The 874,630-nt window shown below is 56.7% G+C and carries 788 protein-coding genes, 3 tRNA genes, 1 other RNA gene, 9 pseudogenes and 5 riboswitches; of the genes and pseudogenes, 402 read left to right on the top strand and 399 right to left on the bottom strand.

The genetic code is table 11. The features are described 5' to 3' along the window. Nucleotides 1-34: 34 nt before the first annotated feature. Nucleotides 35-111, top strand: a tRNA-Met gene (locus ACR0KC_RS11725). Between the two features lie 1,418 nt (nt 112-1,529). On the opposite strand, the gene iolG is transcribed toward ACR0KC_RS11725, so the two are convergent. From iolG to iolD, 6 genes are read right to left on the bottom strand one after another with little or no spacing between them, the layout of a single operon-like run. Next, entirely contained in the window at nt 1,530-2,519 is a 990-nt protein-coding gene (gene iolG, locus ACR0KC_RS11720) for an inositol 2-dehydrogenase (protein WP_480771876.1), read from the bottom strand. Between the two features lies 1 nt (nt 2,520). Then, nucleotides 2,521-3,351 (bottom strand): class II fructose-bisphosphate aldolase, encoded by an 831-nt coding sequence (locus ACR0KC_RS11715; protein ID WP_170408596.1) that lies wholly within the window; start codon nt 3,349-3,351, stop codon nt 2,521-2,523. Then, a complete protein-coding gene (locus ACR0KC_RS11710) occupies nt 3,348-4,205 on the bottom strand; it encodes a 5-deoxy-glucuronate isomerase (RefSeq protein WP_170395026.1) in 858 nt (285 codons plus the stop codon). Before ACR0KC_RS11710 ends, ACR0KC_RS11715 begins: the two co-directional genes overlap by 4 nt. Nucleotides 4,206-4,217: 12 nt before the next feature. Then, the gene (gene iolC / locus ACR0KC_RS11705; RefSeq protein WP_480706597.1) at nt 4,218-5,195 is read right to left on the bottom strand and encodes a 5-dehydro-2-deoxygluconokinase; all 978 of its coding nucleotides are present in this window, start codon (nt 5,193-5,195) and stop codon (nt 4,218-4,220) included. Then, a complete protein-coding gene (locus tag ACR0KC_RS11700; RefSeq protein ID WP_480771875.1) occupies nt 5,192-6,031 on the bottom strand; it encodes a phytanoyl-CoA dioxygenase family protein in 840 nt (279 codons plus the stop codon). Before ACR0KC_RS11700 ends, iolC begins: the two co-directional genes overlap by 4 nt. Next, complete coding sequence (gene iolD, locus ACR0KC_RS11695; RefSeq protein ID WP_480706593.1) at nt 6,031-7,899, bottom strand: 3D-(3,5/4)-trihydroxycyclohexane-1,2-dione acylhydrolase (decyclizing); 1,869 nt, start codon at nt 7,897-7,899, stop codon at nt 6,031-6,033. The genes ACR0KC_RS11700 and iolD overlap by 1 nt, the downstream gene beginning before the upstream one ends. A 129-nt stretch (nt 7,900-8,028) precedes the next feature. On the opposite strand from iolD, the gene ACR0KC_RS11690 reads away from it, so the two are divergent. From ACR0KC_RS11690 to ACR0KC_RS11680, 3 genes are read left to right on the top strand one after another with little or no spacing between them, the layout of a single operon-like run. Continuing rightward, nucleotides 8,029-9,132 carry a Gfo/Idh/MocA family protein gene (locus ACR0KC_RS11690; protein WP_480706591.1) on the top strand — a complete coding sequence of 368 codons (1,104 nt, stop codon included), beginning with the start codon at nt 8,029-8,031 and terminating at the stop codon, nt 9,130-9,132. A 19-nt stretch (nt 9,133-9,151) separates the two neighbouring features. Next, complete coding sequence (locus ACR0KC_RS11685) at nt 9,152-10,045, top strand: TIM barrel protein (RefSeq protein WP_480706589.1); 894 nt, start codon at nt 9,152-9,154, stop codon at nt 10,043-10,045. A 13-nt stretch (nt 10,046-10,058) separates the two neighbouring features. After that, a complete protein-coding gene (locus ACR0KC_RS11680) occupies nt 10,059-11,192 on the top strand; it encodes a Gfo/Idh/MocA family protein (RefSeq protein ID WP_480706587.1) in 1,134 nt (377 codons plus the stop codon). Here ACR0KC_RS11680 and ACR0KC_RS11675 read toward each other — a convergent pair. Continuing rightward, nucleotides 11,189-12,193: a LacI family DNA-binding transcriptional regulator gene (locus tag ACR0KC_RS11675; protein WP_170395012.1), complete on the bottom strand. Its 1,005-nt coding sequence runs from the start codon at nt 12,191-12,193 to the stop codon at nt 11,189-11,191. The two genes, ACR0KC_RS11680 and ACR0KC_RS11675, sit on opposite strands and share 4 nt — an antisense overlap. Before the next feature lie 187 nt (nt 12,194-12,380). On the opposite strand from ACR0KC_RS11675, the gene ACR0KC_RS11670 reads away from it, so the two are divergent. From ACR0KC_RS11670 to ACR0KC_RS11660, 3 genes are all read left to right on the top strand, one after another. Beyond that, a complete protein-coding gene (locus tag ACR0KC_RS11670; RefSeq protein ID WP_170395010.1) occupies nt 12,381-13,331 on the top strand; it encodes a sugar ABC transporter substrate-binding protein in 951 nt (316 codons plus the stop codon). An 87-nt stretch (nt 13,332-13,418) separates the two neighbouring features. Then, on the top strand, nt 13,419-14,543 hold the full coding sequence (locus tag ACR0KC_RS11665; protein WP_170395008.1) for an ABC transporter permease: 1,125 nt from the start codon (nt 13,419-13,421) through the stop codon (nt 14,541-14,543). A 1-nt stretch (nt 14,544) separates the two neighbouring features. Continuing rightward, a complete protein-coding gene (locus tag ACR0KC_RS11660) occupies nt 14,545-15,333 on the top strand; it encodes an ATP-binding cassette domain-containing protein (RefSeq protein ID WP_170395006.1) in 789 nt (262 codons plus the stop codon). A gap of 36 nt (nt 15,334-15,369) precedes the next feature. On the opposite strand, the gene ACR0KC_RS11655 is transcribed toward ACR0KC_RS11660, so the two are convergent. The 5 genes from ACR0KC_RS11655 to ACR0KC_RS11635 are packed head-to-tail and all read right to left on the bottom strand — an operon-like array spanning nt 15,370 to nt 19,570. Further along, nucleotides 15,370-15,912, bottom strand: a complete 543-nt coding sequence (locus ACR0KC_RS11655) for a DUF3833 domain-containing protein (protein ID WP_170395003.1) — start codon at nt 15,910-15,912, stop codon at nt 15,370-15,372. Further along, nucleotides 15,909-16,526 carry a DUF3833 domain-containing protein gene (locus ACR0KC_RS11650; RefSeq protein WP_480771874.1) on the bottom strand — a complete coding sequence of 206 codons (618 nt, stop codon included), beginning with the start codon at nt 16,524-16,526 and terminating at the stop codon, nt 15,909-15,911. Before ACR0KC_RS11650 ends, ACR0KC_RS11655 begins: the two co-directional genes overlap by 4 nt. Then, a complete protein-coding gene (locus ACR0KC_RS11645) occupies nt 16,523-17,746 on the bottom strand; it encodes an MFS transporter (protein WP_480771873.1) in 1,224 nt (407 codons plus the stop codon). Before ACR0KC_RS11645 ends, ACR0KC_RS11650 begins: the two co-directional genes overlap by 4 nt. Beyond that, complete coding sequence (locus ACR0KC_RS11640) at nt 17,746-18,285, bottom strand: hypothetical protein (RefSeq protein WP_170819159.1); 540 nt, start codon at nt 18,283-18,285, stop codon at nt 17,746-17,748. The genes ACR0KC_RS11645 and ACR0KC_RS11640 overlap by 1 nt, the downstream gene beginning before the upstream one ends. Further along, nucleotides 18,242-19,570 (bottom strand): NAD(P)/FAD-dependent oxidoreductase, encoded by a 1,329-nt coding sequence (locus ACR0KC_RS11635; protein WP_480771872.1) that lies wholly within the window; start codon nt 19,568-19,570, stop codon nt 18,242-18,244. Before ACR0KC_RS11635 ends, ACR0KC_RS11640 begins: the two co-directional genes overlap by 44 nt. A gap of 185 nt (nt 19,571-19,755) precedes the next feature. Here ACR0KC_RS11635 and ACR0KC_RS11630 point away from each other — a divergent pair, with 185 nt between their 5' ends. Next, complete coding sequence (locus ACR0KC_RS11630) at nt 19,756-20,481, top strand: SDR family NAD(P)-dependent oxidoreductase (protein WP_170613430.1); 726 nt, start codon at nt 19,756-19,758, stop codon at nt 20,479-20,481. 2 nt (nt 20,482-20,483) lie between these two features. Here the strand turns inward: ACR0KC_RS11630 and ACR0KC_RS11625 are convergent, their stop codons facing one another. After that, on the bottom strand, nt 20,484-20,771 hold the full coding sequence (locus tag ACR0KC_RS11625; protein ID WP_170408581.1) for an I78 family peptidase inhibitor: 288 nt from the start codon (nt 20,769-20,771) through the stop codon (nt 20,484-20,486). Nucleotides 20,772-20,900: 129 nt separating this feature from the next. On the opposite strand from ACR0KC_RS11625, the gene ACR0KC_RS11620 reads away from it, so the two are divergent. Continuing rightward, on the top strand, nt 20,901-22,013 hold the full coding sequence (locus ACR0KC_RS11620) for an S-(hydroxymethyl)glutathione dehydrogenase/class III alcohol dehydrogenase (RefSeq protein ID WP_170394983.1): 1,113 nt from the start codon (nt 20,901-20,903) through the stop codon (nt 22,011-22,013). A gap of 54 nt (nt 22,014-22,067) precedes the next feature. Here the strand turns inward: ACR0KC_RS11620 and ACR0KC_RS11615 are convergent, their stop codons facing one another. Further along, on the bottom strand, nt 22,068-23,006 hold the full coding sequence (locus ACR0KC_RS11615; protein ID WP_480706577.1) for a DMT family transporter: 939 nt from the start codon (nt 23,004-23,006) through the stop codon (nt 22,068-22,070). Between the two features lie 196 nt (nt 23,007-23,202). On the opposite strand from ACR0KC_RS11615, the gene ACR0KC_RS11610 reads away from it, so the two are divergent. Then, nucleotides 23,203-23,670 (top strand): DUF1203 domain-containing protein, encoded by a 468-nt coding sequence (locus tag ACR0KC_RS11610; protein ID WP_170566845.1) that lies wholly within the window; start codon nt 23,203-23,205, stop codon nt 23,668-23,670. Here ACR0KC_RS11610 and ACR0KC_RS11605 read toward each other — a convergent pair. Next, a complete protein-coding gene (locus ACR0KC_RS11605) occupies nt 23,667-24,659 on the bottom strand; it encodes an ABC transporter ATP-binding protein (RefSeq protein WP_170514245.1) in 993 nt (330 codons plus the stop codon). The two genes, ACR0KC_RS11610 and ACR0KC_RS11605, sit on opposite strands and share 4 nt — an antisense overlap. A gap of 87 nt (nt 24,660-24,746) precedes the next feature. Between ACR0KC_RS11605 and ACR0KC_RS11600 the strand changes: the two genes are divergently transcribed. The 3 genes from ACR0KC_RS11600 to polA all read left to right on the top strand — a co-directional run bounded on the left by ACR0KC_RS11600 (nt 24,747) and on the right by polA (nt 28,545). After that, nucleotides 24,747-24,932, top strand: coding sequence for a zinc-finger domain-containing protein (locus ACR0KC_RS11600; RefSeq protein WP_480706575.1), 186 nt, complete (start codon nt 24,747-24,749; stop codon nt 24,930-24,932). A gap of 44 nt (nt 24,933-24,976) precedes the next feature. Further along, nucleotides 24,977-25,639 (top strand): YrbL family protein, encoded by a 663-nt coding sequence (locus tag ACR0KC_RS11595; RefSeq protein ID WP_480706573.1) that lies wholly within the window; start codon nt 24,977-24,979, stop codon nt 25,637-25,639. 104 nt (nt 25,640-25,743) lie between these two features. Next, nucleotides 25,744-28,545 carry a DNA polymerase I gene (polA, locus tag ACR0KC_RS11590; protein WP_480706571.1) on the top strand — a complete coding sequence of 934 codons (2,802 nt, stop codon included), beginning with the start codon at nt 25,744-25,746 and terminating at the stop codon, nt 28,543-28,545. Between the two features lie 45 nt (nt 28,546-28,590). Here polA and ACR0KC_RS11585 read toward each other — a convergent pair whose 3' ends face one another. Continuing rightward, nucleotides 28,591-28,821, bottom strand: coding sequence for a DUF2798 domain-containing protein (locus tag ACR0KC_RS11585; protein WP_170408576.1), 231 nt, complete (start codon nt 28,819-28,821; stop codon nt 28,591-28,593). A gap of 73 nt (nt 28,822-28,894) precedes the next feature. Then, nucleotides 28,895-29,650 (bottom strand): hydroxypyruvate isomerase family protein, encoded by a 756-nt coding sequence (locus ACR0KC_RS11580; RefSeq protein ID WP_480706569.1) that lies wholly within the window; start codon nt 29,648-29,650, stop codon nt 28,895-28,897. Between the two features lie 179 nt (nt 29,651-29,829). Here ACR0KC_RS11580 and ACR0KC_RS11575 point away from each other — a divergent pair, with 179 nt between their 5' ends. Continuing rightward, nucleotides 29,830-30,837, top strand: coding sequence for a DMT family transporter (locus ACR0KC_RS11575; RefSeq protein ID WP_480771871.1), 1,008 nt, complete (start codon nt 29,830-29,832; stop codon nt 30,835-30,837). On the opposite strand, the gene ACR0KC_RS11570 is transcribed toward ACR0KC_RS11575, so the two are convergent. After that, nucleotides 30,762-31,352 (bottom strand): DUF1285 domain-containing protein, encoded by a 591-nt coding sequence (locus ACR0KC_RS11570; protein WP_170514178.1) that lies wholly within the window; start codon nt 31,350-31,352, stop codon nt 30,762-30,764. The two genes, ACR0KC_RS11575 and ACR0KC_RS11570, sit on opposite strands and share 76 nt — an antisense overlap. A 52-nt stretch (nt 31,353-31,404) precedes the next feature. On the opposite strand from ACR0KC_RS11570, the gene ACR0KC_RS11565 reads away from it, so the two are divergent. From ACR0KC_RS11565 to ACR0KC_RS11540, 6 genes are all read left to right on the top strand, one after another. Then, nucleotides 31,405-32,412: an AAA family ATPase gene (locus tag ACR0KC_RS11565; protein WP_170394959.1), complete on the top strand. Its 1,008-nt coding sequence runs from the start codon at nt 31,405-31,407 to the stop codon at nt 32,410-32,412. Then, the gene (locus ACR0KC_RS11560) at nt 32,409-33,284 is read left to right on the top strand and encodes a DUF58 domain-containing protein (protein ID WP_170408573.1); all 876 of its coding nucleotides are present in this window, start codon (nt 32,409-32,411) and stop codon (nt 33,282-33,284) included. Before ACR0KC_RS11565 ends, ACR0KC_RS11560 begins: the two co-directional genes overlap by 4 nt. Then, a complete protein-coding gene (locus ACR0KC_RS11555; protein ID WP_480791471.1) occupies nt 33,281-36,043 on the top strand; it encodes a DUF4159 domain-containing protein in 2,763 nt (920 codons plus the stop codon). The genes ACR0KC_RS11560 and ACR0KC_RS11555 overlap by 4 nt, the downstream gene beginning before the upstream one ends. After that, complete coding sequence (locus tag ACR0KC_RS11550; RefSeq protein WP_480791472.1) at nt 36,040-38,082, top strand: hypothetical protein; 2,043 nt, start codon at nt 36,040-36,042, stop codon at nt 38,080-38,082. The genes ACR0KC_RS11555 and ACR0KC_RS11550 overlap by 4 nt, the downstream gene beginning before the upstream one ends. A gap of 67 nt (nt 38,083-38,149) precedes the next feature. Continuing rightward, on the top strand, nt 38,150-40,363 hold the full coding sequence (locus tag ACR0KC_RS11545) for a response regulator (RefSeq protein WP_480771868.1): 2,214 nt from the start codon (nt 38,150-38,152) through the stop codon (nt 40,361-40,363). Between the two features lie 9 nt (nt 40,364-40,372). Next, entirely contained in the window at nt 40,373-40,834 is a 462-nt protein-coding gene (locus ACR0KC_RS11540; protein WP_480771867.1) for a VOC family protein, read from the top strand. Here the strand turns inward: ACR0KC_RS11540 and yaaA are convergent. The 3 genes from yaaA to ACR0KC_RS11525 form a co-directional block, all read right to left on the bottom strand. Next, nucleotides 40,825-41,595: a peroxide stress protein YaaA gene (gene yaaA / locus ACR0KC_RS11535; protein ID WP_480771866.1), complete on the bottom strand. Its 771-nt coding sequence runs from the start codon at nt 41,593-41,595 to the stop codon at nt 40,825-40,827. The genes ACR0KC_RS11540 and yaaA overlap by 10 nt on opposite strands. A 33-nt stretch (nt 41,596-41,628) precedes the next feature. Continuing rightward, nucleotides 41,629-43,668 (bottom strand): DNA helicase RecQ, encoded by a 2,040-nt coding sequence (recQ, locus tag ACR0KC_RS11530; protein WP_480771865.1) that lies wholly within the window; start codon nt 43,666-43,668, stop codon nt 41,629-41,631. Nucleotides 43,669-43,746: 78 nt separating this feature from the next. After that, nucleotides 43,747-44,034: a YggT family protein gene (locus ACR0KC_RS11525; protein ID WP_170394943.1), complete on the bottom strand. Its 288-nt coding sequence runs from the start codon at nt 44,032-44,034 to the stop codon at nt 43,747-43,749. A 133-nt stretch (nt 44,035-44,167) separates the two neighbouring features. Between ACR0KC_RS11525 and ACR0KC_RS11520 the strand changes: the two genes are divergently transcribed. From ACR0KC_RS11520 to smpB, 10 genes are all read left to right on the top strand, one after another. After that, complete coding sequence (locus ACR0KC_RS11520; RefSeq protein WP_480771864.1) at nt 44,168-45,535, top strand: MFS transporter; 1,368 nt, start codon at nt 44,168-44,170, stop codon at nt 45,533-45,535. Further along, entirely contained in the window at nt 45,532-46,395 is an 864-nt protein-coding gene (mepA, locus tag ACR0KC_RS11515; protein ID WP_480706553.1) for a penicillin-insensitive murein endopeptidase, read from the top strand. The genes ACR0KC_RS11520 and mepA overlap by 4 nt, the downstream gene beginning before the upstream one ends. After that, nucleotides 46,368-47,252 (top strand): esterase-like activity of phytase family protein, encoded by an 885-nt coding sequence (locus ACR0KC_RS11510; RefSeq protein WP_480771863.1) that lies wholly within the window; start codon nt 46,368-46,370, stop codon nt 47,250-47,252. The genes mepA and ACR0KC_RS11510 overlap by 28 nt, the downstream gene beginning before the upstream one ends. Nucleotides 47,253-47,343: 91 nt before the next feature. Further along, nucleotides 47,344-47,991, top strand: coding sequence for a queuosine precursor transporter (locus tag ACR0KC_RS11505; protein WP_170394930.1), 648 nt, complete (start codon nt 47,344-47,346; stop codon nt 47,989-47,991). 263 nt (nt 47,992-48,254) lie between these two features. Further along, a complete protein-coding gene (arfB, locus tag ACR0KC_RS11500; protein ID WP_170394928.1) occupies nt 48,255-48,674 on the top strand; it encodes an alternative ribosome rescue aminoacyl-tRNA hydrolase ArfB in 420 nt (139 codons plus the stop codon). A gap of 60 nt (nt 48,675-48,734) precedes the next feature. After that, nucleotides 48,735-49,481 (top strand): SDR family oxidoreductase, encoded by a 747-nt coding sequence (locus tag ACR0KC_RS11495; protein ID WP_480791473.1) that lies wholly within the window; start codon nt 48,735-48,737, stop codon nt 49,479-49,481. Nucleotides 49,482-49,563: 82 nt separating this feature from the next. Then, a complete protein-coding gene (locus tag ACR0KC_RS11490; protein ID WP_480706549.1) occupies nt 49,564-50,577 on the top strand; it encodes a P1 family peptidase in 1,014 nt (337 codons plus the stop codon). A gap of 112 nt (nt 50,578-50,689) precedes the next feature. Continuing rightward, nucleotides 50,690-51,103 carry a c-type cytochrome gene (locus ACR0KC_RS11485; protein WP_480706547.1) on the top strand — a complete coding sequence of 138 codons (414 nt, stop codon included), beginning with the start codon at nt 50,690-50,692 and terminating at the stop codon, nt 51,101-51,103. 144 nt (nt 51,104-51,247) lie between these two features. Then, nucleotides 51,248-51,790, top strand: coding sequence for an isopentenyl-diphosphate Delta-isomerase (gene idi / locus ACR0KC_RS11480; RefSeq protein WP_170394917.1), 543 nt, complete (start codon nt 51,248-51,250; stop codon nt 51,788-51,790). A gap of 44 nt (nt 51,791-51,834) precedes the next feature. Continuing rightward, entirely contained in the window at nt 51,835-52,317 is a 483-nt protein-coding gene (smpB, locus tag ACR0KC_RS11475; protein WP_170394914.1) for an SsrA-binding protein SmpB, read from the top strand. Here smpB and glpK read toward each other — a convergent pair. The 3 genes from glpK to panB all read right to left on the bottom strand — a co-directional run bounded on the left by glpK (nt 52,314) and on the right by panB (nt 55,550). Further along, entirely contained in the window at nt 52,314-53,792 is a 1,479-nt protein-coding gene (gene glpK / locus ACR0KC_RS11470) for a glycerol kinase GlpK (RefSeq protein ID WP_480706545.1), read from the bottom strand. The two genes, smpB and glpK, sit on opposite strands and share 4 nt — an antisense overlap. A 70-nt stretch (nt 53,793-53,862) precedes the next feature. After that, complete coding sequence (panC, locus tag ACR0KC_RS11465; protein ID WP_170514138.1) at nt 53,863-54,714, bottom strand: pantoate--beta-alanine ligase; 852 nt, start codon at nt 54,712-54,714, stop codon at nt 53,863-53,865. Beyond that, complete coding sequence (gene panB, locus ACR0KC_RS11460) at nt 54,711-55,550, bottom strand: 3-methyl-2-oxobutanoate hydroxymethyltransferase (RefSeq protein WP_480771862.1); 840 nt, start codon at nt 55,548-55,550, stop codon at nt 54,711-54,713. Before panB ends, panC begins: the two co-directional genes overlap by 4 nt. A 171-nt stretch (nt 55,551-55,721) precedes the next feature. Here panB and ACR0KC_RS11455 point away from each other — a divergent pair, with 171 nt between their 5' ends. The 5 genes from ACR0KC_RS11455 to ACR0KC_RS11435 all read left to right on the top strand — a co-directional run bounded on the left by ACR0KC_RS11455 (nt 55,722) and on the right by ACR0KC_RS11435 (nt 62,207). Continuing rightward, entirely contained in the window at nt 55,722-57,209 is a 1,488-nt protein-coding gene (locus ACR0KC_RS11455) for an ABC transporter substrate-binding protein (RefSeq protein ID WP_170408558.1), read from the top strand. A gap of 155 nt (nt 57,210-57,364) precedes the next feature. Then, complete coding sequence (locus ACR0KC_RS11450) at nt 57,365-58,312, top strand: ABC transporter permease (protein WP_170394899.1); 948 nt, start codon at nt 57,365-57,367, stop codon at nt 58,310-58,312. Continuing rightward, entirely contained in the window at nt 58,309-59,124 is an 816-nt protein-coding gene (locus ACR0KC_RS11445; protein WP_480771861.1) for an ABC transporter permease, read from the top strand. The genes ACR0KC_RS11450 and ACR0KC_RS11445 overlap by 4 nt, the downstream gene beginning before the upstream one ends. Continuing rightward, the gene (locus ACR0KC_RS11440) at nt 59,121-60,719 is read left to right on the top strand and encodes a dipeptide ABC transporter ATP-binding protein (protein WP_170394893.1); all 1,599 of its coding nucleotides are present in this window, start codon (nt 59,121-59,123) and stop codon (nt 60,717-60,719) included. The genes ACR0KC_RS11445 and ACR0KC_RS11440 overlap by 4 nt, the downstream gene beginning before the upstream one ends. 36 nt (nt 60,720-60,755) lie before the next feature. Then, nucleotides 60,756-62,207 carry an aldehyde dehydrogenase family protein gene (locus ACR0KC_RS11435; protein WP_480706538.1) on the top strand — a complete coding sequence of 484 codons (1,452 nt, stop codon included), beginning with the start codon at nt 60,756-60,758 and terminating at the stop codon, nt 62,205-62,207. On the opposite strand, the gene pncB is transcribed toward ACR0KC_RS11435, so the two are convergent. Beyond that, a complete protein-coding gene (pncB, locus tag ACR0KC_RS11430; RefSeq protein ID WP_170394888.1) occupies nt 62,204-63,496 on the bottom strand; it encodes a nicotinate phosphoribosyltransferase in 1,293 nt (430 codons plus the stop codon). The genes ACR0KC_RS11435 and pncB overlap by 4 nt on opposite strands. Nucleotides 63,497-63,660: 164 nt before the next feature. On the opposite strand from pncB, the gene ACR0KC_RS11425 reads away from it, so the two are divergent. Beyond that, nucleotides 63,661-64,191 (top strand): hypothetical protein, encoded by a 531-nt coding sequence (locus tag ACR0KC_RS11425; protein WP_480771860.1) that lies wholly within the window; start codon nt 63,661-63,663, stop codon nt 64,189-64,191. Nucleotides 64,192-64,194: 3 nt separating this feature from the next. On the opposite strand, the gene pncA is transcribed toward ACR0KC_RS11425, so the two are convergent. Then, complete coding sequence (gene pncA, locus ACR0KC_RS11420) at nt 64,195-64,788, bottom strand: bifunctional nicotinamidase/pyrazinamidase (RefSeq protein ID WP_170408552.1); 594 nt, start codon at nt 64,786-64,788, stop codon at nt 64,195-64,197. A 96-nt stretch (nt 64,789-64,884) separates the two neighbouring features. On the opposite strand from pncA, the gene trhO reads away from it, so the two are divergent. Together trhO and ACR0KC_RS11410 are read left to right on the top strand one after the other, a co-directional pair. Beyond that, entirely contained in the window at nt 64,885-65,790 is a 906-nt protein-coding gene (gene trhO / locus ACR0KC_RS11415) for an oxygen-dependent tRNA uridine(34) hydroxylase TrhO (RefSeq protein ID WP_480706534.1), read from the top strand. A 64-nt stretch (nt 65,791-65,854) separates the two neighbouring features. Continuing rightward, the gene (locus ACR0KC_RS11410; RefSeq protein ID WP_480706532.1) at nt 65,855-66,355 is read left to right on the top strand and encodes a potassium channel family protein; all 501 of its coding nucleotides are present in this window, start codon (nt 65,855-65,857) and stop codon (nt 66,353-66,355) included. Between the two features lie 6 nt (nt 66,356-66,361). On the opposite strand, the gene ACR0KC_RS11405 is transcribed toward ACR0KC_RS11410, so the two are convergent. Then, the gene (locus ACR0KC_RS11405) at nt 66,362-66,691 is read right to left on the bottom strand and encodes a hypothetical protein (RefSeq protein ID WP_170394874.1); all 330 of its coding nucleotides are present in this window, start codon (nt 66,689-66,691) and stop codon (nt 66,362-66,364) included. A gap of 191 nt (nt 66,692-66,882) precedes the next feature. Between ACR0KC_RS11405 and betB the strand changes: the two genes are divergently transcribed. Continuing rightward, complete coding sequence (gene betB, locus ACR0KC_RS11400; RefSeq protein WP_480771859.1) at nt 66,883-68,337, top strand: betaine-aldehyde dehydrogenase; 1,455 nt, start codon at nt 66,883-66,885, stop codon at nt 68,335-68,337. A 680-nt stretch (nt 68,338-69,017) separates the two neighbouring features. Here the strand turns inward: betB and ACR0KC_RS11395 are convergent. The 5 genes from ACR0KC_RS11395 to ACR0KC_RS11375 are packed head-to-tail and all read right to left on the bottom strand — an operon-like array spanning nt 69,018 to nt 73,687. Next, nucleotides 69,018-71,165, bottom strand: a complete 2,148-nt coding sequence (locus tag ACR0KC_RS11395; RefSeq protein ID WP_480771858.1) for a hypothetical protein — start codon at nt 71,163-71,165, stop codon at nt 69,018-69,020. Next, the gene (gene motA, locus ACR0KC_RS11390; RefSeq protein ID WP_170408548.1) at nt 71,162-72,031 is read right to left on the bottom strand and encodes a flagellar motor stator protein MotA; all 870 of its coding nucleotides are present in this window, start codon (nt 72,029-72,031) and stop codon (nt 71,162-71,164) included. The genes ACR0KC_RS11395 and motA overlap by 4 nt, the downstream gene beginning before the upstream one ends. A gap of 46 nt (nt 72,032-72,077) precedes the next feature. Continuing rightward, nucleotides 72,078-72,671: a MotE family protein gene (locus tag ACR0KC_RS11385; RefSeq protein ID WP_480771857.1), complete on the bottom strand. Its 594-nt coding sequence runs from the start codon at nt 72,669-72,671 to the stop codon at nt 72,078-72,080. Then, the gene (locus ACR0KC_RS11380; protein ID WP_480706524.1) at nt 72,668-73,180 is read right to left on the bottom strand and encodes a hypothetical protein; all 513 of its coding nucleotides are present in this window, start codon (nt 73,178-73,180) and stop codon (nt 72,668-72,670) included. Before ACR0KC_RS11380 ends, ACR0KC_RS11385 begins: the two co-directional genes overlap by 4 nt. A gap of 9 nt (nt 73,181-73,189) precedes the next feature. Beyond that, nucleotides 73,190-73,687: a flagellar basal body-associated FliL family protein gene (locus ACR0KC_RS11375; protein ID WP_480771856.1), complete on the bottom strand. Its 498-nt coding sequence runs from the start codon at nt 73,685-73,687 to the stop codon at nt 73,190-73,192. Nucleotides 73,688-73,806: 119 nt separating this feature from the next. Between ACR0KC_RS11375 and fliF the strand changes: the two genes are divergently transcribed. Genes fliF through fliP form a run of 4 tightly spaced genes read left to right on the top strand, consistent with a single transcriptional unit; the run spans nt 73,807 to nt 76,997 of the window. Next, a complete protein-coding gene (gene fliF, locus ACR0KC_RS11370) occupies nt 73,807-75,396 on the top strand; it encodes a flagellar basal-body MS-ring/collar protein FliF (RefSeq protein WP_480706522.1) in 1,590 nt (529 codons plus the stop codon). Beyond that, entirely contained in the window at nt 75,396-75,992 is a 597-nt protein-coding gene (locus ACR0KC_RS11365) for an ABC transporter ATP-binding protein (RefSeq protein WP_480706520.1), read from the top strand. The genes fliF and ACR0KC_RS11365 overlap by 1 nt, the downstream gene beginning before the upstream one ends. Next, nucleotides 75,985-76,272 (top strand): FliM/FliN family flagellar motor switch protein, encoded by a 288-nt coding sequence (locus ACR0KC_RS11360; RefSeq protein ID WP_170566901.1) that lies wholly within the window; start codon nt 75,985-75,987, stop codon nt 76,270-76,272. Before ACR0KC_RS11365 ends, ACR0KC_RS11360 begins: the two co-directional genes overlap by 8 nt. Continuing rightward, nucleotides 76,269-76,997: a flagellar type III secretion system pore protein FliP gene (fliP, locus tag ACR0KC_RS11355; protein ID WP_480706516.1), complete on the top strand. Its 729-nt coding sequence runs from the start codon at nt 76,269-76,271 to the stop codon at nt 76,995-76,997. Before ACR0KC_RS11360 ends, fliP begins: the two co-directional genes overlap by 4 nt. Here fliP and ACR0KC_RS11350 read toward each other — a convergent pair whose 3' ends face one another. Both ACR0KC_RS11350 and ACR0KC_RS11345 read right to left on the bottom strand, forming a co-directional pair. Then, nucleotides 76,998-78,440, bottom strand: a complete 1,443-nt coding sequence (locus tag ACR0KC_RS11350) for a sensor histidine kinase (RefSeq protein ID WP_480706514.1) — start codon at nt 78,438-78,440, stop codon at nt 76,998-77,000. Then, entirely contained in the window at nt 78,437-79,174 is a 738-nt protein-coding gene (locus ACR0KC_RS11345; protein WP_170408540.1) for a response regulator transcription factor, read from the bottom strand. Before ACR0KC_RS11345 ends, ACR0KC_RS11350 begins: the two co-directional genes overlap by 4 nt. Nucleotides 79,175-79,391: 217 nt before the next feature. On the opposite strand from ACR0KC_RS11345, the gene ACR0KC_RS11340 reads away from it, so the two are divergent. The 5 genes from ACR0KC_RS11340 (at nt 79,392) to ACR0KC_RS11320 (ending at nt 84,479) form a co-directional block, all read left to right on the top strand. Continuing rightward, nucleotides 79,392-80,636 carry an ABC transporter substrate-binding protein gene (locus ACR0KC_RS11340; protein WP_170514081.1) on the top strand — a complete coding sequence of 415 codons (1,245 nt, stop codon included), beginning with the start codon at nt 79,392-79,394 and terminating at the stop codon, nt 80,634-80,636. Between the two features lie 57 nt (nt 80,637-80,693). Further along, nucleotides 80,694-81,566 (top strand): carbohydrate ABC transporter permease, encoded by an 873-nt coding sequence (locus ACR0KC_RS11335; protein WP_039543053.1) that lies wholly within the window; start codon nt 80,694-80,696, stop codon nt 81,564-81,566. Then, a complete protein-coding gene (locus ACR0KC_RS11330) occupies nt 81,559-82,458 on the top strand; it encodes a carbohydrate ABC transporter permease (RefSeq protein ID WP_170408537.1) in 900 nt (299 codons plus the stop codon). The genes ACR0KC_RS11335 and ACR0KC_RS11330 overlap by 8 nt, the downstream gene beginning before the upstream one ends. 5 nt (nt 82,459-82,463) lie before the next feature. Then, nucleotides 82,464-83,561 (top strand): ABC transporter ATP-binding protein, encoded by a 1,098-nt coding sequence (locus tag ACR0KC_RS11325; RefSeq protein ID WP_480771855.1) that lies wholly within the window; start codon nt 82,464-82,466, stop codon nt 83,559-83,561. Between the two features lie 108 nt (nt 83,562-83,669). After that, nucleotides 83,670-84,479 carry a methyltransferase domain-containing protein gene (locus ACR0KC_RS11320; protein WP_170636568.1) on the top strand — a complete coding sequence of 270 codons (810 nt, stop codon included), beginning with the start codon at nt 83,670-83,672 and terminating at the stop codon, nt 84,477-84,479. A gap of 59 nt (nt 84,480-84,538) precedes the next feature. Here ACR0KC_RS11320 and ACR0KC_RS11315 read toward each other — a convergent pair whose 3' ends face one another. Together ACR0KC_RS11315 and ACR0KC_RS11310 are read right to left on the bottom strand one after the other, a co-directional pair. Then, nucleotides 84,539-85,147, bottom strand: coding sequence for an MlaC/ttg2D family ABC transporter substrate-binding protein (locus ACR0KC_RS11315; RefSeq protein ID WP_170408534.1), 609 nt, complete (start codon nt 85,145-85,147; stop codon nt 84,539-84,541). Beyond that, nucleotides 85,137-85,952, bottom strand: a complete 816-nt coding sequence (locus tag ACR0KC_RS11310) for an MlaA family lipoprotein (protein ID WP_170408533.1) — start codon at nt 85,950-85,952, stop codon at nt 85,137-85,139. The genes ACR0KC_RS11315 and ACR0KC_RS11310 overlap by 11 nt, the downstream gene beginning before the upstream one ends. Before the next feature lie 295 nt (nt 85,953-86,247). On the opposite strand from ACR0KC_RS11310, the gene ACR0KC_RS11305 reads away from it, so the two are divergent. From ACR0KC_RS11305 to ACR0KC_RS11290, 4 genes are read left to right on the top strand one after another with little or no spacing between them, the layout of a single operon-like run. After that, nucleotides 86,248-86,703, top strand: coding sequence for a RidA family protein (locus ACR0KC_RS11305; protein WP_170394820.1), 456 nt, complete (start codon nt 86,248-86,250; stop codon nt 86,701-86,703). Then, nucleotides 86,700-87,470 carry a glycerophosphodiester phosphodiesterase family protein gene (locus tag ACR0KC_RS11300; protein WP_170515125.1) on the top strand — a complete coding sequence of 257 codons (771 nt, stop codon included), beginning with the start codon at nt 86,700-86,702 and terminating at the stop codon, nt 87,468-87,470. The genes ACR0KC_RS11305 and ACR0KC_RS11300 overlap by 4 nt, the downstream gene beginning before the upstream one ends. A 45-nt stretch (nt 87,471-87,515) precedes the next feature. Beyond that, nucleotides 87,516-88,703: a GNAT family N-acetyltransferase gene (locus tag ACR0KC_RS11295; protein WP_480771854.1), complete on the top strand. Its 1,188-nt coding sequence runs from the start codon at nt 87,516-87,518 to the stop codon at nt 88,701-88,703. Continuing rightward, on the top strand, nt 88,700-89,005 hold the full coding sequence (locus ACR0KC_RS11290; protein ID WP_170394812.1) for a 4a-hydroxytetrahydrobiopterin dehydratase: 306 nt from the start codon (nt 88,700-88,702) through the stop codon (nt 89,003-89,005). Before ACR0KC_RS11295 ends, ACR0KC_RS11290 begins: the two co-directional genes overlap by 4 nt. Here the strand turns inward: ACR0KC_RS11290 and ACR0KC_RS11285 are convergent. The 4 genes from ACR0KC_RS11285 to ACR0KC_RS11270 all read right to left on the bottom strand — a co-directional run bounded on the left by ACR0KC_RS11285 (nt 88,988) and on the right by ACR0KC_RS11270 (nt 90,518). After that, a complete protein-coding gene (locus ACR0KC_RS11285; protein WP_480771853.1) occupies nt 88,988-89,296 on the bottom strand; it encodes a hypothetical protein in 309 nt (102 codons plus the stop codon). The two genes, ACR0KC_RS11290 and ACR0KC_RS11285, sit on opposite strands and share 18 nt — an antisense overlap. A 28-nt stretch (nt 89,297-89,324) precedes the next feature. Further along, nucleotides 89,325-89,672 carry a penta-EF hand family protein gene (locus ACR0KC_RS11280; protein ID WP_170626752.1) on the bottom strand — a complete coding sequence of 116 codons (348 nt, stop codon included), beginning with the start codon at nt 89,670-89,672 and terminating at the stop codon, nt 89,325-89,327. An 11-nt stretch (nt 89,673-89,683) separates the two neighbouring features. Beyond that, entirely contained in the window at nt 89,684-89,929 is a 246-nt protein-coding gene (locus ACR0KC_RS11275) for a glycine zipper 2TM domain-containing protein (RefSeq protein WP_170394802.1), read from the bottom strand. A 103-nt stretch (nt 89,930-90,032) separates the two neighbouring features. Beyond that, entirely contained in the window at nt 90,033-90,518 is a 486-nt protein-coding gene (locus tag ACR0KC_RS11270; RefSeq protein ID WP_170408529.1) for a peroxiredoxin family protein, read from the bottom strand. A gap of 99 nt (nt 90,519-90,617) precedes the next feature. Between ACR0KC_RS11270 and ACR0KC_RS11265 the strand changes: the two genes are divergently transcribed. The 4 genes from ACR0KC_RS11265 to ACR0KC_RS11250 are packed head-to-tail and all read left to right on the top strand — an operon-like array spanning nt 90,618 to nt 93,225. Continuing rightward, nucleotides 90,618-91,829, top strand: coding sequence for an NAD(P)/FAD-dependent oxidoreductase (locus ACR0KC_RS11265; RefSeq protein ID WP_223117218.1), 1,212 nt, complete (start codon nt 90,618-90,620; stop codon nt 91,827-91,829). After that, nucleotides 91,826-92,383: a 16S rRNA (guanine(966)-N(2))-methyltransferase RsmD gene (gene rsmD / locus ACR0KC_RS11260; RefSeq protein ID WP_480771852.1), complete on the top strand. Its 558-nt coding sequence runs from the start codon at nt 91,826-91,828 to the stop codon at nt 92,381-92,383. The genes ACR0KC_RS11265 and rsmD overlap by 4 nt, the downstream gene beginning before the upstream one ends. Before the next feature lies 1 nt (nt 92,384). Then, a complete protein-coding gene (locus ACR0KC_RS11255) occupies nt 92,385-93,020 on the top strand; it encodes an HAD family hydrolase (protein WP_170408526.1) in 636 nt (211 codons plus the stop codon). 25 nt (nt 93,021-93,045) lie between these two features. Then, nucleotides 93,046-93,225 (top strand): hypothetical protein, encoded by a 180-nt coding sequence (locus ACR0KC_RS11250; RefSeq protein ID WP_170394788.1) that lies wholly within the window; start codon nt 93,046-93,048, stop codon nt 93,223-93,225. Here the strand turns inward: ACR0KC_RS11250 and map are convergent. Both map and sfsA read right to left on the bottom strand, forming a co-directional pair. Further along, nucleotides 93,213-94,025 carry a type I methionyl aminopeptidase gene (map, locus tag ACR0KC_RS11245; RefSeq protein ID WP_170394785.1) on the bottom strand — a complete coding sequence of 271 codons (813 nt, stop codon included), beginning with the start codon at nt 94,023-94,025 and terminating at the stop codon, nt 93,213-93,215. The genes ACR0KC_RS11250 and map overlap by 13 nt on opposite strands. A gap of 109 nt (nt 94,026-94,134) precedes the next feature. Beyond that, nucleotides 94,135-94,836 carry a DNA/RNA nuclease SfsA gene (gene sfsA / locus ACR0KC_RS11240; protein WP_170426107.1) on the bottom strand — a complete coding sequence of 234 codons (702 nt, stop codon included), beginning with the start codon at nt 94,834-94,836 and terminating at the stop codon, nt 94,135-94,137. A 51-nt stretch (nt 94,837-94,887) separates the two neighbouring features. On the opposite strand from sfsA, the gene ACR0KC_RS11235 reads away from it, so the two are divergent. The 5 genes from ACR0KC_RS11235 to ACR0KC_RS11215 all read left to right on the top strand — a co-directional run bounded on the left by ACR0KC_RS11235 (nt 94,888) and on the right by ACR0KC_RS11215 (nt 98,760). Then, a complete protein-coding gene (locus ACR0KC_RS11235; protein WP_170515093.1) occupies nt 94,888-95,610 on the top strand; it encodes a molybdopterin-binding protein in 723 nt (240 codons plus the stop codon). Further along, a complete protein-coding gene (locus ACR0KC_RS11230) occupies nt 95,607-96,317 on the top strand; it encodes a GNAT family N-acetyltransferase (protein ID WP_170598347.1) in 711 nt (236 codons plus the stop codon). Before ACR0KC_RS11235 ends, ACR0KC_RS11230 begins: the two co-directional genes overlap by 4 nt. A 10-nt stretch (nt 96,318-96,327) precedes the next feature. Next, entirely contained in the window at nt 96,328-96,900 is a 573-nt protein-coding gene (locus tag ACR0KC_RS11225) for a peroxidase-related enzyme (protein ID WP_480771851.1), read from the top strand. Beyond that, the gene (locus ACR0KC_RS11220; RefSeq protein ID WP_480706487.1) at nt 96,897-97,796 is read left to right on the top strand and encodes an OmpA family protein; all 900 of its coding nucleotides are present in this window, start codon (nt 96,897-96,899) and stop codon (nt 97,794-97,796) included. Before ACR0KC_RS11225 ends, ACR0KC_RS11220 begins: the two co-directional genes overlap by 4 nt. Nucleotides 97,797-97,944: 148 nt before the next feature. Continuing rightward, the gene (locus ACR0KC_RS11215; RefSeq protein WP_170514036.1) at nt 97,945-98,760 is read left to right on the top strand and encodes a DUF2189 domain-containing protein; all 816 of its coding nucleotides are present in this window, start codon (nt 97,945-97,947) and stop codon (nt 98,758-98,760) included. A gap of 67 nt (nt 98,761-98,827) precedes the next feature. On the opposite strand, the gene ACR0KC_RS11210 is transcribed toward ACR0KC_RS11215, so the two are convergent. Further along, nucleotides 98,828-99,733, bottom strand: coding sequence for a LysR family transcriptional regulator (locus tag ACR0KC_RS11210; RefSeq protein WP_170394766.1), 906 nt, complete (start codon nt 99,731-99,733; stop codon nt 98,828-98,830). Nucleotides 99,734-99,961: 228 nt separating this feature from the next. Here ACR0KC_RS11210 and ACR0KC_RS11205 point away from each other — a divergent pair, with 228 nt between their 5' ends. Beyond that, nucleotides 99,962-100,402, top strand: a complete 441-nt coding sequence (locus tag ACR0KC_RS11205) for a DUF4399 domain-containing protein (protein ID WP_170819197.1) — start codon at nt 99,962-99,964, stop codon at nt 100,400-100,402. Nucleotides 100,403-100,428: 26 nt separating this feature from the next. Here ACR0KC_RS11205 and ACR0KC_RS11200 read toward each other — a convergent pair whose 3' ends face one another. The 3 genes from ACR0KC_RS11200 to ACR0KC_RS11190 form a co-directional block, all read right to left on the bottom strand. Further along, complete coding sequence (locus ACR0KC_RS11200) at nt 100,429-100,818, bottom strand: hypothetical protein (protein WP_480706485.1); 390 nt, start codon at nt 100,816-100,818, stop codon at nt 100,429-100,431. Then, nucleotides 100,815-101,066 (bottom strand): hypothetical protein, encoded by a 252-nt coding sequence (locus ACR0KC_RS11195; protein ID WP_480706483.1) that lies wholly within the window; start codon nt 101,064-101,066, stop codon nt 100,815-100,817. The genes ACR0KC_RS11200 and ACR0KC_RS11195 overlap by 4 nt, the downstream gene beginning before the upstream one ends. 96 nt (nt 101,067-101,162) lie before the next feature. Continuing rightward, nucleotides 101,163-103,190 carry an FAD-dependent oxidoreductase gene (locus ACR0KC_RS11190; protein WP_480706481.1) on the bottom strand — a complete coding sequence of 676 codons (2,028 nt, stop codon included), beginning with the start codon at nt 103,188-103,190 and terminating at the stop codon, nt 101,163-101,165. Nucleotides 103,191-103,327: 137 nt separating this feature from the next. Between ACR0KC_RS11190 and ACR0KC_RS11185 the strand changes: the two genes are divergently transcribed. Further along, nucleotides 103,328-103,813, top strand: a complete 486-nt coding sequence (locus ACR0KC_RS11185) for an RNA pyrophosphohydrolase (protein ID WP_170426121.1) — start codon at nt 103,328-103,330, stop codon at nt 103,811-103,813. A 6-nt stretch (nt 103,814-103,819) separates the two neighbouring features. On the opposite strand, the gene ACR0KC_RS11180 is transcribed toward ACR0KC_RS11185, so the two are convergent. The 5 genes from ACR0KC_RS11180 to ACR0KC_RS11160 all read right to left on the bottom strand — a co-directional run bounded on the left by ACR0KC_RS11180 (nt 103,820) and on the right by ACR0KC_RS11160 (nt 108,060). Next, complete coding sequence (locus ACR0KC_RS11180) at nt 103,820-105,157, bottom strand: serine hydrolase domain-containing protein (protein ID WP_480706479.1); 1,338 nt, start codon at nt 105,155-105,157, stop codon at nt 103,820-103,822. 83 nt (nt 105,158-105,240) lie between these two features. Next, nucleotides 105,241-106,230 carry an adenosine kinase gene (locus ACR0KC_RS11175; RefSeq protein WP_170466608.1) on the bottom strand — a complete coding sequence of 330 codons (990 nt, stop codon included), beginning with the start codon at nt 106,228-106,230 and terminating at the stop codon, nt 105,241-105,243. Further along, the gene (gene nth / locus ACR0KC_RS11170; protein WP_170598366.1) at nt 106,227-106,871 is read right to left on the bottom strand and encodes an endonuclease III; all 645 of its coding nucleotides are present in this window, start codon (nt 106,869-106,871) and stop codon (nt 106,227-106,229) included. The genes ACR0KC_RS11175 and nth overlap by 4 nt, the downstream gene beginning before the upstream one ends. A 96-nt stretch (nt 106,872-106,967) precedes the next feature. Then, on the bottom strand, nt 106,968-107,609 hold the full coding sequence (locus ACR0KC_RS11165; RefSeq protein ID WP_480706477.1) for a cysteine hydrolase family protein: 642 nt from the start codon (nt 107,607-107,609) through the stop codon (nt 106,968-106,970). A 1-nt stretch (nt 107,610) separates the two neighbouring features. Further along, a complete protein-coding gene (locus tag ACR0KC_RS11160; RefSeq protein WP_170636552.1) occupies nt 107,611-108,060 on the bottom strand; it encodes a MarR family winged helix-turn-helix transcriptional regulator in 450 nt (149 codons plus the stop codon). A gap of 120 nt (nt 108,061-108,180) precedes the next feature. On the opposite strand from ACR0KC_RS11160, the gene ACR0KC_RS11155 reads away from it, so the two are divergent. Next, nucleotides 108,181-109,032, top strand: coding sequence for a bifunctional helix-turn-helix domain-containing protein/methylated-DNA--[protein]-cysteine S-methyltransferase (locus tag ACR0KC_RS11155; protein ID WP_170394731.1), 852 nt, complete (start codon nt 108,181-108,183; stop codon nt 109,030-109,032). 175 nt (nt 109,033-109,207) lie between these two features. Then, nucleotides 109,208-109,642, top strand: coding sequence for a glyoxalase superfamily protein (locus tag ACR0KC_RS11150; RefSeq protein WP_170408510.1), 435 nt, complete (start codon nt 109,208-109,210; stop codon nt 109,640-109,642). A 55-nt stretch (nt 109,643-109,697) separates the two neighbouring features. On the opposite strand, the gene ACR0KC_RS11145 is transcribed toward ACR0KC_RS11150, so the two are convergent. Beyond that, nucleotides 109,698-111,137, bottom strand: a complete 1,440-nt coding sequence (locus tag ACR0KC_RS11145; protein ID WP_170394725.1) for an aldehyde dehydrogenase family protein — start codon at nt 111,135-111,137, stop codon at nt 109,698-109,700. A 218-nt stretch (nt 111,138-111,355) separates the two neighbouring features. Here ACR0KC_RS11145 and ACR0KC_RS11140 point away from each other — a divergent pair, with 218 nt between their 5' ends. Next, the gene (locus ACR0KC_RS11140) at nt 111,356-112,006 is read left to right on the top strand and encodes a peroxiredoxin (protein ID WP_170408508.1); all 651 of its coding nucleotides are present in this window, start codon (nt 111,356-111,358) and stop codon (nt 112,004-112,006) included. Between the two features lie 38 nt (nt 112,007-112,044). Here the strand turns inward: ACR0KC_RS11140 and ACR0KC_RS11135 are convergent, their stop codons facing one another. Then, the gene (locus ACR0KC_RS11135) at nt 112,045-113,040 is read right to left on the bottom strand and encodes a Hint domain-containing protein (RefSeq protein ID WP_480771848.1); all 996 of its coding nucleotides are present in this window, start codon (nt 113,038-113,040) and stop codon (nt 112,045-112,047) included. 314 nt (nt 113,041-113,354) lie between these two features. Beyond that, nucleotides 113,355-113,984: a TIGR02466 family protein gene (locus ACR0KC_RS11130; protein WP_170426142.1), complete on the bottom strand. Its 630-nt coding sequence runs from the start codon at nt 113,982-113,984 to the stop codon at nt 113,355-113,357. Nucleotides 113,985-114,234: 250 nt separating this feature from the next. Between ACR0KC_RS11130 and ACR0KC_RS11125 the strand changes: the two genes are divergently transcribed. Together ACR0KC_RS11125 and ACR0KC_RS11120 are read left to right on the top strand one after the other, a co-directional pair. Beyond that, entirely contained in the window at nt 114,235-114,720 is a 486-nt protein-coding gene (locus tag ACR0KC_RS11125; RefSeq protein WP_480791474.1) for a hypothetical protein, read from the top strand. A 36-nt stretch (nt 114,721-114,756) separates the two neighbouring features. Then, on the top strand, nt 114,757-115,257 hold the full coding sequence (locus tag ACR0KC_RS11120) for a helix-turn-helix transcriptional regulator (protein ID WP_170394711.1): 501 nt from the start codon (nt 114,757-114,759) through the stop codon (nt 115,255-115,257). A gap of 292 nt (nt 115,258-115,549) precedes the next feature. On the opposite strand, the gene pnp is transcribed toward ACR0KC_RS11120, so the two are convergent. From pnp to ACR0KC_RS11100, 4 genes are all read right to left on the bottom strand, one after another. Then, nucleotides 115,550-117,700: a polyribonucleotide nucleotidyltransferase gene (gene pnp, locus ACR0KC_RS11115; protein ID WP_170394709.1), complete on the bottom strand. Its 2,151-nt coding sequence runs from the start codon at nt 117,698-117,700 to the stop codon at nt 115,550-115,552. Nucleotides 117,701-117,924: 224 nt separating this feature from the next. Then, nucleotides 117,925-118,293, bottom strand: coding sequence for a DUF1761 family protein (locus tag ACR0KC_RS11110; protein WP_170513987.1), 369 nt, complete (start codon nt 118,291-118,293; stop codon nt 117,925-117,927). Then, nucleotides 118,290-118,712, bottom strand: a complete 423-nt coding sequence (locus ACR0KC_RS11105; RefSeq protein ID WP_170394703.1) for an SRPBCC family protein — start codon at nt 118,710-118,712, stop codon at nt 118,290-118,292. The genes ACR0KC_RS11110 and ACR0KC_RS11105 overlap by 4 nt, the downstream gene beginning before the upstream one ends. Continuing rightward, nucleotides 118,693-119,046, bottom strand: a complete 354-nt coding sequence (locus ACR0KC_RS11100; RefSeq protein ID WP_170408502.1) for a metalloregulator ArsR/SmtB family transcription factor — start codon at nt 119,044-119,046, stop codon at nt 118,693-118,695. The genes ACR0KC_RS11105 and ACR0KC_RS11100 overlap by 20 nt, the downstream gene beginning before the upstream one ends. Nucleotides 119,047-119,314: 268 nt before the next feature. Here ACR0KC_RS11100 and ACR0KC_RS11095 point away from each other — a divergent pair, with 268 nt between their 5' ends. Continuing rightward, the gene (locus tag ACR0KC_RS11095; protein WP_170513982.1) at nt 119,315-120,916 is read left to right on the top strand and encodes a BCCT family transporter; all 1,602 of its coding nucleotides are present in this window, start codon (nt 119,315-119,317) and stop codon (nt 120,914-120,916) included. A 775-nt stretch (nt 120,917-121,691) separates the two neighbouring features. After that, nucleotides 121,692-122,939, top strand: coding sequence for an MFS transporter (locus ACR0KC_RS11090; protein ID WP_480751098.1), 1,248 nt, complete (start codon nt 121,692-121,694; stop codon nt 122,937-122,939). 386 nt (nt 122,940-123,325) lie between these two features. Here the strand turns inward: ACR0KC_RS11090 and rpsO are convergent, their stop codons facing one another. The 3 genes from rpsO to ACR0KC_RS11075 form a co-directional block, all read right to left on the bottom strand. Beyond that, the gene (gene rpsO, locus ACR0KC_RS11085; RefSeq protein WP_050605082.1) at nt 123,326-123,595 is read right to left on the bottom strand and encodes a 30S ribosomal protein S15; all 270 of its coding nucleotides are present in this window, start codon (nt 123,593-123,595) and stop codon (nt 123,326-123,328) included. A 143-nt stretch (nt 123,596-123,738) separates the two neighbouring features. Next, nucleotides 123,739-124,773, bottom strand: coding sequence for a calcium-binding protein (locus ACR0KC_RS11080; protein WP_480706466.1), 1,035 nt, complete (start codon nt 124,771-124,773; stop codon nt 123,739-123,741). A 96-nt stretch (nt 124,774-124,869) separates the two neighbouring features. Further along, nucleotides 124,870-125,373, bottom strand: coding sequence for a DUF1643 domain-containing protein (locus tag ACR0KC_RS11075; RefSeq protein ID WP_170819207.1), 504 nt, complete (start codon nt 125,371-125,373; stop codon nt 124,870-124,872). 106 nt (nt 125,374-125,479) lie between these two features. Here ACR0KC_RS11075 and ACR0KC_RS11070 point away from each other — a divergent pair, with 106 nt between their 5' ends. Next, entirely contained in the window at nt 125,480-126,928 is a 1,449-nt protein-coding gene (locus tag ACR0KC_RS11070) for a pyridoxal phosphate-dependent decarboxylase family protein (RefSeq protein WP_480706464.1), read from the top strand. Between the two features lie 7 nt (nt 126,929-126,935). Here ACR0KC_RS11070 and truB read toward each other — a convergent pair whose 3' ends face one another. From truB to rbfA, 3 genes are read right to left on the bottom strand one after another with little or no spacing between them, the layout of a single operon-like run. Beyond that, nucleotides 126,936-127,844, bottom strand: a complete 909-nt coding sequence (gene truB / locus ACR0KC_RS11065) for a tRNA pseudouridine(55) synthase TruB (protein WP_170426161.1) — start codon at nt 127,842-127,844, stop codon at nt 126,936-126,938. A 54-nt stretch (nt 127,845-127,898) separates the two neighbouring features. Then, nucleotides 127,899-128,639 (bottom strand): phosphodiester glycosidase family protein, encoded by a 741-nt coding sequence (locus ACR0KC_RS11060; protein WP_480706461.1) that lies wholly within the window; start codon nt 128,637-128,639, stop codon nt 127,899-127,901. Beyond that, a complete protein-coding gene (gene rbfA / locus ACR0KC_RS11055) occupies nt 128,636-129,031 on the bottom strand; it encodes a 30S ribosome-binding factor RbfA (protein WP_480706460.1) in 396 nt (131 codons plus the stop codon). Before rbfA ends, ACR0KC_RS11060 begins: the two co-directional genes overlap by 4 nt. Before the next feature lie 89 nt (nt 129,032-129,120). On the opposite strand from rbfA, the gene dapB reads away from it, so the two are divergent. Beyond that, nucleotides 129,121-129,930, top strand: coding sequence for a 4-hydroxy-tetrahydrodipicolinate reductase (gene dapB, locus ACR0KC_RS11050; protein WP_480706458.1), 810 nt, complete (start codon nt 129,121-129,123; stop codon nt 129,928-129,930). A 72-nt stretch (nt 129,931-130,002) separates the two neighbouring features. On the opposite strand, the gene tmpB is transcribed toward dapB, so the two are convergent. Both tmpB and tmpA read right to left on the bottom strand, forming a co-directional pair. Beyond that, nucleotides 130,003-130,593, bottom strand: a complete 591-nt coding sequence (gene tmpB, locus ACR0KC_RS11045; protein ID WP_170648778.1) for a (R)-1-hydroxy-2-trimethylaminoethylphosphonate oxygenase — start codon at nt 130,591-130,593, stop codon at nt 130,003-130,005. Next, nucleotides 130,590-131,726, bottom strand: a complete 1,137-nt coding sequence (gene tmpA / locus ACR0KC_RS11040; RefSeq protein WP_480706455.1) for a 2-trimethylaminoethylphosphonate dioxygenase — start codon at nt 131,724-131,726, stop codon at nt 130,590-130,592. The genes tmpB and tmpA overlap by 4 nt, the downstream gene beginning before the upstream one ends. A 99-nt stretch (nt 131,727-131,825) precedes the next feature. Between tmpA and ACR0KC_RS11035 the strand changes: the two genes are divergently transcribed. Next, nucleotides 131,826-132,686, top strand: a complete 861-nt coding sequence (locus tag ACR0KC_RS11035) for a LysR family transcriptional regulator (protein WP_480614451.1) — start codon at nt 131,826-131,828, stop codon at nt 132,684-132,686. Here the strand turns inward: ACR0KC_RS11035 and ACR0KC_RS11030 are convergent, their stop codons facing one another. Continuing rightward, nucleotides 132,687-132,869: a DUF1674 domain-containing protein gene (locus tag ACR0KC_RS11030; protein ID WP_170394659.1), complete on the bottom strand. Its 183-nt coding sequence runs from the start codon at nt 132,867-132,869 to the stop codon at nt 132,687-132,689. A 90-nt stretch (nt 132,870-132,959) separates the two neighbouring features. Between ACR0KC_RS11030 and ACR0KC_RS11025 the strand changes: the two genes are divergently transcribed. From ACR0KC_RS11025 to ACR0KC_RS10990, 8 genes are all read left to right on the top strand, one after another. Then, a complete protein-coding gene (locus tag ACR0KC_RS11025; RefSeq protein ID WP_480706453.1) occupies nt 132,960-134,219 on the top strand; it encodes an RsmB/NOP family class I SAM-dependent RNA methyltransferase in 1,260 nt (419 codons plus the stop codon). Between the two features lie 88 nt (nt 134,220-134,307). Next, nucleotides 134,308-136,047: a heparinase II/III domain-containing protein gene (locus tag ACR0KC_RS11020; RefSeq protein ID WP_170566965.1), complete on the top strand. Its 1,740-nt coding sequence runs from the start codon at nt 134,308-134,310 to the stop codon at nt 136,045-136,047. Nucleotides 136,048-136,069: 22 nt separating this feature from the next. Continuing rightward, nucleotides 136,070-137,659, top strand: a complete 1,590-nt coding sequence (gene purH, locus ACR0KC_RS11015) for a bifunctional phosphoribosylaminoimidazolecarboxamide formyltransferase/IMP cyclohydrolase (RefSeq protein WP_170733896.1) — start codon at nt 136,070-136,072, stop codon at nt 137,657-137,659. Beyond that, nucleotides 137,659-138,129 (top strand): signal peptidase II, encoded by a 471-nt coding sequence (gene lspA, locus ACR0KC_RS11010; protein ID WP_170394647.1) that lies wholly within the window; start codon nt 137,659-137,661, stop codon nt 138,127-138,129. Before purH ends, lspA begins: the two co-directional genes overlap by 1 nt. A gap of 50 nt (nt 138,130-138,179) precedes the next feature. Continuing rightward, nucleotides 138,180-138,695 carry a DUF3035 domain-containing protein gene (locus ACR0KC_RS11005; protein WP_170566971.1) on the top strand — a complete coding sequence of 172 codons (516 nt, stop codon included), beginning with the start codon at nt 138,180-138,182 and terminating at the stop codon, nt 138,693-138,695. Nucleotides 138,696-138,780: 85 nt separating this feature from the next. After that, nucleotides 138,781-140,121, top strand: a complete 1,341-nt coding sequence (locus ACR0KC_RS11000) for a M16 family metallopeptidase (RefSeq protein WP_480771846.1) — start codon at nt 138,781-138,783, stop codon at nt 140,119-140,121. Beyond that, a complete protein-coding gene (locus tag ACR0KC_RS10995; protein ID WP_170515008.1) occupies nt 140,118-141,422 on the top strand; it encodes a M16 family metallopeptidase in 1,305 nt (434 codons plus the stop codon). The genes ACR0KC_RS11000 and ACR0KC_RS10995 overlap by 4 nt, the downstream gene beginning before the upstream one ends. A 292-nt stretch (nt 141,423-141,714) precedes the next feature. Then, a complete protein-coding gene (locus tag ACR0KC_RS10990; protein WP_170515005.1) occupies nt 141,715-141,879 on the top strand; it encodes a hypothetical protein in 165 nt (54 codons plus the stop codon). A 69-nt stretch (nt 141,880-141,948) separates the two neighbouring features. On the opposite strand, the gene ACR0KC_RS10985 is transcribed toward ACR0KC_RS10990, so the two are convergent. Genes ACR0KC_RS10985 through deoC form a run of 3 tightly spaced genes read right to left on the bottom strand, consistent with a single transcriptional unit; the run spans nt 141,949 to nt 146,133 of the window. Continuing rightward, a complete protein-coding gene (locus ACR0KC_RS10985; protein WP_223117187.1) occupies nt 141,949-142,764 on the bottom strand; it encodes an SDR family oxidoreductase in 816 nt (271 codons plus the stop codon). Nucleotides 142,765-142,789: 25 nt separating this feature from the next. Then, a complete protein-coding gene (locus ACR0KC_RS10980; RefSeq protein WP_480706444.1) occupies nt 142,790-145,123 on the bottom strand; it encodes an aldehyde dehydrogenase family protein in 2,334 nt (777 codons plus the stop codon). An 11-nt stretch (nt 145,124-145,134) separates the two neighbouring features. Next, nucleotides 145,135-146,133: a deoxyribose-phosphate aldolase gene (gene deoC, locus ACR0KC_RS10975; RefSeq protein ID WP_170408484.1), complete on the bottom strand. Its 999-nt coding sequence runs from the start codon at nt 146,131-146,133 to the stop codon at nt 145,135-145,137. Between the two features lie 199 nt (nt 146,134-146,332). On the opposite strand from deoC, the gene ACR0KC_RS10970 reads away from it, so the two are divergent. The 6 genes from ACR0KC_RS10970 (at nt 146,333) to ACR0KC_RS10945 (ending at nt 153,643) form a co-directional block, all read left to right on the top strand. Next, nucleotides 146,333-147,286, top strand: a complete 954-nt coding sequence (locus ACR0KC_RS10970; protein ID WP_480771845.1) for a metal ABC transporter solute-binding protein, Zn/Mn family — start codon at nt 146,333-146,335, stop codon at nt 147,284-147,286. A gap of 3 nt (nt 147,287-147,289) precedes the next feature. Next, complete coding sequence (locus ACR0KC_RS10965; RefSeq protein ID WP_170426192.1) at nt 147,290-148,093, top strand: metal ABC transporter ATP-binding protein; 804 nt, start codon at nt 147,290-147,292, stop codon at nt 148,091-148,093. Nucleotides 148,094-148,095: 2 nt separating this feature from the next. After that, complete coding sequence (locus ACR0KC_RS10960) at nt 148,096-149,301, top strand: metal ABC transporter permease (RefSeq protein ID WP_480591468.1); 1,206 nt, start codon at nt 148,096-148,098, stop codon at nt 149,299-149,301. Further along, nucleotides 149,298-150,227 (top strand): metal ABC transporter permease, encoded by a 930-nt coding sequence (locus ACR0KC_RS10955; RefSeq protein WP_480760934.1) that lies wholly within the window; start codon nt 149,298-149,300, stop codon nt 150,225-150,227. The genes ACR0KC_RS10960 and ACR0KC_RS10955 overlap by 4 nt, the downstream gene beginning before the upstream one ends. Before the next feature lie 283 nt (nt 150,228-150,510). Next, complete coding sequence (mutL, locus tag ACR0KC_RS10950; protein WP_480771844.1) at nt 150,511-152,361, top strand: DNA mismatch repair endonuclease MutL; 1,851 nt, start codon at nt 150,511-150,513, stop codon at nt 152,359-152,361. 52 nt (nt 152,362-152,413) lie between these two features. Next, the gene (locus ACR0KC_RS10945) at nt 152,414-153,643 is read left to right on the top strand and encodes a DNA recombination protein RmuC (RefSeq protein ID WP_170394608.1); all 1,230 of its coding nucleotides are present in this window, start codon (nt 152,414-152,416) and stop codon (nt 153,641-153,643) included. Nucleotides 153,644-153,646: 3 nt separating this feature from the next. Here ACR0KC_RS10945 and ACR0KC_RS10940 read toward each other — a convergent pair whose 3' ends face one another. The 3 genes from ACR0KC_RS10940 to ACR0KC_RS10930 are packed head-to-tail and all read right to left on the bottom strand — an operon-like array spanning nt 153,647 to nt 155,277. Then, a complete protein-coding gene (locus ACR0KC_RS10940) occupies nt 153,647-154,051 on the bottom strand; it encodes a hypothetical protein (RefSeq protein WP_480436536.1) in 405 nt (134 codons plus the stop codon). A 49-nt stretch (nt 154,052-154,100) separates the two neighbouring features. Next, nucleotides 154,101-154,751 (bottom strand): ChrR family anti-sigma-E factor, encoded by a 651-nt coding sequence (locus tag ACR0KC_RS10935; protein ID WP_480771843.1) that lies wholly within the window; start codon nt 154,749-154,751, stop codon nt 154,101-154,103. Between the two features lie 10 nt (nt 154,752-154,761). Then, nucleotides 154,762-155,277 carry a sigma-70 family RNA polymerase sigma factor gene (locus ACR0KC_RS10930; protein ID WP_370644455.1) on the bottom strand — a complete coding sequence of 172 codons (516 nt, stop codon included), beginning with the start codon at nt 155,275-155,277 and terminating at the stop codon, nt 154,762-154,764. A gap of 288 nt (nt 155,278-155,565) precedes the next feature. Between ACR0KC_RS10930 and ACR0KC_RS10925 the strand changes: the two genes are divergently transcribed. The 4 genes from ACR0KC_RS10925 to ACR0KC_RS10910 all read left to right on the top strand — a co-directional run bounded on the left by ACR0KC_RS10925 (nt 155,566) and on the right by ACR0KC_RS10910 (nt 157,366). Beyond that, nucleotides 155,566-156,336 carry a DUF1365 domain-containing protein gene (locus tag ACR0KC_RS10925; protein ID WP_480771842.1) on the top strand — a complete coding sequence of 257 codons (771 nt, stop codon included), beginning with the start codon at nt 155,566-155,568 and terminating at the stop codon, nt 156,334-156,336. An 87-nt stretch (nt 156,337-156,423) separates the two neighbouring features. Beyond that, on the top strand, nt 156,424-156,741 hold the full coding sequence (locus ACR0KC_RS10920; protein ID WP_170408475.1) for a DUF3775 domain-containing protein: 318 nt from the start codon (nt 156,424-156,426) through the stop codon (nt 156,739-156,741). 130 nt (nt 156,742-156,871) lie between these two features. Then, complete coding sequence (locus ACR0KC_RS10915; RefSeq protein WP_170394595.1) at nt 156,872-157,108, top strand: DUF1127 domain-containing protein; 237 nt, start codon at nt 156,872-156,874, stop codon at nt 157,106-157,108. A gap of 57 nt (nt 157,109-157,165) precedes the next feature. Further along, nucleotides 157,166-157,366 (top strand): DUF1127 domain-containing protein, encoded by a 201-nt coding sequence (locus tag ACR0KC_RS10910; protein WP_480563455.1) that lies wholly within the window; start codon nt 157,166-157,168, stop codon nt 157,364-157,366. 66 nt (nt 157,367-157,432) lie between these two features. Here the strand turns inward: ACR0KC_RS10910 and ACR0KC_RS10905 are convergent, their stop codons facing one another. The 4 genes from ACR0KC_RS10905 to ACR0KC_RS10890 are packed head-to-tail and all read right to left on the bottom strand — an operon-like array spanning nt 157,433 to nt 160,924. Then, entirely contained in the window at nt 157,433-158,575 is a 1,143-nt protein-coding gene (locus ACR0KC_RS10905) for a saccharopine dehydrogenase C-terminal domain-containing protein (protein ID WP_170637086.1), read from the bottom strand. 3 nt (nt 158,576-158,578) lie between these two features. After that, nucleotides 158,579-159,634, bottom strand: a complete 1,056-nt coding sequence (locus ACR0KC_RS10900; protein ID WP_170598443.1) for a saccharopine dehydrogenase — start codon at nt 159,632-159,634, stop codon at nt 158,579-158,581. A gap of 14 nt (nt 159,635-159,648) precedes the next feature. Beyond that, nucleotides 159,649-160,263 carry a glutathione S-transferase family protein gene (locus tag ACR0KC_RS10895; RefSeq protein ID WP_480706426.1) on the bottom strand — a complete coding sequence of 205 codons (615 nt, stop codon included), beginning with the start codon at nt 160,261-160,263 and terminating at the stop codon, nt 159,649-159,651. A 10-nt stretch (nt 160,264-160,273) separates the two neighbouring features. After that, nucleotides 160,274-160,924 carry a histidine phosphatase family protein gene (locus tag ACR0KC_RS10890; protein ID WP_170513888.1) on the bottom strand — a complete coding sequence of 217 codons (651 nt, stop codon included), beginning with the start codon at nt 160,922-160,924 and terminating at the stop codon, nt 160,274-160,276. Nucleotides 160,925-161,053: 129 nt separating this feature from the next. On the opposite strand from ACR0KC_RS10890, the gene ACR0KC_RS10885 reads away from it, so the two are divergent. From ACR0KC_RS10885 to ACR0KC_RS10855, 7 genes are all read left to right on the top strand, one after another. After that, nucleotides 161,054-162,241 (top strand): Zn-dependent hydrolase, encoded by a 1,188-nt coding sequence (locus tag ACR0KC_RS10885; protein ID WP_480771841.1) that lies wholly within the window; start codon nt 161,054-161,056, stop codon nt 162,239-162,241. Nucleotides 162,242-162,532: 291 nt separating this feature from the next. Beyond that, complete coding sequence (gene gcvT / locus ACR0KC_RS10880; protein ID WP_480439042.1) at nt 162,533-163,630, top strand: glycine cleavage system aminomethyltransferase GcvT; 1,098 nt, start codon at nt 162,533-162,535, stop codon at nt 163,628-163,630. Nucleotides 163,631-163,647: 17 nt separating this feature from the next. After that, a complete protein-coding gene (gene gcvH, locus ACR0KC_RS10875) occupies nt 163,648-164,013 on the top strand; it encodes a glycine cleavage system protein GcvH (RefSeq protein WP_170393732.1) in 366 nt (121 codons plus the stop codon). A gap of 111 nt (nt 164,014-164,124) precedes the next feature. Then, on the top strand, nt 164,125-166,980 hold the full coding sequence (gene gcvP, locus ACR0KC_RS10870; protein WP_170596853.1) for an aminomethyl-transferring glycine dehydrogenase: 2,856 nt from the start codon (nt 164,125-164,127) through the stop codon (nt 166,978-166,980). A gap of 96 nt (nt 166,981-167,076) precedes the next feature. Next, nucleotides 167,077-168,072 (top strand): helix-turn-helix domain-containing protein, encoded by a 996-nt coding sequence (locus ACR0KC_RS10865; RefSeq protein ID WP_480771840.1) that lies wholly within the window; start codon nt 167,077-167,079, stop codon nt 168,070-168,072. A gap of 317 nt (nt 168,073-168,389) precedes the next feature. Beyond that, nucleotides 168,390-169,406, top strand: coding sequence for a GlxA family transcriptional regulator (locus ACR0KC_RS10860; protein ID WP_170663629.1), 1,017 nt, complete (start codon nt 168,390-168,392; stop codon nt 169,404-169,406). Nucleotides 169,407-169,514: 108 nt separating this feature from the next. Further along, complete coding sequence (locus ACR0KC_RS10855) at nt 169,515-170,663, top strand: amidohydrolase (protein WP_480771838.1); 1,149 nt, start codon at nt 169,515-169,517, stop codon at nt 170,661-170,663. 89 nt (nt 170,664-170,752) lie between these two features. On the opposite strand, the gene ACR0KC_RS10850 is transcribed toward ACR0KC_RS10855, so the two are convergent. After that, nucleotides 170,753-172,732 (bottom strand): bifunctional 2',3'-cyclic-nucleotide 2'-phosphodiesterase/3'-nucleotidase, encoded by a 1,980-nt coding sequence (locus ACR0KC_RS10850; protein WP_480706417.1) that lies wholly within the window; start codon nt 172,730-172,732, stop codon nt 170,753-170,755. A gap of 240 nt (nt 172,733-172,972) precedes the next feature. After that, nucleotides 172,973-173,362 (bottom strand): annotated as a pseudogene (locus ACR0KC_RS10845) (IS5/IS1182 family transposase); the annotation flags it as partial. 511 nt (nt 173,363-173,873) lie between these two features. Here ACR0KC_RS10845 and ACR0KC_RS10840 point away from each other — a divergent pair. Next, nucleotides 173,874-174,038, top strand: coding sequence for a hypothetical protein (locus tag ACR0KC_RS10840; RefSeq protein WP_170732836.1), 165 nt, complete (start codon nt 173,874-173,876; stop codon nt 174,036-174,038). Between the two features lie 104 nt (nt 174,039-174,142). Here the strand turns inward: ACR0KC_RS10840 and ACR0KC_RS10835 are convergent, their stop codons facing one another. Next, a complete protein-coding gene (locus ACR0KC_RS10835) occupies nt 174,143-174,799 on the bottom strand; it encodes a GntR family transcriptional regulator (RefSeq protein WP_170423179.1) in 657 nt (218 codons plus the stop codon). Between the two features lie 138 nt (nt 174,800-174,937). Between ACR0KC_RS10835 and dctP the strand changes: the two genes are divergently transcribed. The 7 genes from dctP to ACR0KC_RS10800 all read left to right on the top strand — a co-directional run bounded on the left by dctP (nt 174,938) and on the right by ACR0KC_RS10800 (nt 181,994). Continuing rightward, nucleotides 174,938-175,924 (top strand): TRAP transporter substrate-binding protein DctP, encoded by a 987-nt coding sequence (gene dctP, locus ACR0KC_RS10830; RefSeq protein WP_170423177.1) that lies wholly within the window; start codon nt 174,938-174,940, stop codon nt 175,922-175,924. A gap of 101 nt (nt 175,925-176,025) precedes the next feature. Then, entirely contained in the window at nt 176,026-176,568 is a 543-nt protein-coding gene (locus ACR0KC_RS10825) for a TRAP transporter small permease (RefSeq protein WP_170423175.1), read from the top strand. 5 nt (nt 176,569-176,573) lie between these two features. Further along, nucleotides 176,574-177,890, top strand: a complete 1,317-nt coding sequence (locus ACR0KC_RS10820; protein WP_170423173.1) for a TRAP transporter large permease — start codon at nt 176,574-176,576, stop codon at nt 177,888-177,890. After that, entirely contained in the window at nt 177,887-179,143 is a 1,257-nt protein-coding gene (locus ACR0KC_RS10815; RefSeq protein WP_170423171.1) for a malonyl-CoA decarboxylase, read from the top strand. The genes ACR0KC_RS10820 and ACR0KC_RS10815 overlap by 4 nt, the downstream gene beginning before the upstream one ends. 5 nt (nt 179,144-179,148) lie before the next feature. Beyond that, nucleotides 179,149-180,663, top strand: coding sequence for a malonate--CoA ligase (locus tag ACR0KC_RS10810; RefSeq protein ID WP_170465649.1), 1,515 nt, complete (start codon nt 179,149-179,151; stop codon nt 180,661-180,663). Nucleotides 180,664-180,790: 127 nt separating this feature from the next. Further along, nucleotides 180,791-181,198, top strand: coding sequence for a universal stress protein (locus ACR0KC_RS10805; protein WP_170423167.1), 408 nt, complete (start codon nt 180,791-180,793; stop codon nt 181,196-181,198). Nucleotides 181,199-181,319: 121 nt separating this feature from the next. Beyond that, nucleotides 181,320-181,994, top strand: a complete 675-nt coding sequence (locus ACR0KC_RS10800) for an adenylate kinase (RefSeq protein WP_480791147.1) — start codon at nt 181,320-181,322, stop codon at nt 181,992-181,994. An 83-nt stretch (nt 181,995-182,077) separates the two neighbouring features. On the opposite strand, the gene ACR0KC_RS10795 is transcribed toward ACR0KC_RS10800, so the two are convergent. The 4 genes from ACR0KC_RS10795 to ACR0KC_RS10780 all read right to left on the bottom strand — a co-directional run bounded on the left by ACR0KC_RS10795 (nt 182,078) and on the right by ACR0KC_RS10780 (nt 186,558). Next, on the bottom strand, nt 182,078-182,389 hold the full coding sequence (locus ACR0KC_RS10795) for a helix-turn-helix domain-containing protein (RefSeq protein WP_170611906.1): 312 nt from the start codon (nt 182,387-182,389) through the stop codon (nt 182,078-182,080). A 797-nt stretch (nt 182,390-183,186) separates the two neighbouring features. Then, entirely contained in the window at nt 183,187-184,827 is a 1,641-nt protein-coding gene (locus tag ACR0KC_RS10790) for an ABC transporter ATP-binding protein (RefSeq protein WP_480762846.1), read from the bottom strand. Next, entirely contained in the window at nt 184,817-185,737 is a 921-nt protein-coding gene (locus ACR0KC_RS10785) for an ABC transporter permease (protein WP_170596389.1), read from the bottom strand. The genes ACR0KC_RS10790 and ACR0KC_RS10785 overlap by 11 nt, the downstream gene beginning before the upstream one ends. Continuing rightward, a complete protein-coding gene (locus tag ACR0KC_RS10780) occupies nt 185,734-186,558 on the bottom strand; it encodes an ABC transporter permease (protein WP_480586088.1) in 825 nt (274 codons plus the stop codon). Before ACR0KC_RS10780 ends, ACR0KC_RS10785 begins: the two co-directional genes overlap by 4 nt. 17 nt (nt 186,559-186,575) lie before the next feature. Between ACR0KC_RS10780 and ACR0KC_RS10775 the strand changes: the two genes are divergently transcribed. The 6 genes from ACR0KC_RS10775 (at nt 186,576) to ACR0KC_RS10750 (ending at nt 193,253) form a co-directional block, all read left to right on the top strand. Then, nucleotides 186,576-187,142, top strand: coding sequence for an ABC transporter substrate-binding protein (locus ACR0KC_RS10775; protein WP_480706409.1), 567 nt, complete (start codon nt 186,576-186,578; stop codon nt 187,140-187,142). Nucleotides 187,143-187,236: 94 nt separating this feature from the next. Beyond that, nucleotides 187,237-187,446 (top strand): hypothetical protein, encoded by a 210-nt coding sequence (locus ACR0KC_RS10770; RefSeq protein WP_480439034.1) that lies wholly within the window; start codon nt 187,237-187,239, stop codon nt 187,444-187,446. Nucleotides 187,447-187,703: 257 nt separating this feature from the next. Further along, the gene (locus tag ACR0KC_RS10765) at nt 187,704-189,800 is read left to right on the top strand and encodes a hydantoinase/oxoprolinase family protein (RefSeq protein ID WP_480771835.1); all 2,097 of its coding nucleotides are present in this window, start codon (nt 187,704-187,706) and stop codon (nt 189,798-189,800) included. Continuing rightward, complete coding sequence (locus tag ACR0KC_RS10760; RefSeq protein ID WP_480771834.1) at nt 189,800-191,452, top strand: hydantoinase B/oxoprolinase family protein; 1,653 nt, start codon at nt 189,800-189,802, stop codon at nt 191,450-191,452. Before ACR0KC_RS10765 ends, ACR0KC_RS10760 begins: the two co-directional genes overlap by 1 nt. Continuing rightward, nucleotides 191,449-192,516, top strand: a complete 1,068-nt coding sequence (locus ACR0KC_RS10755) for a pyridoxal phosphate-dependent aminotransferase (RefSeq protein WP_480562160.1) — start codon at nt 191,449-191,451, stop codon at nt 192,514-192,516. The genes ACR0KC_RS10760 and ACR0KC_RS10755 overlap by 4 nt, the downstream gene beginning before the upstream one ends. Further along, nucleotides 192,513-193,253, top strand: coding sequence for a maleate cis-trans isomerase family protein (locus tag ACR0KC_RS10750; RefSeq protein WP_480771833.1), 741 nt, complete (start codon nt 192,513-192,515; stop codon nt 193,251-193,253). Before ACR0KC_RS10755 ends, ACR0KC_RS10750 begins: the two co-directional genes overlap by 4 nt. A 42-nt stretch (nt 193,254-193,295) precedes the next feature. Here the strand turns inward: ACR0KC_RS10750 and ACR0KC_RS10745 are convergent, their stop codons facing one another. From ACR0KC_RS10745 to ACR0KC_RS10715, 7 genes are read right to left on the bottom strand one after another with little or no spacing between them, the layout of a single operon-like run. Continuing rightward, the gene (locus ACR0KC_RS10745; RefSeq protein ID WP_480771832.1) at nt 193,296-194,834 is read right to left on the bottom strand and encodes a trimethylamine methyltransferase family protein; all 1,539 of its coding nucleotides are present in this window, start codon (nt 194,832-194,834) and stop codon (nt 193,296-193,298) included. Nucleotides 194,835-194,838: 4 nt separating this feature from the next. Beyond that, nucleotides 194,839-195,804, bottom strand: a complete 966-nt coding sequence (locus ACR0KC_RS10740; RefSeq protein WP_480706397.1) for a D-2-hydroxyacid dehydrogenase — start codon at nt 195,802-195,804, stop codon at nt 194,839-194,841. Further along, the gene (locus tag ACR0KC_RS10735) at nt 195,801-196,352 is read right to left on the bottom strand and encodes a hypothetical protein (RefSeq protein ID WP_480771831.1); all 552 of its coding nucleotides are present in this window, start codon (nt 196,350-196,352) and stop codon (nt 195,801-195,803) included. Before ACR0KC_RS10735 ends, ACR0KC_RS10740 begins: the two co-directional genes overlap by 4 nt. Continuing rightward, nucleotides 196,352-199,189 carry a 2Fe-2S iron-sulfur cluster-binding protein gene (locus ACR0KC_RS10730; RefSeq protein ID WP_480771830.1) on the bottom strand — a complete coding sequence of 946 codons (2,838 nt, stop codon included), beginning with the start codon at nt 199,187-199,189 and terminating at the stop codon, nt 196,352-196,354. The genes ACR0KC_RS10735 and ACR0KC_RS10730 overlap by 1 nt, the downstream gene beginning before the upstream one ends. After that, a complete protein-coding gene (locus ACR0KC_RS10725; RefSeq protein ID WP_170511596.1) occupies nt 199,189-199,452 on the bottom strand; it encodes a sarcosine oxidase subunit delta in 264 nt (87 codons plus the stop codon). Before ACR0KC_RS10725 ends, ACR0KC_RS10730 begins: the two co-directional genes overlap by 1 nt. A gap of 1 nt (nt 199,453) precedes the next feature. After that, nucleotides 199,454-200,695, bottom strand: coding sequence for an FAD-dependent oxidoreductase (locus tag ACR0KC_RS10720; RefSeq protein ID WP_480771829.1), 1,242 nt, complete (start codon nt 200,693-200,695; stop codon nt 199,454-199,456). Nucleotides 200,696-200,711: 16 nt separating this feature from the next. Further along, nucleotides 200,712-202,067 carry an MmgE/PrpD family protein gene (locus tag ACR0KC_RS10715; protein WP_480771828.1) on the bottom strand — a complete coding sequence of 452 codons (1,356 nt, stop codon included), beginning with the start codon at nt 202,065-202,067 and terminating at the stop codon, nt 200,712-200,714. A gap of 203 nt (nt 202,068-202,270) precedes the next feature. Between ACR0KC_RS10715 and ACR0KC_RS10710 the strand changes: the two genes are divergently transcribed. Further along, a complete protein-coding gene (locus ACR0KC_RS10710) occupies nt 202,271-203,158 on the top strand; it encodes a LysR substrate-binding domain-containing protein (protein ID WP_170394131.1) in 888 nt (295 codons plus the stop codon). 16 nt (nt 203,159-203,174) lie between these two features. Here the strand turns inward: ACR0KC_RS10710 and ACR0KC_RS10705 are convergent, their stop codons facing one another. Beyond that, nucleotides 203,175-205,619, bottom strand: a complete 2,445-nt coding sequence (locus ACR0KC_RS10705) for a GcvT family protein (protein ID WP_480771827.1) — start codon at nt 205,617-205,619, stop codon at nt 203,175-203,177. Nucleotides 205,620-205,640: 21 nt separating this feature from the next. Further along, complete coding sequence (locus ACR0KC_RS10700) at nt 205,641-206,891, bottom strand: aminotransferase class V-fold PLP-dependent enzyme (RefSeq protein WP_480771826.1); 1,251 nt, start codon at nt 206,889-206,891, stop codon at nt 205,641-205,643. Between the two features lie 257 nt (nt 206,892-207,148). Between ACR0KC_RS10700 and ACR0KC_RS10695 the strand changes: the two genes are divergently transcribed. Then, complete coding sequence (locus ACR0KC_RS10695; RefSeq protein ID WP_480706384.1) at nt 207,149-207,388, top strand: transglutaminase-like cysteine peptidase; 240 nt, start codon at nt 207,149-207,151, stop codon at nt 207,386-207,388. A 105-nt stretch (nt 207,389-207,493) separates the two neighbouring features. On the opposite strand, the gene ACR0KC_RS10690 is transcribed toward ACR0KC_RS10695, so the two are convergent. Further along, the gene (locus ACR0KC_RS10690) at nt 207,494-208,177 is read right to left on the bottom strand and encodes an energy-coupling factor ABC transporter permease (protein ID WP_170392744.1); all 684 of its coding nucleotides are present in this window, start codon (nt 208,175-208,177) and stop codon (nt 207,494-207,496) included. A gap of 76 nt (nt 208,178-208,253) precedes the next feature. Further along, a riboswitch (cobalamin riboswitch) is annotated at nt 208,254-208,466 on the bottom strand. 215 nt (nt 208,467-208,681) lie between these two features. Between ACR0KC_RS10690 and ACR0KC_RS10685 the strand changes: the two genes are divergently transcribed. After that, nucleotides 208,682-209,344, top strand: a complete 663-nt coding sequence (locus ACR0KC_RS10685) for a L,D-transpeptidase (RefSeq protein ID WP_170402530.1) — start codon at nt 208,682-208,684, stop codon at nt 209,342-209,344. A gap of 41 nt (nt 209,345-209,385) precedes the next feature. On the opposite strand, the gene ACR0KC_RS10680 is transcribed toward ACR0KC_RS10685, so the two are convergent. Next, a complete protein-coding gene (locus ACR0KC_RS10680; protein ID WP_170392939.1) occupies nt 209,386-209,658 on the bottom strand; it encodes a hypothetical protein in 273 nt (90 codons plus the stop codon). Nucleotides 209,659-209,844: 186 nt separating this feature from the next. On the opposite strand from ACR0KC_RS10680, the gene ACR0KC_RS10675 reads away from it, so the two are divergent. Continuing rightward, entirely contained in the window at nt 209,845-212,178 is a 2,334-nt protein-coding gene (locus ACR0KC_RS10675) for a heavy metal translocating P-type ATPase (protein WP_480771825.1), read from the top strand. A 52-nt stretch (nt 212,179-212,230) separates the two neighbouring features. Here the strand turns inward: ACR0KC_RS10675 and ACR0KC_RS10670 are convergent, their stop codons facing one another. The 7 genes from ACR0KC_RS10670 to ACR0KC_RS10640 form a co-directional block, all read right to left on the bottom strand. Next, nucleotides 212,231-212,395, bottom strand: coding sequence for a hypothetical protein (locus ACR0KC_RS10670; protein ID WP_480771824.1), 165 nt, complete (start codon nt 212,393-212,395; stop codon nt 212,231-212,233). Between the two features lie 100 nt (nt 212,396-212,495). Beyond that, a complete protein-coding gene (locus ACR0KC_RS10665; protein ID WP_480706377.1) occupies nt 212,496-213,863 on the bottom strand; it encodes a peptidoglycan DD-metalloendopeptidase family protein in 1,368 nt (455 codons plus the stop codon). Further along, nucleotides 213,860-214,486, bottom strand: coding sequence for an SCO family protein (locus ACR0KC_RS10660; protein WP_480706375.1), 627 nt, complete (start codon nt 214,484-214,486; stop codon nt 213,860-213,862). Before ACR0KC_RS10660 ends, ACR0KC_RS10665 begins: the two co-directional genes overlap by 4 nt. Then, nucleotides 214,486-214,965 (bottom strand): copper chaperone PCu(A)C, encoded by a 480-nt coding sequence (locus ACR0KC_RS10655; protein WP_480706373.1) that lies wholly within the window; start codon nt 214,963-214,965, stop codon nt 214,486-214,488. Before ACR0KC_RS10655 ends, ACR0KC_RS10660 begins: the two co-directional genes overlap by 1 nt. Nucleotides 214,966-214,983: 18 nt before the next feature. Next, nucleotides 214,984-215,643, bottom strand: coding sequence for a DsbA family protein (locus tag ACR0KC_RS10650; RefSeq protein WP_480706371.1), 660 nt, complete (start codon nt 215,641-215,643; stop codon nt 214,984-214,986). Continuing rightward, nucleotides 215,640-216,062, bottom strand: a complete 423-nt coding sequence (locus ACR0KC_RS10645) for a disulfide bond formation protein B (RefSeq protein ID WP_480706369.1) — start codon at nt 216,060-216,062, stop codon at nt 215,640-215,642. Before ACR0KC_RS10645 ends, ACR0KC_RS10650 begins: the two co-directional genes overlap by 4 nt. A gap of 5 nt (nt 216,063-216,067) precedes the next feature. After that, nucleotides 216,068-216,667, bottom strand: a complete 600-nt coding sequence (locus tag ACR0KC_RS10640; RefSeq protein ID WP_480706368.1) for an SCO family protein — start codon at nt 216,665-216,667, stop codon at nt 216,068-216,070. A 177-nt stretch (nt 216,668-216,844) separates the two neighbouring features. Between ACR0KC_RS10640 and ACR0KC_RS10635 the strand changes: the two genes are divergently transcribed. Both ACR0KC_RS10635 and ACR0KC_RS10630 read left to right on the top strand, forming a co-directional pair. Further along, nucleotides 216,845-217,273 (top strand): MerR family transcriptional regulator, encoded by a 429-nt coding sequence (locus ACR0KC_RS10635; protein ID WP_170637694.1) that lies wholly within the window; start codon nt 216,845-216,847, stop codon nt 217,271-217,273. Nucleotides 217,274-217,370: 97 nt separating this feature from the next. Then, the gene (locus tag ACR0KC_RS10630; protein ID WP_480706366.1) at nt 217,371-218,120 is read left to right on the top strand and encodes a transglutaminase-like domain-containing protein; all 750 of its coding nucleotides are present in this window, start codon (nt 217,371-217,373) and stop codon (nt 218,118-218,120) included. A gap of 7 nt (nt 218,121-218,127) precedes the next feature. Here ACR0KC_RS10630 and phnE (ACR0KC_RS10625) read toward each other — a convergent pair whose 3' ends face one another. From phnE (ACR0KC_RS10625) to ACR0KC_RS10610, 4 genes are read right to left on the bottom strand one after another with little or no spacing between them, the layout of a single operon-like run. After that, nucleotides 218,128-218,871 carry a phosphonate ABC transporter, permease protein PhnE gene (gene phnE / locus ACR0KC_RS10625; protein ID WP_480771823.1) on the bottom strand — a complete coding sequence of 248 codons (744 nt, stop codon included), beginning with the start codon at nt 218,869-218,871 and terminating at the stop codon, nt 218,128-218,130. Beyond that, nucleotides 218,871-219,641 carry a phosphonate ABC transporter ATP-binding protein gene (locus tag ACR0KC_RS10620; protein WP_480771822.1) on the bottom strand — a complete coding sequence of 257 codons (771 nt, stop codon included), beginning with the start codon at nt 219,639-219,641 and terminating at the stop codon, nt 218,871-218,873. The genes phnE (ACR0KC_RS10625) and ACR0KC_RS10620 overlap by 1 nt, the downstream gene beginning before the upstream one ends. Continuing rightward, the gene (locus tag ACR0KC_RS10615) at nt 219,638-220,498 is read right to left on the bottom strand and encodes a phosphate/phosphite/phosphonate ABC transporter substrate-binding protein (protein WP_480771821.1); all 861 of its coding nucleotides are present in this window, start codon (nt 220,496-220,498) and stop codon (nt 219,638-219,640) included. Before ACR0KC_RS10615 ends, ACR0KC_RS10620 begins: the two co-directional genes overlap by 4 nt. Beyond that, a complete protein-coding gene (locus ACR0KC_RS10610) occupies nt 220,498-222,351 on the bottom strand; it encodes a cytochrome c peroxidase (protein ID WP_480771820.1) in 1,854 nt (617 codons plus the stop codon). The genes ACR0KC_RS10615 and ACR0KC_RS10610 overlap by 1 nt, the downstream gene beginning before the upstream one ends. A 116-nt stretch (nt 222,352-222,467) precedes the next feature. On the opposite strand from ACR0KC_RS10610, the gene mntR reads away from it, so the two are divergent. Then, a complete protein-coding gene (mntR, locus tag ACR0KC_RS10605) occupies nt 222,468-222,920 on the top strand; it encodes a manganese-binding transcriptional regulator MntR (protein WP_480706356.1) in 453 nt (150 codons plus the stop codon). Between the two features lie 380 nt (nt 222,921-223,300). Next, nucleotides 223,301-223,982, top strand: a pseudogene (locus tag ACR0KC_RS10600) (IS6 family transposase). On the opposite strand, the pseudogene ACR0KC_RS10595 reads toward ACR0KC_RS10600, so the two are convergent. From ACR0KC_RS10595 to ACR0KC_RS10580, 4 genes and pseudogenes are all read right to left on the bottom strand, one after another. Further along, nucleotides 223,977-224,351, bottom strand: a pseudogene (locus tag ACR0KC_RS10595) (ATP-binding protein); the annotation flags it as partial. The pseudogenes ACR0KC_RS10600 and ACR0KC_RS10595 sit on opposite strands and share 6 nt — an antisense overlap. Beyond that, nucleotides 224,348-225,640: pseudogene (gene istA, locus ACR0KC_RS10590) on the bottom strand (IS21 family transposase); the annotation flags it as partial. The pseudogenes istA and ACR0KC_RS10595, both read right to left, overlap by 4 nt. A gap of 761 nt (nt 225,641-226,401) precedes the next feature. Then, entirely contained in the window at nt 226,402-227,508 is a 1,107-nt protein-coding gene (locus ACR0KC_RS10585) for a ParB/RepB/Spo0J family partition protein (RefSeq protein ID WP_480771819.1), read from the bottom strand. Continuing rightward, nucleotides 227,505-228,812 (bottom strand): AAA family ATPase, encoded by a 1,308-nt coding sequence (locus ACR0KC_RS10580; RefSeq protein WP_170423104.1) that lies wholly within the window; start codon nt 228,810-228,812, stop codon nt 227,505-227,507. Before ACR0KC_RS10580 ends, ACR0KC_RS10585 begins: the two co-directional genes overlap by 4 nt. 470 nt (nt 228,813-229,282) lie before the next feature. On the opposite strand from ACR0KC_RS10580, the gene ACR0KC_RS10575 reads away from it, so the two are divergent. The 3 genes from ACR0KC_RS10575 to ACR0KC_RS10565 all read left to right on the top strand — a co-directional run bounded on the left by ACR0KC_RS10575 (nt 229,283) and on the right by ACR0KC_RS10565 (nt 232,771). After that, nucleotides 229,283-229,966 carry a DnaA N-terminal domain-containing protein gene (locus tag ACR0KC_RS10575; protein WP_170423102.1) on the top strand — a complete coding sequence of 228 codons (684 nt, stop codon included), beginning with the start codon at nt 229,283-229,285 and terminating at the stop codon, nt 229,964-229,966. A gap of 137 nt (nt 229,967-230,103) precedes the next feature. Then, the gene (locus tag ACR0KC_RS10570; protein WP_480436466.1) at nt 230,104-231,852 is read left to right on the top strand and encodes an ABC transporter ATP-binding protein; all 1,749 of its coding nucleotides are present in this window, start codon (nt 230,104-230,106) and stop codon (nt 231,850-231,852) included. After that, on the top strand, nt 231,842-232,771 hold the full coding sequence (locus tag ACR0KC_RS10565; protein ID WP_480706350.1) for a glycosyltransferase family 2 protein: 930 nt from the start codon (nt 231,842-231,844) through the stop codon (nt 232,769-232,771). The genes ACR0KC_RS10570 and ACR0KC_RS10565 overlap by 11 nt, the downstream gene beginning before the upstream one ends. A gap of 258 nt (nt 232,772-233,029) precedes the next feature. Here the strand turns inward: ACR0KC_RS10565 and ACR0KC_RS10560 are convergent, their stop codons facing one another. The 13 genes from ACR0KC_RS10560 to ACR0KC_RS10500 form a co-directional block, all read right to left on the bottom strand. Further along, nucleotides 233,030-233,773, bottom strand: a complete 744-nt coding sequence (locus tag ACR0KC_RS10560) for an ABC transporter permease (RefSeq protein ID WP_480706348.1) — start codon at nt 233,771-233,773, stop codon at nt 233,030-233,032. Next, nucleotides 233,770-234,423, bottom strand: a complete 654-nt coding sequence (locus tag ACR0KC_RS10555) for a TenA family protein (RefSeq protein WP_480706346.1) — start codon at nt 234,421-234,423, stop codon at nt 233,770-233,772. The genes ACR0KC_RS10560 and ACR0KC_RS10555 overlap by 4 nt, the downstream gene beginning before the upstream one ends. Next, a complete protein-coding gene (locus tag ACR0KC_RS10550) occupies nt 234,420-235,145 on the bottom strand; it encodes an ABC transporter ATP-binding protein (protein WP_480706344.1) in 726 nt (241 codons plus the stop codon). The genes ACR0KC_RS10555 and ACR0KC_RS10550 overlap by 4 nt, the downstream gene beginning before the upstream one ends. Then, entirely contained in the window at nt 235,142-235,813 is a 672-nt protein-coding gene (gene tenA, locus ACR0KC_RS10545; RefSeq protein WP_480771818.1) for a thiaminase II, read from the bottom strand. The genes ACR0KC_RS10550 and tenA overlap by 4 nt, the downstream gene beginning before the upstream one ends. Then, nucleotides 235,810-236,718: an ABC transporter substrate-binding protein gene (locus tag ACR0KC_RS10540; RefSeq protein ID WP_480706603.1), complete on the bottom strand. Its 909-nt coding sequence runs from the start codon at nt 236,716-236,718 to the stop codon at nt 235,810-235,812. The genes tenA and ACR0KC_RS10540 overlap by 4 nt, the downstream gene beginning before the upstream one ends. Before the next feature lie 42 nt (nt 236,719-236,760). After that, on the bottom strand, nt 236,761-237,729 hold the full coding sequence (locus ACR0KC_RS10535; protein ID WP_170395061.1) for a HesA/MoeB/ThiF family protein: 969 nt from the start codon (nt 237,727-237,729) through the stop codon (nt 236,761-236,763). Then, complete coding sequence (locus tag ACR0KC_RS10530; RefSeq protein ID WP_170465689.1) at nt 237,726-238,322, bottom strand: thiamine phosphate synthase; 597 nt, start codon at nt 238,320-238,322, stop codon at nt 237,726-237,728. The genes ACR0KC_RS10535 and ACR0KC_RS10530 overlap by 4 nt, the downstream gene beginning before the upstream one ends. After that, the gene (locus tag ACR0KC_RS10525) at nt 238,319-239,089 is read right to left on the bottom strand and encodes a thiazole synthase (RefSeq protein ID WP_480706340.1); all 771 of its coding nucleotides are present in this window, start codon (nt 239,087-239,089) and stop codon (nt 238,319-238,321) included. Before ACR0KC_RS10525 ends, ACR0KC_RS10530 begins: the two co-directional genes overlap by 4 nt. A gap of 1 nt (nt 239,090) precedes the next feature. Beyond that, the gene (thiS, locus tag ACR0KC_RS10520) at nt 239,091-239,288 is read right to left on the bottom strand and encodes a sulfur carrier protein ThiS (protein WP_170647007.1); all 198 of its coding nucleotides are present in this window, start codon (nt 239,286-239,288) and stop codon (nt 239,091-239,093) included. Further along, nucleotides 239,285-240,313, bottom strand: coding sequence for an FAD-dependent oxidoreductase (locus tag ACR0KC_RS10515; RefSeq protein ID WP_480706338.1), 1,029 nt, complete (start codon nt 240,311-240,313; stop codon nt 239,285-239,287). The genes thiS and ACR0KC_RS10515 overlap by 4 nt, the downstream gene beginning before the upstream one ends. Then, nucleotides 240,310-241,098: a bifunctional hydroxymethylpyrimidine kinase/phosphomethylpyrimidine kinase gene (gene thiD, locus ACR0KC_RS10510; RefSeq protein ID WP_480706336.1), complete on the bottom strand. Its 789-nt coding sequence runs from the start codon at nt 241,096-241,098 to the stop codon at nt 240,310-240,312. The genes ACR0KC_RS10515 and thiD overlap by 4 nt, the downstream gene beginning before the upstream one ends. A 79-nt stretch (nt 241,099-241,177) precedes the next feature. Next, a riboswitch (TPP riboswitch) is annotated at nt 241,178-241,278 on the bottom strand. A 396-nt stretch (nt 241,279-241,674) separates the two neighbouring features. Next, the gene (locus ACR0KC_RS10505; RefSeq protein ID WP_170407497.1) at nt 241,675-242,370 is read right to left on the bottom strand and encodes an FkbM family methyltransferase; all 696 of its coding nucleotides are present in this window, start codon (nt 242,368-242,370) and stop codon (nt 241,675-241,677) included. 72 nt (nt 242,371-242,442) lie between these two features. After that, nucleotides 242,443-243,438, bottom strand: a complete 996-nt coding sequence (locus ACR0KC_RS10500; protein ID WP_480706334.1) for a glycosyltransferase family 2 protein — start codon at nt 243,436-243,438, stop codon at nt 242,443-242,445. Nucleotides 243,439-243,912: 474 nt separating this feature from the next. On the opposite strand from ACR0KC_RS10500, the gene ACR0KC_RS10495 reads away from it, so the two are divergent. The 4 genes and pseudogenes from ACR0KC_RS10495 to ACR0KC_RS10480 form a co-directional block, all read left to right on the top strand. Continuing rightward, nucleotides 243,913-244,785 carry a glycosyltransferase family 32 protein gene (locus ACR0KC_RS10495; protein WP_480706332.1) on the top strand — a complete coding sequence of 291 codons (873 nt, stop codon included), beginning with the start codon at nt 243,913-243,915 and terminating at the stop codon, nt 244,783-244,785. 522 nt (nt 244,786-245,307) lie between these two features. Then, nucleotides 245,308-246,438 carry a glycosyltransferase family 61 protein gene (locus ACR0KC_RS10490; RefSeq protein ID WP_480771817.1) on the top strand — a complete coding sequence of 377 codons (1,131 nt, stop codon included), beginning with the start codon at nt 245,308-245,310 and terminating at the stop codon, nt 246,436-246,438. Nucleotides 246,439-246,530: 92 nt separating this feature from the next. Next, nucleotides 246,531-248,048 carry a glycosyltransferase family 2 protein gene (locus ACR0KC_RS10485; protein WP_480771816.1) on the top strand — a complete coding sequence of 506 codons (1,518 nt, stop codon included), beginning with the start codon at nt 246,531-246,533 and terminating at the stop codon, nt 248,046-248,048. A 59-nt stretch (nt 248,049-248,107) separates the two neighbouring features. Then, nucleotides 248,108-248,335, top strand: a pseudogene (locus ACR0KC_RS10480) (transposase); the annotation flags it as partial. A 391-nt stretch (nt 248,336-248,726) separates the two neighbouring features. On the opposite strand, the gene ACR0KC_RS10475 reads toward ACR0KC_RS10480, so the two are convergent. After that, nucleotides 248,727-249,737 (bottom strand): LacI family DNA-binding transcriptional regulator, encoded by a 1,011-nt coding sequence (locus tag ACR0KC_RS10475; protein ID WP_480706326.1) that lies wholly within the window; start codon nt 249,735-249,737, stop codon nt 248,727-248,729. Nucleotides 249,738-249,895: 158 nt separating this feature from the next. Between ACR0KC_RS10475 and ACR0KC_RS10470 the strand changes: the two genes are divergently transcribed. From ACR0KC_RS10470 to ACR0KC_RS10450, 5 genes are all read left to right on the top strand, one after another. Then, nucleotides 249,896-252,178 carry a DUF1989 domain-containing protein gene (locus tag ACR0KC_RS10470; RefSeq protein ID WP_480796339.1) on the top strand — a complete coding sequence of 761 codons (2,283 nt, stop codon included), beginning with the start codon at nt 249,896-249,898 and terminating at the stop codon, nt 252,176-252,178. A 29-nt stretch (nt 252,179-252,207) separates the two neighbouring features. After that, on the top strand, nt 252,208-253,173 hold the full coding sequence (locus ACR0KC_RS10465; RefSeq protein WP_170611809.1) for an ABC transporter substrate-binding protein: 966 nt from the start codon (nt 252,208-252,210) through the stop codon (nt 253,171-253,173). Nucleotides 253,174-253,262: 89 nt separating this feature from the next. After that, nucleotides 253,263-254,318, top strand: coding sequence for a quaternary amine ABC transporter ATP-binding protein (locus ACR0KC_RS10460; protein ID WP_170801754.1), 1,056 nt, complete (start codon nt 253,263-253,265; stop codon nt 254,316-254,318). Continuing rightward, on the top strand, nt 254,315-255,871 hold the full coding sequence (locus tag ACR0KC_RS10455) for an ABC transporter permease subunit (protein ID WP_170635906.1): 1,557 nt from the start codon (nt 254,315-254,317) through the stop codon (nt 255,869-255,871). The genes ACR0KC_RS10460 and ACR0KC_RS10455 overlap by 4 nt, the downstream gene beginning before the upstream one ends. After that, entirely contained in the window at nt 255,868-256,593 is a 726-nt protein-coding gene (locus tag ACR0KC_RS10450) for an alpha/beta fold hydrolase (RefSeq protein WP_170423485.1), read from the top strand. Before ACR0KC_RS10455 ends, ACR0KC_RS10450 begins: the two co-directional genes overlap by 4 nt. Nucleotides 256,594-256,931: 338 nt before the next feature. Here the strand turns inward: ACR0KC_RS10450 and ACR0KC_RS10445 are convergent, their stop codons facing one another. Continuing rightward, nucleotides 256,932-257,816, bottom strand: a complete 885-nt coding sequence (locus ACR0KC_RS10445) for a LysR family transcriptional regulator (protein ID WP_170394221.1) — start codon at nt 257,814-257,816, stop codon at nt 256,932-256,934. Nucleotides 257,817-257,911: 95 nt separating this feature from the next. Here ACR0KC_RS10445 and acdA point away from each other — a divergent pair, with 95 nt between their 5' ends. Beyond that, complete coding sequence (gene acdA, locus ACR0KC_RS10440) at nt 257,912-259,129, top strand: 3-sulfinopropanoyl-CoA desulfinase (RefSeq protein ID WP_480771815.1); 1,218 nt, start codon at nt 257,912-257,914, stop codon at nt 259,127-259,129. A gap of 341 nt (nt 259,130-259,470) precedes the next feature. Next, nucleotides 259,471-259,824 carry a hypothetical protein gene (locus tag ACR0KC_RS10435; RefSeq protein WP_480706318.1) on the top strand — a complete coding sequence of 118 codons (354 nt, stop codon included), beginning with the start codon at nt 259,471-259,473 and terminating at the stop codon, nt 259,822-259,824. 565 nt (nt 259,825-260,389) lie between these two features. On the opposite strand, the gene ACR0KC_RS10430 is transcribed toward ACR0KC_RS10435, so the two are convergent. Next, nucleotides 260,390-262,087 (bottom strand): hypothetical protein, encoded by a 1,698-nt coding sequence (locus ACR0KC_RS10430; RefSeq protein ID WP_480771814.1) that lies wholly within the window; start codon nt 262,085-262,087, stop codon nt 260,390-260,392. A gap of 293 nt (nt 262,088-262,380) precedes the next feature. Between ACR0KC_RS10430 and ACR0KC_RS10425 the strand changes: the two genes are divergently transcribed. The 5 genes from ACR0KC_RS10425 to nadC all read left to right on the top strand — a co-directional run bounded on the left by ACR0KC_RS10425 (nt 262,381) and on the right by nadC (nt 269,639). Beyond that, nucleotides 262,381-264,444 (top strand): alkyl/aryl-sulfatase, encoded by a 2,064-nt coding sequence (locus tag ACR0KC_RS10425; RefSeq protein ID WP_480706314.1) that lies wholly within the window; start codon nt 262,381-262,383, stop codon nt 264,442-264,444. An 865-nt stretch (nt 264,445-265,309) separates the two neighbouring features. Next, a complete protein-coding gene (locus ACR0KC_RS10420) occupies nt 265,310-266,191 on the top strand; it encodes an NrtR DNA-binding winged helix domain-containing protein (RefSeq protein ID WP_170509435.1) in 882 nt (293 codons plus the stop codon). A 77-nt stretch (nt 266,192-266,268) separates the two neighbouring features. Further along, nucleotides 266,269-267,240 carry a quinolinate synthase NadA gene (gene nadA / locus ACR0KC_RS10415; protein WP_480771813.1) on the top strand — a complete coding sequence of 324 codons (972 nt, stop codon included), beginning with the start codon at nt 266,269-266,271 and terminating at the stop codon, nt 267,238-267,240. Further along, complete coding sequence (locus ACR0KC_RS10410; protein ID WP_480706310.1) at nt 267,237-268,775, top strand: L-aspartate oxidase; 1,539 nt, start codon at nt 267,237-267,239, stop codon at nt 268,773-268,775. Before nadA ends, ACR0KC_RS10410 begins: the two co-directional genes overlap by 4 nt. Nucleotides 268,776-268,778: 3 nt before the next feature. Continuing rightward, entirely contained in the window at nt 268,779-269,639 is an 861-nt protein-coding gene (gene nadC / locus ACR0KC_RS10405; RefSeq protein WP_480502993.1) for a carboxylating nicotinate-nucleotide diphosphorylase, read from the top strand. Nucleotides 269,640-269,928: 289 nt separating this feature from the next. Here the strand turns inward: nadC and ACR0KC_RS10400 are convergent, their stop codons facing one another. The 11 genes from ACR0KC_RS10400 to ACR0KC_RS10350 all read right to left on the bottom strand — a co-directional run bounded on the left by ACR0KC_RS10400 (nt 269,929) and on the right by ACR0KC_RS10350 (nt 284,106). Beyond that, nucleotides 269,929-270,588, bottom strand: a complete 660-nt coding sequence (locus ACR0KC_RS10400) for a sulfotransferase (RefSeq protein ID WP_480706308.1) — start codon at nt 270,586-270,588, stop codon at nt 269,929-269,931. 12 nt (nt 270,589-270,600) lie between these two features. Then, nucleotides 270,601-271,659, bottom strand: coding sequence for a glycosyltransferase family 2 protein (locus ACR0KC_RS10395; protein ID WP_480771812.1), 1,059 nt, complete (start codon nt 271,657-271,659; stop codon nt 270,601-270,603). Nucleotides 271,660-271,873: 214 nt separating this feature from the next. Then, entirely contained in the window at nt 271,874-272,959 is a 1,086-nt protein-coding gene (locus ACR0KC_RS10390) for a hypothetical protein (RefSeq protein ID WP_480706304.1), read from the bottom strand. A 613-nt stretch (nt 272,960-273,572) separates the two neighbouring features. Next, nucleotides 273,573-275,078: a M81 family metallopeptidase gene (locus tag ACR0KC_RS10385; protein WP_170512070.1), complete on the bottom strand. Its 1,506-nt coding sequence runs from the start codon at nt 275,076-275,078 to the stop codon at nt 273,573-273,575. A 1-nt stretch (nt 275,079) separates the two neighbouring features. Beyond that, nucleotides 275,080-276,723 carry an amidohydrolase gene (locus ACR0KC_RS10380; RefSeq protein WP_480706302.1) on the bottom strand — a complete coding sequence of 548 codons (1,644 nt, stop codon included), beginning with the start codon at nt 276,721-276,723 and terminating at the stop codon, nt 275,080-275,082. A 3-nt stretch (nt 276,724-276,726) separates the two neighbouring features. Continuing rightward, nucleotides 276,727-277,671 (bottom strand): oligopeptide/dipeptide ABC transporter ATP-binding protein, encoded by a 945-nt coding sequence (locus ACR0KC_RS10375; protein ID WP_480706300.1) that lies wholly within the window; start codon nt 277,669-277,671, stop codon nt 276,727-276,729. Then, complete coding sequence (locus tag ACR0KC_RS10370) at nt 277,668-278,648, bottom strand: ABC transporter ATP-binding protein (protein WP_170561648.1); 981 nt, start codon at nt 278,646-278,648, stop codon at nt 277,668-277,670. Before ACR0KC_RS10370 ends, ACR0KC_RS10375 begins: the two co-directional genes overlap by 4 nt. Further along, nucleotides 278,645-279,502, bottom strand: a complete 858-nt coding sequence (locus ACR0KC_RS10365; protein WP_170512064.1) for an ABC transporter permease — start codon at nt 279,500-279,502, stop codon at nt 278,645-278,647. Before ACR0KC_RS10365 ends, ACR0KC_RS10370 begins: the two co-directional genes overlap by 4 nt. An 11-nt stretch (nt 279,503-279,513) precedes the next feature. After that, nucleotides 279,514-280,452, bottom strand: coding sequence for an ABC transporter permease (locus ACR0KC_RS10360; protein WP_170422950.1), 939 nt, complete (start codon nt 280,450-280,452; stop codon nt 279,514-279,516). Between the two features lie 86 nt (nt 280,453-280,538). Then, a complete protein-coding gene (locus ACR0KC_RS10355; protein ID WP_480771811.1) occupies nt 280,539-282,104 on the bottom strand; it encodes an ABC transporter substrate-binding protein in 1,566 nt (521 codons plus the stop codon). A gap of 25 nt (nt 282,105-282,129) precedes the next feature. After that, entirely contained in the window at nt 282,130-284,106 is a 1,977-nt protein-coding gene (locus ACR0KC_RS10350) for a CocE/NonD family hydrolase (protein WP_480771810.1), read from the bottom strand. Nucleotides 284,107-284,237: 131 nt separating this feature from the next. Here ACR0KC_RS10350 and ACR0KC_RS10345 point away from each other — a divergent pair, with 131 nt between their 5' ends. After that, a complete protein-coding gene (locus ACR0KC_RS10345; RefSeq protein ID WP_170407624.1) occupies nt 284,238-285,041 on the top strand; it encodes a helix-turn-helix domain-containing protein in 804 nt (267 codons plus the stop codon). Nucleotides 285,042-285,106: 65 nt separating this feature from the next. On the opposite strand, the gene ACR0KC_RS10340 is transcribed toward ACR0KC_RS10345, so the two are convergent. Beyond that, nucleotides 285,107-286,144, bottom strand: a complete 1,038-nt coding sequence (locus ACR0KC_RS10340; protein WP_480771809.1) for a zinc-dependent alcohol dehydrogenase family protein — start codon at nt 286,142-286,144, stop codon at nt 285,107-285,109. A gap of 270 nt (nt 286,145-286,414) precedes the next feature. Between ACR0KC_RS10340 and ACR0KC_RS10335 the strand changes: the two genes are divergently transcribed. Together ACR0KC_RS10335 and ACR0KC_RS10330 are read left to right on the top strand one after the other, a co-directional pair. Beyond that, nucleotides 286,415-299,740, top strand: coding sequence for a hypothetical protein (locus ACR0KC_RS10335; RefSeq protein ID WP_480771808.1), 13,326 nt, complete (start codon nt 286,415-286,417; stop codon nt 299,738-299,740). Between the two features lie 18 nt (nt 299,741-299,758). Then, nucleotides 299,759-300,238: an invasion associated locus B family protein gene (locus tag ACR0KC_RS10330; protein ID WP_170407630.1), complete on the top strand. Its 480-nt coding sequence runs from the start codon at nt 299,759-299,761 to the stop codon at nt 300,236-300,238. A 173-nt stretch (nt 300,239-300,411) separates the two neighbouring features. Here ACR0KC_RS10330 and ACR0KC_RS10325 read toward each other — a convergent pair whose 3' ends face one another. From ACR0KC_RS10325 to ACR0KC_RS10310, 4 genes are read right to left on the bottom strand one after another with little or no spacing between them, the layout of a single operon-like run. After that, nucleotides 300,412-301,773 carry an aminotransferase class III-fold pyridoxal phosphate-dependent enzyme gene (locus ACR0KC_RS10325; protein ID WP_480706291.1) on the bottom strand — a complete coding sequence of 454 codons (1,362 nt, stop codon included), beginning with the start codon at nt 301,771-301,773 and terminating at the stop codon, nt 300,412-300,414. A gap of 29 nt (nt 301,774-301,802) precedes the next feature. Then, nucleotides 301,803-302,906, bottom strand: coding sequence for a mandelate racemase/muconate lactonizing enzyme family protein (locus tag ACR0KC_RS10320; RefSeq protein WP_480706289.1), 1,104 nt, complete (start codon nt 302,904-302,906; stop codon nt 301,803-301,805). Nucleotides 302,907-302,919: 13 nt separating this feature from the next. After that, nucleotides 302,920-304,035, bottom strand: a complete 1,116-nt coding sequence (locus ACR0KC_RS10315) for a mandelate racemase/muconate lactonizing enzyme family protein (protein ID WP_480706287.1) — start codon at nt 304,033-304,035, stop codon at nt 302,920-302,922. A gap of 47 nt (nt 304,036-304,082) precedes the next feature. Beyond that, on the bottom strand, nt 304,083-306,557 hold the full coding sequence (locus ACR0KC_RS10310) for an FAD-dependent oxidoreductase (protein ID WP_480771807.1): 2,475 nt from the start codon (nt 306,555-306,557) through the stop codon (nt 304,083-304,085). Between the two features lie 214 nt (nt 306,558-306,771). Here ACR0KC_RS10310 and ACR0KC_RS10305 point away from each other — a divergent pair, with 214 nt between their 5' ends. Next, on the top strand, nt 306,772-307,863 hold the full coding sequence (locus tag ACR0KC_RS10305) for an aromatic ring-hydroxylating oxygenase subunit alpha (RefSeq protein ID WP_170394282.1): 1,092 nt from the start codon (nt 306,772-306,774) through the stop codon (nt 307,861-307,863). Between the two features lie 198 nt (nt 307,864-308,061). Further along, complete coding sequence (locus ACR0KC_RS10300; RefSeq protein ID WP_480436495.1) at nt 308,062-308,448, top strand: carboxymuconolactone decarboxylase family protein; 387 nt, start codon at nt 308,062-308,064, stop codon at nt 308,446-308,448. Nucleotides 308,449-308,534: 86 nt separating this feature from the next. On the opposite strand, the gene ACR0KC_RS10295 is transcribed toward ACR0KC_RS10300, so the two are convergent. Then, nucleotides 308,535-308,762, bottom strand: coding sequence for a hypothetical protein (locus tag ACR0KC_RS10295; RefSeq protein ID WP_170509507.1), 228 nt, complete (start codon nt 308,760-308,762; stop codon nt 308,535-308,537). A 284-nt stretch (nt 308,763-309,046) separates the two neighbouring features. Between ACR0KC_RS10295 and phnC the strand changes: the two genes are divergently transcribed. The 5 genes from phnC (at nt 309,047) to ACR0KC_RS10270 (ending at nt 313,712) form a co-directional block, all read left to right on the top strand. Beyond that, entirely contained in the window at nt 309,047-309,862 is an 816-nt protein-coding gene (gene phnC, locus ACR0KC_RS10290) for a phosphonate ABC transporter ATP-binding protein (RefSeq protein WP_170394291.1), read from the top strand. 58 nt (nt 309,863-309,920) lie between these two features. Further along, complete coding sequence (phnD, locus tag ACR0KC_RS10285) at nt 309,921-310,832, top strand: phosphonate ABC transporter substrate-binding protein (protein WP_170611738.1); 912 nt, start codon at nt 309,921-309,923, stop codon at nt 310,830-310,832. A 65-nt stretch (nt 310,833-310,897) separates the two neighbouring features. Then, complete coding sequence (gene phnE, locus ACR0KC_RS10280) at nt 310,898-311,773, top strand: phosphonate ABC transporter, permease protein PhnE (RefSeq protein WP_170407651.1); 876 nt, start codon at nt 310,898-310,900, stop codon at nt 311,771-311,773. Further along, on the top strand, nt 311,770-313,095 hold the full coding sequence (gene phnE / locus ACR0KC_RS10275; protein WP_170407654.1) for a phosphonate ABC transporter, permease protein PhnE: 1,326 nt from the start codon (nt 311,770-311,772) through the stop codon (nt 313,093-313,095). Before phnE (ACR0KC_RS10280) ends, phnE (ACR0KC_RS10275) begins: the two co-directional genes overlap by 4 nt. Further along, a complete protein-coding gene (locus tag ACR0KC_RS10270) occupies nt 313,095-313,712 on the top strand; it encodes a DapH/DapD/GlmU-related protein (RefSeq protein WP_170407658.1) in 618 nt (205 codons plus the stop codon). Before phnE (ACR0KC_RS10275) ends, ACR0KC_RS10270 begins: the two co-directional genes overlap by 1 nt. Here the strand turns inward: ACR0KC_RS10270 and phnF are convergent. Continuing rightward, complete coding sequence (phnF, locus tag ACR0KC_RS10265; protein ID WP_170509522.1) at nt 313,709-314,428, bottom strand: phosphonate metabolism transcriptional regulator PhnF; 720 nt, start codon at nt 314,426-314,428, stop codon at nt 313,709-313,711. The genes ACR0KC_RS10270 and phnF overlap by 4 nt on opposite strands. Nucleotides 314,429-314,509: 81 nt before the next feature. On the opposite strand from phnF, the gene phnG reads away from it, so the two are divergent. The 7 genes from phnG to phnN are packed head-to-tail and all read left to right on the top strand — an operon-like array spanning nt 314,510 to nt 319,466. After that, nucleotides 314,510-314,965, top strand: coding sequence for a phosphonate C-P lyase system protein PhnG (phnG, locus tag ACR0KC_RS10260; RefSeq protein ID WP_170394307.1), 456 nt, complete (start codon nt 314,510-314,512; stop codon nt 314,963-314,965). Continuing rightward, nucleotides 314,965-315,528 carry a phosphonate C-P lyase system protein PhnH gene (gene phnH, locus ACR0KC_RS10255; RefSeq protein ID WP_480771806.1) on the top strand — a complete coding sequence of 188 codons (564 nt, stop codon included), beginning with the start codon at nt 314,965-314,967 and terminating at the stop codon, nt 315,526-315,528. Before phnG ends, phnH begins: the two co-directional genes overlap by 1 nt. Further along, on the top strand, nt 315,528-316,616 hold the full coding sequence (locus ACR0KC_RS10250) for a carbon-phosphorus lyase complex subunit (protein WP_480706278.1): 1,089 nt from the start codon (nt 315,528-315,530) through the stop codon (nt 316,614-316,616). Before phnH ends, ACR0KC_RS10250 begins: the two co-directional genes overlap by 1 nt. After that, nucleotides 316,613-317,464 carry an alpha-D-ribose 1-methylphosphonate 5-phosphate C-P-lyase PhnJ gene (locus ACR0KC_RS10245; protein ID WP_170509531.1) on the top strand — a complete coding sequence of 284 codons (852 nt, stop codon included), beginning with the start codon at nt 316,613-316,615 and terminating at the stop codon, nt 317,462-317,464. The genes ACR0KC_RS10250 and ACR0KC_RS10245 overlap by 4 nt, the downstream gene beginning before the upstream one ends. Continuing rightward, nucleotides 317,461-318,231 (top strand): phosphonate C-P lyase system protein PhnK, encoded by a 771-nt coding sequence (gene phnK / locus ACR0KC_RS10240; protein WP_480771805.1) that lies wholly within the window; start codon nt 317,461-317,463, stop codon nt 318,229-318,231. Before ACR0KC_RS10245 ends, phnK begins: the two co-directional genes overlap by 4 nt. Nucleotides 318,232-318,234: 3 nt before the next feature. Beyond that, complete coding sequence (phnL, locus tag ACR0KC_RS10235; protein WP_170818200.1) at nt 318,235-318,918, top strand: phosphonate C-P lyase system protein PhnL; 684 nt, start codon at nt 318,235-318,237, stop codon at nt 318,916-318,918. Then, nucleotides 318,915-319,466, top strand: coding sequence for a phosphonate metabolism protein/1,5-bisphosphokinase (PRPP-forming) PhnN (gene phnN / locus ACR0KC_RS10230; RefSeq protein WP_480706275.1), 552 nt, complete (start codon nt 318,915-318,917; stop codon nt 319,464-319,466). Before phnL ends, phnN begins: the two co-directional genes overlap by 4 nt. Here phnN and ACR0KC_RS10225 read toward each other — a convergent pair. Continuing rightward, entirely contained in the window at nt 319,442-320,113 is a 672-nt protein-coding gene (locus ACR0KC_RS10225) for a DUF1045 domain-containing protein (protein WP_170512023.1), read from the bottom strand. The two genes, phnN and ACR0KC_RS10225, sit on opposite strands and share 25 nt — an antisense overlap. Before the next feature lie 49 nt (nt 320,114-320,162). Here ACR0KC_RS10225 and ACR0KC_RS10220 point away from each other — a divergent pair, with 49 nt between their 5' ends. The 3 genes from ACR0KC_RS10220 (at nt 320,163) to ACR0KC_RS10210 (ending at nt 323,745) form a co-directional block, all read left to right on the top strand. Then, complete coding sequence (locus tag ACR0KC_RS10220; RefSeq protein WP_170407682.1) at nt 320,163-321,305, top strand: alpha-D-ribose 1-methylphosphonate 5-triphosphate diphosphatase; 1,143 nt, start codon at nt 320,163-320,165, stop codon at nt 321,303-321,305. Between the two features lie 277 nt (nt 321,306-321,582). Further along, complete coding sequence (locus tag ACR0KC_RS10215; RefSeq protein WP_480771804.1) at nt 321,583-322,899, top strand: TolC family protein; 1,317 nt, start codon at nt 321,583-321,585, stop codon at nt 322,897-322,899. A gap of 447 nt (nt 322,900-323,346) precedes the next feature. Next, the gene (locus tag ACR0KC_RS10210; protein ID WP_480706270.1) at nt 323,347-323,745 is read left to right on the top strand and encodes a 6TM ABC transporter family protein; all 399 of its coding nucleotides are present in this window, start codon (nt 323,347-323,349) and stop codon (nt 323,743-323,745) included. Nucleotides 323,746-324,080: 335 nt separating this feature from the next. On the opposite strand, the gene ACR0KC_RS10205 is transcribed toward ACR0KC_RS10210, so the two are convergent. Beyond that, complete coding sequence (locus ACR0KC_RS10205) at nt 324,081-325,205, bottom strand: zinc ABC transporter substrate-binding protein (protein ID WP_480771803.1); 1,125 nt, start codon at nt 325,203-325,205, stop codon at nt 324,081-324,083. Between the two features lie 56 nt (nt 325,206-325,261). Between ACR0KC_RS10205 and ACR0KC_RS10200 the strand changes: the two genes are divergently transcribed. From ACR0KC_RS10200 to ACR0KC_RS10190, 3 genes are read left to right on the top strand one after another with little or no spacing between them, the layout of a single operon-like run. Further along, on the top strand, nt 325,262-325,774 hold the full coding sequence (locus ACR0KC_RS10200) for a Fur family transcriptional regulator (protein ID WP_170801717.1): 513 nt from the start codon (nt 325,262-325,264) through the stop codon (nt 325,772-325,774). A gap of 2 nt (nt 325,775-325,776) precedes the next feature. Beyond that, the gene (locus ACR0KC_RS10195) at nt 325,777-326,523 is read left to right on the top strand and encodes a metal ABC transporter ATP-binding protein (protein ID WP_480568576.1); all 747 of its coding nucleotides are present in this window, start codon (nt 325,777-325,779) and stop codon (nt 326,521-326,523) included. Next, on the top strand, nt 326,523-327,320 hold the full coding sequence (locus tag ACR0KC_RS10190; RefSeq protein ID WP_480706267.1) for a metal ABC transporter permease: 798 nt from the start codon (nt 326,523-326,525) through the stop codon (nt 327,318-327,320). Before ACR0KC_RS10195 ends, ACR0KC_RS10190 begins: the two co-directional genes overlap by 1 nt. A gap of 14 nt (nt 327,321-327,334) precedes the next feature. Here the strand turns inward: ACR0KC_RS10190 and ACR0KC_RS10185 are convergent, their stop codons facing one another. The 4 genes from ACR0KC_RS10185 to ACR0KC_RS10170 all read right to left on the bottom strand — a co-directional run bounded on the left by ACR0KC_RS10185 (nt 327,335) and on the right by ACR0KC_RS10170 (nt 332,030). Next, nucleotides 327,335-327,916: a helix-turn-helix domain-containing protein gene (locus ACR0KC_RS10185; protein ID WP_480706265.1), complete on the bottom strand. Its 582-nt coding sequence runs from the start codon at nt 327,914-327,916 to the stop codon at nt 327,335-327,337. A 147-nt stretch (nt 327,917-328,063) separates the two neighbouring features. Then, nucleotides 328,064-328,843, bottom strand: coding sequence for a carnitinyl-CoA dehydratase (locus ACR0KC_RS10180; protein WP_480706263.1), 780 nt, complete (start codon nt 328,841-328,843; stop codon nt 328,064-328,066). A 3-nt stretch (nt 328,844-328,846) separates the two neighbouring features. Continuing rightward, entirely contained in the window at nt 328,847-330,862 is a 2,016-nt protein-coding gene (locus ACR0KC_RS10175; protein ID WP_480706261.1) for an acetate--CoA ligase family protein, read from the bottom strand. 7 nt (nt 330,863-330,869) lie between these two features. Then, the gene (locus tag ACR0KC_RS10170) at nt 330,870-332,030 is read right to left on the bottom strand and encodes an acyl-CoA dehydrogenase family protein (protein ID WP_480562055.1); all 1,161 of its coding nucleotides are present in this window, start codon (nt 332,028-332,030) and stop codon (nt 330,870-330,872) included. Nucleotides 332,031-332,125: 95 nt separating this feature from the next. Between ACR0KC_RS10170 and ACR0KC_RS10165 the strand changes: the two genes are divergently transcribed. Beyond that, entirely contained in the window at nt 332,126-333,043 is a 918-nt protein-coding gene (locus ACR0KC_RS10165) for a GlxA family transcriptional regulator (protein ID WP_480771802.1), read from the top strand. A gap of 8 nt (nt 333,044-333,051) precedes the next feature. Here ACR0KC_RS10165 and ACR0KC_RS10160 read toward each other — a convergent pair whose 3' ends face one another. Continuing rightward, on the bottom strand, nt 333,052-335,487 hold the full coding sequence (locus tag ACR0KC_RS10160) for a GcvT family protein (protein ID WP_480771801.1): 2,436 nt from the start codon (nt 335,485-335,487) through the stop codon (nt 333,052-333,054). Nucleotides 335,488-335,676: 189 nt separating this feature from the next. On the opposite strand from ACR0KC_RS10160, the gene ACR0KC_RS10155 reads away from it, so the two are divergent. Continuing rightward, nucleotides 335,677-337,194 (top strand): trimethylamine methyltransferase family protein, encoded by a 1,518-nt coding sequence (locus ACR0KC_RS10155; RefSeq protein WP_223118491.1) that lies wholly within the window; start codon nt 335,677-335,679, stop codon nt 337,192-337,194. A 14-nt stretch (nt 337,195-337,208) separates the two neighbouring features. Here ACR0KC_RS10155 and ACR0KC_RS10150 read toward each other — a convergent pair whose 3' ends face one another. Together ACR0KC_RS10150 and ACR0KC_RS10145 are read right to left on the bottom strand one after the other, a co-directional pair. Next, the gene (locus ACR0KC_RS10150; RefSeq protein WP_480706255.1) at nt 337,209-338,183 is read right to left on the bottom strand and encodes a LysR family transcriptional regulator; all 975 of its coding nucleotides are present in this window, start codon (nt 338,181-338,183) and stop codon (nt 337,209-337,211) included. A gap of 100 nt (nt 338,184-338,283) precedes the next feature. After that, entirely contained in the window at nt 338,284-338,970 is a 687-nt protein-coding gene (locus tag ACR0KC_RS10145) for a GntR family transcriptional regulator (protein WP_170394376.1), read from the bottom strand. Nucleotides 338,971-339,072: 102 nt separating this feature from the next. Here ACR0KC_RS10145 and ACR0KC_RS10140 point away from each other — a divergent pair, with 102 nt between their 5' ends. From ACR0KC_RS10140 to ACR0KC_RS10120, 5 genes are read left to right on the top strand one after another with little or no spacing between them, the layout of a single operon-like run. Continuing rightward, nucleotides 339,073-339,675 (top strand): amino acid synthesis family protein, encoded by a 603-nt coding sequence (locus ACR0KC_RS10140; protein WP_170394379.1) that lies wholly within the window; start codon nt 339,073-339,075, stop codon nt 339,673-339,675. Further along, a complete protein-coding gene (locus ACR0KC_RS10135) occupies nt 339,647-340,459 on the top strand; it encodes an alpha/beta fold hydrolase (RefSeq protein ID WP_480562047.1) in 813 nt (270 codons plus the stop codon). Before ACR0KC_RS10140 ends, ACR0KC_RS10135 begins: the two co-directional genes overlap by 29 nt. Continuing rightward, nucleotides 340,456-341,376: a flavin reductase gene (locus ACR0KC_RS10130; protein ID WP_170818189.1), complete on the top strand. Its 921-nt coding sequence runs from the start codon at nt 340,456-340,458 to the stop codon at nt 341,374-341,376. Before ACR0KC_RS10135 ends, ACR0KC_RS10130 begins: the two co-directional genes overlap by 4 nt. A gap of 1 nt (nt 341,377) precedes the next feature. Further along, a complete protein-coding gene (locus ACR0KC_RS10125; RefSeq protein WP_170407735.1) occupies nt 341,378-342,415 on the top strand; it encodes an LLM class flavin-dependent oxidoreductase in 1,038 nt (345 codons plus the stop codon). Between the two features lie 9 nt (nt 342,416-342,424). Next, on the top strand, nt 342,425-343,891 hold the full coding sequence (locus tag ACR0KC_RS10120) for an aldehyde dehydrogenase (protein ID WP_480771800.1): 1,467 nt from the start codon (nt 342,425-342,427) through the stop codon (nt 343,889-343,891). 33 nt (nt 343,892-343,924) lie between these two features. On the opposite strand, the gene hisD (ACR0KC_RS10115) is transcribed toward ACR0KC_RS10120, so the two are convergent. From hisD (ACR0KC_RS10115) to ACR0KC_RS10100, 4 genes are all read right to left on the bottom strand, one after another. Continuing rightward, on the bottom strand, nt 343,925-345,199 hold the full coding sequence (gene hisD, locus ACR0KC_RS10115; protein ID WP_480771799.1) for a histidinol dehydrogenase: 1,275 nt from the start codon (nt 345,197-345,199) through the stop codon (nt 343,925-343,927). A gap of 8 nt (nt 345,200-345,207) precedes the next feature. Then, on the bottom strand, nt 345,208-345,903 hold the full coding sequence (gene cuyB / locus ACR0KC_RS10110) for a cysteate racemase (protein WP_170663516.1): 696 nt from the start codon (nt 345,901-345,903) through the stop codon (nt 345,208-345,210). Nucleotides 345,904-345,938: 35 nt separating this feature from the next. Beyond that, complete coding sequence (cuyA, locus tag ACR0KC_RS10105; RefSeq protein ID WP_480771798.1) at nt 345,939-346,952, bottom strand: D-cysteate sulfo-lyase; 1,014 nt, start codon at nt 346,950-346,952, stop codon at nt 345,939-345,941. A gap of 218 nt (nt 346,953-347,170) precedes the next feature. Then, the gene (locus ACR0KC_RS10100) at nt 347,171-348,145 is read right to left on the bottom strand and encodes a LysR family transcriptional regulator (protein WP_480706244.1); all 975 of its coding nucleotides are present in this window, start codon (nt 348,143-348,145) and stop codon (nt 347,171-347,173) included. A gap of 176 nt (nt 348,146-348,321) precedes the next feature. Here ACR0KC_RS10100 and ACR0KC_RS10095 point away from each other — a divergent pair, with 176 nt between their 5' ends. The 3 genes from ACR0KC_RS10095 (at nt 348,322) to ACR0KC_RS10085 (ending at nt 351,460) form a co-directional block, all read left to right on the top strand. Beyond that, nucleotides 348,322-349,317, top strand: coding sequence for a taurine ABC transporter substrate-binding protein (locus ACR0KC_RS10095; protein WP_170394406.1), 996 nt, complete (start codon nt 348,322-348,324; stop codon nt 349,315-349,317). A 74-nt stretch (nt 349,318-349,391) separates the two neighbouring features. Further along, on the top strand, nt 349,392-350,198 hold the full coding sequence (locus tag ACR0KC_RS10090) for a taurine ABC transporter ATP-binding protein (RefSeq protein WP_170394409.1): 807 nt from the start codon (nt 349,392-349,394) through the stop codon (nt 350,196-350,198). Then, nucleotides 350,195-351,460, top strand: a complete 1,266-nt coding sequence (locus ACR0KC_RS10085) for an ABC transporter permease (RefSeq protein WP_170394412.1) — start codon at nt 350,195-350,197, stop codon at nt 351,458-351,460. The genes ACR0KC_RS10090 and ACR0KC_RS10085 overlap by 4 nt, the downstream gene beginning before the upstream one ends. A 135-nt stretch (nt 351,461-351,595) precedes the next feature. On the opposite strand, the gene ACR0KC_RS10080 is transcribed toward ACR0KC_RS10085, so the two are convergent. The 12 genes from ACR0KC_RS10080 to ACR0KC_RS10025 form a co-directional block, all read right to left on the bottom strand. Then, nucleotides 351,596-352,522: a carbohydrate kinase family protein gene (locus ACR0KC_RS10080; protein ID WP_480706241.1), complete on the bottom strand. Its 927-nt coding sequence runs from the start codon at nt 352,520-352,522 to the stop codon at nt 351,596-351,598. A 39-nt stretch (nt 352,523-352,561) separates the two neighbouring features. After that, nucleotides 352,562-354,406: a family 1 glycosylhydrolase gene (locus ACR0KC_RS10075; protein ID WP_480706239.1), complete on the bottom strand. Its 1,845-nt coding sequence runs from the start codon at nt 354,404-354,406 to the stop codon at nt 352,562-352,564. A gap of 67 nt (nt 354,407-354,473) precedes the next feature. Continuing rightward, complete coding sequence (locus tag ACR0KC_RS10070; protein ID WP_480706237.1) at nt 354,474-356,387, bottom strand: beta-galactosidase; 1,914 nt, start codon at nt 356,385-356,387, stop codon at nt 354,474-354,476. After that, entirely contained in the window at nt 356,384-357,244 is an 861-nt protein-coding gene (locus ACR0KC_RS10065; protein WP_480706235.1) for an SMP-30/gluconolactonase/LRE family protein, read from the bottom strand. The genes ACR0KC_RS10070 and ACR0KC_RS10065 overlap by 4 nt, the downstream gene beginning before the upstream one ends. Next, nucleotides 357,241-357,846, bottom strand: a complete 606-nt coding sequence (locus ACR0KC_RS10060; RefSeq protein ID WP_480706233.1) for a 2-dehydro-3-deoxy-6-phosphogalactonate aldolase — start codon at nt 357,844-357,846, stop codon at nt 357,241-357,243. Before ACR0KC_RS10060 ends, ACR0KC_RS10065 begins: the two co-directional genes overlap by 4 nt. Further along, a complete protein-coding gene (locus tag ACR0KC_RS10055) occupies nt 357,843-358,736 on the bottom strand; it encodes a 2-dehydro-3-deoxygalactonokinase (RefSeq protein WP_480771797.1) in 894 nt (297 codons plus the stop codon). The genes ACR0KC_RS10060 and ACR0KC_RS10055 overlap by 4 nt, the downstream gene beginning before the upstream one ends. Before the next feature lie 4 nt (nt 358,737-358,740). Continuing rightward, complete coding sequence (locus ACR0KC_RS10050) at nt 358,741-359,508, bottom strand: SDR family oxidoreductase (RefSeq protein ID WP_170511963.1); 768 nt, start codon at nt 359,506-359,508, stop codon at nt 358,741-358,743. Beyond that, on the bottom strand, nt 359,508-361,217 hold the full coding sequence (locus ACR0KC_RS10045) for an IlvD/Edd family dehydratase (RefSeq protein WP_480751211.1): 1,710 nt from the start codon (nt 361,215-361,217) through the stop codon (nt 359,508-359,510). Before ACR0KC_RS10045 ends, ACR0KC_RS10050 begins: the two co-directional genes overlap by 1 nt. A gap of 54 nt (nt 361,218-361,271) precedes the next feature. Then, nucleotides 361,272-362,612: an alpha-galactosidase gene (gene melA, locus ACR0KC_RS10040; RefSeq protein ID WP_480771796.1), complete on the bottom strand. Its 1,341-nt coding sequence runs from the start codon at nt 362,610-362,612 to the stop codon at nt 361,272-361,274. A 22-nt stretch (nt 362,613-362,634) separates the two neighbouring features. Next, nucleotides 362,635-363,483, bottom strand: coding sequence for a carbohydrate ABC transporter permease (locus tag ACR0KC_RS10035; RefSeq protein WP_170394442.1), 849 nt, complete (start codon nt 363,481-363,483; stop codon nt 362,635-362,637). Between the two features lies 1 nt (nt 363,484). After that, a complete protein-coding gene (locus ACR0KC_RS10030; RefSeq protein WP_170394445.1) occupies nt 363,485-364,411 on the bottom strand; it encodes a carbohydrate ABC transporter permease in 927 nt (308 codons plus the stop codon). A gap of 94 nt (nt 364,412-364,505) precedes the next feature. Continuing rightward, nucleotides 364,506-365,765 (bottom strand): ABC transporter substrate-binding protein, encoded by a 1,260-nt coding sequence (locus tag ACR0KC_RS10025; protein WP_170394448.1) that lies wholly within the window; start codon nt 365,763-365,765, stop codon nt 364,506-364,508. A gap of 140 nt (nt 365,766-365,905) precedes the next feature. Here ACR0KC_RS10025 and ACR0KC_RS10020 point away from each other — a divergent pair, with 140 nt between their 5' ends. From ACR0KC_RS10020 to ACR0KC_RS10010, 3 genes are all read left to right on the top strand, one after another. After that, complete coding sequence (locus tag ACR0KC_RS10020; protein WP_480706226.1) at nt 365,906-366,700, top strand: IclR family transcriptional regulator; 795 nt, start codon at nt 365,906-365,908, stop codon at nt 366,698-366,700. Next, nucleotides 366,697-367,755: an ABC transporter ATP-binding protein gene (locus tag ACR0KC_RS10015; RefSeq protein WP_480706224.1), complete on the top strand. Its 1,059-nt coding sequence runs from the start codon at nt 366,697-366,699 to the stop codon at nt 367,753-367,755. The genes ACR0KC_RS10020 and ACR0KC_RS10015 overlap by 4 nt, the downstream gene beginning before the upstream one ends. Nucleotides 367,756-367,818: 63 nt before the next feature. After that, nucleotides 367,819-368,841 (top strand): trans-3-hydroxy-L-proline dehydratase, encoded by a 1,023-nt coding sequence (locus tag ACR0KC_RS10010; RefSeq protein WP_480706222.1) that lies wholly within the window; start codon nt 367,819-367,821, stop codon nt 368,839-368,841. Between the two features lie 37 nt (nt 368,842-368,878). Here the strand turns inward: ACR0KC_RS10010 and ACR0KC_RS10005 are convergent, their stop codons facing one another. After that, nucleotides 368,879-369,460 (bottom strand): YceI family protein, encoded by a 582-nt coding sequence (locus tag ACR0KC_RS10005; protein WP_170509625.1) that lies wholly within the window; start codon nt 369,458-369,460, stop codon nt 368,879-368,881. 98 nt (nt 369,461-369,558) lie between these two features. Here ACR0KC_RS10005 and ACR0KC_RS10000 point away from each other — a divergent pair, with 98 nt between their 5' ends. The 3 genes from ACR0KC_RS10000 to ACR0KC_RS09990 are packed head-to-tail and all read left to right on the top strand — an operon-like array spanning nt 369,559 to nt 371,956. Then, nucleotides 369,559-370,083: an RNA polymerase sigma factor gene (locus ACR0KC_RS10000; RefSeq protein ID WP_255612221.1), complete on the top strand. Its 525-nt coding sequence runs from the start codon at nt 369,559-369,561 to the stop codon at nt 370,081-370,083. After that, entirely contained in the window at nt 370,080-370,817 is a 738-nt protein-coding gene (locus ACR0KC_RS09995; protein ID WP_480771795.1) for an anti-sigma factor, read from the top strand. Before ACR0KC_RS10000 ends, ACR0KC_RS09995 begins: the two co-directional genes overlap by 4 nt. Before the next feature lie 59 nt (nt 370,818-370,876). Continuing rightward, nucleotides 370,877-371,956 (top strand): helix-turn-helix domain-containing protein, encoded by a 1,080-nt coding sequence (locus ACR0KC_RS09990; RefSeq protein WP_480771794.1) that lies wholly within the window; start codon nt 370,877-370,879, stop codon nt 371,954-371,956. Nucleotides 371,957-372,127: 171 nt separating this feature from the next. Here the strand turns inward: ACR0KC_RS09990 and ACR0KC_RS09985 are convergent, their stop codons facing one another. From ACR0KC_RS09985 to ACR0KC_RS09950, 8 genes are all read right to left on the bottom strand, one after another. After that, nucleotides 372,128-373,204, bottom strand: a complete 1,077-nt coding sequence (locus ACR0KC_RS09985; RefSeq protein WP_480771793.1) for a DUF2793 domain-containing protein — start codon at nt 373,202-373,204, stop codon at nt 372,128-372,130. Nucleotides 373,205-373,384: 180 nt separating this feature from the next. Next, complete coding sequence (locus ACR0KC_RS09980; protein WP_480706214.1) at nt 373,385-374,821, bottom strand: mannose-1-phosphate guanylyltransferase/mannose-6-phosphate isomerase; 1,437 nt, start codon at nt 374,819-374,821, stop codon at nt 373,385-373,387. Between the two features lie 71 nt (nt 374,822-374,892). Further along, a complete protein-coding gene (gene galU / locus ACR0KC_RS09975) occupies nt 374,893-375,786 on the bottom strand; it encodes a UTP--glucose-1-phosphate uridylyltransferase GalU (RefSeq protein ID WP_170394477.1) in 894 nt (297 codons plus the stop codon). A 242-nt stretch (nt 375,787-376,028) separates the two neighbouring features. Then, nucleotides 376,029-377,834, bottom strand: coding sequence for an ABC transporter ATP-binding protein (locus ACR0KC_RS09970; RefSeq protein ID WP_480771792.1), 1,806 nt, complete (start codon nt 377,832-377,834; stop codon nt 376,029-376,031). A gap of 1 nt (nt 377,835) precedes the next feature. Then, nucleotides 377,836-378,765, bottom strand: a complete 930-nt coding sequence (locus ACR0KC_RS09965; RefSeq protein ID WP_170509646.1) for an ABC transporter permease subunit — start codon at nt 378,763-378,765, stop codon at nt 377,836-377,838. Between the two features lie 10 nt (nt 378,766-378,775). Then, on the bottom strand, nt 378,776-379,699 hold the full coding sequence (gene oppB / locus ACR0KC_RS09960; protein ID WP_170422826.1) for an oligopeptide ABC transporter permease OppB: 924 nt from the start codon (nt 379,697-379,699) through the stop codon (nt 378,776-378,778). A gap of 66 nt (nt 379,700-379,765) precedes the next feature. After that, entirely contained in the window at nt 379,766-381,394 is a 1,629-nt protein-coding gene (locus ACR0KC_RS09955; RefSeq protein ID WP_170407804.1) for a peptide ABC transporter substrate-binding protein, read from the bottom strand. Between the two features lie 391 nt (nt 381,395-381,785). Next, nucleotides 381,786-383,021, bottom strand: coding sequence for a lytic murein transglycosylase (locus ACR0KC_RS09950; RefSeq protein ID WP_480771791.1), 1,236 nt, complete (start codon nt 383,019-383,021; stop codon nt 381,786-381,788). A 231-nt stretch (nt 383,022-383,252) separates the two neighbouring features. Here ACR0KC_RS09950 and ACR0KC_RS09945 point away from each other — a divergent pair, with 231 nt between their 5' ends. From ACR0KC_RS09945 to ACR0KC_RS09920, 6 genes are read left to right on the top strand one after another with little or no spacing between them, the layout of a single operon-like run. After that, nucleotides 383,253-384,116 (top strand): cytochrome ubiquinol oxidase subunit II, encoded by an 864-nt coding sequence (locus tag ACR0KC_RS09945; RefSeq protein ID WP_480436524.1) that lies wholly within the window; start codon nt 383,253-383,255, stop codon nt 384,114-384,116. After that, complete coding sequence (locus ACR0KC_RS09940) at nt 384,113-386,203, top strand: cbb3-type cytochrome c oxidase subunit I (protein WP_480771790.1); 2,091 nt, start codon at nt 384,113-384,115, stop codon at nt 386,201-386,203. The genes ACR0KC_RS09945 and ACR0KC_RS09940 overlap by 4 nt, the downstream gene beginning before the upstream one ends. Next, nucleotides 386,200-386,832, top strand: a complete 633-nt coding sequence (locus tag ACR0KC_RS09935; RefSeq protein ID WP_480706206.1) for a cytochrome c oxidase subunit 3 — start codon at nt 386,200-386,202, stop codon at nt 386,830-386,832. Before ACR0KC_RS09940 ends, ACR0KC_RS09935 begins: the two co-directional genes overlap by 4 nt. After that, on the top strand, nt 386,825-387,151 hold the full coding sequence (locus tag ACR0KC_RS09930) for a cytochrome o ubiquinol oxidase subunit IV (RefSeq protein ID WP_255612219.1): 327 nt from the start codon (nt 386,825-386,827) through the stop codon (nt 387,149-387,151). Before ACR0KC_RS09935 ends, ACR0KC_RS09930 begins: the two co-directional genes overlap by 8 nt. A 35-nt stretch (nt 387,152-387,186) precedes the next feature. Beyond that, a complete protein-coding gene (locus ACR0KC_RS09925; RefSeq protein ID WP_480706203.1) occupies nt 387,187-388,164 on the top strand; it encodes an HlyD family secretion protein in 978 nt (325 codons plus the stop codon). Then, nucleotides 388,161-389,678, top strand: a complete 1,518-nt coding sequence (locus ACR0KC_RS09920) for a DHA2 family efflux MFS transporter permease subunit (RefSeq protein ID WP_170663497.1) — start codon at nt 388,161-388,163, stop codon at nt 389,676-389,678. Before ACR0KC_RS09925 ends, ACR0KC_RS09920 begins: the two co-directional genes overlap by 4 nt. Here ACR0KC_RS09920 and crcB read toward each other — a convergent pair. Continuing rightward, nucleotides 389,675-390,037: a fluoride efflux transporter CrcB gene (crcB, locus tag ACR0KC_RS09915; RefSeq protein ID WP_480706201.1), complete on the bottom strand. Its 363-nt coding sequence runs from the start codon at nt 390,035-390,037 to the stop codon at nt 389,675-389,677. The genes ACR0KC_RS09920 and crcB overlap by 4 nt on opposite strands. Continuing rightward, the gene (locus tag ACR0KC_RS09910) at nt 390,034-390,441 is read right to left on the bottom strand and encodes a fluoride efflux transporter FluC (protein WP_480771789.1); all 408 of its coding nucleotides are present in this window, start codon (nt 390,439-390,441) and stop codon (nt 390,034-390,036) included. The genes crcB and ACR0KC_RS09910 overlap by 4 nt, the downstream gene beginning before the upstream one ends. Before the next feature lie 216 nt (nt 390,442-390,657). Between ACR0KC_RS09910 and ACR0KC_RS09905 the strand changes: the two genes are divergently transcribed. Beyond that, nucleotides 390,658-392,238, top strand: a complete 1,581-nt coding sequence (locus tag ACR0KC_RS09905; RefSeq protein ID WP_170635839.1) for an FMN-binding glutamate synthase family protein — start codon at nt 390,658-390,660, stop codon at nt 392,236-392,238. A 6-nt stretch (nt 392,239-392,244) separates the two neighbouring features. Here ACR0KC_RS09905 and ACR0KC_RS09900 read toward each other — a convergent pair whose 3' ends face one another. Genes ACR0KC_RS09900 through ACR0KC_RS09885 form a run of 4 tightly spaced genes read right to left on the bottom strand, consistent with a single transcriptional unit; the run spans nt 392,245 to nt 396,161 of the window. Then, the gene (locus ACR0KC_RS09900) at nt 392,245-392,901 is read right to left on the bottom strand and encodes an ABC-type transport auxiliary lipoprotein family protein (protein ID WP_170596158.1); all 657 of its coding nucleotides are present in this window, start codon (nt 392,899-392,901) and stop codon (nt 392,245-392,247) included. Beyond that, entirely contained in the window at nt 392,898-394,214 is a 1,317-nt protein-coding gene (locus tag ACR0KC_RS09895; protein ID WP_170394518.1) for an MlaD family protein, read from the bottom strand. Before ACR0KC_RS09895 ends, ACR0KC_RS09900 begins: the two co-directional genes overlap by 4 nt. A 5-nt stretch (nt 394,215-394,219) precedes the next feature. After that, complete coding sequence (locus ACR0KC_RS09890; RefSeq protein ID WP_170394521.1) at nt 394,220-395,035, bottom strand: ABC transporter ATP-binding protein; 816 nt, start codon at nt 395,033-395,035, stop codon at nt 394,220-394,222. A 1-nt stretch (nt 395,036) separates the two neighbouring features. Further along, nucleotides 395,037-396,161, bottom strand: coding sequence for an ABC transporter permease (locus ACR0KC_RS09885; protein WP_170422810.1), 1,125 nt, complete (start codon nt 396,159-396,161; stop codon nt 395,037-395,039). A 396-nt stretch (nt 396,162-396,557) separates the two neighbouring features. On the opposite strand from ACR0KC_RS09885, the gene aspT reads away from it, so the two are divergent. From aspT to ACR0KC_RS09865, 4 genes are read left to right on the top strand one after another with little or no spacing between them, the layout of a single operon-like run. Continuing rightward, nucleotides 396,558-398,243 carry an aspartate-alanine antiporter gene (aspT, locus tag ACR0KC_RS09880; protein ID WP_480706195.1) on the top strand — a complete coding sequence of 562 codons (1,686 nt, stop codon included), beginning with the start codon at nt 396,558-396,560 and terminating at the stop codon, nt 398,241-398,243. An 18-nt stretch (nt 398,244-398,261) separates the two neighbouring features. Further along, nucleotides 398,262-399,878 carry a bifunctional aspartate transaminase/aspartate 4-decarboxylase gene (locus tag ACR0KC_RS09875; RefSeq protein ID WP_480771788.1) on the top strand — a complete coding sequence of 539 codons (1,617 nt, stop codon included), beginning with the start codon at nt 398,262-398,264 and terminating at the stop codon, nt 399,876-399,878. Nucleotides 399,879-399,933: 55 nt separating this feature from the next. Continuing rightward, the gene (locus ACR0KC_RS09870; RefSeq protein ID WP_480771787.1) at nt 399,934-401,835 is read left to right on the top strand and encodes a PAS-domain containing protein; all 1,902 of its coding nucleotides are present in this window, start codon (nt 399,934-399,936) and stop codon (nt 401,833-401,835) included. Continuing rightward, nucleotides 401,836-402,537 (top strand): response regulator transcription factor, encoded by a 702-nt coding sequence (locus tag ACR0KC_RS09865; RefSeq protein ID WP_480771786.1) that lies wholly within the window; start codon nt 401,836-401,838, stop codon nt 402,535-402,537. A gap of 74 nt (nt 402,538-402,611) precedes the next feature. On the opposite strand, the gene ACR0KC_RS09860 is transcribed toward ACR0KC_RS09865, so the two are convergent. The 5 genes from ACR0KC_RS09860 to ACR0KC_RS09840 all read right to left on the bottom strand — a co-directional run bounded on the left by ACR0KC_RS09860 (nt 402,612) and on the right by ACR0KC_RS09840 (nt 411,310). After that, on the bottom strand, nt 402,612-403,922 hold the full coding sequence (locus ACR0KC_RS09860) for an HlyD family type I secretion periplasmic adaptor subunit (RefSeq protein ID WP_170596152.1): 1,311 nt from the start codon (nt 403,920-403,922) through the stop codon (nt 402,612-402,614). Next, nucleotides 403,906-406,038: a type I secretion system permease/ATPase gene (locus ACR0KC_RS09855; protein ID WP_480771785.1), complete on the bottom strand. Its 2,133-nt coding sequence runs from the start codon at nt 406,036-406,038 to the stop codon at nt 403,906-403,908. The genes ACR0KC_RS09860 and ACR0KC_RS09855 overlap by 17 nt, the downstream gene beginning before the upstream one ends. Beyond that, complete coding sequence (locus tag ACR0KC_RS09850; RefSeq protein WP_170509688.1) at nt 406,035-406,217, bottom strand: hypothetical protein; 183 nt, start codon at nt 406,215-406,217, stop codon at nt 406,035-406,037. Before ACR0KC_RS09850 ends, ACR0KC_RS09855 begins: the two co-directional genes overlap by 4 nt. 367 nt (nt 406,218-406,584) lie before the next feature. Continuing rightward, the gene (locus ACR0KC_RS09845; RefSeq protein WP_480771784.1) at nt 406,585-407,391 is read right to left on the bottom strand and encodes a SapC family protein; all 807 of its coding nucleotides are present in this window, start codon (nt 407,389-407,391) and stop codon (nt 406,585-406,587) included. Between the two features lie 64 nt (nt 407,392-407,455). Next, nucleotides 407,456-411,310, bottom strand: coding sequence for an Ig-like domain-containing protein (locus tag ACR0KC_RS09840; protein WP_480771783.1), 3,855 nt, complete (start codon nt 411,308-411,310; stop codon nt 407,456-407,458). 349 nt (nt 411,311-411,659) lie between these two features. On the opposite strand from ACR0KC_RS09840, the gene ACR0KC_RS09835 reads away from it, so the two are divergent. Further along, a complete protein-coding gene (locus ACR0KC_RS09835) occupies nt 411,660-413,573 on the top strand; it encodes a M10 family metallopeptidase C-terminal domain-containing protein (protein WP_480706181.1) in 1,914 nt (637 codons plus the stop codon). A 20-nt stretch (nt 413,574-413,593) separates the two neighbouring features. Here the strand turns inward: ACR0KC_RS09835 and ACR0KC_RS09830 are convergent, their stop codons facing one another. From ACR0KC_RS09830 to ACR0KC_RS09795, 8 genes and pseudogenes are all read right to left on the bottom strand, one after another. Continuing rightward, a complete protein-coding gene (locus tag ACR0KC_RS09830) occupies nt 413,594-414,901 on the bottom strand; it encodes an HlyD family type I secretion periplasmic adaptor subunit (RefSeq protein WP_170394559.1) in 1,308 nt (435 codons plus the stop codon). Further along, the gene (locus ACR0KC_RS09825; protein WP_170732718.1) at nt 414,901-416,640 is read right to left on the bottom strand and encodes a type I secretion system permease/ATPase; all 1,740 of its coding nucleotides are present in this window, start codon (nt 416,638-416,640) and stop codon (nt 414,901-414,903) included. The genes ACR0KC_RS09830 and ACR0KC_RS09825 overlap by 1 nt, the downstream gene beginning before the upstream one ends. A 360-nt stretch (nt 416,641-417,000) precedes the next feature. Then, entirely contained in the window at nt 417,001-418,317 is a 1,317-nt protein-coding gene (locus ACR0KC_RS09820; protein WP_480706179.1) for a nucleotide sugar dehydrogenase, read from the bottom strand. A gap of 197 nt (nt 418,318-418,514) precedes the next feature. Next, nucleotides 418,515-419,277 (bottom strand): annotated as a pseudogene (locus tag ACR0KC_RS09815) (IS5 family transposase). A gap of 261 nt (nt 419,278-419,538) precedes the next feature. Beyond that, the gene (locus ACR0KC_RS09810) at nt 419,539-420,276 is read right to left on the bottom strand and encodes an SDR family oxidoreductase (protein ID WP_480706177.1); all 738 of its coding nucleotides are present in this window, start codon (nt 420,274-420,276) and stop codon (nt 419,539-419,541) included. Then, on the bottom strand, nt 420,273-421,595 hold the full coding sequence (locus tag ACR0KC_RS09805; RefSeq protein WP_480771782.1) for an FAD-binding oxidoreductase: 1,323 nt from the start codon (nt 421,593-421,595) through the stop codon (nt 420,273-420,275). Before ACR0KC_RS09805 ends, ACR0KC_RS09810 begins: the two co-directional genes overlap by 4 nt. Beyond that, nucleotides 421,592-422,008 carry a GtrA family protein gene (locus ACR0KC_RS09800; RefSeq protein ID WP_480439083.1) on the bottom strand — a complete coding sequence of 139 codons (417 nt, stop codon included), beginning with the start codon at nt 422,006-422,008 and terminating at the stop codon, nt 421,592-421,594. Before ACR0KC_RS09800 ends, ACR0KC_RS09805 begins: the two co-directional genes overlap by 4 nt. Before the next feature lie 2 nt (nt 422,009-422,010). Continuing rightward, a complete protein-coding gene (locus ACR0KC_RS09795; RefSeq protein ID WP_480706174.1) occupies nt 422,011-423,450 on the bottom strand; it encodes a UbiA family prenyltransferase in 1,440 nt (479 codons plus the stop codon). A 672-nt stretch (nt 423,451-424,122) separates the two neighbouring features. On the opposite strand from ACR0KC_RS09795, the pseudogene ACR0KC_RS09790 reads away from it, so the two are divergent. Then, nucleotides 424,123-424,703 (top strand): annotated as a pseudogene (locus ACR0KC_RS09790) (IS5 family transposase); the annotation flags it as partial. 123 nt (nt 424,704-424,826) lie between these two features. Next, a complete protein-coding gene (gene wecB / locus ACR0KC_RS09785; RefSeq protein WP_170635825.1) occupies nt 424,827-425,900 on the top strand; it encodes a non-hydrolyzing UDP-N-acetylglucosamine 2-epimerase in 1,074 nt (357 codons plus the stop codon). On the opposite strand, the gene ACR0KC_RS09780 is transcribed toward wecB, so the two are convergent. Further along, on the bottom strand, nt 425,897-427,399 hold the full coding sequence (locus ACR0KC_RS09780; RefSeq protein ID WP_480706171.1) for a glycosyltransferase family 4 protein: 1,503 nt from the start codon (nt 427,397-427,399) through the stop codon (nt 425,897-425,899). The two genes, wecB and ACR0KC_RS09780, sit on opposite strands and share 4 nt — an antisense overlap. A 163-nt stretch (nt 427,400-427,562) precedes the next feature. Between ACR0KC_RS09780 and ACR0KC_RS09775 the strand changes: the two genes are divergently transcribed. Beyond that, nucleotides 427,563-428,516, top strand: a complete 954-nt coding sequence (locus ACR0KC_RS09775) for a Gfo/Idh/MocA family protein (protein WP_480706169.1) — start codon at nt 427,563-427,565, stop codon at nt 428,514-428,516. Nucleotides 428,517-428,748: 232 nt separating this feature from the next. Next, the gene (locus tag ACR0KC_RS09770) at nt 428,749-429,831 is read left to right on the top strand and encodes a DegT/DnrJ/EryC1/StrS family aminotransferase (RefSeq protein WP_480706167.1); all 1,083 of its coding nucleotides are present in this window, start codon (nt 428,749-428,751) and stop codon (nt 429,829-429,831) included. A 63-nt stretch (nt 429,832-429,894) separates the two neighbouring features. Here ACR0KC_RS09770 and ACR0KC_RS09765 read toward each other — a convergent pair whose 3' ends face one another. From ACR0KC_RS09765 to ACR0KC_RS09745, 5 genes are all read right to left on the bottom strand, one after another. Beyond that, nucleotides 429,895-430,908: an NAD-dependent epimerase/dehydratase family protein gene (locus ACR0KC_RS09765; protein ID WP_170393875.1), complete on the bottom strand. Its 1,014-nt coding sequence runs from the start codon at nt 430,906-430,908 to the stop codon at nt 429,895-429,897. Between the two features lie 140 nt (nt 430,909-431,048). Further along, entirely contained in the window at nt 431,049-432,497 is a 1,449-nt protein-coding gene (phnY, locus tag ACR0KC_RS09760) for a phosphonoacetaldehyde dehydrogenase (RefSeq protein WP_480706165.1), read from the bottom strand. 41 nt (nt 432,498-432,538) lie between these two features. Continuing rightward, on the bottom strand, nt 432,539-432,874 hold the full coding sequence (locus ACR0KC_RS09755; RefSeq protein ID WP_480706163.1) for a carboxymuconolactone decarboxylase family protein: 336 nt from the start codon (nt 432,872-432,874) through the stop codon (nt 432,539-432,541). Nucleotides 432,875-432,884: 10 nt separating this feature from the next. Beyond that, on the bottom strand, nt 432,885-433,646 hold the full coding sequence (locus ACR0KC_RS09750; RefSeq protein ID WP_480706161.1) for an amino acid ABC transporter permease: 762 nt from the start codon (nt 433,644-433,646) through the stop codon (nt 432,885-432,887). Between the two features lie 10 nt (nt 433,647-433,656). Then, nucleotides 433,657-434,397: an amino acid ABC transporter ATP-binding protein gene (locus ACR0KC_RS09745; protein WP_170407352.1), complete on the bottom strand. Its 741-nt coding sequence runs from the start codon at nt 434,395-434,397 to the stop codon at nt 433,657-433,659. A 121-nt stretch (nt 434,398-434,518) separates the two neighbouring features. Between ACR0KC_RS09745 and ACR0KC_RS09740 the strand changes: the two genes are divergently transcribed. After that, nucleotides 434,519-435,289: a transporter substrate-binding domain-containing protein gene (locus ACR0KC_RS09740; protein ID WP_480706159.1), complete on the top strand. Its 771-nt coding sequence runs from the start codon at nt 434,519-434,521 to the stop codon at nt 435,287-435,289. Between the two features lie 45 nt (nt 435,290-435,334). Further along, complete coding sequence (locus ACR0KC_RS09735; protein WP_480706158.1) at nt 435,335-436,072, top strand: creatininase family protein; 738 nt, start codon at nt 435,335-435,337, stop codon at nt 436,070-436,072. A gap of 31 nt (nt 436,073-436,103) precedes the next feature. Here ACR0KC_RS09735 and ACR0KC_RS09730 read toward each other — a convergent pair whose 3' ends face one another. The 6 genes from ACR0KC_RS09730 to ACR0KC_RS09705 all read right to left on the bottom strand — a co-directional run bounded on the left by ACR0KC_RS09730 (nt 436,104) and on the right by ACR0KC_RS09705 (nt 445,645). Beyond that, entirely contained in the window at nt 436,104-437,816 is a 1,713-nt protein-coding gene (locus ACR0KC_RS09730; RefSeq protein WP_480771781.1) for an ABC transporter ATP-binding protein, read from the bottom strand. 4 nt (nt 437,817-437,820) lie between these two features. Then, on the bottom strand, nt 437,821-438,771 hold the full coding sequence (locus ACR0KC_RS09725) for an ABC transporter permease (protein WP_170393891.1): 951 nt from the start codon (nt 438,769-438,771) through the stop codon (nt 437,821-437,823). After that, the gene (locus ACR0KC_RS09720) at nt 438,768-439,745 is read right to left on the bottom strand and encodes an ABC transporter permease (RefSeq protein WP_170393893.1); all 978 of its coding nucleotides are present in this window, start codon (nt 439,743-439,745) and stop codon (nt 438,768-438,770) included. The genes ACR0KC_RS09725 and ACR0KC_RS09720 overlap by 4 nt, the downstream gene beginning before the upstream one ends. A gap of 88 nt (nt 439,746-439,833) precedes the next feature. Continuing rightward, nucleotides 439,834-441,399, bottom strand: coding sequence for an ABC transporter substrate-binding protein (locus ACR0KC_RS09715; protein WP_170562058.1), 1,566 nt, complete (start codon nt 441,397-441,399; stop codon nt 439,834-439,836). 149 nt (nt 441,400-441,548) lie between these two features. Then, complete coding sequence (locus ACR0KC_RS09710) at nt 441,549-443,129, bottom strand: ABC transporter substrate-binding protein (RefSeq protein WP_480771780.1); 1,581 nt, start codon at nt 443,127-443,129, stop codon at nt 441,549-441,551. A gap of 209 nt (nt 443,130-443,338) precedes the next feature. Beyond that, nucleotides 443,339-445,645 carry a Tex family protein gene (locus ACR0KC_RS09705; RefSeq protein ID WP_480771779.1) on the bottom strand — a complete coding sequence of 769 codons (2,307 nt, stop codon included), beginning with the start codon at nt 445,643-445,645 and terminating at the stop codon, nt 443,339-443,341. 167 nt (nt 445,646-445,812) lie between these two features. On the opposite strand from ACR0KC_RS09705, the gene ACR0KC_RS09700 reads away from it, so the two are divergent. From ACR0KC_RS09700 to ACR0KC_RS09685, 4 genes are all read left to right on the top strand, one after another. Continuing rightward, on the top strand, nt 445,813-447,279 hold the full coding sequence (locus tag ACR0KC_RS09700; RefSeq protein ID WP_480771778.1) for a DUF4153 domain-containing protein: 1,467 nt from the start codon (nt 445,813-445,815) through the stop codon (nt 447,277-447,279). Further along, a complete protein-coding gene (locus tag ACR0KC_RS09695) occupies nt 447,257-447,934 on the top strand; it encodes a response regulator transcription factor (protein WP_170393903.1) in 678 nt (225 codons plus the stop codon). The genes ACR0KC_RS09700 and ACR0KC_RS09695 overlap by 23 nt, the downstream gene beginning before the upstream one ends. Beyond that, nucleotides 447,922-448,887, top strand: a complete 966-nt coding sequence (locus ACR0KC_RS09690; RefSeq protein ID WP_480771777.1) for a sensor histidine kinase — start codon at nt 447,922-447,924, stop codon at nt 448,885-448,887. The genes ACR0KC_RS09695 and ACR0KC_RS09690 overlap by 13 nt, the downstream gene beginning before the upstream one ends. 210 nt (nt 448,888-449,097) lie before the next feature. After that, complete coding sequence (locus ACR0KC_RS09685) at nt 449,098-451,311, top strand: NADP-dependent isocitrate dehydrogenase (protein ID WP_480771776.1); 2,214 nt, start codon at nt 449,098-449,100, stop codon at nt 451,309-451,311. Nucleotides 451,312-451,695: 384 nt separating this feature from the next. Here the strand turns inward: ACR0KC_RS09685 and ACR0KC_RS09680 are convergent, their stop codons facing one another. The 12 genes from ACR0KC_RS09680 to ACR0KC_RS09625 form a co-directional block, all read right to left on the bottom strand. Beyond that, entirely contained in the window at nt 451,696-452,802 is a 1,107-nt protein-coding gene (locus ACR0KC_RS09680; RefSeq protein ID WP_170393909.1) for a transporter substrate-binding domain-containing protein, read from the bottom strand. A 43-nt stretch (nt 452,803-452,845) separates the two neighbouring features. Next, nucleotides 452,846-454,108, bottom strand: a complete 1,263-nt coding sequence (locus ACR0KC_RS09675) for a transporter substrate-binding domain-containing protein (protein WP_170511889.1) — start codon at nt 454,106-454,108, stop codon at nt 452,846-452,848. 22 nt (nt 454,109-454,130) lie between these two features. Continuing rightward, nucleotides 454,131-454,910, bottom strand: a complete 780-nt coding sequence (locus tag ACR0KC_RS09670; RefSeq protein ID WP_170393913.1) for a PP2C family protein-serine/threonine phosphatase — start codon at nt 454,908-454,910, stop codon at nt 454,131-454,133. Next, a complete protein-coding gene (locus ACR0KC_RS09665) occupies nt 454,910-455,887 on the bottom strand; it encodes an FHA domain-containing protein (RefSeq protein ID WP_223118646.1) in 978 nt (325 codons plus the stop codon). Before ACR0KC_RS09665 ends, ACR0KC_RS09670 begins: the two co-directional genes overlap by 1 nt. Before the next feature lie 199 nt (nt 455,888-456,086). Then, nucleotides 456,087-458,270, bottom strand: a complete 2,184-nt coding sequence (locus ACR0KC_RS09660) for a serine/threonine protein kinase (protein WP_480706147.1) — start codon at nt 458,268-458,270, stop codon at nt 456,087-456,089. Between the two features lie 340 nt (nt 458,271-458,610). Continuing rightward, a complete protein-coding gene (locus ACR0KC_RS09655) occupies nt 458,611-459,900 on the bottom strand; it encodes a dynamin family protein (RefSeq protein WP_170818332.1) in 1,290 nt (429 codons plus the stop codon). Next, complete coding sequence (locus tag ACR0KC_RS09650) at nt 459,897-461,939, bottom strand: dynamin family protein (RefSeq protein WP_480706143.1); 2,043 nt, start codon at nt 461,937-461,939, stop codon at nt 459,897-459,899. Before ACR0KC_RS09650 ends, ACR0KC_RS09655 begins: the two co-directional genes overlap by 4 nt. 68 nt (nt 461,940-462,007) lie before the next feature. Then, nucleotides 462,008-462,871, bottom strand: a complete 864-nt coding sequence (locus ACR0KC_RS09645; protein WP_480706141.1) for a hypothetical protein — start codon at nt 462,869-462,871, stop codon at nt 462,008-462,010. Between the two features lie 22 nt (nt 462,872-462,893). Beyond that, the gene (locus ACR0KC_RS09640; protein WP_170393925.1) at nt 462,894-463,295 is read right to left on the bottom strand and encodes a hypothetical protein; all 402 of its coding nucleotides are present in this window, start codon (nt 463,293-463,295) and stop codon (nt 462,894-462,896) included. Nucleotides 463,296-463,320: 25 nt separating this feature from the next. Next, nucleotides 463,321-464,970, bottom strand: coding sequence for a dynamin family protein (locus ACR0KC_RS09635; protein WP_170393927.1), 1,650 nt, complete (start codon nt 464,968-464,970; stop codon nt 463,321-463,323). An 8-nt stretch (nt 464,971-464,978) separates the two neighbouring features. Then, the gene (locus tag ACR0KC_RS09630) at nt 464,979-466,979 is read right to left on the bottom strand and encodes a dynamin family protein (RefSeq protein ID WP_170393929.1); all 2,001 of its coding nucleotides are present in this window, start codon (nt 466,977-466,979) and stop codon (nt 464,979-464,981) included. A gap of 2 nt (nt 466,980-466,981) precedes the next feature. Next, on the bottom strand, nt 466,982-467,395 hold the full coding sequence (locus ACR0KC_RS09625) for a hypothetical protein (protein WP_170393931.1): 414 nt from the start codon (nt 467,393-467,395) through the stop codon (nt 466,982-466,984). A 768-nt stretch (nt 467,396-468,163) separates the two neighbouring features. Between ACR0KC_RS09625 and ACR0KC_RS09620 the strand changes: the two genes are divergently transcribed. After that, nucleotides 468,164-468,248 (top strand) — tRNA-Leu (locus ACR0KC_RS09620). 50 nt (nt 468,249-468,298) lie between these two features. On the opposite strand, the gene ACR0KC_RS09615 is transcribed toward ACR0KC_RS09620, so the two are convergent. After that, nucleotides 468,299-468,916, bottom strand: a complete 618-nt coding sequence (locus ACR0KC_RS09615; RefSeq protein WP_170407287.1) for a TetR/AcrR family transcriptional regulator — start codon at nt 468,914-468,916, stop codon at nt 468,299-468,301. 161 nt (nt 468,917-469,077) lie between these two features. Here ACR0KC_RS09615 and ACR0KC_RS09610 point away from each other — a divergent pair, with 161 nt between their 5' ends. The 5 genes from ACR0KC_RS09610 to ACR0KC_RS09590 all read left to right on the top strand — a co-directional run bounded on the left by ACR0KC_RS09610 (nt 469,078) and on the right by ACR0KC_RS09590 (nt 473,621). Then, nucleotides 469,078-470,007, top strand: coding sequence for an AEC family transporter (locus ACR0KC_RS09610; RefSeq protein ID WP_480706139.1), 930 nt, complete (start codon nt 469,078-469,080; stop codon nt 470,005-470,007). Between the two features lie 102 nt (nt 470,008-470,109). Continuing rightward, on the top strand, nt 470,110-470,943 hold the full coding sequence (gene fghA, locus ACR0KC_RS09605) for an S-formylglutathione hydrolase (RefSeq protein WP_170562027.1): 834 nt from the start codon (nt 470,110-470,112) through the stop codon (nt 470,941-470,943). 3 nt (nt 470,944-470,946) lie between these two features. Continuing rightward, a complete protein-coding gene (gene sthA, locus ACR0KC_RS09600) occupies nt 470,947-472,407 on the top strand; it encodes a Si-specific NAD(P)(+) transhydrogenase (RefSeq protein WP_170586838.1) in 1,461 nt (486 codons plus the stop codon). Then, the gene (locus ACR0KC_RS09595; protein WP_170393941.1) at nt 472,404-472,859 is read left to right on the top strand and encodes a YaiI/YqxD family protein; all 456 of its coding nucleotides are present in this window, start codon (nt 472,404-472,406) and stop codon (nt 472,857-472,859) included. Before sthA ends, ACR0KC_RS09595 begins: the two co-directional genes overlap by 4 nt. A 141-nt stretch (nt 472,860-473,000) precedes the next feature. Then, nucleotides 473,001-473,621, top strand: coding sequence for an HAD family hydrolase (locus ACR0KC_RS09590; protein WP_170625675.1), 621 nt, complete (start codon nt 473,001-473,003; stop codon nt 473,619-473,621). A gap of 1 nt (nt 473,622) precedes the next feature. On the opposite strand, the gene ACR0KC_RS09585 is transcribed toward ACR0KC_RS09590, so the two are convergent. Next, nucleotides 473,623-474,864 (bottom strand): MFS transporter, encoded by a 1,242-nt coding sequence (locus ACR0KC_RS09585; RefSeq protein ID WP_480771775.1) that lies wholly within the window; start codon nt 474,862-474,864, stop codon nt 473,623-473,625. A 148-nt stretch (nt 474,865-475,012) separates the two neighbouring features. Here ACR0KC_RS09585 and zapE point away from each other — a divergent pair, with 148 nt between their 5' ends. After that, nucleotides 475,013-476,071 (top strand): cell division protein ZapE, encoded by a 1,059-nt coding sequence (zapE, locus tag ACR0KC_RS09580; RefSeq protein WP_170407266.1) that lies wholly within the window; start codon nt 475,013-475,015, stop codon nt 476,069-476,071. Between the two features lie 42 nt (nt 476,072-476,113). On the opposite strand, the gene ACR0KC_RS09575 is transcribed toward zapE, so the two are convergent. The 4 genes from ACR0KC_RS09575 to ACR0KC_RS09560 are packed head-to-tail and all read right to left on the bottom strand — an operon-like array spanning nt 476,114 to nt 482,361. Further along, entirely contained in the window at nt 476,114-477,388 is a 1,275-nt protein-coding gene (locus ACR0KC_RS09575) for a bifunctional folylpolyglutamate synthase/dihydrofolate synthase (RefSeq protein WP_480771774.1), read from the bottom strand. Further along, a complete protein-coding gene (gene accD, locus ACR0KC_RS09570) occupies nt 477,385-478,317 on the bottom strand; it encodes an acetyl-CoA carboxylase, carboxyltransferase subunit beta (RefSeq protein WP_170393952.1) in 933 nt (310 codons plus the stop codon). The genes ACR0KC_RS09575 and accD overlap by 4 nt, the downstream gene beginning before the upstream one ends. A gap of 59 nt (nt 478,318-478,376) precedes the next feature. Beyond that, nucleotides 478,377-479,276 carry a CPBP family intramembrane glutamic endopeptidase gene (locus ACR0KC_RS09565; protein WP_480771773.1) on the bottom strand — a complete coding sequence of 300 codons (900 nt, stop codon included), beginning with the start codon at nt 479,274-479,276 and terminating at the stop codon, nt 478,377-478,379. Next, entirely contained in the window at nt 479,266-482,361 is a 3,096-nt protein-coding gene (locus tag ACR0KC_RS09560) for an ABC transporter transmembrane domain-containing protein (protein WP_170407253.1), read from the bottom strand. Before ACR0KC_RS09560 ends, ACR0KC_RS09565 begins: the two co-directional genes overlap by 11 nt. Nucleotides 482,362-482,594: 233 nt before the next feature. Between ACR0KC_RS09560 and ACR0KC_RS09555 the strand changes: the two genes are divergently transcribed. The 3 genes from ACR0KC_RS09555 (at nt 482,595) to ACR0KC_RS09545 (ending at nt 485,322) form a co-directional block, all read left to right on the top strand. Next, the gene (locus ACR0KC_RS09555) at nt 482,595-483,356 is read left to right on the top strand and encodes a DUF6478 family protein (RefSeq protein WP_480537105.1); all 762 of its coding nucleotides are present in this window, start codon (nt 482,595-482,597) and stop codon (nt 483,354-483,356) included. Nucleotides 483,357-483,366: 10 nt separating this feature from the next. Then, nucleotides 483,367-483,732 (top strand): hypothetical protein, encoded by a 366-nt coding sequence (locus ACR0KC_RS09550; RefSeq protein ID WP_480537106.1) that lies wholly within the window; start codon nt 483,367-483,369, stop codon nt 483,730-483,732. Between the two features lie 63 nt (nt 483,733-483,795). After that, nucleotides 483,796-485,322, top strand: a complete 1,527-nt coding sequence (locus ACR0KC_RS09545; protein ID WP_170422711.1) for an MFS transporter — start codon at nt 483,796-483,798, stop codon at nt 485,320-485,322. Nucleotides 485,323-485,368: 46 nt separating this feature from the next. On the opposite strand, the gene ACR0KC_RS09540 is transcribed toward ACR0KC_RS09545, so the two are convergent. The 7 genes from ACR0KC_RS09540 to ACR0KC_RS09510 all read right to left on the bottom strand — a co-directional run bounded on the left by ACR0KC_RS09540 (nt 485,369) and on the right by ACR0KC_RS09510 (nt 492,663). Beyond that, nucleotides 485,369-486,712 (bottom strand): S41 family peptidase, encoded by a 1,344-nt coding sequence (locus ACR0KC_RS09540; protein ID WP_170393963.1) that lies wholly within the window; start codon nt 486,710-486,712, stop codon nt 485,369-485,371. A gap of 6 nt (nt 486,713-486,718) precedes the next feature. After that, complete coding sequence (locus ACR0KC_RS09535; protein ID WP_480706130.1) at nt 486,719-487,852, bottom strand: murein hydrolase activator EnvC family protein; 1,134 nt, start codon at nt 487,850-487,852, stop codon at nt 486,719-486,721. Continuing rightward, on the bottom strand, nt 487,849-489,366 hold the full coding sequence (gene gpmI / locus ACR0KC_RS09530) for a 2,3-bisphosphoglycerate-independent phosphoglycerate mutase (RefSeq protein ID WP_480771772.1): 1,518 nt from the start codon (nt 489,364-489,366) through the stop codon (nt 487,849-487,851). The genes ACR0KC_RS09535 and gpmI overlap by 4 nt, the downstream gene beginning before the upstream one ends. Nucleotides 489,367-489,452: 86 nt before the next feature. Continuing rightward, complete coding sequence (locus tag ACR0KC_RS09525) at nt 489,453-491,123, bottom strand: sulfatase-like hydrolase/transferase (protein ID WP_480706127.1); 1,671 nt, start codon at nt 491,121-491,123, stop codon at nt 489,453-489,455. A gap of 15 nt (nt 491,124-491,138) precedes the next feature. Beyond that, nucleotides 491,139-491,369: a (Na+)-NQR maturation NqrM gene (nqrM, locus tag ACR0KC_RS09520; protein WP_170393970.1), complete on the bottom strand. Its 231-nt coding sequence runs from the start codon at nt 491,367-491,369 to the stop codon at nt 491,139-491,141. Between the two features lie 15 nt (nt 491,370-491,384). Continuing rightward, a complete protein-coding gene (locus ACR0KC_RS09515; RefSeq protein WP_480706125.1) occupies nt 491,385-492,410 on the bottom strand; it encodes an FAD:protein FMN transferase in 1,026 nt (341 codons plus the stop codon). 67 nt (nt 492,411-492,477) lie between these two features. Next, nucleotides 492,478-492,663: a hypothetical protein gene (locus tag ACR0KC_RS09510; RefSeq protein ID WP_480706123.1), complete on the bottom strand. Its 186-nt coding sequence runs from the start codon at nt 492,661-492,663 to the stop codon at nt 492,478-492,480. 120 nt (nt 492,664-492,783) lie between these two features. Here ACR0KC_RS09510 and ACR0KC_RS09505 point away from each other — a divergent pair, with 120 nt between their 5' ends. Beyond that, the gene (locus tag ACR0KC_RS09505) at nt 492,784-493,308 is read left to right on the top strand and encodes a CBS domain-containing protein (protein ID WP_480706121.1); all 525 of its coding nucleotides are present in this window, start codon (nt 492,784-492,786) and stop codon (nt 493,306-493,308) included. 4 nt (nt 493,309-493,312) lie between these two features. Here the strand turns inward: ACR0KC_RS09505 and ACR0KC_RS09500 are convergent, their stop codons facing one another. The 7 genes from ACR0KC_RS09500 to ACR0KC_RS09470 all read right to left on the bottom strand — a co-directional run bounded on the left by ACR0KC_RS09500 (nt 493,313) and on the right by ACR0KC_RS09470 (nt 500,087). Further along, on the bottom strand, nt 493,313-494,092 hold the full coding sequence (locus ACR0KC_RS09500) for a metallophosphoesterase (protein WP_480706119.1): 780 nt from the start codon (nt 494,090-494,092) through the stop codon (nt 493,313-493,315). A 134-nt stretch (nt 494,093-494,226) separates the two neighbouring features. After that, a complete protein-coding gene (gene nqrF / locus ACR0KC_RS09495) occupies nt 494,227-495,450 on the bottom strand; it encodes an NADH:ubiquinone reductase (Na(+)-transporting) subunit F (protein ID WP_170393981.1) in 1,224 nt (407 codons plus the stop codon). Nucleotides 495,451-495,460: 10 nt separating this feature from the next. Continuing rightward, entirely contained in the window at nt 495,461-496,069 is a 609-nt protein-coding gene (gene nqrE, locus ACR0KC_RS09490; protein ID WP_050603817.1) for an NADH:ubiquinone reductase (Na(+)-transporting) subunit E, read from the bottom strand. Next, nucleotides 496,069-496,722, bottom strand: a complete 654-nt coding sequence (locus ACR0KC_RS09485) for an NADH:ubiquinone reductase (Na(+)-transporting) subunit D (RefSeq protein ID WP_152460184.1) — start codon at nt 496,720-496,722, stop codon at nt 496,069-496,071. Before ACR0KC_RS09485 ends, nqrE begins: the two co-directional genes overlap by 1 nt. After that, nucleotides 496,722-497,537 (bottom strand): Na(+)-translocating NADH-quinone reductase subunit C, encoded by an 816-nt coding sequence (locus tag ACR0KC_RS09480; protein WP_170393983.1) that lies wholly within the window; start codon nt 497,535-497,537, stop codon nt 496,722-496,724. Before ACR0KC_RS09480 ends, ACR0KC_RS09485 begins: the two co-directional genes overlap by 1 nt. Further along, entirely contained in the window at nt 497,530-498,738 is a 1,209-nt protein-coding gene (locus ACR0KC_RS09475; RefSeq protein ID WP_480706117.1) for an NADH:ubiquinone reductase (Na(+)-transporting) subunit B, read from the bottom strand. The genes ACR0KC_RS09480 and ACR0KC_RS09475 overlap by 8 nt, the downstream gene beginning before the upstream one ends. A 5-nt stretch (nt 498,739-498,743) precedes the next feature. Then, entirely contained in the window at nt 498,744-500,087 is a 1,344-nt protein-coding gene (locus ACR0KC_RS09470; protein WP_170422696.1) for a Na(+)-translocating NADH-quinone reductase subunit A, read from the bottom strand. A 299-nt stretch (nt 500,088-500,386) separates the two neighbouring features. On the opposite strand from ACR0KC_RS09470, the gene ACR0KC_RS09465 reads away from it, so the two are divergent. Together ACR0KC_RS09465 and ACR0KC_RS09460 are read left to right on the top strand one after the other, a co-directional pair. Continuing rightward, nucleotides 500,387-501,502, top strand: coding sequence for a THUMP domain-containing protein (locus ACR0KC_RS09465; protein ID WP_170511833.1), 1,116 nt, complete (start codon nt 500,387-500,389; stop codon nt 501,500-501,502). Nucleotides 501,503-501,628: 126 nt separating this feature from the next. After that, nucleotides 501,629-501,705: transfer RNA gene (locus tag ACR0KC_RS09460), tRNA-Pro, on the top strand. A 71-nt stretch (nt 501,706-501,776) separates the two neighbouring features. On the opposite strand, the gene ACR0KC_RS09455 is transcribed toward ACR0KC_RS09460, so the two are convergent. From ACR0KC_RS09455 to ACR0KC_RS09445, 3 genes and pseudogenes are all read right to left on the bottom strand, one after another. Beyond that, on the bottom strand, nt 501,777-502,760 hold the full coding sequence (locus ACR0KC_RS09455; RefSeq protein ID WP_480706115.1) for a tyrosine-type recombinase/integrase: 984 nt from the start codon (nt 502,758-502,760) through the stop codon (nt 501,777-501,779). 17 nt (nt 502,761-502,777) lie between these two features. Next, a pseudogene (locus ACR0KC_RS09450) lies at nt 502,778-502,927 on the bottom strand (MerR family transcriptional regulator); the annotation flags it as partial. 338 nt (nt 502,928-503,265) lie between these two features. Next, nucleotides 503,266-503,730, bottom strand: a complete 465-nt coding sequence (locus tag ACR0KC_RS09445; protein ID WP_480577297.1) for a very short patch repair endonuclease — start codon at nt 503,728-503,730, stop codon at nt 503,266-503,268. A 57-nt stretch (nt 503,731-503,787) separates the two neighbouring features. Here ACR0KC_RS09445 and ACR0KC_RS09440 point away from each other — a divergent pair, with 57 nt between their 5' ends. From ACR0KC_RS09440 to ACR0KC_RS09420, 5 genes are read left to right on the top strand one after another with little or no spacing between them, the layout of a single operon-like run. Beyond that, nucleotides 503,788-505,386: a DNA cytosine methyltransferase gene (locus ACR0KC_RS09440; RefSeq protein WP_480577294.1), complete on the top strand. Its 1,599-nt coding sequence runs from the start codon at nt 503,788-503,790 to the stop codon at nt 505,384-505,386. Further along, the gene (locus ACR0KC_RS09435; RefSeq protein WP_480706113.1) at nt 505,383-506,867 is read left to right on the top strand and encodes an ATP-binding protein; all 1,485 of its coding nucleotides are present in this window, start codon (nt 505,383-505,385) and stop codon (nt 506,865-506,867) included. The genes ACR0KC_RS09440 and ACR0KC_RS09435 overlap by 4 nt, the downstream gene beginning before the upstream one ends. After that, complete coding sequence (locus ACR0KC_RS09430) at nt 506,864-509,572, top strand: Z1 domain-containing protein (protein ID WP_480577288.1); 2,709 nt, start codon at nt 506,864-506,866, stop codon at nt 509,570-509,572. The genes ACR0KC_RS09435 and ACR0KC_RS09430 overlap by 4 nt, the downstream gene beginning before the upstream one ends. Beyond that, nucleotides 509,556-510,551, top strand: coding sequence for a PD-(D/E)XK motif protein (locus tag ACR0KC_RS09425; RefSeq protein WP_480771771.1), 996 nt, complete (start codon nt 509,556-509,558; stop codon nt 510,549-510,551). Before ACR0KC_RS09430 ends, ACR0KC_RS09425 begins: the two co-directional genes overlap by 17 nt. Nucleotides 510,552-510,555: 4 nt before the next feature. Next, a complete protein-coding gene (locus tag ACR0KC_RS09420; protein ID WP_480577281.1) occupies nt 510,556-512,628 on the top strand; it encodes an AIPR family protein in 2,073 nt (690 codons plus the stop codon). Between the two features lie 546 nt (nt 512,629-513,174). Here the strand turns inward: ACR0KC_RS09420 and ACR0KC_RS09415 are convergent. From ACR0KC_RS09415 to ACR0KC_RS09390, 6 genes are all read right to left on the bottom strand, one after another. Then, entirely contained in the window at nt 513,175-513,690 is a 516-nt protein-coding gene (locus ACR0KC_RS09415; RefSeq protein WP_480577278.1) for a hypothetical protein, read from the bottom strand. A gap of 504 nt (nt 513,691-514,194) precedes the next feature. Continuing rightward, entirely contained in the window at nt 514,195-515,091 is an 897-nt protein-coding gene (locus tag ACR0KC_RS09410) for an EamA family transporter (protein WP_480771770.1), read from the bottom strand. Nucleotides 515,092-515,149: 58 nt separating this feature from the next. Continuing rightward, nucleotides 515,150-515,773 carry an NAD(P)H:quinone oxidoreductase gene (wrbA, locus tag ACR0KC_RS09405; RefSeq protein WP_480577271.1) on the bottom strand — a complete coding sequence of 208 codons (624 nt, stop codon included), beginning with the start codon at nt 515,771-515,773 and terminating at the stop codon, nt 515,150-515,152. A gap of 106 nt (nt 515,774-515,879) precedes the next feature. Continuing rightward, nucleotides 515,880-516,767, bottom strand: coding sequence for a LysR family transcriptional regulator (locus ACR0KC_RS09400; protein WP_480577269.1), 888 nt, complete (start codon nt 516,765-516,767; stop codon nt 515,880-515,882). 939 nt (nt 516,768-517,706) lie between these two features. After that, on the bottom strand, nt 517,707-518,108 hold the full coding sequence (locus ACR0KC_RS09395; protein WP_480771769.1) for a helix-turn-helix domain-containing protein: 402 nt from the start codon (nt 518,106-518,108) through the stop codon (nt 517,707-517,709). Nucleotides 518,109-518,248: 140 nt separating this feature from the next. Beyond that, nucleotides 518,249-518,704, bottom strand: coding sequence for an Lrp/AsnC family transcriptional regulator (locus ACR0KC_RS09390; protein WP_170554944.1), 456 nt, complete (start codon nt 518,702-518,704; stop codon nt 518,249-518,251). Between the two features lie 115 nt (nt 518,705-518,819). Here ACR0KC_RS09390 and ACR0KC_RS09385 point away from each other — a divergent pair, with 115 nt between their 5' ends. Both ACR0KC_RS09385 and ACR0KC_RS09380 read left to right on the top strand, forming a co-directional pair. Continuing rightward, nucleotides 518,820-520,019, top strand: coding sequence for a methionine gamma-lyase (locus tag ACR0KC_RS09385; protein WP_480577263.1), 1,200 nt, complete (start codon nt 518,820-518,822; stop codon nt 520,017-520,019). 14 nt (nt 520,020-520,033) lie between these two features. Further along, entirely contained in the window at nt 520,034-522,406 is a 2,373-nt protein-coding gene (locus tag ACR0KC_RS09380; RefSeq protein ID WP_480771768.1) for a 1-deoxy-D-xylulose-5-phosphate synthase N-terminal domain-containing protein, read from the top strand. A gap of 571 nt (nt 522,407-522,977) precedes the next feature. On the opposite strand, the gene ACR0KC_RS09375 is transcribed toward ACR0KC_RS09380, so the two are convergent. Beyond that, nucleotides 522,978-523,889 (bottom strand): LysR family transcriptional regulator, encoded by a 912-nt coding sequence (locus ACR0KC_RS09375; RefSeq protein WP_480771767.1) that lies wholly within the window; start codon nt 523,887-523,889, stop codon nt 522,978-522,980. Between the two features lie 107 nt (nt 523,890-523,996). Between ACR0KC_RS09375 and ACR0KC_RS09370 the strand changes: the two genes are divergently transcribed. The 5 genes from ACR0KC_RS09370 to ACR0KC_RS09350 all read left to right on the top strand — a co-directional run bounded on the left by ACR0KC_RS09370 (nt 523,997) and on the right by ACR0KC_RS09350 (nt 528,560). Further along, nucleotides 523,997-524,773 (top strand): CmcJ/NvfI family oxidoreductase, encoded by a 777-nt coding sequence (locus tag ACR0KC_RS09370; protein WP_480796338.1) that lies wholly within the window; start codon nt 523,997-523,999, stop codon nt 524,771-524,773. Nucleotides 524,774-524,786: 13 nt separating this feature from the next. Further along, entirely contained in the window at nt 524,787-525,752 is a 966-nt protein-coding gene (locus ACR0KC_RS09365) for an LLM class oxidoreductase (protein WP_480706096.1), read from the top strand. Between the two features lie 12 nt (nt 525,753-525,764). After that, complete coding sequence (locus ACR0KC_RS09360) at nt 525,765-526,553, top strand: SDR family NAD(P)-dependent oxidoreductase (protein ID WP_223118530.1); 789 nt, start codon at nt 525,765-525,767, stop codon at nt 526,551-526,553. Between the two features lie 91 nt (nt 526,554-526,644). Then, nucleotides 526,645-527,490 (top strand): enoyl-CoA hydratase/isomerase family protein, encoded by an 846-nt coding sequence (locus ACR0KC_RS09355; RefSeq protein WP_480771765.1) that lies wholly within the window; start codon nt 526,645-526,647, stop codon nt 527,488-527,490. An 83-nt stretch (nt 527,491-527,573) separates the two neighbouring features. Beyond that, nucleotides 527,574-528,560 (top strand): zinc-dependent alcohol dehydrogenase family protein, encoded by a 987-nt coding sequence (locus tag ACR0KC_RS09350; RefSeq protein ID WP_480706094.1) that lies wholly within the window; start codon nt 527,574-527,576, stop codon nt 528,558-528,560. 182 nt (nt 528,561-528,742) lie between these two features. Here the strand turns inward: ACR0KC_RS09350 and ACR0KC_RS09345 are convergent, their stop codons facing one another. From ACR0KC_RS09345 to ACR0KC_RS09330, 4 genes are read right to left on the bottom strand one after another with little or no spacing between them, the layout of a single operon-like run. Next, nucleotides 528,743-529,540, bottom strand: a complete 798-nt coding sequence (locus ACR0KC_RS09345) for an ABC transporter permease (RefSeq protein WP_170625582.1) — start codon at nt 529,538-529,540, stop codon at nt 528,743-528,745. Beyond that, entirely contained in the window at nt 529,537-530,289 is a 753-nt protein-coding gene (locus ACR0KC_RS09340) for an ABC transporter permease (protein ID WP_480706092.1), read from the bottom strand. The genes ACR0KC_RS09345 and ACR0KC_RS09340 overlap by 4 nt, the downstream gene beginning before the upstream one ends. Before the next feature lie 9 nt (nt 530,290-530,298). Beyond that, nucleotides 530,299-531,063 carry a transporter substrate-binding domain-containing protein gene (locus ACR0KC_RS09335; protein ID WP_170394204.1) on the bottom strand — a complete coding sequence of 255 codons (765 nt, stop codon included), beginning with the start codon at nt 531,061-531,063 and terminating at the stop codon, nt 530,299-530,301. Between the two features lie 41 nt (nt 531,064-531,104). Next, entirely contained in the window at nt 531,105-531,902 is a 798-nt protein-coding gene (locus ACR0KC_RS09330) for an ABC transporter ATP-binding protein (protein WP_480706090.1), read from the bottom strand. A gap of 77 nt (nt 531,903-531,979) precedes the next feature. On the opposite strand from ACR0KC_RS09330, the gene ACR0KC_RS09325 reads away from it, so the two are divergent. The 5 genes from ACR0KC_RS09325 (at nt 531,980) to lhgO (ending at nt 539,603) form a co-directional block, all read left to right on the top strand. Continuing rightward, complete coding sequence (locus tag ACR0KC_RS09325; protein WP_480706088.1) at nt 531,980-532,636, top strand: TetR/AcrR family transcriptional regulator; 657 nt, start codon at nt 531,980-531,982, stop codon at nt 532,634-532,636. Then, nucleotides 532,633-533,817, top strand: coding sequence for a pyridoxal phosphate-dependent aminotransferase (locus ACR0KC_RS09320; protein WP_480706086.1), 1,185 nt, complete (start codon nt 532,633-532,635; stop codon nt 533,815-533,817). Before ACR0KC_RS09325 ends, ACR0KC_RS09320 begins: the two co-directional genes overlap by 4 nt. Next, entirely contained in the window at nt 533,814-535,418 is a 1,605-nt protein-coding gene (locus ACR0KC_RS09315; protein ID WP_480706084.1) for a 5-guanidino-2-oxopentanoate decarboxylase, read from the top strand. The genes ACR0KC_RS09320 and ACR0KC_RS09315 overlap by 4 nt, the downstream gene beginning before the upstream one ends. A 3-nt stretch (nt 535,419-535,421) precedes the next feature. Continuing rightward, a complete protein-coding gene (locus ACR0KC_RS09310; protein WP_480706082.1) occupies nt 535,422-536,204 on the top strand; it encodes an arginine deiminase family protein in 783 nt (260 codons plus the stop codon). Between the two features lie 2,199 nt (nt 536,205-538,403). Next, nucleotides 538,404-539,603 (top strand): L-2-hydroxyglutarate oxidase, encoded by a 1,200-nt coding sequence (gene lhgO, locus ACR0KC_RS09305; RefSeq protein WP_480706079.1) that lies wholly within the window; start codon nt 538,404-538,406, stop codon nt 539,601-539,603. A 248-nt stretch (nt 539,604-539,851) separates the two neighbouring features. On the opposite strand, the pseudogene ACR0KC_RS09300 reads toward lhgO, so the two are convergent. From ACR0KC_RS09300 to ACR0KC_RS09265, 8 genes and pseudogenes are all read right to left on the bottom strand, one after another. Continuing rightward, nucleotides 539,852-540,022, bottom strand: a pseudogene (locus ACR0KC_RS09300) (IS5/IS1182 family transposase); the annotation flags it as partial. 419 nt (nt 540,023-540,441) lie between these two features. Further along, nucleotides 540,442-541,500 (bottom strand): aldolase/citrate lyase family protein, encoded by a 1,059-nt coding sequence (locus ACR0KC_RS09295; RefSeq protein ID WP_480706078.1) that lies wholly within the window; start codon nt 541,498-541,500, stop codon nt 540,442-540,444. 12 nt (nt 541,501-541,512) lie between these two features. Further along, complete coding sequence (hpaH, locus tag ACR0KC_RS09290; protein WP_480706076.1) at nt 541,513-542,313, bottom strand: 2-oxo-hept-4-ene-1,7-dioate hydratase; 801 nt, start codon at nt 542,311-542,313, stop codon at nt 541,513-541,515. After that, on the bottom strand, nt 542,310-543,164 hold the full coding sequence (locus ACR0KC_RS09285) for a fumarylacetoacetate hydrolase family protein (protein ID WP_480706074.1): 855 nt from the start codon (nt 543,162-543,164) through the stop codon (nt 542,310-542,312). The genes hpaH and ACR0KC_RS09285 overlap by 4 nt, the downstream gene beginning before the upstream one ends. A gap of 63 nt (nt 543,165-543,227) precedes the next feature. Beyond that, nucleotides 543,228-544,211 (bottom strand): 3,4-dihydroxyphenylacetate 2,3-dioxygenase, encoded by a 984-nt coding sequence (gene hpaD / locus ACR0KC_RS09280; protein ID WP_480706072.1) that lies wholly within the window; start codon nt 544,209-544,211, stop codon nt 543,228-543,230. 12 nt (nt 544,212-544,223) lie between these two features. Beyond that, on the bottom strand, nt 544,224-545,075 hold the full coding sequence (gene hpaD / locus ACR0KC_RS09275) for a 3,4-dihydroxyphenylacetate 2,3-dioxygenase (RefSeq protein WP_480706070.1): 852 nt from the start codon (nt 545,073-545,075) through the stop codon (nt 544,224-544,226). 51 nt (nt 545,076-545,126) lie between these two features. Next, nucleotides 545,127-546,638 (bottom strand): 5-carboxymethyl-2-hydroxymuconate semialdehyde dehydrogenase, encoded by a 1,512-nt coding sequence (hpaE, locus tag ACR0KC_RS09270; RefSeq protein WP_480771764.1) that lies wholly within the window; start codon nt 546,636-546,638, stop codon nt 545,127-545,129. A 2-nt stretch (nt 546,639-546,640) separates the two neighbouring features. After that, a complete protein-coding gene (locus ACR0KC_RS09265) occupies nt 546,641-547,024 on the bottom strand; it encodes a 5-carboxymethyl-2-hydroxymuconate Delta-isomerase (protein WP_480771763.1) in 384 nt (127 codons plus the stop codon). A 105-nt stretch (nt 547,025-547,129) separates the two neighbouring features. Here ACR0KC_RS09265 and hpaR point away from each other — a divergent pair, with 105 nt between their 5' ends. After that, nucleotides 547,130-547,570: a homoprotocatechuate degradation operon regulator HpaR gene (gene hpaR, locus ACR0KC_RS09260; RefSeq protein WP_170394006.1), complete on the top strand. Its 441-nt coding sequence runs from the start codon at nt 547,130-547,132 to the stop codon at nt 547,568-547,570. A gap of 34 nt (nt 547,571-547,604) precedes the next feature. On the opposite strand, the gene ACR0KC_RS09255 is transcribed toward hpaR, so the two are convergent. Beyond that, nucleotides 547,605-548,957 carry an aminotransferase class III-fold pyridoxal phosphate-dependent enzyme gene (locus ACR0KC_RS09255; RefSeq protein ID WP_170394008.1) on the bottom strand — a complete coding sequence of 451 codons (1,353 nt, stop codon included), beginning with the start codon at nt 548,955-548,957 and terminating at the stop codon, nt 547,605-547,607. Nucleotides 548,958-548,989: 32 nt separating this feature from the next. Continuing rightward, nucleotides 548,990-549,769, bottom strand: a complete 780-nt coding sequence (locus ACR0KC_RS09250) for an IclR family transcriptional regulator (protein WP_170596484.1) — start codon at nt 549,767-549,769, stop codon at nt 548,990-548,992. A gap of 109 nt (nt 549,770-549,878) precedes the next feature. On the opposite strand from ACR0KC_RS09250, the gene ACR0KC_RS09245 reads away from it, so the two are divergent. From ACR0KC_RS09245 to ACR0KC_RS09220, 6 genes are all read left to right on the top strand, one after another. Next, nucleotides 549,879-550,808 (top strand): tripartite tricarboxylate transporter substrate binding protein, encoded by a 930-nt coding sequence (locus tag ACR0KC_RS09245; protein WP_480706065.1) that lies wholly within the window; start codon nt 549,879-549,881, stop codon nt 550,806-550,808. Nucleotides 550,809-550,870: 62 nt separating this feature from the next. After that, a complete protein-coding gene (locus tag ACR0KC_RS09240) occupies nt 550,871-551,407 on the top strand; it encodes a tripartite tricarboxylate transporter TctB family protein (RefSeq protein WP_170394014.1) in 537 nt (178 codons plus the stop codon). 10 nt (nt 551,408-551,417) lie between these two features. After that, nucleotides 551,418-552,950 (top strand): tripartite tricarboxylate transporter permease, encoded by a 1,533-nt coding sequence (locus tag ACR0KC_RS09235; RefSeq protein WP_170509171.1) that lies wholly within the window; start codon nt 551,418-551,420, stop codon nt 552,948-552,950. Nucleotides 552,951-552,955: 5 nt separating this feature from the next. After that, entirely contained in the window at nt 552,956-554,440 is a 1,485-nt protein-coding gene (locus ACR0KC_RS09230; protein WP_480771762.1) for an aldehyde dehydrogenase, read from the top strand. Between the two features lie 73 nt (nt 554,441-554,513). Then, nucleotides 554,514-555,746: a Tm-1-like ATP-binding domain-containing protein gene (locus tag ACR0KC_RS09225; protein ID WP_480706061.1), complete on the top strand. Its 1,233-nt coding sequence runs from the start codon at nt 554,514-554,516 to the stop codon at nt 555,744-555,746. A gap of 331 nt (nt 555,747-556,077) precedes the next feature. Continuing rightward, nucleotides 556,078-556,293, top strand: a complete 216-nt coding sequence (locus tag ACR0KC_RS09220) for a hypothetical protein (protein ID WP_480771761.1) — start codon at nt 556,078-556,080, stop codon at nt 556,291-556,293. Nucleotides 556,294-556,512: 219 nt separating this feature from the next. Here ACR0KC_RS09220 and ACR0KC_RS09215 read toward each other — a convergent pair whose 3' ends face one another. The 7 genes from ACR0KC_RS09215 to ACR0KC_RS09185 form a co-directional block, all read right to left on the bottom strand. Further along, nucleotides 556,513-556,857, bottom strand: coding sequence for a RidA family protein (locus ACR0KC_RS09215; RefSeq protein ID WP_170394035.1), 345 nt, complete (start codon nt 556,855-556,857; stop codon nt 556,513-556,515). Between the two features lie 116 nt (nt 556,858-556,973). Further along, the gene (locus ACR0KC_RS09210; RefSeq protein WP_480771760.1) at nt 556,974-557,990 is read right to left on the bottom strand and encodes a D-cysteine desulfhydrase family protein; all 1,017 of its coding nucleotides are present in this window, start codon (nt 557,988-557,990) and stop codon (nt 556,974-556,976) included. A 16-nt stretch (nt 557,991-558,006) separates the two neighbouring features. Beyond that, complete coding sequence (locus ACR0KC_RS09205) at nt 558,007-558,735, bottom strand: TSUP family transporter (RefSeq protein ID WP_170511778.1); 729 nt, start codon at nt 558,733-558,735, stop codon at nt 558,007-558,009. A gap of 100 nt (nt 558,736-558,835) precedes the next feature. Continuing rightward, nucleotides 558,836-559,585, bottom strand: a complete 750-nt coding sequence (locus ACR0KC_RS09200) for an aspartate/glutamate racemase family protein (protein WP_480771759.1) — start codon at nt 559,583-559,585, stop codon at nt 558,836-558,838. A gap of 24 nt (nt 559,586-559,609) precedes the next feature. After that, nucleotides 559,610-560,848: an NAD(P)/FAD-dependent oxidoreductase gene (locus tag ACR0KC_RS09195; RefSeq protein ID WP_480771758.1), complete on the bottom strand. Its 1,239-nt coding sequence runs from the start codon at nt 560,846-560,848 to the stop codon at nt 559,610-559,612. A gap of 4 nt (nt 560,849-560,852) precedes the next feature. Then, a complete protein-coding gene (locus ACR0KC_RS09190; protein ID WP_480771757.1) occupies nt 560,853-563,066 on the bottom strand; it encodes a TRAP transporter permease in 2,214 nt (737 codons plus the stop codon). 80 nt (nt 563,067-563,146) lie between these two features. Continuing rightward, the gene (locus ACR0KC_RS09185; RefSeq protein ID WP_170394045.1) at nt 563,147-564,154 is read right to left on the bottom strand and encodes a TAXI family TRAP transporter solute-binding subunit; all 1,008 of its coding nucleotides are present in this window, start codon (nt 564,152-564,154) and stop codon (nt 563,147-563,149) included. Nucleotides 564,155-564,290: 136 nt separating this feature from the next. On the opposite strand from ACR0KC_RS09185, the gene ACR0KC_RS09180 reads away from it, so the two are divergent. The 6 genes from ACR0KC_RS09180 (at nt 564,291) to ACR0KC_RS09155 (ending at nt 571,131) form a co-directional block, all read left to right on the top strand. Next, on the top strand, nt 564,291-565,244 hold the full coding sequence (locus ACR0KC_RS09180) for a LysR family transcriptional regulator (protein ID WP_480562203.1): 954 nt from the start codon (nt 564,291-564,293) through the stop codon (nt 565,242-565,244). A gap of 278 nt (nt 565,245-565,522) precedes the next feature. Continuing rightward, on the top strand, nt 565,523-566,512 hold the full coding sequence (locus tag ACR0KC_RS09175) for a glycosyltransferase family 2 protein (RefSeq protein WP_170395047.1): 990 nt from the start codon (nt 565,523-565,525) through the stop codon (nt 566,510-566,512). Continuing rightward, nucleotides 566,505-568,181, top strand: coding sequence for a hypothetical protein (locus ACR0KC_RS09170; protein WP_480706049.1), 1,677 nt, complete (start codon nt 566,505-566,507; stop codon nt 568,179-568,181). The genes ACR0KC_RS09175 and ACR0KC_RS09170 overlap by 8 nt, the downstream gene beginning before the upstream one ends. Before the next feature lie 209 nt (nt 568,182-568,390). Beyond that, nucleotides 568,391-569,362: a glycosyltransferase gene (locus ACR0KC_RS09165; RefSeq protein ID WP_480771756.1), complete on the top strand. Its 972-nt coding sequence runs from the start codon at nt 568,391-568,393 to the stop codon at nt 569,360-569,362. Nucleotides 569,363-569,375: 13 nt separating this feature from the next. Next, entirely contained in the window at nt 569,376-570,209 is an 834-nt protein-coding gene (locus ACR0KC_RS09160; protein ID WP_480706045.1) for a class I SAM-dependent methyltransferase, read from the top strand. Nucleotides 570,210-570,213: 4 nt separating this feature from the next. Next, nucleotides 570,214-571,131, top strand: a complete 918-nt coding sequence (locus ACR0KC_RS09155; RefSeq protein ID WP_480706043.1) for a hypothetical protein — start codon at nt 570,214-570,216, stop codon at nt 571,129-571,131. Nucleotides 571,132-571,335: 204 nt separating this feature from the next. Here ACR0KC_RS09155 and ACR0KC_RS09150 read toward each other — a convergent pair whose 3' ends face one another. The 6 genes from ACR0KC_RS09150 to ACR0KC_RS09125 all read right to left on the bottom strand — a co-directional run bounded on the left by ACR0KC_RS09150 (nt 571,336) and on the right by ACR0KC_RS09125 (nt 583,966). Then, complete coding sequence (locus ACR0KC_RS09150; protein ID WP_480791143.1) at nt 571,336-572,817, bottom strand: heparinase II/III domain-containing protein; 1,482 nt, start codon at nt 572,815-572,817, stop codon at nt 571,336-571,338. Nucleotides 572,818-573,681: 864 nt separating this feature from the next. Next, nucleotides 573,682-576,276: a hypothetical protein gene (locus ACR0KC_RS09145; RefSeq protein WP_480771754.1), complete on the bottom strand. Its 2,595-nt coding sequence runs from the start codon at nt 576,274-576,276 to the stop codon at nt 573,682-573,684. A 354-nt stretch (nt 576,277-576,630) separates the two neighbouring features. Further along, nucleotides 576,631-579,525, bottom strand: coding sequence for a calcium-binding protein (locus ACR0KC_RS09140; protein WP_480771753.1), 2,895 nt, complete (start codon nt 579,523-579,525; stop codon nt 576,631-576,633). A 308-nt stretch (nt 579,526-579,833) separates the two neighbouring features. Further along, complete coding sequence (locus ACR0KC_RS09135; RefSeq protein ID WP_480771752.1) at nt 579,834-580,496, bottom strand: hypothetical protein; 663 nt, start codon at nt 580,494-580,496, stop codon at nt 579,834-579,836. Nucleotides 580,497-580,819: 323 nt separating this feature from the next. Beyond that, a complete protein-coding gene (locus ACR0KC_RS09130) occupies nt 580,820-582,151 on the bottom strand; it encodes an HlyD family type I secretion periplasmic adaptor subunit (protein ID WP_480771751.1) in 1,332 nt (443 codons plus the stop codon). A 39-nt stretch (nt 582,152-582,190) separates the two neighbouring features. Continuing rightward, nucleotides 582,191-583,966, bottom strand: coding sequence for a type I secretion system permease/ATPase (locus ACR0KC_RS09125; protein WP_480771750.1), 1,776 nt, complete (start codon nt 583,964-583,966; stop codon nt 582,191-582,193). Nucleotides 583,967-584,230: 264 nt separating this feature from the next. Here ACR0KC_RS09125 and ACR0KC_RS09120 point away from each other — a divergent pair, with 264 nt between their 5' ends. Continuing rightward, nucleotides 584,231-585,643, top strand: coding sequence for a sensor histidine kinase (locus tag ACR0KC_RS09120; protein ID WP_223118585.1), 1,413 nt, complete (start codon nt 584,231-584,233; stop codon nt 585,641-585,643). Here ACR0KC_RS09120 and ACR0KC_RS09115 read toward each other — a convergent pair. The 15 genes from ACR0KC_RS09115 to ACR0KC_RS09045 all read right to left on the bottom strand — a co-directional run bounded on the left by ACR0KC_RS09115 (nt 585,622) and on the right by ACR0KC_RS09045 (nt 601,182). Then, nucleotides 585,622-586,344, bottom strand: a complete 723-nt coding sequence (locus ACR0KC_RS09115; protein ID WP_170394071.1) for a response regulator — start codon at nt 586,342-586,344, stop codon at nt 585,622-585,624. The genes ACR0KC_RS09120 and ACR0KC_RS09115 overlap by 22 nt on opposite strands. Nucleotides 586,345-586,807: 463 nt before the next feature. Continuing rightward, on the bottom strand, nt 586,808-587,512 hold the full coding sequence (locus ACR0KC_RS09110; protein ID WP_480706027.1) for an alpha/beta fold hydrolase: 705 nt from the start codon (nt 587,510-587,512) through the stop codon (nt 586,808-586,810). Next, the gene (locus tag ACR0KC_RS09105; protein WP_170561879.1) at nt 587,509-588,633 is read right to left on the bottom strand and encodes a cobalamin-independent methionine synthase II family protein; all 1,125 of its coding nucleotides are present in this window, start codon (nt 588,631-588,633) and stop codon (nt 587,509-587,511) included. The genes ACR0KC_RS09110 and ACR0KC_RS09105 overlap by 4 nt, the downstream gene beginning before the upstream one ends. Nucleotides 588,634-588,735: 102 nt before the next feature. After that, the gene (locus ACR0KC_RS09100) at nt 588,736-589,698 is read right to left on the bottom strand and encodes a cupin domain-containing protein (RefSeq protein ID WP_480706025.1); all 963 of its coding nucleotides are present in this window, start codon (nt 589,696-589,698) and stop codon (nt 588,736-588,738) included. Nucleotides 589,699-589,850: 152 nt separating this feature from the next. After that, nucleotides 589,851-590,840 (bottom strand): nuclear transport factor 2 family protein, encoded by a 990-nt coding sequence (locus ACR0KC_RS09095; protein WP_170422637.1) that lies wholly within the window; start codon nt 590,838-590,840, stop codon nt 589,851-589,853. After that, nucleotides 590,837-591,856 carry a LacI family DNA-binding transcriptional regulator gene (locus ACR0KC_RS09090; protein ID WP_480706023.1) on the bottom strand — a complete coding sequence of 340 codons (1,020 nt, stop codon included), beginning with the start codon at nt 591,854-591,856 and terminating at the stop codon, nt 590,837-590,839. The genes ACR0KC_RS09095 and ACR0KC_RS09090 overlap by 4 nt, the downstream gene beginning before the upstream one ends. After that, nucleotides 591,856-592,623, bottom strand: coding sequence for an SDR family oxidoreductase (locus ACR0KC_RS09085; protein ID WP_170422633.1), 768 nt, complete (start codon nt 592,621-592,623; stop codon nt 591,856-591,858). Before ACR0KC_RS09085 ends, ACR0KC_RS09090 begins: the two co-directional genes overlap by 1 nt. 1 nt (nt 592,624) lies before the next feature. Then, nucleotides 592,625-593,677, bottom strand: a complete 1,053-nt coding sequence (locus ACR0KC_RS09080) for an ester cyclase (protein ID WP_480771749.1) — start codon at nt 593,675-593,677, stop codon at nt 592,625-592,627. Beyond that, nucleotides 593,674-595,005 (bottom strand): histidinol dehydrogenase, encoded by a 1,332-nt coding sequence (hisD, locus tag ACR0KC_RS09075; RefSeq protein WP_480771748.1) that lies wholly within the window; start codon nt 595,003-595,005, stop codon nt 593,674-593,676. The genes ACR0KC_RS09080 and hisD (ACR0KC_RS09075) overlap by 4 nt, the downstream gene beginning before the upstream one ends. Nucleotides 595,006-595,009: 4 nt before the next feature. Beyond that, nucleotides 595,010-595,546, bottom strand: a complete 537-nt coding sequence (locus ACR0KC_RS09070) for an ester cyclase (protein ID WP_170407056.1) — start codon at nt 595,544-595,546, stop codon at nt 595,010-595,012. Nucleotides 595,547-595,678: 132 nt separating this feature from the next. Beyond that, complete coding sequence (locus tag ACR0KC_RS09065) at nt 595,679-596,668, bottom strand: nuclear transport factor 2 family protein (protein ID WP_480771747.1); 990 nt, start codon at nt 596,666-596,668, stop codon at nt 595,679-595,681. Between the two features lie 178 nt (nt 596,669-596,846). Continuing rightward, nucleotides 596,847-597,728: a carbohydrate ABC transporter permease gene (locus ACR0KC_RS09060; protein WP_170394093.1), complete on the bottom strand. Its 882-nt coding sequence runs from the start codon at nt 597,726-597,728 to the stop codon at nt 596,847-596,849. 1 nt (nt 597,729) lies between these two features. Beyond that, entirely contained in the window at nt 597,730-598,758 is a 1,029-nt protein-coding gene (locus tag ACR0KC_RS09055; RefSeq protein WP_170394095.1) for a carbohydrate ABC transporter permease, read from the bottom strand. Between the two features lie 63 nt (nt 598,759-598,821). Continuing rightward, on the bottom strand, nt 598,822-600,048 hold the full coding sequence (locus ACR0KC_RS09050) for an extracellular solute-binding protein (RefSeq protein WP_170394097.1): 1,227 nt from the start codon (nt 600,046-600,048) through the stop codon (nt 598,822-598,824). Nucleotides 600,049-600,132: 84 nt separating this feature from the next. Then, nucleotides 600,133-601,182, bottom strand: coding sequence for an ABC transporter ATP-binding protein (locus ACR0KC_RS09045; protein ID WP_170394099.1), 1,050 nt, complete (start codon nt 601,180-601,182; stop codon nt 600,133-600,135). Nucleotides 601,183-601,339: 157 nt separating this feature from the next. Here ACR0KC_RS09045 and ACR0KC_RS09040 point away from each other — a divergent pair, with 157 nt between their 5' ends. Then, entirely contained in the window at nt 601,340-602,338 is a 999-nt protein-coding gene (locus ACR0KC_RS09040; protein ID WP_480706014.1) for an ester cyclase, read from the top strand. On the opposite strand, the gene ACR0KC_RS09035 is transcribed toward ACR0KC_RS09040, so the two are convergent. Next, nucleotides 602,335-603,225, bottom strand: coding sequence for an SMP-30/gluconolactonase/LRE family protein (locus ACR0KC_RS09035; RefSeq protein WP_480706012.1), 891 nt, complete (start codon nt 603,223-603,225; stop codon nt 602,335-602,337). The genes ACR0KC_RS09040 and ACR0KC_RS09035 overlap by 4 nt on opposite strands. Before the next feature lie 200 nt (nt 603,226-603,425). On the opposite strand from ACR0KC_RS09035, the gene ACR0KC_RS09030 reads away from it, so the two are divergent. Next, nucleotides 603,426-604,187, top strand: a complete 762-nt coding sequence (locus ACR0KC_RS09030) for an HpcH/HpaI aldolase family protein (RefSeq protein WP_480706010.1) — start codon at nt 603,426-603,428, stop codon at nt 604,185-604,187. 272 nt (nt 604,188-604,459) lie between these two features. On the opposite strand, the gene ACR0KC_RS09025 is transcribed toward ACR0KC_RS09030, so the two are convergent. The 5 genes from ACR0KC_RS09025 to ACR0KC_RS09005 all read right to left on the bottom strand — a co-directional run bounded on the left by ACR0KC_RS09025 (nt 604,460) and on the right by ACR0KC_RS09005 (nt 612,413). Further along, entirely contained in the window at nt 604,460-607,252 is a 2,793-nt protein-coding gene (locus ACR0KC_RS09025) for a bifunctional aconitate hydratase 2/2-methylisocitrate dehydratase (protein WP_480771746.1), read from the bottom strand. A 291-nt stretch (nt 607,253-607,543) separates the two neighbouring features. Continuing rightward, the gene (locus ACR0KC_RS09020) at nt 607,544-608,032 is read right to left on the bottom strand and encodes a sarcosine oxidase subunit gamma (protein WP_480771745.1); all 489 of its coding nucleotides are present in this window, start codon (nt 608,030-608,032) and stop codon (nt 607,544-607,546) included. Nucleotide 608,033: 1 nt separating this feature from the next. Then, nucleotides 608,034-610,904 carry a 2Fe-2S iron-sulfur cluster-binding protein gene (locus ACR0KC_RS09015; protein ID WP_480771744.1) on the bottom strand — a complete coding sequence of 957 codons (2,871 nt, stop codon included), beginning with the start codon at nt 610,902-610,904 and terminating at the stop codon, nt 608,034-608,036. Next, the gene (locus ACR0KC_RS09010) at nt 610,891-611,148 is read right to left on the bottom strand and encodes a sarcosine oxidase subunit delta (protein ID WP_170635755.1); all 258 of its coding nucleotides are present in this window, start codon (nt 611,146-611,148) and stop codon (nt 610,891-610,893) included. The genes ACR0KC_RS09015 and ACR0KC_RS09010 overlap by 14 nt, the downstream gene beginning before the upstream one ends. A 14-nt stretch (nt 611,149-611,162) precedes the next feature. After that, the gene (locus tag ACR0KC_RS09005) at nt 611,163-612,413 is read right to left on the bottom strand and encodes an FAD-dependent oxidoreductase (protein WP_480771743.1); all 1,251 of its coding nucleotides are present in this window, start codon (nt 612,411-612,413) and stop codon (nt 611,163-611,165) included. Nucleotides 612,414-612,686: 273 nt separating this feature from the next. On the opposite strand from ACR0KC_RS09005, the gene ACR0KC_RS09000 reads away from it, so the two are divergent. Beyond that, nucleotides 612,687-613,490, top strand: coding sequence for a phytanoyl-CoA dioxygenase family protein (locus ACR0KC_RS09000; protein WP_480771742.1), 804 nt, complete (start codon nt 612,687-612,689; stop codon nt 613,488-613,490). A gap of 34 nt (nt 613,491-613,524) precedes the next feature. Here ACR0KC_RS09000 and ACR0KC_RS08995 read toward each other — a convergent pair whose 3' ends face one another. Together ACR0KC_RS08995 and ACR0KC_RS08990 are read right to left on the bottom strand one after the other, a co-directional pair. Beyond that, the gene (locus ACR0KC_RS08995) at nt 613,525-614,574 is read right to left on the bottom strand and encodes an aromatic ring-hydroxylating dioxygenase subunit alpha (RefSeq protein ID WP_480706004.1); all 1,050 of its coding nucleotides are present in this window, start codon (nt 614,572-614,574) and stop codon (nt 613,525-613,527) included. Nucleotides 614,575-614,670: 96 nt separating this feature from the next. After that, on the bottom strand, nt 614,671-615,600 hold the full coding sequence (locus ACR0KC_RS08990; protein ID WP_170732632.1) for a LysR substrate-binding domain-containing protein: 930 nt from the start codon (nt 615,598-615,600) through the stop codon (nt 614,671-614,673). A 95-nt stretch (nt 615,601-615,695) separates the two neighbouring features. On the opposite strand from ACR0KC_RS08990, the gene ACR0KC_RS08985 reads away from it, so the two are divergent. The 3 genes from ACR0KC_RS08985 (at nt 615,696) to ACR0KC_RS08975 (ending at nt 618,201) form a co-directional block, all read left to right on the top strand. After that, nucleotides 615,696-616,781 (top strand): hypothetical protein, encoded by a 1,086-nt coding sequence (locus tag ACR0KC_RS08985; RefSeq protein WP_480706001.1) that lies wholly within the window; start codon nt 615,696-615,698, stop codon nt 616,779-616,781. A 154-nt stretch (nt 616,782-616,935) separates the two neighbouring features. After that, entirely contained in the window at nt 616,936-617,880 is a 945-nt protein-coding gene (locus tag ACR0KC_RS08980; RefSeq protein ID WP_480705999.1) for a fatty acid desaturase family protein, read from the top strand. Nucleotides 617,881-617,883: 3 nt separating this feature from the next. Further along, a complete protein-coding gene (locus tag ACR0KC_RS08975) occupies nt 617,884-618,201 on the top strand; it encodes a non-heme iron oxygenase ferredoxin subunit (RefSeq protein WP_170635751.1) in 318 nt (105 codons plus the stop codon). A gap of 7 nt (nt 618,202-618,208) precedes the next feature. Here ACR0KC_RS08975 and ACR0KC_RS08970 read toward each other — a convergent pair whose 3' ends face one another. From ACR0KC_RS08970 to ACR0KC_RS08955, 4 genes are read right to left on the bottom strand one after another with little or no spacing between them, the layout of a single operon-like run. Next, nucleotides 618,209-619,090: an amino acid ABC transporter permease gene (locus ACR0KC_RS08970; RefSeq protein ID WP_170562105.1), complete on the bottom strand. Its 882-nt coding sequence runs from the start codon at nt 619,088-619,090 to the stop codon at nt 618,209-618,211. Nucleotides 619,091-619,143: 53 nt separating this feature from the next. Then, nucleotides 619,144-619,977 carry a transporter substrate-binding domain-containing protein gene (locus ACR0KC_RS08965; protein ID WP_170393843.1) on the bottom strand — a complete coding sequence of 278 codons (834 nt, stop codon included), beginning with the start codon at nt 619,975-619,977 and terminating at the stop codon, nt 619,144-619,146. A 36-nt stretch (nt 619,978-620,013) separates the two neighbouring features. After that, nucleotides 620,014-620,856 (bottom strand): amino acid ABC transporter permease, encoded by an 843-nt coding sequence (locus tag ACR0KC_RS08960; protein WP_480705997.1) that lies wholly within the window; start codon nt 620,854-620,856, stop codon nt 620,014-620,016. A 1-nt stretch (nt 620,857) separates the two neighbouring features. Next, nucleotides 620,858-621,604 carry an amino acid ABC transporter ATP-binding protein gene (locus ACR0KC_RS08955; RefSeq protein WP_304621969.1) on the bottom strand — a complete coding sequence of 249 codons (747 nt, stop codon included), beginning with the start codon at nt 621,602-621,604 and terminating at the stop codon, nt 620,858-620,860. 269 nt (nt 621,605-621,873) lie between these two features. Here ACR0KC_RS08955 and ACR0KC_RS08950 point away from each other — a divergent pair, with 269 nt between their 5' ends. From ACR0KC_RS08950 to ACR0KC_RS08940, 3 genes are read left to right on the top strand one after another with little or no spacing between them, the layout of a single operon-like run. Further along, nucleotides 621,874-622,452, top strand: coding sequence for a carboxymuconolactone decarboxylase family protein (locus ACR0KC_RS08950; RefSeq protein ID WP_170393839.1), 579 nt, complete (start codon nt 621,874-621,876; stop codon nt 622,450-622,452). Between the two features lie 11 nt (nt 622,453-622,463). Further along, entirely contained in the window at nt 622,464-623,051 is a 588-nt protein-coding gene (locus ACR0KC_RS08945) for a helix-turn-helix transcriptional regulator (RefSeq protein WP_170393837.1), read from the top strand. Between the two features lie 12 nt (nt 623,052-623,063). Further along, nucleotides 623,064-624,452, top strand: coding sequence for an MATE family efflux transporter (locus ACR0KC_RS08940; protein ID WP_170663373.1), 1,389 nt, complete (start codon nt 623,064-623,066; stop codon nt 624,450-624,452). On the opposite strand, the gene ACR0KC_RS08935 is transcribed toward ACR0KC_RS08940, so the two are convergent. The 4 genes from ACR0KC_RS08935 to ACR0KC_RS08920 are packed head-to-tail and all read right to left on the bottom strand — an operon-like array spanning nt 624,427 to nt 630,746. Then, nucleotides 624,427-625,671: an NAD(P)/FAD-dependent oxidoreductase gene (locus ACR0KC_RS08935; protein WP_480705994.1), complete on the bottom strand. Its 1,245-nt coding sequence runs from the start codon at nt 625,669-625,671 to the stop codon at nt 624,427-624,429. The two genes, ACR0KC_RS08940 and ACR0KC_RS08935, sit on opposite strands and share 26 nt — an antisense overlap. 11 nt (nt 625,672-625,682) lie before the next feature. Continuing rightward, nucleotides 625,683-626,696 (bottom strand): Ldh family oxidoreductase, encoded by a 1,014-nt coding sequence (locus ACR0KC_RS08930; protein WP_170596667.1) that lies wholly within the window; start codon nt 626,694-626,696, stop codon nt 625,683-625,685. 60 nt (nt 626,697-626,756) lie between these two features. Beyond that, on the bottom strand, nt 626,757-628,277 hold the full coding sequence (locus ACR0KC_RS08925; protein ID WP_170663369.1) for a trimethylamine methyltransferase family protein: 1,521 nt from the start codon (nt 628,275-628,277) through the stop codon (nt 626,757-626,759). Between the two features lie 15 nt (nt 628,278-628,292). Continuing rightward, nucleotides 628,293-630,746: a GcvT family protein gene (locus ACR0KC_RS08920; protein WP_480771741.1), complete on the bottom strand. Its 2,454-nt coding sequence runs from the start codon at nt 630,744-630,746 to the stop codon at nt 628,293-628,295. Between the two features lie 255 nt (nt 630,747-631,001). Here ACR0KC_RS08920 and ACR0KC_RS08915 point away from each other — a divergent pair, with 255 nt between their 5' ends. Then, on the top strand, nt 631,002-631,895 hold the full coding sequence (locus ACR0KC_RS08915; RefSeq protein ID WP_480705989.1) for a LysR substrate-binding domain-containing protein: 894 nt from the start codon (nt 631,002-631,004) through the stop codon (nt 631,893-631,895). Between the two features lie 54 nt (nt 631,896-631,949). Here ACR0KC_RS08915 and ACR0KC_RS08910 read toward each other — a convergent pair whose 3' ends face one another. Genes ACR0KC_RS08910 through ACR0KC_RS08895 form a run of 4 tightly spaced genes read right to left on the bottom strand, consistent with a single transcriptional unit; the run spans nt 631,950 to nt 635,069 of the window. Next, nucleotides 631,950-632,963: an iron ABC transporter permease gene (locus tag ACR0KC_RS08910; protein ID WP_170509083.1), complete on the bottom strand. Its 1,014-nt coding sequence runs from the start codon at nt 632,961-632,963 to the stop codon at nt 631,950-631,952. A 1-nt stretch (nt 632,964) separates the two neighbouring features. After that, nucleotides 632,965-633,912, bottom strand: coding sequence for an ABC transporter substrate-binding protein (locus ACR0KC_RS08905; protein ID WP_480771740.1), 948 nt, complete (start codon nt 633,910-633,912; stop codon nt 632,965-632,967). 18 nt (nt 633,913-633,930) lie between these two features. After that, entirely contained in the window at nt 633,931-634,716 is a 786-nt protein-coding gene (locus ACR0KC_RS08900) for an ABC transporter ATP-binding protein (protein WP_170562123.1), read from the bottom strand. Next, a complete protein-coding gene (locus tag ACR0KC_RS08895; RefSeq protein WP_170393816.1) occupies nt 634,713-635,069 on the bottom strand; it encodes a DUF1636 family protein in 357 nt (118 codons plus the stop codon). The genes ACR0KC_RS08900 and ACR0KC_RS08895 overlap by 4 nt, the downstream gene beginning before the upstream one ends. 102 nt (nt 635,070-635,171) lie before the next feature. Further along, nucleotides 635,172-635,379, bottom strand: a riboswitch (cobalamin riboswitch). A gap of 258 nt (nt 635,380-635,637) precedes the next feature. On the opposite strand from ACR0KC_RS08895, the gene ACR0KC_RS08890 reads away from it, so the two are divergent. Both ACR0KC_RS08890 and ACR0KC_RS08885 read left to right on the top strand, forming a co-directional pair. After that, complete coding sequence (locus ACR0KC_RS08890) at nt 635,638-636,705, top strand: catalase family protein (protein WP_480771739.1); 1,068 nt, start codon at nt 635,638-635,640, stop codon at nt 636,703-636,705. Between the two features lie 18 nt (nt 636,706-636,723). Continuing rightward, a complete protein-coding gene (locus ACR0KC_RS08885; protein ID WP_480771738.1) occupies nt 636,724-638,385 on the top strand; it encodes a peroxidase family protein in 1,662 nt (553 codons plus the stop codon). Here ACR0KC_RS08885 and ACR0KC_RS08880 read toward each other — a convergent pair. Further along, the gene (locus ACR0KC_RS08880) at nt 638,382-641,384 is read right to left on the bottom strand and encodes an ATP-binding protein (protein WP_480771737.1); all 3,003 of its coding nucleotides are present in this window, start codon (nt 641,382-641,384) and stop codon (nt 638,382-638,384) included. The two genes, ACR0KC_RS08885 and ACR0KC_RS08880, sit on opposite strands and share 4 nt — an antisense overlap. A gap of 581 nt (nt 641,385-641,965) precedes the next feature. Between ACR0KC_RS08880 and ACR0KC_RS08875 the strand changes: the two genes are divergently transcribed. Beyond that, nucleotides 641,966-643,282, top strand: coding sequence for a UDP-glucose dehydrogenase family protein (locus ACR0KC_RS08875; protein ID WP_170801565.1), 1,317 nt, complete (start codon nt 641,966-641,968; stop codon nt 643,280-643,282). A gap of 30 nt (nt 643,283-643,312) precedes the next feature. Here ACR0KC_RS08875 and ACR0KC_RS08870 read toward each other — a convergent pair whose 3' ends face one another. From ACR0KC_RS08870 to ACR0KC_RS08845, 6 genes are all read right to left on the bottom strand, one after another. Beyond that, a complete protein-coding gene (locus ACR0KC_RS08870; RefSeq protein WP_480771736.1) occupies nt 643,313-644,245 on the bottom strand; it encodes a hypothetical protein in 933 nt (310 codons plus the stop codon). Between the two features lie 6 nt (nt 644,246-644,251). Continuing rightward, nucleotides 644,252-645,565, bottom strand: a complete 1,314-nt coding sequence (locus tag ACR0KC_RS08865; RefSeq protein WP_170393803.1) for a TRAP transporter large permease subunit — start codon at nt 645,563-645,565, stop codon at nt 644,252-644,254. Between the two features lie 4 nt (nt 645,566-645,569). Then, nucleotides 645,570-646,103: a TRAP transporter small permease subunit gene (locus tag ACR0KC_RS08860; RefSeq protein WP_170736192.1), complete on the bottom strand. Its 534-nt coding sequence runs from the start codon at nt 646,101-646,103 to the stop codon at nt 645,570-645,572. Nucleotides 646,104-646,173: 70 nt separating this feature from the next. Then, nucleotides 646,174-647,148 carry a TRAP transporter substrate-binding protein gene (locus tag ACR0KC_RS08855; protein WP_010441591.1) on the bottom strand — a complete coding sequence of 325 codons (975 nt, stop codon included), beginning with the start codon at nt 647,146-647,148 and terminating at the stop codon, nt 646,174-646,176. Nucleotides 647,149-647,200: 52 nt separating this feature from the next. Then, nucleotides 647,201-648,451 carry an NAD(P)/FAD-dependent oxidoreductase gene (locus tag ACR0KC_RS08850; RefSeq protein WP_480705975.1) on the bottom strand — a complete coding sequence of 417 codons (1,251 nt, stop codon included), beginning with the start codon at nt 648,449-648,451 and terminating at the stop codon, nt 647,201-647,203. Next, nucleotides 648,448-649,581, bottom strand: coding sequence for an enolase C-terminal domain-like protein (locus ACR0KC_RS08845; protein WP_480771735.1), 1,134 nt, complete (start codon nt 649,579-649,581; stop codon nt 648,448-648,450). The genes ACR0KC_RS08850 and ACR0KC_RS08845 overlap by 4 nt, the downstream gene beginning before the upstream one ends. Before the next feature lie 96 nt (nt 649,582-649,677). Between ACR0KC_RS08845 and ACR0KC_RS08840 the strand changes: the two genes are divergently transcribed. Next, nucleotides 649,678-650,598: a LysR family transcriptional regulator gene (locus ACR0KC_RS08840; protein WP_480705971.1), complete on the top strand. Its 921-nt coding sequence runs from the start codon at nt 649,678-649,680 to the stop codon at nt 650,596-650,598. Here ACR0KC_RS08840 and ACR0KC_RS08835 read toward each other — a convergent pair. Beyond that, on the bottom strand, nt 650,559-652,253 hold the full coding sequence (locus ACR0KC_RS08835) for a thiamine pyrophosphate-binding protein (protein ID WP_480771734.1): 1,695 nt from the start codon (nt 652,251-652,253) through the stop codon (nt 650,559-650,561). The genes ACR0KC_RS08840 and ACR0KC_RS08835 overlap by 40 nt on opposite strands. Before the next feature lie 111 nt (nt 652,254-652,364). On the opposite strand from ACR0KC_RS08835, the gene ACR0KC_RS08830 reads away from it, so the two are divergent. From ACR0KC_RS08830 to ACR0KC_RS08800, 7 genes are all read left to right on the top strand, one after another. Then, complete coding sequence (locus ACR0KC_RS08830) at nt 652,365-653,069, top strand: GntR family transcriptional regulator (RefSeq protein WP_480705967.1); 705 nt, start codon at nt 652,365-652,367, stop codon at nt 653,067-653,069. Further along, a complete protein-coding gene (locus tag ACR0KC_RS08825; RefSeq protein ID WP_480771733.1) occupies nt 653,066-653,776 on the top strand; it encodes an aspartate/glutamate racemase family protein in 711 nt (236 codons plus the stop codon). The genes ACR0KC_RS08830 and ACR0KC_RS08825 overlap by 4 nt, the downstream gene beginning before the upstream one ends. A gap of 193 nt (nt 653,777-653,969) precedes the next feature. Further along, complete coding sequence (gene pta, locus ACR0KC_RS08820) at nt 653,970-654,977, top strand: phosphate acetyltransferase (RefSeq protein ID WP_480771732.1); 1,008 nt, start codon at nt 653,970-653,972, stop codon at nt 654,975-654,977. Between the two features lie 69 nt (nt 654,978-655,046). Then, nucleotides 655,047-656,078 (top strand): putative sulfate exporter family transporter, encoded by a 1,032-nt coding sequence (locus tag ACR0KC_RS08815; RefSeq protein ID WP_170625725.1) that lies wholly within the window; start codon nt 655,047-655,049, stop codon nt 656,076-656,078. 169 nt (nt 656,079-656,247) lie between these two features. Further along, complete coding sequence (locus ACR0KC_RS08810) at nt 656,248-657,477, top strand: AGE family epimerase/isomerase (RefSeq protein ID WP_480771731.1); 1,230 nt, start codon at nt 656,248-656,250, stop codon at nt 657,475-657,477. Between the two features lie 144 nt (nt 657,478-657,621). Beyond that, nucleotides 657,622-657,864 carry a hypothetical protein gene (locus ACR0KC_RS08805; protein ID WP_170509048.1) on the top strand — a complete coding sequence of 81 codons (243 nt, stop codon included), beginning with the start codon at nt 657,622-657,624 and terminating at the stop codon, nt 657,862-657,864. Nucleotides 657,865-657,910: 46 nt separating this feature from the next. Then, nucleotides 657,911-659,185: a hypothetical protein gene (locus ACR0KC_RS08800; protein WP_480791140.1), complete on the top strand. Its 1,275-nt coding sequence runs from the start codon at nt 657,911-657,913 to the stop codon at nt 659,183-659,185. A gap of 310 nt (nt 659,186-659,495) precedes the next feature. On the opposite strand, the gene ACR0KC_RS08795 is transcribed toward ACR0KC_RS08800, so the two are convergent. Beyond that, nucleotides 659,496-660,977, bottom strand: a complete 1,482-nt coding sequence (locus tag ACR0KC_RS08795; protein ID WP_170562173.1) for an aminotransferase-like domain-containing protein — start codon at nt 660,975-660,977, stop codon at nt 659,496-659,498. Between the two features lie 616 nt (nt 660,978-661,593). Here ACR0KC_RS08795 and ACR0KC_RS08790 point away from each other — a divergent pair. The 4 genes from ACR0KC_RS08790 (at nt 661,594) to ACR0KC_RS08775 (ending at nt 665,104) form a co-directional block, all read left to right on the top strand. Beyond that, nucleotides 661,594-662,094 carry a TRAP transporter small permease subunit gene (locus tag ACR0KC_RS08790; protein ID WP_170393772.1) on the top strand — a complete coding sequence of 167 codons (501 nt, stop codon included), beginning with the start codon at nt 661,594-661,596 and terminating at the stop codon, nt 662,092-662,094. A gap of 68 nt (nt 662,095-662,162) precedes the next feature. Further along, nucleotides 662,163-663,212 (top strand): TRAP transporter substrate-binding protein, encoded by a 1,050-nt coding sequence (locus tag ACR0KC_RS08785; protein WP_170393770.1) that lies wholly within the window; start codon nt 662,163-662,165, stop codon nt 663,210-663,212. 160 nt (nt 663,213-663,372) lie between these two features. After that, the gene (locus tag ACR0KC_RS08780) at nt 663,373-664,680 is read left to right on the top strand and encodes a TRAP transporter large permease (RefSeq protein WP_170393768.1); all 1,308 of its coding nucleotides are present in this window, start codon (nt 663,373-663,375) and stop codon (nt 664,678-664,680) included. 13 nt (nt 664,681-664,693) lie between these two features. Continuing rightward, entirely contained in the window at nt 664,694-665,104 is a 411-nt protein-coding gene (locus ACR0KC_RS08775; RefSeq protein ID WP_170422517.1) for a universal stress protein, read from the top strand. 70 nt (nt 665,105-665,174) lie between these two features. Here the strand turns inward: ACR0KC_RS08775 and ACR0KC_RS08770 are convergent, their stop codons facing one another. Further along, nucleotides 665,175-665,474 carry a CcdB family protein gene (locus ACR0KC_RS08770; RefSeq protein WP_170422515.1) on the bottom strand — a complete coding sequence of 100 codons (300 nt, stop codon included), beginning with the start codon at nt 665,472-665,474 and terminating at the stop codon, nt 665,175-665,177. Beyond that, entirely contained in the window at nt 665,474-665,704 is a 231-nt protein-coding gene (locus ACR0KC_RS08765; RefSeq protein ID WP_170422513.1) for a type II toxin-antitoxin system CcdA family antitoxin, read from the bottom strand. The genes ACR0KC_RS08770 and ACR0KC_RS08765 overlap by 1 nt, the downstream gene beginning before the upstream one ends. Nucleotides 665,705-665,883: 179 nt before the next feature. Then, nucleotides 665,884-665,989: riboswitch (TPP riboswitch) on the top strand. A gap of 32 nt (nt 665,990-666,021) precedes the next feature. On the opposite strand from ACR0KC_RS08765, the gene thiB reads away from it, so the two are divergent. Genes thiB through ACR0KC_RS08750 form a run of 3 tightly spaced genes read left to right on the top strand, consistent with a single transcriptional unit; the run spans nt 666,022 to nt 669,204 of the window. After that, on the top strand, nt 666,022-667,002 hold the full coding sequence (gene thiB, locus ACR0KC_RS08760; RefSeq protein WP_223118453.1) for a thiamine ABC transporter substrate binding subunit: 981 nt from the start codon (nt 666,022-666,024) through the stop codon (nt 667,000-667,002). Next, on the top strand, nt 666,978-668,525 hold the full coding sequence (locus tag ACR0KC_RS08755) for a thiamine/thiamine pyrophosphate ABC transporter permease ThiP (RefSeq protein WP_480771727.1): 1,548 nt from the start codon (nt 666,978-666,980) through the stop codon (nt 668,523-668,525). The genes thiB and ACR0KC_RS08755 overlap by 25 nt, the downstream gene beginning before the upstream one ends. Further along, on the top strand, nt 668,512-669,204 hold the full coding sequence (locus tag ACR0KC_RS08750; RefSeq protein WP_170393755.1) for a thiamine ABC transporter ATP-binding protein: 693 nt from the start codon (nt 668,512-668,514) through the stop codon (nt 669,202-669,204). The genes ACR0KC_RS08755 and ACR0KC_RS08750 overlap by 14 nt, the downstream gene beginning before the upstream one ends. On the opposite strand, the gene ACR0KC_RS08745 is transcribed toward ACR0KC_RS08750, so the two are convergent. From ACR0KC_RS08745 to ACR0KC_RS08730, 4 genes are all read right to left on the bottom strand, one after another. After that, nucleotides 669,192-669,710 (bottom strand): putative molybdenum carrier protein, encoded by a 519-nt coding sequence (locus ACR0KC_RS08745; protein WP_170422505.1) that lies wholly within the window; start codon nt 669,708-669,710, stop codon nt 669,192-669,194. The genes ACR0KC_RS08750 and ACR0KC_RS08745 overlap by 13 nt on opposite strands. After that, a complete protein-coding gene (locus tag ACR0KC_RS08740) occupies nt 669,707-670,639 on the bottom strand; it encodes a 4-hydroxyproline epimerase (RefSeq protein WP_480771726.1) in 933 nt (310 codons plus the stop codon). Before ACR0KC_RS08740 ends, ACR0KC_RS08745 begins: the two co-directional genes overlap by 4 nt. Beyond that, nucleotides 670,630-671,589 carry a dihydrodipicolinate synthase family protein gene (locus ACR0KC_RS08735; protein ID WP_480771725.1) on the bottom strand — a complete coding sequence of 320 codons (960 nt, stop codon included), beginning with the start codon at nt 671,587-671,589 and terminating at the stop codon, nt 670,630-670,632. Before ACR0KC_RS08735 ends, ACR0KC_RS08740 begins: the two co-directional genes overlap by 10 nt. A gap of 62 nt (nt 671,590-671,651) precedes the next feature. Beyond that, the gene (locus ACR0KC_RS08730) at nt 671,652-672,254 is read right to left on the bottom strand and encodes a helix-turn-helix domain-containing protein (RefSeq protein ID WP_170393747.1); all 603 of its coding nucleotides are present in this window, start codon (nt 672,252-672,254) and stop codon (nt 671,652-671,654) included. Between the two features lie 147 nt (nt 672,255-672,401). Here ACR0KC_RS08730 and glyA point away from each other — a divergent pair, with 147 nt between their 5' ends. The 11 genes from glyA to ACR0KC_RS08675 all read left to right on the top strand — a co-directional run bounded on the left by glyA (nt 672,402) and on the right by ACR0KC_RS08675 (nt 686,223). After that, nucleotides 672,402-673,655: a serine hydroxymethyltransferase gene (glyA, locus tag ACR0KC_RS08725; RefSeq protein WP_480771724.1), complete on the top strand. Its 1,254-nt coding sequence runs from the start codon at nt 672,402-672,404 to the stop codon at nt 673,653-673,655. 11 nt (nt 673,656-673,666) lie between these two features. Next, nucleotides 673,667-675,046 carry a dihydrolipoyl dehydrogenase gene (gene lpdA / locus ACR0KC_RS08720; protein WP_480771723.1) on the top strand — a complete coding sequence of 460 codons (1,380 nt, stop codon included), beginning with the start codon at nt 673,667-673,669 and terminating at the stop codon, nt 675,044-675,046. 14 nt (nt 675,047-675,060) lie between these two features. Beyond that, nucleotides 675,061-676,005: a lipoyl synthase gene (gene lipA, locus ACR0KC_RS08715; protein WP_480705944.1), complete on the top strand. Its 945-nt coding sequence runs from the start codon at nt 675,061-675,063 to the stop codon at nt 676,003-676,005. Between the two features lie 25 nt (nt 676,006-676,030). Further along, entirely contained in the window at nt 676,031-677,404 is a 1,374-nt protein-coding gene (locus ACR0KC_RS08710) for an alanine/glycine:cation symporter family protein (protein ID WP_480705942.1), read from the top strand. Between the two features lie 75 nt (nt 677,405-677,479). Then, nucleotides 677,480-677,902 (top strand): universal stress protein, encoded by a 423-nt coding sequence (locus ACR0KC_RS08705; RefSeq protein ID WP_170393736.1) that lies wholly within the window; start codon nt 677,480-677,482, stop codon nt 677,900-677,902. Nucleotides 677,903-677,918: 16 nt separating this feature from the next. Beyond that, nucleotides 677,919-679,013, top strand: a complete 1,095-nt coding sequence (gene gcvT / locus ACR0KC_RS08700; protein ID WP_170732594.1) for a glycine cleavage system aminomethyltransferase GcvT — start codon at nt 677,919-677,921, stop codon at nt 679,011-679,013. Nucleotides 679,014-679,030: 17 nt separating this feature from the next. After that, complete coding sequence (gcvH, locus tag ACR0KC_RS08695) at nt 679,031-679,396, top strand: glycine cleavage system protein GcvH (protein ID WP_170393732.1); 366 nt, start codon at nt 679,031-679,033, stop codon at nt 679,394-679,396. A gap of 111 nt (nt 679,397-679,507) precedes the next feature. Beyond that, entirely contained in the window at nt 679,508-682,363 is a 2,856-nt protein-coding gene (gene gcvP, locus ACR0KC_RS08690; RefSeq protein ID WP_170596853.1) for an aminomethyl-transferring glycine dehydrogenase, read from the top strand. A gap of 198 nt (nt 682,364-682,561) precedes the next feature. Further along, nucleotides 682,562-683,716 (top strand): phosphoserine transaminase, encoded by a 1,155-nt coding sequence (locus ACR0KC_RS08685; RefSeq protein WP_480771722.1) that lies wholly within the window; start codon nt 682,562-682,564, stop codon nt 683,714-683,716. 58 nt (nt 683,717-683,774) lie between these two features. Then, the gene (gene serA, locus ACR0KC_RS08680; RefSeq protein WP_170399107.1) at nt 683,775-685,370 is read left to right on the top strand and encodes a phosphoglycerate dehydrogenase; all 1,596 of its coding nucleotides are present in this window, start codon (nt 683,775-683,777) and stop codon (nt 685,368-685,370) included. A gap of 124 nt (nt 685,371-685,494) precedes the next feature. Next, nucleotides 685,495-686,223: a metallophosphoesterase family protein gene (locus tag ACR0KC_RS08675; RefSeq protein WP_480771721.1), complete on the top strand. Its 729-nt coding sequence runs from the start codon at nt 685,495-685,497 to the stop codon at nt 686,221-686,223. A gap of 3 nt (nt 686,224-686,226) precedes the next feature. Here the strand turns inward: ACR0KC_RS08675 and ACR0KC_RS08670 are convergent, their stop codons facing one another. The 3 genes from ACR0KC_RS08670 to ACR0KC_RS08660 form a co-directional block, all read right to left on the bottom strand. Next, entirely contained in the window at nt 686,227-687,744 is a 1,518-nt protein-coding gene (locus ACR0KC_RS08670) for a malonate--CoA ligase (RefSeq protein WP_480771720.1), read from the bottom strand. Between the two features lie 78 nt (nt 687,745-687,822). Next, entirely contained in the window at nt 687,823-688,527 is a 705-nt protein-coding gene (locus ACR0KC_RS08665; protein WP_170399103.1) for a GntR family transcriptional regulator, read from the bottom strand. A gap of 6 nt (nt 688,528-688,533) precedes the next feature. After that, complete coding sequence (locus ACR0KC_RS08660) at nt 688,534-689,889, bottom strand: formimidoylglutamate deiminase (RefSeq protein ID WP_480762951.1); 1,356 nt, start codon at nt 689,887-689,889, stop codon at nt 688,534-688,536. A gap of 81 nt (nt 689,890-689,970) precedes the next feature. On the opposite strand from ACR0KC_RS08660, the gene hutI reads away from it, so the two are divergent. The 8 genes from hutI to ACR0KC_RS08620 all read left to right on the top strand — a co-directional run bounded on the left by hutI (nt 689,971) and on the right by ACR0KC_RS08620 (nt 697,258). After that, complete coding sequence (hutI, locus tag ACR0KC_RS08655) at nt 689,971-691,176, top strand: imidazolonepropionase (RefSeq protein ID WP_480762952.1); 1,206 nt, start codon at nt 689,971-689,973, stop codon at nt 691,174-691,176. Beyond that, the gene (gene hutH / locus ACR0KC_RS08650; protein ID WP_480771719.1) at nt 691,173-692,708 is read left to right on the top strand and encodes a histidine ammonia-lyase; all 1,536 of its coding nucleotides are present in this window, start codon (nt 691,173-691,175) and stop codon (nt 692,706-692,708) included. Before hutI ends, hutH begins: the two co-directional genes overlap by 4 nt. Next, nucleotides 692,708-693,499, top strand: coding sequence for an N-formylglutamate deformylase (hutG, locus tag ACR0KC_RS08645; RefSeq protein WP_480705923.1), 792 nt, complete (start codon nt 692,708-692,710; stop codon nt 693,497-693,499). The genes hutH and hutG overlap by 1 nt, the downstream gene beginning before the upstream one ends. 1 nt (nt 693,500) lies before the next feature. Beyond that, nucleotides 693,501-695,183 (top strand): urocanate hydratase, encoded by a 1,683-nt coding sequence (gene hutU / locus ACR0KC_RS08640; RefSeq protein WP_010440659.1) that lies wholly within the window; start codon nt 693,501-693,503, stop codon nt 695,181-695,183. 68 nt (nt 695,184-695,251) lie between these two features. Continuing rightward, on the top strand, nt 695,252-696,130 hold the full coding sequence (gene serB / locus ACR0KC_RS08635; protein ID WP_170399090.1) for a phosphoserine phosphatase SerB: 879 nt from the start codon (nt 695,252-695,254) through the stop codon (nt 696,128-696,130). Between the two features lie 39 nt (nt 696,131-696,169). Continuing rightward, entirely contained in the window at nt 696,170-696,499 is a 330-nt protein-coding gene (locus tag ACR0KC_RS08630; RefSeq protein ID WP_170399088.1) for a metalloregulator ArsR/SmtB family transcription factor, read from the top strand. After that, complete coding sequence (locus ACR0KC_RS08625) at nt 696,487-696,915, top strand: SRPBCC family protein (RefSeq protein ID WP_170399086.1); 429 nt, start codon at nt 696,487-696,489, stop codon at nt 696,913-696,915. The genes ACR0KC_RS08630 and ACR0KC_RS08625 overlap by 13 nt, the downstream gene beginning before the upstream one ends. Nucleotides 696,916-696,937: 22 nt before the next feature. Next, the gene (locus ACR0KC_RS08620) at nt 696,938-697,258 is read left to right on the top strand and encodes a YciI family protein (RefSeq protein ID WP_170399083.1); all 321 of its coding nucleotides are present in this window, start codon (nt 696,938-696,940) and stop codon (nt 697,256-697,258) included. Between the two features lie 3 nt (nt 697,259-697,261). Here ACR0KC_RS08620 and ACR0KC_RS08615 read toward each other — a convergent pair whose 3' ends face one another. Then, nucleotides 697,262-698,260 (bottom strand): asparaginase, encoded by a 999-nt coding sequence (locus ACR0KC_RS08615; RefSeq protein ID WP_480771718.1) that lies wholly within the window; start codon nt 698,258-698,260, stop codon nt 697,262-697,264. A 179-nt stretch (nt 698,261-698,439) separates the two neighbouring features. Between ACR0KC_RS08615 and ACR0KC_RS08610 the strand changes: the two genes are divergently transcribed. The 5 genes from ACR0KC_RS08610 (at nt 698,440) to ACR0KC_RS08590 (ending at nt 701,912) form a co-directional block, all read left to right on the top strand. Beyond that, nucleotides 698,440-698,973 carry an invasion associated locus B family protein gene (locus ACR0KC_RS08610; protein ID WP_170399079.1) on the top strand — a complete coding sequence of 178 codons (534 nt, stop codon included), beginning with the start codon at nt 698,440-698,442 and terminating at the stop codon, nt 698,971-698,973. 176 nt (nt 698,974-699,149) lie between these two features. Next, complete coding sequence (locus ACR0KC_RS08605) at nt 699,150-699,320, top strand: hypothetical protein (protein ID WP_170399076.1); 171 nt, start codon at nt 699,150-699,152, stop codon at nt 699,318-699,320. Between the two features lie 157 nt (nt 699,321-699,477). Then, nucleotides 699,478-699,798 (top strand): lysozyme inhibitor LprI family protein, encoded by a 321-nt coding sequence (locus ACR0KC_RS08600; RefSeq protein ID WP_170406843.1) that lies wholly within the window; start codon nt 699,478-699,480, stop codon nt 699,796-699,798. Between the two features lie 77 nt (nt 699,799-699,875). Further along, nucleotides 699,876-701,063 (top strand): dual-specificity RNA methyltransferase RlmN, encoded by a 1,188-nt coding sequence (gene rlmN, locus ACR0KC_RS08595; protein ID WP_480771717.1) that lies wholly within the window; start codon nt 699,876-699,878, stop codon nt 701,061-701,063. A 225-nt stretch (nt 701,064-701,288) separates the two neighbouring features. Next, nucleotides 701,289-701,912 carry a cytochrome P460 family protein gene (locus ACR0KC_RS08590; protein ID WP_480705916.1) on the top strand — a complete coding sequence of 208 codons (624 nt, stop codon included), beginning with the start codon at nt 701,289-701,291 and terminating at the stop codon, nt 701,910-701,912. Nucleotides 701,913-701,915: 3 nt separating this feature from the next. On the opposite strand, the gene ACR0KC_RS08585 is transcribed toward ACR0KC_RS08590, so the two are convergent. The 3 genes from ACR0KC_RS08585 to ACR0KC_RS08575 all read right to left on the bottom strand — a co-directional run bounded on the left by ACR0KC_RS08585 (nt 701,916) and on the right by ACR0KC_RS08575 (nt 704,896). Next, on the bottom strand, nt 701,916-703,574 hold the full coding sequence (locus tag ACR0KC_RS08585; RefSeq protein ID WP_480771716.1) for a U32 family peptidase: 1,659 nt from the start codon (nt 703,572-703,574) through the stop codon (nt 701,916-701,918). Nucleotides 703,575-703,637: 63 nt separating this feature from the next. Continuing rightward, nucleotides 703,638-703,982: a hypothetical protein gene (locus ACR0KC_RS08580; RefSeq protein ID WP_170611369.1), complete on the bottom strand. Its 345-nt coding sequence runs from the start codon at nt 703,980-703,982 to the stop codon at nt 703,638-703,640. Then, nucleotides 703,979-704,896, bottom strand: coding sequence for a DnaJ C-terminal domain-containing protein (locus tag ACR0KC_RS08575; protein ID WP_170399059.1), 918 nt, complete (start codon nt 704,894-704,896; stop codon nt 703,979-703,981). The genes ACR0KC_RS08580 and ACR0KC_RS08575 overlap by 4 nt, the downstream gene beginning before the upstream one ends. Before the next feature lie 157 nt (nt 704,897-705,053). On the opposite strand from ACR0KC_RS08575, the gene ACR0KC_RS08570 reads away from it, so the two are divergent. Beyond that, the gene (locus tag ACR0KC_RS08570) at nt 705,054-705,437 is read left to right on the top strand and encodes a hypothetical protein (protein WP_480771715.1); all 384 of its coding nucleotides are present in this window, start codon (nt 705,054-705,056) and stop codon (nt 705,435-705,437) included. On the opposite strand, the gene ACR0KC_RS08565 is transcribed toward ACR0KC_RS08570, so the two are convergent. Both ACR0KC_RS08565 and ACR0KC_RS08560 read right to left on the bottom strand, forming a co-directional pair. After that, complete coding sequence (locus ACR0KC_RS08565) at nt 705,438-706,535, bottom strand: cystathionine gamma-lyase (protein WP_480771714.1); 1,098 nt, start codon at nt 706,533-706,535, stop codon at nt 705,438-705,440. A 3-nt stretch (nt 706,536-706,538) separates the two neighbouring features. Continuing rightward, the gene (locus ACR0KC_RS08560) at nt 706,539-707,381 is read right to left on the bottom strand and encodes an LOG family protein (protein WP_170399048.1); all 843 of its coding nucleotides are present in this window, start codon (nt 707,379-707,381) and stop codon (nt 706,539-706,541) included. A 78-nt stretch (nt 707,382-707,459) separates the two neighbouring features. On the opposite strand from ACR0KC_RS08560, the gene ACR0KC_RS08555 reads away from it, so the two are divergent. From ACR0KC_RS08555 to dapD, 5 genes are all read left to right on the top strand, one after another. Beyond that, complete coding sequence (locus ACR0KC_RS08555) at nt 707,460-708,371, top strand: threonine/serine dehydratase (RefSeq protein WP_480791465.1); 912 nt, start codon at nt 707,460-707,462, stop codon at nt 708,369-708,371. 44 nt (nt 708,372-708,415) lie between these two features. Next, nucleotides 708,416-709,015 (top strand): GntR family transcriptional regulator, encoded by a 600-nt coding sequence (locus tag ACR0KC_RS08550; protein WP_480771713.1) that lies wholly within the window; start codon nt 708,416-708,418, stop codon nt 709,013-709,015. Nucleotides 709,016-709,136: 121 nt separating this feature from the next. Continuing rightward, on the top strand, nt 709,137-709,724 hold the full coding sequence (locus ACR0KC_RS08545; protein WP_480771712.1) for a biotin transporter BioY: 588 nt from the start codon (nt 709,137-709,139) through the stop codon (nt 709,722-709,724). Beyond that, a complete protein-coding gene (gene bioB / locus ACR0KC_RS08540; protein WP_480735063.1) occupies nt 709,717-710,682 on the top strand; it encodes a biotin synthase BioB in 966 nt (321 codons plus the stop codon). Before ACR0KC_RS08545 ends, bioB begins: the two co-directional genes overlap by 8 nt. Before the next feature lie 92 nt (nt 710,683-710,774). Continuing rightward, on the top strand, nt 710,775-711,602 hold the full coding sequence (dapD, locus tag ACR0KC_RS08535; protein WP_480616185.1) for a 2,3,4,5-tetrahydropyridine-2,6-dicarboxylate N-succinyltransferase: 828 nt from the start codon (nt 710,775-710,777) through the stop codon (nt 711,600-711,602). 52 nt (nt 711,603-711,654) lie between these two features. Here dapD and ACR0KC_RS08530 read toward each other — a convergent pair whose 3' ends face one another. Then, nucleotides 711,655-712,836, bottom strand: a complete 1,182-nt coding sequence (locus ACR0KC_RS08530; protein WP_480771711.1) for an aromatic ring-hydroxylating oxygenase subunit alpha — start codon at nt 712,834-712,836, stop codon at nt 711,655-711,657. 142 nt (nt 712,837-712,978) lie between these two features. Between ACR0KC_RS08530 and ACR0KC_RS08525 the strand changes: the two genes are divergently transcribed. Genes ACR0KC_RS08525 through ACR0KC_RS08515 form a run of 3 tightly spaced genes read left to right on the top strand, consistent with a single transcriptional unit; the run spans nt 712,979 to nt 714,196 of the window. Beyond that, the gene (locus tag ACR0KC_RS08525; protein WP_480567968.1) at nt 712,979-713,221 is read left to right on the top strand and encodes a hypothetical protein; all 243 of its coding nucleotides are present in this window, start codon (nt 712,979-712,981) and stop codon (nt 713,219-713,221) included. Continuing rightward, entirely contained in the window at nt 713,221-713,814 is a 594-nt protein-coding gene (locus tag ACR0KC_RS08520; RefSeq protein WP_480771710.1) for a TetR/AcrR family transcriptional regulator, read from the top strand. The genes ACR0KC_RS08525 and ACR0KC_RS08520 overlap by 1 nt, the downstream gene beginning before the upstream one ends. A gap of 37 nt (nt 713,815-713,851) precedes the next feature. Beyond that, a complete protein-coding gene (locus tag ACR0KC_RS08515) occupies nt 713,852-714,196 on the top strand; it encodes a hypothetical protein (RefSeq protein ID WP_170399025.1) in 345 nt (114 codons plus the stop codon). Here the strand turns inward: ACR0KC_RS08515 and ACR0KC_RS08510 are convergent. Further along, nucleotides 714,193-715,251, bottom strand: coding sequence for a transporter substrate-binding domain-containing protein (locus tag ACR0KC_RS08510; protein WP_170406807.1), 1,059 nt, complete (start codon nt 715,249-715,251; stop codon nt 714,193-714,195). The genes ACR0KC_RS08515 and ACR0KC_RS08510 overlap by 4 nt on opposite strands. Nucleotides 715,252-715,458: 207 nt before the next feature. On the opposite strand from ACR0KC_RS08510, the gene dapE reads away from it, so the two are divergent. From dapE to rnr, 3 genes are read left to right on the top strand one after another with little or no spacing between them, the layout of a single operon-like run. Next, nucleotides 715,459-716,598 (top strand): succinyl-diaminopimelate desuccinylase, encoded by a 1,140-nt coding sequence (dapE, locus tag ACR0KC_RS08505; protein ID WP_480771709.1) that lies wholly within the window; start codon nt 715,459-715,461, stop codon nt 716,596-716,598. Between the two features lie 3 nt (nt 716,599-716,601). Further along, nucleotides 716,602-717,177, top strand: coding sequence for a TIGR04282 family arsenosugar biosynthesis glycosyltransferase (locus ACR0KC_RS08500; protein WP_170425918.1), 576 nt, complete (start codon nt 716,602-716,604; stop codon nt 717,175-717,177). Nucleotides 717,178-717,234: 57 nt separating this feature from the next. Continuing rightward, nucleotides 717,235-719,493 (top strand): ribonuclease R, encoded by a 2,259-nt coding sequence (gene rnr / locus ACR0KC_RS08495; RefSeq protein WP_480705901.1) that lies wholly within the window; start codon nt 717,235-717,237, stop codon nt 719,491-719,493. On the opposite strand, the gene ACR0KC_RS08490 is transcribed toward rnr, so the two are convergent. Continuing rightward, nucleotides 719,484-719,870, bottom strand: a complete 387-nt coding sequence (locus ACR0KC_RS08490) for a DUF1801 domain-containing protein (RefSeq protein WP_170508952.1) — start codon at nt 719,868-719,870, stop codon at nt 719,484-719,486. The genes rnr and ACR0KC_RS08490 overlap by 10 nt on opposite strands. Next, nucleotides 719,867-720,565, bottom strand: coding sequence for a glutathione S-transferase family protein (locus ACR0KC_RS08485; RefSeq protein WP_480562283.1), 699 nt, complete (start codon nt 720,563-720,565; stop codon nt 719,867-719,869). Before ACR0KC_RS08485 ends, ACR0KC_RS08490 begins: the two co-directional genes overlap by 4 nt. An 82-nt stretch (nt 720,566-720,647) precedes the next feature. Between ACR0KC_RS08485 and ACR0KC_RS08480 the strand changes: the two genes are divergently transcribed. After that, nucleotides 720,648-721,355, top strand: a complete 708-nt coding sequence (locus ACR0KC_RS08480) for a helix-turn-helix transcriptional regulator (protein ID WP_170425977.1) — start codon at nt 720,648-720,650, stop codon at nt 721,353-721,355. 70 nt (nt 721,356-721,425) lie between these two features. Continuing rightward, the gene (locus tag ACR0KC_RS08475) at nt 721,426-722,742 is read left to right on the top strand and encodes a lytic murein transglycosylase (protein WP_480771708.1); all 1,317 of its coding nucleotides are present in this window, start codon (nt 721,426-721,428) and stop codon (nt 722,740-722,742) included. Between the two features lie 41 nt (nt 722,743-722,783). On the opposite strand, the gene ACR0KC_RS08470 is transcribed toward ACR0KC_RS08475, so the two are convergent. After that, nucleotides 722,784-724,181 carry an aspartate aminotransferase family protein gene (locus ACR0KC_RS08470; RefSeq protein WP_480705896.1) on the bottom strand — a complete coding sequence of 466 codons (1,398 nt, stop codon included), beginning with the start codon at nt 724,179-724,181 and terminating at the stop codon, nt 722,784-722,786. Between the two features lie 75 nt (nt 724,182-724,256). Beyond that, nucleotides 724,257-724,940, bottom strand: coding sequence for a GntR family transcriptional regulator (locus ACR0KC_RS08465; RefSeq protein WP_170406782.1), 684 nt, complete (start codon nt 724,938-724,940; stop codon nt 724,257-724,259). 140 nt (nt 724,941-725,080) lie between these two features. On the opposite strand from ACR0KC_RS08465, the gene ACR0KC_RS08460 reads away from it, so the two are divergent. The 5 genes from ACR0KC_RS08460 to ACR0KC_RS08440 all read left to right on the top strand — a co-directional run bounded on the left by ACR0KC_RS08460 (nt 725,081) and on the right by ACR0KC_RS08440 (nt 730,367). Further along, entirely contained in the window at nt 725,081-726,166 is a 1,086-nt protein-coding gene (locus ACR0KC_RS08460) for a polyamine ABC transporter substrate-binding protein (RefSeq protein ID WP_170398992.1), read from the top strand. A 70-nt stretch (nt 726,167-726,236) separates the two neighbouring features. Next, nucleotides 726,237-727,364 (top strand): ABC transporter ATP-binding protein, encoded by a 1,128-nt coding sequence (locus tag ACR0KC_RS08455; RefSeq protein WP_170425908.1) that lies wholly within the window; start codon nt 726,237-726,239, stop codon nt 727,362-727,364. Further along, nucleotides 727,364-728,254 (top strand): ABC transporter permease subunit, encoded by an 891-nt coding sequence (locus tag ACR0KC_RS08450; protein WP_170508943.1) that lies wholly within the window; start codon nt 727,364-727,366, stop codon nt 728,252-728,254. Before ACR0KC_RS08455 ends, ACR0KC_RS08450 begins: the two co-directional genes overlap by 1 nt. Continuing rightward, entirely contained in the window at nt 728,251-729,069 is an 819-nt protein-coding gene (locus ACR0KC_RS08445; protein ID WP_170398984.1) for an ABC transporter permease, read from the top strand. Before ACR0KC_RS08450 ends, ACR0KC_RS08445 begins: the two co-directional genes overlap by 4 nt. Further along, a complete protein-coding gene (locus ACR0KC_RS08440) occupies nt 729,066-730,367 on the top strand; it encodes an NAD(P)/FAD-dependent oxidoreductase (protein ID WP_480705892.1) in 1,302 nt (433 codons plus the stop codon). Before ACR0KC_RS08445 ends, ACR0KC_RS08440 begins: the two co-directional genes overlap by 4 nt. On the opposite strand, the gene ACR0KC_RS08435 is transcribed toward ACR0KC_RS08440, so the two are convergent. From ACR0KC_RS08435 to ACR0KC_RS08425, 3 genes are read right to left on the bottom strand one after another with little or no spacing between them, the layout of a single operon-like run. Next, nucleotides 730,362-731,258 (bottom strand): phosphotransferase family protein, encoded by an 897-nt coding sequence (locus ACR0KC_RS08435; RefSeq protein WP_480444182.1) that lies wholly within the window; start codon nt 731,256-731,258, stop codon nt 730,362-730,364. The genes ACR0KC_RS08440 and ACR0KC_RS08435 overlap by 6 nt on opposite strands. Nucleotides 731,259-731,283: 25 nt before the next feature. Next, nucleotides 731,284-731,961 carry a flagellar hook capping FlgD N-terminal domain-containing protein gene (locus ACR0KC_RS08430; RefSeq protein WP_480705890.1) on the bottom strand — a complete coding sequence of 226 codons (678 nt, stop codon included), beginning with the start codon at nt 731,959-731,961 and terminating at the stop codon, nt 731,284-731,286. Between the two features lie 3 nt (nt 731,962-731,964). Next, entirely contained in the window at nt 731,965-733,191 is a 1,227-nt protein-coding gene (locus tag ACR0KC_RS08425) for a flagellar hook-length control protein FliK (RefSeq protein WP_480705888.1), read from the bottom strand. 115 nt (nt 733,192-733,306) lie between these two features. On the opposite strand from ACR0KC_RS08425, the gene ACR0KC_RS08420 reads away from it, so the two are divergent. The 6 genes from ACR0KC_RS08420 (at nt 733,307) to ACR0KC_RS08395 (ending at nt 736,994) form a co-directional block, all read left to right on the top strand. Further along, nucleotides 733,307-733,579, top strand: a complete 273-nt coding sequence (locus tag ACR0KC_RS08420) for a rod-binding protein (protein WP_170732842.1) — start codon at nt 733,307-733,309, stop codon at nt 733,577-733,579. Continuing rightward, nucleotides 733,572-733,919 carry a flagellar biosynthesis protein FlgN gene (locus ACR0KC_RS08415; RefSeq protein WP_480705886.1) on the top strand — a complete coding sequence of 116 codons (348 nt, stop codon included), beginning with the start codon at nt 733,572-733,574 and terminating at the stop codon, nt 733,917-733,919. The genes ACR0KC_RS08420 and ACR0KC_RS08415 overlap by 8 nt, the downstream gene beginning before the upstream one ends. Before the next feature lie 210 nt (nt 733,920-734,129). Continuing rightward, nucleotides 734,130-735,347: a flagellin N-terminal helical domain-containing protein gene (locus tag ACR0KC_RS08410; protein ID WP_170406757.1), complete on the top strand. Its 1,218-nt coding sequence runs from the start codon at nt 734,130-734,132 to the stop codon at nt 735,345-735,347. Between the two features lie 77 nt (nt 735,348-735,424). Beyond that, nucleotides 735,425-735,799, top strand: a complete 375-nt coding sequence (gene flaF, locus ACR0KC_RS08405) for a flagellar biosynthesis regulator FlaF (RefSeq protein ID WP_480705884.1) — start codon at nt 735,425-735,427, stop codon at nt 735,797-735,799. Then, nucleotides 735,799-736,200, top strand: a complete 402-nt coding sequence (flbT, locus tag ACR0KC_RS08400; RefSeq protein ID WP_170398959.1) for a flagellar biosynthesis repressor FlbT — start codon at nt 735,799-735,801, stop codon at nt 736,198-736,200. Before flaF ends, flbT begins: the two co-directional genes overlap by 1 nt. Continuing rightward, entirely contained in the window at nt 736,197-736,994 is a 798-nt protein-coding gene (locus tag ACR0KC_RS08395) for a DUF1217 domain-containing protein (protein ID WP_480705882.1), read from the top strand. Before flbT ends, ACR0KC_RS08395 begins: the two co-directional genes overlap by 4 nt. Nucleotides 736,995-737,113: 119 nt before the next feature. On the opposite strand, the gene ACR0KC_RS08390 is transcribed toward ACR0KC_RS08395, so the two are convergent. From ACR0KC_RS08390 to ACR0KC_RS08380, 3 genes are all read right to left on the bottom strand, one after another. Continuing rightward, nucleotides 737,114-738,673, bottom strand: coding sequence for a DUF427 domain-containing protein (locus ACR0KC_RS08390; RefSeq protein WP_170398954.1), 1,560 nt, complete (start codon nt 738,671-738,673; stop codon nt 737,114-737,116). Nucleotides 738,674-738,763: 90 nt separating this feature from the next. After that, nucleotides 738,764-739,465 (bottom strand): winged helix-turn-helix domain-containing protein, encoded by a 702-nt coding sequence (locus ACR0KC_RS08385; RefSeq protein ID WP_170398951.1) that lies wholly within the window; start codon nt 739,463-739,465, stop codon nt 738,764-738,766. Beyond that, entirely contained in the window at nt 739,437-739,724 is a 288-nt protein-coding gene (locus ACR0KC_RS08380) for a hypothetical protein (RefSeq protein WP_170398948.1), read from the bottom strand. Before ACR0KC_RS08380 ends, ACR0KC_RS08385 begins: the two co-directional genes overlap by 29 nt. A gap of 175 nt (nt 739,725-739,899) precedes the next feature. Between ACR0KC_RS08380 and ACR0KC_RS08375 the strand changes: the two genes are divergently transcribed. The 4 genes from ACR0KC_RS08375 to ACR0KC_RS08360 all read left to right on the top strand — a co-directional run bounded on the left by ACR0KC_RS08375 (nt 739,900) and on the right by ACR0KC_RS08360 (nt 743,830). Then, a complete protein-coding gene (locus tag ACR0KC_RS08375; protein ID WP_170398945.1) occupies nt 739,900-740,379 on the top strand; it encodes a hypothetical protein in 480 nt (159 codons plus the stop codon). A 109-nt stretch (nt 740,380-740,488) separates the two neighbouring features. Then, on the top strand, nt 740,489-741,106 hold the full coding sequence (locus ACR0KC_RS08370; RefSeq protein ID WP_170465546.1) for a ribonuclease HII: 618 nt from the start codon (nt 740,489-740,491) through the stop codon (nt 741,104-741,106). 105 nt (nt 741,107-741,211) lie between these two features. Further along, nucleotides 741,212-742,315 carry a site-specific DNA-methyltransferase gene (locus tag ACR0KC_RS08365; protein WP_170398940.1) on the top strand — a complete coding sequence of 368 codons (1,104 nt, stop codon included), beginning with the start codon at nt 741,212-741,214 and terminating at the stop codon, nt 742,313-742,315. Nucleotides 742,316-742,447: 132 nt separating this feature from the next. Continuing rightward, nucleotides 742,448-743,830, top strand: coding sequence for an adenylate/guanylate cyclase domain-containing protein (locus ACR0KC_RS08360; protein ID WP_170398937.1), 1,383 nt, complete (start codon nt 742,448-742,450; stop codon nt 743,828-743,830). Between the two features lie 84 nt (nt 743,831-743,914). On the opposite strand, the gene ACR0KC_RS08355 is transcribed toward ACR0KC_RS08360, so the two are convergent. Next, complete coding sequence (locus ACR0KC_RS08355) at nt 743,915-745,051, bottom strand: alkane 1-monooxygenase (RefSeq protein ID WP_170646760.1); 1,137 nt, start codon at nt 745,049-745,051, stop codon at nt 743,915-743,917. 59 nt (nt 745,052-745,110) lie between these two features. Continuing rightward, on the bottom strand, nt 745,111-746,166 hold the full coding sequence (mutY, locus tag ACR0KC_RS08350; protein WP_480771706.1) for an A/G-specific adenine glycosylase: 1,056 nt from the start codon (nt 746,164-746,166) through the stop codon (nt 745,111-745,113). 81 nt (nt 746,167-746,247) lie between these two features. Between mutY and ACR0KC_RS08345 the strand changes: the two genes are divergently transcribed. Then, a complete protein-coding gene (locus ACR0KC_RS08345; protein WP_170398930.1) occupies nt 746,248-746,754 on the top strand; it encodes a DUF721 domain-containing protein in 507 nt (168 codons plus the stop codon). Nucleotides 746,755-746,768: 14 nt separating this feature from the next. Continuing rightward, the gene (locus tag ACR0KC_RS08340; protein ID WP_170398926.1) at nt 746,769-747,434 is read left to right on the top strand and encodes a DsbA family protein; all 666 of its coding nucleotides are present in this window, start codon (nt 746,769-746,771) and stop codon (nt 747,432-747,434) included. 38 nt (nt 747,435-747,472) lie between these two features. On the opposite strand, the gene lpxK is transcribed toward ACR0KC_RS08340, so the two are convergent. From lpxK to ACR0KC_RS08315, 5 genes are all read right to left on the bottom strand, one after another. Then, nucleotides 747,473-748,471: a tetraacyldisaccharide 4'-kinase gene (gene lpxK / locus ACR0KC_RS08335; RefSeq protein ID WP_480771705.1), complete on the bottom strand. Its 999-nt coding sequence runs from the start codon at nt 748,469-748,471 to the stop codon at nt 747,473-747,475. After that, a complete protein-coding gene (locus tag ACR0KC_RS08330) occupies nt 748,458-749,693 on the bottom strand; it encodes a 3-deoxy-D-manno-octulosonic acid transferase (protein WP_480771704.1) in 1,236 nt (411 codons plus the stop codon). The genes lpxK and ACR0KC_RS08330 overlap by 14 nt, the downstream gene beginning before the upstream one ends. Beyond that, entirely contained in the window at nt 749,690-750,490 is an 801-nt protein-coding gene (locus tag ACR0KC_RS08325) for an inositol monophosphatase family protein (RefSeq protein ID WP_480771703.1), read from the bottom strand. Before ACR0KC_RS08325 ends, ACR0KC_RS08330 begins: the two co-directional genes overlap by 4 nt. Next, nucleotides 750,477-751,823: a TldD/PmbA family protein gene (locus ACR0KC_RS08320; RefSeq protein WP_170508915.1), complete on the bottom strand. Its 1,347-nt coding sequence runs from the start codon at nt 751,821-751,823 to the stop codon at nt 750,477-750,479. The genes ACR0KC_RS08325 and ACR0KC_RS08320 overlap by 14 nt, the downstream gene beginning before the upstream one ends. Nucleotides 751,824-751,948: 125 nt before the next feature. Further along, entirely contained in the window at nt 751,949-753,472 is a 1,524-nt protein-coding gene (locus ACR0KC_RS08315) for a DUF2125 domain-containing protein (protein WP_480705872.1), read from the bottom strand. Between the two features lie 132 nt (nt 753,473-753,604). Between ACR0KC_RS08315 and ACR0KC_RS08310 the strand changes: the two genes are divergently transcribed. The 3 genes from ACR0KC_RS08310 to ACR0KC_RS08300 are packed head-to-tail and all read left to right on the top strand — an operon-like array spanning nt 753,605 to nt 755,693. Then, nucleotides 753,605-754,354 (top strand): SDR family oxidoreductase, encoded by a 750-nt coding sequence (locus ACR0KC_RS08310; protein WP_170611320.1) that lies wholly within the window; start codon nt 753,605-753,607, stop codon nt 754,352-754,354. Beyond that, the gene (locus ACR0KC_RS08305) at nt 754,351-754,959 is read left to right on the top strand and encodes an enoyl-CoA hydratase/isomerase family protein (protein WP_480705870.1); all 609 of its coding nucleotides are present in this window, start codon (nt 754,351-754,353) and stop codon (nt 754,957-754,959) included. The genes ACR0KC_RS08310 and ACR0KC_RS08305 overlap by 4 nt, the downstream gene beginning before the upstream one ends. Further along, complete coding sequence (locus ACR0KC_RS08300; RefSeq protein ID WP_480705868.1) at nt 754,956-755,693, top strand: VOC family protein; 738 nt, start codon at nt 754,956-754,958, stop codon at nt 755,691-755,693. Before ACR0KC_RS08305 ends, ACR0KC_RS08300 begins: the two co-directional genes overlap by 4 nt. Here ACR0KC_RS08300 and ACR0KC_RS08295 read toward each other — a convergent pair whose 3' ends face one another. After that, nucleotides 755,694-755,990: an HNH endonuclease gene (locus ACR0KC_RS08295; RefSeq protein WP_480705866.1), complete on the bottom strand. Its 297-nt coding sequence runs from the start codon at nt 755,988-755,990 to the stop codon at nt 755,694-755,696. It abuts the gene before it with no gap. Between the two features lie 44 nt (nt 755,991-756,034). Between ACR0KC_RS08295 and ACR0KC_RS08290 the strand changes: the two genes are divergently transcribed. Then, nucleotides 756,035-757,213, top strand: a complete 1,179-nt coding sequence (locus ACR0KC_RS08290; protein ID WP_480705864.1) for a TIGR03862 family flavoprotein — start codon at nt 756,035-756,037, stop codon at nt 757,211-757,213. Nucleotides 757,214-757,216: 3 nt separating this feature from the next. On the opposite strand, the gene holA is transcribed toward ACR0KC_RS08290, so the two are convergent. From holA to ACR0KC_RS08270, 4 genes are all read right to left on the bottom strand, one after another. Then, nucleotides 757,217-758,245, bottom strand: a complete 1,029-nt coding sequence (gene holA / locus ACR0KC_RS08285; protein ID WP_480567918.1) for a DNA polymerase III subunit delta — start codon at nt 758,243-758,245, stop codon at nt 757,217-757,219. Further along, complete coding sequence (gene lptE / locus ACR0KC_RS08280) at nt 758,242-758,733, bottom strand: LPS assembly lipoprotein LptE (RefSeq protein WP_170398890.1); 492 nt, start codon at nt 758,731-758,733, stop codon at nt 758,242-758,244. Before lptE ends, holA begins: the two co-directional genes overlap by 4 nt. Beyond that, nucleotides 758,720-761,272, bottom strand: coding sequence for a leucine--tRNA ligase (leuS, locus tag ACR0KC_RS08275; RefSeq protein WP_480771702.1), 2,553 nt, complete (start codon nt 761,270-761,272; stop codon nt 758,720-758,722). The genes lptE and leuS overlap by 14 nt, the downstream gene beginning before the upstream one ends. A 72-nt stretch (nt 761,273-761,344) precedes the next feature. Then, a complete protein-coding gene (locus tag ACR0KC_RS08270) occupies nt 761,345-761,827 on the bottom strand; it encodes a DUF3576 domain-containing protein (RefSeq protein ID WP_170398884.1) in 483 nt (160 codons plus the stop codon). Nucleotides 761,828-762,105: 278 nt separating this feature from the next. Here ACR0KC_RS08270 and ACR0KC_RS08265 point away from each other — a divergent pair, with 278 nt between their 5' ends. Both ACR0KC_RS08265 and ACR0KC_RS08260 read left to right on the top strand, forming a co-directional pair. Continuing rightward, on the top strand, nt 762,106-763,113 hold the full coding sequence (locus tag ACR0KC_RS08265) for a porin (protein WP_170398881.1): 1,008 nt from the start codon (nt 762,106-762,108) through the stop codon (nt 763,111-763,113). Nucleotides 763,114-763,214: 101 nt separating this feature from the next. Continuing rightward, nucleotides 763,215-763,874, top strand: coding sequence for a YggS family pyridoxal phosphate-dependent enzyme (locus tag ACR0KC_RS08260; RefSeq protein WP_480771701.1), 660 nt, complete (start codon nt 763,215-763,217; stop codon nt 763,872-763,874). On the opposite strand, the gene ACR0KC_RS08255 is transcribed toward ACR0KC_RS08260, so the two are convergent. After that, a complete protein-coding gene (locus ACR0KC_RS08255; RefSeq protein ID WP_480705855.1) occupies nt 763,858-764,358 on the bottom strand; it encodes a L,D-transpeptidase family protein in 501 nt (166 codons plus the stop codon). The genes ACR0KC_RS08260 and ACR0KC_RS08255 overlap by 17 nt on opposite strands. Further along, nucleotides 764,355-765,449 (bottom strand): GTP cyclohydrolase II, encoded by a 1,095-nt coding sequence (gene ribA, locus ACR0KC_RS08250; RefSeq protein ID WP_480705853.1) that lies wholly within the window; start codon nt 765,447-765,449, stop codon nt 764,355-764,357. The genes ACR0KC_RS08255 and ribA overlap by 4 nt, the downstream gene beginning before the upstream one ends. Nucleotides 765,450-765,610: 161 nt before the next feature. Between ribA and ACR0KC_RS08245 the strand changes: the two genes are divergently transcribed. The 5 genes from ACR0KC_RS08245 to ACR0KC_RS08225 all read left to right on the top strand — a co-directional run bounded on the left by ACR0KC_RS08245 (nt 765,611) and on the right by ACR0KC_RS08225 (nt 769,260). Next, the gene (locus ACR0KC_RS08245) at nt 765,611-766,297 is read left to right on the top strand and encodes a response regulator transcription factor (protein ID WP_170398869.1); all 687 of its coding nucleotides are present in this window, start codon (nt 765,611-765,613) and stop codon (nt 766,295-766,297) included. A 318-nt stretch (nt 766,298-766,615) separates the two neighbouring features. Continuing rightward, nucleotides 766,616-767,404: an exodeoxyribonuclease III gene (locus tag ACR0KC_RS08240; RefSeq protein WP_480705851.1), complete on the top strand. Its 789-nt coding sequence runs from the start codon at nt 766,616-766,618 to the stop codon at nt 767,402-767,404. 87 nt (nt 767,405-767,491) lie between these two features. Further along, a complete protein-coding gene (locus ACR0KC_RS08235; protein ID WP_170398864.1) occupies nt 767,492-768,409 on the top strand; it encodes a thioredoxin family protein in 918 nt (305 codons plus the stop codon). Between the two features lie 27 nt (nt 768,410-768,436). Beyond that, nucleotides 768,437-769,078, top strand: coding sequence for an LON peptidase substrate-binding domain-containing protein (locus ACR0KC_RS08230; RefSeq protein WP_170398861.1), 642 nt, complete (start codon nt 768,437-768,439; stop codon nt 769,076-769,078). Next, on the top strand, nt 769,075-769,260 hold the full coding sequence (locus ACR0KC_RS08225; RefSeq protein WP_170398842.1) for a Trm112 family protein: 186 nt from the start codon (nt 769,075-769,077) through the stop codon (nt 769,258-769,260). Before ACR0KC_RS08230 ends, ACR0KC_RS08225 begins: the two co-directional genes overlap by 4 nt. On the opposite strand, the gene ACR0KC_RS08220 is transcribed toward ACR0KC_RS08225, so the two are convergent. Continuing rightward, complete coding sequence (locus ACR0KC_RS08220; protein WP_480771700.1) at nt 769,257-770,519, bottom strand: FAD-dependent monooxygenase; 1,263 nt, start codon at nt 770,517-770,519, stop codon at nt 769,257-769,259. The genes ACR0KC_RS08225 and ACR0KC_RS08220 overlap by 4 nt on opposite strands. Before the next feature lie 52 nt (nt 770,520-770,571). Here ACR0KC_RS08220 and ACR0KC_RS08215 point away from each other — a divergent pair, with 52 nt between their 5' ends. The 4 genes from ACR0KC_RS08215 (at nt 770,572) to ACR0KC_RS08200 (ending at nt 776,759) form a co-directional block, all read left to right on the top strand. Beyond that, nucleotides 770,572-771,900, top strand: a complete 1,329-nt coding sequence (locus tag ACR0KC_RS08215; protein ID WP_480705846.1) for an amidase — start codon at nt 770,572-770,574, stop codon at nt 771,898-771,900. A 108-nt stretch (nt 771,901-772,008) separates the two neighbouring features. Then, nucleotides 772,009-773,190 carry an aminotransferase class I/II-fold pyridoxal phosphate-dependent enzyme gene (locus tag ACR0KC_RS08210; protein ID WP_170663235.1) on the top strand — a complete coding sequence of 394 codons (1,182 nt, stop codon included), beginning with the start codon at nt 772,009-772,011 and terminating at the stop codon, nt 773,188-773,190. A gap of 14 nt (nt 773,191-773,204) precedes the next feature. Then, nucleotides 773,205-776,123: a DNA translocase FtsK gene (locus tag ACR0KC_RS08205; protein WP_170663233.1), complete on the top strand. Its 2,919-nt coding sequence runs from the start codon at nt 773,205-773,207 to the stop codon at nt 776,121-776,123. A gap of 39 nt (nt 776,124-776,162) precedes the next feature. Then, entirely contained in the window at nt 776,163-776,759 is a 597-nt protein-coding gene (locus tag ACR0KC_RS08200) for a LolA family protein (RefSeq protein ID WP_170398828.1), read from the top strand. A gap of 15 nt (nt 776,760-776,774) precedes the next feature. Here the strand turns inward: ACR0KC_RS08200 and ACR0KC_RS08195 are convergent, their stop codons facing one another. Then, nucleotides 776,775-777,356: a transglycosylase SLT domain-containing protein gene (locus tag ACR0KC_RS08195; RefSeq protein WP_170425842.1), complete on the bottom strand. Its 582-nt coding sequence runs from the start codon at nt 777,354-777,356 to the stop codon at nt 776,775-776,777. A 60-nt stretch (nt 777,357-777,416) separates the two neighbouring features. Beyond that, a complete protein-coding gene (locus tag ACR0KC_RS08190) occupies nt 777,417-778,298 on the bottom strand; it encodes an AEC family transporter (RefSeq protein ID WP_170611299.1) in 882 nt (293 codons plus the stop codon). 80 nt (nt 778,299-778,378) lie between these two features. On the opposite strand from ACR0KC_RS08190, the gene hspQ reads away from it, so the two are divergent. After that, the gene (gene hspQ, locus ACR0KC_RS08185) at nt 778,379-778,705 is read left to right on the top strand and encodes a heat shock protein HspQ (RefSeq protein ID WP_170398818.1); all 327 of its coding nucleotides are present in this window, start codon (nt 778,379-778,381) and stop codon (nt 778,703-778,705) included. A gap of 24 nt (nt 778,706-778,729) precedes the next feature. Here the strand turns inward: hspQ and ACR0KC_RS08180 are convergent, their stop codons facing one another. The 3 genes from ACR0KC_RS08180 to ACR0KC_RS08170 all read right to left on the bottom strand — a co-directional run bounded on the left by ACR0KC_RS08180 (nt 778,730) and on the right by ACR0KC_RS08170 (nt 781,330). Further along, nucleotides 778,730-780,307, bottom strand: coding sequence for a gamma-glutamyltransferase family protein (locus tag ACR0KC_RS08180; RefSeq protein ID WP_480771699.1), 1,578 nt, complete (start codon nt 780,305-780,307; stop codon nt 778,730-778,732). A gap of 212 nt (nt 780,308-780,519) precedes the next feature. Continuing rightward, nucleotides 780,520-780,936, bottom strand: coding sequence for an ATP-binding protein (locus tag ACR0KC_RS08175; protein ID WP_370644320.1), 417 nt, complete (start codon nt 780,934-780,936; stop codon nt 780,520-780,522). 55 nt (nt 780,937-780,991) lie between these two features. Beyond that, on the bottom strand, nt 780,992-781,330 hold the full coding sequence (locus ACR0KC_RS08170) for an STAS domain-containing protein (protein WP_480590898.1): 339 nt from the start codon (nt 781,328-781,330) through the stop codon (nt 780,992-780,994). A 101-nt stretch (nt 781,331-781,431) separates the two neighbouring features. On the opposite strand from ACR0KC_RS08170, the gene ACR0KC_RS08165 reads away from it, so the two are divergent. Both ACR0KC_RS08165 and ACR0KC_RS08160 read left to right on the top strand, forming a co-directional pair. After that, the gene (locus ACR0KC_RS08165; RefSeq protein WP_480705838.1) at nt 781,432-782,604 is read left to right on the top strand and encodes a thiolase family protein; all 1,173 of its coding nucleotides are present in this window, start codon (nt 781,432-781,434) and stop codon (nt 782,602-782,604) included. 74 nt (nt 782,605-782,678) lie between these two features. After that, nucleotides 782,679-783,131, top strand: a complete 453-nt coding sequence (locus ACR0KC_RS08160; RefSeq protein WP_480567892.1) for a GAF domain-containing protein — start codon at nt 782,679-782,681, stop codon at nt 783,129-783,131. An 11-nt stretch (nt 783,132-783,142) separates the two neighbouring features. Here ACR0KC_RS08160 and ACR0KC_RS08155 read toward each other — a convergent pair whose 3' ends face one another. Further along, nucleotides 783,143-783,427: a DUF1294 domain-containing protein gene (locus ACR0KC_RS08155; protein WP_480705836.1), complete on the bottom strand. Its 285-nt coding sequence runs from the start codon at nt 783,425-783,427 to the stop codon at nt 783,143-783,145. 117 nt (nt 783,428-783,544) lie between these two features. Here ACR0KC_RS08155 and ACR0KC_RS08150 point away from each other — a divergent pair, with 117 nt between their 5' ends. From ACR0KC_RS08150 to rarD, 9 genes are all read left to right on the top strand, one after another. Next, on the top strand, nt 783,545-784,114 hold the full coding sequence (locus ACR0KC_RS08150) for an XRE family transcriptional regulator (RefSeq protein WP_170425828.1): 570 nt from the start codon (nt 783,545-783,547) through the stop codon (nt 784,112-784,114). Further along, a complete protein-coding gene (locus ACR0KC_RS08145; RefSeq protein ID WP_480454449.1) occupies nt 784,114-784,737 on the top strand; it encodes a LysE family translocator in 624 nt (207 codons plus the stop codon). Before ACR0KC_RS08150 ends, ACR0KC_RS08145 begins: the two co-directional genes overlap by 1 nt. A 4-nt stretch (nt 784,738-784,741) precedes the next feature. Continuing rightward, the gene (locus tag ACR0KC_RS08140; protein WP_170406643.1) at nt 784,742-785,122 is read left to right on the top strand and encodes a GFA family protein; all 381 of its coding nucleotides are present in this window, start codon (nt 784,742-784,744) and stop codon (nt 785,120-785,122) included. Nucleotides 785,123-785,137: 15 nt separating this feature from the next. After that, nucleotides 785,138-787,588, top strand: a complete 2,451-nt coding sequence (locus tag ACR0KC_RS08135; protein ID WP_170508875.1) for a GcvT family protein — start codon at nt 785,138-785,140, stop codon at nt 787,586-787,588. A gap of 24 nt (nt 787,589-787,612) precedes the next feature. Next, complete coding sequence (locus ACR0KC_RS08130; RefSeq protein WP_480771698.1) at nt 787,613-788,659, top strand: alcohol dehydrogenase family protein; 1,047 nt, start codon at nt 787,613-787,615, stop codon at nt 788,657-788,659. Between the two features lie 11 nt (nt 788,660-788,670). Further along, nucleotides 788,671-789,564 carry a homocysteine S-methyltransferase family protein gene (locus ACR0KC_RS08125; protein ID WP_480705831.1) on the top strand — a complete coding sequence of 298 codons (894 nt, stop codon included), beginning with the start codon at nt 788,671-788,673 and terminating at the stop codon, nt 789,562-789,564. Nucleotides 789,565-789,573: 9 nt separating this feature from the next. Then, complete coding sequence (locus ACR0KC_RS08120) at nt 789,574-790,554, top strand: GlxA family transcriptional regulator (RefSeq protein ID WP_170406633.1); 981 nt, start codon at nt 789,574-789,576, stop codon at nt 790,552-790,554. A gap of 89 nt (nt 790,555-790,643) precedes the next feature. Continuing rightward, nucleotides 790,644-793,097 carry a GcvT family protein gene (locus ACR0KC_RS08115; protein WP_480705828.1) on the top strand — a complete coding sequence of 818 codons (2,454 nt, stop codon included), beginning with the start codon at nt 790,644-790,646 and terminating at the stop codon, nt 793,095-793,097. A gap of 258 nt (nt 793,098-793,355) precedes the next feature. Further along, a complete protein-coding gene (rarD, locus tag ACR0KC_RS08110) occupies nt 793,356-794,261 on the top strand; it encodes an EamA family transporter RarD (RefSeq protein WP_170406626.1) in 906 nt (301 codons plus the stop codon). Here rarD and ACR0KC_RS08105 read toward each other — a convergent pair. Both ACR0KC_RS08105 and ACR0KC_RS08100 read right to left on the bottom strand, forming a co-directional pair. Then, complete coding sequence (locus tag ACR0KC_RS08105; RefSeq protein WP_480705826.1) at nt 794,258-794,809, bottom strand: SGNH/GDSL hydrolase family protein; 552 nt, start codon at nt 794,807-794,809, stop codon at nt 794,258-794,260. The two genes, rarD and ACR0KC_RS08105, sit on opposite strands and share 4 nt — an antisense overlap. A gap of 155 nt (nt 794,810-794,964) precedes the next feature. After that, on the bottom strand, nt 794,965-795,375 hold the full coding sequence (locus ACR0KC_RS08100) for a nuclear transport factor 2 family protein (RefSeq protein WP_480771697.1): 411 nt from the start codon (nt 795,373-795,375) through the stop codon (nt 794,965-794,967). Nucleotides 795,376-795,472: 97 nt separating this feature from the next. Between ACR0KC_RS08100 and ACR0KC_RS08095 the strand changes: the two genes are divergently transcribed. Next, the gene (locus tag ACR0KC_RS08095; RefSeq protein WP_480771696.1) at nt 795,473-796,120 is read left to right on the top strand and encodes an RluA family pseudouridine synthase; all 648 of its coding nucleotides are present in this window, start codon (nt 795,473-795,475) and stop codon (nt 796,118-796,120) included. A 2-nt stretch (nt 796,121-796,122) separates the two neighbouring features. Here ACR0KC_RS08095 and ACR0KC_RS08090 read toward each other — a convergent pair whose 3' ends face one another. After that, complete coding sequence (locus ACR0KC_RS08090) at nt 796,123-796,314, bottom strand: hypothetical protein (protein ID WP_480705821.1); 192 nt, start codon at nt 796,312-796,314, stop codon at nt 796,123-796,125. Nucleotides 796,315-796,418: 104 nt separating this feature from the next. Between ACR0KC_RS08090 and ACR0KC_RS08085 the strand changes: the two genes are divergently transcribed. The 4 genes from ACR0KC_RS08085 (at nt 796,419) to ACR0KC_RS08070 (ending at nt 799,398) form a co-directional block, all read left to right on the top strand. Further along, complete coding sequence (locus tag ACR0KC_RS08085) at nt 796,419-797,111, top strand: helix-turn-helix transcriptional regulator (RefSeq protein ID WP_170508863.1); 693 nt, start codon at nt 796,419-796,421, stop codon at nt 797,109-797,111. 118 nt (nt 797,112-797,229) lie between these two features. Continuing rightward, nucleotides 797,230-797,901, top strand: a complete 672-nt coding sequence (locus ACR0KC_RS08080; protein WP_170398755.1) for a YiaD family glycine zipper/OmpA-like lipoprotein — start codon at nt 797,230-797,232, stop codon at nt 797,899-797,901. Nucleotides 797,902-797,997: 96 nt separating this feature from the next. Further along, nucleotides 797,998-798,540 carry an NAD(P)H-dependent oxidoreductase gene (locus tag ACR0KC_RS08075; RefSeq protein WP_170398752.1) on the top strand — a complete coding sequence of 181 codons (543 nt, stop codon included), beginning with the start codon at nt 797,998-798,000 and terminating at the stop codon, nt 798,538-798,540. 45 nt (nt 798,541-798,585) lie between these two features. Next, nucleotides 798,586-799,398 carry an HTD2 family dehydratase gene (locus ACR0KC_RS08070; RefSeq protein WP_170398749.1) on the top strand — a complete coding sequence of 271 codons (813 nt, stop codon included), beginning with the start codon at nt 798,586-798,588 and terminating at the stop codon, nt 799,396-799,398. On the opposite strand, the gene ACR0KC_RS08065 is transcribed toward ACR0KC_RS08070, so the two are convergent. Beyond that, entirely contained in the window at nt 799,390-800,424 is a 1,035-nt protein-coding gene (locus ACR0KC_RS08065) for an NAD(P)/FAD-dependent oxidoreductase (RefSeq protein WP_170398746.1), read from the bottom strand. The two genes, ACR0KC_RS08070 and ACR0KC_RS08065, sit on opposite strands and share 9 nt — an antisense overlap. A 55-nt stretch (nt 800,425-800,479) precedes the next feature. Between ACR0KC_RS08065 and mnmC2 the strand changes: the two genes are divergently transcribed. After that, the gene (mnmC2, locus tag ACR0KC_RS08060; protein WP_170398743.1) at nt 800,480-801,145 is read left to right on the top strand and encodes a tRNA (5-methylaminomethyl-2-thiouridine)(34)-methyltransferase MnmC2; all 666 of its coding nucleotides are present in this window, start codon (nt 800,480-800,482) and stop codon (nt 801,143-801,145) included. Then, complete coding sequence (locus ACR0KC_RS08055; RefSeq protein ID WP_170596824.1) at nt 801,142-802,020, top strand: DMT family transporter; 879 nt, start codon at nt 801,142-801,144, stop codon at nt 802,018-802,020. The genes mnmC2 and ACR0KC_RS08055 overlap by 4 nt, the downstream gene beginning before the upstream one ends. Here the strand turns inward: ACR0KC_RS08055 and ACR0KC_RS08050 are convergent. Beyond that, nucleotides 801,985-803,958 (bottom strand): lytic transglycosylase domain-containing protein, encoded by a 1,974-nt coding sequence (locus ACR0KC_RS08050; protein WP_170625801.1) that lies wholly within the window; start codon nt 803,956-803,958, stop codon nt 801,985-801,987. The two genes, ACR0KC_RS08055 and ACR0KC_RS08050, sit on opposite strands and share 36 nt — an antisense overlap. Nucleotides 803,959-804,081: 123 nt before the next feature. Between ACR0KC_RS08050 and dapA the strand changes: the two genes are divergently transcribed. After that, entirely contained in the window at nt 804,082-804,954 is an 873-nt protein-coding gene (dapA, locus tag ACR0KC_RS08045) for a 4-hydroxy-tetrahydrodipicolinate synthase (protein WP_170406596.1), read from the top strand. Between the two features lie 132 nt (nt 804,955-805,086). Here dapA and ACR0KC_RS08040 read toward each other — a convergent pair whose 3' ends face one another. The 5 genes from ACR0KC_RS08040 to pdxR form a co-directional block, all read right to left on the bottom strand. Next, nucleotides 805,087-805,974: a dimethyl sulfoxide reductase anchor subunit family protein gene (locus ACR0KC_RS08040; protein WP_480771695.1), complete on the bottom strand. Its 888-nt coding sequence runs from the start codon at nt 805,972-805,974 to the stop codon at nt 805,087-805,089. Then, nucleotides 805,974-806,723 (bottom strand): 4Fe-4S dicluster domain-containing protein, encoded by a 750-nt coding sequence (locus ACR0KC_RS08035; protein WP_170514754.1) that lies wholly within the window; start codon nt 806,721-806,723, stop codon nt 805,974-805,976. Before ACR0KC_RS08035 ends, ACR0KC_RS08040 begins: the two co-directional genes overlap by 1 nt. Before the next feature lie 91 nt (nt 806,724-806,814). Further along, entirely contained in the window at nt 806,815-809,631 is a 2,817-nt protein-coding gene (locus ACR0KC_RS08030) for a molybdopterin oxidoreductase family protein (RefSeq protein ID WP_480705807.1), read from the bottom strand. Between the two features lie 169 nt (nt 809,632-809,800). Continuing rightward, complete coding sequence (xsc, locus tag ACR0KC_RS08025) at nt 809,801-811,576, bottom strand: sulfoacetaldehyde acetyltransferase (protein ID WP_170425785.1); 1,776 nt, start codon at nt 811,574-811,576, stop codon at nt 809,801-809,803. Nucleotides 811,577-811,700: 124 nt separating this feature from the next. Then, nucleotides 811,701-813,161 carry a MocR-like pyridoxine biosynthesis transcription factor PdxR gene (gene pdxR / locus ACR0KC_RS08020; protein ID WP_170398719.1) on the bottom strand — a complete coding sequence of 487 codons (1,461 nt, stop codon included), beginning with the start codon at nt 813,159-813,161 and terminating at the stop codon, nt 811,701-811,703. Between the two features lie 146 nt (nt 813,162-813,307). On the opposite strand from pdxR, the gene ACR0KC_RS08015 reads away from it, so the two are divergent. Beyond that, the gene (locus ACR0KC_RS08015; protein WP_170398716.1) at nt 813,308-813,616 is read left to right on the top strand and encodes an ArsR/SmtB family transcription factor; all 309 of its coding nucleotides are present in this window, start codon (nt 813,308-813,310) and stop codon (nt 813,614-813,616) included. Beyond that, nucleotides 813,609-814,640 carry a permease gene (locus ACR0KC_RS08010; protein WP_480705804.1) on the top strand — a complete coding sequence of 344 codons (1,032 nt, stop codon included), beginning with the start codon at nt 813,609-813,611 and terminating at the stop codon, nt 814,638-814,640. Before ACR0KC_RS08015 ends, ACR0KC_RS08010 begins: the two co-directional genes overlap by 8 nt. A gap of 44 nt (nt 814,641-814,684) precedes the next feature. Here ACR0KC_RS08010 and ACR0KC_RS08005 read toward each other — a convergent pair whose 3' ends face one another. Together ACR0KC_RS08005 and ACR0KC_RS08000 are read right to left on the bottom strand one after the other, a co-directional pair. Further along, nucleotides 814,685-815,074, bottom strand: coding sequence for a hypothetical protein (locus ACR0KC_RS08005; RefSeq protein WP_170398710.1), 390 nt, complete (start codon nt 815,072-815,074; stop codon nt 814,685-814,687). Nucleotides 815,075-815,128: 54 nt separating this feature from the next. Next, nucleotides 815,129-815,890, bottom strand: coding sequence for a DUF1013 domain-containing protein (locus tag ACR0KC_RS08000; RefSeq protein WP_170398707.1), 762 nt, complete (start codon nt 815,888-815,890; stop codon nt 815,129-815,131). Nucleotides 815,891-816,020: 130 nt separating this feature from the next. On the opposite strand from ACR0KC_RS08000, the gene ACR0KC_RS07995 reads away from it, so the two are divergent. After that, entirely contained in the window at nt 816,021-816,650 is a 630-nt protein-coding gene (locus tag ACR0KC_RS07995; RefSeq protein WP_170508836.1) for a ribonuclease T2 family protein, read from the top strand. On the opposite strand, the gene ACR0KC_RS07990 is transcribed toward ACR0KC_RS07995, so the two are convergent. The 5 genes from ACR0KC_RS07990 to ACR0KC_RS07970 all read right to left on the bottom strand — a co-directional run bounded on the left by ACR0KC_RS07990 (nt 816,647) and on the right by ACR0KC_RS07970 (nt 820,888). Beyond that, nucleotides 816,647-817,135, bottom strand: coding sequence for a hypothetical protein (locus ACR0KC_RS07990; RefSeq protein WP_170406567.1), 489 nt, complete (start codon nt 817,133-817,135; stop codon nt 816,647-816,649). The two genes, ACR0KC_RS07995 and ACR0KC_RS07990, sit on opposite strands and share 4 nt — an antisense overlap. 104 nt (nt 817,136-817,239) lie before the next feature. Next, complete coding sequence (locus ACR0KC_RS07985; protein ID WP_170398699.1) at nt 817,240-817,821, bottom strand: histidine phosphatase family protein; 582 nt, start codon at nt 817,819-817,821, stop codon at nt 817,240-817,242. A gap of 69 nt (nt 817,822-817,890) precedes the next feature. Next, nucleotides 817,891-818,484, bottom strand: a complete 594-nt coding sequence (gene recR / locus ACR0KC_RS07980; protein WP_170425779.1) for a recombination mediator RecR — start codon at nt 818,482-818,484, stop codon at nt 817,891-817,893. A gap of 64 nt (nt 818,485-818,548) precedes the next feature. After that, the gene (locus ACR0KC_RS07975) at nt 818,549-818,893 is read right to left on the bottom strand and encodes a YbaB/EbfC family nucleoid-associated protein (RefSeq protein WP_170398693.1); all 345 of its coding nucleotides are present in this window, start codon (nt 818,891-818,893) and stop codon (nt 818,549-818,551) included. Nucleotides 818,894-819,127: 234 nt separating this feature from the next. Then, the gene (locus ACR0KC_RS07970) at nt 819,128-820,888 is read right to left on the bottom strand and encodes a DNA polymerase III subunit gamma/tau (protein WP_480771694.1); all 1,761 of its coding nucleotides are present in this window, start codon (nt 820,886-820,888) and stop codon (nt 819,128-819,130) included. A 172-nt stretch (nt 820,889-821,060) separates the two neighbouring features. Here ACR0KC_RS07970 and ACR0KC_RS07965 point away from each other — a divergent pair, with 172 nt between their 5' ends. Beyond that, the gene (locus ACR0KC_RS07965; RefSeq protein ID WP_170398687.1) at nt 821,061-821,561 is read left to right on the top strand and encodes a phosphatase domain-containing protein; all 501 of its coding nucleotides are present in this window, start codon (nt 821,061-821,063) and stop codon (nt 821,559-821,561) included. Nucleotides 821,562-821,565: 4 nt separating this feature from the next. Here ACR0KC_RS07965 and ACR0KC_RS07960 read toward each other — a convergent pair whose 3' ends face one another. Beyond that, nucleotides 821,566-821,973 (bottom strand): hypothetical protein, encoded by a 408-nt coding sequence (locus ACR0KC_RS07960; RefSeq protein WP_170625809.1) that lies wholly within the window; start codon nt 821,971-821,973, stop codon nt 821,566-821,568. A 91-nt stretch (nt 821,974-822,064) separates the two neighbouring features. Then, a riboswitch (cobalamin riboswitch) is annotated at nt 822,065-822,284 on the bottom strand. A gap of 122 nt (nt 822,285-822,406) precedes the next feature. Between ACR0KC_RS07960 and ACR0KC_RS07955 the strand changes: the two genes are divergently transcribed. After that, nucleotides 822,407-823,264 carry an alpha/beta hydrolase family protein gene (locus ACR0KC_RS07955; protein WP_480705799.1) on the top strand — a complete coding sequence of 286 codons (858 nt, stop codon included), beginning with the start codon at nt 822,407-822,409 and terminating at the stop codon, nt 823,262-823,264. A 36-nt stretch (nt 823,265-823,300) separates the two neighbouring features. On the opposite strand, the gene rsgA is transcribed toward ACR0KC_RS07955, so the two are convergent. From rsgA to ACR0KC_RS07940, 3 genes are all read right to left on the bottom strand, one after another. After that, complete coding sequence (gene rsgA / locus ACR0KC_RS07950) at nt 823,301-824,329, bottom strand: ribosome small subunit-dependent GTPase A (protein WP_170611237.1); 1,029 nt, start codon at nt 824,327-824,329, stop codon at nt 823,301-823,303. A 159-nt stretch (nt 824,330-824,488) separates the two neighbouring features. Beyond that, nucleotides 824,489-824,587: signal recognition particle sRNA small type (gene ffs, locus ACR0KC_RS07945), an RNA gene on the bottom strand. Nucleotides 824,588-824,625: 38 nt separating this feature from the next. Next, the gene (locus ACR0KC_RS07940) at nt 824,626-826,488 is read right to left on the bottom strand and encodes a bifunctional 2',3'-cyclic-nucleotide 2'-phosphodiesterase/3'-nucleotidase (protein WP_480771693.1); all 1,863 of its coding nucleotides are present in this window, start codon (nt 826,486-826,488) and stop codon (nt 824,626-824,628) included. Between the two features lie 196 nt (nt 826,489-826,684). Between ACR0KC_RS07940 and nudC the strand changes: the two genes are divergently transcribed. From nudC to ACR0KC_RS07925, 3 genes are read left to right on the top strand one after another with little or no spacing between them, the layout of a single operon-like run. After that, nucleotides 826,685-827,668: an NAD(+) diphosphatase gene (nudC, locus tag ACR0KC_RS07935; RefSeq protein ID WP_170425765.1), complete on the top strand. Its 984-nt coding sequence runs from the start codon at nt 826,685-826,687 to the stop codon at nt 827,666-827,668. Between the two features lie 39 nt (nt 827,669-827,707). Further along, nucleotides 827,708-828,175 (top strand): SRPBCC family protein, encoded by a 468-nt coding sequence (locus ACR0KC_RS07930; protein WP_170406543.1) that lies wholly within the window; start codon nt 827,708-827,710, stop codon nt 828,173-828,175. Nucleotides 828,176-828,189: 14 nt separating this feature from the next. Beyond that, on the top strand, nt 828,190-828,675 hold the full coding sequence (locus ACR0KC_RS07925; protein WP_480771692.1) for an N-acetyltransferase family protein: 486 nt from the start codon (nt 828,190-828,192) through the stop codon (nt 828,673-828,675). Nucleotides 828,676-828,802: 127 nt separating this feature from the next. Here the strand turns inward: ACR0KC_RS07925 and ACR0KC_RS07920 are convergent, their stop codons facing one another. Next, complete coding sequence (locus tag ACR0KC_RS07920; RefSeq protein ID WP_170398663.1) at nt 828,803-829,636, bottom strand: prephenate dehydratase; 834 nt, start codon at nt 829,634-829,636, stop codon at nt 828,803-828,805. Between the two features lie 121 nt (nt 829,637-829,757). Between ACR0KC_RS07920 and ACR0KC_RS07915 the strand changes: the two genes are divergently transcribed. From ACR0KC_RS07915 to ACR0KC_RS07895, 5 genes are all read left to right on the top strand, one after another. Then, a complete protein-coding gene (locus tag ACR0KC_RS07915; protein WP_170398660.1) occupies nt 829,758-830,267 on the top strand; it encodes a c-type cytochrome in 510 nt (169 codons plus the stop codon). Between the two features lie 174 nt (nt 830,268-830,441). Further along, entirely contained in the window at nt 830,442-832,352 is a 1,911-nt protein-coding gene (locus tag ACR0KC_RS07910) for an extracellular solute-binding protein (protein WP_170625814.1), read from the top strand. 1 nt (nt 832,353) lies between these two features. After that, complete coding sequence (locus ACR0KC_RS07905) at nt 832,354-833,448, top strand: microcin C ABC transporter permease YejB (protein ID WP_170398655.1); 1,095 nt, start codon at nt 832,354-832,356, stop codon at nt 833,446-833,448. Next, complete coding sequence (locus tag ACR0KC_RS07900; protein ID WP_170398652.1) at nt 833,449-834,555, top strand: ABC transporter permease; 1,107 nt, start codon at nt 833,449-833,451, stop codon at nt 834,553-834,555. After that, nucleotides 834,552-836,129: an ABC transporter ATP-binding protein gene (locus ACR0KC_RS07895; RefSeq protein WP_480705793.1), complete on the top strand. Its 1,578-nt coding sequence runs from the start codon at nt 834,552-834,554 to the stop codon at nt 836,127-836,129. Before ACR0KC_RS07900 ends, ACR0KC_RS07895 begins: the two co-directional genes overlap by 4 nt. A gap of 22 nt (nt 836,130-836,151) precedes the next feature. Here ACR0KC_RS07895 and ACR0KC_RS07890 read toward each other — a convergent pair whose 3' ends face one another. Beyond that, the gene (locus tag ACR0KC_RS07890; RefSeq protein WP_480705791.1) at nt 836,152-838,077 is read right to left on the bottom strand and encodes an elongation factor G; all 1,926 of its coding nucleotides are present in this window, start codon (nt 838,075-838,077) and stop codon (nt 836,152-836,154) included. Nucleotides 838,078-838,290: 213 nt separating this feature from the next. Further along, a complete protein-coding gene (gene hemN, locus ACR0KC_RS07885) occupies nt 838,291-839,646 on the bottom strand; it encodes an oxygen-independent coproporphyrinogen III oxidase (RefSeq protein WP_170425755.1) in 1,356 nt (451 codons plus the stop codon). Nucleotides 839,647-839,707: 61 nt separating this feature from the next. Here hemN and fnrL point away from each other — a divergent pair, with 61 nt between their 5' ends. Together fnrL and ACR0KC_RS07875 are read left to right on the top strand one after the other, a co-directional pair. Continuing rightward, on the top strand, nt 839,708-840,451 hold the full coding sequence (gene fnrL, locus ACR0KC_RS07880) for a transcriptional regulator FnrL (RefSeq protein ID WP_170406526.1): 744 nt from the start codon (nt 839,708-839,710) through the stop codon (nt 840,449-840,451). A gap of 39 nt (nt 840,452-840,490) precedes the next feature. After that, the gene (locus tag ACR0KC_RS07875; RefSeq protein ID WP_170398637.1) at nt 840,491-840,745 is read left to right on the top strand and encodes a GlsB/YeaQ/YmgE family stress response membrane protein; all 255 of its coding nucleotides are present in this window, start codon (nt 840,491-840,493) and stop codon (nt 840,743-840,745) included. 42 nt (nt 840,746-840,787) lie between these two features. On the opposite strand, the gene ACR0KC_RS07870 is transcribed toward ACR0KC_RS07875, so the two are convergent. Then, nucleotides 840,788-841,627, bottom strand: a complete 840-nt coding sequence (locus ACR0KC_RS07870) for a universal stress protein (RefSeq protein ID WP_170398633.1) — start codon at nt 841,625-841,627, stop codon at nt 840,788-840,790. Between the two features lie 192 nt (nt 841,628-841,819). On the opposite strand from ACR0KC_RS07870, the gene ccoN reads away from it, so the two are divergent. From ccoN to ccoP, 4 genes are read left to right on the top strand one after another with little or no spacing between them, the layout of a single operon-like run. After that, nucleotides 841,820-843,427, top strand: coding sequence for a cytochrome-c oxidase, cbb3-type subunit I (ccoN, locus tag ACR0KC_RS07865; protein WP_170398630.1), 1,608 nt, complete (start codon nt 841,820-841,822; stop codon nt 843,425-843,427). A gap of 14 nt (nt 843,428-843,441) precedes the next feature. Next, nucleotides 843,442-844,170 carry a cytochrome-c oxidase, cbb3-type subunit II gene (ccoO, locus tag ACR0KC_RS07860; RefSeq protein WP_170398627.1) on the top strand — a complete coding sequence of 243 codons (729 nt, stop codon included), beginning with the start codon at nt 843,442-843,444 and terminating at the stop codon, nt 844,168-844,170. An 11-nt stretch (nt 844,171-844,181) separates the two neighbouring features. After that, nucleotides 844,182-844,394, top strand: coding sequence for a cbb3-type cytochrome c oxidase subunit 3 (locus ACR0KC_RS07855; protein WP_170398624.1), 213 nt, complete (start codon nt 844,182-844,184; stop codon nt 844,392-844,394). Continuing rightward, nucleotides 844,391-845,254 (top strand): cytochrome-c oxidase, cbb3-type subunit III, encoded by an 864-nt coding sequence (gene ccoP, locus ACR0KC_RS07850; protein ID WP_170398621.1) that lies wholly within the window; start codon nt 844,391-844,393, stop codon nt 845,252-845,254. Before ACR0KC_RS07855 ends, ccoP begins: the two co-directional genes overlap by 4 nt. 151 nt (nt 845,255-845,405) lie before the next feature. Here ccoP and ACR0KC_RS07845 read toward each other — a convergent pair whose 3' ends face one another. Next, nucleotides 845,406-845,564, bottom strand: a complete 159-nt coding sequence (locus ACR0KC_RS07845) for a hypothetical protein (protein WP_170398617.1) — start codon at nt 845,562-845,564, stop codon at nt 845,406-845,408. Nucleotides 845,565-845,665: 101 nt separating this feature from the next. On the opposite strand from ACR0KC_RS07845, the gene ACR0KC_RS07840 reads away from it, so the two are divergent. From ACR0KC_RS07840 to nusG, 7 genes are all read left to right on the top strand, one after another. Further along, complete coding sequence (locus ACR0KC_RS07840) at nt 845,666-846,544, top strand: LysR family transcriptional regulator (RefSeq protein WP_480705784.1); 879 nt, start codon at nt 845,666-845,668, stop codon at nt 846,542-846,544. A gap of 111 nt (nt 846,545-846,655) precedes the next feature. Further along, on the top strand, nt 846,656-848,083 hold the full coding sequence (ccoG, locus tag ACR0KC_RS07835; RefSeq protein WP_170398610.1) for a cytochrome c oxidase accessory protein CcoG: 1,428 nt from the start codon (nt 846,656-846,658) through the stop codon (nt 848,081-848,083). A 2-nt stretch (nt 848,084-848,085) separates the two neighbouring features. Further along, a complete protein-coding gene (locus ACR0KC_RS07830) occupies nt 848,086-848,544 on the top strand; it encodes a FixH family protein (RefSeq protein ID WP_170406514.1) in 459 nt (152 codons plus the stop codon). Between the two features lie 2 nt (nt 848,545-848,546). Next, nucleotides 848,547-850,724, top strand: coding sequence for a heavy metal translocating P-type ATPase (locus ACR0KC_RS07825; protein WP_480771691.1), 2,178 nt, complete (start codon nt 848,547-848,549; stop codon nt 850,722-850,724). A gap of 5 nt (nt 850,725-850,729) precedes the next feature. After that, complete coding sequence (ccoS, locus tag ACR0KC_RS07820; RefSeq protein ID WP_074737762.1) at nt 850,730-850,888, top strand: cbb3-type cytochrome oxidase assembly protein CcoS; 159 nt, start codon at nt 850,730-850,732, stop codon at nt 850,886-850,888. Nucleotides 850,889-850,968: 80 nt separating this feature from the next. Further along, complete coding sequence (gene secE, locus ACR0KC_RS07815; protein ID WP_170398600.1) at nt 850,969-851,166, top strand: preprotein translocase subunit SecE; 198 nt, start codon at nt 850,969-850,971, stop codon at nt 851,164-851,166. A gap of 192 nt (nt 851,167-851,358) precedes the next feature. Next, entirely contained in the window at nt 851,359-851,892 is a 534-nt protein-coding gene (nusG, locus tag ACR0KC_RS07810; protein WP_152459924.1) for a transcription termination/antitermination protein NusG, read from the top strand. Nucleotides 851,893-851,939: 47 nt separating this feature from the next. Here the strand turns inward: nusG and ACR0KC_RS07805 are convergent, their stop codons facing one another. Together ACR0KC_RS07805 and ACR0KC_RS07800 are read right to left on the bottom strand one after the other, a co-directional pair. Then, nucleotides 851,940-853,127, bottom strand: a complete 1,188-nt coding sequence (locus ACR0KC_RS07805) for an adenylate/guanylate cyclase domain-containing protein (RefSeq protein WP_480771690.1) — start codon at nt 853,125-853,127, stop codon at nt 851,940-851,942. 95 nt (nt 853,128-853,222) lie between these two features. Continuing rightward, the gene (locus ACR0KC_RS07800; RefSeq protein ID WP_170398593.1) at nt 853,223-854,464 is read right to left on the bottom strand and encodes a peptidoglycan-binding domain-containing protein; all 1,242 of its coding nucleotides are present in this window, start codon (nt 854,462-854,464) and stop codon (nt 853,223-853,225) included. 381 nt (nt 854,465-854,845) lie between these two features. Here ACR0KC_RS07800 and rplK point away from each other — a divergent pair, with 381 nt between their 5' ends. From rplK to ACR0KC_RS07750, 10 genes are all read left to right on the top strand, one after another. After that, nucleotides 854,846-855,295 (top strand): 50S ribosomal protein L11, encoded by a 450-nt coding sequence (gene rplK, locus ACR0KC_RS07795; protein ID WP_010440985.1) that lies wholly within the window; start codon nt 854,846-854,848, stop codon nt 855,293-855,295. A gap of 1 nt (nt 855,296) precedes the next feature. Then, nucleotides 855,297-855,995, top strand: coding sequence for a 50S ribosomal protein L1 (gene rplA / locus ACR0KC_RS07790; protein WP_010440987.1), 699 nt, complete (start codon nt 855,297-855,299; stop codon nt 855,993-855,995). Nucleotides 855,996-856,299: 304 nt separating this feature from the next. Continuing rightward, complete coding sequence (locus ACR0KC_RS07785) at nt 856,300-856,968, top strand: class I SAM-dependent methyltransferase (protein WP_480771689.1); 669 nt, start codon at nt 856,300-856,302, stop codon at nt 856,966-856,968. Next, complete coding sequence (locus tag ACR0KC_RS07780; protein WP_480705775.1) at nt 856,965-857,885, top strand: hypothetical protein; 921 nt, start codon at nt 856,965-856,967, stop codon at nt 857,883-857,885. The genes ACR0KC_RS07785 and ACR0KC_RS07780 overlap by 4 nt, the downstream gene beginning before the upstream one ends. Nucleotides 857,886-858,398: 513 nt before the next feature. After that, the gene (rplJ, locus tag ACR0KC_RS07775) at nt 858,399-858,917 is read left to right on the top strand and encodes a 50S ribosomal protein L10 (RefSeq protein ID WP_170406495.1); all 519 of its coding nucleotides are present in this window, start codon (nt 858,399-858,401) and stop codon (nt 858,915-858,917) included. A gap of 80 nt (nt 858,918-858,997) precedes the next feature. Next, nucleotides 858,998-859,372 (top strand): 50S ribosomal protein L7/L12, encoded by a 375-nt coding sequence (gene rplL, locus ACR0KC_RS07770; protein WP_010441182.1) that lies wholly within the window; start codon nt 858,998-859,000, stop codon nt 859,370-859,372. Between the two features lie 250 nt (nt 859,373-859,622). Then, nucleotides 859,623-863,759, top strand: coding sequence for a DNA-directed RNA polymerase subunit beta (gene rpoB, locus ACR0KC_RS07765; protein ID WP_170398571.1), 4,137 nt, complete (start codon nt 859,623-859,625; stop codon nt 863,757-863,759). 52 nt (nt 863,760-863,811) lie between these two features. Continuing rightward, complete coding sequence (rpoC, locus tag ACR0KC_RS07760; protein WP_170611187.1) at nt 863,812-868,053, top strand: DNA-directed RNA polymerase subunit beta'; 4,242 nt, start codon at nt 863,812-863,814, stop codon at nt 868,051-868,053. Nucleotides 868,054-868,194: 141 nt separating this feature from the next. Next, nucleotides 868,195-869,268 (top strand): pyridoxal-phosphate dependent enzyme, encoded by a 1,074-nt coding sequence (locus ACR0KC_RS07755; RefSeq protein ID WP_170596851.1) that lies wholly within the window; start codon nt 868,195-868,197, stop codon nt 869,266-869,268. A gap of 129 nt (nt 869,269-869,397) precedes the next feature. Beyond that, complete coding sequence (locus tag ACR0KC_RS07750; RefSeq protein ID WP_480771688.1) at nt 869,398-870,267, top strand: DMT family transporter; 870 nt, start codon at nt 869,398-869,400, stop codon at nt 870,265-870,267. Here ACR0KC_RS07750 and ACR0KC_RS07745 read toward each other — a convergent pair. Next, nucleotides 870,252-871,067 (bottom strand): glycosyltransferase, encoded by an 816-nt coding sequence (locus tag ACR0KC_RS07745; RefSeq protein ID WP_480771687.1) that lies wholly within the window; start codon nt 871,065-871,067, stop codon nt 870,252-870,254. The two genes, ACR0KC_RS07750 and ACR0KC_RS07745, sit on opposite strands and share 16 nt — an antisense overlap. Nucleotides 871,068-871,465: 398 nt before the next feature. Here ACR0KC_RS07745 and rpsL point away from each other — a divergent pair, with 398 nt between their 5' ends. From rpsL to ACR0KC_RS07725, 4 genes are all read left to right on the top strand, one after another. Next, nucleotides 871,466-871,837, top strand: coding sequence for a 30S ribosomal protein S12 (gene rpsL / locus ACR0KC_RS07740; protein ID WP_005621086.1), 372 nt, complete (start codon nt 871,466-871,468; stop codon nt 871,835-871,837). A gap of 15 nt (nt 871,838-871,852) precedes the next feature. Next, nucleotides 871,853-872,323: a 30S ribosomal protein S7 gene (gene rpsG / locus ACR0KC_RS07735; RefSeq protein ID WP_010441203.1), complete on the top strand. Its 471-nt coding sequence runs from the start codon at nt 871,853-871,855 to the stop codon at nt 872,321-872,323. An 18-nt stretch (nt 872,324-872,341) separates the two neighbouring features. Continuing rightward, on the top strand, nt 872,342-874,459 hold the full coding sequence (gene fusA, locus ACR0KC_RS07730) for an elongation factor G (protein ID WP_170328783.1): 2,118 nt from the start codon (nt 872,342-872,344) through the stop codon (nt 874,457-874,459). A 60-nt stretch (nt 874,460-874,519) separates the two neighbouring features. Further along, the coding region (locus ACR0KC_RS07725) for a GTP-binding protein (protein ID WP_170611170.1) at nt 874,520-874,630 on the top strand (111 nt) is incomplete at its 3' end.

Raw genomic sequence — 874,630 nt, 5'->3', positions numbered from 1 at the left:
TCAAGTAGCGTAAGCGATAGGTCACTTAAAGTGTCGCGGGATGGAGCAGCCCGGTAGCTCGTCAGGCTCATAACCTGAAGGTCGCAGGTTCAAATCCTGCTCCCGCAACCAACTTTAGAAAATCCCAGATCAGCCCGTGCAGACTACAAACAGCCCACCGGACTGTTCGATTAACGATCAAAACTCGTCAGGCTTATAACCTGAAGATCGTAGTATCGTAGTCTTTGCTGAGAAGGACAAAAAGACAACGACGATCCGCTTGTCAGCATGCCTCTTAGAAGAGTGAGCAATGTAGTAGAGTTATCAGTTAAATTCAAACTTTCGTCACTGGACGCTTTCGAAGTGCAGGTTTTTCCGTAGTCCCGAGAATCTTTCCGAAACATCTTGTTTCCAATTCGCGAACTAAGAGTTTCGAATTTAGCCGTGGACACATTTTTGCCATAATGCCATCCTGCCAAAGTGGGCGGCATGTCTTTATTTTTAGCACTTTCTAGTTTTTCCAACTGGATTTGAGGGGGTTACCTAGTTCGATATGCCGCCCCACGAGCAGTCTTCTGATCGTCCAATGAATGAAACACACTGTTGATACAATGCGCGTTCAAACCCTTTGTATCGCGCATCTGGGTGTAGTTATGGTGTACCTCGACAGCGCCATTAGATTCTATGGGCGCAGTTTCAGGTATCTTTCCATTGATCGTTGCACGCCGAATGATGTGCAATCGGCGATGCAGAGGTGCAACAGGTCAAGATAGAAATGCCATCAAAACGACCCCAACTAACGTCCTGAGAGCGGTATCTGAGCAAGTAAGCGCTACCTGGATAGCAAGTTTCCGCACCGTAAACATAAGCTCACTTTTCGCCTTTCAAGACTTGCTCTATGCCGGGTGCAGCATTCCGGTGGGGGCCGATATGAAACTCAGTGCGTTGGAAATCCTTTGCGTCATTTTGGCAAGCGCTGTGGCAGTGGCGGGTTTTGCCGGAGCCGTGAATGCGCTTGTTTCAGCGATTTAGTGTAGCAAAGCAGTAGGGCCTTTGGGCATGAGTTGTCACGCGCGTGGCAACTGATTGTTTGAGGCGTCGAGGGCTTGATGATAAGTCTCAGAACTTAAACAATTAAAAGCAACGTCAGTTCATTCCTTGTCGCCTGCCGGCGATCCCGTCCCAGCTCAAAAATCAACAGGTCTAGGGCCTACAATCAAACCCGCCTAGCCCAAGTCTCATTAAATTAGATTAAGCGCATTGCCTCTCATTCCACCTACCAGAGGGGTTGGCGAGGGGGTCGAGCCAACCCCTCTGAAGGGGATACACGGATCATCGAAAGTGGCCCGTTGAAATCAGATTATGCCAAGCGCGCAGGCCCGTATATTGGGGGTTCCCCGTAGTTGGAAAAATTAATCTTTCAGACACATTCCGGACATCTCACGCCGATACCAAGTTGATACGGCGCGCCTAGAAGATGTCTGATGATTTCTTGAGGGGGTACGAGTTTGGCGCGTCGTACCTTGACCCTCATTCAATTTCCCAAAGCATTATATGAGGCTAATGACAGTGCCCTGTTTCAAGGATGCATCTGCTGCATCGGCCAGAACCTGCGCGCGCAGCCCATCGATGATACCGGGTGCAAGCTGTCCTGAACCGGACACGGCGGCAACGAAGTGGGCCATCTCTGCCTGATAGGCGCCTTCGTAGCGTTCAAGAAAGAAATGCTGGGCGGGGGCTTTGCGGAAACCCGACGGAGTCGCGACCTCAACCGCATTCTCCAACATGTTTTCAGCCCGCAACATACCCTTCGCGCCATGCACCTCGATGCGCTGATCATAGCCATAGCTGGCGCGGCGCGAGTTGGAGATCTGGCAAATCTTGCCACTGGCCGTCGTCAGGGTTACGGCTGCGGTGTCGACGTCTCCGGCTTTGCCGATCTCGGGATCGACGAGCGATGATCCAATAGCGTAAACGCTGATAGGTTCTTCGCCCAGCAAGAAACGTGCCATATCCAAGTCATGGATCATCATATCGCGGAACAACCCACCCGAGCTTTCGATATAGCTGATCGGTGGCGGCGAGGGGTCGCGGGACAGAATGGTGACAATTTCGACCGCGCCGATCTCACCTTCGGCGATGCGGGATTGAATATTGGCAAAGTTCGGATCAAAGCGGCGGTTGAAGGCCGTCATGAAGGGCACGCCGGTGGCTTCGACCACTTTGATGCAATCGCGGATGCGGTCAGCGGACATGTCCACTGGCTTTTCGCAGAAGATCGCTTTGCCGGCATTCGCCGCTTTATGGATCAGATCGTAATGGGTGTCGGTCGGAGTACCGATGACGACAGCATCGACATCTTTGCTTTCGATCAGTTCGTCCGCCGACAGGATCTGTGCGCCAGTTTTGTCGGCCAGCATCTGAGCCGGTTCTGTGAATGCGTCCGCCACTGCGCTCACCCGTGCGCCATCAATCTGCCCGATCGAGCGCGCATGAACGTGACCGATCCGCCCGCATCCCAATAGCCCAATATTCAGCATGTCATGCCCCTTTGAACGCTTTCAGTACTCGGCGCGTCGCCTCGACCACCGGTTCATGTGTATCTTTCAGTATTTGAACGCGGTCGAACCTGTCCGGATCGGCATTCACGGCCGTTCGCAGGGCATTCCCAAAGGCCATTCGCAGCTCGGTCCCGATGTTAAATTTGCAGATTTTCGATCCGCGCGCCAGCGCAGCACGTTGCGCAACCGGCACGCCCGAGCCGCCATGGATTACCAGAGGTATATCGGTCACGGCTTCGATGGCGCGGATACGGGCCTCGTCCAGACCGCCCTCTTTGTTCTGTTGCAAATGGACGTTGCCGACCGAGATCGCCATTGCATCCACGCCGGTCTCTCGGGCGAATTGCGCGGCTTCCTCCGGGTCGGTTCCGTCCGAACCTTCACCACCCGAATAGCCGACAAAACCGATTTCCCCCTCGCAGGAGACACCAGCGGCATGGGCCATCTCGGCAATTGCAGCGGTCTCGGCGATATTCTGTTCCAAAGGCTTGCGCGATCCGTCAAACATGACAGAGGTGAAGCCGCTGTCGATGGCGATGTGGCATTCGTCATGGGTGTAGCCATGGTCCAGATGGGCCACGACAGGCACACTGGCCCCTTCGGCCAGATGGCGGAACATCTTGCCCAGAACCGGCAGCGGCGTGTGTTCACGGCAGGACGGTCCGGCTTGCAGAATGATGGGCACGCCTTCGGCTTCGGCAGCGGCCACGTAGGCACGCATGTCCTCCCAGCCCAGCGTCACCAACCCGGCCACGGCATAGCCGTCGCGCAGCGCGGGTTGCAGCACGTCCGATAATGTCACAAGGCTCATTTGAACTTGGCCACCATGTCCATAATGCCCGGGATCGTATGCAGCTGGGCTGCATGGGTCGGTTGGAAATACTGCTTCAGCGAGCGCTGACTGAGCCCGCCGAGGATGGTGAAATAGTACATTTCATACCCCGGCAAAACTGCGCAGGGGTGATAGCCCTTGTCCAGCAGGATCGTCGAGCCATCCATGATGTGATAGGCATCACCCGGCTTGTTGTCTTCGCGCTGCAGCATCTGGACGCCAGAACCATAGTTGGGCCGGAAGCGGAAATTATAGGTTTCGTCATGGCGGGTTTCGATCATTTCGCCATCGTCGCTTTTGCGGTCGGTGTCATGTTTGTGGCTGGGAAAGCCGGACCAGCCGCCCTGACCCACGGTATAAAGTTCAGACACCAGCAAGCGGCCGACCTTGTCGTGATGGTTCGCGCCCAGAATGTGTTTGATTTTTCGATGGGTTTTGGTGTCGTCCGATCCATACTGCACCAGATCCAGCTCGGGTACGCGGACATCAAAGGGTTCAAGTACACGGTCGAATTTTGCGCCCGCGATGAAGGTTTCGGTTTCATCCGTCATGCAGGTTATTCGAACCTTGGCGCCGACGGGAACGTATACGCCCTCGGGCTCGCCATCCCAGACGTCGATGGTGCGGTTGCCAAGGTTGGTATAGATCGCGCCGTCCACATCGACATCCACGGTACCGGTGGCGGGCACGATGCAGGTCTCATAGCCCGGTACGGCATATTCGAACACCTCGCCCTTTTTCAGTTTGACGATGTTGAAATAGTTTAGCGGCACCAGATCATGGTCGGCATCGACGATAGGTTTGTTCTGGTTGTCATGGGGCGCAATATGCATCTGCGTCTCCTTTCAGGTATCCGTGGAGCCCGGGTGTTGGGCCAGAAATTCGTCAAGTTCGGGCGTCGTCGGCATGGCCCCGGCGCAGCCGGGTTTCGACACGACGATCGACGCGCAGGCCGAACCGCGCAGCACCGCATCGCGCAGGTCATGCCCCGCAGCGATCGAGGCCAGCAGACCGGCCAGAAAACTGTCGCCTGCGCCGTTGGGCTTCACGGCGGTAACCGGGTAGATGCCGGTGCGGACCTCTTGCCCGTCTGCCAGCGTAATGGCCCCCTCATGGCCCATCTTGTAGATCACCATCTTGCCGTTGGCCGCCAATTCGCGGGCCTTGTCTAAACCTTTTTCGATGCCGCCCGCCATAAAGCCGAACTCTTCATCATTGCCTACGATCAGATCGCTTTCATTCCCTGCGCGGGTCAGAACCTCTGAGGCGACTTCGGGTGATGGCCAACTATAGGGGCGGTAATCGATGTCGAAGATCACCGGCAGGCCTGAGGCGCGCGCATTTTCAAACGCGCGGTAGGTGGCCGAGCGTGAGGGTTCCGCAGCAAACACCGTGCCCGCCGTGATCAGGGCAGAGAAGGCGCTGTAGTCGACCTCATCCATATCCGCCTCGGTTACCTGGAAATCAGCGGCGCCGTTGCGGTAGATGACATTCTGAAAGTCTTCGATGCAACTTTCGTAGACAGCCAAGGACGTACGCGCCTCGCCACCCACAGCTCGGACATATCTCGTTTCAACGCCATAGTCGCGCAGCCGGTTCACACAGAACCGCCCCACGGCATCATCCGAGACCGAGGTGACCAGCGCCGCTTGCGATCCCAGCTTCACCAGTCCGGCGCAGATATTGGCGCTTGATCCGCCCAGATCGGCGCGAAACACCTGTGCGTCTTCGCTTTTGGTTCCGACCGGATCCGCAAACATGTCCATTCCGGCCCTGCCGAACACGGCAAAGCGGTTACCTTTTATACCTTCAATCAGAGTCACGTGTGCCCCTCGGTATTGCCTGCCCGCGCGGCATCCAGCACCTCGGGGTAGGGATAGTTCAAGCCCAGCAACTGCCGCAGATCGGGACTTGCCTGATCAAGGAAATCCTGCGGTAGCGCAGCGGGCATATCTTCCATCGGTTTAACCCATTTGGGCAGGTACTGGATCAGGATCGCGCTGCGGTCGTGATCCGCTTTGTTCGGCATCGCGCAATGCCACGTCACGCCATAGAACAGAGCAACATCGCCAGGCTCACCGGTCATCTGCTCGCATTTGTCATAGAACTTGTCTTCGGGCGTGGGATAACGCAGCTCTTTCTGCGATCCGGGTACATAGCCGGTCGCGCCGCTTTCCTTGGTGAACGGGTCCAGCAAAACCGAGACCTGTGCATTCATCGGAAATGATCCATTCAGACCGACGGGATGCGTTTCGGGGCTGTGAAAGTCCCAATAGGGATAGTCGACATGCGGCTCCTGCCCCGGCCCGCCCGGCAGGATGCGATTAGCAGCGATCGAGCCCATGATGAACTCGGTCCCCAGAAACTTGCGGAGGATATTCATCAGAACCGGATGCGCAGCCATGCGTGAAAACACGTCGCCCTTGGCCAACAGATTCCAGACCCGCCGCTGCAGGTTCAGTTTGCCATCCTCTTCCGCAGCGCCTTGGAAATGGGTCACTTTCTCGGCCGCCGTTTCGGATTCGGCCATGACGATGGCACGTGCCTCGGCGATCTCTTCAGGGGTGAAAAGGCCCGAGATTGCGACGACTCCATCACCGTTCATCAATTCATCCACAATGACGTCTGGGTCAGCCGTTTCTACCTTGAACCGTTTCATCAGATGCCCTTGCGTTGTTTTTCGCGGGTCGATTCCCATTCGACATGGGCGTCACGAACCCTTTCGTCAGCCGAAGTGTGGGGCGTTCCAACCTCCCACCATGCATGGCCTTCAGTGGTCCAGCCTTCATAGGCGTCCACGTCCATCACAATCACATATGTCTTGTCGCTGGCCTTGGCGCGCTTGAACGCTTCGGCCAGTTCCGCCGGGTTCGCGACCTTTTCGCTGGTGGCCCCCATCGAGGCCGCGTGGGCCGCGAAATCAACGCCAAAGGCTTCGGGGATGGTGGGGCAGTCTTCCAGCAGGTTGTTGAAGCTTTCGTTGCCTGTGTTGTTCTGCAGCTTGTTGATGACTGCAAAACCGCCATTGTCCAGCACCAGAACAATCATCTTCTTGCGGCTCAGAACCGAGGAATAGATGTCCGAGTTCAGCATCAGATATGAGCCATCACCGCAAAACGTAATCGTGTCCTTATCCGGCTCACGCTCAGATTGGGCAATGCGCGCGCCCCAAGCGCCCGCGATCTCATAGCCCATGCAGGAGAATCCGAACTCAACATCAACGGTGCCAATATCCAGCGTGCGCCAGTTGGCGGTGACTTCAGCGGGCAGACCTCCGGCAGCGGCGACCACGCGGTCACGCGGGTCGCAAAGTTCGTTCACAACGCCGATGGTTTGAGCATAGGAATTTGGACGGTTCCCGTAAGACACATTTTCGGCCACGTAGGCATCCCACTTGCGCCGTTCGACTTGTGCCAGAGCCACCCAGTCGGGCGGGGCGGTATAGTCAACAGCCTGTGTTAGAGCCTGAATCGACAGCTTGGCATCCCCAACAACTGGCAAGGACATGTGCTTACCCGCATCATGCCGCGCAGCATTGATCGAGATGAACTGAGCGTCCTTGGCAAAGGCAGTCCACGAGCCGGTTGTGAAATCCTGCAAGCGCGTCCCGACGGCGACAATCACATCGGCTTGTTCCGCAATTGCGTTGGCACTGTCCGATCCAGTGACGCCAATCGGGCCAATGTTCAGCGGATGGGTCGCCAGCATATTGGCGCGGCCCGCGATGGTTTCGACGACCGGAATCTGAAACTTTTCGGCGAATTCGGTCAAATCGGTCACGGCTTTGGAATACTGCACGCCCCCACCCGCGATGATCATCGGGCGTTTCGCGCCGGCCAACGCGGTAGCGGCATCGGTGATTTCATGAGCATCGGGAGATTGGCGGCGAATGCGATGCACTTTTTTCTCAAAGAACTTCACCGGGTAGTCATAGGTCCAACCCTGCACATCCTGTGGCAACCCAAGGAACGCCGGCCCGCAATCGCCCGGGTCCAGCATTGTCGCTATAGCGGCGGGCAGAGATTGAATGACCTGTGCCGGATGCGTGATGCGATCCCAATAGCGGCTGACCGGTTTGAAGGCGTCATTCACACCAAACGTCGGGTCATAGTAATTCTCCATCTGCTGCAGAACCGGATCCGGTAAGCGGGTGATGAACGTGTCCCCGCACAACATCAGCATTGGCAGCCGGTTCGCATGGGCCAGTCCAGCAGCAGTCAACAGATTCGCAGTGCCGGGGCCTGCGCTAGCGGTGCAGAACATGAATCGCTGACGCAGCCACTGCTTGGCATAGCCTGCGGCGGCGAATCCCATGCTCTGTTCATTCTGTCCGCGATACAACGGCAGCTCATCCCGGACAGTATTCAGTGCCTCGCCCAGGCAGGTTACATTGCCATGACCAAAAATCCCGAAGCCCCCGCCACATAGGCGATATTCCTGACCATCGATCTCTATAAACTGGTTCGACAGCCAGCGAATGATCGCCTGCGCCGTTGTCAGGTAAACAGTTTCGTGTTGCGCGGACATGTCTGCGGGCTCCTTTAGGAAAATTATGATGCAGTGCCGAATGCAGCTTGCGAGAGTCCTATTCTCACGATACAAGTTTTGCAACCGGTTGCAAATGGTTTTCAAGAAAAAGCGAGGGAGGACGTCGGAATGGCAGAGATCGGCATTGGCATTCTAGGCGGCGGATATATGGGCAAGGCTCATGCGGTCGCCATGTCCTCGGTTGGGGCAGTGTTCAACACGGCCTTGCGACCACGGTTAGAGATGGTGTGCGCCTCGTCATCGGAAAGCGCTGAGCGGTATCGTCAGGCCTATGGATTCGCGCGCTCGACGGATGACTGGCGTGTGTTGGTGAACGACCCGAAGGTAGAGGCCGTTGTGATCGCCACGCCTCCGGAAACACATCGCGAGATCGCTCAGGCAGCGTTTGCGCTGGGCAAACCTGTGCTGTGTGAAAAGCCTTTGGGCGCGTCGCTGGAGGATGGTGCGGCGATGTCAGCAGCGGCCGAGGCCTCGGGCTTGGCCAACATGGTTGGTTTCAACTATATCCGCACCCCGGCCAGCCAATACGCTCGCGCTCTGATAGCCGAAGGAGAGATCGGCGACATCACATGGTTTCGGGGTGAGCATACCGAAGATTTCTACGCGCACCCTCAAGCCCCGGCAACCTGGCGTACAACAGGAATGTCGAACGGAACGATGGGTGATCTTGCGCCTCATATGATCAATGCCGCACTGGCTTTGATCGGCCCGATTTCACGCGTGATGGCCGAGGTCGAAACCGTGCACAATAGCCGCCCGGGTGGCGAAGTTGACAATGACGACCACGCTCAGATGATGGTGCGGTTCGCGAACGGAGCAATGGGATCGATCTATATCAGTCGAATCGCGACTGGGCGCAAGATGGGCTATGCCTATGAGATCAGTGGCACCAAGGGTGCGATCCGCTTTGATCAGGAAGACCAGAACGTTTTGTGGCTCTACCGTATGGAGGGCCCCGAAGCTGAGCGTGGCTTTCGTAAGATCCTGACCGGCCCTGCGCACCCGGACTATGAGCCGTTCTGTCAAGGGCCGGGCCATGGCACGGGCTATCAGGATCAGATCATCATCGAGGCGCGAGATTTCCTGAGCGCGATCGAGACAGGTAAACCGGTCTGGCCGACCTTCCACGACGGGCATGAGGTCAACCGGGTCGTCGCTGCGGCATTGGCATCGTCAGCGGATGAAAGCTGGAAAAATATCGAAGATTTCTGAGCATCGGAGACAAGACAAGATGAGCATCAGAATTGGCAATGCGCCCTGTTCCTGGGGCGTGGAATTTGCGCAGGACCCGCGCAATCCGCATTGGAAAACCGTTCTCAGCGAATGCGCTGCGGCCGGGTATAAGGGTATCGAATTGGGCCCGGTGGGCTTCATGCCCGAAGACCCTGCGGTGCTGGCCGATGCGCTGGCCGAGCATGATCTTGAACTGATCGGCGGCGTTGTGTTCCGCAACTATCACGACCCCGACGCGTGGGAAGACGTGCTGGACGCCACCCACCGCACCGCTCGCGCATTGAAAGCGCATGGGGCGCAGCATATGGTGCTGATCGATGCGATCTCACCCCGCCGCGCGCCAACCGCTGGTCGCGCCGATGAGGCTGAGCAGATGGACAAGGCCGAGTGGACGGCGTTCCGGGATCGCCTTTCTGAAAGCGCGCGGATCGGGTCCGAGGAATACGGGCTGACCGTTGGGATGCACGCTCATGCTGCGGGCTTCATGGACTTTGAACCTGAACTTATCCGTTTGCTGGACGAGGTCGATGAAAGCCTTTTGAAAATTTGCTTCGATACGGGGCATCACTCTTATGCCGGGTTCGATCCGGTCGGCTTCATGAAGCGCTACGTTGATCGGATCTCGTACATGCACTTCAAGGATATCTCTCCGACAGTGAAAGCGGATGTAATTGCCAATCGGACGGGCTTCTATGATGCTTGCGGGCAGGGGATTTTCTGCAATCTGGGCGACGGCGACGTGGACTTTCCGACCGTTCGCCAGGTGCTGCTGGACGCTGGTTTCACAGGATGGTGCACGGTCGAGCAGGATTGCGACCCAACGCTCGACCCTGATCCTGTAGGGGACGCGCGGAAGAATCGTGAATACCTTGAATCAATTGGTTTCAGTTAAGGAGGTCCAGACCATGACCAAGCTGAAATGGGGCATGATCGGAGGCGGCGAAGGTAGCCAGATCGGACCGGCGCACCGGTTGGGGGCGCTGGCGGACGGGCATTTCCAATTCACCGCCGGAGCGCTGGATCACAGGCCTGACATTGGTCGCGAATACGCCCAACGATTGGGTATCGCGGCAGACCGAGCCTACGGCGACTGGACCGAGATGCTGGAAGGTGAGCGCGGGCGCGAGGATCGGATTGATCTGGTCACTGTAGCCACTCCAAATGCGACGCATTTCGAGATCACCAAAGCGTACCTTGAGGCCGGGTTCAACGTGCTGTGCGAAAAGCCCATGACCATGACGGTGGAAGAGGGCGAAGAGATTGTCAAAGTCGCCGAGAAATCAGGGAAGATTTGCGCGGTAAACTACTGTTACTCGGCTTATCCGATGGTGCGTCAGGCTCGCGCGATGGTGCGCGCAGGTGAGATCGGCAAAATCCGTCTGGTCGTTACCAATTTCAGTCACGGCCATCACGGAGACGCCACTGATGCTGACAATCCACGCGTGCGCTGGCGCTATGATCCTGCGATGGCGGGTGTTTCCGGGCAGTTCGCTGATTGCGGTATCCACGCGATGCATATGGCCGGATTCATTGCGGATGATGAGGTTGAGACCCTGTCTGCAGATTTTGCCTCAACCATTGGCAGCCGTGAACTTGAAGATGATGCCATGGTCAACTTCCGCACGACAAAAGGCGCTGTTGGCCGGTTGTGGACCTCTTCGGTCGCCATCGGTCGGCAGCACGGGTTCGACATTCAGGTGTTCGGAGAAACCGGCGGTCTGCGATGGGCGTCGGAGCAGCCGAACCAGCTTATCTACACGCCTGTTGGTGGTCGCCTGCAGATCATAGAAAAAGGCGAAGGCGGGCTGCATGAAGACGCGCAGCGACTCAGCCGGGTGGCGATTGCGCATCCCGAAGGGTTCCCGTTGGCGGTTGCGAATATCTATTGCGATCTCGCAGATGCTATTGCCGGGGAAACCCGCGACGGCTTGCCAAATGCGGCAGACGGCGTGCGGTCGATGGCGGCTGTGCATACAGCGGTCGAGTCGGCGAAAAAGGGCAGCGCGTGGATGGATGCCCGGCCACCGATGTTTCGTTAACTCTCAGATACGGGGCGCAATGTGCCCCGTTCCACCACCGAACATGGGAATATCCGCGCCTCCGGATATCGGTCGGGTTCGTTCAGGGTTGCCACCATTAGCTCGATCGAGGAACTCACGATTTGCCGGATCGGCTGATGGATGGTGGTGAGATCAATATTCTCCCACCGTGCCATTTCCATGTCGTTCAGGCCGATGATGCCGATGTCTTCGGGCACCTTTAGGCCACTATCCAGAATTGCGGACAACACCCCGATGGACAACACGTCATCGCCGCAGAAATATGCATCAGCCCGCTCAGATTGGAGCAAGCGTAGCATTTCCTGACGACCTGCATCGAATGAGTAAGCCTCAGCAAACGAGCAGGTCACATCAATGCTAGGATGCCGGGCCATCTCTGACATGAAGCCTGCATGGCGATCCTGGGTCGAGGTCGCCGCTTCGGGTCCGCCTAGAAAGGCTACTTTCGTATAACCACGCGCGACCAGCTCGCGGGCCGCCATGCGTCCGCATTCCACATTGTCAATCCCGACCACATGAACCTGCGGTGAAGAGGATGACCGGCCAAAGCTGTGCACCACTGGTACGCCAGCATCCCGAAACGCTTTTGCGAACCCGGGCGGTAAGGTCGACGACGCTACGACAACGCCATCGACCGAATATTGGCGCAGCATTCGTACCGAATTTTCGGGTTCAACCTCGTCGGTCAGATTCACCAGCAATGGGCGCAGGCCTCGGTCCTGCAGCCCCCTGGTAAAGAGGTCGAAAACTTCAAGAAATATCGGGTTGTGGAAGTTGTTCGAGACCAGTCCGATCAGCTTAGTTCGGCCTGTGGTCAGAGATGAAGCCAGTGCATTTGGGCTGTATCCCAGCTCACGCGCGGCCTTCTCGACTTTTCGGCGCATCTTGTCGGAAACCGAGGCCCCATCGGTGAAAGTGCGCGACACCGCCGAGCGTGAAACGCCGGCGCGTTCTGCAACCTCTTTCAATGTGACAGCCATGATCCGTCTGACCTTCCTGCGTTTAGTGGCAGTCCTTTTACCTGTATTCTTTGGCAGATACAGTATGAAACACATCTGACACCGTTTGCAACCGGTTGCAAAATTTTGACAGATATGCTCTAACTCGAGTCGGAGAGGTGCGAAGGACTGCCTCAATCCGCGATAACATGAGTTTTGGGAGGACATCATGACTTCACTGACGAAGAAGTTGGCGCTGGCGGCGGCGGTAGCTGCGACGCCTCTGATCGCAGCCACGGGCGCTGCGGCGGAAGGTGAGAAATACATTCTGGTCAGCCACGCGCCAGACAGCGACAGCTGGTGGAACACGATCAAGAACGGCATCGCGCTGGCAGGCGACCAGATGGGTGTCGAAGTCGAATACCGCAATCCGCCCACTGGCGACCTTGCTGATATGGCGCGGATTATCGATCAGGCGGCTGCTTCGGGTCCGAACGGGATCATTACCACGTTGGCGGATTATGATGTGCTGAGCGGACCGATCAAATCAGCGGTCGATGCGGGCGTTGATGTCATCATCATGAACACTGGTACGCCGGATCAGGCCCGGGAAGTTGGTGCCCTGATGTATGTGGGGCAGCCCGAATATGATGCCGGATTTGCTGCAGGCCAGCGCGCCAAGGGTGACGGCATCGGCTCGTTCCTTTGTGTGAACCACTATATCGTTCAGCCCTCAAGCCAGGAACGTTGTCAGGGCTTTGCAGACGGCTTGGGCATTGAACTGGGGGATCAGATGATCGACGCCGGCCAGGACCCAGCCGAGATCAAGAACCGCGTGCTGGCCTATCTGTCGGCGAACCCGGATACTGATGCGGTTCTGACACTGGGTCCAACCTCGGCTGATCCGACAATTCTGGCGCTGGAAGAAAATGGTATGGCCGGTGACATCTATTTCGGCACCTTCGATCTGGGTGGTGAGATTGTCAAAGGCATCAAGTCTGGCGTGATCCAGTGGGGAATTGATCAGCAGCCCTTCCTGCAGGCTTACCTGCCGGTTGTTGTGATGACCAACTACCACCGCTATGGCGTTTTGCCGGGCAACAACATCAATTCGGGTCCCGGCTTCGTAACTGCTGATGGTCTGACCAAGATCGAAGAATTTGCTGGCGAGTACCGCTGATTCTTACAGCGCGGGCGCCCCGCCAAAGCGGCGCCCGCCAACAACTATCTGACGCAAAATCACTGCTTAACTCGGAGGGGCGTTCTAATGAGCGAGTCTGCTCAAAACACGGCTGTAACCGACGAACGGATTAAAGAAATATCGCCGCTGCGCAAGGCCTTGATCCGGCCTGAACTTGGCGGGATGGTCGGCACCGTTGCCGTCTTCACCTTCTTCCTTTTGTTCGCTTTTGACAGCGGCATGTTCAATGCACAGGGCATGATGAACTGGTCGGTTGTCTCGGCGCAGTTCATGATCATCGCCGTGGGTGCCTGCCTTCTGATGATCGCGGGTGAGTTTGACCTGTCAGTCGGATCGATGATCGGCTTTTCGGGCATGATGATCGCAATTTTTTCGGTCACGCTGGCGTGGCCGGTCTGGATGGCCATTATCGTCACATTTGCGATGGCGGTGGCAATCGGCGCGCTGAACGGTTGGATCGTGATCCGGACTGGGCTGCCTAGCTTTATCGTAACGCTGGCCTTCCTGTTCATCTTGCGCGGCTTCACCATCTTCCTGCCGCAGGTGATCGAGCGTAAAACTATCATTGGCGGCGTAAAGGACGCGGCCGAAGGCGATTGGCTGGCGCCGATCTTTGGTGGTAAAATTTTGCAGGGATTGTTCCAATGGCTCGGGGATGCCGGGATCATCGCCGTATTCGAGCGTGGCACTCGCGCCGGTCAGCCAGTTGTGGATGGTATTCCAATGCTGATCGTTTGGGCGATCGCACTGATCATCTTTGGTCACGTGCTGCTCACCAAAACGCGGTTCGGCAACTGGATCTTCGCCTCGGGCGGGGATGCTGAGGCGGCGCGCAACTCGGGTGTGCCTGTGAACCGGGTCAAGATTCTGATGTTTATGTTCACGGCCTTCTGCGCCACTGTCTTCGCTGTCTGCCAGGTGATGGAGTTCGGATCGGCTGGTGCTGACCGGGGTCTGCTAAAAGAGTTCGAGGCGATCATCGCCGTGGTCATCGGCGGCGCGCTTCTGACCGGAGGATACGGCTCGGTACTGGGCGCGGCGCTGGGCGCGTTGATCTTTGGCGTGGTGCAACAGGGGTTGTTCTTTGCCGGTGTCGAAAGCTCGCTGTTCCGGGTCTTCCTTGGGGTGATCCTGCTGGGGGCTGTGATCCTCAACACCTATATTCGCCGCATCATCACGGGAGAGCGTTGATATGAATCCCGAACATGAACCCATCATCCAGATGAAAAACATCGAAAAGCACTTCGGCAGCGTGATCGCGCTGGCGGGTGTCTCGGTGGACGTGTTTCCCGGTGAATGTCACTGCCTTCTCGGCGACAACGGTGCGGGCAAGTCGACCTTCATCAAAACCATGTCGGGCGTGCACCAGCCCACCCACGGAGAAATCCTGTTCGAAGGCCACCCCATGCATTTCGCCGACCCGCGTGATGCCATCGAGGCCGGGATCGCAACCGTGCACCAGCATCTGGCCATGATCCCGTTGATGTCGGTCTCGCGCAACTTCTTCATGGGCAATGAGCCGGTAAAGAAGGTCGGACCTCTTCACTTCTTTGATCATGACTATGCCAACAAGGTCACGATGGAAGAGATGAAGAAAATGGGGATCAACCTGCGCGGCCCTGATCAGGCGGTGGGCACGCTGTCAGGTGGTGAACGCCAGACCGTCGCCATCGCGCGGGCGGTGCATTTCGGGGCGAAGGTTCTGATCTTGGATGAACCGACCTCGGCCCTTGGGGTGCGCCAAACAGCCAACGTTCTGGCGACCATCGACAAGGTGCGCAAGCAGGGTATTGCAGTGGTCTTTATTACTCATAACGTCCGCCATGCGTTGGCAGTGGGGGACCGGTTCACGGTACTCAACCGCGGTCAAACGCTGGGTACGGCGCAGCGTGGCCAGATCACCCCGGAAGAGCTGCAGGACCTGATGGCCGGTGGTCAGGAGATGGTCGAGCTTGAAGGCAGTCTGGGCGGAACCGTCTGATACTTTTTTGCCCCGCTGGCTGTGCTGGCGGGGTGACTACTTCTTCTCGAAGTACAATATGACTTCACCCAGCCTTACGCCAAAACGCGAAACATAGGCTCGGTTCAATAACCGGTCATCCGACAACAACCACATCCAGTCATCAAAATTGACACGCATGGTGCCGTCTTTGACGGGCAGGTCGATTTTGTACTTCCAGTTAAACGTATCGCCCCTTTCGACCCCACTGGCTGTGCCCAGCACACCGGGAGCGGTGCCGGTCCAGGTGTCATCGCCGGTCTTGGTCAGGGTCCAGATCCGTTGTTCAGTCGCACCATCGTCATAGACGAAATCTTCGACAAGCGTCAGAGTCTCTCCGTCCCATGTGCCGTCAATATCGACCTGGAAGCGACGCGGGACATTACCTAGTACATCCTGAAACTGACCATAAGCGACAGTCTTACCTTCGAAGAACTCTTCAAGGTTCAGCTGACGATCTGACAGAAACGATTTTGGTATACGCGGTTTGGCCGAGCATGCGGCGAGGATGGCCAACCCCGCGATCGCGACACCTGCAATAAGGGTACGGCGGGCGATCATTGCAAAACCCTCAGCTCAGAGTCTGTATCGTGGCCGTTTGCGTCATGCAGATGGGTGGATTTCACTTCAGGCGCAGGGCGCATCGTGGCGACCAGCTCGGCCATCTTGATCCCGAATTTTCGCATCTCGGACCGGTTCATGATTACACCGTTCTCCGTCAGATACATCCAGTCGGTCACATCCAGTGTATGCCCGCCCGCGTCCTCGGGCAGGATGATGCGATAGGTCAGCTTGACCGTTGAGCCCGAAATCACGCCTTTGCCCTCGCCGACAATATCGTCCGCTGTTGCGGTGAAAGTGTTGCCCGTGCCCAACGTCAGATGCCATTTGCGGGTCATCTGTTTGCCGTTGGAATAGGTGAAATACTCGGAAAGCGTACCGGTGTTGCCATCCCATTCGCCGACCATACGCGCGACGAAGCTGTTCGACATCTTGCCGTTAGGGCCATAGATCAGCCCTTCCGACAGGATCTCTCCATTCAGGTTCTTCTTCAGCGAAAACTCAGGCCCGGTTCCGCTGTAGTCGGAAGGTGATTGCGAGCGGAAACTGAGGAACCGGTTCTTCACAGCAAACAGCGCAAAAATCGCAAGCAGACAGATCAGGAGCGTTTTCATTTGGCAGAGACCTCTGTCGGGAGGGTCAGGACCATGCCAAACGCTCCGAGTTTCAAGATGCAGGGCAGCACCGCATAGGCGAGGGTGAGTGTATTCAAAGCCTCGGCAGAATTGGCCTGTCCAGGTGTAAAGCCGCTGCGTTCCAGTAGCGGCAGTGTGAAAAAGGCGGCCAGAGCTAGACCCAGCTTACCTGCGAAAGACCAGATGCCGAACGCAGCAGATGCGTTCAGCCCGGCCCGGGTCAGAACGACCGAGAACATTGCGGGCAGGACAACCATGTCCGCCCCAAGCGCCGCGCCGGATGCGAGGCATATGATGGCGAAACCGACGAGATTCCCAGGGGCTAGAAGAGCGGCCCCGACAAAGCCGAGAATGGCCAGCGGCATGGCGATCATCAGAGTCTGTTTCGGGCCAATCCGATTGCTGAGCCTGGCCCAGAACGGAACGCTGAGCCCGGCGCTGAGGAAGAACAGGATCAGCAATGGCCCCGCTTTGCCTGGCAGTTGCAGCCGATCTTCAACAAAGAACAGAAACAGGGTCGAGGTGATGGCGACGGGCAGGCTGTTGACCAACGCAAGGGCAAGCAGACGTAAAGCCCCTGCCTGTCCTAGGCCTGCAAAGGACAACCCTTGACCGGTGATCGGCGTGCGTCGCCACATTGGCAGGGTAACAGCCAGAGTCACAACGCTCAGAAGCCCGAGAAACATTCCAAAGGCCGGATACCCTTGCGCGGCTGCGCCAAGCGCCACGAACACAGCGGGTGCTGCGGCTGCTATGATAACTCCGGTCAGTTGTCCGCCTTCGCGGAAGGCGGCCAGTGTCATCAGTTCCTTCGCGCTAGCCTGTTTCGCCAGCGTGGCGCTGCGGCCATAAAGCAAGATGGTCCCGAGGCTGTAGGCCGAGAATAACAGGATCAGAATAGACACTAATGCGGCGATACTTGCCCCTTCTGGCAAACCAAACAGCAGTGGAAATCCAATTGCTAGACCCAACGCAGCGGCGGCGGCAAATAACATTTGCCCTGCGGGCCAGCGATCAATGGCCCAGCCAATCAGTGGATCTTGCACCAGGTCGACGAGCCGAATGACCAGCAGAATGGTGCCAATGACCCCCAGCCCGATACCGAGATTCACGGCGGCAAAGCGCGGCAGGTGGATGTAAAGCGGGATACCTGCTGCAGCAAGCATCAGCGCATAGAGGCTGACACGCGGGTACAGCATCACTGCCCCTTCAACTGCTGTGTGAACGAGGCGGATCGTGTATTGTTACCCAGAAAAATTGACATGAAGCTGCGTGTAATACCCGGATTTGTCAGGGTGCAGGTTTTGCTTCCGTTGCGCCAGAAGCTGACGCTGTTGGGGCCTTGCGCGATGGCCAGATAGCTATCGCCTTTGCTGACCGCCTGAAAACAGCCCTGCAATTGGGCTTCCGTCGGCGCAGAATTGCCTTGTCGGGCCATCTCTTCCAGTGTCGACTCGACCAGCGCTTTTTGTTTCAGGTTTTTTCGATAGGTCAATTGTAGGCCGAAATTCTCGTTCCAGCTGAATGCGGCACCGCCGGGCGTGTAAAGCTTGGCGTCATAGAGCGGCAGCCCCAGAAAACGGAATGTCCCGGTGCCGCGCAGCTTAGGGTCTTTGATTGCATCCGACAAAGGCGAAGCCGCCAATCCGCCGGGGACCATCAGCGCCAGTGACAGCAGCGCAGCGCAACAGGTTCTATACGCTGGCCGAAACAGCGAGGTCCGTTTCAGGGATACCATTGTCAGCTCCGATGCTCTGCGGGATGGCGGTGAGGCGCTCGACAACATGCATTGCGCTAGCAATCCCGTCTTCGTGGAAACCATGCCGGTTATACGCCCCGGCAAACCAGGTTCGGTTCTGTCCCTGCATCTCGCGGATTTGCCCTTGCGCGCGCAGGGCGGCTTTGTCGAACACCGGATGGGCGAACTCGACCTCGTCATAGATTTTGTCCGCGGGAATGTCTGATGCGGCGTTCAGGGTCACAAACAGTGGGTCACTGTCGGGGATATTCTGAAGCCGATTCATCCAATATGTAACCCCAACATTGCCCTTTTGCGATCGATAGGTCCAACTGGACCAGCAAGCACGCCGCCTGGGCATTTGGCGAGGATCACAGTGCAGGATAGCTTTGTTCGGTTGATATCTAATCGCGCCGAGCGCCGCTTTTTCCGCTTCGGTCGCTGCATCGCCCAGAATGGCGAGAGACTGATCGGAATGGGTTGCTAATATGATTTCGTCAAACAGAGCGGCCTCACCACCTGCATGGACGGTGACGCCCAGATCATGCCGCTCGATCCGCTGCACGGGTGCGGACAGTCTGATGTCAGCACCGCGCGCACGTAGCGCAGTTTCGATCCGGCGGACATATTCGATGCTGCCGCCTTTCACGGTGTACCACTGGTGCTGATTGGCACGGCCCGAGGCCAGCAGCGCGTGATTGCGGAAGAACTGCACCAGCGAGCGGGCTGGGAACTGATCGACGAACTCGACCGGAGTTGACCAGATCGCGCCGCACATCGGCATCAGATAATTGTGCCGGAACCAGTGGCCGAGACGCAGTTGATCCACAAGCTCACCGATCGTGGTGTCGTCGTCCTGCGCGGCTTCGGGGGCCTCTTTGCCAAACCGCAGGATATCGGCGATCATCTTGTAATAGGCTGGACGCGCGAGGTTGCGTTTCTGCGCGGTCAAAGTGCGCAGATTGTTCAACCCATATTCGATGCGGCCATTGTCGATAGTTGCACCAAAGCTCATCTCACTTTTGGTGACCGGCACGTTCAGCTCATCAAACAGCCGGGTCAAATAGGGGTATGTGACATAGTTGAAGACGATGAAACCGGTATCTACCGGCTGATCTCCGTTCTTTCCGGCCATCACCGTGCGGGCGTGGCCGCCCAGTCGGGGCTCAGCCTCGAACAAGGTTATATCGTTGTCTTCGGAAAGGTAATAAGCTGCGGAGAGACCTGAAATGCCTGCGCCTATGACTGCGATTTTCTTGCGTACGCCCCGGGTTTCGTCGAACATTCCATCCTCGTTATTCGGTATTTACAACAAGATACGCAGGGATTGAGCCTTTGGATCAACCGCGTTAGAAGTTTTTTTCCGACGCGCTATGTAGTGTTATCTGGCCGAATGCTACGAGCGCTGGGCGTGATCCATTGCTGCTGTCAGAACGTATTCGACCTAGTAGTACGAAAAAAGACTTACGCATGAGCAGTTTTGACGGAAAAACCTATTGGATCATTGGCGCCAGCGAAGGGCTGGGCCGTTGCTTGGCCGAAAAGCTGAGCCGCGAAGGCGCACATCTGATCCTTTCTGCTCGCAATGCCGAGCGATTGGATGAAATCTGTGGCACCTTGCCTAATGCACGTGCTGTACCGATGGATGTGACTGATCTCGACACTGTGCGCCGCGCTGTGGTGGAGGCTGGCTCAATTGACGCGCTTGTCTACAACGCAGGCGCCTATGAGCCGATCAGTACGTCAGATTGGGACACCGATGCCGCTTTGGCGATCAGCGATGTGAACTATTCCGGTGCGCTTCGGGTGTTGGGTGAAACCGTCCCAGGATTTGTGGGCTCAGGCAGTGGTGATATCACGCTGATCGGGTCGCTTGCCGGGTATCATGGGCTTCCCAATGCGATCTCGTACGGGGCCAGCAAGGCTGCGCTGATCTCGCTGGCCGAGACCATGCGACACGATCTGGCAGGGTCAGGCGTGACGGTGCGCATTGTCAATCCGGGGTTCATCAAGACCCGTCTGACCGACAAGAACAGTTTCAAAATGCCGATGCTGATGACACCCGAAGATGCGGCCGATCGCGTATTGCGCGCCATGTCCCGTCGCCGGTTTCGAACCGATTTCCCGGTACCGTTCTCATGGGTTGTGCGCCTGATCGATTATTTGCCCGATATTCTGGTGTACCGGGGAAAGTGACCCTATCCGCAAGTAAGCCTCTGAATTGTGCCTGCGCCGTTCACATAAACGTTCAGCCGGTCGATGCGATAATCCTGCGTGGCAATATCATCCGGGCCCAGAACGCGCGACCGTTCAGGCAGTTGGGCTTGTATGGTTGAAACCGGCTCACCAATGGTGTTCGCGAACGGTTCTCCCTTGCAAAATGCAAGTTCAACCGGTGCCTCCTCTAGTTCAAGCGCCGCGTCCTGCGGTGCAGAGGTCTCAGAACATGCGGTCAGAAGAATTAGGATCGGAAATAAACGGTACATTGGCGCAGGGCTTTCTGGTGATGTCGTTTCTGAAATATCAAAGATTTAGCCAACCTGTCATGAAAGCGCAGTTGAAAAAACCCTGTATTTGACGCAGGGTCGGGCAAAACAGACAGGGAGACAAGCACCATGCGTACCCGTGCCGCCGTCGCCGTTCAGGCAGGCAAACCTTTGGAAGTGATGGACGTAAACCTTGAAGGCCCCAAAGCGGGCGAGGTTCTGGTCGAGATCAAGGCGACAGGCATTTGCCATACCGATGAATTCACCCTGTCGGGCGCCGACCCTGAAGGCTTGTTTCCCGCCATTCTGGGCCATGAAGGCGCAGGTGTCGTGCTTGAGGTCGGCCCGGGTGTAACCAGCCTGAAACCCGGCGATCACGTCATCCCGCTTTATACGCCCGAGTGCCGTGAGTGCGAATACTGCCTGCATCCCAAGACCAACCTGTGCCAGGCAATTCGCGAAACCCAAGGCCAGGGCCTCATGCCGGATGGCACCTCGCGTTTTTCTACGTTGGATGGCGATCCGATCCTGCACTACATGGGCTGCTCGACCTTCTCGAACCATACGGTTCTGCCTGAAATCGCGCTCGCCAAAGTGCGTGAGGACGCGCCCTTTGACAAGATCTGCTATATCGGCTGCGGCGTGACCACCGGAATTGGCGCGGTGATCAACACTGCAAAGGTAGAAATTGGCAGCCGTGCCATCGTGTTCGGTTTGGGCGGTATCGGCCTGAACGTGATTCAGGGCCTGCGTCTGGCTGGCGCGGATCAGATCGTGGGCGTTGATTTGAATCCAGCCAAGGTGGAAATGGCGACCAAGTTCGGCATGACGGATTTCGTGAACCCCTCTGAGGTCGAAGGTGATCTGGTGCCGTATCTGGTCAACCTGACCAAGGGCGGCGCGGATTATACCTTTGACGCCACAGGCAATGTCGGCGTAATGCGAGCGGCACTGGAATCGGCTCACAAGGGCTGGGGTGAATCGATCATCATCGGTGTGGCACCTGCGGGCGCTGAAATCTCGACTCGACCGTTCCAACTGGTTACTGGCCGCTCATGGCGTGGCACCGCGTTTGGCGGAGCGCGTGGACGCACCGACGTCCCGAAAATCGTGGATTGGTACATGGACGGGAAGATTGAGATCGACCCCATGATTACCCACACCATGGGCCTGGATGACATCAACCACGGTTTCGACCTGATGCATAAGGGCGAGAGTATCCGATCAGTGGTCGTCTACTAAGGCTCTATAAGGGCTGAAATGGATTGCACGGCGCGCTGCAATGCGCGCCGTTTCTTATTCTCCGGGCCTCGTCGCTCCAGTATCTGACCGGGGCGACCTGACGCGCAGCACAGGCGTATTAGCAGAGGTAGTGTTTGATCGGCTCTCTCGCCAAACCACGAAAACACCTGATGCGATGATGATACTTGCGCCAACGGCGACCCAGATATCCGGGTGCTCGCCAAAGAAAATCACGCCGAAGATCGTGGCCCAGATGATCTGGCTGTATTGACTAGGGGCAATGACGCCGGCGGGGGCGGCGCGATAAGCAAGGATGATCAGGTGCTGTGCGATTACCGAGAACACCCCGACAAACGCCATCATCGCCAGATGCAGCAATGATGGTGGTTGATAAACTGCCGGTTGGGCGACGCTCATGACGGCGATGGCCAGCAGCATAGGATAAAGGATCAGGACGGCAGAGCGTTCTTCATTCCCGATTTTGCGGACAAGAACCGAAGCAAATGCGCTGCAGAAGGCTGCTGCCAGAGCCGCTAAATGGCCCAGGGTGATTTCGGTCGCGCCAGGGCGCAGGACGATCAGGACGCCGATCAGGCCGACGCCCACGGCCGCCCACCTTTGGGCACGGACCACCTCACCCAGAATCGGAATCGACAGAACAGTTACGATCAGCGGAAAGGAAAATAGCAGGGAATAGACTTCGGCCAGCGGCAGCACCGAAAAAGCGTAGAAGGCACAAGACATGGCCATGATCATCGTCGCTGATCGCAACAGCACCAACCACGGATGCCGCGGCAGGAAATTCCCAGTGGTCCGATCGGCTAGAATTGTTACTGCCATAGGGACAAAGGAAAACAGCGTCGCAAAGAAGATGATCTGCAAAACCGAATAGGTGCCACCCAGCACCTTGATCAGCACGTCATGCGTCGCGAAGACGGCAAAGCCTAAGAACGCAAAGGCAAGCCCACGAAGGGCGGAGTTCTGAGCGCTCATGACAAAAGCCTCAATCATAGATGGATCGTTTGGGGTGTTTGATGTTTGCTTAGACCCAAATTGGTCTGACGGGTAGCCCTTATTTTATCGCTAACATTCTTTTGCAGGCAGGGTTGCAGATTTTGCAATACGCAGGAAACGGGTCGAGTCCAAAACAAGCGATTGCCATGATCATCTCAAATCAAGGAGAAACATCATGCACGGAATTTCAGCCCTACCAACACAGCAGGTTCAGGCATATCGCGCCGGTGCGCCGGATGGATATGGAAACCCACCAGAGCGTGCGATTTCCAATGGGGCGGGCAACCCATGCCGTCATTGTTTGAAATACATACCGGAAGGCAAAGAGATGCTGGTGTTGGCGCACCGACCCTTCCCGGAAACGCAGCCTTATGCAGAGACTGGACCGATCTTCCTTTGTGCCGACCCCTGCGCACGCTATGAAAGTGAGGATGTGCTGCCCGAGGCGTTGACCGACTCGCCCAACTACCTGATCAAAGGGTATGGTCCGGACGACCGAATTGTCTATGGAACCGGGATCATCACCCCACAGGCGCAGTTGCATGAGGCGGCTAAAAAAATCTTCTCCCGCGCTGATGTCGCTTACATCCACATCCGATCTGCTCTGAACAACTGTTATCACGCACGGATCGATCGTGTCTAAAGCTTGACGCGGTGCATCCCCCGATGTGGTTGGTTCGGGTCGTTGACAGTTGCGTCGTCGACCCGACTGGAGGTCAACGCAAGGAACACATCCTCAAGATCAGCTTCTTCAGTGCGGACGTCCTGGATGCGAATATCGGCCTGACGTACAGATTCCAGCACCTGCTCGGCTGTAGTTAGGTTGCTGTGGTATTGCAGCACAAGGTCGCCGTTCTCACGTTGCGCTGCAATCACGTTATCCGCTACAGGCAGAGTCTGTATGGGGCTATCCGGCACGATCACCATGGTTCGGCTGTCCATGCGGCCCAGCAGATTGGCCGTGCTGTCTTGTGCGATCTTTTCGCCGTGATTGATAATGGCGATCTCGTCACACATCTCTTGCGCTTCTTCCAGATAGTGCGTGGTCAGGATGATGGTCATGCCCTGTTCGTTCAGCTTGCGCACATTGGCCCAAAGCATCTGTCGCAGTTCGATATCCACACCCGCCGTGGGTTCGTCGAGCACCAGAATCTTGGGATGGTGCACCAGCGCCTTGGCCAGCAGCAGGCGCCGCCGCATTCCGCCCGAAAGCGTGCGCGCATAGGCCTCGGCCTTGTCGGCAAGGCCAACGAGGTCGAGGATCTCATCGCTTCGCCGATCAGACTTGGGAACACCGTACAGCCCGGCCTGAACTTCTAATGCGCCTCGAGGTGTAAAGAACGGATCAAGGTTCAATTCCTGAGGCATCACGCCGATGGCGGCGCGGGATTGGCGCGGGTTTTGATCCTGGTCGAACCCCCAGATCGAGACGCTGCCAGACGTTTTGACCACCAGCCCCGCCAGAATGTTGATCAGGGTCGATTTGCCGGCTCCATTCGGGCCAAGCAGACCGAAAACGGACCCCTGCGGTACCGTCAGGTCGATCCCTTTCAAAGCCTGTTTCTCGGGCTGGCTCTTGCCGCCGCGATAGGTCTTGCGCAGTGATCTGATTGTGATTGCCGCATCGGACATGTGGCCCTTGCCCCCGGTTTGCTCATCGCCCATAAACGCACCTAATACATGCCCGCGAGGCCGACAACCAAAGAAGGATCGCCAGCCGTGACCATCGAAGCGCCGGAAACCAAGATTGTCGAAAATACCCGCGTCGCCTGCGATGGTGGCGAGGGTCCGCTGGGTCATCCGCGCGTCTGGCTGCAGATTCCCGAAGACACTGGTTGGGTCGAGTGCCCCTATTGCGATTGCAAATACGTGCTGCGTGGTGAGGACTCTGGTCAGGACGCGTAAGGGCGACCAGGACGGCAGGCGGTCGTAACTGGCGAGGATAGATAATGCTGTTCACAGCCAAAACGATTGACCTTTCCGACAGCCAGCCAATCGCGAACGGGACTGTGCGCAGTGTCTATGACTTTCCCGGTCATCCTGACCTACTGATCAAAGTTTTTACCCGGTCCCAAGATCGTGTCTCGCACAGGCTTGGCAAGCGACTGGCATGGAAACTGTTCCCCGAGGCGCAGTATCGCAGCACATTGAAAGAGCTGGAATGCGAACTGCGGGTATCGCTGAAACTCGGGACAGAAATTGAGCGTTCACCCCTGTCCAGGATGTTGGGCGTGGTTCAGACGACGCATGGGGCGGGGGTTGTTGTTGAGCGCATTTCTGGCATTGATGGCGGGCTTGCGCCCAAGCTTTATGAAGTCTGCCGCAGTGGATTGGACGCCCCGGTTTTGGAAGCGTTGAATGCATTCGTTGCGCAGATGTTTGACCTTCACATCGTCGCGCGCGACGTCAAAAGCTCGAACATCGTCTATGGAACGCGGGGGGCGGGCCCAGCCTGTTTCCTGATCGATGGATATGGTGAGCGGAACCTCATCCCACTGCGCAGCCTGTCCCCACGTCTGAATGATCGCTCGCTGAACAAACAGTTCTCGTTGATCGCGCAAAAAGCAGGCTTGGCTTGGAATGCGGATAAGCGCACTTTTTCGAATAGCTAAGGCCAGACCACGGGCAAATTAGGTCGCAACGAATTGGCCAGGTGGCCTCGTCTTTCGTGCAGCCCTTCTGTACAACTTGGCGCAACCCAGCGCAGGAGCCTCATATGACCACCACCCAATTCGGAAAAGGCTGCCATCTGCATCTGATTGATGGATCAGCCTTTATCTTCCGCGCCTATCACGCTTTACCGCCGTTGACGCGGAAATCGGATGGGCTACCAATTGGGGCGGTATCGGGGTTCTGCAATATGCTGCAGAAATATGTCGAAGGGAACGCCGGGCCGGATGCGCCGACCCATGTTGCGGTGATCTTCGACAAGGGCTCGCATACGTTCCGTAATGATCTGTATGATCTCTACAAGGCCAACCGTGAAGCGATGCCTGAGGATTTGCGCCCGCAAATGCCGCTGACTCGCGAAGCCACCAAAGCGTTCAACATCGCCTGCAAAGAACTTGAAGGCTATGAAGCCGACGACATTATCGCGACCCTCGCCGTTCAGGCACGTGAGGCCGGTGGGCGGGTGACCATTGTCAGTTCTGACAAAGACCTGATGCAGCTTGTGGGTGGCGGTGTCGAGATGCTGGATGCGATGAAGAACAAGCGCATCGATCGCGACGGGGTGGTTGAGAAGTTCGGCGTCGGGCCCGAGCGGGTTGTCGATGTGCAGGCTTTGGCCGGGGATTCGGTGGATAACGTACCGGGCGCTCCGGGCATTGGTGTGAAGACGGCAGCGCTGTTGATCAATGAATATGGCGATCTGGAAACCTTGCTGGATCGCGCTGAAGAGATCAAACAGCCCAAGCGCCGCCAGACCCTGATCGAAAAGCGCGACCAGATCGAGCTATCGAAGAAACTTGTGCAATTGGACGAAAACACACCGTTGGATTTCACTCTGGATGACCTTGAGGTGAAGGATCCCGATGCTGAGACTTTGATGAAGTTTCTGGCAGAGATGGAATTTCGTACGCTTACCAAACGCATTGCTGACAAGCTGGGCGTCGAGTCCCCCGTCATCCCCGATATATCCACGCCCGAGGCGGAGTCACAGGCCGAAGACGTCCCATTTGATGCAACGAAATACGAATGCGTGCGCGATGCAGCGGCATTGCAGAAATGGATCGATCAGGCCTACGAGCGCGGCTGGGTTGCGGTGGATACCGAGACCACCGGCTTGAATGAGATGATCGCCGATTTGGTCGGGATTTCGCTATGTGTCGAGGCGGGTGAGGCTTGTTACATCCCGTTGACTCACCGTGAAAGCGCGACCGATGATCTGTTCGGATCGGATGCGCTGGCCGATGGACAGATGCCGCTGGATGCGGCTCTAAACTTGCTGAAACCGATGTTTGAGGATCCGTCGATCCTGAAGATCGGACAGAACATGAAATACGATGCCAAAATCTTTAAGCGATATGGCGTCGACGTCGCCCCCATCGACGACACGATGCTGATGTCCTACGCCATGCATGGCGGTGAGCATGGGCATGGCATGGATACGCTATCTGAACGCTATCTGAGCCATACGCCGATTCCCATCAAACCTCTGCTTGGCTCGGGCAAGTCTGCAATCACTTTCGACAAGGTGCCGATTGACGAGGCCACGGCCTACGCTGCCGAGGATGCGGACATCACCCTTCGCCTGTGGAAATTGTTCAAGCCGCAGTTGCATCAGGTGCAGGTGACGACGGTGTATGAAACACTTGAACGTCCATTGGTGCCGGTTCTCAAAGAAATGGAGATGCATGGCATCAAGGTCGATCGCGATGTTCTCAGCCGAATGTCAAATGCATTTGCGCAGAAGATGGCCGGATTAGAGGCTGAAATCCACGAATTGGCGGGTGAGAACTTTAACGTCGGTTCGCCAGCGCAACTGGGTGAAATCCTGTTCGACAAAATGGGGCTTGAGGGCGGCAAGAAGGGCAAGACCGGTAAGTACTCGACCGGGGCGGACATTCTTGAGGACCTTGCAACGGAACATGAACTGCCGCGCCGGGTGCTGGACTGGCGGCAACTCTCCAAGCTGAAATCGACCTATACGGACGCGCTGCAGACCCATATCAATCCTGATACGGGCCGGGTGCATACGTCATATTCGATTACGGGGGCGAATACGGGCCGTTTGGCCTCGACCGATCCGAACCTGCAAAACATTCCAGTGCGTACTGAGGAAGGTCGGCGCATACGTGAGGCGTTCATTGCCGAGCCGGGCAATGTGCTGGTCAGCCTTGATTACAGCCAGATTGAGCTACGGATACTGGCCCATATCGCCGATATTCCGACCCTGAAACAGGCGTTTGCGGATGGATTGGACATTCACGCAATGACAGCGTCCGAGATGTTTGATGTTCCGTTGGACGAGATGACGCCGGATATCCGTCGTCAGGCCAAGGCGATCAACTTTGGTGTGATCTACGGCATTTCGGGCTTTGGGTTGGCGCGCAATCTGCGCATTCCCCGGGCGGATGCGCAGGGTTTCATCGATCGCTATTTCGAACGTTTCCCGGGCATCCGGCGCTATATGGACGACACGATCGCGTTTGCCAAAGAGAATGGCTATGTCCAGACCCTGTTCGGCCGGAAAATCCATACACCCGAGATCAATGCCAAGGGGCCGCATGCGGGGTTCTCGCGTCGTGCTGCGATCAATGCTCCGATCCAAGGGACGGCAGCAGATGTGATTCGGCGCGCGATGGTGAGGATGCCGGATGCGATCAACGGCTTGCCCGCCAAGATGCTGTTGCAGGTGCATGACGAGCTGCTGTTCGAAGTGGCTGAAGAGGCTGTGGATCAAACCATTTCGGTCGCGCGCGCGGTGATGGAAGGGGCGGCTGATCCGGCAGTGAAGCTGGATATCAAGCTGGTCGCGGATGCCGGACAAGGCGCGAACTGGGCCGAGGCCCATTAGGGGCGGCGCTGCTCATCAAGCCCTGCGGGCCCTCTTTGCAGCGGGTCAGGCTTCTGGCCTGACCAGGCGGGCGATCAGGCGTTTTACGAAAGGGCCCAGCGTCAGGATGACGGTAAAGGCGATAGGCCAGCAAAAGGCCCAAGAGGCCATCCAGTCTCCGAGTGTTGAAGGGCTGAAGCCGATAGCTTTGAGCGTGGCTATGCCGGTGACGACGCAGGACATCAGGCCGGACATGATCAAGGCGAACAGGGCATTGGCATAGCGGGCAGATATCATGCGAGGCATCCTTGGCGTGTCGATGCCCTCAATTGCGCCATTTCAGTCTGAAAATCCAGCGTTCATGCAGGGTTTAATACTGTATCCAAGCCAGTGAGTCCTCAGTCCGCCGGGTTGAGGGGTTGTATTCGGCGCTGACCCAGCCGCTGTAATCCGACTGGTCCATCGCAGCAAACAACGCGGCAAAGTCCATTGTACCCAGCCCGGGTTCCGAGCGATCCGGCGCAGCCCCGATCTGTGCATGGACAATACGGGGCTGAAAACGGTGCCAAATCGCCAGCGCGTCGCCGTGGATCATCTGCGCATGAAAACTGTCATATTGTAGGCCGACATTTGCGCGGTCGACGCGGTCCAGCACTTCGGCGGCCAGATCATAATTGTTCAGGAAGTAACCGGGTTGCGATACGGGGTTGAGCGGTTCGATTGTAAACCGCTGTGCCGGCGCAAGATCTGCCGCCCATTGCAGGTTCTCGACAAAACAACGCAGGGCCTCGGGGCCGGAAGCGTATCCGGCCATAACGTGAATCATCTCTGGCCGCAGCACATCCGCGTAGCGCAGAACGCGCCGGATATCGGACTTAAACCTGTCAGAGCTGCCGGGCATGGCGGCGTAACCCGGTTCACCGCCGGTATAATTCGGGGGCGGGGCGTTGATCAGCACCAGATCAAGCCCGCTGGACAGCAGCGCGCGGCGGGTCTCTTTGGCCGCGAGGTCGTAGGGGAAGAGAATTTCAACAGCCGTAAACCCGGCCTGCGCGGCGGCTTGAAACCGGTCGAGATAGGGCAGTTCTGCAAACAGCAGTGAAAGATTGGCGGCAAATCTGGGCATCGGGCATCCGGTGTCGAACTTTGCAGAGCCTAGCGATCACGACGGCCACGTGAAAGAGACTGAAAACGACAGATTGTCGAAAATCGGCCAGATAAAGGTTTTCGAATCAGGGACCATCAGGCTCAAGCGGTATCCCGTTGCGAGGGCCGCGCCAACAATAAGGTCTGATCACGATGGCCATGAGCCCTGAACCCGCGCGCGGGACCGCTATAGCTGTATCTGACGGTCGACAGACCGCGTTCACCGGAAATACGCTGGCGGTGGCTTCGATGCTGACTTGGGCGGCGGGTTTCCCGGCGGCTGAGATCCTATTGCAAAGCTGGCCACCTATCGCCCTGTTCGCAGCACGGATGTCTCTTGCGGTGTTGGTCATGGTACCAATCTGGCTGATTCTGGACGGACCGGCTCAGGTATTGCGCGCCCGTTGGGGCCATGCCCTCCTGGTCGGCGGTTTGGGGCTAGGGTCGGGGATGTTCCTGATCCTTGTAGCGCAGAAGCTGACCGACCCAGTTACCGTTGCCATTATCGCCTCGTGTGCGCCTTTGATCGCTACGATCATGGAGCTTGTGGCGGGAACGCGGCGATTGCGCTGGAGCTTTGCGCTGGGATTGGTGATTTCAATCATTGGCGGCCTGATTGCCACCAGCGCGGTGGCACCGGCACAATTAGGACTGGGCGCGATGTGCGCAGTGGTGTCTACCGCGCTGTTCTGTTGGGCCAGCATGGCCACTGCGCGCGACTTCCCCGAGCTTAGCCAGTTGGGCCGTAGCACCATTACCTTGGTCGGAGGATTGTCGACCGCAGCCATTCTAGTACCGTTAGCCGGATTGCTGGGGCTAGAGGTCATGCCTACACGCCCCGTAGATGTGGCGCAGATGGGTATGTTGGTGTTCTACGCACTGTTCTCACTGGGCCTGAGCCAATTTTTCTTCATAGCATCAGTGGGAAAACTAGGGGTCGCCCTGGCGTCATTCCACATCAATACCGCGCCATTTTATGTGATGGTGATCATGATGGCGCTGGGCGAGGACTGGAACTGGACCCGCGCGCTGGGCGCGTCGCTGGTGGCGCTTGCGGTCGTGCTGGCGCAGGACCGCAAACCGCGACCGGTTCAATCCTCTAGCACATCGGATGCGATCAGTGGGAAAAACTGGCCGTCCGACCAGACACCAAACCAACCGTCGTGATGTCTGGCGATCTCGACCAACCGGTAAAAGCTCTTGCGATCAATGCGCGCCTCAAGATTCGCGCGCACCAATATGTAGGGTGAGGGCTCATCAGTTTCCGTATTTAGGACAATGCGTATCGGGTGATCGGGCCCGGCGATGGCTGTATCGCCCACTTGCGTCGTAAAAGTCAGACGTTGGGCTTCGCCTTGTCCCTCATGCTCAAAATCAACGGCAACAAACGGCGCATCCTCGACGGTGATTCCCACCTTTTCAGCGGGAGTGACGAGAAAGTACCTACCCTCTTCTTTCTTAAGAATTGAGGAAAATAGCTTAACAAGCTCGACCCTGTTGATCGGTGACCCTAGATAACTCCAAGTGCCATCTTTGGCGATCCGAATGTCCAGATCGCCACAAAACGGAGGATTCCATAGGTGAACGGGCGGCAAACCCCGCGTTTTGGCCGCTTTGACCGAAGCCGCCAGACCGTCTGGCGAAGGGGTCACGGGTTTTTGTCCGCTCATTGCTTTTGCCATTTCCTCTCAGCGCGATACACTTCAATCATAACAGTCCACGGAAGGGAACCTCATGTCCGAACCTGCCGACCTCGTGTCCGAGATCGAAGCGCTGGAAAACAAGCTGCAAGAGGCCAAATCCTCGATCACCCGCCGCTTTATCGGGCAGGAGAAGGTCGTGGACCTGACCCTGACCGCGCTTTTGTGCGGCGGTCACGCGCTGCTGATCGGTCTGCCGGGGCTGGGCAAGACGCGGTTGGTCGAGACGCTTTCGACCGTGATGGGCCTGCATGGCAACCGCATCCAGTTCACGCCGGACCTGATGCCTGCTGATATTTTGGGCTCGGAAGTGCTGGATACTGCCGAAGATGGCAGCCGCCATTTCCGCTTCATCTCCGGCCCGATTTTCTGTGAGTTGCTGATGGCGGACGAGATCAACCGTGCCAGTCCCCGGACCCAATCGGCGCTGTTGCAGGCGATGCAAGAGCGTACGGTGACAGTCGCGGGCGAAGACCGCGAATTGGGCGTACCGTTCCATGTGCTGGCAACGCAGAACCCGATTGAGCAGGAAGGGACCTATCCATTGCCCGAAGCTCAACTGGACCGGTTTCTAGTGCAGGTCGACGTGGAATATCCGGATCGCCAGACCGAGCGAGATATTCTGCTGGCTACCACGGGCGTCGAGGAAGCCGAGGCGCATCAGATTTTCACCAAAGAAGAATTGCTGGCCGCACAGGTTCTGTTGCGCCGGATGCCTGTAGGAGAGTCTGTTGTCGAACTGATCCTCGATCTGGTCCGCGCCTTCCGCCCGGATGAGGCAGGTGTGTCAGAGCGGGTGAAGGAAACTGTTGCCTGGGGTCCCGGACCGCGCGCTGCGCAGGCTCTGATGATGACCGTGCGCGCAAATGCGATGCTGGAAGGCCGTTTGGCCCCCAATGCCGAGGATGTTCTGACCATGGCGCGTCCGGTTCTCAGCCACCGTATGGCGTTGAACTTCGCGGCGCGGGCACGTGGTGACAGCCTCTCTGACCTGATTGAGTCCACCGCTACTGGGCTGGTCCGAACTGAGGCCGCGGCGTGAGCGCCGCCCAGACCCTACGCGAACGCTCCGAGGCCGAAGCGTCCCGGTTGCCGCCGTTATTGGCGCGGGCCGAGCATCTGGCCGGAACCGTTTTATTGGGCGATCACGGGCGGAGACGCTCGGGTCTGGGGGATGATTTCTGGCAGTACCGACCTGCGCAGATTGGCGACAGTCGCCGGTTGATCGACCATCGCCGTTCGGCCCGCGGTGATCAGCAGTTTGTACGTGAGCGCGAATGGCAGATTGCACAGTCGATCATGCTTTGGGTCGATCAGGGCGCGTCGATGCGGTTTGCTTCGGACAAGAACTTGCCGACCAAGGCCGATCGTGCGCGCCTGCTGGGGCTGTCGACCGCTATCCTGCTTGTGCGTGGTGGCGAGCGCGTTGGTCTGACTGGCACGACGCTGCCCCCGCGCAGGGGGAATGCTCAGATCATTCGGCTGGCCCAAGCCTGGTCTGAAGATGCGCAAACCGATTACGCGCCACCCGAACACCGCGCCATGATCCCGCATGCGCGTGCGGTGTTTATCTCGGATTTTCTTGGGCCGCTGGACGAGGTCGAGCTGGCCCTTACCAAAGCCGCTGACCGGGGCGTGCGCGGCGTGTTGCTGCAGGTTCTGGACCCCAGCGAGGAGTCCTTTCCCTATTCGGGACGTACCATTTTTGAAAGTGTTGGTGGCACCGCTCGACATGAAACCTTGAAGGCCGCTGATTTGCGCGATCGTTATCTGGATCGCTTAGCGGCGCGCAAGGATGCGCTGACCCACCTGTGCCGCGCGACTGGCTGGCAGATGGGGCTCCATCACACCGATGACAGCGCTCAATCGGCTCTGTTGTGGCTTTATCGCGCCTTAGATGGGGGTGCGCAATGACGGTTCTTGCAGGAATCGGATTTACCGCGCCTTGGGTGCTGCTGGGTCTTCTGACCCTTCCGATTTTGTGGTTGATCCTGCGTGCCGTCCCACCTGCACCGATCCGACGTCTTTTTCCGGCGGTCACCTTGCTGCTGGGATTGAAGGATGATGAAAGCGTTTCGGACCGTACACCATGGTGGTTGCTGCTACTGCGGATGCTGGCAGCCGCAGCGATCATCATCGGGCTGGCAGGGCCGGTGATGAACCCCTCACGCGATGAGACCGGATCCGGGCCGCTACTGCTGGTGCTGGATGCAAGCTGGGGGGGCGCGACACGTTGGTCCTCGACACTTGATCAGATTGATGCGCAATTGACGGAAGCCGGGCGGGCGGGTCGTCCTGTGTCGATCTTGCGTCTGACTGAGCCTGAGGCACCTGTGTTTCAGGCCGCCGAGGCGTGGCGTGGGCGTCTGCCGGGCCTTACACCGATGCCGTGGCAGCCAACCGAAGCGCAGATTGACCAAACTCTGATCGCGTTGGGACAGGTCGAAGGTGGCTTCGACACCCATTGGTTCAGCGACCGTCTGTCCTATGTCGGCCATGATCGTTTGACTTCTGCCCTGCAGGCGCGTGGGGACGTGATTGTCTACCAATCCTCTGCACCTGTCACCGCGATCTTGCCCGCCACCTATCAGGACGGCGCAATCCGACTAAGCGTACAGCGCGCTAATCCAGGACCAGAGGAAAGAGTCACCGTTCTGGCGCAAGGGCGCGACCCGGCAGGAGCAATGCGGGTGCTGCAATCGACCAATCTTGAGTTCGAAAACGGCTCTACGCAGGCGGAAATTGATCTTGCGCTTCCATCGGAACTGCGCGCACGCATTACACGGTTCGAGATTCAAGGCCAGCGCTCTGCCGGTGCCATTACACTGACAGATGACAGCCTGCGTCGACGCGAAGTGGCGTTGATCGCAGGCACCCTGAACCGCGAAGGGTTAGAGTTACTGTCGCCGCTTCACTACCTGACACAGGTGCTGATTCCGACTGCTGATTTTGTCGAAGGCGGCCTGGCCGAGGTTCTCCCCGCGAACCCGGATGTGATCGTATTGGCGGATGTGGCCAAGCTGTCCGAGTCGGAACAGGCTGAAGTCGTCGAATGGGTTGAACAGGGCGGCCTACTGCTGCGCTTTGCCGGCCCACGCATGGCCGCCAGCGATCTGGGGCGCGATACTGAGGATGCACTGTTGCCGGTTCGACTTCGTAGCGGTGGCCGCTCGGTCGGCGGCGCCATGAGCTGGGGTGAAGCGAAGGGGCTTGCTCCGTTCACTGAAAACTCGCCGTTCTATGGGTTGGAGATTCCTGCGGACGTCTCTGTGACCACTCAGGTCATGGCACAACCAGATCCTAATTTGGCGGATCGGGTCATTGCGTCACTGTCGGATGGCACACCATTGGTGACCCGAAAACCGCTGGGGCTGGGGCAGGTGGTTCTGTTCCATGTCACGGCTGATGCGGAATGGTCCAGCCTGCCGCTGTCCGGGCTGTTTGTCGAAATGCTCGACCGGCTTGCCGTTGCCTCTGCTGCCAAATCGCGTCAAGAGGCTCAGATGCAGGGCACCGTATGGGAGCCGATTCAAATAATGGATGGCTTCGGTGTTTTGACTGACGCAGGAACGCTGCCCGGTGTCGATGGAGACGAACTGGTTTCTGGGCAAATCGGGCCGGACCTGCGCCCGGGGCTTTATGAAAACGGCAAGCAGAAACTGGCGCGGAATGTTCTTGCCGAGGATGCTGTACTATCCCCGGTGATCTGGCCGTCTGACGTCCCAATCCGGGGTCAGGAGATCAGCAATGAGACTCCGTTGGAAGGGCTGTTGCTTGGCCTTGCATTGTTGTTGCTGACAATCGATGTGATTGCCTCTTTGGCGTTGTCGGGGCGCTTGGCCAAGGCAACCCCTGTTGCATTTGCGCTTGCTGCCCTGTTCCTTGCCCCCGAGGTGCGGGCACAGACCCCTGAAGACACCGATTTTGCATTGAACGCGACGCATGAGCTTGTGCTGGCCCATGTACTTACCGGGAATGCTCAGGTCGACGATATCGCGCTGGCCGGGCTGCGCGGGTTGGTGCAGACGCTGCATTTTCGCACTTCGGTCGAACCCGCCGACCCGATTGGCATCGACCTTGAACGTGATGAGCTTGCATTCTTTCCGCTGCTCTATTGGCCTGTTACTCCGGACCAGCCGCAGCCCTCGATTGAAGCTTATGCAAAGCTCAACGCCTATCTGCGGTCGGGTGGGATGATCCTGTTTGACACGCGCGATGCCGATATCGCCGGTTTCGGGGCCTCCAGTCCCAATGGGCGCAAGCTACAACAGCTGGCGGCACCGCTGAATATCCCCTCGTTAGAGCCTGTTCCGCGTGACCACGTGCTGACTCGCGCCTTCTACCTGTTGCAGGATTTTCCCGGACGATATTCTGGCACCGAGGTCTGGGTCGAAGCCGCGCCACCCGATGCCGAGCAGATCGAAGGAATGCCCTTCCGAAACCTCAACGATAACGTGACCCCGGTGGTGATCGGCGGTAATGACTGGGCCGGGGCCTGGGCGGTGGATCGCAACGGTCAGTCCCTGTTGCCCGTGGGTCGCGGTTATGCCGGAGAACGACAGCGCGAGTTGGCCAATCGGTTTGGGGTTAATCTGGTAATGCATGTGCTGACCGGGAATTACAAATCCGATCAGGTTCACGTACCCGCGCTTTTGGACAGGTTGGGACAATGACCGGAACCGTCATCTTTGACCCGCTAATCCCGTGGCCGTTTCTGGCAGCCGTGGCATTGATTGCCATGTCAGGTGTGGTTCTGGCGCTTTGGCGCGGTCTGTCGGGCTGGGCCCTGCGCGGCTTGGCGGCCTTGGTCATCCTCGGGGCGCTTTGCGGTCCTGTTTATCAGGTCGAAGATCGCGCGCCGCTTACCGACATCGTGTTGATGATCGAAGATGAAAGCGCCAGTCAAACCCTATCGGATCGTGCCGAACAGACTGCTCAGGCTGCCAACGACCTCGCGACCGAGATCGAAGCCCGAGACAATACCGAGCTGCGCCGCATACAGGTTGGTGACGGCGATGGTGACGAGGGCACGCAGGTCATGGCTGCGCTGAACGCGGCACTGGCCGAAGAACCCCGTGCGCGGATTGCGGGCATTATCGTTGTGTCAGACGGCATCGTTCATGATGCAGACCTGGCACCCGACCTGCCTGCTCCAATGCATCTGTTACAGACCGGGCGCGAAGGCGATTGGGATCGGCGCCTGATCGTGCGTAACGCCCCAGCCTTCGCCATTATCGGTGAACCCGTGACCCTGACCCTGCGCGTCGAAGATACTGGCGCTGCGCCTGCCGGAGTTGCAAACGCTCCGCTTGAGATTTCCGTCGATGGAGGTGAACCCGAGCAGTTCACCATTCCAATCGGTCTGGACGTCGAGCTCCCGATCACGCTGCCGCATGGTGGTCGGAACGTCATCCAGTTCACGGTCCCGCAGGCCGAGGGTGAGCTGACTGACCGCAACAACACGGCTCTGATCCAGATGAACGGCGTGCGGGATCGCCTGCGTGTTCTGCTGGTTTCGGGCGAGCCGCATCCGGGCGGGCGTACGTGGCGCAATCTGTTGAAATCCGACAGCTCGGTTGATCTGGTCCATTTCACCATCCTGCGGCCACCGGAAAAGCAGGACGGCGTTCCGGTGGACGAACTCTCATTGATTGCCTTCCCGACGCGGGAGTTGTTTCTGGAGAAGATCAATGATTTCGACCTGATCATCTTTGATCGCTACAAGCGGCGCGGCATCCTGCCTGCGATCTATCTGGACAATGTTGGCGACTATATCGTCAATGGTGGCGCGGTGCTGGTCGCTGCTGGTCCTGATTTTGCCACGGCTGACAGCCTGTACCGATCCCCGCTTGGGCCGGTCCTGCCCGCAAAACCCAGTGCGCGGGTTTACGAGGAACGGTACGTGCCCATGGTCACCGATCTGGGCCAGCGTCATCCGGTTACCGCTGATCTGGGCGATGCTGAGACTTGGGGCGCTTGGCTGCGCCAGATCGATGTCAGCCAGCTGTCCGGCAATATGCTCATGACCGGCGTGGATGATCGTCCGTTGCTGCTGTTGGATCGCGTGGGTGAAGGCCGTGTGGCGCTGATGGCATCAGACCACGCCTGGCTATGGAGCCGCGGCTTTGAGGGTGGTGGCCCGCAGCTGGAACTACTCCGCAGGCTGGCGCATTGGATGATGAAAGAACCCGAGCTTGAGGAAGAGGCGCTGTGGGCCGAAGCGAACGGCCAGTCCATGCGTATTATCCGTCAAACGCTGGAGGATGAGGTTGGCCCGGTCACCGTCACCCTCCCCAACGGCGACACCTTGGAGATTACGCTAAACGAAGTCTCGCCCGGTCGGTTCGAGGCGCAGTACTTCGGCCCTGAAATTGGCCTGTACCGTCTGGAAGAGGGTGCGCATTCTGCCGTGATCGGTCTTGGTCCTGCTGCACCAAAGGAATTCGAGCGCACGATCGCGACCGATGAGATTCTAAGCCCCGTTCTGGCCAGCCTGCGCGGGGGAACGATCCGGTTGGAAGAGGGTCTGCCCTCAATCCGGAATGTCCGTGCGGGCCGACCGGCAGCAGGTCGGGGCTGGATCGGTCTGACCCCGCGCGACGCCTATGAAACCCGCGATGTTACACAGGCCGGGTTGCTTCCACCCTGGCTGGTGCTGTTGCTTGCCGGTGGGTTCCTCTTGGCCGGTTGGTTGCGTGAGGGACGTCGCTAACGCTGCTTAAGCACTTTTTCATGCTCTACCGCGATGCTCTGAGCAGATTATCGCGGGAAAACTTTACATGAGTCTTGCTGAGAAACTGGCGCAGGAACGGCGCGCACGACTGGCGGCCGAGCGGTTGTTGCATCTGAAACAGGCCGAGTTGTCTGCTGCCAACCGCAAATTGGGACGTCATGCTATCGCATTGACACGTCAGATCGATGAGACTCAGGCCGAGGTTGCGACGGTTCGCGATGAAAACGAAAAGGTCAAATCCGATCTGACCGTGGCCAATGCCAAGATCGAAGAGGCTGAACGCCGCCTGTGGCATTCGATCCAGACCATCCCTGACGGGTTTGCCTTTTTCGACGGCAACAACACACTGATCGGTGCCAACGCCGCTTACCTAAGCGTTTTCGATGGGCTGGAAGAGGTCGCGCCGGGGATCAGCTACACGCGTATTCTCGAAATTCTGACCCATGAAGGTATCGTGGACATCGGCGCGGAGAATATCGCGGACTGGCAGGCGCGTATGCTTGCACGCTGGGCGCAACCGCACCCCGAACCCGAGGTGATCCAGTTGTGGAACGGCCAGTATATCCGGCTGATTGATCAGCGGGGCCACGGCGGTGACGTGCTGAGCCTGGCGTTGAACATCACAGCCTCGGTCCGGCATGAGGCCGAGCTAAACGCTGCACGTGAACGGGCCGAGGCCGCAAACCGCGCCAAATCCGCCTTTCTGGCCAATATGAGCCATGAGATTCGCACGCCGATGAACGGGATCGTCGGTATGACCGAACTGCTGACCGAAACCCCGATGAACGAAGAACAAAGGCTCTATGTAAGCACAATTCGCAATTCGGGCGAGGCTTTGCTGGTCATCATCAACGATGTTCTCGACTATTCCAAGATCGAGGCCGACAAGTTGACGCTGCACCCCGAACAGTTCGATTTGGAGCGCTGTATCCTTGAGGTCGCGATGCTGTTGCAACCCAGCGTACGCGACAAGGGCCTGACCTTGCTGGTGGACTATGACCTGTTCCTGCCGACGCTTTATGTGGGTGATCCGGGGCGGATTCGGCAGATTCTGACCAACCTTGTCGGCAATGCAGTGAAGTTTACCGCGCAGGGCCATGTCCTTATCCGGGTGACCGGTGTTCCTGACGCGACAACTGAAACCTGCGACATCCACGTGGCCATCGAGGATACGGGTATCGGAATCAAAGCCGACAAGGTCCCGCACATCTTTGGTGAATTCAATCAGGTTGAGGATGCCCAGAACCGCCAATTCGAAGGCACGGGTTTGGGGCTGGCAATCACCAAGCGGCTGATCTCGATGATGGGCGGTGCCGTCTGGGTCGAAAGTGACGCGGGCAAAGGATCTTGCTTTGGGTTCCGTATCACACTGCCCACGGCTGAGGGTCCGCAGCCCGTTCCGCCTGATCTGGCGGGGCAGTTGGGCCGTGTTCTGGTGGTCGAGGATATGGCCGTCAACCGCGCCATTTTGACCAAGCAACTGAGTCGCCTTGGGTCTCAGGCGCTCACCTGTTCAACAGGGGCTGAAGCGCTTTCTGCAATGGACAAAACTATTGATCTGGTGCTGTGCGATCACGATCTGCCGGACATGGACGGTCTGGAACTCGCCACAACACTGCGCGACAAAGGATGGGGTGGTCTGCCAATTGTGGTGATGTCGGCCAATCCGGGTGTGATTCATGCCGACCCGGCCCATCGCCTGATTGACGGCGTATTGCAAAAGCCCATTCCTCGCGCCGAGCTGTATTCACGGCTGATGGCGCTGGGTGCTCCTGTATTCAAGTCGGATCGCAGTGACGACTGCGTCGCTGATCCCGAGACTCATGCGCAAGTTCCGCAGAATCAGAGGCTGATGCGGGTTCTGGCAGCCGAGGACAATCGAACCAATCAACTGATCCTTCAAAAGATGACCAAAGATCTGAAGATCGATTTGAAATTCGTCTCCAATGGGTTGGAGGCGATCGAAACCTTCGCCAGTTTCGACCCGGACCTGATTTTCATGGATATCTCGATGCCCAAGATGGATGGGAAAGAGGCGACGGGTGAAATCCGGCGGCGCGAGATCGGAACGGATCGACATGTTCCCATAGTGGCCCTGACGGCCCATGCCATGACAGGGGATGATCAGGGCATACTGGCAGCCGGGCTTGATCATTATCTGACCAAACCGTTGCACAAGAAACTGATCCACAAGATGATACTGGAACATCGTCCAGCCGATGCCCAATTGGTCGGTGCAGAAGGTGAAAGTACGGTATAGGATCGATTTATGTCAGATGAGCGCGGTTTTCGCCCCCGGGGATTGGGTGAGATTGCAATTCGCTGCGCCGATATGGCGGCAATGGTGTATTTCTATGAGAAGGTGATCGGGTTGCAGCGATTGCAAGGCGACCATAACAGCGCCATCACCTTTTTTCGGATTGCCGAAGGGTTTGGTGGACATACACAGGTGCTGGCCCTGTTTCACCAATCTGTTGGCTCTGGGCGTGGATCGGGCCAGACTGGCGCGGCAGTGCCAGTAACAGGGGGCGCCTCGGCCCTGCACCATATCGCGCTGTCGCTGCCCTTTGTCGAACAGGATGCTGTCATGCGCTGGTACGACCAGATCGACCAGCCTTATCGGGTCGAGCATTTCGGCTGGATCGGCTGGCGCGGTATCTTCACCCAAGACCCCGAAGGGAACACCGTTGAGCTTGTAGCCTACGACCCTTCACTGCTCGATCAGGCCTGATAGGGGCGAACAAACACAGGTTTGTAGTCGTCAGACAGGTCTGCCCTGTATTCATAACCACCGCTGTCGAAATCCAACAGGCCAATGGGATCGGTCAGGCGGTGCTGGATGATGTAGCGTGCCATCGCACCGCGCGCTTTCTTGGCGAAGAAGCTGACGATCTTGGGGGTGCCGCCCTTGTCCTCCATGAAGACCGGGGTCACAACGGGCAGCTTCAGTGCCTTCAGGTCGACCGCACCGAAGTATTCCTGACTGGCGCAGTTCACCAGAACCGTGCTGTCAGTTTCGGCGGCCTGCGCGTTCAGCACCTTGCTTAGCTGATCGCGCCAATATTCGTACAGGTTTTTTCCGCGTCTGGTTTTCAGTTTACTACCCATCTCAAGCCGGTAGGCCTGTATGGCATCCAGCGGGCGCAATACGCCATAAAGCCCGGACAGAATGCGCAGGTGATCCTGTGCCCAGGCCATTTCGTCGGCATCCAGCGATGCGGCTTCAAGCCCTTGATAGGTATCGCCCGCAAAAGCCAGTGCGGCAGGGCGTGTCGTCTCCGCATCGGGCACGTCCGAGAACATACGATACCGGTCGCGGTTCAGGCGGGCCAAGTCGTCGCTCAGGTCCATCAGTTTTTTCAGATCGCCCAATGTCAGATTGCGTGCGGTCTTCGACAAGCGGATCGCGTCATCTTGAAAATCGGGTTGCGTCACTTCGACGTTTCGTTCTGCCCAATCCAGCCGCTTGGCCGGGGAAATCACTACCAGCATATCCGCCCTCGTTTCTCGCCTGTTCAGGCGTATCTATCCCGCCTGTTGCAGCACGTCCAGAAACGCCGCGCCAAACCTTTCGTGACGACGGTCACCCAGAACCTGCTCCATCGCTCGTGGATCATCCGGGTGCATTTGCGCCACTTTCGCCAGTTGCGAGGCCGTGCAGCTTAGCGGTTTGTCGATCCCGTCGGGGCCACGCGACAATTGCGATTGAACCTCAAGCAACTGATCGTAAATGTCGCCCTGATTGCGGCCGGCAAGTTTGCGCCTTGCGGGGTGCAGCTCTTCTACCGCGCCGGTCAGCACCTCAAGGAAAGTGGAACCATAGCGTTCCAGTTTCTTTGACCCGATACCGCTGATCCGCGCCATGTCATCCAGATTTGCAGGTCGGGTTTCTGCCATCTCGATTAGGGTGCGATCAGGAAAAATGACATAAGCCGGGACCCGAGCGGCCTCGGCCAGTGCGCGCCGCTTGGCCTTGAGCGCCGAGAGCAGCGGCGCGTCTTCCTCGGACACCATCGCTTTGACAGCGGGTCGTCGGGTGGCTTTGCGGATGGTATCCTTGCGCAGATCGATCAGCGCTTCACCTTTCAGGATGGGTTTGGCGGCTTCTGTCATACGCAGCGCGCCGTGGCGTTCAGGGTCGGGGCGCACCAAATCATGGCCCATCATCTGCCGGAAGATCGCTTGCCATTGCGGGCGCGACCAGTCCTTGCCGATGCCGTAGGTGGACAGATTGTCGTGTCGCCGTGCGCGAATTTTATCGGTCTCGTTGGCAAGCAGAATGTCGATCAGATGACCTGCCCCGAACCATTCCTCGGTGCGTAAAATCGCGGACAGAGCCATACGGACGGGCGTTGTGCCGTCGAAGATTTCTGGCGGGTTGTCGCAGAGATCGCACTTGCCGCAGGATTCAGCCTGTTCCCCAAAATACCCCAGCAAGGTCTGGCGGCGGCATTTCAGTGCTTCGGCCAATCCCAGCAGCGCGTTAAGACGCGCATGATCCGCCATGCGCCGTTCAGGTGGGGCCAGCCCTTCGTCGATCTGTGAGCGTCGTAGTCGTATATCGTCAGGCCCGAACAAGGTCAGGGTCTCGGCTGGTCCACCATCGCGTCCGGCACGACCGATTTCTTGATAATAGGCCTCGATCGATTTCGGCAAATCCGCATGGGCGACCCAGCGGATGTCCGGCTTGTCGATACCCATGCCAAAGGCGACCGTAGCGACGACAATCAGCCCGTCCTCGCGCGCAAAGCGAGCTTCCACGATGCGGCGATCCTCGGCCTCCATCCCGCCGTGATAGTGGCAGGCCGTGTGACCTTCGGCGCGCAGGGCTTGCGCCAGCACCTCGGTCTTGTTGCGGGTCCCGCAATAGACGATGCCGGATTGGGTTTTGCGCGCGGCAGCGAAATCGAGGATCTGTTTGCGCGGTCCATCCTTGGCGGCAAAAGCCAGATGGATATTGGGCCTGTCGAACCCCCGCAGGAATTTGCGCGGCGCGACACCGTCGAACAGTTTTTCGACGATCTCGTCCTGCGTTTCCGCATCCGCTGTCGCGGTGAACGCGGCGAGGGGAACATTCAAAGCGCGCCGCAGCTCTCCGATCCGCAGATAGTCAGGGCGGAAATCGTGGCCCCATTGGCTGACACAATGGGCTTCATCCACCGCGATCAGATTGACGTTAATCCTACGCAGCATCCCCAGCGCCGACCCGGCGGCCAGACGCTCGGGCGCCATATACAGAAGCTTGAGCCGCCCAGCCTCTAATGCGTCCCATACCGCATCAGTTTCTTCGGGGGTGTTGCCCGAGGTGAGCGCGCCCGCCTCGACACCGGCTTCCTGCAGCCCACGCACCTGATCGCGCATCAAGGCGATCAGCGGAGAGATCACAACAGTCACGCCGTCTCGCAGCAACGCAGGTAACTGAAAACATAAGGACTTGCCCCCACCAGTGGGCATGATCGCCAGCACGTTTTCACCTGCGGTCACGGCGTCGACGATCTCTTCCTGACCGGGGCGGAAGTCGTCGAATCCGAAAACGTCTCGCAACAAGGGTGCGGAGTCGAACATGCGACGGAGGGTCCTGTTTTATGGTTTATCTGCTCTTAAGACAGGACCATCACATACTAAGATTCGGTGAACAAGAGGTCAGTAGAAATAGACCGCGTTGTTGATCAGGATGATCCGCAACGCATAGACCCCGATCAGCACCACCAGAGGGGTCAGATCCAGACCGCCCATGGCGGGCAGAATGCGGCGAATGGGGCCGTAGATCGGCTCTAACAAACGGTTCAGTCCGTACCATATTTGCGCCACCAGTTGCTGGTGCAGGTTCAGCACCTGGAAGTTGATCAGCCAGCTCATGATCACATGGGCAAGGATGATGAACCAGACAATGTCCAGGATCAGCAGAAGGATTTGGATCAGCGACAGCATGGGCACTCCGTTCGTCAATTGTCCTGAGACCTAAGCGTCACAGCCGCAAAGAGCAAGTGCGCCCCAACAGAACGCTTGCGAATTGACCCAAAGCCCCGTCTTATGATCGCAACAATAATAATATGGGGCAGAGATGGCTGATATTTCCAAGCGTAAGCGCATCTGGGGCTGGTGGTTTTTCGACTGGGCCAGCCAGCCGTTCCATACATTGCTAGTGACCTTTGTCTTTGGCCCCTATTTCGCCGGGGTGGCGGCTCAATACTATGCGAATACCGGATTAGACACCGATGCAGCGGCGGCGCAGGCGCAGACCGTCTGGGCGAATTGCCTGACCATAACTGGGCTGATCATCGCGTTCGGAGCGCCCCTGTTGGGCGCGATGGCGGATGTTTCGGGTCGACGCATCCCGTGGATTCTCGGGTTTTCGGTGATGTACGCGGTGGGGTCTGCCGCGTTGTGGTACACGATGCCCGATGGCTCGAACATGTGGTTGATGCTGTCGGCTTTTGGTCTGGGCTTTGTGGGCGCAGAATATGCACTGATCTTCATCAACTCTCAGCTGCCCGATCTGGGTGACGATAGAGAAGTGGGCGAGATTTCAGGTTCGGGCTTCGCCTTCGGCTATTTCGGAGGCCTGTTGTCGCTGGCCATCATGCTGGCGCTGTTTGTTGAACAGCCCAACGGCAAGACCTTGATTGGTATGAATCCGTTGTTCGGGCTGGATGCGGCAACGCGTGAAGGGACGCGGTTTGTCGGCCCCTTCACCGCGGGATGGTTCGTGTTGTTCATGGTGCCGTATTTCCTGTGGGTTCGGGATGATCCTGAGACCAACAAACAGGGTAGCGTGGGTGAGGCGCTGCGCTTGCTGGGCAAGTCCGTGGCGGCGCTGCGTCACCGGGTCAGTCTGGCGACCTATCTGGGGTCTTCTATGTTCTATCGCGACGCGTTGAACGGGCTATACAGTTTCGGAGGCGTCTATGCACGGCTGGTGCTTGAATGGGATTTGATCAAGATCGGCGTGTTCGGAATTGTCAGCGTTCTGGCCTCGGCCATCTTTGCCTGGATCGGAGGCAAGATGGATCGTAAATACGGCCCTAAACCGGTGATATTGGTTGCGATTTGGGTTCTGATCTTTGTCTGCGTAACGGTTGTATTGATGGATCGAACACAGATCTACGGAATTTCATTGCCCTTAGGCTCGGGTCTGCCGGACATGGCGTTCTTCGGGTGCGGAGTTCTGATCGGCGGCATGGGAGGTATTCTGCAATCCGCCAGCCGTTCAATGATGGTACGCCATACTGATCCCGCCACCCCGGTCGAGAGTTTTGGGCTGTACGGGCTTTCGGGTCGGGCGACCGCCTTTGCAGCGCCGCTATTGATCGGAATAGCAACAGCAGCAACCGGTAGTGCAAGACTGGGGGTGTCACCGATCATTCTGTTGTTTATTCTGGGCCTAGTCCTGATGCGCTGGGTGAAACCGGAAGGGGATCAGAGCAGATGATTTTACTACGTTTTTTGGCCGTTCTGGCCGCAATAGTACTGGCAGGCGTGGCCACGGCACAGCCCTTGGCCAAACAGTTGTTTGGAGCCCAGAAGGTGGGGTCGCAGCAAAAGTCCGCCGCATTCGGCAGTTATTCGCGCGGGTGCGCCGCCGGGTCGGTGCAACTCCCTGAAACCGGGCCAACTTGGCAAGCCATGCGCCTGTCGCGCAATCGCAATTGGGGGCATCCTCAGGCGATCGACTATGTGCAGGATCTCAGCCGGTTTGCCGCGAAACAACCGGGGTGGAATGGTCTCTATATCGGGGATATCAGCCAACCGCGGGGGGGGCCGATGACCTCGGGCCATCGTTCGCATCAGTTGGGTTTGGATATCGATATCTGGATGCTGCCGGGCGATAACATGCGCCTAAGCCGCAAAGCACGCGAGAATATCTCGTCTATATCCTTGCGCCGCGCGAACGGCGCGTATGTAAACGGCAACTGGACCAAGCAGCACCATGCGGTATTGCGCGAAGCCGCTAAGGACAAGCGCGTTGCCCGGATCTTCGTATTCCCGGGTGCAAAGGTGCAGATGTGCAATGACGAGAAGGGCAACAAAGCCTATCTGCGCAAGATCCGGCCATGGTGGGGACATCACTATCATTTCCACGTGCGGCTGAAATGCCCGAAAGGATCGAAAGGCTGTGTAAATCAGGACCCGCCACCCAAGGGTGATGGTTGCGCCGAGGCGCAGCAATGGGTGCGCAATATTCTGAACCCACCGCCACCTGATCCAAATGCGCCGCCGCCCAAGAAACGTCGTGAATATCGAATGGCGGACCTTCCCCAGCAATGCGCCGCAGTCTTGCAATCCAACTGATTGTTGCAACGCTGTTGGCCAGTGCCGTTTCGGCAGTTGGTACCAGCCCGGCAACGCTTCTAGCCCGATTTGACTGGTACAACAGTGCCGGTTGGTTTGGCGGGTTCTCGGCCCTTCATTTGTCGGAAAACGGCCGGCAAATGATCGTGCTCGGCGACCGGTCGAGGCTTGTGACCGCGCGGATCAACCGGGATGGAGACCAAATCAGGAATATCCAGATACTGAGATACGGACCCATCTTCTCGAGCAAAGGGCGCAGCCTGAGCGGTCGGGCAGGGGATTCCGAAGGGATCGCTGTCGCTCCGGATGGGAGCCTATATATCTCGTTCGAAGGTGTGCACCGAGTGGTCCATTATTCCACACCGGGGGCCAAAGCCAAGGTATTGCCCCGCCCGGAGGCTTTTCATGATTTAGAGCGCAATGGCTCGTTCGAAGCATTGGCGATCGATGATCGGGGCAGGCTTTACACCCTGACCGAGAAATCCCGCACCGCAGACGGTAAAATCCTCGTCTATCGGTGGGATGGCCACCACTGGACAAGGCCGTTTGTTTTGCCGCCGAGTGGAAGGTTCCTGCCGGTTGCGGCAGATTTTGGACCCGATGGGCGTTTGTATGTGTTAGAGCGCGCGGTGTCATTTTTCGGCTTCCGCTCGCGACTGCGGCGCTGGGTGATCGCAGATGATGCACCCGTGTCACAAGAGATTCTGTTCGAAACCAGCACCGGGACGCATGACAATCTCGAGGGCCTTTCTGTCTGGCGCGATGTGCAGGGGCGGCTGCGCGCAACGATGATTTCCGACGACAACTTCTTCTTTCTGCAACGCACTGAATTGGTCGAATACTTGCTGCCTGATTGACAGGCGGCAGACAAAGGTCTAAACGCACGGCCTGCCTCGGGATGAGCCTGGGGCCAAGTCGCCGCTACCTTGTCAAAACGGGCATCTGAAAATGCAACGCAGCTTTATTCCCGGCATCCTTGCCATGGCCTCGATCGTCGTGGCCTCAAACATCCTGGTCCAGTTCCTGATCCTTGACGGCCTGTTGACCTGGGGTGCCTTCACCTATCCGTTGGCCTTTCTGGTCACCGACATCATGAACCGCGTCTACGGCGTGGGTCCGGCCCGCAAGGTCGTATTCGCCGGATTTGTCACCGGTATCATCTGCTCGCTGATCGGCAGCCAGATCATGCTGCAGGGTGACGGCTTCACCTATGCCGCCGTGCCGCTGCGCATCGCAGTCGCTTCGGGCACCGCCTTCCTGATCGCGCAATTGACCGACGTCACTGTGTTCAACTCACTGCGTGGTGGCCGCTGGTGGCGCGCGCCGCTGGTGTCGACACTGGTCGGTTCAGCGCTGGACACCGCGATCTTCTTTACGCTGGCGTTCTCGGCCTCGGTTACCGTCTTTGGTGCCAATGCAGACGCTGCGATCAACTGGGCGTGGGAGCCTGTGCCCTTCATGCTGTCCGGCCCGATGGCCCCGCTGTGGGTGACGCTGGCCTTCGCTGACTGGCTGGTGAAACTGTCGCTGGCACTAATCGCCCTGATTCCGTTCAAGGTGATCGTCGCCCGTCTGACCGCTGCACAGCCTGCGTAAAAAAGTTCTTTGAGATTGGCACAACTTGTGTCACGCTCCTTGTTAACCGCAACAGATAGAAAAGGAGGTGATCCAGTGTCGAGAAAGAGATTGGAGAGAGGTGTTGGAACAACCGGGGGGATCGCCTGTTAAGGCAGCCCTTGGCGGAGCGCTCGCTCCGGCTGGTCGATTGATCTAACCGACCCAACCTCCTGAACTTTCGAAGGGCCGTCCCGCCGGGGCGGCCCTTTTTGTTTTCAACTGCGCCCTGTAAGGTCCGATCCATGTTGCGCATCACCGACGATATCGCCCTGCAAGACTGGGAAATGACCGAAAGCTTCGTGCGGTCCTCTGGTCCGGGTGGGCAGAACGTCAACAAGGTCTCCACCGCCGTTGAGCTGCGGTTCGAGGCCGCGCGCTCACCCTCCTTGCCTGATCCGGTCAAGACACGTTTGAAACGGCTGGCCGGACGTCGCTGGACCAAGGACGGCGCCATCATCATTCAATGTGAAGAAACACGGTCTCAGGCCCGCAACCGCGACATCGCGCGCGCCCGGTTGGCTGAACTGATCACGCGGGCTTTGGTCAATCCCAAGCGCAGGATCGCGACCAAACCCACTTATGGTTCGGTCAAGCGAAGGCTTGCTGCTAAGAAAGCCCGCGCGGATGTCAAAGCCCTGCGAGGCAAAGTGTCCGAAGATTGATCTGGCAGTTTCGCTGCACGTTGCTACTCTGCCGGTGCAAGACGCAGGGGAGGTAAAGCCATGAGGCTTGAGGGAAAAACCGCCATCGTAACCGGCGGCGCATCCGGGTTCGGCGCAGGGATTGTGCAAAAATTCTTGGCCGAAGGTGCCCGCGTGATGATCGCAGATATCAATGGCGAAGCGGCTTCCGACATGGCGTCCGCGGAGGGCACGAATGCCATCGCACAGCGCGTTGATGTCTCGGATGCGGCATCGGTTCAGGCCATGGCACATGCGGTATCGGAAGAATTCGGAAAACTTGATATTCTGGTGAATAATGCGGGCGTGACGCACCTGCCGGCCCCACTTGAGGACGTCGATGACGATGAATTCGACCGCGTCTTCGCCGTGAACATGAAATCCGTCTACCTGACCGCGCGCGCCTTTGTTCCGCAGATGAAGATACGCGGCGCGGGGACGATCCTGAACGTGGCCTCAACGGCAGGCCTGTCGCCGCGCCCTAATCTGAACTGGTACAACGCCTCCAAAGGCTGGATGATCACCGCGACCAAGACGATGGCCGTCGAACTTGCCCCCTCGGGCCTGCGCGTTAACGCGATCTGCCCGGTGGCGGGTGAAACCCCGCTGCTGAAATCCTTCATGGGTGAAGACACCCCGGAAATCCGCGCCAAATTCCTGTCGACGATCCCGCTTGGTCGCTTCTCAACCCCCGAAGACATGGCAAACGCCGCCTGTTTCCTCTGCTCGGACGAGGCCAGCATGATCACCGGCACAGCCCTAGAAGTGGACGGAGGCCGATGCATCTGATCCGCCCTTCATCTGGCCATAAATATCTCCGCCGGAGGCAGCGCGCCCCGGCGCGCTTTTCGGCCCAGTGCGCGAGACGAAAATGAACCCCGGACCCAGAAACCTGATCACTGATGTCGCTGGCCTCAAGGTTGGCAATGCGCACGATGATACGCTTAAATCAGGCACAACTGTCCTGACGGCGGACAACCCGTTCATAGCTTCGGTTCATGTGATGGGCGGCGCCCCCGGCACGCGTGAGACCGACCTTCTGGCGGTCGACAAAACTGTTGATCGGGTTGACGCGATTGCTTTGTCCGGCGGCTCGGCCTTTGGACTGGATGCGTGCTCGGGCGTTTCAGACGCATTGCGCGCTCAGGGGCGCGGATTTCAGGTCGGTTCGGCCGTCGTGCCCATCGTGCCGGGCGCGATTCTGTTCGATCTACTCAATGGTGGAGATAAGAACTGGACCGAAAATCCTTATCGCGATCTGGGGAAGTCTGCGTATTTGACCGCCTCACCAGAATTTGAACTGGGCTCGGTGGGGGCTGGTACCGGCGCATTGGCCGCGATGCACAAGGGTGGCTTAGGCTCGGCTTCGTTAAAGCTTGAGGGTGGCGTAACCGTCGGCGCGCTGGTGGCGGCCAATCCGCTTGGCAGCGTAACCACACCGGGTGATCGGCATTTTTGGGCTGCGCAGTTTGAGATCGATGGCGAGTTCGGTGGATTGGGGCCAGATCCGACCTCGGGTCTTGGTTCCTCTCTTGTCAGCCGTAAGGCGCAGATGATGCATTCTGCTCCGCCAGATCGCGCAAACACCACGATTGCTATAGTTGCAACTGATGCAGCGCTGACCAAACCGCAATGCCAGCGTCTGGCGGTAGCAGCCCATGACGGCATCGCCCGTGCCATTGTTCCTGCGCACACGCCTGGCGATGGAGATCTGGTATTTGGTCTCAGCACCGGCGCGCGCACGATTGGCCCCGAGGCGATGGCGATGATCGGCCATGCGGCCTCGATCTGTCTTGCGCGCGCGATTGCACGGGCTATCTATCTGGCTTCCCCCCGCGCTGGCGACCTGCTGCCCTGCTGGTCGCAGTTACATGACTTCGGTTAAGTACGACACCGATCGCCTGTGACACAGTGCCGTCGCGCGGCAATCTGCGCGTTGACTCTCTGCTGTGCCAGCGATCCATTCGGTGCAGCCAATTCATATCGGAGCAAAAGCTATGAATCGTATCCTTGCCACCGTAATTGCCGGTCTGCTGGCCCTTCCTGTCTATGCAGAAGGTGATGCCGAAGCGGGTAAGAAGACCTTCAACAAATGCAAATCCTGTCACATGATTGCTGACCCTGCGGGTGAAGTTATCGTTAAGGGCGGTAAGACGGGTCCGAACCTGTACGGAATCGCAGGCCGCACCGCCGGCACTGAAGAAGGCTTCAGATACGGCGACAGCATCGTGGCCGCGGGCGAAAATGGGCTGGTCTGGGATGAAGAGACTTTCGTGGCCTACGCCCAAGACCCCAAAGCATTCTTGAAAGACTATTTGGGGGAAACCTCGGCCAAGTCGAAAATGACCTTCAAGCTGAAGAAGGGCGCCGAAGACGTTTACGCCTATATCGTGAGCGTTTCGGGAGAGTAACTCCGCCAACAGGTTTACAGACGAACTTCGAAATGCCGCAGCCCCTGCGGCCTTTCGTGCGATTGATTGACATTGTAATCAGCGCCACTTTGGGGAAAACCGGTAAGGCCATGTGCACCGGAGATCGCCAACAGGAGACGACAGATGGGAATCTTGATCCCGGCTTGGGTTGAGGGCGAACTGACACCCGTCGACAAGCTGGAGGCGCATGAAAAGGGGCTGCGACACAAGGCTGTGTCCGTGTTTGCCGTGCGCGGGACCGAGATATTGCTGCAACGCCGGGCGATGGGCAAATACCACACGCCGGGTCTATGGGCGAATACCTGTTGTACGCATCCGGATTGGGACGAAAGCGCTTCGCATTGTGCCGTCCGGCGCCTGCGCGAAGAATTGGGCATCACCGGACTTTACCCCGAATACCGGCATCGATTGGAGTATCACGCCGATGTCGGCAACGGAATGGTCGAGAACGAGGTGGTCGACGTCTTTCTGGCCCATGTTCGTGGAGCCTTGAAAATCGAGCCTAACCCGGAAGAAGTGATGGATATCCGCTGGGTCGATTACCACGATCTGCTGGCCGAGGTGAAGCGGCACCCCGACCGTTTTACCCCGTGGCTCAAGATTTATCTGCACAATCACGCTGACACGATATTTGGACCTGACCTGATAATCTCGGCCAATTCATAACCCTGCCTTGCAAGGCGGACGCAAGCGGCATACATCAACGCGTCATGGCCAAGCAGAAGCAGAACACTGACCCGAATTACAAAGTGATCGCCGAAAACCGGCGTGCGCGCTTCGATTATGCGATCGAAGACGATCTCGAATGCGGTATTGTCCTGGAAGGGTCCGAGGTCAAATCCCTGCGTGCCGGTGGGTCGAACATTGCTGAAAGCTATGCGTCGGTTGATGACGGAGAGCTATGGCTGATCAACAGCTATATCGCGCCCTATGAGCAGGCCAAGGTCTTCAAACATGAAGAACGCCGCCGCCGTAAACTGCTGGTGTCACGCAAGGAACTGTCGAACCTGTGGAACGCGACCCAACGCAAAGGCATGACGCTGGTGCCGCTGGTGCTTTATTTTAATCACAAGGGTCGGGCGAAGCTGAAGATCGGCATCGCCAAAGGTAAGAAGCTGCACGACAAGCGCGAAACGCAGGCCAAGCGCGACTGGTCACGGCAGAAACAGCGCTTGATGAAGGACCACAGTTAGAACGCCATGGCCGCCTGAACCGCGCGTTGCCAGCGTGCATAGGCCGCGTCTCGGTCAGCTACGGGTTTTGCAGGCTCAAACCGCCGGTCCAGATCCCAGGTTTCGGCGAATCCGGCCTGATCCGGGTAGACACCCGCTTTCATGCCCGCCAGCCATGCGGCACCAAGCGCGGTGGTTTCCTGCATCACCGGGCGGTCGACCGGGGCGCCCAGAATGTCGGAAAGCCCCTGCATGGCCCAGTCCGAGGCGCTCATTCCGCCGTCGACGCGCAGGATCACGTCAGTCTCTGCGCCCCAATCGCCCTGCATGGCGTGCCACAGGTCGCGGGTCTGGAACGCGATGCTTTCCAGCGTGGCGCGCGTGATTTCGGCGCGGCCTGAATTGCGAGTCAGGCCAAAGATTGCGCCCCGGCAATCGGGTTTCCAATAAGGCGCGCCCAGCCCAGTAAAGGCAGGGACGAGAACAACGTGCTGGTTCGGATCAGCTTTGGCGGCCAGTTCACCGCTTTGCGGTGCGGTTTCGATGATTTGCAACGCATCGCGCAGCCATTGCACCGCCGCACCGGCAATGAAAATCGAGCCTTCAAGCGCATAGGTTTTCTGCCCGTCCAACTGATAGGCAATTGTCGTTAGCAGCCGGTTTTTCGATTCAACTGGCTGCGTACCGGTGTTGAGTAGTGCGAAACAGCCCGTGCCATAGGTGGATTTCATCATGCCCGGCTGGAAACAGGCCTGTCCGATGGTGGCAGCTTGCTGATCCCCCGCCACGCCGAGAATTGGAATATTACCGCTAAACAGCGAGGTCGATCCGAAGTCTGCGGCGCAATCGCGCACGTCGGGCAACAAAGCTTGGGGGATGTCCAGCAAGTCGCAGATCTCGGTACTCCATTCCCCTTTGTGAATATCGAATAGCAATGTGCGGGCCGCATTGGTGGCGTCGGTGGCGTGCACACGCCCTTGTGTCAGTCGCCAGATCAGGAAGGTATCGATTGTGCCGAACAGCAGTTCTCCGGCGGCAGCACGGTCGCGTGCGCCGGGGACGGTATCCAGCAACCATTTGACCTTTGTGCCCGAAAAATAAGGATCTAGCAGCAGACCGGTCTGGGCAGTTACGTCATCCTCGCATCCCGCTTTGCGAAGACGCTCGCAAATCTCAGCGGTGCGACGGTCCTGCCAGACGATTGCGTTGTGAATGGGGGCCCCAGTGGCGCGATCCCAGATGACAGTGGTTTCGCGTTGGTTGGTAATCCCGATACCAGCGATCTGTGCCGCGGATACACCTGTCGTTTGCATCACTTCACGACAAACCGTCAGAACGCTGTCCCATATCTCCTCGGCATCATGCTCAACCCAGCCTTCCTGTGGGAAATGCTGTGTAAACTCGTGCTGCGCAGTGCCGACGCGCTGCATTTGCGCGTCGAACAGGATTGCACGAGACGATGTGGTGCCCTGATCGATTGCCAGAATATAGGTCATTCCTGCGCCCCTCCCGCTTTGGTTTTGCAGGACTTTAGCGCAAACACAACCAAACGTGCCAGAGGGGAAATCAGACCGGAGACACCGGTAGATTGTCGATCAGCCGCACGCCGTCGACCAAGGCTGCCGCAAACAGTCGTGCGGGTCGTTTGGCATGGGTCATAGGCTCCAGCGTTTCAGCGCAGCGTAGTTGCAGATACTCCACTTCGTTGAAACCGGCGGCCAAAAGATCGGCCTGTGCCTGAGAAGCCAAAGCTTCGAATTCTTCGCCGTTTTCCAGCGCCTGAACAACTGCACGCATGATACGATGTTTTTCGGCTGCGATGGCCAGACCATCCTCGGATAGCCTTTGATTGCGCGAAGACATTGCTAGGCCCGAAGGTTCACGCACCGTGGGGCAACCAATCACCTCGATAGGGATATCGAGGTCGCGGGCCATCCGGCGGACGATCATAAGCTGCTGATAGTCTTTTTCCCCGAAATAGGCTCGATCCGCTTGCGTTTGCAGGAACAGCTTGGCGACAACTGTTGCCACACCATCGAAATGACCCGGGCGAAATTCTCCCTCCATCGCGTCGGTCAGACCCGAGACCGAGACTGTGGTGGCGAAGCCATCAGGGTAAATCTCATCCGGGTCGGGCACGTATATCGCATCGACGTTGTAAGGCGCGAGCTTTTTCGCGTCTTCTTGTTCGGTGCGCGGATAGTTGGCGAGGTCTTCGGGGTTGTTGAACTGCTTGGGGTTTACAAAGATCGTCACGATCACCCGGTCGCAAGCCGTCTTCGCGGCTTCGGCCAGCGACAGATGCCCCTGGTGCAGCGCACCCATGGTGGGGACAACTCCGATCACCTCACCATTCAGATGCCAATCACGGGTCAGAGCGCGCAAGTCTGCCAGTCGACGCAGAATAGGCGCGGTCATGACTTGGGTCCTTTGTCGGGTACGGCATCGGCAAAGACATGTTCGTCTGCCGGGAAGCTTCGCGCACGAACCTCGGCTGCGTATTCAGCAATGGCGGCTTCGGCCAGCGGGCCAAGATCAGCATAGCGTTTGACGAATTTCGGTTTGAAGGCGGTGAAAAAGCCAAGCATATCGTCCACCACCAGAATTTGCCCGTCGCACCCGGCCGAGGCACCAATGCCGATTGTGGGGATCGCAATCTCAGCGGTAATCCAGTTGGCCAAACCCTGCGGAACTTTCTCTAACACGACCGAAAACGCGCCTGCGTCGGCGACGGCCCGGGCGTCGGCCAATACGGCATCGGCCTGTTCGTCGCGCCCTTGTACCTTATAGCCACCCAAAGTGTTTATCGACTGCGGTGTCAGGCCAATGTGTGCCATCACCGGGATCCCGCGTTTGACCAGAAACCGGATGGTTTCAGCCATCTCGACGCCACCTTCCAGCTTAACCGCCCCAGCTCCTGTTTCCGACATCAGCCGGGCTGCGTTGCGGAATGCCTGAGCCGGGTCATGCTCGTAGCTGGCGAAAGGCATGTCGATCACCATCATTGCCTTGTCCAGACCACGGGCAACGGCCTGGCCGTGCATGATCATCATCTCCATCGTCACACCAAGAGTCGACGTCAACCCGTGCAACACCATGCCGACGCTGTCACCGACCAGAACGAAGTCACAATGCGCATCCATCAACTGCGCCATCGGTGTTGTGTAGGCGGTCAACGAGACCAGTGGATCAGTACCTTTCCGGGCGCGGATATCCTCGGCGTTCGGGACTTTCTTGCGGGCGGTGGCGCTCATGCTCGCTCCTCGCAGGGTTCATGTTGCAGCGCGGCATAGCAGATGCGGCAGGCGCAAAGAAACCCCGGTTGCGCCAACAATTCCTTGATTGACCCCGGGTTTGCGAGGACATTGGTCGCAGATCGGCCCGAAAAAAGCAGGGCTAGCCAATTTCAGTGGGGAGAGATTTTCATGACAAAGCAGCGCTTTCGCTCGTTCGCGTCGGCCCTGGTCCTTGGCGCGGGCCTGTTTGCCACGCAGGCCATGGCCAAATCTGACATCACCATCGCCATGCAGCTTGAGCCACCGCATCTGGACCCGACCAGCGCTGCGGCGCAGGCTATCGATTCGGTTGTCTACACCAATATCTTCGAAGGCCTGACCCGGTTCATGGGGGATGGCTCGGTGGTGCCGGGGCTGGCCGAAAGCTGGGAAATCTCGGATGACGGTACCGTTTACACATTCAAGCTGCGCGACGGTGTGACATTTCACGATGGCACAACGATGGATGCCGAGGACGTCAAGTTTACCCTTGATCGAGCCACGGCAGAAGACAGCGCCAACGCGCAGAAGGCTTTGTTTGCGGGCATTAAAAGTGTCGAGGTGGTGGACCCCCTGACCGTTCAGGTGACGTTGAATGAGCCAAACGGGAACTTCCTTTTCAATCTCGCCTGGGGTGACGCGGTGATCGTTGCGCCCGAAAGCATCGAGAATATCAAGACCAACCCGGTTGGCACGGGGGCCTTCACCTTCTCTGACTGGCTGCAGGGTGACAGCATCATCCTGAATCGCAACCCCGACTATTGGGGCGAACAGCCCGCGTTAGAGACCGCAACGTTTAAGTTTATCTCGGATCCGACCGCCGCCTTTGCCGCCATGATGGCCGAGGATGTAGACGTGTTCGACAACTTCCCCGCACCCGAGAATCTGCCGCAATTCGAGGCTGATCCGCGCTTTCAGGTTCTGGTCGGCTCGACCGAGGGGGAAACCATTCTGTCGACCAACAACAAACAAGCCCCGTTTGATGACATATTGGTCCGACAGGCATTGGCCCACGCGATTGACAGGCAGGCAATCATTGATGGGGCTATGTTCGGCTATGGCACACCCATCGGTACGCATTTTGCTCCGCATAATCCGGCTTACGTCGATCTGACCGGCAATTCGGCCTATGACCCGGAAAAAGCCAAGGCGCTGCTGGCCGAGGCCGGGTATCCCGATGGGTTCGAGACCACGCTGCACTTGCCGCCGCCTTCCTACGCCCGACGCGGGGGTGAAATCATCGCTGCGCAACTGGCTGATATTGGCATCACCGCCGAGATCATCAATGTGGAATGGGCGCAGTGGCTGGAAAGCGTGTTCAAGGGCAAGGAGTTTGGCCTGACCATCGTCAGCCATACCGAGCCGATGGATATCGGTATTTATGCCCGGCCCGACTATTACTTCCAATATGACAGCACCGACTTTCAGGCATTGATGGACACGCTGAATTCGACCACGGACCCTGATGAGCGCACACGTTTGCTGGGTGAGGCACAGCGCTTGATTTCGACCGATTACGTCAACGGGTACCTGTTTCAACTTGCCAAGCTTGGCGTGGCCAAGGCCGGTGTTGAGGGGCTATGGGAAAACGCACCCACGGCAGCGATCGATCTGACCGGGATCAGTTGGTCCGAATAGAAGAACAGAGTTGGACCGGGGCGATGGCCAGCGCCCCGGCGCGAACTGTTGCACCATGAAACCCACAAGGATTCTGGCTTGGCGGGTTTCTTTTTGTCTATCTTCTCGTGCCTTAGGCGCTGGACCCACACGGGATGTGACCCTAACGTTTCCAAATGCTCCGCTACGCCCTCAAACGTCTGCTGTCGCTGATCCTGAGCCTGGCCGTCGCCTCGGTTGTCATCTTTGCAGTGATCGAGGTCGCGCCCGGTGATCCGGCGTCGTTCATGCTGGGCGTGAACGCGCAGGCCGATACATTGACCGCGCTGAGAGCTGAACTGGGCCTCGATGTCTCGAAGATCGAGCGGTACTTCAACTGGGTCGGCGGGATGCTGGTAGGGGATTTTGGTACGTCCTACACCTATCGCACACCCGTGTCGCAGATGATCGCAGATCGATTGTGGGTGTCATTGCCGCTGGCTTTATACGCGCTGACCCTGTCCACGCTGATTGCTTTCCCCGCCGGTATCTACGCAGCCTCACGGCGCGGCAAACCGGGTGATCTGACCGTGATGGGTGCGACTCAGCTTGGTATCGCGGTGCCGAATTTCTGGTTCGCGATGATGCTGGTGCTGGTCTTTGCCATCAACTTGCGCTGGTTCAATGCCGGCGGGTTTGCAGGGTGGGAGAACGGCATTTGGACCGGTCTACATTCGCTGACCCTTCCAGCCATTGCATTGGCCCTGCCGCAAGCGGCGATCCTTGCGCGGGTTATGCGCTCGGCTCTGTTGGATGTTCTGGACGAGGATTTTATGCGCACCGCACGCGCCAAGGGCCTTTCGCGTCGGCAGGCGCTTTGGCGACACGGAGTGCGGAATGCTCTGATCCCGGTACTGACGATCATTGGACTCCAATTTTCCTTCCTGCTGGCGGGTTCGATCATCATCGAACAGGTGTTTTATCTACCCGGCCTCGGGCGGCTGGTTTTTCAGGCCATATCGGCGCGCGATCTGATCGTCGTGGAATCGGTCGTTATGCTGCTGGTCTTTGCCGTCATCATGGTGAACTTTTTTGTCGATCTGGCCTATGCCGCAGTCGATCCAAGGCTGAGGAGCAGGACATGAGCCGCAACCTGATCCTTGGCGCGACGCTGTCCTCACTGGTGGTGCTGGCAGCGCTGGTGTCCTTTGTCTGGACCCCATACGACCACGCCGCGCTGAACATTCCCGCCAAGCTGCAGCCACCCAGCGCACAGCACTGGTTCGGTACCGATCATTTCGGACGCGACATGTTCTCGATGATCATGGTTGGTGCGCGCACCTCGATTGCGGTGGCGCTGGTCGCGGTCGGGATTGGCATGGCGCTGGGCGTTCCCTTGGGTCTGGCTGCCGCTGCGCGCAGTGGATCGTGGCTAGATGAATTCATCATGCGCGGCAATGATCTGGTCTTTGCATTCCCCTCTCTCGTCATCGCCATTCTGATCACCGCCGTCTTTGGTGCCGGGGCCATAAACGCGATCATCGCCATCGGTATCTTCAACATCCCCGTTTTTGCCCGCATCACCCGAGGCGCAGCTTTGTCTCTTTGGGAGCGCGAGTTTATCCTTGCCGCCCGCGTGTCAGGCAAAGGCGCGGCACGGATATCGGCTGAACATATCCTGCCCAATGTCGCCAATCTGCTGATCGTTCAGGGAACAATCCAGTTCTCACTTGGCATTCTGGCCGAGGCTGGGCTGTCCTATGTCGGTCTTGGTGCGCAACCGCCTACGCCAAGCTGGGGCAGAATGCTGGCCGATGCGCAGACGATGGTTAGTTTTGCCCCGCATTTGGCTCTGATTCCGGGTCTTGCCATCATCGTGACGGTTTTGGGCCTGAACCTTCTGGGTGATGGCTTGCGCGATTGGCTGGACCCTCGGATACGGGTGGCCCGCGCATGAGTCTTTTGCAGATCAAGGACCTCTCGTTGGCCATCCATGGCACGCCGATTTTAAAGAAGATCAACCTGTCGATTGCCCCTGGGCAGATCGTGGCTGTGACCGGAGAAAGCGGTTCGGGCAAATCAATGACAGCCTTTGCCGTGATGCAGTTGCTGCCAAACGATGCCGAAGTAGATGGGGTGCTAGAGTTAGAGGGCCAGAACCTGCTGAACCGGTCTGAGGCCGAGATTTGTGCGTTGCGGGGCGCTGCGATCGGAATGGTTTTCCAAGAGCCGATGACTGCCCTGAACCCGGTGAAGACCATCGGCGATCAAGTTATGGAGACTATCCTGATCCACAAGGCCATGCCCCCGGCCAAAGCGCGCGCTCGGGCCGAAGAGGTTCTGGCCCGGGTTGGATTGCCAACCGACAGGTTTCCGTTGAAGCGTTATCCTCACGAACTGTCAGGCGGTCAGCGCCAGCGAGTGGTGATCGCCATGGCGATTGCACTGCGCCCCCGACTGTTGATCGCGGATGAGCCGACAACGGCGCTTGATGTGACCACGCAGGCGCAAATCCTTGATCTGCTTAAAGGGCTCGTGTCGGAGTACGGCATGGGTCTGCTGATGATCACGCATGATTTGGCGGTGGTTGCAGACATGGCGGATCAGATTGTGGTCATGCGGCATGGGGAGGTTGTTGAAACGGGCGCAACAGATCATCTCCTGCGCCATATGCAGCACCCTTACACCCGTATGCTGTTCGAAGCTTCGGGGCATCAAGTCAACCTGCCGACCTCTCCTGCACCGCGAGCGTTGCTTGAGGTCGAGAACGTGGTGCGGGACTACCGTCTGCCCCGAACGCGCCTGTTTGCCAGGCCCGGTCATCATCGGGCCGTCGATCAGGTCAGCTTTACCCTGAATCGGGGGGAGCGTTTAGGGCTAGTCGGAGAGTCCGGTTGTGGAAAATCGACCCTAACACGAGCCATTTTAGGCTTAGAGGAGGTGCAGCAAGGCCGCATTTCCCTTGATGGCCAGCCTGTTTTCACCGGCCACAAACCCAATCTGGCAGTGCGACGCAAGATGCAGGTGGTGTTTCAGGACCCTTATGGCAGCTTCAATCCCCGCCATCGGGTCGCGCGCCTGATCACCGAGCCATTTCATTTGCTGGACACCCCGCCAACCGGTTCTGAACGGCAGGATCGCGTCGCTGAGATGCTTACCGCCGTTGGCCTAAGCCCCGATGATGCGGGCCGCTACATTCACGAATTCTCGGGTGGGCAGCGGCAACGTATCGCTATTGCGCGCGCTCTGATTATTCGACCCGAGTTGATCTTGTTTGATGAGGCTGTCTCGGCGCTGGATGTCTCGGTCCGCGCCCAAGTTCTCGACCTGCTGGCCGAGCTTTGTGCGGCTTACGATCTGACTTACCTGTTCATCAGCCATGACCTGAGCGTGGTTCGAACCATCACCGACCGTGTGTTGGTGATGCAGGCCGGCAAGATTGTGGAACAGGGTGAAACCGAGCAAGTCTTCACAGAGCCTCAGCATCCTTACACAAGAACTCTGATCAATGCGGCACCGAAATTGCCGGAGACTGGACGAGGCGCTGCATGAAAAACCCTTGTATAGAGCCTGATATTGGAGCTTCCGATGACTAACCCCCTCTGGTTCGATCCCAACCTTTGCCTAATCGGCGGAGAATGGAAAATGCCCGCGTCAGGTCAAACCTTGCCGCTGGTGAATCCCTCGGACGGTTCCGAAATTTGCCAGATCGCTCGAGGTGGCCAAACCGATATTGACGCTGCAGTGCGGGCCGCCCGATCCGCGTTCGATGGCGATTGGGGTCGCATGACGGCCCTGGAGCGAGGGCGTATCCTCACCCGACTGGGGCAACTGGTTCTGGACCGAGTGGATGATCTGGCACAGCTAGAGGCGATGGATGTCGGCAAACCGTTGACCCAAGCGCGGGCAGATGCGGTAGCATTGGCGCGGTATTGCGAATTTTATGGTGGTGCTGCGGATAAAGTGATGGGCGAGACCATTCCCTATCTGGATGGCTATACCGTCTACACGTTGCGCGAGCCGCACGGTGTGACCGGCCACATCGTGCCGTGGAATTATCCGATGCAGATCATTGGCCGTTCTGTCGGGGCGGCGCTGGCAATGGGTAACGCCTGTGTTCTGAAACCGGCGGAAGAGGCCTGCCTGACCGCACTGGCCTTCGCGCATCTGGCGATACAGGCGGGCCTTCCGCTTGGTGCCCTGAATGTGGTGCCCGGCCTGGGGGCTGAGGCGGGCGCGGCCCTGTCGGCACACCCGGGTGTGGATCACATTTCATTCACCGGTTCGGTCGCGACAGGCGCGTTGGTTCAGCAGGCGGCGGGTCGAAACGTTGTTCCGGTGACACTGGAACTGGGCGGCAAGTCGCCGCAACTGGTTTTCGATGACGCCGATCTGGATGCCGCGCTGCCGTATCTGGTGAATGCGGGTATACAGAATGCGGGCCAGACCTGCTCGGCCTCGTCGCGCATTCTGGTGCAGCGCGGTGTTTATGATGCGGTGAAATCCCGTATGGCCTTGGCATACCAAGAGCTTACCGTCGGTCCGGCGATCCGGGATTTGCGCGTTGGTCCGCTGATCTCAACACGGCAAAAAGAAATCGTGACCGGTTTCCTTCACCAAGGCTCGGACTTGGCGATTGCCGCCGAGGGCCAGATTGCGGCTGGCGCACCCGAATCCGGCGCATATGTCCGGCCCACATTGTTCTCGGATGTGCCGCCCGATCATGCCTTGGCGCGGGATGAGATCTTTGGCCCCGTACAGGTTCTGATCCCGTTTGACACCGAAGAACAGGCTCTAACCATAGCAAATAGCACCGAATATGGCCTTGTTGCCAGCGTCTGGACCCGAGATGGTGGGCGGCAGATGCGGCTGGCCAAGGGTTTGCGTTCGGGGCAGGTGTTCATTAACAACTACGGCGCGGGCGGAGGTGTCGAGCTGCCTTTTGGCGGCGTTGGAAAATCCGGCCATGGCCGCGAAAAAGGGTTCGAGGCGCTTTATGGGTTCTCGCAGCTCAAGACGGTTGCGGCCTACCACGGCTAAACGATCACTTCGATCGGCTCCTGCGCTCCAACGCCAAAGACGCGCTTGTACCGCTCAATCTGCTCGGCGGGTCCCATCGCCTTTTCCGGGTTGTCAGATAGTTTGACCGTCGGGTAGCCATTGGCCGAGACCGCCTTGCAGACTAGCGAAAAGGGAGCCAATGCGTCATTCGGTACAAGTTCGCGGAAGTCATTGGTCAGCAACGTACCCCAGCCGAACGAGACATTGGTTTGATCCGCGAACTGAGCGTGCAATTCGCGTATCTTGTCCACATCTAACCCGTCCGAGAAAATAACCCGCTTCTGCGTCGGGTCTTCGCCGCGTGATTTCCACCAGTCTATTGCGATTTTTGCGCCGGTTGCGGGGTCGCCGCTGTCAACGCGAATGCCGGTCCAGCCTGCCAGCCAGTCAGGCGCGCGGTCCAGAAACCCTTTGGTGCCATACGTGTCGGGCAGAATGATGCGCAGATTTCCATCATGTTCCTCGTGCCAGTCGCTTAGGACGTCATAGGGCGCCTGGGCAAGCGCGGCGTCGTCTTCGGCGAGCGCAGAATACACCATAGGTAGTTCATGTGCGTTGGTGCCAATAGCCTCAACTTCGCGTCGCATTGCGATCAGACAGTTGGACGTTCCGGTAAAGGACGATCCCAAACCTTCAATCATGGCCTGCACACACCAGTCCTGCCAAAGGAAGGAATGCCGCCGCCGCGTGCCGAAATCCGCGATCCCAAGCCCCTCAATAGTGCGAAGCTGGGCTATCTTTTCCCATACGCGTGTCATTGCACGGGCATAGAGCACCTGTAGTTCGAACCGGCGCATATCGTTCAGAACCGCGCGTGAGCGTAATTCCATCAGTACGGCCAGCGCCGGGATCTCCCATAGCATGACCTCGTGCCACTTACCCTCAAAGGTCAGCTCATACTGATCACCCTTACGCTCCAGATGGTAAGGGGGCAGGCGCAGGTTCTCGAACCATTCCATGAAATCCGGGCGGAACATCTGACGCTTGCCGTAGAATGTATTGCCCCGCAACCACGTGCTTTCCCCACGACTCAGACTTAGCGAGCGGATGTGATCCAACTGCTCGCGCAGCTCGCCTTCATCGATCAAACGGGCCAATGGCACGTGATTCGACCGGTTGATCAGCGAAAACACCACATCGGTTTGGGGCTTATTTCGAAACACTGACTGGCACATCAGCAGTTTGTAGAAATCTGTGTCGATCAATGACCGGATAATCGGGTCAATCTTCCATTTATGATTGTAGACCCGCGTCGCGATATCGACCATGGGGACCTCCTGCAATTTCCGTTGTTAGATCAATCGGAGCACGAAATGGCAAGAGTCGCGGAATTGGGAACAATGCCCACGACAGAACACATTACGGGCTTATTGTGGGTTTCCTTCACGCTTTAGTGAGGGGTGGGGATGGAACTGAAGGTTGAAGTTAGTGAATGAGTCTCGAGTACGATTTTGACATTGTTGCAATAGCTCCGGATGAGGTTGATCCTGAGCATGGGCAAACATCGATAACTGGGCGGCCCCCGGTGCGGGCGCGGTTCAGGGATATCAAGACGGCAGACGCTTTGCGCGCTGCATCGCCCAAGATTCGCAGAATATTTCTGGAATCAGGATTTAGCCTGAACGAGTCTGATGGGCATCTTGCCCGCGGTTATTTTCGGCCAGAAGACGCTGAAGATCGCCTCCTGATCCTAAAGCGGCTTTTTGCGAATATCCGGAATATGGGTATCCAGGGAGAGTATAGTGGTGAGTTCGATTTCCATCACTTCTTGGGCCATATCAGGACCGCAAAGCCCGGGACCGTGAACCGGAAAATGCCCGAGCGACCATTGCAAGCGCCACGCCCAAGACCAGTGCGTCCAAAGCGTCGCACGGTTTCTGGGCGTATCGGTTTCGCGTTAGGTCTTGCCGTGATCCTGTTTGTGTTTCTGAAACTGCTGGCCGAGCATGGTGCCGCGCTTTGATCCTCAGGCCAGTGTCACACCTGCTGCGCGCATGGCCTGTTCTGCGACAGCCAAAGATCCGTCCATATCAATGGCGCGGCACAAGTTGCTTAAGACAGTGACATCAAACCCCAGCTGTGCCGCATCTACCGCCGAATAATGCACGCAGAAATCTGTCGCCAAACCGACCATGGTCAGCTGCGTGATCCCGCGCGTCTCAAGATAGCCTTTTAGACCAGTGGGCGTGGAATGGTCGTTTTCGAAAAACGCGCTATAGCTATCGATAGCGCTGCGAAATCCCTTGCGGATGATCAGATCGCCATCTGTTCGCAAATCCGGATGGAAGTTCGCGCCTGCGCTGCTCTGAACACAGTGATCGGGCCACAAGACCTGAGGGCCATAAGGCATGTCGATCATCTCGAACGGCGCTTTGCCAGTATGAGAACTGGCGAATGAAGAATGCCCCGCCGGGTGCCAATCCTGCGTCAGGATCACCGTATCGAATGTATCCATGATTGCGTTGATCGGTGCGACGATCTCATCCCCTCCGGCTACGGCAAGTGCACCGCCGGGGCAGAAGTCATTTTGAACATCAATCACGAGCAGCGCGTGGGACATATCGGCCTCCTTCGATTGTATTATCGGTATGGTGCACTGCTGCGATCGTCAATGCGGTCTCTTGTGTGTTTTTGCCAAGGGCATTAGATCGCCCACATGTACACAATCGCTGCCCTCTATCATTTCACGCGTTTTCCCGACCCCGATGCGCTGCGCCCTGCCTTGCAGGAGCTTTGCCGCGCGCAGTCGGTAAAAGGCACCCTGCTGCTGGCGCAGGAGGGGATCAACGGCACCATTGCCGGGCCCTGCGCCGGGATTGATGCGGTGCTGGCGCATATACGCGCGCTGCCAGGATGCGCGGATCTTGAGTGGAAAGAGGCGACCTCGGACCATCCACCCTTCGGCAAGATGAAGGTACGCTTGAAGAAAGAGATCGTGACGATGGGCCAGCCCGATGTCGATCCACGCGCAAATGTCGGGAATTATGTCGAGCCTGAGGACTGGAACGCGCTGATCCGTTCGGATGATGTGGTGGTGATCGATACCCGCAACGATTACGAGGTGGCGATTGGCACATTCGAGGGTGCAATAGACCCTAACACGGCCAGTTTCCGCGATTTCCCGGCGTGGTGGGAACAGAATAAGGATCGCTTTCACAACAAACGCGTTGCGATGTTTTGCACCGGAGGCATCAGGTGCGAAAAGTCCACCAACTACCTGCTGGGGCAGGGGGTCGAGGATGTCTATCACCTGAAAGGCGGCATCCTGCGGTATCTGGAAGAAACGCCGCCCGAGGACAGCACTTGGCAGGGTGAGTGTTTTGTCTTCGACAACCGCGTCTCGGTTGGTCATGGTCTGGTCGAGGGGCCGCACAAGCTGTGCCATGGCTGCCGCCGTCCGATCCTGCCCGAAGATGTGAAACGCCCTGAATACGAGCATGGCGTATCCTGCCATCGGTGCATCGATGAGACATCGGAACAGGACAAGGCGCGGTTCCGCGAGCGGCAAAAGCAGATACAGCTGGCCCGCGCGCGGGGCGAGGAACATCTGGGTTCTGACTGAAATCAGCTTGCAGGCCGCGTTTGAAATCGGATGATTGTGCGCAAGCCCAACCGACGGAGCGCCCATGACCCACGAACCGCGAACCCTGGAAGAATGGAAATCGACCCTGTTGGCGGCGGCTGGGCTGGTCTTGGCCAGCTTTCTTGCATGGTACGGCCTGTCGCGCCTGAACGAAGCCACAGCAGGCGACACCATTGGCACTCTTTCTTCGGTAGGCCTTCTGATCTGGATCGCCTCGCAGTCCTGGTACTACATGACCCAGGTGAAATCCCCCCGGAGGTTGTTGTTCCTGATGGGGGTGTCCTTCATCCAGGTCGTGCCATTCCTGTTCGCAGCCGTCTACGGCGCGTTTGGATATAACGACCATTGTGTGATCGGCGCCGAAGGGCCAGCCGATATTCTGTATTTTTCATACGTCACCTTCACAACGGTCGGATATGGGGACATGTCCCCAACTGGCTTTTGCCGTGGGCTGGCTGTGGCCGAGGCTGTGACGGGTTACATCCTGTTGGGCATGTTTGTGGCCGCCGCCGTCGCGCTATACGCGCGCAACCACGGCAAATAGAGCGATCTATTTATTATGATCGATCCAGCGCGACATCATTTGTTTGTCGCGGAAACATTCGGACGGGATCGGGCGGCGCTTGCTGCGCGAGATACGTTCGGCAAAAGCAACCTGCTTACCTGTTGGGTAGTTTGCAAAGGGCGACGGATCATGCGGCTTATGGGCTGAAATCCAGTCTGACAGGGATTTGCGGTCACGCTGCGCCTCGACCGGAATCTCAAGCGCTGATTGTTGCGCGATGGCGCGGGCAAAGCGCATCTGCCGATCTGTAACTGGCAGCAGGTGATAGTCGTTTGTTGGGCCGCTCAGGGCGGAATTTCGCATGTTCTGGGCCATCGGGTAATCCTCTGACTATGTAGAACATAAATAGAACATTAACCTTTCGTTTCAAGGGAAGACCCTTTGGATTAGGCGAGAACCTGCCAATTCGCGGCTTGATTGACTGATCAGTCAATAATCGATAATTCGATCCTCAACGCACGCGATCTCTTTGCCTAAAGAGATTTCTGAACACAAAGGGAACCGGCATGAAGTTTCAACCCAAGGCCAGCCATTTCATCAATGGCGAGTATGTCGAGGACACCAATGGCGCGCCCATCGACGTTATCTACCCCGCCACTGGAGAGGTCATCGCACGGCTACATTCCGCCACGCCTGAGATTGTTGAAAAGGCTCTAAACAGCGCAAAATCGGCCCAAGCGGCTTGGGCTGCCCTATCGGGCACCGAGCGAGGCCGTGTGCTGCGACGCGCGGCCGAGATCATGCGGGATCGCAATCGTGACTTATCGATCATCGAAACCCATGATACCGGCAAACCTTTGCAGGAAACGCTGGTGGCCGACGCTACCAGCGGCGCGGATGCGCTGGAGTATTTTGGCGGTCTGGCGGCCTCGCTGACCGGCGAACATATCCCTCTGGCAGACGGGGATTTTGTCTATACCGTCCGCGAGGCGCTCGGCGTTTGTGTGGGCATTGGGGCATGGAACTACCCGACGCAGATCGCTTGCTGGAAGGGTGCCCCGGCGTTGGCGTGCGGAAACACAATGATCTTCAAGCCTTCCGAGACTACTCCGCTGTCGGCATTGCAAGTAGCCGAGATTTTGATCGAGGCAGGTGCACCCAAAGGCGTCTATAACGTTGTTCAGGGCTACGGTGATGTAGGCGCCAGCCTGGTGACCGACCCCCGAGTGGCCAAGGTCTCGCTAACAGGGTCGGTTCCAACGGGCCGCAAGGTGTACGCTGCTGCCGCCGATGGCATGAAACATGTCACCATGGAATTGGGTGGCAAGTCCCCGATGATCGTGTTCGACGACGCCGACATCGAAAATGCCGTGTCAGGCGCTATCCTGGGAAATTTCTACTCCTCGGGACAGGTCTGTTCCAACGGCACTCGAGTTTTTGTGCAAAAGGGAATCAAGGAAGCGTTCCTTAAGCGCCTGTCTGAACGCCTTGCTACGGCGAAAATCGGCGACCCGATGGATGAAGAGGTCAACTTTGGCCCGATGGTCAGCGAAAACCAGATGAATATCGCGCTTGGCTATGTCGAAAAGGGGAGGGCCGAAGGCGCGCGGCTGATCTATGGCGGCGAACGGGTCGAAGGCGATGGTTTCTACATGCAGCCCACGGTTTTTGCCGATGTTAAGGACGATATGACAATCGCGCGCGAAGAGATTTTCGGCCCGGTGATGTCGGTGCTGGACTTCGACACCGAAGAAGAGGTTCTGGCCCGTGCCAATGACACCGAATTCGGTCTGGCCGCCGGCGTCTTCACCAACGACCTGACCCGCGCCCACCGCATCGTGGCAGGTTTTGAGGCGGGAACTTGCTATATCAACACATATAACCTGGCCCCGGTAGAGGCGCCTTTCGGCGGCTCCAAGATGTCGGGCGTCGGTCGCGAGAACTCGAAACTGGCAATCAACCACTTCAGCGAGATGAAGACAGTCTACGTCTCGATGAATGATATGGAGGCCCCATACTGAGTAAATCCGGTTGAATAGTCTCTGTTCTTGATGGTTCACGTCGGGGACAGAGCACATGCTGGCTCGTACATATGACTAAATTCCTCAAGACGCCTCCTCCGCAAACCGGAGATCAGCCTGTGAAAACACACGCCCAAGCTTTTGTGATCGGTGCAGTTTGATCCTTTATCATCTGGCCAAGTTTGGTTGGATTGACGTGGCGATGCTGGAAAGGGTGAGCTATTTTCGGGCCAACCCCAGACCATGTCCCCGGCACAATACGCAATGCCAATTGTAGCGATTGTTTTGGCGGTGCATGTTCGCATCTGGGCTGAACACATTTCTGGGGCGGGTCTGCCGGATCCCGATGTGGCAACCGTAGTGCCCTGGAATACGGTTTCAGAAAGTCCGAGTCACTCGGCCCGGTTTACCAAGGGCAGATGTGGTGATCGTAATCTCAGATGGAGTTGTCCGAGAACCAGCACACTTGAACGCGTGCGGTGGTCCTGAATGATCATTGAGCCAGCTGTAGATCTTCGACACGTTCACTGAGTTTACCGCCACTGTCCCATGGGCATCATGGATTGGCGCATAGGAAGTCCAAATGAATTCAATACCTTTGTTAGAGGCTGATTTTGGCGTCTATCAGCCTACAGGCCAAAGCAGTTACACTTGTCTCTGCAAGAACAGACTTCCAAGGTTCAGTTCGGGTCGATTGCGCGCACTGTCTCAAGCATTTCAGTGATCTGCGCGCGTGCGATGGTGCTGTCCTGTATTAGCATTGCGGCGTCCGACAATGGCTTGTCCGGCTGTCGCGCAACCGGCTTGATCAGGGATGTTCGGATGCGGGACAAATCGGTGAAGGTGTTTGACCTCTCTTCATCCGCACCGCCGGAGCCCGCCAACCAGTTGTATCGATCGGCCATCTCGTGCTTCCCGCCTGCCTGCAATGCGCGCGCGACGGCATCGAAATCCTGTGTTTGCATCATGGCCTGGGCGCGCAACTCTTGCGCGGTGTCCGAGGAATCGTCCGCGATTTCCAGCAGCGCCTGACGGGGACGGTTGTCCATCAGAGCCGCCTTTGCCCGAAGCCGAGCACGATCACGGCTGCGTTCCCGATCTTGCGGTCGGTTTGCCAGCGCGTAAGCCTGCGCTGAAAACCCAAGGTCAGCCAATCGCTCTGCCATGGACACGGCAGTTTCGACCGCCAGCGCGTTGCGTCGCCTGTCCTTCAATTCCATCACATGGCGCAGGAAAGTAATGTCGTCCGCCCGCTCCGCCAGCAATTGGAACACCTGATCTCGTGTCCTCTGCCATTCGTCGGAATCTGAGACATCCTCAAAACCGGCAAGAGCTCCGGTAAAATCCTGGGACAAAGCCATCGCCAAAGCGTGAGCACGCGCCAACATCGGGCCAAGTTCGGACTTCCGAAGCTCGCGCGCATAACTTGCAGCTAAATCGAGGTCGCGGGGCGAGACCGTACCCCGGTCCGACCACCGCTTTTCGATCAACCGCGCAAGTGCCAACGGCGCATCGGTCGCGGCATCGGGCGCCGATATGACCTCGGTCAACAGCGTTTCCGCGGTATCGGTATCCCCTGCAGCATCCGCGATTTTGGCTTGGGCAAAGGTTACATCAGCGGGTTCGTCCTCTAAGATCCGTTCGACCGCACGCAAGATCCGGCGCGATGCTTCAAGCCGGCCTGCCGAGACAAACATCTCGGCGATATCCGGGCCGAGATGTTGCCTGAGATGCCACGGCAGCCGACCAAAACTGCGTTCGATCGCTTTCACATGCGCATCGGATTGAAGTTTACCCTCACTCAAAAGCGCCCAGAGTGCGGCGGCACCATCACATCTTTGCTGCCCTTCCAAAGGGTTCGGCGTCGGTGCAGGCAACCCGTCCATCACTGATGCGATGGCCGCTACTCTGCGCTGCTCAACCGAGGTCTCCGACAACAAAGACAGGGCTTGGTGCGCTTCTACACCGAACCCGAAATACGTATAGAGCTTCGCCAAATCCATTGCATACGCCTGGTCGACACGATCGAATTCCTGAAATAGCCCGACCCGCAATTCGGCCACATCCTCGGAAAATGATCGAGCGCCCGACCATGTCTCAAAACCCAGTTCGCTGACCGTGATACATTCCGGTTTTCTATCAATCTGAGGAACTGCCAGATTGCCCAGCCCCGAAATCTCATCGAGCACTGAAGACAGTCGCAGATTTGGCACCAGCTTTTCCGAAGATCGCAGCGGACCAAAACTGGACGATTCCCTGCGTCCGACACCTGCCAGTTCAAGATCAACAACCTCTCGATCAGCGCTTTGCAATATACGTGATGCCAACTGCTCCTCAAAATTTCGTTGATTTAACTGCAGCAAAGGCAAGGCCAGTTCGGTGGCTGGAATATCAGTAGGTAAGGGTTTTGGGGCCGCGATACTTGCAGTCCTGGGAAGCGCCTCTGGCTCTACCGGGTCATTTGCAGGTGTACCCTGGCCGGGTGCGATATCTATGACAACCATAGTTTGGCGATGCAGAAATGCCGTTGCCACGCAGTCGCACCCAAATGTCATCTCCAACGCTGCACCTGGCCCGGCCTGTTGAAGCGATTGCAGACGGTTCCCCGACAGGCGGTCGAAGACAGCTGAAGTGTTGAATGTCGCATTATCGATGCCAATGCTCAGCCGCGCGCCGTTCTCGACCGGATCCAACATCCAACCGGTGCCAGAGGGGACCTGTACCACCAGACGCGTGTATCCCTCATGCTCGCCCGATCGCACGGTCAAAGCCTGTGCTGACGCGCTTGTGCCCCATGTGAGCAAGACCAAAGACAATGCGCGGATCATGCTGCAGCCTGCTTGAGTTCCTTAAGCGCGTCTTCAAGTTCCGAGAAACCGGGCCGGTTGTGGGTCGGTGTGTTCTGGCGGCCGACCTCTATACACATGGCCGCGTTGTGGTTGTGAAGATTAGCCACCAGAACCTCTTTGATGAGTTGGTAAAAGTGGTTGTCTTCTTCGACAACAGATTTCAGCTTGCCCGCAAAAGGGCCCACCAATCCATAAGCCAGAAAAACCCCCAGAAACGTCCCAACCAACGCGCCGCCGATCAGCTTACCTAGGACTTCCGGTGGTTGGTCGATTGATCCCATCGTCTTGATCACACCCAGAACGGCGGCCACGATCCCCAGAGCGGGCAACCCGTCAGCAACGGTTTGCAGCGCGTGGCTTGAATGCATGGCATGGTGGAAGTTCGCCTCCATCCGCTTCTCCAGCACCTCCTCAACCTGGTGCGGGTCGTCATAGTTCATCGCCGCCGAGCGCATGGTGTCACAGATCAGGTCCACCGCTTCTTTGTCGGCTTGAATCTTGGGATATGCGGAAAATAGCGATGAGCTTCCTGGCTCTTCAATGTGCTGCTCTACCTCGACCGGGTTCGCGCGTGCGATCCGGATCAGAGAGAATAACAAGCATAACAGATCGCGATAATCCTCGGGCTTCCATTTGGGTCCTTTAAAAACTTTCGCGATATCCTTGGCGGTGTGTTTTACGCCGCCGATATCATTGCTGATCAGAAATGCGCCGACTGCGGCCCCTCCGATCATCATCATCTCGAAGGGCAGTGATTTCATAATGATGGCCATCTTTCCGCCTGCGGCAAGGTAGCCGCCGAATACCATGACAAAGATGACGGCAATTCCGATGAGCCCGATCATGAAAGGTCTCCAGCGTTGAGGGTGCAGATAGATATGGCCATGAGGGTCATTCCTGTGGGGCACGTGCATTGCGCCCGGCCATGATCAGGCTGATGGTGTAAGCAGCCTCGGGGCTGAGACCGGCCATAACTTCAGCGGCAGCTTCCGGTGGCATGCGAGACAGGAAGCCAGCGGCGAATACCGCGTCCATCGTTTCGAACAACGCGGCGGCATCTTTGGGCTTCATGCTCTGATACACGTCAGTCAGTTGTGTCAGATCGTTTTCGGCGGCCTTTTCGGCAATCGCCACCGTTTCACGCAGAGTGTTCTCGGCGTCCTCCAGCATGGTGAGCCGGGTTTCGATGGCCTGATCGGCAATGTCGAGCGCCCGTTCCCGGTCCAAAATCGTGCTTTCACGCTGGTTTAGAGTCTTTTCACGGCGCAATAGTTCCGTAAGCAGCAATTGTAGATCTGCCGCATTCGCCTCTTTGCGTTCACCATCGACCGGCGAGGCCATGTTTGGTTCTGCGCCGCGGGCAAGTGCAGGCCCGGCCTCAAGCCCGATGCGAATAATCGCAGAGCCGACCATCAGCAAGGAAATGACGGTCAGAACACCGCCCCGCGCTCGGCGATCAGGCGCTTTTGCCCGGTTGCGACTCATTTCGCTGCTCCGCCAGATGGAGCGGCGTGCCGAAAAAACATCAGGCCTTCTGGTTTCTTTGCGGGCGGCTCTTGTGGCGTGTCCGATGGCTCAGTCGAGACCTCAGTTGGTTCACCAGACGGATCGGATGCAGTTTCTTGTGCTTCGCCGGGCTGCTCAGACCTGTCCTGAGCAGGTGCGTCATCTGGCTGATCCATGGGAACGTCCGGCTCAGAGGGCTCTTCCTGAACGACATCGTGCATCGAGGCCATCATAAGCTCCAACCGTTGTGCGACGGTTTCCGCCCGTTCGGTCAGCGTCTGCAACGCGGTGCCGGAATCATCCGAAGCCTGACGCGCGCTATCCAGCGATTTTCGCAACTCTTCTGCTTGCGAGGACAGCACGGAAACGGCGCCACCCACACCCTTCTCAAGATCGGTAAACCGCTTCAGGCGTCGCGACAGAACGAAACAATACAGACCAGCCCCAAGAGCGCCCGCAACCAGAAGAATATCGGCAATCAACTCCACCATCGCCTCCTAATTCAGTACAAATTCCATGACCAGAACGTCACGCACACGGCCTTCGCCCACGACGATCCCAATGCGTCGTAGCAGATGTCCGCGGATCCTCATCAAAGCCAGAGAATCTTCCAGATCGGTTAACTCAAAGGCGCGCAAATAGCTGTTCAGAACGTCCATGATTCGCGGCTGCATCTTTTCAACCTCGGCGGCGTAGCCCGCGTTCACTTCAAGCTGCGCGTGAAATTTCAAATGTCGCGAATCATCTGACTTGACCGAGATTATCACCGGCGGAAGATCGACAAATTTCACATCGGGAAGTGCCTTTACGGAAGCGTCTTCGCCTTTCTTTTTGGCCTCTTTCACCATCTCGGACCCACCTATGGGAAGCAGGCCGGATGCAGTTATGAAATAGCCGCCAACACCGCCCGCGATAGCCAGAATCAGCCCAAGCAGAAAGCCTTTTTTCCCTGATTTTTTAGGGGCTTCCGCCTCATCTGCAGTTGCGTCGGTCATGCCGTCCTCATGAATCTGTTCGGCAACCGTCATAACCCCTCAGGGACTAACCGATTGTTAAGGGCAATCGTCCAAACAAGGGCAGAGCCGCACAGAATGTCGGTGAGTCGGAGGTAAGCGTGCAGCAGATCGGAACTGTCTGGGCAAGTTTGGACAGGCGCAAACAAATTATCGTGGCCGGTGCCGTGGCACTGGTGTTTCTGGGTGTGCTTGCGATGTCACGGATTGTGACAGCGCCGTCGATGACGCTGCTTTATGCGGGGCTCGAAAGCGGTGCGGCAGGGGATATCGTGCGGGCGCTGGACCAGCTTGGTGTGACCTATGAAATAAGGGGTGGCTCGATCTACGTCCCCGGCGTTCAGCGGGATGAGTTGCGGATGACTTTGGCCAGCGAGGGCCTGCCTGCGAACGGCAATCGCGGTTACGAACTGCTGGATTCGCTCAGCGGCTTTGGCACTACGTCGCAGATGTTTGATGCCGCCTATTGGCGCGCAAAAGAAGGGGAGCTGGCGCGCACGATCGTGGGCAGCCCGCATGTCAGCAAGGCCCGGGTGCACATCGCCAACAGCTCCTCCAACCCGTTTCAGCGCAGCATAGCACCAACCGCTTCGGTTTATCTGGTCCCGTCGGGTGCACCGATTAACGGAGATCAGGCAAAGGCGATCCGGTTTTTAGTGGCGTCGGCGGTTAGCGGGCTGGCACCGGAAAACGTCACTGTGATTGATTCAAACGGGGCCGTGATTGGCGCGCAGGACACGGCGGTGGCAGCCGATACTGCAGATGATAAGGCGCGCCAATTGCGTGAGAAAGTTCTACGTCTGATCGAAGCCCGGGTCGGGGTCGGCAACGCGGTGGTTGAGGTCAGCGTAGATACGGTGACCGAAACCGAGTCTATCCGGGAACGTCGCTTTGACCCCAAAGGCCGTGTTGCGATCAGCACGGATGTTGAAGAACGGTCGGACAGTGCGCGTAATCAGTCGGCGGATGTGACAGTGGCGTCGAATCTGCCGGATGGCGACGGGGCAGGAGGCGATGAATCCAATTCGAATGCCACTCAGACCCGCGAACGGGTGAATTATGAGGTGTCAGAGACCGAGTTGGAAGTTCATCGCGCGCCAGGTGCGATCAAACGTCTGACTGTCGCGGTGCTGGTCAATGGTGTTCGAGCGGCAGGTACAGATGGCGTCGAGATTTTTGAACCCATGCCGCAGCCCGAGCTTGATGCACTGCAAGAGCTTGTGGCTTCTGCGGTCGGGTTTGATGCTGAACGCGGCGACGTCATCACACTGAAATCGCTCGACTTGCCCATGGTTGAACCCCAGGGCGAGTTGGTGTCCGGGTCGATCTGGCAGAACATGCATATCGACGCTATGTCGCTAATCCAGATGGTGGTTTTGGCGCTGGTTTCCCTTGTTTTGGGTCTGTTTGTCATACGGCCAATTCTGACGAAATCTGCAGCATCGGCGCTGCTGCCAGCAGGTGCACCAGTCGAGGTCGCCCCAGCGCCTTCCCTGACCGGGGAAATTGCGACCGCAGATGTGCAGGACTTTGCACCGCTCGCGGATGCGGCGCAGCCGAGTGTTCCGGCGATTGCCGCTGCCCGCGGCGAGGATCCCGTTGACCGTTTGCGCGCCATGATCGGCGACAAGCAGGAAGAGACGGTTGAGATCCTGCGCAGCTGGCTTGAAGAAGGCGGGGAGAAGGTGTGATGTCGATCGCTCATCTTCTTGAAGACTTCACTGCCCCTGCGGCTGGGGTGGCCGTACATCTACTGGATGAAGACGCACTGGAAGAACAGCGGCTTGCTGCATTTGAACAAGGCTATGGGGCGGGCTGGGAAGATGCGGTTCAGGCGCAGGAACAGACTGGCACACAGCTAAGCTCCGATCTGTCGGTGACGTTATCCGACCTGTCCTTTACCTATCAAGAAGCATTGACCCGCATGACCCTGTCGCTGGAACCGATGTTCCAGAGCCTGGTTCAGACTATTCTGCCTGAGACGATCGAGCATGGCTTTGCGAAGCGATTGACCGAGCAGATTTGCGACATGGCGCGTGAGCAGGTCGGCCAGCCACTGCAGCTGACTGTTCCGGCGGGCACTTCGGATCAGGTCGAGGCGATGCTGCCGCAGGATATCTCGCCGCGTCCCCAGGTCATCGAGGATGTCTCGCTCCAGCCGGGACAGGCGCGATTGCAGGTGGGGATCGCCCAACGCGAGGTGGACTGCGCTGCCTTGCTCTCATCCATTGCTGCAGCGTTCGACGCATATCTGTTTGAAGCAAAAGAGGCTTTGTCAAATGAGTGATCCTCAACCACCGAAACCCGAAAAACCCAACCCGTTCGAGACTGTTCCGATCGAAGTCACCGTCTCAGTCGGGCGTGCGCGGCCTTTGATCCGTGACCTGTTGAGCATGGGTGAAAATGCCGTACTGACACTGGACAAGCGGATCGAGGATCCGGTTGACCTCTATGTCGGGGATCAATTGGTCGCGCGCGGTCTGTTGGAAGAGATGGAGGGCGATCAGGCCGGGCAACTGGCTGTACGGCTGACCGAAATCTCAGATCTACAGAACGGGATCGGATGATGCGCCACCTGTTTTGGTTGGCATTTTTGCTGGTCATACCCTCCGGTGGCGCGGCGCAAGAACTGTCGCTGTCCCTGGGCGAGGGCGGGTCGATCTCGGCCCGGACCATCCAGTTGATTTTGCTGATCACGGTGCTCAGCCTGGCACCGGGACTGGCGATCATGATCACCTGTTTCCCGTTTTTGATCACGGTTTTGGCGATCCTGCGGCAAGGAATCGGCTTGCAGCAGTCACCGCCAAATATGTTGATCGTCAGTCTGGCGCTGTTTCTGACCTATTTCGTCATGGAGCCGGTTTTTACCGAGGCGTGGGAGACCGGGATTCAGCCGATGGTCGAGGAAACGCTTGACGTAGAGCCTGCGCTGGAACGCGCGCTGGTGCCGTTTCGCAGTTTTATGGCAGCGCGCATTGATGTCGACACGTTTCAGGCCATGGCAGACCTGCGCCCGGATGATGCTGCGATCCAACTATCGCCCGAGGCCCCGTTATCCGTGCTGATGCCGTCCTTCATGTTGTCGGAAATCGCGCGGGCCTTTCAGATCGGGTTCCTGATTTTCCTACCTTTCCTGATAATCGATCTCGTTGTCGCAGCGGTTTTGATGTCGATGGGAATGATGATGGTGCCCCCGGCTACAGTCTCGCTGCCGTTCAAATTGGCGTTTTTCGTCATCGCTGATGGCTGGGCCTTGATCGCCAGCGCCTTGGTGCGCAGCTATGCGCCATGACTATTGCCGTGTGATCTGTAGTCGGGCGCGCAGACCCTGATCTCCGGCCTCGAAACTCAGCGTTCCGCCATGTTGTTCGGCAACGGTGCTGACAATTGTCAGGCCCAATCCGAACCCGTCCGAAGATCCGATGTTTGATCCGCGCTGGAACGGTGCCAGTAGCGCCTCGATATCCGCGACCGATAGGTCGGTGCCCTTGTCCTCGACGACGATCGTGGCGGTCTGAGCATCGGTTTCCAGTTCAACCTCGGCGTGACGACCGTATTTCAGGGCATTATCGATCAGATTGGACAAAGCTCGTTTCAATGCGATGGGCTGACCCGTCACCAGGATGCGCCGCGTTTCCGGCAGCGACGCATGCCCACGGCGTGACATGAAAACAGACGACGCACTTTCGACGATAACGGGATCAACGGCTTTCAACGACACAGGCCGGTCCATATCCTGATAATCGGCCACAAGCGACTCAACCAGCGAGGTCAGCGATATCTGGCGCGGTTCCTCGACGCTGAGTTCCGATCGCGTGTAAGTAAGCACGCTTTCTATCATGCCGGTCATCTGGTCCACGTCGGCCTCGAGCTTTTCGCGCAACTCGCCATCGGGAATCAGCGCCGCACGCAGCCGGACGCGGGTTGCAGGTGTCCCCAGATCGTGGCTGACGCCCGACAGTACAATGGCGCGTTTCTCAAGCTGCGCACGTTCGGCATCCAGGTGATCATTCACCGCAGTCACGATATCGCGCAGCTCTTCGGGCCCGTCCGCGTCATAGCTTTGCGGCCCGCCGCGACGTCGGCGGTCGCCTAGTGCCTGAGCGAAACGTGCGAAACTGTCAGAAACATTCCCGACCGAGGTCAGAAGCACCGCCAAGGACACAATTCCCAGCAATATCGCGGGCAAACGCAGATCAACCGGCGCAGCCTTACAGCCCCAGATTTCGGTGCCGTCGACTTGCTGCCAGACTCCGCGCCCGAATTGCGCGATCAGGATAGGTTCGCTGCAATATGTGGCCAACAGACGGGTCAGGTTCCCCATCTTCTCGGGGCCGGTCTGATCGCTGCCAGATACGATGTCTGAAACCGGATAGACCAGTCGATCCGATAACACCGCAAGCGTCAATTCGCGGCCACTCAGGGGGGCTGAACTGTCGGTCAGAATCGACAGATTGGTGACAAAGCGGCGATCCGCAAAGCCGGGCATTTGCTGGAACGCTCCCCTATCAGCAAGCGCGGCTGCCTCGGTTGGCAATGGGTTGATCAATAGGCCGGGTGGCGGCGCCATCCCCGTTCGCAAGTCTTCGTATATGGTGAAACCGGCAACAAATGCTGCGGTCTGATACCGGTTCCAAGCCTGTGCCGAGGTGAACCACATCCCGGCAGCCACCAGCCCCGCGACAAAGGCGGACAGGGTCCAGAGCCACCCAATACTGCGCAGGCGCAGGGTCATGCGTCCTCATCCACCATAACGTCAGCGGTAAACAGATAGCCAACACCGCGCTCGGTGCGCAGCATCTGGGGGTCTTTCGGGTTGGCCTCGATTTTCGACCGCAACCGCCCCACCAGCATATCTATGGCACGGCCTTGCGCCTCGGGCTTGTCGGCCTCACCGGTTACATCCAGTGCTGCGGCGATCTCATCACGGGTCAGCGGAATATGCGGGTTCGCCAGCAAAACCTTCAACAGGGCGGTCTCCCGTTGGGACAGGGAAACCAGATAGCCTTCGGGCGAATGCACCTCGTCCCGTTTGCCGTCAAAGACCCAGCCGTCAAAGTGAAAGGTGCGCGTGCGGCGGCGGTATGCCAGTGAAGGCGTGCGTCGGGCGCGTTGCATCACCGCACGGACGCGGGCCAGCAACAGTTGCGGGTTGAATGGTTTGGCGATGTAATCGTCTGCTCCAACCTCATATCCTGCCATGCGCTGATGATCCGCCGACAGGGCCGAGACCAGAATGATCGGTACATCCTGTTCGGCCCGCAACCGGGCACAGATCTCGACGCCGTTTTCATCGCCCAGCATCACGTCCAACAGGATCAGGTCGATCCGCCCCGAGGTTAGATGCGTGCGTATTTCACTTTCGGAACTGGCAGGCAGAGCAATATACCCGTTCTGCTGAAAGAACTGGGTCATCATCGACCGCATCTCCGAATCGTCGTCCACCACCAGGAGCCGGGGAATGCCCACTCTGTTTCTCCTCCTCAGGGTTCTCCGTCGCCGCCAATTGTAACGAATGGAAACGGATTCAAGGCCAACGTAACACGGGGTAACAAAAGCGGTGAAAATTTCCACCTTGTCAGGATATTGCACTGCATTCTGCGTTGCCATGCAGCAATTCGTTAGCGCTATATCGCGTATGGCCGCCCTTGGGGTGGCACCGAATTCTCAGGGAGGAGAACAAAAAATGAAGCGTTTTGCATTTGCCACCGTGTCGACATTGGCCGTAGTGGCCGGGTCGGCTGTTGTGGCTGAACCAAAGGCCGAAGTTCTGCACTGGTGGACATCCGGTGGTGAGGCGAAATCGGTCGCGGTTTTGCAGGAAGAGTTCGCCTCGAACGGCGGCACATGGACCGATATGCCGGTCGCAGGTGGCGGCGGCGATGCGGCCATGACTGCGCTGCGGGCCCGGGTTCTTGCGGGTAACGCGCCGACTGCTGTTCAGCTGAAAGGACCTGCCATTCAGGAATGGTATGAAGAGGGCGTTTTGGCAGACATTTCATCCGTGGCAGAAGCCGAAGGCTGGGCCGATGTGCTGCCAGCATCGATTGCAGGCCACATGATGTGCGAAGGTACGTGGTGCGCAGCACCTGTGAACGTGCACCGCATCGACTGGATTTGGGCCAATGCTGACGTTCTGGCCGCCAACGACATTGAAATGCCCACAACATGGGAAGAGTTCAACGCCGCTGCCGAAAAACTGCAGGCTGCCGGAGTGATCCCTTTGGCCCATGGTGGCCAGGCATGGCAAGACGCCACAGTGTTCGAAGCGGTTGCGCTGGGTCTGGGTGGCCCCGAGTTCTATCAGAAAGCCTTTGTCGATCTCGACCCCGAGGCGCTGACCTCGGACACCATGGTGCAGGTCTTTGACCAGATGCGCACCCTGCGCGGTTATGTGGACGAAAACTTCTCAGGCCGCGACTGGAACCTTGCCACCGCCATGGTGATGAATGGCGAAGCAGCTTTCCAGATCATGGGTGACTGGGCCAAAGGCGAATTCCTGGCGGCTGGCAAGAAGCCCGGCGAAGACTTCCTGTGTGCCTCGACCCCCGGCGACGGATATCTGTACAACGTCGACAGCTTCGCCATGTTCGAAGTGGAAGGTGACGACAACCGCGCTGGTCAGGAATTGCTGGCCAAGCTGATCGTCGCGCCGAAATTCCAGGAAGTGTTCAACCTGAACAAGGGCTCGATCCCTGCGCGGACTGATGTGGCGCTGGATGCGTTCGACATCTGCGCGCAAATCTCGGCCGAAGATATGGGTTCGACCTCGGCAGGCGGTTCGCTGCTGCCGTCTTATGCCCATGGCATGGCGCTGCGCGGGTCGCAGGCCGGTGCGATTACGGATGTTGTAACCGCACATTTCAACTCGGATATGTCCTCGGCTGACGCGGTTCAGCAACTGGCGGACGCGGTAGCAAACAGCTACTGATCCAATACGCTCTGCCCCCTATAGTGAGGGGCAGAGCATCTTTCCCCGGAGGCTAAAATGTCCGAATGGCTGGAAAACCACCTGCCCAAGGTGGTGCTGGCACCGTCGTTCATCGCCGTATTGATCTTTGTCTACGGCTTTATCGGATGGACCGCATGGGTGTCGCTAACCCGATCGAAACTACTGCCGAAATACGAGATCAAAGGCTTCATTCAGTATGAACGCCTGTTCGACTCTCCCCGCTGGGATACGGCGATCAACAACCTGTATATCTTTGGCGCGCTGTTCATCGTGATCGCGATGGTACTGGGCCTGTTGCTGGCCATCCTGCTGGATCAGAAGATCCGCGTCGAAGGCGCGATCCGGACGATCTACTTGTACCCGATGGCGTTGTCGATGATCGTGACCGGTACGGCGTGGAAGTGGATTTTGAACCCGGGCCTGGGCATCGAATCCATGGTGCAGGGCTGGGGCTTTCCGAATTTCGAATTCGACTGGCTGGTGAACCCTGACTATGCGATCTACACTATCGTGATCGCCGCGATCTGGCAGAGTTCCGGCTTCGTCATGGCGTTGTTTTTGGCCGGTTTGCGTTCGGTCGATGGCGAGATCATCAAGGCCGCACAGGTCGATGGTATCCCCACGTGGCGCATCTATACGGCGATCATCATCCCTTCGATGGCCCCGATTTTCCTGTCTGCTTTCATCGTGCTGGCGCACCTCGCAATCAAAAGCTTCGACCTTGTCATCGCCCTGACAGGTGGCGGTCCGGGTTATGCAACCGATCTGCCCGCTACTTACATGTATGCCATGGCCTTTTCGCGCGGCGATATTGGTCAAGCGGCCTCGTCCGCGATGATCATGATGCTGGTCGTCTTTGCCATCGTGGTTCCCTATCTTTACTCAGAGCTGAGGGCGAAAAATGACTGATCTGTCGATGCCCCAAACACAAACCCGCACCCAAAGCGCTACGGGCAAGATTGCCCTGCGTTGGTTGCTTTATGTCCTGCTTGGCCTGTTTGCACTGTATTACCTGATGCCGCTCTTCGTGATGTTGACGACATCATTGAAAAGCCTTGAGGAAATCCGCACCGGCAGTCTGATTTCGCTGCCGCGAGAGGTCAGTTTTGACGCCTGGAAAACCGCATGGTCCGGCGCTTGTACCGGTATCCAGTGTGAAGGTTTGCGACCCTATTTCTGGAACTCGGTTTTGATCGCGGTGCCTGCGGTATTTTTGTCGACCCTGCTGGGTGCGCTGAACGGCTATGTTGTGGCGCAATGGCGGTTCAAAGGGGCCAATATCATCTTCTCGCTGATGCTGTTCGGTTGCTTCATCCCGTTCCAAGTTGTTCTGCTGCCAATGGCACGTCTGCTGGGTATGATGGGGATTGCCGGAACCATTCCGGGCCTGATCTTTGTTCATGTGATCTACGGGCTGGGCTTCACCACGCTGTTCTTCCGCAACTACTATGTCACCATTCCGGCCGAGCTGACCAAGGCGGCGCGGGTTGATGGGGCTGGGTTCATGCGGATTTTCTGGTCGATCTTCCTGCCGCTGTCGCTACCAATCATCGTGGTGACTGTGATCTGGCAGTTCACGCAGATCTGGAACGACTTCCTGTTTGGCGTGTCGTTCAGCCAGGCAGGGACACAGCCCGTGACTGTTGCGCTCAACAACATCGTAAACTCCACCACCGGCGTCAAAGAGTACAACGTCGACATGGCCGCCGCGATCATCGCGGGGCTGCCGACGCTGCTCGTCTATGTCGTTGCCGGTAAGTATTTCATCCGCGGCCTGACCGCTGGCTCAGTGAAGGGATAAGACCCATGGCTCCCATCCTTGATATCAACAATCTCTACAAGAATTACGGCGCGACCGAGATTCTGAAAGACATCAACATCTCGATCGAACCGGGCGACTTCCTGGTGTTGGTTGGCCCCTCGGGCTGCGGTAAGTCCACCCTGCTGAACTGCATTGCAGGGCTTGAGGAAATCACCGGTGGCACCTTGTCCATCGGCGGCAACGACATGACCCACGTCAGCCCCAAGGACCGCGACATCGCGATGGTGTTCCAGTCTTACGCATTGTACCCGACCATGTCGGTGGCCAAGAACATCACCTTTGGCATGAAGGTGCGCGGGGTCGATCAGGCCACGCAAGAGGCCAAGCTGAAAGAGGTCGCGTCGCTGCTTCAGATCGAGCCTTTGCTGAACCGCCGCCCCAGCCAATTGTCGGGTGGTCAGCGCCAGCGGGTCGCGATGGGCCGGGCCTTGGTGCGCGATCCCAAGCTGTTCCTGTTTGACGAGCCGCTGTCGAACTTGGACGCCAAGCTGCGGGTCGAGATGCGGACCGAGATTAAGAAGCTGCACCAGACGCTGGATGCATCGATTGTCTACGTGACCCACGACCAGATCGAAGCGATGACGCTGGCCACCAAGATCGTTGTGCTGAAAGGCGGGATCGTACAGCAGATCGGTACTCCGGCTGAGATCTACAACAACCCGGCCAACCTGTTTGTGGCGGATTTCATGGGCTCACCTGCGATGAACCTGATCCCGGCACAGGCATCGAACAATGGCTCGGGGACGCAAATCTCGATCGCGCGCGAATCCGGTGAAACGCTGGTTCTGAACGATGCACGCGTCTTGTCTCTGCCGCAGGATGTCATCCTTGGTCTACGCCCTGAAGATATCGCCGAGGCGGGGTTCCGCGCTGGCGCAGGCGTGCAGGAAGCCGCCTGCATGGTCGATATGGTCGAACCCGCAGGGGCAGATACCTATGTGGTGTCGGAATTGGGTGGCAAGCAGGTCACGGCGCGGCTGCATGCTGAAACCAGCGCGCAGGCCGGTCAATTGCTGAACCTGGCGTTCGACATGAGCAAGGTGTCCTACTTTGCCAAGGAAACGGGTGAACGGCTGAATTAAGTTGCCGTTGGCCCGCACCAACCCGGGGTGGGCCATACCAATCACAGTCGGTTTTGGCCGGTAAATTTGAAATATGCTATCTTGGGACGTAGCGAAGGGAGGCGCGCTATGTCCGATCCGTATTCCGATCTGGCCGGGCAGGATACCTCGGTCCAAGAGCGTATCGCCGAAGCTATGGAAGCGCGGTGTCTGGAGCCAGCGCAGAAAGAGATCAGGGATAGCTATCTAAGTGATTTGATTGTCCCTGAGGGCGGGTTCGCGGTTGAGCTGGGTTCAGGCACCGGGCACATCACGCAAGAGCTGCTGTCAGTTGGCGGGGTGGAGCGCGCGCTCGGCATTGAGCCCTCACCGGTTATGGTCGAACGTGCGAGAAACAGCTTCGCCAGCGAGAGCAATCTTGTTTTTGAAACCGGCGATGCAAAGGCAACCAGGCTTGAAGATAGCTCAGCAGACCTTGTTCTGGCGCATACACTGTTGTGCCATGTACCCGGCCCCGAAGATGTGGTTTCCGAGGCCTTTCGGATACTGAAACCGGGCGGGATATTCGCGATTTGCGATGGGGACTACGATACCGCCACAGCGCAGATTGCCGATTTTGATCCTCTGGATCAACTCATTCGGTTCATGATCAATCAGAACGTCACCAACCTCTGGATCATGCGCCAGATTGGCGGTGCACTCTCTCAAGCAGGTTTTGAGTTGGGCCGTCGCCGGGGACACGGTTATGTGGCCGAAGGAGAGGCGACTTACTTTCTGACCGTTATCGACCGTGGTGCGGATCGAATGGCCGAGACCGGGTTGTTGGCGCCTGAAACGGCACAGGCGCTGAAATCCGAGGCCCGGGCGCGGGTGTCTGCAAACACGTTTTTTGGCTACATGTCTTATGTCAGCCAGATCGCGCGCAAGCCTGCAACCTGAACAAAAAAGCCACCGCGCGAACGGGTCGAGCGGTGGCCGGCGTAGGATAATACCTCTGATCAGCCAGTCTTTTTCAGATCCTTGATCAGGCGATTCAGGTCGCCGCCGCGCGCATCCAGCATTGCGCCAATCTCTGTGCGCTCGGTCAGCAACAAATTCACACCTTCGATGAACATGTTGTAGAACTTTCCACGACCCGATTTGTCGGACACCAGGAATGTCACTTCGAACGGGGATGAGCCGCGCAATTTGACCGAGGTTCTGACCTCGTATCCGGTCTTGATCTTGCGCGCGTTACGCACGGTGACCTCACCGCCGATGAACTCGCGGAACCGGCGACCATATTTGCGCGAAATATAGCCTTCGAACGCTTTGGTGAACTGACGCAGCTGTGCGGATGAGGCTGTGCGTGCATCCGCCCCCAGCGCATAGCGGGCCATGATCGGCACATCACCGTATTGCACAAAGATCTTTTGAAAATCACGCAGCATGGCATTTTCGGATTTACCCGAGTCAATGATACGCGTGATATCGGCCACAACGCTGTTGACCAGCTGTTTGGCCTGCGCTTCGGTCAGCGCGAACGCGGGCAGAGGCAATGCGGCAACTGTCATCCCGGTCAGGGCGGTGGCCACAAAACGGCGTCGGTTCAACAGGTTATTCGGCATAGGGGTCCTCGTACGGGTCAAGATAGGGGTCTCTGACAGGGTCGGTCCCGGTGGTGGCGTAGGGATCGTCATACAGACCCAAATAGGCGTCTTCATCATCCCTTGCCAGTTCAAAGCGGCGATTTTGCAGGTAGATCGTGCGCGCTTGCGCGTAACTGTCTGCACTTTCGTACAGAATCGAATCAACTGTATCCGAGAACCGACCGCGATCTCCCATCCGCCGCACGACCTCGGCATAGACACCAATATTGTCGACCGGGCGGGTCGGGCTAAAGTTGATCGGATTCGAGAACAGGTTGACCACAACGCCGACCGCATCGCGCGCGGTGGACGGGCCGTAGAAGGGCAGTTCCACATAAGCACCTTCGCCCACGCCCCAGACATGCAGGGTTTCGCCGAAATCAGTATCAACAGGCGGCAGGTTCAGCTCATCCGCCGGGGCTGACAGGCCAAAGCCGCCCACGGTCGAGTTGATCAGAAAGCGCAGCAGCGCATTGCCGGACTGTTTCAGATTGCCTTGCAGCAGATAGTCCAGCGCCTGCCCGGGCATCGTCAGGTTTTCGGCAAAGTGATTGAAACTGGTAACCATCGGATCTGGTACGATCTTCACATAGCCTTTCGAGGCCGGTCGGAACAGGAATCGGTCCACACCCAGATTGAACTTGTGAATGCCCCGGTTGGTCCCTTCATAGGGGTCAAAAATCTCACCCCGCGCCGCTGCGTCCTGAGGCTGCGTCGCGCATGCCGATAGGACCGTCAGGATGCCGAATATGATCAGGTGCTTCAGACGAATGTAACTTGGCACTGTCTTCGTTACTCCGAAAATTGCCCAGCGGTATCCGGGCCTTCAATCAATACAGCCTTTGCACCCTTGGTGGCGCAATTGGTCTCACATAGAGGTTTCGCGCAGGATTTGAAACAACAACTCGCGTTTACCTCAGCCGATGGGGCGACGTAAAGTGACACGAATTCAACACTTCCTGAATAAGAGAAGACCTGCCCAGTTTGCAGGCAATGGGAAAAATCCCGCTTTCACGCTTTCGGAAACAGGTTTTCCCGGTTAGCGTCCGCGGAATCACTATGAGATGAGGATAATCCACATGAGCATCGCAGCAAAACTGGACAGCCTGGGTGTCAGCCTGTCGGACGCACCTGCTCCGGCGGCGAACTACGTTCCTTTCGTGCGCATTGGCAACATTGTCTACGTGTCGGGCCAGATCTCCAAGGCGGATGATCTGATCACTGGTAAGCTCGGTGATGATATGGATGTTGAGGCAGGCGCCGCTGCAGCCAAAGTCTGCGCCATCAACCTGTTGGCTCAGGTCAAGGCGGCCTGTGGTGGCGATATCGACAAGCTGGTGCGCGTGATCAAGCTGACCGGTTTTGTAAACTCGACCGCTGATTTCACAGAACAGCCGAAGGTGATCAACGGGGCCTCCGACTTCCTGGTCGAAGCGCTGGGCGACGCCGGTCGTCATTCGCGCTCGGCCGTCAGCGCAGCCTCATTACCTTTGGGTGTTGCCGTTGAAATCGAGGGTATTTTCGAGGTTCAATGAAACCGTCCCTTCCGTCTGAGTTCCTGCAGCGCCCGATAGCACATCGCGCGCTGCATGACATTTCTGATCAGCGGCCCGAGAATAGCCGGGCCGCCATTCGTGCCGCAATTGACGCCGGTTATGGGGTCGAGATTGATCTGCAACGCACCCGTGACAATCGGGCCATGGTGTTTCACGACTATGACATGACACGTCTGACCGGGCAGCCCGGACCGATCCAACAGATCACCGAGACACAAGCGCGGGCCCAGACGCTTCTGCATTCTGACGGTGAAGGTATCCCCTCGCTCGAAGAGGTGCTGGCCATTGTTGCAGGACGGGTGCCCTTGCTCATCGAGCTGAAGGATCAAGATGGTGCAATGGGCCCCGATATCGGCGCTTTGGAAGCAGATGTTGTAAGCGCACTGAAAGACTATGAAGGCCCGGTCGCGTTGATGTCGTTCAACCCGCATTCAGTCGCAGAGATTGCACGCCTTGCGCCACATTTGCCGCGCGGTCTCGTTACCAGCTCTTATGAGCCCAAGGTCGAGCTTCTGCCGCAAGCCGTCTGCGATCATCTGCGCAACATCCCGGATTTCGACCGCGTTGGAGCCAGCTTTATCAGCCATGAAGTCATCGATCTTGACCGCCCCCGGGTCGCTGAGTTGAAGGCACAGGGTGTGCCGATCCTGTGCTGGACCGTGCGTTCGCTTGAACAAGAAGCAGAGGCACGCAAGGTTGCCGATAATGTTACGTTCGAAGGCTATCTGGCCGAACATCCCGCTTGATCCCGGCGCGCGCGATCACAGATAAAGGTGCAGCGCGGAGGGGATATGGATCAGGCACAGATTGAGGTTCGGGTTCTGACATCGGTCTCGCAGATTTCCGCGAGCGACTGGGACAGTTGCGCCTGCCCTGAGGTTGCCGATGGCGGGCGACCGCTTGATCCGTTCACGACACATCGGTTTTTGCATGCCCTGGAAGAAAGCGGCTCGGTCGGGCGTGGTACTGGCTGGCAGCCGCAATACCTGACAGCCTATCTGGACGGGATGCTGATTGCGGCAGCCCCGATGTTTGCCAAGTCGCACTCCCAGGGTGAATACATCTTCGACCATAGCTGGGCTCATGCCTATGAAAGCGCGGGCGGGCGATATTATCCCAAGCTGCAGATCGCGGTGCCCTTCACACCCGCGACTGGCAGGCGTTTTTTGGTGCGACCCGGCTACGATGCTGTCGGGATCTCGGCGCTGGTGCAAGGAGCGGTGCAACTGGCCGCCGAGAATCGAATTTCTTCCCTGCACGCGACCTTCTGTACCGAGGCCGAGGCGCTGGCAGGGGAACAGATGGGCCTGATGGTGCGTCACTCGCAGCAGTTTCACTGGCTCAATGATGATTACGCCGATTTTGACGAGTTTCTGGCTGCGCTGTCCTCGCGCAAACGCAAGAATATCAAGAAGGAACGCACGCAGGCCTGTGATTTCGGTGGGCAGATTCGAACAATCACCGGCGATGATCTGCGACCCGAGCATTGGGACGCGTTCTGGCGGTTCTATCAGGATACCGGCGCGCGAAAATGGGGCTCACCCTACCTGACGCGACAATTCTTTGATATCGCTCAGGAAACTATGACGGATGACATCGCCTTGGTGCTGGCCGAACGCAATGGATACCCCGTCGCCGGTGCGTTAAATTTTGTCGGGCGGGAAACGCTGTATGGCCGGTATTGGGGCTGTGTCGAACATCACCCCTGCCTGCATTTCGAACTGTGTTATTATAGGGCGATCGACTTTGCCATTGCGGAAGGTCTGGCGCGGGTTGAGGCCGGTGCGCAGGGCGAGCACAAGCTGGCGCGAGGCTATCTGCCAACCCGCACGCATAGCTTGCACTGGGTTGGCGATCCGGGTTTTGCTGATGCGGTTCAGAAATATCTGGACGCCGAGTCCCACGCAGTGGGAGAAGAGATCGAGATTCTGACGGATTTTGGTCCGTTCAGGAAATCGAACCCGGAGGAACAGCAATGACCGAACTTCTGTCAACCGAGACCCGCGGCCCGCTGCTGGACCCGCTGTTCAGAAATGGCTGGACCATGGTCGAAGACCGCGATGCGATCACCAAGACCTTCATCTTCGATAATTTTGTCGCCGCCTTTGGCTGGATGACGCAGGTGGCGATCTGGGCCGAGAAATGGAACCACCACCCCGAATGGTCGAATGTCTACCGCACGGTCGAGGTGGTCCTGTCGACCCATGATGTTGGCGGTCTGTCTGCACAAGACGCCAAGCTGGCGCGTAAGATGGACAGCCTGCTAACGGTCTCCGCGTGAACCCGTACCACCGGCCAGCAATGTTGCCGTTCCCAGCTGCTTGAATTCTGCCGGGGTTATCGTGCCGTCGCTGACATTGATATTGCCCGGAATTCTGATCGTACGGGTGCCGACGGACCGCACGCTGCGGGCCGACGGATTGATGTCGAGACACCGATTTTCATAGCAGGTCAGACCGCTGGTATTGATCTGAATCTGCACCTGACCATCAGGGCCGCTGATCACCGGGGATTGCTGTACGTCACATGCGGCCAAAGCCACCAGGCTACCGAGGCAGATCCATTTAATCATGACAAGCTCCTGCCAACCAAGTTGGCGTTTAATCTAAGAGACCGTTGCCATCCTTATCCGCAGCGTCAAAATCGTTCTGCATCTGGCTGACATACTCTGCCTTTGAGATAAGACTGTCGCCATCCCGGTCAACGGCTTCGAACTGTTTGATATCCAAGAACGGTTTTGCTTCGCTCAGGCCCAGAGTGCCGTTCTTGTCTTCGTCCATTGCCTGAAATGCATAGTCCGAGAAGGCGTTGAATTCGTCCTTGGACAGGAAGCCGTCATTGTTGGTGTCGATGTTATTCAACTCGGCCTCGTGCAGTTCTGCGACGGTCTCGGCGTTTGCAGCAGCAGCCATCACGAATACGGTGGTGATAATCAATACTCGTTTCATCTCAAATCTCCTCAGCACGCGTAACGTTCGCCAGACACGCCACCCGCAGCGGCGCCCGCCGCCGTCAGGATGGTCTTGCCTGAACCACCGCCAAATTGATTGCCGATCACTCCACCGATCAGAGCGCCGCCTATGGTACCACTCAGGCAGGCGATCTCGTGCTGTCGGGCGGCCTGTTGTTGGGGGGTGGGTGCAGGGCCGCACGCCGCCAGGGCCCCGGCGGTGCCAAGAAACAATGTAAGCAATTTCAGTCGCATCAATGAACTCCCGAGTTGTATGGGCCAAGTATTGGCGCTTCGGGGCGTTGCATCAAGTTAAATGCGTTTCAAGTGGCCCCGGTCAAACCGGGGCCGACAGGGATCAGATACTATCAAGCAGGCCTTCACCAGCCGAGACCTCACAGACACCGGGGTTTTCTTCCAGATTCATCGCCACGACCTTGCCGTCTTCAACCAGCATTGCATAGCGTTTGGAGCGTGCAATCAGGCCTACGGGCGGGGCGTCGAAATCCATGCCGATGGCCTTGGTAAACTCGGACGCCGCATCAGCCAGCATGGTCAGCCCGGCCGCTGTTGCACCGGTGCTTTCTCCCCAGGCGCCCATCACGAAAGGGTCGTTGACCGAGATACAGATGATTTCTTCTACACCCTTGGCATCGAACTGGTCCTTGGTCCGCATGAAGCTTGGTACATGAGCGGTTGTGCAGGTTCCGGTGAACGCACCGGGTACAGCGAAGATCACAACCTTGCGCCCTTTGGTCTTGTCTGAAATCCTAACCTCCTCGGGGCCTTCGGCACCCATCTGGATCAGCGTGGCCTCGGGCAGCATGTCACCTGTTGCAATCATTTTTACGCTCCTGTCATTTGGATTTGCAGAGTCGGGCTTTGCCGCAATATAGGTGGTCGAAACAAAGTAACCACGTGAATTCTGCAGGGTGAGCGAAACATGAGCCATATTGTCGTGATCGGGGCAGGGCAGGCCGGTGCTTCTTTGGTAGCACGGCTGCGCAAGGACGGGTTCGAAGGTGACATCACCCTGATCGGAGCCGAGCCGCATTTGCCCTACCAACGCCCGCCCTTGTCCAAGGCTTACCTGTTGGGCGAGATGGAACTGGAGCGCCTGTTCCTGCGGCCCGAGAGCTTCTATGCCGAAAACAACATCACCCTACGGTTGGGTCAACGTGTGACGGCGATTGATCCAAAGGCCAAGACGGTGACCCTCGGCGATGAGGTGATCACCTATGATGAACTGGCGCTGACCACTGGGTCCGACCCACGCCGCCTGCCCGCAGCGATCGGGGGCGATCTTGAGGGTGTCCATGTGGTGCGAGATCTCGCCCATATCGACGAGATGGAACCTCGGGTATCGGATGGCGCCCGCGCGCTGATCGTTGGTGGCGGCTATATCGGGCTTGAAGCCGCCGCCGTTTGTGCCAAGCGCGGGGTCAGGGTGACCTTGGTCGAGATGGCCGACCGCATCCTTCAGCGTGTCGCGGCCAAAGAGACAAGCGACTACTTTCGCACGCTGCACACCGAATACGGGGCCGACATTCGTGAGGGCGTCGGGTTGGATCGTCTGGTTGGTGAAAACGGCAAAGTGAAGGGTGCTATTCTGACCGACGGCACCGAGCTTGAGGTGGATTTCGTCGTGGTTGGCGTCGGCATCGCGCCGTCGATTCAATTGGCTGAAATAGCCGGGTTAGAGCTGGATAACGGCATCAAGACCGACGCCCATGGCCGCACCTCAGATCCGTCGATCTGGGCGGCGGGCGATTGCGCGTCGTTCCCGCATGGCGAAGGCCGTATCCGCCTGGAAAGCGTGCCGAACGCCATTGATCAGGCCGAGATCGTGGCCCAGAACATGTTGGGCGCGGCTAAGGATTACACTGCAACGCCATGGTTCTGGTCCGATCAGTATGACGTCAAGCTGCAGATCGCCGGGCTGAATACCGGCTATGACCGTGTGGTGACTCGCAAGGGTGAGGGCGCGACGGTGTCTTTCTGGTACTACAAGGGAGATCAGCTGATCGCGGTCGACGCGATGAATGACCCGCGCGCCTATATGGTTGGCAAACGCCTGATTGATGCCGGCAAGACCGCTGATCCGGCTGTTGTTGCCGACCCAGAAGCGGACCTGAAACCGCTGCTCAAAGCGTGAGGATCATCGCCGGAGACTTCCGAGGCCGAGCTCTGACTTCGGTTGGCAAAGGCGATGCCGGTGCGCATCTTCGCCCGACCACTGACCGGGTAAGGGAAAGCCTGTTCAACGTTTTAAATCATCAGATCGACTTCGACGGCTTGCAGGTTCTCGACCTGTTTGCGGGCACCGGTGCATTGGGACTTGAAGCGCTGTCTCGCGGCGCGTCCCACGTCACGTTTGTCGATGATGGGAGGGTCGCGCAGGGTCTGATCCGCAAGAATATCGCCCTGACCGGAAGCGCCAGCCAGACCACTTTGATCCGGCGGGATTCGACCCGTTTGGGCGAAAACCCGGGCACTGTTTGTGATCTGGTTTTTCTGGATCCGCCTTACGGAAAAGCTCTGGGTCAAAGGGCACTGGCCGCGGCTACCCAAGGTGGTTGGCTGTCTGATGACGCTCTGATCGTCTGGGAAGAAAGCACCCCAATGACTGCGCCCGAGGGCTTCACGCTGCACGACGCGCGGAAATATGGCGACACGCATATCTCGCTGATGTGGCGCACAGGGGCCTGAGATGCACGATTTGGTTATCTTTGATTGCGACGGCGTTCTGGTCGATAGCGAGGTTTTGTCCAATCAGGTCATGGTCGACAATCTCGCTGGCCATGGTCTGCACTTGTCCTTAGCCGAATGCATGTCCCTGTTTGTCGGCGGCACCATGACCGGTGTGCGCGACAAGGCGCGCGAGCTGGGGGCTGATCTGCCGGATGACTGGACTGATCAAATCTATGCGGAAATCTACGAGACGCTGAAAGCAGGCACGCCTCTGGTCGCGGGTATCCGTGAATTGCTGGCGCAACTGGATGCAAGTGACATTCCCTACTGTGTCGCCTCAAATGGGCGGCCTGAGAAAATGAAGATCACTTTGGGCCAGAATGGTCTTTGGGAGCGTTTTCAAGATGTGATGTTTTCGGCGCAGGTGCTTGGAACGGGCAAGCCCGACCCGACCCTGTTCCTGACCGCTGCCCAGCATTTCGGCGCAACGGTGCCGGTTGTGATCGAAGACAGCGAAAACGGTGTCACCGCAGCAATGCGCGCCAATATGCGCTGCCTGGGCTATGCGGCCCATGATGATGGTGCGCGATTGGAAGAACTAGGGGCCGAAGTGTTCTCCGACATGTTACATGCGCCCAAGCTTTTGGGACTTTGAGCCATAAACGTGTTATGCTTGGTCCATGGACCGCGCTATCACACCTCCGCTCTGGGCTTTTTCGAAAGACGCCGACACCACAACTGGGCCTCCGCCCAAACCGATGCGCGCGCCGGTGTTCATTCACGACGCGGTCATCCCGTGGCGGGATGAAACCTTGCTGCTGAAGCTATTACGCGATCAGGCGACCGATCAGGACGAATAGGTCGGGTGATATTTGCCGCCCGGTGACAAGGTGAAAATCTCAACCCCATCTGCGGTCACACCGACCGAATGCTCGAACTGCGCCGACAGCGATTTGTCGCGGGTCACGGCAGTCCAGTCATCGGACAGTGTCTTGGTTTCAGGACGCCCCAGATTGACCATCGGCTCGATGGTAAAGAACATGCCCTCTTCCAACACAGCTCCGGTACCCGGACGACCATAGTGCAGGACATTTGGTGGCGCGTGGAACACCCGGCCCAGACCGTGGCCGCAGAAATCGCGTACAACGCTCATCCGATGCGCCTCGACATAGGCCTGAATGGCGTGGCCGATATCGCCGAAGGTATTGCCCGGCTTGACCATCTCGATACCTTTGAACAGTGCGTCGTGGGTCACCTGAATCAGCCGTTCGGCCTTGCGCGGCAGTTTACCCGCCACATACATGCGCGACGTATCACCGAACCAGCCATCAACGATGACGGTCACGTCGATATTCAGAATGTCGCCATCCTTCAGCTTTTTGTCACCCGGAATGCCGTGACACACCACGTGGTTCACGCTGATGCAGCTGGCGTGCTGATAACCCTTGTAGCCAATGGTTGCCGATTCCGCACCTGCATCCTCGACCATCTGAGTGATCAGCCCGTCAATCGCACCGGTGGTCTGGCCGACAAAAACATGTTCAGCAATGTCATCCAATATCCGCGCAGCCAGCGCCCCTGCCGCATGCATGCCGGCAAAGTCACTCTGTTCATAGATGCGGATACCGTCTTTGGTCAGACGGCCACGATGTTCTTTCATCGGTGCGGGACTCCAAATATTTCACGCAGCACTTCTTTTACGCTGCTTGTGCAGAAAGTACCAGAGGGCTCGGTTTTCAACTAGTAAATAGGGTCTATCAAAGAAGTTTCTAGCCCGCGCCCCATTGCCGAGCGGGCTCAACCCAGACGCCTTCGGGCGTGATCCGAGTTCCAACGACAAAGCGTTCAACCCCTATCGCCGCCTCAAACGCCGCCGCATAGGCTGGGTCAATATCATCGGCCAGTGCAAACCGATCGCAATCGGTCCTTTGCACCAAATAAAGCATGATCGCCCGGTGGCCCTGTACGGCCATCTTTGCCAGTTCGCCCAAATGTTTGGTGCCGCGTGCGGTGACGCTGTCGGGAAACTCGGCGAGGCCCGCTTGGCGTGAGAGGGTGACGCTTTTGACCTCGACATAAGCATCGGGTAGGCCCGGCCCGGTCAGCAGGAAATCGATACGGCTGTTTTCACCGTATTTGACCTCGGGGCGCACGGTTTCATAGGCGGCCAGCTCGGGGATTTCACGCGCCTCGAGCGCCAACCGAAGCGCCTTGTTGGGGACTGATGTGTCGACCCCTGTGAAATGCCCGTTCTCATGATCGACCAGCCGCCAGCCGTATTTCAGCTTTTTCTTCGGATCGTCGTTGGGCTCCAGCCAGATTTTCTCACCCGGTTCTGCGAGCCCCATCATTGAGCCCGGATTGGCGCAATGGGCTGTCACCTCGCGCCCGTCTTCCAGCCTGCAGTCTGCCAGAAAGCGTTTGTAGCGGCGGATCAGTCGAGCGGGGACAAGGGGGGTTTCAAATCGCATGGCCAAGGGCCTATACCTGCCCTAACGGTCGATCAAGAGGGAGGGCGCGTCATGGCCAATCCAACCGCTGCAATGTTGGTGATCGGGGATGAGATCCTCTCGGGCCGCACCCGCGATGCCAATATGCACTATCTTGCCGGAGAGCTGACCAAACACGGCATTGACCTGAAAGAGGTGCGCATTGTCAGCGATGACGCGCCCGCGATTGAGGCGGCGGTCAAGGCACTGTCCGATGCCCATGACCATGTGTTCACCAGCGGCGGCATCGGCCCGACCCATGATGATATCACTGCCGATTGCATCGCCCGTGCCTTTGGCGTGCATATCGATGTTCGCGACGACGCGCGTGCATTGCTTGAGGCGCATTACGAGAAATCCGGGCTGGAACTGAACGACGCTCGCCTGCGCATGGCGCGTATTCCGGAAGGGGCCGAATTGATCGACAACCCGGTCTCGACCGCGCCCGGCTTTACCATCAACAACGTCCATGTCATGGCCGGGGTGCCTTTGGTTTTTCAGGCCATGGTTGCGAGTGTTCTGCCTTCGCTCATCGGAGGTAGCCCGCTTTTGTCGCAGACGCTGCGTGTGGATCGGGGTGAAGGCGATATTGCAGCAACTTTGGCCGCACTGGCCAAAGACTTCGGCGATCTTTCGATCGGCTGTTATCCGTTTCAGACGAATGGCGTCTTCGGAGCCAACGTCGTCGTGCGCGGCACCGAGGGTGGACGGATCGATGCCGCCATGACCCGCCTTGCGAAAGAGATCGAGCTTTGAATCCCGATTGGGCCGCCGTTGTCGATGGCACATGGCCTGCCGCCGGCTATCAAACGCAAGGCCCATTTCGACTGCGGCAAGGACAGGGCGGAGGTTCACGCGTTTCTGCCGCCAATCGCACCGGGGACGTCACCAGCGCCGATATCGATGCGGCCGAAAGCGCCATGCAGGCGATGGGTCAAAAACGCATCTTCTGCCTGCGGCCCGGAGATGAGGCGCTGGATGCAATGCTTGCGCAACGCGGCTACGACATCCTTGATCCGGTTAGTATCTATTCCTGCCCGGCGCAGCAGTTGACCGATATCCCGATCCCGCGCGTGACTGTTTTCAACATCTGGGAACCGCTGGCCATCATGCGTGAGATCTGGGCGCAGGGCGGTATCGGCCCCGAACGGATTGCGATCATGTACCGGGCACCGGGCCCAAAGACCGGCCTTTTGTTGCGCCACAGCGATCAGCCCGCAGGAACCGGCTTCGTGGCGATCCATGAAGGTATCGCGATGGTTCACGCGCTGGAAATCCTACCGGATCACCGCCGCAAGGGGTTGGGCCAGTGGGCCATGCGAGCCGCGGCCTTTTGGGCGCTGGACAATGGCGCGCAGACGCTTAGCGTGATCTGTACCAAGGCGAACGCGGGGGCCAATGGCCTCTACCACTCGCTTGGGATGAAGATCGTCGGAGAATACCACTATCGCCAGCGCGTCTGAGGAGGACGAATTGACCAAACAGGACATGCCCACTGCCCTGGATCTGCCAATGGTGGACCCACTACCGTCAGAGACGCAGAAATACTTTGATATCTGTGTTGAGAAACTGGGAATGGTGCCGAATGTCCTGCGCGCCTATGCCTTCGATATCGACAAGCTGAATGCCTTCACTTCGATGTATAATGATCTGATGCTGGCCGATAGCGGGCTGACCAAGCTGGAACGCGAGATGATTGCGGTCGTGGTGTCCTCGATCAACAAATGCTTCTACTGCCTCGTGGCTCATGGCGCAGCGGTGCGGCAGCTTTCGAGCGATCCGCAGCTGGGTGAGATGCTGGTCATGAACTACCGCGTCGCCAAATTGGACGCGCGCCAACGTGCAATGCTGGATTTCGCCGCCAAGATGACCACCGCCAGCACCACAATCGAAGAGCCCGATCGCCAGCAATTGCGCGACGCCGGGTTCTCGGATCGCGACATCTGGGACATTGCCAATGTCACCGGTTTCTTCAACATGACCAATCGCGTCGCCAGCGCCACTGCGATGGTCCCTAATCCCGAGTATCACGCCCAGTTCCGATGATCCGTTTCCTGTTTCTTAGCCTCCTTCTGGCTGTGCCTGTGCAGGCGCAGGAACTGACGCTGCCTGCCAACGCCCGGCAGATATCTGACCGCACCAGCGCGCTGGACAGCTATGATTTGCCGACCGGTGAGTTTGCCGATGGCTCGGTTCCGTCGCGCACCGTCGAAGGGCGTGTTGAGCGGCTGACATGGCGACTACAGGCTGGATCCAGCACAACGCTGCAAATTCTCGCGCCGCTACGGGATCAGTTGCAGGAACAGGGCTTCGAAATCGCCTTCGAATGCGAGGCGCGCTCCTGTGGCGGGTTCGATTTCCGCTTCGGCACCGAGGTGGTGCCGACCCCCGACATGTATGTGGCGATACACGATTATCGCTTTCTGTCCGCGATCCGGGGCGCGGAGGTATTAAGCCTGCTAGTCAGTCGCAACCCGCCGGATGGCTATGTGCAGATGATCCGGGTAACCCCGCAAGGTACGCAGCCTGCGCAGCCACTTGTGATCGAGGAAACCGTTGAGGGCCCTGCCGGATTGCTAAACGATCTCAGCAGTACCGGACATGTCATCCTTGATGACCTGCACTTTCGCACCGGCGAAGTCGCGCTGGGCGAAGGGCCGTTTGCCTCGCTTGCGCTGCTTGCGGGCTATCTGGCCGACAATCCTTCGACCCGTTTGGCGCTGGTAGGGCACACGGATGATACGGGCGCATTGCAGGCCAATATTGCGGTCAGCACCAAACGGGCGGAAGCCGTGCGTGCGCGCCTGATCGAAGCGCACGGTGTTGCCGCCGACCGGATCGAGGCGCAGGGCGTAGGCTATCTTGCGCCCATCACCTCTAACGCTACGCCCGAGGGCCGCGATCTCAATCGCCGGGTCGAGGCGGTGTTGCTGGTCAACTAACAGGCGCGAGCACCGCGGACGCCCTGTGTCCCCCTTGCCCTGATGGCGCGGCCTGATGCACACTTGCAGCTAATCGGTGCGTCTGTCTTGCCATCAGGCCTGTTGGCAGGCAGTCCCACCAGTCACCATGCTTTGGGAGGAATGCGTCATGGCATCCAAAACCGAAGATACCACTCCGCCGGATAACACGGTCCCACAGCAATCCATGCCCGAGGTTAACAGGCTGACGGCCGAGGATATTACCGCATCGCTGAAGGCCGGGTTTTCCGACTTCCTCGCACACCCGGTCATGAGCGGCTTTTTCGGCCTGTTCTACGCGGTTTTCGGCATCCTGTTCGTTTGGTGCCTGGTCGGGCTTGGCAAGATCTGGATGATCATTCCTGCCGCCGTAGGCTTTCCGCTGGTTGCCCCATTTGCGGCCGCCGGGCTTTATGAAATGTCCCGTAGGATGCAGAAAGGAGAAAGCTTCGGTTGGTCCGAAATCCTCAGCGTCATGGCCCATCAACGCAAGCGCGAGATGGGTTGGATGGCCTTTGTCACCCTGTTCATTTTCTGGGTATGGACCTACCAAATCCGCCTTTGGCTGGCGATCATCCTGCAAAAGGCGTCCTTCTCGGATTTCGAAGGGTTCATGAACACCATCTTCTTCACACCGCAAGGCTGGACCTTTCTGGCGGTCGGCACCTGTATCGGCGCTTTTTTGTCGGCGGTCCTGTTCTCGGTGACTGTGGTGGCCATGCCCATGCTTCTGGATCGGGAAACCAACTTTGTTTCCGCCATGCTCACGTCCATTCGCGTGGTCGCTGAAAGCCCGGTGGTAATGCTCAGTTGGGCGGCGATCATCTCGGTCACCATGCTGTTGTCGCTGGTTCCGGCGTTTCTGGGGCTGATTTTCACACTGCCGATCCTGGGCCACACCACGTGGCACCTGTATCAGCGGGCCGTATCACCAGAGACTAACTGATGCATCGCTAGACAAAAAAAGACCCGTGCTATTCAGCACGGGCCGTTTAGGTGCCACAGGGAGAATTCTACCAATCCATCGGACCCTTTTCGGCAAAGGACTCGACAAGAAAATCAATGAAAGCCCGCACCTTGGGCTGGGTGAACCGGCCCGGCGGGTAGACCGCATAGACGCCCTGAACCTCATCCGGCAGCGATGGCATGGCGTCTACCACCTCGCCCGATTTCAGTGCTTCGGCATATAGATAGCTGGGCAGATGCGCGATCCCAAGCCCCGAGATCGCGGCGTTCAGCAGCGACTGCCCATCATTTACGCTCAGCCAGCCAGCAGTGCGGACCTGACGCTTCTCGCCCGAAGGCGCCGTCAGCTTCCACACGCTGCCCGAGGATTGGCTGGAGTAATGCAGCAGTTTGTGTTCGTTCAGATCGTCGATCTTCTGCGGGCGTCCGAACTGCTCGATATATCTCGGCGACGCGACCATGCGTTTCACTGTTTCGGTCAGCTTACGGGCGCGCAGCGTGCTGTCTTCCAGCTCGCCAATGCGCACGGCCACGTCAAAGCCTTCGGAAATCAGCTCAACATAGCGGTTGTTCAGAACCATGTTCACGGTGATGTCCGGATAGGCCGATAGGAAGTCCGACAGGACCGGCGACAGGTGATTGACGCCAAAATCTGTTGCCACAGAGATCCGCAGCAGACCAGAAGGCGCAGATTGCATCGAAGTCACCAGCGCATCCGCTTCGCCTGCGTCGTTCAGCACGCGACGGGCGCGATCATAATAGGCCAACCCGATCTCGGTTGGCGAAACCCGGCGCGTTGTCCGGTTCAAAAGCCTTGCCCCCAACCGCGCCTCGAGGCTCGAGACGTGTTTAGACACGGCTGATTTGGAGATGCCCATTTTCTTGGCCGCGTCGGTGAAACCACCCTGGTCCACCACGTTGGAAAAGGCCTCCATTTCAGTTAGTCGATCCATTCTCGTTCCCCAGGTCTTCCGTTCGTTGTCTCTTTATCGCGATCAATCTGGGCAAGAACTGGGCAGACATGGGATAATATCAGGGTTTTGAATCGGATCGTTTGCAACTAGGAAACGCCCGGGCCTATATGCCGCGGACCATGCCTTTCGATACAAAACCCCGTTTTCTGGACTTTTTTCCAATCGTGCTATGATGAGAATGGCATTTTTGTGACCACGGAGGAGACTATGAAAGCCCTATTTGCTGTCATTACCCTGTGTCTGACCGCCAGCCTTGCGTGGGCCGGAGGGGAAACACCATCGAATCCAGATGCGAAGGTCTATTTCGTCAACCTGTCTGACGGGGACACCGTGCAATCACCTGTGACCGTAGTCTTTGGCCTCAGCGGTATGGGCGTTGCCCCTGCAGGAACCGAGAAGGAAAATACAGGGCACCATCACCTCCTGATTGATCGCCCACCACTTGGTCAGGGAGAAGACGGTGCGGACGAACTGTCATACGGTCTGCCCGCAGACGACAATCACATTCATTTCGGTGGCGGTCAGACCGAGGTGACTTTGGAACTTGCTGCGGGTGAGCATACTTTGCAGCTGGTGCTTGGGGATGCAGGCCACGTCCCTCATGCGACGCCCATTGTGTCCGAGGTGATTACGATCACTGTAGAGTAACAATTCACCTTCGCCGCAAAACACGATTATGCGGCGGCAGGCAGCAGGAATATATCGCGGGCAAGCTGCATGTTGAGACGTTCCGCAGAATACCATTGGTTGAGTACTGACTTGGCCATCAGGTCGGAATTTTCCTGTGCGAAACTCTTAAAGTCAGTAGCTTGCGTGTTGGCCAGCCGCTCTGCGATCAGGCTCATGAATGCGTAGGTGATTGTCAGATTGAACTTGTCCGGTGCGCCTGCGTTCGCTGCTAACGTGCGAATTCCCTTAGCGTAGATCGCTGCGGCATCGATGAAATCATACTTGTGTAGCAGGTCATAAGCGACTTGCACATGTTCGGCGTGTCCGAACGTTGCGTTGTCGATTGCGTGTGCTTCAAATGCGATGGTGACGTCGGCGTATCGCGATGCGCTCATTCTTCATCCTCCTTGAAACGGTGGCTGTCTTCGGCTGTCCAATCGAAGTCGTAGACACTTTTGAGCTGTTTGATCTTCTTCAGTGTCTCTTCAGAGAAGGCTGGCTTGTTCTCAAGGCTGTGCAGCGCGATGCCCTCAATCAGGTCGCCAAGGGTCATGTCCAGCGATTCTGCCAGCCCTTTGAGAACTTTCAGAAGCCGCTTCTCGATTCGAATTCCTGTTTGGGTGCGTTCTATTTTCTGACTCATGTTGTACATATGTATATTGATAACAATTGAGTCAAGGAAAACGAAAAAAGCCGCCTCTTCCGGGGCGGCTTTCTCCAGCGCACTGGCATTACAACGTCAGAACGCTGCTGCCAGACGTGTGCCCTGATTGATCGCACGTTTGGCGTCCAGCTCAGCTGCCACATCTGCTCCACCAATCACATGCGGGGTCATTCCACGTTCGATCAGCTCATCCGCCAGCGATCGGTCCGAGACCTGCCCGGCACATAGGACGATCGACTCGGCTGCGATCACGGTTGGATCATCGCGGGTTTCACCAAAGCTGACATGCAGGCCGTCCTCGTCGATGCGCTCATAATTCACACCACCAACGAAACTGACGTCCTTCATCTTTAGCGTCGCGCGGTGGATCCAGCCCGTTGTCTTTCCCAGCCCCTTGCCGTGACGCTGCGCCTTGCGCTGCAGCAGCGTGACCTGCCGTGCTGGTGCTTCGGGCTGCGGGCCCTCGGGGGCCAGGCCCGAGCGGTGTTCTGCGGGGTCGGTCACGCCCCACTCCTTCATCCACAATGGAAGGTCCGTGGTTGGGCTGTGACCGTCTTCCAGCAGAAATTCGGAGACATCGAACCCGATGCCTCCGGCCCCGATCACGGCGACGGTGCTGCCGACCTCGGCCTTGTCGCGCAGCACGTCGATGTAGCTGAGCACATTGTCCCGATCCTGGCCGGGAATCTGTGGATCACGTGGAGTGACACCGGTGGCGATGACCACCTCATCATAACCGGTCAGATCATCCGCGCTGACCTCGCGGTTCAGTTCGACCGTCACGCCTAGGTCGTCCATCATGGTACGGTACCAGTCGACCAGTCCCCAGAACTCTTCTTTCCCTGGCACCTGTTTGGCCATGTTCAACTGCCCGCCTATCTCGGCCGCGCGATCAAACAGGGTTACATCATGGCCGCGCTGGGCAGCTGTCATCGCGGTGGACAAACCTGCAGGGCCAGCGCCGACAACGGCCACTGTCTTGCGTGTCTCGGCCTTGCCGATCACCAATTCAGTCTCATGACAGGCGCGCGGATTCACCAAGCATGAGGTCAGCTTGCCGCTGAAAGTGTGGTCCAGACAGGCCTGATTGCATGCGATGCACGGGGCGATCTTCGCGGCCTCATCCGCAATCGCCTTGTTCACGAAATCCGCGTCGGCCAGCATGGGCCGCGCCAGAGACACCATATCGGCGCAACCGGTCGATAGAACTTCTTCGGCAACCTCAGGCGTGTTGATCCGGTTCGAGGTGATCACTGGAATCCCGACTTTACCCATCAGCTTCTTGGTAACCCACGCAAATGCAGCACGGGGAACGCTGGTGGCAATCGTTGGAATCCGCGCCTCGTGCCAGCCGATACCGGTGTTGATGATCGTTGCCCCGGCCTGCTCAATCCGCTGCGCAAGTTCAACGACTTCGTCATGGGTCGACCCATTGGGCACAAGATCAATCATCGAAAGGCGATAGATGATGATGAAATCGCTCCCCACGGCTTCCCGCGTGCGGCGCACCACCTCAATGGGCAGACGCATCCTGTTCTCGTATGACCCACCCCAGCGATCCTCGCGCTTGTTGGTGTGGGTCACGAGGAACTGGTTCAGGAAATACCCCTCGGAGCCCATGATCTCGACCCCGTCATAGCCCGCCTTCTGGGCCAGAACAGCCGCGTTGACGATATCGCCGATCTGCTTCTCGATGCCCTCTTCGTCCAGCTCATGCGGCGGAAACGGAGAAATTGGAGATTTCACCGGGCTGGGGGCGACGCATTTCGGCCCATAGGCGTACCGCCCCGCATGCAGGATTTGCATGGCGATCTTGCCGCCAGCCTCATGCACGCGTCGGGTGACGATGGAATGGTTCGCCACCTCTGTATCGTTGGTCATCATCGAAGCCCCCGGCAGCACCGAGCCTTCAAGGTTTGGGCCAATCCCACCGGTCACCATCAGCGCCACACCGCCGCGCGCCCGGTCTGCGTAGAATTCAGCAACCCGATTCCAATCGCCAGTCTCTTCCAGCCCGGTATGCATCGAGCCCATCAGCACGCGGTTCTTCAACGTGGTAAAGCCCAGATCCAGCGGGGCCAGCATGTTTGGGTACGCAGTCATGGCAAACTCTCCCTCCCGACTTTGACCGTCAGATTGACCTTCGCGTCACCTTTGTCACGCGAAACCTAACGTCATTCCCTTTGCCTTTACTGCGGCGCTTGCTAGAGACGCAGCAAAGCTTAATCACGAGGCCGCGCATGACCCCTGATGAAATCGCCAAACTGCCCTATCGCCCCTGCGTGGGACTGATGTTGATGAATGCCGAGGGTCTGATCTTTGTCGGTCAGCGCAATGATCGCCACAAGGACGCCTGGCAGATGCCTCAGGGCGGCGTGGACAAGGGCGAAGACCCGCGCGATGCGGCCCTGCGCGAGCTTTGGGAAGAAACTGGTGTAACCAGCGATCTGGTCGACATCATCGCCGAGACCGACGGCTGGCTGCCCTATGACCTACCGCATGACATTGTGCCGAAAATCTGGAAGGGCCGGTATCGCGGACAGGAGCAGAAGTGGTACCTGATGCGGTTCTTAGGCCGGGATGATCAGATCGATATCGCAACCGAGCACCCCGAGTTCACCCACTGGAAATGGCAGACCACGACGCGGCTGGTCGATGAGATCGTGCCGTTCAAAAAGGACGTCTACCAGCAGGTGCTTTCTGCGTTTCAGCCGCATCTCGGGTAGTTCGGGTTAGGAACCAAGCGCCGTAATCACCGCTTTGGCTAGCGGCAGCGGGGAATAACCGGTATCGGACGGTGTAAGCCCCAATCGCACGATCACCAAATCACGCGAAGGGAATATCCCGACCGATTGCCCATCATGTCCGGCCATCCAGACTGCATCTTCGAACGGGGGTTCTCCACCCGGCACGTCGCGCCACAAGTGACCTTTGGCATATGCCCCGCCCGAGACAGCAACCGGTTCGAACATCCAGTCAGTGAACCTTTCGGGCAGAATTTGCTGCCCTTCCCATGTGCCGCCCTGCAGCAGGAATTGCCCATATCGTGCCCAATCCCGCGCTGTGGCGTACATATAGCTTGAGCCGACAAAGGTGTCAGAAACATCAGTTTCAAGTATGGCCGAGGTCATGCCCAGTGGCAGCAGGAGTGCGCGCTGCGGATAGGACAAGCTGTCATCTTTGATCTGATCCTGCCAGACCCGCGCCAAGACGGTGGATGTGCCCGACGAATAGTTGAATTCAGTATTTGGCTCAGCCTCGGCCTCAAGCGAAGTGACAAACCCCGCCATGTCGTCGCTCAGATATAACATCCGAGTCACGTCCGAGACGTCACCATAGCCTTCGTTCCATCGCAGGCCGCTGGACATGGTCAACATATCCTCGACGGTAATGTGTTGCCGGTTGTCCTCTGCCCAATCGGGAAATGAGTCGACCAGTGTATCCGTCAACTTCATCTGACCGGATTTTATCAGCGTTCCAATCAATCCAGAGGTTATGGTTTTGGTCATTGACCAGCCCAGAAGAGGGGTATTTTCGTCGAATCCATCCGCATAAGCCTCACCAATGATCCGGCCATCATGCACCACAACTACGGCGCGGAAGCCCTCTCCCAGAATGGTCGGGTCCGACAGAACCATTGCCAATTTGGAGTTCTGCGTTGGGGCCACTGTGGTGCCTTCCGGCCAAAGTGCATCAGACAGCGCGGGCAGAGTGTTTAGCTGGGTGTTGACCGGTTGGGCCTCATGCGTATTCGCACATCCCAGCCCCTCGCGATATTGGCTGGTCGCAGGGGCGAAGATCCCGAGTAGCTTTGCAGATACTGATTGCGCCTCGGGGTCAACCGAGACCGAGACGTGTTTCAGCAACGGATGCCCGGGCGCCTGCACATCAACCGCCAGAACCTCTTGCGCATCCCGCCCGGCGATGAACACGTTAGAACAGACGATCTTGGCCGAATAGTTGGTCCCGACTCGCAACAGGTCGGGCGGAGAGATCAGCAGGTACCCAACGCCGGCCACAAGCCCCAACGCCAATGTTCCTGCGGTGATCCTGAGTGCTCTGCCCAACATGAATTGGCTCCCCCCCTTACATCCAAAAAAAGGGTAGCCATCCCGAAATGTGACGCACCAGCGTTACGTTGCGTTTCGCGGGATCAGAGCAATCCCTCAGCCCGCAGCAATTCCTGCATATTCGCCTCGGGCCGGGGGCCGATATGGCTGATGACTTCGCGTGCGCAGACGTTGCCAATTTTTGCGCAGGTCTCGTAATCGCGGCCCGTCGCCATGCCGAACAGGAATCCGGCGGCGAATTGATCGCCCGCGCCGGTCGCGTCCACCGGTACGACCTTTTCAACCGGTACATCGATGCGCGCGTTGCCGTTCAGAACAGTCACCCCGTCGCCCGACCGGGTGCAAACGACCAGAGGGCAAATCTCGGCCGTTTTCGCCAGCGCCTCCTCAAGATCGTCGGTTTCGAACAGCGATTTGATCTCGGCCTCGTTGCCGATTACAAAATCCAGCTCATTCTCGATCAGCAGCAGGAAATCGACCCGGTGCCGTTCTACACAGAACGGGTCAGAAATGGCGATGCCCGCCTTGCCGCCACCCTTATGGCAGTTGCGCGCGGCTTCAAGGAACGCGGCTTTGCCCTTTTCCTTGTCGAACAGATAGCCCTCGAGGAACATGATCTGGCTGTTGCCCGCGACGTCTTCCGAGACATCCCGAGAAGACAGCTCGGACGATATACCCAGATAGGTGTTCATCGACCGCTCGCCATCCGGTGAGACAAAGATCATCGAACGCGAGGTTGGCAGCTCGCCCCCCGGCACCGGCGGGTTCACAAAATCCACCCCGTCTTCGTTCATCGCATCGGCATAGAAACGGCCCAGCGCATCATCATGCACCCGCCCGATAAACGCCGAATCCAGACCCAGTGCACCCGCACCCGCAATGGTATTGGCAACCGAGCCACCCGGAGTCTGCACCCGGCCTTCCATCGAGGCGTACAGTACCTCGCCGCGTTCCTGTTCGATCAGCTGCATGATGCCCTTTTCGATGCCCATCAGCTCAAGGAAACTGTCATCGGCTTGGGAAATCACGTCCACAACGGCGTTTCCGATGCCGGTCAGTTGGTAGGTTTTCATAGAGTCTTGTCCTCAAATTCGCAGAGATCGCGGATGATACAGGTAGGGCACTGCGGTTTGCGTGCCTTGCAGTGATAGCGGCCATGCAGGATCAGCCAGTGATGCGCATGCAGCTGAAAGTCGGTCGGTATGTTGTCTTCGATGGCGCGTTCGACGGCGTCCACATTCTTGCCCGGACAAATGCCGGTGCGGTTACCGACGCGGAAGATATGCGTGTCCACCGCCTGCGCCGGATATCGCCACCACATGTTCAGGACAACATTGGCTGTCTTGCGCCCCACACCCGGTAGCGATTGAAGCGCCGCGCGGGAGTTGGGCACCTCACCGCCATAGTCTTCGACCAGAATGCGACTCAGCTTGATTACGTTCTTGGCCTTCTGGCGGAACAGGCCGATGGTCTTGATATGTTCGATCAGACCTTCTTCGCCCAGATCCAGCATCTTCTGCGGCGTGTCGGCGATCTTGAATAGCGCGCGCGTAGCCTTGTTGACGCCGGCATCGGTCGCCTGCGCTGACAGTGCGACGGCAACGACCAGAGTATAGACGTTTACATGCTCCAACTCGCCCTTGGGTTCAGGGTCGGCGTCGTGAAAACGCGTAAAGATCTCGCGGATCTTGTGGTATCCAAGTTGTTTGGCCATCCGAGCCTTAATGCCCTGCCAGACAAGCGGTCGCAATTGAAAAGGTGCGTTTTGGTTTTGCCTAGGCGCGGGTCTTGGTCGATTTATCCCTATGCCTCACGTCTGCAGTCGGAAATCCACCCCCGCCGTTGCAAGTTGATCCCTGATCCCCTGCCACCGGTTCGGATCAGCTGCCAGTACAGCCGCCGGATCGATCTGAACCCGATATCCTCGATTAAGCGCGCCCTGCGCGGTCTTATTCACGCAATGACACCCGTCCAACCCTGTCAGAACCAGCGTTCCGATCCGTTTGTCTTGCAGGAACCGTTCAAAGCCCGGCGAAGAAAAGGCGTCACCTACGGATTTTACAAACTCGGCATCGGGATTCAGCGCAAGACGCGGATCCAACCCAACTCCGTCGGAACCTGCGTTGCCGCGCCCCTGATTGAACCACCCGTTCAGCAAGTTCGCCAGCCGTCCCTTGAATTCATGACGGATGGCAATCACGGACCAGTCAGACTGGCGGGCGCTGTCCGTCGTTGACCGGATCGTCGACAAGACACCTTCAATTTGTGCGTCATCCCAGGTGGGTATCGAGGTAAAATCTGTTTGCATATCGATCACCAGCAGCGCCGTTTCAGGCCGCGATGCCAGGTCTATTTTGGCTCCGGTTGTCGGAGTGCCAATCTTTCGGATTTGCAAGAGGATGTACAACACGGCGATCATGATGCTTGCCGCCATTATCCAAAGGACGGTCATGTCAGGCCTCCTTGGCGAGTTCTGCGAAATAGCGGGTCAGGGCCAGCTGAACCTTGTGATAGGCGGCAAGCTCTGACGCAGAAAAATCCTGTGCAAAGCGTGTCAGCTTGGCCATCTCATCCGCTCTGATAGCCGTGATCGTCTCTTCGCCCGCAGGGCTCAGCCGGTAGCAGTAGGTGCCTGCACGTTTGGGATTGGGCTGGCTTTCGATCAGCTGTGCGCCCATCAGCTCTTTTAAGATGCGCGAGACATATTGTCGTTTCAGCTGCAGCTCGGCGCATAGCACCGGGGCTGTCGCGCCGGGAGATAGCGACAGACCTTCCAAAAGGGCACGTTGCCCGACGGTCACGCCTTTGCGCTGGCTGCCCTGCTCAACCGCTGCCGTGATGTTCCGCAGCAAAGGCCGGGTGGCCTGAACTGCCTGATAAAGCTGATCCAACCTGTGTCCCATACCTGAATGGTAGGAGAAATCGATTTGATTCGTCAACTCAGTTGACAAGATAAAGCGCAGATTCCGGGTCGCAAGATCGACAGGGGCAAGTTACTGTTCCTGTAACTGATGAGGTGACCGATGAACGTCCAGACAGCAGAAAGCGGATATCATTATAACGTCATGCGGCGCGCGATCGAATTGATCGATCAAGGCGGAGAGAGTCTCAGTCTTGATGAGTTGGCTCGCCAGATGGATATGAGCCCTGCCCATTTTCAGCGTCTGTTCTCACGCTGGACCGGGGTCTCTCCGAAGCGATACCAGCAATACCTGACCCTTGGCCATGCCAAAGCTCTGTTGCACGAGCGTTTCACCACGCTGGAAACCGCTCATAATGTGGGGCTGTCCGGCAGTGGGCGGCTTCATGACCTGTTCCTGAAATGGGAATCCATGAGCCCCGGTGAATATGCCCGTAAAGGCGCAGGTCTCACGATCTACTGGGGCTGGTTCGAGTGCCCCTTTGGCCCTGCGCTGGTTATGGGAACTGACAAGGGAATCTGTGGAATCGCCTTTGGGGCCGAGACAGGCGAGGAGGCGGCGATGGAAGACATGATCTCTCGTTGGCCCAATGCTGATTTTGTCGAGGACCCCATGCGCCTGCGGCCTTGGGTGCTCAGCGCCTTCGGTGCGGCCAGCGACCGGTTGGAGCCGACCCCGCTCTACCTGATCGGCTCACCACTGCAGATCAAGGTATGGGAAGCGCTGATGCACATCCCTTCGGGCCAGGTCACCACCTATTCCGAGATCGCGCAGCGGGTCGGCTCACCCCAAGCGGTGCGCGCCGTGGGCACCGCAGTTGGGCGCAACCCGGTCAGTTGGCTGATCCCCTGCCACCGTGCCTTGCGCAAATCGGGCGGCTTAGGCGGCTACCACTGGGGGCTGCCCGTCAAGCGCGCCATGCTGGCCTATGAGGCGGCGCAGGCCGACGCCTGATTGACATTCTGGCGCGTCGTTGCCATATGCACGGCAGGTTCGGGTCCCCTGCCGTTCGCGGCCTTAGGCTTTGGTGAAACCCGATTGAATCACATCTGTTGCCCTTTCCAGGCGCGCGGATGGCAATGCGAACCCCGTCCAGATTTCGCGCCCGTTTCAGGAAACGAGGCACACCATGACACATACTCAGAACATCGCTCCGGTTGCGGAGCTGAAAGAGCAGGCAAAACGCCTGCGCAAACGCCTGCAGGACGCCGGAGTGAAGCTATCGCATAGCGAGGCGCTGGAACTGTTGGCGCATCAACTCGGTGCGCGGGATTGGAACACGTTGCACGCGATGGCAGGAAATCGAGTGCAGTTGCGCGTCGGTGACCGAGTTGAGGGTCGATATCTGGGTCAGCCCTTCACCGCCGAAATCCGCGGTCTGACCATGATTGGGGATGGCGGACATCGCCGGGTGACCCTTCAGTTCGACGTGCCCGTAGATGTGGTCCGGTTCGACAGTTTTTCGTCCCTTCGCCAGCGGGTGACAGGTGAGATTGGCTGGGATGGTCGATCCACCCGCCACACGTCGGACGGAGAGCCGCAGCTTATCGTCCGACCTGCCTAAGAAACAAAGCGAGGCACCCTTGGGGTGCCTCACATTTTGATAGCACCAAGATTGACTATTCGGCGGCCCAACCGCCAACGGCCTTGACCTCAAGGAAGTCCTCCAGTCCCCAAACCCCGCCTTCGCGGCCATTGCCGGACTGTTTCATCCCACCAAACGGGGACCCAGCGCTGCGCGACTGGCCGTTCATCTCAACCATGCCCGACCGCAAGACGCGAGCCATTCGGTTGGCGCGTGCACCGTCTTGGGTCTGAACATAATTGGTCAGCCCGTAAGGTGTGTCATTGGCAATCTCGATGGCTTCTTCTTCGGTGTCGAAGGGGATCATGGTCAGAACCGGGCCAAAGATCTCCTCGCGCGCGATCGTCATCTGGTTATTGGCATCGGCAAAAACCGTTGGGCGCACATAATAGCCCTTGTTCAGCCCCTCTGGCCGACCCGTGCCGCCTGCAACCAGACGCGCGCCCTCATCAATTCCTTTCTGGATCAGGTCCTGAATTTTGGTCCACTGCACTTCGTTCACCACCGGTCCGATATGTCGGCCTTCCTCGGCGGCACTGCCGACGGTGACCTTGTTTGCCACTTCGGCGGCTGTCTCAACCGCCTGATCATAGATCGGACGCTGCACCAGCATCCGGCTGGGCGCGTTACAGCTTTGACCGGTGTTGTTCATCATGTGCAGGACGCCGCGTTTTACCGCCTTTTCGTCGGCATCGGCGAAGACCACATTGGCCCCTTTGCCGCCCAGTTCCAGATGCACTTTCTTCAGTGTATCCGCCGCATTCTTGGAAATCGCAGTGCCCGCGCGGGTCGAACCGGTGAAGCTGACCATATCAACATCTGCGTGCCCCGAGAGCTGAGAGCCCACGCCCACGCCATCGCCATTCACCAGGTTGAAAACACCAGCCGGGAAGCCAGCCTCATCCATCATCTCAGCAAAGATCATCGCGTTCAGCGGGCTTTGCTCGGACGGTTTCAGCACCATCGTGCAGCCCGCAATCGCCGCCGCGCCGACCTTGAGCGTGACCTGATTCATCGGCCAATTCCATGGGGTGATCAGGGCTGCCACACCCACCGCTTCATATATGATCCGGTCATTCGGCGCATGATCGCCCAACGGACGTTCGAATTGGAACGCCTTGGCGGCACGGATGAAGTTTTTCAGGTGATAGATCCCCGCGCCCGATTGCTGGCTGCGCGCCATTTCGATCGGTGCACCCATCTCCATCGACATCGCCTGGGCCAGATCCTCAGAGCGGGTGGCGTAAATATCGACCAGTTTCTCGACCAAAGCGATGCGCTCGTCCACCGGGGTTGCCATCCAACCAGGCAGAGCAGCTTTGGCCGCGGCGACCGCTGCGTTAGTGTCAGCCTCTGACCCTAGCGAGATCACCGCGCATGGTTCTTCGGTCGACGGGTCGATCACTTCGAAATCATTCGGCTCTGATGGGGCGACCCATTTGCCGTTGATATAGAAATCGCGTTTTTCGATCATGGCTCATCCTCCGGATCAGGAATCAATCGACCGAACGGTCGGTTTTCATTCGCACTCTGTCACCCACCCGGGTGTCGGGCAAGGGTAAAACATAATTTGATCAAATTATCTACCTACTGAATCTTCTGACAGCGCAACATGAATGGTTTAACCTCTGCGCAAAGTGATTAGGTTGGCAGCAATCGACTCGCGATTTTTCACAGGAAAGGAGTTTCCCAATGGGTTTGCGCATCAATGATACGGTCCCGAATTTCACCGCAGAGACAGATCAGGGCACCGTCCAGTTTCATGACTGGATTGGCGATAGCTGGGCCATTCTGTTCTCACACCCCAAGGACTTCACTCCTGTTTGCACGACCGAGTTTTCGGCAGTTGCGCAGCTGAACGATGAATGGGCGGCGCGGAACACCAAAGTGATCGGCGTGTCGGTCGATGGTGTCGAAGATCATAAGAAGTGGAAAAAAGATATCGAGGCCTATGGCAACGCCAACCCCGGCTTCCCGATCATCGCCGATGACGGTCTGGCTGTTTCCAAAGCCTTCGACATGCTGCCGGCCGAGGCCTATCTGCCCGACGGCCGCACGCCTGCCGACAGCGCAACTGTACGCTCTGTCTTTATCATCGGACCCGATAAGCAGTTGAAACTGTCCATGACCTACCCGATGACCGTGGGCCGCAACTTTGCCGAGATTCTGCGTGCGCTGGATGGCCTGCAGATGAGCGCCAAGGGCGTGGCAACCCCCGCAAATTGGGTGCCGGGTGAGGATGTGATCATTCCACCTGCGGTCTCCAACGATGAGGCAAAAGAGAAGTTCGGCGAGTTCGAAACGATTTTCCCCTATCTGCGCAAAACCAAAGCGCCATCGTGATTGGATAATGGGCGGGGGGCACAAGCCCCCGCCCTCGTTTAGTGCGCAAACGCTGCAGTAGCTCCACAAGGGGCACACAGCTCCGGGCGCAGCATCTGCACTTCGTACGGTTTCAGAACCGGCAGCACCGTATCACCATAGCCGCCTGCGTCGGAATGAAGCTCGGGGAACAGCTCGAATAGTTCCTCCTTCACCGCACTGCTCATCGCGTCCAACGTGTATCCGCCGGGATAAAACGATTCCGACCACAATCCTTCGACATTCACCAGCTCATGCTGGTCGAATAGAATGTGAATGTACTCGACGCCCCCGGTTGGCGGTACTTGCGTGATAGACTTGCCGTTGAGCAGAGACTTGGCCGTCGCCAACATCATCGGGTGACTATGATGCAGTTCCAACGAAGGTGAGGACACGACAACCCGATGCTGAGGTGACAGCAGCAGATCTCGCGATGGTGTCTGCGGCCCAAGACTGCCCGCACTGATCCGGATCGGGCAATGCTTAGGGGTCTGTCTCAGATCCGCCTCACTCAGCCGTCGCTGACCCACCCAGCGCACGGCCCGACCGGTGCCATCTGCGGTGATCACATGATCGCCTGCTTTGACTTCTTCGATCAGACGCTGGCCCGACGGTGTCAGAATATGTGACCCCGAAGTAAAGCAGACAAAGCTGGGAAGGTTATCATATTCGACCGCAGGTGCAGTACTCTGGGCCAGTGAGTTGCCTGTCAGTACATCGTTAACAGCAACGTTTCCCGAGGTCACAACGATGTATTGCGTACCCGAGAATTGCAGCAGTGTGAAGGTGACCGGTGCACCTCCGACCGTCGCGCTGTAGCCTTCAAATATCTGAAAGCTGCCGGAGTTGCTCAGCCCGGGGATTGGGAGGGTATCGAACTGTTGGCTGCCGTTGTTGTCCGGATTTTCGAGAAAATTATTATCATCAGTAATGGTGACCTGAAACCCCTGGGTCACCGTCACACTGGGGTTGCCAAACGGATCTCCGTCGATCTCAAAGATGGTGATAGAGGCCAAAGCGCGGCGACTTCCCAGATGATTTGGATTTCCCTAACTTTGAGCTAACTCAACTTAGAAGTGTTAACATATCGTTTACCGTGACGTGCAGGGCTCGAAAGCGGCACTGATCGAAAAAGGCAGATTGGCTATGTTGGATCGACTGTGGGCACGCCTGCCGAGGCGGTGGTTGGGATCGGATACGTCAGTTGAACGCGGTCTCGCTGCCAAGGATTGTAGTTTCTAATGGAAACTGAAAGCCGCGCTGACTGCGCTGACCAGGCGAAACATTGCCTTGATGTTCGATACCACAGAGGCTGCGTATCTCGAGGCGATTAACTGGGATCCGATTTTGGACGTCGAAAGGTTGCGTTGAAGGCAACCGTGACGCGGCTTTCTTTACTTTGGTTTGGGTGGACCCAATGGGTCAGATAGGATGGAAAAAGGATCATTTCGCCTGCTGCCGGGCGCAGCTTCTTTTTGTTCCGAAACGCACTCGCCTGAAGTATGCGCCAGTGAGGCAACTCGTTTCGGGGGTCGAGAAACTCAATCATTCCAGACGAACCTTCTTCGATCTCGGGTTGAGAAACATAGTACACTCCAGACCAATGCGCGCCGGGATGAGTATGCGGCGCATTGTACCCGCCGGAAGGATTGTCGTTTATCCACCCGAACAGTTTCAGGCGAAGTTTATCCAGTTCAACCTTGTCTGAGACCTTTCGCGTTATTTGAAACACCGCATCTTCGGCCGCGTCTCGCAAATTCTGAATAGCGGGCGTATCGCGATCAAAGAGGTTTCCGTTTGAGTGCCATCCGCCGCGATTGGATTTTGAGGCACCCTCGTCTTCCTCACGCATCTTTTCGGCCTCAAACAGAATCGCCGCATTAAGCGCTGCACTGTTAGGCACCACAAATCGCATCATTGGAGTAGAGAAGAGCTTTTCGAATTTCTTGGCTTCGGGCATATCCTCGGTGTCACCTTCAAAAACTACATGGCTGTAAATTCAGATCGGTCCGAGATCAAATTCAGGAATTTGCTCCTGAAAAATTTTTCGGCGCTTTCCAAATCCACGTTCCCGCACATTGCGCGCATTACCCAGTACCGTTGAGGATATAGTTCTTTGGTTCAAGTCTGGCCTAACCAACCTAAGTTATATTCCCATCGCAAAGCGCCGATGTTTTAGTTCAATTGGCAATTCCTTTGAGGATGGGAACATGAACAAGAAAACTATCGGTCTGACATCAACTTTCGTTCTGATGGCCACCACGGCGCTTTCGCAAACCACCAAGCAAGACATCATCGACGAACTCACAGAACAAGGTTTCCAACGAATCGAAATAACCAACACGCTGTTTGGGAATCTTCGCTTTGAAGCGACTGGACCTGGAATCGAGAGAGAAGTGGTGCTGGGGAAAGACGGAACCATCGTTCGGGATCGTTCAGAGCGAGACGATGAGTTCGACGATGAGGAAGATGACGACGAAGATTTTGATGACGAAGATGACGACGAAGATGACGACGAAGGATTTGATGACGAAGGTGACGATTACGAAGGCGATGGTGAACGCGACAGCGAAGGCGACGATGGTGAACGCGACAGCGAAGGCGACGATGGTGAGCGCGACAGCGAAGGCGACGATGGCGAGCGCGACGGTGAAGGTGACGATGGCGAAGGGGATGACGAAGGCGACGATGATTAATTCAGCTTCCAACTTGAGCCCAAGCGAGATTGGGGTTTGAACAAATGGTTTAAAAAAGAAGCCATGTTCAAAGCGGGGATCGCTGTATATGCGATCTCTGCTTTGACGTTTGTGATCGAATTGATTGGCGAAATAACAGGGTACTACATTTTTTCCGCGAGTTGGGTGGTCCATGAAATCACGGCTCTCATCACCCTATTTGGGTTTATTCTTGGGGGGCTTTTGATTTGGCAAAGCCACAGGCTGTTTTTGCGACGTCACCAAGAAGTCAAACAGAACCTGCGGAAGGCTCAAGGCGAGTTTTTTCGAATGCTGGAACTACAGTTCGACCGTTGGGGCCTTAGTGCTGCGGAACGAGATGTTGCACTTCTCACCGTAAAGGGCCTGTCCCTCGCAGAAATAGCTAAACTGCGCGAGACCAGCGAGGGAACAATCAAGTCCCAGAACAATTCAATCTACAAAAAAGCCAAGGTCAAATCGAGGACGCAACTGTTAGGCGCGCTCATAGAAGAGCTTTTGATCGAAGAAAAGAAATAAACCAAGAAACGATCGGATATCGTCGTAAATTCATTCATTTATCGGCAATGAGTAGAAAAGAATGCCCAAGTAGATGCCCCGGGCCTGTAAAGCCAACGTTATAAGTGGTTGCGAGGCTCTGTTTCAGGGCAATGCACTCAACAATCAGAATTGTAGCCTCATCAAAATTGAAGCCTACCCCAGCAAGCAGATGGTCGGCACATTCCACAGCATCGCTACGGCACTCGTCATTCGCCCAAAGAAAAAGGCCCCGGCGGATTACCGGGGCCTTCGTTCTTGCAAAAGAGGCAGATTACTCTGCGCTTTCCTCTTTCTTTTCTTTCTTCTCGGGAACGATCTCTTCGCCGGTTTCCTGATCGACAACTTTCATCGACAGGCGCACCTTGCCGCGATCGTCAAAGCCCAGCAGCTTGACCTTTACTTCCTGACCTTCTTTCAGAACATCCGACGGATGGTTCAGGCGTCGGTTTTCGATCTGGGACACGTGCACCAGACCGTCGCGCTTGCCAAAGAAGTTCACGAAGGCACCGAAGTCGACGATCTTGACCACTTTACCGGTGTAGATCTGGCCTTCTTCCGGCTCAGCAACGATCGAGTGGATCATCTCATAGGCCTTCTTGATCGATTCACCGTCGGGCGACGCGATCTTGATGACGCCGTCGTCATTGATGTCAACCTTGGCGCCCGAAACCTCGACGATCTCGCGGATGACCTTACCGCCCGAGCCGATCACTTCGCGGATCTTGTCGGTGGGGATGTTCATGGTCTCGATGCGCGGCGCGTGGACCGAGAATTCGTTGGTTTCGGACAGGGCTTTGCCCATCTCACCCAGAATGTGCATCCGGCCGTCCTTGGCTTGCGCCAGGGCTTTCTCCATGATCTCAGGCGTGATGCCCGCAACCTTGATGTCCATCTGCAGCGAGGTGATGCCGTTTTCGGTACCCGCAACCTTGAAGTCCATGTCGCCCAGGTGATCTTCGTCACCCAGAATGTCCGACAGGATGGCGTATTCGCCGTCATCTTCCAGGATCAGACCCATGGCCACACCGGCAACCGGTGCTTTGAGCGGAACGCCCGCATCCATCATCGACAGCGAACCGCCGCAGACCGACGCCATTGAGCTGGAGCCGTTGGATTCCGTGATCTCCGACACGATGCGGATCGTGTAGGGGAAGTCGGTCGCCGCAGGCAGAACCGCCTGCAGGGCACGCCATGCCAGCTTGCCGTGGCCGATCTCACGACGGCCCGGACCACCCACGCGGCCAACTTCGCCAACCGAGTAGGGAGGGAAGTTGTAGTGCAGCAGGAAGTTCGATTTGAAGTTGCCGTGTAGCGCGTCGATGAACTGTTCGTCGTCACCGGTGCCCAGCGTGGTCACGGCCAATGCCTGAGTCTCACCACGGGTGAACAGGGCAGAACCGTGGGTCCGCGGCAGCATCGAGGTTTCTGCGACGATCGAACGGATATCGGTGGTCGAACGACCGTCGATACGCTTGCCGCCTTTGACGACGTCACCGCGCAGAATGCCAGCTTCCAGCTTCTTCATAGCGGAACCGAGGTTGCCGTCTTCTAGTTGCTCTTCGGTCAGCGCTTCCTTGATCGCTTCACGGGCCGCGGCAACAGCGGCGGTGCGCTCTTGCTTGTCGGTGATCGCGAACGCGGCGCGCATCTTCTCTTCACCGGCAGCCGAAACAGCGGCGGACAGCTCCGAGTAATCGGGGGCGACAAATTCGAACGGCTCTTTCGCGGCTTCTTCGGCCAGCGAGATGATCAGGTCGATCACGGGCTGAATTTGCTCATGCGCGAAGTTTACCGCGCCCAGCATTTCCGCCTCGGACAGTTCGTACGCTTCCGATTCCACCATCATCACGGCGTCTTTGGTACCGGCGACAACCAGGTCCAGACGCTGTTCAGGGTTCAGGCGCAGGTCCTGCATGTCGTCGACGGTCGGGTTCAGAACGTATTCGCCATCCTCGAAACCAACGCGGGCACCGGCGATCGGACCCATGAACGGCGCGCCGGAAATGGTCAGTGCGGCAGAGGCTGCGATCATCGCAACGATGTCGGGGTCGTTGACCAGATCGTGGGACAGCACGGTGCACATCACCAGAACTTCGTTTTTAAAGCCGTCAACAAACAGCGGGCGGATCGGACGGTCAATCAGACGCGCGGTCAGCGTCTCTTTCTCGGTCGGGCGCGCTTCGCGCTTGAAGAAGCCACCCGGAACCTTACCGGCGGCATAGTATTTTTCTTGATAGTGCACGGTCAGCGGAAAAAAATCCTGACCGGGCTTTTGAGCACGGGCAAAGGTCACGTTTGCCATGACGCTGGTTTCGCCCAGCGTGGCAATCACGCTGCCGTCGGCCTGACGGGCAACCTTGCCGGTTTCCAGTGTCAGCGTCTCTTCGCCCCACTGAATCGATTTCTTTGTTACATCAAACATATGCGTATCCTAGAACGGAGCACTCCCGCCCCTGCGGGTCTCCGGTTTGCATGGCGGCCCCATTGCCGCCGACCCCACTTTATCTTCCATTCGAGTGCCGGGGTCAGGGCACAACGTCTCAGATGACAGGCCCATACATCAGTTTGCAAGCTTTGGAAAGTCGGGAGTTTTTGGGGGGCAGGGGATTGCCTAACCCCCGCCCAAGCTGGGCAGGGGCCGATGTATCAAAGGATAGCGTGCGCCAATATCATCACCACGCCGCAGCCCAGCGCATATCCGGTGTCGACTGCGATGGCGAAGCCGCTTTTCTGTGCCCATGCCCCGACCGATGCGGCCTGAGCAGCCACTGCGAGGATCGCCAGCACCGCAACGCCAAGGCTGTTGTTGGTCTCGGTCACCGCGATCACAGCGGCTAGCAGGATCAGGAAAACGATCTGGGCCGCCATCTGCGGCAGGGGTGGAGATTCGGGCGGGGTGGGGTCGATCCGTGTTCCCTCGGCCCAGCGTTTCTGAAAGCCGACGGGTCCGTAGACCAGCCAGCCCAGCAGAAAGGCCGCGATCACACCCACGCCAAGGGCGAGCCAGTTGATCACAGCGCACCCTCCAGCGTCTCAAGGATTCGGGTCCAGCCACCTTCGTGATTGTTGCGGCTTTCTTCCGAAGGGAAGCGGATGTGGTGCAGGCGCAATTCCGTACCCTTGTCGGTGGGCGTGAAATCTAGCGTCACGGTGGAATCGTCCTGACTGTAAGGCGAGTTCCAAGTGAATTGCAGCCGATTGGGCCGGTCGATCACCTTGTATTCGCCCTCATGCGGAAGGTCCCCGGCCTCGGGCGCGCGCATGATGATCTTGAACCGGCCCCCTACCTTGGCGTCAGAATAAGCTTCGGGCACTGACATGTTGGGACCGGGCAGCATGAACTTGGCCAACATTTCCGGGTCTAGCCAAGCATCAAAAACCTTTTCCGGCGGGTGCGGAATGGCGCGGGTTATTTCAAGGGACAGTTCCGTCATCTTCTGGGTCCTCCAAAGCAGTTTCCAAGGCGTCCAGCCGAAGCGCCCAGATCGAACGCAGCCCGGCGAACCAGTCATCCACGGCTGACAAGGGGGCCATCTGCACCTCGATCAGATGCTCGCGCCATTCCGTCCGACGCCGCACCAGCCCGGCATTCTCGAGCACCTTGATGTGCTTGGACACCGAGTTGAGGCTCATATCGAATTGCTGCGCAATATCCGTCACCCGCAAGGGGCCCTGCTGCGCGAGCATCGTTAGGATCACGCGGCGGGTTGGGTCGGACGCGGCCTTCAATATAGCGCTTAGGTCATAGCGATTCTCTCGTTCAACCATTTGGATGAATTACATGCCTTTTCTGCTTCAGTCAACCATTTGGTTGAATAACAGGATATTTGCAGCTCTGAAAGCTAATTCGGTCGCTCCCACCGCCTAACTATTCGCGAAATCGAATATATTTGGTGAAAATTTAGTATCCGTATAGGCTGAAACCACCATACCTGCGGTCGAAACGACGGAAACGCGCCAAGGTAATACGAATATCACCTCCGTCCGCCGGTCGAATACCTTGGCGTTTGCAAGTAGCGAACAGAAGGGCAGACGCATGGCACAAACCAAGAAAATGCTGGATCCGGATCCCCGGATTTATGACTTTGAGACCGAATATGAGCTTGGACAGGACAATGTCCGGCCTTTCGGTCTGGATATCCATAACCCGGTCTTTTTGATCTCAAGCATCCTGATCTTCGCGTTCGTCCTGATCGCGCTGGCAAATCAGGAATCCGCAGCCACGTTCTTTGGCTGGCTCCGGCCATGGCTGACCAGCACGTTTGACTGGTTTCTGGTGCTGTCGGTTGACGCAATCACCCTGTTCTGTCTGGTGCTGATCATCTTGCCTGTGGGCAAGGTGCGGATCGGCGGCAAGGACGCCAAACCCGACTATTCCTACGCCGGATGGATCGCGATGATGTTCGCGGCCGGGATCGGCATCGGGCTGTTGTTCTTCGGCGTGATGGAGCCGGTCTATTACAACTTTGCAGAAGACGGCAACGCCCGCCCGCTGGGCATCGATATCGCTGTGCCGGGTAACGAATATATCGGCATTGTCGGCACGATCCATCATTGGGGTCTCGAAGGCTGGGCGGTATATGCGGCCGTTGGTCTGGCGCTTGCAATCTTCAGCTATAATCTCGGGCTACCATTGACCCTGCGTTCGGCTTTTTATCCGATCCTGGGCGAGCGCGTCTGGGGCTGGTGGGGCCACATCATCGATACTCTGGCAGTATTCGCGACCCTCTTCGGCCTGACCACATCATTGGGTTTGGGCGCACAACAGGTGGCCGCCGGGCTGTATGAGGTCTTTGGCATCGAACCCAGCCCCACCGTCACCGTCCTGCTGATCATAGGCATTACGATGATCGCACTGGGCTCGGTCCTGATGGGCATGGATGCAGGAGTCAAACGGTTGAGTGAGATCAACATGATCATGGCCGTAGGACTGTTCATCTTCGTCATTGTAGTTACCGGTGTCGGCACCGCCATTGCACGGTACTTCAACGTGATGGTGGATTACGTGACGCACCTGCCTGCTCTGTCCAATCCGTTCGGTCGGGAAGACACCAGCTACTTCCACGGCTGGACAACCTTCTACTGGGCCTGGTGGATTGCGTGGTCACCTTTCGTGGGCATGTTCATCGCCCGCATTTCCAAAGGTCGTACGGTGCGTGAGTTCGTGATCTGCGCCTTGTTGGCACCCACTGCGGTATGTGCCTTGTGGATGTCGACCTTTGGCGGCGCAGCCATCGACATGCTGAACGCAGGCGGCGCAGAAGGCGTCCGCGCCACGGTGATCGACAGCTACGCCCCAGAAGGCGCGCTGTTTGGGTTCCTGAAGGAACTTCCGCTATACGGCATCATCGCACCCATCGCGCTGATCCTGATCGTGGTGTTCTTTGTGACATCGTCGGATTCGGGCTCGCTGGTGATCGATACGATCACGGCAGGCGGCAAGATGGACGCACCGGTTGTGCAACGCGTGTTCTGGTGCACGCTTGAAGGCCTCGTCGCAATCGCACTGCTGCTGGGCGGAGGTCTCTCTGCCTTGCAAGGGGCAGCGGTGTCGACTGGAATTCCGTTTACCTTGGTGGTTCTGATCATGTGCTACTGCCTGTGGCTGGCGCTTAAATCAGAAAAGGCCAAGATGTAACTGGGATTATCCTGAGAAAACCGAAACGCCCGCCAATTCGGCGGGCGTTTTTGGTCCGGAGCGGCCCCTGTAGTGCGTACCCATGCAGAAGTCGTCAGGAGCGTACCAAACGGCGGTCAGTGCAGCGAATCCTTGCGTTTGCCTTGGGTTGGATATTCCATCTTTTCATCTTCTAGGATCCCGCGAAGAACCGCCGCTGTCTCAACCTTCGAAATTGCCTTCTTATGGTCGTAGGGATTATTCAAAATCGACCGCGCATTTGTGGCGTTGGACGTCTCAGACATCTTGGTTGCAAACACCCGGCTCAGAATTGACTTCAATGGCATCATTCAACTCCCGCAACATATGGTCATCAAATCCTTGCCGCTGCGGGTCAGGTCCAAGCCACTTGAGGGAAGGGCTCAAAGACCAACTTCCGTGAGTGTGAACCCGCAGCGACACCGTCCATGTAAGAAAAATGGGGTGCCGAGAAAGGGGGAAGAAATCTGCTGTTTGCATCATTTTTTTGACCGCTTGGAAAAAAATCACGACACTGCTTACGCTTACGTCAACCTTCTAACCTAGGGCCCGGCTTTCGCGACGCGGCGTCACAATTCGAAACCCAAGGTCAGCCACCCGGATACCGCCCGTCGCCGCGCCAAATTGGACAGAAAACAAAAGAGCCCATACCCTGACTCCGGGCAACTCTTGGCGCAGCGCGTGTTTCTTGTGATGTGGCCGGCCCCCTCGACGTTTTGAAATTGGATTATTCCGGGACCGTAATGAGGAAGCTGTTATGAACCTTTCACGATTGTCTCTGTTGCTGGTCGTATTCATTGACGTGATGGGTTTTGGATTGATCGTGCCGATTTTCAACACGATCCTGCTGGATCCACACCAGGCTTTCCTCGCACATGGAACAGCGACGAATATCCGCCAGCTCGACTATACGATTCTGATTGTCGTCTTCTTTCTGTTCTACTTTTTCGGGGCGGCCTTTATCGCCAAGTTGTCGGACTATATCGGGCGTAAAACAGGCATCATGATCTGCCTTACCGGTGCCCTGATCGGCTATGTTCTGACTGTGGCCGCGATCATGACGTCCAGCTATTGGCTGTTACTTTTGGGGCGCGCCACTTCCGGGTTTACGACGGCCAACCAACCCATTGCGCAGGCCGCATTGATCGACATCAGCCATGACGATCAGGAGAAATCAAAAAACCTCGGGATGATTGTTGCGGCATCCGCGCTGGGCCTGCTCGGGGGGCCACTGATTTCAGGGTTGCTCAGCGACCAAAACCTGATGGGGTCATTTGCGTCACTGGAACTGCCTTTCTACGTCGCCATTGCCCTGATCCTGATCAACATGGCACTGATTCTGTTCTTCTTCTCCGAACCCGGTTTCAAAAGACAAAAAATTGACTTCGGGCTTTTAGATGTTGTTTTGAACCTGTGGAAAGTCTTCTCGCACCCGGTCGTTTTGCGGCTTTCGGTCGTCATGTTGTTCTCGCTGATGTGCCTGAATGCGTTTTTCTTCTTCATCGACACGTATCTGCTGACCCGGTTCAAGTTCAGTACGCTTCAAAACAGCATGGCCCTCGCCGTGTTCGGAGGCTCCATGGCCTTTGGCAGTGCCTACCTCACCGCACCGCTGCACGAGCGCTATAAAAAGTTTCCGATTCTATATGTCTCCATTGCAGCCATGGCGCTTGGGATATTGGCCTTCATGCTGAACCCCATGGCCGATCTGACCTATGTCCTGATTGTTCCGATAACCATCGCGTTCGCGATCATGTACCCGACCATGCTTTCGTTGTTTTCCGCGAGCGTCGGCCCAACCGAGCAAGGTTGGGTCATGGGTGTGACAGTCGCCATCTACGCGTTGGGCTCCGGGACCATTACGGCCCTCAGCGGGTCCCTCATGGCTATCAATTTGCGGATGCCTTTCGTGCTCGCGGTCATCTGCGGTGTACTGGCATTGATTGCGATGGCGAAACTCTTTCGCCATCCCGGCGTTCAAGCGCTTGATACCAAAGGCAAGTAGGTTTCATCAGTGTGTCCCGAACGAAAATGGGCGCGCCCGCTACAGGCACGCCCAGTAAAAAAGGGAGGACTATGAAAAACCTGACGCTCGAAACAAAAGAAGCGCCTACTCACTAACATCCTCAGAATGGCGCAATCTTTGACCGCGTTCAGTGAAGTGGTTCACAGGAAGTTAAAAAAGTTTGCGCTTCTTTGCGTAGCGGTAAGGTTTGGGCCGCAGGTATGTGTGTGCCGTCTCTCATGAACATGGCGGGAAATTCGCGCGCCGCACAGTTCACTAGATTAGACAGTGACCAAAACAAATACGCCCACCAAATGGCGGGCGTACAAGATGTACAATTTGTACGAACAGGGCCTCAGCGCCTGTACAACATGAACAAAACGCGTTTAGCGGCGGATGCCCAGCTTTTTGATCAGGTCCTGATAGCGTGCTTCTTCTTTGCCCTTCAGATAGTCCAGCAGCTTACGGCGCTGAGCAACCATCTTCAGCAGACCACGACGACCGTGGTTGTCTTTCTTGTGGGTTTTGAAGTGCTCGGTCAGGGTGTTGATGCGCGAGGTCAGGATAGCAACCTGGACTTCAGGCGAACCAGTGTCGCCGTCCTTGGTTGCGAATTCTTTCATGACGCGTGCTTTATCAGCGGCAGTAATCGACATCGGGGTCTCCTTTAAAGGTTAGAGTTGATGGCGCAGGCCGGGATGTCGTCCAGCACAGGCCCATGGAGAAAACCGCACCGATTCCGATGCGGATGGGCGCGTATAGGCGCATTCACCGCAAATGGCAAAGGGATTCTGCAGGCTCAACTGGTGAAGGCGTACTGCTCCAACTGGGCTTCGGTCACAAACTGAATATCTTCAACAGTCAGTCCCTCTGCGCCAAAAAGCTGAGCGACGTCTTCGCCATTGACCCGAACATGGGTCAAGCTGTTGTTTTCACTGTCCTGTTCGATCGTTAATTCCGGTTCTTCCGGGTTGTCCCAGGTGATCAGAAGCTTGTCGTGACCGATCTGGAAATCCATGATTGTCGTGGCTTCCTGCTCGGGGTCGGACTGCACAACGATCTCGTCCTCACCCTCTCCACCTGTGACCACATCGCCGTCTTCGGCAAGAATGACGTCGTCCCCAGAGCCCCCGTTTAGGAAGTCGCGCGCAGGCTCGTCCGGGCCGTCTTCTCCGGACAAGATGTCATCACCATCTCCGCCAAACAGGGCGTCTTCACCGGCACCCCCAACAAGGTAGTCGTCGCCATCTCCGCCTTGTAGCGCGTCGTCGCCGTTATCGCCGCTTAACGTGTCATCGCCCTGACCACCAAAAAGCCGGTCATTCCCATCACCGCCGCTCAGATCATCTGTTCCGAAATGACCATACAGGTCGTCATTTCCTGACATTCCGTCCAGCGCGTCGTCACCATATTCACCATGGAGCACATCATTCCCGAGGTTGCCAAACAGGACGTCCCCGCCACCACCGCCATACAACACGTCGTTGCCGGCGCCGCCGTCGATCCAGTCGTCCCCGCCATATCCGTTGATCTGATCGTTGCCTTCCTGCCCGGTCACAACATCCGCATCCTCATCGCCCGCAATGACCAGATCGCCCTCATACTCAGACACAATCTCGCCAGTGTCAGAGTCGGTTTCCTCGGCAGAGCTGGGCTCGTCGACATTCTCGTCCGCGTCAAGCAAATTGCCTTCCGACAGGTCGTCGTCGGTCGTTTCCTCGATGCGATCGTCTTCCTCCTCGTCATCGCCTTTGTCTTCTGGCACAAGTACGTCGCTGATTGCGTAGGCCGCACCACCCATGGCGGCCATTCCGAATAATCCGATCAGAAACATATCTACCCTCCGCAAGCACAATGGCTCCGAGTGTAAAACATCTCATGCAAACAATGGCTTGGTCAAAGCGAAGCTGAGAGCGTGGTTAATCCTTTATCACCAGGGTTCGGGCTGCTGAGTGTACGCAATGTAGAGAGGATGCTTCGGATGCCCGTCCTTGGTCAGCCCAAGGTGGAACAAGGGCTGGCCCGTGCCGCGCAGCAAGTCCTCAACTGCGGGGCCGCGTTCCAGATGTGCGCCATGGGTGCCCCAGGCGGCGATGACCTGATCCGCCCATTCCACGCCGTCCAGGATGGCTGCGTCATTCTCAGGCCCCACCGGATCTGCAGATGCACGCATCTTGCGCGGATCAGTGTCGCGCCAGGCAAAGATATTGGTGACCTGAAAAGCTCCGAAACCCAGTGTGCGTGCGCGACGCTCGCAACGTTCCACCGTGGGGTCGTTCTGCACCTCGGTCGCCGTCGACGGATTCAGCATCACAAACAACGCCTTGCGGCCCCCCGGGTTCCAGATACGGGTCAGGCTATAGCGGTATTTTTCGCAATCGGAGTAGATAGCAGTCGAGGGCGCGTCGCCCTTGGTATGAGAACGGGTGATCATGCAGTCGGGTTTGGCTGGAATTAGGCCCGTTTACAAGGGGCGATGTCCTGATCCTTAACTTGTGCTATACCTGCCTTCATTTGAACGGCTTATTCTGGGGGAAGACATGACATTCGAGACATTGGATCCGGCGGATTGGGAGCAGACCCGCAAATTAGCACATGAGATGTTGGATATGGCGTTGGATCATACGCGTGATGTGCGTGATAGGTCGATATGGAAAGATATGCCGACTGTTATACGCAACGGGTTCGAAACGCCTGCACCTCAGCAGGGTATGCCGTTGGGTGATTTGATGGATGATGTCCAGTCTCAGGTCATGCAGTATCCAATGGGCAATATTCATCCCCGGTTTTGGGGCTGGTATATGGGCGCGAGCAATTTCACAGGCGCGATGGCGGATTTTCTGGCTGCGGTTCAGGGATCGAACCTAGGGGGAGGGAATCATGCGGCAGCCCTGATCGACCGACAAGTCGTCGACTGGCTACGCGAGATGATCGGTCTGCCGGAAGGAGCCAGTGGGACATTGGTCAGCGGCGGCAGCGTGGCAAACTTGATCGGGCTGACGGTGGCCCGCAACGTTAAATCCGGGATCGACATGCGCGAAGAGGGCATCGCCGCCATGGATAAGCCGATGCGGTATTACGGATCGGATCAGATGCACAGTTGTCACCAAAAGTCGCTCGAAACACTGGGTCTGGGCAACAAGGCGCTGCGGCGTGTTCCTACGCAAGACGATTTGACGATGGATCTTGAAGCGCTTGCCGGCATGGTCGCGCAGGATCGCGCAGACGGCCTTAAACCCGCTTGTGTGATTGCCACCGCCGGAACCGTGAACACAGGCGCCATCGACGACTTGTCGGCGATTGCCGATTTCTGCCGCGAGGAAGGCCTGTGGTTTCATGTTGACGGCTGTATCGGTGCGTTAATTGCAATCGCCCATGATAACAGTTGGCGCGTGTCCGGCATCGAACGCGCGGATTCCGTCGCGCTCGACCCACACAAATGGTTACATGCGCCTTTCGAAGTGGGTTGCGCATTGGTGCGAAGCCATGATGCCCACCACGCGACATTTACTCTGACCCCGGAATACCTGGAACCGCAATCCCGAGGCGTCGCCGGGGCGGCGTTTTTGCACGATTACGGCATTCAGACTTCGCGTGGGTTTCGAGCGCTCAAGGTCTGGATGTCCTTGAAGGAGCACGGCGTTCAGAAATTCGGCAGGCTCATTGATCAGGATATCGAAAAGGCGCGTTATCTGACTTCGCTGATCGAGGCAGAGGATGACCTCACCTTGATGTTCCCCACCAACATAAACATCGTTTGTTTCCGCTATGACCCGGGCGGTCTCAGCCCCGAAACTCTGCGTGCGATTAACAGCGAAATCATGTTGTGCCTGCAAGAGGAAGGCACAGCGGTTTTATCGGATACAACGGTTCAGGGAGCGCATTGCCTACGGGTGGCGGTCAACAATCACCGCACGCAAAAGCAGGATCTGGATCTACTGGTTTCCGAGATACTTCGACTGGGTCACAAATTGCGTATCGCCGCCTGAACAGTCATCAGTTGGCGGCAAAGACGCGGCTTGGGTGCAATTCGCCCGACTTGTAAATTCCTACGGCCACGGCCTTGCCATCCAGCGAGGCCCAGGCCTCGTCGCCGTATTCCACGTCAGAGGCGAGCACCATGCCCGGATTGCCATTCCTCAGACGGGTGGCTCCTTCAGAGGTGCATTTCAGCTCGGGCAGGTCCGACAAGCCGGTTTCCAGCGGATGCAGATAATCATCCAGAGCGGTGGTTTTGGCCATCTCGTCGATCTGTTCGATGGTCAGGCCATCCTCGGCCTCAAACGGGCCGGACCAGATGCGGCGCAGTTTTTTCACGTGGCCGTGGCAGCCGAGCGCCTCGCCCAGATCACGCGCAATGGAACGGACATAGCCACCTTTGCCACAGGTCATCTCCAGCACGACGTGGTCTTCGTCGGGGCGGTCGATCAGCACCAGTTCCTCTACCCAAAGAGGGCGGGCGGTCAGTTCCACATCCTCGCCATCTCGGGCCAGCTTATAGGCGCGTTGACCGTCGATTTTCACGGCTGAGAACTTGGGCGGCACCTGTTTGATATCGCCCAGAAACGGGCCGAGCGCTTGTTTGATATCCTCATCCGAGGGGCGCGCAATGCTCTCAGCGATGACTTCACCCTCAGCATCATCGGTGTTGGTGGCCTGCCCCAGCCGCACGGTGAAGGTGTAGGCCTTCAGCGCATCGGTGATGTAGGGGACGGTTTTGGTTGCCTCACCCAGCGCAACGGCCAAAACGCCGGTTGCCTCTGGGTCCAGCGTGCCCGCATGGCCCGCTTTCTTGGCGTCCATCGCCCAACGCACCTTGTTGACCACCGCGGTCGAAGTCATGCCAGCGGGCTTGTCCACCACCAGCCAACCGGAAATGTCGCGGCCCTTGCGTTTGCGTCCCATACTACACCTTGAGTCTTGCTGAGGCGCGCGAGTTAGCGGATCGTTTCGATGCTGTCAATTTGCCGGAACGTCCTCGACGACACCCACGATGGGTCCCAGCGAAAACCCGATATCCGACCGGTTGCTGGCGCGATCATACATGCGGGAAATGTTGCCATCCAGAAACAGCGCATTCGGTGTTTTTAAGACGTCGCGGAATAGGCTGCCGAATTCATAGAAAGTGACGTAATCGTCCGATATCGCAAACACCACACGCGTGCCATCGGCGCTGGTGCCCACCCCGTTTCGGGTGTAGCGCGAGGTTGAATCCGGCAGAAAGCGAGGGTGTAACTCTCCGTTGATCACCAGCATGGGGCCCGATTGTGTCGCAAAGCGGCACTGCGGCGCCTGATCGACGAAATCCAAAGTCTCGAACACATCGGCACGGTTTTCACGGATGCAGAACACACCGTTGGGCAGCAGTCCGAAATTGCCGGGTCCGGCATTCGGTATCACGCGCATCTGCTCTTCCCCGTCTTCGACATAGTGGCCGACGGGCGAGCGGTCGTCATGGTACATGCCCGCATTCATCGCAAAGACGAGCCTTTTCCCCTGAGGCTCCAACGCCTCATTCACCGAAGAGAAATGACCCAACAGATCGCCATTTTCATCGTTCAGAAACAGGCGCAAATCTTCCGAGGTATCCACCTCGCAAACCGTATATCGCTTATCCTCATGAGTCAGCTTCTCGCAAGTGACTGCAGAGACTTGCGCGGCCCAAAGGACAGCACACAGCGTGACAAGGGTACGGATCACTCGTCCAGATCGCGGCGTACCGCGTCCTGATTAAACATACGGCGGGTGTCGTCCAGTCGATCAAACGTGTCGTCCAAACGGAACCGCAGGTCGGGTGAGAATTTCAGGCCCACCTTCTTGCCCACTGCGCGCCGCAGTTCGCCCTTGTTGCGGGCCAGCAGGTCAATCACGTCTTCCTGCCCTTTGCCGCCCAGGGGCAGCACATAAGCGGTGGCGATCTTCAGATCGGGCGAGGTGCGCACCTCACCCACGGTGATCGACATGCGGTTCAGGTCGGGGTCGTGGACATCTCCGCGCGCCAGAACCTCGGACAGGGTGCGGCGGATCAGTTCGCCGACGCGCAGCTGTCGTTGGGATGGGCCGGGGCCATCGTGGAATTTGTTCTTTGCCATGCCCCCGATCTAAGCCCAAAGCGGGGCTTTGCCAAGCGGGCGCGAACGGGTTAGGAGGCTTTGAGCCGACTTTAGAAAGGACCAGCGCAATGACCCATATTCCGGGGATCGTTATCACAGGGGCTTCGGGCCGTATGGGGCAGATGCTGATCAAGACCGTGTCTGAGAGCGATCAGGCGCGTCTGGTTGGTGTGGTCGAGCGTAAGGGCCATGACTGGATCGGTCAGGATGTAGGTCAGGTGATGGGCGGGCAGGCGCTCGGTGTTACCGTTACTGACGATCCGCTGGAGGCATTTGCACAGGCACAGGCCGTCATCGACTTTACTGCGCCCGAAGCGACACTGGAATTTGCCGCACTGGCCGCGCAGGCGCGGTGCGTTCACGTAATTGGCACTACCGGCATGAATAACGAACAGATCGCCGCGCTGGAACCTGCCGCGCGCCATGCTGTGATTGTGCGGGCCGGGAATATGAGCCTTGGGGTCAATCTGTTGGTGCAGCTCACCAAAAAGGTTGCCGCCGCGCTGGATGAGGATTTCGATATCGAGGTCATCGAGGGGCATCACCATCACAAGGTCGATGCGCCTTCAGGCACAGCTTTGATGCTGGGCGAAGCCGCCGCCGAGGGGCGCGGTGTCAAGTTGTCGGATGTGGCCGATAGGGGCCGCGACGGTATTACCGGTGCGCGCAAACGCGGCGACATCGGCTTCCACGCCATTCGTGGCGGAGACATTGTCGGCGAACACGATGTCCTGTTCGCGGCACCCGGTGAGCGTATCGTGTTGCGCCATCTGGCTACTGACCGTGCGATCTTTGCCCGTGGGGCGCTCAAAGCCGCGTTGTGGGGTCAAGGCAAGGCGCCGGGCCAGTATGACATGGTGGATGTTCTGGGGCTGTAGGCTTTAGGATCAAGAGCCAAGAAAATTCGACGAATTTTCTTGGCTCTATCGATCGGGCAGATGAAAGTTGTCTCAGCTTGCCTGAATGTGCCGGTCGACCATCCGTTGTACCATCGGTGCGAAATGGGCGAAATCCGGGGTCTCCATATCAGCGCGTTTTCCCGCTTCGTCCAGATAACGGACCTGAATGATTTCTTTCAGGTTCGGATTTGCCTCGAACTCGGCTATCTCCTTGGCACTCATCGGACCACCCTGCAGTTCCAGCGTATGGACTGAGGCTGCGGACAGGCGATTGAAATACTCCGGCTTGGTGGCGCAGAGATACCGCTTGGCTGCCACGTGGTACCGGCAGCAATCGGTGATGACCGACGGAAAGAACTGCTCCAACACCTCGGCACCTGCATCTTCATGATGCCGGTCCTCGGTATCGTCCGGATGGTAAGTGCCGAATTCCGAAGTAAAATGGCCAATGTCGTGCAACAGCGCACCGACGATGATTTCTTCAGACTGTCCGTTCTGTTCCGCAATCGTGGCACCTTGCAGCATGTGCTGGGCCATGGTGACGGGTTCCCCCAGATATTCCTCTCCCCCCCGACGATCGAAGATGTCACCGATAAAGGCCACGATATTGTCCCGGTTTAAGGTCGAGAAATCGGGTTTCATTCCGCCGCCTCCGGTTGTGTCATCTGCATGGCGGCCAGTGTCGAAAGCAGCCCATCCTTGTCAGCATAGCATCCCTGCAACCAGCGAGACCCGGCCCCGGAATAGCCCAGCCGTGCATGCATTACGCGAGTGTTGTCGACGATGAAACTTTCGCCCGGTTCCAGCTTGAAAGACACGCCCATAGCGGGATCGTCAATGATCTCGCCCAGCTGGCGATAGGCTGCATAGTAGGCTTCCATCTTGTCAAAGGGTACATCCACGAACGGCGCAGACGAGCGGTTGTTGAAGCGAATGCCGATCAACTCGCCATCGGGGGAAAGCTCGATCATCGGGCGACGTGACCGCAAACAGACCCCGTCCGAACCTTTATACTCGAACCGTGCCGGATAGCCTGCAAGCAAGGCGAAGCCCTCGGGGTTCAGATCGCGCAGACGCTCAGCCGCGCGGAAACCATCGACAACGATGGAATCGCCGCCTTCGGCCGAATTCTCAAGGCAGTAGAGGATTTGCAGTGTCGGCACCGGGTCGCGATAAGGGTTGTCGGTATGGGCCTGCAACCCCAACCCAGTATAGGCGAGGTTGGTCGGGTTCACCTCGGTCCGAACTTCGAAATAGGGGCCATAATTTGTCTGGCGCACGTAGCCGAACAGATCGGCCACTTTCAGCAGCGATTCCGGCTCGGTCGGGCCACCTGTCAGCTTGGCAAAGCCGTACTCCGCGACGGCAGCCAGCCAGCTGCGCTTGGCCTCAGGGTCGGTGTGCACCCTTTCCCAGTCACCGCTGGGGGCGCTGATACCACGCTCCCATGTGGTGACGCCGGATGCGGTGCGGCCAACTTCTTGCGCCTGTTCGCGGTCATAAACGTGATCGGCCAGCCAATCGGCAGGGAACATCACGGATTTGTTTTCGGGCTGAAAGGTAACACTCAGATCGCCATTTTGGATCTCGGCAGCGCTGACCGAGATATCGGTGGGGATATCGCCGATGGTAATCAGGCGCTGCCCGTTGCCGGGGGCGCGGGTCTCGGGGTCCAGCGCATTGTCGCGCAGCCAAATGGCGTGAAATCTGGCCTGGGTACCATCGGAAAACGCGATAGTGACCACAGATGGGTCGAAAGTGGCTGAGCGCAGCATGGGGTCTCTCCTGTTCGGCGCGGGCTTTGCTTGAGGAGATACGCGCTCCGTGGCATTACTACAATTAAACCTTATTGCCACTGAGGGCTGGGAATACTTATGGCTAAGAAGAAGATTGGACTACCTCCATTGGACTGGCTGCGTGTGTTCGAAGCCGCCGGGCGGCTGGGTGGTTTTTCTGCTGCTGCGCGCGAATTTGGTTTGACGCAGGCGGCGGTCAGTCAACGGATAGGCAATCTTGAGGCGTGGCTGGGCCGGTCATTGTTTGTGCGCGAAGCCCGCGGTGTTTCGCTGACCATCGAAGGCGAAAGCTATCTGCCATTGGTGCAGGACAGCCTGCAAGCACTGGAACGCAATACCGAGGATCTGTTCGGCAAAACTCCGCGCGAGCTTCGGGTCGCGGGACTTTCGTCGCATATCCACGCGCTGGTTCTACCAGCCTTGCCCACGTTCCTTGAGGCGCAGCCAAATGTGCGTGTAATGACAGATTCGATGGCCCGCCGCGCCTCGCTGGAGGAAGAACGTACTTGGCTGCAGATCCGCTATGGCAGAGGTGTCTGGCCTGGACGAAAGGCAAAGCTTATTGCGCCCGAAGTGCTGGCACCGATGGCCGCATCCGGCATCAACTGGGGTGCGCCGCTGATTGATTTGCGCGGAGAACGCCCCGGTTGGAAGGACTGGGCGCAGGTAGCGGGGGTTGATGAATTACCGGCTGGCCGGATCAGTTTTGATTCGGTAGGTCACGCGATCACGGCGGCGCGTCAGGGCATGGGGATCGCGTTGGGTTCACTACCGTTGGCTTCGGGCAGCTTAAAGACTGGTCAATTACACAGATTGGATATGCCCGAGCTTAGGACAAAGGATGGCTATTGGCTGACATGGCCCGAGGATCGGGCAAGGTCGAAACGGCAAAGGGCTTTGATAGACGACTTTCTGCAAGCGCTGCGGGGCGGGGCCTGATCAGAAGTCGATGGCGATGCCCTTTTTTTCCCAATCACCATAGCGGGCCGGATCGGGACCGTCGCGCCCACCCAGTTCCTTGGGCTGCGCCTTGGCTTCCGCTTCGGCCTTTTTGCGACGTTCCTCAGCCTCGGCCAATGCGCGCTGAGCGGCGGGGGGCAGGTCTTTGCGCTCGTCACTCATGACATCGGGTTCCTTTCTGTTCAGGGCCTTGATATACGCCCTCGTCCGCCCAAGGCAATGCGGCAAAGGTCACGAGAGGCACTCAGCATCATGTCAAACTCTGCAACCGCCGCGCGGCGCAGTGCAATCTATCTGCTGGATCAGATATTGGGCGAGGGGCGGCTGTTACCTGAATGTCTGGCGGCCGGCGCATTGGATCGTCTGGTACCCGAGGATCGCGCGCGCGCGCAGCGTCTGACTATTGAAACCCTACGCGGACTTGAGCGTGCCGACCGGCTGTTGGCGGATCACTTGCGGCAGACACCGGCGCTAACGGTGCATAACGCGCTGCGGCTTGGAACGGTCGAGTTGTGTCAGGGCGAGGCCGCGCATGGCGTGGTCAATTCGATGGTCGAGATCGTGGGACGCTCGCGCAAGCATGGGCGGCTCAAGGGGTTGGTGAATGCAGTCTTGCGCAAGATTGCCGCCGATGGACCGGATGCTTGGCCCAAGATGCGCGTGCCCCGTCTGCCCGACTGGCTGCGCGATCCTCTGATCATGGCGTGGGGCGATGACGCAGTAAAGGGTATGGAACAGGCCCATTTCAATGGTGCACCGCTGGACGTGACGCTGAAACCGGGCGCTGAGGCGCCGGGCGGAGAAGCCCTGCCCACCGGCTCAGTCCGTTTGCAGGATGCGGGGCAGGTGTCGGCTTTGCCGGGCTACAAGCGTGGAAACTGGTGGGTTCAGGATGCGGCAGCGGCGCTGCCTGTGCGCGTGCTGGCCCCGAAAGCCGGGGAAAAGGCGTTGGACCTTTGCGCTGCGCCCGGTGGCAAAACGTTGCAATTGGCTGTGGTAGGGGCAGAGGTCACGGCGCTGGATATCTCTGAAACACGGTTGGAGCGGGTGCGCGAGAACCTGAAACGGACAGGTTTGGAGGCTAAGGTGATCGCTGGTGATGCGCTGGACCATCGGGGCCAGTATGATGCCATCCTGCTCGACGCGCCGTGTTCGGCCACGGGCACGATTCGCCGCCATCCTGATTTACCCTTCGCCAAGGATGGCTCGGAATTCGGGGGATTGATCGAGCTACAGGCCCGTATGCTGGCCCATGCCTGGACCCTGCTCAAACCCGGAGGCCGATTGGTATATTGCACCTGTTCCTTGTTGCCGGACGAAGGAGAGGTGCAGATCGAAGAGGCGCTGGATCAATATCCGGATATGCAGATTGACCGTGCGGCGCTTGAGATTGCGGGCGTTGAACCGGACTGGATTACAGAAGAAGGTGGCTTGCGTCTGCGCCCGGATTTCTGGCCGGACAAGGGTGGCATGGACGGGTTCTATATCGCCTGTCTGAACAAATCCGCTTGAGGCGACGCTTTTCGATGACTTGACGCGCGGACCGGTCTATCGTGTGTTCAAGCGCCCGCAGAGCGCAAGGGGCAGAGTCGCAAGCGTCATGTCAGAATCGGACACAATGGCCAATCGCTGGATGCGGTTTCAGAACCGCCTTTACGCGCGCCTGAGCCAAAGGCGGAAGGCGGTTTCGGGATTCGTCAGCCAGCCTGAGCCGCGCACCGTCGGTTCGTTTGCACGCGGGCGACAACTGGTGGCCGGGAATCTCCTTTTCGCTGGATATCTGGTCGAGGCGGATGACACCGATCTCTGGGATGTTGCTGCGCCCAGTCCGGATTTTGATGATGAACGCCACGGTTTCATCTGGCTGGATGATCTGGCAGCCGTCGGCGATATGCGCGCCCGTGAAAAGGCGCAGCGATGGGTCTGGGGCTGGATCACCGCACATGGGCGCGGGAAGGGGCCCGGCTGGGCGCCGGACCTGACCGGGCGCCGGGTGATGCGCTGGATCAACCACGCGCAATTTCTGCTACGCGGCGCTGACGAAGCGCAAAGCAGAGCTTTCTTCCGCTCCTTGGCACAACAAACATGGTTTCTTTCCAAACGCTGGACAGCAGCAACACCAGGATTGCCGAGATTCGAAGCGCTCGCAGGGCTGGTTCAGGCTGGTTTGGCCCTGGAGGGGTTGGAGCAACTGGCTGATCCCGCATTGCGCGCACTGGCCCGGGAATGCGACCGCCAGATCGATGCCGAGGGCGGCATTCTCACCCGCAACCCTGAGGAATTGCTGGAGGTCTTCACTCTGCTGGCCTGGACCTCTGCTGCACTTGGTGAAGTTGGCCGAGGCACGCCTGCCTCTCAGACCGGGGCGATCAAGCGCATTGCACCTACTCTGCGAAATCTGCGTCATGCAGATGGATCTCTGGCCAGATTTCACGGGGGCGGGCGTGGGCTTGAAGGGCGGCTGGATCAGGCACTGGCACAAAGCGGTGTCAAGCCGCAGCAGCATTCGGACCTGTCAATGGGTTATGCACGGCTTGCCGCCTCGAGAACCACGGTTCTGGTGGATGCCAGCGCGCCTCCCAAAGGTGCTGCGTCGTTCAACGCCCACGCATCCTCGCTTGCGTTTGAGCTGACCTCGGGGCGCCGTCCTCTGATCGTGAACTGTGGATCAGGCGGCAGTTTTGGGCAGGAATGGCGCAGGGCAGGGCGCGCGACCCCGTCGCATTCGACCCTATGCGTCGAAGGGTATTCCAGCGCCCGGCTTGCAGAAGGCGCAAATGGGTCGTCGCAGGAAGCATTGGTGGATGGCCCGCAGGATGTGCCCGTGGATTTCGAGGATGCATTCGAAGGCACCCGCTTTATGGTGGGTCATGACGGCTACGCTAAAGTGTTTGGCCTGACCCATGCCCGCACGCTTGAACTGCGCTTTGACGGGCGTGAGCTGGTGGGCGAGGATATTCTGCTGACCGCAACCGACAAAGCCAAACGGCAGTTCGATCGCGCGATGGACGGGGCAGGTCTGCAGGGGATAGCCTTTGACATCCGGTTTCACCTGCATCCTGACGTTGATGCGGCACTTGATCTGGGTGGCGCTGCGGTGTCGATGGCGCTCAAGAGCGGTGAGATATGGGTTTTCCGCCATGATGGCGTTGGAAAGTTGTCAGTTGAACCAAGCGTTTACCTTGAAAAAGGCCGTTTGAAGCCACGCGCGACAAAACAGATCGTTCTATCTGGGCGCGCAATGGAGTATGCGACGCGCATCCGGTGGACGCTCAGCAAGGCTCAGGATACAGCCTATGCCGTGCGGGATACGCACCGGGACGAGCCCGTTTTCGACTGACGCCAAAAGGACCTTTGGACCCATGACCGACCTTCACCCCGTGCGCCGCGCGTTGCTTTCCGTTTCCGACAAAACCGGGCTGATCGAGCTGGGAACGGCGTTGGCCGAACGCGGGGTTGAACTGCTTTCGACCGGCGGTACCGCGAAGGCGCTACGCGATGCGGGGTTGGAGGTGAAAGATGTCAGCGAGATCACCGGCTTCCCCGAGATGATGGATGGCCGGGTCAAAACGCTGCACCCGATGGTCCATGGCGGGCTGCTGGCTCTGCGCGATAATGACACCCATGTCGCCGCGATGAACGAACATGGTATCGGCGCAATCGATCTGCTTGTGGTAAATCTCTACCCATTTGAAGCGACCGTGGCCAAGGGCGCTGCCTATGATGAGTGTATCGAGAACATCGATATCGGCGGCCCAGCCATGATCCGTGCCGCATCGAAGAACCATGCTTTTGTAAACGTGGTTGTGGACGTCGAAGACTACTCGTCGCTGCTGGATCAGCTGGAAGAGAATTACGGTAAGACTTCTCTGGGCTTCCGTCAGTGGTTGGCGCAAAAGGCCTATGCCCGCACTGCCGCTTATGACACAGCCGTGTCCAACTGGATGGCCGATGCGCTGGAGCTTGAGGCGCCCAAACGCCGCGCCTTTGCCGGTGAGCTGAAACAGACCTTACGATATGGCGAGAATAGCCACCAGTCGGCAGCGTTCTATGTAGATGGCTCGGGTCGTCCGGGCGTGGCGACGGCCGTACAGCATCAGGGCAAGGAACTGAGCTATAACAACATCAACGATACCGATGCCGCCTTTGAGTTGGTCGCTGAGTTCGACCCGGCCGAAGGGGCAGCTTGTGCGATTATCAAGCATGCCAATCCGTGTGGTGTAGCGATAGGTGCGACGTTGCTTGAGGCCTATAAAGCCGCGTTCGACTGCGACAGGACGTCGGCATTCGGCGGTATCGTGGCGTTGAATCAACCGCTGGACGCGGAAACCGCGCAGGAGATCACGGGGATTTTCACCGAGGTTGTGATCGCTCCGGGGGCGTCAGACGAGGCCAAGGCGATCTTCGCCGCCAAGAAGAACCTGCGCCTGCTGACGTCCGAAGCTCTGCCGGATGTGACCGCCGGTGGTAAAACTGTGCGACAGGTGGCCGGTGGCCTGCTGGTGCAGGACAAGGATAACGGCTTTGTTGGTATGGATGACTTGAAGGTGGTCACCAAAAAAGCGCCATCTGAGGAGCAGATGCGCGACCTGCTGTTCGCGTGGAAAGTGGCGAAACATGTCAAATCCAACGCCATAGTCTATGTCAAAGACGGCGCGACCGTGGGTGTCGGCGCGGGGCAGATGAGCCGCGTTGACTCGGCACTGATCGCGGCAAAGAAAGCCGAGCGTATGGCTGATGCGCTGGGCTTGCCCCAGCCGCTGACCATCGGTTCGGCCGTAGCTTCTGATGCATTCTTCCCCTTCCCCGATGGGCTTATGGAGGCCGCCGAGGCAGGCGCAACATGCGTTATTCAGCCCGGCGGTTCGATGCGTGATGATGAAGTGATCGCGGCGGCGGATGAGGCCGGTCTGGCCATGGTCTTCACCGGCATGCGGCATTTCCGTCACTGATGCGCGGTTCGTTCATCCTATGGGCCGGATTGGCGGCGTTTTTGATCGACCAGATTAGTAAGTATCTGGTCGTTCACGTAATGCGCGTGGCGCAGGGCGATATCGACGTGCTGCCACCGCTTCTGGTTTTCAGATACGGCGAGAATCGCGGCATCAATTTTGGCCTGTTTCAGGGCGACGGTGACGCCGCCCGCTGGGTGCTGATCGGGGTTTCCGTGGCGATCTGCCTGGGCGTCCTGATCTGGCTGGGCCGCATCGCTCCTACGAAGCTTCAACAATTCTGCGGCGGTCTCCTGATCGGCGGTGCGCTGGGAAATGTCGTGGACCGGGTGCTTTACGGCTATGTTCTGGATTTTTTGAACATGTCCTGCTGCGGGATCAGCAACCCTTTTGTGTTCAATCTGGCGGATGTGTTCATATTTGCGGGAGCTTTGGGATTGGTCCTGTTCGATGGCAAAAAGCCCTCGTGACCTGCCGGACGATATGCGATAAAAGCGCCTGAAACTGGCTGGAGACACTGATGCGTATGCCACGCGCCATTCTTGTTCTGACACTCGCCGTTGTCGTTGCGGGCTGTTCCGATATTGGTTTGCGCAATCTTGATCCGCCCGGAGCGGGGCCGGATGAATTTTCGGTATTGCCCGTCAAGCCGCTGACCCAGCCCAAGGACTACGCCTTTCTTCCAGCGCCGACTCCCGGCGGTGCAAACCTGACCGATCCTAACCCCAAAGCGGACGCCGTTGTGGCGCTGGGTGGTAGTGAGGCAGCGCTGAACCCGAATACCTCAATACCGGCCAGCGATGCCGCGCTTGTGACGGCCTCAAGCAGATATGGCGTTCCTGCCAATACGCGCCAGATAACGGCCGAAGAGGATGCGGCATTCCGCAAAAATCGCGGTCGCTGGACCCGCCTGCGCCTGTTCCCGGTTGATCGGTACTCGCAGGTCTATGAACGTCAGTCAATCGATGCGAACGCGACCAATGAAGCGGCGCGTCGTCGTGGGATCGAAACGCCGTCGGCCCCGCCGCTGGAATGAATTCTTCTTAACTTTCCGTCATTGGCCTTGAACCCCGGCGGCACCACCGTAGTTTGAATATCAGAAATGAAACGGAGGATGCCCCATGGTTCGGGCCCTGGCATTGTCGGCTGCCCTGATCGCCGCCACCCCCTTGTTCGCGAAAGAGGGGCAAGAGGCTGTCACCACATTTACGCTGGAAAACGGCATGGACGTCGTAGTGGTCGAGGATCATCGCGCTCCTGTTGTGCAGCATATGGTCTGGTACCGGGCCGGATCCGCCGATGAACCGATCGGATCCTCTGGCGTTGCACATTTCCTGGAACATCTGCTGTTCAAAGCCACCGACACAATGGAAGCGGGCGAGTTGTCAGCCACTGTCGCGGCCAATGGCGGCAATGACAACGCTTTCACTTCTTACGACTACACCGCCTATTTTCAGCGTGTCGCCGCTGACCGGCTGGAACTGATGATGCGGATGGAGGCAGATCGTATGCGCAACATCCGCCTGACCGAGAATGATATCATCACCGAACGCGACGTGGTTCTGGAAGAGCGTAATCAGCGGACCGAAAACAATCCACGCGCTCTGTTCGGAGAACAGATGAATGCAGCGCAATATTTGAACCACCGTTACGGAGCGCCGATTATCGGCTGGCGCCACGAGATGGAGGCGTTGGATATGGACGACGCCCTGTCCTTCTACCAGACCCATTATGCACCCAATAACGCCATATTGGTCGTCACCGGAGATGTTGACCCCGACGAAGTCAGGGCGTTGGCCGATCAGTACTACGGTGTTATCCCAGCCAACCCTGATTTGCCCGAGCGGATACGCTCGCAAGAACCACCCCAGACTGCCGGACGTCGCCTGACCTTCAAGGATGCGCGTGTCGCACAACCCTACGTGCAGCGCAGCTATCTGGCCCCTGAACGGGACGCCGGTGAGCAGGAGAAGGCCGCTGCCCTGTTCCTTTTGGCGGAATTGCTGGGAGGAAGCACAACCTCATATCTGAATGAAAAGCTGCAATTTGAGCAGCAGAAGGTGGTCTATACCGGTGCGTTCTACAAGGGGGTCTCATTGGATGACACGACCTTTGATCTGATCGTTGTGCCGGCTGAGGGCGTTTCGCTTCAGGATGCGGAGGATGCCATGGATCAGGCCGTTGCGGATTTCATCGCGGAAGGTGTCAAGGATGAAGACCTGGAGCGCATTAAGATGCAGCTCCGCGCCGCGCAGACCTATGCGCGCGATAACGTGGACGGTATTGGAAACCGCTATGGTCGTGCGTTGACCAGCGGGTTGACGGTCGAGGATGTGCAGGCTTGGCCCGACATCCTGCAGGCTGTGACGGGTGACGAGATCATCGCGGCTGCCCGTGAAGTGCTGCAACCTGAAACCTCGGTCACTGGCTGGCTGATGCGTGACGATGAGGTGACACAATGAAACGGTTTGCCGCAACGCTAATTGCGCTGATCATTGCCCTTCCCGCCTGGGCCGAGATTAAGATCAAAGAGGTAACCTCGCCCGGTGGTATTACCGCTTGGCTGGTCCAAGATCATTCGATCCCCTTCACTGCGCTGGAACTTCGGTTTCGTGGAGGAACGTCGCTGGATGATCCCGACAAACGCGGCGCGGTCTATCTGATGAGCGGCCTGATTGAGGAAGGCGCCGGCGACATGGATGCCCGCACCTATGCACGCGAACTTGAATCTCTGGCTGCGTCCTTCAGCTACAGGGCAACAGATGATACGGTCTCCATTTCGGCGCGGTTCCTGACTGAGAACCGGGATGAAGTGATTGATTTGCTGCAGACCACAATTCATGAACCGCGTTTCGATGAGGATGCGATCGATCGGGTGCGCGCTCAGGTGATTTCGGGTCTGAAGTCCGACCAGACTGATCCAAGCGATATTGCCGGACGCAGCTTTGCTGAAATGGCATATGGGGATCATCCATATGCGTCGGACGGTAAAGGTACGATTGAAAGCGTTTCAAGCCTGACCCGCGACGACATCGTCGCTGCCTACGACAATGTCTTTGCCAAGGACAGACTGTACGTCGGGGCTGTCGGCGACATCACAGCAGAAGAGCTGGGGGTACTGTTGGACGAATTGCTGTTGGATCTGCCAGCAACCGGGAAACCCATTCCAGACAAGGCGAAGGTCACCATTGACGGCGGTGTCAGCGTAGTGGACTTCAACACTCCGCAATCCGTCGCCCTGTTCGGGCAAAGTGGCATTGATCGCGACGATCCCGATTTCTTTGCGGCCTATATCCTGAATCACATTCTGGGCGGCGGCGGATTCGAAAGTCGCCTTATGCAGGAAGTACGTGAGAAACGTGGTTTGACCTATGGCGTGGCGACCTATCTGGTGCCCAAGGATCTGGCGTCGGTGTATCTGGGCTCGGTCTCATCTGCCAATGACCGTATCGCCGAAGCGGTCGAGGTGATCCGACAGGAATGGGCGCGCGCGGCTGCGGAAGGTGTGACGCAGAAAGAATTGGATGACGCCAAGACCTATTTGACCGGGGCCTATCCGCTGCGTTTTGACGGCAATGGCCAGATTGCCGGAATCATGGTCGGGATGCAGATGGAAGATCTGCCTATCGACTACATTGCGACTCGCAACGACAAGGTGAATGCAGTGACCTTGGAGGATGTGAACCGGGTGGCGTCTGAACTGCTGAACCCCGAGGGTCTGCATTTCACCATCGTCGGCAAACCGGAAGGGGTGGACGGCTGACGTCGTCCATCTACCCGCTGCCGAACAGAATTATTCGTTGTTATTGAATGATTTTTCTTGGAATTGACGGCAGGGGGTGATGCGAACCACTGGCGGAAACAACGAGTTTGTGACCTCTTGCAGGGCGCAGCGCCTGACAGAAGATCGGCAATTCTCCGCCTTAAGTAATCGTTAACTCGCCTTGGCCATACTTTGGCCAGAAATGTCGAGAATTCTATGTTAGTCGGGAACGGAGATGGGATTCAGAAGATCAACATCTCCTGAGACGAGGCTTGGGACGGATAGCGGCACCATGATAGTTGCGATAATGGGATTGGGAATACTTGCAGGGTTTTTAACCTTTGCTGCCGCTTTGGTTGTCGGTCAATCTCTGCTCAGCGCTTTCGCACTTTACGTGGTGGCTGGTACGCTGACATCGCTTTTGGTAGCAGCGGGTATCTATTTCAGAAGCTCTTGAATTTGGTAGGTTGGAAATAAAGCCCAGCGACTGAAAAGTTTGTCACCAATCGGACCCCTGTGTTCTAACCTAAGCCTGGCCCTTTTTCGCTGCGCGCAGCATCTGACCCATCATCTGGCCAAACTTGCCCGAGCCGCGCTGATACAAAGCCCCGTCAACGGCCATGACTGTTCCGCTGATATAGCTCGCCATATCAGAGCTAAGGAATAGGCAGGCATTTGCCACATCCTGGGGCTGACCCCAGCGACCCAGCGGGACGTCCCGACGCAGCTCTTCATGGGCATTTTCGGTAGGGGCCAGCCGTTTTGCGCCTTCGGTTCCTTCGATAAAACCCGGAACGACCGAATTCACGCGAATCCCTTCGACGCCCCATTCCATTGAAAGGGTTCGGGTGATCTGATCAACGCCCGCCTTGGCGGCGCAAACATGGGCTTGCCCTTCGTAAGGCAGATAGGATTGCGGGGCCGAAATGTTGATAATGCTGGCACCGGGACGTTTGAGATAGGGGTAGGCCCCTTTCATGACGTGGATCGTGCCCATCAGATCGATATCTATGACCGCCTTGAATGCATTGACCGACATTTCAGATGCCAGCGCTGGGAAGTTGCCGGCAGCACCAGAAATTAGGACATCGAAATCTCCAAAAGCGTCGTGGAATTGCTTAAGGCCTTCGGCTACGGCCTCTGGATTGCGAACGTCGAACGCCGCGCCGATCGCGTCGGATGCGCCTGCTGCTTTCAACGCGGCCACGGTATCATCGACCTTTGCCTGCGACCGGCTGGCGACAGCCAGATTAGCACCCGAGGCCGCAAAGGCCTCGGCAATGCCGCGATTGATACCGCTGGTGCCACCAATGACGATGACGGTCTTACTTGAAAAATCCATTTAGGCCTCCGGTGGTACGGGGGCCTTACTCTCCGTAGGGCACCCAGATGTTTTTCACTTCGGTCGCAGCCTGCAGGAAGCGGCGCGAATGGTCCACGCTCCAGTCAAATGCCGTCGCGTTATTGACCCAAGTCCGCTTCAGATTTCCGGCCGAGACGACCTCGATATCTTTAGACAGATCGGTGGACGAGAACGACCAGACCGCATCCACGTTCAGATGCGAGGCCAGCGGCTTTGCCAGCTCTGCGTGGCTGCCGGTCAGGATGTTGACCACACCGGCGGGCACGTCCGAGGTTTCTAGGATCTGGTAAAAATCCGTTGCTGCCAGCGGGTAGGGCTCACTTGCCGCCAGAACCACCCGGTTGCCCATCGCAATCGCCGGAGCCATGGCTGAGACCAGGCCCAACAGGGGCGCTTCGTCGGCGCACAGGGCGCCGATCACGCCAACGGACTCTTTCATGGCAATCGCCACACCTCGGATCGGAACGCCATGCACCTGACCGTCATACTTGTCAGCCCACGCAGCGGCGGAGAACAGGCGCTGGATCGAGGCCTCAACCTCTTTCGCGCCGTCCTTTTTGCCGGTCATTGCGTCGATACGAGCGGCGAACTCACCCGCACGCGCCGAGAGGTTTTCGCCGATGTAGTACAGGATCTGAGCCCGCAGATGGCCGGTGGTCTTGGACCAGCCCTTGGCCCCTGCCGCCGCCTCAACCGCATTGCGCACGTCCTTGCGGTTGGCCAGTCCCACATGGCCCAGTAGGCCGGACTTGCCCCAGACAGGTTTCGAATAGCCGCCATCGGGCCGCGCCTGCTTGCCGCCGACATACATCTTGGCGGTGCGGTCAATAGGATCGACGGGAGCGCCTTCGCCCATTGCCGCCTCAATCTTTGTCAGCGGTTTGGCCTTGGCTTTGGGCTTGGTATAGGCCGTCAGCCCTTCCCAACCGCCTTCACGGCCAAAGCCGCTTTCGCGTACACCGCCGAACCCGGCAGCAGCGTCGAACAGGTTGGTTGCGTTCACCCAGACCACGCCCGCAACCAGCTTGGGCGCGATGTCCAGCGCGAGGTTTACGTTTTCGGTCCAGACCGTTGCGGCCAACCCGTAACGGGTGTTGTTGGCCAGCTCGACCGCCTCTTCCGGAGTGCGGAAGGTCGAGGAGACCAGAACCGGGCCAAAGATCTCTTCCTGCATCAGCGGGTCCGAGGTTTCGAGGCCCGAGATCAGGGTCGGCGGGTAGTAGCAGCCATTTGCGGGCAATTCGCAGGCGGCTTGATGCACGTGGCCAGCCGTGTTGCTCTCGACCTTGCCTTTGATGGTCTGCAGCTGAACAGGGTCCACCACAGCGCCCACGTCGATGCATTTGTCCAGCGGATCCCCGATGCGCAGTGTGTCCATCCGGGCGCGCAGTTTGTCATGAAAACGATCAGCGATACCCTCCTGCACCAGAAGGCGCGAACCTGCACAGCAGACCTGACCCTGATTGAACCAGATTGCGTCGACCAGACCTTCGATGGCTGAATCAATATCGGCGTCATCAAAGACAACATAAGCAGATTTGCCGCCCAGTTCTAAGGTTAGTTCTTTGCCTGATCCCGCTGTCGCTTCACGGATACGCCGCCCAACTTCGGTCGAGCCGGTGAAGGCGACCTTGTCCACATCCGCGTTCACGATCATCTCGCCCACCGCACCGTCTCCGGTCACGATATTGACGACGCCTTTCGGCAGACCGGCCTGCGAGCAGATATCAGCAAAGAGCAGTGCGGTCAGCGAGGTGTACTCGGCCGGCTTCAGAACCACGGTGTTGCCCATGGCCAACGCAGGCGCGATCTTCCACGCCAGCATCAGCAGTGGGAAATTCCAGGGGATGATCTGGCCGCACACACCCAAGGCTTGCGCATCGGGTAGCTCGCTTTTCATCAGCTGGGCCATGCCCGCGTGGTAATAGAAATGCCGTTGCGCCAGCGGGATGTCGATGTCGCGCGATTCACGGATCGGCTTACCGTTGTCGAGGCTTTCGAGCACGGCAAACAGGCGCGAATGCTTCTGCAGCAGGCGCGCAATCGCATAGAGGTATTGTGCCCGACCCGCACCGCCCAGCTTCTCCCACTTGGGTTGCGCATTGCGAGCGGCAGAAACGGCGGCGTCCACGTCAGCCTGTTTCGCTTGTGTCAGCTTGGCCAGAACCTCTCCGGTTGCTGGGTTGCGGCTGTCGAATCCTTTGCCGGGTTTGGTAAACGCGCCATCGATGTAGTGGCCGAACTTGTCGCCCTGATCGACCAGCCAGGCCAGTGCCTCGGCTGCGCTTTCGGGGGCAGGGCCGTAGTCCATGGTCTCGAAAATCTCTTTGACTGTCATTGTTTTTGTCCTCAGCCCATGGAGTGACGGTAACCGGCGGAGTATGCGCCGGTGACATAGTGTTCCAACTGCCGCTCAATGTCGCCCAGCAATGATGAGGCACCAAAGCGAAACAGATCCGGCTCCAGCCAGCGGTCGCCCAGCTCGTCCTTGATCAGCGACAGATAGACCAGCGCATCCTTGGCTTTCGAAATCCCACCCGCAGGCTTGTAGCCTACGCGATAGCCGGTACGGTCATAATAGTCGCGAATAGCTCGGATCATCACCAGCGACACAGGCAAGGTGGCGTTGACGCTTTCTTTGCCGGTCGAGGTCTTGATGAAATCAGCGCCCGCCATCATGCATACCAGCGAAGCACGCGCGACGTTGCGCAGGCTGCCCAGCTCTCCGGTCGCCAAAATGGCTTTGACATGTGCATCGCTGCAGGCGACGCGGAAGGCCTTCATCTCATCATACAGGGCCTGCCAGTCGCCAGACAGCACATGACGGCGCGAGATGACGATGTCGATCTCCTCGGCTCCGGCCTTCACGCTTTCTTCGATCTCTGCCACACGCAGATGAAACGGAGAGAGCCCAGCCGGGAAGCCAGTGGATACCGCCGCAACCGGAATACCAGTGCCTTCCAATGCGTCCACAGCCGTTTCGATCATGTCATGGTAGACACACACCGCTCCTGTTGTGATCGGCGGCATGTCCAGCGCCTGCAGAACTGAAGACGCGATAGGCTGACGAGCCTTTGCGCACAGGCGACGAACCCGCCCAACCGTGTCATCGCCCGATAGCGTGGTCAGGTCGATCATTGTGATCGCTTTGAGCAGCCATGCGGCCTGGTATTCTTTTTTCACTGACCGCCGACCGGGCAGCGTCGCTGCGCGGCGCTCGATGGCCGAAGTGTTGGCCTGCACGGCCCGCACCCAATCCAGATCCAGATCCATTCCTGGGTTCCGGGGCTCGGTCACTTGCGGCAGATGCGGGGTGCGCACGGTGCTTTCTGAGCTCTGCGTTTCCATTATTCCGTCCTTTTGGAGGTTCGCGTCAAAATCGCATGGGTCGCAGCGAAAGGGAAGGTGTGCCAGCGTCGTAAGGGGCAAATTTTTGACCAAATGGACAAATATAGTCGTTTTCTTGCGAGTAATTCGCATTTGCATTGACTTAGTTGCGAATGGTTCTCATATTTTGACTTAACAGGATAACCGTTCGGAGTCTGAAATGATTCGTCGATCGCTACTTACGGCATTGGCTCTCGTGCTTGTGTGGCCCGTTGCCGCAATCGCTCAAGCGCCGCTGAAAGTCGTCGCCTCCACCGGCATGATTGCAGACGCTGCGCGCCAGGTCGGCGGTGAACAGGTCGACGTGAAGGGCTTGATGGGACCCGGTGTCGACCCTCACGCTTATCGCCAGACCCGCACCGATATTGTTGCGATGACCCGAGCTGATCTGGTGCTGTGGCACGGCCTCTATCTAGAGGCTCAGATGGAAGGTTTCTTTGACGATCTGGGCCGCAAGCGGACAGTGGTTGCCGTGGCGGATGGCATCGACACATCGAAACTGCGCGCCCATGACGACTACGCTGACAAATTTGACCCGCATGTCTGGATGAGCCCGGTTCTGTGGCGCGATGTCGTGATCGAAGTGCAGGAAGCTCTGACCGAAGCCCGACCCGAAGCGGCAGATGAGTTCGCAGCCAACGCACAAGCTTTTCTGGCCGAGATCGATCTGCTGGCCGCCTATGGCAAGCAGGTTTTGGCGGCCGTTCCCGAAAACAACCGCGTGCTGGTGACTGCGCATGATGCATTTGGCTATTTCGGTGATGAATATGGCTATGAGGTGCTGGGTATTCAGGGCATCTCGACCCAATCCGAGGCAGGGTTGAACCGGATCGGTGAGTTGGTCGAAACTCTGGTAGAGCGTCAGCTGAACGCCGTGTTTGTGGAGAGTTCCGTTTCAGATCGATCCATGCGTGCCTTGATCGAGGGTGCTTCGGCCGAAGGTCACAAAGTGGGCGTCGGCGGAGAGCTTTATTCCGACGCCATGGGCGAGCCGGGCACTTATGAGGGCACCTATATCGGTATGCTCGATCACAACATTACTGTGATTGCCGGCGCGTTGGGGGCGGATGTGCCCGAACGCGGCATGAACGGAAAACTGTCGGCGGGGTTTTGAGCCATGATTGAACTCGCCACAGTTCAAGGGGTTTCTATCGAAGGGCAGGACATCGATCTTTGCCCTCTCGCCATACGGGGTTTGACCGTCTCGTACGGTCAGAAACCCGCAGTCTTCTCGGTCGATATGACGGTGCAGCCCGGCGCCATGACGGCAATTATCGGGCCAAATGGGGCTGGCAAATCAACCTTGCTAAAGGCTGCTTTGGGGATCGTGTCTCCGCTGTCGGGTCAGGTGACCGTGTTTGGTCAGCCGCTCGAGGACCAGCGGGCCCGCATCGCCTATGTACCACAGCGCGCCAGCGTGGACTGGGATTTCCCGACGCGCGTGATTGATGTGGTGCTGATGGGCTTGTCGCGTCAATTGGGCCTGCTGGGTCGTGTTCGTGCCCGCCATACCGCCCGTGCCATGGACTGTCTGCACCGTGTCGGTATGCGGGAATTTGCCGACCGTCAGATCGGGCAGCTTTCTGGTGGTCAGCAACAGAGGGTCTTTCTTGCGCGCGCATTGGCACAGGATGCCGACATGTATTTGTTGGACGAACCTTTTGCAGGCGTGGACGCCGCGACTGAAAAGGCGATCATCGCCGTGCTGAAATCGTTGAAAGAGGCTGGCAAGACCGTTGTTGTAGTGCATCACGACCTGGCCACGGTCACCGACTATTTCGACCATGTGTTCCTGATCAACACCCGCAAAGTGGCCGAGGGACCGGTGGAGCAGGCCTTTACCGCTGAAACGCTGCAGGCCGCTTATGGCGGACGTCTTGCAACGGCTCAAATCGATCAGATTTCGCGCGCGCTGGGGTAGTCATGCTTTGGGAGGCTTTGACGTTACAGCTTGGCTATAACGCCACGCTGGTTGCTATTGGTGCGACGTTACTGGGCGTTTCGGCAGGTGTGACGGGCACGTTCTTATTCCTGCGTAAACGCGCGCTGGTTAGCGATGCCATCAGCCACGCGACCCTACCGGGCGTTTGCCTTGCCTTCATGGTGCTGGTGGCTTTCGGTGGTGATGGTCGGAATTTGATCGGACTGCTTGCAGGTTCGGCAATATCTGCATGGGTTGGTTTGCTCTGTATGAACTGGCTGACCAGTCGCACACGTTTGGCAGAAGATGCAGCGATCGGCGCAGTGTTATCGGTGTTCTTCGGTTTTGGTGTCGTACTGCTGACCGTTATTCAAACCATGGGGGTTGGACGCCAGGCAGGATTGGAAGGATTCTTGCTGGGTTCTACTGCTGGGATGCTATGGGCTGATGCTCTGGTCATCGCGATCGGTGGCGCGGCAACGTTGGTACTGGTGATGATCATCCGCCGCCCGATGACGATGGTCGCCTTCGATCCTGAATATGCCGCCGCGCGCGGGTTGCCCGTGCATCGGATTGATCTGGCGATGATGGGGCTCGTGATGGCGGTGACCGTGGTCGGGCTAAAGATCGTTGGTCTAATCCTGATTGTTGCTCTGCTGATCATCCCGCCTGTGACAGCGCGGTTCTGGACGGAGCGATCCGACCGCGTGGTCGTTCTGGCAGGTTTGGCCGGAGGTCTTGCAGGGTATCTGGGGGCAGGTATTTCGGCCTCGGCTCCGAACCTGCCGACCGGACCGATCATCGTTCTGGTCAGCTTTGGGTTCTTTGCCCTGTCGCTCCTGTTCGCGCCGGTTCGGGGTGTGTTGGCAGCTATTCTCAGCCACCTTCGGTTCCAGCGTCGAGTGCACATTCGGCAGGGACTGCTGGCACTGGCGCAGGGACAGCAGATCTATGAACCCCTAACCATTCGCCTGCTACGCCGCACCGGCCTTGTGCGCGCCGATGGAGTTGCAACGGAGCATGGGAAGGCGCGTGCGGCCAAAGCCCTACGAGACGAAAAGCGGTGGGAGATCGTCCGCGCGGATCAGGCGCATGAGGCCACTGCGGCGCTGTACGATGGGCTGCGCGATATCGAGACCGTGCTGACTCGCGATCAGATCGCCGAGATCGATCGCCGTATCGGCGGCCCGCAGGAGGTCACGCCATGAGCGGAGAAGAGTTCGTACCCCTGTCGCTGACGCCTTTGTTGATTGGGACATTCGCGGCCATCGCATGCGCTCTGCCCGGCAACTTTCTGGTGCTGCGCAAGCAAGCGCTGATTGGCGACGCGATCAGCCATGTGGTGTTGCCCGGTATTGTCGTCGCGTTTCTGCTCACAGGCGCAATTTCAACTTGGCCGATGATGCTTGGCGCAGCAGGGGCTGCTGTGGTCGCCGTGGTTATGATCGAAGCGATCCGGCGATTGGGTCAGATCGAGCCGGGGGCAGCGATGGGTGTCGTATTCACGACCATGTTCGCCGGTGGTGTCCTACTGCTTGAGCAGACTGACACTTCGACCGTCCATTTGGACGTTGAACATGCGCTTTACGGCAATCTGGAAAGCTTGATCTGGCTGGATGCAACGGACTGGTCGTCGCTGCTGGATCTACAGGCATTGGCAGGGTTGCCACCTGAATTGCCGCGCATTGCGCTGACACTGACGGGGGTCTTGCTGTTCACGTGGTTGTTCTGGCGACCGCTCAAGATATCGACCTTCGATGAAGGCTTTGCGCGTACAATTGGTATCCGCACTGGCGCGTTAGGGATGGCGCTGGTGATCATAGCTGCGATTGCTGCTGTAGCGGCATTTGATGCAGTGGGGTCGATCATCGTGATTGCAATGTTCATCTGCCCGCCAGCTGCGGCACGGATGATGACCAACCGGTTGGAAGCCCAGATCCTCTGGAGTGTCCTGTTCGCAACCCTTGCCGCCGTGTCCGGTTATGTTTTAGCGGGCTATGGCCCATTGTGGTTGGGGGCTGCGGATGCTGTCAGCGCCGCTGGAATGATCGCCACGATATCAGGCCTGATTCTGGCGCTGACCGCTGCTTTTGGCCCATGCCGAACCCGCAGCGGAGCGCCCAGTCAGGCTTGACTTGGCGTATTCACGCCAACGCCCATCACGCAGTTTCGGCTGAACTTCGCCAAGTGGAAACAATCACGAATTCTTAACAAGATTTATTCCATTTTCGGTGATACCAAACTTTCAATTGGAAACCACAAGACCACCACTCACTCTGGTATATCCGGCCAGTTTTGACCTTAGTCGCTACCCCCTTAACGGCGCGGTCAAACTGGCCGGATACCTCGTTTAAAGCCCGCTCTTCACAATTCAAACCGGTGGTCGAATCGCGTGCACCTATGCTAGGTCTAGCGGTATGGTGTATGCTAACCCCAATATCAGCGACAATCGGCCGGTCATTCGACAGCTTGACGACGCAGCGATCAACCGGATTGCAGCGGGTGAAGTCGTGGAACGGCCTGCTTCTGCCGTCAAGGAACTGGTCGAAAACGCCATCGATGCCGGGGCCACACGCATCGCTATTGAGGTCGCGGATGGCGGCAAGACCCTGATTCGTGTCACCGATGATGGGTGTGGGATCGCAGCGGGGGATTTGCCTCTGGCGCTGTCGCGCCATGCGACATCGAAGATCGACGGGTCAGATCTGTTGAATATCCACACATTTGGATTTCGCGGTGAAGCACTGCCCTCGCTGGGGGCTGTCGGGCGTTTGACCATCACCAGCCGTGTCTCGGGTGCTGATGCGGCCTCGATCCAGGTGTCCGGTGGCAAAATGGATGCAGTGAAGCCAGCAGCCTTGCGCGCTGGGACTGTGGTTGAGTTGCGAGACCTGTTTTACGCCACCCCGGCACGGCTGAAGTTCATGCGCACGGACCGGGCCGAGGCGCAGGCGATTTCAGACATTGTGAAACGTTTGGCGATGGCCGAGCCTTCGGTCGCGTTCACCCTGCGCGATGTCTCGGGCGGGGGTGAGGGGCGCGTGACCTTCCGCGCCGACCGCGAGAATGGCGATCTGTTTGATGCGCTGCATGCCCGATTGGCGCGCGTTCTTGGCCGTGAGTTCGCCGAGAATGCGTTGCAGATCGATGCCACACGCGAAGGGCTCAGGCTTTATGGCTATGCCGCGCTGCCGACCTATTCGCGCGGGGCTGCAGTGGCGCAGTATCTGTTCGTCAATGGGCGACCCGTACGCGACAAGATGTTGACCGGTGCCCTGCGTGCGGCCTATTTCGATTTCCTCAGCCGCGACCGGCATCCGGCGGCGGCGCTGTTCATCGACTGTGATCCGACGCTGGTGGATGTGAATGTGCATCCGGCAAAATCCGAGGTTCGGTTCCGCGATCCCGGCCTCGCGCGTGGTTTGATCGTGTCCAGCCTGCGTCACGCATTAGCCGAGGCCGGGCACCGGGCATCTTCGACCGTGGCCAACGCAACCTTGGGTGCGATGCGGCCCGAGCCCGCACCTGCAACCCCGGCGCGGGTGTATCAAATGGATCGCCCGTCACCCGCGGCGCGTCAGGCGGCCTATCGGGCGCAGTCTCCGGGCTTTGCGGAACTGTCGCAGGACTATAGCGGACGCATCATGGAACCTGTGCCCGAAACTGCACCGGTGGATGAGCCGCAAGACCTGCCCTTGGGGGCGGCGCGCGGGCAGGTGCACGAGAATTACATCATCGCCCAAACGGCAGACGGCATGGTGATCGTGGATCAACACGCCGCACATGAACGGCTGGTTTACGAAAAGCTCAAGTCCCAGATGGCCGAAAATGGCGTTGCTGCACAAGCGTTGTTGATCCCTGAAATTGTCGAACTAACAGACGGCGACTGCGCGCGGCTGATGGCCGTTGCAGAGGACCTGTCGCGCTTTGGATTGACCATCGAACCCTTTGGTGGCGGGGCAATCGCCGTGCGCGAAACTCCGGCCATTCTTGGCGAGGTCGATGCCCGCGCGATGATCCTCGATATCCTTGATGAGCTTGCCGATCAGGGCGAAAGCCAGATGGTGCGAGCGCGGATCGAGGCGATCCTGAGCCGCGTGGCCTGCCATGGCTCGGTTCGGTCTGGCCGTCGGATGCGGGCCGAAGAGATGAATGCCCTGCTGCGCGAGATGGAGGCGACGCCCCATTCCGGGCAGTGCAACCACGGGCGGCCAACTTATGTGGAACTGAAGCTGAGCGATATCGAACGCCTGTTCGGCCGCAGTTGATCCGCTGGCCCGCTCGGGCTATGAAGAATAAAACAAGAACATCCGAGGCGATATGATCGAGATTGCTGGCACCCAATATGCGTTGAATGACCCAATCATCCTGATTGCAGGCGGGGTGGTGGTGTTGATTCTGCTGCTTCTGTTTCTGTCACTTCGAGCGTCACAGCGTTCAGCTCGGATGGCGGAGCCGCTGGCCCGGCAGATGGCGCACCTTGGGCAGCATGTGCAGCAACTTGGCCAGGGGCAGGAACAACTGCGGGGTGGCCTACAGCATGTCTCGGACACGCAGGCCAACGCGCAGGTGCAGGTGATCCAGACCGTTGAATCCCGCCTGTCATCGGTGCAACAGCAGATGAATGACCGGCTGGCCGATAACGCGATGAAATCGGCGCGCGCTCTGGCTGAGATGCAGGAGCGGATGAAGGAATCGCTGCATGGTTCGTCGAAACAGACGGCGACCTCGCTGACGCAATTGCAGGAACGTCTGGCAGCCATCGACAAGGCGCAGGACAATATCACCAAGCTTTCAGGCGACGTGCTGTCATTGCAGGATATTCTGTCGAACAAGCAGACGCGCGGGGCTTTCGGGGAAATTCAGCTGAACGATATCGTTTCGAAGGCGCTGCCATCAGATAGTTTTCTGCTGCAGGCCACGTTATCGAACGGACGGCGCGCTGATTGCCTGATCAACCTGCCGAACCCTCCCGGACCGATCGTGATCGACAGTAAGTTCCCGCTGGAAGCCTATGAGGCACTGATCGGATCGACCAATGATATGGAGCTGAAAGCAGCGGTACAAATGTTCCGCAGTACCGTGCGTAAGCACATCAACGATATTGCCGAGAAGTACATTCTGGACGGTGAAACTGCAGATGGGGCGCTGATGTTTCTGCCCTCTGAGGCAGTCTATGCCGAGCTGCACGCCAAGTTCCCTGAATTGGTGCAAGAGAGTTTCTCGAAACGCGTTTGGATCGTTTCACCCACAACTTGCATGGCGACGCTGAACACCATGCGGGCGATCCTTAAAGATGCGCGCATGCGCGAACAGGCCGGTGCGATCCGCAAGGAATTGGGGCTGCTGCATAAGGATGTGGAACGTTTAGGCGACCGGGTGTCGAACCTCGACCGTCATTTCGGGCAGGCTGCAAAGGATATCTCGGAAATCAAGATCAGCGCGGAAAAGGCGGGTCGCCGGGCGCAACGGTTGGATAATTTCGATTTCGAAGAGCTTGCGCCGGATGACCAAACAAACGTCGTGCCGCTGGGCAAAACCGAAGGGTAAGCGTTATTGGATCGACAGGTCCAAATTGTAACCAACCGTCTTGCCTGTGTCGCGATCGTTACCCATCAGATAAACACGTATGGTGTAGTCGCCATCATCGGGAAGCTCGATCCGGGCGGTATTTCCATCGATTGAGCCGTTGTAAATTGCGACGCCGTCGCTATCCGGCGGCAAGATGTTGAAATAGATCACGCCGTTGCCATTGGTGTCACTGACCTTAAGGTCGGCGAACATCTCCTGCCCAGCCTTGGCTCCGAGTTTATAGTCGAAGTATTCGTCGCCGGTGACAGTACCGTTCACCATCGTGCCGAAATTGCCCGGTTGGAATTTAACGTCTGCGGACATCTGTGCGGAAACGCTGGCTCCAAAAGTCAGCAAAAGCGCTGTGACTGCCATCCTTAAGAACATTGTAAACCCCGATTTAGTTAGCGTCGATAAACAACCCTACCACGACGGGTCAGATTCGAAGGAATGGCTGGAACAGGCGCGGCATCAGCTTGCTGAACTTCAGTGGAGCATCAGTGACGGCCAGGCAAATGCAATCTTCAGAGATATCTGCCGTAGGGGTATGATGGATAGACTGGTCAGCGATTTCGACGTCGCCGCGGTCGAAGCGGTCGATCTCGTCAGAGAATGCACCCTGCAGGACCATCGTCAGTTCGATGCCTTTATGGCTGTGATCCGGCACTGCTGCCCCGGCGGGGATAAACAACAACCGGGCGGTGGCTTCGCAGGTAGTGGGCAGGATTGCCTGTTTGACACCCATGCCGACGGGCTTCCATTTGATCGCGTTCACGTCGCCGCCGACATAGTCCTGCAGCGGTGTCGGAAGAACTGCACAAGACGGGTGCGCGGGTTTCACCTTTGGTGCGCCCTGAGCAATCAATGCCATTGTTGCCGCCAGCGAACCGTCACTCATGCTTGCTGACACATCTTGTTCCTGCAAAACGCATCCGCCAACTGCGTCAAAGCTTTCAGCGCGGGCGCGGCAGTGGTCGCACAGAGAAAGATGCGTTGCGACCATCAGGTCAAACGCTTCGGGCAGATTGCCTGCGGCATAGGCCATCAGCAGGTCGTCTGTCAGGTGATGTTTAATCTCGTTTTTCATGCTCGTCATCTCAGTTCATCGCGTGGCGCAAGCGGTCCAGCGCCAGCCGTATCCGTGATTTGATTGTTCCCAAGGGCAACCCGGTCTGAGATGCGATTTCTCGATGGCTCAGATCTCCGAAGTAGGCCTTCTCGATCAGCTGTCTTTGCGCCTCAGGTAATGCCGCCATGGCATCACGCAGCTGCGCGGTTTCCTGTTGCAGCGCTAGAACGTCTTCCTGTTCCGGCTCCGCCTCCGGCCCCCACCCGAGGTCTTCGGGTTCGGGGCGGCGTTGCTTGCGCAATACGTCAATGCGCTTGTTCCTTGCGATCGTGAACACCCAGGTCGCAACCGTTGCCCTTGTCGGGTCAAACAGATGCGCCTTGTGCCACAAGGTCGCCATGACCTCCTGCGCGCATTCTTCAGCCAGGGCGGCATCCGAACCGGACTTGATCAGGAACGCCTTGATACGAGGCGCGAAATGCTGAAAAAGTTCGGCGAAGGCCGCCTGATCCTGAGCGTCTCGGATTCGACGGACGTGTTCCACCCAATCCTTTCTGGCGCCACAAGTATTATTCTGTCCGTTCACCGAGTTGCCCTTAAAACGCTTAGGTCCGCGCCAAACAATTCTTCCAGCAGCTTCTGCCGCCGGTTCGTCCAATGTCGCGGTGTCAGTCTCGGTAAACATAAACACAATACGTGGGGACACCCAAGGTGGATCAGTCGGTTGGATAAATTTCATCCAAAACCGGCTGAATATCGTATTGTGAGATACCAGATATGCGGAAATGCATGTCAATTGAATGATTTGCGGGCAGGACGGAAAATCTGTTTCATGAACAGAATTGATTATATCGCGGGCCATACCTTTCACGGGCGCAAAGGTGCGGTCGAGAATGCGTTTCGCTATTCCGTCGATTACATCTTGCTAGACCCCGAGGCCCACCCCAAGACCCCATCCCTGTTTTCGATCAATGGCGCGAACCTGACAAGCTGGCGAGATTGTGATCATGGGGGTGAACCTGGTCAGGGTCGCGGGGCGATCTGGCTGCGTGAGTGCTTTGAGGCGCAAGATATTCCACAACCGGACAGGATGACCTTGCTGACACAACCCCGTGTGTTAGGGCATGTGTTCAATCCGGTCAGTTTCTGGTTCTGTTTTGATAAAGATAACCAGCTTTATGCTGTGGTGGCCGAGGTGACCAACACTTATGGCACACGCCATAGCTACTTGTGCCACAAACCCGATCTTTCACCGATTGCACCTACCGATCGGATACTTGCGGACAAGCTGATGCATGTCTCTCCGTTTCAGAAGATCGAGGGCACCTATACCTTCCACTTTGACTATCAGGACGAACGTGTTGGTGTCTGGATCGATTATGGGCGTGCCCGAGGCGGTTTGATTGCCACGCTGACCGGTCCGCGCCAGCCGTACAGCAACCGGATCATTCTAAAGTCTCTCTGGCGGCGTCCGTTCGGCGCGCGCCGGGCGGTGTTTCTGATCCACTGGCAGGCTGTGAAGCTGTGGTTCAAACGGGCGCGGTTCAGCCCGTTTCGTACCGCGCCGGTTCCCGATCAGCCTGTATCCCGGTCGCGGCACTAAAGCCCTCCGCTTTGCGCAAGATCAAAGACGGTCATCTGTGGGATCGTGCAGAAATGCCTGGACCGCGAACACGAGGAGTTGAGACAGATGTTGGAAATCTCGGCAAGAAAGATCGCCCAGGTCGCCATGATGGGGCGTGAACTGGACCGGGCCGAGGGCGAATTGCGCGCATTCATCGACCGTATGGGTGAGGATGAGCAAGCAGAACTGGTGGCCGTCATGTGGATCGGTCGAGAAAGCTTTTTTGCCGAGGATTTGGCCGAAGCGATCGCGACGGCTAAGTCCGAAGCCTCGACGCCTTGCGCGGATTATCTGATCGGAACACCGCATTTGTCGGACCATCTGGAAAACGGGTTGGATGCGCTGGGTATTTCAGCCGAGGACGTTGAAAACGATCTGATGTAGTCGGTGATCTGGCGACGGGTCAGCTTATCCTAGCGTATGAAGCAAAATTAATGCGGCCTTCCGTCGGGGTTAATGTCGAGTTCTTTGATCAGGTTCATCAAACACAGCGATGAATCTAGGAGGAACCGTCATGGCACATGTCAATGCAACCGGAGCAGATCATCGGGATCTGCTTTTTGGCCAACTTGTGAACCAAACAGTGCCAAAGTCAGGATGGCAGCGCCGCAAGGTCTACAAGAACACGATCCGGGCGCTTGAAGAACTCAGCGATCGTCAGCTTTTTGATATCGGCATTCCGCGTGGTGAGATCAGGCGGCGCGTATATCGGAACGTCTATCAGAACATACCCTATCTGAACGGCGTTTAAGCCTTTCCGGCGCTGAACGGAAATCGGTCCATTTTAAATTTTGCTGAGGTAACAAGTATGCTGGATGCCAACCCAATCCCGAAACAACCCCCTTCAAAAAGCGCATTGATGCTGTTTGACCGGGCGATGAGAATACACGCGATCAGGGCGGATATCGTTTGTGCCGCCCAGGAACTGAACCGGCTTTCTGATTCCGATCTGTCAGAACTGGGCATCAATCGCTGTGATGTTGAAGCGGTGATTGCGCAATACATCTGACGATAGCGGGTTAAGCCGCATTAAGAACGCAGCCGCTCCGAAGGTACCGGAGCGGCTGTTTGTGATTTAGGCCGTGTGGTCCACGATCTGCAGGTGCTGTGCCAGCGTGTCGATCTCGCGCATCCAGTCCTGCACCAGCTTCGGGTCGCTGGGTGCAGCGTGAACTCCTGCGGGAATAGCGCGGTTCAGCACGGCCTCGACGGCCAATGAAACCGGGATCGAAACCAGCCGCGCCATCGCCGTCCCGCGCGCGTCGCCCCAGGCATCCATGACATAGGTTTTGTGCCAAACTTCAACGCCGTCCTTTTCCGCCTTCAGGCCCACACATAAAACCACGCGGTCAGGCTCGCCCTCGTCATAGGCGTTCTCGGCCCAGAACTGATCCGACATCTCTTTCAAGCGCGCATCGCCTTCGGGGCCGGACAGCGTTTCGATTTCGGTGAACACATCCGACCACGCGTCAGCCCAGCCGTTCAGGCGCAGGGTGCCACGGACAAATTCCTTGACCGGCCAGTGATCCTCGAACTGGTACTCGGCCTTGAAGGGGATCGAGTCGCGGTTCGGGTAGACTTCGAAGCTTTCCGGAGTGGGCAGCGGTGCGATGTAGCTGGTGATCGCGTCCCAAGGTCGGGCGACATCCAGCGGCGCGTAGTCCCGGATTGACTTGGAAGGAGAGCGCAGCGCTTTGAGCACACCCAGAGGTGACCAGCTGAATTTGTAGCGGAACGGGTTGGGATTCTTGGGAACGCCTCCGCAATAAGAGATAAAGCTCAGGTGGTTTTGGGGATCAAACGCGTCCGAGGCGCGGTAATCGGCAACCAGCGCATGCGCCATCAGATGGTCGATGCCCGGGTCCAACCCAACTTCGTTAACCAGCGCTACTCCGGCCTCGCGGGCCTTGCTGTCCAGCGCGCGCATCTCAGGTGCGATATATGAGGAAGAGACAAAGTTGGCTTCTTTCGAGATTGCCAATTCTGCCAAAGGTACATGCCAGTCACCAGGCAGCATCGATACGATGGCATCACCTTTTTCCAGCACCGCACCCAATGCGTCGATGTCGAAGGCGCGGATGTCGTCGGTGAGGTCACCGACCTCTGTCTTGGCCTTCTCAATGGTCCGGTTCCAGACAGTGACTTTGTGCCCGCCTTCAATAAGACGGCGCAGGCCGGGGATGGCCGACAGGCCGGTGCCGCACCAGTGAATCGTCATCGCTCAGATCCCTTCAATATGAGTTTTGTAAGTTGCTTCTGCCCGGCCCCAGACGCCGCTATCCAGATCGGTGAGGGTCAACAACGACGGAAGTAATTGCGCCGCGTAGTCCTCGGAACTTTCGACAGGCAGCATCGACGGCAGGTTGTCGATCGCCATAACATCCATCACCGGATCGGTGGCCACGCGCAAGGCGGGGGCATCCCATGTGGTCGCGCGGTCATAGACCGGCACTGGGTTGTAATCGCTATCCGGGTCGCAGGCCACATCGCCGATAGCTGTAAGGTTCCGCGAGGTGGTCAGCGCTGACCGTGGGACAAAGACCGGTGTGCCGGGACGAGCGAAGATACAGTTCAAGAACAGGTCGTGATCGAGGATTTCTGGGAATGGTCCGCCGCGGGCGGTTTCGGCCATGTCCCACTTGGTAACGCTGACGCCCATTGCCTCGCAGAGATCAGCCGCGCCTGTGCCAACACGGCCCAACGCACCGATGACGATGGCGCGGGGACGGTCGGCGCCGGTGGAGTCCAGCTCGGCCAGCAATTCGGCATTCAACGTGTCTTTGTTCTTATAAACACCAACCGGCGGGCATTCTTCATTTCGTTGCTGGGCCGCCCATGTCTTGAGCGTCACGGCAGCCCCCGCGTATCCAGCCCAATAGCCGAAAGCGGCAACCCGGCGGCCGTTTTCCTCGACCAGATACTCCAGATCATAAAGTGTGCCGCCGCCAGCCTTGAACCGCTGCAAAAGCGCGCGTCCTGAATGTTGCCCCTTATAGGCATGGCCGAACATGATATGGCGGTGGGGCAGGGGCGTGCCGTCCTCGGGCAGCTCCTTGAGGCCAAAGATGATCGCGTCCAGCGGGGCATTGGGCCAGGAATTCTCAGCCGCGATTTCACAGCCCGCGTCCTTGTAGCCATCAATTGCGATGGCGCGGACGGAACTTTCCTCGACCGTCACGCGGATGCCTGCCGCGATCAACGCGGCAGTGCCTTCGGGGGTCAGCCCGACCCGTTCCTCGTTCGGGCGCTGTTCTGCCCGGACCCAGAGATGTGTCATTCCAATTCCTTTTGTCAGAGCATACCGGCAGCGCGTACCGCCTGTACCGAGGGACGCGCCTCCATCGCTTCTCGGAAGGCGATGATCTTTGGAAAGGCCGAGACGTCAACACCGTCGCCCTCCAGCCAGCTGCAAACCACGTACAGGTACGCGTCGGCCAGCGAGAACGCCTCGCCCAAAACAAACGGCCCACGCAACCCGTTCGACGAGATATATGCGCAGGACTCAGTCATGTTTTGCGCGACTTTGTCCTTCATGTCTTTCCAGCTGGATTTCTTGTCTGCCCAACGGGGCCCGCGCATCTTGTGGGCATGGTTCACATGCATGGTCGAGGCGAGATAAAACATCACCTCTCGCATCCGCGCCGCCATAACCGGATCTGATGGCACCAATCCCGCCTCAGGCGCTTTAGCGGCAGTGTATTCCAGCAACGCTCCGGTTTCGGTCAGAATGACGCCATCCACAACCAGTGCCGGGACCCGACCTTTTGGATTGATCTGCTTATAGGCGGGTTTGGTTTGCTCACCTCCGGCAAAGTCCAGTTGGATGGCCTCATACTCAAGCCCGGCCTCTTCCAGCGCAATTGCCACGGCGACCGAGATTGTGCGGGGGGCATAATAAAGTTGCATTGTAGCCTCCTTACAGATGGGTCTGCGCGAACTGACGGTCTGGCGCTTCCAGATGGGGCACTGCGTTGAACAGAACCGGACTTAGCTGCGCGCCAATCGGGTGCAGACGATGCATCGACGTGTTCATGATGGCAAGCGCCACCCGCGCCATCGATGGGATGTCCAAGCCCATCGCCTGCCGCACCACCATCGAGATCAGCCCGCCCGAGGTCACGACAATTGCCGGACCGCCTTCGGTGCCTATCTCACGCAGAGCATCGCGAACGCGAGTCTCGAACTCTTCAAAGGATTCTGGCGTATCTTCGATCTCGCCCCGGGACCAGGCGGCAAAGGTGCGGGGCAAGTGCTCGACAAAGCCTTCGCGGTCGGTTGGTATTTCAACCCCGTGCTGCTGTTGGAATAACTGGGCAAGGGTGAAATACTCGATCTCATTCAGCCGCGCATCCCGAGTTGGCTGCGGCAGCCCCATGCTGGCCGCAGTTTCCACGTGCCGGTTGAGTGTGCCGCAATAAACCCGAGGGTAATGCAGGCGGGTATCGCGCAAATGCGCGCCCAGCCAACGGGCCTGTTGGTGACCGAGTTCGCTCAGCCGGTCATAGCTCAGCTCATCCCGTGCGGTTGTGTTGGCCTGCCCGTGGCGCACTAATGTGATATGTGACATGATGATCCCTCTTGCGTTGACGTCTTAGGGCAGGTTCGGGGCCGGGACCAGAGGGCTTTCACGCGGGCCCGAAAAAACTCCTATATCAGGCGAAGTTTACCGCTATGGTCACCCCGACAAGGAGGACCCATGGCTGTCGATCACACACGGTTTCTGACCGATCTGCACACGCTGCGTTCATTCGGGGCTTCGGGCGTCGGCAAGGGCGTCATCCGTCCCGCCTATTCCAAAGCTGATATCGCCGCGCGCCAGTGGCTCGCCGCGCGCATGGCCGAGGCTGGGCTGACCCCGCATGTCGACCCGGTTGGAAACATGTTCGGGTTGGCCGAAGGCCGATCATTGCTGATGGGCTCGCATTCCGACAGCCAGCCCGAGGGCGGTTGGCTGGACGGAGCCCTGGGCTTCATTGCGGCACTGGAAATCGCGCGTTCTAGTGATCGACCCATCTCGGTCGTCAGTTTTCAGGACGAAGAGGGGCGGTTCGGCGTCACCACCGGATCGGCGGTCTGGTCAGGTGGATTATCTTTGGAACAGGCGGACGTGCTGACTGATGGCTCAGGCGTCACCTTTGGCAGCGCGCGGGCTGAAATGGCAAAGAAGTCGCAAGGCTTTGTTGATCCTGCTCGGTTTAGCGGTTTCATCGAAATGCACATCGAACAGGGCCCGGCACTGGATGCAGCCGGTGAACAGATCGGCGTTGTCACCGATATCGTCGGCATCCGCGATATGGTCATCACCTTCCAAGGCCAGCAAAACCATGCTGGAACCACGCCAATGCACTTGCGACGTGACGCGTTTCAGGCCCTGTCGCTGTTCAACACGCGCCTCAATGACCGTTTCCGTAATGTGGTCACGCCGCAAACCGTCTGGACCATCGGGCGTGTTGATGTTCACCCCAATGCGTCCTCTATCGTGCCGGGACGGGTGCGGTTTTCGATGCAATGGCGCGACGGCGATCCTGAGCGTCTGGAGCGTATGGAAGACATCATTCGCGCGACCGCACAGCAGATTGCCGAAGAGCAGGGCGTAACACTAACCTACGGCCCGATGCTGGGGTTAGAGCCCGTCAGCATGGACCCGGTTTTGCGCGGTGCGCTGGAAAGCGGCGCGCAGGCCATTGCGCCTGGGCGTTGGCGCAATATGCCATCCGGAGCGCTCCACGATGCCACCAATGTCTCGCGCCTGATGCCGGTTGCGATGCTCTTTGTCCCGTCGATTGACGGAATCAGCCACGATTTTGCCGAAGACACAGCCGAAGAGGATTTGGTTGCGGGTCTCAGGGTGCTTGATCGCGCAGTTCATTCCCTTGAGGAATGAAGGTAAGTTGAAGACCATTTCATGATTTTCCACGCGAAACCAAGTTACTATCGGGGATGTCCACCAGCTATGGGCGGGTGCTCGGCACAGTTTTACTGACTCCGAACAAGGAGTGTTGCCTAACGGAAAAAAGTTTCCTATAGGAACATTATTGATGCATGCACCCGTATACTGTTCTGCCGTGATCGAGGCGATCCGCTGAAATCCTGGGCTGAATCGTTGCAATCTGTGCAGCTTGGGTCAGACTGACAGGAACGTTTCTTGGTAACTGATACAGAGCAGGTGGCCACCATGACTTCATCCTTAAAACGCACGCCTCTTCACGCTTTGCATGTTGAGTTGGGGGGTAAGTTGGTTGATTTTGCGGGATGGGAGATGCCTGTTCAGTATCCTTTGGGGATTATGGGGGAGCATAAGCAGTGTCGTGAGAAGGCGGCGGTGTTTGATGTGTCTCATATGGGTCAGGTGATTTTGCGGGGCGAGAATGTGGGTGAGAAGCTGGAAGCGCTTTGCCCGCAGGCCTATGCGACGCTGAAGGAAGGCAAGGCGCGGTACGGGTTCTTTACGAACGCAGAAGGCGGGATCATGGATGACCTGATCGTGTCGAATGCGGGCGATCATTACTTTGTGGTGGTGAACGCGGCGCTGCGGCATCAGGACATTCCGCATATGCGTGAGCACCTTGAAGGCGTTGAAGTGATCGAGATTTTCGACCGCGCGCTGGTGGCGGTTCAGGGCCCTGCGGCGGAAAACGTTGTGGGCGAACTGTGCCCCGCCGCGCGTGATCTAAAGTTCATGGAAACCACGGTTGCCGATATCAACGGTGTTGAGTGCCGTATCTCGCGGCTGGGCTATACCGGCGAGGATGGCTACGAGATCTCGATCCCCGAGGACAAGGCGATCGAGATCACCAAAGCCTTTCTGGCGCATGAGGATTGCGAGCCGGCCGGTCTGGGCGCGCGCGACAGCCTGCGGCTTGAGGCAGGTCTGTGCCTTTATGGCAATGACATCGACCAGAGCACCTCGCCGGTCGAGGCCTCGCTGGGCTGGGCGATGCAAAAGCGCCGCAAGGAAGAGGGCGGTTTCCCGGGCGCGGCCCGCGTGCAAAAGGAACTGGCCGAAGGTCCCGCGCGCAAGCTGGTGGGCATCAAGCCCGAAGGCCGTGCGCCTGCGCGTCAGGGTGTGGAAGTGCGGTGCCTTGAGGGCAACAGCATCGGTCAGATCACCTCGGGCGTGTTTGGCCCCACGGTGGGTGGACCGGTGGCGATGGGCTATGTGAGCAAAGGCCATGGCGAGCCGGGCGAGAAGGTGAACCTGATCATCCGGGGCAAGCCGCAACCGGCTGAGATCGTGGCGCTGCCCTTCGTCAAACAGAATTACAAGCGTTGAAGTCAGGAGAGAGAGACATGGCAACCTATTATTCCGAAGAGCATGAATGGCTGAGCGTTGACGGCGACACCGCCACGCTGGGCATCACCAAACACGCCGCCGAGCAGTTGGGTGACGTGGTGTTCGTGGAACAGCAGGAAGCAGGCGACGAGTTCGAAAAAGGCGGCGAGATCGGCGTGATTGAATCCGTCAAGGCGGCGTCCGAGCTTTACGCACCGGTCGACGGCGAGATCACCGAGGTGAACGAGGCGCTGGCCGACAATCCCGGCGCGCTGAACGAAGACCCCGAAGGCGAGGCCTGGATCTACAAGATCAAGATCGCGGACGCCTCGCAGCTCGAAGACCTGATGGACGAGGCCGGCTACAAGGCCTTCATCGGTTAACTCAGGCGGCGGGTCCGTGCGCGGCCCCGCCCCTTCATCTGTTTCCAAATACTTCCGCCGGAGGCTCCTGCCGTCTCCGCCGGGCCTGACCTATCCTTGAGGAGCGCACACATGGCCTTCAAACTGACCGATTACGAAGCCTATGACTTCGCCAACCGCCGCCATATCGGGCCCAGCCCGACCGAGATGCGCGACATGCTCAAGGTGATCGGCTTCAAGACGCTAGACGAGCTGATCGACGCCACCGTCCCGCCCGCGATCCGGCAGAAAGAGCCGCTGGACTGGGGTCCGGCGATGACCGAGCGCGATGCGCTCTTTCACATGAAAGAGGTGGCGAGCAAGAACAAGGTTCTGACCTCGCTGATCGGTCAGGGCTATTATGGCACCACCACGCCGGCGCCGATCCTGCGCAACATTCTGGAGAACCCGGCCTGGTACACGGCCTACACGCCTTATCAGCCCGAGATCAGCCAGGGCCGACTTGAGGCGCTGTTGAACTTCCAGACCATGGTCAGCGACCTGACCGGGCTGGACGTGGCCAACGCGTCCTTGCTGGACGAAGCGACTGCTGCGGCGGAAGCCATGGCGATGGCCAAGCGCGGCGGCCGGTCCAAGGCCAACAATGCAGCCTTCTTTGTCGACAAGAACTGCCACCCGCAGACCATCGCGGTGATTAAAACGCGCGCCGAGCCTCTGGGCATCGAGGTGCAGGTGGCTGATCCGGACACGCTGGATGCGGGCGCGGTCTTTGGCGCCATCTTCCAGTACCCCGGCACCCATGGCCATGTGCGCGACTTCACCGCCGAGATTGCGGCCCTGCATGAACACAAGGCGATTGCCATCGTCGCCGCCGATATCCTGTCGCTGGCGCTGCTGAAGTCGCCCGGTGAGATGGGCGCGGATATCGCCATCGGCTCGACCCAGCGCTTTGGTGTGCCGATGGGCTATGGTGGCCCGCACGCCGCGTATATGGCGACCACCGACAAGCTGAAGCGCTCGATGCCGGGCCGGATCATCGGTGTCAGCATCGACAGCCGGGGCAACAAGGCTTACCGCCTGGCGCTGCAGACCCGCGAACAGCACATCCGGCGTGAGAAAGCCAACTCGAATGTCTGCACCGCGCAGGCGCTGCTGGCGGTGATTGCCTCGATGTATGCCGTGTATCACGGCCCCGACGGCATCAAGGCCATCGCGCAATCGGTGCACCGCAAGACCTCGCGTTTGGCCGCCGGTCTGGAAGAGGCAGGCTTTGCTGTGGAGCCGGAAGTGTTCTTCGACACGATCACGGTTGAGGTTGGCCATCTGCAGAAAACGGTCATGGAGGCCGCTGTGGCCCGGGGCGTCAACCTGCGTAAGGTCGGCGACACGAAAGTGGGCATCAGCCTGGACGAACAGACCCGGCCCGAGACCATCGAGGCGGTCTGGGGGGCCTTCGGCATCGACCGCAAGGATGACAGCTCGAACGTGGCCTATCGCCTGCCGGATTACGCGCTGCGCGAAAGCGAGTACCTGACCCACCCGATCTTCCACAAGAACCGGGCCGAGGCCGAGATCACGCGCTACATGCGCCGTCTGGCCGACCGCGACCTGGCGCTGGACCGGGCGATGATCCCGCTGGGCTCGTGCACCATGAAGCTGAACGCCACGATCGAGATGATCCCGGTCACCTGGCCCGAGTTCGGCAACCTGCACCCGTTCTGCCCCGAAGATCAGGCGCAGGGCTATCACGAGATGATCGATGATCTGAACGACAAGCTGTGCCAGATCACCGGCTATGACGCGATCAGCCAGCAGCCCAACTCGGGGGCGCAGGGCGAATATGCGGGCCTGCTGACCATCCGTAACTACCACTTCGCCCGCGGCGAAGGGCAGCGGAACGTCTGCCTGATCCCGACCTCGGCGCATGGCACCAACCCGGCCTCGGCCCAGATGGTGGGCTGGCAGGTTGTGCCTGTGCAGGCGGATGAGAATGGCAACATTGATCTGAATGACTTCCGCGCCAAGGCCGAAAAGCACTCCGATCATCTGGCCGCCTGCATGATCACCTACCCCTCGACCCATGGCGTGTTCGAGACCACCGTGCAGGAGGTCTGCCAGATCACCCATGATCACGGCGGTCAGGTTTATATCGACGGCGCCAACATGAACGCCATGGTCGGCCTGTCGCGTCCCGGAGACATCGGCGGTGACGTCAGCCACCTGAACCTGCACAAGACCTTCTGCATCCCCCATGGCGGCGGCGGCCCCGGCATGGGTCCGATCGGCGTCAAGGCGCATCTGACCGAGCATCTGCCCGGCCACCCGGAATACGGCACTGCCGTGGGTCCGGTCTCGGCGGCGCCCTTTGGGTCTCCGTCCATCCTGCCGGTTAGCTGGGCCTATGTGCTGCTTATGGGCGGCGCGGGTCTGACGCAGGCGACCAAGGTGGCGATCCTGAACGCCAACTACATCGCGGCGCGGCTCAAGGATGCCTACCCGATCCTCTACACCTCGGAAACGGGTCGCGTGGCGCATGAATGCATCCTCGACACCCGCCCGCTGGACGAGGCGGCCCATGTCAGCGTCGATGACATTGCCAAACGTCTGGTGGACAGCGGCTTCCACGCGCCCACCATGTCCTGGCCGGTGGCCGGCACCCTGATGGTCGAGCCCACGGAATCGGAACCCATGGATGAGCTGGACCGCTTCTGCGACGCCATGCTGTCCATCCGCTCCGAGGCACAGGACATCATCGACGGCAAGATCGACGCGGAAAACAACCCGCTGAAAAACGCTCCCCACACGGTGCGCGATCTGGTCGGCGACTGGGACCGTCCCTACACCCGTGAACAGGCCTGCTTCCCCCCAGGCTCCATGGGCGTCGACAAATACTGGTCCCCCGTCAACCGCGTCGACAACGCATACGGCGACAGAAACCTCATCTGCACATGCCCGCCAATGACCGAATACATGGACGCAGCTGAATAAACCTCAATCAATAAACCCCCGCCAACTGGCGGGGGTTTCAATCCGAATTCGGGAACGACTGTTCGCGGCCGAAGCGCTAAAGAAGGTGGAGGAGAAATGAAGCATTATGTCCCTGTAAATGACCATGCGCATTTGACCGAAACCACGTTGGCAAGACCCAAACGAGATCATCATATCGAGATCATTCTTTGCGAGGCCGAAGCGGAAGCATCGGCAGATATGCTGGTTGATTTCTATCGTGCCCTAAATGAACTGAACGAAGGCCATACATACATTACAAATATCCGCACCATTGCCGACGGCGCGGCGGGCGGACCCTTGCACTGGGCCGGGCGAACCGCGATTTTCTGGGGGGATATCTACAAAAGCTGGCCTCTGACACCGTCGGACAAAACCTGGATCGCCCAAGTATTGAACCTGTCCTCCCGATCAATTCTCGTTGGCGGTGCAGTGTTTCTTCTCGCCCAGACCGCTCGCGCAACCAAGCGAATTGCATCGGTTCACCCCAACTTTTCTGCCGCAGCGCAAGAGGTTGGACTGATCGACGTCGGTTCGGGTACATACTGGTCCTCAGATAGCCGCACCCATAGCGCATCAACCAGATTGGGCACGTTGCGTTTGTTGTCCGATTTTGTTGCCTTTGATCACGGCGAGCATCTTGCCGAGTCAGTACGCAGCTATATCGGGTTGGCCGACAGGCAAACTACATGCGCAAGCCAACTGGCAGCTCGATTGATCAGACGTTCAAAAGCCGACCCAATGGTGCGACAGGTTGTTGAAAAGATGCAGAACAGTCTGGAGGATCCGCTTAGGATACCGGAACTTGCGATGGCGCTTGGTACATCAACGCGCCAGTTACAGCGGCGGTTTCTGGACAGAACGGGTGTAAAACTGCTGACAACGTATCGGGAACTTCGCCTAGAACGGGCCTATGGCCTGCTTCAATTTACCGAGATGACCTATCTTGAAGTGGCGACTGCTACGGGCTTTTCTTCCACAAGTGCATTGGTGCGTGCGTTCCGGGATCACTATGATGCATCGCCCGAAAGTGTACGAAATCGGCGATTTGCAGGCAAAACTCAGGCTGTTTAGCTTGATCGTGTGAATCGACAGCGCAGTCGAATGCGGTTGATACCACACTGGGCCTGACCTTTTGGCATTCACCATTCATGAGGTTGACGACAGATACGATTGTTAGTCCAGTTAACAATGCTTTGCCACCGGCCCAAATATTGGCCCGGCTAAATCCTCAGTTGCCGTCTTTAAGACAAGTTCGCAGCTACGCGCTGGCTAATTGTTGTCGTAGGACCTCTCGCTTGTGATCTGCGAAGTTGATACGCTGGTGTTTCGATCGATGCGATTTTGTACGGGTCGGTTTACCATCCAGGTCCGCACTAGGAAAAGAGAGCATGAAACCTAGGAATTTCGTTCCGAAAGGGGCCGCGACGTTCGACATCGATTATGACGGACCATCCAACGAGATCTATTTTCTGTTACTGCCGAAACTCACCATGCTTGCCTTTAGCGCAGCGGTTGAACCGCTGAGGATCGCCAATCAGGTCACCAACAAAGAGCTCTACAAGTGGTTTCTGATCTCCGAGGATGGGAACCCTGTTCGATGCTCCAATGGAGTCGAAATAGCAGCTGACTTGGCTCTGCATAATTTACCGCGATCATCCAGATTGTTTGTGTGTTCAGGGATCGAACCATCGGAAAGCATTAATTCAACGATCCTTTCGTGGATCAGCCGTCAGAAAGCGTTTGGCTGCAAGCTTGGTGGAATTTGTACCGGCGCATTTACGCTGGCCAAGGCAGGTATGCTGACCGGCAAGAGGTTCACACTGCATTGGGAAAACCAACCCGCCTTTGTTGAACACTTCGAACACCTGACACCATCGGCTAACCTGTATGAGATTGACAATGATCTGATGACATGCGGTGGAGGTAACGCGGCAACCGATATGGTACTGGACATGATTGAAACCGACTTCGGAAAGGATCTGGCCATCATCGTCTCGGACATGTGCATCCACTCACGATCCAACAATCAAAAAACGCTCCAGAAATCCGCGTTTTCTGTCGCGTTGGGCAGTCGGAACCAATACCTGATCAACGCCATCCAGATCATGCATGAGAATCTGGAAGAGCCTCTGGATATCTCTGAGATTGCCAAGATCGTTCAGATTTCTCGCCGACAGTTGGAGCGGCTGTTTCAAAAGTATGTCGAGGTTTCCCCGGTACAATTCTATATCGAATTGCGTGTGGCGCGCGCCTACGCGTTGCTAAGCGAAACAGAAATGACCGTTGCTGAAATTGCGGCCGCCACGGGTTTTGGCAGCGCGACCCAACTGACAGTTCGGTTCAAGAAACGATACGGCGCAGCGCCGACCTCATTCAGGCGAGGCTGGTCGGGACAGAACGATTGAGAGATGCCGTGCCGGTGGACCCGGCTGCGATCGTACTCTACCAATCAGGGCTAGAGTCCGAGTTCGCCCCGCTCGGATAGCACCTGTAATCTGGGAACATTAACCGCCATGGAATTGAACCAACCCGAACTGCGCCAACTTAGGCGGTCATTCCACAGACACCCCGAATTGGGCTTCAATGAAACGAAAACCAAAGCCAAAGTTGCGGCGCTGCTGCGTCAATACGGGCTTGAAGTTCATGAAGGCGTGGGCGTGGTGGGTATCCTAAGGGCCGGTCAAGGCAACCGCGCGATCGGATTACGCGCAGATATGGACGCGCTACCCATTCAGGAAGCCAGCGATCATGATTACGTGTCACAAAATCCCGGCATTATGCACGCCTGTGGCCATGATGGTCACATGACGATGCTGTTGGGCGCAGCAAAGACTTTGTCCTCGGATCCCGGTTTCAGCGGCACGGTGGTGTTCCTGTTTCAACCGAATGAAGAGCTTGGACTGGGGGCTAATGCAATGCTGGACGAGAATGTCTTGACGCGATTTCCAATCGAAGAAGTCTACGCCATACATAACCTGCCTGGGGCACCCGCCGGGCAGATGTCGACCCGAACCGGTTTAATATGCACATCAGAAAGCCTTTTCGAAATTACGATCAATGGACAAGGCGGCCATGCGTCCATGCCGCAGTCTGGACGTGATGCGCTAACCGTTGGGTCAGAAATCGTTCTGGCGCTTCAGACAATTGTCGCACGCAAGCTGGCCCCGGGCGCCGGGGCGGTTGTGTCAGTGACCGAATTTCTGACCGACGGGCAGCGCAACGTTCTGCCAGGAACGGCAACGCTAAAGGGTGATGCGCGGGCTCGCAGCCCTGAAGATCGAAACAAGATCGAAGAACACATGCGCAAGATTGCGCATGGCATCGCATCCGCCCATGGCGTTGAAGTCCAAGTGGATTTCAAAACCGAATTCATCGAAACAGTCAACGCACCGATCCCGACCGAGGCTGCCATCCGCGTCGCGCAGCTATCCGGGCTGGACACACTTCCCAATCGTCAACCGATGAGCTTTTCAGAGGATTTCGCGCATTTTTGCAAAGCCGTACCCGGCTGCTTTATCCTACTGGGCAACGGTGAATCCGGCCCCAACGGTCAACCGCTGCATTCGAACGACTACGATTTCAACGATGCGTTACTGCCGATCGGCGCGGAATTCTGGGCAAATCTCGTGCGCGACAGGCTTCCGGTGCAAGACGAAGACTGAACGAGGCCCAGCAACATAGCACCTTCGAACGGCCGTCAGATGAATGATCTAAGACGGCCGCTCACACTATAATTTGGACCTTACCCTTGCTAGAGCCTGATGCGGAATGCCGCAAACCCATCAGCGCCTTCACCGGCATCCTCGATGGTGACGCCTTTGACTTCGCCCATGTAGTCGCGCGCCTTTGGACCAGTTTCAAACAACACGGTAGTGTCAGAAAGCGGCGCGAACGACCAGTTTGCATCGGCCTTGGGATCGATTGTTCCTTGCTCGACGATATACCGCACGATCACGTCGCGGTTGGTGTCAGGGGCTTCGAACACGACGGTATCACCCATTGCGCCCGGGAAAGAGCCGCCGCCCGAAGCACGATAGTTGTTGGTGGCAATGATGAACTCCATGTCATCCGTGACCGCCTCACCGTTGAAGGCCAAATCTACGATACGGGCTGCATCCGGGTTGATCTCTTCCCCCTTGGGTCCAAAGCGCGACGGTTGCGATAAGTCGATCTGGTAGGTCACACCGTCCATCACGTCGAAATTGTAAGACGGGAAGTCCGGGTTTAGCAAAATCGCATCCTCTGATCCCGCCTCGATCTGGTTGAACATACCCGCCGAGCGTTCCAACCAACCCCGAACCTGTGCACCGTTCACCCGCACCGCGCGCACGGTATTGGGATACAGGTAAAGATCAGCCACGTTTTTGATCGCAACATCGCCCACCGGAACATCTGTGTAATAGTCCGGGCCGCCGCGACCCCCTGCCTTGAACGGCGCTGCAGCCGATAGAATGGGCAGACCTTCATGTTCGGTGCCCTTCATCATCTCTTCGACGTACCATTTCTGCGCAATCGAGACGATTTGCACCGATGGATCATCCGCAACCAACGCGAAGTAGCTGTGCAGCGGGGCCGAAGTCTTGCCGACCGCGCGGCGTACATAGGCCAGTGTTTCGTCATGATCTTTCGCCACCGAGTCCAGCACCTTCTGATCGTCGCCAACAAGTGCCGTGATCGAACGATCTTCGTTGCGCTTTGAAATCGGGCGCGCCTCAGACGTTGTCGTCACAACCCGCCATTCGTTCCCGTCGCGCTCAAGCAGCAGGTCCAGCAGGCCAAGATGTGACCCCCAAAAGCCGCCCATGACCGCCGGTTTGCCCATCAAGGTCCCCTTGTCGACATCAATTCCAGGGCGATCCGCAAAGGTAGCGGACGGGAATACCAGGTGATTGTGCCCGGTCACCAGCGCGTCGATGCCATCGACCCCTGCCAAAACGACCGACGCATTTTCCATTCCATCAGCGTGATCCGCATCCCCAATGCCGGAATGCGACAGGGCGATGACCAGGTCGCAACCCTGCTCTTGCATCTCGGGGACGTAAGCCTGCGCAGTTTCGACAATGTCACGCGCCTGCACGTTGCCTTCCAGATGCTTGCGATCCCAGTTCATGATCTGAGGTGGCGTGAAACCGATGACACCAATCTTGATCGGATGCTTGCTGCCATCCCCCATTTCAATCTCACGCTCAAGGATGGCATAGGGCTTCACCAGAGTCGTATCATCGCGGGGGGACGCCCCAGTCTCTTTTGCGACATTGGCCAGAACCACGGGGAATTCTGCACCAGCAAGCGCTTTTTCAAGGAAATCTAGGCCATAGTTGAACTCGTGATTGCCCAAAGTGGCAGCGTCATAACCAACAGTATTGAAGGCAGTGATGATCGGATGGCTATCGCCTTCTTTCATGCCACGCTCATAGGCGATGTAATCGCCCATCGGATTGCCTTGCAGAAAATCTCCATTATCGACGAGCAGCGAATTTGTCGCCTCGGAACGGATCTCATTAATGATCGAAGCGGTCCGCGACAGCCCGACAGTATCGCGCGGTTTGTCCGCATAGTAATCGTATGGGAACACGTGAACATGGATGTCGGTGGTTTCCATGATCCTCAGATGCGCCTGATTGTTGGCCGCCGCCGCCGAAAAGGGATGCAAGGTGATGGCAGCTGCGCTGGCGGTCGTAGTGGCAAGAAACTGACGGCGCGAAATCAAACTACGATTGGAATAGGACATAAGGCACCTCTCAGGTTTGTGGATCGACGCGTGTTCTGGATGCTTTTCACAACAAGGGTATGACAGTGAAGATCTTTGCAACAAACATGTCGAACTTGGGGGTAGGATCCTAAAAGCCTATTGTATTGAGTTGCACAGTCCAAGCCACTTTACGCACCAAAGGCGATTGCAGCGAACTGCCCCCATCGTCAGGCCTTCCAACCGATGGATGGCGGTTTCCGCGAGAGCGCTAGCTGAGAGTCAGACCCCCGAACAGCGGTCAAAGAGCGTCGCAACGCGCATAAGACCCTTGAGCCTGCCGGACATGATCTCGACGCGGTTTTGCCGTCTGTACCGACGCTTGTCATATTTGACCGGGGTCTTGCTTTGCGTTCAGCCTGCATTGCAGGCACGTATCCCCTTGTCTTGCAATGCTTCCCGGAACCGGTCGGCATCGTGGCCGCGTTCCCTGGGCAATCATTCGACATTTAGAAAGTCGCCAAGCATCGCGCATGCGCCAATGCCGACGCTGACCTGTCCGGCGGTGACAATCAGGTTAAGCGAACGCCTCTGGCTATCGCAGATGGCGTGTGACTTGGTGTTCGTGCCGCGCTTGGTTCGACCAATCAGACGCCCCCCTGCGCCGTTTTTCAAGAATTAACAAACACTTGCAACTTGCTTACATCAATTTTCTTTCAGAACATTCCCGTGTCCGGCCCGCCCAAAGTAAACATATTCAGAGCTGTATTCATCGCCGTCAGTTCGATTCTGGTGCTCGTTATCGTTGCCGCGTCAGTAGTCATATGACCCTCATTGCTGGTCTGGCGGCTCATCATCTTCACCAATATTTGTTTGTTCCGCACGGGTGGTCAAAACCGAATTGGGCACCACTTATCCGGATGAAGGCGAGCTGATCGACTAGGTGCAGCGGGCATTCGGCGATGGGATAAGCGCGCGGTACTCTTGGCTTTATCGAACCACTCGTGCGCTTCAGGTTTCAGCGGTTTTCTATCTGTTTGGCCTCGTTATGGTGCGAATTCAGGGTTTCAAGCTCTGCCCTGGAGGCGTTACGATCATTGCCATCGTGTTGGGTTGGTTCATGATACTGATCACTATGCAGATTATCTAAAAGATACTTTGGATTCTAAATGTTGGCTGGGTGATGAAATCCGCCATAATGATCCTGCTGCTGGTCTGCGGTAACCTTGGGAGCCTTCAATGTGGCTTCGCCAATGAAATCATCCTACCGACCATCATTCCTTCGTTTGTAGCCGGGATGGTCTATCTTACGGTCATCATCTTCACCTACATGGGGTTCGAAATTTGACCCGATTATATTTGAGATCTGATTCAAAGGCGCACTGGCATCAACGCTAGCTGACCAGCCCAGTCGCGCTCACAATGAAATTCCGCGTGTATTAATGGCAACTGCTACTCAGCTGCGCTCTTTAGTGAAGCCATAAGGTTGCGAAACTTCTCACCCTGTACGGCGACATGGTCACGCAGCGCATTCGCTGTTTCTTCCGGTACGCCTTTTTTCAGGGCTCTGACAATTTCTTCGTGTTCGGCCATGGACTGGGCCATACGACCACGGAACCGAAGCTGCTGTCGACGGAATGGTTTGAGCCTTCTGTGCAGCTTGGAAGTTTCTTGCTCTAAGAATGCATTGCCGGACTGTTGATAGATGATTCGATGGAACCGCTCGTTTTCCAGGTAGTACGCATCGGGATTGCCCGCATCCACGGCCAGTTGGCATTTGCTGTTAGCTTCGGTCAGTTCAAGCAAAGCTTCATCGGAAATGCGCAACGCCGCAAGTCGACCGCAAACGGCTTCAAGCTCGGCCATGACCTCGAACATCTCCATCAGTTCCACCGGGCCGGGCTGTCGGACAAAAGCGCCCCGCCGCGCTATCAGATCGACCAACCCCGACAAGGCAAGTCTCTGGAATGCTTCCCTAAGTGGCGTTCGTGAGACCCCGAACTGCTCAGCCAGTTTGACCTCATCTAGACGGTCACCGTCCGAAAATGTCCCGTCAAAAATCAGCTCTTCCAAATCCTGAGCGATGGTATCTGCAAGTCGTTGGTCCATAGGTTTCTGTTTTACTTGTGATTAGGCGAGAACTCAAGAAATCATATCTTGTATACAAAAACCTTGACTAAAAAAACATCACTGCCCTATGCTTCTATTCATCCCCGGCTCATCCGGGACTGAAAACGGGAGGAAAAAATGAAATCAGTGTTCAAAACGGCCGTCGCTGCGTTGGCGCTTGCATCCGCAGGTACATTGGTGTCAGCGGAGGAACTGCGCCTGTCACATCAGTGGTCGAACAAGGACATTCGCCATCAAGTAGCACAGATTGTTGCAGACGAGGTTGCGGCGGCGGACGTTGATCTGGAAATCAAGATTTTCGGCTCGAAATCGCTGTTCAAGCCGCGCGAGCAGTACAAGCCGCTCAGCCGCGGTCAATTGGATATGACCATACTGCCGCTGTCCTACGCCGGCGGTCAGCAGCCTGCCTATAATCTGACGCTGATGCCGGGATTGGTGAAAAACCACGATCACGCTGCCCGTCTGGCCGACTCGCCCTTCATGGAGGCGTTGGAAGAGAAAATGGCTCAGGACGACGTGATGGTGCTGGTGCATGGCTATCTGGCCGGTGGCTTCGCCGGTAAAGACAAGTGCATCACGAACCCTGAGGATGTCGCAGGCCTGCAGACTCGCGCGGCAGGTAAATCCTTTGAGCAGATGCTGGCCGGCGCTGATGCCTCGATCGCATCAATGGCGTCGTCGGAAATCTATAACGCCATGCAAACCGGCGTTTTGCAGGCGGCCAACACGTCGTCCTCGTCCTTTGTCAGCTACCGCATCTACGAGCAGGTTGCCTGCTATACCCCTGCGGGCGATGTGGCGCTGTGGTTCATGTATCAGCCGCTGCTGATGAACAAATCCACCTTCGACGGACTGAACCAAGATCAGCAAGCCGCATTGCTGGCTGCATCGGAAAAGGCACAGGCCTTCTATTTGGAAGAGGCCAAGAAACAGGACGCCAACTCGGCGAAAGTTTTTGCCGACGCCGGTGTTGAGATTGCGGAGATGAGCGCCGAAGACTTCGAAGCATGGCGTACGCTGGCAATGGAAACATCTTACAAGGCCTTCGTAGAAGAGGTTCCTGATGGGCAGGACCTGCTGGACAAGGCTCTGGCAGTCGAATGACCCCATCTTGCCGGGCGGCCTGCCGCCGCTCGGCATCCGATCTTGGTTCTGATCTTCTCTGATCTTCAGACTTAATTGCATCTCAATCACAGGAGGCGCAAATGGCCGGTCATAGCTCTGCCGTTGCTTCCCACACAGGGAACAATCCCTTCCTTCGCTTTGTCGCTGCGCTTTCAACTCTGGCTGGATGGTGTTCCGCAGGCATGATCGTCGCTGCTGTCGCCATCACCTGCCAGATGATCATCGTGCGCTTCGTGCTGAATCAATCGACCATTTGGCAAACCGAAGCGGTCATTTATCTGGTCATCGCCGCAACCCTGGTCGGTCTGCCTTATGTGCAGCGCCTGCGCGGTCACGTGAATGTTGACCTGATCCCGATTTCGCTCGCACCTCGAGCCCGCTTTTACATGGCGATCCTGACTTCGGTTCTGTCCATCGCCATCGTCTCAGTCATGCTGTTCTACGGCTACGAGTATTGGCACTTCGCATGGGAGCGCGGATGGAAATCCGACACCGTTTGGGGCGTTCGCCTGTGGATCCCCTACCTCGCCATCCCAGTTGGCTTTGGTCTGCTGTTGTTGCAACTGATCGCCGATCTCGTCGCCGTCCTGCTTGGCATCGATAAACCATTTGGTCTGGAGTAAAGCCGATGGATCCCCTTCTGCTCGGCGCTATTGTCGCCATCGCCACCATCCTTGTTCTTTTCTCGGGCGTGTCCGTGGCCATCGGCCTGCTGATCGTCTCGGCTGGGTTCCTAATCGTCTTTGACGGACCGCGCTCGCTGGAACTGATGCCGGAAATCCTGTTCGGCAAACTCGATAACTTCGCCCTTCTGTCTATCCCGATGTTCATCATCATGGGGGCCTCAATCGCCTCTACCAGAGCTGGAGCGGATTTGTACGAAGCGCTGGAACGCTGGCTGACCCGTGTTCCCGGCGGTCTGGTCGTATCAAACCTCGGTGCCTGTGCCCTATTTGCGGCTATGTCCGGTTCGTCACCCGCGACCTGTGCCGCCATCGGCAAGATGGGTATCCCGGAGATGCGCAAACGTGGCTATCCTGACGGCGTCGCCGCCGGTTCGATCGCTGCAGGCGGTACTCTGGGAATCCTGATCCCGCCATCGGTCACCATGATCGTTTACGGTATTGCCACCGAAACCTCGATTGGCCGTCTGTTTCTGGCCGGTGTGATCCCGGGCCTTATGCTGGTGGGTCTGTTCATGGCCTGGTCGCTGTATTCGACCTGGAAATCCGGTGACGCGACCCGTCTGGGTTCGGGCAGCTACACCTGGGCCGAACGGTTCGAGATTCTGCCGCGCGTGCTGCCCTTCCTCGGCATCATTCTGGGTGTGCTTTACGCCATGTATGGCGGTATCGCCACCCCGTCGGAAACGGCTGCTGTCGGTGCCCTGCTCTGCCTGCTGATCGCGATGATCATCTACAAGCTGTGGAACCCCAAGGACATCTGGGTCGTGCTGCGCGACAGCACCAAGGAAAGCGTGATGATCCTGTTCATCATCGCCGCTGCCGGTGTGTTCTCTTACATGCTCAGCTCGCTGTTCATCACACAGGCGATTGCCGAATGGATCGGTACGCTGGACGTGAACCGTTGGGTTCTGATGGGTGCGGTCAACGTGTTCCTGCTGATCGCCGGGTTCTTTCTGCCGCCCGTCGCTGTGATCCTGATGGCGGCACCGATCCTGCTGCCGATTATCACCACCGCTGGCTTCGATCCGATCTGGTTTGCGGTTGTACTGACCATCAACATGGAGATTGGCCTGATCTCGCCCCCTGTCGGCCTGAACCTCTATGTGATCAACGGCATTGCGCCCGACATCTCGCTCAAGACCATCCTGACAGGCTCTCTCCCCTTCGTGGCCTGCATGGTGATCGCGATTGTCCTGCTGTGCCTGTTCCCCGGTCTAGCCACATGGCTGCCTGACCTGGTGATGGGAGCAGCGGTATGACCCTGCTGGCGGATCTTCTATCCACCGTGTTCGAGCGGCGTTACCGCCGCGACGGCGCGGTGGCTCCGGATGGCCGACCACTGACCGAACTGGCCGACGCGCTGGTTGGGTCAGCGGGGGAAACTTCGGGGCTGGCGCTGGCCGAGGAAATCCTGACCCGGTTCGATACGCTGAGTGATGACGACAAGCTGGAGTTCTTCCGCTATCTCGCCACCGCCATGAATATCGATCCCGAGGCGGTACGTTCGTCACTGGACGAATACGAGCGCAACCCTTCGAAAGCGACCTATCGCACCTTTGCGGCTGCGGTGGAACCGGCCCGGCAGGAAATGATCCGCCGTCTGAACCGGGTACCCGGTGCCACCGGAGCGCTGGTTCAGATGCGCGCCGACCTATTGCGACTGGGCGGCAAGGAGCCCGAATTGCAGGCGCTTGACCTGGACTTCCGGCACCTGTTTGCCAGCTGGTTCAATCGTGGCTTTCTGGTGCTGCGCCCGATCAACTGGGAAAGCCCGGCGCATATTCTGGAAAAGATCATTGCGTATGAGGCGGTCCATGCCATCGACAGCTGGGATGACCTGCGCCGCAGGCTGGAACCCACTGACCGGCGCTGCTTTGCCTTTTTTCATCCCTCGATGCCTGATGAGCCGCTGATCTTTGTCGAAGTGGCGCTGAACAGCGGTATTCCGGGTTCCGTACAGGCCTTGCTCGCCGAAGACCGCGATCCATTGCCCGAAGATCAGGCCGATACGGCTGTGTTCTACTCGATCTCCAACTGTCAGGCCGGGTTGGCCAGCATCTCTTTCGGCAATTCGCTGATCAAACAGGTGGCCTCGGACCTGTCGGCTGAGTTGGCGGGGCTGAAAACCTTCGTCACGCTCTCGCCAATTCCGGGGCTGACCAAATGGTTGTCGCAGGAAGGCATCGATTGGAACATCGAAGAGCCCGATCAGATGAAAGCACTGGCCGCACATTACCTGTTGAACGCCAAAGGTCGGGGCGATCTGCCGTTCGATCCGGTGGCACGGTTCCATCTTGGCAACGGTGCGCTGGTCCATGCGGTTCATGCCGACGCGGATGTTTCGGACAAGGGCCGGGCACAGTCCGGTGGCACCATGGTCAACTATCTTTATGACCTTGGCCGCGTAGCGCAGAACCACGAACAGTTCGCCAACACCCGCGAGGTAATCGCCTCGTCCGAGGCCAAATCGCTTGCCGCGTCAGCCTCTCTCACCACGACACAGGAAAGGTAACCCTTATGGCCAATCCTCTCTATGACGGTTTGTTCGGCGCACATGCCGGTAAAGACACAGCCTTTTTGCAGTTGCTCGACGGAACGACCATCACCCATCAGGACTTCCTGAGCACCGCGGCACAAATCGCCCATGTGGCGACGCAGCTGGGCCTGAAACCCGGCGACCGGGTTGCGGCACAGATCGAGAAATCGCCCGAAGCGCTGGCGCTATATGCTGCCTGTGCGCAGGCAGGTCTTGTATTCCTGCCGCTCAATACCGCTTACACTGTGGATGAATTGACCTATTTCATCGAAAACAGTGGCGCCTCGCTGATCGTTTGTGACAGCCGCAGCGAAGAGAAACTCGCCCCGGTTGGTGCGCAGCTAGGCGCGAAGGTGGAAACCCTGAACGCCGATGGCAGCGGCAGCCTGATGGAGCAGGCTGCAGCAATGCCTGCCAGCTTTGAGACCGTTGACCGTGATGGCGACGATCTGGCCGCATTCCTCTATACATCGGGGACTACAGGCCGATCGAAGGGTGCGATGCTGACCCAGAACAACCTGTTGTCGAATGCACAGACGCTGGTCAAAGAATGGCGCTTCACATCCGACGACGTGCTGCTGCATGCGCTGCCGATCTTTCACACTCACGGACTATTCGTGGCCACCAATGTCACGCTGGCTGCAGGCAGCAGCATCGTTTTTATGCCCAAGTTCGATCTGGATGAGATCATCGGGCGGATGCCCAATGCCACGACCATGATGGGCGTGCCAACCTTCTACACCCGCCTTCTGGACGATGACCGCTTCACCAAGAATCTGGCCGCACATATGCGCCTGTTTGTTTCAGGCTCGGCACCCTTGCTGGCCGAAACCCATGTACAGTTCGAAGAACGCACCGGCCATCGCATCCTTGAACGCTATGGCATGACCGAAACTAACATGAACACCTCGAACCCCTATGACGGTGACCGCCGCGCAGGCACGGTGGGCTTTCCATTGCCTGGGGTCGAGCTGCAGATCTGTGATTCAGACGGCAATGCGCTGGCTCAGGGCGAGATCGGCGAGATCGAGGTGCGCGGGCCCAACGTGTTCAAAGGTTACTGGCAGATGCCGGAGAAGACTGCCGCCGAACTGCGCGAGAACGGGTTTTTCATCACTGGCGATTTGGGTCGGATCGACGAAGACGGCTATGTTCATATTGTTGGCCGCAACAAAGACCTTATTATTTCAGGCGGTTACAACATCTATCCCAAAGAAATCGAGCTGATTCTGGATGACCAGTCCGGCGTGCTGGAAAGCGCCGTTGTGGGCGTTCCACATCCCGATTTCGGCGAAACTGTTCTGGGCGTGATCGTTGCAGAGCGGGGCCAAACCCCCGATCTGGACGCAATGATGGAGGCCGTGCGCGGTAGCTTGGCGCGGTTCAAGCATCCACGCAAACTGATCCTGCTGGACGAACTGCCCCGCAACACCATGGGCAAAGTTCAAAAGAACATCCTGCGCGACCGATACAAAGACATGTTCGTGGCAGCGTAAGATGACCCTCCCCGGCCCAGTAGCCCCTCTTCTCGATAATGCTACGGGCCTAACTTCAACAACCAGGGCAGGCGGACCTGTTCCCTGCTCTGGTTGTTGAATTTTTCTACCTGCTGGAGAACCAGAAATGTATGGAAATATTCTAGTCCCTGTTTCCTTTGATACCGACCGCGACGCGCAAAGAGCGCTGGATGTCGCACAAACTCTCCGCTCGGATGGTGGTCATATCACTCTATTGCATGTCATTGAGCACCTTCCGCAATACACAAGCGACCTGCTTCCAGAAAACCATCTGGATATCGCAAAGACCAGTGTTACTGACAAACTGGGCCCACTAGTGGACGGGGTAGCGGACTCCAAAATTGAAATTGTCGAAGGACAGTCGGGCCGTGGAATTCTCGATTATGCAACGAATAACAATGCAGACTGCATCGTTATCGCAAGCCACCAGCCTGGATTGCAGGATTATCTACTGGGGTCCACAGCGGCACGCGTAGTCAGGCATGCAAACTGTTCCGTACACGTGGTGCGATAGTCTGGTCTAGGGATCAGAAGCAACGCCCACACACGACCGTCATACACCGCTAATACATCTGAAATGGCACTGAGCGGTCTATTCTAAGTCGTGTTTACGATATTCTCTAAGAGGAAAAAGAGTGACCAGCCCGAATACGTCTAAAGTGTTAATCCTTCTCGGCCCTCCTAGTGCCGGTAAGGGAACGCAATCCCGACTGCTTGAGCAAAAATTTGACTTGGTTCAGTTGTCGACAGGCGATTTGCTCCGCAGATCGATTGAAAGCGGCAGCGAAACAGGCAAGGCGGTGGAATCCATCATGGCTGAAGGCAGGCTCGTCGGAGATGACATCGTCATTTCGATCTTGCGTGACCGTATGAGGGATTCGGACTGTGCCGGAGGGGTGATATTAGACGGATTTCCACGCACGCTTAGTCAGGCGCGCGCATTGGATCAACTATTGGCGGAAACGGGGCAGCAGATCAGTGCTGTCGTCAGTCTTGCGGTGGATGACAAGAAGATGGTCGACCGCATTTCCGGTCGCTTTACCTGTGCAGGATGTGGCGAAGGTTACCATGATACATTAAAACCGCTTGAGGCAGCGGAACGCTGCGACAATTGCGGAGGCTCTGAGTTCAAGCGCCGCGCTGACGACAGGGCCGAAACAGTCGCCGCACGACTGACTGAATATCATAAACAGACTTCACCCTTGATCGACTACTATAGCCATATGGGCGTTTTGGCGAATGTTGACGCAATGGGACCGATCGAGGCAATCAATCGAAGCATCGAGGCCGCCATATCGTCAAGGTCGTGATGACAAAAGAAAGCAGAGGAATAAGACCTTTGCAATTACGCTTAGCCAAAGCAAAAACAGACCCAAGAAAGGCTGTTCAGACGTCATTTTCTTAAATGCGAAGCGTCTTTAAGAAAAGAAAAGCGCTTGCGGTAATCTCCTGGCGAGAGGTCGACTATTTCGTGAAACATTCGGCGGAATGCTGAAACATCCATATACCTCATATCCCGGGCGATGGTTTCGATACTGGACTGCGATAGTTCCAGCCTCTGACAGGCATTGGTGATGCGACGCTGTTGCAGGTATTCCGATGGCGTGAAACCCGTGGCCGTCAGGAATCGGAATCCAAAAGTGCGCAGCTCAAGTCGAGCGGTGCGGGCCAATTCGGAAACCGGGATCGGGCCCGCATAACGCATTTGCACTCAATGCTGCGTTCGAAGGATTGCGTTGCCCCCATGAGTCAGGTTGGGCGAAAAAGAGATGTAAAAGCTCTGCGCCCGCTCGCCAGGGTCGATCAGAAAAAAACCGGGTGACCTGCATCAGTGGTCGCGGTGCGAGCAGCTTGGTAGGCAAAGTGCTACTGCCACCTCCGACGAACAAGGCAGGGGATGCCAGATTGTGATCGACGTTCACTCGGTCCCAGATCTATTGTTCATGAGGCATCACCAAATTGGACTATGTCGTTCTAGGAAGTTTAGTCGGTAAGATCTTTTTGCGACGCATGTAAGGTGCGCTCTGCAGCATTCCAGCCACTACTCGAGCACCCATTGCAGAGAGCAGTCCCATGACCGTCGGAGATGATGCCATTGGGACAGTCATCACGACAAGCGCCGCTCGCACATTATTGATCGCAGCCTTGCACTCGTATTTTGCGACAAGGCTTCGCGCGCGCTGACTGAGGAAACCCGGCGAGGAAGGTTGCGATGACTGCAACCCATGTCACCAATGGGGTGTCGAAGAACGAGGCAATTACACGGCCTGCGGCGACCTCAAATATTAACCCTATGACAGCCCAAAAGAGGATCGAACTGATTGTGAACAAGAACATCAATGCGATCCAGTCAAAAGCCACCTTAATTCGCGAGTTGCTCCTGAGTTGCAGGTTCTCTTTACACCGATCTGTCGAGATGTCGGTAAAAACTGAGTTTCGGAATACAAGCAAAATGAGAAATCCACTGCGACTGAGATTCCCAAGTGTTGTTATTGCCCGCGCCTACGCAGTGTCATGTTTTGTATTTAAGTGATTTTCTTTTCGCTCTTTCAGCAGGTTCGTCAACCAATCCGGGTCCATCTCGGGAACCGAACTTAGCAGCAGCTTTGTATAGTCCGGGAAGGGTTCGGATAGAACGGTATTCTTCAATCCCTGCTCGACGACTTGACCATTCAGCATCACAACAATCTCGTCCGAAATAGCCTCGACCGTGGCAATGTCATGCGTGATGAACAGATAGGAAATTCCGCGCTCCTTTTGTAGGCGCATCAGCAATTGCAGGATGCCTTCCTGCACAATCTGGTCCAGCGCGGACGTCACTTCGTCACAAATAATCACCTCAGGGTCCGCGGCCAGAGCGCGCGCAATGCAAATTCTCTGTTTTTGTCCGCCGGACAATTCGCTGGGAAGACGATCAAAGAAGTCTTCCGACAACTCGATGGCTTCAAGCAGTTCGATGACCCGGTCCTCCTGCGCCCGGCCCCGCAGACCATGATAGAATTCCAGCGGACGTCCAATGATTTCACCTACGGTTTGACGCGGATTCATCGCGGTATCGGCCATCTGATAGATCATCTGAATTCTGCGCAGCTGATCACGGCTGCGGTTTTTCAGTTCGTTTGGCAGGACCTCGCCATTGAACGTGACCTGCCCGCTTGTGGCGGGCAGCAAGCCGGTGATCACCCGCGCCGTGGTCGATTTACCAGATCCGGATTCGCCGACAATCGACACCGTGCGCCCCCGCGGCAGGCTGATTGACACATTGTGCAACACCTTGGCGCTCTTGCCATAGGCCGCATCCACACCGTCAATTTTAAGGATGATATCATCCGAAGTCTCGGCTTGTTTTTGCAACAGACGCACGGACCAGAGGGATTTGGTATACTCTTGCTCGGGCGCAGACAGCATTTTGCGCGTTTCCGCCTCTTCTACCTCTTCTCCATAGCGCAGCACCTTGATCCGGTCCGCCATCTGCGCGACCACCGCCAGGTCATGGGTTATGTAGATTGCGGCGGTATGAAATTCTTCGACGATCCGGCGCATAGCAGTCAAAACTTCGACCTGGGTCGTCACATCCAGCGCAGTTGTCGGTTCGTCGAAAATGATCAGATCGGGACGGGGCGACATCGCCATGGCTGTCATGATCCGCTGTAACTGGCCACCGGAGACCTGATGCGGATAGCGGTCACCAATCGTTTCGGGATGCGGTAACGACAACGAGGCATAAAGCGCGCGGGCATCCTCACGCGCGACATTCTCGGGTTGCAGTCCCTCGCGCACCGTTGCAGCAACGGTCTGATCCAACAACTTATGCGCCGGGTTGAACGACGCAGCCGCCGATTGGGCCACATAGGCTATCCGCGATCCCCACAGATGCTGCAGCGCGTGGTCGTCGAGATCGCGCAACTCCTGCCCCTTGAACCGGATCGAACCGCCCGTGATACGACAGCCGGGCTGCGTGTATCCCATAGCCGCTTTGCCCAGCGTCGACTTGCCCGCGCCACTTTCGCCTATCAGGCCCAGCACCTCACCGCGCTTCAGGGTCAGGTTGACACCTTTGATGATCGGATTCCACTTTTCGTCCGAGAACCCCTCGATACGGATGTCGCGCATATCCAGCAGAAGATCAGTCTCAGTGTTCATCGCGTAATCCGCTTGTTTTGTGCAAGAACCAGTCGACGACAAAGTTGACCGCCACAGTGATCAACGCGATCGAGGCAGCGGGCAGCAGTGGCGTAATCCCGGCCTTGAAATCATATTTGGCGAACTGGATCAGATTGGCGGTCTCGCGCACCATTGTGCCCCAATCGGCGGTGGGCGGCTGAATACCGACGCCCAGAAAGCTGAGCGCAGCGATGGTTAGGAAAACGAAACAGAATCGCAGCCCGAACTCGGCCACCAGCGGAGGCATGATGTTGGGCAAAATCTCGCGACGCATCACCCAAGGCAGTTTTTCGCCGCGCAGCCGGGCTGCCTCGACATAATCCATCACTGCCACGTTCACCGCCACAGCGCGAGTCAGGCGGAACACGCGGGTTGAATCCAGAATCGCAATAATCAAAATCAACGACAGCGCCGACGAGCCGAAAATCGACAGCAGCATCAGCGCGAAAATCAGGCTGGGAATGGCCATAAATACATCTACGCCCCGGCTGATCAATTGATCCAGCCAACTGCGGTTAATCGCAGCGATCAGCCCCAGACCGCCTCCGATGAAGAACGCCAGCAGCGTAGTGACAAAAGCGATACCGATGGTGTTGCGCGCGCCATAGATCAGCCGCGACAGGATATCACGCCCGATCTGGTCGGTACCCAGCCAATGCTCGGACGACCAGGGTGCGTAAGGCGTCGGGAATACCTCGGCCTCTCCGTAAGGCGCGATGACCGGCGCTCCGATTGCCATGACTAGATAGAACAGGATCACAAACATGCCGAAAATTGCTGTCGGCGGCGCTTTCTTCAGCTCGATCCAAATACGCTCGCGCTTGCTGCGACGGGTCCGCACGCGACCCACCTCGGCGGCGGCTGAATATGTCTTGCTTGTCTGGCTCATTTTGGGTGCAGAAGCCTCGGGTTGGTGACGATTCCAATGATGTCGGCAATCAGGTTCAGAAGGACATATGTGGCGGCGAATATCAGGGCGCACGCCTGAACCACCGGGATATCGCGCGAGCTGACCGCATCGACCATCAGTTGGCCGACGCCGGGATAGACGAACACCACCTCGACCACGACCACTCCAACTACCAGATAGGCCAGGTTGAACGCGACCACCGTTGAAATTGGCGCCCACGCATTGGGCAGCGCGTGATGCAGAACCACGCGGCGGGCGTTCTCTCCTTTCAACCGCGCCATCTCGACATAGGGTGAAGCTAGAAGACTGATCAGCGAAGCCCGCGTCATACGCATCATGTGCGCGACGATTACAAGTGTCAGTGTAAGCGCAGGTAATATGCATTTGACGATCCGCTCGACCAGCGGCATCCCTGGCTCCACATTGGCCAACGACGGCAACACCGGCCATAGCGTTCCGAACAGCAAAATCAGGATATAGGCCACGAAGAACTCGGGGAACGAGATCGCCGTCAAGGTGCTGGCGCTGGCCAGCTTATCATAGCGCGAATTGCGCCACAGCGCGGTGGTGATACCCAGAAACAGCGCTAGCGGAACCGAGATCAGCGCCGCCATACCCGCAAGAAACAATGTGTTCCATAAGCGCGGTGCGACCAGTTCCACTACCGGACGTGATCGATCCACACCCGAACTCGCCCGACCTGAGAACGACGTTCCCAGATCCCCGGTCGCCAACGCACCGATCCAGTCGAAATATCGGATATAGGCAGGTTTATCGAGGCCAAGCTCGGCCCGGATCACCTTTCCTGTCCTCTCAGATGCAGAAACTGCAGAGCGGCCGGATTTCGCGTCGTATCTTCATATCAAGCGCTCTGGCTGCGGGCCTTGCCATTCCGGCGGCACTGAGCCTATCCGGACAAGCACTTGCGCAGGTCCCTAAAAAAGGCGGAGCGATCAAATTTGGCTTTGGCAGCGGTTCGACTACCGACTTTTTAGACCCAGCAACCTATGAAGGCACGATCAAAACCGCTGTCGCCTATCTGTTCGGCAACAACTTGGTCGAATTAGACGCAAACGGAAATTTAGTGCCCGAACTCGCGACCGAGTATTCCTCGAACGACGCAATCACTTGGGTATTCACCCTGCGTGAAGGGGTCGAGTTCCACAACGACCAAACCCTTACCCCTGCCGTTGTCATCGCCACAATCGACCACCACTGTGGCGAAGGATCGAAATCTGCGGTGAACGGTTTGGTTGCCCAAATCAAATCGATGCGCGCCGATGGCAACAACGTGGTGTTCGAGCTGGATCCGGCAAATGCCGACTTCCCATCATCCTGTCTGGCTATCACTTGGTCATTATGCCTTCGACCGATGGCAAATTGACCGACCCACAATCCGGAATTGGCACCGGTGGCTAATTCATTGAGGTGTACGAGCCTGGCGCACAGGCGAAGCCGCCGATCGCTTCAACGCCATCGTGGTCGAGGCCCGCGCAGAGCTGGACGACGCCAAACGCCGCACACTGTATGCCGAGGCGCAGACTTTGGTTCATGATGATGGTGGTGCGATCGTTCCGATGTTCGCCAATCATATCATGGGTGTTGCCAAAACCGTCGCCCAGGGCGAGATCGCCGCGAATTGGGAAATGGATGGTGCCAAAGCCCCTGAACGCTGGTGGCTTGCCTGATCGAGCGCTCGCCGTCTGACGGCCCGTTTCGGCAGATTTCGGGCCTGCTACGCCGAAAGATGTCGCTTGCAGGCCTTTCTGTCGTAATCCAGCTTGCTGCCGCTATCTTGAAACTGCACATTTCGCCCATGACACAGACTGACATTCCGAATCCTACGGACCGCCGCGCAACCGGCTGTGATCTTGTGATCCTTGCATAAAGCAGGGCCTCGGGCCTTTTGCTTCACGCTGCGATTACAGGAATTTCGGAAGACCTCATGACAACTCAAACGCTGCGCCTGGCCATCGATATTGGCGGCACCTTCACCGATACGGTCCTTGTCTCTGGCGAAGAGACAATCCTGGCCTCCACCAAGACCCTGACCACCCATCAGAACCCTGCCGACGGCGCCATGGAAGGGGCCGCGCGAGTAATGCAGCAATCGGGCCGGACGCTGGATCAGGTGACCGGCTTTATCCACGGCACCACCCTGGCGACCAATGCGCTGATCGAACGTCGCGGCGCGGTGGTGGCGACGGTGACCACCGAAGGCTTTCGCGACATCCTGGAAATCGCGTATGAGCGGCGTTATTCGCAATACGATATCAACCTCGAGAAGCCTGACCTGCTGGTGCCGCGCGAGCGTGCTCTGACCGTGCGCGAACGCATGTCGGCGGGTGGTCAGGTATTGATCGAGCTCGAAGACTCGGCCATCGACGCACTGCTGGCCGATATCGACGCGAGCGGCGCAGAGGCTATAGCGATCTGCCTGATGCACGCTTATGCCAACCCCGCCCATGAACGCCGCCTACGCGATGTGCTGGCTGAGAAGCGGCCCGATCTGACCGTCTCGATCTCGTCCGAGGTCAGCCCCGAGGCGCGCGAGTTCGACCGGCTGTGCACCACCGTTGCCAATGCTTATATCCAGCCGCTGATGCAGACCTATCTGGCCCGTTTCGTCGACCGGTTCGAGGCCGAGGGCGTGACCTGTCCGATCCTGATGATGACGGCGGGCGGCGGCATGTGCACCGTGCGCACCGCCGCGCGTTTTCCGATCCGGCTGGTGGAATCCGGCCCCGCCGGAGGGGCCATTCTGGCCGCCCGCATCGCCGCCCGCACCGGGCTGGATCAGGTGCTGTCCTTTGACGTTGGCGGCACCACCGCTAAGATGTGCCTGATCGACAAGGCCCGCCCGCAGACCTCGCGCCAGTTCGAGATCGCCCGCGCCGCGCGGTTCATAAAGGGCTCGGGCATGCCAGTGCGCATCCCGGTGATAGAGATGATCGAGATCGGCGCGGGCGGTGGGTCCATCGCCGGGGTTGACCGGCTGGGACGCCTGACCGTGGGTCCGAAATCGGCGGGGTCTGAACCCGGACCCGTGGCCTTCATGCGCGGCGGCACCGAGCCCACTGTGACAGACAGCGACATTACGCTGGGCTACATCGTGCCCGACACATTTGCCGAGGGGCATATCAAGCTGGACCCCGAAGGCTCGAAACAGTCGCTGAGCCGGGTGATCGGGTCGAAACTAGATCTCGATGCCGTTGGCTCAGCCGACGGCGTCAGCCGCATCGTCGACGAAAGCATGGCCAGCGCGGGCCGGATGCACGCGGTGGAATCGGGCAAGGATCTTGGACCGCGCACGATGATTGCCTTTGGCGGCAACGGGCCGTTGCATGCCAGCCGGGTGGCACGATCCGCCGGGGTTAGCCGCATTGTAATCCCGCCCAATCCGGGCGTGGGGTCTGCCGTGGGCTTCCTGTTCGCACCCGTTTCGTTCGAAATCGTCCGCTCGCGCTATTCGCTGTTGGACAGCATGGACATGGATGAGATCAACGCGATGTTCGACGCAATGATTTCCGAAGCCAAAGGCGTGGTTGCCCAGGGCGCGGGCGATGCCCCGACCGAAACACAGCGCACCGCCTTCATGCGCTACAACGGTCAGGGTCACGAGATCGAGATCACTCTGCCCGACCGGCATCTGACGGCAGACGATATTGCACCGCTGACCACCGCCTTTGAGGAAGAATATCGCAAGCAGTTCTCACGCCCGGTGCCGGGGATGCAGATTGAGATTCTCAACTGGGCGGTGCGCGTCGCGACCCTTGACAGCGCCGTGCCACCAGTGCCCGCTACACCTGCATTGACGACCTTCACCGCACCCGACACTCGCCCGATTACCTGCGATGTGGACGGCGCGCTGAAACAGGCCGCCTTCGTGGCGCGGGCCGATCTGAAGTCCGGCGACCATGTGCGCGGCCCGGCGCTGATCCACGAGCCGCAGACCACCACGCTGGTCTCGACTGATTTCTCGGCCCATGTGGACGCCATAGGAAACCTCGTCCTGGTTCAGGACCAGAAAGGAGGCGCATGATGGCGACCGATCTTTCCCCCGCCCGCCTACAAGTGATGTGGAACCGTTTGCTGGCAGTGGTCGAAGAACAAGGCCAAACCCTGATCCGCGCCGCCTTTTCGCCCATCGTGCGCGAATGCGGCGATATCTCCGCCGGGATCTTCGACGTCAACGGCCGGATGCTGGCACAGGCGGTAACCGGCACGCCGGGCCATATCAACACCATGGCCGAAGCGGTGCAGCATCTGCGCGCCGCCTTCCCGGTTCAGACCATGAAACCGGGCGATATCTACATGACCAACGATCCGTGGCTGGCCTCGGGGCATCTGAACGACTTCCTGTTGATGATGCCCGCGTTCAAGGATGGCAAGGTGGTGGGCTTTACCTCGTGCACCTCGCATCTAGTTGATCTGGGTGGTCTGGGCATGGGCCCCGAAGGCTCCGACATCTATGACGAGGGGCTGCTGATTCCGCCCTGCAAACTGGTCGAGGAAGGCACCCCAAACGCGCTGCTGCTGGACATCATCCGCGCCAACAGCCGCGAGCCCATCGCCAACGAGGGTGACATCTATGCCCTGATCGCCTGTTGCGAGGCCGGGGTGAACCGGCTGGTTTCGATGATGGAAGAGTTCGGCCTGACCGATCTGGATGCGCTGGGGTCCTATATCATCGACACTTCGCGCCGTGGCACGCTTGAGGCCATCGCCGAGGTGCCCGAAGGTATCTACAAAAACGTCCTGAAAATGGACGGCTATGAGAATGAGCTGGAACTGCACGCCGCGCTGACCGTCAGTAAATCGGGGATGCATGTGGATTTCACCGGCACCTCGGGCTGTTCGCGCAAGGGCATCAACGTGCCGCTGAACTATGCCACCGCCTATACGGTGTTCGCGCTGCGCTGCATCGTCGGCTCGGACATCCCCAACAATGCCGGATCGCTGGAGCCGTTCACCGTCGACGGCCCCAAGGGCTGCATCCTGAACGCACAGCGCCCGGTGCCGGTGGCGATGCGGCACACGCTGGGTCAGGTGACACCCGATCTGGTGCTGGGCTGTCTGCATCAGGCACTACCTGATGAAGTGCCCGCCGAGGGCGCAAGCTGCATGTTCGACCTGCCCATGCGCCACGCCCCCGAGGTGGCCCGCGATGGTGGGCGCGAATTCGCAGTGGAACCGGTACATAATGGCGGCACCGGTGCACGGCCGCATGCGGATGGTCTGTCAGCCACCGCCTACCCCTCGGGCGTGTTCGGTTCGCAGGTGGAGATCACCGAAAGCGTCGCGCCGGTGACCATCTGGCGACGCGAGCTGCGCGCGGATTCCGGTGGCGCGGGCAAGTATCGCGGCGGGCTTGGGCAGCGGATCGAGATGACATCGGCCAACGGCGCGCCCTTCATCGTGTTCCTGTCGGTCGAGCGGCTGAAATTCCCCGCCCTGGGCCGCATGGGCGGTCAGCCCGGCGCGCCGGGGCGCATCCGGTTCCGTGATGGCGACAGCGACATTCCCGGCAAGGGAGAGCTGCGGGTCGAAGGTGGCGATTACCTGATCTTCGACACCCCGGGCGGCGGCGGTTTCGGCGACCCGGCAGACCGTGATCGGGACGCGCTGGCGCTGGACCTCAAACGCGGTCTGGTCAGCGCCGAGGGCGCCAATGCCTACGGAGGTGACGTATGATCCGTCCGGTTTCTCATGTCGGCGCCATGGGCGCCTATGCGCTGGCCGATCTGGGTGGTGAAGGCACCATCTCGCTGGCGCAGAACGAAAGCGCCTTTCCGGCCAGTCCGTCCGCCGTGGCGGCCGGGCAGGCAGCGCTGGCTGATCTGACGCTCTACCCCGATCCCGAATGGCCCGACATGCGCGCGGCCATTGCCGGGGTACACGGGGTCGACCCGGCGCGGGTGCTGTGTGGCGCGGGCTCGATGGAGCTGATCGGCTGCCTGATCCGCGCCTTTGCCGGGCCCGGCGATCACGTGCTGGGCACGCAGTATGGCTATGCCTTCGTGGCCTCGGCCACGGCGCAGGCGCAGGCCGAATACGTCGCCGCGCCCGAGGTCGATCTGACCGTATCCGTCGACGCGGTTCTGGCCGCCGTCACCCCGGCGACCCGTATCGTGTTTGTCTGTAACCCGGGCAATCCCACCGGCACCCTGATCCCGAATGCCGACATCCTGCGCCTGCGCAACGCGCTACCCGGCGACGTGCTGCTGGTGGTCGATCAGGCCTATGCCGAGTTCGCCGACCAAGCCAACGATCCAGCAGAGATTTTCGCGCTGGCTGATCGGGGGGATACCGTGATCACCCGCACCTTCTCCAAGGCTTACGGGCTTGCCGGGGCGCGCGCCGGGTGGGGCTATTTCCCCACCGACATCGCCAGAGAGCTGCGCAAGCTGTTGAACCCCAACAACATCTCGATTGCCTCGCAGGCTGCGGCAGCGGCGGCGATGCGCGATCAGGCGCATATGCGGGACGTGGTCGCGAAAACGGCAACCATTCGCGATCGGCTCGCGGAGGACTGCCGCGATCTGGGGCTGATCGTACCGGACAGCCACACCAATTTCGTGCTGATCCGCTTTGCCTCGACCGAGCAGGCGCAACATGCCGACGCCGCGCTACGGGCCGAGAAACTGCTGATGCGCGGTATGGGCGGCTATGGTCTGTCCGACTGCCTGCGCGCCACGATCTGCGACACGCCGGTAATGGATCGCTGTCTGGCCGTTCTGAGAAAGGTAACGTCATGAGCCACGAAACGCGTACCCGGGCCAAGATCGGCGTTCTGGTGCCCTTCACCAACACCAACCTCGAGGCCGATATGGCCTTGATGCGCTGCCCGGATACCACCGTGCATTTCCAGCGCATGGGTGGTTATGATGTCGATGAAATCCCCGGTTCTGACCAGATGGCGGGGCTTGGGGCCTCGGACATCAGCCACGATTTGCGGATGATTTCGGGCGTGCGGCCAGATGTGGTGCTGTACGGCTGCACCTCGGCCACGCTGACCCATGGACCGTCTTTCGACGCCGATCTGGCGCAGCAGATCAAGGCCGGATCGGGAGCGCAATCGCTGACAGCCGCCGGATCGCTGATCGCTGCCATTCAGGCGCTTGGGGTGACGAAAGTGAGCTTTTCCTCGCCCTATCTGGGCGAGATCAACACGCAGGCGATGGATTTCATGGCCGCAAACGACATCGAAACCGTGCGTTGCGCCGACGTTGGTCGCGAGCTGGGCAATTATGGACAAGGAGAGCTGACCCCGGACGAGGTTTACGACCTCGCCTGTGAGGCAGACCACCCGGACGCGCAAGCCGTCGTGCTCAGCTGCACCGACATGCGCGCAGTCGAGGCCATCGAGCAGATCGAGGACACGCTGGACAAGCCGGTGGTGACCTCAAATCAGGCGATGATGTTCTGCATGATGCGGGCGCTGGGTCTGCCACGCCACGAGGCGCTGCCGGGCCGGTTGTTCGATCTGCTGTAACCGAACCGGGGCAGCGGTCGACCCCCCTGCCCCGATATTCCATCAGGGTTCGCCGCTGCCGATCTCTTCCTTGCGTTTGGCGATATAGGCATCCAGCTCCTCACGCACAGAGGGGTCCATCTCGGGCATCTGATACTCGCGTAGCGCCTGCTGCCAAACCTCGGTGGCGCGTTGCAGTGCGTCCTTGGCTCCGGCCGCCTCCCAGTTTTCATAGTTCTGCCAGTCGGACAGCATCGGTTTGTAGAACGCGGTCTCATAGCGTTCCATCGTGTGATCGACGCCAAAGAAATGGCCGCCAGTGGGCACCGATTTGATGGTGTCCAGGCCCAGTTCATCCGTGTCAAATTTCATCGGCTTTAGGAATTCCATCATGTTCTGGATGATCTCGATATCCATGACGAATTTCTCATAAGATGCGGTCAGCCCGCCTTCAAGCCAGCCGGCGGCATGATAGACGATATTGGCCCCTCCCAGAACCGCGCCCCATGTGGCCATCATCGTTTCGTATGCCGCCTGCAAATCCACCACGTTGGATGCATTTGCGTTCGATGTCCGGTACGGAATGCCATAGCGCCGCGCCAGCTGCCCGCCGACAATATTCGCCTTGGCATTTTCCGGTGTGCCAAAGGCCGGAGCCCCGGATTTCATGTCCACATTCGAGGTGAATGAGCCATACATGACAGGCGCTCCCGGGCTGACCAACTGCGTCAGCACCACACCGAACAGCGCCTCGGCGTTCTGTTGCGCCAGCGCGGCAGGAAGCGTGACCGGTGTCATTGCCCCCATCAGAGTGAATGGCGTGACCGTCACAGGTTGACCATACTCGGCCATCGCGATCAGGCCGTCACCCATGGCATCGTCGAACAGGCGTGGAGAGTTCACCGAAATGATTGTGATCACTCCCGGATCGCCGCGCATATCCTCAGGTTTCTGACCGCGCGAAATCGCCATCATGTTGATGCCATCCATCGCCCGCCCGCGCCCGATAGCGGTGCAGTGAAAGCTCAGGTCGCTATAGCTCAGGTTGGCGTTGTAGGTGTCCAGATGACGGTTGTTGGCGGGCATTTCGATCGGGGCCATCACCTGATTGCCGATCAGATGGATAGCGTTGAAATGATGCGCCAACCGGATGAAGTTGCAATAGTCATCATAATTACCCTGACGGCGGCCATTGATACAGTCATGTACGTTCGGCGGCCCGGCAACCAAACCAAAATTCACATGATCGCCGCCCAGCGTAATCTGTTTCGCGCGGTTGCGAGAGGTCAGCGTGAATTCCGAGGGCACCGTTTTCAACGCTTCGGCGACAATGGTTTCGTCCATACGGATGGTCTTGGTGTCGCGGTCTACGATGGCCCCCGCGCGTTCGAAAATGTCCATAACATTGTCGCCCATCACCCGGATACCGGCCTCGGACAGAATGCGCATCGAGGTTGTATGCAGCTGTTCCATCTGTTCAGGGTTCAACAGCTCGAACGGCGGATAGCTGTTGCGCACCTGTTGCCAGAGCAGCTGTTCGATTCCCGCCGCCGCGCGCCCGGATTTGCCGCGTCGCCCGCCGCTGCGTCTGTCTCGTGCCATTGACCTAGTATCCCCGTTGTGGATTTACGATGTTGTTCAGCACCTCGCCCTTGCGATAGCGCATCAGGTTCTCGGAAAACATGCGGACCGATTTCAGATCCCAGCCGTCATAGACCGAGCTGCAGTGCGGTGTGACGATCACGTTGTCCAGTTCCCAGAACCTGTGCCCCTGAGGCAGCGGTTCGGTAACGAACACGTCCAGCGCCGCGCCTCTGATCCGGTTCTGTTCCAGCGCGGCCAGTAGAGGTGCTTCGTCAATTACCCCACCTCGCGAGACGTCGATTATCACCGTCGTCGGTTTCATGGCGGCAAAAGCCTCCGCCCCGACCAGACCGCGCGTGCTGTCCAGCAGTGGTACGCAAACGACGATAAAGTCAGCGCGTGGCCAGAGATCAGGCAAAGCCTCCATCCCGTGTACCTCGTCCACGTTGGGGGTCGGTTTCGGGCGGGCCCGTACACCGATTGTGTTCAGCCCCATAGCTTTGGACCGTGCCGCAACAGCCTCTCCGGTTTTGCCAAGGCCGATGATCAGCACCGTCTTGCTGTCGATGGGCTCGACTTTGCCGCCGATCCAATCCCGCCGCGCCTGCGCGGCACGAAAGCCCGGGAAATCCAGCGTGAAATGCAGCATCGCCCCCAGCGCATATTGTGCCATCATATCGGCGGCGACCCCGGCGGCATTTGTCACCGTTACCTCATCAGGGTTCCAAGGGTTCAGGTGATCGGTGCCCGAGCCGCCGACCGAAGCCCATTTGATTTGCGGGTTCTCGACCAGTGCTGCGCGTGGAAAGCCGGGGGTGCCCGCAAAGCGAACGGAATAGACAACCTCAGCCCCTGTATCCTCGATCAAACCCGTGAGCGCCTCGTAGCTGTCGCTGGTGTGGATCGGCAGATCGGGATGACCCTCAGCAAGAACCGCACGGGCAGCGTCGGGGTTATCGGTGTGCAAGATCACGGTGGGGGATTTCATGCGGGTACCTCCGGTTGGAACTCGGCGCTGGCAATGGCTACCGCGTTGGCGAAAAAAGCAGTGGCGGCGATGTCAAAAAGGACATCGAACCCCACACCTTTGCGGTCGTTGCGCCATGTGATTGCCTCGACATAGCCCACGCGGGTCTGGGCGATCTTTCCCACTGGAAAGGCACCGGGCGACAGGTCGACCGTGCAAATCTTGGCCAGCAGATTGAACAGGCGCGGGCCGGTCAGGTGCATCATGGCCCAGGTTTCCTCGCGCCAGGAATAATAGCCCTTTGGCGTGGCGGCGACTTGCCACCGGGCATACAGGTCGGCAGGCGCATCCAGTACCACCACCTCTTCCTGACCCAGACGCAGAAGGCCATCGGCGGTTTCGTTGACGTCTGACACCTTTAGGCCCCGCGATTGCAAAAACGCCACTGTGCCTCGGCCCTTGAGGCCAAAACGCGGCGTATGGGTCAGGTCCTGCAGGAAAATCTGCCCGGAAACCAGCGGTGTGTCTTCAGCAGCGCCCTTTGGGTCAAGCGGATAGGTTCGCATCATCACACCTCCTGCCGTTTGTTTTCAGGATCAAAAAAGGTTTGGCCGCGCACAGTTGTAACGACGCGCTTGCCATTGCGGCACTTCACCGTGACCTGCGATCCTTGTGTAGCGTCATCGCCATGCACATATGCCAGCGCGATATGGGTGTTCAGCGTCGGCGACCACAGGACCGAGGTCACATGCCCCACCGGTACATCGTCCCTCAGTACCAGACAGCTTTCCCCCGGTACATCTGGCCCGTCGAATGTCAGCCCGACCAGCTTGCGCGGCAGGCCTTTGTTTCGGCGCATCTCGGTTGAGCGCTTGCCCACGAAAAACGGCTTGGTCTTCGAGATCGCCCATTCGAACCCCAGCTCATCCGGCGAGGTCAGCGCGTCGGTGTCCTGACCAATCAGGATATGGCCTTTCTCCAACCGCAGAATCCGGCTGGCTTCCAGCCCGTAAGGGCGCAACTCGTGCGCGTGACCCGCCGCTATCACCGCATCCCACAGGGTGTTGGCATAGCTGGTCGGGCAGTGCAGCTCGTAGCTCAACTCGCCGGTGAACCCAATCCGCATGGCGCGCACCGGCACCCCGGCCACCATGCCGCTACGCCCGTCGAGATAGGCAAAGCCATCGCGCGAGAAATCGATGTCGCTGTCCAGCGCTTCGACCACGGAGCGCGCCTTGGGACCGGTAATGTTGAAGCCCGAGAAGGCCGAGGTGACGTTCAGCACATCCACATCCAACCGCCACTGCGCATTCCAGAACAACATATCCGAATAAACCCGCGCCACGGCCCCGGTGGTGGCGGTGACATAGAACAGATCCTCGGCCAGTCGATACGCCACGCCATCGTCGATCACCGTGCCCATTTCGTTTGTCATCAGGCAGTACCGGCAGCGGCCCACAGGCTGCTTTTTATAGGCCATGGTGTAAATGCGGTTGAGGAATTCGCCCGCATCCGGGCCACGCACCTCGAGCCCGCCCAGAGTTGAAACATCCAGCACGCCGACCCCATTGCGCACCGCATGCACCTCTTCTTCGATAAGGCGCTTGGCGTCTTGTTTGGGGCCGTAGAAATAAGGCCGCCACCACGCTCCGACCGGGCGCATGTCCGCCCCCAACCGGATATGTTCGTGATGCAGCGCGGTGCGCCTGTCTGCCGGGTGATGATGACCAGACAGCACGCCCAGCGTTTCGGGGCCAAAGGGCGGACGGGCGGTAGTCACGCCGATCTGCCCGATTGTGCGGTCGGTCGCCTTGGCCACCACCCGGGCGGTGGCCAGCGCCGAGTGCCGCCCTTGTGACGGCCCCATACCAACTGTGGTAAAGCGCTTGATCAGCTCCAGCTCGCGATAGCCTTCCTTAACCGCGTTTTGCAGGTCCTTGATCTGAATATCCTCGTCCCGGTCGACAAAATCCTTGCCCTTGGGATGCCCGGCGATTGCCGGTTCGAAATTCGTCAACGCAGCCTCGACATCTTCAACCTGCGCGATGTCGCGGGTTGGCAGCCCCAGACGAGTCAACGCCGTCTGTGCCGCGCGTTGCGCATCGGCCACCACCGCATCAGGCGCAAAGACCCCGGCAACACCCCCGGCAATGCCCAGCGGAGCGTCTGGCAGAGACAGGGAAAACCGCGCCGCCGTTTCATTGTACCCAAGGTTCGCGCCAGCATGACAGGGCAGTTGCCACATTGGCGCATAGCCGACCGAAATTACCAACAGATCGCAATCTAGCCAGTCGCCTCCGACCTTTACGCCGGTAACATGGGTCTTGCCACGCGCCTCGCCCACGGCGCCGTGAATGACACGCGTTCCCCTTGTTGCCAGTTGCTGGCCAAGCTCACTGCCGCTGCCGCCGGGGCGCGGATCAACCACAGCCGCCAGTTCTACGCCTGCGTCCAACAGATCCAGCGCCACCCGATAACCGTCGAGATTGGCGGCCAGTACCACCGCGCGCTTGCCCGGTTTCACACCATAGTGCCGCATAAGCCGTTGCGCGCCAGTGCCCAGCAAGATGCCCGGCAGGTCATTGTTTCGGAAGATCGCGGGCTGTTCGATGCAGCCGGTGGCCAGCAGAACCTCGCGCGCGCGCGTCTTGAACAGCTTGTTGCCCCGGATCAGCGGCAGCCAGTTGTCCTCGAACCAGCCGTTCACCACTGTATCGGTCATGATGCGAAGGTTCGGCAGACTTTGCACTTTCGCCAGTAGGTCGGACAGCCTGTCGACATCGCGGCCATAGGTCAGCGCGCCGCCCAATACCGGCTCCTGCTCGGCCAGGATGACGTCAGCCCCGGCTTCGGCGGCTTCGATGGCGGCGGTCAACCCGGCCAGCCCCGCGCCGACGACCAGCAGGTCACAAAACAGGTTGGCCTTTTCGTAGTCTTCATTCGGTGCGTTGATATCCAGAACGCCCAGCCCAGCCTTCTTGCGGATCAGCGGCTCCCACAGTTTCAGCCAGCTATTGCGCGTCGGGCCCATGAAGGTACGATAATAGAACCCCACCGGCATGAATCGCCCCAGCTTGTCCATGAATGCGTCGCGGTCTCGCGCCAGTGATCCGTTGACGTTCTGCGCCTTAACTTGCAGCCCTGCCGAAATCGGATGCCGGTCGGCCTGCACGTTCGGGTCCGAGGGCAGTTGCACCAGCGTATCGGCCTCGGTGCCCGCCATCGACATCGCACCGCGCGGTCGGTGGTATTTGAACGAGCGCGACAGCATCCACTTCCCCTGCCCGGCCAAAGCCGAGGCGATCACATCACCTTCGTATCCCTGAAACGCCTGCCCTTCAAAGCCGAACGATACCGGCGCATCTCGATTGATCCTGTTGCCCCAGGGTGCGGGAAGTCGGGCCATCACCTTTGCTCCAGCTCTGAGGGGTCAAAAGTGCGGATCACCTCGTTCGTGGTGGCGTTGCGCTCGGCCAGAAAGAAATAGTTCGAGGGCACGTGCCGCCACCATTCCACCAGCGTTCCACGTGAATTGTTGGCACGGAACAGGTGACGTGCCCAGTCCTGATCGCTGGTTGCATCCGGGTCGGGGTTGGCGCGCAGGGGGCCGAAGCTCTGGAATTCATTAATATTGCGGGGCCCGTTCATCGGGCAGATCAGGATCTTCATGTCAGTGGCTCGCGGCAGTTGCGCCCATTTCATTGAGCAGATCAAAGGTGGCGAAACGCTCCATTGTGAAGGGTTCGAGTATCGGCGCGACCTTCTGGTTGGCGATGGACTGCGCCATGTACTTGCCCGCCACCGGAGTGGCTTTGAACCCCCAGGTGCCCCAACCGCAATCTAGCCATAGGTTGGACAATGGGCTGGCACCCATGATGGGTGAGTAATCGGGCGTCATGTCGGTAATCCCGGCCCATTGTCGCAGCAGACGCACCCCGTGCAGGAACGGGAACAAATGTACCGCGCCTTCGGCCAGATGTTCTTTCATGTCCAGTGTCGAGCGGGTCGAATACAGCTGATAAGGGTCCGAGCCACCGCCGATCACGATCTCGCCTCGCGATGACTGCACCAGATAGGTGTGCAGGCTGACCGAACTGACCAGCGTGTGCAGCCACGGTTTCAGCGGCTGCGTGACCATCGCCTGCAACGGATAGCAACGGATCGGCAATTCTACCCCGGCTTTCATCGCCATATCGTAGTTCATGCCCCCGACAGCAATCATCACCTGCCCGGCACTGATATAACCGCGATTGGTGCGCACTTTTGTGATCTTGCCGCCGGCAGCGTCGAACCCTTCAACCTCGGTACGTTGATGAATTTCCACCCCGCGCCTACTGGCTTGCGCTTCATAGCCCCAGGCCACCGCATCATGCCGCGCAGTGCCTCCATCGGCGTGCCACAAACCGCCGATGATTTCCAGCGGCCCGCCCTCATCCATATTCAGATGCGGGGACAGGTCCTTGACCGTCTGTGCATCAACGACCTCGATCCGGGTGCCCGCGTGTTTACCCATCTCGGCCCGCAGATGGAACGAGCGTAGCGTCGCCTCGGTATGGGCCAGCGTCAGTTGACCGCGCTGGCTGAACATGACGTTGAAATCCAGCTCTTCGCTCATCTCCCCGTAAAGCTGCACACCTTCCTTGTAGAACGCGATGCCCTCTTTGGTGATGTAGTTCGAGCGGATGGTAGTGGTGTTCCGCGCGGTGTTGCCGCCCGCCAGATAACCCTTTTCCAGCACAGCCACATTGGTGATGCCGTGATACTTTGATAGGTAGTGGGCACAGCCCAGTCCGTGGCCGCCACCACCTACGATGACCACATCGTAACTGGATTTAAGCTCTAGCGTGGCCGGAATGTCTCCGGTGACAGGGTAATCGGCGGATAGCCCGTATTTCAGCAGCCTTAGCGGCATTTTTGTTGTCCTGATTTCAGCGGTTGTCAGCGGCGTCATAAATCAGCGCGCCGAGATCCGAGAATTTGGCGTCCGGCGACTGCAACCCCAGAACCGCGTCGCGTATGGCGGCGGCACGGCTGACCCCCAGCGGTGGAGTGGCGAACTCCATGAACTTGGCAATCACTTCGTCACGGTCCATGGGTGCCTCGGGCCCGCCGCGCGCGTGGACGTCGCCCGACGCCAATTCCCGCCCATCCGTCAAGGTCATGACGACATCAGCAACGCGGCTTTGAGGAAAGCGGTCGGAATGGCGCGCGGTCTCGGCCACCGAGATACGGTCGACAATCGCCGCGACCAGCGGATCGGAGAGGCCCGCGCCGGTGATATGCTCGACCCCGATACGGCCATGCGCGACCATCGTCGCCACAGCGAAGGGCAGCGAATACTGCGCCTTCGAAGTGTCATCCGGCATACCCTGAAACAGGCAGGCACTTTCGAGGAAAGTGTTCACCTGAATCGCGGCAATGTCCTGATGAGACAGGCCATATTCACGCATCAGCGCCCTGGTGGCGTCGATCGCTGCATGGGCCCAACGACAGATCGGATAGGGCTTCACATATTGATTTTCCATCTGCCAGAAGCTGCCCAGATCCCGCCAGTGATGCGCGACCTCATCCGCCTCTATGGTGATCGCCGGCGCGCCGGTAAATCCCTTCTCGGCCAGCACTGCCGAGGATACACCCACCAGCGCGCCCCAGCCCGAGCCGTCATGCAGCATGGTGGGGTTGGCAATCTCGCGCATCATTTGACTGCGCGGCCCGTGATATTCGGCGATGCCCATGGCCTGCCGCATCCGTTCTGCGCTCAGCCCGCGCAGACGGGCGGCAACGGCCACAACTCCCAACGCGTTCCATGCGCCGGAAGTGTGGTAGTCGCTGACTGTGTCATGCAACGAAATCCCGGCGCGCCCGGCGATTTCGTATCCAATAGTTACGGTCGCCAACGCCTCGGGGCCGGAAAAATCCGCGACCGTTTCCGCCAAAGCCGCCAGAGCCGGCACAACGGCAACACCGATATGGCCCTTGGTGGGGTTATAGCCGTCATGGCCATCCAGATTATCGGTCTGAGTCGCAGCGGCATAAGCCGCGCCGGCAACGCTAACCTTGCGGCCATCGAACAGCATCCGTGCGCTGAGGCCCGGATCGCCCGCACCGTAAAGCGCCACTGCGCTGTCACGCGCGATCTGACCGGCCTGCATCGGTCCGGACCCGATGGTGATCCCCAGCGTGTCCAGCAGCATCAGTGCTGCCGCTTCGAGCGCGCTGTCGGGGAAATCCTGCACCCTTCGATTTAGCGCAAACTTTGCGATAGTTTGAAATGTGTTGGTCACGATGCCCTACAGATGAGGTTTCGGGTTCGGCCAAAACCTAAGTGTGTTTGCCCATCGCAGCACGAAAACAATACGAGGGCAATGGCCCCGGAAAATTTGTAGCTTTGGCTCCGCTCCATTGTAGCATATGAACCAGATCAATTCCCGCCGCGAAACAGGATTCCCGGCGTACCACCCATCCGCCCGCCCAGGAAAATGTCGCCATGATGAACCTGCCCCACCTGATCTTCCTGCGCTCCTTCGAGGCCGCCGCCCGGTACCTCAGCTTTACCAGCGCGGCAGATGAGCTGAACTGCACCCAATCCGCCGTCAGCAACCATGTGCGTTCGCTCGAAGAGTTTTTGCAGCGGCCTCTGTTCGTGCGCCATGCCCGGTCATTGTCGCTGACCGACGTGGGCGAGGCGTATCTGCCTTCAGTGCGGCATGCTCTGCATGAGATTGACGTGGCCACACAATCGGTCATCCAGCGGTCACACACCCGCAAAGTCGTCGTGTCTTGCCCGGTCAGCCTGGCCGAGAATTGGCTACCGGACGTAATCCGGGGCTTTAGCGACCAGCACCCGGATATCGACCTGACGGTACACGGCACCGTCTGGATTGATGTCGAGCCGAACGTCTCGGACATTTCGATAACGGTCAATCATATTGACGATGTGACGGTGGGCGCACGGCAGCTGTGGGCCGAAAAGCTTGCGGTCGTGTGTGCGCCCGAATTCACAGTCAATGGCGCGCAGCTGACCGATCCGGCGCAACTGCAAGAGGCACCTCTGATCCATATTCTGGGTCGTCCAGCTTATTGGGAACGGGTCGCACGTCATTTTGATCTGGCAGACCTGAACCAGAAGGAAGGGCTGCGGACCAACGCTTCAAATCTGGCAATGGAGATGGCGGCGCAGTCGTTGGGCTGCGTCGCTCTGCCCCGCTCTTTGGCCGGGTCTTATGTGGACCGGGGGCTGCTGATCGAACCATTCGAATTCGATTTGGACAGCCCCTGGGCCTATTTCGTGCGTCTCAAGGAAAAACCCGTTTCACCGTCGGTCAGGCTGTTTCAGGACTGGCTGCTAAACGCCGCCGCCAGCATGAACCGCTGACCTGCAACGGGGCTGCTCAAGCAGCCCCTTCCAGTGCCGGTTTAACATCACGCAGGCGGTTTCCATCCGGGTCAAATGGGGGCTCGGACAGGATTTTCGCTTTATGGGGATTGCCAAGGATGAACACTTCGACCGTATCACCAGGTTGTGCGACCTCAGGGTTTATATAGCCAAGCGCTAGCGATTTGCCGACCGAATAGCCGTATGCACCGGATGTCACGCGGCCAACCGGGGTACCATCCGGGTTAAAAATCGGCTCACCGCCGGTAGCGTCGGCATCCTCGGAGACTTCGACCTCGAAGATTGACAGCACTTCGCGCGCGGCGTTGTCCTTGACCGACAGATACGCATCCTTGTGCAGGAAATCCTTGTCCAGCTTGATCAGGCCCGCCAGCCCGACCTCTTGCGGCCAGTATTCCTGCGAATACTCACGGCCCCATGAGCCATAACCTTTTTCGATCCGCAACGACCCCAGCGCGCGGCCGCCAACGGGGCCGCCATCCAGCAGCTTGGCCGCATCCAGCAGCGCAGCGTAAAGGCGGGTCTGATCTTCTTCGGCGCAGTGCAACTCCCACCCTAGATCGCCGGTAAAGCTGACGCGGATGGCCAGACAGGTGACACCTGCAACCTCAATTGTGGCCGAGCGCATAAAGCGGAACGCCTCGTTCGACAGGTCTGCATTGGTCAGCCGCTGCAGCAGGTCACGCGCTTTCGGACCGGCGACGTTGAACCCGGCTATGCGGTCGGTGGCGACTTCGAAGGTTGTGTGCTTTGGCAGGTCGATCATGTTGAAGAAGCGTTGATGATAGCGCTCGGCCATGCCCGATCCGATCATCATGAATTCGTCATCGGCCACCTTGGTTATGGTGAAATCGCCAGCCACGCCGCCACGGACAGAGATCAGCGGCGTCAGACAAGACCGCCCGATCACGGTCGGTACGCGGTTGGCAACCAAGCGGTCCAGCCAATCTTGCGCGCCGAGTCCTTTGATGATGTAATTCGCAAAATTCGATATGTCGATGACGCCCACATTCTCCCGCAGCATCTGTACCTCACGTCCCACCGGCTCCCACCAGTTCTGGCGTGTGAAGCCGTTGGTTTCCTGTACACCGGGCTGATCGGCGAACCATAGGGGATGCTCCCAGCCACAGTTCAGACCAAAGACACAGCCCATGTCTTTCTGCATTTCATAGGCAGGGCGGACTCGGGCGGGGCGACCAGCACTACGCTCCTCGTTCGGGAAGTGGATGGCAAAACGGTGGGTATACTGGTCCTCGACCCGTGCCTTGGTGAATTTTTTGTCGGCCCAGTCGCCGAAACGGGCCAGATCCCAGGCAAACATGTCGTATTGCGGCTCGCCCTCGATCATCCACTGCGCCGCCAGCAGGCCCAGACCACCCGATTGCGAGAAACCCGGGATCAGTCCGCCGCAGAGGAAATAGTTCTTCAGTTCGGGCACCGGACCCCACAAGGCGCTGGAGTCCGGAGACCAGATCATCGGCCCGTTGATCACCCGTTTGACCCCTGCGGTGGCGGCAACTGGCACACGTTCGGTAGCGCGGATCACGTTTTCCATGATCCGATCCAAATCGTCGGGGAACAGGTCATGGGCAAAGTCCAGCGGCGTGCCGTCCTCGGCCCAGAACTTCATGTCCTTCTCATAGGCCCCGATCAGCAATCCGTTGCCTTCCTGACGGAAATAGTACTCGCCATCCCGGTCTGCAATTGACGGAAGGCGACGGCCCAGATCGGCAACTTCTTCGATGGATTCAGTCACGAAGTACTGGTGCTCGGTCGGTTGCAACGGCAGAGTCAGCCCCGCCAGCGCCGCAACTTCGCGGCCCCAAAGACCAGCGGCATTCACCACCCATTGCGTGTGAATATCGCCCTTTGCGGTACGCACGATCCAAGACCCGTCGGGTTGCTGATCCGTACCTAGCACCGGACAGAACCGTTCTATGGTTGCTCCCATGGCGCGGGCACCGGCAGCATAGGCGTGGGGCACGCCCGAGGGATCCACATTGCCGCCATCGGGTTCATACATGATGCAGCGGATATCGTCGAACTGCGCCAGCGGGTGCAGTTCCTTGGCCTGCTCGCGACTGACCTCGTGGAAGTTCAAACCATAAAATTTAGCCTTGGCTTCCTGCAGGCGCAGCTGATGCTCACGTTCTTCGGTTTGCGCCAAATAGAGCGAGCCGGGCTGGAACACACCGCAGCTTTGACCGGTTTCCTGTTCCAGCTCTTTATACAGATTCATCGTATAGTGCTGGATGCGGGTAATATTGTTGTTGTCATGCAGCCCATGAATGTTGGCCGCCGCGTGCCAGGTCGAGCCGCTGGTCAGTTCGTCCCGCTCTAGCAGGACAACATCGGTCCAACCCAACTTGGCGAGATGATACAGAATTGAACAGCCGGCTAGGCCGCCGCCGATTACAACCGCTTGCGCATGCGTTTTCATGTGCTTCCCCTCTCAAATGCCTCAGGCGGCGATGGTTTTCATTGCACCCAGAAACTGGGCCACTTCGGCGACGCTGTTGTAGTGGCACATCGAAACACGCACGCAGCTGGCCATGCCAAGCGGTGTCAAGATGTTGCCCGAGTAGTGATCGGCCTTGCGCAAATGCGTACGGATGCCTTGTTCGTTCAGTTGCTTGACCACATCGACCGACGGCACGCCCTCGACCTGCAGTGACACCAGCCCCTCGCGTGCTGGGTTATCGACACCGCCCAGAATGGTCACCTTCTCCATCTCGGCCAGCCCGGGCAGGTTGCCGGTTCCGCGGATCATCGCATCAGTCAACGCTTTTTCCTGCTCATGGATCGCCTCTCCGGCAGCGACGAATTTTTCGCGCCGGTCGGTGGCGTCGCTGACCTGTGCGCCCAGCCATTCGAAATAGCTGACTACGTCAGACATTGTAGCGTAAGAGCCGGTATCGCGCGTCCCCATTTCCCAATTGTCGGCGGGGCCGTCGATCAAGCTGTTATGTGGCAGCTTGGTCAGCCGGTCAGAAATCCAGGCCACCCCGTAACCATGGCGCGAGAACACCTTGTAGGGCGAGATCACATAGCCATCGACATCATAGGCGGTCAGGTCGATCCGGCCATGCGCGGCGTGCTGGATACCGTCGATTATGATGAAGCAATTGGGCGCAACGGCGCGGATCTCGGCAGCCACAGCCGCTACATCCACGCCCATACCGGTCACCGGCGAGGTGTGCACGATAGTCGCAACCTTTGTGTCCGGCGTTACCTGCGCCGCATAAGCATCTGCTGTGACGGTGCCTGTGGCGTCGTCATGGACCACCAGAACATGATCTTGCCCGGCCACCCCGGCCCAACGCGCGCAAGCGCTTCGGGTCGCGGGATGTTCCAGCGTTGTGCCAAGTACCCGACCGGTGGCGGTGCCCAGACAGGCGTTCATGATCAATCGAAACAGCAGCTCGGTCCCGCTTTCGCCGACAAAGAACTGGCCACCGGGGGCGTTCATGAACACGGCCATATCTTCTTTGGCCTTGTTGATTACCCGCACCAGTTCGTGACTTCCCGGGTTGTCGCGGCCCTGATTGTCAGGGATCGCAGCATAAGCCTGCGAGGTGCCCACAACCGAATTCAGCGTCAGCGCCCCACCCGCGTTTTCAAAGAAAATACGCGGTCCCTGCTGCGGGCAGTGGTCAACCTGCGCAAATCGGGCACGGATTTGTTCAAGCAATTCTGGAGTGATCTTGGTCATCGGGAACCATTCCTGCGAAAATGTCATTCTGGCAAGATATATGCGCCCTTTTGCAAAACTACTCACAAAAAAACTTGGGGCATTGTGGGTGGAAATTGAGACCATCGAGCCAAGAGAGCTCAGCCACAAGAACAATATGGTTCGCGAATTTCAATTTCGTCGGCCCGATCACACCCTCACGCATGCCTTCGCTCGGTTGCGAAACCGCTAGTCAGGCCGACGGTTTGTAACCTGAGCGTGGTTCTAGAGACATCGCTTTGCAAAAGAAGTTTGAACTAATGCAGAACGGCCTGGATCCTACGAAGCTACTTATTGCAACTGTCTTGGACACCAATCGCAGTGGCCATGCAGTTTTAGTTTATCGCTCGAGTGAAGGCGATTTGATTCTGGACAATGTCACCAACAGGATCAAATCTTGGAAGGAAACGAGGTATCTTTTCCTACGAATACAGGACCCAAATCACCCTGATCGTTGGGTACAGGTTTCTAGCGGCTAAAGACAATGTGGCGCGCCCTAGAGACGCGCCACAATAAAATTTTGGTCCTGCGACTACTGGTTGTTTCGCGGCAACCCAAGTTTAGGACACTGCTTCAAACTTTGGTCAAGCTTTCGCAGCGTTGTACAAACGCGGAGTCACCAGACCTGTACTGTTCAAACCGCGCATTGCCTTGGCTGCCGCAAGCACTGCCAGATCAGCAATCGGCTCAATGACGATTACCAGCATATAAGCGCCGCCAAAGGACAGAACCGACGCCATGGTTTCTGCGCCGAAACCCTGGCCGTAGAAGGCCCAGAACCCAACCCATGCGACTACTCCTCCCTGATACGTCGCACTTAGGGCAAGAGCTTGGCCATATTTGAGGTCAACATATGCTGTGCCGGGTGCGATGATGCGGCTGGCCAGTGCCTGTAGCGCAAATAGCGGCACCAGCAGAGTGGTCAGGTTGATGAAGTACTGCGGAAGATCGAACGGGGCAAAAAACACACCCTGAATCAGGAGACCAGCTGCCAATCCAAAAGCCGCGGGTGCAGCACCGAGAAGCAGAAACAGCGTCGACCCCAGGATGAAGTGGACTTCAGAGACACCAACCGGGAAATGCGGCAGGACTTCGAAGAAAAGGAAAACCCCAACGGTGGCGAGCACCGAGCGCATAACAAAAGATGCAGGTCCATTCGCACGCAATGTGGAAAACGTTTCTTTCGCTGCGTAAGTAGCCGCACCTGCGGCGGTAACATAGGAAAGCGCGATTTTGGCACCATTCACGATGCCCGGTTCGATATGCATGTTCTTTCTCCCTACCGCCTCACCCGGCGGCTTGTCAGGTTGAATCGACCGTAAGGCCGACAGGTTCAGTCTGGGCATAGCCCGGCGCTTTACGGCAGGTCTCCTGACTCGCGGGTGCTCGCTCCGCCAACCTTCCCGGTTCCATTACGAACCAGTGGTGTCTTGGCATCGCTCTCCGCTCACAGTTGCGGGGGCAGTTACGGAATTGGCGCCATTGAAAACACCGAACCGTATTCCCTTTTAATCCTTTTGGCTTCCGCCATCAGGAACCGAAAACAATTCACCGCTACAATGGCGGCTTCGCCTGTGTCAATTGTCTTTGCGAGCTATTCCAATGTAAACTCGACCGAAGCAGGATTCACGCAACCGGTCACTTGATCGACAGGGTAAACCAAGCGTTACCTGAAACCTCTTGAAGCTCTAGCTGCTAGAGGCTTTAAGATTCGGATTAATTCGCGATAGTGCGATCCAAATACGTTAAACTTGTGAACCAGGACGAGACCTATGCTTACAAGGCGCCATTTCATTCAATCCACCACAGCGCTGTTCTCGGCGTCTGCGGCCAGTCCATTGATCGCCAAAACCTGGCCAACCGCATCGCAGAAGACCTATTGGGACAGTCAGGTCACGCCAATTGGTTACGATCCAATGACCTCAAATCCGTGGGGTGTTCATGACCGTTTTTTACCAAGACGCGTCGCGGCAAATGATGGTTTGGTTCCAGGTGACATCCATGTGGATGCCGTCGCGCGCTATCTCTATCATATCGAAGAAGGCGGGACCGCAATGCGCTATGGCGTAGCGATCGCGCGCGGGAACCTTTACGAGCCCGGCACCTATGTTATCCGCCGAAAGGTCGAATGGCCACACTGGACACCAACCGCTTCAATGATCGAGCGCAACCCCGAATACGCGGAATTCCGGAATGGCATGGAGCCCGGGCCGAATAATGCTCTCGGCTCTCGTGCCCTTTATCTATACGTTGGAGACCGAGACACATATCTCAGAATTCACGGCACGCCTGAGCCAAGAAGCATCGGCGGTCGCGCAAGTTCTGGATGTGTGCGAATGATCATGGCTCATATCAATGACCTCTACCCAAACGTGAAAACCGGCTCGACCGCTTTCCTATACTCTGCCGAAGATAGCGTCACAGCCCGCTCATGAATATTGGGCAGCGTACAAGGACGTCGCTGCCCTCATTTCGATCAGGCGTCGCGCGCAATGCAGATCGGAGCGCCATTCGTCGCGCGCAATGGTACCAATGTCGTCTCGACGGGTCCGCTGTGCTCATACCAAAAGCAATTATCTTCTGGCAAAAGGCGTGCCGTGGTCAAATCCTGCGCCGGCCCTGCCAGCGCTACGACCGAATCTGGCACGTTGCCTGGTTCAAGTGCCTTGCTTTTGGCTCCGGTGAACTGGGCTGAGCAACCAGCCGTAATCGAGACTAACGTGATGGTAATTGCGATCCGTTTCTGCATTGATCTGTTCCAAATTTTTTGCGTCATCTGCAATTAGATTGCATCCACACGGCCGGCCCGCAAGACGAAATGAACTAACAATATCGCAGGCAAAGAACCCGGATGAAAAAAATATAAAAGGTATTGAAGCTCTAGTTACTGTAGGAACTATTTACAAAGGACCATAGAGATTCTTGAGGTCCAATCATGTCATCCGATACCCATAGCCACGACCATGGCCACGAAAACAAACATGGTCACCACGCATGCGGTAGTGGCGGGTGTGGCGACATCGCCCCCGCCGGTCCAATTCCTGAAGGTGGTAGAAGCTTTCAGGTCTCTGGCCTTGATTGCGCCGAAGAGGTGGCGATCCTGAACCGTGTCGTCGGCCCGAAAGCAGGTGGTGAAGAGCATCTCGCATTTGATGTGATCAACGGTCGGATGACGCTTCTTGAAAGTGCTTCCAAGTTATCTGACGAAGATGTCATGCTGCTGGTTGCGAGTACTGGTATGACCGCCAAACCATGGGATGACGGAAATGCCGCCCAGGACCAGGCGGCGCATATTGCACGTCAGCGGCGGTTCACCACTCTTAGCGGAGGGTTTTGGGCAGCAGGTTTTGGCTGGCACATTTTCGAAACCGGCATGGGCGGTGCGCTCGGGCTGTTCTCGGGACATGGTGAGGTTCCGATGCCTTTGCCCGAGGCAGCTTTGTTCGCAGTCGCGATCTTGTTTGGCGTCTGGCTGGTGTCCCCTAAGGCCTGGTCTTCGGCGCGTCGACTTTCGCCTGATATGAACCTTTTGATGGTTGTTGCCGTCGCCGGTGCCATCGCTCTGGGTGAGTTTTTTGAAGCGGCAACTGTAGCATTTTTCTTTTCGCTCTCTCTTTATCTGGAAAGCTGGAGTGTCGGACGTGCTCGGAACGCGGTGTCCGCGCTGCTTGATCTGGCCCCCCCGACGGTTCGGCTGGTTCGTGCTGACGGTTCTGAGGCAACGGTCCCGGCGGCGGATGTCTTTGTCGGTGACAGCTTCATCGTTCGAGGTGGGGATCGCATTCCACTTGACGGAGAAGTCATCGAAGGGGCCGGTGCCGTTGACCAGGCTCCAATCACGGGTGAAAGCGCGCTGATTCCCAAAGAGCTGGGTGATGAGGTCTATGCCGGCACAATCAATGGTGAAGGCACCCTCAAAATACGTGCGACGAAAACAGCGTCAGACACCGTGCTTGCCAAGATCATCCGGATGGTCGGTGATGCTCATGCGCGCCGCGCGCCGGTTGAGCAGTGGGTTACAAAATTTGCGCGGATCTATACGCCCATCGTTATGGTCGTCGCAGTGGCCATCGCCCTGATCCCGCCGCTTGCATTTGGCGCATCGTGGGGCTTCTGGTTTTACAATGCGCTTGTTCTGCTGGTTATCGCCTGCCCCTGTGCGCTCGTAATTTCCACACCGGTTTCAATCGTTGCGGCTTTGACCGCTTCGGCCCGGGCTGGGGTTCTGATTAAGGGCGGCGCATATATCGAGGCCCCCGGGCGTACCACCGCACTAGCCATGGACAAGACAGGCACGATCACCATGGGTGAGCCTGAAGTGGCCAATGTCTATCCGCTGGGCGCCGCATCCGAGCAGGAGCTGTTAGCGAGCGCTGCCAGCCTCGAGGTTCGGTCTTCACACCCGCTGGCCCGCGCCATTTTGACCCGGGCAGAACAGACCGACATTTCGATATCGGCGGCTGAAGACATCCGAACCGTTCCCGGTCGTGGTCTGGAAGGCCGTACCGAGCGTGGAGATATCTGGCTTGGCTCTGACCGCTTCGCTGTCGAGAAAGGCTTTGGCGCGTCCATCCCTGCCGAGTTGCGCAACCAAATCGAGAGCGCGGGAAGCACACTTGTTGTTGTCGGGGATGAGAACGGGTTAACCGGTTTGCTTGAGCTGCGGGACCGCATTCGCCCCGAAGCCCGAAGCATCGTTGCCCGGCTTCATGCGCAGGGCGTGAAGTCAATCATCATGCTGACTGGTGACAACGAACAAACAGCGAGAGCGGTAGCAGCCGAAGTCGGCATCGACGAAGTTCGGGCCCAACTTCTGCCGGAGGACAAAGTCGCTGCGATTGAGGAACTGGCAGAACAGCACGAGATGGTTGCGATGATCGGCGATGGCGTCAACGACGCGCCTGCGATGGCTCGGGCACATTATGCAGTTGCGATGGGTGCAGTTGGATCTGATGCTGCTATTGAGACTGCAGACATTGCTCTGATGACTGATGACATCGGCAAAGTACCCTGGCTGATCGATCATTCACGTCGAACCATGTCGATCATCCGTCAGAACATCGGGTTCTCACTTGCGACCAAAGCACTGTTTGTGACCCTTACCGGTTTTGGATTGGCATCAATGTGGGGAGCAATCGCCGCAGATGTCGGAGTGTCCTTGCTGGTCGTAGCCAATGCCTTACGGCTTCTGAAAGCTCCGGAAGATCACACCGCCCAGACTGCGGCAAATACCCTTGGCTCGCAGGGAATAGGCGCTGCGACCACATAAGGGGGGAAGCCGGACTTCAAGGTGTCCGGCTTTCGCCTCGCTTACTGGCGCGTTACATCAAGCGCACAACTGTGATCGAAAGGAAAAACGCCACCAGGCCAAAAGCGATGGCATATCCTGCGGCGTACTGAAGAATATCAAGGCTGTTGCCATTCCGGCGCTTTGCCAGGACCCTACCCCAAACGGCGCCAACCAAGGCACCCGTGAGTGCCATCATCTTACATCCTCTGATTTTGTTCATTTGCGGTGCAGTTCACTTCAGGCGTTCAAACCGTCAAACTGATAGCCGCGCGTCTGAAGGCGTTCTGAAAGAACTCTCACGAGTTAGCTTCGCGTTTCTTGGCAGTGAGATCGCCCAGCTGCTTCTCAAGCTGTGCCCGTGCACTACTTAATCGCTTTTGCGCTGCTTCGTTTTCTACCTTGTCATTCGCAGCGGCAGCAAGTCGATCGTCAGATAGCGGGTCTGTCGGGCGCCCGTCGACCAATACTTCATAATGAAGATTTGGGCCGGTCGCGGTGCCGGTCGACCCGACACGACCAACCACCTGGCCCGCCTCCACGCGCTGACCTTTGGTCAGACCATCGGCGGTTGCGCTAAGATGCGTGTATCGCGTGACCGTGTCCGATCCATGAGCGATTTCGACCACACGCCCATACCCCCCGCGCCAACCAATATAAGACACGCGGCCCGGGGCCGTCGCATGCACCGGAGTACCACGTGCGGCAGCAAAATCGACACCTGTATGCATCCGAACATTTCCGTAGACCGGATGTTTTCGCCGACCAAAGACTGAACTCAGGCGCGCGCCCTCGACTGGCTGCGAGAAGACGCGAAGAAGCTCACCATCGACATAGATTGTGGCGCGGCCATTTTCGGCATCTGGCCATGCTATTTCATAAAGTTGGTCATCAACCTCCAGCGCCGCAAAAATGAGTTCTGGCTGGCCTGTTCTCTCGCCATCGATGCTCTTTTCGCGCCAGAGAAGACGGAGAGCTTCACCACCTGTCAGATCCCTCCGAAAATCCACTGTCCCGCTCAGCATCTGCGCCAGATCCACCGCAAAACGAACCGGGATCTTTGCGCTACTCAACGCATTTGAAATCGAAGTTTCGATCTCTGTTTTGCGGGCCAGAATGACGGTGTCGGGTTCTGGCGAGACCACGCGCGTGGACAACGTTTCGCTGAGTAGCACCTCGATTCTTACACCATCTTCCACCGCAAGCTCCACGCTCTGCGGTTGATCCGCTGCGGTTGTAACGACTGTTATCGAGTGGCCCGGGCGCAAACGCTGCAAATCATATTCAGCGCCAAGCGCAAGTGCGATTTCGGCCCGATCGGTTGCGTTGATCCCGGCTTTAGACAGCAAACTGTCGAGCGTGTCACCCAACGCAAGTTCGCGTGTCCATGTCCGTGAAGGTGGTTCAACAGGTGGCAAAGGTTCCTCTGCCTGAATGGGTTCCGGTTGAGCAGGTCGAAACGAAACGGGGCTTGGAGCGAGTTCTGCTGATGGTACGTTCAGCAACGGAGCCGATGTGATCTGCGGTTCCGCAGGAAGCTTGGGCACCGGAAAGACCGTGGGCGCAGGCGCCGTCACTTCAGACCTGTTCGAGGCAATGAACACGATCGAAGCAATTGAGACGCTGCTGATCGCGATTGCCGAGGTTGCTAGAAACCGTGCGTTCATAATGTTTTATCCGCTCCACTTTTCAAAGCACGACGGATCTTGGGCACAGCGAATTCTCTCTGCTCATGATAGTCGATGGTGCTGACAAATTCGCCTGTGGGGCTAAACAGAAATACACTTGCAGTGTGATTCATTGTGTAGTCGCCATCTTCCATTGGAACTTTTTCATAAGTGGCGCGAAAATCGTCTGCGGCCTGAGCGATTTGGCCCGAAACGCCGACCCACCCTCGGACAGCGGGATGAAAGTAGCTGACATAGTCGGCCATAGATTCGACTGTGTCTCTTTCAGGGTCTACGGTTATGAACACGACGTTCAATTCATCCGCGTCATTGCTCAGATCATCCAGCCAGAGGGAAATATCCGAAAGTGTCGTCGGGCAAACATCCGGGCAGTAGGTAAAGCCGAAGAACACCATTGTTGCACGTCCGACGAGCGATTGCGGGGTGACGGTGGTCCCTTCGTGATCAACCATGCGAAAGTTCATATCTGACAACGCAAGGGGACGAAGGCGATCAGATTGAGCCGCTCCCGGCCCATCCACTTGCCACCATCCGGCAAAGAGTGTCAGCCCGATTGCACCAAGTCCAGCAGCCCCGAATGTGAGAACGCGTCGCCGCTGCATCAGTTCTCGGGGCCTCGCGCAGCAATACCAAATATCGGCACGTTGACGGTCTTTTCTGTACCATCAGCAAAGATCAGAGTCAGCGCAAAACTCTCGCCTTCAGTCATAGGGCGTTGCAGCCGCATGAGCATAGCGTGGAGCCCGCCCGGCTCAAGCGCTACGGAACCACCCGGCGCAATTTCCAGCTCGCCAGCTGGTGCCATGGAACTGACGCCCTCTGCATTGGTCGATGTCTGATGGATCTCGGGCATCATCGCAAGATCGGTGCGGATAGACGTCAGCGTGACGGCCTCATTGCCGGTGTTGCTGATCGTCATGTAAGCGACGCCAGGTCGGTTGGTGCCAATTGAAGCGCGCGACCAGGCATCTTCAACGACAACATCGCCGCCCCCTGCCAGTGCAGGTGCCGATAGAATGGCAGTGGTGCCGAATGCGGCAAGCACACCTGCCAGAAGTGTATTTTTTGCAGTGAGTCTCATAGTACCTCTCGCTACTGCTCAGCTTTGCAGTGCTGCAACTTCTGCAGCGACCAGGCGTCTCAATTCAGCCTCACCAAACGGATCCAGAGCTTTGCCATTGACGAAGAATGTCGGAGTTTGCCTTATACCGACCGCTTCGACATCAGCGCGATCCTGATTGAGAACACCAACTGTCTGGGGCGCAAGCATTTGTGCCTGCGCTGCCTCGGCATCCAGTCCCGCCGCTGCTGCAATTCGAATAATAAGACCAGGCTCAGGCGCACCATGCGCGGCCCATTTGGGCTGCTCTCGCAGCACGGCTTCCAGGACCGGTTCAAAGACCCCCTGCATGCGTGCCGCTTCAAGCACGCGGATCGCCTCCTCTGAGCCTTCGCCATGGAAAGGGGTGTACCGGATCACAACGCGCACGGCGTCTCCATGCTGAGCCATTATGTCCTTCACGACCGGATGAAAGGCACGGCAGGCTTCACAAGCCGGATCGAAAAATTCGACGATTGTAACCGGTGCGTCCTTTGGGCCGAGAACAGGCGAGTAGGAACGGATAAGTGTTTCAGCGATTTCGGGTGCAACAGGCTCGGTATTGCCTGAAGCAGCCGGACGGTTCACGTACCAGGAAGCGGCTCCGAATCCGGCACCACCGAATGCGAGAACGGACAAAATCAGGCCACGTCTGTTCATACTTGTTTCTCCTTGAGTGAAAGGGCGCACAGAACGCCGATTAGCGCGAATGAAACGAGCGCCATCAGCGGAATCGGGATGCCCAAAACAGTTTGATTTGCGTCCGTGCAGGACGGACCACTGGCCGAGCATGGTTGGATTTTTTCGGGGATTAGACCAGCATACAGGCCCATGTGCCACAAGGCGACAGCAGCGCCCCCCAATGCCAGTGCTATCCCATATCGGCCCACGTTCTGGTCCTGCCACCACAGGCCAAGCCCCAGTACGATCGCCAATGGGAACATGAACGCACGCTGGAACCAGCACAGCACACAGGGCGTCTGCCCCAGGATCTCTCCAATGAACAGAACAGAAAGAGAAGCAACCAAGGCAATCGCCCAGGCCAGGCCGAGAAGTGTATCTTTGAAAAACCGGGTCATGGTGCTCAGAGTCTCTGTTTCAGATCCGCAAGAATTTCTTCGGCAGGCGTGCCATATGACCAGGACTGGACGAATCCAGCGTCCTTGTTGAACAGAAACAGATGAGAGGTATGCCCCATCGTATATCCATCCGGCGCAGTGGCTTGTTCGATCCGTTCGTAGAATATCGGGAAGGTCTTGGACGTTTGCGCAATTTGTTCTGGCGTGCCTGTAAGCCCAATGATCCCCGCATCGAAAAGTGGTACATACTCGGCCAGGACGGCCGGAGTGTCGCGCTCGGGGTCGATGGATATGAAGATAGGTTGCACTTGGGTTGATTGATTTCCCAGACCTTCCTGCACTGCTGCCACCTCGGACAGTGTTGTAGGGCAAACGTCGGGGCAGTTGGTGAAACCGAAAAACACCAACATCCACTTGCCTGCAAAGTCGTTCTGGGTACGGACAACACCAGAGTGATCTGTCAGTTCGAACCTGGCTTCGAACGGAACAGACCCCTCCTCAATCCGCGCAGGTCTATATTCTGACCACAGCATCAAATAGGCAAATGCCGCCGTTGCGACACCAGCCAGTACCCATAAGATTTTTTGAAATACGGTCAGTTTCAAAGTTAGCCGTCCGCCTGTGATTCTTGGTTCAGAACGGCATGTACACCCTCTACCTGCTAGAGGTTCAAAGGGGATTTTGAGCCTGCGGCTGGGTGTCACAGGTCCACCGGCTGGAAGGTTCTATTGTGCGGCGTCAACCCGAGCCTACATAAGCTGTAGCTTTGTAAGGAGACCCAGATGCTGACGATCGGAACGCTTGGAAAAAAGACCGGAACCAAGGTTCAGACGATCCGCTACTACGAGCAGATCGGACTTATGCCGGAACCGGGGCGCACCGAAGGTGGCCAGCGGCGTTATGGCCATACCGAACTGGATCGCCTGGCTTTTATCCGTCACGCCCGCCAATTGGGGTTTTCGCTTGAGGCGATACGCGAACTGCTTGATTTGTCCGACGATCCGGATCGCCCATGTCATGAAGCCGACAGTATTGCGCGCCGACAACTCAAACAAATTGAGCAAAGAATGGCGCGGCTAGAAGCGTTGCGAACCGAGCTGGAGCGCATGGTGCATGAATGCAGTGGCGGCAACGCCTCGGATTGTCGTGTACTCGAAGTTCTACGCGATCATTCCGAATGTCTTACTGATCACGAAGACATCGGCGCGTAACCCTGGGCAGCGTTGTTGCGAACTGGAAATAGCCTCTTGAAGCTACAGTCACTGTAGCAATTACAAGTCTTTCTGAGTTGATTCGACGAGAGACCAAATGCTGAACCGAGACCCGTTGTTAACCGCCACACCTCTGCTTGATTTTGAAACACCCGCAATTTCTGGGCTCATAACGGAACGGCGCTGGCCCGATCTGCCTATCGGGGATCGAATTGGCGCTATTTATGATTTCGTTCGTAACGAGATTGCCTTTGGTTACAACCGTGCAGACGATATCCCGGCATCAGAGGTGCTCGCCAACGGTTATGGGCAATGCAATACCAAGGGTACGCTTTTGATGGCACTATTTCGCGGCAGCGGTATCCGATGCCGTTTACATGGCTTTACGATCCACAAAGAGTTGCAGAGGGGTGTGGTCCCCGAACTGATTTATCCGCTGGCGCCAGAAGAAATCTTGCATTCGTGGGTCGAAGTCGAAGTAGACGGTCGTTGGGTCAACCTCGAAGGATTTATTCTGGATCAGCCATACCTGGAGGCCTTGCAGCATAACTTTGCAGAAACAGAAAGCCTGTGCGGTTATGGGGCGGGTACCCGTTGTTTGAGCACCCCTCAGGTCGAATGGGAAGGTCGTGACACGTACATTCAGAAAACCGGAATCGTGAAGGATTTTGGCGTTTTTGATAGTCCGGATGCGTTCTATGCTGATCATGCGCAAAGTTTCGGCAGCATTCGGGGTTGGCTTTATCGCTTCATATTCCGTCACTGGATGAACGCACGCGTTCGATCCCTCCGCAATGGGAAGCTGAAGGCTCGAATGGCGGCCACGCATACACACGGAAATACATAGTGGGGCCTCAACTGAAGCGCTTTTGCAAGGCCGTATTCAGTGCCTCTGACAATAAAACCAAAACGATGATTGCCAACGTCACGGTCGCAGCCTTTTCATACTGAAACGACCGTACGTAGGTTTGTACATACAACCCGATGCCACCGGCACCGACAATGCCCAGTATCAGGCTTTCGCGCAGATTTAGCTCAAACCGAAATACGGTATCGCGCATGATCACAGGCGCCATCTGCGGCCAGATTGCCCAACGCAACTGTTGAATTCTGTTGGCCCCTGCGCTTTCAAGCGCCGCCACAGGAGCGGTGGCAACATTGTCGATGGCTTCTGCATAGAACTTTGCCAACATGCCGGTCGCGTGAAATGTGATTGCCAGTATACCGGGAAGCGGGCCCAACCCAACAGCGCCCACCATTAGCATAGCGACCAGGATCAGTGGGATCGACCGGATAACCGCAAGCAAGGCACGGACGGGACGCCAGATCGCTGTTGGTACCATAGTTTCAGAAGCCAAAACGGCCAGTCCCGCCGACAGGATCACGGCAAACAATGTTCCCAGAATGGCGATCCTCAGAGTCTCCGCCAGCCCGGTCAGAACCTCGCGCCAAACGGACAGGTCAGGTGGGATCATGCGCCCCAAAAACTCTACCAGACGGGGTCCCGCGCCTGGCAGCTTGCCCAATCCCATATCCCCGCTGGTCAGCGACCACAGGATCGCCAGTACCAGTATGATCCAAATGACGGATCGACCCATCAACTGACTACCCGCAGCCCCGATGTGACACCGGCACCGTGATACAGTTCATCGATGTCCCCGCTGGTCAACTGAGCCGACGGTTTGTCGAACAATACCACGCCATCTCGCAGGCCTATGATGCGCTCAGCAAAGCGGCGTGACAGGTCGGGCTGATGCGAGCTGAAAATGACGCCGATTTTGCGACTACGTGCAGAGCTGGTGATCAAGCTCAGAATGCGTTCGGCGTGAGCAGGGTCCAAATTGCTGACGGGCTCATCCGCAAGGATCAACTCGGGTTCTTGTGCCAGACATCTGGCAATCGCAACGCGCTGCCGTTGTCCACCCGACAACTGATCGGCACGGCGGCTTGCCAGATCGGACAGCCCCGTATCCTGAAGCGCTCGTGTCACGCACATATGGTCCTCTTCCCGAAACCGACCCCAGAGTGAGGACCAGATATTCATCCGGCCCATCCGACCGTTCATCACATTCTGATAAACACTCTGCCGATCAACCAATGCGAATTCCTGGAAGACAAAGCCAGTATTGGCACGGTCCTCGCGGGATGGAATCCCAGTTGCCAAAAGTGGCTTGCCCAGCACCTGTGCCTCGCCCTGCCATCCACTCAAACGACCATCCAACAACGCCAGCAACGTTGATTTGCCCGCACCCGAAGGACCGAGTAGCGCGACGCTTTCACCGGGCTGCACCGACAGCGAAACATCTGAAAGAGCTGCCGCACTGGCAAAGTGCTGCGATACCGCGTTGAGTGAAACTATAGGGTTCATTTCAGAAACCCATAGCGCCGCGCAGTCTCGCGCACGCCTTCGTAAACCGAAGGATCAGCAGGAAGATACCCGTCCGGGCCATAGAGGTAAGCCAGCAGGTGACGGTTCTCACTCTCGTTGAGGCGCAGCATGGTTTTAATGAACTTCGCCTGCAGCCCGGCGTCCAGATCAGGGCGGGCAATGATTGCGTGGCTGGGAATTTGTTCTGATTCCGCCAGCACCTTGACCTCGGCCTGCTGATCCGGAGTCAGATAGAGATCTGCATACTGGCTCGCGCCCGCAGCATCGACCAGCCCATTGGCCATGGCCTGCATCGCTTGCTGATATCCGCCAGCAAAGAATTTTTGCCCGAAAAAGCTGTCGGCATCGCCCGTGCCCGAGAACAGCCCGGCGCGCACAAACAGATCAAGGGGATAGATGTAACCGGATTCCGAGACCGGATCGGAAAAGGCGATGTCACGTCCCCGGAGATCTGCCAGCGTTTCGATTCCGCTGTCACGCCGCACGAAGACCCGGCCCGAATAGCTGGGTTGCCCGCGATAAACCTCGGACAATAGCGGTACGGCGCCGATCTGGTCTTCGGCCAACACAAAGGGCAACGCTCCCATGAACGAGATATCGGCATCACCGTTGCGCAGCGCCTCAACGGCAGCAGCGTGGTCGAACGTGACAAACCCCGTGACCGGGACGCCCATCTGCTCTGAAAGCCAGCCGGTGATGACGTTGATGTCACCCAACAGCTTTTCGGGGTTCTCCTGCGGGATGAAGGCCAGCTTCAGCCCCCGGTCAGTTGCAGCCATTACGGGCAGGGCTGCAGATGCGGCTGCAGCGACCAGAATATTGCGGCGCGACAACATCAGAACATCCTCTCGTCAACTTCGGCCTGCATGGCCTTGAACAGTTCCCACTGGCGGGTGGCTTCGGTCCAGTTACCTTCGGCGCTGGCATCGCCAACCGCTCGCAGGATCGCGGCGAATTCGTAGATTTCGGGCTTGGCGTTCTGATTGACCATGACACTGGCATCCGCGGCCAGATCAGGAGCTACTGTGTCGATCAGAACCGCTATGTTTTCGGCATCCTGCATCGGCAGCAGGGTATCGAGCGTGCTGGCGAATGTTGTCAGCTCCTCCCAGGACAAGCGGAATACGCTGTTGCGACCCTCGAATACTTGATAGGGGTCTTCACCGTCTCCGACAGCTTCGACATAGGCCGTCAGATCTGCGCGCTGTGCTTCGTCCAACCCCAAATTTTTGGTGTCATTGAACCAGTCAACAACGCTGGCCAGCGTCGGCAGCGATCCGTCATGCATGTAAGGTGCAGTGAAATTGACGTTGCGCAGTGTCGGGGTTTCGAACGCGGTAGCCGTGCCGCCGGGGAATGGTGGTTCCGCGCTGCCGATGTCGTAGGTCAGACCATCGCGGAACTGACGGTCAGGCGTGTGACACGAAGCGCAGGATTTGTCACCAAGTCCGGCAAATTTGGTGTTGAACAGCACCTCCCCGCGCTTGGCGGCATCTGACGCCAGATCGGTCAGCTTGCCGGACCGGTCGATCTTTGGGTTGGGAAGAAAGTCGAACTGTTTGACATAGGCTTCCAGCGCATCCAGTTGGAACGGTGTTGGTTCCTTTCCGGCGAATTCAGTCACAATCACATTTCGGATGAAGCGACGTAGGCTGGGTTCGCGCCCGTCGCGGCCATAAGGTGCGGTAAAGCGGATGCCACGCATAGAAGGCGTGTCCAAGTGATCATCGGTCCGGTCATTGAACATTGGATTGAAGAACGAACCGTCCACATCCATCCCACCCGGATGGGATGACAGGCCCGGTATGAAGAAATCCCGGTTCACGTCGGAGCGGTTGTGGCAGGTCGAGCAGGCGATGCCTAACTCGCGCGCCGGGCCGCCGAAGATTTCAGGGCTGTCGAACAGCATATCGCCATAGGCCACCAGCGGTAGATTGGCTTCATCCTCACCCGCCTCTTCAAACTGAAGAACCAGCCGCGGCAGCTGCGCCTGATCTCCGATGTTCGACCCTGGCGGCAGCGTGGCGGGCATGGTGATTTGTTCGCCGGAAAGCACAACTGTTTCAGGCAGCGGTGTTAACTTGTCGCGTTGGGCATACTCGGATGGCAGATAGTTGGCACGAATATAGGCAGCGACAATGGCCTGAGCTTCCGCAAATTGGTCGGCATCCACCGTTTGTGCACCATTGCCCAGTACTCCTGCGCTGCCAAGGGTAGAGTTCAGAACCAGCCATGCCCGGCCCAGATCGCGAGCCGCCGACGCATCCGCAGCCTTGATACCATCTTCGAATGCGCGGAACAGAGCTGCCGCTTGTGCAACCTCGCGTGCCGCTTCAGGCTGACCCAACGCGGTCTTTGCGACATCCAGATGGCGCAGGATTCCCTCAGCAATGGCAATTGTGCTTGCTTCGAACAGCGCCTGGAGATCTTCGGCTTGCATAGCTTGGTTGATCGCAAGCGCCTCTTTGTCGGAAACGCGTGACAATGGAGCGACCTGAATGTCACTGACAGGTGCGGGCGAGGTCCAACTCCTCTCAATTTCATCCCAGGGAACCGGGGTTAGATTTCCCATGAACAAGGTCAGTCGATACGCGGCAGCGCGCGGAGCCCAAGGAGATTCTTCAATCGCCGTGGCATCGGCGATCACTGGCAATGCGCAAAGAAGTGTGGACGCTATTAGATATTTCATAGCTCTGTCTATTAAAATTAGCCTTGTCTAATTTATTGATGAAGGCATGCTCATTGTCAAGTTCGGCTTTCAGGTGCATACACTAGTGACTGGATTAACGACCTAATCGTGAGCCGATGACTGAAACGACACCGCAAGATTCAGATCGTAGTATTGATACCCAGGCGAGTGGATTTGAGGCTGTGCGACAGGCCCACCAAAGCGAAATGGTTGAAGACTACGTTGAACTTATTGCAGAGTTGATCCATCAGAATGGCTCGGCGCGCCCGGTCGAAATAGCAGAGCGGTTGGGCGTAACCCAACCTACGGTTTCGAAGAATTTGGCCCGTTTGAAACGAGAAGGTTTCATAGAACAAATTCCCTACCGCTCACTTCAACTGACCGATGCCGGGCGTCAATTGGCGGAAGCTTGTAGAAGGCGTCACCGGATTGTCGTGGAGTTCCTGATCGCCTTGGGCGTTTCACCGGAAGTCGCAGAGCATGATGCTGAAGGCATTGAGCATCATGTAAGCGAAGAAACTCTTGCAGTTTTTAAAGGATTCGTTGGGCGGACTGAGGAAACAAAGTAGAAGCTGGAAACTTCAATTTTACTGGCGAAATTTGGTATATCTAATTTCAAATAGACAGAGATTGTCTTAAGCTAAAGCTAGATAGTGACACTATCTGAGGGTGTGTGGCCCGGCGCGAAACAACGTGGTACCAGAAGATTGATACAGATGCCGACGCAGAGAACGCAAAGTAAATGAACCCTCAAAAAACAAGAAGCCAATTCGGTAGTCGATCTGGCCCAATTAAGAATCGGCGTTAAGATTTCCAGCGACAAAAAGCCCGACTACAGCAACTACCCTCAAACTGAACAGACGAACAAATTCTGTCGCAAACTCCATCCCCACCTGTCAGATCGAACGCAGTTCTGCTAACGTGGGCTGGAATATGACAGCAGCAGGCCGTGACGATCTCAATTAAGGGTGCGCATTTTTCGAAAGACGTGATTTTGCACGCGGTTTTCTTCTACCTACGCTGCGGTGTTTCATACCGTGACCTGGAGGAAATCATTGCGGAACGCGGCGTTAATCTGGATCTTGCAACACTGAACCGCTGGTTCAGTCAATATGCTGGTCTCATTTCGGACACAGCGCGTTATAGAAAGCATCCGTCGACGTTTGTGGCGAATGGATGAAACATATGTGCGGGCCAAAGGGAAATGGATATATCTTTATCGAGCGATCGATAAACACGGCAAGACCCTTGATTTCATGCTGTCCGAGCACCGGAACAAAGCTGCTGCGACGAGGTTTTTTGCCCGCGCACTTGAGGTGAACGGTCCACCGCGCAAGATCGTTATCGACAGTAGTTTTACCAACATGGCCGGCATCAAGGCAGTTAGTAATATACTCAAGAGCTTCAGTTGTCCAATCCCGATTGAGATGGTCAAGCGCAAATACCTCAATACCATCATTGAACAAGATCACCACTTCATCAAACGAAGGATCAGATTCATGCTGGGCTTCAAATCTTTCGCTTCGGCAGCATCTGCCTTGGCAGGTATAGAATTGGTCAAAATGATCCGCAAAGCTCAATTCACGCCCGGACTCTGTCCATTTCAGCAATTTATCCAGCTGGCGGGATAACCCGGGACCAAGCGCCACGTGGGTCTTACCGGTGTCGCTGGCGCCGAGAGCGATGACGTTCTCGCAGCGGTCGATCCATTCGCAGAGCGCCAGTTCCAGCACCTGCATCTTGTTGAGGCTCGGGATCGCGGAGAAGTCAAAGCTGTCGAGACTATTGGTCGCTGGGAACCGAGCCGCCTTGATCCGGCACTCAATCATCCGCCTTTCCCGGTCAAATAGTTCGAGCTCGATCAGCCGGGCCAGGAACTGAACATAGTCGCGGCCCTCGGAGGAACACTGCCGAGCCCGTTTGTCGTATTCCCGCAGGATGGTCGGCAGCTTCAGTTTTTTTAGTTGATGGTTCAGCAGGACCTGTGGCGTCTCCGTCATGTCGAAGCAACTGTTGTCAGGCACATGTAGCTGGCCAGAGATGTCGTCGCCACCTTGGCCTGCGGCAGGTACGGATAGACATTCAGATCGAGCCTCGGCGGCCGCCGCTCCACTTGACACAGCACCGGTTGTTTCACGGCATCAAACTGATCACCCCATCTGGATAGCCGTATTCACTGCAGCATGAATCTCCTCCATTTCGAAGCTTTCGAGCAGCCGTAGGACCTGCACGTATTCGCGCCTTCCGGCTTTCAGCATGCGTGTCTCCATAATCTTATTGAGAGCATCGAACCTTGGGAAGCTCCCATCCGGCTAGCGGAGCTGCCTGTTCGAAAACGGTTATGTTCTTCTCGATCAGCGGCAAGTAATGAACCGGATCGAAGACCATGTCCTCACGGTCGTAACTGCGAATTTGTCGCGCGATGACCTCACCACCACATCCGATCACCACCCGGTCAACATAGCCACGGATCCAGACATCTCTATGCCCGTAGGCGCCGGAAAGTAATAATCATTGGTTTTGTAACGTACCAACGCGAGCGAATTGACCCGGCCTGTTGCCTAGTTACAGGCTTCGAAGGGCGTGGTCGTTAAGGCAGCCATCACGTCCAGGTCATGCTGTAGCCGCTCGCCAATCGTCGCGGTATGCCCGCGCTTCTTATCCGCCTGTCGTTTTGGCACTGCCTCTCAAGCCTGTCGTTGAAGGCATCCCAGGTTGGAAAGTTCGGGATCGGCACCATGAAATTGCGCCGGGAATAACCACCAGCCCTTCGACGGATCCCTTGTCGTTGCCCGTACCAGGACGCCCCGTTGCGGACCTGGATCACGTAGTGGGACAGCATTTCGCTTAACAGCCGCGCACGCCTGCGAGTTCCGTCGGGCTCGATCTTTGCTACAAGGCACCGGTCGTTATCGTAAAGGATCGACCGCGGAACGGCCCCGAAGAACCTAAAGGCACGGACGTGCCCGTCCATCCAGGCCTCGGCAGCCGCCGCAGGATAGGCGCGGATGTAGCAGGCATCGCTTTACGGCAGATCCAAGGCAATGAAGTGAGCCTTCTGCTCAATGCCACCGATCACCACCATTGCTTCGCCGAAATTGGCCTTAGCATAGCCGGATGCATGGTCAAGCGGTAAGAACATCTCGCGATGCTGTCGACCATGCTCCCGAACATAGTCCTTGATGATGGTGTAACCACCCTCGAAACCATGCTCATCCCGCTACTGCTCGAAGATCCGCTTGACCATATGCCGCTGTTTGCGCGGTCGCTGCCGATCCTCCGACAACCATTGATATTGGAAAATGCGCGCCTTTCAAAGTGATCGTCACAGTTTGCTCCTGTCACGTCCCAGCCCGCGTTAACAGGACTGCGTTCGATCTGACAAGTGGGAGCAGAGTTTACGACAGAACCACCGCCTGTTCAGCCCAGGAAACTTGCGAAGAAGAATGCCGCCGAAATCACATTCTCTTACTGCATGAAACTGCAGACCGACAGAATTAATAATAGTAGTTATTAGTACATTTTGCGCACTACTCACACACGATGCTCTCTATTGTCGATCATTCAACCGATCGCCGCGCTTTCTCTGGCAAGCCACGGCACGTTCATACCAATCATTGATAGGTACTCACCGCCACACCGTTGTATGCTCAAGTGCTATGAATATGTTACCGCACGCCAAGATAGTTCTCCTGATGAAAAGCAGCGGCGGTGCGCACGAAGATTGAGGCCGTGGCGTGGTCCCTGCCCTATCCCATAGACTGTGCATCAGTTCCGCCGTGACAAACTAAATAATTTGCAGATCACCTGCCCCAGTTTAACATCAATGCGGCGCGACGCCTTATATTAATTAACTGGACTTGATGTCATCGCCTCTGCTCGGAATGCAGCCGTCCGAAGCACAAAACAAGCGTTTGAGTCCGGGTGGTACGATCAAATGGTTCAGATGACCTCGTGAGGTTCTGACTCAAACAGCTGTCCAGTTTGTGCAAAAAAACGGCGCTGAAATTAACCAGCGCCGCGCTTCGGATCTATCTCGCTAAGCCCGTCTTACCCGTGGGTAAGATCGTCTTCTTCTCGCAGATCCTCGATCAAAGTGGCCACAGCACGTTCTAATTTAGCCCTATCGACACGGGTAAAGTCGAGATCATAGCGAAGTTCGATCCTTCCGCTGGATGCAGAACATTTTGCAATCCCTGCCCTGCTCCTTACCTGAAACGTTGTCTTCGCGCGGCGTGGTTTATCTACGGCTTCAGCCTTTGGCTTAGCGGCGGTCGCATTTTCGATTGTGAGAAAATCGCGAAGAATGGCCACTTCGCGCACGCTGTTGCGATTTGGTTCACTCACCAAAGCCGTACTGACTTGTCGGATCAATCCAGGATCAGAGTCGAGCTTTCGTTTGAGTTCAACACCCACATTCCGTGGAATGTCGTTTGGGTGCATAAGAACCTTTTCCAACATGGCCAGCAAACTCGCAAATGCCCGTATATAGCTGCGCTTGGTATAGCTTGCAGATTTGAACAAGGTTGAAACCGCTTTGTCGACATCCGGACAATCATTGGAAGGGTCTTCCGCATAGGCACGCGCAAGCGCGCCCATTTCCGCAAACGAGATATCCTTTCGGATCAGGTTTTCATCGACCATGCGACGATAGCTATCATCCAGCTCTGCAACGTCAGAAACACCGGCCGGAATCGTCGCAAATCGCGCGTCGCCAGTTTCCTCAAGTAATGCGCGAAATGCCGATAATCTGCGCATTCCTTGAATTAACTCAAAGCGTCCATCGTTGCGACGCTCGACCCGGATCGGGTTCGAAAGACCCACATCCTGAATAGAAGCCTTCAACTCATCCAACTCAGGATCAGGGCCAGGCTTGCGGTCGCGCGTCAGGCGCTCGGTAACAACATCCGCCAATGCGATCTGTTCAGTAACATACCCTTCTGAACGTAGTCGCACAAGCTCGTGCGCTAACCTGTCATTTTCGACTCTGATTGCATCTTCGGTAGTTTGCTGGTCGCGTAGCGCATTAGCGTTCTCGGAGATTGCAGTAGCCATTGGTCCGCGCCTTTTCTCAAGCGCTTTATCCGGAACCTTGCCAACCGGGATTTCTTCCATCGCTGGCATATCGATATCGAACATTCTGCGTTTTCGGCTCATACGTCATCCTCCAGCTTGTCCCAGGCCGATAGCATGACGCCCCGGAATTCATCATAAACATTATCAAATGTCGAACGCGCGCGACGCCAGGTTTCCCTCGTCATCTCACGGTAATCCATCTCATAAACTGAACTCAGGAACCGACCAGATTGCTCGACCGCACGCGTCATCTCGACCGGGTGCTCGGCGAGGTGCTCACCAAAGACTTTGCGGAATGCGTCATACATCGCTGTGTGCAGTGCGTTCCCCGGTTCGTAGCGCGTAAGCAAAAACCGAATTTCGCAGAATGTCTTGGGTAAACCAATCTTACCCGTGGGTAAGGTCTTGTCGAAACCATAGGCCAGATCTTCGAGGGCTTCAGCCAACTGTCCAATGAATGAGGTGGTTGAATCGTATTCCCAGTATCCGGGCCCCGACGGGATATACAACATGTCTGCTGCGAACACCGCATTCATGGATTGGTATCCTATCGCAGGCGGGCAATCGAACAGGATCAGGTCATAAGCATCATTCGGTATTTGATCCAGATAGCGGGACACAGCAGCAAAAAAAGACCACTCAGGATTCAGGTGCCGATATTGTGCTGATGCGAATTCGACGAAAGCAGCGTTGGCGCAAGAAGGGATCGCATCAATCGTTGACCATGAGGTCTGCTTGATAAAATCAGAAATGCGCAGTTCGCCGAGGCCCATATCCGTTATAGAAGGTGGTAATTCTCGGCGGGGCAGGGCAGTTCCTGACTCCGCAGCCGCAGGGCGGTTATTCATGCGCTCGGTTTCACGGATCAGATCCCGCGCCATGATACCCCAGACGGTGAAATCTTCAGCGACATCGGTTAGACCCATCGAATGGCTGAGCGTCGCCTGAGGGTCAAAATCCACCACTAATACTCGGTAGCCGTCCAGAGCAGCGGCGTGCGCAAGATGCAACGCCACTGTCGACTTGCCAGCCCCCCCTTTGAAATTGGCAACAGCGGCCCGAACCGCCCGCTTGCCCGCAGGGCGTGGGGGAGTGAGCGCTTTGCGATTAACCTTAAGCCGCCGCCTGAGCTCATTTACCTCTTCCAGACTAAACCAACGCTGCCGCCCATCAGGCTCGACCTCGCCTCCCGGCAATGAAGGATCGGCGGCCAGCTTTCCTCGGAAAGTCGATTGGTTCACCTTAAAGATCAGCTCGGACACCTCCCAGCTTGAGAACCGCCTTAGCGTCTTCTCCATCTCAGGGCTGAAAGTCTGCTGGCGAATCCAGCCCTGCAATTTCAGGGACTGGGTGCGCAATGCATTCAGGTCTTCGTGCGTGTACATGCCTCAGTTCTCATTCTTCTGGACGTTATTTTTCTCTCTTTTGTTATTTACGCCCGATTTGCATATTTGGCAAAAGAAATTATTGTAAGGTTGTGATGTTACCCACGGGTAAGAAAATATGGCCGTATGTAATGCTGACCGATTCGGAACGCTGCTGCTCTCTGCAATCGTCCTGACTTCGGATATCCTACCAGATTTAGGGGGTCACAAATGAAGTAAATACGGCATATAGGGGGACATTATTGCTCCAAAAGGGGACACCCAGTATGTCCCCCATCACCATAGATTCACCTACTTCTTTTATTTTTTGATAGCGAATAGCACCTGTCAAATAGCGTGATCTCAACGAACTCTTGACAGAATCGAAGTATTGGACGCTAATCAGTGAACAATCACGAAAAGCGTTGGGAAACGGCGCGATTACGGCGGGATCAACCCGCATGAGGCAAAAAAGAGCGGTGAGGAAACGGATGCAGGTTGCGAAACCGGTCGGGCGAAATGCGCCTGCACTGAAGTACGATATCTTGTCGGCGCTCGCCGTTCACGCCTTATCAGGTGACAAACATCGTCATCGCAGTGTTCTTCGCATCATGACGTTAATTACCACGCGCTATAACTGGCGCTCCAATGAACTGTCGATTGGCCGGGAAGAGATCGCTCGGTTGTGGTCCGTGAACGAACGCACAGTTAAACGTGAGATGGCTAAGCTGCGCAGCGCAGGCTGGATTGCGGTCAAACGACCCGCCGCTCGGGGTCGGGTTGCGGTTTATGAACTCGACCTCAAGCAGATCATGCTGGACACAATGGAAGCCTGGCCCGTGATCGGAACGGATTTCCAGGAACGAATGCAGCAGAAGCCAGAGCGCGATACCAATGTTGTGCCATTTCAGTCAAAGCCATCGATCCCGCCGCCGCAGGGTGAAGACGTTTGGGCACAGGTTCAATCGATCCTACATGAGCGTGACCCAGAACTTTGGTCCAGTTGGTTCAAGCATCTGAACGAAGCCGAAAGGGCAGGGGGCCTGGCGACTCTGATTGCACCAACGCGTTTTATGGCGGATTACATTGCACAGAAATGGTCGGGGAGGGTTTTGGCCGCTTATTCACGTGTAGACCCTTCGGTTCGAACAATTCGCATTGAAGCGGCAGAATAGGGCGCGGGCTTGCTCAACTGGCAACAGGCGACTATCTAGCGGAAACTGTTTATGAGCGCGTCAGATGTGACATAGCTCGATCCTGATCACAGTGGACATGTGCATTGCAAAAGATCAAATCAAAATTTGCGGCCGTATTGAGTGATTCCGTCCTGTGGCGACTGCTCTCCGAAAATATGCGCGAGCAAGCGGTCCCTTATACAATCGCGATCATCGCGATGGTATTTGTTGCGGCAACCACTGCAGGTATCGCCTTTATCATGCGTGATGTGGTGGATTCGCTGTTTGACAGTGAAAACTCAGCCAAGATTTTCGGCGTTTCGATGGCTGTATTCTCGATCTTCCTGGTCAAAGGGATTGCGACTTACGTCCAGATTGTGGCTCTGACCCGTGCCGGTAACCGGATCGTCTCGAAACAGCAGATCAAGCTTTACGACAAACTTTTGCGGCAAGGGGTGTCATTCTTCAATTTGACCGAAAGCTCGGATCTGTTGTTGAAGGTGACACAAACCGCCCAGGCTGCGCGCACGGTGATCGAGATCATGGTGACCACGGCGGTGCGCGATATGCTTACATTGATTGGTCTTTTGGCCGTGATGTTCTACCAGCAACCGATCTTGTCTTTGTTTACGCTTATCGTCGGCCCTTTGGCGATCTTGGGTGTTCGCATGCTGCTTCGCAAAGTGCGAGAGATTGCGGATATGGAGCTGCAATCGATGGGCGCGATCATGAAGGTCATTCAAGAAACCTCGGCTGGTATACGTGTGGTCAAGTCCTTCGGATTGGAAGAGCGCATGGCCCTCGAAATGAATTCGGCGGTGAAAAGCGTTGAGAAGCGCCGCAACAAGCTTGCGCGTTTGCAAGCTGCGACGAGCCCGCTGACGGATATCCTGGCCGGGTTTGCAATTGCCTCGGTCATCGGGTTGAGCGCTGGTAAGCTGTTTGGCGCTGCAGCGTCCACTCCGGGTGAACTGATGTCGTTCGTGACCGCTGTGATGATGGCCTATGAGCCCGCGAAGCGCCTGACGAAGGTGCGGGTGAAGATGGAGCTGGGTCTGCGCCGGGTGCAGATGTTGTTCAATATGTTGGACGAGCCTGAAACTCTGCCGGAAGAGGCCAATCCCAAAAGCCTGCCTGATGGTCCGCGAGAGGTGGTGTTCGACGCCGTCACTTTCGGCTACCGTCGTCGCGATCCGATCCTGAAAGGGCTTTCGTTGACGTTCGAAGCTGGCAAGACCACCGCTCTGGTTGGTCTGTCCGGCGGCGGCAAGTCGACCATTTTGAATTTGGCCCTGCGCCTTTATGACCCGAGCAGTGGTTCGGTATCGATCGATGGTCAGGATATCAAGTACGCCTCGTTCAAATCACTGCGCCAGAACATGTCGTTCGTCGGGCAAGAGACGTTTCTGTTTTCGGCCTCAATCGCCGACAACATCCGTTTTGGCCGTGAGGGTGCCTCGCAAGACGACGTGATCGAGGCTGCCAAGGCCGCGAATGCCTATGACTTCATCATGTCGCTTGAGAAAGGCTTTGACACTCTGGTTGGTGAAAATGGTGCCTTCCTGTCCGGTGGTCAAAAACAGCGCCTTGCGATCGCGCGCGCGCTTCTGCGCGACAGCCCGATCCTGCTGCTGGACGAACCAACTAGTGCGCTGGACTCGCGGTCGGAACATCTGGTTCAGGAAGCCTTGGGCCGCCTGACCGAAGGGCGTACGACAATCATCGTGGCTCACAGGCTTTCAACCATCATGCATGCGGACAAGATCGTGGTGATTGAGGCTGGTGAAGTTCTTGAGCAGGGCAGCGCCCAACAGTTGCTGAAGAAACCGGGGCCATTCAAAACCCTGTATGACCATCAGTACTCGAACGCCGTCAATGCCGAATGATCCCGACGTGATCCAACGGCCTGACATTACACCGGCGCGTTCGTCCCTGAGCGCGTCAGTGATCATCCCGACCTATCAAAGCTGGGACCAATTGCAGCTTTGTCTGGATGGGCTCGCCTCTCAGACACTGAACACAAACCAGTTCGAGATACTTGCAGTCAACAATGACCCGACCGACCCCATGCCCAACGGGTTTCGCCTGCCCGCCAACGCCCGCATTCTAAGTGAGGCAAAACCCGGCTCATACGCAGCGCGCAACCGAGGAATCGAAGAAGCCGCCTCGGAGCTGCTGTTTTTCACCGACTCCGATTGTCAGCCTGACCCGCTCTATCTAGAGGCCGGGTTGAAAATAGCCGAAGACCACCCCGAGGTTAATCGCTTTGGCGGCAATGTTGTGCTGATCCCGAACGGGCAGGATTGGAAGACGACCGAACTCTATGATGTTCATTTGGGGTTAGAGCAAAAAAAATGGGTGGAACGGGGGCGCGCGGTTACGGCCAATCTGATCGTACGGCGGGAGCTTATGGATCGCATCGGTCGGTTCAACGACACGGTGTTGTCCGGCGGGGACATGGAATGGAATGATCGTGCTCAATCTGCGGGCGAAGCGATTGTGTTTGCCGAAGACGCCATCGTTCGTCATCCGGCGCGCGACAGTCTTGAGGATCACATCACCAAAGCCCGTCGTATTGAGGGGGCTAGGCTACGCCGCAATGCCAAGCGCGGCATCGTAAATTACATCCCGCCTGTGCAGAAATTGATCCCTTCCTTCAAGACGTTAACAAATCTTCTGAGGAATCAGGATCTGTCAACCAAACAGGCTTTTGGTGTGTGGGGCGTTCACTATGTGATCCGCGTTGCAAAAATTACGGAAACCATTCGGCTTCTCTGGCTGCGGAGGCCTGACCAGCGGAAGTAGTGGCCACTGGCAATGATAAACCACTTTCAGACCATGACGCTACGCGGTCTGGTTCGGCTTAATTCAAGTTGATCCTTACCGTAGGACTCTTGGACAAGTGACTGCGGCACACTCTGTGTTCGCCGCTCGACCAACTAGCTTTGTTTAACATTGCGCTCTGGAAATCAATGTACTCTAGCTTTGAGCTTTTTCATCACAGCTGGTGGCACGATTAAAGTCGATCTCCGCGTTCGCGTATACTTATGGTCAGTACTTTGTTCATATCCGATCACGCTGATCCAGGTACCGATTGCACAGGGCGTTGACCGTTGTGTGCAGGATGATGGTAAGTACCGCCAACACGATCAGAGCGGCGAACATCAGGTCCGTTTTGGCACGTCCATTGGCCAGCAACATCAGATATCCCAGCCCACGCGACGCTCCGACCCATTCACCAATGACGGCACCGATGGGAGCATAGACAGCAGCCAGACGCAGGCCGCTGGCAAATCCGGGCAGAGCAGATGGAATACGGATGTGCCACATTACTCGGGCGGGCGACGCCCCCATGACCCGAGCCAGATCCAGCCAGTCGCGATTACTGCGCATCAGTGCATCAAAGAAAGACGAAGTGACCGGGAAATAAATGATCAGCAGAGCCATAGCGATCTTAGCCTCGAGCCCGAAGCCAAGCCACAGGGTCAGAATCGGTGCGAGGGCAAAGACGGGGATGGTCTGGGAAAACACCAAAATCGGTCGCACCAGCGCGCGTGCTAGCGGTGAGGCGGCAAGGCCGATGGCCGACAGCCCGCCCAGCACTGCGCCAAGGGCCAGCCCGATCAGCACTTCGGTCGCGGTGACCAGCCCATGCTCCAGCAGAAGGTTGCGGCTGTTCCAAATGGTTTCGGAAACCAGCGCTGGCGGAGGCAAGATAAAACGCGGCAAGCCGGTGGCCCAGACCACCAGTTGCCAAAGCGACACTGCCACTGCGACTGCAGCGATTCCTGCGGACCAACCTGTCATCGGGCAACCGGGAATCCTGCCCATGCGGCATCGAAAAAGGCGCGCTCTAGGGCCACGGCTTTTTCGAAGGTGGCGGCAACCTCGGTTTGCGCCTGGTCCGAAAGGGTCGGCCAGATCGCATCCAATTGCTCACGCAGATAGGCCACCACACTTTCGAACCCGTCGCCGGAGTGCAGGGTGATCCATTCACCCAGCCAGAACGGCAGATTATCGGCGCGGTTTTCGACCGGGCTAGCCCAATCCAGATAGACCCATTCCGCGACCACCAACACCGCCAGCATCCGCTCATAACGCCCTGATGCACGAGCCTCGTCCATCAGGGCTTGAAACGCCAGTGTTTCGGGTGCGGCTTCGCTTGCCTGCGGCACATCCAGCGCGCTGAATGCACGCAAAAAATAGGTGTTCTCCGGCCCGCAGATCTGACCTAGAAACTGTGCGCCCGGCACAGCATCGGCGAGGTTGGGTGCATGCGCCACTGCTGAGGCCAGCAGCCGCACAAAGCCTTCCACGAAAAGGTAATCCTGCTGTAAATAGCCAGCCATTTTGTCGTGATCGAGCATTCCGGTTGCCAGCGCATTGGTAAAGTCATGTGTCGTGGCCGCTGTCCAGTTGTCCTGGTTCAGCGCCCTGAGAGTTTCGCTTGCGCTCATCTGTTCGTCCTGAGTTGTTGAAGCAGCGCGGCCTGGATGCCCAGCACACCCGGATCATCAACAGGGCGCGGGATGCTGCCCATTGGAGTTTCGACCGGGTGCAGCCCGTCGCGCGTCATGATCATGATGTTCTGCCCCAGCCGCGCCACTTCGGCCGGGTCATGGGTGATAAGCAGCACCGTACGTCCCTTCAGCAGATGTGCGGTGAGGTCCTGCATATGCACCCGAGTCAGGGCATCAAGGGCTGAAAATGGTTCGTCCAGCAACACAATGGGGCGGTCTTCCATCAGGGTTCGGGCCAAGGCCACGCGCTGTCTTTGCCCACCGGAGAGCTTTCCCGGTTTCTTGCCCAGATGTGTGCCTAGCCCAACTTGCTCCAGTACCTGCTCGGCCCGGCCCCGATCGAATTTCTCGCCGCGCAATCGTGCCCCTATTGCCACATTGTCGAGCGCTGATAGCCAAGGCAGCAACAAATCACTCTGCGCCATTAAGGCCACCCGCCCGGCCAGCGCGCCACCGTCCGAGGCCCAGATTTCACCGTCCAAAGAAACATGGTCTCCCAGTCCGGCCAGCAGCTTGAGCACTGTGGATTTGCCCACACCACTGGCCCCCAGAAGACAGGTCCACCGCCCTGCATCAAGTCGCAGATCAATGCCGCGCGCGATGGATGTGTCGCCAATCGACAGTGATCCGCGCAGATATAGGGCGGGGGCCGGGCTCATGGCTGCGATGCCATGCCCCAAAAGCCGACCTCAAGCTCGGTCGCCTTGTGGAAGCGGTCGCAAAGATTTGCCCAACGTGGGCAGTTTTGCGGGTCATCCCCGATGCGCCGCGCTACCACGCCATCGATCAGCGCGCCAACATCGCAGCAGACCTGTTGGTAATCTTCCCCGCCATAAGTGTTGATCCAATCGGCATAGGTTTCCGACGTCTTTGTCGCCGAAAGCTCCGCCCCGATCACACCATAGCCCATGACGCAGGGGGCCAGTGTGGCCAGCAGATCAAGCATATCCCCTGAATGCCCGGCATCCAGCACATAGCGTGTATAGGCAAGATTAGCCTGACGCTCTTGCGTTGCAATAAGTTCTTCCTCGGAAATCCCAGCCTTGGCACAGATGCCGATATGCAGGGCAAGCTCGCCATTGATCAGTGCATTCACGGTCCCCGCGGCGAGGCGCATATCCGCGACGGTCTCGGCCTTGGTCACCACCAGCGCCCAAGCGCGGGCGAAATGGATCAGAAAGACATAATCCTGCTTGAGATAGTGCAGAAACGCTGCGCGCGGGAGGGTTCCATCACCCATGCCCCGCACGAATGCGTGGCGGGTATAGGCAGGCCAGGTTTCCCCGGCCGCCGCTCGCCACGCCTCAAATGAGGTACCGTAGTTCATTGTGCCCCCAGATCGACCGCGATTTTCGATACTGGGCGGGTGCCCTCGACCAGGCCGCTTCTGGCCAGAAATTCCTCGAAGCGGATATAGCGGCCTTCGTCCAGCGCCTCAGGACGCAAGGCAAAGCGGGGTAGGGTGTCGACCCAGGCCTTTGCATTCAGCTCGTCGTCCAGCTCTTCCGCGTAGCTTTTGAAAACCTCCCAGCTTTCATCCGGGTTGTTGACGATGTATTGCGTGGCCAGCTCGGTGGCGCGCAGGAAGCGGCGCACCTTGTCCTTGTCCATCAGCTCGGGGTTGGCGACATAGATCAGCTCGTCATATGTCGGCACGCCTTCTTCTTCGACATAGAAGCATCGGCCTTCGATGCCTTCGATTTCCATCTGGTTCAGCTCAAAATTGCGATAGGCACCGATCACCGCATCGACCTGTCCGGACATGACCGACGGGCTGAGCGAGAAGTTGACGTTGATCATTTCGATCTCGTTCAGCGCGACACCGTGCTTGCCCAGCATGGCACTCAGCACCGCTTCTTCTACGCCGGCAACTGAGAACCCGATCTTGCCGCCCTTTAGCTGGCTGATTTCCTGGATTGGGCCGTCCTTCAGCGTCAAAAGGCAGCTGAGTGGTGTCGCCACTAACGTGCCGACACGCATCAGCGGCAGACCTTCGGCTACCTGTAGGTGCTGGTTTGGTTGGTAGCTCACGGCGATGTCACCCTGCCCAGCGGCCACCAGTTTCGGTGGGGCCGAGGGATCAGCAGGCGGCACAATCTCGACCTCAAGATTCTGGTCTGCGAAATAACCCTTTTGCTGCGCCACGATGATCGGACCGTGATCAGGGTTCACGAACCAATCCAGCAGCAGAGTCATCTTGTCTTGTGCCAGCGCCGGTGTAGCCATCAGCATCGCCGCTACGGTCAGAAAATGTTTCAATTCGGTTTCCTCGTTTCAGTTGTTGTCACCTAGGGCCAGAAGTTTGATTTCGGGCCCGTTTTTCGTGGAAATCCGCATCGCCGCCTGCCAGGCCCGAAGACCGGAACGGCAGGCAAGGATGAGGCGTCTGTTGTTTTGCAAAAGGGGGTCACGCGGATCGATTTCATCGACACTGAGGCGCTGAGCCCCGGCCAGCTCCGGGCCAGTTTCATCTGCGGCGCGTAGGTCGATTACCAGATCGTCGGCCCGAAGCATCTCTTGCGCTATGAAGTCCGGCTCTGGTGCGGGATCCGGCGCGCCGTCAAAGCGAAAACCGCCAAAGCGCATGCTGGTGGCCTCATAGGTCACCAGACGCCCCATTGGCGTAAGGTCCCCGCTCAGCACCGCAACCGCGATCTGCGCTTGCAGACTGCCGATCATACCCACCGTCGGGCCAAGCACGCCATCGGCGTCACAGGAACCCAGCCTTGCAGGCAGATCCGGGAACAGCGCGCGCAGACCCGGAGCCTTGTGGCAGAAGCCCCCGACATAGCCCTCCGAGCCCACCACGCTGGCGCTGATCAGCGGCAAATCGGCATCAAGGCAAACATCCGAGGCCACATAGCTGGCGGCAAAACTGTCGGCACAATCCAGCACCAGATTGATGCCCTGACAAAGTTGCGAGGCATTGGCCGGATCAAAGCGGGTTTCGACCGGTTCGATCCGCACCTCATCATTCAGCGCCATCATTTCACGTGCTGCCACCTGCACTTTGGATTGCCCTATGTCGCGTTCACGGAACAGCGTTTGGCGGTGCAGGTTCGACAGGCTGATCTTGTCAGCATCAACCAAACGGATACGTCCCACACCGGCCCCGACCAGATATTGCAGCACTGGTGCGGCAAGCCCTCCTGCGCCAATCACCAGTACATGCGCGGTGCGCAGGTTTTCCTGCCCCGACGCGCCAAAGCCAAGTACAGCAATCTGGCGTGCATAGCGGCTCATAGGCAGATCCTTAGCCATTCGCGTACACGGGCTTCTGGGTCGTCCTTCAAGGTGATGTCGGTCACGGCGGACACGATGTCGGCCCCGGCGGCGAACGCACCCTGCGCGCGCTCGACCGACATGCCACCTATCGCCACAAGCGGAATAGGTCCGATCCGCGCCTTCCAGTCGGTCAGCTTTTCGACACCCTGCTGGTGCCATTTCATCTTTTTAAGAATGGTCGGATGAACGGGCCCGAGTGCCACATAGTCAGGCCGCAAAGCCAGCGCACGCTTAAGCTCTGCTTCGTCATGGGTTGAGACTCCAAGTTTCAATCCAGCAGCTCGGATCGCGTCAAGGTCAGCGGTATCCAGATCTTCCTGCCCTAGGTGCACCCAGTCGCAGTCTAGCTCAATCGCCAGTTCCCAATAGTCATTGACCACCAACAGAGCGCCGTGGTCGCGGCACAAATCCCGCGCCTCCGCCAACTGCGCGCGCACCGCATCCAGGGGATGTTCCTTGATGCGCAGCTGCACCAACCGCACCCCGAGCGGCAGCATTCGGCGCAGCCATGAGATGTCATCGAAGATCGGGTAGAACGACGGCAAGATCACAACATGGCCTTTCCAAAAACAGGGGTCGAGGGCGCGGCCATGTCGCGTGGTTCCATCGCATCGGCACCGAATGCCAAAGCCCCCGCTTCGACCGCGCGCGCAAACGCTTCGGCCATCGCCGCCGGATCACCTGCCTTAGCGACCGCCGTGTTCAGCAGCACCGCGTCATAGCCGATTTCGATGGCCTGTGCCGCCTGCGACGGCAGACCCAGCCCTGCATCGACCACCAGAGGCACCTCGGGGAAATGAGCCCGGACCGAGCGCAGGCCGTAGAGATTATTCAGCCCCAATCCGGTGCCGATCGGCGCACCCCAGGGCATCAGTACCCGGCAGCCTGCCTCGATCAGTTTCTCGCACAGCACCAGATCTTCGGTGCAATAGGGGAAGACGTCGAACCCATCGTCGGCAAGGATGCGCGCCGCCTCCACAAGGCCGAACGGGTCGGGCTGCAGAGTGTCGGCATGGCCGATCACCTCAAGCTTGATCCAGTTGGTCTCGAAAAGTTCGCGCGCCATCTGCGCCGTAGTGACCGCTTCGCGTACTGAGTAGCACCCGGCGGTATTGGGCAACACCTCGACACCCAAATTACGGATCAGAGACCAGAAATCCTGCCCGGCCCTTTCACCACCCGCCTCGCGACGCAGCGACACCGTGGCAATGCCTGCGCCCGAACGTCGAAACGCATCGGCGAGCACTGCGGGCGACGGATACTGCGCGGTGCCCAACATCAGGCGCGACGCTATTTCCTTGCCGTAGAATTCCGGCATGTCAGCCCCCCTGCCGCGGCGAAACCAGCTCGATCCGGTCCCCATCGGAAAGCATGTGCGCCGCACGTGTTGATGCCGGAACGAACACCTCGTTCACCGCCGTGGCCAGTTTGTCGTTGCCTTTGCCAAGTTCGATCAGAAGATCGGCAAGGCTGGGGCCCTTGGCCTCGGTGACCTCACCATTCACCATCAGTTTCATGTGGTTCTCCCCAGCGTTTCATACGCGCTTTTCGTGCCTTCGCAGTTCTCGTACCAAAGCGCGGGCTGCGTGCCGCAGGTCACCAGATCTGCCACCATCCCCGCCAACGCCGGAGCAAGCAGATAGCCATGCCGGAACAGCCCGTTCACCATGATGCGATCTTCGAAATGGCGGATGCGCGGCTGATTGTCCGCAAAGGCCGGGCGGGCATCGACGCCAATTTCCAGCAGCTCGGCCTCACCAAATGCCGGGTGCAGCGCATAGGCCGCATTCATTAGTTCCATCACGGATCGCAGGCTTGCGCGGGTGCGCTGCCCACTTTCGATCTGGGTTGCGCCCAACATGAATACGCCATCGCCGCGCGGTACAATGTAGAGCGGGAAACGAGGATGCAGCAGCCGCACGGGACGCGACAGCGACACATCCGGGCAGCGCACGATGAGCATCTCACCCTTTACCCCGCGCAAATCGCTCAGCCGATCCTGCGCGGCCAGACCACGGCAGTCGATGACCTGACCCAGCGTTTCGCTTGTGGTCAGAAACTCAACGCCCGAGGCCACCAGCTGCGCATGCAACCCGGTCAACATCGGGCGGGGATTGAGATGCGCTTCACTCGCGATGAACAACGCCTTGCCGAATTGCTCGGCCAGATGTGGCTCATGGAGGGCGATGCCCTCACGGTCCAGCCATTCCACGCCTTCGGCGCGCCGTGCAAACGTCGTCAGCTCGCTCTGATCCCGGCCCAGAGCGACAACCATGGTACCGTTCCGGTTCACATCCTGACCGAACTGCGCCCCCTGCTTTTGCCACCAATCCGCTGCTTTACGCCCGTGTTCCACAACGGGCTGTTCGGCGACTGCGCCCTCGCATTCTGGTGCCAACATGCCACCGGCCCACCAGCTGCAGGAATGCGTATTCACGGGACCTGCCGGGTCGATCATCCGTACGGAAACACCGCGTGACACCAGCTCGGCTGCAACGCAAAGCCCGGCAACCCCTGCACCCAGTATGGTGACAGCGCTCATGCCCACATCTCGTGAAAATGATGCACCGGGCCGTGTCCTTGTCCAATCTCCAACCCGTCGGCACGTTTTATTGCAGCGTGCAGCCAGCCATGCGCTCGCCGCACCGCAGTCTCAAGATCCATGCCCTGCGCAAGGCAGCCCGCAATTGCTGCGGAATAACTGCAGCCAGTACCATGCGTGTTGCGGGTCGCGATCCGCGGTGCCCCCAGCGTGACAACGAACCCTGACTTTGCCAGCACATCAAGGCACTCAATGCCATCGGCATGGCCGCCCTTGATTAGAACCGCCTTAGGACCTAGCGCTAGCAACGGCGCAACCAGTCCGGCACTGTCGCCCTTATGGGTTTGTCCCAGCAGCTTATCCGCCTCGGGCAGGTTCGGTGTCAGCAGGTCAGCGCGCGGCAGAAGATACCGCTTCAGCGCGGCAATCGCTTGATCTTCAAGCAGGGCGACCCCGGATTTCGCCACCATGACGGGGTCTAGGACGACAGGTCCGGAAAAACCTTCCGTTGCACGGGCCACTGTTTCAACCAATGATGGCGTGCCCAGCATTCCGATCTTGATGGCGTCTATGCGGATGTCGTCTAGGACCGCCTTGATCTGAGCCGCGACCACATTGTCGGGTACCGGATGTACTGCGGTCACGTCACAGGTATTCTGCGCGGTTATCGCGGTGACCACGCTGCAACCGAACACGCCCATTGCGCCGAATGATTTGAGATCCGCCTGAATTCCCGCGCCGCCCCCACTGTCGGAACCGGCAATCGTCAATGCAGTCGCAACCATGGCACATCCTTCGTTGTCATGGTCAGGATGTGCGTGGAAAGACCCAGAGCCTGCGAAGTGACACGAGTTGTGACACGGGGCGCCCGGTATGCCTGTTTCCTCCGCCGGTCCTAACCGGGTCAGGTTCAATGGGTTTGCATGTCTGCATCTCAGCCCCGAGGGGCACCCCAACAGATGGTTACCGATTATTGATGAGATCAGGTCTCGTCAACAGTTTTGTTGCACACCGTATGATGGGTGCGGCTTCGCTTTGAGCTTTGCAGTTAACTCGGGGTGTCGCCGGTGTCGCAAAATGGTGGTGTTTCCAGATGCTATGACCGGAAAACGGCACAATAAGACAGGGACATACAGCGCCGACATCGTGGTCGTTGACCCAGCCCCGCGATCCGAGATTGAAGGCAGAAACAGTTCTTTGAGGTCCTGTCACAAGTTCCCGTCCGCAGATGCACATAGTTGCAACGAATAAATTGCTATGGGCAAATTCAGGTCACAAGTCGGCTAAACGTTTCATTTCAGGGCGCTCAACTGCCTTGGCCAATTCGCATAGTTCGAAAATGCTCGTCTCAATGACGCGGTTCAGCCAAGATCTCGTGTGCAGGTCCAAACAACCCTCCAGGACAAATCGTCCAGCCGTAGAAAACCCGCGTTCGAAAGAATCCTTTTACAGGCCCGGACACCTTTGTGCCCATAAATGAGGCGATGGAATTCAATAACAATGGCTCGAATGCCCGACAGGTCCGCATTCCTCAAGAAATCCAGTTCCGCCCCCTCAATATCCATCACAAGAACCGTCGGAGCGAACTCTCGTTTCACCGCTTCGAAGTCCGCTTTAGCTACGCGCACTGATGTTGTTGATTCACCTTCATTATCAAAAACTGAAGACCCTAGATATGAAGCGTCAATATGAAACGGAATAGAGTCGGGATCCTTTGGATTGGCGCTTAGTATCGCATTCCGGACTTCGATCCGGTCTGAAAGCCCATTTAGGGCATGTAAACGACGGATGTGTGGAATTAGATTTGGATTGGCTTCAAAACTGAGAATAGCCTCTGGTTTGTTCTCGAGCGCGACAACACCACTCACGATACCCAGCCCGGCGCCCATTTCCAGAATACGATCCTCAGGTTGAACGACGCTCAAAGCGCCATCCATTTCCCAGCTTTCATAATTGTCCTGCTCGATCAGATTTATAATCGTTTCGTCCAGAAATGGCGATGAAGGTATCTTCAATCCACGGTACTGGATCGCAACATCAGGGTTCGTTTCGGTCATTCTTGCTCCATTCCAAGGATGAGCGGTCGGTAGAGCATGTTTTGCATAAGGTCAGACTATTTGCATCAAACATCATGTCGGTAATCTCGCATAGAGGTCCGACATATTCATCTTCAGAACATCGTTGAACCACTCAACCGACAAGTCAAACTCGTGGTCAGGATAATAGGAATCCAAACCCCGGAAAGGGCGGACCTGCACATCATCGAGAAGACCATGACCCCTTAGTCTTTCTTCGGTGTCCTTGTCGTATTTTCGGATAATGTCATGAAGCTCTTGAACAGCATTCAAAGAAGATGAATTTTTCAGGAATTGGACCTGTTCATAGCGGAAATCGTTGCTGCCCTTAGGTGATTCATATGTTCCCATATCATGATATCTCAGCAATTTGAGCATCCAGTGAATTTCGGTCAGTCCGTCAAAGTGACAAATGACCGATTGTTGAGAAACATGTCGCTTGATGTTGCCTCTCCACCGCTGTGGCGCATGAACACCTAACTTGATGTTCTTCCCCGTTCGGGTGGCGCTTTTTCCGAAACGATGCGCACAAAATCCTCTGTCGCTGTATTTGAGTCGTTCTTCTCCGAATAAGCTTCGGGCGACATAGCCGCGGGTGTGCTTAGGCTTCAGCATAAGACCACCAAAAAGTCCGGGTGTGGTGTCCTCGGTTGAAAACACACGCTCGCCATTAGGAATTGAAATCGTATCAACATCCGAGGGCAGGTCAGCAAGCTCTTGTGCAAAATCATCGGCTTGCAGATACTCGTCCGCATCGAGGAAAAGCATCCAATCGACTTTTGCTTCTCGATAGGCTTTTGTCGCTATCAGCCTTTGGCGTCTGAAACTGTTTTCTGGATAAGCACAGTCCCAGTTTCTTCGAAAAAACGTGTCATCCATCACTTCAACGCGACAGTTCGGTATCTGAGCCAGAAGTTGCCGCGCTTTCGGATCATCACCATCCAGAAAGATAAAGATCTCTTGCGCGCCGAGTGACGCATAATAGGAAGCAAATATAGCCACCAGCTCTGGCGGCTCTTTGACCATGGTAACGACACCCCAGGTGGCCATTTTCAAAGGATTCCTGTGTTTGGGAAGGGCCAAAATCGCTGATTGCACGTCTTTAGAGTCACCGGCTTCCTCTATTGCCCAGTAAGTCTGGATTTGTGGCAACCTTGATCGGTGAATTTTCCGCCTTAAGCAAGAGCATCCTGAGGTCTTATTGGACGATCCGATTTAAGACAGTTTGGGTGATCTTACGACCTTTGTCGGGGAGGACTGAGAAAACTGGACCAAAGTTGAGGTAACCAAACAATTACTGCTTATTGCGAGCCCCTAAAGTTTGATCGTTACCGCTCGTTCTTTTTCGCGAAACACAAAGGTGCGAGAATTCTGACTAACGGACCTGCGCTACAGACAGTTCATATTGGACGGTTGGGTCACCATCACAATTGCGCTTGTATCGGGATCATTAAACCAGTGGATCGAATACCGGAGCCATGCTAATGCGGAGCAAGCGAAAAATATAACGGGCATTGATCCAGCATGGAAATTTCTCCAGTAATTTCATCGTTTTGGCATGGATCCAGTCTGACTTTTTTCGAGCAACTCTGCCTCAAAAGCTTTGTGGATCACGGCCATAAGGTCAAGTTGTACTCTTTGAAAGAAATCACGAACACACCACCGGGCGTTGAAAATGCGGATGCACGTATTTTTTTGCCTGACCACCTGAAAATATGGCGAAACGAAAAGCGAAACAGCGCTTATGCCCCGTTGTCGGATTTTTTCAGGATCAACATGCTTCGGGAATCCGACGAAATCTGGATGGATTGCGATATGTTGTGTATGCAGCCGATCCCCGACATTCCGTATATTTTCGCAAAAGAGAAACGCTATTTTAACAATGCGGCTCTCCGGCTGCCGCACAGTTCTCCAACATTGCAGGGTATGCATGACTTTATGAACGGGTCCGAGATCGTGATCCCCAATGACTGGCCGTGGAAAAAAAATATTGATGTTTCCATCGGCAAGTCCAATGAAGACGGCTCTTTCTCGGTACCGTTGGAAAACCTGTCGCAGCTGCCATTTTATACGTTCGGGCCTCAGGCTATCTCTTATTTTTTGGGCAAAAACGGTGAAGTTAAACACGCCCTGCCACCCGAGTCATTCTATTCCCAAGAACCTACGGCCATGCGCTTGAATTATTTCCGGCCGCGGTTTTCCCGCATATCGCTCGATGAAAACGCGTTGGGGGTTCATCACATTGGCGGCTCAAGCATGCGCAAGAAATACAATATGGATGGTGGGTTTCCTTTGCCGCATCCCAACAGCCAGGTCGCCAAGCTATGCAAGAAACATGACATCGATCCCTCTAAGGCGATGCCACAGGATGTGCTGAAGTCTGTTGACCAAGATTAAAATGTCTGGGCAAGTCAGAAGCGCCAGTATGTGTCCAAGTTTCGGACGATCGGAATCAAAAACACTAGGCGTCATCTGCTAACACCGTAGTGCCAAGTTGTTCGGCAGACAGTTCCCCAATCGGCCACTGTATTGAGTACAACGTGCAACAACTTGGCAATCAAAGTAATGGCGGTCGCTTCAGGCAAGGATGATAAACTGCGACACTCTCAACATATTCGATTGTCTTCCTACGGACAGAGCCTTTACTTTTTCTGGCGTAGAAATTTCACTACGATTACTTGCAGCGGCGCAGGTACGGCCATATCAGAATACTGGGGTGAATAGGGCCGAATGTTATGAAGCCCGAACACAGATCTTGGATTAATCTGGGGTCCAGTTTATGGGATAGGCGAATGTCAAAGAAGCTGGCTACAGATCACAAGGATATTCGCCGATCATCTATCCCGGCCTTTAACACCAGAAGACCGACTAAAAGCATGTCTTTGTCGACCCGGTCGCTCTGACCGGGTGTGAACAAAGATGTCTACGCTTAACGATAATGATCTGAACCAACCTCCTCAGCCTGATCAAGGATGGTCACGTGAACTTGTTGCACTTGAGCGGGCTATTGTGGTTCCGCCCGCAGTCTCCGATACGGTGCAGGAAGCCGGTGTTCTGACTGAAGACCGGGAATATTGCGCGCATGGGGCGCTTTGGCGGGGAAAGCGTGCCATGACCACCCAACCGGTATCGCCAACAGACCCTTTGCCGCAATTGTCGGGTCGCTGGCTTTATGCCGGGCTGTTATGGGTACACTTTGGTCATTTCCTGGCTGAAAGCACCGCACGTCTTTGGCCGCTGCCGGCAATCGCGAAGGATATTGATGGGGTCCTCTTTACCCCCAAGCGACCCGCCAATGGGGGTGAAACACGCCCCATGCAGCATAGTTTTTTTGCGCTTCTGGGTATTGATCTGCCAATCAAAGTGGTGACCGAGCCAACTCAGGTAGAACATCTGCAGGTGCCCGGTCAGGGGTTTGGGCTGGGCCCGATTGTGGCGGGAACGCCTGAATATCGTGCCTTGATCCATCAAAATTTTGGCGCCGACGTTCCCCCTGATGGGCCGGAGCGGCTTTATATCTCGCGCGCAGGTCTTGGAATACGGCGGGGTGGCGTTATCGGAGAAGAGTTTCTCGAAGAGAATTTGCGCCAGAACGGTTACGAGATTTTCTATCCGGAACAACACCCGATGGAAAAGCAGATCGCGCGTTACAAAGCCGCCCGTCAGATCGTTGCACTAGACGGGTCGGCACTGCATCTTTTTGCTCTGGTAGGCCGTCCAGATCAGCAGGTTGCAATGATCCCGCGCCGCACTTCTTCGGTGCATCACAATATCTCAGCTCAGCTAGCGGCCTTTTGCGGGCAAGAGCCTTTAGTCGCCAATGCCATTCGCACTGATTGGGTATTGGCTTCGCGCGGTCGCCCCAACCGCCATTCACTTGGAGAGCTTGACATGTCCAGATTGCATAAAATGCTTGCCGATGCAGGATTTGTCTCACCTGATCTGGCCTGGGAAGAAATGTTCTGGCGGCAGCGGCGGCGAACCATCCGAAAACTGGAAAAAGCCCTTGGCGACCAGCTGGTTCCCATCCATCAAGAGCCCGCTGACTAATGCAGCTAATCCTGGATATACGCGACACAGCTCGGGATCAGGCGCGCCAAGCCAATGGGGTTGCGTCTGTTTTGAGTATCGATAATGCGGATTTGCAGCAGCAACTGGTTACGTTTGCGCAGATTACACGGCGAAGACGTGCAAAGGCCGAGCCGCCCGATTTTTTGCCCGCACTCGCCAGTGCGATTGCTAATGAGCGACCGCGGTTCATGCTTTTGGCCATGCCAGGGCTAGCAGAATACCTCACCACGGAAGTCTCTGTTGGTCGAGTCCACGAAGTTTTGGGGCAATTGGCGGCCGACATCCTGATTTTGACTGATCTTGATTCAGGATCTGATCGCGCCAGAATTTGGGCCACACAATTTGGTGCCGATGCGATAGTTAACCGGATTGAATGGCCAGATGATCTGACTGCGCAGCCTCCTGCATTCTCTACCCTGGCCTCCTCTGCAAAAGAAGAATCCACTCTAAAAGAAGTGCTGCCATTTGCCCGTCGCTTCTTGCCGCGCAATGACCTGACAAGTTTTGACGAAAGTCGACCCATGGGTGACACGGTGCCGGTGGACCTCAGGCCGCCAGAGGGTACCAGCGGCACGGTGCTGATCGGTTGCATGAAAAACGAAGGCCCTTTCCTATTGGAATGGATTGCATACCACCAATCGATCGGTGTGCATCACTTTGTTATCTATACCAATGGCTGCGAGGATGGCACGGATCTGATGCTGGATGCGCTGGCCAAAACCGGTCTGGTCACGCATGTCGACAACAACAAATGGAAGGGCAATTCCCCGCAACAGTGGGCTCTGAACCAGTCTGCAAAGCTCAAGGTGGTCAAACGTGCCGATTGGGTTATCCATATTGATGTGGATGAGTTTATCAACATCCGCTTTGGTAACGGGACACTGCCGGAACTTTATAAGCGCCTGCCCGAGGGGGTCAGCAATATTGCCATGACCTGGCGGCAATTTGGGTCGGCCGGGATAAAGACCTACGAGGACAGGCCGGTCATTGCGCAATTTGACCGATGCGCTCCGTCATATCTGCCCAAACCGCATACCGCTTGGGGCTTCAAGACCGCCACCAGGAATATTCGTGCCTATCGTAAACTAAGCTGTCACCGGCCAAATAAGCTGAAAGAAGCAAAAGCCGAACAGGTGCTATGGGTCAATGGATCGGGTCAGGATATCACGCACAAAGTGGCAAAGAATGGCTGGAGGTCCGATATCAAGACCATCGGCTATGAGCTGGTCCAGCTAAACCACTACGCACTAAGATCTGCGCAGTCTTTCTTGGTCAAGCGCCAGCGTGGACGGGCCCTGCATGTGGATCGCACTGTCGGGCGCAACTATTGGATACGGATGGATTGGAACCAGTATCAGGACGTCACTATCCAACGCAACCTGGCCAGATTGTCAGTGGCGATGGAAGCGTTGCTAGCCATTCCCCAGATTGCGCAGCTACACGAAAAAGCTGTTGCCTGGCACCAAGCTAAGATTGAGTTTTTGATGGATGAGCTCGAGTTTCGCAACCTTTATGACGAGATCACCGGCATCGAACTTGAGGATTTGCAACGGATCCGCGCCATCATAGATGCGGATATGCATAGCTGACAATGGAATACCCCATTTGATTTGAACCACCGTTATGATTGAAAAGCGGAGGATCGAGAATTTCGATCAAGAGACACGAGGCAGAGGAAATAGATCAGAAACTGCGACAAGTTGATGTGCTTGTTGGTTAGGGAATGATGCGTGCAGATGCGATCTGCGAGGTTCGCATAACGGAACAAACCTACTACCGGTGGCGTAAGCAATATGGTGGGATGGGAGCCGATCAACGAAAGGAACTCAAGCGTTTGCAGAAGGAGAATGAGCTTCTGCAGAAGGCCGTTTCTGACTGACGACAAGCCCTTTGTTCCAAACTGGCAAAGTGCGCGAATGGCAGGTAAGTGTAGCGTTTCTATGACTTACCATCCGATCCACCATGTCCGCACACACCGTCAAGCCGGCGTTGACAAGGGACTATATCACGAGTTGCTGTGTCGCCTCTGAAGTCTGCTACGAACCCAAAGCAACCGTCGATTTGGCGTCTATTCTTTTTGAGTTCGGCCCGTCGCGAACCTAATAATCCAGGCGCTCAATGCCAGGTAACGAATGGCGGTTGATCGGACAAAGCATCCTTTCACTGGAAGTAGCCCAATGGCAGTCATATGTTCATTGCGTCAGCTTTTAGATGAAAAACACACATTTTAACACCGCTTCAGTCTATTTTCAGTACAAGAAGCCAATCTATGCCAATTTTCGTGTGGAGTTCCTCACAATCAGTTCAGCCTGAAGAAGTTTCGATTTAGGAACGGCTTGGTTTTCCAACCACTCAACTATCGCTGCGGCAGTGGCTTCACCCATCCGTGTGACGGGCAAATGCACGGTCGTGATTTCAGGAAAGGTGCAGGATGAAGAGGGCAGATCGTCGATGCCAACAATTGACATTTCATGAGGCACTTTTACCCGCTTTCTTTGCAATTCAAAAAGAGAGCCCATCGCCAAGACATCGGAAAAACAGAGAATTGCAGAAAAGGCCGTGTCCCCTGCAAGAAGATTCTGTGTTGCGACGCAGCCACCTTTTATTGAAATTTCCGTTTCGTACATTTGCAGGGTGTGGTTCACATCCGGATTCTTCAAACCATCAAGCCGTGCCAGCGTCCTATCGTTGTTTTTTGTTGGCCCGTGAATCACGGCAATATTTCTATGCCCAGCAGACAGAAGAAAACTGAGAGCGGTGCAAGAAGCGCCGGCGTTATCATAACCGATGGTCGGAAAATGGTGGTCCCTTTCATAGTAGGAGGTGGCGATCACGGGGAGGCGTGTCCGTTCGATGATCTTTTCGAAGTCTTGACTGTGTGTGATGCCGGAAACAATCAGTGCTTCTGCACCAATATCAACCAGACCTTGCGCTTTATTCGTTTCTATGTCCGGGTCGCCATTGGTAGTTGCGACTACGAGTGACAAACCATTTAGTGCCAAACCTTTTTCAAGCGCCGCTAGAAATTTTGAGAATATTGCGTTGTCCAAAGTTGGAACCATGGCCCCAACGACTCGGGTTCTCCCGGAATTGATCGCACGGGCTGCAGCACTTGGTACAAAATGCAGCTTCGAAATAACATCAAGCACACGTCGGCGTGTGTCTTCAGACACGGTTTTCGGAGAATTCAGTACGCGCGACACCGTCGCAACAGAAACATCTGCTGCCTTGGCAACATCCCGAAGGTTCGCGCGCTTCTTATTTTTCTGCTCGGTCAATTCCTTTGAATTCCTTGGATATCCTCGATCTCGCGACAGTTAACTTGACACATGTAACTAGTTTCATCAAGATTATGTAACTAGTTACAATAAGCGACTCACTTTGGAATACGATGCGCGATTATTCGATACTACATGAGTTCAGCAATAGCGGTTACATGACGCCTGGACGCTTTTACCCAGGGTTTCAGAAGCCGTCGCACGGAAAAACATATACGCTAGGTCCGCGCGAAGTACTGAATGTTATCATGCGACCAGGTGATCTTCTGTCGGTGACAGGCAATTGGCCTAAAAACCAACTGCAAGTCATTGCTTTTGACGAAGTGGGCGGAGATGCGCTTGTGTCGCTAGCGCTTATTAAAGCAGGAGTTTTGGATTTCTCCAAAGTAGATGGCGAAAAACTGATCAATTGGATTGCAGCTCAGGGAGGTAAACCAGAATCCGAGATTGGTATCGCTTACCTTCCTGAAAACGATGATCTGATCGTTCTAAAAGCCAGTGCTACAATTTCTGCTTGGATCATGCGGGCTATGGATCGTGATCAACTGGCAACCGGGTCCAGAGGCGGATCAGTCAGTATCTCTCATCAAATGGCAAATGCCAGTAGTTCGATATTGCCCGAACCCCTGGGTGATGTGCGAAAAGAATTCACCGTAAAGCGCGGCACTGGATTGTCATATGAAGTTAAGCAAGGCGAAATAGTCCAAATCATTGATGTCGAGGGCCAACAATGCTCGGACTTTATCGCAATGCGAGCAGATAAACTCGAAAAAGGTGAGGAATGGCTGATCGACAGTACCGCAACTCGGTCTTTGGTCCGGCGCGCTTATCCTGGCCCTGGTATGCTCGACAAGTTTTTCGATAGTGACATGAACCCGCTTCTAAATGTCGTTCATGACACTTGCGGACGACACGATACTTACGGGTTGGCTTGCACCGCACGGGGATACGCTGAGCGAGGTTTTCCAGGCCATGTCAACTGTTCTGACAACATTTCTGAAACACTGGCGCAATATGGAGTTAGACGCCGCGCGGCCTGGCCTGCAGTTAATTTCTTCTGGAATACTTGGATTGATCAAAATTCCCACGAACTGCTGGTAGATGAAAGCTATTCGCGCCCAGGCGATTACGTCGCAATGCGGGCAATGGAAGACTTGGTATGCGCTTCCACGGCGTGCCCAGACGACATTGACCCGATAAATGGCTGGAATCCCACAGATGTGCACGTGCGGATCTACCATCCAGACACACCGATCCGCCGTGCGGTCGCCTACCGGGAAAAGGAAGATGCCCCCATGTCCATTAGTCAGGAATCGGCTTTTCACGAACGTCTGGAGCCACTGACCCAACATTTTGCGCCTGCACGGGACTTGTGGGCACCTGTTAGTTTTCCGTCATATGGAACATTGGGCGAGTACTGGGCCTGCAGAGAAGCGGTAACTTTGCAGGACATGAGCGGGTTGCGCAAATTCGACATCATTGGGCCAGACGCTGAGAAATTGTTGCAGCTTGCAACGACACGCAATGTTGCCAAGCTACCGGTGTGGCGCGGGGCTTATACGCTGATGTGTGATGATACCGGCGCGGTAATAGATGACGGCACTTTGTTCCGGCTCGCAAATGACCTGTTCCGCTGGTGTTGTGGCACCGAAGAGAGCGGACGAGCATTGCAGTCCTTGGCGGAGGAACGCGGGTTTCAGGTGCGAATCCATGATCTGCGGAATTCGCTGCCAAACCTGGCGTTGCAAGGGCCTAATTCCCGAAATGTACTGCGTAAAATCGTTTTCACGCAACCACATGTGCCCTCCCTTGAGCAGCTAAAATGGTTTGGCTGTACTGTTGCCCGACTAAATGGTCGCGAAGGGGCGCCTTTTATGCTGTCCCGCTCTGGCTACACTGGGGAGCTTGGATACGAGATTTTCTGCTCAAAGGCCGATGCTGTCGCCCTTTGGGACGCAATCATGGAGGCGGGTGAAGATTTCGGGATTACCCCGATGGGGTCAGCCGCCCTGGAGATCATCAGGATCGAAGCGGGCTTGGCGGCTGCAAATGCCGAATTTGCGCCAGGCATCGACGCATTCGAGGCCGGTCTGGGCTTTGCTGTTGATCTGACCAAAGCTGAGTTCATCGGCAAGGCAGCACTGGAGCGTAACAGGCAGAGCCCACGACAAGTCCTCAAGGGTTTAGTTTTAGAATCCGACGATATTCCCATGCATGGAGATGCGGTATTTGCAAAAGAAAGACAGGTCGGGGTGATTACCTCTGCAACCAAGTCTCCTTTGCTTGAGCACGGTATCGCGATCGCACGCCTTTCGGTGGAACACTCGAAAACTGAAAATAGGCTGGAAATCGGGCAGCTTGACGGGCGCATGAAACGCCTTGGTGCGAAAGTCACAGAAATTCCATTCATAGACCCGCAACGAAAGCGGGCGCGCGCATAAGAATTCAACTTACCAGCAGGAGAGTTACTATGAATATAAGCATGAAATCCCTGACAGTGTCAGTCTCGCTGGGCCTCTTGGCCCTGCCCGCCGCTGCGGCTGAAGAGGTAAAAATCGGAGTCCCATCCTGGACTGGTGCTCAGGCAATCGCACATCTTCTAGGCGCGGTTGTCGAGATGAGGATCGGAGGCACAGTCGAGTATGTACCCGGCAATAACGCTACGATTTTCCAGGCGATGGACCAAGGTAAGGGCGACATCGATGTTCACCCTGATGTTTGGCTACCTAATCAACAAAGTTTTACTCAAAAATACGTAGATGACGCGGGCACGGTCACCTTGTCGTCCAACCCTTACGAAGGTAATCAAGGTTTCTGTGTATCCAAGGACTTTGGTGAAGCGAACAACATCACCGATATTGCCGATCTGGGTCGTCCTGATGTTGCCGCACTGATGGATAGCGACGGCAATGGCCGTGGTGAAATGTGGATCGGTGCTCCAGGCTGGGCTTCAGCAAATGTAAACGAAGTCAAGGTGCGCGACTACGGCTTGTTGGACTTTATCGAACCGGTCCGTGCCGAAGAAAGCGTTAAAACAGCGCGTATCAAGGATAGCATCGCCAAGGGCGAGGGCTATGCATTCTATTGCTATAAACCTCATGCAGTTTGGTACATGTTTGACGTGGAAATGCTGTCGGAGCCCACATTTGACCCCGAAAAATATGTGATGGTGCAGCCGTCGGATGATCCCGATTGGTATGAAAAGTCGACAGTTGCCACCAAGGACGCGCTTAAGAACGTGCAGATCGCATGGTCCAACTCGCTGGTTGACCGTTCGCCGGCTATTGCTGAGTTTTTTGCCAACTTTCAGTTAACAGCTGATGATGTTTCAGCCTTTGCCTTCGAAATCAGCGCCAATGGCCGCGACCCGGCGGACGTAGCAAGAGAATGGGTCGAAGCGAACCCCGAGCGTGTGGATGGTTGGCTGGGTCTTTGAACCCAAGCTGAAGAAATGACCATGGTGGCAGTTCCATTTCGCTGCCACCCTGAGCCAACTAGGCCCATTCCGAGGCCGCTGGGGGACGCATGGGTGACGATACAGTTATTAAAATATCGAATGTCTGGAAGATTTTTGGAGCGAAACCCGAAGTCGCATTGCAGGCAATCCGTGAGCGTGGGCTGAGCAAAGCTGAGGTACTAGCTGAATTCAACTGTGTTGTCGGCGTGGCTGATGTCAGCCTTTCTGTGAACCGCGGTGAGATATTCTGTATCATGGGCCTGTCTGGCAGCGGCAAGTCCACGTTGGTGCGCCACTTCAATCGGCTTCTGGAACCTACCGGTGGCAAGATTGAGATCGAAGGAACCGACGTTATGGCACTGGGGCCGCAAGAGCTTCAGCAGTTCCGTAACAACAAAATCGGTATGGTGTTTCAGAACTTCGCTCTAATGCCGCACCGTTCGGTTTTGGACAACGTCGCCTTACCGCTGGAAATCAGACAAGTCAGCAAAAATGAACGTATGCGACAGGCTGCCGCCATACTGGACATCGTCGAGTTGGGGGCCTGGGGATCGAAATTCGCACACGAGTTGTCCGGTGGAATGCAGCAGCGCGTGGGTTTGGCGCGCGCATTGGCTGCGAACCCGGATGTGCTGTTGATGGATGAGCCGTTCTCGGCGCTCGATCCGCTCATTCGACGACAATTGCAGGATGAATTTATTCGGCTCAGTAAGATTTTGAAGAAGACTACCATCTTCATTACGCACGATCTGGACGAAGCGGTGCGTATCGGCAATAGAATTGCGATCATGCGCGACGGCAAAGTGGTTCAGATCGGCACTGCCGAAGACATCGTTATGAACCCTGCCGACGATTACGTGGCAGACTTCGTAGCGGGTATCTCGCGCCTCAAAGTGGTGCGCGCGCACGCAGTGATGCAACCAATTTCAGACTATGTAGCCACCCATGGCCCGTTGGACGCAGATGCACCGCGCGTCAATGAGGCGGAAAATCTTAGCACTCTGATCAATTTGGCGATTGACCACAGCAGCGCCATCCTGGTGGAGGACGGCGGCAGGGATGTGGGTTTGATTACCCGCGCCGATTTGCTGCGCACAGTAATCGAGGGGACGGAAGTATCATGAGCACATCCGACGCGAACCCTGATGGCGTAAACCCCCTGGAAGATACCGAAAGCGAAGCTGCTCTGGCCTATGCTGAAGAGCGGCGCGAGAACATTCGCACATTTGTACGTACTAACCCCGATTATTACATCAAAAACTTTGACAAGATCGGCGCGTCCGCTCGCTTTACGGCGACCTTCAATCTGATGGCCGGGATTTTCGGTCCAATCTGGTTCGGAGCGCGTGGCTTGTGGTCTTGGGCACTCCCATTCCTGATCATCGAAACACTCGCCTATGTTCAGATTGCCCGCGGTCTTTTTGGAGACCTCGCAGCCGACGCGATGGCTCGTATCGCTTCAATTGAAGGAACATTGGAGTTGCGTCGTCAGCAATTGGCTGCTGCGATCGAAGCAAATTCCGACAAGATTGATGTCTACCAGCGTACTGTCGAATCTCTTGAGGCCAATATCGGCGGTATACGAGCCGAAGCCGAAGCATTGGCCGCCCAAGGCCCCGCGATCATATTGTCGGGCCTTATTATTCTGTTGGTCATAAAAGCGGTGCAATCGGTTGTGGCAAACTGGGCGCTTGAGGCACGGTTTTCAGAATGGATTTCGGATCGTTCGATACGTTCAGCTATGCCTGTTTCAGAGATCGTGTTCAGCACAATTTTCATGGCGTTAATCGTAACAGCGGCAATGTTGCACTACAGCTTCCCCGGGCGTTTTTCATTGCTCAGTCACTTTCCAACAGATCCCGATATCCGTTTGACCGGCATCACTTGGGTGGAAGATTTCATCGCATTTTGTGTCCGCAACAGTGAAGCTTTTTTTGATGGGCTGACGATTGGCATCCGCGCGTTGCTCGATGCCTTGGAGGTCATACTTGTCCAGACTCCTTGGATTGTAATTGCATGCCTGATCATTCTGCTAACATGGCTAACGGCAGGTATCAGCACGGCCATCTATTCAGGAGCCTTCCTTGCCTATATGGGCCTCTTGGGCTTCTGGGAGGCGGCAATGACGACACTTGCTTTGCTAGGCACTGCTGCTTGTCTCTCAATCGTGATAGGCATTCCACTTGGAATGTTCGCCGCACGGCGCCCGCGTTTTTATGCTTTCATCCAACCAATTATGGATTTCATGCAAACCATGCCGGCGTTTGTCTTCATGGTGCCTGTGATCGCGTTTTTTGGCGTCGGCAAGCCCGCAGCCGTTATTGTCACGATGATTTTCGGCGGTACTCCTGTGGTACGCCTGACCGTACTGGGCCTGCGCGGCGTGCCTGAAAGCGTGCGCGAAGCGGCAATTAGTTTTGGCGCAAACAAATGGTACTTGCTCACAAAGGTCGATCTGCCCCTGGCTAGCCCCTCGATCCGGGCAGGAATCAACCAAACCATCATGCTGTCGCTCGCCATGGTCGTGGTAGCTTCGTTGATTGGCGCCAAGGGTCTGGGCGAAGACGTGCTTGAGGCGCTGCAATACGCCAATGTCGGGCAGGGAATCCTTGCAGGTTTTGCCATCCTATTTTGCGCCATGATACTTGACCGAATTGTGCAGGGACAGCGAAAGTGAGGCCGCTTGTCCTAGTCCATGGTTTCATGGGTGGAGGCGCGCAATGGGCACCGCAACAGCACCAACTTTCAGAAACCCAAAAGCTGATCACGATCGACTTGCCTGGGTTCGGACAGAATGCAGGCTTACCTAGCATCGACACGATCGGCGGATTTGCTGATTGGGTCCTGGAACATCTATTCCACCTTGGCGTCGAACAATTCAACCTCTTGGGACATTCGATGGGCGGAATGATCGCGCAGGAAATGATACATCGTGCCCCGCAACGGATAGGTGGGTTGATCCTTTACTCCACTGGCGCGGTTGGCATCCTGCCCGACCGTTTCGAGACAATCGAGGAAAGCAAACGGCGTGCCCAAACCGAGGGTTTCCAGGAAACAGCTCGCCGCATCGCTGCGACATGGTTCTTGGATGGCCGGTCTGCTGAAGCTTACTCAGACTGCGCTGAGATTGCAGCGCAATGTACACCGGATGCCATGCTCAAGGGGCTGGACGCAATGCGCGCTTGGCGCGCCGATGATTATCTCTCTGCCATCAAAGCTAACTCTCTGGTGATCTGGGGTGACATGGACCGCACGTATTCGTGGACACAGACCAAACAACTTTGGACGTCGATCAATCAGGCTGAGCTTTCCGTCGTTCCCGGCTGCGCCCACGCGGTACATCTGGAAAAACCCGATATCTTCAATGTTGTGCTGTCGGATTTCTTACGCCGGACTTAAAAAGATGCTTGTGCAGATAGCGTTGCCGATTTTAGCGTCTCTGCGGCGTAGAAGATATTGCACACCCGATCTTAAATGGCCGATATATCAGATTGGAGGAGTTGCCATCGCAGATGCAGCGAATGGCCGATACTAAGGGCTAAATCGCAGCAATGGCAACCATAGGTGAATGGTAATAACGGTCCGTTAATGTGTGAACCCAATAGAGGGCTTCAAGATCGGAAGCCGATTCTATTTGGGCACTCGTCCAAACTGACTGGACACGCAACGGGGATCACATGTGCGTTTCAAGATCATAGTCGATCCAGGCGAAACCGCGAGTGCGGGAGAGGTGTTTCTTATTCGCCCGCAGCGACGGCCTCGCCTGTCGAAAATAGCGCGGCAAGCATCGCCTCACTTCCAGCCAGCGCGCCCTTGCGCACGGTCGCAAGAACAAGTTTCCGAGCCGACGATTGTGGGAGACAAATACTTTTGACGTCGTCAGACCGATACCGCAAAACATCGGGGACAGGCAGAAGCGTAAATCCCAGGCCTGCCGAAACACACTCCATAATCGCTTCAAGGTTATCAAGGACAATGGTTTCGGAACCCTTTGGTCTTTTGTGCTTAAGCATCTCTCCAGCAATGAGTTTTCCGATCCCGGTGTCGGGCATAAAGTGAAAGAAGGGCTGTGCATTCAATAAACCCGCAAGGCCGTCTTTCAGCAATTTCTCATGGGCTGCAAAGGCAAAGGGTTCCTCTCGAAGCACCTTTTCCGCAAGCGTGTCTGGAACACCTTCTGCATCTGTAAGAAGGGCGGCATCAAGCTGACCGCTTACAACCTTTTCTTGTAGAACCTTGGACAGGCCGGTTTCGAATGAGAAGGTCGCTTGCGGTGCTTGACGTTTTGCGTTGTTCAGGAAGTTCGGCAGCAAGCGAACGGCGGCAGTTGTGACAAATCCTATTCGGAAATGCCCGACAAGCGTGTCCGTCGGGCGACAGATTTTGAGAAGGCTGTCTTCGTGCTGCAGGAGCGGGATCGATGCCTCGACGATGCTCCGGCCGATTGGCGTAAGTCGCGGTGGTCGTACGGTGCGGTCAAAGAGGTCGACGCCAAGCTCCGCCTCGAGCGCCTTCATCTGCATTGAAAGTGCAGACAATGTCATGTTTTGCTGCTCGGCCGCTTTCGCAAAGGAGCCGACATTCGAGACCCGTATGAGGGTTCTGAGAGAACGTGTCTGCATAAGTTAAAGTATACTGGATTAGATATCCAATTTTATTCGATTGTGTTGTATTACTGCAAGCGTATTCTGTTAAAAAACAGAGACGAGGGACACGCATGCCGCATCCGCTTGTGAACGTTGCGAAAGAACTGGCCCCAGAATTTGAGAAACGTGCCGCAGATTGGGACAGATCGCGCAGGTATTGCTGGCAGAATGTTGGCGAATTGGCCGATGCTGGCATCATGGGTATGACCATTCCCAAGAAATATGGTGGGCAGGGCGCGAGTTTTCTGGATGTCACCATGGTGGTGGAAGAGATCGCAAAAGCCTGCACCCTGACCGCCCGCATCGTTGTCGAGGGCAACATGGGCGGCATCAGTGCGGTCATGGGGTACGGCAATGATGAGCAGAAGGCTTTTTGTGCTCAGCATGTCCTGGCAGGAGATAAGCCCGCGATCTGCATAACCGAACCTGACTCGGGAAGTGCCGCGACCGATATGCAGACTACCGCGCGGAAACAGGGTCGCACATACATCCTCAACGGATCCAAGCATTGGATCACTGGTGGAGGGGTCTCGAAGCTGCACCTGATCTTTGCCCGCGTGCTCGATGAGGCAGGCGTCGATCAGGGGATTGGCGGTTTCATTCTGTTTGCCGATCCGATGTCAGGTGATACGCCCAAGGGGTTCACCGTGGTGGGTCGCGAATACACGATGGGCCTTTGCGGTATGCCCGAAGCAGAATTGCGGTTCGAAAATGTCGAGATCAACGAGAAATGGCTGGTCAAACCGCCTTCAGGATTGAAGCGTGGCTTTGCCGACCTGATGAACGCTTACAATTCGCAACGCGTCGGTGCGGGAGCAGTTGCTATGGGTGTTGCGGCAGGGGCACTTGAACATGCAAAACGCTACCTCGTTCAACGTGAACAGTTCGGGCGCCCGCTTGCAGAATTCCAGGGGCTTCAATGGATGCTGGCCGATATGGACACGAAAGTTCATGCAGCCAGGCTGCTGCTCCAAGAAGCGGCACGATCGCGTGGCCCAAACGGCAGTCAGTATCCCGATATGACCATGGCCGCCCGCGCCAAGCTTTTTGCGTCCGAGATGGCTATTAAGGTGGTCAGCGATGCGCTGCAGATGTTCGGCGCGCGCGGCTACAGCGATCGTGAACCTCTGGAGCGGATGTATCGCGATGTGCGCATGTTCACTATCGGCGGCGGGACCGCACAGATTCTCCGGACCCAAATCGCCGGAAATATTCTAGGCATTAAAACACCACAGACGCGGGACGGATATACGCGCCTTGCCGACATGGAGCGTTACGCGGCTGAATAGAAGACCCTATAAAAATTGAAAAAGGACTTTCGGGCCGCCGACTTTCTTGTGCCGCAGCCCTACGCGTCTGCGTGCCGTCACGCCTTCGGCATGCTCGGCCGACGGTTTTTTCGCGTTAATCTAGTTGCCTAGTTAGCCAACTTAGCTGCGCAAGAAAGGCGCTGTATTCATGCGCCAGAGAAGTTTGCGACCGAGCCAGCGAAACAAATGCAATTTTACGCTGCGTAAAATGGCGGGGCTATTTTTCGACAATAGTAAACTTCCTAAATGAGATTTGCCTAGGCAGGCAAGTTTAGCGTGTACGCCAAGCAATTACTTCGATTCCCGAAAGGAAAGCTGCGATGAAAAAGTTCATTTTTGTTGCTCTCATCAGTCTTACCGCATGCACTCAGTACCCGATGCAGAAGCCACTGATGGTTGACGGAACCAGGAATGCGAGCTTCTACACAGATGAGGCTGAATGCCGATTGATGGCCGCGAGTTTCAATCCTGGGCAGCGTAAAATGGATGCTACGTTCGGCGCTATTGATGGCGCGGTTACTGGTTGGGTTGTTGGCGAGAAGGAAGATGTCATCGGAGGTGCGATCGCAGGTGGCATAGTCGGATCTGTGCGCGGCCAGTACAATGACGAAATGGCGCGGCGTCATGTGCTTGTGAACTGCATGCAGGTGCGTGGTCACGGTGTGGTGGGCTAGTAATGGCTGCAGATTACTCAGTGGTTTATCGAAAGGGGCCTTGGCCTTGACTCAAAAAAGGGCCCGAACAGAGTTCGTAATTTGGGGTAAATTCTGACCAGAGAAGGAGTGCTCTGATGCCGAATAAACGTTTCAGTTGTAACAGTTAAAGAAACCTGCCTGATTGGGTGGGTGAACAGTGTCGCGCAGATCTTCCAAAGATGCGTCTCGATTGCCTTGCATGTTGGCGCATCGAATTGACATATCCCACCCAGAAGCGCGCTTCTTTCAGGCTACAGGTGATCAACTTCCGCATGTTGAGCACCGATGAGCAAAGTGTTTTGCAATGCCGAAACTATGTAAAAGGCCGTCCCAAAAAAACGCCAACTCTGACAAACCATCCCAGATATGGACCGGCAGCGACCGTTGGCCCGCTTGCGTGAAAGCTAGAAAATCGAACGACGATCTGATGATATAAAGTCAGCCATCTGACGTGGTTTACTTATTGCTGCGTACAAGGGTGATGCGATTCCAGATAACTGTGAAACCCACCGATGAATAGGTGTGCGGAAACTGGATAAGCCGGTCAAGAATCTGACAAACCAGCCTTCTGGAGGCTGGCCAACAGGTTCTCCTTAAAAGTGGCGTCAAGTTGCCAAATGGCAAGTATATCCGATGCAACAGATGAATAATCTGGGCGTAGAACCAACAAGCTGCGTAGAGCCGCCTGGGCCTGTTCCCCATTTCCCAGTTTGCTGTGTAGCGCGGCCTGCCATAGATGGGTCCAGAAGAAACTTGGCATATCGATTTGTTCCAATTGTGCCAGCGCCGCTTCATAGTCGCCCCGGTCGAACTCGTAAAAAACCCGCGGAAACAGATACCACTGAGGATGCACAGGGTTCAGAGCGATTGCCCGGTCTACAATAGCAAGTCCTTTGTCCCATTCGCCACTGAACGCCAGACGCATCCCGTAATGGGCCAGAATGTCGGTGTCATTCGGATTCAGGTCAATCGCCCGTTGCCCGGCCTCTCGGAACCCGGCAAAATCACCGAGCACGAACCGCATATTGGCCATCATCAGATGTCCCGCCGCCAGATTTGGGTCGATCTCGACCGCCCGGCGTGCTGCGGCATCGGCTGCGGCCAGAATCTGTTCGCGATTTCCGCCCAGCCCAAAACGTATCTGTTGCAGATACAGGTTCGACAGCACCGCCCAGGCCTCGGCATAATCCGGAGCCTTCTCAAGCGCGTTCAGGAAGCAGGATTTGATTTCGGCATGGCGATCCAGATTGATGGTTACCTGATAGCTGTAATAACCAAGCACACAGTCATAAGCATCGCGATTGTTGGGTGGAATTCTATCGGCATCTCGCATCTCGCCAAGCGTCAGTAGCCCGTATTTCCCGGCCAGTTTACCCATTACATCTCGGATAATGCTGTCCTGTACCGCATAGATCTCCTTGGAGGTATCGCTGACCTCATAGCTTTGCGACCAGATATATCTTCGGTCTTTCAGATCAATGAGGCGTGCGGACAGGCGCAAGGTGTCACCCCTGTCCATCACATTGCCTTCCAGCGCGAAATCCGCGTTGAATTCTGTACGCAAGCTTGCCGTATCAATCTCAGTTTCACCAGAATGCAGTGTGCTGCCAAGGGGCAAGACCCAGATGTCCCGGAACCGGATCAACTCGGTCGTCAACTGCCGGGTAAGACCATCGGCGAGGTACTCGGGGCCCTCTCCCAGAGTTTCAAAGGGCAGTACAGCCACGACGGGCCCTTTGGGCAAGCTGTGATTTGCCTGTTCCTCTGGCGTCCCTGAACGGGCCAATCCCCAGATCAGCCCAAACAATGCCAGGCCAAAGGCGACAGCCAGTCCAATCCCAGCGCGTCGTCGCCCTCTGAGCCCGGCATTGGGCCGGGCGTCAGCAGGTGCCGGAACAGGGCCGGGCAGTGAAGATTTTTCGAACCGCGGCGCGTATCCTCCTTTGGGCATGGTGAGGCGTATCGGATCGCCCCGACCGGGCCCGGCATAATAGGTGTCAATCTCCTGCCGTAGTCGCCGCGCCTCAAGTCGGACAATCGGATCGACCTGCTGGTCGAAGCTTTCGTCGCGGTCAAAGACGGACATGGCAATCGACACGCCTTTGATCTGATCTGAACGACCGTCCAGATATTCCTCGATGATATAGTTCAGAAATGCGCGGCGTTTGGGGCTGGCGGTGAAATCCGGATGATCCAGGATACGTTGCATCTGTACCCGAATTTCGCGCTCGGTAGTATCCACTTCAATATCCCTCTGCCTCGGGAAAACCAAGGAAAACCATTATGTTGGCCTCGTTGATACATGCGTTTTTCGACAGGTGGCAACATGTTTGCACTTCTCGGGAAAAATTCTGCGGATAAGAGGGCCGCACTGCTGGTCGTACAGGCAGGCACCCGGCTTCCAAAAGATCGCGCATCTCGGCACTTCTGGACGTCAATGCACCGGCGGGACGAATTTCAACCTCGTGGTTCGTCCCGTCAGACCTCCTGCGCTGCGACCTCTTTTGAAGCGTTCATGATAGGAACCGATTATATATGCCACGCCGAACCACCTTACTCTTGACCGTCACCTTTTTGACGCTGACCTCAGGTCTTGCCGTCGCGCAGGATGATAGTCCTCAGCACTTTGACCCGAAGGGCAAGTTGCCCTCGGATTACACGATCGAATTCCAGCAAACCCAACGCAATAACCTGCCGTTCGATGACGAGCGTGACTTTGAAGAAAGCCGCAAGGGGCTAATTGCGGTTCCAGAATACCGCCAGATCAAAACCGAGGATGGCACCGTCGCCTGGGACATCGGCAGCTATGACTATCTGCTCGAGGGCAAAGAGTTCGACTCGATCCACCCGTCGTTGCAGCGTCAGGCGATCCTGAACATGAATTTCGGCCTGTACGAGATTCTCGACGACAGCATCTATCAGGTGCGTGGCTTCGATCTGTCCAACATCACTTTTATTCGTGGCGATACCGGCTGGATCATCTTTGACCCGCTGGCCTCCAAGGAAACTGCCGCTGCAGCGCTGAAGCTGCTAAACGACACCGTGGGCGAACTTCCTGTCAAGGCGGTTGTCTATTCGCATTCCCACGCCGACCATTATGGCGGTGTGCGCGGGGTGATCACCGATGAGGACGTGGCAAACGGCGTGGAGGTGATCGCGCCCGAAGGTTTCATGGAATATGCGGTTTCCGAAAACGTCTATGCGGGCAACGTGATGAACCGCCGTCTGTTTTTCCAATACGGCGTATTGCTGCCACGCAGCCCGTTCGGCCATGTGGATCAGTCCATCGGCAAGAACATCTCGGCTGGCACCACGGGCCTGATCGAACCGACCCGCTATGTCTCGGACGCGTATGAAGAGATCATCGTAGACGGCGTGCGTATGATCTTCCAGAATACACCGGGTACTGAAGCACCTGCTGAGATGAATACTTATTTCCCCGACCTCAAGGCATTCTGGGCGGCGGAAAACATCACTGGGACAATTCACAACATCTATACCTTGCGTGGCGCACTGGTGCGCGATGCGCTGAGCTGGTCCAAGCATGTCAATGACGCGCTGTACAAGTTTGGGCAGGATGCCGAGTTGATGTTCGCCTCTCACTCTTGGCCCCGTTACGGAAATGAGCGCATTCAAGAAGTGATGCGTGCGCAGCGTGACACTTACGCCAATCTTAACAACGGGGTGTTGAATCTGGCCAACAAGGGCGTGACCATCAATCAGATTCACAACGTCTATGACGTGCCGGAAAGCCTGCAGCAGCAATGGGCCGCGCGCAGCTATCATGGCTCGGTCGAGCATAACAGCCGGGCGGTGATAAACCGTTATCTGGGCTACTGGGATGCCAACCCCACCACGCTCACACCTCTGTCGCCAGAAGACAGCGCGCCGCTGTTTATCGAGATGATGGGCGGCGCCGAACCGATCCTGTCGAAAGGGCAGGAATTGGTCGACACCGGCAAATACCTTGAAGCGACCGAGATTCTGAACAAACTGGTCTACGCCGAACCACAGAACCAGGCCGCCAAGGACCTGTTGGCCGACGCGTTCGAGCAGATCGGGTATCAGAAGGAAAGCCCTTCGGTCCGCAACTCGTTCCTTGGTGCGGCGTTCGAACTGCGCAACGGTATTCCGCAGGGCGCTACCATCGAGACCACCGGTCCCGATACGATAAAGGCGATGCAGACCACGATGTGGCTCGACTTTCTGGCCATTCGCGTCAATAGCGCCAAAGCCACCGATATGGAGTTCACCATCAACCTGTCGATCCCCGACCGGGACGAGAACATCGTTGTCGAGATGAGCAATGCCACTCTGACTCATATCGTCGACCAGGTGGCGGAAGACGCCGATCTTTCGATCAGTCTGAGCCGCACGGACTTGGAAAAGGTCATGACCGGTGAGCGCAGATTGACCGAGATGCTCGCTGATGGCACCGCGCAGTCTGAGGGCAACGCCGAGATCGTAGCGCAACTGGCTTCGACCCTGGATCAATTCGATTTGGGTTTCGAGTTGATGCCCGGCACCGGTGCGCAGGATTTGACACCACCCGCCAATGATTTTGCCCAGCCCGGGTTAGCAAACTCGAGTGGCGGCTGAGGCGGGACCGTCCGATTGAAAGCTGGCTCAGGGTTTTGCTGCCCTGGGCCTCTCTCTTTCTGACTATTGGACCGGGAGAAGTTTTCGACCAGTAGTGCTGGTATCGGAGCAGCAGAATGCCCCGCCCGAACGACTGCTGGATTGTTACCGCCGTGCGTGGACTCTTTCATCCGTGGTGTCAATGCGGGATCAGAATCTTCAGCCTAAGAAAGCCAAAGCGCATGACGCAAAAATCAAACTGGGATGTTCTGAAACTTGCAATTTGTGAACATCAGCCAAGATATCAAACTACCTAGAGGTCCCGATCCGTAGATTTCAATTCACTCCTGGACCCCGTCCCGTACAACGATTCAAAGAACTGGCTGCTTAGCGCCGCGGGTCGGATGGGTATCTTCGAACTGGAGGAAGCTTCACAACCCAACTGTCGAATGTGAAGTGGTCAGACCTTAGCTGCGATATGCTATGATCGCTTCCAAATTTCGATAAGACACTGTGTGTCGCAAATCGAAGTATTTAGTGTAATCATTAATGTCTTTGCGGAAACGGCAGCCTTCAAAAAGATCATACGTAAGACCGTTCTGAGAACTACCTTAGCGAAACGAATACCTCAACGGGCTGTTTGGTCAGCCCGAACCCATATCTTGCGACACTTCTCAAGTCGTGAGACGAAACTGTATTTCAGGTTCATTGGACCGAAAGTAGTAACCTGATGTTAGAACAGTGGGACGATTAACTGGGCCAGAAATGCTTGTTCTCTGAAGAAGCACCCGTCACACTGTATTTTTCTTCAAGCCAAGGTACTAAATTTGGGTTAGAACGCACATTCTAACCAACGCTTCGCGACATTCTACAAACAGGAAATTCCTTGCCAAGTGGACTAGCCCCTGCCGAACTGATCGCAATCCTAATCGCCGTGACTGATGATCAGCCGCGTGTCATGACCTTGCGTGGCGGTAACGCGCTACCTTCGGGACCGTTCGAATCTTCACACCGCAGCTTACAAAGCGGCTTGCGGGCCTGGATTGAGGCGCAGACCGGCCATCCGGTGGGATATCTTGAACAGCTTTATACCTTTGCAGACAGGGATCGCGATCCACGCTCGGGTTATGCCGACAACTCTCAGCGTATCTCGATCAGCTATCTCGGTCTGGTGCGGGAGCAGGATACTACCGGTGCTGGACGTCCGGCATGGCGTAGCTGGTATCAGTACTTCCCATGGGAGGATCATCGTGATCGCAGCCCAGAAGAGCTACCGCAAATTATCAAACGTATCTCAGCTTGGGCAGGAAGTGATCCGCTAAAACTGCAGCGTGTGGACTATCTGTTTGGTTTGAATGGGAAGACTTGGAACGAAGAACTGGTTTTGCAACGTTATGAGCTGATGTACGAAGCAGGGCTTGTTGACACTCCTGAATTCGGTCGTCACATGGAAGCGGACAACCGTCGCATTCTCGCCACCGGCATATCTCGCTTGCGGGCCAAGATAAAATACTCTCCGGTGGTGTTCGAGCTCATGCCCGAAAGCTTCACCTTGCTGCAGTTACAGCGCACAGTCGAAGCGCTGTCTGGTCTACACCTGCACAAACCCAATTTTCGCCGCCAGATTGATCAGCAGGAATTGATTGAAGATACCGGCGAAATGTCCAGCGGCACCGGTGGTCGCCCGGCGCGCCTGTTCCGATATAGGCCGGCCATTCTAGAGGCTCGCATGCTGTCGGGCGTCAGATTACCTCTCTCCCGGTCCTGAACCTCGCTTGACATAATCTCGAATCGAGAATAAGCATGGCCTCAATATACTCGATTCGAGTATAAATGGAGAAGCCAATGAAAGATTTTCGCCTTCCAGACCTCTACGACCGGGTAAAGCAGATCATCCCGCAACCCGAATGGATGCTGTTTGAAGATGATCTGGAAGCCATCCTTGATCTCAAGCGTGAGAGGAATGCGGTCATCCTCGCCCACAATTACCAAACGCCGGAGATCTTCCACGGAGTTGCCGATATTGTGGGCGACAGCCTTGCGCTTGCGCGCGAAGCTGTGAAGGTTGATGCCGATGTCATTGTGTTGGCTGGTGTGCATTTTATGGCGGAAACTGCCAAGCTGCTGAACCCGGAAAAGACGGTACTGATCCCAGATTTGGGGGCGGGGTGCTCACTGGCAGATTCCATCACACCCGAGGATATTGCGCTTCTGCGCGAAGCCCATCCCGGCGTTCCGGTGATCACATATGTAAACACTTCGGCAGCGGTGAAGGCGGCATCGGATATCTGCTGCACGTCGGGCAACGCAGTAAAGGTGGTGGAATCCCTCGGAGTGCCGCGCGTGTTGATGATCCCGGACGAGTATCTCGCCAAGAACGTCGCCAAAGAGACCGATGTCGAATTGATCGCATGGCATGGACATTGCGAGGTGCACGAACTGTTTACTCCAGCCGATATACGTGAAATGCGCGAAGCGTGGCCGGGTGTTACGGTCCTGGCCCATCCTGAATGCCCGCCCGAAGTGGTTGCCGAAGCAGATTTTTCTGGCTCTACCGCAGTCATGTCGGATTTCGTCGATGATAAAAAACCGACGCGGGTTTGCCTGCTGACCGAATGCTCGATGAGCGACAACGTGGCGCTGAACCATCCTGAGGTGGAATTCGTGCGCCCCTGTAACCTGTGTCCACATATGAAGCGCATTAGTCTGCGCAACATTCGCAACGCATTGGAACTGGGCCATCACGAAGTCACCGTCGATCCGGCCATCGCCGAAGATGCGCGCCGCGCGGTAGAACGGATGCTGGCAGTGAAATGATCGGGCTCGAAGGGCTTCATGGTCGAACTGCCATCATCGGTGGCGGCATCGCCGGGCTGACGGCTGCGCTGGAACTGGCTCCACAACCCGTAGTACTAATCACCCGTGCAGGGCTGGGCCAGGAATGTTCCAGCGCTTGGGCTCAAGGAGGGGTTGCCGCCGAACTAGGCGCGGATGGTGATCCTGCGCAACACTTGGTCGATACTTTGCGGGCCGGCGACGGGTTGTGCGATGAAACCGTGGCGTCGGCCATTCTCTGCGAAGCGCAAAAGGCGATCACTGGTTTAGAGAAACATGGCGTTCGTTTCGATAGAACCGCCGACGGCAGATATGCCTTGGGGCGCGAGGCCGCGCATTCCCGCCGCCGCATACTGCATGCAGGCGGCGACCGCACCGGAGCCGAAATCGCATCGGCCCTTGCGCGTGCTGTGTTGCAATGCCAGTCGATCACTTGCTTGACCGGAGTCGAAGCCCGACGGGTGTTGACGCTAGACGGACACGTCACAGGCGTTCATCTGCAAAAAGATGCCCAAGCAGAGGTACTGCGCACATCTCAGGTCGTTATGGCGACAGGCGGTTGCGGCGGTTTGTTTGGTGTCAGCACCAACCCTTCAGGTAATTTCGGCCAGGGTGTCATGATGGCCGCCCGTGCCGGGGCAGCCTTGCGCGATATGGAATTTGTCCAGTTTCATCCCACAGCGCTGGATGCCAAGCAGACACCACTGGCATTGGTCAGTGAAGCCGTCCGGGGCGAAGGCGCAATTCTGATTGACCAAACCGGCAAGCGCTTCATGTCGCATATTCCGGGGGCTGAACTGGCCCCGCGCGACGTGGTGGCTCGTGCCGTGCATCAGGTCATATTGGAAGGTGGGCGAGTGTTTCTTGATGCTCGTGCCGCGCTTGGTGCCGAATTTGTCCAGCGGTTCCCTGGCATCCATGCATTGTGCGCAGCAAGCGGAATTGATCCGGCGCGCGATCCCATACCGATACTTCCGGCTGCGCATTACCACATGGGCGGTATCGCCGTTGATGAGTATGGAAGAAGCACTCTGTCAGGCCTTTGGGCCATAGGTGAATGCGCGGCCACTGGCCTGCATGGTGCCAATCGCCTTGCTAGCAATTCACTGCTGGAGGCGGTGGTGATGGGATGCCGCGCCGCAAATGATGTTGCCAAGGCAGAAATGAGAAACCTGTCATTTGTGCCTACAGTTACCGCTCTGCCTCGTTCTGACCCTAGCTCTGTCCGGCCTTTGGCTACAAAATTTCTGGGTTTGATCCGCGACGAGGTGGGATTGCGTCAAGTCATTTCAAAGTTATCTCCGTTGGTCGAAACCGCTGCCTGCGCTTCTGACCCGGCACTAGTCGCGCTTTCGATCGCGGTCTTTGCCGATCTGCGCCGAGAATCGCGTGGCGGACATTACCGAAGTGACTTCCCTAATCCTGAGGCGAACGCGCAATCTCTTTTGATGACTCTGACCGAAGTACTTGCTCATGCGAGTTTGAACAGTCAGGAACCCTTTTTGAGGACTGCTTGAGAAATGACTATCATGCCCCTAGCCCCGTTGCCCCGAACGATGCTGGAGCCGGTGATCCGCCGCGCACTTGATGAAGATTTGGGCCTCGCCGGAGATGTCACCTCTTCGGCTGTTATTCCTTCGGATCATGTTTCCGAAGTTGTGGCTTGCGCGCGTCAATCCGGATGTATTTCCGGTCTGGATTGTGCTGAATTGGCTTGTGAGCTGATAGATCCGGCGATCAAAGTAATCCGTCATGTCGAGGATGGTGGGACAGTCGCGCCCGGCACAGTGATCGCTACCTTCAAAGGGCCGTCGCGCAGTCTGCTGATTGCCGAACGTACGGCGCTCAACTTCTTGGGTCATCTATCGGGTATTGCAAGTGTGACTGCCGATATGGTTCGCCGCGTCGAAGGCACGCGTGCTGCCATCGTCTGTACCCGAAAAACAACGCCCGGTTTGCGGGCTTTAGAGAAATACGCTGTGCGATCAGGCGGCGGCATGAACCATCGCTACTCCCTAAGTGACGCGGTGCTGATCAAGGACAACCACATCGCTATAGCCGGGGGTGTCCGCCCAGCCTTGACGCGGGCCAAAGAGACAGTCGGTCATATGGTCAAGGTCGAGATCGAGGTCGACACGCTGGAGCAGCTGGCCGAAGTTCTGAAAATCGGTGTTGATGCGGTGCTTCTGGATAACATGGATCCAAGAACCTTAAGCGAAGCTATAGGCATGATTGATGGTCAAGCCATTGCCGAAGCTTCAGGCGGGATAACCCCAGATAATGTGCGGGCTGTGGCGAACACCGGTGTTAATTTGATTTCTATGGGCTGGATCACCCACAGTGCACACTGCCTCGATATTGGTCTGGATTTTGTGCTCTAACAGCACCAAGAGTAAACCAACAGTTACGACGCTCATTGCCCAAATTGTCGAAATCAACGGCCTTTCCAAAAGATTGCCAACGGCAAGAGCATCGCGCGTACCATAGGAATCAAGGCAATCAAAAGGTGCGCGGCGGCGCAGCCTGCCTGTTCAATCTTGTCACTCCGTTAGCCAGCTAAGCTGGGCAAGTTTTAAGTCGCATTCATTCGTCAGAGAGTTGGCGACCGAACCTTTCGTTCTCGCCCACACTCGATTTCTTATGCTGCTTAAATAAGCAGGCCATGACATCTCAATTCGGAGAAACCGCATCGTCGGCGTCATTGCCTCCGGACGTTTTACCCTCATGGCCGAAGAAAGTCGGATCAGTCTCAAAATCAGGCGCAAGGAACTCGGACATCTGGTCAGGGCTGTCTGTTTCTATATTATATATCAATAATTTATCCGGTTGGTCCTTAAAAAATTCGGGCACCTCCTGATGATGCCGGTCCCATTCTTCTGACCAATGATCAATTACCTGATCAACCGACTCGAAATTCATACCCTTACGATAACGCTCGGCATAAAACCCATTGCCATGGTTTCGGCGACTTGCGATCCACCTGTCTTTGTCTCGAGTGTTCAATATGAAATAGGAATTGGGATAATATGCCGCGAGTTGACGAAAATAACGGCAACCTTCAATCACGCGTGAGCCGCTCACCATCTGCATGTCGGTGTAGCCGACCCAACGGTCAATGCCATTGAGCGGCGCATAGCCATACTTAAGATTGTTAGCGAGCGCGCGGGCAAGATTGCCACGCTTGAAGTGAACCGTCGGAATGCCGTTGTTATCTAGAAAGGCGGAAATCGACCTTGTGCCGCACTTGTTGAAACCGACCTGAAATATCCGCCGCGTACGTCCTGCATGGGTAGACAGATATTCAGGATGGGTTTTTGATGATTGCGGCACGAAGTAAGGCTCCTACTCGGACTCTGCGGCGGCTTTCTGGTTCGCGCGCATGGCAACTGAAATAAGCTGACGGGCCGTATGCTCCGTCAGAGGTGTGGTTTGGCCAGCCATCATCAGGCGAGCAAAAAACGCGCGTTCAGGTTCTGACTCCAAAAGTTCCTTAAATCGCTTGTGCCGCCATTCGCAGGCCTTGTCATGTAGCTTCTTCAGTGTGGCATCTGATTTTAGCTCGGTAACCCGAGCAGCCCGTGCCGATTGGTAGTGGGAAATAGAGACGTCCTGATCGCTGTTAAAGTTGTAATCGACCCAATAATCCATGCCGATTTTCTCTTTGAAATGCACCCCACGTCCACGCGCACGTTTGAGCAGAAAGGAGTCCATCGCGCCCAAAGCATAATGGTTAAGCTGAACCCTCATGGTCGTATCTTGGGTATAGTTGGAAAATACCCGCTGGCGGCGATGATCGCCACCAAGCAAACGGCCTGATCCATCATACCAGCGCGCCTCATCCACGCGGGTCTGATCAGGCGAAATTGGCCGATGAATGCCTGGTTTACGGTAAATCCCGTTGTTGCGATAAAGCGTTTTGAACATCGAGGCGCGCCACGGCCAAAGGATGGGTTTGGGGGCGCACGAAGTGAACTGTTGGGTCACCGGCGCATCTTCAAAATAAACGATCCCTGCATTTCCGAATAGCCGCCAGGTGAGCGTGATCGCATCCGCCTCGGGGAGGCTATGGATGAGCGCGTTTAATGAGCCGTCGCCAATATGGATATTTACAAACTCATCAATATCGAGCGCCAATATCCAGTCTGCTTCTTTCAATAGAGGATGTTTGGCGGCTTGTTTCATAGCCTGCCACTGTACGCTCTTATCAGGCTTGGCTTCATGGCTGATATGAGTGATTTGCCCCATCTCTTCGAGTCGGTGCAACATCAGATCGGTGCCATCCGCGCAATCATTTGAGAAGATCAGAAAATCAGTGAATCCAACCATCTGATGATGGGCGAGCCATTCCAACAGGAACGCGCCTTCATCTTTGACCGTCAGGATCGCTAGCTTTCGTGTCATTCTATTCCTTTGATCCGACGCTTCAGTCTGGTCATCTGCCAGACCGCATGTCATGTGGTGCTCATTGAGAATAACGGTTTTGCGGATGTTCTGAACTGCGAATTTCGCGTAGGAACGAAAAAAGTACGGCGCGGCATCATGTTGCCAACTTGGGCGATTTCCAACTCGGTGGTAGGTGGATCTAAAAGGCTGAGAGTGAACCGGATAGATGCACTTATTGTTCAATTAGCCGTCTTAGCCCGACAGCTCCGTTTGCAAGTGCAGATCGGCGGTAAGACTTCAGTGCTACCTGCAGATCGCCGAGTTCTGCATCACTCGCCCCTGAAATGCGGGTCAGGCTTGCCTCCAACCCATTGTCAGCAATCAGCATTGGTGGTCGGTAACAGGCCTCTGACCAGCGGTCCATGACGATCGGCACACAGAATCCACCCGAAGAGGACAGGGCAGATGTGATCTTGATCCGTTGATATTGTTCATAGTCAAATGGCATGAGCGGATGTATCACCTGAGCGCCCGCCAGTGCGTTAAAATACGCGGCATGCCCCACCTGCCCGCTGTCGTCCAAAGGCACGCACGTAAAACGCGCGTCAAGCTTTCGGTCCTGGATCTCACTTTCAACCTTGGCGCGATCTCCGCCTCCTGACGGCAGAATGAAATGTAGATTCTGAAAGGCGTCCGGTCGATTGCCAAGAAGATCCAGCAGGCCAGGGTAATCACGTGTCCGCATGTTAACGTTGCCGGGGATCACGACCTGACGCGGCTGGCCCAACTTTGGTTCCGGATCATCGATCCAATAAAACGGCTCCAACGTCGCGATCCTGTCCATATGGGCTTTGCCCACCCGGCTGATCCATTCAGCCGTGACATGTGCACTCAGGCTGATGTAGCGCGCATTTGGCATCTGAAGCGTCTCGCGCAGGGGTGCCATATGGTTGAACTGATCCAGATTATGCAGGACCATGATCAATGGCTTCTTCACTCCATGCGCCCAGCTTGCCGCTTTTGGACGACTCAAAGAGGCCATCAGGACGAAGTCATGTTCGGCCGCTTCAATTGCAGCCATAGTAGACTTGATATGTTTTGGTGCATCCGCAGCCCGGTAATCCGGTGTGCTCAAAGGCACATACTCAACATCAAATTCCAATCCCGGCACCAAGGCCATGATATCTCCGCGCAGCTTTAAGATCCGGCGATGCAGAAAGATTCGTGGTCGGTACCCGTTGGCATTACAGGCGGCCACCAAGCTGGGGATGACTTCTTCATGGCGCGGTTCAAATTGTACAATTGCACAGCGCTTCATAGTTTCTTCCTGTTGCCTGGGTTGCCTCGGGCCCTCGTTTTCGGTTTGACCCTGTGGAAGTTGTCTATCGATAGCTACACTTGCCGTCTACATCCAACGCCGAACAGGCCGGATCTCAGACCAGTTTGTTTGAGCGGAGGTATCCGGTGTGATGGTATTTCCCAGCGTTGCGGTTTCGTTCACTATTCCGATAAAAAGCGGGTTTTAGCAGATCATCACAATCTGGGTCTGTAACTCCGCGGGTCTCGCGTAGATGACTGGCGTGTGATTTGGGGAATAAGGGCTGTAGACGCGCTTTATGTGCGCCAGCCAACCAATATAAGTCAGACATCTTCACCGCTCGATTTCGAACCGTGAATCGCGCTAGCAAGGTCCGTTCGCTGGGTCGGGATTTGCTGCAGGGTTGCTCTATCAAAGCTTGGTCGTAATGGGCTTGGGTTTCTGCCGAACAGAAGCGGTTTAAGCCCTATCTTCTGTAGGTTTGAAGCGAATGATGACGCAGCATTGTCAAAACGTGAAGCGAGAAGTTTCCAATCTCTTAGTTTACAAGCGGGATATCAATGCAGTTTCTGCGCCTGCTATGTCGATTGCGAGCTGCGATGCGGGTGGGAAATCAATGGGTTCTGGTTTTGGGTCCACGTGTTTCGATGCGGCGTTTGCCTGCGATGTTGTAGTAGGGGATCTGGTCCAGATCGCAGAGAAAGGTGCCTGGAGCGGCAACGGCTTTCACGTCGCTTGCGATGGGTTGGAAATCCGCCCGGAAATGTGTGGTGCTTTTGACACAGATCACTGAATAGGATGTGGGATTCAGGCCGATATGGGTGAAATGAGCGCGGTCTAGGCATTGGTTGCGCACACTGGTGACGACCAAGTCTATCTTCGCGCCAGACTCTATCATCCTCAGAGCGGCCGTTTTGCCAAGCGTCGCGATGCCGCCTCCGTACATCTCACCTGAGTATCGGCAGATGCCATCTCCGATGGCCAGAACTTCGAACTTTGCCTCAACGGGGTGGAGCCCGGGCAGACCTGATTTTCCGCCGATGGCCAGGTTCAGTTTTGCGCCTTGGCCTGCACGATGCGCTTTCTCTGCGCTTTCGGCGTCGTGGAAGAGACCCATCAAAACCTCCTGCGCTTCCCCCTCGATCAAAGCGGCCAGAAGTCCGGTGGTATCGGATGTGCCGCCTGCGCCTGCGTTGTCCTGTACATCCGCTAACACGAGCGGTTTGTCGCGATGCGAACGACAGGCCAGAACGGCTTCGTCCAACGACAACATAGAGCAGTCCACATCAGGTTCGCGGGCCAGAAAAAGGTCGACTATTTGATCTACTGCGGCGGTCGCTTGCGCGGCACTGGTCGCGTAGGCAACGCAGGACGGACCAGTATCGGGATAATCTGCCGCTGTAAAACCCAGTGCGATTTCTGCATAGACATGGGCCTGTTCGAACCGGGTGGGCAACTGATAAATCTCATCAAACGGTGCGGCCCAGGTGTATTGCGCATGCAATGGGATCAGATAGGGCACCTGCCGGAAGGCTTTGTGCAGCTTTTCTCCTGCCAGTAGCCTTTGCAGAACCGGTACGCATCGTGCACCGGTTTCGCCCATATCGAGGTGCGGGTACGTGCGGAAAATTGCCAGATAGTCCGCCTGCGAGATCATCTGGTCAGAGATATTGGCATGCAGGTCCAGGCTCGCCACGACCGGAACGTCCTGCCCTACCAGATCACGTACTCGGCGCAACAGTTCTCCCTCACCATCGGCAAGGCTTTCAGTCACCATGGCACCGTGCAGGTCGAGATACACTCCGTCCAGCGGTCCCGCGCCGCGAAGGCCATCCAAGATCATAGTACATATCTTCTCGAACGCGTGATCCGTGACATGAGCGCTAGGTTCTGCCGCACACCACAGGATTGGGAAAAGCTCGAAACCTGCCTGGTTCGCGGCGGAAGAAAACCCGGCGATGGGTAGGTTCATGCCTTTGGTGTCTGCGATGACACGCGCGCCATGCAACATTTCGGGCCAGGAATCTGCCATCTCGAACTCGGGCAGACCCGCTTTGGTCGCTCCGAAGCAGTTGGTTTCGTGTTGAAATCCGGCAATGGCAATGCGTTTCGCTGTCATTCTAAAACTCCAGTTCTTTTCTGGATTTGGTGGCGCCAAACACAATCTGTCCTCGCCGGATGGTTGCAACAATTGATGTGTCGAGCAGCCGTTCAGGATCATCTAGGGGATTGCGAGAAAGGATGGCGAAATCTGCCAGTTTTCCGGGCTCAATCGAACCGCGCTGATCTTCTTTAAACACTTGCCACGCCGCATCGATGGTTTGTGCCCGTAGCGCAGACAGTACGCTGACCTTTTCCTTTTCACCCAGTTGCCGGCCGGATGCAGTCAGTCGATTCACCGCGCAATGCGCCAGATGGATGGGCCGCGTTGGCGTAACCGACGCGTCATTGTGGATCGTATAGCGTACACCGTATCGTTCCGCAGTTGCGGCTGGCGAAATCCGTTCAGCGCGTTCCGGGCCGAGGAAGGTATCGTAGTGTCGGTCCCCCCAGAAATGCACATGTGCTGAAAAGAAGCTGACAGTTATTCCAAGCCGCGCCATGCGGTCCAGTTGATCGTCGCGCAGAACCTGGCCGTGGATGATGGTATGGCGGTGATCGTCTCGCGGATGCGCTAACAAGGCCTTGTCCACCGCATCGATGAACATCTCGGCCCCGGCATCCCCGTTGCAATGGCAGTGGATCTGAAACCCCATAGCGTGTAGGCGGAGAACCTCGGTATCCATGTCGACCTGCGTGGCATAGATCATGCCACAGGGGTGATCGGGGTCCAGCGACTTGTAGTAGGGCGCAGACAGATAGGCAGTCTGCAATTGGAATGCGCCATCGGTAAACAGCTTGCGCGCACCCAGCGTAAAATGTGGGTTTCCGGGCCAGTTATCGTCGATCCAGCCCTGGCTCAGAGCCGGTTCCAGATCGGCAATTGGCAACAATTCCAAATCAATGCCGGGATCCTGATCGGCAGGAAGGCTGGTAAAGTGGTCGAGCATAACCTGCGATGCCCAAGCGTTCTGTGCATAAGTTACTCCGTGGGACAAATACTCATCACGGCAGGCGTTGAACCCTTGCCAGAACCTGTCCCGGTCGATCAGAAAATCAGTGTCGCCCATTTCGCCCATGGCCGACAGCCCTTCGACCAGCCCCGTCAGGGCGCCGGTATCGGGGTCGCGGCCATAACGCCCTCCGGCCGGGTCCGGGGTGTCGCGATTGACGCCATGCAGCTTCAGCGCCATCGAATTGGCCACGCCATTGTGACCCGAAGCATGCAGAACCCAGATTGGATGCGCCGTTGAGACATCATCCAGTTCGGCCCGGGTAGGCATGCGGCCTTCTGAAATGGCGGTGTTGTCGAACAAAACGCCCATCACCCAATCGCCCTCGGGCGTCTCTTCGGCTCGGCAGCGCAGCTTTTCCAAAGCTTGCGCCATATCCATACACACGCCGCGTGGAGGTGATGCAAGATCAACCCGAAACAGCTGGATGAAGCCGGGATCTGGGAAGTGGCCGTGCGAGTCGATGAAGGCTGGGATCAGGGTCTGGCCAGCTAGGTCATATACACCCGCATCGGATGACATCCGCCGACGCAGCGTTGCTTCGTCCCCCACCGCAATGATGACATCGTCCCGCACCAACACCGCCTCGGGTCGGGAATTGTCGGCGTCCATCGTCAGGATGGGACCGCCGAAATAGAGTGTTTCCCTCATCCTTTAGTGACCCGGAGCAGGCGCACCCGACAAGGGTGCGAGACAGCGCAGCCCGTGGCCCGCCGCAACCTCCCATTGCGGTGTCTGTGTGCAGATGTCTTTGGCAAACGGGCATCTTTCGCGGAACTCACAGCCCGACGGACGTTGCAAGAGGCTGGGCGGCTCACCTTTGAGCGCGATCCGTTCAAGGCGCGCATCGGGGTCCGGCTCGGGGTTGGCGCTGAGCAGGCAGCGGGTATAGGGGTGGCGCGGATCGTCGAAGATCGCCTCTGTCGTGCCTTCCTCGACCAGTCGACCCAGATACATAATGCCCATGCGGTCTGCCACGTGGCGCACCACGTTCAGGTTGTGGGTGATGATCACCATCGCCAGGCCCAGGCGTTCCCGCAGGTCATTGAGTAGGTTCAGCAGCTCACCCTGTACCGAGACATCCAGCCCCGCCGTTGGTTCATCCGCCAGGATCAGTTTCGGCTCCAGCGCCAAAGCGCGGGCAACACCAACCCGTCGTGCCTGGCCACCGGACAATTGATAGGGGTAGCGGTCCGCGAAATGCACCGGCAGGTTCACCATTTCCAGCAGACGCTTGGCTTCGGCATCCAGATCGCGATCTTTCATGCCCTGAATGCGATAGGGTTCCGTGATCAGGCTTCGAATTGTCAGGCGTGGTGACAAGCTGCCCACAGGGTCCTGAAACATCATCGCCATGTCTTTGCGCAGCGGACGCATTACCCGTTCCGGCGCGCCTCGTATCTCTTGCGTGTCAAACACGACCGAACCGGCCTGCGCCGGGGCCAGGCCCGCAATCGCACGGATGACAGTTGTCTTGCCCGAACCGCTTTCGCCGACAAGCGCATAGGTTTCGCCAGCTTCGACCTCAAAGCTGACGCCCGCCAGCACGTTGACCGGGCCATAGCTGGTTTGCAGGTCTTGGACATTCAGCAGGCTCATGTCACGGCCTCCTCATGGTTCAGCCAGCAGGCGGCGTGATGCCCTTCTTTCAGACGATCCAAGGGCGGAACGTCCGTTGCGCAGCGTGGCATCGCCTGATCGCAGCGGTCGCGGAAAATACAGCCGCCGGGCAGGTTGGCCAGATCGGGCACTTCGCCCGGAATAGTTGGCAGAACCCGCGCGCGTTCCTTGATATGGCCGGGATCGCAATCAATCAGACGGCGTGTGTAAGGGTGCTTGGGATTGTGAAAAATCTCGCGCACCTCGCCGCTTTCGACCACGGCGCCTGCGTACATTACCACTACGCGATCACAGAGTTCCGCGATCACACCCAGATGGTGCGAGATGAACAGGATGGCGCAATCGAACTCGCGCTGCAGCTCTTGCAAGCGCTCAATGATTTGCACCTCAAGCGTGGCGTCCAGCGCGGTGGTCGGCTCATCCGCGATCAGCAGGTCGGGTTCTGAAATCAACGCCATGGCAATGGCGATCCGCTGTCGCATTCCGCCAGAAAACTCGTGCGGAAACTGCTTTAAGCGCGCTTCAGGGTCCGGAATTCCAACAGCCCCCAGCATCTTTGCCGCATTGGCCAGTTTTACCTGCCTGCTTGTCTTTGATCGATGCTGAATATCGACCATCTGCTGGCCAATGGTTAGAACCGGATTGTGGGTCTGCATCGGGTCCTGAAAGATGATTGAGATATCGGCCCCGCGCAGATCACGCATCCTGCGTTCAGGCACTTGCAACAGATCCTGCCCCTTAAAGCGTATTTCGCCTTGCCGGAACCGCGTGTTCGGTGCGGTCAGCCGCAGGATCGACGAGATCAAGGTTGATTTTCCGCAACCAGACTCACCGACAATACCCACGATCTCACCTTTGCGGATGTCAAAGGTGAGATCCCGCAATGCCTTGAGATCTCCGCGTGCCGTTTCATAATCGACGCTGAGGTTCTCGATTTCCAGAAGAGTTTCGGTCATCGCTGTTTCCTCAGTTTGGGATCAACCACGTCGCGCAGCGATTCCCCTAAAAACGTAAAGCCCAGGGTTGCCAGAATGATCGGCAGACCGCCGCCCACCACCAGCCAAGGTGTCTGTCGGATCAGGGAATACCCGTCCTTCAGAAGTGCGCCCCAACTGGGGGTTGGGGGCTTCACGCCAAGCCCGAGAAAGGACAGCCCCGCCTCAAGCGCGATTACCGTCGGGATGTCCATAGCAGCCAGGACGGCCAAAACCCCCACGATATTTGGTAGCATGTGCACACCCAAGATGCGGGCCATGCTGGCCCCCATCGACCGCTCGGCCAGAATGAACTCGGAGTTGCGCAACGTCAGGGTCTGCGTTCGCGCCACACGGCCATAGGTTGGGATCGAAGTCGCCATCACCACGAACACAACCGTTTGCAAACTGGGACCGACCAGGGCCACAACGGCCAGCGCGAACATCACGGTTGGGAAGGATCGGATGGTGTCAAAGAACAACATCAACAGGTTGTCGAGCCATTTTGGCCCATACCCCGCAATCATTCCCAAGGTTAGGCCAATTGCCATAGCACCAAAGACGGCAGGCAAGGCGACTTTCAACGCAACCTGACCGCCGGCAATCACGCGGGAAAACGTATCGCGGCCAAGTTGGTCCGTACCCAGAAGGTGCTCGGCAGACGGGCCTTGCAACCGGGCTTTGATATCCATGGCCACAGGATCATAGGGCACAATCCAATAGGCGAAAATCGCACAGAAGACGATGGTGCCGACAATGACCAAACCAATCAGACCCAGAGGGTCGCGGGCGACGCCGACAATGATCTGACCAAGTTCAGAACGAGATTTTTCCATTTCGGCTTTCCTCAATGCGCTTGTCTAGCGCGTGGGTCGAGCCACGCATTGATCAGGTCCGCCAGTGCGGTCGACACGACGAACAAACCGGTTGAGATCAGAACCGAGCCCATGACAATCGGGTAATTGCGGGTGGTTATGCTGTCGATCACCAGCTTGCCCAGACCCGGGCGCGCGAACACTATTTCGGCGAATACGGCCGAGCTCAGCAGGAAACCCATGCCGACGCCGATCACCGTGACAACCGGAAGAATGGCGATACGCAAGGCATAAACCATCACCACGCGGCGCTCTGCGATACCGAAGGCTCGTGCGGTCCGAACGTGGTTTTCGCCTAAGACTTCCAACATCGAGGCGCGCACCAACCGCGCGATGTAGCCCACCCAGCTTAGCCCGATGGCAAAGGCGGGCAAAACGAGGTGATCAATGCGACCCCAGAAGCCTTCGCCCGCGCCGATGGCTGGAAACCACTGAAGATGCACGGCAAAGACCAATAGCGACAGAAGTGCTACGACAAAGGCGGGTGCTGCAACAAAACTGACCGAAATCGCCGCCGCAATTCGGTCGATCAGAGTGTTCGGATGGGCGGCGGCATATGCCCCAAGCGCAATTCCCAAGGTGGCGGACCACAGGATCGACGCAAAGATCAGTTCCAGAGTGTAGGGTAGCTGCTGAAACACGATATCTGTCACGGATCGGCCCGAGAATACGTCGATTCCCAGATCGCCACGGACCAGGTTTCCATAGAATATGACCAGCTGTTTCCAGATTGGTTGATCCAGCGCCAACGCAGCGGTGAGCTGGGCCTGAAGCTCAGGTGTTGCGCGTGGCCCCAACATGATCTGGACCGGGTCCCCGGGGACGGCGCGGATCATCAGGAACATGACGGTAACCGCCACGAACAGGATAAGCAGCGCTAGCCCGAAGCGGCGGGTTGCAAACTTCAACATGAAAAGCTGGCTCCTTGTGGATGGGTGGCGAGCTGTTTTGTCCGGCGGGCGTCAAACCCCGCCGGACATAGCCGACCTTGGGGAGGTCAGGTCGCCTTGCCGAAATACCGCAGCAGTGCCAGACCGTCGGGTCTTAGCGCGGGGGTGACACGAGCCGAATGAATCACCGGTGTCGCCTCGTGGGTGATAAAGCGGTAGGCACCACTTTCTTCCATCAGATCCTGCGCCCGCTGATACATCTCAGCGCGTTTGGCCACATCCGCTTCCTTGAATGCCGAGTTGTGAATTTCGTCAAATTCAGCGTTGCTGAACCGCTCCCAGTTCCAGATGCCGACCTGTTCGGTGGTGAACCAAGCCGTCGCATAATATGGATCGGGGGTCATCGAGAAGCGGTTCAGAACCAGTTGCAGGTTCTCGTTGTCTCCGCTTGCCCAGAATGCACCGGATTCCAGTACGTTGACTTCGACCGTGATCCCGATCTGCGCCAGAGTTGCCTGAATGATCTGAGCCGTCGTTGTGAAAGTGGTCTTGTTCAGCGTGTCCAGCGTAAGCGTCACATTGGTCTCGCCAGATTCCGCCAGCAATTGCGCCGCTTTCTCGAAGTTTGCCGCCGGAGGGACCAGAGATTGTGGGCGGTGGCCCGCAAGGCCAGGTGCGATGATGCCTGTCGAGGGTTCAGCGGCTCCAAAATAGGCCGCCTCTAGGATGCTTGGTACGTCGACTGCATGTTGAATCGCCTGACGCAGTTTTGGGTTCTGAAGCTTGGGGTGATCCAGATTCATGCCCAACCAGACATAGAACAGTGAGGGTTTCTCGACCAAAGATCCGCCGTTCGGAACACCGGCCCGATAGCGTTCAACCGATCCCAGCGAAACCCGAGTCATGTCCAGTTCGCCCGCCTCAAAGGCGATCTCGGCGGTGTTTTCGTCGTCGATCGGCAGGATTTCGATTGTGTCCCATGTTGGTGCGTCACCCTTCCAATCCGGGTTGCGCTTAAGCACGGTTTTTTCTTTGGGTGACCAGCTGTCCCGCAGATAAGGGCCGGATTCAGCGACCGGATCAGCCCCGATGCGGCCCCCTGCGGCCTCGACCGCAGCTTTCGAGACGATGTTGCCGGTTATGTAGGGCAGGGCGATCGACCAAATCGGAGCAAACGGCTCGTTCAGAACGATGGTACCTTCGCGTTCGCTGCTCACTTCGACATGGCTGAACGGACCCAAATCGGGCTTGTTCGGGCTTTCGGTCACATCGTCCACGATGCGCTCCATGCTGAATTTCACGTCTTCAGCGGTCATCGCACCGAAGCCATTGGTGAAACCGATATCATCGCGTAGGGCGAACTTGATATGGGTCGGGTCAACCTGCTCGATCATCGCCGCCGCATCCAGCTGCCAACCCCATTCCTCGCCGGGCTTGTATTGGATCAACTTGTTGTAAATCGAGGCATGCACTTCTTCTTCGACAACACCGACGGAATGTGCGGGGTCCATGTTCTGGGCATCACCATAGGCGCGCACCCGCAACACCCCGTCATCAGCGGCGAAGGCGCGATTGGCCCAGCTTGCAGGCAGCGCGGATGCCGCCCCAAGCGCAGTTGCCCCTTTCAAGAAGCCCCTGCGCCCGACATTTGCTTTTGTCCATTCGATTTTCATGATGTTCTCCCTTGGGTCAGATCGTTTACAGAAGCCTGCGCGGGATGGTTTTGTTCCATTCCTTTGTCAGAACTTCTGTTTTGTCCGCGCCTTCGGTGGCGCGCAGTTTTCGATGCAGATAGAAATTCTCGACGTCACAGGTCATCGCGTTTTCGGTGCTGATCTCGACCTGCCATTCGTCCCTCTCAAACGTGAAACGCCAGCCCGCCTTGAATTGCGCGGTCGCTGGGTCATCGGGATGGATCGCATAGCGCATGGCGACGTGGCTTCCGACGATCAGGCCGTGGCCGGGGTCCTGTGCTTTGCCGTAGTCGTCGAATGTCTCAAGTACGACGGTTCCGTCCGCTTCGATGCGCCGTTCGGATCGGCCCGACGGCGCGCGCAGCTCGGTGCTTTGCAACGTCGGATAATCCTGCGCTGGTCCGGGATGTGCAGGATCAGCTTCCTCAGACATCGTCCGAACCGGCAAATACAGCGCCGAACCTTGCAGTTGTAACGTCACCTCTGCCGCTTCTGGCGCAGGCCAAACGATAGGCCAGTAAGCGGTAGACAGCGCAAGACGCAGGATATGACCGGGTTTCACGCGATGCGCGCACTCATTTAGTGCGATTTCCGCACTGTAGACCTGACCGGGAACCAACGCTTCAGGGGTCTCGTGGCTCTTGTAGTGCGTCAGGTTCAGCGCCCGATAGGTGATCCGCTGAGAAACCCCATCCGGGGCGACATCACACAACCGCGCTATCAGTTGGACTACCGGTCTGTCCACGGTGAAGGACAGTTTCAGTCGCGCCCGTCCAAGCAGTTCAAGCGGTTTGTCCAGCGGTGCCGTATCGAAACAAAGCGACAGTGCGTCATCGGCTGCTTGATCTTCGGCCAACTCATTGTCGATCCGCATGCCCGGGCAGAAATACCCGCCAGCCTGTCCGATATGGGCTGGATTCGATACGGTTGTCTCGGCCGTAATGGCGACGTCGGAGAACCCACCCAATCCCAAATGCCAGACTTCATCACTGACATTGGGCGACGGCCATTCTGTCTCGGCGATCCAGCGGCCCTGCCTGGGTTTGTTCTTTTTGCTCGGGCCAAAATGATCCTGCATATAGGTTCGGTAGGCGGGCAGGTCTTCGGCGCCATTCTGCTGCCCCTTCAGCCAGCGATCAAACCAGCCGATCACCTCGGAATGGAAATCCCCTGCCTCCAGTTTCGAGATATGCGGATAGCGGTGCTCCCACGGTCCGATCAGCGCCTTTGACGGCACGGCCAGATTTGCTGCCAGCGCTGGCGGAGCGTTGACATATGCATCCGACCAACCCGTTATCGCAAGAACCGGAGCTTGAATCGCCGACCAATCCTCGCAAACCGAGCCATGTTTCCAGAACGCGCTGCGCGTTGGATGACGCAGCCAATCGGCTGCTGAGAATGGTACATTCTCAAGTCGGGCAAGCCAGACTTCTCGCCAATCAGATCGCAGCTCGGGGTCTGCGGGCCGTGTCAAATAGGCGAACATCTGACTGCCCCAGTTAATATTGTCGCTTAACAGGCAGCCGCCCATGAAATGTATGTCATCGGCGTACCGATCCACGGTCGAGGCAACACTGACCACCGCCTTGAGCTCGGGCGGATGGCGAAAGGCCAGCTGCAGCCCATTGAATCCTCCCCAGGAGATACCGATCATCCCAATGTTTCCGTCGCACCAGTTTTGTGCGGCGATCCAACTCAGAACGGCTTCACCATCGCGGAGTTCCTGTTCCGAATACTCGTCGTCGAACTGCCCCTCGCTATCACCGGTTCCGGCAATGTCGACGCGGATGCAGGCGTATCCTGCCTCGGCAAATACTGGATGAGTGGTTGCATCTCGCGGCGCAGTTCCATCCCGCTTGCGATAGGGGAGGTATTCCAGAATGGCGGGTGACGGCCCGGTTTCGGGCAACCAAATTCGTGCAGCCAGTTTCCGACCATCCGGCAGTGGGATCCAGGTGTTTTCGATGATTTTTGTGGACATTCGGAGCGAGGTCCCGTTGTTGCGTTTGGTACAGCCAACCCGCATTCCGAAAATTATTGAACTGAGCTACTTTACGCGCTTTTATTCAATCTTTAGCATTATAGCGTCAAAACGCGAAAGAAATGACGCTTATGTCCGAAAGTTTTTCCGCAAATTTACGGTCTTTGTGCGCCGAGCGAGGCAATATCTCGCAAGTCTGTCGAGAAATCGGCCTGAACAGGCAGCAGTTTAATCGCTACCTCAACGGCGAAAGCTTGCCATCAGCCCACAACCTGCGCCGTATCGCTCGGTATTTCGATCTGCCTGAGGCGCAGCTTTTTGCGCCTCGGACAGATTTTGAAGAAACTTTGAAAGACTCGATCGTCCGTCGGAAAGAAACTCCTGCCAGCTTGTTTGTTAAGCCGTACAGTGATCAGGTGAAGAATCTCAGACGCTATGTGGGCTTCTATCATTCTTTCTTTTGCACCCCGTCTTGGCAGGGGCGCATTTTTTGTTCTCTGATCCGACTTAAGGAGGTGGATGGCGTCGTGACGATCCGCTCGCACGAAAACGCCACGTCCCCGGACAAAAGCGTTCGGCAGATTTCGCGCTACGAAGGGCTGGTTGCCCTGCGCGGTAACAGGATCTTCGCCACCGAACATGAATGCGGCAAGGAAGGAAGCATTGCGCAGACCATCCTTTATTCCGCACATCGCCAACAGCTAAAATACTTGCGTGGCATGACAATGGGTGTGGCTTGGCGGCCGTTTCCACACCCTTATGCGGCGAAAACAATCTGGAAACGGCTTGATGAGCGCATTACCGCCCGTGAAGCGCTCACTGCCTGCGGTGTCTATTCAGAACAGAGTAAATCAATCGACCTGGCGGTCCGAAAGTACCTTTTGGGATCAGGCGATGCCCATTTTTCAGCGATACCAACAGAACTTGCCAATTGAGTGATGCATTTTGAAATCGCCGTTTAGTGGCGCCATTTTCGCACGGGGCGGATCCTGTTTGTGACTCAGAACCTTGTGATGACCGTCGCACCGATTGAGGTAAACTTATCCATCCCTATCAAGGCCTTGGGTGCGTCTTCCAGGCTGATTTTTTCCCCCACCAACCGCGCCGGATCCAACTTGCCATTTTTAATCATGTCGAGCATCGCGCCATAGCGATGCGCCTGCATCCCGTGCGAACCAAGCAATTCGATCTCTTGTCCTACGATCTTTGGCATGGGTACTGCTGGCGAAGCGTGATCACCCAGCATCAGACCGACCTGAATGTGCTTGCCGCGCGGACGCAGGCAGAGGATCGAGTTGGTCATAGTGACGGGATGACCCAAAGCGTCGATTGACACATGGGAGCCGCCTTTGGTGATTTCGCGGATCGCTTCGGGAACATCAGCATCTGTACCGTTAATGGTCGCAACTGCACCCAGTTCTTGCGCAAGTTCGAGTCTGGCTTCGTCTAGATCAACCCCGATGACATTGGCCCCGACGGCGGCAGCAATCATAACGGCTGACAGACCGACCCCACCGCAGCCATGTACGGCAACCCATTGACCGGCCGAGACCCTTCCTTGATCGACGACCGCGCGGAATGAAGTGGCAAACCTGCAGCCAAGGCTGGCGGCGGTTGCAAATTCCATGGTTTCAGGCAGCGCGACCAAATTAAGGTCAGCCTGATGAATTGGCACATATTCCGCGAAACTGCCCCAATGGGTAAAGCCGGGTTGCTCTTGATACAGACAGACTTGTTGATGCCCTGCGTGACATTCGCTGCACGTTCCGCAGCCGCAGACGAAAGGCACGGTTACCTTGTCGCCAACTTTCCAGTTCTTTACATCCCGTCCGACGGCTTCGACCACGCCAGCCAACTCATGACCGGGTATGTGAGGCAGCTCGATATCACTGTCATGCCCCATCCACCCGTGCCAATCGCTGCGACAAACGCCAGTGGCTTCGACCTTCAGAACAACGCCATGAGTATCGGGTGCAGGGTCGTCGACTGTGACAACCTTGGGGGTTTGTCGGAACTTCTCGAACAGGACAGCCTTCATAGTGTGCTCTTTCATTTTTTCGAAAAGTTGTGTGAACCTAAACCAACTCAGCCGAACTGATCCAGCCTTAGGGATGAACCCAGGTTGTGGCATTTTAGCACTATTTTAACCAAATCCAGTTTTAGACAAATTTAAGAAATCCACTCTCCTTAAACTTGCGCATATCTTTCTTTAGGTGGTGATGGGGAAATTCCCAAAAGCAATGTGTTGCTTTTGGGTGCAGCTCTTCTTTGCTTTCTGTGCTGGTGAATTGGGTTGTAGGGTCTCAAGGTGTCAAAGTTTTCAAACCTGCTGTTTGCGCTTTCTATTTTTCTATTTAATTCAACATCTTTGCTTGCCGCGCCGACTGCAGATTCAATTGTTGGAGACACTGTTAACAACCCTGTGACTGGTCTGGATACGACAGTCACTGCACTGATCGTGGATCCCGCTTCAACACCTACAGCCGGGACGACGGCTTTTGTTGAGACGGCGGATGGCTATGTGTTTCTCGTCAAAGATGCCGGCGAGACAATTTACAACTCCGACAATCCCCCACTGGCATTTGAGATTGTATCCATAACGGGAACAACGGCTCAGATCAGTAATTCTGGTGCGACCGGAACGGCCAGCTTGTCCACTCAGCTGACCCTGTCTCAGTACAACAGCAACTTCAACAGTTCGGGTACTCCTGGCTCTGTCACCCCGCCGGTGAACGTCTCCGGACCTAACGGTGTGAGCCAGGTCGTTTACGGGCGAGATGGCAGCAATGGGCGCGATGGTGCGCTTGTTGTGCCACCAAGTTCAGGTGGAAACGGTGCCGATGGCCCAACCCAGACTCAAACCCTGAACGGGAATGTCAACGCAACCAGCAATGTCGGTTGGCAAGTGGGTAGCGTTGGCGGTGACGGTGGTCAGGGCGGCGACTCGTACCTGAGCTTTTGGGACGGGCGCGATGGCGGCGACGGCGGGGAAGGCGGCACGGTAAACGCAACACAATCCTCGAGCAGCACGATCCAGACATCGGGCGACGGCTATGACGGTATATTTGCCTTCAGCCGCAGCGGCGAGGCTGGTGATGGTGGCAGCGGCTTCGCGGCTCCGGGTGGGGGCACCGGTGGCCACTCGGCAGATGGTGGCGACGTAACCGTTACGCAGCGGGGTGACATTTCTACGTCCGGCGACTCGGCTGATGGCATCTATGCGCTGAGCGTGTCGAACAATGGCGGTAATGGTGGGTCACAATGGGGGCTGGTTGGCTCGTCCGGTAACGGAGGCTATGGCGGTAGCGGTGGCACCGTAACGGTAAACACGGCCTCAAGCGGTAGCATCTTGACGACCGGCGACTACGCGAACGGGATTTACGCCCAATCCATCGGCGGTTCGGGGGGGTCAGCGGGGACAAGTGGCAACTTGTTGGTTTCGCTCATTGGCGGGGCCGATAATGGCGGAAATGGAGGCAGGGTTAACGTCTCGCACGGTGGCGCGATTGAAACACAAGGTGATTTCGCGCGCGGTATTGTTGCCCAGTCCATCGGCGGCGGCGGCGGTTCGGGCGGAACTGCAGGCGGTCTGGTATCCCTTTCTCTTGGTGGCGTGGGCTCGAACGGCGGTAGCGGGGACTCGGTGAATGTCACTGTGCAAGGTTCGGGAAGCATCCTGACTTCGGGCATTGGGGCTGACGGTGTCATGGCGCAATCCATCGGCGGCAGCGGCGGAACCGGTGCAAACTCCTATGGGCTTGTTGCGATTGGTGGCACAGGATCTCGGGGCGGAACGGGCGCTGCAGTGAGCGTCAGCAACTACGGGCGTATTGTAACCGAAGACGACAACGCCCGCGGGATTATCGCGCAATCCATCGGCGGCGGTGGCGGTGATGGTGGCTCGTCCGGTGGAATGGTCTCGGTCGGTGGCAATGGCAGCGGCGGTGGCAGCGGGTCCACTGTGACGATCGTGAATGACGGGATCATCACCACTTCGGGTGATGATGCGATGGGTATTCTGGCCCAGTCGATTGGTGGCGGTGGCGGCAATGGTGGTTCGTCCGGTTCGGTAGGTGCGTTTGTCGGGGTAGCCATCGGTGGTGATGGCGGGGCCGGAGGGACCGGTGGCAATGTCAATGTAACCTTATCCAACACCGATGGCAGCCAGCCGTCGGCTATCCGGACTTCGGGCGCGCGCTCGGCAGGTGTATTTGCACAATCCGTCGGCGGCGGTGGCGGCAACGGTGGCGGAGCGGTCTCGGTTGCGGTTGGCGCATTTGGCGCGGCATCGGTCTCGGTTGGTGGGTCCGCTGGCAATGGTGGCAACGGTGGGACGGTCACGCTTAGCGGCAGCGGTTCAGCTTCTGTACAAACCGGTGGTGACGACTCGGTTGGGGTGATGCTGCAATCTGTTGGCGGTGGTGGCGGCAATGGTGGCTATGCCGTATCTGTCGCAGCGTCAGGCGGCCCGGTATCGGGTTCGCTGGCTGTTGGGGTTGGCGGTGACGGTGGTACGGGCGGCACGGGTGGTCCGGTCACGGTTGGCCAGTTCGATGGTAGTGGCGTCGCAACAGCAGCTGGGTTTGAAGGCACTGTCGTCACGACCGGAAACCGGTCGACAGGTATGCTGTTTCAGTCCGTCGGCGGTGGTGGTGGCAATGGTGGATTGGCGGTCGCCACGACCGGTGGCGCCTCGGCACTATTTTCGGGCAACGTATCAGTTGGAATTGGCGGCAAGGCCGGCAGTGCGGGCAATGGTGGACTTGTTCAGGTCTATACCAATGCTGACGTGACCACGACTGGCACAAGCTCCAGCGCGATCATCGCCCAATCCGTGGGTGGCGGTGGCGGTAATGGTGGTGGAAGCATCGCGGCCGGTATCAGCGCAAGCGGAGGCGCTGCGGTCGGGATCAACGTCGGTGTCGGCGGAGATGGTGGAGGTGCCGGTATCGGTGGCAACGTCACTTTGCGTGCCGGTGGGACCTCAATCGAAACCAGTGGCGCATTCTCCAGCGGTGTCGTTGCGCAATCCGTTGGCGGCGGCGGTGGTAATGGTGGTTATGCCATCGGTGCCAGTGCCGATATTGCGGGCGGCGCTGCCGGGTCCATCAGTGTAGGCCTCGGCGGTAAAGCTGGCGGTGGAGGTGCGGGCGGTACAGTGACGGCCCAAGTTGATGCGGATGTTACAACCCGTGGGGACGATGCCGGTGCGGTCGTGGTTCAATCCATCGGCGGTGGCGGTGGCAATGGCGGCTTCAGCGTCGCTGCTGGCTTGGCGGCCGGCGGTGGCGGTGCCGGAACGATTGGAGTCGGACTTGGCGGCGACGGAGGCAGCGGCGGCATAGGCGGTACGGTAACCGGCGTGCGCGTCAACGGCGACGTTCGGACCGAAGGTGCGCGCTCGACGGCTGTCGTTATTCAATCCATCGGCGGTGGCGGTGGTAATGGTGGTTTCAATGTCACCGCCGGAGTGGCAGCGGCAGGAGCCGGTGCTGGGTCAATTGGCGTCGGGCTCGGCGGCAACGGCGATACAGGCGGCAATGGCGGCGTGGTTGAAGGCCAGGTTGCAGGAAACGTCACAACAGTGTCCGAAGGTTCAGGCGGCGTAGTTTTCCAATCCATCGGCGGCGGTGGTGGCAATGGTGGCTTCAACGTGACGGCCGGTGTTGCTGGTTCGGGGGCAGGTGGCGGTGCCGTCACCGTAGGCCTTGGTGGCGACGGCTCAGGAGGTGGAATCGGTCAATCGGTGACCGGTCGCGTCACAGGCACAGTAAGCACCGGTGGCGCGGACTCAACTGCCGTTCTGGCACAGTCCGTTGGCGGCGGCGGTGGCAATGGTGCTTTTAATGTTAGCGCGTCACTTGCAGGGGCTGGGGTTGCGAGCGGTGCAGTTTCAGTTGGCCTTGGCGGCGACGCAGGTACGGGCTCGACGGGTGGCACAGTCAATCTGACGATTACAAATACGATTGTAACTGTCGGGGACCGTTCTTCAGGCGTCGTCGCCCAATCCATCGGCGGTGGTGGCGGCAATGGTGGGTTTAATATCTCGGGGACTGGGGCCGGTGCAGGTACTGCAAGCGGTGCGGTCAGCGTCGGGCTTGGTGGAACGGGCGCAGGTGGCGGTAATGGCGGGTCGGTTACGCTAAGATCCAGTGGGACAATTCTGACGCAAGGCGACTCGGCGACAGCATTCCTTGCGCAGTCCATCGGCGGTGGCGGAGGTAACGGCGGGTTTAACGTCAGCGCATCGGTTCAGGGATCGGGCACTGCAGGGGCTGGCGTCTCGGTCGGATTGGGTGGCAACGGCGGCGGTGGCGGCGATGGCAGCACGGTCGATGCCACATCGAACAATGCGGTTGAAACGCAGGGGGATCAGTCCTCGGGCGTCGTAGCGCAATCCATCGGTGGCGGAGGCGGCAACGGTGGGTTCAACGTAGCCCCGGTTCTGTCGGGCGCAGGTACAGCCAGTGGTGCGGTGAGTGTAGGACTGGGTGGTTCAGGTGATACCGGCGGCAATGGCGGCATTGTCACGCTGACCTCGAATGGCACCATCCTGACGGATGGCTTCGCCTCTAGCGGGTTTGTTGCGCAGTCGCTTGGCGGTGGCGGTGGTAACGGCGGGTTCAATGTCTCGCCCACCGTGTCCGGGGCTGGAACGGGTGCGGGATCAGTTTCGGTTGGTCTGGGCGGCTCAGGGTCCGCCGGGGGTGACGGCAGTTTGGTGACGGCCAGCACAACAGCTAACGTGGTAACCCGAGGGGATGCTTCGGTGGGTATCCTCACGCAGTCCGTTGGTGGCGGCGGTGGTAATGGTGGCTTCAATGTCTCACCGGCTTTGGCTGGGGCCGGCACCGGATCGGGCGCGATCAGCGTTGGTCTGGGTGGGTCCGGTGGCAGCGGCGGCACGGGGGGTGTTGTTGGCCTGACGGTTGCCAATAGTGTTCAAACCGAAGGTGCGCAGTCCAGCGCAGTTGTGGCGCAATCAATCGGCGGCGGCGGCGGCAATGGCGGGTTCAACGTTTCTGCTTCCGTCGGTGGCGCAGGTACGGGTTCTGGCGCTGCGGCAGTTGGCTTGGGCGGCCGTGGAACTGGCGGCGGTGACGCCTCGGCGGTCACGGCGAATGTAACCGGGAATCTGATCACGCAAGGTGAAACCTCTAGCGGTCTCTTGGCACAATCTGTGGGCGGCGGCGGTGGCAATGGTGGCATGAACGTCTCGGTTGCAGTGGCCGCGGCGGGCACTGGCTCGGGTGGGGCATCCGTGGGTCTTGGTGGCGCGTCCGGTACCGGCGGCAACGGAGGCACAGTTGAAGCCACATTGAACGGAAACGTCTCGACACAAGGCGATGAATCCGGCGGGGTGATCGTGCAAAGCCTTGGCGGCGGTGGTGGCAATGGAGGCATGAATGTTTCCGCCACAGTCACTGTCGCAGGAACCGGCAGCGGTGGTGCGTCTGTTGGTCTTGGTGGCAGCGGTGGCGACGGGGGCGACGCGGATACGGCCGAAGGCACGGTCGTTGGCAGTGTTACCACTACCGGTGACAATTCTGGCGGCGTCTTGGTGCAATCTGCTGCGGGTGGCGGCGGCAATGGCGGGCTGAACGTATCAGCAGCCGTGAACATCTCGGGGACCGGGGGCGGCGCCGTCGGGGTTGGCATCGGTGGCTCGGGTGGCGATGGCGGTGCTGCGAGCGCGGCGACGGGGTCGGTCACCGGCGATGTCACTACAAGTGGTGAGAACGCGACGGGCGTTCTGGTCCAATCCGTTGGCGGCGGCGGCGGTAATGGCGGCGTCAACATTTCGGGCGCTCTGAGCATCGCACGCACTGGATCGGGTGCGGCAGGTATCGGCGTGGGCGGCTTCGGCGGCAGTGGCGGGACCAGCGGGGTAGTCGACAACATGTTCTCTGGCAATGTGAGCACCTCGGGTCCGCGGTCGGCTGGTATTATCGCACAAAGCCTTGGCGGAGGTGGCGGCAATGGCGCCACAAACATTTCCGGGGCCATTTCTGTAGCCAGCAACTATTCCGGGGGTTTGGGGATCGGCGTCGGCGGCTTTGGCGGGGACGGTGGTGCGGCAGATAACGTCACGCAGCGGGTCACCGGAGATGTCATGACAACCGGTGATGACTCGGTCGGCATTCTGACGCAAAGCCTCGGCGGCGGTGGTGGCAACGGCGGCACCAACATCTCGGCAGCGTTGTCTCTGTCCCGATCAGCCAATGCGACGGTCGGCATCGGTGTGGGCGGCTTTGGCGGCGGCGGCGCTGATGCCGGAGCGTTGGTGCAATCGACAATCACCGGCGGAGTGACCACGACCGGCGATCGCAGCACCGGGATCCTGACACAGAGCCTTGGCGGCGGTGGTGGCAACGGCGGCACTAATATCTCGGCCTCGTTGGGTATCAGCCAGGAAAATGGCGGCTCGGTCAGTTTGGGCGTTGGCGGCTTCGGTGGCGGGGCGGGTAACGCTGGTGAAGTGAACAGCACATTGCGCTCAAGAACGGACAGCAGTGGCACAACTTCGGTGGTAACCACTGGCGTAGACAGTATTGGTGTCATAGCCCAGTCGGTCGGCGGCGGCGGCGGTAACGGCGGTCTGAACGTTTCTGGCGCTGTCAATCTCACCGGCAAATCCGGTGCAGCGGTTGCCCTGGGACTTGGTGGCTTTGGTGGCGGTGGTGGCAATGCCGATGCGGTCACGTTGGATGTTCAAAGCGATGTAGTGACGGCGGGTGACGGGTCGCATGGTCTGTTTGCGCAAAGCCTTGGTGGCGGTGGCGGTACCGGGGGCGTGAATATTTCGGGCACTCTGGCGCTGACTAAACCATCGGGGTCGGACACGATCTTTTCGGTTTCAGCGGGTGTTGGCGGCTTTGGCGGGGCCGGTGGTGATGCAAGCGATGTCGATCTGGACTATACCGGCAATGTACAGGCCGTACCGATGGTCGAGCAATCGGATGGCACTTTCGCCGTTGATGAAAGCAAAGGGGCCAGTGGCATCATTGCCCAGTCGCTTGGTGGCGGTGGCGGTGACGGCGGCACGAACGTCTCGGGCGGCCTCGCGATAAGCGGCAAACCCGGTGCGGGTCAGACGGACAGCAGTAAATCCTATGCGGTTGTCGTGGGCGTTGGAGGTTTTGGCGGCGGCGGTGGAGATGCCGGAAATGTTGATGTGAACATTGGCGCGGGCAGTACGATCACAGCTCACGGCACTGGCCAATCCGGCCTGCTGGCCCAATCCGTTGGTGGCGGCGGTGGCAACGGTGGTCTGAACGTGTCAGGCGGGATCGTATCCGACAGCTCTCTGATCGTGGGCGTCGGTGGTTTCGCAGGCGATGGCGGTCAGGCCGGAGACGTCACGGTCACCTCGCAAGCGGATATTACGGTTACAACGAACCCGGACGATATCTCGATCCCCAACACAACGACGTTCGAAGACAAATTGCGCGATTTCCTGGGCGACTCGATCGTTGATGAGACCGAGGAATTGGCGTCGAACTTCGGGTTGGAACGCCTGTTCATCGACATGGGTGTCTTCAACGAAGAAAAGCCGGATACTGACGGTTCGGCGGGTCTACTGGCGCAGTCCATCGGCGGCGGCGGCGGCAATGGCGGTCTGAATGTCTCGGGTGGAATTGCGCTCAGCAAAGATGGCAAGATCCCTTCGGTTACGTTTGGCGTCGGAGGCTTTGGCGGTGACGGCAATGTCTCGGGCAATGTGGGCGTCAATCATGCGGGAACTGTGTCAGTCGCCGGCAACTGGAAACATGGAGTTTTGGCCCAGTCGATCGCAGGCGGCGGTGGCAACGGTGCTTTGAATGTGACCGGGCAGCTGAACTATGGCGACTCCAACAACTCGGACGGCAAAACGGATCTGAGCATTGTGGGCGGCCTTGGCGGCCACGGAGGTACTGGTGCGGATGCGGGTGACGTGTCGGTCACTCAGACCGGCAACATCGCAACAAATGGCTATCACGCGCGCGGAATCTTTGCCCAGAGCATCGGCGGCGGCGGTGGTACCGGCGGCATTAATGCGACCTTTGTTGGTACCAAGGACAGCTCACCTATCGCGATGGGGATCGGCGGCTTTGGCGGCGGTGGCGGCGATGCGGGTGACGTGACCGTCGCGCGTGGCACAGCGGCCCTTGCTGCGGGGACAATCACGACCGATGGCGTTGGATCGCACGGTATCGAGGCGTCGAGCATTGGCGGTGGCGGCGGCGATGCGGGGATCAACGCAGTTGTGGGTATCAGCAAGACCACCGGCAACCAAAGCAACGGCGGCACAGGCGATTCATCCGATCGTAAGACACCGACCAATACCGGCGTCGATGACTCGGTCATCGCCAACTACAACGCGGTTTTGGATGAGCTTGAAGGCAAGGTGAACCCTGCAGATTCCTCTGGCAATAAAACCGGTGTGTCAGCGGTGGTTGCCATCGGTGGCGATGCAGGTACGGCAGGGGACGGTGGCGAGGTCGATGTTGATCACTATGGTGATATCGTCACCTTGCAAGATGGCAGCCACGGTGTTTTTGGGCAATCCATCGGTGGTGGCGGCGGCAACGCCGCCTTGAACCTCGGCATGACCTATGAGCTTGCCTCCGACGCGACCAACAAAGGCTTTGGCTTGGCCATTGGCGGTGGCACGGGTGAGGGCGGCATCGGTGGTTCGGTGGATGTGCGCAATACAGGCGACATCGCGACCTCGGGCGCAGATTCCCATGGTCTGTTTGCGCAGTCCGTTGGCGGCGGCGGCGGCAATGCTGGCTACAACTCGGCATCGACGTCGGTTGATGGTGGCAATGTAAACATCCAGATCGGCCGCACGGGTGGAACCGGGGGCAGCGGCGGGGACGTCTTTGCCAGCTCGAACGGCGCGATCAGCACGACGGGCAACCGGTCTTATGGCTTCTTTGCACAGTCCATCGGCAATGGCGGGGGTAACTCGTCATCAACTTCGGTCAGCATCGGCACCCCGAAATCCGGCGACAGCAAAGGCAACAAAGCCAGCCTGTCAGTCGGGCTTGAAGGCGGTACGGGTGGTGCAGCAGGCGATGTGACTTCTGTAGTGGCGGGCACCGTCGTCACGCAGGGCGATGACGCACATGGCGTATTTGCGCAGTCAGTTGGCGGCGGCGGAGGCAATGGCGGTAAGGCCAGCAACTCGGCTGGCAAGGGCACGTCAATTGCCTTGTCCATCGGTGGCACTGGTGGCACCGGAGGCGTTGGTGGCACGGTGGACGTGACCAACACTGCCCAGATCGCAACGTTCGGAGATCGTTCGATTGGGCTGATGGCGCAATCCATCGGTGGCGCAGGCGGAACTGGCGGCATGGTACAGGCCGGACAATCGAACCTCGATACCATCAAAGCTGTGGTCAACCCGTCCACAGTCGGCACCACAGCATCGATCAACATAGGCGGTACCGGTGGGGACGGTATGACCTCGGACATCGTGACCGTAGTGAGCGACGGAATAATCAGCACCGCAGGCACCATGGCCCATGGTATCTTTGCGCAGTCCGTCGGAGGAGGCGGCGGCATGGGTGGTGTCGTGGAAAACCGCATCATCAGCCTTCGTAAAGAGATTGGAAACACCGCGACCTTGTCCATCGGCGGCAACGGCGGCTCGGGTGCGATGTCGGCGGCGGTATCTGTGACCAACCGGGACGTGATCCTGACCACGGGCGACAAGTCGGTTGGTATCTACGCGCAATCGGTCGGCGGTGGCGGCGGTGATGCACAGCAGGTTCGAAACATTATTCTGGGCCGGTCCTCGGAGGGGTCTACGACAAACGCGATCCTTATTGGTGGCACCGGCGGCACCGGTGGTTCTGGCAGTACAACCACTGTTGTGAACGAAGCCGATGGTACGATCGTGACCAGCGGAGCCGAAAGCCACGGTATCTTCGCGCAGTCTATCGGCGGTGGCGGCGGCAATGGCGGATCGACAATCTCGGTTGATGGTCGCTATGGCGGGGCCGAGGCGAGCACTCGGCGGGCGTTGCAGTTTGGCCTGGGTGGCTCGGGTGGTTCCGGTGGAACCGGAGGCAACGTGGCCGTCACAAATGCGGGTACGATCATCACCATTGGTGCAGGTGCGCATGGCATCTTTGCTCAATCCGTTGGTGGCGGCGGCGGCAATGGTGGGAGTTCGATTACTGGGACGCTGCGGCTAAAGACTGGGGACAACAGCTCTCCGACCGCGCAGTTGAACATCGGTGGTTCGGGTGGCAGTGGCAATGCTGCCGGAAACTCGGTTGTCACCAATACCGGCGACATCCGCGTTGATGGCGAAGGTGCCTACGGTATCTTCGCACAATCCGTCGGTGGCGGTGGTGGCAATGGTGGATTGGCCGTTGCGATGGATGTGAATGACCTCAAAAACACAATGACCGGCAAGTCATACTCGAAGATCGCCATTGGCGGTTCTGGTGGCGACGGGGCGGATGGTGGAGATGTCACGGTCAACCATACCGGTACGATTGTCGTGAACGCTGAAAACGGGTTCGGTATCTATGCCCAATCCGTTGGTGGCGGCGGCGGTAATGCGGGATATTCGGTATCGTCGCCCTTGGTCTCGGCGCTGGACTACACGATCTCTCATGTGTTGGGCGCGCGAGAAGGGACCACCGGATCGGTGGGAACCGCGACTGTCAATTCAACCGGTGACATTCTGGTGAATGGTGCAGGCAGCGAGGCCATCTTCGCACAATCCGTCAATGGCGGCGGCGGCAACTCCGAAACATCGGTCGACTTTACGACCGCGACGGCAAGCGCGGGTGGAACCGGCACTGTTTATATCAGTGACATCTCGCTGGGCGGTGATGATGTTTCGGGCACGGCGGGCAGCCAGGTTGCCCAGTCGCACGTCGGTAACATAGCGACCACCAGTGACCGCTCGACAGGTCTGATGCTGCAGAGTGTTGGCGGCGGTGGTGGCACATCGGCCAACAACATCAGCCTTCAGGATGGCGACGGTATCGAGATTGATGCGCGCCTGGGCGCGATTGATACGAATGATGCAGCAGGTGGCGATGTGTTCGGCAGCCGGACTGGCGATGTCGGCACTGATGGTGCGTTTTCCTCGGCAGGTACGGCGCAATCTATTGGCGGCGGCGGCGGTAAGCTGGTGCTCAACAGCACGGGCACGGCTGATACCAACAGGTTTGCTTCGGTAATCCTGGGGTCCGATCCAAGCTTCCGCAACAGCGGCGGTGATATCGATCTTGATCTGAATGGAGATGTCTTCACCAGCGGTGACCGGTCCTTTGGCCAAAGCGTTCAAAGCATCGGCGCGGGTGGTGGTGAAGCTGTCGTTGCTGGTCTTGGAGGCGTCGATGTGACCCTCGGGGCTCAGGACGATTCAACTGGAGATGGCGGCAACGTCGATTTCACCAATACCGGTGACGTAAACACAAGTGGTACCGGATCGCATGCGTTCGTGATCCAGAGCATCGGCGGCGGCGGTGGTCTTGTCACGACAGACCTGGACCCCAGCCAGGTGACCGTAAATCTGTCAGCAGCGAATGGCGGGGACGGCGGGGACATTCTGTTCTTGCAAACTGGTAACACGGTCACCAGTGGAGAGAACGCGATCGGTGTCGCCGCGCAGTCGTTGGGTGGCGGCGGCGGCATCGTCGATTCCATATTCCGGGGTGCCGCAGGTGGCGCCGGGTCGGGCGGTGCTATCGACATGACCCTGACCGGCAATGTCTTGTCGGTCGGCGACGGTGGCATTGGTGTCTTTGCACAATCCGAAGGCCGTGACGGTGCAGACGCCATTATGCTTGGGTTCGATGGTGTTGTCATGGGCGGCACCGGGCAAGCGAACTCGGTTGCCTCGATCATTGTCGAAGGAGGTACCGACAACACGCTGACCCTATCAGAAGACACGGTGCTGATCGCGGGCAATAACCAATTGGTGAACGGCGGCGATGGCAATGAACAAATCACGCTGTCCGGACGCGCGCTTGGGAACCTGAACCTTGGTGACGGGACGAATGGCCTGACCGTGGAAGATGGTGCAACCTTCTATGCATTGGATACCGTGAATCTGGGCGACGCCGGGCTCATGCAGGTGGATGGCAACTTGGTTCTGGGCGCAAATTGGGGCGTCGACGGAGGCCTGACGGCTGCTGTTCAAGCGGATGATTTTTCCTTCACCGAAAATGTCAGCCAGACCACGAACGTGACCGGAAGTCTGGCCTTTGGCGGCACTGCGACTTCAACGTTCGACGTGTATTTCCGAACCACTGGCATATCGGGTGGAGACAGCGATCTGATCAATGTCACCGGGGATGCCACCATTGGTGGTACATTGGTGCCGCGGTTGAACACGCTCGAACGCGCATTGCCGCTTGTCATCATCAATCCCGATGGAACGGCCGCAGATGCTGGCACGACCATCCAGGACACTGTGGTTCTGGATTACTCCATTGGTTTGAACGGGGCGACTTCGGACGGCAGTTCGATCGATCTGGTGATCACACCAGACTATTCGACGCCTAGGATGAACTCCAACCAGACCGCGATCGGTGACTATATCAATGATGTCCTGAACGGGCGGGGAACATCCGACCAGGGCGAGCTTTTGGCGCTGATCGGGAACATGCAATCCGAGGCCGATGTGATCGCGGCCATTGAGAGCTTGTCGACAGCGGACTACGCCGCAGATGCGGTGGATGCGTATTTTGGTACGCGGGTATTCGCGGATACGCTGCAAAACTGCGAACGCTACACCAATTATCAAGCCGGGGATGATCCGCGTAACTGTATCTGGTTTACCGGCGGCCGCTATTTCTTCGACCGCGAGCAGACCGGGATTTACAACGATCTGAACGTCAATAACACCAATTGGTCGGCGGGTGTCCGTCTACCGGTGGGGGATGAGTTGTATGCAGGGTTTGCCCTGGGCTACGACCAGATCAGCCTGCAGAACGGATCGCAATACAATGCATCCGGCGATCGGTTCAATCTGGGCGCATCGCTGACCAAATACACGGGCGCGTGGGAGTTTGCGGCCATGCTGTCGGCAGGTTGGTCGAACTACGATACAAGCCGTGCAGGTGGGATCCGGGGCGTTTTGCCCAATGGCACTATTGTGGACACCGTTGGTGTCAGCGAGATCAAGCACAAGATGAACCACCAGAACCTGCGGCTCAGCCTGGCGTATGATCAAAGACTTGGCGCTGGTGGAGCGTATCTGCGCCCCGAACTGGCCGTCGATGCGACGCGGTTGGCGACGGAAAGCAATGGCGATGCCACTTTGTCAGGTGTCGTCTTGCAGGACGACAACGAGATGATCTATTCGCTGACGCCGTCGATTGAGATCGGGACCGAGCAGATACTGAGCGCCTCGCAGAAACTGCGTGCGAGCCTGCGCGCCGGTGCCATCCTCTCGTCTGACGACACGGTGTCGGTAACCGCTGGCTTCAGTGGGGCCAGCGCCGCCGATGGAGGGTTCGTGAATACCAGCTATATCGGTGACGCCCACGGCGTCGTGTCCGCGCGGTTGGGATTGTTTGCTTTGGATGACAGCAGCTTTATCAACCTGAGCCTGGACCATATGTTTGGAGACTCAACCCAAGCCCTGCAGGTTGGCATTGGCCTTGGGATACAATTCTAGTTTATGAGGAACAGCAGTATGAAAACTTGGATCTACGCTTTGGTGGCGTCGTTCGGTTTGACAACTCAACTTGGCGCACAGGAAAACGAAGCGCCATTGTGGTCGGTCAACTGCAGCAATCAGGTCAACGGAACTGAATTGATTTGTGAAATGACCCAGACCATTATCTTAACCGAGAACAATCAAAGGCTTGCCTCGATTGCGTTCGTCAAACCTGCCGGCAGAGACGAGATCGAAGCGGTGCTGACACTGCCATTTGGCCTGCTGTTCTCTGAAGGGCTGATTGCTAAAGTGGATGATGCCGAGATCGCGCGGCTGGATTTTCTAACCTGCGAAGCACAGGGTTGTTTTGCCCGTTCTCCTGTTTCTCAGGACTGGATGTCAAAGATGCGCGCTGGCAATCTGTTGAGTATTGAAAGCGTAAACCGGGTCGGCGATCCGATTTCCTTTGGTTTCGATCTGGCGGGATTTAGCAGAATATCCGATATGCTGCCGTGATTGCCTGGCCTTCCTTCCAGAAGGCCGCACAGGCCTTCTTGGTTAGCAACGCGTAGAAGGGTCTGACCAGAGCGTTCATTTTGTGATTGCACTCGCAACGAGCGGAGGCTGCGGCGTAGGGCTATGTGATGGCTTTGGATTTCCGAGATGCGAGCGTTCGCGCCGACTAGTTCTCAGAGACACTCCCGGTCGGCGATGTCGAGGGTGCGGTCCAGAATCGCCAGCCCTGTAATCAGGTCGTCTTCACTGATGTTGAGCGGTGGGGTCAGGCGGATCACGTTCGAGAAGAATGACAGGTAGAGGCCTTCGTTCATCGCAAAGCTCATCATCTCGCTCATGGGTCTGGCGTCTTCGCCTTTGGCGGCAAATGGCACCAGCGGTTCGCGGGTGTCGCGGTTCTTGACCAGTTCGATGCCATTGAACATGCCCTTGCCGCGAATATCCCCGATCGAGGGGTGTTTCTTTGCCAGCTTGTGCAGCTCTGCGCGCATCTTTTCCCCCATCGCGGTGGCATGGGCCAGCGTGCCTTCTTCCTGCATGGCTCGGATCGCGGCAATGCCAGATGCGCAGGCCAGCGGATGGCCGGCATAAGTCAGGCCTCCGGGCAATGGGTAATCGCGCAGCCAGTCATGCAGCTCGGTACTGACGGACATGGTGCCAAGCGGCACGTAACCCGAGTTGATGCCCTTGGCCGAACAAATGATGTCCGGCTGAACACCCCAGTGATCGACGGCGAACCATTTTCCCGTCCGGCCAAACCCGGCCATGACTTCATCCGCGATCAGTAGGATGCCGTATTTTTCGCAGGTTGCCTTGATCGACTGCAGATATCCGTCGGGTGGCACGATGATCCCGTTTGTGCCGACAATAGGTTCCAGAATGACAGCGGCCACGGTGTTAGGGTTTTCATACATCAGGATTTCTTCCAGATGCGGCCCGCCTTGGGCGACCGGGCACTGGGCCGGGTCTTTGTGGCCAGTTGGTAACCGATAGACGTAAGGATCAAGCATCCGCACGATGCCCGGCATATCGGCGCGGGTCAGATGGTGGCGCGGGTCGCCGGTCAGCGATAGCGTGCCACCGGTTGCCCCGTGGTAGGAACGGTAGCGGGCAATGATCTTTGTCCGACCGGTGTAATGCCGCGCCAAACGGATCGCGGTTTCATTGGCGGCGGACCCTCCTGTTGTAAAAAAGGTTGATGAGATGTTGGCAGGCGTGATCTCGGTCATGATTGCCGCGAGTTCTGATCGAACATCCGAGCCCATGGCCGGGCCGATATAACAAAGCTTGTCCGCCTGATCCTTAATCGCTTGTACGATCTTGGGGTGCTGATGACCCATATTGGCGTTCACAAGTTGGCTTTGGAAATCGAGGTAGCGTTTACCTTCGCTGTCCCAGAACCAACTGCCCTGAGCACCTGTTATGACGCGCGGGCGGCTGCCCTGTTTCGACCAGCTTTGCAGATAATGATCCGCATGCATGTCTTTGACCCATTCGGGATCATGGGAGGGGTAGGCGTTGCTGAAGTCTTCCATAACAGGCCTCTTGGCGTGCGGGGTTGGGATCAATCGATGATGGTTACTGGCTGGCCCAAAGCGTCTGCATCAGGCCTGACGCCAAGGCCGGGGCCTTCGGGTGGGGCGATGCGACCGTTCCGGCGGCTAGGTGCATTCGGATCGAGACATGGTTTGACATAGTGGGACAGATCGCATGTATTCATGATGCCGTGCGCTGGGGTTGAGGCCGCAAGATGCAGCGAGGCGGCCGTCGTAACATCGCTGCCCCAGGTATCCTCGATGCACATCTGCGTGCCAAGCGACAGGCAGAGATCGCGGATTTGACGCATCGTCGAAAGGCCGCCCATCTTCGACAGTTTCAGCGCAGCAGCATCCATGCAGCCAGCGCGGTGTCCTGCCAGAACCGAATGAATGTCACAGGCGCTTTCGTCCAGCTTCATCGGCAGACCAGTCGCGGCGCGGACCTGGGCGCATTCCTCAATCGTGGCGCAGGGTTGTTCCAGCATTATGTCCAGATGCGAGACAGCGCGGCCAACTCGTGTAGCGGTCAGCGTATCTGACCCGCAATTCCAGTCTCCATAAACCAACGGGCCATCACCTACAGCCTCGCGCACCTGAATCAAACGAGCAACGTCGGCTTCCCAGTTGTTGTCCGCGCCCAGCTTCACCTGAAACTGTCGCATGCCCTGATCAAAGGCATCGCGCGCCATGCGCGCCATTTCATCCGGCGCGATACAGGTGATCGAGTGATACAGCGGCAAATCCGCGACCGCCCGCCCACCAAGCAAAGTGTAAAGCGGTAGGTCGGCTGCCTGTGCGGTCAGATCCCAAAGCGCTGTATCGATCGCTGACTTGGCGTAGCCATGCCCGATCAGATGCTTATTAAGGCGCTCCATCAGCGCTTCGGGACCAACCGGGTTAGCGCCGATGACAACGGGTGCCATCTCTTCAAGCGCTGGAGCCACGCCCTTGGCATAGGCGGGTAAATAATGCGGGATCGGACAAACCTCTCCCCAGCCCGATGCGCCGGTGTCGGTATCCAGGCGGACGACCACGGAAACCGTCGTATCGCAGGTCTTGCCCTCGGCCATGTAATAGGTGTCATGCGAGGTCAGCGGGACTTCCCAGGCGGTGATGCGAGTAATCTTCATCAGGCGGTTTCCATCAGGCGCAGGATTCGTAGGTTGCGACAGGTGGGCCAAGGCTGTCAAAGTCCGGCGTCACCCCAAGCCCCGGAGTATCTGTGGCATAGAGTTTACCGTCCCTTACTGTGGGGCCGCCAATCCCGGTGTTTCGTGTGTTGTAGTTCATCAGATCGGTCGAGTTGATCAGCATCTCTTGGGGTGTTGAGGCCGCAAAATGGGCAACTGCGGCGGTGGTGATCTGACCGCCCCACGTGTCCTCGGAGACAACCGGAATACCGTGATCAATCAGGAAATCACGCACCCGGCGGGCTTTGGACAGGCCGCCCAGGTTAGAAATCTTCAAGCAACAAATTTCGGCACCCCGATCGTTCACGATGCGTCGGGCCATTTCAATCCCGGTGACGCATTCATCCAGTTTCATTGGTTGCTCGGCTACGCGGCGCACCTGCTGGCACTCGTGGTAACTGTGGCAGGGTTGTTCGAGGATAAAGTTCAGATCGCGGGTTGCGCGGGCCACACGGATAGCGTTGTCAACGCGCCAACCCTGATTGGCATCTGCCATAGCCTTTTCACCGGGTTTCAGCAGGGGCACGCCTTCGCGGATACGGTCGATATCGGTCACCCAGTCGCCACCTACCTTGATCTGGAACTGCCGGTATCCCGCTGCGCGGTGCTGCTCCATCTCGGCGATGGTTTCTTCCAAGACAGGCTTTTGCGGCACAACCCGGTACATCGGCGCACCATCGGTGAGTTTGCCGCCCATCAGCATCCAAACAGGTTGTCCGGTGGACCGTCCCAGAATATCCCAACACGCTGCATCAAAGGGCGCTTTGGCGTAGCCGTGACCTTGGACCGTGCCATCCATCAACCGTTCGATCTTGGACAGCTGGCGGGGATCTTCCCCCAGCAAGCGCGGGGCGACGAGGCGGGCAAAGGCCTCGACGCCTTCGGAATGGGCGATCATGTAGTTCTCGCCGCATGGGGCAAACTCGCCGCAGCCCTGTAGACCCGCATCCGTGTCGATCACCACTACCGAAGACATCGACGTTGTGATCGCGTTGCCCGCGCCCCAGCCGTATGATCCGCCGACATAGGGCAGGGGGGTTTTGAACACACGGATACGGGTTATCTTCATGGCGTCACCATAGGGCTTCCGCGATGGCCGATGCTCTGGTTTTCAGATCACGCCAGTTCACGAACTGCGTCCGTGCGTGGGCGTTCGGATTTCGGATCATAGGCTGCTTCGCCGAGGACACGCCCTTTGCGGGGTACACCAGCGATAACTACTTCGATCTCTGTGCCCGGAACATTCACGTGTGGCTTGACGTAAGCAAAGGCGAGGATTTTGCCGACGCTGTGGCCATAGGCGACCGAGGCTGTTGCACCGACAACCTCGCCTTTGATCCGAATAGCCTCGCCCCCATGACCATCTTCGACCCCATCCGGTTCGATCTCCAAAAAGGCGCAAATCCAAGGCATCTCGCCCGCCTCAGACTGAGCGGCACTGGCGCGCGTTGCTTCGACACCCAGATACTCTTTGTCCAGCTTGAAGAACCGGCTGACATTGGCCTCTGGAAGCGTGACCTCGTTGGTCAGTTCTCCAGCACCGGGGAATGCTTTTTCCATGCGCAGGCTGTTCATCGCAAACGAGCCGTAGTTTTCGATGCCAAATTCCTCGCCGGCAGCCCACAGTGCGTTGTAGACGTCAACGCAGGTTTCATCCGGCATATGGAATTCCCAACCCAACTCGCCCGCATAGGACATGCGAAAGGCCCAGACCTTGTGCCCCGCGATGGTGATTTCCTGAGCCGACAGCCAGCGGAACCCGGCGTTGGACAGGTCCGCGTCGGTGCATCTGGCCAGTACCTCGCGGGATTTTGGCCCGTTCAGGGACAAAGCCGACCAATCTTCAGAGAGCGTTTTGACAAAGACGGTCTCTCCCGCGAGGTTCTGGTTCAAGTGATCGACAAGGCGCTGTTCAAAGAACGCCGCGCAGACCAGATAATAGCGGTCTTCCGCCATGCGAACGATGGTCGTCTCAAGCTCGATACGGCCCCGGCGGTTCAGAAAGTGGGTCAAGGTGATCGAGCCATCTTTCTGTGGCATCTTGTTGGCCGTCAGACGGTCAAGATAGGCATAGGCATCGGGGCCTGAAACTTCGACTTTGGTGAACGCGGTCACGTCCATGATACCAACACGCTCACGCACGGCTTGGCATTCCAGCGCAACCATGTCGAAGACTTCGTTGCGGCGGAACGAATAGTGGTCACGCTGTTCAACACCATTGCGCGCGAACCATCGCGGGCGCTCGTGGCCAAAAACCTCTTCATAGACCGCGCCCTTTTCCTTGAGGATTTCATACAGCGGCGAGGGTTTGATCGGACGCCCTTCAAGACGATTGAAATGCGGAAAGGGGATCTCGTGCCGCAGCTTGTAATCCTCATGCGCCTTGATGACCTGCCAGTCTTTCTTGGCATAGCTGCCAAAGCGGCGCGGATCATAGTCACGCATGTTGATATCGGCAGCACCGTGTACCATCCATTTGGCCAGTTCACGGGTCAGACCAGGCCCCCAACCGATGCCGATCTGCGTGCCACAGCAGCACCAGTAATTCTTGACGCCGGGTGCGGGGCCGACCATCGGGTTGCCATCTGGCGGGTGGCTGATTGCACCATGAACTTCGCGGGTGATGCCCAGTTCAGAAAAGATCGGCATCCGTTCCAATGAGTTTTCCAGCCAAGGCATGACACGGTCATAATCCGCCTCGAACAGCCAGTTTTCGTACTCCCATGGGCATTCATCATGCCAGACAGAGTTCGAGTTCTCCTTTTCATAGATCCCGATCAGGCCCTTTTTCTGTTCCATGCGGATATAGCCCGAAACCATCTTGTCATCGCGGATCACCGGCAGCTCGGTCTTCAGGTCTCTGAATTCAGGCACATCTTCAGTGACAAAATAATGATGGGTCATCGAGGTCATGGGTAATTGCAGGTTCGACCATTCGCCCATCTGACGGGCATAGGTGCCGCCTGCATTAACGACGTGTTCGCAGGTGATGGTGCCTTGTTCGGTTTCCACCACCCATTCACCTGCATCGTTCTGGGTGATGTTGGTCGCGCGACAGTGGCGGAAAATCTTCACACCTTTCTGACGGGCCCCAGCTGCCATCGCCATAGTCACGTTCGAAGGATCAACGTGACCGTCATCTGGCGTATAAAGCGCACCAATGACACCGTCGAGGTTATAGTAGGGGTGTTTGTCAGCTATGAAGTCAGGCCCTACCAACTCGATATTGAACCCCAGCGCTCGGCCAACTGATAATGTGTGGCGAAGCCAGTCCATCTCATCCTCGGTATAGGCCAGACGGAATGAACCGCAGCCGTGCCACGTGACCGCCTGACCGGTTTCTTCCTCAAGTGTCTTGGAATAAAGGCCAATGTTATAGTCGACCATTTTGCCCAGCCCGTAGGAACTGGTGGAGTGAGTAATCTGACCAGCGGCATGCCAGGTGGAGCCCGAAGTTAACTCGGCCTTTTCCAACAGCACCGTGTCTTCGCCCCAACCTTCATGGCCCAGGTGATAGGCCAGTCCGCAACCCATGACGCCACCGCCGACAATGACGACCTTTGCGCGTGCAGGCAGTTCCTTTTTAGACATCGCAACTTCCTGTTTCCGAGACATGGAATTCTGTGGACTTCCTATTGCTACATATGTACCACTGTCAATTAAAAATGGCACAAATGTACATACCGAGGTAAGCAATGTGCGGTACAGATGTTTCAAGTGGTATTCTGACGCGTACGGATGTTACGAATCCTGACGCGATCTTTTTGACTGAAACACCAGCCCGGCTTGTATCAGGAGAAAAAATATGACTGTCCTGCCAACCCACTCGCTCGAGGCCCGGTACTATACGGATCCTGACATATTCGACAAAGAGATGAACGGCCTGTTGTGCAGAACTTGGCAATACGCTGGTCATGCGGCAGATATCCCAAATGTAGGCGATTACTTTGCGTTCGAAATCGCTGGTCAGAACCTTTTTGCCATTCGCGGACGCGACAATCTTGTCAGGACTTTCTACAACGTGTGCCAGCATCGTGCGCATGAAATGGTGACCGGAACCGGAAATACCCGTGTAGTGGTCTGTCCCTATCATCAGTGGACCTATGAGCTGACTGGCGGCCTGCGGTCTGGACCGAACATCAAGAAAGTTCCCGGTTTTGATCGCGCGAAAATCTGTCTGACCGAAGTACGGACCGAAGACTTCCTCGGGTTCATCTTTGTCAATTTGGACGATAACGCGGCAACGATGGACGAATGGTATCCCGGCGTCCGGGACGAGTTGTCTGAGTTCGTGCCGAACACTAACGCTCTGGCCCCCTTAGAGTGGGTGGAAATTCCCGAAAACTGCAATTGGAAGGTTTCGATCGAGAATTACTCGGAATGCTATCACTGCCCAACTAATCACCCGACCTTTGCCGAAGGCGTGATCAAACCGGAAACCTATGACATTCAGCCCGATGTGTCGGGAGGTTACGTGCTGCGTCACACGACCGAGTGCCAAAGCCTCGAAAAGATGACCTATCCGATTGATCTGGAAAGCAACAAGCACGCGGGCGACTATCAAAGCTGGTTCCTGTGGCCGATGTTCTCGTTCCAATGCTATCCGGGAAATGTTCTGAACACCTATCATTGGCGGGCAAATACAGTGGACAGCTGTACCGTCTGGCGCGGGTGGTACACAGAAGGCGGTCATGAAAGCGACGTGATCCGTGGCCTTGCCACTCAGGATCGCGAAACGACTGTGGCCGAGGATATTCGGTTAGTGGAATCCGTTCACCGCGGCCTGAAATCCAAAGGGTACAAACCGGGACCGCTGGTGCTTGATCCGGCCTGTGGCGTCATGAGCGAGCATTCCGTTGCGAAGCTTCAACAATGGATGCGCGAGGCGATTGAATAACGTTACGTGCTGTGGATGGGCCAGATAAGACATCACCGAAGCCAACGCTGTGCCAAAGGGCACACCCGACCAGAACGACGCGATCGAGCCCCTTGCCTTCGGTGGTGGGGTTGGTTGTAAGTCAGGGACGGCGGCTTTAGCGGAATATCGAGCCAGGACCGACTAAGTTGCAGATCGGTCGTTTCACCTGAGGAGAGAATGATGGACGACAACCTGTTTGAACATGGCCTGAAGCAGCGCAAGTCGACGCTGGGCGCCGAGTATGTTGAGAAGAACCTGGCAGCGGCGGATGATTTTACCCGCTCATTCCAAGAGAACATGACTGCTTGGTGCTGGGGCTTCGGCTGGGGGGATGACACGATCGATCACAAGACCCGTTCGATGATGAACCTCGCTATGATTGGGGCACTCGGCAAGATGCATGAATGGGAAATCCACTGTAACGGCGCGTTGAACAATGGTGTCACCAAAGAGGAAATCCGATCAATCATTCATGTGATCGGCATTTATTGTGGCGTCCCGCAGTCTCTTGAATGCTTCCGTGTCGCTCGCAAAGTCCTGACCGAACGTGGGCTGCTGGACTGATCTGATCCCTTCGCGAGATCTTCAGAAGGAACGACACAATCAGCGAGATTGCGCGTCTGCAGTTCGCGCGGTCTGCTGACACCTGCCTAAGCCGGGTCTGGCACCTCACCTTGCCAATGGTCCCCCATCGCGACGATGCATGAAGTGCCGTTGGCGTAGTTCTGAACGATCATCCAGTCTCCGCTTGTGCGTTTGACCCAAACCTCCAGCATCGTTTCGGGATCGCGCAAACCCATGCCCTGACGTTCGGCCCCCAGAACCTGTTTCAGTGTCTGTGCCATCCGCGCGCTGTCATCACAGCTGACATCCGCCATTTTAGACTGCGCAGTAGAAGGCACCACAAGGCATAGAAGAAGAAGGCTGGCATGAAGACGGGTCATAGGTGAAGGTTAGTTCTTTCTGCGCTCAAGCGTAACAGTTTTATGACGCCCTGTGGATAAAACTCGCGCAGAGTCCTGCGAGAAACGCCACACACTGCAGAACCAGGCAATCATCGCGCCTGTCACAAATCTTTCGCGTAGATGTAAACGAAACGATTCAAAAGCGTCACGAAGCTTTTGATTTGACGTTCTATCCGCCTCGCAACGATGGGGGCGATATGCTGAGAATTGAAAAGCTGACCAAAAAGTTTGGTGACAAACGGGCCGTGGATTCGGCGAATATCGTTGTCGACAAGCCAACCATGATCGGGATTATAGGCAGCTCCGGGGCTGGAAAATCCACGCTTTTGCGCATGGTCAACCGTCTGAGCGATGCAACGACCGGCACAATTACTTTTGAAGGCGAAGAGATCTCTGCGCTTCGCGGTGCTGCCAAACGCGAATGGCAATCGCGCTGTGCGATGATCTTCCAGCAGTTCAATCTTGTACCGCGCATGGATGTCGTCTCGAACGTTTTGCATGGCACGCTGAACAGGCAATCGACCTTTTCGACGATGTTCAACCTGTACCCGCGGTCGGATATTCATAAGGCGATTGAAATTCTGGATCGGCTAGGCATTGCCGAGCAAGCACCCAAACGAGCCGAAGCCTTATCAGGCGGCCAGCAGCAACGCGTCGCCATCGCCCGCGCGCTGATGCAGGACCCGAAGATCATTCTGGCGGATGAGCCGATTGCCTCGCTGGACCCAATGAATGCACAGGTTGTGATGCAGTCGCTGCGGGCCATTCACGAAGAAGACGGCCGAATGGTCATTGCTAATCTGCACACGTTGGATACCGCGCGTCGCTACTGCGACCGGGTCATCGGAATGCGTGATGGTCGGATTGTGTTCGACGGCACCCCTGCGCAGCTGACCACGGGCGTAGCGCGCGACATCTACGGTGCAGGCGCGGACTTTTCCGAGGCCGCAACCTCGACCGAGATCGAAACACTGGACAGGCCCGAGGTCCGCGAAGCGGAAGCCTACGTCTGAGCCATTTCCCCCCCGCGTCCGTCGCGGGCCACCTTCATCTAACCGAACGGAGAAAATGATGAAAAAGACCCTCGCACTGTCGTTTGCCGCCACGACTGTATTGAGCACTGCTGCTCTTGCCGAAGAAATCACCGAGTTTCGCATTGGCATCCTCGGTGGTGAAAATGCCCAGGACCGCATGAACTCGTACCAGTGTCTTGCAGACTATACCTCTGAGGCGTTAGGCGTTGAGACCAAGCTATTCGCCCCGGCGGACTACAACGGTGTGATACAGGGCCTGTTGGGCGGTACACTCGACATGGCATGGCTGGGTGCCTCTTCTTACGCGGCCACCTATCTGCAAGACCCCGAAGCAGTTGAGCCCGTTCTGATCAAGGTCAATGTGGATGGTTCAATCGGGTATCACTCGATTGGGTTCGCCCGCAAGGATAGTGGCGTCACCTCACTGGACGACATGAAAGGCAGAGTGTTTGGGTTTGGAGATCCGAACTCGACCTCAGGTTATCTGATCCCGTCGATCGAAATCCCGCAATACAAAGAAGGTATCACCATGGAGTCGGGTGAGTATTTCGGTGAGGTCAAATTCACTGGTGGCCACGAGCAGACGATCGTCGCTGTGAATAATGGCGACATTGATGGTGGTGTGACCTGGGCCGATGGTCAGGGCAACTGGGAAGATGGATACAATTCTGGTGCCCTGCGCAAAGCGGTTGACGCAGGTCTTGTCGACATGAACGACATGGTCCAGATCTGGAAATCGAACGTTATCCCCGAAGGCCCTGTGGTTCTGCGCAAGGCGTTGCCTGCCGATGTCCGTGCGACCATGACAGATCTTGTCGATGGCCTGCACGAGCGTGACCCCGATTGCGCTTATGGTGTGGCGGCAGGCGAGACGCTGGGTTTCCAGCCGGTATCGCATGACACCTACATCTCGATTGTTGAGGCCCGCAAAGCCAAAATCGGTGGCTAACGCGCGCACATGACGTTTCCGGCAACCCATTGGGGTTGCCGGTCTTTATTCATTCGGGGCTCGGGATGGCAGATTTATCAATCGGTGCGGCGCCAGGCGGCGTTGAGACCATTCAATCCAGCTATATGGCACAAGTTCACAAGCGCAGGCTTTATGGCGGGCTGACGCTGCTGATCTTTGTGGTCCTGATGGTATCAGGTTTCAACATTGCGGATTCCCGAAACGCGGGTGGGTTCTGGGACGGATTGCATCAGATCGGTGATTACCCGGCGGATGTGCTGTCTGAAGCTTGGGAAAAGCGGGCCGATCTGCCTGGCCTGATCGTGAAGTACATCCCTGCACTGGTTGAGACGGTGAACATTGCCGCAGTTTCCACGTTGATCGGGGCCATCGGTGGTCTGATCCTGTCGCTTCTTGGCACACGCGGGCTGGCGAAATGGCCGGGTCTAATCCCGGTCTTCCGGCGTATCTCGGATGTTATGCGCGCAGTGCCGGAAATCGTTATCGCGCTTGTGCTGATCTTTGTCCTTGGCGGCGGGCCGGTGCCGGCGATGATCGCCATCTCAATCCACACCGCTGGGGCGCTTGGCAAAATGTTCTCGGAAGTGTCCGAAAACGCGGATCTGAAACCGGTTGAGGGGTTGGCTTCGACCGGGGCGACTTGGTCGAAACAGATGATGCTGGGTATCCTGCCACAGGTCGCGCCAAACTATATCAGCTACACGTTGCTGCGATTTGAGATCAATATTCGCGCTTCTGCCATCCTGGGCTTCGTCGGCGCGGGAGGGTTGGGTTACGAACTGCGCAATGCCATGGCTTGGGGTCCGGGTCGTTTTGACGAGGCCGGCGCGATTTTCATCCTGCTATTCAGCACCATCGTATTCTTCGATCAGGTGTCCAGCCGCTACCGCAACCGTCTGACCGAAGGGCAGGGCCAATGACCACAATTGATTGGAACTTCGGGCTGGACGGGGCCAAGCTTGACGCCGAAAAGCTATTTCAGCGTAAACGATTGATCGGTTTTAGCATCCCTGTCGTGATCCTCGTTTATCTCACCTACATCTTCTTTGCCTTCGACCTGCCGGGCCTTGCGCAACGTGCCAATCTGGACAACGCCGTTACACTGGCTTCTGATAGCTGGTCACACAAAGTGCATGTCACACGCAATAATCAGAGCGGTGAAGTGACCTATGCTGTTGAGGGCGAGCGTAAGGGCACTTATCCCGAGGGTAAACGTCCCGACTGGGTATCGGGTGAAGAGGTGACGACGATCGATCTGGGCCGCAATCATATCGTGCGGTTCCTGTCTGACAACCGGACCGAGATTGAAATACCCGACTTCCAGCTGATCGAAGTGCAGGCCAAGGGACGCCGCCTGACGACAAATCTGCCCTCTGAACTGCCCGACTGGATTTCCGCATCTGAACGGCGTGTTGGCGTCACAACGCCTGAGGGCCGGATCACCATGACGGGCGCTCGGACTGAAGTGTTCAACTATTTCCCGGGTTGGGAGCTGTTCTGGTTCACGCTTGACAGTCCCTACCACGGCCATGGGATTGGAGAGATCCTGTTTGGCGCGCAGATCGATCCAAGCCGTTCGAATATCGCAGGCGCAATCTCTGACTGGTGGAACAACGCGATGTGGCGGCATAAGGATGTGGCCTGGGCCATCGGAGAAACGATCCTGATGGCATTTCTGGGTACGATGGGTGCCGCGATGATCGCGCTGCCATTGGCCTTTCTCGCCGCCAAACGGTTTTCGCCGATCATGTTGCTTCGCGCCGCAACGCGCCGTCTTTTCGACTTTGTGCGCGGTGTGGACGCATTGATCTGGACTGTGGTTCTGGCTCGGGCCTTTGGCCCCGGACCATTGACCGGCGCGTTGGCGATTCTGATTACCGACACGGGCACGTTTGGCAAAATCTTCTCGGAGGCGTTGGAAAACGTTGATCAGAAACAGATCGAGGGGGTGTCCTCGACCGGGGCTAAACCGCTACAGCGATACCGGTTCGGGGTGATCCCGCAGGTTGTTCCCGTGCTGCTGGCCCAGATTCTATATTTCCTCGAGTCCAATACACGTTCGGCAACGATCATCGGTGCGATCACCGGTGGCGGCATCGGACTGATGCTGACGCAAGCCATCCAGACGCAGAAAGATTGGGAAGAGGTCGCCTATTACATTGTCCTGATCATCATCATGGTGATGTTCATGGATTGGGCCTCGGGCTGGTTGCGCGGCAAGCTGATCGGGCGGAAAGACTGATGGCGCGGCTTTCAGCGGAACAGCCCTGCATTCACCCCGAATGTGAGATTACCGAAAGCACGTTCGGGGCCTATGTTGAAATCGGCAAGGGCAGTCGCGTCGTACATACAAAAATGGGCGACTACAGCTATTGCGATCGTTATGCCGACATCGCCAACGCGAAGGTCGGTAAGTTCGCCAACATCGCCGCGTTTTCGCGGATCGGCGCGACTGATCACCCGCTGCACACGGCGTCCTGTCACCATTTCCTGTATCGCTCGAACGATTATTGGGACGATGCGGATCGGGACGAGGTGTTTTTCAGTCACCGCAAATCCCGAATTGTCCATATCGGGAACGATACATGGATTGGCGCAGGCGCGATGATAAAGCCCGAGGTCACACTGGGTGACGGGGCTGTTGTGGCTGCGGGTGCCTTGGTGACGAAGGATGTAGACCCCTACACAATTGTTGCCGGTACACCTGCAAGACCCTTGCGACTGCGTCAGCCACGACACATCGCCGATCGGTTGATCGCATTGGCCTGGTGGAATTGGTCTCATGACAAGTTGCGGTTGGCGCTCGACGATTTCCGTGCTCTGACGGCTGATGCGTTTCTGGAGAAATACGAGCCTTAACTCTCAAGGGTCAGTGTCACCCGATCTCCAACAAACCAGGTTCGGCCAAATTCAACCGGTTGTCCCTTTTCGTCCACATTCACCCCGGATGATCTGAGAAGCGGGTCCCCTTCAGAGACCTGCAGATGTAGCGCTTGGGTGGCCGTCGCGCGCGTGGCCGTCAGCCGGGTTGAGGCCCGAGTATAGTCAGTGACGCCCGACCTGTTTAACGCCTCGGTAACGCTGCTGGTCTCTTGCAGCGCAGCAGTGATGCCAGGCAGGCGCTCAAGGGGAAACATGCTTTCAAACACGGCAATCGGGTGCCCGTCCGCCAATGAGAGGCCGTGATACGCACAGATCTGATCACCGGGTGAAACGGTCAGTGCGGTGGCCTCGCCCTCGGTCGCTGCCCGTTCTTCAACATGAAGCACCCTCTTTTCTGGTCTGCGACCAGCAGCGATGAGGTTTTCATGGAATCGCACCCGCGAGCCGATGGGGTAATCGGTGGGCGTGGCTGCCACAAAAGCGCCCGCGCCCCGGCGCGTTCGGATTAGGCCCTCATCCACAAGGGCCGAGATGCCGTGACGCACCGTATGGCGGTTCACACCGAACCGCTCTGCCAGTGCCGCTTCGGTTGGCAGCTTATCACCCGGGCCATAGCGCCCTTCGGCCATATCGCTGCGAAGTGCGTCGGCGATGGCCTTCCAGATCGGGGTTTTGGTGGGAGTGTCACGCAAGTTTCACAAAATTCCTCTGTCTGACGGCGGCAAATATGATAAGATGTGTATAGTTGTATAGTATATGGAAAAGTTGTCGAGATGAAAGACACTTTTGATGAAAACGCGGACCGGAAGGCTTGGATGAGCCTGCTGGCCAAAGCGCCGGAGGGACGCGTGGCCGCCCTGTTGGATGCAGCGATGCCTCGCCCCGGCTTCACATGGCTGCGTGCTCCTGAGATTGGCAGCACCATGGTTCGGGCTCGCGCAGGTGGGACTGGTGCGCCGTTCAATCTGGGCGAAATGACGGTAACACGCTGTGCGCTGACTCTGGGAGCGGGCGAAGTCGGACATGCCTATATACAAGGCCGTCGGAAAGAAGATGCCGAAGTCGCCGCGCTAGTTGATGCACTGATGCAGACAGATGTGTCTGATCTGTTGCGCACAAAAGTGCTGACCCCTTTGCGAGATGAGCTGACCAATGCAAAGGCCGCGCGTGCCGCCAAAGCCGCAGCCACTAAGGTTGATTTCTTCACCATGGTACGAGGAGAGGATTGATGCAGTCAGAAGCCCTGATCGGCGGTTTCAAGGATCCCGCGATCCAATCTGCCCACGCCTTTCGCAGCGTGATGGAAGCAATGGCGCGTCCCGGTACCGTGCAAGAGATTTCTGGCGCAGTTCCTCCGGCCCCAATGTCATCAGCAGCGGGTGCGGTGTTGTTGACGCTTTGCGACACTGAGACGCCGGTTTATCTGGCAGGTGCGCTGGATTGCGACGCCGTACGCAGCTGGCTTGCATTCCACACCGGCGCACCGCTGACCGGCCCGTCGCATTGTATGTTTGCCATTGGTGCGTGGTCGGATCTTGGACCATTGAACGCATACCCGATCGGGACGTCCGAATATCCGGATCGCTCTGCCACGTTGATCGTGGAATGCCCCGAACTCATCGCTTCAGGGGCGACTCTGACAGGTCCGGGCATCAAGGATAAAGCCGCGCTTTCATTGTCCGAGCTTGAGGCGTTTCAGCAAAATCAGATGCTATTTCCCCTGGGGCTCGACTTCATCTTCACGAATAGCAGCCGCCTAGCGGCTTTGCCAAGAACGACCGAGGTGTCCTGATGTATGTCGCAGTAAAAGGCGGTGAGCGCGCGATTGAGAACGCCCACGCCTGGCTTGCCGAAGAACGCCGTGGTGATACCGATGTGGCGGAACTGAGCATCGCGCAAATCCGCGAACAGCTTAGCCTGGCGGTCAATCGTGTCATGGCCGAAGGCTCGTTGTTCGATCCTGATCTGGCCGCACTTTCGATCAAGCAAGCACGAGGCGATCTGATTGAGGCCATCTTCTTAATCCGCGCCTATCGAACCACGTTGCCACGCTTTGGCGCATCCGCGCCTGTTGATACCGCGGCAATGGCTTGCGACCGGCGCATTTCGGCAACCTTCAAGGATTTGCCGGGCGGGCAGGTGCTTGGGCCGACCTTCGACTACACTCATCGCTTACTGGATTTCAAACTGGCTGCTGATGGTGAGGTGCCCAAAGCCCCAGCGCGCGAAGCTGAACTGGGTGAAGTGCCGCATGTCACGGATTTCCTCAATCGCGAAGGCCTGATCGAGGAAGCGCCGCATGACGATACGCCGCCACCTGATCTGACCCGCGAGCCGATTGAAATGCCCGCCGATCGCGCCCTGCGCCTTCAGGCGCTGACCCGCGCGGATGAAGGTTTCACCCTCGGTCTGGCGTATTCCACACAGCGCGGATACGCGCGCAATCACGCCTTTGTTGGAGAGCTTCGGATCGGGTCCGTTCCGGTGGAAATGGAGATCCCTGAGCTCGGCTTTGCTATCGAAATCGGTGAGGTCGTTCTGACCGAATGTGAAACGGTTAACCAGTTCAAGGGCTCCAAAACCGAGCCGCCGCAATTCACCCGAGGTTATGGGCTTGTGTTTGGTCAGACGGAACGCAAGGCGATCTCGATGGCTTTGGTCGACCGTGCGCTGCGGTGGGAAGAACTGGGTGAGGATAATGTTGGCGCACCTGCTCAGGATGCCGAGTTTGTTCTCTATCACGCGGACAACATTCAAGCGACGGGGTTTCTAGAGCATATCAAGCTGCCGCATTACGTCGACTTCCAGTCTGAACTGGAACTGGTGCGCAAACTACGCCGCGAGGCTGGCGCGAATCAGGTGCAGGAGGCTGCGGAATGAACGCCTATAACTTTGCTTATCTGGACGAGCAGACCAAGCGGATGATCCGCCGTGCAATTCTGAAAAGTCTGGCGATCCCGGGCTATCAGGTGCCGTTTGCCTCGCGCGAAATGCCCATGCCGTATGGCTGGGGTACGGGCGGTGTGCAGGTCTCGGCCGCTGTGTTGACCCCGGATGACACGTTCAAGGTGATCGATCAGGGCTCGGACGATACCACAAACGCGGTCTCGATCCGCACCTTCTTTGAGCGCACTGCGGGGGTTGAAACAACCACAACGACAAGCGACGCCTCCGTGATTCAGACTCGCCACCGGATTCCCGAGGAGCCGCTGCAAGAAGGTCAGATCCTTGTCTATCAGGTGCCTATCCCCGAGCCGTTGCGCTTTCTGGAACCGCGAGAGAGCGAAACCCGCAAGATGCACAGCCTTGAGGAATACGGGCTGATGCATGTGAAGCTGTACGAAGATATCAGTCGTCATGGGCATATCGCGACGTCGTATGCTTACCCGGTGAAGGTCGAAGGCCGCTATGTAATGGACCCGTCGCCAATCCCGAAATTCGATAACCCAAAGCTTGGTGATATGGCTGCGATCCAGCTGTTCGGAGCTGGGCGTGAACAACGGATCTACGCGCTGCCACCCTACACGCAGGTTGTCTCACTGGATTTTGAGGATCATCCGTTTGAGGCGTCCAAGGCCGACCAAGCCTGCGGCTTGTGCGGTGCCGAAGACAGCTATCTGGACGAGGTAATCATCGATGACGCGGGTGGGCGGATGTTCGTCTGCTCGGATACCGACTATTGCGAGGCGCGCCAGGCGGCGGGTCACAAAGGAAAGGACGCCGCATGACACCTTTGCTGTCTGTTCGGGACATCACAAAGCGCTATGGCCCAAACATTGGCTGTGCTGATGTGTCATTCGACCTCTATCCCGGCGAGGTCATGGGGATCGTTGGCGAAAGCGGGTCAGGTAAGTCGACACTGCTGAATTGCATGGCCGGGCATCTGACCCCGGATGCCGGAGAGGTTGTGTTCGACACCCGCGCAAAAGGTCCGCAGGACACGGTAACGATGTCCGAGCCCGAGCGCCGGATGCTGAGCCGTACCGATTGGGCCTTTGTCCACCAACATGCACGCGACGGGTTGCGCATGGGCGTCAGTGCCGGTGGGAATGTAGGTGAACGGCTGATGGCCGTTGGAGAGCGTCACTATGGCGACATACGTGACAAGGCCACGGATTGGCTGCACCGAGTGGAGATCGATGCCTCCCGTGTGGATGATCGCCCGACGACCTTTTCGGGCGGGATGCAGCAGCGCCTGCAGATTGCACGAAACCTCGTGACCGGTCCTCGGCTGGTGTTTATGGATGAGCCAACGGGCGGTTTGGACGTGTCCGTTCAGGCGCGGTTGCTCGACTTGTTGCGCGGGTTAGTTCGCGACATGGGCTTGTCGGCGATCATCGTCACGCATGATCTGGCCGTGGTGCGCCTGCTGGCAGATCGGTTGATGGTGATGAAATCGGGCCGCGTGGTCGAGGCAGGCCTGACCGATCAAGTGCTGGATGACCCGCAACACGCCTATAGCCAACTTCTTGTCAGTTCCGTTTTGCAGGTGTGAGCAATGATTGAGCTTAATAACGTCTCAAAGACTTTCACCCTCCATAATCAAGGCGCGGCCGTGATTGAGGTTTTGAATGATGTATCCTTCTCGGTCTCTCCGGGCGAATGCGTAGCGCTGACGGGCGCGTCTGGAGCGGGCAAGTCCACCCTCATGCGTATGATCTATGGCAACTATCTGGCCCGAAGCGGAGAAATTCGCATCGGTGATGTGGATATCGTGCAGGCAGAGCCTCGGACAGTTATCGCCCTGCGCCGCGAGGTTCTGGGTTATGTCAGCCAGTTTCTTCGCGTGGTTCCGCGCGTGCCCACCGTCGATGTGGTGGCCGAGCCGCTGCGGGCTGTGGGCATTTCCGCTGCTGACGCGAAGGCGCGGGCTGAAGCTCTGTTGCGGCAACTGAACATTCCTGAGCGTCTCTGGACCCTTTCACCGACTACCTTCTCGGGTGGTGAACAGCAGCGTGTCAACATCGCACGCGGGTTCGCCCATTCTTATCCCGCGATGCTGTTGGATGAGCCGACTGCCAGTCTGGATGCGGCCAATCGCGAGGTTGTTCTAAGGCTCATCGAAGAGGCAAAGGCGCGTGGTACTGCAATCATCGGCATCTTTCACGACGAAGCGGCTAGGGCGCGCGTTTGTGATCGCGAAATCGACGCCAGTCAGTTTTCGCCCGAGGTCGCGGCATGACCCGGGGTCGCCTCATCGCTGTGGTTGGCCCGTCGGGGGCTGGCAAAGACAGTGTGATGCTAGGGCTTTGTGACTTGTTGCCCGATTTGCATTTGGTGCGCCGCGTCATCACCCGTGCACCAGAGTTGGGCGGGGAAGACTATGACGCCGTCGAACTCGCCGAATTTGAAGAAATGGCGGTGAATGGTGCCTTTGCGGTGCATTGGGTTGCTCATGGGCTTTGCTACGGGATACCGGTTGCTGTCAAAGATCGGCTGAGTGATGGCGCAGATTGTCTGGCAAATTTCTCCCGTAAAGCTCTGCTCGAGGCCGCAGAAAAATTCCCACGCTTCATTGTCCTGAATATCACCGCGAAGCCGGAAACTCTTGCTCGGCGTTTGGCGACTCGCGGCCGAGAAAGCGATAGTGAGATTGCAAATCGGCTTGCTCAGGCAGAAAAACCCTTGCCCGATGGGTTGGACATTATCACCATTTCCAACGATGGCCCACTGGCCGAGACGGTTGCGCGCGCCGCAGGGGTCCTTCAACCAGCGAGCGCGTACCGATGAATAAGCTCGAAACGCCCATCAATGCGCTCGCCGCACAAGGCAATTTGGTCGATGACGAAGGGCTCGGGCAAGGCTGGCAAATGGCGGCGCAGCGCCTCGGTCCATACAGGAATATCACCATTCGGCAGCCGACCTGTCAGCGTCATGTGAAACCGAAACTCGTCCATCACATAGGGATAACCCCACTCGATCAACAGTGCGTCCTGACGTTGGCTCAGCCTTGCACCGCGCCGCCGCTCAAGTTCAGCCTCGTTGGTTGGGGCGCGAAACGGGTCAAGCTCACGTACACAGGCCGCAGCAATTCTTTGCAAGCCGCTAACATCGCCCTGTGGGGTCAAGGCGAGAAACCGGCCCAGCCTCGTCAGACTCAGCCCTTCACAGCTCGAAGGCGCCAGGCCAGCGGCCATCTCAGACGCCGCCGCTTTCAGGGCTTCAAGCGAATAACCTCCGGCCAGTTGAAAGGGTGGTTTCAGCGTTCCGTGAAAGCCGTATTTGCGCGGTGTCATCGTAACGTCATGCAAATCGGGCAGATCGGGCTGAGGCACTTCGCAGCCCTGCACGACATCCCATCCCAGCCAGCGCGCGCCGAACTGTTCCAATGGTCCTTCGGGCGGCACGTAGTAGATTGCAAATCGAGAGTATGACATGAATTCCCCTTTTCCCGCGCCCTCTTTGGCAAAGGCTTGTGACAGCGATATGTCAGATAATCTGTGCCTTGCGAATGCCCAGCTTGTTATGCCCGATCGGGTAGTAACCGGTTCGGTGACAATCGAACAGGGCGTCATTTCCGAGATCACCGAAGGGGATCATGTTCCGACCGGCGCAGTCGATTGTGCAGGTGATTACATCCTTCCGGGACTGGTCGAGCTGCACACCGACAATATCGAACGTCATATCGAGCCTCGCCCGGAAGTGGACTGGCCTCATCTTCCGGCCCTGATCGCGCATGATAGCGAGCTGGCCTCGACCGGAATCACAACCGTGTTCGACGCCATGCGAGTAGGTTCCATTCACAGCGGCAAGGGCCGTTACATCGATTATGCCCGCAAACTGGCGGACGAACTGTTGTCGGCGCGCGCCGCAGGCTATTTCAAGATCAGCCATTTCCTTCACCTGCGGGCCGAGATCTGCTCGGAGACACTGCTTGAGGAATTGGCGACCTTCGGGCCGGAAGACAGGGTTGGCATTGTCAGTCTGATGGACCACACGCCGGGTCAACGCCAATTCAGCGATCTGAGTGCATTGAAGACCTATGTCGCCAAAAAGCGCGGTATGACCGACGCCGATTTCGTTGCACATGTCGAGAACCTGCGTGGTCTGCAGCAGCGTTTCGGAGAAAAGCACGAAGCCGGTGCAGTGATCGAGGCCGCCCGTCTTGGCGCCGCGCTTGCCAGCCATGACGATACCACGGCGCAGCATGTCGAAAAATCGTCCGAAAATGGTGTGGCTTTCGCCGAGTTCCCAACCACGTTCGAGGCGGCCGAGGCCTGCCGTACCCGCAACATCGCCGTCATGATGGGTGCCCCGAATCTGATCCGTGGCGGCTCGCATTCCGGCAATGTCGCGGCTGAAGATCTTGCAAAGGCCGATCTTCTGGAAATTGTGTCTTCCGACTATGTGCCTTCTGCGCTACTGCTGTCGGCTTTTCATCTTGCCAGTGTTTGGGACGACCTGCCACGTGCTGTGGCCACGGTTACACGTAATCCTGCAATGGCTGTCGGTCTTGATGACCGTGGCATCCTGAATGTAGGTCTGCGCGGTGACGTTCTGCGTGTGCGTCGCATGGGTCAAACACCAGTTTTGCGCGGTGTCTGGAGCCAAGGCAACAAGGTTGGATGAGTTGTGATTGGTTGAATCAAACTTGCCGAACAGAACATGGCTGGCGGCCGAAAGCTCGCGGATTATCAGATGGGATCTGCGCCCTTGCTCCGCTTGATTTTTCTGGACCCGCATCTTGATAAACTGATGTCGTGCCAGAACATTAAACTCGTAAAGAATATGGTTACTTTTTTACCGCACTTTCTCCTGTAACGCAAAATGCGGGCAACAAGTTCCACGATTAACTGACTGGAAATTTGTTGCTTATCTCAGAGTTGAAATCAGGAGCTTTGGCGGGATGAGGGCATGGTTGTCGGTTGTGATAGCCACTATTATTTTGGCGGGCTGCAGTCAGGATTTACAGGGAACCAAGTCCTTTGATCCCGGGGCGACACCAGCCCCCGCTCCCTTATCGGGGGGGAATAATCTGAAGGGAAATGTCGCACGCACTGAATTCGCTGAGTTGGTGCGAAGGTCTGTCGCGACATCGCCCACCACCGCAGCCGGAGCCGCCAGCGTTCTGGCTTCGAAATCCCGCATTGATGCCGAGCAAGGCGCGTTCCTGCCGCAGATCGAGGCCGAGACATCCCTGACGTCCGATGGGGATACAGTACCGATCCTGCGGCTTAGCCAGATCATCTATGATGGTGGCAAAGTCTCGGGTCGTGTGGGTTTGCGTCAGATTGAAGCCCGGCAGACCTGGTTAAACGAATTGTCTGAGCTGAGCGCGCTGAGCTTCGAGGCCATCGAAACCATAATTGATCTGGATCGAAATCGCCGCCTCGAAGAACAAGCCCAGCAGAATCTGGATCGTACGGACGTTTTGGTCAGCGACCTCCAGTCCCGCTTTGATGCCGGGGCCGGGTCGGTGGCAGATTTGCTGGCGGGGCAGGGGCGGAAGTCTAACGCCGAGACAGAATTAGCGCAGGCTCAGACGGATGTGGAACTGGCGACGGCAACATGGGTCGAAGTCTTCGGAACGCGACCCGACATAATTCCGACCATCCCCCCCGCACCCATTCTGGCAGCGGCCACCTCGCAGCAAATGGTTGCACGCAGCCCGCGTCTGCGTACTCAGGTCGCCTTCAGTCAAGTGCGTGCGCAAGAGGTTGTGGTTGCTGAACGAGCGACCCGCCCAACACTCTCTGCGATTCTTGAGACAGATTTCGACCAGGGTAGTATCGACGACGGTGTGCAGGCCCGATTGGGTGTAACGGTCCCGATTTACCAAGGGGGATCCGCGCGCGCCAATGTCGAAACCGCAAGGGCGAATCTTCAACAAAGCCGGGCTGATGAAGAAGAATTGCGGCGCGAGTTGCAACGTAATCTCTCCCAGGCCTTGGAAGAGACCAATTCAATCCAGCGACGGCTCGCCACAGCCCGGCGCGCTGTCGAGATCAATGAGCAAGCGCTGGATGCAGCTCGTGGACAGTTTGATATCGGGCGCAGCACGCTGGTACAGATATTGGATGCGTTGCGCGAGTTGAATCTTGCGCAGGTTCGGGTGATCCAGCTTGAGGCCCAGGCACGTCGTGCAGAATATGCCGTGCTGGCGGTCACGGGCGATATCCTGGACGCGTTGGGTGTTGCACAGCCGACCGATCCAACCTTGTGATATCCGTCATGAACCCGACTGCGACTAACCCGCTGAATACGCACCTCCGACTTCTGACAGAGCATTTGGGTCTTGGGTTGTCAGAGGTGGATATCTTTCGGGTGTTCTAGGGCAATGAAGTCGCCTAGGCGGTCAGCGCAGTGGAAACGGTGGGCTAAAGGCGGGTTTCGGGAAAGCGCGGTTGCTGAAACTGGAGCCGAACTTGTTTCTGGTCCTGGCGTTTGATGCAGCTGTGCAATCTTTCGCGTTTCTGGATCGAGAAGACACCAACGCTTTCTTGTGATCGATGCCAGCAGCGGATTCAGCGATCCTCAGATCTGGCGGCGACAGGAAACACGACTGCGCAAGACACGCTGGATATTGCGCGCATAATGCTCGCGCCGTTCGGACGAGGACCGCTCTGCCCCGCAAGGCCAATGGTTTTGGTCTGCGTTTAGCGATCTGCGCGTGGTCTACATTCAGAATATGTTGGCGGCGTTGGTGATAAGTGTGCTTGGGCCGACGACGTCGCTGTTCACCATGGTCGTTCATGACCCCATTCTGCCAAACGAAGTGGTTGATAGCTTGCTGGCTCTGGTCGTCGGGGTTGGCCTTGCACTGTTGTTCGATTTCCTGATCAAGAACCTGCGGACACGGTTCATCGATACAGCGGGAAAATGGGCGGACCTGAAAATCACCGAACGGCTGTTCAATCAGTTGATGGTGCTTATAATGAAAGCCCGGGGCGGGCAGAATGGACGCATGGCCTCGATCCTTCAGGACTTTGAAGTCGTGAGGGATTTCTTTACGTCTGCCTCGCTGGTTGCTTTGGTCGATCTGCCCTTCCCGTTCGTATTCGTGGCGTGATCTAGGCGATTGGCAGGCCGCGACAGGCGATTGCGATCGCGTCGCGCGCGAGACTTGAGGCTCAGATATCCGGACAAGAATTTGATCTTCCCGACCGTACAGGTGTGGAGGCGGCGTTTCTGGAGGAATAGATTGGCGTGATCCAACCTCTGGTCGAGCGCGGCATCGAAAGTCCGCTGGCGATGATTGACTTGCGCCGGCAGCTTAGCCGCCAAATTGGACAGCTTAGAGAGGCCGGTAGCCGAATACTGATGACTTTGTTGGAACGATGAGCGGAGAACTCTGTCTGATTTCAGCCTGGCCAGAACCAACTCCCAACCAGGCTGTTGATTGAGTCAAAGGCACTCAGACAGTGTTTTGGCCAGATTGCGGATGAGTTGCGGGTACAGATTTACTCCGGGTTCCAGATCAGATCCCAGCGGGTCCATGATGCCGGTTTTAGCTTCGGTGCCGTCGAGAACGGTTGCGACAATTCCGGGGTTGAACTGGGGTTCAGCCATGACACAATCCACACCTTCGTCGCGGATACGCCCCTGAATTTCGGCGATCCTTGCCGGGCTTGGATCGGTCGCATCGCTGAGGGAAATTGCACCCGAGGCCGGGAAGCCAAAGGCATCTTCGAAATATTGATAGGCATCGTGGAACACGATGAAGCTGCCACCTTTGACCGGCGCCAGCGTTTCGGCCACTTCCGCAGACAAAGCAGCCATTTCTTCACGCGCAGCTGCCGCATTTGCAAAATAAGCACCTGCGTTGTCTGGGTCAGCCGAAGAAAGCTGCGCCGCGATCGTTTTCAGCCAGATTTCTGCGTTGACCGGAGAGAGCCAGGCGTGCGGATCATGTTCGCCATGCGCGTGGCCCTCATGGTCGTCATGTCCGGCGTGGTCCTCATGATCATCGTGGTCATGCTCATCCGCATGCTCTTCGTCATGATTATGATCATCATGCTCTTTGTCCTCGGCATGATCCTCGTGATCGTGGTCATCGTCTTTTGCATGATCGTCGTGGTCGTCGTGATCATGACCATCATCCTCAGCATGGTCGTGATCGTCATGATTGTCATCCCCATGATCTTCGTCGTCGCCATGGTCATGCGCTTCGAACAAAGCACTTTCACGGAAATCGAGCAGAACCGTTCCGTCCGACTCAAGCAACAACGTAACAGTCGCCCCGTCGCTGAGCGTCTCGACAGCGCCTTCCATCCACGGGGTCAGGTCCTCGCCAATCCAGAATACCAGATCTGCCTCTTGCAGTGCGGCTGCTTCTGACGGACGAAGTTTGTATTCGTGTGGCGAGGCACCGGGCTGCACTATCAATTCAGGCGTTCCTACCCCCTCCATCACCCGGGCCACGAGTGAGTGAACGGGTGCGATGTCAACCGCAACCTTGGGTGCATCCGCCATGGCGGTTCCGCCCATCAATGCAGCGGTAATCGATAGTGGGAGCAGCTTTCTGGACATCAGACCCTCTGTGTGATTTTATAACGTTACGAGCGGCATATATGATATGGTATAACATGACAAGTGAGATGCACTCCATTTCGGTTGGTGAAGATGCGCCGGTAGGATTTCAGGAGCATGATCACAAGAATTGCGTCGAAACGGCGTTGGCCACAGCGGATGCTCGGTGCAGGGAAGAAGGGTTGCGGCTAACCCCTGTGCGGCGAAAAGTTCTTGAAATGCTGTTGCAAGATCACAAGTCGCTTGGGGCTTACGCTATACTTGATCGTTTGCGCGAAGCCGGTTTTGGCTCGCAGCCGCCGGTGGCTTATCGCGCGCTGGATTTTCTGGTCCAGTACGGGTTCGTCCATAAGATTGAACGTTTGAACGCCTTTGTGGCCTGCTCTCATCCCGGAGAGGTCCATTCCCCGGCCTTCATGATCTGCAGAAAATGCGACGCTGTCGCCGAAGCTCAGTCGGCACCGTCCAATGGCGTCCTCGGCGCAGCCGCGCGCGCGGCGGGTTTCGAAATCGAGCGAACCGTTGTAGAAGCCGAGGGACTCTGCCCAGACTGCACCGAGAAGGCGTAGACATGACCCTGATCACCGTTGAAAATCTCAGCGTGCGTTATGGCGCGAATACCGTTCTGCGCCATGTCGGCATGACGATTGAGGCTGGTGAAATCGTGACGATCGTTGGTCCAAACGGATCGGGAAAGACCAGCCTGTTGCGTGCCGTCATTGGCGCGACCAAGCCTGCGGAAGGTAAGGTTACACTGAAGCCTGGGCTAAAAATCGGGTATGTCCCCCAAAAACTGCACATTGATCCGACCCTGCCGATATCAGTCGAAAGATTCATGCGTCTGACGGATCGTGTCTCTAGGCTTCAATGTACAGAAGCGCTTGAAACTGCTGGGGTGCCGGATCTGCTAAAGCGCCAAATGTCGCAATTGTCAGGCGGACAGTTTCAGCGCGTTTTGCTGGCGCGAGCGTTGATCAATCGGCCCGACGTTCTGCTTTTGGACGAAGCCACTCAGGGTCTCGACCAACCGGGGTCGGCGGCGTTTTATCGTCAGATCGAGGAGGTCCGGCGTGAAACCGGATGCGCCATACTGATGATCAGCCATGAATTGCACGTGGTCATGAGCGCGTCGGACAGGGTGATCTGTCTCAATGGTCATGTGTGCTGCCAAGGGTCCCCCGCAGTCGTAGCTTCGGCCCCGGAATATCGGGCCCTGTTCGGAACGGGTACCGGAGGCGCACTGGCCCTCTATCGCCATGATCACGACCATGATCACGATCACGATCACTGTGAAACCTCTCAGGAAGCCGCAGAATAATGCTGGATGATTTCATGACGCGCGCGACGTTTGCAGGTGTTGGCGTTGCTTTTGCTGCGGCACCACTGGGGTGTTTTGTTGTCTGGCGTCGAATGGCCTATTTCGGGGATGCCACCGCCCATGCGGCAATCCTGGGTGTCGCTTTGTCGCTGACGTTTCAGTTGTCCGTCTTTACTGGGGCGCTAGCTGTTGCACTTGCGATGGCACTTACCGTGACACTGTTGTCCGGACGTGGTTACGCGATGGATACACTGCTGGGCGTTCTAGCACATTCTGCACTTGCCTTCGGTCTAGTCGCCGTATCTTTCCTGTCCGGTGTTCGCATCGACCTGATGGCCTATCTCTTCGGTGATATTCTGGCCGTGTCACGCACCGATCTGGTTGTGATCTGGGGGGGCGCAGCGCTTGTCGTGGCCCTGATCGTATGGCGCTGGTCGCAGCTATTGACAGCGACCATGAATGAAGAGCTGGCCTATGCCAGCGGCTTTGACCCCAAGCGAGAGCAGTTGATCCTGACGCTGTCTCTGGCAGTTACAGTGGCCGTGGCGATAAAGGTCGTAGGTGTTCTACTGATTGCTGCAATGCTGATCATCCCGGCAGCGGCTGCGCGCAGTTTGGCCAGATCTCCGGAAGCGATGGCTTTGATTGCGGCGGCGATTGGTGCATTTTCCGCAATCGCCGGGCTACGGGCTGCTTACATATTTGATACGCCTGCAGGGCCATCCATTGTTTGTGTTGCTGCAGTAGTGTTCGCGTGTTTCAGCCTGATCGGATGGCAAACGCGGCGTGGAGCCTAGGGCATCTGCAAAGATCAATGCGGTCGCGTCGACACGGTCACGAATTCAATTTCGTCTGACAGGATGACCCGTACCCCATGTGGGAGCTTGGCGTCGAAGCTGAGCGTGTCACCTTCTGACATCTGGAACTCTTCGGTCCCACAGCCATAGATGGCGCTGCCTTCAATCATGTAGATGAAGACGTAGCCTTCGTGCTGATAGTTAGGCAACTTGCGTTGGTCTTGTTTTGAGATGCGGATGCGTGCGGATTGGAATGACCCGCTAGGCCCGCTGTGTTTGCCGAGCAGTAGATAGTCATGGGCATGGTCTGGTGTGATACGCCGCGACGGCAACCCGGTTCCCGCCTGAACGTGATGCACATCCGAGGTCGTGTCGGTATGGCTGAACAGCGCCATCAGAGAGACAGATAGTGCATCTGCCAACGCGTGTAAGGTACTAAGGGACGGCGAAACATGACCATTTTCGATTCGGCTGATCATGGGCGCGGAAACCTTTGACTGCGCAGCAAGTTCGGTCACCGTGAGCTGACGTTCCTGTCGCAAACGCTGCAGGGTTCGCCCGATCTCAAGTTCTGGTTCTGTTTTCTTGTCCTGCATCGGGCCGCTTTGACATTCCTTCTTCCAGTTAAAGTAGCTGTGGCCTGAATTGCAGGATAGTAAAAGTGTGTTCTGACAAAAAACATGCTTAGCTGAGCGATTGGCGCAAAACTGCGCCAATGCGATGAAGGCAGCGGTGTTTTGAACTTATTTTCCTTTCCAGACCGGATCACGCTTTTCAGCGAAGGCCTTTGCGCCTTCAAGCTGATCCTCGCTGGAATAGAGGATATCGACGGTGCGCAGCTGGCGCTTGGTGATGCGGTTCATGGCGTCCTGAAATTTGCTGTCTTCAGCTTCGCGCACGACCTCTTTGATTGCAGCATAAACCAGCGGAGGACCCGAGGCGAGCAGACGCGCCAATTCCCAGGCACGATCCAACAGTTGATCGGCAGGCAGGACTTCATTGACCAAGCCCCAACGCTGACCTTCTTCGGCATCGAACCAGCGTCCAGTCAGCAATAGCTCCATCGCGATGTGGTAGGGAATGCGTTTGGGTAGCTTGACGCTCGCCGCATCTGCAACGGTTCCGGATCGAATCTCAGGTAGGGCAAAAGTTGCGTGTTCAGCGGCCAGGATCATATCGGCGGAAATCGCAAGCTCGAGTCCGCCACCACAGGCAATACCATTGATGGCCGCGATGACCGGTTTGTTCAGATCGCGTAACTCCTGCAAACCGCCAAAGCCACCGACACCATAATCTCCATCTACGGCATCGCCTTCGGCGGCTGCCTTCAGGTCCCAGCCAGGGCAAAAGAATTTATCACCTGCTCCGGTCAAGATCGCGACGCGCAGTTCGGGATCATCGCGAAACTCGGCAAATACCTGCCCCATGATGCGGCTGGTAGCTAGATCGATTGCATTGGCTTTTGGCCGATCCAGCGTCACTTCGAGAATTGCGCCGTCACGGCGGGTCTTGATCGGGTCCATTTCTCAGGCCTTTCTGATGAGCGCATCCACCGCCACCGCCCGGGTGGGCGTGCAGAGAAGCGGGTTGATTTCGACCTCGCCGAGCGTTTCGGCATTTTGCATTACATAGTCTTGAACGGCCTGAATGGCGGCAACGATTTCATCCATATCAGCCGCTGGTTGGCCGCGATAGCCTGACAGCAGCGGCGCGACTTTCAACTCGCCCAGTGCCGCGCGAATACTGCTGGACGTTGCCGGGATCAAAAGCGAGGTGGTGTCGCGCAGTATTTCGGTCAGGACACCTCCGGCACCCAGAGTCAGCACAAAGCCGTGGGCAGGATCCCGCACGACGCCGACGAGTATTTCTGCCACCGCACCTGTGATCATCTCTTCGATCAGAATCTCTTCGGTTCCAATATCCGCTGCCACACCCGCCACATCGGCAGCCTGTACCCCCAGCCGTACAGCGGAATGTTCAGACTTGTGGGCAAGGCCGACACCTTTGACGGCAAAGGGCGCTTCCATCTCGCGCGTCGCGCTTAGGGCTTCTTCGGCGCCTCGGACAGACCTGTTCTGAGGAATGCGCAAACCATGCGCGGCCAGAGCCTGCTTCGCCTCGGCTTCGGTCAGCGTCTGCGTCGCATCTAATGTGCCCGGCAGGCAGATTGGCGTGTCCGAAGGCGCGGCGACTTGAGCCGCCGCGCGTGTAGCGGCAAGCGCTTCACGAAGGCCAATGAAGGGAACTACACCGCCTTCTACCAGGGATTGCGCAGTGTTTTCAGGGAACAATTCGGGCAGTGTAGAAACCACTGCGAAGCGCGCGCCCGTTTCTGCCCGCACCTTTAGTGCCGTGCGTGTCGCGGCAGCCCAATCCGTTGGATCGGTGGTCGGGTAGTCGACGATCGAGAAGGTCATATCCAGGTCGTCGCCTGTCATCCCGGCCCAAGCTTTCGCCATCGCATCTTCATCGCGCCAGATATAGGTGTGGTAATCGAGTGGATTGCTTAGTGCGACCATCGGACCAAGCGCATCGCGCAATCGGGTTTGCTTGTCTCTGGACAGTTCTGGAAATCTGAGGTCAGTGCCGATCGCCATATCTGCGATCAGGCTGGCCTCGCCGCCCGAGCAGCTGATCGAAGCAATGTTGCCCCCCGGCAAAGGCCCATAACAATGCAACAATTTCAGGGTTTCCAGAAACTCGGGCAGCGAGGACAGGCGCGGGATGCCCAGCCGGTTTAGCAAAGCCTGCGCACCCGCATCGCTCCCTGCCAGTGAGGCGGTATGAGAAACTGTTGCTGCTTGCGCCTGTTCGGATGCACCCACCTTAAGTGCGATCAGAGGCACGCCTTTCCGATGTGCCTTGGCAGCAAGGGCCTCCCATTCGCGGATATCCTTGAAGCCCTCGATATGTAAACCGACGGCAGTGACCCGTGGATCATCGATCAGCGACATCGCGATCTCAGCCTGACTGGTCTGCGCCATGTTCCCGCAAGTCACCATATAGGCAATCGGCAGAGCTCGTTTCTGCATAGTCAGGTTGATCGAGATGTTGGAGCTCTGGGTCAGAATGGCAACGCCTCGATCTACTCGAGCAGCTCCATGCTGATCGGGCCACAATAGCGCACCATCAAGCGCATTGATAAAGCCATAGCAGTTTGGCCCAAGAATGGGCATGCTGCCTGCTGCATTGATCAACTCTGATTGCAGATCTCCTCCTGCCTGATCCTCGGCTGCAGCTTCCGAGAAGCCAGAGGCAAAGCAAACTGCGCCGCCGCTGCCCATGTCTGACAGAACCTGAACGGCCTCAACAGTGGCGTGACGGTTGATGCCAACAAAGGCCGCGTCCGGGGACGATGGCAGGTCTTCAATCCGTGCGTAGGCCTTGTGCCCGGCAATTTCATCCGCCTTGGGATGGACAGGCCAGATTTTCCCTGCGTAGCCCATGCGTTCCGACTGCAGGATAACCTGCTGGCACCACGCGCCGCCGCCGATCACCGCGATGGATTCCGGGCGTAGAAGACGGGAGATATCCTTGCTCATTCGGTCCTCAGGCACCCAGGGGCCGCAGCAGATCACGACTGATGATATGCCGCTGGATTTCACTCGTACCATCCCAAATACGTTCTACACGCGCATCCCGCCAGAACCGTTCGATCGGGAAGTCATCCATCAGACCCATGCCACCATAGATTTGCAACGTCGTATCCGTGACCTTTGCCAGCATTTCCGAAGCATAAAGCTTGGCCGAGGCAATCTCGCGATTTGAGGGCAAGTCCTGATCCAGTCGCCATGCGGCCGCGAGCGTCAGCCAGTCAGCAGCGTCGATCTCGGTGATCATGTCGGCGATCTGAAAGCCGACACCCTGAAACTTACCGATCGGCTGGCCGAATTGCTTGCGCTCAGCCGCGTAGTTCAGCGCATAATCAAAACAGCGCCGCGCGCGCCCGACCGAAAAAGCAGCAACCGTCAGGCGCGTTGCATAGAGCCACTCGTTCATCACGGCGAAACCGCCATCGACCTCGCCCAGAACCTGTGTGTCAGGCAGGCGGCAATTGTCAAAATACAGGATATAGTTCTTGTAGCCTTTGTGGCTGACTGAATTGTACCCCTCGCGCACTTCAAAACCCGGCGTACCACGATCTACGAGGAATGTAGTGATCCGCTTTTTAGGGCCTTTGGGAGTTTCATCCACACCTGTTGCGATGAATACGATGAAGAAATCCGCGTGCTCCGCGCCCGAGATGAAGTGTTTCGAACCGTTGACGACCCAGTCTCCTCCATCGCGTACGGCCTGACATTTCATGCCCCGAACATCTGAACCCGCGTCAGGTTCGGTCATAGCCAGAGCATCCATCTTTTCGCCACGCACGGCAGGCAACAAATAGCGTTCACGTTGGTCGGCGTTGCAGGCCATCAGGATATTCTGCGGGCGACCGAAGAAATGGGTCAATGCCATCGAACCTCGGCCGAGCTCGCGTTCGACAAGAGTGAAATCAAGATGCGAGAGACCTGCGCCACCAACTTCTTCGGGGAAGTTACAGGCATAAAACCCCAGTTCGATGCATTTCCGCTTGATTTCGTCTCCCAGCTCTTGCGGCACCTGTCCGGTGCGTTCGACCTCAGCTTCGTGGGGGTAAATCTCGTTCTCAACAAAGCTCCGCACTGTTGAGACGATCATTTCCTGTTCTTCGGTTAAGCCAAATTGCATGACGCGTTCCCCTGATGTCTGATTGGCAATGAAACGTAATTGCCTGACACGATGACATGCAGTAATCGTACGATATCATGCCGAGTTAGAAAAATTTGACCCAGATCTATAACTTTTTGCTGTTCGACGGGTTCTCGAACCTTTGCCTCGCCAACATGGTTGAGCCATTGCGCGCGGCGAACACTTTGGCGGGGCAGGATCTCTATGCCTGGCAGTTTTATTCACCCCATGGTGCGCCAGTCCAAAGTTCCAGCGGGTTGCAGGTCGCGCCTCATGGAGCGATGGGCATTGAGGCGGGTGATGCTTTGGTTGTCATGCCGTCTTATGGGTATCTGGAACACTCGGTTCCCGATACTCATCGCGCTTTGCGCAGGGCCGCAACCCGTCATCGCAAACTGGCTGGTCTGGACACAGGGAGTTGGTTGCTCGCGCGCGCGGGACTGTTGGAAGGGCATCGCGCGACCATTCACTGGGATGAACTTTCCCGGTTCGAAGAAACTTTTACCGATGTCGAGGTCGTGCAGGAACGTTTTGTGATCGACCGGAACCGGATCACCTGTTCGGGCGCGATGGCTGCTTATGATCTGGCGACTGCGCTGATTCTTGCGGATCACGGGCCGCTGTTGTCGATGGAGGTGGCACATCTTCTGATGAATCGTGGTGAACCAAGTGCTGCTTCACCACAGATGAAATCCGAAGACAGGCTGGTGAATCGGGTGCTGGGCGTCATGCAGGGCACGTTGGATGCGCCAGTAATGATAAAGGATATCGCTCGTCAGCTCGGGTGCTCTCAAAAGAAGATTGAGACCCGGGTTTTGTCCGAGCTGGGTGTAACACCGCAGGCGCTCTATCGTCGCCTGCGTCTGAATTTGGCGCGTAAACTTGCGGTCGAGACTCAGCAGTCCGTGGCCGAGATCGCCAGCCGCTGCGGGTATGAGAACCCAAGCGCAATGACGCGGGCGTTCCGGATGCAATTCGGGCAGACACCAACAGCCTATCGAAACGGGGAGTAACTTTGGGATTAGCCTCGCACGCGTGAGAGGTCCGGGTCATACGGGGATGGCGCAATCACCTCGGCCGCGATCAATTCTCCGCACAGGTCAAGCTGCATTCGGCTGCCGGGTTCGGAAAATTCCGGAATCACAAAGCCGTAAGCAAGGTTTAGCCCTGTTCTGTGGCCCCAGTCACCTGACGTGATTGTGCCAATAACCATGTCGTCCGACATCAGGGAGGCTCCACCATGCGCCGGTGCTTTGGTTGCATCGATTTTCAGGCTTACCAGTTTCTTTTGAGGCCCGTTCTCAAGGCGTCTCTGCAACGCGTTTCGGCCAATGAAATCGCCTTTGGTCAGTTTCACAAACCGATCCAAACCGGTCTCAAACGGGTCGAACTCTGTGAGCAGATCGGCTTTCCAGTGCAAGAACCCTTTCTCCATCCGCATGGACTCGACGGCGCGAGCACCAAATAATTTCAAGCCATGCGTCTCGCCAGCTTTTCTGAACGCCAGATAGGCCGCGTATAGTGAGGCGTTCGGGACATGTATCTCGTAGGCCAGTTCCCCTGAGAAGCTGATATTCAATACAGTTGCTGGCGCGAACCCGACAAAGCACTCGCGAACTGACAGCCAGGGAAAAGCTTCTCGCGACCAGTCTCCTCGAGCACAAGCGGACAGCACGTCGCGCGATTTGGGTCCGGCCAGCACTAATATTGTCTGATCATTGGTGAGTGAGCGGATTTGCACATCTTCGCCATCATGCAGATGCGCCTTTAGCCAGTCCATATCATGGTATTCGCTGGCGGCGGCGGACCCGTACCAGACCCGTGCCGGGCCGCGATCACTCGCGGGAAGGTTGGCGATGGTGGCCTCGGCTTTGACCATCCCGTGGTGGTTCAGCAGATAACCAAGGCCGACCCGCCCGTCGCGTTTTGTCACCGCGCCGCACATCATCCGATCCAGAAACCGATGCCGATCGGTTCCGGTGATTTCCAGCCGGTTGAAGCCGTTCACTTCGGCCAGTCCGACATTTTCTTGAAGGTTTCTGATTTCCGCTGCCACGACGTCAAAGGTCTCATCAAAACTGAAACTCAGCGTTGGGTGAAAATCTGGTGCAGGCTTGATGTAGTCGACCCGCTCCCAACCGTTGACCGCTGTAAATTCAGCCCCTTCTGTTGCGAGGATCGGGGTCAGCGGTGTGGTTTTGGCGGGGCGACCGGCAGGCCGGTGTTCATGCGGGAAATGAAAGCGGAATTCATTCTGGTAATCTTCGATGGCTTTCAGCGCGGTCAGTTCCACATTTGTGTGGCCGGTAAACCGGCGCGGATCAAGGCACCAGGTGTCATAGCAGGCTTCGCCATGAACGATCTGTTGGGCCAGCAGCCAGCCATGGCCACCCCCTTCGCCCAAACCCGCGCGCAGACCGATGATGCAGAAAGCATTGCGCTTTCCGGGGATTGGCCCGACCAAAGGTGCGCCGTCAATTGTGTAGGTGATCGGACCATTCACCACTGTATGAATGCCGACATCCATCAGTGCAGGCATGCGTGCGAAGGCACCTTCCAGCACATCCGTCACGCGGTCCAGATCGTCAGGGCACAGCGCGTTCACAAAATTCGGATCGATCCCGTCCATGCCCCAGGTTTTGCAATCCTGCTCGTAGAAGCCAACCAGCAAGCCGTTCTTCTCCTGCCGACAATAATAGTCGCTGATCGGACAGCGCAGCAGAGGCATCCGATGGCCTGCGTCGCGGATTGATGCGATTTCTTCTGTCAGAAAATACTGATGCTCCATCGAAGCGACAGGGTGGTGCACGCCCATCATAGCGCCCACTTCGTTGACCCGATAACCACAAGCGTTAACTACGATATCGCAGTCAATATTGCCATGTTCCGTGTGAACCGTCCAGGTATCGTCCTTGTGCTGTGTCAGTCCTGTGACCGGAGTATTGCGATATACCTCGGCCCCGGCTTTGCGCGCACGGCGTGCCAGAGCTTGGCACAGTTGAGCCGGATCGATGTCGCCATCTAGCGGATCCCATAGCCCTCCTAAAAGGTTGTCGGTGGAAATCAACGGGTGCCGGCGGGCGCATTCCTCTGCATCTATGACCTCGAAATGCACATCCATTCCGCGCGCCATAGACGCAAAATGGTGGTACCCCTGCATCTGCTCAGGCGTATTTGCAAGCCGGATGCCGCCGTCACCGTGGTGGTAGTTGATAGGATAGTCCGGATCCTCGGCCAGTTCCTTGTACAGGTTGATCGAGTGGGTCTTCAGACCAACCATGGTCTGGTTCATGCCAAAATTGGTCACCTGCGCGGCCGAATGCCAAGTTGTGCCGCTGGTCAACTCATCGCGCTCGACCAGCACCACATCGGTCCAACCTTCACGGGTCAAGTGATACAGAGTCGAGCAGCCGGCGATACCGCCGCCAATAACGACCACTTTAGTGCGCGATTTCATCAAGGACCCTCCGGTAGGTAGTCTTTTGGGGATTAGCCTGTTCTGTCAGTTGGTTCACAAGCGGTTGGATAGTGTTACGTAAAAAATCGAAAAAAAAACCTCATTAACTCGTAGTAATTCGAATGCGGTTGAAATTGGCTTTAGGCGTTTAGTTGAATTGATCAACCTGATGCGGTTGGAGGATCACAAATGGCTGCGCAGCAGGCGAAAAGGTCCGGTCGAAAAGGACGTATCGCACAGCGGGCTGAAAAGCCTGCGCTCGACCCCTGTCCGCCAGGTCAACCGGGAGGCGCTTACAAACCCTTGACTGGGTTTGAGCTTGAGCGGATTTACAACACGGCTCTGGATCTTCTTGAGAAGCTGGGGATCGGCGAGGTGCCGGATCGCTTGCGTTCTGATTTGTTGGCGGTTGGGGCGCAAGATAGCGGGGAGGGGAGGATACTTTTTTCGCCTCAACTTGTGGAACAGGCGATTGATCAGGCCGCCAAGACCTTCGTTCTGCACGGGCGTGATCCAGCCCGATCCATCGAAGTTGGCGGTAATCGCGTCTATTTCGGAACCGGAGGGGCGGCGGTTCAGACGCTTGATCTGCGCAGTGGTCACTATCGGCCTTCGACCTTGCAGGACTTGCATGATTTCACGCGTCTTCAGGATGTCTTGCCAAATGTCAGCTGGTTCACCCGCTGTTGCGTTGCAACCGATCTGGAGGAAACCTTCGATCTGGATGTGAACACCGTCTACGCGCTGTTGAAGAATACCTCCAAGCCCACCGCGACGTCTTTTACATTGGCGCAGCACGTTGCGCCAATTGTTGAGATATTGGATATCGCAGCCGGGGGACCCGGTGAATTCGCAAAACGCCCGTTCATGAAAGCACATATAAGCCCGGTGATCTCGCCGATGCGCTACGGTGAAGACGCGGTGGATGTGGTCTACGCCTGCATCGAACACAATATTCCGATTTCTTGCATCACCGCTGCTCAGGCCGGCGCGACTGCACCAGCGACCTTGGCTGGTTTTCTGGCGCAGTCATTGGCAGAAACTCTTGCGAGTCTGGTAATGGTCCACGCGATCCAGCCCGGGTTTCCTATGGTCTTTTCGAATTGGCCACTGGTGATTGACCTTCGGACCGGCGCGTTCTCAGGTGGCAGCGGAGAGACGGCTGTCCTGAATGCAGCATCTGCACAATTATCAAATTGGCTTGGGCTGCCTTCAGGTGTGGCCTGTTCGATGTCTGATGCCAAGGCGATCGACGCTCAATACGGGATGGAAAAGGGACTGACCTCAATGGCGGCAGCGCTGGCAGGTGGTAATCTGATCTATGAAAGCTCGGGCATGACGGCCTCGTTGCTGGGTGCAAGTTTTGAGGCGTTCGTGCTGGATGATGAGATGCACTCGTACACCTACCGCGCTTTGAGGGGGATAGAGGTGACACACGAGAATCTGGGCTTTGACGCAATCTGCGAAGCAGTTCTGGGCGAGGGCCATTTTCTGGGTGGTCAGCATACTTTTGCGGCCATGGAACGGGATTACTTTTATCCCTCACTCGCAGACAGGGACGAGCCGCGAACCTGGGCAGAAAACGGAGCGCAAGATGCCTGGAGCCGCGCGCGACATCGGGCGCAAGAAATTTTGCAGACCCATACGCCAAGATACCTGTCAGACGAACAGGATCGGCAAATCCGAGATCGCTTCAACATTCTTTGAAGGCTGATCCAGTGCTATTCGATAAGTTTGAAACTATCCGTCAGCCACGGGATATCATCGCGCAGTGGGGAAATGATGCGGTCATTGATCAATGATCGGGTTTTGGCATCCACAAGCTCAATCACTGATCTTGAACAATCCGGCGTCGCGACCAGCGCCAGTGTGCGTGCAAAGCTCTTGCCCGGAAATGGGTGCATGCACAGCCTTGATTGGAACCGCTTTGCCCGAGAATACAGCAGCGGCGTCGTGATGGTCCAACCCGCACCGGAGGACACCATCGACATCAGCGTCTGATTGTTGCTGCATTCAAACCTGTGAGAGGACGAAATCCCCATCCGGCGTAATTGGGACTCGATCTGGCGCGCGATGATCAGATTGCCGGAATATCGTAGAAACGGCAATTTGGTTCGTCCCTCAACAATGTCTTGCAAAGACTTGTCATTCACCGCAGGCAAAACGATCACAAATGGATCGCGCAGAAGGGGGCGATCCTGCAGATCGCGCATACGTTCGCTAGGAGTAGTGGAAATCCCCAGATCCAACTGCCTGTCGCGCAGCATGTCGATAATCGCGTGGCTGGAATCTGTATGGTACATGAAATCGCAGGCAGGCATGTTCGTAAACAAGTAGACTGCCAGTTCCGGAATGATGTCGCTGTCGAAATCCTCGATCGTGCCGAAACGCAGATAGCTGGCCTCGGTGATGCTTCCTGCAGACGCTTCGGCCTTGGCCTTTCGGATCAGGTGCAGCGCATCGTCGATATTGCGCAGGAAGACCCGGCCCTTTGGGGTCAGAACCATGGGTCTACGGGTGTGGTTGAACAGCTCAACGCCCAGATGGTCTTCGAGATTGCGCAGGTGATGGGAAACGGTGCTGATCGTCAGCCCTGTTTCCTTGGCGGCCGCCTGTAGCGAGCCCTTTTGCGCACATATCTGAAACAGTTCCAGCCATTTGAGACTGAGGTCTTTGGGAGCAGACTGACGCGGCATTCCGGTTCTTTCGTGAGATCAGGGCGGTCCTGACGAAAATACGCAGATTTTGAAAGCTTTGATATCAGAATCTTGGAATTCTGGCTCAATTGCCGAGCAATCAGGTTTCAGAGCTTTCCAAAAAGCCGCGCGCGGTCTGTGCAGCATCCGCGATATGGCTTTCGACTGCTTTTCGGGCTTTGGCAGGATCACCACTGAGGATGGCATCATGGATGGCAGTCATGTGGCTCATCCCAGAACGCTCTCGATTCCGCGCTGCGAGGGTCAAGGCCCGCAGGCGGCTGATCCGGCCGTTCAGACGTTGCACGACATCCCAGGCGATGCTGTGCCCAGCCTGTAGAAAAATCAGTTCATAGAAGCGAGTTGTGGCCTGTAGCAGATTTGACCATTCGGTGTCATTCTGCGCCGCGCCCACTGCTTTCAATGCCTTGCCCAGATCGTTTGCGAAACCTGTCTCATGCGCTTGTGCACAGGCGGCGGCGGCTGAGCCTTCTAGCTGTAAGCGGATGTCATAGATTTGCCGCGCTTGGTCCCAGCTGAGGGTCGAGACGATTGGCCCGCGGTTGGGGATAATCTCAACCAATCCTTCGGCTTCCAGAAACCGGATCGTCTCGCGGATGACGGTGCGGCTGACACCAAGCTGATCGCAAAGCGGGCGTTCAACAAGCCGCTCACCGGGGGCAAAATGCCCGGCGATGATCGCTTCGCGCAGGCGCGCTTGCACGATATCCCGCAAGGTTTGCGGTGCTTTTTCGATCTTTTGTAGGGTGGAGTCGGTGTTCATCATCGACGCTTTCATATCTGTGGTACGGATCCGGAACAAGTATGATTGACATATCGTATTATGGTATACCATATTCTCAACCAAAGGCTTGCCAAAGGAATCACCATGTCCGCCGAAATTCGAAAAACGCTTCTGCATGTCGAAGACACTCTGATCGAGGGTGGTAAGTTGGCGGACACTCCGCTGAAGCTAATTGCCGCAATAGCTGTCATTCGGAACCCTTGGGCTGGTCAGGGTTTTGTCGAAGATCTTGGCCCCGCGATCCGCGATTGCGCCCCCGGATTGGGGGAGTTGCTGACCAAAATGATTTTGGATGCTTCAGGTGGCGGCGACCGGGTCGAAGCCTATGGAAAATCCGCGATTGTGGGCTTGAACGGAGAGGTCGAGCATGCGTCGGCCCTGATCCACACGCTGCATTTTGGCAATCATTATCGCAAAGCAGTTGGAGCGAAATCCTACCTTTCCTTCTGCAATACGCGCGGCCCGGCCAATGCGCCGCTGCTGATCCCCTTGATGGACAAACATGATGGCGGTCGTCGCTCTCACTACCTTACGATCCAGACTTCGGTCGCAGATGCACCTGCAGCAGATGAGATTCTGATTGCACTGGGTGCATCGATTGGAGGGCGGCCGCACCACCGGATCGGGGATCGCTATCAGGACATCGAGGAACTTGGTCATGACGTTGACAACCCTGCAGCTGTCTAACTCGGGCCGATCAGTCGCGTTCAGAGAGGCGGGCGAAGGGCAACCGGTCTTTATGATCCATGGCGTAGGCATGCAATCTGCGGCCTGGGGCCCTCAGTTTGACACGCTGAGCCAGCATTGCCGTGTAATTGCGGTTGATCTGCCGGGGCATGGAGGCAGTGACCGTCTGCTATCTGGAAGCCAATTGCCGGATTTTGTCGGCTGGATACATGATGTTGTCGACGCATTGAATCTGGCTCCGGTCGCAATCATCGGGCATTCAATGGGGGCACTGATTGCCGCCGGCTTTGCGGCAGAGTATCCCGATATCACTAGCCGTGTTGCTATGCTGAACGGCGTCTTCTGTCGCGATGCCTCAGCCCGCGCCGCAGTCATCCAACGGGCCGCAGAAATCAGCGCGGGTCGAGTTGATCTGGAAACGCCGTTGTCGCGCTGGTTTGGTGACAGTCCGGGTGATCTGGCTGCCCGTGCGCAGGTGGCGTCGTGGCTTGGGTCTGTGGATCAACGAGGCTACGCCATCGCCTATTCCGCTTTTGCGCGGGGCGATGCCACTTACGCCAGCAAGATGAATCTGATTTCGTGCCCGTTTCTGGCGCTCACCGGTGACGGAGACTCGAACTCAACCCCGGCTATGTCACAAGCTATGGCCGCAGCAGTTCAAAACGGTCGGGCCGTTGTGATCCAAGGCCACCGACATATGGTGAACTTGACAGCACCCGATGAAGTAACAGCGCATCTGGTTGAATGGCTCGGCCAGCCCGCCGAAGAAAGGATTGCGCAATGACCTCGCTTGATCCCCGCACGCTGCGAAATGCATTTGGAGCGTTCATGACGGGCGTCACCGTGGTTACGTCGCATGATACCCAAGGTAACCCGATCGGGTTTACCGCGAACTCGTTCACATCCGTCTCACTAGACCCGCCGCTTGTGCTGGTTTGTCTCGCCAACAGTTCAAAGAACTATGACGCATTGATTGCCGCTGACGGGTTTGCCGTCAATATCCTGTCAGAGACACAGATCGAGGTATCCAATACCTTTGCCCGGCCCGTCGAAGACCGGTTTGCCAGCGTCGAGTGGCGGCGTGGACCTGCGGGATCGCCGTTGATCGATGGGTCGTCGGCTTGGTTTGACTGCTCTATGCACAAAACCGTCGAAGCGGGGGATCATGTGATCCTGATCGGCGAGGTCAAAGCCTTCGACAATACTCCGGCACCCGGTCTCGGATATGTCAGGGGGGCCTATGTAACACCATCAACAGCTGCTGGTGCCTTGATGCAGGACACCGGCCTGATCGTCTCAGCCTTGATCGAACGCGCAGGTGAGGTTCTGTTGATCGATGCCGGTGACGGCGCGCTTACACCGCCCGAGGCAGTGGTTGGGTCAGAAGGTGTTTCAGCGGCATTGGAACAATTGATTGAGGCCACCGGGCTGACCGCAGAGCCGGGCTTTGTTTATTCGGTTTACGAGGATGCTGAGAAAAAGCGTCAACATATCGCGTTTCTGTGTCAGGCCGCAGATGGTGAGCCGAAGAAAGGTAATTTCGTCCCGCTGGACGTCGTATCCTTTGGCACTGTAACCGACACGGCGACCCGAACCATGCTGGAACGATTGTCCGAGGAATCCCGGCTGGGAGATTTTGGCATTTACTACGGAAACAAGAACAGCGGCGAGGTTCGCCCGATTACACGAGGAGGTCACTGACATGCGGTTTTCGCTTTTCGTTCATATGGAACGCACCTCTCCCGATCAGGACCAGCAGGAGCTGTATGAAAACTTCATAGAACTGGCCAAGATCGCTGATGCGGGCGGCATGCATGCGGTCTGGACCGGCGAACATCACGGGATGGATTTCACCATCTCGCCGAACCCGTTCCTGAATATCGTCGATCTGGCACGCCAGACCAACAATGTGCGTCTGGGAACCGGAACCGTTATCGCTCCGTTCTGGCATCCGATCCGGCTGGCCGGAGAGGCCGCAATGACGGACATGATCACGAATGGCCGTTTGGATCTGGGCATCGCGCGTGGCGCCTACAGCTATGAATACGAGCGGATGGTGCCGGGGCTGGACGCCTGGGAGGCAGGCCAGCGTATGCGCGAGCTTGTTCCGGCAGTGCGGGGTCTTTGGGAGGGCGATCATGCGCTGGACGGAGAGTTTCATTCTTTCCCGGCAACCACATCTTCGCCCAAGCCTCTGCAACAAAACGGTCCACCGATCTGGGTTGCCGCGCGCGATCCCAACAGTCATGAGTTTGCGGTATCGAACGGTTGTCACGTGCAGGTCACCCCTTTGTGGCAGGGCGACGAAGAGATCACCCGGCTGATGGATACGTTCAACGCAGCCTGCGCCAAATTCCATGACGTCCCGCGCCCCGAAATCATGCTGTTGAACCACACCTACATCGCCTCGGACGAGGCGGATGCCCGTCGCGCGGCGGAAGAGATCAATCGCTTTTATTGCTATTTCGGCGCGTGGTTCAAAAACGAACGCCCAGTGTCGCAGGGACTGATCCAGGCGCTGAGCGATGACGACATCGCTAACCATCCCTTCTATTCGCCCGAGGCGATGATCCGGGACAACGTGATCGCCACGCCCGACAAAGCAATCGAACGCATCAAGGGCTATAGCGATCTTGGATATGATGAGTATTCTTTCTGGATCGACAGTGGGATGAGCTTTGAGCGCAAGAAAGCCTCGCTAGAGCGGTTCATCGCGGACGTCATGCCCGCCTTCGCCTAAGGAGAGAAAATGCGGCAGTTTCAGCACTATATCGGCGGCACGTTTTCGGATGGGACCGCGCAGTTCGACAGCCTTGATCCCGCGACGGGCACCGTTTGGGCGAAAATGCCTGAGGCCCGAACACATGATGTGAACGCCGCGGTTGAGGCTGCGTGTTCAGCGCTGAATGCCCCCGAATGGGCGACCATGACAGCAACGGTTCGTGGTAAACTGTTGTACCGGTTGGCCGATCTGGTCGCCGAAAATGCTCAGACCTTAGCCGAGCTTGAAACGCGCGATACCGGCAAGATCATTCGCGAAACCTCTGCTCAGATCGCCTATGTCGCGGACTACTACCGTTACTATGCCGGATTGGCGGACAAAATCGAAGGAGCGCACCTGCCGATCGACAAGCCCGACATGGAGGTTTGGCTGCGCCGCGAACCAGTTGGTGTGGTGGCCGCCATAGTGCCGTGGAATTCGCAACTGTTCCTGTCTGCGGTCAAGATTGGCCCGGCGCTTGCCGCCGGTTGCACAGTCGTTCTGAAAGCATCCGAAGATGGTCCGGCCCCGATGCTGGAATTCGCGCGTATTTTCGATCAGGCAGGCTTCCCGCCCGGAGTTCTGAACGTCATCACCGGCTTCGGGCCGGAATGCGGCGCCGTTCTGACCAGTCACCCGGATGTCGATCATGTTGCCTTTACAGGCGGCCCGGAAACCGCGCGCCATATCGTGCGCAACTCGGCTGAAAACCTCGCTTCGACTTCGTTGGAACTGGGCGGAAAATCCCCGTTCATCGTGTTCGAAGATGCCGATATCGAAAGTGCTGTGAACGCGCAGGTCTCGGGGATCTTTGCTGCGACCGGGCAAAGCTGCGTGGCGGGATCGCGATTGGTAATCTCTGACAAGATCAAAGATGAGTTTCTGGCCCGGCTCACCGAAAAAGCGGGTGAGATCGTGATCGGGGCGCCCGATGACCTAAAGACCGAGGTTGGCCCGCTGTGCACTCAGGCTCAGCTTGTGACTGCTGCAGATATGGTTGCTGATTCCGTCTCGGCAGGGGCTACCGTGATAGCGGGTGGGCAACCTTTGGACCGTGAGGGGCACTATTTTCCACCGACAATCATTGATTGTACGGACGCGCCTGATGCGCCCTGTCTGACGCGCGAAGCCTTTGGTCCGATCCTCTCGGTCGTCAGTTTCGGGACCGAAGCGGAGGCGGTACAAATAGCCAACAACACCGCGTTTGGGCTGGCGTCGGGTGTCTTTACCAAAGACTTGACCCGCGCACATCGAATGATCCGCAGAATTCGGGCTGGCATTGTCTGGGTTAACACATATCGCGCGGTCAGCCCGATTGCTCCATTCGGAGGTCATGGACTGTCGGGCCACGGGCGCGAAGGGGGCCTGCAGGCGGCGCTTGATTACACACGGGTCAAATCGGTCTGGTTGCGCACAAGCGACGATCCGATACCCGATCCGTTCGTGATGCGGTGAATCTGACTAATCAACAGCATCCTTGGGCCAGATTTAGCACACTTTAGACAATCGCATCTCTGCCGCGCGTGCGTGGCCTTCCATGCCTTCCATCCGACTGATCCTAGCAGTGCGTTCAGCAAGCTCGTGCGAGGCTTGCGCTGTGCAGCGCTGCCAAGTCACCGTTTTGGTGAATTTATGCACTGACAGACCGCCGGTATATCGGGCCGCTCCGCTTGTCGGCAAAACATGATTTGGCCCGGACGTCTTGTCGCCGAAGGGCACTGTTGTTTCGGCACCCAGAAACAGCGATCCATAGGTGGTCAGTTGGTCCAGCCACCAATCCAGGTCCTCCGCGATCACCTGCAGATGTTCGGGCGCGTAGTTATTGGCGACCCTGGCAGCCTCGTCGCGGCTGTCGCAAAGAATGATCTCGGCCCGGTCGCGCCATGCCGTGCGCGCTGCACTAGCGTTCGGCTCGGGAAGACTTTCGATCAGGGCATCGGCGCGCGCGATAACACCCTGGGCCAGAGCTTTATCGGTGCTGACCAGCCAGACAGGGCTATCGACGCCGTGCTCGGCTTGGCTCACCAGATCCCAGGCGACAGTCTCGATCGATGCTGTGTGATCGGCAATGACCAAGGTATCGGTTGGACCTGCAAACATGTCGATGCCAACCTTACCAAACAGCATCCGTTTCGCCTCGGCGACATAGGAGTTTCCCGGACCGACAAGAATGTCGGCTGGCCGCGCACCAAAAAAGCCATGGGCCATCGCAGCAATCCCCTGAACTCCGCCCAAATTCAGGATCAGATCTGCACCGCTAAGGTCCATCGCATAAACTATTGCATCAGGGATGCCCGCACCGGGACGCGGTGGCGAGACCGCCGTGATGTGGGACACCCCAGCCACCTTTGCCGTGGTAATTGTCATCAACGCACTTGCGATATGGCTATACCGACCACCGGGTACATAGCACCCCGCACTAGCGATCGGGATCTGTTTCTGACCTGCGATCAGGCCGGGCATCACCTCGAGCTCGCATTCGCTCACCGTGGTCATCTGCGCTTCGGCAAATCGACGGATATTGGCATGGGCAAAGCGGATGTCGTCTTTGACCTGTTCAGGCACGCGGTCACATGCGGCTTTGCGCGCTTCATCAGTCAACACAAACTCTCCCGTCCAGCCATCGAGCGTTCCGGCATAGCGCCGAACGGCCTCTTCGCCCTCGCGCTCGATATTGGAGAGCATGATTGCGACGATATCGCGGATATCCGAATTTTCTGCATCGGGGCGGGGCAGGGCGGTTTTCAGATAAGAGACGGCCATGGGGAACCTCAACGCGTCAGAGAGTGGGAGTGGATAGCGCCCGCCAGAATATCGACGGTGTCGATGATCGGAACGCTTTTGGGCAAGTCGCGGGTGAGCAGAGAGAATTCGGAGCAGGCCACAAACAAAAGCGCGGCACCCCTGCCCGAAAGGGCGTTAGCAGCGTCGGAAAGTGTGCTGAGCGCAACGTTGGTTGGCCCTTCAGATTTGATGTGGCGGATCGTGCCGAGCATCCTATCTTCATCCTCGGGCCAGATTGCGGTAAATCCAGCGCGGTTCAGGGGGGCGTCAAAAATTCCGACCTTTCGCAGCGCTGGTGAGGCAAGAATTCCGACCTGGCTGCCCGAAGGCAGGTGCTGCACCGCTTGATCCACGGACAGGTCTACCATGTTCAGAAAGGGGATCGAGACGGCGTCCTCTATCTGCGCCGCATAGTGGTGTGCGGTGTTACACGGCATCGCGAGCGCGGTTGCCCCTGATTGCTCCAATCCTCTCGCCATATCGGCCAGAACCGGCCCGGGATCAGACCCGTTGCCCTCGATCAGGTGCGCGATGCGGGAAGGCACCTGTGGGTTCATGTCAATCAGTAGTGGCAGGTGATCGGCATCATCCGCCGCCTGTACCGTGGATAACACGCGCTGCTGCAACAGAATTGTCGCCTCGGGGCCCATTCCGCCCAATATGCCGGTGACGCGGGGTTTCATGCGAAGACCTGCTTGCTGGAACTTATCACCGTGATTTACAGATTGACCCAGCGGTCGGTGTGATCGAAAGCGAAATCATAACCGAACAGGCCAACCGAGCCTCCGGTATGCAAGAACACCACACGCTCATCCTTGATCGAGCCCTTGCGCGCCAGATCGATCAGACCGGCGGCCCCTTTGGCGGAATAGACCGGGTCGAGCAGAATGCCTTCCAGTTCGGCAAACATGCGGATCGCCTCAATGCCGCTTTCGGTCGGCAAGCCGTAGCCGTCGCCTACATAGTCGGTATTGGCCATCACATCCTCGCGCCGCACCACGTCCGGGCTACCCAATTTCTCGGCCGTGTTGCAGGCTAGATCATAGACCATCTGCTCTTGCTTGGGCTGCGGTGCGCGGGTGCCAATGCCAAGAACCGGAATGCCCGTATTCATGGCGCAAAGCCCGGTGACCAGCCCGGCTTGCGTGCCCGAGGAGCCCGTCGCATGCACCACGCGATCGATTTTGAGACCGGCGTTATTGGCCTGGCTCACAAGCTCTAGCGCGCAGTTCACATAGCCAAGCGCTCCGGTCGGGTTCGAACCTCCGCCCGGAATGACATAGACGTTGTGACCTTCTTCACGCTTCTTCGCGGCCGAACGCTCCATCTCGGCGGGCATGTCGTGGCCGCCGGGAAACTTCTCGGTGGTTGCGCCGTGCAGATGATCCAGCAGGACGTTGCCATTGTTGTTGTAGTTGGCGTTGTTATAGCTGGTGCGGTCTTCCAGTAGGATATGACATTTCAAACCCAGCCGGGCAGCGAATGCAGCGGTTTGACGCGCATGGTTCGATTGCGTTGCCCCTTGTGTCATCACCATGTCTGCGCCTTGTTCGAGCGCTTCGCCGAACAGAAACTCTAGTTTGCGGGTCTTGTTGCCACCCGTCGACATGCCGGTGCAGTCGTCTCGCTTGATCCAAAGATCGATTCCCAGAGCCTCGGACATACGATCCATCCGTTCAAGCGGTGTTGGCAGATGGGCAAGAAAAACACGGGGAAAACGGGAAAGATGCATCAAGCTGTCCTGATCTGGGCCCGGCACATGGTTCAAGACCGGTAGGTCTTGCCAACATGGGCCGCTGGGTAGGTTTCTGGGTTTAGAATGCCGCCTGTAGTCAAGCCGCAAGGTCAGGCCTAATCACAGCGGATGGGGCGCGTCGGTCAAGCGCACTGTACCCGGTTTCGAAAAAGCCGGAAAATAACTTCGATATTGCGCTTAGATTACCTGGCAGCTCATTCGGGGGGTGCGGGAATGGTTCGAAAGTCGTCATTCAACCACGGAAACCGCGAATTCATAGGCTCGGTCACATGACGACGGATCAGGTTTTGCAGGGTGTTGTGTATCAGTCGGGTGGTTGTCGACGGATAGATATTGGTCGTGAACAACGATACGGTACGCGCAAAGCTTTTGCCCGGGAAAGGTAATGCGCGTGCATCTTTGTGGAATCGCCGTGCGCGATAGTAGCTGGCGGCAGTCGTGATCGTCCAACCACTGCCCCCGGCGACAAGTCCGATAATTGACTGATTGCATTCAAGTTCGAACCGGTTGGGTAGGTTAATCTTGCTGCGGGTTAGCTGAATTTCGATGAGTCTGCCTATGGTGTGATCACGCGAATATCGTAAAAGCGGAAGCGGACTGTCTGATTTGGTCAGTTCCTCGACCGGTCCGTCATATGCAGGCGGAAGAATGACGATAAACGGATCTCGAAGTAGCGGGAATTCGATTAACCCCTCAAAGTGCTCAGGAGGTCGGGTCGCAACCCCTGCATCCAGCTTTTGAGACTGCAGTTTGTCAAGAATCTCATGGCTGGGGCGGGTAAAGTGGCGAAAATTGCACCGCGGCAGGCTTGCAGAGAGATGACGGAAGAGTTCTGGCGCGACCCGGCTGTCAAAATCGTCAATCAGGCCCAGACGCAAATCTGTTGCATGTTGCCAACTGCCCGAGCGAAGCTCGGCCTCGCCCCGTTTCAAGGCGATCAGGCCGTCATGCACATGTCGTGAGAACACCGTGCCTGCGGGTGTCAGACCCATGGGTCTGCGGCTGTGGTCCACCAAATCCACATCCAGCGCCTTTTCAAGACTGCGCAAATGATTGGAGACCGTACTGATTGACAAACCGGTTTCAGCTGACACCTTTTGGATTGAACCCAACTTGGAAATAAGTTGGAAGACCTCCAGCCACCTGAGACTGAGTGCTTTCTTTGTCATCGGATGCTCCCAAACCAGCGAACTATCAGTAAAAAGCGAAACAAAGTTTCGCTTTTTACGCAACCAGTATTTTGATTTACTAATTCAATGCGTAAGGACTATGGTTTTTCTACTGTTCCAGAGTTCGGACGTTTCAAGAGCCGACAAGTGGAACCAGCAGGGAGAAAATAGTCAAAATGATCAAGAAATATCTGCTCACAACAGCATATGCCGGGATTGCGGCCGTCACCGCTTCACAAGCCGCCGCGCTTGATGAACTGACGGTTGCATATTTCCTCGAATGGCCGATGCCGTTCCAGTATGCGAAAGCAAACGGAACCTACGAAGAAGAACTGGGCGTCAAGATCAACTGGGTGTCCTTCGACACTGGCACCGCCATGTCAGCTGCGATGGCCTCGGGTGATGTACAGATCGCGGTCAGCCAAGGTGTACCACCGTTTGTGGTAACCACTTCGGCCGGTCAGGATATCCAGATCGTCGATGTGGCGGTCAGCTATTCAGACAACGACAACTGCGTTGTTGCCGAAGCGCTTGAAATCGACAAAGGCAACGCGGGTGAACTGAACGGCAAGAAGGTCGGTGTTCCGATCGGTACAGCTGCGCATTACGGTTTCCTGTCGCAAATGTCTCACTTTGGTGTCGACATCGGTTCAATGGAAATTGTTGACATGGCTCCTGCCGATGGCGCCGCGGCGTTTGCCCAGGGCAACCTCGACATGGTTTGCGGCTGGGGTGGCGCGCTTCGTCGTATGACCGAGCATGGCAACATTCTGCTGACCGGTGCTGAAAAAGAAGAGATCGGTATTCTGGTGTTCGACGTCACTAGCGCTCCGGCAAGCTTCATCGAAGAAGAGCCCGAGCTTCTGTCGAAGTTCCTTAAGGTTACCGCAGATGCCAACGCCAAGTGGAACGCAGGCGACAGCAAAGATGAAATGCTGCCGGTGATTGCAAAGGATGCTGGTATGGATCCTGCAGACGCTGAAGCCACAATCGCGACTTTCACCTTCCCGTCAGTTGAAGACCAGCTGTCCGAGAAGTGGCTGGGCGGTGGCGCGCAAGACTTCATGCAGGGTGTTGCAAACGTGTTCGTGTCGGCAGGCAGCATCGAATCCGCTCTGGATTCGTATGATGGTGCCGTTAATGCAGGCCCGCTGACAGCTGCGAATAACTAATCACGCAGGACATTTCATGCGACCGGCCCCGGTTTCGGGCCGGTCGACAGCTATGAAAGCAGGAAGGAGGCAGGATGCCTGAACTGGACATCGTAGAATTGTCCATGCGCTTTGACTTACCCAACGGCTCCTCAGTACAGGCCCTACAAGATGTTTCACTCAGCCTTAAAGAGGGTGAGCTGATGTCTGTCCTTGGCCCGTCGGGCTGTGGTAAAACGACGTTGCTGAACATCGTTGCAGGATTTCTGGCGCCGACATCTGGCAAGATTGAACTGAACGGCCATCTGGTCAAAGGCCCTGATGCTGAACGCGGGATGGTGTTTCAGAAGGGCGCGTTGTTCGAATGGATGAACGTGCGGGAAAATGTCGAGTTTGGCCCGCGTATGAAAGGCATGCCCAAAGCCGAGCGTGACCAGATTTCCGACCATCTGCTTGAGGTCGTGGGGCTGCAGGATTTCAAGGACAAGGCGGTTTATGAACTATCGGGTGGGATGCAGCAGCGTGTTGCGTTGGCGCGGTGCCTGGCAAACGAGCCGGACGTCATCCTGATGGACGAACCGCTGGGTGCTTTGGATGCGCTGACCCGTGAGAAAATGCAGGGCCTTGTCCTGAAGCTTTGGAAAGAAACGGGCAAGACGATCATCCTGATCACCCACTCGGTCGAAGAGGCCTTGTTGCTGGGTGAGCGTTTGATTGTCATGGCCCCCAGACCGGGGCGCATTCACCGCGAATACAATCTGCCTTTTGCTGAACGCGGTGTGAATGCCGATCTGCGTGATGTGAAGAAATCCGAAGGTTTTGCGGAAAAGCGCGATGAGATCCTCTCGATGATCTGGGAGATGGAAGAAGAAATTATGGGTCGGACGGAGCAGGCATCATGATTGTACTTCTCTTCTATATCGGCCTGTTCGGTGGCGCGTTTTTCATCGTCTACGCGTTACGCCGCGGTTTGCAATCGCGTCAGGATTTCACAAGCTTGAAAACTGTGACTTTCGGCGACGAAAGTGCCGTACGAGCGGATAGGGCTGCATCGATAATCTCAGTTCTCGTGATCTTTGTAATCTGGGCGGCTTTCACCGGCTCGAAGTTGTTTCCGATCCATGTGCCGGGCCCATTTGTAGGTGATACGCAATTCACCTATACGCTCGAAAACGCGGATGGCAGCACGGATGAAGCCACGATTTTTGTTCGCGTTCCAGCCTTCGGTGAGGAAGCAGAGAAATTCGAGGTCGAGCCCGGCAGCGGATTTGCCAAAGACGATGCGGTTGCTGCTGCTGCGGGCCGCTCATCGACGATCCTGTTCGACAAGAACGATGATGCCAAACGTAATGAGGGTGCAAAGATCGTCGCGATCAACGGCACACCTATAGGTGAAGGCCAAAAGGTTGATACAGGCGATGGTACCGTAACGCTGACCGGGAAAGGGGCGATCAGTTTCACCCCCAAACAGGGCTTGCAGATGAACCCCATCTGGCTTCCAGCCCCTGAAACCGTTGTGGCCCGGTTCTTTGAGATTGCGAATGAAGGCTACCAGAACTTCTCGCTTTGGGAGCACCTGGGCTGGTCGCTGTTGCGCGTGATTGCTGGGTTTATCGCAGGTGCGCTTGTGGGGATTCCGCTGGGTTATGCAATGGGCCTATCCGGTTGGTTCCGCGGCTGGTTCGATCCGATTGTCGAGTTCATGCGACCGGTGCCGCCACTTGCGCTGATCCCACTGGTGATCATCTGGTTCGGCATCTGGGAGACCGGCAAGATCGTTCTGCTGTTCCTTGCGGCCCTTTGGATCATGACCATCGCCGCGCGGGCTGGTGTGTCCGGTGTGAACATCTCGAAAATCCACGCAGCGTATTCTCTGGGGGCGTCGAAATGGCAGATCATGCGCCATGTGATCGTGCCCAACTCGCTGCCCGAGATTTTCACCGGTGCACGTGTGGCCATGGGTGTCTGTTGGGGAACTGTTGTTGCGGCTGAACTGGTTGCCGCACAAAAGGGCGCCGGCATGATGATCATCGCCGCATCCAAATTCCAGCTGACCGACATTGTCATTATGGGGATCGTCCTGATCGGGGTGATCGGATATGGAATCGATATCCTGATGCGCAAGGCCGAGAACTGGCTGGTGCCATGGAAAGGCCGCAGCTGATCGGTCTTTCCGATACTGTGGTAACAAAGCGGCCCCCGAGCAATCTCGGGGGCCTTTTGTTTCAGCTGCGATTAAGAACGCGGCGTTGGACCTTGCTGCTGTCTTAGCTTGAACACGGCATCGGTCTGTATACCTTCAGAGCTCCTGTGCCCAAGGCGGGTTTGCCCCCGCTCGGGATACGGTGACGGCAGCGACCTTTGCACCGTATTCAAGCGCGTCGCGAAGACTGCTTGTGGGCAAAGTGCGCAAGGCGGGCTTGTTGAGATGACCGGTTTGGCTCAGCGCGGCCAGCACACCTGCGTTGAACGTATCGCCAGCACCAACAGTATCCACAACCTTAACTTTCTGGACGGGTACGGATACGTCCGTTCCATCAGAAAGATAGCCTGTCGCGCCATCCCCCCCTTTGGTCACGATTGCGATCGCTGGTCCTGCACGAAGCAGCAGTGGAATTTTCTCGGCATGGCTTTCGGGGCCCGGTATAATCCAATCAAGGTCTTCATCGGAAACTTTAATGATGTCGGTCTTTGCGATCATACGGTTCAAGCGGGTCCGGTATCGCGTCTGATCCTTGATAAAGCTGGGTCGAATATTGGGGTCCAGCATTACGGCACGATCCGCGCCATGACGATCAAGTGTGGCCGCGTAGGCATCGGCACAGGGTTCGCAAGCCAGGCTGATCCCTCCGAAATACAGTGCGGAAACGCCCGGTAGTTGATCCGGCATGTCTTCGGGCCGCAGCATCCGGCCCGCCGTATTCTCATCGACAAAACTGTATGTGGCGTGCCCATCCCGCAACTGCACGAATGCAAGTGTCGTAGGACGGTCCGAGCGGATAACGTGCGAGGTCGCGACATGGCTGATCTGCAAGGCGGCGATCAACTGCTCTCCGAACATGTCGGTAGATAGCCCTGACAGCAGCCCCGTTTGTATGCCCAGACGACCCAGTGCAATCGCGGTGTTGAAGATTGCACCACCGGAATGTGGGACAAACCCTTTGCCGCCAGAAACCGTTGGTTCGGCGATCATATCGATCAGAGCTTCTCCACAGCACAGGATCATTCTGCTATCCCTCGGCCTGCTTGAAAATGCGCGGCCAAATTACCGTGCCAAGGCATTCTTACAGAAATTGTTAGCGCCAACAATGCCAAACTCATCCTGTTCTGACACATACAGGTTCATCGATTGCCGCAATTCATCGAACCGACCTCCTGCGTTGAAGGCACGCAGAAAATCCTGACCAAACAGCCAGCGGTTCTTTTCGGCCACCCCGCCAACAAGAAACACACCTCCGGAGGGGATAAGAGCAACAGCAAGATCGCCCATTATGGCGCCCAGATGCTCGGTGAACATTCGAGCCGCCTTAACAGCGCAGGCATCCGAGCCGTCCTGAGCATCCTGCAGAATGTCTTTTGCCGAACGTATCATGCCGTTGGGCTGACCTTCGGCCATTCCGATCGCCTGATAGAGAACCGGTAGGCCAGTTCCGCTCAGGAACATCTCGGCCTCGATGGTGAGCGTATCGTCAAAAAAGCACTCGGGTATGATCTTGCGCGCTGCGCGGAAAACCTCGACCTCGTCAAGATGGCGCGGGGACAATCCAACATGGCCGCCCTCGCCGGAAACGGTGTGAAAATGTCCTTCGGAGTAGAGCAGGGCGCCCACGCCCAGCCCGGTTCCCGGCCCGACAACTAGCCGTGTCCCCAGTGGTGGAGCGGGTGAGCCCTGCAATACCTCAACATCATTCTCGGTAATCTCGGCGACTGACCATGCGGCAGCCGTGAAATCATTGATGACATAGGTATGGTGCGCGCCGGTTGCTCGGGCCAGAGCGTCTTCGGAAAGATCAAGATTGGCATTGGTCAGGCGAATGGTGCCGTTCTGGACCGGCCCCGCCCCGGCAGCAACGACCGCGCGCGGTCTTGTTCCGACCTCGTCGCACAAGCTGTGTAATGCGTCTTGCAGGTCGCTTACGGAGCCGGTGGGGTGTTTGCGAAGATCGGTCAGCGCCCCCTCGGTTACGACGCCCAATCTTGTATTTGTGCCGCCGATATCAGCCACCAGATTCCAATGTGCGTGTAACCCTCCCTTGGGTCTAACCCATGAGGCCGGCTGGGCGTCACTTGTTTGGATTGTCTGCAACGCCTCGACGTCGGTCCCGGACTGAACGAAAATGCCGTGTACCAAGGTGTCGGATTCAAGCGCGTCATGTACGCGCGCCAGCGAATGCACAAAGTCATGACCCGCATCGGCGGCTACGGTCACGAATGAAGGCAGCGATTGCTCATGTGTTGTGCGCATGAGTATGTCTATGTCAGCGCCCTCTTTCACGACTACGCTGCACCAATCAATCGGCTCGGCGATGATGGAAAAATCATCCCGCCAATTTTCGGGAAAGTGGCAGGCCAATCGATCCAGCAAAGACTGCGGGTATTGCCCGTTGGTTATCGTATCAAGGATGAGCGGATCGACCTCTACACCCAGATTGGCCATCCCATAGCTCCGCATTTCCTGACGCGCCGCGCCCTGTGCAAGCAATTGATGGTGCAGGCTGCGGGCATTAGTGCGAGGGTCGCGTTCGATTCCGACGGACGGGTTCAAGGTAGAGATGTTGAATATCCGATCACCCATCCGAGCGACGACTGCCTCAGAAAACGCTGCAAAATAGTCGGCCATTACTCGATTGCGCCACCCGCCGATATCCTCCAGCGCTGGGGGGATATCGTTGTGATCCAGCACGATGCATGGCCGAATGCTGTGTGCCAAAAGCTGATCAATTCGCTGCTCGCTCTGATCCAATGCGCGTGCATCAGAAATGCGACCGTCTGGCATGATGTGCTGCCAACGGACTGTAAAGCGGTGCATGTCTAGCCCAGTTGCCGGTTCTGCAGGGGAAGCCGCACCAAACAGAAAGCCATTGGGAAAGTCAGAACGGGTATATTTCATTGTCGCAACCTGTTGGAGCCATGACCAGCGTCTCGCCATCTAACAGGTTATGTTAGCGGTATCTAGATTAACGTTTATATGAACCGCGCGTCCTGAACAGGACATCACATCCCTCGACCTGCTGGCCGTCCCATGTCACTGAATGCGCATTATAGTTGATCAGCACTTCGTGCGACTGCGTCTCGCGCCGCCGCAGCCCTTTGGGCATCGGATGGAGCGCCAGATCCGTTTTCTGGGCCGCCATGGCTATGACGCGATCCCAAAGGGCCTCATCGGGGAACCCCGCCAAATACCAAAGACCGGCACCGCCATGCAACGCCGCAGTGCCATCTACGAAAGAAAGCAATTTTTGCGCGGAGCCTGACAAGCGCTCAACCCAATGTTCCGCAGCACCACCCCCTTCGACAATACGGGTTGCGCCGGGTGGCAAAGTTTCGATCAGATCGACATGGCTGCTGAGGCCATCAAGACCTGGGCGCCCCGAATCAGGGATCTGAAAATCTTCGGTGATTGCCCCGCTGCGCGGTCCCAGAACGGCAAGATCACATCCTTGTAGTAGCCTTTGTTCAAGATCGCCTAGGGCAGCCAGGCCCGGTGCTAGGATCAGATTATAGTGCTCCTTGCCGACCTCGTTCTGAGGCACGAAATCCACCGACAACCCAGCGCGCCGCAACGCGCGGTAGGCAGAGAATACGAGCCGGAAATAATCGAACCCCGCGCCCTGAGGCTGCGTTGTCCAGGCCCAGTCAGATGCATAATCGAAGACGATCGCAACCTGCGCATGGATAGGCTGAACCGTGCCTATCGCGGCCAGATCATCGGCGGTCTGACGCGCCTCGGCCAAACCGGGTGCTTCGTCGCCATGCGGGGTAAGTAGACCGGCATGCATCTGTTCCTGCCCGAACGGTGCTTGCCGCCAGCGGAAATAGCTGACCACTTCGGCCCCATGGGCCACCGCCTCAAGCGACCAGAGACGCACCATGCCGGGCAGGGGTGCCGGGTTGTAGGGGGCCCAGTTCACTGGACCGGGTTGCTGTTCCATGATCCACCAACGGCCTCGACCGACGGCGCGGTATAGGTCGTGGTGAAAGGCCTGCATGTCCGGATCACCCTGCTGCAGAAATGCAGTCTTGTGCGGCTCGTCCACTTCCAACCTATCCGACAGGAAGCCAATCGGATAGCTGTCCCACGTCGCGATGTCCAAATCCCTGCCTACATCGAAATGATCGAATTCCAGCACACGCCCCATGTAATTGTGCAGCAATGGTTGATCCGTTAGCGGCCGCAGCGCATCGACCTGGGCCTTGTTGAACGCCATCACTTGATCCGAACTGAACCTGCGAAACGCCAAGACGTGTGCCGGGTTGGGCTCGGTCACGGTCTGGTTCGGCAGCTCGATCTGATCAAAGCTGTTATATTCCATCGACCAGAACACATTTCCCCAGGCATCGTTCAACGCGTCGATCGAGTTGTATCGGTTCGCCAGCCAGCGGTGAAAAGCATACAGCGCCGCAGCACTATAGCTGAGCGTCGTATCGTGACAGCCATATTCGTTATCGATTTGCCAAGCAGCGATATGCGGGTTGCGGCCATAGCGCTGACCCATGATCTTCGTGATCCGCTTGCATTCGTCGATATAGCCGGTGTGACTAAAGCAATAATGTCTGCGTGAGCCGAACTTGCGTAGATTGCCATCAGCATCCACAGCCAGCATGCCGGGATGCTTGTCCAGCATCCATCGCGGAGGTGTTGCCGTCGGGGTGCCCAGCACAATCTTCAGCCCAGCCGCACCCAAGGTTTCAATCGCGCGATCCAACCAGTCGAATTGCAGGTCTCCAGCAGTGGGTTCCATTCGGCTCCAGGCGAATTCGCCGATCCTGACCCATTTCAAGCCAGTCTCGACCATGCGCGCGGCGTCCTGAGCCCAGTTCTCTTCGGGCCAGTGTTCAGGGTAATAGCAAACGCCAAGTTCCGGCTTCATAGTGTAACTCTGTGTTCAGCTTGACCTTGCGCCACATTTGGCGCGGTGAGTGTCATGCCATTCGTCGGCGTTCTTGCAAGGGTGTCCGCGTCCAGCCCTTGGCGGGCGGTGGTGCAGAACAGTGTAGTCAGGTTATCACCACCAAAACTCGGGCACGAAGTGTGTTTGGCATCGAAGACGACAGCTTTCAGGAACTGACCGCTGGGCGTATAGGCTGCGACCCGGCTGGCACCCCATTGGGCGATCCAGATGTTTCCGGAGCGATCAACCACAGCGCCGTCCGGGTTCAGATCTTCGCTGCGCAGGTCAAGGAAGACCGCCGCTTTGCCTATGGGCCAGCCTGTCTGCGCGTCCAGTTCCCAACGCATGACCAGCTTGGTGGCGGTATCGCTGTAATAGGCGCAGGATTGGTCCGGCGCAAAGCAGATTGCATTTGAGATGGTGATATCTCGGACCAATGGCCGTAGCTCGCCATTCCAATAGCGATAGATCGAACCTGCGCCTACTTCTGCCTGTTTGCCCATGGTGCCAATCCAGAACCCGCCCCAAGGATCGGCGCGCCCATCATTGGATCGAGTCACCGGATTGTCGACCTCAAGCGGGGCGATCAAATCTTTGGCTCGACTCTCAAGCCCAAATCGCCACAGGCCGGTTTCCGACGCGATCAGCAAAGTGTCACGGTCTACCCATCCTGCGGCTGAGACATGTTCATCGAACGCCCAGCTACGCGCTTGTTCATTTTCTCGCGTCATCAGTCGTTTGCCGATGATATCGAACCAGAAAAGCTGTTGCCGTTCAGGGTGCCACAATGGCCCCTCGCCCAATTCGCAGGGGCGGTCGTCATAGACCTGACTCATCCAACGGCCTCATCATAGGCAGCAACGATTTGCCGGGCACGGTTTGCTATTTCTCCAACTGACATTCCGGGCTTATAGAGCGCAGATCCAATTCCGAAGCCGTCGGCGCTGGCCTCGATCCAGGCTCCAAAGTTCTCGGGGCCCGCACCGCCCACCGCAAAGACCTGAGCACCCGGCGGCAAAACAGGGCGTAGCGCAGCCAACCCTGCAAGACCGGCAAGCGAACCGGGGAAAAGTTTTAACCCTGTAGCCCCAGCCTGGAGCGCTGCGAAGGCCTCGGTCGGCGTGAACACACCCGGCCAGCTTTGCAGCCCAAGCGCGACAGAGCGTTGGATTACGGACACATCGCAATTCGGCGAAACGATCAATCTACCTCCGACATCAGCAATCGCGTCAACTTGATCAGGGGTTAATACAGTGCCTGCTCCGATAAGCGCGCGGTCCCCGATCTCCGAGGCGAGAACTCGGATACTTTCCAGCGGATCGGGAGAATTCAGCGGAACCTCAATCCGGTCTATGCCCGCTTCCAACAGGGTGTGACCGACCGGTAGCGCCTCGTCAGGGTTCAGCCCACGCAGGATGGCGATGATGGGGCGGCTCATGCGGTTTGCCTCGTTAATGTTCGGGCCTGCGACAGACCCGCAAGTGTTGCGATTGTGGCGTCTGCGGTTTCGACCATGGCACCTTGTTGCTGCAGGGCGGTCGCGTAGGCCTTGGTCAGACTTTCCGAGCCGATGATCGCCAATTGTTGGCCCAGCCAATAGGGCCGCGATGCGGCAAGCTCGGCGCCAATCAGGAACCCTGAAAGACGGGCGCGCGCAACGCTCTTGCTTTGACCGTGCAGCAAATCAGCAGCCCGTAGCCCGAATAGGCGCGCTGCCAGCTGCTCGGGTTTCGACAGCATGTCGGCAACCGCTTCGGTAAAACTCACGTCGTCCCAGCCCTCGTCAATTGAATGCTGCAGAACGGATTGCCCGCGCAGCAGATCAAACAACTCGCCGGTCATGAAGGTTCGGAAACTGACCACCTCTCCGGCACTGATCTGGGCCCATTTTGTATGCGTCCCGGGTAGGCAAATCACACCGTCCCAATTCTGATGCGTGCTGAGGAACCCCGCAATCTGCGTCTCTTCCCCGCGCATCACATCGGGGGGGCTGTTCTGTCTCAGCCCAGGAACGACGAAGGCCCGAATACGCGGATCGGTGTTTGGAACGCGAAAGGGTACGACCGGAATAGGCTCGGATGGAACCGCAGAATACGGGGCCTCGACCCAACCCTGTCGTGCCCCAACCATTCCGCAGGCGATCACATCTACCGGTTGCCCGGGCAGCCAATCTTCGATCAAAGCTAGCAGGGCTGCCTGAAAACCTCCGCCGGCTGTGCGGGACATACCATCTGACGACGCGGCCTGTGCCAAAACGCTATCACCTTGCATGGCCCATGCCCGCAGATGAGATGTTCCCCAGTCAACAGCGATCCACTCGACATTCATAGCGTCACCCCGTTCCTACCACGCCGCCGTCAACCACCATGCACTGCCCGGTCATTGCACGGCTTGCGCTTGAAGCCAGAAACAGGGTTGGTGCGATCATGTCTTCGGGCGTCAGATGCTCTTTCAGGCTCTGGCGATCCATATGCGCAGCCAGATCTTCGGGTGTGGCCCACATGTCCAGCTGTTTCTGTGTCAGAACCCATCCCGGTGCCAGCGCGTTGACGCGAATTTTATGTGGCCCAAGTTCACGCGCCAACGAGCGTGTCATGCCGGTGATTGCCGCATTTGAACTTGTATAGATTGGATAACCTGCGTTCCCCATCAGGTAACTGATCGAACTGAAATTGATGATCGAACCGCCTTTGTCCTTCATCTGTCGCGCGGCTTCCTGACAGGCAAAATAGTAGGCCTTTAGGTTGACTTCGATCATCCAGTCCCAGAACTCGGTTGTAGTTTCTTCAAGTGAGTGCCGCTTGTCATTCGCGGCGTTGTTGACCAGCACTTTAATCGAGCCATGGGCTTCAGCTGCTTTGGCCATGGTGGCGTGCAACAGCTCGGTATCAGTCATGTCACCCTGTAGGAACAAGGGGGCGCGGCCGTGCTTGTCACGCATCTGTTCGACAAATTCACCGGCATCTGACCGACCGATAAAGGCAACTTTAGCCCCTTGGGCCATGAACCCGTCAGTCAACGCTGCACCAACGCCCGAACCGCCGCCGGTGATATAAACAGAGGCTCCGTTGAGGTCTTGAAATGTAGCAGGTTGATCCATCAGTGGCTCTCTCTCGTCACTAGGCGCGTGTCTTTGCCCACAAGGAAATCAAGGTCCGCGCCGCGATCAGCCTGCAACACGTGGTCGATATAAAGCTTCGCATACCCGCGCGAGTAATGCGGATCGTCCGGTTGCCACAGGGCGCGGCGGGCGTCCAGTTCCTTTTCGTCGACCAGCAGCTGCAGCTCGCCCTTGTTGGCGGACACGCGAATACGGTCACCGGTTTTGACCAACGCCAACGTACCACCGGCCTGAGCCTCAGGGCTGACATGCAGGATAACTGTCCCGAATGCAGTACCAGACATACGCGCGTCCGAGATCCGGATCATGTCGCGTACGCCGTCTTTGACCAGCTTGGCCGGGATCGGCATGTTCCCAACCTCGGGCATCCCTGGATAGCCCTTGGGCCCACAACCTTTGAGGACCAGAATGGTCTCAGGTGTAACTGGTAGGTCGTCGCGGTCGATATTGGCTTTCAGATCTTCGATGCTTTCAAAAACGTATGCTTCGGCCTCGGTTTCCAGCAGTGCATCTGTGGCCGCCGAAGGCTTCACGATTGCCCCGTTGGGCGCAAGATTGCCGCGCAGAACCCGCAGGCCTGCGGCGGGTTTTACCGGATCGTCAAATGGGCGGATGACGTCTGTGTTGAAACACTCAGCCCCTTCACAGTGGGCCGAGATGTCCTTGTTCAGAACTGTTCTTGCCGGGCGCAGGAAAGGTTTGAGTTCGCTCAGAACCACTGGCACACCGCCTGCATAACAGAAATCCTCCATCAGGTATTTGCCAGAAGGCATGCAATTGACCAGCAGGGGGATTTCCGATCCGATTTCAAAGTCTTTCAACGTCAGGTCGACACCCACGCGACCTGCAAGTGCCAACAGGTGGACCACTGCGTTTGTCGATCCTCCGACGGCTGCATTGGCGAGGATGGCATTCTCAAACGCCTCCCTGGTCAGGATATCTGATGGCTTGAGGTCCTCGTCCACCATCTCGACAATGCGCTTGCCGGTCAGATGCGCCAGTGCCATGCGGCGGGCATCAACGGCAGGCAGGGCGGCGTTGGTGGGCAGCGACATGCCCATCGCCTCAACCAATGAGGCCATGGTACTAGCGGTGCCCATAGTCATGCACACGCCCGCGCTACGCGACATGCCTGATTCAGCGTTCATGAAATCCTGAAGTGTCATTTCTCCGGCACGAACAGCCTCGGAAAACTTCCAGACATCTGTGCCCGAGCCGATATCCTGACCCCGGTATTTGCCGTTCAGCATCGGGCCAGAGCTAACCACGATGGACGGCAAATCGACCGAGGCTGCACCCATCAGCTGCCCCGGGGTGGTCTTGTCGCATCCACCCAGCAGGACAACGCCGTCGATACCATAGGCGCGGATCGATTCCTCGACATCCATCGCCAGCAGGTTGCGAAACAGCATGGCGGTGGGTTTCATCTGGGTCTCGCCCAGCGACATAACGGGGAATTCCACTGGAAAGCCGCCGGCCTCCCACACGCCCCGTTTCACGCCTTCGGCCAGATCACGAAGGCCCGAATTGCAGGGCGTCAGTTCCGACCATGTGTTGCAGATGCCGATGATGGGGCGCCCGTCAAAAGCGTGATCCGGAAAGCCCTGGTTTTTCATCCAGGACCGGTGAATGAACCCGTCCTTATCGAGTTTTCCGTACCAATGCTGTGAACGGCGTTTCTTGGTCATTATTGGCTCTGTCTGTCTGGCGTTGGAATTGAGTGTTTTTTGAGAAGACGAAGATCAAGCTGCGCGGGCAGGACGGCACCAATCTGGCAGCCAATCGCCATGGGCAGAAAGCAGATCGGTGACGAGGCTGCGAATTTGGCGCAGATCCAGCTCGGCCGCAGTATGGGGATCCATCATTGCGGCGTGATAGATGTATTCGGGGTTTTCTTCGGTCAGCGCGCGAACCGTTAGCTCTTGTACGTTGATCTGGGTCCGCATCAACGCAATCAGTTGTGGCGGGATATCCGTGACCACGGAAGGTTGGACGCCATTCGAGTCAACCAGACACGGCGTTTCAACCGCTGCACCTAGGGGTAGTTGCGGAATCTGACCCGTATTTGGCAGGTTGCCGTAAGCTGTGTACGGCGTGTCTGTCACGATTGCGTTCATAAAGTCGGCGGCGAATTCATGGCTTCGGGTTACTTCGATGTTCCGACCATCTGTCAGGGTCTTGGCCTGTTCCTTCCAATTGGCCACCTGCTCGACACAGCGGGTCGGGTATTCGTCCAGCGGTATGCTGAACTGTTCGATCAGGTCATTGCGACCGTCTTTGATGAACCAAGGAACGTATTCTGCAAAATGCTCGGAACTTTCGGTGCAGAAGTATCCAAGATGGTCCATCACTTCGTACCGGACTTTGTTTGGACAGCGCGGCATTAGCAGCGGAGGCTTGGGTAAATGCCCGGCGCGATAGCCCTGACGCAAAGCCGGATACAGATCGCGGCCTTCATGCTCGAGCTTGAGGAAGAACGCGACGTGATTGATGCCGGCAACTTTGTAGCGAAAGTCCGCCTTGGGCAGGTCTAGATCATGCGCCAGTTCTTCGACCGTGTTCTGGACAGAATGGCACAGGCCGACATGTTTCAGATTAGGGAAGCGCTCAGCCAGAGACCAGGTGTTGATGGCCATCGGATTCACGTATTGCAGCAGCGTTGCGTTGGGGCACAACTGCATCATGTCCTGCGCGACGCCCCACAGAACGGGCACAGTGCGCAGGCCGCGCATAATGCCACCAACACCCAGCGTATCGGCGATAGTCTGACGCAGGCCATATTGTTTTGGGATTTCAAAATCTGTCACCGTGCAAGGCTCATACCCGCCAACCTGAAAGGCAGTGATCACGAAATCTGCGCCGTCCAGCGCCGCGCGACGATCCGTGTGGGTTGAGACGGTTGCACCCGTGCCGACTGAGCGGATCATGGCCTTGGCCACAGCTTCGCTTTCGGCCAAGCGCACCGGATCGATATCCATCAGCGCAAAGTGGCTGTCTGCAAGGGCAGGGGTGAGCAGGGCGTCGCCCACGATGTTCTGCATGAAGATCGTGGAACCTGCACCTACAAAGGTGATCTTGGTCATGAGGTAAACCTCTGGTTTGACGTTATTTTACGGCACCGAGGGTCAGGCCCGCGATGAAGTGTTTCTGCATCAGGAAGAACATGGCAACCGGCGGCAGGGCTGCCACTATAGAACCGGCACTCATCAACTGATAAGCAGCGCGAAATTGCGCGTTAAAGCTGGTGATCCCGGCTGTCACGGGCTGGCTTTCGGCCCCTTGGGTCAGGACAACAGCCCAGAAATAGTCGTTCCAGATGAAGGTGAAAATCAGGACACTGAGTGCGGCGATGGCCGGTTTCATCAGTGGTAGAACGACGTACCAGAAGATTCGCCATTCGCTAATGCCCTCGACCCGTGCGGCCTCGATCAGTTCGAATGGCAGGGCGCGGATGAAGTTGCGCATGAAGAGCGTGCAGAACCCGGTCTGGAAGGCGATGTGGAATAACACAAGCCCTGTTTTAGTGTTGTAAAGGCCCAACTCCAGCGTGAGATCGCGCACAGGGACCATCAGGATCTGGAAGGGTACGAAATTGCCCGCCACAAACATGAAGAAGATCCAGAGGTTCGATTTGAATTTGTAGATCCCCAGCGCGAAGCCTGTCATGCAACTGAGTGCAACGGCCCCGATTACCGTTGGTACGGTGATCAGGAACGAGTTCATCAAGTAACGTGGCATATCCGAATTGAAAAAGACCTGACCATAGTTGAACGCGCCCTCAAAACTGGACGGCATCCCCCAGTAATTCGCATTGGTGAAGTCTGCGGCAGGTTTGACCGAGAAAAGCGCGACCGCCAAAAGGGGCCCCAGCCATAGTAGCAGTGCCAGAGGCAACATCGCCTGATAGGTGATCTGCGCTGCGCGGGGTTGTTTTTCGATCGGTTTGGGAAACATCTCAGTGCCCCCTTTCTTCGCGGTACATCGACCACAGGAAGTAGGCGATGAAGCAGAGCATAATCAGGAACAGGATCACAGCGATAGCTGCGCCATATCCCATGCGGAAGCCGTATTCGGACAGCGCGACCTCGAACATGTAGTAGGCCAGCACGCGGGACGAGCCAAAAGGACCGCCCTGTGTCATGATTGAGATCAGGTCAAAGCTGCGCAGCGCGCCGATGATTGTCACAACGAATGCGATGAAGGTTGCCGGGCGCAGCTGCGGCAGAATAATGTGCCACAGCATTCGCCCACCTTTTGCGCCGTCCAGACGCCCGGCTTCGATCTGTTCGGGGTCGACCGCGTTCAGGCCGGTGAGGTAGAGGATCATGCAATAGGCCGTTTGTGGCCATAGACCTGCGAAGATGATGCCATAGGTTACGAAGCGCTCATCCCCCAGCACGTTCAGTGGACCGAGGCCAAAGAGGCTTAGGAATTCGTTTAGAAGGCCAAAGGTTGGATCGTAGAACCATGTGAATACTAGCCCAACGACGACCTGAGAGATGACGAAGGGAAAGAAGAACAAAGACTTGTAGAGGCGGATGCCCCAGACCGTCTGGTTCAGGAACAGTGCAATAAACAAGCCTGCAGGGATTGCGGCCAGATACAGGATCAGCCAGATCAGGTTGTTCTTGAGCGAGATGTAGAAAGCGTCGCGGTCCACCCATTCCCAATACAGATCTTCATAGTTGCGAAAGCCGACATATTCAGCTGCACCTAAACCGTCCCATTCATAAAGAGACAGATTGAAAGACTGAAAGACCGGGATGATCACATAGACCATGAAGAACAACAGACCCGGAGCCAAAAACAGCCAGGGCGCGATGCGCTGTTGGTTTCTGTGGAACCAGCTTTCTTGCTCGGGGGCGTCAACGGCAGCGGTCATGGGCATCTCGGATCTGGTGGGTGAAGGCGGGCTGAAGCCCGCCCTACTATTGTGCAAGGTGTAGGCCGGGCTTCAGCCCGACCCTGGACAAGATTTAGTTGTCGTAGATGCGCTCGCGCGCACGTTCCAGCTTGGCCAGAATCTTGTCAGCGTTGTCCGGCTTGACCATGAATTCCTGGAAGCCTTCCATCGACACTTTTGCCATTTCCGCTGGTGCGTCGCGGTCCCAGAACTGTGCAACACCGCCGGGGCTGTTAGACGATAGCATGACAAAGCCCTGCTGCAGGAACTTGTCGTCGTCCACTGCGGATTGCGCGTTCACAGGCAACTGGCCGAGGTTTGCACCGTTGTTGATTTCGGTCTGTTCGTCCGCAGAGACTGCGAAACGCAGGAACTCACGCGCGGCTTCCTTGTTCGAGGCATTGGCCGGGATATGGAACGTATCGGTCGGCGCGTCTTCGGCCAGTTCAACATCGGGGTTGATGGCGACAAACTGATAGAAGTCCAACTGATCGTCGGTCAGGCCTGCTTCACGCAGCGGAGCCACAGCGAAGTTACCCATCAGATAGGCGGCGGCCTCACCGTTGACCATAAAGGGCAGGGCTTCTTGCCAGCTATAGGTCTGGTGGTTGTCAATGAATGCGCCCATGTCGATCAGCTGTTTCCAGTTGGCGAAGGTCTGCTTAACCCGGTCGTCTTCCCAGCTGATCTCGCCATTTGCGAGTTGATTGTGGAAGTCGAACCCGTTGGTGCGCATGTTCAGGTAGTCAAACCAGCCACCTGCTGTCCACAGGAACTTGGTGCCGATGGTATAACAGGCGCGTCCGGAATCGACGATCTTCTGGCAATTGGCCAGTTCTTCTTCCCAAGTGGTCGGCTCGGTCAGACCCAGCTCATCAAAGATGTCTTTGCGGTAATAAACGCCCCATTGATAATAGGTGTACGGAACGCCCCACTGTTTGCCATCAATGGTCATCGCACCTTTGGTCGACGCCAGATTGTCGGCGATTTCAGGTTCAGCCCACAGGTCCGAGACGTCTTCGAAAAGACCCGCTTCAACATAAGGCTTCATCCGGTTGGCTGCATACCAGGTGGCAACGTCTGGCGTGTCAGCCGTCAGGAAGTTGCGAATCTGGGTCTTGTAGGCCTCACGGTCGATCACGGTGGTTTCGATTTCCAGACCGGGATGTTCGGCCGCGAATCGCTCGATCATCGCTTCCATCGTCGCGCGCGGCGCCGGGTTGGACGTATCGAGGAAGATTCGCAGCTCGCCGGTCAGCTCTGCCGCGACGGGCGCAGCAAGTGCCACACTGGCAGCCAAAGCAGCCGCTGTGCGCTTGAACATGGAATGCATAGTTTCCTCCCTTAAGCTTCCATATTGGTCTCAAATATTGAAACCTTGTTTTATATATTGAAAACTACACATCGACTCGGCTACTCTTGTCAAGACCCTCGTGCCCAAAGCCGAGGGAAAGTGGAGGAGAACAGGCACCCGTGGCAGGTGACGGAACAATAGGAAAAGCATGTGACGTGCTGGAACAAGTCGCGGCCTTCGAACGCCCGGTGCGGTTCGGGGAATTGCTGGAACGCAGTGAATTTCCCAAGGCGACGCTATACCGTTTTCTGCAGTCGCTAACCAATCAGGGCATGCTGCATTACGAACCGGAACGGCAGACTTATTCGCCAGGTATGCGATTGGTGCGACTGGCGCATTCGGCATGGACGCATAGCTCATTAGCTCCAATTGCGCGGCCTTTCCTGGACGCTCTCAGCGCCGAGACAGGGGAGACCGTGCACTTGGCGCAACTTGATTCCGGGCAGGTGCTTTATGTGGATAAGCGCAACGCGCAACGACCAATTGAGATGTATTCCGAGGCCGGCAAGGTCGGCCCGGCCTATTGCACAGGCGTTGGCAAAGCGATGATGGCCTATTTGGACGAGGCACAGTTGGAAAAGACGATCTCGCAACAAAGCTTTCATCGGTTCACTGACAAGACCTTGGCCTCGGATAAGGCATTGCGGGCTGATCTCGTTAAGATCCGCAGCCGTGGTTACGCAGTTGATGATGAAGAGCATGAGCCCGGCATCATCTGCATTGCCTGCCCGATTCTGACTGACGGGGGCCGCATGTTGGGGGCCCTATCGGTGACAGGATCGACTGGGCGAATGGATTTCGAGCAATTGCAATCTTGGGTGCCGCGCGTCCGGCGCGTCGCTGAACAGATCGGCACAGAAGCACAGGCGTGGCGGTTCCCCGAGGGCCAACAGAATAGGATGCAAGCAACATGACAGGTGTAACCCTGAAAGGCGCGATCAAACGGTATGGCCAGACGCAGGTCATTCACGGGATTGATCTGCAGATTGAAGATGGTGAGTTTTGCGTGTTCGTGGGCCCCTCGGGCTGCGGTAAGTCCACGCTGTTGAGGATGATCGCGGGTTTGGAAGAAACCTCGGACGGGGAAATCCATATCGGCGCACGTGAAGTCACGCATGTGGATCCTGCCAAACGCGGAGTGGCGATGGTTTTTCAAACCTATGCGCTCTATCCCCATATGACCGTGGCCGAGAACATGGGATTTGGTCTGCGGATGAACGGTGTTGCCAAGGCCGAGATCGATCAGAAGGTTCAGGAAGCGTCAAATATTCTGAAGCTCGACCAATATCTGAAACGCAAACCCAAAGCGTTGTCCGGCGGTCAGCGTCAGCGGGTCGCGATCGGGCGTGCCATTGTGCGCGGCCCCGAGGTGTTCCTGTTCGACGAACCGCTCTCGAATCTGGATGCAGAACTTCGCGTGGAAATGCGGGTTGAAATTGCGCGGCTTCATCAGGAAATCGGCGCGACGATGATCTATGTTACGCACGATCAGGTTGAGGCGATGACCATGGCCGACAAGATTGTGGTATTACGTGACGGTCGGATTGAGCAAGTGGGAGCCCCCATGGACCTGTATCGCGACCCCGACAATAAGTTCGTGGCGGGTTTCATCGGGTCTCCTGCAATGAACTTCCTTGAGTGCGATGTCGTGGACGGCATGGTGCGGCACCCAGCACTTACTGATGATGTCCCGGTCACCGAGAGCGTTCCCAAAGGAGCGACGAAAGTAACATTGGGTATTCGCCCCGAGCATATTCAGGTGGATCGAAACGGTGACACCTGCACAGTTGATCTGACCGAAGCGCTCGGTGGTGTTTCATATTCTTATCTGCTGACGCCAAATGGCGATAAGCTGATTGTGGAAGAACGGGAAGACCAACGCAGTACGAAGGGTGACCGCATCGGGCTTTCGGTTCGTCCTGAGCGTGCGATGCTGTTCGATCCCGAGACGGGTCAGCGGCTGCGATAAGGCTTGCCAGACCGGATCTGTTTTGCATGACTGCGCATTATCCATCGGCTTTCCGGAGGCTTTATGCGCAGTTCCAAAACCATCCATGTAATCTCGGCCCATGCTGAAGGCGAAGTGGGCGACGTTATCGTCGGTGGTGTCGCTCCGCCTCCGGGAGAGACGATATGGGACCAAAGGACCTTTATCGCTGAAGACCAGACATTGCGGGATTTCATGCTGAATGAACCTCGCGGCGGTGTCTTTCGCCATGTGAATCTGTTGGTTCCACCAAAAAAAACCGAGGCCGATGCAGCGTTCATCATCATGGAACCGGAAGACACGCCACCGATGTCAGGCTCCAACTCGATTTGTGTCTCAACGGTTCTGTTGGACAGTGGCATTCTTCCGATGCACGAGCCTGAAACCCATCTGACATTGGAAGCCCCAGGAGGGTTGATCCGCGTCCGCGCCGAATGCCGAAATGGCAAGGCCGAACGTATCTTTGTGCATAATGTGCCAAGTTTCGTCGACAAGCTGGATGCCCGGATCGAGGTTGAGGGCATCGGGACGTTGCGCGTGGATACCGCGTTTGGTGGCGACAGTTTTGCAATTGTCCATGCCGCCGATTTGGGTTTCGAGCTAACCCCTGATGAAGGAGCTGATCTTGCAAGGACTGGCGCGCGTATCACCGATGCCGCCAATGAGCAGCTAGGCTTCGATCACCCCACTAAAGACTGGAGTCACATTTCGTTTTGCCAGATTGCAGGCCCGCTCGATCGTCAGGGCGATATTCTCATCGGACGAAATACTGTCGCCATCAAACCGGGTAAGCTGGATCGTTCACCTTGTGGCACCGGTGCTTCAGCCCGGATGGCGGTTTTGCTGGCCAAGGGAGAAATGACGATGACCGATCGCTACCACGCGCGTTCAGTCATCAACAGTGAATTTCGCTGCCGTATCGTAGAGCGGCATGATCTGAACGGCCGCGTGGCGATCACCCCGGAAATCTCGGGGCGAGGCTGGATTACGGGTACGCACCAGCACATGCTCGACCCCGATGACCCATGGCCTGGCGGCTATCGCCTAAGCGACACTTGGGGGGCATAAGCCGGGGCCAAATTCGACCCCGTACTTTTCTTAGGTTTCAGCCTTCGAGACTGAACATCAATCGTGCGGTCACCGGTACGGTGCGGGTGATGCTGGGTAGTTGTGCCAACTCCATCAGCTTGTCTACGCCTGCCGAAACGCCCGCATCCTCGGTGCTGATGAACACCATGTCGTTGGTTGAAACCATGACGGCATCTTCGGCCACACGCAGGACAAACATATCGGTGTAGAATTCCACCTCGGTCCCCGCCAGAGCCAGCTTCGCATCCACCTCAATCGTATTACTGGCACCCACATCCAGCTTCGACACTTGGTCCATATCAATATTCGCGCTCAAGGTTGCGGTCGCGGCTTTGCGAAACACATACTCGATCATCCGTTCGTTACGGATGTCGATATTCGTTTCGACCGACGACAGATCGATATCGATACTAACCTTGCCATCTTCGCTGACATGACCCGAAAGGTTGGTGAAAGAATTGACCTCTCCAACATCATCGATCTTGACCGTTCCATAAGCCAGATGAGACGCATCCGGGTTTAGTGTCCAATCTGCAGCCAGACCCGGGCCTGCAATAATAGCCGACGCAATCGTGATTGTTTTGAACAGAAGTTTCATTTCTTTCCTCCAGGATCTATGACAGTTCTGACCAAGCGGGCCCGGTCCCATGTCAAAGCAAACACACACAGGTCGCGTTTTATTCGATGAGTGTTGAGATGAGCACCGAACAAGCCGTGCGCGGCGCAATCCAGACCCACTCGAAACGGGTCTGGCGGTTTGGGCTGGCTTTGTCGGGTGCGTCGGACGTTGCGGATGATCTGTTGCAGGCGACGGCATTGCGTGCGTTGGAGAAGCACCACCAGGTCACCTCGTATGAACGGCTGGACAGTTGGCTGATGACGATCTGCCGTTCAATCTGGCTGAACGAGATACGGGCGCGATCCGTAAGAAAGGCGCAGGCGCTTTCAGTCACGCCCGAGGCGGAATTAGTCGCGACAGGGCCTGATTCAGAAACGAATATTTTCGCCGCTCAGGTGTTTACTCAAGTGATGCAGCTGCCAGAGGCGCAACGTGAAACGGTGATGCTTGTGTTTGTCGAAGGCTACAGCTACCGCGAAGCTGCGGATATGCTGGACGTACCCATCGGCACAATCATGAGCCGGCTTTCCAATGCCCGGCAGAAACTGAAAACCGTTATGCAGCACGATGCGGCTGACACCGTGCAACGGAGTGGCAAATGAAGTTTTCCGACGAAACACTTCTGGCCTATCTGGAAGGCAGCCTCGATGAGGCCGAAGCCCGCGCCATCGAAGACGCGGTGGCCGAGGATTCTGCACTCGAACACCGTCTCATGGCGCTCGACCCATTTGCCCAGGTTGTGCAGCAGGCTTTTGAAGGCATTCCAACTGAGGCGCCTTCGATCGATCTGCCCATTCCGAGCGCTCAACAATCCAATGCCGGACCGCTCCGTTTGCTGGCGGTCGCAGCCTCAGTTGCTGTTATTGCTGCGTCTGCAACATTCTGGGCCACGCGACCACAGGCATTGGGCTGGGCGGAGCAGGCTGCGATCTATCAATCGCTTTATTCACCGGACACGATTGCCGATCTGGACAATTCTCAGCAAACGCTGGACGCGCAGTTTGTTCAGGCCGAGGCTCAGTTGGGTCGTTCACTGAACCGGGACGTGTTGGAAAATCTGCCGGGCCTTGATCTGAAACGAGCTCAGGTGCTGTCGTTCAAAGGTAAACCTTTGGTGCAGGTAGTCTTTGCTGACGCCCAGGGTAATCCGGTGGCGTTTTGTGTGATCCGGCAAGGCGCGGGAGCACCGGTCAAGGATGTGAACTTTGCGGTGCTCAGTGGTCTTGCGACAGCGACATGGGCGAATGATGGCTACGGCTATATGCTATTGGGTGGAGATGCGCAAACAGACCTGAGTGGAGAACTAAGTGTTTTGACCGAGGCGTTCTCAGGCTGAGCGACAAGAATCCGCAAAACCACTTGTGAACCGCGGTAATTGCCCGAAGAATACCCGACATGAAGCCGAACCCTCAGATACCGGACCCGGATGATGAGGCCTTGGAAGAAGGGCCGCGCAGCATCTATGACACCGATCCGCCGGAAGACGACGATTTGTGGTTCCTTCCGCCCGACGACGAAGAAGACCCGGGAGAATTTCTGCCCTCTGTACCGAGACCGGACCAGCGTTTGCTGTTTGACCCAAGAGACTGGCGTGCGGCCCAATCCGAGTTATCGGCTGAACTGGCCGATCTGGCCGTCACATTTGGAGCTCTGGATGAACGTTTGCGCGCGGGTCCCAAGGGGTGGGGTCACCGTCTGGCCCTGATGGAGGTCTCGGATCTGGGCTGGTGGACGGGCGACCGGATCAGCGTCGACCGCCTTGCGCTTTGGACCGGTTTGCGGATCGGAGCAACCGGTGATGATGTGCAGGCTTTGTATCGGGCGGGATGGGCAGTGAGGCGGCTGTCGTCGGGTGCTGCGCCATCAGAGGGCGGCTGGGATGCGGGGCTGACCGCTTTTCTAGACCGTCAGGCCCAAGGTTTCGAAGATACACCCGAAGCAGTGATTGATCTGGCGGAAACCATGCGAAATGTCGCCGGTTTGCACCCGGTTACCCAGGCCGCCATCGGATTTCACGCGTGGCGCGCGTTGTCTCCTGGCATCGGACAGGATACCGAGGCCGCGGTCATCGCGGCCCGTCATGCCTCCGCGATGGGTCGAGGTGGCGCATTGTTCATGCCGCTTTCTCTGTCGGGCCCAGGTGCATTGCGGGGGGCAGGATCGTTGGACGAGAAACTTTCGGCCTGGATTCAGGGGGCAGGTCAGGCCTCACTTGCGGCTTTGCTGCATTTGGACCGGATCAGCGCTTGGGAAGAGCGCGCCCGCGACGCCATTTCGGACCTAAGCGGTCGAACCCCACCCGTGCTGATTGATGCATTAACGGCTTGGCCGATGGTTTCCGCCCCGCTGGCCGAAGAACTGACCCATGCCTCGCGTGCAGCGGCACAGCGAAATCTGGACAAATTCAGCGATAGGGGGCTGATCCGCGAAGTAACCGGGCAGGGTCGATATCGCGTATGGACGGCGGCCTTGTAACTGGCATTGATCTGTCGCTTTCACAAAGAGTGAAATGATAGGGTTGTTAGCTGGGTTCCTGGTATCGATCTTGGTACAGGATAAGACAGATCTTTGCGTGTTGTCTGGATCGGTCAGAAACCAATTTGCAAGAACGATAACCGTCCGGGCGATGGCCCGAACGGTCTTTATTCAGTACCAACGGCCGACTGCGATCACTGTTGGCGCTATACTAGTAGCGTCCAAGGATGGAGCCATCACCTGATACGTCGCTTGAGTTTCTGAAGGTGCGTCAAACCCCATAAATCGGCCAATACCGCCGCCGTTCCCGCTGAGAGCGGGAGAACTGCTGTCAGCAAAGGCAATAGGGAAATCCCAATTGGCGGTGCCGCTGGCGAACATACTACCAGTTGCGGTCGTGCAGGCCACAGCACTTAGAACGGCGGTGCAAATCTGGGTTCCGTCAGCAAAGCGCGTGTAGTCACCATTTGCATTGCTGCCCCTCTCGATCACCGCTCCGCTGGGTACGCCGCTGCTTTCGGATACGGTGCCCAGCACATTGCCCGGTCCGTACCCGTAATCTGCCCGCATCAGGCGACCCGAGGTGGTGTCATCGGCGCTGCCTTGCACAGCCGCTCCGCTGGCTGTTCCGGTTGTGGCGTCAAACCGCAAAGCATCGACCCAGCTTCCGCCATCCTGCGAGACCTTGATTGAAAAATTTGTATCGCCGGATAGGCCCATTTCGGCATGGCCGGTCCAGTTCGATTGAAACAGCAGCGAGGCAGTATCACCGGCACCAGCCTTGTTGATCTTGAGTTGGTGGCCAGCGCCCTCATGCGTCAACAAGGTGGCAGGGCTACGTACGGCCAGTCGGTTTGTGCTGTCTGATCCGGTTGCGATGCCGATCCCGGAAAGGTTCTGTGTATTGACCGGCGGGTCGATCCACGCCGACCCGTCCCAGACTTTCAACAGCCCTGCATTTTGATCCCAAGCCCGCCAGCCCATGTCGGGCGTCAAGAAATGCCACCCGTTGTCCAACCAAGCCGCCAGTTTTCCATCCTGTCCGGACCATGCCCCGGTCGGAGACGTGCCCAATGCATAGGTTTCACCCTGATCAGGAGCAGCTGGTGGGATCGTCGCGTTAACGGACGCAACGCTTAGCTGCACCACCAGATCTAGCGCACGCAGCGCTTCGTTATGGGTCACATGTTTTTGGGCCTGCGCGGGTTGCAGATAGGGCAGATTTAGACGGGGAGAGTTCTGTGGCATGGGCATCCTCCAGTGGTGTCGGTCCGATGATGATTGCGCGCCACACTGCCGTGATGTGCGTAAATCCCGCCTGACCCAGCCGAACGCCCAGGTTTCGAATTTTTAAGATTTGGTCTCAGAAATATGGAGACATCTGCCTTGCAGATGCCCCAAACCTGGATCAGTTCTTGAAATCAGATCTCAGTCACGCGCGTAGACATCTTCGTAGCGAATAATGTCATCTTCACCCAAATAGGTCCCGGTCTGCACCTCGATAAGAACCATTGGCACTTTGCCTGGGTTTACCATCCGGTGCACGGCCCCGAGCGGCACATAGACGGATTCATTCTCAGACACGAGCTGTACCTTGTCGTCAATAGTCACCTCGGCGGTGCCTTCCACGACAATCCAATGCTCGGACCGATGGTGATGCGATTGCAAGCTCAGCGAAGCGCCGGGATGGACGTGAATGCGTTTGACCTGAAACCGATCGCCGATGACAAGGCTTTCGAACCATCCCCAGGGGCGATGATCAACGGGCAATGCTTCCGCCTGCTTGGCGCCTTTTGCCTTCAATGCTGCGACGGCCTGCTTGACGTCTTGCGCCCGGTCCATGCTGGCGACCAAAACCGCGTCAGGCATAGCCACGGTGATTACGTTCTCTAACCCCATTGCAACAACTTCTTGCGCGGGCGATTCAGAACGCACCAGCACGTTGCGACAATCTATGGCGGTCACTTCGCCGGCAGTTGCAACGCCGTCCGTATCGGGGTTGCTCAGCTCTTGTACGGCAGACCAGCTGCCCACGTCTGACCACCCGGCGGCATAAGGGACAACGCTGAGATTGTCGGCCTTCTCCATAACCGCATAGTCGATAGAGATGTCCTGAACTGTCGCCCAGGCCTCGGGATCTAACCGCAGGAAGCCCAGATCACACTGCGCCTGTTCAACCGCCTTCTTAACGGGCGTTATTAGATCATGTGCATGCTGGCTGAACGCCTCAAGGATATCTCGGACCGCGAACAAAAAGATGCCCGAGTTCCAAAGATAACTCCCTTCAGCCACCATAGCCTTGGCGTTTTCAAGATCGGGTTTTTCAACGAACCGGTCAAGTTGCACAGAAGCGCCTGACGAGTCCGGTGCTTGGGCGAGCTTAAGGTAGCCATACCCGGTTTCGGGTCGGTCGGGTGTGATCCCAAACGTCACCAGATCTCCACGCTCGGCTATTGTGCGGACCCCTTCGGCGACGGCCGCATGAAAGGCCGCACTGTCTGGAATGACGTGATCCGACGCGGCTACCAGCATCATCCCGTCGGGATCAATGGATGAAAGGTGCAGGGCAGCTGCCAGCACCGCAGGTGCGGTATTGCGTCCTTCGGGTTCGATCAAGATCGGACCCGGATCGATCCCTATGGCCATCAACTGTTCAGGGACGACAAAGCGGAAAGCCTCGTTGGTCAGGATCAGAGGTTTGGCGTAAGGCGTGTCGGTCGGGCCTTTCAACCGCTCGGCACATTGCTGCAGCAGGCTGGTTTCACCAATCAGCGGAACAAACTGTTTGGGGTAGCTTTTACGCGACAATGGCCAAAGCCGAGCACCTGACCCGCCACATAGAATTACAGGATAGACTGTGCTCATAATGTCTGCCCCTTCTGAACCATAAAGCTTAAATTACTGAATTGAATACAGAATGGCTGACACGGCTAGGCCTACTGCGCGGCCCGATCAGAGGCCACGACTTCATGCAGATATTGGTTCAGGTCGTCGCGCAGATCATCGCGAGCCAATGCGAACGAGACCGTTGCCTGCAGAAAGCCAGCCTTTGAACCACAATCGAACCGCTGTCCGTCAAACTTGTAGCCAAAGACAGGGACACCATTGCCAATATCCTCAGCAATTGCGTCGGTCAGTTGGATTTCGCCGCCACTTCCCTTCTTTTTCTGGTTCAGATTGTACAGAACCGAAGGACCTAAGATGTAACGACCGATCACCGCAAGATTGGATGGCGCGTCCTCTGGTCTCGGTTTTTCCACCATTCCTTTGGCACGGACAACCGTTCCAACATTCTGGCCGGTATCCAGAATACCGTAGGAGCTGGTTTTTTCGTTGGGAACTTCCATCGCGGCGACCATGTTGCCGCCGGTTTCCTCATAGGCTTCGACCATCTGCTGTAGGCAGGGTTTGTCGGCGGCAATCACATCGTCGGGCAGCATCACGGCAAAGGGTTCATCCCCGATCAGTCGACGGGCGCACCAGACCGCATGCCCCAATCCCAAAGCCTTGTGTTGACGGATATAGGCAATCGCTCCGCTTTCCATATTGGTTGCGTTCAAGACTTCAAGCAGTTCGTCTTTGCCCTTAGACTTGAGGTCCTGCTCCAGCACGAGATTGTGATCGAAATAGTCCTCAAGTGCTGATTTTCCGCGCGATGTCACGAAGATGAATTCAGTGATCCCGGCCGCACGCGCTTCGTCGATGGCATATTGGACCAGCGGACGATCAACCAATGTCATGATTTCCTTTGGCACCGACTTTGTCGCCGGAAGAAACCGAGTGCCCATTCCCGCTACGGGAAATATCGCCTTGGTGACTTTGCGTACCATATTACCTCACTAATTCTATATATTGCCGACGACTCTCGGTGATGCCGGAGCCCCCACATATAATCTAAAATCCTACCAATCAATCACACCCGGCTGGTCTGCTACGGGTTCGCTGGAATCTGCCATTAACTTAAGGGCAGAGTCAAAACGAAACACGACCGAAAGCGGGATCACCGAACCAATCCACTAATCACTTGTTCTATGAAGTTTAAAACGCGCCCCTTAGATCGGGGCGCGTAAGATTATGCATTGGCCATAATCGCCTCAAGCGGATCGTGTTCGGCGACGAAGTGATCCGGGGCAATCTCACTGAGTTGAGGTACATAGTCGGTCTCACCCATAGACAATCTGCTGGGCAAAAAGCGCAAAGCTGCTTTCGGATCCATGGGAGAAGGCAATTCTCCCGGTAGTTTAAGCCTTTGGCGGCTGCGCTCGACATCCGGATCAGGGATCGGAACCGCCGAAATCAGGGACTGAGTGTAAGGATGTTTCGGTTCGGAACAGATCACTTCACCATCGCCCAATTCAACGATGCGGCCCAGATATAGAACCATGATCCGGTTCGAAACCGCGCGTACCACAGACAAATCGTGGCTGATGAAGATCATCGATAGGCCAAACTCTTGTTGCAGTTCACGCAACAATCCTACGATCTGGGCTTGAATGGACACATCCAGCGCAGAAACTGCCTCGTCACAGATAATCAGTTTTGGTTTGTTGATCATGGCACGCGCGATTCCAACACGCTGGTTTTGCCCCCCGGACAGCTCGTGCGGATACCGGTTGATCATGTTGGCCTTCAAGCCAACACGCTCCATCATCTCTGCGACCAGCTCTTTGCGTTCCCGCTCGGTCAGATCCGGGCGATAGGTTTTCAGCGGTTCTGCGATCGAGGCCGAGATCGTCATCCGTGGATCAAGGCTCGCCAGCGGGTCCTGAAACACGATCTGCAGGTCCTTGCGGTACTTGTTCAACTCGGCCCGTTTCAGCCCGACGATCGGATGCCCCAGCCAGCTGACATTGCCCGCGCTGGGTTCGATCAGTTGCAGCACAGCCCGGGCCAGCGTGGATTTGCCACAGCCGGATTCTCCAACAACACCTAGGGTCTCGCCCTTTCGGATGTCGAAACTCACGCCATCAACGGCTTTCAGCGGTACCTTGTGCCCAAAAAGACCTCCCGAGACATGGATGGGGAAATGAACCTTGACGTCATCCACTTTCAGTAGCGGTTCTCCCGTCTGCGTAAGAGCTTTCGGAGCATCGCCCGCATCAATTCGCGGCATAGCCTCAAGTAGCGTTCGGGTATAATCATGCTGAGGAGAACGAAAGACTTCGCGCGTGTCACCGGCCTCCACAAACTCACCCATACGCATGACTTGAATATTGTCGCACATGCGCGCAACAACACCCATGTCATGGGTGATCAGAGCTATGGCCGTACCTTCATCCTTTTGCAACCGTACCATCAGGTCCAAAATGTCGGCCTGAACGGTCACATCCAACGCAGTAGTCGGCTCATCCGCGATCAAAAGTTTGGGATTACACAGCATCGACATGGCGATCATCACACGCTGACGCATGCCACCAGACAATTCATGTGGATATTGATCCAGCCGCCGTTTCGCTTCAGGGATGCGAACGCGATTCAGCCAGTCAAGGCAACGTTGGCGGGCAGCCGAGCCTTGCAAACCTTCGTGAACCTGTAGCACTTCGCGCATCTGCTGGCCGACCCGCAGATGTGGGGTCAGGGCGGTCAGCGGATCCTGAAAAATCATGCCGACGTCTGAGCCACGAATCTTGTTGATTTTGTTCACAGGTAGATTCAGGATCTCCCGACCATTCAGCAAAGCAGAACCAGACGCATGGCCAGCGGAGGGCAACAGCCCCATCGCTGCCATGAACGTCTGGCTTTTGCCCGAGCCACTTTCGCCGACGATGCCCAGACATTCGCCGGGATTGATGTCGAAACTGATGCCTTTTACAGCTTCAACCACGCCGTCAGGTGTATCAAATCGGACGCTCAGGTCCTTCACGGAAAACAGACTCATATCAGCGATCCTTCGGGTCCAGAGCGTCGCGCAGGCCGTCACCGATGAAGAACATGGTGATGATGATGGCGACATAAAAAGTAAGTGGGAACATCAGCTGCCAGAGCGTACCATACGCCATGGTGCCAGCCCCTTCGGCGATCAGGCGGCCCAACGATGTGTAGGGTTCTGAGATTCCGAGGCCGAGGAACGAGATGAAGCTTTCCGTCAGGATCATCTCGGGCACCAGTAACGAAGCGTACACGATCACAACGCCCAACAGGTTGGGCAGAATGTGACGGTACATGATGGTAAATTCGCTGACACCGGCGGCGCGCGCGGCTTCGATAAACTCGCGGTTCTTGAGGGTCAGGGTTTGCCCCCGGACAATCCGCGCCATCGTCAGCCAACCGACCGCGCCCAATGCGATGAACAGCATAAAGAAGGACCGTCCCGCCACGACTAGCAGCAGAATGATGATCAGTGTTGCCGGAATTGCAAGCAGGATATCCACGAACCGCATCATGGCGCTGTCGGTGCGCCCGCCGATATATCCGGCGGTGATGCCATAGCAGGTGCCGACGATCAGAGCGGTCGCGGCCCCGATCAAACCGACCAGCAGCGATGTGGTGGTGGCCTGAATGACGCGGCTGTATAGGTCGCGCCCCAAATCATCGACGCCAAAATAGTGTCCGGTTTCCATGGACGGCATACCCATGCCGCGCACGTCCCCCATGACGTTCCAGTCGATCTCTTCATTGTTCCAGACTGCGAAGTAAGGGCCAACAATCGTGAACAACACGATCAGACCCAGAATGAAAACGCTGGCCATAGCGGCCTTGTTGCGGACAAAACGTATCCGTGCGTCCTGCCAAAGCGAGCGCCCCTGAATGACCGTGTAATCAGTGATTTCCTCGGCCAGATGGGCGGCTTTTTGTGATTTTCCAAGCATTGCCTGCCCCTCAGTATCGGATTTTTGGATCGAACCAGGCATAAGCCAGGTCGGTCAGAAGGTTCACAACCACGGTCAACGCGCCGTAAAGAATGGTGACCCCTAGCAGCACAGCATAGTCGCGAGACAAAGCCGAGCCGACATAGGCCTGCCCCAGACCACCGGTTGAGAAATAGATGTCGACAAAAACCGAACCGGTCAGAACGTAGACAAAAACCGGCCCGAGGTACGAGACAACGGGAAGCAATGTCGGCTTAAGCGCATGGCGCCAGATCACGGTTCTTGTCGGCAATCCCTTGGCCCGTGCAGTTCGAATGAAGTTCGAGTTCAGAACCTCCAGCATCGATGAACGCGTAATCCTTGCGATCGATCCCATGTAGGAGGTCGCCAACGCAATCACCGGCATCACCAGATACTGCCATTGACCGCCATGCCAGCCGCCACCCGGCAGCCACCCCAGCCACAGGGTAAAGGTCAGGATCAGGATCGGCCCCATGATGAAGTTAGGAAGCGCCTGAGCGGCGATACCCAGACCCACCGCAAAGTAGTCAATCCAGCTATTGTGTTTGATTGCAGCGGCAATTCCCAGCGCGACGCCAACGGATGTTGCCACCAGAAAGGACAACGAACCATAGGTTAGCGAAATCGGGAAACCCTGCGCGATGATGTCGTTCACATCCCGATCCTTGAATTTGAAGGACGGTCCGAAATCAAAATGCACCACGATGTTGTACAGATAGTCCCAAAGCTGTTTCCACAGCGGTTGGTCCAATCCATAACGCGCCTCGATATTGGCCAGAACCTGCGGCGGCAATGGCCGTTCCGAGGTGAATGGCCCGCCAGGCGCGATGTGCATGAGGAAAAAGCAGGCGACGATCAATAACAGGATCGTCGGAATAGCGACCAGCAGCCGCTTTAAACTGTAGGCAAGCATTTCATGCCCCCGTGTTTATTGGCCCTGCCCCGGATGTCTCCGGGGCAGGGCGTGGTTCAAAGACGATTATTCAGCGAGCTTGTAGAGGTTTTTCGAGTACCAGTTCTGCTCGACGTTGTTCACCGGCCAGTTGCCTACATCGCTGTCCATCATATAGACGCCTGCGTAGTGATAGATCGGGATCACAGGCGTTTCTTGGGCGATGATGCGTTCAACTTCGGTGTAAAGCGGAGCCGGATCGTCCGAGGTTTTGGCCTCGGCCAGCAGCTCATCAACGCGCGCGTTGGCATATTTGCCGTCATTATAGCCCGAGTCCGACTGCAGTAGGTCCAGGAAGGTTGACGCCTCGTTGTAGTCTCCGCACCAAGCACCACGTGCCAGCTCAAAGTTTTGGTTGCCGCGCTCCTCGAGGAAGACTTTCCACTCCATATTTGCCAGTTCGGCGTTCACGCCAAGCTTCTGCTTCCACATCTGGCTCAGCGCAACGGCGACCTTCTTGTGGTTTTCCGCGGTGTTATAAACCATCTGGAAGCTCAGAGGGTTGTCAGGCCCATAACCTGCTTCTGCTAGAAGCTCCTTCGCCAACTCGTCGCGTTCGGCTTGGGACATGGATGCCATTTCAACGGCCGGTACGGTGAAGCCTGCGGTTGCTTCGGGGGCGAAAGTGTAGGCTTCGGGCTGACCGCCTGCCATCACTTTTTCGGTGATAATCGCACGATCAACGGCCAGTGACAGGGCTTGGCGGACGTTCGGGTCCTTGAAAGCCTCGGGGCCACCATCAGATAGGTTGAAGGTGTAATAATAGTTGCACAGGCGTGGGAAGCTGATGGCTTCTACAGGGTGCTCTTCCTTCAGACGTGGGTACTGGCCGGCTGGAATTTCGGTGCGGTCCAGTTCGCCAGCCAAATAGCGGGTCAGGGCGACGTTTTCATCATTGATGACCAGCGCCACGACCTTGTCGATGATGGTGTTATCGTTGTCCCAATAGGCGGTGTTGCGTTCACGTACCGAGCGTTCCTGCGGCAGGTGCTCGGTCAGAACATAAGCGCCGTTCGAGACGATGTTTTCCGGTTTGGTCCAGGCGTCACCAAATTCTTCGATCACTTTCTGCGGTGCCGGGAAGGTTGTCGAATGTGTGGTCATCTGCGGGAAATAGGGCAGGGGGGCGCTCAGGCGGACTTCCAGCGTTTTGTCGTCGATGGCTTTGACACCCAACTCATCTACCGGTTTTTCGCCCGCGATGATCTCGGCAGCGTTTTCGATCGACATCAGTTCCATGAACCAAGCATAGGGCGACGACAGTTCGGGATCGACGGCGCGCTTCCAGGCATACACAAAGTCACCTGCGGTCACCGGATCACCATTCGACCACTTCGCTTCATCGCGCAGGGTAAAGGTGTAAACGTCCTTGGTATCGTTGACCGAGAATTCGGTGGCGACACCAGGAACCAGGTTACCGTCCTCATCCTGATTCATCAGGCCTTCAAACAGATCGCGAACAATTTCTGCACCCGACACATCTTCTACGACTTGCGGGTCGACCGAGCTGTGTTCATCGAGAATCCGATAGGTGAAGGTCTGATCGTCGGCCAGGGCTTCTCCGGTTTCGGGATGTGTACCGGCAGCAATTGCAGCACCGGTAATGATGGTCGAGGACAACAGTCCTGCCAAAGAGGTTCTGATTATTTTGTTCATGTGTTTACTCCCATTTAGTATGGTTTCGAACGTCCAAACCGCATTCGCGGTGGGCGCTTGTCTGCCATTTTGTCTCCGGCAATTGTCTGGACTTTACCTTGATCTAGATCGTGCCAAGATCGATAATTTCGGCATTCATGCATCAGGCAATGTCGGAGATCCGAATGCGAAAGCTATCTTTCACTGCCCATGAACCTGTCAGTTTTGAAGCAAAGGTAAAGGGTTTTGCGGTGGGTGAAGACCACAAAGGCTGATTAGAACCGCAGCCGGCGGAGGTGTTAAAATTTTATTTTGAAACGCTTCGTGGCAGTGACATTTTCGTGAAGCTCAACATATCACCGTGGGTGAATGTGTTCGCAGTGATGCTCGTAAATGGCGAATCAGTACGCTGCTACGGCTTCAGAACGGCCTTCAATGAGGCATCGGGGAAGCAGGTTGGTGTGCTTCCAGAAGCCTCTTGCCAGCGCCCGATCGAGCGTCGGGTTTTGTATCCGGGCAGGCCATCGACGCCACCGACGTCATGACCCTGTTGAACAAGCACCTGCTGCATGCTGGCGACATCTGAGCGATAGAGATTGCCGACATCGCCCCAACGACCCCGAAAATCGCCAACTCCGTATTGGATGCGATCGCCGACATGACCCACAAACAGCGCATAAAGGTCGCTGGTGTTATAGTCTTTGAGGACATAGAAATTTGGCGTTACGATAAAGGCCGGACCGCTACGACCGGCAGGCATCATAAGATAGCCCTCGGCATCAAGTTCATGTGCCGGAAAAGGTTTGCCGGAAATGCGATTTACGCCCATGGCGACCCAATCGCGGATCAACCGCCCCTGATCAGGGCCCTCCAACGCGCAAGAAACGGTCGTGGGTAGGATAACTTCGAACCCCCAGTCGCGGCCTGTCACCCATCCGTGCTCGTCAAGATACGCGCCGATCGATGCAATCGTGTCCGAGGCTGAGCCCCAGATATCAGTTCGGCCATCCCCATCGCCATCGCGCGCGTAAGTCAGAAAATTTGTGGGCATGAACTGAGGCTGCCCCAAGGCACCCGCCCAACTGCTTTTCAGTGCGTGGCCTTGGCCGTGACCGGATTCAGCGATCTGTAGCGCAGCAATCAGTTCAGCCGTGAAATACTCGGCACGCGTACTCATAAACCCTTTGGTGCCCAGCACCTGAAACGCATTATGGCGGATCGGGACTTGTCCATAGCCGCTCTCGCGCCCCCAGATGGCCAGAATGATACGGGCGGGTACGCCGGTTTCTGCCTCGATACGCGCCAGTGTACCCGCATGGCGCCTAGCCATCTTGCGACCGACGGAGGTGGCACCCTGGACTGATCCGGCATTGAAATATCGACCAGGTGAGCCGAACTCGGCCTGCCGTTGTTGCTTGGGTGTCTTTTGGGGGCTTCCCGGCGGAACCAGGTCAGGAAGGTCCCAGTTTAGCGTTACCCCGTCAAAGGCGGTTTGGAACGTGCGTTTCGAAACGCCCTTTGCTTTTGCCTGAGGCCATATGGCTTGTTGTAGCCAGTTCTGGAACTGACGTTCAACCTCAGCGCGATCTTGCGCTACCGAGGGGGCGGCAAGACAAACCAGAGAGACTATAGCAAGAACCAAACGCATATGATTGGTCTCGCGCGCGCTTGACCTCATGTCAACAGCGGCGGCGCAGGGTGATTTTGGAAAAGTTCTTGAGAAAATCCGTGACTCTGCCGATAGTTGCCGGGAAACCCCGCCGCAAGAGGATCATCAGGTGTGACCTTGTCTCGGATACATTCAGTCGCTGTGCCAGCCTTGGTGATCTTTGTTGCTCTGTTGTTGACGGCTGAGTCTGCCGGGGCGAGTGATAGCTTCATGGACCCCCAAGGCCCGATTGCAGCGGTGCAAAAGACACACCTTTTGCGCGCGACGGCTCTTATCTTGATCGCTGTGATACCGGTTCTGGCTCTGGTGCCGCTGATTGCCCTGCGTTATCGCCGACGTAAGGGTGGAAACGCTGCATACACGCCGCATTGGGATTTTTCGGCGAAGCTTGAATTTCTGATGTGGGGCGTCCCGGTCGTGATCGTGATGATCCTGTCTTTCTATCTCTGGAAAGCGACACATCGTCTTGACCCTTATTCCGCCCCTTTTGGAGAGGAGCCTGCCCTAAATGTGCAGGTGGTTGGCCTCGATTGGAAATGGCTGTTCATCTATCCAGATCATGGCATCGCAACGGTGGGAGAACTGGGCATACCGATCAAACAGCAAGTTGCGATGACGCTGACCACAGACACGGTGATGCAGTCGTTCATGATCCCGGCGCTGGCGGGGCAAATCTATGCCATGCCGGGGATGACGACTCGGCTACACCTGGTGGCAGACTCGCCTGAAACGATGCAAGGCGAGAACACACAGTATAATGGCCGAGGATTCACAAAGCAGAAATTCCTGGCGCAAGCCATGCAGCCCGAGGATTTTCAGGCATGGGTCGCCAGCGTAAAAGCGCATGGCATACCGTTGACCGAAAGCACTTATCGAACGTTGGCGATGCGTACGGATCGGGATGAGGTGCAGGCAGCATTGGGCACCGAACTCATGCCGCTGAATGCGCTTTATTTCACGCTGGAAGAGGGCGACCTGTTCCATTCGATCCTGCGTCGTTATCACAGCGGAGAGCCTCTGCAGTTGGATCAGCAACCCGGAACGGCTGAATACGGGCAGGAGGCAAGCCAATGACAAATGCCGAGACCGGTTTCTTCGGTCGCCTGAGCTGGGATGCATTTCCCATCGCTGGACTGATCCAGAATCCTGGCGCAAATGAGATCATTGCAAACGCTGCTGCTGCTATTGTGATCGTGGGCGTAGTGGTAGTGATTGGCATCCTGACGTGGTTCCGGTTGTGGGGTCCGCTCTGGCGCGATTGGCTGACCAGCGCTGATCACAAGAAGATCGGCATCATGTACATTGTCTTCGCCATCGTCATGCTGGCGCGGGGCGTCTTGGAAGGCGTGGTGATGCGGGCCCAACAGGCGGCGGGACCGGGGGACGGATTCCTGGAACCCGAGCATTTCGCGGAACTGTTTAGCACTCATGGCACCATAATGGTGTTCTTCGTCGCGGTACCTTTTGTCTTTGGCGTCGCTAATTACATAATTCCGCTCATGATAGGCGCGCGCGACGTGGCCTTTCCGGTGATGAACCAGATCGGGCTTGGTCTGACCGTCTCGGCCGGGCTGATGCTGATGGTCTCGCTGGTGGTGGGCGAATTCTCAACAGGTGGTTGGACCGCCTATCCGCCCTATACCGGGGCCGCGTTCAATCCCGGCGTTGGGCCGGATTACTGGATCTGGGCCATCGTGGTCTCGGGCGTGGGCACAACACTGACTGGCATCAACTTTGCCGTCACGATCTACAAGCTGCGTGCGCCGGGGATGAAGTTCATGTGGTTGCCCATGTATTGCTGGACGATCATTTGCAGCTCGATCCTGATCATCTTTGCTATGCCGCCCCTAGGCGTTGCCGCGTTGCTGCTGGCCGCGGATCGCTATCTGGATTTTCACTTCTTCACCAATGACCTTGGCGGCAACATGATGAACTATGCCAACCTGTTCTGGCTGTTTGGCCACCCCGAGGTCTACCTGTTGGTCCTGCCTGCATATGGAATCTATTCTGAGGTCTTTGCCACCTTTTCGGCCAAGCGTCTCTATGGTTACAACTCACTGGTCATCGCAACAATGTCGATTGCGGTCATGTCCTTCACGGTTTGGTTGCATCATTTCTTCACCATGGGGCAAAGCGCTCTGATCAACGCGGTGTTCGGGATTGCCACGATGCTGATCGCCATTCCGACCGGGGTTAAGGTCTATGACTGGATGGCGACTCTGTACCGTGGGCGCATTCGATTCTCGGTCCCGATGCTTTATGGCCTTGCGTTCTTGATGTTGTTCGTCATCGGCGGCCTCAGCGGAGTGGTTCTTGCCAATCCAACCGTCGACTATCAGGTCCATAATACGCTGTTTCTGGTTGCGCATTTCCACAACGCGTTGCTACCCGGTGTGCTGTTCGGGTTGCTAGCCGGCTATAACTACTGGTTTCCCAAGGCCTTTGGGTTCCGTCTAAACGAGTTCTGGGGCCGCGTTTCGGTTTTCTGCTGGACGGTTGGGTTTCTGCTGACCTTCATGCCGCTCTACTTCGTTGGTCTGATGGGCATGCCCCGCCGGTCGTTCAGTTGGGAGGATCCCAGCTTTCACCCCTACATGATCACCGCCGCCATAGGATCGCTGGTGATTACTTGCGGGTTGCTTTCGATCCTGGTCCAATTGTGGGTCAGTATACGCGACCGAGAACAGACCCGCGCACCGGTCGGTGATCCTTGGGACGGGCGCACGCTGGAATGGTCGATCCCGTCTCCGCCGCCGCCCTACAACTTCGCTATTATTCCGCAGGTTAGTGACCGCGATGACTTTGCTGCAGCTAAGGAGCGCGGACAAGCCTATCCTGCACCCGCGGCCTACGAAGATATCGAGATGCCGCGCAACACCGGCATCGGGTTTATCCTCTGCGTGCTCAGTGGCATCTGGATGTTCTCTCTGGTCTGGTGGATCTGGTGGCTGGCAGCACTGATGACCATCGCGATGATCCTCGCCATTATCATCTGGAGTTTCGACACCAGCACCGAGGTCATCATCCCCGCCGAAGAGGTCCGCAAAGAACACGAGGCGTGGTTGGCGCTGGTCCACAGCAACGCCGCTGTGGATCGCGATCATGAAAGTACACCGGAAAATCGCGGCCTCGCCCGCCCGGATATGGAGGCCGTGACATGAGGCGCGCACCCAAGCACAGTTATCCGGGGATAAACCTCGGCGAGGACCACGCCAGCGCCCACAAGGCGACCGAGGTCGTCACTTTCGGCTTCTGGGTCTTCCTGATGAGCGATCTGGTCTATTTCGGCCTGATGTTCGCGATCTATATCACCATGATAGACGCGCAAGCCGGCGGTCTAGGCCCGCATGAGCTGTTCGACCTGAAAAGCATCTTTGCCCAGACTCTCATTCTGCTGACCAGCAGTTTGACCGTCGGGTTGGCGATGTTGGCGCTGAAATACAACCTGCCTCGGGCACGGATCGTGCTGTGGTTCGGAGTGACTCTGTTGCTGGGGCTCAGTTTTCTGGTTTTGGAAATCCGTGATTTCATGAACATGGCAGCCCAAGGCGGTATCCCACAGCGTAGCGGGTTTTTGTCGGCCTTCTATGGTCTCGTACCGCTCCACGGCTTGCATGTTGCAGCCGGGTGTCTGTGGCTAATCGTGCTGGGTATTCAGCTGCGTATGTCCGGGCTGACCGATCTGCTGATGTCGCGTATGGTGCGGTTGGCGCTATTCTGGCATTTCCTCGATCTTATCTGGATCGGCATAATAACCATCGTGTATTTCGGAGGGCTGGCCTATGGATAAACGATCCGAGATGCATCACCGCGAACGGCGGCGTTACGTGATTGGCTATGGTGGGTCACTGCTGCTCACGCTGGTGGTATTTGTGATCGCCTATCATTTCGGTATTGAAACACCAGGCGTCTATATGACCATCGGCCTTCTGGGGTTGGCACAACTGGTTGTTCAACTGATCTATTTTCTACACATCGACCGCCGCCGCAGCAGCCGAGAGGATCTGGACCTGGTTCTGTTCTCGACACTTGTTCTGCTGATTATCATCGGCGGGACAGTTTGGATTCTGGGCAATCTGGCCATGCGCATGCATATGCAGGTGATGTGAGGTCGCTCGATTAGGCACCGAAAAGGAAGCTGCTTATGAAGTCATTCAAGGCAATTGCCGCCGCTGGGATCCTGGTCACGATTGCTGTTGGATTGTTCCTTTTCTGGCGGCATGAAGAGCGGTATCCGTCAACAAAAGACGCCTATATCGGCGCGAATATCATCTATGTGGCCGCACAGGTGACCGGGCAGGTTTCAGACGTTGCAGTGGTCGAAAACCAGCCGGTCAATGCAGGCGATTTGCTGTTCTCGATTGATCCGACACAGTTCCAAGCCTCGGTCGATCAGGCCAAAGCTAATCTGGACAGTGCCATTCAGCAGGCTGACTCCTTCTCGAACCAGATCACTGCTGCACAGGCCGCTGTCGAAAGCGCCAACTCTTTCTACGAAACCGCGCAGAGCAATCTTGAACGCGCCCGAGCTTTGTTTTCGGACGGGGACCTCGCGCAGGCCTCGCTGGACCAAACTACATCCGAATTCGCACAGGCTTCGGCCCGGTTGACCACCAGCCGGTCCGAGCTTTCCGCGTTGCAAAGTGGCCTCGCGGCCCGGCAGGACAACGTTTTGTCCTCGCAGGCTGCGTTGGAAATCGCGCAGGCCGATCTTGTCTGGACCAAGGTCTATGCCGCAGCCGATGGCTGGATCTCAAATCTGACGCTGCGCCCGGGGTCGTCTGTCTCTGCCAATGCGCCGCAATTTTCCATTGTCGAGTCGTCTGACTGGTGGGTCGATGCAAATTTCAAGGAAACATCACTGCCACGCATCCGACCCGGTCAGCCGGTCACAGTGCAGGTGGATATGCTTCCAGACACGACCCTGACCGGCAAGGTTGCGTCGATCGGTCGAGGCTCGGGCGATACGTTTTCGTTGTTGCCGTCCGAAAACTCCAGCGGCAACTGGGTCAAGGTCACTCGACGGTTTGCGGTGCGGATCGAGCTTGATCCAACCGACGCCCCGCTGCGTGTTGGAGGCAGCAGCAAAGTTACGGTGGATACAACCGGAACCAGCCAATGACTGATGCCGGCCACATCAATCGCGTGATTGTCGTGGCCGTCGTGCTCAGCGCTATTCTCGAAGTTCTGGACAGTACCATCGTCAATGTTGCGTTGCCGCATATTCAGGCGGCTTTTGGGGCCACAACCGATCAGGCGACATGGATCTTAACCAGCTATATCGTCTCAGCCGTTGTGGTCATGCCGCTGACCGGGTTTGTCGCGCGTCGGGTCGGGCGGCGCAGGCTGATCCTGACTGCGGTCACGGGTTTTGCCACAATGTCTGTCATGTGCGGCCTGTCATGGAGTCTTCAGACTATCGTCGCGTTCCGCCTGGCGCAGGGGATGTTCGGCGCGTTCCTGATCCCGTTATCGCAGTCCATCCTGTTTGACGCCTTTCCGCGTGAAAAACGGGGACAGGCCATGGCGGTCTTTGGCTTGGGCGTGGTGGTCGCACCGGTGTTGGGCCCAACTGTAGGTGCAGTCCTGACTGAGTATTTTTCGTGGCGAATGGTGTTTTTCGTCAACCTTCCGGTCGCCGCCATGGCCCTGCTGCTTTTGGCGGGCGAGTTGCCGGACGACAAAACCGAAGAGGTGCGCATCGACTGGAAAGGCCTGGCGCTGCTGGCAGTTGGCATTGGATGCCTTCAATTCATTCTTGACCAAGGTGAGACCAAGGACTGGCTGTCATCGAGGATGATACAGCTGGCGCTGATCGCTTCGGTTCTTGGGGCGCTGGGGTTCATAGTCCATTCTCTGACATCCCGGCATTCTGTCGTTGATTTGCGCCTTTTTGCGGATCGCAACTTTGCCCTGTGCAACCTGGTGATAGCGGGGTTCGCGATCTCATTGTTTGGCGGGATCGCCATACTGCCAACCTTTGTGCAAAGCCTGCTCGATTACCCCGTGATCGAATCCGGTCATTTGTTCATACCGCGCGGGATCGCCGCAGGTGCATCGATGGTGCTGACCGGGGCCGTACTGGTCACCCGGTTTGATCCACGAGTTTTAGCCGGGTTGGGGATGCTGTTGACAGCAGTGGGGAATTTCATGTTGGGCACGCTCAACCTCGACGCCGGTTTCTGGCAACTGGCTTGGCCGGGCTTTGTCAGTGGTCTGGGGATGGGGCTGGTGTTTGTGCCGATGTCTATTCTGGCATTCGAGAGCATCAGTAAATCAAGGCAGGATGAGGCCTCGGGCCTATTCAACGTCACCAGGCAGCTTGGCTCTTCGGTAGGTATTTCATTGGTGGGGACTTGGGTCGTGCGAGGCCTGCAAACCAATACGGCAGTGCTCAGCCAGAATGTGACACCCTACAATCCTGCTGCACAGGCTTATCTTGCGCCGCTGGGGCTGACACCCGATAGCGCCCAGGGTGCCTCCATTCTGGGGCAAGAAATTTCTCGACAGGCCGAGATGATCTCGTACCTTACTGTATTCAACAATCTTGGACTGCTGGCGTTGGCCACGATCCCACTGTTGTTCTTCTGCCGCGCGCCCAGGCCCGATCAAAGGGCTGCAGCACCCGTTCACTAGCGCGTCAGAACAAGGCCCATCCATAGCGCGAACCAGCACAAGACGAGGCTGAGAACGATGTTACCGGCGGCAAATACGATCGTCCGTTCACGGTGCAATTGCAGCGATTGATAGGCGAAGCTTGAGAATGTGGTGAAGCCGCCGCAAAACCCGAATACAAGGCGTTTTTCCTCTTCGCCCATTTCCGCAGAGCCACCCAGATAACCAATCCAAAGACCCAGCAGAAGGCTGCCCAGAACATTCACGATCAGGGTCGAGTACGGCAGATCATGCGTCACCCGAAGCGCCAGCCAATGCCGCAGTACAGCCCCCAATCCTCCGCCCAATGCGAACATGGCATGTAGATACAAGGTCGTCATTCCGATGTTTCCCGGGAATGATGCCGCCGACCCAGCGCTTCCCCAAGAACCGCCGCCGTAAGACCAAATGCGATCTCCGCGCTTACGGCGATAATCACAAACCAATTCCCGGTTTCTGCCAGTCTTTCCAGCTCGGCGACGAATGAGGAAAACGTCGATAGCCCACCGCAAAATCCGACGGCCCCTAGATGCAGGACGTGGGCGTGGACACGATTTCGAATGGCATAGAGCCAACCTAGAACGAAACAGGCCGCAACATTGATGCCGAAAGTCGCGGTCAGGAACGGAGCGCCGGGGATCTCCAGCGAAAATAGCTCGCGCAGCAACGACCCTGCAGCACCCCCCACAAAGACGGCTGTATACATCAGGGCGCGATGCCCGAATACAGGCGCTGTTTTCGACACTGCGGTTGATCCTGCTCTGACCAGCGTTTCATTTTGCATACAGACTGCTTTTGCTTGGTTCAACCGGCCTCGCTAACCCAACCGTTATCTTTGTTTGATTAGCAAGGGCTTGCGCAAACAGGTCAATTTGTTCCACGTTCTGGATGAAGAGCAGGGTCATGGACCCAATACCCATTCAAGGTCACGCTGTCACAGCGCTACTCAGGGAGATAGGAAATGATTGTTCGCAGGCTTTACTATTTCCTCAGCTATGTCTGCTTGCCTTTGACTTTGCTTTGGGGTTTTTTCTGGCCACCCGCTCACTGGTTGCTGATCATACTGATCCCCTATGCGGTTGTCGGTCTCTACGATATGCTGACAACCAAGCATAATGTGCTGAACAACTACCCGGTACTGGGTCACTTCCGATATATGTTGGAGTTTGTCAGCCCTGAAATCCGGCAGTATTTCGTTGAAACCAATGAAAGCGGGCGGCCCTATAATCGGATCATCCGCAGTCTGGTCTATTCCCGCGCCAAGGGGCAGGTGGATACTCAGGCGTTCGGTACTCAGTACGATATCATGACGGTAGGTTATCACCGCGCTGATCACTCGCTATCCCCCAAGCACGTTGAAGAGAGCGAAGAACGGGTGATATTGGGCGGCCCTCAATGCGACAAACCCTACAATGCGTCGCGTCTGAACGTATCAGCAATGAGTTTCGGTGCACTCAGCGCCAACGCAATCCGTGCTTTGAATGGCGGTGCAAAAGATGGGGGTTTTGCGCATAACACGGGCGAAGGCGGACTGTCCCCCCACCATCTGGCAGAAGGTGGAGACATCATCTGGCAAATCGGAACAGGATATTTTGGATGCCGCACGCCTGATGGTGGGTTCGATAAGGACCTGTTTGCCGAAAAGGCCAAGAAAGATGTCGTCAAAGCGATCGAGATCAAATTGTCGCAAGGGGCGAAGCCGTCTCATGGCGGGGTCCTACCGGCAGCAAAGGTGGATGAAGAAATCGCCGAGATTCGTGGGGTTCCAGTACATCAGGATGTGATTTCCCCACCTATTCATTCGGCCTTTGATGGACCGACTGGATTGATGCATTTCGTTCAGCATCTGCGAGAGATGTCAGGTGGCAAGCCCGTAGGCTTCAAACTGTGCATCGGTCGTCGATCCGAGTTTATGGCGATTTGCAAAGCGATGTTGGAAACTGAGATTCTGCCTGACTTCATCACGGTGGACGGCGCGGAAGGGGGCACTGGCGCTGCCCCGGTCGAGTTCACCAACCGATTGGGGATGCCGCTCAACGAGGCACTGATATTTGTAAACAACTGTCTGCGCGGTATCGGGGTCCGCGACAAGGTGCGGGTGATCTGTTCGGGCAAAGTGGCCACTGGGTTCGATATGGTCGAGAAATTCGCTTTGGGTGCGGATATGTGTAACGCGGCGCGGGCGATGATGTTTGCGGTGGGGTGCATTCAGGCGCTGCATTGCAACACCAACAGGTGCCCTTCGGGGGTGGCGACGCAAGATCCGATCCGTGGGCGGGCGGTGAATGTGCCACAGAAAAGACAGCGCGTGCATCGGTTTCATGACGCGACGCTTGAAAGCTTCCGCGAGATATTAGGGGCTATGGGCAAAGCAAAAGTTTCCGACCTGCGCCCTGCCGACATCCGGCGCCGAAATGCGGATGAACGAGAGCGGTCTTATGCCGAGCTATACAGCTTTCTGGATGACGGCTCTCTGTTGGGCAAGACCATCCCTGAAGAGTTCGCCGCTGACTGGCAAGTCGCCTCAGCGAGCCAGTTCTAGCGACCGCTAGCTAGGTGTTGATCGCGGGTTATTGAGCGTATGCGTATGGATTTTGCGGATGCTCCATTCCACGGCATCCCGCATTGTCTTTCCCAAGGCGATATCAAAGGCCTCAACCAGTTCGGGTGTTTTATCGCTGGTCGCCAGCACTGCTTCCTGGAATGAGCTTGAAGCGATGATCTTGTCCTCATACTCATCGATAATCTTAATATTGATGCGCACTTCTACGCGGACCGTCTTCGTGTCTTCGGTTTCGCTGATGACGATGCCCTGAAATTCGCGCAGATCAGGCGCGATCACATAGTCCGCTCTCAGGCCTACGGTCGAACGTCCTACGGCCGCGACCTTGCCCGAATTTTCGTAGCTTTCGACCATCAGCGCCTGCACAATTAACGGCGCGCGATCCACCCATCGGGCCCGCGGCAGATACTGTACCTGAAGCAAGGTGGGCTGCACGGCGATCTGATCGGTGTTCACGGCCGCCGTCGCTGTGGGCTCTTCGACAACGATCTGTTTTTGGATTCGCGGCAGCGATGACGAGAACGTGCTTTTGGGTGTCAGCAAATACAAGTCATTGGGCTTAGAAGCCTGCCGCAGCGTGCCCAAGCCCGTGCAGCCCGTCAAAGCGGCCAAAACCAGAGTCAATATTAAGGGCCGTATCATTGACGAAACTCCGATGCTTGGGTGCCTAACAAAAAGCGGGCCGGGTCGCGTTCGACCTTGTCGACCAATCTATCCAGACTGATGACTAGACGCTGTGATTCCTCGATGAACCGGATGAACTGAGGCAACCCAACGCGCAAGAAGTCCGAAACCTGACGGCGGTTGTCCTGAACGATCCCGTCGATGGTTCCCAGCAGATCCGACGCCGATTGGGAGGCGCTGAGAACATCGTCGGAAATCTTGTCAATCTTTTCGGTGATATTCGAGACGGTTTCCGCAACCTGATTGGCCGCCTTACTCACATCTTCAGCGACAGGTGAGATATCCTCGTCCATCACGCGGTTTGCCGAGTCAAACGCCCTCTCTGCTGAATCGAGCGCCCCTTTGGCTGAATCCATAGTCGATGTAACCGATTCAAGGGTGGTGTTTGCATTCAGAACAGTCTCGCTGATTACCTCAAGCGTAACGCTGCCTTCATCTGACAGCCGAGTCAGCCTTTCGGCCAGGATTGACCCGCGTTCGATAAAGGGCCGGATATCTTCCTGAATCACGCTTTCAGCACTGGCAATGGCGTTATTTGCAGTCTCTAGCGTTGTTTTGGCGGATTCTGAGGTTTCTTTGATGCTCTTCAGCGTGTCCGTTCCTGTGCTCAACGTCGTCTCGGCCGTATTCGCCAACGTATCCAGTCTCTTGGTAAATTCTCCAACGTCTTTGGCCGCACCGCCCAAATCGGACGAGAGCGACTGGAAATCCGTCAGAGTTTTATCCAGCTTGCCCGACGCTTCTGCCAGATTGTTCAGGATATCCGACACCGCCTTTCGGTTTTTGTCATCAACAACCGAATTGAGGTTCTCCAACAGGGTGACCGCCTTTTCCAGAACCTCTGGCGCACCCTCAAGCAAGGATTGAATCGAACTGCGCTTGCTTGGGATGACACTATTCTGGGCCAGCCTTTCTGCGGTTGGGGACCCGCCGGAAAGCTCAACATAAGCAACCCCTGTCACACCCAGAGATTGCAACTGTGCGATGGTTTCTTTGGTAACAGGGATGTCGGCATCAACCTCAAGCCGCACTCGCACCTTTGACGGGTCATCTTTGTCCAAGTCCAAGGAAACCACCTGACCCACGGGCAAGCCGTTGTAATTTACGCCACCTGCAGCCGACAGGCCCGAGACATTGTCGAACAACACATCATAATAGGCGTATTGCCGGGTCACTTCGAATTTGGCGAGCCACAGAAAGAACCCGAAGGCACCAAGGATGCCCGCCAGGGTGAACGCACCGATCAGGATGTAATTCGCTCGGGTCTCCATCGCCTCTACCTGTCCTGCCCCTTCTGTTGTGCCGCACGGGCGCGGGGGCCTGTGAAATATTCCTGAACCCAAGGATGGTCGACCTTGGTCATCTCTTCTATCGGACCTTCAACCAGCACGCGTTTTTCCGCAAGTACCGCGACGCGATCACATATGGCATAAAGGCTGTCCAGATCATGCGTTACCATGAACACGGTCAGCCCCAACGTGTGCTGAAGTTCCCCGATCAGTTCATCATATGCGGCGGCCCCGATCGGGTCCAACCCGGCAGTTGGTTCGTCCAGAAAAACGATTTCGGGGTCCAGCGACAGGGCGCGGGCCAACGCAGCGCGTTTACGCATTCCGCCGGACAGTTCCGAGGGGAACTTGCTGCAACTTAGTTGAGGCAAGCCAACGAGACTGATCTTCAGCCCACCTAGTGCGGCCATCAATTTTTCACTGATACCCGTGTGCTCGCGCAGAGGCGCCATCACGTTCTGCAATACAGTCAGTGAGGAAAACAGCGCACCGTCCTGAAATGCCACGCCCCAGCTTCTTTCGATCCGCTGACGTTCTTCTTCGGGGCCATTAAGAACATCGACGCCAAGAACCTCAATACTTCCCGACTTGGGCTTGTTCAGCCCGACGATCGTACGCAAAAGCACGGACTTCCCAGTGCCCGATCCACCGACAACACCCAGCACTTCACCGCGCCAGACATCGAGGTTGAGGTTGTCGTGGACCACTTGCTCGCCGAACTGGTTGGTTAAATTGCGCACACGAATAACGGCCTCGCGTTTCGTGTCGGATTGGGGCTTGTCCTGAAGCGCGGCTCCATCCATGTCAGATCCCCAACTCTGAGAAGAAGATCGAAAACAGGGCGTCGATGGCGATGACCATAAAGATCGATTGCACGACCGAGGCCGTCGTCCGCTGACCAACGCTTTCGGATGAACCTTTGACCTGCATAGCCTGCCAGCAGGCAATGACACCGATCACCAGTGCAAAGAACGGTGCCTTGATCATCCCGACGGCAAGCTGTGCGACGCCGGTATTTTCCTTCAACCGGGTCAGGAACATGCCGGGGCTGACACCGAGGTCGATCCAACTCATCAACGCTCCGCCGATCAGGCCAGCCATATCGGCAACAAAGCCAAGAATGGGCAACATGATCAACAGCGCCAGAACACGGGGAATGACCAGAACTTCAATCGGATCCAACCCCAGGGTGCGCATCGCATCAATCTCTTCCTGCACCTTCATCGAGCCAATCGAAGCCGTAAAAGCCGAACCGGAGCGACCAGCGACGATGATCGCTGTCAGCAGGATACCAAGCTCACGCAGGATCGAGATGGAGATCAATTCGACAACAAAAATCTCAGCCCCGAACTGTTTCAACTGCGTCGCGCCCTGAAAGGCCAGAACGACGCCGATCAGGAAACCCATCAAGGACACAATCGGCAGCGCCTTGAAGCCGACTTGCTCCATCTGTGACACCAAGGCAGCACGACGCAGTCGCCATGGCATGATCAGAGTCCGGACCAATCGATGCAGAGTAAGGCCAAGAAAGCCGATGATTGATAATGTGTCCTGCCAGGCGCCAAAAGTTTTTTGCCCAATCCGGGCAACCCAATTCACAAAGCCATGCGGCGGCAGTTCTTCTCCTGTAACCTCGGATATGTTGTGCGATACTGTTTCGATCAATGACGAATGCGCAGGGGCCAACCCTTCGAGCTGGACCTGAGCGCCCTCGCTTCCCATCCGCTGCACCAGATTGGCGACTAGCCAGGCCCCTCCGGTATCCAGCGATTCCACCTGCGACATGTCCACAATGACATCTTGGCCGTTGGGCTTTTGGGCAGCAAAACCCGCTTCGACACGATCCAACGATTGAGTGCGCAGATCTCCGGCAAGGCGGATACAAACGCCGGTTGCGCTGGTCTCGGAAATAATCGTCGGCCGTGTCATAGCGGTATGTGATGGCAAACACCGGGTCGCTGCAATGGATTTGTTCGAACCCCTCAGGATTTTGCGCCCGCGCATTGCGGTAGAGCGACAGTGAAGCCCATGGTTCCGATTCTGGAGCAGGCAGAGCGGGCGAGCCATGCGTTTCGCGTGTTTGCATTGTGGCGCAGGCTCAGTCAGGGTGTTCTGAATGAGGGCGGACAAGCAGAACTATTAATATTCAGATAATTATAGACAAATGTCCTTTGTAAGGTATCGTGAGGCCGAAGTTTTCCTGTTGCGGTTGTGTGTTCGAACAGGCGGCTTGGTCGGGCAGCAAGTGGGCCAATTGGGCGCTTCTTCACCTTGTCTCCGGCTTTTGCCTCAAATGCCTGTCAGGCGCGGATTGAGAGGTGATTGATGGTCGATTGGCTGGTGCATATTCTTCAAAACTACCCTGAATTGGCGGTGTTCCTGTCCATCGGTATCGGCTTTCTCGTTGGTCCCTGGAAGCTGATGGGGTTCAGTCTGGGCACGGTCACGGCAACGTTGTTGGCGGCGGTGGTGATCGGGCAGGCCCAGATTGAAATCGACTCGGCGGTCAAATCGACTTTCTTCATCTTGTTCATCTTTGCTGTGGGCTACGGTGTCGGACCTCAGTTCATCCGCGGCCTGAAAGCAGACGGCGCGCGCGAGGTGTTCTTTGCGCTCAGCGTGCTCGCACTTTGCCTTGTAATCCCGATCATCGCAGCCAAGGTCGCTGGTCTGGAACTTGGCTATGCCGCGGGGCTTTATGCCGGATCGCAGACTATTTCAGCGGCGATCGGTGTAGCCACCGACCAAATCGGCCAGCTGGGCCTGTCGGCGGAACAGGCCAAAACCTATGCTAACCAGATTCCGATTGCCTATGCGGTGACCTATATTTACGGCACAATCGGGTCGGCCATCATTCTGGCCAAGATCGGCCCGCGTCTGATTGGCGTCGATCTGGTCGCGGCCTGTAAGGAATATGAGGCTAAGCTGGGTGGCACGACGTCGGTCGAAACCGGTGATGGCATCGTCTCGGCATATCGCGCGATCGAGGCGCGGGCCTTTGAGATCCCAGAAGGTAGCGATCTGCTGGGGCAACCGGTCAAAAATCTGATGCCCGGTATCCGCATCTATGCCGAACGCCTGAGACGTGACGGGAAGATCATAGAGGTAGATGATAACACCGTATTGCAGGCCGGAGATGTTGTGATGTTCTCAGGCCGCCGCGCTGATCTGGTGGGTTTGCTTGAGACCAATCTTACAGAAGCTGACGCGCCTGATCTGCTGAGCATACCGTCAGAAAAACTGGATGTTCTGATCACCAGCAAAGAGGTTCATAACAAGACGCTTGAAGAGCTAAGCAAACTGTCGATCGCGCGGGGCATTTATGTCTCGAAACTGATGCGAAACATGCAGGATTTGCCGCTGCTACCCGGGACCGTCGTGCATCGTGGTGACATCGTCACAATTCAGGGCAGCAAGCGGCATGTCGAGGCCGCAGTTGCCCAGATTGGCTATGCCGACCGCCCGGTAGACACCACGGATCTGGCTTTTGTAGGCTGGGGGATTTTCATCGGCGGCATCATTGGAACACTGTCAGTCATGATGGGTGGTTTCCCGATCAGCCTTTCCACTACCGGAGGCGCGCTGCTGGCTGGGCTGGTGCTGGGTTGGCTGCGTACGGTGCACCCGACCTTTGGGCGCATCCCGGGTCCGGCGCTTTGGTTGATGAACACTCTGGGTCTGAACGTGTTTATCGCGGTGATAGGGATCACCGCTGGGCCGGGATTTGTCGCGGGACTGCAACAGGCCGGTATTGCGCTGCTGCTATGGGGAATCGTCGCGACCTCGCTACCAATGATCTTTGCAGTTTACGTCGGGCATTACGTGTTCAAATTCCACCCGGCCATTCTGTTTGGTGCCTGCGCAGGTGCGCGCACCACCACTGCCGCGTTGGGTATGATCCAGGAAGCCGCGCAAAGTCGCATCCCGGCGCTTGGCTACGGAATGCCGTATGCGATCGGAAATACACTATTGACCATCTTCGGGATGGTCGTTGTTTTGATCCTAAGCTGATTTGGAGAGGTTCACGTTATGGATAGAGTAGCGCTGCACGATTACGAAGCACTCAGCCCGTTTCAGATCAAGGATGAGCTGATCAAACTGGCCTCGGCCGAGGCGCGTAAGGCCAATAGCGCTTTCCTGAACGCGGGGCGCGGCAATCCTAACTGGGTTGCCACCCGTCCGCGTGAGGCGTTCTTTGCCCTTGGTCAATTTGCCATAACTGAATCCAAACGTGTGATGGATCACCCCGCTGGTTTAGGCGGAATGCCGGCGCAAAAAGGTTGCCATGGACGGCTGCAAAGCTGGGCGTCTGATAATTCCGAAACGCCGGGCGTCGATACGCTGCTTGAGCTCGCGGCGCATGCCATATCCGCGTTTGATTTCGATGCGGACGAGTTTGTGCATGAACTGACGGATTCGATCATCGGTGATAACTATCCGGTGCCTGACCGCATCCTGAAACACAATGCCACCATTGCCCATGAATACCTGATGTGGTCCATGTGCCGAGGTCACCGGCCTGACGCTCAGTTCGATCTGTTCGCAGTCGAAGGCGGCACGGCGGCGATGTGTTATATCTTCAAGTCTCTCAAAGCCAATCGGCTGCTGAACCCGGGTGATACGATCGCGTTGTGTACACCGATCTTCACCCCCTATCTGGAAATGCCAGAGCTTGAGGATTACAGCCTTGAATCCGTCCATGTGGAAACCGACGAGGAAGACGGCTTCCAACTGACGGATGCCGCAGTGGAAAAGCTGAAAGATCCCAAGGTAAAGGCGTTCTTTCTGGTCAACCCGGGCAATCCGTCTTCGGTTGCACTAAGCACCGCATCACTGCGCAAACTGGCGGATTTGGTGGAAAACCACCGTCCCGATCTGATCGTGTTGACGGATGATGTCTATGGCACCTTTGTGCATGATTTTACCTCGGTCATGGGCCATCTGCCACGCAACACGATCGGGGTGTATTCCTATTCCAAGTACTTTGGCTGCACCGGCTGGCGTCTTGGCGTGATTGCTGTCGCGCAAGACAACATCTTCGATCTGAAACTGGCGGATCACCCGGATGAGATCAAACAGGCCCTGGACAAGCGCTATGGCACGCTTAGCCTGACACCGCGCGACATTCGCTTTATCGACCGGCTTGTGGCCGATAGCCGCGATGTGGCCCTGAACCACACAGCAGGCTTGTCGCTGCCGCAGCAGGTGATGATGACGCTGTTTTCACTCAGTGAATTGGTCGACAGCAAGAAAATCTATCAGACCGCCTGCATGGAGCTGGTTCATCGCCGTTTCAAACTGCTGACCGACGCGATGGGCATCGAGGTGCAGGCAGGTGAGCATTATGACGCCTATTACGGCATCATCGATTTCGAATACTGGTTGCGAAAATATGTCGGTGAAGATGTCGTGGCTTGGATCAAGCAGAATGTTCACCCATTGGATATTGCGTTCAAATTGGCGGAAGACTATGGGATCGTTCTGCTGAACGGCAGCGGATTTGATGCTCCGGACTGGTCGGCACGCGTGTCCTTTGCGAACCTGCCGGACGAGGCTTATTCGCAGATCGGAACAGCCGTTCGATCGGTGGCACGTGGCTATGTGCAAGCCTACCGCGCCGCGAACAATTTGCCGCTGCACGGATAGGTAAATCTCCCTACACCTGCGCCTGAACTGGTGATACCCATGGGCGCAGGGGAGGATGAATTTGGACATTTCCGAACAGCGCATCAAGGCGATGACCACGGCTGGCCTGAACCTGATCGGTCAGGCGCTGTCAATTTATGACAGCCAATTGCGTCTCGTGGTCAGCAACCTGCGGTTTCAGGAAATGTTCGACCTGCCAAACGAACTTGTCGAGCCGGGGGCTCTGTTTCGCGACACCATATATTTTCTCGCTAGCCGCGGGGAATACGGTTCGGTCGGCGATGTTGACGAGATGGTCGAGCTACGCGTTTCGCAGGCCCTCGCGTTCGAGCCGCATTATATGGAGCGGACCCGGCCCAATGGTCAGGTGATCTCGGTCGAAGGTGCACCTTTGCCCAATGGGGGTTGGGTGGCCGTCTATACCGACATAACTCGCACGAAGCGGGTAGAAGATTTGCTGCGTGCCCGTTCAGAAGAACTGTCTGACCAACTTCTGAGCCATGCCGAAGAGCTTTCTGCAACCAACCGCAAACTGGCCGCAACCATCACAGCGCTGGAAGAAGCCAAGCGTCAACTGACCGAGATCGAGGCCCGCACGCGGATGACGACCGAGATGATGCCGGCTCATATCGCGCATCTGGATGCCGATGGACGATACGATTACTCAAACCGCCGCCTCAGTTCGGTCATGCCCGGCCGTCCGTCTGACATTCTGGGCCTTCATGTATCAAAGGCTTTGGGGTCATCTGCCTATGACCGGGTAAAGCCACATCTGGAACAGGCCTATGGAGGCCAACCTTCGGTTTTCGAGTTTACCGAAGATCAGGATTCACGCCGCATTCGGGTATCATTCACCCCGGACAAAGCGGGTGGCGTTTATGTCATGTCGGTGGATATCACCGAAGAAACTCAAGCCCGTGTCGCCCTTCAGCAAACGCGGCGCAGAGCCATGGCGGCGCAGATGACAAGCGGGCTTGCCCATGACTTTTCTAATTTGCTGACCATTATTCTGGGCATGCAGGCGCGATTAGAGAGGATGGATCTACCCAAGGAAGCCGATCAGCTAGTCACGGCTACGCAACAAACTGCCCGACGCGGGGGGCAACTGCTGAATCGCATCGCAGACATGACCGGCAATCGCACGCCTCAACCTCAGGCGACGGATATGCGCGGTTTACTTGAGGATTTGCGAATCCTTGCCACCCCGTCCTTGCCGCGGGGCATGGGGTTGTCGGTGGTCAATACTCTACCCGACAAGGTGCTGATGCTCGATCCCGGCATGGTTCAGGATGCACTGCTGAACCTGGTTCTGAATGCGCGGGATGCTTGCGGCACATCGGGCCAGATCACGATCACTGCGCATGCAATCGGGACAATATGGGTTGAGATCACGGTGTCGGACACTGGCCCGGGGTTTACCGGGGAAGCATTAAAGAAGGCGTTAAACCCATTCTTTTCCACCAAAGGCAGCGATGGCTCGGGGTTGGGACTTCCAATGGTCTACGACACGGTAAAGCTGGCGGGCGGTGACCTTAATTTGCGCAACACGCCTTCTGGTGCTTCGGTCGTGATACGTTTGCCCTACCGTCCTGCCCCGTCCGCGCAAGCGGGTCTCGTATTGTTGGTTGAAGACAGCGATGAACTGCGCAGTCAGTTCCGGGACATGCTGGTCGATTTGGGGTGTTCGGTGATCGAGGCAAGCTCGGTCGATGAAGCTTTGACCTTGACGTCGGAAATCGGTGATATCGCGCTGGTTCTATCAGATATTAAGCTGGAGGGCGAAGGCACTGGGATCGACATTGTCGACCGCCTGAATGGTGCGTTGCCCTGTATACTGATGACGTCGCTGCCGCTAAATGACCCGCTACATCATCAGGCATTGACCCGTGCACCTGTCCTAAGCAAACCATTTACATCGTCGCAATTGTCGGCGTTGATCCGAACCGAGGCCGCCTGAATGACACAACCTTTGGTGACCATTCTCGATGACGAACCTGAAATCCGCCGTATCCTAACGGAAGCGCTGGAAGATGCCGGGTTTCAGACTCAAACCTTTTCACGCGCCCGTGAGTTTGAAGCTTCGCTGAAAAGGGTCACTCCGGATCTGTGTTTGGTGGATTTATCATTGCCGGATACCGACGGTCTTGCACTTGTGCACAAACTTGCGCTTGAGCAAGGTGCTGCCGTCATCATCATTTCGGGCCGCGCTCAGGTACAGGACCGGGTAACGGGATTGGAGCTTGGCGCAGATGATTACATCACCAAACCATTTGATCCAGCCGAAGTAATTGCTCGGGTCCGCGCCCGGCTACGCTCTACTGGACCAGCAACGCCGAATTCAGACATAGCCGAATTCAATGGTTGGACCGCACAGTTTGATCGATATGTCTTGATCAATGCCGATGGCGTCGAGACACCTTTCAGTCATGCCGAAGGTGAGGTTCTGCGATTGTTTCTTGAAAGTCCCAAACGCCTGATCAGCCGCGCGCGCATGCAGGACATGTTGGGTGGCGGGGCAGGTGACAGCTTTGACCGCGCTATGGATGTTCGGATTTCCCGCTTGCGAACGAAGCTGGGCGAAGATCCCAAAAACCCGCGCCTTATTAAAACGATATATGGTGCGGGATATATCTTTCTTGGTGACGTGACCTGGTCTTAGTCGTCGGTCCCCCCCGACGCCTAAGATGTCTATCGGCTGGTGCTTTGCTATCTGCTGCCCATCTGTCGTTCTCTTCAATCGCGCAGCGCCTCGTCTTTTATCTTCAGAACAGGTTGGATCAGATAATCCAGAACTGACTTTCGGCCTGACAGAATATCGACCTGAGCGATCATTCCTGGGATGATTTCAACCGCTGTACCACCCGCATCCAACATCGTGTCTGACGTCTGAATTTCGACGACGAAAACCTCTTCTTCACTTCGTTCCGAGCGAGTGATGGTGTCGGCACCGATTCGAACGATCTCACCATCCAGACTGCCGTACCGCGAAAAATCGTAGGCCGTGATCTTGATTTTGACCTTTTGCTCTGGGTGCAGGAAGGCGATGTCCTTGGGCCGGACATAGGCTTCCACCAACAATCTGTCGTCCAACGGAACAATCTCAATCAGTTCCTCACCGCTTCGGGCCATCCCGCCGATCGTCGTCCGGTGAATCCGGTTTACGACACCCCGTACGGGGGCCCGGATCAGCGCGCGAGACGCACGGTCACGCAAAGAGGGCAGGGCAGGTTGCAAGGCGGCAAGCTCTGCCGAAACCAAAGCCAGATCAGTTAGTGCGGCACTACGAAACCGACTGCGCGTCGCGCGGACCTTGTCATCCACTTCATCCAGCCCGGCCTTCAACCGGTTGATCATCGCCTCTGCTCTGACCTTGCGGCCTTTCCATTCCGCCTCGCTACGGCGCAGGGCCAAAAGGGTTGTTGCCGGTTCCATCTTCTGTTCGACCAACGGCACCATCATAGCGCGCTCATCGGCCAACACATTCAGGGTCTCGGTTGACGTGACCTGGTCAACCAATCCCTCTTCGTACTCGCGTTGCCGCTGTTCGCGCTGTCGAGAGAGAATTGCAATCTCAGCTTCAAGTTCTGCTTGCCGACCGTGGTACAGCGCAGTCTCCGACCGCACGACATCTGGCGCGCCAGTCAGAAGATCGTCGTCGAACTCAAGCTCAGCCCCATCGATTTCGGCACGTAGTCGTTGTGCGCGGGCCATCAAACCAAAGGCACGCTGTTGCTCTTGGCTCAACTCTCGTTCGATCTGAGTAGTATTCAGCTCCATCAGCAATGTACCAGCCTCAACCACCAGACCCTCGCGCACGTGAACGGACCGCAAAACACCGGGTTCGGTCGCTTCGATCACCTGAATATCGCCGGATGGCACGATACGCCCATCTGCCCTCACGACATCGTCGAGTTCAGTTAAATGAGCCCAGGCGACGGCGCTTATCAAACAACTGAGTATCAGGAGCAGCAGCAATGATCCCCGCAGCGGTGACCCGCCACGCATTTCACAGGCGAGGCTTTCCAGATCAGGATGCCGCGACATTCAGATGCCTCCCGGGTTTGCGAACTGTCTGCGTCAGGATGTTTTTGGGTCCATCCATCGCAATTTTGCCATCCTCAATCACTATGACCCGATCAACCAGTTCCAGCAGGCTGGTTCGGTGCGTCACAATGATCATCGTGGTATCTGGCGTGGTCTTTTTAAGGCGGCGTATAATTTCGGATTCGGATTTGACGTCCATCGCACTCGTAGGCTCATCCAGCAGCAGGACAGGAGGATGCCCGATAAGCGCCCGGGCCAATGCAATCGCCTGCCTTTGACCACCTGACAATCCTTCTCCTCGTTCGGCTACAGGCTGATCATAGCCCCGTGGGTGCCGCGCGATAAAATCTTCGACACCTGCAATGCGCCCTGCACGGATCAGTTCATCATCACGCGGGCGCACCGACCCGCTGGCAATGTTTTCCCGGACGGTACCGGAAAACAGCCAGATGTCTTGCAAGACTGAACCAATATTTCGCCGCAAGTCGCCGGGATCAATCTGGCGAATGTCCAGCCCGTCCAACATCACCGAGCCCACGCGCGGTTGGTAGAGGCCCAACAGCAGTCGCGCAATCGTACTCTTGCCCGACCCAATCTGGCCCAGGACAGCGACTTTTTCACCGGGTTCGATTGTAAATGAAACACCTTTCATCGCGTCTTCCGTTTGATCAGGATATGCGAAATGAACATTGTTAAACGTTATCCGCCCGGAAAACTCGGATCTGCTGATCCAAGATTTGCCTTCAGGCCGCTCATTGCTCGCCTGCATTAACGTGTCCAGATTGCGGTAGGCACTGCGTGCCTGATTGACACGTGTCAGGGTTTGCGCCAATTGTCCCAGCGGTGCCAGGGCACGGCCGGTCAGCATCACCGACGCAACAAGTGCCCCCATGCTCGTCTGGCCATCCGTGATCAGAAATACACCATAAAAGACGATAAGTACTTGCGCGGCCTGCTGAGTAAATCCAGTTAGGTTCAGGGCAAATTGAGTAACGGCCCTGCTGCGTGATCCGTAGTTTGACTGGCGTGCAATTGCACCTTCCCACCGCATTCGCATCTGCCGACTGGCGGCGGTTGTCTTGATGGTTTCCAAGCCTGATACAGCCTCAACCAGAACAGATTGCTTGGATTGTCCGTCTGCAAGACTTTGTTCAGCAAGACGCGACAGGATCGGTTGAACAGCCAGTCCGCTGAGAAGAACGACTGGTACAGCGAGTGCAGGAACAAGCGCCAGCGGGCCGCCCACCATATAGATCGCGAATATGAATACCGCGATGAATGGCAAGTCTACGACAGCGACGAGTGTGGCAGAAGTAAAGAATTCACGCAAAGTTTCGAATTCGCGGATGGTACTGGCCATTGCACCCGTTGAGCCCGTTCGGGACGACATGCGAATATTCAGCACCTGGTCAAATACTCGCCGTCCCATGGACATGTCAGCATTCTGGCCGGCGCGATCTATGAACCCCGCGCGAAGGAGCTTCAGCGCGAAGTCAAAAAGAAGCGCCAACCCCACGCCAAGCGTCAAAGCAATCAGCGACTCGGTCGCCTCGTTGGGCAAGACCCGGTCGTAGACGATCATGATAAAGACTGAGGTCGTAAGCCCCAGAACGTTTGCCATCGCCGCAGCCAGCGCCACCTGAACATAAGACCAGCGGTTTGCGGCAAGGGACGACCAGAACCAATGACCCCGCTGATCCGCTTGATCTGCGTTAACCTCGTCGCGGTGCAAGGGTCGAAACAACAATGCATAGCCCGTGTAGACTTCGTCCACGCCGCTTTCGGGAACCTCTCCGATACCGTCATCCAAAGTGGGGTCGTAAAGCAATAGATCGCCATTGCGCGTGCGCCCGTGGTACACAACGGCGCGATCGCCTTCCAACAACAAGATCGCGGGTGCCAGCGGTGCATCAAATGCCGACAGCTTTCGCGCACCAAACCCGACCTGCAGGCCTGCTCGTTGTGCCGCGTACATCGCATCGCGCACGGTCAACTCACCTGTATCACCAGATTGGCAGGCGTTCAGTGCTGCAACTGTCAATGGCCGCTCAAGTGTCGCTGCGACATTCAACAAGCAAGCTTCCAATTCGGTCAGAGTTGCACGATCAACATTCATAGCGACTTATCCAGCGTGTCCATCGTGAACCCCGGAGAACCCAGAATGGTCTCGGTTAGGCTCGATGAGGCGTGATTGGCCAAAGCGAAGTTCTGCTCTGCCAGAATCAGCCGTTCCTGTAGCTGCATGTAGTTGCGTTTCGTACCCGACACTCGGGATTTCGCGGTCAATACACCCATTCTAGATTCATGACCGTTTGATACCCGCAAGTAAGACGGCACTTCACTACTAATGGAGTTCGTCTGAACGGGCCGTGCTATCAACCCCAATAAAGCCTGAGCCAAAAATGCACCGCCAGCGGCATTCTGGTAAGCTTGGATTGTCCTTGTTTTGGACCCACTTCGTGCCACAATCGAACTGCTCTGAACAGCCTTTCGCACTTGTTGGTCAAAAGCGTTCTTTGACAGTTTTTTAGATCGTGCTGTTGCGCTTGCTCCGGTCGTTCCTCGCGTTAAAGATGTCTCGACATCGGCTAGGTTGGGCGTTGAGGTGCAGGCTGAAACTGACAGTAACCCCGCTGTTATGCCAAGGATTCCAAGCCCGAGCTTAACCCATTGCATGGATCGCGCCCTCCTTGCATTGTCCGTGCCGAACCTCTTCAGCAAGTGCAGTCATGAATCCGCCAAAGGTGTCGTTTTGTTCTGAACTCCTCGTGCCTGATTGGCTCTGTGCACTGGACAGCCAAACGCAATGCGACAGGGATACTTGATGAGCGTGAATCAACCGTAGCGCGCCGCTGGAAAGCAGGGCCAATTTATAAGACTCGGGCAATCGTTCCAGCAGAATTGGATCAACGCCCCAGTAACCCTCGGTCAAAGTGATGCCATTCTGTTCGTCCAGTGGTACAAGCAGACCCATTTCAGCGATCAAAGAGCAGACTTGGTCCGTTTTGTTTGCCGAGGCCAGGCGATTTTGCAGAAAGCGGCGCACACGGCAGAGATCCTGCGTCAAAAGTCCGTCCACTGTAAAAAATGGTTGGTCTTTAGGGTCATGTGTAACCAACCCTGAATCCTCGTCGACAAACAGACGTGACCGAGAGCCGCCCTTTTTCATAGCTTCTGCCTGGAATGGAAAGCAACGCAACGCTGAGGGCACATAAGGCGCAAGCCAGCGACCGTTTTGGTCGACGAAGGGCGGTGCCATTTCCGGGATGACTGAGAATAGTGCGACGGGAGAAAAACCTGTTTGGTTTGACAGAAACACAATCGGAAAAGATGTGGCAATTTGCGGAACTTCTGAGATGACGATGGGACAGGCGTCCATCTCTGCAACAAATTGGTATGATGTGAACCGGCGCCAGAATCGATTCCTGTGCCGTACAAGGCTGACTGGGAAAAGGCCGTTCTCTGCCATGTGATCCTCTTGTCCTGAAGAGGCGAGGCTACATTTGTGCATCGCCCCAAGCTACGTGCGCCGTTTAGGCCGAAGCGCCAGTTGGGTCGGTGATCAGGATGTTGTCGTCGGACAAACTGCTCAGATCGGAAAGGCCGTCGAACTGTGCAAGCGCTTCGACCGACGCAGAATCTGGGCCAGAATAGTCAACCTTGACCAGAATGCTGTCAGTGCCGTCCGTTGCCAGCAGATACATCTCATCACCTGATTGAGCACCATTCAGGTTTTCGGCTGCGCTAGTGATTGTATCCAGATCAAGGTCCGAAAGCGTGGTCTCCAGCCCGATGAAACCGGTGTTGGCACCAATTGTGCCGCCGGCCACCAAGGTCTCCACACCGGTCCCGTCGCCGCGAAGCGATGTGGTATTCAACCCCTGGAACATCAAGGCGTCAGAAACGCTGGCTGCTGGGCCCAGTGTGAAACCATTGATCGTATCAATGCCATTTGAAGATGGGTCAGCTTCGAAAACGATGACGTCTCGACCCCCCCCGGACACATCTATGGTGTCGTCGCCCTGGTTGCCGCGGATGACATCATCAACATCCGAGCCCGTAATGGTATCATTCCCACTGGTGCCGAGATGGAGCTGTGATGGCCCTCCGTCTGGAGTGGTCAACGTCAAGACGATGGGTTGGTTCGCGTCCTGAACTGTCATGGTAAATGTCACCACAGGCTGCGATAAATCCCCATAGCTCGTGGCCGCGCCCGCGAAACTGATTGCGGAACCTCCATTCGGGTTAGCCAGAAAGAGATTGAAGTCAGGGTTTTCTGTCTCGGAGCCGCTATCGTAGGTCGCCACCGAAGGATCGAACCCCAGCTCGGCGGTAAAGGCCAGACCGCTTGAGATATCGCGATCGGAATCTGCGTAGACCTCGAACGTCACTGTCGTTCCGCTGCGACCGGCTTCAACGATGGTGTAGGCCGCAGGAACATGAGCAATTGCCTGTTCGGACACCGGATCAGGATCGGGGCCGCCTGCGACTGTCGCCTGTGCCGCGAAATCGAGGGCGTCTCCCGCTTCAATCGAGGCAAAGCTTGCAGCAGGCGCGGACAGGGTCCAGCTCCCATCGGCTGCAACTGTGGCCGAACCAAGCGAGACCGAGTTAAGCGTGACATCGACCGCTTGTCCGGCAGACAGGCCTGCGGAACTGCCTGATACGGTCATTCCAGTGTTTTGTGCATCGCTCAGCGAGACGGCATTGTTGGAACCCAGATCATCGATATAGAGGATAGGCTTGAAATCCGTAGCCAACATGGTTGTCGCATCGGTTGCGGGGTTTCCTGCGGCGTCTTGAACCGAGGCCGTGACCGCAAAACTGCCGCCATCTGCCAAGCCGGTCAAATCCGCCGAAGGAATGCTTGTGCTCCACAAGCCACCCGAAACCACCGCGCCGTAGGTCTGACCATTCAGGCTTACAGTGACAGTCTGCCCGTCCTCGGCATTTGTTGTCCCCGACACGCTGAGATCCGTTCCCTGTTCAACGATATCCAGAACGGAACCAACCGAAAGCGGGTTCAATGCAATTGTTGGTGCGCTGAGGTCGGTGCCGAAGCTGGTGGTCGCCGCATTCGTGTTGCCAGCCGCATCCGCGATCGATGCATTCACGTCATAAGGTTGACCGTCCTGCAGGCCGCTCAAATCGGCAGCGGCAGCTGTGTAAGTCCAGGTGCCGCTGTTGACTGTAGCGGTCCCGCCGACCAGAACTGCACCTCCGGACTGGACAATTTGTACTGAAACTTGCGTGCCATTCGCGGCGTCAGATGTCCCCGATACGACCAGATCCGTTGCCTGTTCGGCTAGGTTGACCACGGCTCCGTCGGATAGCGATGAAATGGCAAGCGATGGGGCGGTGAAGTCCGTGTCGAAGCTGTTGGTCGCCTGTGTCGCCGGATTGCCGGCGGCATCCGATACATCCGCTATCACGCTGATCGTAGCTCCATCGGGTAGCGCCGCCAAATCCGCCGAGGGGACACTCACCGACCACCCCCCGGTTGAGGCCTGTCCAGTGTAGGATTGGCCGTTCAGATTTACGGTGATTGTCTGACCATCTTCGGCGGATGTAGTGCCCGTAATGGTCAAGTCCGTACCACGTTCCGCAGCATTCAAAAGCGCTCCGCCCGAAAAACTGTCGATACTCAGAGTTGGGGCGGTGACATCTTTGGATAAGTTGACGCTGACTTGCGGGGCGACAAGGCCGTCGGCGTCCGTCACGTCGCCCGTGATATTGAAGTCTCCACCATCGGCAAGCGCTATGAGATCGGCGCTGGGGATTGTCACACTCCAACTGCCGCCCGAGACCGAGTCGGTATAAGTCTGCCCATCAAGGGTTACTGTTACCTGCTGCCCGTCGGTTACGTTCCCTGTTGTCCCGCTCACGACCAGGTCAGATCCGGTTTCGACCGCATTCAGGATAGCCCCGACCGACAAGGGAGTGATTGCAATTGATGGGCCCGTAAGATCGACCGGAACGGATACCGATATCGGTGTTGCCGAATTGCCTGCTGTGTCGCTGACGGCAACTGAAACGGATGCGGGCACACCGGTAGTCAAACCAGACAAATCGGCATTCGGGATCGTCACTGACCAACTGCCGCCCGATACAGAACCCGTGTAATCCTGACCGTCGAAAGATACATTGACCATCTGGCCGTTTTCAGCTGTGGTCGTGCCCGACAAGACAAGATCCCCAACGACATCGGCCAGATCTATTGAACCGCCACCCACTGGGATTAATGTCAGATCAGGCGCGGTCAGATCAGTTTCAAAACTTCCATTGGCCTGAGCTGCTGGGTTCCCTGCGCGATCCAATACATCAGCCGTCACCGTGACGCTTGACCCGTCTGGCAGCGTGGTAAGATCTGAAGCGGGCACCGAAACGCTCCAGCCGCCGCCCGAAACGGTGCCACTATAGGATTGCCCACCAATCGCTACCGTTACGGTCTGCCCATTCTCGGCATCCGTTGTGCCAGAGATTTCGAGATTTGTACCTTGTTCTGCAGCATTCATTACCGCACCCGCCGAGAATGTATCGATGGTCAGGACCGGCGGAATGGTATCAACGTCGAACCTTGCGGTTTCAGCCGATAGCTCCATCCCGCTACCATCCAGATGGCGCACAGAAACATCCGAGATCCCCTGAGGCAGGGCCGCTGCCTCGGCCTGCGTCAGTGAAACGCTCCAGCTCCCGTCGCCTGCAGGAGTGACTGATTTTGTCACCGATCCGATGGTAACTTCGACAGTCGTTGTTCCTTCCGGCGCTGTTGTTTGGCTGCTGAGATTGCTCAATGCGTTTGATTGCAGCTCAGCCAGGTTCAGGCTGGGCGGTCGAGGAGGTGAGGGGGTAACGGTGGGTTCGGCATCAGTTTCATCGTCGCTGTCTCCACCGCCGCCGCCTCCGCCACCGGCAGCTGCAGCACCGGCTATTCCCAACCCGCCCAAGGCCAGCCCGGCACCGCTTACGCCACCTGCGGTCGCTGCGGTCGCACCTGCGGCCTCTGCGGCTAGACCTAATTGTGCAATTTCGCCGACGACTTCATCTGCAACCATTATGGTGCCGTTTTCCAGAATCTGTACGTTCTCGGCAGAGACAACAATCGTCCGCCCATCTGTCAGTTTCAGCTGCACGTCGCCATTCGAAAGCAGCTTTGCCACCCGAACGCCCGGAATTGACTCAGCAAACTGATGAGACGCAAGCTGTTCATCGGTGGCCTGCGCAAGAGCTGGTAATGCGAATAGTGTCGAGCCAAGGCCACCAGCAACCCCGCGTCCTACCCATCGCTGAAGTTTTTTGTCGAACCATTTGCGGATATGGCGCGTACGTTGCGCATCGGGCCCGGCGTCCGTGGTCGATTTACTGGTCGAAACGGTATCTTTGGTCATTTTGCCCTCTCATTAGATGGACGCTGGTCGTTGCGTGATATGCTGTTTTCGGCCGATCTGGTCTGTGGTTTGATCTTCTGAGCCATTCGACCGCTGCGAAAAATTTGAGTTAATCTGGAACTGAAGTCCTTGTTTTCACCACATTTCTGTTCTGGTTCAGAACCGAACATCGTTTCATCCTGTATGTGTTGCCAGGGGTGGCAGGGGGTAACGGGCGATGATGCTTCAGTTCGAAAGAGTGGTGGCAACGGGGACCGCAGCGCTCGATTCAGGTATCGGCGATACGGCTTTAAAAACGTTTAACGGGGAAACGTATCTTTACAGCACGAGCGGATCCGGGGGAGGGCTCGTGTCTTGGCACCTTGTGGAGGGGGCTGGCCCACAAGAACAGGACCAACAATATTTCGATGCCTCGATTGCCCATCAGGTCGGGCGCAGCGGAACCCCGATTCATCTGGCGGGCAATAATCAACTGGTCCTCGATGTCGATACCGCCACAGGACTTGTGGGTTATGAACTAAACGCGGATGGCACTATCGGTGCCTTGCAAGAAACCGATGCCTTGACGGGCGGCGGAGATATCGCTGCAGCGGTTCAGGTGACGATTGGGGCTGGTGACTTGCTTGCGCTTGCGCATGAGGACACAGGCCAGATCGGCACCTATATTATCAATGGTGATGGATCGCTGAGCCCGGCGCATAGCATCAACGCGTCTGCCAGTACGCTTCAGACCCTGCAATCGGGGTCGAATCATTTCATTGTCGGCGCAGATGCAACCAGTGGAACAATCTCGGCATATTCGATCGATCAAGTCAGTGGCGTGCTCTCTGAGGTTGCCGGTAATGACGATATCCAGACGCTGGGCATCAGTTCTCCTACGGCGGTTGAGACAATTCAAGCCTATGGAAAGTCATGGATTGTTGTGGCCGGATCGCAAAGCAATTCGCTAAGCGTTATGGAATTGGACGCCAGCGGGCGGTTAAAGCCGACGGATCATATTCTGGACACCCTGCATACCCGGTTTGGGGCCGTACAGGATCTTTCAGTCCTTGAGGTTGATGGGCGGGTTTTCGTGGTGGCTGGGGGCGGGGATGATGGGATCACGCTGTTTACAATGACGCCGGACGGGCAGCTCATCCATATGGATAGTTTTGCAGATACCCTGGACAGTGGATTGCAAAATGTCCAAACGATCAGCGTTGCGCCTATGGGGGATGAGCTGCAGATATTTGTATCATCTCAACAGGATGCAGGGCTCACTCAGTTGAGCGTATCGATTGCCGACCTTGGAATTGTTGTCGAAGGCTTCGGTACAGTAACCGGTACCGCGCAGGACGACATGCTAAAAGGCGGTATACTGGACACTATTCTGGACGGCGGAGCAGGGGACGATATGCTGATTACGGGCACCAGTTCCACGACCATGACGGGTGGTGCTGGCGCGGACATCTTTGTGATCCGTCAAACAAGTGGCCCGACTTTGATCACGGACTTTCAGGCTGGCACCGATCGTTTGGATCTGACCGATTATCCTTTTCTGCGCACCCCAGCGCAGTTGGATTTCACTTCCACCGCTCAAGGCGCCCAAATCGCTTATCGCGACGAAACGATAGAACTTGTTTCAGCTAATGGCACGTCCCTGACAACTGAGCAGGTATTCGGCGCAGGGTTTGGTGGTCCCGATCACATTCCTGTCAATCTGGGTAGCGGGCCGGATAACAACTCATCAGACGGGGTAGCTGGTGGGTTCACGCTGAATTCGACGACTCCAAACGCAGCGTTGGGAAATGCTGAAATCCGGTTCACCCCAGACGGAGGGTCTGCAATTGTTGCGCAGGCAAATGCACAAGGTGAATTTGATCTGGATCTACCAGACGGCGCGTTTTCCGGCCAATTGGACATCATCAAATCGTATTCAACGGCAAGCAGCGAGATAACAGCGCTGGATGCATTGCAGGTTTTGCGCATGTCGGTTGGCCTTGATCCGACATGGGGTCCGGCAACGGCCGAAAATTACATTGCGGCCGATATCACCCGGGATGGATCGGTAAACGCGTTGGATGCGCTGGCAATTCTTCAGGTTGCGGTTGGCCAGCCTTCTGAGCACAACGCTGAGTGGGTTTTTCTGGATGCAAATGCGGATCTATCCGAAATTTCACGCAGCAACGTCACCTACGAAACCGGAGCAGAGGTCACAATAGTTGATAGTGATCTGTCGGTCGACATGACCTCAATACTGCTTGGCAATATCGAGGCAGTTTGAATGCGACTGCGTGACCGGTGCTATTCTCGAAACGCGCGGTAGAAGTAATCTGCCAATGGTTTGACCAGGTAAGAAAGCGGAGTGCGTTCATCAGTTTTGATCATGGCTTCGACAGGCATACCTGGCAACAGTTCCTGACCATTCAAACGGTCCAGTTGTCCTTCGTCAGGCACAACTTCAGCACGGTAGAAGGTAAAGCCGCTTGTCTCATCTGTGAATGAATCTGCTGATACATTGATCACACGGCCATTCAGCTCAGGCGTGTCGCGTTGATTGAATGCGGGAAAGCGCAGGGCGACTTCCTGCCCGCGATGTAACTGATCCACATGCAACGCATCCACCCGTGCTGCGACCAACAAGGGCGTATCCTGTGGCACTACATACATCATCGGCTCACCCGGCTGGATCACAGACTGGATGGCAAAAACCTGACTGTCGTAAACTGTGCCAGCGACGGGTGCACGGATGTCTAGACGCGACAAACGCTCGGAAAGGGAAAGACGACGTTCCGCCAGTTCTACAACGCGAGACTGCACATCCCGAAGCTCGGTGATGGCTTCTTCGCGCCGCGTGGCCTGTAATTCAACAATTTGAATCTCGGTCGTGGCGATCTGGCCTGTCAGTCGCGCAACTGTGGATTCGAGGCTGCCGATTTGCCCTGTTAGATTTGCCTCTTCCCGCTGCAATGCAGAAACGCGGCTGGCCTGTGTCAGGCCGCGATCAAGCAAACCTTGCTGATCTTCGAGCTCCGTTCTGATCAATTCGACCTGAGTATTCAGTGACGCCAATTGCGCCTGCGTCCCCTCAATCTCGTTCTGGATCTGTATCTTCTGTTTCCCAAGCTGGTCGATCTGCTGGGTCAGCGTTTCCAACCTGGCGTTGAACAGACGTTGTTGGCCTTCCAACAGATCGTCGTCGATCGATTCGCGGGCTTTGAGCTCTTGCAGATTTTGCTTTAACGTATCTGCGTTCGCACCATCCCGTTCAGCCTCTAGCCGGGTCTTTCGGGCAAGTAACTCAAATAGCTGAGATTCCACGATCGTTTGCTCCGAGGCCAAAAACGTATCGTCAAGCCGCAGCATCATGTCCCCACGCGCCACTGCGTCACCGTCACGTACGAATATCTCGCCTACAACGCCACCATCGGGGTGTTCGATGACCTGACGATTGCTCTGAACTTCGATCACACCTTGCGAGATAATAGCACCGGCCAGCTCAGTGCGGACGCTCCATAATCCCAGTCCCAGGATCAAAACTGCCAGAGCCAAAAGGCCGACAAAAGCGGGCGCTTTGATACTCCAAACGGGACGTGAACTCTTGTCTGCCATTATTCACCCACCTTGTTCAGGTGCCTTTTGATAACGTTGGCGTTTTGGACCATCGTGTTCAAAACTTCATCGCGCCCACCGGATTTGACGATCTGGCCTTTCTCGACAACGACAAGATCGTCGCATTCCGAGATCGCTTGAGGCCGGTGCGTCATGATAATCGTGGATTTGCCCGCGCTCTTGAGCTCGCGGACCGCATTGTTCAGGGCGAGGGTTCCGTCTGCATCCAGGGCCGAGTTTGGCTCATCCAGAATCAACAATACCGGATTACCATAGAGAGCGCGCGCCAATGCGATCCGCTGTTTCTGCCCACCGGAAAGCTGGCTGTCATTGCCCTCCAGGAAGGTATCGTATCCTTTCTCAAGTCCCAGAATCAGCTCATGTGCATTCGCTGTTTTCGCCGCTGCAACAACCGCTTCGGGATCAGGGGTTTGTGACATCCGGGCGATGTTTTCAGCAACCGTTCCGTTGAACAGCGTCACTTGCTGCGGTAGATATCCAATATGCCGCCCCAGATCGTCGGGTTCGTACTGATCGAGTGTCGCACCGGCCAAACGAATTTCCCCAGCGGCCGGTGGCCAAAGGCCCAACAACGCTTTGGCAAGCGTTGTTTTGCCTGACCCGCTTTTCCCGATCACACCCAGGGCCGTGCCAGGGCGCAACTCAAGAGATGCGTTCCGCACTGTCGGGATCTTCGCGCCCGGAGGGATCACCGTCAGTCCTTTTGCGACAAGATGCGCCTTGGGATCGGGCAGTTTGGTACGAGACGATTCAGGAGGCGTTGAATCAAGAAATGAGTTCAGGTTAATCCATGCCGTGCGCGCGCGTTCGATCATCGACCATTGACCCACCGCCATTTCGACCGGAGCCAAGGCGCGACCCAGAAGGATCGTACCTGCGATCATAGCACCGGGCGTCATCTCGTTGCGCAAAACCAGCAACGCGCCGAGCGCCAGCATAGCGGATTGCAGAAACAGTCGCAGAGACTTCGTCAGCGAGGTAAAACTGCCGGTCCAGTCGCTTGCAGATATGGATTGAGACAGCGCTTCGGTGCGCTGGTTCAACCAGCGTTTTGAGACATCTTCCTGCATGCCCTGAGATCTGACGACCTCGGCAGCTTGTCTGGCGTGTTCAGAGAAAGAATTTGCTTTGGCAGAGGCGATTTGAGCATCTGACACTTTGCGATGGGTCAACGCTTGGTTCAGCAGCGCGATAACAATCAGAAGCGTTCCACCTGCGACGGCCAACCAGCCAAGCAACGGATGGAACAGGAAGATTGCGGCCACAAAAATCGGCGTCCAAGGGATGTCCATAACCGCCAACAAAACGGGCGAGGCGCATAACGCGCGGATCGATTCCAGATCTCGCAATGCAGTCGCAGGTGCTGATCGAACCTGTGGGAACAATGCGCGTCGCATGGTCCCTTCAAACACGCGTTCATCGAGTGCTGATTGAAATCGCGCTCCGAACCGAGCCACGATTCGGCCGCGCGCATAGTCCAACATCGCCATCAGCGCATAAAGCAGCGCGACAAGCAAAAAAAGCGCTGATAAAGTCTCGACCGAGCGCGACCCAAGGACCCGATCATACACTTGCAGCATGAACAGCGGTCCGGTCAGCATAAGCAGATTGACAAAAACGCTGAAAATGAAGGCAAGCGCCAGGAAACTGTTCCCTTGGTTGCGCACCTTTCGCAGCTCATGACGCTGAGGCGGGGTGTTGCGGTTTTTCAAGCTCACGCGTTTTGGCCCTTGATTGCTCACAATTGGAACTCGTCAACAGCCAATCTTCCTGTACCCGAAGGCGGCCTGACATTTCCCGCAACTATATCTGCCTACCTGCACCGGAACAACGCGCGTTTCATGCGGCGCCAGTTGTTTAGGCGGTGTTCGTACCGATGAATTGATTGGAATGGCAGGAAAGTGCCGACATTTTTGCCTTGCGGGTCCAATTCTCAGCGCATTCATCCAGCGCTTAGGACACCGTCAAACCATTCAGAGTTTTGGTCCCGCGTAAGCGGTCATACGAGCGACAGCCGTTCCTAAGTACCATCCGCCAGATGTTCCGGCCCAGCTACGCAGAGCCGGTCGCAGTTTCATTTAAGCACGAACAATATTTTGCTCAGAGGTACGGTATTTACCGCGGGTGTCGATGAGGAGCTTCGCGTGTTTTTTGATCAACTCATAATCAAAGGCATCGTGATTGGTCGCCAGAATAACTGCATCCTGCTGCGACAGAACCTCAGGGGTAAGGGTCTCAGATGACAATTCGAAGAAGTGTTCCCGCATCGTGGGAAACTCGGGCACATGGGGGTCCGAGTAGCTGAGGTCTCCTCCATTGTCTCGGATCAGCTCCATCAAGGTGACAGAAGGGCTCTCTCGCATGTCGTCGACATTTTTTTTGTACGCAATGCCCAAAACCATGATTTTACTGCCACGAATCGCTTTGCTGCGATCATTCAGCGCATTGGCGAGTTTGCCAAACACATATTCCGGCATCGCCGTGTTCACTTCACCGGCCAATTCGATGAAGCGTGTGTTGATGCCGTATTCACGTGCTTTCCAGGTCAGGTAAAATGGATCGATAGGGATGCAGTGCCCTCCAAGTCCCGGACCCGGATAGTAAGGCGTAAACCCGAAGGGTTTGGTCGCGGCCGCGTCGATAACCTCAAAAATATCGATCCCCATGCGGTCAGCAACGATTTTCATCTCGTTCACGAGGCCAATGTTTACCGCCCGGTGGATATTTTCCAGAAGCTTTGTCATCTCGGCAGTCTCGGTCGAGCTTACCGGTACGAGCTTATCAATCGCGTGCTCATAAAGCGCGATACCCGCCTTCAGGCATGCCGCTGTATGTCCGCCGACCACTTTTGGTATTGTATTGGTCGTAAAATCCGGGTTGGCGGGGTCTTCGCGTTCGGGTGAGTAGACAGCAAAAAGATCCTCACCAACCTCAAGTCCATTTTTCTCAAGCCGAGGCAAAACTTCTTCTTTGGTTGTGCCTGGATAAGTCGTGCTTTCCAGCGCAATAACCTGACCCGGACGCAAATGATCTGATATTTGGTCACACGTATCGGTGACAAAGCTCAGATCTGGCTCGCGATATTTGTTGAGTGGAGTTGGTACACACAACATAATGCCATCCGCCTCAGCGATGCGCGAGAAATCTGTAGTGGCCTCGAATCCACTTTTTCGCGCCTCTGCAATGCGGTCATCGTCGATATGCTCAATTGAGCTGTGACCGGAGTTTAAATTCTGCACCTTTGTGGTATCCAGGTCGAAGCCAATCACCCGGTATCCAATTTCGGTATATCTGAGGGCCAGGGGTTGTCCGACATATCCCAGTCCAACAATCCCGATCACAGCCTGCTTCGCAGTAAGCTTTTGTAGCAGGTTGTTTAGTGATGTCTGTGTCATGATAAAATCGCTCTTTATCTAAGTCTGCGCAGGATAGTCAGAGGGGCCCCAAATACGAAGTCGCGTCTCTACTAGTTGCTTTGTTGAAAAAGGCAATGGGTATTTGGGTCGCAAACAGATTTGGCGATTGTAATCTCGCTAGGCACAGAAGCGATTGATTCCCCTATTGGGAAATGAACGGCAGTTGGGCTCAGTACTCATAGCCAATAGATGACGGTTGCGGCGAGCGCGATTGCCGATAGGAAGACTTTGGGGCAGCGATCGTATCGGGTTGCGACATGCCTCCAATTCTTGAGCCTGCCGAACATGATCTCGATCCGGGTGCGCCGCTATTATCTTCGCATGTCGTAATTGTCCGCAGTTATTCACTGGTTTCAACCGGGGGTACAGGCCCGTATCCCTTTGTCTTTCAACGCTTCTCGAAACCAATCAGCGTCACAACCTCGGCCCCCGAGCGGTAGTCGACATCTGGCAGGCTGCTCAGCAAAGCCCGCGCACCATCATGGTCGCTGACTTGACCGGCAGCAACAGAGAGGTTTAGCGGACGCATCTGGCTGTCGCAGATGGCGTGCAGCTTAGTATTCAAGCCGCGCTTCGTGCGATCGATCAGATCACCACACCCCCTTTTTGACGCCCAAACTGTACGCCGTTTGGTGGGTTTCAAGTAGGTCGCGTCGATCATAACAATCCTCTCCTCGCCGCGCTCAGCGGCCAAATCGTTCATCATCTGCGAAAAGATACCCTTACCGCTCCACCGTTACCAACGGTTGTACAGGGTCTTGTGTGGCCGTATTCCGAAGGCGCGCACCGCCAGCGTAACTCATTGCGGTTGATGAAAATAATTCCAGTTAGGACGCGCTAATCATCAACGCGGGGTTTGCCATGGAGCTTTGGGAGATAGGGCTCGAGACGTGCCATCCGCGCGTCGTTCAACCAGAAGAGATCAGACCTATTCACCATTCGTTTTGTGAACAGTGAATCAGGCAGCAAGGCGGAAATCAATGGGTCCTGAGCCTAGGCATTAGCAGAAGTACTAAACGAGTAGATTTCCCATCCACAGTCTTTCAGTAATGTTCCGTCGAAACTCGCGCAGTCGCCTGATATTGAATTTTGCCTTAGAGTTTTCTTGCGATGTAAAAATATGCAAAATACCTTTTTCGGATAAAATGGAGCTGCGCGATAGATTGAGGGATCTCAACATTTTTTTTGCATATTTACTCTTCAGATTTTCATTTTTTTGAAGATTGTTTCCGGAATAAGGGTGATGATCATCATGATCAGCCTCCAAATCGAACGAACATATATCACATTGCGTCCTTTGATCAGTGCGCGAGAAATGGCTTCTGCTACTTCTTCTGGCGCCGCAGTAAGACGTGCAGGCAGGTCCATGCCCTCTGTCATTCGCGTGGCCACAAAGCCTGGCAGAACCGTAAGAACATGGATATTCCGACGAGCCATGCGGTTACGCAGACCGGAAAGGAAGGCCGTGAATCCGGCTTTGGCCGAGCCGTAGACATAGTTGGTGGCACGCCCGCGCAAACCTGCAACAGAGCTGATACCAACGATTTTGCCCGAACCGCGTTGATCGAAGCGATTTGCCAAGACAGCCAGAATGCTGGCGGGCCCTTCATAGTTGGATCGCATGACTGTCACTGCAGCATCCACATCTTGTTCATTCTCTACTTGGTCACCCATCAGTCCGACAGCACAAACAGCGATCTGGGGGAGCTCGGGTAGATCGTCGACAAAACTTGCATGCGTTTCGAATGCGAGAGCGTCAAAGACGTGAAGAGTAACCGGCACATTATAACGCAAAAGCAAATCCTTCTGTGCCGTTTCCAAATGTGCGGGATCTCGCAGTGCGAGCTGTATTGGATGACCGCTTTTTGCGAATTCGTGGGCTATCGCAAGACCAATGTCGGATCGTGCCCCCAAGATTAGCACTGCACCTTTGCTCATAGTTTGAGCCTTTCTGATTGTTTTGAACGAAAACTGCTGCTTAGCCCGGCTTCATCGCGGCGGGCGGCGAAAGCAGCGGCGCGTGGATCAGAACGGTGCAAAGTATCGGCCGGCATTCGGCTGTCTTTAGCTAGATAGAACCGGCCGCCATGGTCCATCGTGATTTGGTCGAGCTGCGACATCAGCGAAAGCGTTCGCTGGTTTACCGGGAAATCCAGAGCCAATGTGTAGCCCAACATTGGGAAAGAAAATGCGCTGTCTTGCTGGCCGAACCGCTTTAGCACCGCCAAGAAAGATCCGGCCCCTGCGGCGGATGTGGCTTGAAGTAGCGCAGTTAGGCCGCGTTTGGAGTGCTCCAGAGGTAGCGCACATTGGAATTGCATTAGTCCTTTGCGCCCATAGATCTTGTTCCAGCCGAGGATAGCATCGAGTGGGTAGAAATAACTGTCCCAATCCACCAGTGTTTCGCCGCTTTCGCGAGAGCCATTCCAATAATAGAGCCCATTGAACCCTCGCACAGACAGTCTGTTTAACAGTCCTTGCGGAAAGTCGAACGGAATAGACAATTTCCTTTTCGTTGGAGTTTCGAAAGGATACCTCAACTTGTCCCCTGATAAATCGGCGCGCGTGGCGTGCTCCCCCAGCATCAAAAGAGAACGACCGAGTTTGTCATCCCGGCTTAGGCAGTCGATCCACGCTACCGAATATGTTGCGTCCTGAGTTGCTTCAAATGCATCAAGCGCTGCATCTAGATTTGGCAACGGTCGCAAGGTTTGACGTATCCAGGCGCTTTCGACTGGGCGTAGACGAAGAGCTGCGCGCAAGATGATACCCGTAAGCCCCATTCCACCGGTGGTCCAGTTGAACAAATCTGCATTTTCCTGCGGCGAACAGCGCTCTATCCTACCTGCTGGTGTGACGACATCAAGCCAGTCCACAAAAGCGCCAATACTGCCCTCTTTGTGGTGGTTCTTTCCATGCACGTCTGCAGCGATCATGCCTCCGAGCGTGACAAATTTCGTCCCCGGTGTCACAGAAGGAAACCAACCTCGTGGAAGGAATGTTGATATCACATCAGCCAGCAATACACCCGCCTCGGCGACTAGAATGCCAGCCGACGCATCAAATGAGAGCATCCGATTGAAATGACGCATCGAAACGGTCTCATTCGATCCAATGGCGCTGTCCCCATAGGCACGGCCATTTCCACGGGCAATGACGGCATGCTCGGATACCAATGCAGACAATTCCGCCTCGTTCCGCGGAGCCTCGGAAGTGCCCTGATAGACGGGAAATCTGCCCCATCCTTCAAGCGTCATGCTGGTTTCGCTCTCTGCGAGTCTGTGAAGACAAATCGGCGATCTAAATGGTATTTAACCACATAACCAATTGTCAGGCCGATGATCGCTCCGATTTCTCTCATCAAGTTGGATTTCCAGATCACCCAGAACGTGGTTTCTGTTGCCCAGAAAATCAATGTCGTGACAATTCCCATGGTGGTATAGAGAGTAAATTTCCGACTGTGCGCGCGGATGCTGCGTGATGTATCGGCGAAGATCCAGCGCTTGTCTAGGAAGTACTTGATTAGAAGCCCCACAAGCGTGCCGCAAAAGACAGCAGATGCAAATCCCCAGGTTGACGAATTGATCGACAGTACCAAGCGTTGCATTCCCAAATTGGCTATGGTCGCCAAGACTGCGAAGACCGTATACCGAAATACTAGGACCTCCACACTCACAATACTGTGCCTCCGATAACAAAGCTAACCATCAGGATAACGCAAATCTGGCTTGTGCGGTCACGTGCTGCAAAAACAACTGGATCATCGTGCATTTGTCCTCGATGCGTTAGCATCGCTATCCGTGATATCCAATAAAACAAGATGCCGCAAATCGCTCCCAAAACTAGGGGTTCGGAGTAGAGAACCATCACGGAAGGAGAATTGATATAGAGCGCCATCACCAATATCGAAACGTAGCCGGAGGCAACTGACATCATTGAGACTACAGGCAAATCTTCGACCTGGTACCCCCTGCCTTCAGCCTTCAACTTGCCACGTGCTGCATTGTCGATTAGTTCGGCCTGCCGCTTGACGGCAGCCAATGAAAAAAAGAAGAATGAAGAAAATACTAGGAGCCATACCGATAGCGGAATGCCTGTGGCCACAGCCCCTGCGGTGATCCTCATCGTATACAGGGCGGCCAGCGTACAAATATCGATGATCATACGGCGCTTCAGCGATAGCGAATATGCCGTTGTAATGATGAAGTACACTGCCATAACAAATACAAAGGGCCAACCTAGGAGCGTGGCAATTCCCGTTCCTGCCCCCATAAGCACCACGAGCATCAGCGCGCCATGCGAAATGGGTAACGCACCTGATGCAAACGGTCTTTCTCGTTTACGCGGATGGGCTCGATCTGCGCGTAGATCCAGAAGGTCGTTCGTCACATACACGCTTGATGCGATTAGTGAAAACGCAACGAAAGCCCCGAGGCTATGTAATATCGCAGAAGCCGAAAAATCATGTGCCGCAAAGGCTGGCAAGAAAACGAGAATATTCTTCAGCCATTGATGTGGCCGGATCGCCCGTAGGTAAGAGCTAAAGCTAGTTTGACTAGTTTGGAGGTGTTCAACACGCGTATCAATCGAGTCGACGACTTTGCGCAGAGACGGTGAGACATTCACCGTGACTGCTTGGCTGGAATGTTCCCAGATGGGCAAATCCGCTGTCGCATCACCCATATAGGCATAACGCCCCGAACCGAAATGCTCCTCCAAGAAAGCGGCCTTGTTAGCCCCTTTGAGGTTCTGCTTTCCATTTGAGCCATGTACTTCGTCGAAGATATTAAGATGCTTCGCGATGCAATCGGCAATTTTTTGATCGCTAGCAGTAACCAGGGCGGTTCGCCCTCCCGCTCTACGCCAACTCTCGATATATTCAATGACCTTCAAATCATAGGGGAGGGTTGACGAGTCGATATCTGCGCGCGCGGCCAGTTCGCGTTTTAGAGCTGATCTGCCCGCGCCCAACGCCTTTATTGCGCGAAACGGTGTGCGCCAGTTTGACGAGAAAGCTGCCCAGAAACTTTCGTGCAGCATATCTGATCTGAGCAGGGTGCCGTCGAGATCAACCACCAAGGTGTCTGGAGATGTGGTTTGCCGGTTTAACATAATACAGTCTTGCTCCAGACAGCATGAGGTTTCACGTTTGAAATCAACTCCTTGAAATCGGCAAAATATATTTGATTTAAGCCCGTGCAGCTATTTGCGATAATGAGGTGGGGGTGATTTAGATGCATTGCTAATCTCTGGCCAATTTGACGCTACAATGCGTAGGTGCCACTCGGGTTGCTTCTTCTGGCACCGGTTTATTGCAAAGCATCCGGTAGCTTCTTCTAGCTGGCAAAGTTACAAGCGCGTAGGCTCAGGTGTACTAATTTAACAAGTATCTTAGGCAATAATAAAATACTAGCAAGATAACTCCTCAAAGCTGTCTAAGTATCATTTGTGCGTCTAAGCTAAGCTCCCGCGGTGTCGCGAGAAACGTCGCATTTGACGCATGTATCAGCCAATAAAATTGGATCCGAAATCGGGCCCGAGTGAAGAATATGGCATATGGAAGCGCTACACCGACACAGAGTACCAGAAACAAGTACTCTATGCGTGGAAACGGGATTCGTCGTCGCATGGCCAAAAGGGCTGTTAGTGGTAGTATCAGGTTTATATAGCTGATAGCAGGATCGCCTCACGCGTATCAATTCTAGTGTCACGATGCATCGATTTTGTTAGCACTGTATATTTAGCAGCTCGGATAGCTGAGCTTTGATATGAGCGGTCCTTTCGACGCTCTGTAGCCGATGGAAACTTAGGAACGAGAAAGGCATCTTCGCGCGGATGATGGCTGGGCTCGCTGCCGAACACTGCAAGCAAAAGACTGTTATGATCGTGCAATCCATCCGAAATTGCACCATACCGCGACGAGTATGGCTGCCAAAATGGGATGTGGTCGTCTGATTGGTCAAACCAAGGGCGGTATGAACACCAAGCTGCGTGCGATCTGCGATAGCTAGTGGCTACCGGTCAACCTGCTTGTCACCGCCGGACAATTCAGCGACGACGTTGGTGCACACTCGCTGCTTGGCAGCTTTCCTAATTCGAATGGCAGTTCGGGGATCGCGGCTACGATGCTGACTGGACCCGAGAAGCGTTGTGAGACGAGGGGGCACGTGCCTGCATTTCGGGTCGAAAGCAACGCAAGACCCCAGTCAAATATGCCAAAACGCAGATACGAGCGGTGAAACCGCATCGAGATCGTGTTCGGCGGGCTAAAGGGCTGCAGGCGCTTGGCGACGCGCTTCAAGCGCTGTCCAGAGGTCTGTCCCTTTACCATTGCTCTCGTGGCGGCCGTCATCTGTTGGTTATGAAGGTTGACCCTACTGTTAAGTTAATCTGAACCCGCGTCAGTAAATCAGTCACGAGATATCACGTGGAATTTATACTGGCCGTGTGTTAGCGCGGTTTTAGGCAATTATTTATTTGGAGCTACCGTGAAAATCGCAGTTGTAGTTGGCGCGCGCCCTCAGTTTATTAAATTGGCTCCGGTGAGCAGAGCACTTCGTTCCATGCCGGGAGTAACAGAGGTGCTGATTCACACAGGACAGCACTATGACGATTCGATGTCTAAGATTTTTTTCGACGAACTAGAAATTGCAAAACCCGACATCAACCTATCGGTGAACTCAGGCAGTCATGGTGCCATGACAGGACTGATGATGCAGAAACTTGAACCCGTCATTCAAGAACATGAACCAGATGCGCTCCTTGTTTTTGGAGATACGAATTCAACATTGGCTGGTGCATTGGTCGCCTCAAAACTTCATATCCCGGTGGCGCACGTAGAGGCCGGGCTGCGCTCATTTAATCGAAAGATGCCCGAAGAAACGAACCGAGTTCTAACGGATCACGTTTCCGACCTTCTGTTCACGACTTCCAGCGACGCTGTGGAAAATCTGCGAAGAGAAAGCATTTCGGAGAGCAAAATTTTTGAAGTCGGTGACGTGATGTTCGACGCAGCACTACACTTCGGTGAAAAGGCCAAGCAGAAATCAACAATTTTGGCTGACATTGGGTTAGACGCAAACGGATTCATACTTGCGACGATCCATAGAGCTGAAAATACGGATTCGCCAGAAACGTTAACAAACATTGTTGATGGTCTGGAGGCGGTTGCAAAACAACATCCGGTTGTCTTGCCATTGCATCCACGTACTGCCGCAAGGATAAAAGGAATCGGTCGTAAATTCGAACATGTCCAAACGATAGACCCAGTCGGTTACTTGGATATGGTCGCTCTAGAAAGCAATGCGGTGCTGGTTGCTACGGACTCTGGCGGAGTGCAGAAAGAAGCGTATTTCTACGGCGTCCCTTGCGTAACTCTTAGAACGGAAACAGAATGGGTTGAGCTTGTTGAAAGCGGCTGGAATCGTATCGTTTCGCCCATAGAAGGGGATATCGAGGATGGTATGCTAAGTGCGATAGGGACTAGCGGAAATCAGATAGAAATCTATGGTGATGGAACCGCTTCGCAACAAATCGCACAGATACTAGCCGCGCGAGTTTAAATACCTTCATAGAGCGCCGCCAACTTCTTGGCTTGCGCAGGCCAGCTGTAGGTCTCCCAAAGCTTCCTTCTGTTGTCGACGCTTAACGTAAAGCGTTCGGGATGGTCCAAGACATCCCGAATAGCTTCAGCAATGCTCTGAGGATTTGTTTCGTCCATTGCTCGTCCGAAACCGAGAGACTCTGCAAACCGACGCATTTCTGGAAGATCTGAAACACAAATTGGTACGCCAGCAAATGCTGCCTCAAAAAGCTTGTTGGGCATTGCGTAGCGGTGATTGAGCGATACGTCCTGAAACGGGCATATAGCGAGGTCTGCTGTACTAATTGCGACTGGTACATCTGGAGCTGCCACAGGTGGAAGCAAGGTAACGCGATCATCCACACCTAAGTCATGAGCGACACTCATGAACCACTTGTCGTTTCGGAGGTGCCGTGGGCCCATCGAAGCTAAGTTGACTTCGGGAAGATGAACCAAAGCCTCAAGAACTTTATCTAACCCACGATGTGACATTTGAATGCCACCAGTAAAAATAATCAAGGGCGCCCCGTCAGCAACGTTTGCCTGAGCACGGATAGAAAGCTGATCCAACGCCTTTTCTTTACGACTATCCATGTAATCGACATCTATCTCTGGAGCATTGAGGATAAGTGTCGGACTATCTTTGAAGCGTTTGGCATACAAATCTGCGATGGACGACGATACGGTGATCATATAATCGACGAAGGGGAGGCAATCGTCTTCTAGGTTTTCTGCAAAGTTCGATCCATTCGACGGATTCTTTGTAGCGCGCGCGGGCTCATACTCATGGGCGTCATAAACAAGTTTTGCGTTGAACTGCCTGGCAAGTACGACGCCTGCAGGGAGACAATATATATCATGAGCGTGGATGACATCAGGGACCTCATCAAATTTAAGGTGGCAAAGGTTTTCTGCGTAAATCAATGATTCCAACTGATAGAGTTTAAAGAAATTTTCTCTGACTTTTCGGGCCATCAACATAAATGACTTGAGGTTTTTCGGGCCTTTTCCAAATCCAAGTCCAAGCCGTGTTTTCCAAAGCAGCCGTTTGTGTACGAGTTTTCTAGCCCGCCTTTCATCACCGCCGAAGTTTTTGTAGTACATCGGGTCAAGCTTTTGGACGTCTTCGTCCGTCAGAAAGGTCTTCAACCAGGTTTTCAAAGAATTCAGCTGAATAGCGGATTCGACATACGGTACGACACGTTGCTCGACTTGAGCGGACGTGCGCTCCATAAACGAGAAACGTTCAAGCAATTTTTCAGTGATGTTCTCACAAGACTGCCAGTTGAATCGAGTGATCCGAATGCCATCGATGCTGTCTTCTTGCGGCAAGCCCCCTGGCCAGTCGCAGAAGATATGTACGTTATGACCCGCTACTTGAAGCGCGCGCGCTTCTTTGAGAACACGCGCATCCGCCGTTATCTCGTGGTAGGTAAGACAGAATACGGTTTTTTGAGATTTCGGGCGGGTGTCTGACATCGGTCGAAGATCAATCTAGCTCTGACAATTCCGAACCGCTCTAACAGAGGTTGATCGGGGTTTCCAGCTTGATTGGCGATGCTTGAAATGCCTTCCACTATTGACTTCCCAAAGAATTTCTTGGAAGCGCTGTAGCACAATTTGAGCACTTGGGACGCACCGAATGAGCAACTTTGCATTAATAGGAACCGCAGGATACATCGCGCCGCGCCACATGAAGGCGATAACGGATACCGGAAACACGTTGTTGGCTGCTCTGGACACAAGCGACTCCGTTGGAATTATCGATAGCCACTTCCCTGATGCACATTTTTTCACAGAGTTTGAGCGTTTTGATCGCTATGTTGACATGTTACGTTGCAGCGAAGCGGGCAAAATTGATTATGTCTCGATCTGCTCGCCGAATTACCTCCACGACAGCCACATGCGGTTTGCCCTTCGTTCAGGCGCCGATGCGATCTGTGAGAAGCCGCTGGTATTGAACCCAGAGGATATCGATGGCCTGGAAGCGATCGAACAGGCGACCGGACAGACCGTAAACACGATCCTGCAGTTGCGCGTACATCCCTCGATCATTGCTCTTAGGGACAAGATTCGAAACAGCCCCAAGGATACCAAGTACGAGGTCGATCTGACTTACATCACGTCCCGTGGACGTTGGTATCTGGAGAGCTGGAAAGGGGATGTCCGCAAATCTGGCGGTATTGCCACCAACATCGGCGTGCATTTCTTTGACATGCTGCACTTCCTCTTCGGAGACCTTCAGGCGAACCATGTGCATCTCAATGCCCCGACCAAGGCCGCGGGCTATCTTGAGTTTGAACACGCCCGGTGCCGTTGGTTCTTGTCGCTGGACGTAAATGACGTTCCTGCAGAGGCGCGAGAAACCGGAGCCAGAACCTATCGCTCCATCACTATTGATGGGGAAGAGATCGAATTCTCGGGCGGATTTGCCGACTTGCACACGCGAAGCTACGAAGAGATTCTGAACGGGAACGGGTTTGGATTGAATGAAAACCGGCCTGCTATTGCGATGGTCAGCCATATCCGCAATGCCTCGATCGAAGCAAGCAAAGGTGAGCAGCATCCGAAGCTGATGAGCAGCACGGTACTCTGATCAAACGGATCGTCTGCATGTTATCCCACCACCCATGACGTTTTGGGCACTGGGCAATACAGGGAAACGGTCCGCCCAGTTATTAGTACTGCGGTAATTCGTGCCAAACAGACCCGTTGTATTAAGTCTTTGCCGACGAATAAACATGGTCGAGCGGTGCCGGATTATGTATGGGAAACTGCAGAGGTACAGCTTGCAGAAATTCCTCAAGAACCAATAGGGCGTTTTAGCGATGCAATTTATTGACCTGGCGGAACAACAGAAACGTATCAAGGATCAGCTTGATGCTGGCATTGCCAATGTGTTGGCACATGGAAAGTACATTCTTGGCCCAGAAGTGGCTGAACTAGAGGCACGGCTGACTGCCTTTACGGGAGCTAAACATTGCATCACTTGCGCCAATGGAACGGATGCATTGCAAATTGCCTTGATGGCGCTTGAGGTCGGGCCGGGGGATGAGGTCGTCACGCCCGGATTTTCATATATCGCCACGGCTGAAGCCGTCAGATTGCTGGGCGCAAAGCCGGTTTATGTCGATATCGACCAGACTAGTTATAACCTTGATCCCAACAAGCTTGACGCTGCGATCACACCCCGGACAAAGGCAATTATACCGGTGTCGCTGTATGGCCAACCTGCTGATTTCGAACGAATTAACGAGGTAGCTGTGGCAAACGGCTTACCTGTCATCGAGGATGCTGCTCAGAGCTTTGGCGGATCTTTGCGTGGCAAACGGTCAGGAAACCTGTCAACGATTTCCTGCACCAGCTTTTTCCCATCGAAACCCCTTGGCTGCTACGGCGATGGTGGTGCTATCTTCACCTCGGACGATGATCTGAGCATCATTCTTCGCCAGATAGCCCGGCACGGGCAGGACCGGCGTTATCACCATATCAGGGTTGGCGTTAACAGCCGTCTGGACACATTGCAGGCTGCGATCCTGCTGTGCAAGCTGGATATTTTCGAGGATGAACTGGTCCTGCGAGACACCGTCGCGGACCGTTACAAAGTGCTACTGAAGGAAACCAATATCGCCGCTCCGACGCTGATGGAGGGGGCGACCAGCGCCTGGGCGCAGTACACGATACGCGTGGACAATCGTGAGGATGTGCAAGCTAAGCTCAAAGACGCCGGGGTTCCGACCGCTGTGCATTATCCACTGCCGTTGAACAAGCAACCAGCTGTTTCTGACCCAAATGCCGATTTGCCTGTTGGCGATCAGGCCGCCGCAACAGTGATTAGCCTGCCGATGCACCCGTATCTGCAGGAGAATTCGCAAGAGCAGATAATCGAGGCACTGAAAAAAGCGATCTGATCGCGCTGACGGTTTAATCGGTGCTGGGGCCGGCGAATTCAGGTTTAGGCAGGTTCGCAGGTTCTATTTACCGTAATATGCGCGATACCAGTCCACGAAGGCCTGTATGCCGTCCCTGATTTCGGTTTTTGGGCGATAACCGGTCAGGCGATGCAGCAGATCGGCATTGGCCCAAGTTGCAGGCACATCGCCCAACTGCATCTCCATATAGTTTCGGATCGCGGGTTTGCCGAGGCTTTCTTCGATGGCGTCGATGAAATCCAACAAACGCACTTTGTCTGAATTTCCAATGTTCACTATGCGATAGGGAGCGACCGGGCTCAGGCTGTCACCTTCGGCGATGTCTTCGGGGGCTTTGGGGCGAACAGGCACAACGTCGATCAGCAGAGAGATTGCGCGCACCAGGTCATCCACATAGGTGAAATCACGATACATGTCGCCGTGGTTGTAGATGTCTATCGGGCGGTCGTTGAGGATCGCGTCCGTGAATTTGAAGAACGCAAGGTCCGGGCGCCCCCAAGGACCGTAGACTGTGAAGAAGCGGAACATTGTTGTCGGAATATTCCAAAGATGGGCATAGGAGTGTCCCATCGCTTCATTTGCCTTTTTGGTGGCTGCGTACATAGTGAGTTGATGATCTGCTTTTTCGCACTCGTCGAAGGGCATGTCAGGATTTGCCCCGTAGATCGACGAAGTCGAAGCCATCAGCAGATGCCGCACTTTGTGCCGCCGCGCAGCTTCCATAACGTTGAACGTCCCGACAACATTGCTTTCGACATAGGCGCGCGGGTTTTCCAGGCTATATCGGACGCCAGCTTGCGCTGCGAGATGGATGATCACGTCCGGTTCAAAAGCATCAGCGATCTGGTCGAACTTGGCGGTATCTTCCAGCATCCCTTCATCGCACGAAAAATTTGGGTTCTCCAGCAACAGCGCATGTCGGCTCTGTTTGAGGCGGACATCGTAATAATCAGTCATCCCGTCAAAGCCATGAACCCGGCAACCGTTCTCAAGCAAAAGTTTGGCAAGATGGAACCCGATAAATCCGGCAGTACCTGTGATCAGAACCTTTTGCATGAGGTATTTCCTTGTTTCGGGGCATCGCGCGTGCGTTCGAAGGCACATATGACGCCAAGAGCCGAAGGGCTCAAGCGGTCATTTCTTGGCTGAGCGAGCATGCATCACTGGTGGTGTGCATTGCAATCTTCAACAAGCCTTCAACCGGGCCAAGGAAGCGAGTAGGTTTTGACATTCGTAAAGAACCTGATGGCCTCGATGACCCCTTCTTTGACACCATTGCCCGAATCCTTGATGCCGCCAAAGGGGGACATTTCGATACGGTATCCGGGTTGTTCCCAGATATTGCAGGTGCCCACGCTCAGCCCATTGATGTAGGCAATTGCGCGGTTCAGGTCATTGGTACATACCCCCGACGACAGGCCGTACACAGTAGAGTTCGAGATGCGCATGACCTCGTCATCGTCGTCGGGCACGCGAATGATGGGAATAATGGGGCCGAAAGTTTCCTCCATCACTAACGCAGAGTCGTGGGGAACGTCGTCGACCACGATCGGCGGCAGCAGCGCGCCCTGACGTCCGGGATGGTAAAGGACTTCTGCTCCCTCTTTCTGGGCCAAGTGAACACGATCTTCGAAAAGCTTGGCCGCATCCTCGTGGATCACACAACCCAGCTCGGTCTCAGGATCCTGCGGATCTCCGAATCTGATCTTTTTGGCCTTCTCCAGCACCAAAGGCACAAAGGTGTCCGCGACACTCTCTTGCACCAGTATTCGCTTGATCGCAGTGCAGCGTTGTCCCGAATTGCCGGTGGCCCCGGCTACGGCGATCGTTGCTGCCCTGTCTAGATCGGCATCGTTGAGGTCATTCAGAACAATCAGTGGATCATTACCTCCCAACTCCAGCGCCTGACGTTTGTAAACCGCCTTCTCTGCGATCATCTTGCCCACGCGAACACTACCGGTGAAGGTTATGATGTCGATGTTTTCATTGGTGATCATCTCATTCCCAATGTCCTGTGGCCAGCCAGTGACCACCTGAAACATCTCAGGCGGCAGGCCTGCCTCATAAAGGATATCGGCCAGCGTCAGGCAGGTCAGAGGCGTCAACTCGGTCGGTTTGCAGACCATGCAGTTATTGGTGGCGATCGACGGAGCAACCTTGTGGCTGACCATGTTGAGTGGATGGTTGAATGGAGTGATCGCGCTGATTGCGGTCACAGGCTCGCGCATCGTGAAAATCTTGCGGGCTTTACCATTTTGGGTCAGATCGCACGCAAAGATTTCGCCATCATCCTTCAGTGCCTCGGCCGCCGCAAATTGAAAGACATCCTGCGCGCGCTTGGTCTCGTAGATCGCGTGTTGATGGCAGATGCCAAGCTCAAGCACCAGCCATTTGGCGAGGTAATCGCGACGTTCACCAATCAGCTCTCCAGCCCGTTGCAGGATTTGGCTGCGTTCATAGCGAGTCAGTTCGGGCTTGTAGTGGGCCGCAATTTCGAAGGCGCGGCGCGCGTGTTCAGCCTGCCCAGCGGGCACATGGCCCACGACCTCATTGGTATAGGGGTAGTGAACCGGGATGGTCTCAGCGGTAATGATGATCTCGCCACCAATTCGCATCCCTTCATTACGGATTTCGGTGACTGCCATGGCAAGAACCATCCAATGAAATCGGACCGCGTACCGGTCTATTACTCTGAAAACACATCAAACGCCTTCAACGCCTTGGCGCTGTAGGCGTAAGACGGGCCGCCGCCCATATAGGTGGCCATTGCCAGCGCTTCGCACAGCTCTTCGCGGGTCGCACCCAGCCGCACCAATGAGCGGATATGGAAGCCGATGCAACTGTCGCAGCGCGTCGCGATGGCAATCCCCAACGCAATGAATTCCTTTGTTTTTTCACTCAGCGCACCATCTGTTTTGGCCGCCTTACCCATGATGCCGAAACCACGCACGGTTTCGGGCACTTCTTTCGAGATTGCACCAATATTGGCCTCGGTCTCGGCCATGAAGTCTTTCCAGTCCATCTTATGCTCCTTATCCGCGCTCATCTGCGCCCATCCGGCGCTCGAGCCAACGCACACCGGCGCTGATGATCAGTACCAGCACCAGATACTCGAAGATCAACAAGGTATAGATCTCAAGCGGGCGGTATTCCGTCACTACCAGCTCATTCGCACGGCGTGTCAGTTCTTGCATGCCGATGACGCTGGCGAATGCGCTCATCTTCACGATGTAGATGAACTGGTTGGCCAGCGGTGGCAGAATGCGCCGGATCGCTTGCGGCAGGATCACATAGCGCATGGTCTGAAAATAGTTCAGGCCAATCGTCTGCGCCGCCTCGCTTTGCCCTTTGGCGATAGATTGTATACCGGCACGGTAGATCTCGGCGGTAAAGGCGCTGTCCGATATCGCAAGGGTGATAATTGCGCCCCAGAAGGGATCGATTGGGATGTCCATACCCATCGACTGAAAGACAATCGGCAATCCGTAGAACACCCAAAACAGCATAGGCAACAGAGGGATCGAGCGAACGAACTCGACATATATGCGGTTTAACAGCCGCCAGCCGCGCTTTTCCGATAAACCGGGCAGGGCGACCAGCAGCCCGATGACAATCGACAAAATCGCCGCAATCAGCGAAATCTGAATGGTCGCACCCATGCCCGAAATCAGGAATTTTACATTGGTCCAGCCTGAAGCCGTGGTTGGGTCAATGACGTACCAACCCCAGGTCTGTGAGGACGAACAGCCCGTGATCAGCAAGAAAAGGGGAAGGAAGAGAAGTGTTTTTTTCATCGGACCCAACTCAATGCTGCAGAATTTGGCTCAGGAATTTCTGACACCGCTCAGACTTTGGATTGGTGAAGAAATGCTCGGGCTTACCTTGTTCGACAATCTCGCCTGCATCCATGAACACCATGTTGTCGGCCACTTTTCGGGCAAATCCCATCTCATGGGTCACCACAACCATGGTCATGCCTTCCTCGGCAAGTTCGACCATCACGTCGAGCACCTCGGAGATCATCTCAGGGTCGAGCGCCGAGGTGGGTTCGTCGAACAAAAGGACCCGGGGCTCCATGCAAAGCGAACGGGCAATTGCCACTCGCTGCTGCTGTCCACCCGAAAGCTGTATCGGGCGCTTGTCGGCCTGATCGGGTATATGAACACGTTCGAGGTAGTGGCGCGCTTTGTCCTCGGCTTCTTTTCGGCTCAACCCGCGGGCCTTGATGGGGCCAAGGGTCAGGTTTTCCAGCACTGTTAGATGCGGGAACAGATTGAATTGCTGGAACACCATGCCAACTTCTGACCGGATGGTGGCTGCAGATTTGGCATCATCGTTCAGTTCGACCCCATCGATGCGGATGGTGCCCTTTTGATGTTTCTCAAGCTGATTGATGCATCTTACGACCGTTGATTTACCCGATCCGGATGGGCCGCAGATCACAACCTTTTCACCACTGTTTACTGTCAGGTTGATGTTCTTGAGCACGTGAAATGTGCCAAACCACTTGTCTACGTCGACAAGCTCGATCGCTGCGTTTGGCATCTGCTGGCCCACTTGTGATTACTATGAGTTAATTAGTTGCTTGAGGTTATCTTTTTCTTTACGCTTAAATCAAGAAGCAATGTCGTGATGAAAAGACTAACGCCACCAACGGGAGAACCACATGAAACGTTTTGTTAAAGTCGCGGCTGCGGCTGCGCTCGGTCTTGTGATCAGCGGCGCTGCGCAAGCTCAGTCGGCTCTGAATGAGATTTTGGATGACGGCGTGCTGAAAGTGGGGACAACCGGTGACTGGAACCCGATGTCACTGCGCGATCCGGCGACTAACAGCTATAAAGGCTATGATATCGACATCATGAACGCGCTGGCCGCTGATCTGGGTGTTGAGGTCGAATATGTGCCCACCGACTGGAAAACATTGGTCAATGGTGTGGTAGCGGGGAAGTACCACATCACCGGTTCGGCTTCGATCTCACCTCCGCGCATGAAAGTTGCAGGGTTTTCCGACAGTTACATCGCGGTTGAGTTGTTTCCCTACACAACCAAGGAAAAGGTCGACAAATTTGATGGCTACGACTCGATCAACAAGCCAGACGTGAAGGTTGCTACTACCCTGGGCACCACCTTTGAAAAGCGCGTGCGCGAATGGTTCCCCGATGCGGATATCAAAGTGGTCGAAGCTCCTGCACGTGGTTTTCAGGAGGTCTTGGCCGGTCGTGCAGATGTGTTCATAACCTCGAATATCGAGGGATCGACCCTTGAAGCAAAGTTCCCGGTCGTCCGCGTCAAGAATGCCGGTCCACGTTCTCCTTCTCCCATCGCGATGCTGTTGCCGCAAAGCGATCAGGTCTGGATCAACTATGTGAACAACTGGATTGAAGTGAAAAAAGCCCAAGGCTTCTTTGACGAAAACCGGGAACGCTGGGGTCTCTGATCAGAGGCCCTAGTAACTGGAGCGCCTGCGAGAGTTTTCAAAGTCATGAAACTTGAGCACATGACATGGTACGAGGTTGACACTCGTATCAATGCTGGTGCGGCCGTGTTGCTGCCGGTTGGATCGACCGAGCAGCACGGCCCGATGGGTCGCATTGGCACCGACACGATTTGCGCCGAGGCTGTCGCGCTCGCTGCCGCCATGCAATGCGAGGGTATCGTCGCTCCGGCGCTGGCCTACACGCCAGCGCCTTTCAACGCGGGATTTCCCGGAACGGTGTCTATTTCAGCCGAAACCTTTCGCACCATCGCAGATGAGGTGATCCGGGGGCTCTTGGAGCAAGGTTTCGTTGGAGTGTTCATAGTGAATGGGCACGGGGCCAATCTGGCGCCTCTTCGGCAGATCGAAAGCGAAATTGCCGATGGTCAATTGCTGATCCGTAGCTGGTGGGAGCCGAACGCAGTGAATGTTCTGCGACAGCAGCTCTATGGAGATTGGGAAGGGATGCACGCCACCCCCTCGGAGATTGCCATAACCCAGTCTTTGCTTGGACCATTGCCTGCCAATCAGGCCGCTGAGCCGCCCCAGAAACTCAGCGCCGAATACATCCGGGATCACGCAGGGGATCGCCATGGTCCACCTGACGAGCATCGCGCGGACTTCCCGGATGGCCGCGTTGGATCGCATTCAGCTTTGGCCAATCCTCAGGATGGCGAGCGTCTGCTGGCGATAGCAGCTGCGGCTATCGCTGCCGAGTTCCGGGCATTCGAACAAGGCCTCTAGTCACGGAGCGCCTGCAACGGGTGTCGCGGCCCTATCCTGCTTCGACCCCAAGCCCGTCAGTCGACAGGTCATCGAGTTTCGGCATCAACCGTAACAGTTCTTGCGCGTATTCGGTTTTCGGACTGGCAAACAGATCGCTGGTGTCCTGAACCTCGACGATTTGTCCCTGTTTCATGACCGCAACTCGGTCACACATCTGGCGCACCACAGGTAGGTCGTGGCTGATGAACAGCATGGTCAGGCCCAGATGCTCTTGCAGGTCTTTCAGGATGTTCAAAATCTGCGCCTGGATTGAAACGTCGAGCGCGCTTGTGGGCTCATCGCAGATCAGGAACCGGGGTTGTGTCGCCAATGCGCGGGCAATCGAAATACGCTGGCGCTGACCGCCCGAGAACTCATGCGGATATTTCAGCCCGGCCTCTGACCCCAAACCCACTTGATCCAGCAATTCGTCCACGCGGCGCTTGACGTCGGCACCTTCCATCAGGCGGTGATGGCGGATCGGCTCAGCCACAATATCATCCACCCGCATACGCGGATTGAGAGACGAGTAGGGGTCCTGAAAGATCATCTGGATGTTCTTGCGGTACTCTTCCTGCACCGCACGATTGCTTAGATCGCTAACCAGTTGCCCGTCAAAGGTGATGGTGCCACCGTCCACTGGATAAAGCCCTGCGATCATACGCGCGACGGTGGACTTGCCCGATCCGGACTCGCCGACAACCCCAAAGACTTCGCCCGCGCGAATGTCAAAGCTGACGTTGTCGACAGCGGTGAAGTAGGTACGATCCCAAGGCAGTAATCCACGCTTTTGCAGGAATTTCTTGGTCAGGTCGCGGATTTCAAAGATCGGTTTGCTGGCGTCGTTATTCACCTTGGGCCAGTGGCGTGCCATATCCTCGATCGCGAAACGCGTTTCACGCCCGCCATAGCTGATCTGAGGGAAGCGATGCAGTTTCAGCGTAGGGCGTGGTACGGCGGCGATCAGGGACTTGGTGTATTCGTGTTCCGGCTGGCCCATCACCTGTGCCGTGGTGCCGCTTTCAACCACCTTGCCCGCATACATCACGGTCACGCGGTCAGTTGTATCGGCGATCACGCCCATATCATGGGTGATCAGGATGACACCCACCTGACGCTCTTGTGCCAGTTCCTTGATAAGGTCCAGAATCTGGGCCTGAACCGAAACATCCAAAGCTGTCGTGGGTTCATCGGCGATGATCACATCCGGTTCGGTGCAAAGTGCCAGAGCAATCACCACGCGTTGCCGCATGCCGCCCGAGAACTGGTGCGGGTACTGATCCAGCCGAGTATCCGGGTCTGGGATGCCAACGCGGTCGATCAAATCACGGGCGCGCTTGCTTGCTTCGGCCTCGGATCCACCCAGATGGGCCTGGATCGTCTCGACCAGTTGTTCGCGCACTGTAAATAGCGGGTTCAGCGACGTAAGCGGGTCTTGAAAGATCATCGAGATCTTCTTGCCGCGCAGCCCGCGCATCGCCTCGGCATCGATGCCGCTGATCTTATCGCCGCCCAGCTTAATCTGGCCGCTGGCAATGCGACCTGGGCGTTCCAGAAGGCCCATCACGGCAGCGCCGATGGTGGATTTACCTGCCCCGGATTCGCCCACAAGCCCGTGGATTTCGCCGGGTTCTACAGAAAGGCTGGCGTGGTCCACTGCGGTAAATAGCTGGCGGCGGGTCGGGAATTCGACGGTGAGGTCTTGGATGGTCAGAAGGCTCATGAAATCACCGCAGTTTTGGGTTCAGCGCGTCGCGCAGCCAGTCGCCCAACAAGTTGACCGACAGGGCGAGGGCCAGAAGCGTGCATGCCGGGAAGAACAAAATCCACCATTCGCCCGAGAACAAGAAGCCTTGCCCGATCCGGATTAGTGTTCCCAGCGACGGCTGGGTCGGGGGAGCGCCCACACCCAGAAAACTCAATGTGGCTTCGGCAATTATCGCCAGCGCCAGCGAGATGGTGGCGATGACCAGAACCGGGCTAAGGACATTGGGTAGGATGTGACGGAACATGATCGGGAACGATCCACGCCCGATCAGGCGCGCGGCTTGTACATATTCCTTGTTTTTCTCAACCAGAGCAGCACCACGGACGACGCGTGCGAACTGCACCCAGTCCGACAACGCAATTGCGATGATGAGAACATAGATTGCCATCTCATCGCGGTATTCCGGCGGAGTGATCCCTTTGGCGATCCCAAAGATTAGCATCGCGACCAGAATGGCCGGGAACGTCAGCTGCACGTCTGCGATACGCATGATCAGCGTCTCGATCCAACCTCCGAAATACGCAGCGATCAGACCGAGGATCACGCCGATGATCAAGGCAAGAAGCACAGCAGAGGCACCTACGAACAATGAAATGCGCAACCCGTAGAGGATGGTCGAGAACACATCGCGCCCTTGGTCATCTGTGCCTAGTAAAAAGGTCTCTTGCGTGAACGCATTGGGCGTACCTGGTGGTGTGAACCCGTTCATCAGGTTCAGTGTTGCTGGATCGAACGGGTTATATGGCGCGATCAGCGGGGCAAAGATCGCCGCCAGCACCAGAATGACCACGACCAAAGATGCGATCATGGCTACGGGAGAGTGCCGGAACGACCAAGCGAAATCGCTATCCCAGAACTTGGCCGTGCGCGATTTAGGCGCGACTTTCGGGGTTTCCATCGTTTCGGTCATGTGGCCCTCGCGTCGACACGCAGGCGCGGGTCAATGGCATAGTACAGAAGGTCGACAATCAGGTTGATTGTCACGAACATCACTGAGATCAGCATCAGATAGGCAGCCATAACGGGGATATCCACGAACTGGATCGCGTTGATGAACAGCAGTCCCACGCCCGGCCATTGGAACACCGTTTCGGTGATGATGGCAAAAGCGATGATCGACCCCAGCTGCAGGCCCGTGATGGTGATCACCGGCACAAGAGTGTTCTTCAGCGCGTGGCGGAAATTGATCACCCGGTCCGACAGCCCTCGGGCGCGGGCAAAGCGGACATAGTCGGCGCGCAGAACCTCCAGCATCTCGGACCGGACAAGCCGCATAATCAGTGTCATTTGATAGAGGCCCAGCGTGATTGCAGGCAATATCAACGCCTTGAGCCCCGAGGTCGTCAGAAACCCGGTGGACCAACTGCCAATCATAACGGTCTCGCCCCTCCCGAAACTGGGCAGTAGGTCAAGTTCAACCGAGAAAACATAGATCAGCAGGATACCTATGAGGAACGTCGGCAGCGAAACCCCGATCAAGGAAACAGTCATGATCACATTGGCAGCGATCCCTTGTCGTCGGATTGCAGTAAAGACACCGAGGGCAATGCCCATCGTGATCGCAAGAAAGCCGGACACAAAGGCCAATTCCAACGTCGCCGGAGCGCGCTCCACCAGGATGGTCGAGACCGGTCGCCCCTGGCGATAAGACACACCGAAATTGCCCTGAACAGCGCCTTGCAGGAACTTGGCGTATTGCACAACAAAGGGTTGGTCCAACCCAAGTTCGGTCCGTAGGCGGTCAATGTCGGCCTGCGTGCGCTCTTGCCCAAGCATGTTGTCGATCGGGTCGCCAACAAATCGGAACATCGAAAAGGCGACCAACCCCACGACCAACAGCACTATGACGGACTGGAACATCCGTCTGACGATATATGCGAACATATGTTTCCCTCGTAGATCGGTCTCTCTAGGCCGACCTTGACCAGATGGTCAAGAGAGTGCTGTCAACCCAACGCGACGTTGCCGCCGATCAATTCACATTCACCCAACGCAGCAGGAAGAAGTTGTCCGGACGCTGCGTGACCTCGACATTGCTGCGCGTGCCCCAAACCAACGGCTGGACATACATCGGCACATAAACGTGTTCGTCCTGATAGATTTGGGTAACCTCGTCCAGCATCGCCTGACGCTTGGCCTCATCCAGTTCTGACTGGATCATCGGCAACAGCTCATCGACACGTGCATTCGAGAAGCCGCCGAAGTTCCAGCTACCCAGCTTTTTCTCTTCGTTCGGGGTTGCGACAAGGAACCGGACCGGATGCTCGGCGTCGAACGTACCGGGGCTCCAGCCCAGCAGGTACATGTCGTAATTATCTTCGCGCAGTTCCGGCCAATAGTTCCGCACTGGCATCGCGTCCAGCTCGGCGGTGATCCCGATCTGAGCCAGCATACCAACGACGGCCTGACAGACGGCCTCGTCATTAAGATAGCGGTCATTGGGGCATTTCAGGCCAAATGAGAAACCATCTGCATATCCGGCCTCGGCCAGCAGGGACTTGGCAGCTTCCACATCAAACGCGGGGCGTCCGGCGTTGGCTTCGGAGAACCCGCTCATGGCTGGGCTGACGAGCTGCGATGCGGGCTCGGCATTTCCGCGCATGATCGTGGCCAGAATGGCGTCGACATTCACCGCTTGCGCAACTGCCTGCCGCACGCGCGCGTCACGGAACGGGTTGGGTTTGCCCGCATCGACTGTGTATTTCAGCGTGTCAGCCTCGTGGTCGAAGCCCAGCATGATCACACGCGCTTCAATGCCCTGGATGACATCGACCTCTGCGTTCTGCTGCAGCCGTGCGACGTCCTGAATGGGGACCGGGTTGATCATGTCCACATCGCCCGATAGAAGCGCCGCTACGGCCGTGGCAGGATTTTGGATCGGATTAAATTCTGCACGGGTGATGTTGTGTTCAACATCCCCCCACCAGCCTTCATAAGGTTCCAACACGGTCTTAAGACCCGGCTCGCGCTCGGTCACCTTGAACGCGCCGGTGCCGTTGGCGTTGATGGTGGCGTAGTTTCCGGTTTCTTTGTCGGGGACCACGGCGTCGTTGGCCTCAGTCCAGTCTTGATCCATGATCATCCAGTTGGCAATCGATGACGGAAACAGCGGGTTAGGTGCTGTGGTCATGATATCAACGGTGTAGTCATCAACTACAATGACGTCACTGACAGGAGCGAACCAACTGCGCGTGTCCGCCGCCTCACCCGAGGCGCGTTGGTAGCTGAACAGCACATCTTGCGCGTCAAAGCTGCTTCCGTCGTGAAAGGTCACGCCCTGACGCAGATTGAACCGCCATCCTTCGCCGTCGCCGATTGGCTCCCAACTGACAGCCAACGCGGGCTCAACGCTCATATCCTTACCGCGGCGGACCAGCCCTTCGTAGACGTTGTTCAGGAACCCGAGAACTGGGGCCGAGTTGACAGCGTGAGGGTCCATGGTCTGCGGATCGGTGGTCGAGGCCCACTTAAATTCGGCCGCCTGCGCGGCGCTTGCAAGCAACATGGTCAGGCCGATTGCACTGTTTCTGAGGATCATGGCGAAATCTCCCTGTTAGCGCTGAAACAATCCAGCTTTTTCGCTGCCACGTAAAGCCGTTCCTGCACCGAGATCACAGGTCCGTTACCGACGGCGCAAACAAGAACAGGGCGCGTTTCCGCGCCCTGCATACCATCACAGAGGATAGTTTAGTTCATCTCAAAGTATTTGATCTTCGGTGAATCTTCCGGCTCGACGATGGTGCCCACGCCCGATTTCATGCCCCAGTTCAACACCTGATGGTGGATCGGGATATAGAGCTGTTCATCCTGAACAACCTGCCAGATATCACCGATCTGCTGATCACGTGCGGGTAAATCAGTTTCAGAGGCAAGGGCCACGATTTTGGCATCCAGATCCGGGTTGGAGTAGCGTGTGCCATTCCACGAGCCGTACTTTTCGCCCTTCGAATGGACGAGGAAGTTGAAGATGTACTCCGAGTCATAAGTCGGAACACCCCAGCCCAGCATGTAGAAATCTGTTTCTAGGTTGTTGATCAACGGGAAGTGCTGGGCTTTCGGTTTGGCGTCCAGGTTAACTGTGACGCCGATCTGGGCCAGCATTCCAACCGCTGCCTGACAGATCGCCTCATCATTGATGTAGCGGTCATTCGGGCAGTTCAGGGTCAGCGAGAATCCATCAGGATAGCCTGCTTCGGCCATCAACGCCTTGGCCCCTTCGATATCGGTTGACGAGGACGCATCCATATCTGCATCCCAACCATTCACAAATGGAGGTGAGATCATGCCAGCAGGAGCAGACTGACCACGCATCACGACCTGTTTGATCGCATCACGATTGATCGCCTTTGACATCGCCTGTCGAACGCGGACATCAGCCAGCGGGTTCTTACCATCCACATTGTCCGAGGTCAGATCAGCATCGCCCATGTTCATGCCAAAGAAAATCACCCGGTTCTGCGGCGCGGTGCGTACGTCCAGACCATCGGTTCCGGCTACACGCTCGAGGTCCTGTACGGGCACGTCCTGAATGAAATCAACCTCACCCGACAGCAGCGCGGCAACACGGGTCGCGGCGTTCTGGATCGGGGTATAGATGATCTCGGTCACCTGCAGCGGGAACTCATCCTTGCCCCAATAGCCGTCATAGGCGGCCAGGACGGTTTTCACGTCGGGCTCGCGGCTGACCAGCTTGTAGGGACCGGTGCCATTGGCGTTCTTGGCCGCAAACGTGTCTTCGCCGCCCTCATAGTCCTGAACCTTGACGGCGTTGTTTGCCTCGGCCCAACCTTTGTCCATCATGAACATGTTGGTCAGATTGTTGGGCATGATCGGGTTCGGGCCGTCAGTTTCGATCTCGATCGTGAACTTGTCGGGCGCACGCACCTCTTTCACAGAGGCCAACAGTTCCTTGTAATCCGAATCCGGCGTCATTGCGCGGTACAGCGAAAACACGACATCCTCGCTGTCGAACTCGGCTCCGTCGTGGAAGGTAACGCCCTCGCGCAGTTTGAACACCCAGACATTCGGATTTTCTTCCGATGGTGCCCATTCGGTCGCCAGCGATGGAACCAGTGCACCTGAGTGATCACGCATGACCAGCGTTTCCATGATCTGGTGCGCCATGGCCGAGGTCGGGCCTTCGTTTTGCGCATGCGGGTCCAGCGTCAGCGCATCACCTGCACGGGCCCATCGCAGCGTCTCCGCCGAAGCGCCCGCCGCGATCATCGCCGTTGCACTGGCGGCAAGCATCAGAGTTTTGAATGACATAAGTCGTCTCCCCAGTTTTTGTTGTGGCCGCATTTTCATACGGTTGACCGAATTTATCGGCCATCATGGGCCAGCATCATCCAGATCATGGTCCGAGTTGCAACACCCGAATGTTAGCGCCCTGCTTTTCTTTCTGTCTGCCGGGGCTTAGGTGAATGTAGGTCATGCAGAAACACGCCTCGTATTTAGCCCTATGACAGGGTTGCCGCCTAACGTTTATTGAAGGCGTCTCTAAGAGCGTCACCAAAGGCCCCGTTCTGGGTGCTCTGACCCCCATGGCTGCGCCGCTGTTCCCCTGGCTTGGGTGTTCGTGCCGGTTTGCCCTTGCCACGGAGTGCATTGCCCTCGCGTGCCGAAGCGCCACCGTCCTTGCGCATGGACAGCCCAATGCGCTTACGTGGAACGTCGACTTCGACCACCGTCACTTTGACAACTTGCCCGGTTTTGACCACCTCATGCGGGTCCTTCACGAACCGATCGGCCAGTTGGCTGACATGAACCAACCCGTCCTGATGCACGCCAATGTCGACAAACGCGCCGAAGGCGGCGACGTTGGTGACGGTACCCTCCAGCACCAACCCGGGCTTCAGGTCCGTGATTTCCTCAACCCCGTCCGTAAACGACGCTGTTTTGAAACTGGGTCGCGGGTCTCGGCCGGGCTTCTCCAATTCGGTGAAAATATCCCGAACCGTAGGCAAGCCGAAGGTTTCACTCACAAACTGCTCGGCGCGCAGGTTTTTCAGCGCGCCTTCATGCCCCATGATTTGGCGAATGTCGCGCCCACATGCTGCCACTACCTGACGGGCGACATCGTAAGCCTCGGGGTGAACCGAGGAGGCATCCAGAGGCTCTGAACCGTCACGAACTCGCAGGAAACCTGCACACTGCTCGAAGGCGCGCGGACCAAGGCGGGCCACCTTCAGCAAATCCTTGCGAGACGCAAAGGCACCATGAATATCTCGGTGCGTGACGATCGCCTCGGCCAATCCCGGTCCCAGACCCGAGACGTGAGAAAGCAAGGGGGCTGAAGCGGTATTCAGATCCACGCCCACAGCGTTCACCACATCTTCGATCACCGACTCCAGTGACTGTGACAAGCGGTGCTGATCCACATCGTGCTGATACTGGCCGACGCCGATGCTCTTGGGTTCTATCTTGACCAGTTCAGCCAAGGGATCCTGTAGCCGGCGGGCAATCGAGACCGCTCCACGTAGCGAGACGTCGAGGTCGGGAAATTCGCGCGCGGCAAGCTCGGATGCCGAGTAGACCGAGGCTCCAGCCTCGGAAACGACGACCTTGGTGGGCGCTTTGACGGTCTTGGGCAGAAGCGACAGCGTATCGGCCACCAAACGCTCAGTCTCGCGGCTGGCTGTGCCGTTGCCGATGGCAATAAGCTCGATTTTATGTGTAGTGATAAGGTTCAGGATTGCCGCTTGTGCACCACGCAGATCATTCTTGGGCTGAAACGGATATAGCGTATCCGTTGCAACCACCTTGCCGGTTGCATCCACCACGGCGGCTTTAACCCCGGTGCGAATGCCGGGATCCAACCCAAGCGTCGGACGTGCCCCCGCCGGAGCAGCGAATAGCAGATCCTTTAGGTTGCGCGAAAACACTTGAATTGCCTCGTCTTGTGCGCGGCTGCGCAGGTCGGCCATCAGCTCGACCATCATCGAAAGCGATAGCTTGACCCGCCATGTCCAGCCCGCGACCTTGCGTAGCCACTTGTCACCAGGAGTATCACCGCGCGTGTTCAGATGAGCCGCAACCATGGCCTCGGCCCGCGCGGCTCCCGCTTCGGGTTCGGGAGCAATGTCGAGCGTTACGATCCCTTCCTTCGAGGCGCGCAACAACGCCAGCGCTCGATGCGACGGGGTTTTCGACCAAAGCTCGGAATGATCAAAGTAATCGCTGAACTTGGCACCTTCCTGTTCCTTGCCCTCGACGACCTTTGCGCTCAGCAACGCCTCACGTTGCATGAAGTTTCGGAGCTCTCCCAGCAAAGCAGCGTTTTCGGTAAGCCGCTCTGTGATGATGTCCCGTGCACCATTCAGCGCGTCTTTGGTCGTGGGGACAGCCTCATTCAGATACCCCTCAGCCAGACCTTCTGGTTCCGCCGCACGGTCGGACAGGATCGCATCGGCCAGCGGCTCCAGACCATTCTCGCGGGCAATCATCGCCTTGGTCCGGCGTTTGGGCTTGTACGGCAGATAAATGTCTTCCAACTGCGCCTTGGTTTCGGCTTGGGCAATCGATTTCACCAGATCGTCCGTCAGTTTCCCCTGATCCTTGATCGAGGACAGAATAGCCTCGCGACGGGCCTCAAGCTCACGCAGATAATTCAGTCGGTCGGAAAGGGTGCGCAATTGGGTATCATCCAGCCCGCCGGTCACTTCCTTACGATAACGGGCGACAAAGGGCACGGTCGCACCTTCATCCAACAACCTGACCGCGGCCCCAACCTGTTCCGCGCGGGCGTTAATCTCGGTGGCGATGGTGCGGGTGATACGGTCCAAAAGGGGCCTCCTGACTTGCGGTTGGAAGATCGTCTTAGCCACCGGCACGCACAAGGGGAAGAGGCTGCGCTACGAAAAGCACCTCTGCACAAAAAATGCACGACCCTTACGCGGTGATCTGCACCTGCCTAGGCCAGACAGAACCAACACAAACAAGGAGCAGTTAAATGGGACAGTTCATCGTGCGCGGTGTACCGGCATCAGTTTTACAAGATAGTTGGTGGCTGGACACACCTGATCGAGGCACAAACCGAGCCGATGGCTTAGCGGAACCCGGCAATCGCCACGCTTTTTTGGGTTTGGTGTTTCTGGTTGCGCTCGCCGATTTTCTGTTTTTCGACCATTCTCCTGGCCTTTCAATCGCACTCTTTACGTTGGCGGTTTCCGCTGTAGTGTTTGCCTTGCTGCGCCGCCGTGGTGGACTTGTCGAGCCAACCCTTCTTTTGCTGCTTAGCATTCTTCCGGTGGTGGAATATGTTCAGGCCCTGTCCGTAGCTTTCTTGCTGGGTGGATCGACCATTGCGCTGTGTTGGGCCGTGCTGGGCAATCATGAGGTCGCTTCGGTTCGCCGGTTTCTGTCTCTGTTTCCAATATTGGCGCTCAGACACGGGATAGAGGCGGTTCAGAAAGGTCATTCGGTTTCCCGCGTTGACGGGGTTGCCCTTCGTGCACTGCGCAACTGGAGTTTCCCGATCGGAGGCGCACTGATCCTTGCTTCGCTGATGGTTGCGGCCAATCCGGTCTTGTCTGATTGGATCGATCGGATTTGGCGATTTGATATGCGGTTCGACCGACTGCTATTCTGGATCGGGGCGGCAATCACGATCTGGCCCTTTCTTGCGGTCACCTTGCGGCCTGACTTGCTTACCCCCCGATTTGGCCCCGGACGCAAGCGCCCATTGCCTGCCTTTGGCCTGAATGCCCAATCCGTTGCTAATGCGCTAATGGTGTTCAACTTGCTGCTGGCGGTGCAAACTGGGATGGACATGGTCTTTCTCTGGGGCAACGCCAAGTTGCCCGAGGGGATGACCTATGCTGAATATGCTCATCGCGGGGCATACCCACTCTTGGTCACAGCTTTGCTGGCGGGCGCATTTGCCTTGGCCGCGCGACCCTATCTGAACGAGCGGCAGGGGCTGACAAGATGGATGATGCTGTGGCTGGCGCAGAATGTATTGCTGGTGATCTCATCGCTGATGCGCCTGTCGCTTTACGTTGATTTCTACGGGCTGACCTATTTGCGTGTTCATGCGGCAATATGGATGGCGCTGGTTGCTGTGGGCTTGTGTCTGACCGGTTGGCAAATTTTGCTGGGTAAATCGAACCGTTGGTTATTGCTGCGATCTGCGATCCTGGGGATTGGCGTGCTCTATGCATGCTGCTTCGTGAATTTTTCAGCCTTAATCGCCCGTTGGAATCTGGAAAATCCGATACGGTTTGATGCCTACTACGCATGTCAGCTCAATGAGATGGCGGCGGCAGAGTTGCTGAAGGACAAACGGGTACGCAATTGCGTAACCCCTCCGGTCGTCGACAATTGGAGGAATTGGGGCTTTCGCGCAGATCGGGTGATCCGTAATCTGGCCGTCGAACCCATGCCGGAGAAGGTAGATGAAAATCCTCGTCGTGGATGATGATCCACGCCTGCGAGAGCTGGTCTCGATCACGCTTGAGCGCGCGGGCTACCAAACGGTTACCGCCCGCGATGGCCAAATGGCTCTAACCCACGCGATGCGGGAAGCGCCTGATCTTGTCGTGCTGGATGTCGGCCTGCCTGAGATCGATGGGCTTGAGGTTTGTCGCCGCTTGCGGGCACGCTCGGACGTACCAATCTTGTTCCTGACCGCGCGTGATGACGAGATTGATCGCATTTTGGGCCTCGAGTTGGGAGCGGATGATTACGTGACCAAACCTTTCAGCCCCCGTGAGTTGGTTGCACGGATCAAAGCCATCCTGAAACGCAGCAAACCTGGTGCTGCAGAGCTTCTCCTGCGGCATGGCCCGGTTGAAATGGATGTGTCGGCGCATTTGGTTCGGGTCGACGGTAATGCGCTTGCCTTAACCGCAACCGAGCTGTCGATTTTGCGTCGCCTGATGCAAACGCCCGCCGCCATAGTCTCGCGACCACAATTGGTTGATGCGATTTATGGCGCAGGCAGTCCGGTCTCGGATAGGACACTGGATAGTCATTTGCGGAACTTACGACGCAAGTTGGGGGATCAGGGCTGGGCCGGTGCCATCGAAACCGTGCATGGGATCGGATTGCGGATGGGTGCATGGCCGGGCTGAGACGCAAATGGCGCCCTTCGCTGGGTTTTGTTCTTGGCGGAGGTCTCGCGGGTACGCTCGCCCTGTCTCTGCTGGGTCTGATCGCGCTGCGGTATCTTGGACCTGAGATCGGGTTTCGAAACGCTGCGGGCTTGCTGGCGATCGTGATCGGATGTGCGACCGGAGTGGTCGGATACCTTATGGTTCGGCTTCTGCTCCGCCCCATAACGTCGCTGGCGACCTATTCAGGGGCCATTGAACAAGGGCAACGCGCCGAGCCGCCCGATCACTATGGCACACAAGAACTGTCGCGCCTCGCCGGTTCGGTTCTGAGCATGGCGGATACGCTGCAACGGCGCGAAGCTTCGATCCGCGTCTTTGCAGATCATGTCACGCATGAGTTGAAAACCCCTGTCACCGCGATCCGTGCGGCAGGAGAGTTGTTGGCCGAGGCCGAAACGCTCTCGGACCAGGATCACGCATTGCTGCAACAGATATTGGGCGCAAGCGATCAGATGCAAACGCAGCTCAGCGCTCTTAACACGGTTGCACAGGCACGAGTGCCGGAACATCATGGGGAGGCAAGCCTGAACGATCTTGCCGATCAGTTACGCTCTTCGTTTCCCGAACTGGACATCAGCATAGAAGGCGGCGATCAGGCATTGAACCTTGCAGCCTCTGGCCTGAAAATTGCCCTGCAACATCTTTTGGACAATGCACGCCGTCACGGGGCAAGGCAGGTGGTCCTGCACGCAGAACTCGGTCGATTGGTTGTCCAAGACGATGGTTCCGGCATATCCGACGGTAATCGGGACCGCATCTTCAACCCATTCTTCACAACCGCGCGCGAGAAGGGAGGGACCGGGATGGGCCTGACCATCGTTACAAACCTGTTGGGGGCACATGGCGGGCGGATTTTGCTGGTACCTTCCAAGACCGGTGCGCGATTTGAGTTGGTGTTTCCGGGGGTGTGATATCACTCAACAGCCCAAACTAATTCGACCCGTGTCAATTTGCGCCGCTCAATACGATTGATCCCAAGCCAATCCTCATTTAAGGGAGGCCCTGTCAAATCAGAGTCACCCGTGGGGCCGTCATGTCCCCTTTGGGATTGGTGCCTATGTCACGGCGGCACATGCTCTTGGATCGCACGCCCCTGAAAGGCTTAGAAAAGGTAAGGGAATATGGCAGAAAAATCGAACTTCGACGTATTGTATACCATTGTAGACGAAGCGCCCGAGCTGGCGAGCGCCTCGTTCCTGCCCATTATCCGCAAGTTTGCGTCAGCAGCCGGTGTCAGCGTCGGAACCAAAGACATTTCGCTGGCCGGGCGTATTATCGCGACCTTCCCCGAAAAGCTGACAGACCAACAGCGTATTACTGATGATCTGGCTGCTTTAGGTGAGCTGGTGAAAACACCGGACGCAAATGTCATTAAACTGCCCAACATCTCGGCGTCGGTGCCCCAGCTGGTGGCTGCCATCGAAGAGCTGCAATCACAGGGTTATGACATTCCGAACTACCCCGAAGAGCCTTCGACGGACGACGAAAAGGCGATCCGTGCGCGTTATGACGCCATCAAGGGTTCGGCCGTGAACCCGGTCCTGCGCGAAGGCAACAGCGATCGCCGCGCAGCGCGCGCTGTGAAGAACTATGCCCAGAAGAACCCTCATTCGATGGGAGAGTGGAGCGCGGACAGCAAGACCAAAGTGTCTTCGATGCCGGGCAATGATTTTTACGCCAATGAGAAATCGGCAACGATCACTGCGGCGCAAGCCGGCGATGCCAAGATTGAGTTTGTGGGCAAAGATGGCAGCGTTACGGTTCTGAAAGACGCTTGGCCACTGGCCGAAGGAACTGTGGCCGACGCAACACTCATGTCGGTCAAGGCGCTGTCGTCGTTCCTGACCGAAGCCATTGAGGACACCAAGAAAGACGGCACCATGTTCTCGCTGCACATGAAGGCGACGATGATGAAGGTCAGTGACCCGATTATCTTCGGCTATGCAGTCAAGGCGTGGCTTGCCCCCGTGTTCGAAAAATTCGGTTCAGAGCTGGACGCACTGGGTGTAAACCCGAACTCGGGTCTGGGGGACCTGCTTGAGCGGGTTCAGGGCAACGCAGACATCGTCGCCGCAATCAATGCGATCAAAGGGGATCGTCCGTCGATGTATATGGTGGACTCGGACCGTGGCATCACCAACCTGCATGTCCCGTCTGATGTTATCATCGACGCCTCGATGCCCGCAGTGATCCGTGCTGGCGGCAAGGGTTGGGACGAAACCGGCGCCAAGGGCGATACTAACTGTGTGATCCCTGACCGTTGCTATGCACCGGTGTATGACGAGGCCATCAACTTCTTCAAAGCCAATGGTGCACTGAACCCAGCCACCGCAGGAGCCGTCGCCAACGTTGGATTGATGGCGCAGAAGGCCGAGGAGTACGGCTCGCACCCGACGACGTTTGAAGCGCCCGCAGATGGTACAATCCGTATCGTTCTGGCCAATGGCGAAACGCTGCATTCCCATGACGTCGAAAAGGGCGACATCTGGCGCGCCTGCACCGTCAAGAAGGCCCCGATCGAGAACTGGATCCAGCTGGCGATGGACCGTCAGCGCCTGACCGGGTCCGAGGCGATCTTTTGGCTGGATGCCAACCGCGCACATGACGCCGAGCTGATCAAGTATGTCAAACCAGCGCTTGAAGCTGCAGGCGTGGCCGACAAGTTCTTGACTATGGCCCCGCGTGAAGCAACCCGCCAGTCGCTGGAAACTATCACGGCGGGCAAGGACAGCATCGCCATCACCGGTAACGTATTGCGGGATTATCTGACCGACTTGTTCCCGATCCTCGAACTGGGGACGTCGGCCAAGATGCTATCAATCGTTAAACTGATGAATGGCGGCGGTCTGTTCGAAACCGGTGCAGGTGGTTCGGCGCCGAAACATGTTCAGCAACTGGTTGAAGAAAACCACTTGCGCTGGGACTCCATGGGTGAATTCTGTGCGCTCGGAGAATCCCTGAACTTCCTCGCTGACAGCAAGGGCAACGCCAAAGCGGGCGTCCTGGGCGCCGCTGCCGAGGCTGCCACGCAGGGAATTTTGGATAACAACAAGTCACCCAGCCGCAAAGTCGGCCAGCCGGATAACCGCGATAGCCACTACTGGTTCGCTCGTTACTGGGCCGAAGCTTTGGCGGGGCAATCCGATGATGCTGGGCTTGCCGCCGAGTTTGCACCGCTCGCGAAAGAGTTGGCGGACAAAGAAGAACAGATTTTGTCCGAGTTGGCGGCAGCGCAGGGCGCACCCGCCGATCTGGGTGGATACTACCACACTGATCCGGCCAAAGCGGCTGCGGTGATGCGGCCAAGTGCAACCCTGAATGCGATCATCGGATAAGCCAGGGTTGCATAAACGCCTAAAGAGAAACCGGTCCGAAGAGGGCCGGTTTTTTCGTGCCCTGAAAAAGAAAAAGGCCAGCCCCCATAGCCAGCCTCTTTCTGAGTGAGTGGCGGGGCTTACGCCTCACCGGTGCAGTTGAGTTCATCCTACGCTTATCGTTCACGCTGAATATTCGGGGATTCCCGTAGACGGCCGCCTTTTATGAGCGATTAAGGATAAAAATAATCATTATGTATGCGCAAATAAGACCAAATGCTGACTGCGCCACGTCTGAGGCCTAGTCAGTTGGCTTTGCCGTTGTCATTGAAGATACTGACCCACCGACAAAAAAAGGGCCAGTCCGAAGACCGGCCCCAAAGAAAGGTCATAACGACCGAGGGATTAGTTTGATGCTGCGTTCAGCTTTTCATTTTGTTCGCGCAGCGTGTCGGAAATAATCGCGTACCATTCGCCGGACTCGCGCATCTCGATCAAACCCTTGTTCATCATCGCGATGTACTCGCGCGCGAATGGATTGGTGCGGTGTGCAAGGAAGCTCATCGAAGACAGTGTCGAGACATACGGGTTCTCAACAATGTCCGCCGAGGTCAAACCCATGTCTTTCATTGTCGAGGCAAACAGATCAACTTCGAATGCAGCCACGTCTGCTGTACCGGTCAATACGGCATCGAGACATTCGCGGGCCGAATTGGGTTGGACCACGGTTGTGTTCTCGCGGTTGAGCCCTTGTTCTTCCAGCACCACCATGCTCCAGCCTGCCATGCGGCAAACGGTCGAGCCCTCAAGGTCGGAGAAATCTGTCGCCTTTGCGTATTCGCTTTCAGGCAAAGTGAAGAAACCACCGACAATGTCATATACCGGAACCGAAGCGACAAATTGGGTACACCGGGCTTCGGTCTCTGCAGACCACTCATAGGAGCGGTTGGTACAATCCGGTACAGTCCACGCGATCGAAATATCAAACGCACCCAGTGGCAACAGTGTGTCCAGATGCGAACTCCAGTCATCTACAAAGCTGACCGAGAAATCGCGGCTGTTACCAGCACGCTGAAGGCTTGTCGTCGCCAGACGGGTCATGATGCCACCGCCGCTCAGATCTTCAGTAGTGAACGGTTCCCAACCGTTGCCAGCGACCATCTTGATCGGAGGCGCGTAGACATTCGAGCGCTTGACGCTTGCAGCACGTTGTTCTTCTGCCGCGATCAGTTCTTGCGCGCTCTGACCGTTGGGCAGGCTGCCATCCTCACAGGGCAGCGCCAGTACCAGACCGGGGGTTAGCGAACCGGGATTGGTGATTGCGTTGCGGTTAGCGTTAAAGATCGGCTGATAGTTTGAGGTGCCGTAGGCGGCAATGGCGATGGTCGCCAATGTGTCACCATCCTGAACCGTATAGTTGGAGCAGGCCTCTTGAGCGGCGGCTGCACCTGCGCTCAGGGCGGTGAAGGCTGATGCCGACAGTACTGCTTTCTTCAATTTCTTGTTAAACATGTCCACTTCCTCCAGACTTTGTTTCGTTGGGCCAATCAAGGCCTTAGCCATTTTCCATTTGATAGCGCAGTGCGGTAGATACGATGTCGCGCCACTCGCCTGATTGCTGCATGATCGCCAGACCCTGGTTGAGCGTCTCAAGGATCGCTTCCCCATCCGGATTATCTTTGTGGGTCATGACGTTAAGCGACTTGATTGCCGCTAGGTTGGGGTTTTCGATGATCTGATGTTCGTAGCCCAGACGCCCGATTGCTTCGACCGCCAGATGCGCTTCGATCGCGACGATATCGGCTGTGCCATCCATGACCGCGCGAAAACAATCATCGGGTGAAACGGGGCGCATCAGCGTGATTGCAGGCTCGTAAAGACCAACTGCATCCATATGCGACAATGACCAACCTTCCGGCCTACAAATCGTTGTGCCCGCGAAATCTGCATAAGTCAGTGTCTCTTCGTAACCCGAACCGCTTTTTGCGAAGAACGTATCAACGACCTCGTAGAATGGGTTTGAGAAATTATAGGTTTCGCACCGTGAACGATCATTTTCCGACAACGTTGCGGCTTGTTCACAGTTCGGCCGCGACCAAGGGAATGTGGCGTCAAAGGCGAGAGTCGGCATCAATAGGTCCAGATGCGACGACCAGTCATTAACGAACTGAATCTTGTAGGACTGCTCGGGCGCGGCCCGCAGCATCGCGGTTTCAACCAAGTTGGTATAAAGCCCACGATTTGGCAGCGCTTCATCCGTGAACGGGGCGTAGTTACCACCCGTGATCAACAAAATCTGACGGTCACGAATTTCAGGGCTTTCGCCACCATCCGCGTTGCGGATCAATGCGGCACCTTCCGCACGCGCTGCTTCGATCTCTTTCTTGGCCGCAGCCTTGGCCGCGATTACGGCTTCTTCGCTGGTCTTTTTAGCTTCGGCCTCTGCAGCGGCCACGCGGGCTTCGGCCTCGGCAATGGCTTTTTCAGCCCGTTCCTCGGCAGCTTTGACCAGTTCCGAGGCCATTTCGGCAGCCATGCGGCCAGCTTCGGTATCCGGCAGTTGCGCCGCGCGCCCGATATCTTCAAGACAAGGGAAAGTCAGGACATCACCGACGCGAATGATATTGGGGTTCGACCCTATCGTTTCCCGGTTCGCATCATAGATGACCCGGTAATCTTCCGTCGCGTAGACGGCAATTGCCAGTTCCCGCAAGCTGTCACCGGGCTGGATTTCATAAGTCGAACACGCCTCTTGCGCCGATGCTGCACCTGTTGCAGCAGCAAGAGCGAGGGTGGATATGATAAGATGGTTTCGCATTTTGTCCTGTTTCACTGCCTGTCTAAGTCTGTGCCGGTTTGACCACGGCGATTGAAATGTTGTCCTGATCCGGGTCTGCCTTTGCATGCAGTGCTTGAAGCAGCGCATCAGCAATATCGCGAGCCGGGGAATGAATATGCGTGCGCACCAGCGTTTCGATCTCGGAATTGCCGAGATATTGCAGACCATCACTGCCAAGGATCAGTACATCTGCCGCAATCAGCGCTAATGGTTGTTCCGGACAATCCACTTTTGGAATCGCAGCCCCCATGATCACCGAAGTCAGTTGGTTACGATCCGGATGGCCTTGTGCCTCTTCCGCGCTCAGTAATCCTTGTGCGAGCTGTTCGTCGATCACCGGGGCCATCGAGTGATCTTCGTTGACCTGTGACAGGGCATCATTGCGGAACAGGTAAAGTGGACTGTCACCGATCGAGATCCAGAATACTCGTTGATCCAGCATCAACATGCCCAGAAGGGTGGAGCCCAGATTGACCTCGTTTTCCTCACTATGGCTCGCCATAGCGGCGTTGGCCTGCATTGCGGCCAACGGCAGAGCGTCGAGCAGTGCGCTCTCAGCAAGGTCGGGCCCATCCAACTGGGCATCCATCGCATCGCGCCAGGCTGAAATGACCAACTGCGAAGCGACTTCACCCGCTTCATGACCACCCATACCGTCGGCAATCACGACATAACCCGCGTCTGCCGCGTCAGAGACCCGCGCAGCAATCGCGTCTTCCTGCGAGTCGCGCTGACCCTGGTCCAGGATCAGGGCAATATCATATGCAGGGGTCGCCAGCATTAATCGGCATCCCGCCAGTCAAAGCCGTCATCACAGAAAGCGGTGAAGCGGATCGAGGTTTCGCTGATCCGGATCAGATCGCCGCTGGACAAGGCTATGGTGCTGAGCACAGGCTTGCCATTCAGGCGCACCAAGTTGGCCTTGCCGCCATGGCCCAGATAGCATTTCCGGTCCTCTGGGTCATATGCGATGACGGCGTGATTGCTGCGAGAGATCCCGGTGTCGCCGAAATCCAGCTGAATAGCCTGATCGTCATTCCGACCGATCTGCATCAATCCCTCGGTCAAGGTAATCGCGGCACCCCGACCCGGTCCGGCGGTCACGACCAGCCAGCCAACCGGGAATGTCTGTTCGGCCGCTTCTGTCTTTTCAACGGGCTCAGCTGTTTCCATCAGCTCCTGAACATGCGTGTCTGCACGCTCGAAACCCAAAAACGTCGTCTTCACACGAGAACGCCGATCTTCAGCCGGTGCAGGTGCAGGTGCGACCATGGCGGGTTCCGGGGTTACATCAACAGGCTCCGGTTCCGGTGTGGGTTCTCCGACGATTTCCACCTCGCCCGCAACTTCAGATACGACTTCAGGTTCGATGGCCTCTGGTTCTTCTACGGTGACTTCGGGTTCATCGTCCTGAACCTCGTCTTCCGCAGTCAGATGAAGCGTGACAATCTGTTCATCTTCTTCGACCTCTTGAACCTCGGCCACTTCTTCTTCGGTCGCCTGATCTTCGATCTGGTCTTCCGAAAACTCGGGCATCGGTTCTTCGGGGATCAGTTCGTCTGCTTCCTCGTAGCTGTCCGAGCTAACGTTTCCACCCGCAAGGGCCGCGCGCAGGGCGTTGAAATCCGCAATCGGAGCGGCGCTTTCCGTTTCGACCGCTTCCGCAACGGTTTCGGTTTCGGTTTCCACCGCATCTTCTTCTTTCGGTTTTCCGGCACCTTCTAGAAGCCGGCTCAGAGGGCTTTTGTATTTGAACATGGTGTCGTCACCTTCTTTGATTTCTGATGCGGGGTTTTACCCGCGGGACTGCTACAAACCGCTTCGCCGTAGGCGCAGGGCACTGATGAAGAGGAAACAGAGAAACATTTACGTCGCGACGGGTTGGTCCCCGACGGGGTGACGCGATGGGCGGCACCCCCAGCACACTGACCTGGCGATAGTCACATCAACTGGGCGATCACTCCTGCGTTAGTTGCATGACCGCAGTACTTTCAGCTCCGTTGCGCAGAATGCTTAGGCGCGCCTCGGGTTGGTTGTCGGAAACAAGTTGAGCAAGGATGCCGTCCAGACTCTCGGGCTCATTAATCGAGACACCAGTCTGTGTTTCGCGCAGCAGCACATCCCCCCGCTGCAAACTGCCAGCAACTTCTTCCGGAACAGATGCGACGACGGTTTGCCAACCTGCCTCGCCCGCATGAGCCACATCAAACGAATAACCGTTCAGAAGGCCAAAACTGCGGAAGGCGGGCAGGGCCAGCAATCCATTCTGCGCGCGCGTTTCGCCCAGACTGCGATAGCGCGCTGCTACACGGATATACCCGTCTGGATCGACCGAGAAATTATCTAGAACATACGATGCAAGCGTTGTGTCCGGACGAATAGGTTCACCATTCAGAGTAAAAATCGTAGCGCCCCGTTCGACCCAATCCCCGATCACCGACCTATCTTGACCGGCGTTCAATCCATTGATGGCAATGACACTCCCGGTCGAGCTGCGACGCTTGGACATCGTGAATGGAATCTCAATATCCCAGTGCCCAAATGCAACCTGGTTTTCGGCTAGATTTACCGGCGTCGCAGGTGCGATGGGTGTGATGTCTTCAACCGTAGGTTCCGTCACTTCAGGTTCCACTACTTCAGGTTCCACCAAAGCGATTTCTTCGGGTTGCTGCTCTGACACAATGGCGGCTTCCGGCACCTCATTAGCCTGCTCGACAGGTTGTTCCTGCGCCGCTTCTGGTTCTGATGCCAAAGCGACTTCGGCCTGTTGCGGCTCTGTTGTGGCTTCGGCGGTCTGCTCGACGGGTTCCGGAGCTGCTTCTGCGGGCACCGGAGTAGTCGGAGCCTCTGCAGTCACCGGAGTTGCCTCGGGCGATTTCTGATCGCCCGTCATTACGAAGTATCCACCTCCGGCCAGTGCCGCCAATACAATCGCGATACCCGCGATCATCTTGCCACTGCCGCCCGAGCCGCTTTTTACAACGGTGTCGACTGCAGCAACGGCCTCGTCCTGAGGTGCAAATTTAGCAAGAGTGTCTTCCGTTTTTTCCTCGTTCCCGAGGGCCAGATCAGAGTTCCCGGCCAGCAGCGCGGTCACGACGGCCTCCGCATTCTCGCTTTCGGCTTTGATCCGTTCTTTTTCGGCCTCTTCGTCTTTGCGATCCATGCCAACAATGACCGAAACAGGGCGATACGCGAAACTGTCGAACATCACACCGGGACCACGGAACATACGCAGCCAGTCCAATGCGGTTTGCACACGGTCAGTGGCGTGCACTTCCATTGCTTTGTCGATCGCCTCAAGGAACCCGTCAGGATAACCTTTGAATCGCCCTGTCAGCGGTTCATAAGGATCGTCTTGGCCGTTGTTGAACGCATTCAAACGTGTCTGGCCATCAATCGGTCGCTCGCCGCTGATCGCATGATACAGCGTTGCAGCCAGTACATAGAGGTCACTGCTGGGGCCCTGATCCGCGCCACGCACATAAAATTCGTGCGGCGAGTACCCGTCCTTAATCACGCGCAGCGTCAATAGCGCCGCTGACTTGTGTGCCGCCTGCTCGCGTGCTGCGCCAAAGTCGATCAGGATGGGTTCGCCATTCTCATCGATCAGGATATTGTCGGGTGAAATATCGCGATGTAGCATGCCGCTTTGGTGAATGAACGACACCGCAGACAGCATTTTTTCGGTGACCTGAACGATAAAGTCCGGTCCGCTCTTGTTTTCGGGTTTTTCGACATAATCCAGAAGATCGCATCCGCGGATCAGGTCCATCGCGATATAAGCGGTGTCGTTGTCCTCAAACACCTGATGCACGTCGACGATGTTGGGATGAACCAGCCGCGCATGGTTGCGTGCTTCCTGAATGAACAGGTCGATAATGGAGCGCAGGTCTTCTTTGTGGTCAGGGTTGGCAGGTTCGACCAGATCACCATTCCGCTGACAGAGCGCCCCCGGATAGCATTCCTTGATGACCACATCGCGATCCAGACTATCGCGCGCGAGATAGGTGATCCCAAACCCGCCGTTGCTTAGGAACCGGAGGATTTCATACTGTCCGCGCAGCAGCTTTGCGCCTGGCTGCAATACTTCGATCTGAGGTTCGTCGTGCGTTGCGCCGACCGCCTGGTTGTGGCTCATTTCTTCCCGCCCATTCTACTCGTTTATTGCGGCATAGATAACCAGGGCTTCAGCCCGCGAACTCACAACCAAACACAACCGCAGGACACTTAAGACGGTTAGACGTTTCAAATTTGACTTTATTGGGGCCGCCTGATGGCTTCACTATGGATCACAAAAAATGAAATCGCCTATATAGTCGGTCCAAACCTTCATTACACTATATGTTGTGTTTGCCTGATGGAAGAAATGGATTCTATACCGCCGAAATAGAGGCTTGGTCCACGAATTCGAAACAATATCGCGGCGATTCCGAACGCTTCGAATCGCTGCGATGCGGCTCAATTCAAGCGGGAAAAACTTATGTGCCGGTTTTTGGGGGCGCCGACGCAACAGAGCTGCCCGCCCAAGCCAGATTGTCGCTGAGCTGTGCGAGAATGCTTATTGCATCCTTCAGCGGTGCGTCCCCGGTTTCAAACTGCAGCAACAGCAACAGGTCAGTGGCCTTTTCAAACTCGGCCGGAATCCAGTCTGCTTTGGGATCGATTTCGGTACCAGATTCTAACCTTTCGGCAAAATCCTCGACGATTTCCTGACAGCTTTGCAGGAAGGCCGCCGGTTCAATATCTGAGCTTTCGCGCAGATCGTTGTAAATGCTGGCGATGGCCGCAAGCCAGTCTTCAAGGATTGGATTGTCCAGGGGGGGCAGGGCGGCCTCTAGGCTTGCCTGCACAGTATTGCCGTCGGCCTCAGCGCCATCTGTCGAAGCCGCACCAGTAAGGTTCTCCAGATAAGGCATAAACTCTTCAGCCAGATCTTTTTGGGCGGCCTCAAGATCATGGCGACGGTGATCAGAGGCAATGTGCAAAACCTGTTCTGCCAAGTTCTGCCCGCCACAGGTTTCCCACAAAGCAAAGTCGGGTTCAGGCTCTTGTTCCATGGCCCGTACCGCTACCGGGGTGCCGATGGTCACAACCGCGCGAAACAAATCGCCCTTCTCCTTGTTCAGGCGTGCGACTACCCGATCCAGAGCATCCCGCACCGGAGGCAAATCGGCATGTGTTACAGCCAACAAGCTGTTATTGCGCAGCTTTTGAGGGACCTGCGACCACAAATGGCGTTCGGTTTCACGCCAGGCGTTGGTGCCATTGGTGCACCAGATCGCACAATCCACATAGTCGAGCAAATTTAGAGTCTGTTTGTAGGTATCATCCAGTGCACCGGCACCGGGCAGATCAAACAGCGAAATCTCCTGCAGGGCAGGGGTGTTCAACCCGACCGAGATGAAATCGGGTTCGTCCGCCGCTGCCTTTTCCAGCGCTATACCCGAATAGACTTTGGGTTCCTTGTCCCACCAACCAACGGTTGTCTCAGGCGTATCAGCATAGGCCACGATCACCAGGGGCAATTTCAGATGCTGCGGCCCGGTGGGCAGAATGTCTGCCCCCGCCAGCATGTTGGCAAGGCTGGACTTTCCGGCTCCAAACTCCCCGGCAAAACCAATGGAAACCGCGTTCGAAAGCCGCTCGGCATGGGCCAGCGCGCGGGCGCGCATATCATCCAGCTCTGCCGATGAGGGAGCATTTTCGGTGGCGGTCAGGAAACGCTCTAGCTGGCGCACTTCCTTCTCGGTTCCGGGGAATTCAATCATTCTGCGGCCTCTGCCTGTCGAGTGTCCACTGGTGCAGTTCCGTGCACCGCCCCTAGTTCATCGCTGATGCGCCGCGCTTCGTCAACCGCACGTTGCGCTTCGGCGCGCGCGTTCGACCCATCGGGGCCTGCGCGATGTTCCAGATGCCCGGCCAGCAGCGCCATATAATGGTCAAGAACGGTTTTCATCCGTTCGATAAGGTCGCTTCTGGCGGTATCTACAAGATCGTCTCCGATCATCTCAAACTCTTGAACGATCATCCGTTCGGCGCGGTTCAACACACTGCGACGCGATATCAGTCGCGACAGCCATGTCACACGCAACTCAACCGTGATGCCACGCGTCAGTGCGCTTGTATTCGGACGGAACCAACGCACCGCGCTGGTATTCATGCGATTGTCCGCGGGTTCCTGCCATCCGGGCAGGGCGCGCAAAGCAGCATTGGTCTGCATATCGATTGCGTAAAGCTCACTAAGCATGCGCTGCCGCACCACCTGGGTCGCGCCCTGGACAAGCTCGCGCATTCGCTCACGCAGAGGCGTAAAGTTCAGCTCGGTATCTCCGTCTTTGGCCAGCAAAGGCGATTGCCCATCAGGGCCGCGCACAACGATCGAGACAGCCTCGGCGACGGTGTCATCCATAACACCTCGCAAATTGGCCAGTACATCGTCCATATCATTGGTGATGGCCTTGGATTTATCTTCAACTAGCGCGCGCAACTCAGAAAGCGTTTTGTTGTTTTCTTCGACATCCGCTGTGTCGGGACCATCCTTTTCTTCAATCGCACGAAGCCGCGCAGTGCTGCGCTCAAGCTCACCTTGGGCAAAACTGTTGAGGTGCTGCCACGCAATATTAAGCTGTTCTTGGCGCGGTCCTTCGGTCAGGGCTTTGGTCACATGACGGCGCAGATCGGGCAGGCCCGACGCGATCATCGCGGCAAATCGCAATACACCTTCGCGGCTGATGGGGCCGGGGCCTTGCTTGATCTCTTCGACGCCGTCAAGATATTGCTTCATCTGTTCGGGATGCGCCCGCAGCCACGCCAATATCTGATCATGGTCGATTCCGGTTTCATCCCCGGTCAGCGCATAATGGGCCCATTGGGCGCTGCCCATCAGAACGTCAATCTCCGAGTTGCCAAGCGCCTGTTCGAGCCCATCCAATACGTCAGTGCGCACCTTGCCGGCATCTTCGGCGCCACCACCCAATTCGTCCACGCGGTTGATGAAGACCACGATCTGACCAAGCTCTAGCGCTTGCATCAGGCGGAATAGCTTCAGATCGGCCCGCGACAACGCCTGATGCGCAGACAGCACGACGACGAAAAAGTCGGATTCCTTGAGATACTGGCGCGAGATCTCTTCACGGATCAGCAGCGGGTCATTGACACCGGGTGTGTCTGTGACTGTCACCGGATACGGAAAATGGCCAATGTCAAAATAGACCTCGGCCTTACGGGTGATGTCGCTGTAAAGGCCCCGATCTGAACCGGGGTCATACTGGTCTTCATCTGTCGGGTCATCCCCGGCGCAGACATAGCGCGCCAGGTCATCCGAGGTCAATTCATCCAGATCGTGATGCTCGCCAAGAAGGTGTTTGTAGCTTTCCCCCAAGCGTAGCTTGGCGCGGGTTTTCATTGCCTCGACCTGCTCTTCGATCATCTCGCGCTTGTAGCTGTCCTCTTCATCAGGGAACATGTTGCGTAACTCTTCACCTTCGGCGATCAGGGCCTGCCATTGGCGATTGTCAAAGAAATGAAACTCGGCGCCCGACGTCCGACCGGACGGATGACCGAAATGCATGTCGGTGATCACTGTCGTCCATGGGTTCACGTCCGAGGGCAGATATTCTGCGTGCCCGGTGAAACCGTTGATCAAGCGCGATTTTCCGGCCTTGATTTGACCTACGAATGCTATCGAAGGCTTGAGGTTCGACAAGTCGTCAACGATGCGCGAGATGAAGTGACGCGTTTCGTCATTGCTCGTCCCGTTCATGTCTTCTGCGATGCGAATAAGCTCGCGGCGATTTAACTCACTCATAAGATTTACCCTGGTAACTCGTATTTTGTTTAACTTTGCAAAGTGGACACTATTTGGCAGGAACGCGGTTATTCAACGGCGCTATTCAATGTTTTCCATAGGTTGACGACAGCGCCCAGCTTGCGGGCGTCATGAACGGCGGCGGCGGTTTCCTGACCGTCGCGCAAGATGGCGAGACCCGCGCCTTGTCCACCTGTCGGACGAATGACGATCAGCTGCGGATCAGTTAAAGCATCGGAACCATCGGCCTGCCATCCGGCCAGATCCCGGGTGAATCTGGTCAATATATCCGTGCCCGGATGTGTGTCTTGGCCCTGCGCACACAACCCATCAAATTGCATCTCGTCTTCAGTCGACCCGATCAGTATTCGACCTAATGCGAACCGATCCGCGCCCTCAAAGAATTTTCCGGCAATACTGGTGGCGCCTTGTGACGCAGTTTCTGGCTGAGCTTCCGGTTCTAAGGTCTGGTCGGAAACGATGGCCATGCGCGGCTCATCGGTTAGTTCAATCCGCGCGCAGGCCGCTTCGACCTCCGAAAAGGTAACCCCTACGTCATCAACCTCAAGCGCCGTATCCGGGCGCAGAGAAACCAACTCAAGCGGGCCGGGTGCCGTTGCAATTTCCGACACCACTTGCGCCAGTCGTTCGATCAGTTTTTCGCGTGCTTCGGTTTCAAAATCCGGGACAGGGCCCGAAGCACAGCGGAACACGTCGGTGACCCGAGAGCTGTTGACTTCGATAGCCAAAGTTGCCCCGTCAGCCGCCGTAAATTCCAAACGCCGAGGCAAGATCGTGCCCCGGATGGCCCCCAGCACCTCATTCCGGCGTAACAGTGCGCTGCTACCCGATAGGTAGATTGCAGGCGATAAGCGCGCGACCGAAGTCCGCCCGATCCCTTCGAGCATATCCAGTATTTCACTATCCATCATGCGTGACCCCCTCTGGTCCCGTCTACACCGCGGCCGCCACCGGCCCGAGGCTGAGATGTGATTTCGTAAGCGCCAGCCCGACATTCGCGCTGTCGCGGCAGATATAGCATACCACGTGATCAGGATATTCTGTTGTCCTGAGAAAGATGTGCAGCCGGTCGTTTGAGAACACCGCGATTTCCCCAAATCCGGGGTGTTCAGTATCGTCGATTTTTGCCGCACGCAGAAGTTCTTCGAATCCCTTCATACCGCGTCCCTGAAACAGATTAGCTACTGCAAGTGCGAGATTTTCGAGCGCATCAGCGCTGTCTTGGTCCGACGCGTCGACGCCCAATAACATGCCGGTCTCCATGTCGACATACCCGGCTGCGATGCAGTCGGGTATGGTTTCGATGGCCGAAGCCAGAGCAGATTCAATCGACATTCAGATGCCCACCTTCGGGTTTAATCTAAATCGCATGCCACTCCGCTCCGCCGTTTTTGCGAGCCTCAGAAACGGCGCGCGGTATGTCTTGATTCCGCTTAGCGTCATGTTCCAACGCAATCTGGTCAAACTCGGACAAGAATGCTGCAAAGGCGCTTTTCAGGCCATTTGCATCGTCAGGCAGGTTCTCACGCGCCACGATTTCACCCCACATTGCTGCAGCACTGAGTGGCGTTTCTATGAGGCGATCGCCCAAATCATCTGCCTTGTCATCGGCTGCATCTTCAATCTCTTCGGCAGCAGCTTCACCCACCATTGATACGACGCGGTTTGGAGCCAGCGCATTCGATTCGGGCTCCGGTTCATATTCGTCTGCCGAGTTTTCCGACTGTTCCGCCAACAGGGCCGTAATCGACGAAACCGATACTTCGATATCTGATGATTCTTCGGCGTCTTCTGACGGCTCTTGTTCGGTGTCCGCAGCTTCGACTGCTTCCGCTTCGTCCTCTTCTTCGCCCAAGACGATCAGTTCGGCATCTTCCTGCTCTTCCTCATCATCGTCATCCATGAAATCAAACTCATCCACGTCGGTGATGGGGTTTGCCAAGAGGTTCAAATCCAGCGGATCTTCCGTCTTGTCAGAGAACAAGGCACGTAAGTCTTCATCAGCAGGCTCCGCTTCGGTCGCCATTTCCGCGCGCATCCGCTCGGCTTCTTCTGCATCAATCCGCGCCTGTCCGGATTCCTCGGTGCGACGCTCCACGCGGGCAGGGCGTACCGGGAAACTTGTAACCACATCATTCTCGGCAGAGTCATCTTCCATCGGCGTGACAAGTTTCAGCGGTGCATCGCCAGAGGTTTTCTCGGGCCGCGATGGCTGAACTTTGGGTGCGTCTGACAGGGATTTGTCAATTTGATAGCGCGACAGCATATCCGCACGGCTGTCCATGATCTGCTCAGTGATCTCAAGGAAACTGTCGACCATCTTGCCGCCGCCGCTGCGTGACCACAACTCGGCGTCGCCGGTTTTGTCACGGGCCATGATGGCATCACGGGCCGAGAACAGGATCGTGCGATTGAACAAATGACCCGCTTCCCGATTTACACGGCGTAAGACCTTTTGACGGTCTTTCTGATTCAAGGCATCTGCGCGCGTCACCAATAGCAGCGACTTGTGCTGCAGACGTTCTGGCAGCGAAACCCAAGTGGCACGTTCAGTCTCCCGCCAAGCTTGGGTCGAGTGCGTGCACCACAACACACCATTGGCCTGGCCAACTGCGCGTTGCCAGACATCCGTCGAAATCTTCGGGTCCGAAATGCCGGGTGTGTCGATCAGGTCGACCGCCTCAAGAATGTCGGCTTCAAGGAAGATGCGAATGAACTGGGCGTCGTTGACACCAACCTGTTCAAGCTGATCCAATTCGATATTCTGCGTACTACCATCATGGCGTTTGATATAGGCGGGTCGATTGCCCCAGCTGAACCAGATCGGCGGCAGTTGCGTCGCTGTGACCTGCGTCGGCAGTGCCTGTTTGCGCAGCAGGAAATTCATCAACGTCGATTTGCCTGCACTGAATTCCCCCATGAGCGCAAACACAGGTTTGCGGCGGGACCACTGCTCGATGCGGTTCCAAGCCTTGGGAGAGACGAAGCGGGTTTGTGATTCTTTTACCATAACTCTTCTTATGCTGCTTCGTTACTAAGGTCTTTCAGGATATCGCCCAGAATATCGTCACGTGATTTCTGCGGCTTCTGCTCGGCCATCTGGGCCGCAGCCCTTTCAGGCGATTGCGAGATGCTGAGCAGCGTGTCCTTCTGTTCGGCAATAAAGTCGGTCAACGTGGCCCGCACGTTCTCTAAGACGGCGGCGATCTGGTTTTCCTCGATGTCTTTGGTGATCGAGTTCGCCTCCGACGCGATCAGTCGCGTATAGTCTGCGGCATAAGCTTCAAACCCTTTGCGGCGTTGCCACCAACGTCGCCACCATGTGCTCTGCAGGTCCAGTGCGATTGTGCGGCCAATCCCTAATGGCGGGGGTACACGCGGCACGATCGGGGCTTCGATGTTGAATTCACCTAAGTGGTTGCCCAGCAGCTTCTGATACAGTGCCTCGACATCCGCTGCAGCAGCCGAATACAGAGCACCGGCATCCTTACGCATGGATCGGGCAAAGCTGAAATATGCCGCCTTCTGCAAGGTGCGCAGACCTGCCGGATCATATTGCCATGTACCCTGCTCACCATTCTGTTCCAGATGTGAGATCAGAGAATCCGTCGCACGTTTGACAAAATTTGCTTCTGCAGACGCAAGTCGCTCTAATACCTTGTCGCGCAGCTTGGTTGTCAGTTCCGAGGCTTTCTTTTCGTACTCAGCCGAAACCTTTGCGATCGCTTCTTCGGGCGACGCACCGTCCAGATCCCGAACGATACCGTCAGAGTTAGACAGCGTCTTGGCCACTGCAGTAGCCCGGATCTGGCTGGCGATGTTGCGCGCCCGATGGCGAACGCGATCCAAAAGACGCGTTCCTGCACCCTCAGCGATACGCTCATTCATGGCGAGCAGCAGATCAGGCAATCCTGATAGCGCCCAGATCTTATCCAGCGATGCAGCCTGATCGCCAAATCCAGCCGCCAGGTAAAAGGTGTTCAACGCCTCGCGCGATTCCTCAGTTAGAATGTCCGGGTTTCCGGTCAGCGCAGCCTCGGCCCACAGAGCGCTGCCAAAAACAACGCTGGTGTTGGCGTCTATGTTGTTCTGTTTCAGTGTGTCTTGAATACGATCACGTATCTCAGGCACTTGATTGACCGGGTCTGACAATTCATCGATGCGGTTCACGAACAGGATGATCTGGCGGTTCTCGAACTGTGCGATGATCCGCATTAGCGCCATGTCCATCGTGGTCAGCGCCTGGCTGGCAGCCAAAACAACAACACACACCTCTGATCCACGCAGGCTGCGTAGGGTGATTTGTTCGCGTACCATAAAGGTATCGTTCACACCTGGGGTATCGCAGAGCTTGAGCGAGATCGGATATTGCGGGATATCCATGAACAACTCGGCCGATTTAGTCACATCGGCGAAACGGCCCGTCTTGGGGTCGATATCCGGGTCATCCTCATCCCCGAGGCAGACATATCGCTGAATCAGTTCATCGTCGAAATAATCATACTGGTGGCTCTGACCGAGAATCAGGTCAAAGTGCTTCCCAAGCCGCTCTTCTGATTTGGCCTTCATCTCGCCGATTTGACGGCGAATATCGTCCATCTCATCATCGGCACCGGCTCGATTGGCCAACTCGCCCAGACGACCGCCGCCAACCATCAGATTGTCCCATTCTTCCTGCTCGAAGAATGTGAATTTGGAACGGGTGTCGCCTTCTGTGCGGGTGTTGATGTTCAGCGTTGTAACCACCGAGGTCCACGGGTTCACATCCGAAGGCAAAAGATTTGGCCGCCCGGCCAATATGTTCACGATCGAGGATTTGCCGGCCTTCACCTGCCCGACCATCGTGACACTGGCGGTGAAATTCTCCATTTTGGTCTTGAGCGCAGCCAGCCGTGCGGAAGACCGCGCATCCGCCACCTCTGTCAGTTGGTCGATCTGTGTCGTCAACGAGGTCATTGCCTCTGTCATCTCAGACAGGGACTCGTTTCCGACAGACAGAAGGTGGTCGTTTCGCGCCATGGTCAGCCTCCGGTACCAGTTGCAGCGATGTGGTTCCCTGCCCCGTCAGGCAGGCTTGCAAGCGTGTCGATTCGTGCGATCAGGTCCAGCGCGTTGCCGAGGATTGCGGCCTCGGTTCGCGGTGAAATCGATTCATATGCGAAAGAATCAGCCAGAACTTCGATTGAACTGAAGCCTTCACCATTTTCCAAACAAGCCACACGGCGTCCGGTCGGAAAATCATCTGTTTTGTTGGCAGGCAGCGGCATGCGGGCATTAGCCAGCAAGTAGCGATTGCCCGAATGCGTACGGAGAGCGACGCCGAATCCTGTGCCAGGGTGCTGACGGTTCAGGGTTTTCAGTTCGCCAATAAAGCTTTCACGCGCAAGGCTGACAGCGTCTTGCTCGGAAGCAACGGATTTGATCTGGTTGGTCACGACAGAGACCCTTGTTCTGGAGTTGAGCAGAAACTCGCACGGTGCCAGAAGGCAAAAAGACTCATTAACTCCTGCGCCCAATCAATTACGATTACCGCGGTGTTATTTTGACGCGAATAGGATATTTTGGCGTTTGAAATGTGGCACAATTATGATGGCGTCTCATAGAAAAACCTCAACCTATGAGAGTGTAAGCCACGACGTTGACGAGTTGTCCAAGTTTTTATGGCTTTGATTGCTTGTTAAAAAGTCCGAGGTTCCGTGGCGTCAAGGATTTACATGCTGCTTCTTACTTTTTTGAAATATATAGAAATAACTTCTATTTCTGTGATCGAAGGAACCTCTGATTGAAATTCGATACGAAACCACTCACCTCAAGTTACACTTTTTTGAAATGTGCCCCACACAAAGTAATCTCTGAGCGACTCAACGTATGCGAGTTTAAGATAAAGAGAAAAATTGCGATAAATGTTCGCTAAATGGAAACAAAAAGAAGGACCAGAAAACGGGCCTTCACACAGGTGAAATTACGACCAAAACCAGCACCTGAGCACTGTTCGTGCTGAAAAGACTGGCCAAACCGCATTCTCACTGTCCAAGGCACGTTCTTTAACATTTGGCACATGCGAGTTCTGGTTAAACTTACTTGGGCAAAAGATTGTTTCCAGCGAGACGATAATAAACTGCCCTCTCGCTTGATTTTACCTCTCGCACTCATTCAAAAGCTTTGCTATTCAGCGCGTCGTCGCGGTGCTTCGGCATCGGGTTGCGGGTGTGGCGAAATTGGTAGACGCACCAGATTTAGGTTCTGGCGCCGCAAGGCGTGGGGGTTCAAGTCCCTCCACCCGCACCAACACGACTTCTTACCATCAATGTGACTTATCGCTGGCGAACTTACGCAGTTCAAACGCCGTAGCGGGCCATAAACATGTCGACGGCCTGCAATGCGACCTCGTCGATTTCGTTCTGGTCAAATCGATTTTGGATACCGAACGCCGCGCGGCCCCATAGTCGGACTTTGCACAGTTCAGAAAACTGCTCGGCCGCGATGTTGACGTCTTCAACCGCCAACTCACCTTTGCTAACCGCCTTGGTCAAATATTCGGCCATCTGGCGTTGGCCGTTCCTCGGTCCTGCTTCATAAAACGCTTTACCAAGCTCGGGGAATCGGTCGCGTTCGGCCACACATATGCGAAAGACCTGTTGCGCGAAGTCCGAGACGAGAAAAGCCGTAAGCTGAGTGGCTGCTATCGTCAGCACCTCGCGGGCTGGCTTGGTCTCATCGATCATCGACAGGATGCGCTCGGACATCAGGCGACATTCGGTCTGGGCAACCTCGGTGAACAACAGTCGCTTGTCGGGGAAATAGCTGTATAGCGTTGCCTTCGAAACACCCGCCGCACGCGCGATGTCATCGACGCTTGCACCTTCAAACCCATCCGCCATGAAAACCTCTCGGGCCCCACGTAACACCTGGTCGAATTTACGGCCTGTACGCAGGATGGTGGCGGCTTGGGTCATGGTGTCTCCGGATTGCGATATCCTGCAACACTATAAACCGTTCGGTTCAGTTTCAACGCTTTTCACTCCGATAGCGGTTTTGGCACAACGTTACGGCTTCAATCGTACCGCCGACCGTGCGTCAACCTTGCGAGCCTGACCAGCCATGTTAACACGTTGCCATGGTCGAGATATTTCTGCGCACTCTCCCCTTTTTCGCAATCATCGGCCTGGGGTTCTGGGCCGGACGCAGCCGGTTTTTCCCTCCCGAGGCGACAGCATATCTAACCAAGTTCGTGTTTTTCTTTGCTTTGTCGGCTATGCTATTCCGGTTTGCCGCCACCCTGCCCTTTGCCGAAATTTTCAACGGTCGGCTGGTTCTCGGGTATCTGATCGGCACTGCTGGCGTCTATGCGCTGGCGACGGCTATCGCTTATCTCCGAGGGCTGGACATCCCCACCGCCGCGGTCGAGGCGCAATGTGCTGCTATTGGCAATGTTGGGTTTCTGGGCCTGCCCATGCTTGCGCTTTTATTCTCCGATGCTGCCATAGGTCCAGTGATGTTGGTGCTGACGGTTGATCTGGTTGTGTTTTCCTCATTGATCGTGATCCTGATCAACGGTGGCCGCGATGGTCGACTCAGCCTGGGGACGATGCGCCTGATCGGGATTGGCCTGCTGAGAAACCCCATGATCTTGTCAATCTCCGCCGGATTGATCTGGTCTGCGTTAGAGGTGCCTGTACCAGCCCCGCTTAATGATTTTCTGACAATTCTGGGCGGTGCGGCTACGCCGGGGGCGCTGTTTGCCATCGGGGCGTCACTGGCAGACAAATCGGCCGAGCGCATCCAGATCGCGGGCTGGTTGAGTTTTTGCAAACTGGTGCTGCATCCGTTTATCGTGGCACTTATGGTGATTTGGCTGATCCCGGTTGCCTCATTCCCTGCGATGGTCGCAATCGCGGCGGCGTCTTTACCAGTTGCAGGCAATGTTTACATGCTGGCTGCGCACTACGGTGTGGCCCCGCAACGGGCATCTGCTGCCATCCTGTTATCTACCATCGCCAGCATTCTGACCGTCCCGCTGGCGATAGGATGGGTCAGCGGATTCTGATCTTCACCTTTTCGAAAAATGAGCTTTCCAGAGGTGGCTGCACTTTACGCCGACGCTGCAGAGCGGTAGCCATGGCCCGGACACAACGTAAGGATCAGCTTGATGGAAACCCTTTCGGAAAATGCCTGTTTTGGTGGTGTGCAGGGCGTTTATCGCCATGCTTCCTCGGCCTGCAAATGTGATATGACATTTGGCCTTTTTCTTCCAGCCGAAGCCAAGGACGGCCCCGTTCCTGTTCTGTGGTATCTGTCGGGCCTGACCTGCACCCATGAAAATGCCATGACGAAGGCGGGTGCCCAGGGTTGGGCGGCCGAACAGGGCATTGCGCTGGTGTTCCCCGACACTTCACCACGCGGCGAAGGCGTGGCAGATCACGAAGACTATGACCTTGGCCAAGGCGCAGGGTTCTATGTCAATGCCACGCAAGGCCCTTGGACGCCTCACTTCAACATGTGGGATTATGTTGCCGAAGAGTTGCCGGCCCTTCTGGCCGAGAACTTTGCGATTGATCCTGATCGTCAGGCCATCACAGGACATTCGATGGGTGGGCATGGCGCATTGACGCTGGCGATGAACCTGCCCGGGCGTTACCGGTCTGTTTCGGCCTTCTCGCCGATCTCGAACCCAATGGGGGCGGATTGGGGCCGCAAGCAACTCAGCGCGTATCTGGGCGATGATGAGACCGCATGGGCCAAGCATGACGCGTCGGCGATGATGAAAAGCACAGGCTTTGACGGACCGGTCCTGATCGACACCGGTGCAAACGATCAGTTTATGGATCTGTTGCGCCCGGAGGCACTGGCGCAGGCAATTGCCGAGCGTCGCCAGCAGGCCACTTACCGACTGCAGCCCGGCTATGACCATTCCTACTATTTCGTGTCCACCTTTATGGAGGATCACATCACCTTCCACGCCGAAGCGCTGTATGGGGACTGAGGCATGAGCAAATATGACTATGACCTGATCATCATCGGCTCGGGCCCTTCAGGCCGGGCAGCGGCGATTCAGGCAGGCAAATTGCAGCGCCGGGTGCTGGTGATTGACCGCAAAGATCGTTTTGGTGGTGTCTCTGTTCATACCGGCACGATCCCATCGAAAACCTTGCGAGAAACGGTGCTGAACCTGTCAGGCTGGCGCGAGCGCAGTTTTTATGGGCGCTCCTACCGGGTCAAGGATCAGATCAGCGCAGAGGATCTGAAAGCACGGCTACACATGACACTCGATCATGAGGTCGATGTGCTGGAGCATCAGTTCAACCGCAACCATGTTGAAACGCTGAACGGGTTGGCGACGTTCACGGGGCCACACGAGATCGAGGTGGCTACGGATGCAGGCGAATCCACGCGTCTGACAGCAGCCAAATTCCTGATCGCCACCGGCACCAAGACCTACCGGCCAGATTACGTGCCTTTCAATGGCAAAACTGTCGTCGATGGGGATGATTTCCTTGAGATGGAGGAAATCCCGCGTTCGCTCTGCGTGATCGGTGCGGGCGTGATCGGCGTTGAATATGCAACTATGTTCTCGGCGCTTGATGTCCGGGTGACGTTGATCGAACCGCGCGAGACGTTTCTGGATTTCATCGACAAGACACTTATCCACGATTTCACACATCAGATCCGTGAAAATGGCGTCGATCTGCGGTTGGGTGCAGCCGTCGAGAAAATAGAAGACGCCGGTAGCCATGTTGAGATCACGCTGGACAATGGGCGGCACGTCCGGGCCGAGATGCTGCTGTTTGCAGCCGGGCGGATGGGGGCAACCTCGGCGCTGAACCTGGATACGGTTGGCATTGAAACGGATCATCGCGATCGTATCAGTGTGGACCGCAAGACCTATCAGACCTCGGTGCCGCATATCTATGCCACCGGAGACGTCATCGGGCATCCGTCGTTGGCCTCAACTTCGTTGCAACAGGGACGGGTCGCGGCCTGTCATGCGCTGGAGACTCCAACCCTGCCGGAAAGCCCCTGGTATCCGTATGGGATCTACTCGGTCCCCGAAATCTCAACCTGCGGGATGTCCGAGGAAGAACTGCAGGAGCGTGGTATTCCCTACGAAGTGGGTGTGGCCCGGTTCCGCGAAACCTCGCGCGGGCACATCATGGGATTGGAGCATGGCATGCTGAAGATGCTGTTCTCGCTCAAGACCCGCCGGGTCTTAGGGGTTCAGATTGTCGGCGAAGGCGCAACCGAGCTGATCCATATCGCGCAGGCGGTGCTGAACCTGAAAGGCACGGTGGACTACTTCGTGCAGAACACGTTCAACTATCCGACCCTTGCCGAAGCTTACAAAATCGCGGGGCTGGATGCCTTTAACCGGATGCCCATTCCGGACGAATTCAAGGTGCGCAAATCGACGCCAAAGGCAAAGTCAGCGCCAAAGGTCAAAGAGGCGTGACGACGCTATACATCGACGGGGATGCCTGCCCGGTCAAGGCCGAGGCTGAACGGGTGGCAACCCGACACAAGGTGCCGATGGTTCTGGTCTCAAACGGAGGCCTACGCCCCTCCGCCAACCCGTTGGTGCAGGTAGTGATCGTCGCCTCGGGAGCAGATGAGGCGGATAAGTGGATTGCCGAACGCTGCGGCACCGGCGATATTGTCGTTACCTCTGATATACCGCTGGCCGCCAAGTGTATTGAAGCCGAAGCACGCGTGCTTCGGCCCAGTGGTGAGGCTTTCACCGCGGCCAATATCGGTCAGCAATTGGCAATGCGCGATCTGATGGCGGACCTTCGCGCGGCAAACCCGCTGGGGACAGGTGGCGGAGGAAAACCATTTGGCAAAGCCGACCGTTCGCGTTTTCTGGATGCGCTTGAGCGCGAGATACGCGCTGCCCTTCGCAGGTAGTGCTCCCGCCGGTCAGAGACGCATCAAAGATGCATATCCTTCCGTTGGGCTGGGCAGCGCGTGCCGCGCTGCGGTTGGCGCTTGCATCTCTGACCTGCGATTGGTTCAGTCGTTGTGATTGAACTGGTATGGGATTAAGTCATGGCCATTGAAGCCGTCATCTTTGACATCGGAAATGTGCTGATCGAGTGGCAGCCCGAGCGCTATTATGATCGGGTAATCGGCGAGGATCGTCGTCGCGCCATGTTTGACGAGGTCGATCTGCATGGGATGAATGATCTGGTAGATCAGGGCCATCATTTCACGGATACGATTTACAATTGGGCGGACAAGTACCCGGAATGGCGCGATGAAATCCGAATGTGGCATGACAACTGGATCGAACTGGCCGCGCCCGAGATCCCACATTCAGCGCGACTTCTGCGCGCGTTGCGGACCAAGAAGATCCCGGTCTTTGCCCTGACGAATTTTGGGGTTCAGAATTTTGACTATGCCACTACCGTTTATCCGTTTCTGAATGAGTTTGATCGTCAATACGTCTCGGGTCGGATGAAGACGGTCAAACCTCATATGCCAATTTATGAAATGGTTGAGGCCGATTGCGGCATCCCTCCCTCGGCGCTTTTGTTTGCAGATGACAGGATCGAGAATATCGAAACAGCAAGGGCGCGCGGATGGCAAACGCATCACTTCATCGATCCGCAGGGTTGGGCGGATCGATTGGTTTCTGAGGGGCTGCTGACCGCTGAAGAGGCCGCATAGCTCAGGCTGTCACGCCGGTTGGTGAGCGATTTTCGCGGATGGGCAGGTGAATGATGGCGCTGAACGCTCCGATAGCGACGCCGATCCACCAAACCATGGTGTAATCACCGAATTGGTCGTACATGCGCCCGCCTAACCAGATGCCCAGAAAACTGCCGATCTGATGGCTCAGGAATACGATCCCGTAGAGCGTGCCCATGTACCGCAGGCCATAGAGATGTGCGACAAGGCCAGATGTTAGCGGTACGGTCGCCAACCAGAGCGATCCCATCACAAGCGAGAATGCGATCACGGACAAGGGCGTGATTGGGAACACGATGAAGGCACCTGCGGCAAGCGTTCGGCCGGTGTAAACCGCCGCGAGCAGGTACTTCTTCGGAAAGTGATTTCCAGCCCATCCGGCCAAAAGGGTTCCGCCGATATTGGCCAACCCAATCAACGAAATCGCAATCGCCCCCAAGGCTGAAGTTGTGGTGATCCCCATCGAATGTAAGAGGCCTCCGGGTTGGATCGGGCCGCACATCTCGGTGACGAAGGCGGGGAAATGGGCTGTGACAAAGCCCAGTTGATAGCCACAACTGAAAAAGCCGATCGCAATCAGCGAATAAGACGGGTCGCGGAATGCCTTGGACAGGATCTGCCCCATACTCTCTTCTAGCTCCGATCTGCTGACGGGCTGAGGCGCGCGCATGAATGGCAATGTCAGGATCAATGCAAGGATAGCCACCGCAAAGATCAGAAACACTTGCTGCCAGGGTAAGAAAGTCAGCAACCACTCTGCTGTGGGTGCGCCAATGACTTGCCCGAAACTGCCCGCTGCGGTGACAATCGCCAATGACATCGAGCGGTTCGCATCCGATGAGGCACGACCTACGACCGCAAGGACCACGCCAAACCCCGTCCCAGCGATCCCGAAACCCACGAGCCAGGCATACATCTGATGTTCAAACGGGGTAACGGACCATGCCGTCAGGACCATTCCCGCCGTATAGGTCAAAGCGCCCAGAACGATGGCGCGCCGATCCCCAATCTTTTCCGCAATGGCGCCAAAGATCGGCTGGCCGATCCCCCAAGCCAGGTTTTGTATGGCGATCGCCATCGAAAAATCGCTGCGTAGCCAGCCGAACTCATCCGCAATCGGTATCTGGAACACACCAAAAGAGGCGCGTACGGCAAAACTGACTGTAATTACGATGCAGCCGACGATCAGGATCGGGTTCAGCAAACGGCTGGATTGCGACATTAAGGCTCCGAAGATTGGTTCCAGCAGACGTTAGCGGTACAACTCGGCGCGTCAATTCAGGAGTTTTGTGACGCCAGTTCAGCAAAATTGATGTGTCTGGAAAAAAGGTTTCTTTTCAACACACGAAGCGATCGGTATGGCTCAACTCATGACGGATCTAATTTCACACTATGAAGATCTTATTGCTGATGGGACACTGACCCGGGACGACGCGCAAGAGGCTGTGCTGCCCCGGTTTGAGCGCATTCGAGCAGCCTTGGCCGAACCGGTTAAGCGTGGATTTTTCCGCAAAGCGCCGCCGCCACCTAAGGGTTTGTATCTTTGGGGAGGTGTTGGGCGCGGCAAGTCGATGTTGATGGACATGTTTGTCGAGACATTGGGTGAAATCCCAGTTCGACGGGTGCATTTTCATGCGTTCATGCAGGAAATCCATTCCGGTCTGCACAAGGCGCGTGAAGACGGCGTTGAGGACGCGCTGGTCCCTGTGGCCGATGCAGTCATCAAATCGGCGCGGGTGCTGGCCTTTGATGAGATGCAGATCATCGATATCACCGACGCGATGATCGTGGGGCGGTTGTTTGATCTGCTCTACAAGGGTGGTGTCGTTATCGTTACGACTTCGAACAGACATCCGGATGATCTATATAAGGATGGGTTGAACCGGCAGCTTTTTCTGCCTTTCATACAGCACATCAAAGAGCAACTGGAAGTGTGGGAGTTGGTTTCACCCACGGATTACCGGCAGAACCGACTTGAAGGCTCGCCGGTTTACTTCACCCCCATCGGGCCCGAAGCGCGGGAGAAGATTCGTGGGGTTTGGAATGATCTGTCGGGTGGACCGGCAGAAGAGCTGGCCCTTCAGGTGAAGGGTCGCGAAGTTGTCCTGCCCGCCTTTCGCAACGGCGTTGCACGGGCCTCGTTTTATGACCTCTGCGGACGAATGTTGGGTCCAGGAGATTACCTGGCTATCGCAGAAGCGCTGAAGGTACTGGTTCTTGAAGACATCCCGCGTTTGTCACGCAATAATTTCAATGAGGCCAAGCGCTTCGTCACCCTGATCGATGCGCTTTATGAGGCGAAAGTTCGGCTGATTTGTTCCGCCGCTGCCGAGCCCGAGATGCTCTATGTCGAAGGGGAAGGAACTTTTGAGTTTGAGCGTACGGCCTCGCGCCTGCGGGAGATGCAAGACAAGGATTGGGGCAGATAGGGGGCGCTGCCCTGGCGCAGGATCTTTTCATCTGGCGGAGGATCAGGCGTTTTCTCTAAGGATGTTTCCCGCAAGATAAAGCGACCCACAGATCAGAATGCGTGCATCAGGGGTTTGAGCGGTGATTGCGGCGAGCGCGTCTGTGACGCTGTCTGCTGTTGTGGCGGCCAGATTCACCTTAGCAGCAGCGGCGGCGGTTTCGTCCGCGCTCAGTGTATTCTGCTCACCCGGGATCGATACGGCCGTCAGGCTGTCTGCCCTTTGGGCCAATGGCGCGAGATAACCGGTGACATCTTTGGTATTCAGCATACCACAAATCAAATGCGTGGGACGTTCTGGTAGTGAGGCTAGAACCTCGGCCAAAGCAGTGCCTGCAGCCGCGTTGTGACCACCATCCAACCACAACTCAGCCTGAGGAGCCTGCTCGACCAGAGGACCGGTTTTTAGCCGCTGCATGCGCGCGGGCCATTCGGCCTTGGCCACAGCGGCCTCGTAGGCATCATCGCCCATTTGCAGGTGGCGCAACGCAGCCAGAGCCGCGCCTGCATTTTCGATCTGATGAGCACCCAGTAGGTTTGGCATAGGCAGATCGCGCAAACCGGTTTCGTCCTGATAAATAAGGCGACCGTTCTCAGTATGAACATGCCAGTGCTGCCCGTGGACCAATAGCGGAGCGCCCAGACGGGCTGCGGTATATTCGATGACTTCCAGCGCCTCATCCTGCTGCGGGCCGACGATGCAGGGAACGCCCGGCTTGATGATTCCGGCTTTTTCAGCGGCGATCTTGCCCAAAGTGTCGCCCAGGAACTGCTCATGGTCGATCGAGACGGGGGTGATGACCGTCAACTCGGGCCGTTCGATCACGTTGGTGGCGTCCAGCCGCCCGCCCAGCCCGACTTCGAGCAGCGTATAGTCAGCTTTGGTGCGGGAAAATGCCAGCAGCGCGGCGCAGGTGGTGATTTCAAAATAGGTGATGTTCTCACCGCCATTGGCGGCGTAACACTCATCCAGCACGGCGGTAAGGTCGGGTTCGGAAATCAGCTCACCTACCAGTCGGATTCGCTCGTGAAACCGGGCCAGATGAGGTGAGGTATAGGCATGGACCGCATGCCCTGCCCCTTCAAGCCCCGCCCGGATCATGGCCTGGGTCGAGCCCTTGCCATTGGTTCCAGCGATATGAATGACCGGAGGCAGCTTAACCTGAGGATTGTCTAGTGCCGCCAGCAAACGCCATACCCTATCCAAGGTCAGGTCGATGATCTTGGGGTGCAGCGCCATCATCCGGTCTAGGATGGCATCCGAAGATGGGGAGGTCATTTTTCGACCGCGTCCTCGGTGGGTGCCTCGGTTGGGGCTTCTTCCGGCTCGGGCGCAGGAAGGTCGCCTTTGACCGCAGGGGGCTGCTTCATCAGCATTCGGGTGATGGTGATCAGCTCATCCCGCATCTCGGTGCGTTTGGTCACTCGGTCGAGCATCCCGTGATCCAGCAGATATTCAGCGCGCTGGAATCCTTCGGGCAGTTTCTCACGAATGGTCTGTTCGATCACACGGGGTCCGGCAAAACAAATCAGGGCATTGGGTTCCGAAATATGAACGTCACCCAGCATCGCATATGAGGCTGTGACGCCGCCTGTAGTCGGGTGGGTCAGGACGACAATATAGGGCAGGTTTGCTTCTTTGAGCATCTCCACTGCGACCGTCGTACGCGGCATTTGCATCAGGCTCAGAATGCCTTCCTGCATCCGCGCGCCGCCGGCTGCCGAAAACAGGATCAGGGGCCGCTGTAGCCTAACAGCCTCCTGTGCTGCAGCAATGATGGCATTGCCTACATACATGCCCATCGATCCGCCCATGAACGAAAAATCCTGCGCGGCAGCCACGATCGGGGTACGGCCGATTTCGCCAACGGCGACCAGCATCGCTTCTTTCTCGCCGGTCTTTTTCTGGGCCGCCTTCATACGGTCAGGGTATTTTTTCTGATCCCGAAACTGCAGGGGATCGTCTTTCGGTGCCGGGACATCAACCTCGGAAAAAATACCGCCATCAAACAGATGTTGGAACCGATCGCGCGGCGTGATTGCCATGTGATGGTCGCACTGGGTGCAGACATTCTGGTTTTCCGCCAATTCGCGGTGGAACAGCATGGTTCCACACTCATCACACTTGTGCCAAAGGTTTTCGGGCACTTCGCGGCGCGAGAAGATCGAATTGATCCGGGGGCGGACGTAGTTTGTGATCCAGTTCATGTCGGAACCTTGATAATGCGGCGTTGACGTCAAATAAGACGCAATGCCGGGAAATGCAATCAGCGCCTGAGGACCAATCTTGCGGTGAGCCACCCCACGATCATCAGCGCAAAGTCGACTAGCAACCAAGGTTGCAACGCTTCGGCGTCCGATGCCTCATAAGGAAGATGGAACAAGGCCAGGCCACCAAGGTTGTCGGGAAGCGAAATGACAAGCAGAGCCGCGATGTTATTGAAAAAATGAAGCGCAATGGCGGGGCCCAGCGTACCCGCTCGCGCGGTCAGATCGGCGGTCAAAAGCCCAAATGTCAGCGCCCAGATGGCAATCAAGACCGCATTGTCTCCGACCGTCGCGGGGCTGTAGTGGCCAGCTGCGAACAAGATTGATGGCAGACCCATCCAGATCAGCGGAGACCGAAACCGCGCGGCGAGGCCCTGTTGCATATAGCCTCGGAACAGGATTTCCTCGGCGCTGGTCTGAATCAGCACCGCAACAGCGGATAAGGGAAGCAGCAAAAGCCATTTGGTTAACGCGAGATTCGCCACCAATGGTGCACCAAGGTCATAGGGGGGGAGTATGAATATGACTGCACCCAGCAGAAGCAATGCGCGAACAACGCGCCAAAACTGCCAGATTGCGATGGATTGTTCGCCCAGGACCGAGGCAAGTGACCGGTGCTGAAATAATCGTGCCCCCAACGCCACGCCAATAGTGACAAAAATAAAGCTGGAGAGCACAATAAGGAGCGCTGTTGGCGACGATCCATTCAAGAATGTGACCGCCGACCCTGATGAGCCAAGACTGGCAACGATTGCGAACAAGATTGCATTGAGCGTGACCACAACCACTGAGACCAGCGCAAGACCAGCCAACAAGCGCCATATCTCGGGATATCTGCGGGCGGCACCTAGTAATTGCTGATGACTTGAATAGGTACCCCGCCTTTCGTTAGTGCTCATCGGATTGCTCAGCACTTACAGAAGGCAGGTCATCCCCAATTGGAGTGTTGGGGTCACGCAACCGCTCGGACACCGTGGACAAATATCCGGCCACGGTTTCAAGCAACCTCATCGCAACGCCCGCGTCACTTTCAATCACAGCACGCAATTCCTCCGCGCCGATCCGCAGGAACGAGCAATCCGTGAGGGCTACCAAATCCAATTGTCGCGGCTCATTGGTGATAATCGCAAGATCGCCGATAAGGCGCCCGGGTTCTACTATCGAGAGCGAACGCATTTCACCGTGTTCATTCAGCCAATTCAGGCTCGCCGAACCCGAAATACACAAATACGCCGCATCGGGAGCCTGGCCACGTGCGAAAATGGTTTGACCTGCCGCGACCTCGTACCATTGGGCCGAAAACGCCAGAAGACGCTGGTTGCGCCCATCGACTCGTGAAAACAACTCGGTAGAAGAAATGATCTTGAGTTTCCGGCTCAGGTCGTCCGTCCCGGTATCTTCGGCATCGGTGGACACGCGCGAGACACCATCGATGCGACCGTCCTTTATTTCAACAAACAAATCATAGGCTTCCGGATGGGCAAAATGATCCTCCATAAAGATCATAATCGAGTCGGGTAATAACTCGCGCAGCTTCAGACGGGTCCGCAGGCGGCTTTCAGAGTCGTGGCTGGCCAGTGCCTTGTCGAGTATCAGGATATCGGGGCGTTTGATCCCGGCACGAGAAAAGGCAGCACGCTCCTGAAACACTGTCGGAAGGTTATTCCCACCTAACCCGGACGGCAGGTCGTAGATGATCGCGGCGGCCCTTCGGCGCAGCCCGGCCTCGTTCAGAACCTCCGCGACCAGATCTTCGATCTCTTCTGCATGAGCACCAGCCATGATGGATACCCGACCATACAGAGCGTTTTCCATTGCTGTCAGGCGGGGAACGTAGACGTCCGGTGACACCGGCACGAACATCGCACCCATAGCGCCCCGCAGCCGTTCGGCCTGACTGTGACGAATGGAAAGGATTTTGTCCTTGTACTCCTCAGGGAAACTCGGGCCGATTTGTTCAGCGGTCAGCATGAATGGGACGGTCAACAGCAGCGCACGTTCCTGATCGCCGATGGCTTCCTCGCCCTTGGTTTTGCGGCGCTCTTCGATATCGAGCAGACGGTGGTACATGTCTTTTGACATGCCAAGCCGCAAGAACAATGGGTGATCGGCCCCATCTCGCCCGAAAGTCTGGTTTAGGGTTTCCAGAACGGCCTGAGCGATGCTGAGCGCGTCATCATCAAGGCCATTGCCCGTAAGCAACGACAGAAACCGGTGGTCCCCCGCCAGAATGTCCGGTGCGATATCATGCGTCGGTGAAGCGAACAGCAGGTTCCCGCCCAAGGGCACGGCGGGATTGAACTGGTCAGGATCGAACCGATAGACATACTTGTCCAACCCGCGCTCTTGCAGGCGTGTCGCAACGGTATCTCGCAGATCGACTATTTCTTTCGCCAGTACCGGGTGTACTTCCGGGTCGAACTGAGAGCGCAAAGTGCGCCGGAACATAAATTCATCAATGCCCATCGCTTCGACAAGCTGGAACCACCAATCACGAATATCCTCGATGTCATCAAGACCCGCGAGGCTTGGATCGATCCATTCATCGGACAGTGAATCGGGTGGGTTCCCGGCGCGCACGGCTTCGATCTGGCGGCGTGAGGGGGCCTGCAATGCACCACTTTCGTGTTGAGGATGCGTGCGCAGCGGCATTAGCAGGTTATCACCCAATGTTCCGTCGAACAGGTAAGGGCGTGAATAGGCATAGCCGATCCGCGCCGCAATCACCGCCTGATGCAGGCTGTTGAGGTTGTGGCCAGCCATCAGAACCTCGCCTTGAACCGGCAGCACTTCGCGCGTCAGCAACTGCGCAAGCGCACTGCGTTCCGAAGCGTGTTTCGACTGAATCGCAACCCGAGCGCCTTGGGGAATGGTAAGATCAATATCCTCAAGGATGGTCTTGCCGTCATCATCACGAACGGTCACGTTGCGCAGTTCGATATCGCCGGTTAGGTGCGGGATTGCCTCGGGGACGCCCTCAAACAACTGTTCGGGTATCATATTCGATGGGGCAAACCGTTCGGTCACAATTTCCCAGCGCAGTGACATGTCCTGTACTTGGTTGTAGTAGGTCAGAAGATCCTTCCAAGGGCCGCTGAGGTCTTTATATGCACCCAACGCGGCGACCAATGCGCCTACTGTCACCTCGCCCGTGATCGCCAGATAGCCGCCTACTGAATAGAACAGGAAGGGTGTCATCTGAGTGATCAGATTGTTGAGGAACTTCATGAAGAACTTCTTGTTGTAGATCTTAAAGCGGATCTCGAACAAGGTTCCTAGCCGATGGCTGAATTGCGCCAGACGATAGCGCCAGCCGCCATTGGTGCGCAGATCGCTGATACCAGCAGCACTTTCGCCAATCTCAGAGCTCAGCCGCCGGACCTCCTGAATGCGATCCTTGTTTAGAAGGTTGATCTGACGCTGCAATTTGGGAATCAGCCAGGCCTGCAAAGGGATCAATGCAATACTGGCCAGACCAAACCACACGCTTTGCATGAAAAGAAACGTGACGATCGTCATCATCTGGCCGAACTGAAAAACGGGCTGCGCGATGGCATCTCCCATCAACCCGCCCATGGGTTCGGCCTCGGACGTGATCATCGATACCAGTTCACCTTGGCTGGTGGTGGCGAAATAGGATTTGGGAAAGCGCATCGAGCGGCTGATCAAGGTAAAGCGAAGGCGACGCAACATCCGCTCGGCGAGAATGCCTTTCATGGTATTGATGCGCATTTTCATCACGCCACTGGCGATGACAGTTGCCAAAAAGGCAAAGCACAGAATCAGCAGGTACTGCACCTGTGTCACGGTGATACCGAGTACTGTCACGGTGTCTGCGGGCGCACCAATCGCGTCGTTGATGATCTGCTTGGGAAGCTCCAACGAAGCGTAAAGGAACGGAAATGACAGAACGGTCAGCAATAGTAGGACCAATTGCTGTTTTTTCGAATGCTTCCATATGAATGAAAATAGGGTGGGTTCCATTCCCCTGCCTCATGATGAGCCTGCATGATCCGGGACAAATGCCGATTGCCCGAGCGCCGACGGTAAGCCTCGGCCCGAGCTATTGCAAGAATGGCGGCTCTTTGCGACGCAGAAACCAGCTGGATAGGAGATCACATTTAGGATTCGGGAAGATTTATCCGCTAATCAAGTAAGACTGGTTTGTCCCCTGCCCCGACTTTGACTAAAGAGAGGCTGTCTTGAAAGATGGGGCGATGGGCAGGTTACTGGATCGATATATTCAACTAAAGGCTCTGGGGCGCTGGCAGCGTGCCGCGCAGCAGTCTGACCACCTCGCACTGCCTGAGCTTCGCCGCCAACGTGATGACGCCCGGCGGTTGCGCGGCAAACTTGAACAAGCAATTCAAAAAGCTGATGCTCGCCTGATCCAACCCTTGATTGGGGCGACGCAGTTTCCAAAACCCCTGGGAACGGATTGGTCGTGGCGACCGGACCTGTGGCGGACGCCACTGATCCGCAAAGGTATAGCCTCGGCCCCGCGCAAGGCGCGGATGGATGGGCAGGTCATCCTGTTTCACGATTGCAGCCAGGTCGAGATCGGGCTGCAGCAAATCCGAAATCGGCGAGACAAGGATTTGGCGCCTTTCAGTCTGGCCGTTGAGGTATTTGATTTTCAGGGATCTTTCCTGTCGCTTTCCATTGATCTGCCCACGGATGCCGCCATAAATCTGTCCCGCCAGCATCTGATGCGGGTCGACACTCTGGTTGAGTGCGAGCGTTCTACTGTTGTCTTCGCCCGCCTGAACATTCAGCATGGCCCTAATACCGAGCAGGTTCTGCGCGAACTTGATCTTTCAATACCTGCGGCGACTGTAGATTTTGATCTGGCCCATCTGAACGTGAATGAGCGTCGAATTGAAAAACTCTGGCTGGATCTGATCATTGATCAACCCGCGATGAACCGTGTGGTGTTTCGTGACCTGACATTCTGCCGTTACCACCGGGCCGATCTGTAAAGGGTACTCAATGTCTCATACCACCCTGACACCAATCCGCTTCGAAAACGGCCTGTGGGAAGGCCATTTGACCAGCGAAAGCCCCCCTCAGATCAAGGTGCTGTTTCTTGGTGAGCCTTTGACTGATGTGGAGTTGGAACCAGCAAAAGATGGCTGGGCCTTGCGCATCCCAGTGCCGCCCGCCGCCCTGTCGGAAGGTGTCCATACTGTCGTGATTCACGATGGAACAACAGGCCATAAGCTGGGGGATTTCACCATCATCGCCGGTTCACCCGCCGCAGATGATCTGAGGGCCGAAGTCGCTTTGTTGCGCGCCGAGTTGGACATGTTAAAGCGCGCGTTCCGCCGCTCTCAGGCATCTCAAAGCGAAACCTGACCACAGTACCGATAGGATTGTCCCTATCTTTTCAGGTCCATACGTGCATCATTGGATTGGCCTATGGATCGCAACAGCATCATAAAGGTCATCGCGCTGATGGTGACGGGTTTCGGGATCGGGATCGATTTTACCGGTGCCCTGATGCTGGTCCCGGCAATCGAAAACAGCTTTGACGCCGACATCACCAGCACCCAGTGGGTTCTGAATATTTACGCTCTGTTCTTTGCAATGACGATGGTGGCCGGAGGTCGCCTGGGTGACATGTATGGTCATCGCAAGATGATGATCATCGGTCTTTCGATCTTTCTGTTTGCGTCGGTTTTATGCTTTGTCTCACCCGGTTTGGACTACCTGATCGGCGCACGCGCCTTGCAGGGGATCGGGGCGGGATGCGTGTGGCCCTGCACGCTTGCATTTGGAGCCACCAAAGTGTCGAAAGAAGAACACCGCGCATTGGTGATGGGGCTGATACTGGCGGGTGTCACCACGGGTAATGTCTTTGGACCGATGATTAGCGGCGCGGTGGTCAATCTGGGTGATTGGCGGTTGTTTTTCCTCGCCAATGTGGTGTTTTCCAGCATTTCGATGACGACTGCGATCCTGCTGATGGAGCGTGAGACCGAGCATAAGAAAGGTGAACACATCGACTTTGCCGGGATGGGTATCCTGTCTTTTGCAGTTTTGCTCTTGCTTTACGGTTTGGACGTTGGTGCCGATTGGGGCTGGACTTCGCTGCCGCTTTTGCTGCTGTTTTTTGTCAGCGCCGTTTTGTTCTTCCTGTTTCCGAAAGTCGAAAAGAGGGTCAAGGAACCCTTGCTAATGCCTCAGTTGATGCAGAACCGAGAGTTTCTGATTACCTTGGGTCTGAATATGTTCAACGTCTCGGCAGCTTTTGTCGGGCTGCTTTATTTTCCGCAGTATATGCAAAAAGTCTTGGGATGGTCTGTGTTCCAATCGGCGCTGGGTTTGGCACCGCTGACGGTGTTGCTAGCGGTCGGATCAATCGTCTCGGGTACGCTGTATAACGATTTTGGGCCCAAGCGACTGCTGTTTTGGGGGTATATTTGCGCCACAGTCGGGGCGGCAAGCGTTGTCATCATGCCTTCCGGGACCGGATATTTTCAGATTCTGCCCGGAATGGCGCTGATTGGTTTGGGCGCAACGCTGACGGTCGGGCCTTCGGGAACAGCCGCTGTATGCGCGGTCAAGCCGGAACGCGCCGGACTGGTTGGCGGCCTGAGTTTCATGACCCATCTTGTCTATGGGGCAATCGCGGTCGCCTGTGCGACGGCGGTCATGTATGTGACAAGCCTGTCCAGCCTGAAAACCCGATTGACCGCGTCAGGCATCAACATGTCCGAGGCTGATCAGAAAGCGATCAATGGTGGAACGCTGAACACAGACTCGGCAAAAGCAGTGCTTGAAAAGTTGAATTCAGGTGAAACTGAAAAGGTTCAGGCCGCCATTGCGGCGGCCTTTGATACCGGAATGAATATGGCTTTTGTATTCGCCACGATCTCAGTCGCTGCTGGAATCGTCCTAGCGCTGATGCTGGATGAGAAAAAGCTGCACAAGGTCGAAGGGTAACCCGTACAGGTGTAAGTATGGGGCCGCTGGTGGCGGCCCCTACCCTTTATTGTGACGGTCCAGTCGGATTGAATGCGGACAGGCCTTTGAGGATATCGATGGCATATGCCAGTTGATAATCCTCTTCGCGCAGCTCTGCGGTGGCTTCAGCTTTGGCGCGATCCTCTTCAATCTGGCGAATCTCGTCCTCGCTGAGGCTGTCATTATTCAGGCTGCCGCGCAGATCGGCCTCGGACCGGGTGCGGGTGTTTGTATCTTCCTCTTCCTCGTCAACCGGGTTGTTGCGTGGTTGTTCGACGATGATGTCCGGGCTGACGCCAAGCGCCTGAATCGAACGACCCGAGGGCGTGTAGTAGCGAGAGGTTGTCAGACGCATAGCCCCGTCACCCCGAAGCGGCATGACCGTCTGCACCGATCCCTTGCCGAAGCTCTTAGTACCAACCACGATGGCGCGATTGTGATCCTGCAAGGCGCCCGCGACAATTTCCGACGCCGAGGCCGAACCACCGTTGATCAGCACAACGATGGGCTTGCCTCCGGTCAGATCGCCGGGTGTTGCGTTGAATCGCTCACCATCTTCGAGATTGCGACCCCGGGTCGAGACGATTTCGCCCTCATCCAGGAACGCGTCAGAGACCTTAATGGCCTGTGTCAATAGCCCGCCCGGATTGTTACGCAGATCCAGAACGATGCCATTGACGTTTTCGATGCCTCCGGCCTCTTCGATCTGTTCTTCCAGTCCTTCCTTGAGGTTCGGATAGGTTTGGTCATTGAAGGTCGTGACACGCAACACGACACTTGTACCTTCGGTACGTGCACGAACTGCGGTCAGCTTGATCGTGTCGCGAACGATCGTCACGTCGAATGGCTCCTGCTCGCCTTCACGCACGACTGTGATCACGATTTCCGATCCCACCGGGCCGCGCATCAGGTCCACGGCTTTATCCAGCGTCAGCCCCAAAATACTCTCGCCATCCACATGGGTGATGAAATCGCCCGCTTCGATACCAGCAGCATCCGCTGGGGTGTCATCGATGGGCGATACAACTTTGACAAAGCCTTCTTCCTGCGTGACTTCGATACCGAGCCCGCCAAACTCGCCACGTGTCTGCACGCGCATCTGCTCGGCATCATCAGGCGACAGGTAGCTGGAATGTGGGTCTAGCGAGGTCAGCATCCCGTCAATCGCAGCCTCGATCAGCTCGTCGGTTTCTACCTCTTCGACATACTGGGCGCGAATACGTTCGAAAATGTCACCGAACAGATCAAGTTGTTCGTAAACACTTGCCTTGTTCTCGGCCTCTTGCGCAAGCAGAGGGCCTGCGATCTGTGTTGTTGCGACTATCCCTGCCACGGTGCCGGCCAGTCCGGCCATCACAAATTTCTTCATACTCGTTTATCCATCCTTGTCCGTCCGGAACCATGATTCCGGGTCCACTGGGCTGTTATCCTGTCTTACTTCTATATAGAGCGTTTCTGACCAGTCAGTTCCAGTGCCATCACCGCTTGTTGACATAATAGCGCCGATTTCCGGAGTTTCACCCGGCATCAAACCTACCGGAGTACCCTCGGGTATCACTTCCCCGGTCAGACCATATACCTCTTGCAGACCTGAGAACACGAATAGCAATCCGGGCTGGGGTTCAAGGATCACAAGATTCCCGAGATCCAGCAAGGGCCCGCGGTAACGGATCGTGGCAGCCGTTGGCGCGGTGACCAATGCGCGGGGTCGCGTGCCCAGCACCAGCCCGGGGCGCGTTACCCCCGCTGCGTCCGTTTCGCCCGCCCAGTGCAGCATGACCCCTTGTGCGGGCAAGGCGATTTGACCTTTCCGGCCCGAGACATCTGCATTTGTATCTTCAATCTCACCATCGGTGATCTCGGATAACCCACTGGCAAACCCATCCAGCGTTTCGGTCGAGGATATCAGGATCGCTGTACGCACAGGATCTTCTACGAAACGGCGAGGCAGATCGGTCCGGTCCGCTATCGCCTCACTAAGCTGCGTGCGGGCATCCTGAACACCCTCCAACCCTTCGGTCAGCGTATTGGCAGCGTTTTGTTGAAGCTGTCGCAGCGTCTGTACCTCTTGCAATTCGTTTGCAAGCGCCTGAGCCTGCGCGTTCAACCCAGGCGTGACTTCGGACAACATCATACCAGTGCGCGCGGCCCCAAGTGGGCCGGACGGGTGCAGCATAAGTACCGGAGGCGCGGTGGTTTCGATCGTCTGCAGAACACCTAACAGCTGCGCCACCTCCTGCTCTTGTACCTGCAATTCTGCAGTCAATTGCGCCTCGCGCAAGGCCGCGCGGCGCAGGCCGTCGCGCATGGCGCTCAGACCAGCCTCGTAGGCTTTTATGGTTTCGGTCAGAGCTTTGACCCGGTCGCGGGCAGATTCGGCCTCAGTCAACGCGATCGAGGCTTGCTCCAGCATCTCGGCCGCTTCTAGTGCCGCCTTTGACGGGCTGGTTTGGGCGACGACAGGGGTGGCCCAAACCAGCGCTGCAGCAACGATCGGGTGCAATCTCATGTCAGCAAGCTTTCCCCTGTCATTTCAACGGGTTTAGGCAATTCCATAAGCTGCAACAAAGTTGGAGCAAGATCGGCCAAGCGCCCATCGCGCAGGCTTGCCCATTCGGGGCCGCCGACCAGAACAACAGGCACGGGATTCAGCGTATGCGCCGTATGTGGACCGCCCGTTTCCGGATCGACCATCATTTCACAATTACCGTGATCTGCGGTCACAATCATCGCACCCCCGACCTGCTTCAGCGCTGCAACCACCTGCCCCAGACCTTGATCAACAGCTTCACAGGCTTCAATCGCAGCTTGCAGATCACCGGTATGACCAACCATATCTGGATTGGCGTAGTTGGTGACGATCAGATCATATCCGCCGTGGATCGCCTCGACGAACTTTTCTGTCACTTCGGCCGAGGACATCTCGGGCTGCAAATCATATGTCGCCACTTTGGGCGATTTGGGCATGAAGCGATCCTCGCCACCCTCGGGCTGCTCTTTGCCACCGTTCAGGAAGAAAGTGACATGAGGGTACTTCTCGGTTTCGGCCAGCCGGAACTGGCGCAGGCCTTGCTTAGCAACCCATTCGCCCAGCGTGTTCACGATATCCCGCTTGGGAAATACGGTCGTCATATAATCGTTATGGCCATCGGAATACTCAACCATGCCCAGTAACGCCGACAACTGCGGGCGCGGACCGGAGTCGAACTCGGCAAAACCGGGCTCCCCAATTGCCCGCAGGATTTCTCGGGCACGGTCGGCGCGGAAGTTCAGGCAAAAGAACCCGTCACCGTCCTTAATACCGGAATAACCAGCAAGAACCGTGGGCGCGATAAACTCGTCGGTTTCGGATTGGGCGTAGGCATGGTCGACGGCCTCATGGGCCGAGGCCACGGTGCGCCCCTGACCTTTGACTATTGCGTCATAGGCCTCGGAGACGCGTTCCCAGCGATTATCGCGGTCCATGGCAAAGTAGCGCCCACAGACGGTGACGACCTTTGCGCCATCGGGCAACCGGTCTTCGAGTTCGGCGATGTAGGTAAAGGCCGATTTCGGGGCCACATCGCGCCCGTCGGTGATCGCATGTAGCGCCACAGGCACACCCGCATCGGTAGCCGCTTTGGCGGCAGCTACGATGTGATCCAGGTGCCCGTGCACGCCCCCATCCGATACCAGCCCCATCAGATGCGCTGTCCCGCCTGCAGCTTTCACCTTAGCGATGAAGCTCTGCAGCGCCTCATTGTGAAAGAAAGAACCGTCTTCTATGGCTAGGTCAATCTGCCCCAGATCCATCGCAACCACGCGCCCAGCCCCGATATTGGTGTGACCAACCTCGGAATTACCCATCTGACCACTAGGTAGACCCACATCCGGCCCGTGCGTTATCAGTTGCGCATGAGGACCTTCAGCCATGAGAGCATCAAAGGTTGGCGTATTTGCCAGATAAGGCGCATTGGCCTTGGTGTCGTCGGATAGGCCCCAACCATCAAGGATACAAAGGACAACGGGCTTTGGGGCGGTCATGAAAGCTCTCCGATTGAGGCGGCGTTGCTGTCTTCTACCCCCTGCCCGCTCAAGGTTGAACCGTCATTAGGGCCGCGAATGAAGAATTAATCTGTCTTGTAGTCCCCAAAGGGTCGCGCTTTGCGGTTGCGGTATTTAACGGTCAGCTCAAGCGGCATCTCGTTTTCGTCGTAAATACCGATCACCACGCCTGTTCCTCGGCTTGATCCACGCATGTTTAGCAGTTGTTCTTCCGACCGGGTCGTGCGCTGCGACTGGCGCCGCGTCCAGGTGAACAGGTAATCATACATCTCGGCGATGATGTCTGCATGTTCATCGCTTTCGCCCAGGTCCGTCAGCTCGCTCGGATCATTCTCTAGATCAAACAAAAGCGGGCGATAGCCCCCTTCACAATGGATCAGCTTCCATTTCTCGTTTGCAACCATGAACATGACCGCATCCCGAACCGAGGCGTTCAGTGTCTGCGCAATGGGGGATGCGGAGTAGTCGTACTCACAAATCACCACATCGCGCGGAGTGCTTTCGGCCTGACCGTGCAGGATGGGCAGCAATGAATGCCCCTCCAAAATGTGCCCTGCAGGTTCACCGCCTGCGATGTCTAAAAACGTAGGCGCTAGATCGATGGATTCGACCAATGCATCGCATGTGGTGCCGCGCGTGGCATCAGCCTCGGGCGATGGATCATAGATGATCAGCGGCATTTTGGTCGAGGCGTCATGGAAGAAGGTCTTCTCTCCCATCCAGTGATCGCCCAGAAAATCCCCGTGGTCCGAGGTCAGCACGATCATCGTGTCCTGCATTCGTCCGGTCTGTTCCATCCAGTCAAACAGCCGCCCCATTTGGTCGTCAGCCTGCTTGATCAGGCCCATATAGGCTGGAATCACGGCCTCGCGTACATCCTGACGCGAGAAGGTCTGGCCGATTTTCGTATCTATGAACGCTTTCAGCACCGGATGAGCGTTCTGCCGTTCAGCTTCGGACCGAATGACAGGCAGAACGTGTTCGGGACCATACATCGAGGCGTAGGGTTCTGGCACAATATAGGGCCAATGCGGTTTGATATAGCTGAGGTGGCAGCACCACGGCCCCTCATGGTTTTCAATGAACTCCATGCCGCGAGAGGTGAGATAAGGCGTTTCGCTGTCTTCCTCGGCGATATTCGCGGCCTCTGACGAATTCTTCAGGAACCAACCCGAAAGCACATTGCCCTCTTCATCCAGCCCCGAATTGGCGAAGTCGTGCCAGGGGTTGTCACTCTCATAGCCTTTGTCTTTCAGATACTCGTTGTACCTTTTGGCGCCATCCGGGTCATAAAACCCATCCGGCCCTTCGGGGCGCATCCCGTCATCGCGCTCAAAGACATCAAACCCGCATTCAGCGACGCGTGCCCCGATCAGGCTGTCGGGCTCAAGCCCCAAACGAGCCATACCCTCGGCGTCTGCGCGCATATGAGTCTTGCCAACCAACCAGCAATCCATCCCTGCCTTGCGCAAGTGATCGCCCATGGTGACCTCACCAACTTTCAGCGGGATTCCGTTCCATGACGCGCCGTGCGAATGCACATAGCGGCCGGTATAGGTCGACATACGGGAACTGCCGCAGATCGGAGACTGGATGTAGGCCCGCGTGAACCGCACACCCATCGAGGCGAGACGGTCAATATTTGGCGTATGCAGATGTGGATGCCCGTAGCAGCTGAGATAGTCCCAGCGCAATTGGTCGAACATGATGAAGAGGACGTTCTTGGCTTTGTTCATGCCAAGAGGGTTATCCTAGCCTTCCATCTGTTGCAGCATCTTTTTCGCACGCTTGCACTGCAACTGGTCGCGCAGAGGGCTGTCGGGATCGATATCCTTTTGGCAGACCACACATTTATCGGCACCCGAGATCGCGTTCAGGCCACCGCAGCTGCCTTTGATGGTTTTGCCCATCAACATCACACCCAGCGCCATGCCAACCATGACGATCAGCAACAGGAAAAAGGCCAGAATAAAGGTGCTCATAGCGGTTCCTACCGGTCAGTTGGTCCCCAGCGCATCCTTGAAGGCGCTGCTTTGTACGGTGATATAGGCTTCTTCTCCGCTTGTCACATCCCGAGAGATGAAGAACACGGCAAGTTTATGCTCTTCGGCCAGTTCCAGACCCTTTTCCAGACCCAATGCTAGCATCGCCGTTGCCCACGCATCCGCCATCATGGCGTTGTCTGCTAAAACAGTAACCGAAGTGGTGCGATGAGTAATCGGGCGGCCCGTCGTCGGGTCAATGATATGCGAATAGCGCACCCCGTCCTGTTCGAAGAAGTTCTTGTAATCACCCGAGGTCGCCATTCCCAGATTGTCGAGCGGCACGATCAACTGGATTGATTGCGCGCCAGTCTCGGGTTTTTCGATCCCGATCCGCCAGCTTTCGCCTTTGTCATTCGCGCCCATGGTCACCAGATCACCACCGATCTCGACCATATAGTTCTCGATCCCGGCCTCGCGCAGCTGTGCGGCAACCGCATCGATGCCATAGCCTTTGGCGATCGCAGACAGGTTGATCCCGACTCCGGCATCTGACTTGGCCATAGTGCCCGCTCCGCGATCCAAGTCTAACAGCCGCGCTTGCCCCACTTGCCCAAGCGCTGTCGCGATCTCGTCATCTGCCGGAATTGGGTCTTCAGGTTTTCGCGGTCCAAACCCCCACAATTCGATCAGCGGACCAAGGGTAACATCAAACGTACCACCGGATTTCTCGTGAACCTCATTTGCGGCCTCGATGACGAAGGCAAATTCGTCTGACACTTGCATGGGGTCCGTGCTGCCTGAGGCCGAGAAGGTCGAGACCTCGGAATTCGGGTCCCAGTTGGACATCTTGGCATTGACCTGCGCCAGGGTCTCCTGAACCGCTTGCCCCAGCGCTGCTTCGTCTAAATCATCGCCGATTGCGGTGATATTGAACGTGGTTCCCATCGTCTCGCCAGACAGGCGCACCACATCCGGTTCTTTGCCAAACAAACAGGCCGAAACAGTCAAAAGTAAGGCCAGTGCGATCAGTGGGCGCATGGTGCAATCTCCCGGGAGTGTTCTTGCCCGGCATATGCCAGTGAGCCTGTTCAGAGTCAAACCGGCCTCAAATCTTGAGCGGCAAAAACGCCAATGTGAAAAGTCCGATTGCTGCCGGGATGCCAAACAGCCAAGCGCGCTTTTGCCAACCTTCCGGTTGCTGTTTCCAAACCATGCGAAAATTATGGCCGCAGACCACCACGATAAAGAATATCAGCGCGGCAACTGGTGGCGTCAGATACAGGTTGCTCACAAGCAATTTCCTTTTGAAGTGGCCAAGTTACGCCGGTTTTCGAAATTGCACCCTATACAGGGCCGGTCCCTGCGGTAAGGTAGGTTGTAAGGACAATACCGGTGAAAGAGGAAACCGCCCATGGCCCCAAGCTCTTACCAGCCTCCGATACGCGGCGACAAGGCCGCGGCGACAACCCGCAGTCAATCAGTTGAGACCAATCTGTCGCATACCCAGACAACGGTTGCGAAACTGATGGAAGGTAAAGGGGATGCCGTTTTTTCGGTGCGGCCCAACGACACGATTCACTCGGTCGTGGATATCTTGCGCGAAAAACGCATCGGGGCTGTTGTTGTGACAGATCAGAATGGTGCCCTGCAGGGTATCCTTTCCGAACGTGATATCGTGCGCCGCATGGCGGAAACGCCCGGCCAGACCCTACCCCAATCCGTGGCTGATCTTATGACGACTGAGGTAAAAACCTGCAGCCCCGAAGATTATCTGAACGACGTGCTGAAAACCATGACCGAAGGCCGGTTCCGGCATATGCCCGTACTGAGTGATGGAAATCTGCGCGGGGTGATCACCATTGGCGATGTGGTTCATTTCCGCTTGAAAGAACTGGAATATGAAGCACTTAGAATGAAGCAAATGATCGTAGGCTAGCGACTTACACCGATACGCGCGCGATTCCGGTGTGCGCGGTCGAGATAAATCGGACAGAACCAGGCGAGATTTCCGCAGCCGTCAACTGATCGGTGATGAACGCACCTGTATCAATCGAAATGACATCATGCTCGACCCGAGCTTCGTCGACGATGGTATGGCCATGCACCACCCATTGCTCGTCTTTCCGGCGTTTCTTGCGGAACTGAGGATGCCCCCAAAGGCAAGTTCTGTCCTGTTGCCGATCGACCGGCTGCGAAGGATCAAGCGCGGCATGAACAACCGTTACATTCCCGCTCGTCCAGGTCAGCGGCCGATCATGCAGCCAGTCCAAAAGCGGTTGTCCCATCGCTTGCTGCAGTTGTTCGGCAACGGCTTGCGGGTTGGACTGGTCAATATCAGCAAGCCCAAACGAAGCCAAAGTCTGAGCACCGCCATTATACAGCCAGACACGCTCCATCCGTGTTGGATCAGACAAAAACCCAAGCAGCATATCTTCGTGATTGCCTTTCAGGCAGATCGCCCGGGTTTCAGGGTTCGTGTCGAGGTGGTGTAGCTGACGCAACACCTGCGCGCTGTATCCGCCCCGGTCAACATAGTCGCCTACAAACACCACCGGACAGTCGTTATCCAGCGCAGGTAGGAGCCGTTGTAAAAGATCCAACCTCCCATGTATGTCTCCGATTGCGTAGAATTTTTCTGTAGGCGCCAATGAATACAGATTCACCGGCTGATCAGACGGTGTTTGAGATGCGATAAGCCTTTTGATCCATCCGGTTAACATAAGACCTGCTGCCTAATGCGGAAAAATATGGAGCAGCATTCGCCAAATGCAGACGTTGATATTGGCAGCCTGCCCAACATCAGACCTAAAAATGAAAATGGTCGGTCCCAAGGGTTGGAACCGACCGATGCTGTTTATCCGCCGAAATCATCGAGCATGATGTCTTCGCGGTCCACGCCCAGATCCAGCAGCATGTTGATGACCGACTGGTTCATGATTGGCGGACCACACATGTAGTATTCGCAATCCTCGGGTGCGGGGTGGTTCTTCAGATATTCCTCGAACAAAACGTTGTGGATAAAGCCAGTGTAGCCTTTCCAGTCATCCTCGGGCTGGGCGTCCGACAACGCAACGTGCCATTCGAAATTGTCGAATTCCTTGGCCAGCGTGTCGAAGTCTTCGACAAAGAACATCTCTTTCTTCGACCGCGCGCCGTACCAGAAGCTGATCTTGCGGTTGCGGTTTTCAAGGCGTTTGAGCTGGTCAAAGATATGGCTGCGCATTGGGGCCATACCAGCACCACCACCGATGAAGACCATCTCTTTTTCTGTCTCGCGAGCAAAAAACTCGCCAAAGGGACCTGAGATTGTGACCTTGTCGCCCGGTTTCAGGTTGAAAATATACGACGACATCTGACCCGGAGGGATACCTTCGGACCCAGGAGGGGGCGAAGCCACGCGGACGTTCAGCATGATCATGCCTTTTTCATCCGGATAGTTTGCCATGGAATAGGCGCGTTCGATCGGTTCGGCGACGACGGATTTGTACTGCCATAGATTGAAGCGATCCCAATCCTCGCGGTATTCTTCTTCTACGTCGAAATCCGTATAGGCGAGCTGGTGTGCAGGCGCTTCGATTTGGATGTAACCACCAGCGCGGAAGTTCACGTCCTCACCTTCCGGGAGGTCCAATGTCAGAGCCTTGATGAAGGTCGCTACGTTCTCGTTCGAACGCACCGTGCATTCCCATTTTTTGACGCCGAAGACCTCTTCGGGAACTTCGATGTCCATATCCTGCTTGACTGCAACCTGACAGGATAGCCGGTCACCACAAGACGCCTCGCGCTTGGTGATGTGGCTTTCCTCGGTCGGCAGGATCGAGCCACCGCCGGAATGCACGCGCACGCGACATTGCGCGCAGGTGCCACCACCACCACAAGCGGAGGGTACGAATAGCTTCTCTGCCGCAAGCGTCTGCAGCAGCTTGCCACCCGCCGGGACCGAGATTGTTTTCTCACCATTGATGGTGATGTTCACGTTACCGGTTGAAACCAGCTTGGACCGCGCCGCCATGATGATGGCAACCAGACCAAGAACGATAACGGTGAAAAGGGCTACACCTAAGCCAAAGGTTTCCATTCCGCCCTCCTTACAGTTTCACGCCCGAGAAGGACATGAAGGCCATCGCCATCAGTCCAGCGGTGATGAAAGTGATGCCCAGGCCTTGCAGACCATCGGGAATGTCCGAATACTTCAGCTTTTCCCGAACACCCGCCATCGCAGTAATCGCCAGAGCCCAGCCAAAGCCAGAGGACAGACCGTAAGTCGCCGCTTCGGCAAAATTGTAGTCGCGTTCCACCATGAACAGTGAACCACCCAAAATGGCGCAGTTTACAGTGATCAGCGGCAGGAAAATCCCAAGCGCGTTGTAGAGCGGGGGGAAGTACTTATCCAGCACCATCTCTAGGATCTGAACCATCGCTGCGATCACGCCGATATACGAGATCAGTCCAAGGAAAGTCAGGTCCACATCCGGGAAACCTGCCCAAGCCAGCGCACCTGGTTTCAGCAGATAGTTCAGCAGCAGATTATTCGCCGGCACGGTGATGGCCTGCACCACCATGACCGAGATGCCCAGACCCAGCGCAGTTGAAATCTTCTTCGAAACAGCGATGAAGGTACACATCCCCAGAAAGAAGCTGAGCGCAAGGTTTTCGACAAAGATGGCCTTTACGGCCAGTGAAATCAGACCTTCCATCAGTGGGCCTCTACCTGCTGGATTTTGTATTCACGCTCTTCCACCTGGTTCGGCTTCCATGTGCGGAAGGCCCAGATGATCAGACCGATGATGAAGAAAGCCGACGGCGGCAGCAGCAGCATGCCGTTGGGCACATACCAGCCGCCGTTGTTGACGGTCTCCAGAATGGTGACACCGAACAGTGACCCGGCGCCAAACAGCTCACGAATGAAGCCGACCAGCAGCAGGATCAGACCATAGCCCATGCCGTTGCCCATGCCGTCGATAAAGGACGCGACCGGGGGGTTCTTCATGGCAAAGGCCTCGGCCCGGCCCATCACGATACAGTTGGTGATGATCAGGCCGACAAAGACCGAAAGGGTTTTCGAAATCTCAAACGCATAAGCCTTGAGGATCTGGTCCACCAGGATCACCAGCGAGGCGATGATCACCATCTGCACGATGATCCGGATTGAGCCGGGGATCTGGTTGCGCAGGCACGAGATGAAGAAAGACGAGAACGAGGTCACGAAGATCACCGCCAGCGCCATCACCATAGACACCTGCAGTGACGAGGTCACCGCCAGCGCCGAACAGATGCCCAGCACCTGCAGCGTGATCGGGTTGTTGTCGACAAGCGGGTCGACCAGCATCTCTTTCTTGGTCTGAGACATCAGAGCTCTCCTGCTTGCAGTTTGGCCAGGAACGGGGCGTAGCCCGCGTCGCCCATCCAGAATTTCACCAGGTTATCGACACCAACCGACGTCAGCGTGGCACCAGCCAGCGCATCGACATAGAAATCGGGGCCTGCCGCAGGCTGCGACTTGGCAACGGTGATTTGCAGATCGCCTGCATCATCGCGCAGCTTTTTGCCATTCCACAGCGCCTTCCAGCGAGGATTGTCCACCTCGGCGCCAAGGCCCGGTGTCTCACCGTGCTGATAGAACTGCAGGCCGTAGATATCGTTGCCGTTGTTTTCCAGCGCGATGAAACCATAAAGCGTGGACCAGAGGCCATAACCGTGCAGCGGCAGGATTACCTTATCAAGCGCGCCTGCATCATCACGCAGCAGATAAATCACGCGGTACTTGGACTTGCGCCCGATCCCAGCCGGGTCATCGTCCAAAGCGACGCTCAGTTCTGGATCGCTGGCAGCAGCGATATCATCAAAGGTGGTCGCGTCGAACTGATCGTCAACGAATTCACCTGTAGACAATTCCAGTACATGCGGCTCAAAGGCAGCGAATGCCTCGGTCACATCAATGCCTGGTTCGTAGATGCCGGCAACTTGCAGAACGTTGACTTGCTTATCCTTCAAACGGTTGATTTCCTGCACCGGGCGCAGGCTGACCGCAGCAGCAGACACGACCATCGAGGCTACAAGGCAGACGGCAACGGCAACAAAGATAGTCTTGCCAACCGAATCTGGCGAAGCAGCCAGAAACTTGGCAATCGCTCCCTTGGGTTCATTGGATTGCGTATCAGACATGGCGACGCGCCCTCCGTTTGATGTTTGCCTGGACGACGAAATAGTCGATCAGCGGCGCAAAAACGTTTCCGAACAAGATTGCCAGCATCATACCTTCTGGGAAAGCGGGGTTAATGACGCGGATCATCACAACCATGATACCAATCAGCGCGCCATAGATGTAGCGGCCCATATTGGTGTGACTGGCCGAAACGGGCTCAGTTACCATGAACGCCAGACCAAAGGCGTAGCCCCCAAGAACGATATGCCAGTACCAAGGCATCGCGAACATCGGATTTGTGTCCGATCCGATCAGATTCAGCAGAAGCGTGAAGCCTATGGTGCCCGCAAGACAGCCCACAATCAGGCGATAATTGGCAATCTTGGTCGTCAGCAGGAAGGCCAGGCCGATCATGCAAGCCAGCGTCGATGTCTCTCCAAAGCTACCCTGAATTTGCCCGAAGAACGCATTGGCCCAGGTGATCCCGTCGGCGGCCAGTGCCTGAACGCCTTCAGCAGCGGAGATGCCCAATGCAGTCGCACCGGAAAATCCATCCACCGGGGTCCAGACTGAATCCCCCGACATTTGCGCGGGATAGGCGAAATATAGGAAAGCGCGTCCGACCAGCGCTGGGTTGAGGAAGTTCTTGCCCGTGCCGCCAAATACTTCCTTACCGATCACGACACCGAAAATGATGCCTAACGCGACCTGCCACAATGGCGCTGTCGCAGGCATAATCAGTGTGTAAAGCATCGAGGTTACTAGAAAACCCTCGTTGACCTCATGGCCGCGCACAGTGGCGAAGATGACCTCAAAAATACCGCCCGCAACCAGTGTGGTAATGTAGATCGGAAGGAAATACATCAATCCATGCATCACATTGGCGAAAATGCTGTCAGGGTTCAGCGAGATGCCGAACACCTGCAGGATCGCAATCCGCCAGCCTGTTGCCGAATCCGTTCCCAACGTAGCAATGGCCGAGTTTGCCTGATAGCCAGTGTTATACATCCCCCAGAGGATTGCGGGGATCGTAGCAATCACGACATAGGTCATGATCCGCTTCATATCCACGTAAGAGCGCGCATGCGGCGCGACGGTCGTGACGGTTTTCGGAGTGTAGATAAAACTTTCCACCATCTCGTAGATGGGGAAATATTTTTCGTACTTGCCGCCCTTGGTAAAGTTCGGCTCGATCCGATCGAAGAAGCTGCGCAAACCCATGTGGATCAGCCCTCCTTTTCAATCTTGGTGAGGCAGTCGCGCAGCGCCAGCCCATATTCATATTTCGCAGGGCAGGCAAAGCCCACAAGGCCCAGGTCTTCTTCGTCCAGTTCCAGTGCACCCAGCGCCTGCGCGGTGTCGGTGTCCATCACCAATAGCGCCCGCAGCAATTGCGTCGGCAGATAATCCTGGGGCATAAGCTCTTCGAATACACCCGTCGGCACCATCGCGCGGCGACCACCATTCAGGTTAGACGTGAATGAATAGAGCTTCTTGGCAAAAGCCGATCCCAAAACAGGCTGTACCGCATATTTCGAAGGCATAGGAAGAATCCAGCCCAGTGTGTGCTGATCATGATCTTCGCGAATAATGCTGATCTGGCGCGCAAAACGGCCCAGATAGGCGGTCGGACCATCGGCATGCTGCCCCGACAAGATCGACCCCGAGATGATCCGCGCGATCCCGTCGACGTTCACTTCATCCCGGGTCAGGTCATCCGTCGACGCGCCCATCACGGTGCGGATCAGGCGCGGCTGGCGCGCGCCCGGTCCAGACAAAGCAATCACGATGTTTGAATCCAGATGACCGGTCTGCATCAGACGACCGATCGCGATCACGTCCTGGTAGCCAATGGTCCAAACCTGCTTGTCCCCTCCCAGCGGCTCAAGGAAGTGAATATGAGTTCCAGCAAGGCCCGAGGGGTGTGGGCCGGAAAACGCAGCCGCTTCGATACCTGGCAGATCGGAACCGGGGATGGATGCCCCCTCTTGCTGGCACAGATAAGTCTTGCCGTTGGTCAGGTTTGAGACAGCTGCGAGACCAGCCGCAAATGCCTCGCCCGCATCCGCAATAACCAATGCCGCATCACCTGCCAGTGGATCGCTGTCCATGGCTGTCACGAAGATTGCTGTAGGCTTGGAGCCTGGTTCGGGCATCTTTGAATAAGGACGTGTCCGGAAAGAAGTCCACAGCCCGGCCGCGCAGAGCTTAGCCGTGACACCTTCGGCAGTCTCGGCATCGCCGGTGCCCGAGAAATCTATGCCGGCGTCATTGGCATCCGAAACCTCGATCACCACGCTCTGCAATACACGTCGCGCCCCGCGATTAATTGCCACGACTTTGCCAGTCAGCGGCGCGACCATCATCGCGTCGGGCGCATCCTTGTGGCAGAACAACGGCGTTCCTCGCTGGACCGCGTCGCCCTCTTGCACCAGCATCTTGGGCTTTAATCCGATATAATCACTGCCCAGAACGGCAACCGACGAGAATTCAGGCCCCGGCTGGATTTTCTGTTCGGGCGCGCCTTCAACCGGCAAATCCAACCCTTTTTTTAGTTTGAAAGTTTGCATGTTGCTACGTTCTTCCAAGCCTTTGTCCTGCGCCTGCTGCGCGCCATCTTACAATGATGCCAGGAAATAACACGAAATTTCCCGTCTGTCCGGTCGCGAAAGCGCCATTATCCGACCAGAATCCGCAGGCGTATTTCCGATCACGGCTCCTTTACGCGGGGATGAGTGCAAACGCAAACCTGTTACCGCCCAAAATCGAAAAGGAATGTCACATTCTTTTGAGCTTACGGTCGTTCAGAACAATTTGCCCATTTAATTTGCGTGTCGCACAGGCTGATCAACCGGTGTAAGCAACCACAATGGACAACAATGATAAATTCGAGATTTTTCTGATTGCCACTCCAGGGCTCGAAACGCCTTTGTGTGCCGAGGTCATCGAGCGCGGATTCTCAGGCGCCAGGATCGTTCCAGGTGGTGTTGTGTGCCGTGGCGATTGGCCGGAAGTCTGGCGCGCCAATCTGGAATTGCGCGGTGCCAACAAGGTTCTGGTGCGACTGGGCAGTTTCCCCGCCGTGCATTTGGCGCAATTGGACAAGCGCGCCCGAAAATTTCCGTGGGCGAGTTATCTCAGTCCAGACATTCCCGTGAAGGTCGAAGCAACCTGCCGCAAATCTCGTATCTATCATGCGGGAGCGGCGCGACAGCGCATCGAACAAGCCATATCCGAGGGGCTCGGCACCTCAGTCTCACCCGATGGCAAAGTCCGTGTGCTGCTAAGAATCGAAAAAGACATATGCACGATCTCCGTCGACACATCCGGCGAGCCCTTGCACAAGCGCGGTCATAAGCCTGCAGTCGCCAAGGCCCCGATGCGGGAAACAATGGCTTCGATGTTCCTGCGTGAGTGTGGGTTTGACGGGTCTGAACCGGTTCTGGACCCGATGTGTGGCTCTGGAACATTCGTTATCGAAGCGGCTGAAATTGCACTTGGTCTGCCCCCAGGCCGCTCACGTCAGTTCGCATTCGAAGATTTGGCAAGCTTCGATCCAGATGTCTGGCAAGATATGCGCGCCCAAACCGATCCGCCCGAAACAGAGCTCAGGTTCTATGGCTCAGATCGTAATGCAGGCGCGATTGAGGCTTCCCGCTCCAACGCCCAGCAAGCACATGTGGATCATGCCACCCGATTTCAGCACTGCTCGGTCAGTGACATCAAACCACCAGAAGGCCCAGCTGGGCTGGTCATCGTCAATCCGCCCTACGGGGCACGCATCGGTGATGAAAAGCGCCTGCGGTCGCTCTATGGCAGTTTAGGCAAGGTATTATCCAGTCGTTTCCAACGATGGCGTGTGGGCATCATCACCACCACACCCGGACTTGCCCGCGCAACGCGATTGCCAATGCTTCCCCCCGGCCCAATCGTTGATCACGGCGGAACAAAAATCCGACTGTATCGAACAAATCCGTTGCAGTAACTCAGCGAAATCGCAGATCAGGAGAACGGTTTCAATCACCCCTCGAATCCAGCGACGACATATGTGTGTACGCCCAAAATCCCTCTTGCACATCAATATGACGAGGTATAGATCACGCGCCACGGTCGGAGTGTAGCTCAGCCTGGTAGAGCACTGTCTTCGGGAGGCAGGGGTCGGAGGTTCGAATCCTCTCACTCCGACCAAATAAAAAAGGCGCCCAAGGGCGCCTTTGCTGTTTGCAAGACAGTGATCCGAGGTTCATTGAACCTGAACGTTAATCGAACTCCAACGCATTGGCAGCTTTACGCAAGTGATCCGGGCTGTAGCGCGCATAGACGGACGCGGTAATACGTGAGTCTGAATGGCCGAGAAACTGGGCGATCTCATCCATCGAGGCGCCAGCCTCAGCCATATGAACTGCAGCTGTGTGCCGCAGCACATGCGGTGACACATCAGGTAGGTCCGCAGCGACTGCGGCCGCCTTGAAGCCTTTCTTGATCGACTTTATCGATCCTCCTGCCCATTCTACGACATAGTCAGACAAGGCCGCTTTCTGAGCGTTCAAAAGCACAGCATACAGGCTCTTTGTCATGGGGACGATGGCCCTGCCCTTCCTCTGTCCTTCGCCATTGCGGAGGTTGATCTGACGGCGATCGAAATCCACCCGATCCCATGTAAGTTCTAACACAGCCGTTACCCTAGCCGCCGTAGATAACATCAGCCAAATAGCGAGCTTGATGTGCGGTGCACATTCGACAGCCAAGAGCCGTGAAATCTCCTGACGCGTCAGAAATCTTTCCTTGGGAGCCGGTTTGCTGGGGCGCTCAATATAGGGTGCCCTATCAATGAGACCGGTTTTCTCAGCCCAATTCAAACAGGTCCTCAGTTTACTGAGCTGAGTCCAGATTGTGCCATCCTGGATACCTGCCTTCCGCCGATCGACGATGTAAGCTTTACAATCCTGCACGCTAATCTGATCCGGACGAAAGGCTCCAAACCAAGGCAGCACAGAACGGCCGGTGTATTTCATGCTTTCATGCGCCGGCCGACCCTCGACTGTTGCACTATACGCCTTCCAAATCGTCGCCACGGTCAGCTCATCCTTTCCTGCTGTCTGGGCAAGGAGGACATCACGAGCTTCGGCCTCCGCGCGTTCGAGGGTGTCCGCGTCAAGACGATACCGGCGTCTGCGTCCATCTTCCTCATACCAGACAACGACGAAGCGGTCGTTGAGCCGACCAATACTATATTCCTGCACTGCTCATATTCCTCAACCTTGTGTGCCGGGATGCGAAACTGGCGTTGAACTCTGAAATATCCGAGCTGGCCGGATTTGCAGAGCTGACGCACAGTCTCAGAACTGCAGCTCCAACGCTCTGCGAGAGTTTTGGGGGTATACGGCGGGGACAAATTGCGCTCCTTCATTTTGGTAAAACTTCTTACCCTATAGCGTTCTCGACGTGGGATGCGTTTGGGATTTCCAAAAATCTTCTAACCCATTGCTAAAAAACAAAAGAAAATTGCGTCTAGTGCACACGAAATTCGAACATCGGCATGGGAGAAACCGTTCCGCTGAACGATTAACCCCGTCTGATCCCGCTAAATACTCTTGTGATTTTCTGCCAATGAACGGGCAATAAACAGCAGGCTACTTGCATCTTCGTTGATAGCCTAAGGATTGATATTCAAGAACCGGGCTAAGCAGCAATTGAAATGTCGACCAATCATTCACGCTTGATCACGCTATTCTGCGCATAGTGTCTCTACTCCAAATCCACAGCGCCTGCATTGGGCAATTCCAGCACAGTTTTGCCGGACCGGACCCAAGACGCTAGGCAAGACAAGTTGTCAGCGAGCATTTTTTTCGCAAGTGCACATTCCCAGACGATCGCTACACGCCAGCCTAAGTCGAGCAGATCAACCTTCGCCCGGCCATCGCGCTCGACGTTTCTATCAAATTTTTCCTGCCAGAACTCGGTATTGCTCTTCGGGATCGTTGCGAACCGGCATCCGTGGTGTCGGTGCCAGTAACAACCGTGGACGAAGATCACCACTTGATGGCGGGCTAGGACGATGTCAGGGCTGCCCGGCAACTTGCGGACATCAAGGCGGAAGCGGAAGCCTTGTGCATGGAGAAATCGGCGGACCAGTAGTTCGGGTTTCGTATCCCTTCTTCTGTTCGCGGCCATCATCTTAGACCTGACATCCGGACTGACGATATCTGCCACGAAATTACCTCCTTTCCCATCTTTCCTTTTGCGATCATGTGGTCCAGTAATTGGAAAATGAAAGAGATATTCGGAATTGTCGATCTGTTCTCGGGGCCCGGCGGCCTTGGAGAGGGCTTTTGCGCCTATAGAAGCCATGGCTGCCGGCAGTTCGAAATTGACGTTTCCGTAGAGAAGGACCCGATAGCACACGCAACATTACGGTTGCGGGCTTTCCTGCGTCAGTTCGATGGGGGCTTCCCGCCCGAATACACTGACTTTATGAACCAAAGTGGCACTGAGCCGGACTGGGCGGACCTCTACCCGCGGGAATGGGCGCTGGCCGAACGGGAGACATTAAATCTCACGCTGGGGGACGCGGAAACCACCGTCGCACTGGACCAACGTATCGACGAAATACGAAAACGACGCGGTGATCGCATTGTGCTGATCGGTGGCCCGCCTTGCCAAGCCTATTCTCTCGCCGGCAGGGGCAGGAAGCCGAGTGATCTGGGTTACGTCGCGCATGATGAGAATCGCCATCTTCTCTACCAAGAATACATCAACGTGCTCAGGAAGCTGCGCCCGGCAGCTTTTGTGATGGAAAATGTCAAGGGCATGCTTTCGTCCAGCATCGAGAAGCGCAAGGTCTTTGACTTGGTGACCGACGACCTGAGGTCAGGTGGCGGTGCGGCGGAATATCAGTTGTTCCCATTGTCCGGGAGCGCGGACCGGCATGGACATGTGCAGCCGAAGGATTTCGTTGTCGCGGCGGAGGACCACGGCGTTCCGCAGGCGCGTCATCGGGTCATCATTGTCGGCCTAAGGCGTGACCTTATCTCGGGTATGGATGAGTTCGAAGCGCCTAGGCTGGACGGCGTTCCACGGCGAACCTCAGTTCGCGATGTCCTCTCTGAAATGCCACCCCTCCGAAGCGGGATAAGCACTCGGGGCGGATACGTAGATGATCTCATGGGTTGGAAGCGGACAGTCGCGCGAAGTGCGACGAAGATCGCCACCATGTCGCACGGTTTGGAAGGAGATTCCGCAGAAAAATTTGTGAGGGCTCTGGGTGCCGTTGACAGATTGCAAAAGATAACCGTCGAGAAACGCAAGGGCACGAAAGGCGGAACGCTGTTGCCGGAAACCTGCCCTGACGATCTGCGATCGTGGCTGGAGGACAGTCGCTTAACCCGCCTTTCACTTCATGAGACCCGAGGACACATGGTTAATGACATAGAGCGATATCTTTTTGCCTCTTCATGGGCCATGGCGACGGGTATTTCGCCGAAGGCACGGGATTTCCCGGATGAACTTGCCCCGAAGCATAACAATTGGAAATCGGGCAAGTTTAACGACCGATTCCGGGTGCAGCCGTGGGACCTTCCATCGTCCACGGTGACCTGTCACCTGTCGAAGGATGGGCACTATTTCATTCATCCCGACCCAGCTCAGTGTCGGAGCATGACCGTCCGCGAGGCGGCAAGGTTACAGACCTTCCCGGACAATTATCACTTCAAGGGGAACCGGACTCAGCAATATGTCCAAGTCGGCAACGCCGTGCCGCCGTTCCTCGCGCGGAAGATCGCGGCGGCGTTGCACCCAGTATTGGCAAAGGTTTTCGACGCGCCCGCGCAGCCTACCCGGGAATTAGGGAAAGTGACGATACCTGCATGACCGATCGGTTTGGTGACGGAGATGCCTCATATCACGAGGTTCGCCCGAACGCCGGGGCGCTGATCGAGAGCCTTCGAGACATCGGCTACACAATGTCGAGTGCGCTGGCTGACATCGTTGATAATTCGCTAACCGCCAAAGCGACCGAAATTTCGATCCGGGTTCACTCCGACCCGGAGGATGCCGCAATAGGCATCGTCGACAATGGGAACGGCATGTCGCGAGCGGAACTCCTAGAGGCGATGCGTCCGGGGTCCCGATCGCCCACGGAAACGCGGAATACCGAGGATCTGGGGCGGTTTGGGCTCGGTCTAAAGACAGCGTCATTCTCCCAGTGTCGTCGCTTGACGGTGGTGACCCGCTGTGAAGATACCGTTTCAGTGGCTATCTGGGATTTGGACCTTGTCGTCGCCCGAAATGCGTGGGTTGTCGAAACACGCGCGTCGGCTGAGACCATTCGCTTTGCCAACTTGCTGACAAACGACGGCACGCTCATCCTATGGGAGAAGCTCGACAGGGTCGGTTTGGAACTGGGAAGTCAGAACTTCTTACGTATAATGGACGAGGCTTCGAAGCACCTTGAGCTAGTGTTCCATCGTTTCATGAAATCCGAACATGGGCGAAAAGCCGTTTGCATCAACATGAACGGACGAAAACTGGTGCCTGTCGACCCGTTTGCGGAATGGCATGATGCGACGATCAGGCAGGCGGAGGACCGTCGGATCGCAGGCGGCACGGTCACGATCCAGCCGTTTATACTGCCGCACAGAAACAAGGTTTCCTCAGAAGCGGAATGGAAGAGAATGGGCCTTTCAGAAGGCCACATGAAGTCGCAGGGCTTCTACCTATACAGGAACAAGCGCCTGATCCGCCATGCGACTTGGTTCCGGATGGCGCCACAACACCGGTTGACCCAGCTCGCGCGCGTCCGGGTCGACATTGGAAATGAGAGCGACGCGGCTTGGAAGATCGATGTGCTCAAGGCCTCCGCATCACCACCGCCGGCGCTACGGGATTATCTCAGAAGACTGATCGAGGGTCTCGGCGGAAAGTCCAAGCGAGTTTATCGCAAGCGAGGCGCAAAGCTGACAGATGAGAATCCGCTTCCACTCTGGCAACGTACGAAGACAGACAATCGGATCAGCTATGCGTTGAATGGCGATCATCCTTCAATGGCGGCATTCGCAGATAGCCTGACGGAAGCGCAGGAGAACGCATTTGGAGAGATATTGCGGCTTATCGCGGCGGGATTGCCGATCGAGGCGCTCTATCACGACATGGCCGAGCACTTTTCGGATATCAAACAGGAAATTCTCGATGAGAACGAGCTTCGGTCAAGTGGCCGACAATTGATCGATCAGCTGAGGGAAATGGGACATGGAAACAAAGATATCGCAGCAATGTTGAAGGTTGTCCCGCCCTATGCGGGAAACGAGCAGATAATAACTGAACTACTCGAGCAAGAGAAACTAGCACCATGAACATCCTGACGCTGGACAATATCCGCGGTCTAGTCCGAGATTTTATGATCGAGGCTTACCGGACCCAAGAGGAATTGAGGACCGAGATCGAGAAATATGCTCCGCTCGCGCGTGACGAGGTGAAACGCGAGGATCTTGACGAACTCTACGATGAAATGCGTATTCGTCATGGCGTTCTCGTCGAAACGGGAGCGGCACTTGTGGCTCCGGGTTTCACGCCATGGTTCGACGCAAAGCGGCGTCAGAATACAGACTGGTTCTACTGGGAACGTTACCGGACACAGCTCGCACAATCCGGCTTTCCAGGACCGGTTCTTGAAGCCATGAACGAGAAAACCAACCGGGTCATCGAGCTCTGCGGCGATCCGCAAGGGGACGCTCCCTTTGATCGCCGCGGCATGGTGATGGGCGATGTGCAGGCCGGAAAGACTGGAAATTACACGGCGCTTGTCAGTAAAGCCGCCGATGTAGGCTATAAGGTAATCATCATTATCGCTGGGATTCATGAGAATCTGCGAAGTCAGACCCAGACGCGCATCGACGAAGGCCTAATTGGGCGAAATAGCGATGTCTCGAGGTTGGAGAACATCCGGGACGACGGCCGTGTGGGAGTCGGGTTGATCAATCCCTCTCGGGAACCGAGTGCCATGACTACGCGACAAGCGGATTTCCGGAAGGGACAGGCCGATCAGCGTATTCCGCTTGTGAACATGGAAAAGGAGCCAATCGTCTTCGTCATCAAGAAGAATGCCAGCGTCCTTAAGAACTTCCTAACTTGGCTGAAGGCATTCAACCTTTCCCACGGCGGTGAGACGATCAATCAACCCATGATCTTGATCGACGATGAGGCCGACAATGCCTCGATAAACGTCGCGAAAGGGCCGGAGGCAGTCTCGCGGATCAACGGCCAGATCCGCGCCCTATTAAATCTCTTCAGCAAAAGTTCCTATGTCGCATTTACCGCGACGCCTTTTGCCAACATCTTCATTGATCCTGACCTTCAGCACGAAAAGGCTGGACGCGACCTTTTCCCGGAACACTTCCTCATAGCGCTTGACCGACCCGGAAACTATTACGGTGCAGAAAAGGTCTTCCTAGGCGACCCCGAGGATGAAATTGAACGCCCGACACGCGACATCGAGGATAACGAACCGCATCTACCTTTGAAAATGCCTAAAGGACATCAAGTCCGTGATCTTCCCGAAAGCCTGATGACGGCTATCCGAACATTTATAGTTGTTGGCGCAATACGCGATCTCCGCAAGCAACGCGACAAGCATCATTCGATGCTGGTGAACGTTTCGCATTTGACGGCAGTTCAAACTGACGTTGCGAATCTCATCCGTCATCGCCTTAACGAGATCATTCGCCCGGCACTGAATCTGCATTGTTCGCTTTCAACTAAGGAAGCCGAGGCGAATGCCGAGGTGGCCGCTATGCGAAAGATCTTCGATGAGGAATACGCAAATGCAGAGGTGAAGTGGGACGACGTCCTGCCACTCCTTGATCGGGTTGCCGGACGGGCCGCGGTCTATGAGGTCAATAGCAAATCGGGCGAAAAGCTGGAGTATCCGGATATAAAGGACCCGGAAAACGATCAAGTCACCGCTATCGCGGTGGGAGGGTATTCTCTATCGCGTGGTCTGACGCTCGAAGGGTTGACCATCAGCTATTTCCTTAGAAATTCCAAGGCCTACGATACGCTTCTGCAAATGGCACGCTGGTTCGGCTACCGCCCCGGCTATGAGGATCTTTGCCGCATTTGGATCAAGGATGAGGCCCGGCGCTGGTATTCTCATATTGCTGAGGCTTCCGAAGAGCTGCGTCAGGATCTGCGTTACATGGCGGCATCAGGAGCAAGTCCGCGAGACTTCGGTCTGCGCGTTCAGCGTCATCCGTCGGCCTTGGAGGTAACGGCGCGCAACAAGGCAGGTAGCGGCCAAGAAGTCATTGTTGATGTCAGTTTATCGCGGAGCCGCATCGAGACTACCGTGATCCATGACAACCACCCCGGTGACGAAGCCGAAGAAAACCGGAAAGCGGCGATCCGACTTCATGATCGCCTTGCTGATCGTCCCTCAAGGATGGACGGCGAGAGCAGGGTTTTCGAGGCAGTCCCCTCGGATATCGTGAAGGACTACCTTCAGGATTTCCGAAATCATTCAGATGCCGAACGAACACAGACAGAACCGGTCATCCGATACATCGAGGAGCGAGAGGACGAAAATCTCGATAAATGGGACGTCGTCTTTGTAGGTAGTGAAAAGCCGGATGCGGCTACATGGCACGGTTTTGGCTACCCCATGCGCACGCAGCGCCGGACGCCGGCCTCCCGCGAGGACGGCAAGGTGGTCGCGACCAGTCGCCGCTTCTCCTCGCGCGGGGTGGTCCGGTTCGGTATGAACAAAGAAGTATTGGCCACCGTGCGCGAGGAAGCGAAGAATGAAAATACCAAGAACATCGCGGACAGCGCATATCTCGCCAAACGGTCGCGACCGATTCTCGCGGTTCATATCATTGCACTTCAGGACAAGGATACCGGGAAGTTGCTTGAAGAACCACCTGTGACGGCGTGGACCATCGGCTTCCCGACATCGAGTAAGAAGGGAAAGACTGTGAGTTATCAAGTTAATACGATCTGGTGGCAGCAGAACCGCGGCGAGATCGACGAGGAAGTTGGAGAGGCGCTTGACCGAGAAGAGTGACGATCCGTGGTCGGAAATTCCGACTTCGCCAGCCGGCACCCGTCTGAATGGGCGACTAGTAGCGGAAAGTAGACCTTGGGAGGTTTTTCGTGCGCTCGACCATCGCGGGCGGCGCATCTTATTTCTTGTTCACGAACCGGCCGCGACCTCTGGTATCGCTCTCCCGAAAATTGCCGGGCTGGATATCGAGGCACGGCTGCGCTCTGAAGACGACAAGGTAATTCTCTCGGTCGCCCTGGAAAGCCCGGACGACGCGGACATCTTCACGCGCCTTTCGGCTGACATCATCGAAACGGTCGCCAAGGCGGGTGACGAGTCGACAGCGGTCCAGTCTTTCATCGGAAGGATGTGGAAATGGCATGCGCTTTTGAAAGGCGCGCGGAAAACTTTGTTGAGCCGAGAAGCGCAACTCGGCTTGATTGGTGAGCTTTGGACGATCTTGAATGTCATTGTGCCAGTAAGGGGGTTGGACGCGGCAGTTGAAGGATGGCGAGGCTCGCAACGAGCCCCGAAGGACTTCGAGCTCTCCGATCTATGCATAGAATGCAAGGCGCGTGGTGCAGCCGCGCGCAACAAGATCCGGATCACGTCGGAACATCAACTAGCCGATGTGCCCGGTCACAGTTTGATCCTACTCGTTCACACCTTTGCCTCTGCAGCTGAGGATGACGTTGGCGCGATCGATCTGCACGAGATCGTTCGGCAAGTCCGAGCCACCATTGCTTCCGACGCCCCCCAGGTTTCGAAGACATTCGAAATGTCCGTCGAAGAAGCAGGCTACGACGGCACACACGAATACGAAATGAGGGTGCTACATCGCGCAGTAGACGCCTACATGGTCGAGCACGGCTTTCCGCGCATCGTGCCCGGTGTATACCCCAACGGCCCGATCGAGGTAGCCTACGACCTCCCGTTGGCGGACTTGGGTCCATTCCATTTGGGCGAAGCAGATTTCGCCCGTCTTATAGCGGGAGCATGACAACATGAGCGATGTCGATCAATATCCCGATATGCTACGAGAAGACGTCCGGCTTCTGTCCGAAGCAAACGGGACGTCGATGGAAGAGGCATTTTTCGCACGGGTTACCGATACGATAACCGGTTCAGGCGAGGTCGATACCCTAGAGTATTTTCACCATCGGGGCACACCGCAATCCGGTATCCGGGTGGACGGTTGGGGTGGCGACCCGCGCAAATCGAAGCAATTGACTCTTCTCGTTGTTGATCATGCTGACGATCCGAATGCGCCGACGTTGACTGGCACAGAATTGAACAACCAGTTCAAGCGGCCTCTCCGATATTTGAAGGCGGCCCTGGACGAGGATTGGCGAGATCGGCTCGAGGAGACATCGCCGGGATTCGAGTTAGCCGACATGATCGCAGCGCGTTGGTCAACGGTAAAGAAGATCCGGCTTCTCCTCCTCACCGACCGCAAACTCAGCAGCCGCGTCGATGGTCGTGAGATGACGGAGTTCTTAGAACGTCCGGTCAGTTACAGCGTTTGGGATGTGACCCGCCTCGAGCGTATCGAGAGTTCCGCGATGGGGCGCGAGGACATTATCGTGGAACTCGACCAGCATGGAGGCGCGATCCCTGTGCTTCCCGCTCATATGCCGGACTCCCCCTACGAGGCATATCTCGCCGCACTTCCCGGATCGGTTCTCGCCTCGATTTATGATCGATGGGAAGCTCGCCTTCTCGAACAGAACGTGCGCGTGTTTCTGCAAGCGCGCGGCAACGTAAACAAGGGCATTCGAAAGACGATCGAGGAAGATCCTTCCATGTTTTTCGCCTACAATAACGGGATCACGGCGACAGCCGAGGCTGTCGAGATCGAACATCGCAACGGCGTCCCATTAATGACCCGCCTGACGAATCTGCAGATTGTGAATGGAGGGCAGACCAGCGCATCCATCCACGCCGCTCTACGCGCCGGGACAGATCTGTCAAAGACGTTTGTCCAGATGAAGTTGTCCATCGTCGATGCGGAAAAGGCCGAAAAGATCGTGCCGGACATTTCCCGATATGCAAACAGTCAAAATCGGATCGCGGCAGCGGACTTCTTTTCCAATCACCCCTTCCACGTCCGAATCGAGGAAATATCGCGCCGGCTCTACGCCCCTGCGAAAGACGGCAATTTCACGCAGAGCCGATGGTTCTATGAACGCGCGCGCGGCCAGTTCGCAGACCGCCGCTCCCGCCTGACACCGGCTCAGCGGCGTAAGTTCGACCTCGAACATCCTAGGGCACAGCTCTTCACTAAGACCGATCTCGCCAAGGCCGAAATGGCATGGCGTGGCCGCCCTGAAATCGTGAGCCTCGGCGCGCAGAAGAACTTCGCCCATTTCGCGCACGCGATCGGCAAGGAATGGGACAAGAGCGATGAGGCTTTCTCGGAAGAGTGGTTCCGCAACGCGGTATCGAAGTTGATTTTCTTTCGCAAGACCGAACGGATCGTCTCGGATGCAGCCGGTTCATGGTATACCGGTGGCCTCCGCGCGAACACGGTTTGCTACGCGATATCGAAGCTTGTCCGTGACATCGAACAGCAGAAACAGTCGATCGACTTAAAGAAGATCTGGAATGCACAGGACCTACCCGACCCGCTGATCGATATTCTCGATCAATACGGAGAAGCCATGCACATGCATCTCCTGTCTCCTCCGACTGGTGGCAGTAATCCGACGGAATGGGCCAAACGGAAGGCGTGTGTCGAGGCCGCGATGGAAATCGAACTCGATTTCCGCAGCGACATTTCGGACTTTCTGATAGGCACTGCGGAACGTCGCGAAAGAGCTTCGGAAGGCCGTCGCGATCAACGCATGGTTGACGGAATTCAAGCGCAGGCAACAGTTGCAGAAATTGGATCACATGAATGGGCTTCTTTGCGGGACTGGGCACGCAGTTCCAGCATGCGTCTCACTCCCACCGAGAATGGTATCCTAGAGGCGGCTACACAGCTTCGGCTGCGACCTTTGTCAGAAGCGCAGTCGGTCAAGGCGATGGCAGTTATGGAGCGGGCGCGAGAGCAGGGATACGCACCCTCAAGAAAATGACGAAATGTGCAACGCTTGGTAGTTGAATCGCCGGGACGTATTGTTCCCTAGTCAGATGGTGCATCAAAGAGGGCATGCTTCTTAACCGGACTGAGTTTGTCCCGAACAAGTTCCTTATTAGTTGTTCATTGACCCGTTGATTGTGGCGCGGGATTTGCCGAAACGCGTTTCAGATATTGCTAGGACAATTGTTAGTTTGGCCGGTCAGTTTCTTGTGGACGACCTCCGAGTTGCGCCCCTCAAACGACGCAAAGGCGAACCTAAACAGATTGTAGACGCGGATCTCTCATTCTTAGCAGCCTCCTTCCTTCCGATCGCGTTCTCCCTCGCGTGGCCTTCGGCCTCTCTCGGTCCGATGAGCACCTCCCTTCGGTCGGCGCTCAGCCAAGTCACTTTCCTAGCTATAGAGTTCTGATTGCTGGCAACTCGTTCCCTTCCTCCAAGCGATAGAAAAGCATTACGACCCAAGTGCAGGTCGCATTAAGATGGCTTGAAAAGGAAGTAGCTGGTCACCTGCAGCGTTGCAGACAGGCCCCTGGCGGTTACCTAGATGTTCATGAACTCCCGAAACACAACGAATTTTTCGAAGTGCGTCTCCTCTGCGTTCATTTTCGTAATATACCGGATAACTCCAGCAGATTCAATGCTCTGGCAGTCAAAAGACCCCTGACGCACTAGGCTCAGCCAATGCATATTCCCGATCTCGGGCAAACGCTCGGTGCGAGCGGCTCGTGCGGAAGACTCGATGTCTGGATCCACTTGCACAATCATGTGCCAGTGGGGGTTCACATCCAACTTTTCCGGGAAGGCAAACCATACCAGTCGCTCGTCCGGGCGCTTGCCCCACTTTGGCCCATTAATCTCGCGGTTTACACGTGCATCCCACTCTTTCAGCAACACACGCATTTGCGTATACCCCAAGGGTTGGTAATTAGATGCCAGCGTGATGAAGTGGGTGAAATCGTAGTCGAGCAATTTGGTGCGCAGCTCCCGGCGCATGCGCTGATGCAGGGAATGGCACCTGCTGCGGCCATTTTCGTCCCAAACTGCCCAGTCCTTCATGTATTTGGCTCCTTGGATGATTTTGTTCTAGATAAAATTATAGCAAGCTCGTTCTCGGGATGCGTAACCTCAGACAAAAAGTTTCCACATCCCGAGGTGCCGGAACTGACCGAGCAATCGGGAAACTCGCCAGACCTACTGAAGGGCTTTCTAGAAAGCACATTAGGTTACCGTCTGCAGGCACAGGTAGCAATCGTCCCCATGGACCAGACAACTGTCATGCTTTCGCAATCAAATTGGGTCACCTGAATTTTGCCAATCACAGAATGATACATGCACGCTGAGCGTGTTCAGCGTTTGGTTTGTTGTTCCACAATGCCAAATCGCTAATGGGAGTTTTGGACCATCCAAACGCTGTGGCGCCAGAACCCATCCCCTTTATCATGCGCCGGGAAACCTAGGACATCGATATTGTTGGGCTCTGGCGAACGGTCTAAAGCGAAGCGCTGAACCATTCCTCACTCACTTGAGTGATCGGGCCCATTGTTTGCGAGTCAGCACCCATCAGACAGATCCAGCTGTTGCTGGTCTCCATTTTTTCAAACCCGAATTGCCCCTTCGACTCACGCTCTGGCCGACCACAACAGAGCCGATAACTATGGCTGCTCCTATAGACTGAGTGAGGCTAAGCGTTTGTCCCAAGTATACCCAGCCGAGCACGACAGCTGTTACAGGACTCATCATGCCGAGCATCGAGACTGCACTGGGCTCCAGGCGCGCAATGCCACGAAACCAAAGCGCATAGGTTGCTGCAGCACCGATCAACCCAAGCCAAATAAGGCCGGCGACATTTGTCGCGCTGAGCGCAGGTAGAGGCGGCTCAAGGAACAGTGCGACTGGCAGCAGTATCAAACCACCGGCTGTTAATTGCCACGCTGTGAAACTCAGCGCCGAGACCGGAGGTTGCCATTTCCGGCTGAGAACAGTGCCAGCAGCCATTGACGCAGCTCCTCCCAAACCCGCTGCTATACCGATCCAATCAAGTTGTGCTTCTGGTCCGATCAGCAGCAGAGACACACCCATTACGCCAGTCGCTGCGGCGCCGAGCGCACTAAGTCGGATTGGGGTTCCCAACCATCCCCACGCCATCAAAATCACGATCATTGCTTGCAACGATCCCAGGGTGGCGGCCACACCACCGGGCAACCTATACGCAGCAACGAAGAGGAGCACCCAGAACAGAGCGAAATTGAGGCTGCCTAAAACGAAAACTCGACCGAGCCATTCGCGTGATGGAACACTGCGCGTCATTGCAAGCAGCAACAAGCCAGCAGGCAGAGCTCGTAACGCAGCCAGGGTAATCGGATAGCCAGCCGGGAGCGCTTCGGTAGTTACCAGATAAGTGCTTCCCCATACCGCTGGGGCGAGTGAGGTGAGTAGAATATCGGTTGAGCGTGACATGGTATGTCTCCCGGCTGAGGCGTTTGAGAATTTGAGTGAGACGTCAGAGGCGCGCGGGTTACGCTGCTTTCGCTTGGAGGTTTGATCCAACGAGGCACGCTGCAATACTTGCAACATGAGCGCCCTGGAACCGCGCTCCGGCTAGGTCGGTTTCAGTAGGTGTGCGGGAACCATCAGCACCGGCGATCGTTCCGGCACCATATGGTGCGCCGCCAATGATTTCTTCTGATGTAGTCTGGCCAGCAAATGTGTATGGCATTCCGGCAATCAGCATCCCAAAGTGTTGAAGAGGGACTTGCGTTGTCAGAAGGGTGGCCTCGTGCCCACCGTGTTGCGAACCTGTTGATGCAAAGACCGCCCCGACCTTACCAACCAGTGCGTTCCTTGCCCAAAGCCCTCCGGCCTGATCAAGGAAAGACTTCATTTGGCCAGCCATCATGCCAAATCGGGTCGGTGTTCCAATGATGATTGCATCATAGTTTTCCAGATCTGTCGGCAAGGCGGCAGGTGTATCATCTACGACATAGCCAGCCTGCTGGCGGACTTCCTCAGGGACAGTTTCGGGCACACGCCGAACGTCAACTTCGGTGCCGGGAACACTTCTGGCGCCTTCAGCTTCGGCATCGGCCAATGTGCGGACGTGGCCATAGCTTGAATAGTAGAGAACGAGAATACGTGACATAGGATACCTCTCAGGGCTGTGACTTGTTCCCTGAGAGAATGGAATTTGTTGCGCCGCCAATTAAGTCGCGCTCTTTGACATCACTCTTTACCTGTATTGAATAATGTCAGGACCTGAGAGCCAGACGCAGATGATCAAGAAAGGCTGTGACCTTTGCATCCATTCCCAAGCGAGATGCAGTAACGGCGAATACTTCCGGCGCGGGCAGTTCGTGGTCAGGAAGAACTCTCACCAAGGCCCCGCTAGCTTCAGGAGCATCAGAAACGAACTCGGGCAGAGTTCCGATGCCTTGCCCGGCTATCAGCAGATCACGCAAAACGAGGCTGTTACCAACCCTCACACGCGGATCAAGTTCCAATGATGTGACGCAGTTGGCAGCCGAGAGCTTCCAGCTCGTCAAATGATCAGCAAGCAAAAAGCCGATGATTGCGTGGTTTTTCAGATCCGCCGGCTGGGTCGGCGTCCCGCATCGCTCCAAATAGTCAGGAGACGCAAATATTCTTTGCCGCATCACGCCGATCCGTCGGGCAACAAGTGCCGAATCCGGCATGGCAGCACGGATACGTATCGATAGATCGAACCCGCCCTCGACCATATCGATCACCTTGTCGTCCATCGAAAGAGTAAATCGCAGATCGGGATAGGTTTCCAAGAACTCTGGAAGCATCGGTGCGATAACGGTTTGGCCGAAGGAACTTGACGCATTCACCCGAAGGTGCCCACGCATCGCTTTTGCACCTTCCCTGATGGTCTGTTCCGTTTTTTCGACAGCGTCGAGTATTCCAATTGCATCTTGGTAATAGAGACTGCCGGTGTCAGTCAGTGACATAGATCGGGTCGTTCTGGTGAGGAGGACGGTTCCCAGACTTTCTTCCAGAAGCTTGATTTCTCTGCTGAGAAGCGCAGGAGAAACACCAAGGTCTTCCGCCGCACGGGCAAAGCTGCCGCGTTCAACGATACGGCGAAAAGCTTGCATGACTGACAGTTTGTCCAAGTTATCACCCTTCGAAAAAGCTGCTTTTGATGTGTTACGCGATAGATCGGGTCTACGACATGCCCAAACTCACATTCTTTCAGGTCGAGCTGATCCAGTTCAATTCTGTTTGCGGAGCATCCATCACACCTGTGAACTTGAGCTCGGGAACAGTTTTCGGTTCTGAGAGCTCCTCCCTACAATCTCCCGTCACCAGCCTCCCTATTAGATTACCAGCTTTTAGGACGGACATAGCACTACTTGGCATATCTAGGCACAGTCAGCCTCTATACGGTGCAGCTCACTATTCACGACTAATCCCCCACTATTAGCAATCGTCGGTTTCTTCTCTCCGGAGTAGCTCAATACACTGCCTGGCATAGACCTGTGCTTACGCTCTCAATGTGGTTATCTCTCAGGAGCGTTGTGAGCAGGCCTGAGTTACGTCCGTTCACTTATGTGTGTGGGCAGTCTGGTCTGTGTTTCGTCGCTGTGCGCGCTTTTCTGGCCTGTTTTCGGATATGTGTTTTCTGAGAACCGTTGTTTTTATGGGTTTGTCTGGTTCAGTAGTTTACATTTTGGTCTGAAAAACCTGATTCCGGTCCAGATTTGTCAACTTAATGTAAACTTAGTGTAAACCTTTTGGCCTGATTTGAGGTGTTTTTAGGTCGAAAGGTTTACATTCCGTCGATCCCGGGAAGGCGAATGTAAACCTTTGTCAACCTTGTGCAGCCTCAGTTCAATCAGCGAGAGACCCGGCGAGGCAGGGTTCACCAGCCATTCCTCGCCGCAATCTCGGAAACCCATTCCATTTTTCTTTGTGAGGTCGACAAAGGCGCCTCAATAGCTGCACTCTCTGTAAGGTAGGTTCAGGATCTCTGCCGTTGCTCACGTCGCGCAGGAACCGCAACCAGGCGCGCTCATTCAATGTCAGGACATCTTTCTGGTCATACATGGCTCCTACCTCCCGAAGATAGTCTTGATCGCCGTCTCTGACCGGCTGGTCAGCCGAGGATCGGTGTTGTTGGAGGCCTTGCGTATTGCTTTCAGCCAGCCAAGTTCATTCGACGTGATAGGTTCTCCGAACACCTCGACGACTGCCTCGGCTGCAGTCAGGCCGATCGACTGCTCAATTGCGAGGCGCATAAGGTAGGCAGCGTCGCATTCCAGAGCTTTCGCCAAAGCCGGGACGCGATCCAATGCTACCTTGGAACCACCCTGCTTGATCATCGTGATCATGTTCGGGTTGACGTATCCCACCTGCGCCGCGATCTCGGCTTGGCTCTTGGTAGGTTTCAGTTCGAGCACCCTCCGTTCGACATACTTCGCCATCCGGGTGTCTCCATACGGTTTGTTTATCATCGCTATCCTCTCATAAGTGATGCAGCACGCGCTGCATGTCTTTGATATAGCGACGGTGAGAATGGGAAATTGCGGAGGGAAAAAATCAATCAACTAAAATGTTTAGCCGATTGGCAACGACTCATTCTAACTCGGCCCATCTATCCGGGCGGAAAAACAGCGGTCTTTTTCACTGTTCCATAGACAAAGCTGGTATCGATCGAAGCTATCCCACCGATCGGATGAATTCGGTGACGAATAAATTCCTCGTAGGCCTCGAGATCCGATACCAAAACCCGCAACTGATAGTCCATCGCCCCGGTCAACACGTGGCATTCAAGAACTTCATCAATCATCCGAACACGCTTTTCGAAGTTCTGAACGTCCGTTTCATTGTGTCGCTCTAACCGGATACGAACGAAGACGGTAATGGCCATCCCATACGCGGCAGCGTCAACGTCGGCGCTGTATCCCTTTATCACTCCGTTGGCTTCAAGGTTTTTGACCCGACGCAAACACGGTGAGGGAGACAGGTTCACTTCGTCGGCAAGATCCTGGTTCGTCATGCGCCCGTCCCGCTGCAGCGCTCGAATAATCTGCCTATCCTTAGCGTCCATTTCACCCTCTTTCTTGGCAGAATATGCCAATATCGCCGATCAAGTTGGCATATTTAGCAACCATTAGCTCAAAGTAAAGGCGCAAACTGGCTCCAACATGATTCAGGAGCTTGCAATGACTCGTTCAACCGGATTTGCCACCCGCGCCATTCACCACGCTTACAACCCACTGGAAAATGATGGTGCGCTGACACCACCGCTGCATTTGACGTCCACGTTTACCTTTGAAACCGCAGAGGCTGGTGGAGAGATGTTCGCCGGCGAGCGTGAAGGTCATATCTACAGCCGCATTTCGAACCCCACATGCGACCTTCTTGAACAACGCATTGCCGTGCTTGAGAGGGCCGAGGCCGGGTTAGCTCTATCAAGCGGCATGGGGGCGATCACGGCAGTGCTCTGGACGCTGCTGTCGCCAGGTGACGAAGTTATCGTGGACAAAACGCTCTATGGCTGCACCTTCGCCTTCATGCGCCACGGTTTGGCGAAATGGGGTGTTACGATCACGCATGTCGACATGACAGATCCTGAGAACTTGAAAGCGGCCGTTTCTGACAAAACCCGCGTTGTCTATTTCGAAACACCGGCCAATCCGAACATGCGCTTGGTGGACATCGCCGCCAGCGCAGAGATTGCGCATTCGGTCGGTGCGACGGTTGTCGTCGACAACACTTATGCCAGCCCGTATCTGACCCGCCCGATCGAGCATGGTGCAGATATCGTTCTGCACTCCGCTACCAAATACCTGGGCGGACATGGCGATGTTGTCGCCGGTCTGGTTGTCGGAACTGCCGAACAGATTGCTGAAATCCGCCTTGTTGGGATGAAGGACATGACAGGTGCAGTGATGGCTCCTTTCAACGCAATGTTGATCCTGCGAGGGCTGAAAACACTAAACCTACGTCTGGATCGTCACTGTGCGTCCGCCAAGGTCGCCGCGGAATTCCTCGAAGCGCACCCCGCCGTCGGTGAGGTTTATTTCCCCGGTCTTGAGAGTTTCGCCCAGCATGATGTCGCACAGCGCCAGATGTCCCAACCCGGCGCTATGATTGCATTTGAAATTAAGTCCGGCCTGTCCGGTGGGATTGAGTTCATGAACCGCCTGAACATGATTCAGCGCGCTGTGTCCTTGGGCGACGCGGAAACACTGATCCAGCACCCTGCATCTATGACGCATTCGACGTATACCCCAGAAGAGCGGGCCGAGCATGGGATCAGCGATGGCCTGATCCGCCTGTCCGTCGGGCTGGAGGATGTCGAAGATATCCTTGCAGACCTAGAACAGGCTTTGCCCTACCCTGCTCGCAGCGCCGCCTGAACCCGGAGACCGCCATGCACATTGATCCCACCCAACTGAAGATCGTCGAACAGCGCCTGCTGTGGTTGTCTCATTGGATGATCCACCATGCCAACCATGTCCGACCAAAGGTGGATGGGATCAAGATCGGTGGCCATCAGGCTTCGTCTGCTTCGATGGTGTCGATTATGACCGCGCTCTATTTCTCGGCCTTGCGTCCAGAAGACCGGGTTGCAGTCAAACCCCATGCCTCGCCAGTTTTTCACGCGATGCAATATCTCATGGGCAATCAAACGCGCGAGAAGATGGAGAATTTTCGCGGGTTCGGGGGTGTGCAAAGTTATCCCAGCCGGACCAAGGATATCGACGATGTTGATTTCTCGACCGGGTCAGTGGGTCTGGGTGTCGCGATCACCTCGTTTGCCTCGATCATTCAGGATTACATCAGGGTCAAAAGCTGGGGCTCAGACGCCCCAATGGGACGTATGGTGGCCCTCGTGGGCGATGCCGAACTGGACGAAGGCAACGTTTACGAGGCGTTGCAGGAAGGCTGGAAGAACGACCTGCGAAACACGTGGTGGATCATCGATTACAACCGACAGTCACTGGACGGTATCGTCCGGGAAGGGCTGTTCGAACGGATCGAGAAAATCTTCGATGCGTTCAGCTGGGATGTCGTGCGTGTCAAATATGGGGTTCTGCAACGCGCGGCCTTTGAAGAGCCCGGCGGCAACCGCCTGCGTGACTGGATCGATGCGTGTCCAAACCAGGACTACTCCGCTTTGACTTTCATGGGTGGCGCGAATTGGCGGCAGCGCCTCTTGGACGATCTGGGGGATCAGGGAGATGTGACCGCTCTGATCGAACGGCGCACGGACGCGGAGCTCGCGGCCCTGATGGAGAATCTCGGCGGCAACTGCGTCGAGACCATGGCCCAGACATTTGCCGCCATCGATCATGATCGCCCAACGTGCTTCCTAGCCTACACCGTCAAAGGATGGGGCACCCCCATTGCGGGCCACAAGGACAATCACGGCGGGCTGATGAACAATAGCCAGTTTGCCGCGTGGCAGTCGCATATGGGTGTGCCGAAGGGCGAAGAATGGGAGCCGCTTGCAACAGTGCAGGACCCAGAAAAGCTCAAGGATTTCCTTGCAAATACGCCTTTCTTTGCCAAGGGTCCGCGCCGCTATTTTGATGGCAAGCTGGAAGTGCCGCCAATCGAAATCGACACCAGCCGCGAAATCTCGACCCAGATGGCGTTTGGCAAGATCCTTGACGATCTGTCCAAAGGCGACGGCCCAATGGCCGAACGCATAGTGACGACCTCCCCAGATGTGACAGGCACGACAAGCCTTGGTCCTTGGGTGAACAGGCGCAAGCTATTTGCCCGATCCGAACAATCCGACGCCTTCATAGAACACCGGATCCCTTCGACGGCGAAATGGGAATTCACGCCCGAAGGGCAGCATATCGAGCTTGGTATCGCCGAAATGAACCTCATGTTGCTTCTGGGAGCGGCGGGCCTGTCGCATTCCCTGTTCGGTAAGCGGCTGATCCCAATTGGCACCGTCTATGATCCATTTGTCAGCCGCGGCCTCGATGCGCTGAATTACGCCTGTTATCAGGACGCGCGCTTCATGCTGGTTGGCACACCATCGGGCGTTACATTGGCCCCCGAAGGTGGAGCGCACCAATCCGTTGGAACAACGCTGATCGGGATGAGCCAAGACGGGCTGGCCGCTTTCGAACCCGCCTTTGCCGACGAATTGGCAGTGATCATCGAGTGGGCCTTTGATTACATGCAGCGCGACGGCGAAGGACAGCCCGACGAACGCACATGGCTGCGCGATGAAACTGGAGGGTCTGTTTACCTGCGCCTGACCACCAACCCGATTGAACAGCCCGGCAAACGTGTCGACGATGAGTTCCGCCATGGCGCCATCGATGGGGCCTATTGGCTACGAAAACCCGGGCCCAATTGCGAAGTTGTAATTGCCTATCAAGGAGCAGTCGCGCCGGAGGCAATTAAGGCCGCCGGTATGATTGGCGAAGGCCGTCGCGACATTGGTGTGTTGGCCGTGACATCGGCAGATCGCCTGAATGCCGGATGGACCGCCGCTCAACGAGCACGTTCGCGTGGTAATCGAGCGGCACGCTCTCACATCGAAACCCTGATGTCCGACCTTCCGCCACACTGCAAGCTTGTCACCGTTATCGATGGTCATCCTGCAACTCTATCCTGGCTCGGGGCAGTGCTTGGACATCAGACTATTCCCATGGGCGTCGAGCATTTTGGTCAGACCGGAACAATCGGCGATCTATATCGCCACCACTGCATTGACGCAGACGCTATTCTGGAGAAAGTGAATGGGCTGACCCATGGCAGGGCTCTTCACCGTGCATAATTGGGCTGGACCTGGGCAATAATGTAGAGAACAAACTAGCACTGAGCATAGACCAAGAAAACTAGCGGACCATGTAGACAGTGCTCTTAGGTTCAATGAACCTGCCGAACCTGAACTTGGCTGGTTTGATTGGCGATAACGCCCGGAAAACAGGGCTCCTTTGACTAAAAATCAATAACTTGGCCCTCTGCACCGGTCTTCGGGAGGCAGGGGTCGGAGGTTCGAATCCTCTCACTCCGACCAATAAAATCAAGTGTCAAATGCAACGGTGTATTGCGTTTTGACAGTGGATATTACCTTTCTACTAACTAATGTTGCCTGCGGCGGTTTGAATTTCTGCTATTTCGAATTTTCAATAAAATGACCTGAACCAGTCTTGGGCAAACCGTCAAGATGCTCCGATGCAGCTCGTCGTTCATGTCACTCGCTACAAGCGCGTTGGCCGCGTTCACGCGAACTCATTAACCGCTGGGCAAACCTTGCTATTGCTATTGTACAAGGCATGCCCTGCCCGTGCATTTCTCGAAACTAGTGCCGTGATGTCTTAAGGCGCGCTTGACCAATATTGGGATCATGTTTCCCAAGGTGGATTTGAGCCAATCTCTGCGATCAGAAAATCCATGAATACCCGAACTTTGGGGGATAATACGTTGGACTTGGGATAGATAAGCCATAGTACATTGTCTTCCGTAGCCTCAAAGTCTGGCAGAATTTGCATCAACCGGCCCGATTTCAGGTGATCATACACGCTCCACAGTGCGTTCAGGGATATTCCGGCGCCGGCCAGAGTGGCGCAGACCTGGCTTTGGCCGTCGTCTATGATCAATTGACCCTTAGCCACCGCTGGGTCAAATGCGGCTTTCTCACCTGCCTTACCCATTAGCGTGCGCAATTGGCGATTTTGGAAAGCGATCAGGTGGTGGCTTTTCAGATCGGCAGGTGTTTTGGGTGTGCCGTATGTGTCAAGATAGTGCGGCGCGGCGCACAGTATGCGTCGGTCATCAGCCAATTTTCGGCCTTTCAGGCTGGTGTCAACAAGCGGCGCATTTCTTAGTGCAAGGTCGTAACTCCCCTCGATAAGATCGAACTGCACATCCGACAGGCGCAAATCGAGCGTCAGATCGGGGTGCTGTTTAAGAAATTTCGGCAGGATTGGTGCAATGTAGAGCTGAGCAAAGGTGCTGGGCGCAGCGAAACGCAATGTACCGCGGATGGTCGCTGTTTGTTTGCCCAACGCCGTAAGTGCTGCCTCTTCCTGCGCAATAATCTCTCGGGCGAAGGGCAGGAAATCGGCACCTTCAACAGACAGCGACACCTTGCGCGTTGTGCGATGTAACAGTTCGGAACCCAGGCTTTGCTCCAACTTGGCAAGCTTTGCGCTCGAGACAGCTGGAGCCATGCCCAAAGCGCGCCCCGCCGCACTGATGTTCAGCCTTTCTGCCGCCGCTACAAACAATCTCAGCGCGTCTGTATCAAGCCCCATTATATCGCAAACCCGAATTATCAATCCATGAATGGGCAGTTTATACGCAAATAGATTAGCGTTAAATCCCCTTCATGGATGCAACTCGGCATGGGAAGGAGACGCAGATGACACGGACAGCCACAGTCAACTACCACGTTCACAAGCCCTGGCGGCAAGCCTTTGAACTAGATGCAGGCGGGATTGCTGGTAATTTGATTTCGCCCGAACTGGCCAGCACGGCTGTTGCATTGACAGATGCCCGCACCACGAGCAACACAGTTACATTCGCGTCTGATGCTGTTGAGTTCGCGCTGCTGGAAACGCAGATACAAGATTTTACCGGCGAGGTCTGGAAACCGACATACGATGCGGAGCTAACGGCAATGCTCTCGAACAAGTTAGGTGCGCGCGAGGTTGTGGTTTTTGATCACACGGTTCGGATAGATGACCCAGGAGCGACGCGCAAACCCGCGCGCAACGTCCACAGTGACTATAGCAAGGACGGAGCCGAACAGCGGCTTGTCGATCTTTTGGGTGCCGAGGCCGCAGCGGAGTGGGCGCGCGGTCACTATGCTTTTATTAATGTGTGGCGCCCTGTGAATCATCCTATCAACTCAGCACCCCTGGGCTTTGTTCGCCCGTCATCAGTTGAACCGTCTGACTGGATCTTACTGGACCTGATCTATCCCGACCGCAATGGGCAAATAATGGGGCTGGTAGGAAACCCCAGGCATGAATGGATTTATCAATCGAAGATGACGCCGGATGAGGTCGCGATCTTCAACATCTATGACAATCAAGGTGCTCCGTCGATCGCGCATAGTGCGCTTGATATGGTCGAAGATTCAAACGTCAACACCATTCGCAAAAGCATCGAGAGCCGCACATTGGTGCGCTATTAAAGGAGAGCCGGACATGTTGGATAAAATGCAGCCTGCTGATTTTGCCCAAATCAACGTGGCCTATAACCAGGTATTTCGACCGGGACGGCTAAGCGTTGGCCTTGTGTTGCCGCTCGAAGCATATGCAGTCGGTGCAGAGCCGACGCTTCGGGATCATCTGGAAGCGGCTCGGAAAGCGGAGAACCTCGGGTTTGCATCACTTTGGCTGCGCGACGTGCCATTCAACGTTCCAAGCTTTGGTGATGCAGGACAGATTTTCGATCCATTTGTCTATCTGGGTGCGCTTGCTGCGGTGACGGACCGAATTGCCCTTGGAACGGCGAGCGTGATCCTGCCATTGCGTCACCCCGCTCATGTAGCCAAGGCGGCGGCGAGCGCGGATGTGCTCTCGGGCGGACGGTTGCTCTTGGGTGTAGCCTCCGGGGACCGGCCTGAGGAGTATCCGGCTATGAACCAGAGCTATGATGACCGCGGGGCACGTTTCCGCGACAGCTTTGACTACATCCGCGCCGTTGGATTGGACTATCCCGAGCGTGAAAGTGCGCAGGGTACGCTGTCTGGCGGGATTGACCTGCTGCCAAAGCCGCATGGGACCCGCCTGCCGATGATTATTACGGGTGGTAGCCAGCAATCCCCCGATTGGGTGGCGCAGAACGGCGATGGTTGGATGACCTATCCGCGCAATGCGACTGCTCAAAGGCAGGTTATTGCGGACTATCGGAGGCGCGGGAAGGAAGCGGGCCAGCCAGACAAGCCTGTCATGCAATCCCTGTATATCGATGTCGTTGCCGATCACGCCGCACCACCGCGCCCGATCCATCTTGGGTTTCAGTCTGGCACCGATTTCCTGCGTAGCTATCTACGTGAAATAGAAACGCTTGGGGTCAATCACGTTGCACTGAACCTACGGTTCAATCAAGCGCCCATCGATACAACGCTCGAACACCTGGCGGATACCGTACTGCCCGACTTTTCCTAAAGGATCAGATCAATGACCAAGACTATACTCATTACAGGTTCAACCGACGGCATTGGTTTGCTCACGGCAAAGAAGCTGGCCGCCGATGGACACAAAGTACTTCTGCATGGACGCAGTACCTCCAAATTGGACAGCGCTGCCACCGACGTCGGCGGCTATGTCGAAACTTATACCGCTGATTTGAGCGATCTGTCCGCAGTGCGAGAACTGGCTGAAAGCGTAAAGGCCAAACATGACAAACTGGACGTGTTAATCAACAATGCAGGTGTGCTGAAAGCTCCGCAAACTGTGCTTGCGAATGGGCAGGACATCCGCTTTGTCGTCAACACACTCGCACCCTATTTGCTCACAGAATTGCTGATGCCCATCATTCCCGCCGACGGGCGCGTCGTGAACCTGTCATCGGCAGCGCAGGCCCCGGTGAATATAAATGCACTGGAGGGCAGTGTTCCGCTGGCTGATATGGAGGCTTATGCGCAAAGCAAGCTGGCGATCACCATCTGGACCCGGGAATGGGCCAAATCTCTGCCCGATGCACCCGTCATGGTCGCGGTAAATCCGGGATCGCTGTTGGCCTCAAAGATGGTGAAAGAAGGATTCGGCCTAGCCGGGAACGATATGAACATCGGCGCTGATATCCTGATTGACGCAGCATTGGGTGATCGGTTCGCTGATGCGTCAGGTGCCTATTTTGACAATGACAGCGGTGCCTTCGCGAATCCACATGCCGCAGCACTAGACAAAGCACATGTTGCCGACGTCATGAACTCGATCAGAGGTTTGATTAACCAGACCAACTGACCCGCGCTGCGCTAAATCCAGACGCGCTTCCAACTTTAACCTCCCTTACCCCTCGCGCGTGCCGCGTCGAGGCCCAAGAAAGGACTGTCTGATGAAATATGAGAGCTTTCAAACCTTTGACGTTGCTGTTGAAAACGGCATCGCAACAGTCACATTCAACTTTGGCACCGTAAACGTGCAAGGCCAGGAAATGCTGGCCGACCTCAACAGTCTGGCCATGCGGCTAGAGCGAGACCGCGAAACCAAGGTCGTGATCTTTCAATCCGCCAACCCGGAAATCTGGGTCTGCCACTACGATACCGAGCTGCTCAAGGATATGTCGACTGAGGCCGTATCCCGCGAGGACGCACAGCTTTTGGACCTTCAATCGGTCTGCGAGCGGATCAGCAAGGTGCCACAAGCCACCATCGCAAAGCTGGAAGGGTTCGCACGTGGTGGCGGACACGAGTTGGCGTTGGCGCTCGACATGCGATTTGCGGCGCGGGGTAAGTACAAGTTCATGCAGATGGAAGTTGGAATGGGCATCCTGCCTTGCGGCGGCGGTGCTTCGCGCATGGCACGTCAAACCGGCCTTGGAAAAGCGCTTGAGATCATCCTGAGCGCACAAGACTACGATGCGGATGATGCAGAACGTCTGGGCACCATAAACAAGGCTTTGGAGCCAGATGAGATTGGCCCGTATGTGACAGCGCTCGCCGAGCGGATCGCAAAATTCCCGGCAGAGTCGATCAATGCCTGCAAGCAGATGGTCTATGAATCCATTGACAAACCAATTGATGAAGCGCTGAAGGCCGAAACCTATTGGCTGTATCAGGCCACAAGCAAAACCCCGGCGGTCAAACGGTTCACCATCGCGGATGAACAGGGTCTGGAACACGACATCGAAAACCAGCGCAAGTGGGGCGATCTGGTTATGCAGGTTCAGGATATCAACTGATCCGTCCTCCAACACAATGATCACGTCAGGCGTGCGCTGTTCAATGCCGCGCCTGACACTTCGTCAAAAAAAGGAATATCCCAATGAAAGCAATGGTTCTGAACGACTACGGACCCGATGCACCGTTCGAGCTTGTAGAAATGCTCGAACCGGTCGCAACGTCTGGGCATGTAGTCGTCAAAGTGGCCGCGACCAGCGTCAATACCGTCGATACAATGATCCGAAGCATGGGCGCGGATCTACCTCTGACCCCCAATTTGCCCGCGGTCCTTGGCATGGATTTTGCTGGCACAATCACAGCCGTTGGCGAAGGTGTTACAGGTTTTTCCATAGGCGATGAGGTGTATGGCTGCGCCGGTGGTTTGATGGACCTCCCTGGTTCGCTAGCCGAGTACATCAATGCGGATGCCCGCCTGATTGCACACAAACCCAAGACGCTGAGCATGCGAGAAGCCGCGGCGCTGCCTCTCGTGGGCATCACCGCCTACGAAGGATTGACGCGCGCCGGTGTCGGCGAAGGGCAGACCGTTCTGGTTCAAGGCGGTGCTGGTGGCGTTGGTCATGTTGCCGTTCAAGTTGCGCGCCACTTTGGCGCAACCGTTTCGGCAACAGGTCGCGGAGCAGATCAGTTAGCCCTGATCGAGGGTCTCGGTGCGCGCGCGTTGGATTTCACAACCCAAAAGGTCGAGGACTACGTGGCCGAACACACTGATGGCGTGGGCTTCGATGTGGTGTTTGATAGCGTGGGTGGGCCTAACATGACGAACTCGTTCGAAGCGGCCAAGCTCAATGGCCAAGTCGCCTCAACCGTCGCGATGGTCGAGATTGATCTGACACCTGTGCATTTCAAAGGTTTGTCTCTGCACGTCGTCTTCATGCTGATCCCGATGATGCATGATGTCGGGCGTCAATCCCATGGTGACATCTTGAAAACTCTGGCGGAAATGGCGGATGCGGGCCAACTCAAACCAATTGTTGACGAACAGAGGTTTGGGTGGACCAATGTCGATGCAGCCTATGAGCACCTGACAAACGGAGCGGCGGTCGGAAAAGTTGTTGTAGAGCTGTGAACGGAACCGGTCGGGATTGGTGCGTAGAGATATAATTGCGCACCATTCCAGTATGGCCTGATATTGATATCGACCGTCAGTACTCAGCCAAGCTGTATCCAAGTTGCAGCTCAGATTGCTATGAACTCAAAGCACTGGTCGGAGCTGACGCAGCACATGGATCCCCTCCGCTGCTGGCGATATTAACTGATACCGCCATTGCGGTTTCCAGTCCCAAGAACCTTTACTTCCAGCCAGTGGAAACCAAATGCGATCACGCCCGCGACGAGAATATAGAATACGGCCAACAGGATGAGCGGCTCGTAAATAATGAAAGTGTCGGAGCGCACACGTGAAGACACGGCGTAAATGTCGACGACAGTGATCGTCGCAACCAATGGAGTTGCTTTGAGCTGCAATATGGTTTCACCGCCCAATGTCGGCAGGACGTTGCGGATAGCCTGCGGCAACCAGATACGGCGAAACATGGTGAAACGTGGCATGCCAAATGCCTTGGCTGCCTCAAGCTGGCCCTTGGCGACCCCTTTGAAGGCACCGCGCATCACCTCTCCTTCGTAGCCGGCATAGGACAACGTCAGCGCCAGTACTGCATATGGCCAGGCCTGTCGCAAATAGGGCCACAACTCGGAAGAGCGTATCCAGGGGAACTGCGGAAACAAAGACCCAAGCCCATAATACAATAACCAGAGTTGCAGCAGCAGCGGTGTGCCACGGATGATAGTGCAAAATGCCTTGGCCGGGGCGGCAAGATACCAAGGCCCAACCGCCTGTGCCAATCCAAGAGGAACGGCGAGTAGGAAACCCAAAACTACGGTGACCACCAACAGCCAGATTGTCGTCCAAATGCCCTGAAGGGCGAGCGGCGCATATTTCGGGATCCAGTCCCACTGAAGAGAGACGGCGCACCAGACAACGATTCCAGCGAATATCAGCATCATCACAATGCGATGTGGTTGCATCAACGATCTGAAATCAATCATCTGCCCCCTCCCTTCAGAGAGGGTTGGCCGCGACGCGCCCATTTCTCAATCCGAGCGAAGATGCCGCCCGAACATAGCGTTACCATGAGATAAAGAAATCCCGCTGCCAGAAAGAAAGTAAAATAGGCGCGTGTACTGCTTGCAGCCTGGCGGGTTTCCAGTGTCAGCTCGTTGAAACCCACAACAGCGAGCAACGCGGTATCTTTGGTTGCAATCAGCCACAGGTTGGCAAGACCTGGCACGGCGAAGCTCATCATGGCCGGGATTGTCACGCGGCGCATGGTCATGAAGGCGGGCATACCGTAGGATTTGGCGGCTTCGATCTGACCGGGCGGAACCGCCTGAATTGCGCCGCGCAAAATCTCGGTCGCGTAAGCACCCTGGACAATACCCAGCACCCATATGCCTGCGCCAACACCACTGACCTCAACCCGACCCCCGCCCATTGCGGCGGAGATTTTGTTTATGATGTCAGATCCGACGTAATACAGGATCAGGATCAGGACCAGCTCGGGCACAGCCCGGATCACCGTCGTGTAGATGGCGAGAAGATCGCGCGTGACCTTCCCGCCATAGAGTTTGCCATAAGCTCCGAACAATCCGATCACGAGACCGAGGGCATAAGCGCCGAAAGCGATCTGCAATGAGTGGGCCAATCCGCGCAGCAGATTGGCCCCCCATCCCGGCGGCGAGAGCGACAAAAGCTCTGCGCTCTGCGCCAATCCAAGTGATTCCAACAGTCCGTTCACGGCAGCGGCTTAGTAAATGCTGGCCGAGAAATAGTTCGATGTGATCTTCTCGTGCGTGCCATCGGCAAGTATTGCGGCGATGCCTTTGTTCAGCGCCTCACGCAGGTCATCTTGCCCTTTGCGCACGCCAGCCCCAACGCCGCGTCCCAGAATAGCGGGATCATCTGCAACGGCGCCTTTAATTTCACAGCAAGCGCCCGCATCCGAGTTTACAAAGTCGGCCATTGCGATGCTGTCTGCTTGAGTTGCATCAATACGGCCTGCGAACAGGTCCTGATTGGCCTCATCCTGTGTCTGATAAACCCGCAGTTCAGCATCCTTAAAATATTCCTGCGCATAGGCCTGGTGGATGGTCGAAGCCTGAATGCCGACAACTTTACCCGCCAGCGACTCGGGTGTCGCTTCGATATCCATCGATTTGTCCGCAACGATTACAGCGGGTGTGTTGTAGTAAGGATCGCTGAAATCAATGGTTTTCAGCCGCTCCTCGGTGATCGACATAGAGGCCATGATGGCGTCGATTTGCTGCCCGGTCAGCGATGGGATGATACCATCCCAGGCTACAGGCGTTATAACACAGTCCAGTTCAGCAGCGGCACAGACAGCATTGATAACATCGATCTCCCATCCAACCCAGTTGCCTGAGCTGTCAAGCGAAGCGAATGGTGGATAAGGTTCAGCCGCGATACCGATCTTGACCTCTTCGGCACTGGCGACACCAACTGAAAGGATGGCGGCGGCAACTCCGGACGCAAGCAGTTTCTTAAGGTTCATTTTGTTACTCCCTTTTGGTTCATTAGTTTGTTTTGACTGGATCAGGCGACCGAGCTGAGGAACTGCTTCAACCGCTCTGATTTTGGATTACCGAAGACCTCGGCAGGTGGCCCCTGCTCTTCAATGCGGCCTTCGAAAAGATAGACAACGTGGCTGGCAACTTCGCGCGCAAATTTCATTTCATGGGTGACGAGCAGCATGGTGCGTCCTTCACCAGCGAGATCACGGATCACGTTCAAAACTTCGCCGACCAACTCGGGGTCCAGCGCCGATGTGGGCTCATCGAAAAGCATCACCGAAGGATCTACGGCAAGCGCACGGGCAATGGCGGCGCGTTGTTGCTGACCGCCAGATAGATAGGCCGGAAAGGTGTCGGCCTTGTCACCAAGCCCTACCCTTTTCAACAGGTCGTGCGCCCGCGAGATAGCCTCTGCCTTTGGCACCTTGAGGACATGTATCGGCACTTCAATCACGTTCTCCAAAAGCGTGCGATGAGTCCACAGATTGAACTGCTGAAAAACCATTGCCAGCCGCGTTCGGATACGCTCGATCTGGCGGCGGTTCGCGGGACTGCCATCGGCGTGCATTTCAACCAATTCACCGCCAATGGTGATTTTTCCCGAACTCGGCGTTTCCAAGAAGTTGATGCAGCGCAGCATGGTGGATTTGCCCGAACCTGATCCCCCGATGATTGCGACAACGTCCCCCTTGTTGGCAGTCAGGGAAACACCCTTCAGGACCTCTAGCGCACCAAAGGATTTGTGCAGGTCCTCAATCTTTATCGCCTCAACGGACGCAGTGGCTTCGAGTGTGGGTGATGCTGCTTCGGCTGTGTCCATATCCAACAATCTTCTGATTTCAGCTTGCAGTAAGCCTCGAATCTCGCAATTATGCAAGTGTATAATAACTCCATGCCATGGATGACACTGACGTGCAGGACGACAGCCGCAAATTTAAACGTGAGTCTGCTGAGTTTCGGCGCGAGGCGCTGATATTGGCGACTTTGGACCTGATCGCCGAGATGGGCGTCCGCGGTGCCACGGTGCGTGAGATTGCAGCCCGCGCGAACGTGACCCAAGGGTTGATCCGTCATTATTTCTCTTCAAAAGAAGAGTTGGTTCAGGCGGCGTATGAGCACCACATGAATACGCTAACCGATCAGACAGCAGCTTCGTCAGGAATGGGAAGCGCGGTATCTCAGTTGACCAACTTCGTTGACGCGTCGCTACGACCACCAATCGTTGATCCAAGCGCCGTGGCGTTGTGGGCCAGCTTTCTGAACAAGGTGCAACATGATTCAAAAATGCAGCGCATTCACCAGCAGACCTATAACTATTTCCGGGGTCACCTCGAGGAGCTGATCGTCGCCGCATTGCTGGAAACCGGACGTTCAGTTGCTGCAACGGAGGCAACGCAACTGGCCATTGCTTGCAACGCGGTAATCGACGGCCTTTGGATGGAAGGCGGTGCGCTTCCGGACGCGTTTTCCGAAGGGCAACTGGCGCGGATCGGCTTGGACTCCGTGAGCGCCATCCTGGGGATACCATTAAACAAAGAGGCGGAGCAGCCATGAAGACAACATCTGTGACTGAGCGTTTAGCGGGGTTGGGTGGTGCCAAATGGGGTGTGCACCTGAAAGCACGTGACCTTATCAAAGCCGGAGTGGATATCGTCGAAATGACGATTGGAGAACCGGATGTGCCCGTGCCAGCCGCATTGGTAGAAGCCACCGTAACCTCCTTGCGGGCACAACGGACAGGGTATTCCAACGGGCGCGGTGAAGCCGGACTGCTTGACGCGCTTGCTTCTCGCTATTCAGCCTCTCGTGGGCGGCCCTTCGGACCCGAGAACTTTTTGTGCTTTCCCGGGACGCAAACCGCCCTTTTCGCAGTGATGTCCGGGATTGCAGAGGCCGGAGACGAAGTTTTGGTTGGTGACCCGATGTACGCGACATACGAAGGAGTCGTGCGCGCATCCGGGGCGGATATCGTGCCTGTGCCGCTTCGGCCAGAGCAAGGGTTTCGCATGCAAGCCGAAGATATTGCTGCACGCATCACTCCACGCAGCCGCGCCATTCTTCTGACAACGCCACACAACCCGACAGGTGCAATTCTGACTACCACGGAAATTGCCGAAATCGGGCAGCTCGCCATGGCGCACGATTTATGGATCATCTCGGACGAGGTCTATGAAGAACTGATCTTTGACGAGGCCGAATTTGCTTCACCATTGGCTGACCCGAAACTGGCGGATCGTGTCATAGGTGTATCATCCATCTCGAAATCACATGCTGCCCCAGGGTTTCGTAGCGGTTGGTGTGTCGGACCAGCAGCGTTTTGTGAAGCGCTGCTGCCGTATTCCGAAACAATGCTCTTTGGCAATCAGCCCTTCATCGCGGACATGACCGAAAAGGCAATCCGCGACGGGTCCGAGGTTGCGCCCGGCATGGCCGCTCGTTTCTCTGGCCGCGCCACCCTGCTGGCTGATCGTCTTGAAGCAGAAACGGATCTGACGGTTCATCGCCCAGAGGCGGGAATGTTCGCCCTCATCAACGTTTCTGCCACCGGGTTTGATGGCGAAGCTTATGCGTGGGATCTGTTGCAGGCCGGGGTGGCTGTCATGCCAGGGTCCGCCTTTGGCGACGGTCTGAAAGACTGGGTCCGGGTCGCGCTGACGATTAGTGACGCCGATTTTGCCACAGCGGTTTCTCGCATCATTGATCACGCCAACAGCAAATCACGCGAGGTTGCATGAGCGGAATGACAATCGGTGAAGCTTTGGTTGCCAAGCTTCGCCAAAGAGATGTGACCTGCGTCTTCGGAATTCCGGGCGTTCACACGGTCGAACTTTACCGCGGTCTTGCGGCTTCGGGCATTCGTCATATCACGCCCAGGCATGAACAGGGTGCTGGTTTCATGGCTGATGGCTACGCGCGTGTTTCGGGGAAACCGGGTGTGACCTTTGTGATCACCGGCCCCGGATTGACCAACACCTTGACACCGATGGCGCAGGCGCGCGCTGATTCAATTCCGATGTTGGTGGTCTCTGGTGTCAATAAAACCGCTTCGCTTGGCAAGGGCTTAGGACATCTGCATGAATTGCCAGACCAACTGGGGCTGGCCAGAACAGTTGCGTTGGTGTCAGAACAAGTTCCCGACTCCAACGCTCTAGACCCGGTCTTGGACCGTGTTTTTCACGACCTTACCAACGGTCGCCCAGGGCCGGTGCATATAGAGGTCCCGTTGGATGTAGCAGCAGAAAAATATCAAAAAACACCAGTCGAGACGCTCGATCCAGCACCCCCGGTCAATCCAGATTTAATCTCACAAGCGGCAAGGCAACTGGCTAAAGCAAATCGAGTTGTCATTCTGGCGGGCGGTGGCGCGAAACAAGCTGAAACCGATTTACAGACATTGGCTGAAACCCTCGATGCCCCCGTCGTGCAAACCGTCAACGCACGGGGCATGATGCACGGACATCCACTGACCGTTCCTGCCAGCCCGAGCCTCAAAGCAGTACGCGAGCTGATAGAAAGCGCTGATTGCGTTCTGGCTTTGGGAACCGAATTGGGGCCAACCGACTATGACATGTACGCCACCGAGCAAATAGCAGGAAGGTCAGGCCTGATCCGGGTGGATCGCTGCAGCGATCAACTGGCGCGACATGAGGCAGCGCTAACCATTCAAGGTGACGTTAATTTGGTTGTACCGGCGCTGTTTGGGGCATTGTCCAATGAGGCAAAGCAAGACGACGGTGCCGAACGCGCCAGCAAAACACGCCGCGCCGCCTGGGAGGAAATTGGTCCGGGCTATCGCCATCAGGTCGAAATCCTGAACGCTATTCGCTCGGCAGTTCCGAATGCATTGATGGTCGGAGACTCAACCCAACCAATTTATGCCGGCAATCTTTTCTACGACCACGACCGGGCCGGAGGTTGGTTCAACGCAGCAACGGGATATGGCGCGCTCGGCTACGGGATACCCGCTGCCATCGGCGCGTCAATCGCCGATCCGACTGCAAGGGCGATCTGCATTGTCGGCGATGGAGGTGCACAGTTTTCATTGCCTGAAATCATGGCCGCAGCAGATGAAAACCTGCCGGTCACCTTCGTGATCTGGAACAATCATGGATACCAGGAAATTGCCGCGTCGATGCGGGATGTGGGTGTGACCGTCATAGGTTGTGATCCTTCGCCCCCGAATTTTTCTGCATCAGCCAAGTCTTTTGGCATTCCATTCACCAAGGTTCCGGCCGAACCACAGGCCGTCGCGCAGGCGTTGCGCGAAACTGTCGCTTTAGATGGGCCTGCAATGATCGAAGTCATCGCTCCGAAATGTGAACCTCAGAAAGATTGAAACATGTCAGACCCGACCTTTGAGTTCTCCCGCGCCATCACCCGCCGCCCGGCTGCGACCATTGCTGGCGGTTTGCGTGCAAAGGATATTGGAAACCCCGATTTCGAAGGGATGATGGCGGCACATAAGGCTTACGTGGCTGCACTGAAAAGCACCGGGTCTGAAGTGATCGAACTTGATCCCCTTGACGCGTTCCCCGACGCACAGTTTGTCGAAGATACGGCCCTTTGCCTGCCGCAAGGCGCTGTGCTGATGCGGCCAGGCGCACCATCGCGGATGGGTGAGGTGGCAGAAATGGCGCCAAATCTTCGCGCTTGCTACGAGACGGTTCTGGAAATCAACGGCCCCGGCCATATCGAGGGCGGAGATATTCTTGTAACCGGTCGCGAAATTTTGGTGGGCAGATCAGACCGCACTGACGCTGAAGGTGTCGCCGAGCTGTCTAAAATCACCTCCGCGTGGGGCCACAAACTGCGCGAAGTGTTTACACCGGAAGGCGTTTTGCACTTCAAGACAGATTGTTCACTGATGGATGCCGAAACAATCCTGTCTACCCGAAGACTTGATGCATCAGGCTGCTTTGAGGGCTACCGAGTGCTTCATGTTGCTGATGGGGAAGAAGCTGCTGCCAACGCGATCCGCTTCAACAATCTGGTGCTGATGGCTGCAGGCTTCTCACGCACAGCGGACATGTTGGATCGTGAAGGGTTTGAGATCGTAGAAATTGACAACACCGATTGCGCCAAGCTGGATGGCGGCATGTCATGTCTCTCGCTAAGATTTTGAAGGGTTATTCGTCAACCTTTGGTTATCGGCGGTCTTTTAGTTGGCTAATGAATATCAAGCTTTTTAACCGAAAGCTAATTTGCGATTGCCCTCCAAGGTACTAAAAATAGTAAGGATTTTGCGGCGAAGCTTGTATAAACTGCATTCTGAGCAAGATTGGCAGTACTCGATTGACGCTCCTTCCTTGTTCAATGAACGAGATACAAAAAAACGGGTGAACCTTGCATATCCTTTAGTGGGCACAGCGAATGAGCAATCTCTTCCAAAAGACAATCCTCAGCTAGCTCGAACGCTGGTTAGGTAAAACCGATAACGATGCGCCATACTTGACGCCAATTATGGATCTGATTGAATAGGAACACTAACTACCGCCTTCCTTCAGCATGGCCTGGTTGTCACTGGATGACATACCCCAAAGCCCGTTAATCATTGCAACCGTCAACCTGCTGGCCACGACCGAAACGATGTTAGTTTGGAGAACAAACGCATCAACAAGGTTCGGATGGATATTGGGTCCTGAAAGTCCACCCTTTCTATCAGCACTGACATTGGCTGCTATCCCGCGCGAAGCCCTTTTGGAAGTTTTTGAAACATAACCTCGCTAAGAAACTCCGCTCCAAATGGCGAACTAATCGCGGTTTCAATTGTTTCAATAATATCTCGGATCACTTGATTGACACGTTCGTCGTCAATTATCACCAGACGGGTCGGACGCTTCTAAAGGCGAACATCGTTCTTTTCGGGCGTAATTATGATACCAGCATCAACAAGGAAGCTACCGCTCGTTTCGAGGTTTGCCTTTATAGATTGGACCGAGAATATGACTGCCATCAACCATACTTAGAAAACTGAGCCGAACTGCATGTGATATCCATATGCCCGACAACAAACTCGCCTCAACCAATTGTAATCGCGTAACGACCTAAAGCTTCTGCTCCAACGGCGGTTAAGATAATAGAAAAGCGCATTTCCGACATTGGCGCGATTTGCCTTGTCAGTCACTTTTGGCTCCACAGCGGCCATCGGAGCAAATGCTGCATCCTGTGATTTTGTATTGCATCAACGCCGAGCTGTCGTTGTTGGCGGGCATGGCGGATCGGAACATCAGCCATGGAAACGCCAAACTTAACTGCTATACGCTCACTTCGTCCAGCCTGGAACGAAAGGCGTATTGCAGGTTAACAGCGCCCGCTGAAACCAAAACACGTTTGGGCGATCCAAATGCTCCACGAGCTCGCCGAAAATCATCGAGATCTAGCGCCCTTCAACATGGTAATCGATAGCAAGTTGCGCGGCTGCGATCTGATGAGGCTGAAGGTGGTCAATGTTAGATCATCGAGTCAGATCGATCGGCCGCAAAGCCAGCGCCTAAAGAACCCGTTCAATAAGAGAACCAAGGTCACTCAGATCTACAAGATGCGCCCAGCGTACGCGGTCTTCGCAATTCGTTACATAACCGTTGGCAGCACCGGAGCGATAAAGGCATCTTTGCGCCGAGTTTGATAGAGTTGGCTGCTGATTAACGGTGAGGAAATGAGCATGATGGTTGACGCAACATATCTCGGAGTCAGTCGCACGGCGTTCAGTCTTTCGATGATAAAGGGAGCGCGGGCGCCTGATTGGCAGAACCAAGGTCGAAATGAACACAAATCTGTACGCGATCTGCAACAGCCTCGAGAGCCAAATAAACCTGTTTGAGACCGCCGGGCAGGTCAGCGATCACTTCCGTGCGCTGGCATTGATGAGCAGCCTGCCGTTATGCGACGCGGCAGGATCATATAGCGGAAATCTGAGGCGAGTTTCTGCGAGTTCGGTGGGGTCATAAACTGTTTCAGATCGACCTTGTCGATCTCAGACCGTCTGTATAAAACTGGGGCTTTAGATAAGATTATCTCTGCCACATAATCTCGCTTGTTTTGGCGTTTTTCATTGCCCCAGCTATACTTTCGAATACCACGAACGGTACAACATCATGGGTAGCGGACATCCGGTCGATTGCCTTGCAGTTCAGACATGTTGTTGCCTTTGAAGTCTAGTCCCGTTTGAGCCTTCCTAAGGCTCTCTGGCGCATAAAAACTTGTAATAACTTAACCAACATCAGAAAAAGCGAAGCTGACCGGCGGGTATTGCCACTTCATAAACCGCCTCGTAATTTGATCTATGCCCAGCACATCAAGGGCTCAAAATATAGGAGAGTTTATGGATCTCGGAACTTACGATTATGCAGTAGTAGGCGCCGGGATTGTCGGAGTAGCTACCGCGCTGGAGCTTTCCAGACGAGCGCCCAAAGCGCGGATATTGCTAATCGAAAAAGAAGATGCTCCAGCACGTCACCAAACCGGCCGTAACAGCGGTGTGGTCCATACTGGTGCCTACTACAAGCCGGGCAGTAAAAAGGCGCGATTTTGTCGTGAAGGACTGCTTAGAACGAAGCACTATTGCGAGACAAAGGGCTTGAAGTACGAGACACGCGGGAAGCTCTTAGTCGCCACGAACGATCAAGAGAAAGCTCGACTTGGCGACCTGGCGGATCGCGCGCGCCAGAACGGCGTAACAGTTCAAGACCTGTCTTTGGCCGACCTAACTTCCTTGGAACCCAACGTAGCGGGGTGCGCCGCTGTTCGGCTACCAGACACCGCGATTGTAGACTACTCCCAAATAGCTCGGTCACTCCTTGAGGACTTCGTGGCTAATGGAGGGACATTTCTATATTCCACCCCTTTGGTAGGCATCGATAACAGTTATGGAAAAACCGCGCTCATCACACTAAAGGGTATGATCGGGTGTGAGCATCTTGTTGTTTGTGGAGGTTTGCAATCCGACCGAATAATTCGCATGGCGGGACTTGCGTGCGATGCCAAAGTCGTACCGTTTCGGGGGGAATATTATCGTCTTCCAAAACGAAAATCCAAACTGGTCAAGCATCTGATTTATCCTGTGCCTGACCCCAACCTACCGTTTCTAGGTATCCATTTGACGCCTATGATTGATGGATCGATCAATGTCGGTCCGAATGCCATCATATCATTGGCACGCGAAAGATACTCCAAGGTGTCATTCAGCTTAGCAGACTTTCGTGAAATGGCCTTGTTCGCAGGCTTTTGGCGATCTCTTGCCAAGCATCCTTGCGCCATAGCCAATGAAATTCGAAGCGCGGTGTCAAAGCGTTACTATCTCAAACAAGTTCAGAAATACTGTCCAAAAGTTGAATTGCGGGATTTGTGTCACTACGTGGCAGGCCATCGTGCCCAGATCGTTCATCCTGACGGGCGACTTGAAGACGATTTTCTGTTCAGATCTCAGGATCGTATGACGTTCGTATTAAATGCGCCTTCGCCGGCAGCAACAAGCGCTATGCCAATCGCTCAGGAAATATGCGAGCGAGTACTGAGCCAATAGCTAGCTGCAGATAAATCGATGGTCACCGCGCCAACAGAGGTTCCCGCTGTTGGCGTTGTAGTTGGTGCAAGTTTTTGATCGTAGAAATTGGTCGGGCGCGACAGCGTGCTTGAAAGGCCGGTTTGGGATGCTTCCAGAGTAATGGGCAGAAAGCGACTGGTTTTATTCAAAAACAAAGTGTTACGCGCGCAGAATGCAATGATCTGAACACGGCAAAAACGCCTTCCCGATTAGGCTTTGCGTGTTTGTTACGGTGCGGTAAAGATATTGACCCATTTGTGTATGTTCTGGGCGGTGGCAGTGAGGGTTAATTTTCAATTTGCGCCATACGGGCCACAAAATCGGAGCCGTCCTAACCCAAGTACGCGTTTGAAGTGAGCGAAGAGCGTTTCGTTCTTCTTCCGCAGCTTCATCGAGATATCCTACCGGCGGGTCTTTCAATTAGATGACCCTGCTGCACCATGTAACAGCCGGTTCTTTTTCTTGTACGGCTGAACAATGAGAACAAAAAGAAGGAGACTTTTATTTGTTCTTGAGAATTTACAGATAAAACTCAATTGCTTATAAGATGATCTTGGACAAGTTGACCGCATCAATTCACCCCGACGGGTCTGTTGGTTTCCTGCAAACTAGCCGCAGTGCCGTCCACAACATTCTAGGGAGTAATCCATGAGCAAGTGTTCAGATAACCTTAGAAATAGATGCTTGCCTAAGTGATCTTGGCGCATACTCTGACATCGCAACGGCGCCCTGTTACTGACAACAAACGAGTTGTAAACACGCGAGCAGGCAGGAACGCTTAGAAAAACCCATACTATTTCCAGCAAAACAAAAGTCGCTAGTCATCCCAGTTCAGTTCAAGCTCTTCGCGAAAGGCAAACCGTTTTAGGTGATCGGAAATCACTGTCTTCCAACTGTCCAAGTCATCGCGTGGCTGCGCCGAGGCGCGAACTTCCAGTGCTACTGGCGTCGCCTTTAGTTCGACGGCATTACCACTGTCAAAAAAAACGGTTCCAGTATTTACATCGAACTCGACCTGTCCCTTATGTGACCAATGTTTGCACAATTGCTGTAAGTACTTGCTGGCATTTTCTGTTGTCGCCGATCCGATTGCGTTCTGTCGCGGCAAAAGCGCGAGGCCGTTTTGCGCTTTGGCGCGCATGCTTTTTGCGAAAAGGGTGACGTCAATTTCAGTGGCCAGAAAGGTCACGCCGATCTCAAGGCACCTACGCTGCATTGCTGGGTCCAGTGTTAGGATACCCGCGGCTTTACCTGCCGCGACGATGCGGGTCAGCGCGTCTTCAATGGCCTCCACAACATCTGGATGCCCGGCGTTGCCGATATGACCCATGTCGGCGGCCAGATCTGCAGGTCCGATAAAAACTCCGTCTACTCCATCAATCGTCAGAATGTCGTCCAGAGCAGCCATGCCCGCGTTGTTCTCAACCTGTAGCAGCAGACAAATCTGCTCATCCGCCGTATCGAGGTAGTCCGGGATCTCGGCAAATTGCGAAGCTCGCGCAAGGGATGATCCCACACCTCGCACGCCGTGTGGGGGGTATTGCACCGCGCGTACCAGTTCGCGCGCCTGATCAGCGCTTTCGACCATCGGCACCAGAATACTCTGAACACCCGCATCGAGATATTGCTTGATCATCCATGTCTCACCAATCGGTAGACGTGCAACGGGCGCGCTGCCCGAACTTTCGATCACTCGCACCTGTTCAAGGGTCGAGCGCAGGTCGTTTGGTGCGTGTTCGCCATCGACCAACAACCAATCGAACCCTGCGGTCGCGGAAATTTCTGCTGCATATGCGTCGACCATTCCGATCCAGCACCCGACCTGAGGCTTTCCAGCCTTTAATGCGGCCTTAAAGGTGTTCTTTGGTGCGGGCATGTCGCTGCTCCTTTAGGCAAAATTGATGTCGACGGATCCGAACGATCCGAAATCGGCGTGGATTTCCGCACCCGATGGGCATTCGATTGGGCGAATGAAGCTGCCGGACAGGATTACGTGGCCGGGTTCAATGCTCTGGCCGTATTGCGCCATGCGACGGGCCAACCAGACCACACTTTCGACCGGATCATTCAATACGCCCGCACCCAGGCCAGTTTCCTCGATTTCGCCGTTGCGGAAGGTTAGGGCCCCTACCCATCGCAGGTCAAATGCATCCGCTGGGTGGCGTTCCGCCCCTAGTACAATGCCGGCATTTGCGGCGTTGTCGCTGATTGTGTCGAATACAGTGCGGGACTTTCCAGTCCCAGGGTCTGCCCGCTTAATACGAGTGTCGAGGATTTCAATGGACGGAGTAACATAGTTGGTCGCTTGCAAAACCTGATCGCGGGTCACATCTGCACCACCAATGGCATCTTTCATCACAAAGGCAATCTCGGCTTCGATCCGGGGCTGGATGAAACGACCAGCGGGAACGGTGTCTCCATTTCCGAAAGCCATGTTGTCAAACAGAATACCGCTGTCTGGAATATTAATGTTCAATGCATATTGCATCGCCTTCGAGGTCAGCCCGATCTTCCAGCCGATGACCTTGCGCCCTTCCGCCAGCTTGGCCCGATAGATGGCATTCTGCACTTCATATGCGTCATCCATCGCCATTTCGGGATACCGCAATGTCAGTAGACCGATCTGCTGTCGCGTCCTTTCCGCGTTCAGCAGATCGGCGGCAGCGCGCGCGTGGTCTTCCGGGGTCATATCTGCTCATCCTCGATGGTGTTGCTCAGGGTGCCTATACCTTCGACGGATACCTCAACCACATCGCCAGGGGCCAGGTATTTTGGCGGATCAAATCGTGCACCTGCGCCGGTTGGGGTGCCGGTGACGATTATATCGCCCGGTTGAAGCGTCATGAAGGTCGATATGTATTCAATCTCACGCCGGATCGGGAACATCATTCGGTTCAACGTATCGTCCTGCCGCAATTCACCATTCACATGGGTCTGAATGCGGGCGTCGTCCAGTTGGGCGGCATTGGTGAACGGGACCAGCCAAGGGCCGATGGCACCCGATTTGTCCCAGTTCTTGCCTTGCGTGACGTTGAACTTGGCGTGCCGAACCCAATCGCGGATTGTCCCTTCGTTGCACAGGGTCAAGGCTGCGATATGGCCATAAGCATCGTCCTGCGAAATCCGGCGGCCTGCTTTGCCGATCACGATGGCCACTTCACCCTCGTAATCCAGCGTGTGATTTTCGGGCGGGCGGATCAGAGGGCGATTATGGCCGGTAAATCCACTGGCGAAGCGCGGAAACAGCGACATGTATTTCGGCTGGGCACTGCCATCTTTGTATTCCGCGTTGCGATCTGGAAAGTTCACACCAACGCACAGAATGCGACGGACATCCGGCATCACCATCTCAAAGGTAAAATCCGTATGGGTTACCGGCTTTCCTTCGGCAGCCTCGGCCAATTGGCCAAACGCACCAGCGGCGACAACCTCGTAGAGGCTTTTGAACTCGGCAAATTCGCTGTTTAGTGCGACCGCGCCTTCATCAGTGATCGCACCAAAAAATGTTTCACCGTTGGCAGTGTAGGTTGCAATGCGCATCAGGCCTCCTCGGCGTTATGGAACCCGCCCATACTAAGATGTTTTAGATCAAGCATACTTTGCTTACGGTGCGATGATGGGAGACGCAGATAGGTCTGGCTCGTTTACATCCACACCGACAAAGGATGTGCCGTGTTCAAACCAACTGCGCGGCGCCGGAGCGCCCCAGAGCGTCTGACGCTGCGGGTCCTTCAGGTCCCATTTGATCGGCTCCAGATCGGGGTCAACGGTCTGATAATCCGAGCAATAAATCTCAATCCGGTGTCCGTCGGGATCGAGGATATACAGGAAGAAAGCATTCGAAATACCATGTCGCCCCGGGCCGCGTTCGATGTTGTCCACATAGCCGGTGGTGGCCATTAGATCGAGCAAATCGATGATGTTCAGCGGTGTTGGCACCCAGAAGGCCACGTGGTGCATCCGTGGGCCTTTGCCATTGGTGAAGGCCATATCATGCACCCCACCCTTGCGGTGCATCCACGCGGCCCACAGTTTCTTGCTGTCTTCGTCTTCCGTATACTCGGTCACGCGGAACCCGAAATCACTGTAGAATGCGACACTGTCATCGACATTGGTCGAGAAGCAGTTGAAGTGATCGATCCGCAGCGGTTTCACACCACGATAGAGCGCGTATTTCTGATGGATCGGCTCCAGGCGATCCATCTTGTGATAGAACTCCAGCGGTATGCCCATATTGTCCGAGGTTAACAGAGTCCGGCCCTGATAGGGGCGATCAACCCATGAGGTCGGTCGGCCTTTGGATATAAAATACGCCTCGGCCCGATCCAAATCATCCTCGTCGAATGTTTTGAAGCCCATGACCTCGACAGTCGCCGGCTGATCGGATTTCTGCAGGATCACACAGTGGTGTCCACGTTCTTCCATCGCGCGCAAATAGACGTGCGTGTCGCTTTCGTCCGAGACCTGAAGGCCAAGAACCTCTGAGTAGAATTTACGCGAAGCTGACAAATCGCTGACGTTCAGGCAAACATGGCTCAGCCGGATTGTGTTGAAGTCGGGATACAGGTTGGGGGCTGGAACGGGCATTTTAACCTCCTGTTATACGGGGAAGATGACGTTTGTCTGGCCGGTGCCGGAGCTTGGGAAATACTCAGTCACAATCTCGCATTTCTTGTCATAGGTATCCCACCCCAGCGCTCCGTAGAGCATCGACGTGTCATGCATCGAGCCTTCGCCGCAGCAGAAATTGGCATAGTCGCCCAGCATTTTCAGGAACGTGGCGTGGTCGCCGTTCTTCCACATCTCAAGCACATGCAAGTCCATCTGACGGTTGAATTCCGAGCTGATGGTGAAAGTGCCGTTATTGGCGGCATAATCCTTGTTCGCCCAGATCTTGTGCGACAACGAGCCTGACGCGACCAACAGCACCTTTTCATTGCTGGCCTCAACCGCTTCACGGATGGCTTCACCAATGACCCGGCTTTCGTCATGGCTATGCACCGTGGCCCAGGCCGCGACTGAGACGACTTTCATATCATGCTCGCGGCTCATGAAGCGCATCGGGACCAGCGTACCGTATTCCAGTTCGAGACTGTCCAAGTGATGCGCTAAAGTGTAGACGCCTTTGTCCGACGCGATCTTTGCGATGGCATCACCCATTTCAGGATTGCCCTCATAGGAATAGGGCAGGTCCTGGATGAACTGCGGGAACTCGTTCGACGTGAACAGACCTTCGAATTTTTCATTGGCGTTGATGTGGAACCCGGCATTGATCACCCAATGCGTGTCGCAGATGATCACCGTGGTCGCCCCCAGCGCTTTTGCACGGCGCGCGATCTCGCGGTGGCCATCAATGGCGGGCTGACGTTTGCCTTTAACCGGGCCTTCCTGCTCAGACATGAGCAGTGTCGGCACATGGGTCATTTTGGCGGCAAGAACGATTTCTCCCATAGTCTGCTCCTGGAGTTAAGGTTTTTCGCGCGATTGTCGTCTGAGGGGCCGCTATAGCTTGCCCAATTGCATGATCTTGTGCTGGCCTGTGGCAAAGCCGATATGCTTTTGTTCCATGTAGAACTCAAAGCTCCAGTCGCCGCCGTCGCGCCCGATGCCGGATGCTTTGACCCCGCCAAACGGTGTGGGCAGATGGCGCACGTTTTCCGAGTTCACCCAGATCATTCCGGCCTCAAGCTTGTCCGTGAAACGTAACGCGCGGGTCAGATCGTTGGTCCAGACATAGCCGGTCAGACCATATTGCGTGTCATTTGCGATCTGCAGCGCCTCCTCCTCAGTCGAGAACGGGATCACGGTCAGGACAGGGCCAAAGATTTCCTCGCGTGCGATGCGCATTTGATTGTTGGCGTTGGTAAACAGGGTGGGCCGTACGAAGTACCCCTCTTCGCCCACCTTGACGCCACCGGCCGCGACGGTCGCGCCGTCTTCCTTGGCGATGCCGAAGTATGAAGTGACCTTGTTGTAATGCTCTTCCGTTACAAGCGGGCCAATCTCGGTTGCAGGGTCCAACGGGTGGCCGACTTTGATATTGTTCACGCGCTCGATCAGCTTGGCTTCGAACTCTTCCTTGATTGTATCTTGTACCAGCAACCGCGAAGAAGACGTGCAACGTTCGCCGTTGATCGAATAGATCATGAAGATCACCGCATCCAGCGCGCGATCCATGTCGGCGTCGTCAAAGACGATGACCGGGTTCTTACCGCCCAACTCCAGATGCATCCGTTTCAGCGTATCTGCGCCTTGCTTGGTAATGATGCTGCCCGTACGGCTTTCACCGACAAAGGCAATGGCTTTGATCAATGGATGTTCGGTCAGCCGCTTACCTGCGTCTGGACCAAAACCGTTGACAGTGTTCAGCACACCCTTGGGCAGACCGGCTTCTTCCGCGATTTCTACCAATAGCCGCGCAGACAGCGGTGAATCTTCAGCCGGTTTGTGGACGACCGTACAGCCAGCGGCCAGTGCCGGAGCGATCTTCCATGTCGACAGCATGAACGGGGTGTTCCACGGCGTGATGACACCAACGGGCCCGATTGGGACGCGGGTGGTTATGTTCATCAGTGTCGGTGATTTCAGGTGTTGACCATCCCGCGCCTGAACCACCTGATCGGCAAAATAGCGAAAATTCTCAGCCCCTCGCAGGGCGGCTTTGGACATAAAGCGCAGGGTCTGGCCGGTATCCCAGCATTCGCACAGCGCGATCTCTTCGGCTCTTGCCTCAATGCCATCTGCAACTTTAAGCAATATCCGGCGGCGCTCCGGGGCGGGCATGTCGCGCCAATCTGCAAAGGCCTCATGCGCGGCCTGTGCTGCTGTATCGACATCTTCCGTAGTGCCATGGGCGACGTCGCAGATCACCGATTTATCCACCGGAGAGATCGTCTGAAACACCCCAGCTGACCCATCTTGATCTTCTCCTGCGATCCGGTTCTTGATCCCGGTCTTCTTGAAACGGGCAAGGAAACCATCAAGCCGTTCAATATTCTTGTGCAGGTCACTCATGGTCAGGCCTCCAGATGGTCGCGGATCGTGCCGGTTTTGGGGGAGAGGTCGGGATCGATGTCGCGCATCTCAAGCGACAGCGCGATGGAATGCTGCCTCATGGCGGATTCCAGATAGGTTCGGGCCGCCTCGAAGATGCGCTGCGTTGCGTCCTTCTTGATGGCCTGCGAACGACCGGCCCGCAGCCGGATCGAGATATCGATGAACCCATGCTTTGGATTTCCGTCTGCGATGGCATAGTGATCAACACGGATCGCTCGGACGCGAATGCCTGCTAGCGGAAAGGTGTCAACCTCAGCGGCCGTTGCACGGATGCAATCGCACAGACCGCCCATGTCGATCCTGTCTTCCAGATTCCCGGAATATTCGACGTGAAAATGCGGCATGATTCCTCCGTTATTAATTAACATGTTTAGCATTATAAGATTATGTCGTCAAGAAGTTGCGTTGTTAATCTTTGCATTTCCTAGGGCAGCACACTAGAAGGCGGTATGAACACTCAAAGCCATACCAAGAGCACCTCAAGGTCGCTTCCTATTGCATTATTGCGCGCCCGCGAAACGATCATGGCCCCCATCAGGGACATGCTGCAGGACATCCAGATATCCGAGCAAAAATGGCGCGTCCTGCGCGTACTGGATGAGCTTGGCGAGGTCGAGCAAAGCGCTATCGCCAAAGAAGCTTGTCTGTTGCTGCCCAGCCTGACGCGAATATTGCGCAGCATGGAAGCCGATGGGCAGGTCACACGTCGTCAGGACAGCCAGGATAAAAGGCGGACGATGGTGATGATTACAGATGCGGGTCGGCAGATTTTGAAAGACAACCTTCAAGCGTCATTGGCCATTTCAAATAGTATTGAGGCGCAGATGGGGCGAGAGAAGCTTGATGAGCTACTGGACCTACTTGAAGAGCTGCAGGCTGTTAAGGTTTGACCCCGCCAGTTGGCAAGCGGGGTCTGCGCGACGACTACAAACTCGACAATCCTGTATCCAGCGCTGACAGGATCTTGGCAACATCGTCGGATGTGACAATCAGAGGTGGGGAAATGATGATGTTGTTGCCAGATACGCGCACCATCACACCATCCTCATAAGCTGCCTTTTGCACCTGTATTGGCAGTTGTTTGGCAATCGGTGCTTTGGTTGCGCGGTCCGAGACCAGTTCCAGCGCGCACATAAGGCCCTCGCCCCCTCGGACGTCACCGATCACCTCGTGCTTTTCAGCCAGTTTCTTCAAGCCCTCGAACAGCTCATCCCCGCGTGCTGCAGCGTTTTCCCAAATCCGCAGACGATTGATTTCCGAAAGAGCTGCCAGTGCCGCCGCCGCGCCGACGGGGTGACCAGAATAGGTGTATCCCTGATCAACGGATGCCAAGCCGGTTGTATCATTTTCAAATACCTCGGCAACTGCCCCCGAGATCATCGCGGCGCCAAACGGGAAATAGCCATTGGTGATCGCCTTGGCCGTCGTCATAATGTCAGGCTGGACGCCCCAATGTCTCGCTCCGCTTTCACTACCGGTTCGACCAAACGCCGTGATGATTTCGTCTGAAATCAGCAGAATACCGTTCTTCGAACAAACCTCACGCACCATGGGCATAAAGCTTTTGTGCGGCGGAATTACGCCGCCTGCGCCCAAAATCGGCTCCATGATGAAGGCGGCAACCGTGTTGGACCCCTGGAACGCAATCTCGGCTTCAAGCGCTTTGACGCAAAGCTGAGCCAGGCGTTCAGGGTCGGTTTCGTCAAACGGGTTGCGATAGGTCCAAGGCGCAGGCACATGAAAACAGCCTGGCATCATGGGTTCATACACGGCGCGGAACTTCTGATTGCCATTAACCGAAGCGGCAGCGAAATGGGTGCCGTGGTATCCCTGTTTGAGACTGATGAACTTGGTGCGACCGGCCTCACCCCGAACTTTGTGATACTGGCGCGCCAGCTTAAGTGCGATTTCCACCGAATCCGATCCGCCCGAGGTGAAAAAGGCGCGTGTCAGCCCATCAGGAGCAAAGAACTGTGCCAACTCGTAAGACAGCTCGATCGCCTTGTCGTTGCTCGTACCCCGGAAGGTCGAATAATACGGCAGCGCATTTAGTTGATCAGTGATCGCCTGTTTCACCGGATCGCAGGAATAGCCCAGATTAACGTTCCAAAGGCCACCCACGGCGTCGATGGCCTTGTGCCCGTCCACATCGATGATGCTAACCCCTTCCCCGCCGGTCAGAATGGTCGGAGGGTTGTTCCGGCTGTCGGCCGGGTGCGCCATCGGATGCCAGAAATGGCGGGCGTTGTTCTCCTTAAGAAAGTTGGAGTCTTTCATGTTGCGGTTCTCCGGGGGTTGTCCACTTTCGCTTATGGGTGGAACTCGGTTGGAAAGGCCTCGGGCATTTGGCCGCCGAAATTTGCGGTCAGATCGCGCGAGAGGGATTGAAGTGATTTCAGGATCAAGGGCAGGCGCTCATAAGTGGCTCTAATCTCGGGCACGGCGATCGAAATGGTTCCAAGGGCGATTTGATCGATGCCGAAGATTGGCGTTGCAAAACCAAAAACACCTTCTTCGTAGCTGCCGTTGCTGTTGGCCCAGCCAGCCCGCTGGATCAGGGCAACTTTTTCCTTGATCAGATCCGGGTCTGTCAGGGTGGATTCGGTGAAACGTACCTGCGCTTCCTGATCCAGACGATCCAGCAGGAAAGGTGGGCCAAAGCTGAGCATACATAGACCCGCCGCAGTCGCGTTGACCGGGATGATCTCGCTTGGATCAAGGCTGACGCGAACGCTGTGCTTGGTTGTCTCAACCACGATGGCGGTTTGCAGGCTGCCCTGTTCCAGCAGCGTTAGGTGCAGGCTTTCGCCAACCTCCTGCATGGCCAAGTGCATTTTTTGGCGCGCGCCTTCAAGGCCGGGTTTGGCAATCTCGCGCAGTGCCGCAAGCCGCAGCGCAGCTGGTCCGATGGTATAGGTCTTTGACTGCGGGTTTTGTTCGATCAACCCGAATTCTTCAAGCGCTCGTAGGTGACGCAGGGCTGTCGCCTTGTTCAATCCTGACAGGCGCGCGGCCTGACTCAGGCCGATTTCGGCCATCGTGTTTGAGAATAAGTCCAGCATTTTTAGCGCATTAAGTGCGGCACCCATGTGTTTTGCCTCCTTCCGTTGATGTTATCCTTGACAGAATGAACTTAACAAAGCAAGATTATTATTGTTAACTCGGTTCAAATAATGAACCATACACTGGGAGGTGTAAATGAAAAAGTTTATTGCGGCAGCCGTGATGGCCGCCTCGGCAACGGCCGCTTTGGCAGAATACCCCGAAAAGCCGGTATCCTTTGTGGTTCCTTGGCCTCCGGGTGATCTTGAAGATGTCCTGACCAGAATGATCGCAGATGAATTTCAGGCGATGTACGGGGTACCGGCAGCTGTTGTGAACAAGCCCGGCGGCGGTGGTGGTCCTTTCCCCGGCGCAGTCGAAGTCGCCACAGCACCGGCGGATGGCTATACGATCGGGTCGTTTGTGATTGGTGTTCCGGTCATCGGGCCCGAGATTGGTATTCCTGAATTGAACCCGAACCCGTTTGAACCGATCGGCATCTTCCTGACCTACCCGTTCGTAATCGCGTCGAGCAAAGACGCCCCGTTCCAAAGCTGGGATGAGTTGGTGGAACACGGCAAGTCAAACGACGTGGCACTCGGCCACTTTGGCTCGGTTCTGCCACCCACGCAGGTTACTTTTGCCGCCGCTGTCAGCAGCGGTTTCGACTTTGCCAGCGAAGCCGCGTTCGATGCGCTGGACTGCAACACCTTGGCGTCCGGTGACGTTGATGTCATCAACACCACGCTCCAGCTTATTCTGCCCTGTCTGGATGAAGTGAACGTGCTGGCCAGCATCGGCGGCGACCGGATCGCTCTGGTACCGGATACGCCGACAGTGGTTGAGCTTAACCCAGACCTGCCATTGGCGCTGTGGAACGGACTGTTTGTTCACAAAGACACGCCGCCCGAGGCTCGCGAAAAAATCACCGCCGCAGCCCAAAAAGCACTGCAATCGGACAAGGCTAAAAAGCTTGCCGAAGAAACCGGTGCGCTGATCTATTGGCAGGATCCCAATGCTTCGAATGCCCAGATCGAGCAAGATAAAGCGTCATTCGCCAAAATAGAAGAGATTCTAGGCGAGTAACACCCCGGATCGAGGCGCGGGCAGTGATTTCCGCGCCTTCTTCATAGGGCTGGGAGGATGAAATGATCGCAAGAACGCTTCAGGACATGTTCAAACGGTATCGCCGTCCGGGTGATATTGTGTTTGCCGTATTGTTCCTGGCTTTCTCGGTGTTTCTACTGTCTCAGCTTGGGGAGCAGACGCAGGTCGTCAAGCGGACCAAATGGTTTGCTCAACCCGGTCTGTGGCCCACCGTTGCCGTGTGGTGCATGGTCTTGTTCAGCTTTTTGCATTGGCTCAGCTCTGCCTTATCCGATCGGATCGATGGTCGTTGGGCCGAGGTCGGGTTTTGGGTCCGGTCTCTGGAATATGTGGCTTATTTCCTGATTTATGTCCTACTGGTGCCACAGCTTGGCTATCTGCCGTCCACCATGTTGTTCGCGGTGTTTCTGACCCTGCGTTCAGGGTTTCGAGGCTCGGGCGCGATCGGCATCGCAGCCCTGTTCGGCTTCGTCGTCACCATCGTGTTCCGAGCGTTTCTGCAAGTCAAAATCCCGGCAGGGGCTGTCTATGAATACCTTCCCGACTCGATCCGCGCCTTTGCGCTGACATATTTGTAGGGAGGCACGTATGGATACCCTTCTGTCCGGTGTTTCAATCCTGCTGCAATGGCAGGTCATCGTGGCCTTGTTCATCGGCTCGATCGGTGGTGTCATCATCGGCGCGCTGCCCGGTGTGGGCGCTGCCGTTGCCATCGCCATCCTGTTGCCCGCAACCTTTGCCTTTGAGCCCATCGTCGGTCTGACCTTGTTGTTGGGGATTTACGGATCATCCATGTATGGCGGCGCGATCCCGGCCATCCTGATCAACACGCCGGGAACAGCGGTCAATGCGCTGACTACCTATGATGGCTATCCCATGACCAAGCGCGGCCAAGGCCACAGGGCGTTATCGCTGGCCTATTCAGCCTCATTCTTCGGAGGTGTCTTTGCGATCATCTGCCTTATGGTGCTCTCGCCCGTGTTGGCCATGATCGCCCCGCATTTTGGCAGCCGAGAGATTTTTCTGGCCGCGTTGCTAGGTATTGTTCTGGTCGTTTTAGCCCATCGAGGACAGATCTTTGCAGCAGGTATGCTTGCTGCCTTTGGCGTCTTTTTGAACACGGTCGGACTGGAGCCCGTCAAATATACGCGCCGCTACACTTTCGATCAAAGCTGGCTGGCGTCAGGCGTTGACCTGATCGTGGTTGTGCTGGGTCTGTTTGCGCTCAGCCAGGCATTTCTTTTGCTGTTGGAAAAGAACCATGCACCAGAAGACACTCACGTCAGCGGTAATATCTTTGCCGGATTGAAGGAACTGTTGGGCCTGAAACGGATCGCTACCGTTTCTTCAAGCATCGGGGTATTTATGGGCATGGTGCCGGGAACAGGTGAGTTCACTTCGCAGTTTCTGTCCTACACCTATGCTCAGAAAAGCTCGAAAAATCCCGACAAATTCGGCGATGGCTCGCCCGAAGGGTTGGTGGCATCCGAAGCCGCGAACAACGCCGTGCCGGGGGCAGCGATGATCCCCCTACTCGCCCTCGGTATACCCGGCGAAGCGCTTACGGCGATGATGCTGTCGGTCTTCTATGTTCACAACGTGATCCCCGGCCCGCAACTGTTTGAGAACCAGATGGATTTCGTCATGGCCCTATATATGGCGCTGATCCTGCTGAATGTGATCGTTCTGGTCTTTCTGCTGTTTTCGACAAACCTGTTGTTAAAGATCATTCAGATTCCCACACGCTTCCTGGGTGTGATGATCCTGATCTTAGCCTTTGTCGGGGTTTATAGTTTACGCAACTCGATCACCGATTGCGCGATCGCTGCTGGGTTTGGTGTCTTTGGCCTAATCCTCAAACGGCTTGATCTGCCGATCGTCCCGATCATCCTGGGCATGGTATTGGGCGGAATCATGGAAACCAAGCTTCGCAGCGCAATGGCACGGGTCAAGACGCCACTGGACTTCATCGACCGGCCCATCGCAGCCATCCTGTTCTGCCTGATCGTGCTGATCCTGATCCTGCATTTCCGCACACTGTACTACGAGTTCAAAAACAAGCTGCGCCCCGAACCCCATGTCCCAGCCGTGGATTCCGACCACCCGAACCAACAAGGATAGCTTTCATGGAACAGTCTTCCATCAATGCCTTGCGCGTGCAGGAGATTGCCACACGCGGACACTTTATCAATGGCGATTTCCGTGCCGGTGAAACTGGCGCCCAGCATGAGGTGCTGTCGCCCATCGACGGCCAGCCTCTCGCTCAAATCGCCGAGGGCAGCCCGGCGGATGTGAATGCAGCGGTGCGCGCCGCGCGGACCGCGTTTGAGGATGGCCGGTGGTCGCGCATGGCCCCTCCAGGACGCAAGAAGGTTCTGCTGAAACTGGCGGATCTGATCGAATCCCGTGCGCTTGAGATCGCGGTGCTGGGCGTACGCGACAACGGAACCGAGATCAATATGGCCTATAAGGCCGAGGCGCTCTCGGCTGCGGCCACTTTCCGCTACTATGCCGAAGCCATCGACAAGATTTACGGGCAGATTGCCCCGACGAGCCACGATGTTCTTGGCCTCGTACATCATGCGCCTGTCGGAGTTGTCGGGGCGATTGTGCCTTGGAATTTCCCGTTGATGATCGGCAGTTGGAAAATCGCCCCTGCCCTTGCGGCGGGCAACTCCATCGTCTTGAAGCCTGCAGAAAGCGCATCGCTCAGCCTGCTTAAAATCGCTGAGCTGGCTGCCGAAGCCGGAGTTCCGGATGGCGTCTTCAACGTTGTGACCGGGCGTGGTTCGGTCGCGGGCGAAGCTTTGGCCTTGTCGATGGATGTGGACATCATGGTCTTTACGGGATCGGGCGCGACAGGTCGGCGACTGCTGGAATACTCGGCGCGGTCCAATTTGAAACGCTGCTATCTGGAATTGGGTGGCAAGTCTCCGAATATTGTTTTCGCTGACGCGCCTGATTTGGCGGAAGCTGCCAAAGTTTCGGCCGCGGGGATCTTCCGCAATTCCGGTCAGATCTGTATCGCGGGCTCGCGCCTGCTGGTGCAGCAGGACATCTACGAGGATTTTGTGGCCGAGATCACGCGCCACGCCGCAGCCCTTCGTGTTGGTGATCCGTTGGACCTGAACAGCCAGATCGGTGCAGTGCACAGCCTTTCAGAGCTGGAGGTCAACCTGGATTTTGTCTCAACAGCCGAGTCAGAGGGGGCTGAACTCCGCACAGGCGGTGACCGCATTCTGACCGAAACCGGCGGGTACTACATGTCCCCCACTGTCATGGCAGGTGTCAAAGAAACGGATCATCTGTTTCAGAACGAAGTCTTCGGCCCAGTCTTGGCCGTGACCCCGTTCAATGACGAAGCCGAGGCGATCCGGCTTGCCAATGCCACAGTCTATGGGCTCGCAGGCGCAGTCTGGACTTCGAACCTCAGTCGCGCGCATCGCATGGTGGCCGAAGTGCGGACCGGGGTCATGCATGTGAACACCTATGGCGGCTCGGACCTGACCGTTCCGCTTGGGGGCGTGGGTCAATCCGGGAACGGGCATGACAAATCTTTGCACGCGCTTGAGAAGTACTTTGAATTGAAAACCGCCTGGATAAAGCTCTGACTGCGGGGTGTCTGTACGACATGTCTTCACCGCTTTGTCTGGGGCCCATAGGTCGCATGAATAGGAGGAACCAATGACCACAAAGACAATCCTGCTGATTGGGACCTACGACACGAAAGAACCCGAGATGCGGTTCATCGAACAGGCGATCAAGGCGCAAGGCGCGGATGTATTGACGATGGATGTCTCTGTATTGGGCGACCCTTTGGAGCCAACCGATATCTCCAAGCACGACATCGCCCAAGCGGCTGGAATGACCATCGAAGATGTCATCGCACAAGGGGATGAGAACAGGGCCTTTCGCGTGATGTCAGACGGTGCCTCAAAGGCCGTTACCCAAGCCTATGCGGATGGGCGATTTGACGGGATGCTGGCGACCGGGGGCACTATGGGCACCGATCTGGCCCTGGACTGTGCTCAGGCCTTGCCCATGGGGGTGCCTAAATACATCGTGTCGACCGTCAGTTTTTCTCCGCTGATCCCGCCGCACCGACTGGCTCCGGACATTCAGATGATCCTGTGGGCCGGGGGGCTCTATGGTATGAATTCGATCTGCCAGTCTTCGCTTGCGCAAGCGGCCGGCGCTGTTGTTGGTGCCACAAAGGCTGCCACAATACCGGATCGCAGCAAACCGCTGATCGGGATGACCAGTCTTGGATCCTCGTGTTTGCGCTACATGAAAACGCTCAAACCAGCGCTGGAAGAGCGCGGGTTCGAGGTTGCCGTTTTTCATTCCACCGGAATGGGCGGCATGGCATTCGAAAAACTGGCGGGTGAAGGGGCGTTTGCCTGCGTCATGGACTTCTGCATGCAGGAATTCGGGAACCTGATGGCGGGTTCCGTGGTCTCCAGCGGTGAGGATCGCGTGACAAATGCCGGGCGTGTCGGCACGCCACAACTGGTTGCACCGGGTGCGTTGGATCTTTTGGATTTTGCCGGATGGCAGGACATCCCTGACCAGTATGCCGACCGCCCATTCCATGAACATAATCGCCTGATAAAAAGCTCGGTCTTCAATGGCGATGAACGCCGTGCATGGGTGCGGGAGCTTACCAACCGATTGGAGGCCTCAACTGGCCCGGTTCACTTTTTTCTGCCCGTTCACGGGGTCGAAGCCTGGGACAAGGAGGGTGAAGAGGCGTATAATCCCGAAGCCCTGGCCGAGATGATGGATGAGGCCCGTAAAGTCATGCCCGGGCGCGTTCCTATGACCGAAATAGACGCACATATCAACGATGCCGCGTTTTGCGATCATGTATTGGCCCAGTTCGACGAATGGGTCGCAGAAGGCGTGGTCGCAACATAAATTCAGGATTTACGCCCGTCTTTATGATATACACGCAGGTCAAACACAGCCTCGGTGGCGGTGAGGTCGGGCGCATTCTTCCACGTGCGGCCGACTTGCAGCTGGATGCATAACCTTCACCGCTTGGATACTTGTTAAAGACTATTTTTCGGCGGAACCGTGTCACCGGTTCAAGGTGGCCAAAGACCTGCGCAGTAAGTGAAGAATTGAACTCAACAAATGCCCAGGATTAGCGACCCGTTCCGCCGGTGACGTTGCCAATATTGAGCGGCAACCAAACCGTTGGACCCGCATTTAGACGATCGGTCCAACCCATGAAAGGAGCGAGGAAATGCTAACCACGATTGCGATTTGGTATCTGAACCCAGAAACCCGGTCCGAAGGTATTGCTGCACTCCGGCAGCTTGCTAGGGACGTCAAGAAAAACGAACCTGATACCTGGGGTTACCTTGTGCACTCAGGTGGCGCGGACTCGGTCCCGCCATGCGATGACGATAAGACTGTGTTCGTGGAAATATCCACGACAGTGACTTTGGGCGATCGATAAGAACCCAACGGGCGCGCATTACATGCCAGTTGATGGTGAAACAGCGAAACTAACGCATCGCCAGTCATCTCCCGTCAGCAATCGCTTTCAGAGACGCAAATGTGGGCACGCAAACGCAGACGCGAAGACCTAGGGTGTTTTCTGGACCGTGAATAGCTCAATCTCCGAGGGATTGGACTTGCAAAGGTCCAGACCCTATTAACCGCAATCAGCCGCCGCTCAGTCGTAAGCTGCCGTCACGATCATTTCGACCTTCAATACATCACGGGCGAGCTTGGATTCTCCGCAGGCGCGGGCGGGCGCGTGGCCTTCGGGCACCCAAGCGTCCCAAACGGCATTCATCTCGGCAAAGTCTGCCATATCCGCCAACCAGATTTCGCATTTTAGGATGCGGGTCTTGTCGCTGCCCGCCTTTTGCAAAAGATCCTCAACCTTGGCCAGAATGTCCTGCGTCTGATCTGCCACGGTCGGCGCGTCCGAAGTCTGACCGCACAGGTAGGCAACGCCGTTGTGTTTGACGATCCGGCTCATGCGCTGACCGGTTTCGATGCGGGTGATTGTCATAACTTGTACTTTCTCATTGTTGAATTTAGCAGTGATTTGAGCTGCCCACGGCACAAGCGTTGAAATGCCAATGGGAGCCATAGATCAGAAGCCGGCATTCCGAGGCCGAGTTTCCTTCAAGTCAGATTGTCCGCCAGTTCATTTTGATATCCAAAAAGGGCCGGCAGCCCGCCGGTGTGCAGCAGAATGACCTTCTGACCCGGTTTAATCTTCTGGCTTTCAACCAGATGCATCAAACCGGTGAATGTCTTGGCGGAATAAACCGGGTCGAGGAAAACCCCTTCGGTCCGTGCCATTTTTTCCAGTGCGGCACGCGTTATTGCGTTCACTTTGCCGTAACCTGGCGGCAATGCATCGTCATAGACATCGATCCGCGCCTGCAATAGAGCGGCATCAACATCCAGCAAGTTTGCAAGTTTCTGTAGAACGATCATCATGCGGGCGTGTTGCTTCTCGCGATCTCTGCGCACGCATATTCCAAATACCGGGGCCGTGCTGCCTTCCAGTGCTAGACCGGTTAGCAAACCGCCATGCGTAGCACCACTGCCTGACGGCACAACCACCGCATCGAAATTGGGCATCTGGGCACACAATTCCTGTCCGCCAACGACATAGCCCAACGCCCCCAGAGGTGGATGATTCAAGCCCAGATGAATGACGTATGGCGTGCGGCCTTGGGCCTTCAATTCGTCAGCACGCGCGTGCAATGCCGCGTCGGCCCCAGCTTCGTCTTCGCCCTCGGGATAGCTCATATGCTCGGCACCCAGAATCTGTGCCAAAAATACGTTCCCGGACCTGTAATACTCTTCGTCCATATCTGGGACACGCTCTTCTAATTGAAGCACGGATTGCATCCCCAGCTTAGCGGCCGCCGCAGCTGCAGATCGGACAAAATTGGACTGAACAGCACCGGTGATTAGAATGGTATCGGCACCTTGTTGCTGAGCATCGCCGAGGTAGAATTCGAGCTGCCGTGTTTTATTGCCGCCAAACACAAGCTCCGTCAGATCATCGCGCTTGAGCCAGAGATCGATCCCCAATTCCGCCGACAACCTGTCCAAACGTTCCAGAGGTGTCGGGCCCGACATAAGCCGGGCGCGAGGAAATCTCTCCAGATTGTCGTTTCGTTGCATCGTGTACCTCCCGGGATTATGCAATCATATAGGCGCGCTGGAACAGGACACAGCAAGCGATGAAAGAAACCACGCGGATCGCGGCTATGACGACCGATTGCGGCAAGTAAGGGCCCCCTGCCCGTCCAAGCAGGCTGCCTACCAGCGTGATTATGACAAAGCCGAGCAGTTGCGGCCCGTATGTGATGGCCTGCGTTTCGGACAGGCTGTGCAACAGGAATGCAATGCCATAAGCCACCAGCGCGATGGGTTGCACCAGCTTGGCCACCTCTTTTGCTGAACGGCCCTTTGCGATCAAACCAAACACCATAAGTGGGCCCGGTGTTGCTGCCCAGACGGTCGCAAGCCCGGACAGTCCTGTAATGGCTGAAAACCCAAAACGCCCGATTGTGCCGCGCAAGGGAAGCAGGGTGGTGATTAAACCGATCAACAACAAGCAGGCCGTCAAGGCCAGAACAAACGCCTCGTTCAACAACGGATAAACAGTAAGACCGGCAGCTACACCGACACAACATGCGATGATCGCATTAAGAATGAGTGGCTTGTTGTTCTTTAGTACATGACGGTCCGTCGCGACTACCGACACAAGGGTATTCAGCAACAGCAATATGGGAACTGCCGTCGAGGTGCCGAGCAGGATCATCATCGGGGGACCCGCGATGATACTGAAACCGATGCCCACGCCAACCTGCAGCATTGCCCCGAGGCAAATGGCGGCCATCAAAATGGACAGATCAATGGTCACATAGCACTCCTGCAGCTTTGGCATTGTTGCAAGACCTCAGATATCCTGAGGTTACGGCCATGGTCCATGTCATTCCTTCATTCGAATTGATTGGCACGCACTAACGCTGCCAGGGCATCAATCCAGAGTATAGCTCGCGGGCCGCTACGGAATGTGCCATTTGCGCAAGTGTCGTCAGATCATACACGGGAAGGCGCAGTTCTTCCTGAAGGCGCGATGCGTAGGGCGGCAGGTCTGTACACTCCAAAACCAATGAGCGGATATCAGGGGCCTCAAGCATCAGGCTACGGGCTGCGTTCAGGACCTCGGCCTCGATCAGGTCTGTGTCCATAAGGGTGCGGGTATTCCGCAAGATCACTTCTGCAAATTCACTAGTGTCCTCCAGTCCCTTCACCGCCACCGGAACACCGGCGGCACCGACGCCTTCAAAATGCCGGGCGGTCAAAGCAGACGCGTCTGCAGTCAAAACACCCACCGGAGCGTTCGCGCCGGTCATGTGATAAGCCAGCGGCACCTGGATCAGGCTGGAAGCAAACACCGGAACTGAAACCGCTGCAGCCAGTTCTTTTTGAAACAGCGCAAGAAAGCCACAGCTGCCGGTAATGGCGCGTACGCCCTCGGCCTCAAGCCGTTTGGCACCTTCGATGAAGGGTTCAAGCAATTCCGGCGTAGGGTTGTTCAGAAGTGTCGGGACAGTCACCCCGTCGATCATTTCATACAGAACCGGAAATGGCAGGCTGGACGGGTTCTTGATATGGCCCGGTGGCTTTGGGAAATAGCTTTCAAGGCAAAGCACACCGATTGAGGCCCCGCAGATATTCTGGCCGCCTTGATAAATTGGCATTGTCATCAGGTCCTTTTTTGATTTGAAAGTTCAAAACCGGGTTGGTGTATACGGTGCTAGATCGATATTCGGGATGCGATCCGAGACGATATCCGCCACTAGCTCGCCGGTTTTCGGGGCCATCATCAGCCCGTAATGAGAATGCCCGAACGCTGCACAGAGTCCCTCTTGGCCTTTTACTTGCCCGATTGCGGGCAAGCTGTCCGGGAATGACGGGCGCCGACCCATCCAAAACCGCGCCTCACCTGTATCAAGCTCGGGCATCATGGCCTTGGCCTGTTGGGACAGGATTTGCTTCTTCCGTGGGTCAGCGGGTGCATCGGCGCTGCCGAATTCAGCCGTACCGGCGACCCTAAGCCCCCCAAGCATCGAACTTGCGACCACCTTTGCATCCACATCCATGACCGAGTTGTTCAGTTCGACCGCAGGGGTTGGGAATTCGACATGATAGCCCCTTTCGGCCACGAGAGGCATAGGCAATCCCAATGGTTTCAACAGGTCGGCAGACCATACGCCTGCCGCAAGAACAACATGGCTGGCGGTTAGCGTATCCTGCGCAGTTGCAATCTGCCAACCACCCTCTTCTGCGGGGGTAAGCTTGGTGACTTCGGTTTGCACAATTTCAGCACCTTGCACTTGCGCCTTTTCGGCCAAAACCGCTCCCACGCGTCCCGGAGCGGTTACACGCGCTTGCCCTTTGATCACAATCGCACCTTTGAACGCTTCGGACATAGCGGGCTCCAATCGGCGCAGTTCGTCACCGTCGACGCGTTCCAGATCGCCGCCTTTTTCTCGGCGGATAAGATATCCAAGCCCGTCCAGATCAGCCTGTTCTGGTCGGCGAAAGGCGTGGATGTAATAGCTATCGGTGATCAGGTTCTCGTGCCCGGTACCATGTAAATGACGCCGGTACAGATCGACGGAGGGGCGACAAAGAACCTCCATCGCGTCCGAGACTTCGCGAACAGTTTTTTCTCCTGAGTTTCCGAGAAATCGTAACCCCCAAGGAATCATTTTGGGCCAGAAGCTGGGCCTAACTGACAGCGCGCTCTTTGGGTCAAGCAGCATTTTGGGCAGCATTTTCCAGATACCGGGCATTGCTTGCGGAATGATCGACCAAGGCGAAACCACACCAGCATTCCCGAACGAGGTTTCCTGACCCGGCTCACCTCGATCGATCAGCCGAACCTGAATGCCCCGTTCCTGCAGCGACAAAGCGCAACAGATGCCGACGATCCCTGCGCCGATGATGGTCACTTGTTCTGTCATCAATTCAGGCCGGAGATTGGCTGCGGCTGCGCGCGATCAACTGGGTGACGATGACGGGCGAGGCCACGGCCAGCGCGATCAAATCTGCCGTCAGGCTGGGCGCGACAAAGATAATCCCCGCAAGGGCCATCAGAATCCGCGCCGCAACATTCATCGGTTTCAGCCAGTAGCCCACAACCGCAGCCGATAGGGCGATGACCCCGGCGATACAGCTGGCGGCGGTGTAAGTGAACTCCCAGAAATTGAAGCCGGTTGAGGATACGAACAGCAGAACTGGCGCATATACGAAAGCCATCGGCGCAATCACCTTGCCCAATCCAAGAGTGAATGCCGACAGGCCAGTGCGGAACGGATTCGAGTTGGCAATTGCAGCAGCCGCGTAGGCTGACGTACAGACCGGTGGCGTGATCTCGGACACCACGCCGTAATAGAGCACGAACAGGTGGCTGGCGATGGGCGGCACGCCAAGCTGCGCCAGTGCAGGCTGTGCCACCGAGACCAGCATGATGTACAGCGCTGTGGTCGGGATACCCGCGCCCATCAGGATACAGACGATGGCGATGAAGACCAGTGAGATGAATAGCTGCAGGTCTTCCATGGCAAACAGCTGGAAGCTGCCGAAAGAGATCATGTTGTAGATATCTGACGCCAGATTGCCCGCGCCCTGTGTCACCATGAAGCCAATGCGAAAGCCGATGCCAGTGGTGTTGATCACTCCGACCACGATGCCAACCGCAGCCGCTGCGGCACCAACGGCCAGCGAGTACTTCACGCCCAGTTCGACCGCTTGCAGCATCTCGGGCACTTCAATCCGTTTCTGTGGATTCAGCGTGGCAATAACCGACAGGCCACAGAGGATTGCGGTCATCGTCAGGTCGAACCCGCCATCCGAGAATTTCCAAAGCACAAAAGCCAGGAAAGCCGCGGCATAGACCAGCGTTGGCGGCTGTTTGATCCGCGACATGCCCGCGATGACCGCCAGAGAAATACCGCAAAAAGCGGACATGAATGGCGTGTAGCCCGTAAACAGCACCACCAGCAGGCCGATCAGTGGCACGATATTGGCCCAGCCTTCCGCCCAGACGGCTTTGAGTTGCGGCAGTTGCTCTTTCGCCAGACCCTTCAGGTTCAGCTTGCGTGCCATCAAGTGCACCACAGCGAAGACGCCGACATAGTGCAGAATTGCCGGGAAGATCGCTGCGATCACAATGGTGGTGTACGGAACCTCAAGGAACTCGGCCATGATGAAGGCCGCAGCGCCCATGATCGGCGGAGTAATCTGGCCGCCGGCCGAAGACGCAGCCTCAACCCCGCCCGCAAAATGGCCCGGGTATCCGAGGCGCTTCATATTGGGGATAGTCAATGCTCCGGTCGATACGGTGTTGGCCACCGATGAGCCCGAGATCGTGCCAAAGAAAGCTGAGGACACGACTGATACCTTTGCTGGACCGCCAGTATAACGGCCCGCAAGTATAGTCGCGTTGTCGATGAACAGCTGCCCCAGACCGGTGCGTTGCGCGATGACGCCGAACAAAACAAAGTGAAAGACGATAGTCGAAACCACCCAGAGCGTGACGCCGTAGATACCTTCCTGCGGAAAATACATCGACGATACGAAGGTTTTGAAATTCACGCCGGGATGCTGCAGCAGTCCGGGGAAGTACGGCCCCAGCAGGGCGTATGAGATGAAAACACAGATGATAAGGGGCAGCACCCAGCCCAGCGTGCGCCGCGCAATGTCCAGCACCAAAAGGATGATGACGACGCCCAGAAATACATCATAGTTGTTGGGGTTGCCCATCCGGAACGTCTGTTCCTCGATCCCAAGGAACGGAATGCCGCGCCAGGCTATGCCAACATAGAGCGCGGCAATGATGCCAAGCGCCATGAAAACCAGATCATAGAGCGGGATGTTACCGATGCGGAACCGGCTGACCTTAAGGGCATAAAGGCTTTTGGCCCCGACAATCGGGATTGTGGCGTAGACCAGAATGAACAGCAGGGCGAGGTAGATGCCCATGTGCCAGTGGTCTGCGGGCAGGCCGAATCCGGCCGTGAAGAATTCGTAGAACGCTAAAATCAGGGCCACAACACGGAGAACTTTTCCAGCGGTGGGCGTCACCTTTCGGACGGCGGCACCTTCATCGAACTGTTCCTCGATGGCCGCTAGTTCCTCGGCCGTCAATTCGTGGTCATCAAGTTTCTGGGTCTCGGACATGATGGCCTCCCGATTTCGCATAGTTCCAGTGTGCGGTGCCCCACATAGGGGCACCGACGATACGGTTCAGTTTGTTGCGTTTACTGAAGAAGTCCGGCTTCTTTGTAGAACTTCTCGGCACCCGGATGCAGTGGAACACCCAGCGCCTCTACACCATCCAGCGCGGTATCGGGCGTGATCTGCTTACCCTTGGCATGGCCGTTGTCCAGTAGCTTGCGGGTGTTGTCGTTCCACAGGGCTTTGGTCAGCTGATAGACCAGATCTTCCGACAGATCCGAGGACACAACCAGCATAGCACTGACCGCAGGGGTCTTGGTTTCCGCATCTATGCCTTCATAGACACCACCCGGAATAGCCGAAGGGATATAGGCCGGAATGATCTCGTTGATCTTGGCCAGATCTTCATCGCTGAACGAATGCAGGTTCATGCCTTTGGTCGACGACAGTTGTACCATCGCGGCAACTGGCCAGCCCGCAGCGTAGAAATAGGCGTCTAACTGACCGTCAGCCAAACGCTCGGCGCTTTGACTGTTGTTCAGTTCGGCTTCATCCATATTGTCGCGATTCACGCCCCAGGCGTCGAGCATCTGCAAAACTGCAACCTGCGTACCCGATCCGGCCTGTGCGATACCGACGCGTTTGCCTTCCAGATCGCCCAGGTCGTTGATCGTCTGACCAGCGGGCAGTACGAGATGCAGATCCTCGGGGAACAGATTTGCAACGATGCGGAGGTTGGGATGAGGTTTACCCTCGAACTTGCCTTCACCCAGATACATCGATCGGGTCACATCAGCCGCGGCCAGACCGGCCTCAAGCTCACCATTCTGCACGGCGGCGTTGTTGAATACAGACGCTGTTGTGGATTGCGCAATCGCGATCAGCCCCGGAACGCCACATTGGCCGCCTTCTTCACATGGACGCGATCCCGGAGGGGCGGAAATTCCGTTGGCGATGGTGCCGCCGATGGGGAAGTAGGTTCCGCCTGCGCCACCGGTCCCGATGCGGAAGAATGTTGGATCCTGCGCCAGCGCAGGGGCGGCAAGCGCGCCTGCCAAGGCCAGTCCAGTCAAACATTTCACGAATTTCATAATCATCTCCGTTGTTGGATCGCTGGATTCGGTTTTCCCGAATTCGATCTCCTCAGCGTAGAGACGATTCGCATAAATGCAAATTTTTTATACTTCACAAAACTAAGGTTTTATTTATACATTAACCATGAACCTTATGCAGCTCACAGTGTTTCGCGAAGTGATGGAGACCGGCTCTATCTCGCAAACTGCCAAGAAACTGAATCGCACTCAGCCGGCGATTAGCCTTGCGTTGAAAAACTTGGAAAAAACGCTGGGACTGACCCTGTTTGAACGCAAGGGAAGACGCCTGGTTCCGGTTCCTGAAGCGCACTACCTTCTGGCCGAAACCACAGGCATTCTGGACCGTCTCGCCACCATCTCCAGCACAATGGAAGGGTTGATCAAAGGGCATGCAGGCAGCCTGAACATCGCAACGATGCCTGGCCCGTCCGCCTTTTTGTTCCCGCGTTTCATCAGCCAGTCGGTCGGAGAAAACCCCGATATTCGCATCACTCTTTCCACCCGCAGTTCACCTCAGATTATGGAGCTTGCAGGGACCCAGAACATCGACTTCGGATTTGCTGATTTCGAACATTCAGCGGGCAAAGAACCGCAGTACTCTGCCGAACTAATCAAAGCAGATTGCTTCTGTGCCATTGACCGCACCCACCCACTTGCTTCGCGTAAGAGCCTGACACTGTCTGATCTGAACGATACGCCCATGGGCGGCTTGCATGCGTCACACCCATTCCAGCGCAAAATCCGGCAGGAATTCGAGGAGGTCGGTGCTGAGTACAATCCGACAGTGACCTGCCAGTATTTTCAGCCGCTCATCCCCTTCGTCAGCTCCGGGCAATGTTGCAGCATCGTTGATCCGCTGACCGTCGTGACCGAGCAAGAATTGAACCTGTCCGACGGAAAGGTCGCTTTTTTGCCATTCAAGAAACCGCTCAGATATGAATACGCGATCCTTGAACCCAACCACCGGCCGCCGTCTCAACTGGCTTTAAAGATCAAAGCTGGATGGAAAGCCGAGGTCTTAAAAATGTTGGAAGACGTGAAGGCGAATCCTCACACAGAATGGATTTTCCAGGCCGGGCGTGAGTAATACTGATCGGCCCCAATGAGTTGATCTCTTGATCGCTCGAAGCGATTTACAGCGTCAAGTTGATTTGAGAAGATCGACGGCTGGTCGGAATTCACTGATTTAGCGTAACGCAGTTTTCGGTCGGCACCGATGACGCACCAACCATCGAGTATTCATACGAATTGTTTCAAAGGAGCGTTTCAACCGTTTCAGATGGCTCAACAATTACCCCTTTTGGACACAATTTTGTCCCAAAATAAAATGTAATTGCACTCAATAGTTATCAATGTGGCATGATCATGATGCTTGTCGTCCAAATACCGGCGCTTAACGAGGAGGAAACCCTTGCCGAAGCGATCGCGGCAATTCCCCGATCGATTCCTGGCGTCAGTAAAGTTGAAGTACTGGTCATCGACGACGGCTCCACCGATCGGACCGTTGAAGTCGCCTGGAATGCCAAAGCTGATCACGTTCTGGAAATGAGCAGCCATGTCGGCCTCGCCCGTGCGTTCAGTGCCGGCATCGAGTATGCGCTTTCTTTGGGCGCCGATGTGATCGTCAACACCGATGCAGACAATCAGTATTGCGCAGACGACATTCCCGCCCTGATTGATCCGATACTGAAGCGTAAGGCACAAATCGTGGTCGGCGCTCGCCCGATCAGAGAGATCGAGGGCTTCTCGCCGTTGAAGAAAACCCTTCAACGGCTGGGCAGTTGGGTCGTGCGACTGGCTAGCAAGTCAGAAATCCCTGATGCGCCCAGCGGATTTCGCGCCTATTCCCGAGATGCCGCTGCCCGACTCTGTGTTGTCAACACTTATACCTACACTCTGGAAACCATCATTCAGGCCGGACGCAAACATATCCCGATGACCTCGGTGCCTGTTCGGGTCAACAAGGTAACACGCCCGTCTCGTCTGTTCAGAGGTATCGGAGAGTATGTCACCCGCTCCGCAAGAACTATTCTGCGCGTTTTTGTGATCTATGCACCATTGAAGTTCTTCCTGACGCTTTCGGCAGTATTCGCCTTGCCTGGCTTAATCGGGGTTGGGCGATTTCTCTATTATTACGCGACAGACGGGGGGGCTGGGCATGTTCAGTCGCTGGTTCTGTCCGGTGTGCTGCTGGCAATGGCCACGATACTGTTCGCCGTTGGTATCCTGGCCGATCTTATCGCCACCAACCGTAGTCTGCTGGAAGACATCCGGGCCCGAGAGTTGCTGCGCGCGCCGATTAGACCTACTGAAGTAATTTCCCTCGACCCGGTCAGGGCGGTAGAGAATGGATAATCCGGCGCTAGGCGATCAGCGAAACGCCGGACTGGTAGGGGCTATCACTCTTGATCGAGTGGTACGTGCGAGCATTGTCGTTGTCTTCGTGTTTATGCTGGTGCTGGCGTATACTCATAATGTGAATTGGGACGAATTCTATTTCCTGTCACATGTCCATGCCTTCCTCGACGGTCGATTGGACCGTCCAATGCAGACCTTCTTCGTGCATGGTTTCACATGGCTCGATGCGCTGCCGGGTCATGAGATGGAACAGATATTTGCAGCCCGGCTTGTGATGGTTGCATGCGTCGGGCTGACCACAATTTCTGTGCACCGTATCGCCCTGTATTTTACCGAACAGCGATTTGCCGATATCGCTGCTCTGGGTTTCCTGACTTCAGGCTACGTTTTGGCCTATGGCGCCAGTTTCCGTGCCGATCCCATTGCTGCGGCGTTACTGACTTCTTCGATTGCAATCTTGCTGACCACGCGCCTGTCTGTCTGGCAAACACTGGCGGCAGCGCTTCTGAGCGCTCTGGCCGTACTGGTTACGATCAAATCGGCACTCTATCTGCCCGCATTTCTGGCCGTGCTGATATGGAGGATCGAAGATCGAATAGCGGTACGGCGCATCACTATCACGGGTATCTTGGCGGCTGGCATTTGCGTGTCATTCTACCTCTGGCATGCGTCTGGCCTTCGCGTCGCCGAAGGCAACCAGACGGCAAACAATGCAAAGGACGCGCTGAATACGACGCTGTTGAAAAGCGGCATATTCCCACGATCAACTGAATTCATGAGTTGGGCTATGCTCAGTCTCCCACAGATCATTCTTGTGGGGATCGGACTGTGTGCCGGTCGGAATGCTCGGCGGGTTCTGTTGATTGCGCTCTTTGCTGCACCGCTCCTCTCGGTGGTGATCTATCGCAATGCCTTTGTCTATTTTTACCCCTTCGCTACCCCACTCCTGATGGCAGCCGTCGCGATCGGAGCACAGAGGCTTGGATCATCACGACGCTCGGCACAACTGGTGATGGTGATGCTTGCGGGGCTTTTTGTCCAGGCAGCCCTAGCACTGCAAGATCGTGCAGGAAACCAACGCGCCACTATTGCGGAAATTCATCGCCTGTTCCCAGATCAGGTCGCCTATATTGATGACAGCCACATGATCGCAAGTTTCCCGAATCCTGGTTTCTTCATGTCAGGCTGGGGCGTTGCACGCTATCAGGCGGCGGGCCAGCCCGTATTTGCCAGAATCATCGCAGAACAGCAGCCACCTCTACTTATCGCCAACAAAACTGCTCTGACGCTGACGATGGACCCAAGTTCGGCCAATGGAGCCGAGCCTGTGCTGCTGCCTGAGGACCACAAGATACTACGCGAGTCATATGTGCACTATTCGGGATCGATCTGGCTTGCCGGAGGATCAGTGAAGCTGACCGACGAACCGGTTGAATTGGCACTTCCGTTCCCCGGACGATATCGGGTCGAAACCAGCCAGCCAGTACAGATTGATACAAGTGCCGTCGCATCTGGAGACATTCTTAGCATTGGCGCAGAGGCAGTAACAATCAACGGACCGAAAGGTGTTGCTGTCGGGCTGATCTGGGATACTGGTGTGGCTCCGGTCGCGCCAGAAAGCTTGGATCGAGAGGTTTATACCGGCTTCCGGATGCTTTCGCCATGAATACCGATATGCCTCTTTCCCCTCCGGTGGTCAGCACCACTCCGATACCATCTGAGCCCGGCAACAAGCGGGTGATTTTTTGGGGAACATATGATCTTAGCAAACCGCGTACTCGAATTCTCCGAACTGGATTGCAAGAGCTCGGCGTAGAAGTAATTGAAATCCACGCAGAGATTTGGCCCAAACACGCGGATAAAAGCCAGTTGAACATGGCTGTGATGATCCGAGTGTTGTTCAGCGCGCTCTTGGCCTATCCGCTTCTGATCCTGCATTATTTGCGTGCGCCTCGTCATGATTCAGTGATGGTTCCCTATCTTGGCGCGCTCGATACATTGGTGTTGTGGCCCTTTGCCCTGCTACGTCGGCGGCAGATCACCTGGGACATGTTCCTTTCGCTTTACGACACTGTCGTTAACGATCGAAGTATGGTTGGGGCCAAGTCACTGCCGGGCCGGATGCTTTGGGTCACTGAATGGCTGGCCTGCCGGGCAGCGCATCATGTCTTGCTCGATACGAAGGCGCATGCCGAGCATATTGCACGGATCTTCAATTTGCCTGAATCCAGGATTGGAGCAGTGCCGGTGGGAGCTGAGCCGGGATCCTTCCAGCGTCTGCCTCCTCCTGCGCGCCACGACGGTCCCACTAGAGTGTTGTTTTATGGACAGCTCATCCCGCTGCATGGGCTTAAAACGATATTGACGGCAGCTACCTCGGATCGAGGTCGCGATATCAATTGGCACCTGATTGGCACCGGGCAAGAGCGCCTATTGCTCGAGACAGCTCTGGTGGATGCGGAGCATAAGCATATCTCCTGGCAGAAGTGGGTTCCCTATGAGGAACTGACTGAGGCAATTTCAAATGCCGACATCTGCCTCGGCATTTTTGGCGCCTCAGGCAAGGCTGCGTCAGTGGTGCCGAACAAGGTTTATCAGGCGCTGTTGTCAGGGCGTTCAGTGATCACCCGGAGCTCACCTGCCATGATCGAAACATTTGGCAACGAAGCTCTCGGGGTGAAGCTTATCCCTCATTCAAATCCCGAAGCGCTGCTGGATGCCATCGCTGAATTGAGGCACGAGGGCTATCCGGTAATGCCTGAAGACAGACTGAAAATGGCCCAGCCGCATGAGATCGCGCGGACTCTTTGCGGATACTTGTTTCATTGTGCACCTCAAGCCGGATAAAACTGTGGTCGACATGACTGATACCGCCATTAATTCCGCAGAGCATAGTGCTTCTGCCATCTATCACAGGCACTTTGGCCCGGCCCTGCCGCAATCCAATTGGGTGCCCGCGCCGCGGTATCTTCTAAGGCGTGATCGGGTTATGCGGCATCTCAAAAATCTGAAGCCTTGCAGAGTGCTTGACATCGGGTGCGGACCGGCTGCGCTATTGTCAGAACTGGCAGAACAGGGTTTTGAAGCTTATGGCGTAGATCGTTCGCAGCAAGCCCTTGAACTGGCAGATAAGCTCAACACTCAAGCCAGCCCTATGACACTCTTGGCCGAGCTTGACCCGGATTGGAAAAACTCCTTCGACCTGATCATGTCATTTGAAGTGATTGAGCACTTGGAGCAAGATATTGAGGCCATGAGAGAATGGCAAACTTATCTGAAACCCGGTGGAACAATGATCTTGTCGACGCCTGCGCACCCATCCCGCTGGAATGCGGCCGACGTTTGGGCAGGGCATGTTCGACGCTACAGTAAAGAACTTTTAGTACATTCGGTTCAGGACGCCGGCTTCACCGTCGAAACTGTTGAGTGCTACGGTTTTCCTTTGGCCAATATTATGGAGTATTGGCGTGCTCGGGCCTATGGACAGATATTAGAAACCAACGCCAAATCTGGTAAAACAGCGAACGACCTTACCAACGAGAGCGGTAGCGATCGTTCCATTGAGCGGCGCTTCTGGCCTGTGTTTTCTTCCATACTCGCAGTCACGGTCATGCGGCTTTTTTTCCAGCTACAACGCCCGTTCCTTAACACCGAATTTGGAAATGGTTTTCTTGTAGTGGCGCGCAAAACGTAAACACATGGCTACCGCCCTGCGCTATATCGGCACCGCTGCTGCCCTGATCTTCATCGGAATCATTCTGGTTCGACACGCAGGAGACATTGCAGTGCTCGACCTCGGGTCAGGCCGCGCCCGTTATGCACTGCTAGGTGGGTTTACCCTTTATGTGCTGTCGCAGCTCGTAGGTGCTGTGGCTTGGGGGGTGACGCTAAACATCTATGACGTTGCCCTAACGCGCACACGCGCTGAAAGTCAGTTAATGGTATCGCAGATCGGGAAATACATCCCCGGCAATGTTGCCCACCTTTTGGGACGTTTCGCCCTCGCACGGAGTGATGGAGTGCCATCCGCAATTATTGCGTCATCTCTTTTGCTCGAGATCGGTTTTCTGCTCGCCAGCGGTGCTCTGGTCGTCGGAATTGTGCTCCTGACCATGCCCGATCTTGTCGCCGCAGTAATTGCAGACCTTCCAGGATCCTGGCTCGATGGACAGATGACAATCATCTTCCTCGGAATTCTGGCCTGCATCATGATTGGCCAGATTGTGATCTGGCGCAAAGCGGGAAAACCGAAACTTACATTTTCAAAATGCCTGATCCTGTTGTTTCTGCATAGCTTCAACTTTTTGATGCTGGGTTTGTCACTTTGGTGTGTCGCACGGGCGATCTACCCTCAGGGTGGTGCCGGTATATTGCAATGCATCGCAATCTTTTCGACAGCCTGGGTCATCGGTTTTCTGATGCCGGGCGCACCCGGTGGTATCGGTATTCGAGATGGAATTATTGCTCTCGGACTTGGCCTTTTCACTGATCAGGGAGTCGGTCTAAGCGCTGCGATCGCGCATCGCGCGATCTCGGTTCTGGGGGATGTAGCTGTGTTTGGGCTTGGCGTAACCCTGCGCCGATATCTAAGCAGTGGTGAGCACGAAGCTGTATAGGTTTAAAAATTTGGATCGGGTCAGCCAGACAATTTGCAGCGGAGTCTATCGTATCTGAAGGTCGCCATGCGCTGTCTCAGGCGCTAGGGTGCCGTCTTCAATTCGTTTCCAAACATAGTGCGACTTCTGGTGCGTACTACATTCCTTGAGCGCACCCAGCATCGCCTAAAGCCAGGGTTGAGGTCGTTCAAGTTTGACCCAAACCTATCGTGAGTTTTCAGCAGGCAGCCGATCAATGTGCTTTTTCACAACATCGTTCGAGAGGGTCGCGTTCAGTCGCCACTCACCTAACGGGATGACCGGCTTGTTTGCGGCCTGTGCATCAGGTTCAAAAGTAACAACAATGGTTTCACGCTTGTCACTTTCATCAAGATCAAGCTGGATCATGAGCCGTGTAACGCCTGAATTCGGATTCTGCATCGCACATTCAGAATTGAATGCCGTTTCGCAAGGATTGGCTGAAAGTTGAGAGAAGGTGGCGTTTGGCGGCGACAGTATGCGTGCGGTTAGTTCTTTCCCATCCTGACGCAATGTGGCTTTGGAGCCATCAACTGTTAACTGCGCTTCGGTATGCATTGCCCACGCCACCCGCCCCCGTTGATCAGAGCTAATTTCATCCTGAACCAACACTGTCGTTCCGTCGACAAGAGCTATGCCTCGTCTGACCGTTCCCTTGGGCTTTCCATAGGCGTCTGAAAGATCGGCGATTGCAAAATCGAAACCCGGAAACTGCGCCAACTCCTCAACATAGGCCCGCCCCGTTTCGATTTGATTTGCCATGTCAAAGGTCAGTGTATTCTGCCCGATCGTGGCCGTTCGATAATAGTCAAAACGTTTGTCAGTAAAGTAGCCGGGCAATTGGTAATTTCCGAGCCCAAGATCCACCCCCCAACGTACACCGTCGGCTTCAAGCACAAAGGTGCCCGCATCAAGGTCATTGTGATGGCTGCTAAGCGGCCCAGCCTTGAGGCCGATATAGCTGGCCTTAGGGTCATTCCAACCAGACCGCATGGTTACGATCCCAAGCCCTCCAGACCAATAGGATGTTGATCGGGCAGTGATTGGTTCACTATTGCGTCGCTGCTGCCAGATCAGCTCGAATGCTGGATGGGAAGACCCCATTTTGCTATTCATCTTAAGGTCGTAGCCCGGACGATTGAACCGCGACGCCAGCCAGGTCAATACAACAAGGTCAGTGCTTGTATCGCTGTCTCCAAAGTTAAACAGCATGCCAGTTGGCCCAGATGCATGGATCAGGAACTCCCCAAAATCTTCCAACCCTACCATTTTAGAGAGATCAAAATCATGCCCGAGGACGGAAACAAGCGCATCAAACGCCACCGCCGCGTCCCGGGCGGACAAAGCCCCGTACATCGGTCCTTCTGGCCAAGCCCCATCCGGAGCGAACATTGCCAACCCATTTCTAAGTGAAACCTGCGCTTGCTCAATAATATGATCAACCAGTTCCGGTTCTGTTTCTGACACAACCAGAGCGGCGACGATCATTCCTGCATTGCAAACGATGTTCCAGTTGAAGGAAGCAACGGGCCAGGCGATATCCGCAGTAGCCGTCCCATCAGGAAGCGACGCGGGAACAGACACTGGGTTCACCCAGTGTTGGGGGGCGATCCAACCCTTGTCATAATAATGCGTATCCAGATCGTAGATTTTGGCGGCTTCTTTCAACCCCTTCTCGACAAGTGCCGATCGAATGATTTGATGATCCTCTTCGTCCAGATTGTCACTAATCCAACTGTATCCGAGCGACACCGCCAATGTGACACGGCTTAATCCCAGAAAGTGTGCGGGCTGCCATGTCTCCAGTTCCGAAAATTGCAAGAGTTCGGTTCTGGCGCGATCGGCATAGCGACTGTCACCGGTCAATCGCCAAGCCAAAGCCAGTGTGGTGAGGCGTTCGACCGGACGTTGTCCAAATCCACGAAAAGCCTCGTGAAGCTGACCATCTCCATTCCGAACTGCCTCAACAATAGTAGGCGACTGCAAATGCGCTTCTGCACTCTCAATCAATGCCTGATAGTCAGCCGCGAACACCTGATCGGCTGCGCGCTGTGTTTCTATGCGCTGGACGATCTCATCCGTTAGAACGACTTGCGGCACTGAGTTTTGGGACAAAGCGCTTGTAGCGCAAAAACAAGCGAAGGACAAAACGAACAAAAAGAAGGCTTTAATCGGATTCACACTTCTAACGGTCGCGATCATGGACTTCTTCCGCATTGGAAACACCTGCAACCCGACTCTGCAGCGGTGGCCAAATTCTGTCAAAGACATCCGATTAGTTCGGCTTAGCAAATTGATATGCTAAACGCCCCGTCCGGCAGCCTATTGGAGTAGTGTTTAAGTAGAGCCGGAAGGACAAACGATAAGAAAGCCAGCCACGAGAACCTAGCGCAAGCGATCCGAGCATTAATATTATGGTCGCATGGCTTGATCACGGAACCGAACCGGAAACGAGGCCAGTGCCCATCGATTTTCATGTGTTTGTTTTCGTTCCCGGCCTAGCGCAGACCGGGAACCACTTATTGGAGTGCCTCAGGCGATGGACATGCCGAGCGCTTCAAGTTGGTCTGTCAGGGCGCTTTCTGCTTCGGCAACACTGTTCCAGTCATCAGCCGTCAGGTTGCCAAGATCCAGATCCTCGGCCTGAACATCCTGAAGTGTAACGGTATGGCCGCCATTTCCGATAACTTCAAAGATAAGATCGCCATCAATTTCGGTGACCGACACATCGCTTTCGCTCAAAGCGTTGAAATCGATGATATCTTCATCGGCATTAAAACCGATAATCTGGGTCTTTACCCCCCAGTTCCAGGTAAGCTCTGCCACATCCACTTCAGCGCCGAAGGTCACAACTCCTGGGGTTTGGCTGTTTCCGGGTTCGTTGGTTCCACTACCGATATCTGGTTGGGTCGATCCCCCTGTCAGATCTCCGACCCGTGTCTGATAACCGTCTGTCGTCGCCCCGACAGGAGCCTGTGGGGTCAGCAGTATGGTGCGAGCAACCAACGTCACATCGTTCTGGTCAAAGCCAAATGGTACCTCGAGATTGTCTTCCATCACCTGATCAAAATGGAATTCGACCAGACCCGGGATCAGGTCAGCCTTGGTCACGCCGGTCAGCGTGATGCTTTGTCCTGTCGGCAAGGATGAGATCACCAGACCATCGCTACTGTCCTCGACGCTAAGCCGCTCGCGGGTTCCGAAATACAGGAAGCTGATCTTCATCGTTGAAGGATCAAAGCCGTCAATAACTTCGTGCACGCCATATTCGTGGCTACGAACATAGACTGTGTCAGCATCGCGAGGTCCTACGCCCTGCTCCCAACTAAGAACGCCGCCCATATCCTGACGGAGGTGTTCGTTGCCGACCACACCAAAGCTGTCGATGGTCACGTCCTGGAAGGTGACACCTTGCACGATTTGCGCCGCGTCCGACCATGGGCTGTCGATAACAATCTCGCCGGCCTTGGATTTGGTGACGATCATGCCGTGAACCGACGTACCGCCAAAGTCCAACTCGTCCACACCGGGGCGGAATCCGGTTATGTCGTCAGCGTTGCTATCGGCCCGGTATTTCACCCCGCCCGTGTCTGCATTGCCGGTGATCGCGGGCGGGTTTGACCCGTCTGCATCATAACTGAGGTCATAGCCCTCTCCGTCTCCCGGCGAGACGATAACTTGCCCCAAAGCTGTGGACACTTCGTTCAACACCGTCTGATCCGTGATAGAGAAATTGCTGAGCGAAAGATCGGACAGGCCAAAGCCAGTGAATACGATCTGCTTGGTTACATTTCCCGAGGTCAGCTCAATTCTAACGGTCTGCCCCAGAGCGTCCCCACTCTCTTCGAAAATCGAGAAGTTATCAGTCCCAATGTCCGGTCCGATTTCAATGACATCTCCCATCGCCGGCAGGAAGCCTTCGACCGTCTGTGCCTCGCTGGCAAGGCCCAGCATGACGTGCATATGTTGGTGGCTATGGCCACCGCCACCACCATCTCCGCCACCATCGCCACCGCTGGTCGGCATTGAACCATCAGTGCCTATCAGCCCAAGCACTTCAGCTGCGGCGGTATTGTCCAGAATAGCGAAGTTTGCCGGGCTCAGCTCAGCAAGTGTCACACCGCTGAGGGTCGTGACCTGGTTATTGGACGGGATCGAGAACACAACCGCGCCATCAACCTCGGCAACCTCCAACGCGTCGGCACCGACCCATGCGATGAAGATCGTATCTGTCGTAGGGTCGAAATCCGGGATCGTTGCATTCGTGCCCCAAGCCCAGTTAATCACCACATCCGCAGTATCTTCTGTGGTGTCAGCAGTCCCGTTGCCGGTTGGTTCCGTGGGTTCCGGATGTATGACCGGTGGGACAACGGGCGGCGACGTATTCCCGTTATCGGTGCCGCCATTTGTATCCGTGGGCAAGACACCGTCGGTGTATACCTTGATAGCGTCTTCGATACTCGGCGCGTCATAACCGCCGAATTGCGAGACATACCGCAGGATCGAAGTACCGTATTCATCGGTGGATACACTTCCACCCTGAAGCAGAGCCAACGTACCCCATGCCCCCCGCAGGTGCGCGGCGGCCATTATGCCAGTAAGACTGAGCGTGACAGAGACGGCCTGGCCATTTTCCAGATAAGTGCGTGTCGTGCCGAGATAGTCGGACAGGCTCTCTCCCTGATAGCCCAGCCCGGTTTCGATGACTTGAAGATTGTAGCCAAACGCTTCTTGAATAGCGCGCTCCTGCGCTTCGGCGGTTGTGAACTCTGCCAGCGAATTCACCCCGTTCTTACCGGTCCATGTGCCATCCCAGGTGTTCGAAGCCGCGCCATTCCCATAATAGACATCATCGGTGTAATACCCGAGGTCAATTAACAGCGCCTCGCCGAACTGATATCCAACAAAACCAAGCGAGTTCATCGAGCGATAGGACATCGCGTCCCATTCATCACTGCTTAGATCAGACCAGCTGGAATAGCTTGGATAGAAGTCGGCAACGGCCCCTCCCGCCCATTGGTTCAGCTGCCAATCCTGAATGATTCCTGCGTCGAATCGATCTCGATCCCAACCAGATTCAAATGCACGCAAAGCGTCGCGAAATTCTTCATATGTTCCATTACTCATCTTGAAACAGACTCCCATCTTGTCGTTGTTTCAGCCCAAGTATTTCGGCTTTATTAGCCCGATGAATTCAGGCCCAACTTGCGTAACAAGTCAGAAGTTCAGGACACGTTAAGAGTTCATTAACGAATTAATCTGAGCGGATGCGGGCCTAGGCCAACCTTTTGATGCGCTAAAAAACGCTGTACGTCAGTGGGTTATAGCGGGGTTTGAGCAAAAGATCGGTGCAGTTGCGCGAGTCTTCGCCAAATTTGGAATGTCGCAATAATTAACTTTGCATTATTGCCAGATCGAACTGTTAAGAAAGCCTCAGCCGATCCAGACCGGCTGAAGCTTTTTTTGGTAATCAGGCGATGATCAGAGACCCCAATCCTGTGATTGCTGAGCCGTCAGCTCGCTGATGTGCTGCATGACATCGAAATGCTCATCAACACCCTGTACGCTGATCACCTTTTGGCCATTTGCCGTGACCCAGTGAGTGCTGGAACGCCATTCGATCTGAAGTTGATCCAGAGACGAGATCCCGAACCCTTCCAGATCGATAACAATCGAGTCGTCAGCCTCAAAATCCCGGATCACCTGACCACCATACTGGCTGCCCGGGCCGGTGATGACAAAAGTATCACTGCCTTCGCCACCGAACATATTGGCAAACCCGGCTTCTGAAGACTGGTCTGCATCAAGGATGATGACGTCGTCGCCGTCTCCACCATTTGCATTGGTGATCATCGCGCCATTGCGGATCACGATGGTGTCATTGCCGTCGCCGCCGTTCAGAGTAGCGAACTGATTGAGCGCACCGCCAACAATGTAGTCATCACCAGCACCACCATTCAGGGTCAATCCACCACTGCCGGTGTCGCCGATCATGTAGTCCCAACTATCGGTGCCATCTACGGTAACGAGCTCTTCGCCGACCTCGGCATCAATCCGGTTGCCATACTTCTCGAACCACTCCAGCGTGTTTGCACCAAAGGGCGGTTCGTAGACAACCTGATAGCCTTCTTCATCGTTGCCAACCAAATTGCGCAGGTCGATGTATGACGGGTCAAATCCGTTCCCGTCATCGTCATAGCGCACGATGATCTCGTCTGTCAGCTTGTTGAACAGCACGATCTGGCCGTTTTCAATGCGGTGATCCAGATCGAACCAGCCGGTCATACCGTAGGCGTCGAGGTCAATCTCGATACGGTCGCCTTCATTGGCATCGAAATCGGTGATCGTGTTCTCGCCGCCGTTCAGAATGAAGGTGTCAGCTCCTCCGTTGCCGGTCAGCACGTCTTTACCATCACCCGAGGTGAAGACGTTATCGCCGTCGTCGCCGATGATCACATCATCATGGTCGCTGCCATAGATGTTCTCGACGCTCCAGAGCAGATCATAGCCTTCCTTGTCGCGAATCTCGTCATTGAGATCGAACGGATTGGCGCTGTTGCCATGCCAGGCCCAGTAATACTCACCGCTGACATCTTCCGCCTTGTTGTTCATGTCGACATAGATGCCGCTCAGGCTGTCACCATACCAGGCCGTGTCATTGCCTTCTCCACCATACAGCTTATTAAAGCCGCCACCGCCAGCCATGATATCGTCACCGCCAAAGCCGTAGAGAACATCATTGCCGTCATTGCGGATTTCGGCCTCGTTTCCGCCGTGGGTATCGCGCTCGGACGTATAGGCTTGCAGAACGTCGTTGTGGTTTGTTCCCAACTGACGATCCTCGTCGTGAAAGCCGACCATCGAAACACCGCCGAACGCCCCGAATGTGACGAACTTGCTGGTTCCAAGACCTGCAAGGTCTTCACTGCTCAGGCCAAGGTCGATCTTTTGGCCCAAGCCATAATGCGCACCATCCGGCCCCGTGATCAGAGCGGTTTCTTTCAACCGTTGAATGAAGGCATCTGTGTTCTGCTGCGAGATACTTGTTGCGCCCGGAAAGATGTTCGACGCCTCATCCCAATAGAAGGTTGTAATCACCTTGAACTTGTTGTCGGCCGGATCAAGCGCGACCAGATCGAATGCCGCGCCATCAACGATCGATGCCTGCAGGTCCAGCGTTACTGGCCCCTCCACGTTGACTGGTACAATGATCTTGTCTTCAAGCGGGTTGAAGTCGAGGATCTCGACCAGAGACACCTTCGGCGGGTTGACGGTTTCGACAACCTGCTCCTCGGTCTTGAACATGTTCTTGATCCCGTCGACCAGGCCTCTGGCAAGGTTGATGAACAGCTTCGCGCCCGGCAGCATCTTGGCGAGTGCCAGATTACCTGCCTCTTCCAGCCACTCTTCGCCCAGACCATTCGATTGGTTATGGTTGGGATCATGAGTTGTTGGTTCAGGCACAGAGCCAATAACGAACGTGTCGGCCCCTTTTCCACCGTAAAGCGTGTCGGCAGAGGTTTCATCGATATGCCCGGTAAACAGGACATCATCACCGTCACCGCCGACAAGAAGGTCGTTACCAGTACCACCGTACAGTTTGTCGCCTTCATTCCCGGCAATCAGGATGTCATCGCCTTCGCCGCCAACAAGGATGTTCTTGCCTCCGCCGCCAATGATCTTGTCGTTGCCGGATTCGCCGAACAGCTGATCATCACCTTCACCTCCATCGATGTAGTCGTGGCCACCGCCACCATAGATGACATCATTACCGCCATCACCGAACAACTGGTCGTTCCCACGGTAGGCGATGATGATGTCATCTCCGTCACCGCCCGAGATATTGTCCCGATGATGATAGTTGGAATAGTAATTCTTGATCGAGGTGCCGCCATCATAGTTATCCCAGTTTTCGGGGTTCCAACCGTGGATGACGTTATCCCCGTCATTCCCTTCGATACGGGTATAAAGATATGTCCCCTTGCTTTGCCCACTTGAGAGACGGTGCATCAGGTTTTCAAAGCTCACCTCACCATCGGCCATATTGTATTCACCACGGGCTTTGACATCGCGGCCGACATAGGTGCCGCTGGTGTCATGCAGATGGGTCCCATATTTATCCCACCAACCGCTGTGGCCATCGCCAGGTGATTTACCACCGGTCCAGACGGGAATATCAGGTTTGTTGCTGGCTACAGTCTCGTCGTCCGAGGCTGAATCTTCCCAGACGTAGTCCTGCAATTCGCTGCTTTCTTCCGACAGCAGACTAACCGGCGGGATCACGATAGGATCGTCATCCGTTTCACCAAGACCAACCGATATGTTGAGCGTGCTCGCCGAGTTGGGCTGGAATTTTGATTTGCTAACATGTTTCATGTCTTTCCTCCTGTTTCCTGGATGGTCGACACCCGAGGTTCGGGCCCATACGCATCACAGATCATAGGAAAGATGTGGTTTTTCAGGCTGTTGATCTCAACAGGCGAAAGCCAGTTAAGTTGTTACAAAGTATGACAAAAATGGAATCCACGGCCTGAGAAAACCAGCAATCCGGCTGGCGCCTGTTTCAGGCCCCAGCCGGTGAGTTTGGTTTTCCCTTTGTTTGCCCGGGCGTCCGTTTCAACAGGAACTAAGACGCCCGGATTTTGGTTGTGCAGCGATAGATGATCGCTGAGTTTTCGCCCCACTTAGGCGACCATATCGACAAAGAAGCTGTCGGTCGGAACGGGGGTTCCGCAGATGTCTTCGCCGCCTGCAGTCGGTACGATCTCGCACAGCGGCGGAGGCGCCATTTCCGTCAGGTCATACTCATCCTCCGGTACTTCGGTGCCGCATTTGGGCAGCGGCAGGATCGGGGGTACAGCGATGACGTCATCACCCTGATCCCGAACGATCGGATCAAAGGGCAGCGGGTTCACTGCAACCAGATCTTCACCGTCCTGTGGCACTTCGGTGCCGCAACGGGGATCAGGCATGATCGGCGAAACTGCGGTCACATCGTCACCTTCACCAGCAGGAACCGCACCATAAGGCAGCGGGGCTACTGCGATCAGGTCTTCACCATCCTGCGGAACCTCGGTACCACACCGGGGGTCAGGCATGATCGGGGAAACTGCGGTGACGTCGTCACCTTCACCGGCAGGAACCGCACCAAAAGGCAGCGGGTTCACGGCAACCAGATCTTCGATGGGATCGGCAACCAGCGGATTAATCGGCAACGGATTTACAGCCACCAGGTCTTCACCATCGTTTGGCACCTCGGTTCCGCACTTTGGAAAAGGCTGAATCGGGGGCACGGCGATGACATCGTCGTTGGCTTTCTCGAAGCTCGTAGCGGTTACATGTTTCATTGTATTTCTCCTTGTTACACACTTTGTTTAGCACCCAAAAAATCTTAGAAACTTCCTCCTCGGGTATAACAAAAAGGTGGTTATCCGACCCCTTCATTACAACGCGAAAAAGGGGGCTAAATTGTTACAAAGTATGACAAAAATAGGCTCTCAAGCCGGGCATCATCTCTTTTCAGACAGGACGCGCTTCCAAGATGTGGACCAGCACCCGCTCAGGTACCACCTTCGCCCCTCCTCGCCTTCAGGATCGAAAAAACCAGCGCCATTTCTGGCGCTGGTTTTAGCTGTTTCTTCCTATTGGGCAGCTCACATCATGCGGTCGATCAGACCTCCCGGAACGTGGTCCGGATTTGTTTACTGAGAGGATCAAGAAGGTACTGGAACAAGGTACGTTCGCCGGTTTCGATGAAGACGTCAGCCGGCATACCCGGCAGCAGGCTCAACTGGCGGTCAGACAAAAGTCCGACAGCCTCCTCGCTTAGTGCAACCCGCGCCTCGTAGTAGGGTAAGCCAGTCATCTGATCTGTTTTCAAATCAGCCGAGACAAACTCAACGTGCCCATCCAACCGAGGGGCAACATGTTGATCGAACGCCCCGATCATCACGCTCGCAGCCTGGCCCAAGGCGACATTGTTGATGTCCTGTGGCATGACACTAGCGGTCACCACCAACCCGTCATCCTCGGGCACGATCTGCATCAGCGTTTCGCCCGGAGACACCACGCCGCCGATTGTATGCACACCCAACTCGTGCACGATGCCATCCGCCGGAGCCCGAAGGTCAACCCGCGCCAGCTGCAACGCGGCCGCGCTCCGACGTTCTTTCAAGCCATCCAGCTCGACCTCCAGCGAGGAGATCTCGTTCATCACCTGCTCGCGGAAAGTCTTTTCCAGTTGCAGGATATGGATACGCGTCTCGCTGATACGACCACGGGCGACTGCGATCCGAGAGGTCAGGCCGCCACTATTACCGACAAGACTGCTTCTTTGACGCTGCAAAGTCGTCACCCGGGTACCAGGCACTAAACCCTTTTCAAAGAGCTGCGTCAGACCCTCCAATTCGCTGTCGATCAGTTTGATCTCTTCTTCGGAAGCTTCGCGCTGCGCCTCCAGGCCCACAATTTCCTGCTCTGCCTGTTCGATTTTCTCTTCCAAGGCCGCGACCTCACCATCCTGCGACAGACGACGTGCTTCCATCACCGCGCGCTGCGTTGCGAGTGCGCGGTCAACTTTGTCTTCGTCTTTTCGGGCCGCAAGCTCCTCGGACAGTACGAGATCGTCCAGACCATCGCGCTCGGCCGTCAGACGAACTAACTGCGCTTCAAGCGCCACGAGCCTGTCATCGACCAAGGCTTGGCTGCCTGACAACAGCTGATCATCAAGTGTCAGAACAACATCGCCAGCCTCAACCCTATCTCCGTTTTTGACGTGAATCGCGCCGACAATACCTCCGTCGGGATGTTGCACAGCTCTGAGGTCGGACGAGACCACCACACTACCAGCCGTCACGACCGCCCCGGACATCGGGGCTTTCATCGCCCAACCACCGATTCCTATGGCGAGCACAGCAATTGCGACCAGACCAAAGCCGATGGATCGGGCAGAACAATCCCTAAACCCTTTGTTGTTCGTGTTGGAATTCTTGTTGGTATTCATGACTTCCTCCATTCATTCTGTTTACAGCGCCGGCCTGGGTCAGCCCGTGGCGGCAACGATTTCTGTTTGTTGGGGTTGTTCGACGGTCTTCTGTTCAGCGGCAGGCTGTGCAGCTCCGGCGGCGGCCTGATTGCGTTGACGCAACCGCTCCATCACTTCTGTACGAGGACCAAAATCTCCGGCGCGACCGTCTTCCATGATCAGAATCTTGTCGACTGAACCCAGCACGCTCGCCCGGTGCGCGATGACGATCACAATCGCCCCGCGTGCCTTGGCGGCGAGAATGGCATGGTTCAGTGCGGCCTCACCCACGGCATCCAGATTCGAGTTGGGCTCGTCCAGAACCACCAGAAATGGATCACCATAAAGCGCTCGTGCAAGGGCAACACGCTGTCGCTGACCACCGGACAAGGCCGCGCCACGCTCGCCAACCGAGGTGGCATAGCCGTCTTTGAAGCTAGCGATCAGTTCGTGAACACCCGCTGCCTTGGCGGCGGCAATCACCAACTCGTCCGTCGCCTCGGGATCAAAACGCGCGATATTCTGGGCGATCGTTCCGTCAAAGAGCTCAACATCCTGCGGCAGAAAGCCGATCTGGGGGCCAAGCTCCTCAGGCAGGTACTGGTCGATCGGCACACCGTCGAGACTGATGCTGCCTTTGGCCGCCGACCATGCACCAACAAGTGTGCGCGCCAAGGTTGATTTTCCGCTGCCGGTCGTCCCAATCACAGCCAGTGCCTCGCCAGCTTTCATATCGAAACCAACACCTTTGAGAACAGCGGCAGTGGCCATCGGAGGGGCAGCGATCAGGCCGTCAACGGTCAGCGACTTCTGTGCCTTGGGCATGGAAATACGACGGACAGCTTCGTCACCAGAAAGAGTTTGCTTCAGCTGAGCCCATGCTTGCCGGGCAGCAACCAGATTGCGCCAACTACCGACCAGAGTCTCGATAGGCTGCAAGCCACGGGACATGATGACCGATGCCGCAACGATTGAGCCAGCCGATATATGTCCATGGATGGCAAGATAAGCGGCGACCGCAAGAACGGCGGACTGAAGTGCCAGGCGGAACACCTTGGTAAAGCTACCAGACACTCCGACAGTAGTGGCCGCCTTAGCACTCGCACCAAGGTGGAGATCGTTCACATCCTGCCAGGTCTTGCCCAGATTGGACTGCATCCCCATCGCGCGAACCATTTCGGCATTCCGGCGGCTGGCTTCTGCCAGACGATTGCGCTTGGCTGAATGCTCAGACTGAACGCACGCGGCAGCGCGGACCTTGATATCCGTAACGATGGCAATGGCAACCAATGCCAGCGCGCCAATTACACCGACCATACCCAGCCACATGTGCATGGCAAAAACCAATCCCAGATAGACCGGGATCCACGGCAGATCGAACAAAGCTCCGGCACCCTGACCCGACAGGAAACCGCGAATTTTTTCGACATCTTGAATTGCCGCCGCAGGGTTGCCACCCGGACGGTTGCGTGACGGCTCGGACAAAGTGCAATCAAACGCTGTGCGGGTGAGCCTTTGTTCAAAGCGATGCCCCATGGCAACCAGCACACGGGTCCGCGCGCCGTCAATCAAGGCCATGAACAAGTACAGACCGGCGACAAGTGTGCTGAGCGCGACTAGCGTATTCACACTTTGGCTAGACATCACGCGATCATAGATCTGAAGCATGAAAATCGGCCCTGTCAGCATCAATAGGTTCACAACACCGCTGAAAACGCCGGTGGCAATCAGATTACCCCTCAGCGCGCGCCGGGCGCTGGCAAGTTGTGGATGAACGGATGATTGCTTTGACATAGCTGGCTCCCAATAAAAACTCTGTGGTTGATACTTGGAGACCAGCCGCCGATGCCCCAAGGGCTTGTCACACTTTGATTCAATTGACGAATTTGGCCGGTTGTTTACCGAGCTGACGAAGCCGGGTGCCTAGGAGTGCGGTACCGGCGGGCGAAACCCCTTTGCGTCATCAGCGGCATGGTGGTTGCAATTTCCGCTTGGGAATGCGGCGGTATTTGAATTAGCGTCCCAAGTGAGGGGGATGGGACAGGGAGCCTACGCGCAATGCGCTGGAATGATCTGACACTTCGAACACAAGTTATGAGCATCGTGCTTATCAGCTGGACGATTGTCGGCGTGTTCTCGGTAGTCACCGACGTGGTCCAGATCCGAAACTCTCGCGCTGAAGAGATCCGAAACAGGGGCGATGCCTTTCTTGCGCAGGTGGTTTCAACCCTGGCCCGCGTGCCTCCTGACAGCCGCTCCGAAGCAGCGCTTGGTTTCTTTCCTGCAGAATGGAGTGTCAGGGTCGGCACGCAGGATGCAGCAACCACTTTGGCCAATGGCCGCGACCGCCCGAATCTGGCTAACTGGCTGACGGCGCGGCTGGAACACCGCGGGATCGCCGTCGCGGAACTGTCCGTGGCAGACACGGTCGTTGACGCCAAACACGACCAAAGCGCGCTGTTGCAACTGTTCAAGAGCCACTCGGGCGAACCTATCGATGCAGAAAGCGTTGACGCGTTTCTGGTGAGCGTTTTTTCGGTCCGGCTCAAGGATGATGACGAATGGCTGAACTGCTATTTGCTCATGAAAAACAAGAACATCGTACCTTTGGTCATCGTTGGCTCAATCGACAGTCTGGTCGCGCTTACCCTGCTTTGCGCACTTGCGTTTCTTATTCAGAAAGTGATGCGACCGCTGAGCGCGATGGCCGTCAATGCCGAGTTGATCGGCCGGGGTGAAGAAGTCGGCCCACTCGTCGAGGCGGGTGCCATTGATATCCGCCACACAATTATTGCGTTCAATCGCATGGAAGCCCGGATTGTTCTGGCGCTTGAGTACAAGACAACCTTGCTTCGTAGCCTCGGGCATGACCTGAAGGGACCGATTGCCCGGATGCACGATGAGATCCGGAAACTGGAACCAACGGCACCAAAAGAGCAACTGCTCAAGCGGTTGGAAACCATCAGCGATATTGTGAACTCCGTCACCGACCTCAATCGTGAAACGCATCACGATGGAGAGCTTGCACGCCTGGATTTGCGCTCACTGGTTGAGGCGTTGGTAGACGAGCAGGTTGAGGCGGGTCGCGATGTGACCTGCACCATCGAACAGTCTGCGGTGGTCAAAGGAAGACACAACGCGCTTACCCGGGTTCTTAGAAACTTGTTGGAAAATGCGGTCAAATACGGGGGCCGAACAAGTGTCTCTTTGACCACCTCGAATGATATGGCCGCAATTCACATAGACGATGAAGGACCAGGTATCCCAGCCGAACAACTTGAAACAGCGTTTGAGCCTTTCCAGAGACTAGGCGCCACCGAACCCGGAACGGGCCTCGGCCTCGCCATAGTCCGGGCGATTGTGGTTGATCAGGGGGGCACTGTAACGCTTGAGAACCGCCTGAGCGGAGGCCTTAGGGCAAATGTGCTGTTGCCGCTTGATACCGGAGTTCAGCCGGGACGAAAGATGTAACCCTGCCCCCAGACCGTTCGAATATATTCCGGATTTGAAGGGTCGCTCTCAATCTTCGATCGCAACCGTTTGATCAGAGCATCAACGCTTCTGTCTCCTGCACCGCCATGCTGTCGGGTCCGGGCAACGGCAAGAAGGTCTTCTCGGGTACACAACACGTCCGGGTTTTCAGCAAAGAAGCGCATAACCCGCACTTCGCTTGAGGTGAGTGTGATGAGACGACCATCTTCACTTTTGAGATGTCGCTCGTTTTCAACGAGCTCCCATTCTCCGAACCGGGTAACCCGGGATTTTCCCTGCGTGCCACCAGCACGCCTGCGCAGCACAGCACGCACGCGCGCGAGGAGTTCCAACTCGTTGAATGGTTTAATGATATAATCATCCGCGCCCAGTTCCAGCAGGGAAATCCGCTCGGCGTCGTCATCAATCGAACTGATCATGATGATCCCGGCATCTATGCGCGAAGCAATCTCGTGACATAACACCTTACCACTAGTTCCTGGCATCACGAGGTCCAGCAGAAACAAGCTGTAGGTTTCATCAGCCATCATCAACCGCGCAGCGGGTACATCTTGCGCGTGTTCGATTTTGTACCCTTTGTCAGTCAGAAATGCACAAACACCCTGAGCAAACTCGATGTCATCGTCACAAATCAGAATGTGCTCATCATAGCCAGCGGATTGATCCGCGACGTCTTGCATAGCTCTTCTCCTCGGGACGATGCCTGCCGTTACGATAACAACATTTGCTATTCGAAGCTGTCAATGTTGCAGAGAACGATCAAACTGTCCGGTACGCAGCGACCGCAATCGCCACTCATGGCTAAACCAGACAATCATCCACCGGGGCATTCCGGACGATTGAAAAGTTTGTCACGCCAAACAGCAAATTCCTCCAACTTCCGGGACATTCCGCAGGTGGCTGCGTGCAACAAAGCAACCTTTGTCAGAGACTTGGTAGCAGGCCTTGTATTTGGTGTATCGCGTGCGCCCCGACTTAAGTGCAGTTTTGATCGTAACAGTAGGCTCTGAACAAGATTTGGGTGCTTCTGAAACCCTTAAAAGTTACTGCTGCATCCACGCTACGAATGAGGCTCCGAGTCCGACAGAGTAATATCATAGTCAGTTTCCACCAGAGCTATCTACGGCCTTGCGGAAATCCGGCTTAGATTGTTTCGATTGTCTCCAGCCAGCGCAGCAGCGCCGCCGTGGTTTGCCGCGGTTGTTCCAGAGTTGGCAAATGCCCCGCGTGTTCGATGACTTCCAACCGGCTTTGCGGCAACAGGTCATGCATCAATTCGTGGCGTTCGACTGGGCATAACGCGTCATGACGACCGCAAAGGACCAGCGCAGATCCCTTGAAAGCGCGCAATGTGGGACTTTGATCCGGGCGATCTCGTAGGGCCATGGATTGGTTAACAAAAATCTCCGGCCCCAAGGCCATAGCCATATCCATGCATAGGTCCAAAATTGCCTGTCGATCAGGGCCATCGGTCAGATAGTTGGGCTTCATTTCCTCGGCCATCACATCGCGTAGCCGACCGTTTTTAACCGCCTCTATCTGGGGCTCACGCCTCGCCTTGACCTGATCCACCTCTGCCAGCGGGTTGGTGTCCATCAACGCCATCCCCGCTACACGCCCCGGTGCTTGCCGCAGTATTTCCATCGCAACAATGCCTCCCATGGAAAGACCGGCCAAGGCGAACCGGTCGGGCGCATGACTTAAAACCTCGGCGGCCAGAGCCTGCATCGTATCATGTGCACCAATGGGGGCGACAAATATCGGATATCTGCCAGACAATGCACCAATTTGCGGCGAGAATAGCCGAGCATCGCACATCATGCCCGGCAAAAGGACAAGTGATGTCATTTGACCAGAGCAGCCCCTTCGGCCAGCGCACCCAGTTTGGCATAGGCGATATCAGGATCGACAGCGCCAAACCCCGCAAAAGTGCCAAAACCGCAATCCGATCCGCCGATCACCCGCTCCGCTCCCACGATGTTCACGAACCGCTCAAGACGTTGCACGACCAGTTCGGGGTGTTCCACAAAGTTTGTGGTGGTATCGACCACACCCGGCACAAGTACCTTGTCATCCGGTATCTCGGACTTGCGGTCGCGGAACACCGTCCATTCATGTGCATGGCGCGGGTTCGAGGTTTCAAACAGCACATAGCGCGACTTGGTTGACATCAAAGTCGAGAACACCTTGTCCATTCCGATATCGCAGCAATGCGGACCTTCGTAATTGCCCCAGCAGATGTGAACCCGAACCTTGTCGGCGGGCACATCCTGCAATGCATGGTTCAGCGCTTCGACATGCATTTCGGCAATACTGACAAATTCCTCGTCAGAAAGGTCGGTGAACAGCATATGGCGCGACAGGGCAAGATCGGGACAATCCAATTGAAGATCCAGGCCCGCCGCGACGATGGTTTCATATTCGGATTTCATCGCATCGGCCAGCGCGGCCAAATACGCCTCGCGCGTCGGGTAATAGTCGTTCTGCAGAAAAAGAGAGATCACACCCGGGCTGGCAGCATTCATAAATCCGCGCTCAATCCCGTGCTCCACCATGGCTCTTTTGAGGTTGTCGATATCCTTCTGCAACTCGCCCTGCCCTTTCGAGCGCACATCGCCTACGCACATGGGCCGCGCGTATTGCGGAGTTCCGCCATCATTCGCCAAACGTTGAAGAAAGCCCGGAAACATCTTCAGATCAGCCGGAGCGTTGCGCGGGCTGTCGCCTGCAAACCCGGTGTAGCGGTCCTTGACGTAGGTCGCGTAAGAGATTTTCGAAGTCTCGCCATCCGATACAATATCGATCCCCGCTGCAGCCTGTTTGCCTACGGTCTCGGACACCGCGTTCGTCATGCAGGCATCAAAATCTGTCTGATCGAACGGTTCCTCCCGCTCACGCGCGAAGATGAAATCGACGACTTCCTGACTGCGCGGCAGACTTCCCACATGGGTGGTTGAAATTCGGGTCATCTTGTCATCTCCAATTCAATTACTTCCCTGTGCCGAGTCCAAAGTGAAGCACGGGTCACATACTGCGCGCCCCGAAAAAGATCGGAGCGCGCAACTTTGCCTTTATGCACCGGTCCAGGTAGCACCGGCGGGATCGTCCGTTGCCGTGATACGATACAGACCTGCCTCTCCGGTCATTGAGGGCACGATACTGTAGCTTTCACCTGACAGAACCAGCGCTGTATCGCCTGCGGACAAAGTTGTTTCATAGCCATCGACTGTAATCCGCCAATGACCACTCGCAGGCATGAGGACGACGGGCATATGCGCCGCGACGGGTTCGTTCAAACAAGAGCCGCGTCCGAGGAAATCGACCTCAAACCCCGGCTTATCCGTGATCAGGGCATCTTCGCCAATCACTTTGGCTGGCTTGTTAGCGGAAAGCGCCATCAGATCCCAATAGCGTGCCACATATTTGCCGATAACATTTTCGACCGGAACTTCCGGATAGCTCTTAAGCTCTTCTTCGTTCAGCAGCGGCATGGGGCGCACGTTGTGGGGCAGTTCCTGACCCTTCTTGCTGTCATACAGCACGCCATTGTCGCCCAGCATCAGCCCATGCGCCTGCGCGTCTTCGATCACCTGTGGTGCCCAGGTGACACCGCCACCCGCATCATCGCCGCCCAGGATCGACATGATCATCCCATAATCCTGCCCGACATTTTCGAAACCGCGAAAGATGCCAGTTGGAATGTTAAATATGTCACCTTCCTCGGCAATAAACTCGCCCGCAGTGCCATAGCGACCCCAGAAGAACCGCCAACGTCCTTTGGCGACAAAGAACACCTCGGCCGTGGTGTGGCTGTGCAGCGAATTCCGGCATTTCGGAGGTTGCCCCGCCGCGCCAATATTGAAACCGATTTTGTCGGTGATGTGGACATGCTGATCGGGGCTTTCGGATACGCCACCGCCTACGATGGTAAAGTTTTCCTTCTGGTCCGAACCGGGCGTGTGCGCGTCAATAAATGCGGTTTTACAAGGCTGCAGTTCGCCGTAGCGGACAATGCGTTGTTGGATCGTGCTCATAATGGTCTCCGTTCATTGAATTGGTACAAGAGGTCTCGATCCTCATGCACCCGGAGGGCGATTATTCAGCCGCCGCGCCCGCAAGGACGCCCGGTGGCCGTGGTACCGCCGAGTTCCTTCACTGGCATCCAATGCGACGCGCGTTTGAAGCATCAGAGATCCCCGGTTTCCAACAGAAGCTGTTTCCAGACCGCGGTTTCATCGAATAAGGTCCATTCGCGTCGCAGCCTGATGTCGCCTCCAACCAACTCGCCCCATTCGGCATGGCTGATCCCCAGCACATACAACTCAGCACCTGTTGGTTTGCCGAACACGCCCCAACCGTCATGCTTGCCATGCAAGCTCCAGCGCAGGGCCGAGCGGGGCGGCATATTCGGATCATCGCGCCCGATCTGATGATGGATGGTGAACGTTGCGCTTGGCATGGCTGCACGCAAAGACATCCAGAACCGATCAGCCGAATCCCAGCCATGGCCCGTGACACCGCCGGGATATTCGGTCTGCACGCCTCGGTCATACTCTCGTTCAATCGCGCCCATATCTGCATTCATTATCCGTGTCAGCAGATCCGCGTGGCGGTGTCCCCATTCATTGTCATTGCCGTACCCCTTGTAGGGGCCTTCGATGTCGTTCTTGGGTGACAGAGGCTTCACACTGGCCTCGGCCCCACCTTCACGCGCTATCAGATCGGCGGCATATTCCTTGGGATCCCAGCCCATTTGCCGGACAATCGCACCCTGATCTCGGATCAGCCATTCGTCATCGATCATGTTGTCGATGGCGTGGCAGTCGGCCAGAATTCGGTATCGCAAGCGTGTTCCGGTGGCTTTGCCATAGACACCATTGCCCCGATGCGTGGCGGTCGACAGGATACGATGCGAGCTCAGCATGCCTTCTTCCGGGGTGCCCGACCAGATCACATCCTCGCCCAGCAGCTGACGGTCGGGGAACTCGGCCAACGTGGCCATTGTTGCACCAATGACATTCTGGTTACCCAACACAACCGAACCGGGCGAGCGGACGACGATGTCTGGGCTGTAATATTGATGCAGAGTCGCAATGCCACGGTCTTCCCAAATCTCTTTGGTGATGCCGATGATATAATCCGGGAAATCTTTGAATTTGGGATCAAATCCCTTCATGTCTTCCATCCTTCAGGTATGCGGGCGGAGCCGCGAACGATCAAAGGTCCGTCAATCTCGGTGCGGCGCGGCGCAACAGCGGGATTTTCGATCTTGCTAAGTAGAATATCGACGGTTTCGGCAACCATCCGATTGGCAGGCTGACGAATAGTTGTCAGATTGTAGGCTGGCCAAGAGGCAACGGCGACATCGTCATATCCCAGAACCGAGACGTCGGCCGGAATTTGCAGGCCCAACTCGAACCGCAGCGTGTCCATCACAGAGATCGCCATGTGATCATTGGCCACGAACACAGCGTCCGGTGGATCGGACGCGAACATGCGTAGCGTTGCCTCACGCGCCTGTTCTGCGATGAAGTTTCCAGCTCCACGGGCGTGCAGTTTGACACCCGCCTCTTGCAGGGCCGCTACGAATCCCGCTTCACGATCGCGCTGGGTCGAAGCGCCCTCCCATCCGGCGATATATCCGATCTTCTCATGACCGCCAGCCAGCAGAAACTCGGCTGCCTTTCGGCCACCGGCGACATTGTCGGATGTAACCGATGACATAGTGAGGTCATCCTGTGCCCGATTGAACAACACCATCGGCACGCCAACGGTCCGACAACGTTCATACAAGGTCGACGACAGGGCCACCGATGCCGCGATTATGCCGTCGACTTGAAAGTCGAGCAATTCCTCGACCACGCTATCGACGTTTTCGGCCTGGTTCGATGCCATGAATATCATCACATGGTAGCCGCGCTCCTGCAGCGTATTCGTCAACCTTTCCAGTGCTTCAGGATAAAACTGATTATTCAGATACGCCACAACAAGCCCAATGATCCGGCTTTTGCCGGACACTACGGCACGCGCAAGGACGTTCGGCCGATACCCCAGTTGCTTGGCGGCCTGACGAACCTTTTCAATCGTCTTCTTCGAGGCTGAAGCCCCCGGAGTGAACACACGGCTAACGGCAGACTGGCTGACCCCGGCAAGGCGGGCGACCTCCATGGATGTAACTTTTTGCGCCGCCATCAGTCTGCTGTCCAACCTCCGTCTATCATCAACGCGGTGCCCGTCACCAAAGCCGATGCATCCGAGGCAAGATAAACCACTGCCCCCATGATGTCTTCGATCTCGCCCGGACGGCCCAACTTGATCTTGTCCAATATCCATGCGCGCTTGTCCGGGTCATCAAAAGTCGACTTGGTCAAATCGGTCAGAATAAAAGTTGGGCAGATCGTGTTGACCCGAATTTTTGCAGGGCCGAACTCCAGCGCCATCGCCTTGGAAAAGCCTTCGACCGCGAATTTTGACGCGCAATAGACCGCCCTTTCCCGCCCGCCCACATGGCCCATCTGGCTGGAGATGTTCATCAGTGATCCGGGGCGCCCAGCTTCTAACAATCCTTTTGCCACCGCTTGGGTCAGAAAATAGGCCCCTCGGACATTGACATCCATTACCGCATCAAAATCCTCGGGCCGTGTGTCCACGGCCCTGCTGTGTCGGGCCAGACCGGCTGAGTTCAGCAGGATATCAAACGGCCCGTTTTGCGCCACAGCATCAGCAGTGCCTGCAACGTCAGAAACATCCAGTTCAAGTATATTCGCCAACCATCCCCGAGCGTTCATCTCTGTTGCCAGATCCTGCAACGCATCCTTGCGCCGCGCCGCCAGTGTCACTTCGGCACCATGCTCTGCCAGCGCTACGGCACAGGCCATGCCGATACCGGACGACGCGCCCGCGACCAATGCGCGTTTGCCGTTAAGATTGAAACTTGGGGTGCTGGGAAATTGGGACATATCAAACCTCGCCAACCGGAAATGGAATGCGGCCCGGAACGCGCGCCATGTTGAACTCTCGCAACCGGGCAAAGACGTCAACACCCAGCTGGCGATAGGTATCCAGCAGATCAACTAAAACCCAGTTCTCGCGAATCTTGCCATTTTCAAGCCGCCAGAAATCGAGGCTGCGCAGCGTGATCTTCTTGCCCGACGGTGCAATCCCCATCCAGCCATCATTGGTGACAGTCTGGATCATGTTGGGCCAACCCGTAACAGCCGCATAGTCACCGTCGCCAAAGAAATGACAGGTGATTTCATCTACATCCTGCCCGCGATCCGGCATTGCGTTGAGGAATGGAATCTGATGCCAATTACGGAACCCCGCAATACCCCGCCCTGTGCCGATCCCCGAGGGGCCGTACCAGTTCATCCGAGGATGCCAGAACCGCTCCATCTCCATCACCTCCGGACCACCTTCTGCGGGATGTTTGGTCAGATGATTCAGCATGTCGACAATGTGCTGGCAAGTCTCTTTGCCCTTGGACTCGTCATACGGGCCGGGCACCAGCCCGTCCTGCGTCGCGGGTCCCGGAACATGCCATTCCCGCCCCAAACCGGGTGCCATGGGCCAGGCCTGCGCTTGCATCATCACTTCGGGGATGTCCCAAAGCGCCTGCACCTCGGCGATTTTGCCATTTTCGATCCGGTAAAACTCGTGAAACCGCATGGTGACCTGATGGCCTGTCGGCGGAATCTCCAGCCATGGCCCCGCGAAAGTGCCGGTATAGTACCCGCCGCATCCAACCCAATCAGCCCCGAATTCATCAGGTCCAGCCATGACGATATAATCGCGGCGCTCAAGATCGGGCCATGCGGTCAGAAGATCGCGATAGCAACAATCGTAATAAGCACTACTCCCATTGGTGTCGCCAAACGGATAGCTCAGATGGAACACAGCGTCGGGAGAACAAATCTTATCCAACGCCTGCCGGACACCGGCTTCGGTAAAGTCATACATCGCAGCCCTGACCTGTGCGATCAGGGTCTTGTGCTCAGTATGCCTGTCACTCATTCTGCGGCGTCCCTGTAAGGTGCAGGCGCGCCGTAGGGGACATTGATGCCGCCGTAACGCCGTACGCGGACGTTACATTGCTCGGCGTGCCCCACAAAACCTTCGAGCATACATAGGCGCGAGCCATATTCGCCGATCAAGGTTGCTGCCTCATCAGTCAGAACCTTTTGATAGCTATGTGTTTTCAGATATTTACCCACCCATAGACCACCAGTATAGCGGCCAGCTTTTTTGGTGGGTAGCGTGTGATTGGTGCCAATAACCTTATCACCGTTCGAGACATTGGTACGCGGGCCAAGGAACAGTGCGCCATAACAAGTCATGTTCTCAAGGAACCAGTCGTCGCGATCGGTCATGACCTGCACATGTTCAGATGCAATGTCATCAGCAACCTGCAGCATCTCATCATACATGTCGCAGACGATCACTTCGCCATATTCCTCCCACGATACTTTTGCGGTGCCCGCTGTCGGCAGAATGCCCAGCAGCCGGTCCACTTCGGCCATCGTGTCCTCGGCCAGTTTGCGAGAATTGGTCAGCAATACGCAGGGGCTGTTATACCCATGTTCAGCCTGACCCAGAAGATCGGTCGCGCACAGCTCTGCGTCTGCGGCGGTCTCATCAGCAATCACCATGGTCTCGGTCGGGCCGGCGAACAGGTCGATACCGACGCGGCCAAATAGCTGACGTTTAGCTTCTGCGACAAAGGCGTTACCCGGACCGACAAGCATGTGGACTGGATCAATCGTCTCGGTTCCCAACGCCATGGCGCCGATAGCCTGAATGCCGCCCATCACGTAAATCTCATGCGCCCCACCCAAATGCATGGCGGCGATCACCGCTGCATTGGGCTTGCCCTGAAACGGAGGGGTGCAGGCGATGATGCGCGGCACGCCCGCCACCGAGGCCGTCGCCACCGACATATGCGCCGAGGCCACCATCGGGAATTTTCCACCGGGCACATAACAGCCCACCGATTGTACGGGGATGTTCTTGTGGCCCAAAATGACGCCCGGCAGAGTCTCAACTTCGATATCCAGCATCGAATCGCGCTGAGCTTGTGCAAAGTTGCGCACTTGCTCCTGCGCGAATTTGATGTCCGCCAGCTCTCGATCCGTTAGCTGATTGATCAGGTCGCCGATCTGGTCTTGAGACAACCGAAACGATGCTGGCGAATAGTTATCGAACTTCTCGCTTAGCTCGCGTACCGCAGCATCGCCACGTGTTTCGATGTCTTTCAGCGTCGCTTCGACGACAGCGCGTGTTTTGGCGTCATCCTCGGCTCGGTCAGCATCGGACTTACCACGTTTCAGATACTCGATTGTCATTGTCCTAATCCTTAGTTTCAGGCCGGGGCGGAGACTTCTCACCCCGGTCAAATGCTTCCCAGCCTTCACCGTTAAACAGATCGACACCCAGCTGTGCCGCTACATGGGCGAAATCCACATTCACCCAATTGTCGACGATCTTGCCGTCGACCACTTTCCAGAAATCCATATATCGGATCTCGACCCGCTTTCCGGTGGGGGCGATCCCCAGGAACTCACCCGAATGGGTTGCTTCCTGTCGGCCAAACGCAGCCGCCCACTCGCCCATGTAAAGGCGCGCTTCGTCGATGCAGGTCTTGTCCGAAAAAGCCGCCTGAAACGGGCGTTGCCAATTGTCCTGAAACTGTTTCAGGCCAGTTTTTGTGCCGCAGCCCTGATTGCCCATCCAGCGGAAGCCTTCCGAGAAGAATTCGCCGATGTCATCTATGCGGTGATCGTTCAGACCATCCACCATGGTTTCAATCACACGGCGGGTGTCTTCTGTTTTGTCGAGGTCCGTATCACGTGTCAGCACGGCCTGTTCCGGGCGGGAACCCTTCATCTTTCTCATCCTTGTATTGGTGCCAATAGAAATTCTGTCTTCATCGGGTAGCTCAATCAGCTGACAGAAAATCCCTCGGCATCCGGTTGAGCGCCGGGTGGCGGCCAACGGCGTTATGTCTTGCAGAGCTGCTCATGCGGCTTGCTCGGCGATGTCGGCAAAAAGGTCATATCCCAGCTGCAACAACACATGCGGGATGTCGACGAAAACCCAGTTTTCGACCAACAGATCGTCCTCTCGACGCCACCAGTCGCAGACCCGCATGAAGACGCGTTTTCCGCTTGCGGGTTGGTCGAGGAAGGGTTTCACCTGGACACCAGTCAAGGAAGGCCAGCCACCCGAGCATACGTAATTGCCTTCGCCGAAGCGGGTGAAATGCGCAGTCATGCCATTTCCCGCACTACCTCCGGACCAACCTTCGAAGGTGGCCTCGAAAGGCACCTGGAAGCTTGCAAAACTCTCGAGCCCGACGAAAGAACCGAAGGCGCTGGGGCCGTACCAGACCATGTTGTCATGCCAGAACGGGCGCCAGGCCTCGTTCTTGGTGGCAAGCTTGGCCAGCATTTCTGTGACCATACGATAGCTCTTGGCCCCCTCGACTGGGTCTTGCGGCGTGGTCAAGATGCCATCATGGCTTGCTGGACCCTGAATCATCCCGGTGAAGCCACGGGTCTTGCCCGGGCTATCGGTGATCGGCCATTGCCCTGCAGCCAGCATCAGTTCTGGGATATCGAAGAAGATATAGCTCTCCACCGCCTTGCCATCCTGCATGCGGTGGAACTCGCCGAAGCGCAGATAGGCAAGCTCACCTGTGGCGCGGATACCAAGCCAGTCGCGCGAGAACCGACCGACAAAATAGCCGGTGGCGCTGATCCAGCCCTGTCCATCAAATATACCGGCCATGACGATATCGTCGCGCCGAAAAAGCCCATCGAAGGAGGCTGCAAGCGGGGCGATGACGTGATCGTGCAGCCCGAGGCCACCCGCGACCTCGTTGAAAGGATGCACCACGTTGACATGTGCACCTGGGGCGAAGAACCCCTCATAGGCTGGCCGGAAATTGCCTGGATGGCGTTGCGCGGCGGTGAAATTCAGAAAGGGTTTACGGTCGAGGCGTTCCATTAACTTTGTCTCTATAGGATCTGTTCAAGGCGTCTGCGGAGAAACGTCCCGCAAGGCCCTGCGCGCATCAAAGCAAAAGGAATTCGCCCTGGTCGCCGTGCCCGGCACGCAGCCATATTCAGGCTGGCGGCGTGCGCATGGGCAAATACGGACTGAGGATGCGTGCGTCCCATCAGCGTCAGCCTTTCACAGCCCCGGCGGTCAAACCGCCCACAATCTGACGCTGGAAGAACATCACCAAGATGAACAGCGGAACCGTCGCAGAAACCACGGCCGCAACGGCGAACATTACGTTGCCCTCGGTTTGCGTTGTACCAAGGAACGCGGCGATGGCTGGAACCATTGTGCGGTTGCTTTCTGACAACAGCATCGCCCCAACGGCAAAGTCGTTATAAGCCAGAAGAAACGAGAACAGCCCCGTGGTGATCACACCCGGCCACATCACGGGAATGATCACGCGGCGGAAGGCCTGAAACTGGTTGCAGCCGTCGACCTTTGCGCTTTCGTCAAGCTCGCTGGGGATGTTCTTGAAGAAGGCATGTAGCATCCACAGGGTGAACGGCTGGTTGATCGCGACAAGTACGATAATTGTCGTCGGAAGTATCCCCCAGATATTCCATTCAAAGAAGGGCAACAGATAACCCGAAACCAACGTGATCGGCGGCATTGCGCGGAAGATCAGCGCCGTGATCAAAAGCCAGAATGTGTAGTTATAGCTCGACCGTGAAAGCGCATAGCCACCCAGCGTTCCGATGGTCAGCGAGATGGCGACCACAAAGACGCAAACGATCCCCGTGTTCAGAACATTCCGCCAAAATTCTTCCTGAATCCAAGCCCCTTCGTAACCGGTGGTGGTAAAGGGTGAGCCATAAACTGCCTCGGTCCGCGCGCCGGTTAGAGCGTTGGTCCAATCGGCGATCGAGAAGAAATCCAGCTCTACCTTGAACGACCCCCAAACCGTCCAGAGGAACGGGAAAGCGGCCAGGATGAACCAAAGGATCACAAAAAGCGACGAAGCAATCCGAAGGCTTTTGGGCATTCTTTGCGCACGGCTGGCCATGTTATCTTGCTCCTTTGAAGTCACGCCAGGTGCGGACAAGCACGGGCGACAACAGAATGGCGACCCCGATAATCGTGATCACAGACGTAGCGGCTGCAGAGGACAGCTGTCGCGTTTCACCGCCGAGGTCGTTGAAGATGAAAGTACTGAGCGATTGCGCATGGGCACCGGCGCTGAAGCCAATAATCGGTTCAAACACCTTGAAATTATCCATCAACTGGATCAGCGCCACAAACGTAACCAGTGGCATGAGATGGGGAACAACCACGAATTTGACCTGTTGCCAGCGGGTTGCCCCATCGATCTGGGCCGCCTCGATCTGATCTTTGGGCAAAGTTTGCAAACCGGCATAGAACACCACGAAGGCAAAGGGGGCCGAACTCCAGACGCCATAAACCATCAGCGCCACCCACATCAGCCCGGTCGAAGCCTTTAGACTGAAATCCGGATCTCCGGCCAAGTTTACAAGGGCGTTGCCGATGACGCCACGACTGTCAATCATCCAAAACAGAATGAGCGAGCCGATCAGCGGTGTCACAATCATGGGCAAGAGCGAGAAGAAGATCATCAAACCCTTGAGGTGCCGGTGCAGTGAGTTGACCGCCAGCGCAATCACCAGCCCCAGAATGATCGTGAGGGGTGTCACAATGAATGTGAAGGTCAGCGTAAAGGCCATGGCCCGATAGAAGGGCAAGTTTCCGACCTCTGAGAAAAGGTCGCCCCACGTATCGCTCGCCGCCCAGATTTCGCCAACCTCCTGTATCGCCAGGTGGCCGCGATCAAAGTAGATATCCAGCCCGACAAATCTGCCCAATGGTTGTTCGGCACGAAGCGCTGCGGTGGCTTCCTGATCGATGGTGGTCTCGGTTGTGCACCCGACAAGCGGAGTACAGTTTTCGACTTCCACCAGAACCGCCGGGTGTGGGGCATAAATGGATTGGATCACCACCGAGACGATGGGCATTGCAATGAACAGCAGCATTGCAAGTCCTGTGGGCAGGAAAAACCAAAGGAATGTCTTATGGCGCATGTCGCAATTCCCGTGTCGGCTTGATTGGGCGGGTGCCCGAATTGGGCACCCGCGAGGGGCGTTTTACTGTAGGAAGCCCTGTTCGATTGCCGCGGCGCGATAGGCGGCCTCGACATCGGCCAGCGCCTGTTCAGCGCTTTCCTTGCCCTGCATGAAATCGGCAAGTTCATTGCCGAGTGCACTGTGCATCAAACCCATGTAGGGCAGCATCGGATAAGGCGTCGTGCCCATTTTGGCAGCGTCAAATACACCCTGCGCGTCGTCTGCAGGTTCGTACCCTTCGATCAACCAGACTGCCAGCGGCGTGGTTTCATCGTTCAACATTTCGGGGCGGACGCCATGCGTCATCGCGACAAAAGTCGCCTCAGCCTCTTCATCCGAGATGTTCTTGCCGACGGTCCATCCGTCCCACCAAAGGGTCGAGGCCGGAGTCGTGCCGCCACCCACGGTCAGCGGCGCTGCAATTGCATGGCCATCAATTACTTCCTGCAAGACACCTTCGGTTGTGGTCTGCTGTGACGCCCGTGACCCCCACATATTCATGATCGCCACATTGCCCGCGCGGTATTCCGCATTGGTGGCATTGGAATCATGGGTCAGAAAGTCGGGGTTCATATACTCGGACAAAGCCTTCATCATGTTCAGCGCTTTGACACCGGCCTCGGTATTGACGTTGGGCTCTGCGCTGCCGGGCTTGAAATGAGTACCTCCATAGCCAAGGAACATGTTGTTGAATTCCTGCGCCAGATTCCATCCCGCAGCGTAAGCACCACCAACCGGGTTTTGCATTATGCCCTGCGCGCGAATGGCTTCGGCCGCCTCGAGCAGTTCTTCATACGTGGTTGGCACTTCGACGCCTGCCTGTTCCAGAACGTCCTTGCGGTACATCAGGTGCTGAGCGTTGGCCATGAAGGCGATGGCCATGATGTCATCGCCGATCTTGATCAACTGTCCCGGCTGCAGGTTCTGACCATGTTTTTCGACCAGGTCATTGAGCGGTCGGATAACGTCTTCATTCATCAACGCCACAATCGAGCTGTTGGCGATGATGGCTGAGGTGTATTCCGACGGATTGCCCGACAGACCGGCGACGTTGATGGTTTGGTGTTCGGATGTCAGGTTGGATTCAACAGATGCGCCCGTGCATTCCTTTGCAGCAGCGGCCACAGCCTGAATGGCGGCAAATTCGTTGCCGACGATGTTGACCCGATCCGTGATCTCGCAGGCATAACCCGCGCTCGCAGCAAAGGCGGTCAGTGACCCGGCCAATGCGATTTTCTTTAGAAACATTTTGATTCCTCCCTAGGTGATTGGGTGCATCTTCGAAGCCTGCACCCGAGATTGTCCCGTCATTGCGGGATTGGTTTTCGTCTCTCAGATCTCAAGGCGCGCGCCGGTTTGCGCATCGAACAGGTGACAGTGATCGGTATGGATATGAATCGACACCTGATCGTCGATTTCAGCACGATAGGTTTTGTCGGCCTTGACCGAGACCAGCGCTCCGCCGATCCGAACCGAGACCATGGTGCTATCGCCCAGCAATTCCTGCGTATAGATGGGCGCGTTAATCTCGCCCCCGCTTTCTACGACATTGGCGTCCTCGGCGCGGAAACCCAAAGTTATTGGGCCATCCGGAGCATTCAGACCATGCACTTCGGTATTCTGCGCGCGGAACACACCGCCCTGAACATCGCCATCAACCAGGTTCATCGCCGGGTTGCCGATAAAGCTGGCGACAAACGTGTTCGCAGGCTCGTCGTAGATCGCCGTCGGAGAGCCAACCTGCTGGACAACACCCTGCTTCATGATCACCACGCGATCGGCCAGTGTCATCGCCTCGATCTGGTCATGTGTCACATAAATCGTAGTCACCGCCAGTTCATGGCTGAGGTTCTTGATCTGCGCGCGAGTCGAAACGCGCAGTTTTGCGTCAAGGTTGGACAACGGCTCATCCATCAGGAACACGTTGGGCTCGCGTACAATCGCACGCGCCAGAGCCACCCGTTGACGTTGCCCACCTGACAGCTCTGCCGGCTTACGATGCAGAAAGTCGTCCAACTCTACCATCGCCGACGCACGGCGCACTTTTTCGTCATGGGTGGAAGCGTCGATGCCACGTACCCTCAGCGGGAAACGAATGTTCTCGTAGACATTCATGTTCGGATACAAAGCGTAAGACTGGAACACCATCGCGACGTCGCGGTCTTTTGGCTCCATATCGTTGACGCGGGTACCGTCGATCAGAATATCACCCTCGCTTGCGTCTTCCAAACCTGCGATCATGCGCATCGTCGTGGTCTTGCCGCAACCCGACGGGCCGAGAAGCACCAGAAATTCCTTGTCGGATATTGTCAGGTCGAAATTGTCCACTCCAACAAACGAACCCCAACGTTTTCCAACATTGCGCAGTTGAATCTCGGCCATACTGTCCTCCCAGTTGCACCTGAGTGCATACGTTTGCAAAAGCATAGACATCCAAAGGAACATCTGGCAAGTATTTTTTGCAAGCGAATGCAAAAGCGTCCGCAATCTTGCTAAAGACTGACGCTTCCCTCCGGGCAAAGCATTGAAAGTAAAAAATATGTCTTACGAAGCCGAGAAAGAAATTGTCCTGAACTTCTACAAAGCTCTGAGCGATGCAGAGGAATCAGCCCACTCTGATGTGATCGCTGAGTATTGCGCCGAGGACCTCCTGTGGCGCGGCTTTCACCCATTCAACGAGCAGCGTGGCGCTAGCAACGTGGCGCAAAAATTCTGGCAGCCGCTGAATCACAGCCTAACCAACTTGCAGCGTCGGATGGACGTATTCATGGCTGGTCAAAATGAAATCGACGGGTTCAATTCAGTCTGGGTTGTTTCGATGGGCCATCTCATGGGGCTGTTCGACAAGGACTGGCTGGGCATTGCGCCAACCGGAAAAATGGCCTTGCTGCGCTATTGCGAGTTCAACAGGATTGAGCACGGTAAGATTGTCGAAACCGCGATGTATTTCGACATCCCGCATTTCATGATTCAGGCCGGGTTGCAGCCCTTCCCGCCGCAGACCGCCGCACAACTTGTCCAGCCCGGGCCCATGACCCATGACGGCCTGATGTTCACGCCTCAACCCGCCGAAGACGGCCAAAAGACATTGGCCGCTATCAACGCGATGATCTCCGATCTTGGGCGGTGGGACAGCGGGCTCAGCCTTGAAGATGAGTTGCGCCGCACATGGTGCGAAGACATGATCTGGTGGGGGCCATCCGGTATCGGTGCGACCTACACAATCGAACGTTACGCCAAACAACACGCTGGCCCGTTCCGTGCTGGGTTTGCCGACCGGTCAAATACCAACCATATCTGCCGCATGGCCGAGGGCCACTATGGCGGCTTTTTTGGCTGGCCGAACTTTACCGCCCGACCAACCGGCGGGTTCATGGGGATGCCTGCCACTGACAAAGCCGGTGAGTTCCGGGTGATAGACATTTATCGTCGCAAAGGTGATAAACTGGCCGAGAACTGGATTTTCATCGATCTGCTTCATTTCTGGAAGCAACAGGGTGTCGATATTCTGGACCGCATGGCGCGAGTGGGCCTTTAGATCATGGCCAGACCCGTCATGTTGGTCGGAATACGGTAAACGGACGTGCAGGCAGTGATGTACAGCATGCTGAACCCGGCCCCACCAAAGCAGAAGTTGGTAGATTTCTGCGGCGTCAGAATGACACCAAGGCAGTGCGCTTGGGCATCAAACAGATGTACACCGCCGGGACCATTGCACAAAATCTGGCCGTCGCGGGTGCACTTCATACCGTCCGGCACCCCTTCCCCATCGCCAACAACATCGGCCCAGACCACCCCACCGGTCAGTGAGCCATCAGTGGCGACATCAAAGACGCGGATATGACCACCCCAACTGTCATTGACAAACAGCCTTGTTTCGTCAGCTGACAAACACAACCCGTTGGGTTGCTGAAAATCATCCGCGACAAGGTGTAACGTGCCGTCGGGATCCAGCCGGAACACGCCTTGCACCGGCAGTTCTTGCTCTCTCAGAATGCCAAGATCCTCTCGGATACGACCAAAACTGGGATCAGTGAACCAAATCCGACCGTGCGAGTCGCAGATAACATCGTTGGGGCTGTTGAGTTCTTTGCCATCAAAATGCGTGGCTATCGAAGTAACCCGCTTGCCGCCGTGATCATGGCGTACCAAATGCGAACTGGCGTGCTCGCAAGAGATCACTGCCCCACTTTTGTCGAAGCAATTTCCGTTTGCTTGGTTGGAAGGGGTGCGAAAAACGCGAACTCCCTCACCCTCGCTCCACTTGTATTGATGGCTCTCCTGAATGTCCGAGAATACCAGCCAATGCTCTTCGGGGTGCCATATTGGCCCTTCGGTAAACCCCAGACCGCTAGCGATTTCTTCCAGTTGAGCGTCAGGGTGCACCAGGTCTGTGAAGCATTTGGAACGGATATCGAATACCATGAGAGCACCTTTTCAGAGTTGCGCCTGCCAACACTACCGGCAAGTCCCGACAAGAACAGCGTTTCGGGTGAAAACGCAATAACGACTGTTCGATAGTCTGGCCCTGCCAACTTCAATGCTCTACGCTATGGCCGATGTTTCCAAACCGCTTGGCTGCCAATTGCCATGTGCCGCCCAAACAAAACCGTCAGGACTTTCCCATGAATTTCAAACAACGCATGCTTGCTGGCGAGCCTCTCGTCGGAACGTTTCTCAAGACACCAGCCCATGAACTGGTCGAGATAATTGCCAAGTCAAAACTGGACTTCTTGTGCCTGGATGCGGAACACGCACCCTTTGACCGGGGTCGGTTGGATGTTTGCCTCGCCGTCGCCCGGGCTCTGGGGTTGCCGACGTTGGTGCGGGTGCCGACTGGGTCTGCGGACGAAATTCTCAAGGCGCTCGACAGTGGCGCGACAGGTATTGTTGTGCCGCATGTTGACAGCGCCGAAAAGGCCCGTCGCATTGCGCGCGAGGGTCGTTTTGGCCATGGTGGTCGCGGCTATGCCGGATCAACCCGGTGGGCAGGGTTTGCGACCCGATCCATGGCTGATGTCCTCAAGCAAAGCGAAGAGGAGACGATTATCATTGCCCAAATCGAAGAACCAGAAGGCGTCGCAGAAGTCGATGATATCGCCGGGACCGAGGGCATCGACGGGATTTTTGTAGGACCTGCGGATCTTGCGGTATGTTACGGCGTGACCGATCAGTCCGACCCACAGGTTCTTGATGCAATGCGACGCTCGGGCGATGCAGCCAACGCACATGACAAGACGCTGATGACCTTTGCAGCCAGCGCAGAAGCCGGACTCAAGCTGCGCGACTATGGGGTGACCATGATCTTCGTCGCTTCAGAACACGCCTTCATGCTTCGCGCTGCAAACGCGGAAGCGGAGAACTTCCATGGCACCGCGAGGACGTGAAACGCACAGGGCTTTTTAGTGGAAAGGGCCTTGGGGACGAAATATCCGCGGGCTGGTAAATGCTGCGACGACAGTACTTTCTTTGCTAGAAAGGCGATGCGCGATTGCGGATTATTCGCATTGTATAGTCTTAGATTTCCAGCGTGGCACTCTACCTAAGGGGGCCAAAATCTCATACCGCAAAACCAGTATTGCTAGGCTTATTGATTCAGAGTGGATCCTGTTAAACAGCATAAGGCCGGTGCGCCTTAGCGGCGACCGGCCTTCTCCAATCAGAAATGTGCCGAATTGGAATTTGCGGGCTTGGCGACCGGAGGTGCAAAGCGGGTCAGGTCGATCCCTTCGACAGCGGCCTTGTATTCCTCGATTTTCGGAGTTCGCCCGAGGATGGCAGACAGTACAACTACCGGTGTGGAAGCCAGAAGGGATTCACCTTTCTTATCTTCCGAGTCCTCGACAACACGCCCTTGGAACAAGCGGGTAGATGTCGCCAGAACAGTATCACCTTTCTCAGCCTTTTCCTGATTACCCATGCAAAGGTTGCAGCCCGGACGCTCAAGATACAGCGTATTTTCATATTCGGTTCGCGCTGATGTCTTGGGGAAAAGATCGTCGAATTCGAAACCGGAATATTCCTGAAGAATACTCCACTCACCTTCTTCCTTTAACTCATCAACGATGTTGTAGGTTGGCGCCGCGACGACCAGAGGGGCCTTGAATTCAATCTTGCCCTCCTTCTTCTCAAGGTTCTTAAGCATCTGCGATACGATGATCAGATCACCCTTGTGGACCATGCAAGATCCGACAAATCCCAGATCCACTTTCTTTTCCCCTTTGTAGTAGGAAACAGGCCGGATCGTATCGTGCGTATAACGCTTGGAGACATCCGCGTTGTTCACATCAGGGTCGGCGATCATGGGCTCGTTGATCTCGTCCAGATCAACGACCAGCTCGGCAAAATACTCGGCATTTTCATCCGGCCTCAGGGCTGGAACTGCGCCGGATCTGATCTCTGCAATGCGTGCGTCGGCTTTGTCGATCAGGCCTTGCAGGGTCCGCGCCTCATTCTCCATGCCCTTGTCGATCATGATCTGAATCCGACCTTTGGCGATTTCCAGTGACTCGATCAGGGTCTCGTCTTCGGAAATACAGATCGAGGCCTTCGCCTTCATCTCGGCCGTCCAGTCGGTGAAGGTAAAAGCCTGATCCGCCAGCAGGGTTCCGATATGAACTTCGATAATACGCCCCTGGAACACGTTATCGCCGAAAGCCTTCAGCATCTGAGCCTGTGTCGCGTGGACCACGTCGCGGAAATCCATGTGATCGGCCATTTTGCCTTTGAACGTCACCTTCACGGATTCCGGAATGGGCATGGTTGCTTCGCCCGTGGCCAGTGCCAAGGCAACGGTGCCTGAATCCGCCCCGAAAGCCACACCTTTGGACATGCGCGTGTGCGAGTCGCCCCCAATGATGATGGCGCGATCATCCACGGTGATATCGTTCAGAACCTTGTGGATCACGTCGGTCATCGAGTGATATTCACCCTTGGGATCGCGCCCTGTGATCAGGCCGAAATTGTTCATAAACGCCATCAGTTTGGGGATGTTGGCTTGCGCCTTCTTGTCCCAGACCGAGGCGGTGTGGCAACCGGACTGATACGCACCATCGACGGTTGGAGAAATCACGGTCGCCGCCATCGCCTCAAGCTCTTGCGAGGTCATCAGGCCAGTGGTGTCCTGCGATCCGACGATGTTGACCTTGACCCGTACGTCCGACCCGGCGTGCAAGACCGTGCCTTCCGCTACTCCCAAAGCGTTGCGGTTAAAGATCTTTTCAACCGCGGTCAGGCCCTGTCCATCTCGGCTGATCTCTTTCGACTGCGCAAATGCCGACTTCAGCTCGACTCCCAGTGTCTGTGCTGCAAATGTTTGCAACTTCTTGCCGAACACGATGGCGTAGGATCCGCCGGCCTTCATGAACTCCTGCTTTTGCGGAGTGAAGGACGAGGCAATATCAACAAGCTCATTGGCGCCATCGGCGTCATAAAGCTTTTTGTCTTTCGTATTGATCGTGAGCACTGTCCCGGTTTCGACCGAGTACTTTTGCTCCAGGATAGGGCTGTCGTCATTGTTGAGGATCGGATTCCCCTCGGAATCGACTTTTTTGACCCAGTTTTTCAGGTCGATACCAATCCCGCCCGTCACACCAACGGTGGTCAGAAAGATCGGAGAGATACCGTTCGTGCCGGCCACGATCGGGGCAATGTTTACGAATGGCACATATGGGCTGGCCTGCTTGCCGGTCCAAAGCGCCACGTTGTTGACACCCGACATCCGGGACGAGCCAACTCCCATTGTCCCTTTCTCAGCAATCAGCATCACGCGTTTATCTGGGTGCTGGCGCTGTAATTCTTGAATCTCGTCTTGCGCTTGCCGCGAGATTAAGCACTTGCCATGCAGCTCCCGATCCGAGCGCGAGTGTGCCTGGTTGCCCGGCGACAGCAAGTCAGTCGAAATATCGCCCTCGGCAGCGATATACGTGACAACTTTGATCTCTTCCTCGATATCGGGCAGCTTGGTGAAGAACTCGGCCCGCGCATAGCTTTCAAGAATGTCGCGTGCGACCGGATTTCCGGCAGAAAACGCCTCCTTCAAACGATCCGTATCAGCCTCATATAGGAAGACCTGTGTTTTCAGCACTTCAGCCGCCTGCCCTGCGATCTCGGGATCACCACCCAAAGCCAGATCAAGAAGAACCTCAACCGAAGGACCGCCTTTCATGTGCGACAGCAGTTCAAAGGCAAAGGGTACTGAAATTTCGTCAACCAGCGCTTCGCCCTGAATGATCTCTTTCAAAAAACGTGCCTTCTCGCCAGCGGCGCTGGTCGTGCCGGGCAGCGTATTATAGATGAAATAGTTTAGAGAATCTGCACGATGCGCATGATCGACGTCCTTGATCTGCGTAACAAGCTCTTTGACAAGCGCGCCGTCATCAATCGGTTTCGGATGCAGACCCTGCGCTTTGCGGGCTTCAATTTCGTCGAGGTAGTTGGTGTAAAGGCTCATGGCTCGTTCCGGTATATGTGGCTCGATTAGCAGGGGCTCAAAGACGTTATGAACGCCCGAGGATCCTAATTGTATGCGGCGGTATACTAAATGACCGGAACTTGCAAGCCTTGCACCTGTGGCGCGATGTCCCGTCTAAAAGCAACACTTCACAAAGGATTTTGTGCCAGCCAATGACTTTCGATAAGTCCGCTATGTCCTTATCTGAACCCTGTTCCTGGACGATATGCATATAGACCGGCGAGGTAATGAATAGCCATAAGGCGTAAACCGCCCTTGCTTCGAATTGCGTCAGGCAGTTGCTCGGGTCAGATAATCCTGAACCATGTCGCCAAAACTCTGTTCAACCGCAAACTCAAAACCAGCCTCGCAGCGCATCACAAGTGCTTTTAGGCCAAACAACTCGGAATAGGTTACTGCGTCTTCATCAAAAGCAGTGACATGCAGATCAAGCGGGCAGGCAATAGCCATCACTTCAGCGGCTTGGGGTCCGGCGACACTAAAGAAGGTAAGGGTGTCCGATATCCGCACTATACTGATGTCCGCAGGGCAATCCGTTGGTTTGAGCTGTGCTTCCAGTGCCTCTTCCAGTTCCAGCGAAGCACGTACAATCCAGTGATTGCGTCCAATGTGATATACCTCAAACGCTTCCTGCATCGCCCTCGTGTTGGGGCGGCTTGGCAGAGAAAATTCGGCCCAATTTTGAACGACCTCGGGATCCCCTTTGAGGTCAAACAGCGCATTCAGGGTTTGGCGTTCGATCTTGACGTCGTAGCTCATCTCAGGACCTCAGGCGCTGACCCTCGGGGTCATGGAATACAGGCTTTGTGATGGTCACCGGGATCACCTCGTCTTTCAGCCGAACATGCGCGGTTTGCCCGTGTCGCTCCTGCCCGTTCTTCAGCAACGCCAGGCCAACCCAGCGATTGTTGACGACGCTCCAGACGCAGGCGGTAACCAATCCTTCGGTCGCTTCTTTGCGACCTTCGGGGGTCAGTGGCGCGCCTTCGGGCACTTGCTTGTCAGGGTCTTCGGGCAAGATGCCGACCAATTCCCGGCGTTCCCCTACCGCTTCACGGCGCAAGTGGACCGAGCGCTTGCCTAGGTAGTCGGGCTTTTTCTTCGACATTGCCCAGCCCATGCCCAAGTCATAGGCGTCCACGGTACCGTCGACCTCGTGCCCCAGCGAAAGAAAGCCTTTTTCCACACGCAAGACATGGCTGGATTCCGATCCTACAGGCAGGATACCAAAGGGTGCACCAGCCTCCATCACCTTGTCCCACAAGGCGGCCATGTGGCGTGGGGCAACGTTGACCTCATAGGATAGTTCACCGGTGAAACTGACGCGCACAACCCGCGCAGGGAACCCCGCAACCGTACCGTCCCGGAACGACATGAAGGGGAATGCCTCGGGCGACAGATCGATATCCGTAAACAGCGCGTGCATGACATCGCGCGCGCGGGGACCACAAATGGTGGCGTTGTTCCACTGGCTTGTCACAGTTGTGATCATGACTTGCCAGTCAGGAAACTCGGTCTGAAGCAGCTTTTCCATGTGCTGGTTGATGGCGTCCGCGTGACCTGTTGAGGTCGAGATCACCCAGCGGTACTGATCCAGCCGAAAGGTCACCCCGTCATCTATGATCAGACCGTCATCCGACAACATAAGACCATAGCGACCATCGCCGGGCTTCAGGCTGGACAGGATGTTCGAATACAGAAAATCCAGAAAGCGCGGAACATCGCGCCCTTTAAGCTCAAACGTGCCGAGCGGCGAACCGTCGTATACGCCAACGCCTTCACGCACCGCGCGGCATTCCCGGTTCACCGCCTCTTGCAGGCCCTCACCTGGTTTGGGAAAAAACCCCGGACGGCGCCATCGGGCACCAGCCTCATACATCACTGCGCCATAATCCTTGTTCCATTGGGTCACCGGCGTGTGCCGGTAGGGGAACAACACCGAGTCCTCACGCAGCCCCCCAATCGCACCGAATGAGACCGGCGTGTAGGGAGAGCGGAATGTCGTCGTGCCAAAATCTTGCAATGGAACGCCCTTTTGCAGAGCAACGGTGCCAATAATGTTGATATTGCCCGTCTTGCCCTGATCTATGCCCATCCCGCCAGTGGTGTAGCGTTTGACATGTTCCACGTTGTCATATCCTTCACGCAGCGCCAGATGCACATCGCTGACCGCAACATCGTTCTGAATATCCAGGAATGCCTTTCCGCGTTGCCCTGGCACATCTACGCGCCATAGCGGTTCAATCGAATAAGGCAGCTCTGAACCGTCATCGATGATCCGATCCAGTGTGAGATCCCCCGCCGCCGCGCCGACGGCCCGACAGGATTGAATCGGTTGATCGGGCAAAAACGCAGCGAGTTCTTCATCAAACCGAAGTGTGCTGCGGGACTGAGACCACAAATGCACGGTTGGGTTCCAGCCTCCGGAATGGGCCAGCAAGTCGCAGTCAATCCAGGTGCCTACGCCCCCGGACTTGGGAAAGGCCTTGACGGCACGGATGCTTTTGTACCCTCGGATATCGGCGGCTACTGTTCCGGCATGGACGGTTATCCCCGACACCAGATCAAGAGCTTCCCTTGGAACCGTGTCGCGGCTATCGAGGATCGCGTTAACCGTTACCTCAGCTGCGACCAGATCGGCGGCCACTGCGTAAGCGCTGTTGTTGTTGGTGAACAGAACCACACTCTGACCGGGTGTCACGCCCCAACGATTAACATAGGCCTGCACGGATGAGGCCAACATGACGCCCGGCCTGTCATTATTGGCAAACACCATCGACCGTTCCGTGGCCCCGGTGGCAATCACCACCTCAGCAACACGGACCCGCCAGTTGCGTTCTAGAATGCTGGCCTGATCTGGCTCGCGTTCATTGACGATCACTAGGTTGTGTTCGCGATAGGCCCATACGGTCGAGTTCTGAAGATGGGTGACGTTTGCCATTTGGCTTAGTTCTTCAACCGCTTCGCCCACCCAATCCATCGCCGGACGCCCGCCAATGGTCAGGGTGCGGTTCAGGAGGCTGCCGCCCGCTTCGGTTCCCTCGTCTGCGAGGAAGACTCGCTTGCCTGCCCGACCAGCCTCAAGTGCAGCTTGCAGGCCGGCGGGACCTGCACCTGCAATCAAGACATCTGCATGAGCGTAGCGCGCTTCGAAATGCCCCGATGAAGGCGGGTGCGCAGGCGCTGCTGCCAGCCCCGCCGCCTTGCGGATGTATGGTTCAAACAGTTGCCAGTTAGGCCATTTGAAAGTTTTGTAGTAGAAGCCCGCAGGAATAAAACGGGCAATCAATTGATTGATCCCGCCCAGATCAAACTCGGGTGATGGCCAGCAATTGACCGAGCGTGCATTCAGCCCTTCGCGCAATGGAACCGTGGTCGCTGGACGGTTGCCCGAGGCGTCCTCGCCTTCCAGCTCCACAAGCGTTCCTGGCTCTTCGGGACCGTGTCCGACAATGCCGCGTGGGCGGTGGTACTTGAAACTACGGGCTGTTACTCGCACCCCGTTTGCCAGCAAGGCCGAGGCCAGAGTGTCCCCTTCGAACCCTTCGTAAGTTTTCCCATTGAACTGGAACGTCAGAGGGCGGCTTCGATCAACACGACCACCCACTGCGCGGCGATTAATCTGAGCCATCGGGCACCTCCACAATGTCATGTGTCACGGTATCCCGCCAGATTGTCAGCCACTCGCCACAGCCCCGTGCGTGCCACCACCGCTCTTGCACAGGCCCCATCGGGTTGGGCGTTATGGTCAGGTATTCGACCCAATCAGCATCGCTGACGGCGTTGGCATCGGGTCGAGCAGCACCGACCGGGCCGCCATAGACGAACTCACTTTCATTGCGTTTGCCACAGAATGGGCAGAGGATGAGCATCATGGTCCTGTCCCTTCCTATCTCGCCGTTGTGGTGCCGGCTTCCATCACAAATTCTAGATGGCGGAAACGGTCCAAAGTGAACGAGGCCATCAGCGGATGCGGCTCGCCTTTGGCGACCAGATGCGCAAGCGTCAGTCCGCCCGCAGGAATGGCTTTGTATCCGCCCCACCAGCCAGCGGTCACGAACAGCCCCGGTACGTCAGTCTGATCCATGATGGGCGAGGCATCATGGGCAATATCAAGATGCCCACCCCATTGGCGCATTAGTTTGAGTTTCTTGAAGCTCGGGAAAAGCGACAGCATCGCGGTCACAGTGTCTTCGAACACATGTTGCTTGATGTCGCGACGAAAGCTTTGCCCCATATCAGGAGCGCCGCCGATCACCATCTCGCCCTTGTCAGACTGGCTGAAATAGAACCCACTGTCCGGGCAATTTACGATGACATCCACCAAGGGCTTCACTGGTTCGGACACAAAGGCCGTCAGGTTCATCGTGCGCAATGGCAGCTTGAGCCCCGCTGTCTCGGTCAAAGTCGTGGTATGGCCCGATACGGCCACAACAACCTTTTTCGCCCGCACGGTGCCGCGATTGGTCTCGACACCTTCGATGCGCCCATCAGCGCCACGGATCAATGCTTGCACGGCGGTCTGTTGGTGCATCTCCACCCCCATCGCATCCGCCGCGCGGGCATAGCCCCAGGCCACCGCATCATGACGGTTTACACCTGCGTCCGTGTGGACCATTCCGCAGATGATCGGCAGGCGCGCATCTGGCCCACCGCCTGTCAGCGCAGGTATGCGTTTGCGCAATTCTTCTGCGGTGATTTGTTCATATGTCGAGCCATAGATGTCCATGACCAATTGCCGTCGCCGCAACTCTCGCAGTTTGGGCCAGGTCTGCACCACATCCACCATGGTGCGCTTGGAATGCATCATGTTGAAGTTCAACTCATGCGTCAGCCCTTCGTACATCTCGACGGATTTGACGTAGAACGGGATCGACTCGTCACGCATGTAATTTGACCGAATCGTAACCGTATTGCGCGCTATGTTTCCGCCACCCAACCAGCCCCGTTCCAGCACGGCGACGTCGGTTATGCCAAACTCTTTGGCCAGATAATAAGCCGTGGCCAGCCCGTGACCCCCTGCCCCGATCACCACCACCTCGTACCGGTCTTTGAGCGGCGGGCTCCGCCAGGCTCGGGACCAGTTCTTATGACCAGAAATTGCGTTACGGGCGAGTGAAAATGCCGAATATTTTTGCATAGCAAGCACAATATTTATCGGAAAAAATATATCGTCAATAAATATATTTACCATTACGCAAAAACAGCTTGGGCAATCAAAGGTCGTGGGCTACCATGGCGCATGACCTTCAAAATTGAACAGTTTCATCGGAATCTTGCTGGCAAATGGTCGGCCCGATCCCGCTGGCCCTGCTTCATCATAAACTGCCGCAGTTCACCCTCTCTCTGACTCCATGCAGACCGTGGCGCTTTGCGCCTGAATTCAAACCCGCCGGGAAATGAGGCGGATGCTATGGATGGAAGAACTATGATAAACACACCGGATACAGATACTGTTCAGCAAGCGTATGCGCGCGACGGCGTCGTTTTATTGAGAAACATCCTCACAGACGATTGGTTAAACAAGTTGCGTGATGCCGTGGACGAAGAGGTCAAAAAGGGTGACCGGTATTTTGCCTATAAAAATATGCGTGAAAAACCGGGTATCTTTCAGGACTATTGTCTGAACTCAGATATTGGAAAGCGCGTGGCCGAGGTGGCGGGCAGCCCCTGGACTTCGTTGATCTATGACCAAATTTTCGTGAAAGAACCTGGCACACGCACCCAGACCGGCTGGCATACAGATCAGCCCTATTGGCCTGTGGCCGGTCCCATCATGACAATGTGGATCGCACTTGATCCTGTCGACCCAGACAATGGAGCGCTGGAATTTGTCCGTGGCTCGCACGCTTGGGGCGCAAAATACCGGCCTTTCAAAACTGACCAGCTTGGCAAGTTTCTTCACTATCTGGAAGAGGATAACCCGGACTATATCGACATGCCCGATTTCGAGGCGGATCGCACTAAATATGACATATTCCACCATGAACAGATGGAACCTGGCGATGCACTGGCCTTCGATGGAATGACTGTGCATTCGGCGATGGGCAACCGAACCTCGACCCGTCGCAGGCGTGGATATGCGGTACGTTTTGCCGTTGAAGGTGCCACCTATGAACCGCGCGATAGCGTCACTGAATGGCTTCATGATGACGACCTGAAACCGGGTACTCCCTTTGCCTGTGGGCGCTTCCCTGTCATCTATAGCAACACCTAAGATAAGGGGACGGGAACTGGCCTCTGTTCAAGTTTCAGGCTTGCCGAATTGCACCCTCTGGCACAGCGGCCTCGGCCTCGATCGCTCGGTCGAGCACGCGTCGGTATGTTTTTGCCCCGGCATCCAAACCCAGATCAATATGCGGTGTCTGAGCATTTTTCATGCCCTTGTGCACTTTTTCCAGCACATCTTTGTCTTCAAGAAACGCCATCCGGGCACCTTCATTCATGAACTTTGAAACCTCGGCATTGTCCGGATCAGAGTTGCGATGCTGGAACCAGAAATACCTGGTCTGATCCTCGTTGATTGGCGTCATGAAGTTGTAAGAGATGTTGATGAATGTCTCATCGACAGGATCTTTGTCATATCCACCCGTGCCAACCGGAGTATAGATGGACTTATTCAGCCCGATTGCGGGCATGCACATTTCGTAATGCTGCAAGCGGTCGCAATCGCCGTCGAACGAGACCAGTTTGGCATAGTAAGGCGATGGTGGTTTGTTTTCGATCCAGCGCGAGACAATCACGCCGCGATCTGTCTTTTTGACGTCCAGAGGCTCTTCATCCGTTCCCGCGCCGGCGAATGACGAGACATGTACCCAGGCCACATGGCTGGGATCAAGCAGGTTGTCGCAAACCCAAAGATAATGGCAATCGATATCCATCACCCCGCCATCGGTCAGGCCCCAGCTCGTGTCATCAAAGTTTTCGATTGGGAAAATCAAGTCCGGATCAGTCAGTTCAGGATCGCCCATCCAGATCCAGAGCAGGCGATAGCGGTCGACAACTGGATAAGACTTCACCACCGCGCGCCGAGGCGTCATCCCCCGCTGCGTTGGGCTGTCCGTACATTTGCCCGAACAATCGAATGTCAGCCCGTGGTAGCCGCATTCGACCAGATCCCCTTTCAGATTGCCATCGGATAGCGGGAGCTTGCGATGCGGGCAGGCATTCTCAAGCGCAACGGGCGTCCCATCCTGCTGACGATAGAGCACAATGTTCTCACCCAGATATGTCTCAGCTTTCAGTTCGCGCCCGATATCCTTGCTCCAGGCGGCAACATACCAGCAATTTCTGAGGTACATGGTTTGCTCTCCAATTTGATCAGTTGGCTTAGCGCCATTATGGCAGCGTCAGTGCAATACACCATTCTGGATTCGTAATGATACATATAAGGCAAGCTAATTCGGCAGCATAACCGACGGGGGCAGATCGGGCTGCGAAGCAACTTCGGCCTTGATCCAGTTCAGGAACTCGCTGACTTTTTGGCTGTCTTTGCTATCAGGGCGCCGGACGAGCCAATAGGAAAGTGGCGATTGAGTCAGTTGCTGAAACGGTCGCACCAGACGGCCATCGCACAAGGCATCAATCACCAGCGGTTCGCGCCCAAGCGCCACCCCCAGCCCCTCAATCGCTGCCTGTATGACCATGTTTGATTGGCCCAATCGGCGCGTGCGCACTCCAGACGGCAATGTCAGATTGGATTGCCGCGCCCAGAACTCCCATGTTGGGCTGGACGTACCATGGTGCAGATTTTCATCTACGAGCAGTGTGTGCTGTGACAAATCTTCAATGCGCTTCAGTTCAGGCAACAGCGCGGGCGCGCAGACGGGAAACAGCCTTTCCGGCATAAGCAAATCCACTTCAAACCCGGGATATTCACCAAGACCATATCGAATGCCGATATCGGAATCTGCGCCGGAAAACGGATAGTATCCCGTATCAGTCGCGATCGAAATAGACAGGTCCGGGTGGGCCAAATCAAAGTGCAGAAGCCTTGGAAACAGCCAGTTGAATGCAAACCCCGGCAAGCATGAAATCACGATGGTCCGGTCCGCACGCGTTCGATCGCGAAGTTGCGCACACACATCTGAAATGCGGCCCAGCCCATCCGAGATTGCCTGCGCCAATTGCTCACCTTCGCGGGTAGGTCGCGATTGCCGCGCACCGCGCACCAGCAAATCCCGCCCAAGCCATTCCTCGAGCGATCTGACGTGCTGGCTGACGGCACTTTGGCTGACCCCCAGTTCCTCGGCGGCGGGTGAAAAGCCGGAATGGCGTACAACTGCCTCAAAGGCTCGCAGCGCGGAGTATGGCAGATTCAAGATCATATTAGTCATCCTAATGTCAGCCATTATCACTTTCAAATGGATTGCCGGCGGCCTTAGGCCGTAAGTTGATAATGTCAAGTAATCAGGAGATGTCGATGTCCGACATGACGCCAGAGCGGGGCGCTTACAATCTGCTGGTCAATTGCGCCCGCGCGGCGGCGGGTGAAAGGCTGCTGATTGCCTATGAACCTGCAGAGTTTGGATATTTCGACGCCGACAGCGTGAATGTTGTCAGTCAGGCGGCCTGTCAACTTGGGCTGGGGGTCGACACGATTGATGTGGGCTTCAATCCGGACAATCCGCAATTATCGCCCGATCTGCTTGCCCGGTTCGAAGCGGCAGACATCATTCTATTTCTGGCCCGTCTTGGGGATCAGTTGCGGTTCTCGGACATGCCGCAGGGTAAGAAAGTCATCGTTAGCTTCGCTTTAACCAAAGAAATGCTGGGATCTGGTTTCTCCAACGGCCACCACGATGCGTTCATGGAGCTTAAGGCCGATATCAACGCGGTCTTGGACGCGGCCAGCGAGGTGCGGATCACTTGCCCTTTGGGCACTGATGTAAGCGGTCGGCCAGTGATGAACCTGCAACCATCGGGCGACACCTCGATCCTGCGCTTTCCGATGTCAGTCTTTACTCCGGTTCCTGCCCACAGTTTCTCGGGCCGTGTGGCGATCAGTTTTCTGACGGGAACGGGGTCGAAGTATTACGATGACTACACCATCGAATTCGACCGCCCCGTCTTTGCGATGATGGAGAATGGGCGGCTGCAGCGTTTTGACGGCGATCCCGCCAATGCCGCACGGGCCGAGGCGCATTATGACCGGGTAGCCAATCAGTTGGGAATTGATCGCAATTTCGTGCACTCTTGGCATGCAGGTATTCATCCGGGCTGTGGCTACCCCTGGGATATGCGTGAAAACTATGAACGCTGGGGCGGCTCCGCTTTCGGAAATCCACGCATCCTGCATTTCCACACCTGCGGGGCGTACGCGCCCGGAGAAATCAGCTGGAACGTTATTGATCCGTCCATCGAAATCGATGGCGTAACTTATTGGGACCGCGGTACATTCCATGCCGAACGGCTGCCTTGCGGTCAATCAATCCTGGATCGGCACCCTTGCGCGGCCGCCCTGTTCGCCCATCCCGATCCGGATATCGGTCTGCGTGCAGTTGGCTGATCAATAGCGGCTTGATCGAATCACGAGCTGTGGAAATACTCTTAGATAATAGGGTCTGTTCGAGTTGGCCCTATGGTGCGGAGCACTCCCGTCTCCGGTGCCGGAATATGCGCAGAGGGCAAGACCCCCGCTCCGGCAAAATCATGGAAATCACATGTCAAAAGCTATTGTTACGCCGCTGACTCAGGCTCTGGGCGAAGGAAAACTGACGCGCGAAGAACTCAAGGGATTCATGCAACGCTCGAACGCGCACGGGTTACGTCATCTTGCAATGTGGATTTTAGTGCTGGCCTGCACGACAACATTGATCACCCTAGCCTGGAACAGTTGGCTGATTTGGCCCGCGATGTTTCTGCAAGGGGTCGTCTTGGTGCATCATTTCTCACTTCAGCATGAGTGTGTGCACTATACCGTGTTTCGCACCCGGTGGTTGAATGATCTGGTTGGTCAGATTTGCGGGCTGATCATCATTCTGCCCCATCGGTTCTTCCGATACGAACATTGTGATCATCACACGTATACGCAACTGAACGGAGAGGATCCCGAACTGATCCCGCTGCCCAAATCCCTTGGCGAGTACTTTTTGTACCTGTCAGCCCTGCCTTATTGGCGCGGTAAGTTTACTGAGCTGTTCCGACATGCCTTTGGGAAGCTCAGCAAGGCCGAGTTGAGTTTCATTCCCAAAGAGGAGCATCAGTCGGTCTATTGGGACGCGCGCCGCATGCTGGCCATTTACGCTTTGATCTTTCTGGCTATGGCCTTCACCGGATGGTGGGGATTGATCTGGTATTGGATCATACCCCTGTTTCTGGGTGAGCCGGTGATGCGATTCATACGAATGACCGAGCATGTCGGACGTCCCACCGTGGCGCAGATGTCAGAAAACACGCGCACCAATCTGGTGTCAAAGCCGATGTCATTTTTATGCTGGAATATGAACTATCATGCCGAACATCACTATGTCGCCTCAGTTCCCTTTCACGCTCTGCCCCGTCTGCATGAGAAGTTAAAGGATCATATCTTCGTCGAAAAAGGTGGATATCTGGCTGCGCATCGCGACATTCTGCGGCAGATCATGCAACGCAAAGCCGAGGCCTGAGAGATGGCGGCAGACAAATCTTGGCGCGATGTGATCGAGGCATCGAAGCTGGAAGAAAACTGGGTCACGCGGGTTCAGATCGGGCCGAGATTGATTGCAGTTTATGATACACCCAGCGGTGTCTATGCCTCGCTGGCATTGTGCAACCATGGTGGGGCTGATCTGTGTGACGGCTATTTCGATGGGCATGTTATCGAATGCCCATTGCACCAGGGCGCGTTCGATGTGCGTGATGGCAAGCCCGTTTCAGCGCCTGCGACCCGAGCAATGCGGGTTTTTGAGACACGGATTCAGGATGGAATGGTTCAGGTCCGAATGTGACCTGAACCTAGCGCTTGTCAGATCGTTTCTCTAGCCGCGCAAAGATGCGGCTGAGGCCGAAGCAGACGACAAAATAGAATGCAGCCGTTGTGATCCATGCCTCAAAGATCATCCGGGACGAGGCGACCAGTTCGACGGTCTTGTAGGTCAGTTCCTGAACCGAGATCAGCGACAGGATTGAGCTGTCCTTGATTAATGAGATGAACTGATTGGCCAGCGGCGGCACGACCTTTTTCATCGCCTGCGGCAGCACGACATAGCGAAGCTCTTGCAAACGGCTCATCCCGATCGAGCGTGCAGCTTCACGCTGACCTTTGGGGATCGATTGAATACCGGCACGGACAATTTCGCCGACAAATGCGCTTTCAAACAGCGCCAGAACGATGACACCTGAGACAAGCGACGGAAAGCGCCGCATCTCACCAAAGAAAAATGTCCAGATCTGGTTGTCTTCTTGCCGCGCAATTCCACGTGCCCAGCGTTCAAGGTTTAGTGCGTCGATCAGTTGCTGCGACAGGAAGAAAAAGAAAATAAAGACAACAACAACCGGTGGCACATTACGCAGAAATTCAAGATAAGTGCGTGCCAGCATGCGTATGGTCAGGTTGGCAGAACAGCGCGCGATCCCCAGAATTGTACCCAGAATGAGCGCCAAAATGCCGGAATAGATGCTGATACGAACCGTCGCCACCAAGCCTTGCAGCAATAGATTGGCAAAATACTCTTCTCGCCCAGTATGCCAGCCGACGATGTAGCTGGGGATCAATTCCCACCGCCACTTATAGTTCAGCGTACCCTCGATCGACAGCCAGATATATCCGAAGAAGGCGATCAATACCGCCACGATCAGATAATCTGGCCATCGGAGTTTTCTAAGAAATTCAGGCACCTGGGCGCTCCACTTCAGGCCCGAGGGCGGCTGACCCGCCCCCGGCTAATTGGTTATTGGGCAACCTGGTCTGCCCACTCTTCAGTTGCGAACCAATAGTTGTGACGCTCTTCCAACCAACCCGACCGCCAGTTCTGAGCGATCCAATTGTTGAAAAAGTTCATGGCATCCGGATCGCCCTTGCGTACTCCGAACGCTTCGCCACGCGGATCATAGAGGTTATCGAACGGAACGGTCAGAGTTTCCGGATGGCGACCGGCCTCGCGGTTCGGCGTAGGTTGAGCCGCCATCGAAGCATGCGCGTTTCCGTTTAGCACTTCTTGCGTTGATGCACCGTCTTCATCAAACAACAGCAGCGTCGCGTTGGGGAAGTTTTCCGCGATCACTGTAGCTGGTGTCGCACCGCGACGAGCGGCAAAGGTGACCTCAGGTTTATTGAAATCTTCCAAAGACATACCATCGGTCAACTGTTTGTTAGCCATAATAGCCAGGCCCGAATACGCGTAGGGATCGGTGAAGTTGATCGTCAAGTTTCGCTGCGCAGTCACCGACATGCCCGAGATGATCACGTCGAAATTGCCGGATACGAGCGCCGGGATGATGCCATCCCAGGCGGTCGGTACAAACTCGACCTCTACACCCATGTCCTCGGCCAGCTTGCGACCGACATCCAGTTCGAACCCGATCAGATCACCATTCTTGTCGCGCATCGACCACGGCACGAACAGCGAAAGACCAATCCGGATTACCCCATCCTGTTTGATCGTTTCAATCACACTTTCGCGGGACAGTTCCTGAGTCGCACTTTGCGCCCAGCCTGAGGTCGCCATGCCTGTTGCCACGACCGCGCCCAGGGCCGCCCCGAGCATTCTGCGAGATAGCTTCATCTTGGTTCTCCTTGTTGTCCGGTTAAGTTCTTGTGGTTATTGGTCGACGGCATATTTCTTCTCCAGATAGCTAACGCCAATCGACAGGATCAGGGTCACCACCAGATAGACCAGCGCGATAGTAAACCAGATTTCAAAACTCATATACGTGTCGGATATAATGTTGCGCCCGAAGGTGGTGAGTTCGGCCACGGCAATGACGCTGACAATAGCCGAGGATTTGATCAAGTGGACGACCTCGCCCGTCATGGGCGGTAGCATAAAGCGAACAGATTGCGGCAGAATGATATATCTGTAGGTCTGATAGTGGGTCATACCGATAGACTTGGCCGCCTCCCACTGACCAGATGGGATGGCGTTGATCCCCGCCCGCAGGATCTCTGAAATCAAGGCTGAATGAAACACCGCCAAGGTCAAGATGCTGGCGGTATATCGATCAAATCCAAAGATTGGCCCTAGCACATAATAGAACAGGTAAAGCAGAACCAGTAGCGGGATATTGCGGATCAGTTCAAGGTAGGCAACCGCGACAGCCGTGCCAACTACCAAGCCGGACAAGCGCAGTAACGCCACTAGCAACCCGATAGCTGTGGCCAGCAGAAACGAGGTAACTGACAGCTTGATCGTGGCAACCAGTCCGATGGGAATTTCGCCCCACTCGAACCCAATCTCGGTGTTGCGGTACAGGAATTGGGGCACGCGATACCACTGCCAATTATAGCCCATACCCTGCGCGCCAACATATGACCCGTAGGCGATCAACCCGACAATAACCGCATAGATCACGACGGACACTAACACCGAGCCAAAGAACCGCTTGTATAGTGGTGGCTTCGGCAGCGCTTGCCCGCGTCCTTGTGATATGCCCAGATCGGTCACGTTAGTGTTCCAATATCTGGTTCAGGAATAGACGGCAGCGCTCGCTTGACGGGTTGGTGAAGAACTGATCGGGCGGCGAGATTTCAACGATCTGCCCCGCCTCCATAAAGACCATCGTGTCGGCGACCTTGCGCGCAAACCCCATCTCATGCGTGACAACCACCATGGTCATGCCCGTATCGGCCAGTTCAACCATCACATCCAGCACTTCATTGATCATTTCGGGATCAAGCGCGGATGTAGGTTCATCAAACAGCATGATCCGTGTTTCCATGCACAAGGACCGCGCGATAGCGACGCGCTGTTGCTGCCCCCCCGACAATTGCGCCGGGTACTTATCGGCCTGCTCAGGAATATGAACGCGGTCGAGATAATTGCGCGCGGTTTCCTCGGCCTGCGCCTTGGATAGCTTGCGCACCTTCATCGGTCCGATCATCAGGTTTTCAAGCACAGTCAGGTGCGGAAACAAGTTGAACTGCTGGAAGACCATGCCGACTTCCTGTCGCAGTTCACGGATTTCCTTGGCACCTTCATAGACTTCGATCCCATCGATCACGAGACGCCCGGAATTATGCCACTCTAAACCGTTGAAACAGCGGATCAGGGTGGACTTTCCCGATCCGGACGGGCCGCAGATTACCACCTTCTCGCCCTGATGAACGGTCAGATCGATGTTCTTGAGCGCATGGAAAGTCCCATAGAACTTATCCAGATTGGTCACTTCGATCATGGGGGAGAGCTGTGTCATGCCGAACCTGTCAAGATGCGGATCAGCTGGCGTCGCTGATCTATGACGCTGTGGTGGTGCGATCGCAACATGAGGTCATGCACGCATGGGCACGAGGTCATTCGAGGGGATTCAGGCAGTGTGGAGAGATCTGGCAAAGCTTCAGAATCCTCAAATTCGTTGCGCGCTGTTCAATATGGTTGCTTAATGTGCAATATTCGTCAATAAAAAACTCAGCCGAACGGCACACGCCGCGAAAATAGAAACAGAAAACACGAGAGGAAACGTGAATGTCCGCTTGGATTCGGATGATATCTGACGAAGATGCCGACGAGCACCTGAGAGCGACTCTGGATCTGGCGCGCACACCACACGGGACCGTGGACAACGTGATGCGCGTGCATTCACTGCGTCCCAACACCATGAAAGGTCACGTCATTCTGTATCGCGCGTGCCTGCATGATGAAGCCAATTCCATACCCATGTGGTTTCAGGAAGTCATCAGCTCTTACGTATCGACGTTGAACACCTGCCCCTATTCTTATGCCAACCATTGGGCAAACGCCCGACATCTGATCGGTGACGACGCACGCGCCGACGCAATCGAGGCCGCGTTAAAGGCCCATCGTCCGCAGGACGCATTTGAAGGTGCGCAGTTGGCCGCGCTGATCTATGCGCAAAAGCTGACCCTGTCGCCGGGTGCAATGGAGGAATCCGAAGTTCGCGCATTGAAAGATGCCGGCTGGGAAGACGGAGAGATTCTCGAGATCAACCAGATCGTCGGATATTTCAATTATGCCAACCGATTGCTGAATGGTCTGGGTGTCACAACGGAAGGGGACGTGGTGGGCTACTACGCCGAGGATTGACGGATTGAATCATGCACGATGACACGCCGGGAAGACAGATTGATCGCGCTATTGGTGCCTCGCTCAGGGAGCTGCGCCAAAGCCGCAAGCAATCCGCCCGTCGGTTGGCAGAACAGTCTGGTATCTCGGCTGCAATGGTCAGCCGTATCGAAAACGGGTTGGTCTCTCCGTCAATCGATACGCTGGCTGCACTTGCCGAGGCGTTGGAAGTACCAATCGTATCGCTGTTTCGCGAAGCGCGGACAGATCACACCGACTATACGCTGGTTCGCCATGGCGAAGGGCTAAAGTCTACGCGACTGGCGGGCGGCCATTCGCACGAATACGTCAACCTTGCGCTGCATTCCCGGAAGGACCTGCGCTTTCAGGCCCGTCGTGTCACGTTGTTGCGCGACGAGGGGCAGCCGCCCACTTATGTCGGCCATGGCGTCGTGTTTGTGCAGGTTCTCGAAGGGCAGGCCATCTATCGCTACGGCGAGGCCCGATTTACTCTTTCAGCAGGAGACAGCATCAGCGTCGATGCAGAGCTGAATCACGGCTTCGAAGAGGTACTGACCCCCGAGTTCGTCTTCCTGACCGTTCAGGCCGAACGTCCGTAGTGGCCAGTTGATATGGCCATCCCAACTGAAATTGATCTGACGCGCGGGCCAATCTCGACCCATTTCCGAACCCTGGCGATCCCGGGCGCAATCGGGATGTTGTTCAACACTCTCTACAACGTTGTCGACATGTTCTTCGCCGGCCTTCTCTCGACCAGCGCGCAGGCTGGATTGGCACTAGGGTTTCAGGCCTTTTTCATTGCCATTTCGGTCGGGGTCGGGTTGGGTGCCGCGATGAGCGCGCTGGTCGGCAACGCATTAGGCGCTGGAGACACTCGAGCAGCGCGGCGGTTTGCGGCACAGGGAATGATCTATGGCTTCATTGCAGCCTGTGTTCTGGCGGCGGCTGGTCTCTGGTACGGCCCTGCGCTGATAACTCTGGTTTCGGAACCGGGACCTTATCGCGATGCAGGTTTACGTTATTTCCACTGGCTCCTATTGGCCTTGCCCGGATTTCTACTGGCCTTCGGTTGCAATGGCATTCTCCAGGCACATGGTGACGCGGTATCGATGCAACGCGCCCTCATGGTGGCGTTTTTTGCCAATATCGGTCTGAACCCCCTCTTGATCTACGGCATTCCGGGCATGATCCCGGGCATCGGATTTGATGGCCTCGCTGTATCGACGGTGATCAGCCAGACCGGTGTGATGGTGTTTCTGATCCGTCAGGTCCTCAGACGCCGCAGGATGAGGCGCATGCGCCCCCGAAACTTCATTCCGCGCCTACAGAAGTTCAAGGAGATCTCGGTTCAGGTACTTCCCACAGCGACATCTTTCTTCGTGATGCTGCTGTCAGGTTTCGTCATGCAGTTCGCCCTGAAAATCTTTGGAGAGCACGCAATCGCTGGCTTTGGCATTGCCATTCGGCTTGAGCAGATTTTGCTTTTGCCGGTGCTGGGGGTCACGGGGGCACTGCTGCCCATCGCGTCCCAGAATTTCGGTGCCCGCGACTATGAAAGGGTACGCGAGGCACTGTTTTATTGCTGGAAAGTCGGGTTCATCATGACCGCCATCGCAGCCCCCATATTGTGGATATTTGGCCGCCTTATGATGGGCTTTTTCACCGACGATCCCGAAGTGATCCGCGTCGGACTTAGCTATCTACGTGTCGATAGTCTGATCCTCCCGATCTACATGATGCTGTTTTCCATCAACTCGCTATTGCAAGCCTTGAAGCGACCGATCTGGACCGTGTGGATCAGCCTATATCGTCAGGGATTTGGCGTCGCCTTTTTTGTCTGGATTTTCGTCGGCCTGCTCGGCTTTAACGAAATTGGTGTCTGGTTCGGCACCGCAGGTGCCGTGGTGACTGGCTGGATGATCGCGTTGCTGATGACGTCCCATGTGGCTCAAAAAGAGCTGGGCGGGCTTTGGCTCAGGACGAGAACCGATCTGGGCTGAAGGCTTCTATATCGATGTCCGGTGATCTGCCAGCAATTACATCTGCGATTATACGCGCCGTCGTCGCGCCTAGTGTCAGGCCAAGCTGTCCGTGACCCGTCGCAAAGGCGACGTTAGCCAGTCGCCTGCTGCGGCCAATGATCGGACGTGTGTCCGGTGTAAACGGGCGGCGACCCATCCGGCGTTCCGCATTATCGGTCTTCAAACCCGGTAATACGCGGCATGCACGCCTGACCAGCACATCGGCTCGGTTCCAATTCGGCTGCGCGTTCAGGTCGGCAAATTCTGCGGTACCGGCCACTGCCAGCGCCTGCTGATACGGTGTAATGCCAAACCCGCCTTTGGCATAAAACACCGTATGGCGGAGCTCGACCCCGCTATCTTTCAACGCAGTCGAATATCCGATCACCCCTTCCATCCTCAATTGAACACCCAGCGTCTTGGCCAAATTCCTAGACGGCGTTCCCGCAGCGATGACGAAATCATCTGCGCTGATCGATCGCCCATCGCTCAGCTTCACGCTTTTCACATGTTGTCCGTCCTGCGTAAAACCGATTGCTCTTCCTGCCACGACTGCCCCGCCGCGGCTGCTAAAACTCTGCGTCAGCGTTTCAACCAATACCTTAGGGTCCGTCACAAAACTCCAGTCTCTAAGCAAAGCTGCATGTTTGAAATCAGATGCTATTGCAGGATCGATTTCATGCGCTTCCTGACCTGTAACTTGATCAATCGTGCAGCCCAACTCACGCGCCAACTCAAAAGCTGGGCGCATGGTCGCAAGGTCATTGTCGTCGTCAAACAACTTGATTACCGGCCGTTCGACCAAAAGCTCAGGATGGCCTACATCTAAAAGCTGAGCCTTGAAATCCGCTGTTGCAGCAAACGTAAGTCTTGCCAGATCGGAGGCGATTGCGCGCATTTTCGAGCGACGCGCATTGGCCGTAAACCGTGCAAACCACGGCAGCAATTTCACCGCTGAGGCCGGGCGCAATGTCAACGGGGCCTCGGCATCCAGCAACCAGCCCGGTACTTTCATCAGCATCCCCGGCTGCGACAACGGCACGATCTCACCCACTGCGATACACCCGCAGGAAGCCCAACTCGCGCCCTCACCAACCGGACCCGGTTCTACGACGGTGACCTCGTGGCCCTGCGACTGCAATGTCAGCGCACAGGATATTCCAACGATGCCGCCGCCAATTACAACCACCCGTGCCATTACTGGGACCCCTACAGAAGTTCGCGAAGTTGCTTCATCAAGTCCGCCGTGACGCGAACACCATCCGCTTCGGCGGCAGCACGGTTCTTCAAGCGGCCATCTCCGGGAACGCGGGCATCCCCGTTACCTTCAATCTCAGCGCAGATGCGTTGGACATAGCCTTCAAATGCGGCATTCCCGAAACGCGCCGGATCAATCGCGATCAACGTTGAACCGCCCTTGATATTCAAGGCACCGTGCGCTTCGCGGTTGGCATTGTCCACGGACAATGTTCCACCGGCCAGTGCCGCGCCAAGAACTTCGATCAGGAAGGCGATCGCCGCGCCTTTGTGCTCGCCAAACGGCAACAGACTGCGGGTCTCCAAAATCGCGTTGGGATCGCTGGTTGGCTGACCGTTCGGGTCAAGCCCCGCAGGGCGCGGCAATTCGTGCCCTTCGGCCGCGGCCATCCGGATGTCCATCAGCGCAACCATTGACGAGGCCTGATCCCAAACAACCGGCGCACGACCCGGTCGCGGGCAAGCAAAGGACATCGGATTGGTGCCGAAAACAGGGCGGATGCCGCCTTGCGGCACCACCATCGAGAGCGAGTTCACAACACCTAGCGCGACCAGCCCAGCGTCCGCCAGCGGACCTGTATCGAAACGTAGTGCCCCCAGATGGTGGCAATTGGCACAAGTAAACGCGGCAATACCATTCGCGCGCGCCATTTCAATAAGCTCGTCTCGCGCTTTGGCGGCCACGATCTGGTAATAGCCATTGTCACCATCTCCGCGCAGAACCCCCGGTGCGATCCGTTCGACACTCGGGTCGGCCTCGGGGTTGGCATATCCCGAAGAAAAGCTCTGCGCATAAACAGGTAACATCCTTAACCCATGGCTACGCGGGCCGTCGCGCTCGCTCATCCGCACAAGCCCGGCCAGAACCGTGCTGCCATGTTCATCCATGCCTGCTGCCACAAGGACAGATTTTGCCAATTCCTCTACTTCGTCGAGTGAGAGAGCGATCGTCGAGTTATCGGCCATGTGCCTAATCCTGTCGTTGGTTGAGGAAACGGGTACATAAGTACCCGCTTGCAGATCTGTTTAGGCGCTGTATTCCACCCGCTTCTTAGCGACGAATTCATCCAACGCCCCGCGCTGATCGTCCGGCATTGGTGGCTGGACGTAGGTGTTCAGCATACGCTGCGCCTCTTCCGTGCCAACGGTTTCTGCGGTTTTAGCACCTTCTGCTTCCCACTGTTCAAAACTGTCATTGTTTTGCAAGTGGTTCATATGCATTGGGTTTTCGCGCGTATGGTCAGTACCAAGGAAGTGCCCACCCGGTCCGATTTTGTCAATGTCGCCCAGCAACGTGTCCAGATTTTCCTCTTGCAGGCCGCTGAAGAAACGGTGGAAGTTCTCCAACTGCAACGCGTCCTGCACCCATTTTGAGTAGCTGACCCCAAGCGCGCCTTCTAGGAAGCCTGCTGAGTGTACGATGTAGTTTGCGCCACCCAGCAGCACCGGCCACATGGTGTTTGCGGTGTCGAACGCAGCCTGCATATCCGGGGATTTCGATCCGGTCCACATGGTACAGGTCCGCCATGGCAAACCATAAAACCGTGCCATCTGCCCCACCAGAAGGTTCATTAGCCCGGGTTCCGGAGAGCCCATCATCGGTGCACCTGTCTTCATCGAAACGCCCATGATTGCCACCCCCAGCACCATCGGGGCTCCGCGCCGGATGATCTGGCTGTAGGCCATACCGGCCAGAGATTCTGCAATCAGCAGCGCGACACCACCCTGCGGGCTTGCAGGTGTGCTCGCCCCAGCAAGAACAAAGGGCGACAGCAGGCAGGGCTGGTTGGCGGCGGCATAGACGCGTAGGCTCTGCAACATGGTCTCATCCCAGACCAACGGTGTGTTGCAGTTCAGCAGGGCTGCCATCACCACATTGTTGTCAACAAACTCCTCACCAAACACGATGCGAGTCATCTCTACCGAGTCCAACGCTGCCTGTTCGGATAGAACTGAACCCTTGATAGGTTTGTCGGTCAGCGTCAGTGCGGCATGAACCAGCTCCAGGTGGCGTTGCGGGACGGGTACGTCCTGCGGCTCGACCGGCAAAATACCCGGCACCATCATCGACTGACTCATCTGACTGAGTTTGAAGAAGTTATGCGCATCCTCCAGCATCGAAGGGCGGCGCACACCATCCAGACCATAGACAAATGGCGCGCCATACGCATTGGCAAAGACCGAATGCCGATTGCCCACCCGCAGCGAGCGTTCCGGGTTGCGCGCGGCATAGCCCCATTCCGAGGGAACGGCCGAGATCAGGTCCATCAGCATCTCGCGCCCGATGCGCACTCGCTCACCCTGCACATCCGCACCGTACTTCTTCCAATCAGCTAAGGCCACCGGATCGCGGAACTCAATCCCTGTGGTTTCAAGTATAGTCATGGCCGCGTTGTGGATTTTCTCAACGCCTTCGGGACCAAGCAGATCAATCGGACCAACTTTGCGGTTCAGCGTCGACAAGTAGACAGGGGGCGGGTTGGTGCGAGCCTTGACCCGCGCGGCACGTCCACCGCCACGGCCCGAGCGTGCTTTGACTTCTGCCATCTCAAATCCTCCTGATCAGGCGCGCGCGCGGGCGCTGGCGGGATCAACGGCGCAGGTATCGATCACTTCTGCCTCGCGCATTTCATTGTGGATGAGCACCTGCATTTTGGTGCCGGGTACCGTCATCTCGTATGGAACCAGCGCCATCGCAAGGTCGTGGTTGCAGTAATACGAGAACCCGCCCGAAGTGACGCGTCCGATCAGCTTGCCATCGGCATAGACACCTTCGTCAAACATCACCGAGGTGTCGCAGAACGGCAGCTTCAGTGTGACCAGTGTGTTGTATCCACCCTGCAGCTGCTGCTTTTGCAGCGCGGCTTTGCCGACGAAATCACGTTCCGCCACCTGCCCGCCGATCTTCTCGGTCATTGCAACGAAACGGCCCAAATCGGCCTCATATGGGGTCAGGTCCTTGCAGATTTCGCGGTTGATCGCGCGATAGGATTTCTCAAGCCGCATCGACTCCAACGCTTCAAGCCCGAAGGGTTTCACACCCGATTTCAGCAGCAAATCAACGAGGTGGCGATTGTACCCGACCGGGTGGTGCAATTCCCATCCCAACTCACCGGTGTAGGAGACGCGCAACAAGTGCACGCCTTTGGCATAGCCCACCTCGCCCATCTGTGCCGACAGCCATGGGAATGCTTCGTTCGACAAATCATTATCGGTCAATGGTTGCAGGATGTCCCGTGCCTTGGGCCCGGCCAGTGCGATCACGCCCAGCTGTTCTGAGATATCCTCGATCACCACCGAGCCATCACCTGGCAGCACGCGCTGTAACTGATCCCAATTGTAGGCTCGCCAGTTCGGCGTCGATATCAGGTAGAAATCGTCGTCGGCATAGCGCACGATTGTGTACTCCGCATCCATGCCGCCCTTATCGTTCAACATCAGCGACAAGGTCATGCGGCCCACCTTGGGCAGCTTGTTGGCCATCAGGCTATCCAGCCATTTGGCTGCACCCGGTCCACGCACTGTGAACTTGGTCATCGGCGACATTTCGATGAAGCCAGCCTCTTCACGGGTGGTGCGCACCTCTTCCTGAACACGCTCCATATGGTTGGTGCGGCGGAAACTGTGTTCGGGGATCGCCTCTTCGGGCGATTTGGCAAACCAGCGAGGAAATTCGTAGCCGTTAAAGCTGGTCCAAACCGCGCCCTGAGCAGTCAAAAGATCATATGACCCCATGGTCTTCATCGGGCGCGCATCCGGGAAGTCCTCACCCGGAACATGCGCATCCATATGGGTGCCCCATGTCTCGCGCACCTTATCCATGGTCCAACGTTTTGAGGCGTAGTCCGAGAATCGACGCGGGTCGAGCTCCGACATATCCATGCCCGGATCGCCATCGACGATCCATTTGGCCAAACGGTTACCAACGGTGCCGCCCCAGAGGATGCCACCAGGCATGCCTTCGGCCAGCCAAAGGTTCTCATGCCCCGGTGCGGGTCCGGCCAGAGGCAGCTCGTCCGGGGTCATCTGGAACGGGCCACGGGTGTTGGCCTTGATCCCAACTTCACCCAAGGTCGGCACACGTTCGATGGCGCGTTCCCATTGGGTTTCCACGGCATCAAAATCCTCGGGCAACAGATCGGCCCCGAACTCGGGCGGGACACGATCCTCGGCGAATAGTTTGAGGTCTTTGGTGAATTCATACGGCCCGAACTGGATCCCGCCCACATCTTCGCGCAGATAAGCGCCGTAGTCCTCATCCCGCAGGATTGGGAATTCGGGCAAGCCTTGCGCCCGGCGCTCTTTCAACAGCGGCACCGTCTCGGTCGTCCAATACTGGTGAACGATCGGGATACATGGCAGGTCCAGCCCCACGCGGCGCGCATTTTCGCGGGCGTAGTTGCCGGTGGCAAAGATCAGATGCTCGCAGGTGATCTCACCCTGATTGGTGGTCACTTTCCAGTGGCCATTGTCCAGCTTCTCATAAGCCTGCGCTTCGGTGTTCTGGTATACCTTGGCGCCGGCATCCCGCGCGAGCTTGGCCAATGCCATAGTAATGTCGGCGGGATTCACATAGCCGTCTTCCGTGTGCAGGATACCACCCCGAATATCCGGGCTTTGGTTCAGCAAGGGATGAACCTCGGCAATCTCCTCTGGCGTCAGCAGCTTACAAGGCACGCCGGCGGCTTCGGCGATCGAGATATAGGACTGGAACTCATCCCAGCGCTTTTCGGTATTAGCCACCCGCAGCTGTCCTACCTTACGCAGTCCGACCGAACTGCCCATCTTCTCTTCCACCTCGGTGTAGATGCGGATGGTTTCCATCGTCATCTTCGACACGTTGTGCGACCGCACAAAGGTCACTAGCAAACCAGCCGCATGCCACGTCGAACCCGAGGTCAGTGTGGTGCGCTCCAGCATAACGGCATCAGAGCATCCATGTTCGGTCAGCCCATATAGAATTGACGCCCCGACGCATCCGCCACCGACAACCACGACTTTTGCATGTGACTGCATACTGCAACTCCTTCAAATTGTGCACGACCAACCGGGGATCGAATTGCATGAGGAAAGATCGATATGATGTCCAAGGGGCTTGAGGACCCTTGGCACATCCCTTGATCATGTCTCAAACGGTTGTGGCGAATTTTCACATTGAACTGCTGGCGGGCAATTGCAAAAAGATTCACTCTGCATAAGATGAACTAAGCCAAATCGCTGCTGATTGCGTTCTTATTATCGGGTTTTCAACTTGTCACAGGTCAAAACATCTTGCCCAACCGCCCATATGATCTTCCGCCCCTAAGCTCTCTGATCAGCTTTGAAACCGCAGCGCGGCATGTGAGTTTCAAAACTGCTGCTGAAGAGCTGAATGTTACGCCCGCAGCGATCAGCCATCAGGTCAAAGCGCTTGAGAACGAGCTGCAATGCGCGCTGTTTCTGCGCCATCATCGCGGCGTCGAACTTACCGAAAGCGGAGCCTATTTGCTGGTCGCCCTTCAACGTGGCCTTGAAGGGATCAGCGAGGCCCTTGGGCAGTTGCGCCGACAGTATGACCACAAAGGCGTGACGATCCGTTCCTCTACGGCGGTCAGCTCGCTTTGGCTTACACCACGGCTTGCCCAGTTTTGGAAAACGCATGGCCATGTTTCTGTGACACAAGTTGTGACCGATCTCGGGGTCGATACCTCAAAATGTGATCTAAGCATTCACTACGGTGATACACGCCGCGATTCAGGGATTATCAAGACCTTGTTTCACGACAACATCATGGCCTTATGCAGCCCTCGGTTTGCGAAACAGAACCCAATCGAGCATGTCGGCGAGATCGCCAAAGTGCCGCTCATCCATCTTGATGCACCAGATACCGGTTGGACCGATTGGCGGGCCTGGACCCGTAAACTGGGCTATGAAGGCCCGCTGAATTCCGCGCATCGGGTCAACAATTACACGATTGCGCTTCAGGCCGCTCAGGACGATATGGGCGCAGTGCTGGGATGGGAGGGACTGACCTCGGAGCTGACCGCATCCGGAAAACTGGTCAGACTGTTGCCGCAAACCATCTCATCGCAACTGGATTTCTACGTGAAACTACACAACACCTCATCCGACCGAGCCAAGCTTGTGTTCAAGTGGCTCGGCCAAGCGGTTGACGGAAAGGTTTAAACTCGGCTCAGACCTGATCAGGACGAAATATCTTGGGAGCGAAGATCGAGGGCCTTACCGTTGATTTCTCGCTGTCCTGAATAAAAGCAAGAACACAAACACCGATCCGATTGAAGTTGTGACGATCCCCACCGGCAATTCCTGCGGAGCCAGCAGAAGCCTGCTGAGAATGTCAGAGCCGGTCAACAAGGCAGCACCAACCATAGCGGCGGTAGGTAGAAGGTTTTTGTGCAGGGGACCTGCGATCCCGCGTGCAATATGCGGCACCATCAGACCGACAAAACCAATCACTCCGGCTACGGAAACAAACACGGCCGTTGCCAAAGCTGCGGTGAAAAACATGCTGAACCGCAGACCCCGAACCGGCACACCCAGAGTAGCGGCAGTCAAATCCCCGGTCAGCAGCGCATCCAACCAGCGGCTGCGATAAAGCGAATAGCTCAGGATCAGCAGCAGACCGATGCACACCAGCGGGAACGTCTCCCAACGGGCCAGGCCCAGCCCCCCCAGCATCCAGAAGATGACAGAATGGGCGGCGCGGCTATCACCGGCGAAGATCAGATAGTTGGTGATGGCCGAAAACAAAAACGACACAGCCAGACCCGCAAGGATCAGCTTCTCCGGTGCGCTGGTGCGAAGCCCATGAACCAGCGCCAGCACGATGCCCGACGCCACAAGACCGCCGCAAAAGGCAGCCAGAGGCAGAGTCCAGAAACCCAGAATATCTCCGGTCACGGTAATTACAAACACCGCCCCCGCTGCCGCGCCCGAGGACAGGCCGAACAGAAATGGATCGGCAAGGTCATTACGTGTGGTCGTTTGCAGCACCACGCCAACGATGCCCAGCCCGGCACCGATCACGGCTGCAAACAACGCGCGGGGCAATCGCAGGTCGAATACGATCCTATGCAGCGGCGACATCTCTCCGTCCTGCAACCCCGTACCGCGCAATATCGCGGTGAAGGTGTCGGACAAAGGAATCGAGGTTGTGCCGTAGATCGTGGAAATCAGCAAAAGGGCGGTCAGAACGACCGCCCCCAGCAACAACGTCAGGCCCAATCGGCCCATATCAGCTCTGACCCGGATGCATCGCGCGCGCCATCTTCGAGATCGCTTCGATATTTGCCGGTCCCGGCGTTAGCTCTTCGTAGCGCAATCCGATCCAGCGTTCGTTCTTGACGGCATCAGTCTGCGACATGACGGGATGTTCCTGCAGGAACTTGAAGGTGTCCTCGGCGCCATTGCCGGTCTGATAATCCAACAAAACCAGTAATTCCGGGTTCGATGCGGCAACGGCTTCCCACGAGGTGCGGCCCCAGCTCGTGTCCATGTCATGAGTGACGTTTTCACCACCGGCGGCTGTGATCATCGCATCGGGAATCGCGAATTTACCGGCGGTAAACGGAGCATCTGCAGGACCATCCAGAAGAAAGACGCGGGGCTTGGGCAGTTCAGCAGTCTTGGCTTCGATCGCTGCCAGCTGCTCTTTCCAGCCCGAGACCAGAGCCTCGGCCTTGTCTTCGACTTGCATCACCTTGCCCAAGCGCAACACATCGCCAAACAGAAGATCCATGCTGGCTTCGGGGCGATCCTTGTCCAGATGGACACAGCTTTCCGTTAGAACCAAGGTCTTGATTCCGAACGGTTCCAATGTATCTGGGGTCACATCACCACCCGGCTTCATGCCATAGTACCAACCTGCAAAGAACAGGTCGGGTTCAACCGCCACCAGGTTTTCGACGGTCGGATATTTCGGCGCAAGCTCGGGGATGTCGCCGCGCAGGGCATCAAAATCAGGGCTGGTCTTGTACCAGCCGGTGATGCCGGTCAGGCCGACGATCTTGTCCTGCAGACCCAATGCAAAGGCCATATCGGTCATGTTCATGTCATGCACAACCAGGCGCTCGGGCGCGGTATCAAAAACCAGCGGTTCGCCGCAGTTGTCTACGGTGACTTCTTGCGCAGCAGCACCGCTTGCCATGGCGGTGGCCAACGCCACGGGCCAGATGTATTTCATCTCAGTGTGTTCCTTCGACTAAGTTGAGACTGTGGTTCTTCGAATATCAAGCGCCGGGATCACGCGGCCTTCGTGGAGAAAGCAGAGGAAATCAACGCCAAAAGTTTCGCGGACTCTTTCGGGTGTCAGCACCTTGTCCACCGACCCAAACTCGATCATGCGGGTCGATTTCATCAGCGCCACGTGTGTGGCGAATTCGGGGATCATGACCAGATCGTGTACGATCATGACCACGGTGATCCCAAGCTCGGCGACCAAAGACAGCATCCGCCCTTTTGCATCAGGATCCAGATGGTTGGTCGGTTCGTCCAGAAACAGCAACGAAGGGTTTTGCGCCAAAGCGCGCGCGATATGGGCACGCTGACGTTCGCCTCCGGACAGTTGGGCCATGCGCTTGTCCGCGAGATTTGCGAGACCGGTCAGGTCTAAAATCCGGTCCAGCTCTTGCGCGTGGCCTTCGGCAGAGCGGTCCGCACGGATGGGTATTTGCCCCAGCGCAACATAATCGCGTAACGCCAAGCGTCCATCGGGCAGTTCCTGCTGACCTACCACTGCAATCATGCGCGCACGCTCTTTGGCGGAGAGCTGTTTCAGACTGCGTCCTTTGATCCGAACATCGCCAAGTGCCAGCGGCTCAGCGCCGCACAACAGATTGAGAAGCGTCGTTTTCCCCGCCCCGTTCGGGCCGGCGATGGCTAGAATGGAACCCTCGTCCAACTCGAACGAGACGCCCTGCAACAGGACATCTCCGTTAAGGGCATAATACTCAAGGTTTTCGGCAATCAGAAAGGGTGGCAACGTCATTGCGATGCCCCCTGTTCGATCCGCGGCATGCGCGAGAGGGTTTTATTGGACAACGCCTGCGGGCGATCAGTGGCATTTGTCCAGCCATCCGGGCTTTCACGATACTGCGCTGCAAACTCAGCCAGCGCCTGCACCTCATCCGCGGTCTGAATGCCACCAAAAAGGTATTGCGCCTTTCCTACGGCCTGGAACCCAACCGTTCTGGGACTATCGCAGCCTGCCATGCAAGACGACGCGCGGATCGCAAAACTGCGAGGTAATTTCCCAGTCAACGCATCGCAAATTTCATCAAGGGGCAGCCCTTCAGTGCAGCTTTCGCAGACTAGAATGAAATGATCAGGCGTATCTGGCATGGTCCACTCCACTTGTTTCCAAGCGCATGCGGAAGCTGCCGACAATGTAAACACGCGATTGACGCGCCATCAAAGCCTCCTTCCAGGACGCCCCGCCCCGGGTTGGTTAAACATCTGATGGCAGGTCTCCTGACTTGCGGGTCCGCGCTCGGCCAACCTTCCCGACCCTGTGGACCAGTGGCTGTTTGACCTTGCTCACCGCTTACAGTTGCGGGGGCAGTTACGGAATTGGCACCTTTTGGCAAACCTCACCGTATTCCCTTTTCATCCCGCGGCAACACCACCGGGAACCATCAATCGATTGAGTGCCCGAGAACACCGGACACGTCAATGATAAAGTCGAAGGCGCCCAACTCTGGTCGAGGATCGAGCGCCGGCAACCACGTGTCCGAAGCACCAACCGAATGGGTAGGGCTGCGCGCCGAATTTGTCTGGCCACGGCTGTCCATAGTTGGTGTGTTTGGAAATTAGACAATCTGAGGTAAGCTGAACAAATTTAGAGGTTTAGCTTTGTCAGCGCCTTGCCCCTGTTTGATCATTGCCTGGGTTTATCCAAGGAGACGGTTCTTTGACACATGTTTCGCAAAACGCATTGCCGCCGGATATTGTTGATGATGTCATTGACCACAATCTCGAGGCCGTTGCACGGTGGAAAGGCCATCGCTTAAGGGCTCAGCATGGGCGCAGTCACGGGTGCGTGGCTGCAACATTCACTGTCAGAAACGATCTACCAGAACAGTTCCGTCACGGCCTGTTTGAACAGCCCGCTGCCTATTCAGCCGCACTTCGCTTTTCCAACGGCGCGCATCTGGATGACCGGAAATCGGATGCCCACGGGATGGCGATCAAGCTTTTTGACGTGCCAGGCCCCAAGCTGATCGACGCCGAGGCACTTGCGCATCTGGGGACCACACAACTCAGCGACGAGTTCGATTTCGTATTGGTCGATCAGGATGTGTTTCCCAGCTACGTCCCCGATGAATATGAGCGATTGGGCAGGCTTGTCGCCACATTACAAGCGGTCCAGCACGCGATCAAAGGGCGACGAAAATGGAGCCTTAGGTTGATCACCAAAGGGCTGCGCGCAGGATTTCGCGCCTTCCTCACTCGTGAAGGCAAGCGTCAGTTTCGCGTCGCGAGTGATTTTGCCTCGAACTATATGCACTCGCCTTTTGAGGTCCATTTCTGGTCGACAACACCGTATCGGCTGGGCCCCGATCTAACGGTCAGATACTTGGCCCGCAGCGCGAAACCAAAAATTCCGGCACATCCGGTAGACGACCCAGATGGGATCGGGCAGTGTTTGCGGCAAGACGTGGCCGATGGAGATAATCACTTCGAGCTGTGTGTGATTGAGCCCCCGCGCCCGGCCGGCGAATTCGATGTGCTCGACAATCGCATCCGGTGGGCATGCGATCCGCAACCAGATGCACCTCTTGATCCGTACCATCATACCGTCACGCCCGTGGCGGATATCACGATTCCCAAAGGTGCAGAATTTGATCCGCAGAATGGAGACGCGATGAGCTTCTCGCCCTGGCGTGTCACGGCAGATCACGAACCTTTAGGACCGATTAATGCGATCCGGCTCAGAACCTATCTGAGCTTGGCCCGCGCCCGGTTCCCGAATCGATGACCAAACGGAGATGTATTGATGCTGGACGTTGATGATCTGATCAAACTCGGATTCAAGATCTCCCCACCCGTTACGAGCTATTTAGCCGCGATCAGGCTTGCAAACGCCGCGAAGATCCACCGACCGCGGCCCTATACGATGGGCGCAGACTACACGACATGGCCCGGCGTGTTTTCCCATCGCTGGATCGGTCGGCATACAACGCCAGAAGACCTCTCACCCGTCCTGCCGTCGGAAAGCGAAGTTGCTGATCTCTTTCGCCGACGGACACAAATGGATGGCAGCCCGCTTACCTTGATGTGCCCGCAAGGATCGACACTATTGTTTATCTCGGCCGCACAATGGTTTACCGACAGTTTCCTTCGCACCTTTGGGGCGAAAGGACCGGTTGATCAGACGGATTCGAACCACGAAGTCGATCTGTGCCAAATCTACGGGCTGAACGATTTTCAGACCGACATGCTGCGCGAACGCGATCCCGATACCAATGAACTAACCCACCGGCTGGCCTTTCGTCTGGATACACAGGGCGAGATGTGGGCTCCGAAGCTGTTTCAAAAAAACCAATCCGGTGGTGTTAAGCTAGCACCCCCTTTTGATGGCAGTCTCGCCACTGGCGAGAATTGCGGAAAGCCGTTGCACGATCCCTGCAAGCTGTGGAATGCGGTGAAACGGGCGCATCCGGGTCTCAGCGATCACGCAATCGACCAGCTACTGCTCGATTTTCATGCAACCGGGCTCGATAATGGCAATGGTACGATAGGCTATATCACGATCAATACACTGATGTTGCGCGCCCATAACACCTTTGCCGATCTGTTGTGGCGCGAAAAGCGCGGCATATCAGGCTGGGATAAAGAGCGTGTGTTCCAGACTACACGCTGCACCTTGATCGCATTGCTGATCAAGCTTGTGCTTGAGGACTACATCGCCCACATCGCCAATATGCCTTTCAAACTACCCGTTGGCGTCAATCGCTGGCAACCGTGGCATCATTCCAACCAGATCGCGATTGAGTTCAATTTGCTCTACCGCTGGCATTCGATGATCCCCGAGCGATTTATAATCAACGGCGCACAGGTTGGCCCGGAGGGGTTCAGATTCAATCCACGACTGGTCGAACAAACAGGCTTGGCGGAAATGATCCGATCATTGTCGCGCCAACCTGCGGCCCGCATGTCGCTGCGCAACACGCCCGATTTCCTGTTCCAAAGGCCTGCGCCCGGTGCTCCTGCCCCTGTCGAAGCTACAATTGCCCTGACGCGTAAGGCGCGTCTTCCGTCGCTGAACACTTATCGTCATCATTTCTGCCGCAAACCGCATTCAAGCTTTACTGAGATGATTGGTGATCAGCCGTTTGCGGAAGAATTGATTGCCGACCTGAGCCGGCTCTATTGCGACGTCAATAGGGTCGAGTTGTTCCCTGGTCTCTTTGCGGAACAGCACAAGGGCGATGTGATCATGGGCGATCTGATGACATCGATGGTGGCGTATGACGCGATCACGCAGCTTATGAACAACCCGATGGTATCCAAAAATTTGTACTCGGCTGAGACTTTTTCAGAGAAAGGTTTTCAGTTGCTGAAGAAAACTTCGTCATTCTCGCAGGTGGCGCGTTTTGTTGGCTTGGACCTGCAACCCGAAGACTGCACTTTAGGTCGACGTCCCGGCGGGACCTAAGACGCGACCGCGCGCTCTTCCAGCTCAGTAATCCGCGCGGCAACTTCCGTATCGGCTGGCCGGATGCAGGCAAGATCACTCAGCGCGCGCAATTCATACAGCGCCGCGCCCTGATCATTCGCCACGGCTATAGCTTCACGCAAAGCCGCCTCAGCCGCGTCGAACGGAGCACCTTGTTCCAGTAGAAGGGCTGCCTTGATCCGGTGGATTTCAGCCTCATAGTTCCGCTCGTCAGTGTTTTCTGCACATGTCAGGCCAGCCTCCACCGCATCCAACCCTTTCTGAATCTCACCCAGAGCAAGATAGCCCCGTGCGAGCTCGGTGTTGACGAGCACGCCAGCCGCCTCGGCACCCGTTGCGTGCATCCTTCCCCAAGCGGCCTGCAGCATGGCCACGCCCTCTGTGGCCTCGCCGGTTCTGATGGCAGCCCCGGCAAGATGGGCCGTCGCAACAGCTTGGTAATAAGGGCCGCCCTTGTCCTGAACAGCCGCGCTCAGCGCCTCGGCCATGCGCGCATAATCCGGGTGATCCATCTGCATGTGGATTTCGGTCAACCAGTGCATTGCATTTGCGATGATCAAGGGCTGGCCCGACGCCATCGCGGCGTCAACTGCCCGCTTGGCTTTGGCGAGTGCCACCTCAGTTTTGCCCTGAAAGCTGTCGACCAGCGCGCTCATACTCTCGATTTGTATCACGGCTGCAATATCGGGGCTGTTTCCAGCTTCGGCGCAATGCGCATCCGCATGAGACGCCGCTTGTTCCAGAGCTGCTGCCGCATCCTGAAACCGACCGCGCGGGGATAGCGCGGCCCCACAGATGTAGTTTCCGACCATTCGGGTGTGGTGATCGTCATACGCATCGATGATCGCTTGCCCCCATTGCTCGGCGTTCTGGTAATCACCTTTGACCATTGCAGCGGTAAACAGACCCCTGCCCGCGCGCACAAGAGTACGCCTGTCGCCCAGCTTTTCAGCCAGTTCAAAACTGCGCCCAAAGGCATCAATTGCGGGCTTGGCACCATAACCGACATGCACGCGTTCGGCAGCGGCCAGAAGGAATTGCAAGTTCAATTCAGCTTTATCGCGTTGGTCTACGGGCAACTCGTCCAACAGCCGCAATCCGTTTCGGGCATGCTGAGCCCCTTCGCGATTTGCGTGGCGCCTCAGGTTCAGCCGCGCGGCCTCCGACCAGGCGGCCACCGCCTTCGTTGTTTCACCGGCCAGTTCCCAGTGCCGCGCTATTTGTTCAGGCTGTCGGGCGGCTTCCGGTTGGGCGGCAAGGGCTTCCGCCGTGCGTCGATGCAAATGAATGCGACGGTCCCGCACAAGGCTTTGATATGCCGCCTCACGCACCAATTCATGGCGGAACCGCCAGATCATTTCGGCGTCGTCATTCGCGCCGGGCAGATGTTGCAATATACCCGTGGCGGCGAGCCCAAAGATAGCGTCTTCGGACTCGTCTTCAGTCAGTTCACTGATCTGAGCCAGCAAAGGTGCCCCAAAGGCACCACCAATAACAGCGGCTTCGATCGCGGCGCGTCGGAGTTCTCCGACCTCGTCAACCTGTTGCGCCAGGAGGTCATGCAAGGTGGCGGGAATGTTGTCCACGATACGTTCAGGCGACGCAGCGATGGCGGCAGAGCATTCCTTGATGAAAAGGGGCACACCATTGCCCCGCGCCAAAATCTGCGCCGTGGTGCGGTCATCAAGTCGCGCACCCGAGGCCGCCTTGGCCAGTTCTGACGATGTCGCATCATCGAGCGGTGGAAGCGACAATTGCTCAAGAGACGGTATGCTCTCTTTGATCGCTGATGGCGCCGGCATCCGCGAAACCATCAACATCAGTACGGGAAGTGATGTCAGATGCTCGGCCACGTCGCGCAGCACCGAAAGGGTCGATGGGTCGACCCATTGCATATCCTCAACCACGACAAGCACCGGCCCCTCTCGGCTGAGTTTTTGGTAGACGCGGATGAATATGTCACTCAGTTGCGCGCGCAGTTCGTCCTCACTGGTCGTCCCGCTGTCGCCAGGGCCCGGGGCAAGAATGAAATACAGCGTGCGAAGTTGCGCGTCGTCCAGAATATCGCTCAGATGTTCTGACAACCGGTTGCGACGCGCGGCAATATCGTCCTGATTGTGGATGCCGCACCACCGTTCGACCTGTGATATGAAGGGAAAGAACGGTGTGCTGACATGGAACGGGCTGCAGTGATAGGTCACCCATGCCTGCGGCCCGACCGATGAACGCAGATCACGGATCAGGTGCGATTTGCCAATCCCTGCCTCACCCAATATGTGAATCACCCGCCCTCTTCCGGCTTCCACATCTTTCCACGCGCGGCGGAGTTGTCCGCGTTCGGCTTTGCGGCCAAGCAACGGGGTGCGGTTATGGCGGCGTGCCTGATCCTTGCCTTCACCGGTCAATCGATAAACTGGAACAGGCCGGTCGAACCCCGCGAGGTTCTGAACGCCTTGCGGCTCGAACTCCATTTGTTCGGCCCCAAGCGCTCGTGTTGCCGCAGAAACCATTGTTCCACCGGGGGTCGCCAACGACTGAAGACGTGCGGCAAGATTTAGCGTCGATCCAAAAATCGCGTCCGGCTGAATATTGGTCCCAAGCGCGATGTCCCCGACAAGAACTACGCCGGATGCGATCCCAATCCGGCACCTGAGATCGAGCGGACCCGCCATTGCGGGCAGATCAGTATGGATGCGCAGCGCCGCGCGTAGAGCGCGCTCGGCATTATTTTCAGACGCAGCAGGCCAACCAAAGGCGACGAGGATACCGTCGCCCACGATCTGCAGCACCCTGCCCCCGAACTCATCGGCAATTTGTTCGACCAGTTTATGATAACGTAATGTCGTAGACAGCAAGTCTTCGGGCTCAAGCATTTGAGCCAATACCGTGGACTCGACAAGATCCACCATCATGACAGTCAGATGGCGGTGCTCCATCGCGCCAAGATCAGTTTCCGGGCCGGTGGGGTGCAGCACCATCAGCGCGCTCCGCGACCGGCGCTCATGCGGCGTGGAGATGCAGGGCCAACGCCTTTCCCGGAACCCAAAAACGAGAACATGCCCCCCATCGCGAAGCCTTAAAATAATTAACAGATTGCACGCGCCGCCGCTCGACACCACGAAAACTGATTGTGAGACTATATGAAGCTTCGCATTCTGGCTATGCCCAACGCCTGCTGAAGCGAAGAAGTGCCTGATATTACATGTAGGATTGAGAATGCGCGCCAGCGGTCGAACGAATGCCATCGTAGGAAATCCGATCTGGCAACGAATCTTGATCGCAACACGCCGTTCTTCGCCGAGACCAGATAGCCAGTTCAACGCAAGCCACGAACAGCACTTGAACAATTCACCACAACAAGCATATTCGGTCGCCAAGAGACAGTCTGATGATTTTGCCCTATCGCCCGCAACACCTCAGAAGTGCCGAGCTGTTGTCGAAAGCAAGCCGGCAATGCCTAGGCGGTTGTAATTATCGAGCCCCAAAAGCTCTTAGTTCAGCGGTTGAAAGAGACCAGGAAATGCGCCATTGGCGAAACCCAAAAGAAGGAATTCGATAAATGCGCATTGCGATGATTGGCACCGGATATGTTGGTTTGGTGTCCGGGGTTTGCTTTTCGGACTTTGGCCATGATGTAATTTGCGTCGATAAATCCGATCGCAAGATCAAGATGCTTCAGGATGGAGAGGTGCCGATTTACGAGCCGGGCCTTGATGTGCTCATGGCCAAGAACGTGGCAGCTGGCCGCCTGACCTTTACCACCGACCTGGCCGCTGCGGTCGACGGCGCGGACGCGGTGTTCATCGCGGTAGGCACACCTACGAGACGCGGGGATGGGCACGCTGATCTGACTTATGTGATGGCCGCCGCCGAAGAAATCGCTCAGGCCATCACCGGCTATACGGTTATCGTAACCAAATCGACTGTCCCGGTTGGCACCAACCGCAAGGTTCATGAAGTTGTCTCGGGTGCAAATCCGAAGGCGGAATTCGACGTCGCATCGAACCCCGAATTCCTGCGCGAAGGCGCCGCAATTGATGATTTTATGCGCCCAGACCGTGTTGTCGTAGGGATCGAAAACGAACGAGCGGCGGATGTCATGGCCGAGATTTACCGCCCGCTTTATCTGCGTGACTTTCCGATCCTGACCACTGATCTAGAAAGCGCCGAGATGATCAAATACGCGGCGAACGCATTCCTGGCGACCAAAATCACGTTCATCAATGAAATCGCCGGTCTTTGCGAGCGGGCAGGCGGCGATGTCAAAGAGGTGGCGCGCGGTATTGGTCTGGATGGGCGGATCGGCAACAAGTTTCTGCACGCAGGCCCTGGCTATGGCGGCTCGTGTTTTCCGAAAGACACCGCTGCACTTGCCCGGATCGGACAGGATTTTGCCCACCCGATGCAGATCACCGAAACCGTCATTCGTGTAAACGATGAGGTCAAGAAGCGGATGATCGAGAAGATCCGGGATGCCTGCGATGACAGCTTCAATGGCAAGACCGTGGCGGTTCTGGGTGTGACTTTCAAGCCCAACACCGATGATATGCGCGACGCACCTTCCCTGACTATCGTTCCCGCCCTGATCGGTGGCGGTGCCCAGGTCCGCGTTGTCGATCCGCAAGGCCGTGCCGAGGGGGAGGCGCTGCTTCCTGGCGTCAAGTGGATGGATGATCCCTACGCCGCGGCCAAAGATGCGGACGTTGTTGTCTTGCTGACAGAATGGAACGAGTTCCGCGCCCTGAACCTGAGCGAGCTGGCAGAGACTATGAGATCCCCCCGCATGGTCGACTTGCGTAATATCTACTCGTCCACGATGGTTCTGGGATCGGGATTTGAGACCTATGTCGGCGTCGGGGTTGGGGATCAGCGTTAGGGCTGGCACCGCCAATGCCTCTCGCCCAAATCAACTGGTTGTGGCAGCCGTCTGATACAGTCGGCGCATGATCAGCGGCGTCAGGTACATCGGTATCTGATAGGCCCCGATGAACACCATGATCGGCGCGGTCACTTCAGGTGGCAGTGCCACGAAGAATATCGCGATGTTCCGGTTTCCGGCGATCAGAGACACCGCCGTAGCCTCGGCACCGGGCATTCGAGTTCGTGTGAATTGGAATGAGACAACCTGAGCCCCAAAGTTGATCAGACAGGCAAACGCGATCCAGAACAGCGCGACACGCGGGTCCACAAGTGCGGTTGCGCTCAATGATGGCATCAGGCCAACAACGAAAACGGACAGAGTAATCGTTGCCGCACCTTCTACGTTCAAAAGCGTAGACTTTGAAGGTTGGCGCAGCACCGTGCGGCGCAATATGACAGCCGCGAGAATCGCTATTGTGATGGTAAAAAAGAGCCGAAGCGCGGTCATCAGGACCGCCCTGAGATCACCCAGTTCCGGCATCAGCCAAAAGATCGGCAACGCGGTCAGCGGCAAAACAGCCGTTCCAACCACGACCAGTCGCATCGCCGGTTCCGCAGAATAGCCCATCATCAGACACATATTGGGGCTGCCGGATATTGATGGGGCTGCAGCCATGACAAGCAATGCCAAAAAAACTGGCGAACCGGTCCATCCGCAGGCAATTCCAATCCCAACGACAGACAACGGCAAAACCAATTGAAAGGCGGCAATCGTTCCCGCAACTTTTCGCAGGTCAACCAGCGAACCCACAATGGCCCCCGGCTGCATTCGCAGCAGCGTCAAAAACAGCAGGAGCATGACCAAGGGCGGTAAGAGAGGCCGCATCGGTGCGGCCAGCCCCGGCAGCAGAAGGCCTGCGGCAAGGCCCGATACTAACACATATGGGCCGTGACGCGCCGCGAGGTGAAGCGGGTTCAACGGCGTCTACCCACCGGGGCTTTGACGCAGGTTTTCGGGCAGCCACGTCGCCAACTCGGGGAACCAGATCAGAACGAACACCATCAGCACCATGATCAGGAACATCGGGATCGCAGCGCGGGCGATATAGCTCATTTCATGATTGGTCATGCCCTGCATCACGAACAGGTTGAAACCGATGGGCGGTGTGATCTGCGCCATCTCGACAACGACCACGATGAAGATCCCGAACCAGATCAGATCGATCCCGGCGTCCCGGATCATAGGCTCGACAACAGCCATAGTCAGCACAACCGAAGAAATCCCATCAAGGAAGCAGCCCAGAATGACGTAGAAAACCAGCAGAACCATGAGCAGTTCGAACCGGGTCAGTTCCCACCCCGCGATCAAATCCGCAAGCCCCCTCGGCAGGCCGGTAAAGCCCATCGATAGTGACAGGAACGCAGCGCCTGCAAGGATCAGGGCAATCATGGCGCTGGTGCGGGTCGCGCCCATCAAACTTTCAGTGAAGGTCTTCCAGTTCAACGATCCCTGCCCTGCTGCCAGTAGCAGTCCGCCAATCACACCGAAAGCCGCCGCCTCGGTCGCCGTAGCATAACCCAGATACATCGATCCGATTACCACCATGATCAGCAGGATCACTGGCAACAGAAAGCGAGAGTTCTTAACCTTTTCGGAAAAGGTCAACTTGCTCTCGTCGTTGGGGTTCCAGTCTTTGCCAACTTTGGAATAGATGGCGACATAGCCCATGAACATGGCAGCCAGCACAAGACCGGGTAGGATGCCTGCAAAGAACAGCTTGGTGATGGACTCGTTGATCGTAACGCCGTACACGATCAACGTTAGCGACGGTGGGATCATTAGTCCAAGTGTTGCCGCGCCGGTCAGCGTGCCGATGACCATGCGTTCGGGATAGTTGCGCTTTCGCAGTTCCGGGATCGACATCTTGCCAACCGTGGTCAACGTCGCGGCAGATGACCCCGATACCGCGGCAAACACCGTACAGCCTACGATATTCGTGTGGACCAGCCCGCCGGGCAAAGGTGCCATCCACGGCGACAGGCCTTTGAACATGTCTTCGGACAATCGCGTTCGGTAGAGGATCTCGCCCATCCAAATGAACATCGGCAAGGCGGTCAGCGTCCAGGATGACGAAGCCGACCAGATCGTCGTGATCATCACATCACCCACCGGGCGCGTCGTGAACAGCTCCATCCCGACCCAGGCGACGCCCATCAGGGCCAGCCCGACCCAGACACCGGTGCCCAGCAAGGTGAAAAGGACAAAGAGGAAGAGGATAATAACGGATATATTTTCCATGCTCTTACTCTCCGTGGCTCTGATCGGCCAGATCACGGGTGATGCGGTGATCACCCTTGAACAGGACATGGAACAGGTGATCGGTCAGCGCGATGGCCAGAATGACCGCTCCGATCAGCATGGTAGATTGCGGTATCCAAAGGGAGGTTTTATCTTGCCCCTGGCTGATATCGTTGAACTTCCAGCTCCAGTACACAAAGCGATAGGCATACCAGCAGAAATACCACATGACCGCCGAACCAATCGCAAAGCACCAGATTTCCAGAATTCTGCGAAAGCCATCGGGAACCGCATTCAGGAGAATGGAGACTCTAATATGGCTGCCTCGGTTCAGGGCGTTGGCGAAGGCCAGAAAAGACGCAGCGGCCATCGCGTATCCAGCATAGTCCGGCGCGCCGGGAAAAACTTCGCCGGTCCAACGGGCCAGCATTTGCACCACAATGAGCACCAGAATGGCAATCAGGCTGAGCGCCGCCAGAACCCCTGCTGCCAGATAAATGAAATCCAGTACGGACCTGAGCCCTCGCATTGCCGCCATGCTGTCCCCGCTGTGCTTTTTGTGGATTGGGAGCAGGCGGCAGGATGAACTGCCGCCCGCATTCGAACGATTATTGAGAGTTAAACGCGTCGACGATGGCTTTGCCTTCGTCACCGGCGGCCTCAAGCCATTCGTTGGTCATGGTGACACCGATTTCTTTAAGCTCATTCGTCATCTGTTCGGATGCAGGACCAACTGTCATGCCGCCATCGCGCAGACCCTGAAGCGTAAAGCCGGTATATTCCTTGGCACGCCAGTTACCTGCATACTCGGCCAGTTCCGCACAGCCTTTGATGACGTTCTTGTTCGCATCCGAGACACCGGCCCAGACGTCTGAGTTGACCATCACGTAGTTGCGCGGCAGCCAGGCATCCACTTCATAGAAGTAGTTCAGACTTTCCCAGACCTTCCGGTCATAGCCGGTCGACCCGGACGACACCATGGAATCCGCTACTCCGGTGGCAAAGGCCTGGCTGATCTCAGCCGCCTCGATGGTGACGGGCAGCATACCAGTCAGTTCGGCCAGGCGTGAGGTGGCGTTGTTATAGGAGCGGAACTTGATCCCCTCCATATCCGCAACCGAGTTCACTTCGTTCTTGAAATAAAGCCCTTGCGGAGGCCACGGCACTGCATAAAGCAGGGTCAGGTTCTGTTCAGCCAACAGCTTTTCAATCGAAGGTTTGGCGGCATCCCAAAGCTTGGCGCTATCATCGAATGACGTGGCCAGGAACGGGATGGAATCAAAGCCGAACAGCGCGTTTTCGTTCTGGTGCCCAGACAGCAGACGCTCACCAATCGGGGCTTGCCCGGTCTGGATCGCACGCTTGATGTCGGCACCTTTGAACAGCGAGCCGGAAGGGTGCGTGACAATCTCAATCTCACCACCGGTTCCTGTGGTGACACATTTGGCGAACTCCGCGCCCGTGGCCGAGTGGAAGTTTGATGCCGAATAGGCCATCGGCATGTCCCATTTCTCAGCCATTGCAGGTGCGGCCGCGGCGGCTGTCAGAGCGGTTGCCGCCAGAAGGCTTGTCAGTTTTTTCATCATGTTTCTCCCTGTTGAGTTTTGAGACGCCGGCGTTCTTCGCCAGTCATTTCTATGTTGCGAAACGTGAGGGCGCGTAGACGCTCATGTCAGTGTTCGGTGTTCTGCCCGCAATCATCTGGGCCAGAAGTCGCCCCGTTTTCGGCCCGCCTGTCAGGCCAATGTGATGGTGCCCAAAGCCCATATACGCACCGCTGATCCCCGGAGCCTCACCGATAATCGGGATCGAGTCGGTTGGTGCTGGGCGGTGCCCCATCCATTCCACTTCCTCCTTCCATGTCAAACCCGGGAAGGCCACCCGGGCATTCTTGCGCATCAATTCAAACGGCGCGCGTGAGGGTGGCGCATCAAGTCCGCCAAACTCCACAATGCCCGCCAAACGAATGCGGCCATCCATCGGTGTGGCGACAAATTTGCCAGAAACCACCATGACCGGACTGCGCGGCATGGCAGAAGGCTCCACCAATTCAAGATGATAGCCGCGTTCGGTTTCAAGGGGAACAGAAATGCCCAAAAGCTTAGCCAAAGGCCCCGACCAAACGCCCGCAGTTACAATTGCCGTATCACACGCGATGGTTTCGCCTGCCGCCCGTATACCGGTTACGCGACCATTTTCCTGAACCACGTCATCGACCGCTGCACGTAGGATTGTGCCCCCATGTGCCTCGACATACGCCGCCAGATCTTTGACGTACCGACCTGGATCCGTGATATGGCCATGATCCGAAAGTTTCGCCGCAAAACCGATATCTTCACTATAGACCGGGTCGTAGGCGTGAAAGCCCGGGCCTTCCAATTCGTCCCATGTGAATCCGTTTCTGCGCCGAATGTCCCAGCCAAACGCATCATCATTGAAATGCGCGCGGTCCTTGTACAGGAACAGATAGTCAGACGGCACGATCCACTTTTCAGCGCCTGTGCCCTCGGCCAACGCTTTGTGGTCGTTCAGGCTATCGCCAACAATTGGCGTCAAAGCTGACGCGATGCGTTCCACATCTGATGCATTCGCATGACTCAGATAGCGGGTTAGCCAAGGGATCAGCTTTGGAAGATACCCCCATCTCAGGAACAACGGCTGAGACGGGCTTAGCAGCATTTTGGGCGCCTTCCGGAGCAGCCCTGGAACAGTCACCGGAACAATCGAGCAGGACGCCAGCACGCCCCCATTGCCATGTGAGGTGCCCTCTCCCGGTCCGGCCTTGTCGATCAGGATTACCTCGTGACCATCCCGCTGCAGCCATACCGCAGCAGACACGCCAACGATCCCGGCGCCGATGATCGCTATGGTCTTCTTCTCGCTCATGCCCCCACCGCCTTGGCCACTGCATAATGCTCAAGCTTGGTTACATCAGGCCTGTTGCCGAGCCCGGGTGCGTCAGGAACTACAACTTCGCCGCTGCTTACTTGGAAGGGGCTTTCAAGAATGTCTTCTTTCAGGAAGTAGGAGGCTTGATAGAACTCGCAGCCCAACGTTATCTCAGGTGTTGCAGCAATCATATGTGTGCCTGCCAGATGCGCCAATCCGGCCTCGAACATATCACCGCCATAGGCTGTCAAACCATGTGCAGCAGCGATACGGGCCACAGTCTGGCCTCGCGTCGGGCCACCTGATTTCATGATTTTCACTGAAACCCCGTCACAGATACCGTCACGCGCTGCCCGTTCCATGTCTTCGGGGCCAAAGACGCTCTCATCAGCCAGAAGTGGGACGTCAATCATCTGTCGCAACTTGCCCATCATGCTGAATTGATGAGCGCGGACAGGTTGCTCAATGAAATCCGGAGCGAATTGCGCAACATCGCGAACCTGTGCCGGTGCATCCTCGATACTGAGTCCCTGATTGTAATCAACACGAACCCTGAAATCCGGATGGTTCTGCGCGAGATACTCCAACCGCATGATATCGAAGGCGTGATCTTTGAACCCGGTCTTGAGCTTTACAATCCGAACGCCATCGGCCTGCAATTGTGACAGCAGCACAACATCCTGAGCAAAATCCGGGTTCGCAATTGAGCAACTGAGTGGAATGGTTGCCCGGCACTTCCCGCCCAGCAGAGACCAAACAGGAACCCCGCTGATTCTGCCCGCAAGATCCAGCAAAGCGGTTTCCAATGCAGCTTTCGCCTCGGTGCAATGAGCCACGGCATAAGCTGCCTGTGCCATGATCGCTGAACGATCACCCACTCTGGCTCCAACCACAAGAGGGCGCAAATAGCGATCAAGGGCTGCATAAGTGGCCTCTGGGGTGCCCGTGAAGACAGACCAGGGAGAGGCCTCTCCAAATCCTTCATTGCCGTCCTCGGATCTCAGCCGTAGGACGACTACTTCGCATATTCCTTCGACGGACCCGATGCCATGATCACGGCGAGACGTCACGGGCAACTCAAGATGCCAGAGATCATAGCCGATTATTTTCTGTGTCAGATCGCCCATTGCACCCTCTGCCAATGGCCAAAGCCTGCCTTGACGGGGATATCATTTCAAATACTATATTATCTAGAGGTCATCAGGAAAAATGATACTATAGCGATGTCCCTGCGATTTCGTCAGCTACAGGCTTTTCACGCCATCATGGAAACCGGCACTGTCACGGGTGCGGCCTCGGTGCTTGGGATTTCACAGCCCGGGATCAGCAATCTGTTGGCACAGCTAGAGCGCGAAGCGCGTTTGCCGCTGTTTGAACGCAACAAAGGCCGGTTGCTGCCTACGCCAGAAGCTGAACTTCTATACCGCGAGGTTGATACGGTTGTTCGGGGGCTGGATCACGTGGCGCAGGCGGTCACGGATCTGCAGAACAAGCATCCGGGTCAATTGCAGATCGCCGCACCACATCTGCTATCCTTCGGCTTCATGCCGCGTGAGATCGCTCGCTTCGCAGAAAGCCGCCCGAACCTGTCGGTAAGCTTTCAGTCGCAGTATTCCTCGAAGATTCAAGAATGGGTAATCTCTGGCCTGTTTGAGATCGGCATTGTCGAGATGCCCATTCTGCATGACACACTGAACTATCAGGTCTTTGAGTTCGAAACGCTGGCGACCTTTCCGGAAACCAGCCCTTTGGCAGATTATGATGTGCTCACACCCGAAATCCTTGAAAACGAACCATTCATCGTGATGGGGCCAGAGCATCAAACCCACCGACGAACTCGGGACACCTTCCAATCAGCGGGGCGCAACTGGCGGACCCAGATTCACACCCATCTGTCAGAAAACCTGCTAAGTTTCGTCAAGCAGGGCATGGGGGTCGCGATGATCGATCCCTTCACTGTCACCTTTGACGACGAGAGCGGGTATCAAACCCGCCCCTTCCGACCGGCTGTGATGCTTGATCTGGCCATTATCACCGCGAAAGGGCGACCCCTATCAACGATTGCACAGGATTTTCTGGCTCAGCTAACCCCTTCGATCGCCTCTTATGCCACCCATTCCGAAACCGGTGCAGCGGCCTCGTGAAGCGGTTGTGAGTAAATGTCGACCAATGTCGGGCCATCATGCTCGATAGCCTGTTTCAGAACTTTGGACAGGTCTTCGGGATCTTTGACAGTCCATGATTTCACACCAAAGGCGCTCGCAACAGCGGCGTGGTCGGTGCGGTTGAAATCAACATTGTAGTATCTCTGCCCAAACCCTGCTTCCTGTCCGGCCTTGATCCAGCCAAAGACCGAGTTCGAGAATACAATTGAGGTGATCGGCATGTTGTGCCGCACCATGGTTTCGAACTCACCACAGGCAAAGCCGAATGAGCCGTCACCCATCACCGACAAGGTTTTGACCGAAGGCCGCCCAAAATGCGCACCCATTGCAGCACCCAATGAATACCCCAACGCCCCATGCGCCCGGTTAGTGATGAAATGCCGCCCCGGTGTCCGCCAGCGGTAATGCGCGCTGAAATATGGGCATGGCGTGCCGGGATCAGCGACAACAATCGCATCATCATCCAGGATATCCATTAGCGAATCCATGACAGCCTCGGGCCGGATCGGCGTTTCTCGGCTGGCTGCAAGCGGGGCGAACGCAGCCAGTTTGGCCGCCCATGCCGCGTTTGATTTGGCCGCCCCGCCCAGCCTGGGCAGGTCTTGGCGTGCCGCCAATGCGTCCGCCAATGCTTCCAGCGCGAGACGCGCGTCGGCACAAATAGCGACTTCGGTCGGATAGTTGGCTCCGATCACCATCGGGTCACTGTCGATATGAATGATGGTGGCATCGCGCGCAGGGCTTCTCCAGCGCTCGGTCGTGACGGATCCTGCGCGACATCCGATGAACAGAACGACATCCGCCGCATCTACCACAGCGCGGGTGGCAGGCACCCCGCCATTCGATCCGACAACACCAAGCGCGAGCGGGTCTGTCTCGGCAATCGAGCCCTGCCCCGACACGGTCGTGGCGACAGGCATATCCAACAGTCCCGCAACCCGGCGCAGTGCGTCGCTTGCCCCTGATAGAACGGGTCCACCGCCACAAACGGCTACAGCGGATTTAGACTTTGAAAGTAACTCAGCTGCCGCCTGGACCGCATCCATATCGGGGCCTGCACGTTCCGCGGGATAGCTGCGATGTCTTGCATCCGCCCATATCTCTGCCTCGTCCACCGGCGCTTTCTGAGTGTCGAAGGGCAAGGCAAGATGTGTGGCCCCAGGTGTACCGGTGGTCATTGCACGGAATGCCGCCCGAACCATGGCCGGCAATCGTGTGGCGTCATCCAGCGACGCATTCCACTTGGCCAGCGGCTTGAACAGCGCGGGTTGGTCCAATTCGGTCAGCGGGTACTTTCCCCGGCTGGTTGTCGCCACATCCGAGGTGATCGCAAGAATAGGAACCGAGCTTTCGTTGGCTTCGACCACGCCAGGTAGAATATAGGTCGCCCCGCCCCCAGACGGGCCTTCGCAGACACCCGGCTTACCTGTCACCCTTGCATAACCATCCGCCATGTAGGCCGCATGACGTTCATCCCGCGTCAGAATGTGCTGAATACCGTGATCCATCCGAGATAGCGCATCATAGAATGGCAAGGTTGTATCACCACATAGGCCGAACATGTGCTTCACGCCATGTGCCTCAAGCATACGGACCATTGCCTCGGCTCCGGTCAGGTAATTCGTTCCTGTCATGGTCTGCGACTCCCTTAATCTAATCTGCACACAGACCTGTATACAGTTTTGTATATTGATTTCAAGACTGGCCTGTGGCACCTGTGGGGCAACGACCAAAAGGCAGTACCAATGGCAGGTCCACGCGTTGATGATATCTACGATCAGGTGAAGGCCATGGCGGTTTCATTCCGCCTGCGTCCCGGCGATCGTTTGAACGAGGTCGCCCTGTCGAAAGAGCTGGGCGTCAGCCGCACCCCTTTGCGCGAAGCACTGAACCGGCTGGTCGCCGAAAGTTTGTTCGACTTCCGCCCGGGACAGGGTTTCTTTTGCCGCCCATTGGATGCCCAAAGCATTTTTGACCTGTTCGAGCTGCGCCAAATCATCGAAACCGCCGCCGTCCGCGCAGCGTGCACCAAGGCCACCACAGAACAACTGCAGGCGCTTCACGACGAACTTTATGCGACGGGTATCGATATCACCGGGCTTACGGTTGAAGAGGCCGTCACGCGAGATGAAGCGTTTCATCTGGGCATCGCCCGGCTGTCTGGGAACATGGAATTGCTGCAAAACCTGATGCGGATTAATGAGCGCATTCGCTATATCCGATGGATTTCCATGAGTCTGGACCGGGTCCAACGCTCAAAAGACGAACATAAGCGCGTCATGCAGGCCTTGATGAACCGCGACGCTGATGAGGCCGCGCAGGCTTTGGGCACCCATATCAACAAGCGGATGGATCAAGTGCAGGACGCGGTGCGCCATGGGATATCAAGCATCTATATGGAAGGGTCGGACGATATCTCGACCCGCATCATTCAGGAGGCGCAGTCATGATCGCGCAGGGCGGAAAATCCATATACGGCGCATCTGTCGGCATCCTGATGTTGGACGCACAGTTTGCACGTATTCCCGGTGATATGGGCAACGCTCGGACATGGCCGTTTCCCGTGCTCTATCGCATCGTGCGCAACGCCTCGCCTGATCTTGTGGTCCGACAAGGTGCTGAAGGAATGCTTGGAGCGTTCATCGATGCCGCACGGGAACTTGTCAAAGACGGGGTTGACGGGATCACCACCAATTGCGGCTTTCTTTCGCTGTTTCAGGATGAACTGGCCGAGGCGGTTCCTGTTCCGGTCGCGACGTCCTCGATGATGCAGGTCGATATGGTGAACCGTATCCTTCCTGCAGGAAAGCGCGCCGGCATTCTAACCATCTCCGCCTCAACACTTACGGATGAGCACCTGCGAAAGGCACAGGTCCCCGACGGAACTCCAATTGGCACCACCGAAGGCGGCAACGAATTCACAACCGCTATTCTCGAAAACGCATTGACGCTGGATGTGGACAAAGCCCGCGACGACAATGTCGAAGCAGCGCTTGCGCTGCAAGCGGGCAATCCCGACCTTGGTGCAATTGTACTGGAATGTACAAACATGTGCCCTTACGCGGCGGACATACAGCAAGCGACCGGTTTGCCCGTGTTTTCTATCGTCACTTTCATCAACTGGTTTCAGGCCGGGCTAAACCCGCCAAGGTTCTGATCAAGTGAACAGTAAGTCCAGAGTAGCCGCCGCCTATAGCCAGATGGCGATTCTGGACCTATCGGCAACAACTTGACGGTGAACCAGAACCAAGCAATCAAGAAACGAAATCGGAACAGCGCCGAAACGATCATCGTTGACCTCAAGGCACCTGTTCCGACACCGATTAACAACAGTTCAGGAAACGAGACGCATGACGAAAACACCGATCGAGCTGTTGGCGGCCAGTGCCTCGGAAACCCGCCCAGTTGTAGCGCTGAGCGAAGGCACCGATCCCCGCATTGTTGCCGGAGGATTAGCCGCCCATAAGGCTGGTCTGGCCAATATTATTCTCGTTGGGCCTGAGGCCGACGTTAAAGCCGCGCTAGCGGCAGAGGGTGGCTCAACCGGGGATGGTATTGCCATCCATGATCCTGCGCATTCGGAACTGACTGACGCTTTTGCGGCCGAGTATCATACTCTGCGCAAACACAAAGGTGTCAGTGAAGCCGAGGCACGCAAAGCCGCAGGATCGCCGCTGGTCTATGCCGCGATGCTGGTGCGAATGGGGCACGCAACAGGAACCGTGGGCGGGGCGGTCCATACCACGGGCGATGTCGTCAGAACTGCTATCCAGGTTATTGGAATGAAGCCCGATACTGGAATGGTATCCTCGTTCTTCCTGATGTACCCACCCGAGGCCGCTGCTGAGGGCGCTCGCGCCATGCTCTATTCAGATTGCGGCTTGGTGATCGATCCGACATCCGAAGAACTGGCAAACATTGCGGCCGCTTCAGCGGTGTCCGCGCGGGCATTGCTGCAGGAAGAGCCAAAGATCGCGATGTTGAGTTTCTCAACAAAAGGCAGCGCCCAACACCCAGCGGTGGACAAGGTCGTCAACGCGACAGAAATTCTGCGGGCGAAACACCCAGAGTTGAATGTGGATGGAGAGCTGCAATTCGATGCCGCCTTCGTGCCGTCGATTGGTGAGCGAAAGTCCCCCGGATCCTCGGTCGCGGGTCAGTCGAACGTCAAGATTTTCCCAAATCTGGATGCCGGAAATATCGGGTACAAGATGACTCAACGGCTGGGCGGTTATCTGGCGATCGGTCCGGTTTTGCAGGGGCTCGCCAAACCGGCCAATGATCTATCGCGCGGATGCAGCGCGGAAGATGTGACGCAGATCATCGCGGTGACCATCCTGCAGGCGCGCGAACCCTAAACTCGGCAGCCCGCCTGCTTTATCGCGCAGGCCCGCGACCCATTCATTACAAACAAAGGACCATCCGTTATGGCGTCCGCCGATCCCTCAGACCTATCCCTCACCGAGCGGAGCAAGGAGCGTGTTCGCACGCTCTTTCCCGGCGTCATGATTGCCGTAACCGTTGCCGTCGCCGCCAAGTTCCTGTCCGAGCATTACGCGACCCCGGCCATGCTGCTTGCCCTTCTTCTAGGGATTGCGGTCAGCTTTCTGGGCGAAGAAGGAAAAACCGTTGAGGGGATCGGATTCGCCGCACGCACACTTCTGCGCCTTGGCGTGGCCTTGTTGGGTGTGCGCGTGTCGATGACCCTGATGCTGGGTCTGGGCTGGGACCTGATTGCCCTTGTGATCGTCGGAGTGCTGTTGACCATAGGTTTTGGCCTGTCCGTAGCTCGTTTTTTTGGCCACAAATGGCGCTTTGCCTTTCTGACCGCCGGTTCGGTCGCAATTTGCGGTGCATCGGCGGCAATGGCGATCAGTGCAATCCTGCCCAAGGACGAACGCTCGGAAGAGCGTCTGATTTTCACGGTCATGGGCGTGACCGTTTTGTCCACCATCGCCATGATCGCCTATCCGATCCTCGTTCGCTCATTAGGGATGAACGATATTGCGGGCGGTGTGTTTCTGGGTGGCACCATCCATGATGTGGCTCAGGTTGTCGGCGCGGGATTTTCGATCTCGGAACAAACCGGAGATACAGCGACGCTGGTCAAATTGTTCCGCGTGGCGATGCTGGCACCGGTGGTTTTGGTCGCTTCACTGATTATTCGTGGCTTTGCTGAAATGGACGCAGACGGGAAACGCCCACCGCTGTTGCCGGGATTCGTGTTAGGATTTCTGGTTCTCGCTGCGGCATCCTCATTCGGATTGATCCCGCCAGCGATTTCAGAATTTCTAAGCCAATGCTCTCGATGGTTGTTGCTTGTTGCGATCGCAGCTGTTGGGATGAAGACAAACCTTAAACAGATCCTGTCGGTCGGTGCAGCCGCAATCGCCCTCATCATAGTGGAGACGTTGTTCATCGCCGTGGTAATTCTGGCCGGGATTAACCTATTAACCTGAAGCAGTTACCAAGAGTTTCCGCCGACTGCGACGGCTGAACGGCAACCCCTGACATTCCGGTGCGGGTTTGCCGATTGCCTTCGTGCGCGGTGTTTGGTTCATTGGCGACTGGCGCTTTGCAGCGCTTTTTCGTTCGATTCCGAATGGTCCCTCAAGCGAGATGAAGAATATGGACAACACCTTGCCTCTGCCACCCGGCCCGCATTCCGAACCGGGCTTTTGGCTTGATACATCTGAACACCGCACGTGGTTGAAAGATCAGGCTATGCGACAGTTGGCGTTTTTCAGCGCAAGTTGTCGGACCGAGCCAGGATTTTTCATCCTCGACCATGATGGCAGCCCGCTGCCAAACACATTGCAGGAACTGCACACGACTACACGCCTAGTGCATTCTTACGCTCTGGGGCATCTGATTGAATTTCAAGGCGCAGAGCGGATCATTGATCACGGTATGGCCTACCTCAACAGCCACCACAAAGACCGGGATCACGCCGGTTACCTTTGGGCTTTGGATGGTGACAACATCAAGGATGATCGCAAACTTGCCTACGGGCATGTCTTTGTTCTGCTCGCTGCCTCAAGCGCAAAACAGATAGGGCACCCGGAAGCTGACAAACTGCTGACCGAAGTCCGAGATGTTTTGGACACCCATTTCTGGGATGATGAGGCCGGGTTGTACTGTGACGAGTGGAACCGCGATTGGACTCCGTTTTCCACATATCGCGGAATGAACGCGAATATGCACGGAGTTGAGGCACTGCTTGCAGCTTTTGAGGCGACAGGCGACGAAATCTATCTTACCCGCGCCGGTCGTATTCTGGATTTCTTTATCGGCCGGATCGCACCTGCTGAAAACTGGCGCTTGCCCGAGCATTTCACCTCAGATTGGCAGATTGACCGGGGCTATGCCGGTGACCCGATGTTCCGTCCCGCAGGCACGACCCCGGGCCATTCGTTCGAGCTTGGGCGACTTCAGCTGCAGCATTGGGATTTATCAGGCCGACCAAACTCGGGCGCGCCCGAGTCATCGCGACGATTGATTGAGCAGGCCCTCAAGGATGCGTGGCTGCCCGGCGGCGGCATGGCATATACGCTGGATTTTGGGGGTCGGGTCGCAAATGCGTCGCGGTTCTGGTGGCCCGTAGCTGAAGCCATTGGTGCGGTTGGAGCCCTGATCGCACTGGATAAAAGGCAAGAGGATGAAATTTGGTACAGAAAACTCTGGACCTTTGCGAATGAAACGTTCGTGGATCACCAACATGGCGGCTGGTTCCCGGCGGTGGATGAATCCGGTGACATCGTGACATCCATCTTTGACGGCAAACCGGATATCTATCATTCATTGCAGGCTTGCCTGTTCCCGCTATCGGGGCGCTTATCGCGGATGGTGCCGCTTTAGCGCGCGGATTCAAGCAGAGCGAGACCCGCATCGAGCCGGCTCAATTGAAGAGTCGGGGCAAATCTGCTATGTTTAATGCATTCAACACCATCCGACGACCTGCGAGTTCGGATGCGTTTCTTGACGAACGGATAGGAGAGTTGAATGGCAAATCAAGCACGTGGAAAGCGAACGACCCGAAAGGGCACACTTGAGGTGAGACCACAACCATCGGCCCATTCCGCCCTGAGCGAACGGGCCAGTGCGTCAGGCCTCATGACCCCGCAAATGCTGAGCGAACGCGATGAGCGCGTCTCAAAAACTCGCAAAAAGGGCGGGCCTGCTTTGGAAGAAGATAATTCGGATCAATCCGGCAATGACGCTGATCCGACGGAACTGGATTACTAATCAATTACGCACATTTTTTTGACATGAGTAGATTACGGAGGCTGCTATGCCCTCGACCCATCAGCCAAGGATTTTCAACACAATAAACCTTACAGATTTCGATACTAACGGCCAAACCTCTACTGTGGGCGAGCCGACAGTTTCCAGCAACGGAGGTCAGATTCTGGCCACTGGCAACTGGTATGCAAGTCGGTCACTGGACGGCGGCCAAAGCTGGTCTCACATGAGCCCTTTCACGTTGTTCCCACCTGTTGACGGGGGGTTTTGCTGCGACCAGACCACGATTTACGACCCAAGCAGGGATCTGCTTATCTGGCTGCTTCAATATATCGAACAGGGGGGCACCAACACACTGCGGGTTGCGGTCAAACAAGGGCGCACCTTGGGGAACGACACATGGAACATTTGGGATTTCACCCCCGCCGGGCTTGATCCCGCGTGGAACAATGAGTGGTTCGACTATAACCACGTTTCGTTGTCCGAAAACTATATGTATGCGGGCACCAATGTGTTCTCGGCCGGGGCTAACCAGTTTACCCGCTCGGTCATTCTGCGGATTTCACTGGACGAACTGGCGACCGCGGCAACGCTATCATTCGACATATTCGAAACAGAAGACAACTTTTCTCTGCGCTGCGTACAAGGCGCACGCGGCGCGATGTACTTTGCCAGCCACAACACGAACTCGCAGATCCGCGTATTCAGATGGGCCGAGAACGCCTCGGACATAGATGAATTCGACATCGATGTCACGCCTTGGTCCGCAGGCAATTATTCCGCGCAGACCACCGGTGGCGACTGGATGTCGCGCACTGATCCACGCATTATGGCTGGTTGGCTGGGACGCGGCGTTCTGGGCTTTATGTGGACAGCTAATCGTCAGACCAACAGGCCACTCCCTTACGTCAGGACCGTCCGCATTGACGAAGCAACCATGTCATTGATTGACGAACCGGATATCTGGAACAGTCAGATCGCGTTCGCCTACCCCTCAACAGCTGTAAACCGGGTTGGTGATGTAGGGCTTTCGGTCTTTGCGGGTGGTGGGAATTTGCATCCGAGCCATGTTGTTGGCTCATACGACGATATCGATCTGACTTGGCGGCTGGCCCTCGCTCGACGGGGCACAGACACTCCGGGTCTGGGAAAATGGGGCGACTACACCAACTGTGCCGAGGTTGCCGATGATGGCTTCACCTGGCTGGCAGCCGGGTACACGCTGCAGGGCGGGAACACCCAAACTGACATCGAACCAACCATGACCTGGTTCGCACAGCAGCGCTATGACGCACCACGTCGCCATCCGCCCGTTATCGTCTAAAACATTATAACCATTTATAATTCAGGGATCTACATCATGCACAGAGCGATTAAATCACAAGGCGTAAAGTCATTCTTGCGGCAGGAAGCCCCCTGGCTACTTATCGCCTTTGTTATTGCTGACCTATTCTACAAATGGGGATCATTCGCCCTGGAATGCGTCGGCTTTCTGTTGACTTGGTACGTCCTGAGCCTTCTAGCCAGCCTGGTGTCACGTATGCTGTGGAGGGAAAACTCAGCTGTCGGAGATTGAACCATCGATCAATCTTTTTAAGCTTGCGGACTATTGGTTTGCCTCCTGCCCTGGTACATTACGAGTTTGTTGCGCGAAGGTCTGAAATCACTTCGGACAACAGCTCAATCCCTTTTCGGATAGAACCGGGTTGGATTGACGAGACGCCAAGACGAAAGTGGTATCTCCCTGCGGTTTTATTTGAAAAACAGGGCCCGATCGGCTCCACAATAACACCGCGTTTTAGGGCGGCTTGACATATCGTCATGGCATCCAACCGGGCCTCGGGATCAGAAAGCACAAAAACCGTTCCGCCAAATTCGCCCGTTTTCAGAAAATGGGGTAGCTTTTCACGGATCGTCGTATCAGCCAGATGCCAGCGCAGCTCATAATTCTGACGAACCCTGCGCAACAAGCCATCATAGTACCCCAAGTTGATAAACGCGGCAGCAGTGTGCTGCAGGATCATCGGGGGATGGCGCATCATCATGCCCCGGCAATCGCGCGCGGCGTCAATAAATTCTGGCGCAGCCGCCAGGTACCCCAGGCGCAAACCTGGTGAAAGACCTTTGGAAAGGCTGCCCAAATAGATCAGTCGATCCGTGTCATCCAGACTGCGCAGCGGCAGCAAAGTAGAATGCCGGTAATCCACATCGCATTCGTAATCGTCTTCGACTATGTAAAAATCATACTCTTCAGCGGCCTGCAGCAAGGCCTTGCGGCGGCGCTCGGACATCGTAACGGTGGTTGGGTGCTGGCGATTGGGGGTTACGAATACCAGGTCAGCCTCGCGCAGACGTTCATCGACGATCAAACCCTCGCTATCAATGGGTTGAAACCTTACATTCCCAAAATTTGCCTGAAGGATCTTGCGTGCATCCGGATATCCCGGATCCTCCATAACCGCAGTTTTATCGCGCCCGCCGAACAACAGGCTGGTGATAAATAACCCGTTTTGCGAACCCAATGTGATCAGGATTGAATCGCTGGGTTCAAAAATACCGCGACGGGGCAGGATGCGCTGCCGGACCTGCTCGATAAGCTCAAAGCAATCCTCGTACAGCCCGTCCGCAGACCAGATTTTCAGGTGCTTTCGATTCATGGCCAACCGAGTGCATTCGCGCCAATCCGCAACTGGGAATGCGCCATCATCGATTTGGTTGCACACAAACGGATAGTCGTACTTGTACCAGTCATTCGGGCGCTGGATGGTTTCGATCTCTTCGGTGCGGCGCAGTTTGTTCAGTTTCTGGCCAATCGATGTGCGCTGTCGGGTGTTGGTTCGCCCAATCGCATCACCGTCCGTGCGAATCCCCACGTCAGAGCAGACATAATAACCCGAGCGGGGCCGGGCCTCGATCAGTTGCTCTTCTTCAAGCTTTCGATAAGCCGCGACGACCGTATTGATCGAAACATCGAGATCCCGCGCCAACCCCCGACATGAGGCAAGCTTTAGTCCAGACGGCATCAAACCTTCAAAAATGAGTCGTGAAATCTGCGAGACGATCTGATCTCGCAAACCGCTGGACTGAGATTTGTCGATGCTCAACCGTTGTGTCATGTCCTGTCAGGCTCTAGTCGCAAATTCTGCGACGCGATTTGCAAACTGTATCCATGTTTTCAAGTGCTCCATGCAAAGTGGAAACGACGCCAAATTCCCAAATTCTGTGCTGGCAATGCTGAAAGCAATAGCGCTCTTACTAAAAGCGGGTTGATGATAACTCAAAAAAGAGGCTTCAGCCAACGCTATGTTTTTAAAGTACTTATACCGACCTGAGATATGCTTAAGCAACCTGCGCTGCCATTGTTGAACTTGTAACATCTTAACGCTCGGGACTGAATCGCGGCATCGAACAGTCACTTGGCGCGATGAAATCTGTACCCATTATTACAAACAACTGTATCTTTCTCAGTCGAACTCCTTCGCGTTTGCTGTAGCGATCCGGGAAGTTCCATGTCGAAATTAGGGATCACCCGGGCCGTTCGATGCGACTAGGGAGGGAGACCGTTCGCATGGTTTTGCAGGAGTGGGATATGCGTCGACTCTGTGAACAGCGATTCAGCAAACGTTTCTCTGATGTCCGTCCGGACCCCGACGCGAAGGGTCAAGTACATCAATTCAGCGCACAGATTTCTTGAGGGAGAACCAGATCCATGAAAAACACAACGAGGTTGGCATGCTGATGCGCGGTCTGGAAAAGCTGACAAGCGCAATCTCAGAAGTCATGGGCCGCATAGGCTGGTTTCTCATCTTGTATTGCATGGCGTTTGGCGTGTCGGACGTATTCATGCGCTATGTACTGAACGCGCCCTCCCAGTGGATCGGCACCACATTGCAAGCTGCGATGGTGTTGTTGGCCTGCACCGGCGGCGTCTATGCGTTGCAGCATGACAGTTTCGTCAAACTCGACCTGTTTTATGCAAACGCCAGCAAGCGGTCAAAAGCGATTTTGGATGTCCTGACGGCACCGATTGCAATCCTGTTTCTGGTCGCATTGATCTGGAAGGGTTACGAAGCCGCATCGCTGTCCTTGATGCTTAATCAGAAGACCCCGACATCCATTCCGATCCCGATTTATCCGATCAAATTTGCGATCCCACTCAGCGGTGCAATGGTTCTCTTGGTGGTCCTGAAACACTTGCTCCGCGATCTGCAAACGATCTTCGGGCGCAGTTAGGCACGCTGTTCTGGGCGCCTGTAAATACAAACGAAAACAGACTGATCCACTAACGAGGAGGAATTAACATGAAACCAAACAGGTTTGTGCACACAACCATGTGGGCAGGCGCCATAGCCGTGACCGCAAGCATTGCCGTCGCACAAGATGGGCCGCCGGATGAAGTAACCGAGTGGACCTTCCAGCCCGCATTTGACCAGACCGATGCCGGCTGGGACAATGGCCTGATCCCTTGGGTTGAAGCAGTTGAAAAAGCGACTGAAGGCACGGTCAAAATCCGTGTTGAGCCCGCAGGGGCGCTGGTCAGTGGTGCAGAGGCCTTTGGCGCAGCGGCGGCTGGTCTGACCGATGGTTACGCGGGCTGGGGTTCAGTCTATGGCGGCGACATGCCCGAAGGCATGCTGGCGTTTGGCATGGCCATGGGCGCCGACAACACCGAAGAAGCGTGGGAAGTGATGTGGGGCAACCCCGACTACCGCGTTGGTGACATCGTGCAAGAGGCCGCCAATGCGCGGAACCTGCAGTGGGCAGGCTGGACCAACCAGGGACCGAACGCAATGTTCACCAAGTTCCGGGTCGAAAAACTGGAAGATCTGGAAGGCCGCAAGATGCGCGCCGGTGGACCCCAGGCCATCTTTCACTCGACCATGGGCGGCGCGCCGGTCTCGATGAACGGTGGTGAGATTTACACCGCAATCAAACTGGGCACCATCGAAGGCACCTACTGGGATACAGGCGGCATCGATGACATGTCGTTCCAGGAAGTAATCGACTATGCGATCATGCCCGGCTGGAACCCTGCTCAGCACCAGGAGATCTTCATCAACCTGCAGAGCTGGAACGCACTGACCGACTGGCAGCGCGAAAAGATCAACGGAGTTTTCGAAGAAACCTATTTCGAAACCAGCCGCATGCATGCGGAAGGTGTCGAAGAAGCGCTTCAAATCCTGCGCGATGCCGGTGGTGAAGTAATCGAGCTGAGCGATGAAGAAGTTGCTCGTATGCGCGAGAAATCCATTGCCGAGGTTTGGCCGCAGGTTGCGGCCGCATCCGAGGGCAACGCCAAAGGCGTGGAAATCTTCAAGAGGTTCCTGGAAGACAAGGCGAACGCGCAATAATCCCGCGCAATGTCATCTTTCCAATATAGCTAAAACTCTTTCGCTGGCCCGATCGTCGGGCCAGCGGACCAGACGGGCGCATGTCAGTGTTAAAAGCACTGCTGACACGCAACCCGGCAAAGACCGCGCGAACGGCCACTAGGTAGGGAAACTAAAGATCATGAGCCTCGAACTAATTACAGCGCTGTATTTCTTAATACTGTTTGGGATCCTTTTCATGGGGCTGCCGGTTGCGTTCGGCTTGGGCGGAACAGCGGTTCTATTTGCCCTGGTTTTCGAACCTCGCGCGCTGTTGTCCGTGCCCAGTGCATTCTATTCAACGCCTTGGAATTCGGTACTGGTCACAGTGCCTTTGTTCCTGTTCATGGGCTCACTCATAAGATTTTCGGGGATAGCCGAAACGGCCTATGATGCCGTTTACAAGCTGATCGGCCACATTCATGGTGGTCTCGCGATGGGTACAGTTCAGGTCTGTACTGTTTTTGCTGCAATCACCGGCATCACGCCACCGGCGACCACCACGATGGGTCAGATCGCCTATCCTTCGATGATGCGCTACAAATATGATCGCCGTATCGCGATCGGTTGTATCGCGGCAGGCGGTGCGTTGGGTGCGCTGATCCCACCAAGCGTTCCGTTCATCTTCTATGGATTGCTCGCCAAGGTTTCGATCGGTGACCTGTTCATGGCGGGGTTGCTGCCCGGCCTGATGCTGGCCACGTTCTACACGATCTACATCGGCGTACGTTGTAAAATCCAGCCCGAGCTGGGCCCCGCCCTGCCCGCTGATCAGAAATTCACCCGCACCGAAAAACTGACCGCCGTTCTCAGCATCTGGCCGTTTGCCTTACTCATCATCATCGTTCTGGGCGTCATCTGGGGCGGTATCGCAACACCGGCGGAAGCTGCCGCATTTGGTGCCGCAGGCGCCTTTGTCATCAACCTGATCTACGGCAAACTGACCTGGGAGGTGCTGAGGGAATCGTTGGTGTCCACCTTGAAGCTCAGCGGTATGGGGCTTTGGATTCTGATTGGTGCCACAGTCTATCTTAATGTGTTCAACACGCTTGGCAGCCAGGACCTGCTGACCAATCTGGTTCTTTCCATGCCCGGCGGTGCAACCGGCATCCTGCTGATGATGATGCTGATCATCCTCGTCCTGGGTATGGTGATGGATGATTGGGCCATCATCATGCTTTGCACACCACTGTTCATCCCGATTATCGACGAATTGGGGATCGACAAGCTGTGGTTTGGCGCGCTGTTCATCGTGAACATCCAAATCGCTTACCTGACACCTCCGTTCGGTTTTGTGCTGTTCTGGATCAAAGGGGTTCTGCCCAAGGATGTCAGCATGGGGGATGTCTACAATTCGGTTGGCCCGTTTGTGGCACTCCAGTTCGTTGGCCTGACACTGATCTTCATCTTCCCGCAGATCGCCACCTGGTTGCCCAACATCCTGAAATAATCCGGAGGTACAGATGTATAACCATATCCTCGTTCCAGTCGCCCCTGATCACATCAACGACTGTGCCAAATCTCTGGATGCAGCAAGCCGCTTGCTGACGGATGGCGGGACAGTATCGGTGCTGTCCGTTCTCGAAGAACTACCTTCGTATATCGGGTCGTACTTTCCACCCGAGCAGGTTCAGAAAAGCGTTTCTGATTTTGAGGACAAACTGAACGCATCGATGGAGTCTCCGAAGATCGGCACTCATGTTGTTACAGGTCATCCAACAAATTCCATTCTGGATTGGGCCGAAGAACACAAAGTGGACTGCATAGTGGTGGCGTCACACCAACCGGGCCTTTCGGACTATCTGATCGGTTCAACGGCTGCACGTGTTGTCCGCCATGCACATTGCAGTGTCGTGGTACTGCGCGACAAGTAGAGCAGAAGCATAACACCTGACAGGTGTTATGCGTGCAAGATGGCTGGCCAATGAGGCCAGCCATTGTCGTTCAGAACCCTTGCATCAGCATGTCTACGGCCACGGTGATCTGCTCGAAATCATCTTTCAGATGACCCACTGGTGATTTGAGGAGCCCTACAGGAACAGCAGCCATGAACTGGGTCACCATTACAACCTGCTCACCATCTATCAGGAACTCAGGGTTGAGGCGGGTCGCTGGTTTCGGCGCATGTGCTTTTGGTAAAAGCGGCACCACCATGCGGGTATTCAGATCGCTCAGAAGATCGGTTTGCACATCCAGAAGATAGCCATCGCCGGATGGGTTGTGGAATACATCGTATTTCGGCATCAGAACTGACGAAAGCCATCCAAGGGCAACCCGTGCCGTTCAACATACGAGTTTGAGCTTAGCAGTGCCTCCGCGTTTTCGGCCCTCCACTGTGCTGCCTTCGCAGCGGCAACGGCGGCACGCAATCCTTCTTCGGCGGCACGCGACAGGTTCACGTTCAGCGCTCTGGCCTCGGTGAGCAATGCGCTATCAAGTGATAGATTGGTCGGTTTGCGTGGTTGAGTGTTCATTCTTTCTTGGCCTCCATGTGCCTGAGAATATCAATATACTATATGCGCGTCAAATATGCGCATATCTCCTAAAGGACTTCTCTGGCTTCGTGGCTCGTTCTTATGGTATTTCATTCAATGCTTATTGAACGAGAACCTAACGATTTCGGTTGAAATCAGCCTCTCATCCCCCTAATCACGACCCTACCTCGGGGTGCGCTAAAGACCGCGCTGAGATGCCAATTGGCAAACCCGTTGAACCTGAACCGGCTAGAACCGGCGGAGGGAAAGGTACAGGTTTCATCCATCCTTACCCTCTCGCCGCATTGGAGGATGATATGAAACATCTGGCAATTGCTGCGGGAATACTGACTGCGACTTCGGCTGTGGCAGCCGATAAGCCCACGTTGACCGTATATACTTACGACAGCTTCGTTTCGGACTGGGGCCCCGGCCCGAAGGTCGAAGAGGCGTTTGAAGCGCAATGCGAATGCGACCTGAACCTTGTCGGCGTCGAAGATGGCGCGGCACTGCTGTCACGCATTCGGCTGGAAGGCGAAAACAGCGACGCCGATATTGTATTGGGTTTGGATACCAACTTGATATCGGCAGCTAAAGAAACCGGCCTGTTTGCACCTCATTCAGTCACTGCCGAGTATGCTCTGCCCATCGAGTGGACCGACACAGTTTTTGCCCCCTACGACTGGGGTTACTTTGCATTTGTTCACAATGCAGATTTTGCCGCTCCTAACAGCTTCCGCGAGTTGGCAGATAGTGACATCAAGATCATCATTCAGGATCCGCGTTCATCGACGCCGGGGCTGGGTCTTCTGCTGTGGGTCAAGGCCGCGTATGGCGATGAAGCCCAAGAAATCTGGGCTGACCTTGCTGACAATATCGTGACGGTTACCAAGGGCTGGTCCGAGTCATATGGCTTGTTCCTTGAAGGTGAGGCCGACATGGTTCTAAGCTATACGACCTCGCCAGCCTATCACCTGATTGCCGAGGAAGATGCCAGCAAAGCAGCAGCAGCCTTTGACGAAGGCCATTATATGCAGATCGAGGTTGCGGCCAAGCTAGCCAATTCCGATCAGCCCGAGCTGGCAGATCAGTTTCTGAACTTCATGGTGTCTGACGCGTTTCAGACGATCATTCCAACGACCAACTGGATGTACCCTGCCGTAACTCCATCTTCCGGTCTGCCCGAAGGTTTTGAAACTCTAACGATCCCTCAGAAGTCTCTGCTGTTTGATCAGGACCAAGCCGCCATTGCGCGGGAACAGGCGCTTTCGGAATGGTTGGGCGCACTCAGCCAGTAAACCCACTCCCCGGTGTCAGTGCGGCGGCCATCGTTGCCGCACTGATATTGGGCACGTTGTTCATGGTGGCGGTGCGGGCAGATGCAGGCGGCGGGTTTGGTCCCGCCGACTGGGCTGCCTTACGCTTTACCCTGCTCCAGGCGACGCTCTCTGCAATGTTCAGCGCCGGTCTGGCTATTCCGGTCGCCCGCGCACTGGCGCGCCGCCGGTTCACCGGCAGGCGAGTCCTGATCACGCTGTTGGGTGCACCTTTCATCCTACCGGTCATCGTCGCCATTCTGGGATTGCTTCAGGTCTTTGGCCGGGCAGGATGGATCTCGGACGCGTTGGGCTATTTCGGTCTGCCGCCCATTCGAATCTATGGGCTGCACGGCGTCGTTCTGGCCCACGTATTTTTTAATCTACCTCTGGCAACACGCCTGATCTTGCAGGGTTGGCAGGAGATCCCTGCCGAGCGTTTCCGGCTAGCGGCCCAACTTGGGTGCGAAGGAATGGCAATGTTCCGTTTGATCGAACTGCCAATGCTTCGCCGCATTCTGCCCGGAGTGTTGGCCGTGATCTTCGCCATTTGCCTGACCAGTTTTGCGGTTGCCCTGACGCTGGGTGGAGGGCCGCGCGCCACCACGATTGAACTCGCGATCTATCAGGCCTTTACATATGATTTTGACTTAGGGCGCGCCGCCTTATTATCCGCTTTGCAACTTGTCCTGACCGCAGCGGCTGCTTTGGCAGCCTTAAAGTTCTCGCGCGGCGACGGGTTCGGTACCGGCCTGAATCGTGAGATCCGGCGCTGGGATGGCCGAGGACCACTGCTGGATGCGTTTTGGATTATCATCGCCGCCGCGTTCCTGCTGCTACCTCTGGCATCCGTCACGATTTCGGGTATCGCTGGGCTGTTTGAGATGCCGGTTTTGGTGTTCCGTGCCGCTATAATTTCAATCTGTGTTGCCGCCGCCAGTACCATGCTCCTATTACTGCTGGCACTGCCCATGGCGACAGCCGTCGCGACAGGCCGGTTCGGCATCGTCGAACTTGGCGGACTTCTTGGCCTCGCCGCCTCGCCCTTGGTCATTGGTACGGGTCTCTTTATTCTGATCCGCCCGCTGGCCAATCCGACAACTCTTGCGTTGCCGGTAACCGCGCTTGTGAACGCGGTCATGGCCTTGCCCTTCGCCCTTCGAATTTTGGTTCCCGCAGCGCGTGATGTATTGGAACGGCACGGGCGGTTGGCACTGGCCCTGAACATGAACAACTGGTCCTTTTTCTTGCGTGTCATGCTTCCACGCCTGCGCCCCCAGGTCGGTTTTGCCGCGGGCCTGACGGCGGCACTGTCCATGGGTGATCTGGGTGTGATCGCCCTGTTTGCAGATGCGCAGATCGCAACGCTGCCCCTGCAAATCTACCGCCTGATGGGCGCCTACCAGATGCAGGCCGCAGCAGGAGGCGCGCTGCTGCTGCTTATACTATCGATGGGTGTTTTCTGGGTTCTGGATCGAGGGGGTCGCTGGCATGCTGAAGCTTGACAATTGCATCATCGCAAATGGCGATTTCCAATTAAGCGCTGACTTTGAGGTCAAGGCCGGATCCAGCGTTGCGATCATCGGTCCGTCGGGGGCAGGAAAATCAACACTTCTTGAAACTATCGCCGGTTTTCGAGACCTGAGAAGTGGGCACATCCACTGGAAGGATCATGACCTATCGACATTACCACCAGGCAGTCGACCGATGGCAATGCTGTTTCAGGACGGAAACCTGTTTCCTCACCTGAGCGCCGAACAGAATGTCGCCCTGGGCCTAAGGCCCAATGGAGGTTTGACTGCAGACGACCAACACCACATTCAATCGGCCCTCGGCCGCGTTGGCCTGCAGGGAATGGCGGCCAGAAAGCCCGCTGAATTATCAGGTGGTCAGCAAAGCCGCGTGGCGCTGGCCAGAATCCTCGTGCAAAAGCGTCAGGTGTTATTGCTCGACGAACCTTTCGCCGCCCTTGGCCCTGCCCTGAAAACAGAGATGCTCGATCTGGTCGCTGAATTAGTCGCCGAGACCAAAACCACCCTGCTTATGGTCAGCCACGACCCACGGGATGCGCTTCGGATAACCGACCAAACCGTATTGGTTGCGGATCAAATCGCACATCCACCTGCTGAGACCGAGACACTCTTCAACAATCCTCCGCCAGCGCTGCGCGATTATTTGGGCTGAATGAACTGATCCAGACAAGCGTCCAGCACCTCGTGCACACGCGGACCAATCTCGGGGGCCTCCGAAGCGCGCGGGCCTGCAATGTTCAGAACAGTCACAGGGTTGGCGCTCAGCCAAGCACGTATCTGTTGCGCGCAATCGGCCTTTCCTTTTCTGATATCCACCACCAGATGCGGTTTTTCAGCATCAACTGCAAACTCAACCGTTTTCCGCGTGCCGGGACTGTCTGACCCGTCGATAAAAACAAGCGTGGCGTCACTGGCAAAGACGTTGAGCCTTGTCCGTTCAGCGACATCTTCAGACTTCGTTTCAACAAGCCCGCTGAGATGAGCCGGGATCAGCCCATCCTCATTTGTTCGACCCTTCGGCACCCAGCCGCCGTAAGGGATGCCGTTTGCGCGGGCAAACTCCAATGCGGCAGTGTCTACGCCGGTTTGTCCACCTGATACGATTTTCTGAACACGACGCCCGAATGGGATTCCGTCTTGCTCGTCTCCCTGCGTCAACGCGCAATACCAAATTGAAACGGATCATTCTGCGCAAAGAAGAGCTTACCCTCTGCCATCACATGCGCCTGGCCAGTTAGCTGGGGAACAATGCCTCCGCCCTGCCCCGGCTGATAGGACAGCCTGTACGAACTTCCGATGATGCTTTCCTGAACGATTTCTTCCCCAGCGGACAAGCGCCGACTGGCCGCGAGGCAGGCCAGCCGGGCCGAGCTGCCGGTGCCGCAAGGCGAGCGGTCATAGTCATCGTCGGGGCACAGAACAAAGTTTCTGCTATGAATACCTGCATTCGGTGAGGTGCCCTGAAAGATCACGTGATCAACCAGCTCGCCATTTTCGCCACCAACTTCTTGCGCAATGCAGGCTTCGCGAATTGCGATAGCCATGTCGGTCAGCGGGCGAATGTTCTCAGGCGCAACCGGGATCGGGCTTGGTTCGACAATGAAGAACCAATTGCCGCCATAAGCGACATCGCCGGTGACGGGGCCATACTCTGCAGTCTCGACCGTCACGGACTGATGTACGCGGCGGCTTTCAATGTTGGTGACCTGCACGGTGTTGGCGTCCAGCAGATCAATCTTAACCTCACCTACTGGAGTTTCGATTCGGTGCGCGCCAACCTCGATCTGTCCAAGATGCGCCAATGTTACGCCCAACCCGATCGTCCCATGGCCGCACATGCCCAGTACCGCATCTGCGTCAAAGTAGATCACGCCCGCTTTGCATTCAGCACTGACCGGTTCGACAAGGAGCGCCCCGACCATGCCGGGCTGGCCGCGTGGCTCCAGTAGAACAGACTTGTAGAACCGCTCATGTTCCGTTGCCAGTCGCTTGGCGCGTTCAGCCAGTGATCCTGAACCCAAATCAGGCCCCCCGTCCAGAATGACCCGTGTGGGCATTCCACCGGTATGGCTGTCAATCACATGCATTCCGCAATGACCCCACCCTGACGAACCCAATCGGTAAACCACGACTTAAACAAATTGTACTGTTGCTCGCAGTAAGTTCGCTGGGCGTCAGATAACACGTCGGTTTCATTGAAATGCAGGCGGTATTCTTCTTCGCCGTTCAGCACCAGAAGATGCTTGTAGTAAAGAACAAGATCCGTGCCTTCGTCAAAACTTGCCAGAACGCCAAATGCCTCGTCCAACTCCCGCGCGCGCAACCGTGCTTCGGCATGTCCCTCTGCTGCCTTTTTCGAAAGCGCCGCAAGCAACAATGCCTCTTTGGGCAGCGCCGTTCCTATCCCGGTGATCGATCCGGTGGCGCCGCAATTCACAAACCCATGGTAGACTTCAGTATCGACGCCTACCATCAAAGTGACCTGATCGTCCTGCGATGTAATATGTTCGGCGGCATAGCGCATGTCGCTCTTGCCCCCGAACTCCTTAAAGCCAACCAAATTCGGATGCTCGGCCCGCAGTGCAAAAAACAATTCCGCACGGGTGGCAAACCCATAGACAGGGCTGTTGTAGATGATCGCAGGCACGTCCGGTGCCGCAGAAAGAATAGCCTTGAAGTGGTTCTTTTGCGCGGCAACCGATGAGCCTCGTGACAGAACCCGAGGGATAACCATCAACCCTGCCGCGCCGACCTTCTGTGCATGTGCTGCGTGCGCCACAGCGGAATTCGAGTTGATGGCACCCGTCCCCACGACAACCGGCAAGCCAGCGTCGACCAGTCGTTCCACGCCCTCCATCCGTTGGGCATCCGTCAGAAGCGGCCAATCCCCCATCGAGCCACAATAGACGACAGCGGACATGCCGGCCGCGATCATCTCTTTGCCCTTTTTGACCAGCGCGTCAAAGTCAGGTGTCCTGTCGGCCTTACACGGCGTCATAAGGGCAGGCATAGTTCCAGTGAAAATAGTCCGGTCCATGAGATATCCGTTTGCTCAGGTTGGTATTGGTATTCTGCGCGAAAGCGCCGTGGCCTAACGTGTCATTCCAGCGAAACCCACAGGACCCTGGCGTCTTCCTTACTCGTAGAAATACAGCCATGCCCCATACCGCTATCGTAGTACAGAGAATCTCCGGGTTTCATCGGTAAGGGGCGGTAATGCTCGGATACGAATATCAACTCGCCACTGATAACGTACATAAATTCTTCGCCTGTGTGCCTGATCCAGTTCTCATATTCTGATATGTCACGCGCTTTTATCGTCGCGATATAAGGAAGCATTCGCTTACTGGTCAGGTCCGAGCACAGCAATTCATGCATGTAGGTCGGCGTATTTCTTATCTCGCCTTGCCCTTTCGGCGTAAAATCACGTCGCCCCGAAATTCCCGATTGGGCGGACTGCAAGAACAGCTGTGGCGTATTCATGTCCAAGGCCTGTGTCAGCCGCCGCACGATCTCGAAACTTGGACGTGTCTGGTTGTTTTCGATCTTTGAAAGTGTTGATCGACCGATTCCCGCTTCGCGCCCGGCCTCCTCCAATGTCCAGCCTTTTGCGCGGCGTGCATCCCGGATCGACCGACCCAAAGCCGCCCCCTCGTCCTGTTCTTCCGGTCCGGCACCATCTTTCAGGTTGTCCTCAGACATGGGAATCTCCTTGTTTTATCAAAGCTTACTCATTTCCCCCGAGCCAAACAACTTTACTGTGATGAAATTTTTGTTGCCTTGCGTACACTAATTCCACTATAGGAAACAAAATTTCGTACACTGGAAACGAGATTACAGGAGGAGATCATGTTCACAAAACCGCTCACCGAGGCTGATCCCATCATCGCTGCATCGATCGCACGCGAGGGCAAACGCCAGGCTGAACAGATCGAACTGATCGCTTCCGAGAACATCGTCTCTCAGGCAGTGATCGATGCGCAGGGTTCCGTACTTACAAACAAATACGCCGAGGGCTATCCAGGTCGCCGCTATTATGGTGGGTGTGAATATGTGGATGAGGTTGAGGCCGAAGCCATTGATCGATTGAAGAAGCTGTTTGGCTGTGAATATGCAAACGTTCAGCCGCACTCGGGCGCGCAAGCCAACGGGGCGGTTAAGCTGGCACTACTCAGCCCAGGTGACACGATTCTTGGTATGTCGCTGGATGCTGGGGGTCACCTGACCCATGGCGCAAAACCTGCCCAGTCCGGCAAGTGGTTCCGTCCGGTTCAATATGGCCTGACCCAGGCCGGGCTGATTGACTATGATCAGGTTGAAGAATTGGCGAAAGCCGAAAAGCCCAAACTGATCATTGCAGGCGCATCGGCCTATTCGCAAAAGATCGATTTCGCACGCTTCCGCGCCATTGCCGACGAAGTTGGCGCATGGCTTCTGGCAGACATGGCCCACATCGCCGGCTTGGTTGCGACTGGCCTGCATCCCTCGCCCATCGGGCACGCACACATTGTTACGTCGACTACGCACAAGACGCTACGCGGTCCGCGCGGTGGGATTATTCTTACAAACGATGAAGCGCTGGCAAAAAAGATCAACTCGGCTGTTTTCCCCGGTCTGCAGGGCGGCCCTCTGATGCATGTGATCGCAGGCAAGGCGGTCGCCTTTGGTGAAGCGCTGCAGCCTGAATTCAAAGAATATATGCAGCGCGTTGTCGACAGTGCCTCGGCACTGGCCAACGTGATGATGGCGCGCGGGTGCGACATCGTTTCGGGCGGCACTGAGAACCACCTTATGCTGGTTGATCTGCGCCCAGTCGGCGTAACCGGCAAAGACGCCGAAGCGGCGCTAGAGCGTGCAGGATTCACCTGCAACAAAAACAGCGTTCCGGGTGATCCCGAAAAGCCCACTGTCACCAGCGGCATCCGTCTTGGTACGGCCGCAGGCTGCAGCCGTGGGTTTGGACCAGAAGAGTTCAAACAGATTGGCCACATGATCGGTGATGTGTTGGACGCGCTGGCACAATCGTCTGACGGTGACGAGACCGTCGAAAAGGAAACCCGTGAAAAGGTCCGCGCGCTCTGCGCAAGCCACCCGATCTACTGAAAGAAGACCAAATGACTTACGATCTTATTGTCATCGGGGGCGGTCCGGGCGGCTATGTCGCCGCGATCCGCGCGGCACAGCTGGGCCTGAAAGTCGCTTGCGTTGAAGGCCGCAGTGCGCTTGGCGGGACCTGTTTGAATGTGGGGTGCATACCCTCCAAAGCGTTGCTGACCTCCTCGGCCAAATATGCCGAACTTGCACATCTCTCCTCCCACGGTATTGCGGTCGAGGGGGCCAGCATCGATGTGCCCGCAATGATGGGACGCAAGGACAAGATCGTAGGCGACCTGACCAAGGGCATTGCGTTTTTGTTCAAAAAAAACGGCGTAGATCTGATCGAAGGGTGGGCCAGAATTCCGGCCGCTGGTCAGGTCAAGGTGGGTGACGAAGTCCATGAGGCCAAGAACATCCTCATTGCCACTGGTTCCGAACCTACCCCGTTGCCAGGAATTGAGATTGACGAGCAAGATATCCTCAGTTCGACGGGCGCGATTGCGCTGGAGAGTGTGCCCGAGCATCTGGTGGTGATCGGTGCCGGTGTCATCGGACTGGAACTTGGGCAAGTTTGGGCGCGTCTCGGAGCCAAAGTTACGGTCGTCGAATATCTGGACCGCGTGCTGCCCGGCATGGATGGTGAAATTGCCAAACTGGCGCAACGCGCGCTGTCAAAACGTGGCCTGAAATTCCAGCTGGGCCGGGCACTGAAATCCGTCGACAAAACGGATACTGGTCTGACACTAACTGTGGACCGCGTCGGCAAGGACAAAGAAGAAGTGATCGAGGCCGACAAGGTGTTGATCGCCGTGGGTCGCCGCCCAGTCACACGTGGCCTTGGCTTGGAAGAGCTGGGCGTGGCCGTGAACCAACGCGGTTTCATTGAAGTTGATGGCGCATTTCAGACATCTGTCCCGGGCATCTACGCCATCGGTGATTGCGTTCCCGGACCTATGTTGGCGCACAAGGCCGAAGAAGATGGTGTCGCCTGTATAGAAATGCTGGCAGGCGAAGCTGGCCACGTCGATTACAACACTGTTCCCGGCGTGGTGTACACCGACCCCGAAGTCGCCTCGGTTGGTTTGACCGAAGAAGCACTGAAAGAATCCGGTGCCGAGTATTCGGTCGGCAAATTCGCCTTCATGGCGAACTCGCGCGCGCGTTCGACCGGTGAAACAGACGGTGCAGTGAAGGTTCTGGCAGACCCGAACGGCCAGATCCTGGGTGCGCATATTTGCGGAGCCCATGGCGGCGATCTGATCGCAGAACTGGTTCTGGCGATGACAAAGGGCGCAACGGTGTCCGAAGTCGCTGCAACCTGCCATGCGCACCCGGCCATGGGCGAGGCCGTCAAAGAAGCCTGCCTCGACGCCCTGGGCCGCGCGATCCACGCATAAGGGAGACCAGCCAGATGACCATCCAGCTTCGTCCTCGCCACCCGGAAAAAGCCAAAAAGGCCGACAGTGTCATCCCGCGCAAGCCCAGGTGGATTCGCAAGAAAAAGGGCGACAGCGCTGAATACTATGAAACACGACGCCTCATGCGCGAGCATGATCTGGCGACGGTCTGCGAAGAAGCCGCCTGCCCCAATATCGGCGAATGCTGGTCCAAGCGCCACGCCACCATGATGATCATGGGTGAGGTTTGCACGCGGGGTTGTTCGTTCTGCAATGTCTCAACGGGTCGCCCGGATGCTCTGGATGTGTTTGAACCCGGGCGAGTCGCCGCCGCCGTCAAGAAGCTGGGCCTGCGTCATGTGGTGATCACCTCGGTCGATCGCGATGATCTGGCAGATGGTGGGGCCGAGCATATCGCTCAGACCATCCGTGCCGTGCGCCATCAGAACCCCGGAACGACTGTCGAGGTTCTGACACCCGATTTTCTTGGAAAAGGCACTGCGTCAGAGATCGTATTTGAAGCGGCGCCGGACGTTTTCAACCACAATCTGGAAACTGTGCCGCACCTTTATCCAACTGTGCGACCGGGTGCACGCTATTACACCTCGCTGCGTCTGCTGGATGATGCCAAACGCGCGAACCCGGAGCTTTTTACCAAATCTGGCCTGATGGTCGGGATTGGCGAAAGTCTGGACGATGTCCGTCAGGTCATGGACGACCTGCGCGCGGCCAATGTCGATTTCCTGACCGTCGGCCAATATCTGCAACCGACCCCTAAACACCATCCGATTAACCGGTTCTGGACACCGGAAGAATTTGCCCAACTGGAACAGATCGCGCGTTCCAAGGGCTTTTTGCACGTGTCGGCAACTCCGCTGACCCGATCATCGTTCCACGCGGACGAAGACTTTGCCGCCCTCAAGCAGGCCCGCCAGCGGGCTTTGGCGAACAGGGCATAAACCTAACGCAAATGGGAGGGAAACCATGGAAGCGTTAAATTCAATCGTAGGGGCCATCAATGGCGTCGTGTGGGGGCCGCTGATGCTGGTTCTCATTCTCGGCGTTGGCTTCTTCCTGCAGGTCGGCCTGAAGTTCATGCCGATCCTGCGCATTGGCACGGGCTTCAGCCTGCTGTTCAAAGGCCGCGAAGGTCAGGGCGAGGGCCAGATCAGCCCGTTCAACGCGCTGATGACCTCGCTATCTGCGACTATCGGTACGGGCAACATCGCTGGTGTGGCCACTGCTGTCTTCCTGGGCGGTCCGGGTGCCTTGTTCTGGATGTGGATGACCGCCCTGGTGGGCATGGCCACCAAATATGCCGAAGCTGTCTGCGCGGTGAAATACCGCGAAAAAGACGAGCTTGGTAACTATGTCGGCGGCCCGATGTACTACATCAAAAATGGCCTCGGCGCGAAATGGGCCTGGCTGGGTGTTGCATTTGCTCTGTTCGGCGCAATCGCGGCGTTCGGCATCGGCAACGGCGTACAGGCCAATGGTGTTGCACAGGTTCTGGAGTCGAACTTCGGCCTGAACACTTCGGTTACCGGCGCTGTCCTGATGGTTCTGACCGCGGCCGTGATCCTGGGCGGCATCACCCGCATCGGTGCGGTTGCAGGTAAACTGGTTCCGTTCATGGCGATTGCCTACATCGTCGCAGGCCTGCTGGTTCTACTGATCAACATCGGTAACATCGGCTCCGCTCTGTCGCTTGTTTTCACCTACGCCTTCACCCCGTCGGCCGCCGAAGGTGGTTTCGCGGGTGCTGCCGTTTGGGCCGCGATCCGCTTTGGTGTGGCACGTGGTGTTTTCTCGAACGAAGCCGGTCTGGGTTCCGCTCCGATCGCACACGCCGCAGCCGAGACCAAAGGTCCGGTCAACCAGGGCCTGATCGCGATGCTGGGTACGTTCATCGACACAATCATCGTCTGCACCATCACCGGTCTGGCGATCATCTCGTCGGGTGCGTGGACATCGGGTGAATCCGGTGCAGCACTAACCAGTCACGCGTTCGAACTGTCGCTGCCGGGTATCGGTGGGTATCTCATCGCCATCGCTCTGTCGATCTTTGCCTTTACCACCATTCTGGGCTGGTCCTTCTATGGCGAGAAATGTGTTGAGTTTCTGCTAGGCGTGAAATCCCTGATGCCCTACCGCGTCCTGTGGATCGTCATGATCTATTTTGGCGCAACAGCGGATCTGGGCTTCATCTGGCTGCTGGCCGATACGCTGAACGCGATGATGGCCATTCCGAACCTGATCGCCCTGGCGCTGCTGAGCCCGATCGTCTTCAAACTGACGAAAGAGTTCTTCGCTTCGGGCGGCAAGTCCGAAGAGCCAGGCGGCACACCCGCCGAATAATCTCGGATGAAAATACGGGGGGCCATCCCGGCCCCCCGGCTTCAAACAGAATTCCATTTCTCGAGGAGAGACGTGATGGCCACGAAAATCCTGCTGCCGATTGATCACACCGACGACCGTTCGTGGAAGAACGCCCTGCCGCTCGCACAAGAACAAGCAAAGTTCTACGGTGCCGAATTGCACGCGATTGCCGTCATTCCTGAGATCATCCAGTTGCCGAACCTGCCCGCCAACTATGGCGCAGGCGCAAAAGACCACGTGCGCAATGCGGTGCAGGCCATACTGGATCACAACGGTGCATCTGATGTGGCGATCCATATCGAAGAAGGCAGCGTCTATCGTGAGATACTGAAGCTCGCCTACAAAGAGGGCTTTGATCTGATCGTCATGGCTTCGACCAAAGGCGATTTTCCGAACTACGAGATTGGCCCGAACCTGGCCCGCGTCGTGCGCAACGCGCATTGCACCGTCACGGTTGTTCGCGACCAGTCCCGCTGATTGAAAGGTTAGTCTGATGACCGAACTAAAACGCACGCCTCTTCACGCTTTGCATGTTGAGTTGGGGGGTAAGTTGGTTGATTTTGCGGGATGGGAGATGCCTGTTCAGTATCCTTTGGGGATTATGGGGGAGCATAAGCAGTGTCGTGAGAAGGCGGCGGTGTTTGATGTGTCTCATATGGGTCAGGTGATTTTGCGGGGCGAGAATGTGGGTGAGAAGCTGGAAGCGCTTTGCCCGCAGGCCTATGCGACGCTGAAGGAAGGCAAGGCGCGGTACGGGTTCTTTACGAACGCAGAAGGCGGGATCATGGATGACCTGATCGTGTCGAATGCGGGCGATCATTACTTTGTGGTGGTGAACGCGGCGCTGCGGCATCAGGACATTCCGCATATGCGTGAGCACCTTGAAGGCGTTGAAGTGATCGAGATTTTCGACCGCGCGCTGGTGGCGGTTCAGGGCCCTGCGGCGGAAAACGTTGTGGGCGAACTGTGCCCCGCCGCGCGTGATCTAAAGTTCATGGAAACCACGGTTGCCGATATCAACGGTGTTGAGTGCCGTATCTCGCGGCTGGGCTATACCGGCGAGGATGGCTACGAGATCTCGATCCCCGAGGACAAGGCGATCGAGATCACCAAAGCCTTTCTGGCGCATGAGGATTGCGAGCCGGCCGGTCTGGGCGCGCGCGACAGCCTGCGGCTTGAGGCAGGTCTGTGCCTTTATGGCAATGACATCGACCAGAGCACCTCGCCGGTCGAGGCCTCGCTGGGCTGGGCGATGCAAAAGCGCCGCAAGGAAGAGGGCGGTTTCCCGGGCGCGGCCCGCGTGCAAAAGGAACTGGCCGAAGGTCCCGCGCGCAAGCTGGTGGGCATCAAGCCCGAAGGCCGTGCGCCTGCGCGTCAGGGTGTGGAAGTGCGGTGCCTTGAGGGCAACAGCATCGGTCAGATCACCTCGGGCGTGTTTGGCCCCACGGTGGGTGGACCGGTGGCGATGGGCTATGTGAGCAAAGGCCATGGCGAGCCGGGCGAGAAGGTGAACCTGATCATCCGGGGCAAGCCGCAACCGGCTGAGATCGTGGCGCTGCCCTTCGTCAAACAGAATTACAAGCGTTGAAGTCAGGAGAGAGAGACATGGCAACCTATTATTCCGAAGAGCATGAATGGCTGAGCGTTGACGGCGACACCGCCACGCTGGGCATCACCAAACACGCCGCCGAGCAGTTGGGTGACGTGGTGTTCGTGGAACAGCAGGAAGCAGGCGACGAGTTCGAAAAAGGCGGCGAGATCGGCGTGATTGAATCCGTCAAGGCGGCGTCCGAGCTTTACGCACCGGTCGACGGCGAGATCACCGAGGTGAACGAGGCGCTGGCCGACAATCCCGGCGCGCTGAACGAAGACCCCGAAGGCGAGGCCTGGATCTACAAGATCAAGATCGCGGACGCCTCGCAGCTCGAAGACCTGATGGACGAGGCCGGCTACAAGGCCTTCATCGGTTAACTCAGGCGGCGGGTCCGTGCGCGGCCCCGCCCCTTCATCTGTTTCCAAATACTTCCGCCGGAGGCTCCTGCCGTCTCCGCCGGGCCTGACCTATCCTTGAGGAGCGCACACATGGCCTTCAAACTGACCGATTACGAAGCCTATGACTTCGCCAACCGCCGCCATATCGGGCCCAGCCCGACCGAGATGCGCGACATGCTCAAGGTGATCGGCTTCAAGACGCTAGACGAGCTGATCGACGCCACCGTCCCGCCCGCGATCCGGCAGAAAGAGCCGCTGGACTGGGGTCCGGCGATGACCGAGCGCGATGCGCTCTTTCACATGAAAGAGGTGGCGAGCAAGAACAAGGTTCTGACCTCGCTGATCGGTCAGGGCTATTATGGCACCACCACGCCGGCGCCGATCCTGCGCAACATTCTGGAGAACCCGGCCTGGTACACGGCCTACACGCCTTATCAGCCCGAGATCAGCCAGGGCCGACTTGAGGCGCTGTTGAACTTCCAGACCATGGTCAGCGACCTGACCGGGCTGGACGTGGCCAACGCGTCCTTGCTGGACGAAGCGACTGCTGCGGCGGAAGCCATGGCGATGGCCAAGCGCGGCGGCCGGTCCAAGGCCAACAATGCAGCCTTCTTTGTCGACAAGAACTGCCACCCGCAGACCATCGCGGTGATTAAAACGCGCGCCGAGCCTCTGGGCATCGAGGTGCAGGTGGCTGATCCGGACACGCTGGATGCGGGCGCGGTCTTTGGCGCCATCTTCCAGTACCCCGGCACCCATGGCCATGTGCGCGACTTCACCGCCGAGATTGCGGCCCTGCATGAACACAAGGCGATTGCCATCGTCGCCGCCGATATCCTGTCGCTGGCGCTGCTGAAGTCGCCCGGTGAGATGGGCGCGGATATCGCCATCGGCTCGACCCAGCGCTTTGGTGTGCCGATGGGCTATGGTGGCCCGCACGCCGCGTATATGGCGACCACCGACAAGCTGAAGCGCTCGATGCCGGGCCGGATCATCGGTGTCAGCATCGACAGCCGGGGCAACAAGGCTTACCGCCTGGCGCTGCAGACCCGCGAACAGCACATCCGGCGTGAGAAAGCCAACTCGAATGTCTGCACCGCGCAGGCGCTGCTGGCGGTGATTGCCTCGATGTATGCCGTGTATCACGGCCCCGACGGCATCAAGGCCATCGCGCAATCGGTGCACCGCAAGACCTCGCGTTTGGCCGCCGGTCTGGAAGAGGCAGGCTTTGCTGTGGAGCCGGAAGTGTTCTTCGACACGATCACGGTTGAGGTTGGCCATCTGCAGAAAACGGTCATGGAGGCCGCTGTGGCCCGGGGCGTCAACCTGCGTAAGGTCGGCGACACGAAAGTGGGCATCAGCCTGGACGAACAGACCCGGCCCGAGACCATCGAGGCGGTCTGGGGGGCCTTCGGCATCGACCGCAAGGATGACAGCTCGAACGTGGCCTATCGCCTGCCGGATTACGCGCTGCGCGAAAGCGAGTACCTGACCCACCCGATCTTCCACAAGAACCGGGCCGAGGCCGAGATCACGCGCTACATGCGCCGTCTGGCCGACCGCGACCTGGCGCTGGACCGGGCGATGATCCCGCTGGGCTCGTGCACCATGAAGCTGAACGCCACGATCGAGATGATCCCGGTCACCTGGCCCGAGTTCGGCAACCTGCACCCGTTCTGCCCCGAAGATCAGGCGCAGGGCTATCACGAGATGATCGATGATCTGAACGACAAGCTGTGCCAGATCACCGGCTATGACGCGATCAGCCAGCAGCCCAACTCGGGGGCGCAGGGCGAATATGCGGGCCTGCTGACCATCCGTAACTACCACTTCGCCCGCGGCGAAGGGCAGCGGAACGTCTGCCTGATCCCGACCTCGGCGCATGGCACCAACCCGGCCTCGGCCCAGATGGTGGGCTGGCAGGTTGTGCCTGTGCAGGCGGATGAGAATGGCAACATTGATCTGAATGACTTCCGCGCCAAGGCCGAAAAGCACTCCGATCATCTGGCCGCCTGCATGATCACCTACCCCTCGACCCATGGCGTGTTCGAGACCACCGTGCAGGAGGTCTGCCAGATCACCCATGATCACGGCGGTCAGGTTTATATCGACGGCGCCAACATGAACGCCATGGTCGGCCTGTCGCGTCCCGGAGACATCGGCGGTGACGTCAGCCACCTGAACCTGCACAAGACCTTCTGCATCCCCCATGGCGGCGGCGGCCCCGGCATGGGTCCGATCGGCGTCAAGGCGCATCTGACCGAGCATCTGCCCGGCCACCCGGAATACGGCACTGCCGTGGGTCCGGTCTCGGCGGCGCCCTTTGGGTCTCCGTCCATCCTGCCGGTTAGCTGGGCCTATGTGCTGCTTATGGGCGGCGCGGGTCTGACGCAGGCGACCAAGGTGGCGATCCTGAACGCCAACTACATCGCGGCGCGGCTCAAGGATGCCTACCCGATCCTCTACACCTCGGAAACGGGTCGCGTGGCGCATGAATGCATCCTCGACACCCGCCCGCTGGACGAGGCGGCCCATGTCAGCGTCGATGACATTGCCAAACGTCTGGTGGACAGCGGCTTCCACGCGCCCACCATGTCCTGGCCGGTGGCCGGCACCCTGATGGTCGAGCCCACGGAATCGGAACCCATGGATGAGCTGGACCGCTTCTGCGACGCCATGCTGTCCATCCGCTCCGAGGCACAGGACATCATCGACGGCAAGATCGACGCGGAAAACAACCCGCTGAAAAACGCTCCCCACACGGTGCGCGATCTGGTCGGCGACTGGGACCGTCCCTACACCCGTGAACAGGCCTGCTTCCCCCCAGGCTCCATGGGCGTCGACAAATACTGGTCCCCCGTCAACCGCGTCGACAACGCATACGGCGACAGAAACCTCATCTGCACATGCCCGCCAATGACCGAATACATGGACGCAGCTGAATAAACCTCAATCAATAAACCCCCGCCAACTGGCGGGGGTTTTCGCCCATCGGAAACCTGTGTTCCGATCTGAGCCTATTTCCAGTGTCGTTTTCCGCTGATGAAGCGTCTTTTACGCTTGCTGCAGGTGCAAACGACCCATACCTCTGTGCGTGGGACACCCCTCCCCAACGAGGGGCGTGTATCTGGAAGGGTAATACACATGACTATCGAACAACCGGCGACGCGGCCGGCCAACCCGCGTTTTTCCTCGGGCCCCTGTGCCAAGCCCCCCACATTTGATCTGACCAAACTGGCGGATGCCGCCTTGGGCCGCTCGCATCGGGCTGCTGTCGGCAAGGACAAGCTGAAGGCGGCCATTGAAGGCACGCGAGAGATTCTAGGCATACCGGCGGATTATCGCATCGGCATTGTACCAGCCTCGGACACCGGTGCAGTTGAGATGGCGCTTTGGTCTTTGCTGGGTGAGCGTAAAGTTGAAATGCTGGCCTGGGAAAGCTTTGGCGCGGGTTGGGTGACTGATGTGGTCAAGCAACTGAAAATCGACGCTGAAGTGAAAACCGCCGAGTACGGGCAGATCATTGATCTCGCCTCCGTCGATTTCGCCAACGATGTGGTGTTCACATGGAACGGAACGACTTCGGGTGTGCGGGTCCCAGATGGCGACTGGATTGCCGATGATCGTCAGGGTCTGACGATCTGTGACGCGACATCCGCTGCGTTCGCGATGGACTTGCCATGGGACAAGTTGGATGTGACAACGTTCAGCTGGCAGAAGGTACTAGGCGGAGAGGCGGCTCATGGGATGCTTATCCTGTCTCCGCGCGCGGTCGAGCGCTTGGAGAGTTACACCCCGTCATGGCCATTGCCGAAGATCTTCCGCCTGACCAAAGGTGGCAAGCTGATTGATGGGATATTCACCGGCGCGACGATCAACACACCCTCAATGCTTGCGGTTGAGGATTACCTTTTCGCGTTGGATTGGGCGCGTTCAGTCGGAGGCTTGCAGGGGCTGATTGCTCGTGCGAATGCCAATGCTGGCGCGGTTCATGCGTTCTGCGACCAAAATGACTGGATCGCCAATCTGGCCGAAGACTCGACAACTCAATCAAATACGTCGGTCTGTCTGAAGTTCACCGATACGCGCATTCAAGATGGTGCCGTTTTTGCCAAAGCCGTCGCCAGACGGCTTGAGGCCGAAAACATTGCGCTTGATATCGGTGCCTATCGCGACGCCCCTGCGGGTCTGCGCATCTGGTGCGGCGGCACGGTTGAGACATCAGATATCGAGGCGATGCTGCCCTGGCTTGCATGGGCTTTTGAAGCCGAGATTGCAGCGCAAACCGAAGCTGCCTGACCTTTTCTACCGGGCCGCATCCGGCCCGGACCTTCCACAATGTTCAAGGACCAAAAATATGGCTCCCAAAGTACTCGTCTCTGACAAGCTGAGCGAAACCGCCGTACAAATCTTCCGCGACCGTGGCATCGACGTGGATTTCATGCCCGATCTGGGAAAGGACAAAGACAAGCTGGCCGAGGTGATCGGTCAGTATGACGGCCTCGCCATCCGTTCTGCCACCAAAGTCACGCCAACCATTCTGGAGAAGGCAGACAAGTTAAAAGTCATTGGTCGTGCCGGGATCGGCACCGACAATATCGACAAGGATGCGGCCTCGAAAAAAGGCGTGATCGTGATGAACACACCGTTCGGCAACATGATCACCACCGCCGAGCATGCCATCGCGATGATGTTTGCCGTGGCGCGGCAGATCCCCGAAGCCAGCACCTCGACCCATGCGGGTAAGTGGGAAAAGTCCAAGTTCATGGGGATTGAGCTGACCAACAAGACCCTGGGCGTGATCGGCGCGGGCAACATTGGTGGCATCGTATGCGAGCGTGCTTTGGGTCTGAAGATGAAGGTCGTCGCCTATGATCCCTACCTTGGCGAAGAGAAAGCCGCGCAGATGGGTGTGGAAAAGGTCGAACTGGACGAGCTTCTGGCCCGCGCTGACTTTATCACTCTGCACGTGCCGCTGACCGATCAGACGCGCAATATCCTCAGCCGTGAGAATCTGGCCAAGACCAAGAAAGGCGTGCGCATTGTCAACTGCGCCCGTGGCGGTCTGGTCGACGAGGACGCGCTGGCCGAGGCGTTGCAATCGGGTCATGTCGCCGGTGCGGCCTTTGACGTGTTCAGTGAGGAACCGGCCAAGGAGAACGCCCTGTTCAACCTACCCAATGTGGTTTGCACACCGCACTTGGGTGCGGCCACGACTGAGGCGCAGGAGAACGTGGCGCTGCAAGTGGCCGAACAGATCTCGAATTACCTGCTGACCGGAGCGGTCGAGAATGCGCTGAACATGCCCAGTGTAACGGCAGAAGAGGCCAAGGTCATGGGGCCGTGGATCAAGCTGGCCGGGCATCTGGGCAGCTTCATTGGTCAGATGACGGATGAGCCGATCAAGGCAATCAACATCCTCTATGACGGTGTCGCTGCGAACATGAACCTGGCTGCGTTGAATTGTTCGGTCGTTGCCGGAATCATGAAGAAATTCAATCCCGAGGTGAACATGGTCTCGGCCCCGGTTGTCGCGAGAGAGCGTGGCATCCAGATATCGACCACCAATCAGGACAAATCCGGTGCGTTCGAAGGCTATATCAAGGTCACTGTGGTGACTGAAAAGCGTGAACGCTCAATCGGTGGCACGGTGTTCAGCGACGGCAAGCCGCGGTTTATTCAGATCAAGGGCATCAATATCGATGCCGAGATCGGGGCGCATATGCTCTATACGACTAACGAAGACGTGCCGGGCATCATTGGTGCTTTAGGACAGACCATGGGCGAGAACGATGTGAACATCGCGAACTTTACTCTTGGACGATCCGAAGCCGGCGGTGAGGCGATTGCGTTGCTTTATGTTGATGAACCGGTACCAGCCGAGGCGCGCGCCAAACTCGCCGAGACAGGTCTGTTTACTCAGATCAAACCGTTGGAGTTTGACGTGGCCTGACGGTCGCTGTTGAACTTCTGTGACAGATTGATGCCCGCGCTTGTCCAAAGCGTGGGCATCGCCTTTTCAAAGTGCTGATTTTGCGCCAGAAGTGCGGCAATCACCATTGCCCGAGGGGAAGCTGATGACCAATCCGATCTACGCAATTGGAGATTTGCACGGCCGCGTGGATGAGTTCGAGCGCTCCTTGGCGCTGATCGAACGCGATGGCGGCCCCGATGCCGAGATCGTGTATCTGGGCGATTACGTTGATCGGGGCCCCGACAGCCGGGGCGTTCTGGATCGGCTGATCGCTGGTCGCGATGCGGGCAAGCGCTGGATCACTCTGCTGGGCAACCATGACCGGATGTTTTCATGGTTCCTCGAAGATGTCCCGCGTCACGATCCGCATATGTTGGTCGGATATCATTGGCTGCACGAGCGGTTGGGTGGTGTAGAAACACTACAAAGCTATGGCGTGTTATTCGATCAGCAGACTCGGCTCGAGGATCTGCATGCAACAGCGCGGGGTGCGGTTCCCGATGCGCATCGGATATTTCTACAAGGGCTCATCTCCATGCATCAAACGCGCGAGATTGCTTTTGTCCATGCGGGCATTCGGCCCGGTATTCCGCTGAGCGAACAACGGGAAAATGATCTGGTCTGGATCAGGCAAACCTTTCACAACCACCGAGATCCGCATCCGAAACTGATCGTCCATGGGCATACACCGGTGGATCAATCAACGCATTACGGCAATCGCATCAACCTGGATAGCGGCGCAGGGTATGGCCGCCCGGTTGGCGTTGCGGTGTTCGAAGGACAGGATTGCTGGTTGTTGACGGACAAGGGTCGCGTTGCGCTTTTGCCTTGAATATCAGGTCTTGGTGAAAAGGTCTTTGCAGCGGTCACGCAGGATGTTCTTTTGCACCTTGCCCATTGTGTTGCGGGGGAGCTCGTCCAGCAAGATCAACTGGCGGGGATGTTTGAACCTGGCGAGCGCGTCCCGAACCACACCCATGATGGCCTCGATATCTGGCGTGTGACAGGGGGCAGGAACCAGAATGCCAACCGGGGTTTCTCCGAAATCCGGATGCGGGACGCCAATTACCGCGCTTTCCAGCACGCCGGGTTGCTCGTCTAGCAGCAGCTCGATCTCTTTGGGGTAGATATTATACCCGCCCGAGATGATCAGGTCTTTCTCGCGCCCGACGATATGGACATAGCCGTCCTCGTCGATCCGACCCAGATCGCCAGTGATGAAGAACCCGTCTTCACGCAGTTCTGCGGCGGTTTTGTCGGGCATTTGCCAGTAGCCCCGAAACACATTGGGACCGCGCACCTCGATGATGCCGATCTCACCATCTGCTAGGGTTTGACCTGTTTTGGGGTCTGTGACCTTCAGTTCAACATCCGGCAGGGGAAATCCGACCGTTCCCGCTCGGCGTTCGCCGTCGTAGGGGTTAGAAGTGTTCATGTTCGTCTCGGTCATGCCATAGCGTTCCAGAATGCGATGACCTGTACGGTCTTCAAATTGAACGTGGGTATCTGCCAGCAAAGGCGCTGAACCTGAGATGAACAGCCGCATATCCTGAGTCAGATCTTGGGCGAAGCGGTCGTCGCTTAGCAGGCGGGTGTAAAACGTCGGCACCCCCATCATCGCCGTTGCCTGTGGCATCAGGCGTAACATATCTTCCAGGTCGAACTTCGGCAGAAATATCATCGACCCGCCCGATGCGAGGACGACATTTGTCGCAACAAACAGTCCATGCGTGTGAAAGATCGGCAGCGCGTGCAACAGCACGTCATCATCTGTGAATCGCCATTCCTGCACAAGGGTCTCCGCGTTCGACAGCAGATTCGCCTGCGTCAGCATTGCCCCTTTCGAACGCCCCGTCGTGCCTGAAGTATATAGAAACGCAGCCAGATCATCTTCGGATCGGTGGGCCGGCTGAAAGGCCGGAAGCATCCCAAGTGCACGCCGCATCAGGCTACCTGAACCGTCGGCGTTCAGTGTTTCAAGCCGGGCATTGTTCTTTTGCGCGATCTCGGCAAGCCCTGCCTCGTTTGCCTCATCGCACACCACTAGTGAGGCTCCGCTGTTTTCGATGAAATAGCTTAGCTCTTGCGTCGTATAGCCCGTATTGAGAGGTAGAAAGATCAGCCCCGATTGGACACAGGCGGCATAAAGCGCCAGTGCCTCAACGGATTTCTCCACCTGCACCGCCACGCGGTCGCCCGGTTCCATTTCCAGTCCTGTCATGGTGTTGGCCAGACGGGCCGCCGTGTCCAGAAACGTGGCATGGGTCAAAGTCTGACCATCCGGAAGGTGCAAAAATGGCGTATCCTTGCCTGCATGGATGCCCAGCAAACGATCATAAAGCGGGTTGCCCATCCCGATATCCTTTCCAGCAGACGCGCACATTCTGCAGCAAATCTGTCGTGGAATTGGGGAAGCGTAAAGCCCGGACAATCAGAACTCGGTTGTCATCCGATATCCGGCTGCAAAATACATCTTGGCAAACGTTACCGGCTGACCCTGCAGCCATGTGATACGCTCGGCAGTAAAAACGGGTTCACCCTCGGGAACGTCCAGAAAACCGGCCAAAGTGGTATCGGCGCGGCTGGCCAGAAAGGTCAACTCGACATTGGTGAACGGGACAGTTTGCACCAGCCAGTCATTGGGTCCGACGCTAGAGAAATCTGCCTGCGTGACCTGAGGTACGCTGTCTATCACGATCCAGCGGTCTTCGAACTGAAAAGGTGAATTGCCGGAGAAATGCATGCATCGCACGTGCATCACACTTTGATCAGCACGTAGGGCCAACCGGGCCGCCAGCCAGTCTGGGGCGATCTGCGTTTCACATGACACAAGAGCGTAGCGATAGGTTCCGCCCGCCGCTTCGATTTCATCTCGGACCAGAGGAATTGTGAAGCGCGCCTGTCGCTGCGGTGCGCTAAGGACCCGGGTGCCTGCCTTTCGGCGCCGTTCAAGAAACCCTTCATCCGCCAGTTCCCGCAGTGCTCTGTTGACTGTGGTGCGGGTGCACGAAAACTCGACCGCTAATTCTTGCTCATTGGGAAGCAGAGCGTCGGGCTGCAATTCGCCCGAGCGGATTCGGCGCAGGACGGTTTGCTTAATGTCTTTGTAGCTGGTTGTGTCGCTGGTTTGGGTCATATCAGTTCAGATGTCTTCCAAAAGGTCATTCATCGCGGCACGATAATTGTTCAGGATCGCATCGCGGGCGATATGCCGCCCGCCGCGCACCTGATGTCGCCCGGCAGACCAAAGGTCGGTCACTGTTCCGTCAGGCGCGGCAAAGCTCAGGCCGTCAATCAATTGATCGTCGCGCAAAGTACACAGGGTGGGGTGACTTCGATCGATCGCAACCAGATCGGCCAGATGACCTATTGCGATCTCTCCGGCGTCGCGCCCCAGCGCCTGTGCGCCACCGCGGGCGGCTCCGGTATACAGCGTTTGACCGACCGAGCCTTCGCCACGTACCAGCACAGTGCGGGCCTTGTCGCGCAGACGTTGAGAATACTCCAGCGTACGCAATTCCTCGGGCAGTGAAATACGCACATTCGAGTCTGAACCGACACCAAAGGCACCGCCCTGCTCGATGTAGACGGCACCATTGAAAATACCATCCCCCAGATTGGCCTCTGTGATCGGGCACAGACCGGCCACAGCCCCGGATCGGGCAAGAGCGCGGGTTTCATCGTCTGTCATATGAGTTGCATGGATCAGGCACCATCGTTCGTTCACATCCACGTTGCTCAGCAGCCAATCTACCGGTCGTTGACCCAGAGCGGCTTCTACATCCGTGACCTCCTTCTCTTGTTCAGAGATGTGGATGTGCACAGGGCCACGCGGGGTAGCGTTCAGCACTTGCCGTAGGTCATCAGGCGAGGTCGCACGCAGAGAGTGCGGTGCGATGCCGATCTGGCTGTCTGCATAAGGCATCAGCGGCTTACAGTCCTCGACAAGCTGCAGGAACCTTTCCACCTCATTGCCGAACCGCAATTGACCGCCGGTTAGAGGCTCTTGCGCGACGCCGCCATAGGTGTAGAGCACCGGTAGATGTGTCAATCCAATCCCGGTTTGGCTGGCCGCCGAGAAGATGCGCTGACTCAGCTCAGACAACTGCGCATAAGGCGTGCCGCCGGGTTGGTGGTGGACGTAGTGGAATTCCCCGACCGCAGCATACCCGGCCTCCTGCATCTCCATATAGACCAATGCGGCAATGGACTCGATCTGTGCAGGAGTGAGGCGGTCCAGAAATCGGTACATCAAGGTACGCCAGGTCCAGAAGCTTTCGCGCCCTGCTACGCGCGTTTCGGTCATGCCCGCCATGGCGCGTTGAAAGGCATGGCTGTGCAGGTTCGCCAAAGCGGGCAGCAACACGTCGACCCGAGTGTCTTCGGGATTTGGCTCGGTCCCTGATTTCAGCGCAGCGATCCGACCGTCTTCGATTTCGACTCGTAGGTTGTGCACCCACTCAGAGCCTAACAGGGCCGTTTTGGCATGAACCGTCATCGTAATTCCATTTTGTGTAGACTTTATATTTTTAGCCGTATACGAAAAAATCAAGCGCAGGGGGAGCCCAAAAGAATCGCCATGACGAAAAAAACTGTTCTTCGTAGCAAACATGTAGCCACCATGGGGGGCGACCAACCTTATGGGATGATCGAGGATGGTGCGATTGCCATCGATGGGTCGGAAATCGTTTGGGTTGGCGCTCGGTCGGCAATGCCGCCGTCATATGCCGAGTGGCCGCAGAACGACTATGGTGACCGCTTGATCACGCCTGCTCTGATTGACGCTCATACTCATGTTGTGTTTGGCGGCAACCGCGCGGTTGAGTTCGAAATGCGCCTGAAGGGCGCGACCTACGAAGAAATTGCCCGCGCGGGTGGAGGCATCCTGTCGACCGTACACGGCACGCGGGCAGCAACAGAAGAAGAGCTGCTTGCAGGCGCGCTTTCGCGCGTGGACGCATTGCTGGCCGAAGGTGTGTCCTGCATCGAGGTGAAGTCGGGTTATGGGCTCGATGCCGAAACCGAACTGCGTATGTTGCGCGCGGCGCGCCGTATTGCGCGGGAGCGCCCTATTCGGGTCAATACCAGTTTTCTTGGCGCACATGCCGTTCCGCCAGAATATGCGGGTCGGGATGACGCCTATATTGACGAGGTCTGCATTCCGACACTGCGCGCGGCCCATGCCGAAGGGCTGGTGGACGCGGTGGATGGGTTCTGCGAAGGCATTGCATTTGATCCCACACAGATCGAACGGGTTTTTGTTGTCGCGCAAGAGCTTGGCCTACCGGTGAAGCTGCATGCTGAGCAACTTTCGAATCTAGGTGGGGCTAAGCTGGCGGCAGCTTACGGAGCGCTATCCGCTGATCATATCGAATATTTGGACGCCGACGGCGTTACCGCCATGGCTGGGGCCGGAACGGTCGCGGTCCTGCTGCCCGGCGCGTTTTATACGCTGCATGAAACGCAAGCTCCGCCGATTGAATTGTTGCGCCAGAAGAATGTTCCCATGGCACTGGCGACCGATTGCAATCCGGGGTCCTCACCCCTGACTTCTCTGCTGCTAACAATGAACATGGGGTGCACTTTGTTTCGCATGACGCCTGAAGAAGCATTGGCAGGTGTTACCCACGTCGCGGCCCGCGCTTTGGGTCTGGATGATACCGGCGTGATCGCGCCCGGATTGCGCGCTGATCTGGCCGTCTGGGATGCTACTCACCCTGCAGAACTGTCCTATCGCATCGGTTTCAACCCTCTGCATAAACGTATTTTTGGAGGTCTGGAATGACACCTCTGTTGCTTGTCCCCGGTCAGGTTTCGCTGGATCAGCTTGCCCAGATCTACTGGACCGAAGCCGCCATTTCGCTTGACGCCACCTGCCAACCCAAGGTTGAGGTCGCTGCTGCCCGCATTGCGCAGGCTGCCGAAGGGACCGAGCCCGTCTATGGCGTCAACACCGGCTTTGGCAAACTGGCGAGTCACAAGATTGCGGCCAAAGATACCTCAACCCTGCAGCGCAACCTGATCCTCAGCCATTGTTGCGGGGTGGGTCCGGCAGTGCCGCGTCGTCTGGCGCGGCTGATGATGTCACTGAAGTTGCTGTCATTCGGCCGAGGTGCTTCGGGTGTCCGCTGGGAACTTGTCGAATTGCTGCAACAGATGCTGGCGTGTGGTGTGACACCTGTGATCCCGGCACAGGGTTCGGTCGGCGCGTCTGGCGATCTTGCGCCACTGGCCCATATGACCGCTGTGGTGATCGGTGAGGGCGAGGCAGAGGTGAACGGTGTTGTTATGCCGGGTGCAGAGGCTCTGAAAACAGCTGGGCTAGAGCCGATTCAACTTGGTCCAAAGGAGGGCCTTGCGTTCATCAACGGGACGCAATTTTCGACTGCCTTTGCTCTGGCCGGATTGTTCGAAGGTTGGCGTTCAGCACAAAATGCGCTGGTGATTTCGGCGGCTTCAACTGATGCGATCATGGGATCCACCGCCCCTCTGCAACCCGAGATTCACACGCTGCGCGGGCATCGTGGGCAGATTGAAGCGGCGGCGGCGATGCGGGCCACTCTGGAGGGCTCTGAGATCCGCGAAAGTCACCGTGATGGGGATACGCGAGTGCAGGATCCATATTGCATCCGCTGCCAACCACAGGTGACCGGCGCAGCGATGGATGTGATCCGGCAGGCGTCCGCAACTCTTGTAACTGAGGCCAACGCGGCCACTGATAATCCGCTGGTTCTGACCGATCCGGATGCAATTGTTTCGGGCGGGAATTTCCACGCCGAGCCGGTAGGCTTTGCCGCCGATATGATTGCTTTGGCCCTGTCAGAGATCGGGGCGATCGCACAGCGTCGGATCGCATTAATGGTCGACCCGGCGCTTAGCTTTGATCTGCCGCCCTTCCTGACGCCCGAGCCGGGGCTGAACTCGGGTCTGATGATCGCCGAGGTCACGACGGCTGCGTTGATGAGCGAGAACAAACATCTGGCCAACCCATGTGTGACCGACAGCACACCTACATCGGCCAATCAGGAAGACCACGTCTCGATGGCGGCGCACGGGGCGCGGCGTTTAGGCCGGATGGTTGATAATTTGAACTATATTCTGGGGATCGAACTGCTCTGCGCCGCGCAAGGCATCGAGTTCCGCACACCTCTTGCGACCAGCAAAGCGCTGACCAGCGTGGTTGGGCGTTTGCGCGACGATATCCCGTCGCTTGGCGATGATCGCTATCTGGCGCCTGAATTGGAAACCGCGAAGTCCCTAGTCGAAAGCGGAACTATTTTGCAGGCAGCTGCAATGCCCATGCCGGAGCTGTCGTGATGCAGGTTTTCAGTGTTCAGCGTGGCGATGGGCCCATCGTGCTGGGACAGCCGCATGGCGGCACGTATGTGCCCGACGACATTGCTGCGCGACTGAATGCGAATGGGCAGGTTCTGGCGGATACGGATTGGCATATCAATCAGCTCTACGATGGGCTCATTGCCAACGCGACGGTCGTGCAATCCCATATCCACCGCTATGTCATTGACGCTAATCGAGACCCTGCGGGTGTATCATTGTATCCTGGGCAGAACACAACAACTCTGGTGCCGTTGACCGATTTCGACGGTCAGCCGATCTGGGCCGAGGGGCAGGAGCCCTCAATCGATGAGATCGAGGTACGTCGAACCGCCTACCACGCGCCCTACCACAACGCGCTTGAGCAAGAGCTTGAAAGGGTGCGGGCAATACACGGGGTTGCGATCCTGTTTGACTGCCACTCGATCCGCAGCAAGATTCCGTTCCTCTTTGAAGGCACCCTGCCGGATATGAACATCGGCACCGATGGTGGCGCGACCTGTGCCCCCGGCATTGAGGCCGCGGCCTATGAATTTTCGCATTCCTCCCCTTACAGCACCGTCCTGAACGGGCGATTCCGAGGGGGTTGGACGACCCGCCACTATGGCCGTCCTGATGAAGGCCAACACGCGATCCAGATGGAGCTGGCGCAATCTACCTATCTGTCCGCCGAAACCCCTCCGTGGGCGTTTGACGAGGCGAAAGCCAAGCGCCTGCGTCGCTGGTTGGTGGATATTCTCGACGCCATCCAAGACACTGCATTGGAGCTTTGACATGACCGATCCTCGCAAGAATACCCGCGATATCTATCCGCCCACCGGCCCCGAACTGAACGCAAAAAGCTGGGTGACCGAGGCGCCCTTGCGGATGATGATGAACAACCTGCACCCGGACGTGGCCGAAAACCCGCACGAACTGGTGGTTTATGGCGGCATCGGTCGCGCGGCGCGGACATGGAACGATTTCGACCGGATCGTCGCAGGGCTGAAAGATCTGGAAGAGGATGAAACCCTGATCGTCCAGTCGGGCAAACCGGTGGCGATCATCCGCACCCATAAGGATGCGCCTCGAGTTCTGATCGCCAACTCAAACATCGTGCCTCATTGGGCCAATTGGGATCACTTCAACGAGCTCGATAAGAAGGGGCTGATGATGTACGGCCAGATGACGGCCGGTTCGTGGATCTATATCGGTACGCAGGGCATCGTACAGGGCACCTATGAAACCTTTGCCGAGGCTGGCCGTCAGCACTATGGCGGCGACTTGACTGGCAAGTGGATTCTGACTGGCGGTCTGGGCGGCATGGGTGGCGCACAGCCTTTGGCGGCAGTGTTCGCCGGGGCCAGTTGTTTGGCGGTCGAGTGCAATCCGGATTCTATCGATTTCCGCCTGCGCACCAAGTATCTGGACGAAAAAGCCGAGACTCTCGACGAAGCGCTTGAGATGATCGACCGCTGGACCAAGGCGGGCGAGGCGAAATCTGTGGGTCTGCTAGGCAATGCGGCTGAGGTGTTCCCCGAAATTTATGCGCGGATGCAGGCCGGTGGCATGCGCCCCGATATCGTCACTGACCAAACCAGCGCCCATGACCCGATCAATGGGTATCTGCCGATTGGCTGGAGCATGGCGCAGTGGAAGGACAAGCGCGAAACTGATCCTAAAGCGGTTGAAAAGGCCGCCCGTGCCTCGATGAAACAGCATGTCGCTGCAATGGTCGATTTCTGGAACGCGGGCGTTCCGACGCTGGATTACGGCAACAACATCCGTCAGGTGGCGCAGGATGAAGGCTTGGAGAATGCCTTTGCCTTCCCCGGCTTTGTGCCCGCCTATATCCGGCCGCTGTTCTGCAAGGGCATCGGCCCGTTCCGCTGGTGTGCATTGTCGGGTGACCCCGAGGATATCTACAAGACCGACGCCAAGATGAAGGAGCTGTTCCCCGAGAACGAGCATCTGCATCGTTGGCTGGATATGGCGCAGGAACGCATTGCGTTTCAGGGTCTGCCCGCACGTATATGCTGGATCGGCCTTGGAGATCGCCACCGCGCGGGGTTGGCCTTCAACGAAATGGTTGCCAATGGCGAGTTGAAAGCGCCTGTTGTCATTGGGCGTGATCATTTGGACTCGGGCTCGGTCGCCAGCCCGAACCGCGAGACCGAGGCGATGCTGGACGGCTCGGACGCGGTGTCGGATTGGCCGCTGTTGAACGCTCTGATCAATACGGCCAGCGGTGCGACCTGGGTCTCGCTGCATCACGGCGGCGGCGTTGGTATGGGCTTCAGCCAGCACGCGGGTGTGGTGATCTGTGCAGATGGTACCGAAGATGCCGCACGGCGATTGGAGCGTGTTCTGTGGAACGATCCCGCCTCGGGGGTCTGGCGCCACGCGGATGCGGGGTATGAGATCGCCAAGGACTGCGCCCGCGAACATGGGCTGCGCCTGCCTGGTATTCTCGGTTAGATCAATCTGCCTCTGGTGAAAATGCTGCACCTGCGATATCCCGCAGGTGCGCTAATCGGAGGCCTGATATGTATGTAGCTACTCTGCTGACCAACCCTGCGGCCCCTTCTTTAGAGGCGACGTTGGTTGAGTCGTTGCGGAATGCATGGGGCGGGGGTGATGCGAACTGGCTGAGCCTCGATGAGGCGGCCGAGTTTTCCCTGCCAGAAATTCCCGACAATCGCTGGGACGTTTGGGGCGAGTTGCAAGAGATGGGCGTGGACCTGGTCGTGCAAAAAGCTGACGGTCGCCGGAAAAAGATGCTGCTGGCCGATATGGACAGCACTATGATCCAACAGGAATGCATCGATGAACTGGCGGATGAGGCTGGTGTCGGTGATCGGGTCAAGGACATCACCGCGCGAGCAATGAACGGCGAGCTGGATTTCGAAGGTGCGCTGACTGAGCGTGTGGGCTTATTGAAAGGGCTGGATGAAAGCGTGATCGGCAAGGTTCTGAATGAACGGATCACGCTGATGCCCGGCGGCAAGGCGTTACTTGCCACGATGCGCGCGAATGGGGTCTATGCAGCGCTGGTCTCGGGTGGGTTCACGGCTTTTACGGCTAAGGTCGCCGAAGAGCTTGGGTTTGATGAGAACCGGGCGAATACATTGCTGGCTGAGGATGGCAAGCTTACCGGTGACGTGAAGCGGCCCATTCTTGGGCGACAGGCCAAAATAGAGGCTTTGGAGCAGATCACAACACGCCTAGGTATCTCCGAGGTTGACGTGATTGCCGTTGGCGATGGAGCGAATGATCTGGGAATGTTGGGTCGGGCGGGGACGGGTGTCGCGTTGCACGCCAAGCCTTCGGTCGCTGCCGAATGTGATGTCCGCATAAATCACGGCGATCTGACAGCGTTGTTGTATCTGCAGGGCTATGGCAGGTCAGAATTTCAAGGCCTCTAAGGGGCTTCCTTTAATTTAACTATTGTGTTAAATAAAGCCATGAATACGCTTCTGGTCACATTCTCCGCTTTGTCTGATGCCACTCGGTTCTCGATTGTCGAGCAACTGATGGACGAAGGCGAACTGCCCGTCGGTAATTTGATAGAAGGCAAGGGCATGTCAGGGGCCGCGATCTCGCGCCATTTGAAGGTTTTGCGCGAGGCCGGGTTGGTGCAGCAGCGGGTACACGGCACGCAACGGATGTACTCGGTGCAGCCCGAGGGTCTGCGCGCGATAGCCGAATGGACGATTTCGAAACGACATTTCTGGGAAAGCAGCCTCGACCGTTTGGAAGAGCTTATTGAAAGGGAAAATTCATGGCCGACCTGAAACTGGAACGAGATTTTCCCGTTAGTCCCGAGGTCCTGTTCGCATGGGTCAGCGATGGTGCGAAGCTTCTGCAGTGGTGGGGGCCCGAAGGGTTGCATGTACCGGAACATGATCTCGACTTTTCGCGCATTGGTCCGTGGTATTCGGTTATGCAGAATGGCGAGGGTCAGCAGTTCAAAGTCTCGGGTCACGTTACCCATATCGATCGACCAAAATCTGTTGGATTTACGTGGGCTTGGCATGACGATCAGGACCAGCGCGGTGCGGAAAGCCATGTGACCTTTTCGGTTACCGCGACCAACAGCGGATCACGGCTGGTGGTTGATCACCGTGAACTTGTCGATGCCGAGTCGGCCACGAACCACAACGAAGGCTGGACATCTTCGCTGCGCAAACTCGAAGCACTTTGCAAATAGGTTTTCATCAGGGAGGAGCGATATGCCCCAATATTTGTTTGTTTATCACGGGGGTCACACCCCAACCGATCCCGCCGAGATCGAGGCGACCATGGCCGCTTGGGGCGCTTGGTTTCAGGAAATCGGCGGCTCATTAGAGATTCCGGGAAATCCTGTAGGCCAGTCCTACACGGTCAGCAGTGGTGGGATCGAAGACAATGGTGGTGCAAACCCGGCCTCGGGTTTCACGGTGGTCAAGGCTGATAGCATTGACGCCGCAACCGAGATGGCCAAGGGCTGCCCGATGGTTGTGAACGGCTCGGGTTCGGTCGAGGTGGCCGAGGTCCACGAGATCGAGATGTAATCCTCAGCCGGGGAAGCCCGGTGCAGGTTTGATAGCGCCGCATTCCAGCCCACGACGGCTATACTGTGTGGCATTCATGAATTTGCGAGTGGCCGGGTGATCGGCCTCTAGCACACCTAAATGCACTAGAATCGCGGCGATGGCGCATTCGCTGGCGCGGGTAGTGCCGTCAGTGATTTTTAGCGCAACGCCCATGCGCTTTTCAGGGATGATGGCAACAAAGACGGCCTCGGCCCCTGTCTTGATTGCAACGCGCCCGTTCATCGCTCGCATCAACTCGGTACAAGCGCGGGTTTCACCTGCGACAAGTTCGGGATGTTTCACCATCGCTTCTGTGAGCTGCACCGCTGCTTCGCTGGAGCGGTCCGAACGGTCTGCGGCAGAGGCAAACCAGGCCATCGATCGCGCAAGCCCTACCAGTGATGTCGCAAAATTTGGGGCGGAGCAACCATCGATCCCATAGGTTGGGCTGGTCTCGCCAGTGGTTTCCTCGATGGCAGACAGGCAGGCCTGCTGAACTGGATGGTCGATTTCCAAGTATTCCGGCCCGGCCCCCATATGCTGCGTCAAAGTCAGGAAACCGCAATGCTTGCCTGAGCAATTGTTGTGAATCTGGCAGGGTGTATCGTCCGCAAGAATCAACCCGTCGCGGGCCGCCATGTCGGCAGGTTCCTGTGGACCGCAGCGCAGATCGGGCTCGGACAGACCGAGATGATCGAGCCATGCGGACACGCGGTCAGTATGGATATGCGCCCCGTTATGTGAAGCACAGGCCAAGGCCAGATGCTCGCTGTTCAAACCGTATTTTGCAGCCGCACCCGAGGTAATCAGCGGCAGGGCCTGGATCATTTTGGCCGAGGAACGGGGATAGATCACCGCGTTTGGATCACCCCAGCTGCGCACGATCTGACCACTATCGTCACAGACCACTGCATGGCCCATATGCAGGCTTTCCAACAGTGACCCGCGCCAGAGTTCTGTCATTGGTACGGCTTGTGTCATGTCCACCCCATCAATCATGCGCAAAAATCTGCCAATCGCCCTTTCGCCTGTGGCGAAACCTGCGTTAGTGTGTGTATGTCGACAATCATCGGAATACGCAACTGAACAGACGAACCGGCAGAGTTCGCACGTATTTCCGATGGGTATGAGGTAATAGGTCGGGCTAGGAGGCTGAACCGATGGGATTAAAGCTCGTCCGCGTGATCGCGGGCCTGTGCATGGCAGGAATGGCGACAACGGCAATTGCGCAGCAGGCGACTAGTACCAATCGCGTCGCTGCAAAAACGGACTGGAGCGTGTTTGTCGAGGACGACCCAACCGAATGCTGGAGCGTTTCTGCCCCGAAAGAGACCGTGAACACACGCGGTGGCCGGGTCGTTTCCGTTCGGCGCAGCGATATCCTGCTGTTTGTGTTCTATCGCCCGAATGCCGAGGTTAAAGGGCAGGTGACCTTTACCGGCGGCTATCCGTTTGCGTCTGGTTCTACTGTCAATCTGGTTGTCGATGGCAGCGAGTTCGAGCTGTTCACCGATGGTGAGTGGGCATGGCCTGCGACCGCCTCGGACGATGCCAAGATCGTCACAGCGATGAAGCGCGGAAGTGAGGCGGTGCTGACCGCCCGTTCGGAACGTGGTACGCAGACCAAAGACACCTTCTCGTTGCTGGGCTTTACGGCCGCGATTGAAGACGCGGAAACGCGCTGCACGAACTAAGCCACAAGCAGATCAAATTCCGAAACCCCGCTTTCCGGCGGGGTTTTATTTGTTTGGTCCGATCCAGTGTGTTTTCAGAAATTTACGCCACGTAGAGCGGTGTTTCTTGATCCGTGTCAAAGCCTGCTTCCCCGTTTTCTGAACTAATTAGTTCAGAATTTGTTGAGGAGTCGGCAATGAACTTAAGCAAAAACCTGGCAGTGCTCTTGATGGCGTCTGCGGTGATCCTTGCAGGTTGTGAGAAAGGATCGGAAACCTATCCGATAACGGGTGAGCAATGTGGTCCGGAAGATCCCGTAAAGACCCTGGATGCAGAAGATTGCTACATCCCGCCAGCAGTAAACTAACAACAATGGGCCGCTTAAGTTTCTGCTTTAGTGGCCCATCTTGATTGGGCGCGCATCTTGATCTGTGATAGACAGATATCTCTGTCTGGAGGATTGATGGATGCGATGGGCGTTTGTTTTTTTGATGTTTCCGATATCCGCAATTGCGGATCCAACTATGGAGTGTATTGACGCCGGTTCGCAGGTGGAAATTGGATCTTGTGTTTCGAATATGGAATTGCGGGTAAACACAGCGATAGACTCCAGCTATTCGCTGGCGCTCGGCTCCGCACAAGAACTGGACGAGGTCACCGGACGGGTCGTCGCTGTGCCTGCGCTGGAGGCCTCGCAAAACGCGTGGGTGGCCTATCGCGATGCGCAGTGCGAAGCGGTAGGTGCTTCGTTCGGCGGAGGATCGGGTACGGGGATCGCCATCACAGCCTGTCGGGTTGACCTTGGCCGGGCGCGGGTTGACGAATTGTTGCGTTACGCAAATTGAAGCACGAATTCTTTTGATCTTTACGTGTGTTCCTATATAGAGGCGCATCCCAAGCCAGAATCCACCGAGATACGCCAATGTCGCCCAAAGCGCCGATCACTCAAGACGTCATGACCATCCCCCGCAAACTGCCCGAGGGGAAGATGAACCTTGTCGGTTTGACCCGCGATCGATTGCGTGAGGCGCTAATTGAACACGGCACGCCCGAAAAGCAGGCGAAGATGCGCACGGGGCAGATTTGGCAATGGATCTACCAATGGGGTGTGCGTGATTTTGGTGAGATGACCAATCTGGCCAAGGCCTATCGCACGCAACTGGCCGAGCAGTTCGTAATCGAAATCCCCGAAGTCGTGACCCGCCAGGTTTCAGAGGACGGCACCCGCAAGTATCTGTGCCGCATCGCGGGCGGGCATGAGGTTGAGGTTGTCTATATCCCTGAAGATGATCGCGGAACGCTATGCATCTCATCTCAGGTGGGCTGTACGCTGACTTGTTCCTTCTGCCACACGGGCACGCAGAAATTGGTGCGCAACCTGACAGCGGCCGAAATTGTCGGGCAGGTCATGATGGCGCGTGACGATCTTGAGGAATGGCCAACACCGGGTGCGCCCAAAGATGAAACACGCCTGCTGTCAAATATCGTGCTGATGGGTATGGGCGAGCCGCTTTACAACTTTGAAAACGTCCGTGACGCAATGAAGATCGCGATGGACCCCGAGGGGATTTCTCTGTCCCGTCGCCGCATCACGCTGTCGACCTCGGGTGTGGTACCCGAGATCGCGCGCACGGCTGAAGAAATTGGATGCCTGTTGGCGATCTCGTTCCACGCCACCACTGATGAAACTCGCGACATACTTGTTCCGATCAACAAGCGCTGGAATATCGAGGAACTGCTGCAGGCGTTGGCCAGCTATCCCAACGCGTCGAATTCTGAACGGATCACGTTCGAATACGTGATGCTGGATGGCGTGAACGACAGCGACGAAGACGCGCATCGTCTGATCGCTCATATCAAGCGCCATAACATCCCGGCCAAGATCAACCTGATCCCGTTCAACGAATGGCCGGGCGCGCCCTACAAGCGCAGCTCGAACAATCGCATCCGGGCCTTTGCCAACATCATCTATCAGGCGGGCTATGCCTCACCCATCCGCAAAACGCGGGGTGAGGATATCATGGCGGCCTGCGGCCAGTTAAAATCGGCCACCGAACGGGCCCGGAAATCGCGAAAGCAGATCGAGGCTGAAGCCGGGCTAAACCGCTAAGGGCATGCGCCGTGGCTTCACGCGAAAAACTTAATGAATTGAGTGCTGTTTCCTTGTTCAAAATTTGGTATCTTCGGCGCAGACCCGCTCTGGATGGGGAACTCACCGACAGACACAAGGTGGTGAGATTGCCGGGGCGGTGCTGGTAACACCAATTAAGGCCGCTACCATTTTTCTGAAGCAAAGCGGCATTTAGGCGAACTGATCAGTCAGGGAGGCCACAATATGATTGTAAGTCACCGGCAAGTCTTGGGTATCACGGCTGTTCTGGCGATCTCGGGATTTGTTCTCCACGCGGCATCTGCTCAGACCAAAGATCAGGATGCGCATTTGGCGATTGAAAACCCAGCCGATCTGACCAAGGAGCAAGCGCAGAAACACTATCAGTCATTGATACGACGCATGTCGCGGGGTTATGCGGCGGCACAGATGGACTTGATCCGAAACTATCAGAACTGGCCGTTGTTCAACGATGCGCCCTACATCTCGGCCACGCATGGGCAGCGCTATGTCAACAGCTATGCGAACCGCATGGCCCACAATTACGGCACATTGCAAGAAGGCGAAGAGCTGCCTGCAGGCTCGGTCCTAGCCAAAGACAGTATGACTGTCACAGATGAGGGCAATATCCATCCCGGTGCCCTGTTCGTAATGGAGAAACTGCCAGAAGGCACCAACCCGGAAACAGCCGACTGGCGTTATATCATGGTGATGCCGGACGGTTCGCTGTTCGGTGATACGATGGGCTTTCGCGCGTCAGAGGTCGATTACTGCCATGTCTGCCACGAGGCCGTCGCGGACCGGGACTATACGTTTTACGTACCCGAAGAGTATCGTGTCGCAGAGTGATCTTCAGGCCGCCGGGTCAGGCAGCTTCAGCTCGGTCGCTTCCTGACGACTGAGTTGCTCACCGTGTTTGCGTTTGGATAGGACCTCGCGGGCGAGCGCGTATTTCTCATCCTGCCAGAAGATCAAACAGCCGTTGCAGCCTTTGCCGCAACATCCCTCGGTTCCGATACGATTGGTTTTGAAGCGGCGCTCATTGCCGTCTTCGCCGATTTTCTCGACCAGCTCGTCACGACGGCGGGTATAGGCCTTAGGGTTGTCGCGACCTGAGGTTTCCAGCCCCTGCACCAGCTTGTCAAACCGAATGCGACTCCAGTGTTCGTCGGTCAGGGCACGTTCTTTGCGCAGGACGGAGTAGACCGGGAAACGGGCGCGCAGATCGTCGATATCCTCGTGATCGAACAGGGTGAAGGGAAGGCGGATGATGGTTTTGGTACTGCCATGCACAACGTCCAGCCGCGCCCCATCATGAGCGCGTTCAAAGTCATAGACCCGCAGCAGAACCGTCTCGCGCGAAATCGGAGAGACGAAATCCAATACATCCCCCGGTTCCAGCTTGTTTTTCACCTCGACCAGAAAGGCATCCTCGGTCACCTCGGTGACGATCCCGGCATATTCCCACTGCGCAATCGAGGCTGTGTGTTCGTAATCATGTGCATAATTGGTCAGGCGGCCTTCGTGGAAAGCCAGCGTGTAGCCGCGGTTCCCGACTGTTTCGAGTTCACGCATATAGGGCTTCGGGTCCCAGTTCTCGGGGTCGGCGTGATAGTCGTCGATGGCCATACGATAGGCGCGCGCGACGATGGCGGCATAATACTCCGATTTACCGCGCCCTTCGACTTTCAGACTGTCGACACCGATCTTCAAGTATTCATCCAGCTTGGGCATGATGCACAGGTCGCGGGAATTGAGGATGTAGGATCCCCGATCATCCTCTTCGATGGGCATCAAATCACCGGGGCGACAGCCTTCTTCCAGCAGGAATTCGAATAGGTCGGCGTTTTCATCGGTAATGCGCAGCTCCTGATGCGTTCCATCTTTCAGACGCAGTTTCAGACCATAGTTCCAGCGGCAGGAATTGGCGCAGTTGCCCTGATTGGCCCCGCGTTCGGCCATGAAGTTCGACAGTAGGCAGCGGCCCGAATAGGTCATGCACATGGCCCCGTGCACAAACGCCTCAAGCTTGATATCGGGGCATTTCTCGCGAATCTCGACCAATTCGGGGTATGAGACTTCGCGGGCCAGAACCACAAGCTCGGCCCCCTGATCCTGCCAGAACTTCACCGACAACCACGAACAGATATTGGCTTGCGTCGAGATATGCAGCGGCAGTTCCGGCGCGCGTTCGCGGACGTATTGGAACACTCCGGGGTCGGCGATGATCAGCCCGTTAGGTTTCACCTTGCGGACAGTGTCGATGTATTCGTCCAGCTTCGGAATGTCCTTATTGTGCGAGAACAGGTTCAGTGTCAGGTACGCGCGCCGGCCATGGTTGTGGCAGAACTCGACTCCCTCTATCACCTCTTCCAGCGAGAACTCGGACTTTGTCCGCAGCGACATATCCGGTGTGCCCAGATAGACCGCATCCGCGCCATAGAGGATGGCGAGTTTCAACTTACGCAGATTGCCCGCAGGCATCAGCAATTCGGATCTGGACTGGGTCATGGGGATACCGGGCTAAGGATCAAGGGCGCCTTCTACGCCAAAATCCTGGCTCCCAAAACCCCGTTAACTGCGACGGAACCGCGCTGTGCCGATCACCTCGATCAGTTGCTGGCGAACCGGTTCCGGTTGCGCCTCGACTGCGTTCAAAACCTCGCGCAGTTCGGCGCGCAGCCCATGCATCTGGTCGATCAGAGAGATCATCATCGACAGTGCATCGGCCTCCATGTCGTACTGGTCATGCAGTTCGCATGCCAGTTCCAGACGTGCAACGTCGATACGCTGATATCGCAGACCTTGCTCCGATTGCTCGGGGATCACGATCTCAGCGGCCAGATATTCGGTCAGGCGATCCGAAGTCAGGCGGGTGATGGCGTCGATCAGTTCGGCTTCGGTCAATGTGCGGCTCATGACGGCATTCCTTTGCGCGGATCATAGCCGTGGGTTTCGCGCCATGTCTCCATGAAGTGCTTCAATTCATCGTCTACCTTATCTGGCATTGCGACGGTCAGTTCTATGAACTGATCGCCCCGCTCGGACGAGCCGCGTTTCTTGACTCCTTTGCCACGCAGGCGCAGGGTTTTGCCGCTGCTGGTCCCCGCTGGGACACTGACATTGACGCCACCGTCGATGGTGGGGGCGGGAACCTTGCCACCCAGAACGGCCTCATCAATGGTGATGGGCAGCGTGATGTGGATGTCATCGCCCTGACGGTCGAACACCGGGTGATCCGCAACCGAGATCGTCACAAGCGCATCGCCGGGAGGCCCATCGCCGTACCCCGGGGCCCCTTTGCCACGCAGGCGGATGGTTTGCCCGGTCGTGATACCCGCAGGTATCTTCACTTCAATCCGGTTCCCATCTGGCAGGGTCAATTTCTGGCTGGCTCCGAAAACGGCGTCCAGAAAACTGATCTGCAGCGAGTAGTTCAAGTTGTGGCCCGGTGCATGGAACTCCTGCGTGCGCTGTCCATATCCACCCCGCCCGCGCATGAATTCGGCAAAGATGTCGGACATATCGTCCTGTTCAGCCGCGTGACCGCGATAAGGGTTGCCTGCAGCCTCGGCATATTCGCGATAATACTGCTGCTGCGGACGTTCCTGTCCCGACGCATCAATTTCGCCATTGTCGTAGCGTTTGCGCGTCTCGGGGTCTTTCAGCAGGTCATAAGCAGCAGCAGCGGCTTTGAACTTGGCCTCTGCCTCGGCATCGCCCGGCTTGAGGTCCGGGTGGCATTCTTTGGCGATCTTCCGATAGGCTTTCTTGATCTCGGCATCGCTGGCGTCTTTGGCGACGCCAAGTACGGAATAGGGATCGTCGCTCATCTTGCCTCTCGTCGATGTGGGGTTTGGCCTTGATGAAGGTATTTTATCAATTGATTTCAACAGGTCAAAAAGAAGAGGCGGCTAAATTGTCTCGTAAATCTGTCAAGCTCTGCTAATATTAAGATGTTTCAGATTGATCATTGACGGAGATCACCCCATGACGCGCAGGTTCAAATCGGTGCTGGCATTGCTGGCTGGGAACGCCATCGGGCTGTTGTTGGCCAGTTTGCTGCTTTCAGAGTTTGCGATCCGACCGATTTCCTTCATCGTGGTGGTAGTCGTGTTCACCCTGGTCCAAGTGATAGCCGAACCGCTGATCCTGAAGCTGGGGGAAAAGAAGGCACCGGCGCTGAAGGGCGGAATTGCCTTGATCGTGACCTTTGTTGGCCTTCTGGTCACCGATCTGATCACATCCGGTCTGACCATTGGCGGTATCTCAAATCTGTTGGCCGCAACCTTGCTGGTATGGTTGGGCGCTCTGATCGGCAGTATTGTGCTGCCGATCTACGTGTTTCCCGAACTGCGCGACCCTAAGAAATAGTCATATCGCGTCTAAACTGGCCTCGATGGCCTGCCACAACTCGTCCACCGGTTCGCACCCCACGGACAGGCGGATGAAAGCAGGATCGACAGCATCCCCCCAACGGGCGCGCCGCTCGGCCGAACTGTGGACGCCGCCGAAGGATGTAGCCGGACGCAGCAGTGGGCAGCTGTTGATGAACTGTTCGGCTTTGGTCTCGGTCTCAAGCGTGATGCTTAGCAGAAACCCGAAGCGCGTGGTTTGAGCCGTCGCCAATGTGTGCGCCGGATCATCGGTCAGTCCGGGATAGCGGATCTGTTTCACGGCCGGGTGCGCCGCCAGCCGCTCAGCCAGTATTTGTGCTGAGCTACACATCCGATCAAACCGCACATCCAGAGTCTCCAAACCCCGATGTAGCAACCACGCTTCATGTGGCCCCGGGATCGCACCGGAGACGCGGCGCCATTCCTCAACTCGCTCCATGATTTGCGGATTGCGGCTGGCTAAATGACCCATCAACAGGTCCGAATGCCCACCCATCGCTTTGGTATCTGAACTCACAACCACATCAACGCCAAGGTCCAGTGGGCGCTGGCCCAATGGGGTCATCGTTGTGTTGTCGGCGATGGTGATGCCGCCGGCCTCGCGCACGGCCTCGGCGATTACTGGCAGCTCAAGCATGTCCAGACCGGGGTTCGAGGGGCTTTCTAGAAACACCACATCGAATTCATCAAAGCCACCTTCGGCAAAGTCGGTGGTTGGGCGTTCGATAACCGAGACGCCCAGATTTGACAGGAACCGATCAGCCAAAAGGCGCGTCACATAATACCCGTCGGACGGGATCAGCAGCCGCGACCCGGCTTGGACCGTCGCAAACAAGGCCGCCGAAATCGCACCCATACCCGAAGGAAAGCTGAGGCAGGGTGCATCTTCGAGATGCGACAGAACGTGTTCCAGATGCAACCAGGTCGGGTTGTCGACCCGGCCATAGCTGGCATGCCCATCCGGCGCACCGGGCAGATGGTACATGCTGCTTTGGGTCAGCGGCAGGGCCACAGGCTCGCCCTTGTTCAGGGCATTCCCGCGCAAGTGCAACATTTCGCCGGTCTTCGGGCTCATGGCTCAGCGCCCCGGTATTTCATCGCGTGGGGGCGCGGGTTCCCAATTCTCGATGATCTCGACCGCCTCTTGCGCGGTGTCGACAAAGCGGAACAGGTCAAGATCTTCGTCCGAGATGGTGCCCGCATCAGCCAGAGCCTCCCAGTTGATAACCTTTTCCCAGAACTCACGCCCGAACAGCAGGAAAGGGACGCGATCCATGCGGCCGGTCTGGATCAAGGTCAGGGATTCGAACAGCTCATCCATGGTGCCGAAGCCGCCGGGGAAGATGGTGATGGCGCGAGCGCGCATAAGGAAGTGCATCTTGCGGATGGCGAAGTAGTGGAAATTGAAGCTGAGATCAGGCGTCACGTATAGGTTCGGAGCCTGCTCGTGCGGAAGCACGATGTTCAGGCCGATCGAACACCCGCCTGCATCCTGTGCACCACGGTTACCCGCCTCCATCACGCCGGGGCCGCCACCGGTGACGATCACATTTTCGCGGCAGCCCGTCTGATTTGATTTCTCTGTCATCAGACGCGCAAACTCGCGCGCCTCATCGTAGTATTTCGACAGCCCGGCCAAGGTCTCGGTCCGCGCTGTGTGTTTCTGAGCGGGTTCCGGAATGCGCGCGCCACCGAACATGACGATGGTCGAGGTGATCTCACGCTCGGTCATGATCATCTCGGGCTTCAGCAGCTCCAGTTGCAGCCGCACGGGGCGCAGCTCATCCCGGCACAGGAAGTCATCATCAGCGAAGGCAAGGCGATAGGCCGAAGACCGCGTCTGCGGGGTATCCGGTACCTCGCTTGCGGTCGAGCGGTCGGTCTGTGCGTCGCGAAAGGGGCTGAGGCGATCTTCTCTCATAAACGGGGTTCCCTGCTTGCGTGTTTCCAAAACAGCTATAGGGTTCGCGGGCAGAGTGCCAGTCACGGAAAGACAAGAATGGATTGGAAAAGTGAAATATTGGCAGCGCGGGATCGCATTGCCGGACACGCGCAGGTCACGCCAGTGATGGAAAGCCAAATTCCGGGCTATCCGGTTGAAATGAAACTTGAACATATGCAGCACACCGGCAGCTTCAAAGTGCGCGGGGCGTTCAATACCCTGCTCAGCATGGATGTGCCTGCGGCAGGCGTCGTGGCGGCTTCCGGTGGCAACCACGGTGCGGCAGCGGCTTATGCCGCGCAATCACTGAGCTACCCAGCGAAGATTTTTGTGCCCGAACTTGCAGGTCCCTCCAAGATTGCGCTGATCAAGCGGATCGGGGCTGATCTGAGTGTTGTTTCGGGTGAATATGCCAATGCACTGACCATGGCGCAGGCGCATGAGGAAAGCACCGGCGCCATGCAAATCCACGCCTATGATGCGCCAGCGACGGTGGCAGGGCAGGGGACATGTTTTGCTGAATGGGACGCGCAGGGCTTGCAGGCGGACACAGTATTGGTGGCCGTGGGAGGCGGCGGGCTGATTGCCGGAGCTTTGGCATGGTTTCAGGGTGCGCGCAAAGTCGTGGCGGTCGAACCGGAAACCTCTTGCGCGCTGAATGCGGCGTTGGCTGCGGGCGAACCGGTTGATGTTTCCGTTTCGGGCATCGCAGCGAACGCACTGGGCGCACGGAGAATTGGTGAGATTTGCTTTCGGCTGGCCCAAGGTATGAGTTCGGTTCTGGTTTCTGACGATGCGATAGCGCAAGCCCAGAATGCTCTGTGGCAGACGCATCGAATACTGGTTGAACCAGCAGGGGCTGCTGCGCTTGCCGCACTGATTTCGGGCGCTTACCAGCCGGAGCCGGGTGAGCGTGTCGCAGTGCTGATTTGCGGCGGGAACATCGCGCCAGATCCGCTAACAGGTTGAGAATACGGCTTGTAGATGTTGTTCATGGATTTTATCTATAATTCATGACCGCAACCATTGCCGACACAATCTATAATGCCCTGAGCCAGAAAATCATCACCGGCGATCTTCCTGCCGGTGAAAAGCTGCGTCAGGACCATATCGCGCGCGACTTTGAGACCAGCCATGTGCCGGTGCGCGAAGCACTGCTGCGGCTTGAGGCGCATGGATTGGCCAAAAGCGAACCGCGAAAGGGCATGCGCGTCACCGCGTTGGACCCTGCCGAAGTGCGTGAAGTGATCGAAATGCGTGTCGCGCTGGAAACGCTGGCGATGCAGCATTCCGTGCAAAATATGACGCCAGCTGCTCTGAAAGTGGCTGATGATGCGCGAAAGGCATGTGATCAGGCTGAAAACATGCCTCAATGGGAGGCGCGGAACAGGGTCTTTCATCGTGCCATCCTGACACCTTGCGGGTTGCCCCGCCTTTTGCATTCTGTCGATGACCTGCACATCGCCAGTGCCAGGCACCTGTTTGCACATTGGCGGCCCAAATGGGTGCAGCGCGTCGATACGGATCACGCTGCGATCATTCAGGCGCTGAAGAGTAAAGACGTTTCCGCCGCAACCTCGATACTTGTGCGCCATATCCGTCGTGCAAGCTGATACTTTCTGCCTTTGAAACGACAATCTGTGCCTCCTCAGAAGATTTGACTTGATTTTTAATAGATAAAAATGATGATTAATTCCGAATCTATGCAATATTATCTATAAAAAGAGAAAGACAATGAAAGCCACTCTGCAATCCACCCTTCCGGCCGCCGGAGTAATAACCCCTGCGGGTCAGATCCTTCGTGTCGCGTTAGGTATTCTTCTTTTGACCGCCAGTGCAAAAGTCCAGGTGCCATTTTGGCCTGTGCCCATGACCCTTCAAGTCGCCGTTGTCATGGCTATCGCCGCGGCATTTGGGCTGCGTCTCGGTTCTGCAACCGTGATCGGTTACATGGTCGCCGGGGCAGTGGGTTTGCCGGTGTTTGCCGGAACGCCCGAAAAAGGCATCGGGCTGGCCTATATGATGGGCGGAACCGGAGGTTATTTGCTGGGTTTCGTGGTCGCCTCGGTCATGGTTGGATGGGCCGCGGACAATCTGCGCAAGCTGTTTCTGGTTCCGGCGATGCTGGCTGGACTTGCAGCGATCTATGCGCTGGGTCTGGGTTGGTTGGCTCAGTTCGTGCCTGCAGACAAGGTTCTGGTTTACGGTTTCAGCCCTTTCATTCTGGGTGATCTCGTGAAGATTGCATTGGCATCCGTTCTCGTGATTGGCCTGCCGACGGGTCTGATACAGAAAATCCGTGGGCCGCAGCCAGATGCTTGATACCGGGCAAGATATCCGCAGCGATTGGACCGTGGATGAAGTGGAGGCGCTGATGCGCCTCCCACTGTTGGATCTGGTAGGTCGCGCAAATGTAGTTCACCGGACATATCACGATCCAAACGACATCCAAAAAGCCAGCCTGCTGTCGATAAAAACCGGAAGCTGTCCCGAGGATTGCGCCTATTGCCCGCAATCCGCTCATCATCGCGAGGTCGAGCTGACCAAGGAAAAGCTCATGAACCCTGCGCATGTCATCTCGCTTGCCAAACGGGCGCGCGATGCGGGGGCTGAACGGTTTTGCATGGGTGCTGCATGGCGTCAGGTGCGCGACGGCGAAGAATTCGACAATGTGCTGGACATGGTGCGGGGCGTGCGTGATCTGGGCATGGAGGCTTGCGTCACCCTGGGCATGCTCAAGCCACATCAGGCCAAACGATTGGCCGAGGCGGGACTTACCGCGTACAATCATAACCTGGATACTTCGCCGGAATTCTATGGCGAGATTATTGGAACTCGTACCTATCAGGATCGTTTGGAGACCCTCAGCTATTGCCGGGACGAAGGTATTGATCTGTGCTGCGGCGGCATTATCGGTATGGGTGAAAGCCTGCGGGATCGTGCCTCGCTGTTGCAGGTCCTTGCGAATTTTGACCCGCATCCCGAAAGCGTACCGATAAACGCGCTGATCCCGATCAAAGGCACGCCGCTGGCGCATCTAGAAAAAGTAGGCATTTTTGATCTGGTGCGCATGGTTGCGACCGCGCGGATCGCCATGCCGCAAACACGGGTGCGCTTGTCGGCAGGACGGTCGGACTTTTCAACTGCCGAGCAGGCTTTGTGCTTTCTGGCTGGCGCAAATTCGGTTTTCTACGGCGATGTGTTGCTGACCGCACCCAATGCCGGAACCCAAAATGACCGGGATATGTTTGCCGCACTCAGCGCACTTACCGATGATTGACGCAAACCGAGGTATCCGCGTCGCATTGCGCCATGGGTCTCGCTTGCGTATAGGCCACATCAACGTGAACAGATTCTCTAGGGAGACGCCCCATGTCCAATGCGCAACTGGAAGCCGCCATCGAAGCCGCCTGGGAAGTACGTGACACAATAACCCCTGCGACCACTGGCGAGCAACGAGAAGCAATCGAAGACACGCTGAGCGCGCTGGACAGCGGTTCGCTGCGAGTGGCTGAAAAGCTCGACAGTGGTGATTGGCACGTGAACCAGTGGGCGAAAAAAGCAGTTCTGCTGGGGTTCCGCATCAAGGACATGGAAATCCAGACCGGAGGCCCGCAAGACGGCGGCTGGTGGGATAAGGTCGACAGCAAGTTCGCCGGCTGGGGAGAGAACCAGTGGCGCGCGGCAGGGTTCCGCGCCGTGCCAAACTGTGTGGTCCGCAAGTCGGCCTATGTCGCACCGGGTGTGGTGCTGATGCCTTCGTTCGTCAACCTTGGTGCTTATGTAGATGAAGGCACGATGGTTGATACCTGGGCCACCGTTGGTTCCTGCGCGCAGATCGGCAAAAACGTGCACTTGTCGGGCGGCGTTGGTATTGGCGGCGTACTGGAGCCGATGCAGGCCGGTCCGACCATTATCGAAGACAACTGCTTTATCGGTGCGCGTTCGGAAGTGGTCGAAGGCTGCATCGTCCGCGAGGGTTCGGTTCTGGGCATGGGCGTGTTCATCGGTAAATCCACCAAGATCGTGGACCGCGAAACCGGTGATGTCATGTATGGCGAGGTTCCGCCATATTCGGTGGTTGTTGCGGGCTCGATGCCGTCCAAGAACAATGTAAGCCTGTATTGCGCGGTCATCGTGAAACGCGTCGATGAAAAGACCCGTTCGAAAACCGGGATCAATGAGCTACTGCGCGACTGATCCCGTCGTTTCAGTTTGGATAGGCCGCAGAGTGCATGCTCTGCGGCCTTTCTTATTTTGACATGAACTCCAGCACTGTTTGCTGAAAGAAATCAATCGCCGCCTCACCTCCGGCCCCTTTGGCCAGAGGGCCGACTTGATATCGGGGCGATTGAAGGGCGCGCTGCATCTTTTCGCACACCCAGACATCCTCGGTCTGAAAATCCCCCGTCTCCAGTGGGTGCTGGGTCCAGTGAGAGGATTTGATCCGACCGGATTCCGGGTCGTATCCGGGTATGTCCGCCGCGCGATGCGTATAGGTGAACCAGCCTTTAGGCGACCAGTTTCTGACCCGCAGAAGTGTTGTGTTGGCGTCGACCGGTTCCATGGTCGATATCGAAAACCCCCAGGGGTTTGGCGTCAGGATCGTGGTCGGAAACAGCATGTAGACCCCGCCATAGCCCGGCGTGTCTGCATTCCGTACCGTTTTCAGGCCGGACCCTTTGGCCGAGTTTTCAACAAACTGCGGGATACGATGTTTGACGCCTTCGCGCTCGGTCGACCACCAGACCATGTTGTGGCCAAAAACCTCCCAAAGATTCTTGTCATGGGTTGGCCCGCCCAACGTGTCTTTGTGCAGATAGGCCAGGTGATAGCCGTCTATTGCATTTTCAAAGAAGACCTTCCAATTGCAGTTGATCTCATAGACCACGTCGTCGGGGTTCTCTTGTAGCTCGCTTGATGCCAGATCATGAGGCCAAGGTATTTGAGCCAGATCGCCAAGCCACGCGTCAAAGCTTTGATCCGGTTCTGGGTGAACAAAAACAAGGTTGCGGAAGACACCGACTGAGGCACCGAACAACGCGGTTGCCTTCTTGTCCAGGTCCGGAAAGCACTCGCGCTGGGCTGGTACTCCGCGCAAAGCGCCATCCAGATTGTAGACCCAGTTGTGATAAGGGCAGACAATGGTTTTGCCTGCGTTGCCGCAACCTTCCAACAACTCGGTTCCGCGATGGCGGCATTGGTTGTGGAAGGCGCGCAAGTCGCCATTCGCGTCCCTTATGACAATCAGAGCATAGGCCCCGGCCTGAATCGTCCTAAAATCGCCGGGTTGGGTGAAATCCATAGTCACGCCGGCAAAACTCCAGCACTTGCTGAACAGGGTTTTCTGTTCGGCCTCATACCAACTGTCAGAGACATATGCCTCACGCGGCAGTTGTTGCTTGGGTTGATCCGGAAGTGCGTCAGGCGGCATCGTCGAGTCCGTTTATTGTCAAAAATGATAATCATCAATATTGACAATAAACCTTCGAATGTCCAGATTTCACCTTAAGATTTTTCTGAACCCGCTTGGAGGCAGGATGACTTTTATTCAAACCCTGAGGAATCAAAGGTGGATGACACTGCTAATTCTGGCGGCGCTTCTTGTCTCGACCTTCGCCGGGTATTACGGCCTTTGGGGTCTGTTGTTCATATTTTGGGGGCTCTTGGCGGTGCGCTCGGGGCAGGCCTTCTTGATCGAACCGATAAACCGCGCGACAGATCCGGCACTGTTCTGGTCGCTGACGGTTTTGTGGATCGGTTTGGGCGTTCTCTACGTTCTGGCGGATGTTTTTCCACCAGTTTCGAACGGATTCTGATGCCCCGTCCCAGTATGAAAGACGCCAGATCCGAGCAAATCCTGAACGCATTTATGCGTTGTGTCGCGCGGTACGGGCTGGATGGTTCGACCCTGGCGCGCATATCAGAAGAGGCGGGCGTCGGGCGGCCATTGCTGCGCCACTATCTGGGCAACCGGGATGAGATGGTTCGCAAGCTGCTAGATCACGTCCTGAAAGTCTTCGCGGATCAGGTTGAGGCGCTCTTCGACACTCTGCCGTGCACTGATCGGGTTGCAGCGATGCTGGACGCTTTGTTCGGACGCGGCACCTATTCTTCGGAAAGTGCTGCGGTTTTTGCCGCTTTGGTCGCAGCCTCAGAAAGACACGCGGATTTGCGAGAACCCTTGCTTGGGTTTGTCTATGACTTCGAGGCAAGGATCGCTGCTGAAATCATGAACGAACTGCCTGCTGCCAATGTGCAAGGGGTCCAAGCCGTGGCAGCGGGTATGTCCGCAATTTATTTCAATACGGATGCTGTGATGCCATTGCGACCCCGGGCGGAATGGCGCGACACGCAGCGCGTGGCAGCGCAGATGCTGTTGAACCACCTATACGCCAGCACCTGCGACTGAGTTGACCGTGCCATCGGGCCAGCGTATTGCGGGCACTATGGAAAAGCAGAAAAAACCTTCGCGCCAGCAAGTCTATACGTTGTTGGTTCAGATCGGTCGCAAAGATGGCGACGGCCTGCCCGAAGGCGCGACCGGGGCGGCGTTGATGTGTTTTGCCAGCGGCGTGGACGAGGCCGAAGCCGTGCGCGAGACAGTAGCGATCCTGAAGCAGGCCGATACTGCACCGCTGGATGTCACCGGCTATGGCACCCTGGCCGAGCGTGAGGCGCAAGGACATGATATCGATCCGGATGAGCGGGCATTGATGCAACGGGCGCTGGATGAAAACGCGGTTATCGTGGCACAGATGACGCCATTCTTCGGCGACGAGGAAACTGCTTAGTTTCTTACCCCGAACCACTTGCGATAGATTTCGTCATAGGTGCCGTCTTCGCGCAGGGACAGCAGCGCCTGATTGACGTCTTCGACCAATGGCGAGCCGGTTGGAAATGCGATCCCATAGTTTTCACGCAGGAAGATGCCCCCGGTCATTGTCGCCATTCTGCGCCCTTCGTGGCTGGCATAATAGGACAGGATCGGAGCGTCGAATACGACCGCATCCAAATCCTTATTCTCAAACGCGTTCAGCATGTCCTGCAGATCGCCATAGCCGGTATAGTCGATCTCGCGCCGGTTCAGGAAACTGGCGGCGGTAGAATCGGAAATCGTCCCGACCTGTTTGCCGTAAAGGTCGTTGACCGAATTGACGCTGCCGGTGATTGCGTCCACCGTCATCACCGAGGTGATCCGGGCCGTGAAAACGGAGACGATGAATAGGGATGACACCACCAGCACCACACCCAGCAGACGGCCAAACGGGGTACGCGGCATCCGTTCCTCAAAGCCACCGTTCACCACCAGGTTGAGGGCCCACCAGAACGACGGGAACCACGCCTCATTCAGTTTGCGATCAAAGTAGGGCTGCGCGCGTTTCTCAAAACTCCACATCAGCATGCCGCCACCAAGCAGGATCGCAAAGGCCAGCCCGATGGCGATGAACAATTCCCGAGACAGCAAAGCGTGCAACAGCGATGGCTGGCGAGCGGCCTCTGACGGGACCATGATCTGTAATCCGGCCTCAAATATCGGTTGCGTGAAATCCATTCGGGTTTCGCGCAAGGCGGTGATCGATATATTCGCGATCGCCAGATCGGCAGAACCATCCTGAACCGCGCCCAACATTTCTCCAAATGTCTCGACGCGGTTGACCGAGTATTCCCAGCCGAGTGATTCAGACAGTGCCGCCAGAAGATCCATCGAGAAACCGGTCTGGGCACCGTCCTCGACAAATGAGAACGGAGGACGGGTTACCGTTGTAACCGTAAGAGACTGGGCCTGGCTTTGCTGCGCAAGAGTCGCGAAAGTCAGGCAGATCAATGCGAAGAAGACACGCTTCATGTGGAATCACCTGTTTCGCGGCCCTCTAACGCACTTAAGGGCAGCGCGGCAAGGCAGCCGCTGGGTCAACGCTCATGTTTTGTTGGGGTGCAAAATCAAGCCGCTTGGGCATTCGGTCTCGGAATTCGACTATTCGGGGTTGGCAATCCGGGCAATTCGTTGAATCTGTGCACGAACACAGGCACCCCTAAGGACAAGAGGCCCAATATGACCGATCCAGTTGAGCTGACAGCAAATCTGATCCGTTGCCCATCGGTCACACCCGATGAAGGCGGGGCTTTGGTCTTGCTGCAGCAGGTGCTGGAGGAGGCCGGATTTTATTGCACTCGAGTAGATCGTGGTGGAATCTGCAACCTCTTCGCCCGATGGGGGCAGAAGGGTCATGCATGCAGCTTTGGCTTTAACGGGCATACGGATGTGGTTCCGGTAGGGGATGAGACGGCCTGGACCATGCCCCCTTTCGGCGCCGAGGTCCGGGACGGGGTGATGTACGGCAGGGGCGCGACGGACATGAAATCTGGGGTGGCGGCCTTTGCGGCGGCGGCTATCGATTTTGTGCGTGACACGCCCCCGGATGGGGCGGTGATCCTGACGATCACAGGTGATGAAGAAGGCGACGCACTGGATGGCACTGTTGCTTTACTGGATCACATGGCCGTAACGGATGAGCGGATGTCGGTTTGTCTGGTGGGAGAACCCACTTGCCCGAACACGATGGGCGAAATGATGAAGATCGGCCGGCGCGGTTCGATGACTGCGTGGTTCACTGTGACCGGAGTGCAGGGGCATTCGGCCTATCCGCATCGGGCGAAGAACCCGGTGCCCGCGATGGCGCGACTGATGGATCGGCTGGCCAGCCACGAGCTGGATCAGGGGACCGATCACTTTGACGCCTCGACCTTGGCAGTTGTCACGATCGACACCGGTAATTCGGCGACAAATGTGATCCCGGCGCAATGTTCAGGGACAGTGAATATCCGGTTCAATGAGCTGCATTCCGGGGCCAGTTTGAGCGATTGGTTGCAATCCGAGGCAGACACCGTTGCCGAGGCGTTTGGCGTCGATGTCGAGACCCGGATCAAGATTTCGGGTGAAAGCTTTCTGACCCCTCCGGGGGCATTGTCTGATCTGGTAGCTTGCGCTGTCAAAGCAGAAACAAATATTCGCCCCGAGCTTTCGACCACCGGCGGGACCTCGGATGCCCGCTTCATCAAAGATCATTGCCCGGTGGTCGAGTTTGGTCTGGTCGGGCACACCATGCATCAGGTCGATGAATGTGTCGAAGTGGCGCAAATTCATCAACTCAAGGCGATCTACACCCGTATTCTGACGGATTACTTCGCCTGATCCATGCAGAAAACGCTGGTCATCATGGTGAAAGAGCCACGTCCAGGGCGGGTCAAGACCCGTTTGGGGCGCGATATCGGCATGGTTGGGGCTGCTTGGTGGTTTCGGCATCAAACGCGATCTCTGATCCGGCGTCTGCGTGATCCGCGCTGGCAGATTGTACTGGCGGTCTCTCCGGATAGGGAGGGAATGAACAGTCGGGTCTGGCCTGTTGATTTACCCCGGAAGCCTCAGGGGCGCGGAGATCTGGGCGACCGCATGGGGCGGATGTTGCGCGGTGCTCCCGATGGCCCGGTGTGCCTGATCGGTGCGGATATTCCGGGCATCACACGGGGTCACATTGCGCGGGCCTTTCGCGCGTTGGGCCGGGCTGAGATGGTGTTCGGGCCCGCCCCGGATGGCGGCTATTGGCTGGTCGGTGCGCAGCGCTATGGGGCGCTGCCCTCAGGGTTATTCCGCGATGTGCGCTGGTCAACGGAACACGCGTTGGAAGACACACTGAATTCGGTTCGCGGGTGCCGAGTAGCGTTGCTGGATAATCTGCGCGATGTGGATACCGTGGCCGATCTGCACGGCTGACATGAGGCACCGCTTTTTGACCATGACGCGGTCGCATGCCCGTGCTAGGCCAAACTCATGACACGCATTCCGACCAAGCAAGAGGTCCTCGACTGGATCTCGGCGAACCCTACCCTGACCTCGAAACGTGATATCGCCAAGGCTTTTGGCATCAAAGGCGCGGATCGGATCGATCTGAAGCGTATCCTGAAAGAACTTGAGGCCGACGGCCATCTGGAAAAACGCAACCGCAGCTATCGCGATCCGGATCGTCTGCCGCCGGTCAGCGTGTTGCAGGTGAAGGCCCCGAACGTAGATGGCGACCTGTTTGCGCGCCCGTTGGAATGGCACGGAGAGGGGGTCGAGCCCATCGTTCTGCTCGTAACGCGTGCCAGCGATCCGGCGCTGGGTGAGGGTGACCGCATTCTGGCCCGCCTGACCGTGGTGCATGAGGAAGATCACAATTACGAAGCCCGCTTGATCCGCCGCATCGGCACCAACCCGCGCAAGATCGTCGGCATTTTCCGCAAAGGGGCCGAAGGCGGGCGGATCGTGCCCATCGACAAGGCTGGTCAGACAGAATGGCTGGTCGCGGACGGGGCCGTTCTGGGGGCCAAGGATGGTGAGTTGGTTGAGGCCGAACAGGCCGGACCCAAGAACCGCATGGGTCTGCCGCGTGCGCGTATTGTTGAACGGCTCGGCGATCCGACCGCGCCCAAGGCTGTCTCGTTGATTGCCATTCACCAACACGGTATTCCCGACGATTTCCCGGACAAGGTAATCGAAGAAGCCGACAAGGCCAAACCCGTTGGACTGAAAGGGCGTGAAGACCTGCGGGATATGCCCTTGCTGACCATCGATCCTGCGGATGCACGGGACCACGACGACGCCTGCTATGCCCATGCCGATGACGATCCCAAGAACCCGGGTGGCCATGTGATCTGGGTCGCCATAGCTGACGTCGCCGCCTATGTGAAACCCGGTACGGCGCTAGATCGCGAGGCACGCAAGCGGGGCAACTCCAGTTACTTCCCGGACCGCGTAGTGCCGATGCTGCCGGATCGCCTGTCCGGCGATCTATGCTCCCTGCACGAAGGCGTGCCGCGCGCTTGTATCGCGGTTCGGATGCAGATTGATGCCGAAGGCAACAAGATCGGCCACCGTTTTGTACGGGCTCTGATGCGCTCTGCCGCCTCGCTGAATTATAACGAGGCGCAGGAGGCGATCGACGGCAACCCGAACGACCGCACCGGGCCGCTGTTGGATACGGTGCTGAATCCGCTTTACGCCGCCTATGCTGCGCTGAAAAAGGCGCGTTCCGTGCGGCAGCCGCTGGAGCTGGACCTACCTGAACGCAAAATCGTACTCAGCGATGCGGGTGAGGTGACCAGCGTCGCGTTCCGTGACCGGCTGGATGCGCATAAGCTGATCGAGGAATTCATGATCCTCGCCAATGTCGCCGCTGCCGAGACCCTGATCACCAAACGCCGCCCGCTGCTGTTCCGCGTCCACGAAGAGCCCGCGCCCGAAAAGCTGGAAAGCCTGAGAGAGACGGCGCAGGCGGCGGGATTAAACCTCGCCAAAGGGCAGGTATTGCAGACCCGACATCTGAACGCGCTGCTAAACGCCGCCGCTGGTACCGAGGATGCGGAGCTGATCAACCTGACGACCCTGCGGTCGATGGCGCAGGCCTATTACAACCCCGAAAATTTCGGCCATTTTGGGCTGGCTCTGCGGAACTATGCGCATTTCACTTCTCCCATCCGGCGCTATGCTGATCTGATCGTGCATCGCGCGCTGATCTCAGCCCATGGCTGGGGCAAGGACGGTTTGACCGAGGATGAGATTGCACGGTTGGAAGAAACGGCAACCCATATCTCGGATACCGAGCGCCGCTCGATGATGGCCGAGCGCGATACGACTGATCGCTATCTGGCGGCCTATCTCAGCGAGCGGGTCGGCAATGAGTTTTCTGGCCGGATCAGCGGTATTGCCCGGTTCGGTGCCTTCGTGAAGATGGACGAGACCGGAGCGGACGGTCTGGTTCCAGTGCGTTCGCTGGGGCGAGAGTTTTTCCATTTCGACCGAGAGGCCGGGACGCTGATGGGCTCGGACACCGGGCTGATCATCGCCATTGGCCAGCGTGTCACGGTGCGGTTGACCGAGGCGACGCCGGTGACGGGCGGATTGGAATTGGAGTTGTTGTCCATCGATGATCAGGCGCTGCCGCGCGGCCGTGGCCCCGCCAAGCGCGGAACGCGGCGCAAGGCCGCCAGCACCAAGCGCAAGAAGGACAAGATCAAGCGCAAGGTCGAACGCAAACGCCGTCAGAGGTGATAAGTAAGCGCGCGCGCAATCAGCCAGCCATGGCGCGTAGGATCAATCTGATCGGGCCGGTCGAACAGAATCGCGCGATTGCCGTCGATCCGATCCTCTCCAGGAAAGGCGGAGGTAAAATCCCCCATCAGTCGGCTTTGGCAGTGTACGAACAACGCAAAGCAAGCCGCCTTGTGTCCGCCCAAACGAATCGTCGAGCCTTTGGGCGCCAGATAGGCGGGCTGGCCCCACCGCAACGCTTCTTCCAGAGGCTGAGCGCGTGGCAGCGAGGCCGCAGTTTCGAAGATCAACTCGCGCAGCGCTAATGCCCCATTGCGCGTCTCTTCCGGTAGCGCCTCATAGGCTGCAGCGACTTTTTTGTTCTCAAAGGCTGTCATGATAGCGGGATCGCCTGCTCCATTCGGTCGATATAGCTGTTGAGCAGCTTATCTTGTTTAATCCGACGGGTCAGGGGGGTGTCTGATGGTGTCGCGCGCATCGCCGCCAGCATTGGACCGACGCTCATGTCCGCCGAGGTTGGTTTCTCTCCCATCAGATAAGGCGATTGCCAAAGATAGGCCGAGATCGCCTCAAAGTCGCGCTCCAGCCGGTCTTGTCGTTCGACGGGCGAAAAGCGGGATACACCTTGAAACGCGAGCCCCTTGAGAACGGATTTCCGGATCGAATTCGAAACCGGCTTGCGGATCAGTGCGGGAATGACGGTAAAGAAAGTATCGCGCAGAATTGGCCAAACCTCATCATTGGCCCAACGGTCCTGGACTACATGGAAGTACAGATGTTCCTCGGCCATGCGGACCAGTGCGCGGGACTGGGCCTTTTGCAGGTCAGTCAGGCCAGCATCGAAATCGGCCCCCTGAGCCTCAAGCCAGTCGCGGATCAGGTCGCTGTCCGGAATCAGACGTTCAGGCGTGCGCAGAACCGGCAGCTTCTGGTGTGGCATCTTGCGTGGATCCAGCAGATCGGACCGTTGCCAGCGCAGGCCCGCGTTTTGAAGCATCAGGGCCGTTTTCACACAGAATGGGCTGGCGCTGAACAGGCCAAAGGCAGAGGGGAAGGTGAGAAGGGTCAGCATCATCAGCTCCATAGTTGGGACGCCTGATGGATACGCCGGACTGATGACATATTCTGACATTAGGCTTAGAGTAGAATATACTATGTCCCGCACCGCTCGTCTTTTTCAGTTGATGCAGGCCCTACGATCTGGCCCCTCGCCCAGGACGTCGGTTCAATTGGCGCAGGATTTAGGCGTTTCGCCGCGCACAGTGCACCGGGATATCGATGCATTGCGTGGCCTCGGGGCGATAATCGACGGAGAGGCCGGGTTCGGGTTCACCCTAATCGAGGATGCGACCCTACCGCCGCTGGGTTTTACCAATGATGAGCTTGAAGCGTTGGTTCTGGGTTTGCGCGAGGTGCAGCTGATTGGTGACCCGGCGCTGTCGGATGCCGCAAGCGCGGCCCTACGCAAGCTGCAGGGCCGGTTGCCGCAGCGCCAGTCGCACCGATTGAGCCACGCCGTTTTGACCGCCACGCGATTTGACAGGCCGGCCGTGCCAACCATCGATGTCGCCGAACTGCGCCAAGCCGCGTGGGACGAACGCGTGATCGAGTTCGCCTATACCGATGCCAAAGGCGCAGACACCCGTCGTCGGGTCAATCCGCTGAGCATCGTCTATATGGACCGTGCCAGCGTATTGCTGAGTTGGTGCCACCTGCGACAGGATTTCCGAGTGTTTCGGCTGGATCGTATGCAGGGCATGGATGTGACCGAGGATAGCTTCCGACCCAATCGCGTATCGCTGTTGCGTGATGCCATTGCGCGTATTCGCGCGGAACGTGAGGAACAGGATCAGGAAACCTGACGTTCTGCGTTTTGAGAAATCCCGATTGTGCGCTATCATCGGCTCTGAGCAGTAATCAGGATAAAACGGAATGCGTAAGTGTGTAGGTGGCGTTATGACCGCCGCATTATGGGCATCCATCGTGCAGGCGGATACAACAGACAATTCGATACGGCCTCTGGCCCGACCTATGGTCGACAATGTGCAACTGGCCTCGGCGGATGTGACGGTCTCGGTACGGCCCGTGCTGCGGCCTAAGGTCGAGGTGCAACGTGTATCGGCAGACGGGAATGCCCGATTTCAGGCTTGGCTGGGGGCATTTCGCAAGCGGGCGCAAGAGCAGGGCATCTCGGTCAATACGCTGGATCGGGCGTTGGCTGGGGTGACCTATGACAGTGACATCATCAAACGCGATCGCAATCAGGCGGAGTTTTCCAAACCGATCTGGGAATATCTGGACGGAGCGGTTTCAAAAACGCGGATTTCCAACGGTCGCGTTGGACTAGACAAGCACCGAGAGACTTTGACCCGGATCGAAGCCCGGTACGGCGTCGAAAAAGAGGTCGTGACCGCGATCTGGGGTCTTGAGACTTCGTTCGGCACCTACCGAGGAAGCAAGCAAACCATTCGGTCACTGGCGACTTTGGCCTTTGATGCTCGACGAGCAAGCTTTTTTGAGGAACAGCTGATCGCCGCGTTGCAGATACTGCAGGCAGGGGATGTCGACCCTGAGAATATGGTTGGCAGTTGGGCTGGGGCGATGGGGCATACACAGTTCATGCCGACCTCGTTTCTTGATTACGCGGTTGATTTCGATGGAGATGGGCGTCGCGAGATCTGGTCGGATAATCCAACTGATGCCTTAGCATCAGCCGCTTCTTATTTGGCAAAACATGGATGGACCAAAGGCCAACCTTGGGGGGTCGAAGTGCAACTACCATCCGACTTTGACTACGCCAACGCGCGGCGAGATTTCACTCTGATGCCGTCGGAATGGGCGGCCCGTGGGGTTCTTGCTTACTCGGGCAAGGCAGTGCCCGATCACGGGCAAGCAGCAATCTTGTTACCGGCGGGTGGTCGGGGTGTCGCCCTGATGATCTTCAATAATTTCAAAGTGATCGAGGCCTACAACGGCGCCGATGCCTATGTGATCGGCATCGGGCATCTGTCCGACCGGCTTGCAGGAGGCTCTCCGTTTGAGGCCGATTGGCCGCGTGGCGATCGCGTATTGAGCTTTACTGAAAAGAAAGAACTACAGCGTCGGCTGACTCAGGCGGGCTTCGATACACAAGGGATCGATGGGCGCACCGGGCCAAATACGATTAACGCGGTGCGCGCGTTTCAGGTTGCTCAGGGGTTGATCCCGGATGGATACCCGTCGCTCGGCCTGCTGGAAAGGATGCGCTGATAATCATGGGCGACCCAATTGGGTCGCCCATGATCTAGTAATCAGGACGCAGGCTTCATCAGACCTTTTTCGTTGATTTCAACCAACGCATCATCCAACGATTTTTGAATGCGCACGAACATCTCGTCGATTTCGGCCGGGGTAATGACCAGCGGCGGAGAGATGACCAAGCGGTCGTCCACATGACGCATGATCAGATTGTTTTTGAAGCAATGTTCGCGGCAGATATATCCGATCGTGCCGGGATCTGATGCGAACTTGGCTCGGCTTGCCTTTTCAGGCGTCAATGCGATGGACCCCATCAAGCCTGCGATCTTTGCCTCTCCGACCAGCGGATGCTCGACCAATGCGTCCCATTTCTTTTTCATATAGGGCGCGGCCACGTTGCGCACATGATCGACGACGTTTTCTTCTTCGAGGATGCGCAGATTTTCGAGCGCAACTGATGCGGCAACAGGGTGGCCGGAATAGGTGTAGCCATGGTTGAACTCGGTGGCGCTGATGACACGGGCGACTTCGTCGCAGACGATCGATCCGCCAATAGGTGCATAGCCTGAGCTAAGGCCCTTGGCGATTGTCATGATATGCGGTTTGATCCCGACGGTTTGCGAGCCAAACCAGTTGCCGGTTCGGCCAAACCCGCAGATCACCTCATCCGCGATCAGCAGTATATCGTACTTGTCGCAGATGCGCTGAATTTCAGGCCAATATGTGTCGGGTGCGATTATCACGCCGCCTGCGCCCTGCACAGGTTCGGCGATAAAGGCAGCGACGCGATCTTCGCCCAGTTCCTGAATGGCTTCTTCCAGCTCGCGCGCGCGGGCAAGGCCGAATTCCTCCGGGCTCATATCGCCGCCTTCCGCCCACCAATTTGGCTGGTTGATATGGTGGACATTCGGGATTGGAATGCCGCCCTGCGCATGCATTCCTGCCATGCCACCCAACGACGCCGATCCAACAGAGGAACCGTGATAGGCATTCTTGCGACTGATGATGATGTTCTTGTCGGGCTGACCTTTTTCGGCCCAATAGGTGCGCACAAGACGGATGTTGGTGTCGTTGGCCTCGGACCCGCTTCCGGCAAAGAAGACATGGTTCAGATCACCTGGCGCAAGCTCAGCCAGCTTTGCAGCCAGCGCAATGGCGGGCGTATGGGTCGTCTTGAAGAAAGTATTATAATACGGCAGCTCGCGCATTTGACGTGCGGCTGCATCGGCCAGTTCGTTGCGGCCATATCCGATATTTACGCACCACAATCCGGCCATACCATCCAGAATTTCATGACCTTCGCTATCGGTCAGATAAACGCCCTTGGCACGGGTGATGACCCTGACACCTTCGTCTGCCAGCGCCTCATTGGTCGAAAAAGGATGCAAATGGTGTGCTGCGTCCAGCGCCTGCAATTCGGCAGTGGGCATGTGATTGGTGATGGTGGACATCTCGGATTCTCCAGCAAGCGTCGTTGCCAGATAGAATATGATCAAATTTTATGCTGTCAATCGAATCGCTGGTTTCTAGGTGCTTGGCAAAGCATCGCCCATCATTCCCATACCCTGCTCAATGTCCTGCGCTGTTGCTAACGCGGCCTTTTCTGCATCTCGCTCACGTAGCGCGGCAATAATGTCTTTGTGTCTGTCGGGCAGGCTTTGAGTGCCGAAGCGACCGCAAACGATGCGCAACGAAGGGCCGAATCGCAGCCATAGCCGTTCGGCTAGATCAACAAGTATCGGAGCGTCCGCATGGGAATACAAAGATTGGTGAAAGGCGTGGTTCAAACGCAGGTAACCCCCTACGTCCCCATCCGCGATCATATTGTCCAATCGTTGATCCAGCTGCTCAAGATAGTCGATCTCGGTTATAGATATGTTCTTTGTGGATCGCCTGGAAAGCTCTGTTTCTATTGAAATTCTTGCAAAAATCATCTGCTCGATGTCGTTGGCTGAAAGCAGCGGGACGCTCACGCGACGATTGCCCTGAAAAATGAGCGCGCCGTCGGAAATCAGACGGCGTATTGCCTCGCGCACCGGAGTCATGCCGACACCAAGCGAATCAGTCAGGCCCTGGATCGTGACGGGCTGCCCGGGCACGAGATCGCCAAACAGAATCTGGGATTTCAGTGTTCGATAGACCTGTTCGTGCGCTGGGCGTTTTTCTTCATCTACCGGAGGTGTATCTGCTTTATTTTTGATCAAATCCAAAAGGTTTGCCCCAATCCAAGTGTTTCTGTCTTGCCAGAATCTTCACCTATTCCGACCATAGGTGAAACCGTCGTGAAACGCAAAACTTGATCAAATCCAAAAAAAGGTCAAAATGGCCGCACAGTTGCAGGGAGAAAAATATGAAACTGAAAACGCTGGGGATGACAGCGATCGTCGCATTGGGGACTTCGGCCGCGTTTGCTGAAGAAGTGCGCGTCTATAACTGGTCCGACTACATCGACGAAGATCTGCTGAGCAAATTCGAAGAAGAAACAGGGCTAACCCTGATCTACGATGTGTTCGACAGCAACGAGGTTCTGGAAACAAAAATGCTGGCCGGTGGGTCAGGCTATGATGTGGTTGTGCCTTCAGGCACGTTCCTACAACGCCAGATCCAGGCCGGCGCGTTCCAGGAACTGGATGCCGCCAAGCTGTCGAATGCAGGCAACCTATGGGATGTGATCCAGGAACGAACCGCAGGGTATGACCCCAACAACGCCTACTCAATCAACTACATGTGGGGCACGACAGGTATCGGGTTGAATGTCGGCAAGGTCAAAGAAGTGCTGGGCGACGATGTTGCACTTAACAGCATGGATCTGGTGCTCAAGCCCGAGAACATGGAAAAGCTGGCCTCGTGTGGGGTGCATTTCCTCGACGCACCGTCTGAGATCATTCCGATGGTGCTGCAGTATATCGGCGAAGACCCTGACAGCCACGACACAGACGTAATTGGGAAAACCGAAGAGATTCTGACCAGTGTGCGCCCGTATGTTCAGAAATTCCATAGTTCGGAATACATCAATGCGCTCGCCAATGGTGATATCTGCGTTGCTGTCGGCTGGTCGGGCGACATCTTGCAGGCACGCGACCGTGCGGCGGAAGCGGATAACGGCGTGGAAATTGAATACCATCCCTTTGCGGAAGGCTCGCTGATGTGGTTTGACCAGATGGCTATTCCGGTCGACGCACCAAACCCCGAAGGCGCGCACCAGTTCCTGAACTTTATCCTGGATGCCAACAACATGGCTGCGGCGTCGAACTATGTGTACTACGCCAACGGCAACAAGGCCTCGCAGGAGTTTCTTGAAGAGGACGTGATCGGTGATCCGGCGATCTATCCGGATGATGCGACCATGCAGAACCTCTACATCACCACACCTTATCCGGCAAAGACCCAGCGGGTGGTGACACGTCTCTGGACCAAAGTGAAATCAGGCACCTGATCTGATCATAGCGCAAGGCGGGCCCACTGCCTTGCGCCATTTTTATCCTGACCGATAAACGGGGGCCGCCTTGAATTCTGAAGTCTTTGCGCCGTGGGATGACCCGCAGGCGAAACCCTTGATCCAGTTCCAGAACGTCACCAAGCGTTTTGGCGCATTCACCGCAATCGACAATCTTTCACTGGATATCTACGAGCGTGAGTTCTTTGCGCTGCTCGGCCCGTCGGGCTGCGGCAAGACCACGATGATGCGGATGCTGGCCGGATTCGAAACCCCTACCGATGGTCACATCCTTCTGGGTGGACAGGATATCGACCCGATCCCGCCCAACAAACGGGCGGTAAACATGATGTTTCAGTCGTATGCGCTGTTTCCTCATCTCAGCATCTGGGACAACATCGCCTTTGGCCTGCGCCGGGACAACATGCCCAAACGCGATCTGGAAGAGCGGGTCGATGAGATGCTGCGCCTAACTCGGCTGGAACAGTTCGCACGCCGCAAGCCGCACCAGATCTCGGGTGGTCAACGCCAACGCGTTGCGCTGGCCCGGTCATTGGCCAAAGCACCAAAACTGCTATTGCTCGACGAACCTTTGGGCGCTTTGGATAAGAAACTCCGTCAGGATACTCAGTTCGAGTTGATGGACATTCAGGAAAAAACCGGCACGACCTTTGTCATCGTGACGCACGATCAGGAAGAGGCGATGACCGTTGCCAGCCGAGTGGCCGTGATGGATCAGGGCAAACTGATGCAAGTGGCAACCCCAGATCGAATCTATGAGACGCCAAACTCGGTTTATGTTGCTGATTTCATTGGGGATGTGAATATCATTGAGGGACGAGCTACTGCAGCAGGCGACGAAAGCTATCAGATCGAGTGGGCAGAAGGGCAGCCCCCGTTAGCGGCGTCTTCTGCGACCCAACTGTCCAATGGTCAGAGCTGTCATCTGGCGATCCGGCCTGAAAAGGTCGCGATCTCTGCCGAGCGCCCGGTCGATGCAATCAACGCCATTCAAGGCAAGGTGCATGACATCGCCTATCTGGGCAACTTGTCGACCTATCATGTCGAACTGCCAAACGGCACGATCATCAAGGCGCAAACAGCGAATACCCGCCGCATCTCGCGCCGCTCGTTCACCTGGGAAGACCCGGTTTGGCTGTCCTGGACAGCGACTGCCGCAGTTCTGCTGGAAAACTGATGCGCCGCGCTGTTCTTATCGCTGTCCCGTATGTCTGGTTGCTGGCACTGTTCTTGGTGCCGTTCTTTATCGTCCTAAAGATATCGCTTTCAGACACCGCACTTGCCATTCCGCCCTACACTCCGACGCTGGACCTGTCCGCAGGTTGGGCGGGTATCAGGGATTTCTTCAGCCAGCTTGATCTGGAAAACTTTGTCTGGCTGACTGAAGATGATCTTTATTGGAAGGCCTATCTGTCCAGCGTAAAGATCGCGCTGATCTCAACGGTGTTGACGCTGATTGTCGGGTATCCGATCGCATATGCGATGGCGCGCGCACCTGAAGAGTGGCGACCTACATTCATGATGCTGGTCATCCTGCCGTTCTGGACTTCGTTCCTGATCCGGGTCTACGCATGGATGGGTATCCTCAGCAACGAAGGCTATCTGAACCAATTGTTGCTGTGGACGGGCATCATCTCGACCCCGCTGACCATTCTGAACACGAATACCGCAGTTTATATCGGTATCGTTTATACCTACCTACCTTTTATGATCCTGCCGATTTATTCGTCGCTTGAACGGATGGACGGGTCGCTGATCGAAGCCGCTGAAGACCTTGGGTGTTCGCGTCTGCAGGCATTCTGGTTGATCACAATCCCCTTGTCGCGCCCCGGTATTATCGCGGGCTGCTTCCTCGTGATGATTCCGGTGATTGGGGAATTCGTAATCCCCTCGCTACTGGGCGGATCGGGGACCTTGATGATCGGTAAGGTGCTGTGGGAAGAGTTCTTCTCGAACCGCGATTGGCCCGTCGCCAGCGCGGTGGCCGTGGTTCTGTTGCTCATCCTCGTGATCCCGATTGTGCTGTTCCAGCGCAACCAGCAAAAGCAGACGGAGGCAGAACAATGAACAGGCTGAGCTGGTTCAACACTGTCTCACTGACGCTGGGATTTGCCTTTCTGTATATCCCGATGATCATCCTGATCATCTTCAGCTTCAACGAAAGCAAGCTTGTCACCGTTTGGGCCGGGTTCTCGACCAAATGGTACGGCGAGTTGATGCAGAACGAAGCCTTTCTTGATGCAGCCTGGGTCACGCTGCGCGTTGCCGTATTCTCATCAACGCTGGCCACGATTCTGGGCACCGCAGCGGCCTATGTTCTGGTACGCGGTGGGCGGTTCTTTGGGCGAACACTGTTTTCCGGGATGATCTATGCCCCGCTCGTGATGCCCGAAGTGATCACGGGTCTGTCGCTGCTGTTATTGTTCATTGGCATCGGATTGGACCGGGGGATCTTGACCATCGTTCTGGCGCACACGACGTTTTCGATGTGTTTTGTCTCGGTCGTCGTGTCCTCGCGCCTTGTGACCTTTGATCGATCGCTGGAAGAGGCCGCACTGGATCTGGGCTGTTCTCCTGCGCAGGCGTTTCGCTTGGTGACCTTGCCAATCATTGCTCCGGCAGTGATTTCGGGATGGCTGCTGGCTTTCACCCTGTCGCTGGATGACCTAGTGATTGCTTCGTTTACATCTGGGCCTTCTGCCACCACCTTGCCGATCAAGATTTTCTCGGCTGTGCGTTTGGGCGTCAGTCCCGAGATCAATGCGCTGTCAACATTAATGATCGCGGTTGTCACGGTGGGCGTTATTACCGCGTCCCTGGTGACCAAGCGGGCGATGGTTAGGCAGAAACAGGATGAGTTGGCCGCGGCAAGCGCTGAATGAGGCGTATATTTCCTGATTATGCCTACGGCCCCGCGCCACGCGCGGGGTGTTGGTGGGATGAGACGATCGCGACCCCTGCTTGGCCAAAGCTCAAAGACGATATCAGCGTTGATGTCGCCGTCATCGGGGGCGGGTTTACCGGCTTGTCCGCCGCATTGCATCTGTCCGAGGCAGGGGTTTCGGTCGCTGTGTTCGAGGCGGAAACACCGGGCTGGGGGGCGTCCGGTCGAAACGGGGGCTTTTGTTGTCTAGGCGGGTCAAAGCTCAGCAAGGCTGGCCTGACCCGTCGCTATGGTCAGGTGGCAACGCAGACCTATTACCAAGCGGAAGAAGACGCCGTTTCACTGGTTGCTGACCTTCTGCGTGATAACCAAATCGACGCCGAAACGCATTCCAAGGGTGAAACTCAACTGGCCCATTCACGGCGCGCGATGGAACGATTGAGCCGGTCGGCCGATCCGGCCGGACAATTACATGAGATTGACGATCTGCAGGGCCTCGGGCTGGGTGGGGCGTTTTTCGGCGGCTATACAACGCCAATTGGCTTTGCCCTGAACCCCCGAAAGTATCTGTTCGGTTTGGCTGGCGCCGCCCAGGCAAAGGGCGCAACTCTGTTCCAGAACAGCCCGATCACGCAGATCAAACAGGCCGCCTCGGGATTCGTGCTGACCTCGCCTGCGGGTCACGTTCGTGCTTCGAACGTTCTGGTGTGCACAAATGGCTACTCAAGCGAGGATCTGCCGCCCTGGTTGGCCGCGCGTTATATGCCTGCACAGTCAACGGTTCTTGTGACGCGGCCTCTGACTGATGTCGAGCTGCAGGCGCAAGGCTGGACGTCGGATCAGATGGCCTATGACACGCGTAATTTGCTGCACTATTTCCGATTGATGCCCAATCGACGATTTCTGTTTGGGACACGAGGGGGGCTGCTTTCATCCCCTGGGGCTGAGGCGCGCATTCGGCAAAAGGCCTTCGGGGATTTCAGGCGGATGTTCCCCGCCTGGGACACGGTCGATGTCACACATAAGTGGTCCGGCATGGTTTGCCTTGCCCGGAACCTTGTGCCCTTTGTGGGCCCGGTTCCTGAGCATCCGGGGATGTATGCAGGGTTTGCTTACCACGGCAATGGCGTGGCGATGGGAACATATAGCGGTCGTGCTTTGGCGCGACTGGTGCTGGGGCAATCCGCAGACATTCCGTCCCCTATTGCGGGTGCGCCGGGGCGGTTTCCCTTTGGCCGTTGGCGTCGCGCTGTCATGCCGCCAGCCTATGCGTATCTGGGTCTGGCGGACCTATAAGGCCTCAACTTCCAACTCATACCCAATGGCATAATCAGCCGCACCGTTTTCGGCCCGCCAAAGACAATAAGCGGCCATGCGCCAGGCAAACCAAGGCCTCAATGACAGATAGCGTTCGGTGATATCGGGTTGGTCGTAGGCCTTAAGAAACAGCGTCTCTTCGGCCTCGGATAAGGGTGCGCCACGATAGAGTTGCTGCATCGCAGGTGAAAGGAATATCGCCAAGTCTTCACATGGGTCACCGAAGGCCGGGCATTGCCAATCGATCAGCGTCAGCCCATTTTTCGATTGCAAGATGTTTCCCGCGACCGGATCGCCATGGATCAAGCACCGCGCGGATAATGGCGGTACTTGGGCCTGAGGTTTTTTTGCAAGCAACGATCGCCGCTCTTCCGCGTGGCAATCAGCCAGAATTTGACACGCGTGCTGTTCCAGATCTTCGCTGCCATTGCAACCGTTAGGGAGGTCCAGATTGACCGGAATTTGGTGCAACCTTCCAAGCAGATGGGCCACGCCCGAAACATCGTCCTGCCAAGGGACGCCCGGTGCGTGGTCATAGTAGACCCAGCTGTCGTCTCCAAAGGAACCCGTGGCACGTAAATTGGGCACGAAGCCAAAGCTGTTGAGCGTGCGCAGACATTCTGACTCAAGCCGGGCATCGTTGCGAAACAAGGGGTTCTGAAACCGCGCACTGTATAGCTTAAGCACGGCATCACTATTGCCGGACAAAACCTTCCAGACATGATTGGTCCGCCCACCGTACAACACCTCGAAGGTCACGTCGTGGCGGATCAAACCTTGGGTGCTGAGCTGGGCAACGAGACCCGGGGGAGGTTGGTGATGATCAGACAGGACAGATACCGGGTTAGGGGGCGAGTCGCGATGCGCCAAGCTTTGGCCCGCCTTGCCTTCCAGATCAAGCGCCCGTGCGGATTTGCGTGACCATTTCGGCGGACACCTCTGCACCGCTCTCCAGTTTCAGGATGATGCCACCTTCGCTGACCTGTGCCTCTACCACCCGACCGAAGGCAGATGCGGGCGTGCTGGTTAGTAACTCACCTCGTTTGAAGCTCTCCAATGTGGCTGAGTAACTGCCAGCGGGAAAGGGATCACCGGCACTGCTGACCCCGGCCCACTCGAATTCGGCCTTATCGAGAGGCACAGGGACGCGGTCGACAACGGTGCCTTGGTCGTTGCGAATGACCAATTCGGCCCGATCTGCGGTTGCTTCGGCCTGCGCAAAGATCGGAACAGGCTGATCTTCAAAGCGAAACGGTGCGTCGGTTTTGACATTCATCCCAACCCAGCCGGTAAGCTGGTTCAGATTGACAGCACCTAGTGTCAGCGCCAGATCAGACAGAAGCTCATTGGCTTTGACCTGTTGTTCAACCATCGAAAACTGCGCCAGCTGAGAGGCATATTCGGAGGAATCCAGTGGCTCAAGCGGATCCTGATTGCGCGCCTGCACGGTCAGCATGAGCAGAAAGGTCTCGAAATCCGAAGTCAGTGCCGAACGTTCCGAATTGTTGTTTGCGCCGGGATTTGCACCCGTTACGGTCACTGAATTGGTCACTGAATTGGTCGCTGAAATCATCGGTTAAAGCCTCATATCAAGGCCCCTGTCAGGGCCGGTCGGGAGAGTAGGTGCCTCATGGTCAGAGTCGCGAGTCATTTCGCCGGTTTCTGAGGAGGGATCAGACTCTGACGGGTCACTATGCTGGGACGTGTCCCCGGACATGTTCAGATCAAGCGACAGATCCCCATATCCCAGCTTTTCGAACTCGGCAGTCAGGATCGCAATGTGGCGGCGCATCAGGTCCAGTGTTTCGGGCCGTTCAGCCGCGATCGTAAGATGAAACCCGTCCTCTCGACCGTTGAGCGTGATTGAGACGCGGCCAAGCTCTTCGGGGTTCAGGGCAATTTCAACGCCGCCGGTGCTTGGGCGGGCCGAAATCGAAGCGGCCAGTTGCCCCGCAATCGCGCGCGCGGTTTCCGCGCGGGCCATGGCGACGGGCATCGTTTGCGTCGTGTCGCGCATCGTGTGGCTTGCCGCTATATCTTTGACCACGGACGGGTCATCAAATTCCGCGCTGATCGCGGTATCAGCGATAGCATCGCCCGGTGCCCACCCGAGGCCCTGGGCCGCTATCTGCGGTTTCAAGGCGGCGGACATAACCGTTTGCCGCGCCATTTGCTCGGCTGCAGGCTCGACTGCTCGGGCAACGAGACGCGTCTCTGGTTCGGAGCTTGGCTGTTCAAGTTTCGAAACCGTATCCCCCACAAGGGATGCATCTAGCGCGCGTGGGGCCGGCATTTGGTATAGATATCCATTTCCGCTAACATCAGGGATCGGAACTTGGGTTGGCGCTCGAAGCACGTTTGCGTCAGGCCTTGGGGCAGCCGCTTCGGTCGAGCCTGCCTTTTGTCTCAGGGCCGAATTGCCAGCGACCAACTGCGAAATTTGCTGTATCGGGCTGGGCGGAGTGACAAAGTCTGTATCACCGACCGTGAAATCCGCTTGGCGGTTGGGCGCAATGGCAACCTCCTGCGCTACCATCTGTGGCTCGGCGGGCTCTGATTCCTTGGCTTTGATCGCCTCAGCTGATTCAGACACGGCAACAGATGCGATATCTGATTGCTCAGCTGGCAGGCTGGATTCAGCCGTCACCAGATCAACATCCTTCAACTCGATCTGATCGGCATCCTCATTCAGCACATCCTCAAAGGCAAACCCGCCATTGACATCCCGCTCCTTACCCTGAGATGCCCCGGGTTTGTCGCCCGTGGCAGGTGCAGCCGTCATGATCGTCAGCGGGTTGGGCATTTTTTGCTCCGGGCTTTCGTTGGTCTGGCCCGCACTGTGCCCAAAGGAAGTTACGTTTATTTTAACCGCTTTCCTCTTTGATCGAGAAAGTTCGAAGCAATTTTTGGAGAATCCGATGACGATTACAGCGACCGGTACGACGGCGTATTCCGCCCAGATTCCACAGAAGCTGAAAGCCGCATCGGTTGAGCTGGAGGCCGCATTTCTGGCTGAAATGCTCAAGTCTGCAGGCCTCGGCCAAGCGCGAAGTTCCTTTGGCGGTGGCGCGGGTGAAGATCAGTTTTCCTCATTTCTGGTGCAACAGCAGGCGCAGCAAATGGCCAAGGCGGGAGGAATCGGCCTTTCTGAAGTTTTGTTCAATGCAATGATGGAGAAGTCGGATGGATAAAGACCCGGTTCACGCACTGGAAGACCTTTTGGATCTTGAGCGCACGGCCCTGATTCAGGGCGATTTGACCGATCTGGATCGATTGGTGCCTGAAAAAGAGAACCTGATCGGTGCAATAAATGATCTGCAGGTGTTGGACAGCGATGATCTGATCCGGGTTCAGAAGAAGGTCGTGCGCAACCAAGCCCTTTTGAACAGCGCGGCCGAGGGTATTCGGGCCGTAGCGGACCGAATGTCGGAACTGAACCGGGTTCAGCAGGAGTTCAGCACGTATGACGCCTCGGGTCAGCGCAACGGGTTTGTTTTGCGATCGCAGGCAAAGCTGGAAAAACGGGCATAGCATAAGGTTTGATTCAAATCCGAAATTTCGGATTTGCCCGTCTTAGCACTCCGTTAGGAGATCAGGGTCAAATGTGGCGATGCACCTGAAACAACGGGTGGCGCGAAGGCCACAAGGCACGACGCACAGGTCAGAACGACAGAATGCCTGCCGGTTTGGTGGGTCCAACATGGGCGTCAAACGCGCCCGAACGCTAAGAGGATGACAAATATGTCAAGCATTCTGACGAACAATGGCGCAATGGTTGCGCTGCAAACTCTCAAATCGGTCAACAAGAACCTCGCACAGACGCAAAACGCGATCTCGACCGGCAAGGATGTGGCTACAGCCAAGGATAACTCGGCTGTCTGGGCCATCTCAAAGGTGATGGAATCAGACGTCAACGGCTTCAATGCGATCAAGGACAGCCTGGCCTTGGGTGAATCCACTGTCGCAGTTGCTCGAAACGCCTCAGAAACTGTGACGGATCTGCTGAACCAGATGAAAGGCAAGATCGTTGCGGCGCAGGAAGACAACGTTGATCGTGCTAAGATCAACACCGATGTGGCCGCGCTTAGGGATCAGATCGAATCGGTTGTCGGCGCTGCCCAGTTCAATGGCCTCAATCTGGTGAACGGTGGGGCTGGCGCAAGCATTCTGTCCTCTTTGGATCGAGACAATGCAGGCAACGTGACAGCGTCTTCCATTAGTGTATCGGCGCAAAACCTGTCGACAGGTGGTTACACTGCTGCCGACGTGTTCACTGGAACTGACGGGGTCACTGCGGATACGGCCGACGCATTCGGATTTTCGTTGGATGGAAACGGCGGAAGCGATGATGATGGAAGCATCGTGATCGCTGATCCGGGCACATTGTCCGCTGGTGATACTTTCACGGTCCGACTGGGCGACGATGTCGCGTCTTATACAGTCCGGGCTGAGGATATCGCCGCAGGCAACGCGCCCGAAGAGATCATCGCTGCGGGGCTGAAAGCTGCCATCGAAGCTTCGGATGCCAATGTGTCGGTCGTCTATGATCCGGGCACGAACGCTGCACAGCTCGATATCACCAACGAAGGTTCAGATTCGCTGCAGATCAGCGGTCAATATGCCAACGCCAACTCTGGCGGTCTAGGCGCTCTGGCCTCGATTGATGTGTCGACTTCTGCCGGCGCATCCGCAGCGCTTGGCGCGATCGAAGGCCTCATCGATACTGCGATTGATGCCTCGGCGGCTTTTGGTTCGGCGCAGGGTCGGATCGAGACCCAGAAAGAGTTCATCTCGAACCTGTCTGACTCGTTTAAATCCGGTATCGGCTCGTTGGTTGACGCTGACATGGAAGAAACCTCGGCCAGACTGCAAGCGCTGCAGGTCCAGCAACAGCTGGCGACACAATCGCTATCGATCGCGAACCAGGCGCCACAGTCCATCCTGTCACTGTTCCGTTAAACATGAAACTTCTCCGGGGCGCGCGCGCCGTGCCCCGGGCTTAACTGCCCGCTGACGGACAATTGGAAGGATTTCAAGTGACACCCCAAACGCTCGCCCAACGCGCTTATGCGCAATCTGCCGCACCGACGCGAACACCTCGGGATACAGAGTATGAGGCGATTTCCAGGATTACACATCGGTTGAAGGCTGCTTCCACGCGGAAAACGGCTGATTTCCGAGGGTTCGTTCAAGCCTTGCACGAAAATCGCCGCCTGTGGACTGTGCTGGCAACCGATGTGGCGGATGCGGATAACGGGCTGCCGAGCAATCTGCGTGCGCGGATTTTCTATTTGGCTGAGTTTACCGAACAACACAGCAGCCAGGTGCTGGCGAACAAGGCGACCGTTGAGCCGCTGCTTGAGATCAACATGGCCGTGTTGCGCGGGCTACGTCATATGAGGGGCAACTGATGGGGGGTCTGGTCCTGAAACTTGCCCCAAAGGAACGGGTTCTGATCAATGGTGTTGTAATCGAAAACGGGGATCGACGCAGTCGGTTTTCGATCATGACACCTCAGGCAAATGTCCTGCGCCTGCGCGATGCCATTCACCCGGAAGAGGTCAACACGCCGGTACGCCGTGTCTGCTATGCCGCGCAGTTGGTTCTGTCAGGCGATACCGAACCTGAGCAGGCGCGCCAGCAACTTCTGCGGCGCGTGGAAGAGCTGAGCCAGGTTTTCACGGATGCCGACAGTCGCCGGGTCCTGGCCAACGCAACTGAAGCATTGGTGGCAGAGCAATACTATAAGTGTTTAAAGGCCTTGCGTTCACTGTTGCCGCGCGAAGAACGTCTGATGGCGTATCAGCAGTGACCTTCCAGCCGGTCATACCTTCAGGTGGTCTGGTTGGCTGGCGCTTTTTGCAGCGTACCTATGATGCGCAGCTTCAAAGCTATTCTGCCTCGGGGATCAATGAACGGGACGCAAGGTATTTTCTAGACAATATCGGCAAGGTCCAAACGGCCGAGGATCTGGTTTCGGACCGACGGTTGTTGCAGGTGGCTTTGGGTGCGTTTGGCTTGGAAGGTGATCTCGACAATCGGTATTTTGTCCAAAAAATCTTGTCCGATGGAACGCAGGCTGACGATGCGCTTGCGAACAGGCTGGCCGACGGCAGGTACCGTGATTTTGCCAATGCCTTTGGACTTGGTCCCGGCGATGTGCGCAAGACCGGATTGGTGGACGCCATGGAAAAGATCGCCGACGACAACTTGATTGCGCGATTTGAAATCTCGGTTGGTGAAGCAGATGAATCGATGCGTATCGCGTTGTACACCCAGCATGCATTGCGCGATCTGGCTGGCCAGGGTGGCAGTGAGGACAGACGGTGGTTTGATCTGATGGGGCTGCCCCCCTTGCGCAGTATGATGGAAACTGCATTGGGCCTGCCATCAGCATTTGCGCAACTGGATATCGACAAGCAGCTTGAGGTGTTCAAGGATCGGTTGCAGCGCGTTACGGGTTCATCCGATCTGGCGCAGTTCACTGAAAGTGAGGCAATCGAAAAGCTGACCGACACGTATCTGGCCCGCAATCAGATCAATCAAATCCAACAGACGATCTCACCTGCGCAGACGGCTCTGATCCTGCTGGGCGGTGGTTTTTGAACCATTGATGTCAACCAGACACGGTGTGTACGGTATCTCGCGCAAGGCCCTAGGTTGCCCGATCCGAGATAGTGGGTGGCACATTTTGAGGTTCAACTCTTGCGAAGTAAACTGTCAAATCAGGCATCGGCTGAAGTTTGCAGGGCAAATGATTTGATCGGTTGCGAGACGTTGTGCAGCTTGATCGCCCCTAAAGGGATCGCCTGTTTGCAAACAGGTTCGATATCTTGCGAGACAACAATTCTATGTCCGACGGTTTTGCCATATTCGCCCAATCTGGCAGCGACATTGGCGGCCTGACCGATCACGGTAAAGTCCAACCGTTCGCGTGAGCCCACATTGCCATAGGTGACGCGGCCATAGGCGACACCAATCGAGCAGTCGAAATCATGATCACTTCCGTCACTGCGCAATTCACCCAGTTTTTCGACGATCTCAGTTGCCGAAAGCTGCGCGCTGGATCGGGCTTTGGCGGCATCGTCACCCGCCGGGAAGACGGCAAGAACAGCGTCGCCGATGAATTTCAGAACTTCTCCGTCATGGTCGTGCACGATCCCTGAAACTGTCTCAAAAAACGCATTCAGTAGCTCGATATAGTCATCACGCCCCAGTTTTTCTTCCAATGCGGTTGAATTTCGAAGATCGCAAAACATGATCGCCGCATCTATGTCATCGCCATCACCGCGGCGAATCTCGCCCCCCAGAACGCGCGCACCGCTGCGCTTGCCTACATAGGTTTCCAGCAGAACCTGCGCGTTTTCGCGCTGCATGAAGACCTCGTAGAACCGCGCGATGACAGTAGAGCATTCAAAAACCAGACCCAGATTCTCAGTCGTGAACCCATCGGGATGATCGCAAGTCAGGGTCAGGACATTCGTCCGCCCATCCGAGAAAGGCAGTGGCATGGCAACGTAATCGGTGGCCCCTTTTGCGCGCAGGTCTTCGATGATCGGAAAGCTGTTATGCGGATTGTCGTTGTTCAGGCGCTGCCGGACACCACCCAACCCGTTTGAAACGTGACGCAGGGGGCTGTTGGTAAAGGCAGGGTGATCATGAATTTCATAGGTCGGAGTGTGGGTCGAAATCTCAGCCGAGTCTTTCTCCCAGATATAGTGTTTGCCTGCGATCAGCGGATGCAGCGACCAGACCAGAATGCTTAGGCGTTGAATAGCGATGCCATGTTCCAGCATTTTCTCGGCCAGCGTTTTTGTAAAGGCATCAGGAGTGTTAATTTCGGACGCACCGCGCATCAGCCAATCGATCAGGGGGCCGCTGATATTGCCATCGTCGGGTTGACGCAGTTGGTTGTCGCCGAGGTCGATCCGCGTCGCGGTATCCGGCATGAATCCAATATGGCCCTGAATGGCCGCGCTTTCAGGGAAGGCGTCTTCATAAGCCCAAATCGAGTTCGTAAGGCGCTCTTCCGGTAGGCTAATGTCGTGATAGGTTGCGGTACCCTTGAAGGGGCAGAACGTCTGCAATTCGGTCTCAGGGCTGAGTTCGACGCACAGGTCTTCGCGCGGAACATAGATCGCGGGAGGTAGCCGCGTTTCGTACATGACTTTGGCGTTGTGGCTTTCGGCCAGGAGTATATCACCACGGTAGATCGCGATCCGTCCCTGCAGCGGCTCAACTGATATCCCATAGCCTTTGACATTCGGTGTGGCATGGACGTTCATCTGCAACCTCCCTTGGCCAAGCCCTTATATCATGGGTCTTGAGGGCGAGAATTCCAAGATGCGCACGTAGATTTTACCGCAATGGCATCCTCAGACCATTTGAATAACGTCTTTCTCAATCGATAGCATATAGCCCTTCTTGGCGATGTTCTTCACCAGCAGCTCACTGACCATCTGATTTCCCAAGGCGTCGCGCAGGCGTTTGATCCGGGTTGCCCCAGCGGCCTCATCGCAATCTGCAGCGTTTCTGCCCGAGATCATCGCTTCGATCTGGGCACCCGACAGGACCTCGTCATCAAGCCGGGATTCAGCCAGAACCGAAAGCGTTTCCATCGCGGCGGGGGTCAACTTAAAATCCATGTTGTTGAGATAAACGGTATTCTCTTCACGGCTGATCAGCAGGGATGTTACCTGGATCCCCGTCCGCTCAATCTGGGCCATGCGGCGGTTCAGCAGAACCAGCATGACCAGAAAAACAAGCGCGGTGATCAGCATGGCGCTGGCAAAGACCAACAGCACGAAGATGACCATTCGATAGCTGGATAGCGTATCGGCAAAGGCGGTGCCCGATTGCGCCAGAATCTCGAGCAGACGGATTTCCGATTGCGAGGTCAGGTCAGCCTCGACAAACAGCCGTTCAACCCGCGCGTTGAAGGCATTTGCGTCCGGTAGCGTCCAGAACAGGAAAACCGCTGCAGTCACCAGGATCGCGACGATTGCCGCAATCCCCAGACCAACCAGCCGAACCCCCGAACGACGCGCCTCAGTAACGGAGATAGTATTTTCCGGCATTGGCCTTCCTTTGATCCAATCCACCCGCCTCGAAAACGGTCATCACGTTCAGCAGGGTCCAGCCGTTTGATTTCAGCCGCTTGGCGACTTCTTTCCGGGCCGAGCCTTTATCGCAGCTTGAGACCTGCATGACGCCATAGTGCAGGCGTAAGGGATTGTCCTGCTTGGCCTTGTAGTCGGCATAGCAATCTGCCGCGATGGCTTGCGACCCAACCGATATCAGGGCCGTCAGAGCCAGAGAAGAGAGGATCTGTTTCATGGGCTGCATCCTGCGCATGGGTTGGGTGGATATTCAATAACCTCAGGGGGTTTGTGGTGCTGATATTGAATAACAGTATGCCGTTATTGCTTGTCTGAACGGGGTGGTCGCAGTGTCAGGTTATCAAATTCGCGGTCGGTAACCGGCCTGCCCATTATCCGAAAGGACACGCATCATGCACCGGAGATTTATCGCTCTGATCATAGCAACCGCCGTCGCCATCACGGGGATCTCAGCGTCACAGTCGCGCGCAGCAGATACCCGAGATATACTCGGCGGATTGGCTGCGATCGCGCTCATAGGTGCTGCGGTCAACCACTATCATCAGGAGAAAAAGCGCGACGAAGAGGCAGAGCGCCGCAAGCGTCACAAGCAGGCTGAAGCCAAGGCGAAGAAGGCCAAGAAAAAAAATGCTGTACGCCCATTGCCAAAGCGGGTGGCGCGGTATGACCTACCGCAGCGTTGCCTGCGCACGTTCAATGCCTATTCGAACAAGCGTCCGCTGCTTGGGCCGAATTGCCTGAAGAAGTACTATAAACATGCCGATAGCCTGCCACACCAATGCAAGGTTGGTTTCTGGAATGGTAAAAAGGTAAAACGGGCATACGAACCCGCCTGCCTGCGCCAGAAAGGATACCGTGTCGTTTACCAGTAACAGGTTTCGAGCAGGAGTGGCGCCATAGAAGCGCCGCGCGGGAGAGGGTGGCGCAAGCTGCCCTCTCTTTTTACTTGCGAAGCGCTACGAAACGCGATTTGCCAAGGGTATGACGACACCTGATTATGAACTCGAACGGGCTTTGCTGGCACGCGGATATGTCCGAATTGCCGGGGTGGATGAGGTTGGGCGCGGTCCGCTGGCCGGCCCGGTTGTAGCCGCAGCGGTTATTTTGAACCCGGATGACATTCCCGCTGGGTTGAACGATTCAAAAAAACTGACGGCCAAGCGTCGCGGCGGTTTGGATGAGATATTGCGCGACCGGGCAGAGGTCGCGGTGGCCGAAGCCACGGTTGCAGAGATCGATCAGCACAACATCCTGCGCGCCTCGCATCTGGCGATGGTACGCGCGGTAGCTGCGCTGGACCCGGCTCCGGATTTCTTGCTGATTGATGGCAACATGATCCCGCGCGGTATGAAATTGCCTTCGCAGGCGGTGGTGAAGGGCGACGCACGGTCGGTGTCGATTTCGGCAGCGTCGATCATTGCAAAAATCTGGCGTGATCAGCTGATGGTGGATTTGGCGCAACAGCATCCCGGCTATGGGTGGGAGGCGAATGCCGGATATCCGACAAAACAGCACCGCGAGGCGTTGCAAAATCTTGGCGTGACCCCACACCATAGACGATCGTTCAAACCGGTCCACAATATCTTGTATCAAGAGTAAATCGTAAGTCGCTGATTCAAAAAAGAAATTGACGGCGAATCATCTTTGACTCATCCTTGTCTCAACCAAATGAGCGCAAAAGCGCCGTGGAACTGAGGCAGTGATATGACCACAATCAAGACAAAGGGCGCAGCCGCGCTCCCTTTAAACACGATTCTATCCGGTGACTGCATCGAGGCGATGAACAGTCTGCCCGAGGCGTCGGTTGACCTGATTTTTGCGGACCCCCCGTATAATTTACAGTTGAAAGGTCAATTGCACCGGCCCGATAATTCTCAGGTCGATGCGGTCGATGATCACTGGGATCAGTTCAGCAGCTTTGGGGCTTATGACCAGTTCACGCGGGAATGGTTGAAGGCTGCGCATCGTCTGCTAAAGCCCAATGGTGCGATCTGGGTGATTGGGTCTTATCACAACATTTTCCGCGTGGGTTCCGCCCTGCAGGATGCGGGCTATTGGATCCTGAACGACGTTGTGTGGCGCAAGTCCAACCCGATGCCAAACTTCCGTGGCAAGCGATTTACCAACGCACATGAGACAATGATCTGGGCGTCCAAGCGTGAGGGGGCCAAGTACACTTTCAACTATGAAGCGTTGAAGGCACTGAACGAAGGTGTGCAGATGCGCAGCGATTGGGTACTGCCGATCTGCACCGGGCATGAACGGCTCAAGGACGAAAACGGCGACAAAGCGCATCCGACACAGAAACCGGAATCACTGCTGCATCGTGTCCTGATTGGCTCGACCAATCCCGGTGACGTGGTGCTGGATCCGTTCTTTGGCACGGGCACCACAGGTGCTGTAGCGAAAATGCTGGGGCGTGAGTTCATTGGGATTGAGCGCGAAGAAAGTTATCGCAAGGTGGCTGAAAAGCGTATCTCAAAGGTCCGTAAGTTTGACCGCGAAGCGTTGGAAGTCAGCGCCAGCAAGCGTGCTGAGCCGCGCGTGCCCTTTGGCCAATTGGTCGAACGCGGCATGCTGCGCCCGGGTGAGGAACTGTATTCGATGAACCAACGCCATAAAGCCAAGGTCCGCGCCGACGGGACTCTGGTAGGGCAGAACGTCAAAGGTTCGATCCATCAGGTTGGCGCGCATCTGGAAAATGCTCCGTCTTGTAATGGCTGGACCTATTGGTGCTTCAAACGCGATGGCAAAACCGTGCCCATCGACGTGTTGCGTCAGCAGATCAGGGCCGAATTGCATAACTGAATACCGCCGGTGCCTGTGGCCTGACACAAGGCACTACGCCTTGCCCCGCCGTTACCGGCGGGGTCTTTTGTTTTTGCCTGTGAGATGATTGCATAGGGCAGCCCCTGACAGCCCTTTTGGGAGATAAAGGCAATGACCGAGACCACCGCCAGTCAATCCCGCCTTAGCCGGTTCTTTGTTACGCAACCCGACAACTTCGATCTGGACAACAAATATACCGAGGCAGCACTGGAACGACACAAGCGAGAGGGGCTTGAACTGGCCGTTCGTGCACGTTGGATCGCGATGGCGTTGACCGGGCTTTTGCTGATCTATCTGAATCCCCAGTGGGAGGTCTTATGGTACCATTTCATCCTGCTTCTGATCTGCGCCAATGGTTGGCTGATCCAACGCGCGGGTCGTGTGGGGCAATCCCGGACCGAGTTGCTTTTGATCTTCGTCGATCTGCTGATCATGACGCTGGGGATGATTGTGCCCAACCCGTTCAGCGACGACGTGCGACCACTGGCGATGCAGTATCGGTTCGACAATTTTCAGTATTTCTTCATTATCCTGGCAGCAGGGACGCTTGCCTATTCCTGGCGCACTGTCATTGCGATTGGTTCGTGGACGGCGATGATGTGGACGGCTGGATGGGTGATCGCTTGGTGGGTCGCCACCCCGATCCCTGGGATTAGCGAGCGTGTGGCCGAGGCTTTGTCAGGCTACCCGGATGTGGCCGAGTTCATGGATCCCAACAGTTTCATGCCAACCCTACGCATCCAGCAGGTGATCGTTTTTGTCATGGTCGCAGTGACGCTTGGGGTGTCGATGCGCCGCCTCAATCGCTTGCTGATGTCCAATGCTGGGCTTGAACGTGAACGCGCGAATCTGTCTCGATACTTTTCGCCGAATGTGGTGGATGAGCTGAGCCAGAACGACGAACCTCTGAAGCAGGTCCGCAAAGAGGATATCGCGGTTCTATTTATCGACATCGTTGGCTTCACCAAGTTCTCGGCTGGCCGTGATCCATATGAGGTTATTGAAGTTTTGCGTGGTTTCCACGCCCGAATGGAGACCGAGGTGTTTCGCCATCACGGAACACTCGACAAATACTTGGGCGATGGGCTGATGGCCACGTTTGGAACCCCCGTACCCGGAGAACTGGATGCAAGCAATGCGCTGGCATGCGCGCGGTCCATGGTCGAGATGATCGATCGTTGGAATTTGGAGCGCAAGCGCGCGGGTGAGCCAGAGATTCGTATCGGGGTCGGGGTTCATTATGGCTCGGTCGTACTGGGGGATATCGGTGCAAACCGGCTGGAATTTGCAGTGATCGGCGATGCGGTGAATGTTGCCGCGAAGCTAGAGGCCCTGACGCGCGATTTTCAAGCGCGCATCATTGTCAGTGATGCATTGCGGTCTCAGGCCCTTAGCGAGACGCCAAATGCGCAAGACATGATGACCGGGTTTGCACAGCACTCGGACCAGCCTGTTCGCGGTGTTACAGCCCCGATGGATGTCTGGGTGCTGTAGCAACCAGGGCTCCCGCCTGTCAGCACCGGATCAAAGATGTGATCCTTCCCGTTGGGCCGGGCAGCGCGCTGGTGCGCGCTGCAGTCAGGTGCGAGGGGCAGGGTTGTGCGCTTTGTTGTAAGGCTTCCAGTTGGTGATTTCGGGATAGTATTGACGCCGCCAAGCGCGGACCCTCGGATTCATGATACGCCGCCACAAGGGCGGGATCATCGCGGCAAGGGTCATGACCGGATATCCATGAGGCAGTTGCGGCGCTGCGTCCTGCGTATGGTGTTGCAGCAATGGAAAGCGCCGGTTTGGCTTGTAGTGGTGGTCCGAGTGGCGTTGCAAGTTTATCAACAACCAATTCGAGGCCTTTTGTGACGCGTTCCAGGAATGGCGCGGGTGCACATGCTCATATTTGCCATCGCCCAGATATTTGCGCGTCAGCCCGTAGTGCTCGACATAGTTAACAAGTTCAAGCTGCCAGATCGCGGTGCCGGCCTGTACCAAAAACAGGCCTAGCCCTGCCCATCCGCCGATCAGAAATGCTAGCAGCAGCATGGCTCCTTGCAGGCTCCAATAGCGCCAGAACGGGTTTGCCGGGTCGGTCCACGGGCGGTCTTTGCGGGCCAGTTTTTCCCGCTCAGCCCGGAAAGCTGAAATCAGGCTTTGGCGCAGAACGCGCGGATAGAACCGGTGGAAACCTTCGTTGTAGCGAGCGGTTACCGGATCACGCGGGGTTCCGACGTAGCGGTGGTGAACCAGCAGGTGCTCGGACCGGAAATGGGAATAAAGGACCATCGACAACAGTAAATCGCCAAGCCAGCGTTCCAGTTTGCCTTTCTGATGCATCAGCTCGTGGCTGTAGTTGATCCCGATCGTTCCGGAAAGGACGCCCATGCCGAAGAACACGCCGATTTTTTCGACCGAGCTCATATTTACGGCTCGGGTAGTGTACCAGATCAGCCCATAGAGCGTGAGGAATTGCACCGGCGCCCAGGCTTTGGTCAGCCAGATATACCATTGCAGCCCCGCATCTGGCGTATCCGGGTCGGCGTTTTGAAGGTTTAGGCCGGTCAGCCGGTCTAGCACCGCAAAGACCCACCATGTCGAAAGCGGTACCAGCAGGACCCACCATCCGCCTGCCGTAGTGGTCATCCAGATCAGTGGGATCAGGAGGTATGAGACCCAAAAGGGAAGGGCGGATTGCCATCGGGACAGGGTGTCAGATGCGATCATGTTGAGGCTCCGAAACGTTGGCGGCACCGTAGACCGCGCACTGGGCTTTGCCCAGCGGTCTATTGGCCGCGCCAGAGGTCAAAAGCCTTGCGCATAACCGTGGGCAGATCGCTGGGCCTGAATTGGTGTTTGTCCATGACTGTCAGACCGTTCGGATTGCAACCGTCTGGCAATTCGGTTGTCCAAATACGCAGGATCAGGTGAAAGTGGGTGAAGGTGTGTCTCACTTCACCGGGGATTTCGTGCCATCGCGCCGGGAACGGAGGGCTTTCCAGCGGTGTTTCGGACCAGTCCGAGCCGGGCCAGCCCAACATTCCGCCCAGCAGGCCCTTATCGGGGCGGCGTTCCAACAGCAGGGCACCATCGCCGCGTTGGGCGATGTAGATGTGGCCCAGCCGGGTGGGTTTGGGCTTCCTGGGCGTTTTTTGCGGCAGTTCCACCTGCGTCCTCGCCTTCCGCGCCAGACAGGCCGCATGCAGGGGGCAAATACCGCAAGTCGGAGATTTTGGAGTACAGATCGTTGCACCCAAATCCATGACAGCCTGCGCGTAATCTCCAGGCCGGTGCTGCGGGGTCAATGCCGCGGCTTTTTTCTTTAACAGGGGTTTTGAGGCGGGCAGGGGTTCGTGAATATCATAGAGCCTTGCCATGACCCGTTCGACATTGCCGTCCAGGACAGTTTCTGGTCGATCAAATGCGATGGCTGCTATGGCCGCCGCCGTATAGGGGCCAACGCCCGGCAGTTCCAGTAGTGCATCGTAATTGTCGGGAAACTGCCCGTTATGCGCGGACGCAACCACCCGCGCGCATTTCAGAAGGTTGCGGGCGCGGGCGTAATAGCCCAGGCCAGCCCATTCCCCCATGACCTGATCATCTTGCGCATTGGCAAGGGCTTCGACGGTTGGCCAGCGCGTGGTGAAACGAACAAAATAGTCGCGAACAGCGGCAACGGTCGTTTGTTGCAGCATCACTTCGGATAGCCAGACGCGGTAGGGGTCTGGTGCTACGCCTGCGGCACGCGCTGCCGGGCCAATACGCCAAGGCATTTCACGTGCGTGGCGGTCGTACCAATCCAGCAGCGTATTGCTCAGGTCAGATTCGGTGCAGTCACGCAAGTTTTATGTAACTCTCTGTCGGGTTTCACTGGCGTCCGGGTATCAGCCTATTACAATAGCGGCGCAGGAGTTGGAAACCAGATGCAACGCAGACGTTCCTCGACCCGCGGGTTCAAGCGCACCGCCACTTTGCTGAACGACCGGATCAGGCAGGCCGGGGAAAGCCGGGGATTCGCCGTCTCGCGCCTTTTGACCCATTGGGCCGAGATTGTGGGCCAGGACATCGCGTCGATCGCCCGGCCGGTGAATGTGGGATACGCCAAGGGTGGCTTTGGCGCGACACTGACGGTGCTGACAACCGGGCCGCAGGCGCCAATGCTAGAGATGCAGAAAGAACAGCTGCGCGACAAAGTGAATGCGGTCTATGGTTACAACGCGATCAATCGGGTGCGTATCACCCAGACCGCGCCTACCGGATTTGCTGAGGGGCAGGCGAGTTTCGATCACAAACCGAAACAGACGAAACCGGTTGTTTCACCAGAAATCGCAGCTGAGGCCGACAATGTGTCGCGCGCGGTTGATGATGAAGATTTGCGCGCGGCCCTTGAACGTTTGGGCCGCAACGTTTTATCCAGACAGAAACGCTAAGAAAGGGCTGATGAATGAGCCGGATTGCAACCGTAATATGTGCGGCTGTCGCCGTGGCCGCTGGCGGCTATTGGCTGACAACGTCGAGTAACACGATCCCTTCGAACCCGCTTGTTGGTGCTGCTGAGGCGCAAGAGGCGGATTTGGACACCTCGACCATCGTCGAGATGGTGCAGGGGGCCGAAGACGCGCCAGTCGAGATCATCGAATATGCATCGTACACCTGCCCGCATTGCGCGAATTTCCATCAGGGCGCGTACAAGCAGCTCAAAAAGGACTTCATCGATACCGGCAAGGTAAAGTTCACTTACCGTGAGGTGTATTTCGACCGCTATGGCCTGTGGGCCTCGATGGTCGCGCGCTGTGCAGGACCTGAAAAGTTCTTTGGCATCACCGACCTGCTGTATGAAGGCCAGTCGGAATGGACTCGGGCCGGAGGTCCTGCCGAGATCGTTGATGAACTGCGCAAGATCGGGCGTCTCGCTGGCATAGACAATGATCAGCTTGAGGCTTGCCTGCAGGACGGTACCCGCGCGCAGACACTGGTGGCCTGGTATCAGGAAAATGCCGAACGCGATGGAATTCAGGCGACGCCTACTTTCGTCGTGAATGGGAAGAAGGTTGAAAATCAGCCTTATGACGACTTCAAGACGCTGATCGAAGCCGAGCTTGGCAGCTAAATCCTGAATGGTCAGCCTGTTTTGGGCTGGCCATCTGCCTAAGGTGAAGGCGCGGCCTTCGCCAACAACTCTTTGACTTTGTCATCCTGATTGATTTGCAACCGAACCGGTAGGGTCAGAACTTTGCTGCGGAATGTGGCGGGCAGGCGCACGGCGTCTTTCTCGGTTGTCACCAGTTGCGCGCCCAGTGCTTTGGCCTCGTTCTCAAGCCGCGTCATCAGCGCTGAAGTCAGTGGTTGGTGATCATCCAGTGCCTCGGCCCGCAGCAGTTTAGCGCCTTGCTGTCGCAGAGTTCCAAAGAACTTGTCCGGATAGCCTATGCCCGCAAAGGCCAGAACGGGTGTATTGTTCCAGTCCATTCCGGTTTGGAGCGGATACACCTCGCCGGTGGCGTGTGGGACCGTCAGGGCAGGTTCCCATCTTTCTGAAAATGTTGACTGCGCTGCGGCGTCCCCAAGCGACAACACGAGATCGGCACGTTTCAATCCAACGGCCACGGGCTCTCGCAGTGGACCGGCAGGCAGGCAAAGGCCATTGCCAAATCCGCGCTGCGCATCCACTACGATGATCGAAAAATCCTTGGCAACTGCGGGGTTCTGAAAACCGTCGTCCAGCACGATCGCGGTCGCCCCTGCCGCTGCGGCTGCCTGCGCGCCCGCTGCACGATCTTTGGCGACCCAGACCTCGGCAAACGCGGCGAGCAACAGGGGTTCATCCCCGACCTGAGCCGCTGTGTGTTTGCGCGGGTCGACCTGCACCGGGCCTTCCAGCGAGCCACCATGGCCTTTGGTCACGACATGAGGTTGATGCCAGTTATCCCTCAAATATTCTAAAACCCAGATCACCGTCGGTGTCTTCCCTGTGCCACCGGCATTCAGGTTGCCAACGCAGATAACCGGTACGCCCGGCGAGATGCCTTGCCTGCTCGCCACGCGACGGGCGGTTGCAGCGGCATAGAGGCGACCAAGTGGCGCCAACAGCCTGGCGCGCAGATCCAACCGATCAGGGGCTGAGTTCCAGAAGTCAGGCGCCCGCATCGTCACGCCCTCGCCGGTCCAGTGTATCCTGTACCATATCGATCAGTTGGTCCGCCTGTGGAGCCCCTTCGGTGACAATCCGCCATCCGGCCAATGCCATGTCTGCTGTGCGGTCAGGTGCCAACAATTCGACAACGCCATCGCCCAACTCTGTTGCGGTTCGTATCTTCAACGCGGCTTTTGCCTGTCCCAATCTGTCATAGAGACTGCGATGCTTGCTGACATGAGGCCCATGGATTACCGCAGATCCCAAGGCGACTGCGGTCAGAGGGTCGTGCCCCCGCGCCCCGCGTTCCAGTGAACTTCCCATGAAGGTAACTGCGGATACACGATGCCAAAGGCCCAGATCCTCGGGCTCGGCTGTTAGAATCACTTGTGTGGTGTCTTCGATTGGATGGCCTTCATCCCAGTTGGCGCATCGAAGGTCCATCGCTTCGAGGCGTTTAAACAAGGGCGCTGACTCGGACATATCCGCCACATGCAGGACCAAAGCCAGACGTGGCAGCATCCGCAAGGCCTGACGATGGGCCGTCAGAACCGAGATGAATTCCTTGTCCTGAACCCATGCGGCCAGCCAAACCGGGCGTCCGGCCATTGTGTGAGTGGTCTCGATCAATTCATCTTCGGGCCAGGGCTCTGGGTTGGGGCTGATATGAAGTGGTGGCGCGACCGAGATTTTTGCCGAGTTCACTCCCAGGCGTCGGATTTGGCGTGCGCTGTCATCATTGGGCGCAAGTATCGCTGTAAAGCAATCCAGCGTGTATCGCGTGATATCAGGTAGCCAACGTCCACCCCTTGCGGTTTTCACGTCGACCACAGCCTCAAGCAAAATTAGCGGAATGCCCCGCTCCTGTGCGCGTGTTATCACATTGGGCATCAGCCCACCGCCAAACCACAGCCCCATATCAGGGCGCCAGTGATCCAAGAACGTGCGCGCCGCGCCGGTATGTTCGGCGGGCAGCATTGTGATCGGGGTATCGCAATCTTCCCAGTCCTTCAGATCAACATCGGGTGGGGCGGTCAGCAACAGCGAAAGTCCCGGTCGCACAGACAGCAGCCGACGGCAAATATTGTCGACGGCCCGCAACCGATCGGGTGTACTGACATGGACCCACAGAAGTTCACCTTCCGGGCGCGCAATCTCGGGGTGGCCCGTGCTTTGCGGGACGCCCCAGGACAGGACCCGATAGGCCGCAAGGCTCAGAGATCGCGGCTTGCTCATGCCGGAATTCCGGCCCCATTCGGGTCAAGCCGGGCCCGAAGGTCCGAATGCACCGCTGAACCTGCCGCCACCACGCCGTTCAGGCGCGGGTGGGTATTGTTGAAGCGCAGAGGTTGCCCCAAACGATCGGTACAGAGCCCGCCTGCCTCGCGCAGGATCAGATCTCCGGCGGCGATATCCCATTCCCAACTGGGTCGCAGCGTCAGCATCCCGTCGAACCGTCCCTGCGCAACCAGCGCCATCCGATAGGCCAGAGACGGGCGGTATACACGGCGAAAGTCAGGTGCAGCACCGGATTGCCAGTGGCGCGGATCTAGATTGGGTTTTGCCGCCAAAATCTCGGCTTCGGGCAGGTGCGCTTGCCCCGACACTTGGATTGCAGTGCCATTCAACGTTGCACCTTGCCCTTTTGCAGCCGCATACAGCAGATCACGTAAGGGCAGGTAGATGACGGCTGCCGTGACCTCACCGTTCTCGGTTACGGCCAGCGAATGGGCCCATGTGCGCGACCCCTCGGCAAAACTGCGGGTGCCGTCGATGGGATCGATGACGAAGACCCGATCACACGTCAGACGGTCGGGGGAATCCTCGGTCTCTTCACTCAGCCAGCCATAATCCGGTCGGGCCGCCTGCAGATCACGTTCGAGCATCGCGTTGACGGCCAGATCGGCCTCGGTCACCGGGCCTGCGCCTTCGGGTTTATCCCAGCGCTGGGCATCTGGACCCGAATAGCGCGTGGCGATCTTTCCGGCCTCAAGCGCAGCGTCGATCAGCAGGGGCAGGTCAGTTGCCGGCAAGTGTCATCCCTTCGATCAACAGCGAGGGTACAACGCGCGATAGGTAAGGCCGCGCATCGTTTGCCGGAATGATTCGCATCAGCATGTCGCGAAGATTGCCAGCGATGGTACACTCGTTGACGGGATGGGTGATCTCGCCGTTCTCAACCCAAAATCCCGAAGCGCCGCGTGAATAGTCGCCGGTATTCGGATTGATGGTCGATCCGATCATCGAAGTGACCAAAAGCCCGGTACCCATGTCGCGCAACAACTCGGCGCGGGTCTTCTCGCCTTGCGTCAGGCTCAGGTTCCAGTTGCTAGGCGACGGCGGCCCGGATACGCCGCGCGCTGCGTTGCCGGTCGAGGTCATTCCCAATTTGCGGGCGCTGGACAGGTCTAACGTCCAACCGGTCAGAACGCCATCTTCAACGATCGCCCTGCGCCGTGTTGCCAGCCCTTCGGCATCGAACGGGCGCGAGCCCGAAATGCGCGGGCGATACGGGTCTTCAATCAAAGACAAATGTGCCGGTAGAACCTGTTGCCCAAGGCTTTCCTTCAGCCATGAGGCCCCGCGGGCTATCGCCGCGCCATTGCTGGCGGCCAGCAGATGGCCGATCAGGGATGACGAAATCCGTTCGTCGAACACCACCGGAAAACTGCCGGTCTGGGGCTTGCGTGCTCCCACGATCTGAACCGCACGTTCACCGGCCGTGCGACCAATCTCGGCGGGGCTGCGCAGGTCAGACTGAAAAGTCCGGCTGTCACCGTCATAGTCACGCTCCATTCCCGTCCCTTCGCCGGAAATGGCGACGCATGAGGTTGAACGGCTGCTGCGCATGTAGCCACCCGAAAAGCCGTTTGTCGCGGCAAGATGGACCCGGTGGGTACCATAGGCGGCCGCAGCGTCTGACACCTGTGAGACTCCCGTAACGTCCAGCGCTGCTGCCTCTGCCGCCAGCGCATCCTGCATCAGAGCTTCAGCGCTGGGTTCAGGGGCTGGGTCAAACAGCTCCAGCGCGTCGATATTACAGTTGGCGACCAATTGGTCAGGCGCGGCCAAGCCGGTGAACGGATCTTCCGGCGCTTCCCGTGCCATGGCCACGGCGCGCTCGGCCATCGCGGTAAGCGTATCGGGGCGACTATCCGAACTGGATACGATTGCCTGCTGTTTGCCAAGGAAGACCCGCAGCCCTAGATCGGTCGCTTCCGAGCGTTCGGCATGTTCCAATGCACCACTACGTACTTCCACAGAAACGGATGAGCCATCAATTACTATGGCATCCGCTGCCTCGGCACCTGCCTTGCGGGCTGCATTCAGCAGCTCTTCACTGATTGTTTGAGGTGTTCGCGTCATGAGGCCTCCGGTCTTGTTGTTCTGGACCTAGCCTCGGATAGTCTGTCCCGCAAGGCCTGCAGCCCACTGGCTTTATGTGCCTCGGGCGGGAAAGGCCAGCGCAGCGGCCTTTCCCAATTTGTTTGTCACTTGATACGCTGACCGTTGGCCAGGATCTGTCCATCCTCGGTAAACTCGATTTTCGAGTTCAACGTGTCCGGTTCTTCACCCGGAACAGCCATCAGACCCATCATCATACGCGCGCCCAGCGCGTCGTTTTCCGACACAAAGCCCATGCCGATCAGCTTGTCCAGCAGAGCGTTGGCCCCAACAAGTTTCAAGTTGGCAACACCTGACGGGGCAGGCAGGCCATCAAACTCTTCCGTGTTGGAGTTGTCGAACGCAAAGTCGCCATCACCGCTCAATTGGGCTCCGACCAATGATACGAGAAGCTTGTTGATCTTCAGCGAATGCAGTTCGCCCGGAACGATATCAGATGTCTCAAGCTCTTCGACGGCTTCCGGGTCCATGAAATCGACCAGAACTTTGGCGGTGCCGGTTGCATCCAACGCGATGGTCGCCGGATCGCGCGGCAGCGCACTAGCAGGGTCGAACATGCTCCACAACACGTCGGACATGGTGAAATCCGTCAGGTTCATGCCAAATCCAAATGGCTGGATTTCTTCCGAGGCCTGCACCGGAAGCTCGAATTTCAGCCCTGCATTTGCCATCGCGATTTCGATTGGAAAAGGCAGATCCGACGTGGTGACGGCTAGTTTGGTGCTGTTCTGCGCAAGATCGTAGACAAGGCGCTGTGCATCGATGCTGCCGGTAAAGCTGCCTCCTTCGGAACTGCTGCTGAGCGAGAATGGCTCACCCTCGGCAGTGCCTGCCATTTCGGTGCTGCCCGAGGCGTATGTGAATGTACCTGAAGCGGCAAATCCGGCCTTGTAGATGTCTTCAATGTTGGCGACATCCATACCGGGTGGGATGATTGTATCGCCATCAAATTTCAAACCATCTAATTTACCGCTGATCCGGCCCGTGTCTTCACTTTCGGGCTCGTTGAAGGCCACATCATAGGACAGGCTGCTGGCCGTGAACTGCTGCGCGATATCGCGCATCTCGCCGATCTGCATCTGCGATGTGCCTGCGATTTCGTTCATCTGAACGTTCAAGGCAAACATGTCGCTGGATACGGTTTCGCCATCAAACTCCATCGAGTCCATCGACAGAGTCAGGCTGTTCGCCGTATAGTCATATGTCATGTTTTCGGGGGTACCCGAAACGACCATTTCCAAGGCGTCGTGAGCGTACATCAGATCAGCCGAAAATGTCTCGCCCTCGGCTTCACCGGAAATTGTCATCGGGAAGCTGGCAGGAAAGCCGATATTGACTGTACCGTCGCCATTTTCGGTCAACGTCATCTCGGGGATGACCATGTCGAAGGTGCCTTCGGTGTCCGGAATGGCCATGGCCATCGTCATGTTCGCGATGGTGGTGACGTTGCCGGAAACGCTCTGATCGCCAGTGACGTCATAGCCCATGCCGCCCAGATAAGCCTGCCAATCGGCCCAGACATCATTGGCGGTAACATCTGCAAACGTGCCGTTGGTTGCAACAGCATAGGCCAAAGCTGCACCGCAGCTACGGCGAAGGAAAACAGTCATAATAGAACCCTTCTTGATCAATTTGCCGGCATGGTCGTGCCTGTAGCGGCCAGCGTCAAGGGGGAAGGGGTGGACCAATTCCCCATTTGCAGGGTACGAGTTAAGACAATTTCAAATGCAGGGATTTAAACGATGCATATGCAAGGGAAAACGGTACTGATCACAGGGGCAAGCCGAGGCATCGGAGCGGAAGCCGGGCGCGTTTTTGCCGCAGCTGGGGCCAATGTGGCCTTGGTCGCCCGCAGCCGCGATCAGATTGACGCTCTGGCTGCGGCATTGGGTGAAAACGCCATGGCGCTGGCCTGCGACGTCAGCGATTTTTCCCAGTTTGAACAGACAGTTGCCGATTGCATCGACCGGTTCGGCAAGCTGGATGTGCTAATCGGGAACGCGGGCGTCATTGATCCGATCTTTCATCTGTCGAATGCCGACACCCGGGCCTGGAGCCAAGCAATCGACATCAACCTGAAAGGTGTCTTTTACGGAATGCGTGCCGTCCTGCCCATCATGCGGGCAGCAGGCGGCGGGACCGTTCTGACAGTCTCGTCCGGTGCCGCGTCGAACCCGGTCGAAGCCTGGAGCCACTATTGCGCATCAAAAGCCGGGGCCAAGATGCTGACCGAATGCCTGCATCTGGAAGAGGCGCATCACGGTATTCGCGCAATGGGCCTGTCCCCGGGAACTGTGGCCACAGATATGCAGCGGGTGATCAAGGCCAGCGGAATCAATCCAGTAAGTCAGCTGGATTGGGACGATCACATCCCCGCAGACTGGCCCGCGCGGGCGTTGATGTGGATGTGCTCGGCAGATGCGGATGAGTTCTTGGGGACCGAGATATCGCTGCGCAACGAAGACATCCGAAAAAGGGTTGGGCTGACGTGATCGAACTGACACAGGATAATGGGCTGTGGACCGTCACGTTGAACAATCCGGATAAGGCCAATGCGCTGACCTCAGCGATGCTTAGCGAATTGGTACGCATCGCAGAGGCGGCAACCGAGGCACGTGCATTGATCCTGACGGGGGCGGGCCGGGTCTTCAGTGCGGGCGCCGATCTTGAAGAAGCGCGGGCGGGCCTTGCGACCTCCGATCTTTGGGAGAGGTTGTCGGGTGCCATTGCCGCCTTGCCCTGCCTGACGGTGGCCGCGCTCAACGGCACTTTGGCCGGTGGAGCCAACGGTATGGTGCTGGCCTGTGACCTGCGTATCGCAGTGCCCTCGGCCAAGTTCTTTTACCCGGTCATGAAGCTGGGATTCTTGCCGCAGCCCTCGGATCCCAAGCGGATGGCAGAGTTGATCGGTCCGGCCAGAACCCGACTCATACTGATGGCGGGACAGACGATTTCTGCAGAAGAAGCTTATAGCTTTGGGCTGGTTGATCGGGTGGTTGAGCCCGAACATTTGATACCAACTGCACAAGAACTTGTAGCCGACAGCCTGTCCGCAGATCCGTCGGTTGCTGCGGGCATAGCCGGATTGTGCCCATGAGGTTGGCCGCGCTCCGATTGCGGGTGGCGGACCCAGATGCGTTGGCGGCGTTTTATCGTGATGCGCTTGGCATGTCTGTCAGGGTTGAAGGCGCCAATCGTCGTCTTGGATATTCCGGTCAGGATGCCGATCTGTTGCTGATGCCGGGCGGCGGGGGCTACCGCCATGATCCGGGGCAGCGGTATTGGAAGATCGGGATCACGTTGCCGGATGTTGATCTTGCCGCAGAACACCTGCGCCAGAAGGGTATCCCGGTCAGCGCGCCGCGGCAGTTTCTGGATATCGGCTATATGTGCCATCTGAATGACCCCGAAGGGTTTGCCATTGAACTGCTGCAGCAGGATTTCGAGGGCAACCGACCGGTTGATGCTACAAGCCCGGACGCCCCCTTCGCGAAGGCCTGTATCGGCCAGATCACTTTGCGAACCGGCGATATTGTCGCCGAAGATGCGTTTTGCCGATCCATGGGACTGTCTTTGCTGTCTCTGCAGGATGTCGAACCTCACGGGTTCGATCTGCATTTCTATGCGTTCACCGCAGAGGAGCCTCCCAACCCCGATCTCTGGGCGGTTGAGAATCGCGAATGGCTGTGGAAGCGCCCATATACCACGTTGGAATACCAACACATCCCAAATGCCCGGTTTGCACCGGTGCCGGACTATCTTGGGATCGAAATTGAAGGGCTGGCTGACCCGAAAAAGGATGCATTCGGTGATCCCTGGCTTCCTGCCTGATCATCGCCCGCGTCGTTTTCCCGGCACTTTTGAGCGAAACCCCGGCGGGCGTTTGCGCACCCACATCAGGAACTTCTCGAGCCTCGGGTGGGCGCGGAGCGCATCGACAGTGTGGAAGTCACGCGCCAATTCGGCCTCGGTCAGTGTCGCGTGGATCTCTTTGTGGCATATCTGATGCAACAAAACGGTGGGCCCGCCCTTGCCTCCCTTAAGCTTTGGGATCAGATGGTGCAGGCTTCCACCACCTTCGGGGATCGGACGGTTGCAGAGCGGGCAGATCGGATCGGAATTTGCCATGACCTAACTTCGCGCTGATGCGTGTACAGGGCAAGAGGGACACAATGGCGCAAACCATGGTCATCGGGGCAGGGCCAGCGGGGTTAATGGCCGCCGAACAGCTTGCCGCCGCCGGGCACGAGGTTGCAGTGGCCGAAGCCAAGCCGTCTGTCGCGCGTAAATTCCTGATGGCGGGGAAGTCCGGCCTGAACCTGACCAAGGATGAGCCTTTTGACATGCTTATGGGCGCATACGGGGATGCAAAGGATTGGTTGCATCCGATGATACAAGCGTTTGACGCACAGGCGGTGAAGGCTTGGGCCGGTGATCTTGGGCAAGAGATGTTCACGGGCTCTACCGGGCGGGTGTTTCCGAAAGTCATGAAGGCCTCACCCTTGCTGCGGGCCTGGCTGGCCAGATTGGATCAGGCCGGTGTTCAGATCAGGACACGCTGGTGCTGGCAGGGATGGCAAGGTGGGGCGTTGGTTTTTGAGACGCCAGATGGCATGCAGTTTTGCTCGCCCGACGCGACGGTTTTGGCATTAGGGGGTGCCAGCTGGGCGCGGTTGGGTTCGGATGGGGCTTGGGCCCAATGGCTTGCGGACAGCGGAGTTGATCTAACACCGTTTGCACCGGCTAACGCCGCTCTGTCAGTCGATTGGAGCCCCTATATGCAGCCACATTTTGGCGCGGCGCTCAAATCGGTGCGGTGGATGGCGGGCGATCTGGATAGCCGTGGTGAGGCCACTATTTCCGCAAAAGGCCTGGAAGGTGGCGGTATGTATGCCCTGACCCCTGCGCTGCGGACGGGGGCGCCGCTGTTTGTTGATCTGGTCCCGGATGTGACGGCTGAAGGGATGCAGGCGCGATTGGACGCGAAGAAATCAAAGGCAACGCTTTCGCATTGGTTGAAGAATGGTCTGCGTCTGTCTCCGCAAAAGATCGCTTTGTTCCACGAAATGACTAAGAACCGCGCATTGAAGCAAACGCAATGGATCGGTGCGCTGAAAAACCTGCCCATCAGGTATGCTGGGCTACGCCCGATGGATGAGGCGATCTCAACCGCTGGCGGGGTAGCATCGGGTGCCGTGGACAGCGGTTTGATGCTGACTGCATGTCCGGGCGTTTTTTGCGCGGGCGAGATGCTGGATTGGGAAGCCCCGACCGGTGGTTATCTTCTGACCGCCTGTCTGGCGACGGGACGTTGGGCCGGTCAGTCGGCGGCAACGTGGTTGGCGCGCTAGGCCTTAACCCGATCGGGCCAGCATCGCCAGTCGGATCATTGCACGCTCTACCAGTGCCATCGCAGGTGCGGTTTGACCTGCCGAGCGCAAGGATAGGTCCGTATCTGTAAGGACGGTTAAAGCGGTCTGCAGCTTGGGCGCCCCCCATCCCTGAGCTTGCCTCAGGATCCGGTCACGTCGTTTGCCATAGACCGGAGGGCGCAGCTTGCCGATTCCCTGCGCCGCGCCTCCAGGGTCGGATGCGCAGGCATAGAGCGTTCGGAAATGCCGCGTCGCCCCAATACACAAGGTGACCCCGTTGGTGCCCTGCGCCTGCAGGCGTCGGATCAGGGGGCCGATTTCCTGTGCCCGGCCCTCGGCAACGACGTTCAATACATCATCCAGCGCCGCCTCGGTCGACCGCGGCGCACAGGCTTCAATATCTTCAATCGTCAGTTCACCGGCGTCACCGCGTTTGTAAAGCGACAGTTTCTCAACTGATTGAGTGAAATCACCAGGGCTGAGCGCCATTGCAAGTTCGCTAAGCGCCGACATCGAATCGCGCGGAATATTCTTCAATCCGGCTTGCGCCAGAATGCGCTCCACCTCGGCGCGCGAGGGCGGGTCATCGTAGATGCCAACAGCGTATGCGGCAGGGTTCGCTTCGAATGCTTTGCGGATTTTCGAGCTGGGTTTGAGCTGCCCGGCCGTTACGATGATCTGTGCATCACCATGATCCCAGTCTTCAAGGGCTGTTAGAATCGCAGGCGCTGCGACATCGGTGGCGTCTTCAACAAACACCGCGCGGGGACCGGGGAAAAATCCGACAGCCTTGACCGCGTCCAGCAACAGGGCCGGATCGCTGCGTAGATCGCTTCCGGGAATGCGGGTCAGGCGCATTTCCTCTTCAGCGCCGGATCCCAACAAAGCCGCCAGAACTTGCTGACGCTTTAGAGCAACGCGCATCGCGTCCGCCCCGTAGATCAACAGCCCGGCTTTGTCCGCGTCCGGCTTGGCAAAATACCCATCAGCCTCGCGCGGGCTCAGCTTCATGTGGACAGGCCCGGCGTGGCGTAAAGGCGATTTACGATCTGATCGGCCAGAATCACCATCAAGCGCTCGGTCGCGTCGCGTTCATCTGCCAGTGTAGACACGGTCGAGCCTGCAGCAGAATAACCGACAAACTCGGTAACGTTGCCCGAGGCGATGATTTGCCCGGTCGCATTGGATTTCAGCGCGTAAGTCGCATTCCCGTCGATCGTATAGCGATTGGTTTCATTCGCTGTGGTAATCGAGGCCCTGCGGGTGACCGTCGATACCCCGACATCCAGCTTGTATTCGTTGCCCGAGGTCGCGCTTCGACCTAATTTACGTTCCAGGTTTTGGACCAGCAGAAAGCTTTCGACCGTATTTGGTGCGGACACCTCGACCTTGCCATCCAAGGCCGAGCCTGATCCTCCGGGCGCATAAACCGGCTCGAACCCGCAAGCGGCGAGCGCCAGCGGCATCAATAACAGGGTTCTACGATCAAACGACGACATTAACGATCCGGCCCGGAACAACGATCACTTTCTTCGGTGCAGCGCCATCCAGCGCCTTTTGCACAGCTTCGGTGCTGAGGGCGATTTTTTCAACCTCTGCTTTATCCAGATCTTTGGCTACGCTGATCTCGGCCCGACGCTTGCCGTTGATCTGAATCGGCAGGGTTATGGTGTCATCGATCAGCATCGTCTCATCCGCGATGGGCCAAGGCGCGGTTGCAACCAGGCCTTCGCCGCCCAGCATCTGCCAAAGTTCTTCGGACAGGTGTGGCGTCATCGGCGACATCAGCTGCGCTAGTGTCTTGGCTGCCTCGCGCTTGACTGCAGAGCCCGCTTTGGATTTGGCAAGCGTGTTGGTGAATGCATAAAGCTTTGCGATAGATGCGTTAAAGCCAAAGGATTCGACCCCGCCCGATACGTCATGAATGGCTTTGTGCATCTCACGTAGCAGCGTTTCGTCATCTGCAGTGGCCGGTAGATCAGATTCCGCGATTTCTGCGGCGATGCGGTGCACGCGGCTGAGATGTTTGAACGCGGCCTCGGCGCCCGACGCGGTCCATTCCACGTCGCGCTCAGGTGGGGAGTCGGACAGAACAAACCAGCGCGCAGTATCCGCACCAAAGGCCGAGATGATGCTGACTGGATCGACGACGTTCTTTTTCGACTTGGACATTTTGGCTGAGGGGATGATTTCAACCACGGTGCCGTCGGTCAGTTTGCCGTCGGTCACGTCCTCGGGCAGGTGATAGACCGGGCGACCGTTGGCGTCGCGTGTCTGATAAATTTCATGAGTCACCATGCCTTGAGTGAACAGCGCGTTGAACGGCTCAATCGCTTTCTTCGGCAAATGACCAGTGATGTTCATCGCCCGCGCGAAGAAGCGCGAATAGAGCAGGTGCAGAATCGCGTGCTCGATGCCGCCGATATACTGGTCAACATTCATCCAGTACTCGGCTTCGGCAAGATCGGTGGGCGTTTCCGCGCGCGGAGCGGTGAAACGGGCGAAGTACCACGACGAATCGACAAACGTGTCCATCGTGTCAGTTTCCCGCTTGGCTGGAGCGCCGCAGGAAGGGCAAGGGGTGTCGCGCCAGCTGGGGTGGCGGTCCAGCGGGTTGCCGGGGATCGAAAAATCTATGGGTTTGCCGTTGCCGTCATCATAAGGCAGCTCGATCGGTAGATTATCTATCTTCTCGGGGACCGTGCCGCATTGATCACAATGCACAACAGGAATCGGGCAGCCCCAATAGCGCTGGCGGCTGAGCCCCCAATCGCGCAGGCGGTATTTGGTAACACCTTCACCCCAACCGGCCTTTTCGGCGAAATCAACGGTGGCATTGATGGCCTCGTCACACGTTGCCTCGGTGAGACCCGCAAAATGATTCACCCAGCGGACTTTCTCGGTTTTCGGTGGAACAAACGCGATCTTGTCGACCGGAGTGTCATCATCCAGTGCAAAGAATGTGTCGACCACCGGCAGGCCGTATTTGCGACAGAAATCGAGGTCACGTTGATCATGAGCTGGGCAGGCAAAAATGGCGCCGGTGCCATAGTCCATCAGGATAAAGTTGGCGATCCAGACCGGCAGCTCCCAGCTGGGGTCGAGTGGATGTTTTACACGTATGCCGGTGTCATAACCCAGCTTTTCGGCGGTTTCGATCGCCTCTTCGGTGGTGCCGCCCTTGCGGCATTCAGCAACGAATTCAGCGACTTTCGGGTTTTCTGCCTCAAGCTGCTTGGCAATCGGATGATCGGGCGAGATGCCAACAAACGACGCGCCCATCAGCGTATCGGGCCGTGTCGTGTAGACGGTGATCGGCTCACCTCCATCGGTGCGTTCGAACCCGAATTGCAGGCCACGGGACTTGCCGATCCAGTTCTCTTGCATCAGGCGTACCTTGGCGGGCCAGTTATCCAGCGTATCCAGCGCGTCGAGCAGTTCCTCGGAATAATCGGAAATCTTGAAAAACCACTGAGTCAACTCGCGACGCTCAACCAAGGCGCCTGAACGCCAGCCACGGCCGTTTTCTACCTGTTCATTGGCCAAAACGGTCATATCGACCGGGTCCCAGTTCACCACGGCGTTCTTGCGATAAACCAGACCGGCCTTGAGCATATCCAGGAACAAAGCCTGCTGCTGGCCATAGTATTCCGGATCACAGGTGGCGAATTCACGAGACCAGTCGATCGACAGGCCCAGCGGCTTCATCTGTCCGCGCATGTCGGCGATATTGCCGTAGGTCCAATCTTTGGGGTGGCCACCACTGGCCATTGCGGCGTTTTCCGCAGGCATCCCGAACGCGTCCCAGCCCATCGGGTGCAGCACGTTATGACCGGTTGCGAGCTTGTGGCGGGCGATCACATCACCCATCGTGTAGTTGCGTACATGCCCCATGTGGATACGGCCAGACGGGTAGGGGAACATCTCAAGCACATAGTATTTCGGCTTGTCCGCCTTGTGATTGGCGGTGAAGATTCCGGCCTTGTCCCAGGCCTCCTGCCATTTTGCTTCGATTTCGTTGGCCGAGTAGCGCGACATCATGCGGTCCTTCGTGAATGAAAACGCCGGGTAGGAACCCGGCGTGGTAATAGTGTGATTTTTGTCGGGTTTCTAGAACTTGTTGTCCGCAATGCGTAGCTGACGCGCGCGAGACAGGATCGCATCTTCGACGGCGCGCGACGTTGCAGCGCTGACCGGAGAACCGCCACTGGTCTGAAGAGCTACGGACAAAGAACGCGCTTCCAAAGCGGGATCACTGATGTGAACTGTCGCGCGATAGGAACGCCCGCCGCCGGGCGGTGTGCCATAACCCGTTACGATCACTCCGGTAAACGGATCGACCTCTTGGATCGGCAAGAAATTCAGTACATCCAGCGATGCGGCCCACAGATAGCGATTTACCTGAGTGACCTGCTCTGAGGTGTTCGGGCCGAATACGTCCCAGATCGTCGAACGATTCGGGTCATTCAGTTCGCGTTCCTCTGTCGAGCTGCCATCAGCGGTCAACACACTTGCATCGCCCGGCGGTGGCCCTCCGCAGGCTGATAAGGCAGCCGTTACCATGATCAAACCTGGAATCGTAATACGGCGCATCGTTGGAAGGTCCCGTGTCACTTGTTTTGCTCTGTCGAGTGATACTCCTAGACAAGGACCCGTACAGCAACAACCCTATTCTTTTATGATCGACTCGCGCGAACCGCACGATCCGTTGAATTCGACTGTGGCATCCTTGCACCAATTTGGGCCGAATGACGTCTTTGCGTTTATGCCAAGCTTGCGCAACGGGGGCAAAAAAAGCGAAACGGTGTCCGTGCTGAGACGCGTGCTTTGCATGTGTCGAGTAGAAAATCTTTGAAACCGAGGGAAACAAGATGAAAAAAGTTCTCTTCGCAACGACCGCACTGATTGCAACCGCAAGTGTTGCAGCGGCCGAAGTAAAGTTCAGCGGTTACGGCCGCTTTGGTCTGGGATACCTGGAAGACCGTACAGGTACCGTTGACGCAATTGGTGGTGGTGAAGCGACCGGCGTAGAAACCGACGAAACCATCCTGGTCTCGCGCTTCCGTCTGAACATCGACGGAATCGTTGAAACTGACGGTGGCGTTCGCTTTGAAGGCCGTGTTCGTCTGCAGGCAGACGAAGATGCCGGCAACGGCGAAGCAAACTCCGCTGGCCTGAACGGCGCACGCTTCTCGGTCATCTTCGGTGGTCTGCGTGTTGACGCCGGTAACGTAGCCGGTTCGTTCGACAACTTGGCAAACTACTACGGTAACGAGCCTGGCCTGGAAAGCTTCATTGGTCAGTACTCGGGCGTCGACTATGACTTCCTGGCGTATTCGTCGACCGGTTCGGGCGCAAACGCTGTGTTCTTCCAGTACGCAGTTGGCGACTTCGCCTTCGGCGCGTCGTATGACCAGCGCACATTTGCTGACGAAGCTGTTGCGGGTGCGGACACTGATGATGCAGACCGCTGGGACATCAGCGCGACCTACACCTTCGGTAACGTAACTGCCGCTCTGGCCTACGGTCAGACCAGCGGTCTGGGCGACGCCGACAAGCAGAGCCTGACCGTTCTGACCCTGGGTGCAGAATTCGGTGACTTCTCCGGTACTCTGTTCGTCGCAGACGATGACGTTGCAAACGATGACCGCAACGGCACCGCATACGGTCTGTCGGCAGCCTACAACCTGGGCGCGGCAACCACTCTGACCTTCGCTTACGGTGACGGTTCGGCAGACGACGATCTGCAGCAGTACGGCATCGGTGCCATCTACGACCTGGGTGGCGGTGCATCGCTGCGCGGTGGTATCGGCAACCAGAAGCGTGGCGACGGCGACAGCCAGCTGCGTGCCGACTTTGGTGCTCAGTTCAACTTCTAAGTTGATCTGAACCACAAGGTTCATGGGCAGGTCTTCGGACCTGCCCTTTTCTTTTGCCGCCACATGGTGTTTTGCTGCTGCAAACGCAGAATGAGGGACCCATGTCGCTGCAAGAAATCACCGATCGAATAGCCATAGCTGAATCTGCGGCAGGACGCGCCGAAGGCTCGGTGCAATTAATCGCGGTTTCCAAGGTGCAACCTAATGACCGGGTCGAAGCCGTGTTGAAGCAGGGCCACCGGTGTTTCGGAGAAAACCGTGTGCAGGAAGCCGCTGGCAAATGGCCTGCATTTCGCGAGAGTTTTCCGGACATCGATCTGCATCTGATCGGTCCATTGCAAACAAACAAGGCACGGCAGGCGATTGAGCTTTGCAATGCCATCCATTCAGTTGATCGACCAAAGCTCGCCAAAACATTGGCACGATTGGCGCAAGAGATGGGTAAGTGCCCGGATCTTTTTATACAGATCAACACAGGCGAAGAGGATCAGAAAGCCGGTACTCTTCCACAAGATGCTGATGCGTTCATTGCTGAGTGCCGCAGCCATGACCTGCCCGTCCGAGGTTTGATGTGCATTCCACCGGTTGAAGAAGAACCCGCGTTGCACTTCGCGTTATTGGCAAAAATCGCAGAGCGGAATGGGCTGGAGGGTTTGTCGATGGGAATGAGCAGTGATTTTGAATCGGCAATCGCCTTGGGTGCCACACACGTCCGTATTGGGTCTGCCATATTCGGGGCGCGGGTTAAGCCTCAGGGATGATCAGCCGTGTGCCCAGCGTGATTTTTTGGGCAATCCAACGTAGGTGGTCGCGCCTGAATGCGATGCAGCCTTCGGTCGGAAACCGTGGGCGTCGCCATTGATGCAGGAAGATGGCCGATCCCCGGCTGGGTTCTGAATTGGGATAGTTCCAATCGGTTATCAAGATCAGGTCATAAAGCGGATCTGGGCGACGCAGTTTCTCGTGACTGAAATCATGAGGCGCCCGCACCAAATGGTTATACGCATCGTCCTCTACGTCGTCTGACCATAAATCGCGCGGTCCGATCGGTCGTGCCCAATGCGCCGGCCGTGGCATTCGGTCTGCGCGATAGAGCATACCCACAATGTGATGCACACCTGTTGGTGTTGTTCCGTCACCTTCCTGCTTGGTTGGGCTCAAGCCCCCTTTGCCTATAGCGCAGGGGAACAGGTGCCCGAGAAACCGAATGCCACGTGGTGTAAGAACCAGATCGCTTGGTGTCACAGCAGGTGGCCTGACTTTGCCGCTTTGGTCGCCAGATACGCGCGGTTGAAATCTGTTTCACCTACTTTCAACGGAACACGTTCGGTGACGGCGATACCTGTGCGTTCCATCATCGCGATTTTTGCAGGGTTGTTGGTCAGTAGACGGACCGAATTGAAGCCTAGCGATTTCAGGATATCCGAGCCGAGCCTGAAATCCCGTTCATCGTCTTCGAATCCAAGCCGGTGATTGGCCTCGACTGTGTCAAATCCCTGATCCTGAAGAAAATAGGCGCGCATCTTGTTGGCAAGCCCGATCCCACGCCCTTCCTGATTCAGATAGAGCAGGACGCCCGCACCCTCGTCCCCCATCTGGGCCAAGGCCCCGCGCAGTTGCGGGCCACAGTCACATTTCAGGCTGCCCATGAGATCGCCCGTGAAACAGGCCGAATGCAGCCGCGCGAGGACGGGCTTGTCGCGGTCAGGGCGACCGATTTCAACCGCATAGTGTTCCTCTCCACCATCTTCGGGGCGGAATACATGCAGGCGCCCGGCCTCCGACACTTCCATCGGCAGGCGTGCGGCGACGACAGGGTGCAGAGCACTGCGATCTGTCAGATGTGGCGCGGCCCGGGCATGGTCAATGCAGGTCAGACCATGATCTGCCGCAAATTCGCGCCCGTCTTGAATAGGGGCGACGACGGCGGCCGGAAGCAAGTGCGCCGACTTGGCCAACGCAATAGCGATCCGGTGCAGATTTGCGCTGCCTTGCCGTTCGGTCATCAGCGGGCCCTTCATCGGGGCGTTCAGATCATCGGACGGGTCGGCCACCGCCTGCACCCAGCTCAGCCCAGCATCCGCCGGGATCATGACGCGAGCAAGATCGCCGTCATATGCACGCGCTTTAAGTGTTTCAGCGCGCCGAACCGTGATGGCGACAACGGGATCCCCGCCCAAGCCGCGCAAATCGGCCAACCTTTGCGGGCTCAGGGACTCGGTGGCGAATGCGAGTACTCCAAATCCCAGTTCGTCGGTCAGAACAACGGGAACACCCATACGCAGGTCAGCCCGCGCCCGTGCCAGCAATTCGGTGATGTCGGGAGTGAGACTCATGCAGTTTACCTTGAAACGATCAGACCCTGTCCTACCCCGATCACTGGAAAATGTGAAACATTTCCTCGGCGTCAGACACGAGGGCGTGAGACGACTGCAGCAAATCTTGCTGATTGCATTCTTCATACGCAAGTGATGGAAAAGACTTAGGAGGACCGTACATGGCTCAGCTCAAGAAAATCCTGCTGGTGGATGACGACGAAGACCTGCGCGAAGCGCTCAGCGAGCAACTTGTCATGACCGAAGACTTTGACGTGTTCGAGGCGTCCGATGGCGCGTCGGCAATGGAACGCGCGCGCGAAGCAATATACGATCTGGTGATTCTGGATGTCGGCCTGCCGGATACCGATGGCCGTGAGCTGTGTCGCCTGATGCGCAAGCAGGGCGTCAAAAGCCCGGTGCTGATGCTGACCGGGCACGACAGCGATGCTGACACGATCCTGGGTCTTGATGCTGGCGCAAATGATTATGTCAGCAAGCCTTTTAAATTTCCGGTTCTTCTGGCCCGGATTCGGGCCCAACTGCGCCAGCATGAACAATCCGAGGATGCGGTCTTTGTTCTGGGGCCCTACACCTTCAAACCGGCCATGAAGATGCTGATGACTGAAGATGATCGCAAGATCCGCCTGACCGAGAAAGAGACTAACATTCTCAAGTTCCTCTATCGATCAACTGACGGCGTCGTTGCACGTGATGTTCTGTTGCACGAAGTCTGGGGTTACAACGCGGGCGTTACAACACACACCCTTGAAACCCATATCTATCGTCTGCGTCAGAAGATTGAACCCGACCCGTCGAATGCACGCCTTTTGGTCACAGAATCGGGCGGATATCGCCTTGTTGCTTGACTAATGGTGGATTGACTTGGATCAAAGTGATACTCTTTAGGTATCTTTAGATTACTCCCAACCCGCGCATGTCCGGGTTATGACATGCACCTCCCTGTTGGACTGCCGGGCCTGATGGCCCGGCTTTTTTCGTAGGGTGCAACTGTATCGTGCAGGGCGATATCGGCACCGGGCATCCGATTTCATTCAATGAAATCGGACCGGAAACTTTGCAAGTTTCCGTAACCGCCGGGTCAGGCAACATTGCTTTGTTTTTCGATGGCACCTCGCTTGGCGCCGCGCTAACCTGCGGCAACTTCGACAAAGGAACCCCCGGATATGCCCTTCACCCTTGCCACATGGAACATCAATTCGGTCCGCCTGCGCGAGCCTATCGTTCTGAAATTGCTGCAGGAAGAGGCGCCGGATGTGCTGTGTCTACAGGAATGCAAATCGCCGGTCGACAAAATCCCGACCGAAGGGTTCGCCGAGCTGGGCTATACGCATATGATTGCGCGGGGCCAGAAGGGGTATAACGGCGTTGCCATCCTGTCGCGCCTTCCGCTTAAGGAAGTAGGGGATAAGGATTTCGCGGCTCTGGGTCATGCGCGACACATTGCGGGGCGGTTGGAGAATGGCGTGACCATTCATAATTTCTATGTCCCCGCCGGGGGCGATGTGCCGGATCGCGAAGTGAACGAAAAGTTTGGCCAAAAGCTGGATTACCTCGCTGACATGCGCGATTGGTTCCGTGCGGAAAAGCCGAAAAAGTCCATTCTGGTAGGCGATCTGAATATTGCGCCCCGCGAAGATGATGTCTGGTCGCACAAGCAGTTGCTGAAGGTGGTCTCACATACGCCGATCGAGGTTGAAACGCTGGCCGAGACTCAGGATGCAGGTGGCTGGGTCGATATCACCCGGCAGGATATTCCCGAGGGCCAGCTATACAGCTGGTGGTCTTATCGGGCACGAGATTGGGATGCCGCCGACAAGGGACGCAGGCTGGATCATGTCTGGGCTACGCCCGATATCTCGAACGCGGGTCATTCCAGCCGCATTCTGCGCGACGCGCGCGGATGGGATAAACCCAGTGATCACGCCCCGGTATTCGCCACGTTTGACGTCTGACCGAAGCAAATTCGCCGAACTCTCCCCTTGGTTTCTGCCGCATTGGACTGCATATAGGGCGCAAGTTCGAACCAGAGAGTATAAGCCATGGACCTTCTGAACGGCGCAGGCAGCCCCCAAGCCACTGATCTGATTAAAGACGGGACCGAGGCCACCTTCATGGCCGATGTGGTCGAAGCCTCACAAGAGACGCCGATCATCGTTGACTTCTGGGCGCCTTGGTGCGGCCCCTGCAAAACGCTGGGCCCGGCGTTGGAAGAGGCCGTGACCGCTGCCAAGGGTGCGGTCAAGATGGTCAAGATCAACGTGGACGAAGCGCAGATGATTGCAGGACAACTGCGCATCCAGTCGATTCCGATGGTCTATGCATTTCACAAAGGCCAACCGATCGACGGGTTTCAGGGCGCTTTGCCAGGGTCCGAGATCAAGGCCTTCATAGATCGTGTGATCGAAGCCGCGGGCGGTGAAAGCCCGGGTGGTCAACTAGATGATGCTGTGCAAGCTGCCGAAGAAATGTTGACCGAGGGGGCCGCTGTAGACGCGGCACAGACTTTTGCCGCCATACTGGGTGAAGACCCCAATCACGCTGCCGCTTATGGCGGGTTGGTGCGCGCGCATATTGCATCGGGGGATCTGGATCAGGCTGAGGCGATCCTCAATGGCGCTCCTGCCGAGATTTCCACTTCACCCGAGGTTGAAGCGGCCCATGCGCAACTGGAATTGGCCAAGCAGGCTGCAGATGCTGGTCCGGTAGGTGAGTTGACTGCAACAGTTGAGGCCGAGCCAGACAACCATCAAGCCCGTTTCGATCTGGCGCAGGCCCTGCATGCCAATGGCGATGTCGAAGAGGCAGTGGCTCAACTGTTGGAATTGTTCCGCCGCGATCGCGAGTGGAATGATGGGGCGGCAAAGGCGCAGCTCTTCACAATTTTCGATGCGCTCAAGCCCAATGACCCGATTGTTCTGAACGGGCGGCGCAAGCTCAGCTCGATGATATTTGCCTAATCCCCGATCAGAACTAAACTCGGGTACATGATGCATCCTGCCGATTTGCCGGAAACGGTATCCGTTTTCCCTTTGCCCGGAGCGCTGCTGCTGCCACGGTCTCGCCTGCCGCTGCATATTTTTGAGCCGCGCTACCTACAGATGCTGGACGACGCGCTGAAAACGCAAGAACGCCTGATCGGGATGGTGCAACCGAATACCTGTCAGGGCGACGAAACCAAGCTGCACCAGATCGGCTGCGCTGGACGGGTCACCCAGTTTTCCGAGACCGAAGATGGCAGGTATCTGATTACGCTGACGGGAATCTCTCGGTTCAGGGTCAAATCAGAGTTGGACAGTTTCACCCCGTATCGCCGGGTTTCGGTGTCCTGGGACGGGTTTGACCGTGATCTGGGCAAGGCCGAGGTGGATGACGGTTTTGATCGGAACAGGTTCCTGCGGCTGTTGGAACGGTTTTTTTCGTCCCGTCAGTTGTCCACCGATTGGGACACAATGAAAGATGCCGATGATGAGCTTTTGGTCAATTCCCTGTCGATGATGCTAGAGTTTGACCCCGAGGAAAAGCAAGCCCTGCTTGAGGCCCCCTGCTTGCGCACCCGGCGCGAGACATTGGTGACATTGATTGAATTCGCCATGCGCGGCGGATCGAATGAGGAAAAACTGCAATGAGCGATACCGAACACGCCTTTGACCGCCATATGCTTGAGGCGTTGATTTGTCCGCAGACCCACACGACGCTGCACTATGATGCCGAACGGCAAGAGCTGGTGTCAAAAGCCGCCGCTCTGGCCTTTCCAATCCGCAACGGTATTCCAGTGATGCTAGTGGATGAGGCCCGAGAGCTGGACTAGATCGGGTGTCCCTGCAGCAGCTTAGGTAGATCGCCGGTCAAACCTGCCGCTTCGCGCACAAAGCCTCGGCGCAGTCCGGGCAGCGACCCGACAATACCCATTCCAATATCCCGACCTATGCGGAGCAGGGGATTGTCGTTCGAAAACAGCTTGTTGAACACATCAGTCGCCATCGCAAGCGAGGCGGTGTCGAACCGGCGCCACTCCTGATAGCGCTCCAGCACAAGCGTTGATCCGATATCCTCGCCACGTCGTCCCGCAAGGGTCAGAACCTCGGCCAATGCACCGACATCACGCAGACCTGCGTTCAGGCCTTGCCCGGCGATGGGGTGCATGCCATGGGCGGCGTCTCCGACCAAAGCCAACCGGTCCGAGATGAAGGAATTGGCGATGGTCAGGTTCAACGGGTATGTGAACCGGTCACCCTGCAGGCGGATATCCCCCAGGAAATCGCCAAAGCGCGGGCGCAGAACTTGTAGGTAATCTGCCTCGGGCAGCGCATTGATCTGCGCGGACGTCTCAGTGCGTTCGCTCCAGACGATGGAACTGCGGTTCCCGGTCAGCGGCAGAATCGCCAACGGGCCGGGGGGCATGAAGAACTGATGGGCGATACCGTGATGCGGTAGCTCGTGTTCAATGGCGCAGACCAGAGCGGTCTGGCCATAGTCCCAGCCGGTTCGTTTGATTCCGGCGCGCATAGCGGTGCCGCTGCGGCGGCCATCGCAACCCACCAGTAGGCTGCCGGACAAGGTGGCCCCGTCATCCAGCGTCAGCGTTGCCCCGTTTGCCGAGATGTCCTGAGACACGACCGTTTTGCCGCTGATTTCGGTAATCCCGTCTTGTTCGGTCATGGCCTCCAGAAAAGCCCGCCGCAGGTGGCGATCTTCGACCATATAGCCCATCGGGCCTTCTTCGATCTCGGCATGGTCGAAATGCATAAAGAACGGGGAAGGTCCGGCACCGGCATGACCATCCGTTACCTTGATCTCCAGCATAGGCTGGGCGTGCTTTTCCACCTTTTTCCAAACGCCTATCGCGTCGAGCAGACGTTGCGACGCCAATGCAAGCGCATAGGCGCGCCCGTCGAAGGCCGCATTCTTGCGCACTTTCTCTGCCAGAGCGTCAACAACCGTGACTGAATGCCCGGTCTGGGCCAGCGCCAGCGCAAGGGCAGGGCCGTTCAGGCCACCACCAACGATCAGGATATCGGATCTGTGTTCCATGTGCTGCAATATGCGCGCCCTTTCGGGATTGTCCATGTGCGGTCCTGTCGCTACCGTCCGATCACGGAATTACTCGGGAGGGGACCGGATGCAAGACTGGCTGACCATGACGGCATGTGATTTGGGCCGTGGTATCGGAATGGGGCAGATCGATCCGGTTGAACTGACAGAAACTTATCTAAGCGCGATTGACGCCCATCCACATCGCGATCGGATCTATGCCTGGGTGACCCACGATCGCGCCCGCGCCGAGGCCCTTGCGGCGCAAGAGCGGGCAAAGCTTGGCCTGCGTCGGTCTTTGTTGGATGGCGTCCCGATCAGCTGGAAAGACCTGTTTGACACGGCAGGCGTAGGGACCGAGGCCGGTTCAGCCCTGTTGGAAGGCCGCGTGCCCGAATCCGATGCGCAGGTGGTGCGGAACGCGACCGCGATGGGTACGGTCTGTCTGGGTAAAACGCATATGAGCGAATTGGCGTTCTCGGGTTTGGGTCTAAACCCTGTGACGGCTACGCCTCCATGCGTGAATGACGAAGACGCAGTGCCGGGCGGCTCATCTTCAGGTGCAGGAGCTTCGGTGGCTTGGGGGCTTGCTGCAGGCGGCGTTGGCTCGGACACGGGTGGATCGGTGCGGATTCCCTCGGCCTGGAACGATCTGGTGGGGCTGAAAACCACGGCGGGGCGCGTTAGCCTTGAGGGCGTCGTGCCGCTGTGTCTGAAATTCGATACCGTTGGGCCGCTGGCGCGATCAGTTGAGGACGCCGCACATATGCTTGCCGCGCTTGAGGGCACCGCCCCGGCTGATCTGCGCGGGGCGTCATTGAGCGGTCGCCGCTTTGCTGATTTACAGAACGTCGCCAAGGACGATCTGCGCGAAGCTCCAGCCAACGCCTATGATGAGGCGCTGGCGCGCCTGAAAGAGGCCGGGGCCGAGATCGTTCCGCTTGACGTGCCTGAGCTGAACGAAGCGATGAGCCTGTCGGGTGTGCTCTATACAACCGAAGCCTACGGCTTGTGGCGAGATGTGATAGAAGCGAACCCCGAGGCGATGTATCCCGAAATCCTTGAACGGTTCCGAATGGGCAAGGCCTATTCCGGCCCCGATTACGTGGCTGCTTGGTCGAAACTAACCGCTTGTCGACAGGCTTGGGATGCGGCCACTGCGGGCTTTGACGCCGTGCTTGCGCCGACGGCCCCGATCCTACCGCCCAATCTCGACCGGTTGATGAATGATCATGACTACTATGTTACCGAAAATCTCTTGGCTCTCCGCAACACCCGGATCGGCAATCTGATGGGGCTTGCGGCACTGACTTTGCCCACGGGAACACCCGGTTGCGGGCTGATGATGTTGGGCTATCCGGGGTCGGAAGAGGCCTTGTTACGGCTCGGCTCAGCAGCCGAAAGGGCTTTGACCTGAATGCCACAATCCCCTGATTCGGCACCTCTTTGTCTGGACGAAGCCCGGGTCGATCTGTAATCTGCCATAAAACGGGGCGCAAAATGACCCCGAAATTGAGGCAGTATCATGAATTTCCCCGAGCGGTTTTCGAACCTACCGGAATACGCATTTCCGCGTCTACGCGCCCTGTTGGATCATCATCAGCCGGGTGGTGAAGTCGTTCACATGACCATTGGCGAGCCCAAGCATGATTTCCCATCTTGGGTGACCGACGTGATCATGGAAAACGCCGCCGGGTTTCAGGGCTATCCCCCGAACGAAGGCTCACCTGAATTGCGCGCAGCGATCACGGGTTGGATCAACCGCCGCTATGGTGTGTCGATGGATGCAGATGCCAATGTGATGGCACTGAACGGTACGCGCGAGGGTCTTTATAACGCTGCAATGGCGCTCTGCCCCGAGCAGAAAAACGGGCAGCAACCGATCATTCTGTGCCCGAACCCCTTCTATCAGGTCTACATGGTTGCCTCGATTTCGGTCGGTGCGCAGCCATATTTCGTGCCGGCAACCGCTGCCACTGGTCATTTGCCAGACTATGCAGGCCTGCCCGAAGAGGTTCTGAACCGTACTGCTGTAGCCTATATCTGCTCGCCCGCGAACCCTCAGGGGGCGGTCGCCTCGCGCGATTACTGGGTTGAGCTGATTCAATTGGCTGAAAAGTACGATTTCCGCATCTTTGCCGATGAATGCTATTCCGAAATCTACCGCGACGCCGCGCCGGTTGGCGCGCTGACCGTTGCGCAGGAACTGGGTGCTGACCCCGAACGTGTCACGCTGTTCAACTCTCTATCCAAGCGGTCGAACTTGGCCGGGCTGCGGTCGGGGCTGATCGCAGGTGGACCTGAAACAATCAGCCGTGTCAAACTGTTGCGCAGCTATGCGGGTGCCCCTTTGCCCGCCCCGCTGCAGGCCGCCGCCGTCAAGGTTTGGGCGGATGAAGCGCATGTGCAGGAAAACCGCGCGCTGTATCAGGAGAAATACGCCGTCGCGGATGAGGTTTTTGCAGGCGTACAGGGCTACATGCCGCCCGAGGCCGGGTTCTTCCTGTGGCTACCCGTCGAAAACGGCGAAGAAACCGCATTGAAGCTTTGGCAGGAAACCGGCGTACGGGTTCTGCCGGGTGCATATCTTTCTCAAGGTGATCCGGGGCAAAACCCGGGCGAGCAATTTATCCGGGTCGCGATGGTGGCCCCAAAAACAGAGATGAAGCGCGGGCTGATTACACTCCGCGACTGCATCTATTCGTGAGGTACGAGGGCAAAATGGCATCATATAACGCGCGAAACCGTGACCCGCTGCTGGACAGCAACACGCAAGCCGCCATTGAACGGCGTAGCAAAGAACTGATCGGGATCGCTTTGATCCTGTTGGGGTTGGCCGCTGCAGCGATGATCTGGTCCTATACGCCCGATGATCCAAACTGGATGGTTTCGACCGATGCGCCTGTGCAAAACTGGATGGGGCGCGTCGGGGCCTCAATCGCCGCACCGTTGTTTATGATCGTAGGCTGGGGCAGCCTGGGCGTTGCACTCGTTCTGATCACATGGGGTGTGCGCTTTGCGGGTCATTTAGGTGAAGACCGTGCCATTGCCCGCCTGATTTTTGCGCCGATCTGGATCGCCGTTCTGGCTGTCTATGCAGCGACTCTGGTACCGGGTGCGGAATGGCGGGCGACGCACAGCTATGGCTTGGGCGGTCTATTCGGCGATACAGTGATGGGCGCGATTTTGACGTTGTTGCCGATCTCATCGCATTTCCTGGTCAAGCTGATGTCGCTGGCGATGGCGGTCGGTATGCTGGCTCTGGGTGTATTTGTGTTGGGTTTCGGCAAAGCGGACGTTCGCAATGGCTTCCGGGCGTTTCTGTTGGGACTGGTCATGGCCTATGATCTGTTGATGAACGCGCTGGGACGCGGGGCATCGGCGACAGCGCGGGCAGCACGGGACCGGAAGGCCCAATGGGCCGAGCGCAAGGCCGAACGTGCAGTTCCGGTTCAGGCGGATTTTGACGACGACCTGGCCTACGCTGATCCGGTCTTTGAAGACCCTGAGATTGAAGCGCAGGAACCTGTCGCCAAGACAGGCCTTCTGGCTCGAATGCCTTCCCTGATCCGTCGTCCTGACCCAATGCCCGAGCCTGAGTTGGTCGAAAACGTTGCGGTCGAAGGGTATTACGACATGCCGGGTGAGGATCGCATCAGGTCCAAGATATCCGCCGCTGTGCGCAATCGTAAAGTGGCCGCTGGTGTGCTAACGCCCGAACCCGATCCCAACTTGCCATTGACCAAAGGGCGGGGCAGGGGACCGGACCCGTTGATTTTGAACTCTGGCGCGGCAGACGAGTTGCCGCCCGAACCCCCGATGACCTCTGCAGGTTTGCCACCCGAACCACCGCTGACAGCAGGATCTGATGTTGAGACGCTGGCGGCTGACTCCGAGGCTGATAATTGGATGCAGCAGGACTATGTTTCCGAACCGGACTATGATGATGAGGCCGTGTTTGATGATGCCTCCGAACCCGCGCTCCAAGCGAGACAGGCTGTCAAGATTCCTGTCGCTGAGCCGCGTAAACCTGTAGTAGCTCAACCGGTCCGACGCACTCCTCCACCTTCGCGCAGGGCGCAAGCCGAAGCACAGCCGACACTTTCTTTCGAGGAACGGCATTCTGATTTCGAACTGCCACCGCTGGGCCTTCTGTCCAACCCTGCAAGCATCCAACGCCATCACCTAAGCGATGAGGCGCTCGAGGAAAATGCGCGGATGCTGGAAAACGTGCTGGATGACTACGGCGTCAAGGGTGAGATCGTCAGCGTCCGCCCCGGTCCGGTTGTGACCATGTACGAATTGGAGCCTGCACCGGGTTTAAAAGCCAGCCGTGTGATCGGTTTGGCCGACGATATCGCGCGCTCAATGTCGGCTTTGTCCGCGCGGGTTTCAACTCTACCGGGGCGCTCGGTTATTGGCATTGAACTGCCCAATGAAAACCGTGAGATGGTGGTGCTGCGCGAAATCCTCGCCAGTCGCGATTTCGGCGATGGTAATCATGCGCTGCCCTTGGCGTTGGGCAAGGATATCGGCGGTGAGTCCGTGGTGGCGAACTTGGCAAAAATGCCTCACCTCTTGATCGCTGGTACGACTGGTTCCGGTAAGTCGGTGGCAATCAATACGATGATCCTGTCGCTGCTTTATAAGCTAACGCCGGATGAGTGCCGCCTGATCATGATCGACCCCAAGATGTTGGAACTGTCGGTCTATGACGGTATCCCGCACCTGCTCTCGCCCGTTGTGACCGACCCGAAAAAGGCGGTTGTGGCCCTGAAATGGGTCGTGGGCGAGATGGAGGATCGCTATCGCAAAATGTCCAAAATGGGCGTGCGCAATATCGCGGGCTACAATGGCCGCGTGAAGGATGCGCTGTCCAAGGGCGAGATGTTCAGCCGCACGGTCCAGACCGGCTTTGACGATGAAACCGGCGAGCCAATGTTCGAGACCGAAGAATTCGCGCCCGAAGCAATGCCTTATATCGTTGTGATCGTCGACGAAATGGCCGACCTGATGATGGTCGCGGGCAAGGAGATCGAGGCCTGCATCCAGCGTCTGGCGCAGATGGCGCGGGCTTCGGGCATTCACCTGATCATGGCCACTCAGCGCCCCTCTGTTGATGTGATCACCGGGACGATCAAGGCGAACTTCCCGACCCGGATTTCGTTCCAGGTGACTTCGAAAGTCGACAGTCGCACCATTTTGGGCGAGATGGGTGCCGAACAACTTCTGGGGCAGGGCGACATGCTGTATATGGCGGGCGGGGCGAAGATCACCCGTTGTCACGGTCCGTTTGTCTCGGATGAAGAGGTCGAAGAAATCGTCAACCACCTGAAACAGTTCGGTCCGCCGGCCTACATGAGCGGCGTGGTCGATGGCCCGGCCGAGGAAAAGGCTGACAATATCGACGCTGTTCTGGGCCTGAACACGGGTGGCAACACGAACGGAGAAGACGCCCTTTACGATCAGGCAGTGGCGATTGTGATCAAAGATCGCAAATGCTCGACGTCCTACATTCAGCGAAAACTTGCCATTGGCTACAACAAAGCTGCGCGGCTTGTTGAGCAGATGGAGGACGAAGGCGTTGTTTCCGGGGCAAATCACGTTGGAAAACGCGAAATCCTCGTCCCCGAGCAGTAAGATATTTAATAACAAGGGCAGAACGCCTATCTGGGTCCTATGAAACAGATTGCTTTTGCTCTTGCTCTGACACTGGCTGCGCCCGCCGCGTGGGCGGCTGAAAAGCTGCCACTGTCGCAAATCTCTAACTACCTGAACCAGATGAAGACGGTTCAGACCACATTCACGCAGGTGAATGATGACGGATCGCTTAGCACCGGTAAGCTGTGGCTCGAGCGGCCCGGAAAAATGCGGTTCGAATATGATCCGCCCAACAGCGCGGTAGTTTTGGCGCGGTCGGGGACGGTGCAGATCTTTGACCCGAAATCCAATCAGCCGCCCGAACAGTACCCGCTGAAACGCACACCGCTGTCACTGGTGTTGGCGCGGAATGTCAATCTGGGGCAAGCCAATATGGTCGTTGGGCACGATTTTGACGGGACCGCTACGGTTGTGACGGCTCAGGACCCCAAGAACCCGGAAAGCGGGCGGATCGAGTTAATGTTCACATCCAATCCGGTTGAGCTGCGCAAATGGGTGATCCACGATAACGCTGGAAGTCAAACGACCGTACTGCTGGGGCCGTTGACTGAAGGCGGAAATCTCGATTCCAGCGTGTTTTCAAGCAAAACCCGTATCAGGTCAGACGATCGCTGACCTGACTGGGTTTGTTTAGTAACGGCAGTTCGCCAGCTGCGCCTGATACAGTTGCGCTCGGGCGTCTACATCATTCGCAACGTTCAACAGCCAAGATTTGCTGTTGTAGCTGCCGCGCGCGTAGCCGGTTTGCCCTTCGTGATAGGCTAGGTATTGGTTACGCGCGTCGGTGGGATGAATCCCGTTCCGCTCATAGCTTTTGTTCATGTACCAGCCAATGAAATCTGACGCATCACGGATGCGATCCCGCTTGGCGCGGCGTTTGCCGGTTTCGCGTTGATACTGCTCCCACGTGCCATCAAGTGCCTGACCATAGCCGTAAGCACTGCTTTGGCGACCCATCGGGATGACGCCCAGCACGTATTTGTGCGGTGTGCGCGCATCTGCGCGATAACGGCTTTCTTGGTAAATCGTGGCCATCTGAACGTGAACGGGGACACCCCATTTGCGCTCGGTGCTTTTGAAAGCCTTGATATAATCGGGTTTTTCGCGCGCAATGCTGCACGCGTCATTCAGTCTGCTTGGTGGCTGTTTGGACCCGCCACCACAGGATGCCAAAAGCAGCACCCCGAAGAGTACGAAAAGAATTCTGCTCATGTGCCTCGTGCCTTTTTTCTTTATTCTAGCGCAGATTGAGCTCTGAGGAAATCACAATCGTTACAGAATAATAGCGAGAATTATAGGCAGTGCGGCAACCGATAGCACGGTCGAGACCATGACCATGCCTGCAACCGCATCTGAATCCGCCTCAAACCGCTCTGCCAGCAGGTATGAGGTGACAGCGACTGGGGTACACATCTGCAAAACTAAAACTCCGAAAGCCACAGGGCCCAGTTCAAAACTGATGGCAAGAACCCAGCCCAACCCGAAGCACACCGCGAGTTTCAGCAAGGACAACCATATAGCCTGTTGCAGCTTCTGTGTTGTCAGGCGTGCAATCGCGACCCCAAGGGTGATCAGCATCATAGGCACCGCCATCTGGCCCAACAGTTCCAGCGTGTTGGTTAGAAACAGTGGCGTCTGCCATCCACGCCACAGAAACAATGCCCCCAGCAGCGTGGCCCAGACCATGGGCTCGCGCAGAACCTTGCCAAAGGCGCCGCGCCCCGCGACCAGATAGATACCGTAGGTAAAAGAAAACAGAGCGGTAACGGCCAAAAAGATCACCGCGAAACCCAACCCAGCCTGCCCAAAGGCAAAGATGCACAAAGGCAGGCCCAGATTCCCAGTGTTACCGAAGATAAGAGGTGACAGATAGGTCCGCTGCTCAAGCCCTGAGGCACGTACAAAGACCCAGAAAACCACCGCCAAAGCAACATGTGATGCAATCGCAGCGAGCGTGAAAACGGTCAATTCACCTCCAGGAATGTCGGTTTGCATCAAAGCTACGAAGATCAGGCTGGGCACTGCAAGCGTCACCGCAAACCTCGTGACAAATTGTAACCGATACTCGAACCCAAGCTTGACCCACGCAAACCCGATCCCGGCCAGAAGGAACACCGGGGCAACGATTTCGAACACTGTTAGGAGTAGGTTCACAGACTGTTTCCCCGAATTTCAGCTCATTGGTTGGCTTTTCTGCCCGAAAAGATGTACTAAATGCTTTGGGGGCCGAAACAATGCTAAAGACACAAGCCAAGTACCGCCTGGGACAGGTGGTTCGACACCGTAGACACCCTTTTCGAGGGGTTATTTTTGATGTCGATCCGGAATTCTCGAACTCGGAGGAATGGTATCAGGCCATACCCGAAGATAGTCGCCCGCTGAAGGACCAGCCGTTCTATCATTTGCTGGCTGAGAATGATCAATCCTTCTATGTCGCTTATGTTTCAGAACAAAATCTGGTTGAGGACCAATCGGGTGAGCCGGTAGACCATCCCGATATCCCCAACATGTTCGGCCCGTTTCAGGATGGATCTTATCCGCTGCACTTTCAGTTGAACTGAATATGTCCGTCATAATGGCGTGTGTCAGTAGCCTAATGCGCAACCATCTTTACGGGGATCGCTAGCACCTTCCAGAACTCCGTTTGAACAGATTCGAATGGCTTGCGCACCACCCAGAGACGTTTCCGGTATTTGGACAGTGTGCCCCATATCGGATAATTGTTGCAGAACGGCATCGGAATAGCCTCGCTCAATTTTCAGAACGCCCCCATCTGCAAATGCCCGAGGCGCATCGATGGCTTCCTGCAGCTCTATGTCGAAATCCGTGAGATTTGACACTAACCGCGCGTGTCCGGTTGGTTGATAGGCACCTCCCATGACACCAAAGGGCATCGCGATGGGGCCTTGGGCGCGCAACATTCCCGGTATGATTGTGTGCATTGGTCGCTTTCCACCGGCAAGCTCATTTGGATGACCGGGTTCGAGGTTGAAACCCGCCCCCCGATTCTGCAGCAAAATGCCGAACTTTTCCGAAGCGATGCCCGACCCGAACCCGTGGTAGATCGAATAGATCAGTGAAACCGCCATGCGATCCCGGTCAACCACGGTGATATAGACGGTGTCTTTGTGAACAGACTCGGTCAGCGGAGCGGCGGCAGCCATGGCGCGTTTCGGATTGATTAGCGCGGCAAGTTGGGCGGCTGTCTCAGGTGCAAGAAAATGAGCCATCCGCGTGCTGTGGTCGGGATCGGCGATGAAACGATTGCGTGCGTCGTAGGCCAGTTTGCTGGCCTCGGCTTCGATATGTACGCGTTCAGCCCCCCAAGGGTCCATTGCGGCCAGATCGAAGTGCTTCAAGATATTCAGCAACAGGATTGCCGTCGCGCCCTGACCATTCGGTGGGTGCTCGACCAGTTCGACACCGCCATAATCTCCGCTGACGGGCACAGTTTCATCGCTTTGCACGGCCGCGAAATCCTGCGCAGTCTGTACTCCACCCAGATCGGACAGGGCCGCAAGCATGTCATCGGCAATCTCGCCAGAATAAAATGCCTTTTGACCGTGTTGGGCCACGCGCCGAAGAACTTCTGCCTGACCGGGTGCGCGAAAAACCTGCCCGGTTTGCAGGGGTTTGCCGTCAATCAGGTAATGATCACGGGCCGCGCCTTGCAGGGTGGATGCGCTGTTCATCCAATCAAAGGCAACGCGAGGAGCCACCGGAACACCTGACTCGGCATAATGGATTGCGGGTTGCAGGATTGCTTCCAGGCCCAGCCGACCTTCGGTTTTTGCTAGACGGCAGAATGCCTCAACCGCTCCGGGAATTGTCACGGCATCCGGGCTGGTCTCGGGAACCGAATTTGAACCGCGATCCCGCAATGCCTGTGCATCCGCTGCTGCCGCGGCCCGACCCGAACCGTTTAGTGCGCGAACAGTCTGCTCGCCTGCGCGATTGTACAGAACAAAGCAATCTCCGCCCAAGCCGGTCATTTGCGGCTCGCAAATTCCCAGAAGCACCGCGCCTGCAATGGCTGCGTCCATGGCATTGCCGTCCTGCTGCAGAATATCCAGCGCGATTTTGGCGGCCAACGGATGGGACGTTGCGCACATCCCTTCGGTTGCCAAAACTTCAGAACGGCCTGTCTTGTGAAAATCGCGCATGGGTCTTTCCTTCTGCAAACACGCAGACACTAAGCCGCAGCTGTGAATTGTCCAATGCTATCAGAGGAAGGAGGTCCTCGGCGCCGCTCACTGGGTGGGGGCTGTGACGCTAGGCGCCGAGGGAAGCTATCTGAGCTACCCCTTACTTATGACCTTTGTTTGCGGCGCGACAATGGTTCGATCTAGGCCTTATTGTGGCCATTTGATGCCTGCTAGGGCATCTCGTCAAAGTCGAACCGCAAGCAGAGCAGGTTCCCGCCGCTTTTGCGTTCATATTGTATGTCGCTGGCAAGTTGATGAATCAGGTGCCAGCCAAAGCCGCCCTCGGGCAGGTCCTGCAAAGCAGTGTCGACAGATGGTGGAGTGCCGCTCGGTATCCGCAATTCAGGCATCGGGTCGCCGGTATCGGTGATCTGAATCACCAGCTTCTTTGCACATAATGAGCAATCGATTTGAACGTCAGCGGCGGCCACCCCGGCATAGGCATGTTCGACCACGTTGTTGATCGCTTCCGTCAGCGCGATTCTTACGTCATCTGCTTTGCTTTCCGGCAATCCCTGCGCCGCCAGCCGTGCGCTCAATGCCGCGATCCCTGCGCTGGCCTGCACTTGTGTCGCGGGAAAGCTCACCTCCAGGCAGTTTTGTTTGCAATTCGAGCACACGCTGTTCCACCTCTGCCGGTCGTCAGTCTGCACCTGCGCCGATCGCCTCATCCAGCGATTTGAACAGTCTGAACACGGTGTCCATGCGGGTCAGGCGGAACACTTTTTCAACGATCGGGCGCAAGCCGGCCAGATCCAATCTGCGCCCTTTTTCCAATTGTTTCATCGAGGCGACAATGGCGCCCAGACCGCTGGAGTCGATGAATTCGACAGAAGACAAATCCAACACCACCCGTTTGGCAGGGGTTTGGGTTTCCGCGCGCATATCTTCCTTGAATTGAATCGCCATCGCGGCATCAATTCGATCACAATGAACGGATATTATCTGTGTCTCGCCGGTGATCTCGCTGCTGAGCCCCATGTTCGTCCGCCTTTGGCAATGCAAAATGATGGTAGAAATACGCTAGACGGTAATTCTTACCATTCGGTATCCATAGGCTGGAAAGTTCAAGGAGATTTCGGATGAACGAGGTTGTGATAGCAGGTGCCGCGCGTACACCAATGGGCGGCTTTCAGGGCATGTTTGACGGCGTCGCCGCTGCTGATCTGGGCGGTGCTGCTATCCGCGCAGCGCTGGAGGGTGCGGGCACTCGGGCTGTGGATGAGGTGCTGATGGGCTGCGTTCTGCCTGCCGGCCAGGGACAGGCTCCGGCGCGTCAGGCTGGGTTTGCCGCCGGTCTGGGGGAAGATGTACCTGCCACAACGCTCAACAAAATGTGTGGCTCAGGCATGAAGGCCGCAATGATCGCGTTTGATCAGATCGCTTTGGGCCATACTCAGACCATGGTCGCTGGCGGGATGGAGAGCATGACCAACGCGCCCTATCTGCTGCCCAAGATGCGCGGCGGTGCCCGGATCGGACATGGGCAGGTTGTCGATCACATGTTTCTAGACGGACTCGAGGATGCCTATGACAAAGGTCGGCTTATGGGCACATTTGCCGAGGACTGTGCAGAATCCTATCAGTTCACGCGCGAGGCGCAGGACGAATACGCCCTGCGATCGCTTTCGAACGCGCTGTCCGCGCAGGAAAATAATGCGTTCGACCAGGAAATTACACAGGTCAAGATTCAGACTCGTAAAGGCGAGGTTGTGCTGGACGCGGATGAGCAACCAAAATCGGCGCGGCCCGAGAAGATACCCACACTGAAACCAGCCTTTCGCAAGGATGGAACGGTAACGGCGGCCAATTCTTCTTCGATCTCGGATGGCGCAGCCGCCCTTGTGCTTGCCTCGGCAGAGGCGGCAGAACAGCAGGGCCTGACCGTGCGCGCACGAATTCTTGGCCACGCCAGTCACGCGCAGGCACCGGGGCTGTTCACAACTGCTCCGGTTCCGGCAGCGCAGAAATTGTTGGACCGTATCGGTTGGAAAAAAGAGGATGTCGATTTGTGGGAGGTTAACGAAGCCTTCGCCGTGGTACCGATGGCCTTCATGCACGAAATGGGCTTGTCCCGTGAGATCGTGAATGTGAATGGCGGCGCATGTGCGCTTGGCCACCCGATAGGTGCCTCGGGGGCTCGGATTATGGTCACGCTGCTCAATGCGCTGGAAAAGCGAAATCTCAAGCGCGGTGTCGCTGCAATCTGCATTGGCGGCGGAGAAGGGACGGCCATCGCAATAGAACGCGTTTGACGCTTTGTCTTTTTGCAAATACTCGGGGAATTGGCGGCAGCGCCCGCAGTTCCCCGGATGCAAGGTCTACCAACATGAAAGCCGACTACGACACACTCGCCAAAACCATAGCCGCCTTGACCGACGGTGAAACCGACGAGGTTGCATTGATGGCTACGGTGGCATGCGAAGTGCATCACTCGGACGACCGATTCGACTGGACGGGATTTTACCGCGTAACTGAGCCCGAAGTGCTAAAGATCGGGCCTTATCAGGGGGGGCATGGCTGCCTAGTAATCCCTTTTGAACGCGGTGTGTGTGGTGCGGCTGCCCGTTCAGGGCAAGTGCAATTGGTTTCGGATGTAGATGCTTTCCCCGGCCATATCGCTTGTGCGTCATCCACTCGGTCCGAGTTGGTTCTACCGGTGCGGGATGCGAATGGTAACGTGATCGCTGTCTTTGATATCGACAGCGACCAGCCCGACGCGTTTACCAAAGATGATGCGACCGCACTTGGTGCTATTCTAACGGATGTATTTGCGCGTTAGAGGGTTCCGACCTATCGCAAAAATGCGCCAAGATCTCGGGACATAATCAGATAGCAAAGCCCGGCCTGAAACGTTGTGATCGTGTATAGCCAAGCCGAGAAACCGCGCTTGCGGGTCTTGTGCCCGAAGATCCAGCGACCCAGTAGCGCGGCCAAGCTGCCACCTAGTGCCGCCAACCATAACAAGCGCCGCTCGGGGATGCGTCGCCTTCTACGGCGCGCGCGCAGCTTATCCCAGCCAAACGCTATCAAAGTCAGGGCATTAATGGCCCAAAGATAGATTACGGCAATCCACATGGACCGTGCATAGCCAACTAAATTTGCAGACCCAAGTGAAAAAATGCTTGGAAATTTCACCGATTCGAGGCACCGTGAAAAAGTAACAGAAAATTTCACGCAGACTCGGAGCGCAACTTGAATTCGCAAGCCCCTCATAGCGCATCCCTCGGTGCCGATCTGCGCGCACTGCGCAAGGCGCGCGGGCTGACTCTGACCGAGATCGCCAACCGATTGGATCGGTCCGTTGGCTGGCTCAGCCAGGTCGAGCGTGACATGTCCGAGCCGTCGATTTCGGATCTACGCCAGATTGCCGAATGTCTGGGTGTGCCGATGTCGATGCTGTTTGCCCATTCCGCTGCGCCGGTGGATGAGCAAGGGTATATTGTGCGGGCAGGGTCCCGTCGCCCGATGGGCTCTGGCGAAGAAGGGTTGATCGAAGAACTGCTTTCGCCTGACCTGACCGATGATTTCGAGATGGTGCATTCGACCTTTGAGCCGCATTCGCAGATGCAGACCCCGGCAAACCGGCCGACGCAGGAAGTCGGCTATATGGTTTCAGGCCGTCTGGAACTGACGATCGGCTCGCGCAGCTTTCAGGTCGGCCCCGGCGATAGCTTCCGGATCAAGCACGAGCCCTACACTTGGTCCAACCCCTTTGATGAGCCCGCTGTGGCCATCTGGGTTATCGCCCCACCGGTGTACTGATGAGTTTCGAGGCCTGGACCATATTCGCCCTGTTCTGGGTGGTGTTCGTTACCACCCCGGGGCCTAATGCGGTCAATTGCATCTCAAATGGGATGAGCCTGCCGTTCTCCAAGGCTATGTTGGGTGTCTTGGCTATTTTGACTCAGGCGTGTGTGTTCCTGATCCTCTCGGCTGTGGGAATCACAGCGTTGATTGCCGCGTCGCCAACAGGTTTCTTTGTCGCCAAGCTGATCGGGGCCGGGTTTCTGATCTGGATGGGCATTCGCGGTTGGATGAACGCAGCGAAACCCGCTCCGGCGTCAGAGCGTCCGGCGCGACATGTTTACTTTCACGCGTTGGCTGTTGCCACGATCAACCCCAAAAGCGTCGCCGGATACCTTGCGGCGTTTTCGCAATTTGTGCAGCCGAATGTACCCATCTGGCAGCAGATGGCGGTGATCATGCCGACGGCACTGGTCATCACGACGCTCAGCTATACCGGGTTCACCTCGCTGGGGGCGCTGATGGGCAAGGCTGCGTTGGGGGCGGTGTTTAATATCTGGGTACGCCGCGTGATGGCGACCTGTTTCATCATTTATGGCGTTTTGCTGGGTGCCAGTTCGACGCCGACAGCGAGGGGGTAAGGATATGCACACCGGTTCCTGCCTGTGCGGCGCGGTCGCTTTTGTTGTTGACGGAGACCTCACGCCACCAAATGCCTGCCATTGCGGGCAGTGTCGCAAACAGTCGGGTCACCTGTGGGCCTCGACCGTTACGCAACAGGACAATCTCAGCTTTACCACCAGCGAAACGCTGGGCTGGTATCGCGCCTCTGACATTGCCAAGCGCGGATTTTGCCGCGCTTGTGGCTCGTTCCTCTTCTGGCAGCACAATGACGAGGACACGATCGCAATTTCCGTGGGCTCACTGGATGAGCCGACCGGGTTGAAACTCGCCCAGCACATCTTCGTTGCGGACAAGGGCGATTACTATGACATCAAAGACGACCTGCCCCAGCGGGCACACTAATAGGGAACCAAACACATGAGTGATTTTCCAACCAAGGCCCGTGTGGTCATCATCGGCGGCGGCGTTGTGGGCTGTTCATCGCTGTATCATCTGGCCAAGAAGGGCTGGACGGATTGTGTTCTGCTGGAAAAGAACGAACTGACCGCAGGCTCGACATGGCACGCGGCGGGTAACGTTCCGACGTTTTCGACCTCGTGGGCGATCATGAACATGCAGCGCTATTCGACCGAACTGTATTCGCGCCTCGCGGACGAGGTCGACTATCCGATGAACTACCACGTTTCCGGGTCAATTCGTCTGGCGCACAGCAAGGAGCGGATGCAGGAATTCGAACGGGCCATGTCTATGGGCCGCTATCAAGGCATCCCGATGGAGATGTGGACTCCGGAAGAGGCCAAGGAACGCTATCCTTTCCTGGAGACCCATGATCTTGAAGGCGTTCTGTATGACCCGACCGATGGTGACATTGACCCGGCGCAGCTGACTCAGGCTCTGGCCAAGGGAGCGCGGGATATGGGGCAAAAGATTATCCGATTCTGCCCGGCAACCGGTGTGACACAGCAGGACGACGGCACATGGACCGTGCATACCGAAAAGGGTGATATTGCCTGCGATTATGTGGTGAACGCCGCCGGTTACTATGCGCAGCGCGTAGGGGAATGGTTCAAACCCTTTGGCGGCCGAACCGTCCCGGCAATGGTCATGAGCCATCAGTATCTGTTGACCGACGAAGTTCCTGAAATCGAAGCGTGGTCGAAAGAAAACGGTGGCAAGAAGCTACCGCTGCTGCGCGATGTCGATATCTCGTACTATCTGCGGCAAGAGAAGAATGGCTTCAACCTTGGCCCTTATGAGCCCAATTGCAAGGGCCACTGGATGACCAAGGATGACCCGATGCCCGAGGATTTCAGCTTCCAACTGTGGAATGATGATCTGGACCGGATCGAGGATATCGTCACCGATGCAATGGAACGGGTTCCGCTGATGGCAACCTCGGGCGTTGGTCGCGTCATCAATGGCCCGATCCCCTATGCGCCAGATGGTCTGCCGTTGATTGGCCCGATGCCGGGTGTGACAAACGCGTTCGAGGCTCATACCTTCACTTTCGGTATCGCCCAAGGTGGTGGTGCAGGCAAAGTTCTGGCCGAATGGATCGTCGATGGTCACACCGAATGGGATATGTGGGCGGTCGATCCGCGTCGTTACACCGACTACACCGATCAGGATTATTGCAATCAGAAAGGGATGGAGGTCTACGGCAACGAATACGCCATGCATTTCCCACATCACGAATGGCCTGCCGCACGCGACAAGAAGGTCTCGCCTGTGCACGCCAAGGTCAAGGAATTGGGCGGTGTCATGGGCGCGTACAACGGCTGGGAACGCGCAAACTGGTTTGCGCAAACCGGCGATGACACGTCACTGGAAGCCACCCATACCTGGGGACGTTCGGGCCCTTGGGAGCAACGGGTCAAAGAAGAATGCGAAGCCGTGCGCGATCACTGCGGGGTGCTGGATCTGCCGGGCTTCTCGCGGTTCTGGATACAAGGCGAGGGGGCGGATGACTGGCTGCGTGGCTTCTGTACCGGAGGTATCCCTAAAGCAGGGCGCATGAATCTGATCTATGTCTCGGATGAAAGAGGGCGCATTCTGACCGAGCTGTCCTGTATCCGTCTGGCTGAGAACAATTTCGTCCTAATCACTGCTGCCACGGCACAGTGGCACGATGGTGATTTGATCCGCAATTCGGTGCCCGAAGGTGTGACCGTTCGGGAAACCACAACCGAGCGCGACACACTGATCGTGACAGGACCGATGACGCGGAACGTATTGTCCGGCATCACCGATGCAGATTTGCAGCAAGGGTGGCTGACCCACCAATTCGCCAAAGTGGCCGGGCAGGATGCCTTCTTGATCCGTGTATCTTTCGCGGGTGAGTTGGGTTGGGAAATCCATGCTGAAAATGATGCGATGCCCGCCATCTACGAAGCTGTGCTGGCCGCTGGAGCGAAACCCTTTGGCATGTATGCGTTGAATTCGCTGCGGATCGAGAAAGGCTATCGCGCGTGGAAAGGCGACCTAAGCACGGATTACTCTCTGCTGGAAGGTGGTTTGGGGCGCTTTGTCAAGCTCGATAAACCGCAGGATTTTGTTGGCAAAGCAGCCATTCAGAACGAAAAACAGCAAGGCGTTAAAAAGTCCTTTGTCACTCTGATCGTGGACGCAGGTGAGGTCGATGCGCCTTACATGTCCTGCATCTGGAGCGGTGATGAGATCGTGGGTGAAACCACATCGGGTGCGTGGGGGTATCGCATTGGTGCCTCGGTCGCGCTGGGCATGGTGCGCGCAGATCTGGCTGTCCCGGGAACTGAGCTAGAGGTTGAAATCTACGGACAGAAATGTCGTGCTGTTGTTCAGGAGGATCAGCCGCTCTGGGATCCTGCAAATGAACGGTTGAGGGCCTGACCCCTACGACAGAAAGGCGCTGATATGACCCGGCAGATGGAAGGCGTATATCTGACTGGCCATGGAGGTCCTGAGGTGTTGGAATGGCGGGAAGGCGTCCCCGTTCCGACCCCCGGTCCAGGGCAGGTTCTGGTGTGCGTCGCCGCTGCCGGGGTGAACAACACCGACATCAACACGCGGATCGGCTGGTACTCGTCGGATGTTACAGAATCGACGGATGCGGTAGATCAGCAGGTTGAGGCCGGCGGGTGGGGAGGTGCGCTGCACTTTCCCCGCATCCAAGGCGGTGATCTGTGTGGGATTGTTGAAGAGGTTGGACCGGGGGCAGCGTTCAAGCCCGGCCAACGCGTGACCTGTCCTATCAACTTGCCACGCCCGGGGCCGGGTAGACCGCATGGTTTTATCGCGCTTGGTTCAGAAATCGACGGAGCGTTTGCCCAATACTGTCTGGTCGACGCGGGTGATCTCTATGATGTGACCGCCTCGCCCCTATCAGACGTGGAAATCGCCGCTATTCCCTGCGCGTTTGGGACCGCAGAAAACCTGCTGACTCGCGCTGGTGTATCGGCAGGCCACACAGTGCTGATTACAGGGGCTTCAGGCGGTGTGGGCCTCGCCGCGATCCAGCTCGCGGCCCTACGAGGAGCGACGGTCTGGGGGGTGACAAGTGCTGCCAAGGCGGATGTGGTCAAAGCGCAGGGGGCGTCGGCAACCTTTGACCGGGATGCGCAGCTGCCGAAGGATATGTTCGATGTCGTCATCGATGTGGTGGGCGGCTCGGCTTGGCCCGATCTCATACTGGCGCTGAAACCCGGCGGGCACTATGCGGTGTCAGGTGCAATCGCTGGCCCCATCGTCAGCGCCGATTTGCGAGACATCTATCTGCGCGACATCACAATCCATGGCTGCACCCATCAGCCTCCCGAAGTCTTTGGCCGACTTGTTGTGCTGATGAATGCAGGTCGGATCAGGCCTTTGGTCTCAAAAACCTACCCGTTGCGTGACATTGTTCAGGCGCAAGAGGATTTTATGTCCAAGACCTTGCCCGGGAAACTGGTATTAATACCGTGAAAGGGGGGTAGATGGCTGACATTACGCTTTTAGATGGCTCGATCGGGCAGGAGCTGGTGAAACGCAGCGGTGACCAGCCCACGCCTTTGTGGTCAACGCGGGTGATGATCGACAAACCTGACTTGCTGACCGAAGTTCACGCGGCCTATTTCCGCAGTGGCGCGACGATTGCCACCACGAATACCTATGCCATTCACCGCTCGCGGCTGGTGCGTGAGGGGATCGAAGACCAGATGCCACTTCTGATCGAGGCTGCTCTTTCGCGGGCCGAGCAGGCTTGCGCGGGAACTGACGGTCGTATCGCTGGTGCGCTTGGTCCGCTTTTGGCCAGCTACCGGCCCGATCTGAACCCCGACCCAGACGATGCTGCTGAAAAATTTGCCGAGCTGGCTCAACTGATGGCAGACCGGGTTGATCTATTCCTGATCGAAACCGTGTCCTCGGTTCTGGAAGCCGAAGGTGCGCTTCGCGGTACCGAGAATTGCGGCAAACCCGTCTGGCTGGCATTGTCGGTTATGGATGATGACGGCACGCGATTGCGGTCAGGCGAAGCGCTGGAGGACATCGCCCCGCTTGTTGTGCGTTACGCCCCCGAGGCCGTTTTGATCAACTGCGCGCGCCCGGAAGCGATTCCGGCTGCACTGGAGATCATCGCAAAGCTGGGTCGCCCGTTCGGCGCTTATGCCAATGGCTTTACTGGTATCAAAGACGGTTTTTTGAAGGATGCCCCGACGGTTGACTCTCTGGAAAGCCGTCATGACCTAGACCCTGACGCCTATGCGCAGCATGCCATGGGCTGGGTGGCGCAGGGCGCGACGATTGTTGGCGGTTGCTGCGAAGTTGGGCCAGATCATATCGAAACCCTTGCCGACAGTTTACGTGCGGCCGGGCACACAATTGTTTGAGTGTGCCTCATGTCGATCCGCAACAAACCTGAACGGCGAAAAGATCGGGATCAGCAGCATTTCGATATTCTGGTTGCACCCGGTTTCGTGTTGCTTGAATTGGCCTCGTTGGTCGATGTGTTGCGCCTGGCCAACCGGGTTTGCGCGCATCCTCCGTTCACATTCACATACCGGTCCCGAAAGGGGGGGCCTGTTGAAAGCAGCAGTTGCGCGACGGTGTCGACCGAAACCATACCTGCGCAGCCCGATGCGGATTATCTGTTTGTGATCGGAAACTCGGATCCGGATCAGCCAGAGCTTTCTTTAGGTCGCGTCGTGCCCGACTATACGTACCGGGGAGCCCAGGTCTTTTTGCTGGCCGAAGCGGCAAGCAGGTACATCGACGAAAACGGCGCTGATCATATGGCAACCCATTGGGAAAACGCTTCTTTCTTGCGCGAACGTGGCGCGCGGTTTGAGGCCAAGCTTTCAATTGCGACCGAACAGGGTTCGGTGGTCACCTGCGCGGGAATGGAGGCAACGACGGATGTGGCACTGGCGGTGATTGGGCGGCACATTTCGGGTGCCGCCAAGATGACAGTTGCGGATATCATGCTGCACGAGAACATTCGCGATTTCTCATCCATGCAGCCGTTTTCTGGCGCTAGGAATACAGCCACGGGTGATGCAAAGCTGGATCAGTGTATCAAGCTGATGCAGGCAAATATTGAAGAACCGCTACCGATCAATCAGATCGTTGACATGTTACACGTGTCGAACAGATCGCTTGAGCGCAAGTTCAAGGCAACTTTCGCAACCACTCCAAACGGATTCTACCGAGAAATGCGCTTGGCCAAAGCCAACAACCTGCTTTTGAACACAACGATGAGCGTGCGGGAAATCGGCTTGGTGTGCGGCTTTCCAAACGGATTCTCATCCGTTTACAAAAGCGTCTTTGGCGTCACTCCGTTTGTTCTGAGACGTCAAAAAAGACGTGCAGAATATAGGTGATTTTCGCGATTGAGATGACGTTTTTGACGCTTTTTTTGTCGATCCTTCATGGCATTTTGCAAAGAACCTGAGACAGCGGAGACATCAGGATGGTTGATCTTCCCACCAAGGCCCGTGTGGTCATCATCGGCGGCGGCGTCATCGGATGCTCGGTCGCGTATCACCTTACCAAGAAAGGGTGGACCGATGTTGTGTTGCTTGAGCGCAAGCAACTGACCAGCGGCACCACATGGCATGCTGCAGGTCTGATTGCGCAGCTGCGCGCGACCGCAAACATGACCAAGCTGGCCAAGTACAGTCAGGAACTCTATGGCGCACTTGAGGAAGAAACTGGCGTTGCCACAGGGTTCAAGCGTTGCGGATCGATCACGGTGGCGCTGACTGAAGAGCGCAAGGAAGAGATCTATCGTCAGGCCGCCATGGCACGTGCTTTCGGGGTTGAGGTCGAAGAGATCGGCAATGATCGTGTGCAAGAGCTGTATCCCCATCTCAACCTCGAAGGGGTCAAGGGGGCGGTTTATTTGCCTTTGGACGGGCAGGGTGATCCAGCGAATATCGCTCTGGCTTTGGCTAAAGGTGCGCGTCAGCGCGGTGGCGTCGTCAAAGAACGTGTGAAAGTCACAGACATCGTCAAGCAGGGTCGTAAAGTCACCGGCGTGGACTGGAGTGCGGACGATGGCAGTTCCTCGGGCCATATCGAATGCGACATGGTGGTGAACTGTGCGGGCATGTGGGGCCACGAGGTTGGTAAGATGGCAGGTGTGAACGTGCCGCTTCACGCCTGCGAACATTTCTATATCGTGACCGAAGGGATCGACGGGCTGACCCAACTGCCGGTGCTGCGCGTACCGGATGAATGTGCCTACTACAAAGAGGATGCCGGCAAAATCCTGCTGGGCGCGTTTGAGCCAAATGCAAAACCCTGGGCGATGAACGGCATCCCCGACAGTTTCGAATTCGACCAGTTGCCAGAGGATTTCGATCACTTTGAACCAATACTCGAAGCGGCCTGCAATCGGATGCCGATGTTGGCCGAGGCGGGGATTCACACCTTCTTTAACGGCCCCGAGTCCTTTACGCCGGATGATGCCTATCACTTGGGACTCGCCCCCGAGATGGATAACGTTTGGGTCGCTGCAGGGTTCAATTCTATTGGTATTCAGTCGGCGGGTGGTGCCGGTATGGCACTGGCCGAGTGGATGGACTCGGGCGAGAAACCGTTCGATCTGGGCGATGTTGACATCAGTCGCATGCAGCCGTTTCAGGGCAACAAGCAGTACCTCTTTGAACGTTCGAAAGAGACGCTCGGCCTGCTTTATGCCGACCACTATCCCTATCGCCAAAAGGCCACCGCGCGCGGTGTGCGCCGGACACCGTTTCACCATCACCTGATCGAACAGGGTGCCGTGATGGGCGAATTGGCTGGGTGGGAGCGCGCCAATTGGTTTGCCAACGAAGGGCAGGAACGAGAATATCAATACAGCTGGAAACGGCAGAACTGGTTCGAGAATTCGGCTGCCGAACACCGAGCCGTGCGCGAAAATGTAGGCATGTATGACATGTCGTCCTTCGGCAAAATCCGCGTCGAAGGGCCGGATGCCGAGAAATTCATGAACTATATCGGCGGCGGCGATTATTCAGTGCCCAATGGCAAGATCGTCTACACCCAATTCCTAAACCGTAGCGGTGGGATCGAAGCAGATGTCACGGTCACACGGTTGACTGAGACCGCCTACCTGGTCGTCACCCCCGCGGCGACCCGATTGGCGGATCAGACCTGGATGATGCGTCATGCAGGCGGCTTCAATGTGGTTATCACCGATGTCACCGCTGGCGAGGGCGTTTTGGCCGTCATGGGGCCGAACGCACGTGCATTGCTTGAAAAGGTTTCGCCCGCTGATTTCTCGAACAGGACTAACCCCTTTGGCACGGCGCAACAGATTGAGATCGGTATGGGTCTCGCTCGCGCCCACAGGGTGACCTATGTGGGTGAGCTAGGGTGGGAGATCTATGTGTCGTCCGACATGGCAGGTCATGTTTTTGAGGCGTTGCACGAAGCCGGACAAGATATGGGCCTGAAACTCTGCGGCATGCACATGATGGACAGTTGCCGGATCGAGAAGGGTTTTCGCCATTTCGGTCATGACATCACCTGCGAGGATCACGTGGTCGACGCGGGATTGGGATTTGCCGTCAAAGTGGACAAAGGCAGCGATTTCATCGGTCGTGAGGCGGTGATGGCCCGCAAGGAAAGCGGGCCCAAGAACCGGCTTGTCCAGTTTAGACTGACTGATCCCGAACCACTGTTGTTCCACAACGAACCAATCGTGCGCGATGGTGAATATGTAGGTTACCTTAGCTCGGGCAATTATGGTCACACGCTGGGTGGTGCCATTGGTCTGGGCTATGTGCCCTGCGAGGGCGAAAAGCCTGCAGACGTGCTGGCCTCGACCTATGAGATCGATGTCTGTGGTGTGAAAGTCCAGGCAGAGGCGTCGTTGAAACCGATGTATGATGCGAAATCCGAGCGGGTCAAAGTCTAGAAAACATCGACAGTGGTAGGCTCTGCCCCACCGTCCGTACCGGGCGACGCTCGCGAGAGTATTTGTGGCCAGATGAATAAGGGATCACCTGCTCATCTGGCCAACAATATCCATGAGCGTGAGACAGCGCTTCGCATATAGGTTGGCTGCAGAACGCGCGACCTATCAGAAACTTTGATGCCCTGCTTCACAGTTTTGATAGTTCCCAAGCCCATCTGATTTGCCGTAGAGAAACACGGTATCAGTCGGAGACTCTCTGTGGCAGACACCCGCGTACCACCAAACAATACCGATACGCCCAAAGGGCTGGCGTTGGCTGTGATGGCCTATGTGCTTTGGGGCTTCCTGCCACTTTACATGAAAGCAATGGAGCATATCGGCCCGATCGAGGTAGTTGCGCATCGGGTGATCTGGTCGGTGCCGGTGGCCGGGCTGCTGCTGATAGCGCTCGGGCGGACCGGCGATCTGAAAACTGCACTTCGCAATCCCAAAATGTTGGGTATGGCGGCAATTACAGCGGCGCTGATCTCGGTGAACTGGGCGATTTATGTCTGGGCGATTTCATCGGGGCATGCGCTGGACGCGGCTTTGGGCTATTACATCAACCCTTTGTTCAGCATTGCGTTGGGTGCGATATTGCTGCGTGAACCTCTGAACCGAACACAGTTGGTTGCGGTCGGGTTGGCCGCTTTGGGGGTGTTGGTACTGGTGTTTCAGGCGGGAAGCTTACCCTGGGCGGCTTTGGGCTTAATGTTCAGCTGGGGGTTTTATGCGTTCTTCAAGCGCTCACTCCCAATTGGGCCCAACCAAGGGTTTTTGTTGGAAGTCCTGATTCTACTGATACCCGCCCTGGCCTACGTCACCTGGCTTGGAACAAGTGGTGCCGGGCATTTTGGAGCAGCCGTGTCAGACACTGCGCTGCTTGCAGGCGCGGGGCTGGTGACTGCAATTCCGTTGCTGCTTTATGCCAATGGGGCCAAACTGGTGCGTCTGTCGACGATGGGCATCCTGCAGTACATCGCGCCCACGATGATTTTTATCACCGCGATCACGTTGTTCGGAGAGCGTATTGATCAGGCAAGATTGATCGCGTTCCCCCTGATCTGGGCCGGGTTGATTGTATATTCGATCCCGATGATCCGGCAAATACGGTCTCAGGCCTAGCGAATGAGCTGGGCAAGCTGTTCCGCCCAGATTGCATAGGCCTTGGGGCTTGGATGATATCCGTCCGGCGCGGCGAGCGCCGGGTCATCGGGCAGGTTCAGCGCCAGATGTGAAACTTGCGGATATGCTGCAGCCACCGTCTGCAAGCCGTGATCCAGCCTTGCAGCCTGTTGCCCCAAAAACCAGGCGAGCGGCTGAGGCAGAGCGGGAAAACGCGCCATCTGAGGAACCGCAGACACGATCACCCGCCTGGCTTTCATCGGCCCGGTCAGAAGGTCCAATAGGCGTGCTTGGTGGTCCTCAAAGCTCTGTCTACTTCTCGCTCGAGTCACGTCGTTCACACCCAGCGCCGTTATGGCTACATCAAACTGTTCGGAAAGCCCTTGCAGCTGCTCAATTGTGTTTTGAGTGGTATGCCCGGTGGCCGCCTCAAGCCGCCATTCCACGGTATAACGCTTTGCCAATTGGCCGACCAGTTGCCCGGATAGCGCCTGGCCTTGTGTGCCCGCCCCAACGCCAGCGGCCGAGCTGTCCCCGGTGATCAACAAGCGCAGTCTGGGCCCGTGCCCTGCACACCCTTGGCGGGGACCAGTCGGTTCTGGCAGAAATTGCGCATTGCGCCTTACCGCGAACCCCTGAATTGCCAGAATAGGCAAAAGCGGAATTCTGAGAATCTGATCGGCGGCAACAGGCAAAGGAACCGTTAGCTCAGCGCATCTTTGAACTTTAGAAAGCGCGCATCTTTCATGACTCGTGCCATCATGGCTTCGCGCAAGGCTCCGACGGTCTTGTAAGGACGCATGACGACCTCAAATTCCTGAATAAGTCCGTCTGCGTTCAGCGTGATCAAGTCTACACCCACGGCGTCCAAGGCACCGACTTTGCATTGAAACTCCAATGCCCAATCGTTGCCGTCGCCCATGATCCGGCGATAGCGAAATTCGGAAAACACCTGACCCACATGACCCAGAACCGCTGCAACAGGTTCACGCCCGGTCCAGGTGCTGTAGTAAGTGGGTGGTGAAAACCGCACATGTTCGGCCAGCAACTCTTGGATCAGGCCTTCATCGCCTTTGGCCACCGCTTCCTGCATTCGTTTGATCGTCGGGTGCATACCGTCTTCCCTCTTGTTGACCAAAGAGTTGCTGAACCTTTTCACTCACGCAAGGACGACGTTGCGGGAGGGGGCCGCCTGAGATAGGCAAGCGCGCATGAGCGAAACCTATGATCCCCCAAACTCCCCTCTGGATGTGCTGTTTGAAGACACGCAATTGATCGTGGTGAACAAGCCGGCGGGTTTGTTGTCCGTGCCGGGGCGGGGCGCGCATCTTGCTGATTGCCTGCTGACCCGCGTACAAGTTGCGTTTCCACAAGCGCTGCTGGTGCATCGGTTGGATCGGGATACATCCGGTGTAATGGTGTTTGCACAGACGCCGCATGCCCAGCGGCATCTGGGGCTACAGTTCGAAAATCGCCAGACCCGCAAAGCTTATGTCGCGCGCGTATGGGGGCGGGTAGAACCAAAAACGGGAACGGTTGATCTGCCGCTGATCGTCGATTGGCCCAATCGCCCCCGTCAGATGGTCTGTCACGACACCGGCAAGCCTGCTGTTACGGATTGGCGCGTGGTTAAATACGAGGGCGAGACAACGCGTGTTCGCCTGTCTCCCAAGACCGGACGATCGCACCAGTTGCGGGTTCATATGCAGGCGCTGGGGCATCCTATCTTGGGTGATCCGTTTTATGCCGATGGCGTGGCGCGCGACTTCCCGCGGTTGATGCTTCATTCGGAAGAACTGCGCCTCAAAAATCCCGAAGGCGGGGTGTCGATGAAATTTCGCGCGCCAGCCGAGTTCTGATTCTAAGCGTTACTGGTCCAAAGCATCTTCAGGTTTCCGAGCGAAAACCGCCTGGTGCGTTTGACCGGGCGTATAACTTGGCTTTCCCGTGCGGCAGCAATTTCACGTTCGATTTCGAATCCGCGCAAAACGTGATCTTGGGACCAGCGATCCAGTTTCAAGGTCATCATGACGTGATTGTCGAGGTAGGGCATGGTCACTCTCCTGAATTGCAATTGCCCAATCTTCGCCCAACACTCCTGACACCACCTTGTCAGGGGGGTGTGCTAAGTTGTCAGCAGATCTTTAGGAGACCCGGATGCGCCGATCGACACGTCTGTTCGAAATCATTCAGATCTTGCGTGCTGCTGAAGCGCCCGTGACGGCCGATGCGTTGGCCGCCAAGCTCGAGGTTTCGGTGCGCACCGTCTACCGCGATATTGCCGCGTTGCAGGCCCAGCGTACGCCAATCGAAGGCGAAGCGGGTGTTGGCTACTTGATGCGGCGCGGCTATGATCTGCCGCCATTGAATTTCGATGCGGAAGAGGTTGAGGCTCTGTGGGTGGGCCTGTCGATGCTGGCCCGCACTGGTGACAGTACCCTGCAACAGGCCGCTGACCGGGTGTGTCGTAAGATCGAAGCCCTGCGCGCGCCAGCTGACTGGCTTCAGGTTGCGCCTTGGGGCGCGCCGATGGATGATCCGGAAAAGGGCTGTGTGCCGGTCGTAAACTACCGCGAAGCGATCCGGGCTGAACGCAAAATACGCATCACCTACGTGAATTCGGAAGGCGAACGTACCGAACGCACGGTGCGGCCCGTCGCCCTGATCTACCACATAGAATGCACTATGCTGGCCGCGTGGTGCGAGCTGCGAAACGGGTTTCGCCATTTCCGCACAGATCGGATCTGGGCATGCGAACTGACCGAGGATCATTTCTGCGGGCAAGGGGAACTACTGCGTGCAATCTGGCAAGAGCAGAACACCTGGGATAACTCCGCAGGGGTGGCCTGAATGGCGGGTATTCGCCTATTTCACTTAATTGTTGCTTGAGGCCCATTGTTCTCACTGTGTTATACTAAGCGTAACGAAACAAACCCGGTGAACGGGTACGTGAGCAGAAGGTGATTCAATGACGATTTCCAAATGTGTACTGACGGTTGGACTGTGTTCAGCCCTGTTTTTGGGGGCGTGTACCGACCCGGGCACTCTCAGCGTGCAGAACGATCCCAACCAGAATGCCAAGCAAGGCGCGTTGCTGGGTGGTCTGATCGGCGCTGGTGTGGGCGCAATTGCCAATGACTCTGACCCACTGTTGGGGGCGTTGGCCGGTGGGGCCATCGGTGCTGCAGGCGGTGGCGTGATCGGCAACCAGCTTGACCGGCAGGCGGCAGAGCTGCGGCAGCAACTGGCCAATGACGGCATAACGATCGTCAACGCCGGGGATCGCCTGATCGTCACGGTTCCGAATGACATCACTTTTGACACCGACAGTTCCACCGTGCGCCCGGCCTTGCGTGCCGATTTGGTGAAGGTGGGGCAGAATTTGGTTAACTACCCGAATTCGAATGTCCAGATTATCGGTCATACTGACAGTGACGGAGAGGCGTCCTACAACCTCGGACTGTCTGAACGCCGCGCCAATGCGGTGGCTGATATTCTGCAGGCCAATGGTGTCAGCTACGCCCGTATCACTACTGTCGGGCAAGGTGAAAACAACCCGATCGCATCGAACCTGACACCTGAGGGGAAAGCCCAGAACCGGCGGGTCGAGATTGTGGTGGTTCCCAGCGACAACACCTGATCACGCGTCTCGCGCACAATGACTGCGCGTCATCGGGCCTTTGGTTCGATGGTGTCTCGGGATAACTAAGGGGAAACACCAAAGCGGAGTTTCCCCATGTCCCAACCGATCCTTCTTGGCCTTTCCGGCTCGCTACGGCAGGATGCGACCAACCGTAAATTGCTGCGCGAAGCTGCACGCCTGTTCGAACCCGGCACGTTCATTGAGGCTGATCTCAATCTGCCGCTTTATGACGGCGATCTCGAAGTTGGCGAAGGCATACCTGAAGCCGTGCAGGTTTTGGCCGATCAGATTGCCCAGGCCCACGCGGTGATCATATCAACCCCGGAATACAACAAAGGGCCTTCGGGTGTTCTGAAAAACGCGCTGGACTGGGTCAGCCGGACGAAGGGCAAGCCTTGGATGGATAAACCGCTCGCCGTCATGTCTGCGGCTGCGGGCCGGGCCGGGGGGGAGCGGGCGCAAATGATCTTGCGGTCCTTCATGGTCCCCTTTCAGCCACGCATTCTGCAAGGTCCCGAGCTTCACTTAGCGGATAGCTCGAATGAATTTGATGCAGACGGGCAGCTGTCTAACGACCGCTACGAGCATACGCTGCATAACCTGATGCAGAAGCTGCGGGCAGAGGCCGGGTTTTAATCCCCTTTGCTTGCCGGTCTGTACCGCAACTTCTAGGTTATGCGGATGAAGGATCAAGACCAGATCGAGACTCAGGCCGATGTCATAGATCCTGCCCGAGCGGCTGCACTGCAGGTAGCATTGGGGCAGGAACCGACGATTGAGGCAGGCTCAGTACTACCTCCCTTCTTTCATCAGCTCTATTTCTGGTCACCGCATGTGCCGAGCGATCTGGGGCGTGATGGACATCCTCGGGTAGGTCAAGGTCTGATCCCCGATATGGGACTACCAAGGCGCATGTGGGCAGGTGGGCGACTGCAGTTTCATCAGCCCTTTGTGGCAGGGGGCGCAGCCGAGCGTCGGACGGTCAGAGAAAGCGCCTTGGCAAAGACAGGACGTAGCGGACCGTTGGCATTTGTCACCCTACGTCACGAGATTTGGCAAAAGGGTGCGCTGAGCGTGACCGAATGGCAGGATCTGGTTTATCGTGAAGATCCCTCATCAGACGCACCGGCTCCAAAAGTTCCGATGGCTCGAACGGATGAGTTGGATCACCGCATTGTTGAATTTGATACAACCCTGTTGTTCCGCTATTCGGCGCTGACGTTCAACGGTCACCGGATCCATTACGATCTTGACTATGCACGCGACGTGGAAGGCTATGCCGGGCTGGTGGTCCATGGGCCTCTGCTGGCCCAATTCCTCATGTTGTTCGCAACGGATCTGTTGGGACCCTTGGCAGAGTTCAGATTTCGCGCGTCGTCGCCGCTGATGCATTTCGAAACGGCGACCCTGTGTCGGAACGGTCAGGAGTTTTGGGTGCGTGGACCCGGAGGCCGGCAATGCATGTCAGCCAAGGCAATACCGCAATCAGAGTGAAGCTTCGGGCAGAAAATCCTGCGGGATTCTATCGCGCCCTTCCAGCATCAAGTCGGCCATGACCTCGGCCACCTTCGGTGCCATACCAAAACCGATCTTGAATCCCCCATTGGCGATAAACTGCCCTTTGTGCAGGGGATGCGCGCCCAGCATCGGCGCGCGGCTTTTGCTGCGGGGGCGGACACCGGCCCAGCGTTCGATCACTTCCGCCCCGTGCAGGACCGGCACGGCACGCATGGCGCGGTCCAGTACATCGTCCAGAGCGGCATCTGTGCTGGTCGGATCGTCGTATTCGCGTTCTGTTGTCGAGCCAATGGCCAACGTACCATCGGCATGAGGCACGATATGAACAGCATCGGCAAACAACTGTGGTACGTCGCCCGCATCAAATCGCAGCAACGCCGCCTGTCCTTTCACGCCGTTACCGATTGTCTTGCCAAACGCCTTGCTGAGCTCTTGCAGACCCGCAAGTCCAGTGGCGTGTACGACTTGTCCCTTGTCGGGCGCTTCGGCGGTAACTTCTACTCCCATTACGGCAAGCGCGGCCACCAGCGCTGCGCAGGCACGCCTTGGGTGCATGCGCGCGCTTAGCGTATCGTGGACGACATATCCCGTCGGGCTGGGTGGGCACCAGGCACCAATCTGATCTATAAACCGGACGCGCCAATTAGCCTGACCCTGCCAGAGTGTTGCAGCTGTTTGTTCACGCGCTTGGGCCAGCTCCAAACCGCGTGCGTCTGGTATGGGTTGCAGACGCCCAAGACGTGCGTAGCCGGGCGACACACCACCGGTGGCCTCGACCTGTTTCCAGAACGGTTCAGCCATGATTAAACTTTCAAACTGGAACGCCTTTTTGGTGTTCCAGTTTTCGGGCACATGTGGGGCCAGCGCGCCAACAAGCCCTCCACTGGACCCCGCGCCCGGACCAAATGGGTCGACGATCTGAACCTTCGCGCCGCGCCGTGCGCAGGTCCAGGCGATGGAGAGGCCAAATATTCCTGCGCCCCGCACCGTCACATCGACCATTGCCAATCCCCTTTTCGTTGTTCAGTGTCGCGCCGCTTAGCTACAGGATTCCCCGATGGCAGACCAGCGTGCCGAACTTACTTGGACGGAAGACCAGATCCCGGTCTCGGATCGGTTCGATGACCCCTATTACTCGTTGCAGAACGGGTTAGAGGAAACGCGTCATGTGTTTCTGGCAGGCAACGATCTGCCAACGCGCTTTGTACCGGGGTTTCACATCGCTGAACTAGGCTTTGGCACCGGCCTGAATCTGTTGACCGCGTGGTCGGCGTGGGAAGCAGCAGGGCAGACTACACCTTTACGGTTCACCAGCTTCGAGGCCTTTCCGATGGCGCCTGACGATATGGCGCGTGCTTTAGCCGCCTTCCCCGAGATGACACCGTGGGCCGATCGCTTTCTGAAAACATGGAATGGGCAGAAATGCGTGCTGGACACGTTGCATCTTGAGGTCATGGTCGGAGACGCGCGCCAGACCTTGCCCACATGGGCAGGTGAGGCAGATGCGTGGTTTCTGGATGGCTTCTCACCCGCAAAAAACCCCGAGCTGTGGGGGGCTGACCTGATGCAGCAGGTGGCGGAGCGCACGATCCAAGGCGGTACAGCGGCAACCTATACTGCCGCGGGTTTCGTGCGTCGGGGTCTATCCGACGCAGGTTTTGATGTTACCCGCAGACCCGGCTTTGGCCGTAAACGGCACATGACCCGGGCGGTGAAGCAATGAGCCAGAAGAACAACGTCAACGCCGGTATAGCGCTTATGGTCAGCGCGACGATCGTGTTTGCTTTGCAGGATGGGATTTCGCGCCATCTGGCCGGTACCTACAATACGTATATGGTGGTGATGATCCGGTACTGGTTCTTTGCCGCATTCGTGATTGCCCTGGCTGCGAGATCCAGCGGAGGTTTGCGGGCGGCGGCGCAAACCAGCCAGTTGGGACTCCAGATATTCCGGGGTGTGTTACTGGCCGCAGAAATTTGTGTCGCCGTTTTCAGCTTTACCATTCTGGGCTTGATTGAAAGCCAGGCCGTTTTCATCAGCTATCCGCTGCTGATCGCTGCCCTCAGCGGCCCGGTTCTGGGTGAGAAAGTCGGCTGGCGTCGCTGGGCCGCCATCGGGGTCGGCTGCATCGGGGTGTTGATCATCCTGCAGCCCGGTGCCGGTGTGTTCAACCCTTGGGCTGTGATCCCGCTGATCTCGGCGTTTATGTTCGCGATTTATGGCCTACTGACACGGTATGCGGCTCGGCGGGACAGTACTGCGACCAGTTTTTTCTGGACTGGGGTGGCTGGTGCAGTCGCAATGACTGCTGTTGGTGTCTGGTTTTGGGAACCCATGGCCAGCAGCGATTGGTTTTGGATGGGGTTGCTTTGCATCGCAGGCGCTCTGGGACACTGGCTATTGATTAAGTGCTACGAAATGGCAGAGGCCAGCGCCGTGCAACCCTTTGCCTATTTCCATCTGATGTGGAGCGCAATTCTGGGCATCACGATCTTCCACGAGACGCTGCGCCCCGAGGTTGTTCTGGGCGCAGCTTTGGTGATCGCGGCGGGCCTGTTCACCTTATGGCGCGAACGACGAAAGGGTCGAACCGGTTAGTTCCTTTGAGAATGGCACTGGTAAAGCTGGCTGCCCAAGCCGAGCGCGATAGACCGGCAGGCTTTCGGCGACACGCATGACATAGTTGCGCGTCTCCTTGAAAGGAATGGTCTCGATCCAGTCGATCACGTCCACCTGGCCCCGGCGCGGGTCGCCATAGCGTTCCATCCACGAAATCGGCCGTCTTGGCCCCGCGTTATATCCAGCGGCCATCATCACGACATTGCCGTTGAAGTCCTCTGCAAGCGTTGCAAGATAATTCGCCCCCAGCTTTGCGTTATATTGCCAGTCCGAGGTTAGGCGCGCGGTTTTATGGCCACCCAGAATACCCAAATCCTGAGCCACAAGTTTGGCGGTAGCGGGCATGACCTGCATCAAACCGCGCGCGCCTGCGCCACTGATGACTACCGGATCGAACTCACTTTCGCGTCGGGCAATTGCCAGCGTCATTTCCTTCGCCATGGGAAGTCCCATATCTGCGACCGGGTGCACTGGGTAATAGGCGGCAGGCAAAACAACACCGGTTGTTGCCGCGCGCTTGGCGATCATGACGGCCAGATGCGGTTCGTTCAGTTCGATCACCAGGTCACCCAGCTGAGCGGCCTGGGTTTGATCGAGACCTTCCACCAAATGGGTTAGAAACCGTTCTGAAAGGTTTCCCTCTCCTGCGCGCTGCAACAGCAATCCAGCCTCCAACACGCTTGAGTCAGCGAATGCGGCTTGTTTCCAATGCGGCGCGCGGCGTGGGTTGGCCAATTCGCTGTCAAACGGACGGCCGATTTGTTCCGCCGCCAGCAACCCGTAGAACGAGGTCTGATAGTTCGCGCCTTCGGCATAAGCCTCGTGCGCCTTGTCAGCATCCCCCTGCGCCGCATAGGCGCGGCCCAGCCAATATCCACCGCGACCCTTCGAAATCGGCGATTGCACCGCCTCCGAGAAATTCTGGAAATGCCGCACCGCCGTGGCCGGATCATTCAGCTTGCGCAGCGCCAGAAATCCCGAGAGCCACTCCAAATCAGCATAGCCATAGCCCATTTCGGGGGTCATGTGGTGATTGGCGGCAATCGCATAGGCGCGTTCGGCATCTCCCGTGCGCATCTCAAGACGTGCCAGTCTGCGTCGCCCTTCCGCCCATTTGTCGGGTTCACCCAGCGATTTTGGTCCGGTCGAGCGTGCCAACATCAGATCAATGGCGCTGTCGTCCAGTTCTTTGCGATCCCGCCACACGAAACGATCAAATGCCAGGCCAGGGTCTTTGGCCAGTGATTCCGGCACTGCGGCGACTTTGCCGTCCACTCCGTTTTCGCGCTTTTGCAGGGCAATGCGCGCCTCGGCCAGTTTGCGCTGATCAGAGTTGACCAGGGGCAGCATCCGCCCGGCGCTGACCAGATGCCCATCCCACAACATCCGATCCAACCTGGCCTCGTGATGTGGTCTCAGAAGTTTCCCGAAGTTCTCAAGATAATCCTTTTGCAGGCCCGACCCCATCGGCATGGTCCGCCAAGCGGTTACGACGTCGGCTTCTGCTTCACCATTGCGGCCTTGGCTTTTCAAAGCCACGGCATAATTCAAAGCACCTTCTGCTGTTTGCGGAGGCATCCCTTCGTAGAATTTCAGAACTCGATTCGGATCGGCCCCGGTGAATGATGGCTCGCTTTTACGGCGCAGCCAGGCCAAACCGGGCCAATCCGGGCGCCGCTCAAGAAACACCAGCACATCGCCTGAGCTGCCAAAACCTTCGCGTAGCCAATGCCAGACAATAATGTCACGCGCCACCGATCCACGCTGGCCTGCAACGCGCAGCGCGGCATTCCAATCGCCCTTGCGCATCTCATAGAGCCCCGCGCGCAAATCCTGCGTCGCATCCGCCCGAGTGGCATGCGGCTGTAGCATCAGCGCCAGAATCATCGCTATTCCAAGCGACAGAATACGTCTCATCCCTTGCATTCCCCAACAAACCAAGGATACAGCCATGCAGGATAAACCTTGCGCCGCCGGGATCAACTCACAAACCCTTAATCGTGACAGACCGGTGCGCAAAAAACACCTAAGGAGCGTTCCATGTTTAAAGGCTCAATGCCAGCCCTGGTCACCCCGTTCAGCAACGGCGCGTTGGACCTGGAAACGCTCAAACACCTGGTGGAATGGCAAATACAGCAAGGTTCGACCGGTCTGGTTCCGGTTGGTACGACCGGCGAAAGCCCGACCCTCAGCCATGAAGAACATGAAACGGTTATCGCCGAAGTGGTGAAGGCTGCAGCAGGTCGCGTGCCTGTCATCGCAGGCGCGGGCTCTAACAATACTGTCGAGGCAATTCGGTTTGTTCAGTTTGCGCAAAAAATCGGTGCGGATGCGGCGCTGGTCGTAACCCCCTATTACAACAAGCCGACCCAGAAGGGGCTGCTGGCGCATTTCCAAACTCTGCATGACAGCGCCGATATCCCGATCATCATCTACAACATCCCGGGTCGTTCGGTCATCGACATGACTCCTGCAACGATGGGTGAGTTGGCGAAACTGCCGCGCATCATCGGGGTCAAGGACGCGACCGGAGATCTGGCGCGCGTCAGCCAGCAGCGTGCAAGCTGTGGTGCGGATTTCTGCCAGCTATCCGGGGAAGACGCGACTGCACTGGGCTTCAACGCTCATGGCGGAGTGGGCTGCATCTCGGTCACCGCAAACGTGGCTCCGAAGCTCTGTGCTGAATTCCAGCAGGCAACGCTGAATGGCGACTACGAAATGGCGCTGGAGTATCAGGACCGCCTGATGCCCCTGCACGAAGCGATCTTCATCGAGCCCGGTCTGGTCGGCGCAAAATACGCGCTCAGCAAACTTGGCCTGTGTAGCACCGAAGTGCGCTCGCCTCTGACCGAGCTGGAAGACAGCACCAAAGCTGCGATCGAAGCAGCAATGGCGCATGCTGGATTAATCTGAAATCAATATACGGACTCGTAAGGGCGGTCTCGAAGATCGAGTGCCGCCCTTTTTAATTCGGGATCCAAACTTCATCTGGCCAAAAATATCTCGGGGGAGGCGCGGCTTGCCGCGACGGGGGCAGAGCCCCCATCAACGCTTGCCGTAGTACAACCCAACCACATGCTCTGCTTGCGCGAAGAACAACCAGCGTGAAACAGCAACGCCGGTGACATGCGACAACACCGCCACAAGCGCAAAGACATGCTTGATCAGTAAGCCGCCAAAGGGGATCAGAAGCAGCAGTAAAGGCAGCACAAAAGCCAGACCAAAAGATATCATCCGTAGTTTCTGCGCATGCTTCCGACCGACCACATGCACAAACTCACGCAGCAGATAGTTTGTACCTGTATGAGGTGGTTCGAATGTGCGGACAGCGCCTCGCTCACCAAGCCCTGTCGCGGTTGCCAGCGTGGTTCCCGATCGGGACAACGCACCGTCGCCCTTGGCCCAATAGGCAAGCTGTACGGCACCGGCAATAGCCAGCAACCAAGGGGCAAGCGCTTCAGCTCCGGCCAACAAAGCCCCGCCTGCGACGCTGAACGACAAGAACATGGCCGGTGTCAGGTTCATGTTCCAGCGAGGGATGGTCTTGAGCTGCGTGTAGATCATCGATGTGGTGAAGACCGTGGCCAGCGAGAATGCCGTGCCGATCCAGCCTAGCACACCCCAGCGTTGGCCTAGAAAGACCGCACCAATAGCATAAAGCCCCATGACAAGCAGCGCGATGACCGCGCACCAGCCCTCGCGGCTGAGCCAGCTTGAGCGCCACTGGGTGAAGGCTTTCCAGGCGCGCTCTGGGTGGCCGAGGTGGAAGGTCGACGCGAGCAAACCGCCGACGGACAAGCCATAGGCAATTGCGAAAAACACAAACGCGACCCAGCCCGAGACGTCAGGTATGCCGAGCCCCAGGAAGAACAAGAGTCCAAATCCGAGGCCGGACAGGGTGGTAAAGATGATAACGGAAGGTGCCGGGTGCATCAGAGCTTCTCCAGGGTTTTGTCGAGCCAGCCGAGGAAACCCTTGGGCTCTTCGGCGACCGGGGCCAGCAGAGGGGCCAGGATGTCAATCTGCTCCTCAATTTTGTCCTTGGGTCGGGGCGGCAGGTACTTGTTGACGGGTTTGGTGCCCTGTTCAGGCATCAGGTCCATGCCGCCACGTTCGACGACCAGCTTGCTGACATCACTGCCAGGGTCGCCGAGATCGCCAAAATGCCGAGCACCCGCCGGGCAGGTGCGCACACAAGAAGGCACACGATCCACCTCGGGTAGGTTCTCGTTGTAAATCCGATCGACGCAAAGCGTGCATTTCTTCATTACGCCTTCGGCCTGATCCAGCTCGCGCGCGCCATAGGGACAGGACCATGCGCACAGGCCGCAGCCGATACAGTCACTTTCGTTGACCAGAACGATGCCGTCCTCGACCCGCTTGTAGCTGGCACCGGTGGGGCAGACGGTCACGCAGGGTGCGTCTTCACAATGCAGGCAGGATTTTGGGAAGTGGATCAATTGGGCATGCCCTTCGGCGGGTTGCACCTCGTAAGAGTGCACCCGGTTCAGGAAGGTGCCTGAAGGGTCAGCACCATAAGCATCCTGATCCGACAGTGGCGCGCCGTAGTTTTCGGTGTTCCAGCCTTTGCATGAAATGACGCAGGCATGGCAGCCAACGCAGGTATCCAGATCAATGACCAGACCCATCTTGCGTTCGGTTGATTGGGGGAGCTGGGTCATGACTGCCTTGCCTCTGCGATTGTGGTCAGGGCGGGCTGGGGCTCTGCCCCAGACCCCGAGATATTTATAGCCAGATGAAGAACGGATCGGGTCATTTGCCCACCTTCCAGGCCAAATCCTTTGGCCCTTGCCCGACCGGCGATTTGATTGGAGCGAATTCTGGCTGGCTTTCAGCATCGCTTGGAGCGGCGGCCTTTTCGATTTTTACCTTCAGATCGAACCAGGCGGCCTGACCGGTGATCGGATCAGAGTTTGCCCAGCGCAGGCCGTCACCTTTGGGGGGCAGCAGCTCGTGGATCAGGTGGTTGAGCAGGAAACCCTTGGTGGCCTCGGGGGCGTCTTTCTGCAAGGCCCAGGCCCCTTTGCGCTTTCCGATGGCATTCCAAGTCCACACGGTATTGTTGTTCAGCGCAGCCATCTCCATGACGGGTACCGTGATCTCGCCATGTGGAGAGCTGACTTTGGCCCAATCGCCGTCTTGCAGCCCGTGTTCACGCATCAGCTTGGTCGGGACGTATAGCGGGTTGCGCCCATGCAGCTGACGCAACCAGGCGTTTTGTGTGCCCCAACTATGATACATCGCCATTGGCCGCTGGGTCAGAGCGTTGACGGTGAAGCCTTCATTGCCGGTCTGATCGGTTTCGTACCAAATGGGCAGGGGGTCCATTGTATCTTGGATCTGCGCGCGCAGGTGATCTGGGGGCTGGCGTTCCCCGTAGCCTTCGGCGGCCAGTTGGAATTTACGCATCGGCTCGGAATAGAGCTGGAATAGATAGGGCTGTGGGCTGTCATAGATACCCATGCCCACAGCCCAGTCTTGATAGGCAGTGTTCCAAGGTTTGTAGTAATCCGCACCTTCGGGAATATGCGCGACATAGAAGCCACCATTCTCGATGTATTGGTTCAATTGGTCGGGGTTAACCTCGCCACGACCTTCCTTGTCGCCGTTTTCGCCCCGGAAACCGGCAAGCGGTCCAATCCCCGGCTTGCGTTCGTGGTTGACGATATAGTCGGCGTAATCCGTCCACTTGGCGCTGCCATCATCGTTGGTAAAGCCGGGCAGGCCCATGCGGTTGGCCAGATCGATCAGAACCGACTGGAAGCCGCGTACGTCGCGGTCGGGTTCAATCACCGGCCAGCGGATCGCGTCTGCCGCTGCCTCGGCCTCGCAGATCGGGCGGTCCAGTAGCGAGATACAGTCGTGTCGTTCCAGATAGGTTGTATCGGGCAGGATAAGGTCGGCATAGGCCACCATTTCCGAGGAATAAGCATCGGAATAGATGATATGCGGGATCACGTAGTCGCCGTTCTCATCCTTGTCCGTCAGCATGTCCATGACACCCTTGGTGTTCATCGTCGAATTCCAGGACATGTTGGCCATGTACATGAACAACGTATCGATCTTGTAGGGATCGCCTGCATGGGCATTCGAGATCACCATGTGCATCAGCCCGTGGCTGGACATCGGGTTTTCCCATGTAAACGCTTTGTCGATCCGCGCCGGGCTGCCGTCTTCTTTCAGCGCCAGATGCTCGGGGCCGCGAACAAACCCCAGATGCGGCCCGTCCAGCGGTGTATTCGGCGTCACCTTACAATGCGGAGTCGGATGCGCCTCAACTGGCTTGGGGTAGGGCGGCTTGAAGCGGAAGCCGCCGGGGACTTCGACCGTTCCAAGCAGGATCTGCAATACATGTAGGGCGCGGCAGGTCTGGAAACCATTGGCATGGGCTGAGACACCACGCATCGAGTGCATCGCGACGGGGCGACCAATCATCTTCGAGTGCTTCTCGCCCCGGAAATCGGTCCATTCATGGTCCAGTTCGAACGCTTCATCAAAGGCCACACGGGCGAGCTCGCCAGCAATCGCGCGAATGCGGGTCGCCGGTACGCCGCATTTATCTGCGATTGCCTCGGGGGCGTATTCATCCGCCAGATACCGTTCTGCCATGTGGTGGAAGACGGGGCGGTGGGTGACACCGTCCTTTTCGTAGGTCGCTGATAGGTCAGGGCGGACGCCGGGGGTGTCGAAAGCAGTCAGCTTGCCGGTATTGCGGTCGATGACCAATGGCTTGCCGTCATGGTCTTTCAGGAACAGACCCTTTTCCGGACCGTCGGATGCGTTGATCAGGACCGGCGCGTTGGTGTAGCGACTTAGGTAATCCAGATCGATTTTGCCTGCCTTCATCAGCACATGGATCATCGACAAGATGAACAGGCCATCGGTACCGGGGGTGATGCCGACCCAATCATCTGCCACGGCGTTATAGCCCGAGCGGATCGGATTTACCCCAATCACACGGGCACCGCGCGCCTTGATCTTGCCGATGCCCATTTTAATCGGGTTGCTGTCGTGGTCTTCTGCCACGCCGAACAGCATGAACAGCTTGGTGTGATCCCAGTCGGGCTGACCGAATTCCCAGAATGCACCGCCCATCGTGTAGATGCCACCGGCTGCCATGTTGACCGAACAGAACCCGCCATGGGCCGCATAGTTACAGGTGCCGAAATTCTGTGCCCAGAAACTGGTGAAGCTCTGGCTCTGATCACGGCCGGTGAAAAAGGCCAGTTTCTCAGGATTGTCTTCGCGGATCGGTTTTAGCCAACCGACAGCGATCTCGAGCGCCTCGTCCCAACTGATCTCTTCGAACTCGCCAGACCCACGCGGGCCGACGCGTTTGAGCGGTGCGCGTAGGCGCGACGGGGCGTTCACCTGCATAATCCCCGCGCTGCCTTTGGCGCAGAGAACGCCCTTGTTTACCGGATGATCCCGATTGCCTTCGATATAGGCGACCTTCCCATCCTTCATGTGCACGTTGATACCGCAGCGGCAGGCACACATATAGCACGTGGTCCGGCGGATCTCGTCTGACACGGGTGGGGATAGGTTGAGGTTCGGTTGTTGATTCACGCTGTCTCTCCCTGTGGCGGATCGCCTTGGTACCTGTACGTGTTGAACACACTGGAGCGTAAGCACACCGGGCTCAACCATATAGAGGAAGAGAGTGCAGGCACCCCCTTCCTCTGCTTTTTTTAAGGGGACCGGTTGAACCCGGTCCGACTTATGTTTTTGACAGCAATCAAACCTGCTGCAGACGCATGTCGCTTGCGTCGATACCTGCAACCTCAACCGGCTTCTTCATCGCGTCGCGACGGAAGGGTTCACCCAGTTCCTGATTGATCATTGCTTCGATCAGGGTGGTGATGCCGTTCTTCTGATCCTCGATCGCCTGGCTCAGCGCCGCCGTCAGCTCATCCTGAGTGCGTGCGATGACGCCTTTCAGGCCACAGGCGTTGGCGATGCCGGCATAGGACACTTTTGTGTCCAACTCGGTGCCGACGAAGTTGTCATCGAACCACAGGGTCGAGTTGCGCTTTTCCGCACCCCACTGGTAGTTGCGGAACACAACCTGAGTGATGGCTGGCCATTCTTCGCGACCGATGGCGGTCAGTTCAGTGACTGCAATGCCAAAGGCACCGTCGCCAGAGAAGCCGACAACTGGTACATCCGGGCAGCCGATCTTCGCGCCAATGACCGAAGGCAGACCATAGCCACAGGGGCCGAACAGGCCGGGGGCCAGATACTTGCGGCCTTCTTCAAACGAAGGATAGGCGTTGCCGATGGCGCAGTTGTTGCCGATGTCGGACGAGATGATCGCCTCTTTCGGCAGCGCGGACTGGATCGCGCGCCATGCTTTGCGCGGGCTCAGCCAGTCCGGCTTGGCAGCGCGCGCGCGTTCGTTCCACGTGGTGCCCGGATCGTCCTGCTCGTGGTCCATCGAGGTCAACTCTTGCGCCCAACGCGATTTGGTTTCGGCGATCTTAGCCTTGCGCGCGTCGCGGCCTTCGTCACCGGCTGTGTCGGACAGTTGGTTCAGGATGCTGGTGGCAACGCTCGCCGCATCGCCCACGATACCAACCGAAACCTTCTTGGTCAGGCCGATGCGGTCGGGGTTGATGTCGACCTGAATGATCTTTGCATCTGCAGGCCAGTACTCCATGCCGTAGCCTGGAAGGGTCGAGAACGGGTTCAGGCGTGTACCGAGGCACAGAACAACGTCTGCTTCCTTGATCAGCTGCATACCGGCTTTTGAGCCGTTATAGCCCAGCGGGCCAGCGAACAGTGGGTGCGAGCCGGGGAAAGCGTCATTGTGCTGGTAGCCAACGCAAACCGGAGCGTCCAGACGCTCGGCCAGAGCTTTCGACGCTTCGATGCCGCCTTTCGACAGAACGGTGCCTGCACCGTTCAGGATAACGGGGTTCTTTGCGTTCGACAGCAGAGCGGCAGCTTCGGATACGGCCGATGCACCACCCGAAGGCAGTTCAAACTCAACAACAGCAGGCAGCTCGATGTCGATCACCTGAGTGAAGAAGTCGCGCGGAACGTTGATCTGCGCAGGTGCCGAAGCGCGCTTGGCGTTCATGATTACGCGGCTCAGAACCTCGGCCATACGGCTGGGGTCACGCACCTCTTCCTGGTAGCAAACGCAGTCTGCGAACATGCGCATCTGCTCCATTTCCTGGAATCCACCTTGACCCATGGTCTTGTTTGCGGCCTGCGGAGTGACCAGCAGCAGCGGAGTGTGGTTCCAATAGGCAGTTTTGACGGCGGTCACAAAATTGGTGATGCCGGGGCCGTTCTGGGCGATCATCATCGACATCTTGCCGGTTGCGCGGGTGTAGCCGTCAGCCATCATGCCGCCGGACCCTTCGTGGGCACAATCCCAGAAAGTGATGCCTGCTTTGCCAAAGATGTCGGAGATCGGCATCATGGCCGAGCCGATGATACCGAACGCATGTTCGATGCCATGCATCTGCAGGGTTTTTACAAAGGCTTCTTCAGTGGTCATCTTCATCTGCGTAATCTCCGATCATAGAAGGATGGAACGGGGGTTTTGCACCCAGTTTTCTGATCGGTTTTGGCGTACGGGTGTCTGTGGCGTTAGGGCCAGAACCGGTAGCGGTTTAAGTCCAGAGTGCTTAAGAACGCCGGATCGCTTCAGCAATCTGTTGGATTCCCGGTTCGATACGATCCGACGAGATTGAAGAGTAGCCCAGCCGATAAAAGTTCTTTGGCCTGTTCTGGCTTGAAAAAAATGCCTCACCCGGTTCGATATGGACGCTTTGGCGCTGCAGGTCTCGGGCCAGTTTGCTGGTGTCTACATGCAGCGGCGCTTGCATCCAGATCGATGATCCGCCCAGCATCCCGCGCCCAGCAACAGTCAGACCATATTGTCCAATCGCCTCCTCAATCGCTTCGCGACGGCGTTGCAGCGTTTTAGACATGCGCCGGATCTGAGCATCATAGTGGCCGAGCGATAGGAAGTAGGCTGCGGTTCGCTGCATGTGGCCAGGAGGGTGACGCAAGACCAGAGATCGCAGGGCGCGCGCTTCACGGATAAAGGGTTCGGACCCGACCATGTAGCCCAATCGAAGCCCCGGAAACAGCGACTTGGAAAAGCTGCCCACGTAGATCACCCGCCCATCGCGATCCATTGACCTGAGCGCCGGTGACGGGGCTCCGAGAAATGACATTTCAAATTCATAGTCATCCTCGACGATCATGGCATCCAATTCGCGGGCACGACGCAGCAGTGCATGTCGGCGGTCCACCGGCATGGTCGCGGTTGTCGGGCTCTGGTGGCTGGGGGTGGTGAATATGACGTCGGTATCGTCAGGGATTGTTTCCGGGGGCAACCCGTCCCGGTCGACCTTCAGATAAGACAGCTTGCATTCCGAGTGAATCAGAAGATCGCGCAGGGCGTAATAGCAGGGGTCCTCGATCGCTGCCCTACGGTTCCGGTTCAGCAATATGCGAGACGCCAGCCAAAGGGCGTTCTGAGCGCCCAGGGTGATCAAGATTTCTTCGGGCCGGGCTACAATTCCACGGCGGGGAAGAGTATGCCGGGCGATGAATTCAAGCAGCAGCGGGTCATCTTGATCGACATAGTCCCCGGTCAGAGAATCAAAGTCCTTATGTCCCAACGCCCGAACTGCGCAGAGACGCCAGTTTGCATGATCGAACAGCTTTCTGTCGACTTGGCCATAAATGAAGGGATAGCGGTAGTCACGCCAGTTGCTGGGTTTTGTCAGCACATCACCGCCCGAGAAACGGCGAGCAAACGCCTGATCCCAGTCAACCACTTCGGTGTCGCGCCGCACTGGCGTGTAGGTCGGCGGCACTGGCGCATTTTCGGAAACATAGTATCCCGACCGGCCTTTGGCGGTCAGGTAATCATTGGCCAGCAGTTCAGTATAGGCAAGCGTGACCGTAATCCGGCTGACACCCAAATGGGCAGCAAGTTTACGGGACGAGGGCAGCTTTTCCCCGACGTGGAAGCGTCCTGACAGAATGCCTTCGGCAATCAGCTGTTGCAGCTGCGCCTGTAAGGTGCCTTGCCCATTGCGTTCCAAAAAGAATGTGTCGACCGAAATACCCATTGCATCGTTATAGGTTGGACCTAAGGCGGTGGCAATCTGGACTTATGGCCCTGCGAACCATGTTGGGAGTTTTACGCACACGTGTGGTTGACGCAGGATACGAATTAAACTAAATAACCAGTAATCTAGTTTAATGGAGGTAAAGGATGTGGGAAGAAGCTGCCGCAGGTTTCTCTGCCATGGGCTCGGAAGCCCGATTGAAGGTTCTTAAGACCTTGGTTCGTGCTGGGGAAGCAGGCCTGACCGTTGGAGAAATTCAAACGAGGACAGGAATCGCGCCCTCGACTCTGGCGCATCATCTGCGGTTTCTGGCTGCTGGCGGAGTAGTTGAGCAAGAGAAGATCGGGCGTAGCACGATCAACCGCGCGTGCTTTGACGAATTGAGAAACCTGGCGCAGTTCATCCTTAGTGAATGCTGCGCAGACGAAATCGGAAAGGCCGCAAACGATGGCTGAACTGACCCAAAACCCCAAGCCACTTTCCAGAAACCTGATCGACCTGATCAAAACGCCCTGGGCTCTGATCGTGGTCATACTGGCACTGGTGGCCATTCTTGATCCGGGCAACTGGACCGAGGTTGTGAGTTTTGCCGCCAAAGCGCTTGCGCATACGGGCCAGTACATCCTGTTTGCTGTTCTGCTGCTATCATACCTGAAGGCAACCGGGGCCGAAGTCATGGTCGCCCGCGCATTTGAGGGTCGCGAGACACGGATGATCTTTCTGGCCGCGTTGTTTGGCGGGCTGGCCCCATTTTGTTCCTGCGAAGTGATCCCATTCATCGCGGGATTGCTGGCTCTGGGTGCGCCATTGTCGGCCGTGATGGCATTCTGGCTCAGTTCACCGTTGATCGACCCCCCGACGTTGCTGATTACTGCGGGTGCGCTGGGTTGGCCGTTTGCAATTGGTAAAGCGGTTGCTGCTGTCGCGTTGGGTTTGTTCGGCGGGTTTGCCGTGCGCACCCTGATGCGGGGAGGTGCCTTTGCGCAGCCGTTGCGTGAATACAAACCCGCTGGTTGCTGCGGTTGCGGACCAAAGCAAGATGACAAACCCGTCTGGAAGTTCTGGCAAGACCCTGACCGTCGGACGCGCTTTCGGGTTGAGTTCGTTCACAATGGCCTGTTCCTGCTCAAATGGCTGGCATTTGCCTACGTGCTCGAAGCATTGCTGGTCAGCTATGTTCCGGCAGACCTGATCGCCCGCGTTGTTGGTGGTGAGGGTGTTGTGCCAATTGTCATCGCTGCCTTGGTCGGAATGCCTGCCTATCTGAACTCCTACGTCGCACCACCGCTTCTTGCGGGTCTGATGGAGCAGGGTATGAGTGCGGGTGCTGCGATGTCGTTCATGGTGGCCGGCGCCGTCAGTTCGATACCTGCGATGGCGGCCGTGTGGTCACTGGTGAAACCGCGCGTCTTTGCCACCTATCTGGGATTGGGCATCAGCGGCGCTATCGTAGCAGGCATCCTGTTTCAGATGATCTGAACAAAAAAAACCGCCCGGTTGAGCCATCGGGCGGTTTTGCTTTTCTAGCTCGCTTCGCAATATCGTGGCAGTTTGAACCGATACCTTGGCTCTCCACTTTCAACGAAAACCCGTTTCTCGATACAGGCTTGGGTTCCAACTGTCTGAGCAATCGGCCCTTCGGTCGAGGTGATTGATGCTGCTGAGCCATCCGGCAAGCGCACCGAAGCAATGACCCCGTTCTTGAGATCGCCATTGATCGGTGTCGCCGACAAAACCGCGACGGTGAGAAACGCCTCGTGCTCGTGCTTGCCGTCGTCATTCAGCAACAGCAAGCCAGCGACTATCGCAATCATCACTACGGCACCTGTAATGGCCAACCACCAGGATTTCAGGAACACATAGATTGAAACGGCACGATGCGCGTCGAAGAATAAGGATAGAACCTTTAGCATCAAATCACCCAAAAAATCGGGTCCCGGCTATTCGAGGCCGGGACCATGCGCATCTCAGGGGCGCAGATCGTCTTCGTCTTCTTCATCACCACCACCCTTGGGCAGGTTGAAGAAGCTATCCGCATCGACGATGGGCTCTTCGTCTTCCTTCTCGTTGGTGTCCTCGGACAACGAGAATGTCTCGAGACCTTCGATCGCGGTCGGGATCTTGGGCGCTGAATCCATCTCAAGCGACTGTTCGGTCGAGACCAGTTTGCGACGCTCATCATCGCTCATCACGCCACCTTCGGCTGCTTTCTTGGCCGCGGCCTTTTGCACGATGGCATCCAGTTCGGATTGTTTGCACAGACCCAGGGCAACCGGATCGATCGGCTGCATGTTCGAGATGTTCCAGTGCGTCCGCTCGCGGATCGACTGGATGGTCGGCTTGGTGGTGCCGACCAGCTTGGCAATCTGGCCGTCGCTGAGTTCCGGGTGGAACTTGACCAGCCACAGGATCGAGTTCGGACGGTCCTGACGCTTGGACAGCGGGGTGTAGCGCGGACCACGGCGTTTCTCTTCGCCTGATGCCGCCGGATTGAATTTCAGCTTCAGCTTGTGCAGCGGGTTGTTTTGCGCGGTGTCAATTTCTTCCTGAGTCAGCTGGTTGTTGGCAATCGGGTCAAACCCTTTGACACCTGCAGCCACATCACCATCCGCAATACCCTGCACTTCCAGCTCGTGCATGCCTACGAAATCCGCGATCTGCTTGAAGCTGATCGTGGTGTTGTCCACCAGCCATACGGCGGTTGCCTTGGCCATAAGCGGTTTTGCCATCAGCCCGTCTCCTATAAATACATCTGTCCCGTCGCCGGAATTCGGCGGCCCCGAAGCTATGGGGCAGGTTTCCGTTGTCGGGGAACTTGGGGCCTATATAGTCGCGACAGCTAAAGAAGGGAAGAGGCGAATGCGCTGGGCGATTTTGTGGGTGCTGAGTGCCATGGCTGCGATGGCCGAGGGCGAAAAGGCGGGCGATTTTGACTACTACGTCCTGTCGCTCAGCTGGTCGCCCAATTGGTGCGCCCGCGAAGGCGATGCGCGCGGCTCGGATCAGTGCGACACGCGACACGATCATGGGTGGATATTGCATGGGCTCTGGCCGCAATTCCATCAGGGCTGGCCTTCGTATTGTCGCACGTCCGAAGCGCCACCCACACGCCGCATGACGCGGGAAATGGAGGATATTCAGGGCTCATCCGGGTTGGCCTGGCATCAATGGAAAAAGCACGGCACCTGTTCGGGCCTCAGTGCACCCGACTATTTCGCCCTTTCACGGCAGGCTTATGCAGGAGTTGCGCGCCCCGAGGTGTTCCGCAAGCTGGACGCGACGGTCAAACTGCCCGCTTCGGTGGTGGAAGAGGCCTTTCTCAAGGCCAATCCCACGCTCGAGCCTGACATGATCACCATCACCTGTAAGCAAGGCTATATCGAAGAAGTCCGCCTATGCCTGTCCCGCAATCTTGACCCGGTGCCCTGTGGCCGCGACGTGATCCGTGATTGCACCGCTAAAGACGCGGTGTTTGATCCGATTCGTTAGAGTTTTTTGTTCTGGCAGTCGCGCGCATAATCCAGCGCTTTGGCGGTGCCTTTCAGATCAATCGCCATGACGGTTTGACCTTCGGGATTGTAGACGGTCATGGTCTTGTTCTGCGCAATCGAGGTGACGAAACTCCGGTCCGTAAAGAACACCGTCGCGCCGGGCACGCGATCCTGCTTGAACCCGATGGCGGTGGCATCAAAGCTCTTGCCGTCCAGCTCAAACCGGATTGGGTATTGTTCCCCCGGTTTAATGTCGCCCCAAGCCTTGTTGTAAACGGTGAAATACCCGCGATTATCCAACGCGTCATAGCCTAGCCGCACCACCGAGAGGTCCTGATACACGGTTTGTATCAGGCACCCATTGCCAAGATTGGGGTCCATCATGATGTTCCAGCCTTCGACAAAACCTTTGTCGATAAGTTCCTGCGACAGGGCAGCAGTGGCGGCGAAGGCGGCTAAGGTGAGTGCGAGAAGGCGGGTCATTATGTGCTCCAAGTCTTTCGCTCAGTGGAATTTAACTCTGTTCGTTTTTCAAGCTAATTTGAGATTTGAATCTAAAGGACACCAAAAACACTTATCCGCCAAGATCATTGCAAACTACCCGTCTTGGTCAAGATCGTCTCGGTGCCGTTTGACAGGCGGAAAACACATCCTTGGGTCCTGGGAAGTTTTAACAGATCGTTGATGCCAAGGCCCAGCCAAATCCCGCGCAATATCAGTGACGTAACCCCGTGCGTCACCACGATTGCGGATTCGTCTTGCTCGTCTAAGAACGATTGTACCCTCTCATAGATCTCGTCAAAGCTTTCGCCATCCGGGCTGCGAAAATACCAATGATAGGACTCGTATGGGCAATCGATTTGAGTCCGAATGAATTCCCGCGTCGCGCCTTCCCATTGGCCAAATGCGATTTCCGTTAACCGGTCATCGTTTGCGAAATCAAACTGGGGTGCAATCGCCAGCCTTGCGGTGTGTTGCGCCCGCTCCTGCGGGCTGACGAACACGCGTTTGGGGTGGTTGGGGATACGGCCAAGTATCTCCCTCTGCTGCCGCGCCTGATAGATACCGGTTTCCGTTAGCGGAGAGTTCTTGCGGCCTTGAAACTTGCCCAAGGTATTCCACTCGGTTTCGCCATGTCTTAGGACAAACAGATCGGGGTACTTGGTCAATGCGGTTTCCTGAATTACCCACAAGCTAATTTCTAGTGTAGATTGACAGTGCATGCCGAACACACTTTGTCAGATTTCCTTCCTCGCCCGCAAAGCCGCCGTAATCGTCCCATCATCCAGATAGTCCAACTCGCCCCCAATCGGCACACCTTGTGCCAGGGATGTCAGACGAACCTGCCCCTCCAACTGATCCGCGATGTAGTGGGCGGTGGTCTGACCATCGACGGTGGCGTTCAGGGCGAGGATGATCTCGGTGATACTCTCGGCCACAACCCGGTCCTTCAACCGGGGGATACGCAATTCATCCGGGCCGACCCCGTCCAAAGCCGACAAAGTGCCGCCCAGAACGTGATAGCGACCCTTGAAGACCCCGGCACGCTCCATCGCCCAAAGGTCGGCGACGTCCTCGACCACACACAGCTCTCCGGTTGCGCGAGCCTCGTTGTTACAGATGTCGCAGATATCAGTGGTGCCCACATTGCCGCAGTTCAGACATTCACGGGCGGTGACGGCCACCTGCTGCATCGCGTCTGAAAGCGGCGTCAGCAGCAGGGCGCGTTTGCGGATCAGGTGCAGGACCGCGCGGCGGGCCGAGCGGGGCCCGAGGCCAGGCAGCTTGGCCATAAGGTCAATCAGATTGTCGATGTCGCTGTTCGAACTCACCGTGAGACCCTCGCAATTGGGCCAGGGAAATACGCCCCGGCCATAGATCCGTCAGGAGGGTGTATCAGAACGGCAGCTTGATGTCTGCGGGCAGGCCCATGCTTTCGGTCAGCTTGGCCATTTCTGCCTGCGAACGTTCCTGCGCTTTGGTTTGGGCGTCCTTGATCGCGGCGAGGATGAGGTCTTCGACTACTTCCTTGTCGTCACCGTTAAAGATCGACGGGTCGATATCCAGACCTTTCAGCTCACCCTTGGCGGTCGCGGTGGCCTTGACCAGCCCGGCACCGGATTCGCCGACGACCATGATGGTGTTCAGCTCTTCCTGCATATCTGTCATCTTGGTCTGCAGATCCTGCGCGGATTTCATCATCTTGGCCATGTCACCCAAGCCGCCTAAACCTTTTAGCATCGGTAATCTCCTGTCACTCGATTTGTGGCCTAGATACGAAGCGTAACCGCGCGGCACAAGAGGTCAGGATACTCCCGCCTGTCGTCAAGGTCTTTGGCAAGACCTTTCCTCCCGTTGGGCCCGGCGGCGAGTAAGGCGCGCTGCCGGGTCCAAAGCCGCTCAGGGGTATCGGCGTCAGCCGATGGCCCGCGGCGGGTGCGGGAGCATTTGGGTGAGGGGCGCTATGCACGAAGGTCAGTCTTCTTCGAACGGGTCCCATTCGTCTTCAACCTCGGGCAGGGCCTCGATTTCGACCTGAGCGGCGCGTTGTTCGGCGCTTTCGATGCTCTTAATCCGCGCTTTGGGGAAATGGGTCAGCACTGCTTGCACCAGAGGGTGCTGTTCCGCCTCGGCCTTCAGGGCCAGCTCAGCGGCATCCCGAACCTCGGCAATCGTCGGGGCGTCGCCCTCAGAGACAATAGAAACAGCCCAGCGGTTGCCTGTCCAACGCTGCAGCGACGCGCCCAATCGTTGCGACAGGTCGGTCGGGGCGTTGTCGGTCGGTGCGAACTCGATCCTGCCCGGTTGATAGGAAACCAGACGCACGCCGTTTTCGACCTCGACTAGCAGCTTCACGTCCCGGTTGGCTCGGATCAGTTCAACCACATGTTCAAATGTAGGATAACGTGCCAGCGCTGCCTGCACATCCTGGGCCAGCGCGGCCGTTGGCCCGCCCGCGCTGCCGCCAATCCCCGATGCGGCATAGGCCGGTCGGGCCACAGCCTGTGGCGCGGAAGGAGCATGTCCGGGCGCACCGATTCCCTTGCCGGGGCCACCATTGGGCTGCGGAGGCGTATCTTGCAGACGCTTGATCAGCTCCTCCGGGCTAGGCAAGTCGGCCACATGGGTCAGGCGGATCACGGCCATTTCCGCAGCCATCATTGCGTTGGGTGCGGCGGAAACTTCCTCGAGCGCTTTCAGCAGCATTTGCCACATGCGTGTAAGGACTCGCATGGGCAGAGCCTCGGCCATTTGTTGACCTCGGGCGCGTTCGTCGGGGGAAACGGTGGGATCTTCGGCGGCATCCGGGGTGATCTTGACCACCGAAACCCAATGCGTGATTTCAGCCAGATCGCGTAAGACGGCGAGTGGATCAGCCCCTTCGGCATATTGCCCGCTCAGCTCGGTCAACGCGCCTGCAGCATCGCCGCGCAGGATCATATCCATCAGATCCAGCACCCGGCCCCGATCGGCCAGCCCCAGCATCGCGCGCACCTGATCCGCGCTGGTTTCACCGGCCCCGTGCGAGATCGCTTGATCCAGCAGTGAGGTCGCATCCCGCGCCGATCCCTCGGCGGCCCGGGTGATCAACGACAACGCATCCTCGGCAATCTGTGCCCCCTCGGCACCTGCAATTTTGCGCAGCAGTCCGATCATATCCTCCGGCTCGATCCGGCGCAGATCAAAGCGCTGGCAACGGGACAGGACGGTCACCGGGACCTTGCGAATCTCGGTGGTGGCAAAGATGAACTTCACGTGTTCGGGGGGTTCTTCCAGCGTCTTGAGCAGCGCGTTGAAAGCGCTGGTCGACAGCATGTGAACCTCGTCGATGATATAGATCTTGTAGCGCGCGGACGCAGCGCGATAGCGGACGCTGTCGATGATCTCGCGGATGTCATTGACACCGGTGCGGCTGGCGGCGTCCATCTCCATCACATCGACATGGCGGCCCTCCATGATGGCTACGCAGTGTTCACATTGACCGCAGGGTTCGGTGGTAGGGCCGCCGCTGCCATCGGGACCGATGCAGTTCATACCCTTGGCTATGATCCGAGCGGTCGTCGTCTTGCCGGTACCGCGGATGCCGGTCATGATGAAGGCCTGCGCGATCCGGTCCGCCTCGAAGGCGTTTTTCAGAGTGCGCACCATGGCGTCCTGACCGACTAGATCGGCAAAGGTTTCGGGGCGGTATTTGCGGGCAAGAACCTGGTAGGCGGGGCTGGGCGTCTCGGTCATGTCTGCTCTGTCGGATTCGCGTTACGCCGCAGCGTAGAGGCCCCCGCCGCCCGCGTCCACAGCCGGCCGGGACGATTTTCATTTTGGAATGCGTGGGTATGCGGCTAAAATCCACTCTATTCTATTTACTGGACCAGTATGTTGTTGGGTGAAGTTTGTTTGGGGGGAGATTATGTCGCAACTGGTGGTTTATGCGTTGCAGGTTGGCGGAGGCACCTTGGCCTTGTCATCGATGCCCGGGCGCGGAGGCACTTATACCGAAGACCTCGATCTTATCGCAGACTGGAAGCCGGGACTTGTGATCTCGATGACGACTGAGGTCGAGATGATTCAGGATGGTGCGCGGAATTTTGGCGCTGATATTCAGGGGCGTGCCAGCAGATGGGTGCATTTGCCGATCGAAGATTTTGGCACGCCACCCAAAGAGATTTTGGACCGCTGGCCCCGCGTTGGCGCGACTGCCCGTCAGGCGTTGTCAGGTGGTGGCCGTGTGCTAGTGCATTGCCGTGGTGGCTGTGGCCGATCCGGGATGGTGGTTCTGCGTCTGATGGTTGAATGCGGTGAACGGCCTGAGGCGGCATTGAAGCGATTGCGTACGGTGCGTCCTTGCGCAGTCGAGACAAATGCCCAGATGCTTTGGGCCGTTGAACCGGCCCGTGTTCAAGCCGTTTGACGGCTTAGACACCAACATGTGGCGAGATTTCGCCACCGTTGTGCTGCACCAGAAGCGAAGCCTCAAGCATGGCGCAAGGAGGATTCCTTAGCAGGTCTGCGGGTAGGCTGCGGTACTCGGTTCCGAACATCATGTCTGCGTAGTCATCCAGCCGGCCGGTATCGATTTCAGGATCGGTTCCGCAGAATACACGTATCTGGTCGCATTGGGCGCGAAAGCGGGCGGTACATCCCTCTGGGCAGTGCGACAGGTCAATACTGCCTTCAATCTCAAACCCAGATTTTGTGACCGGTTTTGTGGTGGACATGGCCTGCGTCAGAGCCCGCGCCATTTGCGCCAGTGCGGGGCAGGTTGCCCCAGTACGTTGGCACACGGTCGCCGCGAATTCGTGCGTTTTAGTCTTCCAGATCATCAATGCGCCCTCCGCGCGCAGGGCGAGGGCGTGGCACAGGTTGGTCGGTGCAGAGCACGATCAAACCCGTCCCGGACACCCCGCCCGAGTTTCGGTTCTACATCTGATGGCAGGTCTCCTGACTTGCGGGTCATCGCTTTGCCGACCTTCCCAGCCTTCAAGGCCAGTGGTATCTCGGCATTGCTCTCCGCTTACAGTTGCGGGGGCAGTCTCGGACTAGGTTCTTTCCGGTTTTCTCCGTGCAGAACCGCACCGTGTTCCCTTTTCATCCCGGCCCGATTGGGCGCGAGAACCATCGCGACATGGCTATCGGCTGCGCCGTGCCCGAGTCAAGAAGATTGCGTCAGGCAAGTGACGTACGGTCCAGCCACGTCAACCTTGACTTGAGGCGCTTCGGGTGAACTGATCAGTTCAGTCGGTATTGGAGGGCACCATGTTGGACACGCAGCAGGCGGTTGTGACCGAGGATTTTCAGATCCCGTCCGACCCGGCAATGTTGTCGGCGCGGCTTTACCGTCCGGTTGCCGACCCCGAAAAGGTGGTCGTCATAAACGGTGCGACTGGGGTGCCGAGGGATTACTATCAGCACTTCGCCCGATGGCTCGCCGAAGAACAGGGCATGGCCTGCCTGACCTATGACTACCGGGATTTTGGTCACTCTTTGGTGGGTTCGCAAAAGCGGTCAAATGTCACCATGGCCGATTGGGCGTTGATCGACATTCCAGCCGCCCGGGCCGAGATGCGCCGACGGTTTCCACAGGCCAAGCTATGGAGCATCGGTCATTCCTTGGGCGGAATGTTTGGCCCGATCCAACCCGATATCGATCAGATCGACAGGATGATCTGTGTCTGTTCGGGTCTGGTAACGCTGGCGGATCACCCTTGGCCTTATCGCGCTTTGGCGGCGTTGTTCTGGTATGGTCACGCGCCGCTGGTGGTCAAGGCGCTTGGCTACCTGCCCGGACGGTTGGTCGGGTTTGGATCGGACCTGCCTGCCCAAGTCTATTGGCAATGGCGCAAATGGTGCACCGCCCCCAAAAGCTATGTGCCAGAGATCGGCACGACACTGCCCGCCGCCCGCTGGAAAGACTTGGGCAAACGTGTCGATCTGTTTACCTTCGCAGATGATGAAATGGTGCCGCCGGATGCTGTCTGGCGTCTTGCCGATCTCTATGGACCCAAAGCCGGGCGCCATCTGCTTGCACCAAGCGAATTAGGAGTGTCCAAGATCGGCCATATCGGTGCATTCGCAAGACGGAATGCGGCAGTCTGGCCTAGACTGATCGCCTGATAGCGCTGGGCACCGGTAGGTCGGTGCCCAGCTTCGTTATAGCCCTTTACGGGATTTTTTCTCGTGCATCACGCTGCGCACCATCTTGCCGAACGCCTTGTCGCGGGCGCGGGCCTGCGCCACCGAAGCGGAATTGTGTTGGTCTTCGCGCCGCAGCTTGCGCCAGCGGTCCAGCCGCGCGGGATCAAGCGTACCAGCGTCGATTGCCGCCTGCACCGCACATCCGGGCTCGGTCTCGTGCTGACAATCCGAGAAGCGGCAATTCAGGCTGAGGTCTGAGATGTCCGAGAACACCTCATCCAACCCCTCTTGCGCATCTAGCAGACGTAACGCGCGCATGCCGGGCGTATCGATCAGCCAGCCGCCATTGCGCATGCGATGCAAGGCGCGTGAGGTTGTTGTGTGCCTGCCGCGCGCATCGTCTTCGCGAATACCTGCGGTGGCCTGATCCTGCCCCGTCATCCCGTTGGCGAGCGTCGTTTTCCCAACGCCGGATGATCCAAGCAAGGCGCTGGTTTGTCCTTTCGGACACCACGACAGAACTTGTTCGAGATCGCCGTGATCCAGCGCGTTGACCGCAAGTACCGTCAGAAACGGGGCGAGCGATTGGGCTTGATCTACATAAAGGCTCGGATCATCGCACATGTCCGATTTGGTCAGAACGACCACCGGATAGCAGCCTGCCTGATGTGCCAGCGCAAGATACCGCTCCAATCGTGGCATATTGAAATCGGCGTTGCAGGAACTAACGATGAACAGCACATCAACATTTGCAGCAATCAGCTGCGCCGCTGCCCCTGTACCTGCGGCCCGGCGCTGCAGCAGGCTGCGCCGGTCCAGCACTCGGCGTATGCGTTTGTTTTCATCCGCCAGAACCCAATCCCCAACGGCATATGCGCCGGTTGATTGATCCAGAGATAACAAAGGCGATTCACCTTCAGGGCTCAGCCCGATCAGTCGATCCCGGTGTACGGCCGAGATGCGATACGGTAGAAGTGACGGATCAGCCGCATGCTGAGCCGCGAAATGAGAGGACCATCCGAGGTCCGATAAGGAAAGTAACATTGGTCTGCCTGTGATCAGAAACAGCAATCCCGCCGGATGGCAATCGCGCATCCGCTGGTGATGTGTTCAGGCAGTCAGTTGATCGGAAAGGATCAGAACCGGTCTGCCCGAAGGGAATTTGCTACAATCATAAACGCCCTCCTGCGGCTGATGGGTTCTAAGTGAGAGGTTGGACATCGACCCAAGCGGGGCTCGTTGTGGCTGCTTCCTTCCGGACCTGACCAGGTTGGCGAGGCGCTCGCCCGCGCCAACCTCTCAAAGCCGATATAGGTGCATCCCCTGAAAATGGCAACCCGTCAGAAGGTCAGATGAATACGCATGAAACCATCCGCATCGTCGGGCAGAATGCGTGGATGATACTCAGCAAGCTCTGCAACATGGTGTAGCGCGCGCGGCCCCGTTGTCAGGATCGCGCCCTGCCTTTGGTTTGGTACAAAAGAAAAGGGGCGCGGTGCATGTGCAAGTGGGTCGGCGGGCAGTGTGCCAGCGACGTATTTGCATAGAATATCCTGTATGCTGATCTGAGGCAGGTCAATCATACGGGCTTGTCGCGCAATTGGAAAATGACCACCGCCATTGGCGCGGTAGTTATTGGTGGCGACAAGGAAACTCTGGTCAGGCGCAATCGGCTGCCCATCGAATTCCAGGTTGCGTATGCGGGAAAATGCCGGATCAATCACTCGACCGAGCGTATCGAACCGCGCCGGTTGCGAAAGATCGATCTGGTAGGTGACGCCATGCAGGACATCGAAGTTGAAGCCCGTGCGCTGAGGATCGGCAAGATCGATCGGGGCGTCTGATCCAAGTTGATGGAACAGCCCGGCTGACATCTCAAGCCAGTCCCGAATCTGAGAACCTGAGGCCAGCACCGCGCGCAATTCATTAGGAAAGACACTGAGATCGGCGATATGTCGAACTGAAATCTCACCTGAGGGGATATCCGTGTAGTACTTGCTTCCTGTGCGCCCGCCGAACTTTGCCGGGGCGGCTGACGATATGATAGGCAAATCTGCCCAGTCGGTATCGACCAAATGCGGGCGTAGGGCAGCGACCTGAGCCGCCGCAACCAAGGCCAGACCGCGATCCGGTAAGCAATATGAGAAGTAGCTGTGCAGCGTGTGTGGGATTGTGCCCACTGGCCTGGTCACCCTTTTGCGCGTCGCAGCGTGGCCGGTCGCAAACAGCTCTGTGATCCTTTGGCATTCGGGTATTTCTGTGCCCGATTGAGCGATTGCCCGCGCTTCGACATGGCTGCCTGTAATGCGCCAATCGCCGGTGGTATCTTTTTGCAGTGTCAGATCAATGATCCCAAGATGAGACCCGGCCCAACCCTGCATGACAACCGGCGTTCCATGGACAAGCCCCCGCGTACTGTCGACGAATGGATAACCATCATGCGCCTTTCCGGGCAGTGTCAGATGGGTGTGGCCTGCGACGACGGCATCAATCAGCGGCATCTCGGCCAGCGGGATGATCGCGTTTTCCATATCCGGCTCGGCCATTGCCGATCCCAGTCCGGTATGCGCAAGGGCGACAATCAGGTCGCAACCTTGCACGCTGAGATCTTCAGCAGCGCGCCGCGCAGCGGCCAGAATGTCTGTTACCACGACCCGGTCCGTTAGCAGATGTGCTTCCCACTGTGCGGTTTGAGAGGGCAAAACAGAAAGAACCCCGATGCGGATTGCGGTGTCCTGTCCATTTAGTCTGACAACCCGATGCAGAATCGTGTGTGCACCCCAACCTTGTTCGGTCTGAGTGGTTTGCATATTGCTGCAAATCATTGGGCAGGCGGTTTGGCGAGCGATGCGATTGACGAGTTCCAGCCCAAATCCGAAATCGTGATTACCCAATCCGATCGCGTCATAGTTCAACGTGTTGAACGCGCGTGGCAGGGGATGGGCGTCTGGCACGTTTTCAGCTGCCCAGTTGCCAAATGGCGTTCCCTGCAGGCTATCACCATTGTCAAACAACAGCACAAGGGCGTCATCGCGTTCAGCCTGTCTGCGCGCCTCGTGAATCAGGCTGGCGGTACGGGTCAAACCAATCGCGGGTTCGGGGCGATCCGAATAGTAATCATATGACGTCAGGTGCATGTGTAGATCGGATGTAGCAAGGATTCGAATCCGTGCGCTATCACCCGCATCTCTTCGTCGTCGCATTAAATGCTTTGATTTCAATATCTTCAACTTCTAGCTGTCAGTGTGCCAACGTTTCCACCATGAGGTCGATTTAATGCAATTTCCGGGGCGATGCTGCGGTCATTCCGCGGCAGGGTCGAAAAATGTTTGGTCGATACCCGTTGCACGATCAGGTAAGACGTGGCAGCCCTTTGCGCGGCAGTCAGGAACGGCAGGCATGAAACGCGCAGAACAGGTGACATTTGGCGGCTCGGCACTGGATCGGGCGGGTTTGCTGCGCGGCGACGCGGACAAACTGGCACAGGTTTATCGTGACCCTTTGGCAACATGTGTGTTGCTGTGGCGTGGCAAACTGTTGGTTGAGGGTGAGGCACTGGACCGGCTCGTCCGGCTTCCGATGACGCACAAGATTCTCGAACAAGGCCCGGGCGGTGTGATCGAGCAACCGATTTTCCTTGGAAAATCCGAGGATGGATCGCCGCTTTTTGCCATGGACATCTCGGGCTGGGCGGCTGAAGGGCTGGATTTATCCGGTGTCGGAGATTTTGTCGATCGCAGCGAACAGCAGCACCCTGATCTGCCCGAGGGGTGTGTCTTTGCCGAGCTGCGCCGCATCATGACACGCCTCAACCCACGAGACGCAGAGATTGCGGCAACCGCCAAGGCGGTGATCGGCTGGCACGAAACGCATCAATTCTGTGCCCGATGTGGTGCCCGCAGCGAGATGTCTCAGGGTGGATGGCAGCGCAGTTGCCCGGCCTGCGGCGGCCAGCATTTCCCGCGCACCGATCCTGTGGTCATCATGTTGATTACCCATGGCAATTCGGTGCTGATGGGGCGCTCTCCGGGCTGGCCTGAAGGCATGTATTCGCTTTTGGCTGGTTTTGTTGAGCCCGGTGAAACGCTGGAAGCCGCTGTGCGGCGTGAAGTGATGGAAGAGGCGGGCGTGCCCGTGGGTGCAGTGAGCTATCTCGCAAGCCAACCCTGGCCCTTTCCCGCATCCCTGATGTTTGGATGCGCAGGCGAGGCGTTATCGCGCGATATCCAGATCGATCCGGTCGAGATCGAGGATGCGATCTGGGTCACACGGACCGAGATGATGCAGGCCTTCGCTGGGGATCACCCTAAGCTGTTGCCTGCCCGAAAAGGTGCGATTGCGCACTTTTTGTTGCAACACTGGCTTGCAGACACGTTGGACTGACGAGAAACTGAACCCAATCTAGGGCAGAGAAAAGCAATCATGCAGTTTTCAGCGCAGGAAGATATCGATGTCCCGATCGAGACGGTCTTCAACATGGTCTCGGATTTTGAACGCTTTGAACGCAAAGCCTTGCGGCGCGGGGTCGATGTGCGTCGGGTCACGGGGTCGGTTGTGCCGCAGGCCGGAATAACCTGGGAGACCGAATTCAAGATACGTGGCAAGCCACGTCATATCATTATCGAGATGACTGAATGCGACCGCCCGTCCTTGATGCGGTTCCAGTCCAGCAGCAAGGGAATGAACGGCGACACGGTGATCGAGCTTTTGGCGCTTTCCCAACGTCGGACACGGCTGCGCGTTGAAACTTCGCTGGGTGCGAAAACGCTGCCCGCCCGCCTATTGCTTCAATCCCTGAAGTTAGGGCAATCCCGATTCAGGCGGCAGTTCCAGACCCGTCTCAGCGAATTCGCGCGCGATATGGAGGAACGACACCTCCATGGTGTCTGACAACCGAGAAGTGGATGAACACTTTAACGAGACCGATCATACGCGACGCTGTCGAAGCCGATGCGGATGGCTTGTCCGGTGTGCTAACAGCGCTTGTAGCGGCCGGAAAGCGGACCAAGCCCGCCGACAGCGCCTTTGCACTGACGCATTACATCTGCGACCCTGAGCGGATTCAGTGTAGCCTTGCCGTTGCGCCGGACGGACAGATACTGGGTTTCCAGTCGTTGAAGCTTGCCACCCGAAACAACCCGTATGGCGTTGCGGTCGGGTGGGGCATCATTGGGACGCATATCAAACCGTCCGCAGCGCGATGTGGTATCGGTCGGGCGTTGTTCAAACGTTCTCTTCAAGCCGCTAGGCAGCAGGGATTGCCCGCTATCGATGCTACGATCGGGGCCAACAATTCCGACGGCCTTGGCTATTATGAGGCGATGGGATTCAGAGAGTACCGGCAGATGGATGGCGCGATTTGCAAGGTCTATCGCATGGGAAAGGAGTGACCGACCCGTAATCCGCCGCACTTTCAGGATGTCGCACCCAAGTACTCAAGATATCGTTCTAAGCTGCAAGCGTAGCTGCCCCGCCTATCCAGGCCGTTCCTTTGAAGGGGCGAGCCGATTGCCTGCACTATCCACGAGGTTGCGCCGCCGGATAAACACCGAGGACTTCTACGTTGGTGGTAAAATGCTCAAGCTCATCCATCGCCAGTTGCACATTTCGATCGCCTGGATGACCCACGATATCGGCATAGAACTGGGTCGCGGTGAAGGACCCGTCGACCATATAGCTTTCCAGCTTGGTCATGTTGATTCCGTTGGTGGCAAATCCGCCCATCGCTTTGTACAGCGCCGCCGGGATGTTACGCACCTGAAAGACAAAACTTGTGATCATGCCGTGATCACCACGGCGCGATTCGTCGGCCTCACGAGACATCACCAGAAAACGGGTCGTGTTGTCGCCCTGATCTTCAATGTGACGGGCCAAAACGTTAAGGCCGTAAATCTCACCTGCCAGCTCACTGGCTAACGCTGCGGAGTGTTTGTCGCCGATCTCGGCGACCTCGCGTGCGGCACGAGCATTATCCGGGCTGACCCTGCCACGAATTCCGTGTTGCTTCAGGAAACCTGCGCATTGTGGTAGCAAGACGAGGTGGGAATGCGCCTCAGTGATATCCTCCAGAGTCGCGCCCGGTACGCCCAACAGGTTGATGTGCACGCGCACAAATGCTTCGTCGATGATGTGCAGCCCGCTATGCGGAAGCAGGCGGTGAATATCGGCCACACGACCATAGGTGGTATTTTCCACCGGTAGCATGGCCAGATCAGCCTCACCTGAGCGCACTGATTCGATCACATCTTCGAAAGTGCGGCAGGGCAGGGCGTCCATATCCGGTCGCGCGTTCCGGCAGGCTTCGTGACTGTATGCGCCGGGTTCTCCCTGAAATGCTATGCGATTGGTCATTTGGTCGTTTCCGTGCAACAAGTTCTTGAATTGGGCGTTTAGTCGCGGTGTCTATACCTTGCGTCTTCTCAGGGGAAGCCTTAGACACCCCGCAGACAGCTGAAATGGACACGCGATCAAAATGTTCGACACGATGACAGTTACCAAAGCCGCAGCCGGCTTGTTTGGCACCTTCCTGGTGTTGCTTCTGGCAAAATGGGGGGCGGATGTCCTCTATAGCTCTGACAGCCATCTTGCCGAAGCTGCTTACATTATCGAAACCGAAAGCTCGGGCGAAAGCGCGGACGGCGAAGAAGTGGTCTTCGAAGATATGTTGGCTGCAGCCGACCCTGAAAAGGGCGCACGTGTATTCCGCAAGTGCACCGCCTGCCACAAGTTGGAAGACGGCGCCAATGGTACAGGTCCTTACCTTTACGGTGTCGTAGATCGCCCGGTTGCCTCAGCTAAAGGCTTTACCGGTTATTCGGCCTCGATGCAGGCGCATGGTGGCAACTGGACACCCGAAGCCCTGGACGCGTTCCTGGAACGCCCAAGCGCCTATATCTCGGGCACTTCGATGAGCTTTGCTGGCCTGAAAAAACCACAAGAACGCGCCGATCTGATTGCGTATCTGCAGACCATCGGCAACTGATCTGTTGATCAGATTTGCAGGATTTAAAGCCGCTGCCTTGCGCAGCGGCTTTATTTTTTGTCTGAGAAGAACTTCACAAAGCGTTCACGCATTCTAAACTTGCAACTGACAGTGCTGGACCTTTAGCTGGCGGGCACGACAATGAAGACGACAGAAATTCAGAGGACGAGCCTGATGAAACCCCTTCTGCCCCAGATGCGCTTTACCGGAATTCACGCTTGGGCTGCGGCTTTGGGGATTTCGGCGACACTGGTTCTGGGCAGCAGCGATCCTGCCCGTGCCAATGAAGAGGGCGTCACGCGCAGCCACGGGTATTCCTATTTCGGAAATCTGGATTATCCGGCCGACTATCCGTACTTGAACTACGTCAACCCAGACGCACCAAAGGGCGGAGAGCTGTCTTTATCGGGCTCAGGTACGTTTGATTCCCTGAACCCTTATTCGCGCAAGGGGCGGGCAGGCGCTTTGACCACGCTTCAATATGACCCGCTGATCGAAAGTACCGCGGACAGTGTCGGGCAGTATTATGGGGTTATTGCGGAAAGTATGGAATATGACGAAGGGCGCAATTATGTGATCTTCAATCTGCGCCCCGAAGCTATGTTCTGGGATGGCACCCCGGTGACTGCCGAAGACGTCGTCTATAGTCATCGTTTGTTCATTGAGCAGGGTTTGCCGTCTTATGCGCAAGCCGTCGGGCGCATGGTTACAGGGGCTGAAGCTCTGGATGACCACACTGTAAAATTTACTTTTAGTCCGGATGTCACCCGGCGCGGGTTGATCGAAACCGTCGGGTCGACCCCGGTATTTTCAAAAGCCTGGTTCGAGGCCGATGAAAGCCGTCGTCTGGACGAACCGCGGCTGGAGGTCGCCGTTGGTTCAGGTCCTTACAAACTGGACAGCTATGACATCAACCGTCGTATAGTCTACAAGCGTCGCGACGATTATTGGGGCAAGGATCTGCCGATCAACATAGGCCGCAACAATTACGACACTATCCGGATCGAGTATTTCGCGGATCAAACCGCCGCCTTCGAAGGGTTCAAGGCGGGCGAATACACGATGCGTATCGAAAGTGACCCCAAGCTCTGGGCCTCTAGTTACGATTTCCCGAAACTCAGCGAAGGGTTTGTCGTGCAGGACGAGATCGTGGATGGTAGCCCACCGACGCCGTCGGGTTTCGTTTTCAATCTGGGCAAGCCTCAATTTGCCGACAAGAATGTGCGTAAAGCGCTGGCGCTGGCGTTCAATTTCGAATGGGCAAATGAATCGCTGATGTTCGGTCTGAACGCACCGCGCAGTTCATTCGTGCAGGGGACACATCTTGAAGCGACAGGCGTGCCGGAGGGTGCCGAACTGGCGTTTCTGGAAACGCTGGGTGACGTGGTTCCGGCCGAGGTGTTCAGCGAGCCTGCGCTTGTCGTCCACGAATCCAATCCAGCTCGGTTGAACGACCGTCGCAATTTGCGGCAAGCCTCGAAACTGCTGGACGAGGCTGGTTGGCCCGTCGGCGACGGCAATCTGCGCCGCAATGCCGATGGGCAGACGCTGAAGGTCAATATTCCGTATGCGTCGAGCATTCCAACCTCGACCGCCACCATGATCGAGACCTATGTGCAGAACCTGCAGTCGATCGGTGTGGATGCTTCGGCCGAGAAGGTAGATCCTTCTCAATTCACCCTGCGGCGGCGTGAGCGTGATTATGATATGGTATATTCGAACCGCTATGGCTCGTTCCTGTCGACCGGCGGGGGTCTCAGTCAGATGTACGGATCGGAAGAAGCCGCGTTTAGCTTGTTCAACCCTGCCGGTCTTGCCAGCCCACTTGTTGACGCTGTGATCGAAGCGTCATTCGACACGACAAATCAGGCGGAACAGGATGCTGCGCTGATGGCGTTGGATCGTGTCTTGCGTTATGAGTTCTTCGTCATTCCCGATGGGTATGTGGCGGATTACTGGACGGCTTATTACGACATGTACGAATACCCTGAAAACCTGCCTCCATTCTCGCTTGGGTATCTCGATCTGTGGTGGATTAACCCCGAGAAAGAGGCTGACCTGAAAGCGAAAGGCGCGCTGCGATAACATGGGCGCCTATATCCTAAGACGCCTGTTGCTGGTCATTCCGACCCTTCTGGGCATCATGATCGTCAACTTCACGCTGGTGCAGTTCGTGCCCGGTGGTCCCATTGAACAGATCATTGCGCAGATCGAAGGGCAGGGCGACGTCTTTGCTGGGTTCGCCGGTGGTGGCGATGCCGGAGCCGGGGCCGAGCCCGCAGGTGGTGCCTTTGATGACAAATACGTCGGTGCGCGTGGCCTTCCGCCCGAATTCATCGCTGAACTGGAAAAAGAGTTTGGCTTCGACAAACCGCCACTGGAACGCTTTCTAGGCATGATGGGCAACTACCTGACGCTGGATTTTGGCGAGAGCTATTTCCGCTCGATCAGTGTGATTGATCTGGTGCTGGAAAAGATGCCGGTGTCTATTTCGCTGGGTCTGTGGTCGACGCTGATCGCCTATCTGGTCTCGATCCCGCTAGGTATCCGCAAGGCGATCAAGGACGGGTCGAGCTTTGATACTTGGACCAGCGGTGCGATCATCGTGGCCTATGCTATCCCCGGTTTCCTGTTTGCCATTCTGCTGCTGGTGTTGTTCGCCGGTGGCTCTTACTGGCAGATTTTCCCGCTACGGGGTTTGACCTCGGACAATTGGGACAGCCTCAGCCTGTTTGGAAAGATTACTGACTATTTCTGGCACATCGCTTTGCCGATAATCGCGCTGACCATCTCGGCCTTTGCGACGCTGACGCTGCTGACCAAGAACTCGTTTCTGGATGAGATCAAGAAGCAGTACGTGATGACCGCTCGCGCCAAGGGTTTGAGTGAAAGCAAGGTGCTGTATGGTCATGTCTTCCGCAACGCGATGCTGATCGTGATTGCAGGTTTCCCTGCTGTATTCATTGGTGTGTTCTTCGGTGGATCGATCATCATCGAAACCATTTTCTCGCTCGATGGTCTTGGGCGTCTGGGCTTTGAGGCGGCAGTGGCGCGCGACTATCCGGTGATTTTTGGTACGCTTTTCATATTTGGCCTGATGGGGCTGGTCGTCGGCATTATCAGCGATCTGATGTATGTGCTCGTTGACCCGCGTATCGATTTCGAAAAGCGGGAGGGGTAAATGGCACTCTCCCCTCTCAATCAGCGCCGTTGGCGCAATTTCCGGCGCAATGGCAGGGCGTTCTGGTCGCTGATCATCTTCTCGGTGTTGTTCGGCCTATCGCTGTTTGCCGAGTTCATCGCCAACGACAAACCGATCCTGGTAAAGTACCGGGGTGAAATCTACACGCCTGTCTTCAACTTTTACGCTGAAACGGAATTCGGAGGCGATTTCCAGACCGAGGCGATCTATCGCGACCCCGAGGTCATGTGCCTGATCGATAGCGGCGGATTGGATCAGTGCTTCGACGACCCCGAAGGTATCATCGACGAAATCAAGGCGGGCACGTTCGAAGCGGATGGGTTTGAGCGAGGCTGGGCCATCTGGCCTCCAATCCCGTATTCCTTCAACACCAGCGTGGACCGCCCGGGCGCTGCACCGCTGCCGCCTAATGGTCAGAATCTGCTCGGCACTGACGACACCAAGCGAGATGTGCTAGCTCGTGTCATCTATGGCTTCCGCCTGTCGATCCTGTTCACTTTACTCGTCACCGGCGTGGCCAGTCTGATCGGCATTTTTGCTGGGGCCATTCAGGGGTTCTTTGGCGGTTGGCTGGATCTGATCTTCCAACGTATTATCGAGATCTGGTCGGCGACACCCTCGCTTTATGTCATTATCATCATGTTCGCGATTCTTGGGCGAAGTTTCTGGCTCTTGGTGATTCTGATGATCCTGTTCAGTTGGACCGGACTGGTGGGCGTCGTGCGCGCTGAATTCCTGCGGGCACGAAATTTGGAGTATGTCCGTGCCGCGCGGGCGCTGGGCGTGGGTAACATGACGATCATGTTTCGCCACATGCTGCCTAATGCGATGGTCGCCACGCTGACCTTCATGCCGTTCATCGTGACCGGAACCATCGGTGGGCTGGCTTCGCTGGACTTCCTTGGCTTCGGTTTGCCGTCTTCAGCCCCGTCGCTTGGAGAGTTGACTTTGCAGGCGAAACAGAACCTTCAGGCACCGTGGCTGGCCTTCACTGCCTTCTTCACCTTTGCCATCATGCTGTCGCTGTTGGTCTTCATTTTTGAAGGCGTCCGCGATGCGTTTGATCCCAGAAAGACCTTCTCATGAGCCTTTTGGATGTGAACAACCTCAAGGTCTCGTTCCGGCAGGACGGGCAGGTGAGTGCGGCAGTCAAAGGCGTGTCCTTTACCGTCGACCGGGGTGAAACGGTGGCTTTGGTGGGCGAATCCGGCTCGGGCAAATCCGTTACGGCGTTGAGCACTGTGTCGCTGCTGGGTGATAGCGCAATTGTCGAAGGCTCGGTCACTTATGAAGGGCAAGAGATGATCGGCGCGTCCGAAGACAGGTTGATGGACGTGCGCGGCAACGACATTAGTTTCATCTTTCAGGAGCCGATGACCTCGCTCAATCCATTGCACACGATCCAGAAACAGATGGCGGAATCGCTGGCTCTGCATCAGGGCGTTACCGGCGATGAGGCGCGGGAACGGATTGTAGAACTGCTGACCAAGGTCGGCATCCGAGACCCCGAGGAGCGGCTGGACAGCTATCCGCACCAGTTGTCCGGCGGGCAGCGTCAACGCGTGATGATCGCGATGGCGTTGGCGAACAAGCCGGACATTTTGATCGCGGATGAGCCGACAACGGCGCTGGACGTCACCATCCAGGCGCAGATTCTGGAGTTGCTGGCCGAACTGCAAAAGTCCGAGAACATGGGTATGTTGTTCATCACCCATGACCTTGGCATCGTCCGCCGCATCGCCGACCGGGTTTGCGTGATGAAGGACGGTGAAATTGTCGAAGCCGGAGTGACAACGGAGATTTTCGACAACCCGCAACACCCCTATACTCGCAAGCTTCTGGAGGCCGAGCCGTCCGGGCACCCCGACCCGGTGGCCCCGGATGCCGAAGAGGTAGCCCGCACCGATCACCTGAAAGTCTGGTTCCCGATCCAGCGCGGTTTCCTGAAACGGACCGTAGGCTATGTGAAGGCCGTCAACGACGCGACCCTCAGCGTCCGTGCCGGGGAAACGATTGGGATCGTGGGGGAGAGCGGCTCGGGCAAGACGACGCTGGCGCTGGCGATCATGCGTCTGATCGCGTCCGAGGGCGGGATCACTTTCCGCGACCAGAATGTGCGCCGCTGGTCAACGCGCGAGTTGCGGCGGTTGCGCAAGGACATGCAGATTGTATTTCAGGATCCGTTCGGCAGCCTCAGCCCGCGGATGACCTGCATGCAGATCATCGCCGAGGGGCTGGCCATCCATAAGGTCGATCCTCATCGCGCCCCGCGCGATCTGGTGGCCGAAGTGATGAACGAGGTCGGATTGGACCCCTCTGCGATGGACCGCTATCCGCATGAGTTTTCCGGCGGGCAACGCCAGCGGATCGCCATCGCCCGCGCCATGGTGTTGCGGCCCAAGCTGCTGGTTCTGGACGAGCCTACAAGTGCGCTGGACATGACCGTGCAGGTGCAGATCGTTGACCTGCTGCGTGACCTGCAAAGGAAATACGGGCTGGCCTATCTGTTTATCAGCCACGACCTGAAGGTCGTGCGCGCGATGTCACATAACGTAATCGTCATGCGAAACGGCGATGTCGTCGAGATGGGCGCTGCCGAAGATTTGTTCGAACACGCCCAGACCGACTACACCCGCGAACTGATCGCGGCAGCGGGCTGATACGCAGCCCGCGCCTTCGATGTCAGGCTATTTCCTTGTTTTTGGCTGACGCGGGAACGGGGCCGCGCAGTTCTTCATAGTGATCGAATTGCAGTTTGACCCAACCGGTGCCACGGGTGGCACTGGCGAGGGTTCGGTGCAGTTCATCTTCCGCAACGGCGGGGAGTGTCGCATTGAAGATTTCCCAGCCTGAGGCGTTGGGGTTGCCTTCGAAACCTAGGACTTGTCCCTGCAGCGAGCTGATCGTTGGAACGAGATCGCCTACGAAGGTTGACGGCAGATGGATCTCGGCGTTCAGGATCGGTTGCAGCACGACTGGTTTCGCTTCGGGCAGCGCTTCACGCACCGCGTTCTTGCCAGCGGTGCGGAAGGCATAATCCGAACTGTCCACGTTATGGTGCTTGCCGTCGCTGAGCGTCACCTTAACGTCCACCACAGGGAAACCTTCGGGGCCTTCGACCAGTGCGTCCTTGGCCCCGTGTTCAACCGAAGGAATGTAATTCCGGGGTACGGCCCCACCTTTCACCACTTCCTCGAACTGGAACCCCGAGCCGCGCGGCAGCGGAGCGATGGATATGACCACATCGGCAAACTGCCCCGCACCGCCGGATTGCTTGCGGTGGCGATGGCGATGATCGACCCTTGTGCGAATGGTTTCGCGATAGGCGGTTCCGGCGGCCTCGGCCTCGATCTCGATGCCAAAATCCTCGGCGAGTTTGGCGGTCACGCGCCGCATATGCTGCGGACCTTGTGAGCCCAGAATGGAATGACCGCTCAGCTCGTCTTGCTCCAGATGCAGGCCGGGGTCGATCTCAACCAGCCGGGTCAACGCATTCGACAGGCGCACGTCGTCTCGCTCATGCGCAGGTGATACGACCTGACGATGCGCGGCAGGATGGGATGAGGCCCATTCCGGCAACGGCGTTGCCGCCGCGCTGTCATAGATGAAGCCAGGATTAAGGTGGTCGGATTTGACAGCAAGGCCAATATGTCCGGCTTCAAGCGCGCTGATCTGTGTCTTGGCGTCCAAGGTTGTCAGATTTCCAACAGTTTCGCCACCAAGGGATTCATGTGCTTTCACGCCGTCGCCCAGACCGCGCAAAACGGTGATCTTGCCGATATGCTTCTTCACATCCGCAAAGCCGGCAATGGCACAGGCGTTTTCTTCGGCCTCATCCCGGTCAGCTGCAATTTTGAATTCCGGTGCTTCATGACGCAGCGCTTTCATCAAGCGGGTCAGACCGTTGCCATGGCTCGCGGCACCTAGGCAGGCCGGGATAAGCTGATGGTTCTGCAAGACCTGTGCGGCCAGCTCGTAGACCTCGTCGCTTGGGGGCTGTTTGTCCTCAATCAGTTGCTCCAGCAGATTGTCATCGAAATCCGATAGGGTCTCCAACAACTCAGTGCGTGCTTCCTGTTCGCGGTCTTCCGCTGATTGCGGTAGCTCGATCAGGGCCGAGGGCTGCCCCTCCTGATACTTCCAGGCGCGCTCCGAGATCAGATCGACTGCGCCGATAATGGTGTCTCCGTCGCGGATCGGCACCTGCCGCAGAGCGATGTGGTGGGCGCAATAGGTCTGCAGTGCAGCAACGATGTCGCGGATGCGACCGTTGGGGCTGTCCATGCGGTTGATGAATAAAAAACAGGGAATGCCCGCCTCTTCGACCAACCTCAGATACGGGGCACACAGAACGGCAGCATCGGGGTCAGGTGGAACAACCACAACTGCTGCGTCCGAGATCGCCATGGCCGGGCCGACATAGGCCAGCGCATCGCCGCCTCCGTCTACGTCCACCGCGCACCACGGTTCGTTTAAATAAGAAAAACCGTGCAGATGCACGGTTCCGGCAACATCGAATGTGGTGGGCCGCCCGTCGAGGCGGCTGATCGCTTCGACCAAGGTGGATTTGCCCGATTGGCTGGGGCCGAGGACGGTGAAAACGCGCATGAGTGCTGTCCCTCTTTCAGGTTGCAGTATGGCTGCACGAAAAGGGCTGTCGAACGCATGCGCGTCGGCAAGAACTGTCTGCGTTTGCCTGCCTCAGGCTGTGAAGAGGTGGGTCTCTCCACCCCTTGAGTGTGGAGAAAACCGAAGGCATGCGTCAAGCCCCCGTGCCGGTTTGTAAGGGAAGGTCGCGAAAAACGACCTGCCGAAGAGTGTTCAGATCGCGGAACTATGCCCAGCCTTACTCAGATCATACGTGTCAAAGCTGCGCGCGATCATGCGGGTCAGCGCACGTGCTTCGGGCGGTATGAACAATCCGTTTTCATCCACGCGTAGCAACCCGTCGAAGGCCGCGTTTGCCGTTGCGTACATTTGCTGCAGTTCCGCAGTTGAAATGTCATAATCGCGCAGAATCTCGGCCGAGTTGATCTGAAAATCGCACATCAATGCTTCGATCAGACGAGACCGTAGAACATCCTGATCTTTGAACAAATGCCCGCGCGACGTCGAGAACCGCCCTTCGCGTATGGCCTTCGTATGAGCCGAGGTTGCCGGTGCGTTTTGCGCATATCCTTCCGGAAAGCGTGAGATCGAGCTGGCACCCAAGCCAATCAGAATAGGAGCTTGATCGTCTGTATAACCCTGGAAATTCCGTTTCAATCGACCAGCGCGCAGCGCATGGGTCAGCCCATCGTCCTGCGTTGCAAAGTGGTCGATCCCGATCTCGGCATAATTGTCCCATAGGAACAGTCGCCGGGCGGTTTCAAAAAGTTCCAGTCGCTGTTCCGGTGTGGGCAGGGCATCTGATGGAATCAACTGCTGGCGCTTGGCCATCCACGGCACATGCGCGTAGCCATAGAGTGCGACCCGGTCAGGGTTCAGCGACAACAGCTTTTGCACACTTTCGGTCATGCGTGCCTTGGTCTGGTGGGGCAGGCCATAAAGGATGTCCGCATTCAGGCTGAATATACCACGCGCGCGGATCATCTCGGCAGCTTCGCGGGTGGTGTCATAGCTTTGAATGCGACCGATGGTTTTCTGGATTTCGTCGTCAAAATCCTGAACGCCGATCGATGCGCGGTTCATCCCGGCTTCGGCCAGTGCATCCAGCCGGGCTTCGTCGATCTCATTCGGATCGATCTCGACGGAAAACTCGGCGTCTGGGCCTAGAGGCACAATCTCAAGGATTCGCGCGGCCAGATCCCGCATCAGGTCTGCATTCAACAGCGTCGGCGTGCCGCCGCCCCAGTGCAGCCGCGACAATGTAACACCCTCTGGCAGGCGTGCCGCCAGCAAATCCAGCTCGGCCTTTAGCACGTCGACATAGGCGATGACCGGGTTATCCGTCTGGGTGCCTTGTGTCCGGCAGGCGCAAAACCAGCACAGCCGACGGCAGAAGGGTACGTGGATGTAAAGCGAGATTGAACTGCCCGGAGCAATCCCGGAAATCCAGTCGCTAAACAGATCGGCCCCAACGTCATTGCTGAAGTGGGGTGCGGTGGGATAGCTTGTGTAACGCGGTACTTTCGCGTCAAAAAGTCCAAGCCGTGCCAGTTGAGGTTTCAGTGTCATAAAGATATGACTATAGCTGGAGGGCCCAGGGTACTTTGACCGAAATCAAATGGAAGCGCGAATGACACTCAAGGCCCAATTCGACCACACCAATTGCGCAGAATGCCCGATCCGGCATCGTGCGGTGTGCGCGCATTGCGAAAAGGACGAGCTGGAAGAGCTTGAGAACATCAAGTACTACCGCAGCTTTGAGGCGGGGCAGACGATCATCTGGTCCGGCGATCCGATGAATTTTGTCGGCTCGGTCGTGTCGGGAATCGCGTCTTTGACACAGACGATGGAGGATGGGCGCAGGCAAATGGTCGGCCTGCTGCTGCCCAGCGATTTCGTGGGTCGCCCCGGACGGGACAACGCGCCCTATGACGTGGTTGCAACCACCGATCTGATGATGTGCTGTTTCCGCAAAAAGCCGTTCGAAGACATGATGATCACGACGCCTCACATCTCGCAGCGCCTGCTGGAAATGACGTTGGACGAACTAGATGCGGCCCGTGAATGGATGCTGGTGCTTGGACGCAAGACCGCGCGAGAAAAGATTGCTAGCCTGCTTTCGATCATCGCGCGCCGGGACGCGTCGATTCATCAAGCCGGAATGGTAGCTCCGATTGTCTTTGACCTGCCACTGACGCGCGAGGCGATGGCCGACTATCTTGGGCTGACCCTGGAAACTGTCAGCCGGCAGATTTCCGCCTTGAAGAAAGATCAGGTCATTACTCTGGAAGGTAAACGCCATGTAACAATCCCCGATATGGGGCGCCTAATGGAAGAGGCGGGCGACGATACCGATGGCGGATTTCTGGTCTGATGCCTCAGCCCGCCGCCCTCGAACAATTGGGAGTCCCTTATGGAATTTAGCGGTTTACTCGCCATGCTGTTCATCGGCGCGATTGCTGGCTGGCTTTCGGGAAAAATCATGGAAGGGCGTGGGTTCGGCCTGATCGGGAATATTATAGTCGGGATTGTCGGTGCGTTTCTGGCAGGCACGATCTTTCCAGCCCTGGGCTTTGCGGTTGGCGGAGGGCTCATCTCTTCGATCTTCTTTGCCACTATCGGCGCGGTGATCCTGCTGTTCCTGATCGGCCTGATCCGCAAGACATAAAGCCGCACCAGAGACGGGCGGCTTTTGCGTTTGTTGGCGTCGTCAGTGAGCCAGAAACACGGGGATTTCTGATTGCTCCAGCATATTGCGGGTCGCACCGCCCAAAATGGCCTCGCGAAAGCGCGAATGGCCATAGGCCCCCATAACGATCATATCGGCCTCGGTATCGGCAGCGTGGCGATTGAGGATGTCCGAGACGCGCGTCATGGTCTTGCTGAGCACGTCGATTTCGCACTTCACCCCATGTCGCGCCAGCATCTGAGATAGCAGACCGCCCGGGTCCGATCGATCCGGCCCATGACGCGGTGGATCAATCACAACAATCCGTGTGAGTTCGGCCTGCTTCAAGAATGGCAACGCGCGACGGATGGCGCGCATCGCTTCGACGCTTTCGTTCCAGCCCACCATGACGGTTTTTGGGGCCGAAATCGGTTTGTTATCATCGGGCACCAATAGCACCGGCGAATGGCCTTCGAACATGGCGGCTTCGACGATGGGTTCCGCTTCTGCGTCGCGGTCTTTTCCATAAGGTCGGGGCAATACTACGAGATCCGAAAAGCGTGCGCGGCGTGCGACATGTCGCCCGAGATCAGCGATCTGAGCTACCCCGTTTTCAGCGGACCAGCGCACGCCCGACTTACCCAGATAATCCTGAGCGTAGGCGAGTATCTCGTCCGCCTCGGCATTGGCGCGGCTCAGGGTCTCCTGCAGGATCAAAGCGTTTGCACCGGCATAATAATAACCGGTCTGACTGCGATCGACGCCAAGACACAACGCTTCGACATGGGCGTCCTGCCCTTCTGCCAATGCCACCATTTGTGCCAGTGCGTTCTGAGAAAGCTTGGTTTCCGTCATGACCGTAAGAAGAGATTTAAATGCCATGTCGACCTCATGTTTCCGGCGCTGTCCGTTGCCAGCGCGTGTCTGTTTCTGCAAAATACCTCTCACAGAAAACAGGGGCTTGTCTTGATGCAGATCAAAGCGTCAAAGGCGACCTCGCTGCATTACAGCATGCAGTCAAAAAGGTTTCGCGTGACACGAAGAATCGCGCGAGGCATGGCAAAGGGACGCAATATGTCAAATTACATCAAGCTGATCGTGCTTGGGCTGGTGGTGCTGTTCGCAGCCATCGGCTCTAACTACGCACGGGATTTGGCGTATCAGGTGCACGCAATTCTGGTGATGTTGATCGCCGGCGGTCTGTTCATCTGGACGCTTAGAAACACGGAAGAGCCAGATATCCTCGTCGACCGCTCTGGTGAGTATATGGATGATGTGATCCGCTACGGCGTGATCGCAACCGCATTCTGGGGGGTAGTCGGGTTCCTGGCGGGGACTTTTATTGCGTTCCAGCTAGCCTTTCCGGCGCTAAACTTCGAATGGGCGCAGGGCTATCTTAATTTCGGGCGTCTGCGGCCTTTGCATACATCGGCGGTTATCTTTGCCTTTGGCGGTAACGCATTGATCGCAACTTCGTTCTATGTCGTACAGCGCACCAGCGCTGCGCGACTTTGGGGTGGAAACCTGGCATGGTTCGTGTTCTGGGGCTATCAGCTGTTCATCGTGCTTGCGGCAACCGGTTATATACTTGGTGGAACGCAGTCGAAAGAATATGCCGAACCTGAATGGTACGTTGACCTGTGGCTGACTGTTGTCTGGGTTGCCTATCTGGCTGTTTATCTGGGCACGATCATCAAGCGGAAAGAGCCGCACATCTACGTGGCAAACTGGTTCTATCTGGCCTTTATCGTGACTGTCGCCATGCTGCACCTGGTCAACAACATGACCATCCCGGTCAGCATCTGGGGATCGAAATCGGTCATCGTCTGGTCTGGTGTTCAGGATGCCATGATCCAGTGGTGGTATGGCCACAACGCCGTGGGCTTCTTCCTGACTGCCGGTTTCCTGGGTATGATGTACTACTTCATCCCGAAACAGGCTGAGCGTCCAGTATTCAGCTACAAGCTGTCGATCATCCACTTCTGGGCGCTGATCTTCCTGTATATCTGGGCCGGCCCGCACCACCTGCACTATACCGCGCTGCCTGATTGGGCCTCGACCCTTGGCATGGTGTTCTCGGTGATCCTATGGATGCCTTCGTGGGGTGGTATGATCAACGGTCTGATGACCCTGTCGGGTGCATGGGACAAACTACGCACTGACCCAGTGATCCGGATGATGGTGATTTCGGTCGGCTTTTACGGCATGTCCACGTTCGAGGGACCGATGATGTCGATCCGCGCTGTGAACAGCCTCAGCCACTATACCGACTGGACTATCGGTCACGTACACTCGGGCGCGCTGGGCTGGAACGGAATGATCACCTTTGGTGCTCTTTACTTCCTGGTCCCTGTTCTGTGGAAACGTGAGCGTCTTTACTCGCTGCAGCTGGTCAGCTGGCACTTCTGGCTCGCCACCATTGGCATCGTTCTCTACGCGGCGTCGATGTGGGTCACCGGTATCATGGAAGGCCTGATGTGGCGTGAAGTGGATGCCAATGGCTTCCTGGTGAATTCGTTCGCTGACACCGTTGCTGCGAAGTTCCCGATGTATGTGGTGCGTGCGCTGGGTGGCGTGATGTTCGTCGCTGGCTCGCTGATCATGTGCTACAACCTGTGGATGACTGTACGGAAAGCGCCGGCCAAAGAGGCCAGCCTGACCGTCGCGGTCCCGGCTGAATAAGGAGGGCCGGAGCAATGGCAATTCTCGACAAACACAAGATCCTCGAGACCAACGCGACCCTCCTGCTGATCTTCAGCTTTCTGGTCGTGACCATCGGTGGCATCGTACAGATCGCGCCCCTGTTCTATCTTGAGAACACCATCGAGAAGGTGGAGGGCATGCGCCCTTACACCCCTCTCGAACTGGCGGGGCGTGAGGTTTATCTGCGCGAAGGCTGCTATGTTTGCCACAGCCAGATGATCCGCCCGATGCGTGATGAGGTTGAACGCTATGGCCACTACTCGCTGGCGGCTGAATCCATGTATGATCATCCGTTCCAATGGGGGTCCAAACGCACCGGGCCGGATATTGCCCGCGTCGGTGGCCGGTATTCGGATCAATGGCAGGTGGACCACCTGCGCGATCCACAATCGGTGGTGCCGGAATCGGTGATGCCGAAATACGGCTTCCTTGAGGATCGTAAGCTAGACGGCAAGTATATCGGTGACATCATGGCGGCAAATGCCGTGGTCGGCACCCCGTATACCGACGAGATGCTTGAACAGGCGCAGGCCGATTTTCGGGCGCAGGCCGATCCGGACAGCGATTATGATGGATTGTTGGAACGCTATGGCGACAAGGTCAATGTGCGTAACTTTGACGGTCAGCCCGAGCTGACTGAAATGGATGCGTTGGTTGCTTACCTCCAGATGCTGGGCACGCTGGTCGATTTCTCGACCTTCACCCCGGACGCAAGCCGTTAAAGGAGGGTGTGATGGAACTATACACAATTCTAAGGCAGTTCGCGGATAGCTGGATGTTGCTGCTCCTGTTCTCGTTTTTTATTGGCATCATCATCTGGGTTTTCCGCCCTGGTGCCAGCAAGGAATACAAGGACACCGCCAACATCCCGTTCCGGCACGCTGATGCCCCAGCGCCCCGTCGGGGCGACGACAAACCCGCCACATCCAAGGAGGCGCGGCAATGAGTAAGACACCTGAAAAACAGCCGGGCGATCCTAACACCACGGGTCACAGCTGGGACGGAATCGAGGAATTCGATAATCCGATGCCACGCTGGTGGCTTTGGACCTTTTACGCGACCATCATTTGGGGCGTGATCTACACGATCATGTACCCCGCATGGCCCTTGGTTCAATCGGCAACCGCCGGTGTGCTGGGTTGGTCCTCGCGCGAGCTGGTGCAGCAGGAAATGGTCGCGTTCGAAGAAGCGAATGCGCCGTGGAATGCCAAGTTGGTGGAAACACCGCTGGAAGAAATCTCGGCCGACGCGGAGCTGCAACAATACGCAGTTAACTCTGGTGGCGCTGTGTTCCGAACCTGGTGTGCGCAGTGCCACGGATCGGGCGCGCAGGGTGCGCCGGGTTTCCCGAACCTGCTGGATGATGCCTGGCTGTGGGGCGGCTCGCTTGAGGATATCGAGTACACCATCGCCTATGGCATCCGGAACGAGGAAAGCGACGACGCGCGCTATTCCGAGATGCCGGCCTTTGGTGAGATCCTCGAAAAGGATGAGATCACTCAAGTGGTTCAATACGTCATGTCCCTGACCAACGCCCAGACCGATGACGCGGCGGCGCAGGCAGGCAAGGTTGTGTTCGAAGACAACTGCGCGGCTTGCCACGGTGATGACGGCAAAGGCGACGTTTCCCAGGGTGCGCCGAATCTGACCGATGCGATCTGGCTTTACGGCGGCAGCCAAGAGGCCCTGACCGAGACGGTCACCTACAGCCGCTTTGGCGTGATGCCCCCATGGGAAAATCGCCTGACCGACGCGCAAATCCGCGCCGTGACGGCGTATGTTCATCAGTTGGGTGGTGGTCAGTAAGGGTTAAAAGAACACCTCCGGGCGGTCTCCCGCCCGAAGGTCTAGGCACCGGCTGTTCCATCTGTTCGCGCGTTTCCAGAACAGCCGGTGCCGATTTTCAAACAATAGGGCTGCAATCTCTGCCGGTCCAGATACGGCATTCAAACCAGTATCAAAGATCGTTCAGATTTACATCGCGCGGGTTTTCTCTCCACCAATGATGTTCGGGCAGCCAGCGCCGCTTGCGACGGCCCGGCTTTGGCGCATCGTAGATGTGAGGCGTATTGATGCGTGTCGCGTTCAAAAAAGATCTGGCGAATACGGTCAGCATGGTTTCCCTCCTGTGCAGAGTTGTTTCTGAGCTTTAAGATTGACCTTTCGCACGCCGAATGCGACTCAATTACCATTTCAATGTGTAAGTAGGGTTTACATATGGACTGGCTATCACTGCCGCCGTTGGCCTCTCTCAGGGCTTTTGCAGCCTTCGCTGAGAAGCGAAGTGTTGTCGAGGCCGGTGCTGCGCTCAATGTTAGCCACGCTGCAATCAGTCAGCAGCTTCGCGCGCTCGAGAAACATCTGGGCGCGGCTCTGCTGGACCGAACGGGCAAAGCGCTGACACTTACCGCGGAAGGTGAGCATCTGGCCCGTGCCCTGCAGCTTGGATTTGGTGCGATCGAGGCTGCTGTGGGTGATCTGGCTCGCTCGGCTCAGGACCGCCCGGTTCATGTGTCGCTGACGTCTTCCTTCGCTGCATCTTGGCTAATGCCGCGACTGCCGAGTTTCCGCGCGACGCATCCCGACGTAAACCTGATCCTAGATCCAACCTTTGAGGTGGTCGAGCTGCAACCGGGTGGCGTGGATGTAGCGATCCGTTATGGCGCCGGCGGTTGGCCGGGGGTGGAGTGTGAGATGTTGTTGCAGACGCCGATGGTCATCGTCGCCTCACCCACACTATTGGGTAACAAGACCGATTGGTCCCCGGCAGAACTTGCGCAGTTGCCGTGGCTTGAGGAAATTGGCACGACTGAGGGGACAAAATGGCTGACTGAGCGAGGTGTCGGACCCGAACGCGGCGCGGGGCGTACGCAGCTTCCCGGTAACCTGCTGCTGGATGGTTTGCGGTCTGGGCAAGGGGTCACCGTCACTGTGCGACAATTCGTCGAAGCGGACATCAATGCGGGCCGCATCGTCGAACTGTTCGCCGAGCCGGATACGCGCGGGTATCATATAGTTACGCAAAAACAAGCTCTTAGGCGATCCGTGAAAATCTTCATCAACTGGCTGAGGCGCGAAGCGCGAAGCCAGCAGTAATTCACGCGTCTAAAGGTGTCTGCACGATGCGCGTTTTGACCCATGTCAAAGTCCCTTGCCTCGTGATCTGGAAGAACACACACTCAGAATAGCCAGTTGCGGAGCCAGCCTGTGAGCGATTCCAATCCCACCCCCAGTCTCTACGCCGCCAGAGAGCCGATTTTCCCGAGACGTGTGTCCGGCCCGTTTCGCAATCTGAAATGGATCATCATGGCGGTGACGCTGGGCATTTACTATGTGACGCCTTGGATCAGGTGGGATCGCGGTCCAAGCCTTCCGGATCAGGCCGTTCTTCTGGATCTGGCGAACCGCCGCTTCTATTTCTTCTGGATCGAGATTTGGCCGCACGAGTTCTATTTTGTCGCTGGGCTGCTGATCATGGCAGGATTGGGTCTGTTCCTGTTCACCTCGGCGCTTGGGCGGGTCTGGTGCGGATATGCCTGCCCGCAGACGGTTTGGACGGACCTGTATATCCTTGTCGAGCGCTGGATCGAGGGCGACCGTAATGCGCGCCTGCGTCTGCACAGGCAGAAAAAGCTGGATTTCCGCAAGGCGCGGCTGCGCCTGACCAAGTGGGTCGCTTGGTTCTTCATCGGGCTCGCGACCGGTGGCGCCTGGGTTTTCTATTTTGCGGATGCACCAACTCTGGCGCGTGATCTGGTCACCGGAAACGCGCATCCAGTGGCCTATACGACGATGCTGATTCTGACCGGCACCACGTTTTTCTTCGGTGGCTTTGCACGCGAACAAATCTGCATCTATGCCTGCCCATGGCCGCGCATACAGGCCGCGATGATGGACGAGGATACCCTGGTCGTCGGATATCGCGAATGGCGGGGTGAACCACGCGGCAAAGGCAAACGTACGGCTGACAGCGAGCTGGGCGATTGCATCGATTGTATGGCTTGCGTCAATGTCTGCCCGGTAGGGATCGACATCCGAGACGGTCAGCAACTGGAATGCATTACCTGTGCACTTTGCATCGACGCCTGCGATGACATGATGGCCAAGATAGGCAAGCCCCGTGGTCTGATCGATTACATGGCGCTGAGTGATGAGGCCCGCGAACGCGAAGGTCAGCCACCCAAAAACGTTTGGAAACACATCCTGCGTCCGCGCACGATCCTGTACACGGCGCTATGGTCACTGGTCGGATTTGCATTGCTCTTTGCGCTGTTCATTCGTTCGGATATCGATTTGACGGTTGCGCCGGTGCGGAACCCGACTTTCGTTACCCTTTCAGATGGCACGATCCGTAACACCTATGATGTACGCCTGCGCAACAAACATGGCGAGGATCGGCCATTCAAACTGACGATTGCGGGCGATCCATCGCTGCAGATTGAAATCGAAGGTGTTGAAGGCGAGACTGTTAATGTCACTGCAGATACGGCACAATTGACCCGCGTCTATATCACCGCTCCGCAGGGTACTGCCCCAGCGGCGGCTGACAGCACCTCGGTTCGCATCTGGGTCGAAGATCTGGAAAGTGGTGAGCGGGCCTACAAGGATACCAGTTTCAACGGACGAGGAAGCTGAGAATGGCAGAACGTCAATTCACAGGCAAACACGCATTGGCGGTATTTGTCGCGGCCTTTGGCGTGATCATCACGGTGAACCTCGTCTTGGCTTATAGTGCAATCAAGACCTTTCCGGGGCTTGAGGTGAAGAACTCTTATGTAGCCAGCCAGGAGTTCAATGAACGTTTGAAGGAACAGCAGGCCTTGGGTTGGAACATCAAGGCCGAGCTGACCGGAGGGCTGCTGGTGCTATACATAACGGATCAGACCGGTTCCCCTGTTGAAGTGGCAGATCTGCAGGCCGTGGTGGGGCGCGCCACCCATGTGAAGGAAGACTTCTCGCCGGACTTTACTTTTGATGGCATCGCCTATGCCGCTCCGGCTGCCCTTGGCGAAGGGAACTGGAACATTCGCCTTGTGGCCAAAGCAAAAGATGGTGCCGAGTTCGCGCAACGTGTGCCCCTGTATGTGAAAGGTTAGAGATGGTTGCGCAAGCCACTCCATCTCGGGCAGCCTGTCCTGGCTGCATCGCAGCCCCGGCGGAAGCGGCGCGGCCAATCCCAGAGGATGTGCAGATCGCGCTGTCGCTGCCGGGCATCCACTGCTCGGCCTGCATCTCTACGGTCGAGCGTGAGTTGAATGCCCATCCCGGAGTTGAAGACGCGCGGGTCAATCTCACGCTGAAACGCGCGATGATCAAGGCGGCACCGGATACGCGCGCCGCCGATCTGATCCCGGTGCTGGAGCGCGCTGGCTTTGAAGCCCACGAACTGGATCCGGGTGCGCTTTCGGCTACGCAAACCGATAAGGCCGGGCGCGATCTGCTGATGCGGCTGGCAGTGGCGGGTTTTGCTTCGATGAACGTGATGCTGTTATCGGTGTCGGTCTGGTCCGGCGCCACCGATGCGACGCGCGACATGTTCCACTGGATATCGGCAGCGATTGCGCTGCCTGCAATTGCGTTCTCGGCCCAGCCTTTCTTTTCCAACGCCTGGAGCGCGCTGCGCGTGCGCCGGTTGAATATGGATGTGCCGATTGTTCTGGCGATCCTGCTGGCTCTGGTCACGTCGCTTTGGGAAACTGCACTCAGCGGTGAACATGCTTATTTCGACGCGGCTTTGACCCTGACATTCTTCCTGCTAGCGGGCAGGTATTTGGACTATCGCACCCGTGCCGCGGCACGTTCAGCTGCCGAAGAACTAACCGCGCTGGAGGTCCCGCGCGCCATCCGGCTCGTGGATGGGACCGAAGCGGAAGTGGCGGTGGCGAGCCTTAACGTGGGTGAACTGATTCTGGTTCGCCCCGGAGGGCGCATGCCAGTGGATGGCGAAATCATCTCGGGCCAGTCCGAGTTGGACCGGTCGCTGCTGACCGGGGAAACCCTCCCGGTCTTTGCCGAGGCCGGGCTGAACGTCAGTGCAGGTGAGGTTAACCTGACCGGCCCTCTGACCATCCGTGCGACGGCAGTCGGGGAAGATACCTCGCTGCACCGTATGGCGGATCTTGTAGCCATCGCTGAATCGGGCCGGTCACGGTATACCTCGCTGGCAGACAAGGCGGCCAAGCTTTATGCGCCGGGGGTGCATATACTCTCCGCGCTCAGCTTCTTAGGATGGTATATTTATTCAGGCGATATCCGGACGGCGCTGAATATCGCTGCGGCGGTTTTGATCATCACATGTCCCTGCGCGTTGGGCTTGGCAGTCCCGGCGGTAACCACTGCAGCATCAGGCCGATTGTTCCGCAGCGGCATGCTGATCAAACACGCGACCGCGTTAGAACGGCTGGCCGAAGTGGATACTGTGGTATTTGACAAGACCGGCACCCTAACATCTGGTGCTCCCGAGTTGACCAATCTTGGTGATCATTCGCGTACCGATTTGCAATTGGCTCTGGCATTGGCCGAAGCGTCTTCGCACCCCTTGTCTCTTGCCCTTGCAAAGGCTGCGCGTGAGGCAGGGATCAAGCCTGCCAAGTTGCACGATGTTGTTGAGGTGCCGGGATATGGCACTGAGGGCGTTTACCGTGATCAGCAGGTCCGGCTGGGTCGAGCGGCCTGGGTCGGCGGCGAAGATGGTGAGCAGACCGCAGCCTGGCTCGCAATTGGATCGCGGACGCCATCGCGCTTTACTTTTATCGACAGTCTGCGCGCAGGCGCAGCCGAGGCGGTTGCGGCTTTCCGCGCTGCTGGCAAAGACGTCATCCTGATTTCCGGCGATACGCAAGGCGCGGTTCAGGCCTTGGCGGGCAAGCTTGGCATTGAGAACTGGATCGCCCAGGCCTTGCCACAAGACAAAGCCGCCAAAGTGCGGGAGCTGAGTGATCAGGGTCGGCACGTTCTGATGGTCGGCGATGGGCTGAACGATACGGCGGCATTGGCGGCGGCGCATGTCTCGATTTCTCCGGCCAGCGCCTTGGATGCCGCGCGGGTGGCGTCGGATATCGTGCTACTGGGCAATGATCTGTCCCCGATCGCTGAGGCTTGCGATACAGCCGTCAGGGCGACGCGTCGGATTCGCGAGAATTTCCGGATCGCCACTGTCTATAACATCATCGCGGTCCCGCTGGCCGTTGCCGGGTTGGCGACACCCCTTATTGCGGCATTGGCGATGTCGACCTCGTCGATTACTGTTTCGCTGAACGCCTTGCGGCTGAGGTAACTCTGATGGAAGTGCTTGCCTATCTGATCCCGATTTCCCTGCTTTTGGGCGGGGTTGGCTTGGTTGCGTTTATCTACACGGTCCGCTCGAACCAGTATGAGGATCCGGAAGGCGATGCGCGCCGTATCCTCAGCGACGAATGGGATGACAAGCCCAAGCCCTGACAAGGGCGTCAACAGCCCTTGAAATTGCCGCAATGCCCGGCTATGTCCGGCCCATCCGCTAGAAGAGAGATTGTAGCCTCATGGCAACCTTAAACCCGATCCAGTTCATTCAGCAGGTCCGCGCCGAAGTCGCAAAGGTCGTCTGGCCGACCCGTCGTGAGGTGCTGTTGACCACGGTCATGGTGTTCATCATGGCTGCGCTGACGGCTGTGTTCTTTGCGCTGGTTGATCTGGGCATTCGCGGCGGTCTGCAACTGGTACTCGGCGCGTTCAGCTAAGCCGGTTTGGGCAAGCCGAAACGCGACTGCCCCCTTGCACAGCTTGCGATGTCAGAGTAGGTGACATGACTATTCGGAATGGGCGTGCGGCGAATCGGGCTGCGCGCCGCTTTTTATTCCGGGTGACGCAATAGGATTTCAACGAAGGGCGCGATGCGTCGCAGCCCAAAGGCAAACAAGGACGACAGGTTCATGGCGAAACGGTGGTATTCGGTCAGCGTTCTTTCGAATTTCGAAAAGAAGATCGCAGAGCAGATCCGCACGTCGGTGGCTGAGCAGGGCCTTGAAGACGATATCGACGAGGTTCTGGTGCCCACCGAAGAGGTGATCGAAGTGCGCCGGGGCAAGAAGGTCACCACCGAACGCCGCTTTATGCCGGGTTACGTGCTGGTACACATGGAAATGTCGGATCAGGGCTATCACCTGATCAACTCGATCAATCGCGTTACCGGCTTCCTGGGCCCTCAGGGCCGCCCGATGCCGATGCGCGACGCCGAGGTGAACCAGATCCTCAACCGCGTTCAGGAAGGTGAAGAAGCGCCCAAGCTGATGATCAGCTTCGAGGTCGGCGAGAAGGTCAAGGTCAACGACGGCCCGTTCGAGGATTTCGACGGCATGGTCGAAGGTGTGGACGACGAAAACCAGAAACTGAAAGTTTCGGTTTCGATCTTTGGCCGCGAAACACCGGTCGAGCTGGACTTTACGCAGGTCACTAAGCAGAGCTGATTGGTTTCCATCGAACCATCGTTTGGGGTGCCTTATGGGCACCCTTTTTACGTTTGGGGCGTGCTCATCTGCCAGACAGTTTGATCCTCACCAAAACCTTTAAGTGATACAGTTCCGACCGGTTCGCAGAGTTTCGGGAGAAATGCTGCGGCTGTATCCGAAAGGACATGGTCGCAATCCAAGTCTGTGGCCGCCGCTACAAGTCTAGCCGCCAAATTGACGTCGGGACCGATGGCCGTGAAATCCAGCCGATCCCCGCCACCTACATTTCCATAGTGGAAGCGACCATGATGGATCGCAGTCCGTACGCCTAGCTTGTGCTGGAAATCGGCCTCGGCCAGCGACGCCACACCCTCGCGCACCGCTGCGATGGCGGCCTGAATCTGCACCTTTGGCGGAAGATCCGTGCTGGTTGGGAAGATGGCAAAAAAGCCGTCGCCCATGAACTTCAGAATCTCTCCGCCGTGGTCCATGACCGACGGGACAAGGCAATCAAACGTGTCATTCAGCAGCCGGACCAGCGTATCGCCGGAAACCGAATTCGAAAGACGGGTAAATCCCTTGAGATCCGCAAACAGGATAACGGCCTCGATTTTGCTGCCATCACCGCGATGTACTTTACCGTCCAGAATGTGGGCGCCACTGTTACGGCCGACATAGGTCGACAGCAGGTAGGTCGCGTCGAGCCGCAGCATATAGGTTTCGGTCAGGCGGGCGAGCGGACCGCGAACCCGGTTCAGGATCGCCAGATCACTCTCTGAAAACCCACCGGGCGTGGCACTTGACCAGGTGCAGACATGGGTATCGCCGTTGAGATAGATCAGCGGTTGCGCCAGGTAATCGGTGAAGCCCTGCTCGCGCAATTCGCCGACAATGATGTAATCCTCGGGGCAGCTGGGGTCTTCCAGATGGCGGCGGATGGGTTGCTGACGCTCGATCACATGCGGCAGGGGGTTATCGGTGTAGATCGCCTCGGTGAACAATTGAGACGGCGCGTCGACCCGGTCGACTCCAGCGCCCGCTTTCCACAGGAAACGTCGGCCCATCAGATTGGGATGCAGCGTCCAGATGAACAAACCGAACCGGTCGATGGCGACACCGGCATCCAGCAGACGAGTACAGATACCTTCGATGATATCGACCGCATTTCCAGCTGGGCGGGCACCGTCAACCATCCACTCGATCAAAGCGTCGATCTTGTCCTGTTTTGGGATCGGTTCCGGTGGGGTCGGCATAATGGCACCCTCAATATAGAACGCCGCGATGCAAACGGACACCGCGGCGTTATTTGTTTCAGCCTCGCAGTGGCTGAAACGACTGAGTGCGCGACTTACTGCGCTTGAACCATAGCCGCACGCAACAGTTGCGGGCGGTCGGTCTGGGACGGCAGGAAGACGGCTTGCGAACCGGCATCCAGTGCCGAAAGGCTGGCATCATACCACTGCATAGCAAGATCGCGACGCTGTTGCACACCGAAGCCTTCGCGCAGATGGTGGCCGATCAACTCTCCATAGGCAGGCTCACCCATCGCGACTAGCATCAATGCAGAACCGACTGCCGTGTCCATGTTGTCCTGACGGTAGCCCATCGACAGGCAGACCTTGCTTGTCGCTGCAAGATCAGCGGGGCTGAGGCCCGAGTCCAGCGCAAGCTTGCGTACCTGGGTTTCAGCTTCTGCCTTCGAGCTGATCGAAAGCGCATCAACTTGCGGTGCCAACATTTCGCCGTACGAGTCGCATTGTGCGCTCACCTGATCCGGCGTCAGCCCCTGGATATCCGCCATCAGATCTTCGCCACGCGCCATTGCATAGCTGCGAGCAAGGCAGAACTGTTCGCTGAGGGCAAAATCGGCATCCGTCATATTTGACAGCGTCGTGTAGCCCCCGTTTGTCGAGGTCTGCAGCATCACCCCGCTACACCGATTGGCCAGCGATGGGCCGCCGGTCCCGCCGGAAAACAGGCTTGGCAGGCTGGCAGAGGCGGTTTCAGTTGTATTGGCCTCGGGCTCTGGTTCCTGAGCTTGAGGAACCACAACCGGAATCGTGGTTGCTGGGGCTTGTGCTGGTGCCTGAGGGGCAGCAGCCAGGGCAGAGCCGGTTTGTATCTGCCGACGGTATTCCATCAAAAGCGGTTGGCCTGCGAGTTGGGTTGTCGTCTGACCGCCGCTTGTCGCCCAGTAGTAGGCCTGCATCAGGAAGTCGCGCTGATAGGGCTGGAAGTCATAGCCATTCACGGGGTAGCCCATCGAGACCTGATAGCGTTCGATCGCAGACCGTGTGCCACGACCGACTTGACCATCAACGCGACCCGCATTGTAGCCGAAATAGTTGAGCGCGGTCTGGGTTTGCGCCCCTTGTGTGGTCGACGGAATTCCGGGGCGATAGGTGCGTGTTGTTGTTGACCTCGTCCGGGCCTGCTGTTTTCTCTGCTGATCCCGGCCGATAGCGTAGCCGATGACGCCACCAACCACAGCACCGCCCAGTATCTCGCCAGCATCGGCCCGCGCGGTCTGAGGAGAAGACGCCGCAAATGACAGCGCGATGCCAACTGTTATTAATAAACGAATGATCATAATTAACCTCCACCAAAAATACTAATTTCGTCGAGTATAGCACAGCTGCGAGTATTGAGGTGAGGGGGGTGGCGGAAACCCGACCATCCCGCAACCACCGCGCAGATTCTGCATTGATATTAATTTCTTAAGAGTTGTCAGTCGCACCTTGTTAGTAACGATCTGTACTCCGTGAGCGTATAAGACCCACTTGGGGGCTTGATTCGATGTGTGAGAGCAGGGCAGGCCACTTGCCAACCCCGCCGTTCCGCTGTAAGTGCCGCCCCTATCGTCTTCGGGCGAGATTCTCTCGTGGGAGGTTGCTGGGATCGCGATCCCGGATCGGACCACGCAACATAGTCTGGGTGAAACGCGTTTCACCTAAGTTGAAAGGAAAACCAAATGGCCAAGAAGCTTGCTGGTACAATGAAGCTGCAGGTTCCTGCAGGTCAGGCGAACCCGTCGCCGCCAGTTGGTCCGGCGCTGGGTCAGCGCGGCATCAACATCATGGAATTCTGCAAGGCGTTCAACGCCAAGACCGCAGACATGGAGCCCGGCGCCCCGTGCCCGACCGTGATCACCTACTATCAGGACAAGTCCTTCACCATGGACATCAAGACGCCGCCCGCGTCTTACTACCTGAAAAAAGCGGCTGGTCTGAAGCCGGTCGGCAAGCGGAACCGCCCTCGTGGTGCGGAAAACCCAGGTCGTGAGACCGTGGCAACCGTAACCTCGAAGCAGGTTCGTGAAATCGCCGAAGCCAAAATGAAAGATCTGAACGCCAACGACGTCGAAGGCGCAATGCAGATCATCCTGGGCTCGGCCCGCTCAATGGGCATCGAGGTGAAGTAAGATGGCAAAACTCGGTAAACGTACCCGCGCTGCGCGCGAAGCTGTCGCTGGCAAGGAAAACCTGTCGGTCGAAGAAGCTGTTTCCCTGGTCAAAGGCAACGCAACCTCAAAATTCGACGAGACCATCGAGATCGCTCTGAACCTCGGCGTTGACACCCGTCACGCGGACCAGATGGTTCGCGGCGTTGTTGGCCTGCCGAACGGTACCGGCAAAGCGATGCGCGTCGCTGTATTTGCTCGTGGCCCCAAGGCAGACGAAGCGAAAGAAGCGGGCGCAGATATCGTTGGCGCGGAAGACCTGATGGAAACCATTCAGGGCGGCACCATCGAATTTGATCGCTGCATTGCAACCCCGGACATGATGCCGATCGTCGGTCGTCTGGGTAAAGTGCTCGGCCCCCGCAACCTGATGCCGAACCCCAAAGTTGGCACCGTGACCATGGACGTGAAAGCGGCTGTGGAAGCAGCAAAAGGTGGTGAAGTTCAGTTCAAAGCGGAAAAAGGCGGCGTTGTGCACGCCGGTGTTGGCAAAGCGTCCTTCGACGAAGCCAAGCTGGTCGAAAACGTCCGTGCCTTCATCTCGGCTGTGGCCAAGGCCAAGCCGTCGGGTGCCAAAGGCACCTATATGAAGAAAATCGCGCTGAGCTCGACTATGGGCCCGGGTGTGACTCTGGACGTGGCGGCTGCTGCGGGCGAATAAGCCTTAGCGTTAAGCTGTGAGAACTTGATCCCGGGTAGTGAGAACTGCCCGGGATTTTTATTGCGTGCCACATGAGAAACAGGCTGTAGCTGTGTGATAGCGTGGTTGCTTGCACCTCAATTGAAATCTTGAAGTTTTGCCAATTTCAAACCCGGTTACAGCTACGCTGACTAAAAAGCAGCGATACGCACAAACATAGATTCAATGCCTCAGCAGCGGTGGCTAAAGAAGCGATTGAACTAGGGGGTGCGGTCTGACACAGTTCCCCCATTGTCGTGTAGTAGCTGTTCGAGAATACCCATCAATGAACCAAAATATTCGTCAGAAATCACTTCCAGAAGATCGACGCGCCTTTTGGGACCAGTTTTATGCGAAATCGGCAGGGTCATGGGAGCTTACCTTGCCGTCGCAATTCGCAGCGTTTGTGGCAAATGAGATTGATCGGCAGTCACATGTCATCGACGTAGGGTGTGGGAATGCCCGTGACAGTTTTTTCTTTTCACGACACGGGTTCAAAGTGACCGGCATGGATGCGTCTGAGGCAGCGATTGCGTCAGCGCAAAAGCATGCACAAAAGCAGGGCGGCGACGATCTTGAATTTGTTCAGACCAATCTCGAAGATGGATGGGTTGAGCGTGTGTTGTCCGAGCGACGATCTGAAATCGTTTGCGTTTATGCTCGGTTCTTTTTGCATGCGATCACAGATGATGAAGAAGATGCTCTGATCCGGGCGCTGCGGAGCGGGTGCAAGCCTGGCGACGTCGTGGCGTTCGAATATCGAACGTTGGCGGACCGAGCCACAACGAAAATTGCGGCGCCGCATTTTCGGCGATACGTAAGTGCGACGGATCTGGATTCAAAAATGGAAGCCTCAGAATTCCGAAAGTGTTATGGCGTCGAAGGCAGTGGTTTCGCAAAATATAAAACAGAAGATGCGATCGTCGCCCGCGCGATCTATGAAAAAACACCATGACAGAAGAAGAATTAATCAAGGAGCTTGCCTCACTTCGAGAGCATGTTTTTACCCATGCTGCGGCACAAACTGCACTACCACGGCCTCGTAAAACGCGTTTGGCTGTCAATTCGCTAAAGGAACCAATAAAGCGCTTGGAAAACCAAGCGCTCTTTGATGACTGGGAAGAGACCTATATCCTTCTTTGCTGCCATGGGAGAACAAAGCCTGCCCGTACGCACGGTAGGCTAAAGCATATGGAGACTCGCTATGCGGATCAGGGCAAAGAGGCGCGCTTTGCCTCATTTTTTGAGCGCGTGAAGCAGACGCTACATCCCGATTTCATTACACCGCATGGCTATAACAGAACATTCGGGGAAAAGGCTGGTGATGAAATCTTTTCAAAACTTGACGCCGAGCTTAAACCCGTAATTCGTTTGGGGAAGCCGATCATTCTGTACGCTGGCGCTTTGTTGGGTCATGTTCGCGAGGGTGGATTGATTGGTCACGACGACGATGTCGATTTTGCGGTGTATCTGGGTGAGTCAACGCTTGAAGGTGTTGCAGGAAAATGGGCCGAATATCAGCGAGAATTGCTGGAAAGCGATTGCTTGGATGCCAATTCGCTAAAAAACAGCATACCTATATTCAAAGTCAAAAATAACTTGGGTATTGATATCGATCTGTTTCCGGCTTGGACGGAAAACGGGCGCTTTAGCGTGTATCCGTACTCACTTTATGATCTGCCGGAAAGCGCGATTTTCCCGCTTAAATCTCTTAACGGTGGGGAAATCATGCTACCGCAGGACGCGCCCGCATTGCTGGCGCAGAGTTACGGTGAAAATTGGCGGATACCGGACCCGCTGTTTCATTTCGCTTGGCGAAGGGCGCGCCGCAAGTTTGCACCTTTGCTTCAGCACGACTTTAGTATCGGTTGAAAGCACCGCATCATCGTGTCCTCAAGCAACAGTCGCATTTGCGTCACGGGATAAACTGGAGGAATACTTGTCTAGATCAATATGCGGATAGGCGCTAAGTCGTGGCTGGGGCGAAGCTATGGTGCGCGTAGCGAAATCCGCAAGCCTTAGTGTCGGCTCGTTTTCTGGAAACCGAGATGCCTCAGAACAATTTCAACTATGTGGCGGCCCCTGCGCGGGAGGTGCAAGCCGCCTAAATTTACCTCTTGGAAACCCGGCCTATCTGTCCTAAGTAGACCTGCGGAATAAAGCGTGCGATTCGTCGTGCGCTTTATTTCGTTTCGTCCAAGACGGTGGGTGGGTCCATCTGGCCCCTTAATTCCCTGCCTGAGACGGGTAAGACCAAAGAATTCTGAGGGTCACGATCCTCGGGCGCATTTTGGCCAATCCCGTAACAACGGACCTGAACGCCGGAGCGAAAGCTGCGGCAAATATGAGCCGGGGTGAGATATCACCCCTAACTTGGAGAGAACTGTGGATAGAGCCCAGAAAGAGAAAGTGGTCGAGGAACTCGGCCAAATCTTCGAAAGCTCTGGCGTCGTAGTGGTTTCGCACTACGCCGGTCTGACAGTTGCCGAGATGCAGGACCTTCGCGCACGTGCTCGTGACGCGGGTGGTGCCGTGCGTGTTGCCAAGAACAGGCTCGCCAAAATCGCCCTTGAGGGTAAGCCGTGTGAAAGCATGGCCGACCTGCTGACAGGGATGACCGTTCTGACCTATTCCGAGGACCCTGTGGCAGCTGCCAAGGTGGCCGAGGACTTCGCCAAGGATAACAAGAATTTTGAGATCCTTGGCGGTGCAATGGGCGAGAACGCTCTGGACCGCAAAGGCGTTGAAGCCGTTTCGAAAATGCCGTCTCGTGAAGAGCTTATTGCTTCGATCGTGGGCTGCATTGGCGCACCTGCTTCGAACATCGCCGGCGCGATTGGCGCACCTGCAAGCAACATCGCAAGCATCCTTTCCACCATCGAAGAGAAGGCGGAAGCTGCGTAAGCGGTTGGCACTGAATGATCTGCGTAGGGGATCCACCCTGACGTTGGAACACACACTGTAAAACGGAAAGAGCTAATACAATGGCTGATCTGAAAGCACTCGCAGAAAGCATCGTGGGTCTGACCCTGCTGGAAGCACAAGAACTTAAAACCATCCTCAAAGACGAATACGGCATCGAGCCTGCAGCTGGCGGCGCCGTAATGGTTGCAGCTGGTGGCGACGCCGGTGGCGCAGCTGAGGAAGAGAAAACCGAATTCGACGTCGTTCTGAAGAACGCCGGCGCTTCGAAAATCAACGTGATCAAAGAAGTTCGCGGCATCACCGGTCTGGGCCTGAAAGAGGCCAAAGAGCTGGTCGAAGCTGGCGGCAAGATCAAAGAAGGCGTGTCGAAAGACGAAGCCGAGGAAGTCAAAGGCAAGCTGGAAGCAGCTGGCGCCGAAGTCGAGCTGGCCTAAGCCAACCGACAGGCGCATCGCTGATGCGCCGCAAAATTTGGCTGGGTCCGGAGAAATCCGGGTCCAGCCGAACCTGTCTTAGAAAGGGCCTCAACCCAGGGGGCGTTTTCTAAGACACGGTTTTCGGATCGGGAGGCCGCCTTCGGGACGGTGGCCACGAATTGATCCGGACGTGTCGTCTCGATTGTGCAAGATGCCGGGGCCCGACGGTGTCTTTGCCCGCTGAGAACATCGAAAGGTGACATCTGACATGGCTCAAACGTTCCTTGGCCAGAAACGTCTTCGTAAATATTACGGCAAAATCCGCGAAGTTTTGGAAATGCCGAACCTCATTGAGGTACAGAAATCTTCTTATGATCTTTTCCTGCGCTCCGGCGATGCAGAACAGCCTACAGACGGCGAAGGCATCAAAGGCGTGTTCCAGTCGGTTTTCCCGATCAAGGATTTCAACGAAACCTCCGTGCTGGAGTTCGTGAAATACGATCTGGAAAAACCCAAATACGACGTCGAAGAGTGTATGCAGCGCGACATGACCTACAGCGCGCCGCTCAAGGTCACTCTGCGTCTGATCGTGTTTGATGTCGATGAGGACACCGGCGCGAAATCGGTCAAAGACATCAAAGAACAGGACGTGTTCATGGGCGATATGCCCCTGATGACACCGAACGGCACCTTCATCGTGAACGGTACCGAGCGTGTGATCGTCAGCCAGATGCACCGTTCGCCCGGTGTGTTCTTTGATCACGACAAGGGCAAGACCCATTCATCGGGCAAGCTGCTGTTTGCCTGCCGCATCATCCCGTATCGCGGCAGCTGGCTGGACTTTGAGTTCGACGCCAAGGACATCGTGTTCGCCCGTATCGACCGTCGTCGCAAACTGCCTGTGACAACCCTGCTTTATGCGCTGGGTCTGGATCAGGAAGCGATCATGGACGCGTATTACAACACCGTGTCCTACAAGCTGGACAAGAAGAAAGGCTGGGTCACGCCCTTCTTCCCCGAGCGTGTGCGCGGTACCCGTCCGACATATGATCTGATCGACGCGAAATCGGGCGAAGTGATTGCCGAAGCGGGCAAGAAAGTCACCCCTCGCGCGGTCAAGAAGCTGATCGACGAAGGTGCTGTTACCGACCTGCTGGTGCCCTTCGACAACATCGTCGGCAAGTATGTCGCCAAGGACATCATCAACGAAGAAAACGGCGCGATCTATGTCGAAGCCGGTGATGAGCTGACCCTAGAGTATGATAAAGACGGCGACCTGATCGGTGGTACTGTCAAGGACCTGATGGATGCGGGTATCACCGACATCCCGGTTCTGGACATCGACAACGTCAACGTTGGCCCCTACATGCGCAACACCATGGCTCAGGACAAGAACCTGAACCGTGAAAGCGCGCTGATGGACATCTACCGCGTCATGCGTCCGGGCGAGCCTCCCACCGTCGAGGCTGCGTCGGCTCTGTTCGACACCTTGTTCTTCGACAGCGAGCGCTATGACCTGTCCGCCGTTGGTCGTGTGAAGATGAACATGCGTCTGGCTCTGGACGCGCCGGACACCCTGCGCACGCTGCGCCGCGAAGACATCGTGGCCTGCATCAAGGCGCTGGTGGAACTGCGTGACGGCAAAGGCGACGTGGACGATATCGACCACCTCGGCAACCGTCGTGTGCGTTCGGTCGGCGAACTGATGGAAAATCAGTACCGCGTTGGCCTGCTGCGCATGGAGCGCGCGATCAAAGAGCGTATGTCGTCTGTCGAGATCGACACCGTCATGCCGCAGGACCTGATCAACGCGAAACCAGCTGCGGCTGCTGTTCGTGAATTCTTTGGCTCATCGCAGCTGTCGCAGTTCATGGACCAGACCAACCCGCTTTCGGAAGTCACCCACAAACGCCGTCTCTCGGCGCTTGGCCCGGGCGGTCTGACGCGTGAGCGTGCGGGCTTTGAGGTGCGCGACGTGCACCCGACCCACTATGGCCGGATGTGCCCGATTGAAACGCCAGAAGGTCCGAACATCGGTCTGATCAACTCGCTGGCCACCTTTGCCCGCGTGAACAAGTATGGCTTCATCGAAACACCCTACCGCGTCGTCAAAGACGCCGAGGTGACCGATGAGGTACACTACATGTCCGCGACCGAGGAAATGCGTCACACCGTGGCGCAGGCGAACGCGACCCTGGACGCCGATGGCAAGTTCATCAACGATCTGGTTTCGACCCGTCAGGCTGGTGACTACACTCTGGCCCCGCGCGAGAATGTGGACCTGATCGACGTGTCGCCGAAACAGCTGGTCTCGGTTGCTGCATCGCTGATCCCATTCCTTGAAAATGACGACGCCAACCGCGCTCTGATGGGCTCGAACATGCAACGTCAGGCGGTTCCGCTGCTGCGGGCCGAGGCTCCGCTGGTCGGTACCGGCATCGAGGAAAAGGTTGCGATCGACTCGGGTGCCGCGATTCAGGCGAAACGCGCCGGTATCATCGACCAGGTTGATGCCCAGCGTATCGTTATCCGCGCCACCGAAGATCTGGAACTGGGTGACGCTGGCGTTGACATCTATCGTCTGCGCAAGTTCCAGCGGTCGAACCAGAACACCTGCATCAACCAGCGTCCGCTGATCAAGGTGGGTGACACCGTCCAAAAGGGCGAAGTCATTGCCGACGGTCCGTCGACCGATATGGGTGAACTGGCGCTTGGTAAGAACGTGGTCGTCGCGTTCATGCCGTGGAACGGTTACAACTACGAAGACTCGATCCTGATCTCGGAACGTATCGCGCGTGACGACGTCTTCACCTCGGTCCATATCGAGGAGTTCGAAGTCGCCGCCCGCGACACCAAGCTGGGCCCGGAAGAGATCACCCGCGACATTCCGAACGTCGGTGAAGAAGCGCTGCGCAACCTCGACGAGGCAGGCATCGTTTACATCGGTGCGGATGTTGAGCCGGGCGATATTCTGGTCGGCAAGATCACTCCGAAGGGCGAAAGCCCGATGACCCCGGAAGAAAAGCTGCTGCGCGCCATCTTTGGTGAGAAAGCATCTGACGTGCGCGACACCTCGCTACGCGTGAAGCCGGGTGACTACGGTACGGTCGTTGAGGTCCGCGTCTTCAACCGTCACGGCGTCGAGAAAGACGAGCGTGCGCTGCAGATCGAGCGTGAGGAAGTCGAACGTCTGGCCCGTGACCGGGACGACGAGCTGGCGATTCTTGACCGCAACATCTACGCGCGTCTGCAAGGTCTGATCCTGGGTAAAACCGCTGTCAAAGGCCCGAAAGGCGTCAAGGCAGGGTCGGTGATCACCGAGGATCTGCTGGAAACCCTGACCCGCGGTCAGTGGTGGCAGTTGGCGCTGGAAGGCGAGCAGGATGCACAGATCGTTGAAGCTCTGAACGAGCAATACGAAGTGCAAAAGCGTGCTCTGGACGCCCGTTTCGAGGACAAGGTCGAGAAAGTCCGTCGTGGCGACGACCTGCCGCCGGGTGTGATGAAGATGGTCAAAGTCTTCATCGCCGTGAAGCGTAAGCTGCAGCCGGGCGACAAGATGGCCGGTCGTCACGGGAACAAAGGTGTTATCTCCAAGGTTGTTCCGATGGAAGACATGCCGTTCCTGGCCGATGGTACTCCGGTTGACTTCTGTCTGAACCCGCTGGGTGTGCCTTCGCGTATGAACGTCGGTCAGATCCTTGAAACCCACATGGGTTGGGCCGCACGCGGTCTGGGTCTAAACATCGATGAGGCTCTGGGTGAGTACCGCCGTTCCGGCGATCTGACCCCGGTGCGCGAAGCGATGAAGCTGGCTTATGGCGAGGATGTCTACGAAGAAGGCATCACCGGTCTGGACGAGGATGGCCTGATCGAGGCTGCGGGCAACGTGACCCGTGGTGTTCCGATCGCTACTCCGGTCTTCGACGGTGCCAAAGAAGCAGACGTCAACGACGCGCTGGTGCGTGCGGGCTTCTCGGAAAGCGGTCAGTCGGTTCTGTTCGACGGTCGCACCGGTGAGCAATTCGCGCGCCCGGTCACCGTGGGCATCAAGTACCTGCTGAAATTGCACCACCTGGTGGACGACAAGATCCACGCGCGTTCGACCGGGCCGTACAGCCTGGTTACCCAGCAGCCGCTGGGTGGTAAGGCGCAGTTCGGTGGTCAGCGCTTTGGTGAGATGGAGGTCTGGGCTCTGGAAGCTTACGGCGCCGCCTACACCTTGCAGGAGATGCTCACCGTGAAATCGGATGACGTCGCCGGTCGGACCAAGGTCTATGAGTCGATCGTCAAGGGCGAGGATAACTTTGAAGCGGGCGTACCGGAATCGTTCAACGTTCTGGTTAAAGAAGTCCGTGGCCTCGGCCTGAATATGGAACTCCTGGATGCGGAGGTTGAGGAGTAAGGGCCTCGGCCCTTCCTCCCGTCCCCCCTTCCGCAAAATTTGAGGTATCAAAATGAACCAGGAAATCACCAACAACCCGTTCAACCCGCTGACACCGCCGAAAGTCTTTGACGAGATCAAGGTTTCGCTGGCCAGCCCTGAACGGATCCTGTCTTGGTCCTATGGTGAGATCAAGAAACCCGAAACCATCAACTACCGCACGTTCAAGCCCGAGCGTGACGGTCTGTTCTGCGCGCGTATCTTTGGCCCGATCAAAGATTACGAATGTCTATGCGGCAAATATAAGCGGATGAAATATCGCGGCGTTGTCTGCGAGAAATGCGGTGTGGAAGTCACCCTGCAGAAAGTCCGCCGCGAGCGTATGGGCCACATCGAACTGGCCGCGCCCGTCGCACACATCTGGTTCCTGAAATCGCTGCCGTCCCGCATCGGTCTGATGCTGGACATGACGCTGCGCGATCTGGAACGCGTTCTGTACTTTGAAAACTATGTCGTCATCGAGCCCGGTCTGACCGACCTGACCTACGGCCAGATGCTGACCGAAGAAGAGTACATGGATGCGCAGGATGCCTATGGCATGGATGCGTTCACCGCGAATATCGGTGCCGAAGCCATCCGTGAGATGCTGGCCCAGATCGATCTGGAAGCCGAAGCTGAGCAGCTGCGCGCTGATCTGGCCGAAGCAACCGGCGAGTTGAAGCCCAAAAAGATCATCAAGCGTCTGAAGGTTGTCGAATCCTTCCTCGAGTCGGGCAACCGGCCTGAGTGGATGGTCATGACCGTGATCCCGGTCATTCCGCCGGAACTGCGTCCGCTGGTTCCGCTGGATGGTGGCCGGTTCGCGACCTCGGATCTGAACGATCTGTATCGCCGCGTCATCAACCGGAACAACCGTCTGAAGCGTCTGATCGAGCTGCGCGCGCCTGACATCATCGTCCGCAACGAAAAGCGGATGTTGCAGGAATCCGTGGACGCTCTGTTCGACAACGGCCGTCGTGGCCGCGTGATCACCGGCGCCAACAAGCGTCCGCTGAAATCGCTGTCGGACATGCTGAAAGGTAAGCAGGGTCGTTTCCGTCAGAACCTTCTGGGGAAACGCGTCGACTTCTCGGGCCGTTCGGTCATTGTGACCGGCCCGGAACTCAAGCTGCACCAGTGTGGTCTGCCCAAGAAGATGGCGTTGGAGTTGTTCAAGCCGTTCATCTACTCGCGCCTTGAAGCCAAGGGTCTATCTTCGACCGTCAAACAGGCGAAGAAACTGGTCGAGAAAGAGCGTCCCGAAGTGTGGGATATCCTCGACGAGGTGATCCGCGAACACCCTGTCATGCTGAACCGTGCGCCGACGCTGCACCGTCTTGGCATTCAGGCGTTCGAGCCGGTTCTCATCGAAGGTAAAGCCATCCAGCTGCACCCGCTGGTCTGTTCGGCCTTTAACGCCGACTTCGATGGTGACCAGATGGCCGTTCACGTTCCGCTGAGCCTTGAGGCCCAGCTGGAAGCGCGTGTTCTGATGATGTCGACGAACAACGTTCTGTCGCCTGCAAACGGCGCGCCGATCATCGTTCCGTCGCAGGATATGATCCTGGGTCTGTACTATGTGACCCTCGAACGCGAAGGTATGCCGGGCGAAGGCAAGGTCTTCGGTTCGATCGAAGAAGTTCAGCACGCGCTGGACGCGGGGGAGGTGCATCTGCACTCGAAAATCACCGCGCGGATCACGCAGATCGACGACGAAGGCAACGAAGTTCAGAAGCGCTATGAAACCACTCCGGGCCGTCTGCGTCTGGGTGCATTGCTGCCGATGAACAACAAAGCCCCGTTCGAGCTGGTCAACCGCCTGCTGCGGAAGAAAGAAGTGCAGCAGGTGATCGACACCGTCTACCGTTACTGCGGTCAGAAAGAGTCGGTTATCTTCTGTGACCAGATCATGTCGATGGGCTTCAAAGAAGCGTTCAAGGCGGGCATCTCGTTCGGTAAGGACGACATGGTCATCCCGGATGACAAGTGGGGCATCGTTGATGACACCCGCGGTCAGGTGAAGGACTTTGAACAGCAGTACATGGACGGCCTGATCACTCAGGGCGAAAAGTACAACAAAGTTGTTGATGCCTGGTCGAAGTGTAACGACCGCGTCACCGAAGCGATGATGAGCACCATCTCGGACGTTGCCAAGGCCGAAGACGGGTCGGATCAGGAACCGAACTCGGTCTACATGATGGCCCACTCGGGTGCGCGTGGCTCGGTCACTCAGATGAAACAGCTGGGCGGTATGCGCGGCCTGATGGCCAAGCCGAACGGTGACATCATCGAGACGCCGATCATCTCGAACTTTAAAGAAGGTCTGACCGTTCTCGAGTACTTCAACTCGACCCACGGTGCCCGTAAGGGTCTGTCGGATACCGCTCTGAAGACGGCGAACTCGGGTTACCTGACCCGTCGTCTGGTGGACGTCGCACAGGACTGCATCGTTCGCGAGATCGACTGTGGTACTGAGCGTGCGATCACAGCCGAAGCCGCCGTGAATGACGGTGAGGTTGTTGCCTCGCTGGCCGAACGTGTGCTGGGTCGTGTGGCGGCTGACGATGTTCTGCGTCCGGGCACGGATGAGGTGATCGTGGCCGCTGGTCAGTTGATCGACGAACGCATGGCGGACACTATTGACGAAGCTGGTGTTGCGTCGATGCGCATCCGCTCGCCTCTGACCTGTGAGTCCGAGGAAGGCGTCTGCGCCACCTGCTATGGTCGTGACCTTGCACGCGGCACCATGGTGAACACAGGTGAGGCTGTCGGCATCATCGCCGCGCAGTCCATTGGTGAACCCGGTACGCAGCTGACGATGCGTACTTTCCACATCGGTGGTGTTGCGCAAGGTGGTCAGCAGTCGTTCCAGGAAGCCAGCCAGGAAGGCGTCGTTTCCTTCGAGAACCCGCAGATTCTGGTCAATGCCGCAGGCGAAAGCCTCGTTATGGGCCGGAACATGAAGCTGGTGATCAGCGACGAACACGGCGAAGAGCGTGCCAGCCACAAGCTGGGCTATGGCTCCAAGCTGTTCGTCAAGGACGGCACCAAGGTTGCTCGTGGCGACAAGCTGTTCGAATGGGACCCCTACACCCTGCCGATCATCGCCGAGAAAGCCGGTACCGCGAAATATGTCGACCTTGTTTCGGGCCTTGCGGTCCGGGATGAGACCGACGATGCAACCGGCATGACCCAGAAGATCGTGATCGACTGGCGCGCGGCCCCCAAAGGCAGCGACCTCAAGCCCGAGATCATTCTGGTCGGTGAAGATGGCGAGCCCGTCCGCAACGATGCGGGCAACCCGGTTCACTATCCGATGTCGGTGGATGCGATCCTGTCCGTCGAAGATGGTCAGACCATCGAAGCCGGTGACGTTGTTGCGCGTATCCCGCGTGAGGGCGCCAAGACCAAGGACATCACCGGTGGTCTGCCGCGTGTGGCCGAACTGTTCGAAGCCCGTCGTCCGAAAGATCACGCGATCATCGCAGAAGCCGATGGTTACGTGCGCTTTGGCCGCGACTACAAGAACAAGCGCCGCATCAGCATCGAACCGGCTGACGAGACCATGGAGACCATCGAGTACATGGTCCCCAAGGGCAAGCACATCCCGGTCGCCGAAGGGGATTTCATCCAGAAGGGTGAATACCTGATGGACGGTAACCCGGCTCCGCATGACATCCTGTCGATTATGGGTGTCGAAGCGCTGGCGGATTACATGATCGACGAGGTGCAGGACGTCTACCGCTTGCAGGGCGTTAAGATCAACGACAAGCACATCGAGGTCATCGTGCGCCAGATGCTGCAGAAGTGGGAGATCCTGGATTCAGGTGACACCACCCTGCTGAAAGGCGAACATGTCGACAAGCAAGAGTTCGACGCAGCCAACGAGAAGACTATCTCGCGTGGCGGTCGTCCGGCTCAGGGTGAGCCGATCCTTCTGGGGATCACCAAAGCTTCGCTGCAGACGCGTTCGTTCATCTCGGCGGCGTCGTTCCAGGAAACCACCCGCGTGCTGACCGAAGCCTCGGTTCAGGGCAAGAAAGACAAGCTGGTTGGCCTGAAAGAGAACGTCATCGTTGGTCGTCTGATCCCCGCCGGGACCGGTGGGGCCACTCAGGCCGTCCGCCACATCGCGCAGTCGCGTGACAACGTGGTTATCGAAGCGCGCCGGGAAGAGGCCGAAGCAGCCGCTGCTCTGGCCGCTCCGACCTTCGACGACGACATGGTCGGTGATGAGCTGGACGTTCTGGTGGAAACACCGGAAAGCCGCGAATAGGCACCCTCAATAGCTAAGAAAGGCCCCGCGATTTCGCGGGGCCTTTCTTGTTGTGAGCGCTCCGAGGCGAACTCTCACAAAGATAGTTACTAATGTGACCCGGTTTGTGGCATGCTTTCGTCAACAGAGGAGGGGGCCGCAATGACAACCCGTCAAACGCATGGGCGAAAGCGCCTGTATGACAGTATTTTGGACACCGTCGGAGACACGCCAAGCATACGAATAAACAGGATCGCGCCCTCAAACGTGACGGTCTATGTGAAGTTCGAAGCATTTAACCCGGCCAGTTCTGTCAAGGATCGCCTTGCCCTCAACATCATCGAAGCGGCAGAACGCGACGGTAGCTTAAAACCCGGTCAGACAGTAGTTGAGGCGACCTCGGGGAATACCGGTATCGGGCTGGCGATGGTCTGTGCGGCCAAAGGCTATCCCTTGGTTGTGACGATGGCCGACAGTTTCTCGGTCGAGCGGCGCAAGCTGATGAGGTTTTTGGGGGCAAAAGTTGTCCTGACACCGCGCGCGCAAAAGGGGTTCGGCATGTATACAAAAGCTAAAGAACTGGCCGAGCAGAACGGTTGGTTCCTGGCCAGCCAGTTTGAAACCGCAGCCAACGCCGATATTCACGAAAATACCACCGCGCAGGAAATCTTGGGTGACTTTGATGGGCAGAATCTCGACTATTGGGTTACGGGCTATGGCACTGGCGGGACCGTCTCGGGCGTGGCCCGGGCTCTTAGAAAAGCGCGCCCTGAGACCAAGATCATCCTGACAGAGCCTGCCAACGCAGCCATTGTGTCGTCAGGATATGTGAACACGCGCAATGAAATACACCAGCCGACCGAGAGCCATCCGAACTTCGAGCCGCATCCGATCCAAGGCTGGACGCCTGATTTTATTCCGTGGGTTCTGCAGGAGGCCATTGATAACTCGTACTATGATGAGTTGATTCCCGTTCCCGGTAGCGACGGTATTGCATGGTCGCGCCGTTTGGCCGCGGAAGAGGGGATTTTTACCGGTATTTCTGGTGGCTCGACCTTTGCGGTCGCGATGAAACTGGCCGAGACTGCTCCGGAAGGTTCCGTCATGTTGGTAATGCTGCCAGATACGGGCGAGCGTTACCTTTCGACACCATTGTTTGATGGCGTAGAAGAGGAGATGACGGATGATGAGATCGAGATCTCGAAATCTACGCCTTCCGCCCAGATGACAGATTGAAACGACTGACAAGCCGACAGTTGGTGTAACTCGTCGGAACTATTACCGTAGGATTGTCAGGCGCAAATTGACTTCGTGATCGATTGAACAGTGAGTACGACGATATATTGAAGACCGGGTGTTGATTAAATGAATCCTAACGTTAAAGGCGCATTGCTGATGATGGGCAGCATGGCTGCCTTTACGATCAATGACACCCTGGTGAAACTGGTCGGACAGGCTATTCCCCTGTTCCAACTGGTTGCGATGCGCGGAGCATTGGCAACGGTTCTGGTGTTCTTTCTGGCGCGGCATCTTGGTGCGCTTCACATCGACTTTTCGCGCCATGACAAATGGTTGATTGCCTTTCGCTGTGTAGCCGAGCTGGCGGCGACATTCTTTTTCCTGACCGCGCTGATGCATATGCCGCTCGCCAATGTTGCCGCCGTTTTGCAGGCACTGCCCCTGACCGTGACTTTGGGCGCCGCCCTTTTCTTTGGCGAGGTGATCGGATGGATGCGGATCGTTGCGATCGCACTGGGGTTCTTCGGTATGATATTAATCGTTCGCCCCGGCCCTGACGGTTTCAGTATCTACGCGATATATGCATTGATAGCGGTTGCCGCTGTCACCGCCCGTGATCTCATCACGCGACGTATGTCGGCAGACGTCCCTTCGATGGTAGTGACTTTGGCAACATCACTCTCAATCACATTAGCCGCAACCATTGCCTCTATACTCGAGGGTTGGGTGCCAATTTCTATTGGACCCGGCATGATGATAGCTGGCGCTGCGGTATTTGTTCTGATGGGGTACCTATTCAGTGTCATGGTCATGCGCGTGGGAGAAGTCGGCTTTGTTGCCCCCTTCCGGTATTCCAGCCTGATTTGGGCGCTTGGGCTTGGATGGGTGGTGTTCGGAGACTGGCCTGACGGTATTACAATGCTGGGCGCGGCATTGGTTGTTGGGGCAGGGATGTTCACTCTGTTTCGCGAACGGGCGCGTCAGGCGGAGAAGTGAGGCAAACGTACGAAACCGGGGTTTAGCGCGAAACGCGTGGCAAAATCGGTCTCGATTTCGGGCGTGATCGGCGCAAGCTGCGCCTTCTGCTTTTCAGCGCGCGGCGAGTCGTTGGAGTTGTTCAATGTCCTGATCCACATCGGGCGATCAGGATAACTGACCACTGGCATGAAACGCCCGATCCGGTTGTGGGTAAAACTTATGATCGTGTGGGCGCACCCGCCCGCGATAAGCATGCCCAAGCCCACCCCAAGCAGAGATTTGTAGACTTGTGCCGCCCGAACCCCATTCGGCCCAAAGCTGGCCTGGTATCCGTTGTTGAAATCGAGGCCTATGGCCTGATTTTTTCCAATCAGCCCGGCAACATCATCGGCGGACTCGCGCAGTCTTTCGATGAAATCAATCGAAATGCTGTCGTCGTCATCATGGCGAAATTGAAGACAGGGCCGGTCCGGGTTTGAACGCGCTTCTTGAAGGATTCGTTTCATGACCTGCCGGTGTTTATGGCTTGGTTCGACAGGCCTTTGGACAATTCGTACCTGCTTGATGTCAGCGGAGAGGTCCTTAAGCCGGTCGAGCGCCTTTCGCGGCAGACAGTCCCCAACAACGACCAGAAGCTGATAGTCCCCATCTGTCTGCGCGCGAAAGCTGGGCAATGTCACAGATTCGAACAAGCGGAACCGCTCTTCCAGACGAGCAGGGTTGTAGAGATGGGCGCGCCGATCTGCGACCGTGTCATGTTCGATCTGGAAATCGCCCAGAGCAGGGAATGAAAATCGGCACAGGCCAAAGACTTGCATGGGGCATCCAATGGTTTGCAGGGCATGCTCACTATGCATCCGGTGCCGAAGTGCTGCAATGCGTCGGTGCAGTGGGAATCTCCATTAGTTCCTGATAGACGGCCGGAGCTCTTATGTACAACACGCGCTTCCCGCTGGGCTGTTGACACTCGGGCCGACTCCCCTTAATACGCGCGACATCTCGGTACCGGGGGCCGCCCCATAACCGATTTCAGTAATGAACTGGTCAAGGCCCGGACACTTTTATCGTTCGCGCCCTCTGATAACAAACCGCGACGTTCACCTCGGAATGGGAACGCTCGCGGGTTTTGCGCTTGTGGACGCATGAGTGCAGCGAATTTAACCGCACGCAACGCGCGTGCATGTCATGTGTGTTGCAAAACGGGGAAGAAACCGGAATGCCAACTATTCAACAGCTGATCCGCAAACCGCGGCAGCCCAAAGTAAAACGCTCGAAGTCCATGCACCTGGAGCAGTGCCCGCAGAAGCGCGGCGTTTGCACCCGCGTGTACACCACCACACCGAAGAAGCCGAACTCGGCTATGCGTAAGGTTGCCAAAGTGCGCCTGACCAACGGGTTCGAGGTTATCTCGTACATCCCGGGTGAAAGCCACAACCTGCAGGAACACTCGGTTGTTCTGATCCGTGGCGGCCGTGTGAAAGACCTTCCCGGTGTGCGTTACCACATCCTGCGCGGTGTTCTGGATACTCAGGGCGTCAAAGACCGTAAGCAACGCCGTTCGAAATACGGCGCGAAGCGTCCCAAGTAAGAAGGAGAGGCTGATATGTCACGTCGTCACGCCGCCGAAAAACGCGAAGTCCTGCCTGACGCCAAATTTGGCGACAAGGTACTGACCAAATTCATGAACAACCTGATGATCGACGGCAAGAAGTCGGTCGCAGAGCGCATCGTTTACAACGCGTTTGACCGCGTTGAGAACAAGGTAAAGCGCGCTCCTGTCGAAGTGTTCCACGAAGCGCTCGACAACATCAAACCGTCGGTCGAGGTTCGCTCGCGCCGCGTTGGTGGTGCAACCTATCAGGTTCCGGTCGAAGTGCGCCCTGAGCGCCGCGAAGCACTGGCCATCCGCTGGCTGATCACTGCTGCGCGCGGCCGCAACGAAAACACCATGGAAGAGCGCCTTGCAGGCGAGCTGCTGGACGCCGTTCAGTCCCGCGGTACTGCCGTCAAGAAACGCGAAGACACCCACAAGATGGCCGAGGCGAACAAAGCCTTCAGCCATTATCGTTGGTAATCCGAGAGGCTTAGACCAATGGCACGCGAATATCCGCTCGAACTGTACCGTAACTTCGGTATCATGGCGCACATCGACGCAGGTAAGACCACCTGCTCGGAGCGTATCCTGTATTACACTGGTAAATCCCACAACATCGGTGAGGTGCACGATGGTGCAGCCACCATGGACTGGATGGAGCAGGAGCAGGAACGCGGCATCACCATCACTTCGGCTGCGACCACCACTTTCTGGGAACGCACCGAGGACGGTCAGACCGCAGAAACTCCTAAGCACCGCCTGAACATTATCGACACCCCCGGCCACGTTGACTTCACCATCGAAGTTGAGCGTTCGCTGGCGGTTCTCGACGGTGCTGTCTGCGTTCTGGACGCAAACGCCGGTGTTGAGCCCCAGACCGAAACCGTGTGGCGTCAGGCTGACCGCTACAAGGTTCCGCGTATGGTTTTCGTCAACAAAATGGACAAGATCGGCGCTGACTTCTTCAACTGCGTCAACATGATCGAAGACCGCACCGGCGCACGCGCTGTTCCGGTTGGTATTCCGATCGGTGCCGAGTCCGAGCTGGAAGGCCTGATCGACCTGGTCACCATGGAAGAGTGGCTGTGGCAGGGCGAAGATCTGGGCGCAAGCTGGATCAAAGCTCCTATCCGGGACAGCCTGAAAGACATGGCTGACGAATGGCGCGGCAAGATGATCGAAGCGGCCGTCGAAATGGACGACGACGCGATGATGGAATACCTGGAAGGCAATGAGCCCGACGTTCCAACCCTGCGCGCCCTGCTGCGTAAAGGTACTCTGGAAATCGCGTTCGTTCCGGTTCTGGGTGGTTCGGCGTTCAAGAACAAAGGCGTTCAGCCTCTGCTCAACGCTGTGATCGACTATCTGCCCAGCCCACTGGACGTTGTTGATTACATGGGCTTCAAACCCGGCGACGAGGAAGAAGTTCGTGACATCGCCCGTCGTGCAGACGACGACATGGCCTTCTCGGGTCTGGCGTTCAAAATCATGAACGACCCCTTCGTTGGCTCGCTGACCTTCACTCGGATCTACTCGGGCACCATGAACAAGGGTGACTCGATCCTGAACTCGACCAAAGGTAAGAAAGAGCGCATCGGTCGTATGATGATGATGCACTCGAACAACCGGGAAGAGATCGAAGAAGCGTTTGCAGGCGACATCATCGCGCTGGCGGGTCTGAAAGACACCACCACCGGTGACACCCTGTGTGACGCGAAGGATCCGGTGGTTCTGGAAACCATGACCTTCCCCGATCCGGTTATCGAGATCGCGGTTGAGCCCAAAACCAAGGGCGACCAAGAGAAGATGTCTCAGGGTCTGGCCCGTCTGGCCGCCGAAGACCCGTCCTTCCGTGTGGAAACTGATCTGGAATCCGGTCAGACCATCATGAAGGGCATGGGCGAACTTCACCTGGACATCCTGGTTGACCGTCTGAAGCGCGAGTTCAAGGTTGAAGCGAACATCGGTGCACCTCAGGTGGCCTATCGTGAAACCATCTCGATGCCGGTTGAGCACACCTACACCCACAAGAAACAGTCGGGTGGTTCGGGTCAGTTCGCGGAAGTCAAGCTGGAGATCCAGCCGACCGAAGCGGGCGAAGGTTACTCGTTCGAAAGCCGCATCGTTGGTGGTGCCGTTCCGAAGGAATACATTCCGGGTGTTGAAAAAGGCATCAACTCGGTCATGGACAGCGGCCCGCTGGCTGGCTTCCCCGTGATCGACTTCAAGGTTGCCCTGCTGGACGGTAAGTTCCACGACGTTGACTCGAGCGTTCTGGCGTTCGAAATCGCATCGCGGATGTGTATGCGTGAAGGCATGCGCAAAGCTGGCGCGAAACTGCTGGAACCGATCATGAAGGTCGAAGTGATCACCCCGGAAGAATATACCGGCGGTATCATCGGTGATCTGACCTCGCGTCGGGGCCAGGTATCTGGTCAGGAACCGCGCGGCAACGCAATCGCGATCGACGCGTTTGTTCCGCTGGCCAACATGTTCGGCTACATCAACACTCTGCGTTCGATGTCGTCGGGCCGTGCCCAGTTCACCATGCAGTTCGATCACTACGATCCGGTCCCGCAGAACATCTCGGACGAGATTCAGGCGAAATACGCATAAGCGAAGATTTGAGGGAGCGCGGCTAACGCGCTCCCTTCATTACCGAAAAAGGAGGCCATCATGGCAAAGGAAAAGTTTGAGCGTAATAAGCCGCACGTCAACATCGGCACGATTGGCCACGTTGACCACGGCAAGACCACGCTGACCGCAGCAATCACCAAGTATTTCGGT

The sequence above is a fragment of the Ruegeria sp. CF3 genome, assembly GCF_056537365.1.
Note: the sequence above shows the minus strand (reverse complement) of the source record. Positions and strands in the feature narration are given on the sequence as shown.

Bases quoted from the DNA above. Each gene is read 5' to 3' on its own strand.
- iolG (WP_480771876.1), bottom strand. From the start codon at position 2,519: ATGCTGAATATTGGGCTATTGGGATGCGGGCGGATCGGTCACGTTCAT.
- ACR0KC_RS11715 (WP_170408596.1), bottom strand. From the start codon at position 3,351: ATGAGCCTTGTGACATTATCGGACGTGCTGCAACCCGCGCTGCGCGAC.
- ACR0KC_RS11710 (WP_170395026.1), bottom strand. From the start codon at position 4,205: ATGCATATTGCGCCCCATGACAACCAGAACAAACCTATCGTCGATGCC.
- ACR0KC_RS11700 (WP_480771875.1), bottom strand. From the start codon at position 6,031: ATGAAACGGTTCAAGGTAGAAACGGCTGACCCAGACGTCATTGTGGAT.
- iolD (WP_480706593.1), bottom strand. From the start codon at position 7,899: ATGTCCGCGCAACACGAAACTGTTTACCTGACAACGGCGCAGGCGATC.
- ACR0KC_RS11690 (WP_480706591.1), top strand. From the start codon at position 8,029: ATGGCAGAGATCGGCATTGGCATTCTAGGCGGCGGATATATGGGCAAG.
- ACR0KC_RS11685 (WP_480706589.1), top strand. From the start codon at position 9,152: ATGAGCATCAGAATTGGCAATGCGCCCTGTTCCTGGGGCGTGGAATTT.
- ACR0KC_RS11680 (WP_480706587.1), top strand. From the start codon at position 10,059: ATGACCAAGCTGAAATGGGGCATGATCGGAGGCGGCGAAGGTAGCCAG.
- ACR0KC_RS11675 (WP_170395012.1), bottom strand. From the start codon at position 12,193: ATGGCTGTCACATTGAAAGAGGTTGCAGAACGCGCCGGCGTTTCACGC.
- ACR0KC_RS11670 (WP_170395010.1), top strand. From the start codon at position 12,381: ATGACTTCACTGACGAAGAAGTTGGCGCTGGCGGCGGCGGTAGCTGCG.
- ACR0KC_RS11665 (WP_170395008.1), top strand. From the start codon at position 13,419: ATGAGCGAGTCTGCTCAAAACACGGCTGTAACCGACGAACGGATTAAA.
- ACR0KC_RS11660 (WP_170395006.1), top strand. From the start codon at position 14,545: ATGAATCCCGAACATGAACCCATCATCCAGATGAAAAACATCGAAAAG.
- ACR0KC_RS11655 (WP_170395003.1), bottom strand. From the start codon at position 15,912: ATGATCGCCCGCCGTACCCTTATTGCAGGTGTCGCGATCGCGGGGTTG.
- ACR0KC_RS11650 (WP_480771874.1), bottom strand. From the start codon at position 16,526: ATGAAAACGCTCCTGATCTGTCTGCTTGCGATTTTTGCGCTGTTTGCT.
- ACR0KC_RS11645 (WP_480771873.1), bottom strand. From the start codon at position 17,746: ATGCTGTACCCGCGTGTCAGCCTCTATGCGCTGATGCTTGCTGCAGCA.
- ACR0KC_RS11640 (WP_170819159.1), bottom strand. From the start codon at position 18,285: ATGGTATCCCTGAAACGGACCTCGCTGTTTCGGCCAGCGTATAGAACC.
- ACR0KC_RS11635 (WP_480771872.1), bottom strand. From the start codon at position 19,570: ATGTTCGACGAAACCCGGGGCGTACGCAAGAAAATCGCAGTCATAGGC.
- ACR0KC_RS11630 (WP_170613430.1), top strand. From the start codon at position 19,756: ATGAGCAGTTTTGACGGAAAAACCTATTGGATCATTGGCGCCAGCGAA.
- ACR0KC_RS11625 (WP_170408581.1), bottom strand. From the start codon at position 20,771: ATGTACCGTTTATTTCCGATCCTAATTCTTCTGACCGCATGTTCTGAG.
- ACR0KC_RS11620 (WP_170394983.1), top strand. From the start codon at position 20,901: ATGCGTACCCGTGCCGCCGTCGCCGTTCAGGCAGGCAAACCTTTGGAA.
- ACR0KC_RS11615 (WP_480706577.1), bottom strand. From the start codon at position 23,006: ATGAGCGCTCAGAACTCCGCCCTTCGTGGGCTTGCCTTTGCGTTCTTA.
- ACR0KC_RS11610 (WP_170566845.1), top strand. From the start codon at position 23,203: ATGCACGGAATTTCAGCCCTACCAACACAGCAGGTTCAGGCATATCGC.
- ACR0KC_RS11605 (WP_170514245.1), bottom strand. From the start codon at position 24,659: ATGTCCGATGCGGCAATCACAATCAGATCACTGCGCAAGACCTATCGC.
- ACR0KC_RS11595 (WP_480706573.1), top strand. From the start codon at position 24,977: ATGCTGTTCACAGCCAAAACGATTGACCTTTCCGACAGCCAGCCAATC.
- polA (WP_480706571.1), top strand. From the start codon at position 25,744: ATGACCACCACCCAATTCGGAAAAGGCTGCCATCTGCATCTGATTGAT.
- ACR0KC_RS11585 (WP_170408576.1), bottom strand. From the start codon at position 28,821: ATGATATCTGCCCGCTATGCCAATGCCCTGTTCGCCTTGATCATGTCC.
- ACR0KC_RS11580 (WP_480706569.1), bottom strand. From the start codon at position 29,650: ATGCCCAGATTTGCCGCCAATCTTTCACTGCTGTTTGCAGAACTGCCC.
- ACR0KC_RS11575 (WP_480771871.1), top strand. From the start codon at position 29,830: ATGAGCCCTGAACCCGCGCGCGGGACCGCTATAGCTGTATCTGACGGT.
- ACR0KC_RS11570 (WP_170514178.1), bottom strand. From the start codon at position 31,352: ATGGCAAAAGCAATGAGCGGACAAAAACCCGTGACCCCTTCGCCAGAC.
- ACR0KC_RS11565 (WP_170394959.1), top strand. From the start codon at position 31,405: ATGTCCGAACCTGCCGACCTCGTGTCCGAGATCGAAGCGCTGGAAAAC.
- ACR0KC_RS11555 (WP_480791471.1), top strand. From the start codon at position 33,281: ATGACGGTTCTTGCAGGAATCGGATTTACCGCGCCTTGGGTGCTGCTG.
- ACR0KC_RS11550 (WP_480791472.1), top strand. From the start codon at position 36,040: ATGACCGGAACCGTCATCTTTGACCCGCTAATCCCGTGGCCGTTTCTG.
- ACR0KC_RS11545 (WP_480771868.1), top strand. From the start codon at position 38,150: ATGAGTCTTGCTGAGAAACTGGCGCAGGAACGGCGCGCACGACTGGCG.
- ACR0KC_RS11540 (WP_480771867.1), top strand. From the start codon at position 40,373: ATGTCAGATGAGCGCGGTTTTCGCCCCCGGGGATTGGGTGAGATTGCA.
- yaaA (WP_480771866.1), bottom strand. From the start codon at position 41,595: ATGCTGGTAGTGATTTCCCCGGCCAAGCGGCTGGATTGGGCAGAACGA.
- recQ (WP_480771865.1), bottom strand. From the start codon at position 43,668: ATGTTCGACTCCGCACCCTTGTTGCGAGACGTTTTCGGATTCGACGAC.
- ACR0KC_RS11525 (WP_170394943.1), bottom strand. From the start codon at position 44,034: ATGCTGTCGCTGATCCAAATCCTTCTGCTGATCCTGGACATTGTCTGG.
- ACR0KC_RS11520 (WP_480771864.1), top strand. From the start codon at position 44,168: ATGGCTGATATTTCCAAGCGTAAGCGCATCTGGGGCTGGTGGTTTTTC.
- mepA (WP_480706553.1), top strand. From the start codon at position 45,532: ATGATTTTACTACGTTTTTTGGCCGTTCTGGCCGCAATAGTACTGGCA.
- ACR0KC_RS11510 (WP_480771863.1), top strand. From the start codon at position 46,368: ATGCGCCGCAGTCTTGCAATCCAACTGATTGTTGCAACGCTGTTGGCC.
- ACR0KC_RS11505 (WP_170394930.1), top strand. From the start codon at position 47,344: ATGCAACGCAGCTTTATTCCCGGCATCCTTGCCATGGCCTCGATCGTC.
- arfB (WP_170394928.1), top strand. From the start codon at position 48,255: ATGTTGCGCATCACCGACGATATCGCCCTGCAAGACTGGGAAATGACC.
- ACR0KC_RS11495 (WP_480791473.1), top strand. From the start codon at position 48,735: ATGAGGCTTGAGGGAAAAACCGCCATCGTAACCGGCGGCGCATCCGGG.
- ACR0KC_RS11490 (WP_480706549.1), top strand. From the start codon at position 49,564: ATGAACCCCGGACCCAGAAACCTGATCACTGATGTCGCTGGCCTCAAG.
- ACR0KC_RS11485 (WP_480706547.1), top strand. From the start codon at position 50,690: ATGAATCGTATCCTTGCCACCGTAATTGCCGGTCTGCTGGCCCTTCCT.
- idi (WP_170394917.1), top strand. From the start codon at position 51,248: ATGGGAATCTTGATCCCGGCTTGGGTTGAGGGCGAACTGACACCCGTC.
- smpB (WP_170394914.1), top strand. From the start codon at position 51,835: ATGGCCAAGCAGAAGCAGAACACTGACCCGAATTACAAAGTGATCGCC.
- glpK (WP_480706545.1), bottom strand. From the start codon at position 53,792: ATGACCTATATTCTGGCAATCGATCAGGGCACCACATCGTCTCGTGCA.
- panC (WP_170514138.1), bottom strand. From the start codon at position 54,714: ATGACCGCGCCTATTCTGCGTCGACTGGCAGACTTGCGCGCTCTGACC.
- panB (WP_480771862.1), bottom strand. From the start codon at position 55,550: ATGAGCGCCACCGCCCGCAAGAAAGTCCCGAACGCCGAGGATATCCGC.
- ACR0KC_RS11455 (WP_170408558.1), top strand. From the start codon at position 55,722: ATGACAAAGCAGCGCTTTCGCTCGTTCGCGTCGGCCCTGGTCCTTGGC.
- ACR0KC_RS11450 (WP_170394899.1), top strand. From the start codon at position 57,365: ATGCTCCGCTACGCCCTCAAACGTCTGCTGTCGCTGATCCTGAGCCTG.
- ACR0KC_RS11445 (WP_480771861.1), top strand. From the start codon at position 58,309: ATGAGCCGCAACCTGATCCTTGGCGCGACGCTGTCCTCACTGGTGGTG.
- ACR0KC_RS11440 (WP_170394893.1), top strand. From the start codon at position 59,121: ATGAGTCTTTTGCAGATCAAGGACCTCTCGTTGGCCATCCATGGCACG.
- ACR0KC_RS11435 (WP_480706538.1), top strand. From the start codon at position 60,756: ATGACTAACCCCCTCTGGTTCGATCCCAACCTTTGCCTAATCGGCGGA.
- pncB (WP_170394888.1), bottom strand. From the start codon at position 63,496: ATGGTCGATATCGCGACGCGGGTCTACAATCATAAATGGAAGATTGAC.
- ACR0KC_RS11425 (WP_480771860.1), top strand. From the start codon at position 63,661: ATGAGTCTCGAGTACGATTTTGACATTGTTGCAATAGCTCCGGATGAG.
- pncA (WP_170408552.1), bottom strand. From the start codon at position 64,788: ATGTCCCACGCGCTGCTCGTGATTGATGTTCAAAATGACTTCTGCCCC.
- trhO (WP_480706534.1), top strand. From the start codon at position 64,885: ATGTACACAATCGCTGCCCTCTATCATTTCACGCGTTTTCCCGACCCC.
- ACR0KC_RS11410 (WP_480706532.1), top strand. From the start codon at position 65,855: ATGACCCACGAACCGCGAACCCTGGAAGAATGGAAATCGACCCTGTTG.
- ACR0KC_RS11405 (WP_170394874.1), bottom strand. From the start codon at position 66,691: ATGGCCCAGAACATGCGAAATTCCGCCCTGAGCGGCCCAACAAACGAC.
- betB (WP_480771859.1), top strand. From the start codon at position 66,883: ATGAAGTTTCAACCCAAGGCCAGCCATTTCATCAATGGCGAGTATGTC.
- ACR0KC_RS11395 (WP_480771858.1), bottom strand. From the start codon at position 71,165: ATGATCCGCGCATTGTCTTTGGTCTTGCTCACATGGGGCACAAGCGCG.
- motA (WP_170408548.1), bottom strand. From the start codon at position 72,031: ATGATCGGGCTCATCGGAATTGCCGTCATCTTTGTCATGGTATTCGGC.
- ACR0KC_RS11385 (WP_480771857.1), bottom strand. From the start codon at position 72,671: ATGAGTCGCAACCGGGCAAAAGCGCCTGATCGCCGAGCGCGGGGCGGT.
- ACR0KC_RS11375 (WP_480771856.1), bottom strand. From the start codon at position 73,687: ATGACCGACGCAACTGCAGATGAGGCGGAAGCCCCTAAAAAATCAGGG.
- ACR0KC_RS11365 (WP_480706520.1), top strand. From the start codon at position 75,396: ATGTCGATCGCTCATCTTCTTGAAGACTTCACTGCCCCTGCGGCTGGG.
- ACR0KC_RS11360 (WP_170566901.1), top strand. From the start codon at position 75,985: ATGAGTGATCCTCAACCACCGAAACCCGAAAAACCCAACCCGTTCGAG.
- fliP (WP_480706516.1), top strand. From the start codon at position 76,269: ATGATGCGCCACCTGTTTTGGTTGGCATTTTTGCTGGTCATACCCTCC.
- ACR0KC_RS11350 (WP_480706514.1), bottom strand. From the start codon at position 78,440: ATGACCCTGCGCCTGCGCAGTATTGGGTGGCTCTGGACCCTGTCCGCC.
- ACR0KC_RS11340 (WP_170514081.1), top strand. From the start codon at position 79,392: ATGAAGCGTTTTGCATTTGCCACCGTGTCGACATTGGCCGTAGTGGCC.
- ACR0KC_RS11335 (WP_039543053.1), top strand. From the start codon at position 80,694: ATGTCCGAATGGCTGGAAAACCACCTGCCCAAGGTGGTGCTGGCACCG.
- ACR0KC_RS11330 (WP_170408537.1), top strand. From the start codon at position 81,559: ATGACTGATCTGTCGATGCCCCAAACACAAACCCGCACCCAAAGCGCT.
- ACR0KC_RS11325 (WP_480771855.1), top strand. From the start codon at position 82,464: ATGGCTCCCATCCTTGATATCAACAATCTCTACAAGAATTACGGCGCG.
- ACR0KC_RS11320 (WP_170636568.1), top strand. From the start codon at position 83,670: ATGTCCGATCCGTATTCCGATCTGGCCGGGCAGGATACCTCGGTCCAA.
- ACR0KC_RS11315 (WP_170408534.1), bottom strand. From the start codon at position 85,147: ATGCCGAATAACCTGTTGAACCGACGCCGTTTTGTGGCCACCGCCCTG.
- ACR0KC_RS11305 (WP_170394820.1), top strand. From the start codon at position 86,248: ATGAGCATCGCAGCAAAACTGGACAGCCTGGGTGTCAGCCTGTCGGAC.
- ACR0KC_RS11300 (WP_170515125.1), top strand. From the start codon at position 86,700: ATGAAACCGTCCCTTCCGTCTGAGTTCCTGCAGCGCCCGATAGCACAT.
- ACR0KC_RS11295 (WP_480771854.1), top strand. From the start codon at position 87,516: ATGGATCAGGCACAGATTGAGGTTCGGGTTCTGACATCGGTCTCGCAG.
- ACR0KC_RS11290 (WP_170394812.1), top strand. From the start codon at position 88,700: ATGACCGAACTTCTGTCAACCGAGACCCGCGGCCCGCTGCTGGACCCG.
- ACR0KC_RS11285 (WP_480771853.1), bottom strand. From the start codon at position 89,296: ATGATTAAATGGATCTGCCTCGGTAGCCTGGTGGCTTTGGCCGCATGT.
- ACR0KC_RS11280 (WP_170626752.1), bottom strand. From the start codon at position 89,672: ATGAAACGAGTATTGATTATCACCACCGTATTCGTGATGGCTGCTGCT.
- ACR0KC_RS11275 (WP_170394802.1), bottom strand. From the start codon at position 89,929: ATGCGACTGAAATTGCTTACATTGTTTCTTGGCACCGCCGGGGCCCTG.
- ACR0KC_RS11270 (WP_170408529.1), bottom strand. From the start codon at position 90,518: ATGATTGCAACAGGTGACATGCTGCCCGAGGCCACGCTGATCCAGATG.
- ACR0KC_RS11265 (WP_223117218.1), top strand. From the start codon at position 90,618: ATGAGCCATATTGTCGTGATCGGGGCAGGGCAGGCCGGTGCTTCTTTG.
- ACR0KC_RS11255 (WP_170408526.1), top strand. From the start codon at position 92,385: ATGCACGATTTGGTTATCTTTGATTGCGACGGCGTTCTGGTCGATAGC.
- ACR0KC_RS11250 (WP_170394788.1), top strand. From the start codon at position 93,046: ATGGACCGCGCTATCACACCTCCGCTCTGGGCTTTTTCGAAAGACGCC.
- map (WP_170394785.1), bottom strand. From the start codon at position 94,025: ATGAAAGAACATCGTGGCCGTCTGACCAAAGACGGTATCCGCATCTAT.
- sfsA (WP_170426107.1), bottom strand. From the start codon at position 94,836: ATGCGATTTGAAACCCCCCTTGTCCCCGCTCGACTGATCCGCCGCTAC.
- ACR0KC_RS11235 (WP_170515093.1), top strand. From the start codon at position 94,888: ATGGCCAATCCAACCGCTGCAATGTTGGTGATCGGGGATGAGATCCTC.
- ACR0KC_RS11220 (WP_480706487.1), top strand. From the start codon at position 96,897: ATGATCCGTTTCCTGTTTCTTAGCCTCCTTCTGGCTGTGCCTGTGCAG.
- ACR0KC_RS11215 (WP_170514036.1), top strand. From the start codon at position 97,945: ATGGCATCCAAAACCGAAGATACCACTCCGCCGGATAACACGGTCCCA.
- ACR0KC_RS11210 (WP_170394766.1), bottom strand. From the start codon at position 99,733: ATGGATCGACTAACTGAAATGGAGGCCTTTTCCAACGTGGTGGACCAG.
- ACR0KC_RS11205 (WP_170819197.1), top strand. From the start codon at position 99,962: ATGAAAGCCCTATTTGCTGTCATTACCCTGTGTCTGACCGCCAGCCTT.
- ACR0KC_RS11200 (WP_480706485.1), bottom strand. From the start codon at position 100,818: ATGAGCGCATCGCGATACGCCGACGTCACCATCGCATTTGAAGCACAC.
- ACR0KC_RS11195 (WP_480706483.1), bottom strand. From the start codon at position 101,066: ATGAGTCAGAAAATAGAACGCACCCAAACAGGAATTCGAATCGAGAAG.
- ACR0KC_RS11190 (WP_480706481.1), bottom strand. From the start codon at position 103,190: ATGACTGCGTACCCAAACATGCTGGCCCCGCTGGATCTGGGCTTTACC.
- ACR0KC_RS11185 (WP_170426121.1), top strand. From the start codon at position 103,328: ATGACCCCTGATGAAATCGCCAAACTGCCCTATCGCCCCTGCGTGGGA.
- ACR0KC_RS11180 (WP_480706479.1), bottom strand. From the start codon at position 105,157: ATGTTGGGCAGAGCACTCAGGATCACCGCAGGAACATTGGCGTTGGGG.
- ACR0KC_RS11175 (WP_170466608.1), bottom strand. From the start codon at position 106,230: ATGAAAACCTACCAACTGACCGGCATCGGAAACGCCGTTGTGGACGTG.
- nth (WP_170598366.1), bottom strand. From the start codon at position 106,871: ATGGCCAAACAACTTGGATACCACAAGATCCGCGAGATCTTTACGCGT.
- ACR0KC_RS11165 (WP_480706477.1), bottom strand. From the start codon at position 107,609: ATGACCGTCCTTTGGATAATGGCGGCAAGCATCATGATCGCCGTGTTG.
- ACR0KC_RS11160 (WP_170636552.1), bottom strand. From the start codon at position 108,060: ATGGGACACAGGTTGGATCAGCTTTATCAGGCAGTTCAGGCCACCCGG.
- ACR0KC_RS11155 (WP_170394731.1), top strand. From the start codon at position 108,181: ATGAACGTCCAGACAGCAGAAAGCGGATATCATTATAACGTCATGCGG.
- ACR0KC_RS11150 (WP_170408510.1), top strand. From the start codon at position 109,208: ATGACACATACTCAGAACATCGCTCCGGTTGCGGAGCTGAAAGAGCAG.
- ACR0KC_RS11145 (WP_170394725.1), bottom strand. From the start codon at position 111,137: ATGATCGAAAAACGCGATTTCTATATCAACGGCAAATGGGTCGCCCCA.
- ACR0KC_RS11140 (WP_170408508.1), top strand. From the start codon at position 111,356: ATGGGTTTGCGCATCAATGATACGGTCCCGAATTTCACCGCAGAGACA.
- ACR0KC_RS11130 (WP_170426142.1), bottom strand. From the start codon at position 113,984: ATGCCCGAAGCCAAGAAATTCGAAAAGCTCTTCTCTACTCCAATGATG.
- ACR0KC_RS11125 (WP_480791474.1), top strand. From the start codon at position 114,235: ATGAACAAGAAAACTATCGGTCTGACATCAACTTTCGTTCTGATGGCC.
- pnp (WP_170394709.1), bottom strand. From the start codon at position 117,700: ATGTTTGATGTAACAAAGAAATCGATTCAGTGGGGCGAAGAGACGCTG.
- ACR0KC_RS11105 (WP_170394703.1), bottom strand. From the start codon at position 118,712: ATGACGGAACTGTCCCTTGAAATAACCCGCGCCATTCCGCACCCGCCG.
- ACR0KC_RS11100 (WP_170408502.1), bottom strand. From the start codon at position 119,046: ATGGTTGAACGAGAGAATCGCTATGACCTAAGCGCTATATTGAAGGCC.
- ACR0KC_RS11095 (WP_170513982.1), top strand. From the start codon at position 119,315: ATGGCACAAACCAAGAAAATGCTGGATCCGGATCCCCGGATTTATGAC.
- ACR0KC_RS11090 (WP_480751098.1), top strand. From the start codon at position 121,692: ATGAACCTTTCACGATTGTCTCTGTTGCTGGTCGTATTCATTGACGTG.
- rpsO (WP_050605082.1), bottom strand. From the start codon at position 123,595: ATGTCGATTACTGCCGCTGATAAAGCACGCGTCATGAAAGAATTCGCA.
- ACR0KC_RS11080 (WP_480706466.1), bottom strand. From the start codon at position 124,773: ATGTTTCTGATCGGATTATTCGGAATGGCCGCCATGGGTGGTGCGGCC.
- ACR0KC_RS11075 (WP_170819207.1), bottom strand. From the start codon at position 125,373: ATGATCACCCGTTCTCATACCAAGGGCGACGCGCCCTCGACTGCTATC.
- ACR0KC_RS11070 (WP_480706464.1), top strand. From the start codon at position 125,480: ATGACATTCGAGACATTGGATCCGGCGGATTGGGAGCAGACCCGCAAA.
- truB (WP_170426161.1), bottom strand. From the start codon at position 127,844: ATGGGACGCAAACGCAAGGGCCGCGACATTTCCGGTTGGCTGGTGGTG.
- rbfA (WP_480706460.1), bottom strand. From the start codon at position 129,031: ATGGCAAAGAACAAATTCCACGATGGCCCCGGCCCATCCCAACGACAG.
- dapB (WP_480706458.1), top strand. From the start codon at position 129,121: ATGACCCATATTCCGGGGATCGTTATCACAGGGGCTTCGGGCCGTATG.
- tmpB (WP_170648778.1), bottom strand. From the start codon at position 130,593: ATGAAACCCGATTTCTCGACCTTAAACCGGGACAATATCGTGGCCTTT.
- tmpA (WP_480706455.1), bottom strand. From the start codon at position 131,726: ATGCTGCGCTCAGCCACTTTCGACCCATCTGTGGTCACTATCGCGTTT.
- ACR0KC_RS11035 (WP_480614451.1), top strand. From the start codon at position 131,826: ATGGCTAAGAAGAAGATTGGACTACCTCCATTGGACTGGCTGCGTGTG.
- ACR0KC_RS11030 (WP_170394659.1), bottom strand. From the start codon at position 132,869: ATGAGTGACGAGCGCAAAGACCTGCCCCCCGCCGCTCAGCGCGCATTG.
- ACR0KC_RS11025 (WP_480706453.1), top strand. From the start codon at position 132,960: ATGTCAAACTCTGCAACCGCCGCGCGGCGCAGTGCAATCTATCTGCTG.
- ACR0KC_RS11020 (WP_170566965.1), top strand. From the start codon at position 134,308: ATGTCAGAATCGGACACAATGGCCAATCGCTGGATGCGGTTTCAGAAC.
- purH (WP_170733896.1), top strand. From the start codon at position 136,070: ATGACCGACCTTCACCCCGTGCGCCGCGCGTTGCTTTCCGTTTCCGAC.
- lspA (WP_170394647.1), top strand. From the start codon at position 137,659: ATGCGCGGTTCGTTCATCCTATGGGCCGGATTGGCGGCGTTTTTGATC.
- ACR0KC_RS11005 (WP_170566971.1), top strand. From the start codon at position 138,180: ATGCGTATGCCACGCGCCATTCTTGTTCTGACACTCGCCGTTGTCGTT.
- ACR0KC_RS11000 (WP_480771846.1), top strand. From the start codon at position 138,781: ATGGTTCGGGCCCTGGCATTGTCGGCTGCCCTGATCGCCGCCACCCCC.
- ACR0KC_RS10995 (WP_170515008.1), top strand. From the start codon at position 140,118: ATGAAACGGTTTGCCGCAACGCTAATTGCGCTGATCATTGCCCTTCCC.
- ACR0KC_RS10990 (WP_170515005.1), top strand. From the start codon at position 141,715: ATGATAGTTGCGATAATGGGATTGGGAATACTTGCAGGGTTTTTAACC.
- ACR0KC_RS10985 (WP_223117187.1), bottom strand. From the start codon at position 142,764: ATGGATTTTTCAAGTAAGACCGTCATCGTCATTGGTGGCACCAGCGGT.
- ACR0KC_RS10980 (WP_480706444.1), bottom strand. From the start codon at position 145,123: ATGACAGTCAAAGAGATTTTCGAGACCATGGACTACGGCCCTGCCCCC.
- deoC (WP_170408484.1), bottom strand. From the start codon at position 146,133: ATGGAAACGCAGAGCTCAGAAAGCACCGTGCGCACCCCGCATCTGCCG.
- ACR0KC_RS10970 (WP_480771845.1), top strand. From the start codon at position 146,333: ATGATTCGTCGATCGCTACTTACGGCATTGGCTCTCGTGCTTGTGTGG.
- ACR0KC_RS10965 (WP_170426192.1), top strand. From the start codon at position 147,290: ATGATTGAACTCGCCACAGTTCAAGGGGTTTCTATCGAAGGGCAGGAC.
- ACR0KC_RS10960 (WP_480591468.1), top strand. From the start codon at position 148,096: ATGCTTTGGGAGGCTTTGACGTTACAGCTTGGCTATAACGCCACGCTG.
- ACR0KC_RS10955 (WP_480760934.1), top strand. From the start codon at position 149,298: ATGAGCGGAGAAGAGTTCGTACCCCTGTCGCTGACGCCTTTGTTGATT.
- mutL (WP_480771844.1), top strand. From the start codon at position 150,511: ATGGTGTATGCTAACCCCAATATCAGCGACAATCGGCCGGTCATTCGA.
- ACR0KC_RS10945 (WP_170394608.1), top strand. From the start codon at position 152,414: ATGATCGAGATTGCTGGCACCCAATATGCGTTGAATGACCCAATCATC.
- ACR0KC_RS10940 (WP_480436536.1), bottom strand. From the start codon at position 154,051: ATGTTCTTAAGGATGGCAGTCACAGCGCTTTTGCTGACTTTTGGAGCC.
- ACR0KC_RS10935 (WP_480771843.1), bottom strand. From the start codon at position 154,751: ATGAAAAACGAGATTAAACATCACCTGACAGACGACCTGCTGATGGCC.
- ACR0KC_RS10925 (WP_480771842.1), top strand. From the start codon at position 155,566: ATGAACAGAATTGATTATATCGCGGGCCATACCTTTCACGGGCGCAAA.
- ACR0KC_RS10920 (WP_170408475.1), top strand. From the start codon at position 156,424: ATGTTGGAAATCTCGGCAAGAAAGATCGCCCAGGTCGCCATGATGGGG.
- ACR0KC_RS10915 (WP_170394595.1), top strand. From the start codon at position 156,872: ATGGCACATGTCAATGCAACCGGAGCAGATCATCGGGATCTGCTTTTT.
- ACR0KC_RS10910 (WP_480563455.1), top strand. From the start codon at position 157,166: ATGCTGGATGCCAACCCAATCCCGAAACAACCCCCTTCAAAAAGCGCA.
- ACR0KC_RS10905 (WP_170637086.1), bottom strand. From the start codon at position 158,575: ATGACGATTCACTGGTGCGGCACCGGCCTGTCGGCCATCCCCGGCCTG.
- ACR0KC_RS10900 (WP_170598443.1), bottom strand. From the start codon at position 159,634: ATGACACATCTCTGGGTCCGGGCAGAACAGCGCCCGAACGAGGAACGG.
- ACR0KC_RS10895 (WP_480706426.1), bottom strand. From the start codon at position 160,263: ATGCAACTTTATTATGCCCCCCGCACAATCTCGGTCGCCGTGGCAATT.
- ACR0KC_RS10890 (WP_170513888.1), bottom strand. From the start codon at position 160,924: ATGTCACATATCACATTAGTGCGCCACGGGCAGGCCAACACAACCGCA.
- ACR0KC_RS10885 (WP_480771841.1), top strand. From the start codon at position 161,054: ATGGCTGTCGATCACACACGGTTTCTGACCGATCTGCACACGCTGCGT.
- gcvT (WP_480439042.1), top strand. From the start codon at position 162,533: ATGACTTCATCCTTAAAACGCACGCCTCTTCACGCTTTGCATGTTGAG.
- gcvH (WP_170393732.1), top strand. From the start codon at position 163,648: ATGGCAACCTATTATTCCGAAGAGCATGAATGGCTGAGCGTTGACGGC.
- gcvP (WP_170596853.1), top strand. From the start codon at position 164,125: ATGGCCTTCAAACTGACCGATTACGAAGCCTATGACTTCGCCAACCGC.
- ACR0KC_RS10865 (WP_480771840.1), top strand. From the start codon at position 167,077: ATGAAGCATTATGTCCCTGTAAATGACCATGCGCATTTGACCGAAACC.
- ACR0KC_RS10860 (WP_170663629.1), top strand. From the start codon at position 168,390: ATGAAACCTAGGAATTTCGTTCCGAAAGGGGCCGCGACGTTCGACATC.
- ACR0KC_RS10855 (WP_480771838.1), top strand. From the start codon at position 169,515: ATGGAATTGAACCAACCCGAACTGCGCCAACTTAGGCGGTCATTCCAC.
- ACR0KC_RS10850 (WP_480706417.1), bottom strand. From the start codon at position 172,732: ATGTCCTATTCCAATCGTAGTTTGATTTCGCGCCGTCAGTTTCTTGCC.
- ACR0KC_RS10840 (WP_170732836.1), top strand. From the start codon at position 173,874: ATGAAATCCGCCATAATGATCCTGCTGCTGGTCTGCGGTAACCTTGGG.
- ACR0KC_RS10835 (WP_170423179.1), bottom strand. From the start codon at position 174,799: ATGGACCAACGACTTGCAGATACCATCGCTCAGGATTTGGAAGAGCTG.
- dctP (WP_170423177.1), top strand. From the start codon at position 174,938: ATGAAATCAGTGTTCAAAACGGCCGTCGCTGCGTTGGCGCTTGCATCC.
- ACR0KC_RS10825 (WP_170423175.1), top strand. From the start codon at position 176,026: ATGGCCGGTCATAGCTCTGCCGTTGCTTCCCACACAGGGAACAATCCC.
- ACR0KC_RS10820 (WP_170423173.1), top strand. From the start codon at position 176,574: ATGGATCCCCTTCTGCTCGGCGCTATTGTCGCCATCGCCACCATCCTT.
- ACR0KC_RS10815 (WP_170423171.1), top strand. From the start codon at position 177,887: ATGACCCTGCTGGCGGATCTTCTATCCACCGTGTTCGAGCGGCGTTAC.
- ACR0KC_RS10810 (WP_170465649.1), top strand. From the start codon at position 179,149: ATGGCCAATCCTCTCTATGACGGTTTGTTCGGCGCACATGCCGGTAAA.
- ACR0KC_RS10805 (WP_170423167.1), top strand. From the start codon at position 180,791: ATGTATGGAAATATTCTAGTCCCTGTTTCCTTTGATACCGACCGCGAC.
- ACR0KC_RS10795 (WP_170611906.1), bottom strand. From the start codon at position 182,389: ATGCGTTATGCGGGCCCGATCCCGGTTTCCGAATTGGCCCGCACCGCT.
- ACR0KC_RS10790 (WP_480762846.1), bottom strand. From the start codon at position 184,827: ATGAACACTGAGACTGATCTTCTGCTGGATATGCGCGACATCCGTATC.
- ACR0KC_RS10785 (WP_170596389.1), bottom strand. From the start codon at position 185,737: ATGAGCCAGACAAGCAAGACATATTCAGCCGCCGCCGAGGTGGGTCGC.
- ACR0KC_RS10775 (WP_480706409.1), top strand. From the start codon at position 186,576: ATGCAGAAACTGCAGAGCGGCCGGATTTCGCGTCGTATCTTCATATCA.
- ACR0KC_RS10765 (WP_480771835.1), top strand. From the start codon at position 187,704: ATGACAACTCAAACGCTGCGCCTGGCCATCGATATTGGCGGCACCTTC.
- ACR0KC_RS10760 (WP_480771834.1), top strand. From the start codon at position 189,800: ATGGCGACCGATCTTTCCCCCGCCCGCCTACAAGTGATGTGGAACCGT.
- ACR0KC_RS10755 (WP_480562160.1), top strand. From the start codon at position 191,449: ATGATCCGTCCGGTTTCTCATGTCGGCGCCATGGGCGCCTATGCGCTG.
- ACR0KC_RS10750 (WP_480771833.1), top strand. From the start codon at position 192,513: ATGAGCCACGAAACGCGTACCCGGGCCAAGATCGGCGTTCTGGTGCCC.
- ACR0KC_RS10745 (WP_480771832.1), bottom strand. From the start codon at position 194,834: ATGGCACGAGACAGACGCAGCGGCGGGCGACGCGGCAAATCCGGGCGC.
- ACR0KC_RS10740 (WP_480706397.1), bottom strand. From the start codon at position 195,804: ATGAAATCCCCCACCGTGATCTTGCACACCGATAACCCCGACGCTGCC.
- ACR0KC_RS10735 (WP_480771831.1), bottom strand. From the start codon at position 196,352: ATGATGCGAACCTATCCGCTTGACCCAAAGGGCGCTGCTGAAGACACA.
- ACR0KC_RS10730 (WP_480771830.1), bottom strand. From the start codon at position 199,189: ATGGCCCGACTTCCCGCACCCTGGGGCAACAGGATCAATCGAGATGCG.
- ACR0KC_RS10725 (WP_170511596.1), bottom strand. From the start codon at position 199,452: ATGAAGATCCTGATCTGCCCGATGAACGGGCCCCGCAATATTAATGAA.
- ACR0KC_RS10720 (WP_480771829.1), bottom strand. From the start codon at position 200,695: ATGCCGCTAAGGCTGCTGAAATACGGGCTATCCGCCGATTACCCTGTC.
- ACR0KC_RS10710 (WP_170394131.1), top strand. From the start codon at position 202,271: ATGATGAACCTGCCCCACCTGATCTTCCTGCGCTCCTTCGAGGCCGCC.
- ACR0KC_RS10705 (WP_480771827.1), bottom strand. From the start codon at position 205,619: ATGAAAACGCATGCGCAAGCGGTTGTAATCGGCGGCGGCCTAGCCGGC.
- ACR0KC_RS10700 (WP_480771826.1), bottom strand. From the start codon at position 206,891: ATGACCAAGATCACTCCAGAATTGCTTGAACAAATCCGTGCCCGATTT.
- ACR0KC_RS10690 (WP_170392744.1), bottom strand. From the start codon at position 208,177: ATGCATATCGAACCGGGCATCGTGAATGGTGCCAAAATCGCGCTTTCC.
- ACR0KC_RS10685 (WP_170402530.1), top strand. From the start codon at position 208,682: ATGCTTACAAGGCGCCATTTCATTCAATCCACCACAGCGCTGTTCTCG.
- ACR0KC_RS10680 (WP_170392939.1), bottom strand. From the start codon at position 209,658: ATGCAGAAACGGATCGCAATTACCATCACGTTAGTCTCGATTACGGCT.
- ACR0KC_RS10675 (WP_480771825.1), top strand. From the start codon at position 209,845: ATGTCATCCGATACCCATAGCCACGACCATGGCCACGAAAACAAACAT.
- ACR0KC_RS10670 (WP_480771824.1), bottom strand. From the start codon at position 212,395: ATGATGGCACTCACGGGTGCCTTGGTTGGCGCCGTTTGGGGTAGGGTC.
- ACR0KC_RS10665 (WP_480706377.1), bottom strand. From the start codon at position 213,863: ATGAACGCACGGTTTCTAGCAACCTCGGCAATCGCGATCAGCAGCGTC.
- ACR0KC_RS10660 (WP_480706375.1), bottom strand. From the start codon at position 214,486: ATGCAGCGGCGACGCGTTCTCACATTCGGGGCTGCTGGACTTGGTGCA.
- ACR0KC_RS10655 (WP_480706373.1), bottom strand. From the start codon at position 214,965: ATGAGACTCACTGCAAAAAATACACTTCTGGCAGGTGTGCTTGCCGCA.
- ACR0KC_RS10650 (WP_480706371.1), bottom strand. From the start codon at position 215,643: ATGAACAGACGTGGCCTGATTTTGTCCGTTCTCGCATTCGGTGGTGCC.
- ACR0KC_RS10645 (WP_480706369.1), bottom strand. From the start codon at position 216,062: ATGACCCGGTTTTTCAAAGATACACTTCTCGGCCTGGCCTGGGCGATT.
- ACR0KC_RS10635 (WP_170637694.1), top strand. From the start codon at position 216,845: ATGCTGACGATCGGAACGCTTGGAAAAAAGACCGGAACCAAGGTTCAG.
- ACR0KC_RS10630 (WP_480706366.1), top strand. From the start codon at position 217,371: ATGCTGAACCGAGACCCGTTGTTAACCGCCACACCTCTGCTTGATTTT.
- phnE (WP_480771823.1), bottom strand. From the start codon at position 218,871: ATGGGTCGATCCGTCATTTGGATCATACTGGTACTGGCGATCCTGTGG.
- ACR0KC_RS10620 (WP_480771822.1), bottom strand. From the start codon at position 219,641: ATGAACCCTATAGTTTCACTCAACGCGGTATCGCAGCACTTTGCCAGT.
- ACR0KC_RS10615 (WP_480771821.1), bottom strand. From the start codon at position 220,498: ATGTTGTCGCGCCGCAATATTCTGGTCGCTGCAGCCGCATCTGCAGCC.
- ACR0KC_RS10610 (WP_480771820.1), bottom strand. From the start codon at position 222,351: ATGAAATATCTAATAGCGTCCACACTTCTTTGCGCATTGCCAGTGATC.
- mntR (WP_480706356.1), top strand. From the start codon at position 222,468: ATGACTGAAACGACACCGCAAGATTCAGATCGTAGTATTGATACCCAG.
- ACR0KC_RS10585 (WP_480771819.1), bottom strand. From the start codon at position 227,508: ATGAGCCGAAAACGCAGAATGTTCGATATCGATATGCCAGCGATGGAA.
- ACR0KC_RS10580 (WP_170423104.1), bottom strand. From the start codon at position 228,812: ATGTACACGCACGAAGACCTGAATGCATTGCGCACCCAGTCCCTGAAA.
- ACR0KC_RS10575 (WP_170423102.1), top strand. From the start codon at position 229,283: ATGCAGGTTGCGAAACCGGTCGGGCGAAATGCGCCTGCACTGAAGTAC.
- ACR0KC_RS10565 (WP_480706350.1), top strand. From the start codon at position 231,842: ATGCCGAATGATCCCGACGTGATCCAACGGCCTGACATTACACCGGCG.
- ACR0KC_RS10560 (WP_480706348.1), bottom strand. From the start codon at position 233,773: ATGACAGGTTGGTCCGCAGGAATCGCTGCAGTCGCAGTGGCAGTGTCG.
- ACR0KC_RS10555 (WP_480706346.1), bottom strand. From the start codon at position 234,423: ATGAGCGCAAGCGAAACTCTCAGGGCGCTGAACCAGGACAACTGGACA.
- ACR0KC_RS10550 (WP_480706344.1), bottom strand. From the start codon at position 235,145: ATGAGCCCGGCCCCCGCCCTATATCTGCGCGGATCACTGTCGATTGGC.
- tenA (WP_480771818.1), bottom strand. From the start codon at position 235,813: ATGAACTACGGTACCTCATTTGAGGCGTGGCGAGCGGCGGCCGGGGAA.
- ACR0KC_RS10540 (WP_480706603.1), bottom strand. From the start codon at position 236,718: ATGCTGATGGCTACACCGGCGCTGGCACAAGACAAGATGACTCTGCTG.
- ACR0KC_RS10535 (WP_170395061.1), bottom strand. From the start codon at position 237,729: ATGAGCCGCTATGCACGCCAGATTGCTGTACTTGGCTTTGGCGCGTCG.
- ACR0KC_RS10525 (WP_480706340.1), bottom strand. From the start codon at position 239,089: ATGCCGGAATTCTACGGCAAGGAAATAGCGTCGCGCCTGATGTTGGGC.
- thiS (WP_170647007.1), bottom strand. From the start codon at position 239,288: ATGAAACTGATGGTGAATGGTGAGGTCACCGAGGCCAAGGGCCCCAGC.
- ACR0KC_RS10515 (WP_480706338.1), bottom strand. From the start codon at position 240,313: ATGAGCGCTGTCACCATACTGGGTGCAGGGGTTGCCGGGCTTTGCGTT.
- thiD (WP_480706336.1), bottom strand. From the start codon at position 241,098: ATGGTTGCGACTGCATTGACGATTGCCGGTTCCGACAGTGGGGGCGGC.
- ACR0KC_RS10505 (WP_170407497.1), bottom strand. From the start codon at position 242,370: ATGACCGAAACGAACCCTGATGTTGCGATCCAGTACCGTGGATTGAAG.
- ACR0KC_RS10500 (WP_480706334.1), bottom strand. From the start codon at position 243,438: ATGGCCACCTGGGGTGTCGTTACCATGGTCAAAGAGCCGCCAGAGCTG.
- ACR0KC_RS10495 (WP_480706332.1), top strand. From the start codon at position 243,913: ATGGAAATTTCTCCAGTAATTTCATCGTTTTGGCATGGATCCAGTCTG.
- ACR0KC_RS10490 (WP_480771817.1), top strand. From the start codon at position 245,308: ATGTCTACGCTTAACGATAATGATCTGAACCAACCTCCTCAGCCTGAT.
- ACR0KC_RS10470 (WP_480796339.1), top strand. From the start codon at position 249,896: ATGACGCCTGGACGCTTTTACCCAGGGTTTCAGAAGCCGTCGCACGGA.
- ACR0KC_RS10465 (WP_170611809.1), top strand. From the start codon at position 252,208: ATGAATATAAGCATGAAATCCCTGACAGTGTCAGTCTCGCTGGGCCTC.
- ACR0KC_RS10460 (WP_170801754.1), top strand. From the start codon at position 253,263: ATGGGTGACGATACAGTTATTAAAATATCGAATGTCTGGAAGATTTTT.
- ACR0KC_RS10455 (WP_170635906.1), top strand. From the start codon at position 254,315: ATGAGCACATCCGACGCGAACCCTGATGGCGTAAACCCCCTGGAAGAT.
- ACR0KC_RS10445 (WP_170394221.1), bottom strand. From the start codon at position 257,816: ATGCAGACACGTTCTCTCAGAACCCTCATACGGGTCTCGAATGTCGGC.
- acdA (WP_480771815.1), top strand. From the start codon at position 257,912: ATGCCGCATCCGCTTGTGAACGTTGCGAAAGAACTGGCCCCAGAATTT.
- ACR0KC_RS10435 (WP_480706318.1), top strand. From the start codon at position 259,471: ATGAAAAAGTTCATTTTTGTTGCTCTCATCAGTCTTACCGCATGCACT.
- ACR0KC_RS10425 (WP_480706314.1), top strand. From the start codon at position 262,381: ATGCCACGCCGAACCACCTTACTCTTGACCGTCACCTTTTTGACGCTG.
- nadA (WP_480771813.1), top strand. From the start codon at position 266,269: ATGAAAGATTTTCGCCTTCCAGACCTCTACGACCGGGTAAAGCAGATC.
- ACR0KC_RS10410 (WP_480706310.1), top strand. From the start codon at position 267,237: ATGATCGGGCTCGAAGGGCTTCATGGTCGAACTGCCATCATCGGTGGC.
- nadC (WP_480502993.1), top strand. From the start codon at position 268,779: ATGACTATCATGCCCCTAGCCCCGTTGCCCCGAACGATGCTGGAGCCG.
- ACR0KC_RS10395 (WP_480771812.1), bottom strand. From the start codon at position 271,659: ATGACACGAAAGCTAGCGATCCTGACGGTCAAAGATGAAGGCGCGTTC.
- ACR0KC_RS10390 (WP_480706304.1), bottom strand. From the start codon at position 272,959: ATGAAGCGCTGTGCAATTGTACAATTTGAACCGCGCCATGAAGAAGTC.
- ACR0KC_RS10385 (WP_170512070.1), bottom strand. From the start codon at position 275,078: ATGACAGCGAAACGCATTGCCATTGCCGGATTTCAACACGAAACCAAC.
- ACR0KC_RS10380 (WP_480706302.1), bottom strand. From the start codon at position 276,723: ATGAGGGAAACACTCTATTTCGGCGGTCCCATCCTGACGATGGACGCC.
- ACR0KC_RS10375 (WP_480706300.1), bottom strand. From the start codon at position 277,671: ATGAGCCTGCTGAATGTCCAAGACCTGCAAACCAGCTATGGCCCGGTC.
- ACR0KC_RS10370 (WP_170561648.1), bottom strand. From the start codon at position 278,648: ATGACCGAAACTCTTCTGGAAATCGAGAACCTCAGCGTCGATTATGAA.
- ACR0KC_RS10365 (WP_170512064.1), bottom strand. From the start codon at position 279,502: ATGGAAAAATCTCGTTCTGAACTTGGTCAGATCATTGTCGGCGTCGCC.
- ACR0KC_RS10360 (WP_170422950.1), bottom strand. From the start codon at position 280,452: ATGTTGAAGTTTGCAACCCGCCGCTTCGGGCTAGCGCTGCTTATCCTG.
- ACR0KC_RS10355 (WP_480771811.1), bottom strand. From the start codon at position 282,104: ATGAAAATCGAATGGACAAAAGCAAATGTCGGGCGCAGGGGCTTCTTG.
- ACR0KC_RS10350 (WP_480771810.1), bottom strand. From the start codon at position 284,106: ATGTCCACAAAAATCATCGAAAACACCTGGATCCCACTGCCGGATGGT.
- ACR0KC_RS10345 (WP_170407624.1), top strand. From the start codon at position 284,238: ATGTCCGAAAGTTTTTCCGCAAATTTACGGTCTTTGTGCGCCGAGCGA.
- ACR0KC_RS10340 (WP_480771809.1), bottom strand. From the start codon at position 286,144: ATGAAGGCTGTCCTGTTCGAGAAGTTCCGACAAACCCCCAAGGTTGTC.
- ACR0KC_RS10330 (WP_170407630.1), top strand. From the start codon at position 299,759: ATGAAAACTTGGATCTACGCTTTGGTGGCGTCGTTCGGTTTGACAACT.
- ACR0KC_RS10325 (WP_480706291.1), bottom strand. From the start codon at position 301,773: ATGGAAGACTTCAGCAACGCCTACCCCTCCCATGATCCCGAATGGGTC.
- ACR0KC_RS10320 (WP_480706289.1), bottom strand. From the start codon at position 302,906: ATGAAGATTACTCGCATCACCGCCTGGGAAGTCCCGCTGACCTCGCAT.
- ACR0KC_RS10315 (WP_480706287.1), bottom strand. From the start codon at position 304,035: ATGAAGATAACCCGTATCCGTGTGTTCAAAACCCCCCTGCCCTATGTC.
- ACR0KC_RS10310 (WP_480771807.1), bottom strand. From the start codon at position 306,557: ATGTCTAAAAAGGAACTGCCTGCACGCGCAAAGGTCGTCATTGTCGGC.
- ACR0KC_RS10305 (WP_170394282.1), top strand. From the start codon at position 306,772: ATGACTGTCCTGCCAACCCACTCGCTCGAGGCCCGGTACTATACGGAT.
- ACR0KC_RS10300 (WP_480436495.1), top strand. From the start codon at position 308,062: ATGATGGACGACAACCTGTTTGAACATGGCCTGAAGCAGCGCAAGTCG.
- ACR0KC_RS10295 (WP_170509507.1), bottom strand. From the start codon at position 308,762: ATGGCGGATGTCAGCTGTGATGACAGCGCGCGGATGGCACAGACACTG.
- phnC (WP_170394291.1), top strand. From the start codon at position 309,047: ATGCTGAGAATTGAAAAGCTGACCAAAAAGTTTGGTGACAAACGGGCC.
- phnD (WP_170611738.1), top strand. From the start codon at position 309,921: ATGAAAAAGACCCTCGCACTGTCGTTTGCCGCCACGACTGTATTGAGC.
- phnE (WP_170407651.1), top strand. From the start codon at position 310,898: ATGGCAGATTTATCAATCGGTGCGGCGCCAGGCGGCGTTGAGACCATT.
- phnE (WP_170407654.1), top strand. From the start codon at position 311,770: ATGACCACAATTGATTGGAACTTCGGGCTGGACGGGGCCAAGCTTGAC.
- ACR0KC_RS10270 (WP_170407658.1), top strand. From the start codon at position 313,095: ATGGCGCGGCTTTCAGCGGAACAGCCCTGCATTCACCCCGAATGTGAG.
- phnG (WP_170394307.1), top strand. From the start codon at position 314,510: ATGAAAGACACTTTTGATGAAAACGCGGACCGGAAGGCTTGGATGAGC.
- phnH (WP_480771806.1), top strand. From the start codon at position 314,965: ATGCAGTCAGAAGCCCTGATCGGCGGTTTCAAGGATCCCGCGATCCAA.
- ACR0KC_RS10250 (WP_480706278.1), top strand. From the start codon at position 315,528: ATGTATGTCGCAGTAAAAGGCGGTGAGCGCGCGATTGAGAACGCCCAC.
- ACR0KC_RS10245 (WP_170509531.1), top strand. From the start codon at position 316,613: ATGAACGCCTATAACTTTGCTTATCTGGACGAGCAGACCAAGCGGATG.
- phnK (WP_480771805.1), top strand. From the start codon at position 317,461: ATGACACCTTTGCTGTCTGTTCGGGACATCACAAAGCGCTATGGCCCA.
- phnL (WP_170818200.1), top strand. From the start codon at position 318,235: ATGATTGAGCTTAATAACGTCTCAAAGACTTTCACCCTCCATAATCAA.
- phnN (WP_480706275.1), top strand. From the start codon at position 318,915: ATGACCCGGGGTCGCCTCATCGCTGTGGTTGGCCCGTCGGGGGCTGGC.
- ACR0KC_RS10225 (WP_170512023.1), bottom strand. From the start codon at position 320,113: ATGTCATACTCTCGATTTGCAATCTACTACGTGCCGCCCGAAGGACCA.
- ACR0KC_RS10220 (WP_170407682.1), top strand. From the start codon at position 320,163: ATGTCAGATAATCTGTGCCTTGCGAATGCCCAGCTTGTTATGCCCGAT.
- ACR0KC_RS10215 (WP_480771804.1), top strand. From the start codon at position 321,583: ATGAGGGCATGGTTGTCGGTTGTGATAGCCACTATTATTTTGGCGGGC.
- ACR0KC_RS10205 (WP_480771803.1), bottom strand. From the start codon at position 325,205: ATGTCCAGAAAGCTGCTCCCACTATCGATTACCGCTGCATTGATGGGC.
- ACR0KC_RS10200 (WP_170801717.1), top strand. From the start codon at position 325,262: ATGACAAGTGAGATGCACTCCATTTCGGTTGGTGAAGATGCGCCGGTA.
- ACR0KC_RS10195 (WP_480568576.1), top strand. From the start codon at position 325,777: ATGACCCTGATCACCGTTGAAAATCTCAGCGTGCGTTATGGCGCGAAT.
- ACR0KC_RS10190 (WP_480706267.1), top strand. From the start codon at position 326,523: ATGCTGGATGATTTCATGACGCGCGCGACGTTTGCAGGTGTTGGCGTT.
- ACR0KC_RS10185 (WP_480706265.1), bottom strand. From the start codon at position 327,916: ATGCAGGACAAGAAAACAGAACCAGAACTTGAGATCGGGCGAACCCTG.
- ACR0KC_RS10180 (WP_480706263.1), bottom strand. From the start codon at position 328,843: ATGGACCCGATCAAGACCCGCCGTGACGGCGCAATTCTCGAAGTGACG.
- ACR0KC_RS10175 (WP_480706261.1), bottom strand. From the start codon at position 330,862: ATGAGCAAGGATATCTCCCGTCTTCTACGCCCGGAATCCATCGCGGTG.
- ACR0KC_RS10170 (WP_480562055.1), bottom strand. From the start codon at position 332,030: ATGCAATTTGGCTTAACCGAAGAACAGGAAATGATCGTCTCAACAGTG.
- ACR0KC_RS10160 (WP_480771801.1), bottom strand. From the start codon at position 335,487: ATGAAATCGCGCACTAAAGTGGTCGTTATTGGCGGCGGTATCGCCGGC.
- ACR0KC_RS10155 (WP_223118491.1), top strand. From the start codon at position 335,677: ATGGCTGCGCAGCAGGCGAAAAGGTCCGGTCGAAAAGGACGTATCGCA.
- ACR0KC_RS10150 (WP_480706255.1), bottom strand. From the start codon at position 338,183: ATGCCGCGTCAGTCTGCTCCCAAAGACCTCAGTCTCAAATGGCTGGAA.
- ACR0KC_RS10145 (WP_170394376.1), bottom strand. From the start codon at position 338,970: ATGATGAACACCGACTCCACCCTACAAAAGATCGAAAAAGCACCGCAA.
- ACR0KC_RS10140 (WP_170394379.1), top strand. From the start codon at position 339,073: ATGTCCGCCGAAATTCGAAAAACGCTTCTGCATGTCGAAGACACTCTG.
- ACR0KC_RS10135 (WP_480562047.1), top strand. From the start codon at position 339,647: ATGACGTTGACAACCCTGCAGCTGTCTAACTCGGGCCGATCAGTCGCG.
- ACR0KC_RS10130 (WP_170818189.1), top strand. From the start codon at position 340,456: ATGACCTCGCTTGATCCCCGCACGCTGCGAAATGCATTTGGAGCGTTC.
- ACR0KC_RS10125 (WP_170407735.1), top strand. From the start codon at position 341,378: ATGCGGTTTTCGCTTTTCGTTCATATGGAACGCACCTCTCCCGATCAG.
- ACR0KC_RS10120 (WP_480771800.1), top strand. From the start codon at position 342,425: ATGCGGCAGTTTCAGCACTATATCGGCGGCACGTTTTCGGATGGGACC.
- hisD (WP_480771799.1), bottom strand. From the start codon at position 345,199: ATGGCCGTCTCTTATCTGAAAACCGCCCTGCCCCGCCCCGATGCAGAA.
- cuyB (WP_170663516.1), bottom strand. From the start codon at position 345,903: ATGAAACCCCGCGTCACCGGCATATTGGGCGGAATGGGCCCCGAGGCG.
- cuyA (WP_480771798.1), bottom strand. From the start codon at position 346,952: ATGCATCTTTCCCGTTTTCCCCGTGTTTTTCTTGCCCATCTGCCAACA.
- ACR0KC_RS10100 (WP_480706244.1), bottom strand. From the start codon at position 348,145: ATGACAAAGAAAGCACTCAGTCTCAGGTGGCTGGAGGTCTTCCAACTT.
- ACR0KC_RS10095 (WP_170394406.1), top strand. From the start codon at position 348,322: ATGATCAAGAAATATCTGCTCACAACAGCATATGCCGGGATTGCGGCC.
- ACR0KC_RS10090 (WP_170394409.1), top strand. From the start codon at position 349,392: ATGCCTGAACTGGACATCGTAGAATTGTCCATGCGCTTTGACTTACCC.
- ACR0KC_RS10085 (WP_170394412.1), top strand. From the start codon at position 350,195: ATGATTGTACTTCTCTTCTATATCGGCCTGTTCGGTGGCGCGTTTTTC.
- ACR0KC_RS10080 (WP_480706241.1), bottom strand. From the start codon at position 352,522: ATGATCCTGTGCTGTGGAGAAGCTCTGATCGATATGATCGCCGAACCA.
- ACR0KC_RS10075 (WP_480706239.1), bottom strand. From the start codon at position 354,406: ATGAAATATACCCGTTCTGACTTTCCCAATGGCTTTCTGTTTGGTGCG.
- ACR0KC_RS10070 (WP_480706237.1), bottom strand. From the start codon at position 356,387: ATGAAGCCGGAACTTGGCGTTTGCTATTACCCTGAACACTGGCCCGAA.
- ACR0KC_RS10065 (WP_480706235.1), bottom strand. From the start codon at position 357,244: ATGAGTCAGGTCTATGACGACCGCCCCTGCGAATTGGGCGAGGGGCCA.
- ACR0KC_RS10060 (WP_480706233.1), bottom strand. From the start codon at position 357,846: ATGAGCCGCCCCATCATCGCCATCCTGCGTGGGCTGAACCCTGACGAG.
- ACR0KC_RS10055 (WP_480771797.1), bottom strand. From the start codon at position 358,736: ATGAATGTCGAGTGGATCGCTGTTGACTGGGGAACATCTCATCTGCGG.
- ACR0KC_RS10050 (WP_170511963.1), bottom strand. From the start codon at position 359,508: ATGGATCAACCTGCTACATTTCAAGACCTCAACGGAGCCTCTGTTTAT.
- ACR0KC_RS10045 (WP_480751211.1), bottom strand. From the start codon at position 361,217: ATGACCAAGAAACGCCGTTCACAGCATTGGTACGGAAAACTCGATAAG.
- melA (WP_480771796.1), bottom strand. From the start codon at position 362,612: ATGACCAAGATCACCTTTGTAGGTGCAGGTTCCACGATCTTCATGCAG.
- ACR0KC_RS10035 (WP_170394442.1), bottom strand. From the start codon at position 363,483: ATGTTTCCCAAACCGATCGAAAAACAACCCCGCGCAGCGCAGATCACC.
- ACR0KC_RS10030 (WP_170394445.1), bottom strand. From the start codon at position 364,411: ATGACCGCTGCCGTTGACGCCCCCGAGCAAGAAAGCTGGTTCCACAGA.
- ACR0KC_RS10025 (WP_170394448.1), bottom strand. From the start codon at position 365,765: ATGCATTCCATGTTCAAGCGCACAGCGGCTGCTTTGGCTGCCAGTGTG.
- ACR0KC_RS10015 (WP_480706224.1), top strand. From the start codon at position 366,697: ATGACAGGTGTAACCCTGAAAGGCGCGATCAAACGGTATGGCCAGACG.
- ACR0KC_RS10010 (WP_480706222.1), top strand. From the start codon at position 367,819: ATGCGCAGTTCCAAAACCATCCATGTAATCTCGGCCCATGCTGAAGGC.
- ACR0KC_RS10005 (WP_170509625.1), bottom strand. From the start codon at position 369,460: ATGAAACTTCTGTTCAAAACAATCACGATTGCGTCGGCTATTATTGCA.
- ACR0KC_RS10000 (WP_255612221.1), top strand. From the start codon at position 369,559: ATGAGCACCGAACAAGCCGTGCGCGGCGCAATCCAGACCCACTCGAAA.
- ACR0KC_RS09995 (WP_480771795.1), top strand. From the start codon at position 370,080: ATGAAGTTTTCCGACGAAACACTTCTGGCCTATCTGGAAGGCAGCCTC.
- ACR0KC_RS09990 (WP_480771794.1), top strand. From the start codon at position 370,877: ATGAAGCCGAACCCTCAGATACCGGACCCGGATGATGAGGCCTTGGAA.
- ACR0KC_RS09985 (WP_480771793.1), bottom strand. From the start codon at position 373,204: ATGCCACAGAACTCTCCCCGTCTAAATCTGCCCTATCTGCAACCCGCG.
- ACR0KC_RS09980 (WP_480706214.1), bottom strand. From the start codon at position 374,821: ATGAGCACAGTCTATCCTGTAATTCTATGTGGCGGGTCAGGTGCTCGG.
- galU (WP_170394477.1), bottom strand. From the start codon at position 375,786: ATGGTACGCAAAGTCACCAAGGCGATATTTCCCGTAGCGGGAATGGGC.
- ACR0KC_RS09970 (WP_480771792.1), bottom strand. From the start codon at position 377,834: ATGAGTCTGTTTTCCGTGAAGGACCTGAGCGTCCGATTTGATACACCT.
- ACR0KC_RS09965 (WP_170509646.1), bottom strand. From the start codon at position 378,765: ATGCTTGGAAAATCACAAAAAGCCGCCCATCTGGCCGAGGAAATCACT.
- oppB (WP_170422826.1), bottom strand. From the start codon at position 379,699: ATGCTTGCCTACAGTTTAAAGCGGCTGCTGGTCGCTATTCCGACGATC.
- ACR0KC_RS09955 (WP_170407804.1), bottom strand. From the start codon at position 381,394: ATGAACAAAATAATCAGAACCTCTTTGGCAGGACTGTTGTCCTCGACC.
- ACR0KC_RS09950 (WP_480771791.1), bottom strand. From the start codon at position 383,021: ATGCGTTTGGTTCTTGCTATAGTCTCTCTGGTTTGTCTTGCCGCCCCC.
- ACR0KC_RS09945 (WP_480436524.1), top strand. From the start codon at position 383,253: ATGGACCCCCAAGGCCCGATTGCAGCGGTGCAAAAGACACACCTTTTG.
- ACR0KC_RS09940 (WP_480771790.1), top strand. From the start codon at position 384,113: ATGACAAATGCCGAGACCGGTTTCTTCGGTCGCCTGAGCTGGGATGCA.
- ACR0KC_RS09935 (WP_480706206.1), top strand. From the start codon at position 386,200: ATGAGGCGCGCACCCAAGCACAGTTATCCGGGGATAAACCTCGGCGAG.
- ACR0KC_RS09930 (WP_255612219.1), top strand. From the start codon at position 386,825: ATGGATAAACGATCCGAGATGCATCACCGCGAACGGCGGCGTTACGTG.
- ACR0KC_RS09925 (WP_480706203.1), top strand. From the start codon at position 387,187: ATGAAGTCATTCAAGGCAATTGCCGCCGCTGGGATCCTGGTCACGATT.
- ACR0KC_RS09920 (WP_170663497.1), top strand. From the start codon at position 388,161: ATGACTGATGCCGGCCACATCAATCGCGTGATTGTCGTGGCCGTCGTG.
- crcB (WP_480706201.1), bottom strand. From the start codon at position 390,037: ATGACGACCTTGTATCTACATGCCATGTTCGCATTGGGCGGAGGATTG.
- ACR0KC_RS09905 (WP_170635839.1), top strand. From the start codon at position 390,658: ATGATTGTTCGCAGGCTTTACTATTTCCTCAGCTATGTCTGCTTGCCT.
- ACR0KC_RS09900 (WP_170596158.1), bottom strand. From the start codon at position 392,901: ATGATACGGCCCTTAATATTGACTCTGGTTTTGGCCGCTTTGACGGGC.
- ACR0KC_RS09895 (WP_170394518.1), bottom strand. From the start codon at position 394,214: ATGGAGACCCGAGCGAATTACATCCTGATCGGTGCGTTCACCCTGGCG.
- ACR0KC_RS09890 (WP_170394521.1), bottom strand. From the start codon at position 395,035: ATGGATGGAGCCGCGCTTCAGGACAAGCCCCAATCCGACACGAAACGC.
- ACR0KC_RS09885 (WP_170422810.1), bottom strand. From the start codon at position 396,161: ATGACACGGCCGACGATTATTTCCGAGACCAGCGCAACCGGCGTTTGT.
- aspT (WP_480706195.1), top strand. From the start codon at position 396,558: ATGGTCGATTGGCTGGTGCATATTCTTCAAAACTACCCTGAATTGGCG.
- ACR0KC_RS09875 (WP_480771788.1), top strand. From the start codon at position 398,262: ATGGATAGAGTAGCGCTGCACGATTACGAAGCACTCAGCCCGTTTCAG.
- ACR0KC_RS09870 (WP_480771787.1), top strand. From the start codon at position 399,934: ATGAATTTGGACATTTCCGAACAGCGCATCAAGGCGATGACCACGGCT.
- ACR0KC_RS09865 (WP_480771786.1), top strand. From the start codon at position 401,836: ATGACACAACCTTTGGTGACCATTCTCGATGACGAACCTGAAATCCGC.
- ACR0KC_RS09860 (WP_170596152.1), bottom strand. From the start codon at position 403,922: ATGTCGCGGCATCCTGATCTGGAAAGCCTCGCCTGTGAAATGCGTGGC.
- ACR0KC_RS09855 (WP_480771785.1), bottom strand. From the start codon at position 406,038: ATGAATGTTGATCGTGCAACTCTGACCGAATTGGAAGCTTGCTTGTTG.
- ACR0KC_RS09850 (WP_170509688.1), bottom strand. From the start codon at position 406,217: ATGGGTGTATTGACCGCGAAATCCCGAGTGTCGGGTACGAAACGCAAC.
- ACR0KC_RS09845 (WP_480771784.1), bottom strand. From the start codon at position 407,391: ATGGCAGAGAACGGCCTTTTCCCAGTCAGCCTTGTACGGCACAGGAAT.
- ACR0KC_RS09840 (WP_480771783.1), bottom strand. From the start codon at position 411,310: ATGACCAAAGATACCGTTTCGACCAGTAAATCGACCACGGACGCCGGG.
- ACR0KC_RS09830 (WP_170394559.1), bottom strand. From the start codon at position 414,901: ATGGCAGACAAGAGTTCACGTCCCGTTTGGAGTATCAAAGCGCCCGCT.
- ACR0KC_RS09820 (WP_480706179.1), bottom strand. From the start codon at position 418,317: ATGACACAGACATCACTAAACAACCTGCTACAAAAGCTTACTGCGAAG.
- ACR0KC_RS09810 (WP_480706177.1), bottom strand. From the start codon at position 420,276: ATGAGCAAAGGTGCAGTGCTAATCTTGGGGGCACGATCCGACATTGGT.
- ACR0KC_RS09805 (WP_480771782.1), bottom strand. From the start codon at position 421,595: ATGACGCTTGAAGGATGGGGCAGATTTCCCGTCTATCAGGGCACTTCC.
- ACR0KC_RS09795 (WP_480706174.1), bottom strand. From the start codon at position 423,450: ATGTTAAACCGGCAAACCACATCTCCAGACACCTTGGTGGTTGATCTC.
- ACR0KC_RS09780 (WP_480706171.1), bottom strand. From the start codon at position 427,399: ATGTCAGACACCCGCCCGAAATCTCAAAAAACCGTATTCTGTCTTACC.
- ACR0KC_RS09775 (WP_480706169.1), top strand. From the start codon at position 427,563: ATGAGCAACTTTGCATTAATAGGAACCGCAGGATACATCGCGCCGCGC.
- ACR0KC_RS09770 (WP_480706167.1), top strand. From the start codon at position 428,749: ATGCAATTTATTGACCTGGCGGAACAACAGAAACGTATCAAGGATCAG.
- ACR0KC_RS09765 (WP_170393875.1), bottom strand. From the start codon at position 430,908: ATGCAAAAGGTTCTGATCACAGGTACTGCCGGATTTATCGGGTTCCAT.
- phnY (WP_480706165.1), bottom strand. From the start codon at position 432,497: ATGGCAGTCACCGAAATCCGTAATGAAGGGATGCGAATTGGTGGCGAG.
- ACR0KC_RS09755 (WP_480706163.1), bottom strand. From the start codon at position 432,874: ATGGACTGGAAAGACTTCATGGCCGAGACCGAGGCCAATATTGGTGCA.
- ACR0KC_RS09750 (WP_480706161.1), bottom strand. From the start codon at position 433,646: ATGAAAAAAACACTTCTCTTCCTTCCCCTTTTCTTGCTGATCACGGGC.
- ACR0KC_RS09745 (WP_170407352.1), bottom strand. From the start codon at position 434,397: ATGCCAAACGCAGCGATCGAGCTTGTCGACGTAGACAAGTGGTTTGGC.
- ACR0KC_RS09740 (WP_480706159.1), top strand. From the start codon at position 434,519: ATGAAACGTTTTGTTAAAGTCGCGGCTGCGGCTGCGCTCGGTCTTGTG.
- ACR0KC_RS09735 (WP_480706158.1), top strand. From the start codon at position 435,335: ATGAAACTTGAGCACATGACATGGTACGAGGTTGACACTCGTATCAAT.
- ACR0KC_RS09730 (WP_480771781.1), bottom strand. From the start codon at position 437,816: ATGAGCCTTCTGACCATCCAAGACCTCACCGTCGAATTCCCGACCCGC.
- ACR0KC_RS09725 (WP_170393891.1), bottom strand. From the start codon at position 438,771: ATGACCGAAACGATGGAAACCCCGAAAGTCGCGCCTAAATCGCGCACG.
- ACR0KC_RS09720 (WP_170393893.1), bottom strand. From the start codon at position 439,745: ATGTTCGCATATATCGTCAGACGGATGTTCCAGTCCGTCATAGTGCTG.
- ACR0KC_RS09715 (WP_170562058.1), bottom strand. From the start codon at position 441,399: ATGATCCTCAGAAACAGTGCAATCGGCCTGACCATGTTGCTTGCAAGC.
- ACR0KC_RS09710 (WP_480771780.1), bottom strand. From the start codon at position 443,129: ATGTCATTCAAAACTCTGATGCTTGCCGCCAGTGCAACGGCGATGATC.
- ACR0KC_RS09700 (WP_480771778.1), top strand. From the start codon at position 445,813: ATGGGACAGTTCATCGTGCGCGGTGTACCGGCATCAGTTTTACAAGAT.
- ACR0KC_RS09695 (WP_170393903.1), top strand. From the start codon at position 447,257: ATGAAAATCCTCGTCGTGGATGATGATCCACGCCTGCGAGAGCTGGTC.
- ACR0KC_RS09690 (WP_480771777.1), top strand. From the start codon at position 447,922: ATGGCCGGGCTGAGACGCAAATGGCGCCCTTCGCTGGGTTTTGTTCTT.
- ACR0KC_RS09685 (WP_480771776.1), top strand. From the start codon at position 449,098: ATGGCAGAAAAATCGAACTTCGACGTATTGTATACCATTGTAGACGAA.
- ACR0KC_RS09680 (WP_170393909.1), bottom strand. From the start codon at position 452,802: ATGTTTAACAAGAAATTGAAGAAAGCAGTACTGTCGGCATCAGCCTTC.
- ACR0KC_RS09675 (WP_170511889.1), bottom strand. From the start codon at position 454,108: ATGCGAAACCATCTTATCATATCCACCCTCGCTCTTGCTGCTGCAACA.
- ACR0KC_RS09670 (WP_170393913.1), bottom strand. From the start codon at position 454,910: ATGCTGGCGACCCCTGCATATGATATTGCCCTGATCCTGGACCAGGGT.
- ACR0KC_RS09665 (WP_223118646.1), bottom strand. From the start codon at position 455,887: ATGTTCAAATACAAAAGCCCTCTGAGCCGGCTTCTAGAAGGTGCCGGA.
- ACR0KC_RS09660 (WP_480706147.1), bottom strand. From the start codon at position 458,270: ATGAGCCACAACCAGGCGGTCGGCGCAACGCACGACGAACCTCAGATC.
- ACR0KC_RS09655 (WP_170818332.1), bottom strand. From the start codon at position 459,900: ATGATTGAATTCCCCGGAACCGAGAAGGAAGTGCGCCAGCTAGAGCGT.
- ACR0KC_RS09650 (WP_480706143.1), bottom strand. From the start codon at position 461,939: ATGAGTGAGTTAAATCGCCGCGAGCTTATTCGCATCGCAGAAGACATG.
- ACR0KC_RS09645 (WP_480706141.1), bottom strand. From the start codon at position 462,871: ATGATGGATAGTGAAATACTGGATATGCTCGAAGGGATCGGGCGGACT.
- ACR0KC_RS09640 (WP_170393925.1), bottom strand. From the start codon at position 463,295: ATGTCGATTGAATCTGCTCTGGCTTCGGCCATCGAAACCATACCCGAC.
- ACR0KC_RS09635 (WP_170393927.1), bottom strand. From the start codon at position 464,970: ATGGTAAAAGAATCACAAACCCGCTTCGTCTCTCCCAAGGCTTGGAAC.
- ACR0KC_RS09630 (WP_170393929.1), bottom strand. From the start codon at position 466,979: ATGGCGCGAAACGACCACCTTCTGTCTGTCGGAAACGAGTCCCTGTCT.
- ACR0KC_RS09615 (WP_170407287.1), bottom strand. From the start codon at position 468,916: ATGACCCAAGCCGCCACCATCCTGCGTACAGGCCGTAAATTCGACCAG.
- ACR0KC_RS09610 (WP_480706139.1), top strand. From the start codon at position 469,078: ATGGTCGAGATATTTCTGCGCACTCTCCCCTTTTTCGCAATCATCGGC.
- fghA (WP_170562027.1), top strand. From the start codon at position 470,110: ATGGAAACCCTTTCGGAAAATGCCTGTTTTGGTGGTGTGCAGGGCGTT.
- sthA (WP_170586838.1), top strand. From the start codon at position 470,947: ATGAGCAAATATGACTATGACCTGATCATCATCGGCTCGGGCCCTTCA.
- ACR0KC_RS09590 (WP_170625675.1), top strand. From the start codon at position 473,001: ATGGCCATTGAAGCCGTCATCTTTGACATCGGAAATGTGCTGATCGAG.
- ACR0KC_RS09585 (WP_480771775.1), bottom strand. From the start codon at position 474,864: ATGTCGCAATCCAGCCGTTTGCTGAACCCGATCCTGATCGTCGGCTGC.
- zapE (WP_170407266.1), top strand. From the start codon at position 475,013: ATGACGGATCTAATTTCACACTATGAAGATCTTATTGCTGATGGGACA.
- ACR0KC_RS09575 (WP_480771774.1), bottom strand. From the start codon at position 477,388: ATGACCTCCCCATCTTCGGATGCCATCCTAGACCGGATGATGGCGCTG.
- accD (WP_170393952.1), bottom strand. From the start codon at position 478,317: ATGAACTGGATCACAAACTACGTCCGCCCCCGGATCAATTCGATCTTC.
- ACR0KC_RS09565 (WP_480771773.1), bottom strand. From the start codon at position 479,276: ATGAGCACTAACGAAAGGCGGGGTACCTATTCAAGTCATCAGCAATTA.
- ACR0KC_RS09560 (WP_170407253.1), bottom strand. From the start codon at position 482,361: ATGGAACCCACCCTATTTTCATTCATATGGAAGCATTCGAAAAAACAG.
- ACR0KC_RS09555 (WP_480537105.1), top strand. From the start codon at position 482,595: ATGGGCAGGTTACTGGATCGATATATTCAACTAAAGGCTCTGGGGCGC.
- ACR0KC_RS09550 (WP_480537106.1), top strand. From the start codon at position 483,367: ATGTCTCATACCACCCTGACACCAATCCGCTTCGAAAACGGCCTGTGG.
- ACR0KC_RS09545 (WP_170422711.1), top strand. From the start codon at position 483,796: ATGGATCGCAACAGCATCATAAAGGTCATCGCGCTGATGGTGACGGGT.
- ACR0KC_RS09540 (WP_170393963.1), bottom strand. From the start codon at position 486,712: ATGAAGAAATTTGTGATGGCCGGACTGGCCGGCACCGTGGCAGGGATA.
- ACR0KC_RS09535 (WP_480706130.1), bottom strand. From the start codon at position 487,852: ATGAGATTGCACCCGATCGTTGCTGCAGCGCTGGTTTGGGCCACCCCT.
- gpmI (WP_480771772.1), bottom strand. From the start codon at position 489,366: ATGACCGCCCCAAAGCCCGTTGTCCTTTGTATCCTTGATGGTTGGGGC.
- ACR0KC_RS09525 (WP_480706127.1), bottom strand. From the start codon at position 491,123: ATGAACAAAGCCAAGAACGTCCTCTTCATCATGTTCGACCAATTGCGC.
- nqrM (WP_170393970.1), bottom strand. From the start codon at position 491,369: ATGAGCACCTTTATTCTGGCCTTTTTCCTGTTGCTGATCGTCATGGTT.
- ACR0KC_RS09515 (WP_480706125.1), bottom strand. From the start codon at position 492,410: ATGCGCCCACTGATCGCACTGGCCTTACTTTTGACTGTTTCGGCCTGT.
- ACR0KC_RS09505 (WP_480706121.1), top strand. From the start codon at position 492,784: ATGGCCCCAAGCTCTTACCAGCCTCCGATACGCGGCGACAAGGCCGCG.
- ACR0KC_RS09500 (WP_480706119.1), bottom strand. From the start codon at position 494,092: ATGTTAACCGGATGGATCAAAAGGCTTATCGCATCTCAAACACCGTCT.
- nqrF (WP_170393981.1), bottom strand. From the start codon at position 495,450: ATGGAAACCTTTGGCTTAGGTGTAGCCCTTTTCACCGTTATCGTTCTT.
- nqrE (WP_050603817.1), bottom strand. From the start codon at position 496,069: ATGGAAGGTCTGATTTCACTGGCCGTAAAGGCCATCTTTGTCGAAAAC.
- ACR0KC_RS09485 (WP_152460184.1), bottom strand. From the start codon at position 496,722: ATGTCTCAGACCAAGAAAGAGATGCTGGTCGACCCGCTTGTCGACAAC.
- ACR0KC_RS09480 (WP_170393983.1), bottom strand. From the start codon at position 497,537: ATGTCTGATACGCAATCCAATGAACCCAAGGGAGCGATTGCCAAGTTT.
- ACR0KC_RS09475 (WP_480706117.1), bottom strand. From the start codon at position 498,738: ATGGGTTTGCGCAGCTTCTTCGATCGGATCGAGCCGAACTTTACCAAG.
- ACR0KC_RS09470 (WP_170422696.1), bottom strand. From the start codon at position 500,087: ATGCAAACTTTCAAACTAAAAAAAGGGTTGGATTTGCCGGTTGAAGGC.
- ACR0KC_RS09465 (WP_170511833.1), top strand. From the start codon at position 500,387: ATGGACAACAATGATAAATTCGAGATTTTTCTGATTGCCACTCCAGGG.
- ACR0KC_RS09440 (WP_480577294.1), top strand. From the start codon at position 503,788: ATGAAAGAGATATTCGGAATTGTCGATCTGTTCTCGGGGCCCGGCGGC.
- ACR0KC_RS09435 (WP_480706113.1), top strand. From the start codon at position 505,383: ATGACCGATCGGTTTGGTGACGGAGATGCCTCATATCACGAGGTTCGC.
- ACR0KC_RS09430 (WP_480577288.1), top strand. From the start codon at position 506,864: ATGAACATCCTGACGCTGGACAATATCCGCGGTCTAGTCCGAGATTTT.
- ACR0KC_RS09420 (WP_480577281.1), top strand. From the start codon at position 510,556: ATGAGCGATGTCGATCAATATCCCGATATGCTACGAGAAGACGTCCGG.
- ACR0KC_RS09415 (WP_480577278.1), bottom strand. From the start codon at position 513,690: ATGAAGGACTGGGCAGTTTGGGACGAAAATGGCCGCAGCAGGTGCCAT.
- ACR0KC_RS09410 (WP_480771770.1), bottom strand. From the start codon at position 515,091: ATGTCACGCTCAACCGATATTCTACTCACCTCACTCGCCCCAGCGGTA.
- wrbA (WP_480577271.1), bottom strand. From the start codon at position 515,773: ATGTCACGTATTCTCGTTCTCTACTATTCAAGCTATGGCCACGTCCGC.
- ACR0KC_RS09395 (WP_480771769.1), bottom strand. From the start codon at position 518,108: ATGATAAACAAACCGTATGGAGACACCCGGATGGCGAAGTATGTCGAA.
- ACR0KC_RS09390 (WP_170554944.1), bottom strand. From the start codon at position 518,704: ATGGACGCTAAGGATAGGCAGATTATTCGAGCGCTGCAGCGGGACGGG.
- ACR0KC_RS09385 (WP_480577263.1), top strand. From the start codon at position 518,820: ATGACTCGTTCAACCGGATTTGCCACCCGCGCCATTCACCACGCTTAC.
- ACR0KC_RS09380 (WP_480771768.1), top strand. From the start codon at position 520,034: ATGCACATTGATCCCACCCAACTGAAGATCGTCGAACAGCGCCTGCTG.
- ACR0KC_RS09375 (WP_480771767.1), bottom strand. From the start codon at position 523,889: ATGGGGCTTGATACAGACGCGCTGAGATTGTTTGTAGCGGCGGCAGAA.
- ACR0KC_RS09370 (WP_480796338.1), top strand. From the start codon at position 523,997: ATGACACGGACAGCCACAGTCAACTACCACGTTCACAAGCCCTGGCGG.
- ACR0KC_RS09365 (WP_480706096.1), top strand. From the start codon at position 524,787: ATGTTGGATAAAATGCAGCCTGCTGATTTTGCCCAAATCAACGTGGCC.
- ACR0KC_RS09360 (WP_223118530.1), top strand. From the start codon at position 525,765: ATGACCAAGACTATACTCATTACAGGTTCAACCGACGGCATTGGTTTG.
- ACR0KC_RS09355 (WP_480771765.1), top strand. From the start codon at position 526,645: ATGAAATATGAGAGCTTTCAAACCTTTGACGTTGCTGTTGAAAACGGC.
- ACR0KC_RS09350 (WP_480706094.1), top strand. From the start codon at position 527,574: ATGAAAGCAATGGTTCTGAACGACTACGGACCCGATGCACCGTTCGAG.
- ACR0KC_RS09345 (WP_170625582.1), bottom strand. From the start codon at position 529,540: ATGATTGATTTCAGATCGTTGATGCAACCACATCGCATTGTGATGATG.
- ACR0KC_RS09335 (WP_170394204.1), bottom strand. From the start codon at position 531,063: ATGAACCTTAAGAAACTGCTTGCGTCCGGAGTTGCCGCCGCCATCCTT.
- ACR0KC_RS09330 (WP_480706090.1), bottom strand. From the start codon at position 531,902: ATGGACACAGCCGAAGCAGCATCACCCACACTCGAAGCCACTGCGTCC.
- ACR0KC_RS09325 (WP_480706088.1), top strand. From the start codon at position 531,980: ATGGATGACACTGACGTGCAGGACGACAGCCGCAAATTTAAACGTGAG.
- ACR0KC_RS09320 (WP_480706086.1), top strand. From the start codon at position 532,633: ATGAAGACAACATCTGTGACTGAGCGTTTAGCGGGGTTGGGTGGTGCC.
- ACR0KC_RS09315 (WP_480706084.1), top strand. From the start codon at position 533,814: ATGAGCGGAATGACAATCGGTGAAGCTTTGGTTGCCAAGCTTCGCCAA.
- ACR0KC_RS09310 (WP_480706082.1), top strand. From the start codon at position 535,422: ATGTCAGACCCGACCTTTGAGTTCTCCCGCGCCATCACCCGCCGCCCG.
- lhgO (WP_480706079.1), top strand. From the start codon at position 538,404: ATGGATCTCGGAACTTACGATTATGCAGTAGTAGGCGCCGGGATTGTC.
- ACR0KC_RS09295 (WP_480706078.1), bottom strand. From the start codon at position 541,500: ATGCCCGCACCAAAGAACACCTTTAAGGCCGCATTAAAGGCTGGAAAG.
- hpaH (WP_480706076.1), bottom strand. From the start codon at position 542,313: ATGACCCCGGAAGACCACGCGCGCGCTGCCGCCGATCTGCTGAACGCG.
- ACR0KC_RS09285 (WP_480706074.1), bottom strand. From the start codon at position 543,164: ATGCGCATTGCAACCTACACTGCCAACGGTGAAACATTTTTTGGTGCG.
- hpaD (WP_480706072.1), bottom strand. From the start codon at position 544,211: ATGCCCGTTCCAGCCCCCAACCTGTATCCCGACTTCAACACAATCCGG.
- hpaD (WP_480706070.1), bottom strand. From the start codon at position 545,075: ATGGGAGAAATCGTTCTTGCCGCCAAAATGACCCATGTGCCGACACTG.
- hpaE (WP_480771764.1), bottom strand. From the start codon at position 546,638: ATGAGTGACCTGCACAAGAATATTGAACGGCTTGATGGTTTCCTTGCC.
- ACR0KC_RS09265 (WP_480771763.1), bottom strand. From the start codon at position 547,024: ATGCCGCATTTTCACGTCGAATATTCCGGGAATCTGGAAGACAGGATC.
- hpaR (WP_170394006.1), top strand. From the start codon at position 547,130: ATGAACACTCAAAGCCATACCAAGAGCACCTCAAGGTCGCTTCCTATT.
- ACR0KC_RS09255 (WP_170394008.1), bottom strand. From the start codon at position 548,957: ATGAAAGACTCCAACTTTCTTAAGGAGAACAACGCCCGCCATTTCTGG.
- ACR0KC_RS09250 (WP_170596484.1), bottom strand. From the start codon at position 549,769: ATGGGTGCCGCACTTAATGCGCTAAAAATGCTGGACTTATTCTCAAAC.
- ACR0KC_RS09245 (WP_480706065.1), top strand. From the start codon at position 549,879: ATGAAAAAGTTTATTGCGGCAGCCGTGATGGCCGCCTCGGCAACGGCC.
- ACR0KC_RS09240 (WP_170394014.1), top strand. From the start codon at position 550,871: ATGATCGCAAGAACGCTTCAGGACATGTTCAAACGGTATCGCCGTCCG.
- ACR0KC_RS09235 (WP_170509171.1), top strand. From the start codon at position 551,418: ATGGATACCCTTCTGTCCGGTGTTTCAATCCTGCTGCAATGGCAGGTC.
- ACR0KC_RS09230 (WP_480771762.1), top strand. From the start codon at position 552,956: ATGGAACAGTCTTCCATCAATGCCTTGCGCGTGCAGGAGATTGCCACA.
- ACR0KC_RS09225 (WP_480706061.1), top strand. From the start codon at position 554,514: ATGACCACAAAGACAATCCTGCTGATTGGGACCTACGACACGAAAGAA.
- ACR0KC_RS09220 (WP_480771761.1), top strand. From the start codon at position 556,078: ATGCTAACCACGATTGCGATTTGGTATCTGAACCCAGAAACCCGGTCC.
- ACR0KC_RS09215 (WP_170394035.1), bottom strand. From the start codon at position 556,857: ATGACAATCACCCGCATCGAAACCGGTCAGCGCATGAGCCGGATCGTC.
- ACR0KC_RS09210 (WP_480771760.1), bottom strand. From the start codon at position 557,990: ATGCAACGAAACGACAATCTGGAGAGATTTCCTCGCGCCCGGCTTATG.
- ACR0KC_RS09200 (WP_480771759.1), bottom strand. From the start codon at position 559,585: ATGACAATGCCAATTTATCAAGGCGGCCAGAATATCTGCGGGGCCTCA.
- ACR0KC_RS09195 (WP_480771758.1), bottom strand. From the start codon at position 560,848: ATGACAGAACAAGTGACCATCATCGGCGCAGGGATCGTCGGCATCTGT.
- ACR0KC_RS09190 (WP_480771757.1), bottom strand. From the start codon at position 563,066: ATGTCCGAGACCCAGAAACTTGATGACCACGAATTGACGGCCGAGGAA.
- ACR0KC_RS09185 (WP_170394045.1), bottom strand. From the start codon at position 564,154: ATGAAATTCGTGAAATGTTTGACTGGACTGGCCTTGGCAGGCGCGCTT.
- ACR0KC_RS09180 (WP_480562203.1), top strand. From the start codon at position 564,291: ATGCAGCTCACAGTGTTTCGCGAAGTGATGGAGACCGGCTCTATCTCG.
- ACR0KC_RS09175 (WP_170395047.1), top strand. From the start codon at position 565,523: ATGATGCTTGTCGTCCAAATACCGGCGCTTAACGAGGAGGAAACCCTT.
- ACR0KC_RS09170 (WP_480706049.1), top strand. From the start codon at position 566,505: ATGGATAATCCGGCGCTAGGCGATCAGCGAAACGCCGGACTGGTAGGG.
- ACR0KC_RS09165 (WP_480771756.1), top strand. From the start codon at position 568,391: ATGGCTGTGATGATCCGAGTGTTGTTCAGCGCGCTCTTGGCCTATCCG.
- ACR0KC_RS09160 (WP_480706045.1), top strand. From the start codon at position 569,376: ATGACTGATACCGCCATTAATTCCGCAGAGCATAGTGCTTCTGCCATC.
- ACR0KC_RS09155 (WP_480706043.1), top strand. From the start codon at position 570,214: ATGGCTACCGCCCTGCGCTATATCGGCACCGCTGCTGCCCTGATCTTC.
- ACR0KC_RS09145 (WP_480771754.1), bottom strand. From the start codon at position 576,276: ATGAGTAATGGAACATATGAAGAATTTCGCGACGCTTTGCGTGCATTT.
- ACR0KC_RS09140 (WP_480771753.1), bottom strand. From the start codon at position 579,525: ATGAAACATGTTAGCAAATCAAAATTCCAGCCCAACTCGGCGAGCACG.
- ACR0KC_RS09135 (WP_480771752.1), bottom strand. From the start codon at position 580,496: ATGAAACATGTAACCGCTACGAGCTTCGAGAAAGCCAACGACGATGTC.
- ACR0KC_RS09130 (WP_480771751.1), bottom strand. From the start codon at position 582,151: ATGAATACCAACAAGAATTCCAACACGAACAACAAAGGGTTTAGGGAT.
- ACR0KC_RS09125 (WP_480771750.1), bottom strand. From the start codon at position 583,966: ATGTCAAAGCAATCATCCGTTCATCCACAACTTGCCAGCGCCCGGCGC.
- ACR0KC_RS09120 (WP_223118585.1), top strand. From the start codon at position 584,231: ATGCGCTGGAATGATCTGACACTTCGAACACAAGTTATGAGCATCGTG.
- ACR0KC_RS09115 (WP_170394071.1), bottom strand. From the start codon at position 586,344: ATGCAAGACGTCGCGGATCAATCCGCTGGCTATGATGAGCACATTCTG.
- ACR0KC_RS09110 (WP_480706027.1), bottom strand. From the start codon at position 587,512: ATGACATCACTTGTCCTTTTGCCGGGCATGATGTGCGATGCTCGGCTA.
- ACR0KC_RS09105 (WP_170561879.1), bottom strand. From the start codon at position 588,633: ATGACCCGAATTTCAACCACCCATGTGGGAAGTCTGCCGCGCAGTCAG.
- ACR0KC_RS09100 (WP_480706025.1), bottom strand. From the start codon at position 589,698: ATGAGCACGATCCAACAACGCATTGTCCGCTACGGCGAACTGCAGCCT.
- ACR0KC_RS09095 (WP_170422637.1), bottom strand. From the start codon at position 590,840: ATGAAGGGATTTGATCCCAAATTCAAAGATTTCCCGGATTATATCATC.
- ACR0KC_RS09090 (WP_480706023.1), bottom strand. From the start codon at position 591,856: ATGGCGGCGCAAAAAGTTACATCCATGGAGGTCGCCCGCCTTGCCGGG.
- ACR0KC_RS09085 (WP_170422633.1), bottom strand. From the start codon at position 592,623: ATGTCCCAATTTCCCAGCACCCCAAGTTTCAATCTTAACGGCAAACGC.
- ACR0KC_RS09080 (WP_480771749.1), bottom strand. From the start codon at position 593,677: ATGAGTGACAGGCATACTGAGCACAAGACCCTGATCGCACAGGTCAGG.
- hisD (WP_480771748.1), bottom strand. From the start codon at position 595,005: ATGACAATCGAGTATCTGAAACGTGGTAAGTCCGATGCTGACCGAGCC.
- ACR0KC_RS09070 (WP_170407056.1), bottom strand. From the start codon at position 595,546: ATGAAGGGTTCCCGCCCGGAACAGGCCGTGCTGACACGTGATACGGAC.
- ACR0KC_RS09065 (WP_480771747.1), bottom strand. From the start codon at position 596,668: ATGGAACGCCTCGACCGTAAACCCTTTCTGAATTTCACCGCCGCGCAA.
- ACR0KC_RS09060 (WP_170394093.1), bottom strand. From the start codon at position 597,728: ATGGCCAGCCGTGCGCAAAGAATGCCCAAAAGCCTTCGGATTGCTTCG.
- ACR0KC_RS09055 (WP_170394095.1), bottom strand. From the start codon at position 598,758: ATGCGCCATAAGACATTCCTTTGGTTTTTCCTGCCCACAGGACTTGCA.
- ACR0KC_RS09050 (WP_170394097.1), bottom strand. From the start codon at position 600,048: ATGTTTCTAAAGAAAATCGCATTGGCCGGGTCACTGACCGCCTTTGCT.
- ACR0KC_RS09045 (WP_170394099.1), bottom strand. From the start codon at position 601,182: ATGGCCGAGATTCAACTGCGCAATGTTGGAAAACGTTGGGGTTCGTTT.
- ACR0KC_RS09040 (WP_480706014.1), top strand. From the start codon at position 601,340: ATGTCTTACGAAGCCGAGAAAGAAATTGTCCTGAACTTCTACAAAGCT.
- ACR0KC_RS09035 (WP_480706012.1), bottom strand. From the start codon at position 603,225: ATGGTATTCGATATCCGTTCCAAATGCTTCACAGACCTGGTGCACCCT.
- ACR0KC_RS09030 (WP_480706010.1), top strand. From the start codon at position 603,426: ATGAATTTCAAACAACGCATGCTTGCTGGCGAGCCTCTCGTCGGAACG.
- ACR0KC_RS09025 (WP_480771746.1), bottom strand. From the start codon at position 607,252: ATGAGCCTTTACACCAACTACCTCGACGAAATTGAAGCCCGCAAAGCG.
- ACR0KC_RS09020 (WP_480771745.1), bottom strand. From the start codon at position 608,032: ATGAGCTACGACGTCAAGATCGAACGCCAAACCCTGAATGCGCTGTTT.
- ACR0KC_RS09015 (WP_480771744.1), bottom strand. From the start codon at position 610,904: ATGGCTCAGATTAATCGCCGCGCAGTGGGTGGTCGTGTTGATCGAAGC.
- ACR0KC_RS09010 (WP_170635755.1), bottom strand. From the start codon at position 611,148: ATGATGCTCATCCTCTGCCCATTCTGTGGCAAACGCAATGAAAGTGAG.
- ACR0KC_RS09005 (WP_480771743.1), bottom strand. From the start codon at position 612,413: ATGCAAAAATATTCGGCATTTTCACTCGCCCGTAACGCAATTTCTGGT.
- ACR0KC_RS09000 (WP_480771742.1), top strand. From the start codon at position 612,687: ATGGATGGAAGAACTATGATAAACACACCGGATACAGATACTGTTCAG.
- ACR0KC_RS08995 (WP_480706004.1), bottom strand. From the start codon at position 614,574: ATGTACCTCAGAAATTGCTGGTATGTTGCCGCCTGGAGCAAGGATATC.
- ACR0KC_RS08990 (WP_170732632.1), bottom strand. From the start codon at position 615,600: ATGATCTTGAATCTGCCATACTCCGCGCTGCGAGCCTTTGAGGCAGTT.
- ACR0KC_RS08985 (WP_480706001.1), top strand. From the start codon at position 615,696: ATGTCCGACATGACGCCAGAGCGGGGCGCTTACAATCTGCTGGTCAAT.
- ACR0KC_RS08980 (WP_480705999.1), top strand. From the start codon at position 616,936: ATGTCAAAAGCTATTGTTACGCCGCTGACTCAGGCTCTGGGCGAAGGA.
- ACR0KC_RS08975 (WP_170635751.1), top strand. From the start codon at position 617,884: ATGGCGGCAGACAAATCTTGGCGCGATGTGATCGAGGCATCGAAGCTG.
- ACR0KC_RS08965 (WP_170393843.1), bottom strand. From the start codon at position 619,977: ATGAAGCTATCTCGCAGAATGCTCGGGGCGGCCCTGGGCGCGGTCGTG.
- ACR0KC_RS08955 (WP_304621969.1), bottom strand. From the start codon at position 621,604: ATGACACAGCTCTCCCCCATGATCGAAGTGACCAATCTGGATAAGTTC.
- ACR0KC_RS08950 (WP_170393839.1), top strand. From the start codon at position 621,874: ATGTCCGCTTGGATTCGGATGATATCTGACGAAGATGCCGACGAGCAC.
- ACR0KC_RS08945 (WP_170393837.1), top strand. From the start codon at position 622,464: ATGCACGATGACACGCCGGGAAGACAGATTGATCGCGCTATTGGTGCC.
- ACR0KC_RS08940 (WP_170663373.1), top strand. From the start codon at position 623,064: ATGGCCATCCCAACTGAAATTGATCTGACGCGCGGGCCAATCTCGACC.
- ACR0KC_RS08935 (WP_480705994.1), bottom strand. From the start codon at position 625,671: ATGGCACGGGTGGTTGTAATTGGCGGCGGCATCGTTGGAATATCCTGT.
- ACR0KC_RS08930 (WP_170596667.1), bottom strand. From the start codon at position 626,696: ATGGCCGATAACTCGACGATCGCTCTCTCACTCGACGAAGTAGAGGAA.
- ACR0KC_RS08925 (WP_170663369.1), bottom strand. From the start codon at position 628,277: ATGGCAGAAGTCAAAGCACGCTCGGGCCGTGGCGGTGGACGTGCCGCG.
- ACR0KC_RS08920 (WP_480771741.1), bottom strand. From the start codon at position 630,746: ATGCAGTCACATGCAAAAGTCGTGGTTGTCGGTGGCGGATGCGTCGGG.
- ACR0KC_RS08910 (WP_170509083.1), bottom strand. From the start codon at position 632,963: ATGGGCCGATTGGGCCTGACGTTGTTGCTGGGGGCGGTCGTTCTGACC.
- ACR0KC_RS08905 (WP_480771740.1), bottom strand. From the start codon at position 633,912: ATGAAATACATCTGGCCCGTGGCGTTGGCCACCGCCATGGCAAGCGGT.
- ACR0KC_RS08900 (WP_170562123.1), bottom strand. From the start codon at position 634,716: ATGACGTTGCCACCCTTTCTGATTGCCGAAAACCTTGAGTATTATGCC.
- ACR0KC_RS08895 (WP_170393816.1), bottom strand. From the start codon at position 635,069: ATGCCAGATACGCCTGATCATTTCATTCTAGTCTGCGAAAGCTGCACT.
- ACR0KC_RS08885 (WP_480771738.1), top strand. From the start codon at position 636,724: ATGCTGGACGTTGATGATCTGATCAAACTCGGATTCAAGATCTCCCCA.
- ACR0KC_RS08880 (WP_480771737.1), bottom strand. From the start codon at position 641,384: ATGGTGCTGCACCCCACCGGCCCGGAAACTGATCTTGGCGCGATGGAG.
- ACR0KC_RS08875 (WP_170801565.1), top strand. From the start codon at position 641,966: ATGCGCATTGCGATGATTGGCACCGGATATGTTGGTTTGGTGTCCGGG.
- ACR0KC_RS08865 (WP_170393803.1), bottom strand. From the start codon at position 645,565: ATGGAAAATATATCCGTTATTATCCTCTTCCTCTTTGTCCTTTTCACC.
- ACR0KC_RS08860 (WP_170736192.1), bottom strand. From the start codon at position 646,103: ATGGCGGCAATGCGAGGGCTCAGGTCCGTACTGGATTTCATTTATCTG.
- ACR0KC_RS08855 (WP_010441591.1), bottom strand. From the start codon at position 647,148: ATGAAAAAACTGACAAGCCTTCTGGCGGCAACCGCTCTGACAGCCGCC.
- ACR0KC_RS08850 (WP_480705975.1), bottom strand. From the start codon at position 648,451: ATGAGCGAGAAGAAGACCATAGCGATCATCGGCGCCGGGATCGTTGGC.
- ACR0KC_RS08845 (WP_480771735.1), bottom strand. From the start codon at position 649,581: ATGGGCGATCTGACACAGAAAATAATCGGCTATGATCTCTGGCATCTT.
- ACR0KC_RS08840 (WP_480705971.1), top strand. From the start codon at position 649,678: ATGTCCCTGCGATTTCGTCAGCTACAGGCTTTTCACGCCATCATGGAA.
- ACR0KC_RS08835 (WP_480771734.1), bottom strand. From the start codon at position 652,253: ATGACAGGAACGAATTACCTGACCGGAGCCGAGGCAATGGTCCGTATG.
- ACR0KC_RS08830 (WP_480705967.1), top strand. From the start codon at position 652,365: ATGGCAGGTCCACGCGTTGATGATATCTACGATCAGGTGAAGGCCATG.
- ACR0KC_RS08825 (WP_480771733.1), top strand. From the start codon at position 653,066: ATGATCGCGCAGGGCGGAAAATCCATATACGGCGCATCTGTCGGCATC.
- pta (WP_480771732.1), top strand. From the start codon at position 653,970: ATGACGAAAACACCGATCGAGCTGTTGGCGGCCAGTGCCTCGGAAACC.
- ACR0KC_RS08815 (WP_170625725.1), top strand. From the start codon at position 655,047: ATGGCGTCCGCCGATCCCTCAGACCTATCCCTCACCGAGCGGAGCAAG.
- ACR0KC_RS08810 (WP_480771731.1), top strand. From the start codon at position 656,248: ATGGACAACACCTTGCCTCTGCCACCCGGCCCGCATTCCGAACCGGGC.
- ACR0KC_RS08805 (WP_170509048.1), top strand. From the start codon at position 657,622: ATGGCAAATCAAGCACGTGGAAAGCGAACGACCCGAAAGGGCACACTT.
- ACR0KC_RS08800 (WP_480791140.1), top strand. From the start codon at position 657,911: ATGCCCTCGACCCATCAGCCAAGGATTTTCAACACAATAAACCTTACA.
- ACR0KC_RS08795 (WP_170562173.1), bottom strand. From the start codon at position 660,977: ATGACACAACGGTTGAGCATCGACAAATCTCAGTCCAGCGGTTTGCGA.
- ACR0KC_RS08790 (WP_170393772.1), top strand. From the start codon at position 661,594: ATGCTGATGCGCGGTCTGGAAAAGCTGACAAGCGCAATCTCAGAAGTC.
- ACR0KC_RS08785 (WP_170393770.1), top strand. From the start codon at position 662,163: ATGAAACCAAACAGGTTTGTGCACACAACCATGTGGGCAGGCGCCATA.
- ACR0KC_RS08780 (WP_170393768.1), top strand. From the start codon at position 663,373: ATGAGCCTCGAACTAATTACAGCGCTGTATTTCTTAATACTGTTTGGG.
- ACR0KC_RS08775 (WP_170422517.1), top strand. From the start codon at position 664,694: ATGTATAACCATATCCTCGTTCCAGTCGCCCCTGATCACATCAACGAC.
- ACR0KC_RS08770 (WP_170422515.1), bottom strand. From the start codon at position 665,474: ATGCCGAAATACGATGTATTCCACAACCCATCCGGCGATGGCTATCTT.
- ACR0KC_RS08765 (WP_170422513.1), bottom strand. From the start codon at position 665,704: ATGAACACTCAACCACGCAAACCGACCAATCTATCACTTGATAGCGCA.
- thiB (WP_223118453.1), top strand. From the start codon at position 666,022: ATGAAACATCTGGCAATTGCTGCGGGAATACTGACTGCGACTTCGGCT.
- ACR0KC_RS08755 (WP_480771727.1), top strand. From the start codon at position 666,978: ATGGTTGGGCGCACTCAGCCAGTAAACCCACTCCCCGGTGTCAGTGCG.
- ACR0KC_RS08750 (WP_170393755.1), top strand. From the start codon at position 668,512: ATGCTGAAGCTTGACAATTGCATCATCGCAAATGGCGATTTCCAATTA.
- ACR0KC_RS08740 (WP_480771726.1), bottom strand. From the start codon at position 670,639: ATGCATGTGATTGACAGCCATACCGGTGGAATGCCCACACGGGTCATT.
- ACR0KC_RS08735 (WP_480771725.1), bottom strand. From the start codon at position 671,589: ATGGACCGGACTATTTTCACTGGAACTATGCCTGCCCTTATGACGCCG.
- ACR0KC_RS08730 (WP_170393747.1), bottom strand. From the start codon at position 672,254: ATGTCTGAGGACAACCTGAAAGATGGTGCCGGACCGGAAGAACAGGAC.
- glyA (WP_480771724.1), top strand. From the start codon at position 672,402: ATGTTCACAAAACCGCTCACCGAGGCTGATCCCATCATCGCTGCATCG.
- lpdA (WP_480771723.1), top strand. From the start codon at position 673,667: ATGACTTACGATCTTATTGTCATCGGGGGCGGTCCGGGCGGCTATGTC.
- lipA (WP_480705944.1), top strand. From the start codon at position 675,061: ATGACCATCCAGCTTCGTCCTCGCCACCCGGAAAAAGCCAAAAAGGCC.
- ACR0KC_RS08710 (WP_480705942.1), top strand. From the start codon at position 676,031: ATGGAAGCGTTAAATTCAATCGTAGGGGCCATCAATGGCGTCGTGTGG.
- ACR0KC_RS08705 (WP_170393736.1), top strand. From the start codon at position 677,480: ATGGCCACGAAAATCCTGCTGCCGATTGATCACACCGACGACCGTTCG.
- gcvT (WP_170732594.1), top strand. From the start codon at position 677,919: ATGACCGAACTAAAACGCACGCCTCTTCACGCTTTGCATGTTGAGTTG.
- gcvH (WP_170393732.1), top strand. From the start codon at position 679,031: ATGGCAACCTATTATTCCGAAGAGCATGAATGGCTGAGCGTTGACGGC.
- gcvP (WP_170596853.1), top strand. From the start codon at position 679,508: ATGGCCTTCAAACTGACCGATTACGAAGCCTATGACTTCGCCAACCGC.
- ACR0KC_RS08685 (WP_480771722.1), top strand. From the start codon at position 682,562: ATGACTATCGAACAACCGGCGACGCGGCCGGCCAACCCGCGTTTTTCC.
- serA (WP_170399107.1), top strand. From the start codon at position 683,775: ATGGCTCCCAAAGTACTCGTCTCTGACAAGCTGAGCGAAACCGCCGTA.
- ACR0KC_RS08675 (WP_480771721.1), top strand. From the start codon at position 685,495: ATGACCAATCCGATCTACGCAATTGGAGATTTGCACGGCCGCGTGGAT.
- ACR0KC_RS08670 (WP_480771720.1), bottom strand. From the start codon at position 687,744: ATGGGCAACCCGCTTTATGATCGTTTGCTGGGCATCCATGCAGGCAAG.
- ACR0KC_RS08665 (WP_170399103.1), bottom strand. From the start codon at position 688,527: ATGACCCAAACCAGCGACACAACCAGCTACAAAGACATTAAGCAAACC.
- ACR0KC_RS08660 (WP_480762951.1), bottom strand. From the start codon at position 689,889: ATGACGGTTCATGCCAAAACGGCCCTGTTAGGCTCTGAGTGGGTGCAC.
- hutI (WP_480762952.1), top strand. From the start codon at position 689,971: ATGACGAAAAAAACTGTTCTTCGTAGCAAACATGTAGCCACCATGGGG.
- hutH (WP_480771719.1), top strand. From the start codon at position 691,173: ATGACACCTCTGTTGCTTGTCCCCGGTCAGGTTTCGCTGGATCAGCTT.
- hutG (WP_480705923.1), top strand. From the start codon at position 692,708: ATGCAGGTTTTCAGTGTTCAGCGTGGCGATGGGCCCATCGTGCTGGGA.
- hutU (WP_010440659.1), top strand. From the start codon at position 693,501: ATGACCGATCCTCGCAAGAATACCCGCGATATCTATCCGCCCACCGGC.
- serB (WP_170399090.1), top strand. From the start codon at position 695,252: ATGTATGTAGCTACTCTGCTGACCAACCCTGCGGCCCCTTCTTTAGAG.
- ACR0KC_RS08630 (WP_170399088.1), top strand. From the start codon at position 696,170: ATGAATACGCTTCTGGTCACATTCTCCGCTTTGTCTGATGCCACTCGG.
- ACR0KC_RS08625 (WP_170399086.1), top strand. From the start codon at position 696,487: ATGGCCGACCTGAAACTGGAACGAGATTTTCCCGTTAGTCCCGAGGTC.
- ACR0KC_RS08620 (WP_170399083.1), top strand. From the start codon at position 696,938: ATGCCCCAATATTTGTTTGTTTATCACGGGGGTCACACCCCAACCGAT.
- ACR0KC_RS08615 (WP_480771718.1), bottom strand. From the start codon at position 698,260: ATGACACAAGCCGTACCAATGACAGAACTCTGGCGCGGGTCACTGTTG.
- ACR0KC_RS08610 (WP_170399079.1), top strand. From the start codon at position 698,440: ATGGGATTAAAGCTCGTCCGCGTGATCGCGGGCCTGTGCATGGCAGGA.
- ACR0KC_RS08605 (WP_170399076.1), top strand. From the start codon at position 699,150: ATGAACTTAAGCAAAAACCTGGCAGTGCTCTTGATGGCGTCTGCGGTG.
- ACR0KC_RS08600 (WP_170406843.1), top strand. From the start codon at position 699,478: ATGGAGTGTATTGACGCCGGTTCGCAGGTGGAAATTGGATCTTGTGTT.
- rlmN (WP_480771717.1), top strand. From the start codon at position 699,876: ATGTCGCCCAAAGCGCCGATCACTCAAGACGTCATGACCATCCCCCGC.
- ACR0KC_RS08590 (WP_480705916.1), top strand. From the start codon at position 701,289: ATGATTGTAAGTCACCGGCAAGTCTTGGGTATCACGGCTGTTCTGGCG.
- ACR0KC_RS08585 (WP_480771716.1), bottom strand. From the start codon at position 703,574: ATGACCCAGTCCAGATCCGAATTGCTGATGCCTGCGGGCAATCTGCGT.
- ACR0KC_RS08580 (WP_170611369.1), bottom strand. From the start codon at position 703,982: ATGAGCCGCACATTGACCGAAGCCGAACTGATCGACGCCATCACCCGC.
- ACR0KC_RS08575 (WP_170399059.1), bottom strand. From the start codon at position 704,896: ATGAGCGACGATCCCTATTCCGTACTTGGCGTCGCCAAAGACGCCAGC.
- ACR0KC_RS08570 (WP_480771715.1), top strand. From the start codon at position 705,054: ATGACGCGCAGGTTCAAATCGGTGCTGGCATTGCTGGCTGGGAACGCC.
- ACR0KC_RS08565 (WP_480771714.1), bottom strand. From the start codon at position 706,535: ATGAGCCCGAAGACCGGCGAAATGTTGCACTTGCGCGGGAATGCCCTG.
- ACR0KC_RS08560 (WP_170399048.1), bottom strand. From the start codon at position 707,381: ATGAGAGAAGATCGCCTCAGCCCCTTTCGCGACGCACAGACCGACCGC.
- ACR0KC_RS08555 (WP_480791465.1), top strand. From the start codon at position 707,460: ATGGATTGGAAAAGTGAAATATTGGCAGCGCGGGATCGCATTGCCGGA.
- ACR0KC_RS08550 (WP_480771713.1), top strand. From the start codon at position 708,416: ATGACCGCAACCATTGCCGACACAATCTATAATGCCCTGAGCCAGAAA.
- ACR0KC_RS08545 (WP_480771712.1), top strand. From the start codon at position 709,137: ATGAAAGCCACTCTGCAATCCACCCTTCCGGCCGCCGGAGTAATAACC.
- bioB (WP_480735063.1), top strand. From the start codon at position 709,717: ATGCTTGATACCGGGCAAGATATCCGCAGCGATTGGACCGTGGATGAA.
- dapD (WP_480616185.1), top strand. From the start codon at position 710,775: ATGTCCAATGCGCAACTGGAAGCCGCCATCGAAGCCGCCTGGGAAGTA.
- ACR0KC_RS08530 (WP_480771711.1), bottom strand. From the start codon at position 712,836: ATGCCGCCTGACGCACTTCCGGATCAACCCAAGCAACAACTGCCGCGT.
- ACR0KC_RS08525 (WP_480567968.1), top strand. From the start codon at position 712,979: ATGACACTGCTAATTCTGGCGGCGCTTCTTGTCTCGACCTTCGCCGGG.
- ACR0KC_RS08520 (WP_480771710.1), top strand. From the start codon at position 713,221: ATGCCCCGTCCCAGTATGAAAGACGCCAGATCCGAGCAAATCCTGAAC.
- ACR0KC_RS08515 (WP_170399025.1), top strand. From the start codon at position 713,852: ATGGAAAAGCAGAAAAAACCTTCGCGCCAGCAAGTCTATACGTTGTTG.
- ACR0KC_RS08510 (WP_170406807.1), bottom strand. From the start codon at position 715,251: ATGAAGCGTGTCTTCTTCGCATTGATCTGCCTGACTTTCGCGACTCTT.
- dapE (WP_480771709.1), top strand. From the start codon at position 715,459: ATGACCGATCCAGTTGAGCTGACAGCAAATCTGATCCGTTGCCCATCG.
- ACR0KC_RS08500 (WP_170425918.1), top strand. From the start codon at position 716,602: ATGCAGAAAACGCTGGTCATCATGGTGAAAGAGCCACGTCCAGGGCGG.
- rnr (WP_480705901.1), top strand. From the start codon at position 717,235: ATGACACGCATTCCGACCAAGCAAGAGGTCCTCGACTGGATCTCGGCG.
- ACR0KC_RS08490 (WP_170508952.1), bottom strand. From the start codon at position 719,870: ATGACAGCCTTTGAGAACAAAAAAGTCGCTGCAGCCTATGAGGCGCTA.
- ACR0KC_RS08485 (WP_480562283.1), bottom strand. From the start codon at position 720,565: ATGCTGACCCTTCTCACCTTCCCCTCTGCCTTTGGCCTGTTCAGCGCC.
- ACR0KC_RS08480 (WP_170425977.1), top strand. From the start codon at position 720,648: ATGTCCCGCACCGCTCGTCTTTTTCAGTTGATGCAGGCCCTACGATCT.
- ACR0KC_RS08475 (WP_480771708.1), top strand. From the start codon at position 721,426: ATGCGTAAGTGTGTAGGTGGCGTTATGACCGCCGCATTATGGGCATCC.
- ACR0KC_RS08470 (WP_480705896.1), bottom strand. From the start codon at position 724,181: ATGTCCACCATCACCAATCACATGCCCACTGCCGAATTGCAGGCGCTG.
- ACR0KC_RS08460 (WP_170398992.1), top strand. From the start codon at position 725,081: ATGAAACTGAAAACGCTGGGGATGACAGCGATCGTCGCATTGGGGACT.
- ACR0KC_RS08450 (WP_170508943.1), top strand. From the start codon at position 727,364: ATGCGCCGCGCTGTTCTTATCGCTGTCCCGTATGTCTGGTTGCTGGCA.
- ACR0KC_RS08445 (WP_170398984.1), top strand. From the start codon at position 728,251: ATGAACAGGCTGAGCTGGTTCAACACTGTCTCACTGACGCTGGGATTT.
- ACR0KC_RS08440 (WP_480705892.1), top strand. From the start codon at position 729,066: ATGAGGCGTATATTTCCTGATTATGCCTACGGCCCCGCGCCACGCGCG.
- ACR0KC_RS08430 (WP_480705890.1), bottom strand. From the start codon at position 731,961: ATGATTTCAGCGACCAATTCAGTGACCAATTCAGTGACCGTAACGGGT.
- ACR0KC_RS08425 (WP_480705888.1), bottom strand. From the start codon at position 733,191: ATGCCCAACCCGCTGACGATCATGACGGCTGCACCTGCCACGGGCGAC.
- ACR0KC_RS08420 (WP_170732842.1), top strand. From the start codon at position 733,307: ATGACGATTACAGCGACCGGTACGACGGCGTATTCCGCCCAGATTCCA.
- ACR0KC_RS08415 (WP_480705886.1), top strand. From the start codon at position 733,572: ATGGATAAAGACCCGGTTCACGCACTGGAAGACCTTTTGGATCTTGAG.
- ACR0KC_RS08410 (WP_170406757.1), top strand. From the start codon at position 734,130: ATGTCAAGCATTCTGACGAACAATGGCGCAATGGTTGCGCTGCAAACT.
- flbT (WP_170398959.1), top strand. From the start codon at position 735,799: ATGGGGGGTCTGGTCCTGAAACTTGCCCCAAAGGAACGGGTTCTGATC.
- ACR0KC_RS08390 (WP_170398954.1), bottom strand. From the start codon at position 738,673: ATGAACGTCCATGCCACACCGAATGTCAAAGGCTATGGGATATCAGTT.
- ACR0KC_RS08385 (WP_170398951.1), bottom strand. From the start codon at position 739,465: ATGCCGGAAAATACTATCTCCGTTACTGAGGCGCGTCGTTCGGGGGTT.
- ACR0KC_RS08380 (WP_170398948.1), bottom strand. From the start codon at position 739,724: ATGAAACAGATCCTCTCTTCTCTGGCTCTGACGGCCCTGATATCGGTT.
- ACR0KC_RS08375 (WP_170398945.1), top strand. From the start codon at position 739,900: ATGCACCGGAGATTTATCGCTCTGATCATAGCAACCGCCGTCGCCATC.
- ACR0KC_RS08370 (WP_170465546.1), top strand. From the start codon at position 740,489: ATGACGACACCTGATTATGAACTCGAACGGGCTTTGCTGGCACGCGGA.
- ACR0KC_RS08365 (WP_170398940.1), top strand. From the start codon at position 741,212: ATGACCACAATCAAGACAAAGGGCGCAGCCGCGCTCCCTTTAAACACG.
- ACR0KC_RS08360 (WP_170398937.1), top strand. From the start codon at position 742,448: ATGACCGAGACCACCGCCAGTCAATCCCGCCTTAGCCGGTTCTTTGTT.
- ACR0KC_RS08355 (WP_170646760.1), bottom strand. From the start codon at position 745,051: ATGATCGCATCTGACACCCTGTCCCGATGGCAATCCGCCCTTCCCTTT.
- ACR0KC_RS08345 (WP_170398930.1), top strand. From the start codon at position 746,248: ATGCAACGCAGACGTTCCTCGACCCGCGGGTTCAAGCGCACCGCCACT.
- ACR0KC_RS08340 (WP_170398926.1), top strand. From the start codon at position 746,769: ATGAGCCGGATTGCAACCGTAATATGTGCGGCTGTCGCCGTGGCCGCT.
- lpxK (WP_480771705.1), bottom strand. From the start codon at position 748,471: ATGCGGGCGCCTGACTTCTGGAACTCAGCCCCTGATCGGTTGGATCTG.
- ACR0KC_RS08330 (WP_480771704.1), bottom strand. From the start codon at position 749,693: ATGAGCAAGCCGCGATCTCTGAGCCTTGCGGCCTATCGGGTCCTGTCC.
- ACR0KC_RS08320 (WP_170508915.1), bottom strand. From the start codon at position 751,823: ATGACGCGAACACCTCAAACAATCAGTGAAGAGCTGCTGAATGCAGCC.
- ACR0KC_RS08315 (WP_480705872.1), bottom strand. From the start codon at position 753,472: ATGACTGTTTTCCTTCGCCGTAGCTGCGGTGCAGCTTTGGCCTATGCT.
- ACR0KC_RS08310 (WP_170611320.1), top strand. From the start codon at position 753,605: ATGCATATGCAAGGGAAAACGGTACTGATCACAGGGGCAAGCCGAGGC.
- ACR0KC_RS08300 (WP_480705868.1), top strand. From the start codon at position 754,956: ATGAGGTTGGCCGCGCTCCGATTGCGGGTGGCGGACCCAGATGCGTTG.
- ACR0KC_RS08295 (WP_480705866.1), bottom strand. From the start codon at position 755,990: ATGGCAAATTCCGATCCGATCTGCCCGCTCTGCAACCGTCCGATCCCC.
- ACR0KC_RS08290 (WP_480705864.1), top strand. From the start codon at position 756,035: ATGGCGCAAACCATGGTCATCGGGGCAGGGCCAGCGGGGTTAATGGCC.
- holA (WP_480567918.1), bottom strand. From the start codon at position 758,245: ATGAAGCTGAGCCCGCGCGAGGCTGATGGGTATTTTGCCAAGCCGGAC.
- lptE (WP_170398890.1), bottom strand. From the start codon at position 758,733: ATGTCGTCGTTTGATCGTAGAACCCTGTTATTGATGCCGCTGGCGCTC.
- leuS (WP_480771702.1), bottom strand. From the start codon at position 761,272: ATGTCGCGCTACTCGGCCAACGAAATCGAAGCAAAATGGCAGGAGGCC.
- ACR0KC_RS08270 (WP_170398884.1), bottom strand. From the start codon at position 761,827: ATGCGCCGTATTACGATTCCAGGTTTGATCATGGTAACGGCTGCCTTA.
- ACR0KC_RS08265 (WP_170398881.1), top strand. From the start codon at position 762,106: ATGAAAAAAGTTCTCTTCGCAACGACCGCACTGATTGCAACCGCAAGT.
- ACR0KC_RS08260 (WP_480771701.1), top strand. From the start codon at position 763,215: ATGTCGCTGCAAGAAATCACCGATCGAATAGCCATAGCTGAATCTGCG.
- ribA (WP_480705853.1), bottom strand. From the start codon at position 765,449: ATGAGTCTCACTCCCGACATCACCGAATTGCTGGCACGGGCGCGGGCT.
- ACR0KC_RS08245 (WP_170398869.1), top strand. From the start codon at position 765,611: ATGGCTCAGCTCAAGAAAATCCTGCTGGTGGATGACGACGAAGACCTG.
- ACR0KC_RS08240 (WP_480705851.1), top strand. From the start codon at position 766,616: ATGCCCTTCACCCTTGCCACATGGAACATCAATTCGGTCCGCCTGCGC.
- ACR0KC_RS08235 (WP_170398864.1), top strand. From the start codon at position 767,492: ATGGACCTTCTGAACGGCGCAGGCAGCCCCCAAGCCACTGATCTGATT.
- ACR0KC_RS08230 (WP_170398861.1), top strand. From the start codon at position 768,437: ATGATGCATCCTGCCGATTTGCCGGAAACGGTATCCGTTTTCCCTTTG.
- ACR0KC_RS08225 (WP_170398842.1), top strand. From the start codon at position 769,075: ATGAGCGATACCGAACACGCCTTTGACCGCCATATGCTTGAGGCGTTG.
- ACR0KC_RS08220 (WP_480771700.1), bottom strand. From the start codon at position 770,519: ATGGACAATCCCGAAAGGGCGCGCATATTGCAGCACATGGAACACAGA.
- ACR0KC_RS08215 (WP_480705846.1), top strand. From the start codon at position 770,572: ATGCAAGACTGGCTGACCATGACGGCATGTGATTTGGGCCGTGGTATC.
- ACR0KC_RS08210 (WP_170663235.1), top strand. From the start codon at position 772,009: ATGAATTTCCCCGAGCGGTTTTCGAACCTACCGGAATACGCATTTCCG.
- ACR0KC_RS08205 (WP_170663233.1), top strand. From the start codon at position 773,205: ATGGCATCATATAACGCGCGAAACCGTGACCCGCTGCTGGACAGCAAC.
- ACR0KC_RS08200 (WP_170398828.1), top strand. From the start codon at position 776,163: ATGAAACAGATTGCTTTTGCTCTTGCTCTGACACTGGCTGCGCCCGCC.
- ACR0KC_RS08195 (WP_170425842.1), bottom strand. From the start codon at position 777,356: ATGAGCAGAATTCTTTTCGTACTCTTCGGGGTGCTGCTTTTGGCATCC.
- hspQ (WP_170398818.1), top strand. From the start codon at position 778,379: ATGCTAAAGACACAAGCCAAGTACCGCCTGGGACAGGTGGTTCGACAC.
- ACR0KC_RS08180 (WP_480771699.1), bottom strand. From the start codon at position 780,307: ATGCGCGATTTTCACAAGACAGGCCGTTCTGAAGTTTTGGCAACCGAA.
- ACR0KC_RS08170 (WP_480590898.1), bottom strand. From the start codon at position 781,330: ATGGGGCTCAGCAGCGAGATCACCGGCGAGACACAGATAATATCCGTT.
- ACR0KC_RS08165 (WP_480705838.1), top strand. From the start codon at position 781,432: ATGAACGAGGTTGTGATAGCAGGTGCCGCGCGTACACCAATGGGCGGC.
- ACR0KC_RS08160 (WP_480567892.1), top strand. From the start codon at position 782,679: ATGAAAGCCGACTACGACACACTCGCCAAAACCATAGCCGCCTTGACC.
- ACR0KC_RS08155 (WP_480705836.1), bottom strand. From the start codon at position 783,427: ATGTGGATTGCCGTAATCTATCTTTGGGCCATTAATGCCCTGACTTTG.
- ACR0KC_RS08145 (WP_480454449.1), top strand. From the start codon at position 784,114: ATGAGTTTCGAGGCCTGGACCATATTCGCCCTGTTCTGGGTGGTGTTC.
- ACR0KC_RS08140 (WP_170406643.1), top strand. From the start codon at position 784,742: ATGCACACCGGTTCCTGCCTGTGCGGCGCGGTCGCTTTTGTTGTTGAC.
- ACR0KC_RS08135 (WP_170508875.1), top strand. From the start codon at position 785,138: ATGAGTGATTTTCCAACCAAGGCCCGTGTGGTCATCATCGGCGGCGGC.
- ACR0KC_RS08130 (WP_480771698.1), top strand. From the start codon at position 787,613: ATGACCCGGCAGATGGAAGGCGTATATCTGACTGGCCATGGAGGTCCT.
- ACR0KC_RS08125 (WP_480705831.1), top strand. From the start codon at position 788,671: ATGGCTGACATTACGCTTTTAGATGGCTCGATCGGGCAGGAGCTGGTG.
- ACR0KC_RS08120 (WP_170406633.1), top strand. From the start codon at position 789,574: ATGTCGATCCGCAACAAACCTGAACGGCGAAAAGATCGGGATCAGCAG.
- ACR0KC_RS08115 (WP_480705828.1), top strand. From the start codon at position 790,644: ATGGTTGATCTTCCCACCAAGGCCCGTGTGGTCATCATCGGCGGCGGC.
- ACR0KC_RS08100 (WP_480771697.1), bottom strand. From the start codon at position 795,375: ATGCACCCGACGATCAAACGAATGCAGGAAGCGGTGGCCAAAGGCGAT.
- ACR0KC_RS08095 (WP_480771696.1), top strand. From the start codon at position 795,473: ATGAGCGAAACCTATGATCCCCCAAACTCCCCTCTGGATGTGCTGTTT.
- ACR0KC_RS08090 (WP_480705821.1), bottom strand. From the start codon at position 796,314: ATGCCCTACCTCGACAATCACGTCATGATGACCTTGAAACTGGATCGC.
- ACR0KC_RS08085 (WP_170508863.1), top strand. From the start codon at position 796,419: ATGCGCCGATCGACACGTCTGTTCGAAATCATTCAGATCTTGCGTGCT.
- ACR0KC_RS08080 (WP_170398755.1), top strand. From the start codon at position 797,230: ATGACGATTTCCAAATGTGTACTGACGGTTGGACTGTGTTCAGCCCTG.
- ACR0KC_RS08075 (WP_170398752.1), top strand. From the start codon at position 797,998: ATGTCCCAACCGATCCTTCTTGGCCTTTCCGGCTCGCTACGGCAGGAT.
- ACR0KC_RS08070 (WP_170398749.1), top strand. From the start codon at position 798,586: ATGAAGGATCAAGACCAGATCGAGACTCAGGCCGATGTCATAGATCCT.
- ACR0KC_RS08065 (WP_170398746.1), bottom strand. From the start codon at position 800,424: ATGGTCGATGTGACGGTGCGGGGCGCAGGAATATTTGGCCTCTCCATC.
- mnmC2 (WP_170398743.1), top strand. From the start codon at position 800,480: ATGGCAGACCAGCGTGCCGAACTTACTTGGACGGAAGACCAGATCCCG.
- ACR0KC_RS08055 (WP_170596824.1), top strand. From the start codon at position 801,142: ATGAGCCAGAAGAACAACGTCAACGCCGGTATAGCGCTTATGGTCAGC.
- ACR0KC_RS08050 (WP_170625801.1), bottom strand. From the start codon at position 803,958: ATGAGACGTATTCTGTCGCTTGGAATAGCGATGATTCTGGCGCTGATG.
- dapA (WP_170406596.1), top strand. From the start codon at position 804,082: ATGTTTAAAGGCTCAATGCCAGCCCTGGTCACCCCGTTCAGCAACGGC.
- ACR0KC_RS08040 (WP_480771695.1), bottom strand. From the start codon at position 805,974: ATGCACCCGGCACCTTCCGTTATCATCTTTACCACCCTGTCCGGCCTC.
- ACR0KC_RS08035 (WP_170514754.1), bottom strand. From the start codon at position 806,723: ATGACCCAGCTCCCCCAATCAACCGAACGCAAGATGGGTCTGGTCATT.
- xsc (WP_170425785.1), bottom strand. From the start codon at position 811,576: ATGAAGATGACCACTGAAGAAGCCTTTGTAAAAACCCTGCAGATGCAT.
- pdxR (WP_170398719.1), bottom strand. From the start codon at position 813,161: ATGGGTATTTCGGTCGACACATTCTTTTTGGAACGCAATGGGCAAGGC.
- ACR0KC_RS08015 (WP_170398716.1), top strand. From the start codon at position 813,308: ATGTGGGAAGAAGCTGCCGCAGGTTTCTCTGCCATGGGCTCGGAAGCC.
- ACR0KC_RS08010 (WP_480705804.1), top strand. From the start codon at position 813,609: ATGGCTGAACTGACCCAAAACCCCAAGCCACTTTCCAGAAACCTGATC.
- ACR0KC_RS08005 (WP_170398710.1), bottom strand. From the start codon at position 815,074: ATGCTAAAGGTTCTATCCTTATTCTTCGACGCGCATCGTGCCGTTTCA.
- ACR0KC_RS08000 (WP_170398707.1), bottom strand. From the start codon at position 815,890: ATGGCAAAACCGCTTATGGCCAAGGCAACCGCCGTATGGCTGGTGGAC.
- ACR0KC_RS07995 (WP_170508836.1), top strand. From the start codon at position 816,021: ATGCGCTGGGCGATTTTGTGGGTGCTGAGTGCCATGGCTGCGATGGCC.
- ACR0KC_RS07990 (WP_170406567.1), bottom strand. From the start codon at position 817,135: ATGACCCGCCTTCTCGCACTCACCTTAGCCGCCTTCGCCGCCACTGCT.
- ACR0KC_RS07975 (WP_170398693.1), bottom strand. From the start codon at position 818,893: ATGCTAAAAGGTTTAGGCGGCTTGGGTGACATGGCCAAGATGATGAAA.
- ACR0KC_RS07970 (WP_480771694.1), bottom strand. From the start codon at position 820,888: ATGACCGAGACGCCCAGCCCCGCCTACCAGGTTCTTGCCCGCAAATAC.
- ACR0KC_RS07965 (WP_170398687.1), top strand. From the start codon at position 821,061: ATGTCGCAACTGGTGGTTTATGCGTTGCAGGTTGGCGGAGGCACCTTG.
- ACR0KC_RS07960 (WP_170625809.1), bottom strand. From the start codon at position 821,973: ATGATCTGGAAGACTAAAACGCACGAATTCGCGGCGACCGTGTGCCAA.
- ACR0KC_RS07955 (WP_480705799.1), top strand. From the start codon at position 822,407: ATGTTGGACACGCAGCAGGCGGTTGTGACCGAGGATTTTCAGATCCCG.
- rsgA (WP_170611237.1), bottom strand. From the start codon at position 824,329: ATGTTACTTTCCTTATCGGACCTCGGATGGTCCTCTCATTTCGCGGCT.
- ACR0KC_RS07940 (WP_480771693.1), bottom strand. From the start codon at position 826,488: ATGCGACGACGAAGAGATGCGGGTGATAGCGCACGGATTCGAATCCTT.
- nudC (WP_170425765.1), top strand. From the start codon at position 826,685: ATGAAACGCGCAGAACAGGTGACATTTGGCGGCTCGGCACTGGATCGG.
- ACR0KC_RS07930 (WP_170406543.1), top strand. From the start codon at position 827,708: ATGCAGTTTTCAGCGCAGGAAGATATCGATGTCCCGATCGAGACGGTC.
- ACR0KC_RS07925 (WP_480771692.1), top strand. From the start codon at position 828,190: ATGAACACTTTAACGAGACCGATCATACGCGACGCTGTCGAAGCCGAT.
- ACR0KC_RS07920 (WP_170398663.1), bottom strand. From the start codon at position 829,636: ATGACCAATCGCATAGCATTTCAGGGAGAACCCGGCGCATACAGTCAC.
- ACR0KC_RS07915 (WP_170398660.1), top strand. From the start codon at position 829,758: ATGTTCGACACGATGACAGTTACCAAAGCCGCAGCCGGCTTGTTTGGC.
- ACR0KC_RS07910 (WP_170625814.1), top strand. From the start codon at position 830,442: ATGAAACCCCTTCTGCCCCAGATGCGCTTTACCGGAATTCACGCTTGG.
- ACR0KC_RS07905 (WP_170398655.1), top strand. From the start codon at position 832,354: ATGGGCGCCTATATCCTAAGACGCCTGTTGCTGGTCATTCCGACCCTT.
- ACR0KC_RS07900 (WP_170398652.1), top strand. From the start codon at position 833,449: ATGGCACTCTCCCCTCTCAATCAGCGCCGTTGGCGCAATTTCCGGCGC.
- ACR0KC_RS07895 (WP_480705793.1), top strand. From the start codon at position 834,552: ATGAGCCTTTTGGATGTGAACAACCTCAAGGTCTCGTTCCGGCAGGAC.
- ACR0KC_RS07890 (WP_480705791.1), bottom strand. From the start codon at position 838,077: ATGCGCGTTTTCACCGTCCTCGGCCCCAGCCAATCGGGCAAATCCACC.
- hemN (WP_170425755.1), bottom strand. From the start codon at position 839,646: ATGACACTGAAACCTCAACTGGCACGGCTTGGACTTTTTGACGCGAAA.
- fnrL (WP_170406526.1), top strand. From the start codon at position 839,708: ATGACACTCAAGGCCCAATTCGACCACACCAATTGCGCAGAATGCCCG.
- ACR0KC_RS07875 (WP_170398637.1), top strand. From the start codon at position 840,491: ATGGAATTTAGCGGTTTACTCGCCATGCTGTTCATCGGCGCGATTGCT.
- ACR0KC_RS07870 (WP_170398633.1), bottom strand. From the start codon at position 841,627: ATGGCATTTAAATCTCTTCTTACGGTCATGACGGAAACCAAGCTTTCT.
- ccoN (WP_170398630.1), top strand. From the start codon at position 841,820: ATGTCAAATTACATCAAGCTGATCGTGCTTGGGCTGGTGGTGCTGTTC.
- ccoO (WP_170398627.1), top strand. From the start codon at position 843,442: ATGGCAATTCTCGACAAACACAAGATCCTCGAGACCAACGCGACCCTC.
- ACR0KC_RS07855 (WP_170398624.1), top strand. From the start codon at position 844,182: ATGGAACTATACACAATTCTAAGGCAGTTCGCGGATAGCTGGATGTTG.
- ccoP (WP_170398621.1), top strand. From the start codon at position 844,391: ATGAGTAAGACACCTGAAAAACAGCCGGGCGATCCTAACACCACGGGT.
- ACR0KC_RS07845 (WP_170398617.1), bottom strand. From the start codon at position 845,564: ATGCTGACCGTATTCGCCAGATCTTTTTTGAACGCGACACGCATCAAT.
- ACR0KC_RS07840 (WP_480705784.1), top strand. From the start codon at position 845,666: ATGGACTGGCTATCACTGCCGCCGTTGGCCTCTCTCAGGGCTTTTGCA.
- ACR0KC_RS07830 (WP_170406514.1), top strand. From the start codon at position 848,086: ATGGCAGAACGTCAATTCACAGGCAAACACGCATTGGCGGTATTTGTC.
- ACR0KC_RS07825 (WP_480771691.1), top strand. From the start codon at position 848,547: ATGGTTGCGCAAGCCACTCCATCTCGGGCAGCCTGTCCTGGCTGCATC.
- ccoS (WP_074737762.1), top strand. From the start codon at position 850,730: ATGGAAGTGCTTGCCTATCTGATCCCGATTTCCCTGCTTTTGGGCGGG.
- secE (WP_170398600.1), top strand. From the start codon at position 850,969: ATGGCAACCTTAAACCCGATCCAGTTCATTCAGCAGGTCCGCGCCGAA.
- nusG (WP_152459924.1), top strand. From the start codon at position 851,359: ATGGCGAAACGGTGGTATTCGGTCAGCGTTCTTTCGAATTTCGAAAAG.
- ACR0KC_RS07805 (WP_480771690.1), bottom strand. From the start codon at position 853,127: ATGCCGACCCCACCGGAACCGATCCCAAAACAGGACAAGATCGACGCT.
- ACR0KC_RS07800 (WP_170398593.1), bottom strand. From the start codon at position 854,464: ATGATCATTCGTTTATTAATAACAGTTGGCATCGCGCTGTCATTTGCG.
- rplK (WP_010440985.1), top strand. From the start codon at position 854,846: ATGGCCAAGAAGCTTGCTGGTACAATGAAGCTGCAGGTTCCTGCAGGT.
- rplA (WP_010440987.1), top strand. From the start codon at position 855,297: ATGGCAAAACTCGGTAAACGTACCCGCGCTGCGCGCGAAGCTGTCGCT.
- ACR0KC_RS07785 (WP_480771689.1), top strand. From the start codon at position 856,300: ATGAACCAAAATATTCGTCAGAAATCACTTCCAGAAGATCGACGCGCC.
- ACR0KC_RS07780 (WP_480705775.1), top strand. From the start codon at position 856,965: ATGACAGAAGAAGAATTAATCAAGGAGCTTGCCTCACTTCGAGAGCAT.
- rplL (WP_010441182.1), top strand. From the start codon at position 858,998: ATGGCTGATCTGAAAGCACTCGCAGAAAGCATCGTGGGTCTGACCCTG.
- rpoB (WP_170398571.1), top strand. From the start codon at position 859,623: ATGGCTCAAACGTTCCTTGGCCAGAAACGTCTTCGTAAATATTACGGC.
- rpoC (WP_170611187.1), top strand. From the start codon at position 863,812: ATGAACCAGGAAATCACCAACAACCCGTTCAACCCGCTGACACCGCCG.
- ACR0KC_RS07755 (WP_170596851.1), top strand. From the start codon at position 868,195: ATGACAACCCGTCAAACGCATGGGCGAAAGCGCCTGTATGACAGTATT.
- ACR0KC_RS07750 (WP_480771688.1), top strand. From the start codon at position 869,398: ATGAATCCTAACGTTAAAGGCGCATTGCTGATGATGGGCAGCATGGCT.
- ACR0KC_RS07745 (WP_480771687.1), bottom strand. From the start codon at position 871,067: ATGCAAGTCTTTGGCCTGTGCCGATTTTCATTCCCTGCTCTGGGCGAT.
- rpsL (WP_005621086.1), top strand. From the start codon at position 871,466: ATGCCAACTATTCAACAGCTGATCCGCAAACCGCGGCAGCCCAAAGTA.
- rpsG (WP_010441203.1), top strand. From the start codon at position 871,853: ATGTCACGTCGTCACGCCGCCGAAAAACGCGAAGTCCTGCCTGACGCC.
- fusA (WP_170328783.1), top strand. From the start codon at position 872,342: ATGGCACGCGAATATCCGCTCGAACTGTACCGTAACTTCGGTATCATG.